We start from the raw sequence: 907,168 nt of genomic DNA, 5'->3' as shown, positions 1-907,168 counted from the left end.
CCCAGACCGATTCGCGGGCGGCGTCCGGCTCCTTCATCAGGCTCCTCCGATCCTGCGTTCCGTCGCTGCGGTCTCTGTGGGCTGCGGTGATTCGCCGCCACGGCTGGATTCCAAGCCCAGGGCCGACCTGAGTCGGAGCAGGCCGTCGCGGACGCGGGTCTTCACCGTGCCCAGAGGCGTGTGGGTGAGAGCGGCTATCTCGCGCTGTGAATAGCCGCCGTAGTAGGCCAGGACCACCGCTTCCCGCTGGACTTGGCTCAGGCCCGCCAGCGCGGACCTGACCCGGGCCTGCTCGATGGAGCGCACCACGCGGTCCTCCAGCGCCTCACTGTCGGCGGGATCCTGACGGGCGATGCGGTCGTCCCTTTCGGTCGAGGCCCTCACCGAGCGAACCCGGTCCACCGCCCGACGGTGCGCGATGGTGAGCGCCCAGGTCGTGACGGACCCGCGGTCGCTGCGGTAGGTGGCTGCGGTGCGCCAGATTTCGAGCAGCACTTCCTGCGCGACCTCTTCGGCGTGGGCTCTGTCGCGAAGGGTGCGCAGGGCCATTCCGTACACCGGCCCGGCTATCCGGTGGTAGAGCTCCTCGAAGGCCTGCTTGTCTCCTCGCGCGACACGTTCGAGCACGGCTGCCGAGAGTTCGGCCGTCGGCTGCTGCCTGCCATGAGCGTGGCCGGCTCGCATGGTGCGCATCGGATTGTTCACGGTGAAACCGTGCATCGTTTCGACACCATGGGCCCACTTGAACCGTTTGTGCAGCGAATTGATGGACTCCCCAGGGCGGGGCCTGTGGCGCGGGGCGGCGGCCACCGACCAGGCGCTCCGTTGTCAGGTGGCCTGCGATGCCTGGCCCTGGCGGGTCAGCTGCACCAACGATGCGAGTGCCCCTGCGAAGGGTGCTGGCTGCACGCTGGCGGCCTCAGAGCAGCAGGAGAGATGATGATCACCGAGCCCCTGTCGGCGCATCCCACCAGGCCCGTACGCGTCCCTGTGCTGTCGCAGTACTGGCGTCACCCCCTCTTCATCCACTGGCCCGTCAACCCTGCCGCGGTCGCGCCCCTCCTGCCGCCCGATGTGATGCCCGACCTGTGGAACGGGACCAGCTGGGTTGGGCTCGTGCCGTTCCAGATGGAGCGCCTGGGCCCGGGCCGCGGCCCGGGCCTTCCGTACTTCGGTACCTTCCCGGAGGTGAACGTCAGGCTCTACTCGGTGGACCGGCAGGGACGCCGCGGCGTCGTCTTCCGTTCGCTGGAATCCCCTAGGCTGGCGGCGGTTCTCGCAGCCCGCGCATCCCTGGCACTGCCCTACCGGTGGTCCTCGACACGCCTGGCGATCGAAGGCGATTCCTACTTCCTCGCCACCCGCGCACACTGGCCGTCACCCGCCGACAGGACGTGTGTGCTGACCGCGCACATCGGCCGGCGGCTGCCTGCCCCCGGCCCGCTCGCCGACTTCCTGACCGCCCGATGGGGCCTGCACACCCGGGTGCGCGGACGAACCGTCTACCTGCCGACCGACCATCCGAGGTGGCCGCTGCACGAAGCACGCATCGGCGGCCTGTCGGACCACTTGGTCCGCGCCGCCGGCATCGATGTCCACGGCCCGCCGGCCAGCGTCCTGTACTCCCCCGGTGTGCCCGTGCGCTTCGGCGCCTGGCAGCACGTGTAGGCACGCGCGTGAACCCTGCGCGGGATCAGCCGACGAGCGGCGCCGCAGGCGACAGCCACCTCACTCCTCTCCCCCGGACCGGCGACCTCTGTGGGAGCCGACCACAGTGGCGCCTACCCATCACGGCCGGCTCAAGTTGCTCAGCGCGGCGGGCCCTGCAGGCTGTTCTGGCCTCGGACGCGGTCAGCCTGACTGCGCCGACGATGCCGTGGTCAGCAACCGGTAGGCCTCGGCCAGTTCGCCGGCCATCGCCTGGGCCGAGTAGCGGCCGGTCACGGTGCTCGCTCCGGCTGCCGCGATCGAAGCCAGCTCGTCACTCGGCACGGCCGCCAAGGCGGCCAGCATTGCGGAGAGGGCGGGGGTCGAGTGCGTGGGCAGAAGAAAACCGTTGACACCGTCGTCGATGTAGTGGGGGACGCCACCGCGCTGAGGTCCCGCTGCCGGCAGGCCCGCATCCATGGCCTCAAGGACTGCGAGACCGAACTCCTCTTTGGCACTCGGGCAGACGTAGACCGGCGGGTACGGCGCTTGCTCCGCGGCCAGCACCCGTTCGAGAAGCCGGACGTGGTGGTTGGGCAGCGCCGGCCAGCAGGCCAGGTTGCGCCGCGCCATCGGCTCCGCGGAGACGAACTTGGCGATGCGCCCGCGCATCTCACGCTCGGCCGCCGTTCCGGAACCAGCCGAGCCGCCGACCAGAAGCAGCGTCGTGCGGTGGTGCAGACCTGCTTCGATCCACGCCTCGACCAGCCGGTCCTGCTGCTTCACGGGATGCAGCCGGCCCACGCTGAGGAACATCCGCGAGCTGCGGGTGCCCGGATCCAGGCCGTCCTCCCGGTCGCCACCTGCGAAGAGCCGACGCATGAGCTCCACGGCCAGAGCCGTGTCGCCGCCCGCCCGACTGAATGGAGGGATCCCCTCGGCGGGCGATACGACCCTTCGCCTGCGGCCGCTGTGTGTGAGCTGCGGGAAGTGGGTCGCGAGTTCGCGGATTCCGGTCGGCCCCGGGATGGTGACCAGCAGGTCGCAGCGGTCCGCGAGGACATCGGCGGCGAACACACGGTGAAGGTCCGCACGCAGGGCCGCGGCCGGCTCGGTGCACAGGGCCCTGCCGATGTCGCGGTGCCGCTCCCCCATGGTCCGGTGGGGATCGGGCGTGACGGTGAAGGCGAACCGCGCGCCGCTGCGGCGAGCCGCATCCGCCACGGCGAGCGAACTGTCGTCGGCAAAACGCGCGTGCACCACTGCGGGCATGGCACCCGGGAGGGCAAACAGACGCGCCATCCACCACGCCAAGCCGGCCCGTAGCTCCGGTGCGTTCACCGGAGCCGCCGCCGGCCCCGGTACGGGAACCCGCAGGAGCCAGTGCCCGGTGCCGAGCCGTGTCACCAAGCCACCGCCCAGGTCGTCGCCGCACGCGGGCGCCAGGGTCAGCACCCGGGCGATTTGGCCAGTGGCGGCGAGGGCATCGCCGAGAGCGCCCAACAGGACACTCATTCCCCCGCTGGCGCCGACACCGGGCTCCTCCAGTCTTCCGAGCATCATCGTCTGCGCCACCACGATCCCTCCGGCCGGAGCGGCCGGAAGCCCCGCCACCGCACGCCGGAACCCAGCGCCGGCACGGTGCCCGGGAGCGGCTCGCTGCCAGGCGGCCGAGAGCAGCAGCGCCTCGTACCAGCCCGACGACCGCCCGCGGCCGACGGGAAGGACGCGCGCTCCGCCCCGAAGCCCCGACAGGTAACGCCAGGCCGCCTGCCGGACCGACGGCTCGTCGCTGTGCGCCACGGCAGCGCATTCCGCGGCGACCAGAGGTGACAGTGCGTGCTGCTCGGCGAGGTCGAGGAGACAGGCCCGCTCGCTCGGCGGAACGGGCAGCAACAGGCGGCTTCGCAACGCCGCCGTGGCGTCGGCCCGGAGTCCCGCCCTCACCGTAACCCCCCAGGCCTCGGCCAAAGCGCTGCGCTGCAGCACTCCCCCGCCGGCCAGTCCCACCAGCCACCAGGGATCGGCCGGTGTGCCGGAACGGGCAGCGCGCCGCAGTCGCGCGGTGACGACGTCCTCGGGCAGCAGTGCGCGCTCGGCCCAGGCGCTGGTCAGGCGGCCGTACTCCGCCCGGGCCAACAGGGCCAGCAGATCGTCGCCGCCCGGCTCGTCCAACGCGGGATCGAGGTGGTGGCGTCGCCACCGCACCAGTGCGTCGGAGTCGGCCGGCGGGAAGCTCTCTGTCCGGCCGCACGGTCGGTGCGCCATCGGAACGTCCTTTCCTCGCGGGTGTCACCTCCCTTTCGGTGCCGCGCCGCCGAAGGGATGGCGCGGCACCCGGCACCGTTCCGCCGCAGGTGTTGGCATGGCACGATCTGGGGCATCAGCACCACCCCAGGTGTCCCCCGAGCGCCCCCGGCCTCGCCGACAGCGGAGAGTGACGTGCCCCGAGTCGTGTTGATCAGTCCCCCGTTCCAGTCCCACGCCGCGCCGATGAGCACGCTCGGCGCGGCGTTGCGAGAGGAGGGGGCCGAGGTGACGCTGGCGTGCGCGCCGGCCTTCGCGGACCTGGCCGCCCGGCGCGGCCTGGACTTCACCGAACTCACCGTCACCCGCAACGCGAACACCGGCGTCGCCGAACGAACGTCCCAAGCCGTTTCGGAGGCCGCACGCCTGCGGGAGTTCCTGGAGGCCACCCGCGAAGGAGCGATTCCCACCCTGCTCACTCAGGCACGCCACAGGGCGGCCGACATGCTCCCCGACCCTGAGGGGGTCTTGGAGAGCGTGCGAGCCCTGGACAGCCGGTTGAAGGCCGACTGGTACCTCGTCGACCAGCTCAGCTACCCCGTGACGCTGAGCATGCACTGCCTGGAGCTGCCTTACGCGACCTTCTGCCCCGGCCACCCCAGCTACATCCCGACCCTGCCCGATGCCTACTTCGGGCTCCCCCGGGCCTGGCCGAAAGCACTCCGCCCCTCACCCGAGGACCTCGACGAGCTCCTCGCGGCCGTGAGCGCGAACGACCAGGCGTTCACACGCTCCTTTCGCGACATCGCCCGTCGGCACGCACCCCACCTGCCCGAGGTGGAAAGGGCATTCGCACTCTGCTCACCACAGGCCGTGGTCTTCAACTACCCCCGGCTGCCGAACCTCCCCCCTCCTCCCGGCCGGCCCACCGCGATCTACTCCGGCCACTGCACACCACCGCCCGTGGAAGCCGGACTGGACGAGAAATGGCAGGCCGTCGTCACCCGGCTGTGCTCCGGCGGCCGCCCTCTGGTGCTCATCGCCTTCGGCACCTTCCTGTCCGCCCGCCACGACGTCCTGCGCACCGTCACCGAAGCGGTGCTGACGCACACCGAGGCGTCCGTGATCGCCGCCGCCGGGGACCGCGTACCCGAACTCTCCCGCAGTCCAGTCCTGGCAGCCGCCTCCCCCGACCGTCTCCACATCGCGGACACCGTGCCTCAGCAGCAGCTGCTGACCCACTGCGCCGTCATGGTCCACCACGGCGGCAACAACTCGTTCACCGAGTGCACCGCTTACGGCGTCCCCTCCCTCGTCCTTCCCTTCTCCAGCGACCAGTTCGTCATCGCGCACGACGTGGAACAGGCGGGACTCGGACTGGCGCTCGATCCCAACAACGCGAGTCCGTCCGCAGTCGGCACGACAGTGAACCGGCTGCTGGCCTCACCGGGCGAACGGATCAAGTCGTTGGCCGAGGCGGTCCTCTCGACAGGGCCGTGCCACGCCGCGCGGCAACTCCTCAACGTGATGCCCGGCAGACCCCTGATCTCGTAGGTCGCGTGTCCTGCTGTGCTTCCCCTCGGCCGTGCCGGCCCGAGCGGCGCTCCCTCAGCGGGCCGTCGATGAGCGCCCCCTGTCGCAGATCGTGACTCCGTCGCTCATTCGCCTGTGGGGCGGAATCGTCAGAGAGTGCGACGCTTCGGCGATCACTCTCGGTGGACATCGCAGTGCAGCAGGCTCATCCGCATGTCCTTCGTCGAGTTCAGGCGCGTCCTTGGTCGCAGACGCGGGCATGACGCCCCGAGCTGGTGCCGGGCGCGGACGATCAGGTCCCGGAAGTCGCGCCACCCGAAGCCCTTCGGCTCCTCCCTGCGGCCCCGGTACTCGCGGATGCGGTAGAGCAGGCGGGACCGTTCACCGGGCTTGTAGCAAGCCATTCCGGCCATCGACACCCGGCCCGAGTCCCGGCCTCGCACCCTGGCGACGGGGGTTCGGCCGATCCGGCCCCAGGTCCTGGCGCGCGGCGGCGTCATCAACTGCCCGGCTTCGTCCTCGAAGACGATCCAGGCCCCGAGGGCCGCCGCAGCGCTCCTACCCGCGGCCAGGTTGCCTTCTTCCACACCTCGACCGCCGTGTCGCCGCGCTCGATCGCCCGCCGGGCGGGCCGCTGCCAAGACCAGCCGTGCCGCTTGAGCAGGGCCCACGTGCCCTCGACCGTGTACGAGACGTGGAACAGCCTGCCGATCAGCGTCTTGATCCGCACGAGCGTCCACCGCTGGTCCGCCCAGCCGTGGACGAGCGGACCGCGCTCCAACTCCCGCTCCAGCCTGGCGATCTGGTCCGGGCCGAGCCTCGGCCGACCCGGTGAGTCGTGGAACCCCACCCCGGCCAGCTGCGGATACTCTCCGATGGCCCGCTTCGTGGTGCCGATCGGCGCGGTGGTCCTCGTGGTCGCCACCGGCGCCAAGCTCGCGGGCGGCGAGTACCCGCTGCTCGCGATCGTGCCGGTCACCTTGTCCACCGCGGTCGGCACGATCTGGTACCTACGGCGCGGGTCGGCGAACTGACCCGCGCCCGGTCTGTCGCGATCGAACCTCCCGTTCCTTGCCTCCGTCGGGGCGGTCGGCGGGGGGACCGGGCCGACCGCCCCGGTGGGGCGGTCGCTCACGCATGGGCCGGCGGGGGTGCGCCGGGGGCTGCCGGGGGTGGTGTGCGGTCGCCGCCGGGGCCGGTGTCGAGGAATTCGCGGATGGCGAAGGCGAGGGCCACGAAGAAGGTGATCCACAGGACGACGGCCCAGGTCGGGTAGGACCAGGTGGCCAGGATCACCGCGGCGACCAGCAGGATCGCCGCGCCGATCCAGCCCTTGAAGCGGTGCACGAAGGGACCGACCGGTCCGAGCTTCATGCCGAGCGAGTACAGCGCGTCGCGCAGGGAGCCGATGATGCGCCGGCAGGCGGTGCGCACCGCGACGGCGGGCCGGGACGGTCCGATCAGGAAGGCGCCGACGGCGGTGACCACGGCGACCGCGCCGACCGCGCGGATGGTGGCCCGCATGAAGCGGATGAGGGTGTCGTAAAGGGTGCCGGCGGCGGCCTGGTTGGCGCCCGGTGGCAGGTGGTCAAGGTAGAACGAGCGGAAGACGGTAAGCACGATGCCGAGCAGCAGCATGGCCAGCGCCACCCCGACGGTGGCGCCGATCAGCGCCCGGCGGCGGTTGTGGGCCAGGAACACGGCGCAGGCACCGATGAGGATGGTGACGATCGGCAGCCAGGCGCCCATGATCTCCAGCAGGCGGAAGTACGTTTTGACCTTGCCTACGTCCTTCGAGGAGAAGACCACGAAGTTGGTGTGGACTTCGGGGATCTTGGCGGCCGGCCCCACACCGGCGTTGACCAGTTCGTCCTTCACCTTGGCGACGATCGGTGCGATGTCGATGGAGACCTGGTTGTTCTCGATGACGACCGCGCCGCCGCCTTTACCGGTGAGGGCCTTGTCCAGGGCGGTGTGGACGGCCCGGTTGGCGTCGACCCAGAGGGTGGCGAACTGCTCGCTGGTGACGACCTTGTTCACGGTCGAGCTGACCAACTGGGTCAGACCGCTCTTGATCGGCCCGCTCAGGTTGTTGATCAGGTTGGCGGCGTTCGGCGGCACGCCCTTCTCGGCGGCGGCGTCGGAGAGCTCCTTGACCACGGCGTTCACGTCGATCTGGTCGAGGACGACCGTGGTGACGCGGCCGGTGACGGCCTGCTGGATGTCGGCGTCGGTGGCGAGCGGAGCCATGGTCTGGACGTAGCGGTCGGTGTTGCCGACGAAGTCGGACGTCCACACCGCCAGCACGGACAGCAGGGACAGAAGGGAGGTGATCACGATGAGCACGACGGCGCCCGAGGTTCGCCAGCGGTGGTGTTCTTTCTTGCGCGGGGCGGCCTCCAGCACGGCGATCCGCTCGTGCAGCCGGGTGATCTCGTCGGCGTCCCCCGCCGCCGCGACGCGGGGCCGGCCGGGTCCCGGCGGTGGTGCGGGACGGTCGGGGGGAGGCGGCGGTGCCGGGGTCTGCTCGGGGGGACCTGCCGTGCCGGGCCCCTCGCCGCCGGCGGATTCGCTTGAGCCGGGCTCAGGTGGGGTCGCCGCCATTGCTCCTCCTCGGGTGGGCGGCCGACCGTCGGCTGCCGCATGCCGTTCCAGGAGAAACGTCGGGCGGCGCGCGCACCACCGGGAGTCGGCGGTATGGGTGGGTGCACCCGGCTGACGGGGTGACAGCACATCTGTCGGTGCATGATGGCGCCGCCCGCCGCTATGGCCCAGGCGTGCTCCGTGTGCCTCGATGCGGTTCACCCGTGTGGCGCTTCCGCCGTGAGGGATGCCGCCGGTCGGCCCGATGATCGGAGCACCGCCTGCCGGCCGCTGAGGGGCAGGCAGTGCCGGCGCCCGGTTCCCGGGCGGGCCGAATGCCAAGGAGGCGATGCGCATGTCCGCCGACCCTCCCGCGCCTGCCGAGCCGGCCGCGCCCGCGGCGGCGCCGCAGGATCCGTTCGAGATCGTCCGCAGCCGCAGCTACGTCGCGCTGCTGGTGATGGCGGCGCTGCTGGGCGCTCCGATCTCGGCCGCCGCGTACGGCTTCCTCGCCCTCGTCTCCCAGCTCCAGTCGCTGGTCTACAACGACCTGCCCAAGGGCCTCGGCTTCCACGGCACCCCGGATTGGTGGGCCGTGCCCGTGCTCGCCGTCTCCGGCGTCCTGGTCGCCCTCACCATCCGGTACCTCCCCGGTCGGGGCGGGCACGAGCCGGCCGACGGGCTCAAGACCGGCGGCATCCCGTCGGCGGCCACGGTCCCCGGCGTGGCCCTCGCCGCGATCGCCTCGCTCAGCCTCGGCGTCGTCCTCGGCCCGGAGGCCCCACTGATCGCTCTCGGTGGCGGCTTGGCCGTCGGCGCGATCCGACTGCTCAAACGCGACGCCCCGCCCAACGCCCTCGCCGTTCTCGGCGCGGCCGGCAGCTTCGCGGCGATCAGCGAGCTCCTCGGATCGCCCATCCTCGGCGCTTTCCTGCTGATGGAAGCCTCCGGCCTGGCCGGCCCGATGCTCGGCGTCGTCCTGGTACCCGGCCTGCTCGCCGCCGGCATCGGCTCCCTCATCTTCACCGGCCTCGACTCCTGGACCGGCCTCGGCACCTACTCCCTGTCCCTGACACAAGTACCGACCGCCGACCGGCCCACCCTCGCCGCCTTCGGCTGGGCGATCCTCGCAGGCCTGGTCGCCCCGGTCCTCGGCGAAGTGATCCGCCGCCCGGCCCTGCGCATGAGAATGCAGATCCAGCGGCGCAGGCTGCCACTCTCCGTGCTGGCGGGTGCGCTCATCGGAGCGCTCGCCCTGCTCTACGCCACCATCACCGACAAGCCAATCTCCGGAGTGCTCTACTCGGGCGAGAGCACCCTCGGCCCCCTGCTGGCCGACCACGCCACCTACTCCGTCGGCACCCTGCTCCTGCTGGTCGCGTTCAAGTCGCTCGCCTACAGCGTCTCGCTCAGCTCCTTCCGCGGCGGCCCCGTCTTCCCGGCCCTGTTCGTCGGCGGCGCGGGCGGCCTGGCCATGTCCCACCTGCCCGGCCTGGACGTCACCACAGGCTTCGCCATCGGGCTGGGCGCGCTGAGCGTCGCCATGCTCAGACTCCCGATGACCTGCGTCCTGCTGGCCACCCTGCTGCTCGGCTCCCAGGGGCTGACCGTCATGCCACTGGTGATCGTCGCGGTGGTGGTCGCCTACGTGGGGACCCTGCGCCTCACACGGCGGAGTGCCCCGGTCACCGGCGAACCCGAGCCCATCGGGGCGCCCGCCTCGTGACGCGACGGGTCCACGGCCCGCTTCCCGGCCGTCAGCCCGAGGAATCCGGTCCGGCGATACCGTCGTCGGTGCCCGCAACGCCGGGAGGCGGGACGACGCCGGAGAAGACAGGCCGGCTGCGCCGGTCGAGTCCTACGTTGACGGCACCCAGAATCACGCGTGCGGCGATGCCGACGAACACCAGGTCCCCGAGCATCTGCAGAACGACCAGCACCCGGGCCACCTCCTCCGTGGGAACAATGTCGCCGAAGCCCACGGTGGAGAACACCGTCACCGTGAAGTACACGGCATCCACCCGCGTCAGCGGCTGAGTGAACGATCCGGACTCGCTCCGCGCCATGAGGTAATAGGCGGCCGCGAACAGAAGAATGAACAGCGGAACGCTCGTGGCCAACGCCTCGATCCCTTTGAGCCGCGGGTACGGAGATCGAACGATCGACCGCGTCTGCCACACGACGAGAGCGCACACCACAACCAGTCCGCCAAGGAGACCGACCGCCGTCGCGACCCCGAAAGACTGGTCCAGCGGCAGCAGGAAGTACGCCACCACCAGAACGGCCGCAGTCAGCAACGACCGCGTCAGAGCCCACAGCAGAACAACGCGGCGCCCGCGTCCGGTCCCCTCCGACCGCGACGGTCCCCTCACCCCCGTCCCCATCAGCCACCGGTCCACAGCAACAGCCCGTCGATCCTCATGAAAGCCAGCATGCGGACTCCGGCCCGCTTTACCCCAACCACGGGCCGGTGTGTCCCCGCCCATTCCACCAACCAGTCGGCATCCTTGCTCGACCTCCGGCACACGACCGGCACGGGGTTGCCGTAGAACACGTGGTGCGACGTGGCTCTGGGGCCCCGCCTGGCCCTTCTCACACGCGGCTCTGCCGACACCGTGCGGCGAGCCGGAGGAGGAGGGCAGCTGGTGGTACGGCAAGGGGCCGTATGGCCCCCCAGTGCGCCCCGTCCGGCCCCTTCCGGGCACTGGACCCAGGCCTACGGTGGCTGTACGGCCTTGATTCCGGGTCTTTCCGCCAACCGAGTCTTCAAGTGTTCGTGATGCACACCGACGACCTACTGCGTACGCAGACCCTGCTCTATCAGGACACCGCCGTGATCTCCCTGGACGGCGAACTCGACCTCGCGACCGGCCCCCTTGTCACCCGTGCCGTCACCCAGGCACTCGCTGCCGGTCCCCGTCAGCTGGACCTGGACGTCGCCGCCCTCACCTTCTGCGACGCCGCCGGCCTGCGGACGATCCTCTCGGCCCGCAGGGCCTCCCGCGTCCAGCACGCCGAATTCCAGCTCGTCGGCGTCCAACCCCGCCTCCACCGCATTCTCGCCCTCCTCCGGGTCACCAGCCTCCTCCCGCCCCACCCGCTCCCGCCTGACCGTGCAGTAGCACCAGGTGCGGGGCCCAGCCGAGGTCCGGGCGGCCGAAGCCTTCCGGCAGGTCACCCCGGAGGCGAGGGTGTCGACGGCTTCGTCGGCGGAGTCCTTGAGGAGGTGGCCGTAAAGGTTGACGGTGACGGCGAGCGTGGAGTGGCGCATGGTCTTGGAGATCACGGCGGCAGGGAGGTTCTCGGCGATCATGATGCCGGCGGCGGTGTGGCGCAGGTCGTACAAGCCGATCTTCGGTAGGCGAGTACGGCGGTACGTTTGCGGAGCTGGTCGAGGACCCACTGCGGGCGAAGCAGCGAGCCGTCCGGTGCGGCGAAGGCGAGTCTCTCCAGGCGTCCCTCGGGGCGAGCGTTCATCTGGATCGCGGCTTGGCGGTGGGGCGGCCATGGCCCTCGGGGAGAGGCTGATCCAGGCGCGACTGGCCTCGGTCTTGGGTTCACGGAAGCGGGTCGGGAACTCCGTGTCGGCGCTTCGACATGTCCGCCTGTCACCTGGGCGCATCCATGCCCGACATCAGGCGGTGGCCAAATGCCTACGCCCTCGGCGCTCGTGCCGTGCGACTGCTGACAGCGATCGCACAGAAACTCGTGTGACGGATGGCTGCTCAGCCCGGCACCGGCGGGCCGACCGTCCGGCGACACCGGTCGTGCCGGCCGGTGTCGCTCGGACCGGCTGCTGCGGCTCTACAGCCCGGTTTCCTGTCGGTGGGTTCCAGCCGTCAGCGCCCAGATGATGAAGATGTCGATGGCGATCATGACGATGGCCCAGAACGGGTAGTAGGGCAACCACAGGAAATTGGTGATCATGTTCAGCCCTGCGGCGATCACACCGAGGATCCGTGCCCACATCGCACCGGTGAAGAGCAGGAAACCCGCCACCACGATCACGATGCCGAGAATGAGGTGCAGCCAGCCCCAGCCGGTGACGTCGAACTTGTAGACGTAGTTCCCGGTGATGACGTAACGCTCGTCGTTGACGATGGCGCCGATGCCCTCGAAGATGGCCATCGTTCCGCCGAAGATCATCATGCAGGCCGCGAAGACGGTCCAGCCGGTGGCGAAGTGCTTCCGGCTGACGGGAGCACCCGCGGGCGCTCCGCTGACGTTGCTGGCCATGTTCGGCTCCTCGGGAGTTGAACTGTTACCCGTACCCGCGGGATGCGGGGAACGACCCCCTTCACCAACGTCCCACGACCTCCGCAAGGCTGCTACTCACACCTGTCAGCGGCTCCGCACGCCCCGGCCCAGGAGGCAATGGGCAGCCGCAACCGGTCACTCTCTGTCAGAGAGGGCCCGGCGGGTCCACTCGGGCGGGTCACTGTTCATGCGGTCAGCCCGGCAGGTGCCTACGGTCGGACCGGAGCGGCCTTCCGGCCGCCCCGGTCTGCGCACGCAGCGCAGACCGAGCACCCACCAAGGGAGACGGCAGATGTCCACCACCTCCGAGACGCCCGTTCTCGACACCCTCATGGCCATGACCGCCGATTCGCTCGAGCGGTGCGGCCTGGCTCCGGACATGCTGATCCTCACGCGGATCGCGGCGCTGGCGGCGATGGACGCACCAGCGGTCTCCTACCTCGCGCATCTCGAGCCGGCGATGCAGGAGCACATGACCGCTGCTCAACTGCAGGACGTCCTGGTGGCGATCGCGCCGATCGTCGGCACCGCCCGGGTGATGTCGGCCGCGACCCACATCACCGAGGCACTGGGGATCGCCATCGCGGTCGCCGACGCGGGGAACGCGAACCCGAACACCATGTAGTCGCCCATCCGGTCGCCGCTTCCGTGCCCGGATCGCCGAGGCCGCTGACCCTCGTCGGACGTGGGGTCATCGGCCGCCCCGGGACGGAAGCGGCCGCTAACGCGAAATCAGGAATGAGGATCGGCGTGAAGGGCTTCAAAGGAAGATCGCTCTGGACATCCGGGAGTCGGAACCGGACTGGGAGCCGTACCTGGCGCCGAAGGCTCCCAAGGGCACCCCGAACGTCCTGGTGATCGCGATGTCGGCTACGGCACGATGGACCGATTCGGCGGCCCGGTGCAGACGCCGAAGATGACGCGGATCGCGAACATGGGCCTGAAGTACTCGAACTTCCATACCACTGAGCCGTGTTCGCCCACCCGGGCGTCGCTGCTGACCGGCCGCAACGCCACCTCGAACGGGATGGCGACGATCGCCGAGTTCAGTTCCGGCTTCCCCGACATCTCCACCCGCATCCCGTTCGAGAACGGCTTCATCTCCGAGGTCCTGGGCGAGCACGGCTACAACACGTACTGCGTGGTGCTGCAGGCGGCGCGCGGACACTCCAACGCGCGCTTCGCCAGGGCGCCGGGTCTGGACCTGGACACCGTGCGCCGCTGGCGGGCCGGTTCGCCGAGGTGGGCCTGCCCGACCTCAACGACCGTCAACGCCGCAGCCGCCCACCGACGTTCGCAGCACAGGCAGCCAGGTCAAGGCGCTGGGCTGCCAGCTGCCCGCCGCGAACGGCGTCTCGGAACTCATCCGTCCCGTCCGACAACCGGCGACATCCCGGCGGCAGCGGCCCGCGAGCGAAACGGGGCATACTGGGCGGAGTCCGACGGTCCTCCGTGAAAGGCATCGCCAACAGTCGGGGTGCGCAGGCGACGGCCATGACCGACTGGCAGGCCGAGCGGTCCGGCGTGGAGTCGGGACGACCGGCCTGTTCTCGCTCCCCCTGCCGCTACCTGTGTGCGGGCTCGGGAGTGCCGGGGTGCCGGTCGTAGGCGAGGAACGCCGCACCGCCCTTGAGGACGGTGTGGTCGGTGAGCTCCCAGGCAGTGGGCACGAAGGCTGCCGTCCGCCCGAAGAGGGGTATGCCGGAGCCGATGGTGAGCGGGCTGAGCTTGACGATCACGCGGTCAATCTCTCCGTACAGTGCGCCGGCCAGTTCCCCGCCGCCGACGAGCCAGATGTCCTTGCCGTCATCGCGCTTCAACTCCCGCACCTTCGACACCGGGTCGTCGGCGACGAGTTCGATGCCGGGGGCCGGGCTCTCGGTCAGTGTCCGGGAGAAGACCAGATGCCTGAGGTGGGGGAAAGCGTCGCTCACGCCGGCCGCGAGGCCGATCTCATAGCTCATGCGGCCTTCCAGGACGGTGTCGAAGCGGGTGCCTTCGGTGCTGACACCGAGCGCGGCCCGCGCCGGCCCCGGCAGGGTCTCGGGGTACTCCTCGATGATGTGCCGAATGTAGTCGGCGGACGGGGACCAGAAGCCGCCGGGGCCGGTGGGGTCGGAGCCGTCGGGACCGGCGATGAAGCCGTCGAGCGTGGAGGCGATGAAGTAGACGAGCTTGCGCAAAACGAGTCCTTTGCCGATCGGTCGAAGTGACTGGTGCCGGGGTGCGGTACCCGGGGGTGGGCGCTAGCGGGATGTCATTTCGTGGCGGTGGGGAACGGGCCGACGATGCGCTGCACCGCGTGCGCGACCAGCTGGTCGCGCTCGGCGTCCGTGAAGACCTCTGGCAACGTGAGCTGCTCAACGATCAGCCAGTTCATGGCCGCGTACATCAGCAGGACGGCGGTTGCACCTCCGGGCAGGCCGGCGGCCTCGTGCCGGGTGACGTTCTCGTCGATGTCGGCGCGGACCCGCTCCGTGAGCAGCGTCCGCAGCTCCGGCCTTCTGGTGGCCTCCAGCCGGAGCTCCAGCAGCGCCAGGTGCCCGGACGGGAAGGCTGCGACCCTGGCGACGCTCTCCCGCAGCATGACGCCGTACGACGCTGCGTCCCGTGCCTGGTCGAACATCTCGGTGAGCGTGCCCTCTTCAGGTCTGAGTCGCTCGTAGACGCGGACGCCGGCCTGGACGAGCAGATCGTCGCGGTTGCGGAAGTAGTTGGACGTCGTGCCGATCGGCACGCCCGCCTCCTTGTCGACGGCGCGCTGGGTCAGGCCGCGCGCGCCCTCGCGGGCGAGAACCTCGATGGCGCCGTCGAGCAGCAGAGCCCGACGGGCCGGGTTCTGACGCATCTCGTACCTCTCCCTCGTTCGGAATGACCTCAGTAGATCACTGCGACTGAAGTACGTCAACTGACGTGGTCTCGTGGATCGGCGAGTGCAGCCGCCCACCGAGTGCAAGGGGGCCGGCGCCTTTTCAACGTCTCGGTCTCAACGTCTCGGACCGACAGGAGCCACCGATGAATCGACGGCAGGCAGCGGCACGGCGGCCGGGTTGTGGCCCGGTCTGGTTCGTCTCGAGGCCGCCCGCTGCGCGCGACGCGGGGCCGGCCCGGAATTAGGCTCGGGCCCTGTGAGTATCAAGACGACCATCGGGGACCTGATCGAGGACGCCGAGCGCCAGATCCGAGACGGGGCGTGGGTGGTCCGGGAAGGTGAACAACTCCTGGCCCGCCGGGCCGCAGAGGGCCTCACCGAAGCCATCGACGTCCCCGCCGACCGCCAGAGCCTCCCCGACACCCTCCGCCTGGAAGACCTACGCGAGGCCCTCGCCGTCCTCGCCATCACCCTCGCCCGCACCCACGGCCACCTCGCCTGGTTCCTCGGCGGCGCCAGCACCGCACTCTCCGCCATCCTGCAATGGCGCTCCCTACCCGCCGCCCCCGGCTACGACTTCCACACCACCATCCCCACCCCCGACCAGTACACCGACGCCGAAGAAGCCGTCACCCTCCTCCACGACGCCCTCCTCCGCATCGCCACCTGACCCGCGTTCGCGATGTCGGTGTCCTCCGACAGGCGATCTTGGCCAGCGGCCGACGGGAGCAGGCCTGGCATCCTGTGGGGGTGCCGAAGAAGCAGAAGCGCGCAGTGGCCCTGGCCGAGATGGTCGCGGCCCTGCCGTCACCAGCGACGGGGGGCCCATGCGGCTCGTACGTCGACCCGCCCGTGGCAGCCCGCGGCTTCACCGACGCCGATGGCACCTGCTGGCGGCTCGCCCGCGGGCCGCTGGACCCCCGCCGGGCCAAACGGCTCGCAGTCGATGCCGACGTGATGTCGATGGGGACCTCCTACGACGACGAGGCCGGACGGTGGCTTCCCCGCTTCCTGGCGGAGGCCGAGCGGCCGGCTGCCTGGCTCGAAGCGCGGGCCGGGTTCGATACCGCCCACCTGCCGGTCCATGAGGCGTACGAGTTCACGGCGGACGATGGCCGCGTTCTCCTCTTCATCGAGACGTACTGCTGAGCTCGATCCCGCGGCAGCGACCAGACGCCCTCGACCGGATTGAGGGGGCATTCGCAGGTGGCTGGTAGACGGTCAGCCGGCCCCGGGTGGCGATGAACTCTTTCGTCGCAGCCGCCCACTCCCCTCGGCAGACGAAGCAGGTGATCAACGCGGTCCACACCTCGGTCATTCCGGCATAAGGTCGTCGGTGGCGCGCACGGCCTACTGGAGGCGCTCGAGGGCATCGGGCACCTGTTCCCGACCGATCACAGCGATGTCAACGACGTACTGGCCGTAGCGGAGTTCGCCGCACCAGATCTGGCACCCCTCTTCCATGAAGGCTTTGTCCTGTATGAGGCAGGTGTAGGACTGGTCATCCGCCTTGAAGCTGCCGGTCAACCGGACCGACTGGTAGGTCCATGGCTTGTCGCTTTCCGATCGGTGACGCCGGTGAATGTAGAGCCAAGCCCAGGTCGGGGAATCGAACCGCCTGATCCGCTGCGAGAAGCAATGGCGCAGGAAGTCGCTGCCGTGGAGCACGAAGTTCCGGGAATTACGACGGGTGGCGGCGGCAGTACGGAGCAACATTGGTCGCGCCTCGCCGTAACTCGAACGGGCGTTCGCAATCAACGTCGGGCAGGGTGCCCGGGTCCGTCTACTGCCCCGCTCCGAACCCCGCAGCACCGCCAATTGCCTTCCCCTACGCCGTGGTGCCTGCGGCCTCCGGAGCCCGCCCGGTTCATGAGGGCGTCGGTGCCGTCGAGGACGAGGCCGCGGCGCCGGCAAGCTGGAAGCTGGCCGGGCACGCGGCGTGGCCGCCTCTCGGCGTGAGGGCAGCCCGGTCGGTGGGCCAGTAGCCCGGCGGGGCGAGGACGACCACGGCGTACTGCCGTGTGCTGGTGGCGGTGCCCGCCATGGCCTTCGGCGCCGGCGTTACGCCTGACGGGCCACAGGATCGGCCTGGCGGACGCGGGTGGTGGTGCGCTTGTAGAGGCGGGTGCCGAGGGTGCGCCACAGGAGGCGGGCGGGGGCGGGCATCTGCGAGAGGAACAGTTGCTGCTCCTCAGCGGTCGCGTCCTCGAGGATGGCGCCGAGGAAGATCAGGAGCTTGGGCTTGGGAACGCTGCGGCGCCCTCGTTCACCCACCTCGGTCCACTCGCGACGCGTGATGTGGTCGGCCATCAAGGGCAGCAGCTGTGCTTCTTCGTCGTCCATGTGGGCGGTGGCGTCTCGGTCGAGTGTCCGCAGGGCGTCGGCCAGCAGCAGGGCGCTGTCGTGGTCGGCGTGGATGCGCCACCGGTGCGACAGCTCGACGGCCGTGGCGAGCGCGGTGGCGATGGACTCGTGCTGGTCGGCCATCCGCGCGACGACATCGGCGCCGGGGACGGCGCGCTCGCGCAGCTTGGGCCACAACAGGTCGTCCTCACCTTCGTGGTGTTCACCCAGAGCGCCGAGCACCAGGTCCAGGTGATCGGCGAGCACAGCGGTACGCCGCAGGTCGCCCGGGGTGGCGGCTTCGATCAGGCCGGCCAGCAGCGGTATCTCGCGACGGAAGACGCGGTGCAGGACAACCATCTCCTGCGGGTCCAGAGGCTCGTGGGCGGGGGCCGGGCCGGCGGTGGTAGGCATCGGGGTCCAGTTCTGCGCGGGAGAATGATCATTTCGGCAAGCCCGCATCCTAGTGGTCCTCGTCCTACCAGCAGAGCCCCGGACGCGCAGAGGGTGGGAGAAGCGGTAATTTTCGTCGGCGCGCGGTGCTCCACCGCCCGCGGAAGCTCAGCCGCTTCCAGGGTCTGTCCGGCCGGGCACAGGCACAGGTGGCGCCTTCTGGGCAGCACAGCGTGGTGCGGCACGTCAGGCATTGGATGCCGGCGTGCACCCGTACGGCTCGTTGCCGGGTGCCGTGTACCTGGACACGGTGTCGGGCCTGCCCGTAGGCGAGTTCCCGTTCGGACCTGCGCCGCACCCGGGCGGGCCGCCCCGCCGCGCGCTCACGTCGGCGACCGCGGCCACGCGGCAGTCGTAAGAACCCGTCAGCCACTGAACCTTGCCGGGTTCTTGACGGCTCGACAGACTGGCGCGATGTCCTTCATACCCGAGCCCAGAAGCAGCGCACCCGCCGGTCCGGCCGGTGGCCACATGGTGGTGTGCGGTGACGATGCTCTGGCGTACCGGCTGACGGTGGAACTGGCGTCGCTGTACGGCCGACGGGTGACCGTGGTGCTGCCTTCGGTGCAGCGCGGCCATGGCCCTCAGTTCGCCGCGCTGGCCGCTGACGGCCGCTGGGCGGTCACCGTCCGGGAGGCTTCGGTGCTCGACGACGCGGTACTGGAGGCCGCTGGAGTAACGGAAGCGGTCGCGCTGGCTCTGACCTCGGGTGAGGACCAGGTCAACATCCATGCCGCGCTCCGGGCCCGGCGGCTCAATCCCACCGTGCGCCTTGCGGTACGCGTCTTCAACCGGAGGTTGGGGGTGCGGGTCGAGCAACTGCTGGACCGAGCGGCGCTGGCCCGCGATCCCGCTCTGTCGGCGGTCGCGCTGGAGGCGTCCACCACGGTGCTGTCGGCCTCGGCGACGGCCGCACCGGCGATGGTGGCGGCCGCCGTGTCCGGCCGCAGTCACGTGGTGCAGGTCGACGGACGGCTGCTGCGGGTGGCCGAGACAGCGGCGGGCCAGGACCCGGTGCCCGGCCAGGTCGCAGTCCTGGCAGTGTCCGGCGGCCAGCGCCCGGCCGATCCGCCTGACCTGCTGCTGCCCGACCCGGCCGCCGACGCGGGCGCCGGGGGCAGCAGGCTGGTGCTGGAACTGCTCGGCTCCGACCAGCCACCGCGACGACCGCGCCGGCTGCCCGGCCTCGCGGGCCTGCCGCTCGGCGCGCTGTTCTCCCCCCGCCTGCGCTGGGCTCTCAGCGCCCTGGCCGCCCTGGTGGTCTCGTTCGCGGCGCTGACCTGGTGCATCACCGGCCAGAGCCCGCAGCACGCTGCATGGCTGGCACTGCTGGACGTGCTCGGCATCGCCGATCCGGCCGAGGAGGCGGTGTGGGGCCGCAAGGTACTGCAGATCCTCTCCGCGATCAGCGGGATGCTGCTCATGCCTCTGCTGATCGCCGTCGCCCTGGAAGCCCTGGGCACGTTCCGCACCCACTCCGTCCTGCGCCGCCCACCCCGCCGCCTGGAGAACCACACGGTCCTGGTGGGCCTCGGCCGGGTCGGGAGCCGGGTCCTGGAACGCCTGTGGGAACTTGAGGTCCCACTCGTGTGCGTCGAGAGCAACCCCACTGCGCTCGGCGTCGCGCAGGCCCGCGCCTACGGCATCCCGGTGGTCATCGGCGACGCCACCCAGGACGGCGTCCTGGAAGCCGCGCGGATCACCCGGGCCCAGGCCCTGATCTGCCTCACCAGCGACGACAGCACCAACATCGAGACCGCGCTCTACGCCCGCGAGTGCCACCCGGACATCCGCGCCGTACTGCGCCTGCTCGACGACGACTTCGCCACCGACGTCTACCGGGCCCTGAAGGAGTCCTACCCGTCGGCCGTCACCCGCAGCCGCAGCGTCTCCTTCCTCGCCGCGCCCTCCTTCGCCTCCGCCATGATGGGCCGCCAGGTGATCGGCGCCGTCGCCGTCGGCCGTCAGGTCATCCTGATCGCCGCCGTCGACGTGGCCGCCAACCCTTACCTGGAGGGCCGCACCGTCGAACAGGCCCACCGACCCGGCGCCTGGCGCATCCTCGCCATCGACCTCGCCGAAGCCGCCGACCGCACCCCCGACCTGGCCCACTCCGACCCCGGCAGCTCCGAGCTCATGTGGAACCCGCCACCCAACCGTCCGCTCGGACGGGGAGATCTGGTCGTCCTCGCCGCCACCCGCGAGGGACTCGGCCAACTGCTGAACCCCCAGCCGCTCGGGCACCCCGGCACACCCCAACCCGTCCCGGGCGCCTGAGACGCAGCCACGCCCACCAGCACCTTGTGGCCGGACAGTCCCCACCCGATCGGTTGACTGCCCGTCAGCCAGTTCCCCGAGTGCCGTCGATGATCGTCGTGTGGTGAGTTTGAAGCAGGTGGAGCTGCGAGGCGCGGAGTTGGCCGTCGGCTGAGCAGGCGGGTACCGCGACGCCTCTGGTCTGCGCAGCACCTACTGAAGGCCGGCGAGGGAGCGGTGGGCGAGGGGTACCCGGAGCGGGTCGAATGCCGGGTTCAGGGTGAGAGCGCGGGTGAGGTCCGTGCGAGCCTGGTTCGTGTGGCCGAGCGCCTTGTGGATCTCGCCGCGGTGGTAGAGGAAGAGGGGGTTGTTCCAACCGTGGGCGAGTGCCTTGTCAGCGTAGGTGAGGGCTTCGCTGTTGGCGCCGGTGCGGTGGAGGGCCCAGGCGAGGGCGTCGGCGACGAGGACGTTCTGGCGCCGGTCCCATTCCGCTCGCAGCAGCCGGACGGCCTCGGGGGCGGCGCCGTGGTCGGCCTGGTACTGGCCGAGGGAGAGGTCGTCGACGACGCCGTTGGCGGCCGCGAGGTGCTGTTCGGCGGCGAGTAGGCGGTACTGCTCGGTGGCTTTCTCGGGGTGGCCCACGGCTTCCTGGAGCTCGCCGAGTTCGAGGAGGTACTGGGGCAGGGGCAGCTTGGCGGTGGCCTGCGTGTAGTGGGTGATGGCGTCGTCGGTGCGGCCGATGGCCGCTTCGGCGCGGGCGGTGCCGGCGAGCGCGGGGGTGTAGGAGGGGTCGATGTCGAGAGTTTGCCGGTAGCCGGCGAGGGCGTCGTCGGCGCGGCCCCGGGCGAGGTCGAGTTCGGCGAGCTGGTAGCAGCAGAACGCGCGGTCACTGGGCGCGAACGCGTCCTGGAGGGCGCGGGTCAGGGCGGTGCGGGCGTCGTCGGTGCGGCCGTGCTGCTCGAGGTCGTAGGCGGCCCGGGTGAAGGACGCCGTGCCCGGTCGGAGGTCGAGGAGCTGCTGTACGGCGTCGGTTGCGCCGGCGTCGTCTCCGAGCTGGGTGCGGGCGTCCACGAGGACCGCGTAGGCCGGCCAGTGCGCGGGTGCAGCGGCGATCGCCTGCTCCGCGTACCGGCGGGCCAGGGCGAATTCGTGGCGGGCGTTGGTGAGCGCACCGAGGCCGGTGAGCGCCTCCACGTTGCCGTCCGGCTGGAGGCTCGTGGAGCGTCGGAGCGCCTGCTCGGCCTTCGGGTAGTACGAGGAGTCCGCGGTGAGCCGGGCCTGTTCGACGTACTCGGCACCCAGGCGCGCCCAGACGGCGGCGTCGCCGGGCAGTGTTTGAAGGTGCTGCTGGTCCTTGGCGATCGCGGTGTCGAGCGACCCCCGCCGCTCCACACCGGCCGTCCTCGGGCCATCGGCCGCGGCCGGTGACGGTGCAGGCGTGCGGCCGGCGGTGCCTGCGTAAGTGAGGGCAGCAGTCAGGGCTGCGGCGGTCAGGACCAGGGGAAGGCGTCGCACGGCGGGTGTCCTGTCGGTGATGCGAGGGCGAGCGGGAGGGTCGGCGGCCACCCTGGGGCAGCCACCGACCGGTACCGTGCTACTGGGCCTGGTTGACAGCCTTGTTGTAGGGCAGGGCGAGGTACGGGAAGCTCGCGGAGAACGGCTTGTCGGTGGTGTTGACCTTGTCGCCCGCGGCGAGGGCGGGGATCAGGTGGCCGGGGGTGGCACCCTCCATCACCTGCAGGGCGATGTCGACGACGTCGTCGGTCAGACGGCGGCCGTTGGGGAAGCCCTGGAAGTCGCCGTTGAGGACGCCGAGACGGTCGGGGACGGCGGTCATCGGGGTCGACATGTTCAGGCGCAGCTCCTCGGCGGGCACGAACCGGTTGGGGTCGATGTCCTGGTTCATGAGCTGCGAGTTGAGGTCGACCGCGTACGGGCCGTTGGCTGCCTTGGCGATGCCGGTGAGGAAGATCTCCTGCAGGTCGGTGCGCGGGGCCGCCGGGGCCGGGAGGCCGTAGATGGCCTGGACGAGCTTGGGGACCTCGGGGTCGAGGACCTTGGCGACCACGGCGGGCTGGTTGTGGTCCTCGGACGGCGGCAGGGAGTTGAAGGCGTCCTTCAGGCCGGCGGGCAGCACGACCTCGTTGACGAGCGGGTTGCCCAGGCGGGAGACCTGGACGAACTTGCCGGTCGGGTCGGCCTTGCCGGGGCTGAGCTTGAGGGTCTGCTTCTCGGTGCTCGACCAGATGCCGATGACGGGGTTGCGGGTGGCGTCGCCCTTGTAGGCGAGGCGGCTCTTGGGGATCTGCAGGGCGACGGAGTTGACGTTGTACCCGGCGAGGGTGTTCTGCCCGACCTCGGACAGGTTGCCGCCGTAGAGCAGGTCGAAGACCCGTAGGTCGAGGAAGAACGGGTCCGCTGCCTGGGTGGCCACGGTCTGGCCTCCGCCCGGGAGTTGGACGGTGGCCTGCCGGCGCAGCGTGCCGTAGTCGGGCATGGAGGCCTTCCCGGTGTTCGACGGGGCGACCTGGCCGTGCTCGACCAGGGTGACCGGGTCGCAGTTCGGACGCAGCTCCTCCAGGGTGTAGTACTGCCGGAACAGCAGCGTCGGGTCGTTGAGGTTGTTCACCGGCCCGTTGTTGTACAGGAAGGTGTTGGTGCCGCGCTGGTCGTCGGTGTGGAAGGTCCAGCGGTAGGTGATGTCGGGCTTGCCGGTGCCCTGGGAGTCGATGTTGATGTCGTAGTGCGCGCCGTCGGCCCACGGGTAGAAGTTCGGGCCGCCGTTGGGCTCCTGGAAGGGCAGCCAGTTGGCGATGAGGGTGACCGTGTCGGCGTTGTCCGGGCTGGTGAACGCGTAAACGTCGGTGTTGTCGACCTTGGGGTCGGCGGCGATCAGCGGTGCCTCGCGGTGGCTGGAGGCCGTGGAGGTGCCGGCGCCGGCGCCGAGCAGGGCGGTTCCGGCCATGCCGAGGGCGAGCGCGGTGAGGATCGCGACGCTGCGGACGGGCACGCCGGTACGCGGGGTGAGGCGGCCAAGAGGCATCAAGGGTGGGTCTCCGCTTCCGTGACAGAACAGGGCTGCTCGCCCCCGTGTCGGGGCGAGCAGTGGTCCGGCGGGTCAGTCGAGAGCACTGTCCGCTGCCGTTGTCGAGCCGTTCGTAAGGAAACGGGTCCCGGCCTGGTCCTTTCACCCGGTCGGGCCACGGACGTCACCCACACGGTCTTGCCCGCACGGTCGAGCGGGCCCTGTCCTACGAGGGATCGGCGGCGTTCGCCGACTCCTGGTCCTGGGATGCGGCGGCAGTGGCGTCGGCGGAACCTCCCCGGACAGAAGCGGATTGCGGGCGGGCGAGGCCGACGCGGTGCCGCGGGCGCGCTGCCAGGCGAGCGCCGGGAGCCAGCCGGTGACGAACAGGGCGACCACGGCGAAGCCCGCCGTGTTCAGGTCGAGCCGCTGACGGGGTCCCAGAACCGGCCGCCGAGGAAGAGCCGGTCGGCGTGAAGCGCGAGCAGTTCGACGGTGCCGATGACGAGCGCGACGGCCACGGACAGGCCGGTGACAGCGAGGTTGTAGCGGACCTTGCGCAGCGGGTCGGCGCAGGCCCACCCGTACGCGAAGTTAGTGAACGTCCCGTCGATGGTGTCGAACAGACACATGCGGGCGGCGAACAGGACCGGCAGCAGCCGGCGGCCGGTAAGGCCCGCCGATGCCCAGTGATCCGGACGCTGACGGTGCGGGCTTCCCCGGGAGAGTGACATCCGCTCCTGCCCCGGAGTGTCGTCGGGCGCAACCGGGCCGGGACCGTGAGCGTGTCCCGCGCGAGTGCCAGGCGCCCGCATCCCGCACCTGCTCCTCGGAGGCATCGCGTGGCCGTCCCTCGGTCCCTCGCACGAAGCGGCGCCGTTCTCGGCGGCGCCCTGACCCTGCTCGCCCTTGCGGCCCCGCCCGCGCCGGCCCACCCGCTCGGCAACTTCTCGGTCAACCATTACGTCGGTCTCACCGTCCATGGCGACGGTATCGACGCGCTCGCCGTCACGGACCTGGCCGAGATTCCCACACTGCAGGAGCAGCCCCAGGTCGACCTCGACCACGATGGGAGCGCTCAGGATTCCGAGCTCGCCGCCTGGGCCGGTCGCCGGTGCGCCGAGACTGCTCACCGGCTGAAGCTCACCGACTCGTCGGGTTCGGTGGCCTCGTGGACGGTCACCGACGCGTCGTTCCGCTACCAGGACGGCACGGCGGGGCTGACGACCAGCCGCCTCGAGTGCCGCCTGCACGCGGCTGTTCGCGTCGCCCGGGTCGGGTCCGCCTTCCGGGTGGAAACCGGGGCCGATCCGACACGGGTCGGTTGGAACGAGATCACCGCCCGCGGCGACGGCGCCACGATCGAGAGCTCCGATGTGCCGCAGAACTCCGTGTCCCAGGAGCTGCGCGACTACCCGCGCGACCTCCTCGACAGCCCCAGGGGCGTCACCGAGGCCGCGTTCCGCGCCCGGCCCGGCGGCGGGTCCGCCACCGTCACCAGCTCCCAGGCCGACCCGTCCGCGGGCGGACCGTCCGCCTGGCTGGCCGCCCTGGACGCCCGCCTCGCCCGCATGGGCGCCGCGCACCACCTCACCTGGCCGATCGGCCTGCTCGCTGTCTTGCTGTCGATCGTCCTCGGCGCGGGACACGCCCTGCTTCCCGGCCACGGAAAGACCGTCATGGCCACCTACCTCGCCGGCCGCCGCGGCAGCCGGCGCGACGCGCTCACCGTCGGCGCCACCGTCACCCTGACCCACACCGCAGGCGTCCTCATCACGGGCCTGCTGCTGACCGTGTTCTCCTCGCTCGCCGGTGACACCCTGCTCGGCTGGCTCGGCGTCATCAGCGGAGCCCTGGTCGCCCTCGTCGGCGCGTCGCTCCTGCGCGACGCCGCCCGCGCGACCCGGACCTCCCGTTGCGAACAGACGGTGATCGAGCCTCTCCACGCGCAGCCCGCACCGCTCGTGGCGGCGGGTGTCGGCAGCCACTCCGCAGCCGACACCCACCACCCGCACCCGCACGACCACGACCACCCGCACAGCCACAGCCACAGCCACAGCCACAGCCACGATGCGCACGAGCACCGGCACAGCAGCGGGCATCCTGATCTGCCGCACCAGCACCACGACCACGCGGGGCATCACCACCGCCATGGTCTCTTCGGCCACAGCCACCGTCATCACGGTTCCGGTGCCGACCGGCCCAGCCGCCGGACCCTGATCGGCCTCGGTGTCGCGGGCGGCCTGGTGCCGAGCCCGTCCGCACTTGTCGTGCTCCTCGGAGCCGTCGCACTGGGCCGCACCCTCTTCGGGGCCGGGCTCGTCCTCGCCTACGGCGTCGGCATGGCCGCCACCCTCACCGCTGCGGGACTCCTGCTGGTCGGCGTCGGAGACCGCATCGCGGAGGCGGCCGACAGCCCGATTCTCGGCCGCCTCCGCCGCATCGCCCCTTACGGCGGCTGGCTCACCGCGCTCCTGATCCTGACCGTCGGCCTCGGAATGGCCCTGCGCAGCCTGCCCGCCGTCCTCTGACCCGAGCTCGAACAAGGAGACGACGCCCCGTGACTCTCACCTCGACCTTCCGAGCCGCCCGGCGGCTGACCACAGCCATCGGCGCTGCCGCGATTCTCGCCGCGTGCGCCGGCACCGCCGACGGATCCTTCGACGCCCAAGCCGCCACACCGTCGCCGAGCTGCCTCCAGCACCAGAAGGAGACGCCGGGCACCCGCTACACCGGAGGTGAGAAGTCGGACCCGACTGCGGTCCTGGAGATGATGCGGTACTACACCAGCAACAGCCACCAGCCCTACTGCGACGCAAAGCCGGACACCGACACCGACCGGGCCTGGCACCAGCTCTACACGCGGCTCGGCGGCGACCCGTCCCGATTTCCCGGCGCCTGAGCGATCGGCGGTCACCACCGGCTCAGATACCACCGCGCGGCAGGCGGTCACCACCGGCTCAGGTACCACCGCGCGGCACACCGTCTCCTGGGCCGCAGGGTCGGCAACTTCGGCCTGACTTCCGCGTTCTCGCTCCATCCCGGGATCGGGACCACCGGGGCTGGTGAGCCTCACCGTTCCGGAGCGCGGCGGGCCACCGTCTGCGGGACAGTGGAGGGGGTATCGGCAGGCCTGTGGACTTGGCCGACGACGGTGGTATCGGGAGGTTCACGATGACTTTTGTCCAGATCGTCGAGTGCCGCACAGAGCAGCCCGACGAACTCAACCAACTGATGGACTCCTGGATCGAACAGACCCAAGGCAAGCGGACCGCCACCCACACCATGGTCGGGTCCGACCGGGAGGACGCCCGGCACATCGTGGAGATCGTCGAGTTCCCCTCGTACGAGGCGGCGATGCGCAACTCCGCCCTGCCGGAGACCGACCGGATCTTCCGGGAGATGGTGGCCCTGTGCCAGGAGCCGCCCATCTTCACCAACCTGGACCTGGTGCGGGACGAGCAGCTCCTCAAGGATGCGGCCCGCCGGCTGCTGATCGAGCCGACGAACGGGGACATGTCGGCGGTCGACGAGCTGGTCGCGCCGGACTATGTGGACCACGACCCGTCGATGGACGCCGACACGGTCGGCCCGGCGGCCGTCAAGGAGATGATCGAGGGGTACCGCCGCGCCTTCGACTTCACCTTCGACATTCAGAGCCAGATCGCCGAGGGCGACCAGGTGTGCACGCGCTGGATCTGGCGCGGCACGCACGTCGCCGAGTTCATGGGCGTGCCGGCCACGAACAAGGTGATCGAGTCCTCCGGAATGACCATCTGGCGCTTCGAGGACGGCAAGGCCAAGGAGGGCTGGTGGAGCTGGGACGCCGTGGCCATGATGAAGCAGATGGGGATGATGCCCGGCTGACCGTCCGCGGCGGGTGCGTGGCCGAGGCAACGCTGCAGGTACGTCCACGACGCAGCGACGGCTGCCGACATGCGGCGAGGAGACGCGCGCCTCGGAATGGTTCGCGCGAGGGATATATGGATTTTGTCGGCTTAACGTCGGGTGCGTCCTAGGGCGGTCTGCTGGTGGATGAACGAGGTGAAGCTTCCCCCGCTGGCGGGTCGCCCCGGCAGATCGTGGACAGCGCGGGTACAGCAGAGTGCATCATCGACGCCCGAGGGCGTGTGACGCACTGGAACGGCCCAGCTCTGCGACGTTCTCAGCAGTGCCGACGGGTCGCTGGACGACCTCTGCGACGCCGTCCTGGGCGAGCTGATCAACGGACGGCCACAGGACGACATCGCCCTCCTGCTCGCACACACCCGGGCGCTGGACCCGGGACGGGTCGCCACGTGGACCATCCCCTCCGATCCGAGCGCGGTCACCCAGGCCCGTAAGGACGCAGCCGAACGCCCGTCCGCCTGGGGGGCGGATTTGACCTACGCCACCGAGCTGATCGTCAGCGAACTCGTCACCAACGCGATCCGCTACGGGGGCTCCCCGATCACCCTGCGCCTGATCCAGGACCGCACCCTGATCTGCGAGGTCTCCGACAGCAGCAGCACCGCTCCACACCTGCGCCGCGCTCCCACCTTCGACGAGGGTGGCCGAGGCCTGATGCTCGTCGCCCAGATGGCCCAGCGCTGGGGCACCCGTCACATACCGACCGGAAAGACCATCTGGGCCGAGCAGAGCCTCGTTCCCCGGAAGTGTACGACTGCGCTGGTGTCGGTCTCAGGTGGCCGAAGGGCGGCCGAGCCAGAACAACGCGAGGTCGATGTCCCGCGGGGTCCACTCTTCCTGGCGCTCCCGTCCAGCAACGACCAGGTTCTCCACAAGCTGCATGTACCTGCCGTATCGGCCCTTGGTCGAGGTCAGGGAGAGGCCCAGTAGCTCAAGGCCCGACTGCGCCCTCTCGTCGTACACGGCCATGCGGTGAGGGGCGGCTGCGGTCAGCAACGCGGACGCGAGGGCATCACCCTTGTTGAAACCCGGCAGCGAGGTCAGTGCCGCCCTTCCCTGCCGAGCGGCCTCGGCGAGTGCCAGTCGCTCGTCACGCACCAACTCGACAGCCGGCGCCGTCGCCCTTCGGACGGCCACGTCCGGCGTAGCCAGCAACTCCGCTGCCCAGGGCGTGTTCGCTCGAAGGCGCTTCCAGAACAGCAGCGCACCGATGTCCGACTTTCCGATGCTGCCGGAAAGGACGATGCGCTGCGAAACCTCCAGCAGCACCTCGTCGTAGGCGGCTGACACCGTGGACAGATAGCCGCTGCGCGCGGCGTGAAGCCGGGACCAGCCGTCTTCAGAGATCACTCGTCGTCCTTGCGTGGCAGCTTCAGTACACCCTCGTGTCCCGAACGGTCAGCGACACGGATGAGGTGCTTCACCTTCTTGTCGACGGAGCCGCAACGCCGCCACAGTCCCCAAGGCCCAGAGGGGCCCCGTGGCCGTGGAGTTGACGACCAGTCAGGACTGTAGCCCATGCCCGTCGCTGTCCCGGAACGGCCGCACTCTCAGGAGTTGTCGGTGCGGGGGAAGACGTACGCGTCGAGGACCAGGCCGAGTGCGACTGCGGCCGGCACCGCGACCAACGCTCCCACCAGGCCGAGGAGCGCGCCTCCCAGGAGGACCGCGACCACCGTGACGATCGGGTGAACGTCGATGACGAACTTCATGGCCCGGGGCATGATCAGGTAGTCCTCGAGGAGCCGGAAGGCGATGTAGAAGCCGGCGGTGGTGAGGGCGATCGGCAGGGACACCGACAGGGCGACCAGGCTGACGACGACACCACCGATGGTGGAGCCGACCATCGGGACCAGGTCCATCAGTGCGACGAAGACTCCGAGCGCCCCGGCGTAGGGGACGCCGGTGGCCGCGCACCAGGCGAAGGTCGCCAGGCCCGCGACAGCGGAGGTCAGCACGTTGCCCAGCATGTAGCGGCCCGTTTGGCGAAGGATCTCCTCGGTGATGTCCTGCACCCCCTGGCGCCGACTCTGCGGCACGAAGCGGTAGCAGAAGGCCTTGATCACGGGCAACGCTGCCATGACGTACAGGGTGACACTGGCGACGATCACCGTGGCGGTGACGGTGCTGAGTAGCAGCTGGCCCGCGCCGAGCACGCCGCCGAACACCCCTGAGGCCGAACTGCTGGAGCTCAGCTGCTCCTTGGCTCGTTCGATCAGGTGGTAGTGGTCCTCGATCCGGCCCAGCGTCGACTGGTGGTCGTGCAGTTGTTGGAGCCAGCCCGGGACGGCATGGACCAAGGAGCTCACCTCGTCGCTGACCGGTGGGATGACCACCGCGAGGATGGCGGTCATCAGCCCGGCCAGTCCCAGCACCACGAGCGCAACCGCCCAGGCCCGGCGTAGGCCGAAGTGCTCCACCCAGGCGACCACGGGTTCCAGGCTGACGGCGATGAACACGGCGAGCAGCAGTAGCGTCAGCAGCGAGGTGAGTTGGAGCACCGCGTCCGTCAGGTGCCAGGCCACCAGCGCCCCCATGCCGAGCGCGAAGCCCACGCGGAACCACGACGTGATCTTCGGCGCCGTACGCCGGGTGGTCGCCATCCGGCTGCGCGGTCCGCTGCCGCGGCGGGCCAGTGTCAGGTCGCGGGCGGGGTTCCCCGCGCTTGGGTCTGGGTCCATCGTCTCTCCTCGGGCCCTCGTAGGTGGGCAGTTGCCCCCTCGGCGGTCACCGTCTTCCCCCGATAGGCACTGCAGTCCCTTCGAGGAGGTGCCCGATATCGGGAGGGGCACGAAAGCCGTACCGGCGGCGGGGCGGGGTGACGAGCTGCCTCGTCACCCCGCCCTGCCGCCGGTCACCGTCAGACCGTCTACCAGCGGTACCAGCGGCCTCGGCTGCCGGAGGCGCCGGTGCCACGGGCCACGAATCCCAGCAGCCAGACCACCAGGACCACGATCGCCACCCACCACAGGGCCTTCAGCGCGAAACCGGCACCGAAGAGAATCAGAGCGAGCAGCAGAACGAGAAGAAGCGGAACCATGTCGACCTCCGTAGTCAGTGTCGGCAGTCCGCCTGCCCTGACCCACGGCACATATGCGGGGGAATCTTCCGGCTGATCGGGGGCAGGGTTCCGGTGGGATCCCCGGAGATCGCGCGTACCGCTCGATCGTCCAGGACGGCAGAGACCACGGATGCCGAACGTACGGGTTCGTGCAGGGTCCTGGAAGCAGCCGTGGCGGGCGGCGCGAACCGACTGGCTCACACCACCCGCCACGGTCCAGCCGCTTGGGTCACTCCCGGGCGCTGGGGACCTTCAGCGGATCGCGGGGGGCCGTCGGCTTGGCGGCCGCGAGTTCCTCGCCGAGATCCACCAGTCGGTTACGGCCCATGGCCTTGCGGACCTCGGGGAACCAGTCCTTCTCCTCCTCCTCGACGTGGTGGCGCACGTTCTCCATCAGCACCGTCATCTTGGCGTCGAACCGCTCGTCGGCCGGGTCCATGCCCGTGAGCTCGGAGAGCATCCACAGCACGACGTGGTGCTCCTCGACGCTCTCCAGCACGTGGTCGCCCGTGTCAGGGGCGGCCTCGCGGGCGGCGGGGTAGAAGATCTTCTCCTCGATCCAGGTGTGGACCGTCAGCTCCTCGATCACCTGGTCGGCGATCTCCCGCTTGTGCTTGTGCGCGTTCTCGCCGGCCTTCTCGAACTCCTTGAACAGCTTCTCCACCGTCTGGTGGTCTTCCTTGAGCAGCACGATCGCGTCCACGGACAGTCTCCTCAACAGCGTTTTCAGTACAGATGGTTGAAGCCCCGTCAGGCCTCCGATGGCCGGGCCGACGCTCGCGACGGGGAGAGGTCAGGCAGCGGTGGGGGGTGCGGGGAACCGCTCCCAGACCCGGTGGTCGCCGAGCAGGTCGGTGACCTGGCCGACGACCCGTTCGGCGGCCCCGCCGCACACGACGCCGGGTGCGTCGGTCGGGATGCCCACCGCCTGGAGGGCCTGCTCGGCGTCGCCCCAGGCGCCGATCGCCTTGGCGTGCCGCCACGTCTCGGTGAGCAGCAGGGCGAGGCGGGGGTCGAGGGCGGTGGTGAGGGCGGGCAGGTTGCCTGCCTTGGCGTCGAGGCCGGGGTCGGCGTCCGGTGCGGGAGCGGGGGCACCGGCGAGCAGGACGGCGTCGAACTCCACGGACCGGGCGGTGGCGAAGGTCCGCTGAACGGGCACGTCATCGGCCACAGGCGCGCCGGTGGGCCCGATGACCAGCGCGATCATCCCGGCGGCCGCGACCGCGTCCCGGGCCTCCCGCACGCCGGTGAGATCGCCGGCGGGATCGGCGATGATGCCGATCACCCGGCCCTCGATCGGCCACCTCGCGCCGAGCTGGGACAGGGCCGGACTCGGCTCGACCTCGGCGAGTCGCTCGGAAGGCTGCGGGACGGGCAGGCCGAGTCCCCGGGCGACCTCGGCGCACAGGCGGGGGTCGATGTTGGCGAGCACCCGCAGCATGCGTTCCTTGATCGCCTGCTCGTAGACCTTGGACAGTTCGAAGGTGTAGGCGGCGATGACGTGCTGCTGCTCCACCGGCGTGAGGCTCAGCCAGAACAGCCGGGGCTGGCTGAAATGGTCCGCGAACGTGGCCGGCGCCTCGCGGACCCTCTCGGCGGCCGCCACAGGTGTCGGGTACTCGACGTACCCGCCGTCGGCCGCGCCCGCGAAGAACGGGCAGCCGCCGTCGAGGGAGTTCGGCTTGTACGGGGCGACGCCGGTGTGGACGGCGTCCTGGTGGAAGCCGTCGCGGAGCATGTCGTTGACCGGCGTGTGGGTGCGGTTGATCGGGATCTGCGCGAAGCTCGGGCCACCGAGCCGGGTGATCTGGGTGTCGAGGTAGGAGAACAGGCGCCCGGCGAGCAGCGGGTCGTCGGTGACGTCGATCCCAGGCACCAGGTGCCCGGGGTGGAAGGCGACCTGCTCGGTCTCGGCGAAGTAGTTGCTCGGGTTCGCGGTCAGGGTCATCAGGCCGATCGCCTGGATGGGGGCGAGCTCCTCGGGGACGAGCTTGGTGGGATCCAGCAGGTCGATGCCCTCGAACATCTGGTCCGCGGTGTCGGGGAACACCTGGATGCCGAGCTCCCACTGCGGGAAGGCACCGGCCTCGATGGCATCGGCGAGGTCCCGGCGGTGGAAGTCGGGGTCCATCCCGTTGATCAGCTGCGCCTCCTCCCAGACCAGGGAGTGCACCCCGGCCTTGGGCTTCCAGTGGAACTTCACCAGGCTGGAGGCGCCCTCGGCGTTGACCAGGCGGAAGGTGTGGACGCCGAAGCCCTCCATCGTCCGGTAGGAGCGCGGGATGCCCCGGTCCGACATGTTCCAGAGGGTGTGGTGAGTGGCTTCGGTGTGTAGGGAGACGAAGTCCCAGAAGGTGTCGTGTGCGGACTGCGCCTGCGGGATCTCCCGGTCCGGGTGCGGCTTCGCGGCGTGCACGATGTCGGGGAACTTGATCGCATCCTGGATGAAGAACACCGGGATGTTGTTGCCGACCAGGTCGAAGACGCCCTCGTCGGTGTAGAACTTCGTCGCGAAGCCCCGGGTGTCGCGCACGGTGTCGGCCGAGCCGCGCGAGCCCAGCACGGTGGAGAACCGTACGAACACCGGCGTCTCGACCCCCTCGCCGAGGAACACCGCCTTGCAGACCGCGCCGGCCGTCCCGTAGCCCCGGAAGACTCCGTGAGCGGCCGCGCCCCGCGCGTGCACCACCCTTTCGGGGATCCGCTCGTGGTCGAAGTGCGTGATCTTCTCCCGCAGGTGGTGGTCCTGCAGCAGCACCGGCCCCCGCGGTCCCGCTTTCAGCGAGTGGTCGCTGTCCGCCACCCGCCGCCCCTGAGCGGTCGTCAGGAACGCACCGTCCTGCGCTCGGGCGTCGTCGCCCGCCCCCGCCCGGCCGGTGGCGGACAGGGCCGCCGGCGCGGCCTGGTCCGGCTTCGGCGGTAGCGGCTCCCGAGGCTCGGTGGGCTCGGCCACCGTCGGCGGCTCGGCGCCCGGCGTTCCGGGTACGTCGGGGCGGTCGCGCTCCTTCAGCTCGGCAATGGCCTCGGCCACGGCGTCGACGACCTTCTGGACGGGGTTGGACTTGTCCATCGATTCCTCCGGGTCAGCGGATTGTCGGCCCTGCGGCGCCCGCTCGGTCCACACCCTGTGCGGACTCTCGCGCGCTCGTTGGTCTGGCGGCTGACCGCCTGCCCCGTCGCGTGGGACGTACACGTCGGGTTCGACCACGAGGGTGGCGCCTGGGGCCCACCCTCCGAGCGCCGGGCGGCAAGCGCCAGGCGGGTGCACCTGTCCGGGGCACCGCAGCGACCAGGCCCGTACGCGCGGCGGCGGGGCCCCGCACCTCGCCGGTACAGGGCCCCGCCGCTGTCGCGCTCCGGTGTCAGAGGGCGGTGCCGCCGGTGTAGTAGCCGTCGACCCGGTCGCGGTGGTCACGGCTGTCGGTGTGCTGGTCCCTGTCGAACTCGGGCGAGTTCTTGATCTCGTCCTTCGTGCGGTTCACCCACACGGTCTTCTCCACCGCGTCCACCCGGCTGATGGTGCCGGCCGGCAGCAGGACCTCACGCCCGAAGATCCACGGGCCGGTGTCGACCACGATGTGCGCCGTGTCCACGTCCTCGGTGTGCTTGTCCACCTTGCCGATGTGACCGTCCGTGGCCTCCACCCGGAACCCGGTCAGGTCCGTGCCCGCCGTGTAGCCCTCGGCGCTCTCGTAACCCCACAGTCCGCTGCTCACAACTGCCTCCTCGTCGGACGAACTCGATCTGACGGTGGGTCGGCTACCCCCACTTCAGGCAGACACACCTCCCGATTCCCGCACCTTGAACCGCGCCCGCGACCCTGGCAACAGCCGCAAGGCCCAGCGGCCGTGGGGGCGACACGGATCGGGAACGGGGGTCAAATGCGCTTGGTGGTTCACCCTCCGCGACCCACTCGGCGTCGCCTGACCCACCGGCCGACCACCGTCAGCGTACGACGCAACCGAACTTGTCTGACCAAGTTCGGTCCGCGTTCTTCCCCCGGACAGTACGGCCCGATATTCATGTCCCGTTCATGGCGACAGCCGTGGCATCCACCCTCACCGAACGGGACGAGGTTTTCCCCTTATGCGACTGCGTCGGAGCGCCCTCAGCGGCCTGCTTGCCGCCCTCCCCCTCCTCGGCGCGCTGCTGGTAGCCGCCCCCTCTCACGCGGCGACGAGCAGCGGCAACCTGATCGTCAACGGCGACGCCGAGACCGGCGGTTACTGCACCAACGACTGGAGCGCGGCCAGCACCGTCCCCGGCTGGACGGTCCAGGCCGGCGGCATCAACAGCATGTGCTACACGGCCGGTTCCTTCGGCCTGCCGAGTGACGGCAACGCGCCCGGCAAGTCCTTCTTCGGGCCGGGCAACTTCGGTGACGGTGCGATGTCGCAGACCGTCAACGTCGCCTCGGCGGCGGCCGCGATCGACGGTGGCGCGGTCACCTACAACCTCTCGGGCTGGCTTGGCGGTTGGACCACCTACGGCGGGTACGCCGCCGTCAGCCTGCACTTCAAGGACGTCGGCGGCCGTTCGGTCGGCGCCACCGCGAAGCTGCCCACGGTCTCCGCCACCGACCGGGGCCTGGCCACCAAGTTCCTCGCCCGCGCCACCACCGGCGCCGTCCCGGCCGGGACCAGGTCGATCCAGGTCGAGGTGCAGTTCCTGTCCACCTCGAACGAGACCGGCTACCTGGACGACCTCTCGCTGACCCTCTCCACCCCGGTCACGGCACCGGCGCCGGTGGCTCCGCCGGTCTCCCAAGTACCGGGCTACGACCACGTGTTCACGGTTATGATGGAGAACACCGACTACGCGCAGATCATGAACGACCCGGCGGACACGCCGTACATCCACAGCCTGATGTCCCAGGGCGCCACTCTCACCGACGCCCGCGGCGTCTACCACCCGAGCGACGAGAACTACCTCGCGATCGCCGGCGGCGACACCTACGCCAAGGGCGCCACCTACTGGCCCAACATCAACTCCCCGCAGCGCAATCTGGGCGACACCATCGAGGCGGCCGGCAAGTCCTGGAAGGCCTACGAGCAGGGCATGGGCACGCCCTGCAACACCAACAAGAACTACGACAGCGAATACATGCCCGACGATGCGCCCTTCATCAACTACACGGACATCAGCGGCAATCCGGCGCGCTGCGCGGCGCACCTGTTCGACACCACGCAGCTGACCACCGACCTCCGGTCGGCGGCCACCACGCCGAACTTCTCCTGGATCGCCGCCGACGACTACTACGACGGCGAGGGCTCCGGCAACGGCAACGCGACCAGCCTCAAGGTGCAGGACGGCTGGCTGCAGCAGACCCTCGCCCCGGTGCTGGCCTCCCCCGCGTGGACCCAGCAGCGCTCGCTGCTCCTGCTGACCTGGGACGAGAGCGCGAGCGAGGGCTACAACCACGTCGCCACCATCGTCCTCGGCTCGCAGGGCACCGTCCCGGCCGGCACCAGCAGCCCGCTGCACTACGACCACTACGGCATCGGCCGCACCATCGAGTCGGCCCTCGCCCTCCCGGGCCTGACCGCAAACGACACCTACGCGACCACCCTCAACGCCGCATTCGCGCCCGCCACGCCGGCCATTCCGACGCTGACCGGCGACCTGAACGCGGTGACCAACGGCGGTAACCTCACCCTGCGCTACGCCCTGCCGAACACCTCGCAGATCAACGCCAAGAACTGGGTCGGCATCTACCCGGCCGGCGTCACCCCGGGCTCCCAGTCCGCCCTCGCCTGGTCCTACACCCCGTACCGGAGCGGCGCAGTCACCCTCCCCACCAGCAAGCTGAACGGCCCGGGCACCTACAGCGCCTACTACCTCGCCAACGACGGCTACTCGGTCCTGGCCGGCCCGTTCTCCCTCACCATCGGCTGACGGTCGCGGGCAGGCAGTCGGCGATCAGGAGGCAGTCCCGCTCGACTGCACCGCCTCCCGGCTGCCGACCTGCCCCTGGCCCTGGTCCAGCGCCACCCGCAGGCCCTCACCGACGGCGGGCGCGGCGCGCGGGGCGGAGAGCGTGAGCAGCAGTCCGCTGCCGACCACAGCGGCGGCGAGCACGGCCAGCAGCGGGCTGACGGTCACGCGGCGCGATAGGTCCACTGTCGCCCTATGTCGATGGTCGGACGATGGCGCTTACGCCGGGCAGGGGTGGGGCACGAGCAGACTGGACACCACCCGCTCTGCGGGTGGTGTCCAGTTCACCGGAGACGTCTCCGATCAGGCGTACTCGACCATCAGGCGCTGGTCTCGTGGCTCACGCGAGGAGCCTGCCCTTGGCCTTCTGGAACTCCTCGTCGCTCAGGGCACCCCGGGCGTTGAGATCGGCCAGCTTCGCCAGCTCGTCCGTCCGGTTCGGTGTGCCGCCGTCGGCTGCCGAGCGGATGTACTCCTTGAACGCGGCGTCGGCCCGCTGCGCCTCTTCGAGGTCCCTGCGCCCCATCGAGTCGCCCCGTGCGATCAGGTAGACGAGTACGCCGAGGAACGGCAGCACGATGACGAAGAGCGTCCACCCTGCCTTGCCCCAGCCGCCCATGTCGTGGCTGCGGAAGATGTCCGTGATGATCCGGAACAGCAGGAAGAACCACAGGACCCACAGGAACAGCCACATCATGGTCCAGAACAGGTTGAGCAGCGGGTAGTCGTCCATCACGGCTCCAGTCGGTCAAAGGACAGGTCCACGCAGAAGCGCGTGCTACCAGCGTCGGCGACGACCTGGCAGCTCACCCGGCCGCAGGGCGTTCGTTGCGCCGTCCGGGGTCCGGGTCGACGGCGGGATGCTCGGGGTGGCGGTGCCATGCCGCCGACGGAGCCGGCGAGCCGTGGACGCGGCGGACGGCGGTGCGTCACGGAGTGACGATGGCGAAGCCCGGGTCCGGAGCGGTGAGATGGCTCAGCAGTTCACCGATGACGCCCAGCTCGCCGTCGACGGCGGCCCCGGCCCGGGCGAGCAGTGCGGCGGGGTCCGGTGCGCCGAGCAGAACGGCGCGCAGGTCCGCTTCGCCGAGGGTGATCGTGACGTCGGGTTCGCCGACGGCCGGGCCGTCGCCCCTGACGTGGGTGAGGACTCCGTTGTGCAGGCGCTGGGTGACCGCTTCGCCGTCGCGCAGGTTCCAGCGGATGGTGAGGTCGGCATCCCAGCTGCCCGGGCCGTCGACCCGGATGGCGAGGGAGTCGAACAGCTGGTCGAGGGACAACGCGGCGAGGAAGTCGGGCGAGGTGGCGCTGACCGGGGTGCCGACCGCGCCGTCGCGCAGCTCGAGTGCGCCCGTCAGGTAGAAGTTGCGCCAGGTGCCGTTCTCGCTGCCGTAGCCGAGCTGCTCCAGCGCGGCGGCCTGGAGCGCGCGGGCCTCGGCGTTGCCGGGGTCGGCGAACACGACGTGGTTGACCACCTGGGCGACCCAACGGTAGTCACCCTCGGCGAAGGACTGCCGGGCCCGCCGCAGCACCTGCTCCGCGCCGCCCATGAACTCGACGTAGCGGGTCGCGGCCTCGGTCGGCGGGTGCTCCCACAGATGGGCGGGGTTGCCGTCGAACCAGCCGAGATACCGCTGGTAGACCGCCTTGGTGTTGTGGTTGACGGAGCCGTAGTAACCATGGGTGTGCCAGGCCCGCTCCAGGGCCGGCGGCACCTGCATCTGCTCGGCGGCCTCCAGTGCGGTCAGGCCCTGGTTGAGCATCCGCAGGGTCTGGTCGTGGAGGTAGCCGTACAGGTCGCGCTGCTCGGACAGGTACGTGATGACGCGCTCGCGGCCCCAGACCGGCCAGTGGTGGGAGGCGAACGCCACGTCCGTGTCCGCCCCGAACAGGGTGATCGCCTCGGTGAGGTAGCGCGACCACACGTGCGGGTCGCGGACCTGGGCGCCGCGCAGGGTCAGCAGGTTGTGCAGGTTGTGGGTCGCGTTCTCGGCCATGCACAGCGCCGCGTGGCCGGGGAAGAAGATGTTCAGCTCGGCCGGCGCCTCGGTGCCGGGGGTGAGCTGGAAGACCATCCGGATGCCGTCGACGGTCTCGCTCTGCCCGGTGGTGGTGATGTGGAGCGTCGGCGGCACGAGGCCGACGCTGCCGGTCGAGGTCGTCTGACCTAGGCCCGCACCGACCTGCCCGCGCTCACCCCTGGGCAGGCCCGACCCGTACATGTAGGCCGCCCGGCGGGCCATCGCGGTACCGGCGTAGACGTTCTCACTGACGGCGTGCTCCAGGAAGCCCTCAGGAGCGATCACCGGTACGCCGGCCGCGATGTCCTGCTCCCTCAGTAGGCCGCGTACACCACCGAAGTGGTCGATGTGGCTGTGGGTGTAGAGCACGGCGGTGACCGGGCGCTCACCTCGGTGGGCGCGGTAGAGCGCGAGTGCGGCGGCGGCGGTCTCGGAGGAGATCAGCGGGTCGATGACGAGGACGCCGCGCTCACCCTCGACGATCGTCATGTTCGACAGGTCGAAGCCGCGCACCTGGTAGATCCCTGCGGTGACCTCGAACAGGCCGTGGTCGGCGGCGAGCCGGCTCTGCCGCCAGAGGCTGGGGTTGACGGTGTCGGGGCACTCGGCGGCCAGGAAGCCGTACGCCTCCAGGTCCCACACCACGCGCTGGCCCTCCTTGATCAGCGGCTCGGGCGCCGTCGCCACGAAACCCCTGCGGGCGTCCTCCATGTCCTGGGTGTCCTCGAACGGGAACCGGCCGAGCACCGCCGCGTTGGCTGCGGCGATGCCCGGCTGCGCGGGCAGGGGCTCGGTGCGCTGGGTCATCTCGGACTCCCTCGGACAGCAGCGACGGGTAGGGCTTCCCTGTCACCCTCGCGGCCCACGACAGTGCCCACGAGCAGGCATGAGCCGAGCGGGTGAAGGGATGCGAGTGGCGTCCGCCCGGAGCGGCCGGGCGCTCGAATGCTGGCCGGATGTTCACTGGAGTGCGCGCATGGGTCCTGCCGGAACGCCAGCGGCGGTCGCTGACGGAACTGGCCGATGACCTCGACCTGGCCCGCGGCGACGTACGCGCCAAGCAGTCCGCGTTCTGGATCATGCTGCTGCTCTCGGCGGTCATCGCCGCCGGCGGCGTACTGACCGACTCCACCGCCACCGTGATCGGCGCGATGATCATCGCACCGCTGTCCACGCCCATCATGGGCATCGCCCTCGGCGCCGTGCAGCGCCTACCTGACCTTGGGGTTGCTGTTCGCCGCAGTAGGTGCACTGCTCGCGGCGAGCACGGCCGGCACCGTGCTGGTGCACCTCTGGACCGCCCGTACCACCGACGCCGCAGCCTCCTGGCTCTCCACCACGCCCGACGCTCAGGTCGTCAACGGTTAGGCCCGACCTCGGTCCCTGTACGTCACCGTCCACACCCCCGGCGACCTGCCCCCCGTGGACCGCCTGCTCGCCGACCTCGCGGGGGAGGTGCCCGACGGTATCCCGGTGGTCGTCACCACCACCCAGGGCAGGCGGATCGCGGCCGGACGCGTCGGCGGCTGACCGGACGCCACAAACGGGCAAAACGCCCATACTTGATCACATGGCAGAGAAAGTAGCTGATCCGAAGCGCCCGCCGACCGTCACCGTCCGCGGCAAGGACGTCCGGATGCGGACCATCGGAATCGTCATCCTTGCGGTCCTGGCGATCTGGTTCATCGCCGCCAACACGGCCTCGGTCAGCATCCACCTGTGGATCCCGACCGTCACCCTGCCCCTGTGGGTGGTGCTGGCCGTCACCCTCCTGGTCGGCGCCGCCATCGGCTGGCTCGTCGCCCGTCGGCGAGCGAAGGGGTAGGACCCCGGCAGCCACGGGGAGCACACCGGCGCGGGACGGACCGTCCCGGACGGCGTACCTCCCGCCTTGGTACCGCGCCCGCGTGCCGACCGCACCTCCAACTGCTACCAGCCCGGGAACCGCGACGCTCGAGTGCTGCCTCCTGCGGTGCGGGTCAGCGGGTCTCGATGACGACCTTCTCGATGACCACTTCCTGGAGCGGCCGATCGTTGCCGCCGGTCTCGGCGGCGGCGATGGCGTCGACGACCTTCTGGCCGGCGCTGTCGGTGACCTCGCCGAAGATGGTGTGCTTGCCGGTGAGCCAGGTGGCCGGGCCGACGGTGATGAAGAACTGGGAGCCGTTGGTGCCCGGCCCGGAGTTGGCCATGGCCAGCAGGTAGGGCTTGGTGAACGCCAGGTCCGGGTGGAACTCGTCCGCGAACTTGTACCCGGGCCCGCCGGTGCCGTTGCCCAGGGGGTCACCGCCCTGGATCATGAAGCCTTCGATCACCCGGTGGAAGACCGTGCCGTCGTACAGCGGTTCGCTGCTGGGCTGACCGGTCTTCGGGTCGGTCCACTGCCGCTCGCCGCCGGCGAGGTCGATGAAGTTCTTGACGGTCTTGGGCGCGTGATTGGGCAGCAGCCGGATCACGATGTCGCCGCGGTTGGTCTTCAGCGTCGCGTAGAGCTCTTCAGCCATGGCAGATCCTTCGGGGGTAGGTCCTGTACGTGCGGCCCAGTCTGCGAGCCACCCGGCTGCACCTCGGGCCAACGCCGCGGCAGATCACCCGTACGAGTGGACTCCTCGGCCCGGCGAGGCAGCCGGAGGCCGAAGGCCGTAGTTCACCCGAAGGGCTCGTTGCCGGGCCGGACGTCTGGGCAAGTCTCGGCGACCAGAATCTTCCTTGTACGAAGGGATCAACATGCGGGTTTCACGACGGCTCCGGGCCACGGCGTCGGGCGCCCTGTCTCTGCTGCCGGCGGGCGCGCTGTGCTGCGCGGCGCAGGCCGCCGGCACCACCGGTTCGGCACGCACCACACAGGCATCCGCCTGGGCCGCCGAGGACAGCTCGGACGACAGTTACATCCTGGACGCATCCAGCAGCACGATTACGCCCAAGCCGTGTCGCAAGGGCACCCCCCTGACCATCACCGTGCACGGCAGGCTCAAGGAGGCGGCTCGACCGTCACCTGGACCGCGCCCGCCGACGGCGGCAGCGCCATCCAGGGGTACGTGGTGACCGTCGTGAACGATCCCGGTGACCCGGTCGGCGCCGAAGCGGTCCTGGGGACGGTGCCCGGCACCGCGACGTCCCTGGCCGTCCCGGCCGACCGCGTCGCGCAGCTGGAAGCCGACCACACCGGGGGACAGGTCACCGCGGTGAACGAGCGCGGGCAGGGCCCCGCCCCGGCCCTGTCGCACCGCGCCCCGTGACGGCCCCAACGGCAAGCCTGGCCCGACGCGGTGTCGCGTCGGGCCAGGTGGCGGGGTGGTGCGGTCAGGCCGGGCAGTTGCCCAGGACGACCTTTCCGCCCGACTGCGAGGCGGTGGCCGGATCCACCATCAGGCACAGGTTCGTCCACTTGTTGATGAACCGGTAGGCCGCCTGGTCGCCGAGATTGGTGGGCATGATGTTCCACATCTGGTTGTCGGAGATCCAGCGGGTCTCGCAGGGCCACCAGAACAGCTGGGTCCCGGCCGGCGGAGGAGTGCCGTTGTTGTAGGGGGTGGTCAGGCACTGGCCGTTGTTGGCCTTGATGAAGTAGTAGCCCATGCTGTCGAAGGTGGAAGGCATGGCGGCCTGCCACTGGTGGCTGCTGGGCGGGGTGCTCTGGCAGGTCCGCTGCTGCACGACACCGCCCTGCCCGGAGCTGTCGAACTGCGGCCCGCGGGTCATGCACCGGCCGTACTTGCTGTCCACGTATGTCTTGTCGGACTTGACCACCCAGATCGCCGGGCTGCTGTTCCTGGCCTCGTAGTACCTGTTGCGGGCGATGATGTCGTGCACCAGCGCCCAGCCGGGGTAGTCCATCATGACGATGCCCAGCCGGCGGTGGGCGGTGTCGTTGTTGAGGTAGTTCATCAGTCGCACGTTGATGCCGTCGACCCAGACCAGGTCCTTGCCGCGCAGGACGCTGTAGCCGCCCGCGTACTCGGAGGGGACAAGTTCGAACGGTGCCCGGGAGGCGGAGGTGTAGGTCACGAAGGTCTGGTCGGCGGAGGTGTTGCCGGCCTTGGCGAGGTTGTTGCTGACCAGGCTCCACTTGGCCGGAGCGTCGGCGGCGTTCCAGATGTCCTCGGTGTTGTCCGAGAAGCCCTTGAGGCCGTAGGAGTCTCCGTTGCCGGCGTTGAAGACGGACAGCACGATCTTGCCGCGAGCCTGGCCCAGCGTCGGGGGGTCACTGCGCTTGCCGTTGTTGTAGAACAGCCCCGCGTACTGCTTCGCGTAAGCGTCGAAGAGGGCGGTGTGGCTCGCCGCCGGGTGGTCGTCCGTGCAACTGGCGATTGAGCCGTCGCACTCGGCCCGCAGGCGCATCAGGATGGTCTCGCCCTTGTGGGCCGCGAGGAAGGACTTCGCCTTGGTCAGGACGTCGTCGAAGTTGGCGTTCTGGTAGGAGGCGCCGTGGTGGATCACGAACTTGTCGTTGATGATGCGGACCCGGATGTCGACCGAGCGGATCCCACGGTCCAACTGCGCGGTCAGGGTCGCCGCGCTGTCGCCGAAGTCCTGCTGGGTCTGGACGCTGGAGCCCCCGTGGATGGCCAGCGTCTCGTGGGTGCCGGGGATGGACATCGCCGTCAGCGGCGTGGTCGCCCCCACCTTGCCCATCCAGTCCTGCTGGTCGGCCGAGCCGAGGTTCTGGAACGCGTCGCGGTTGTCCCTCCCCTCGGCCACGGCGGTGTGCGGGGCGGCCAGCGGGGCCACGACCAGGGCGAGGGTCGCGACGGCGGTCACCGTCGCGGTCCGGGCCAGGCAACGCAGACGCCGCAGGGCAGCACCCGGCGGGCGGACGGACGTGGCGGGGGTGTTGAGCATGGTCACCTTTCGCAGTCGGGACGGCCGCACTCGTACGGCCCCCCGATGCTGGCCCGGGCGACGGTTCCGGGGGTAGAGCCGCCGGGGCACGATGGTGGCGCCTCGAGGGCAGGATTCGGCGACCCAGAGATCACGCGCCCCGCCGACCCCGAAGTCTGGCCCCTCGACCTCCTCCTGACCGCGCTCCGCGGCCACCCCTCCGCGCGGCTCGTCTGACCGTCGCCTCCGGCGGACGCCTGCCGAGGCTCAGTCGAGGCTTAGGTCAGGTCGGGTGTAGAAGGACTCGACGCCCCGCCAGGGCGAGAGGCCGCCCAGTGATCGGGCCAGGCGCCGTTGGGACGGGGCGAGGGAGCAGCGGGCCGCATTGACGAACATGAGACAGTCGAGCCAGGTCCCCCACGCTGAATGAGCGGGGCTCCCCCGGGCCACCCCGCGCCGAAAAAACCGAACCACCGGAACGAACGTCAATTCTCGCGCAGGGCCGCCGACATGGAGGCCCGAAGTCCTCTACCGGCCGTCACGGCCCGGTCGAGGGGCGCCGCCCCGGTACGGCCCAAGCCGGTACCGGGGGCAGGCGGAGGCTCTTACGAGCCGGCGACGTAGTACACCGACCCGAAGAGCCGCAGACGCGGGGCGGGGGGCCTTTGCGGAGGCTGGGCCTGTCCCCTGCCTCTCAGGGGCGGGTGATGCCGTCGACGACGGGCACCGGTCAGCGGCGGCCGCCGACCCGGCGGTCGTCGGCCAGTGCGGTCAGCGGGCCGTACTCGCAGGCAAGCTCGTTCCACGTCAGAGCCTCACCGCAGCGAGCCGGGAACTCCTTCGGGTCGAACTCGGGCATGGTCCAGGTGCCAGTGCCCCGGTCGCGCAGCCACAGGTCCCCGTCGCCGTCGACCACGGTCGGCGGGACCGGTACGGGCTCGGCCTGGTCGACGGGCTCCCAGGTGACCCGGCCCGGGTGGGAAACGCGGCGCAGCTCAGTGGTGGCCAGCCGCGCAGCCAAGTCACGGGTGGACTCCTCCGCGTCCTTGACCGACGCGAGCCGGAATGCGTCGTTCAGCACGGGCAGGGCTGGATTCTTGCTGCGCTTTGAGCTCATACGCTGACTACCTCCGTAGGGGGCACCGCATCCGTTATGGCGCCCCGTAGAGGACAACGGTATCCGAGGCAGGATCCGGGCCGGCTGCGACCACTGTCAACGATCACGGCGATGCCCAGGGAAACCGTGGGCCGTCACCCCGCGGGGTGGGGCCTCTTCGCCGGCCTGCCCGTCATGCACCGCTCGCCCACCTGACGCGCCCCGGCTGCCCCACCCGCCCCGGTCAGGGCGGCGTCGGGACCCACGTCAGCCGGGGCGGTGCCGGCGGCGAGCAGGAACACAACGGAGATTCAGTCGAGGCAGAACTCGTTGCCCTCGATGTCCTGCATCGTGATGCACGACTCGTTGACGCCATCGGCGCGCTGCGTCAGCACGTGTTTCCCACCGAGCGCCACCAGCCGTGCGCATTCGGCCTCGAGTGTGGCCAGTCGCTCGTCACCCACGAGCCCGGCGCCGACCCGCACGTCAAGATGCACCCGGTTCTTGACCACCTTGCCTTCGGGAACTCGCTGGAAGAGCAGGCGCGGCCCCACACCCGAGGGATCCGTGCACGCGAAGTAGATCTCGTCCTCGGGCGGCAGCGTCCGGTGGTACTCCTCCCACGTGGCAAAGCCCTCCGGGGCTGTCGGTACGACGTACCCCAGCACCTCACACCAGAAGGCGGCGAGGCGCGCGGGTTCCGCGCAGTCGAAGGTCACTTGGATCTGCTTGATCATTGACATCGGCGCATGATAACAGGAGGTACTGCTCATATCCCCGGGCGGGTGGATCCACACGTTGCCCTCCGACCGTCCGGGCCCGGTAGCCCCCGTACCATCGCGCGCGGTGCGCCTCAGGACCGCGTACGCAACTACGCGTCAGCGGCCGGGCGCTCACCACAACCGACGGCCCCGCAGGCCGTCCGGGTGAGCGTCGTGTGCAGCCGGCGCACCGCGCGTTCGGCGTCGGCGAGTTCCTCCGGGGTCGGCACGACAGTGCCGAACGACCGCCGCGGGTCCGCAGGCAGGGCCCGCCAGTGCAGGACGGGCGTGAAGACCGTGCTGGCCCGGGAGAGGAACCAGGCCAGCTGGCCGTGGGTGCGGGCGGTGCCGATGGCCAGGACGGCGAGCACCTCGCGAAGGCGCTCCAGGCGGTCGATGACCGGCAGCTGCTCCTGCTCGGCAGCCGGACCCACCTGCTCCGCGAGACCGTCTGCGGTCTTCATGGCCAGCGCAGCCTCCGGGGGCGCGAACTGCCACAGACCACCCCGGACCTGCTCTTCGGCCTCGGCCGCGAGGGCCACCACCTGGGCGCCCATGGGGAGGCCCGGCGGCGGGCTGTCGGTCGGCGGAACTGAGGACGGGGTCATGGCGGCCCTCCCGGAGGCACACGGCACCCCGGGACGGGTGCTCCCTTCACCCTCGTCCACCGCGGCACCCGCCCACAGCTGCGGCAGCGAAGCATCCGCCCTGCGCAGCTGCCAGAACGAAACCGGAGTTGCCTGTCCGGCGGTGGCGCCACGTACCGTCGACAGACCAGGACGGAGACGCCGTGCCGACAGGCCGACAGAAGGGTGGGTGTGATGGTCGAGTCGTTGTCGTTCGACAGTACGAGCATGGAGGCCACGGAGGAGTTCCTGTCCGCCGCCTACACCCCGATGCGCATCGGGAAGTCGGTGCCGGACGCAAGGGCGCGGATCAGCCGCCAGGCGGCGGGACCGCTCAGCGCGGACCGGCTGTCCTTCGGGTTCGACATGGCGTACGACGCCGAGAGCCTCGGCCGGGTGTGCCTGATCAGCATGCACGCGGGCACGCTCGTGGACCGGACGGGCGGCGAGGAGACGGTGTTCGGGCCCGGCGAGACCTTCCTGATCGCCCCGCCGGACACGCCGTACCAGGGGGAGGTCCACAGCGCTCAGTACACCATCGCCATGTTCGACAGCAGCCTGCTCGACGCGGTGAGTGGCCGTGGGGTCGGCGCCCAGGAAGGGGCGCCGGTGCGCCTGACCGGGCTCCGTACCGTCGACGAGGCGGCCGACCGGCAGCTCGGCGCGGCGGTCGCGTACGTGCGCGACCACGTCCTCGACAACGCGGCAGCCTGCGAGAGCGACCTGCTCCTCGCCACCGCGGCCCAGCACCTCGCGGCCGTGACCCTGGCCGCCCTGCCGCACACCGCCCGCACGGACCCGGTTCCGGCCGACCGGACCGACGCCACGCCGGTCACACTGCGCAAGGCGATCGCGTTCATCGAGACCAACGCCGAGCGTGAGATCTCGCTCGCGGACATCGCCGCCGCCGCCTTCGTCACGCCGAGGGCGCTGCAGTACGCCTTCCGCCGTCACCTCGACACCACGCCGCTGGCCTACCTGCGCCGGGTGCGCCTGGACGCGGCCCACCGGGCGTTGCTGGCCGCCGACCCCGGCACCACCACGGTGACCGAGATCGCCATGCGCTGGGGCTTCGCCCACGCGGGGCACTTCGCGGGCCTCTACCGCGACGCCTACGCGCGGACACCGGGCGATGCGCTGCGCCTGCAGGCCTGAGCCGGGCACCGGGGGCCGATCCGGCATCCGACGGTCACGATGCGCCCGCCCGCCAGGTGTCCGCTCACGCAACTCCTGGGGCAGCGACGGGACCCGGCACACCGCTGGCCCCGATCAGGCGGAAGATTCCCCGCATATGTGCCGTGGGTCAGGGCAGGCGGACTGCCGACACTGACTACGGAGGTCGACATGGTTCCGCTTCTTCTCGTTCTGCTGCTCGCTCTGATTCTCTTCGGTGCCGGTTTCGCGCTGAAGGCCCTGTGGTGGGTGGCGATCGTGGTCCTGGTGGTCTGGCTGCTGGGATTCGTGGCCCGTGGCACCGGCGCCTCCGGCAGCCGAGGCCGCTGGTACCGCTGGTAGACGGTCTGACGGTGACCGGCGGCAGGGCGGGGTGACGAGGCAGATCGTCACCCCGCCCTGCCGCCGGTCACCGTCAGACCGTCCCGGGGCCACGGCGCGGGTTCGTCGGCAACGACCCGGCGCCGTGGCCGCAGGGTCAGGGCGTCATGTGCAGGCGCAGGGTCAGGCCCTGGCCGGTCGCGCGGATTTCGACGAGGTCGCAGAGCTGATGGACCATCCACATGCCGCGGCCCCCGTCGGTGGAGGCGAGACGGGGGCGGCTGCGGCCCACGAGCGGGTCGCTCAGCTGCCCGCCGTCGCAGACCTCGGCCACCGCCGCTCCGTTCGCACCGGTCCACAGGCGCAGAGTCCCGCTGCCGCCTCCGTGGGCCACGGAGTTGGCGGTGGCCTCACCGATGGCGAGCAGGAGGTCGCCCCGGCGCGCGGACGGCAGGGCGGTGCTCCGGAGCCAGGCATCGGCCTGGCGGCGGACCTGCGCCAACTGCCCGGCGCTGTAGGCCAGTACCGTGGCATCCCCGGGTTCGGGCAGCGGCTGGTCGCAGTCGGCGGAGACCACGGCGGGGTCGACGTAGGCCGTACTGGCGAAATCCTCGCCGTCGTCCCAGATGGTGGGATGGGTGCGGCGGGCGTCCGCGACGACGCTCTCTGGCAGCGCGGTGACGTCGTAGGGGCACAGGATTGTGGCGCCGCGTCGGGCGAAGGCGGTGTTGATGAGCGCTTCGTGACGGGTGGCTTCCAGGATCTCGGCGTGAGTGCGTCCGGCCCAGATCGGCTCGCCGACGATGCGCGCGGGCCGGTCGGGGTGCCGGTCGGCGAAGCCCTGCAGCGCGGCCAGGATCCGCCCGGGATTGCGCCCCAGCACCGTCATGTCGACGAACTCGACGTCGCCGTCGGCATCGTCCAGCGCGGAGCGCAGGACCTCCAACGGGTCGGTGGGGACGGCGATCAGGCAGGGCTCGTCGGCCGCCAAGGCGGCGCGGGCGAAGGCGCCGACCGTTTCCACGTACTCCCGGGTGGTGCGGTAGAACAGCGCGGGGTGCACGAAGGGTCCCGTGGAGACGAGGGGGCGTGCGGTCTCGGTCATGCCGTCATCTCCAGGTCCCTGCACTCATCGGGAAACATCTCCGCCACCTTGCGCAGTGAGGGGGCGCGTGGTGCAGGACCAGGTGGCGGTTCTCGCGGCCCATGGCCACGGTGGCGTGGGCCAGCGCGGCGGCGCCGTCGGCGGTGACGAAGTCGACGCCGCTGAGGTCCACGTTCACCACGGACCGTGGCAGGCGGGAGATGGGGGCGAGTACCGCGGCGAGCTCCGTTCTGCTGTCCAGGTCGGCGCTCCCCGTCAGTCGAATCGCACCGCTCGGCAGCGGCCGCGCCCTGAGTCCGGTGCCGTTCTCGGGCAGGTCGGCGCTCGGGAAGTCGTGGTGGGTGCTGGCGGCGAGGGTCGCTGGGGAGCCGGCGGCAGCCCGGGCGGTGTAGAGGCAGATCCCGGTGACTGGCAGATCCGCGAAGACCTCGGTGTTCAGGCGCAGTTCGTATTCGAGCAGGCGGTCAGCGCCGGGCAGCTGACCGGAGGCCCAGTCCATGTCGCCGATGGCGCGCGGGCCGGTCCACCCCCGGGACAGGGCCTGCCGGCAGCTGTCCCGGGGGTCGGCGATCATCAGGTCCGGGTCGAAGGGCAGGCGGCGCGGATCGGAGTCGGCGGCGGCGCGCATGCTCCACTGTCCGCGCTCCAGAGCTGCGCTCAGGCCGGGCACCTTGGCGCGCACCCGGTCGGTCACCTCTTGGGGGGTGTGGGAGTAGGCGCAGTGAGGTGCTCGCCGCGACGTGGAGGCGGCTCGCCGTCTGTCGTGGGGGCCACGGCTTCTCCTCGACTCGGCTCCGCCCGGCCGCCCTGTCTGCGACCGCGACCGAGCCTACAAGAGCACATGCCACTCCACAGGGCCGGGCATCGGACGTGATCCTGGCACGGCTGGGCGCAGCGGCGCCGGTGGACTGCTGCGGGGATGAGGGCCGGGTCCCTGCCATCGCCAGAAGCGGCTTCCGCGACTCGTCCGGGGTGAACCTGCTGCTGCAGAGCCGGCTGAGGGTTCAGGAAGCCGGCCACGCGTTGCGGCTTGCCACCGTCTCCGGCCCAGGTGAGACGACTCTGGAGCTCACCGGGGCATCACAAGTCTTCTGCCAGTACGCCGGTGTCGCCGACGCGTTCGAGGTGTCCTGATATTTCCGGGCTCGCAGGGCGAAGCCGATGGTGTTCACCGGCGTTCTTGGGGCACGCGCCCAGAGAGCTTCTGCTCCGCTCTCTGTTCAGTCCGACCGATCTGCGAGGAATGGTAGATGGCAAGCGACGAGGGCCCGCCCGGGGCGGAACCGGCGGCCCCGACACCCGGCGGGCAAGTCAGGCGCCTGAGGCTGCTGGGCGTCCCGAGCCCGGTTGCCCGCGGTCGGGAGTTCGCCCGCCGAGCCCTCGACGACTGGCACGCTCAGGATCACGACGACATCCTGCTGCTCGTCAGCGAGCTGCTGAGCAACGCGGTCCTGCACGCGGGCGGAGCCCGCGACCTGGTGCTCTACGCCGTCCCGGAGCGGCTGCGGATCGAGGTCACGGACGCCAGCCCGAACCTTCCGCGCCCCAGGGAACCGCGCGGGGCCGGCGTTCCGGGAGGCCATGGCCTGCACATCGTCGAGAAGCTCGCCGACCGCTGGGGAACCGTGTCCCGCGAGGACGGCAAGTCGGTGTGGCTGGAAATCGTCACTCCGCTTGCAACTCCCTGAGTCGGGCCGGCACGCCGCCTTGAGCGGCCTACTGCCGCGCCACACCGGCTGGGAGACAGAAGGGAGATACCGATCAGCGCGGGGTTTGAGACGTATCACCGATAGTGATAGGGGTAGAGACGTCGAACGGCGACCCCCACGGAAGGAACGTCATGACGATGCCCCGCGTTCTGCTCACCGGCCCGCGGCCGGTACGCGACGCCCGGACGTCGGGGGCCCCTGCCTCTTCCTGCGGGGAACCGGTGGAGCTGCCGCACATCGAGGATCCCGGCGCCGTTGCACCGGCGGACGCCCGTGAGCTGTCCCGCGCCCTGCTGTCACGGTTGAGCAGGCTTGAGGAGGGCAGCGCCGACTACTCGTACGTCCGCGCGACACTGATCGAGCTGAACGTCTCGCTCGTCAGGTACGCGGCGCGTCGTTTCGTCTCCCACTACGCCCTCAGGCCCCTGCTCGCCGCCCTGCCGGAGCGCGACCGCACGATCATCTCGTTGCGATTCGGAGAGGAACTGACCCAGGCGCAGATCGGGGAGCGGCTCGGTGTCTCACAAATGCACGTCTCGCGCCTGCTGACCCGCGCGCTGGCAGTCCTGCGCACCGGCCTGCTGCACGACGACCACTGAGTCCGCAGACCCGCCCTGTTCCCTCAGTTCGCACGAGCCGCGACGTGCGCTCAGGCGGGACCGAGCCGGGGCGCCCGGGTCGCGCCATGAAATCTCTCCTCCGCCAAACGTTTGGCGCTGTGTCAGCGGGCAAGCGGGACCTACAGTCCGTCAGCACCTGGAGGTCGTCATGACGTTGTTGCTCGCTCCGCCGCCGCCACCCGGCCGGGCAGGGCCCGCCCGGGCGAGCTGGGCGTCACAGGGCACGGACAGCGCGACCACGACCGTCGGGACGCCGCGCGCGGGGTGAACCTGCTGCTGCTCTCGCGCGATTGACGGACGACTCCAGCTCGAGGAGATGTAGATGCCAGTTCTGGTCCTGCTGTCAGCACCGTTTCTTCTTGCGGTGATCTTTGTGGTCGCGGGTCTGCGTCGCCCCACCCGCGGATTCATCCCCTCCCGGCGGCACCAAGTGGCCTGCGCCCGTAAGCGTCTTGCCGAACGCCATGCCCTGCGCGTACACCCGTACGGGCACACGGCCGTCGTCGCACCCGCATACCCTCACGGCGCGTCAGCGCGCGGATGAGCACCTGTTCAACCAGCCCCTTCCCAGCTCATTCCCCTCGGCGTCACTGCCGCCGGCCGTGTTCCCGGACGGCAGTTGACCAGACTCCCGTGGGAGGTTCGCGCGCTGACGAGCTGCTGGGGTAGCCTCTCGGCGGCGCGTTTCCCGTACCCCCCGACTACCCGCGAGGCAGCCGCTCCACGGGATCAGGCAGGGGACGGGAGCGGGCCGATGGGGCCAAGTGTTCTGTTCTACGGAGGCGATCTTCAATGGGCGGCACGACGAAGACCGGCACCGTTCCGCCGGGGCGCAAGCCGCAGGGATCCGGGCCGGCCCAGGTCGGTGAACCCGAGCTGCGCCAGCTGCTCGCGGGCCTGACGGCGGTCCGCGACGGTGACTTCGGCACCCGGCTGCCAGGCGATGCCGACGGCCTGCTCGGCGAGATCGCCACCGTCTTCAACGGCATGGTCGACCAGCTCTCGCTGTTCACCTCCGAGGTGACCCGCGTGGCCCGCGAGGTCGGCACCGAGGGCCAGCTGGGCGGCCAGGCCGAAGTCCCCGGGGTCTCGGGCACCTGGAAGGACTTGACGGACTCCGTCAACGCGATGGCCGGCAACCTCACCTCCCAGGTCCGGGACATCGCCCAGGTCGCCACCGCCGTCGCCCAGGGCGACCTCTCCCAAAAGATCGACGTCGCCGCGCGGGGCGAGATCCTCGAGCTGAAGAACACCGTCAACACGATGGTCGACCAGCTCGGCGCCTTCGCCGACGAAGTGACCCGCGTGGCCCGCGAGGTGGGCAGCGAGGGCCGCCTCGGCGGCCAGGCACAGGTCCCGGGCGTGGCCGGCACCTGGCGTGACCTGACCGACTCGGTCAACTTCATGGCCGGCAACCTCACCGACCAGGTCCGCAACATCGCCCAGGTCACCACGGCGGTCGCCAAGGGCGACCTGTCGCAGAAGATCACGGTTGACGCTCGGGGCGAGATCCTCGAGCTCAAGAGCACCGTCAACACGATGGTCGACCAACTCTCGGCCTTCGCCGACGAAGTGACGCGCATGGCGCGCGAGGTCGGCACCGAGGGCATCCTGGGCGGTCAGGCCGACGTCAAGGGCGTCTCCGGCACCTGGCGGGACCTGACCGACTCGGTCAACTTCATGGCCGGCAACCTCACCGCGCAGGTCCGCTCGATCGCCCAGGTCGCCACCGCCGTCGCCAAGGGCGACCTCTCCCAGAAGATCCGCGTCGACGCCCGCGGCGAGATCCTGGAACTCAAGGACACCATCAACACGATGGTCGACCAGCTGTCCTCCTTCGCCGGCGAGGTGACCCGGGTGGCCCGCGAGGTCGGCACCGAGGGGCGGCTCGGCGGCCAGGCGGACGTCCGCGATGTCTCCGGCACCTGGCGCGACCTGACCGAGTCCGTCAACTTCATGGCCGACAACCTCACCGCGCAGGTCCGCTCGATCGCCCAGGTCACCACCGCCGTCGCCAAGGGCGACCTCTCCCAGAAGATCCGCGTCGACGCCCGCGGCGAGATCCTGGAGTTGAAGGAGACCATCAACACGATGGTCGACCAGCTGGGCGCCTTCGCCGACGAAGTCACCCGGGTGGCCCGCGAGGTAGGCACCGAAGGCAACCTCGGCGGCCAGGCCACCGTCCGCGACGTCTCCGGCACCTGGCGCGACCTCACCGACAACGTCAACGTGATGGCCTCCAACCTCACCGGCCAGGTCCGTTCGATCGCCCAGGTGGCCACCGCCGTCGCCAAGGGCGACCTGTCGCAGAAGATCAACGTCGAGGCCAAGGGCGAGGTCGCGGCGCTCGCCGGGGTGATCAACACCATGGTCGACACCCTCTCCGCATTCGCCGACGAGGTGACCCGGGTGGCCCGCGAGGTCGGCACCGAGGGGACGCTCGGCGGCCAGGCCCGGGTGCCCAACGTCGCCGGCACCTGGAAGGACCTCACCGACAACGTCAACTTCATGGCCCACAACCTGACCAGCCAGGTCCGCAACATCGCCCAGGTCACCACCGCCGTCGCGCGCGGCGACCTGACCCGCAAGATCGACGTGGACGCCCGGGGCGAGATCCTCGAACTCAAGACCACCATCAACACCATGGTCGACCAGCTGTCCTCCTTCGCCGCCGAGGTCACCCGCGTGGCCCGCGAGGTGGGCAGCGAGGGACGGCTCGGCGGCCAGGCCGAGGTCGAGGGCGTCTCCGGCACCTGGAAGCGCCTGACCGAGAACGTCAACGAGCTCGCCGGCAACCTCACCCGCCAGGTCCGCGCCATCGCCGAAGTCACCAGCGCCGTGGCCGCCGGGGACCTGACCCGCTCCATCACCGTGGACGCCTCCGGTGAGGTCGCCGACCTCAAGGACAACATCAACTTCATGGTCGAGTCCCTCCGGGAGACCACCCAGGCCAACGAGGAGCAGGACTGGCTCAAGACCAACCTGGCCCGGATCTCCAGCCTGATGCAGGGCCGCCGCGACCTCGCCGTCGTCGCCGAACTGATCATGGACGAGCTCACCCCGCTGGTCTCCGCCCAGTACGGCGCCTTCTACCTCGCCGAGGAGACCCCGGACGGCACCCAGCTCTCCCTGGTCGGCTCCTACGCCTTCCCGCCCGGCGCCACGCCCACCCGCTTCGCCCTCGGCGAGTCCTTCGTCGGCCAGGCGGCCCGCAGCAAGCGCACGATCGCCGTCGACAGCCTGCCGCCCGGCTACGTCAGCGTCTCCTCGGGCCTGGGCCGTGCCGAGCCCCTCTCGCTGGTCGTCCTGCCGATCGTCGTCGAGGAACAGGTCCTCGGGGTCATGGAGCTGGCCACCGTGCACAGCTTCACCCAGGTGCACCGCGACTTTCTCGACCAGCTCATGGAGACCATCGGCGTCAACGTCAACACCATCGTCGCCAACGCCCGCACCGACGAACTGCTCGGCGAGTCCCAGCGCCTGACCGCCGAACTCCAGACCCGCTCCCAGGAACTGCAGTCACGCCAGGAGGAACTCCAGGCGTCCAACGCCGAACTCGAGGACAAGGCCGCACTGCTGGCGGCCCAGAACCGCGACATCGAGACCAAGAACCTGGAGATCGAACAGGCCCGCCAGGAGCTGGAGGACCGCGCCCACCAGCTCTCGCTGGCCTCCAAGTACAAGTCCGAGTTCCTGGCCAACATGAGCCACGAACTGCGCACCCCGCTCAACAGCCTGCTGATCCTGGCCCAGCTGCTCGCGCAGAACCCCAGCCGTAATCTGACGGCCAAGCAGGTCGAGTACGCCGGCATCATCCACTCGGCCGGCTCCGACCTGCTCCAGCTGATCAACGACATCCTCGACCTCTCCAAGGTCGAGGCCGGGAAGATGGACGTCACGCCGGAACGGATCCCGCTGCGCAAGCTGCTGGACTACGTCGAAGCCACCTTCCGACCGATGACCAGTCAGAAGAGCCTCGCCTTCGCCGTCAAGACAGCGCCCACCGTCCCGGCGGAGCTGCTCACCGACGACTACCGGCTGCGCCAGGTGCTGCGCAACCTGCTCTCCAACGCCGTCAAGTTCACCGAGAAGGGCGGCGTCGAGCTGCGGATCGAGATGGTCGAGGAGTCGTCGGCGCCGGAAGTGGCCCGCTGCGGCGGCCCCGTGATCGTCTTTCACGTGGTGGACACCGGCATCGGCATCGCGCCGCAGCACCTGGAGAGCGTCTTCGGCGCGTTCCAGCAGGCCGACGGGACGACCAGCCGCAAGTACGGCGGCACCGGCCTGGGCCTCTCCATCAGCCGGGAGATCGCGTTCCTGCTCGGCGGCGCGATCACGGCCGAGAGCACCCCGGCGCACGGCAGCACCTTCTCGCTCTACCTGCCCGTCGCCCGGCCCGACTACGCCGAGCTGAGCGCGCAGAGTGCCCGCGCTGCTTTGGAGGCCGCCGACCCCTCGCAGGAGGTCGCCGACAGCGAGCCGCGCCCCGCGCCCGCGCCGGCCCCGGACACCGTCCAGGCCAAGCGGCTGCTGGTGGTGGAGGCACGCTCGCGCGGTCTGCTGTCGCTCGTCGCGGAGAGCGCGGTCGCCGAACTCGCCGACCTCGCCAGCCACCCGGGCCACGGCGACCCGCGCGGGCCGGTGGAGATCATCACCGTCATGGGAGCTCAGGAGGCCGCTGCCGCGCTGGCCACTATGCCCTGCCACTGCGTGGTCCTCGACCTCGATCTCCCCGCCGGCGCCGCTCTGGGATTCCTGGAGCAAATGGCCCACGACGCCGCGCTGCACGGCGTTCCGGTCCTCGCACACAACAACCGCCGGCTGATGACGGCGCAGGAACAGGTCCTGCAGGAGCGCGCAGCCTCCCAGCCCCTGGAACTCATCTCCAGCCTCGACGAACTGCGCGAGCGCATCGCCCTGTACCTGAGCGCGGACCAGCCGGGCGACGTGCTCCCGCTGGTGCGGGCGGACGAGCCCGCCGCAGCCGCACAGCTGGAGATCGACGACCTGCTGGCCGGGCGCACGGTGCTGGTCGTCGACGACGACGACCGCAACCTCTACGCCATCACCGGGATCCTGGAACTGCACGGCATGCGGGTCCTCCAGGCCGAGAACGGCCGTGCAGCGATCGAAACGCTCACCGAGCACGGCGAGATCGACGTCATCCTGATGGACGTGATGATGCCCGAGATGGACGGGTACACCGCCACCGCCGCCATCCGTTCGATGCCCCAGCACGCGGATCTTCCGATCATCGCCGTCACCGCCAAGGCGATGGTTGGCGACCGGGAGAAGAGCATCGCCTCCGGGGCCAGCGACTACGTCACCAAGCCGGTGGACGCCTGGGACCTGATCACCCGCATCAAGCAGCAGCTGACCGTCTAGACGGCACTTCGCCCCCACCGAACCCGAATTGCGAGGAGCGAGCGCCGTGCACAACCTCAACCAGCCAGCGATTCCCGTCCCCCGCGCAGATGCCGCCGGCCGGTCCTCCCACGCGGCCCTCGGCACCGCCGTCGACGGCGCCGGGCCGTCGACGGACAACCCGGACCACGGAGCGGTCGGCCGGCTGGCCCACACCGTGGAGCGGCTGCGGCGCGAACTCCAGCAGGCCAACGAGGAGGCCCACGGGCGCGCCCTCATCGACCTGGCCAAGGGCATCCTGGTCGAGCGGCTGCGATGCAGCCCACTGGAGGCGGCAGGACAGCTCGAGAAGCTGGCGGCCCAGGTCGGGTCGTCGATCATCGAACTGGCCGCCGACCTGCTCAACCAGGCATCCCGCGACCGGATCACCGACCTCGCCCGCGAATTCGTCTCCGAGGTGGCCACGCCGCCCGGGCCGTCGCTTGGCCTCCGGCTACGCAGCGCCGAGGCCGGCGCGACGGGCGACGCCCAGGCGGTGGCGCACTCGATCCTCCAGCACGCGGTGCAACCGCTGGGGGCCAGGGCCGTGGCGATCTGGGCGGCCAACGCCGACCAGTCCCTGTCGCTGGTGGCGAGCGCGGGCTTCACGGAGCAAGAACCACTGCGCTGGCGCCACGTGCCACCCGGCGTCCCCACACCCGCCCGCCAGGCCCTCGACCACCGGGCCGCCACCGCCTACGACACCCTGGCCGCCGCAGCACTGCCGTCGATCGGGCAGCACGAGTTCAGCGGAGGCCGCATCGCGGTGCCCGCCGGCACCGGCGGCCGGATCACCGGCGTCCTGGAAATCTGCTGGCCGAATCCCCTTCCGGAGCAACCGAACTCCCTCAAACGACAGTTCGAGGTGCTCGCCGAACTCTGCGCCACCGCGCTCGAGACCGCGCCTGCGACCGAGCCGGCCGGCCCGGCGGGGCGAGGTGGTGACCCCCGGCTCACCGAGCTGCTCGAGCTGACCGACGGCCTGGAGGACCCGTGCCTGGTCCTGCAGCCGATCACCGACGCCGCCGACCACCCCACCGACTTCCTGATCCGCCACGTCAACCCGGACTTCATCGACTTCGCCGGCCGCCCCCGCAACCTCATCGTCGGTGCCCGGCTCCTGGACGCGTACCCGCTGGCCGCCGAGCCCGGCGGCCTCTTCGAAAAGATCGAACACGTCCTCGCGACCGGCGAACCCTTCAGGGCCGACCGGATGACACTCGCGGCCACGGTCGACAGTGTCTCCCTCACCACCGCCGCCCGTGTCAGCATCAGCCGCCAGGGCGCCCACGTCCTGCTGGTGTGGAAACTGGCCGACGGCATCCCCAAGGTCGCCAGCCTGCTCCAGCACGCCCAACGCCTCGGCCGGATCGGCGGCTTCGAGGAGAACCTGCTCACCGGCGAGATCGCCTGGAACGACACCCTCTTCGACCTCCACGGCCTGCCACCCACCGCACCGGCCATCCCCCTCGACCAACTCGCCGCCCACGCCCACCCCGACGACGCCCAATCCATCGGCCGGTTCCTGCGCGCCCTGCTCCACCACCACCGGCCCACCTCCACCGCCTTCCGGCTCCAGCGCGCCGACACGTCCGTCCGCCACATCAGGGTCGTCGCCGAACCCGTCCTCGACGACAACTCCCGTCTCATCGCCGTGCGCGGCGCCTACCAGGATGTCTCGGCCCAGCACTGGACCGAGGTGGCGCTCGCCGCCACCCGCGACCAACTCGCCCACACCGAACAGGAAGCCGCCGAACGCAGCCGCCTCGTCCTGCAACTGCAGCACGCCATCATGCCGCCCAGCCGAGGCCCCGTGGACCTCCTCAACCTGCGCGTCGCCGTCCGCTACCGGCCGGCGGAGAAGGACCACCTGATCGGCGGCGACTGGTACGACGCGGTGACCCTGCCCAGCGGACAGGTCCTGCTGTGCGTCGGCGACATCGCCGGGCACGGCATCGAGGCCGCCACCGGCATGGTCGCTCTTCGCAACGCCCTGCGCGGACTGGCTGCAACCGGTGCCGGACCAGCGCAGCTCCTCGCCTGGCTCAACTCCGTCACCCACCACCTGACCGACAACGTCACCGCCACCGCCGTCTGCGCGCTCTACAACCCCGTCAACCGCCGCCTCCGCTGGGGCCGCGCGGGCCACCTGCCCCCGATCCTCCTACGCGACGGGACGGCGAACACCCTGCCGACGGTCGGCGGCATCCTCCTGGGCGCCATCGACGGAGCCGACTACGAAGAGGGCGAGGTCCAGCTCGAGTCCGGCGACACTCTCCTGCTGTACACCGACGGCCTGATCGAGCGACGGGACTGCTCCGTGGAGGACTCGCTCACCAACCTCCTCGCCCTCACCCAGAGCAACCAGTCCTCCGAGGCACCGAACGACTTGGACCACAGGCTCGACCAGCTGCTGCGATACACCGACGCGGACACCGACGACGACACCTGCCTCATCGGCGTGAGGGTGGGCTGACCTTCACCACCAGATGGGTTGTGGTCCCTAACTCCGAAGTGGCCCCAGCACTTTGGAGAAGCACTTGAGCGAGCTTCCCTTAGCCCAGCAGCTCACGCTTGAAGAGCACGGTGCACCAGCCGTCCGTGCCGTCGCGCTCGATGTCCTGGGCAATGCCCACGACCTCCCAGCCGTTCTGTCCCGCCTCGTTCAGCGTTCTCACGCTGGCCGCCTTCTCCAGCTTTTGCAGTCGAACTGTCCAGTATTGCCAACGCCTCATCATGTCCCGTCCCTGGAAAGCTCGTTCGCACTCCTGGTCATCGCTACCCACCGGCCCCACGAACAACCGTCAGGAGGGTGCCCCTGCGCCACGACACCGAGCGTGCCACCGTGCGACGCGCATCCACCAGCGGCCGACCTGGCGCATCGCGCGCTTACACCAACACACTGCAGCCCTCCCCCAGCGCGGCAAGCTCTGCAGAGAACTTGTCCGCGGCTGCTCTCCACCTGGCCAGGTCTGCCGGGGAGTTGTTGGGGAGCGCCGCCGCCTGCGCTCTGGATGCGGCTGCCAGGCCCTTGATCGCCGCTCGAACCTTCGGGGTCTGCGCTGCACTGACGTCTGCTTCAAGATCAGCAGCTTGACGGTTCAGGGTCACCGCGACGGCTTTCTGCGCCGCCTCACCCTGCACGTTGGCGTTGATCAACCCGGTGTACGACTCCATCGTCGAGATCGCTGCTTCGCAGCCGCGGTCCGGGGTTTTCACCGGCTCCGGGGAAGGCCAGGGGTTGAAACTGATCGGCGGCGGGGGGCTGTGGCTGGTCAGCGAGGGGCTTGGCGAAGCGCTTGGGGAGGCGCTCGAATCTCCCACGCCGAGCTTCTCCCCAACTTGGTCGATGTTGGTGATCCCAAGGAACGCCAACAGCCCGACAATCGACGTCGCTACACCGAGCCAGGCCGAGACCTTTGCACTGTCTTCCACGCCCATCCCCGATCCCCCCAGACGAAGCGTCCCTCAACTTCCCGCCAACTCGCCAGACCCCAAAGGCATTTGGCCGGAGCACACCGACCATGCTAGGCGCGAGGCAGGAGGTAGACCCTGGCTTGCCGCATTGAAGTACGAGACCGTGACATGCGTCGTGTCGGCGAGATCGAGACCTGGATCAACCTGGACTTCACCGTCCGCTACGGATCGACACAGAAGCCGAGTCCGGCGCGCCCGCTGCGGCCCCAACTGGCTCACGTCAGCCGTGGCAGCAGTCCCCATCCTCACAGTCCGCATGTGAAAGGCGTCAGTGGCGGCAGCCGGCATCGGGAACCCGTGAACGTGAGAACCCGCGACGAGTGTCCCCAATCCGGCTACGTGCCTCGGCCGTTCGCCGTACCGTGGTGGGCTGCTGCACCGAGCAGTGAACCGATGACAACTGAGCGACCGGGCGGGGACTGGTGTCCCGTTCGGTCGCGTGCCGGTAAGGCCTGCGGACGGGGTCCGCGACGGGGGAACGACGACGTGCCGGGGGGCGGTTGCCGTACGCGCGTGTGGCGAGGCGGGGGAACTGTCCCTTCTGCCGGCCGGACTGCGCACGGCTGCCGTCAGCGCCACGCCTCGGTGGCCACCGGGAGTTGCTCGGTGCGAGCCGCAGGGATCACCACCGCCGCGTTCGCCTGGAAGGAACATGATGAGTACTCACGTCCCGCCCGCCCCCTACCCGTACCTGCTCGGCTGGTTCACCGCGGGGGCGCCCGACGCCGCCCAACTCGCCGACGAACTGAACGTCATGGCGCAGGGTCCGCACTTCGCGCGGCTGCTGACCGCCCTCAGGCTTCACGGCGAACTCGACCACTTCCGTACGGCCCTGCTAATGACGTTCCCGCAACTCGACCTGGCTGCACCGGAGTTCGTTCCAATTCAGCAGCCACTGACCGCCCTGGCGAGTGCTGGACTGAAAGCCGTCGGCGTGTCCTGCCTGACAGCGATCGCGCTCGGCGGGCCGGAGCCGGCCTTCAACCCCGCGCTCTTCACCTCGACCGCCACGGGCCTGTGCTACGACAACGTGCCCGTCTTCGGCACGGTCGGCGGCGTGCGCCACCGCGTGTTCGTCTCCGGCAAGGGGAAGCTCTACATCGTCAGCGCGGACCACGACCTCAAGGGCTGGCTGCAGCGGGCGAACTCCGACCTGGCCGTGACGGGCATCCACAGCGTGGCGCCCGACGACTACGAGAGCGGGTACAACGCCCTGGAGGCGGTCGGCAACCTCACCTGGGACTGCTCGTACGGAGAGTTCGACACGCCCGAGCACCTGCTCCAGGCGATCTCGAAGAGCGAGGCGTTCGGGAAGGTGGCCTGGGGTGCCTCGTCCTGCCACGCCGGATGGCTGTCCTCGCTGATGCCGACGCTCGCCACCTGGGGCGACATCCGCATCCCGGGCGGGGTGACGGTGACGATCGGTCAGAACGTCCACACCGCCGCGGCGATCGGCAGCGCCTGGATCAAGGACATGGTGGGGATCGACTGCCCGCAGTCGCTGTTCCCCCCGGAGTGGGAAGCCGGGGTCAGAACCACGCTGCTCCCGCGAGCTGCCGCGAGCACCGACCTCGTGGCCGTCACGACGTTCTGCAACTTCCTCAAGCAGAACGGCTTCAAACGCGTGGACAAAGCGCCACTGGCGGAACGGAACAAGCGGATCACGTTCCTCATCGCCAAGCGCCCTGCGGACAAGGCTACTCTGCGAGCGCTGCCCAACATCAACCTCTACTACTCCAAGCTGTTCTGATCCAGCACCGCCTTCGGAGCGGACGCCTGCAGTCGCTTACCTGTTGACGAGTCAGGCAATCCCGCAGACCACCGGAGAGCGGAGTCGCTAGCCGCAGAACCACAGGGGAGGCCGAGCGCGCGGGCGGGTGGAAAACGACTGGCCTCTACCTGACGACGCGTCAAGATCAGCGCCCAGCATGGCGGATGGACCGAGCCACCCCGCCCCGAGCGATCGTCGTACGGCGGAGCGGTCGGCGACCCGGGCCGCTCGGGCACCCGTCCGAGATGGCTGGAACAAGCACTCCGATCCCACGATATGCGAACGCCGGTTCGACCGGCGGACTGTCGTCCAGGCCCGACGGGAGGGCCGGTCGCCCATCGGGCGGGCCGGTCCGGGGCCGGCGTCGTCGTGGCTGATCAGCGGGCGGCGGACACGGGGCCGGGCGGACCGGCAGCCGGGCGACTGCGGCGTGAGGCGCGGGGCGGGAGGGTGCTACTAGGGGGCGGAGCCGGGTCGGACGGCGGGCCGGAGAACCGGCCAATGTGCCGAGGGCACCCTCACAGCGGGGCGGGCCGCGATCTAGACTCGGCGCCACGGTGGGTGTTCGAACGGTGGCGATTCCGTGCCGATTCGTGGACCCACGGGGGACCAGGCATGTCCGCACCACCCGCGTTCGCGCGCCCGCATGTCGTACCTCTGCCCGGCACGTTCATCACCTGATGGGAGTCTGTCATGTCAGAGAACTCGGTCTCCAACGGCCTCAACGACCTCGACCTCCAGGACCTCGACCTCAGCGAGCTGACCGTCACCACGCTGCGCGACACCGTCGCGCTGCCGGAGAACGGTGGCTCCTGGGGCTCGTGTTCCTGCCAGGGGTCCTCGTCCTGCGCCCAGCCCGCCCAGTACGACACCAACCTGGTCTGACGATCCGTCAGACCGGTTGGCCGGAAGGCCCCGGGAGCGCTGCGCGGCCGACTGCCCGCGGGATGTTCCCGGGTTTCGCCGGCACCCGCCGAGGACCGCGCCACTGAGCGGTCCCCGGAGCTGCTGAGCGGCCCTCAGCGGCACTGAGCACACCACGGGCCCCGGCGCGTTCCGCTGTGAACGCGCCGGGTTCCGCTCTGCCCGCACCCTTCGTCGGAGGTCGCCCGCCGTGCCCGACCGCGCCTCGTTCCGGGCCACTTCGACGCCCGCGCCGTCGGCCGAGGTGTCCGCCGCGGCCGGAACTGCGGCCCACGCCCCGGCGTACGCGCTGGTGCGCGCCACCGTGCTCGCACGGGCCCCGCAGTCCGTCGCCACCGCCCGCGTTCGGGAGTTGCTGGCGCGGCTGACCGCCGGGGAGGCCGCCGAGGCCGCCCTCCGGCCGGTGCTCTGCGATGCGCTGTACGCCAGCCGGGCCGGACACGACCAGGAGTTCCACCGCCGGATCGTCCTGCCGCTGCGCCGGGACCTGCACAACGGCCGCCCGCCGCAGGCCGCGCAGCTCGACCGGCTGGGTGACCTGCCCACCCGGGTCGCCCTCCTCGCGCAGTGGCTGGACCTGCGGGCGCGGCAGGCAGAGCTGCGGACCGCGCTCGCGGCGGCCCTGCCGACGGCTCTCGCGGCGGAGCGCGCCGCGCTGGCCGAGCTGTGCCGACAACCGGCTTTCCGCCGGGCCGTCGCGCTGGGCAGCGCCGAGCTGCTGCGCGCCGTGCTCGGCGCCTCGGAGCCGGGCGGTACCGGCGGTGCGCGCGGCGGCCGGGCCGCGAAGGAGGAGGCCACGGTGCTGCGTCACGCGCTGCGGGCCACCGACAAGACCAGCCCGCTCTCGTGGTTCACCACGGTCGGCTGGGTGAGCGACGCACCGGGCCCGCCGGCGGCGGAGTCGGCCCCGCACCCGGTCGTCCAGGTCAACCGGACCTTGGTGACCGCACTCGTCCAGGCCCTGCTCGACCAGCCCCGGCGGGCCCGCAGCCTGCCGCACCGGATGACCAGCGCCGCCCGCACGGAGGACGGCCGGACCCACTACCAGCGCACGCGGGTGGCGTTCGTCGGGGGCCGCTACCTGGCCGCGCACGAGGACGAGGTCGCCCTCGCCGCCCGGCCGGAGCTGGCGTTGCTCGCCTCCCTCGCCGAGACCCCCGAACCGCCGGAGCAGCTCGCCGAGCGCCTCGCCAGGGCGCTCGGGCGCTCCCCCGGCGACCCGGCGGTGGAGCGCTTCCTCGGTCAACTCCTCGACGCCCGACTGCTGGTGCCCACCGAACCGGTCGACCCGCAGAGCGCGGACCCGTTGGCCGAGCTCGCCACCTGGCTCCGGCAGTGGCCGGAGGACGCCGGTCTGGCGCGCAGCATCCGGGAGCTCGCCGAGCGCACGGCAACGTACGCGGACCTGCCCGCCGAACACCGGCCAGCGCTGCTCACCGCCCTCACGGCCGACTGGCGCCGGCTCCTGGCCGAGGCCGGCCGCCCCCTGCCGGACGAAACCGGGCCGCTCACCGTGCTGAGCGAGGACGTCCACGCGCCCGCCCCGCCGGACTTGCTACCGGACGCCGCCGACCGGACCGCGCTCGCCGAACTCACGCCCCTGGCAGAGCTGTTCGACCACGGGCACCTGACCGGACGGGCCGCCAGGGACGCCTTCGTCGCCCGGTACGGCGCCGACGGGGTCTGCCGAACGCCCTGGGAGTTCGGCGCCGACCTCGGGGGTGCCTGGGCCGAGGTGCCGGTCCCGGCGGACATCGCCGCGCTACGGGCGGAGTTCACCGGTCTCCCGGAGACGGACGGGGAGGTCGTGCTGTCCACCGAACGGATCCGGGCGCTGGCCGACCGGCTGCCCGCCTGGACGGCGGCCCGGCCGCTCAGCTACTCCTGGTTCGTCCAACCGGAGCCTGCGGAGGGCCTGTTGTGCGTCAACCACGTCTACGGCGGCTGGGGGCGCTTCAGCAGCCGGTTCCTCGACGCCCTCCCGCCGCAGGCAACGACCGAGCTCGCCCGGCAGCTCCGGGTCGGGCTCGGTGCCGGCGCACGGGCGGCGCAGCTGCGTCCGGTGGGCGGCTTCAACGCCAACCTGCATCCGCTGCTGCTGGACGAGGAGATCGGCCCCGACCGGCGGTGGTCCGCGCTGGCCGAGGCGGATCTCGACCTGGTCCACGACCTCCGCAGCGACCACCTGCGCTTCAGGCTGCGTGCCACCGGCGAGTACCTGGACCTGCTCTACCTGGGCTTCCTCTCCCCCACGATGCTGCCGCAGCGGCTGGCACCGCTGCTCGCCGACCACCCGAACGGCGTGGTGGTGTTCCAGTCGCTGCTGGCCCGCACCACCATGGCCGCTCCCGGCGGCGCGGTCGTGCGCAGCTCACGACTGCGCTACCGGCACCTCGTACTGGCACGCCGCCGCTGGCAGCTGCCGCCCCCCGTGCTCGACGCGCTGCGGGCCGAACTGGCCGCCGATCCGGGCCCGGACGGCGTCCCGGTCACCACCGTCACCCGTTGGCGCGCCCACCTGGGCCTGCCCGAGCAGCTCTTCCTGCACCCCGTGACCCGGCCGGCCGGGAACCTCCCGGCCGCCGACGCCTTCCTCGACCGCCTCCGCGCGCCCAAACCCCAACCCCTGGACCTCGGCAACCCGCTCCACCTGAGACACCTGCACCGCTGGCTGGCCCGCCACCCGCACGGCGTCCTGCTGGAGGAGGCCCTGCCCCTGATCGGCGGGCATGCGGAACCGACCCGGGCGGTCGAACTCGTCGCGGAGACGTACCGCCCGGCCCGGCGGGTGCCCGTCTCCCCCGAACCACCCGTGTCCGCCGGGACCGCCGGGACCGCCGGGACCGCCGCGTCGGTACAGAGCCGAGGAGTCGCCCGATGAGTGAGCCGACCGAGCCTGCTGCCGCCGGGTCCGCCCGCGACGTGGTGCTCTCCTACTACCGACCGACCAAGGCCGGCGCACTGCGCGAGGCCGTCCTCCCGCTCGCCCGGCAGGCGGCGGCAGCAGGGTTGCGGGTGCACGTCGAACGGCACTGGCGGTTCGGGCCGCACCTGCGACTGCGGCTGGACGGCCCGGCCGAGCAGGTGGCCGCCCGGGCGGAACGGTCCGCCGACGCGCTGCGGGCCTGGGTGGCCGACCACCCGTCCGTCGCCGACCGGACGGATGCCCAACTGCTCGCCGAGGCCACCGTGGCCGGCCGGGCCGAACTGATCCCGCCGCCGTACGGACCGCTGGTGCCGGACAACACCGTCCGGGTGCTGCCGGTCGACCCGGCCGCCACCGCCGACCTGACCGCCCTGCTCGGGACCGAACCGGCCGCGCTGCGCACCGAGTTGATGCGCAGCGGACTGCCCGCGCTCGGCTCCGCCTGCGCGTTCCTCGGGGAGCACGGCGATACGGCGGGCGCCCGGGTGCAGCTGGCGGTCACGGCGCTGGCGGCGCACGCGCACAGCCATCCGGGCGGCCTGGTCGGGGGCCACTACTCCTTCCTCTCCCATCTGGAGGACTTCCTCCTCCACGAGGACCCGGACGGCCGGCTGCGGGCGGCCTTCGAGCAGCGGTGGGAGCGCAACGGCGCGGCCGTCACGGAGCTGGCCCACCGGGTGCTGACCGGGGAGGCCGACGGCTGGGAGCAGGACTGGGCGCACTGGTCGGCGTCGGCCTGGCGGTCGGCCGAGCAGCGGCATGCCGCCGGGGCTGACCTCTCCGGCCGGGGCGAGGAGTACCGGACCCGGGCCGCCGCCCTCGGCGACCCGACCACCGCCGAACGGTGGGACTTCGAACTGCGCACCCGCTACAGCGAGTTCCACCGGTTGCTGGCGCGCACCGACCCGGATGGGACGATGTTCGGCCGCGCCGAGTACCTGATCTACCGGACCACCACCAACGCCCTGTACCGGCTGCTTGCGATCTGCGACGTCCGACCGGTCGAGCGCTACCTGGCCGCTCATCTTCTGGTGCGCAGCGTTCCCGCGCTCACCGGGCACGACTGGCAGGACTACGTCACCCGGGTGATCGCCGACACCGAGGGGGCGGCATGACCGACCGACCGGACGCTGGGCAGCTGCGGCTGCGTCCCGGGGTGGCGGTGACCCCGCTGCGGGAGGGGCTGCACCTGCGGGGCCGTACCGGCAGTCTCACCCTGGAGGGCAACCGCTCGCTGCCCGCGCTGTGGCAGGCGCTGTCCGCGCGGCTGGGCAGCGATCCGGGGACCACGGCCGTGGTCCCCCCGAAGGTGGCGGCGGCACTGACCGCGCTCACCGACCACCTGCGCGCGCACGACCTGGTGGTCGACCCTCTCGGCGACGCCGAACTGCCGCCCTGGCCGGGCGCGGTGGCGGCCCGACCGCAGGAGGCGGTGGCAGCTCTGGCAGCAGCACACCCGACGGTCGCCTCGGCGGACCCGGGCGGTCCGGTGGCCCGCGCGGTGGCCCGCGCCCTCACCCGGGGCGGCGGCGTTCCGACGCTCGTCACCGACCCCGCCCTGGCCACCGGCCAGGTGCTGGTGGTCGCGGGCGAACCCCCGGTCGCGGTCGGCCTCCAGTGCGATCCGGACGGCGGATTCGTCACCGAGCCCGCTGCTCCCGAGCGCGCCCGTGCCGATCTCGCCGCGCTCGCGGAGCGCCTGCGGGAGGATACCGGTGCCGCGCCGGCCGGCACCGGTACCGTCCCGCGAGCACTGCCCCTGCTGCTCGCCGGCGCGACCGCCCAGCGCCTGCTGTGCGCGGTGGCCGGGTTGCCGGACCCGGCGCGGGCGGCGGACCCCCGGCTGCTCCCCGGCCGCCCCGCCGTCCTGGTTACCGAGGCCCGGCCGCTCCGCGCCGAACACCGCCCCTGGGCGGCCGGGCCCGGAACCACCGCCGCCCCGCCCGCGAACCTCGAAACGGCCCTACGCCGCATCGCGGCACTCGGCGACCGGCGGCTCGGTGTGTTCGACGCACCCGCGCCCGGCGCTCTCCCCCAGCTGCCCGCCGCCCTGGTGTCCTGCCGTACGCCGGACGGGACCCTGGTGGCCGGGGCACCCAGGACCGACCTGGCGCGGCTGGCGGGGGCCGTCCGGGCGGCCGAACTCCGTTGGCCGGCGGCCCACTCGGGGGGCGCGGTCGCCGTCGTCGTGGGTGCCGATCCCCGGCATGCCGAGGGTCGGGCCCTGCGGCGGGCAGCTCTGAGCATGCCGGGGGTCGGTGACGCGGGCACCGCGCCCGCCGACGCCCTCCTGGAGCATCCGCAGACCCGGCACTGGACGACGACCCTGAACCGACAGCTGCGCCGCGAGGTAGAGTTGACGGTCCGTCAGATCACTGACGGCGCCTTCCTGGCCACCGTGGAGGGGAGCCGGGCCGTCGAGGCCACCGCCGCCGACGCCGTCACCGTCGCCGCGATCGGCGCGCTCACCCGGCTGACGGCCCGTACGCTCGACCTGGCCGCCGTCCACCACAGCGCGTTCAGCGGCGCTGCCGCCCCGCTGGCCGCCGCCGGGCAGCAGCTCGCCGACTGGACGGACGAGGGCTGGACCAGCCGTTGGATCTCCCAACTGGCCGATAATGAAACGGACTTGCAGATCGCACTGAGCGAGCTGACCGGACTGCGCACCACCCCCTGGCAGCCCGGCACCGGAGCTGCTCACCCGCTGGGGGACGCGCTGGCGGGCTGTGGCTTCACCGTCCTCATACCGACGGGAGGCCGTCGGTGACGGACCTCTCCGACCTTGCTCCTTCAGACCCCGACCTTCCCGTCCTCGACCTCGCGCAAGCGCTGGCGACCCGCAGCGGCACCGCCGTGGTCCACCTCACCGCCTGGACGCTCGGCCAGGCCGAGCAGTTGAGCCGCCACGCGCTGGCGCACCCTGTCCGGCTGGTGCCCGTACGGGAGGACGGGGCGCTGACGCTGATCGGACCGGCACTCCACCCGGGCGCGCCCGCCTGTCTGCACTGCACCGAACTCCAGCGGCTGGCCACCGTCGGCGGCCGGGTGCCCTGGCAGAGCCCGACCCTGGCCCTCGCAGGCACCGGCACCCCGGCCTTCACCGAGGCGGTGCTCGCCCTGGCCGCCGACCTTGCCGACGCCGACCCCGACGCCACGTCCGACCCGGGCCCGGATCCGGACCCGGCCGCATCGGCCGGGACCGCCGCCCCAAAAGCCGGGCGGAGCGCCCCGACCCACGCCACCGTCCACTCGCTGCACGGCGACCGCGCCACCTGGTCCACCCATCGGGTGCGCCCGGTGGGCGGCTGCGCCGTCTGCCACCCGCTCCCCGAGGACGTCCCCGACGCCTCCCGACTGCCCGGCGGACCACACCCGTTGCCCGATCCGGCGGTGCTGCGCGGCGCCAACGAGCAGAGCACCGATGGCGGCAACGCCAACGGCCGGCTGCGCGCCGAACTGCACGACAGACGGTTCGGCCCGATCCGCAGCCTGTACCGCACCGAGGACTCGGCCTTCGCCCTCACCTCCGCCCTGGTCACCGATGGCCGGACGGCGGAGGGCGGCGGCTACGGACGCTCGGTGGACTTCCGCTCCAGTGAGCGGGTGGCCCTGTTCGAGGGCGTGGAACGGCTGGCGGGCATGCAACCGCTCGGCCGCCGCAGCGTCCTGCGCGGGAGCTACCTGGACCTGGCCGCCGCGCACGGGCCCGACGCCGTCCTGGACCCGGTCCGGCTCGGCCTGCCCGACCCCGGCGAGCACCCCGCCCGCAGCACCGTCCCGTTCACGCCGGAGCTGGTGCTCGACTGGGTGTACGGCTGGTCGCTCACCCACGGACGCCCGGTCCGCATCCCCGAGCACCTGGCGTACTGGGACCCGCCGGGCCGCGACCGTCCCCGGGTGGCGTACGAGTCCTCCAACGGCTGCAGCCTGGGCAACAGCCCTGAAGAGGCCGCGCTGTACGGCCTGTTCGAGGTGGCCGAGCGCGACGCGTTCCTGATGGCCTGGTACGCCCGGACCCCGCTGCCGGCCGTCGCCGTCCCGGTCGAGGACCCCGAGGTGGCCGGTCTGGCCGGCCGCGCCGGGCTGCTCGGCTACCGGCTCACGCTGCTGGACGCCACCAACGACCTGGGCGTCCCGGCCGTCCTCGCGCTCTGCCGCTACCGGGGCACCCACCCCGGCGCCCCGCGCACCTTCCTGGCCGCCGGGGCCCACCACGACCCCCGGGTGGCGATCCGTTCGGCCGTCGCCGAGGTGGTCACCAACGTGCAGGACGCGCCCCGCCGCCCGACCGACCCCGGCGGGGCCCGCGACCCGGAGCGGCTGCGCGCGATGCTGGAACGGCCCGAGCTGGTGGTGGTGCTGGACGACCACGTCGGGCTCAACACCCTGCCCGAGGCGCAGCCCCGGCTGGACTTCCTGTTCGCCGGGCCGCCCCCGGTGCCCTGGCAGCAGCGCTGGCCCGGCGCCCCCGAACCGGTCGACGACCTGGCGCAGTTGCTGGCGCGCACGGTCGAACGGCTCGCCGGGGAGGGGCTCGAAGTCCTGGTGGTCCGTCAGGACGAGCCAGGTGTCCGCGACCGTCTCGGACTGTACTGCGCCAAGGTGATCGTCCCCGGCACGCTCCCGATGACCTTCGGCGAAGCCAACCGGCGCACCCGCGGCCTGCCCCGCCTGCTGACCGTCCCGCACCGACTCGGCCGCACCGCCCGTCCGCTGCGGCACGACGAACTGCCGCTCCACCCGCACCCGTTCCCGTGACCCCCACCCCACTCCTGCTGCCGTCCGGGAAGGACGCGATGACGACCCGACCGCTGTCGACCGCCCGTTGGCACAGCCTGCACCTGGCGCTGCCACTGTCCCCCGACCGGACCGACGCCTTCGTCACCGAGGACCTCGCGCCGCTGATGGACGGGGTGGCGGGCCCCGGCTGGTTCTTCATCCGCTACGGCGAGGGCGGGCCACACCTGCGGGTCCGCTTCCGCGAGACGGCGGGCGACCCGGACGAACTGGCGGGCGAACTCGGCCGGCTGGCCTCGCTGCGCCCACCGCCGGACGGGCCCTGGGCCGCCCGGCACGGCGAGACCAGCAGCGTCCCGTACGAGCCGGAGACCGAGCGCTACGGCGGGGCCGCGCTGCTGCCGATCGCGGAGGAGGTGTTCGCCCACTCGACCCGGGCCGCCGTCCAAGCCCTGCACACCCTCGCCACCGCCCCCGGCGCCCGACTGCCGCTCGCGCTCGACCTGGCGCACACCACCACCCACGCCCTGGGCCTGGACCCACTGGCCGCCGCCCGCTGGCTGCGCCGGCACGCCGCCGGCTGGCGTTGGGTGACCGAGTACCCCGTGCTGCCCGGAGCGGCCGTGCACAGCCGGGTGAACACGGTGTTCGCCCAGCAGCGCCAGAACCTGGTCGCCCGAGCCGGTGCCCTGTACGAGGCGCTCGACGCCGGGACGGCCGCGCCCCGGCTCGCCGAGTGGTCGGCCCGGGTCGCGGAGGCCGCCGCCCGGATGCGGGCCGAGGCACCGGAGCAGTCAGAGGAACAGCTCCTCTGGGTGTGGGGCTCGCAGTTGCACATGCTCTTCAACCGGCTGGGCGTCGCACCGGACGAGGAACGCGCGGTGTGCCGGCTCGCGGGGCGGACGCTGGTGGAGACGGCGCAGCCGTTCACCTTCTTCCCCGAGGGCATGGACGCCCCGGACCGCCAGTACCTGGAGCGCAGCAAGTTCCAGATCGGGCGGCCCACGGACACCGAGCTGCCCCAGGTGCCCCCGGCCGAGCCCGCCCGACCGGCCTCCGGTGACCTGCCGCTGCCCGCCGACCCGCTGCCCGCCGTCTCACTCGCCGACGCGCTGCACACCCGCCGCTCCACCCGGGGCCGGCTCACCGGTCCGCTGACGGCCGGTCAACTGGGCGGCCTGCTCTGGTCGGCGTACGCACCCAACCGCCCCACCGGCGACCGGCCCTACCCGAGCGCGGGCGCCATGCACGCCGTCCGGGTCCGGCTGATCGCCCTCGCCGTCGACGGTCTGCCCGCCGGCACCTACCACTGCCTCCCGACGCTCCGTTCGCTGCGCCCGATCGGCCCCGCGCCCAGCACCGACCAGCTCAGCGCCCTCTCCTACTATTTCTCCCGACCCGAGTCCGACCCGCACGCCCTCCTGGTGGAGGACGCACCCGCCCTGCTCGCCGTCCACCTCGACCTCGCCCACCTGCGCCGCCGCTACGGCCTGCGCGCGCTGCGCCTGGGCCTGCTCGAAGCCGGGCACCTGACGCAGAACCTGCTGCTCACCGCCGCCGCCTTCGACCTCGGCAGCACACCCCTCGGCGGCCTGTTCGACGACCTCGCCCACGAACTCCTCTCCCTGGACGACCTGGACGAGCCGATCCAGTACCTCCTGCCGATCGGGCGACCGGCGGCCTCCGCCTGAACACAGCTGTGGGGTGACTGTCACTCAGTCCGCCCGGGAACCTCCGGGCCTCGCAGTTCCGAGGGCAGGAACGGGCACGTACGACGACAGCCGTGGCGCGCTACCAGGACGAGGGGATCAAGGGTGGCGCGTACATCGGCTGCGGTCACCGGCTCGCGGTGACGGTCGACCGTCGTCGACCAGCGTGATGAAGACCGCCGGCCGCGCCGGCAGGGGCGGGGTCACGTCACCTTCTCGACGGGACGGTGACAACAGGGCACGCGGCTCGGTGCAGCAGTCCGTGCGGGACCGGGCCCAGCCGCAGGCCGGTGAACCCGCCCTGGCCGCGGCGGCCGACCACGACGGCGAGTGCGTGCTCGGACGCCTTGGCGAGTTCCTCGACCGGGTGGCCGACCAGCACCTCGTGGGTGGCCCGGACATCGGGGTAGGTCACGGAGAAACCCGCCGTGCTCTCGTGCAGCAGCCGACGCCCCTCCCGCAGCGAGAATTCCTCGGCGGCCAGGGCGAGGAACGGTGGCTGCCACACCCAGATCGCCCGCAGCTCCGCGTTCCGCAGCGCCGCGGCCCGGTAGGCGTGCTCCACGGCCGCCGCCGACCAGGGACTGCCGTCCACGCCCACCACCAGGTACGGCGGGTCCTGGGTGATGTGTTCGGGTGCGCCCACCACCACGACCGGGCAGTGCGCCTGGGCGCTCACCGGCACGGTGACCGAGCCGACGCTGAGGACCTCCTCGACCCGGGACAGACGGCGGGAGCCGAGCACGACCAGCTCGGCGTGGGCGGACTCACGGCAGAGCAGGTGGGACGCGGTCCCCTCCCCGAGGGCGGTCGAGGTCTCCAGCCCTGGGTGTCTGGTGCGGGCGGTGACCTCTGCCTTCTCCAGTGCCTCGGCCCCTCGTTCGCGCAACGCCTGCTGGTACCTGCCCTGCTCGAACGGGCGGTGCTCGTGGAGGACGGACGGTACCGCGTGCACCAGTCGCAGTGGCACGTGTCGCCGCTCTGCCTCGTCGGCGGCCCAGGCGACGGCCATCGCTGACGGATCCGGGGTTTCCACTCCCAGGACGATCGGGCGGCGTTCGTTGGCGGATGTCATGGCTCCTCCACCGGTTCGATGGGCGCGTGCGTGGCGGCCCTGTCCCCACGGTAGGCAGGCCCGGGCCGGTTCAGCAGGGCCGAGTGGCCCTCGCCCACAGGGCCGCTCGCTGCGCCCGCTCGGTGACGGCGACCCGGAGGCGGGCCGCTGCGAAGCCGATGAGCCCACCGCTGCCGACGCCGCGAGTTCCGCCGGGCCGAGCGGCACGGTGCCCAACTGCGCCGCCAGCAGGGCCAGGAACAACACGCTCTGCCAGGGCAGCCCGGCCTCTCGGGCCCACAGGCCGGCAGCGGGGCGAGCACGATGTCCCACGATGGCGGGGGAAGGCACGGTGATTCGTCTCCGATCCCCACGCGCGAGCAGCGGGCCCGCGTGTGGAGGTTGCTCAGTCCGCTAGGAGGAGCGGGTCGGGCAGGGCCACGGTCAACGGCTCGCCGCCCTTGCCGCTCGGACAGTGGTGGCTCCGGGCGTCCGGTCCGGGGAAGTGGACGGCCACCCGCCGAGTATCGGCCCAGCGCACGTCGTACGGCGGGGTGCCGTCCGGGTGATGGAGGGCGACGACCTCCCGGTCCCGGGGGGCTGTGCCCGGGAGGGAGCCCCGAACGATGATGCGGTCCCCGATGGCGACGTCACTTCGGGCTTTCTGGTCGTGCGGCGAGGCCCCCGAGCTCCAGCACAGCCGGTCGACCCTGCTCCGGTCCAGTGCCGAGTGGCCCTGTCCGGCGGGTCGGCCAGCTCTCGCTCCGGCAGCCGACCCGAAGCAGAGTGGGCGGTACCCGCGCGGGTATCCCGTCAGCGGGGCGCTTTCCGCCGTGCCCGGAGCGGCGATCGACGTGGAGGTGACGGATGGCAGGCTCGGCTTCGGCGATCGAACTCAGGGGGCTGACCAAGCACTACGGGCCGACCGTGGGTATCGACCGGCTCGACGTCACGGTCGCCACCGGTGAGGTGTTCGGTCTGCTCGGCCCGAACGGGGCGGGCAAGACCACCGTGCTGCGCTGCCTGGCAGGGCTGCTGCGACCCACCGGCGGACAGGTCAGGGTGCTCGGCCTGGACCCGCTCGCCGACCACCGCAGACTGGCCCCCGCGCTCGGCTACCTGCCCGGGGAGCTGCGGCTCTACCCCGAGCTGACCGGCCACCAGACCCTGGACCTACTGGCCGACCTGCAAAGCGCCCCGACACCCCGGCGGGCTGAACTGTGCGACCGCCTCGGACTCTCCGGGTCGGTGCTCTCCCGCACCGTGCGAGAGTACTCCCGGGGCATGAAGCAGAAGCTCGGCCTGGTACAGGCCTTCCAGCACGACCCTGATCTGGCGGTGTTGGACGAACCGACCGAAGGCCTGGACCCACTGGTCCAGGAGACCTTCTTCGAACTGCTCGCCGAGGCCCGGGCAGCCGGCCGGACCGTCCTGCTCTCCAGCCACGTCCTCCCGGAGGTCCAGCGGGCCTGCGGCAGGGTCGCGATCGTCCGGGCGGGGCGGCTCGTGACGGTGCGCAGCGTCGCCGCCCTACGCGAGGCACGGGCCCGCCGGGTCCGGCTGGTCTTCGCCGACGGGCTCGGCCGGCGGCCGCTCGGCGCGGCAGACCGCTGGCAGCCGCAGTGGCAGGACGACCGCGTCGAGCTGCTGGTGCCGCCGCACGAAGTACTGGGCGCGCTCCGCGGCCTGCTGAACCTCCCGGTGAGCGATCTGACGGTCGAGGAGGCGGGCCTGGACGAGGCGTTCCTCGACCTCTACCGCGAATCCGCCGCGACGGCTGAGGAGGAGTCATGAGAGCACGTCTGCCGCTGCTGTGGCTGGCGCTGCGCCGGCGTCGGCGGATGCTGACGGCCCTGCTGCTGGGCATGGTGCTGTTCGAGACGCTGATCGTGGTGATCACCGGCACCCTCTCCCCTGTGCAGCTCTTCGCCGGGGGCGGTAAGACCCCGCCGGGGGCGTTCAAGGCTTTCAGCGGCTCGACCGGGGCGGTGTCGATCGCCAGCTACCCCGGGTTGCTCGGCGCCGGGCTGGTCCATCCGTTCTGGATCGCCATGCAACTCACCGCGGTCGGTTCGTTGGCCGCTGCCGCCGTGGCCGCCGACGTCGAGGCGGGCACCCTCGAACTGCTGATGGTCCGTCCGGTCTCCCGGGCCCGACTGCTGGGCGAGCGGACGGCGGCGCTACTGGTCACCGCGCTGCTGCTGAACCTGGCGGCCACCCTCACCATCGCGGCCGGGGTGGCACTCTCCCCTGACCTGCACCGGGAGGTGCCGGTCAGCGGCGTGTTCGCGGCCGGGCTACTGGGCTACGGCTTCTCGCTCTGCATGATCGGACCGGCCCTGGCCGTGTCCGCCGCCGCCCGGAGCAGGGCCCAGGTGCTCGGCACGGTGATCGCCTTCGGCGCGGTGGGCTTCGCCCTCAACTTCGTCGCCCTCGCCTGGTCGCCGGCCGCACCACTGCGCTACGCCAGCCCGTTCCACTACTACACACCCGGCGACGCGCTCGCCGACGGCAGCGTCCCGTGGGGCTCGCTCGGCCTGCTGTCCCTGGTCGGCGTGGCCGGAATCGGCGCGGCCTTCGCCCTGTTCGCCCGCCGGGACCTGGCCCGCTGACCGCTGCCCCCGGAGGCAGGGCCGACCGGCCCGCGCGGGCCACCCTCCCGACCCTGTCCGGCGAACGGTACTGCGGTCAGACTGGAGAAAACCGCATCCGCGGCCCGTACCGAGGAGGGTGTGCCATGCCCGCCGTCTCCCTCTCCCACCGCCAGGCGGTCGACCGGACCCCGCCGGTCCGGCATTTGCGCCGTGCCTTCGGGCACGAACGCAGTACGGTGTGCCGCGCCGTCGACCGTGCCCGCAGCCGGGCCCTGCTCGGTCTGACCCTCTGTCTCCTGGCCGCCTCGGTGGTGGCCGCCATGAGCGCCCTGACGATGCTGGACGGGCTGCGGGCCGACGCCCACCGGCTCGCCGCGCACCGCCATCAGGTGACGGCGACGCTGGTCACCCCGGCTCCGGAGGGGCCGGCGCCGACCTCCCGGGCGACCGGCGTCTGGACAGTTCCGGCGGCCCCGCCGCGCACCGGCGTGATCGACGCGCCCAGCGGCACTCCCGCCGGTACGGAGGTGCCGCTCTGGGTGGACGACGCCTTCCTGCCGGCCCGCCCGGCGCGTTCCGACGGGGAGATGGCCACGACGGTGAGCGCCCAGGGCATCGGCGTGTTCGCCGCGCTCGGCGGCGTGGCCTGGGTCGGCTACCAGGTCCGCCGCCGCGCCCTGGACCGCCGGGCGCTCCGGTCCTGGGAGTCCGACTGGGCCGCAGTGGAACCGCAGTGGTCGGGCCGCCGCCTCTGAACGGAGCCGGCCCCTCAGAGCGTGAAGGTCCGCCGCTCGCCCGGCCGTACGGTGCTGGCGGTACCTCTGACACGTACCTGGACCGGCTGGCGGTCGCTCTCCGGTAGGCCGACCGTCACGGCGCTGCGATCCACCGTGATCGTCACTCCCCAGTGGCCCCGGTAGCGCAGGTCGAGCTCGAGACGCCCGAGCGCGTGCGGCAGCCGAGGGTCCAACCAAAGTGCGTCCTCGCGGATCTCCAGGCCGGTGTAGCACCGTTGCAGCAGGTCGACGGTGCCGGCCATGGCGCCCAGGTGGATGCCCTCGGCGGTGGTCCCGCCCTGGAGGTCCTGGCGGTCCGCGGCCAGGGCGTCGCGGAAGAACCGCCAGGACGCCCGCCGGTCCGAGCGGGCCAGCACCCAGGCGTGCACCACCGCGCTGAGCGTGGAGCCGTGCACCGTGCGGCGCAGGTAGTAGTCGACGGTGCGGCGCAGCAGCTCGTGCCCGGCCCGGTAGCCGAGCCGGCGCAGCAGGTCGCGCACCTCTTGGGCGGAGAACAGGTAGAACAGCATCAGGGCGTCGGCCTGCTTGGACGCCTTGTAGCGGTTGACTGTGTCGCCTTCCGCCTCCAGGATCCGGTCGAGCCTGCGCAGGTCGGGGTAGTGGCGCCGGTAGCGGTCCCAGTCCAGCTCGGCCAGGCGGTCGTAGCCCTCGAACTGACTGAGCACTCCGTCGTGGAACGGTACGTGCAGGTGCCGCCCGATCTCCTGCCACCGCTCCGGTTCGCCGGGGTCGAGTTCCAGACGGTCCGTCAGCTCCCCGCGTCGCCGGGCGGGGAGTACGTCGAACGCGTCCTGGGCGCGCGCGAGCACCCAGGACGCGAGCACGTTGGTGTAGGCGTTGTCGTCAAGGCCGGGCCGGTCCGTCCAGGGGTAGCCGTCGTGGTACTCGTCCGGGCCGACCACGCCGCGGATCGACCAGCGCTCGCGGACCGGGTCGTGCACCGCGAGGTCAGCCCAGAAGCGGGCGATCTCCAGCAGCATCTCGGCACCGGTGGTGGCGAGGAAGTCCGTGTTGCCGGTGGCCTGGTAGTACTGCCAGATGTTGTAGGCGACGGCCGAGCCGACGTGCCGCTGGAGGTGACTGTGGTCGGGCAGCCAGCGCCCGGAAAGCGGATTGAGGTGCAGCTGTTGGGACTCCTCCCGGCCGTCGCCTGCGCTCTGCCACGGGTACATGGCCCCGCGCAGTCCTGCCTCGCGGGCGGCCCGGCGGGCCGCGTCCAGGCGGCGGTGGCGGTATTCGATTACCGCCCGGGCGAGTTCGGGGAAACGCAGGTCGAGCAGTTTGAGGACGAACAGCTCGTCCCAGAAGACGTGCCCGCGATAGGCCTCGCCATGCAGGCCCCGGGCCGGGATGCCGACGTCGAGGTCGACCGAGTGCTCCGAATAGGTCTGCAACAGGTGGAACAGGTGCAGGTGAAGCGTCCCGGCCCCGTCGAAGTCCGCCTCGATCCGGCACCTGTGCCACAACTCCTTCCAGCGGAGCGCGTGTTCGCGAAGCAGCTGGTCGAAGTCGGAGGCCCTGGCCACGAGCAGTCGGGCGGACCGCAGCGGTGCCCCGCCCACGGGGTCGCGGGAGGTGTACACCGCCACCGTCTTCTCCACCGTCACGGGCACCCCCTCGCTCACCTCGATGGCCAGGGTCTGGGCGGCCCAGCCGTCCCGGAACTCCTCGGTCCGGACCACCGGCACGGGGATGCCCGACCGGTGGACCAGCGTGCGGGCGGCCAGCGCCAGGCGGAGCCCTGATCCGGTGGTGCCGACCTCCAGGTGCAGGAGGCCTTCCCCGTCCACCCCTTGCCCCATGGGGAACCAGTGACGGCTGGTCAGCCCCCGGTAGCGGGCGACACCGGTGTTGGCGACTGACCCGTCCAGCGCGGAGCGCGCTTCCAGGCGCCCCGACCAGTTCTCCGGCAGCAGCTCGGTCTCCAGCGCGAGCAGGTGCGGCTGTACCTGGCTGGCGATCCGGCGCTGCACCAGCCTGGTCCGGCGGCCCAGCGCGTCCACCACCAGCGCCTGCCTGGTCAGCACGCCCGTGTGCAGGTCGAGTTCCAGGTGCTGGCTCTCAGGGGCCCCGGTGAACCACTCGCCACCGGCCGGGCGGAACGTGAACGGCAGCCAGTTCGGACAGTTCAGCAGGTCCTCGTTCTCGACCTCGCGGCCCGCGACCACCGAGACCGTCCGGTCGTAGCAGCCCGCCAGATAGGTACCGGGGTAGTGGACACCGTCCGCCTGCGACTCGGGAGCCGCCGCCCGGCTGACCAGGTAGCCGTTCCCGACCGCACAGAGCACCTCGCGCACGCCTTCCGACCTCGGGTCGAACCCCTCGTACACCAGCCGCCAGGCGTCGACCACCCTGCCCCGGCCCGCGACCACGGCTACTCCTCCGCGACGATCATGCTGCCGGTCGTCGCCCCTCCGTCGACCACGAACTCCGAGCCGGTGGAGTAGGTGGCCTCCGTGACCAGGAAGAGCACCATCCGCGCCACCTCCTCGGGCGTGCCGAACCGGGCCATCGGCTGGCCGGCGGCGATGGAATCGTCCATCGCCGCCGTCATCGGCGTGGTGATCGGACCGGGGTGGACCGAGCAGACCCGGACACCGCCCGCAGCGAGCTCCAGTGCGGCGGACTTGGTCAGCCCGCGCAGGCCCCACTTGCTCGCCACGTAGGCGCCGATGTTCGCGTAGCCCATCAGACCGGCGGTGGAGGAGATGTTGACCACCACCCCGTCGCCCGAGCGCCGCAGGGCGGGCGCCAGGGTGTGCAGGCCCAGCCAGGCGCCGTAGAGATTGACGTCCAGGACTCGCCGGAAGTCCTCGGGGGCCTGTTCCTCGATGGTGCCGAAGGCCAGCACGCCGGCGTTGTTGACCAGGACGGACACCGGCCCGCCCGCCTCCTCCGCGTCGGCGAGCAGCGCGGCCCAGTCGTCCGGTTCGGTGACGTCCAGGTGCCGGAACCGGGCGGGTGCGCCAAGCTCGGCGGCCACCTCCTGGCCCTCGGCGTCGAGCACGTCCGCGACGGTCACCCGGGCACCCTCCGCAGCGAAGACCCGCGCGACCGCCGCGCCGATGCCCCGGGCGCCGCCCGTCACCACTGCGGCTCTTCCGTCCATGCGTCCCATCACACTCTCCTGCCGTCAGGGGCCACCGGTGGCCCCGGCCAACCCGGTGTTGCGGCCGCGCGCCGTGGTGGGCGGGCCGGCGCTCCGTCAGACCAGCTGCCTGCCCCACTCCCTGGCCCGGGCGAGCTCGCCCTCGCGCAACGGACCCTCGGCACCCTGCACCACGAACCCCTCGGGATCGGCGACCAGGTCGAAGTGGTGGTGTGCCAGGCGGCGGGCGATCCCGCCCGCTGCTCCGCCGCTGCCCCTGGCTTCACCTCTGGTGTCGAAGGCAGCGGCGTGGGCAACGGAGCCCGCGTCGGGCAGCGCGTGGAACCAGCTGCGCAGTCCAGGGGTCGCGGCCACCGGCTCGGGACGGCTGCCGGACGGCGACTCCGGGCCCTCGTCCTTTCGCGCCTTGGGGCTCGCAGCCAGTCGGCGGCTGAGGCCCGACGACATTCCGTGCATGTGGGTGGGCCCTCCGACGACCAGGAGGTCTGCGGAACGGGTCACCTCCGGACCGGCCGCCGAGACCTCCAGGCACCGGACGTCCGCATCCGGCGCCGCCTCGTGGACCCCCTCGGCCACCGCCTCGGCGATCCGGCGGGTGTTGCCGTACATGCTCTCGTAGACGATCACTGCGTGCATGGTCCCTCACCTCTCTCGTGCACGGCCCGGTCCTCGCCGTGCCGGCTTGTCGATCCGTGGCTGGTCCGGCACGACCGCGACCGGGCAGGGCGCGTGGTGGGTCGCGGCCCGGCCTCCTCGCCTCCCGGCTGGTGACCGCCCGACCACGACCGAACCTGGACCAGCTCCACCGGCCATTCCCGGTGCAGCCCTTCCGCGACGTGCAGCCCTTCCGCGACGGCCCAGTCGGCGGCGGCCACACTGTCCGGCGATCCGGCGAACCCGACCTCGGTCGATGCGTCCACGGGAACCTCCTCGGCGCGGTGTGCCGCGCCACGCTCAGTCGTTCGGAAGGTCCGGGGTACGGATCCGGCGGCCGGTGATCGTGTCCGGTTTGATCCGGAGCCAGGTGTCCCGGTGCCCGCCCGCCCAGGGGCGGGGGTCGGCGTGCCGGGCGAGCCACTCCAGGACCTCCGGTTCGGTGACCTGCTCCGCCGTCCCGGTGACCAGCACGCTCCAGCCCTGGCCGAGCGCGTCGTCGAGCTGGTCCACCTCGAACGCGACCCGGCTGCCCGCTGCCCGGGCGAGCACGCCGTCTGCCGTGGTGCGGTAGAGCAGGGTCGCGTCCTGGACGCGGTAGTTGACTGGCAGCGCCAGCGGTCCGTCCGGCGTGGTCAGGGCGACCCGGCCGACCCCGCGCGGTGCCATCTTGGCCCAGCACTCCCAGGCCGCCAGCTCCTCCGGTACGGGCTCGGTGCCCCGGCGCCCTGGGCCGGACGGCGTGCCCCGGGCGCTGCCGAGCAGGCGGCCGACCGCGGTGTCGAGTGCGCCCGCGAGCCTGGTGAGGGCGTCGATATCGATCGCGGCCGGGCTCGTCTCCAGGTAGTCGAGGTAGTTGACCGCCATACCGGCCCGCTCCGCCACCTGCTCCCGGGTCAGCCCGAGCTGCTCACGTCGGTGCACGACCCTACGACCCAGGTCACCGGGGTGCGCCGACCGCGCCGTGGCCCGCTCTCGATCCCTCGCACTCATGAACATCTCCGCCTCCTCGCCCGCCCTCGTCGGCGTCGCCGCGGCCTTCCCACGCCTCTGGTCACCTTCATCGTCCCTTCCGAAGCACCCCACCGGCAGGGCCGGTCGGCCCCCGCCGCACAGCCGGTGGGCCCTGTCGCGTGCACCGAGTCGGGCACACGGTGGAGCTGAGGCCCCGACCGGGCCGCCGAGAGGAGACGGCGATGTCCACCGCCCAGTACCCGCCGCCCACCGAGGCACTGCTGACCGACGGTAGGACCGCACTCATCCGCCCGCTCGGCCCACCGGATCACGACGCCGTGCTGGACCTGCACGCCACGCGCATGTCCGAGGCCAGCCGCCGGATGCGGTTCTTCGGTGCCAGCCGACGCGCCCCGGGGCTCGCCGCCGACCGGCTGTGCGGGCCGCCCCGTCCCGGTTTCCTGGCCCTGGGCGCCTGGGTGGACGAGGAGCTGGCCGGCGAGGCCGACTACGAGAGCGCCGGCGACGGCACCGACCGAGCCGAGCTCGCGGTGGCCGTCGCCGACACCTGGCAGCACCGAGGGGTGGGCACCCTGCTGATCGAGCACCTGCTGCACGCGGCCAGACAACGCGGCATCCGCACGATCGAGGCCGACACGATGGCGAGCAACCTGGCCGTCCACCGGGTCTTCTCCGACCTCGGACTGCCCGTCCACCGGCACCTCGAACAAGGCGAGATCAAGCTCAGCGTTCCGCTGGACGAGAGCGACGAGCGCTACCGCACTGCCGTCGAGGCGCGCGGCCGCGGTGCCGCCGTGGCGAGTCTGGCCGCACTGCTGCGTCCCCGCTCGGTCGCTGTCGTCGGCGCCTCACGCCGACCCGGCTCGGTCGGCCGCAGCGTCCTGGTGAAGATCCGCGAGGGTGGCTTCACCGGCCCCCTGTGGGCGGTCAACCCGCACGCCGAGGAGGTGGCGGGTGAGCCGGCGTACCCCACCCTCACCGACGTGCCGGGCACACCGGACCTCGCTGTGCTGGCTGTACCGCCGCAGGTGGTGCCGGGGGTTGCTGCGGAGTGCGGGCTCGCCGGGGTGCGGGCCCTGGTGGTGCTCACCTCCGGGCTGGACGCAGGGCAGGCCCGGCAACTGCTGCACGCCTGCCGCCGCTACTCGATGCGGCTGGTCGGCCCGAACAGCCTGGGCATCGCGCAGACCGACCCGCAGGTGCGGCTGGACGCCGAGTTCGGGGGCGCCTTCCCACTGCCCGGCAGCGCCGGGGTCGCCGTGCAGTCCGGCGGCGTGGGCATCGCCCTGCTGGAGCGGCTGGCCTGGCTCGGCATCGGGGTGTCCAGCTTCGTCTCACTCGGCGACAAGTACGACGTCAGCGGCAACGATCTGCTCCAGTGGTGGGAGAGCGATCACCGGACCGACCTGGCACTGCTGCACCTGGAGTCCTTCGGCAACCCGCGTGCCTTCGGCCGCACCGCCCGCCGCGTCACTCGCACCATCCCCGTCCTGACCGTGGACGCGGGCCGCTCCCCGGCCGGGCGGCGCGGCGCCGCCTCGCACACGGCCGCCGCCGTCACCCCGACCGTCACCCGCGAGGCACTCTTCCGGCAGGCCGGAATCACCGCCACCCGCAGCATCGCCGAACTGATCGACACCGCGGCCCTGTTGCACTCCCAACCGCTGCCGGGCACCGGGGGCGCGGTCGCCGTCGTCTCCAACGCGGGCGGCATCGGCATCCTCGCCGCCGACGCCTGCATAGAGGCGGGGCTGGACGTGCCCGCACTCCCGGAGGACGTCACCGCCGAGCTGGCCGCCCTCCTGCCACCAGCTGCGGGCACCGCCAATCCGGTGGACACCACCGCCGCCATCGGCCCCGCCGAACTACGGTCTTGCATCGACGTGTTGACGCACAGTCAGGCGGTGGACGCCCTGCTGGTGTGCCTGGTGCCGACCGCACTGACGCCCGGGGCGGACCAGGACCTGCTGCGGGCCCTGCTGGACGGCCCGGCCCTGGGGCGTGTCCCGGTGGCAGCAGTCATGCTCAGCCAGGAGATACCGACCCGCTACCGTCCCTGCGCGGGCGGCGGTCAACTTCCTTCCTACGCCGACCCGATGGCCGCCGCCCGGGCTCTCGCCCATGCCCGCGACCGGGCCCGGTGGCTGGCGAAGCCGCCAGGAGTCGAGGCACAGGCCGCCGGTTGCGACCCGGATGCGGCCCGGGCGCTGGTGGCCGGCTTCCTGTCGGCCGAACCGGACGGCGGCTGGCTCGACCCGGCCCGTACCGCCCAACTCCTGCTCTGCTACGGCCTGCCGCTCACCCCCTCGGCCCTGGCCACCGACGAAGCCGGCACCCTCGACGCCGCCCGGGCACTGCGTGGTACGGGCCACGAGGGCAAGCTCGTGCTCAAGGCGTACTGGCCCGGCCAGGTCCACAAGAGCGCGAGCGGTGCCGTCCGCACCGGTCTTGCCGACGACGGCCAAGTGCGCACCGCCTACCACGAGTTCGCCGAGCGCTTCGGCGACCGGCTCGCCGGGGTGCTGGTGCAGCCGATGGCCGCGCCCGGCCTCGAACTCCTCGCCGGCGTGGTGCAGGACCAGGTGTTCGGCCCGCTGGTGGTCCTGGGACTGGGCGGCACCGCCACCGAGGTCCTGGACGACCGGGCGGCCCGGCTCGCCCCGCTGACCGAGGCCGACCTCACCACGATGGTCACCGAACTGCGCGCCGCGCCGCTGCTGCTGGGCCGCCCCGGCTTCCCAGGAGTCGATCTGACAGCAGTCGGCCGGGTGCTCGCCGGACTCTCCCGGATGGCCACCGACCTCCCGCAGCTCGCCGAGACCGACCTCAACCCGCTGATCGCCTCGCCCGACGGCCTGGTCTGCGTGGACGCGCGCGTCCGGCTCAGGCCCGCCGGCACGTTCGACCCCTACCTACGGCAACTGCGGCGTCCGTCCACCGGTCCGACGGAGGAGGAGCGATGAACCACAGCATCCTCGACGGAACCCCGACCGGACACCATCCGGAGCACGCCTTCGGGCAGGCACCGGTGGCCGACTGGATGAGCCGCTCGGCCGTCGCGGTCACCCCCGACACCGACTTCACCACCGTGCTCGCCGCGATCACCGCCTCACGCCGTGGCGTGCTGCCGGTGGTCACCGTCGACAACCTACCGATCGGTGTGATCGCCGCCTCGGACCTGCTCGCCGCCTACGCTCGCAGCGGTGGCCCGGCGGAGCTCACCGCCCGCGCCTTGATGACCTCGCCGGCCGTCACCGTGTCCGAGCAGCTGACGGTGGCGGCCGCTGTCCGCACCGCCCTCACGGAGTCGGTCCACCATCTGCCGGTGGTCGACGCGGACGGTCGCCTGTCCGGCCTGCTCTCTCCGCATGATTTGTTGGACGCACTACGCAGCAACGACGAGGCGCTGCGCACGGAGGTCCTCGCCGAGGTCCTCGTTCCGGGCTCCGGTGTGGCACCGGACAGCCTGCACGTCCGGTGCGAACGCGGTCACGTGGTGCTGAGCGGGCGCACCCGAACCCGGGCCGACGCCGCCGCGATCTGCCTCCGGGTGGCCCGGATCGACGGCGTGGCCGGGGTGACCGACCGGCTCCGCCGGGACGGCGACGCGCCGGCAGGAGAGGGGGCCCGGTGACCCACTTGCCTCGGCGGCCACTCCGGAGCGGGGAGTCGGTGATCATCGACCCGCGGTTGGTCGGGGCCGCTGTTCTCGACGCGGACGGGGTCCTGACGGACTCCCGGGCCCTGCGTGCAGCTGCCTGGCAGGACACCCTGGACGCCTACGCCGTCCAGTACGCCCGGGTCACCGGCCGTCCGCTGCACGGCTCCGTCCTGCCGGTCGGTCACCTCATCGGGCTGACCGCGCTGCTGGACCGCGACACCGCCGCCGAGCTGCTCCGGGCCTACGGCTACCGGACCGACCTGGCCGAATGGCATCTCGGCCCGTCCGGCGCGGACCTGCTGAACCTGCTGGTCGGTCATTCGGACCGACGTTTCGCGGAGCTCCTGCGCGCCCAGGGCGCCCGTGCCCGGCCCGGCGCGGCCCGGTTGCTGCTCGACCTGCGCTCCGCGGGCATCCGCACGGCGGCGGTCTCCACCGGCAGGCACTGCGAGGAACTGCTGCGCAGCGCCGGGCTGATGCACCTGCTGGAGCGCACGGTCGACGCCACCGACGCCGACCGCCACCGCCTCGGAGGCCCACCGGATCCCGCCCTTCACCAGCTCGCGTTGAAGCTGCTGCACAGCACGGCCGGGCGGGCAGTCCTGCTGACGGACACCCAGGAGGCGGTGACCGCCGGGCGGCGCGCCGGGTTCGGCTGCATCATCCCCCTCCCCCGGAGCGGGTCGGCCCTTTCCGGCGGCGGCCCGGAAGTGGACCTGGAGTCCGTCACCGTGCCGCCCGGCACCTGGTGACCCGCCCTCAGCGGATCAGTACCCGCTCTCCGGAGCGGGGAACGACAGCGGTCCAGCCCAGTTCCCGGTCGATCCGGTCGCGCAAGGCGTGGGAGCCGTCGGGCTCGCCGTGGACCAGGTAGGTGGCGCTGGGCGGTGGGGCGTGGCGCAGCCAGTCGATGATCTCGTCGGCGTCGGCATGGGCGGAGAAGGCGGGGACGTTGACGACCTCGGCGCGGACCGGGACGTAGCCGCCGTACATCTTCAGCACCCGGGCGCCGTCCACCAAGTCTCGGGCCCGGGTGCCGGCGGCGGCGTAGCCGACCACGACCACCGTGTTCCGCGGATCGGGCAGCAGCCGGCTGAGGTGGTGGACGACGCGGCCGCCGGTGGCCATGCCAGAGGCGGAGACCAGGACCGACGGTGTGTCCGATTCGGCCAGGGCGAGCGACTCCTGGAGCGAGCGGATCAGGGTGAACGGCTCGGGGCTCAGTGCGCTCTCGCCGGCCGCCAGCGCCTCGGGGCGCAGTTGGGGAGAGCGGATCTTGAAGGCCTCACGGTAGATCTCCAGCGCGGCCAGGGCCATCGGGCTGTCGACGTACACCGGAGTGTGGGCGGGCAGGCGACCGGTGGTGCGCAGTTCGGCTAGCTGGTGCAGCACCACTTCGGTGCGGTCGACGGCGAAGGAGGGGATGACGACGGTGCCGCGGCGGGCGAGGGTGCGTTCGATCGCGGTGGCGAACCACTCGCGGGCGGAGGTCTCCTCGTGCCGGCGGTTGCCGTAGGTGGACTCCATCAGCAGCACGTCGGCCCCGGTGAACGGCTCGGGTGGGCGCAGCAGCGGATGGACCGGCCGCCCGAGGTCGCCACTGGCGGCGAGGGTGTGCCCGTCCGCGAGGGTCAGGTGGGCCCAGGTGGAGCCGAGGATGTGCCCGCCGTGGTGCAGCCGGAGCACCAGGTCGCCGGTGATCTCGATGTCGGTGTCCAGCGGTACGGGGTCGAGCATGGCCAGGGCGCGTTCGGCGTCCTGTTCGTCGTAGAGCGGGACGGCGGGCCGGTGTTTGGACCAACCGTTGCGATTGGCGTGGTCGGCGTCCTCCTGTTGCAGGTGGGCACTGTCGCGCAGGATCAGTTCGGCGAGGCGGGCGGTGTCCCGGGTGGTGAGCACCGGCCCGCGGAAGCCGTCCTTGACCAGGCGTGGCAGGTAGCCGCAGTGGTCGAGGTGGGCGTGGGTGAGCACGACGGCGTCGATGTCGGCCGGGTCGAGCGGCAGCGGGCGGCGGTTGCGGCGGCGCAGTTCGGCCAGGCCCTGGTAGAGCCCGCAGTCGATCATCACCCGGTTACGGTCGGTCTCGATCAGGAACTTGCTGCCGGTCACCGTGCCGACCCCGCCGAGGAATGTGAGCAGTCCTGGGCGGGGCGTGGGTTGAGGAGAGTTCGAGTCCATTTCCGGCCTCCTGCCGTGAGTTGCGGCCCTTCCATCGTGCGGCTGCCGCAGGGCGCTGTCCTGGGCCGTTGTGGCACTGCTCCAGGGTCCGAACGGCCCTTTCCCGGCCGGCGCCGCCGGACCAGAGTTGGAAGTACGAACGTCGTCCCGAAGGAGTGAGGACCATGCAGCACCGCACCGTCGACGACGTGATGACCCGCGAGGTCGTCACCGCCGGGCCGGACACCCCGTTCAAGCAGTTTGCGGCTCTGTTCCTCCGCAACGACATCACCGCGGTCCCGGTCCTCGACGACGAGGGCCGACCGCTCGGGATGGTCTCCGAGGCCGACCTGATCCGCAAGGAGGCCGTCCTGCCGGATCCGGACGGCCATTTCCCCGGCCGCTGGTCGAATCCCGGCGAGCGCGCCCGGGCCGAGGCCGAGACGGCGGGTGGACTGATGTCCAGCCCCGCCGTAACCGCCCGCCCCGGCTGGTCCGTCCCCGAGGCCGCCCGCGCCATGGACAAGCACAGGGTCAAGCGCCTGCCGGTGGTGGACGAGGCCGGTCGGCTGGTCGGCATCGTCAGCCGCCGCGACCTGCTCCAGCTGTTCCTGCGTCATGACACGGCCATCCGCGAGGAGATCACCCACGACGTGCTCGGCACCACCCTGCGGCTGGACCCCGACACGGTTCGGGTCGTGGTGGCCGATGGCGTGGTCACCCTGACCGGGCGCCTCCTCCGCAGAAGCCTGATCCCGGTCACCGAACAGCTCTGCCGCGGGGTGGACGGTGTCGTCGCGGTCCACCAGAGCCTCGACTGGACCGAGGACGACACCGGCAGGCCGATCGAACATCCCCAGCCTTACCACCCAGCCACCTGACACCGTGACGGCACGCCTCCGGCCGCCGCATCGGCACCAACCGGGCCGACTGGGCATGCACGGCTTCGGGGCCTCGGCACACCTCCTCACCGACATCCCCGTCCTGAACTGCCAGCGGCACTCTTCCAGGAACGGACCCTGCGCAGCGTCACGGCGAACACTTGCGCCGACGGCCTCGCCTACCTCACGGAGACCGTCCGGAGCCGTCCCGCCGTCCGCATCCGCCGCTACCCATGGGGCAGGCACCCGCCGCCCTCGGCGACCTGGCGGCCGACCGGGTGACCGGCGTCGCGGTCCTGGTGACCGGCTGAAGCCCGCCCACGGACGCAGGCGGGCTCCCGTCAGCCGTGCAGGGGTGGGTCGTTCGCGGCGGCATCGGTCGTCGCCGCGCGCAGGAGTTGGTGTCCGAGCTCGATCAGGGCACGTCCCACGGCGAACTCTTCGCCGATCTCCGGTACGGGCGCGTCGTGCGGACTCCGCTGGGCGGTGGTGTGGCTCTCCAGGGTGTTCTCTCCGGTGTCGAGGACGGCGTGGACCTCCGTGAGGTCGCCTTCCTCGGAGAGGTCGAGGCGAAGGGCCCACTGCTTGGTGCGGGCCGGATCGGCGTGCGTGGTCATGTCGGAACCTGTCCCTTCGTTTCAGGCCGGCAGCGCCGGATCGCTTCGGACGGTGGCGCAGTGCTCCCGGCCGAGAGAGCACTCAGGGGACACTCAGCCGCTCGGGACCACCGCGACGGAGCAGGACGCGTGGTGGAGCGCGGCGTGGGCGACCGGCCCCAGCCGCGGACCGACCGGCCCGTGCCGCTTCCGGCGGCCGACGACCAGCAGTCCGGCCTGCGAGGTCGCCTCCACCAACGTGTACGCGGCGCTGCCCATGATCGTCTGTGGGATGACCTCGACCTGCGGGTACTTGTCCTGCCACGGCTGCAGCACCTCCGTCACCGCCTGCGTCTCGGCTGTCCCCGGCAGGTCTCCCATCCCCGCGATCACGCCGTACGCCATGGACCCGCCAGTCGGCGGACCCCAGACGTGCACCACGCGCAGCGGCGCCGACCGGAGCAGGGCGGCCTCGAATCCGAAGGCGAGCACCGCGTCGTAGGGGTGGCGCAGGTCGAGGCCGAGAGCAACGTCCCGGAACGGGGTGCCGGTGGACGGTTGGCCCTCGGCGTCGGGCTGGTGCTCGTCCTCGGGCACGGCACCGGCCCGGACCAGCACGACCGGGCAGGTGGCCCGGCCGAGGACCTCCTGGCTCACCGAACCCACCAGGAAGCCCTGGATCGAACTGAGGCCACGTGAGCCGAGCACCAGCAGCGTGGCCCGATTCGCGGCGGCCTCCAGCACGGCCGCCGGTTCGTCCGGAATGTGAACACCGGACACCTCCAGGCCAGTGAGCCGCCCCCGGAGTTCGACCTGCTCACGGCTCAGCTGCCGCTTGGCCCACTGCACGGCGTTGTCACCGCCCAGTTCATGGTTCTTCGACCACGGCCAGGCCTGGACGAGTTCCAGGGGCAGCGAACGGCGCAGTGCCTCTCTCGCCGCCCAGTCGGTGGCGGCCAGGCTTTCGGGAGATCCGTCGTAACCGACGACTACCGGTCCTTGCATGATGTCCTCCTGCTGCCGAGTGCTCCGTCGAGCTGGATGGTCCTTTCACCGTGCACCGTCCGGATGGGAACTGGCCAGGGCCGACCGGCCTTTGCCGGGGTCGTCCTGCCACAGACCCCTCACGGCGCGCGGCGGCCGTGTTCCTCGGCGGCCCGGCGGGCCTGGTCGACGATCTCGGCGGCCGCGTGCTCGCTGACGCCCAGCGCGTGGATGAGCCGGTGGGTGCCCCAGCCGTGGCGGGCGAGCAGGACGGCCAGCGGGTGGTGCCCTGTCTCCTCGACGGCGGGCCGAGGCGGCGCGGGCGGAACGGGAGCGGGCGGGGCCGACGCGGTCTCGCGGCGACGCATCAGCGCCCGCCGCAGCTCGTCTGCGCCCCAGACGAGGAACGGGAACGGTGCCACGAGCGCCAGTTGAGCGGGGCTGAGCGCCGCGGTCCCGAACACGCCGTGCAGCGGCGGCAGGTAGACGATCGCGGCGGCGAACGCCAGCGAGAAGCCGATGCCGCCGAGTAGCCGGGGATTGCTGAACACGCCGATCGCGCGCAGCGGGGCCCGCTCGGTGCGGACCGCGAAGGCCGTGCCGATCTGGCAGGTGACGATGCCGAGCCAGGTCACCGTGGTGGCCTGCTGGTACGTCAGGTGCAGAGCGGTGCCGGGCCCGGTCGGGTCGCCCGGGCGCCATCCACCAGCCAGCAGGGTGACGAAGTAGCCGGCCATCACCAGGCAGGCCGAGATCACACCGAAGAAGCCCCAGGCCCGGGCCAGCATCGCCGGCTGGATCACGCGCTCGCCGCGCGGGCGCGGGGGCCGGTCCATCAGTCCGGGCTCGGCCTTCTCCCGGCCCAATGCCAGCGCCGGGAGGGTGTCGGTGCCGAGGTCGACGGCCAGGATCTGCATCACGGTGAGCGGCAGCGGGACCGCGCCGCCCGCGAGTGCGAACACCAGGAAGGGCACCACCTCGGGGACTGCGTGGGCGAAGATGTAGACGATGAACTTGCGGATGTTGTCGTAGGTGCGTCGGCCGGCCTCGACCGCCGCGATGATCGTGGCGAAGTTGTCGTCGGTGAGAACCATCGTCGCCGATTCGCGGGCGACGTCGGTGCCCGAGCGGCCCATGGCGACGCCGATGTCGGCGCGCCGCAGGGCGGGAGCGTCGTTGACGCCGTCGCCGGTCATCGCGACGGTGTGGCCCTCGGCGCGTAGCGCGTCCGTGATCCTCAGTTTGGCCTCGGGAGAGGTGCGGGCGAAGATCACCTCCTCGCCGCGGGCAAGCAGGGTGTCCAGTTGCCGCTCGCCCATGGCAGCCAGTTCGGTGCCGGTGACGACGCGGGAGCCACGGTGGCCGATGCCGACCTGTCCGGCGATGGCGGCGGCGGTCAGCCCGTTGTCGCCGGTGACGACGTGCACGGTGATCCCGGCACGGTGGGCCAGCGCGATCGCGTCGGCGACCTCGGGCCGGGCCGGGTCTGCCAGGGCGATCAGGCCGATCAGGCACAGGTTCCGCTCGGCCTCCTCGCGTCGGTCGGGCGGCGCCTGGCCGACAGGCAGTGCGCGCCGCGCCACGGCGAGGACCCGAAGTCCCCTGGCGGCCAGGGTGCCGACCGCTCGGACGGCCCCGATCCGGTCGGCGGCCGTGAGCAGCCGTTCCGTACCGTGATCGAGGAGCCGGTCGGCGCGCGCGAGGACCTCCTCGGGCGCGCCCTTGGTGTGCAGGACGACCGTGCCGTCCCCGGGGTCGGCGGTGGTCATCAGCTTGACGCGGGGATCGAAGCGGTACAGGGCCCGGCGCTCCAGGTCGCGTTGCTCCGGCGGCCGTGCCAGGCCGATCCGGTCGGCGAGGTCGAGCAGGGCGGTCTCGGTCGGGTCGCCGTGGCCGGCGTCCGGGTGGGCGGTCGTGCAGGTCGCCGCCGCCTCCACCAGCACGCGGACCTCCGGCGGGGCGTCTGCCGGAGCATCGACGGCGCACTCGCCCCTCGGCGTCCACACGGCTGTCGCCTGCATCCGGTTCTCGGTCAGTGTCCCGGTCTTGTCCGTGCACACGACCGTGGTCGAGCCGAGGGTCTCGACGGCGGACAGGCGCTTGACCACGGCGCCGCGCCGGGCCAGATCACGGACACCGGAGGCCAGCGCCAGGGTGATGGTCGGGAGCAGGCCCTCGGGCACGTTGGCCACGAGCAGGCCGAGCGCGAAGCTCACTGCGGCGGCGAGTGACAGGCCGGCTGCGAGGCCGATCGGCAGGAAGGCCAGTCCCACACCGATCGCGACCAGCGCGATCAGCCGGGCAGCCCTCTTGACCTGGTGCTCCAGCGGGCTCTCCTCGCGTCGGGTGCGCTGGCTGAGCGCCGCGATGCGGCCCAACTCGGTGTGCATCCCGGTGGCGGTGACCACCGCCTGCGCCTGCCCGCCGGTGCACGTGGTGCCGGAGAACAGCAGGTCGCGGGCGTCCAGCAGCGCCCCCTCGATGTCCACCAATTCCGCGGAACGGAACGCCGGTTCCGACTCGCCCGTCAGGGCCGACAGATCGACCTCGACGCCGCCGGACAGCAGCCGGGCGTCTGCGGATATCCGCTCGCCCTCCTCGACCACCAGCACGTCCCCGGGGACCAGCGAGGCTGCCGTGACCTCCTGTCGGATCCCGTCCCTGACCACGGTCGCCTGCTCCGGAAGGAAGGCCGCCAGCGCCTCCACCGCCTTCTCGGCCTGCTGCTCCTGGGCGAAGGCCAGCATGGCGTTCAGTGCGATCACTGCCACGATCGCCACCGCCAGCGCCCGGGCCCCGCTGACGGCTGCGAGCACGGCCGCGAGCGCGAGGAGCAGGGCCAGCGGGTGCGTGAACTGCTCGACGAGCTCACGGGGCCAGCGCCGCCCGCCTCTCCGGGAAAGGGTGTTCGGGCCGTACACGGCCTGGCGGCGGACCGCCTCGCGTTGCGGCAGGCCCTGGCTCGACGTGCGCAGGTCCCGGAACAGCAGCGCGACCGGCTCACGGGGATCCGGGGCATCCGGACTGTCGGCTCTCCGGACTGTCCCCTGCCCGAGACTGAGGGGCTCGTCGGGGTTCATGCGCTCGACGGTGGGCCGGTCGGGACCACGGTGACGGCAGGGCAGTGGGCGCGGTGGAGGAGGCAGTGCGGGACGGGGCCGAGCACGATCTGCCGGCGTGTGCTGGCGGATGTCATGGCTCCTCCACCGGGATCGTCGGGCTCGACGGCGGTTCCTCGCCCTTGCTCGTAGCGTACGAAGCGGGCCGCAGCGGCTGGAAGGGCCGAGCGGCCCCATCAGGCCGGACCATGGGAGAGAACGGCACATCCGGGCCGGTCGGCCCTGCGAATCGGGCCGGGGGCCCCTCGGCCGCCGCCGGCGCGCGGCGCACCGTGAGAGCAGATCGACCGTGACACCGCCCAGAGCGCAAGGAGATGTCCGCCATGACCGAGCCGTCGCTGACCCTCGCCGAGTTCCGGCTGCTGGCGGCCGCAGGGGGAGCCGCGCCCTCGCTGCACAACAGCCAGCCCTGGCGCTTCCGCCCGACGGCCGACGCGCGCGGCCTCGAGGTGTACGTCGACCCTTCGCGCGCCGTGCCCGTCACGGACCCGGACGGCCGGGCCCGGTACATCTCGGTGGGCGCCGCACTGTTCAACCTGCGCCTCGCCGCAGGCCACCTCGGCAGGGAAGCGTCGGTGCGGCTGATGCCGGATCCGGCGGCACCGGAGCTGGCGGCCGTGCTCGACCTCTCGCGACCGGCGGACGCACCCGCGGCCGATCTCTATGCAGCCATCGGGCAGCGCCACTCCAGCCGCCGGCCGTTCGCCAATCGCGACGTACCGGAGGCCGTGATCGGGGAACTGATGGCCGCCGCCGACGCCGAGGGCGTCACGCTGTCACCGCTGGAGGAGGCGGGCGTGCGCCGGGTGCTGGCACTCACCGCCGACGCCGAGGAGCGGATCGCCGCCGACGTGGCCCGCCACGCCGAGACCCGTAGCTGGCTGCGCCTGGACGAGCCCGCCGCCGACGGTATCCCCGCCGCCGCTCTGGGTCCGCTGGACCACGAGGCCCGAGTGCCCATGAGGAGCTTCACCGGATACCCCCAGGCGATGCCGTCCGAGCGCTTCGAGGCGCTGCCCCAGGTCTGCACTCTCACGACCCACGGGGACCTGCCGGTGGACTGGCTGCGCGCGGGGCAGGCGCTGGAGCGGGTCTGGCTGGTGGCGACGACCCGTGGTGTGCGGGCCAACGTCCTGCACCAGGCGGTCGAGTGGCCGGACACCCGCGCGTTGCTGCGCGATCCGTCCGAGGGCCCGGGTCATGTGCAACTGGTGGTCCGGGTCGGCTACGGCCAACCCGGGACGCCTTCGCCCCGTCGGCCGGTGGCGGAGATCCTGGATCTGACGGACCGGCAGGTGGATCAGCGATGAGGCACCGCACCGTCGGCGAGATGATGTCCCGTGATGTCGTCCGCGTCGCACCGCAGACCGGCTTCCGCGAGATCGTGGCCCTGCTGCGCGAGTTCGACATCACCGCCGTGCCGGTCGTGGACGACGACGGGCGGCCCGTCGGAGTCGTCTCGGAGGCCGACCTGATGCGCACCCAGGCCGCCCAGGAGGACCCGAGCGGCCTCTTTCCCGCGCCTGAACTCCCCAACGCCGGCGCGGCCACCGCCCGGGAGCTGATGACCAGTCCCGCCGTGTGCACCACCGCCGACGCCAGCGTGGTGGCGGCCGCCCGGCTGATGGGGCGTCATCAGGTGAAGCGACTGCCCGTGGTGGACGCGAGCGGCCGCCTCGTGGGCATGGTCAGCCGCAGTGACGTGCTGCGCGTGTTCCTGAGGGACGACCAGGCGATCCGTCGGGAGATCGTGGAAGAGGTCCTCGCCGGGACCGAGGGCGTCAGCCCCGCGGCGGTCGGGGTCGAGGTCGAACAGGGCCGGGTCGTGCTCAGCGGCAGCATCACCCCGCCGTACCTGCTGTCGATCGTCCTCCGCCTGTGCCGTGCGGTGGACGGAGTGGTCTCCGTGACCGACCGGACGCAGGAGCGGAAGGGGCCGGGTGCGGCAGGCGTTCAGCTGTGACGCCGAAAGGATCCGGCCCTGGACCCTGCTGGGGGCGCCGAGCGCGAGCCGCCCGGTCCTGTTCTCGGTGGCCGGGCGACGAGTTCGGGTTCGGTCGAGCGCGGACTCAGGCTGCGTCGGATTCCGCGGCGGCCACGTGCTGCTTGACGGCGGCGAAGCTGTCCGGGGTGACGGAGACGGAGTCGATTCCGGCCTCGACCAGGAAGCGGGTGAACTCGGGGTCGTTGCTCGGGCGTTGGCCGCAGAGGCCGACGGTTCGGCCGGCCGCGTGGGCAGCGGCGATCAGGGTCTCGATGCTGCGGGTGACGGCGGGATCGCGTTCGTCGAAGAGGTGGGCGAGCAGCTCGGAGTCGCGGTCGACGCCGAGGGTGAGCTGCGTGAGGTCGTTGCTGCCGACGGAGAAGCCGTCGAAGCGCTCGGCGAACTGCTCGGCGAGCAGGATGTTGGAGGGGATCTCGGCCATCACGTACACCTGCAGACCGTTCTGGCCACGGGTCAGCCCGTGGTCGGCCATCACCGCGAGGACCCGGTCCGCCTCCTGCGGCGTGCGGCAGAACGGGATCATCACCACGACGTTGGTGAGCCCCATCTCGTCGCGGACCCTGCGCAGCGCCCGGCACTCCAGCGCGAAGCCCTCCCGGTAGCGCTCGTCGTAGTACCGGCTGGCGCCCCGCCAGCCGATCATCGGATTGGCTTCGACCGGCTCGAACGGCTTCCCGCCGACCAGCCGGGCGTACTCGTTGGTCTTGAAGTCACTGGTGCGCACCACCACCGGGTCGGGCCGGCGGGACGCGGCGATCCTCGCGACGCCCTGGGCCAGGCGGTCCACGAAGTACTCCGTGCGGTCGCCGTAGCCGCCGCTGAGCTCGTCCACCCGGCGGCGGTCCTCGGACGAGAGCCGCTCCGGGTGGACCAGCGCCATCGGGTGCACCCGCACCTGGTGAGCCACCATGAACTCCATCCGGGCCAGCCCCACCCCGTCCGCCGGCAACCGCCACCAACGGAGTGCGGCAGCCGGGTCGGCCAGGTTGAGCATCACCTTCGTGCGGGTGTCCGGCAGCGAGCCGAGATCGGTCTCCGACTCCTCGAAGTCGACGCGCCCGGCGTACACATGGCCCTCCGCGCCTTCCGCGCAGGAGACCGTCACCTCCTGGCCGTCCGCCAGTACCGAGGTGGCCCGGCCGGTGCCCACCAACGCCGGCACCCCGAGCTCACGACTGACGATCGCCGCGTGCGAGGTACGCCCGCCGTGGTCGGTCACGATCGCGGCGGCCCGTTTCATCAACGGCTCCCAGTCCGGGTCGGTGATCGCCGTGACCAGCACCGCGCCCGCCGGGAAGCGCTCCAACTCCACCGGACTGTCGAGCGTGCACACCGGTCCGGCTCCCACCGCCTCACCGACCGCGATGCCGTCCACCAGGCGCTCGCCCGTGCCGGTCAGCCGGTAGCGACGCAGTACCGTGCCGCGCCGCCGGGACTGCACGGTCTCGGGCCGGGCCTGTACGACGAACAGCTCGCCGCTGCGGCCGTCCTTGGCCCACTCCAGGTCCATCGGGCACCCGTAGTGCCGCTCCACCGCCACCGCCCACTGGGCGAGCCTCCGGACCTCTCCGTCCTCCAGCACCCGCGTGGCCTGTTCCTCCGGCGAGGTGTCCACGGTGCGGGTCAGGCCGCCGTCCGCATAGACGGCCTTGCGGCGCTTGGAGCCGATCGAGGCCTGTAGCACCGGATTCAGCCCGGGGTCGGCCAACGACGGCTTGAACACCACGTACTCGTCCGGATCCACCTGGCCACTGACCACCGTCTCGCCCAGCCCCCACGCGGCGCTCACCACGACCACGTCACGGAAGCCGCTCTCGGGGTCCAGGGTGAACATCACCCCGGCCCCGGCCAGATCGGAGCGGACCATCAACTGCACCCCGACCGACAGCGCCACCGCGAGGTGGTCGAACCCGAGGCGCTCCCGGTAGTCGATCGCCCGGTCGGTGAACAGCGAGGCGTAGCAGCGTCGGCACGAGTCCAACAGGGCCGCGCGGCCTCGGACGTTGAGGAACGTCTCCTGCTGGCCGGCGAAGCTCGCCTCCGGCAGGTCCTCGGCCGTCGCGCTCGAGCGCACGGCCACATCCGGGTCGGCCTGCCCGGTCTCCCGGGACAGCTGCTCGTACGCACCGGCCAACTCCTGCTCCAGGTCCGATGGCAGCGCGGTGGCCAGGACGGCGGCGCGCACGGCCGCACCCACCTCGGCGAGCGGAGCACCGCCGTGCAGGCGGGCCAACTGCTCGGCGACCTGTTCACGCAGGCGGCCGGTGGACAGGAACTCGCGGTAGGCGTCGGCCGTGGTGGCAAAGCCGTTGGGCACCCGGACACCGGCCGGGCCGAGGTGGCCGACCAGTTCACCGAGGGAAGCGTTCTTACCACCGACCACACCGACGCCGTTGCGACCGAGGTCGGCGAACCAGATCACGCGGCGCATGGCTGCTCCCGGTGTGTTCAGTACGGCAGTGGGCGGCCCGATCGGGTCCGCAGGGTTCAGCGGCGGACGTGGGCGGAAGGGAGCGGAGAGCCGGGCGGTGATCCTGACCAGAGTCATCGCTCGCACCCTCTCAGCGGTTCGGCGCACGGGTCCGTCGTTCTCACGATCGCCCTCGCCCACCGCCGGCCGCAGGGGTCCACCGACCCGGTTGGTGGTCCGAGCAGGGCACTGCGGTGGGGGCCGACCGGCCCACCTCGGGGTACCCCTCGGCCCTGTCCCCGGCGCCGAGGGCGAGGAGTGCCGGTCGCGCAGTGCACTCGCCGAACAGAGCATGGCCATGTGCAGTGAAGTGGTCCCGCGCCAACGGTAGATCCGTACGAGACCCGATCGTCGGCGATGTTCCCCAGCCGCATGGGTACCGGGTGACGGATCAGCTCACCGAGGAGCCCGTGGCCGGACGGCAACGGGCCCCAGGGCCGGTCGGCCCAAGGTCGGGGCCGCCCGGCGCTGGGCATTCGTCCCGTTTACGGGCGACCCTGGAAGAGACAGGGGCACAGTCCGACCGGAACTCCACGAGGGGTGAACGCAACCATGAAGGCACTGACCTACCACGGACCGGGCCGACGGACCTGGGGCGAGGTCCCCGACCCCACGGTCCGGGATCCCGAGGACGCCGTCGTCCGGGTGGACGCCGTGACCATCTGCGGCACCGACCTGCACATCCTCAAAGGCGACGTCCCCGAGGTCACCGAGGGCCGGGTGCTCGGGCACGAGGCCGTCGGCACGGTAGTCGGGACCGGGCCGGGCGTGCGCACCGTCGCGCCCGGTGACCGGGTGCTGATCTCCTGCATCTCCGCCTGCGGCCGCTGCCGGTACTGCCGGGCGGCCGTGTACGGCCAGTGCACCGGCGGCGGGGGCTGGATCCTCGGCCACCTGATCGACGGCACCCAGGCCGAGATGGTCCGCACCCCGTTCGCGGACAACTCCCTGCACAAGCTGCCCGAGAACGTCACCGACGAGGCCGCCCTCCTGCTCGCCGACATCTTCCCCACCGCCTACGAGGTCGGCGTCCGCAACGGCCGGGTCGGACCTGGTGACACCGTCGTGGTCGTCGGAGCAGGGCCGATCGGCCTCGCCGCCATCACCACCGCACGGCTCTACAGCCCCGGCCGGATCATCGCCGTCGATCTCGCCCAGCACCGCCTGGACGCCGCGAAGGTGGCCGGCGCCGACACGACCGTCAACGCCGCAGACGCCAACGGCGACACCATCCGGGCTCTCAGCCCCGACGGGCTCGGCGCCGACGTTGCCATCGAGGCCGTCGGCATCCCGGAGACCTTCGAGCTCTGCACCCGCGCGGTCCGCCCCGGCGGCCGCGTCGCCAACGTCGGCGTCCACGGCAAATCTGCCACCCTCCACCTCGAAGACCTCTGGATCAGGAACCTCACCATCACCACCGGCCTCGTCGACACCCACAGCACACCGCTGCTGCTCGACATGCTCGCAGCCGGCCGCCTGGACACTGGTGGCCTGATCACCCACCGCTTCGGACTCGACGAGATGCAGGACGCGTACGACGTCTTCGCCGACGCCGGGACCAGTGGCGCCCTCAAAGTCGCCCTCTTCCGGACCTGACCCGGGCCGGTCATCACGAGGAGGACACCGTGACACTCCCGCCCCGCCCCAGCACCTCCCCGCGCCATCGGCCGACCCGGCCGCGATCGCACGCCGCATCACCGAGCAGCACCACCGACTCGGCATCGGACGCATCGCCCTGCCCGGCGAGGCAGGTCCGACCGTACTCCCGGTCAACCACACCGTTCATGCCGAATCCGTCTTTTGCCTCACCGACCTAAGCTGACCCGGCAACCACACCGGCCGGCCGGATATCTGCGTGTCCGGCCAGCCCGGCTGCACTGCCCTCCGCCGTCCCGCCAAGTCCTCTGCGCAGCAGTGGTTCAACTTGATCTTTAAGCTCGCTGGTCACCCGACTTGCTGATCTGCGGTTCCTGGAGCGACGTGACTGTCTCCGTTGAGGCGGTGCGCGTCGTTCCGGCATGCGGCTCGGCAGGACATGTTCGTGCCCGTGTTCTGACGCCGGTCCTGATCGGCTCCACTGCGTGCGGGTCCAGGTGCAGCATGCCGAGGAAAGCAACGTCATCGACCTGAAGCAGGCCGACAACGACATCTACAACACCCGGAAGTACACCCCCATACCCGACCCGGAGACGCAGGCCGCCTGGTCGGCCGCCAGCGAGCACATCGGTGCCGGGCTGAAGACCGTCCTGAGCGTCTACAGCCTCGTTCCCAAGTCGAGCATCCCGCCGGACCAGGCCAGGGCGACGGCCGACCGCGGCCGGGCGGAGTTCGACGCGGGGCTGACCGAGCTGAAGACCGTCGGCACCCGACTCCAGGCATTCGGCCAGGTTTGACCCGCACCGCCCCGGAGCCCGGTTGCGACAGCTGCGGAAGCCCAGGCAGAGAACGGTCCTCCGGCGCTGGCTCTTCCACTGGTGGCCGTCACCAGGCCAGGTGCTTGAGGGAGTTGATGAGGGCGCCGGTTCGGCGCAGGTGCAACGCTCGGCGCAGGCGTGGCAGGTCTTGTCGGCGGGGTTTCGCTCAACGGCTCTGAGCGACGACCGCTCTGACGGGGCCGGGAAGCGGTCCGTGGGCGCGTGCCGCTCCCGGGGGCTGTCCTCCGGTACCGGCGGGGCCCTTCCCTGTTCGCCAACTGCATTCACTGATTTGGTTTTTAACCATTCGTTACGAGCCGATCCCTTCTCTCGGAGTGGGATGAGCCGCGAGGCTTCGGACTGTTCCACCGCGACGCCCGATCGGCGCGTCCGGAATCCCGGGAGGAGCACCGCACGTGCCCACAAGGCAACGACGTCAGCTGTTCATGTGTGCCGTCACGCTGACCGCACTCGGTCTGACCACCAGTCAGGCCATTGCCGCCCCCGCCCCCGCGACCCAGCTGCGCCCTTGGCAGGCCCGTCATCTGGCCGAGATCGGCCACCAGCACGCCCAGAAGGCCGGGACGGGTCAGGTCGGTCCGGTGTTCTCCGCCACGGCCGAGGGCGGCGGCGAGGACGAGGGTGACGAGGCGGAGAACTCCGCCGAGGCCACTGAGCAGTTCACCGAGGCCCGCACTGCCCCCGGCGTGGTCGCCCCCGGCGCGTACGGCGCTGCCTGGGCCCAGCTGCAGTCGATGCCGCACACCGGCGGCTCCTGGGACCACGTGACGGACAAGCCGTACAACTCGGACGACCCGCGCTACCGGGACATCAACTCCAATTCCAGCGGCGGTTCGGGCTTCGTCACCGGCCGGATCACCGGTGTGGCAGCCGACGACGACGGTTACGTGTACGCGGGCGGCGCCAACGGCGGTGTGTTCCGTTCCCGCACCGGCGGCGGCCACTGGCAGGCCATCTCCGACAAACTGCCCTCGCTGTCCACCGGCGCACTGAACCTCGACGGCCGCGGCCGGCTCTGGTACGCCACCGGCGAGTCCAACACCGGCGCCACCTCCTACGTCGGCACCGGCGTGTACCTGCTGGCGGACCCGAAGGGCGGCGAGTTCCAGCCCGGCAACCGGATCGGCGGCGCCGAGCTGGAGTCCACCACCATCCACGCCCTGCGCTTCGGTGGCGACCGCGTCTGGGCGGCCACCAGCCGCGGCGTGTGGAGCCACTCGACCACCGACCTGTCCGGCCCGTGGACGCTGGAGTTCGCCCCCAACCCGAGCTACCTGCCCGGCGGCGCCGACGCCAAGGCGCCCAACGCCCCGTACAAGAACATCGCCAACGACATCGCGATCGACCCCAAGGACCCGTCCAAGGTGGTCCTCGCGGTCGGCTGGCGCAGCGGTGACACCTACAACGGCTTCTACTCCAAGGCGGCCGACGGCAGTTGGCAGCGGATCAGCGACCTCGGGGAGCTTCCCACCGGGGCCGGCGACGTCGGCAACGTCACCTTCGCCGCGTCGAAGGACGGCTCGCGCTACTACGCGGTCGAGCAGTCCCCCACGAAGACCGCCACCGACCCCGACAGCGGGCTCCAGGGTGTGTACGTCTCCAAGTCCGGCTCGCCGATGGGCCCGTGGACGCTGATCGCGGACAAGGACAGGCTCAAGGGCTCCGGCTCGGCCCTCCAGGACGACGGTTACCAGCCCGGCATCCAGTCTTGGTACAACCAGTTCCTCCAGGTCGACCCCAACGACGCCGGCCACGTGTACCTCGGCCTCGAGGAGGTCTTCGAGACCACCGACGGCGGCGCCAACTGGACGACCCCTGGCCCGTACTGGAACTTCGGCTTCGGCTGCTGGTCGATCGACCCGGCCAAGCAGACCGGCGACTGCTCGCCCACCACCCACTCCGACCAGCACGCCGTCGCGATCGGCAGCAACCACGGCCGGACCAGCGTCTACGTCGGCAACGACGGCGGCATCTACAGCCGTCCGCTGCACGGCGCGCTCGACGCCGGCGGCCACGCCAAGGACTGGAAGTCCCTCAACGACGGCACCATCGACACCCTGCAGTACTACTCGGTCGGCGTCGGCAAGGACCCGAAGGACCCGTCCGGGCGCGGTGTGATCGTCAGCGGCGGCCTGCAGGACAACGGCGAGTCGATCCTGCGCGCCCGCGACAAGGTGATGGGTTCCAACTTCGGCGGCGACGGCGCGGACACCATCGTCGACCCGAACAACGGCTGCAACACAGCCGAGGAGTACGTCTACCTCTCCATCGCGGTCACCAACAACTGCGCTGTCAACGACGGCTCCTGGACCACCGACGCGAGCAAGGCCACCACCTACTCCGTCGCCCCGCCCGACAGCGCGCTCGGCGGTGGTGGCGCCCGCTTCATCGCGCCGATCGCCACCGACGACAAGAACACCAACAGCTGGGTCGCCGGCGGCCGGCACGTCTGGGTCCAGGACAACGGCTTCGCGATCCGTAGCGGCGACGAGTGGAAGTCCGCCTTCGACCTGGGCGCGGGCCACGTCGCCAGCGCCGCCGCCTCGTCAGGCGGCACCGTGTACGCCGGCTGGTGCGGGCCGTGCAACAACCAGGGCTTCACCCGGGGCATCGCGGTCGGCAACGCCGACGGCACCGGCTGGCACCAGCTGACCCTCCCGGTCGACGGCGCACTGCCGAACCGGTACGTCTCCTCCTTCACCGTCGACCCCGCCGACGCGCACCACGTCTTCGTCTCCTTCAGCGGCTTCTCCCGGTCCTGGACCGAGGGCCCCGGCGCGGGCGTCGGCCACGTCTTCGAGAGCCACGACGGCGGCGCCACCTGGACGGACGTCTCGGCCAACCTGCCCGACGTCCCGGCCGACTCGCTGCGCCTGCTGTCGGACGGCGGTGTCGCCCTCGGCACCGACCTCGCCGCCTTCTACCGCGCCCCCGGCGCCAAGGACTGGAAGGTGATCGGCGGGAACCTGCCCACCACCACGGTGATGCAGCTGAAGACCGGCCCGGACGGACAGCTCTACGCCGCCACCCACGGCCGCGGCATCTGGTCCTTCGACCTGCACCGCCTCGGCCGCGGCCACCGCGACGACGAGGACTGATCCCCTCGACCGCACCATCCCGGTGCCCGGCCCGATGACCGATCGGGCCGGGCACCGGGGCGTCGAGTACACGGCGCGGGAACCCGCCGGTGGGCACCGGCGTCGAAGTGGCATGCGACCGGACCCCACCTGAGGAGGCCACATGACCCGCTACGTCCTCGGCGCGACAGCGCTGCTCCTGACGGTCACGCTGGCGGCGTGCGACTCGGCGAACCCGCCGGGGCCGCACCCCGCGACCAGCACGGCCGGGCCGGCCCCCAGCGGATCGCCGGACCGCTCCTCCTCAACGACGGCGAGCCGCAGCCCCGCCGGCCCGCCGCCGGTCGCGAGCAGCCCCACCCGGGTCCCTGCCGGAACGCCGGTAAAACCATCCCCGAGTACGACGCCCCCGCCGCAGCAGGTACGGCCCCCCAGCGGGACGCCTACGGGCGCACCCAGCCCGGCCGACCCCGAGAACCCCGTCGATCTCCAGCACCGAAGCACCCCACCGGCCAGAGGGTAGCCGGGCTTCGAGCGGAGCCCTGATCTGGACATGACGCGGCATCAACGCCACACCGCGCGGAAATCGATGGTCCGTCCGAAACCGGCCAGGCGATACTGAGCCACCATGACACGCGATGAGTACTCGGTCGGTCCGGCGTTGCGCCGGGTGCTGGCTCAGACAGGCGGACCGGAACTGCTGGACCTGCTGGCCGAGGAGTTGACCGGGACCGATCTGACCACGCTGCTCCTGGAAGTCTTCCGACGCCGCGCCGATCGGCTCACCCCGCCCGAGGTGATGCGGCGCTATCGCTCCGACCGGTTCGTGGCCCCGGCCCCGACAGGCTTCGCGCAGTTGCGACGGGCCGAAGACTTCCTGCTCTCCGCACTGCCGGACGACTTCCAGATGCTCACCTTGGCCCCGCTCGTACCCCTGGCGACGCATACGGCGGTTGCGACCGTTGACCCGCGCAAGGTCGTCGCCACTGTCCGTGGCAGCGAGGTCGCGGCCGACCCGACCAACGCCCTGGCCCTGGAGGCGGCCCAGCGGAGATCCCAGGCCCTGGCCGCCGATCCCCGCTCGGCCGTGCCGGTCCGGCTGGCCGCCAGCCAACGAGTCGTGCGTGCCCAGCACTTCGACGCGCCCGGCATGCTCGCCCACTTCCAACTGTTCGCCCTGGTGACCGCCGGCCGGGACACGGGCAGCCGGACCTTCGAGCAGCAGCACCTGGTGGAGCACCTGCATTTCGCCGTCCGGGCGATGGCACGGGCCGGAGTACGCCGGACCGAGATCCGCATCACCTGCCTGGACGAGTACGCCGCTCCGATCCTGGCCCACGCACGGACAGAGCTGGCCGGAACACCAGATGTGGACGTCATCGACGATCCCGACCGGCCGACCGGACGCGGCTACTACTCGGACCTGTGCTTCAAGATCTACGCCACCATCCACGGCCGGCAAGTTGAGGTCGCGGACGGCGGGTTCGTCGACTGGAGCCGACGCCTCATCGGAAGCCGCAAGGAACGCCTCCTGATCAGCGGATTCGGCGTCGACCGACTTGCCACAACGCAGACGCCACCCACTGACACCCAACCGTCGCCTCCACACCGGAGCAGCTAGGCCCTGTCCGGGTGCGTCATCTCGACGCCGGTGACCATCCCTGCCGGGACGTCGTCCACGCAGGCAATCAGAAGGTGATGGCGCTCGTCCGCGAGGAACCGCTCGGTTGCCTCCTGCAGCGGGGGATCATCGAACAGGTGCCCGGCATCCTTGACGGCCTCGACCTGAGTGACGCGGCGAATCTCCATGCGGAGATCCTGACAGGTCTCGGGCCGGCGGCCACCGCCTTTCTCGTCGGATTCACCACGGCGAACGCCGCCTGATGCTGCACCGGTCATGCTCGGCTTCACCCGGCGTGACCCGATCCTGGGTCCACCACGCTGACGGGGTCGCCGACCTGTACCTGGTCGAAGAACCAGCGGGCGTCCTCGGTGCTCAGCCCGACCGCCCCGGCAGTGCGGTTCTGGTGGCCGAAGGTGTCAGATCCGTACCACTGCATGCCGCAGACGAAGGCCCAGCGACCGTCCTCCGCGACCAACCGCACGCACCAGAGCAGCGTCAGGTCGTACTCACCCTCGCCGGACGGCTCCAGCCTCGGCCCGCTGCTGCTCACGTGCAGCGAGGCGTGCTTCTCCGCCACCTTCATGACGCCCGTCGGAGTGGGGAAGTCGGGCCGGCCCGCAGTCGCCGGCAGGGTCCGCAGTGTGGTGGTGCCGGACTCGACCCGGACCGTGTGCGCGGTGAGGTCCACGTAGCCGGCCACCGCCCTCGACGGCGTGGCACTCGCACTCGGCGGCGGGGGAAGCGCAGGCGCGGGCACAGGCGCAGGCCAGGTGGTCGCCGGTACGACGGCACCCTGCTGACGCCCCGGCAGAGCAACGCCCAAGCCCACCGCGCACACCACCGCGGCTACCCCCAGAACTGCCGCCCGCCGCCTGCGCCGCCTGCCCGCGCCCCGGCGGCGCACGGTCTCGTACGGCAGCGGCAGCGCCACCGGCGCCTGCGCGTACAGCCCGCTCAGCGCCGAGGAGATCCTGTCGTCATGCTCGGAACGCGCGTGATCATCCAGCTCAGGCACAGTGGTTCATCCCTTCCGAACCTCGGAGGGTGCTCCCCGCCTCCGGTTCGTCGCGAAGCTGCTCCGCGAGCGCGGCGCGCCCCCGGAAGAGGCGGGCCTTGATCGTGCCGACCGCCGCCCCGGTCTCCTCGGCAATCTGCGGGATGCTCAGGTCACATAGGTGGTAGAGCACGATGGCCTGCCGCTGCGCCGCCGGAAGCGTGCGCAGCGCCGCCACCAGGGCGGTGTGCTCCGGCCCCGGCCCGGCGGCCTCCTGCGGCTGCGCGTGCATGCGCTCTCGCTCCAGCACCCGGCCGCGACGGGCCCGCCGCCACCGGCTGACCGCCAACCGCCAGGCGACCGTACGGATCCACGCCTCGGGCGGCCCGATATCGGACGAGAACCGGGCCCGCCTGCCCCAGCCCCGTACGAAGGCCTCCTGGACGGCGTCCTGTGCCTCGCTGAAATCCCCAGTCATGGCGTACAACTGCCTTACCAGTATGGAGAACGAGGACAGATAGAACGCGCTGTACTCCTCGTCGGTCATCCCGTGTGCCGCTCCGTCTTCTCGATCGGACGCCCCTGCATCCACCGACTCCACGCACGGGACGCGGACGGGGTTGCACCGAATCCGTGGCGGAGTCAGCGGGAACGCGCCGGGCGGAACAGAATCGAAGCAGCGGTTCCCGGCCGGCCCCAGGAGTGCAGTGATGGACGACAGCAAACCCCGTGAGTCCGACCAGCTCGTACGGGTCTTCCTCCTCGACGACCACGAGGTGGTGCGCCGTGGGGTCCGGGACCTGTTGGAGGCCGAGCCGGACATCGACGTGGTCGGGGAGGCGGAGACCTGCGCCCAGGCGCTGGCCCGGGTGCCCGCGCTGCGGCCGGACGTGGCAGTGCTGGACGTACGGCTGCCGGACGGTGACGGGGTGACGGTCTGCCGTGAGTTGCGGGACCGGATGCCGGGGCTGGTGTGCCTGATGCTCACCTCCTTCGACGACGATGACGCGCTGCTGGACGCGATCATGGCGGGGGCCGCCGGGTACGTGCTGAAGCAGGTCAAGGGCGCCGACCTGGTGCACGCGGTGCGGACGGTCGCCTCCGGCCAGTCGATGCTCGACCCCGCAACGACGCGCAAACTCATGGAGAGCCTGCGCCACCACGAGGAGAGCGGACCGGACGCCGCGCTGGCCCAGCTGACGCCTCGTGAACGCGAGATCCTCGTCCTGGTCGGGGACGGGAAGACGAACCGGGAGATCGGTGAGGAGCTCTACCTCGCCGAGAAGACCGTCAAGAACCACGTCTCCCGCCTGCTCGCCAAACTCGGGGTCGAGCGCCGCCTCCAGGCCGCTGTTCTGGCCGCCCACGCCGAACCCGAACAGCACCCGGGCCGCCCGCACTGACCACCTCGGCCCCGGGATCGGTGCCAACCGGCCCAAGCTGCCCCGGGCGGAGCGGGCGCACACTGACAGTGAGAGCACCAGCCCGACCCCGGAGGCCCCGATGAGGTACTGGAACCACCACGGCATGAACGGCTGGGGCTTCGGCCTGATGACCGTCGGCCTGCTGCTCGTCCTGGCTCTCCTCATCGTGTGCGGCCTCGCCCTGTTCCGGCACCTGGACCGCCTGCCCCAGCAGCGCCCCGGCTCCTGGCCCCCACCGACGGCTGCGCCGGACCCGGAGCAGGTGCTCGCCGAGCGGTACGCCAGGGGCGAGATCGACACCGACGAGTACCGTCACCGCCTGGAGACCCAGCGCCAGGGACGCCGGCCGGACTCCGGCTGACCTCACCCCTGAGAGGCCGTCATGTCCGCCATCGCGCTCGACGCCGCCGCGCCGGAGAAGCTGGAATCCGCCGCCGTGGCCGTGCCGTCCCTCCAAAGCAGCCAGCCCTGGCGCTTCCGACTGCGGCCCGAGTCCTGGACCCTCGAGGTCGTTCGTCCGCCGCGGAACTGATCCGGCTCGGATACGGGCCGGAAGACTCCCCCACGCCCCGGCTCCCGGTCACCGACGTGCTGGAGTCCGGCGACTGACACGTCTCACCCGGGCAGTAGTACCCGCCAGACCAGCTCGGTGCCCCCCACGTCGAGCGCCCGGGCCTCGAAGCTCCCACCGAGCGCAGTGGCCCGGTCGGCCAGGTTGGCCAGACCACTGCGCCGCCCGTCCGCGGGCAGACCACATCCGTTGTCCGTCACGGTGAGGATGAGTTCCTTCCCCGTGGCGGCCACCGTCACCTCCACCGCAGTCGCCGCAGCGTGCCGGGCGGCGTTGGACAGCGCTTCCTCCAGCACCGCGAGCACCTCACCGGTGACCTGCGCGGGGACCGTCACATCGAGCAGGCCGGTCATCCGCAGTCCCGGAGCGAACCCCAGGACGTGCGCCGCCTGCTCGACCGCCACGACCACCCTCGCCCGTAGCCCTCGCGCGGCCGGCCCCGCCTCCCTGGCCCGCAGGCCGAAGATGGTGGCCCGGATCGTCTTCGACGTCTCGTCCAGGTCGTCGATCGCCCGCAGCACCCGGTCGACGGCCTCCGGGTGCTCGATGAACCTGGTCGCTCCCTGCAGGGTCATCCCGGTGGCGAACAGCCGCTGGATGGCCAGGTCGTGCAGGTCCCTGGCGATCCGGTCGCGCTCCTCCAGCATCGCCAACTGCTCGACGTCCCGTCGCCGTTCCGCCAGCTCCATCGCCACCGCCGCCTGCCCGGCGAAGCCCACCAGCGGGCCTGACTCGTCCGCCTCGAACAGCGGCGCACCCGCCGCCCGCGCGAGCATCAGCACACCCCGGAGACCGTGCTCCGGCGTGCCGATCGGCACCGCCACCGCCGGCCCGAGACCCTGCCAGCGGGGCGGCCCGGCGGTGATCCGCGGATCCTTGGTGACGTCAGAGCTGACCACCAGCTCACCGGAGCGGGCCGCGGCCCCGGCGAACGAACCCTCCGAGGGCACCACCAGGCCCCGATGCCGGTGTTCACCCAGTCCGACCGCGATCCGCACCTCCAGCTCGTCGGCACCCGCCACCGGCGCTGCGACCATCGCCAGGTCCGCGCCCGCCGCCTCGGCCGCACGGGCCACCAACAGGTCCAGGACCTCCTGCTCGGAACTGCCCGACAGCAGACTCCGCGTCACCTCGGCGCCCGCCGCCAGCCACCGTTCCCGCAGCCGGGCCTGGGCGTAGAGCCGGGCGTTGTCGATCGCCACCCCGGCCGCCACGGCGAGGGTGGCCAGCACCGACTCGTCCTCCGGGTCGAACTCGCCGCCGCCCCGCTTCTCGGTCAGGTACAGGTTCCCGAACACCTTGTCCCGTACCCGGATCGGCACCCCGAGAAAGCTGCGCATGGGCGGATGACCGGCCGGGAACCCGTACGAGGCCGGATGGTCGGCGATGTTCCCCAGCCGCAGCGGTACCGGGTGACGGATCAACTCACCCAGCAGGCCGTGGCCCGCCGGCAACGGACCGATCCGCTCGATCTGCTGCTCCGTCAGCCCGACCGGGATGAACTGCGAGAGCCGCTGGTCGTCCCCGATCACCCCCAGCGCGCCGTACTCGGCGTCCACCAGAGTCACCGCCGCCTCTACGATGTGCCGTAGCGCCTGCGCCAGCTCCAGGTCCCGGCCCACCGCGAGCACCGCCTCCAGCAGGCTGTGCACCCGGTCCCTGGTCCCCCTCGCCGCGTCCAGGCGGGCCTGCAGCTCGTCCAGCAGCTCGTCCAGGCGCAGCTGCGGCAGCGGCGCCCGGTCTGTTCCTGGGACGTCGCCCACCGGTTCCTCCAGGGCACTCGCGGCGGTCCGCGAGCCTCCCTCCCAGCCTATGCGGCACAGCACTGTGCCGCCCGGCTCATGGTGGCCGACAGGGCCGACCGGCCCAAGGCCAGATCCACCGGCCCCCGCCAGCCGTGCGAGTGGCCAAACCTGGCCTACTACCGGTGGCGCTGCGGCAGGCAGACGGTGAAGACGGTCCCGTCCGCGCCACTGGCGACCTCGACCTCGCCGCCGTGCGCGGCGACCACGGCCCGCACGATCGCCAGCCCGAGGCCGGTGGAGCCGGTGGAGCGCGAGCGGGCACGGTCCCCGCGGACGAAGCGCTCGAACACCCGCCCCAGCAGCTCGGGCGGAATGCCGGGCCCGGTGTCCATGACCTCCAGCCGTACCGAGTGCTCGGCCGCCTCGAGCCGCAATGTCACCTCAGTGCCGGATGGGGTGTGCGACCGGGCGTTCGTGAGCAGGTTGGCGATCACCTGGCGCAGCCTGTCGGCGTCCCCGCGGACGACCACAGGCTCTGTGGGCAGGTCGAGGCGCCAACTGTGCTCGGGCCCGGTGGCATGGGCATCCGCAACGGCGTCCAGGGCGATCCTGGTCAGGTCAACCGCCTCTTCGGCAAGCGGGCGACCGGCGTCGAGACGGGCGAGCAACAGCAGGTCCTCGACGATCGCGCCCATCCGCCGGGCCTCCGCCTCGATCCGCTCCAACGAGTGGTGCACGGGCTCGGGAACCGGGCCCGGGTGGCGCAGCGCCAGCTCGGCATGGCCTCGCACCGTCGCCACCGGCGTGCGCAGCTCATGGCTGGCGTCTGCGGCGAACGCGCGCAGCCGTTCCTCGATCTCGTGACGGCGGTTCAGCGCGGCGTCGACGTGGCCGAGCATCCGGTTCAGTGAGGCGCCGACTCGGCCTACCTCGGTGCGCGGGTCGTCATCGGGGACGCGTTGCGACAGGGCGACCGCGCCACTGTCCAACGGCAGCTCGCTGACCAGTTCGGCCGTGGTCGCCACCCGCTCCAACGGTCGGAGCGACCAGCGCACCCAGAACGTGCCCGCAACGCCGACAGCGACCAGGGCTACGGCGAATACCGTCAGCTCCAGGCTGATCAGGCGCTCGGTGGTCTCATTGACCGGGTGGAGGGGAAGCCCGGTCACCAGGACATCGCCGTCGCGGCCGGAGACGGCGCGCAGCCGGTAGTCGCCGAGAGCGCTGATCCTGGCGCTGTTGGCTGCGCCGTCCACCGGCAGCTGTGTCATCGTTCGCTGTTCGGCCGCAGTGAGCGTCACCGTGTCGTCGTCGCCGGGCTGGTGGGCGTCGTCGGCGTCGCCGTCGACCACGCCTGCAGCGGTGACCTGCCCGGACAGCAAACGGGCCCCGAAGGTGCCGGGTGCCTGGGCTCTGGTGTCGGCGTCGCCGGCCGGAGCTCCGTGCTCCAAGCTCGCCGCGTACCGTCCGCCGGCGTCGGCCAGCTGCTGGTCGAGCCGGTCCACCAGGAAGTGCCGCAGTGCCCCGGTCGTTGCCAGCCCCACTCCGCCGAAGGCCAGCACGAGCAGCGCGAGCAGCCCCGCGACCAGACGGGCCCGCAAGGTCCGCGGAACGAGTCGGGAAGCGGGCACGGACGGGCGGATCACGGTACGGCCTTGATCAGGTAGCCGGCCCCACGGACGGTGTGAATCATCGGTGGCCGTCCGGCGTCCAGTTTCTTGCGCAGATAGCTGATGTAGAGCTCGACGACGTGTGCCTGCCCGCCGAAGTCGTACGACCAGACGGCATCCAGTAGTTGCGCCTTGCTCAGCACTTGGCGCGGGTGACGCATCAGATGGCAGAGCAACGCGTACTCGGTGGGGCTGAGCTCCACGGGGTCGCCGCCGCGGGTCACCTCGCGGGCCTGCTCGTCGAGGACCAGGTCGCCGAGGACCAGGGCGTGCTCGGGCGGACCGGTCAAGGCCCGCCGTTCGGTTCGGCGCAGCAGGCTGCGCAATCGGACGACCACTTCGGCCAGGCTGAACGGCTTGGTGACGTAGTCGTCGCCGCCTGCGGCGATGCCCGCGATCCGGTCCTCCACGGCGTCCCGGGCGGTCAGGAAGAGTACGCGCACCTCGGGCCGCTCCTGGTGGAGGAGGGCGAGAACTTCCATGCCGTCGAGGTCCGGCAGCATCAAGTCGAGCACCACGGCATGCGGTTTCCAGGCAGCCGCGATCTCGACGGCTTCCCGACCGCGGGTGGCGCCCCGGGTCTGCCAGCCTTCGTAGGCCAGGGCGCCGCAGACGACATCGACGAGGTCGGGTTCGTCGTCGACCACGAGGATCCGCCAGGTCGGCTGCGCGCTGGGCTCCACTGTGCTCCCGGGTACTGGTTCAGGACGGCAGGTCTCATTGTGACCGTCGGCGATGAGAAAGTGGTGAGATCCGTCGCCCCGATGCCCTGGGCGGACACCACGTTGACCTGCGGCGGAGGGGATTCTTGCGGCTCGTCGAGGGACCTGGACTCAGAGGGAACTGAGAGGTTCCGGTGGCATGGTTGGCCTCCTTGGCGGCACCGTGCCGGCCGAGGTCGGAAGGAGGTCCGTGATGGCCGCCGCAGTACCGCAGCGCGCTCCCGCCGGCAGTCGGCACGCGCACCGCGTACCACGCCGCTTCCCGGTTGCCACCGTGCCGGCCGTCGTGCTGGGCGCGGTCGCACTCGGTGGGCTGGGGGTCCTGGCCATCTGGTGGCGCGGTACCGGCTCGGTGACAGGCGCGGCCGGCTGGCTGACCGGCGCGGGCCGGATCACCGGCCTGCTGGCCGGGTACGCAGCGCCGGTCCTGCTACTGCTGATGGCCCGGATACCGGTCCTCGAGCGAGAGGTCGGCGCGGACCGCATGGCCCGCTGGCACGCCTTCGGCGGCCGCTACCTGGTCTCGCTGACCGCCGTGCACGTGCTGACGGTCGTCTGGGGCTACGCGCTGACCGGCGGTCACGGGCTGCTCAAGGAAGGGGTGGACATTGTTTTCCACTACCCCGAGATGATCAAAGCGTCGCTCGGCACCCTGCTGATGCTCGGCACCGGTGCGGTCTCCGCCCGTGCCGCCCGCCGCCGGATGTCTTACGAGGTGTGGTACTACCTGCACCTGGCGACCTACCTGGCGGTGGCCCTGGCCTTCGGCCACCAGCTGGCCACGGGGGCGGATCTCGGCGACGGGCCGGCCCGTTTCGCCTGGTGCGGGCTGTACGTCGGCACTGCGGCGGTGCTCGGCTGGTACCGGCTGGCCGTTCCCTGGCTGCACGACCGGAGGCACCGGTTGCGGGTGGCTGAGGTCCGGCCGGAGGGTCCGGGCGTGGTCTCGGTGTTCCTGACCGGAAACCGCCTGAGCGAGCTGCGAGCCGAGCCGGGTCAGTTCTTCCGGCTGCAGTTCCAGGCCCCCGGACTCCGCTGGGCGGCCAATCCGTACTCGCTGTCGGCACCGCCGCACCGGGACTTCCTACGCTTCACGGTGAAGGACCTCGGAGCGCACAGCAGCGCGGTGGCCGGACTGCCGTCGGGCACCAGGGTGCGTGCCGAAGGGCCCTACGGCGCGTTCACCGCACGGTTGCACCGTAAGCACAAGGTGCTGCTGCTGGGCGCAGGTGTCGGAGTCACCCCGCTGCGGGCCCTGTTCGAGACGCTGCCGGGTGAGGTGACCCTGGTGCAGCGTGCCCGTGGACCCGAGGACCTGCTCTTCACGGCCGAGCTGGCGGCGGTGGCAGCGCGGCGTGGCGGACGTGTGCACGCGTTGACCGGCTCCCGCGCCGAGGTCGGGGATCTCGGCGGGGCCCTGCGCCGGTTGGTTCCGGACCTGGTCGACCACGAGGTCTACCTGTGCGGCCCGGAGCAGATGGCCGAAGAGGCAGTCCGAGCACTGCGGGCCGCCGGTGTGCGGCCCGACCGTATTCATCGCGAGTCGTTCGCCTTCTGAGGAGCCCCGTCATGCGCCGAGCCGTCGTCACCAGCACCGCCACTGCCGCCGGGGTCATCCTGTTGCTGTCGCTGAAGCCGCACGACAGTTCCCCCGCCGCAGTGATCAGTTCGCATGGCGACACCGATATGTCTGCGGGCCCTACCGCAGAGACACCGTCCCCCCGCCCGTCGGCCACCGCACCAGGGTCGCCGGGCAGTGCGGCCCCGGCCCGCTCGGTCACCGGCAGCGCCGTCGACACCCGGTACGGACCGGTGCAGGTGAAGGTCACCTTCGACGGGGCGAAGATCACCGCCGTGGACGTGATCCAGTACCCCACGGAGGACCGCCGCGACAGAGAGATCAACAGCTACGCGCTGCCGGTCCTCAACCGGGAGGCGATCGCCGCGCAGAGCGCCGGCGTCGACGTCGTCTCGGGGGCGACCTACACCAGCAACGGGTACATCCGCTCGCTGCAGAGCGCTCTCGACAGGGCGGGCCGGTGAGCCCCGTGCCGGAGGGACCTCTCCGCCATGCCGAGCACGTGATGGGGACCGTCTTCTCCCTCACCGTGCGCGACCCCGGCCCGCGTACCGGGGCAGCGGTGGAGCAGGTCCAGGCCCGGCTGCACGAGCTTGACGCGGTCTTCTCGACCTACCGGGAGGACAGTGACATCAGCCGCCTCGAACGCGGCGTAACCACCGTCGAAGGTTGCCACCCGGACGTGGCCGAAGTGCTGGCCCGGTGCCGGGAGGTCGCTCAACAGACCGACGGCTGGTTCACGGAACGCCCCTCCGGACGGCTCGACCCGAGCGGGTGGGTCAAAGGCTGGGCGGTCGAGGAAACATGCCGCATCCTGTGCGCGGCAGGCTCCCGTGTGCACTGTGTGAGCGGGGGAGGTGACGTTCAGACAGCGGGCGGGCCCTGGCGGATCGGTGTGGCCCACCCACTACTGCCAGGCACGCTCGCGGCCGTACTCTCGGGCACCGACCTCGCCGTGGCGACCTCGGGCACGGCCGAGCGGGGTGCTCACGTCATTGACCCGTTCACCGGCCGCCCGGCCGTCACATTCGCCTCGCTGACCCTGGTCGGCGAGGCCGGCACCGGTCTGGCGCGCACCGACGCATGGGCCACCGCCGTGTACGCGATGGGCCCTGAACGGGGGCTGGCCTGGGCCGAGCGACAACCCGGAGTGGAGGCGCTCGCCATCCTGCCGGACGGCTTCCACCGGTGGACAGGTGGTCTTGCCCGGCACCACCCGCCCACCGGACCGGCCAACTGGACGCTGCACGCCGCGCCCGGGCTTGCCCGGGCCCTTGGGCCGGCGCGCTGACCATCACCTCTACCCACGTTCTCGCCGGCCCGGTCGGCCCTCGTACGGGTGCGTCGGGGTACGCCGATCACCTGGGGACGACCTGCCGCCCGGAACCCGCATCCGCGACAGTCCACGATGTCCTGTCGCACTCGGGAGGTCCGGGGTTCCTACCCTGAGCCGCAGGCTTACCAGGTCGGTTGAGAACTGTGCACTCGCGCGTTCTCAGCGGATCTGATCGCGGTCGGCCGGACCCTGTTTCCGACCCGCTGAGGTGTCGTCGATCCGGTAGTCGATGGTGCTGGTCACCGCGATCACGCCGTCCACCGCTCGGCAGAGCCGTTCGACGACCGCCAGCAGGCTGCGGTGTTCGACGGTGCCGGCCAGGGTGACCTTGCCTTCGGTGACCTCGACGGAGACGGCCGTGGGCGCGAGGCCCAGGGTCCGGTCCAGGACCTCTCCGCGGAGCTCCTCCCTGATCGCCTGGTCCCGGCGGAGGAAGAGGCGCAGCAGGTCGCTGCGGCTGACGACCCCGACCAGCCGGCCGGCCTCGTCGACCACGGGCAGCCGCTTGAGGTGCTTGCGGTCCATCAGCCGGGCCGCCTCCACCGCCGTCCACTCCGGGCGGGCGCAGACGGCCGGGCGGGTCATCAGACCCTCGGCGGTGGTGGCCCTGCTCTTGGCCTGGGCTGCGGCGTTGAGGCGCGGGGTGAGAAGCAGGCCGGCCGGGTCCTCCTGTGCGGCCTCGGAGAGGAGCAGGTCGGCCTCGGAGACCAGACCCAGCGGGCGGTCCTCGGCGTCCAGGACCGGGACGGAAGTGATGTCGTGTTCGGCCAGCAGGCGGGCGATGTCCTTGAATCCCGTGTCGGGCCGCACCGACACGACGGCCCGGGTCATCAGCTCTCCCACGATCCGGTGATGCATCATCAGACTCTCTTCTCTCAAGTGGTAGCGGTCAGTTGGTCTGGCAGTGGCGGACGACGACCACCGGGCAGGGTGCGTGCGAGGACGTGAACCGTCTACACCGACCACGATCCTGCTCTGCCGGTCAAGTTCCCGGTCGTTGACCGCAGTTGTCTCCGTGCTCATGCCTGCCTCCCCGGTCCGTCGGGTGCTCCCAGCCTGGCCCGCGTCGTCGGAACGGCGAAGGGCCGTGGGGTCCCCGTGCCCCGGGACCTATGGCCGCCCGCCCAGCACCTCGCCAACGGCGCGGCCAGCGGTTCCAACAACCCGGCCGCCGACTACCACCTCGTCTACGCCCTGCACCTGATCGCGCTGGCCGCCACCGGAGCCGGCAACACCTGGGGGCTGGGCCGCCGTTGGGCCGCCCTGCCGGTCGTCCGCGACCACTCCTGGCTTCGCTGACCGCCGCTCCCCCACCAGCTCCGCCCCGGTCGGCCGCGCACCCCAGCACGGCCGACCGCCGCATGCCCGGCCACCGGACGGCCTGACGGAAGGCGAAGCCCGGACCGGGCCAGGCGGCCTCCGGGACACGTACCGCCGGCCGCCTCCGGAGCCGCTGCTCAGAACACAGGCAGGCCCTGCGCGGCAAAGGCCGCACGGGCAGCAGCGGCCTGCTCGGCCGTCGTTCCGGGCGTGGCGGCGAGGGTGAACTCCAGTCCCATCGCCCGCCACTTGGCGGCGCCCAGGGTGTGGAAGGGCAGCACATCGACCCGGGTGACGTTGCCGAGCGAGGCAGCGAAGGCGGCGACGCCCTCGACGTTCTCGGCCGGGTCGGTCAGTCCTGGTACCAGGACGAACCGTACCCAGACCTCCTTGCCGAGGCCGGCGAGGCGGCGCGCGAAGTCGAGGGTGGGGGCCAGGTCCCGGCCGGTCACCTGCCGGTGGAGCCGCGGGTCCCAGGACTTGATGTCGAGCAGGACCAGGTCGACGTCGGCGAGCAGCGCGTCACTCGCCCGGGTTCCGAGGTAGCCGGAGGTGTCCAGGGCGGTGTGCAGGCCCAGTTCGTGCTTGAAGCGGTGGAACAGCTCTCCGCTGAAGGCGGGTTGGAGCAAGGGCTCGCCCCCGCTGATGGTGGCGCCGCCGCCACTGGTGTGGATGAACCGCACGTACTTGGCGGCTTCCTGGACGATCTCGTCGGCGTCGGCGCGGCGGCCGTCGCGCAGGCGCCAGGTGTCCGGGTTGTGGCAGTAGAGGCAGCGCAGCGGGCAGCCGGACAGAAAGGTGACGAAGCGGGTTCCGGGGCCGTCGACACCGGTGGACAGATCCCAGGAGTGCAGCATCCCGGCGACCGGCCGACCGGTGACGGCTGCCGCCGGGGTGACCGCGAGCGGGCCGGGCGGGGGGACCTCGGACCAGGCGGGTGTGCTCATGTCGGGCTCCAAAAGAGTGCGGTGCCGGCGCCTCTGGTCGAGGACGGCGCCGGCACCTGGTCGGGGTGGTGGGAGAGCTACAGTGCGTCGTGGAAGGTCCGGTTGACCACGTCGAGCTGCTGCTCGCGGGTGAGGCGGACGAAGTTGACGGCGTAGCCGCTGACCCGGATGGTCAGCTGCGGGTACTTCTCGGGGTGCTCCATGGCGTCGAGCAGGGTGGCGCGGTCGAGCACGTTGACGTTCATGTGGAAGCCGCCGAGTGCCGTGTAGCCGTCCAGCACGCCGGCCAGGTTCCTCACCCGCTCCTCGGGGCTGCGACCGAGTGCGTCCGGTGTGACGGTGTTGGTCAGCGAGATCCCGTCCTCGGCCTCCCGGTAGGGCAGTTTGGCGACCGACAAGGCGCTGGTGACGTAGCCGTGGCGGTCGCGGCCGTTCATCGGGTTGGCGCCCGGGGAGAACGGCTCACCCGCCCGGCGGCCGTCCGGCGTGTTGCCGGTCTTCCTGCCGTAGACCACGTTGGAGGTGATGGTCAGCACCGACTGGGTGTGCTCGGCGTTCCGGTAGGTCGGGTACTTGCGCACCTTCGCCATGAACTGCTCGACCAGCCGTACGGCGATCGCATCCGCCCGGTCGTCGTTGTTGCCGTAGGCCGGGTACTCGCCCTCGATCTCGTAGTCCGTCACCAGGCCGGTCTCGTCCCGGATCGGCCTGACCGTGGCGTACTTGACGGCCGACAGCGAGTCGGCGGCCACCGCGAGCCCAGCGATGCCACAGGCCATGGTGCGCCGGACGTCGCGGTCGTGCAGGGCCATCTCGATGCGCTCGTAGGCGTACTTGTCGTGCATGTAGTGGATGACGTCGAGGGCGTGCACGTAGGTCTCGGCCAGCCAGTCCATCTGCTGGTCGAGCTTGGCGAGCAGCTCGTCGTAGTCGAGGACGGCGCCGGCGATCGGGCCGGTTTCGGGGCCGACCTGCACTCCGGACTTCTCGTCGCGGCCACCGTTGACGGCGTAGAGCAGGGTCTTGGCGAGGTTGACCCGGGCGCCGAAGAACTGCATCTGTTTGCCGACCGGCATCGCCGAGACGCAGCAGGCGATCGCGGTGTCGTCACCGAACCGCGGGCGCATCAGCTCGTCCGACTCGTACTGCACGCTGGAGGTGTCGATCGACACCTTGGCGCAGAACTCCTTGAATCCCTGCGGCAGTTGCGGAGACCAGAAGACGGTCAGGTTCGGCTCCGGCGCGGGCCCCAGGTTGTAGAGCGTCTGCAGGAAGCGGAAGGAGGTACGGGTGACCAGCGGCCGCCCGTCCTGCCCGATGCCGCCGATCGACTCGGTCACCCAGGTCGGGTCGCCGGAGAACAGCTCGTCGTACTCGGGCGTGCGGAGGAACCGCACGATCCGGAGCTTGATCACGAAGTCGTCGATCAGCTCCTGTGCCTGTTGCTCGGTCAGTTCTCCTGCCAGCAGGTCACGTTGGAGGTAGACATCGAGGAAGGTGGAGGTCCGGCCCAGCGACATCGCCGCACCGTTCTGCTCCTTCACGGCCGCCAGGTAGGCGAAGTAGAGCCACTGGACCGCCTCCCGCGCACTCCCGGCCGGATCGGAGATGTCGTGGCCGTACCCGGCGGCCATCTCCTTGAGCTCGCTCAACGCGCGGATCTGTTCGGCGAGTTCCTCGCGCCCGCGGATCACCTCCTCCAGCCGGGCGGGGTCGTGCGGCAGTGCGTCCAGCTCCGCCTTCTCCGCCCGCTTGACCGCGATCAGCCGGTCCACGCCGTAGAGGGCGACCCGCCGGTAGTCGCCGATGATGCGGCCGCGACCGTAGGCGTCGGGCAGTCCGGTGACGATTCCGGCCTTTCGGGCGGCCAGGATCTCGGGCGTGTAGGCGTCGAAGACGGCGGCGTTGTGGGTCTTGCGGTACTCGGTGAAGACCTTCGCCAGCTTGGGGTCGACCGGGTAGCCGTAGGTCTTCAACGCGCCCTCGACCATCCGCCAGCCGCCGTTGGGCATGATCGCGCGCTTCAGCGGGGCGTCGGTCTGCAGACCGACGATCAGCTCGCGGTCCCGGTCGATGTAGCCGGGCGCGTGCGCGGTGATGGAGGAGGGGACATCGTGGGCGACGTCGTACACGCCCTTGCGGCGCTCCTCGGGGAAGAGGTCGGTGATCTGCCGCCACACCGCGGTGGTGCGCCCGGTCGGGCCGACCAGGAAGGAACCTTCGCCCTCGTAGGGGGTGTAGTTGCGCTGGATGAAGTCCCGTACGTCGACGGTGTGGCGCCACCGGCCGGCGTGGAATCCGTCCCAGGCGTCCAGGATCCGTTCGTGCTGCTGCGTGGTCATGTCGTGTGCTCCCGTCGTGCGGTAGGTGGGGTCAGGCCTGGTCGCCGTAGTAGGCCTGACGCATCAGCCACTGCATGTCGGCGAGCATCGGCATGCGCGGGTTGGCCGGGGCGCACTGGTCCTCGTAGGCGTTCATCGCCTGCTCCGGCAGGGCCGCCAGGAAGGCGGCCTCGTCGACTCCTGCGTCCTTGAACGACCGCGGGATGCCTGCCCGGTCGCGCAGCTGCTCGACCGCACGGGCCAGCGACTCGACGCCCTGCTCCGGGGTGTCTGCAGGCAGGCCGAGCGTCCTCGCGATCTGCTGGTAGCGCTCCGGCGCCACGTAACTGCCGTACCTGGGCCAGCCGGTGACCTTGGCCGGGGACGAGCCGTTGTAGCGGATCGCGTGCGGCAGCAGGATCGCGTTGGTGCGGCCGTGGGCGACGTGGAAGGTAGCGCCGAGGGTGTGCGCCATCGCGTGCACCACGCCGAGGAAGGCGGAGCCGAAGGCCATGCCGGCGATGGTCCCGGCGTTGTGCAGCTTCTCCCGGGCCACCGGGTCGGTCGGGCCGTCGGTGACGGCCCGCTCCAGGTACTCGAAGACGAGCCTGACGCCCTGGAGTGCGAGTCCGTCGGTGAAGTCGTTGGCGTAGACCGAGACGTAGGTCTCGATGCAGTGCGTCAGCGCGTCGAAGCCGGTGTCGGCGGTGACGCCCTTCGGCAGGTGGGTGGTGAGTGCCGGGTCGCAGATGGCGACGCTCGGGGTGAGCGCGTAGTCCGCCAGGGGGTACTTCTGGCCGCTCTCCGAATCGGTGATCACCGCGAACGGGGTGACCTCCGAGCCGGTGCCCGAAGTGGTCGGGATGCAGACCAACGTGGCCTTCTCCCCCAGGTCGGGGAAGGTGAAGGCGCGCTTGCGGATGTCGAAGAACTTCTCCTTGAGGTCGGCGAAGTCGACCTCCGGGTGCTCGTACATCAGCCACATCACCTTGGCCGCGTCCATCGGCGAACCCCCGCCGAGCGCGATGATGGTGTCCGGCTGGAAGCCGCGCATCAGCTCGGCGCCCTTGCGGACGGTGTCGATGCTCGGGTTCGGCTCGACGAAGTCGACCACCCGCACCTCCACCGGCTCACGGCGGCGGTCCAGGATGCCCCGGATCCGCTCCAGGTGACCGATCTCCACCATGGTCCGGTCCGTGACGACGACAATCCTGTGCGCGTTCGGCATGCTGGCCAGGTACTTGACCGAGTTCCGCTCGAAGTAGATCTTCGGCGGGACCTTGAACCACTGCATGTTGGTGTTGCGCCGCCCGATCCGCTTGATGTTGAGGAGGTTGAGCGCCGAGACGTTGCCGGACACCGAGTTGTGGCCGTAGCTGCCGCAGCCGAGCGTGAGCGACGGGGTGAAGGCGTTGTAGACGTCGCCGATGCCGCCCTGCGAGCTGGGCGCGTTCCAGATGATCCGGCAGGCCTTGACCGCGTGGCCGAACTCCTCGACGAACGCCGCGTCCTCGGTGTGCACCGCGGCCGAGTGGCCGAGCCCGTTGAACTCGACCATCTGCTGGGCCAGTCGGACACCCTCGGCCCGGTCGGCGGCGCGCAGCACCGTCAGCACGGGGCAGAGTTTCTCCCGGGTCAGCGGCTCGGCGGGACCGACCAGCTCGGCCTCGACCAGGATGATCGAGGTGTCGGCGGGCACGGTGAACCCGGCCGCCTGCGCGATCAGCGCCGCGGACCGGCCGACCACGGCCGCGTTCAGCCGGTCGAGGGCGCACGAGGCGCCGTCACCCGTGCCGAACAGGTGACGCTCCAGCAGCGCCTTCTCCTCCGCCGTGGCGAGGTGCGCCTTGAGCCGGCGGAACTCCGCGATCGCCGCGTCGTGGATCTCGGCGTCGAGGATGACGGCCTGCTCGGAGGCGCAGATCATGCCGTTGTCGAAGGACTTGGACAGCACGATGTCGTTGACGGCGCGGCGCAGGTCCGCGCTCCGCTCGACGTAGGCAGGCACGTTGCCTGCGCCGACCCCGAGCGCGGGCTTGCCGCAGGAGTACGCGGCCCTGACCATCGCGTTGCCGCCGGTGGCCAGGATGGTGGCCACGTCCGGGTGGTTCATCAGCGCGCCGGTGGCGGCCATGGACGGCCGGTCGATCCACTGGATGCACTGGGCCGGGGCACCGGCCGCGACCGCCGCGTCCCGTACGATCCGGGCCGCCTCGGCCGAGCAGCGCTGCGCGGCGGGGTGGAAGGCGAGGACGATCGGGTTGCGGGTCTTCAGGGCCAGCAGGCACTTGAAGATAGTGGTGGAGGTGGGGTTGGTCACCGGCGTGATGCCGGCGACGACGCCGACCGGCTCGGCGATCTCCACGATCCCGTCGATCTCGTCCCGGTGCACCACCCCGACCGTCTTCGTCCGGCCCATCACGTGGGTGACGTTCTCGCAGGCGAACACGTTCTTCACGGCCTTGTCCTCGAAGACCCCGCGCCCGGTCTCCTCGACCGCCAGCGCCGCGAGCCCGGTGTGCTGGGCGAGCGCGGCCAGCGAGGCCTTCCTGACGATGTGGTCGACCTGCTCCTGGGTGAAGGAGGCGTACTCCGCGAGGGCCGTCAGGGCCCCGGCCACCAGGGCGTCGACCGCACCCGGGGCGCTGTCCGGCTGCTCGGTCGGCGCTGCCTGTGGCGCTGGGGCCTGTTCGTGGGAGTTCTGGCGGCGGGGCATCTGGGATCACCTTCCGGGTCGTCGTCATGGGTCGGCCGCCTGCGGCTGTCGCGCGGTCCGGCACGTCTCCGAGCCTTCCCTGTCAACTGGTCTCAGGGGAGCGGCGGTTGGGGCACTGTCGCGGGACCAAGGTCCCGGGTGCGGTCGAGCGGGTGGTCCCACCGCAGGCCCGGGGCCGTCGGTCCGGTGACGGACCGGTGCCGTCGTCAGGTTTCGGGCACCAGGACCAGCGGGCAGCCGGTGTGGTGCAGCAGGGCGTGCGCGACGGGCCCGAGCCCGCCGCCGGAGTCCCAGGGCCGCCGCCCGAGGACGAGCAGCCGGGCCTTCTGCGAGGCTTCCACGAGCAGGCTCCCTGCCGCCGCCGGTTCGGCCTCGACGGTCACCCGCACCTCGGGGTAGGACGCCGTCCAGCGGGCCAACAGCGTTCTGGCAAACTCGCTCTCACTGCGGCGCAGTTCCGCACGCCGGTCAGCCGGTGCCGTCAGCTCGGGCGGGAAGGCGTGCAGGACGCGCAGGGGCAGGCGGTAGCGCCGCGCGGCATCGAACGCGAAGTCGAGAGCAGCCGCGCCGGGTCGGCGGCTGTGCAGGCCGACCACGACCTCCTCGCGCGGCGCGGGGCCCGCCGCCACACTCGGCACCACCACGGTCGGGCAGCTCGCCCGGGGGGCGACCCGCAGCGTGGTGGAGCCGACCCGCAGGCCGTGGAAGCCGCCGTCGCCGCGCGCCGCCAGGACCAGCAGTTCGGCGTCCTCGGCTGCCGCCACCAGAGCGACGGTGGCCAGGTCGTGGATCTCCTCGGTGTGCGCACACACCTGCGGATGCCGCACGGCCACGGCATGCTCGGCCTCGTGGAGCACGCTCGTACCATCCAGGACGGCGGCACGCCCCTGCCTGAGTCGGCTCGGCAGCAGGTGCGGCATGAGAGGCACCGCGTGCAGGATGCGCAGCGGGCGATCGCGCAGTGCCGCCTCCGAGGCGGCCCAGTCGGCTGCGGCCAGGCTCGCCGGGGAGCCGTCGACTCCGACGGTGACGGGAAGGCACATGATCGTCAACTCCCTCCTCGGGGGCGCGGGACCGCGCCTGCCACCCAGCGTCACAGCGCGGTCGTGCCCCACACAGGGCCGACCGGGCCAGACCCTCCGCTCCTGTCCGGGACCTTCGGGCACCCCCGCCCGACTTCCGGCGGGGTGCCAGAGGCTGCCTGCCGACCAGCGCAGGCGCGCCATCTGACGGCGGGGAACGAGCGGAGCCGGGAGCGGCCCCACGCCACTCCCGGCTCCATGTCGATCCGGCCCGCCCCCACGACGGACCGGGAGCGCGACCCGCGTACCTCGGACGGTTCGTCAGACGCCCTCTCCCGTCCGCTTCAGACTGTCGTGCGGGCGGCCTGCGCGCCGAGGGCCGAAGGTCCCGGCTGCGGCGCCAGGGGGCCCGGACGGCCGGCCCTCGGGGTGGTGACGACGGTGGTGCCGGTGGTGCCGCTCAAAGTCCCCAGGGCGTCGTCGAGCGGGCCGATCGCGGCCAGGCCGCCCGTGCGTTCGGCGCAGGCGGCTGCGGCCCGCGCCTTGGGCCGCATCGAGCCCTCCGACAGGTCGAGCGCGCGCAGCTGCCCGGGGGCGGCCCACACCAGCGGGGCCGGGTGGGCGGCACCGAAGTCCGTGAAGAAATGGGTGACGTCGGTGAGGATCAACAGGGCGTCGGCGCCGAGCTGTTCGGCGAGCAGGACGGCGGCGAGGTCCTTGTCGACGACGGCCTCCACTCCGCGCACCCGGCCGGTGTCGGCGTGGCGGACCACGGGCACACCACCGCCGCCGGCGCAGATCACCACGGCTCCCCCGCGCAGTGGTTCGCCGATCGCGCGCGTCTCGAGGAAGGCCAGCGGTGGCGGGGAGGGGACCACGCGTCGGTGGGCAGGGCCGTCGGGCAGCAACTGGGCGATCCGCTCGTGCCAGGTCTCGGCGGGCTCGCCCATCGAGACCCAGACGTCGGTATAGAGCTAGTCGGCGCCGGCCCACCGCACCGCCCCGTGACAGGGACCTCCGTCCCTCCTGCGGACGCCGCCCGTCCCGACCGGAGGCCCGAGGGTCCCGCCACCTGCCGAATCGCCTGACGCGGCCTCAGAGTGCCTGGGGCGGACGGGGGCAGGGACCTCCGGCCCACCCCGGCGGTCCTGTCGGTCCCTGGGCGCACCAGGGCGGCCGCCCGGAGAGTGGTCGGGCAGCCCGCCAGCCCACTCGGCAGCACCGAAGGAGTACGACCATGTCCACCGCACCCGTTCCGGCCCGGGCCGCAACCCCGATCCGACCGTGGCACCGGCACCTGAGGCGAGCCGTCGGGGTCGAGCGGAACCCGCTGAGCCGTCCGCTGGACCGTGCCCGCAGCCGCGCGCTGCTCGCCGCCGTCCTCGGTGTTGCGCTGTCGGTGCTGCTCGGCACCGGCACCGCTCTGGCCGACCTCAGGCTCGCCCAGCACCACTCCACGGCAACGCTCAGCCGCCTGCACCACGTCGAGGCCGTACTGCTCGGCCCGGTCCGTGGGGTCTCCGCGCCACACTCGTTCGCACCGCCTTCGTACCAGGCACAGGCGGCCTGGACGTACCCGTCCGGACAGCCCCACACGGCGACCGTCTCCCTGCCCGGCCGGGCCACGGCCGGCTCCACCACCCCCGTCTGGGTGGACGACGCCGGCACCCTCGCCGTCCCGCCGCCCACCGGGGCGGACACGACCGCCGACGCGATCTGCATCGGTCTGTTCACACTCGGCTGCCTCTCCGTTCTGGTGGCCACCGGCCTCGGCCTGCGCCTGCGCACCCTCGATCGCCGGGCGGACCGCTCCTGGCAGCGGTCCTGGGAGCGGCTGGAACCGCTCTGGACCGGCCGAGCCGCCCGCAAGCCGGGCACCACCGACCCCCGGAACCGCTGAAAGGCCGTATCGGTCTGCGAGAATCGACCAGCTGGGGGTCGGAACGAGGAGGACGCGCATGGGTGGGGACGAGACACGGTCGCGGATTCCGCACCTCAGACTGGACGAGCTGCTCGAGGAACTGCAGGCCCGGATCGACGCCGCCCGTGGGACCCGGGACCGGGTCCACAGTCTTCTGGAGGCGGTGCTCTCGGTCGGCCGGGAACTCGACCTGACCCAGGCGCTGCGTCGGATCGTCGAGGCGGCCGCCGTGCTGGTGGACGCCCGCTACGCCGCTCTGGGAGTGATCGGCCAGGACGGGAAGACCCTCTCGCAGTTCCTCACCGTGGGCATGTCCGAGCAGGAGATCACCGCGATCGGGCCCCACCCGACCGGCAAGGGCCTGCTGGGTCAGCTGATCCACCACCCGGAGGCGCTGCGGCTCGGCGACCTCTCCTCGCACACCGCCTCGTACGGATTCCCCGCCAACCACCCGCCGATGCGGACCTTCCTCGGCGTGCCCGTGCGGGTCCGCGAGGAGGTGTTCGGCAACCTCTACCTGACCGACAAGCGCGGCGGCGAGGACTTCGACGCCGACGACGAGTCGGTGATCGCGACGCTCGCGGTCGCCGCCGGCGTGGCCATCGACAACGCCCGCCTGTACGAGGAGGCGCAGCATCAGCAGCGCTGGCTGGCTGCGAGCGCGGAGATCACCCGCAGCCTCCTCTCGGGCAGCTCGCGTGAGCAGGTGGTGGAGCTGATCGCGCAGCGGGCCCGGGAGATCACCGGCGCGGAGCTGGCCGATGTCGTGGTCCCGGAGGAGGGCGGCGAGAGGCTCCGCCTGGAACTGGCGCTCGGCGGCAACGCGCACGCCCGGCAGAACATGGTCGTGCCGGCGCAGGGCACCCTGTCGGGAACCGCCTGTGCGCAGGGCTCCCCGGCGACCACCTCCGACCTGGCCCACGATGCGCGGCTGCCGGCCGATCCACGGCGCTCGGAGGGCCTGGGCCCCGCCGTGGCGGTCCCGCTCGGACGGACGGCGGGGCACATCGACGCGGTGCTGCTGCTGGCCAGGTCGGCGGGAGAGGCGGAGTTCACCGAGCGGGAGATCAGTCCGCTGCTCGGGTTCGCCGACCAGGCGGCCCTGGGGCTGGAACTGGCGGCACGGCGTCGTGACGCGGAGCAGCTGGCGATGCTGGAGGACCGGGACCGGATCGCGCGCGATCTGCACGACCTGGCGATCCAGCGGCTCTTCGCCACCGGGATGACGCTGCAGAGCGCGGCCCGGTTCATCGACCACTCCGGCGCCTCGGACCGGGTGCTTCGGGCCGTGGGCGACCTGGACGAGACCATCAAGATCATCCGCTCGACGATCTTCGGGCTGCGGGCCCGGGACGAGGGCGCTTCACAGGGACTGCGGGCGCGCGTGGTGCGGGTGGTGGAGGAGGCTCAGGCGGCCCTCGGCTTCGCACCGAGGCTGAGCATGGAGGGGCTGCTCGACACCGACGTACCGGGCGAGGTCGCCGACCACGTGCTCGCGGTCCTGGGTGAGGCGCTCAGCAACGCGGCCCGGCACGCGCAGGCCGCGCGGGTCGAGGTGGTGCTGCAGGCGACCGGCAAGGAGGTCGTGCTGACGGTGCGGGACGACGGCGTCGGCGTGCCCGAGCAGGGGCGGCGCAGCGGGTTGCGCAACCTCGCCGAGCGGGCCGAAGGTCTGGGCGGCGCGATGGAGTTGACGGGCCCGGCGGACGGCGGCACCAGCTTGGTGTGGTCCGTACCGCTCGGTCGTTGACCCAGGAGCGGTGTCACTCCACCCGGACGTCGGCGGCGGGCAGGGTACGGCCGGCCACCAGTTCGTTCCGGATGCGGACGGACACCAGGCCCGTGGGCTCGGCGGAGCCGGGGTGGGCGAGATCTTCGACCACGTCGGCCCGGCCGAGGACGGTCACGGTCCAGCCGCTGCCGTCCGCCTCGTCGACCTCGCTCACCTCGAAGGCGACCAGCGCTCCGGAGATCGCGCGAACCAGCTCGGAACCGGCCGCAGCGCGGAGCAGCACGCTGCCGTCGCCGGCCAGGCGGTAGCGGACCGGCAGGACGGCCGGCAGAGCGCCGACGGTGTAGACGACGCGACCCAGCGACCGCGCGGCCAACAGCCGCTGGCACTGCCGCTCGTCCAGCGTGGTGTGGTCGGGTGTCATGACATCGATCCTCGTCCCCGGCCCGTCCCGACGGGAGGGGCCCATGGTCCTCACGCCCGGGCCGGGTGGCCCTCTCGGCGGTACTTCCGGTCCCGTCGCCGGACGGGCGGCCCAGGTGTCCGGGAGCGCGGGGCTATCGGCCGCGACGGCTCGCGGCGAGCTCGTGGGCGGCCAGCGTCTGGGTCGCGATGACCGCGGCCTGGACACGGCGCTCGACGCCGAGCTTGGCGAGCAGCCGGGAGATGTGGTTCTTGACGGTCTTCTCGGCGAGGTAGAGCCGCTGCCCGATCTGCCGGTTCGTCAGCCCTTCGCCGATCAGCGTCAGGATCTCCTGCTCCCGCTCGGTGAGCTGGGGGAAGGCCGGGGCCTGCGGAGCGGCGTCGCCGCGCAGCCGGGCCATCAGCCTGGTGGTCGCGCCGGCGTCGAGCATGGACTGCCCGGAGGCCACCGTGCGCACGGCGGAGACCAGGTCGGTGCCGCTGATCTGCTTCAGGACGTACCCGGCGGCACCGGCCATGATGGAGTCCAGCAGCGCCTCCTCGTCGTCGAAGGAGGTGAGCATTAGGCAGGCCAGCTCGGGCATCTTCGACCGGAGCTCCCGACAGACCGTCACTCCGTCTCCGTCGGGCAGCCGCATGTCCAGCACGGCGACGTCGGGGCGGAGCGCCGGGACACGGGCGAGTGCCTGCTCGACCGTGCCCGCCTCGCCGACCACCGTGAGGTCGGGCTCGGCGTCCAACAGGTCGTGCACCCCTCGCCGGACGACTTCGTGGTCATCGAGGAGGAACACCTTGATCGGGGCGCTCCGCTGCCGTGCTGCGCTGTCCGCCATGAACATCTCCGAACTCTGGGGCCGCTGCCACAGCGGGAGGAATGAAGCCTCAGGTAGTTTCCCGGATGTGCCGACTCTCCCCTAGGGCCGGATGGCCCTTTCTTTCGTCCGGTGCCGCCGGGACCTGCGTCTCCTGATCCATCCGGCGGGGCGGGCGCTCGGAACGGCCCTGACGACGGTGCCCTCACGATAGGCGTCGGTCGGCTGCCGCCGCCGTGCCGGTACACCATCGCGATCACCCCCCGGCTCTGCCTCCCGGTCCGTCCCGCCGCGCCGCAGCGGGGCCGGTAGGGGTTCGTCGGTCCCTGGTCACCGCCCATCGGGCCCCTCCTCCCAGGAGTGCGCCGGGAGACAGTGGAGGGAAGGGGGCGGGCGGGCTGGAAAGTCCGGTGGACGGCGAGGTGCTGTCGGCATCTTCGGCAGTCGATGAGTCCATGGTCACCGGCGAGCCGATGCCGGGCACCCAGCACACCGGGGCACCGTGATCTGAGCGACCGTCAACGGCACCGGGTCCCTGCGGCGAAGGCCGACTCTGAGCGACCGTCAACGGCACCGCGTCCCTGCGGGTGCCGGCGGCGAAGGCCGACGTGGACGCGATGCTCGCGCATCGGCGCGGCCAGGCCCACTGTGGTGGTCGAATCGACCGCTTACCGTCTGCCGGACTGGCCCGCGACCACAGTGGCGTCCATGACCGTCGACTTGCTCGAGTCACCGGACGCGGTGTTCAGGTAGGTCTTTCACCGGGAGCTCAGATTGTCACCCAGCCTGACAGCTCACCGCCATGCCGGGTGCGGGCGGCTCGTGGGTCGGTGCGGTAGACGAGGGTCCGTGCATGGGTGAGGTGGTTGACCGGGAGCACGGTGGGGCTGGGCTCGGTCGGCAAGGCGATGCGGCCGATGCCACGGGCCCCGATCCGGTCCCAGCACTCGTCCTCGGTGAGCCGACGGAGACCCCGAACACGCGCTGTCGCCCGTCGTCGGGCTACGGGGCAGGGGCAGGTCCACCGGCATGCGCCTCGGCTCCGTACCCCACGGTCTGCTCCACCGGGCCCACTGCCCCGTCGTCACCGTCCCCCGCACGCACCGACCGGACGCTGCCACGGACCGTCGGTGTCTCGCCGGGAGTTGGGCAGACCGCGGCAGTGCTGTCCAGGACGGACCGGCCGCAGGGGCACCGAGCATGCCGTCGAGGGCCGCCCGGCCCTGGCAACGGGCAACGTGTCACCGTGGTCAGTGGCGGTTGCCGAGGGCGAAGAGCAGGATCACGAACCCGGCGAACAGGTGGGTACCAGCGACGTAGATCGAAGCGCGGACAAGCATCGCCTTGCGTTTGGCCTTCTCGTTACGGACCGCGTCACTCATGGTCGGTGCTCCTCGTCCGGGTCGGCGTGACCCTGAGCCCGGAAGGGAAACGCAAGAGCTTTCCTTCCAGGCGCGAGGTCCAGCACGCCGGCCGACTGGAGTTGCTTGCGGGCGTAGGCGATGGCCTCCGGCGTGTTGGCGAACACCCTGCCCTGGTCGCGCAGTTCATTGAGTACGCCGAGGGCGTCCAGGGTCTGGAGGTGCTCATCACGCACACCGGAGACCAGGACCTGGACGTGGCGGCGGCGCAGTTTGTCGATCGCGTCGCGCAGGATCAGGGCACCGGTGGCGTCGATGGCGGTGACGCGCGACAGACGCAGGATGACGACCTTGACGATGGTGGTCTCGGCGAGCTGGAGCAGGAAGCGGTGGGCGGCGGCGAAGAACAGCGGGCCGTCGATCCGGTACGCGGCGATGTGCTCGGCGAGCAGCGCCTGTTCCTCCTCGTGGTGGTCGGCGGATGCCAAACCCTCGTACAGCGGGACCTGCTGGAGGCCGGAGGCGCGTGCGATCTGACGCAGTGCCAGTACGCCTGCCACGACCAGTCCGACGATGACGGCGGTGACCAGGTCGAAGGCGAGTGTGGCGCCTGCGGTCAGCGCGAGTACGGCTGCCTCGCCGCGTCCGCTGCGGGCCAGCGCGCGCAGGGACGCTACCTCGACCATCCGGACGGCAGTGGCGATCAGTACCCCGGCCAGCGCGGCGAGCGGGATCCCCGACACGAGCGGGGCGGCAGCGAAGACCACCACCGCCAGCACCGCGGCGTGCACCAGCGCGGCCAGCCGGGAGGCCGCCCCGGAGCGGACGTTGACGGCGGTACGGGCGATCGCACCGGTGGCCGCCACGCCACCGAACAGCGGGGCGACCAGGTTGGCCAGGCCCTGGCCGAACAGTTCGCGGTCGCTGTCGTGCCGCTCCGCCACGCTCATCGCGTCGGCGGCGGTCGCCGACATCAGCGACTCCAGCGCGGCAAGCGCCGCCACGGCCAGCGCCGCCGTGACCAACTGCGGAACAGCTCCCAGGTCCAGGAACCCCAGTGACGGCGCGGGGAGCCCGGCGGGCAGGTGCCCGATCGTCGCCACGTCCAGGTCGGCGAAGGTAGCGACCAGTGTCGCGCCGACCACCGCGAGCAGAGAGAACGGAGCCCCCGGCCGCAGCCGGGCACCCGCCAGCATCACCACCGCCACCCCGGCCGCGAGCGCGAGCGCGGCTACGTTCGGATGGCTGACGAAATCGGCCACCGCCTCGAACGCGGTGACCACCACGCTCTCCGCCCTGCCGGGCGTTACCCCGAGGGCAGCAGGGACCTGCTGCAGGCCGATCACTCCCGCGATGCCGAGTGTGAAGCCTTCCACCACTGGAGCAGGCACATACGCCATGAAGCGCCCCGCCCTCGCGATCGCCAGCGCGATCAGCAGGACCCCTGCCAGCAGACCCACCGTCAGCACCCCGGCAGCGCCGTGCCGGTGAACGATCGGCACCAGCACCACCGTCATCGCTCCGGTCGGCCCGCTCACCTGGAAGTTGGAGCCGCCGAATATCGCGGCCAGCGCACCTGCCACCACCGCCGTGGCCAGCCCCGCTTCGGCCCCCGCACCGGAAGCCACTCCGAAGCCGAGCGCCAACGGCAGCGCCACGATCGCCACGGTCAGCCCGGCCAGCAGGTCCCTGCGGGGAGAACGGCCCATCGAGGCCAGCACCTGACGGTCCGGCAGCACGGCCCGCACTCGCCCCCACCCCCGAACCACCAGGGCGGCCCGTCCCGGAGTGCTCATGCGCTCTTCGCCCCGGCGCCCGCGCTGCGCAGCTCGGCCAGCAGCTCGCCCTGATCGGTGATCATCTCGGTGAGGATCCGGCGCGCGGCCCGCAACAGCTCCGCCACATCGGGCGTACTCAGGGCATAGACGACCGTATTGCCCTCGCGGGTGGCCGTCACCAACTGGGTACGCCGCAGGACCGCGAGCTGCTGGGACAGACTGGAGGGCTCGATCTCGATTTCCGCCAGCAGGTCGCGCACCGGGCGCGGACCGTCCTGCAGGATTTCCAGTACCCGGATTCGGGCCGGATGACCGAGCGTGCGGAAGAACTCCGCCTTCGCCTGGTACAGCGGGACCGCCATCAGCTCTCGCCTTCCTCTTCCTCCGCGACGTGCGGCATCCGCACGCCATGACGGGCCGCCATCCGCGACAGCCCGGCCACCCGGCCCGCATACGCCTGCTCTACCGCCCCGCCGTCGACTCTACTTTCTGGAACAAGCATCTATGAATGTGAAGACTTCTTCAAGTAGTGGCCGACTCCGGCACCGGGAGCGAAATGCGCGGTGGCAGTGCGCCGGATGGCACCCCGGGCCCAGAACCAGCACAGTACGGCACCGGCCCACCCCGAGGGGCCATCCAGGCACCCGCACAGGGATACCCCACGGGGTAAACTTGCCCGGAACGACCACACTCTGGGGGCATCGAAATGCAGGTAGACGACGACTCGGTCGGCGCGGTTCTCAACCGCCTTCGCCGCGCCCAGGGCCAGCTCGCCGGTGTCATCGCGATGATCGAGGCCGGGCGGGACTGCAAGGACATCGTGACCCAGCTCGCGGCGGTCTCGCGCGCACTCGACCGGGCTGGGTTCAAGATCGTGGCCAGCGGCATGCGCCAGTGCCTGGCCACCGCCGACGGTGACGCCCCGCCGATGAGCGAGGCCGAGCTCGAAAAGCTCTTCCTGGCCCTCGCCTGACACCTCCGCAACGAGCCGCGACCTGAGACCCGGCGGCCACCTCGCGGCGCACCCGCACATCGAACAGGCGCAACACCTCGCGCAATGCCTCCCTCCGGCGAATGCTGACGTATTCTGGATATACCCCCAGGGGTATCTTGAGGGCGAGCGGTAGACATCGAGGCGTCTGCCGACAACCCAGAGGAAGGCGCACCGGTACTCGACGTACACGAGACGTCGCCATCCCCACCCTCCACGAACGGAGCTCAGCATGGACTACGGGATTCCCGTCACCCTCGACCTGCCCTTCCCCGACGCCGTTGGACGGGTGCGCGCCGCACTCGCCGAACAGGGCTTCGGGGTCCTCACCGAGATCGACGTCCGCGCCACGATGCAGGCCAAGCTCGGTGAGGAGATGGAGGACTACCTCATCCTGGGCGCCTGCAACCCGGCGCTCGCCCACCGCGCGCTTCAGACCGACCGGCGTATCGGTCTCCTGCTGCCGTGCAATGTCGTGGTCCGCGCGGCGGACGGGCGCATCGTGGTCGAGGTGATGGACCCGCAGCTGATGGTGAGCATCACCGAGCAGCCCGCCCTCGAAAGCGTCGCCGACGAGGCAGCCGCCCGACTGCGCGCGGCACTGGACACGCTCACCGGCTGACCGGCCGGCACCCCTCGGGCCTGCCCACGGCGGGCCCTTCTCTTCGGCCTCAGATATACCCCCACCCGTATTATGCGGCTCTGCCGGGCCGCCCCAGGAACGGAGCACCACGTGAAGCACCCGGGCACCGCCCCCGCCCCACCGTCGGCCCAGGCCTCCGCCGCCCCCCACCCGGAACCGACCGGCCCTTCGGGCCTGCTCGGGCGACTGGGCGCCTGGTCGGTGCGGCACTTCAAGGCCGTCCTGGCCGGTTGGCTGCTGGTCGTGATCGGGCTCGGCGCGTTCGCTCCCCAGGTCACCGGCGCACTGTCCGGCGCCGGCTGGCAGGCCAACGGCTCGGAGTCCGTCAAGGTCAGGCAGGTCGCCGAGCAGCACTTCGCGGGCAACGCCTCCACCGCCCTGCAGATCGTGGTCACGGCCGACCGGCCGATCGGTGACCCCGCCGTCCAGCAGGTGATCACCAGGGCGAGCGGGATCGCTGCTGCCGACCCCCGGATCTCCACCGTCGTCCCGCCGCAGCCCGGCGCCACCATCAGCCAGGACGGCCGCACCGCCATCCTGCTGGCCGGCGCCAACGCGTCCCCCGACGACATGGTCCGCGCCGCCGACGACCTCAAGGGACCGCTCAACGCCGTCTCCACCGACGGGATCACCGTCCACGCCACCGGTGCCTCCGTGCTGTGGAGCGACTTCAACACGGCCAACCACGACGCCATGATGAAGTCCGAGATCGTGTCCTGGCCGGTCACCCTCGCGATCCTGGTGCTCGCCTTCGGCTCGCTGGTGGCGGCAGGACTGCCGCTCCTGCTCACCATGGCCGGGCTCGCCGCTTCCGCCGGCTCGCTCGTCCTGATCAGCCATCTGTTCCCGGTCTCCATCTGGGCGATGAACTTCGCCATGATGTTCGCCCTCGCGCTCGGCATCGACTACGCGCTCTTCCTGGTGGTCCGCTTCCGAAGTGCGCGGATGGGCCGATCGCTGTCCGGTACCGAGGCGGTTGCGGAAACCATGGATACCGCCGGCAAGGCGGTCCTGCTCTCCGGGGCGACCGTGTTGGTCAGCCTGTCCGCCGTGATGCTGGTCCCGTCCCCGGCGTTCCGCTCAATGGCCGGCGGCATCATGCTCGCCGTGCTGTTCGTCCTGGCGGCCACCCTCACGCTGCTGCCCGCGGTCCTCGGCAAGCTCGGCCCCCGCGTCGACGCCCTCGCCCTGCCCTGGGTGAAGACCGGCGAACACCGCTCCCCCCGCTTCGCCGCCTGGGGCGAACGCCTGTGGAAGCACCCCTTCCGGTACGGCGCCCTGGCGCTGGCCGCCCTGATCGCGCTCGCCGCGCCGGTCATCGGCCTGCGCACCGCGATGCCGTCCATCACCGTCATCCCCGCCCACGACAGCGCCCGCGCCGGATACGCCGCCGTCCAGGAAGCGTTCGGCCCCGGCGCACCCGGCACCCTGCAGATCATCACCCCCAGCGGGCAGGCCGCCTCGCTCGGCGCGCAGATCGCCCGGACGCCCGGCATCGCCGGCGTGATCCCCGCCCAGCCGGCCGCCGACGGCTCCGGCTGGTCGATGATCCAGGCCATACCCTCGGTCGACCCGTCCAGCCCGCAGCTCGGCTCCACCGTGGACACCCTGCGGGCCGAACTTCCGCACGACGTCCTGGTGGGCGGCGCGGCGGTCGAGAACCTCGACCTGCAACACCTGCTCACCGAGAAGACCCCGCTGGTCATCGGCGTCGTCATGGGCCTCGGCTTCCTGCTGCTGCTGGTCGCACTACGGGCTCCGCTGATCTCCGCGCTCGGCACGCTCGCCAGCCTGTTGTCGACCGGCGCCGCGTTCGGCGTCGCCCGGCTGGTCTTCCAGGACGGCCACGGCGCGGGACTTCTCGGCTTCAAGCCGCAGGGCTTCCTGGACGGCTGGGCGCCGGTGTTCTTCTTCGCGATGATCTTCGCGATCGCGATGGACTACACCGTCTTCCTGCTCGCGTCCGCCAAGGAGCACTACGAGCGCAGCGGTGACCCGAAGGAGGCGATGGTCGGCGCGCTGGCCCACTCCGGGCGGGTGGTCTTCGCGGCGGCCGGCGTCATGGTCGCGGTGTTCTTCACGTTCGCGCTGTCCGGGCCGCTGCCGCCCAAGGAGATGGGCATCGTCCTCGGGGTGGCCGTCCTGCTGGACGCCGCACTGGTCCGCCTCGTCCTGCTCCCGGTCATCCTCCGGCTGACCGGACGCGCCGCCTGGCACACCCCGGCCTGGCTCGACCGGGTCCTCCCGAAGATCTCCTTCTCCCACGGCTGAGCCGCCCGAACCGCCGGTGGCGGGAGCGCTCTTCAGGGCCCCGCCACCGGCGGTTCCGCAGCGCTGTCGGGCAGGACCGTCCGTCGACAACCGGCACGCAGGCAGACCAGCGGCAGGTGGACACGGACCGGGCCGTGCCGGGAATCCCGGCACGGCCCGGTCGAGCGGCATCCGCCGCTCGCTCAGCGGCGGCCCAGCAGCCTCGCCAGGAAGCCTCCGCCCCTGCCCGCGCCGTCACAGCTACAACGGTCGCCCTTGCGAACTCCGGCGAGGACCTGCTCGACGTGCATACCGCACCCCGCGTAGGTGACCTTGCCGCAGGCACGGCACGTAGTACGTCGGCACATCACAGAACTCCTAGTGCTCCGGTCGGATCCCGATCCTTCAGAGACCCAATATACCCGTGGGGGTATTGGATGCCGCAGGTGTGCAACGGTCTCGGCCCTCGCGCCCGCTGCCTCGCCCTTCCGCATCCGTGCGTCGGTCCACCCCACTCCGAGCGGCGCGGGTCGGCCCGGTCGAGGTCGCTTCGCCCGGCCGGGGAACCGTATGCCGTCGGCCTCCCGTGCCCTGCACGTGGTCCGTCCGCGGGCAGGGCACGGGAGGCGGCCCGGTCGGCGGCCTTCGCCTACTCTTCCGAGTCCGGGTGCGGATAGTGGTGAACCCGGGCATCCGGCCCGGGGAAGACCTCGGTCACCCGGCCGGTGTCCGACCAACGCACGTCGTACGGCGGACTGCCGTCCGGATGGTGCAGCGCCACGATCTCGCCATCACGGCGCGCTGTTCCTGGGCGGGTGCCCTCGACGATGATCCGGTCCCCTACAGCGGCTTTCATCTCGTACTCCCAACCTGTGCGGGGCGTCGGGGTCCCCACCCGAAGCCTGCCGCCGGGCCCTCGTTCGGCCCTCGCACTCCCATCACACCGCGCACGCGCGCAGCTCGCCAGGTCCAGCCGGTGCAGCAGTGCGCACCACCCGCGGCCGACCGCGTCGATGTCGGCCGCACCGAGCGGCAGCGGGCGGCGGTCGCGGCGGCATGGCTCGGCCAAGCCCTGGTGTCTGTGCTCATGTCTGCCTCCGGACGGGTGCCTCCAGCTTTCGTGGTGAGGCCGGTTCAGCGCCCTTGTTGTGGGCTGGACCGGCCCTGACGGTGGGTCCGAACGGCCCTGTGCGGACATCCGCCCGGGGCGGACAGTGTGAGTACGGGACCACCACCGAGGAGTGAGGACCATGCAGCACCGCACCGTTCACGACGTCATGACCCACGAGGTCGTCACCGCCCGGCCCGACACGCCGTTCAAGGAGGTCGCGGCGCTGTTCCACCGCAACGACATCACCGCGATCCCGGTCGTCGACGACGAGGGTCGCCCGCTCGGCATGGTCTCCGAGGCGGACCTGGTCCGGAAGGAAGCCGTCCTGGCCGACCCCGAGGGTCGCACCCCGGGGCGGTGGCTGGACGCTCACGACAGAGCCCGCGCCGAGGCCGAGACCGCCGGTGGGCTCATGACCAGCCCGGCTGTCACCGCCCACGCCGACTGGTCCATCCCCGAGGCCGCCCGCGCCATGGACAAGCACAAGGTCAAGCGACTCCCGGTGGTCGATGAGATCGGGCGGCTGGTCGGTATCGTCAGCAGGCGCGACCTGCTCCAGGTCTTCCTGCGCCACGACGCCGCGATCCGCGACGAGATCAACCACGACGTGCTCGGCCAGACACTGTGGCTCGCGCCGGGCGCCGTGCAGGTCACCGTGCATGACGGCGTGGTGACGCTCACCGGCCGCCTCCCGCGCAAGAGCCTGGTCCCGATCACCGAGCAGCTGTGCCGCGCCGTGGACGGCGTGGTCGCGGTCCACCAGACCCTCGACTTCACCGAGGACGACACCCACCTCCGGCTCGAACACCCCCAGGCCTACGGCACCGGCCCGCGGCGATGAATGGGGCGGCTCCGCCCGGCCTGGCCAGGAAATGACGTTCTCTGCCGCGGCGACGTGCTGCTCGACGGCGGCGAAGCTGTTGGGGTGACGGAGACGGAGTCGATGCCGGCCTGGACCAGGAGGTCGGTGAACCCGGGGTCGTCGGGAGCCAGGCCATCGCGTGGATCAGCAGGTCCTTCGTCACCGCGCGTCAGACCTTCCTCCTTCATCACCGCGAGCACCTGGTCCGCCTCCTGCGGGATCCGGCAGAACGGGACCATCACCACGCCGTTGGTCAGACCCGTCTCGTCCCGGGCCCTGCGCGGCGCCCTGACGTCGCTTGCCCCCACCACCACCGGTCCGGACAGCGGGACGCCGGGATGGTTCCCACCCCCCGAGCCGTGCGGTCGACGAAGCAGGAGGACTGATCCGGGTACCCGGCGGTAGCAGGTCGACCTGTCCGTGGTCGTCGTCGGAGAGCCGCTCCGGGTGCACCAGCGCCATGAGGCGAACCCGCACCTGATGGGCCACCATGGACTCGATCCGGGCCAACCACGATCCGGGGCGTTCGGCCGCAGGGGCGCCTGGTCCCGTCCCCCGGATCCGCGAGGTGTCGAGGGAGTTGGGCCGTCCGGCTGCGTACGAGCGAACGTTTCGGCGACCCCCGCGAGTCCTTGCTGTCGGCCGGGGGCGCGGCGCGCACGGGCGCGCGGTCGAGACTCCGGCCGCGACCTCCCCGTGATCAGGGCGTCGGCGGGAGATACTTCGTCGGGTCGGTACGACGGACCGAGGCGCAGGTTTCCGTGGGACTCCTGTGCCGGGCGGGAGCGACCTTGATCCGCGTTCTTCTCGTCGAGGACACCGGCCTCATGCGCGGCGCCCTCACCGCCCTGTTGGCCAGGGAGGCGGACATCGAGGTCGTCGCGGAGGTCGCGGGCAACGGTTCGCTCGTCGCCCGGGCGCTCTCGATGCGGCCGGACGTCGCGGTGATCGACATCGACTGCCGACGGGGCGAGGAGCTGTTCCGGGGCGGCCAACTGTCGGCGCAGCTCCCGGAGTGCCGGCTCTTCCTGGTCACCGGTTCGCAGCCGCCGGACGGCCTTCGGAGGGTGCTCGCCGAGGGTGTCCCGGGCCTCATCGGCAAGAACGCGCCTGCGGAGCAACTGGTCGAGGGCATCCGCAAGGTGGTCGACGGCCACCGGTACATCGACCCGGAACTCGCCCTGCTCGCGATGAAGGCGTTGGAGAGCCCGCTGACCGCGCGGGAGCTGGAAGTCCTGCGGCTCGCCGCCGAAGGCGCCCCCACGGGCGAGATCGCCTCGCGGCTCTCACTGTCGGTGGGCACGGTCCGCAACCACCTGTCCGCGGTGGTCGGCAAAGTGGGAGCGCGCAACCGGGTCGACGCGATAAGGATCCTCCGGGAGTCCGGCTGGCTGTGAGCGGGCGCCGGGGCCGGCGGATTCCCAGTGGCCGACCAGGTCGCGGTAGAGGGAGGAGTCGGCCAGCAGCTCCTCGTGGGTGCCCAGCCGGGCCCGGTTGCCGTCCAGCACGAGGATCCGGTCCGCCCGTAGGGCCGAGCTGATCCGGTGGGCGAACACGATCAGGGCGCCGGGTCGGCGGGCGAAGGCCCGCTCGGCGACCGCTTCGGCGGCGGGGTCGAGGTGGCAGGTCGCCTCGTCCAGCAGCACCAGCCGGGTGGGTGGCAGGTACGCGCGGGCAAGGGCGATCAACTGTCTTTCGCCGGATGAGAGTTCCGCAACATCGAGCGGCGCGTCCCAGCCGCCGAGCCGCTCGGCCAGCGGTCCCGCGCCCACCGCGCGGACTGCGGCATCCACCTCTGCAGGGGTGGCCTCGGGAGCGAGGTAGGTGACGTTCTCCCGGACCGTCCCGGCGAACACGTACGCCTCCTGGGGGATCAACACCCGGTAGCGGAGCAGTAGTTCGGGTTCGCTCGTGTTCAGCGTCCGGATCGGCACCCCGCCGATCCGGACCTCTCCGGCCTGCGGTCCGAGCAGCCCCGCGGTCACGGCGGCGAGGGTGGACTTCCCGGCGCCGCTCGGCCCCACCACGGCCAGGTGCTCACCCGGGCGGAGCAGCAGGTCGAGGCCCCGGATCACCGGCTCGGCGGCCCCGGCGTAGCCGAAGGTCACCCCGCGCAGCTCGACGCCGGGAGCCGGGGTGGACGAGGAGGCCGGCGGCACCGGGACGGGCCCAGCTGCCGGAGGACCAGGGTCCTCCGGCAGCTGGGCCGCCTCGGCGATCCGGCCGAGCGCGACCACCAGCCACAGCCCACTGCCGCCGAGCCCCCGGACGAACTCCTGGAGGGCCGGTTGCAGGCCCTGGGACAGGTAGACCATCGCGCCCAGGATCGCGCCGGTCGTCACACCGCTGCGCACCAGCCAGGGCGTACCGACCAGGATCAGCAGCAGCGGGACCCAGCCGCTGACTCCCAGCGCCGTGGTCCGCAGCGCGGTCAGCCGGGCCAGCGACCGGGCGGCCGAGGCGGCGGCGTCGACCCGGGCGCCGGCCCGTGCCGCGACGCGTTCCTCGGCGCCGCAGGCGGTCACGTCCCGCAGCCCGGCGATGAGCGTGACCGCGCCCTCGGCAAGGCGCTCGTCCGCCAGCACGACCGCCCGTTGCCGCCTGGCCATCGCCCGGAGCGCCGCGAGGAACAGACCGAGCCCGACCAGCATCGGCGGCAGGACCAGGAGCAGCAGGACCGGGTCCAGGCCGGCCAGGCCCAGCAGCACGCTGGTCGCCGTGACGACGAAGGTCTGCACGAACATGATCACCGCGCCGTACGACTCCCGGACGATCTCCACCTGTTCGGTGAGGCGGGCCACGCCGGCGGTGTCGGCGGGGCCACCCAGCCGGGCGGAGCGGTTCAGCGTGCCGTGTGCGACGAGGGCGACCAGTTCGTCCCGCAGCGGCTCGACCACGGTGGCCAGGCTGAGCGCGACCTGCCGGGTGCCGAGGGCACCGACCAGGGTGGCGGCCGCCAGCAGCCCCAGCCAGGCGAAGCCCTCCCCGGGCCGCCCGGCCAGGAATCCGTGATCGACGGCGCGGGCGACGACCCAGCCGGAGAGCAGGACCGGTACGGTCCGCACCAGGGTCCAACCCGCGAGCCGCAGGAACTCCCGGCGCCGCCGGTGCAGCGCCGAGCGCAGCAGCTGCCCGGCCGCCGCGTTCACGGGGTGCCTCCCGACCCGGTCGGCACCGGCTCGAAGACCGCCCGGTACGCCGGGTCCGCCCACAGCTCGCCGTGCGTCCCCTGCGCGCGGACCCGGCCCCCGGCGAGCCAGACGACCAGGTCGGCCCCGGCGGCCGTGGACGCGCGATGCGTCACCACCAGCCGGGTGCGGTCGGCCAGGGCGCCGGTGAGCACACGACTGATCTGATGCTCCGTCACGGTGTCCAGGCTGGCAGCGACGTCGTCCAGCACGAGCACCCGCCCGGCCTGGAGGAACGCTCGTGCCAGCCCGACCCGCTGCATCTCCCCACCGGACATCGGGGCGTCGCCGAGCGGGGTGCGGTAGCCGTCGGGCAGGTGCCGGATGAACGCGTCGGCCCTGGCCGCCACCGCCTGGGCGGTCACCTCCTCCACGGTCGGTGCCGGTGCTCCCAGCCCGATCGCGTCGCCGACCGTCTCACCGAGCAGCGCCGGGCGTTCGAATCCGTACGCCACGGCACTCCGCAGCTCCGCCCGGGTCAGGTCTGGCAGCGGGACGCCGTCGAGGAGCACCTCCCCCTCGTCCGGGTCCACCAGCCGTCCGGCCAGCGCGGCCAGCAGTGACTTGCCGGCGCCGGAGCGCCCCACCACCGCGACCAGGGCACCGCCCGGGACGGCCAGGTCGAGTCGCTCCAGGACGGCGGTGCCGTCCGCCGCGCGCTTGGTCACCCGCCGGAACTCCACTCGCCCGTCGCCGACCGGGAGTTGGCCGGTGCCGTACCGGGCGGGCGGCTCGGCGAGTACGGCGGCGACCCGGGCGGCGGTGGCCCGGGCGAAGGCCAACTGGCCTGCGGCGGAGACGATCGAGCCCACGCCCATGGCCAGCAGCACGTACTCGCTCGCGGCGAGCACCTGGCCCGGGGTGATCCGGCCGCGGCTGAGCTCGAAACCGGCCACCGCCAGTACGGCGACCTGCAGCAGCGGGACCACCAGGGCGTCCCGGGAGTTGACCCGGGCGACCGCCCGCCACATCCCCTGGCCGTACCGGTGCAGCTCGGGCAGCGGTACCAGCGCCCGTTCGGCCTCGCGCTCCACCGTTCCCGCCGCCGCGACGGACCGGATGCCGGCGAGGGCGGCGGTCAGCCGGGCGGCGATCCGGCCCTGGGCGTCGAAGTAGTGCTCGTTGAGATCCGAGACGTCGCGGACGAAGGTGCGCACCAGGAGCACGATCAGTGGCATCCCGGCGAGGAAGGCGAGGCAGAGCCAGGGATCGATCAGCGCCAGTGCGACCACGCCGCCGACCGGGGGGATCAGCTCGGTGACGGCCCAGACCAGGCTCGCGGTCGAACCCCCGGCCCGGCCGGTGTTGCCGACCAGCCGACTGAGCAGGTCACCCGCGTCGAAGCGCCGGGTGGCCCGGGGGCCGAGGTCCAGGACGTGCCGCAGCAACCGGTGGCGGAGCCAGGCGGTGGCACGGCTGTTGGCCACTCCGGCGGCGAGGTCGTCCGCCGCGTCGCACAGCACCAGGAGCGCGATCAGGATCGCGGAGAACGCCAGCCAGAGCGCCGGATCGCGGTTACCGAGCACCGCGTCCACGGTGCGGCCCATGACGGCGGGAAGCACGACGTAGACCCCGGCGAGCAGCGTCGAAGCGGCGGCCAGGACGCCGACCCACACCCCGCCGCGCCGGACTGCCGCGAGCAGCAGGCGGTCTCGACTGCGGTCCACCACGGGCCGGCTCCGTTCGGGAGGGGAGCGGGGTCACCAGGGGCGGCCCCGCTGTCTTGTCGGTGTCACAGGATCCACAGCCCGCACAGCAGGCTCAGTGCGCTGTACCTGTTGTTACAGCCCTTGCTGGCCCGGCTGCCCGCCGGTGCGGCGCTGGGTTCGGGCGTGAGGCCCTGCAGGTCGAGGAGCGTCATGACGATTCACCTCCCTCCGAGATCCTGGTCCGACAGGTCGGTCCGTGCGCCGCGTTCGACCCGCCCGGAGGGGGCGAGGAACGGCAGATGCACGGGGTCCTGGTGCAGAGCGGCGCCGAGGGCGAGCAGCACACCGGCGCTCCCGGTGGCCAGGTCCATCGAGAACCGCATCAACTGCTCGCCGGGGAAGACGAGTCGGCCGTCGCGCGTGCAGGCGTACCGACTCAGCCGGCGGACCTGGGCCGCGACCACCGGGTCCCGCTCGGCGGCCGTGCCCGGCGGATGCGCCCGGCTGAGGTGCAGGATCATTCCGGCGATCCCGTCGAACAGCCCCGGCTCCAGGTAGAACGGCGCGGTGGCCGCCCGGCGGATGGCGGCGGCCGCCCGGGCGAACTGCTCGTCCTCACGGTGCGTCAGGTAGTCGTCGAGGACGAGGCCGATCCCCACACTGCCGTCGGCCAGGTAGGGCATCGTCCGGAAGCCCTCGTTGACCTCCATCGCACCGTCCTCGCGCAGCAGGCAGCGCCGGAGGTCCTGGCGCAGTGCGGTCCCGGCCAGTTCGAGGAACTCCGGCTCGCCGGTCGCCTCGTACAGCCGGACGAACAGCAGCGCGGGCCCGGCCGATCCGCGCAGCAGTCCCGCGTACGGGTGCTCACCGCCGCTCAGCTCGGGTACGCCGTCGGCCGGGCCCAGTCGGTCGGCGACGGCGCTGGTCACCTGGAGCGCGGTGTCCAGCAGTCCGCGCTCTCCGGTGGCGGTGGCGAAGTGCAGCAGGTTCAGGCCGATGCCGGCCAGACCGCCGTGCAGGTCGAGCCCCAGCTGCTCCCAACGCTCGCCCAGGCACATGTCGAGCGCCTTCAGCGCCTCAGCCCGGTGGCCGAGGTGGTCGAGCACGTACGCGACGCCGTGCAGGCCGTCGTAGAAGCCCATCCGGGTGCCGGACTCGGGGTGCAGTGCCCGCCGGATCAGCCAGTCCTCGTACTGCGGGTGGCGCCCGGCGCCGGTCACGTCCAGCGCGTACAGCACCCCGGCGGCACCGTACGCGAGGCCGAGACCGCCGCCGGTGGTGAGGAACTGCTCGATGTCACCGGGAAACAGTCGGTCCTCCCGCTCCGGCGTGGCGGCGGCCAGGACGGCGCCGGCGATGGAGTCCCGGGCCCGCAGCCAGCCCTGACGGTCCGGTACCAGCTCCGGTTCACCGTCGTGCCGACGGTCGTTTCCGGCGATCAGCCGGACCGCCTGGTCGAGGAACCCCGGAGGGACCGGGAACGCCCGGGCCGCCTCGCGCGCGAACTGACCGGCCTTGGTGGGGTCCAACGACACCAGGCCGGTCAGCGGCATGAAGAGGAACAACCTCAGACAGGCCAGCGCGTAGTCGTCGACCTCCTGCCCTGAAGTGCCCTCGGGGGCGACGAAACCGGGGGCCGCGAGGGCCTGGTGCCCCGCCTCCGTCACGTCCGACGCGCCCTCGAAGTCGATCAGCGCCACCCGGCCGTCCGGGCGGACCAGGATGTTGTCCGGGTGCACGTCACCCACGACCACACCGCGCGCGTGCACGGCAGCCACCGCCTCCTCGACCTGCCGGACGACGTCGACAGCCCAGGAGGTGTAGTCGGCGAAGGCCGCGTCGTCCGGTTCCAGCGACACCAGGGGGTAGCGGTCGAGGAACTGCTCGTTCAGGGTCTTGCCCTCGATGAACTCCTCGACCAGGAAGTGATGGTCCCCGAGCACGAACTTGTCGTACAGCACGGGCACGCAGTCGAGCCCGCCGAGCCGTTTCAGGGCCTCCCGCTCGCGCCCCAGCCGGGCGACCGCGTCGGCACCGTCGAGCGTGAGTCCCGCGTGCGGCCGGGCCTCCTTCAGCACGACGCGCCGGTCGCTGCGCAGGTCCACCCCGGCGTACAGGCCACCGCCGTTGGAGAAGTGCAGCGCCCGGTCGAAGCGGTACGGGAGGTCGGTCACCGTCGTCCGCCGGCTCTCCTCGAGGTGGGGCCGCAGGAAACCCGGCAGCTCGATCCACCCGGGCACCTGGAACGTCGGCCCGCGTTCGTCCGGGACCAGCCGGCCGTCCCCGTCCTCGATGGCCGGCCGCACCTTGCCGTCGGCCGAGGTGCAGTACCGGTCGGCGAAGGCCCCGTACCGCACGTACAGCGGCCCGCGCCCCCACCGCAGATCGCTGAGGACGTACGGTCCCGCCCGGCCGTCCAGCTCTTCGCCCAGCTCGCTGAGCACCCGTTCGAGCTGGGCCTCGTCCCGGGGGTAGATGGTCACGAACTTGCCGCTCGCACCCCGGTGGGCGTACTTGGCGTTGGCGATCAGCAGGAACTCGCGGTTGGGCAGGAACTTGAACGGGATGCCTCGCGGGACGCAGTAGTCCCATGCGGCCGCCAGGATCTCCTCGGCGTTGTCGAGCGAGGCCGAGGCATGGATCTTCCACCCCTGCCGGGGCAACGCCGCGTCGCGCGGGTGACAGGCGACCCAGTCGCCCCACTCCTCCCGTACCCACCCCGCCGGCAGCGGCGCACGGACGGCCGCGAAGTCGCCGTTCCCACCCCGCCCACGGGTCGGCGCGTCGTAGAACGACGGATCCACGAGGCAGTACACCTCATACCGTTTGTCCACGTGAGCCTCCGCACCGGGGTCGTGCGCTCCGTGACGCACTCCCACCGCCACGGCTGGCGACTCCCCCGCCCTCGGGGCACCGGAACTGCGGCTCGGACAGCCGAACGCCCTTCCGGTGCCTGCCAATTCCGACGATCCCAGGGCCGTCCCCCGTCCACCACCACCGCTCGTCACGCGCTGGGCGTGAGATCCGCACCCTCGTCCCATGCGTTCCTCACGGGGTGAGCGCGAGGCCTCGGCGGCCATCTAGGAGCTCCGCCGCTTCCAGAGGCCGGTATACCGACGAGCCCAGGCCGAGAACCATCCTCGGCCTGGGCCGCGGTGGGCCGCGTCAGTGGTGGGTGGTCGCCGAGATCTGAGTGAGGACGGCTGTCGCCTGCGCCGGGTCGGCGCGGAGCCAGTTGGTCAGGTGGTCTCGGACGGCCTCGGCGACGCAGGTGCGGACGGGCCCGTCGCCCGGGCGGTCGCGGAGGGCTCCCTCGAACTCGGGGCGATCGAGCTTCACCGACACGATCGCTGTCAGGCCCGCCCCGAGCTGGGTGGGGGTGAAGTCGAGGTCGGACGGGGTGAGCAACCCCTGCTCCCGGGCGTACGCGTTGATCGCGACCGCCAAGCCGTCACGGAAGCCGAGCTCGTGCGTGCCGCCACCGAGGGTCGGCCGGCTGTTGGCGTAGCTTGCGACCCGCTCCTCGCGGGAGTCGCACCAGCGGAGAGCCACCTCGACGGTTCCCTCCATCTCCGGGCACTCGCGTTCGAAGCCGAACACCTCCAGGTGGAGCGGGGCGCTCTGCTCCGCGATGTGGTCCCGCGGTCCGCCCGGGAAACGGAAGCGGACCGCCCGATGCGACGCGGGGTCGCGGTCATCGGTCAGGGTGATGTCCAACTCCCGGTTCAGGAAGGCCAGTTCCCGGAGGCGCGCGGCCAGCACGTCGAACAAGAACTCCAGCGTCTCGAAGATCTCGGCATCGGGCCGGAAGGTGATCGTGGTCCCACTGCCGCCGGCCGGTCAAGTGTGGGCGGGCGGCGCGACGGCCACACCACGCTCGTACTCCAGCACCCAACGGGCCCCGTCGCGTCGTACATCGGCCGTCAGGCGGCTCGACAGTGCGCTGACGGCGGCCAGTCCCATGCCGAAGCAGCCGCCGGACAGCGAGCGCCAGGCGACAGGCCGTGCCCCGCCGCCGAGCACGGTCAACTCGGTCTTCAAGGGCGGGTCGTCGCTCTGGCACCCGTGCTCGGTTGGCAGGCCCGTGCCGTCGTCGGCCACGCGGACGTCGCCGTCGGCAGTGAGGGTGATCTCCACACGGCTCGCGGCGCCGTCGACGATCTCGTCCAGCGCCCGGTGGCGGCAGAGAGCCTGGTCATGTCACGCTCATATCACCTCAACCGACTTGAACCCCAAGGGAGTTCACATGAGAAGCCGGCAGCACCTGCTGATTCGCCTGCTGACGGTCGTCGCCCTCGTACTGGGCGGCACGACCCTGGTCGCCGCTCCGGCGGCGTCGGCCGCAGTACGGAGTGGCGCGACGACGACGATCTGTGGCTACACACCCGTTCCCACCGGCTGGGTGATCGTCAGTCAGACCTCGTCGGGCTGCAGCGGCTACGGGCAGCGCACCATCATGCAGCTCACGACCGAGACCACCGTCCAGGCCTGCGCCAACTCGCCCATCCCGGACGCGTGGGTGATCACCGCCATGCAGAACGGCGCGGGGTGCGCCGGCTTCCCGCTCTACACCCTCCTGAAGATCACCACCCAGACCACCGTCACCGACTGCGCCCAGTCGGCCATTCCGAACGGCTGGGTCATCATCGCGGTCCAGACCGCCGGCACGCCCTGCGGCACGTACGGGACGTACACCGTCACCCGGCTCACCACCCAGACCTCGATCGACGTCTGTGCCCAGTCCGCGATCCCTGACGGCTGGGTCATCACCGCGATCCGGACCGCCGACACGCCGTGCGGGGTGTACGGGCTCTACACCCTCGCGAAGATCACCAGCCAGACCAGCATGCAGGTATGCGGCAACTCCGCGATCCCGGCCGGCTGGACGGTCACCGGCCGGGGGCCGGGCCCGCAGTGCGGCAACTACACCGTCTACACCATCCAGCGCACCGCCTGACCCACCCGGCTGCCGCCCGCCTCCGGTCGCGCGGTGGGCGGCAGTTCGGGTCGGGCGAGCGGGTGCCCAGCATCGCCGCCCATCCGAGCGGCCCCCCTCTCAAGAGACCATCAGGAAACTCCCAGGAACGGCTCATCAGTGCATGACAGGCTGCTCGGGCGCCCACGATCCACTGACCTTCCGCGCGGATCCGTGCCCCGAGGAGACGCGCCTGTGACCGATCTGCACTCGTCCGTTTCACCAGCCGGTCTCACCTCACGACCGACCTCCGCCGGTCGCCTGCGGTTCGTCCGCCGGGCGGCCTGGCCGCTCTACCTCGTCCTGCTCGCCCGGTGGACGTACGTCAACGGCCTGCCCTACACCGAGGACCTGGTGTTCCTCTGGTTGATCGGCGCCCTGGTCACGGCCGCCGTGCACGGAGGCGAGGGCTGGCGCCGCACCCTGCTGGTCCTACGGGACTGGGTGCCGGTGATGGCGGTGGTGTGGACGTACTCTCTGCTGCGCGGCTACGGCGCGCACACCCCCTGGATGCCCCACCTGCGCCCCCAGTTGGCGTTCGACACGGCGCTCGGCTTCGGCGAGGCGTGGACGGTACGTCTGCAGCACGCGCTCTACACCCCCGGTACGGCGCACTGGTACGACTACGCCGCCGTCACGGTGTACATGTCGCACTTCTTCGTGGTCTTCGTGCTGCTCGCGGTGCTCTGGCGGCGGAACCACGCCAGGTTCCGGCACCTGCTCGCCTGCTACCTCACCGTCACCTACGCGGGCTTCCTCACCTACGTGCTCTACCCGGCGGTCCCGCCGTGGATGGCGGCCGCCCAGGGGCACACTCCCCCGGTGACCCGGATCGTCGCCGACGTGCTCTCCCAGGCCGAACTCCCGCGTGCCGCCTCGGTCTTCGAGGACGGCAGCCGGTTCGCCAACGACGTCGCCGCGATGCCCTCGCTCCACGCCGCGTACCCGATGATGCTCGCCCTCTTCTTCTGGCCGATCGCCACCCGCCGCACCCGCGTCCTGCTGGCCGCGTACCCGCTCGCGATGGCGTTCACCCTGGTGTACGGCGGGGAGCACTTCATCATCGACATCCTGGTCGGCTGGCTCTACGCCCTGGTGATCGTCCGCGGCGTCACCCACCTCATCGAGCGCCGAGCGAACCGTCGCCCCCTCCGGGCGGCCCCGGCGACCCGAGGCGGCTGAACGGCGGGAACAGGCTGGAGCCGCTCGCAGCAGCACGCTCAGGACAGGAACCCTCCAGGACGAGGGTCGATGGGGCAGAGGCTGATCTCGGTGCCTTCCCAGGGTTCGGTGAGCGCGCAGCGGGCGGCGGTGGCGCGGACATGCGGTAGGACGGCGCTGCCCAGGCTGTCGGCGACCCAGCCGGTGAGCACGATGATCTGGGGGTTGAACAGGTTGATCAGGTCGGCGATGGCGATGCCGAGGTACTGACCGGTCGTAGCGATCACCCGTCGGGCGACGGGGTCGCCGGCCGCGTGGGCGGCGGCCAGGGCGTTGATGGTCGCCGCCTGGTCGTCGGGGTGCAGGAGCGGGCTGTCCGGGTCGGTCTCCGCGAGGTGCTGCATGATGCAGGGTGCGCCCACGTAGGTCTCCACGCAACCGACGCAGCCGCGACGGCACTTGCGGCCGTCGATGACCAGGTTGGTGTGGCCCCATTCGCCGGCCGTGTTCCTGGCCCCAGGGTAGAGCGCGCCTTGGAGGGCCAGGCCCGCGCCGACACCCGTTCCCAGCGTGAGGACGGCGACGTTGTCGCGGCCGCGGGCGGCACCGAACCACAGTTCGGCGACGGTGCTGGCGCGCAGCGGGTTGTGGAGGATGACTGACAGGTCGGGGATCCGCTCAGCAAGCAGGGCCTGCAGCGGAACCTCGTTCCACTCCCAGTTCGAGGCGAAGACGGAGGCCGTGCCGTCCGGCCGTACCTGGCCGGGGATGCTGACGCCCACCCCGAGGATCCTGGCGCGCTCCACCCGGGCCTGCGCGATGGCCTCGTCGACTCCGCGGGCGATCCGGTCCACCACGTGGCCCGGCGAGTTGGCGTGCGGGTGCAGCTCGTACTCGGCTCGGGGCAGGACCCGCAACGCGGGATCGAAGACCTCGACGTGCACCACCCGGCCGACCTTGACCGCCACGCGGCCAACACGCTCCGGCATCCGGACCGGGGTGACGTTCACGACGGGTGCCGACCGGACCGACCAGAACGGCAACGCGCTCCAGCTGCACGGCCTGGGCATCGTCAAGGAGGGCAGCACCTGGTACGGCTTCGGCGAGAACAAGACCGGCCGGACCTCGGCGGGCACCTCGTTCCAGGAGATCCCCTGTTACACCTCGACCGACCTGGCGAACTGGACCTACCAGGGCCAGGCCCTGAGCAGGCGGACCAGCGGTGACCTGGGACCCAGCCGCATCGTGGAGCGGCCGAGGGTCGTCCACAACGCGTCGACCGGCACCAACGTGATGTACGTGCACATCGGCAGCAGCAACTGCTCCGAGGCCAAGGTGGGGGTCGCCACCAGCAGTACCCCGTGCGGCCCGTACAGCTACCGGGGAAGATTCCGGCCGCAGGGCAACCTCAGTCGGGACCTCGGCCTGTTCAGGACAACGACGGCACTTGCTACCTGCTGAGCGAGGACCGCAACAACGGCCTGCGCATCTACCGGCTGTCCGCCGACTACCTCTCGGTGGACAGCGCGGTGGCGGTGCTGGGCAGCAGCGGCAGCGTCGAGTCGCCCGCCATGATCAAGAAGGACGGTACCTACTACGTCCTCGGCTCCCACCTGACGGGGTGGAGGTGGAGCCTGAGCGACAACATCTACGCCACCGCCACCTCGCTGACCGGCCCCTGGTCGGCGTTCCGCGACTTCGCCGCCCCGGCACCCGTACCTACGGCAGCCAGACGGCGAACGTCATCACGGTCCAGGGCAGCCCCGGAAACACCTACGTCTACACCGTCGACCGCTGCGACGCCTCCGACCTGGGCGCCTCGAAGCTGATCTGGCTGCCCCTCACCATCCGGGGCACGGCGGTGAACCTCGGCGACGTTCCGAGCCAGTCGGCCACCGCAGGCGTCCTGTTGCAGCAGTGGACCTGCAACGGTCAGCCGAACCAGCAGTGGGCCCTCGACCTGACCGGCAGCTACACCGGCCGCAACTACGTGCTGGTCGGCGTCGGCAGCGGTCTGACCATGGGCGTCGCGGGCTCGACCGCCCAGGGAGCGGCGGAGGCCCAGGAGCTCGGTGGTGGCGCGAGCGCCAACTCCGAGACCTGGACCGTGTCCTGACCGGAGCCGGCCTTCCCGGGGCCTGACGCCCGACCCACCCGGACCGCGCCGCCGACGGCGGTGTCCGGGTGGGTCAGAGTCCGCGCCCGCGCCGGAACCGCGCCGGGGTGGTTCCGCACGCGTCGGTGAAGACCCGGTAGAAGCGGCTGACCGAGCCGAAGCCTGCGGCCACGGCCACCTGGCTCGCCGGCAGGTCGGTGGTCACCAGCAGCCGGCGAGCCTCGGCGAGCCGGTACAGCTTCACGTACTCGCCGATCGTGGTGCGTACGACCTTGCGGAACTGGGTCATGGCGTACGTCGGGTGGACGTTCGCCGCCGCGGCGACGTCCGAAACCGTGACCGGCTCGCGGAAGTGCCGGGCGATGTACCGCGCCATGGACACCGCCTGGCGCAGCGCGGGATCGTCCCCGGCGTACCGGTGCGCCGGGTCGCCGACCGCGGCGAGCGCCAGGCGGCGGACCCGCGCCTGTACCTCCAGCATCGCTATCCGGTGCAGCTCCTCGTCTCCTGCGGCCAGATCCACGGCCCACTGGGTGAACTTCGCCGGGTCACTCGCGTCGGCGCGGGCCGCGGGAGTGATCATCGGCACGCCCGAGAGCACGCGGGCCAGGAGCGGTTGCGGCAGCCCCCAGGCCAGGAAGTGGTCGAGGGGCACGTGCAGCCAGTGGACCCGGGCCGCCCGGCTCGCCACCAGCTGGTGCGGGATCGCGGCCCAGAACACCGCGAGGCCGCCCGCCTCGACTTCGAGCAGTTCGCCGCCGTAGAGGTAGAGCATCGACCCGCCGCCGGCCACGAAGTTGATCTCGAGATCGTCGTGCCGGTGCGCAGCCGTCATCAGGATCGGTTCGCCGGACCAGCTCCGCAGGTAGGACGGTTCGTCGACCAGGGCATCCTGAGAATCCAAGAAGTTCTCGCTTCGAAACGGTGCAGACATCGCCTGGAGGCGGATCCTATCGTCATGGAGCAATGCCGGTACCCGCGCCGTCGTGCGACCGGCAGCCGCTCACATCCGCTCTCGCGTTCCTCTGGAGCCCCGCGTGTTCTCACTCGGTATCGTCGGCGCCGGCCAGTTCGCCGGTTCGTTCGCCAAACTCTGGCACCTGCACCCGGACGTCGGTGACATCAGGGTCACCGACCTGATCCCGGAGCGCGCCGAGCGACTCGTCGCCGATCACCAACTCACGGGCACGATGGCCTCGTTCGAGGACATGCTCGACTCGGATCTCGACGCCGTCGCCCTCTTCACCCAGCGCTGGACGCACGGCCCGCTCGCCGTGCGGGCACTGCGCGCGGGCAAGGACGTCTACAGCGCGGTCCCGATGGCCGTGACCGAGGCCGAGATCGCGGACATCATCACCGCGGTCGAGGAGACCGGCCGGATCTACATGATGGGCGAGACCAGCTACTACCACCCGGCGACCGTCTACGCGCGCGAGCAGATCGCCTGCGGAGCGTTCGGCCGGATGTTCTACGCGGAGGGCGACTACGTCCACGACATGGACTGGGGCTTCTACGACGCGTACAGGTACAGCGGTGGTGAGAACTGGAAATCCACCGCCAGCTACCCTCCCCTGCTCTACGCCACGCACTCGATCGGCGGAGTGCTCGGCGCCTGGCAGACCCACGCGGTGAGCGTCTCGGCGATCGGCGTCCCGGACCAGCGCGGTGACGGTGTGTTCGACCGCGAGATCAGCCGGTTCGACAACGACTTCTCCAACGCGACCGCTCTGTTCGAGGTGGCGGGCGGCGGGAGCTTCCGCACGAACGAGTTCCGCCGGGTCGGGTACATCGGCAAGGAGTCGCGCTTCCGCTTCTTCGGCACCGAGGCGGTCTTCGAACAGCTCGGCTCGGTGAGTCTGTGGCAGGACAAGAAGGGCGAGCACGACCTCACCGAGCACCTGCACCCCACGCCCACCCTGTCCCCGGACGACCCGGCCCTCGCCCACGTCGCCCCGGAACTGCGCGGCGCCTTCGCCTCCGGCACGGCTCCCGTCCACGACCGCTCCCGCCTCCCGCGCGAGTTCGAGCACGCCCCCAACGGCCACGAAGGCAGCCACCACTTCCTCGCCGACGACTTCGCGGTGGCGGTCACCACGCGCACGCCCCCGGCGTTGCACGCCTGGACCGCCGCCCGCTACACGCTGCCCGGCATCATCGCCCACCAGTCCGCCCGCCAGGGCGGGGCACGGCTGCCCGTCCCCGACCACGGAGACGGCCCCGGAACCGCGTGACTTCACCCGATCGGTCCCATAACCAGAGGAACTGACCTTGTCCTACAGCATGCGCGCGGGCGGTCTGGAGCGGCACACCGCCTCGGAGATCCTCCGCATCGAGCCCTGGGGACCGGACGCCGTCCGGGTGCGGGCGTCGCCCGGGATCATCGACCCCGCCGCCCCCGGTGCACTGGAGAGCCCCCCGCCCTGCCCGGATCCCAAGGTGTCCGTGGCGGACGACGGCAGTGCCCGGCTGGTCAACGGCAGCCTGGCCGTCGAAGCCTCGGCGGACGGCCGGTTGAGGTTCTGCCACGCCGTCTCGGGCCGCGAACTCCTCACCGAGCGGGACCCGCACACGCACCACACCGGCGCGCGCGTCCACGCGGCGGGCGGCCGGACGGAACAGTCCTTCGAGGCGTACGACGGCGAACGGCTGCACGGTCTGGGGCAGCACCTGCACGGGCGCCTGGACCAGAAGGGCTGTGTGATCGACCTCGTCCAGAGCAACACCGTGGCGGCCGTCCCCTTCCTGCACTCCTCGCGCGGCTACGGACTGCTGTGGAACAACCCCGCCACCGGCCGGGTCGAACTGGGCGCCGACGCCACCCGGTGGACCGCCGATGCCGGCGGACGCGTCGACTACTGGATCACCGCCGGCGACACCCCGGCCCGGATCCTGAACTCCTACACCCGGGCCACCGGCCGGCCGCCCCTCCTGCCCGAGTGGGCGTCCGGCTTCTGGCAGTCGAAACTGCGTTACCGCACCCAGGACGAACTCCTGTCGGTGGCACGGCAGTACGAGGAGTGCGGACTACCGCTGTCCGTCCTCGTCTGCGACTTCTTCCACTGGCCGAGGATGGGCGACTGGCGTTTCGAAGAGAGTGAGTGGCCCGACCCCGCCGCCATGATCGAGGAGTTGGCGGACCTCGGGGTGCGACTCGCCGTCTCGGTGTGGCCCACCGTCGAGCCCGGCAGCGACTCGTACGAGGAGCTGCGCTCGGCCGGACACCTGGTACGGGACGCCGACGGGGGCCTGCTCACCTCCCCGTGGCCGTCCCGGTACGGCGGGGACGCGCTGATCCGACCGATGGCGTACTACGACGCCACCCACCCCGGCGCACGCGCCGCCCTGTGGCAGCGGCTCGACGACAACTACCGGGCGCTGGGCGTGGAGTGCTTCTGGCTGGACGCCTGCGAGCCCGACCTGCCCCCCGACCTCGCCGGGCGCGCCGTCTACGCGGCCGGGCCGGCCGCCGCGGTCGCGAACCTCTACCCGCTGGAGCACGTCCGCGCGGTGGCCGACGGCCTGCGCGCGGAGGGCGAGGACCGGCCGCTGTCGCTCGTCCGCTCCGCGTGGGCGGGCAGCCAGGCCCACGGGGCCCTGCTCTGGTCCGGCGACATCCCCACCACCTTCGACTCCCTCGGGCGCCAGATCCGGGCAGGGCTCAACGTCGCGATGAGCGGCATCCCCTGGTGGAACACCGACATCGGCGGCTTCTTCGGCGGCGACCCGGACGACCCCGCGTACCGCGAACTGCTCATCCGTTGGTTCCAGTACGGCACGTTCAGCCCCGTCATGCGGCTGCACGGGGACCGTGCGCCCAACTACCCCGCCTTCTCCACCGACATGACCGGCGGACCGAACGAAGTCTGGTCGTACGGAGCGGACGCGTACGCCATCCTCCGCCACCACCTGGAGCTGCGCGAGCGCCTGCGCCCGTACCTGCGGAGACTGTCCGAGGACGCCCACCGCACCGGCGCCCCGGTGATGCGCCCGCTGTTCTTCGGCTTCCCCGAGGACGAGCACGCCTGGGAGGTGGACGACCAGTTCCTGCTCGGACCCGACGTACTGGTAGCACCGGTGTACGAGGCGGGGGCCCGGACCCGCCGGGTGTACCTGCCGTCCGGTGCCCGCTGGCTCGACCCGGCCACCGGTCGCGTACTGGAGGGCGGAACGACGCACGACGCCGAGGCCCCGCTGGAGCACATCCCGGTCTTCGTCCGGGAAGGGGCCGAGGTCGAAATCAGCCTGGGCTGACCACCCCTGGAGCCGTTCCGCACAGGGCCGCTACGTCACGCGCCCGGACGGACCGGCGATAGCGGCCCCGGGCCGGGGACTTTCGGAACGCCCCGGCCGAGGACCGGCAGGAGGGGCGGGCGTGGCGGCCGCTCGCGCCGGTCACGCACCGACCGTGGCGGCGCTGGAGCGCGCGGGCCGTGCCCTCGGCCTGGCCCTCACGTCCGCCGTCGACCTCATCGAACCGGACGGTCTGGTCCTCGGCGGCGCCTGCGCCGAACTCGCCGACTGGCTGCTGCCATCCGCCCGGGAGGAACTCGCCGCCCGGGTGACCGTCCGGCCCTGGACGCCGGAAGCGCTGCGCCGCTCCGCCCTGGGCCGTCGCGGACCCCTGCTGGGCGCGGCGCTGGTGACGGTCCGTCGGATCATGGCGGACCCGACCCTGCTGCCCACCGGGTGCCCCGTTCCGGTCAGGATCCGGTGGCCTCTCGCTGACCTAAAGACTCTGTGGGTACGGTGAGTTGACCCAGCGGCGGCGATCTCCCGGTGCCCCGGGGGACGTCCCCACCTCATGCCGAGGGAGCACCGATGAACACCGTGGCCCTGACCTTCGACGACGGTCCGCATCCCGACAGCACGCCCGCCCTGCTCGACGCGCTGACCCGGGCCGGCGTCCGGGCCACCTTCTTCGTGTGCGGCGAACAGGTCCTCCGGCACCCGGAGTTGCTGCTCGCCCTGCACGAGGCCGGGATGTGGCTGGGCAACCACAGCCACACCCACCCGCACCTGCCGGGCCTCGACGACCAGGCACTGCGGCACGAGATCCAGTTGCCGCAGCAGCTGTTGCACGAGATGACCGGCAACTACCCGACCCTCTTCCGCCCGCCCTACTGCGACACCGACACCCGGGTGCGCGACGCCGCGGCGGCACTCGGACTCACCGAGGTGCTGTGCACCACCGACACCCGCGACTGGGCGGGCGCCGACGCCGAGTCCATCGTGCGCGCCGCCCAGGACGAACGGCCGGGCGGCATAGTGCTGATGCACGACCACGGCCGTCGGACCACCGTCGAGGCCGTACCCCACCTGCTGGCGGCCTGGGCCGAGCGGGGTCTGCGGCCGGGCCCGGTTCCGCCTCGGTGACGACGCCACCGCCCGGAAGGTGCGGAGGTGTCAGGAGACGGTGCCGGTCACCGTGGTACCGGACTTGATCGCGTGATAGGTGGCGGTCGCGCCGATCCAGAACCGGAAGGTGAGCGTCACGGGAGCGTCGTCCTTGAGCGACTTGAGGAAGTCGGCCTTGACGGTGGTGGTGTCGGCACCGTAGCCGGCGCGGTAGTTGTCGAACGACTGGAACGTGGTCCAGGAGGCCGGGCCCGCTGCGGTGCCGTCCGCGTAGGTGGACTCCACATGGGCCATCAGTTCACCGTTGAACCGGTTGGGGATGGTCAGCCCCGCGGCGGTTCCGGTGGCGTCGGACAGCACCGGCTTGTCGTAGGCGTCGCAGATCGCGGTGGTCATGCCGTTGCGCCGGGCCTCGTAGTTGACGTGCTCGAAGTACTTGAGCATCTCGCCGCGCTCGACGCGGCCGGAGTAGGGCGAGGTGAGCAGGCCGCACTCGCCGAGGTAGACGGGGATGCCCTTGGCGACGAGGGTGTCGTGCACCCGGCGGAAGCCCTCGGTCAGGTCCTTCTGGCTCGTGGCGCCGTAGGTCGTGCCGTTGGCGATGTTCAGGCTGAACGGGTACCAGCTGTAGTACTGCACGGTCGCCACCAGGTTGCGGTCGCGCACCCGACGAGCTTCACGACAGCAAGGAACCCCAGTCGACGCGCGACCGGGGTTCCTCAAGGTGGTGACTATCGGTCAGCGGGTGGACTCACCCAGGCCCGGTGGGCCGGGTCAGCGCTGCAGGGTGAGCAGGCCCGGCCGGTACGGCAGCAGCTCGTACTTGGTGCTGTCCCCGGGCGGCGGAGGGGTCCGGCCCTGGTAGAGCAGCTGCAGGTTGCAGGCATCGACGGTCATGGTCTGGTCGGGGTTGTTGCGGACCAGGTCACCGTGGCTGATGTCATTGGTCCAGGTGGCGCCGCTGTTGGCCTTGCCCGCGAAGGGGTTGGACTCGGTGGCGGCCTGCGGGGTCCACGTACCGGTGAGGCTGGTGGCGGTGAAGGAGCGGAAGTAGCGCTGCTCGCCCGTGCCCCGCGCCTCGACGATCATGAGGTACTGGTTCTGGCCCTGGACCTTGTAGACCTGCGGCGCCTCGAACAGGTTGACCGTCGTGTCGCTCATGACGGTCGTGAAGGAGCCGAAGGCCCCCGGGAAGTTCCCGATCGGCATGTCCGCCCGGTAGATCTTGCCGTTGTCACCGGCGAAGAACAGGTACATGTTCTGGCCGTCGGCGATCAGGGTCGGGTCGATCGGGCCGCCGCCGTCACCGGCCGGGACGCTGCCGGTGAACAGATTCTGCGGCGCGGACCAGCCGTTGGGGTTGGTGGGGTCGCTGGACGTGCGGTAGGTGAAGGTCCAGTTGGTGCCCCATCCCAGCGAGGCCAGCACCCATACGTTCTTGGGCGCGAAGTAGAACAGCTGGGGTGCCACCGCGCCCTGGTTCATCTTGGTCTGGGTGGCAGTCGCCATGTCCGACCAGTTGGTGAACGGAGCGAAGCCCATCGAACCCCAGTTGCCGTCGGAGTACGTCGCGTAGACCAGGTGCTTGCCGTTGTACGTGGTGGTGGTGAAGTCCTTCAGCGCGGCCCATCCGTTCGCCGGCTGTGCCAGCGCACCGGTGGAGCTCCACCGGTAGGTCGACGGAAGCGCACAGGAGGTCGCGGCCAGGCCGGTCCACTTCTGGTTGCCGGCGCCGGTGCAGTTCCAGAGCTGCACCGCCGTGCTGTTGGCGGTCCCGCCGCCCGAGACGTCCAGGCACAGCCCGGACTCCACGGCGACGATCGTGCCGTCGGCGTTCGCCCGCCACTGCTGGTTCGTACCGCCGTTACAGGTGTAGATCGCCACCCGGGTCCCGGCCGTGTTGGCGTGCCCCGGAACGTCCAGGCACTTGGTGCCGTACACGGTCAGCTGGTTGCTGTCCGTCAGCGTCCACTGCTGGTTGGTGCCGCCCGTGCAGTCCCAGATCTGCAGGAGCGTGCCGTCGGACTGGCTGAAGCCCGGCACATCGAGACACCGGTTGGAACTCACGCCGCGCACGGCGCTGGTGGTCGCCGCGTTGGCCGGACCGGCAACGAGCATCGAGGCCAAGGCGACCAGGACCGCGACGGCGGCGGCGAACACGGGGAGCGGACCTGTGCGGCTGACATTGGATCTGAACATGAGGAACTCGTCATCCTTGAGCCAGTGGCTCTGGTGGGGGAGGGAGACGACCGCAAATTGTTAGCGCTAACAAATGCTGGTGGCAGAGTAGCGGCGTGGGTGGAGGAGTTGGTTCCACGTTTATAGACCCGCCGCCTCGACCCTGTCCAGGCATGTGCACGCGCCGACCGCGATCCACCTCCGCACCCGCCCCGGAGGTTGTGACGGCTCCTGACGTCGCATCAGCCGGCGACAACGGCAGCGCTCGACCCCTTCGCGCCAGGCGCTTCCAGCCACCCGTTCACGGACGGCACCGAACGCGCCGTCACCATCCCGGGCGGCGAGGGCGCCAGTGGCAGCGCCGCGCAGCGTGGGTGAGAAACTGGTGGACTCACCACTGAGGGCGCGAACGAACCCCCACCCCACCGGCACTTCGGCGCCCCTGTCCGCCGGCGCGAGCCCAGTGCCCGAAGTGGCCACGCGGCCCCGCTCACGGGGCCCCGGCCGACCTGCCTCCCCGGCAGAGCTCTCCCTCACTGGCGCCGCGGCAGACACCCGGCACCCGGACTCGACGAATGTGCGCGTTAACAATCAGTCCTTGCGCGATGTCTTGACCGCGCCCCGCCCTCTGGTCATAGTGATGGCCGTTGCGACGCGACCGAGGCGGCGACTCCCCCCTCCCTCGCACGGCGCCTTCTCGGGCCGCATTGTTAGCGCTAACACCAGACTGCCTCCTCCTTCCACCCCCGCAGGAGTCTGTTCATGACCGTACGAACGTGGCTACTCCGTGTCCGGCGGCCGCTGGCAGCGGGAGCGACCGCTGTGCTGGCCGCAGGCTTACTCACCGGCACGGGTACCGCCCAGGCCGCCGCCCAGGGCCCGTGCGACATCTACGCCGCAGGCGGCACCCCGTGCGCCGCCGCGCACAGCACCACCCGCGCGCTGTTCGCCTCCTACAACGGTCCGCTGTACCAGGTACACCGGGCCTTGGACGGGACGCTGCAGGACATCGGAGTGCTGTCCGCCGGAGGCATCGCCAACGCCGCGGCGCAGGACTCCTTCTGCGCGGGCACCGACTGCACCATCACCCGTGTCTACGACCAGACCGGCAGCGGCAACACCCTGGTCTACCAGGGCCCCGGCGGGACCGGCGGCGCCGACACGGCGGCCACCGCGACCACCGAGGCACTGAGCGTGGCCGGCAAGAAGGCCTACGCGCTCTACATCAACCCCGGCAACAGCTACTTCGCCTACAACGCCAACGGGGGTGTGCCGACCGGTAGTTCGCCCGAGGGCGAGTACATGGTCACCAGCGGCAGCCACGTCAACAACGGCTGCTGCTTCGACTACGGCAACTCCGAGATCGACCACAAGGCCGACGGCAACGGCGCGATGGACGCGATCAACTTCGGTACGGAGTGCTGGTTCGGCGGTTGCAGCGGCACCGGGCCGTGGGTACAGGCGGACCTGGAGAACGGTCTGTTCTCCGGCGGCAGCAAGACGTGGAACCCGAACCAGGTCTCCCAGACCAGCCGCTTCGTCACCGCGATGCTCAAGAACAACGGCACCACCCAGATGGCGCTCAAGGGCGCAGGCACCCAGGCCGGGAGCCTCACCCAGCTCTACAGCGGCGCACTGCCCAGCGGCTGGAACCCGATGCACAAGCAGGGCGCCATCATCCTCGGCAGTGGTGGCGACTGCTGCCAGACCAACCGCAACGCGAGCGCGGGCACCTTCTACGAGGGCGCCATGGTCAAGGGCTACCCCTCCGACGCCACCGACGCCGCGGTCCAGGCCAACATCGCCGCGGCCGGCTACAGCACCGGCACCACCCCCTTCACCCCGGGCGCGAAGGTGTCGCTGCAAGCCACCAGCTCCTGCTGCACCGGCGACTACCTGCAGCACGACACGGGCGACGACAAGGTCGTGATCGCGCCGGTGACCTCCGGCAGTTCCGCCACGGACAAGGGCAACGCCACCTGGATCGTCCGCGCAGGTCTGGCCGACAGCAGCTGCGTGTCCTTCGAGTCGGCCAACGCGTCCGGCAGTTACCTCAGGCACTACGCGTTCCAGCTCCACCTCCAGCCCAGTGCCGGCACCACCCAGTTCGCCGCCGACGCCACCTTCTGCCCCAAGCCCGGAAACAGCGGTACGGGCTGGTCCATGCAGTCCTTCAACTACCCGGCCAAGTACCTCCGCCACTACGGCCTCACCGGCTACCTCGCGAGCAACGGCGGTACCAACGCCTGGGACAGCCCGACGCTGTGGGCCCCGGACACCAGCTGGCTCGCCGCCGCTCCCTGGAGCTGACCAGCGGCCCCGCCCGGGGTCCGGTGCCGAAGACCGCTGAATCCGCACCGGCCCTCGGGGCGTCAACCTGACCCGCATCGCCCGCAACCGGGCACCGGGGGTTCCTCGATGCTCACCTCACACCCCGCCCTGTGAAGGAGTTCTTCATGATCACACCACCCTGGATCCGCCGCGCCGGACGCGCGCTGCTCGGAGCCGGTACGACCGTGGTGCTCGCCGCCGGCCTGCTCACCGCCGCGGCCACCACCTCGCAGGCCGCCACCCAGGGGCCGTGTGACATCTACGCCGCCGGCAACACGCCCTGCGTCGCCGCGCACAGCACCACCCGCGCCCTGTACGGGGCGTACAACGGCCCGCTCTACCAGGTCAAACGCGCCTCCGACAACGCGACCAGGAACATCGGCCTGCTGAGCGCGGGCGGTTACGCCGACGCCGCGCAGCAGGACTCCTTCTGCGTGAACACCAGCTGCGTCATCACCGTCATCTACGACCAGTCCCCCAAGGGCAACAATCTCACCCAGGCGCTCGGGGGCCACTGGCCCGGGCCGGGCGCGGGCGGGATCGACAACCTGGCCAACGCCTTCGAGGCGCCGGTCACCGTCGGCGGCCACAAGGCGTATGGCGTCTACGTGGCCCCCGGGACCGGCTACCGGAACAACAAGACCAACGGCATCGCGACCGGCGACCAGCCCGAGGGCATGTACGCGATCTTCGACGGCACGCACGTCAACGGCGGCTGCTGTTTCGACTACGGCAACGCCGAGACGACCGGCAACGACGACGGCAACGGCACCATGGAGGCCCTCTACTTCGGCACCAGCACTGGCTGGGGCTCCGGCAGCGGCACCGGCCCCTGGATCATGGCCGACCTGGAGAACGGCCTGTTCTCCGGGGTCAACCGCGGCCAGAACGCGGGCGACCCGACCATCAACCACCGGTTCACGACCGCCATGCTGAAGGGCGGTCCGAACCAGTGGGCCATCCGCGGCGGCAACGCCCAGGCGGGCAGCCTGTCCACCTTCTACGACGGTATCCGCCCCACCGCCGGCGGCTACAACCCGATGAAGAAGCAGGGTGCGATCCTCCTCGGCATCGGCGGCGACAACAGCAACACCGGCCAAGGCACCTTCTACGAAGGCGTCATGACCCAGGGCTACCCCTCGGACGCCACCGAGAACGCAGTCCAGGCCAACATCACCGCCGCCGGCTACACCAGCGGCTCGACCGGGACCGGCACGCTGACCCCCGGCTCCCGGATCTCCCTGCAGGCCACCACCGCACCCTGCTGCACCTCCCACTACCTGCGCCACAACAGCGCCGACACCAAGGTCGTCATCTCCAGCACCAGCTCCGCCAGCTCCGCCACCGACAAGGCCGACGCCACCTGGATCGTCCGAGCCGGCCTGGCCAACACCTCCTGCGTGTCCTTCGAGTCCGCCAACAAGCCCGGCCAGTTCCTGCGCCACTCCAACTACCAGCTCTACCTGAACACCGACAGCGGCGGCAGCTCGTTCGCGGCGGACGCCACCTTCTGCCCCACATCGGGCAACAGCGGGACAGGCACCTCCTTCAAGTCCGCCAACTTCCCGACCAAGTACCTCCGCCACTACAACTACACGGCCTACATAGCCGGCAACGGCGGCACCAACAGCTGGGACAGCAGCACCAGTTGGGCCGCCGACACCAGCTGGCTGGTCGCCCAGCCCTGGGGCTGAGCCGCCAGGGTCCCACCGTCGCACACCGGCCCGCCACCGCTTCCCCAGCCGTGGCGGGCCGGCTGCTGCGTCGGAGCGGGAGCGCCGGGCACGTCGGAGTCCGCGTCTCGGGATCGGTTCGCATCGAGGGCCGACACCGGTGATCCGCTGCGGCACCGGCACCGTTCGTGGGCGGAGCCGCCGGGCTGGGCGGCCCGGACGTGGAACCTGACATGGCATCACTTGTTAGGTAAGCCTTGGCTGGCCTAGGCTCTCGCCGGGTTTCGATTCACCGGTCTGCGCGGGGGTGCGGCCGGCGGTCGGCGTACCGACTCCGCTCACCCTCGTCCGCGTCTGGAGAACTCCCTTGCGCACGCTCCCCGTCCTCGGCGCAGCCCTGCTCGCGCTACCGCTGCTGACCGCCTGCGGCAGCGACAAGCCCACCTCCTCCCCCGCCCCCGGCGCGGCCGGCGACAGGACCGCCATCACCGCCACCGAGACCTCCTGCGAGGTCGCCACGGCCGGGTTCAAGACGGGCGAGACGGTGTTCGCGATCAGCAACAAGGGCAGCCGGGTCACCGAGGTCTACGTCTACGGCGAGCACAACGGCACGTTCAGCCACGTGGTGAGCGAGGTCGAGAACATCGGCCCCGGCACCTCCCGCGAGATGACCGTCAAGCTCGCCGCCGGTGCGTACGAGCTCGCCTGCAAGCCGGGGCAGACCGGTGACGGCATCCGCACGAAGATCACCGTCGCGGACGACACGGCGAAGGCGTCAGCATCTCCGTCCGCTCCCGCCTCGCCCGCGGCCTCCGCGCCGGCCCCGGTCACCGCCTCCGCCACGCCGTCGAGCGACGGCGGGTACGACCGCGAGGTCGAGGTCGAGGCCACGGAGTACGAGCTCGAGTTCGAAGGCATGGACAAGTTCACCGCCAAGGCCGGTGAGCGGATCGGGTTCCAGCTGGAGAACAAGGGCACCGTCGAGCACGAGCTGGAGGTCTTCGGGCCCGACGGCAAGGAGATCGGTGAGGTCAGCCCGGTCAAGCCCGGCCGGAAGGGCGAGGCCGTCATCGCCCTCACCCAGCCCGGCACCTACACCCTCAAGTGCGGCATCGGCAGTCACGCCGGACACGGCATGACCACCACCTTCACCGTCAGCTGACCCAGGAGTCCCCTCATGCTCGGCAACTACCTGATCGGCCTGCGCGAAGGACTGGAAGCCAGCCTGGTCGTCTGCATCCTGATCGCCTACCTGGTCAAGTCCGGCCGCAGGGACCGGCTCGCGCCGGTGTGGGCCGGCATCGCCGCCGCCGTCGTCCTCAGCATGGCGTTCGGCGCGGTGCTCCAGTTCGGCTCCTCGCAGATGGGCTTCGAGGCGCAGGAGGCGCTCGGCGGCTCGCTGTCGATCGTCGCGGTCGGCCTGGTGACCTGGATGGTCTTCTGGATGCGCCGCACCGCACGGCACCTCAAGGCCGAGCTGCACGGCAGGCTCGACGCCGCCGTCGCGATGGGCACCGTCGCCCTGGTCGTCACCGCGTTCCTGGCGGTCGGCCGCGAGGGCCTGGAGACGGCGCTCTTCATCTGGACCGCCGTCCAGGCCACCGGCGACGGCTGGAACCCGCTCGTCGGCGCGATACTCGGCCTGCTCACCTCGGTGGTGCTGGGCTGGCTGTTCTACCGCGGCGCGCTGCGGATCAACCTGGCGAGGTTCTTCACCTGGACCGGCGCGATGCTGGTCGTGGTCGCCGCCGGGGTGCTCGCGTACGGCTTGCACGACCTGCAAGAGGCCGGCTGGATCCCGGGCCTGTACGACCAGGCCTTCGACATCTCCTCCACGATTCCGAAGGACAGCTGGTACGGCACCCTGCTCAAGGGCGTGTTCAACTTCCAGCCCGACCCGACGGTCCTCCAGCTGGTGGTGTGGGCCGGCTACCTCGTCCCCACCCTGCTCTTCTTCCACCGCCCTTCGGTCCCGGCCGCACCGAGGCCCGTCCCCGCCGCCGAGGTCCCGGCTGCCTGAGCCGCCCCGTGAGGTCGCTGCGCCCGATGATCTTGGTCAGACTCGGCCGCTAGGGTGGGGCCGTGTCTGTGACCAAGGATCGTGATGACATCGTCGGGCAGCTCGAACCGTTCCGGAAGGAGCTGACCGCGTACTGCTATCGGGTGCTCGGTTCCGCGTTCGAGGCCGAGGACGCGGTGCAGGAGACGCTGGTCCGTGCCTGGACCAAGTACGCCGGGTTCGAGGGGCGTTCGGCGCTGCGGACCTGGCTGTACCGGATCGCGACCAACGTGTGCCTGGACATGGCGCCGGCCGCACAGCGGCGGGCCCGCCCGATGGACCTGACCTCGCCGGTGGCGGCCTCCGCACCGGATCTGACGCAGCTGGAGGAGAACATCTGGGTGGGGCCTGTCCCCGACCGGCGGGTGCTGAACGGCGATCCGGCCGAGCTGGCCGTGGGCCGGGAGACGATCCGACTGGCGTTCGTCACGGCACTGCAGACGCTCCCCGCCCGGCAGCGGGCGATCCTGGTGCTGCGCGAGGTGCTGGCGTGGTCGGCGGCGGAGACCGCCGACCTGCTGGAGACCTCGGTGGCCTCGGTGAACAGCGCCCTCCAACGCGCCCGCGCCACGCTCGCGGAGGGCGGCGGGATCCCGGCGAGCGACACGTACAAGCCGCTGGACGAGTCCCAGCAGGCCCTGTTGGCGCGGTACGTGCGGGCGTTCGAGGCGTTCGACATCGAGGGCCTGCAGAAGCTCCTGCACGAGGACGCCGTGCTCAACATGCCGCCCTACCAGATGTGGGTACGCGGCGCGGTGGACCTGGGCGAGTGGTGGCTCGGTGCGGGCTGCGGCTGCCGTGGGTCGCGACTGCTGGCGGTGGAGGCGAACGGTTCCCCCGCCTTCGCACAGTACCGGCCGGCCGAGGACAAGAACGGCTGGACGCCGTGGGGGATCACCGTGCTGGAGATCACCGACGGGCGGATCAACACCATGACCAACCACATGGACACCGAGCGGCTCTTCCCGCTCTGGGGTCTGCCGATGCGACTCCCCGCCACCGGCTCCACCGGAGTCTGACGGTCCCTCGGAGCGCACCGCTTCCGTCGTAGCGGGAAGCAGCCGAAAAGAATCTCGGAATTGTTCGCCGAGGACCGATGAGTCCGCGCACCGTGTCCCGTCTGACCGGGTGAGAGCAACCCACACCCGAGAGACACAGGGAGCACCACCATGCGGAAGATCACCGCCGGACTGTTCATCGCCGCCGACGGCGTCGTCGAGAGCCCGGAGCAGTGGCACTTCCCGTACTTCAACGAGGAGATGGGCGCGGCCGTCGGCGCACAGCTCGGTGCGGCCGACACCGTGCTGCTCGGCCGCGTCACCTACGACGCCTTCGCCGGCGCCTGGCCCGCTCGGGAGGAGGCCGGCGGTGAGGACGCCCCGATGGCCAAGGCGCTCGGCGACACCCGCAAGATCGTGGTCTCCCGCTCGGAGCTGGAGTTCACCTGGCGCAACTCCGAGCAGCTCAAGGGCGACCTGACCGAGGCCGTCACCGCCCTCAAGGCGGAGCCCGGCGGCCCGATCGGGATGTCCGGTTCGACCTCCGTGGTGCGCGCGCTGCTGGCCGCCGGGCTGATCGACGAGCTGCACCTGTTCGTCCACCCGATCGCGGTCGGTCGCGGCCTCCGGCTGTTCGACGAGACCGCTGACCCGATCCGGCTGGAGCTCCTCAGCAACACGGCCTTCACCACCGGCGTGCTGCACACCGTCTACGGCCCGGCCGACAAGTAACCGACCGACCAGGAGTCTCAATGAAGAAATCAAGCCGCCTGCGCGACCGGCGCGGGGGTGAAGGTTCGGTTGTCGCGCAGGAGTGCCCACAGGACGCTGACCCGGCGGCGGGCGAGAGCGATGATGGCTTGGACGTGCTTGCAGCCTTCGGCGCGCTTCTTACGGTAGAAGTCCCGGTTGGGGCCGTCCTTGATGATGCTGGTCTGGGCGGACATGTAGAACACCCGTCGGAGGCGGCGGATGTAGCGTTTCGGCCGGTGCAGGTTGCCGGTGCGCCGTCCGGAGTCGCGGGGGACGGGCACGAGCCCGGCCGCCGAGGCGAGATGGCCGGCGTCCGCGTAGGAGCTCAGGTCACCAGCTGCGACGACCCCGCCAGCTACTTCCCCTCGATCGAGAAGAAGCACGGCCGACCGATCACCGAATGGCAGGACCTGATCCGCTCCTCCCCGCTGACCAGGCACATGGAGCTGGTCACCTGGCTGAAGACCGAACACGGCCTGGGCCACGGCCACGCCAACGCCCTGGTCGCCGCCACCCTCACCGAGAACACCTCCCGCTGACCCGCCCGAAAGGACCTGCCGTGACCGGCATCGTCTCCGCCGACGGCACCACCATCGCCTGCACCGCGACCGGTAGCGGTCCGGCCGTCGTCCTCGTGGACGGCGCGCTGTGCCACCGTGCGTTCGGGCCCGCCCAAGCGGTGGCCGAGCAGTTGGCCGCGCACCACAAGGTGTACACCTACGACCGGCGCGGCCGCGGCGACACCGCGCCGTACACCGTGGACCGGGAGGTCGAGGACCTGGCCGCCGTGATCGCCGCTGCGGGCGGGACGGCGGCGGTGGTCGGAGTCTCCTCCGGCGCGGCGCTCGCCCTGCGCGCCGCCGCGAGCGGCATCGGTATCAGTCGACTCGCCGCGTTCGAGCCGCCGTTCAGCACCGACGACGGGCAGCGCGCACGCTTCACCGGCTACGCGGCCGGCCTGTCGGCGGATCTCGCCGAGGGACGGCGCGGGGACGCGGTCGCCCGGTTCATGACGTTCGTCGGCGCGCCCGAGCCGATGGTCGAGCAGCTGCGCAGCTCACCCGTGTGGCCGGCGTTCGAGGCGGTGGCGCTCACCCTGGCGTACGACGCCGAAGTCCTGGGCGGGGCGTCCGGCGCGGACGTTCCGGCCGACGTACTCGCCTGGATCACCGTGCCCGTCCTCGTTCTCGACGGCGGCGCCAGCCCGGAACTGCTGCGTGCCGCAGCCCGTGCGGTGGCCGCCGCAGTTCCCGACGCCGAGTCCCGGACAGTGCCGGACCAGACCCACGACATCGCGGCGGACGTCCTCGCCCCGGCCCTGCTCAAGTTCTTCGCCGGCTGATCCCGTGGATCCACGGACGGCAGTGCGCGATCGAGGGCTGCCCGGGACCAGCGGCCGGTGCCGGTCGCCGTGCGCCGCGGCCGTTGACACCGCCCGGGCGGGCTCCTAGCGTGGCGCCGTCTATTACCCGCGAGTAGGGACTGCTGATGGCCGCGCCGCGCCCGTACGACATCGTCCTCTTCGGTGCCACCGGTTTCACCGGCGGGCTCACCGCCGAGTACCTGGCCCGGACCGTACCCGACGGGTGCCGCTGGGCGCTCGCCGGGCGGGACGAGGGCAGGCTCGCCGCCGTCCGGGCGAAGCTCGCGGAGGCCGATCCGCGCTGCGCCGAGCTCCCGCTGCTGGTCGCGGACGCCGCGGACCGCGAGGCATTGCGTGAGGTGGCCGCCTCGGCCCGGGTGGTGGTGTCCACGGTCGGCCCGTACCTGCGCCACGGTGAGCCGCTGGTGGCGGCCTGCGCGGAGAGCGGCACCGACTACGTGGATCTCACCGGCGAGCCGGAGTTCGTCGACCGGATGTACCTGCGGCACCACGAGCGGGCAGTCGCGACCGGCGCGCGACTGGTGCACGCCTGCGGCTTCGACTCGGTGCCGCACGACCTGGGCGTCCTGTTCACGGTGGAGGAGCTACTGCACCGTGGCGGCGCCGCGCCCCGCCTCTCCGTGGAGGGCTTCGTCCGCGCCGAAGGCACCGTCTCCGGCGGCACTTTCGCCTCGGCGATGACGGCCTTCTCCCGGCTGCGCGCGATGGCGCAGGCCGCCAAGGCCCGCCGCGCGGTCGAGCCCTGGCCGAAGGACCGCCGGGTCCACACGCCGGTCGGCCGCCCGCACCGGTCCCGGGCGGCCCGCGCCTGGGCCGTGCCGATGCCCACGATCGACCCGCAGGTGGTGTCCCGCTCGGCCGCCGCACTGGACGACTACGGCCCGGACTTCGCCTACACGCACTACGCGGCGGTCCGGCGACTGCCGATCGCCGTCGGCGGTGCCGCCACCGTGGCGGCACTCGCCCTGGCCGCCCAACTACCGTTCCTCCGGCGGGCCTTGGGGAAGCTGCGCAAGCCCGGCGACGGACCGAGCGCGGAGCAGCGGGCACGGTCCTGGTTCACCGTCCGGTTCGTGGCGCGGGCCGATGACGGGCGGACGGTCTTCACCAAGGTGTCCGGCGGTGATCCGGGCTACCAGGAGACCGCGAAGATGCTGGCCGAGTCGGCGCTCTGCCTGGCGTACGACGACCTGCCGCCTCTGGCAGGGCAGTTGACCACGGCCGTGGCGATGGGCCGGCCGCTGATCGACCGGCTGGTCGCGGCGGGTATCTCCTTCCAGGTGCTGGACACCCCGCCCGGGTTCGGTTCGGCCCCGACACACAATGCACGCACGAGCGCCGAGAGATGACGCGGACCGGAGGCGCCTGAGCCGAGAACTGCCGGTCCGAAGAAGCGAGTTCGCCGCCGACCAGGGACTCCGTGACCGGCAGCTCCGCAGGTCATCGCCCCGGCCGGGCGCGTTAGGGCCTGTCTGACAATTCGCGTCGGATCAGGCCGGGTCGTTCAGGGCCCCTCCTGCCCGATGCCGGGCAGGGAGGGCGCGTGCGATCGGAGTGCGGCCGGAGCCCACACGTAGCGGAGCTACTTGGGTGTTTCGGCCGTGCGGCGAGCGTGCGCGCAGAGGGGGTCCCCTCGGCCGGGGGCTGGGGGAGAGCCGGCCCCGGCGGGAATTGTCGGACAAGCCCTAGGCTCGGGGCGGGCGCCTCGCGGTGGTTCCGCCACGGGCGCTCCCATGCCCTGTCCCGTACGGAGGAAGAACCGCATGATCCTGATCACCGTCAAGTTCACCACCCGCCCCGAGTACAGCGACAGCTGGATGTCGCAGGTCGAGGAGTTCACCCGGGCGACGCGTGAGGAGCCGGGCAACGTCTTCTTCGAGTGGTCACGCAGCGTGGAGAACTCCGACCAGTACATCCTGCTGGAGGCGTTCGAGTCCGCCGAGGCGGGCGCGGCGCATGTGAACTCCGACCACTTCAAGACCGCTATGGCCGTCCTCCCGAAGGCCATCGCCACCAAGCCGCAGATCATCTACGTCGACGCACCCTCCGACGGCTGGTCCGAGATGGCCGAACTCTCGCCCACCGAGGACTGATCCGCCCCCATCGACTCCGGGCCGGGGGTGACCCCCGAGGCCGCCACCTGCGCAGACGCGCCGCCGCCGTGAGCTGACGCACCGCCGCCGCACAGGCCGTCCGCCCCGGTGACGACCGGTCACCCCCGGCCCCGGGCACACCACCGACCGCCGCGCCACGGGATCAGGCCGGTCCGACCGCCCGCAGGACGCGTACGCGCTTCCGCCGCGCAGCAGCAGCCCCTGGCCCGGGGCGCCCGGACGTCGCCGACCCCCTTGAAGCGTCCCGCCGGCCACCTCGGCGACCCCCGCCGACCTGACGGAGCGTCACGCTCGCACGGCTTCGCCCGCCTCGCACCCAGTCGGCATTCGTCCACCCCCAGGGTGCCCAGCGCAGCGCCCAGAGCCTAGCAAAGATGCAACATTTTGCGCGATCGTGTTGACATCTGCTCGTTAGCGGCCCGGATACTGCACCTAACTGCAGAGCTCGCGGTGTCTCAGCCTTCATCCCCCGCTCGCTCCGGTGCCGTGCGGTCCCTTGCATCTGCCGCCCGGCTCGGAGCACTGATCAGGAGGGCCACCCCTTGCCACTCCCACGCTCATGGGCCGACCTCGTCACCCGGCGAAACGGGCACCCGTCATCCGGTCACACCCCCGCGCCCCTCCCCCACGACCGGCGCGGCGCGCGCCTCAAGGCGGCCCCCCTGCCGCCCCGCCGTCGCCGCGTCGCCGCCGTCCTCCTCGCCGCCACCGTGTCGGTGGCCGGCGGCGCGCTCGCCCAGAACCCCGCCCAGGCGACGCCCCCCACCTCCGGATACACCGTCACCGTCGGTGCCAAGGGCGCCTGGACCCACCCGACCGACACCCCCGCCTTCCCCTACGTCGACAAGGACGGCACCTTCTACTTTCAGCAGTCCGCCGCCCTCTACGGCGCGACCCAGGGCCGCTTCTGGGACTTCTACTCGGGCGGCGACCTCGACACCGCGACCCGCAACACCACCCTCAGCAACGCGGTGAACCCCACCAATTCGAACGACAAGAACAACGACACCACCTGGCGGTGCAACAACAGCCCCACCGGCCTCGAGGCCACCGCCCCGCCCGCCGGATCCGGCTACTCCCAGAAGAACTTCTGTGACCTCGCGGGCCTCTGGGTCGATCCCGACACGGGCGACTGGTACGGCCTGGTGCACAACGAGTTCACCCCGCAGCCCTTCGGCGACGGTCTGCACTACGACGCGATCGACTACACCGTCTCCACCGACCAGGGCAGGACGTGGACCATCAAGGACCACGTCATCACCTCCCCGTACGGCACCAAGCGGGGTGACACCACCGCCTTCCCGAACCAGACGTACTACTACGGCGATGGCGACCAGCGGCTGTTCGTCGACACCGCCTCCGGGTACTTCTACGTCTTCTACGGGTCCCGGGTGGTCGACAAGAGCGGCAGTTGGAAGGCCTTCCACGAGCACGTCGCCCGGTCGCCGATCTCCGCGAAGATGGCCCCGGACTCGTGGCAGAAGTGGTACGACGGCGCCTGGTCCCAGCCCGGCAAGGGCGGCAGGGAGAGCAACATGGTGCCGGTCGGGGCCACCGGCGGCACCGGCTACACCCCCGCCTCCGCCGAGTACAACCCGGCGAACACCGGCACCGCCGACCAGCAGGTCGCCGCCGGCACGATGCCCGCCACCTCGCCGCTGTTCGTCATGGACATCAGCTACAACGCCCACCTCGGCCTGTACATCGGCGAGCCGCAGGCAGTCGACCAGTCCGGCAACGCGCCGCAGGAGCTGTACGCCACGGACGATCTCACCACCCAGAAGTGGTACCGGATCGGCGACACCGGCGGCTACCACACCGCCTCCTGGTACCGCTGGTTCCTGGACGGCGTCAGCAGGACCGGCAGCGGCATCGTCGGCAAGAACTTCCGTTCCTACCGCTCCTTCGGCTGCTCGGGCGGTGCCGGCGGCGAGTACGTCAACCTCACCATCGACAACACCGCCCCCGCCGCCCCGCCGGTGGACGTGACCAAGTCCTACCGGATCGCCAACGGCGCCGGCCGGGTGCTCGCCCAGGTCTCCGGCAGCTCCGCGACCACCTCGGCGGCGGCCGCCACCGGCTCCGGTCTCGAGACCTGGAGCTTCGCCGGCAACGGCGACGGCTCGTACCGCATCACCAACGGCGCCACCGGCCAGCTGCTCGGCGTCGACTCCGGCGTCACCGCAGGCCGCGCCTGGGGCGCCAAGCCCACCGTCACCGCCGCCCCGGCAGGCGGACCGACCGCCGGCCAGCAGTGGTGGGTGATCCCCGGCAGGTCCACCACCAACGCCTCCAACGGCACCTACCGGCTGGTCAACCGCTACAGCGGCCTGGTGATCGGCCTGTCCTCCGACACCTCACGCCCGGCCGAGACCACACCCACCCGGTTCTGGAGCAACACCACCGGCAGCCCGGTCGGCGGGAGCCGCACCGCAGCCGAACAGGCGCTGACCCTGACGGTGACCGGTGCCGTCCCCGAGACGGTGTCCGTGATCGGCCCCGGCAACCAGTCCACCAAGGTCAACACGGCGGTCTCGCTCCAACTCGCCGCCACCGACTCCGCCGGCAAGCCGCTGGCCTTCTCGGCGACCGGCCTGCCCGCAGGCCTGTCGGTCAGCACCGGCGGCCTGATCACCGGCACGCCCGGCAGCACCGGCAGCTCGGCCGTCACCGTGACCGCCACCTCCGGAACCGCCACCGGCACCAGCACCTTCACCTGGTCGGTGGGGGCCGTGGCGGACGGTACCCACACCGTCGTCAGCTCAGGCAAGGCCCTGGACGATCCGGACCACGCCACCGCCTCCGGCATCCAGCTCATCACCTGGACGCCCAACGGCGGCACCAACCAGAACTGGGTCTTCAGCCAGCAGGGCGACGGCTCCTACCAGCTCGTCAACGGCCTCTCCCAGCTGTGCGTGGACGTCAGCGGCGGATCCACCGCCGCAGGCGCCCAGGTGATCCAGGCGGCCTGCTCCGGGGCGAGCAGCCAACGCTGGCTGATCACCGCCGCGAGCGGCGGATTCAAGCTCACGTCCCAGAAGAGCGGGCTGCTCCTCACCACGGCCTCGACGTCCAACGGCGCCAAGGTCACCCAGCAGTCCGACACCGGCAGCGCCCTCCAGCGCTGGACCGTCAGCTGACCCCACCCGACGGCCGGGGCCCCGGGCACCACCCAGGGCCCCGGCCAACCACCTCGGGCACCACCGCAGCACCCGTCGACCGCCCGATCCGGGCCCGGTCAGCCGGACTTGACCACCTTGAGCACCTTGCCGGTGGCACCCGCGGTGAGGTAGCCACCGCCGTTGTAGTCATCCGACAGGTAGTACCGGATGGTGATCTCGTCGGCGAACCAGCCGTACGTCACGATGAGGTAGCGCGACTTGGGGTTGGCGACGCCGAGTTCGGTCCGGGCTTTGGCCAGCACGGTCGGGATCTGGTTCCAGTCGATCTTGGCGAGGTCGACCGTGTTCTTGCTGTTGACGGTGCCACCGGGATTTCTGGTGATCTTGCCGGCGCGGTAGTCGACGGTGTCGTAGTGCTTGGGGTTGTCCTTGGTCACCACCTGGGCACTGGCGTACTCGGGGTAGATCACCAACTGGAGAACTGCGGCGTTGCCCGTGGCCGAGCGGATCGAATCGATCATGCTGCGGGCGCCGTCGGGAGTGAGCAGGTCCTTCGCGGCGGCGACCGGAGGTTCGGGCGCCGGGGTGCTGCCGCCGACGACGGTGCTCCCTGTAGCGACGCCGGAGACCTGCGGGCCCGCGCTCACGCCGACGTGCTGCGAGGAGGAACCGGCGGCCTTGTGGTTCCCGGATCTCAGCGGCCCGAGGCTGAACGACCAGCCCAGCAGGCCCACCAGCGCCACCCCGGCCGCCGCCGCCACCACCGGGCCGGTGCGCCGACGAGCGGGCGACTGCCCGGTCGGTCCCGCCCGGTAACCGCCGGTGCCCTGGCCGGGCACCCGGTCGTACGGGCCGGCGGCGTGCGGCGCCACGCCGGTGTGGACGGGAGGCGTGTACGGAACGGCGGCATCCGTCCGGCCGCCGAGCGTGCCGTCGACGCCCTGCTCGGCCGCGGCGAGCAACCGGTCGAGCTGGACGGCGTCCGGCCGGGCGGCCGGATCGCGGGCCAGCAGCGCCATCAGCGTGGGGCCGAGCGGACCGGACCGCACCGGCGGCGGGAGCGGCTCGTCCAGGACGGCGGCCAGGGTCGCGAAGGTGGTGGCACGGCGCAGCGGGTGGTGACCCTCCACCGCGACGTACAGCATCATGCCGAGCGACCAGAGGTCCGAGGAGGGGTTGCCCTCCTGGCCACGGATCCGCTCAGGGGCGATGAACTCCGGTGAACCGATCAGCGCCCCGGTCGCGGTCAGGCTGCTCGACTCGCTCAGCGCGGCGATGCCGAAGTCGGTCAGCACCGGGGTGCCGTCGAGGCGCAGCAGGACGTTGGCCGGTTTGACGTCGCGGTGCTGGATGCCGGCGGCGTGGGCGGCGCGCAGCGCGGAGAGCACGCCCCGGCCGATCCGGGCGGCCTCCCGGGGCGGGAGCGCCCCCTGACCGATCCGGTCGTGCAGCGAGCCGCCGGCCACCAGCTCCATCACCAGCCAGGGATGGGCCAGTTCGGCGGTGTCCACGATGTGGTAGATGATCACCACATTGGGGTGCTGGAGCCGGGCCAGCGCCTGGGCCTCCCGGAGCACCCGCTCCCGCAGCTCGAAGGCCGCAGCCGGATCTGCGGCGAGCATCGCCAGGTCCGGCGAACGGACCTCCTTGAGCGCCACCTCGCGCTGCAGCACGATGTCCCGGGCCCGCCAGACCAGGCCCATACCGCCGCCGCCGAGCCGCTCGAGCAACTCGAACCGGCCGTCGACAAGCTGGGCGCCCGGCCCCCCTGTAGTCATGGCCGTCATCGTAGGGGCTCGGGCGGACAGCTTTCGAACGCCCGGAGCCGGTGACGTGTACTCAGCCCGCCACCCGGTCGTCCACCAGCCGCAGGCGGTAGCTGCCTCGCGGCGGGGCCACCGGCAGCCGGCCGGCGCCCAGTTCGGTCAGCAGGACGGTCGGGTCGGTGCCGACGGTCACCGTACGGGGCTCGCCGTCCAGCCGGACCAGCATCAGGCCGAGGTCCAGTTCGAGCACGTCCGGCAGCAGCGGCAGGGCGGGGCGACTCCGCACAAGGTGCTCGGCGAAGGCGAACGCCTCGTCGGTGGCGAAGAGTTCGGGCGTCCGCTGCCGCGCGTAGCCGGCCACCAGCTCGCGTACCCCGGCCTCGCCCAGGGTCAGCAGGAGCAGCCGGACGGTGTGCACGAGTGTTCCCGCCAGGGCGCCCGCGCGGAACTCCAGGATCAGTTCGCGCAGCAGGTCGATCGCCGGATCGGCGGCCAACTCCCGCTCCAGCGCCGTCCGGGGCTCCCGGCCCACGGCCAGCCCGCCGAGGGCGGCCTCCCACTCCTCCGGCGAGGGGCCGCCCACGGCCGGCTCCGGCAGGCGCACAGGGCCGCGCACGGGCACGGGCACGGACGCAGCGGCCGGCCACAGCTCCCGCACCCGGTCCGTCAACTCCCGTACGGCACCGGCCTCCAGCCCCGGGGCGGCCGAGGCGGTGACCTCGAAGAGCACCGCCCTGAGCGCGGGCAGCCGGGGCAGGACCCGCTCGGCGAGCCGGATCAGCTCCTCGTCGGGCAGACCGCTGTGAGCGTCCAGCCAGTAGCCCCGGTGCTCGAAGCCGCCGGCCAGGTGGACCTCCCAGACCCGGTCCAGTGGGAGTTCGGCGAGCAGCTCGTCGACCGTGCAGCGGCCGTTGCGCTCGTTGGCCAGGACGTTGTGCAGGTCCAACAGCAGCCCGCAGTCGGCCTGTTCGGCCACCCGGGCGGCGAAGGAGCCGTCGCCGAGCTCGTCGGGCCGGGGCCTGAGGTAGTTGGTGCCCAGCTCCACGGCGAACGGGACAGGCAAGGCCTCGGCCATCGCCCGGACCGACCGTACGCTGCGCCGCACGCCGGCCGGGGTCTGCCGGGGCGGCAGCATGAAGCCGGTCCGGAAGCCGCCGGCTCCGCCGGTCCGGTTGAACGCCAGGTGCTCGCTCACCCAGGGAACGGCCAGCCGTTCCGCCAACACGCCCAGCAGCAAAGTCTGTTCGGCGTCCGGCAGCTCCGATCCGCCGACCGGGTTGCCGATGCTGTGCAGCAGCCGGGCGCCCGGCAGGTCGGCCAGGCGGCGCAGGGCCTCGTCGTCGGTCGCGACGGTGCCGTCCGGGCGGGACCGCCAGAAGGTCTGCGGTTCGAGCTCGATCACGTCGAGCTGGTCGCCGCACTCCTCCAACAGCCCCTCCAGGCCCCGGACATAGGTGAGCCCGACCCCGAGGCGGGCCATCTCCCCGGCCTCCCCGCGCCGCCCGGCCGCCGCCTCAGCGGGCCCGGCCGGAGCTGCCCAGGGTGAAGTCGGCCGAGCGGCCGAAGGACCAGTCGAAGCCGGAGTGGCAGCTCGGGCAGGTGTCCTGGTTGACGGCGGCCTTGACCGGCGCGGCCATCCGGTCGAGGCGGTCCGCGGCGGAGAGCGAGAGGGTGATCTCGGCCGGGGCCTCGGCGACGGGTGTGGTGGACGGCACGGATACCTCCTGTCGGGCGCCCGGACTCCCGGGCACCGGTAGCGGGTGACGTGGGGGAAGCATGCCGTGGATCCGGTGGTGATCCGGTGCCCGAGCCGTGAAACTGCCGCAGAACTGCCGGTCGCACCCCACGTTGCCGCGCCAACTCCCCCACCAGGAAGGACACAAGCTCTCCCGGCACAGGAGATTCGCGCCTCGTCCGCCCGATGCGGCACAGTGGGCGCATGAAGTCGGACATCGGCCCTGCCGCCCCCACTCGGCGCCGCCCGGTGCAGCAGCGCAGCCAGGAGCGGTACGAGCGGCTGCTCGACGCCTGCGCCGGCCTGCTGGACGAGGTCGGGGCCAGCGCGCTGACCACCAAGGAGACCGCGCACCGCGCCGAGGTCCCGATCGGCACCCTGTACCAGTTCTTCGGCGGCAAGGAGGACCTGCTCGCCGCCCTGGCCGAGCGGAACCTGGACCGCTACCTGGACCGGCTGGCCCGCCGCCTCGACGCCGAGACCCCGCCCGACGTACCGGGCTTCGTCGACCTGGCGGTCGAGGAGTTCGTCGCGATGAAGCGGACCGTCCCGGGCTTCGGCCGGCTCGACTTCGGCCTGGTCGAGCAGCTCCCGGCCGGGATCACCGACGACCGGCACCTGCTCGACCGGGAGCTGGACAACAACGCCGCCGTCGCCCTCCGGCTGCGCACCCTCGGCGGCGGCCTGTTCGACGGCCCCGGCCACCCGCTGGCGCTCCGGGTCGCGATGGAGAGCGCCGACGCTGTCCTGAAGCTGGCCTTCCGTACCGACCCCGACGGCGACCCCGCCCTGATCGCCGAGTGCAAGCGCCTGCTCCGCCGCTACCTCACCGACCCCGGTGCCTGAGCGCCCAACGCTCCCCGCCCGCCGACCGGGCGCTGCGCCCTCACCGCTCCCCGCCCCCGGGTCGGGCGTTGCGACCGCCCCGTTCCCGCCGCACAGTGGAGAGCGGGACGGCAACCGCAGCCGACAAGGAGCAGACCATGCAAGCGACGGTAGGCGACCACTTCCACACCCACAGCAGGTCGGTCGGGATGGCGGACCAGCGGGGAGAGATCATCGAGGTCCGGGGCGCCGAAGGTGAGCCCCCGTACCTGGTGCGCTTCGAGGACGGCCACGAGGGTCTGGTCTACCCGGGCCCCGACACCGTGATCGAACGTCAGCAGTCCGCCCACTGAACCCAACTCCCCGGAGCCCCGTGGACACCCCCGCCCCACTCCCCGGCCCGTTCGAGCACCTCGCCCCCCTGCTGGACAGCTACGGCTACCTGGCAGTGGGGGTTCTCGTGTTCCTGGACAACTGCGCGATCCCGGTCCCCGGCCAGACCGTGCTGGTGCTGGCCGCCGTCTACGCGGGAACCGGCCGGCTCAGCATCGCCGCGGTGATCGTGATCGCCCTGGTCGCCGCGGTGGCCGGGAACAGCCTCGGCTACCTGCTCGGCCGTACCGGCGGCCACCGGCTGGTCGAGCGCTGGGGCCGGTACGTCCTGCTCACCCCGGCCAGGATGGCGCGCGGCGAGGAGTTCTTCGCCCGGCAGGGGGCCAAGGTGGTCACGGTGGCCAGGTTCGTGGACGTGCTGCGCCAGACCAACGGCATCGTGGCCGGGACCACCGGGATGAGCTGGCGGCGCTTCATGCCCGCCAACGTGCTCGGCGCGGTGCTCTGGGTCGGCGTCTGGGCGGGCGCCGGCTACCTGGCGGGCGGCAACATCGGCCCGCTGTACGAGCAGCTGATGCGCTACCAGGTGCTGGCGTTGGCGGTGCTCGGCGTCATGCTGGCCGCGCTGGTCGGTCACCGCCTCTGGCGGCGGCAGCACCGGAAGTGAGCCGCCGCCGGGGCCGTCACTCCGCGCGGCGGATCGAGTAGTTGAAGTCGGCGTGCCCGACCTGGGCCATCACCTTGAGCCAGAACGGCATCAGCATCTCCAGTGCCCGGGCCGCCGTGATGTCCCCGAGGTCCAGCACCGAGCCCTCCGGCCAGCCGAACTCGGTCAGCAGGGCCACCACCTGGGCCTTCGCCTCCGGATCGTTCCCCGCGATGAACAGGTTGTGCTCGCCGGGCACCCGGCCCGGGTCCACCATCACCTCGGAGTTGACGGTGTTCAGCGCCTTCACCACCCGCGCCTCGGGGAACTCGCGCTGGATCTGCTCGCCGACACTGTCGGTGTTCACCGGCTCCAGGCTCACCTCGCCCAGCGGCGAGAAGACCAGCGGGTTGGACACGTCGATCAGGACCTTGCCCGCCAGCGGCTCCGCCCCGGCCAGCCGGAGCGCCTGCACCGCCACCACGCCCGAGGTCGCGTTGACCACCAGCTCGCCGAAGGCGGCGGCCTCCGCGAAGGTCCCGGTGTGCCCGTACGGGCCGGCCTGCTCGGCCCAGGCCAGCGCGGCGGCGTTCTCCTTGCTGCGCGAGCCGAGCGTCACCTCGTGCCCCAGTGACACCAGCTTGCCGGCCAACGTCCGGCCGACCGTACCCGTCCCGATGATCCCGACCCGCATGCGCTGTCTCCTACTCGACCGACCGTGCGGCCACCCTAACTGACAGGGCATCAGCAGGACCGGAAGCCCGGGAACCGGTCAGAAAGGCCTCCGGTCGGACGGGCTTCCGGTCAGGCGGTCTTCCGTGAGGACAGCACGCAGAACTCGTTGCCCTCCGGGTCGGCCAGCACCCGCCAGGTCTGGTCCCCCTGGCCCACGTCGGCGAGCCGGGCGCCGAGCCCGAGCAGCCGGTCCACCTCGGCGTCCCGGTCGGCCGGGCGGAAGTCCAGGTGCAGCCGGTTCTTCACGGTCTTCGCCTCGGGCACCCGGATGAAGAGCAGGCCCGGCAGCCGGTCGGCCGCCGGGCGGATCTCGAACTCCTCGGGGTCCTCGTCGATCACCACCCAGCCGAGCGCCTCGGCCCACCAGCGGCCGAGCGCGGCCGGGTCGGCACAGTCCACCACTACCTGCTCCCATGCAAGGTCCATGGTCGGGACCCTACCGACCCGGTGCGGATTACTCCACGGTGACGCTCTTGGCCAGGTTGCGCGGCTTGTCGACGTCCCGCTTGAGGGCCACCGCCGCGTAGTAGGCGAGCAGTTGGAGCGGGATGTTGAGCAGCAGCGGGTCGAGCTCGGGCTCGCTGCGCGGGACCAGGACGGCGTGGTCGGCCAGCTTGGCGTCGGGGGTCCGGTGGGCGATCGCCAGCACCCGGCCGGCCCGGGCCTTGATCTCGCCGAGGGTGGTGAGGTTCTTGTCGAGCAGCTCGTCGTCCGGGACCAGCGCCACCGTGGGCAGATCCGGGTTGATCAGGGCGAGCGGGCCGTGCTTGAGCTCGCTGGCGGGGTACGCCTCGGCGTGCACGTAGCTGATCTCCTTGAGCTTCTGCGCACCCTCGCGGGCGACCGGGAAGCCCCGCACCCGGCCGATGAACATCATGCCGTCGTGCTTGGCGTACTCGGCGGCCAGCTCGGCGATCTTCTCCTCGTCCGCCAGGATCTCCCGGATCTGGCCCGGCAGTGCCTTCAGGCCGGCGACGATCCGGCGGCCGTCGGCCGGGGAGAGGTCGTGGATCCGGCCGAAGTGCAGCGCCAGCAGGGCGAAGGCGATCACGGTCGAGGTGAAGGCCTTGGTCGAGGCGACCGAGATCTCGGGACCGGCGTGCAGGTAGATGCCGCCGTCGCACTCGCGGGCGATCGCGCTGCCGACGGTGTTCACCACGCCGAGCACCCGGCCGCCCTTGCGCTTGATCTCCTGGACGGCGGCCAGCGTGTCGTACGTCTCGCCGGACTGGCTGACCGCCACGTACAGCGTGTCGGCCTCGATCACCGGGTTGCGGTAGCGGAACTCCGAGGCGGGCTCGCTGTGCGCGGGGATCCGGGCCAGCTCCTCGATCAGCTGGGCGCCCATCTCACCGGCGTAGTAGGCGGATCCGCAGCCGAGGATCTTCACCCGGCGGATCTCGCGCAGCTCCCGGGCGTCCAGGTTGAGGCCGCCCAGGTGCGCGGTGGCGAACCGCTCGTCCAGCCGGCCGCTCAGGGTCCGCTCGACCGAGGCCGGCTGCTCGTGGATCTCCTTGAGCAGGAAGTGCTCGTAGCCGGCTGTGTCGTAGGAGTCGATCTCCCAGTCCACGGTGGACGGCGCGCGGGTCACCGTCCGGGCGTCCTCGGTCAGGGTACGGAAGCCGTCGGCGCGCACCGTGGCCAGCTCGCCGTCCTCCAGGTGCACCACCTGACGGGTGTAGCGGACCAGGGCGGCGACGTCCGAGGCGACGAACATCTCCTTCTCGCCCAGGCCGAGCACGATCGGGCTGCCGTTGCGGGCCACCACGATCCGGTCCGGCTGGTCGGCGTCGACCACGGCGATGCCGTAGGTGCCGACCACGTGGCCGAGCGCGGCGCGCACCGCGTCCTCCAGCTCGACGCCCTCGGCGACGTGCGCGGAGACCAGGTGGGCCAGCACCTCGGTGTCGGTCTCGGAGCGGAACACCGCGCCGTCGGCCGTGAGCTTGGCACGCAGCTCGTCGGCGTTCTCGATGATGCCGTTGTGGACGACCGCGATCCGCTCGGCGTTGTCCAGGTGCGGGTGGGCGTTGGCGTCACTGGGCACACCATGGGTGGCCCAGCGGGTGTGGCCGATGCCGGTGGTGCCCTTGAACCGGGCCGGGACGGCGGCGGCGAGGTCGGCGACCCGGCCCTTGGTCTTGCAGACCTTGAGGGTGCCGGGCTTCCCGGTCACCGCCACGCCGGCCGAGTCGTAGCCCCGGTACTCCAGCCGCTGGAGCCCTTCGAGCAGGAACGCGGTGGCGTCCTTGGGACCGATGTAGGCCACGATGCCGCACATGGTGGTACTCCTCTGTCACGTCGTCGGGTGGGACGGGGCGGGCTCAGCCGTAGACGATCCGGCGCAGCTGCCGGGTGGACAGCTCGGGCGCCGCGACCCTGCGGGCGGTGAGCTCACCGGCCAGCCGGTCGAAGATCCTCTCGTTGGTCAGGCCCCGCGCCTGCAGCTCACCGTGGCGGCGGCGGACGTACTCCTCGGTGCTCTCGGAGAAGTACGCCAGCACCTCCGCGACCACCCGCGCGGCCTCCCCGGGCCCAAGCGGGGTGGTCCGGGTCAGGTGCGCGAGCAGGTCTTCGTGAGGGTGTGGTGAGACAGGCACGAGAGGGGAGCCTAGGCGTCGAACGGCCGTAGTCCAAGAATCCTGCCCGAAATCGGGCAGGGATCACGGTTTCGACTCCGCCCGGCCCCGGTCGCCTCTGCTGTGAGCGTCCTGTGAGAGTGTGTGGGATCGGTGACCGGGGGGTCCCACTCCTCGTTGACCAGTCGGCTGCCTTGGGGAACCGCCGACCCGACACATCCCGAATGGCCGTCAGAAACGTTCGTCTTCGCGCGGCTGACGCCAGGATGGGAGACGCAACCGTCCGAAGCGATCCGCCGGGGGACCACAGCTCATGCAACCGCGACTCTTCGCGATCATCACCGCCTTCCTGCTCGGCGCGCTCGGACTGGGCGCGGTGGCGGTCACCCAGTGGACCCCGCAGACCACCACCGCGCAGGTCGGTGCTCCGGCCGGACAGCCCGCCCCGGCGGCCCAGGGCGGCGGCCCGGCCGCCTCCCCCAGCCCGACCGGCGACCCGGCGGTGTGGACCCGCTCCACCCTGCGCAACAAGCTGATGGCCACGATGGAGGCCACCGATCCCGGCGTCGCGCTGGCCGAGCTGGACGCGATCAGCAAGAAGCTCCCGTACACCGTGCGGTTCTGCCACCCGATCGCCCACGAGCTCGGGCACACCGCGGTCAAGCGCTACCACGCGGACTTCCAGAAGGTGATCTCCTTCCCGCACGAGACCTGCGCTGCGGGTTACCTGCACGGCGCGGTCGAGGAGATGCTCAACGCCTCCACCAACCCGGAGGAGGACCTGCTCAAGCTCTGCGCCCCGGCCAACAACGGCAAGTGCATCCACGGCGTCGGTCACGGCACGATGTTCGTCGCCAAGCAGGACGTGGCCAAGGCCCGCGCGCTGTGCAACAAGTTCCCCAGCGACAGCCGGAAGATCACCTGCTCCGAGGGCCTCTTCATGCAGCTCTTCGGCCCCGACGAGGAGGACGAGAAGGCCAAGGCCAACCTCGACCCGGCCGCCCTCGCCAAGGACCCGCTGTACCCCTGCAAGGACCAGCCCGCGCTGTTCCAGTCCGCCTGCTTCTTCTACGCGCCGACCTTCTACCTGAGCTCGCACGACTACGCCAACCACGAGAACGTCTACGCCGACGCCCTCAAGTGGTGCCTCAACGGCCAGGCCAGCGGCGGCGCCAACGACTGCAGCCGGGGCGTCGGCTCCCGGACCATGAAGTACAACCTGGACCGCGAGAACTGGGCGGCCGACCAGTGCGCCACCGCCGCCGACTCCTGGCAGCGCAAGGCGTGCACCCAGGGCCTGATGAGCTACTACACCGTCAACTACACCGAGGCCGGCGCGGGCGCCCGGCTCTGCTCCAAGATCACCAACAAGGAGATCGCGGGCTACTGCCGCAGCGCGGGCGGCCTCTCCGGCACCCTGGACTAGGCAGGGACTAAGCTCCTGACCACCGGGTACGCCGAGGAAGCCGTGCCTCCATGACCCCTGATGGAGCAGCAGCATGAGCGACACCTCCGACGACTTCCGCACCGCCGCCCGGGCCGCCGCCGAGCTGGTCTCCGACTACCTCGACGCGGTGCCCGGCCGGCCGGTCTGGCAGCCGATGGACCCGGCCGACCGGCAGGCCCTCCTGGACCTCCCGCTGCCCGCCGACGGCGTGCCGCTGGACGGGCTGCTGGAGGTGATCGGCAGTCAGCTGATGACCGCTCCGATGGGCAACGGCCACCCGCGCTTCTTCGGCTGGGTCAACTCCGCCCCCGCCCCCGCCGGGGTGCTGGCCACCCTGGCCGCCGCCGCGATGAACCCCAGCTCGGCCGGCGGCGACCACGCCGACGTCCACCTGGAGCGGGCCGTGGTCCGCTGGATCGCCGAACTGGTCGGCTTCCCGCACCCGGCCGGCGGCGGCATCCTGACCTCCGGCACCTCGATGGCCACCATCCTGTGCCTGGCCGCCGCCCGGAACCGGGCCGGCCGCCGGGCGGGGCACGACCTGCGCCAGGACGGCCTGGCCGGGCTGCCCCCGCTGGTCGCGTACGCCACCGCCGAGACCCACTCCTGCGTCCGCAAGGCCGTCGAACTGCTCGGCCTCGGCAGTCGGCACCTGCGCACCGTCGCCACCGACGCCGAGGGGCGGCTCGACCCGGCCGCCCTGGCCGAGGCCGTGGCCGCCGACCGGGCCGCCGGACTGCTCCCCTTCCTCGCGGTCGCCTCCGCGGGTACGGTCGGCACCGGCGTGGTGGACGCCTTCGACCCGATCGCCGACGTCTGCGCCGCCGAGGGCCTCTGGCTGCACGTGGACGGCGCGTACGGCGCCTTCGGCGTCCTGGACCCGGCCATCGCCGACCAGTACGCCGGGATGGACCGCGCCGACTCGCTCGCCCTCGACCCGCACAAGTGGCTCGGCGTCCCGGTGGACTGCGGCTGCGCCCTGGTCCGCGACACCGACGAGCTGCGCTCCACCTTCAGCCTGGTCCCCTCCTACCTGCGCGACGAGGCGGCGGGGGCGCTCGGCTGGTTCTCCGAGTACGGGATCGAGCAGACCCGCCCGTTCCGCTCCCTCAAGGTCTGGGCCACCATCGCCCACCGGGGACGGGCCGGACTGGCCGCCGACATCGCCCGCTGCACCGAACTGGCCCGGCACCTGGGCGCGTTGGTCGAGGCCGACCCGGAGCTGGAGCTGCTCGCGCCGGTCCGCACCTCGATCGTCGCCTTCCGCTACCTGCCCGCCGATCCGGCCCGCACGGACGCCGTCAACCGGGACCTGCCGGTCGCCGTCCAACTGCGCGGCCAGGCCTTTGTTACGGGCGCGCTCCTCGACGGGCGCGAAATGCTCCGGGCGTGTCTGCTCAATGCCGCCACCACCGAAGCGGACCTGGACCTACTGCTGTCCGAAGTCCGTGCCGCAGGACGGGAACTGACGGAGCGTCCGACGGGTTCTTGATCTGAGGGACGGCAGTTCGGGTGCCATCCGCAGACATTTACCAACAGGTCACGGGGGATTCGTGATCACGAAACACCGGAAGAGCACGATGCTTCCATGGACACCACTTCACAGCCTTCCCGCGCCCAGCGCCGCAGCGCCAGAAACCACCGCCTGCGCCGCGACACCACCGAGCTCGCCGCCGTCTTCGTCGCGGTGGCGAGCGCCGACCTGGTCGCCAACACGGTCGTCCACGGCCACGACGGGCCGGTCCTGCTGGTCGCCTCGGCGCTCGCCCTGGTCGCCACGGCGGTCTTCCACGCCTGGTGGGCCCACCGGCATCCGCACGGACCTCCGACGCCCGACCCCGCCGCGCCGCCGGGACCGGACACCGGGGCGGGCGAGGTGACGGGACCGCTGCGTGACTTCGAGCAGACCACGCTCTGGCGGCTGCGCGCCACCGTCTCCGACTCCCCCGGCAGCCTGGCCCGGATCTGCACCGCCCTGGCCGGGCTCCAGGTCAGCATCGTCTCGATGCAGACCCACCCGCTGCCGGTCGGCGCCGTGGACGAGTTCCTGGTCCGCGCCCCGCAGCCGCTCGGCCGGGCCGACCTGACCCGGGCCGTCGCGTCCGGCGGCGGCCGCGACATCTGGACCGAACAGGCCGACACCCACGACCTGGTGGACGAGCCGACCCACGTCCTCGCGCTGGCCACCCGGACGGCCCTGGACGCCGCCGAGCTCCCGGTCGCCCTGCGCCGCCTCTTCGGCCGCTGCACGATCCGGCAGTTCCCGAACGGCGGCGCCACGGCCACGGCGGGCATCGACGGTCACCTGATGCGGCTGCCGGTCCCGTCCGGCGACCTGATCGAGCTCAACCGCCCGCACCTGCCCTTCACCCCGACCGAGTTCGCCCGGGCCCAGGCTCTGGTCGAGCTGGACTCGCTGCTCGGCCCCCGCGTCCCCAAGGTCGAGGCCCGACTCACCCTCCCCGCCGGAGCCGACCTGACGGTCCGCCGGGCCGACCCCGAGGACAAGGCCGCCGCCCTCGCCATGCACGGCCGCTGCTCCTCCGACGCCCTGCGCAAGCGCTACCACGGCCCGCTCAGGGACGCCGACCGCTACCTCGACCACCTGCTCGACCCCCGCCACGGCCAGACCCTCGCGGCGGAGACCCCCGACGGCCGGATCGTCGCCCTCGCCCACCTGATGTGGGACGACGACAGTGCGGAGATCGCCCTCCTGGTCGAGGACGCCTGGCAGCGCCGCGGCCTCGGCGTCGACCTGCTCCGCCGGATGGCCGCCCTGGCCCTGGAAGCCGGCACCCCCACCGTCTACGCGGTCACCCACGCCTCCAACACCGGCCTGATCTCCACCATGCGCCGCCTCTCCGCCCCCCTGGACTACCAGGTCGAGGACGGCACCCTGGTCATCACCGCCCACCTCTCCGAAGCCACCGAGCAGCTCCCGACCCCCTGGCCGTCCCGCTGAACCGAGTCCCTGGGCAGGGGCCCCCGGCTACCCCCCTGCCCAGGGACTCGGGGCGGGCGTCGCCGTTCCCGCCGTACGGCCCCTCGTCGCGTCCCGCCTCGCCGTCGGACCTCAAACTCTGCTCAAGAAGGGCACGTTGCCCTGTCCCGGGCCCTAGCCTGGGCCGGTAGGCATGCCGGTTCACCGGTGGCCCGAGCTGGAGGGGGAAGTCCGTGAAGCGCTTGGTCGGGACGTTGCTGTCGGGCCTGAGGTCCGTCGTGAGGCTGTTCCGCAAGCCGCCCCAGGGCCCGTTCTCGCCCGAGGCGGACAATTACCGGCAGTCCGGTGGGGGCGGGTGGCCGTTCATCATCTAGCGGGAGCAGGGCCCGAAGCCCTCTGAACGCTCCAGCGGCGGGGCGTCGCCGTTCCCCAGGGCACTGCCCTTCCGATCCTGTACCTGAGAGGGCGTCAGAAGTGCCCCTGCGCGGTGTCCAGGGACGGAGTAGGTAGGCTGGCCCCGTTCTGCCGCGCAAGCGGCGCCGCAGCAAGGAGGACCACAGAGCATGCCAGGCCCCGATTCGGACGCCGCAGCCGTACGCGACGCCTCGCTGCCCGCCCGTGCCAAGATCGCCGTGACGGCGGGCCGTGTGGCCGCCGCACTGTCGCAGAAGGCCGGCCGGGGCAGTGGCTCGGTGATCGGTGGCAAGATCGCCCTCAAGCTGGACCCCGACCTGCTGGCGACGCTCTCCGACCACCTCGACGTGGTGCTGGTGAGCGCGACCAACGGCAAGACCACCACTACCCGCCTGATCGCCGAGGCGCTGCGCGCCGCGGGCCCGGTGGTCTCGAACGCCCTGGGCGCGAACATGCCTGCCGGGATCACCGCCGCCCTCGCCGGTGGCGGGGAGGCCCGCTTCGGCGTGATCGAGGTGGACGAGAAGTACCTGGCGGGCGTCGCCCGCGACACCCGGCCGAAGGCCATAGCGCTGCTGAACCTCTCCCGTGACCAGCTGGACCGCGCCGCCGAGACCCGGATGATGGCCGAGAAGTGGCGCGAGGGCCTCCAGGACACCGAGGCGGTGATCATCGCCAACGCGGACGACCCGCTGGTGACCTGGGCCGCCTCGTCCTGCCGCAAGGTGGTCTGGGTGGCCGCCGGTCAGGCGTGGAAGGAGGACGCCTGGTCCTGCCCGTCCTGCGGTGGCGTGATGCAGCGTCCGGGCGACGACTGGTTCTGCCAGGACTGCGGCTTCCGCCGTCCGCAGCCGCACTGGGCGCTCCAGGGCACCCACGTGATCGACCCGCAGCGCGGCGCCTGGCCGATCCAGCTCCAGCTGCCCGGCCGGGCCAACCTGGCCAACGCGACCAGCTCGGCCGCGGTGGCCGCCGTCTTCGGCGTCGCCCCGCAGGTCGCGCTCCAGCGGATGCAGGCCGTCACGGCGGTCGCCGGCCGCTACGACGTGGTGCAGTACCTGGGCCGCGACGTCCGCCTGCTGCTCGCCAAGAACCCGGCCGGCTGGCTGGAGACCTTCTCGCTGATCGACCAGCCGCCGGCCCCGGTGGTGCTCTCGGTCAACGCGCTGGACGCGGACGGCACCGACACCTCCTGGCTGTGGGACGTGGACTACGAGCGGCTGTCCGGCCACCCGATCTTCGTGATGGGCCAGCGCAAGCTGGACCTGGCGGTCCGGCTGGAGGTGGCGGGTCTCCAGTTCCAGGTGGTGGACACCCTGGAGCAGGCGGTCCGGGCGGCCCCGCCCGGACGGATCGAAGCGATCGCCAACTACACGGCGTTCCAGCAGCTGCGCAAGGCGGTGGCGAACTGATGGCTACTCCCCCGTTCCAGGAGAACCCTTACCAGCAGCCCGCGTACCCCAGCGAGCCGCAGCAGCGGCCTCAGTCCGGAAGGTCCCAGAGGATGAGCGAGAGCAGCCTGCGCCTGGTCTGGGTCTACCCGGACCTGCTGAGCACGTACGGCGACCGGGGCAACGCGCTGGTCGTCGAGCGCCGGGCCCGCCAGCGCGGCCTGAACGTCCAGCGGATCGACGTCCGCTCGGACCAGGCGGTGCCGACCAGCGGTGACATCTACCTGATCGGCGGCGGTGAGGACCGTCCGCAGCGGCTGGCGGCCGAGCGGCTGGCGGCGGACCAGGGCCTGGTCCGGGCGGCCGAGAACGGTGCGATCATCTTCTCGGTCTGCGCCGGGTACCAGATCCTCGGCCACGAGTTCCTGAACGACCGGGGCGAGCGCCAGCCCGGCCTGGGCCTGCTGGACGTCTGGACCGGCCGGGGCGAGGGCGCCCGCTGCGTCGGCGACGTGCTGGCGGAGACCGACCCGCAGCTGAACCTCCCTCAGCTCACCGGCTTCGAGAACCACCAGGGCATCACCCACCTCGGCCAGGGCGTCAAGCCGCTCGCCCAGGTCCAGGTCGGCCGGGGCAACGGCACCGGCGACGGCACCGAGGGCGCCTGGCGCGACACCATTTTCGGCACCTACCTGCACGGCCCGGTGATGGCCCGTAACCCCGCCGTCGCCGACATGCTGATCAAGCTGGCGCTGGATGTGAACGCGCTGCCGCCGGCCGACACCACCTGGTACGACGCGCTGCGCGCGGAGCGGATCACGGCGACCCGTCAGCCGGCCTGAGCTGTCCACGGGTTGAGCGGGGGTCAACAGACCCCCGGATTCGTACGACAATAGAAGAGCTGAACGCACACCCTCCTGAGGCGTTCGGCGCAGTACCGCGCGGGCCGGGTCAAAGGTGACCCGGCTCACATCGGCGCCTGCCCGGTCGGACCCGGGCGCCGTATGGTGGAAGTCCGGCTGTCCGTTCTGTTCGGGAGTTGCAAAGCAATGCGTATTGGTGTGCTGACCAGCGGCGGTGACTGCCCCGGCCTGAACGCCGTGATCCGTTCCGTGGTCCACCGGGGGGTGGTCGACCACGGCGACGAGATCATCGGCTTCCAGGACGGCTGGCGCGGTCTCCTTGAGGGTGTCCACCGCCCGCTCACCCTCGACTCGGTGAGCGGCATCCTCGCCCAGGGCGGCACCATCCTCGGCTCCTCCCGGGTGCAGCCGAGCCACCTGCGGGACGGCGTCGAGCGCGCCAAGAAGTACTGCGCGGACCTCGGCATCGACGCGGTGATCCCGATCGGCGGCGAGGGCACCCTCAAGGCCGCCAAGCTGATGAGCGACGGCGGACTGCCGGTCATCGGCGTCCCGAAGACCATCGACAACGACATCGCCTGCACCGACGTGACCTTCGGCTTCGACACCGCCGTCTCGGTCGCCACCGACGCGCTGGACCGCCTCAAGACCACCGCCGAGTCGCACCAGCGGGTCATGGTCGTCGAGGTGATGGGCCGTCACACCGGCTGGATCGCCCTCAACGCCGGCATGGCGGCCGGTGCGCACGCGATCGTGGTCCCCGAGCGCCCGTTCCACATCGACAAGCTGACCGAGGTGGTCCGCGAGCGCTTCGACCGGAACAAGAAGTTCGCCATCGTGGTCTGCGCCGAGGGTGCCAAGCCCGAGCCCGGCTCCATGCACTGGGAGGAGGGCGTGAAGGACATCTACGGCCACGAGCGGTTCACCGGCATCGCCAACCAGCTCTCCCGCGAGCTGGAGCACCGCCTCGGCAAGGAGGCCAAGCCGGTCATCCTCGGCCACACCCAGCGCGGCGGCACCCCCACCGCGTACGACCGGGTCCTCGCCACCCGCTTCGGCTGGCACGCCATCGAGGCCGCCCACAAGGGCGCCTTCGGCCACATCACCGCCCTCCAGGGCACCGAGATCAAGCTCGTCCCGCTGGCCGACGCGGTGGCCGACCTCAAGACCGTCCCCGCCGAGCGCTACGTCGAGGCCGAGACCGTCATCTGACACTCCGGCAGGGCGGGCCCGCGCAGGTCACGGGCCCGCCCTGCCGCATGTACGGCGAGCCGCCCCCGGCCGACCCGGCACTCCTGGTTAGCGTGGCCGGATGGAGATCCTCGCCTACGGCGTCCAAGCAGACGAAAAGCCGCTCCTGGAGCGGGCCTTCGCGGGTCGGCACTCCCTCCGCACCCTCCCGGTGTTCCTCAACCGCGACACCGCCCCGCTCGCCGCCGACTACCCGGCCGTGAGCAGCAGCGTCAATGCCGTCCTGGACGCCGAGACCCTCACGCTGCTCGCCACCGGCGGCACGGAACTGATCACCCAACGCTCCACGGGCTTCAACAACATCGACCTCGACGCCGCCGCCGACCTCGGCCTCACGATCGCCCGGGTCTCCCACTACAGCCCGTACGCGGTCGCCGAACACGCCTGGGCCCTCGCACTGGCCGTCAATCGCCGGCTCACCCGCGCCGCCAACCGCTCCCGCGAGTTCGACTTCCGCCTGGACGGACTGCTCGGCCGGGACGTGCACGGGATGACCGTCGGCGTCATCGGCACCGGCAAGATCGGCGAGTGCTTCACCCGGATCGCGGCCGGTTTCGGCACCGAGCTCCTCGGCTGGGACATCGCCGAGAACCCGGTCTGCCGCGGGCTCGGCATGCAGTACACCGAGCTGCCCGAACTCCTCTCCCGCGCCGACCTGATCAGCCTCCACGTCCCCCTGGTCCCGGCCACCCACCACCTCATCGACTCCGCCGCCCTCGCCCGGATGAAGAGCGACGCCATCCTCGTCAACTCCAGTCGCGGCGGCCTCGTCGACAGCACCGCCCTGGTCGAGACCCTCCGCCACGGCAGGCTCTCCGGCGTGGGCCTGGACGTCTACGAGGAGGAGACCGGCGTCTTCTTCACCGACCGGTCCATCCAGGGCATCACCGATGACATCCTCGCCCGCCTGCTCACTTTCCCCCAGGTCCTGGTCACCGGTCACCAGGCCTACTTCACCCGCACGGCCGTCGGCCAGATCATCGACGCCACCGTCCGCAACGTCGACGACTTCGCCGCCGGCCGCACCAGCGAGAACACCCTGCTCCCGAGGGACTGACCCCCGCAGAAGCCGGGGGCGGTGCTCTACTGCGGTTCGGGGGCGGTGAGGCCCGGTGCGGTGCTCTTCGCAGGGCAGGCGTCCGCACCGGGTTGTTCGAGTTGGCGGATCAGTGCCTTGAGGGCGGTGACCTCGTCGTGCAGGGCCTGCTTGCCCGCCTTCGTGAGGTCGATCCAGGTGCGGGCGCGTCGGCCTTCGTACCCCTTCTCGACGGTGATCAGTCCTGCCTTCTCCAGGACGGCCAGGTGCTGGGAGAGGTTGCCGGCGGTCAGGCCGAGCGTGGTACGCAGGAACGTGAACTCCACCCGCCGGGCTTCTCTGGCCACGGCGAGGATGCCCAGGCGTACCCGTTGGTGCACGACGTCGTCGAGGCTGCTGGTCGGATGCTCGCTCACGTGGACGGCCGCCCTTGGAACCGTTGCTGCAGAACCAGGGCAGCGCTGCCGAGCAGCAGCACACCGCTTCCGGAGAAGAGGCTCCGGACGAGGGCCCACCCGCTCCAGGGCGCGAGGGCGGGAACACCGTCCAGGTCGATCATGAGGACCAGGTAGGCGCAGGTGACGGCCAGCAGCAGCCAGCTGCGCTCGATCCGGGCGAGCAGCAGCAGCGCGAGTCCGATCACGCCGGCCGGACTCACCACCGTGGTGAAGAGCTGGGACAGAAGCGTCGGTTCGCGGAAGTCGGGATAGGGCAGCACCTCCAGCGCCAGGCACATCTGGTAGCCGTGGACGAGCACGATCAGGAGGACGCCGAGGGTGAGGTACGGACCGACCCGGGTCCCCACACCGAGCCGCTCGGAACGGCGCAGGTAGAACCAAGCGGTCACACCGAAGGCGAGCAACGTCGCCACCGGGTAGTACCAGGCCGCCCACCAGAAGTTGTCGCCGAAGCTGTGGGGGGACACCAACACCCCTCCCAAGCGCACGGCGGCGAGCACCAGCAGCGGGAACCAGGCACCGCGCTGCTCACGGTGGACCCGGCGGACCAGGTCCCGCCGCATCGCCAACAGGCCAGCAGGATCCCCCGAGGACGGGGCAGGTGAAGTTGTCATGCAGAGAGGTTTGCATAACAAACTGATTCTGCATAGAGATGTCTCTGTACTTGTGCGCCAAGGACAGGGCTGCTCGACCGCGACATCACTGAGGCCCCCGCCTGCCTCGCTCTGGGCATGGGCAGTGTCGACGACTTCGAGGCCGAGTGCGCCCGGCTGATCCCGCTCGGTGCGGTACACGTGCGGACGCTGTACGACGGCACCGATTCGTGCATCCCGATGCTGGACATCGAGGGCAACGAGTTCCGCATCGATTGACGGCCCCGCCCCGCCCCGAGGTGAGTACGGGTACTCAAGCCTCCGGCGGCCCCGGTCCACGAGGATGGTGCGTGCCACCATCTCGAAGGGAACCGCCATGCTCAGCCGGATCGCCAGCGCGCTGATCCCCGTTCTCGGTCGACTGTCCGTCACCAGCGAGGTGGCGGGCCCGGTCGCGCCGGGCAGCATCGTGGTGGCCAACCACAGTTCGCTCGCCGACCCGGGTGTGGTGCTGGCCGCGCTGCGCACGCTCGGCACCGAGCCGGTGGTGATGGCGGCCGCCGGTCTGTGGCGGATCCCCGGGCTCGGCCGAGTGCTGCGGGCCGGCGGACACATCCCGGTGCAACGCGGTACGGCCCGGGCCGCCACCGCCCTCGACGTGGCCGCCGCTGCGCTCGCGGCGGGCCGCGTCGTGCTGATCTACGGCGAGGGCGGCCTGCCCCGGCGCCGGGACCCGCAGGATGCCGAGCCGGGTGCGTTCCGGACCGGTCTGGCCCGGCTCGCCACGGCCAGCGGTGCCCCCGTGGTGCCGCTCGGCCAATGCGGCGCCCGCCGACTCAGCTCGGGCGGCACGGCCAAGCAGCTGGCCGGTTTCGCCACCGCCCCACTGCGCCGCCCCGCGCTGCACGTGCACCTCGGTGCCCCGATCCGCCTGGCGGGCGACGTCTCCGACGCGACGGCCGCCGCCCACCGTGCCGTCACCCTGGCCTGGCGTGCTGCGGAGCGGCACCTGCCCGCCGACACCCGGCGGCCTGCGGCCCTCTGAACACCCGTTACCACTTCTGCGCTCCTCGGCGTGCGCCTCCATTTCGGAGGACGGACCATGAAGCCGACGAGCGGAGTAACTGTGAGCGAGGAAGTTTCCACCCCGGCCTCGGCCCCGCCCCCGGCCCCGGGCGACCTGGTCGTGCTGAGCAACGTCAACAAGCACTTCGGCGAGCTGCACGTCCTCCGGGACATCGACCTGACCATCGCCCGGGGCGAGGTGGTGGTCGTGATCGGGCCCTCCGGAGGCGGCAAGTCCACCCTCTGCCGGGCCATCAACCGCCTGGAGACCATCGATTCCGGCGAGATCGTCATCGACGGCAGACCGCTGCCTGCCGAGGGGCGCGAGCTGGCCGCGCTGCGGGCCGACGTGGGCATGGTCTTCCAGTCCTTCAACCTCTTCGCACACAAGACCGTGCTGCAGAACGTGACGCTCGGTCAGGTCAAGGTGCGCAAGAAGGACAGGAAGGAGGCCGACGAGCGGGCCCGCCACCTGCTCGACCGGGTGGGCGTCGCCTCCCAGGCGGACAAGTACCCGGCGGAGCTGTCCGGTGGACAGCAGCAACGCGTCGCGATCGCCCGGGCGTTGGCCATGGACCCGAAGATCATGCTCTTCGACGAGCCGACCTCGGCGCTCGACCCCGAGATGATCAACGAGGTGCTGGAGGTGATGCAGCAGCTCGCCAGGGACGGGATGACCATGGTCGTCGTCACCCACGAGATGGGCTTCGCCCGTTCGGCGGCCAACAGCGTGGTGTTCATGGCGGACGGCCGGATCGTGGAGAAGACGACGCCCGATCAGTTCTTCAGCAATCCGCGTAGCGAGCGGGCCAAGGACTTCCTCTCGAAGATCCTTCACCACTGACCGGACCCCACCAGCACCAGGAAAGATCATCATGAAGCTTCGTAAGGTCACCGCCGCGACCGCCGCCACGCTCGTGCTGTCCCTGACCGCCGCAGGCTGCGGTTCGGACGGTGGCGGCAGTACGGGCGGCAACAAGATCACCGTCGGGATCAAGTTCGACCAGCCCGGCATCGGCCTGAAGACCCCAGACGGCAAGTACACGGGCTTCGACGTGGACGTCGCCACGTACGTCGCCAAGCAGCTCGGCCACGATCCGGGCGACATCGAGTGGAAGGAGGCGAAGAGCGCCGACCGCGAGACGCTGCTCCAGCGCGGTGACGTCCAGTTCATCGCCGCCTCGTACTCGATCACCCCCGCGCGCTCGGAGAAGGTGGACTTCGCCGGGCCGTACCTGCTCGCGCACCAGGACGTCCTGATGCGGGCCGACGACACCTCCATCAAGACGCCGACGGACCTGAACAACAAGAAGCTCTGCTCGGTCACCGGCTCCACCTCGGCGCAGAACGTCAAGACGAAGATCGCGCCGAACGCCCAGCTCCAGCAGTACGGCGGCTACTCCGAGTGCCTGACCGGCCTGGAGAACAAGGTCATCGACGCCCTGACCACCGATGACGTGATCCTGGCCGGCTACGCCTCGCAGCCCGAGTTCAGGGGCAAGTTCCGGCTCGGTGGTTTCAAGCTGAGCAATGAGAACTACGGCATCGGCGTCCAGAAGGGCAGCGATCTCAAGGCGAAGATCGACACCGCCCTGGAGAAGATGGTCAGCGACGGCTCCTGGGACGCGGCGGTGAAGAAGAACTTCGGCCCCGCCAACTACCAGCCCGAGTCCGCCCCGAAGATCGGCGTCATCGTCAGCTGAACCGGACGGCCCACGGCACGCCGTGGGCCGTCACCGCCGTGGAAGGGCCGGGTGACCGTGTTCGACTTTCTTGAGGGTTACGACCTGCTCGGGGCTTTCTGGGTGACGGTGCAGCTCACCTTCTACTCCGCCATCGGCTCGCTGATCTGGGGGACCGCCCTGGCGGCCATGCGGGTCAGCCCGGTGCCGCTGATGCGCGGCTTCGGCACTTCCTACGTCAACGTGGTCCGGAACATCCCGCTCACGGTGATCATCGTCTTCACCTCGCTCGGCCTGTTCCAGACGCTCGGGGTCACCCTCGGCGCCGACAACTTCACCACCATCAACTTCCGGCTGGCCGTGCTCGGCCTGACCCTCTACACCTCGGCGTTCGTCTGCGAGGCGCTGCGGTCGGGCATCAACACGGTGCCGGTCGGCCAGACCGAGGCCGCGCGGGCCGTCGGTCTGAACTTCCCCCAGGTGCTGAGGCTGGTGGTGCTTCCCCAGGCCTTCCGTTCCGTGGTGGGTCCGCTGGCGAACGTGCTGATCGCACTGACGAAGAACACCACCGTGGCCGCCGCGATCGGCGTCGCCGAAGCCGCGTCCCTGATGCGGGAGATGATCGAGAACGAGGCCCAACTCATCCTCATCTCGGCCATCTTCGCGTTCGGATTCATCTGCCTCACCCTCCCGACCGGGCTCTTCCTCGGCTGGGTGAGCAAGAAGGTGTCGGTGAAGAGATGACGGCTCCGTCCACCCTGTACGACGTCCCGGGGCCGCGGGCGAGAAGACGCAACGTGCTGCTCACGGTGCTGTTCCTGGTCGCCCTCGCCGCGGTGATCTGGTGGGTGGTGCAGAGCCTCTCGGACAAGAACCAGCTCGAATGGGTCAAGTGGCGGCCCTTCTTCACCGACTCCCGCGCCTGGTCGACCTACCTGCTGCCGGGGCTCAAGAACACGCTGATCGCCGCCGCGCTCGCCATGGTCATCGCGCTGCCGCTCGGCGTGCTGTTCGGCATCGCCCGGCTCTCCGAGCACCGCTGGGTGCGGGCGGTGGGCGGCACGGTGGTGGAGTTCTTCCGCGCCATCCCGGTGCTGATCCTGATGCTCTTCGCGAACGCGGCCTACTCCGAGTTCACCGACGTCAGCCCCGACAGCCGGCCGCTCTACGCCGTGGTCACCGGCCTGGTCCTCTACAACGCCTCGGTGCTCGCGGAGATCGTCCGGGCCGGCATCCTGTCGCTGCCGCGCGGTCAGACCGACGCGGCCAAGGCGATCGGCATGCGGAAGAACCAGGTCATGCGCCACGTCCTGCTGCCGCAGTCGGTCACCGCGATGCTGCCGGCGATCGTCAGCCAGCTGGTGGTGATCGTGAAGGACACCGCGCTGGGTGGCGCGCTGCTCGGCTTCGCCGAACTGCTGGCGTCGGTCCGCCCGATGAGCGCGAACTACGGGGCGAACACCATCGCCAGCTTCACCGTCGTCGCGGTGGTCTTCGTCCTGGTGAACTTCTCGCTCACGTCATTCGCGAGCTGGCTGGAGGGCCGGCTGCGGCGCGGCAAGAGGTCCACCGGCGCGGTGGTCCGGGCGGACGCGGTCGCGGAGCTGGCCACGCCCGGCGAGCACGTGGGCCGCGACGACCTCGACGGCCCGAGCGGCCCGAGCGGCGCAGGCGGCACCTCGGCCAGGTGAGACGCCAGGAGCCCCGGACCTCTGCTCGGTCCGGGGCTCCTGGCGTGCGCGGGCGACTACTCGACGACGAGCTCGACCTCGATGTTGCCGCGGGTGGCCTTGGAGTACGGGCAGACCTGGTGGGCCTGCTTGACCAGCAGCTCGCCCGTCTCGCCCGCCAGGGCGTCCGGGAGCTCGACCCGCAGGACCACGGAGAGGCCGAAGCCGTCGTCGTCCTTGCCGATGGAGACCTCGGCGGTGACCGAGATCTCGCCGGTGTCCACCCGGGCCTGGCGGCCGACCAGGCCGAGGGCACTGGCGAAGCAGGCCGCGTACCCGGCGGCGAAGAGCTGCTCGGGGTTGGTGCCCTGACCGTTGCCGCCGAGCGCGGGGGGCATCGCCAGCGCGAGGTCCAGCTGACCGTCGGAGCTGACGGTGCGGCCCTCGCGGCCGTTGGCGGTGGCGGCAGCGGTGTACAGCGCGTCCATGGTGACCTGTCCCTTCGTGGCTCGGCGGCCGGTGTCCGGCTCGCCCTCTGCCGAGAATCATTGCACGCAATTCAGTTGTGCACAACTGAGCAGCGCACAGCTATTCTGGAACCATGACCGAGCCGACCGACGTACCCGAGACCGAGCTGCTGCGCCTGGACAACCAGATCTGCTTCAGCGTGCAGGCCGCCTCCCGGGCCTTCAACGGTGTGTACCGGACGCTGCTCAAGGACCTGGGACTGACCTACCCCCAGTACCTGGTGATGCTGGTGCTCTGGGAGCACGGCGATCTGCCCGTGAAGCAGATCGGCGAGTACCTGCGCCTGGACTCCGGCACCCTCTCCCCGCTGCTCAAGCGCCTGGAGGCGACCGGCTACGTACGGCGCACCCGCAGCACCGAGGACGAACGGTCCGTCACCATCCGCCTCACCGACACCGGGGCGGCCATGCGCGGCCAGGCGCTCTGCGTACCGCGCGGCATCCTGGAGGCCAGTGACCTCTCCGCCGAGGAGGCCACCACCCTGCACTCCCTGCTGCTCCGGGTCACCGGCTCGCTGGACGCCGCGGCGAACGCACCGGGGGCGGGTGCGGCCGCGGGATAAGGGGCACCTAGGCTGACCCTCGAAGCAAAACGGACGAACCGGACCCGCAGCGCGGCCCGGTCCGACCCGAACTGACGAGGGAAAGCAGGACCCGCCGATGGGCGACGGCATGACCGGGATGCACCACCACGGCGGGATGGCGCCTCTCGGCCCGTTCACCGTCGACTCCGCCCTGACCTGGTCGCCCGACTGGCCGTTCCTGATCGGCTGCCTGGTCGCCCTCGGGCTGTACGGCGCGGGCGTGGGCCGGCTGGTCCGGCGCGGCGACCGCTGGCCGGTCGGCCGCAGCATCGCCTGGGTCGCGGGCCTCGGCACCGTCCTGCTGGTGACCTGCACCGGGCTGAACGACTACGGCATGGTGCTGTTCAGCGCCCACATGATCCAGCACATGGTGCTCTCCATGCTCGCCCCCATCCTGCTGCTGCTCGGCGCCCCGATCACGCTCGCACTGCGAGCGCTGCGCCCGGCCCGCAAGGGCAGCGGCAAGGGCGCCCGCGAGCTGCTGGTGGCACTGCTGCACAGCCGGTACGTCCGGGTGGTCTCGCACCCGGCCTTCACCATCCCGCTGTTCATCGCGAGCCTGTACGCGCTCTACTTCACCCCGCTGTTCGACTTCCTGATGGGCTACCGGGTCGGGCACATCGGGATGATGGTGCACTTCCTGGCGGTCGGCCTGCTGTTCTTCTGGCCGATCATGGGCGTCGACCCCGGCCCGCACCGGCCGGGCTTCGTGATGCGGATCATCGAGCTGTTCATGGGGATGCCGTTCCACGCCTTCTTCGGCGTCGCGGTGATGATGGCGACCAGTCCGCTGGTGACCACCTTCACCTCCGCGACGGCGCCGCCCGGCACCGACCTGATCAACGATCAGAAGCTCGCCGGCGGCATCACCTGGGCGTTCGGCGAGATCCCGACCGCGATCGTGCTGATCGCGCTCACGCTGCAGTGGGCCAAGTCCGAGGAGCGCCAGGCCCGCCGCCGGGACCGGGCCGCCGACCGGGACGGCGACGCGGAGCTGGTCGCCTACAACGCGTACCTGGCCTCGCTCGACAGGCGCGGCACCCGGCCGGCCGACGCCGGCTGACCCGCCCCGAAGCCCCCGTCGCACCACGCGACGGGGGCTTCGTGCTGTCCGCCGACGCCCCGTCAGGCCCGGCGGGCCAGGCCCGCCACCAGGATGTCGAGGCCGAACTCGAACCGCTCGTCGCCGACGTCCCGGGTCAGCTCGCCCGCCAGCGCGACCACCAGCGGATAGCGGTCGGCGGGGATCGACCGGAAGAACGTCCGGATCCGTTCGCCGTAGGCCGAGGCATCCTCGGTGGACACCCGCCACCGGCTGCTCTCCTCGAAGGCGGTAGCGGTGACCAGCAGGGAGAGCACGTCCACGCCGTAGGAGGCGGTCCGGTCGTCCAGGCCGCCGGCCTTCAGCAGGCCGAGCAACGCCTCGGCGTTGTCCAGCGCGTACGGGGTGACCGGCACGTTGGCGGCCATCACGGCCCGGGCCAGGTCGCCGTGACTGGTCAGCGCCTTGCGGGCGCGCCGCATGTGGTCCCTCACCTGCTCCTGCCAGCGGGCCGGGTCCGGCGTCTCGACGGCGATCTCCGAGTAGACCAGGTCGAGGACCTGCTCCAGGAGCTCCTCCTTGTTGCCGATGTGCGCGTACAGGCTGGCCGCGCCCGTGCCGAGCTCCTGGGCGACCCGGCGCATCGAGAGCGCGTCCAGACCCTCGGTCTCGATGATCGTCAGCGCGGTCGCCACGATCCGCTCGCGACTGAGCGGCTGCCGCTTGGGCGCGGGCTTCTCCCGGCCGGGCCAGGTCTCGGGCCAGCTGGTCATGCGGAACCTCCGGAGTAGGCGACCCCTGAATCCTACCTTGACACGAACGGCGTTCCAGTCGTAGAACGGTGTTCGTCAAAGCAAACGCTGTTCGTCGATACGAACGCCGTTCCATCGAGGAGTCGCCATGACCGCCGTACTCGAAACACCCACCGAGGAACCCCTCCACCGCTACCGCTGGGCCGCCCTCGGCGTGGTCCTGCTGGTCGAGGCGATGGATCTGCTGGACGCCACCATCACCGGCGTCGCCTCCCCTGCGATCCTGCGTGACCTGGGCGGCAGCGAGTCCCAGATCCAGTGGATCGCCGCCGCCTACACGCTGGCCTTCGCCATGCTGATGGTCACCGGGGCCAGGCTCGGCGACATCTTCGGCCGCAAGCGGCTCTTCCTGCTCGGCGCCGCCGGGTTCACCCTCGCCTCGGCGGCCTGCGCCGCCGCGACCGACCCCGGTCTGCTGATCGGCGCCCGCGCCGTCCAGGGTGGGTTCGCGGCGCTGCTCATCCCGCAGGGCCTCGGCCTGATCCGGCTGATGTTCCCGCCCCAGGAGGTCGGTGCCGCCTTCGGGCTGTTCGGCCCGGTGCTCGGGCTTTCCTCGGTGCTCGGCCCGACCCTCGGCGGCTTCCTGGTGGACGCGGACTGGCTCGGCACCGGCTGGCGGATGGTCTTCCTGGTCAACCTGCCGCTCGGCCTGCTGGCCGTGCTCGGCGCCACCCGGCTGCTGCCCGCCAACCGCCTCACCCGCGCCGACGGCGCCGTCCGCCTCGACCTGCCCGGCATGCTGCTGGTCGCCCTGGCCGCGCTGCTGCTCGTCTACCCGCTGGTCCAGGGCCGCGAGCTGGGCTGGCCGCTCTGGACGTACCTGAGCATGGCCGCCGCGCTGCCAGTCCTGCTGGTCTTCGCCCGCTACCAGCGGCGCCTGAAGCGGGCCGGCGGCTCCCCACTGGTCGAGCCCTCGCTCTTCGGCCGCCGGGCCTTCACCGGGGCGCTGGCCAGCGGCGTGGTCTTCTTCGGTGCGGTCGCGGGGCTGATGCTGGTCTTCACCCTCTACCTCCAGCTCGGGCTCGGCTGGACCCCCTTGCACGCCGGTCTGACGATGATTCCGCTCTCACTCGGCCTGGTGGTCGGCGCGGTCCTGTCCGGCGCGGTGCTCGGCCCCAGGTACGGCCGCCGGGTGCTGCACCTGGGCCTGGCGGTCGCCGTCCTCGGCTCGCTCGCCGTGTGGGCCACCCTCGAGTACGGCGCCGACGGCCTCACCACCTGGCAGCTGATCCCGGCGCTGGTCCTCACCGGCCTCGGTCTCGGCCTGATCATGGCCCCGTTCTTCGACATCGCGCTCGCCGGCGTCGAGGAGCACGAAGTCGGCTCCGCCTCCGGCGTGCTGAACGCGGTCCAGCAGCTGGGCGGCTCGATCGGTGTCGCCGTCCTCGGCACCGCCTTCTTCGGCTGGGCCGCCTCCGACGGCTTCCGCCCCGCAGCGGGACGGACCCTCGGCCTGACCGCCGTCGGCCTGCTGATCGCCGCCGCGCTCGCCTTCCTCCTCCCCGAGCGGGCCCGCCCGCACGAGGACGGCGGCGGTCGCTGACCCGGCGTCAGCCGATGCCCTGGCGGTCCGGGGCCAAGGCGAAGGCCCGGTTGCCGGGGGCGGGGACGTGTTCGGCCACCGCCCGTTCCAGCAGGTCCCGTTGGGCCAGCAGGGGCGGGCGGCGGGCTTCGGGGGTGATCCTCAGGAGGTCGTCCAGCGCTGCCGCCAGGCGCCGGGAGACCTGGGGCTGGCCGCCGCCGCAGATCCGGATCTCGGTGAAGGCCAGGTCGACGGTGCACTGCCAGTCCGGGATCGGCACCAGCAGCACCGCCACCACGGTGGAGACCACCGGGACGGAGGTGACCTTGGTCGGGTCGGTGGTGTCGTCGTAGCCGAGCCGCACCAGCAGGGTGAACAGGAAGGGTGGCCAGGCAGGCCGAGAAGGTGGTCTTGGTGATCCGGCTCCGCACGTACAGCCGCAGCACCCGGGGACATCTGACTGGCCGCCATCTGCAGGGCCACCAGCGAGATCGAGAAGACCACGCCGATGAACGTCAGGATCGCCGAGCTCACCGTGGGGACCACGGCCTTCGCGCCACTGGTGAACGCCAGCAGGTCGGCCGCGCTGCCGGTCGCGGCGATCTTCTCGTGCACCAGCCGGGCGTCCAGCCAGGTGGTGGTCCCGGACACCAGCACCGCCGTCAGACAGGCCAGCAGCGGGGCGAACCAGAACGAGTCCCGCAGGTGCTCTCGCGCAGCGGCGACAGCGGTCGGTGGCGTGGGGGCCTCGGCTTCGGCGGCTGACGCCCCGCCGGCTGACGGTCGTTCACCTCGTCACCGTAGGACATCCGCTGTCGAACGGCCATCCGCACGTCACCTCCTCGGCCCAACCCCCGTTAAGCCTCAGCGGGCGGAACCGCAGGGCGAAGGGAAGACGGACATGAGGCAGGTTCCTCTGGAGATGCACCGGCTGGCACCGGGACGGGTCGTGGAATGGCGGTTGCGCTCCACGGCGCCACTGCTGCCGCCGCCCAGGTCGCCGGGCCTGGCCGCCGCCAGGAGAGCGTCGTTCAACCAGGAGAAACATTTCACCGCCGCCGAGGAGACCCGGGCCGGCGAGGAGCCCACCGCCTCCTGGATCGCGGTCACCTTCGAGGTGGCGGGTCCGCTGGACGAGTCGGTGATGGCCCGGGTGCTCCTAAACTTCGTCGGCCGCCACGAGGTGCTCCGCAGCGTCTTCCAGCGGCTGGCCGGCGAACTGTCCTGCAAGCCGGGGTCGGTCGAGGACATGTCCCTCGAACTGCACGAGGTCGGCGACTTCGACTCCGGTGAGCTCCTGGCCGGCCACCTCGCCGACCGGTTCAGGCACTGCATCGACACCCTCTCCTGGCCGCTGTTCACCGCCGGCGCGGTGCTGCGAGAGGACTCCGCGACGGTCTACCTGGCCTTCGACCACATCGTCTGCGACGGCATGTCGATGCCGATCGTCGTCCACGAGCTGCAGACCGCGTACGAGGCGGCGCTGCTCGGCGAGCAAGCGGTGCTGCCGTCCGCGCCCAGCTACCTCGACTTCGCCGACGAGCAGCGCCGCCGGTACCTGGCGATCGGGGCCGACGACCCACGGCTCGACTACTGGAAGTCCTTCATCGCCCGCAACGGCGAGTTCTTCCCGCGCTTCCCGCTCGACCTCGGGGTGCAGCCCGGGCGGATGTACCCGATCGTCAACGAGGCGTCCACCCTGCTGGACGCCGAGGAGGCCGATCTCTTCGAGAAGCAGTGCTTCGCGGTGGACGGCAAACCCTTCATGGGCGTGCTCGCGGCCTCCGCCGTCAGCCTGCGCGAGGTCGGCGGGCCCGGCGTCTACCGGGGCTTCATGCCGGTCAGCGAGCGCGGCGGCGGCCCCTGGGCGCACTCCATGGGCTGGTTCGTCAACACCCTGCCGATCGAGTTCGACGTCTCGGTGGGCCAGGACTTCGCCCAGGTCATGGCGGGCGTCCGGGCCGCGTTCACCGAGATGATCGGCCATCTGGACGTGCCGTTCGTCCGGGCCTGGGAGCTGCTGGCGCCCGAGGAGTTCGCCGCCCGGGACTGGCCCTACCCGGTCAACTTCTTCTCCTACATCGACATGCGCAAGTGCGCGGGCGCCGAGCGGTACGGCAACTGGCGGCCCACCTCGCACGTCTGGTCGGCCCACTCCAACGGCACCTGTACCTGGTTCCAGCGCGACGCCGAGGGCCTGCACATCAACTCGATCTACGTGGACACACCACGGGCCCGCCGCACCATGGGAGACCTGCTGGACGCGCTGCGCCGGACGGTCCAGGACATCACCCGGGCGGACACGGCACGGGTCTTCGTCCCCTCCGCGAGGTAGGACCCGAGGGGCTCACCCGGTCGGGCCGGGTGAGCCCCTCGGTCGGAAGGTGTCAGAAGGTGATCGTCCGGCCCTCGGCGGCGGCCTGGCGGGCGGTGTACGAGACCCCGTGCACCTTGAGCCCGGCCGGGTCGAGCAGGGTGATCACACCACCGTGGTTGCCGAGCTCGAAGCAGCCGGCGCCGTTGACGGTGAGCAGGGCGCCCGGGGCGAGCCGGGCGGCCGGGATCGGCAGCCGGTGCTTGGCCTGGTCCGCGAGCTGCCAGCCCGTCAGGTCGACCGGCGCTGCAGACGCGTTGAGCAGCGTGACGGTCTCCCGCTCGGGCGCCGGACCGGCCGGGTTGACCAGGGCCGCGACGATCCGGACCGCCTCCCCGTGCGGATCGGTCGGACGGCCCGGCGTGCTCGGCATGGTGTGCCCGGTGGCGTCGTCGGTGTGCCAGCTCTGTGATTGGAAGGCCAGGAACACCGCCACCCAGCGGTCCTCGGCGGGCAGGTGGATCAGCAGCCCGCCGTCCTGGTACACCCCGTCGTCGTTGCGGAACCGTCCGCTGTTGCCCTGGTTCAGGTGGATGTCGTGGACGCCGTTGCCGGGCCGGAAGCCGAACACCTTGTCCGGGATGTTCACCTCGGGGCCGAAACGCTGGCCGAACAGATAGACCGCCGCCGCCGGGTCGGCGATCGCCCGCTGGACGTAGTGGTCCAGCAGGTCGGCCAGGTCGTTGTCGACCCCCGGCAGGTCCGGCGGCAGGGTCCGCATCTCGGCGGGATCGAACAGGTTGCCCCGGACGAAGTCGAGACTGGCCGTGCCGGGCTTGGAGGACAGCCCGGTCCACCCGCTGCCGGCCGCCGGAAGCAGGCCGGTCAGCGGATGCCGGAAGTCGTCGACCACCACGTACAGCAGTTCCGAAGGCGCTTGCTGCGACAGCACATTGACCGCGGCACGGTAGTCGGTGCCGTGCGCGTCACGCAGGTGGATCTGGTAGTGCGGGGTGTCGGCGGCGCCTTCGCGGCGCCGGTCCACGGCGGTAGCGGCGAGCACGCCGTAGTTCTTCAGGGGCATCGGTGAGGTCCTTCGGCCGAGGCCACGTGGGCCGACTGTGATGGTCCTCACCGTTATCCCGTACCGAGCGGGGCGGGCGCGGCGAAGTCACCGGATGTTCACCAGGGAGTGCGCCACTGCTGGGACTTGTTGCCGGGCGTGCAGGTGACCATGGTGGCCTTGCTGCCCGACCCGTGGTCGGTCAGGCAGTTGGTGCTGCTGTAGTCCTTCAGGTAGAAGCTGCCGGAGCCGGTGTTCACCACCGTCCACTTGGTCATGAAGCTGAAGCCGGGGTTGAGTTCGGCCACGTTGCTGTCCGGGTTCTGCACCAGCGCGGGCTTGCCGAGGTTGCAGGGGTAGATGGTGTACCAGCCGCCCGGGTCGGCGGACGACCGGACCCAGCCGTACTCGGTCCGCCCGTTCACCACGGCGGCCGTGCCTGCGGCCAGGCCACCGGCCAGGCCGAGCTTCATGCCGCTCCCCACGCTGGTGATGTCGCCCGCGCCGTTGCACTCCGCTGGTCTGGCGGGCCCGGCCGGCGGCGGGGTGACGGGGGCCGCGGTGGTCCGCGTCGGCGCCGGGACGCTGCCGCCGCCCCCGCCGCCCGGTGTGCCGCCGCCGTTCGCGGCCGCACCGCCGGCCACCGCTCCACCGTTGTTGCTCGTACCGCTGCCGGAGCCGGCGCCCGTGCCGCCCGCGTTACCGGTGCCGGTGTTCGGCGCGGTGGCTCCGCCCGGCTGGTTCACGGTGCCCTGACCGGCGTTCGGGTCGGCCGGCGGCGCACTGGCCGGGGCGGGCGGAGTGGTGACCGCCGACGTCGGCGGGGATGCCGAACTCGCCTGTGCGGAACCGGAGTCCGTGCCGCCGATCACCGGGGCGGACGGGCTCGATCCGGCACCCTTGGCCTGGCTGCGCAGCGCGCCCTGGTCGATCAGGACGGCGGTACCCGCACCGGCCGTGATGACGATCGGAATGATCAGCGGAATCAGGATCCGGGAGCGCTTGCGCCCGGTCTCGACCTGGGTACGGGGTTCGTCCTTCACCGTGGCCACCACCGTCACGGGCGTGGCCAGCAGTGCCGGTGGCAGACCGGCGGCCGTGGCGGGTAGGGTCGCCGGTCCGCGCGTCCCGGCGATCGCGGCCCGGGCCGCGGCAGCCATTGTCGCGGCGTCGGGGTAGCGGTGCTCCGGCTGCTTGGCGAGCGCCGTGGCGACGAACTGACGGACCGCCGGGGAGAACGAGGGCGGCAGCCCCGGCGCGGGTTCCCGGACGTGCTTGATCACGATTTCGAAGACCGACTCGCCACCGAACGGCACCTGACCGGTGAGCAGCTCGTAGCAGACCACGCCGATCGAGTACAGGTCGGAGAGCGGGGTGGTGGCCGCGCCCTCGGCCTGCTCGGGCGCCATGTAGAGCGCGGTGCCGAGGACCGCGTGCGAGGCGGTGATCTTCGTGCTGGCGGCGGCCCTGGCGATGCCGAAGTCGGTCACCGCCACCCGGTCGTCCGCGCGGATCATCAGGTTGGACGGCTTGATGTCCCGGTGCACGATGTCCTGCTGGTGGGCGGCGTGCAGAGCGTCCAGCGCCTGCGCGAGCAGACCGAGCGCGCGCTCGGCCGGCAACGGACCGTCCTCCTCCAGCACCACGTGCAGCGGACGCCCGTCGATCAACTCCATGACGATGTAGGCGCCTTGGTCATCGGGACCGTCCGTACGCTCGCCGTAGTCGTGCACGTCCACGATGCCGGGGTGGCTGAGCGCGGCCAGCAACCGGGCCTCGCGCCGGAACCGCTCAGCGAACTGCTCGTCCTCCATCAGCGCGGTGTGCAGTACCTTGACCGCGACCTGACGCTCCAACACCTGGTCGTCGGCGCGCCAGACGTCGCCCATCCCGCCGCCACCGATCCGCTCGGTCAGCGCGTATCGACCACCGAGAACGGTCCCCCGACCCCACATACCGCGACTCCCCTTGTCATGCCCGGCCCCAACTGGCCACCGGCCGGGCACAGTCTGCCAGAGCCCTCCGTGAGGTCCAGCCCTCGGGCCCGGCCGTTACATCCCTGGTGCAAGCTCCGTACGTACCAGGCCAGCTCAGGGGACGTACCACTCCTGCGACTTGTTGCCGGGTTTGCACTCCTCCAGAGTGATCCGGCGGCCCGCACCGTTGTCGGTGAGACAGCCCATTCCGATGGAGTTCCCGAGGTGGACGGCTCCGGCCGTGCCGGCCGGCTCCACGTACAGACCCGGCACCGTCCCCATCTCACTGGACAGTTGGACCGTGTAGGTGCCGAGCGCCAGCCCCATCGCCGGCTTCGACTGGCTGCAGGGATGGAACTCGCTCAGGTTTCCCGACCGCACCCGCACCCACCCGTAGCCGGAGTACCCCCCTGTCACCACGGCAGTGCCCTCCTCGATGGCACTGCTCGGCAGTCCTAGCCTGCGGCCACTGCCGACCGAGGTGATGTGGCCCCAGCCGGCGCCGCCGCAGCCCGCCGGGACGGTGTCGACCGACGACGGTGGGGTGGTGGCGGGCGCGGGCGGAGTGGTGACGGGCGCTGGCGCTGGCGCGGGTGGCACCGAAGCATGTGTCGCCGCAGGCGGCTTGGGCACCGGTACGGGCACGGTGGTGGTGCCGCCGGGGACGCTGACCTGACCACCCGTCTTCGGCACGGTGCCACCGGGCGCGCTGCCGGTGTTCGGATCGGGTGCGGTCGGCGTACCGACCTCGGGCGCCGGCGTCTGCACCGCCGACGGCGTGGGCGAACTCGGTGACGGTTCAACGGACTTCGGCATCTCGGACCGCGACAGCGACGGACCCGCTCCGGCGGCCTCGGACCGCCCCGGACTGCGGTCGATCAGCAGCGCCGTACCGGCCCCCGTGGTGATGATGACCGGGATGATGAGCGGCACCAGGGCCCGGCGCCAACTGCGCTGCGGTCGGCGCTCGATCACGATGGTCTTGGGCTCCTCGGTGCCGGGCGGCACGACCGGTTCGGTCACCGGCTGGACGACCGGCGCCGCGGCGGTGGCGGGCAGCGTGGCCGGGCCGCCCCGGAGCGCGGCCCGCGCGGCTGCGGCCATCGCGGCGGCGTCCGGGTACCGGTCCTCGGGCCGTTTGGCCATTGCGGTCGCGATGAAGTCCCGTACCACCTGCGGAAAGAGCCCGGGCAACTGCGGCGCCGGCTCGCGGATGTGCTTGAGCACGACCTCCAGGACCGTCTCCCCTGTGAACGGGACCTGCCCGGTGAGCAGCTCGTAGCAGAGCACTCCCGCCGAGTAGAGGTCGGAGAGCGGCGTGGTTGCACCGCCCTCGGCCTGCTCCGGCGCCATGTACAGCGCCGTCCCCAGCACCGCGTGCGAGGCGGTGATCGTCGTACTCGCGGCCGAGCGCGCGATGCCGAAGTCGGTCACCGTCACCTGGTCGCCACTACGCAGCATCAGGTTGGACGGCTTGAGGTCCCGGTGCACGATGTCCCGCTGGTGGGCGGCGTGCAGCGCGTCCAACGTCTGGGCCACCAGCGCCAGGGCTCGCGAGGGCGGCATCGCGCCCTCCGCCGCCAGGACCTCGCTCAGCGGCTGACCGTCGATGAACTCCATCACGATGTAGGCGCGTTGGTCCGCCGAGCCGGGCTCCCCCTCGCCGTAGTCGTACACGTCGACGATGCCGGGGTGGCTGAGCGCGGCCATCAGCCGGGCCTCGCGCCGGAACCGCTCGGCGAACAACTCGTCGTCCAGCAGTGCCGGATGCAGCACCTTCACGGCCACCTGCCGCGCCAGCACGCCGTCGTCGGCCCGCCAGACGTCGCCCATCCCGCCGCCACCGATCCGCTCGGTCAGCGTGTAGCGCCCACCCAGCACGGTCCCCCGACCCCACATGCCCAAGGCCCCCTTGTCATGCCCGACCCCAACGGCTCACGGCGGGACCCAGTCTGCCAGAGCCGTTCGCGAGGTCCAGACCCCTGACCAGGCCGTTACCGGCCTGATGCAAGCCTCGTGCGCATCCGAACAGCTTGGGGGGGCGCACCAGTACGGCAACTTGTTGCCATCTTCGCCCCCTCCCTCCACGGTGACCCGAACGCCCCGGTCGACCCGGATCCGGTGGTGTGCGGCCCCCTCGCCACCGGCAACCCCCGTCCACCAACGCGCGCCATTGGATAGTCGGACCGCGTCACCCCGCCAACAGCCTTCGCAGCACGAGCGCGTCGGGCGCCAGGGCGGTCAGCAGGTTGACCTCCTCCCCCGGCAGGCGCATCAGCACGGCGTCCCGCCCTTCCTCCGGCGCCGCCGGAGCGGACAGTCCGATCGTCAGCAGCTGGCCGACCGCCCGGTGGCCGCCCAGGCAGGCGGGGCCGTCCCAGCCGGGGGCGCCGGGGCCGAGGTCAGTCTGCTGGTCGAGGATCACGCGGCCCGCCTGACGTACGGTCAGCCGGGAGGTCAGCCGCCCCGGACCGGCACCCCTGGTCCAGTCGTGCAGTCGGCCGAGCACCTGTTCCTCGCGGTAGCGCAGCCGGGCACCGGCGGCCAGCTCGATCCGGGTGGTGAGCACCAGGTGGCTGCCGGCCGCGGCGATCACCGGCTCCGGCGACCAGTCCAGCAGAGCACCCTCGCCGACCGTCAACCGCTGCTCCAGCCAGGCGGCTTCGGGCCCCGGCAGACTGATCGTGGCCGCCGCGCTGGTGATCCGCAGCTCCGCGCCGGGGCGCACCTCGGCGTGCACGGCCAGCCGGTCGCCGCCCAGCGGGGCGGCCAGCGACCCGATCAGCACCACGTGCGCGCCGGGCGCCGCGCCCAGGGTGCGGCGCAGTGCGAACGGTCCGCCGCCCGCCAGTTCGGGCAGGGCGGTGCTGCCCCGCCCGTCCGGCTCGGCGGTGACCCGGGCGGCAGCGGCGACGGCAGTGGTCACCGAACCTGCCAGGCGGCCAGCCGCTCCCGGACCCAGGCGACCACGGGCGCGACGCCGTCGGGGGCGGAGAGGGCGGTGAACACGGTCGGCAGGTCGCCGCGCTGGGCCTTGGCGTCCCGGGCCATCACGTCCAGGTCGGCGCCGACCAGCGGGGCCAGGTCGGTCTTGTTGATCACCAGCAGGTCGGAGGTGGACACCCCGGGGCCGCCCTTGCGCGGGATCTTGTCGCCGCCCGAGACGTCGATGACGAAGATCTGGTGGTCCACCAGACCCCGGCTGAAGGTGGCGGTCAGGTTGTCACCGCCGGACTCGACCAGGATCAGGTCGAGCGGGCCCACGGCGGCCTCCAGCTCCTCCACCGCCTCCAGGTTGGCGGAGATGTCGTCCCGGATCGCGGTGTGCGGGCAGCAGCCGGTCTCCACAGCGGTGATCCGCTCGGGCGGCAGGACGGCGTTCCGGAGCAGGAACTCGGCGTCCTCGGTGGTGTAGATGTCGTTGGTGACCACCGCGAGCGAGAGCTCCTCGCGGAGCACCCGGCAGAGTGCGGCGACGGTGGCGGTCTTGCCGGAGCCGACCGGCCCGCCGAGGCCGATCCGCAGTGCGCGCGGGTGGTCGTGCGTGGCGGTGTAGGAGTGCTGAACGGTGTCGTCGTAGGGGTCGACGTGGTCACGATGCAAAGAGTCGTACCTTCCAGGAGCTGTGCTGCTCGGCGTAGACGTCGAGCAGCGGGGCGGAGGCGGCGGGCAGCTCACCGGCGCGGGCGGCCTCCACCGCGCGCGCCGTGACGTCGTCCAACGCCGGTCCGAGCCGTGCCAGTTGGGCGGTGACCTGGTACGGATCCAGGCCGAGCAGCCGTACGCAGGCGGTGGCCGGGCCATTGACGCTCTCGTACGCGGCGACGGCCGCCGCGTCGGTCGGAGTGAGCCCGGCGGCGTGGGCGGTGGCGCCGAGCACCACCGGCTGGTGGGCGCCGCCCGGGTGATGGGCCTTCAGCTCGTCCAGCAGTGGGTGCGGCCAGGTGGCCCGGGCTGCCCGGAGCAGCTGGCGGCCGAGCCGGCGGCTGGCGGCGCGCTGGGCCGGGGACGGGGTACGGGCGTCGGCCGCCTCGTCCACGGCGGCCAGCCCGCCGGGGTCGAGCGCGGCCGCCGCCGCCAGGGCGGCGGTGGTCAGGCCGGTGGTGTGCAGGCGGCCGGTGAGGAAGGCGCCCATCGACAGGTGGTCGTGCACCCGTCCCGACCTGACCGCGGCCTCGGCCCCGCCGGAGTGCGCGTGCCCCCCGGCGGGGAACCGGCCGTCGGCCAGCAGGAGCAGAGCGGCGACCATCAGAACAGGAAGTACCGCTGGGCCAGCGGCAGTTCGGCGGCCGGGGCGGGGGTGACGGTCTCGCCGTCGATGGTGACAGTGAAGGTGTCGGGGTCGACCCGGACGTCCGGCCTGGCGGTGTTGTTCACCAAGTGGTCCTTGGTGACGCCCCGGGTGTTGCCGATCGCGGTGAACGGCTTGGCCAGGCCGAGCCGTTCGGGCAGCCCGTTCTCGATCGCCGCCGGGGCGGTGAAGTTGAGCGAGTTGGCGGCCGGGGCCCGTCCCTGGGCGCCGAACATCGGCCTGGGCAGCACGGGTTGCGGGGTCGGGATGGAGGCATTGGCATCGCCCATCTGGGCCCAGGCGATCTGGCCGCCCTTGATCACCAGGTCGGGCTTGACCCCGAAGAAGGCCGGGGTCCAGAGCACCAGGTCGGCCAGCTTGCCGGGTTCCACCGAGCCGATCTCGTGGTCCATGCCCTGGGCGATCGCGGGGTTGACGGTGTACTTGGCCACGTACCGCCGGGCCCGCTGGTTGTCGGCCCGGCCGTCACCGGGCAGCGCGCCCCGGCGGGCCTTCATCACGTGCGCGGTCTGCCAGGTGCGCATCACCACCTCGCCGATCCGGCCCATCGCCTGCGAGTCGGAGCTGATGATGGAGATCGCGCCGAGGTCGTGCAGGATGTCCTCCGCCGCGATGGTGGCGGGCCGGATCCGGGACTCGGCGAACGCCAGGTCCTCGGGGACGTGCGGGCTCAGGTGGTGGCAGACCATCAGCATGTCGAGGTGCTCGTCCACCGTGTTCACGGTGTGCGGGCGGGTCGGATTGGTGGAGCTGGGAAGCACGTTGAGCGCGGAGACCACCGTGATGATGTCGGGCGCGTGCCCGCCGCCCGCACCCTCGGTGTGGTACGCGTGGATGCCCCGCCCGGCGATCGCGGCCAGTGTGTCGGCGACGAACCCGGCCTCGTTCAAGGTGTCCGTGTGGATGGCGAGTTGGGCGCCGGACTCCTCGCAGACCCGCAGGCAGGCGTCGATCGCGGCGGGGGTGGCACCCCAGTCCTCGTGGATCTTGAAGCCGAGCGCCCCGGCCCTCAACTGGTCGTGCATCGAAGTGGTGTTGACGGTGTTGCCTTTGCCGAGCAGCCCTAGGTTGAGCGGCACGCCGTCCATCGCCTCGAACATCCGGGCCAGGTGCCAGGCACCCGGGGTGATGGTGGTCGCCTTGCTACCCTCGGCAGGTCCGGTGCCACCGCCGACCACCGTAGTGACGCCCGAGGAGAGCGCCTCGTCGGCGAGTTGGGGGCAGATCAGGTGGACGTGGGCGTCGATCGCACCCGCCGTCAGGATCTTCCCGTTGCCCGCGATCACCTCGGTCTCCGGGCCGATCACCAGCTGCGGGTGCACGCCGTCCATGGTCTCCGGGTTGCCCGCCTTGCCGAGCGCGCTGATCCGGCCGTCCCGGATGCCGACGTCGGCCTTGACGATGCCCCAGTGGTCCAGCACCACCACACCGGTGATCACCGTGTCCGGAGCACCCTCGGCCCGGCTGGTCCTGGCCTGGCCCATCGACTCGCGGATCACCTTGCCGCCGCCGAAGACGGCCTCGTCACCGCCCGCGCTGCGGTCCTCCTCGACCTCGATCAGCAGGTTGGTGTCGGCCAGCCTGATCCGGTCCCCGACCGTCGGGCCGTACAGCGCGGCGTACCGCTGCCTGCTCAGCCGCAGTGCGTACTCAGGCATCCAGCCCACCCCCGGTCTCCCCGCGCAGTCCGTACACCTCGCGGCGGCCACCGATCGGTACCAACTCCACCTCGACCGGGATGCCGGGCTCGAAGCGCACGGCCGTCCCGGCCGGGATGTTCAGGCGCAGCCCGTGCGCCGCCGAACGGTCGAACTCCAGGCCGGGGTTGGCCTCGGCGAAGTGGTAGTGCGAGCCGACCTGGACCGGCCGGTCGGCGCCGTTCACGGCGGTCAGCGTGATGACCGGCAGTCCGGCGTTCAGGCCGATCTCGCCGTCCCCGTAGAGGATTTCGCCCGGCGTGAGCTGATCGGCGGTCACCGGATCGGCCCGTGCACGGTGACCAGCTTGGTACCGTCCGGGAAGGTGGCCTCCACCTGGACGTCGGGGATCATCTCGGCGATGCCCTCCATCACGTCCTTGCGGCCGAGCACCTCCCGCCCCGAGACCATCAGCTCGGCGACGGTCCGGCCGTCCCGGGCGCCCTCCAGCACGTGCGAGGTGATCAGTGCGATCGCCTCGGGGTGGTTGAGCAACAGGCCGCGGGCCTGCCGGGAGCGGGCCACGTCGGCGGCGACGTGGATGAGCAGGCGTTCCTGCTCGTGGGGGGTGAGCCTCATGACGCGCACCTCGGGGGGAGTTCGGGTGGTGCGGGCACAACGCTGTGCCACGGGTGGGGTTTTCGGCGCGCGGTAACGCTCCGTCCGGGCCACCGTAGCGGACCGAGCGGGCACGAAGCGGGTGCCGGTCCGCAGCCTTCCGGGCATACTTTGACGGCTGTTTTCCGCGTGGTTTCCGCCAGGTTTCGGATCGTCCTGAAACGGCGAATACCGACCGGCCGCCCCGGGCCGAGGGGAAATGGCCTGTTTCAGCACTGTCCGCCGGAGCTTTCCGCAAGGTTCGGCGGACGGCCACCGCAGGGCGTCCCCCGGCTCCTACCGTACGGACGGCAGATACGCCGTTGACCCGGGAGACGACATGACGGACCTTCACCGCCCCGCGAGCACCGACGCCTCACGCCGCTGGTTCCTGCGCACCAGCGGTGCGCTGGGCCTCGGCGCGGCCACCCTGAGCACCGTCGGCGTCGGCGAGGCGTCGGCGGCCGACCAGGAGTCGGCCGAGCGCCGTCCCGCCGGCACCCGGCCGCCCGTACGCACCGGCACCGGCCTGGACCGGCTGCCGCACCCCCTGGTGATCGGCCACCGGGGCGCCAGCGGCTACCGCCCCGAGCACACCCTCGGCTCGTACCAGCACGCGCTGGACCTCGGCGCCGACGTGGTCGAGCAGGACCTGGTGCCGACCAAGGACGGCCACCTGGTGGTCCGGCACGAGAACGAGATCGGCGGGACCACGGACGTCGCCGACCACGCCGAGTTCGCCGCCCGCAAGACCACCAAGACGATCGACGGCAAGGCGATCACGGGCTGGTTCACCGAGGACTTCACGCTCGCCGAGCTGCGCACCCTGCGCGCCAAGGAGCGGCTGCCGCTCCAGCGCCAGCACAACACGCTGTACGACGGCCGTTGGGCGGTGCCGACCTTCCGCGACGTCGTCGAGTTCGCCCAGCAGCGGGCCCGCGCCGCCGGCCGCGAGGTCTGGCTCTACGTCGAGACCAAGCACCCCAGCTACTTCCGCTCCATCGGCCTCCCGCTGGAGGAGCGCCTCGCCACCGAACTGCGCCGCGCCGGACTGGCCGGGCGCAACGGCCGCGCCATCCTGCAGTCCTTCGAGCCGAGCAGCCTCCAGCGCCTCGCCAGGCTGGTCGACAACCCCAGGATCCAGCTCCTCAGCGACCGCAACACCCAGCCGTACGACTTCGTCCTCGCCGGCGACAAGCGCACCGTCGCCGACCTGGTCACGCCGGACGGCCTGCGCTGGATGGCCGGCTTCGCGCACGGCCTCGGCCCCACCACCAACCTGATCGCCCCGGTCGACCCGGCCACCGGCAAGCTCCTCCCCGCCACCACCCTGGTCGCGGACGCCCACGCGCACGGCCTGGTCCTGCACCCCTACACCCTGCGCAACGAGAACGCCTTCCTCCCCGCCGACTTCCGCCACGGCACCGACCCCAACGCCTACGGCGACTCCCTCGCCTGGGCCCGCTACCTGATGGACCAGGGCGTGGACGGCTTCTTCACCGACCAGGCCGACACCAGCCTCCTGGCCCGCGCCGACTTCTGGTCCGCCCACCACGCCGACTGACACTCGACCCGACCAGGGCCGCCCGCCCGTGGAACGCTTCGAACGCGGCGGGCGGCCCTGGGCCGGGCTCAGAACTGCTGGACGTAGTACGGCTCGACGGTCATCCAGCCGTTGCCACGGGCTCCGTTGAGACGGCCCGAGTTGGTGCGGGCGAGGGTGTACCAGGAGTCCACGTAGTCCGGGTCGTCGGTCCACCACGACTCGGGCAGTGCCGCCAGGACGGCGTTCACCAGCGGGATGTAGGCACCCTGGTCGGCGACGGTGAGCAGGACGGCGGCGACGGCCTGGGCGAGCGCCAGGTAGTTGGTGTCACCGTCGTCCTCCATCAGCACGACGTCCGCCAGGTCGTACTTGTAGTTCGACCAGTTCACCAGGATCTGGTTCGGGTAGTAGACGGTGCCGTCGTACTGCAGGTACGGCATGGCGACGGAGTCGACCCGCACCTTGCCGTCCGTTCCGAATCCGGTCACCAGAGCGAACATCTCGGCGGCGCCCTTGAACCAGGGCTCCTCGTCGTCGTTCACCCGGATCGAAGTGATCTTGGTGCTCCACCAGCCGCCTGCCGCCTGCGCGGTGGCGGACCCGTCCACGGCCGAGGTCGCGGAGCCCAACCCCCGGGCGCGCAACTCCTGCTGGAGCAGGTCGATTCCGGCCGTGAGCGTCTTGGTCGTGTCGAGGTCGAGGAGGTAGACCGGCCGGGTCGGCAGGGTGCCGGTCTCAACAGCGTGGGCCCGACCGGCGGTGTCGTAGGCGCGTACGGTCCGCGCGTGCTCGTCGGCGGCGGCGGTCGCCACCAGGGGCGCGGCACCGGCGTCCAGAGCCGTCCGCATCGAGGGGTCCGCCAGCTGGACCCGCAGCAAGGGGCCGAGGTCCGGGCCGAGGCCCTTGGCGGTGGCGATGCCGACGTCGGCCCGCGCGGTGGCCTCGGCCAGCCCGTGGGCGGCCGGGCCGGAGACGGCGGCGGCCAGCGGGGCGAGCGCGGTCGGGCCTGCGCCGGCGGCGGTCGCGGCGCGCAGGCGCTCGCGTACGGCGGGGTCGGCGAGGGCGGTCGCCAGGGTACGGGCGACGTCGTCCTCGATCACCGACACCCGGGTGGCGGCCGGGGCGCGCCCGGCCGGGGCGGGGAGCGGAGCCGGTTCGGCGAGGGCCTGGCCCGTGCCGAGCGCGAGCAGGGGCAGGGCCGCGAGCGCGACGACGGCGCGCCTCAGGCGGAAGGGGAGCATGCGGGATCTCCAGACTCGTCGGGTGAGGTGTCGGAGCATCGGTGCACGGTGCGGTGGAGCGTGCGGATCGGCGCCGCGCACAGGGCAACGGCGACGCCATGACAAGTGAACGGCCTCCCTGCCGCCGGATCAACCCCTGTCCCGCGAACTGCCGGTACACGACCACCCGACCGTGTGCCGCACCGCCGCACCGCCGCACCGCCGCACCGAGCTGACGGTTGGTCAGACCCGGACCACCATCGATCACGTACCTGACAGTAGGTCTAGTTCAAGCCGAGTTCATCGAATGCTCTCCCGACGTCTTGAAGCCCGTGAACCGGCCAGAGTTGACTACACAACACCTCGTTGCTTGACGAGCCCCCGTCACCCTCAACACGGAGCCTCGATGCCCCACACGTCCGTCCGCCGCGCGGTCGCACTCACCGCGGCCGCCCTGCTCGGCACGCTCGCCGCCGCCCCCGCCGCGCAGGCCGAGCAGGCGCCCGCGACCGTCGCGCCGCTCAAGGTGCTGACCTACAACACCTTCCTGATGAGCACCAGCCTCTACCCCAACTGGGGCCAGGACTACCGGGCCAGGGAGATCGCGTCCTCCGCGTTCTTCCAGGGCAACGACGTGGTGGTGCTCCAGGAGGCGTTCGACAACGCCGCCTCGGACAAGCTGCTCTCGCTGGCGAAGACCGCGTACCCGTACCAGACCCCCGTGGTCGGCCGCTCCACCAGCGGCTGGGACGCGACCGGCGGCAACTACAGCTCCACCACCCCCGAGGACGGCGGAGTGACGCTGCTCAGCAAGTGGCCGATCCTGCACAAGGAGCAGTACGTCTACAAGGACGCGTGCGGCGCCGACTGGTGGTCGAACAAGGGCTTCGTCTACGCCGTCCTGAACGTCAACGGCCAGCGCACCCACGTGCTCGGCACCCACCTGCAGTCCACCGACTCCGGCTGCTCCAGCGGCCAGCCCGCCACCGTCCGGGCCGCGCAGCTCACCGCCATGAAGGACTTCGTCGACAGCAAGGCCATCCCGGCGAGCGAGCCGGTGCTGCTGGCCGGCGACCTCAACATCAACTCGCACGACTCCGAGTACCCGGCCCTGCTCACCAACGGCAACCTGGCCCCTGCCACCTCGCGCACCGGCTGGGTCAACTCGTTTGACACCGTAGACAATTCGATCGCCGCCTACCGCTACCCGGGCGAGCCGAAGGAGGACCTCGACTACGTGCTCTACCGAGCCGACCACGCCCGACCGCAGAGCTACGGCAACGAGGTGCTGCGCTTCCACAGCAAGCCGTGGACGGTGGGCAGTTGGGGCAAGAGCTACACCTACAGCGACCTCTCCGACCACTACCCGGTGATCGCGGGCTGACCTCCCGCCCCGTGATCGGGCCGCCTCCGCCCTCGTCCTCCCGAGGGCAAGGGAGGCGGCCCGATCGTGTCGGCGGTGCCACCCCGGTTGCCTTCGGCATCCAACTCAGCCCTGTCGCCAGGGTGTTACCGGAATCCCTGCTTGGCCGGACCAGCGCCGGGTACACGCAGGGCACCGATCACGCCGACCGCACCGGGCCCGAGAAGGGAAGACCATGGCACCGTTCGGACGCCTCCGCAGACGAACCCGCCCCGACAAGGCCGCCGCACCTGATCCCGACACCCGCCGCGCCCCACGACGCCGCGTCATCCCCTGGTACCTGAGCCTGCCCGTGACACTGGCAGTTCTCCTCGCCCTCTTTCTGACCGGTGCGAAACTCGACCTCTTCCCCGCGGTGCCCAACCCGTTCGAGAAGCGGGACGTCGACCGCAGCCAACCCGTGCTGGTGCAGTCGATCCAGCAGATGAAACGCTTCACAGGCGCCCAGGGCAACTTCCAGGTGATCGTCGACCTCGACCACGAGGCCGCCTTCCTACCGTCCCAACTGCTCGGCAACCGCACGCTGTACGTGGCCGCCGGCACGGTGGACGCCTACGTCGACCTGGCCGGCCTCGGCCCGCAGGCCATCAGCGTCTCCGAGGACCGGCGGTCCGTGACGGTCACCGTCCCGCACGCTCAACTCGCTCCGGCGTCCATCGACTTGAAGCGCTCCTACATCTACCTGCAACAGCGCGGCTTCTTCGACCGGATCGGGGACTTCTTCAGCAGCAGCCCGGGCAACCAGCAACAGGTCGAACAGCTCGCCACCCGGAAGATCGAGCAGGCGGCCGGCGATACCGCGCTGATCGGCCAGGCCGACGACAGCACCCGCACCATGCTGACCGGCCTGCTGCACTCCACCGGTTTCACCACCGTGACGGTCACCATCGCCTGACACCCTCACCCGCCTCTCACCCGCGCCCCCACCAGGATGCCTGATCCGGCATGCAGCGCACAGGGCACCCGCCTACGGTGCGTCAGGAGGGGGCTACCCGACCGAGAGGTGTTTTCCGAAGGCAGGAAAGTTCGAGCTCGGCGGCTGATTTGATCAACAGTCACTACCGAACTCGATCTTTCCATGTTCTTGCAGGTCAAAGGCCATCGCACTGGGCGAGCAAACATCGCCCTTCACTGCCTTTCGCTCGCCTTCTTCACCGCAATGTCCCCACCGTGTCCCCAGCTCAGGCTCAACTGACCGCTTTCGTCGGGCCGTCGGCGGCCCACCTGCTCCTTGTCTCGCTGAGAAGGAGCCACCAGGAAAGTCCCCTCCCGACGCAAAACGGCTTCGTCCCTCATCATGAGGGGCGAAGCCGTCCGCACATTTGTGGGCAAGTCATTGACCAGCATACGGGCTGGACATCCGCAGTAGCGCACGAGGCCGCGCAGCAGATCAACGCTTTGGATACAGCAAGCGCAGAAGGTCCTCAAGGAGTCGGGCGTACAGCGCATCTGGATGGCTCGCGTGCTTGTGAGCGATTCGGATCGTTTGGACTCCGCACCGCACCCAGTGACGGTCTCGGTCCTCGTCGTCTGCGTTTCGGGTTCGACCATAGTGATGCGGGCCATCGACTTCGATGATGACGGCCCGTCCGTTGCCGACGACTGTGAAGTCAGGGCCCCGGAGGCCGACGTCTCGGATCTTCACTGCCGCCAGTGCTGTGCAGCGTAACCATGAACAACGGCTCCGCCCCCACTGCTCGGGGGCGGAGCCGTTGTTCCCGGTGCGGCGGGCGGAAGTCCTCGCTGAGTCGACGCGTGGTGGGCTATCTCTCGGGCAGTTCCGACGATCCGCTCTGGAACTCTGCCCGGAGCTTCCTCAGGAACTCCTGGAGCGGCTCGATGTGGCCAGGCGCCATGAAGGCAGACCGGAGCAGGCCGGCCAGCGTGTATTCGGGGTCGATGTTCAGTACCTCTGCCAGTGCAGCACGAGCCACAACCGTGTCGCCGAGCAGCCAGGTGTTCCATGCCAGCAGGGTCAGGGGCGCGGCGGCAAGCTCCTGGTACGGGGTGACGCAGTTGACCGCGAGATGCCGCCAGAGACCGGCGGCCGCAGGTCGTTCGGATTCCTCGGAGTACGCGCTGGCGAGGTCTCGGAACTCCCTATCCCGGAGCGCGATGAGGAGTTGGGCTGTCTGCTCGGTGTTGGGCATTTCGTCGAAGCTCAGCCGGTCGAGCAGCAGGCGATGACTTTCCGATGCCGCGATGGGTTCGGCTTCGGCCGTTGCCAGGGACCTACGCATTGCGTCGCTGTTGAGTGTGTCGTCGGGCCGTAGCATTGCCTGAATAGCGTCGAAGCTGGCGAAGGGTGCCTTTCCGGCGAGCGTGTACGCGGTGGAGATTGGGCCCGGGTTGTGGGAGCTGCGGACTGGTGTGGCGTCCGGCGGGCAGCAGTCGGCGTTCGTGCAGACGTAGGAGCTCCAGAGCCCTCCGGAGACGAGCAGGACTTCCTTCTGATGGAGTCCCGCTTCCCTGGCTGCCTGCATGAACTGCTTGGCGAGGCTGGTCGTCTCGACCACGACCTGGGCACGGTGTTGGCCGACTTCGGGGTCGCGGTAGAGGACTATGAAGATCCCGTCAGCGGGTTCGTTGTGGGCGTCATGGAGCCGGGTCAGTAGTTTGGTGCACTGGGTGGCTGCGGCCTCGGCTTCCTCGGGCTTCGGCATATCGAGTCGGAGCTTGAGGCCGATGTCCCTATGACCGGAACTGGTGCCGATCAGGACGACGGAGTTCTCCGGGTGGTAGCGGGGTACCGGCAGGTCTACGGCTGACCCCCACTCGCGCGGGGAGGACTCATGTCGTCAGCCAACCGCGTAGCGCGTGTCCGGCTGCCCCCCGCTCGCGCGGGGAGGTGTTGGTGGCCATCGGAAAGGCCAGGCAGGCGGCCACCAGGAGATTCCTAGAATTGCATTACGCAGCGTGACTAGATCTGGCGCTCGAGCGGGGTGCCGGCGGGTTGGGCGGTCCGGAGGTGGTCGGCGGCGTCCTGGACCTCCATGAGGAGAGTGTCGACGTCGTCGGTGGTGGTGAGGTAGTTGCAGACGCAGGCGCGCAGGACCGTTTCTCCGTCGTGGCTGACGGTGGCGAGGTAGGCGTGGCCGCGGGCCTGGACGCGTGCGGCCACCGCCGTGTGCAGGTCCGCTCGCCGATTGGGACGGTCTGTGTCGGGGTCGGCGACCAGGCGGAAGCAGACCACCGGCAGTGGGCCGTCGGTGCACAGTTCCAGTCCGGGGTGCTCCTGGACGCGTTGGCGCATGTACCGGGCGAGGTCCTGGTAGTGCTGGAGGAGGGTGATCACGCCGGATCGGCCGAGCTGGCGCAGGGTGGCCCAGAGGGTGAGTGCGCGGGTGCCGGGCCGGGTGAGCTCGATCGTGTAGTCGGACATCCAGGGCCAGTCCTGGTCAGCGTCGAGGTAGGAGGCGCGGAAGGTGAACGCGTCGCGCAGTCGGGCGGGGTCGGTGACGAGGGCGGCGCCGCAGCCGACGGGGACGGACAGGGTCTTGTGTGGGTCGACGGTGAGGGAGTCGAGGTCTGCGACGCCTCGGTAGAGGGGGGCCAGTTCGGGGACGAGGGTGCCGAGTCCGCCCCAGGCGCCGTCGGCGTGGTGCCACATGCCCGCGTGGTGGCACACCCGGGTGATCTCCTCGATCGGGTCGACGGCACCGCTGGCGGTGCTGCCGAGGTTGGAGACGACGCAGAACGGCAGCAGGCCGGCCGCGCGGTCCGCGTCGGCCATCGCCCGCAGGGCTTCGACGTCCATGCGCCGGTCCGCAGTGGTGGGCACCGCGCGCAGCCGCCACGGAGGAAGGCCGATCACGGCGGCGGCCTTGTTGACCGACATGTGGGCCTGGTCGCTGTGGTAAGCGGTCAGGCGCGCGTGGGCCTGGTCGTAGGCGGGGCCGTCGGCGGCGCCGTGGCGGCGCAGGAACCAGGTGCGGGCGGCGCCCAGGCAGAGCAGGTTGGCCATGGAGCCGCCGCTGGTCAGTACTCCGCCAGTGGTCGGTGCCATGCCTGCCAGGGAGGCCAGGTCACGCACCACTCCGCGTTCGAGGTCCATCAGGGCGTGCTCGCCCATGCCACAGGTCGCGTTGACCGCGGTGGCCAGCAGTTCGGCGATCACCCCGGCCGGGGACGGCGGTGAGTTGATCCAGGCGAAGAAGGCGGGATGGCCGTTGCCGGTCGGGTACGGGGCGATCATCTGGTCGACGAACTCCAGCAGGGCGCCGAGGTCCTGGCCCTCCTGCGGCAGCACCCCGGCTGCCAGGGCCTGCCGGTTCGCCGACGGGATGGGCCTGGCCACCGGATGCTGGGCGATCTGCCCGAGGTAGTCGGCGACCCAGTCCGCGGCGGCTGCCAGTTCGTCGCGGAACACCTTCGGGTGCACGGCCAGCGGCCCGGTGCCGCCACCGGACTCAAGCTGGGCCGAGGGCAGGCGGGGCAGGCAGCCGGTCTTCGGCGGTGTCGGCATCGGACGGTCGCACTTTCGCTCAGGAAGTCGGCCGGACGGCCATGATCCAGAACGACTGGCGCCTGCGTTGGTCACGGTCCTGGCTCAGCCGGAATACACCGCCCCGATTCCGGAGCCCGATGCCCGGAGGTCGACGACAAGGCTCGAACGTTCCCCGGCCCGGTGCCCCGGAGGCGACCGACGCCGATCACACACTGTTACCTGATGGCCATCCACCTGGAGCTGTCGTGCCCGTCATCCCGCACCATGCTGGCCACCAGCCGGGAAGATCCGGGCTCTGGCGCGAGTTCTGTGAAAGCCGCCCGGAGGTCTTGCCGGTTGGCGATCACGACGGGTGTCTGTCTCTGGGTTCCTGGCTGTCCTGTTTCCCCAGTTCGCGCTGCTGCAGGTGGACTTGATTCGATCGGTGGGCCGGTCCGTAAGGGTCCATGCTCGGAGTCGGACGCCGAAGGCGGAGTGCCCAGGCTGCGGAGCCTGGTCCGGGCGCGTGCACAGCGGCTACCAACGACGGGTCGGCAACACGGCGGTCTGTGGGCAGGAGCTGGTGCTGCACCTGCGGGTCCGCCGGTTCTTCTGCGATGCCGCCGAGTGCGGGAAGCGGACCTTCGCCGAGCAGATACCGGGCCTGACGTTCCGTCATGGCCGCTGCACGGTGCCGCTGCGGAAGGTCCGCGAGGCGATCGCGCTCACTCTGGGCGGCCGGGCCGGCTCCAGGCTCGCCGGGCACCTGGCAGTCGGGATCGGCCGCGATGCTCTGATCCGCCTGATCCGAGCCCTGCCGGACCCGCAGGCCGGGCCGGTGAGGGTGCTCGGCGTCGACGACTTCGCCCTGCGCGAGGGCCACCACTACGGCACGGTCCTGATCGACATCGAAGGCCGCTGCCCGGTCGATGTCCTGCCCGAACGATCCGCCGACGGCCTCGCAGCCTGGCTCACCGCGCATCCCCGGTGTCGAGGTGATCTGCCGCGACCGGGCCCGCTACTACGCCGAGGGCGCGGACCGCGGTGCCGGCACTGCCACGCAGGTCGCGGACAGGTTCCACTTGTGGAAGAACCTCGGCGAAGCGGCCGAGCGGTGGGACGCCGTCACGGCCGACCTCACACTCCGCTGGAACTCCGGCCCGGTCGAGGGCCACGTCAACCGCATCAAGATGCTCAAACGCCAGATGTTCGGCCGAGCCAAGCTCGACCTCCTCCGCACGCGCGTACTCCTCGCATCATGAAGATCACAGTGGTCGGCTTCTGTCCCGTCTCAGGCGAGTCGGAGCACCACGAACTGTTGGCCAGCAGTCGGTGAGGCTGAGTGAGATGGGCATTGCCGTCGTGGTCTTCACCTCAGCTGGCTGTCCTTGATCCGCTGCCGTGCCAGTGACGACGGGCGAGCGCACAGCCGCAGTTCGTCTCCCGGGTGGATGTCCAGGGTCACGGCGTCGAGCAGGCTCCCGATCGGCGGGTACTCGTCTGGGGTGAGGTGCCTGTTTTCGTCGGTCAGCAGCACGAGGTCGATGAACGCGGCGACATCAGATTGGGGCTCGACGATGGAGACCTCCACGCCGAAGCGCCCGCGGTGTCCGGTGACCTCACATTGGACGATCTGGTCCTTGTGAAGCCCGATGCTCACCCAAGGCCGACTGCTATCTGTCATGGGACCGCATCCTCCCACGCTGCTGAACTCGGCGTCACTTCATCACCCACCGCCTGGACGGCCTGCAGGACGAACCCCGCTCGGGCCGGCCACCCTCGATCCTTCTCGACCGGGTCGAGGAGGTCGTCATCGCCACCCTGGAGTCACCCGCGGGCAGGGACACGCACAGGTCAGGGGCCTCGATGGCCCAACGCACCGGCCTGTCGAAGTCGACCATCGGCCGGATCTGGAAGAAGTTCGACCTCAAGCCCCATCCGCAGGACTCCTTCAAACTGTCCACCGACCCGCAGTTCGTCGCCAAGGTCGTCGATGTCGTCGGCCTCTACCACCACCCGCCGGAGAAGGCAGTCGTGCTCTGCGTGGACGAGAAGTCCCAGATCCAGGCGCTGGACCGATCCCAGCCGGTCCTGCCGATGATGCCGGGCATGCCCGAACGCCGGACCCACGACTACTACCGGCACGGCATCACCAGCCTGTTCGCCGCCTTCAACATCGCCGACGGAACCGTCATATCCCAGCTCCACCGCCGCCACCGCGCGATCGAGTTCAGGAGGTTCCTGGTCCGGATCGACAAGGCGGTGCCCGCCGGGCTCGACGTTCACCTCGTCTGTGACAACTACGCCACCCACAACACGGCCGAGATCAAGACGTGGCTGGGCAAGCACCCGGGCTTCCGCATCCACTTCACCCCGACCGGCGCCTCCTGGATGAACCAGGTCGAGCGGTGGTTCGGCCTGCTGACCGACAAGCTCACCCGCCGCGGCGTCCACAAGTCCGTCAAGGCACTGGAGGACGACATCACCGCGTGGATCGACACCTGGAACAACAACCCACGGCCCTTCATCTGGACCAAGACCGCCGACGAGATCCTCAACTCCCTCGCCGACTACCTCACCAAAGTCGGCGCCGACAACCAGAGAACAGAGTGAAACTAACCATCAGACCTTCTGGCGCATCACACTGGACGCCGATCAGACCTTCCGGACCGGCCTCGACTTCCTCCTCGACGCATCGAAGCCCGCATCTCAAGCTGACACGCGACCGAGGGACCGGACGAGCGCCACCTGTGGCACCAGGTTGGCGCTGATGCATTAAAAGTCCGGTGAATCCCCTGTGAACCAAGTAAGTTGACGGTCAGTCACTTCAGGTCGACCGAGGGGGACGCGGCAACCGTCCAGCGGCCGACCACTGCGAGCTGTGGTGTCACACGTGGGGGGTACGTTGCGGCGGTCGGAGGACGAGCAGGTCGTGGCGGCGCTGGGCCGCGCCGGGGTGCAGGGTCTCGCCCCGGGAGAGATGCCGCTGTTCACTCAGCTGAGCGAGGCGTACTTCGCCCGCGGGGTCAGGCTCGACCGCTCCGATCGGGATGCGCTGTTGGGGTTCGGCCTCGACGCCGCAGTGGTGCTGCTGACACCGGTGGTGCTGGAGGCGTGCCGTCAGCTGTGGGGCGCGCTGAGCGCGAAGGCGGCGGAGCGGGCGGTGGACGGAGCCGGAGGTCTGCTGAGCCGGATCCGGCTGCGCCTCGGCAGGGGCGGCGCGCCACAGGACGGGGCCGCCCGGGTGGAGTTCACCGCCGAGGAGCTCGCCCTGCTGCGCACCGAGGTCACCAGGTGCGCAGCCGACCTGGCGCTGACGGATGCTCAGCAGCGCCTGCTGGCCGACGCGATCGTCGGAGCACTGGCCGTGCCCTCCCCAGCCCTGCCCGCCGGGGAGTGACGTGGGACCGGCCGGCGCCCGGGCGAGCGGACGGGCCGTCACCTCGGTCCTGTTCACGCTGCTCTCGCTCGAGGTGGCGCTGTCGACCCTGATCGTCGCCCGGGGAGCCTTCGCGATCTCCCCCGGTGGCCGGAGCTGGATCAGCCTGTGGAACCGGTGCCTGACCGCCCACCCGCTCGGCGGGGTGCCGACCGGCATCACCGACCTGCCGTCCTTCGCCGACTGGGGGTCGTACTCGAGCGGGCAGCTCGCCGCGGTCGAAGCGTGCGCGGCCCCCGCTCAGCACGACCAACTGCGCTGGCTCGTCGGCGGTCTGGTCCTCGTCCTGGCCGTCGCGGCGCTCCTGTACGCGGCGCATCCGCCGGTCCTCGCCCGCCGCTACCGCCTACGCGGTTTCGACCCCTCGGACGCCGCGCTGCTGCTGACCGAGCTGGAGCGGCTGCGACGGACGGCCGGTGCCGGACGCGTGCGGTTCCTCAGCCGCCCCTTCGATCCGGTGCCGTCGGCCTTCGTGGCCGGTCTGCCGGGTCGGCGCACGGTCGTCCTCAGCGCCGGACTCGTGGTGCGTCACCACACCGACCCGGCCGCGTTCCGGGCCACCGTCCTGCACGAGCTCGCGCACCTGCGCAACCGGGATGTCGACCAGACGTACGCGGCTCTGGCGCTCACGGGGGCGTTCACCCTGGTCGTGGGCGGGGCCGCGCTCTGGTTCGCGACGGCGGGCAGTGCCCCACCCGGGCTGGTGGCGGGGTTCGTCCTGCGGGTGGTCGGTCTGCTGATGGTGAGCGTGGTGCTGCTGGCGGCGCTGGTCCGCTCCCGGGAGTTCCAGGCCGACGCCCGGGTCGGTTCCGGGACTGCGGAAGGGGACGCGCTGGCGAGAATCCTCGCGAGTATGCCGACCCCGTCGCGCCGAGCACGGCTACGGCTGCACCCGGCTCCCGGCGCACGGCTGGCGGCCCTGCACGGCTCCGCGCCGTTGTTCGGGCAGAACTTCCGAGGGGGTCTCGGTATCGGCCTGGTCGCCATGGTCGGGCTGACCGGGCTGAGCCGGGCGGCATGGCTGCTGGTGTCGGACCCGGCCCAGGCCGCCTGGACCGCTGCGGCCATCGCCGTACCGGTGGCGGCGGCCGTGGTGGGTGGGCAGTGGCGTCCGGGCCCGCAGGCCCGGGCCGGGAGGGAACGGGCCGGGAGGGAACGGGTCTGGCCGTTCGCCCTGGGGCTGTCGGCCGGTCTGGCGCTCGGTCCGCTGCTCTCCCTGGAGACGGCGTTCGGACGGATCGACGCGCTGGGCCTGCTGGTCTGGGCCGTCGCCTGGGTGCCGCTCGTCGTCGCGCTCGCCACTCCGGTGACCTGCTGGGTGGTCCGAGGTGCGGCCACCGCGGCCCGGGCCGTCGGTGCGAGCCCGGCCGGGTCCGGAAGGACCGCGCGGGCCGCCCTGCTGACGGTGGTGGTCGTGCTCGCAACGGTCGCCTACACGATCGCGCTGCGCCTGGTCGACCAGGCGTTCCTGACGCTCGCTCCGCTGTCCGGGCAGGGCCCGGGCGCCGCGTTGTCCGCACTGGCGCAGCCGTTCGCGCTGCCCGGGCTGGCATACGCCTCCGCCGCCGTGCCCGCGGTGCTCGGCTGTGCCGTGCTGTCGGCCGCCGTGGTCGCGGGCATCGCGATCAGGCAGCGACTGCGGAACCGGCCGCCCTGGGCGGGCGAGTCGATGGCGGCGATCAGTGCGGGTTCGCGAGCGGGGCTGATCGCGGGTACGGCCGTGGCGGTGCTGATCCTGCTCTCCGCCTGGCAGGCGCACCAACTGCCGCTGCTGGAGCGGTGGAGCCACGAGTTCGTCATCCGCTTCCAGCTCTGGCTGATCCTGGCAGCTGATGTGATCGCACTGCTGGCCGGCCTGGTCGCGGCCGGCCGGGAGCCGCGTACGGGGCTGCTGCGCGGGGGGACGACAGCCCTCGTGTGCGCCGCCGTAGGGGCGTTCGCGATGGTCGTGCAGCCACTCCTCGGCCACTGTGCGGACGCCTTCGCACTGCGCCCGTCCAGCCGGGGGTGCCTGTCCGCGCCCGCCGGGGACGGCGTCGTTGTGATGGTCCAGCTGCTCCCCGGGGTGACCGGCGTGCTGTGCGTACTGCTGTTGCCGCCCTGGCTCGGCCTGCGGAGTTGGGTGGCGGGGCGGCTTTCGCCACGTCTGCGGGTGCGGCGGTGGGCGGTCGGCGGGCGCGGGCTCGCCCTGGCGGCGGTGCTGCCGCTGCTCGCCGGCCTGTACCTGGCCGGTCACCTGGTGACCCGGCAGAGCCGCGCCGCGCCGACTCTGGCCGGGGCGTCGGTCGGGGACCGTGGCTGGGTCGGGGCGGCCGACTACCGGTTCCGCCTGGCCCCCGGCTGGTTCGACGTCAGCTCCCAACCGGACGGCACCGGAGCGCACCTGCGGATCCGCCCGGAGGATTTCGTGCTGCGCGCCCAGGTCACGATCACCCGGACCACGGAGTTCCCGATCGACTCCGCCAAGGCGACCCTCCTCGCACAGGGTGGCCACGAGACCCTCGTCGGCGGACACCGGGCCCTCGTCCTCGAAGGCCGGCCACCGGGTGAGGACCGCTCACGCTTCGTCCTGGTGGAGGACGGCGGCGAACAGCTGCTCATCCACCTGTCGGCCCAGCCGCAGACCTGGCCGGACCGGGTGCGGGAGCTGGACACCATGCTGGCCGGCTGGCAGTGGACGGGGTGAGTGCAGGACTGCGGTGAGAACGTCGCACCAGAGGGTGCGAGGCCAGGGCTTCGGCAAAGTCTCGGGATGTCCGATTCGTGATCACGTGAGCCCGAGGGGGGCGAGTGGTCGCTGCGGGTCGCGGGCGTTGCGCCGCAGGGCAGTGGCGATGCTGCGGACGCCTGCGAGGCGGAGTGTGCCCTTGCCCCCGCGCAGCCAACACTCTCCACTACCCCCATCTCAGACGCGCGAGCCGGAACAGGAAGGCTCACGGCACTGCGACGGGCGCGAGAGAAGAGGGCCACACAAACCCCGATGCAACCAGCTCCTGCGTAGCCGCATCTCAGGGAACAGGAGCGCGGTGGCCGACCAGTTGGTCGGCCACCGCGCTCCTGCGTTCCCGCAGGTGATGATCTGTCCCCACCGCCGTCATGTCCCCACAGCGGCGTCTGCTCCAAACAGGGCAGGGTGCCGCCGACCTGTCCGGCATCCACCCGGATGCCTCAGTTGGCATGCAGCACATGGGCTGTGAGCCTACGGTGCGTCAGGAGGGGGCCTTCAATCCGAGAGGTGAAACACCCATGGCAGGAAAGTTCGAGCTCTACACCGACCCGTCCGGTGTGCACCGGTTCCGGCTCAAGACGTCCAACGGCACGGTGGTGATCACCAGTGACCCGCACGAGAGCAAGGAACAGTGCATGAAGAGCATCGAATCGATCAGGAAGCTCGCGCCCTACGCGCAGGTGCAGGAGTCCGCATCGGCCCCGGCCTGAGCCCCCTGACCGTCGGAGGGCCGACCCCGCGCGAGGCGGGATCGGCCCTCCGAACCGTGGCGACGGTCTGCCGACGACCGGTCAGTAGACGCTGACGCCGTACGCGCTGAGCGCCTCCACCACCGGCTGGAAGAACGTCGTGCCGCCGCTGGAGCAGTTGCCGCTGCCGCCCGAGGTCAGGCCGTGCGCGGTGTTGCCGGAGAAGAGCGCACCGCCGCTGTCGCCGGGCTCGGCGCAGACCGTGGTCTTGATCAGGCCGCGCACGGTGCCCTCGGCGTAGTTGACCGTGGCGTTCAGCGCCGTGACCTGGCCGCTGTGCACCTTGGTGGTGCTGCCGCTGCGGTAGACGGTCGCGCCGACGGCGGGGGTGCTCGCGGCGGTGATCCGGCGGGTGGTGCCGTTGTAGAGGTCCACCGCGGACGGCGGGGTCGAGCCGTCCGTGTACCGGACAATGGCGAAGTCGTCGCCGGGGAAGCGGGAGTTGGTCGTGGTGCCGAGCTTGGTGCTCTGGCTCTGGTTGGCGTACCAGGTGGCCGCGACGTTCCCGCAGTGACCGGCCGTCAGGAACGAGTACGTGGTGCCGCTGCGCACGTTGAAGCCCAGCGAGCAGCGGTATCCGCCGCCGTAGATCGCGTCACCGCCGGCCAGCTTGGTGCTGAACCGTCCGGCCACCTGCTCCACCCGGACGGCCGCTCCCAACCGCTGCGCGGCCTGCCTGACCTGGGCGAACGAGGAACCGTTGACGCTTTCGTCCACCGACAGCAGCACCTGGTTGGTCACCGGGTCGACCGCCCAGGCGGTGCCGGGGACGGTGGCGGAGCGGTCCAGTTCGGCGGTCGCGGCGGCCAGCTGCGCGCCGCTGCGGGTCACCAGCTGGGGTACCGCACCCGTGGCCCTGACCTGCTGTGCGGCGGACTGGTCCGTGACGGTGACGACCAGTCGGCCACTGCCGTCCAGGTACGAACCGGCGGTGCGCTCCTCGCCCAGCGACTGCTGGAGGGCGGTGGCCACGGCGGCGGCCTGCTCCCCGGTCGGGGTGGCACGGGCGACGGCGGTGGACGGCAGGGCGAGTGCGGAGCCGGTGACGAGCATCGCGGCGGCGGCGAGCAGGACGGCGGAGCGGCGGTTCCTCATGGTTGTGGTCTCCCTCGTGGGGGCTCGGGGACCAGTGCGCCCGACCCGGGCGAAGCCTGCGGGACGAGGCACCGGCTGCTGAGCACCACCATCCGACCGCCCCATGTGCACGTCAACCCGAGCGTCCTGCCAAACCTTTCGTCAACTCCCCCTGTCGGCCGGAACGCCTGTCCACGGACACCGGATCTCTCCGAAAGCCTCACGCCTGACACCTGTCGGCCGTTCGAGTGCCGTGCCTAGGGTCCAGCAATGGACTACTGCGCCCCCTGCCGCCGCCACCTCAACGGCGCCCTGTCCTGTCCTGGCTGCGGAGCCCCCGCCTCGGCCACCGCACCCGTCGCCGAGCCGCGTACGGATACCGCGCCGGCCCCGGCACCGCGCACCGCCTCGCGCCGCCGCCGGTCTCGTCGACGCGGCCCCGCCGTCGCGGCCACCGTCCTGGCGCTGGCCGTCGGTGGGGCCGGGGTGCTCGCCCTGCTGCCCGGCCCGCCCTCGGCCGTACCCACCTCCGGTCAGGACCAGCCGACCGCCACACCCTCCGGCGCCGCCACGCCGACCCGCGCGCCCTCGTCAGCGGCGCCCAGCGCCAAGCCCTCCCCCACGGCCACCATCCGCCCGAGCACCACCCGCCCCACCGCAGGCCCGTCCACCGGCCCCGCCTCCGCCGCCCCGCCCGGCCCTGCCACCACCCCTCCGGCACCGGCTCCGGCACCGCCGTCGCCCGCACCGACCACCGCCCCGCCGAAGACGCCCCACCCCTCGGCCTCCCCCACCTGCAACCGCTTCATCTTCTGGTGCACCTGAGCACCGGCTGAGGTACGGCCGCTGATACCTTCCCTCCAAGGTCAGCACGCCGTGCGCTGAACCGTCGCCGGGGGCTTGCATGGAAACCGACATCGTCTCGACTCCGGTCCAGGTCGGGCCTCCTGACCGCGCGTCCGGCAAGGGCGCCAGGAGCGCCGTCGTCCAGACCGCCGCCGCCGTGGCGCTGGCCGCCGCCGTCCTCGGAGGCATGTGGGCGGCTGGCCTGTTCCGTCCGACGGCCAAGCCCGGACCCGCCGCGTGCAACCCGCCCAAGGCCACCGACTCCCCCGAGTACCCGGCCCTCTGCGCCGCGCTGAACCGCCGCGATCTGCCGACGCTGCTCGGCACGCCGGACCCCGTGTCGGTCGCGCAGTCCGGCGGCGGGCCGATGATCTTCGCGGACGGGACGGTGGAGTACGACGCCTCGGCGGAGGTGCAGCTCGGCAACACCCGGGTGCGGATCTCCGACAACCACCAGCTCTCGGTCAGGACCGCCACCACCTTCGCGAGCCTGCTGCCGCAGCCGACCTCGCTGCTCGGCCATCCGGCGGCCACCTACTCCGACCACACGCTGGCGCTCAACTTCAACGGCGCGACCACCACCACGGGGACCGGCGGCATCGCGAGGCACCTGGTGGTCGCCAAGAGCGCCGACACCAACGGCGGGTCCTTCGAGATCACCATATGGCGCCAGGACCGTGGCACCCCGGAGGACGCCGCGCTGTTCCGGATCGCCGACCAGGTGTTCCCCTCCCTCCAGGGCTGGACCCCCGGACCGTAACCGCTGACAGAGTGCAGCGCCGGAACCGGGTCGCCTGGCACTCTGTCCGTGGCCCATGCCTTCCGCCGGACGGTAGCCTCCCGGGCACGTCACCGAGCGAAGGCAGGTCCCCGTGGGCTCCACCGGTAGCAGTCCCGTCGTCAACGGCGGGGTGTCGTTCTGGTACTCGTCGATCGGACTGCCCGTCCCACGCCCCGGCCTCACCGGCGGGACGGACGTGGACGTCTGCATCGTCGGCGGCGGCTACACCGGCCTGTGGACGGCGTACTACCTGAAGAAGGCCGATCCTGGCCTGCGGGTCACGGTCCTGGAGCAGCGGGTCTGCGGCTACGGGGCCTCCGGCCGCAACGGCGGCTGGCTGTACAACGGCTTCGCCGGACGCGGCGCCTTCGCCCGCCGGTACGGCGCCGACCGGGCCCGGGCGATGCAGCGGGCGATGGACGACTCGGTACGCGAGGTGGTGGACACCGCCGCCGCCGAGGGCATCGACGCCGACATCGCCCGGGGCGGCGTCCTGGAGGTGGCCAGGACGCCCGCCCAGCTGACCCGGCTGCTGGCCTTCGCGGCAGAGGAACGCACTTACGGCGAGGACGAGTTGATCGTACTCTCCGCTGCCGAGACCACCGCCAGGATCCGGGTGGACGGCGTGCTCGGCGGCACCTGGACGCCCCACGGCGCCCGGATCCAGCCCGCGAAGCTGGCCCAGGGCCTGGCCCGGGTGGTGCAGGACCTCGGTGTGGTGATCCACGAGGGTACCGAGGTGACGGCCGTCCACCCCGCCACGGCAGGCCGCCGGGCCCGGGCCGAGACCGCCGCGGGGACGGTCACGGCCGACTACGTCCTGCGCGCCACCGAGGGCTTCACCGCCCGGCTGCGCGGCGAACGGCGGACCTGGCTGCCGATGAACTCGGCGATGATCGTCACCGAACGGCTGCCGGACTCCTTCTGGGCCGGGACCGGCTGGCAGGGCCACGAGGTGCTGGGCGACTTCGCGCACGCCTACATGTACGCGCAGCGCACCGCCGACGACCGGATCGCGCTCGGCGGACGCGGCGTCCCGTACCGCTTCGGCTCCCGGACCGACACCGACGGCACCACCCAGCAGCGCACGGTCGACCAGCTCCGGGACGTCCTGCACCGGTTCTTCCCCGGCATTGCGGACGCCCGGATCGACCAGGCCTGGGCCGGGGTCCTCGGCGTTCCCCGGGACTGGTGCGCCACCGTCGAACTGGACCGCGCCACCGGACTCGGCTGGGCGGGCGGCTACGTCGGCAGCGGCGTGACCACCACCAACCTGGCCGGCCGCACCCTCCGTGACCTGGTGCTCGGTGACCGCACCGAACTCACCGGACTCCCCTGGGTGGGGCACACCGTCCGCCGCTGGGAGGTGGAGCCGCTGCGCTGGCTCGGCGTGCACGGCCTGTACGCCGCGTACCACGCCGCCGACCGCCAGGAGGCGGCCGGCCGCGCCACCACCTCGCCGATCGCCCGCCTCGCCGACCGGATCTCGGGCCGCTGACCCTCCGGCCGGGCGTCGTGGGCCGTCGGCCAGCCCATCGAGGGAAAGCACGGTCCGCCGGCCGGGCCCGGCGTACGTGACGCGGGCGTGTCAGCGGGTCAGAATGGAGGGGCGCACCCAGCTCCAGGAGGCACACCGGATGTCCGAGTCGATCGCCGAGGTACTGGCGGGCCGTCAGGTCCAGCGGATCCGGGTCGGCACCGGCCTGCGGCTGGAACTGGCCGGGGCGGTCACCGTCCTGATCGACAGCGACTTCCGGCTGCTCGCCGCCGGGGGTGTGGAGCACTTCTACCCGCAGCTCGGGACCGGCGTCACCGGCGGCCTGACCGTGCTGACCGGCAGCCGCCTGACCGGGGCGGTGGTCAGCCCGGCGGGCGGCCTGGAGCTGGCCTTCGACTGCGGACGCCGCCTCGTCGTCCCGCCGGACACCGCCGAGCACCCCTGGCAGGTCCTCGGCCCGCACGGCCCGCTCTTCACCGCCGAGCCCGGCGGCTACCTGACCGGCTGACCGCCCCCGTACGCGGACCCGTATCCCCTCGCCCGTACCATGCTCCCGGACCACGACCACCAGGGGGACGGGAAATGTTCGGGATCATCAGACCGTGCCGGCACAGCCTGCCGGAGCCGCTGCGGGCCGCCTGGCTCGCCCATCTCTGCGGGCTCTGCCTGGCTCTGCGGGACGGTCACGGCCAGTTGGCCAGGACGGCCACCAACTACGACGGCCTGGTCATCTCGGTGCTGGTCGAGGCGCAGTCCGCAGCCAGCCGACGCCAGGCCGGGCCCTGCCCGCTGCGCGGGATGCGCGGCGCCCAGGTGGCCGACGGTGAGGGCGCCCGGCTGGCGGCGACCGTCTCGCTCGCGCTGGCCTCGGCCAAGGTGCGCGACCATGTCCTGGACGGGGACGGGGTGTTCGCCCGTCGGCCGGTGGCCGGCACCGCCCGTGCGGTCGCCGGGCGCTGGGACCGGCAGAGCGCCCGGGCCGGCGGCAGCATCGGCTTCGACACCGCCGTCCTGCTCGAAGCTGCGGACCGGCAGGGCGAGTTGGAGCGGACGGCGACGGCGGCCAGTCCGCTGCTGGCCCTCACCGAACCGACCGAGACCGCCACCGCCGCGGCCACCGCCCACACCGCCGTACTCGCCGGACGCCCCGGCAACGCGGCCGCCCTGCACGAGGTGGGCCGACTGTTCGGCCGACTGGCCCACCTGCTGGACGCAGCCGAGGACCAGGCCGAGGACGACACCAACAGCGCCTGGAACCCGCTGACCGCCACAGGCACCACCCGCGCCGAAGCAGAACGGCTCTGCCGGGACGCCGTCCACGGAATCCAACTCGCGCTGGCGGAAGTGAAGTTCACCGACCAGGCACTGCCGCACCGGCTGCTCGTGCACGAGACCAGGCGCGCGGTCGACCGGGTCTTCACCCAGGTCGGCCACGACACGCCACCCCACGGCCCCGCGCCCCACGGCGCCCCGACCCACCAGCAGCCGCGCACTCCCCGCAACCCGCTGGCCGGCTGCGCGATGTGGGCACTGCTCGCCTGCAGCTGCCAACTGCTCTGCTGCGAACACGATCACCCCTGGTCCGGCGAGCGCCGCGAAGGATTCTGCAAGCGCAACGACTGCTGCGACGCCTGCGACTGCGACTGTTCCGGCTGCGGCGACTGCTGCGGCGGTTGCGATGGGTGTGACGGCTGCGACTGCTGCTGCCCCTGCGACGGCTGACGGAGCGCCGTCGCGGAACGCCACTGCCCGGCAGTGATCCGTCGGGATCAACTGCCGGGCAGGAAGAGCGCGTTGGCGGAACTCAGAACTGGGTGCTGACGGTCACACCGCTGAAGTCGGTGCTGGCGTACAGGCTGAGGTAGCGGTAGCCCGCCGTCGGGTTGGTCACGGTGATGCTCTGGGTGCTGCCGGGGTTGGTGGAGGAGGCCGTGAAGGCGGTCGGCGAGGCCCAGGTGTTGGCGTTGTAGTACAGGAACGCGGTGCCGGTGCCGCCGGAGGTGCTGACCTTCAGCGTGGTGGTACCGGCCGGCAGGTAGACGTACAGGTAGTCGCTGTTGCCCGCCGTGGCCGCCCGGTTGGGCCGCGAGCAGTTCTGGCCCATGGCGTCGGTGCGGGCTTCGGTGCAGGTCGGCACCGTGACGGGGCCGCCACCGGTGAGCACGGTGACCGAGGTCGGGGTGGTGGCGATCCGGCCGGTGTTGTCGGTGACGGTCAGGGCGACGGTGTAGGTGCCGGCGACCGCGTAGGTGTGGCTCGGGTTCCGCAGGTTCGAGGAGGTCCCGTCGCCGAAGGTCCAGTTCCAGGCGGTGATCTGGCCGGCGCCGGTCTGCACGGACTTGTCGGTCCCGCTGACCGTGCCGCCGTTCACCGAGGTGGTGAACAGCGCGGTCGGGCCGGGCGCGTAGCAGGCCCCGGCGTTGCAGCTGGTCAGCCAGGCGTCGAAGTCGGCGTCGTAGCCGGTGCCGACGTTGTTGTAGACCGCGTAGCCGCCCTGGTAGTCACCGACCCGGAAGCGGGCCAGCATGGCCTGCACGTCCGCCGGGTGCTTCTCGAACATGTAGCGGACCGCGAGGTAGCCCCACGGGTAGACCCTGGTCGAGTCCGAGTTGCCGTACGTGTTCTGGAAGATGGTGCTCAGCTTGTACGTGTGCTTGCCCGCCTCCGTCATCGCGTCGGTGTCGGTCGCGCCGCGGTAGGTGTAGGACTCGTACTCGGCGACGCCTTCGACCCACCAGATGTTCGGGACGGAGGTCTGGGCGCCGAAGTTGCCCTTCATGTCGTAAATGCCGTCGAGGTAGTGCGTGTACTCGTGGTTGAGGTTCCACACCCGGGCCGTGTCGTTGAGGTTCCACGACTTCTGGTACATCACCGTCACGGCCTGGTTGTTCGGGTCGGTCGGGTCCATCACGGTCTGGCCGCCGTTGTCGGTGGAGTTGCCGTAGATGGCCCAGGAGTACGTGGTGTAGTCGGTCTTGTTGGCGAAGATCCCGAAGGTGACGGTCTTGTCGTACTGGTTCGGGACCGGCCCGTTGTCCTTGACCAGGTTGTGGAAGAAGGTGTCCTCACCACGCAGGCTCGTACAGACGGCGGCCAGTTCGGCGGCCGAGAGCGCCTGGGTCTGGAGGGTGCGGTTGTCGCAGACCAGCTGGTTCGGCAGCACGGCGGCGATCAGCTTCGCGGGCAGGTTGCAGACGTTGTAGTACGAGCAGTTGGCCGCGTCGTACTGGTTCGCCTGGTAGGCGGTGCCGACGTACAGCGGCCCGGTCCGGCCGACGATCGGGCTGGCGTCGATCACCCGCTTCACCAGCGGCTTGACCGCGGCCTCGACGGTCGCGCTGGTGCCCGCCATCCGGGACAGGTCGTTGCCCGCGTTGACGTCGAGAGCGGCGTTCGGGCCGCCGAGCAGGTCCTGGTGGTTGATCGCGAAGTCGGCCAGCACGGTGGCGATGCTCGGGTCCGCGCCGACGGCCTTGACGAAGTCGGGGTTCCAGCTGCCGCGCCAGAGTGCGTACCGCAGCGGAGCGTTGACCGCGCTGACCATCGAGGGGACGGCGTTGTACGAGTTGTCGTACGCGGTCAGGACCTGCTTGTACACGCCCAGGTAGCTCCCCTGAAGGTTGGCGCTGTCGGTGAAGATCAGCACCTGCTTGAGGATGTTGCCGTTGACGTCGGTGACGTCCTTCCACCGTGTTCCGGCGAAGAAGGCGTCCATGCCCGCCTTGGAGGCCGCGGTGAGCGAGGCGTCGTAACTGCCTACCGCACCAGCGTTGTTGGACTGGACGTAGTAGCCGGCTCGCAGGAACAGCACCAGCTGCAGGATGCTGTTCGCGTTGTCGCCGGTGTACGCGGCGGCGCGGCTCTTGAAGGCGGCCTCGACGGGCAGCATCTGCGACTGCTTGAAGACACCGCCCGCCGGGGTCCCGGTGAGGTCGAACAGCGTGCTGACGCAGTCCGTGGTCGAGCTCTCGACGAACGCGACCAGGTCGGCGCCGGTCCGGGTGGTGAAGTCAGCGGCGGTACAGCTCTGCGCGGCAGCCGCCGCCGCGGCCAACCCCGCCTTCTTCTGGGGCGGCGCCTGGACGGCAGCAGCCCCGACCGGCTCACCCATCGCGGCCTGGCTGAGCTGGGCCGACGACAGCGGAGCGGCGGGCGGGGCGAACCGGTCGGAGTCGGCCCCGAACGTGGCCAGCCCGGCCGGCTTCGGGGCGGCAGCGGAGGCCGCAGCCGCCGACGGCTTGGCGGCGGTGGAGGGGCCCGACGAAGCGATCGCCGTGGCGGGCAGCAGGGAGACGACCGTAGCGACGCCGGCTATGACGCCGGCGGTGAGGGTGGATAGCGGTGTACGCAGGCGCACTGCCAAGTCCTTTTCCTGTGGGGGGCACTCACGGAGCATCAGGCGGGACAAGCGGGGGACGTGGCGTGAATCCTGCCACCGAATGGCCATCAGAACAATGTCACAGGTCATATCTCATAACGGCAGACGGCGATCCCGACCGTCGTACCGCTCCTACCTGGCCGCCCCCTGGCCCGGCGCCCCGGGTCACCACATGCGCTGACCAGCGCCGAAGCGGCCGATCCGGCCGACACCTCGGCTCCCCCGTACCGGTGTCGTCGGAGCACTCATCAACGACAGCCACGCCCCGCAGGCACTACCGGTCGAAGTGCCGTGAGATCGCCGGGGCGACAGTCCCGCCCCTCCCTGCCCGGACCAGCGCCGCCACCTCCTGGCCTTCCGGCCCGCCGGGAAGCGGTGCCGAGCGCACGGATCGCCCCGCAGCCCGTTCCGTACGGCTCAGAGTGCGATGAGCCGTTCCTCGGCGAACGGATGATCCCCGGATTCCCTCGGCGGCCTCGAACACAGCACGCTCGGATGACGCTCCCCGCCAGCTGGCCGCCTACAGCGCAGCTGGGGGCGCGAGACGCCGGACCTGAGCAGGGGTGTGGCTGTAGTGGGCGGCGCCGCGCTCCACCGCGACATGGCGCAGCCGGGGGTTGTCGACGAGCGGATGGAGGTTGCCGTCCTGGACCACGGTGTTTCCGACCACGGCCACCTCGACGAGGGACGGGTGGTCTGCCAGCGCGGCGAGGGAGTCAAGGGGACCGCAGTTCTCCAGGACCAGCCGCTGCAGCCCTGGCAGTCGAGCGGCGAATTCCACGGACGGAGCTTTCGCGCCCACCAGCCGAATCTCTTCCAGCCGTTCGGCGGCAAGCAGTTCAGCGGTCTCGGTCAGGCGGCCGTCGTAGATCCACAGGGTTCGCAGCTCGGGTAGTCCGGCCGCACCTGCCAGGGAGAGTTCACCGGTGCGCGCGGCGCACTCGATCCGCAGGAACCGCAGATGCCGGTGCGCACCGAGCAGTTCCAGTGCACCACGCCGCCAGCTGAGCGCGGTCAGGGACTCGAGTGCAGGCAGGCCGGCGACGGTCTCCAGTCCGATCGCCACGGGTGCTTCCAGTTCCCGCAGGGCTCGCAACCCGGAAAGGTCGAGACGCCCCTTCTGCCGCCCGCTCACGTGCAGGAGGGTGAGGTCCCGGCATTCGGCGGTCGGCGTGGGGTTGCCGATGCCGAGCCCGAGTCGCAGTGAGCGCAGGTTCGGCAGAGCAGCAACGAAGGAGATGTCCACCGAGGCACCCGGGCGGTGGCAGCCGATCAGCAGCCCCTCGCACTCCCCGGACACGAACCGCTCGGCGTACTCGGACTGCCATGCCTCGCAGATGAGTTGCATCTCGGTGATGCTCGATCCGAGCTTCCTGATCTTCAACGGTCCTCCTCGGCTGCCTTGTGCACCCCCTCAGACAACCAGAGGAGTCGGACCGCACGGTGCCTCGACCCGCGCGACGGCGCAGCCCTCAGAGCTGCTCGACCTGCGGCGCCTGGGTGCTGACCACGCCCACCGCCGCGCCTCGCCGCTCGTCCTCCCAGTCCAGCAGATGCAGGTCGCCGTACCGCCCGCGCAGTGGCGAACCGTCCAACTCCAGCTCCGACAGGTCGACTTCGGTCAGCGTGTCGAGCGTGGTCCGCCCCAGCTTGACCATGGCCTCCTTGCGCACCCAGAGCCGCAGGAACGCCCGGTCCGGCTCGGCGTGCTCCCGGACCCGCCGCAACTCGCCTGCGCTGAGGACCCGTTCCATCACCTCGATCGCCGTCCCCCGGGTCGGCTGTTCGACGTCCACCCCGACCGGGTGGAGACCGGCCGCTGCCGCGACCACGCCCCGGCCGTGCGAGAGGCTGACCCGGACGTCCGGGAGCTCGGCGACGTAGGGCTTGCCGTGATCGTCGCGCGCACAGTCCGGGCAGCGCTGAAGCAGCGTCAGACCCGCCACCGGCCGACCCAGCAGCCGGGCCGCACACTCCCGTACGAGCAGGTGCGCCGCGACGAAATCGGTCCGCGAGGACTCCAGCCGGAAGCGGGCGGCCCGCGCGAGCTCGAGCGGCGTCAGCAGGTGCTCCCCGAGGTCAGGCCGCGCCAGTACCTCCGCGCTGTCCGCCATCATCGCCAACGGCGTCATCCGGTCCTCCACCCTCGCTGCGGTCCGCCCGAGCCTACCGTCACGCCTCCGGCCCCGGTCCCCTCTGCCTCCCGGAGCCTCGTTGACCATCGACGTCCTGGACCGGCCCCGAAAGCCGTAGCTCAGGGGATCGCGCGCCGGAAGCACCGACCGGTGTCATCCCCGCTGGGCCGGGTATGGGCACACCGAGCGAGGAGGTCAGCACCATGCCCACGAAGCGCACCCCAGGGCCCGTAGGAATGACCGTCCCGGTGCCCCCCGACCCCGACACCAGGCCCCCCGTCCCGGACCCCCTGCCGGATCCGGCCCCGCCGCCGTTCCCCGACCCGCACCCGAACCCGCCCCCGCAGCCGTTCCCGGCACCCGTCCCGGAGCCACCGGTGGGGCACTTCCGTCCCACGCCGTGACAGCCGGACGTGATCAGCAGGCCCCCGATGTCACCCCGCCCCTCCCGGAAGGACCCAGCTCCCGTTAGCCTCCGTCCGTGCACAAAACAGCGAAGCAGAAGCAGATCCTGGCGGTCTGCCTGGCCGGCGGCTTCACCACCATGCTGGACAACTCCGTCCTCAACATCGCCGTCCCGGCCCTCCGCAGCACACTCGACGCCGACCCGACCCAGATCCAGTGGATCGTGGCCGGCTACTCCCTGGCCTTCGGCCTCGCGCTGATCCCGGGCGGCCGGCTGGGTGACCTGCGGGGCCGCAAGCCCTTCTTCGTCACCGGGATCGCACTCTTCGTGGCCGCCGGACTCCTCGCCGCCACGGCCACCACGCCCTGGGTCCTGGTCGCGGTCCGCCTGCTCCAGGGAGCCGGCGCCGGCCTGGTGAACTCCCAGATGATCGGCACGCTCCAGGACGTCTTCACCGGCCCTGCCCGGACTCGCGCCCTCGGCATGTACCAGGTGACCTGTGCCGTCGCGATCGCCCTCGGCCCACCCCTCGGCGGCGCCCTGATCGCGCTGGCCGGGCCCGAGTGGGGCTGGCGGCTCGCCTTCCTGATCAGCGCACCGTCCGGCCTGGCCACCCTCGTCCTGGCGATCCGTCACCTCCCCACGCCGGTACCCCGCACCACCACCGCCCGCACCACGCTGGATCCGCTCGGCCTCCTCCTCACCGCCGCCATCACCGTCACCGTGATGCTGCCCTTCGTCCAGCCGGCCACCCTGGGCAGCAAGCTCGCCCTCGGCGTCGCCGCCGTCGCCCTCACCGGCGTGCTGGTGCTCTGGCAGCGGCACTACGCCGCGACCGGCCGCCAGCCGCTGATCCACCCGGCACTGCCCCGCTCGGCGCCGTACACCCTGGGCACGCTCACCGCGATGTGCCAGTTCGGTGCCGCGCTCGCCTCCAGCCTGGTCCTGGTGATGTTCCTCCAGGACGGCCTCGGCCTCTCCCCTCTCGCGGCCTCCGCCGTGACCCTGCCGTCCGCCGTGGCGATGGCGGTGGTGTCCTCGTTCGCCTGGCGGGCGGTGCAGCGGTTCGGCCGGCACGTGGTGCCGCTCGGCCTCTGCCTGGCGCTCGGAGCCCTGCTGCTCAGCGGACTGGCCGCGCTCTACGCACCGTCCGGCTGGCTCCCGGCACTGCTCGCCCTCGGCCAGCTCTGCACCGGCGCCGCCTCGGGCCTGACCGTCTCCCCCAACCAGGCCCAGGTGCTCCGGTACGCCCCGGCCGAGGCGGCCGGGGTCGCGGGCGGCATCCTGCAGATGTCCCAGCGAATAGCCGCCGCCGTCGGCATCTCCGCCATCTCGGGCATCTACCTGAACTCCTCCCCCACCACCCCGAACACCGCCTTCTTCCACGCCACCCTGGCCTGCCTGGCGGTGGTTTCGGCCTCTCTCGTCCTGGCCCTGCTGGCCAACCGGAGCACCCCGCGCTCCGAGGACGACCCGTCGGCCATGACCGGCCGTCAGGTCAGTGGGACTCACAGAGGCTCTTGAGCGTCTCGATGTCGCCGTTCATCTCCTCCGACACCGCGTTGTAGTCGCCGCCGACCATGCCCGTCAGGATGAAGCCCAGCTCCTGGAATCCCTGGGTCAGCCGCGTGATGATCGAGTAGACCCCGCCCGTAGCGTCCAGGCTCGCGCTCATCATGCCGTCGCGGGCCTCCTGGGCGGCGGCGATCCGGCTGCCCTTCGTCGTCCCCGCCACCTTGCCGTACCGGTTCAGCACCGCGTACGCGGGGTCGCAACCGCCCGGACGAACCGGCGGCAGCGTCAGCACGGGCACCGGCAGCGAGTGGACGGGCGACGGCGACGGCTTGGCAGTCGGGGACGGCGAGGGGGTCGGGCTCGGCTCGGGCTCCGGAGTGGGCGTCGACGCCGGGGTCGGCACAGGCGAGGGCGAAGGTGGCGGCTCCGGACTCCACGAGGCCGAGACGACGGGCACCGCCACCGGCGCCGGAGCCGCCTGCGGACTCGGCGGCACCACGTACGCGAGCACCGCCACTGCCGTCGCCACCGCCCCCGCGACAGCGGCCACCGCCGTCCAGTTCGTGCCGCCCGAGGGCGCCCCGTCGCCGTCCGGCGGGGCAGATCCGCTGTCCGTCATGCTTCATCGTGACGCAGCACCCGGTCGCGGGTCCATGCTGCCGATCCTGAACTCCAACGCCCGTGCTTGCACAGAGCAGTTCAGCCCTGAAGCAGCGTCAGGCCACCGCCAGCGCCACCCGTACCGCCTCGGCCACCGGCTCCGCGCCGGCGGTCACCTCCAGCGTGCGGCCGACCGCCGCAGGGGTGTCCAGCAGTTCGCGCAGCACCAGCGCGACGTCGTCGCGCGGCACCGGCGCGAACGGCAGGGACGGCACCGCCAGCCGGACGAACCCACTACCCGGCTCGTCCAGCAGCGCCCCCGGTCGCAGGATCGTCCAACCGATCTTCCGGGCCCGCAGGTCCTCCTCGGCGGCGTGCTTGGCCCGCAGGTAGTCGGTGAACTCCTGGTCCATCCCCGCCGCGCCCGCGCGTTCGATGCCCATCGTGCTGATCATCAGGTACCTGGGCACCCCGGCCAGTTCGGCCGCGTCGGCGAACAGTACGGCCGCTCCCCGGTCGACCGTGTCCTTCCGGGCACTGCCGCTCCCGGGGCCCGCCCCGGCGGCGAAGACCACCGCGTCCGCACCGCTGAGCCCGCCGGCCAGGTCCTCCAACGAGACCTGCTCCAGGTCGCACACCACCCCCTGGGCACCCACCCGGGCCAGGTCCTCGAGCTGCCCGGCCGACCGGACCAGCCCCTCCACCGAGTCACCACGCTCGGCGAGCAACTGCTCCAGCCGAAGCGCGATCTTGCCGTGCCCACCAGCGATCACCACATGCATGCCCCCGACGCTAACGCCGCGGCCCGGCCACCGCATCACGGACACTCGGGCCCCGGGCGCGCCGTACCGCCTGATCGACCGTCGGACCGGACCGAGGCAGCCCGTCAGAGCACCGAGCTCCCCGCCACCGCCCCCAGCCCGTACGTGACCCCCGAAGCGACCGCGACGATCAGCAGCTGACGCCCCGCCGTCCGCAGCACGCCCCGCCCGGAGCCGTACCCGAGCGCCCCGCCGACCGCCAGCGAGGCGATCGCCGTCAGCACCACCGAGGCGATCACCGCCGCGTCCCCGTCGGCGAAGAACCACGGCAGCAGCGGCAGCAGCGCCCCGACCGCGAACAGCAACAGCGAGGAGACGGCGGCCACCACCGGCGAACCGACGTCCCGCGCGCTCACCCCGAACAGGATCCGGGTGCTGGTGGCCGCCGCGTCCCGTCCCGAGGTCACCACACCCCGGCTGGCCCGGACGGCGGTCTCCCGGTCCAGGCCGCGTTCGCTCAGGCTCCGGGTCAGCTGCGCCAGCACCACCGGCGGCGACAGTTCCCAGGCCTGACGCAGCGATCGCTCCATGCCCTGTGCCACCTCCGCCTGGCTGCGCACCGAGACCCACTCCCCGGCCGCCATCGAGAGCGCCCCCGCGACCAGGCTGGCCAGCCCGGAGAGGCGTACGGTACCGGCGTTCACCGAGGCGCCCGCCACGCCGAGGATCAGGCAGAGGTTGGTCACGAGGCCGTCGTTCACGCCGAGTACGGCTGCGCGGATGCCGCCGCCCGCGACCCGTTCGGCGGTGGTCCGCAGGGACGCGAGTTCCTCGTCGGCCGCCGCGTCGTGCTCGGCGGACCGTTGTTCCGGCTGCCAGTGCGGCGCCAGCACCGCCCAGTCCGGGCCTGGTACGCCCATCCCTGCACACCTTCCTCTCGGGTCCCTGGCAGCGTACGGCGCAGCGGCTCTGACGGTCCGTCGGCGCCGCCGTGTCGGTTTGACGTTCTCGCCATCCCGGGGATACCTGTCCATGACAAATCCTTGCGAGGCTCCGACCAGTCCGTCCACCCCGCTGGACACCCCCTCCCCCGGTGTGGACATCCCCCAGCGGAGGTCCCGTGTCCCTCGATCAGTCCCCGTCCGTCTCGGCCCGGCCGTCCCTCCATCCCTCCCCGGCCGTCTCGGCCCGGTCCGACTTCGGCGCCCGGTTACGCCACTGGCGGCTGCTCCGCGGGCTCAGCCAGGCCGAGCTGGGCCGGCGGCTCGGCTACGACGACTCGCACATCAGCCGAGTGGAGAACACCCGTCGCTGGCCACCCGCAGGAATGGCCGAACGGCTCGACGAACTCCTCGACACTGCTGGCGAGTTGACGGGCCTCTGGCCGCAGGTGGAGCGGGAGCGCCGCCGACTGGCCCGGTACGGCCGACCGGGCGCCGCCGCTCCGGGAGCGGACGCGCTGGAGCAGCTGCTGACCGCCTACCGCACCGCCGCGCACGCGGTCGGCGGCCAGGCCCTGGTGGACGTCCTGGAGCAGCACGCCCGGCTGGCGGCCCGTCAGCAGCGCACCGCCCCGTCCGCCGAACGGGCCCGGCTGGGCTCGCTCGCCGCCCGCTACGCCGAACTCGCGGGCTGGGCCAGGTTCGACCAGCTGGAGTACGGCCGCGCGCTCGCCTGGTACGACTTCGGGCGGGAGTGGGCGGCCCTGGCGGGCGACCCGGCGGCCGCGGCACTGCTGCTGGCCCGGCAGAGCGCGGTGCACTGGGCCTGCGGGCACTCGGCCGCCGCGATCGGCACGGCCGGCGCCTCGTTCGAGCAGGCGGTTCGCGCGGGGCGGCCCGCCGCCCAGGCCCGCGCGCAGCTGGCCCGCGCCCGGGGGCACGCGCTGGCCGCCGACCGCCGCGAGACCGAGCGGGCCTTGGAGGAAGCCGCCCGGCTGACCGAGGCCGAACCGACCGCCGATGCCAGGATCCGCCTGCTGCTGGTGCACGGCACCTGCCACCGCGACCTGGCCGTCAGGACCGGCCGCCGCATCCACGCCCGGCTGGCCACCTTCGGCCTGGACGAGGCGCTGGCCCGGCTGCCGCTCGAACAGCAGCACTACCGCGCCCTGGTGACGGCCCGGCTGGCCGGCGCCCACGTCTGGGCCGGACGACCCGAGGCGGCCGGCACCGTGCTCGCCCGGGTCCCGGAGGCCGAGGGCCGGGTCGCACTGGAGCGCCGCCAGTCCGAGCGCTGGCTGTCCCGGCACACCCGGTGAGAGCATCCCCCTACGCATCCGTACGGCCCCTCCGCCCACTGCGGAGGGACCGTACCGGGATCACCGTCAGAGCGTCGCGGCCGCCGCCTTGATCGCCGACGCGTACGTGCTCACCTGGGTGTACACGCCGGGCAGGCCGGGCCGGGCGCAGCCCTCGCCCCAGCTGGTGATCCCGACCTGGATCCAGTTGTTCGCGGAGTCGCGGCGGAACATCGGGCCGCCCGAGTCGCCCTGGCAGGTGTCCACCCCGCCGTTGGCCAGGTCGCCCGCGCAGAGCGAGGCGCCGGTGACCAGGCCGGAGTAGGCCGAGGCGCAGTCGGCGTCGCTGACGAACGGCACCGCCGCCTTGCGCAGGTACCTCTGCTGTCCGCCGCCCTCGGTGGCGGCGCCCCAGCCGGCCACCGTGAAAGTGCCGCTGTCGTAGGCGGTGCTGCCCGCGATCGGCAGGGTGGTGACCGCCGTGCTGGTGACCGGGGAGGCGAGCTTGATCAACGCCCAGTCGTTGCCGTTCTCGGCGCCGGTGAAGCCGGGGGCCTGGTAGACCTTGCTGGACCTGATCTTCGTCGCGCTGCCGCTGTTCAGGTCCACCACGCCCATGGTCGCAGTGATGCTGCTGGTGTTCCCGCTGCCGTCGACGCAGTGTGCGGCGGTCAGCACGATCTGCTTGGTGAGCAGCGCGCCGCCACAGCCCATCGAGAGCCGGACCATGAACGGGAACTCGCCCTGCGCGGCCCGGGTCCCGCCCACCACGCCGGGGGTGGCCTCTCCGGCCTGGGCGGGCAGCACCATGGTGCCGGTCGCGAGCAGGGCGCTCGCCGCGAGCGTGGTCCAGCGTGCCAGTTGACGCTTCATCAGGTTCCTCCGAAGTGGGGGTCGGCAGGGCCCCAGCTTCGTTGTCGGGACACGGTCAGCGGCAGGGGAAACGAGTTGCCACCGGGAACTGGCAGAAGCACGGCCGACGGCGGAGGATCAGGGGCGTGAACACCGAAACCCCGGTCGAGCTGAGGCTCGGCACCGCCCGTGGCCGCTGGGTGCTGGCGGCGACCGCACTCGGCTCGGGCATGGCGATGCTCGACGGCACGGTGGTCAACGTCGCGCTCCCGACCATCGGCGCCGACCTGAACGCCTCGATGGCGGCACTGCAGTGGACAGTCAACGCCTACCTGCTGACCCTGGCCGGGCTGATCCTGCTGGGCGGCTCGCTCGGCGACCGCTACGGCCGCCGCCGGATCTTCCTGATCGGCGTCGGCTGGTTCGCGCTGGCCTCCGCACTCTGTGCCTTCGCCCCGAACGTCCAGCTGCTGGTCGCCGCACGCGCTCTCCAGGGCGTCGGCGGCGCGCTGCTGACGCCCGGTTCGCTCGCCATGCTGCAGGCCTCGTTCCACCCGGACGACCGCTCCGGCGCGGTCGGCGTCTGGTCAGGGCTCGGCGGCGTCGGCGCGGCCGCCGGTCCTTTCCTCGGCGGCTGGCTGGTCGAGGGGCCCGGCTGGCGCTGGGTCTTCCTGCTCAATCTGCCGCTGGCCGTCCTGGTCACCGCCGTGACGGTCCGTCATGTGCCGGAGACCCGCGACGAGGCCGCCGCCGGCCGGTTCGACGTGGCCGGCGCCGTGCTCGCCGCCCTCTCGCTGGCCGGGATCACCTACGCGCTGACGGCCGGCCTGCACGGCCCGTCCCTGCTCTGCGGCGCGGCCGGTCTGCTGCTGGGTGCGGCCTTCGTCCTGGTGGAGCGGCGCAGCGCCGAGCCGATGATGCCGCTCTCGCTCTTCTCGTCCCGGCTGTTCTCCGCCGTCAACCTGGTCACGCTCTGCGTGTACGGGGCGTTCAGCGGCATCTTCCTGATGCTGATGGTCCAGCTCCAGACCGTCTCGGGTTTCGCCCCGCTGACCGCCGGGGTGGCGCTGCTGCCGATCACGCTGCTGATGCTCGCCTTCTCCGGCTGGGCGGGCCGGTTGGGCCACCGGGTCGGCCCCCGGCTGCCGCTCTGCCTCGGCCCGCTGATCTGCGCGGCCGGTGTCCTGCTGCTGCTCCGGATCGGCCCGGGAGCCTCGTACTGGACGGACGTGCTGCCCGCCGTCACCGTGCTCGGCTGCGGCATGACCCTGCTGGTCGCCCCGCTCACCGCCACCGTGCTGGCCGCCGTCGACGTCCGGCACGCCGGGATCGCCAGCGGCGTCAACAACGCCGCCGCCCGCGCCGCCGGCCTGCTCGCCGTGGCCGCGCTCCCCGCACTGGCCGGCCTCACCGGCGACGCCTACCTCGACCCCGCCCGGGTCGACGACGCCTTCCACACCGCCATGCTCGCCTGCACCGGCCTGCTCGCCCTGGGGGCGCTGCTCTCCCTGCTCACCATCCCCCGCACCGCCCTCACCCCCGCCCACCCCGTCGCGGAACCCCCCTGCGACTGGTACTGCGACGGCACCGCCCCACCCATCGCCTCGGGTCCGGACAGCGCCGACACCCCGTAGCTACGGCCCCGCCCGGGTCATCCCCGTTCACCCGGGCGGGGCCTGAAGGTGGATCAGCAGCTGGACGCGTCGTTGATGTCCAACCCGGTGACGATCTCCCGGTACGAGAAGATCGCGGTGCCGTTGGGCGCGAGGCACCTGGCGATGGCCTCGCCCGTCGAGGTGTGACCCGTGAGCCGGACGGTGTCGTCGTTACGGGTGTTGACCACGTAGTCGGCGCCGGTCCCGCCCACCCCTGTCGCGCGGGCGTCCCAGCCGCTGTACATCCAGGTCGGGTGGTTGTTGTTGTAGTCGGTGGCCGTCACGTAGAAGCACACGTACGGGTACGGGCAGCCCTTCTTCACCGTCGCCGAGGCCGGCGACACCGCCAGCGCGACCATGCTGAGCGCGGCCCCCGCGACCGCGACCACCCTGGCCATCCTCGTTGCCTTCATTCGCTTCCAACCTTTCGTTTCGACTGGAAGCGATCCTGCCGCCCGCCACCGGCCCGGGGCGTCCACCGGAGAGTTGATCCTCAAGGCCCCCGTCAACTCAGGCTGTACCCGGCGGAGCTCGGCGTTGCGCTTGGCGGTCCGGCGCCGGCTCCGGCTGATCAGGGCGGCCAGCGGCGGCGCCAGCAGCGCCTGAATCAGCACCACGCCGGTCGGCAGTCCGGCCGTCACGCCGTCGTTGACCACCACCGCCATGGCCAGCGCCAGCGCCGGGACGGCGAGCCGGAGCGGCCGCAGCCCGCACACGCCCATCAGCGCGAGCAGCGGTGCCCACCAGTTCACCGACGGCTGGTAGCCCGCGTCGAGGTAGTACGAGAACGCCAGGCTGGACAGCAGCAGCACGGGCACCGGGAACCGGGGACCGGTACCGGAACGCCAGCGGCGCCGCCGTCGCCACGGTCAGCAGACCGGCCCACAGGTCGAACTGCCGCCACCCGTACGGCTGGTACTCGTGCCCGACCACACAGCCGGCCACCGCGAACGCCACCGCGGCCGAGCCGTCCAGCGCCTGACGCCAGGTGATCGTCCATCGCCCCATCACAGGGAGGGCAGCCCCGGCCCGAGCGGCCGTCGTCAACCCCACGGTTGATCTCCCGGCCGGACCCGGAGACAGAACGGCCGTGCCGTGACCAGCCCTCGCGGCGGATCACGGCACGGCAGGCTCGGTCCGCTACTACAGGATGTCGCCCGGGGTGTACTTCGCGGCGGCCGGGTACGCGGCGGCCACGGCCTCGATCCGGCGGACGACCTCGGCGACCTGGGCGCCGGCCGCGCCGGTGAACGAGAGCCGGTCGGCGAGCAGCGCGTCCAGGCCGTCCCGGTCGAGCGGGATCCGCTCGTCGGCGGCGAGGCGGGCCAGCAGCTCGTTCTCGCGGACGCCCTCACGCATGGCCAGCGCCGAGCCGACCGCGTGCTCCTTGATCACCTCGTGCGCGGTCTCCCGCCCGACACCCGCCCGCACCGCGCCCATCAGGACCTTGGTGGTGGCCAGGAACGGCAGGTAGCGGTCCAGCTCGGCCTCGATCACGGCCGGGAAGGCGCCGAACTCGTCGAGCACGGTCAGGAAGGTCTCCAGCAGACCGTCGAAGGCGAAGAACGCGTCCGGCAGCGCGACCCGGCGCACCACCGAGCACGAGACGTCGCCCTCGTTCCACTGGTCGCCGCCCAGCTCGGCGGTCATCGAGGCGTAGCCGCGCAGGATCACGGCCAGCCCGTTGACGCGCTCGCAGGAGCGGGTGTTCATCTTGTGCGGCATCGCCGAGGAGCCGACCTGACCGGCCTTGAAGCCCTCGGTCACCAGCTCGTGACCGGCCATAAGACGGATGGTCTTGGCCAGGCTGGACGGCGCGGCGGAGAGCTGCACCAGGGCGGTGGTGACCTCGAAGTCCAGCGAGCGCGGGTAGACCTGGCCGACGCTGGTGAAGACGTTCTCGAAGCCGAGGTGACCGGCCACCCGCTGCTCGAGCTCGGCCAGCTTGTCGGCGTCGCCGCCGAGCAGGTCCAGCATGTCCTGGGCGGTGCCGACCGGACCCTTGATCCCGCGCAGCGGGTACCGGGCGATCAGCTCCTCCAGCCGGGTGAAGGCGACCAGCAGCTCGTCCGCCACGGTCGCGAACCGCTTGCCGAGCGTGGTGGCCTGGGCAGCGACGTTGTGCGAACGCCCGGCCATCACCAGCTCGGCGTACTGGGCGGAGAGCTTGCCGAGCCGGACCAGTACGGCCACCGTACGGTCCCGGACGTGCTCCAGGGACTGCCGGATCTGCAGCTGTTCAACGTTCTCGGTGAGGTCCCGGGAGGTCATGCCCTTGTGGATCTGCTCGTGACCGGCGAGCTCGCTGAACTCCTCGATCCGGGCCTTGACGTCGTGCCGGGTGACCCGCTCGCGGGCGGCGATCGAGCCGAGGTCGACCTGGTCGATCACCCGCTCGTAGTCGGCCACGGCATTGGCCGGCACCTCGATGCCGAGGTCCTGCTGTGCCTTCAGGACGGCGAGCCACAGGTGGCGCTCGAGGACCACCTTGTGCTCGGGGGACCACAGCTGGGCCAGGGTCGCCGAGGCGTACCGGGAGGCCAGGACATTGGGGATCTGGGGCTTCGCGCTCACGCTTCGCAAGCCTAACAGTCCAGGTCAGCCCTGACCGCAGCGGGCTCGGCCCCGACAGCGCCTACTCGGTGAGCAGCGGCAGGACCTGCCGGCAGAGGCCCTCCAGTGCGACCCGTTGCTCGGGGCTCAGCGAGCCGAACGCGCGGTGCGCCCTGGCCATGTCGTCCCGCACCTGGGCCAGCACCTGGCGGCCCGGATCGGTGATGGTGACGATCTTCACCCGCCGGTCGCCCGGCGCGGCCTCGCGGTGCGCCAGGCCGAGTCCTTCGAGGCGGTCGACGATGCCGGTGACGTTCGAGGCGTCGCAGCCGAGCCGACCGGCCAGCGCCCGCATCGGGACCGGCTCCAGTACGGCCTTCAGTGCCTTGGCCTGCGACGAGCTCAGCCCGTGCCGGGCGGCGGCGGCCGCGAAGTCCTGGAAGTAGGCGGCGCCGACTGCGGCGACGGCCTCCATCAGGTCGGCCGTGGAGGGAGCGGTGGGGGTGCCCATGGGGATCAGGGTACGCACAGTTGCTTCAGTTCCTCCAGTTTTCATCACGTCAAGGGTTCCGCTCAGAGCACCAGCTGCTCGAACAGCCGACGCAGCTCGGCCTCCGGGTCGGCGGTCAGCCCGGTGTGCACCGGCCCCGGCTGGACCACCGCGCTGCGGGGCGCGGTCAGCCAGCGGAACCGCTGCCCGGGGCTGTCCCCCGCCGCCGGACCGGCCTGGCCGCCGCCGGTGCAGACCGCCTCGATGCCGTACAGCGCGCGCCGTACCCCGGCCACGTCCGCCACCGGGTCCAGCGCCAGCAGCCTGGCCTGGTCCAGGTGCGTCCTGGCCGCCAGGTGGGCGCTCTGCCGGCAGTACAGCAGGACCCCGATGTTGACGCACTCCCCGCGCTCGACCCTGGGCACCGCCCGGATCACCGCGTACTCGTAGTCGTGCAGCCCGGCGCTCACGCCGCCACCTCCGGGAGCCAGTCGCGCCGTCCGGCCAGCCGGGCCGTCAGCTTCTCCAGGTACGCCGCCCGGACAGCCTCCGGGCCGTCGAAGCCCGGCTCGTCGGTCAACCACACCTCGGGGATCGCGGCCACTGCCTTCGCCAGCGCCGCACCCGCCAGCGGGGCCAGCTCCCGGTCGGCCGCCGCCAGGTCCGGTTCGGCGCGCAGCAGCGCGTGGTCGGCGGCGTCGTACGGCCTGCTCACCCAGTTCGCCGCGCCCGCCCAGTGGTGGTGGAAGATCAGGCTGGCGCCGTGGTCGATCAGCCGCAGGCCGCCGGTGGCGACCAGCAGGTTGGGGTTGCGCCAGGACCGGTCGACGTTGCCGATCAGCGCGTCGAACCAGAGCACCCGCCCGGCGAGTCCCGGGTCCACCTCGAAGCAGAGCGGGTCGAAGTTGAGCGCCCCGCTGACGAACGCCATCCCGAGGTTCACCCCGCCACTGGCCCGGATCTGCTCCTGGATCTGCACCTCGGGTTCGCTCCGCGCCAGCACCGGGTCCAGGTCGAGCAGGACCAGCTCGGGCACCGGCAGCCCGAGCCCCCGCCCCAGCTCCCCGGCCAGCACCTCCGCCACCAGCGCCTTCCGCCCCTGGGCCGCACCCGACCACTTGAGCACGTACAGCCGACGGTCGTCGGCCTCGACCAGGCCCGGCATCGAGCCGCCTTCTCTGAGTGGCGTCACGTACCGGACCGCCGTCACCTCTTGGAGCACCCGGCCACCCTAGCCCGCGCCGTCAGGTGGCAGACCGTCACACCCCGTGCAAGGGTTGCGGATAGTTGTCACCCGTGTTCGAAGGACGGCTCGACCCCAGCACAGGTAAGGGATGGACGATGGCACGACCTCGAATCCTGATCGTCGGCGGCGGTTTCGCCGGCCTGGAGTGCGCGCGCCGACTGGAGCGCAAGCTCGCCCCCTCCGAGGCGGAGATCACCCTGGTCACGCCGTTCAACTACCAGCTCTACCTACCGCTGCTGCCACACGTCGCCGCCGGCGTGCTCACCCCGCAGTCAGTGGCGATCTCGCTGCGCCGCACGCTCCGCCGCACCCACATCCTGCCGGGCGGCGCGATCGGCGTGGATCCCCGCTCCAAGGTCTGCGTGGTGCGCAAGATCACCGACGAGGTGGTCGCCGAGCGGTACGACCAACTGGTGCTCGCTCCCGGCAGCGTGACCCGGACCTTCGACATCCCGGGGCTCCCCGACTACGCGCGCGGCATGAAGACGCTGGCCGAGGCGACCTACGTACGCGACCACGTGATCGCCCAACTCGACCTGGCCTCCGCCACGTTGGACCAGCACGAGCGCGAGTCCCGGCTGCAGTTCGTGGTGGTCGGCGGCGGCTACGCGGGCACCGAGACGGCGGCCTGCCTGCAGCGGCTGACCACCGCCGCCAGCAAGCGCTACCCCCGGCTGGACCCGCGCCTGATCAAGTGGCACCTGATCGACATCGCGCCGAAGCTGATGCCCGAGCTGGGCGACAAGCTCGGCGTCACCGCGCTGCAGGTGCTCCGGGCCCGCGGGGTGGAGGTCTCGCTCGGGGTCTCGGTGGCCGAAGTGGGCGCCGAGACGGTCAAGTTCACCGACGGCCGGGTGCTGCCCAGCCGGACCCTCATCTGGACCGCCGGGGTGGCGGCCAGCCCGCTGATCGGCACCCTGGACGCGGAGACGGTGCGCGGCCGGGTGGCGGTGACGGCCGAGATGCGGATCCCGCAGTTCGAGAGCATCTACGCGCTCGGCGACGCGGCGGCCGTACCGGACCTGGCCAAGGGCGACGGCGCGGTCTGCCCGCCGACCGCCCAGCACTCCGCCCGGCAGGGCCGGGCGGTGGCCGACAACGTGGTGGCCGCGCTGCGGAACCAGCCGCTGGAGCCGTATTACCACAAGGACCTCGGCCTGGTGGTGGACCTCGGTGGCAAGGACGCCGTCTCCAAGCCGCTCGGCATCGAACTCAAGGGCATGCCCGCCCAGTTGGTGGCCCGCGGCTACCACCTGATGGCGATGCGCTCGAACGCCGCGAAGTTCCGGGTCGGCGCCAACTGGATGCTGAACGCCACCGCTGGTGACGACTTCGTCCGGACCGGCTTCCTGGCTCGGCAGCCCGCGCGGCTGCGCGACTTCGAGTACACCGACGCGTACCTCACCAGGGACCAGGTCCGCGAACACGCGCAGGCCCTGCTGGCCAAGGGGTGAGACCCACAGGCACGAAGAAGCGGCGCTCCCGACCGATCCCGGTCGGGAGCGCCGCTTCTTCGTGAACCGCCGTCACAACTCGTCGTAGTAACGGCGCTCCTCGACCACCGGGCTCTCCACGGCCCGGCCTCCCAGCAGCCTGCGCCGCCGGTAGATCCGGGCGTACACGACCAGGCCGAGCAGCCCGGCGATCATGAGGATCACACCGACCATGTCGATGTTGACGCCGGACACTTTCCAGTCCACGCCGAAGGTCAGGATCGCACCCAACGCGAACAGACCGATGCAGCCACCGATACCCATCGGCACACTCCCTCCGAGGCAGGGCTCCGCGCCTTGCCGGCACGGCACCACGGAGCCGTCTACCCCGTTCCGGCCCGCTCACCGGGCCGAGTGGTGGAAGCCTTTCTGGCGGTGCGTCACCTGGCGGTCAGGTACATCCCGGTGGCGTCCTGGCCGGCCGTGTTGCGGCAGGACTGGCCGCCGGTGGGCTTGGCCCAGAGCAGGGTCAGGCAGCGGCCGAGGGCGAGCTGGCCGTAGTAGTTGGGGTGCATGGACTCGCGGGTGTCGCCCTGGGAGGCGCTCAGACCGGCGTCCACGAAGCGGGCCCACTCGCTGGTGGTGGCGCCTGGGGCCGTGGTGGAGGTGGCCTGCCTGGTGGCCTTGGAGCAGACCTCGCGGCCCGCGAGCATGTCGCGCAGGTCGAGGAACTGCACGCCCTTGGCGGTGGCGACCTTGGCCAGCTCGTCGGAGATCTGCGGGACCAGCGAGCCCTTCGCCCAGTCGGCGTCACCGTCCCAGAACGGGCAGCCGCCGGTGTCGGCCCGGCTCCAGCCGCTCTCGGGGTAGCGCATGTCGGCGCCGCGCGGGATCGGCGAGGGGTAGGACTGCAGCACGATCCGGTACGAGGAGGACGCGTAGCCGGCCGCCGTCATCACCGCGCGGATCTCGTCGATCGACTTGCCCACCCCGGCCATCGCGGCCGGCATCCGGGCGTCCACCGCCTCCTGCTGGTCGTCGTGGCAGTACGAGTACCAGATCAGGTAGTCCTTGACGCAGGTCTGGATCACGTCGGCGAAGCCGAGGTCGTTGCCGCCGATCGACAGCGTGATCAGCTTGACGTCGTTGGCGGCCGCGACGGCGGCGAGCTGGTCGGCCTGCGGCAGTTCACCCTTGTAGGACTGGCCGCCGTTGCTCGCCCGGAAGACGTTGGCGGTGACGGCGCCCGAGCAGGCCAGGTTGATCTGGGTCTGGGTGATGCCGGTGGCCGTACGCGCCTCGGCGGAGTCCGAACGGTCGCACCCGTTCGCGTAGCTGGTGCCGTACACGCGGGCGGGGTCGTAGCCACTGCCCGTCCAGGCCCGGTCGGTGCCGGCCCGGCTCCCGGAGGTGACGAGACTGTTGCCCTTCCAGCGCCCGGCCTCGCCGGAGATGTAGCTGTCCCCCAGCGTGACACTGGCGGTGGGGCCGGTGGCGGCCTGGGCGGGGGTGGCGAGGGCCAGCAGCGGTGCGGTCAGGACGGCAGCGGCCAGCATGGTGGCGGCTCTTCTGGTGACACGGATGGCGCGGGTGACGCTTCGACAGCTTTCGAGCACGGCGAAACTCCTGCGAACGGCCTCCCGGGATGTGGGGTCGGGAGGCGCGGGTGAGGGTGGGCCGCCGGCCGGTGGCGCGATGAATGTGACATGCGCACCGTTGTTACCGCTAGGTATCCGACCAGAGTTTCTTCCACGGCTCGTCCCAGGTGACAGACCGACTACGCCCCGTACGTCAGTTCGCCCGCGCCGACCCCGCCGTCAGCTCAACCGCGAGCCTGCCCGGGCCGGGAGCAGCACCGCCGCCAGGTCCGCCGCCAGCGCCGGGGCCAGCTCGACCGGCAGGGTGGCCACCGTGAGCCGGACGGCGGGCGGCGACTGCACCCGGAACCGCGCCCCCGGTGCGGCCACCCACCCGCACTGGGCCAGCCCGGCGATCACGCCGCTCTCCTCGGGGACGGGCACCCAGACGTTCAGCCCGCTGGCGCCGTGCCCGGTGATGCCGTGAGCCGCCAGCGCGGCGAGCACGGCCTCCCGCCGGGCGCGGTAGGCGGCGGCCACCCGGGCGGTCGGCGCCGCATCGGTACGCCAGAGCTCGGCCACGGTGCGCTGGAGCAGCAGGCTGACCCAGCCACTGTCCAGCCGCTGGCGGCCCAGCACCCGGCCGATGGTGGTCTCGTCCCCGGTCACCACGGCGACCCGCAGATCGGGGCCGTACGCCTTCGCGGCCGAGCGGACCACCGCCCAGTGCGGGGTGTCGGCGGTGGCCAGTGCCTGGTAGGGCTGGTCCACGATGCCGTGGCCGTGGTCGTCCTCGATCACCAGCGTGCCGGGGTGCTGAGCCAGCACCCGGCGCAGCTCGGCCGCGCGGGCCGGGGTGAGCGCGGCGCCGGTCGGGTTCTGCGCCCGGACGGTGACCACCACGGCCCGGGCGCCTGCGGCCAGCGCGGCGGCCAGCGCCTCGGGCAGCGGGCCCTCGTCGTCCAGCCGGACGGGGACCGGGCGCAGCCCCAGCGCGGGCAGCTGGTCCAGCAGGCTGCCCCAGCCCGGGTCCTCCACCGCCACCGGATCGCCGGGCCGCAGGCCGGAGCCGAGCAGCCGTCCGATGGTGTCGAGCGCGCCGGAGCAGACCGCGAGCGCGCCGTGGGGGATGCCGTCGGCCAGGAAGCCGGCCCGTGCCAGGGCGAGCAGCCCGGGGTCGGCCACCGGGTGCCCGTACAGCACCGGGTGCGCGTCGCCCGCTGCGGCGGCGAGTGCCACGGCGGGGCCGAGCGCGGGCAGCAGGGCCGGGTCGGGGTTGCCGTCGGAGAGGTTCCTGGCGCCGGCCGGGACCGGCATCGGGAGCTGGTCGCGCGGGCTGGTGACCGGCCTGGGCAGCACCCGGCTGCCCTTGCGTCCGGCGGTCTCGATCACGCCCCGGTCGCGCAGCACCCGGTAGGCGGCGGCCACCGTGTTGGGGTTCACGCCGAGTTCGACGGCCAGGTCGCGCAGCGGGGGCAGCGCGGCTCCGGGCTCGAGCAGGCCGGAGCTGACGGCCTGTTCGATGTCGGCGGCGATCTCACTGGCACGCCGACCCTTGATCAGATACTCTCCTAGCACAAACACCAGTATGCACTAGTACATAGAGGTTGTCATGTCGGACACGGCTTCTTACACCCGGAACGAGCGCACCACCCCGACCCGCTACCGCGACCGGGCCACCTGGGAGCGGGATGCGATCCACGCCATCCTGGACGCGGCCTACGTCTGCCACCTCGGCTTCGTCGCGAACGGGACGCCGGTGGTGCTGCCCACCATCTTCGCCCGGGTCGGTGACCGCCTCTATGTGCACGGCTCCACCGGCAGCCGCCCGATGCGCGGCGCGGCGGACCAGGGCATGCCGGTCTGTGTCACCGTCACTCTGGTCGACGGCCTGGTGCTGACCAAATCCGCCTTCAACCACTCCGTCAACTTCCGTTCGGTGGTCGCCCAGGGCATTGCCCGGCAGGTCACCGACCCCGAGGAGCTGGCGGTGGCGCTGGACGCCCTGGTCGACCACTGCGTCCCCGGCCGCTCGGGCGAGGTGCGCCGGCCGAACGCCAAGGAGCTGGCCAAGACCGCCGTGGTCCGCCTGGTCCTGGACGAGGTCTCGGCCAAGACCCGGGCGGACGGCGCCGAGGACGACGAGGAGGACCTCGGTCTGCCGTACTGGGCCGGCGTGATCCCGGTCCGCACCGTTCACGGCACCCCGGAGCCGGACGCCTCCACCACCGTGCCCCTGCCCGCGCACCTGCACGACTACCGGAGCTGAGGAGCCGTCACGTGCCGATCCGATCCTGGGACCGCGGCAGCGAGGACGAGTGGCGCGCCTGGCTCGCCGACGGACGCGACTTCGGCCTGCTGGCCGCCAACGGCCCGGAAGGCCGGGGCCCGGTCCTCGTGCCGACCCACTTCCTGCTGGCCGGCGACGAGATCGTGCTCCACCTCGCCGCCCCCAACCCCTTCTGGGCGGCGATCCGCGCCGACCCCCGGGTCACCCTGGCGGTGACCGACGACTACGCCTTCGCCGCCGGGGCCTGGCGCGCGGAGCCGTACGTACCGACCAGCTACTACGCCTCGGTGCACTTCTCCTGCACCGCCGATGCGGTCGAGGACCCCGCCGGCAAGGCCGCCATCCTGAACCGCCAACTCGCCCACTTCGAGCCCGACTGGCCGGGCCGCACACCGGTGACGGCGGGCCAGGAGCCGTACGGCGGCCTGCTGTCCGGCATCACCGGGCTGCGGCTGGCCATCGACCGGGTGGACGCCAAGTTCAAGTACGACGACAAGAAGCCGGTCGGGCAGCAGGCGGGTTTCGCGGACCGGCTGGCCGAGCGCGGCACCGGGCGGGACGCGGAGGCCAGGGCGCAGCTGCTGCGGCGCAACGCCCGGCGGGCGGGCTGCCCGCTGGGCTGACCCGTGCCGCCGCGCGGGTGGCGGCCGGATACGACATTTCGTCAGATCAGCGATAGAACACGCTTTTCAAGCGGCCACCTGGTGGAATACGGGGACATACCCTGTCCAATCGGCCGCGCTGGTGGCCGTCGAACCTCAGGAGCTCGTCGTGTTCACCGGCTCTCCGGTCCAGCCCGCCGACCAGACCCATCTGGGTCACGTGGTCTTCATCTCGGCGGCCGCCGCAATGGGCGGCTTCCTGTTCGGCTACGACAGCGCCGTGATCAACGGCGCGGTGACGGGTATTCAGAACCACTTCGCGGTCGGCAACGGCGAGACCGCCTTCGTGGTGGCGGTCGCGCTGCTCGGCTCGGCGGTCGGCGCGGTGCTGGCCGGGCGGCTTGCCGACCACCTCGGCCGGGTCAGGACGATGCTGCTGGCCGCCACGCTGTTCGCGATCAGCGGCGTCGGCTCGATGTTCCCGCCCAGCATCGAGGTGCTGGGCTTCTGGCGGGTGGTCGGCGGCGTGGCGATCGGCATCGCCTCGGTGATCGCCCCGACGTACATCGCCGAGGTCGCCCCGACCGCCTACCGCGGCCGGCTGGCCTCCTTCCAGCAGCTGGCCATCGTGCTCGGCATCACCGTCTCCCAGCTCGCCAACTGGGCGCTGAACGAGGCGGCCGGCGGCACCTCCAACGGCCACCTCGGCGGTGTCCAGGCCTGGCAGTGGATGCTCGGCGTGGAGGCCGTCCCGGCCCTCGTGTACGGCATCATGGCGCTGGCCATCCCCGAGTCGCCGCGCTTCCTGATCGCCAACCGGCGGGACGAGGAGGCACGCAAGGTGCTGCTGGAGGTCGAGGGCGACGGGATCGACCTGGACGCCCGGGTGGCCGAGATTCGCGCCGTGCTGGACACCTCGCACAAGCCGCGCCTCAAGGACCTGCTGGGCGGCCGCTTCGGCCTGCTGCCGATCGTCTGGATCGGCATCGGCGCCTCGGCCTTCCAGCAGTTCGTCGGCATCAACGTGATCTTCTACTACTCCTCCTTCCTCTGGCAGTCGGTCGGCATCGACGAGTCCAACTCGCTGCTGATCAGCCTCTCCACCTCGATCGTCAACGTGGTCGGCACCGTGATCGCGATCGCGCTGGTCGACCGGATCGGCCGCAAGCCGCTGGCGCTGGCCGGCTCGGTCGGCATGGCCGCCGCGCTCTCCACCGCCGCCTGGGCGTTCTCGTTCCGGCACGGCACCGGTGACACCGCCACCCTGGACGACACCCACGCCACCGTCGCGCTGGTCGCGGCGCACGTCTTCGTCCTCTGCTTCGCCTTCTCCTGGGGCGTGGTGGTCTGGGTGCTGCTCGGCGAGATGTTCCCGAACAAGATCCGCGCGCTCGCCCTGTCGGTGGCCGCCTCGGCCCAGTGGATCGCCAACTGGGCGATCACCGTCAGCTTCCCGACCCTCTCCGACTGGAACCTCTCGGCCACCTACGTCGTCTACGCCGCCTTCGCGCTGCTCTCCATCCCCTTCGTGGCGTACTGCATCAAGGAGACCAAGGGCCGGGCGCTGGAGGAGATGGGCTGACCGGTCGTCACCGGACCGGCGGGATCGGGACAGCGCGCCCGGTTCTGTCCTGATAATCGGATGACACCGTCCGCCGGTCCGGCGATAGTCGCCGGATGAAGAGCACCCGTTTCCCCTGGGCCGGCCGCAACTACCGGGTCCAGACCGCTGCCACGGTGATCAGCGGCATCGGCACCTCGGGTGCGCCGATCGCCACAGCGTTCGCCGTGCTCGCGCTCGGCGGCACGGTCACCGAGGTCGGGTACGTGACGGCCGCCAGGATCGTCCCGATGGTGTTGCTGCTCCTGCTCGGCGGCGCGCTGGCCGACCGGCTCCCCCGGCACCACGTGATGGTCGCCGCCAACCTGTTCAGCGCGCTCTCCCAGGCGGTGCTGGCCGCCCTGGTGCTGACCGGCCAGGCCGGCCTCTGGCACCTGCTGCTGCTCTCGGCGGCCGGCGGTGTCGGCTTCGCGTTCTACGCCCCGGCCGCCGAGGGCATGATCATGGAGTCGGTGGCCAAGGAGCACTCCGCCCGGGCCTTCGCGATCTTCCGGATGGCGCTGAACGGCGCCCAGATCGGCGGCGCGGCACTCGGCGGCGCGCTGGTCGCGGCGGTCGGCCCGGGCTGGGTGCTGGCGATCGACGCCGGCACCTTCTTCTGCGCCGCCGCCCTGCGGCTGCTGCTCGACCTGGACGCCCCGGTCCGCCAAGCGGACGGCGGGGGCCTGCTGGCCGATCTCCGCGAGGGCTGGCGGGAGTTCGCCGGCCGCCGCTGGCTCTGGGCGGTGGTGCTCCAGTTCAGCGTGGTGATGGCGGCGCTCGGCGCGGTGGAGTCGGTGTACGGCCCGGTGGTCGCCAACCAGCGGCTCGGTGGCGCGGACGCCTGGGGCCTGGCGCTGGCCGCCTTCGGCCTGGGGCTGCTGGCGACCGGACCGCTGATGGTCCGTTGGCAGCCGGACCGGATCCTCCTGGTCGGCAACGTCGGGGTCTTCCTCTTCGCCCTGCCGGCCGCCGCGCTCGCCGCCGGGGCCGCACTGCCGGTGCTCGCGCTCGCGATGTTCCTCAGCGGCGCGGGCATCACCGTCTTCGGCGTGAACTGGATGGTCGCGCTCCAGCAGGAGATCCCGCCCGAGCTGTTCTCCCGGGTCGCCGCCTACGACCACTTCGGCTCGATCGGGCTGATGCCGCTCGGCACCGCTGCGGCGGGCCCGGTCGCCCTGGCCCTCGGCATGGAGGGCGCACTCTGGACCTGTGCGGCGCTCGTCGTCCTGCTCGCGCTGGTGGTGCTGGCCGAACCCCAGGTCCGCCGCCTCCGCCGGGCCGCTCCCGACGTTGTACCGGAACGGGTGACCGTCATTTCCGGGTGACAGCAGGCAACCGTCCCCCGGATTCGCTCGTCCGACCATGTGACAACGGTGCCATCTTGGGGGGAGCCAAGTGCCAAAGCCGCTGCTGTTCCTGGACGTCGACGGAGTCCTCAACCCGGTCTGTCCGCACCCCGACGCGGGCTTCGACTCGCACACCCTGCTCGGCTACGCCGTGCTGCTCTCGGCCCGGCACGCCGCCTGGCTGCGCGAGCTGGCCGGCACGTACGAGCTCTGCTGGGCCACCACCTGGGAGGACCACGCCAACATCCACATCGCCCCGGCCCTCGGCCTGCCCCGGCTGCCGGTGGTCCGGTTCTCCGGGTACGTGCCGAGGCCGGACGACCCCAAGGTGCCGGTGCTCGACCTGATCGCCGCGCACAAGTGGGCCCCGCTGCTCCGGTACGCCGACGGCCGCCCGTTCGCCTGGGTGGACGACGTGATCCCGGGCAGCCTGCTGCGCCGCTCACTGCTGCGCCGGGACCGGCTGCTGCTGCCGGTGGACCCCGGGCAGGGCCTGCAGCGCCACCACGTCGACCTGCTGCTGCGACGGCCGCCCGGCACCGGACGGCTCGGGCAGGACTGCGCCTGACGTGGTCTCAGCCGGTCGGCAGCCAGCTCACGTGCCCCGCCAGCAGCGCGTACCCGACGAAGGCCACCGTGTCGATCAGCGCGTGCGCCACCACCAGCGGCATCACCCGGCCCCACCGGCGGTACAGCAGGCAGAACACCACGCCCATCGCCATGTTGCCGACCAGCCCGCCGATGCCCTGGTACAGGTGGTACGAACCGCGCAGCACCGAGCTGGCGACCACGGTCGCGGGCCAGCCCCAGCCCAGCTGCCCGAGCCGCCGGAGCAGGAACCCGAGCACGATCACCTCCTCGGCGATCGAGTTCTCCCAGGCCGAGCAGACCAGCACCGGCACCCGCCACCAGACGTCCGGCAGTCCGGACGGGGCGACGGTCAGATTGACCCCGGCCGCCTGCGCGGACAGGTAGAGCAGCAGGCCGGTGCCGCCGATCGCGGCCGCCACCGCCGTGCCCCGGCCCAGGTCCCGCCACCGCTGCCGGAGGTCGAAGCCGAGCACCCGCAGCGAGGCGCCCTCGCGCACCAGCAGGTAGCCGACCAGGGCGACCGGCATCAGGCCGCGCGCGATGTAGTACAGCTGCCAGGCCAGGTCCAGCCACGGGCGCCCGGGCGCGCGCGACGCGTTCAGGGTGGCGACCTGCTTGGCCAGCTGCGCGGGCTCGGTGAGCGAGCCCAGGAAGCTGATCAGCGCGCCTAGGCCGCTCATCCCGAACGAGAGCCCGAGCACCACCAGCAGCTCGATCCCGAGCAGTCGGCGCGAGGTTCCGGCGGTCCCGGGCGGGGTCGAAACGGTGGTCACCTGGACTCCCACGAGGATGATCGGCCCGGCGGGCCGCCGGGCCGATCATCCTCGCACACCCGCCTGAGAGCCGGTCGGCGAAGACCGGCAGGACGACCTGCCGGCCCGTTCAGCCCACCGGCCAGGTGTGCACGGGCTCGCCGCCGCGCATGTGCTCCAGGTAGCGCCGGGTCATCGCGGCGATCGCCGATGTGCGGTCCATCCCGTACCGCTCGCGCAGCAGGTGCACCGTGGCGGCCTGCCAGGCGGCGCCGTTGGTGCGGCGCAGGCAGCGCTGCTCGATGATGCCGAGGTACCGGTCCCGGTCGGCCGGCTCGATGCCCCACTCGTCCAGACCCTGCCTGGCCATCGGCAGCAGTTCGGTCAGCACCAGCTCGGTGGCGGCCACCGGCGCGGTGCCCCGGGCGCCCCGGCCGGCCTTCGGCCACTGCAGCACCGCGTCGATGCCGTGCCGGGCGGCGGTGTGGAAGTTCTCGTCCGCCTGGGCGAACGGCAGCCTGGTCCAGATCGGCCTGGGCTGCTCGGCCAGCACCCGGACCAGGCCGTAGTAGAAGGCGGCGTTGGCCAGCGTGTCCACCACCGTCGGACCGGCCGGCAGACAACGGTTCTCCACCCTCAGGTGCGGGACGCCGTCCGCGACGTCGTACACCGGGCGGTTCCAGCGGTAGATGGTGCCGTTGTGCAGGCGCATCTCGGCCAGTTTCGGGATGCCGCCGGAGGCCAGCACCTTGGCCGGGTCCTCGTCGTCGCAGATCGGCAGCAGCGGCGGGAAGTACCGCTGGTTCTCGGTGAACAGGTCGAGCGCGGAGTCCACCCAGCGCTCGCCGAACCAGGTTATCGGACGCACGCCCTGCGCCTTGAGCTCCGCCGAACGGGTGTCGCATGCCTGCTGGAACAGCACCGGCCTGGTCTCCCGCCAGAGCTCGCGGCCGAACAGGAACGGCGAGTTCGCCCCCAGCGCGAGCTGCACCGAGGCGATCGCCTGGGCCGCGTTCCAGACCGGGGCGAAGCGCTCGGGGGTGACCTGGAGGTGCAGCTGCAGCGAGGTGGCGGCGGCCTCGGCGACCATCGTGACCGACTCGACGGTGAGCCGCTCCACCCCCTCGATGTCCAGGGCGATGTCCTCGCCGCGGGCGGCCTGTATCTGGTCGCTGAGCAGGGTGTACCGGTCGTTGTGGGACATCGCGTCCAGGCCGGTGTGGTCCAGGTCCAGCGTCGGCAGGATGCCGACCATCGCGATCCGGGCGCCGACCTCCTCGGCCTTCCGGTCCGCGTAGCGCAGTCCGGTGTCGATCTCCTCGCGCAGCTCGTCGAGCACGTGGCCGGTGAGCCGGCGGGCGGCGATGTTCAGTTCGATGTTGAACCGGCCCAGCTCGGTCTGGAAGTCTCCCGAGGCGATCGCCGCCAGCACCTGCTCGTTGCGCATCACCGGGCGGCCCAGGTCGTCGGCCAGGTTGAGCTCGATCTCCAGACCGACCATGGCCCTCGGCCGGTCGAAACGCCCCTCGCGCAGCATCCGCTCCAGCGCGTCCAGACAGCCCTGCAGCTTCCGGCGGTACAGCTGCCGATCGGACAGTTCCGCGCGTGTCGCCACGACCTTCTCGCCCATGGGTGCCCCTTCACCTAGGTCGACCGTCCCTGCATCATGCCCCGCCGGAAGATTTCTAGTACGAGCTCGAACACAGCGGCCGAACAAGACTACTGACGGTGCGTCAGACAATACCCCGCTTGCTATCGCACACTGAACGTGATATGAAGGTCACCCTGTGCACCTGTTCGAGTAAAATTCGCACAGCTCCTGCCCGGTGCCCGCCGCTCCCGAAGCTCTCGCGACGGCAGGCCCGCGCCCACGCCGCGATCATGCCCAACCGGACACGGCCTGGTTCCCTCAGCGCCACGCCGGTATGCCGCACTCGCACGCCGATCTAGCACGGAGAGGCGACCAGCCATGACCCTGCAGACGCCCCAGCCCCCGTTGAGCGCCCTGCGCGCCGTCCTCGCCGCCCTGGACTCCGAGGCCGCGCTCAGCCCGCCGTCGGCAGCCGCCCTGCGCGGCGCCGAACGGCTGCTCCCCGCGCATCCGCTCGCGGTGCACGTGCTCGACGAGCCCGATGCCACCCTGGCCACCGCCCGCCGGACGGGCTGGCGCTTCCTGATCCGCTCGGGGAACGAGACCGCCGCCGCGGCCGAGGTGCTGGAGACAGGGGACGGCCACACCTTCTCGCACTTCACCGCCGGCCCCTACCTGGACTCCACGCTGCGCGCGCTGCGCCAGGCGGGGCAGCTCGCCCTCGCCTCCCGGGCCAGGCACCAGCCCAGGCTGCTCTCAATGCCGGGCCACTACGCCACCGCCCTCTGGCTGCACCATCCCGAGCCCGGCCCCTCGGTCGACCTGCTGATCCCGCTCGCCCCGGCCCCGCTCGGCATCACCTCCCACCGGGTCTACCCGGCCGGCGAGCTGCTAGCCCTGCTCTCCCGGCCCCTGGCCCTCGACCGCGCCTGAACCCGGCCTCACCCGAACGGGCCATCGGCGCCGCCCCGGGCGGGTCAGTCGCCGGTGGCCCGTTCCGTGCCATCCGGCGGCGGGCGCCATCTGAACGGGTGATCCCTGGCATCCGGTTGTGGCGCATGTCACGAAATCGCTGCGCGACGCTCCCGGGATGACGACACTGGGAACCGACGCGGGGGGCGAGCTGTCCTACCCGTCGGAGCGCCGGTTCACACCTGGGCCGGCGCAGGGGACCGGATCGTCGGGGGCGGAGCACCCAGGGGCTGCGCCGGCTCGGTCGGCCGGGTGCAAGCAGCGAAGCGAGGGTACGAAGATGTGCCAGCACCGTCCTGAGTGTCCGTCAGCGGAGTCCACCGATCACGAGGCGGCCGTCACCGTCGCCTGCCACCCCGACCAGGGATGGAGCCTGCTCTGCAACGGCGTCCTGCTCTTCGACGACACCGGCGAGCTGCTGCCCGACGGCCGGGTGATCGGCCCCCGCCGCCCGCTGGCGATCGCCTCCTGACCGAACGCCGGGTGCCCCCGGCGGAGTGACTCCACCGGGGGCACCTGTTCAGCGGCTCAGGAGCCGTACTCGTCCAGCGGCGGGCAGGAGCAGACCAGGTTGCGGTCGCCGTACGCGCCGTCGATCCGGCTCACCGGCGGCCAGTACTTGTCCGCCGGGTTCACGCCGGCCGGGAAGACGGCCTCCTGGCGCGAGTAGCCGTGCGTCCACTCGCCGGCCATCGTGGCGGCGGTGTGCGGGGCGTTGCGCAGCGGGTTGTCGTCCGCCGCCCACTCGCCGCTGCCGACCTTCTCGATCTCCGCGCGGATCTCGATCATGGTGTCGCAGAACCGGTCGATCTCGCCCAGGTCCTCGGACTCGGTCGGCTCGATCATCAGCGTGCCGGCCACCGGGAAGGACATGGTCGGGGCGTGGAAGCCGTAGTCGATCAGACGCTTGGCGATGTCGTCCACGGTCACCCCCGTCTCCTTCGTGAGCGGGCGCAGGTCGATGATGCACTCGTGCGCGACCAGCCCGCCCGGACCGGTGTAGAGCACCGGGAAGTGCGGGGCGAGCCGCTTGGCGATGTAGTTGGCGTTCAGCACCGCGACCTGGGTGGCGCGCTTGAGGCCCTCGCCGCCCATCAGCCTGACGTACGCCCAGGAGATCGGCAGGATGGCCGCCGAGCCCCACGGCGCGGCCGAGATCGGGCCGACGCCGGTGGCCGGGCCCGCCTCGGACTGCAGCGGGTGGTTCGGCAGGTACGGCGCCAGGTGCGAGCGCACCGCGACCGGGCCGACGCCCGGACCGCCGCCGCCGTGCGGGATGCAGAAGGTCTTGTGCAGGTTCAGGTGTGAGACGTCGGCGCCGAACTTGCCCGGCTTGGCCAGGCCGACCAGCGCGTTCAGGTTGGCGCCGTCCACGTACACCTGGCCGCCTGCCTCGTGCACGGCCGCGCAGATGTCGGTGATCTGGGTCTCGAACACGCCGTGGGTGGACGGGTAGGTGACCATCAGCACGGCGAGCTGGTCGCGGTGCTGCTCGATCTTGGCCTGGAGGTCCTCGACGTCCACGTCACCGTCGGTCAGGGTCTTCACCACGACCACCCGCATGCCGGCCATCACGGCGGAGGCCGCGTTGGTGCCGTGCGCGGAGGCCGGGATCAGGCAGACGTCGCGCTGGGTGTCGCCGTTGGCGCGGTGGTACGCGCGGACCGCGAGCAGACCGGCCAGCTCGCCCTGCGAACCGGCGTTCGGCTGGATGGAGACCGCGTCGTAGCCGGTCACCTCGACCAGCTGCTGCTCCAGCTGCCGGATCAGGGTCAGGAAGCCCTCGGCCTGCTCCACCGGGGCGAACGGGTGCAGCTGGCCGAACTCGGGCCAGGTCACCGGCTCCATCTCGGTGGTCGCGTTGAGCTTCATGGTGCAGGAGCCCAGCGGGATCATGCCCCGGTCCAGCGCGTAGTCCCGGTCCGCGAGGCGGCGCAGGTAGCGCAGCATCTGGGTCTCCGAGCGGTGGCTGTGGAAGACCGGGTGGGTCAGGTACTCGTCCTGGCGGAGCAGCGCGGCGGGCAGCGCGGCGGCGGTCTCCACGACCTCGGCGGTGACGCCGAAGGCGGCCCAGACGGCGGCCAGGTGCTCGCGGGTGGTGGTCTCGTCGCAGGAGATCGAGACCAGGTCCTCGCTGACCCGGAAGAGGTTCACGCCGTTGTCGCGGGCAGCGGCGACGACCGCCGCGGCTCGGCCCGGCACCTTGGCGGTGACGGTGTCGAAGAACTCACCGGTGGTCAGCTCGACGCCACCCGCGCGCAGGCCCTCGGCCAGCGCGGCGGCGTAGCGGTGGGTCCGGCGGGCGATGTCGGCCAGGCCGTCCGGGCCGTGGTAGACCGCGTACATCGAGGCCATCACGGCGAGCAGCACCTGGGCGGTGCAGATGTTGGAGGTGGCCTTCTCGCGGCGGATGTGCTGCTCGCGGGTCTGCAGCGCCAGCCGGTAGGCGCGGTTGCCGTCGGCGTCCACCGAGACCCCGACCAGACGGCCGGGCAGGCTGCGCGCGTACGCGGCGCGGACCGCCAGGTAGCCGGCGTGCGGGCCGCCGAAGCCCATCGGGACGCCGAAGCGCTGCGAGGTGCCGCAGGCGATGTCGGCGCCGAGCGAGCCCGGCGACTTGAGCAGGGTGAGCGCCAGCAGGTCGGCGGCGACCGCGACGATCGCGCCCAGGCCGTGCGCCTGCTCGATCACCGGGGCCAGGTCGCGGACCGCGCCGGAGGCACCGGGGTACTGGAGCAGCACGCCGAACACACCGCGCTCGGCGACCTCGGCCGGGATGCCGGCCGACAGGTCGGCGACGACCACCTCGACGCCGGTCGGCTCGGCCCGGGTCTCGATCACCGCGATCGTCTGCGGCAGGGTGTCCGCGTCGACCAGGAAGACCCCGCCCTTGACCTTGCCGACCCGGCGGGCCAGCGCCATCGCCTCGGCGGCGGCGGTGCCCTCGTCGAGCAGCGACGAACCGGAGGTGTCCAGCCCGGTCAGGTCGGCGACCACGGTCTGGAAGTTGATCAGGGCCTCCAGCCGGCCCTGCGAGATCTCCGGCTGGTACGGCGTGTAGGCCGTGTACCAGGCCGGGTTCTCCAGCACGTTGCGCAGGATCACCGGCGGGGTGAAGGTGCCGTAGTAGCCGAGGCCGATCATCGGCTGGAGTACCTGGTTGCGGCCCGCCAGCTCGCGCAGCTCGGCCAGCACCTGCGCCTCGCTGCGGCCGGCCGGGAGGCCGAGCGCGGTCAGGCTCCGGATCGCGTCCGGGACGGCGGCGTCGGACAACTCGTCCAGCGAGCCGTACCCGACCTGCGCCAGCATCTTGTCCTGGGCGGCGGCGTCGGGGCCGATGTGACGGTTCTCGAAGGGGCTTGACTGCTCAAGCTCGGTGAGGGTCGGCTGGGCGTTCATGGGGTCGAGGCCTCCTGGTCACGGACCGGCGGGGGCACGCACGCCGGACGGCAACACCACTGTGGGGCAGCGGAGCCGGGGACGAACGAGCCCGTCAGGCCTCCCCCTCTGTCATCGGTACCTGAGAGCTTCGCACGCACGCGGCGGCCGGAGCCGCCCCGTCGGCTTGCACCGTCGGTGAGGGTGGGGCCCGTCGGCTCCCTCGCCGTCGGTCCTGCCCTGCTTTCCAGAGTGACCTACCCCGCACGGTACGGATGCCTGAGAGATTCCGGGGAGGGTTTGCTCCTTCGGCGTCCCCGTGACACCACGCGAGCGGTGCGGGGACTCTCCCGAGCGGGCTCGGCAGTCGCGGCCCAGGGTACCAGCGGACCGCCGGTTGATCACGGGTGCCCCGGAGGGTACTCGCTGCCCCGGACGGGTGCGTCCGGCTCGCGGGGGTCAACCGGATGGCTTTGGGTGTGAAGTACGGCCGACCAGCTCCTTCGGCCGTCTCCTGACGGTGTGCCAACGGGGCTTTCGTACTTGCTGGAGGACAGCGTGCAGACCGACATCGACCCGCGAGACCTGATCGGCCACAAGGCGGTCGACCGGAACGGCGACAAGATCGGCACGGTCGACGAGGTGTACCTGGACGACGCGACCGGCGAACCGGAGTGGGCCGCCGTCCGGACCGGGATCTTCGGCCGGGACGCCTTCGTCCCGTTGACCACCAGCGAGTTCTCCGGGGAGGAGCTCAGGGTGCCGTACGACAAGTCGCTCATCAAGGACTCCCCCGACTTCGGGGTCGGCCAGCACCTCTCCCCCGCCCAGGAGCTCCAGCTCTACCGGTACTACGGCCTGGACGGGGGCAGCGCCGCTGCCCCGGCCGCGGCAGGCAATGGCTCGGGGCCCGGCAAGGACCTCGACTTCGGCACCCTCAGCAAGGACACCAGCATGAACGCTTCACCCGCCGCTCCGACGGTGGCGGCCGCCCCGATGGCTTTCACCACCGCCGCCGAGGCCCCGGCCGGCCGGCACCAGGCCGAGCCGCCGATGGCCGCGCCGCCCACCACCACCGCCCACGTCCCGACCGTGCCCGGCAACGCACCCGCCGACCCGGTGGAGATCACCTGCCGCGAGGAGCGGCTGGACGTCACCACCGAGTGGCACGTGTTGGGGACGGCGAAGCTCCGCAAGTACGTCACCTCGGAGCCGGTCGAGCGCAAGGTGCCGGTGGTGAAGGAGCGGGTCCGGGTGGAGCGGGTGCCCGTCACCGAGGCGGAGCGGGCAGCGCTCAGCGAGCACGAGATCGCCGAGGCGGTCGAGGAGGTGACGCTCCGGGAGGAACGGCCGGTGGTGCGCAAGTACCTGGCGCCGGTGGAGCGGGTCCGCCTGGTGGTCGAGCGCTTCACCGAGGAGACGGTGATCCGCGAGGAGCTGCGCCGCGAGCAGGTGGAGATCCACGACAGCACCACGGTCCCGGGTCCCGACGCCGCGCCCGCCCCGACGTCCCCGAACGGCGCCCAGCTGCGCCCGGAGCCGCTCCGCCCGGCCTGACGCCGCGCCACTTTGCCAAAGCTTCACCAAGCAATATTTGACAGAGTGAAGTATCTGGCGCCATGGTTACTTCAGTTCATTTACTTTCGTCCACCTGAAGCTCTCCGCACGGGTGGCCCGAACTGGAGGAAAATCCGTGAGGCCGAGCAGCGCGCGCGTGCTCCCCGCCCTGGTGTTGGCGATGCTGGCGTTCAGCGTGGTGCAGACCGCGGTCGTCCCGATCCTGCCTTCCCTGGCCAAGGAACTGGACGTCTCCGGTTCGAACATCACCTGGCTGATGACGGCGAACCTGCTGTCCGCCGCCGTACTGACCCCGCTGCTCGGCCGCTTCGGCGACCTGCGCGGCCGCAAGCCGATGCTGCTGGTCTCGCTCGGCGGCCTGGTCGCCGGATCTGCCCTGGCGGTCGGCACCCACTCGTTCACCTGGCTGGTGGTCGCCCGCGTCCTGCAGGGCGCAGGCGGCGGGGTGCTCCCGCTGGCGATCAGCATCGTCCGGGACGAGCTCCCCAGGGAGAAGGTCACCGGCGGCGTGGCGCTGATCAGCGCCTCGATGGGCGTCGGCAGCGGCCTCGGCCTGGTCGCCACCGGCCTGCTGCTGGAGCACTGGAACTACAAGTCGATCTTCTGGATGGGCCTGGCCTTCGGCCTGCTGGCCGTCGTCCTGGTGATCTTCCGGGTCCCGACCGACCCGGTCACCGACAAGAACGGCGGCGCCGACCCGCTCGGCGCGATCACCCTGGCCGGCTGGCTCTCCGCCCTGCTGGTCGCGGTCAGCCAGGGCAACACCTGGGGCTGGACCTCCAACCGCACCCTTGGCCTGTTCGCCCTCGCCGCGGTGATCGCACTGGTCTGGGGCCTGATCGAGGTCAGGGTCGCCCACCCGCTGGTGGACATGAAGATGATGGCCCGTCCGGCCGTCGCCTTCACCAACCTCTCCGGGATGCTGATCGGCTTCGGCATGTACGGCTCGTTCCTGGTCATCAGCAACTTCGCCCAGACCCCGGAGAAGCTCGCCCACTACGGCTTCACCGCCAGCGTGCTGCACGCCGGCGTGATGCTGCTTCCCTCCGCCGTCGGCTCGATGGTCGCCGCCCCGGTCGGTGCGCTGCTGATCGCCCGCCGCGGGCCCCGCCTGCCGCTGGTCCTCGGCGGCCTGCTCGGCGGTATCGGCCTGATCTACCTGGCGCTCCGCCACGGGGCCGAGGCCGACATCTACCTCTCCTCCGCCGTGTTCGGCCTCGGCGTCGGCCTCGCCTACGCCGCGATGCCCGCGTACATCAACGGCGCCGTCCCGGTCGAGCAGTCCGGCATCGCCAACGGCATGAACGCGGTCCTGCGCACCGTCGGTGGCGCCATCGGCACCGCCGTGATGGGCGCCATCCTCACCGGTGACCTGATCCCGCACCTGCCGGTCGCGCTGCCCACCCTGGCGGCCTACCAGCACGCGTTCTGGGTGGCCGGCACGATGTGCCTGGTCGCCGCCGTGGTGCCGTTCGCGATCCGCAGGATCAAGACCACCCCCGCCCCGGTCGAGGCTGCCGCCTCCGCCCCGGAGCTGGTGAAGACCGACGCCTGACGAGGCGTCCGACCGCGCGCTCAGGGACGGGTCGCGCGGTCGCCGGGCCCACGGCGGTACGTGAGGGCAATCACGACCGCACGGAACGGCCCTGCAACGGGAGCGGCCCCCGACACCACTGGACACGGTGTCGGGGGCCGCTCCCGTCCGTCAGTCCTCCTCGTCCGGGAGCACCATGCCAGGCCGCAGCGGCTGCGGCCTGGACGGCGTCAGCTCCGGGTCGTCCACCGCGAAGGTACGGACCCGGCCGATCTCGCTCTGCGGTGTCTCGAACCGCACCGTGACCCGGCCGACGCCGCTGCCCTGCACCCAGCCGGGGCCGAGCTGAGCGTGCGTCACGTCCTGGCCGGGGCGCCAGTGCCGGATCTCCTCCACCACCGGCTCCGGGTCGGCCCTGGTCTCCTCGCGCCCCTCCTCCAGCGCCGCCCGCTCGGCCCGCTCGGCCTGCTCCGCCTGCGCGAACAGGTCCTCCTGGGTGAAGTCGGCCAGCTGCGACACCCCGACCCCGAGCAGCCGGACGCCACCGGTGATGTCCACCTGCAGCGCCAGCCGCCGAGCCGTCTCGGCGATCACCGTCTCGTCGTCGGTGGGCGCCCGAAGCGTCTCGGAGCGGGTCAGGGTGGAGAAGTCGAAGCGGCGCACCTTGAGCACCACCGTCCGCCCCGAGCGGCCGCTCGCGTGCAGACGGCGGACGCAGCGCACCGCCAGCACGTCGATCTCCTCCAGCACCCGCCCGCGGTCCAGCAGGTCCACCTCGAAGGTGTCCTCGACCGAGACCGACTTCGCGTCCCGGTCCGGCACCACCGGGCGGTCGTCCTCACCGGTCGACATGTGGAACACGCCGAGCCCGTGCGAGCGCCCCAGCAGCTGGACCAGCTCCGCCTCCCCCGCCGCCGTCAGGTCCGCCACCTTCTCCAGGCCGACCCGGCGCAGCGCCTGCTCGGTGGCCGGACCGATGCCGGGCAGCGCCCGGACCGGCATGGTGGCCAGCAGCGCCCGCTCCTGCCCGGCCTCGACCAGCACGAGACCGTCCGGCTTGGCCTGCTCCGAGGCGATCTTCGCCATCAGCTTGGACGTGGCCAGACCGACCGAGGCCGTCAGGCCCGTCCGCTCGGCGATGTCCGCCCGCAGGTCGGCCGCGATCGCCATGATCAGCTCCGGCGCCGCCACCGGTCCGGCCGCCGCCAGCAGCGGACCGTACGGGCCCGCCTCCAGATCGACGAAGGCCTCGTCCACGCTGAGCTGCTCGACCAGCGGGGAGAGCTCCCGGAGCAGGCCCATCACCAACTCGCTGACCTGCCGGTAGGCCTCGAACCTGCCGGTCAGGAAGGCCGCGTTCGGGCAGAGCCGCCGGGCCTGGGCCATCGGCATCGCCGAGTGCACGCCGAACCTCCGCGCCTCGTACGAGGCGGTGGAGACCACGCCCCGGCCGCCGAGACCACCCACGATCACCGGCTTCCCGCGCAGGCTCGGCTTGGCCGCCTGCTCCACCGCCGCGAAGAAGGCGTCCATGTCGAGGTGGAGGATGCTCGGCACTGACCGCACGTCTCGATCATCCCGCAGGGGTACGACAGTTTCCGGGCGATCCGGTCCCGCTGTGTCAGGTGCCGGATCAGCGCGCCGCGTCCGCCAGTGCCCGGCTCAGGCCGTGCTCCTGCTCACCGAGGAACTTCGGGTCCGGCTCGAAGAGCGCGTTCAGCGCCGCCTTGCCCGCCCCGGGGATCTCCCGCAGCCCGCCGTAGTACCAGGTGCGGTCGTTCGGCTCGTCCACCCCGACCGCGTACGAGTCGATGCCCGCCGCCTGACAGAGCGCCAGCGCCCGGCGGACGTGGAAGGTCTGACTGATCAGCACCGCCCGCTCCACGCCGAAGATCCGCTGCGCCCGGGTGCACGAGTCCCACGTGTCGAAGCCGGCGTAGTCCTCGACCACCCGCGTCCCCGGCACACCGTGCTCCACCAGGTAGTCGCGCATCGCGTCGGTCTCGTCGTACTCGGTCCTGCTGTTGTCGCCGGTCACCAGGACGGCCTGGATCCGCCGGTCCTGATAGAGCGTCACGGCCGCGTCCAGCCGGTGGGCCAGGTAGGGCGAGGGCTTGCCGTCGAACAGGCCCGCCCCGAACACCACCGCCACCGGGGCGCTGGGCGCCTGCGCCACCGTGCCGACCCTGTCCCCCGCGCCGAGCCAGAGCCAGGTCATCGGCGCCAGGGCCACCGCGCTCGCCGCCACCACGGCCTGGAACAGCCGCCGCTGCACCGCTCGACGCATCGTCTCTCCCCTTGATCGTTCCTCCGGGGAGAGCGACGCGCGGTCAGCCCGCGCGGTTGCGGCGCTGGGCCAGTTCGTCGGCCGGGTCCTGGCCGACCATGGTCTCGCCGGTGTCGGTGCGCTCGGCGTGCAACCGGCTCAGGGCCGTCTCCAGCTCCCGCCAGACCGCGCCCACCGCGATCCCGAACACGCCCTGACCACCCTTCAGCAGATCGACGACCTGCTGCGGCGTGGTGCACTCGTACACGGTGGCGCCGTCGGACATCAGGGTCAGCCCGGTCAGGTCCTCGGCGTCGGTGCCGCGCAGGTGACTGACCGCGACCCGGATGTTCTGCAGGGACACCCCGGCGTCCAGCAGCCTTCTGACGATCTTGAGCAGCAGGACGTCGCGGAAGCTGTACAGCCGCTGCGAGCTGGCCGGGTAGGCCGTCCGCACGCTCGGCTCCAGCAGGCCCGTCCGGGCCCAGTAGTCCAGCTGGCGGTAGGTGATACCGGCCGCCGCACAGGCCGTCGGGCCCCGGTAGCCGACCAGCGCCGAGGTCGGCTCCAGCCGCTCGATCGCGGGCTGGCCCGCCTGGATCGCGGGGAACCGGCTGACCCTAGGCAGCTCCAGCTCGGCCCCTGCACCCTCGCGGGCCCGCTCCAGCACACTGCGCGCGGAGCGCGGGACGTGCACGGAGCACTGGCCTCCGACGGCTGCTTCGTCGCCCATGCCGCTCATGCCTACCTCCGTCCGCTCGTCCTGATGCCCCGTCGGCCCCCGGAAGGCGTAACCGACCGGAGCCACTCCTGACGGTAAGCAGTCGCCCCGGACCCGTCAACGATCGCCACGCCGGGCTCCGGTGACAATGTCACTCGGCGGAGTGGTTTTTCGTGCCCTTGGTGTGGGTATGCGAACGCCCTTTGGCAAAACCGGATTTGCGGACGGCCGGCGCGGCGGACTACTGCGACCGGGCTACTGCTGACCGCCGAAGTCCTCCGGCGAGATCTGGTCGAGGAACTCGCGGAACTTCTCCACCTCGTCCTCCTGCTCGTCCGGGATCGCGATGCCCGCCTCGGCGAGGACCTCCTCGGCCCCGAAGATCGGCGTACCGGTGCGCAGCGCCAGCGCTATCGCGTCGGACGGCCTGGCACTGACCTCCACGCCGCCGGAGAAGATCAGCTCGGCGTAGAAGACGCCGTCCCTGAGGTCGCTGATCCGGACCTCGGTGAGCTGCTGGCCGAGCGCCTCCAGCACGTCCTTGAACAGGTCGTGGGTCAGCGGCCGCACCGGAGTCATGCCCTGCTGGGCGAAGGCGATCGCCGTCGCCTCACCAGGACCGATCCAGATCGGCAGGTACCGATCGCCTCCTACCTCCCGAAGCAGCACGATCGGCTGATTGGAAGGCATCTCCACCCTGACACCCACGACGTCGAGCTCGTTCACATCGCAACCCTATGACCCCTGCCCCGGATATGAAAGCGCAGCCGGTCAGCGCTACGTCCGCGAACGCAGCCCCGCCTGCACCATGGCCGCGTGCAGCCGGACCGAGAGGGTGGCCAGCTCCCGCGCGGTTGCCTCGGCGTGGGCCCGGGTCTGGGGGTTGCGGTGGCGCCGGAGCGGGGCCACCACCTGGTCGATCAGGGCCACTTCACGCTCGGCCCCGGCCTTCACCGCCCGCAGGTGCCGCGGCTCCAGACCGAACCGGCCCAGCTCCGCCACCAGCCGGGCCACCTGGAGCGCCTCGCCGTCGTACCCGCCGTCGGGACCGGCCGAGATCAGCCCGTACGACTCCCACTCGACCAGCTCGGCCTCGCCGGCCTCGGCGGCCGCCAGCAGCTCGGATCGGCCCAGCCGCACCCCGCCGCCCGGGGCCACCAACTCGCGGTCCGCCTCCTCCAGCGGCCCAGGCCGGTTGTCGGGCGCGGGCAGCGCCGGGGGCGCCTCGCCGCGCTCGATCGCGTCCAGGTGCTCGCGGATCACCCGCAGTGGCAAGTAGTGGTCCCGCTGCATCCGCAGCACGTACGCCAGCCGGTCCAGGTCCGCGGAGCTGAACTTGCGGTAGCCCGAGGGCGTCCGCTGCGGCTCCACCAGGCCCTCCGCCTCCAGGAAGCGGATCTTCGAGATGGTGACCTCGGGGAAGTCGTCCCGGAGGAACGTCAGCACCGCACCGATGCTGAGCAGTTCGTCACCGCGCCGCCGCACCTCGCCCGCCCGGCGCGAGCCGGGGAGGGGCGAGAGCTCGACGGTGCTGGGGGTGTGCGCGGTCACTCGGGCTCCTGCCGACGTTGGGTTCAGTACCCCCGCTGGTGACTGGCGAAGAAGACCAGCCGGTACTTGCCGATCTGCACCTCGTCGCCGTTGTTGAGCTGCACCTCGTCGATCCGCTCGCGGTTGACGTAGGTGCCGTTCAGGCTGCCCACGTCGGCCACCGTGAAGCCGCCCGGGTGGCGCCGGAACTCCACGTGCCGACGGGAGACCGTGACGTCGTCCAGGAAGATGTCACCCTCGGGGTGACGCCCGGCCGTGGTCACGTCCGCGTCCAGCAGGAAGCGGCTGCCCGAGTTCGGGCCGCGCTGGACGATCAGCAGGGCCGAGCCCGGCGGCAGCGCGTCGATCGCCGACAGCACCTCGGCCGACAGCGCCGGAGTGGCGCCCGTGCCGGTGGTGGTGTTGGGGTCGTACGACTCCAGGCCGGAGATCGAGATCGTCGAGGTGGTCTCGGCCGCGCCCTCGGGCAGCTGCCCGCCGCGCAGCGCCGTACCGCAGTTGGAGCAGAAGCGTGCCGTGGCCGGGTTCAGGTTCCCGCACCGGAGGCACGGAGTCGGACCACCGGCCATCTGCGCTGCCTCCTGGTGCGGCACACCCGGCAGGGTGTGATCGGCATAGGGGTTCTCCTGGGCGAACCCTCCACCGGAGGTTGAGGGTCCCGTCTGGAAACCTATGCGCGGAGCGCCCGAACCGTCGGCCGACGCGCCGTAGCCCGCCGGATTCTGCCCGCCCTCGCGGTACAGCGGACGCTCGGAGTACTGCGCCTGGTCGGACGCGGGCCGCATCGCGGGCACGGACGACTCGTCCGCACGGCGGTGCCGCGCGGTCGGCTCCTCGACGGCCGCGGGGCGGCGGTTGGTACGGCCGAACAGCTTCGAGAACAGACTCACGGGCGAATCCCCTTGCGTGTGACAGACCCGCCCGCGGGGCAGGGTGTGAGGCTCGGACAGGCGGTCGGCCGGACTGGCGGCCGCGATCGGGCGAGCGGTACGTCCCAGTGTCTCCGACGCCGGAGCGGCCGCCCGCACCGGGGGCGGTCCGGAACTGACGGACCGTACGGAACTCGGGCCGTCACTTCGCCGCCGGCTTGGCGTACTGAGGAACCGTCGGAGCGGCCAGGGCGTCCACGACGACCTTCTGCTCCTGGGTGATGGTGGCACGTGCCTGCTGCTTCTCCAGGCTGCGCACCACGCCGCCCGGGATGTTCAGCGCGGGCGTCAGGTCCTGCGGGTTCCCCACCACGGTGAACCGGAACGGCGCCGAGACGGTCCTGCCGTCGACCTGCACGCCGTTGTCCGTGTCGGTGAAGTAGGTGCCTGCCACCACTCGCACGTCGTTGATCTGAATCGCCTCCGCCCCTGCGGCTCGGAGTTCCTGCAGGGTGTCCAGCAGCATATCCGCCTTCACCTGCCGTTGGGGATCATCGATCGTCAGCACGATCCCCGGGCCGGTGGCCCGGACCGTACCGGCCAGCACCCCGAGCTCCGTCGCCTTCTTCCTGGTCTGCTCCTGGGCCTCCTTGGCCTGGTTGGAGCTGTTCTCCAACTGCGCCAGGGACTGTTCCAGTTGCGTCTTCTCCTGGAGGAGACGCTGCTGACGGCTGTCCAGTTCGTCCAGGATCCGGACCAGGTCCTCCTGCCGCGCACCGCGCAGCTGGTTGTGGTCATTGGTCGACCGCACCTGTACCGCCAGCGCGAAGCCGAGCACCATCAGCAGCGTCGCCACCACGACCTGGCCCCGGGACAGCCGGGGCGGCCAGAGCGCGACACTCAGCCGACGGCGCGGGTCGTTCGCCGGCTCAGGCGTTGGCGCAGGCTGAGGCGTCCGTTCAGGGGCGGGCTCAGGCTCGGGGGGCGACTCGGGCTCCGGGGTCGGCTCGGGCCGCTGCTCCTCGGGATGTTCTTCCGCTGCCATCGATCCCCCTCCTCAGGCCCGGAACACGTGCCGGCGGATGGCCGCCGCGTTGGAGAAGATCCGGATGCCGAGCACCACCACCACGCCGGTGGACAGCTGCGACCCGACGCCCAGCTGGTCGCCCAGGTAGACGATGAGGGCCGCGACCACCACGTTGGAGAGGAACGAGACCACGAACACCTTGTCGTCGAAGATGCCGTCCAGCATCGCCCGGACACCACCGAAGACCGCGTCGAGCGCCGCCACCACCGCGATCGGCAGGTAGGGCACCACGGCGTCCGGCACCTCGGGCTGGACGATCAGACCGACGACCACGCCGATCACGAGACCCAGAACGGCAATCACGGTGTAGCTGCTCCTGAGGTGTCGGGCTGCGCGTAGCGCAGCGTGATGCCGAGCGCACCCGGCACGGTCAGGTTCTTCTGGACGGTCAGGGTGGACTTGATGCCGTACCCGTCCTGGATGAGCTTGAGGTAACGCCCCGCCTCGCCGTCCTGGAACGTCTGGGCGAACTTCGCACCGTCGCCGATCGCGAGCACCGTGTACGGCGGCACCAGCGGCCGGTTGTCCACCAGCACGGCGTCACCGGCCGCCCGGATCGCGGAGAGCTCGGTCAGCCGCTGCCCGTTCACCGAGACGGCTTCGGCCCCGGCCCGCCACAGGCCGTTGACGACCAGTTGGATGTCACGGTCCTTCAGCCGACCGGTGTTCTGGAAGCCCTCCGCCTCGCGCGGGTTGGAGACCGAGCCGCCTGCGCCGGTACCGGACGCGTCCTCCAGCAGCAGCTTCACCCCGGGGCCGCTCACGGCGGCGGTGCCGGCCCGGCCGGCCAGCTGCGCCAGCGCCTCGTTGCCGTCGGCCTGGAGGGCCTGGCTCTGCGCCCGGTCGACCTTGCCGCGCAGGTCCTGGATCTGCTGCTGGAGGTGGTCGGTGTTGCCGTTCGCGTCCTTGACCCGCTGCACCAAGGCGTCCCGCTCCTTGGCCAGGGTCGGTGCAGCCTGGCGTGAGGTGACCGCGCCGACCGTCACCACGACGGTGGCGAGCGCCAAGCCGAGCGCGAGCACCGCCTTGCCCTTGAGCGCGGTCGGCATCCGGCGCGGGCCCTCGCCCTCGTGGGCCCTGGCCGCCTCGGCGTAGCCCTCGTCCAGGCCGTGGTCCATCACGCTGGTCAGCAGGGACATCGAGGCGTCGGGGCGGGAGTAGCGTCCGTCCCGGTCACTCGGCGTCGGCGATGCTGGCATGCGGAACATCGTCCCATGTCGCGGGCGGCCGCCGTGCACACCCCCTGCCGTACACGCGGCGAATGACCACCCGATCGTGATCGTCCGCTGCCCGGGAACGCCGCGGGGCGGGCGGCCGTCGCCGCCCGCCCCGGGGTTTTCCGCTACCGACCTGCGCCGTCCACCACAGCGGCCCACTCGTCCAGCAGCAGCTGGGTGGCCTCGTCGTCCGGCCCCTCGGCCCACAGGTGGGTGACCGCCTCGGCCGGGTCGGGCAGGACCAGCGTCCACCGCCCGTCCGCTTCCACCACCCGCACGCCGTCGGTGGTGTCCAATCGGCGGTTGCCCGCCGCCTCGACCACCGAACGCATCACCATGCCCTTGGCCGCCCACGGCGTCGCGATGTCCCGGCGCTGGATGTGCGCCTGCGGGATCCGGGCGTCGATCTGGCTGAGCGTCAGCTGCGTCCTGGCCACCAGGCCCACCAGCCGGACGAAGGCCGCCGCGCCGTCCAGCACTCCGCTGAACTCCGGCACGATGAAGCCGCCGCGCCCGTCACCGCCGAACACCGTGCCCTCCGCCGAGGCCGCCTTGGCCAGGTCGTCCGGCGAGGTGCTGGTCCAGGTGACCTGGGTGCCGTGGTATGCCGCCACCTGCTCCGCGATCCGGGTGGTGGTCACCGGGAGCGCCACCTGCCCGCTGCGGCGCTCGGCCGCGACCAGGTCCAGCAGCACCAGCAGCGCCCGGTCGTCGCCGATCACCCGGCCGAGCTCGTCCACGAAGGCCACCCGCTCGCCCACCGGGTCGAACCGCACCCCGAACGCCGCCCGCGAGGAGGCCACCAGCTCACCCAGCCGGGCCAGGCCGGCCCGCCGGGACTCTGCGTCCTCGGTCGGCCGCGCCTCGTCCAGACCGCCGCTGACGGTCAGGGCCTCGACCCCGAGCCGGCCCAGGATGCTCGGCAGCACCAGCCCGGCACTGCCGTGCGCGGCGTCCACCACCACCTTCAGCCCGGCCTCCCGGACACCGCTGATGTCCACCGCGCGCAACAGGTTGCCCGCGTAGGAGTCGAAGACGCTGCCCGGGTGCGACAGGTCGCCGATCTCACCGGGGAACGCGCGCCGGTACTCCTGCCGCGCATAGACCCGGTCCAGCTTGCGCTGCCCGGCCTGCGACAGGTCGGCGCCGCGCTCGTCGAAGAACAGGATGTCCAGCGAGTCGGGTACCCCCGGCGAGGTACGGAGGAAGATCCCACCCGCACCGCCCCTGGCGGTGTGCTGGCGTGCCACCGGCAGCGGCACGTTCTCCAGGTCGCGGACGTCGATCGCGCTGGTCTGAAGCGCCGAGATCATCGCCCGCTTGAGCGCTCGCGCACCACGCGAGTGGTCACGCGCGATGGTGACGGTGGCGCCCTTCTTGAGCGTGGTCGCGTACGCGCCCGCCAGCCGGACCGCGAGCTCCGGGGTGATCTCGACGTTCAGGATGCCCGAGACACCGCGCACCCCGAACAGGTGCTCCTGACCGCGTGACTCCCAGATCACCGAGGTGTTGACGAAGGCGCCGGCCTCGATCGTCTTGAACGGGTAGACCCGGACGTTGCCCGAGATGATCGACTCCTCGCCGATCAGGCACTCGTCACCGATCACCGCCCCGTCCTCGATCCGGGCGGCCCGCATGACGTCGGTGTTCTTGCCGACCACGCAGCCGCGCAGATTGCTCTGCGGCCCGATGTACACGTTGTCGTGGATCACCGCCTTGTGCAGGAACGCACCGCGCTTCACGACCACGTTGCTGCCCAGCACGGTGTGCTCGCGGAGCTCCACCCCGGCCTCGACCTTGGCATAGTCCCCGATGTACAGCGGTCCGCGCAGGATCGCCTCCGGGTCCACCTCCGCGCCCTCGGCGATCCAGACCCCCGGGGAGATCTCGAAGCCGTCCAGCTCGACGTCGACCTTGCCCTCCAGGACGTCGGCCTGCGCCTTGCCGTAACTCTCGTGGGTGCCCACGTCCTCCCAGTAGCCCTCGGCGACGTAGCCGAAGACCGGCTTGCCCTCCTTGAGCAACTGCGGGAACACATCGCTTGACCAGTCCACCGACTCGCCCGCCGCGACGTAGTCGAAGACCTCCGGCTCCATCACGTAGATGCCGGTGTTCACGGTGTCCGAGAAGACCTGACCCCAGGTCGGCTTCTCCAGGAACCGCTCCACCCGGCCCTCGTCGTCGGTGATGGTGATCCCGAACTCCAGCGGATTCGGTACCCGGGTCAGACAGACCGTCACCAGCGCTCCCTTGCGCCGGTGGAACGCGATCAGATCGGTGAGGTCGAAGTCGGTCAGAGCGTCACCGGAGATCACCAGAAAGGAGTCGTCCCGGAGCGCGTCCTCAGCGTTCTTGACGCTGCCGGCCGTACCGAGCGGCGTCTCCTCGTTGGCGTAGGTGAGGTGCATACCCAGTTCTTCACCGTCACCGAAGTAGTTCTTCACCAGTGAGGCGAGGAACTGGACGGTGACCACGGTGTCCGTGAGGCCGTGACGTTTGAGCAGCCTCAGGACATGTTCCATGATCGGACGGTTCGCCACCGGCAGCAGCGGTTTGGGCATGCTCGAGGTCATCGGGCGAAGGCGAGTTCCCTCGCCCCCTGCCATCACAACGGCTTTCATATCTGGGTGCGTCCTCCTTCGCGGCTCTGGAATACCCCCTGCGCGGGGGTTCCATCAAACCGTTCCGAAGGCATCTCTACCCGGTAACCCTCTCTCGACGCACCGATGGGACGTGGGACTCGTCTCGTCCCACGTCCCATCAGGGGTTGTGTGCCACAGGTGAGGGGCGCGCAAAGGGGCGCCGCACGGGTGGTGCGGGGTCAGCCGGCGGCTGCCGCGGCGTCCGCCCTCACCAGCTGCCTGACCTGGATGGCGTACAGGATCCCGGCCCACCAGTAGAGCACCGTGCCCCACCAGATGAAGGCCCAGCTCACCACGCCGGCCGTGTCGGCCAGCCAGCCGTGGCCGTCACCCAGCAGCAGCAACGGAAATGCGTACATCAGATTGAACGTGGCCGCCTTGCCGAGGAAGCTGACCTGCAACGGTCCGTAACCGTGCTTGCTCAGAATCGGTAGCAGGGCACCGAGGAACAGCTCCCGCAGCAGCAGAATGGCGGTCAGCCACCACGGCAGAATTTCCCGCCAGGTCAGACCGACCAGGGTGGACAGCACGTACAGCCGGTCCGCCGCCGGGTCCAGGATCTGACCGAGCCGACTGATCTGCCCCCACCGGCGGGCCAACTTCCCGTCCAGATAGTCGCTGATCCCGCTCAGCATCAGGATGGCGATCGCCCAACCGTCGTTGTTGGGCCCGTCGAACACCGGCCAGAGAATCAGCCACAGGAAGATCGGAACGCCCACCAGCCGGCCCATGCTCAGCAGGTTGGGGATGGTGAGGACGCGGTCGGTCTGGACGCGCGTCTCCTGGACCTCCACTCGGGGGCCTCCCTGTACGGTACGTAATACGTTGCGGCACTGACCCTACAACAGAGAAGCCCCCCATCCGGTGAGGATGAGGGGCTTTCTGCGAATGATTGTTCGGCGGCGTCCTACTCTCCCACAGGGTCCCCCCTGCAGTACCATCGGCGCTATGAGGCTTAGCTTCCGGGTTCGGAATGTAACCGGGCGTTTCCCTCACGCTATGACCACCGAAACACTATGAAACTGTCAACCGCACCCCACCGTGACCATGGCAGGGGGTCGTTGTTTCAGAACAACACAGTGGACGCGAGCAACTGAGGACAAGCCCTCGGCCTATTAGTACCGGTCAGCTCCACCCCTTACAGGGCTTCCACATCCGGCCTATCAACCCAGTCGTCTACTGGGAGCCTTACCCTCTCAAGGAGGTGGGAATATTCATCTCGAAGCAGGCTTCCCGCTTAGATGCTTTCAGCGGTTATCCCTCCCGAACGTAGCCAACCAGCCATGCCCTTGGCAGAACAACTGGCACACCAGAGGTTCGTCCGTCCCGGTCCTCTCGTACTAGGGACAGCCCTTCTCAATATTCCTACGCGCACAGCGGATAGGGACCGAACTGTCTCACGACGTTCTAAACCCAGCTCGCGTACCGCTTTAATGGGCGAACAGCCCAACCCTTGGGACCTACTCCAGCCCCAGGATGCGACGAGCCGACATCGAGGTGCCAAACCATCCCGTCGATATGGACTCTTGGGGAAGATCAGCCTGTTATCCCCGGGGTACCTTTTATCCGTTGAGCGACGGCGCTTCCACAAGCCACCGCCGGATCACTAGTCCCGACTTTCGTCCCTGCTCGACCCGTCGGTCTCACAGTCAAGCTCCCTTGTGCACTTACACTCAACACCTGATTGCCAACCAGGCTGAGGGAACCTTTGGGCGCCTCCGTTACTCTTTAGGAGGCAACCGCCCCAGTTAAACTACCCACCAGACACTGTCCCTGATCCGGATCACGGACCCAGGTTAGACATCCAGCACGACCAGAGTGGTATTTCAACGACGACTCCACGACAACTGGCGTTGCCGCTTCAAAGTCTCCCACCTATCCTACACAAGCCGAACCGAACACCAATATCAAGCTATAGTAAAGGTCCCGGGGTCTTTCCGTCCTGCTGCGCGAAACGAGCATCTTTACTCGTAATGCAATTTCACCGGGCCTATGGTTGAGACAGTCGAGAAGTCGTTACGCCATTCGTGCAGGTCGGAACTTACCCGACAAGGAATTTCGCTACCTTAGGATGGTTATAGTTACCACCGCCGTTTACTGGCGCTTAAGTTCTCAGCTTCGCCAACCCGAAGATTGACTAACCGGTCCCCTTAACGTTCCAGCACCGGGCAGGCGTCAGTCCGTATACATCGCCTTACGGCTTCGCACGGACCTGTGTTTTTAGTAAACAGTCGCTTCTCGCTGGTCTCTGCGGCCGGCCCCAGCTCAGAGTGCAAGACTCATCACCAGTTCCGGCCCCCCTTCTCCCGAAGTTACGGGGGCATTTTGCCGAGTTCCTTAACCATAGTTCACCCGAACGCCTCGGTATTCTCTACCTGACCACCTGAGTCGGTTTGGGGTACGGGCCGCCATGAAACTCGCTAGAGGCTTTTCTCGACAGCATAGGATCATCCACTTCACCACAATCGGCTCGGCATCAGGTCTCAGCCTTAATGAGTGACGGATTTGCCTATCACTCGGCCTACACCCTTACCCCGGGACAACCACCGCCCGGGCTGGACTACCTTCCTGCGTCACCCCATCGCTCACCTACTACCCTGTTGGGTCACCGGCTCCACCACGTCCCTTTGTCCGAAGACTCCGGGCCGGCTTCACGGGCTTAGCATTCAGAGGTTCGACGTTGGCGCTTCAAAGCGGGTACGGGAATATCAACCCGTTGTCCATCGACTACGCCTGTCGGCCTCGCCTTAGGTCCCGACTTACCCTGGGCAGATCAGCTTGACCCAGGAACCCTTGGTCAATCGGCGCAAGAGTTTCCCACTCTTGTATCGCTACTCATGCCTGCATTCTCACTCGTGAACCGTCCACAACTGGATTCCTCCGCTGCTTCACCCGGCACACGACGCTCCCCTACCCATCACAGCCCCCGTTGGGGGTATTGCTGCAATGACACGACTTCGGTGGTGTACTTGAGCCCCGCTACATTGTCGGCGCGGAATCACTTGACCAGTGAGCTATTACGCACTCTTTCAAGGGTGGCTGCTTCTAAGCCAACCTCCTGGTTGTCTCTGCGACTCCACATCCTTTCCCACTTAGCACACGCTTAGGGACCTTAGTCGGTGTTCTGGGCTGTTTCCCTCTCGACCATGGAGCTTATCCCCCACAGTCTCACTGCCACGCTCTCACTTACCGGCATTCGGAGTTTGGCTAAGGTCAGTAACCCGGTGAGGCCCATCGCCTATCCAGTGCTCTACCTCCGGCAAGAAACACGTGACGCTGCACCTAAATGCATTTCGGGGAGAACCAGCTATCACGGAGTTTGATTGGCCTTTCACCCCTAACCACAGGTCATCCCCCAGGTTTTCAACCCTGGTGGGTTCGGTCCTCCACGAAGTCTTACCTCCGCTTCAACCTGCCCATGGCTAGATCACTCCGCTTCGGGTCTTGGGCATGCAACTGTACCGCCCTATTCGGACTCGCTTTCGCTACGGCTACCCCACACGGGTTAACCTCGCTACACACCGCAAACTCGCAGGCTCATTCTTCAAAAGGCACGCAGTCACGAGACACACAGCAAGCTGCATGTCCGACGCTCCCACGGCTTGTAGGCACACGGTTTCAGGTACTATTTCACTCCGCTCCCGCGGTACTTTTCACCATTCCCTCACGGTACTATCCGCTATCGGTCACTAGGGAATATTTAGGCTTAGCGGGTGGTCCCGCCAGATTCACACGGAATTTCTCGGGCTCCGTGCTACTTGGGAGAAGCTCAAGTGAGCCGCACAGATTTCGTCTACGGGGGTCTTACCCTCTACGCCGGACCTTTCGCATGTCCTTCGACTATCCATACGGTTTCTGACTCACCGACCGGCCGGCAGACCAATCAAGAACTTTCCCACGACCCCGCTCTGGCAACCCCTGCCGGGTCTCACACCAAAACGGTTTAGCCTCATCCGGTTTCGCTCGCCACTACTCCCGGAATCACGGTTGTTTTCTCTTCCTGAGGGTACTGAGATGTTTCACTTCCCCTCGTTCCCTCCACACACCCTATGTGTTCAGGTGCGGGTGACAGCCCATGACGACTGCCGGGTTTCCCCATTCGGAAACCCCCGGATCAAAGCCTGGTTGACGGCTCCCCGGGGACTATCGTGGCCTCCCACGTCCTTCATCGGTTCCTAGTGCCAAGGCATCCACCGTGCGCCCTTAAAAACTTGGCCACAGATGCTCGCGTCCACTGTGCAGTTCTCAAACAACGACCAGACACCCACCCTCGGCACCCCTGACAGGATGTCCTCAAGTAGGACCGGCACTGAAGCAACAGCCTCACGGCCGTTCCCTCAGGACCCAACAACGTGCCCGACACACCCGCCCTCACCGACCCACTTTCCACGCCGAAGCAGTACTTGTGAGGCCAACAGACCGTGTGTGCCGAATAGTCAACGTTCCACCCATGAGCAACCAACCGAGAGCATTCGTCCCGGTCTGGCTATGTGCTCCTTAGAAAGGAGGTGATCCAGCCGCACCTTCCGGTACGGCTACCTTGTTACGACTTCGTCCCAATCGCTGGTCCCACCTTCGACGGCTCCTCCCCTTACGGGTTAGGCCACCGGCTTCGGGTGTTACCGACTTTCGTGACGTGACGGGCGGTGTGTACAAGGCCCGGGAACGTATTCACCGCAGCATGCTGATCTGCGATTACTAGCAACTCCAACTTCATGGGGTCGAGTTGCAGACCCCAATCCGAACTGAGGCCGGCTTTTTGGGATTCGCTCCGCCTCGCGGCATCGCAGCCCTTTGTACCGACCATTGTAGCACGTGTGCAGCCCAAGACATAAGGGGCATGATGATTTGACGTCGTCCCCACCTTCCTCCGAGTTGACCCCGGCAGTCTCCTGTGAGTCCCCATCACCCCGAAAGGCATGCTGGCAACACAGAACAAGGGTTGCGCTCGTTGCGGGACTTAACCCAACATCTCACGACACGAGCTGACGACAACCATGCACCACCTGTATACCGACCACAAGGGGGCGACTATCTCTAGCCGTTTCCGGTATATGTCAAGCCTTGGTAAGGTTCTTCGCGTTGCGTCGAATTAAGCCACATGCTCCGCTGCTTGTGCGGGCCCCCGTCAATTCCTTTGAGTTTTAGCCTTGCGGCCGTACTCCCCAGGCGGGGAACTTAATGCGTTAGCTGCGGCACCGACGACGTGGAATGTCGCCAACACCTAGTTCCCAACGTTTACGGCGTGGACTACCAGGGTATCTAATCCTGTTCGCTCCCCACGCTTTCGCTCCTCAGCGTCAGTAATGGCCCAGAGATCCGCCTTCGCCACCGGTGTTCCTCCTGATATCTGCGCATTTCACCGCTACACCAGGAATTCCGATCTCCCCTACCACACTCAAGCCTGCCCGTATCGAATGCAGACCCGGGGTTAAGCCCCGGGCTTTCACAACCGACGCGACAAGCCGCCTACGAGCTCTTTACGCCCAATAATTCCGGACAACGCTCGCACCCTACGTATTACCGCGGCTGCTGGCACGTAGTTAGCCGGTGCTTCTTCTGCAGGTACCGTCACTTGCGCTTCTTCCCTGCTGAAAGAGGTTTACAACCCGAAGGCCGTCATCCCTCACGCGGCGTCGCTGCATCAGGCTTTCGCCCATTGTGCAATATTCCCCACTGCTGCCTCCCGTAGGAGTCTGGGCCGTGTCTCAGTCCCAGTGTGGCCGGTCGCCCTCTCAGGCCGGCTACCCGTCGTCGCCTTGGTAGGCCATTACCCCACCAACAAGCTGATAGGCCGCGGGATCATCCTGCACCGCCGGAGCTTTCCACCAACCCCCATGCAGAGGAAGGTCATATCCGGTATTAGACCTCGTTTCCAAGGCTTGTCCCAGAGTGCAGGGCAGATTTCCCACGTGTTACTCACCCGTTCGCCACTAATCCACTCCGAAGAGCTTCATCGTTCGACTTGCATGTGTTAAGCACGCCGCCAGCGTTCGTCCTGAGCCAGGATCAAACTCTCCGTGAATGTCTGCAGGTAATCCTGCAACCACTCGCGTTGAGCGGCACGGCAACCACCGGAATAGGCGGCCCCGCGCACTGCGTCCTCGCTAGTGTTTTACTTCATAAAGGAATCTCCAACCCCACAAAGTGAGGCCGGGGATGTCAACATATCTGGCGTTGACTTTTGGCACGCTGTTGAGTTCTCAAGGAACGGACACTTCCTTCGAGCCGCTTATCAGGCGGACCCTCCGGGTGCTTTGTTCGTGTTCACCAGCTTAGCAGATCCGTTTACCTCGTTTTAACCGAAGTTTTTCGAACCCGTCATCCGGTGTTCATCACCGTCTCGCGGCGACTCGACAAACCATAGCCCTTCTGCGGCGGAGTGCCTAATCGAGGCTCGCGCCCGGCGCCCAGAGCTCACCTGCTCGGCCCAGCGCACGCGCCCGACACCTCTCTGTGCCGCGCCGATCCGTGCGATCAGCGCCACGGACCCGCATGGCGTAGAGTGCGGCGCGTCAACCAAGAGGACTAGACCACTCGTGCCCCAACGAACCCCTGCCAGCAGGGGCGACGGTGGGACGGGAGAGCAAACGTGCACGCCGGAGGCAGACCCGCCACTCGGGTCAACAGTCGGCGTCGGCTTGCAAAATGTCCATAGTTGACATGATTTAGGCTTCAGCACGATCCCACCGCCGCTGCCTGCGGCGGCACGCTGTGCTCCGTACCTGGGAGGCTCCACCATGACCACTGTGACCTCGCCGCTGGCTGGTCGCGCCGTCGGGCTCGCCGCGGTGCCCGATCCCGTCTTCGCCGGTGCGATGGTGGGGCCTGGCACCGCTATCGACCCCGTGCGTGAGCCCACCGAGGCGGTCGCTCCGGTGGACGGCATCGTCGTCTCCATGCATCCGCACGCCTTCGTCGTGGTGGATGCCGACGGGCACGGGGTCCTGACCCACCTGGGCATCGACACCGTCCAGCTCAACGGCGAAGGCTTCGAGCTGCTGGTGTCCAAGGGCGACACGGTCACCCGTGGCCAGGCCGTCATCCGCTGGAACCCGGCCGAGGTCGAGAAGGCCGGCAAGTCGCCGATCTCCCCGATCGTCGCGCTGGAGGCCTCGCCGGACGCACTTTCCGGGGTGGTCGAGGCCGGTGACATCGCCGTCGACGGCAATCTGTTCGTCTGGAACTGACGGACCGAGAAGACCTGACGCGCCGTCCCGTCCCGCAGTCCGGGGTGGGGCGGCTCGGCCAGTACCCGGGTGAAAGGAACCCCCAATGGAACAGGCGCTGCGAGGCGTAGGTGTCAGCCACGGTGTCGCGATCGGCCAGGTCCGGCACATGGGCACGGCCGTGCTGGAACCGCCGGCCACCCAGATCCCCACCGCGGACGCGCCGCGCGAGCAGGCTCGGGCCCAGGCAGCCGTGGACGCGGTCGCGGCGGATCTGATCGCCCGCGGCAACCTGGCGGGCGGTGAGGCGCAGGCAGTGCTTGAGGCCCAGGCCCTGATGGCGCAGGACCCGGAGCTGATCGCCGACGTGAACCGCCGGATCGCCGTCGGCAGCAGCGCCGAGCGCGGCGTCTACGACGCATTCGCCGCGTACCGGGCGCTGCTCGCGGCCGCCGGGGACTACTTGGCCGGCCGGGTGGCCGACCTGGACGACGTACGGAACCGGATCGTGGCCCGGCTGCTCGGCGTGCCGATGCCGGGTGTGCCTGACAGCGACGAGCCGTACGTGCTGTTCGCCCGGGACCTGGCGCCCGCCGACACCGCGCTGCTGGATCCGACGCTGGTGCTCGGCTTCGTCACCGAGGAGGGCGGGCCGACCAGCCACAGCGCCATTCTGGCCCGGGCGATGGGGGTGCCCGCCGTGGTCGCCATGCCCGGGGCGACCGACCTGCCGGAGGGCGTCTTGGTCGCGGTGGACGGTTCCACAGGTGAGGTGCTGATCGACCCGTCCGAGGAGAAGCAGGCCGAGCTGCGCCGGGTCGCCGCCGAGCGGCGGGCCGCGCTCTCCGCCTCCTCGGGCCCGGGGCAGACGTCGGACGGGCACAAGGTGCCGCTGCTCGCCAACATCGGTGGCCCGGCGGATCTGTCGGCGGCGCTGGAGAACGGCGCCGAGGGCGTCGGCCTGTTCCGTACCGAGTTCCTCTTCCTGGACGACTCGGCGAAGGCGCCCAGCGAAGAGAAGCAGATCAAGGCGTACCGCAAGGTGCTGGAGGCCTTCCCCGAGGGCCGGGTGGTGGTGCGGGCGCTGGACGCCGGCGCCGACAAGCCGTTGGACTTCCTCACACCGGCGGAAGAGCCCAACCCGGCGCTCGGTGTGCGGGGGCTGCGCACCCTGCTGGAGCACCCCGAGGTGATGCGGACCCAGCTGCGCGCACTGGCCCGCGCCGCCGAGGGTCTGCCGGTCCACCTCGAGGTGATGGCCCCGATGGTGGCCGACCGGGTCGACGCCAGGGCGTTCGCCGACGCCTGCCGCGAGGCCGGGCTGAGGGCGAAGTTCGGCGCGATGGTGGAGATCCCGTCCGCCGCGCTGCGGGCCCGTTCGATCCTCAACGAGGTCGAGTTCCTCTCGCTCGGCACCAACGATCTTGCTCAGTACACCTTCGCGGCGGACCGCCAGGTCGGCGCGCTGGCCCGTCTCCAGGATCCGTGGCAGCCCGCGCTGCTCGATCTGGTGGCGCTCGCGGCCGAGGCCGCGAGGTCGGTGGGCAAGAGCTGCGGTGTCTGTGGCGAGGCGGCCTCCGACCCGCTGCTGGCCTGTGTGCTGACCGGCCTCGGTGTCACCAGCCTGTCGATGGGCGCGGCGTCGATCCCGTACGTGCGCTCGACGCTGGCGAAGTACACCCTGGCGCAGTGCCGGCGGGCGGCGGAGGCCGCCCGTGCGATGGACACCGCCGAGGAGGCGCGCGCCGCCGCGCAGCAAGTGCTCTCCGGCGAGTAGTCGACAAGCGAGAGGGGGCGTCCACCGGTCGGTGGACGCCCCCTCTCGGCGTTCAGCCGCGGCGGTCGCGGCCGAGCTGTTCGAAGAACCGCAGGTGGTCGAGGTTGTCGACCGAGCCGGGGTTGACCGCCTGTTCCAGCGGGGTGCCGGCGAGCAGGCGCTTGACCGGTACCTCGATCCGCTTGCCGGTGAGGGTGTGCGGCAGGCCGTTCACCGCGATCACCTCGTCGGGGACGTGCCGGGGCGAGAGTTCGGTGCGCAGCGAGCTACGGATCCGGCCCGTCAGGTCCTCGTCCAGGGTGGCGCCGGGGGCGAGCACGACGAAGAGCGGCATCCAGTAGCCGCCCTCGGCCTCCTCCAGGCCGATCACCAGGGACTCGGTGATCTCGGGCAGGCGCTCGACCACCTCGTAGATGTCGGCGGAGCCCATCCGGACGCCCTGCCGGTTGAGGGTGGAGTCGGAGCGGCCGTGGATCACGACCGTGCCGCGTGAGGTGACGGTGATCCAGTCGCCGTGCCGCCAGACGCCGGGGTAGGTGTCGAAGTAGCTGTCGTGGTAGCGGCTGCCGTCCTTGTCGCCCCAGAAGCCGATCGGCATCGAGGGCAGCGGTTCGGTGACGACCAGCTCGCCGACCTGGTCGGTGAGCGGTTGGCCGTTGACGTCCCAGGCCGCGACGGCGGCGCCGAGGCAAGGGGCCTGGATCTCGCCGAGGAACACCGGCAGGGTCGGGACGCCGCCGACGAAGCAGGAGCAGACGTCGGTACCGCCGCTGACCGAGGCGAGCCAGACGTCCTGCTTCACCTCGTCGTAGATCCACTGGAAGCCGTCGGGCGGCAGCGGCGAGCCGGTGGTGCCGAGGCAGCGGACGGCGGAGAGGTCGAGGTCGCGGCCCGGGTGCAGCTCGGCCTTGCGGCTGGCGATCACGTACGCGGCAGAGGTACCGAGCACGGTGGCGCGGGTGCGGGCGGCGACCGACCAGAGGGCGCCGGTGTCGGGGTGGCCGGGGCTGCCGTCGTAGGTGACGATCGTGGATCCGACCAGCAGGCCGGCGATGAGGAAGTTCCACATCATCCAGCCGGTCGAGGTGTACCAGAAGAACCGGTCCTCGGGGCCGAGGTCGAGGTGCAGGCCGGCCTGCTTGAGGTGCTCGACCAGGATGCCGCCCTGGCTCTGGACGATGGCCTTGGGCAGGCCGGTGGTGCCGGAGGAGTACAGCACCCAGAGCGGGTGGTCGAACGGGACGGGTTCGAAGACCGGTTCGCCCGCTCCCGACGTTGCTGTGGCGGCGGTCAGCGTGCTCCAGGGCAGGGCGCCTTCGGGGGCCTCGGTCCCGAGCAGCGGGACGTGCACCACGGTCTGCAGGGAGGGGAGTTCGCGGCGCAGTTCCGCGACCACCTCGCGGCGGTCGTGGCTCTTGCCGCCGTAGTGGTAACCGTCCACGGCGATCAGGGCGACGGGTTCGAGCTGCTGGAAGCGGTCGAGCACGCTGCGGGCGCCGAAGTCGGGGGCGCAGCTGGTCCAGACGGCACCGACGGCGGCGGTGGCCAGCAGGGCGACCACGGCTTCGGGGATGTTCGGCAGGTAGCCGGCCACCCGGTCGCCGGGGCGGATGCCGTGCTCGCGCAGTGCGGCGCTCAACGAGCCGACCTGGCGGCGGAGTTCGGCCCAGCTGAGTGCGGTAGGCGGCTCTCCGCTCTCGTCCAGGTGGAGGATCGCGGGCCTGTCCCGGTCGCCGGCCTGCTCGCCCCGGCGGAGGGCTTCGGCGGCGTAGTTGAGGCGGGCGCCCGGGAACCAGCGGGCGCCGGGCATGGACCGGTCGGTGAGCACCGCCTCCGGTTCGGTGCTGAACCGGACGTCGAACCACTCGGTGACGGCGCCCCAGAACCGGGGCAGGTCCTCGGTGGACCAGGCGTGCAGGGCGGCGTACCGGGCGGCGGCCTGGTCGTCGTCGGCGGCGGGCGCGAGCGGCGCTGCGGGCGCGCCGTGGTGTTCGGCGGCCCAGGCCTGGAAGGCGACGATCTGGGTGGCGACGGCGCGAGCGGGGTCGGGCCGCCAGAGCGGCTGATCCTGGGGTGGGGTGCTCACGGTGGTGGTCTCCCGGCCGGTCAGTGGGACGGGACCGGCTCGTGACCGCCCGCCCCGGAGGAGCGTTGACGGTGCTGGACTCTGCCACGTGATCGTCGCGCGCGCCAGGGTGGGCAGGCCCGCCGCACGCCTGCGGCGCCCTCGATGGGCACCGCCAGGTGGCGGTGCCCATCGAGGGCCGGACTCGGCGTCAGATCTGCCGTTCCCCGATGCGGGGTTTCGCGGTCCGGGAGCACTGTGGGTTGTGGCACGGTCCCGCTGTCCAACGGCTGGCTCCTGTGCCCGTACCGTCCCGTTCCCCTCCTGCGTACACCGCCTCCACCGAGGCATTGCAGCGACCGCAGGTCATGTCTTTCGGCTTGGCCGTCAAAGGCCCGGTGTTGTGCATGGTTGCATGCTATTCATCCGCCTTCCGGCACTGAGCAGATTCCCGCTATCGAAACGGAGGGTGGTCATTGATCCGGCGATTCGCCTTCCGGAACTGAGGTGTCGACACGGCGCTGATCAGCACCTTCTCCGGAAAGAGGGGCAGCAGTGACGGCTGACCGGTCAGTTCTTAACGTACTTGGCGTTCTGAACGCCAAGCCCCCCCGCACTGCTGGTCACGCGGTGCTTCACCACGCTCAGCGGTCCGAGCCCCGACAGTGCGCCGATCAGCTCCTCGGGGGTGGGGGCGGACGACTCCGTCGCGCTCACTGCGATGGTGTAGGTCCGGAGCAGGTGCTGCGGCCGAAGGTCGCCGAGGGAGCTCAGGTAGCGGACGGGGACCATGGCCCGGGGCGCGGGCGGCGGACCGTCCGGCCGGCCGAGGACGAGCAGCAGATCGGCCGCCTCCGTGGCGAGCCGCAGGCTGCTGCGCCGGTCCGACATCACGTAGCACCACTCGGCGGGGTGCTGGCCCCGGAGCAGCGGGAACCGGTCGCGCAGGGCCCGGAGCAGCGGGGTCACGTCCTCGATCGGCGCGCAGGGGCGGATCACGAACGACAACCGACTGCCGTCCAGGTCCCCGAGCCGCGCCAGGTCCGCCGGCTCCACCACCGTCACACAGCCCTCCGGGTCGGCGGTTGCCGGGCGGTCCTGCCGGTGGCCGTTCGCCTGGCCGAGCAGCAGGACCGTGTCCCCCCGTTCCCGGAACCTCCGCACCGACGCCCAGGCCCTGCGGGCTTTGGCACACTCCCCCAACCGGGCTCCCGGTACGCGGATCTCCCGTCGGCCTCTCCCCTGCTCCGGCCAGACCGGCAGGATCACCCGCCGGGTCCTCAGCACCGCCGACCACTCGTCGACGCATTCGCGCGCGAGGTCGGCGTACCGTTTCCGGGCAGCGACGGCCAGGCCCACCGCCCGCCCGTCCGGGTCCAGGTAGCTGACCAAGGGAACCGAGGCGGTACCCGGTCCGCCGGACGTGAGCGGCTGCTCCAGTGGGGCCAGTCCGGCGGGAACGCCCCGGTCCGTCAGCCAGGCACGCAGGAACGGTGCCGAGGGACAGTCCATCCGACCACGGCCGGGATGCACAACGCTCGTCGCCACCACCACGTCGTCGGGCAACTCCTCACTGGTTGTCAGCTGCTCAGACCTGCGGGTGCGGTTCATCGGTGCCTTCCCCCTGAAAATCGGCCTCGTCATATGACACAAGCATGATCTTCGATGGTTCGGCACTGCTTTCGCTCCGGATGGGATAGTTCACTCCGACGGCCGCCGAACACGAATTTACGATATTCGGATTGCATGTACCGCTCTCCCGCAATCCTTCCGACCGCCCGTGTCTCGTGGCGCCGCTATCGGGTGAAGGCGAGCACCGTGTTGTGGCCCCCGAATCCGAGGGAATGGCTCAGTGCCAGATCGATCCGCTGGGGACGGGCAGGGCCGGCGACCACGTCCACCCGGTCGGTATGGTCGTCGGGTGCCGTGAAGTTCGCGGTCGGGGGAACCGTCTGACGGACGATGCTGGCAACGGTGAGGACCGCCTCGATGGCTCCCGCGGCGCCCATGGTGTGCCCCAGGCACCCTTTGGCAGAGGTCACCGTGGGTGCGTGACGGGTGAACAGCTCGCGGATCGTGGTGGCTTCGGCCCGGTCGTTGAGCGGCGTACTGGTGCCGTGGGCGTTGATGTGGTCGACATCGGCGAGAGTGGCGTCCGCAGCGCCCAGGGCGGTGGTGACGGCACGGCGCAGGCCGGTTCCCCGTGGGTCGGGCGCGGTGGCGTGGTGGGCGTCGCTGGTGGAGGCGTAGCCGGCCAGGGTGGCGTGCGTCCGAATCCGGCGCGCTGCGGCGTGCTCGGCGCGTTCGAGGATGAGGACGCCCGCTCCTTCGGCCAGCACGAAGCCGTCGCGGTCCCGGTCGAAAGGGCGGGAAGCCCGGGCCGGATCGCCGGTGCGACGGGAGAGTGCGCCCATCTTGGCGAAGGCGGCGGCGCACAGTGGGGTGACCATGGCGTCGGTGCCGCAGGCCATGGCGAGGTCGCACTGGCCCGCCGTCAGCAGCAGGGCGGCGGTGATGACCGCCGTGGCGCCCGAGGCGCAGGCGGTGGAGGTCTGCAGGGACGGGCCCCGGATGCCCAGTTCGAGCGCCAGGTGGCCGGCGGCCATGTTTGGGAGGTACCCCGTGAGGGTGAGCGGCGACACGGTGGTGGGGCCGCCGGACAGCAGCCTGCGGTGCTGGGTCTCCAGGGTGCCGACGCCACCGGCGGCCGAGCCGACCACCAGGGCCACCCGCGCGCCGTCCCAGCTGCCGCTGGAGAGGCCCGCGTCGGCCATCGCCTCGTGCGCGGCGGCGAGGAGGAACAGGGTGCTGCGGTCGTAGCGCCAGGGCTGGCGGATCGGCACCGAGTCCGCTGCGAACCCGGGTACTCGGCCCGAGATGGCCACCGGCAGTCCGGCGAGCTCGGGGTCGGGACGGGCGGCGGAGAGGCCACCGCACACCGTCGACCAGGTCGCTTCGGTCCCGATGCCGCCCGGGGTCACCAGCCCGGTGCCGGTCACCACGATCGCCCCGCCCACTAGGTGCGCTCGGATTCGGTCGCAGCGGCCGCGAGCAGCTCGGTGATCCGGCGGGCGATCCCGTCGACGGTCTGGTCCGCATCCGCCTCGTTCTCGTCCAGCGGGACGTTCCAGTGTTCCTGGAGCGTCAAGTGGAGCTCGACGACGGCCAGGGAGTCCAGCTCCAGGTCCGCCAGGGTGGCCTGCGGGTCGATGTGCTCGGCGGGCACCTCGAACTTCTCGGTCAGGAGGGTGGCGAGGTGCTGGCTGACGGCGTCCATGCGTGGCTCCTCAGGAGGTCGGTACTGCTCAGTGGGGTGAGGTCGAGCTCCGGGCTCGGCGAGCGGGTCCGGGGGACGGCGGCGGGCCAGTTCAATGCCACGGAGGCCCAGGTCAGGCCACCGCCGAAGGCGGTCAGCAGGGTCCGTCGGCCGGAGGTGAGGGCGCCGTGGGTGACGGGATCGGCCATCACCAGCGGGATGGAGGCCGCCGCTGTGTTCCCGACGTCGCGGATGTTTCCGAACCGGTGCTCCGGGTCGATTCCCAGGCGTCCGGCGACGGCGTCGAGGATGCGCTGGTTGGCTTGGTGGCCGATGAACGCCTCGACGGTCTCCGCAGGCCAGCCCGCACGGTCGAGCGCCTCGCGCGCGGACGCCACCATGCGTCGGACGGCATGCGCGTAGACCTCGCGGCCCTGCATCTGGAAGGTGGTCCCCTTCGGGTCGAGCTGGGGTAGGTGCATCGGTTGCCGGGAGCCCCCGCCGGGGACGGCGATGAGCTGGTGGCCGCTCCCGTCGGCGCCGAGAGCGGCGGCCACGACCGCACCCGGCGCGTCGATCCGGCCCGGGCGCAGCAGGACGGCACCGGCGCCGTCGCCGAAGAGGGCGGCGGTGTCACGGTCGGTCGGGTCCACGATCGTGGAGTACGTGTCGGCTCCCACCACCAGCGGCGCACGGCACAGGCCGCTGTGCAGCAGGGCGGTGGCGGTGGTGAGGGCGTAGAGGAAGCCGGAGCAGACGGCACCGACGTCGAAGGCCGGCACGGTGCCCAGGCCGAGCCGGTGGGCAACGTACGGTGCGGTGGCCGGACAGGGCTGGTCAGGGGTGCTGGTGGCCAGGACCAGCAGGTCCGGGGCTGACCCGCCGTCGGAGGAGATGGCCCCCCGGCCGGCCGCGACGGCCAGGTCTCCGGTACTGATGCCCGGGGCGACCCGCCGCCGGTGGGCGATGCCGGTGCGTGTACGAATCCACTCGTCGGTCGTCCGGAGCCGGCCGGCCTCGATGACGGCGGCGTTGTCGAGGACCTGTTCGGGCAGGCCGGCGCCTATCCCGGTGATGACGGCGGTCGTCTCCTCGAAGCGCATGCCGGTCACGCCCCCGCAAATGGGGATGCAGGCTTGGGAATGCCCGCCAGGCCGCCGTCGGGGACGGTCAGCCCGCCGTCCACGACGATGGCCTGGCCGGTGATGAACGAGGCCGCGGGGGACGCCAGGAAGAGCGCGACGCGGGCCACCTCGTCGGCTTCGGCCCAGCGCCCCAGCGGAACGTGGCTGATCAGCCAGTCGGACAGCGGTGCGGCAGCGGCGGCGAACTCCGTCATGTCGGTCCTGGTCCACCCGGGGCAGAGGGCGTTGACGCGGATGCCCTGCCGGGCCCAGCCGACGCCGAGACTCCGGGCGAGGGACACCTGGGCCGCCTTGGTCACCGCGTACGCCTCCATCATGGGCGTACCGATCAGACCTGCCACAGATGACATCAGCAGCAGGCTGGCCCGGGAGGAGTCGGCCAGGTAGGGGTGTACGGCCCGGCACAGCGCGGCGGTGGCGTCGAGGTTGACGGAGATGACACCGTCCCACTGGTGCTGACCGGAGCTCTGGAACGGTGTCAGCACCGGTGTCAGATCCTCCGTCAGCGGCAGGGTGCCAGCGTTGTGGACGACGACGTCGAGGCCGCCGAGGGCGGCCGCCGCCTCGTGGACGATCGCTGCGGCCGCACCCGGATCGGCGAAGTCGCCGACCAGGGTGTGGGCCTTGCGTCCCCGGTCGTGCACGGCCTGCACCACGCCGTCCAGCGCTGCGGCGGTGCGCGCCGCCACCGCGACGTCGCAGCCCGCGTCGGCGAGAGCCTGCGCGGTGGCCCTGCCGATCCCCCGGGACGCGCCGGTGACCAGTGCGCGCGCGCCGTCGAGGCGGAAGGCGTCCAGGGCGTTGGGGGAGGTGCTCATGGTGGTGGAGGTGCTCATGAGGTCGGCCTTTCTTCGGGGCGGCTCCAGGTCAGCAGGGCGCTGCCCCACGTCATGCCGGCGCCGAACACGGTGAGGAGGACGGTGTCGCCGGGGCGGAGCGAGCCACTGGCGGCGGCGAGGGCGTACGCGGAACTGGCGGCGCCGATGTTGCCCACCTCGTCACCCACGACGACCATCTGCTCGTCGCGGATGCCGATCTCCTGAGCGAGGGCGCGCAGCAGGACCGGATTCGGCTGGTGGGTGACGATGCGGTCGATGTCCCGCAGTTTGAGCCCGTTGCGTTCGAGGCTCTCGTGGACGAGGCGGGGGAAGACGTCCTTGATGAACCGGCTGACGGCTCGTCCGTCCATCCGGATCGTGTGCGCCTGGTCGTGGAGGGTGGCCCGGCTGGCCGGTCGGCGGCTGCCGCCGGCCGGTATGAGCACGAGGTCGGCGAGGGAGCCGTCCGAGCCGAACGCGAAGTCGGTGAAGCCGTACGGCCTGGGGACCGGGCCCAGGATCGCGGCGGCCGCGCCGTCCGCGAAGAGCACCGCCGTGCCCCGGTCGGCCGGGTTGAGGAACTTCGAGTACGCCTCGACGCCCACGACGGCGGCGTAGCCCTTCGTGGGGTCCTCGCGGAGCCAGTCGTGCGCGACCTTGGCGGCGAACAGCCAGCCGGAGCAGGCCGCGCTGACGTCGAGGGCCACCGCCCGGTCCGCCTTCAGCAGCCCCTGGACGCGGCAGGCGGTGGACGGGCCGAGCTCGTCGGGGGTGGAGGTGGCGCACACGATCAGGCCGAGCTCGTTCAGGTCGACACCGGCGGCGTGCGCGGCGGACCGGACGGCGGCCGCGGCCAGGTCCGAGGCGGCCTCCTCGGCGGCCGCCACGTGGCGGGAGCGGACACCGGTGCGCTCGTGGATCCACTCGGGCGTGACGCCGATCGCCTCGGCCACCTGCTCGTTGGTGCGGATCCGTTTCGGCAGGTAGCTGCCGGTGCCCCAGATTCCGATCCTGGGCGGTACGGCGTCCGTGATCATGAGGGCCCTCCCTGGTGCCAGCCGAGCGAGTCGGCCAGCGCGCTGTTGAAGTCGGGGTCGCCGAGCGGGGCACCGACGACCGCCTGCGGATACCCGAACGCCCGTTCCAGCAGGTCCAGGTGCGGCAACAGCCGGTCGCAGAGCCGGTCCACGATCGCGGGCAGCTCTCGGACCTCCTCCGGCCGGAGGGTCCCGGCTGTCAGCAGGGGGCCGGCCAGCCGTCGCGCGGTCACCGCGCCGTAGAGACCCGCCAGCGCGTCCACGGCGGCTGACGACTCCGGCTCCTGGAGCCCCAGGTCGGTCACGACGCGCGCCACGTCCTCGGCGACCAGCCGCGCGGCGTACGTCTCACCCAGCTCACCGGCGTCGGAGAGCAGCGGATTCCAGACCGCGAACTCGTCCGCGCCCGCCGCGTTCCGGTCGCGCAGGCGACGCAGTCGGTCGGTGAGCCGTTGTTCGTGGGCGCGGAGGACGTAGGGCCACCAGCCCGGGCTGCCCGGGACCGGATGCTGGGCCTCCGGCTCGCCGGGCCGGCGAGCGTCGTCCGCACGAGCGCGACCGAGGTCGAAGAAGATCAGTTGACTGTCGCCGCCCGCCGCGTCGAAGGCACGGGAGAACCCGTGGTACGCGGCCAACCGGTTGACGTCCAGGTGCCCGGAGAACCCGCAGAACCGCTGGCAGTCGCCCGTGATCCGGGCCGCCGCGCGGACCGTGTGAGCCTTGTACGCGGAGAGCGGCCTGCTGATGGCCGACCAGGGTGCGAAGGTCATCGGCCCGTCGGTCTCCGGGTCCGGGCCGCCGCCGGCTGCGAGCCGCGACTCGGCCAGCACGGTCAGGGACCGGGATGCGGCGCAGGTCAGGGCGAACGCCTCGGCCAGGGCGCCCAGGACGCCGTGCTGCTGGGTGCGATAGTCGAGCAGCGCGGTGCCGGGCGCCAACCTCCCCTGGGTGCGGCGCCGACGCGCGTAGCGCAGTGCCAGAACGGCAGACTGCCGGGACATCGCCGCCAGCGCGGACGGCAGCACCGCCCACAGCACCTGTCCGACGCAGAGCGTGCGTTGCAGGCGCAGATCAGGTGAGCCGAGCCGGTCGTGGAAGGCACCGTCCGCGTCGATCTCGGCGCTGTCGCGCAGCCAGTGTCCGTAGGGGAGGCGGAGGTCGTGGAACCGGAACTGCGCGTAGTCCAGTGGAAGAGCGCTGAGTTCGATGGTGTCCGACATCTCCACTCCCGGCCGCAGGCCGTCCTTGTCCACGAGATCCACGACGAAGGAGAAGACCCCGCAGTCGGCGCCGGCGACCACCAGCCGGGCGAGCGCTGCGCCGATCAGCGGCCCGCCGTTCCGAGTGCCCGCGGTGAACTTCGCCGCCGTCGGATCAGGGCTGTTGAGAGTGAACCCCCGGCTCACCGGGTCGAATTCGGCGGTGGTGCGCGTCGCCAGATGGCTGTTGGCGCGGCCGACCTCGGTGATCATGAACACGCCCTTCGCGCGACCCCGCTCCAGTGCTTCGAAGTGGCTCTTGAGCAGGTCGTGGTCGGGGGCGAGCTGGTCCATCGAGTTCAGGGCCAGCAGGTAGTGGTTGATGAGCACCATGGTCAACGGCGGGTCGGCGGCGGCGACCCAGCCGAACAGCGCGCCCAACTGCTCCGGCCGGTCCAGCAACTCCCGCCCCGGTGGCAGGGAGTCGGCAAGTCGGCGCAGTCGGCGCCGGAGCCGGGGCTCGCGGTCGGTCAGGTCGGGGCCGGCCGGCCCCGGCCCGTCGGAGAGGGAAGCCCGGAGAGTGCGGAGGAACGATGCGGACACCGGCCCGTGGACGAGTTCGTCGAGGTGGGTGCGCGGCTCTCCCTGCGGCGGGGGGCCAGAGGACATGGCGGATCTCCAGAGGGGTTGGGGCGCCGTCACGGCGCGGGATCACCAGCGGAAGCCCGCGTCGCCCAGGGGCGCGTGGACGGTCGTGTCCGGTCCGGCGAGCACCCGCCGGGCGCTGCCCGCCAGCGCGCTGCCGGGCCCGGCCTCGAAGAGCGCTGCGGGCCGGGACCGGACCGCGAGGCGCAGGACCTGGGGCAGCTTGGACGGACGGACCAGACAGTCGGCCAGTCGACGGGGCAGGTCCTCGGTGGAGGTGTAGGCCCGCCCGGCGACCGCGGAGTAGACCACCGGACCGAGCGGGGCGACCGGATAGGCCCGTACGGCCTGCTCGAAGACCTTCGCCTGGTCGTGCAGACCGGGATGATGGGAGGAGAACGGCAGTCGTAGCCGCACGGCTGCCAAGTCCTCGCCTCGAGCAGCCAGTTCGACGGCCTCCAGGGCAGCCGTCGGACCGCTCACGATCGTCTCCCGGTCATCGTTGACGCAGGCGACCACAGCCTCCCCGGTCAGCTCCAGCAGGTCGATGAGGGTCTGGGCCGTCTCCTCCGGGCACCGCAGCAGCGTCAGCCCGCCGGGGCAGGTCGCGAGCACCTGGGCGAGGTCGTACGCGATCCTGGCACCGTCGTCGACGGCGAAGGCGCCGGCCGCCGTGAGCGCCGCGATCTCCCCGAAACTCACACCCAGCAGGCTGGCCGGTTCGCCCCGGGATGCGCAGAGCGCCCGATGGATCGTCATAGATGCTCCGAACAGGGCGAGTTGGGAGGTCCCGACCGGAGCCTCGGCCAGCTCCCGGCCGCCGGGGGGATGCGGGCCGAGCAGCCACGGGGCGAGTGCCGGCAGCCGGTGTTCGGCGGTGACGTCGTCGACCTGCTCGTAGACCTGCCGCGCCACCCCTCGCAGTCTCCCGCCCGGGCGGGTCTCCCGCACCAGGGAGGCGATCGTGAAGTCCCCCTGGCCGGGGAAGAGATGAACGATCGGCATACCAATTCCTTGTCGTAGGCTCCTCACCGTTCGGGCCGGCCGACGGAACGGGCAATCCGAGAATGCACGTCCCGGGCGGCCTACTTCCATGGCCTGCGGGCCCGACCTTGTTGAATTTCTCCGCGTGCTGAAACCAAGCAACTCCGTTCGCCGGAACAGGGTTGCCGGGCACACTTGCCACGGCGGCCGGTCAGCGTCCACAGTGGCCGTTACGCTCTCCGTACCTACGGCCCGGAACCCACGGACGTCTTGCGTATCGCAGAACCGTGAGTGGTCGAGGATCTGATACTTCGTGGGCCATTTCCTGCGTCCTGGGGGTTGCCATGGGTTCCCGACGAAATCCCAATCTGAGACTCCGTTCCCTGCTCGACGAAACCGGCTGGACCGGTCAGAGACTGGCCCAGGCCGTGAACCACGAAGGCGCCCGACGAGCGATGGCCGTCAACTACGACCGCACCGCGGTCGCGCACTGGCTGGCCGGCACCCGGCCGCGCGAGCACGTCTGCGCCCTCGTCTGCCAGGTGCTGTCCCAGGCCCTGGGCCGGACCGTCGGGCCCGAGCAGGCGGGCTTCGCCACCGAGCCCAGCAGCACCGCCTCCCCCTCCGCGTCTCCGCACGAGCGGCTGCGCGAGCTCGCGGAGAACACCCCGAGCGCCCGCCGCATGCTGCGCCTGCTGCCGTACTCGCTCGACCTGGATCTGCCCGAGCCCGCACCACCCCCCGGTCGAGACGGCGCCCCCAGGCGGATCGGCGCCGCCCACGTCCGTGCCGCCGAGCTGCTGGTGACGGTCTTCGCCGATGCCGACAAGGCGTTCGGAGGGGCACGCATCCGCCCAGCGCTGACCGCGTACCTGTCCGTCGAGATCGCCGCCCAACTGAACTGCGCGGCCGCGCCGTCGATCAGCCGGCGCTTCCACCAGGCTGCCGCGGATCTCGCCTATCTGGCCGGCTTCGTGTCCTTCGACGAGAATCTCCAGGGCGCGGCGCAGTCCTACTTCCGGATCGCCGCACAGCTCTCCGCCGCGGCGAACGACCGGCTCCGCCATGCGATGGCTCTCCGCCAGATGAGCGTCCAGGCCGTCTTCCTTGGGAATTCCGGACTGGCGTTGCAGCTCGCGCAGGGCGCGGCCAGGGACCGCAGCACCCTGCCGACCGAATCTGCGGCCTTCGTCACCGGGCAGGAGGCGCTGGCCTTGGCGTGTACCGGCGAACGGCGGCGGGCCCTGGCGTGCCTCGACCGGTCGCAACGCCTGCTGGACCGGACTCCCCCTGACAGCCACGTGCTGCTCGGCGGCTATCACGAGGCTGCCTTCGCGCACCAGCAGGCCGAGGTGCTCGCCGCCACCGGCGACATTCCGGGAGCCTGCGCGGCACTCGCCCACTCCCTGCGCCACCGACCTCCGGAGGAGGGCAGAGCGCGGATGCTCACCACGGCCCGCCTCGCGGGCCTCCAACTGTGCCAGGGCCACCTGGAACTCGCCTGCTCCACCTGGGACAGGTTTCTCGACGACTATCCGAGCGTCACCTCGGCCCGCGGGGACGCCGCGCTGCGCGAGCTGCGCACCACCCTGCGCGCGCACCAGCGGGTGCCGGCCGCACGCCGGGTCCTGGCCCGGGCCGGCCGGCTCCCGCTGCCGCGCACGGAGCGCCCCCCTGTGCCCCGGTCCGGCGCCGCACCGAGGCGCCGGGAATCCGTTCGGATCCCACTGCCGCCGACCGCCCCCGAGACGGGGGCAGGTCGGGCGGCACCGCCCGGCTCGGGGGCGGTGTGACCGCCTGGAGCCCACACCGCCCCCGGCTGCCGGGGCGTCAGGGAGCCCGCCTGATCCGCAGCTCCCCGGGCGTGGACTCTGACTCCCCGGGAGGACGGGCGCGCCACCGCCCGCGCGAGCGGTCACCGGGACCAGCCTTGCGGCGGCGACCCGGCCGCGCCTCGCCGGAGGGCGATGAGAAGGTCACGGGCGTCGGTGTGGCGCTGGTGCGGGACGAGAGCCGCCCGCATGGTCGCGCCGGCGTGCGCCAGCCGGGCCGAGCTGACCGTCGCGCCGCTGCGCAGGAACTGCTGCCAGGTGGCGCAGGCGGCCTCCAACTCACCCTCGGCGTAGTGGAGTTCGGCCAGTCGTGCCAGCGTCAGAGCATGTGAGCGCCGTTCGTGGGCCGGCCGGAGCCGCACGGCCGACGCCATCGCGGTCACCGCGCCCCGGGCGTCTCCGAGGTGCCGGCACACTGCGGCGCGCTGGTATGCCAGGGAAGCCTCGTTGTAGACGCCCGTCGCCGTGGTCGAACCATCCTCGGCTCGCGACAGGTACAGCTCGGTCCGGGTCAGCGACGCCAGGCACGCCGTGCGGTCACCACGGGCCGCCAGGGCGACGGCCCGTTGCCCCTCCAGGAACGCGGACTCGACCGCTCCGAGTCCGGTCCCCAAGGCGACCGCGCTCTCGGCGAGCCGCAGGGCCGCGCCGTAGTGGCCGAGGGAGCGCGCCTGGACGCTCAGCGCCCGCAACGCGACGGCCAACGTCCGCTGGTCCGCCGCCTCGTCGGCGAGGGCGGCACTCAGGCGGTACCAGTGTTGGGCACTGCCCTGGAGACGGTCGTCGAAGTGGACGAAACCGCCCAGGTAGGCGAGGCCGGCTGCGGACCGGAACAGGGCGCGCCGACTGGCCGGCGCCCCGGGCAGGCTCAACCACGGGACCACTGTCTGTTGGAAGTACGAACACAGCGTCCTGCGAACGGCCCCGGCTCCCAACTGCTGGTCGGCCGAGGACAGCAGTGCCGTCATGTCGTCGACCGCCTGGTGGTGGGCCACGGTGAGACGGGCCGCGCCGGGTCCGACGGTGCCCACGGTCGTCAGCCGTCCGGTCAGGACCGTCGGCACCGTGCGCAGGCCGCTGAGCAGGTAGGGAGGACGGCTCGTCGCTTCCGCGAGCAGCACCGCCAACCGGTTGCCGTCGTCGGCCGGGCCGGATGACGAAGGCCCCAGCCCGGCCTGGGCAACGGTCACCACCCGGCCGAGCCGGCGGCTGAACGCCTCCGCGACCAGCCCCGGCACCGGCGGCCTCGGCACGGATCCCGCCAGCCACTGGGCCACCGAAGGGCGCCGGTAACTCAGCGCCAGCCCGCTCTCCCGTCCCAGCGCGTTGACGGCGGACGCGAGGGACTCGCCGCTCCACCCGGCCTCGTCCAGCAGGGATCGCAGCAGGGTGTTCTGCTTTCGCGTCGCCGTCATCCGCGCTCCGATCGCCGGCCGGTGCGTCCGTTCGGATCCGCTCTGCTCTGGCCTTACCACGGACGCTCAGCGACTGGTTCCCATCCGGCCTCCCCGGCATACCCCGGCCGAGGGGGCTTGCGGTCTCACGGGCACGGCGCGCCCGATCGGCGCGGGCCCCTCGGACGGTGTCGAACCGACCGGGCGGCGCTCGGCCCGACCGCACTCCGACCGGGCGGCGCTCAGTCGAAGGTGCCCTTGAACCAGGTGTCGGCGACCTGGGTGTGCAGCGGGAAGGCGAGCGGGGTGGGTGTGTTGATCAGGTACCAGCCGTCGGTCTCGTCGGTCGGGACGGAGGGCGGCAGCTCGGCCAGCGCATGGGGCGGGAAGAGCGCGAAGAGCATCAGGAACGCACCACGCGGGTCGCTCCCGGTCTCGACCAGGCGGGCGCTCGCAGGGTCGGCGTCGATGCCGGCCTCCTCGCGGAGTTCGCGGCTGGCGCCCTGCTGCCACGTCTCGCCGAAGTCGACGTAGCCGCCGGGGAGGGCGAGTTCGCCGTGGCCGGGTTCGATGGTGCGGCGGATGACCAGCAGGCTGCGGGTGCCGTCCGGCGGTTCGACGGGGAGCAGCGCCACCGCGACGGGCAGGGGGTTGCGGTAGCTGATTTCGCCGCAGCCGGGGCAGGTGCGCGGCCAGAGGGTGCCGGCAGCCGCGTACGGCGTACCGCAGAAGTGGCAGTGCGAGTGAGGGCCGGTCATGGCGGGATCGTAGTGCCCCCGGTTCGACGCCGGGTCGGAGTCTCGCACATCGGACCCGGCACAGGGCGCTGAGCTGGGGCGTTCTAGAGTGCGGGAGAGTCGAGGAGGACATCATGGTCGGTTCGTTCGCCGAGGCGCTCGCGGCGGGGCCGCTGGTGCTGGACGGTGGGTTGTCGAACCAGCTGGTGGACGCGGGGCAGGATCTCTCGGACGAGCTCTGGTCGGCCCGGCTGTTGGCGGACGATCCGTCGGCGATCACGGCGGCGCACCGGGCGTACTTCGCAGCGGGTGCGCAGGTGGCCATCACCTCCAGCTACCAGGCGAGCTTCGAGGGTTTCGCCCGCCGGGGTGTCGGCCGGGAGCAGGCGGCCGCCCTGCTGGCGCGCAGTGTGGAACTGGCGCGGGCAGCGGGGCCGGGCTGGGTGGCGGCCTCGGTGGGGCCGTACGGGGCGGTACTGGCGGACGGTTCGGAGTACCGGGGCCGGTACGGGCTGACGCAGGGTCAGCTGGTGGACTTCCACCGGCTGCGGATCGAGGCGCTGGTGGCGGCCGGTCCTGACGTGCTGGCGGTGGAGACGATCCCGGACACGGACGAGGCGGCGGCGGTGCTGCGCGCCCTGGAGGGGGTCGAGGTGCCCGTCTGGCTGTCGTTCAGCATCGCGGGTGACCGGACAAGGGCGGGGCAGCCGGTCGCCGAGGCGTTCGCGCTGGCGGCCGACGCGCCCGGGGTGCTGGCAGTCGGCGTGAACTGCTGCTCTCCGGAGGACGCGGACGCCGCGGTACGGGTCGCGGCGCGGGCGAGCGGGAAACCGGTGGTGGTGTACCCGAACAGCGGGGAGAGCTGGCAGGACCGGGCCTGGCGGGGCGAGCCGACCTTCCGGCCGGAGCGCGTCGCGGCCTGGCTGGCCGACGGCGCCGGGCTGGTGGGCGGCTGCTGCCGGGTCGGTCCGGGGCAGATCGCGGCGCTCGCGGCGGCCGTGCGGAACTGACGGCTGCTGCCGGAAAGGTGCACGTCCGCCCGTCGGCCTGGCAGACTCTGTGCGATACCACTGCGGTCGACAATGTCGACCGCCTGTCAGCGGAGGTACGCAATGCCCGGCCCGATCCAGTCGCTGTCCCGGGCTGCCGCGATCCTGCGGCTGCTGGCCGGCGGCGAGCGGCGACTCGGTCTGTCGGAGGTGGCCACCTCGCTGGACCTGGCCAAGGGGACGGCGCACGGCATCCTGCGCACCCTCCAGCAGGAGGGTTTCGTCGAGCAGGACCCGGAGACCGGCAAGTACCAGCTCGGTGCCGAACTGCTCCGGCTCGGCCAGAGCTACCTGGACGTGCACGAGCTCCGGGCCAGGGCGCTGGTCTGGGCGGACGACCTGGCCAGGGCCAGCGGCGAGACGGTCTACCTCGGCGTGCTGCACCACCGGGGCGTGCTGATCGTCCATCACGTGTTCCGCCCGGACGACACCCGCCAGGTGCTGGAGGTCGGCTCGATGCAGCCGCTGCACTCCACCGCGCTGGGCAAGGTGCTGCTGGCGTACGACCCGGTGGCCCGCGGGGAGCTGGGTGAGGAACCGTTGGAGTCGTACACCTCGCGGACGCTGACCGACCTCGCCTCGGTGGACGAGGAGTGCGGGCTGATCCGGGAGCGCGGCTGGGCCGACGCGGTCGAGGAGACCTGGGAGGGCGTGGCCTCGATCGGCGCGCTGATCCAGGACCGGCGGCGTAACCCGGTGGGTGCGGTCTGCATCAGCGGTGCGGTGGAACGGGTCTGCGAGGACGGGTTCGTCCGGCCCTCGCTGGTGGCCTCGGTGCGCAGTGCGGCCCGGGCGATCTCCAGGGACCTGGGCGCCGGCCGATTCTGACGCTTGGTGAGATCCCGCAGGCGCGGGTGGACTTCGGTCCACCCGCGCCTGCGGTGTTTTGTCCGGATTTTCCGCCATACGGGCGCTGATTTTGCCGCGACGGAACCATCACCGTGAGTGATGGATCACAGGTGTGTCACTCGGCCTTGACGCGGGGGTGGCGACAGAGGGAAGCTTCCGCATGACGGTCGACATTGTCGAACGGTGTCCGGAGCAAACGGAACGCCACCGTCACGGCGCGACCCCGGGACGGGAAGCGCCGCACTCCCCCACCTGCTCCGGTCACGGACGAAGGAGTCCTAAGTGTCCGCGTTCTCCAATGGCGACATCTTTGTCGGCGAAACCCTCGGCACCGCCGCGCTGATACTCCTCGGTGGCGGCGTCTGTGCCGCCGTCACGTTGAAGAAGTCCAAGGCCGTCAATGCCGGCTGGCTGGCCATCACCTTCGGCTGGGGCTTCGCGGTCATGATCGCCGCCTACATGTCGGCACCGAAGTCGGGCGCCCACCTCAACCCGGCCGTCACGCTGGCGATCGCCGCCAACAGCGGCGAGTGGGGCAAGGTCCCGCTCTACCTCGGCTCCCAGCTGCTCGGCGCGCTGATCGGCGCGGCCCTGGTCTGGGTCACCTACCTGGGCCAGTTCCAGGCGAACGAGGAGCCCACCCTCGGCATCTTCGCCACCGGCCCCGAGGTCCGGAACCCGGTGCAGAACCTGCTCACCGAGATCATCGGCACCTTCGTGCTCTGCCTGGCCATCCTCACCCAGGGCCTCACCGCGGGCCTCGGCCTCTCCGGCACGGGCATCCTGATGGTCGCCTTCACGGTGGTCGGCATCGGCCTCTCGCTCGGCGGCCCGACCGGCTACGCGATCAACCCGGCCCGTGACCTCGGCCCCCGGATCATGCACGCGCTGCTGCCGATCCCGAACAAGGGCGGCTCCGACTGGTCGTACGCCTGGATCCCGGTGGCCGGCCCGCTCGTCGGCGGTCTGCTGGCCGGGGGCTTCTACCACCTGGCGTTCTGACGCCTCGTTGGTTTGCCCGACGCCCGCGCACGGGGACTGACTCTGGGTCAGGCCCAACCCTCTCTGAACTCCCATTCGAGCCGAGGATCCTCATGACCTCCACTGGCAACTACATCGCTGCGATCGACCAGGGCACCACCTCCTCCCGCTGCATCATCTTCGGTGCCGACGGCCGGATCGTCGCCGTCGACCAGCAGGAGCACCGCCAGATCTTCCCGCAGCCCGGCTACGTCGAGCACGACGCCGCCGAGATCTGGACCCGGGTGCAGTCCGTGGTCGCGGGCGCGCTGGAGAAGGCGGGCCTGACCAGGGACGACATCCGCGCGATCGGCATCACCAACCAGCGCGAGACAACCGTCCTGTGGGACCGGCACACCGGTGAGCCGGTGTACAACGCACTGGTCTGGCAGGACACCAGGACCGAGGCGCTCTGCCGGGAGCTGGGCCGCAACGTCGGCCAGGACCGCTTCCGCCGCGAGACCGGCCTCCCGCTGGCCAGCTACTTCGCCGGCCCGAAGATCCGCTGGCTGCTGGACAACGTCGAGGGCCTGCGCGAGCGCGCCGAGGCCGGCGACATCCTGTTCGGCACCATGGACACCTGGGTGATCTGGAACCTCACCGGCGGGGTGAACGGCGGCAAGCACGTCACCGACGTGACCAACGCCAGCCGCACCATGTTGATGAACCTCTCGACCCTCGCCTGGGACGAGAAGATCGCCGACTCCATGGGCGTGCCGCTGACCGTCCTGCCGGAGATCCGCTCCTCCGCCGAGGTCTACGGCCACGCGGTCGGCGTCCTGGAGGGCGTGCCGGTCGCCGCCGCGCTCGGTGACCAGCAGGCCGCGCTGTTCGGCCAGACCTGCTTCTCCCCCGGCGAGGCCAAGTCGACCTACGGCACCGGCACCTTCCTGCTGCTGAACACCGGCGAGCAGATCGTCAACTCCTACCACGGCCTGCTGACCACCGTCGGCTACCGGATCGGCGACCAGAAGCCGGTCTACGCCCTGGAGGGCTCGATCGCGGTCACCGGTTCGCTGGTGCAGTGGCTGCGCGACCAGCTCGGCATCATCTCCACCGCCGCCGAGATCGAGACCCTGGCCTCCACCGTCGAGGACAACGGCGGCGCCTACTTCGTCCCGGCCTTCTCCGGCCTGTTCGCCCCGTACTGGCGCTCCGACGCCCGCGGTGTGATCGCCGGTCTGACCCGGTACGTCACCAAGGGCCACCTGGCCCGCGCCGTGCTGGAGGCCACCGCCTGGCAGACCCGCGAGGTCGTGGACGCCATGCAGAAGGACTCCGGCGTCGAACTGACGGCCCTCAAGGTCGACGGCGGTATGACCTCCAACAACCTGCTCATGCAGAACATCGCGGACGTGCTGAACGCCCCGGTCGAGCGCCCGTACGTGGCCGAGACCACCGCGCTCGGTGCCGCGTACGCAGCAGGCCTGGCGGTGGGTTTCTGGCCCGACCTGGACACCCTGCGGGCCAACTGGCACCGCGCCGCCGAGTGGACGCCGCGGATGGACGACGCCACCCGGGAGCGCGAGTACAAGAAGTGGCTGAAGGCCGTCGAGCGCACCATGGGTTGGGTGGAGGAGGACGAGGAGAGCTGACCGTCACGCCGGTCGGGGCCAGCAGCGGCCCCGACCGGCCAACGCCGTTTGACGGCCGTTCGGAGACCACCGGTCTCCCGGAGGCCGCACCCGCACCATCGCACCATCGAGAGGAGATGCGGCGCCGCCCGCACCGAGCGCCGCACACACACCATGGCTACCATCCCGACTCTGGGCGCCGGCTACACCAACGGCCACACCGCCTCCCGTGCCGAGACCCGCGAGCTGCTCGGCAAGGCCACCTACGACCTGTTGGTGATCGGCGGCGGCATCCTCGGTACCGCGACCGCCTGGACCGCCGCCCAGTCGGGTCTCAAGGTCGCCATGGTGGACGCGGGCGACTTCGCCGGTGCCACCTCCAGCGCCTCCTCCAAGCTGGTCCACGGCGGCCTCCGCTACCTGCAGACCGGCGCGGTCAAGCTGGTCGCGGAGAACCACAAGGAGCGCCGGGTGCTCTCCAGCGACGTGGCCCCGCACCTGGTCAACCCGCTGACCTTCTTCGTGCCGGTCTACAAGGGCGGCCCGCACGGTGCGGCCAAGCTCGGCGCGGGCGTCTTCCTCTACTCCGCGCTCTCCGCCTTCCGGGACGGCATGGGCCGGGTCTCCACCGCAGCGCACGCCGCCCAGCAGGTGCCCGCACTCCGCACCGAGGGCCTGCGTTCGGTCGCGGTCTACGGCGACCACCAGATGAACGACTCCCGGGTCGCCGTGATGACCGTCCGCGCGGCCGTGGAGGCGGGCGCCGTGGTGCTCAACCACGCCGAGGTGACGGGCCTCCGCTTCACCGGCACCCGGGTGACCGGCGCCGAGCTGAAGGACCGTCTGGACGGCACCGAGTTCGGGATCAGCGCCCGCCTGGTGCTGAACGCCACCGGCCCCTGGGTCGACCACCTGCGCAAGATGGAGGACGCGGGCGCCGCGCCGTCCATCCGCCTCTCCAAGGGCGCGCACGTGGTGGTCAAGCGCCGTACGCCGTGGCGCGCCGCGCTCACCATCCCGATCGACAAGTACCGCGTGTCCTTCGCCATCCCGTGGGAGGACCACGTCCTGCTCGGCACCACGGACGAGGAGTACACCGGCGACCCGCAGGACGTCCGCGCCACCGAGGCCGACATCGACCAGATCATGGGCGAGGCCGGCCACGCGATCCGCGACGAGCACCTCGACCGCGACCTGATCACGTACGCCTTCGCCGGCCTGCGGGTGCTGCCCGGCGGCCCCGGCGACACCGCCTCCGCCAAGCGCGAGACCGTCGTCACCGAGGGCCGGGGCGGCATGCTCTCGGTCGCCGGCGGCAAGTGGACGACGTACCGTCACATCGGCCGTACGGTGCTGGAGAAGCTCGCCCACGTGCCCGGCACCGGCCTGCGCGAGGACATGTCGCCGATCCCGGCCACCGTCCCGCTGCCGGGCGTCGGCGCGCCGAACGCGGTGGCCCACCGCCTGCTGGTGGACCGCGAGCCGGGCTCGCGGATGGAGCCGTTGGTCGCCAAGCACCTGGCCTCGCACTACGGCACGCTCTCCTTCGAGATCGCCCACCTGATCGCGGAGCACCCCGAGCTCGGCGAGCCCATCCACGCCGACGGCCCGGACGTCTGGGCCCAGGTCGCCTACGCCGCCGACAACGAGTGGGCCTACACCGCCGACGACGTGCTGCGCCGCCGCACCACCATGACGGTGCGTGGGCTGGACACCCCGGAGATCCGCGCCGAGGTCGAGGCCTTCCTCGCGAAGCGAGGCACCAAGTAGGCAAGGCCTGAACGGCCCGGGTCCCCACCGCTGCGGTTGGGGGCCCGGGCCGTTCAGCTGTCCGGGTCGACGATGGTGACGTGGCCGGACCAGCGGCCCCGCCGCGAAGACCGGGCCGAGCGCACTCCACCTGCCGGTTGCTCCCGGGATCGTCGACGGCGGAACGTCCTGGGACGCCCGGTCGCGCCTGGACGATTCCCGGCGACTGACCGCCCGTCAGCTCCGGCCGCGCCGCCACCTGGGCGCCCGGGACGGCTTGGCGGCCGGCGCGGCGGTGCCGACCACTGGCTCGTCCCACTCGACCAGCGCCGCCGGGAACCAGGTCACCGGCGCGGTGTCGTCCCGGGTGTTGGCCCAGTCGGCGACCCGCTCGGCGTCGGCGCGTTCGGCCAGCAGACCGAACGGGCCGATCCGAACGTCCAGTTCGGCGACCGCCTGGTGGTGGAGGTCGCTGCAGAGCCAGGTGTGCAGGCCGCCGAGTTCGTAGCCGAGCACCTCCCAGCCGAGCCGGGTGCCGCCCTCGACCGGCACGGGCGGGGTGTGCAGGTTCTTGAGCAGGTCCGGGTCGGCGAACGCGCTCGCCCGGATCTCGGCCGCCAGCTCGGTCGCGCAGTCGTCCGGCAGCAGCATCGCGAGCAGCCGGGCGTCGGGGGCGACCCGGATTGACGCGCAGGCGGCAAGCGCGGCCTCCCGGGAGGGGAACCAGCAGCCGTCGGCCGGGAGGTGGTCGACCAGGCAGTCCGCCGCCGACACCAGCCGCTCGACGCCGGGCAGCCGGGCGTCCTCGGGCAGCTCGGCCCGGTCTTCGGGCGATTGGGGGACCGCAGGCAGGCCGGGCTCGACGACCAGGTAGCCGGCCACCCGCAGCTCGTCCTTCCTCGGCCCGCTCCGCCGGGCGCCCGACGGCCGCCCCAGCACGGGCAGCGGCTCGCAGACCTCCGGTACGCGGTGTTCGGTCAGCCAAAACAGGTACCCCCGGAGGTACGCCTCCAGGCCGCCGTCGATGTGGTCGACGTAGGCGCGCAGCCCGTGGGCCGCGTCGAGGTACCGATCGCGGTCCTCGGGCCGGGTGACGCCGCTCCACTCCTCGGCGGTCTCCAGCGCCCACTCCCGGACCCGGCCGCGCTCGCTCCACCAGCTCCGGACCGCGTCCGGTGTCCAGTGCCGGTCGCCGTCCATCGCGAAGCCGCGGTAGCCGAGCCGGAGATCGGCGACCAGGGCCTGGACCTGCCAGACGTCGTCGGGCTGCCGACTGACGAAGTCGCCGCCCGGGGTCCCGTCGTAGTAGGTGACCTCCGCGACATCGCGCGGCCCGATCGATCCGGCCTCGGTCTCGGTGCCGTAGAACGGGCCGGGCACGTTGCGCCAGTTCCGTTCGGCCCAGCGGCCGTCGAACGGGTCGGGCCCCTTGGCGATCAGGAACCGCGCCGCCGGTAGCGGGTCCCAATAGGTTCCGAACATCTCAGCTCCCCTGGCTCGGCCGTCCGGCCATGATGGCACCGACGGCCGCGCAGGAACCGATCACCCCGTCCACCCCTCATCTCCACGGGAGTTGACTCGGCGTCAACCCTCCTTCGCTCATCACCACCGAGCTCTGAGGAGTCTCCATGGTCGACACCGTCAACTCACTGGCCACCCGTCTTCACGAACTGCTGGTGGCGATCATGACTGAGGGCCCCGCCGCGGTGGGCACCGCTGGTCTGCACGACGTCATCGTGCGCGCCACGGCGCTCGGCCCCCAAGGCGCGTGGCTCGTCGCCGCAGGCCACGCAAGCCTCGGCGAAGTGGCCTGCCTGCACGGACAGGCGGACCAGGCCATCCGCCACTACGACGCTGCGGTGGCGGCCGGGTTCAACGACTGCGTGGCGCTCCACACGGCCCCCATGCGTCCGCTGCACCACGATCCCCGGTTCCGCTCCCTGTACCAACGGATGCGCGTCACCCAGGCCGACCTCGACGAGTTCTTCTGGCTGCAGCAGGAAATACAGATCGCGGTAAGGGAGGCCCGGCAAGCGACCGTCGACAACATCGGCCGCCTCGACACCGGGGTGTCGCTGCTCCCGCAGGCCCCCATGCCGACCCGGGAGCCGAACACCCTCGGTGTCCTGATCACTCGCATCGATCTCGCCGCGACCCAGAGCGCACTCCAACAGGCCGCCGTGAAGGCGGAGTTCCAGCGCAGCTCCGGCAACACCAGCCTCAGTCTCATGGACGACTCGTGGGACCACGACCGTGCCAGGCGCGATGCCTGGCACGCCGACGACGTGGATACCCGGCGCCAGCAGGCCGCCGACGCCCGGGCTTTCGTCGAACGCCCTGGCGCTGAGACCACGCTCATGCCCTGTCCGCCGCTGGGCTCGATCACCTACCCGGGCTGAGCAGTTGTCACCTCGCCCCCGCCGATCAGGATCGGCGGGGGCGAGGTGACAACTGCTCAGCCTTCGGTCAGCCAGTCCCCTTCGAGACCGTTGAGAACGAACCCGTTCTCGAAGCGCACCCGGTATCTGACCCGAGCGCCGACTCCGGGTCGGATACTCCCATCCGGATGACCCGCTGGTGGAGGTCATCGATCAGGCCGGCCGTGAAGCTGTCGAACTGGCCGCCCCGCGCGGCCTGTTCAAAGCTCGCGAGATTGTCCTGCGGCACGCCGCCGGCTTCCTTGGTCGAGCCCGTGACGACGCCCGCCAGGCCCTCGGCCAGGAACAGCGGACCAGGACGGCCCGTCCTGGCCGCTGTGTCGTCTCCGGTGACCTGTACATCCCGGGTCAGTCTCACCCTTGCGCCGCTCGCGTACGCCATCGTTGTACCCCGCTCGTTCGGTCCTGGCCGTGACCACGGAGAGCCTAGTCCTAGACGATCAGGCTCAGCGGGAGGATCAGGGCGATCGCGGTGACCGAGATGACGGTCTCCATCACCGACCAGGACTTGAGGGTCTGGCCGACCGTCATGCCGAAGTACTCCTTGACCAGCCAGAAGCCCGCGTCGTTGACGTGCGAGAAGAACAGCGAACCGGCGCCGATGGCGAGCACCAGCAGGGCCGCGTGCGAGGTGGAGAGACCGGAGGCCAGCGGGGCGACGATGCCCGCCGCCGTGATGGTGGCGACCGTGGCCGAGCCGGTGGCGAGGCGGATCAGGACGGCGATCAGCCAGCCGAGGAGCAGCGCCGAGATGTGCCACTTGGCGGACCACTCGCTGACCGCGTTGCCGACGCCGACGTCGATCAGGGTCTGCTTGAAGCCTCCGCCCGCGCCGACGATGAAGACGATGCCGGCGATCGGGGCGAGGGACTTCTCCATGGTGGTGGAGATCCGGTCCTTGGTGAAGCCGGCCGCGCGGCCGAGGGTGAACATCGCCAGCAGGGTCGCTGCGAGCAGGGCGATCAGCGGGGAGCCGATGAAGTCCATCACCCGCTGCGGACCGGCCTTGGGGTCGTCGACGACCACGTCGGCGAGTGCCTTGCCGAGCATCAGGACCACCGGCAGCAGGATGGTGGTCAGGACGGCGGCGAAGGAGGGGGTGCGCTCCGGCTTCTCGGTGGCGACGGGAGCGGGCGGCAAGGCCAGCGGGCCGACCCAGCGTTCGGCGAAGCGGGCGAAGAGCGGGCCCGCCACGACCAGGGTGGGGACGGCGATCAGCAGACCGAGCGCGAGCGTGACGCCGAGGTCGGCCTTGAGCGCGTCGACGGCGACCAGCGGGCCCGGGTGCGGGGGCACCAGGCCGTGCAGCACGGAGAGTCCGGCCAGGGCCGGTATGCCCAGGCGTATCACCGGGACGTTCCCGCGCCGGGCCACCAGCAGGACGATCGGGATCAGCAGCACCACCCCGACCTCGAAGAACAACGGCAGCCCGAGCACGGCGGCGATCAGCGCCATCGACCAGGGCAGCATCCGCCTGCCGGAGCGGCGCAGCACGGTGTCGGCGACGATGTCGGCTCCGCCGGAGTCGGCGAGCAGCTTGCCGAGCATCGCGCCCAGGCCGATCAGCAGGCCGACACTGCTGACGGTCGATCCGAACCCGGTGGCGAAGCTGCCGAGCAGCTTGTCGAAGGGCGCGCCCGCGACGGCGGCCAGCACTCCGGAGCCGAGGGTCAGGGCGAGGAAGGGGTGGAGCTTGAGGCGGGTGATCAGCAGGACGATGACGCCGATGCTGAGCAGTACCGCGAGCAGCAGGACACCGTCGCTGTCGGTGTGGGGCAGGGCAGCGGTCAGGGTGGTCACGCGGAGTCTCCGTTGACGGGGCGCGGGTGGTGGGGGATGAGCAGCCGGGCGGCGTGGTCGGCGAGGTCGGACGGACCCTGGGCGACGTCCAGTTCGAGGCCGGGCTCGTCGGCTTGGAGCGGTTCCAGGGCGGCGTACTGGGAGTCGAGCAGCGATGCGGGCATGAAGTGTCCGCTGCGCTCGGCCAGCCGGGACCGGATCAGGGCCTGATCGCCGGTCAGGTGCAGGAAGCGGGTCGCGGGAGCCTGGCTGCGGAGGGTGTCCCGGTAGCGGCGTTTGAGCGCCGAGCAGGCCACCACTCCCCCCGTCCCGGCGGCGACCCGGCCGCCGAGCCAGTCGGCCAGGGCGAGCAGCCAGGGCTGCCGGTCCTCGTCGTCGAGCGGGATGCCGGCCGCCATCTTGGCGATGTTGGCGGGCGGGTGGAAGTCGTCGGCCTCCGCGTACGGCAGGCCGAGGCGCTCGGCCAGTAGCCGGGCGACGGTGGTCTTGCCGACGCCCGAGACGCCCATCACCACGAGGGTGGGCGGCTGGTTCTCGACGCTGAGACCCATGGCTGGTGCTCCTGTTCTGGCTGGTCACGACCGACAGTGCCGCAAAGGTATGACTTATTCAAGAGGATGAAACCTAATCGTCATACATGTGCCCCCGGATATCATGATCCGATGGAGATCCAGGGCCTGCCAGGACGACTGCTTGCGGACCTCGGTCCGGCCATCGCCTCCGGCGAGATCCCGACGGGCGCGGTGCTCCGCGGCGAGGAACTGGAGGCCAGGTACGGGGTCTCCCGCACGGTGGTCCGGGAGGCGATCCGGATCCTGGAGTCGATGCGGATGGTCACCTCCCGCCGCCGGGTCGGCATCACCGTCCAGCCGAAGTCCGACTGGGACGTCTTCGACCCGTTGGTGATCCGTTGGCGGCTGGCCGGCGCCGACCGCCCGGCCCAGCTGCGCTCGCTCGGCTCGCTCCGGGTCGCGGTCGAACCGGCCGCCGCCGCACTCGCCGCCGTGCACGCCACCGACGACCAGCGCCGCGAACTCGGCGCCCTGGCCGTCGAACTGACGGTCACTGCCCGCGCCGCCGACCTGATCGCCTTCCTGCGGCACGACATCGCCTTCCACGCGACCGTCCTGCGCGCCTCCGGGAACGAGATGTTCGCCCACCTCGGCGACACGGTCGGCGCGGTGCTCACCGGCCGCACGGAGCACCAGCTGATGCCCCATCAACCGGAGCCTTACGCGGTGAAGTTGCACCGCGAGGTGGCCGACGCGATCTGCACCGGACAGGCGGAGGCGGCTGAGCGGGCGATGCGGACCATCGTGCAGGGCGCGCTGGCGGAGCTGGACGCGACGCTGGACGACTGAGCTCGCCGTCCGCGCACCCGCCCCTGGGCCCGGCCGGGTAGGGCCGATCGCCTGAATGGGTGAGCGCCGAGCGGGCAGGCTGGGTACGGACGCTCCGCTCACGCACGCCCTGGGGGTAGCCGATGCCCGCTGCACGCCGTCGCCGCCGTCTGCCGGACGAGGTGCGGGCCGCCGCCGTGCGCGCGTGGATGTTCCTCTCCTGCACACTGATCAGCCTGATCGTGGCCACGCTGGCCTCGTACGCGAGCAGTTGGCTGCTCGCGCCGGCGCTGATGGCCACTGCCCTCGGGGTGTTCGGCACCGCCTGGGGCCTGCTGGAGATCCTGATTTCCCGTCAGATCGCTGCCCAGCAGCAGCGCGGACCCGACTCGGCCGAACCGATGGCGGGCAGCCGTGAGCGGCGCCGGACCCGTGGGTCCGGCGCCGCCGCGACGGTGGATCAGGCTCGCTTGCGCAGGGTGTAGCCGTACTGGACCGGCCAGCGCGGCTCGGCGCCGAGCTCGTCCGCCGCGCGGTGCGGCCAGTACGCGTCGCGCAGCAGCTCGCGGCCGAGCGAGACCACGTCGGCCTGACCGCTCGCCACGATCCGCTCCGCCTGGGCCGGCTCGGTGATCAGCCCGACCGCCCCGGTGGGCAGCCCGGCCTCGGAGCGGATCCGGGCCGCGAACGGCACCTGGTAGCCGGGCCCGACCGCGATCTTCGCGTTCGGGTCGATGCCCGCGGAGGAGGCGTCCAGCAGGTCCACTCCGGCCGCGTGCAGCTCCTTGGCGAGCAGGACGGTGTCGTCCACCGTCCAGCTCGGCACACCGTCCAGCCAGTCGGTGGCCGAGGTCCGGTACAGCACCGGCAGCTCGGCGGGCCACACCTCACGGACGGCCGCGACCACCTCCAGCGCGAGCCGGCTGCGCCCGGCGAAGTCGCCGCCGTACGCGTCGGTGCGGTGGTTGGAGTGCGGGGACAGGAAGGAGTGGATCAGGTAGCCGTGCGCCCCGTGGACCTCCACCGCCTCGAAGCCGGCCGCCAGCGCCCGGCGGGCCGCCTCGGCGAACGCCCGGACCACCTCCTGGATCTCCTCGACCGTCAGCTCGTCCGGTACCTGGCTCTCCGCGCTGAACGGCACCGGGGAGGCACCGACCGGCTGCCAGCCGCCCGCCTCGATCGACAGCGGCTTCCCGCCCAGCCACGGCCGGTCGGTGGCGGCCTTCCGTCCGGCGTGAGCGAGCTGGATCGCCGGGACGGCGCCGTGCGACTTCACCAGCGCGGCGATCCGGGCCAGCTCCTCCTGCTGACGGTCGTTCCACAGCCCGAGGTCCCACGGCGAGATCCGGCCCTCGGGGCTGACCGCGGTGGCCTCGGTCATCACCAGACCGGCCCCGCCGGCCGCCCTGGCGCCCAGGTGGGCGAGGTGGAAGTCGGTCGCGACCCCGGTCTCCGGCCCCTCGGGCGCAGCGGAGTACATGCACATCGGCGCCAGCCAGATCCGGTTGGGCACGGTCAGCGAGCGAAGGGTGACGGGCTCGAACAGGGCACTCACGGTCGGCTCCTCGGTGGGGCTGCAGGGATGTTTGTACGATAGCTCTCGTAGTACGTCATCTGTCAAACTACGACGTTTCTCGTACTATTGACCCGTGGCCGACACCCAGCTCCCCGAACCCGCCCTGGCCGAGATCAGGCTCGCCGCGGTGCTGCACGCCCTCGCCGACCCGGTGCGACTCCGAATCGCCGCCGAACTCGCCCGCGACCAGGGCGAGTTGGCATGCCAGGCGTTCGACCTTCCGGTGACCAAGTCGACCACCACGCACCACTTCAAGGTGCTCCGCGAGGCCGGCGTGATCCGTCAGTGCCGCCGGGGCACCTCCCGGATGAGCCATCTGCGGACCGCGGACCTCGACACGCTCTTCCCCGGCCTGCTCGACGGCATCCTGAACGCCCACCTCGCGGAGGACGGGCGGAAGGTCTGAGCGGGGGCGTCAGTCGCCCTCCTCCTCCGGGGCGTGCGGGAGGGCGATGCCGTGGTGCGCGGCGATCCTGATCAGCGCGGTGACCCGGCCCCGGTACGCCTCGACCCCGTCGTCGTCGCCCGCCTCGCGGGCCTCGGCCAGCGCGAGCCGGGCCTGATCCAGCTGCTCACGGAGCTCTTCCTCGAACACACGTCAAGCATCGCACCAAACGGCCCGGCGGCCCTGGGGAGGCGGCGGCGCGGCGCCCGGTGGGCGACTGCCGTCGCACGCGACGCCGCCCACCAGGTGCCGAAGGTCCTCAGTCGGCGGGGCGCTTGAACATCCGCGTCGCGGTGATCTCGCCGTGGATGGCCGGCCCGTCCGGGTCCTGCGGCGCGGGGAGGCCGGGGCGCAGGTGTTCCTCCACCGAGATGTACTTCAGGCCCGCCCGCAGGTCGGCGTCGTTGCGCAGCCGGATCACCAGCGGGAACTCGGCCAGCGCCGTGGTGTCGAAGAGGCCGGTGGTGTAGATCAGCTGGACGCCGAGCGCGTCGGCCACCGCCCGCTGGAGCTCCAGCAGGTACGTCGCGTTGGCCCGCCCGATCGGGTTGTCCAGGAAGAGCGTGCCGGCGTGCCGCAGCTGGGACTGCCCCCGGTCGTTGGCCCGCAGCGCCGCCATCGTGCAGTACAGCGCGATCGCGGCGGTGAGCAGCTGGCCGCCGGAGAAGACGTCCGACATCTGACCGACGCTCACCCGCTCGGCCCGCAGCACCGCGTCCGGCTTGAGGATCTCCACCGCGACGCCCTTCGGGCCGATCGCGGCGGCCACCCCGCGCAGCAGCAGTGACATGCCGTCACGACGCAGGTCGGAGTTCTTCTTCACGGCCGACCGGGTGGCCTCGTCGATCACCTCGCCGAGCCGCTCGACCAGCAGCGCGTGGTCCGGGTCCTCGAAGCGGATCCGGAGGAACTCCTGCCCGGACCACTCCCCCAGGCCCTCCGGCAGCCGGGACAGCCGCTGGGCCGCGCGCAGGGTGGCGAGCGAGCTCTCCACCAGACCGCGCAGCCGGTCCACGATCGAGCCGCGGTTGCGCTCCAGCTGCGCCAGCTCGTCGGTGAGCACCCGCAGCCGGGGCGCGAAGGCGGTGGCCCAGGCGGCCGCGTGGTCGGGCAGTGCGGCGGCGGGCAGCTCGCGGATCTGCTGCCGGGCCGGTGTTCGGACCGCCTCGTACCTGGCCGCGTTGGCGTGCCGGACCAGGGCGTCCGAGGCGTCCCGGACGGCGAGCTCGGCGGCGGTCAACTCGGTGGAGGCGGTACGCAGCGCCCGGCGCGACTCGGCGGCGGCGCTCCGGGCCTCGGCGAGCGAGCCGAGGTAGGGCTCGGCGGGCTGCTCGTACTCCTCCGGGTGGTGGTCGCGGAGGCCGTCGCGGAGCTGCGCCGCGCTCTCGTCGAAGTCGGCGGCGGCGCTCTGCGCGGCGTCCAGGGTCCGCTGCAGGTCGGCCAGGGCGGTCCTGGCGGTCTCCACCAGTTCGCGCCGCTCGGCGAGGCGGGAGGTGGCGGTGCGCAGCAGCAGCTGGGCGTGCTCGGGGTCGGCCGGGACCAGGTCCTCCGGCAGCGCGGTGTGCTCCTCACCGCTGGCGGGGGCGGAGCGCTCGGCCTCGCCGCGCAGCCGGCCGAGCTGCTCGGAGGCGGTCGCCGAGCGGGCCTCGATGGTGGCGACCAGCTCCTCCGCCCGGGCGGCGGCGGCCTGCCGGGCCGGGCCGTCGGCGCCGTCCGGGCTGGCGAGCAGCTCCTCGGCCCGCAGTCGCACCTTGTTGGTGAGCCGGTCCAGCTCGGTGGCCGAGGCGGCCTCGTCGCCCTCGGCCCTGGCCTGCTCGGCCCGCAGGTCGGCGCCGACGCCGACCTTCTCGTAGAGCTGGGCAGCGGCCCGGTACGCCTCGCGCAGTGCGGGCAGCGAGGCAGGGGCCCCGGTGGGCTCCTCGGTCTCGGCGACGGCGGAGAGCTCGGAGCGTTCGGCGCGCAGCGTACGGGCGGTGCGGCGGGCGTCGTCGGCCGCGCGCTGGGCGGCCCGGCGGTCCTCGTCACAGGTGCGGGCCCGCTCGGCGCAGACCGTCTGGCGGCGGTCGCACTCGGCGGCGTCCTCGGTCAGCTCGCGCTGCCGGCGGGTCCAGTTGCCGCGCTCGCGGAGCCGGAAGGCCAGACCGGCCAGCGCGTCGGCCCGGCGGCGGGTGCGCTGGGCGGCCTCCCGGCGCTCCTCGTGCGCGGCGGCGGCGGTGAGCTGGTCGGCCTCGGCCTCGGCGTGCTCGGCGCGCAGGGTGGCCAGCTCGGCGGCGGCGGTCTCGGCCTGGGCGGCGGCGGCCAGGGTGGCTTCGGTCAACTCGGCCAGCGTGCCGGGCGGGCACTGCTGGTGCCAGGAGGCGAGCCGGGCGTTCAGCGCGCGGTCGGCGCCGAGCCGGGCGGCCAGCTCGCGGATGTGCTCCTCCCGGGCAGTGGCGCGGGTACGGAGCTGGCGGCGCTCCTCGTCGGCGGCGCCCTCGTTGTGCATCGCGGGGTTCGGCGGCACCAGGAAGAACGACGGCTCACCGCCGATCGGCGCGATCAGCGCGGCGGCGGTGCCGACCGCCACGGTGGAGCGCGGCAGCAGGGCGGCGGCCTGGAGGGCCTCCCTGGCCCGGTCGAGGGCCTCCGGGTCGGTGACCACCACGCCGTCGACCAGCTCGGGCCGGGCGGCCAGGATCGCCTCGTGGTCCGCCGGGTCGACCGACTGGGCCAGGTAGCGCCAGCCGGGCAGCGCAGGGATGCCGTGCTCGCCCAGGAACTCGACGGTGGCCAGCACGTCAGGCCCTGGCGGCAGCAGGCCGCCGTCGCCGAGCGCGGCCAGGATCCGGGAGTCGTCGGCGGCGGCGGTCCGCAGGTCGAAGAGCGTTCGCTCGGCGGTCGCGATGGCCGCTTCGAGCTGCTCGCGCAGCGCCTCGGCGTTGGCGTCCAGCAGGGCGGGGGTGAGCTGGCCCTCGTCCGGGCCGTCCTGATAGGGCGTCAGGGCGAGCAGCTCGGCGAGCCGGGGCTCGGCGGCCAGCGCGGCGGCGGCGCGCTGCTCGGCGGAGAGCGCGCGGTGGGCGTTCTGGTACGCGTCGCTGGCGCGGGCGGCGGCCAGCTCGGCGCGGGCCTCGGCGGCGGCGGTCTCCCTGGCCCGGGCGGCGGCCTGCTCGGCGGCGGCCCTGGACTGCTCCAGCGCGGCGGTAGCGGCCTGCTCCGCGTCGGCGGCGTGCAGGGCCGCGCGGGCCGGGTCCGGCTCGTCGGTGTCGGCGTCGATCCAGCCCGCCTCGACGGCCGCCTTGGTCTCCTGCTCCACCTCGGCCAGCCGCTGGCCCAGGTGGCCCGCCTCGGAGCGGGCCTTCTGGGCGGCGGTCGCGGCGGCGGTGGCCTCGGCCTGCGCGGCGGCGCCGTCGGACTGGAGCTCCCCGGCCCGCAGCTCCTCCTGGTCGGCCCTGCTCTCGGCGGCCCCGGCGGCGCTCTCCAGCGCGCGGGCCAGCGCCCCGGCCGCGCGGGCCCGGGCGGCGAGCGCGGGGGCGGCGTCCAGCTCGGCCTCCCGGATCGCCTCCGCGACCCGGGCCACCCGGTCGGCGGCGGCGCGGTGGCGCAGCACCGCCTCGGCGGCCTGCCAGGCGGAGTGCAACGTACGGGCCTCGGTCAGCTCGCGGCGCAACGCGGCGGCCTCGGTGGTGGCGGCGGCCAGGCCGAGGGTGGCGTGACGGTAGGTCAGCTCGGCGGTGATCAGCGAGTGCCTGGTGCGGTCCGCCTCGGCGGCGGTGACGGCGCTCGCGGCGGCCGCCACCTCGATCGCCAGGTCGTGGGCGCGCTCACGCTCCCCGCTCCCCCGGGCCGCGAGCGCGTGCGCCAGCTTGCGGGTACGGCGCTCGGCGGTCCGGTGCAACTCGCGGACCGACTCGCGCGCCGTGGTGGCGTCGACGATCCGCTGGAGCAGGTCGACCGAGCCCGCAGTGAAGTCCCGCTCGGCGGTGAGTTCGGCCCGGCGGCCGAGCTTGGCGGCGAAGCCGTGCACCAGGTCGGCCAGGCCGTCGGTGTCCCGGGTGTCGGTGACGGCGCGCAGCAGCAGGTCGGTGAAGTCAGCGTCGTGCTTGACCGCGAAGAGACCGGCCGCCTCGCCCTCGTCGGCGTTCATCTCGCGCTGGTAGCGGAAGAGTTCGGGGTCGAGGCCGAGGTCGGCGAGGTGCTCGTTCCACCGGTCGTGGCCGTCCTCGAAGACCAGCTCCAGGGCGGGGTACGCCTTGCCCGCCTCGGTCAGCGCGTCGCGGAAGCCCTTCATGGTGCGGCGACGGCCGCGCACCCGCTGGTCACCGGCCAGGCTGATCCGCTCGGCCACCGGCAGCGCGTCCAGGGTCAGGCCGTCGCCGGGGCGGAACGAGTACCAGGTCTCGGCGAACTTGCGCGGGTCGGACGAGACCTGACGGCCCCTCCACTCGCTGACCTTGCCGACCACGATCAGCTCGCCGGTGACGGTGTGCTGCCACTCCAGCGCCACGTGACCGCAGTCGTCGGCGAGCAGGAACTTGCGCAGCACGCCGGAGCTGGCGCCGCCCAGGGTGTTGCGGTGGCCGGGCAGCATCACCGAGAAGATCAGCTTGAGCAGGACGGACTTGCCGCCGCCGTTCTCCAGGAACAGCACCCCGGCCGGGGCCGGGCGCCGCTGCGGGCCCTCCGGCTCCTCGCCGAACAGGCCGATCTGCTGCGGCCGGGGCTCGGCCACCGGCTCACCGACTCCGCGCAGGTCGAGCACCGTGTCGGCGTAACGTGCACCGGCCGGTCCGATCGAGTACAGGCGGACCCGGTTGAGCTCGTACATGTGCGGCGGTTCTCCAGCTTGACGGTGGGTCGGAGGGTGGTCAGAGGGAGTGGAACGGCAGGCCCGCGTCGGCGACCAGGTCCTCGCTGTGGTCGGCGGGCAGCAGGGTGGCGGTGCCGTCGCTGACCGGGACGACGCCCAGGTCGAGCAGCTCGGCCATCGCGGCGCTGCCCGCCAGGTCGCGGACCTGGAGCTGGTAGCGGGCGGTGGTGCGGTAGGTGCCGCCGGCGTCGTCCGAGGTCTTCTGCAGGAAGCCGGAGTCGACCAGGAAGAGCACCGCCTTGGAGACGATGCCGATGGTCGAACCGGACAGCCGCCTGGCGTCCTTGGTGGCGCCGGTGGCGGAGCGGCGGGCCCAGACCCGCCAGGCCGCCTCCAGGCCGGGGGCGTCGGTGGTCGGGTCGGTGTTGGTGCCCTCCGCCTCGGCCCGCTCCTCCAGCCGGCGGCAGGCCTGCCGGACGAAGGCGTCGATGCCGTTCACCGTGATCCGGCCCAGGTAGCCGTCGTCGGCCAGGTCCTCCGGGCGGGGGAAGGCCATCGCGGCCACCGCGAGGTGGGCGAGCCCGTGCAGGAACCGGTCGGTGGTCTCCCCGGCGGCCCGGCGCGAGTAGTCGCCCATCCGGACCGCGAACACCGAGTCCTCGTCGGCGGCCACCGCCATGCCCGCCCGGGGGGAGACCTCCAGCACCACCAGGCCCATGCCGGTCGCCACTGCATCGGCCAGTCGGGCGAACGCCGGGTCCTCACGGTGCCGACGGATCAGCTCGGCGTACTCCGCGTCCCTGGCCGGGAGCAGCTTGGCCTGCAGGCCGAACGAGACCAGCCGGGCGGCGTCCGCCACGTCGGCGGGGGTGAGGGCGGCTGCCGCCGGGGCGACGTGCGGTTCGGCCTCGGGCTCCCAGGTGTCGGTGCTCACGAGTGGTACTCCTCACGGATTGGTGCACCCAGGGGCGCGGAGCTCTGGTGGTACGGCCCGACACGCATGTCAGCTTGCGTCCTTGCGGTCCGCCGCCATGCCGACCGCGTCGAGCAGGGCGCTGCCCACGATGAGGTCCGCGCCGCCGAACTCCTGGTCGTCGAGCCGGGTGCCGTCGTCCACGGCGAAGAGCAACCGCTCCTCGCCCTGACGGTACGCCGTCCCCACCGGGGGGCTGGCCGCGTGGATCGCGAGCAGCGCGACCAGGTACGGCAGGTCCGGGTCCCTCCGGCGGGCTTCGGCGAGCAGGCCGGAGAGGCGTCGGGGGGCGTCCGGCGGGAGGTCGAGGAGCTCCAGCGCGGCTTCCAGCTGGGCTTCGGTGAAGCGGCTGTCGTCGGGGGTGGCGACCAGGTCGGGGTCGGGCAGCTCGGCGCCGAGGTTCTCGCGCTCGACCGGCGGGGTGAGCAGCAGGTCGACCAGGTCGGTGAGCCGGACCGAGACCGGGGTGCGCAGCCCGATGCCTCGGGCGAAGAACGCGTCGGTGGGGCGGATGGCGTGCTCGACCGGCAGCTCCAGCAGCGGCGCGAGCAGTTGCCCGTACAGGTCGATGCCGCTGCGGGCGGTGGGGGCGGCGAACGCCTGCCGGTCCTGCTCGGCACGGAACAGCGGGCCGGCCTCCAGCAGGCGGGTCTGCAGCTGGGTGTGGCGGCGGATGCAGTCCTTGACGATGTCGACCAGCTCGGCGGCCCGGCGCTTCTGCTCGGCGTCCTCGGACTCGTCGCGGGCCTTGCGGATGTTGGTGAGGATCGCGTTCTCGTGCCGGTAGCGGTCGGCGATGTGGTCGAGCGCCTCGTCGATCAGGTCGGGGACGGCCTGCATCCAGTCCACCGCGCGGACGTTGCGCCGGGTCGCGTCCAGCGCGCGGCGCAGCGTCTCGGCGTACTGGACCGTGCGGTACCTGGCCTGCTCGGCGGCGAGCTGGGCGTCAGCCAGCCGGCCCCGGCTGATCAGCACCTCGAGCTTGACCTCGGCCGCGATCTGAGCGGACGTCACGTCCGTGTCGAGGGCGCCGACCAGGACGTTGACCGCCTCGTCGGTGGTGCGCAGGTAGACGCCGCCGTCCGGGCCCGGCACCTCCTCGATCAGCTTGAAGTCGTAGTCGCGCCGGACGTACGAGCCGTCGGCGCCGAAGGTGCCGTAGACGGCGCGGAAGCCGCGGTCCACGCTGCCGACGTTGATCAGCGACTCGAGCACCCAGCGGGCCACCCGCTCGTGCTCGGCGGCGGGACGGCCGGGGTTCTGCGCGGCGACCCGGGGGTGCAGGCGGCCGAGCACTATGTCGCGGTCGGCTCCGGTGTCGAAGTCCATGTTGAGCGTGACCACGTCGATCGCGGCGAGCCCGATCTCAGCCATCGCGTACGAGCTGTACTCGCCCGCCAGGTTGACCTTGCGGCTCTCCAGGTCGTGCAGCGGGGCGGTGCAGGCCAGCGCCTTGAGCCGACGGGCCAGCCCCTCGTCGGCGGCCGGGCCCGGTGCGGGCCGGGCGGCGCCGGGGGCGGCCGGCCGGAGCGTCTGCCCGGTGGGTCGGTCTGCGATGGCGGTCACGGTGGACAAGGTTAGAGGCTCACCCCGACAGAGTCCGAAACGACCCCGTTGTCCCCGTTTCCGAGGCGAGTTGAACATGTTCAGTTATCGCCCTAGAGTCAGCCCTGCGCAGGTCGGGGCAGTGAACCCGGTCCGCACTACCCGTAGGGGGTTCCACGACATGACCGAGGATCAGAGCGTCACCGAGGCCGCCACCCTGCGCCGGATCCGGCGGTGGATCGTGATCTTCATCGTCTGCCTGGTGCTCAGCGGCCTGACGGCCTTTCCGCTGGAGGCCGAGACCCGCTGGCTGGCCGGCCTGGTCGACGGCTCGCCGATCGCCGAGCACTTCCCGGCAGCCGCCACCTGGGTCGAGCGGGTCCGGGAGGGCGTGGCCGACACCAATGTCCGCTACCCCTTCCTCGCGTACGGCACCGATTGGCTGGCCTTCGCGCACTTGGTGATCGCGATCGCCTTCTGGGGGCCGTACCGGGACCCGGTGCGCAACGTCTGGGTGATCCGGTGGGCGATGACCGCCTGCGCGGCGATCATCCCGCTGGCGCTGATCTGCGGGCCGCTGCGCGGGATTCCGCTGGCATGGCGATTCGTCGACATGTCGTTCGGGGTCATCGGGGTGATCCCCCTGCTGATCGTGCTCCGGGGCATCCAGCGGGTGGAGCGGGCCGAGGCCGCGCGCAGGTCGGCGCAGGCGCTGGCCGCCTGAGCTGCCCTCAGGTCGGCTGACCCGCCGGGCTGTCGGCGGGGTACGGCCGCGAGGGGGGAGGAAACGTTCCGCCATCGGAGGGAGCGCGCACCACCCGGTGCGCGCTCCGGGCTCGGGTCACGTGCACACGCGCCCGCGCGCAGGCCCTACGATCACCCCAGGGCCTGAGGCCCAGCAGACGGCGACGGATGCCGGGAGCGGGAGGCGGGCGTTGGCGTGGCCGAATCGGTGATCGACCTCAATGCGGACCTCGGCGAGGGGTTCGGGCGCTGGACCCTGACCGACGACGAGGCCCTGCTCTCCGTGGTCACCAGTGCCAACGTGGCCTGCGGCTTCCACGCCGGCGACCCGTCCACCATGCGGCGGGTCTGTGCGCTGGCCGCCGAACGCGGCGTCCGGATCGGCGCCCAGGTCTCCTACCGCGACCTGGCCGGCTTCGGCCGCCGCCCGATGGACGTCCCGCCCGAGGAGCTGGCCGACGAGATCGCGTACCAGATCGGCGCCCTCCAGGTCTTCGCCCGGGCGGCCGGCTCCCGGGTCTCGTACGTCAAACCGCACGGCGCCCTCTACAACAAAGTGGTCATCGACTCCGAACAGGCCGAGGCCGTGGTCGCCGGGGTGCTCAGGGCCGGAGCGGTCTGCGACGGACCGCTGCCGGTGCTCGGCCTGCCGGGCTCCCGGCTGCTCGCGGTGGCCGAGGGGGTCGGACTCCCGGTGGTCACCGAGGCGTTCGCCGACCGGGCCTACACCTGGGCGGGCACCCTGGTGCCCCGTCGCGATCCCGAGGCCGTGGTGCACGACCCCGAATCAGTGATCGCCCGCGCGGTCGGCATCGCCAGGGACGGTCTGGTCACCGCCGTCGGCGGCGAGCCGGTCGCGGTCGAGGCCCGCTCCCTCTGCGTGCACGGCGACACCCCCGGAGCGGCGCAGTTGGCGTGGCGGGTGCGCGGCGCACTGGCCTCCGCCGGGGTACGGGTCGAGGCCTTCGTCTGATGCAGCTGACGTTCCGCCAGGTCGGCGCCGACGCACTGCTCGTGCGGGTCGCCGACGGCGAGGCCGTCGCCGCGCTCTACGCCGCGCTGCTGGCCTGGCGGGACGAACTCCCGGCGATCACCGAGATCGTGCCCGCCGCCCGTACCGTCCTGCTCGACGGCCTCGCCGATCCCGCCCTGACCCGGCAGTTGCTGGCCGGCTGGCAGCTGCCACCGCACCCGCCAGCCGACGGCCCGCTGATCGAGGTGCCCACGGTCTACGACGGCGCCGACCTGGCCGAGGTCGCCGGACTCTGGGGCTGCTCGGCGGCGGAGGCCGTCCGACTGCACAGCTCCTTCGAGTACCGGGTCACGTTCTGCGGCTTTGCCCCCGGCTTCGGCTACCTGACCGGCCTGCCCACCGCGTACGAGGTGCCCCGGCGGTCCACGCCGCGCAGCTCCGTCCCGGCCGGGTCGGTCGCCCTGGCCGGGCCGCACACCGGGGTGTACCCGCGGTCCTCGCCCGGCGGCTGGCAGCTGGTCGGCCGGACCTCGGCGGTGCTCTGGGACACCGGGCGGGAGCCCGCCGCGCTCCTCGCGCCGGGCGTACGGGTCCGGTTCACGCCGGTGGCGGACGCGTGACCGGGCTGCTGGTGGTGCGGCCGGGGCCGCTGACGACGGTTCAGGACCTGGGACGGCGCGGGGTGGCCCACCTCGGTGTGCCCCGGGCCGGGGCGCTGGACGAACCCGCGCTGCGGGCCGCCAACCGGCTGGTCGGCAACCCGGCCGGGACGGCCGCGCTGGAGACCACGCTCGGCGGGGTGGCGCTGCGCGCGGTCGGCCCGCAGCTGGTCGCCGTCACGGGCGCACCGGCGGCGGTCCGGCTGGACGGGCGGCCGGTCGCCTGGGGCGCGGCGGTCACCGTGCCGGACGGTTCGGTCCTGGATGTCGGGTCGGCCACCCACGGGGTCCGGTGCTACCTCGCGGTGGCGGGCGGTGTGGCCGTTCCGCCCGTGCTGGGCAGCCGCTCCGCCGACCTGCTCTCCGGTCTCGGCCCTGCTCCGCTGACGGCGGGTCAGCTGCTGCCGGTCGGCCCGCCCTTCCCGGACGGCCGGGCCGAGCTGATCCCGCTGCCCGCGCCCCCGGCCGAGTTGGTGCTCCGGCTGAGCCCCGGCCCGCACCCGGACTGGTTCGCCCCGGCGGCCCGCCCGCTGCTGGCCCGCTCCCGCTACCTGGTCGCCGCCGCGAGCAACCGGATCGCCCTCCGTACCGAGGGCCCTGCCCTGCCCCGTGCCGGGGCGGGCGAACTCCCCAGCGAGGGCATGGTGCTGGGCGCCGTCCAGGTGCCGCCCGACGGCCGTCCGGTGATCTTCCTGGCCGACCACCCGACCACCGGCGGCTACCCGGTGATCGGCGTCGTCCCGGCCGCCGACCTGCCCGCCGCCGCCCAGGCCCGCCCCGGCACCCCGGTCCGGTTCGTACCGCTCGCGCGCTGAAGCGACGGTCGGCCGGCCAAGCCCGACTCGTAGGCGGTGATGACCAGCTGGACCCGGTCGCGGGCGCCGAGCTTGCTGAACAGCCGGGCCACGTGGGACTTGGCGGTGGCCACCGAGATGAAGAGCTCCTCGGCGATCTCGGCGTTCGAACGGCCCCGGCCGACCAGGGTCAGCACCTCGCGTTCGCGCTCGGTGATGCCCTCGATCACCTTGGGGGCTGTTCCGCTGGCCGGGCCACCGAGGAAGTCGGCGATCAGTCGCCGGGTGACGCCCGGGGCGATCAGCGCGTCCCCGGCGGCGACCACCCGGATCGCGCCGAGGATGTCGTCCACCGCCATGTCCTTCACCACGAATCCGCTCGCCCCGGCCCGCAGCGCGCCGTAGACGTGTTCGTCCTCGTCGAAGGTGGTCAGCATCAGGACCCGGGTGGGACCGGTTGCGGCGGTGATCAGACGGGTGGCCTCGATGCCGTCCATACCCGGCATCCGAATGTCCATCAGCACCACGTCGGGACCCAGCTCCTGGGCCAGCCGGACCGCCTCGGCGCCCGTCCCGGCCTCGCCCACCACCTCAAGGTCAGGGTGGTCGGTCATGATCACCCGCAAGCCGGAGCGGACCAACGGCTGGTCGTCGGCGAGCACCACCCGGATGCTCATCGGGCCTCCGCCCCGGCCATCGGCGCGGGCGCCGCCGCCCCGGCCATCGCCGGTTCGGGCAGCGGCAGGTGGGCCGCCACCCGGAACCCGCCCTCGGGGCGAGGCCCGGCGCTGAACCGGCCGTGCAGCAGGCTGACCCGCTCCCGCATCCCGGTGATCCCGAACCCGGACCCCGCTGGGCCAGGCCTCCCCCGACCGTCGTCAAGGATCTCCACCGACAACTCCTCCACCCCATGGTCGACGGTCACCCGGCAGTGGCCGGTGCCCGCGTGGCGGACCACATTGGTCACCGCCTCCTGGACGATACGGTAGGCCGACAAGTCGACATCGGGTGGAAGTTGCCGCTGCTCCCCCGACCGGTGCAGCTCGACCGTGACCCCCGCGTCCGCCGTCGCCGCCACCAGCCGTTCGAGGTCGGCCAGACCGGGGGCAGGCGCCAGCAAGGTTTCTGACTGCGGGTCGGCCTGACGCAGCGCCACCAGCGTGCGCCGCAGCCCCGACAGGGTCTCCCTGCTGGTGCTCTCGATCGCCCGCAGCGCCTCCCTGGCCGCGGTGGGCTGGGTCTCGATCACCCGGCTGCCCACGCCGGCCTGGATCGCGATGATCCCGATGCTGTGGGCCACCATGTCGTGCAACTCCCTTGCTATCCGCAGCCGTTCGGCTGTCACCGCCTCGGCCACCGCCTGCGAGCGCAGCGCCACCGCATGCTCGCCGCGTTCCCGGAGCAGCAGGCCGCCCAGGCAGCAGGTGGCCAGCACCAGCAGCGCGATCAGACCGACGCCGAGCTGCTCGTCCGGCCCGTGCAGGAAGGCGAAGGAGCAGACGAACTGCAGCACGGACGAGAACGCGGCGGCGGTGATCCACACCCACCGCGGCCGGGTGGCGACCACGAAGCCCAGAACGAGGTCGGCCGCCAGGAACGGCAGGAACCGGTTCGGGCTCTGCCCCAGTCCGCCCAGCACCACCGAGAGGGTGCCGAGCAGCGTCAGCACCAGCGCCCAGAGCGGCGCCCGGCGCACCACACCGATCAGGAGGGCTCCCGCCAGCAGGGCCCCGAGCCCGTGCAGCCCCGAGGACCGGGGCGTACCGCCCACCAGTAACGCCAGGACGACGGCGTACGCCGCGCCTCCACCCCAGGCCATCGGCCGTGTGTTCGTCATGCCGCGACCCTAGCCGCCCCCGCCCGGCCGCACATTGGCCCACGGGCGTACGCCCCCGGGCCGGCCCGCCCCGGATGATTGCCGCCCGGGGCCCGATGCCCCGGCCGGGGCATCGGCGGCAGGGTTGCTCCCGTGATCGAAGTCAACGCACTCACCAAGACCTACGGCAGCAAGACGGCCGTCCGACAGCTCTCCTTCACCGTCAGGCCCGGCCGGGTCACCGGTTTCCTCGGCCCCAACGGAGCCGGCAAGACCACCACGCTGCGAATGATCCTCGGACTGGACGCCCCCACCGGCGGCACCGCGACCGTCAACGGCGTCCCGTTCCGGGAGCACCGGCGCGGGCTGCACCACGTCGGTGCACTGCTCGACGCGGGCCAGGTCCACGGCGGGCGCAGCGCCGCCGCCCACCTGTCCGCACTGGCCCGCAGCAACCGTATCCCGCTCCGGCGGGTGGACGAGGTGCTGGAGGAGGTCGGCCTGGCGCAGGTGGCCCGGCGGCGGATCGGCGGGTTCTCCCTCGGCATGAAGCAGCGGCTCGGCATCGCCACCGCGCTGCTCGGAGACCCGCCGGTGCTGATGTTCGACGAACCGGTCAACGGCATGGACCCGGAGGGCGTGCGCTGGGTCCGCGGACTGTTCCGGCGGTTGGCCGCCGAGGGCCGTACGGTCTTCCTCTCCAGTCACCTGATGACCGAGATGGAGCAGACCGCCGACGACCTGGTGGTGATCGGTCAGGGCCGGCTGATCGCCGCCGAACCGCTCCGGGCCTTCGCTGCCCGCAGCGCCCGGCCCGCCGTGGTGGTGGGAACGCCGCAGACCGCCGAACTGACCGTCCTGCTGGCCGCGGCAGGTGCCTCGGTCGAGCCCGTGAGCAGCGGAGGCGGGCAGCTCGCCGTCTCCGGCCTGCCGACCGCGCGGATCGCGGCACTCGCCCTCGAACACCGGATCGCCCTGCACGAACTGACCACCAGGACCGCCTCCTTGGAGCAGGCGTTCATGGAACTGACCGCCGACAGCGTCGACCACCTGGCAGGAGACCCCCGATGACAACCCTTGCGACCGCCGCACCGCCGGTCCGCTTCGGCGACCTGGTCGCTGCCGAGTGGATCAAGATGCGGTCACTGCGCTCCACCGCGTGGACGCTGAGCCTCAGTACGCTGTTCGTCCTCGGCTCAGCCGCCGCAGCCTCCCTGGCGGACCGTCAGCACCTCGCGGGCACCGCTCTGGAGTCCCCGGACTTCTTGTGTTTCGACGCCTTCCCGCCGGCCGGTTACGTCACGCTGATGCTGGTGGCCGGGAGCATCGGAGCGATCACCATGGTCAGCGAGTACGGCAGCGGCCTGATCCGCACCACCACCGTGGCCGTCCCCGCCCGCCGCGAGGTGGTCCTGGCCAAGGCCGCAACGGTCGCCACGGTCTGGGCCGTGGTCGGGGTGGTCGTCTCGCTCGCCTCGCTCCTGCTCTCGCAGGCGATCCTGAGCGGGTCGGACGCCGGGGTCCCGATCACCCATCCCGGTGTCGGCCGGGCGCTGCTCGCGGCCGTGCTGGTGGCACCGGTCTGCGCGCTGATCGGGTTGGGCCTCGGGGTGCTGGTCCGGCACAGTGCGGCGGCGGTGCTCGCCACCTGTTTCAGCCTGCTGATCCTGCCGATGCTCTTCGCGCCGACCAACCAGTGGTCCGCCGACGTCAACCAGCTGATGGTGGTCAGCGCCTGGCGGCGGCTGGTGCAGACCTGGGGTCAGCTCCCCGGCGATCCCATCCAGGGCGCCACCGTCACGGAGTCCTGGGCCGTTCTCCTGGTCTGGCCGCTGGTCACCCTGGCCCTCGCCCTGCTGGTGATCCGGCGCCGCGACGTGTAGCGCGCTCGGCCTGTCGCCTCGCTGGATATCCCCCTTTCCCTTTGCGCGGCAAAACACCGCAGGTGTCCGAGATTGGGCCCACCCATAATGCAGACGGGCATCAGGAGGGCAATGAGCGAGATACGGAACGGCGGAATGCGCGCCACGCGGAACTCAGTCACAGGGACATGGCCTCGCCAAGTAAGTCAAGACTTATCTTCGGGAAATTTTGATCGTATGGTGTGGCTCGAACCAAAGGAGCCCTCTGTTGTCGAAAACGAATGATCCCGCTGTGCGGGCGGTTGAATCGGAGCGGGATTATGTGTCCTCGTTGTATGAGGTGCTCACCGAGCGGATTTCCGAGGCGCGCGGAAACCGGGCACGTGCGCTGAAGGCCCCGGCCGACAGTGCCGGTGAGGCGTACGAGAGGGAACTCGCCGCCGAGCGTCTGGCCAAGGAAATCGGTCGGCTGGAGGGCGCCGAAAAGGGCCTGGTCTTCGGGCGCATCGACTGGACGGACGGCACGGCCCTGCGCATCGGGCGGATCGGACTGCACAGGGAGGAGGATGACCTGCCGCTGCTCGTGGACTGGCGCGCCAATGCGGCGCGGCCCTTCTACGAGGCGACACCGGTCCACCCGATGGGTCTGCGGCGGCGCCGTCACCTGCGCCTCGAGGAGCGCACGGTCATCTCGGTGAGCGACGAACTGCTGGACGGGACCGCCCCGACCGACCAGGACGTCGTCGGGGACGGCCCGTTGACCGAGGCTCTGTCGGCACGACGCACGGGCAGGATGCACGCGGCCGTCGCGACGTTGCAGGCCGAGCAGGACGAGATCGTCCGCTCGGGCCACCGCGGGGTGACCGTGGTACAGGGCGGCCCCGGCACCGGCAAGACGGTGGTCGCCCTGCACCGGGCGGCCTATGTCCTGTACGCGTTCCCGCGCGCCGCGGAGGAGGGTGTCCTGGTGGTGGGTCCGAACGCCCGGTTCCTCGACTACATCTCCCAGGTCCTTCCCTCGCTCGGAGAGAACGACGTCGTTCTGGCGACCTGCCGGGAACTGGCCGGAGTGTCCACGGACACGGTGGACCCGTTCGATACGGCCCGTCTCAAGGGCAGCTCCGACCTCGCCGACGCCTTGGCCGGCCTGCTGCGCGCCCACCAAGCCCCCGCGGGTGACTTCACCGTACGGGTCGGACAGGAACTGGTTCACCTCTCCGGCGGGGAAGTCGCCACGGCACGCGACGCCGCCGCGGCAGCCGCACCGGGGCACAACCCCGCGCGCCAGGTGTTCAAAGAGCTCTTGGTCGACGCCGTCACCGACGCGATGCAACGAGACATGGGCGACCTCCTGGAGCAAATCGACGCCGATGCCGAAAGGATGACGGGCATCGACCTCGACCGGTTCACGGGAGCCGCCCAGCGCCGTGCCGAAGGTGCGGCCGACCCAGGCCCGGTTCACGAACTGGACCGGGACGCCATCCGGGCCGATCTCCTCGGCGACGCCGGCGTCGACCGGGCGGTCGAGGCGTTGTGGCCACGGCTGGTACCCGGTGACCTCGTGAAGGCGCTCCTGACGAACGCCGACGCTCTCGCCGAGCGCCTGCCCCGCCTGACCACCCAGGAGCGGTCCCTTCTGCTGCGCGCTCCGGACCACCCGTGGACCGATGCTGACGTGCCGTTGCTCGACGAGGCTGCGAGCCTGGTCGGCGGGCCTCCCGAGCGGACGTACGGGCACGTCGTCGTCGACGAGGCGCAGGAACTGACCGCCATGCAGTGGCGGATGATCGTCCGCCACTGCCCGGCGAGGTCGATGACGCTGGTGGGTGATTTCGCCCAGGCAGGCCCGGTCGCGACAGCACGCGACTGGAAGGAAGCACTGAGCCCGCACGTCGGACCGCGGTTCAAGCTGCACAACCTGACCGTCAGCTACCGCACGACGCAGGAGATCCTGGAGAGCGTCCGGGACCTGCTCACGCGGATCGCTCCGGACCAGAAGCCCACACGGTCACTGCGAAGCGGTGAGAGCCCGCGCACCGTGACCACACCTCCGGACGGTTTGGTCACTACCGTCCTTCAGGAACTCCGCACCCAGAGCACCGCATATCCGGGCGAGCTTCTGGGAGTGATCTGCGCGGACAGCATGGTGAGCGAGCTGACGGCCCAGGGCATCGCTCACCACGCACGCGTCGTGCCGGCGTCCGAAGCTCGCGGCCTGGAATTCGACGGGGTCGTCGTCGTGAACCCCGAGGAAATCATCACGGGCCGCCCCGGTGGGGAAAGGGACTTGTACGTCGCCCTGACCCGGGCCACCAAGCGCCTCTGCACCCTCATTGTCCAGCCCGCCTGACGAGTCGGTCGACCTCGCGGGACGCGGTGTGGACGGCGTCCATTCCGTGGCCCTTCAGGGGCTTACCTCTGCGATCTCCCCGGTAGCGTGCGCCCTGGCCAGCAGCAGGTATCCCTGGCCGTTGGCCTTGATGCCGGAGCGCTCCTCCTCGGTGAGTTCGCGCTTCACCTTGGCGGGCACCCCGGCGACCAGCGAGCCAGGCGGGACCTGCATGCCCTGCGGGACCACCGCCCCCGCCGCCACCAGCGAACCGGCGCCGATCCGGGCGCCGTTGAGCACGGTGGCGCTCATCCCGACGAGTACGTCGTCCGCCACCGTGCAGCCGTGCAGCACCGCGTTGTGGCCGACCGAGATCCGCTCACCGAGTACCGCGGGGTAGCCCAGGTCGGCGTGCAGGGTGCAGTTGTCCTGGATGTTGGTGTTCGCGCCGACCGTGATCGACTCGGCGTCGCCCCGCAGCACCGCGCCGTACCAGATGCTCACGCCGGGGCCGAGGGTGACGGATCCGACCACCACCGCGTTGGCGGCCACGAACGCGGTCGGGTCGACCTTCGGCGCCCGGCCGGCGACCGCAGCGATCAGGGGCTCAGCCATGGGTTCTCCGTCGGACTCGTCCGGGTGGGTGACCCGGTCACCGTACCAACGCAGCCGATCAGCGCTCGGCCGCGGGGGCGGCGAACTCGGGCTGGTCCAACAGCCGGAGCCAGCTGCCGTCGGCCCGGCGGCGGACCACCTGGGCGCGGGCGCCGGTCCCGTCGGCGGGCGGGGTCGAGGTCAGCGCGATGCCGTGGTCTGGCGGGACACCCGGAACCCGGCGCTGCGGGAGCTGCCGGCACACAGCCGCCGGGCGTTCGGCGGCCAGGCCTCGGACTCAGCCCCCTGAGGCGCGGTGCAGCAGCCGGAAGCGTTGCGCGAGCACCAGGGTGTCGTCGTCCACCGTGAAGTCGGGCCCGAGTTCCGCGCGGACCTCCGGGCTGTACCAGAACTCCTCGTGCCCGGCCCGCCACTGGGCCACCGACTCGTCGCCCTCGCCCTCGTCCACGGCGTGCCGCAGGTCGATGTCGGCGAGCCGGACCACCCGGACGTCGGTGAGCTCGATCGCCGCCACCCGGCGTCCGGCCGAGTCGATCACCGCCGACCGCAGTCCGGCCTCGGGCAGCGGTTCACCGTGGTGCTCGTAGTCCGCCACCAGGGCTGAGGTGGTCGTCTTGGCACCGGAAAGGATCGCCGCCACCAATTGGTCGCGCAGCGGCCCGGGGAAGGCGAACTCCGTCACGGGCAGATCGTCGAGGTCCATGCCGCGCACGCTACCAACCGCGCGTCCGGCCGCCATCACCTTTTTCGCCCGGCTTGGGCGGTGATGTGACGGAGTGCCGGGGTCGGCTCCGGTGGCGGCCATCGGGGGTCCAGGTACCGGACTCCGCCGCAGTGACCGTCCCGGGACGGTGCCGCAGGCTGCCGAGGCCCGGGGCGACAGCCGTACATCTTGAAGCCTTATCATCTGCCTGCGCCGGACGGTGCCCTGAGCCCGGCACAGCCGGTGTGGCGGCGAGGGCGGCGCATCCCGGACTCCGTGAACAGAAGAGGACCAGAGCTGATGCGCACCCTCCCCCAGATACCCGCGGCGGGTGCCCGGTGATCGACTGGTTCCACGCCGCCGTGCTCGGCCTCGTCCAGGGGCTGACCGAGTTCCTGCCGGTCTCCTCCTCCGCCCATCTGCGGGTGTTCTCCGCCCTGATGGGCTGGCAGGACCCCGGGGCGGCGTTCACCGCGGTGACCCAACTGGGCACCGAGACGGCCGTGTTGATCTACTTCCGGAAGGACATCGCGGCGATCGTCTCGGCCTGGGTGGTCGCGCTCTTCAAGCGCGAGCGGCGCAGCGACCCGAACGCCCGGCTGGGCTGGTTCGTCATCCTCGGCACGCTGCCGATCGGCATCTTCGGGGCGCTCTTCCAGGACACCATCGAGACCACCCTCCGCGACCTGCGGGTGATCGGCACCACGCTGATCGTGTTCGGCGTGATCCTCGCGGTCGCCGACCGCACCCGGGCGGTCCGGCACGCCAAGCCGATCAGCGAGCTGACCCTGCCGCACGCCGTCGGGTACGGGCTGGCGCAGTCCCTCGCACTGATACCCGGCGTCTCCCGCTCGGGCGGCACGATCAGCGCCGGTCTGCTGCTCGGCTACAGCCGGGAGGCGGCGGCGCGGTACTCGTTCCTGCTCGCCATCCCGGCCGTGCTGGCCTCCGGCGTGCTGGAGCTGTTCAAGATCGGCGAGGGCCCGGCCCCGGCCTGGGGGCCGACCATCATGGCGACCGTGATCGCCTTCGCGGTCGGTTACGCCGCCATCGCCTGGTTCCTGAAGTACATCTCCAGCCACAGCTTCATGCCGTTCGTGGTCTACCGGGTGCTGCTCGGCATCCTCATCATCGGCCTGGTGACGGCGGGCGTGCTGGCCCCGGACGCGGGCGTGCCGGTCAAGTGAACTCGGCGCCGTCGCTCAGCTGCCTCCGGCCGAGCGACGGCGCCACCAGATCGCACCGCCGACCGCGACCAGCAGGACGGCCACCGCACCGACGATGATCCCGCCGTTGCCCGAGCCCCGGTCGGCGTGCTCCTCCTGGACGAGGGTCGCACCGGAACTCACGGTGGGGACGGCCGCCGAGGGCACAGACGTCGGAGCGGGCGACGGTGTCGGCGTCGGGCTCTGAGTCGGGCTCGGAGTCGGCGTCGGTGCGGCCAGCGCCACGGCGCCGGGAGCGGCCTTGGCCAGCTTGAGCACCGGGGCCGGGTTCTTCGGCTCGGTCCCGCCCTGCGGGACCTCGATCCAGCGGTCCACCTGGGTGTCGGTGTACATCACCAGGGTCTTGAAGACCACCTGCTGGGCGTCCGGCAGCTGACGCACCTTCACCTGGTACTCGGCGCTCTTCCCCGGTGCCAGACCGGGCCCGGCCAGCGAGAAGCCCTCGGCCCCCGGCCTGAACGTCCAGCCCTCCGGGGCCGTCACCAGGCTCACGTCGGCCGGCGCGATCCCGGCCGGCAGCACCACCTGCACCTCGTCGATCCCGGCGGTGTCCGACTCCCCCGCGGCCTTGAACGACAGCACCGCGTCCACCGCGAGGGCCTGGGCCTGCGGGGAGGTGACGCCGGTGTGCGCGAAGGCGGGGCCGCCGAGCAGCATCACCCCGGCCAGTACGGCGGTCGGTACGGCGACCCGGGCGGGCGTGCGGTAACGGTCCATCAGCGGCGGGGCTCCCTGGTACGGGCGGGCGGAGGGCCCGTCCATCATGCCAGTCGCCCCGCGCTCGGCGGCGCGGAACCGGGGCGTGTGGCCGGTTCAGGGCCTCCCGTCCAGTGCGCCGGTTTCAGTGCCGCCGGTTCAGTGCTCGGTCAGGCGCCCGCGGATGACCGCGTGCACCTCGGCCTCCTCGGCCGGATCGGCGGCCAGTCGGCGCAGCCGCTCCAGCACCCGGACGTCGCCGGTGGTGGTGACGTGGCGGGCGGCCAGCTCGCGGGTGGCCTCCTCGCAGTCCCAGAGGCACTCGACCGCTATGCCCCGGCCGAAGTGCGGGTCGGTGGCGGCCAGCGCACGGGCGGCCCGGCCGCGCAGTTCGGAGGAGGCCGCCTCGCCGTAGACGTGGCGCAGGGCGGGTACGGCTCCGGCGGCGGCCAGCCGCCCCACACCGTCGACCAGGGTGCCGAGACCGGCTCCGGTGACGCCGCGGACCGAGATCCACTGGCGCAGCCCGTCGACCACCAACGGACCGTCGGCCGGGTCCCCCGCGTCGGCCAGCAGCTGGACGGCGACCTCGCCGAGCGCACTGTCGGCACCACCGGTGGCGGGGTCGGCCCAACGGCGGGCGCGGGCCAGGGCGGCCGGGCCGCGCATCCGGCCGAGCACCGACAGGGCCGCGTCGACCACCCGCTCGTCGATGTCGGCGGCGGCGGCCTCGATCAGGTCGGCGACCTCCGGATCCTGCTGGTCCACCAGGTAGCGGAGAGCGGCTGTCCGGGCGCCGGGCGCACCCGTGCGGGCGGCCTCCAGCACGGTCTGCCGGTCCTCGGGCCGCACCACGGCGGCCAGGCAGCGGGCGGCGGCGGCCGAGCGGCGCTCGGCGGAGCCGCCGGGCTCGGCCTGGTCGGCCCAGGCCAGCACGTCGATGGTGCTCCAGCCGGGGGTGACTCCGCCACGGTTCAGCTGGCGCTGCCACAGGTCGAACGGGGACTGCTCGCTCGCGGCGGCGATCCGTGGATGGTGTGCGGCCCACAGCCGCCACGGCCGGGGCTCGTACGCGGCTCTGATCGCGGCCCTGAGCTCGGCGTCGCCCTGCGGGTCGGACGGGAAGCGGCCAAGCACCGAGGGGGCCAGCGAGAGCAGCGCGCGGTCGTCGTCACGGAGCGCCAGCTCGTCCAGGGCCCAGGCCCAGTTGGCGCCGACTGCGGCGTAGCCGCGCAGCAGGTCCAGGGCGTCCCGGCGGCCGTAGGCGGCGAGGTGGCCGAGCACCGCCAGGGCGAGGCCGGTCCGGGACTCGTCCGGTTCGAGGACGTCCTCCGGGCCGTGCAGGTGCTGTTCGAGCCCGCTGAGCGGTGCCTCCAGCTCCATGAAGAGGCGGGCGTAGTAAAGGGAGCGGTTCTCGACCTGCCAGTCGGCCCTGGGGTCGCTGGTGACGCACTCCTCCAGGGCGGCGATCGCTTCGTGACGGTCGGCCGCGAGCGCATGCAGCTGTCCGTCACCACGGCCTCGCTGGAGGAGGCCGAGGAGGCTGGCACTGGGCGCTATCACTGGCTCGAACATGACGTCAGCATCCGTTGCGGCGGTCGTGGTGGCAACGGGATTTCCGTCGCCGGGGGTTCTGATGGCTCCTGCAAGGGCGCCCGGGCGCCGGAATCACCGAAGGTTACCGCCTGGGCGCCCCTTACGCACACAGGGCCGATCAGGTCGGCTTCCGGACCCCGGCCGCGCATATGCCAGAGGAAGTTCCGTTAAGGATTTGCCGGAACCCCTCGCAGCTGCCCCGCCCCCGCGGCAGAGTCGGTCCACCGCTTGAGGGCCTACCCGTACTTCGTGAGGGGGCAGCGATGAGCACCGCCGTGTGGGACCTGCGCACCGACCAGGTCAGCTGGCAGCCCGAGGTCCACCGGCTGCTCGGGCGCGACCCGGGCCTGGGCCCGCTCAGCCTCGACCAGCTGCTCCGGGCGGACCGGCCCGCGCTCCGCCGGGTGGTCACCTCCGCACTGTTGCGCGGGCAGGCCGAATCCGGCCTGGTGCCGATCGAACGGCCGGGCGGCGAACCGTGCCGCCTCCAGGTCACCGGTGAGCCGATGCTCGACCAGGACGGCCAGGTGACCGCCCTGCGGATGTCACTCCGTCAGCTGGCCTGACAGCTCGGACCTCGCGGGCTCCGCCTGAAGACTCAGACCTCGCGGCGGGGCTCCGGTAGCACCGCGTGGATCTCCTCCCGGAGCTCGGCCACCGCCGGCACGCCCTGGTAGCGGCTGGACAGCCGGTACATCTCGCGCAGCCGGTCCCACGTCCGGGTCGAGGAGGTCTGGCCGATCGAGTTGAGCGCCAACTTGGCGTGGGTCAGCGCCCCCTCCGGCTCGCCGGAGAGCCAGTAGACCGAGGCCAGGGTGATCTCGTCGAGCAGGCTGGAGCGCTCCCGGCCGGTGGTCGCCCGTAGGTCCATCGCACGCTGGGCGTGCCGCTCGGCCAGCCGGGCCGCGCCCGGGTCGTGCTCCGCCAGCGTCCGGTAGACCAGCGCCTGCATCCCATGCAGCTCGGCCTCGTTGAAGGTGGCCATCCAGGTCGGCACCGCCAGGTCGCTGTGCTGGACGAACAGCTCCTCCGCCTCGCCGAGCACCCTGCGGGTGGCCTCCGCCCGGCCGAGCGCCGCCTGCGCCCAGGCCTCCACGGTGTGCAGCATCGCCCTGGTTTGCGGCAGCATCCGGTCGCCGCTGCTGGCCCTGGCCAGCTGCATCAGCTCCAACGCGTCGTCGGCCCGGCCGAGATGGAGCATCTGCCGGGCGGCCCGGGAGATCGCCTCACCCGCCCGGGGCCGGTCGTCCGCCTCCTTGGCCGCCTGCGCGGCGATCACGAAGTACCGCTGCGCGGTGGGCTCCAGACCCACGTCGTGCGACATCCAGCCGGCCAGCACCGCCAGGTTGGCGGCCACCGTCCAGAGCCGCTGCTTCACTTCCGGCCGCAGGTCGTGGGTGAGCAGGCCGCCGACCTCGTTCAGCTGGCCGACCACCGCCTTGCGCTGGAGGCCGCCGCCCCGGGAGGCGTCCCAGGCCCGGAAGACCTCCACCGACCGCTCCAGCGCGGTCACTTCCTCCGCGCCCACCGGGCCCGGCTCGTACACGTCGACGACCGGTCGGTGGCCGCCCTGGGTGATGATTCTTCGGGGCCCCGGCCGCCCGGCTGCGGAGGCCACGTCGGCGCCCCGCATCCAGTCGTAGAGGTTGTCACCGATGACTGCGCCGGCGGCGAGTGCGGTGCCCGCGCCCACCAGTCCGCGTCGGTTCAGCATGAGGTCCATTCCCGTGAACTCGGTGAGGACTTCAGCCGTCCGATCCGGCTCCCAGGGCTCTGCTGACGGCGTGCTGCCGGACCTGGTGGGCCGGTGTCGTTCCAGACCGAGGTCCTCAGTGGTGACGACACGGCCGAGCCGCTCGGTGAACACGGCGGCCAGCAGTCTCGGCACCGGATCGCGGGGGATCTCCCCCTGCTCCATCCAGCGCCGTACCCGCGAGGTGTCGGTGGACAGCTGCTGCTGGCCCATCGCCGCGCCCCGCCGGTTCACCAGCCTCGCCAACTCGCCCTTGGACCAACCGGTCAGGGCGAAGAGGTCGGCGAATCTGGCGTTCGGCCCCTTGCTCACGTGAAGCCCCCAGGTTCCTCGGCTGCTCTCGACCCTAGTGCGCTGGCATGTGCCGCGCGACCATTCGCCACGCTTCGCCAGGGTCCGCCACATGGTGCACCAGTGCCGGCCGGGTGTCAGGTAGAGATGCGCCACCCCGACTCCGGATCGGAAGGCCCGAAAACGGCTCAGGCACTGCCCTGACCCACCGTCAACGGACTTTCCGGGGCCTCATCCGAGGGGGTGGCGCGGCAGGGTGGCGCACTGGCGCCGGGCATGGCCAGGGCAGGCGCACGGCACGCATTCCCCAGGGTGCGCACCGTGATGACCCGTCAAGTTCCGTGCCCGGCGCCTGCGCTCCACCCCTCAGACCCCGGTGGTGCACCGAGACGGTGCGCACTCCGTCACACCGGGGCAGTCCGCAGCAGACACCGGCAGAGGCCAGCCGCCGGCCAGGAAGGGACCCTCACCAGCCCATGTACTCCTCAGCGACCACCGGCACCCCCACCCAGCCCCGCACCGCGCTGCGCCCCCCCACCGCAGCCGGCGGTCGCCCCGGTCAGGGCCCGGCCCCGTACCGCGACCCGAGGGCGCTGGCCACGGCACGCGGCCTGCTCCCCCGCCAGCCCGACCAGTCGGGGGCCCGCAACGGCACCGACCGGCTGCACCGCGGCCGCACCATCGAGGCCGCCACCGCCGACCGGCTCGATCCGGCCGCCCTGCAGACCCCCACCGTACGGGCCGCGCTCGCCAACATCGCGCGGATATGTCCTGGCTTCCTTCCCCGCCAGGTCCTGCGGGAAGGCAGCCGACACATCCTGATCGCCGGCACCATCGGCCGGGCACCCGTGGTCGCCAAGTGCCTCGCCCCGCAGGCACTCCGCAGCGAGAACGCCGAGCAGTTGATCGAACGCTTCCACCACGAGGTCTCGGTCTACCGGGCGTTCGTCCGGCACCGTCCGCCGGTCCGGCTGCCGCGGCTGGTGGCCGCCGACCACGACCGCTGCGTGCTGGTCATGGAGCGGGTGCCGGGCCGTCAGGCCGCCCGCGAGCGCCACCCCGTGAGCGCCCCGACGCCGGGCGAGCTGCGGGCGGTGCTCGGCTCGATCCGTTCGCTGAACCTCTGGCGGCCGCCGACCGACGTGTTCGGCAAGCCGCTCGACTACCAGCTGGAGATCTCCCGCTTCCACTCGGTCGGCCAACTCACCGACCGGGACGCGGGCGACCTGCGGGCCCTGCTGCACGGCCTGTCCGGCAGCCCGCTCCAGCTCTGCCACGGCGACGCGCTGCTCGGCAACATCCTGCTGGCCCCCTCGGGCCCGGTGCTGGTCGACTGGGAGCAGGCCGGCTGGTACCTGCCCGGGTACGACCTGGCGGTGCTCTGGAGCGTGCTCTCCGGGGACTCGGCCGCCCGCCGCCAGATCAGCCAGCTCGCGCAGTCCGGCGGGACGGTGGCGCGGGACGCGTTCCTGGTCAACCTGGTGCTGGTGCTGATGCGGGAGATCCGCCTGCACGACGTGCCGGGCGCGGGCGAGGAGCAGCGGATCATGATCCGCCGGCTCTACGACGACGCCGCACTCGCCCGCCGGGCGGTCCGCACGGCGGTCGGGACGCGCTGAGCCGGACGTCGTGCGGGGCGCTCGGCCGCACTACTGGGGCCGGCGCCGCGGTTCCCCCAGCCCCAGGGTCGCCGCCAGCTGCTCCAGGACGACGTCCTCCGGGGCCAGGTGGGTGCGACCGCTGAGGACGTCCCGGAGGTAGCGTTCGAGCGGGTGGCGGCGGCTGAGGCCGGGGTTGCCGGTGAGGGTGACGGCCTGTTGGACGGCCGCAACGGCGGTGCGGTTGATCAGCAGCTGGGCCGCGCCAGAGCGCGCGGCGGCCGCCTGCTCGCCCCGGCCCACCCGGGCGGCCAGCCCGTACAACAGCTCCTCGGCGCCGATCAGCGAGGACTCGATCTCGGCCACCGCCGTCCGGTACCGGGGCACGGTCGCCAGCGGCTCGGTCAGATTGGCCGGAGTCCGCTGGCCGAGGAAGCGGATCAGCCAGTCCTGGGCGGCTCGGGCGACGCCCAGGTGCACGGCGGAGAGGGCGAGTTCACGCCAGGCCCGGTCCAGCCGGTCGGCGGGCGGCTCCTCGGTCGGCGGACCGGCCAGGCCGACCACCGCGTCGGCGGCCACCGCGACCTCGGTCAGCAGCACGTCGTGCCCGGCGCTCGCCCGGAGCCCCAACTGGTCCCAGAGCGGATCCAGTTCGATGCCCGGGCTGTCGCCGCGGACCAGGAACAGGCCGGTCCGCGGAACCGTTTCGTCGGTCCTGGCCCGGACCGCCAGCCAGGCCAGCGCCTCGGCGCCCGCGCAGAACGTCTTCCGTCCGGTCAGCCGCCAGCCGCTGCCGTCCCAGCGGGCCACCGTGGCCGGCCGGCCGCCCGGCTCCGCGCGCAGCGTGTTCACCAGGGCCGGGCCACGGCGGGATTCGGTCAGCAGCCGGCGGTAGACCCTGGCCGGCCAGCTGCCGTTCCTGGCCTGCTCGGCGTGCTGGAGCAGGGTGAATGCGGTCAGCACCGCCACCGAGGCGTCCCCGCGCCCCAGTTGGGCGAGCACCTGGACGGTGTCGGCGAGCGTGCCGCCGGGGCCGCCGTAGCGCTGACCGATGGTCAGGGTGAGCAGACCCGCCTCGTGCACGGCCTCGATGCCCTGGTACGGGAAGGTGGCGTCCCGGTCGTGCTCCTCGGCCCGGGCCGCCAGCAGGTCGACCACCCGGGGCAGCCGGGCGAGGGCGTCCGCGACGGGTGAGGTGCCATCAGTGACGGTCATGGGCGGGTGCCTCCGGGCGGCAGCGTGGTGCGCGGCGAACTGCGGGCGGGCGCACCGGAGCCGGCGCGCGGAACCGTAGGGCGGCCTGGCAGCAAACGGCCGGAATCAGCCGGAGGCGGGCCACCGGAGGAGTCGACTCCCCCTCAGCGACCCGGACACGCCGCGCTCGCGGTGCGCCGCAGGTCCAGATAGCAGCGCCGCGTGAGCAGCAGGGGGCGACACGACATGCTGGTGACTGTACGAAGCGTTGATCACTACCGTCAAGCAAGGACTGGCCGGAATCAGCCCTGCTGGAACATGTCGGCCGGGAGCGGCTTGAGCAGCTGGTAGAGATCGTCGGCGATCGGACGGTCCCAGGAGGCGATGGTGACCTGGACACCGTCACTGCGGCCGAATTGGGCGCAGAACACCCGCTCCTCGCTGACCTTGACCTTGCGGACGATCAGCAGGTCGTCGCCGAGCATGACCGGGAAGTCCTCGGCCGAGACGAACTCGACCGGCTCCTCGTTCTCCAGCGCGGTGAGCAGCTGGCGGATCTCGAACGGCACGCCGTCCTCGGCGTCCCGGGCCGGCGATCCCTCGGGCAGGTTGCCGATGAACATCGCGGGGCCACGGCCGCCGAACAGGTCGTACCGCAGGAAGATGCCCTGACAGGAGCCGTCCGGGCCGCTCATCATCATGGCGCCGAAGTCGCCGGGCCAGTCGCCCGGATCCATCGCGAGCACGTCGAAGTCCGGTCCCGCGGGAGAGCCGGAGCGGCGGCGGAGAAATGACATGACACCATCGTACGGTGCGGTCACGCCCTGCTCACGGGGCGGGTGGGCGCTCCGGGCGAGTTCGACGCTCAGAGACCAATGTTGACTCTGAGCAACCGTCCGGGCTACGTTCGGTTCAGCACGACAGCCGCTGTGGGCTCGATCCACCGGGGGGCGGTGTTGTCGCAGCGCGCCCGCGTGCGCGTTCCTTCATGCACACCGTCGTGCGACACCCGAGTCACCCGCACAGGCACTTTCCGCTGTCCGTCGACCGTCGAGTAGCGTCTGAACCGAGCAGTACACACACAACACCCATAGACCAGGTTCGCGGGGCCCCGGCCCGTCGCAGCTCGCGGACCTGCCCGGGACACCGCCGCGTGGGGGCGTGCGGATCCCGGGTAACCCGGCACCGGCGTCCGAGTCGCTCTCGGCACCGGGGCCACGCCTCCCGGCGACGGCGCACCGTGGTGCGTCCGGGGTTCCACCTCGGGAGGAGGTCCGGCACTTGTGCCCGGACCGCACAGCAGGCGCCGTGCCTGGACGCGTGGGGGCGTTGGGCACGGCGTCTGTCTGCTTCATACTTTGGGCCGTGGCTTGTCGAACAGTCAACAAGTATCGGGCGACCAGATTTCTTTTCGGTGCCGGGCCTCGGCCCCGGACCACCGCCCGGCGCTCCCCGGCGAACTGACGGAGTACAGGTCAGACGGGGTCGAACTCGCCGTCCCGGGCGCCCAGTACGAAGGCCCGCCACTCGGCCGGGGTGAAGACCAGCACCGGCCCGCCCGGCTCCCGCCCGTCCCGCATCGCGATGTACTCGCCGACGAAGGCGATCTGCACCGCACCGTCGCCCTGGTCGCTGGAGAGCCACTCCGCCCCGGTGAGGTCCAGTTCCGGCTTGGGACCGGACCCTTGGGCCACCGCCCCGCCCTCGCCCGCTGCGCTGGTACCGCTGTCGACCGCCACTGGATGCTCCTCACCTGTCGAACGTGGCCCCAGCGTATCCAGCCCCGCCCGGCCCGCACGGGCTTGCCGCTTTCGCTCCTCCGCCCGGGGCCGGATCCGTCGTTCCGCTCCGCGTGGGGCAGGTGCTGTGCTAAGGACGGACACACCCGGGCGGATCCGGTCGCGGCCGGGGTGCGGCTGCGAGAGTGTTGTTCCACGTCCCGTCAGGCGACGTCCGGTCAGATTCCGTACCGCAGAAGCCCGAGGAGCAGTCATGGAACGCCGGGAGGACTCCCGGGCCGATGTGATTCCCATCTCACAGGCCCCGTCCGCGCCGCACCCCGGCGAGCCGGAACCCGGGGTGCCGCAGTTCCCCCGGTCGGCCGGGCTCGGGCGGGTCGGGGTGGTGCTGGTCTCGCACAGCCAGCGGCTGGCCGAGGCGGTCGCCGCGCTCGCGGTCGGGCTGACCAAGGCGGACGACGCGGCGCCGGTGGCCGCCACCGGGGGCAGTCTCGCGGACGGCCTCGGCACCAGCGCGGTCCTGGTGGCCGCGGCGGCCCGCCGGGTGGACCAGGGGCACGGGGTCGCGGTGCTGGCCGACCTGGGCAGTGCGGTCGACACCGTCCGGGCGCTGCTGACCGATGCGGACGAGCACGGGCTGCCGTTCCCCGTCCGGCTGGCCGACGCCCCGTTCGTGGAGGGGGCGGTGGCCGCGGTGGCGACCGCCAGCGCGGGCGGCGATCTGGCGGCGGTGCTGGACGCGGCCGAGGAGATGTACCGCCACCGCAAGCTCTGAGGGGCCGATCCACCCCCCGGCAGCGGAGTTCACCGGATCCGCCCTTCGGCGGCGGTCGCGCCGATAGCATGCGGCGCAGTGCGTCCGGGGCGGGGAGGCCGCGGGCCGACGGTGGGGGGAGCTTGAACATGCGGGTGGTCGTGACCGGTGGAGCCGGTTTCATCGGGGCCAATCTCGCCCGGGCCCTGCTGGCCCGTCCGGAGGTCGAGCAGGTGGCCGTGGTCGACAACCTCAGCACTGGCAGCAAGGCCAATCTGGCCGGCCTGGACGTGACCCTGCACGAGGGCACCATCCTGGACCGGGAGCTGCTGGACGGCGCCTTCGCGGGCGCCGACGCGGTGGTGCACCTGGCCGCGCTGCCCTCGGTGCCGCGCTCGCTGGCCGACCCGCTGGCCAGCCACCACGCCAACGCCACCGGCACCCTGGAGGTGCTGGAGGCGGCCCGCCGGGCGGGCGTCGGCTACCTGGTGGCGGCGTCCTCGTCCTCGGTCTACGGCGCCAACCGGGAGCTGCCCAAGCGGGAGACCATGCGGACGGCGCCGATGAGCCCGTACGCGGTCAGCAAACTGGCCACCGAGGCGTACCTGACGGCCTACCACCACTGCTACGGGCTGGGGGTGCTGCCGCTGCGGTTCTTCAACGTCTTCGGCCCGCTGCAGCCCGCCGGGCACGCGTACGCGGCCGTGCTGCCCGCCTTCCTGGACGCGGCGCTGGCCGGGCGGCCGCTGACCGTGCACGGGGACGGCGGCCAGAGCCGGGACTTCACCTACGTCGGCACGGTCACCCAGGTGATCAGCGAGGCGGTGGTGCGCCGGGTGGTGCACGCCGACCCGGTGAACCTGGCCTTCGGCACCCGGACCACACTGCTGGAGCTGATCGACGAGCTGGGCTCGGTGCTCGGCCTGCCCGTGACCACCGAGCACGTCGAGTCCCGACCCGGTGACGTCCGGGACTCGCAGGCCGACAACAGCCGGCTGAGGGAGCTGTTCCCCGACGTGGTGCCGGTGCCGCTGCGCGAGGGCCTCGAACGTACCGCCGAGTGGTTCCGGACCCTCTGACGTCGGCTCAGGCCGGGTCGCCCGTGAGCGGTGTGAAGGAGAACACCGCCTCGGCCTTCCCGGCCAGCGCCACCTCCAGCCGGTAGCGGTTGGAGTCGTCCAGGTCCGGCAGCTCGCCCGGGGCGAACCAGGCCACCTCCAGCGACTCCTCGTCGTTCACCCGCGCCTCGCCGGAGACCCGGCGGCAGCGGAAGGTCAGCTCCAGGTACTGGGCCTGGTCACCGTTCGGGTAGCTGAGCATCGGGGAGACCGTCACCGAGGTCAGCGCCTCCGGCTCGACCACCAGGCCGGTCTCCTCGAACACCTCCCGGACCAGGCCGTCGGCGGGCTGCTCCCCCGGGTCGAGGATGCCGCCGACGATCGACCACCGGCCGGTGTCGGAACGGCGGTTGAGCAGCACCCTGCCCTGCTCGTCCCGGATCACCGCCCCCACACCGGAGAGCCAGAGCGGGCGGGTGCCGACGAAGGAGCGCAGCTCCGTCAGGAAGGAAGGAATGGCCATGGGCCGACCCTATATGCGCTCGGCAGCCCGTCGGTGACCGCCCGGGAGCCGGTCCGGGGCCGGGCGCGCGCTCGGCGGGCTCCGGGTCAGCCGCCGCGGTGCGCCAGCGGGCGGGCCGGGGAGCCGGCCACCGTGGTGGCCGCCGGCACGTCCCGGGTGACCACGGCGGCAGCGCCCACGAACGCGTACCGGCCCAGCCTGCGGCCCTGGAGCACCACGGCGTTGCTGCCGACCGTGGCGCCCTGCTCCGCGTGCACCGAGCCGGACACGTTGCCACCCGGATAGACAGTCACCAGGTCGGCGAGCACCGTGTCGTGGCCGACCGTCGCGTTGTAGTGCACCTGGCAGTGCGAACCGAGCCGGACGCTGCTCGAGACGTACGCGCCTCCCATCACCAGGGAGCCGTGGCCGAGTTCCGTCTCCGGCGCCACGATCGCCTTCGGGTGCACCAGCGTCACCGGCCGCCCGCCGAGCCCGTCCAGCAGCGCGGCCAACCGGGCCCGCACCGCCGGATCGGCGATCCCGATCAGGTACCCGTCCCCGGCCGGCAGCTCCTTGGGCGCCCGCACCGGCAGGCCGCGGACAGTGCCGCCCTGCCCCCGGTCGTCCAGGAACCCGGCCACCGGGACGCCGGCCGCCAGCGCGGTGTCCAACGCCTCGCGGCCGACGCCGCCGGATCCGACGATCCACATGCTCGGTTCCTCCTCAGGTGACGGCCCGGGGCCGGTTTGGCCGGGCGCCAGGTGGGCGTACGGCCGGACCGGGCCTAGGCCGGGGTGGCCTTCTCCGGGGTCGGCGCCGCAGTCCCCCGAGCCGCCGGCCGTAGGGGGCTGGTCGCCGTCGCCTGCCGGGGCAGGACGATGCGGGTCGGGACCGGGAAGCCGGGGTTGACGCCACCGGCCGCGGTGATCCCGGCAGGCCGGAGCAGCTGACGAGCCGTCATCACCAGGATACGGAGGTCGAGTCGGGCTGTCCTGTTGGCGATGTACCAGAGGTCGAGTTCGATCCGCTCGGGCCAACTGATCGAGTTGCGGCCCTTGACCTGGGCCCAGCCGGTCAGCCCCGGACGGATCGCCAACCGGCCGCGCTGGCGCGGCGAGTAGTGCACCACCTGCTCGGGCAGCGTGGGCCGGGGTCCGATCACGCCCATCTCGCCGCGCAACACGTTCCACAGCTGCGGCAGCTCGTCCAGGCTGGTCTTGCGGAGCAGCGCGCCGAGCCTGGTGATCCGGGGCGCGTCGGGTTCGTCGGGGAACCGCATGTCCCGCATGGTGCGGAACTTGAGGATCTCGAACTCGGCACCGGCACGGCCGGTCCGGGTCTGACGGAAGAGCACAGGGCCGCCCATGGTGCAGCGGATCAGGATCGCGATCACCAGCCCGACCGGAAGCGCGATGCTTCCGGCCAGGACGGTGACCACGAGGTCCCCCCCTCGTTTCATTTCTCCCCCAGCGGGTGTGGTGTGAGGTGGGCTCAGCCGACCGACCAGGCCAACCGCTTGGCTCTGGCCACGGCCGCGTAGGTCTCCACTGAGACCGCCGCGACACCGCGCTGGTCGAACTCGGCCAGGGCGCGGCGACGGGCCGCCGCGCCCAACTGCTCACGCAGGGCAGGCTCGGTGAGGAGCCGGCCGAGCGCGGTGGTGAGGGCCCCGGCGTCGCCGGGCGGGGCGAGCAGCAGGTGCTCGCCGTGGGTGCCGATCTCGCGGCAGCCCCGGATGTCGCTCAGCACCATCGGCAGGCCGCTGGCGGCGGCCTCCATGGCGGAGCGGGAGAACCCCTCCCGGTAGGAGGGGAGGACGAAGACGTCGAGTGCGGCGTAGAGCTGGGGCATGTCGGAGCGGCTGCCGAGGAACTCGACCCCGGCCTCCTCCCCCGCCAGTGCGTCGGGCTTGTCGGCGTCCTGCGGGCCGACCCAGACGAACCGGGCCTTCCCGGCCAGCGCGCGGGCCGCCGCCGCGTACTCGACGATGCCCTTCTCGGCCACCCGGCGGCCGACTCCGGCCACCAGCAACTCGTCTTCTGGGACGCCGAGTTCGGCCCTGATCCGGACCCGGGCCGTGGGGTCGGCGCCGAACCGGGAGAGGTCCACGCCGTTGCCCACCACCCGGGAGCGGCGGGCCGGCACGAACCGGGACAGGGTCTGCCGGTCGGCAGCGTTCTGGTACAGCTCGGCGTGCGAGAAGCGGGCCGCGACGGCCTCGGCCCCGAGCACCAACAGCCGCTTGGCGAAAGGGTCGTGGGCCTGCGCCCAGAGTCCGTGGCAGGTGTTGACCACCACCGGGACTCCGGCCAGCCGGCCGAGGATGCGGCCGAGCACGCCGGTCTTGGGGTTGTGGGTGTGCAGGACGTCGGGCTGGATCCGGCGCAGCACGGCGAGCAGTTCGCGCGCCGCCGCCAGGTCGGCACCCGGCTGCCAGGCCCGGGTCAGCGAGGGCAGCGGCTCGTGCCGGACGCCGATCGCGTCGAGCTCGGCCAGGTAAGGTCCCGGCGCGCTGATGCCGTAGGTCTCGAAGCCGGACTCCACGTCCACCTTGAGTTCGGTGGCGAGCAGCAGGTGCAGGCTCATGTCCACCGTGGTCAGGTGGGCGACCCGGAGCGGCCGGCCCTCGGGGCCGCGCAGCACAGGACCCTCCGACCGTTGGGGGGTGGGTGAAGGAGCGGCGGCGGGGTGCGTGGCTCGGCGGTGCCGAGGAGGGAGTCCATGCGGAGCATCGGCGACCGACGAGAAGCCGGCGAGGTGCGCACCCCGCCGCCGCTCCTTCACCCACCAACGGTCGGAGGGTCCACGGGACGGCGTCTCAGGCACGGGCGCCGACCGCCTTCGCGGTGGCCACGATCCGGGCGTAGGCCCGCTCGGGGAGCAGTCGGCCGTACAGCTTGGCCCGGTAGAAGTCGATCGGGTCGGTGCGGCGGACCGGCACCCGGCAGAACCGGACCGGGTCGAAGCCGGGGCCGTTCCGGCCCACCTGGCCGGTCGCGGCAGTACGGAACCGGGCCCGCAGCGCGGCGTCCATGTGCGGGACGGGGACGCCCCAGGTGTAGGCGAAGTGCTTCGGGCGGATGCCGAGGTGCTCCTCGACGTCGTCGTTGCAGCCGTCCAGCTCGGCGGTGCTGAGCAGCGCGGGGCGGGCGTGGCTGCGGGTGTGGTTGGCCACCGTGCAGAGGCCGGAGGCCGCCATCTCCCGGAGCTGGTCCCAGCTCAGGCCGGGCGCACCGGACTCCTTCGCGGTCGAGCCCTCCCAGCGCATCTCACCGCCGACCCGGCCGCTGGCCAGGTAGACGGTGAACGGCAGGCCGCGCTCCTCGAGCAGCGGCCAGGCGTTCTCGTACACGTCGGCGAAGCCGTCGTCGAAGGTGAGCACGGTGCTCGGGGTCCGGCGGCCGGCCTCCAGCCGGTCGGTGGCCTCGTCCAGACCGACCACCCGGCCGGGCGGCAGCTCGGCCAGCAGGTCCAGCTGGGCGGTGAAGTCGGCTGTGGTGACGTCGAGTTCGTCGGCAGAGCCGCCGCCGACCCGGTGGTAGATCAGCACGGTGGCGCCTTCGCCGGGGACATCCCCGGTCACCCGCGCCAACTGCTGCTTGACCCTGCCCCGGACGCCTCCGGACACAGCACTGCCCGCCATCGTTCCCCCCTCTGCGCTGCCCTCCCCGGCGGCGCAAGTGGCCGTGCGCACGGCGGCAGTCGCCGACCGAGCGGGACCCACCCTAGGGGGATGTGTGGGACTGCTGCCGGGAAGTTGTGAAAGAAGCGCGCAGATAGGCCGAAAATCAGCCGGTCCGATCAGCCTGTCACCACGACGGACAAGATCTGACCGGGTCGGGGGATCCGCACGGCCGGGGCCGGTCCTGCCGGGCGCCCGGCGTCAGAGCGCGGTGCGGTCGTCCGAGCGGAGGAGCGCGAAGACGATCCGGCCCAGCAGCAGCACCCCTGCGGCCAGGCAGCCGGCCACCGCCATGGCCCAGGCCGGGCCGTCGGTCTCCGGGACCAGGACGGCGGTCACGATACCCATCGCGATACAGGCCGCCCCGACCACGGCCAGCAGCAGCTGGTGCCGACGTAGGGCCCCACCGCTCCAGATCCGGGCGGCGCGGCGCACGCCTGGGTCACGTTCCGTCTCTCCCATGGCACCCACCGTATACCGGGCCCTTGCCGAGGGGCAGCCCGAGCGACGTCCGGCGCACCCTACCGCCGCTCGTCCGGGCGATCCGCAGGCACCCGCGAAATCTCGCCGAAAGGCCGTACAACCATCGGTGCGGCTGGGTGGTCTCCACTACATTGAGCGATCCAGATCGAGCCTGCCTGCCGGGCGGGGCGGTGCCCACACACACCGTCCGCCGTCAGTCCGGTCCAGGAGAGTCAGCACCAGTTGAGAGCAGCGATCCAGGCCGTCCGCGGAGCAGGTTGGGAGTCCCCTCCGTGATCGGCCGAACCGAGGGCGGCGCCGCCGCGCCCCGGCGCCGGGGGCCGGTCAAGGCCCTCCGGTGGTACCACCACGCCGCACCGGCGACCGAGGGGGGCCCAGTGCCGCATACCGAAGCCACCACACTGAGCAGTACCGTCAGCAGCCTGCCGCCCACCGCCCGCACCACCAGCACGGCCACCGCCCACACCGGTCCGGAGCCCGACCGGGGCGGCTGGCTGCGGTTCTCGCCCGTCCAGCCGCTGTTCCGGGCCCGGGCCGCCCAGCGACTCGCGGTGCTCGCGTACCACGGGGTGACCGACCCCCGGTCGTTCGGGGCCCAGCTCGACCGGCTGCGGCGGCTGGCCACCCCGGTCTCGGTGCACGACGTCGACCAGGCGATCGCCGAGGGCCAGCCGCTGCCGCCGCGCTCGGTGCTGATCACCTTCGACGACGCCGACCGCTCGGTGCTCACCCACGCGCTGCCCGAACTGACGGCTCGCGGGATTCCGGCCGCCGCCTTCGTGATCTCCGAACTCATCGGCACCGACCGGCCGTTCTGGTGGCACGAGGCGGCCTTCCTGGCCAGGCACGGCGGTCAGGCCCGTTCACTGCGCAGCCACGTCCGCCCGGAGCAGCTGCTCTCCCGACTGAAGGCGCTGCCGGATCCGGACCGCCGCCGCAGCCTGCACGAGCTGCGGGTCAGCGCCCGCCGCCGGCCGCCCGGTCAGGACCAGCTCTCCCCCGAGGACCTGCGGGCCCTGCGGGACGGCAACGTCGCGGTCGGCAACCACACGCTCGGCCACCCGTGCCTGGCCCAGTGCGACGACTCGACCGTGCAGGCCGAGATCACCGGGGCGCACCAAGCGCTCACCCAGTGGCTCGGCGAGCCGCCGACCGCGTTCGCCTATCCGAACGGCGGGTACGACCCGCGCGCCGACACCCTGCTCCGGCAGCTCGGCTACCGGCTGGGCTTCCTGTCCGACCACCGGCTCGGCCCCCGGCTGCCCGTCCACCCGCTCCGGATCAGCCGGCTCCAGGTGGACTGCACCACCAGCACCCGGCGGTTCGACACGATCCTGTCCGGCCTGGAGCCCGCCGTGCAGCGCTGGCGCAAAGGGCCGGCCGTGACGGAGTGACCCCCGGTCGGCTCCCGGTGCAGGCCACCGGGAGCCGGTCGGTCTCAGGCCGCCGCGCGCCGGGAGCGGAAGTTCCTGACCTGACGGTGCAGCCGCTGGACGGCGACGAACCGCTCCATCCGGTTGGCCAGCGTCAGGCGGTACTTGAGCCGCAGCTGGGCGGGCAGGCCGTCGATCCGCTCGACGCCGATCGCCCGCAGCAGGCGGCTGACGTGCTCCTGGTAGGCCGCCCGGTAGGCCCGGTCGCCGTCCGGCACGGACCAGAAGAACATCGGGAGTTCCTCGACCAGCGTGTTGTGGTCGTAGGACCGCAGGTACTCGGCGTACTCGGGCTCGGTCCGCGCCGTCAGCCACTCCCTGACCAGCTCGATCGAGCGGATCCGGTCGATCACGCCCCGGGGGTCCGTCTTCACCTGGGTGATCGACAGGTCGCCGCTCTCCCGGACCCGCCAGTGGTAGATCGGCTCGGAGAGCACGTCCACGCTCTTCGCCAGGTAGTGCAGCGGCACGCTGACCGGGGCGTCCTCGTACAGGATGCCCTCGGGGTACAGCACCCCGGCGCCGTCGAAGAACGAGCGCCGGTAGACCTTGTTCCACGCCGTCCGGTCGGTGACCAGGCTGGGCACCTCGCGCACGTGGGTCCGCAGCCTGGTCTCGGCGAACGGACGGCGGTGCCCGTGCGAGGGGAAGAGGCCGGCCACCCGTAGCCGCAGCGCGTTGCCTGCGGCGAAGTCCGAGCCGGTCCCGTCCAGGGTGGAGACCAGCAGCTCGTACGCGCCGGTCGGCAGGGTGTCGTCACTGTCCACGAAGGTCAGGTACTCGGTGCCCGGGGTGAGGTGCCGCCAGCCGGTGTTCCGGGCCGCCCCGAGACCCTTGTTCTCCTGCCGGACCAGGCGAAACCGCGAGTCCTTGGCGACGTACGCCTCGGCTATGGCCGGGCTGCCGTCGGTCGAGCCGTCGTCGACCAGCACGCATTCGAAGTCCTCGAAGCTCTGGGCTGCTATCGAGTCGAGGCACTCCTCGAGGTAGCGCTCGACGTTGTAGATCGGGACGACGACGGAGAGTCGGGGAGACATCGGCTCCGTGGGCCTTTCGGTCAGTGGCTGCGACCGTGCGACCGGTCATCGACCTCTTGGTATACACGTAACCCGTCCCCGCTGGCCAGCAGCCGGTGGACCGCGGCCGACCGGCCCGGGGTGCGGGGCCGGAGCAGCGGGACGATCGGGGAGAATGGGGGCCGTCCAGGGCGCCGGATCAGCACGGTGCCCGTCCTGTACGGGGAGTTCCTGCGTGGTGTCCGAGAACCTTGAGCTGGTGGCCGACTGCGCGAACTGCTTCGGGCTGTGCTGTGTGGCCCTGCCCTTCGCGCGCTCGGCCGACTTCGCGGTCACCAAGGCGGCGGGCACGCCGTGCCGGAACCTGCGGACCGACTTTCGTTGCGGCATCCACACCGAGCTGCGCGCCACCGGCTTCACCGGCTGCACCGTCTTCGACTGCTTCGGCGCCGGGCAGAAGGTGTCCCAGGTCACCTTCGAGGGGCGCAGCTGGCGCGAGGCGCCGGAGACCGCGGGGGAGATGTACGAGGTGTTCCCGGTGATGCGGCGGCTGCACGAGCTGCTGTACTACCTGACCGAGGCGCTCACCCTGCGGGCCGCGAAGTCGGTGCACGGGCAGCTGCGCACGGCGCTGGAGCGGATCGAGGCGCTGACCAGGGGAACGGCGGCCGAGCTGGTCGCGGCGGACGTGCCTACGGTCCGTCAGGAGGTCGGCGAACTGCTGCTGCGGGTCAGCGAGCTGGTCAGGGCCGGGGTGCCGGGCAAGAAGCGCAACCACCGCGGCGCCGACCTGATGGGCGCCCGGCTGGCGGGGTCGAACCTGCGCGGCGCCAACCTGCGCGGGGCGTACCTGATCGCGGCCGACCTCAAGGGGGCCGACCTGCGCGAGGCGGACCTGATCGGGGTGGACTTCCGTGACGCCGACCTGACGGGAGCCGACCTCACCGGCGCGCTCTTCCTCACCCAGGCCCAGCTCAACGCGGCCCGGGGCGACGCGAGCACCCGGCTGCCGTCCGGGCTGCGCAAGCCCGGCCACTGGTAGCGGTCAGCGGGCTCAGCCGCTGGTGGCGGTCAGCGGACCCCGGGCGGGCTCGGCCAGCAGCCGGCCCTCGGGGTAGTGCAGCACGGCGGGCGGCAGGCTGCCGACCCGGCCGCTCTGGAGCACGGTGAGGGTACCGCCGCCCTCGGGGCGGCCGGGGCCGATCCGGCGGAGCGCCTGGGCGGCGACCGCGTCGGCGGAGCCGTACCAGGACGGCAGCGACTCCCCCGGGGTGGCGACGGCGGCGAGGATCTCGTCCGCCAGCAGTTCGTAGTGGGTGCAGCCGAGCACGATCGCGTCCGTGTGCGCGGGCGTCCGGGCGGCGGCGTCGGCCACGGCGGCCGCGATCGCCGCCTGGTCGGCCCGCTCCACGGCGTCGGCCAGCCCGGGGCAGGCCACCTCGGTGACGGTCGCCTCGCCGCCGAACTCCCGGATCAGCTGGTGCTGGTACGGACTGCCGGTGGTCGCCGGGGTGGCCCAGATCGCCACCCGGCCGCCGGCCGCCGAAGCGGGCTTGATCGCCGGAACGGTACCGATCACCGGCAGACCCGGCTCCAGCTCGGCCCGGATCACGTCCAGCGCGTGCACCGAGGCGGTGTTGCACGCGATCACCAGCGCGTCCGGTCCGAACTCGGCCGCCGCCCTGGCACAGGCCAGCGCGTGCGCGGCGATGCCCTCGGGCGTACGCGGGCCCCAGGGCATCCCGTCGGGGTCCGAGGAGAGCACCAGGTCCAGGTCGGGACGGCGGCGGCGCAGGGCCGCGGCGGCCGCGAGGAGTCCGAGTCCTGAGTCCACCAGTGCGATCTTCACGGTTCACGACTCTACTGGACCCGATCCGGAGCGGGCGGCCCGGCGTCCGGGCGCCTCGGGCAGGCGCTCAGCCGTCCACCACCCACCTGGACAGCCAGCCTGCCGGGTGCGCCACCGTCGCGGTGGCAGACTGCGAGCGTGACCGTACTGGCGTGGGTGTCGTTGGCGGCCTGGGTGTGGCTGACGTTGGCTCAGGGGTTCTTCTGGCGGACCGATCAGCGGCTGCCCGTTCCGGTGCCGACCGCCCGGTGGCCGGAGGTGGTGGTGCTGGTGCCGGCCAGGGACGAGGCCGAGGTGCTGCCGGTGAGTCTGCCCAGCCTGCTCGCGCAGCGGTACCCGGGCCGGGCCCGGATCATCCTGGTGGACGACCACAGCTCCGACGGCACGGGCGAGTTGGCCCACCGCCTCGGAGCCGACGGCGGCCTGCCGCTGACGGTGACCACTCCCCCGCCCCTCCCGCCGGGCTGGACCGGCAAGCTGTGGGCCCTGCGGCACGGCGTCGAGCAGGCGGGCGCAGCGGAGTACCTGCTGCTGACCGACGCCGACATCGCGCACCGGCCCGACTCACTGGCCGCCCTGGTGGCGGCGGCCGAGGGCCACCGGCTCGACCTGGTCTCGCAGATGGCCAGGCTGCGGGTGCAGACCGGCTGGGAGCGACTGATCGTGCCGGCCTTCGTGTACTTCTTCGCCCAGCTGTACCCGTTCCGGTGGAGCAACCGCCCCGGCTGCCGGACCGCCGCCGCGGCGGGCGGCTGTTCGCTGGTGCGCCGGACTGCGCTGGAGCGGGCGGGCGGGATCGCCGCGATCCGGGGTGCGGTGATCGACGACGTGAACCTTGCCAGGGCGGTCAAGCGCACCGACGGCCGAACCTGGCTGGGCCTGGCCGAGCAGGTGGACAGCGTCCGGCCCTACCCGGAGCTGGGGCAGCTCTGGCGGATGGTCTCGCGCAGCGCATACGCCCAGCTGCGGCACTCCCCGCTGCTGCTGCTCGGCACCGTGCTCGGGCTGACGCTCGTGTACCTGGTGCCGCCGGTGGCGACCGTGGCGGGGGCGGTCACCGGCGTGTGGTGGGTGGCGGCGCCGGGTGCGGCGGCCTGGGCGCTGATGGCCGGAACCTTCACGCCGATGCTCCGGTACCACAGGCAGCCGACGGCGGCCGCGCTGCTGCTGCCGTTCACCGCGCTGCTGTACCTGCTGATGACCGTGGACTCGGCCGTCCAGCACTGGCGCGGGCGGGGTGCGGCCTGGAAGGGACGGACGTACGGAAAAGTCATGGGTCAGAGTGACGGTCCTGCGCCAGACTGATCAGATGGACCGTCAACTCAGGGGCAGAATAGCCCACTCCGACCACCCGATCGCCGCACCGCTCTCCGACGCGAACGTGCAGCGGCTGCTCGACCGCGCCCTGCGCGGCCGGGACGGGCGGGTGCTCGACCTCGGCTGCGGCGAGGCCGCCTGGCTGCTCCGCGCCCTGGCCGCGCACCCGGAACTGCAGGCGGTCGGCGTCGACCTGGACGAGAGCGCGCTGACGCTCGGCCGGGAACGCGCCGAGGCGCTCGGGGTGGCCCGGCGGCTCGGGCTGCACCACCAGGACGCCACGGAGTTCCGCGCCCACCAGCCGTTCGACGTGGTGCTCTCGGTCGGGGCGTCGCACGCCTTCGGCGGGCTGCTGCCGACCCTGGCGGCGGCGGGCGAGCACCTGGCACCGGGCGGGCTGCTGTTGATCGGCGACTGCTTCTGGGAGCGGGAGCCGGACGCGGCCGCGCTGGCCGGGCTCGGCGTGCCCAACGCGGACGACCACGCCGATCTGACCGGCACCGTCCGCCTGGTCACCGAGGCCGGCTGGGTGCCGGTGCTCGGCCACATCAGCACCCTGGAGGAGTGGGACGACTACGAGTGGGCCTGGGCGGGCTCGCTCGCCGAATGGGCCCTGGACAACCCCGAGCACCCGGACAGCGCCGAGGCAGCCACGATCGCCGCCGAACACCGCATGGGCTGGCTCGGCGGCTACCGGGGCACCCTCGGCTTCATCACCCTGCTCCTCCGCCGCGCCGCCTGACGGTCCGTCGGGCGGGTCCTCGGAGGATCTGACCCCGCAGTGTCCGGTGCGGAGACAGCACGTACCGGGCACTGCGGCCGGCCGTTCCACGAGACAGGCCCTAGCGGCCGAGCAGCCTCGCGGCGGTCGGCTTGCTGTACTCGAAGCGGCTCATCTGCTCCAGGTCGCGGAGCCAACTCGCCGGGCCCGGTGGGGTGGTGACCACCTCGCGATAGAGGTCCTCGAAGGCGGTGGCCACGCTCTCCAGCGAGAACCTGCCGACCACCCAGTCCCGTCCCCAGGTGCCGAGCTCGGCCCGCCGGGCCGGGTCGGCGAGCAGCGGGCGGAGCTGCCCAACCAGCCGCGCGGGCGTTGCCGAGCCGTCGCCGAAGCCGTACATGCAGCGGGACGCGTGCGGCTCGACCAGCGGGCCGGGCTCGTGCAGTGCGGTGTACCCGGCGGCGCCGTGCACCACCACCGGCTTGCCGAAGGCCAGACCGCGCAGGGCCGAGCCGCCCATCCCGAGCACCACGTCGGCGGCCTGGTAGGCGGGCCGGGGATCGGCCAACTGGCCAGGTACCAGGACGGCTTGGCGCCCCAGTGCCGCGTTGGCGGCGGCCGCTGCGGACCGCAGCCGCTCCAGACTGGGACCGGCGCCGACCACGGCCAGCCGGACCCTGGGGTCGGCCATTTCGCGGACCGCCTCGATGGTCAGCAGCGCGCCCGCGTCCTTCTCCAGGTCGGGCACCAGCCGGGTCACGATGGCGAGCAGCAACTCGCCCTCCCCGATTCCGTGTTCGCGGCGGAAGGCGTCTCCGTCCACCACGCCGGGAGCGTCCGTCACGGTGTTCACCGGCGGTTCGATCAGCCGGACGTCGCGGTGGCCGAAGGCCCGGCCCTCCCCCATCAGGGCGCCGAGCCCGAGCACCAGCGGCTGGTGCCGGGGCAGGCCGCGCAGCATCCTGATGCCGTAGAAGGTGGTGATCACCGGCAGCCGGCCGAGCCGGCCGGGGCCGAAGAAGGAGTTCCGGGCGGCCCGGACCTCCCAGGCGTGCAGCAGCTGGCTGCCGTGCTGTTCGGTCACCTGGCTCAGCCGCTGCCGGACCACCCGGGCCGGGGTGTCAGGGTCGCCCTCGACCACGAGTTCCAGGCCGTGCCCGGCGGCGAGTTGAACCAGCGGGGCCGGTCCCTCCACCCCCTGGGCGAACAGCACCGGGTGGTGTCCCCGGTCGCGCAGGGTGCGCGCGATGTCCACCGCGTTCAGCTGCGCACCGCCCAGCGCGAGGTTGTTGAGGTGGACCAGCACTCTGAGGCCGTTCACCCGTTCACTCCTCCCAGCGGTGCGGGACGAAGACCGGTGCGGCCAGCACCACGGCCCGTGGCGGGGTGTCCAGCATCGGGCCGAAGACATCGAACTGTCCGACCGAGTGCCAGCTCATCAGCGTGCCGCCATCGGTCCTGCCGATGCTGTAGACACCCGCCCAGAGAGTATAACGGCCGCGCGGCAGCGGCAGGTTGGGGATCATGCAGGCGACCTGGTGGTCCTCGCCGGTCAGCCGGATCTCGTGGCTGATCTGGAAGATCGGGCTGGAGGTGCCCTCGCTGACGCCCAGGTGCAGCGTGGCGTCGCCCCGGTAGTCGCCGCCGAGGGTGAGCTCGACGGTCATCGGCTCGTCGGTGGTGAGGTTCTCCCGGCCCTCGCCGACGATCTCGTGCTTGAGCAGCTGGATCGGCTCGCCGACCCGGCCGCCCGCCTCTGACTGCGCCTCGATCGAGTCCCGGTAGCCGGACATCGCCTCCTTGATGCCCGCGTCCACCCGGATCGAGCCCTGCTCCAGCCAGACGCCCCGGCGGCAGATCGACTCGACGGCGGGCAGGTCGTGCGAGACGAAGACGATCGTGGTGCCCTGCTCGGCGACCTCGCGCATCCGGTCCAGGCAGCGCTGCTGGAAGACCGCGTCGCCGACCGCCAGCACCTCGTCCACCAGCAGCACGTGCGGCTCCAGGTAGGCGGCCACCGCGAAGCCGAGCCGCATCTGCATCCCGGAGGAGTAGTACTTGACCTGCCGGTCGATCGCCCCGCCGAGCCGGGCGAACTCCACGATCGCGTCGAACCGGGAGGCCACCTCCCGGCGCTTGAGGCCCAGCAGTGCCCCGAACAGGTAGATGTTCTCCCGGCCGGTCAGATCCGGGTGGATTCCGGCCCGGATCTCGATCAGCGCGCCGATCCGGCCACGCACGTCGATCACCCCGCCGTACGGGTACATCACCCGGGTCAGCATCTTGAGCAGGGTGGACTTGCCGGAGCCGTTCGAGCCGATCAGGCCGACCGACTCGCCGGGCTCGATGTGCAGGTTGATGTCCCGCAGCGCCCAGCGCCAGTCCTCGCCCCGGCCGCCGCGCAGCCTGCGGGTCAGCTGCTCGACCTTGTCGCGCAGGAGCATCCGCTGCTGGTCGGCCTTGAAGCGCTTCCAGACCTGCTCGGTCCTGATCGTGCCCAGGGGATAGCTCTGCTTGCTCGAAAGGTCAGGCGACATCGGCGATCCCCGTTTCCAGCTTCTTGAAGACCAGGTAGCCGCCGACCAGGAAGACCACCGAACTGGCGGCGGCGATGCCGGTCAGGGCGAGGTCGGGCGCCTGGCCGTACAGCAGCGCGCGGCGGTAGCCCTCGATCACGGCGCCCAGCGGGTTGACCCCGACGTAGACCTCCTGCAGCCTCTGCGGGATCTGCGACAGCGGGTAGGCGACGGGGGTCGCGAACACGCCCATCTGGGTGATGATGGGCAGCAGGTGGCGGACGTCGCGCAGGTAGACCACGGCGACCGAGAGCACCAGCGCCACACCGTAGGTGAAGGCGAGTTGGATCAGCAGCAGCGGGACCACCCAGAAGAAGGTGATCGCGGGCGGCGTCCAGAAGGCCAGGAAGAGCAGCCCGAGCACACCGATGCCGATCAGCATGTCCACGCTGGCGACCAGCATGGTGGCCAGCGGGAAGACCTCGCGCGGGCAGTACACCTTGTTCAGCAGGCTGAGGTTGTTGGCCAGGCTGAGCGCGCCCTGGTTCATCGTGTTGCTGAAGAACTGCCAGACGATCAGGCCGACATAGGCGAACAGCGGGTACGCCACCCCGCCGGTGTCGATCTTCACGGCGCGCTGGAACACCAGTGTGAAGATGGCGCACAGCGCCAGCGGCGTGAGCACCGCCCAGGCGAAGCCGAGCACCGCTTGCTTGTACCGGGCCCGCAGATCGCGCTCGGCGAGCGCGCGGACCAACTCCCGCGCCCCGAGCAGCTCCCGGGCCACCTGGGCGGGCCGTAGCCTCCGTTTGAAGATCAGTTCAGCGGGCGGACCGTCGGCCCCCGCCCGCCGCGCCTCGGTCTGGTTGTCGCGCTGGTCCAGGACCTGCGCGCGCTGTCCCCCCACGGAACCCCGCCTTCTCCGGTGCCGAGTGATTCACGTCCGAGGTACGAGCCTCGAATCCGGGCCGCTGCTGAGGCAGTTCGGCCGCGGCGACCACTCTGGCACAGAGTGTGCGGGCAGGGGGCTGGTTCGGTGAAGAATTCGGGCTGCTCAGAGCCTCTGTCGGCGGGGGGCGGGTGGAGGGGCGCTGGTAGGGTCAGTCGACCAGCCGGTCGAGCGCGGCGGGCATCCCGGCGACCCCGCCGTCCCGGCTCGGCTGCACCCGCTGGCCGCCCTGCACCAGTACGGTCGGCAGCTCGTCCACCTGGTACCGGGTCAGCAGGCCGCCGGCCTCCTCGGTGGCCTGCTCGACCGCCGAGGAGCGGTACGCCGCGCGGAACCTGTCCTGGTCGAGCCCGACCGTCATCGCCCAGGCGGTGGCGGTCCCCTCGGTGGTCACGTCGGTCTCCCGCTCACGCACCGCGCGGAACACGGCGAGCTGCAGCCGGTCCACCTCGCCGAGCTGCTCCAACGTGTAGTAGAGCCGGGCGTGGCCGCGCTGGGTCTGCTCCTCGCGGCTGCCCACCCAGACGGCGGGCACCCGACGGAGCGTCACGTCACTCCGGTGCTTCTCCGCCCACCGCTCCAGCGGGATCTCCAGCTCCTGGGAGTGCCCGCAGTCGTACCAGAAGAACTCGACGGCCTCCTGTTTCACCGCCCGAATCGGGCCCGGGTGGTCGATCCGGCCCACCAGGCCACCCTCGTGCGGTACTTCGGGGGCGGCGGCGGCCGGAGTGACGAGCAGTCCGCTGGCGACAACGGCCAGCACGGCGGTACGCAGAAGCGGGTTCACAGGCCGCATGCTGCCAGCGCCGGGGACGGCCGAGCCAGCTGACGGGCCGTCCGGAGCGCACTTTCGCCCGGACGGCCCAACCGCTCAGTCCTCGGTCTTGTCGAGCGGGACGGCCTGCTCGGGGACCGTGGGCTCGGGCACGCTCCGGTTCACGCTGTCGAAGAACCGCAGCAGCTCGACCGGGAACGGCAGCACCAGGGTGGAGTTCTGCTCGGCGGCCACCTCGACCACGGTCTGCAACAGGCGCAGCTGCATCGCGGACGGCGTGCCGTCCATCAGCCGGGCCGCGTCGGCGAGCTTGCTCGCGGCCTGGAACTCGCCGTCGGCGGTGATGATCCGGGCCCGGCGCTCCCGGTCGGCCTCGGCCTGCCTGGCCATCGACCGCTTCATCGAGTCGGGCAGCGCGACGTCCTTGATCTCCACCCGGTCGATGTGTACGCCCCAGCCCACCGCCGGGCTCTCCAGCATCAGTTCGAGGCCGCGGTGCAGGCCCTCCCGGCCGGAGAGCAGGTCGTCCAGGTCGCTCTTGCCGATCACCGAACGCAGCGAGGTCTGGGCCACCTGGGACATCGCGAAGGTGTAGTTCTGCACGTCGACGGTGGCCCGGACCGGGTCGACCACCCGGAAGTAGACCACCGCATCGACCCGGACCGAGACGTTGTCCCGGGTGATGCCCTCCTGGGCGGGCACCGGCATCGTGATCACCTGGATGTTGACCTTGCGCATCCGGTCCACGAGCGGGATCAGCAGCATCGGCCCGGGGTCACGGACACTCCCCCGGACCCGGCCCAGCCGGAACACCACGCCACGCTCGTACTGCTGTACCACCCGGACCCCGAAGACCACCCAGAGCACGGCCACCGCGCCCGCCAGTGCCAGAAATCCCATGTCCGACCTCCCCCGTGCCGGCCACCGGGGTGGTGGCCGCGCGGCACAGTATGCGCCCGTCCCGGCGGGTGGGACAGGGTGGGGGCCCTTGCCGGCGGATCGTTACCGTCCCGGCGCCACGTGCTCCAGCAGGTGCTGCCAGGAGTCGGTCACCACGGCCAGGTCGAACCGGGCCAGCGCATGTGCCCGGGCGGCGGCGCCGAGCGCGGCCCGGTCCCCGGCCAGCACCCGGCCGAGGGCCTCGGCCAGCGCGACCGGGTCGCCGGGCCGGACCAGGGCGCCGGTCAGGCCGTCCAGCACGACATCGCCGACCCAGCCCACATTGGTTGCCACGACCGGGAGTTCGGAGAGCGCGGCCTCGATCAGCACGCCGGGCACCCCTTCGCTGTCGCTGGTCAGCAGCAGCGCGTCGGCGGCCCGGTAGAGCACGCCGGGGTCGGGCAGCCGGCCGAGGAAGTGCGCCCGCTCGGTGCGCGCGAAGCTGCCGGCGAGCGGGCCGTCGCCCGCGAGCGCGAGGTGGACGTCCGGCAGCCGGTCGAGCGCGGCGAGCGCCAGATCGGGCCGCTTCTCCGGCGCCAGCGCACCGATCCAGGCGACCACCGGGCCTTGCGGTGGGAGGCCCAACTGAGCACGGGCGTCCCGCCGTTCGGCCGCATTCGCCGCCGGTCGGTACGCTTCGGCGGCCCGGCCGTTCGGGATCGTCCGGACGCGCTTCGCGGGCAGCCAGAAGCGTTCGAGGAGCACCGCCCTGGCGCCGTCCGAGATCGCCGAGACGGCGGCCGCCCGGTGCAGGAACGCACCCACCCTGAGCCGCCGGGACAGGCTCGCGGTCCAGTGCCTGGGGTCGCCGATGTTGACGTACACGAAGGGCACTCCGGTGCCCAACAGCCCGACGGCGCAGGCCTGGAGGGTACTGGAGCCGTGCGCCACCACGACATCCGCCTGCCGGGCGGCGGCCCGCAGCGCCCGCAAGGTGGCGGGGTGGTGGCGGGACGGGCCGAGGACGGGGGCGTCGTGGTCGGGGGGTGCGTCGGCGTGCGGCTGGAGCGCGCGGAGCGCGGACGGCGCGCCCCGGCGCAGCAGCTCGGCGTGCAGGTCGCGGGCGAGGTTCTGCGCGCCCCGGTGGCGGGGGTCGGTGATCAGGTGCAGCACACGGGGTCCGTCAGCCATGCGGCCAACCTTCGGGGAGTTCACGGGGCGGGTCAAGCGAACGGGGGTGCGGGTGCGACGCTCTTGCGGAGCCGGATCGAGGCCCGGGGCACTGTCCGCGAGCGGCCGACGGTCGTGGCCTGCCGCCCTCGCGCAGTTCCCCGCTCCCCTGGGATGCTCGCCCGGGAACGGCGCACCGCTCCCGTGCCCCTGGTGGGTATGCCCATTCGCTGGCGCCGAGCCTGTCCGGCCTGGGATGCTGACCGTCTGTCAGAGCGCGTTGGCCGGGGGGGTCTGCGCCGGGGGTCTCGCTGGGGGTTGCCGCTGTGCACGTGCTCTATGTGATCGACAGCGTGAGCCGGATCGGCGGTGCCGAGCAGGGTCTGGTGTCGATGGCACCGCAGCTGGTCCGCTCGGGCGTCCAGCTGGACGTGGCGTACCTGCGGCAGTCGCCGGGCGGCTTCCAGGCGGAGCTGACCCAGGCCGGTGCCACGGTCTTCGGTGTGCACGCGGCGGGCCGGGTCGGCGAACTCGCCGCGCTCCGCCGGCTGGTCCGCCGCCGACGCCCGGACCTGGTGCACACCACGCTGTACGAGTCCGACGTGCTCGGCCGCTCCGCAGCGCTGGCCAGCGGGATCCCCGTCGTCTCCAGCCTGGTCAACTCCGCCTACGGGCCGGAACACCTGCACGCCCGCGGTCTGAACCCGTGGAAGGTGCGGGCCGCCCAGGCGGTGGACGCGGCGACCGCGCAGGGCACCCGCCGGTTCCACGCGCTCACCAGGCACGTGGCCGAGGTGATGGCCCGTCGGCTGCGGGTCTCGCCGGACCGGATCGACGTGGTGCCGCGCGGCCGCGACCCCGAGGTGCTCGGCGCGGTGACGCCCGAGCGGCGGGCCGCCGTCCGGGACGGCCTGGAGCTGGCCATGGACACGCCCGTCGTACTGGCGGCGGCCAGGCAGCAGTACCAGAAGGGTCTTGACGTCCTGTTGGAGGCGTGGCCGAAGGTGCGGGCCGAGCTGCCCGAGGCGGTGCTGCTGCTGGCGGGCAGCCCGGGCGCGGAGACGCCGCGACTGCGGAAGCTGGCCGACCTCACGGGCAACGTCCGCTTCCTGGGGCCGCGTTCGGACGTGTTCGACCTGATGGCGGCGTCCGACGCCTTCGCGGTGCCGTCCCGCTGGGAGGGCCTGGGCAGTGCGGCGATGGAGGCGATGGGGGTCGGTGTCCCGCTGGTCTGCGCCGACGTGGCAGCGCTCCGCGAGACGGTCGGCTCGGAGGACTACGCGCGGCTGGTGCCGCCGGAGCGGCCGGTCGAGCTGGCGGCCGCGCTGCTGGAGACGCTCGGGGACCCGTCGGCGGCGGCGCTGCGCGTGAAGGCGGCCCGGGCGAGGTTCCTGACGCGTTTCACCCTGCACCACGTCTCCGGTCAGATGGTCGAGTTCTACGAAAGATCACTGCGCCGGGGATGAGATTGGCCAAAGTGCTTGCGCCGCACGTCACGTGCCGCAAGCATCAGCCCCGGGGGTATCGGGGCGAGTCGGCGACGTCGGGGGGTGTCGCGCGGCTGCGAGCCGCCACCGACCGTACGGAGCCGATCCCGCGTCCGGCCCGGCCCGCTCCGTACGGCGTACGCACCACGAACGCGAGGGGAACCAACCGGTGGAACCGGCTAGCCATTTCATGGTCCTGCGCCGCTACTGGCGCCTGCTGGCGGGCTGCACCGCAGCGGCCCTGATCATCGGTCTGCTGCTCACACCGGCGGTCGACACCGTCGACAACGGCAAGTGGCAGTGCAAGGTGGCGATCACTCCGGTGGCGGGCTCGGGCGAGGCGGTCCGGGCCGATCAGGTGCTCTCCTACGCCGCCGGCTCGGACGTCACCACCGCGGCCGCCAAGAAGCTCGGTGTCACGGACGTGGCCGCGCTGGCGGCCCGTCGTTCGGTCTCCGCGGCCAGCACCCAGATGCTGACCGTCACCGTCACCGGGCCGACTCAGCACGGCTGCGCGGACACCGCCGCCGCCTTCGCCGAGGCGATCATCAACGGCTACAGCCAGGAGTCGGCGAAGAGCGCGGGCGAGTCGATCAAGCGACTGGAGGCCCAGGCGGCCACCCAGCAGGAGCAGGTCAACAAGTTCCAGCAGCAGTTCTCCGCCGCCAAGCCGATCGACCAGCCCAAGCTGCAGCCGCAGTTGACGGCGGCGCTGGCCTCGCTGACCAAGACCCTGACCGCGATCAGCGACCTGCAGAACGTCAGCCAGACCGACGCCATCCAGCAGTGGGGCTCGATCGACGCCAAGGAGGCCGGCGGCAACCTGCTCAGCTCGCCGAACCGGGGCGTCCGGCTGGCCCTGGCGGTGGTGCTCGGTCTGGCCCTGGGGGTGGTGGCCGCGCTGATGCTCAGCCGGATGGACACCCGGCTGCGCTCCCGCAACGCGGTGGAGGAGGCGTTCAACCTCCCGGTGATCGGTGAGATCCCGCAACTCTCGCGGCGGCTGCGGCGGCTGCGCGACCCGCTGGTGGTGGCCCGGCCCTCCGACCCGGGCACCGAGGCGTTCCGTTCGCTGCGCTCCACCCTGCTGCTGACCGGCCCGCCCGCGCTCGCCGCGCAGCTGGCCGACGGCAATCTCAACCCGGCCGAGCTGGTCTCCCGGCGGCTGGCCCAGCCGGCGCCGGTGATCCTGGTGATGTCAGGACGCAGCGGCGACGGACGGACCACCACGGTGGCCAACCTGGCCGCCGCCCTGGCCGAGACCGGCCGCGAAGTCCTGGTGCTGGACTGCGACTTCCGTCATCCGCAGGCGCACGTGCAGTTCGGCGTGGGCGAGGGCCCGGGGATGGCCGAGCTGCTCAGCGGTGAGCAGCTGCCCGAGCTGGACGACCTGATCCGGCGGACCAACGTGGACGGCGTCCATCTGATCACCGGCGGCAACACCACCGCCTACCCCGCCGCCCTGGTGCTGCGCGCGGGCGAGGTGCTCCGCCGGGCCCGGCGGCACGCGGACGTGGTGCTGATCGACAGCTCCCCGCTGCTGCACGCCAACGACGCGTACGACCTGGTCCGGCACGCTGACGCGGTGCTGGTCACCATGATGGCGGGCAACGTCACACCGGAACAGGCCGACCGAGTCAGCGAGTTGCTCTCCCGGACGGGCGTTCCGGTGGCCGGGGTGGCGCTGCTCGGTACCTTCGGCCCGTCCGGCCGCCGCAACCGTGACGGCGGGCACGGCGGCGGCCAGCCCGGGGTGCCCGGCCCGGCCGGAACCCTCCAGCAGCAGCGCGAGGAACCCCGGCACCGCGCCTCCCCCACCTGGGCCCGACGCGCTCCGTCGCCGTCCGTGCCCCCGACCGTCGAGTCGGCCACCGGCGGCCACGAGGGCGAGCTCCGGTGACCGCAGGACGGATTCGGGTGCTCTGGCTGACCAAGGGCCTGGGCCGGGGCGGCGCCGAACAGTTGCTGGTCAACTGCGCCCGCCACGCGGACCGGGAGCGGTACGAGATCGAGGTCGCGTACGTACTGCCCTGGAAGGACGCGCTGGTGCCCGCGCTGGAGGCGGCGGGCGTCACGGTGCACTGCCTGGGCACGGCACCCGGGCGGCTCTGGCCGTGGCGGCTGGCCCGACTGCTGGCCCGGCGGCGCTACCACCTGGTGCACTCGCACATGCCCGTACCGGCGGCGGCGGCCCGGCTGCTCACCCTGGGCCGGCGGCGGCCGGCGCTGGTGCACACCGAACACAACGTCTGGGAGCGCTACCGGACCGCTACCCGCTGGGCCAACTCGCTTACGTACCGGCGCAATCGGGCCGTGATCGCGGTCTCGCACGCGGTGGCCGCGGCGATTCCGGCGGCCCGGCGGCGGGCCGGTGAGTTCGTCCATGTGGTGCACCACGGTCCCGATCTGGGCGGCGCGGCCGTCGGGCCGGCGGCCCGGGCCCACGCGCGGGCCGAACTTGCTCTGCCCCCTGACGCGTTGGTGATCGGCACGGTCGCCAACTTCACCCCGAAGAAGGACCAGGCCACCCTGCTGACCGCCTTCGGCCTGCTCCGCGAGCAGCACCCGGGGGCCAGGCTGGTGCTGATCGGCTCCGGTCCGCTGGAAGCGGAGCTGCGGGCAGCCGCCGGTGAGGGCGTGGTGTTCGCCGGCTCCCGGGCGGATGTGCCCGAACTGCTGCCCGGGTTCGACGTGTTCACCCTGAGCTCCCGCCAGGAGGGTCTGCCGGTCGCCCTGATGGAGGCGATGACCAGCGGCCTGCCCTCGGTGGTGACCCGGGTCGGCGGGATGCCCGAGGTGCTGGAAGACGGCGGCGAGGGCTTCCTGGTCGAGCCCGGCGATCCGGCCGGCCTGGCCGACGCCTTCGGGCGGCTGGCCGGGGACGCCAGGCTGCGCGAGCGCCTGGGCGCGGCCGCCCGGCTGCGCGCGGAGCGCTTCGACGTGGCGGGGGCCCAGCGGGCCGTCGAGCAGGTGTACGAGCAGGTGCTGGGGTCCTGACCTCGCCCGCCCCGCCCCTCCGAGAGGAAGACCACCACCGTGAGCGCCAGTCCCGAGCAAGCCCGGTTCGAAACCGACGAGCTGACCTGCCGTCCGCTCACCCGGGCCGACGACGCCGCCGTGCTGGCCCTGCTGACCACCTCACTGGCGGGCGGCCCGACCGGTACCAGGACAGCCGAGTTCTTCGACTGGAAGCACCGCCGCAACCCGTTCGGTGCCAGCCCCGGCCTGGTGGCCGTCACCCCGGTGGGCCGGATCGTCGGCGTCCGACTGTTCCTGCGCTGGGAGTGGCAGCGCGCCGGGCAGGTGCTCCGGGCCGTCCGCCCGGTGGACACCGCCACCCATCCGGACTTCCAGGGCCGGGGCGTCTTCCGCCGCCTGACCACCGAGCTGCTCGAACAGGTCACTCCCGAGGCGGAGTTGGTCTTCAACACACCGAACGGCAACAGCCTGCCCGGCTACCTCAGGATGGGCTGGCAGGACCTGGGCCAGGTTCCGGTCACCCTGCGGGTGGCCCGGCCGCTCTCCTTCGCCCGGGGCGCCCGCGCCGCACTCACCCGGCGCCGCGCCGCCGTCGGCCCGGTGGACTGCGAACTTCCCACGGCGGCTGACTGGTTCGGTACCGAGCCGCTCGCCGGGCTGCTCCGTGAGCGCGCGGCGGCCGACGTACCGGACACCCGGATCGCCGTGCCGCGCACCGAGGAGTTCCTGCGCTGGCGGTACGGCGATGCGCCGGGCCTGGACTACCGGGTGATCACCTGTCACCGGGGCGGTGAGCTGGCCGGAGTGGCGTTCGGACGGCCCCGACGGCGCGGCCCGCTGGTCGAGTTCACCCTCTCCGACCTGATCGTCAGGCCCGGTGACGGCGAGACCGCCGCCCGGCTGCTCCGCGCGGCGGCCCGGGCCGGCGGGGACCACGTGGCCACCCACCTGGCACCGGGCACCGAGGCTGCCCGGGCCGCCGTCCGGCTCGGCTACCTGCGCGCACCGCGCACCGGCCTCCGGCTGGCCGCCAGGACTACGGCGGGCCAACCACCCCCTGGCACGGCGGAGTTCCGCTTCACCCTCGGTGACCTGGAGGTCTTCTGATGGGCCGGCACCCGCTGCTCCGGCAGGTCCCCTGGCCTTCCGTGGTGGCCGGGACCCTGGTGCTCGGGTACGTCACCGTCTTCGTGCTGGCCATGGTGCACACCAGCTACGACACCTGGGGCGCGCTGCTGGTGCTGCCGGCCCTGATGGCGATCGGCACCCCGATCCTGGCGCGGGTGGCCGCCGCCAACCCGGAGCGGGACATCTTCCGCCTGCTGATGCTGGCGATGGCGCTCAAACTACTCTGCGCCTTCCCCCGCTATCTGATGGCCTTCGTGCTGTACGGCGGCGCGGCGGACGCCAAGATGTACCACCAGAAGGGCAGCGAGCTGGCGCTCTTCCTGGACCAGGCGGACTTCTCCGCGGGCTTCCACTACGACCTCGGTATGAAGGTCGCCGGCACCGGCTTCGTCATCATCGTCACCGGGGTGGTCTACGCGATCACCGGACCGTCCCTGGTGGGCGGCTTCCTGGTGTTCTCCTGGCTCGGCTTCTGGGGGCTGCTGCTGTTCTGGCGGGCCCTCCAGATCGCCTTTCCCGAGGCGGACACCCGGCGCTACGCCAAGCTGGTCTTCTTCCTGCCCTCGCTGCTGTTCTGGCCGTCCAGCATCGGCAAGGACGCCTGGATGATGTTCTGTCTCGGCCTGACCACCTACGGCGTGGCCCGCCTCCTGGACCGCAGGTTCGGGGCCTTCCTCTTCATCGCGCTCGGCTCGCTGGGCACCGCGATGGTCCGCCCGCACGTCACCGTGCTGGCGGGCGCCGGACTCACCGTGGCGTACGTGCTGCGCAAGCGGCCCAAGCAGGTCAGTGCGCTGGGGCCGCTGCGGATGGTGGTGACGGTGGTGGTGCTGGGCGCGATGGTGATGCTGATGCTGCAACAGGTCAACACCTTCTTCGGCACCACCGGCGGCAGTGGCGACTCGGTCAACCAGGTGCTCTCGGAGACCTCCCGCCGCACCTCGCAGGGCAATTCGGTGATCAACCAGGCACCCACCGAGGACGCCGCCCCTGCCTTCAGCCTCAATCCGGCCGGGCTGCCGATGGCCGTGGTCAGTGTGCTGTTCCGGCCGTTCCCGTTCGAGGCGTCCAACATCCAGAGCCTGTTCCAGTCGGTGGAGTGCTTCGCCCTGCTGGTGATGTTCATTCGGGGCTGGCCGAGGATGCGGCAGCTGCCCCGGCTCTTCCTGCGCCGCTCGTACATAGCCTTCGCGCTGGTGTACACGCTGCTGTTCTGCTGGGCGTTCTCGACCATCAACAACCTCGGCATCCTGTCCCGCGAGCGGGTCCAGGTGCTGCCGCTGGTGCTCGTCCTGCTGGCCGTGCCCAGGCCCGAGGGCGACCGCCAGGTGACCCGCAGGCGCAGCCGCCCGCCGGTCTGGCGGGTGCAGCCCGGGCAGTGGGGTCCCCGCCCGCCGACCACCGTGCTCCGCCCGGCCCGCGTCGGCGGTCCGGGCGGCCCGTCCCAGCCACCACCTCGACCCAGGGGGGATCGACCCGACCATGACTTCCACTGACGCTCCGTTCACCGACACCGACTCACCCGCCTTCCTCGGCGGCACGCCCGCCTTCCCCGAAGGACTGCCGCTGACCCGGGTCCAGGTGCCGGACCGGGCCGGACTGCTGGAGCGGCTCGGCGCCGTGCTCGACAGCGGCATGCTGACCAACGGCCGGACGGTGGCCGAGCTGGAGCAGCGCGCCGCCGAACTGCTGGGCGTGCCGCACGTGGTGGCGGTCTCCAACTGCACCGCCGGGCTGATGCTGGTGCTCCAGGCCGCCGGGGTGGGCGGCGGCCGGCCGGTACTGATGCCGGGCTTCACCTTCTCCGCGACCGCGCACGCCGCGCACTGGGCGGGCGGCACACCGCTGTTCGCCGAGGCCAGGGAGGCGGACATCACGCTCGACCCGGCGGACGCCGAGGCCCGGCTGAAGGCCGCCGACCGGTCGGCCGCCGTGATGGCCACCCACGTCTACGGAACGCCGTGCCAGACCGAGGAGTTGCAGCGGATCGCCGACGCGGCCGGACTGCCGCTGGTCTACGACGCGGCGCACGGCTTCGGCTCCAGCCGCAAGGGCGTGCCGGTGGGCAACTTCGGCCTGGCCGAGGTGTTCAGCATGAGCCCGACCAAGGTCGCGGTGGCGGGCGAGGGCGGTCTGGTCGCCACCCGGGACGCGGCGCTCGCGCAGACCCTGCGGCACGGCCGGGACTACGGCAACCCGGGCGACTACAACACCCTCTTCCCCGGTCTGAACGCCCGGATGAGCGAGCTGCACGCGGCGGTCGGGCTGACCTGGCTCGCCGGGCTGCCCGAGCGGGTGGCCCACCGGGGTGCGCTGGTCGCCGAGTTCGCCCGGGCCACCGCGGGGCTGCCCGGGCTGCGGCTGGCGCTGCCCGAGGAGGGTGACGTCTCCACCTTCAAGGACCTGACCCTGATCCTGGACGCCGAGACCTTCGGCCTCACCGCGGACGAGCTGGCCAGGGCGCTCAAGGCGGAGGGGATCGACACCCGGCGCTACTTCCACCCGCCGGTGCAGCGCCAGCAGGCGTACGCGCACCTCGGCCAGGCCGAGGCGCTGCCGGTCACCGACCGGCTGGCCGCCGCCGTGCTGACCGTGCCGCTGTGGACCCAGATGGACGCCGCGACGGTGCGCAGGACCGCCGAGGCGGTGGTCCGGATCCAGCCGTATGCGGAGCGCCTGCGCGCTGCCGGGCTCTGAGGCCACCGGCCTGCCGCCCGGTGTACGACGCGCCGGGCGGCAAGCCCTTTCGGGCCTCGCACGGGGGTGCGGCGATTAGGCGGATAGGGTGAACTCACTTGGACCACAAGGGGTTTGGGTGTGCAGAATGACCCGCTGGGCCTGCTGGCCCCACCCTCTCCCGGCCGGTCTCCCGGCCTACTCATCGTTTGGAGTTCCCGGTGTTCAAGGGATTCCGCAGCTTCCTGCTGCGCGGAAACGTCGTGGACCTCGCGGTCGGTATCGTGATCGGCGCGGCCTTCACCGCCGTCGTCACCGGCTTCGTCACGGCGTTCCTCACCCCGCTGCTCGGTGTCGCGACCGGCGCCGTCGGCGACTACAGCAAGCGCTCCTTCGAGATCGGCGGCACCAGCTTCCCGTACGGTGCGTTCCTGAACGCCCTGATCAGCTTCGTGCTGATCAGCGCGGTGATCTACTTCGCGGTGGTGCTCCCGGTCGGCCGGCTGCAGGCGCGGTTCGAGCCGGTCAAGGACGTCCCGGTGGCCAAGACCGACTGCCCGGACTGCCTGAGCTCGATCCCGGCCGCCGCCGTGCGCTGCTCGCACTGCACCTCGGAGCTGGCGGGCCGCCCCGGCTTCCCGGCCCAGGCGCTCGCCTCGCGCTAGACCCGCACGGCGCCCCGTCCGGCCCGGCAGCCGCACACTGCCGGGCCGCGGCCTGTCCGGATCAGGTCCCGCCCGGAACAGGGTCCGGATCGTGCCCCAGGGGCTCACGGAATGCCGGCACGCGCCCTCGGCGGGTCGCCGGATTCACGACCACACCCGGACACGACCCGTTGGCCGACTGTTCGACCCCCCGTCAGCCCGCTACCGCAACCCCTGATTGGCCGGAAAGCGACGGCGAAATGTCCGATCGTCATACTTTCGAGTGAGTTGTTCTGGCGAAGAGTACGTAAACACTGGAACTCCTACACCTCCCACTCTCCTCAGCAGGCGCATTGTGGGCTTACGGTATGCCCCATGACCTCGCCCCGCTCCTACGACGGAGTCGGCTACCCCTCTCCGTCCTTCAGCTCCGGCACGCCCATCTACGACAGCCTGGTCGCAGAGCGCGGTGTCCCGCAGATCGCCCCCATCAACGTGCCGGCCGCACTCCCCCCGGCCTCCTCCGGTTACGGCTACGGCAGCAACTATGGTTCCGGGTACGGCAATCCGGGCTTCGACAGCCCGGTGAGCAACCTGCCCGCGCTGCCGCCGGCCCGGCTCGCGCTGGGCCCGGGCCCGAGCAGTGGTGGCCCGGCCACCCAGTACATCCCGGCCCAGCCGGGCCCCGGCACGTACGCCGCCGCCCCGCAGCCGCCGCTCCCCGGCTACGGCGGGCAGCAGCAGCGCCCGGCGGCACCCGGTCCCGGCTTCCAGCAGTACCAGCAGGCCGGCCAGGCCTTCGGTGCGCAGGGCTACGCCACCGCCCCGAACTTCGCCCCGCAGGGCGGCCAGCAGGGCTTCAACGGCCAGGGCGCGCAGGGCTACCAGGACCAGAGCTTCGGCGGCAACCAGCTCCGCCCGGCCGCGCCGGTGGCCCCGGTCCGCCCGGTCCAGCAGCAACGCCCGCAGTACGCCGAGCAGGGCCAGTACCCGCAGCCCGGCTACCAGGGGAACGCCTACTGACCCAGCCGCCGCACCACCGGCCCGGCCCCAGGGGGGAGCCGGACGGAGCAGGGCACCACGGTCGTCCCGAGGGCCGCCCGGACCACGTCGCACCACGGTCCGGGCGGCCCTCGCGCGTGCTCCGGCGGCGGGGCGGCCCCGAGGCGGCGGCCCTCGTACGGAGCCGCCCTGACAACTGGCAGGATGGGCCCATGCCACAGCTCACGGGACTGCACCTCTACCCGCTCAAGTCCGCCTACCGGCTGAGCCCGGAGAGCGCCCAGGTCGAACCCTGGGGCCTGCTCGGCGACCGGCGCTGGATGCTGGTGGACGAGAGCGGCCGGGCGGTCACCCAGCGGGACGAGCCGACCCTCGGCCAGTTCCGGGTGCTGCCCTCGCCGGACGGCTCGCTGACCGTCACGGCCCCGGACGGCGCCCGGGTGGAGGTGGCCGCACCGGCCACGGAGGCCGGCGACCCCCAGGTGAAGGCCGAGGTGTTCGGCACCCTCTTCGCGACCGCACTGGCCTCCCCCGCCGTCAACGACTGGTTCGCCGGCTACTTCCCCGGTGTCCGGCTGGTGCACCTGGACGACCCGCTGAGCCGGCCGGTCGACCCCTCGTACGCGGGCCCGGGCGACACCGTGTCGATGGCCGACGGCTACCCGCTGCTGCTCGCCACCACCGGCTCGCTCGACGAGCTGAACGCCCGGATCGCCGAGGACCACCCCGACGACGAGAGCAGCGCGGCGGCCCTGCCGATGGAGCGGTTCCGCCCCAACCTGGTGGTCGACGGCACCGCGGCCTGGGCCGAGGACGGCTGGCACCGGGTCGCCATCGGCGGGCTCACCTTCCGGGTGGTCAAGCCGTGCGGCCGCTGCCTGGTCACCACCACCGACCAGGAGACCGGTGTCCGCCGCGGCCCCGAGCCACTGCGTGCGCTCGGCCGGCACCACCGGATCGGCCAGAAGCTGGTCTTCGGCCAGAACCTGATCCCGGAACGGCCCGAAGGCTCCACCGGCCTGCTCGGCACCCTGTACCTCGGCGACGAGCTGACCGTCCTGGAGTGATCCGCCGGGCACTGACGCGTCGGAACCGAAAACCTGCTCGCTCGTTGTACCGGGGTGTGGCAACCGCGCAGGCTGTTGACTGAGAGGTCGTCATGGGTGAGTACAGGGTCCGGGTCACGCAGGACAGCGCCTCGCGCTGGCGGCGCCGCGCGGGCGAGTACGAGACCCTGGCCGAGGCGGTCGCCGCCGCCGAGCCGGGCGACACGCTGACCCTGCGCGCGGGCACCTTCCGGGAGAACGTGCTGCTCGACAAGGCCGTCGAGCTGCGCCCCGCCGACGGCCCCGGCAGCGTCCGGATCAGCCCGCCCGGTGGCGTGCCGCTGACCGTCACCGCCGCCGCCCGGGTGCACGGCCTGGTGATCGAGGGCGGCGAGACCACCGCTCCCGCGGTGCTGATCACCGGCCCGGACGCCACCGCCGAGCTCACCGGCTGCCGGGTGGAGACCGCGGCCGCCGTCGGCATCGAACTCACCGACCGCGCCGAGGCGGTGCTGCGCGGCTGCACCGTCCACAACCCGAGCGGCCTCGGCGTACGGCTGCGCTCCGGCGCCGTCCTGCTGGCCGAGGACACCGAACTGGCCTCCTCCGCGCAGGCCGGGCTGGCCGTGCTGGACGGTGCGAGCGCCCGGCTGACCAACTGCCGGGTGCACCACGCGGGCGGCGCCGGGGTGCTGCTCGCCGAGCAGGGCAGCTCGGCCGAACTGACCGGCTGCGAGATCTACGAGATCCGCGGCAGCGGCGTCCAGGCCGAGTCCCAGGCGACCGGACGGCTGACCGACTGCGAGATCCATCGGGTCACCGGCAACGGCCTCACCCTGGACACCGGCGCCGAGCTGACCCTGACCGGCTGCCGGGTGCACGACCTGCCGGAGAACGCCGCCGACCTGCGCCGGGGCTCCCGGCTGCACCTGGAGAAGAGCATCCTGCAGGACTTCGGCCGGGGCGCTCTCTCGGTCTGGGAGCCAGGCACCCGGGCCGAGGCGGTGGCCAGCGAGATCCACTCCAGCAGCAGCGACTTCCCCGCCGTCTGGGTCTGCGCCGGAGCCGAACTCACCCTCACCGACTGCTCACTGCACGATCTGCGGGACGCCCTCTCGGTACTCGACCAGGGCTCCCGGGTGACCGCGCGGGACTGCTCGTTCAGCCGGATCGGCAGCTCGGCGGTCTCGGTCAGCGGCGGTGCCACGGTGGCGCTGGCCGACTGCCGGATCCAGGAGGCCGGCACCGGGCTCTGGTTCCGCGACCACGGCAGCGGCGGGCAGCTGACCGGCTGTGAGATCTCCGAGGTGAGCACCGGGGTGATCGTCACCAAGGGCGCCGACCCCGAGCTCTCCGACTGCACGGTACGCGGCGCGGTCGAGGCCGCCGTCTACGTCTTCGCCCAGGGCCGGGGCAGCTTCACCGACTGCCGGGTCTCGCACGGCAAGGGCTTCGGCTTCTACGTGCTGGACGGCTGCCGCACCGCGCTGACCCGCTGCCGGGCCGAGCAGAACGAGCAGGCGGGCTTCGAGTTCTCCGAGCCGGGCCCGGTCACCGAGGGCTGCGTCTCCGACGACGTGGCCCCGGCCGCGCCGGAGCTACCGGCCCCCAGGACCGCCCAACTCACCACCGCCGCCGCCCCGGTGGCCGCCGCGATCGCCCCGATCCCCGACTGCCGACCGGCCGACGAGGCGCTGGCCGAGCTGGAGTCGCTGATCGGCCTGGCCACCGTGAAGCAGGAGGTGCGCACCCTGATCGACCTGATCTCGGTCGGCCGCCGCCGCCGGCAGGCCGGGCTGAAGGCACCCTCGCTCCGCCGCCACCTGGTCTTCACCGGCTCCCCCGGCACCGGCAAGACCACGGTGGCCCGGCTCTACGGCGAGATCCTCGCCTCCCTCGGCGTGCTCCAGCAGGGCCACCTGGTCGAGGTCGCCCGGGTGGACCTGGTCGGCGAGCACATCGGCTCCACCGCGATCCGTACCCAGGCCGCCTTCGACCGGGCCAGGGGCGGGGTGCTCTTCATCGACGAGGCGTACGCGCTGGCGCCCGAGGACGGCGCCAGGGACTTCGGCCGGGAGGCGATCGACACCCTGGTCAAACTGATGGAGGACCACCGGGACGAGGTGGTCGTGATCGTCGCCGGGTACACCGCCGAGATGGAGCGCTTCCTGAGCGCCAACCCCGGTGTGTCCTCCCGGTTCTCCCGGACCGTCACCTTCCCGGACTACACCGCCGCCGAGCTGCTGGAGATCGCCCGTTCGCAGTGCGCCGAGCACGAGTACGCCCTGGCCGGGGCGACCGAGGGTGCCCTGCTGGAGCACTTCGCCGGGCTGGAGCGCGGCCCCGGCTTCGGCAACGGCCGGACCGCCAGGCAGGTCTTCGAGACCATGGTGGAGCGGCACGCGATGCGGGTGGCCCAGCTGGCCGACCCGTCCACCGAGGAGCTCCAGCTGCTGGTGCCGGCCGATCTGCCGGTGCCCCCGCCCCGGGTCGGCCTGACGATGTGAGCCACTCCGACGAGCCGACCCCGGTCTGACGCACCCGCACCGGTCTGACGATCTGACAGGATGGTGCGGGTGATCCAGCGAAAGGCCGTGCAGATGTCCGACACCAGCAACCTGCTGGCCGAGCAGCGCCGCGCGCTGATCCTCGACGAGGTCCGGCGCCGCGGCGGGGTCAGGGTCAACGAGCTGACGCAGCGACTGAACGTGTCCGACATGACGATCCGTCGGGACCTGGACGCGCTGGCCAGGACCGGAGCGGTCGAGAAGGTGCACGGCGGTGCGGTCGCGCCCGGCGCCCCGCTGGCCCACGAGCCCGGCTTCGAGGCCAAGTCCTCGCTGGAGCCCTCCGCCAAGGAGCAGATCGCCCGGGCCGCCGCCGCCCTGGTCACCCCCGGCAGCGCGATCGCCCTCTCCGGCGGCACCACCACCTACGCCCTGGCCCGGCACCTGCTGGAGATCGAGCGGCTGACCGTGGTGACCAACTCGGTGCCGGTCTCCGAGGTCTTCGAACGGGCCCGCCGTCAGGGCACCGGCGCCGACACCACCGTGATCCTCACCGGCGGCGTCCGCACCCCCTCCGACGCCCTGGTCGGCCCGGTGGCCGACCGTGCGATCCGTTCGCTCCGCTTCGACCTGCTCTTCCTCGGCGCCCACGGCCTCTCCGCCGAAGCCGGCCTGAGCACCCCCAATCTGGCCGAGGCCGAGACCAACCGCGCCCTGATCGACTCGGCCCGCCGCACCGTGGTGGTCGCCGACCACACCAAGTGGGGCGTGGTCGCGCTCTCCACCATCGCCCCGCTCAGCGCCGTGGACAGCTGGGTCACCGACCCGGGCCTCCCGTCCCCGGCCGCCGCCGAGGCCCGGACGCAGCTGCGCGAACTCCTGGTCGCGGACTGAGCCGCCCGCTACCGCGCAGCGTCCACCAGCGGCAGTTCGAAGTGCAGCGCGTCGCCGTCCGTGCGGACCAACGTCAGGCCGGCCTTGCGCAGCACGCCCTGCGAAGCCGGGTTGTCCACCGTGGTCTCCGCCCGGAACACCAGCGCACCGGCCGACCTGGCGTGCGCCAGCACCCCGAGCACCGCCTCGGTGGCATACCCCTGGCCACGGGCGGACTCGGTCAGTCCGTACCCGACCTCGACCGCACCCCGCTCGTCCGGGCCGCCATGGAAGCCGATGCCGCCGATCGCGGCGCCGTCCTCACGGCGGCGGATCTCGAAGTTCCCGAACGGGTGCGGGTCATTGCCGTCCTGACAGCCGTTCAGGAAGATCCGGGCGCCGGTCCTCTCCCCCTCGGCGGGGTAGCCGGGCGCCCAGACGTCGGTGGGTCCGGGTTCGCCGGCGGCCACCCGCGCGGCCTCCTCGGGGGTGAAGGGGTGCAGGGTCAGACGGGTGGTGTGAAGATCATCCATGGCGCACTGACTATCATCCGACCGGCACCGGGCGCCAACGGTTAATCAGCTCAGACTGCCCTCACCCTTGAGGAAGCGCTCCAACTCCACCTCGTACGGGGCGATGTCGATGCCCTGGCCGGCCAGCCAGTCGTCCGAGTAGTACTTGTCCAGGTACCGGTCGCCCGGATCGCAGATCAGCGTAACCACGCTGCCGCGCTCCCCGGCGGCCCGCATCTCGGCGACGATCCGCAGCGCGCTCCACAGCCCCGTCCCGGTCGACGCCCCGGCCGTCTTGCCGAGCACCTGCTCCAGCACCCGCATCGCGGCGATCGACGCGGCGTCCGGCACCTTCATCATCCGGTCGATCGCCCCGGGCACGAAGCTCGGCTCCATCCGGGGCCGGCCGATCCCCTCGATCCTGGAGCCCCGGTCGCAGGTGGCGTCCGGGTTGTGGTCGACCCAGCCCTCGAAGAAACACGAGTTCTCCGGGTCGGCGACGCAGATCCGGGTGTCGTGCTGCAGGTAGTGCACGTACCGGGCGATGGTGGCCGAGGTGCCGCCCGTCCCCGCCGTGGCGACGATCCAGGCCGGCTCCGGGTGCGGTTCCAGCCGCAGCTGGGCGAAGATCGACTCGGCGATGTTGTTGTTGCCCCGCCAGTCGGTGGCCCGCTCGGCGTACGTGAACTGGTCCATGTAGTGCCCACCGGTCTGCTCGGCCAGCTCCGCCGAGACCTCGTAGACCTCACAGGCATTGTCGACAAGGTGACACTCGCCGCCGTGGAACTCGATCAGATCGATCTTGGCCTGGCTGGTGGTCTTCGCCATCACCGCGACGAACGGCACCCCGATCAGCTTCGCGAAGTACGCCTCCGAGACCGCCGTCGAACCGCTCGACGCCTCGATCACCGGCTTCCCCGGCCTGATCCAGCCGTTGCACAGCGCGTACAGGAACAGCGACCGGGCCAGCCGGTGCTTCAGGCTCCCGGTCGGATGGGTCGACTCGTCCTTGAGGTAGAGGTCGATCCCCCACTCCTCCGGCAGCGGGAAGCGCAGCAGGTGCGTGTCGGCCGACCGGTTCGCGTCGGCCTGGACCTTGCGCACCGCCTCCTTGAGCCACGCCCGGTACGCCGGGTCGGTACGGTCCACGTCCGTGCTCTGGCTGGCCATCGCGCTGCTCTCCTCGGTATCGCGGTCAACTCCCGCGGGCGATACCGAGTGTAACCGATTACTACAATAAGTAACTTTACTGCCGCCCCCAGCTTCCCCTTATCGCCCCTCGGGCGGACGGGCGGGCGCAGCAAGGGGAGGCGGCCGCGAGGCCCTCACCTTCTCACCGCACCCGAGCCCGTCGGCTGACCCGCTCGCGTCCGGGCGACGCATCGAGGCGGACCGGACGAAGCGCGTTCAGGCTCCCGGAACCGGGCGCCGCACAGCGGTGAGGCTGCACACCCCGTCCACGCACTCGCGCTGCAGACGGCCACGGGAGACCGTCAGCTGCCGAAGGCATTCGTTGCGGACGATCCGGAACACCCAGGACGCGAGTGCGCCCGTCGCCCGGAGGCTGCCGATCTTCCGGTACAGGATGATCAGCGCCTCCTGCGCCGCGTCCTCGGCGTCCTGCGGCGAGGCGCACAGGGACCGGGCGAACTTGCGTACGTGGGGCTGTGACTCCGTGACGACGGCGGTGAGTGACGCGACGTCGCCTGCCTGGGCGGCCTCGATCAGCCGCTCGTCCGGCCAGGGGTGTCTTCGGTTCATGTCTCCTCCTCGCATCCGGCGGGCGCTCGTCAGGTCCGCTTCCTCCTGAGCCTCGTCAGGTGCCAGGTGCACGCACCCACCAGCAGCGTGCCGATCACCGCGATGCCGACGACCATGGTGCTTCTCCTCCTCTACGGACCCGGCCCGTGCGGCCGGTCACAGGGATGGGAGGCGGGGAGGCCCGGAAAGGATTCACGACGTGAGCCCGGACCGCAGTGCGATCCGGGCTCGTACCGGAAACGGCGTTGCGCTCCCTCACCCGCCGCTACTCCGCAGCGGGGATGCGGACCGCCGTACCGCTGACCCGGACGCGGGGGTCGCCCGCACGAAGTTCGACCCGGAGACGGCCGGGGCGGCCGAGGTCCTGGCCCTGGTGGAGGGTGAGGACTGCTGCGGGGGTGGTCTCGCCGAGCTCGCGGAGGTAGGCGCCGAACGCGGCGGCCGCCGCGCCGGTGACCGGGTCCTCGACCACGCCGCCGACCGGGAAGGGATCGCGGACGTGGAAGACCGTGTCCGACTCGCGCCAGACCAGTTGGAGGGTGGTCAGCTCACGGTCCGTCATGTAGCGCGCCAGGCCGTCGAAGTCGTACGCGAGGTCGGCGAGCCGGGCGCGGGTGGCGGCGGCGAGGACCAGGTGGCGGGCACCGGCGTACGCGATCCGGGGCGGCAGGCTGGGGTCAAGGTCGGCGGCCGACCAGTGGAGCAGCGCCAACGCCTCGGCCACGTCGGCCTCCGGGACGGTCAGGACGTGCGGCTCGACGCTGGTCAGGGTCGCCTCCAGAGCGTCGGGGCCGGCCACGACCGTGACCGGGACGGGGCCGACGCCGGTCTCGAACAGCAGCTCACCGGGGCCGATCCGTTCGGCCAGCGCGACGGCGGTGGCCACGGTGGCGTGCCCGCAGAACGGGACCTCCGCCAGCGGGCTGAAGTAGCGCACCGCGAAGCTGCGTTCGGACGACCCCGGAGTGAGGAAGGCGGTCTCCGAATAGCCGAGCTCGGCGGCGATCGCGAGTTGGGCGATGTCGTCGAGGCCCGTCGCATCGAGCACCACACCGGCGGGGTTGCCGCCAGCCGGGTCGGCGGTGAAGGCGGCGTATCGGAGCACCTCAGGCACGTTGTCGGTCATGACCGTCGGCAACGCGGCCCGGGGGCGGTCGATTCCCCGGTAACACCGGGGCCGTCGCGGACACCGAGGTTTAACCCGGCCGCCACCGCCCGGCACACGGTGGAGACCCCTTGGCAAACCCCCCGTCATGACGACCGGTCAGGCTGGACACACCACACGACGAAGGGACAGAAACCATGAGCGGCTTCGCAGTTCTCGCCACCACCATCGCCGGTCTCTACGCCGAGACGGACGACGGCTCCGGCTCCCCGCAGCGCGTCTCCGGCCACGAAGCCGACCGCCTGGCCACCCTCCCGCGGCACGAGCCGCGGCGGTCCCGGTCCGTCCGCCGCCCGCGCTTCACGGTGCGCCGGACCGCCTGAACGACACCAGCCGGCACCAACCGGACCCCTGCCGACGAATGTTCGACGTCGGCCGACATTCCCGTTCCCTCCGCCCTGACGCCGCGTTAGGCTCCCGCTGACCGATGATCATCAAGCGGGGAGAGTGCGTCATGCGCGTCAAGGATTTCGACCACCTGGTACTGAACGTCCAGGACGTCGAGCGGGCCCTGGAGTTCTACTGCGGGCCGCTCGGCCTGGCCCCGGTGCGGGTCGAGGAGTGGCGGGCCGGCAAGGTGTCGTTCCCGTCGGTGCGGGTCAGCCCGACCACCATCATCGACCTGGTCGCCCGGGAGCGCGGCGGGTCCAACGTCGACCACTTCTGCCTGGTCGTCGAGCCACTGGACTGGCAGGAAGTCATCGACTCCGGTGCCCTCACCGTGATCGAAGGCCCGGTCGGGCGCTACGGCGCCCGGGGCAGCGCCGAGTCGGTCTACGTCCAGGACCCGGACGGCAACGTGGTCGAGCTGCGCTGGTACCCGGAGGACGTCAAGGGCTGATCAACCGACCGCCAGCACCGACTGGGGGTCATTCAGGTACGGCGCCCAGGCGAGCTCGCCGGCGCCGACCAGCCCCGCGTGGGTGACCTCGGCGGACACGATCGGCACCCGGCCACTGCGGCCCCAGAGGCAGCGCTCGGCGACCACCGAGGCCAACCGGTCGGGGGCGGCGGCGAGCAGGTCGAGGTGCAGCCCGCTGAGCACGATGCGGTCGGGGTTGAGGATGTTGACCAACCCGGCCAGGCCGAGGCCGAGGCGGTCCACCACGTGGTCGACGGCGGTCCGGGCGGCCGGGTCGCCGTCGACCGACCGGGCCAGTTCACGGGCCTGGGCGAGCAGCGGCCGGTCCGGGTCGGGGGTACGTCCGGCAGCGGCGAACAGGGCCTCGGGGTCGGTCTCCGAGTTGAGGCAGCCACGGTTGCCGCACAGACAGGGCCGCCCCTGCGGATCCACCGTCAGATGACCGACCTCCAGGGCGAGTCCGGCGCTGCCGGTGTGCAGCCGGCCGTCGATCACCAGCGCCCCGCCGACGCCCCGGTGGCCGGAGGTCACCAGCAGCAGGTGCCTGGCACCGCGCCCGGCGCCGTGCCGGTGTTCGGCCAGTGCGGCCAGGTTGGCGTCGTTGGCCACCGCGCTCGGGAACGGGTCGAGGGCGCGTGGGCCCTGGTCCGCCTTGCGCACCTCCTCGGCGAACAGGTCGGCCACCGGCGTACCGCTCGGCCAGGCGAAGTGCAGGGCCACCAGCGCGGTGCCGTCCGGTTCGGTGACCGGGTTGGGCAGGGCGAGGGCGGTGCCGAGGCACCGTCGGCTGCTGGCCCGGGCCAGTTCGGCCCCGGCCTCGGCGACGGCGCGCAGCATCCGGGCCGGACCGGTGGCCGCGGGCAGCGGCAGGTGGACGGGCGGTTCGAGCCGGCCGCCGAGGCCGACCAGCGCGAGGCTCAGTCCGTCCGCGTGGATCTGGGCCGCGATCACCACCGGCCCTGCGGGGTCGACGGCCAGCCGGTGCGAGGGACGCCCACGTCCGCCGCCCGCCGGGCTGGAGTCGACGGTGATCAGGCCGAGGGCCTCCAGTTCGGCGCTCACCGCCCCGGCCGTGGCTCTGGTCACCTCCAGCGCGCTGGTCAGCGCGGACCGGGTCGGCGCCTGCCCGGTGTGCACCAGCGCGAGCGCCGGGCCGAGCAGCGTACGCCCCCGGTCGGGCGCGGCCCGCCGGGCGTGGGCCCCGGAGTTCTCGGCGGCGGCCAGGCGCGGAAGTGCGGCCGAGAGCGCGGAACCGCCCGCCCGCGCCCCGGTGCGCTCCTCGCCGTCCGGGGAACGCCGGGGTGACGGCCCGGCGGGAACGGAGCTGCGGGGGTCCTCGCCGGAGCGGTGCGGACTTGTAGGTGTGTGCGGCACACCCCTATTCTGCTTTTGTGCCGCTCCTAAACAAAACTCGCGCCCGTTCAACCGCCGACAACCACCCGGTCGGCCTCGCGCCGGCACCCGTCTGGACCACCGCCCGGATCGCCCTGACCGCCTTCTTCGCCGTCGACGGCTTCCTGTTCGCCGCTTGGGTGGTCCGGATCCCCGACGTCCGCGCCCAGGTGCACGCCACGCACAGCGCACTCGGCCTGGCGCTGCTCTGCCTCTCGGCTGGTGCCGTCGTGACCATGCCGCTGATCGGCCGGCTCTGCGTCAGGTACGGCAGCCGCCCGGTCACCGTCGCCTCGCTGGCCGCCCTCAGCCTCGCCGTGCCGCTGCCCGCGCACACCGGTTCGGTGCTCGGCCTGGGCGCCGTACTGCTGCTCTTCGGTGCGGCCTACGGCGCCGCCAACGTCAGCATGAACAGCACCGCCGTCGACCTGGTGGTCCAACTCCGACGCCCCGTCATGCCCAGCTTCCACGCCGGCTACAGCCTCGGCGGACTGCTCGGCGCAGCCGTCGGCGGACTGCTCGCCGACACCCTCGACACCACCTGGGCCCTGACCCTCAGCGGCGCGCTCGGCCTGCTGGTCACCGTGATCACCGGCGTCGCCCTGCTCCGGACCTCCACCCCCGCGACCACGACCTCCACCGCCACCACCCCGACCGCCACCACCGCCAGGCCCGTCGTAGCCACCCGGAGCCGCCAACCCGCCCGGAACGCCCGCCTGTTGGTGCTCCTGCTCGGCCTGGTGGCCCTCTGCGACGCCTACGGCGAGGGCGCACTCGCCGACTGGGCCACCCTCCACCTCACCGACGACGTGCACGCGAGCGCCGGACTGGCCGCCACCGGCTACGCCGCGTACGCCTTCGCGATGACCGCCGGGCGGCTGGGCGGCACCTGGCTCTCCGTACGGGCCGGGCAGACCCGGGTGATGCTCTTCGGCGGACTGACCGCTGCCGCCGGCATGCTGGTCGCCGCGCTCTCCCCCGCCGTCCCGCTGGTGCTGGCCGGTTTCGTCCTGATCGGCCTGGGCCTGGCCAACATCTTCCCGCTCGCCCTCGCCGCGGCCGGCGCGGCGGGCGGACCGCAGGGCGTCGCCACCGCCTCCACCCTCGGCTACGCGGGCATGCTGATCGGACCGCCGGTGATCGGCTTCCTCGCGGACGCCACCAGCCTCCCGCTCGCCCTCACCAGCGTCGCCGCAGCGGCCGCGCTGGCCGCCACCCTGTCACTGCTGGTCCGCCCGAGGCCCACCGCCCGCTGACGCGTCGATCCGTGGTCCGGTGCCCTGCTCCCGTGCCGGAGAGCAGCACCTACCCTGGGACCACCGATCCCCGGCTGCCCCGGCCGGACGGGCCCGACCAGCGAGGCAGGCAGATGACGATGGTTCAGGTACTCCGCGCCGACCAGCGCCCGGCCACCCCATGGCTGAACGGCGGTGGCATCACCCGCGAGGTGGCGGGGTACCCGACCGGAGCCGGGCTGGCCGACTTCCACTGGCGGGTGAGTCTGGCGGACGTGGCGCAGGGCGGTCCGTTCTCCCGGTTCGAGGGCGTCGACCGGGTGATCACCGTGGTCGAAGGCGCGGGGATGGCTCTCACGGTGGCGGGCACCGAGCACCGGCTCGCCGAACCGTTCAGGCCGTTCGCCTTCCCCGGTGACGCCGAGACCGGCTGCGAGCTGCTCGGCGGCCCGGTGGTGGACTTCAACGTGATGTCGCGTCGGGGGCGGGCCGCCGCCGAGGTCGAGATCGCGGACGGGCGGCGTGCTTTCACCGTCCCGGCGGACGCGGTGGTCCTGCTGGTCTGCCTCTCCGGTGGAGCTGAACTCGACTCGGCGGGCCTCCCGCTGGGTCGCTTCGACGCCGTCCTGCTCTCCGACCCCGGCGAGCACCTGCTCCACGTGGAGGGCCACACGGCGGTGGTGACGATCCGTCGGAGCGCCTGAGGTCCCGCCCTGTGGTCTGGACCTCTTGAGGGTTGCGGCCGCAGACTGCTGCGATGAGCATCGACTTCCCCGTGCACGGGCTGATGGTGCCCGAGCCGCAGGTACTACCGTTCGCCATCGGGTCGTTCGACACCATCGGGGAGCTGTCCCGGGCCGGTTTTCCGCACCGGCACTCGTTCTACGAGATCGTGCACGTCACGGGCGGGCGCGGCACCCACGTCGTCGACCTGGCGCACTGGCCGCTCGACCCGCCGCACCTGTGCGTGATCGCGCCGGGGCAGGTGCACTACTGGGACGAGGTGGACGGCCTCACCGGGCAGGTACTGCTCTTCAACGAGGACTTCCTGCTCTCCCATCCGGAGGACGTCACCGCACTGCGCACCCTGGCCGGCCGGCCGTGGCTGCGACTGACCGGCGCCGACCAAGAACTTCCTGCCCTGATACACGAACTGGACCGGGAGTACCGGATGCTGGCCGACGGATACTCGGGCGTGCTGCGCTCGTATCTGCACATCCTGATCATCCGCGCACTGCGCGCCTCGTCGTCGGGCGCGGGACCGGTGACACCAGGTCGTACGGACGAACTGGTGGCTTCGTTCCGGCAGTTGATTGCCGAGCCAGGCCGTTCGGTGACGGACTGCGCCCGGCAGCTCGGCGTATCCGCCGGCCACCTGCACTCGCTGGTCAAACAGGCCACCGGCCGTACGCCCGGCCGGCTGATCCGCCAGCAGCAGACCTTGACGGCCAAACTCCTGCTCGCTCGAACGGATCTGACGGTCCGCCAGGTGTCGAAAGAGTGCGGCTTCGGCGATCCGGCGTACTTCTGCCGGTTCTTCCGGCGGGAGACCGGGATGACGCCCGGGGAGTTCCGGGGCAACGCCGGAGGAAATCACCACGATCCCCGCCTGGAGTCCATCGCGGCTGCCCCGGACGGCCCGTAGGTTCACTGCTGGCCGCCGCGCCGCTCCCGGCACCGTCGGCTGTCATGAGCCCGGCATGGCCGCGCCCCCACAGCGGCCATGCCCTCGCCCGTCCCCCAGGAGACCCCCATGTCCCGAAACGACGAACCCAAGATGCACGAAACCGCCGTACCTGAGCGCCCGTTGAGTCGCAAGACGCTGCTGAAGGCTGTGACCGTCGCCGGTGCGGCGCCACTGCTGTTCGGCGCCGGGACCGCACTCGCCCGCGACCGGCGCGGCACGGGTTCTGCTCCCGAGCTCACCCCCGACTGCGACGACGGTGACGAGCCGACCGTCCCGCAGACCGAGGGCCCGTACTTCAAGCCGAACTCCCCGCTGCGCACCTCACTGGTGACGGCAGGCACCCCGGGCATCCGGCTCACCGTCAGCGGGTACGTCTTCGGCTCCGCCTGCCTGCCGATCGCCAACGTGCTGCTGGACTTCTGGCAGGCCGACGACAACGGCGCCTACGACAACACCGGCTTCACCTTCCGGGGCCACCAGTTCACCAACACCCAGGGCGCGTTCACTCTGAGCACGATCGTGCCGGGCCTCTATCCGGGACGCACCCGGCACATCCACGTCAAGGCCCAGGCCCCCGGGCGGCCGGTGCTCACCACCCAGCTGTACTTCCCGGGCGAGCCTCGCAACAACACCGACACCATCTTCGACGCCCGGCTCCTGATGAACGTCCGGCAGATCGAATCCGGCCGGGAGGGCACCTTCGACTTCGTCCTGAACGTCCCGCAGACCCCGACGCCCACCCCAACCTCCTCCAGCAGCCCCACCGCCACACCGACCGGCGGCAGTTGGGCTCCCGGCACCGCCTACCGGCCGGGCGACCGGGTGAGCTACGGCGGCGCGTCGTACCAGTGCCTCCAGGGCCACACCTCCATGGTCGGCTGGGAACCCCCGAACGTGCCCGCCCTCTGGCGCCGCCTCTAGCCCGGGGCACGCCCGGCCGACCGGCAAATGGGTTGCCCATCAACCGGGAACGCCGGGATGATACCGATATGTCGCGCACCTTCGAGGACCTCGTCGCCGAGGCCGAATCCGTCTCCGTCGACGGCTGGGACTTCTCCTGGCTGGACGGCCGGGCCACCGAGCAGCGCCCCTCCTGGGGCTACCAGCGCACCATCGGCGCCCGGCTGGCCGGAGTCTCCGCCGCGCTGGACATCCAGACCGGTGGCGGCGAGGTCCTGGCCGGGGCGGGGAGGTTCCCGCCCGTGATGGCCGCCACCGAGTCCTGGCCGCCGAACGTGGCGAAGGCGACCGCGCTGCTGCACCCGCTCGGTGCGGTGGTGGTGGCCGCCCCGGACGAGCCGCCGCTCCCGTTCGCGGACGGCGCCTTCGACCTGGTGACCAGCCGCCACCCGGTGGAACCGTACTGGTCGGAGATCCACCGGGTGCTCCGGCCCGGTGGCACGTACCTGGCCCAACACGTCGGGCCGTCCAGCGTGTTCGAGCTGGTGGAGTACTTCCTCGGGCCGCTGCCCGCCGAGACGTACCGGAGTCGGCACCCTGACGACGAGCGCGGCCAGGCGGAGGCGGCCGGGCTGGAGATCGTGGACCTCAGGTCCGAACGGCTGCGGATCGAGTTTCTCGACGTCGGCGCGGTGATCTACTTCCTGCGCAAGGTGATCTGGATGGTGCCCGGCTTCACCGTCGCGCAGTACCACGACCGGCTGCGCGAACTGCACGAGCGGATCAGGGCCGAGGGGCCGTTCGTGGCGCACTCCGCCCGTTTCCTGATCGAGGCCCGGCGACCCCACTGACCCGGACGTACCCGTCAGGCGCCTTCGCCCGGCAGCCGCAGGTCCCAGCCGATCAGCTCGCGGAGCTGGTCGGCGGTCAGGTCGCCCGACAGGGCGGTGGGCGGCTCGTGCCGGAACGGCGGCTGCCAGCCCTCGGCCTCGGACCAGCTGCGGACCACCTTCGCCGGCGCGCCCGCGACCACCGCGTGGTCGGGCACCTCGCCGCGCACCACCGAACCGGCCGCCACCACCACGTTCCGCCCCAGCTTGGCGCCCGGCAGGATCACCGCGCCGGTGCCGATCCAGCTGCCGGAGCCGATCTCCACCGGCTCGTTGCGCGGCCACTGCTTGCCGATCGGCAGCCCGGTGTCGTGGTACGAGTGCGCGGTGTCGGTGATGTAGACGTACGGGCCGGTCCAGACGTCGTCCCCGAGGGTGATCGACTGGTGGCCGACCAGGTGGCTGCCCCGGCCGATCACGCAGCCGCCGCCGATCCGGACGATCGGCTCGTCGCCCAGATCGAGCCCGGGGACGAAGCCGGCCGAGATGGTGACGCGTTCGCCGATGATCGAGAACGGGCCGATGGTGATCCACTGCTCGTTGAACACCGTCCCGAGCGGGAAGGACAGCTTGGTGCCGTCCCCCAGCTCGCGGAACCGGTACGGCCCCGGGTTCTGGTTGGAGACCGCGCCGATTCCCTGCACCCAGGTCCAGCCCCGGTGCACCAGCCGCCCGGCGAGTCGGCGGCCGCGGGCGCGGGCTGCGGTGGCGAGGGCACTGGCTTTCGGCATGGCCCCCACGCTAGCGGTACTGACCCGTCGGTAACACGGGGAGGGAGCAAGCTCACACCAGGTCAGAGCCACCCTGGCGGCACCGGGGTCAGGGCCGCGCCGCCTTCACCCCGTGCACGGCGGCGTACTCGGCCGCCAGCCACGGTCCGAGGTCCTCGGTGAACGTCCGCAGCACCTCCCGGTCCGCCGTCGGTGCGAGCGCGACCGACGCGGCCGTGCGCAACTGCCCGGCCCGCTCCGGGTAGTAGCCGCCGGCGATCTCGGCGGAGCGGGTCAGATCGCTGGTCCACCCGCCCCAGCGGGGCATCACCAGGGTGAACGCGGTCCTGACCAGCCGTCGGGCCACCGCCCGGTTCAGGGCGCGCGGCTCGACGGTGCTGGCGCGCCAGCGGGGCAGCGCGAGCGCCAGGTCCCCGTTGGTCTCCCGGGCCAGCAGCGAGGTCGGCCGGTAGCTCGGCAGCTCTGCGGCCAGGTCGGGCCCGAGCAGCGGGGTGCACAGACAGGCCAGGAACCAGCCGAGGTCGTACCGTTCCAGCTCGCCGAGCACGGTGGCGGTGTCGAAGAGCAGGATGCCGACGCCGTCGATCACCCCGTGCCCGGCGTCCAGCGCGGCCTCCAGGGCGTCCGCGTCGGTGCGGTCCGCCCCGGTCGGCGGGCGGTGCAGGACGAGCAGCAGGTCCAGGTCGGAGCGCCCCGGGCGGGCGGTGCCGCGCGGGATGCTGCCGTACAGGTAGCCGCTGTGCAGCCGGTCCGGGCCGAAGGTGTCGGCGATCCCCCGCCGGGTGGCCTCGACCAGGGGGCCGAACTCCGGCTGCACGCGGTCGAGCGAGCCCTCCCGCGCGATGAAACCCCGGTCGTCCAGCCCCTTGTCGATCATGCTCCGTACGGTACTACTCCACTACTCCGCCCACGGGGCAGGTCGGCGCTCCAGGAAGGCCCGCATGCCCTGCTGTGCCTCGGCCGAACCGAACAGCCGGGCGGACTGCGCCACCCGCTCGTCCGCGTCCCGCTCGAACGAGGCCACCACCCCGGCGTTGGCCAGTCGCTTGCTCTCGGCCAGGCCCTGCGGCGAGCCCAGCCGGATCGCGTCCAGCAGCACCTTCGCGGCGGCTGACGGGTCGTCGGCCGCCTCGGTGACCAGACCGATCCGGGCCGCCTCGGCGGCGTCGAAGGTCTCACCGGTCAGGTAGTAGCGGGAGGCGGCGCGCGGCTCCAGCTTGGGGCGCAGCGGCAGCGAGATCACGGCGGGCGCCAGGCCGAGCCTGACCTCGGTGAACGCGAAGGTGGCCAGCGGTCCCGCCACCACCAGGTCGGCGGCGCCCAGCAGTCCCAGCCCGCCCGCCCGGACGTGCCCGTTCACCAGCGCCACCACCGGCTTCGGGCAGTCCACGATCGCCCGCTGGAGGTCCACCAGTCCGCGCGGCCCGACCGTCGGGTCCGCCCCGGTGGCCTCCGACAGGTCGGCCCCGGCGCAGAAAACCTTCCCGGTATGCCCGAGCACCACCGCCCGGACGGCGGGATCGGCCGCCGCCTCGGCCAGACCGCGCGTCAGCTCGGCCATCAGCCTGCTCGACAGGGCGTTGCGGTTGTGCGGGGAGTCCAGCTCCAGGGTGGTCACGGCATCGACGGTGCTGACGCGGACGAAAGGTACCTCGCGGGTCATCGCGCTGTTCCTGCTTTCCGGCTGAGGGTGGCTGGGCTCGGGCCGGTGGGCCCGCCCGACAGGACTCTGACATGCCCACCCACCTCCCCACCAGAGGCCCGCCCGGCGAAACCCGCTGGTCATCTCCGGGCCGCTGCGGCAGCATCACCCCTCATGTCCACCGACCGACGCCTGCTGCTCGCGCCCCGGATCAACGAGACCGGCCTGCAGCTGCTCACCGCCGCCCACGCCCGACGGCCTGCCCGCCAGGACCGCGACCGGCTGGCGGCCGCCGCAGGACGCCACGCCGCTGGTGCACCTCTACGGCGGCCCGCTGTACGCCGACGCGGTGCGGTGGTGGTCGACGTCGGGCTGCTCGCGGACGGTGGCTGGGCCGTGGTGGAGGCCAACCCGGCGTGGGCCAGCGGCGGGTACGCCTGCGACCCGGACGCGGTGCTCGACGTGGTGCTCCGGGCGGCCGGTCCGCTGAGCGAGCTCCGCGCGGCGGACCGGCCGTACTGCCGGGAGCTGCCGGTCGTCACGGGGTAGCTGCGACCTCGGAGGCGACCGGCCTGCTCCGCTGCGCCCAGCGGACGGCGGCCGGCATCGCGGCGGCGCCGACCAGCATCAGGGCGCCGAGCAGGATCCAGCCGAGCAGCCCGTTGGTGATCACCACGGTGGTGATCAGCACCGGGCCGAGCATCAGGGCGGCGGCCAGCCCGGAGTTGAAGACCCCCTGGTACGCACCGTGGTTGCCGTCGCCCGCAAGGTCGTAGCTGAGCGCCCAGCCGGCCGCCTGGCAGAAGATCTCGCTCAGCGTCTGGCAGGCCACCCCGGCGATCAGCAGCACGGCGGCCAGCCAGCCCGGCAGGCCGTGGGCCAGGCCGATCAGCAGGCAGGCGGCGATCAGCAGGCCACCCCGGCGGAAGATCCGGGCGGCGGCGGTCGGTTCCTCGGTGCCCCGGGTGGCACGGACCTGGAGAAGCACCACCAGCACGGTGTTGACGATCAGTGAGACCGCGACCAGCACCCGGGGCGCGTCGGTGTGCTCCACCACCCAGAGCGGGACCCCCACCTCCAGCATCGAGAACTGCAGCCCGAGCAGCCCGTTCAGCACGCTCACGGCCGGGGAGGACGAATGCACCGCCTCCAGCTCGAACTGGACGACCTGGCCTCGGCCGCGTTCGCCTGCTCCCCGCTCCAGGAGGCCGTGCTCAGCCTGCGGATCTGGACCCACCCTGGGGCCTACCACCCGGCGCAGACCGCCTGGTTCGAGCTGATCAGGCCGGAGTTCGAACGGCTCCCGCAGGCGGCGTTGCTCCGCTCGCTGGTCGCCTCCAACCGCTACGTACCGGACTTCCTGACGCCCCGTCCGGCCACCCCGTTCCCGGACTTCCGCAGCGAGCTCGCACTGGTCCGGGCCTTTCCGCCGGAGCGGCTCGCGACCGAGCTGACCCGCACCCACCTGCCGCACGACCGGTGCCTGCCCGCACCGCTCGCCGACGGTCTGGCGGCCGACCCGGCCGGGCTGCTCGCCGAGATCGCCGACGCCCTCGCCGCGTACTGGGACCGCTGCCTGGCCCCCGCCTGGTGGCCCCGGGCCCGCTCCGCCCTCCAGGCCGACATCGTGCACCGCTCCCGGATGCTCGCCGAACGCGGCGCGGCCGCGCTCTTCGCCGACCTGGACGGCCGCCTCGCCTGGGCCGACGGCGTGCTGTCCATCCGCAGGAACTGGGCCTCCGGCGACGCCGAGGTGATGGTGGCCCGCCGGGGTCTGGTCTTCTCCCCCAGCTGCTTCGTCCGCGGCGCCGTCACCTCGATCGGCGACGAGTACCCGCCGTCGATCGTCTACCCCGCCCGAGGCCAGGCCACCATGGCCCCCTCACCCCGGGCCACCCCCGTCCCCGAGGCCCTCGAACTCCTCCTCGGCGCCCCCAAGGCCCGCCTGCTCGCCCTCCTCGAAGAGCCCACCTCCACCACCGAACTCGCCGCCCGCCTCGGCGTCACCCCCGGCGCCGTCAGCCAGCACCTCTCCGTCCTCCACGCCACCCGCCTGGTCACCCGCACCCGCAGCGGCCGCCTGGTCCTCTACACCCGCAGCGCCCTCGGCGACCAACTCCGCACCTGACCTGTGGCCCGGTACCGTAGACGCCGACGGCAGCCACAGACCCCGACGGCACCGAGAGGGTGAGCCCGTGTGAGCGCACAACCCATCGCGTACGGCGACGTCGACCACGAGGCCGCCCTGAAGTACGCCGTACAGCTCATCGACCACCGGTGGGCGCAGGTCATCGAGGGGCGGATCGTCCTGGTGTCACCCATGTGGGACCACGAGAAGGTGGCCGCGAAGATCCGCCGTCAGCTCGACCAGCGCGTGGACGAACTCGGCTGTATCACCGGCTCCGGCAATCTCGACCTGCCCGGCTCGCCGAACTGGTACATGCCCGACCTCGCCGTCATCCCCGAGGACCTGGCCGCCGGGGCCGGCGCCCTGGTCCCGGAGCAGACTCTGCTGGTGGTCGAGGTGACCTCGGAGTCCAACGGCGACACCGACCGGATCACCAAGCGCAAGCGCTACGCCCAGTACGGCGCACCGCTCTACCTGCTGGCAGACCGTCAGAACCGCGAGTGCACCCTGTTCTCCGAACCGCACGACCTCGGCTACGCCGTCGTGGACGGACCGCACCCCTTCGGCACCCCGATCGAGCTGCCCGAGCCCTTCGGCCTCACCCTCGACACCGCTGGCTTCTGAGATCGGCTGAAAGGCGCTTGACGCCCCGGGGGGCCGCCGGTTTCCTGCTGCGATGGACGATCTTCGCTTCACGCCGGTCCGTGGGGATGTCGGGCTCCGGGACTGGCAGTACGTGCACAACGCGATCATCCCGACCGACCCGCTGTCGCTCGACGAGATCCGCGAGCGGGCCGGGCGGAACAGGCTGGAGGTCGCGTACCTCGGGGGCACGCTGGTCGGGTGCTCCACCGTGCGGCTGCCGGCCGAGGGGACCGCGACCGTGATCGCCCGGGTGCTGCGGGAGCACCGGCGGCGAGGGATCGGCGCGCGGCTGTACGGGCACGCCCTGGCGTACGCGCGGTCGCTCGGTGCGGCGGTGATCGAGACGGTGGTGCTGGAGTCCAACCGGGACGGGTTGCGGTTCGCCGAGGCGCAGGGGTTCGTCGAGATCGAGCGGTACCTGCTCCCGGGGGACACGGTGCCGTTCATCGATCTCCGGCTGGCCTGACCCCGGCGGGCGCGGCACACCTCCCGGCACGAGAGAATGACCTCATGACCGACGAGCACAACGAAGCACCGAAGTCCGCGAACGAACGCAGGGAGCAGCTGTTCCAGGCCATGCGCAAGGGTGGCGGCGCCTGGGACTGGGTCCGGGCGCGGGAGACGTACTACGAGCACCCGGACCCGCGCACGGTCCGTCGCGACCTCGAACAGCTGCGCAAGGCGGGCCGGGTGTTCCGCGACCGCGAGACCGGCCTGTACGAGGCGGTCGGTTACTGAGCCGCGGCACCACGGTGGCCTCCTCCCGGACGGGAGGAGGCCATCGGCGTCAGCGGGCCGCGATCGAGGCCAGCCGACGGGCCGCCCGGTAGTCGCGCATGATCTGGGCGAAGGTGGTGTGCCCCTGGGTGGTGCGGGCGAACGCCCGCCAGGCCGGGCCGACCAGGCAGACCGCGGCGTGGAACAGGTGCGGCCGGCGCTCGAAGGCCCCCAGCATGACCTTGCCCGCGCGCATCTCGACCCCGAGGCCCGCCTTGATCGCGAAGGCGTAGTTCAGCGCCTGCCGCCGGACGTCCGCCGACCCGTCCGCCTCGGCGATCTTCACGGCCCACTCGCCCGCCAGCCGGCCGGAGCGCAGCGCGTACGAGATGCCCTCCCTGGTCCACGGCTCCAGCAGCCCGGCCGCGTCGCCCGCGACCAGCACCCGGCCCCGGGACAGCGGCGAGTCCTCGGCCCGGCACCGGGTCAGGTGACCCGACTCGATGCTCGGGGTGAAGCCGGACAGGCCCAACTGCCTGATGTAGTCGGCGAGGTAGCCCTTGGTCGCCTCGCCGTCCCCGCGCGCGGAGATCACCCCGACGGTGAGCGACCCGGACTCGGTCTTCGGGAAGACCCAGCCGTACGAGCCGGGCAGCGGGCCCCAGTCCAGGTGGATCCGGCCCTGCCAGTAGCGGAGCACCGACTCGGGGACCGGGATCTCGGCCTCCAGGCCGAGGTCGATCTGGTCGAAGGTCACCCCGACGTGCCGCCCGATCCGGCTGGCGCTGCCGTCCGCGCCGACCACCGCGCGGGCCTCGATCCGGCGGCCGTCCGAGGTGGTGACGGTGACGGTCCGTCCGGCACCGGCCGGCTGCTCGACCCCGGCCACCGTGACGCCGGTGACCAGCACCGCCCCGGCCTGCTCGGCCGACTGCACCAGGCGCAGGTCGAACTCGTCCCGGTTCACCAGCCCGAACAGCATCCGCTTGGAGCGCCGGGTGCGGGTGAAGCGGCCGCCGAGCGCGAAGGTGACGGCGTACACCCGGTCCTGTAGCGGGAGCTTGAAGTCCTCGGGCAAGCTGTCCCGGGACGGGCCGATGATGCCTCCGCCGCAGGTCTTGTAGCGGGGGTGCTCGGCCTTGTCGAGCAGCAGCACCCGACGCCCCTGCCGGGCTGCGCCGTACGCGGCGGAGGCCCCGGCCGGACCGGCGCCGACCACCACGACGTCCCAGACACCCGCCAAGGGGTCGGGTCCGTCCGACACTTCGTCAGCGTCCGGCCCGGGCGCGGCGGGCGGGTCGATGCGGTCCTGGCCGAGGGAGCTACCGGAGTCAGTCACGGACAGCAATCCTAGTGCCGATGAGCAGGTGCGGAGCCAGCCGCCGGGCAAAGACCCTCCGGCAGTCTGCGGCCTATCATCGATCCATCCCTGACAGCGCCATTTCATCCGCACCCTACCGGAGTGAACCGATGACTCAGCAGTCCCTGGCCGCGGCCGTCCGATCCCTGATGCCGCGGGCCAAGGCCGAGCTGGCGGACCTGGTGTCCTTCCAGTCCGTCGCCGACCCCCGGCAGTTCCCGGTCGAGGAGTGCGAGAAGGCCGCCCGCTGGGTGGCCGCGGCCCTCGCCGCCGAGGGTCTGACGGGCGTTCGGCTGCTGGACACCCCGGACGGCACCCAGTCGGTCTACGCCGAACTGCCCGGCCCCTCGGGCGCGCCGACCGTGCTGCTGTACTCGCACTACGACGTGCAGCCGCCGCTGGACGACGCCGGGTGGCTCTCCCCCGCCTTCGAACTGACCGAGCGGGACGGCCGCTGGTACGGGCGCGGCGCGGCCGACTGCAAGGGCAACATCCTGATGCACCTGACGGCCCTGCGGGCGCTGCGCCAGGTGGACGGCGCCTACCCGGTCGGGCTCAAGGTGATCGTGGAGGGTTCGGAGGAGCAGGGCACCGGCGGCCTCGAACAGTACGCCCAGGCGCACCCCGAACTGCTCACCGCCGACGTCGTGGTGATCGGCGACACCGGCAACTTCGCCCCCGGCCTTCCGACCGTCACCGCCACCCTGCGCGGCATCACCGAGGCCGCGATCACCGTCACCACCCTGGCGGGCAACCTGCACTCCGGAGCCTTCGGCGGCGCCGCCCCCGACGCCCTGCAGTCACTGATCAAGGTGCTCGCCTCCCTGCACGACGAGCACGGCGACGTCGCCGTGGACGGCCTGCGAGCCGACCAGACCTGGCTCGGAGTCGCGTACCCGGAGGAGCAGTTCAGGGCGGACGCCAAGGTGCTGGACGGCACCGCCCTCACCGGCACCGGTACGGTCGCGGACCGGCTCTGGGCCCGCCCGGCCGTCACCGTCCTCGGCATCGACGCACCGCCGGTGATCGGCGCCACCTCCTCCGTCCACTCCACCGCCCGGGCCCGGGTCAGCCTGCGCATCCCGCCGGGCATGGAGCTCAAGACCGCCCAGGAGGCCCTGGAGGCCCACCTGCTGGCCGCCGTCCCGCTCGGCGCCCACGCCGAGGTCGAACGCCTCGGCGGCGGCAGCCCGTTCAGCGCCGACACCACGGGCCCGGCCTACGAGGCGATGGGCGCCGCCATGCACGAAGCCTTCGGCACCCCGATGGTCACCTCCGGCGAGGGCGGCTCGATCCCGCTCTGCAACACCCTGCACACCCTCTACCCCACCGCCGAGATCATCCTCATCGGCGTCGAGGACCCCACCACCCAGATCCACGCCGTCAACGAGAGCGTCGACCCGTCCGAGCTGGAGCGGATGGCCCTGACCGAGGCGCTCTTCCTGCGCAACTACGCGGCGTTGAAGGGTGGTGCCGGGTCCTGAACCCAGCCAGGCGGCCTCCGAGTGCATGGACGGTGAGGCCGGCGGCCAGGCCGGCGCCCGCACCGAAGCAGAGCTCGGCGATCAGCCCGCGTTCCCGGCGGGCGAGCCGGTGCACGGCGCCGGCTGCCGTGGCCAGCGCCAGGCCGGTCAGCGCCGTCCTGGTCAGGCCGGGAGCCCGCATCCGGTGGCGGGCGAGCAGGGCCAGACCGGCGGCCGAACTCCCATACTGCAGCAGGGTGTAGAGCGGGATCCCGGCCACCTCGGTGTTCAGGACGGGGAGGGCGCGGACCCCGGCCCGGCCCTGGTGGGTGAAGGAGTCCCAGCAGACGTGGGTGGCGGCGCCGATCGCGGCCGAGGCGGCGAACCAGCCGCACCGCTCGGCTTGCACCGGGCGCGCCGCCGGGCGGACCAGTCCGTACCACCACCAGGTCAGCCCGCCCGCGATCAGCACGTCCACCGTCGGCACGGCCCACCAGCGGTGCGTGACGCCGCCGAAGCCGTAGCACCCGCGGAGCAGCGAGTCCGCGAAGAACGGCACGTCCGGCGCCATCGACCCCGCCATCAGCCCGGCCGCGACCAGCGGCCCCCGCGCCCGAGCCCCGTCCAGCAGCGGAAGCACGGCGGCCGGGTGACTGAACGTGAAGGGCATCGAACCATCCTGTCAGAGCCGGTCCAACTCCTCACCGATCGCGCGCCGGAGCCGGTCGTGGCCTTCACCGAGGCGGTGTTCGGCCGCCGGGTTGGTCCAGTGCGTTCGCGGATACAGCCAGACCGGCCCGCCGACCAGTTCCGCTGGTTCCCATGCGTAGCGGGGCCAGACATGCGCGTGCAGGAAGCCGTCGGTGTTGCCGAGGATCTCCAGGTTGACCCGGCGGAAGGCCGGGTCGAGCCGACGGCAGGCGCGCTCGACCGCCTCGCCGAGGCGGTCCATGTCAGCCAGGAAGGCCGTGCGCTGAGGGCGGGTCAGCTCGGAGAGCCGCTGTACCCCGGGCCGGTCGGTGAGCAGCACGGCATAACCCGGCAGGAACTGGACGTCGCCGATCACCGCGAACCCGGCCGTGAGCCGCCGCAGCACGGTGGGGTTCTCGCCGCGCAGCGCGGAACCGATCCGGTCGTGGCGCCAGTCCGCCCGTGGGTCCCGCGAGTCGTCCGTCATTCCGTCGACGCTACCCGGGGGTCGGAGCGCCGACCGCCGCCGGGAGGCCCGCCTCCAGGTAGCGCAGCTCGCCGCCGGCCCGGGCGTCCAGGGCGGCGGCCAGGCGGCGGAGGCGGTTCGGCGGGAGGAGGGTGGCGGCCTCGTCGAGGGTGACGAAGCGCCAGCCGCGCAACTCCTCGGCCGGGAGCCGGAGGGCGCTCCGGGCGTGGGCGTCGAGCCGGCCGCCGTCGTACATCAGGCGCAGGCCGCCTCTTCGCGGGCCGGTGCGGGGTTCCCAGTCCACCGCGAGCAGGCGCAGTGCGGCCGGTTCCAGCCGGAGGCCGAGTTCCTCGGCGGTCTCCCGCAGGGCGGCGTCGGTGGGTGCCTCGCCGCGTTCGACCACGCCGCCGGGGAACTCCCAGGCGGGTTTGTAGACCGGATCGACCAGCAGCACCCGGTCCTGGTCGTCGAAGAGCAGGACCGCGGCGGCCACGGTGTCGCCGGTGGTGTCGGCGCTCTGCACGATCGGGCAGACCGCGACGCCGTCGTTGACCAGGGCGGCCAGGTGCTCGGCGGTCTGACGCGGGGTCAGCCCTGCGGTGTCGATCAGTTGGGCGTCCCGGCTGAGCCAGCGGCGGGCCAGCCGGTACTGGGGCAGGTGCTCCCGGCACCAGCTGCGGACCCGGGCGCTGGCCGCCGGGTCCCCCGGGCACTCGTCCCGGCTCTCGATCCGCTCCTGCAGGATCGTTTCCGCAGGGTCCAGGACGAAGTGGTGCACCGCCAGCCCCCGGGCGGCCAGCCCGCCGAAGATCTCGTCCCGGTAGTCCTCCCTGAGCAGGGTCATCGGCACCACCAGCGGCCCGGGCACCTCGGCCAGCAAGGCCGCGGCCACCTCGGGCACCAGCCGCCGCCAGGCGGCCAGGTCCTGGTAGTCGGAGACGGTGGCCATCCGGTCCGCCGGCAGGATGTGCCGCAACCCGTGGCCGACGAGTTCCGGGTCGTAGAGCACGCTGCCGGGCAGCAGCTCCACCAACTCCCGGCAGGCACTCGTCTTGCCCGCTCCGAACGTGCCGTTGACCCAGACGATCACAGTCTGCCCCTGCCTTCCGCCACCCGGATGGCCCAGCCCACTCCGGCGCCATCGAGGTGGTCCCCCGTCACCGCCCCACCCATGCCTACCGGCCGGTACCGGTGTCGGTTCCCGGCCGTACGGCATGTGTCAGCCGCACACTCGGATCTCCTGACCTGCACAGGTCACTCCGTCCACGGTGCGTCAGTCCCGCTCCAGCAGCTGCTTCTTGAGCACCTTGCCCATCGCGTTCCTGGGCAGCTCGTCCACCAGTACCACCCGGCGGGGCCGCTTGTGCACGGAGAGCCGCTCGGCCACGAAGGCGGTCAGCTGATCCCCCGTCACCACCCCGTCGGCGATCACGAACGCCACCACGGCCTGCCCGAGATCCTGGTCCGGCGCACCGATCACCGCCGCGTCGGCGACCGCCGGGTGGTCCCGCAGCGCGGCCTCCACCTCGCCCGCGCCGATCCGGTAGCCGCCGCTCTTGATCAGGTCCACCGAGGCCCGGCCGACGATCCGGTGGAAACCGTCCGGACCGATGGTGGCGACGTCGCCGGTGCGGAACCAGCCGTCGGCGGTCCACGTCTCCGCGTCCGCGTCCGGCCGGTTGAGGTAGCCGCTGAACAGCGTCGGCCCGGCGACCTGGAGTTCGCCGACCGTCTCGCCGTCGCCCGGCACCGGGCTGCCGTCCTCGGCCACCAGCCGGGTCCTGACACCGTCCAGCGGCAGCCCCACGCTGCCGGGGCGGCGTTCGCCGTCGGCGCGGGTGGAGACGGTGATCAGCGACTCGGTCATGCCGTACCGCTCGATCGGCGCCTGCCCGGTCAGCGCGGCGAGCCGGTCGAAGACCGGGGTCGGCAGCGGGGCGCTGCCGGAGACCAGCAGGCGGGCGGTGACCAGCGCCCGCGCCGAGGGTTCGTCGGCCGCGATCCTGGACCAGACGGTCGGCACCCCGAAGTACAGGCTGCCGCCCGCCTTGGCGTACGCCTCCGGCGTGGGTCGGCCGGTGTGCACCAGCCGGCTGCCGGTGCGCAGCGCGCCCAGCACACCGAGCACCAAGCCGTGCACGTGGAACAGCGGCAGCCCGTGCACCAGGGTGTCCTCGGCGGTCCACTGCCAGGCGGCGGCCAGCGCGTCCAGGTCGGCGGCCACCGCGCCACGCCGGATCACCGCGCCCTTCGGCGCCCCGGTGGTGCCGGAGGTGTAGAGCACGAAAGCCGTACCCTCCACCCCCGGCTCGGCGTACGTGCGGCTCGAACGGGCCGTCAGCTCGACCGGCAGCGGCTCGATCCCGTCCGGTGCCGCCGTGCCGACCGGCAGGGCCAGCAGCGTCGCCCCCGAGTCGCGCAGGATGTGCGCACGCTCCTTCGGTCCGGAGTCCGGCGGCAGCGGCACCACGGGGACGCCCGCCAGCAACCCGCCGACGGTGGCCACCACGGTCTCGGCGGTCGGCCCGGCCAGCACCGCGAGCGCCGGTGCACCCGCCACCCGGTCGGCCACCGCCGTTGCCGCGCCGAGCAGTTCCTCCCTGGAGAGTGGCCGTCCGTCGATCCGCAGCGCGTCGGCGGCGTCGCCGTGGCCGCCCTCAAGTGCCGTCAGCAGTCCCATACCGGGGACTCTAGTGCCGCGCCCGGCAAGGTTTGCCCTGTCGCGTCGTTCAGGGCCCCTTCCTGCCCGGCGCGGCACTGGCGGAGGGGGTCAGGCGCCGGCCGGGGACGGGCGCCGCCGGACCGCGCCCAGGGTCGCAGCCGCACCGGCCGCCGCGCAGCACACCAGCATTCCGGCCGTCCCGCCGAACGCCGTGACCGGACCTGCCCGGTCCACCAGCACGCCCCCGGCCGCCGCGCCGAAGGCGGCGCCCAGGTTGTAGGCGGTGTTCACCCACGCGCCCGCCTCGGTCCGGGCGCCCTCGGGCACCAGCTCCTCCACCAGCTGGTACGCGGTGATCAGCAGTACGTCCGTGCAGGCGCCCGCGCACAGCAGCGCCATGGCCGTGGCGGCCAGCGCGTCGACCGCGGGTACGGCGTAGCAGCAGGCCGCCGCCGCGACCAGCAGCACCGGCCGCCGCCGGAGCGGGCCACGCCACCGGTGGCCGCCGTACAGCAGGCCGCCCAGCACGCCACCGACCGCGAACAGCGTGGTCAGGACCCCGGCCGCCACGGTGCCCCGGGCGACCACGATCGCGAGCTCGCACACACTGAACGCCGCGGCCGCCCCCAGCACGGGCAGCAACATCGGCCGGAATCCCTTCACCCGCAACGGGTTTCCGGAGCGCACTCCCCCGGAGCACACGCTGCCCGGCACACCCCGCAGGGCCGCCGCCAGCAGACCGAAGCCGGTCAGCACCAGCAGCGTGCAGACCCCGAGGGCGGCCGGAGCGCCGAGGGCCGCGACCAGGAGACCGCCGAGCAGCGGGCCGAGCGCGAAGACGGTGGACTCCGCCGCCGTGTCCAGGCTCAGCGCGGACTGCCGCTGCGCCTCGTCGGCGACCAGCCTGCCCCAGAGCGTGCGCATCAACGGGCCGACGGGCGGCGGGAAGACGCCGGTGATCAGCCCGAGGGCGGCGATCAGCGCGGTGGGGGCGTGCGCGGCACAGGCGGTGGCCGCTGCCGCAAGCAGGGCAGTGTAACTGACGGACAGCCAGGTCAGCGCGGCGGGCCGGCGCTCCACCAGCCGGGCCCTGGCGGGCCCGAGCAGCGCGGTGACCAGTCCGAACAGGCCGGCGACGGTGCCCGCCACGGCGTACGAGCCGGTGCCCTCGTACAGCGTCAGCAGCAGCGGCAGGCCGATCACGCCGTAGCTGAGCCGGGCGAACATCGCGGCGGTGAAGAGCCGGGGGGCGTGCGGAAGGGTGAGGACAGCGCGATAGGACGCGCTGCCCCGGGAGGGGCGTGACATGGGGTGATCTCCGATGAACGGGCGCGCCGAGGCTCAGCAGGGCGCGTACGGGCGCGACGGGGCGTGGCCTACGGCACCGGCCGCCCCTGTTCGCCAGGGTGCGCGGTGCGGTCGGGCTGACGGCCCGTCAGTGCGGATCGGAGGGAATCACGGACGGAAGCATAGCCGGACACGGCGGAGCCCCGCCGGAGGAGTTCCGACGGGGCTCCGCTGACACCTGACCGGCTCAGCCCTTGCGGGTTTTGACTTCGGTGGTGAGTTGGGGGAGGACGGTGAAGAGGTCTCCGACGACGCCGTAGTCGACGAGTTCGAAGATGGGGGCTTCGGGGTCCTTGTTGACGGCGACGATGGTCTTGGAGGTCTGCATGCCGGCGCGGTGCTGGATGGCTCCGGAGATGCCGGCGGCGATGTAGAGCTGGGGGGAGACCTGCTTGCCGGTCTGGCCGACCTGGTTGGTGTGGGGGTACCAGCCGGCGTCGACGGCGGCGCGGGAGGCGCCGACGGCCGCGCCGAGGGCGTCGGCGAGGTCCTCGACCACGCCGAAGCCGTCGGCGGCGCCGACGCCGCGGCCGCCGGAGACGACGATGGCGGCCTCGGTCAGCTCGGGGCGGCCGGAGGAGACGCGGGGGGTGCGGGCGGTGACGGTGGCGGCGTTGCCGGTGAAGGCCACCTCGACGCTCTCGACCGTGCCGGCGGCGGGGGCCGGCTCGGGGGTGGTGGAGTTCGGCTTGACGGTGATGACCGGGGTGCCGTGCGTGATGGCGGACTTGACCTGGAAGGACGCGGCGAACACCGACTGGGTGGCGACCGGGCCGCTCTGGCCGGCTTCGAGGTCGACGGCGTCGGTGATGACGCCGGAGTCCAGGCGCAGGGCGACGCGGGCGGCGATCTCCTTGCCCTCGCCGGAGGAGGTGACCAGGACGGCGGCCGCGTTGGTGGTGCGGGCGATCTGGGTGAGGGCATCGACCTTGGGGACGACGAGTTGGTCGGTGAACTCGGCGGCGTCGGCGGTGTAGACCTTGGCGGCGCCGTATTCGGCGGTCCTGGCGGCGATGGTGGCGGTGGCGGGGCCGGCGCCGAGGATGACGGCGGCGGGCTCGCCGAGGCGGCGGGCCAGGGTGAGCAGTTCGAGGGCCGGCTTGCGGACCACACCGTCGGCGTGGTCCACGAGAACCAGGATCTCAGCCATGATTTTTGTGCTCCTGATGGTCGGGAGGTGCGCTGACGGGGTCAGATGAACTTCTGCTCGGTGAGGTAGGCGGCGAGGGCCTTGCCGCCTTCGCCTTCGTCCTTGACGATGGTGCCGGCGGTGCGGGCGGGGCGGGCGGTGATGTCCTGGACGGCGGTCCAGGCGCCGGTGAGGCCGACGGTGTCGGCGTCGATGCCCAGGTCGTCGAGGTCGTAGGACTGCACCGGCTTCTTCTTGGCGGCCATGATGCCCTTGAAGGAGGGGTAGCGGGCTTCGCCGGACTGGTCGGTGACGGAGATGACGGCGGGCAGGGTGGCCTGGACCTGCTCGGTGGCGGCGTCGCCGTCGCGGCGGCCGGTGAGGGTGGTGCCGTCGAGGGTGACCTCGGACAGGAGGGTGGCCTGGGGGACGGCGAGGCGTTCGGCGAGGAGGGCGGGCAGGACGCCCATGGTGCCGTCGGTGGAGGCCATGCCGCAGACGACGAGGTCGTAGCCGGTGGTTTCCAGGGCCTTGGCGATGATGGCGGAGGTGCCGATCACGTCGGTGCCGTGGATGTCGTCGTCGTTGACGTGGACGGCCTTGTCGGCGCCCATGGACAGGGCCTTGCGCAGGGCGTCCTTGGCGTCGTCGGGGCCCACGGTCAGGACGGTGACCTCGGCGTCGCCGTGGGTCTCGGCGATGCGCAGGGCCTGCTCGACGCCGTACTCGTCCAGCTCCGACAGGAGGCCGTCGACGGCGTCCCGGTCGGTGGTGGTGTCGTCCGCGAAGCGACGGTCACCGGTCGCGTCGGGCACGTACTTCACACAGACAACGATCCTCAAGCTCACGGCCTGTCTCCTGTACTGGTCTCGTCCGGCGGCTGCGGCTGTGCAAGCGGGCGCGAAATCGTCACGCACCCGCTCCGGGCAGCGGATTCCTGTGCCCGTCCGGAACTTGCTGGCAGCATACTCGCGAGTAGCTTAGCCGTCACTACTGGCCAGTAGCTTAGCTCTGCCCAAGCCCGGACGGGTGCTCCGCACCCCGCGTCGCCCCCGACCGCGGACGGCCCGGAACGGCCGCACTGCCGTCTGCGCCCCATCCTGCCCCAGGCCGGGCCGCCCACCCGCTGACCGGGCGGCAGATCGACTGTGAGATTGAACGGTCTTGACAGATTCACCTGGCCGGACGGGGCCGGACGGACCCTCAGATGCCGTGCCCGCCCTGCTCACTTCACCGTGCCTGCCCTGCTCACTTCAGCGCGTCGCGCGCATCTCGCTTCACCGCGTACGGCGCATCAGATCGCCTCGCCCAGCGCGGCGATCACGTCGGCCCGGCGCGGCTGACCGGCGGCCCGCCGCACCTCCCGGCCGTCCGAGTCCAGCACCAGCACGGTCGGCGTCCGCAGGATGTCCAGCCTGCGGACCAGGTCGAGCTGCTGCTCGGCGTCCACCTCGACGTGCGCCACCCCCGGCACCAGCTCCACCACCTCGGCCAGCACCCGCCGGGTCGCCCGGCACGGCTGGCAGAACGCGGTGGAGAACTGCACCAGCGTGGCCCGCTCCCCCAGCCCGGCCCCGAGGTCCCCGGCGGTGAGCACCACCGCCCCGCTCTTCGCCCGCATCCGTAGTCTCCCGTCCCGCCGGGCCCGCAACAGGCCGAAAACGCTCGCCACCACGATCACCACAGCGCACACCAGCAGCCCGGTCATCGCTCCAGTGTGCGGCATCTCACCACCGGCCCGGCCGGGGGGCGTACCATCACCGCCATGGACTCCAAGCACCTGACCCGCCGTCGCGTGGTCGACCTGTGCCGGGTGACCGCGAGCGGCTGTCGCTGACCTGCCGTCAGCCCGCTCGTCCCCCCTCGTCCTGGAGTCCCGATGCAGATCGACCCGCGCGGGCCGCGCTTCGCCGCCGCGCTCACCTCCCTGGTGCTCGCCACCGTCCTGATCACCGGCAGCGGCCGGCTGCTCGCCGTCCAGGCCGCCGTCTTCGCGGCCGGCACGCTGATCGGCCTGCAGTACTCGCCGTACGGCTGGCTCTTCCGCGTGCTGGTCCGGCCCCGGCTCGCGCCGCCCACCGAGCTGGAGGACGCCCGGCCGCCCCGGTTCGCCCAGGCCGTCGGCCTCGGCTTCGCCCTGGTCGGCACCGTCGGCTACCTCACCGGCCTGACCGGGCTGGGCCTGCTGGCCACCGCCTGCGCGCTCGGCGCGGCCTTCCTGAACGCGGCGTTCGGCTACTGCCTCGGCTGCGAGATGTACCTGCTGCTGCACCGTGGGCGGGCCCGGCTGGGCGCGGCGCGCCGGTAGCGCCGCCGGTCCCGCTGTCGTCACCGGTCGGACAGGCGTGACATCCGACCATCGTTCGGGGGATCATTCGGGTGTATCACCCGGGGCCACCGTGGCCTGCCGTGCCTCCGGTCCGGCTCGCCCGCACCCCGGGACCACCTGACCGGGCCCCGAGCCCGTGGGAAGTAGGGCTTACCGTGGCAGAGTTCGTCTACCCGCCGGTGATCGGCACCGCGCTCGCCGTGTTCCGGGCGCTGGACGTCAAGATCCAGATCATCGGCGCGGAGAACATTCCCGCCACCGGCGGCGCGGTGCTCGTGAGCAATCACATCAGCTACCTGGACTTCCTCTTCGCCGGGCTCGGCGCCTTCAAGGGCGGCAAGCGCAAGACCCGCTTCATGGCCAAGGACGACGTCTTCAAGCACGCCGTCTCCGGCCCGCTGATGCGCGGCATGAAGCACATCCCGGTGGACCGGGCCGACGGGCAGCCCGCGTACGACGCCGCCGTGAAGGCGCTGCGGGCCGGCGAGGTGGTCGGCGTCTTCCCCGAGGCCACCATCAGCCGCTCCTTCACCCTGAAGAAGTTCAAGACCGGCGCCGCCCGGATGGCCGCCGACTCCGGCGCGCCGCTGCTCCCGGTCATCCTCTGGGGCACCCAGCAGCTCTGGACCAAGGGCCGCCCGAAGACCCTGACCAAGCGCCACGTCCCGGTCACCATCATGATCGGCAAGCCGATAGAGCTGGCGCCCGGCGACAAGCCCGTCATGGTCACCCGCCGCCTGCGCACCGCCATGACCGAGATGCTCGAGCAGGCCCAGCGCGACTACCCGGGCAAGCCCACCGGCCCCGACGACACCTGGTGGCTCCCCGCCCACCTCGGCGGCACCGCCCCCACCCTCGAGGTCGCCGAAGCCGAGGACGAGGCCGAGGCCGCCGCGCGTGCGGAGCAGCGCAGCCAGGGCTAGCGGGTCCCCGGCTCAGCGCCCGTAGGTGTCGATGTTCTCGATCCGCCAGCTGCCGTCGGTGCGGACGGCGTCGACGGCGAACATCGCGGCGGAGTAGCCGGCGGCGTCCGTGGCCCCGTCGGCGGTGCTGGTGTTGCGCTGGTCGGCGAAGACCAGCACGCGGGCGCGGTCGCCGTCGAGGGCGGTCACGGCGGCGTCGGTGACGGTGGTGGTGAGGACCAGCTTCTTCGCCGCCGCCTGGGCCCGGACCTGGGCCAGCAGGGTGGCGTGCTGCTCCACCGCTCGGCCGGTCAGCAGGCGGTGGGCGGCCTGGTCGGTGCGGGCGGGGTCGGCGTGGGTGAAGGAGAACAGGGCGTTCACCGCCTCGGTGATCCGGCCCTTGACCTCGCTGGTGGCGGCCGGGTCGGAGAGGGCGGTGTTGTGCAGTCCGGCGTCGGCCCGCAGGTCGGCGGCGGCCACGGCCGACCAGGCGCCGAAGCCGCCGGACAGGACGGCCAGCGCGAGCAGGACGGCGGGGAGCCGACGTCGGCGCGGCGGCCGCACCGCCGGGGCCGGGGCGACGGGCGGGCGGGTCGCGGCCAGTCGGCGTTGACGGTTGATCAGGTGGCGGGTGGTGGTCGACATGGCGGCGATGCTCCTCAGTGCCCGGCGGGGGACGCGGACGGTGTGGCCTGCGCGGCCGAAGCGGTGGTGCCCATCGGGGCCTGGCCGAGGGCGCTGAGCTTCCAGCCCTCGCCTGTCCTGGTGAGCCGGCCGAGCATCCGGCTGTCCTTGGTGACCGGCTGCTCCTGCCCGGTCCGTACGGTGATCCGGACCGCGACCATCACCGCGGCCTGACCGGACCCTTCGTCGAGTTCGGTGACCGCGCCGTCCAGTACCCGGGCGGTGGTGACACTCTGCGCCTGCTTGACCTGCTTCTCGAACTCTTCCCGCCCCTGCACCAGTTGGCTGTGCAGATCGCCGGTGGTGGACTGTTCCCAGAGATCCAGTCCCGGCGTCAGGGCGGCGTGGTCGAGGGTGTTCAGGTTCTGTACGGCCTGCTCCCCCGCCGCGAGCGCCCGGTCCCTGGCCCGGGCCAGGTCGGCGGAGCCGTCGTGTGCGGCCGCGTACCAGGACCAGCCGCCCCAGGACGCCGCCACCACCCCCGCCAGCAGCAGGCAGGCCGCGAGCACCGGCAGCCGGTCGCGAATCCTACGCACCGTCATCCACTCCTCCGTGGTCACAGGGACTTCAGTTGGGTGATCAGCCAGCGGCCGCCGTCGAGCCGGGCGCCGACCAGGAGTTGGGCGGCGGTGCGGGTGGGCGGCCCTGCCGCTCGCCGGGCGCTCTGGTCGAGCAGCACCAGCAACTCGGCCCGGTCCCCGGTCAGGTGGACCACTCCGGTGCTCACGACCCGACTGGTGAGGGTGAGTTGCTGCTCACCGACCCAGCCGGTCAGCTGTTCGGCGAGCGCCCGGTACTGCTCCTCCGCCGCTCCCCCGAAGACGGCCCTGGCCGCTGTCCTGGTGCTCTCGCTGTCGGCGGCCGAGTAGGAGAAGGCCCGTCCGAGTGCCGCCCCGACCTCCTCGGCGACCCGGCCGGTGGCCGCCCGGTCGGTGAGCGCCCGGTCGGCCGGGTCGGCACCGCTGCGTATCACCTGCCCGCTGATCACGAGGGCGAGCCCGGCGAGCAGGACCAGGGCCGGGGCGGCCCACCGCAGGTACCTCACACCGCCTCCACCGGCACGGTCGCCAGGTCGGCGGCCTTCCAGCCGTCCCCGGTCCGGGTCAGCGACACCGTGACCCGCCGCCGGTCGGTGCTCGACGTGCCGTTGGCGGCCACCAGTTCGAGCCGTACCACGGCGATCATCCGGGCCGTCCCGCCCGCCGCGTCGAGCTCGGTGAGGGCGGCTCCGGCGACGGTCGCGCGCACCGTCAGGTCCGGCGCCGGGGCGGCGCCGAGCCGGTCACGCAGCGGCGCGCGGGTGACGGACAGCCAGCGGGCCCGGGTGGCCGCCGGATCGGCGGCGTCCGCGCTGGTCAGTACGGTCACGGCCGTCCGGCCCGCTGCCAGCGCACCGGCCCTGGCCCGCTCACCGGCCGTGTCGCTGCGCGCCTGCCAGTGGCTCAGCCCACCGAGCACCAGCACGGTGAGGGCCACCGCCCAGACCCGGGTGGCCCTCACCGCCCGGCACCCGGCGTCGCGGGCGCGACCGGGGTCGGGACGCCGCCTCTGGGCGCGTTGCCCGACCCGCGCACCGAAGTCCCGCTCCCCGCCGGTGCGTTGCAGCGGGCCTCGGCGTTGAAGGAGCCGGGTGAGGTGTCCAGGCCGTTGCGGAGGAGAGTGCCCTGGTAGCCGTCCGTGCAGGGCAGTGGCGAGAAGAAGGTGACGGCCATGCCCAGCCGGGCGCCGTCGGCGGTGACCGCGGTCGCCCCGGCGGCGGCCGCCGCCGGGAGCCGGACCAGGAGTTCCTCGATGCCGTGCTGCCGGGTGACGCCCAGCTCGGCGGTGGTCAGCAGGTTGGCCAGCAGCACGCTCAGGCCGGGATCGAGGTCCTTCACCAGCGCGCTCACCTGACCGGCGGCGGCCGGCCCGGTGGCGATCAGCTTCCGCAGGTCGCCGTCGGAGCGAGCCAGTTGGGCCGACAGCTCGGCCGCGCCGGTGGCGAAGGAGCGGATCGCCGAGGACTCCTCGGTCTGGGTCCGCAGCACCGCCTCACCGTCCACGATCAGCCGGGTGGTGGCGGGCAGCGCGCCGCTCGCCGCCGTCAGGAAGCCCCGGCTGCCGTCCAGCAGCGCCTGGAGGTTGTCCGCCTGCCCGTTGAAGGCGGTGCCGAACTCGTCCACCACGGTCCGCAGCGAGCTCAGCGGGACGGAGCCCACCAGCGCGTCCACCCGGCCGAGCATGTCGGTGACCGGCGCCGGGACGCCGGTGTCGGCGCGGGCGATCTCGGAGCCGTCCCGCAGGTAGGGCGGCTGGTCGGTGCTGGGACGCAGGTCGAGGTACTGCTCACCGACGGCGGACAGGTTGGCGACCACGGCCTTCAGCCGGTCCGGGATCGGCGGCGCGTCCCGGGAGATCCGCAGCTCGGCCCGGACGCCGTCCGGGGTGAGCCGGATCGGGCCGACCCGGCCGACCGAGACACCCCGGTAGGTGACGTCGGCGTGCTCGAACAGACCGCCGGTACGCTCCAGTTGGACGTCGACCTGGTAGTAGCCGCGCAGCCCGACGTACCGACCCAGATCGGCGTGCCGGACCGCGATGTAGCCGAGCACCAGGACGGCGATCAGCAGGAAGCCGAGGTTCTTCAGCCGGACGGCGAGGGTGAGCATCAGCGCGCCTTTCCGGACGGTCCGGTGACGGAGGGCAGCGGCAGCGGCAGCCGCCGGGCGAGGGGTTCCGGATCGGGCCCGGGTGGCGGGTCCGCGGTGTCGTCCGGGTCCAGCTCCGGGATGATTCGGGTGCCCGGCGCGGCGGCCAGGTCCAGGTACACGTTCAGGTAGTCGCCCTTTACGCCGCGCAGCACCTCGTCGGTGAACGGGTAGGTGAGCAGCACCTGCAGCGAGTCCGGGAGCGCCCTGCCCGCGTCGGCCAGCCGTTGCAGGGTGGGCGCGATCGCCTTGAGGTCGGCCACCAGGTCGTCCCGGCTGCGGTTGACGGTGTCGACGGCGACGCCGGAGAGGGTGTCCAGCGAGCGCAGCAGGGCGACCAGGTCGCCGCGCTGCTCCTCCAGCACCGCCAGCCCCGGGCTCAGCCCGGTGAGCACGGTACCGATCTGCTGGTCCCGGGTGGCCAGGGTGCTGGCGAGCCGGTCCATACCGTCCAGCGCGGCGGTCAACTCGGCGCGGTGGGCTTCCAGTTCGCCGGTGAAGGTGCTGAGCCGGTCCAGCACCGAGCGGATCTGGGCCTCGTTGCCGGTGAGCGCCTTGCCGAGCTCGGTGTTGATGCTGCGCAGCTGGTCGATCCCGCCACCGTTGAGCAGCATGGAGAGCGCGCCGAACACCTCCTCGACCTCCGTGGACCGGCCGGTCCGGTCGGCCGGGATCACCGCGCCGTCGGCCAGCCTCCCTTGGGCGGCCTCGGTGGCGGGGGGCGCACTGAGCCGGACGTACTTCTCGCCGAGCAGGCCGGACTGCGCCAGCTGGGCGTAACTGTTGGCGGGCAGGCGGACGTTGCCGTTCAGCCTGAGGGTGACGACGGCGGTCCAGTCGTCCGGGGAGAGCTTGATCCCGGTGACCCGGCCGACCGCGACGCCGTTGACCTTGACCGCCGACTGCGGGACCAGGCTGAGTACGTCGGCGAAGCTCGCGGACACCTGGTACGGATGGTCGCCCAGGTCCGCGCCGCCCGGCAGCGGCAGGTCCTGCACTCCCCCGAAGCTCGCGCAGCCGGTCAGCAACACCAGCGGCAGCAGAACGAGTTGACGTCTCATCGGCCGACTCCGGGCAGTGGTAGCGGCAGGGCGGCGATCTCGGTCAGATCGGCCCGGCCGGCCAGCGTTCCGGCGGCCGGGTCGTAGGCGCGCAGCAGGTTGCCGGCGGCCAGCGGGGCGGTGTCGAGCAGTTCGGCCAGGGAGGCCCGCTGGTCCACCAGGCTCTGCGTGATCGGGACCAACTGGTCGACGCTGTGGGCCAGCCGGGTCCGGTTCTGCTCGACGAAGGTCCTCACCTCGCCGAGGGCCACCGCGAGGTTCTGCAGGGCGAGCCCGAGCTCTTCCCTGTCCTCGGCCAGGAAGCCGCTGACCTCGGCCAGCCGCTCCGTGGCCGAGCGGACCTGGGTGTCGTTCTCCCGCAGCATGGTGGTGAACGACTGCAGTTGGGTGAGCGTGCCGAACAGGTCGTCGCTGCGGCCGGAGAGGGTCTTGGCCGCCCGGCCGAGCTGTTCGATGCTGTCGCCGATCGCCCGGCCGTTGCCGTCCAGGTTGCGGGCCCCGGTGTCGAGCAGCCGGGACAGCGCTCCGCCGGCGTTGGCGCCGTCCGGCCCGAGCGCGGTGCTCAGGTCGGTCAGGCTCTGGTAGAGCTGGTCGATCTCCACCGGTTCGGCGGTGCGGTCGACCGGGATCACCGCCCGGTCCGCCAGCAGCGGCCCGCCGGTCCAGGCCGGGGTGAGCTGGATGTAGCGGTCGGCGACCACGCTCGGGGCGACCACCACGGCGGAAGCCGCGGCCGGGACCTTCACCCCGTGGTCGAGGGTGAGCTGCACCCGGACCCGCTCCCCCTCGGGACGGACGGTCTCCACGGTGCCGACCTTTACGCCGAGCACCCGCAGGTCCGAGCCCGCGTACACGCCCACGGCGTGGTCGAAGTACACCGTCACCCGGCTTCCCTCCGGGCCGGGGACGGCGATCAGGGCGGCCACCAGCGCGGCGACGGCCGCACCGGTGCCGATCAGGACGGAGGTCCTGGTGCCGGGCCGCTTCATCCCTGGCCTCCTTCCGGCCGGTTCGGCATGCAGCCGGTGGCGGGTGACGTCCCGTCGGGCAGGTAGGACCGGGGCACCACCCCGCACAGGTAGGTGTCGAACCAGCGGCCGTTGCCGAGCGTGTTGCCCATCAGCCGGTAGTAGGGACCGACCAGGGCGAGGGTCTGGTCCAGGCTCTGCTGGTTGGCCCGCAGGACCCCGGTGACCCGGTCGAGCGCGGCCAGCGTAGGGGCGAGCTGCCGCTCCTGGTCGTGGACCAGGCCGGTCAGTTGGTTGCCCAACTCCGCAGTCCCGGTCAGGAGTTCGTGGACGGCGGTGCGGCGGCGCCGGATCTCGCCGAGCAGCTGGTCCCCGTCGCTGAGCAGGGCGGCGAACCGGCTGTTCTGGTCGCTCACCGTCTTGCTCAACCGCGCGCTGCCGCCGAGCAGCCGGGCCAGCTGGGCGTCCCGGTCGGCGACGGTGCGGGAGAGCGCCGAGAGGCCGTCGGCGGCGCTGCGCACCGATGCGGGGGTGTCCTTGAAGGTGTCGGTGATGGTCCGGAAGCTCTCGGCCAGCTTGGCGGTGTCGATCGCGCCGAGCGTCTTGCCGAGCCCGTCCAGCGCCTGGGTGACGTCGTACGGCGAGGTCGTCCGGGTGGCCGGGATGGTCAGGTCCGGGTCCTGTTCGGCCGCGCCGAGCGGGTCCAGGGCGAGGTACTTCTCGCCCAGCAGGGTCCGGATGCCGATCGCCGCCGTGGAGGCGTCGCCGAGCCAGGTGTCCTTGATCCGGAACGCCACCCTGACCTTGGCCCCGGTCAGCCCGACCCCGGTCACCCTGCCGACCTTGGCCCCCGCCACCCGGACTTCGTTGCCCGCCCGCAGTCCGCCCGCCTCGGTGAACTCGGCGGTGTACTCGGTGCCCTGGCCGAACAGCGGGAGCCCGTCGGCCTGGTACGCGACGGCGGACAGCAGCAGGACGAGCAGCAGCCCGACGGCTCCGACCACGGTCTGGTTGCGTTCGCGCAGCGGCTTCAGCGGGAGGCGGCCCGTGCGCAGCGGTCTCAGCGGGAGGCGGCTCATCCCTGGCACCTCGGTTCGGTGACGGTGATTCCGGTGGGCGGGACACTGCCGTCGCTGGTGCCGACTCCGGAGACCGCGGCCTGGCAGAGGTAGAGGTTGAACCAGGACCCGTAGGACGCAAGCCGGCCCAGCGTGCGCAGCTTCTCCGGGCTGCGCTGCAGGAAGCTCTCCAGCTGGGTGCTGTGCTCGGCCAGGCCGGTGGAGAGCCGTCCGAGTTGGCCGATGCTGTCCTTGAGCGGTGGGCGGCTGTCCTTGAGCAGCCCTGCCGTGCTGGTGGTGAGGGCGCCCAAAGCCTGCACGGCCTCGCCGATCGGCTGCCGGTCCCGGGCGAAGCCGGCCACCAACTGCTGGAGCGTGGCCACCAGTTCGGTGAAGCCCTGCTCGTGGGTGTTGACCGTGGCGACCACCGTGTTCAGGTTGTCGATCACCCGGCCGATCACCTCGTCCTTGGCGGCCAGCGTGCCGGTCAGCGAACCCACGCTGCGCAGCAGACTGTCCACGGTGCCGCCCTGGCCCTGGAGCACCTGGACGATCTCCTCGGCGAGGCGGTTCACCTCGGTCGGGGAGAGCCCCTGGAAGAGCGGCTGGAAGCCGCTGAACAGCTGGGTCAGGTCGAGCGCGGGCCGGGTGCGCTCCAGCGGGATGGTCGCGCCTGGAGCCAGTCGCTCGGCCAACGGACCTACGCCACGTTCCAGTTCGAGGTAGCGCTGCCCGACCAGGTTGAGGTACTTCACCGACGCGGTGACCGAGGCGGGCAGCTGGGTGCCCCGGCGGACCGAGAAGCCCACCTGGGCGTACCTGCGGTCCACCACCGTGACGCTGTCCACCTCCCCGACTCGCACCCCGGCGATCCGCACGCTGTCGCCGACGGTCAGGCCGGTCACGTCGGTGAACCGGGCCCGGTAGCCGGCCGTGTCGTCGCCGAGACCGGTGTCGGCGATGCCCAGCGCCAGTGCGGTGGTCGCGAGGGCGGTGACCAGGATGAAGACCAGCGACTTGGCGATCGGCGCGAGCAGACCAGGGCGTCTCATCCGAGCTCCACCTCCGCCCCGCGCAGCAGCGGGCCGGCCAGCACGCTGCTCCAGTCCGGCAGTTCGCGCCCTGGGGCCAGGAGCTCGTTCACCAGCGCGTTCTCCTGTGGTGAGTTGGGCAGGCCGAGGCCGAGCGCGGCGGGCATCGGGAAGCCCTCCCCCGCCGTGGCGGCGCCCGGGGTGCTGCCGTGGCCGGTGTACGGGGTGTCGTAGCAGGTGGGGCCGCCGGTGGCGGTGTACGCGGGAGCGTCCTTGCCGGGCAGGTACCTGCCCCGCGACGGCATCGTGGAGACGGTGACGTGCAGCCCTGGCCGGTCGGTGCCCTTACCGAGCGCCTTGTCCATCACCGGGACGAAGTCGGCCAGCGTGCGCAACGTGCAGGGGAAGGCGGGGGCGTACCGGGCGAGCAGTTCGAGGGTGGCCCGGCTGTCGGTGGAGAGCCGGATCAGGGTGGACTCGTTGCGGCGCAGGAAGTCGGTCAGGTCCTGGGCACTGGTCGTCCCCGCCGCGTACAGCGCCCGCAGACCGCTCTGCTGCTGGGCCAGCGTGCCGCTGGTGGTGGTCAGGTCGGTGAGCGCCTGGACGACCTCGGGGGCGGCGTCCCCGTACGTCCGGCTGACCGTCACCAGCTGGCCGATGTCCTTGGTGAGGGCAGGCAGTTCGGGGTTGAGTCCAGCCAGGTACGAGTCGAGTTCGACCAGCGTGGAGCCGAGTTGGGCACCCCGTCCACGGAGCGCCGTGGAGACGGCGTTCAGGGTGGCGGAGAGCTTCTCGGGCTGGACGGCGGAGAGCAGCGGCAGCAGGTGGTCCAGGACCTGCTCGAGCTCGACGGCCTCGGCGGACCGGTCCTGGGCGATCACCGCGCCCGCCCGGAGCGGGCCGCCGGAGGCGGCGGCCGGTGGCACCAGGGCGACGAAGCGCTCGCCGAACAGCGTGGTGGGCAGCAGCTGGGCCGTGACCCCGGCCGGGATGCCGGTCAGCCGGTCCGGATCGAGCGCCAGCGTCAGCCGGGCCCGGTCCCCGTCCGCACCGACCTCGCGGACCCGGCCGACCACCACACCGCGCAGCTTCACGTCGGCGTTCACGTGCAGCTCGTTACCGACGGCGGTGGTCTCCAGGGTGACGGTGGCCTCGTCGGCGAAGGTCCGGTCGTAGACGGCCACGCAGACCCCGGCGAGCAGCGCGGGCACCAGCAGGAAGACCGCCCCGGCGGCCAGCCGGCCGGATCGACGCGGGCTCATCCGGCCACCCGCACCGTGGTGGTGGCCCCCCAGATGGCCAGCGAGAGGAAGAAGTCGGTGATGCTGATGATCACGATGGCGTTCCGCACCGACCGCCCGACCGCGATGCCGACCCCAGCCGGACCGCCCTTCGCGTGGAAGCCGTAGTAGCAGTGCGCCAGGATCACGATCACGCTGAAGACCAGCACCTTGAAGCCGGACAGCAGCACGTCCGCGGGCGCCAGGAAGAGGTCGAAGTAGTGGTCGTACGTACCGGGTGACTGCCCGTTGACCAGCACCGTCACGGCGCGCGAGGCCGCGTACGAGGAGAGCAGGCCGATGCCGTACAGCGGCAGCACCGCGACCACCCCGGCGATGATCCGGGTGGTCACCAGGTACGGCAGGCTGCGCACGCCCATCCCCTCCAGGGCGTCCACCTCCTCGTTGATCCGCATCGCGCCGAGCTGGGCGGTGAAACCCGCGCCGACCGTGGCGGAGAGCGCGAGCCCGGCCACCAGCGGGGCGATCTCGCGGGTGTTGAAGTACGCCGAGACGAAGCCGGTGAAGGCGGCGGTACCGAGCTGGTTCATCGCGGCGTGGCCCTGCAGCCCGACCACGGTGCCGGTCGCGGCGGTCATCCCGATCATCACCCCGACCGTGCCGCCGATCACCCCCAACCCACCGCTGCCGAAGGCGACTTCGGCCAGCAACCGCTGCACCTCGCGGAAGTAGCGATACAGCGCACGGGGTGTCCAGAGCAGCGCGGCCAGGTGGAACAGCAGGTGGTCGCCGGTCCGTTCCAGCCAGGCCAGCCGGGAGCGGCGGGGCGGCTCGGGCGGGCCACCCGGCGGGGTGGCGCGGTCCAGCAGGGCCATGGCTCAGGCTCCCTTCTGCGGGACGACCCGCAGGTAGACCGCGGTGAGCACGACGTTGACCACGAACAGCAGCAGGAAGGTGATCACCACGGCCTGGTTGACCGCGTCGCCGACCCCCTTGGGGCCGCCGCGCGGGTTGAGGCCGCGGTAGGCGGCGACGATGCCCGCGATGAAGCCGAAAATCAGCGCCTTCAACTCGCTGATGTACAGGTCGGGCAGCTGGGCCAGCGCGGAGAAGCTGGCCAGGTACGCACCCGGAGTGCCGTGCTGGAGCACCACGTTGAAGAAGTAGCCGCCCAGCGTCCCGACCACGGAGACCAGACCGTTCAGCAGCACGGCCACCGCCATCGCGGCCAACACCCGTGGCACCACCAGCCGCTGGACGGGCGAGACGCCCATCACCTCCATCGCGTCCAGCTCCTCGCGGATCTTCCGCGAGCCGAGGTCGGCGCAGATCGCCGCGCCGCCGGCCCCGGCGATCAACAGGGCCACGATCAGCGGACTGGCCTGCTGGATCACCGCCAGCACGCTCGCCCCGCCGGTGAAGGATTGCGCGCCCAACTGCTGGGCGAGCGAACCCACCTGGAGCGCGATCACCGCGCCGAACGGGATCGACACCAGGGCAGCCGGCAGGATCGTCACGCTGGCCAGGAACCAGAACTGCTCGATCAGCTCCCGAAGTTGGAACGGCCGCCGGAAGGTGTCCCGGACGGTACCGGCGGACAGCGAGAGCAGCTGACCGGTGTGCCGCAGCGCGCCGGTCACCGTGCCACCTCGAGCCTGCGCAGCAGCGCCCGGCGCGGCGGAAGCCCGGGCGAGGGCTGCAACTGCTCCGGCAGCGGCCGGGGTTCCTCGACCGGTACGGTCTCCTGGGCCTGCAGCTCCTGGTCCTTCTCCTCCGACATGCCGATCGGCCCGGCCCGCCGTCCACTGAGGAACTGCCGCACCACCGGCTGCTCGCTGCGCAGCAGTTCCTCGCGTGAGCCGAACGCGACCAGCTCCCGGCGGAACAGCATGCCGATGTTGTCCGGCACGGTGGCGGCGATGTCCAGGTTGTGGGTGACGATCAGCATGGTGGCGTCGATCTGCGCGTTCAGGTCGATCAGCAGCTGGGAGAGGTAGGAGGTACGGACCGGGTCGAGGCCGGAGTCCGGCTCGTCGCACAGCACGATCTGCGGGTCCAGCACCAACGCCCGCGCCAGTCCGGCCCGTTTGCGCATCCCACCGGATATCTCGCCGGGCAGCTTGGCCTCCGAGCCGACCAGACCGACCATCTCCATCCGCTCCATCACGATCCGGCGGATCTCGTCCTCCTTCTTCCGGGTGTGCTCCCGGAGCGGGAAGGCGATGTTGTCGAAGAGGTTCAACGAGCCGAACAGCGCGCCGTCCTGGAACATCAGACCGAACAGCCGACGGGCTCGGTAGATCTCCCGCTCGGGGCTGTTCACCATGTCGACACCGTCCACCAGCACCCGGCCGCGCTCCGGCTTGAGCAGCCCGATCACGGACTTCAGGAAGACCGTCTTGCCGGTGCCGGACGGCCCGAGCAGTACCGTCACCTCGCCGGGCGGCAGCGTCAGGCTGACGTCCTCCCAGACGGTCTGCCGCCCGAAGGACTTGGTCAGCCCCTCCACGGTCACCTCGATTCCCATGGCACCTCCCGGTTCTCTCGCTCAGCTGTGCGGTGCGGTGCGCTGTGCTGCGGTCAGCGGCGGTGCGGCAGCGGTGGCAATTCGATCTCCGGCTCGCACCCGTTGGGCTGGTCGCTGGTCGGGGTGCAGATCGCGCCCTGGATCAGGTTCAGGGTGTTCCCCGGCCCGGAGACGGCCGCCGTGAACAGCCGGTCCAGGTTCTCCCCGCCCGTCCCGCAGCCGGTGAACGGCGGGATGGTCAGGTCTCGTTGGGCCAGTGGGCCGCCACCCTGCAGGGTGTAGTCGGGCTTGCCGTCGCCGCCGCCGGGCAGGTAGTCGTCCTGACGGCCCTTCAGCTCCAGGTTGACCGGTCGGACGGTCCGGCAGTTCGGGCCCACGTCCAGCGGGGTCCCGTTGATCTTCACGTCGTAGATCCGGAGCGACTGGTAGCCGCCGATGGTGAACTCGGCGGGCTGGTCCCAGTCCGAGTTGCCGGTGGCCACGATGGTCAGCAGCCCCTCCGGGATCAGCTCCATCTTGGCGGTGGTCGGCATGAAGCCGTAGGTCAGGAAGGTGGTGTCCGAGGGCGGCAGCTTGAGGTAGCCCAGCGAGTCCGCCTCGAAGTACGGCTGCTGGCCCGGCTCCGGATCCCAGAGCGTGACGAAGCGTCGGGTCAGGTTCAACCCGGCCAGGGCCGGCCGCCGCTCGGGGTCGTTGACCACCGATGCCTGCCCGAGCTTGTGCACGTTGGCGAAACCCACGGCGAAGGCACAGGCCGGAGTCGGCGGGAACGGGTCCATGTCGGGGAACGGCAGCACCATGGCACCGGGCGGCACCGGCGGCAGCCGGGCCTGGTCCAGGTCTCCGATCGGCGGGTCGGGGCAGGTGTTCACTCCCGAGTGCAGCACTTGGGCGGCCCGCACTCCGGCAGTCGCCCTGCCGGGTGCCGCGTCCGACGGGGCCCCCGCCACCGCGCCGGCCAGCAGCGCGGCGACGAGTACGGCGGCGGGCCGCGCGGCCCGGCTGCGGCGCACTGCGTACCTCATGGCTGAACTCCTCGGAGCAGGGGTGGGGTTACCGACCGCCGCCGCTGCGAGGCGGCTCGGGACGCAGGACACTACGGCTCGGTAACAAGACGTCACAAGTGATCGCACGCGGACAGTTGACGGGGGTGGCACCAGCCGGGATTTCCTGTCACCTGATGACAATTCCGTCGGCCCCGATTGGTCGCGCGGCACACGTTCCGCACACGGAACCCCGACCCGGGATCGACCGGGTCGGGGCCCGCGACGGCGCCGGATCAGCTCACGGCGAGGTGATGACCTGAGGAGCGCTCAGGACGTACGCGGCGTTGTAGACCGCCGGGTCGTTGTTGTTCAGCAGGCCGAGGCAGCTGCCCGACACGGCGTACGCGTGCAGGTCACCGCCGCTGATGGTGAGGGTGTTGGTGGAGTTGTTGTAGCTGCCCGTGAGGGTGGCGGCCGTGGTGCTGGTCGGGCCCGCGAAGTCGGCCGTGCAGCCGGCGCCGCTGATGTGGGCCTTGACGCCACTGAGGTTGCCGGTGGTGACGCCGGTGGCCGCGTTGTAGCTCAGCGCGTTGAGCGACCAGGGCAGGTTCAGCGGCGTGACCGCGAAGGTGATGCCGAGCGGTCCGGAACAGCTGGACCAGCTCACCGAGGTGATGCTGGAGATCGGCAGACCGTTGCTGGTGGGTGCCAGGGTGCCGGCCGCAGCCGACGAGGTGCAGGTGAGCTTGGTGCCGGTCTTCGTGTCGGTGAGCTTCGGCGACACGGCCTTCGCCGTCCAGGCCCCACCGGGGCTGGCGGTCCAGGTGGCGGTCGTACTGCCGGTGGCGGCGCTCGGGGCAAAGGTGAGGCCGACGGCCGCGGTGAGCCCGGCAGCGGCGACCAGGGCGCCCTTGACATGCTTGCGCACGGGTGGTCCCTTCTGTGGGGATGACGGTTCCGGGCAGGCCGACTCCGCTGCGCACAGCGTGGATCGGACCGCACGGCACCATCGGAAAGCGGGGCGGTGGGTGGGGCTGCCCTCGCTGGCCGGGACATTACGCGCGGGTAATCAAGCCACGCAACGGCATGCGCCTGCTTCCGGAAAACCCGGCTACCAGCGGGTATTTTCTTGTTCCCGGCACATCAGAAGCACTTCCGGACTTTGTCCGGAAGTGAGCGCCGCGTACGACCGGCACTACTCAACTCCCGTGCCGGTCAGCAGTGTTCTCCGCCCTGAGTACTGTGCTCCGGACCGCTCGTGCTCTATCTTCGGCGAACCACCACATGTCGTATGCGTGCGGCCCAACGGCCGGACGTCAGGGGGACCCATGGCCACACCGCGCAAGGCGCCTGGCTTCACCGCGTCGATCGACCGGATACCACGCGAACTGGCCACCCTGATGCGCCCCGAACTCCCTGGCCTGCTCAAGGAGATGGCCGCCGAGATCGTCGGCATCATCCCGGAGTACCGGGAACTCCTGGCGGGTCCCAACGCCAAGGTGATCCGGGTCGGCATCGAGCAGAACATCGCCACCTTCGTGGACCAGGTCGCCGCCCCGACCGCCACCACCTCACTGCGCGACGAGATCTGCCGGCGCTTCGGCCGACACGAGGCCTTCGAGGGCCGCAGCCTCGACATGCTCCAGGACGCCTACCGGATCGGCTGCCAGGTCGCCCTGCGCCGGGTCCGCACCGTGGGCCGCCGGCACAACCTGTCGGCCGCCGTCCTGATGGCCTTCGCCGACGCGCTCTTCGCCTACATGGGCGAGATCGCCGAACTCTCCCGCGAGGGCTACCTCCAGGCGATGGCGGAGCTCGGCGAGGAACCCGACAACCGGCGCCGCCGACTGCTCCGCCGCATCCTCGGCGGCACCACCGTCGCTCGCGGCGCCCTCGCCGAACTGGCCGAGCACGCCGCCTGGCCGCTCCCCGAACAGGTCACCCTGGTCGCCCTGGCTCCCGGCTCCCGCCCGCACCGGGCCGCCCTGGACCGCGACATCCTGATCGACCTCGCCGACCGCGAACCCCATCTGCTGCTGCCAGGACCGGTCGACGACGACCGCCGCCCTGCCCTGGCCGCCGCACTCACCGGCTGCCGGGCCGCCGTCGGCCTCACCACCCCGCTCGCCGAGGCCGCCGAATCGCTGCGCTGGGCAAGGCAGTTACTGGTCTTCGCCGACACCCCACTGACCTACTGCCAGGACCACATGGTCCAGCTCTTCCTGCTCGGCGACCCCGCCCTGGTGCAGCAGATCACCCGCCGCTACCTCGCCCCGCTCGCCGACCTCACCCCCACCCGCAGGACCCGCCTGCTGGAGACCCTGAGCGCCTGGCTCACCACCCGGGCCACCGCCGCCGAACTCGCCGAACACCTCGGCGTCCACCCGCAGACCGTCCGCTACCGGCTCCGGGTCCTCGAACGGGCCTTCGGCGACCGGCTCGCGGACCCCGAGGTACGGTTCGCCACCGAGGTCGCGTTACGCGCCGCTGCGGTGGGCCGCCCGAACCGCTGAACCCGCCGCCCCACGGACCGTCAGCCGTTCTTCCCAACCCCCGGCGGCAGCAGGCAGGATGGCCGTGTCACCTCCGGCAGCGCCATCCAGCGAAGGGCCGTACCATGACCACGATCACGCATCGTCGGATCGAATCGACCAGCGGACTGTCGATGCACATCGCCGAAGCGGGCAGCGGTCCCCTGGTCCTGCTGCTGCACGGCTTCCCCGAGAGCTGGTACTCCTGGCGCCATCAGCTGGTCGCCCTGGCCGAGGCCGGCTACCACGCGGTCGCGCCCGACCAGCGCGGCTACGGCGGGTCCGGAGGCCCCGACGAGGTCGACCAGTACTCCCTGCTGCACCTGTCCGGTGACGTCCTCGGCCTGCTCCCCGCGCTCGGCGCGGACCGGGCCGTGGTGGTCGGCCACGACTGGGGCGCTCCCGTCGCCTGGACCAGCGCCCTGCTCCGTCCCGACCTGGTCCGCGGTGTGGTGGGACTCTCCGTCCCGCCGTTCCCGCGCGGGCCGATGCCGCTGCTCCAGCTGTTCCGCCAACTGATGGGCGACAGCTACTACATGGTCCACTTCCAGCAGCCCGGAGTCGCCGACGCCGAGCTGGCGCGGGACCCGTACATGACCTTCCGCACCGTCCTGGCCGGCCGCCCGCTGCTCAGCCCGGAGGGCCTCCCACTGGTCACCGAGGGCAAGGGCTTCCTGGACATGTTCACCGTGCCCGCAGACCTGCCGGACTGGCTCACCGAGGACGACCTCGCCCACTTCGCCGCCGAGTTCACCGCCAACGGCTTCAGCCGCCCGCTCAACTGGTACCGCAACCTCGACCGCAACTGGTACCTCACGGCCCCTTGGCATGACGCCCGGATCCTGCCGCCCGCCCTCCTCATCCTCGGCGAACACGACCTGGTGGTCGCCAACGACGGCGCCCGCGCCGGCCTCGCCACCCTCAAGGACCTGGCCCCCAACCTCGCCGAACCCCTCTGGCTCCCCGACTGCGGCCACTGGACCCAGCAGGAGAAGCCCAAGGAGGTCAACCAGGCCCTGCTCGGCTTCCTGGACGGTCTCGCCGCGTAACTCTCCAGGATCTGAAATGCAGAAAGCCCCCCGGCTGATAGCCGGGGGGCTTTCTGTGAATGATTGTTCGGCGGCGTCCTACTCTCCCACAGGGTCCCCCCTGCAGTACCATCGGCGCTATGAGGCTTAGCTTCCGGGTTCGGAATGTAACCGGGCGTTTCCCTCACGCTATGACCACCGAAACACTATGAAACTGTCAACCGCACCCCACCGTGACCATGGCAGGGGGTCGTTGTTTCAGAACAACACAGTGGACGCGAGCAACTGAGGACAAGCCCTCGGCCTATTAGTACCGGTCAGCTCCACCCCTTACAGGGCTTCCACATCCGGCCTATCAACCCAGTCGTCTACTGGGAGCCTTACCCTCTCAAGGAGGTGGGAATATTCATCTCGAAGCAGGCTTCCCGCTTAGATGCTTTCAGCGGTTATCCCTCCCGAACGTAGCCAACCAGCCATGCCCTTGGCAGAACAACTGGCACACCAGAGGTTCGTCCGTCCCGGTCCTCTCGTACTAGGGACAGCCCTTCTCAATATTCCTACGCGCACAGCGGATAGGGACCGAACTGTCTCACGACGTTCTAAACCCAGCTCGCGTACCGCTTTAATGGGCGAACAGCCCAACCCTTGGGACCTACTCCAGCCCCAGGATGCGACGAGCCGACATCGAGGTGCCAAACCATCCCGTCGATATGGACTCTTGGGGAAGATCAGCCTGTTATCCCCGGGGTACCTTTTATCCGTTGAGCGACGGCGCTTCCACAAGCCACCGCCGGATCACTAGTCCCGACTTTCGTCCCTGCTCGACCCGTCGGTCTCACAGTCAAGCTCCCTTGTGCACTTACACTCAACACCTGATTGCCAACCAGGCTGAGGGAACCTTTGGGCGCCTCCGTTACTCTTTAGGAGGCAACCGCCCCAGTTAAACTACCCACCAGACACTGTCCCTGATCCGGATCACGGACCCAGGTTAGACATCCAGCACGACCAGAGTGGTATTTCAACGACGACTCCACGACAACTGGCGTTGCCGCTTCAAAGTCTCCCACCTATCCTACACAAGCCGAACCGAACACCAATATCAAGCTATAGTAAAGGTCCCGGGGTCTTTCCGTCCTGCTGCGCGAAACGAGCATCTTTACTCGTAATGCAATTTCACCGGGCCTATGGTTGAGACAGTCGAGAAGTCGTTACGCCATTCGTGCAGGTCGGAACTTACCCGACAAGGAATTTCGCTACCTTAGGATGGTTATAGTTACCACCGCCGTTTACTGGCGCTTAAGTTCTCAGCTTCGCCAACCCGAAGATTGACTAACCGGTCCCCTTAACGTTCCAGCACCGGGCAGGCGTCAGTCCGTATACATCGCCTTACGGCTTCGCACGGACCTGTGTTTTTAGTAAACAGTCGCTTCTCGCTGGTCTCTGCGGCCGGCCCCAGCTCAGAGTGCAAGACTCATCACCAGTTCCGGCCCCCCTTCTCCCGAAGTTACGGGGGCATTTTGCCGAGTTCCTTAACCATAGTTCACCCGAACGCCTCGGTATTCTCTACCTGACCACCTGAGTCGGTTTGGGGTACGGGCCGCCATGAAACTCGCTAGAGGCTTTTCTCGACAGCATAGGATCATCCACTTCACCACAATCGGCTCGGCATCAGGTCTCAGCCTTAATGAGTGACGGATTTGCCTATCACTCGGCCTACACCCTTACCCCGGGACAACCACCGCCCGGGCTGGACTACCTTCCTGCGTCACCCCATCGCTCACCTACTACCCTGTTGGGTCACCGGCTCCACCACGTCCCTTTGTCCGAAGACTCCGGGCCGGCTTCACGGGCTTAGCATTCAGAGGTTCGACGTTGGCGCTTCAAAGCGGGTACGGGAATATCAACCCGTTGTCCATCGACTACGCCTGTCGGCCTCGCCTTAGGTCCCGACTTACCCTGGGCAGATCAGCTTGACCCAGGAACCCTTGGTCAATCGGCGCAAGAGTTTCCCACTCTTGTATCGCTACTCATGCCTGCATTCTCACTCGTGAACCGTCCACAACTGGATTCCTCCGCTGCTTCACCCGGCACACGACGCTCCCCTACCCATCACAGCCCCCGTTGGGGGTATTGCTGCAATGACACGACTTCGGTGGTGTACTTGAGCCCCGCTACATTGTCGGCGCGGAATCACTTGACCAGTGAGCTATTACGCACTCTTTCAAGGGTGGCTGCTTCTAAGCCAACCTCCTGGTTGTCTCTGCGACTCCACATCCTTTCCCACTTAGCACACGCTTAGGGACCTTAGTCGGTGTTCTGGGCTGTTTCCCTCTCGACCATGGAGCTTATCCCCCACAGTCTCACTGCCACGCTCTCACTTACCGGCATTCGGAGTTTGGCTAAGGTCAGTAACCCGGTGAGGCCCATCGCCTATCCAGTGCTCTACCTCCGGCAAGAAACACGTGACGCTGCACCTAAATGCATTTCGGGGAGAACCAGCTATCACGGAGTTTGATTGGCCTTTCACCCCTAACCACAGGTCATCCCCCAGGTTTTCAACCCTGGTGGGTTCGGTCCTCCACGAAGTCTTACCTCCGCTTCAACCTGCCCATGGCTAGATCACTCCGCTTCGGGTCTTGGGCATGCAACTGTACCGCCCTATTCGGACTCGCTTTCGCTACGGCTACCCCACACGGGTTAACCTCGCTACACACCGCAAACTCGCAGGCTCATTCTTCAAAAGGCACGCAGTCACGAGACACACAGCAAGCTGCATGTCCGACGCTCCCACGGCTTGTAGGCACACGGTTTCAGGTACTATTTCACTCCGCTCCCGCGGTACTTTTCACCATTCCCTCACGGTACTATCCGCTATCGGTCACTAGGGAATATTTAGGCTTAGCGGGTGGTCCCGCCAGATTCACACGGAATTTCTCGGGCTCCGTGCTACTTGGGAGAAGCTCAAGTGAGCCGCACAGATTTCGTCTACGGGGGTCTTACCCTCTACGCCGGACCTTTCGCATGTCCTTCGACTATCCATACGGTTTCTGACTCACCGACCGGCCGGCAGACCAATCAAGAACTTTCCCACGACCCCGCTCTGGCAACCCCTGCCGGGTCTCACACCAAAACGGTTTAGCCTCATCCGGTTTCGCTCGCCACTACTCCCGGAATCACGGTTGTTTTCTCTTCCTGAGGGTACTGAGATGTTTCACTTCCCCTCGTTCCCTCCACACACCCTATGTGTTCAGGTGCGGGTGACAGCCCATGACGACTGCCGGGTTTCCCCATTCGGAAACCCCCGGATCAAAGCCTGGTTGACGGCTCCCCGGGGACTATCGTGGCCTCCCACGTCCTTCATCGGTTCCTAGTGCCAAGGCATCCACCGTGCGCCCTTAAAAACTTGGCCACAGATGCTCGCGTCCACTGTGCAGTTCTCAAACAACGACCAGACACCCACCCTCGGCACCCCTGACAGGATGTCCTCAAGTAGGACCGGCACTGAAGCAACAGCCTCACGGCCGTTCCCTCAGGACCCAACAACGTGCCCGACACACCCGCCATCCACCGCGTTCCACGCCCCGAAGGACAGTACTGACGGCTTCAACCGTGTGTGCCGAATAGTCAACGTTCCACCCATGAGCAACCAACCGAGAGCATTCGTCTCGGTCTGGCTATGTGCTCCTTAGAAAGGAGGTGATCCAGCCGCACCTTCCGGTACGGCTACCTTGTTACGACTTCGTCCCAATCGCTGGTCCCACCTTCGACGGCTCCTCCCCTTACGGGTTAGGCCACCGGCTTCGGGTGTTACCGACTTTCGTGACGTGACGGGCGGTGTGTACAAGGCCCGGGAACGTATTCACCGCAGCATGCTGATCTGCGATTACTAGCAACTCCAACTTCATGGGGTCGAGTTGCAGACCCCAATCCGAACTGAGGCCGGCTTTTTGGGATTCGCTCCGCCTCGCGGCATCGCAGCCCTTTGTACCGACCATTGTAGCACGTGTGCAGCCCAAGACATAAGGGGCATGATGATTTGACGTCGTCCCCACCTTCCTCCGAGTTGACCCCGGCAGTCTCCTGTGAGTCCCCATCACCCCGAAAGGCATGCTGGCAACACAGAACAAGGGTTGCGCTCGTTGCGGGACTTAACCCAACATCTCACGACACGAGCTGACGACAACCATGCACCACCTGTATACCGACCACAAGGGGGCGACTATCTCTAGCCGTTTCCGGTATATGTCAAGCCTTGGTAAGGTTCTTCGCGTTGCGTCGAATTAAGCCACATGCTCCGCTGCTTGTGCGGGCCCCCGTCAATTCCTTTGAGTTTTAGCCTTGCGGCCGTACTCCCCAGGCGGGGAACTTAATGCGTTAGCTGCGGCACCGACGACGTGGAATGTCGCCAACACCTAGTTCCCAACGTTTACGGCGTGGACTACCAGGGTATCTAATCCTGTTCGCTCCCCACGCTTTCGCTCCTCAGCGTCAGTAATGGCCCAGAGATCCGCCTTCGCCACCGGTGTTCCTCCTGATATCTGCGCATTTCACCGCTACACCAGGAATTCCGATCTCCCCTACCACACTCAAGCCTGCCCGTATCGAATGCAGACCCGGGGTTAAGCCCCGGGCTTTCACAACCGACGCGACAAGCCGCCTACGAGCTCTTTACGCCCAATAATTCCGGACAACGCTCGCACCCTACGTATTACCGCGGCTGCTGGCACGTAGTTAGCCGGTGCTTCTTCTGCAGGTACCGTCACTTGCGCTTCTTCCCTGCTGAAAGAGGTTTACAACCCGAAGGCCGTCATCCCTCACGCGGCGTCGCTGCATCAGGCTTTCGCCCATTGTGCAATATTCCCCACTGCTGCCTCCCGTAGGAGTCTGGGCCGTGTCTCAGTCCCAGTGTGGCCGGTCGCCCTCTCAGGCCGGCTACCCGTCGTCGCCTTGGTAGGCCATTACCCCACCAACAAGCTGATAGGCCGCGGGATCATCCTGCACCGCCGGAGCTTTCCACCAACCCCCATGCAGAGGAAGGTCATATCCGGTATTAGACCTCGTTTCCAAGGCTTGTCCCAGAGTGCAGGGCAGATTTCCCACGTGTTACTCACCCGTTCGCCACTAATCCACTCCGAAGAGCTTCATCGTTCGACTTGCATGTGTTAAGCACGCCGCCAGCGTTCGTCCTGAGCCAGGATCAAACTCTCCGTGAATGTCTGCAGGTAATCCTGCAACCACTCGCGTTGAGCGGCACGGCAACCACCGGAATAGGCGGCCCCGCGCACTGCGTCCTCGCTAGTGTTTTACTTCATAAAGGAATCTCCAACCCCACAAAGTGAGGCCGGGGATGTCAACATATCTGGCGTTGACTTTTGGCACGCTGTTGAGTTCTCAAGGAACGGACACTTCCTTCGAGCCGCTTATCAGGCGGACCCTCCGGGCGCTTCGTTCGTTCTTTCGTGTTCCGAGCTTATCAGACGTTTTCCGCTCCGTTTTCCGGAGTTTCATTCACCCGACTCGCTTTTCTTCGCCCCTCGCGGTGCGACTCCGGAACTGTACGGGCATCGCCGCCCCACAAGCAAATCGCCTCCGCCCAACACCTCCGGCCCGGCCGAAGCCACGCTCACCACGCCTCTGAACAGCACTTTTCTCCTGTACGACCATCTGCCCGGAGCCCGGCCGCCACCGAAATCGAGTGGCCCGCCCCTCCGGCCCGACCTCATCCTCGTGCCATGGATGAACCCAAGCAGCGCATCCGCGCGCACTGCTCGGTGACCACGGTCACCGTCTATCAGGCCTACCGTCCCGAGATCGGCCTGCCTGCCGCCCGCGACGGCCGGTTCCCCGCCGCATGGCAGCGCGACCGGATGACCTGGATCAAGCCCTCGTTCCTCTGGATGATGTACCGCTCCGGGTGGGGCCTGAAGGAGGGACAGGAGACCGTGCTGGCGGTCGAGATATCCAGGGCCGGCTTCGAGTGGGGGTTGCGGCACGCCTGCCTCTCCCACTACGAGCGCGGCCTGCACCCGGACCGGGCCGCCTGGCAGCGCGAGCTCAGGCGGGCGCCCGCCACGGTCCAGTGGGATCCCGAACGCGATCTGCACCTGCAGCCGCTCCCCTACCGTTCGCTGCAGCTCGGACTCAGCGGTGAGGCGGCAGCCCGGTACGCGGACGAATGGACGGTGTCCGTCACGGACGTGACGCCGCTCGCACACCAGGTGCACGCCTTGGTCCGCACGGGAGACCTGGCCGCAGCCTCCGAGCTGCTTCCCGAGGAGCAGCCGTACCCGGTGGAAGAAGGTGCTCTCGCACACCTCTTCGCCTGACCTGCCGCCACGCGAAACCCCGACCCGCACCGGCAGTCGCGCTCAGGCGCCTCGTCGTCCCCGGTCTACCCTGGCCGCATGGGTACCCCTGTAACCGCCGAGGACCGGGAATCAGCGCTGGAACCGCTCGCCGAGCTGGTGGCCCGGCGGGGAGTCGTGGTGCTGAGCGGCGCGGGGCTGTCGACTGAGTCGGGCATCCCCGACTACCGGGGGGAGACGGGGAGCCGGCGGCGCGGCTCACCGATGACGTACCAGGAGTTCACCGGGAGCCCGGAGGCCCGCCGCCGCTACTGGGCGCGTAGCCACGCCGGGTGGCGGACCATCGCGCGGGCCGAGCCGAACGCCGGGCACCGGGCGGTGGAGCGGTTGCGCCGCTCGAGCCATGTGTCGGCGGTGATCACGCAGAACGTGGACGGCCTGCACCGGGCGGCCGGCACCCGGCAGGCGGTGGAGCTGCACGGCGGGCTGGACCGGGTGGTCTGCCTGACCTGCCGTCACCTCACCCCGCGCGCCGAGCTCGACCGGCGGCTGACCGAACTGAACGGGGACTTCCGGCAGGCAACCGCCCAGGCGGACGGCGACGCGCTCCTCCCCGACGAGCTGGTCGCGTCGTTCCGGGTGGCGCCGTGCGAGGAGTGCGGCGGGGTCCTCAAGCCGGACGTGGTGTTCTTCGGCGAGAGCGTGCCCAAGCCCCGGGTGGAGCGTTGCTTCGAGCTGGTGGCGGCCGGGCAGGTGCTGCTGGTCCTCGGCTCGTCCCTGACCGTGATGTCGGGGCTGCGCTTCGTCCGCCGGGCCGCCCGGGACGGTACGCCGGTGGCGATCGTGAACCAGGGCCCGACCCGGGGCGACGAGCTGGCCGTCGCCCGGATCGCGTTGCCGCTCGGTGCCGCCCTCACCGACCTGGCCGACCGGGTCAGCGGCACGGCTCCCCTACCGCTCCGCTGACCCGGCCCTGAGCCGAAGGCCGTCGACCCTGGGCCGAAGGCCGTCAGCCCCGCCCCAGCTCCTCCGCGATGGCCGCCGCGAAGGCGTCGATGTCCGCCTCGGTGGTGTCGAAGGCGGTCATCCAGCGCACCTCGCCGGTCTGCTCGTTCCAGAAGTAGAACCGGTAACGCTTCTGCAGCCGCTCGCTGACCTCGCGCGGGAGCAGCGCGAACACCGCGTTGGCCTGCACCGGCCGGACCAGCTGGACGCCGTCGATGCCCTCGACCGCCGTCGCCAGCCGCTGCGCCATCGCGTTGGAGTGCGAGGCGTTCCGCAGCCAGAGGTCACCGCTCAGCAGGGCCTCGAACTGCACGGACACGAAGCGCATCTTCGAGGCGAGCTGCATCGACATCTTGCGGAGGAACTTGAGGTTCCTGACCTTCTCCGGGTTGAGCACCACCACGGCCTCGCCGAGCAGCAGCCCGTTCTTCGTACCGCCGAACGACAGCACGTCGACCCCGGCGTCCGTGGTGAAGGCGCGCAGCGGCAGCCCGAGCGCGGCGGCGGCGTTGGCGATCCGGGAGCCGTCGAGGTGGACCAGCATGCCGTGCTCGTGGGCGTGGTCGCAGATCGCCTTGATCTCCTCGGCCGTGTAGACCGTGCCCAGTTCGGTGTTCTGGGTGATCGAGACGGCGAGCGGCTGGGCGCGGTGCTCGTCGCCCCAGCCCCAGGCCTGCAGGTCGATCAGCTCGGGGGTGAGCTTGCCGTCGGGGGTGGGGACGGTGAGCAGCTTGAGCCCCGCGATCTTCTCGGGGGCGCCGCACTCGTCCACGTTGATGTGGGCGGACTCGGCGGCGATCACCGCGCCCCAGCGCGGCAGCAGCGCCTGGAGCGCGACCACGTTGGCCCCGGTGCCGTTGAAGACGGGGTACGCGTCGGCGCGCTCGCCGAAGTGCTTGCGGAACACCTCCTGGAGGTGCTCGGTGTACTGGTCCTCGCCGTACGCGACCTGGTGGCCGCCGTTGGCAACCGCGAGCGCGGCCAGGATCTCCGGGTGGACGCCGGCGTAGTTGTCGCTGGCGAAGCCGCGGACGGCGGGGTCGTGCCGCCGGACCGCATCGGTGGTGGCGGGGGCGGTCATCGGGCTGTCAACCACAGGTGCTGTCCGTTCAGTTCTGCTGCGGGGCGGTCCCAGAGGCCCGCCAGGGTGTCGGCCAGGTCGGCGGTGTCGGTGAAGCCGGGGAACTTGGCCTCGGGCTTCTCCGTACGCATCTCGGGGGTGACCAGTGCCTTGATCACCAGGATGGTGGCCGCGGCGGTCGGCACGCCATCCGCCGCGGTGGTCTCCTTCTTGAAGGAGTCGGCCATCGAGAGCGTCCACGCCTCGCTCGCGGCCTTGGCGGCGGCGTACGCGGCGCCGCCCGCGGTGGGCTTGTGGGCGGCCGTGGCGGAGATCATCGCGTACCGTCCGGCGGCGCTGCGGACCAGGGCGGGCTGGAAGGCCAGCGAGGTGTGCTGGAGCGTGCGCACCACCCGGTCGTGCAGCCAGTCCCAGTCGTCGATCCGGCTGTCGAAGAAGGTCTTGCTGCCGCGCCAGCCGCCGACCAGGTGGAAGACGCCGTCGACGTGTCCGTGCTCGGCCTCCAGGTGGTCGGCCCAGTCGTGCACCTCCTGCGGGTCGAGCAGGTCGATGACCTGGCCGCTGACCCGGGAGCCGGGGACCTGGGCGCGGGTGGCGTCCATGACCCCGTCCAGTCGCCGGGCGTCGCTGCCCGCCGCGATCACGGTGGCGCCGTCGGCGGCGAGTCGGCGGAGGACGGCGCGGCCGGCCGCGCCGGTGGCGCCGGCCACCGCGATGACCTTGCCGTCGAGCTGACGGGCGCTCACGCGGCGGCTCCCCGGGAGTCGGCGGAGGCACCGGTGATGCCGGTGGTGGCGGCGATCACGCCGCTGAGCTTCTTGGCCAGGGCCTCGTAGAACATGCTGAGCGGGAACTCGTCCGGCAGCACGGCGTCGCACAGCGCCTTGTTGAGGGCCTTGCCCTCTGCGGTGCCGAGCGGCAGCGCCTCGGGGCCCTTGGCCCAGGTGGAGGCCGGGTGCGGGGTGAGGTAGCGCGAAACCAGCTGGTAGGCGGCGATCCAGTGCGCGGTCTTGGGCCGGTCGATGCCGTCCCGGTACAGGGTCTCGATCTCGCCGCAGAGCGCGTTGGTGACCTCGGCGACCCGGTCCCAGTCGATCGAGAGCCGGTTGTCGCGCCAGCGCAGCGCGTCGTGCTTGTGCAGGTACGCGAAGAGCAGCTGGCCGCCCATGCCGTCATAGTTGCGGACCCGGTCGCCGCTGACCGGGAAGCGGAACATCCGGTCGAACAGGATCGCGTACTGGACGTCGCGGCCCTGGTCGTACCCCTCGGCCTCCAGGCGGACGGCCTCCTTGAAGGCAGTCAGGTCACAGCGGAGCTCCTCCAGGCCGTACATCCAGAACGGGCTGCGCTGCTTAATCATGAACGGGTCGAACGGCAGGTCGCCGTGGCTGTGGGTGCGGTCGTGGATCAGGTCCCAGAGCACGAAGGTCTGCTGCGAGCGCTGCTGGTCGGTGAGCAGCTCGGCCGCGTCGGCCGGGATCTCCAGGCTCAGCTGCTTGACCGCGCTGGTGGTGACGGCGCGGAAGCGGGCGGCCTCGCGGTCGCAGAAGATGCCGCCCCAGGTGAAGCGCTCGGGGGCCTGGCGCACGGCGACGGTCTCAGGGAAGAGCACGGCGGAGTTGGTGTCGTACCCGGCGGTGAAGTCGGTGAAGGTGATCGGCACGAACATCGGGTTGTCGAAGCGGGTGCGCTCCAGCTCGGCCAGCCAGTCCGGCCAGACCACCTTGAGCAGGACGGCTTCGAGGTTGCGGTCCGGGTTCCCGTTCTGGGTGTACATCGGGAAGACCACCAGGTGCTCCAGGCCGTCCTCGCGCTGGTCGGCGGGCTGGAAGGCCAGCAGCGAGTCGAGGAAGTCCGGCTCGCGGTAACCGGTGTCGGCCCACTTGCGCAGATCGGCGAGGACGGCCGTCAGGTAGGCGGTGGAGTGCGGAAAGAGTGGGGTGAGCTCCTCGACCGCGCCGAGCACGGTCTCCACCAGCGGGTCCACGGCGGACCGCTGGACGGTGGAGAGGTCGATGGAACCGTCCTTGGACTGCAGCGGACGCAGGGCCTCGACGGCTTCCTTGAGCCGCAACCAGGCGGGGTGGGCCGCGTGGTCGGCCGGGGTGACTCCGGAGAGTTCGGCCGCCACAGTCAGCCCGGGCGAAAGATTCTGCATCAGAGACCCACTTAGACAGGAGTTATTTCGACAGGACCACCATAGATTCGAAAGGTTCTCCTGTTCAAGGGGGGTCGCAGGGACACTGGCGTGAACGGCGCCGCGTCCGCCATTCGGACACTTGGATGGACGATCTGGACAGTTCCGCCGATGGGGTGCGAACCTCCCGCCATGCTCCCGGCGGTGATCCCCGTGGCGGTCCGCCACCTCGACCTGCTCCGGGTGCCCTCCTGTTGTCGCGCGGACCGTTGTCGCCACCGCCGCTGACACCTCGTCGGGGGCACCGCGGAGTCGGTGCCGTACGCCGACCATGCCCGCTGCCCGGGCACCCCGCCACTGGAGTGCCCCCGTGCGCACCGGGCAGTTCCCTCCAGGCAAAACTCACCTCCTCTGCCCCATGGAGCCCCTCGTGACCACCTTTCCTGGTACGTCCCGTCTCGCCCCGCTCGCCGCCCTGCTGACGGTGGCGGCGCTGCTCACCGCCTGCGCGCCGCAGGAGGAGGGCGGGACCTCCGGTGCGGCGGCGGGCGGCTGCCGACAGGGCGCGCTGGCGACCAAGAAGTCCGGCACGCTGACCGTGGGCACCGACAAGCCCGCGTACGACCCCTGGTTCTCCGAGGACAATCCTTCGAGCGGCAAGGGCTTCGAGTCGGCCGTGGCCTTCGCGGTGGCCGAGCGGCTGGGCTACGACCGGTCGAAGGTGAGCTGGGTGGTCAGCCCGTTCAACAAGGCCTTCGCCCCGGGTGCCAAGGACTTCGACTTCGACATCAACCAGGTGTCGGTCAGCGAGGAGCGCAAGCAGTCGGTCGACTTCTCCTCCGGCTACTACGACGTCCGGCAGGCCGTGGTGGCGCTCAAGGGCTCCAAGGCGGCGGATGCCAAGGGGCTGGCCGACCTCAAGGGCGTCAAGCTCGGCGCGCAGGTCGGCACCACCAGCCTGGCCGCGGTCACCGACCAGATCGGCCCGAGCACCCAGCCCGCCGTCTTCGACGACAACGACCTGGCCAAGGCCGCGCTGAAGAACGGTCAGATCGACGCCCTGGTGCTGGATCTGCCCACGGCCTTCTACATCACCGGCGCCGAGGTGACCGATGCCAAGGTGGTCGGCCAGCTCGCCACCTCCGGCGCAGGCGCCGAGCAGTTCGGCCTGGTGCTGGACAAGGGCAGCGCGCTCACCGCCTGCGTCACCCAGGCCGTGGACGCGCTGCGTGCCGACGGCACGCTGGCCAAGCTGGAGCAGCAGTGGCTCTCCGACGCCGTCTCCGCGCCGGTACTCAAGTGACCACCGGTACCCGCCCGTTGACGAAGGCGTACCAGCCGTCCGAGCGGCGGTTGGCCCGGGAGGCGTTCCGCCGCCGCCGGGCCCGCCGCTCGGTGCTGGTGGCCACCGCGAGCACCGGGCTCACCGCCCTGGTGCTCTACCTGGTGGTGGTCAACTCCCCCGGCTGGGAGCGCACCAGGGAGACCTTCTTCAACGCCCACTACGCCCGGCGGGCGCTGCCCGAGGTGCTCAAGGGCCTGTGGGTCAACCTCACCCTGATGGTGGTCTGCGGGGCATTGATCCTGGTCTTCGGTCTGCTGCTGGCGGTGCTGCGGACGCTGCGCGGCCCGGTGTTCCTGCCGGTCCGGCTGCTGGCGACGGCGTACGTGGACTTCTTCCTCGGCCTGCCGATGATCATCTGCCTGCTCATCATGATCACCGGCGTACCCGCACTGCGGCTGACCGGGGTGACCACCGACCCGCTGGTGCTCGGTGGTGCCGCCCTGGTGCTGACCTACTCGGCGTACGTCTCCGAGGTGTTCCGGGCCGGCATCCAGTCGGTGCACCCCAGCCAGCGGGCGGCGGCCCGTTCGCTCGGGCTGACCCATGCCCAGTCGATGCGGTACGTGGTGCTGCCGCAGGCGGTGCGGCGGGTGGTGCCGCCGCTGCTCAACAACCTGGTCAGCCTGCAGAAGGACACCGGGCTGGTCTCGATCGGCGGCGTGATCGACGCGGTGTTCGCCGCCAAGATCATCACCTCTCGGACCTTCAACTACACGCCCTACCTGGTCGCCGCACTGGTCTTCATCGTGCTCACCATCCCGATGACCCGGTTCACCGACTGGGTCACCCACCGGATGAACCGCCGTCAGCTCCAGGGGGGCGCCGTATGACCGGTGAACTGCCGGGCCCCGAGCCCGTACTCCGCCTGGAGGCGGTCCGGAAGTCGTTCGGCGGCCACCTGGTGCTGCGCGACGTCGACCTGACGGTGCCCGCCCACTCGGTCACCGCTCTGATCGGGGCCTCGGGGTCGGGCAAGTCGACCCTGCTGCGCTGCGCCAACCTGCTGGAGGAGATCGACGACGGCGCGATCTTCCTGGACGGCGAGGAGATCACCGAACCCCGGGCCGACCAGGACGCCGTCCGGCGCCGGATTGGCGTGGTCTTCCAGGCGTACAACCTGTTCCCACACCTGACCGTGCTGCAGAACGTCACGCTCGCGCCCCGCCGGGTGCACCGCAGGGCCAGGGCCGAGGCCGAGGCGCACGCGCTGGAGCTGCTGGACCGCCTCGGGCTGGCGGCCAAGGCCGGCGAGTACCCGGACCGGCTCTCCGGCGGGCAGCAGCAGCGGGTGGCCATCGTCCGGGCGCTGGCCACCGGGCCGCGACTGCTGCTGCTGGACGAGATCACCGCCGCGCTCGACCCCGAGCTGGTCGGCGAAGTTCTTTCGGTGGTAAGGGACTTGAAGGACCAGGGGATGACCATGGTGCTCTCCACCCATGAGATGGGCTTCGCCCGCGAGGTGGCCGACCAGGTCTGCTTCCTGGACGGCGGAGTGGTGCTCGAACAGGGGCCGCCGGAGCAGGTGCTCGGTGATCCGGCCGAGGAGCGGACCAGGCAGTTCCTGAAGCGGATCATCGCCTCCGGACGGCTCGCACCCGGGAGTTGACCGCCCGTCACACCTCCGTGCGCCCCCGTTCGCGCCCTACTGGCACCGGGCCGGATCGGTGATCGTGGACCTTGAGTCCCGGCACACCGGTCTGGAGGGGGCGCCGTGCACGGTCCGGTCCTGGTCAGCTGGCTGCTCGCGGCCCTCGCCGCCGCCTCGGCCGGGTACGGTCTGCACCGGCTGCGGGCGGGCCGGGGCAGCTGCGGGCCCGAGAGCTGGGACTCGGACGCGGCCGAGGCGCTGATGGGCCTCGGAATGGCCGGGATGGTACTCAGGCCCGGCATCGTCTGGGGGTGGCTGTTCGCGTTGCTCGCGCTGGCCCTGCTGATCGGCGCCCTGGCGCCGGGCATCCCCCGGGCCCACCGGCTGCACCACGGCGTCGGAACGCTGGCGATGGCGTACATGGGCCTCTCCCCGGCCGGCCACCACGGCTCGACGGGGCTGCCGGCCGTGACCGGCGCCCTGCTGCTCTACTTCGGCGGGTACACCCTCTGGACGGGCAGCCGGCTGCTCTCCGCCCCCGGCGGCCGGACCGCCGGCGGCCGGGTCACCGTCGCCGGGCCGGCCGACGTCTCCCGCGCCTGCCGGACGGCGATGGGCGTCGGGATGTTCGCGATGCTGCTGACCATGTGAAGCGGCTTCGCGGGCGGTGCGAGCTTGGTCACTGGCGCGGCACAATGCGTTCCTAAGAGACCCGCCGAGCGCGTAGGTTGGACCTACGGCGCACGGTCGCGCCGGTGCCCGCCTGGGGGAGCGCCTGCCATGACGGCTCTGTTCGGTCTGCTGCTGCTCGGCGTTCTGCTGTCCACCGTCGCGCCCCGCCTGCTGGCCCGGGCGTCCTGGGCCGAACGCGAACCCGTCCTGGCGCTCTGCGCCTGGCAGTGCCTGGTGATCGCGGTCCTGCTCTGTTGCCTGCTCAGCCTGCTGCTGGCCTCCTCCGCCGCCCTCCCCGCGCTGCGCGACCTGCTCTTCACCGGCGCCCCGCACGGCGTCGAGGCGGCGTACGGCCTGGCGGGCTCCGAGGGCTGGGGCCGGCTGGCCGCCGCGCTGCTCGCGGCCGGCGGGGTCTGGACCGCCTGGTCGCTCGGCCGGGAGGTGCTGGCGGCCCGTGCGCTGCGCGACCGCCGCTTCGCCGAACTCTCCGATCGGGCCCCGGAGTTGCCGGGCGGCCTGGCGCTCCCCCGGCGGACCGGCGAGCAGCTGGTGGTGCTGGAGAACGTCCGCCCCGAAGCCTGGTCGCTGCCCGGCCCTGGCGCCCGTCTGGTGGTCACCACGGGCGCGCTGCAACAGTTGAGCGACCGTGAGCTGGCGGCGGTGCTCAGCCACGAGCGGGGGCACGTCCGGGCCAGGCACCACTGGCTGGCGCAGTCCGCGCAGGCGCTGGCCAGCGGCTTCCCCGGCGTGGGTGTGTTCAGCGCGTTCCGGGACCAGGTGGGCGAGTTGGTGGAGCTGGCGGCCGACGACCGGGCCGCCCGGCGGCACGGGCGGGTGACCACGGCGCTGGCCCTGGTCGAGATCAACAACGGCCGCGGGGTCTTCGGCTCCTGCCCGCCGCAGCAGCTGGCACAGTCCCCGCACCGGGTGGACCGGCTGCTGCTCGGGGCACCCCGGCTGCCCGTCCATCACCGGCTGCGGCTCACCCTGGCGGCACTCGCCACACCGACCGCGGCCGTACTGCTCGCCGTGGCACCCGGCCTGCACGCGCTGCTCTGACGAGGGCCGGCTACTCGGCGGCGCAGCCGGGACCGGACAGCGTCCGCGCGAGCACCTCGCGGTGCACCGGACGCGCCTCGAGGTACCGCTGCCGCCCGGACTCCGTGAGCGTCACGAAGATGCCGCGGCGGTCCGCCGCGCACATCGCCCGCTCGACCAGCCCGGCCTTCTCCAGCCGCCCGATCAGCCGGGACAACGCGCTCTGGCTCAGGTGCACCTGGTGCGCGAGGTCCTGGACGCGGAGCTTGCCGTGCTCGAGCGCCTGCTCGTCCTCGAAGAGCCGCTCCAGCACCTCGAACTCACTCATGCCCAGACCGTTCAGCTCACCGAGCTCACGGTCCATGGCGCACGCGGTGGCCGCGTGACGGGCCAACAACTCCCGCCAGCCTGCGACCAGGGCCGCCTCGTCGGCGGCGACATCGAGTTCTGACACGTGCCCGAGGTTAGCATGCCTCGGCACTTAGTGCGAGTGCATTTTATTTACTTGCATTGGTTGCACATGCATGTACTGTCTTCCCCGTGACCACAACCCGAGAGCCTTCGGCAACCAGCTTTCCCGCCAGCCCTTCTGACGCCTCGTCCGTCCACGGTGACCACACGTGGAGCCCCCGCCTCTGGGGCACCCTGATCGTCCTCTGCGCCGCCCTGTTCCTCGATGCCCTCGACGTCTCGATGGTCGGCGTCGCCCTGCCCTCGATCGGTGACGACCTGCACCTCTCCACCTCCACCCTCCAGTGGGTGGTCAGTGGCTACGTCCTCGGCTACGGCGGCCTGCTGCTGCTCGGAGGCCGGGCGGCCGACCTGCTCGGAGGCCGGGCGGCCGACCTGCTCGGACGCCGCGAGGTCTTCCTGATCGCCCTCGCCGTCTTCGCCGCCGCCTCGCTGCTGGGCGGCCTGGTCGACGACGGCGGCCTGCTGATCGCGGCCCGCTTCGTCAAGGGGGTGGCGGCCGCCTTCACCGCTCCGGCCGGTCTCTCCATCATCACCACCACCTTCGCCGAGGGCCCGGCCCGCAACCGCGCCCTGAGCATCTACACCGTCACCGGCGCGAGCGGCTTCTCCCTCGGCCTGGTGCTGAGCGGCCTGCTCACCTCGGCCGGCTGGCGCTTCACCTTCCTGATGCCCGTCCCGGTCGCGCTGATCGCGCTGGTCTTCGCGTTCCGCCTGCTGCCCCGTCAGCCCCGCCCCGAGCGCGGCACCGGCGGGTACGACATCGCGGGCGCGATCACCGGCACCGGCTCGCTCCTGCTGCTGGTCTTCACCGTCACCGAGGCGCAGAGCGCCGGCTGGGCGAGCGCCCGGACCATCCTGTCGCTGGTCGTGGTGGCCGCCCTGGCCGCCGCCTTCCTGGTGATCGAGCAGCGCACCGCGCACCCGCTGGTCCGGCTCGGCATCTTCCGCAACGGCGGGGTGGCCCGGGCCAACCTGACCGCACTCGCGCTGTTCGGCAGCTACGCCGGCTTCCAGTTCGTCGCCACCCTCTACCTGCAGCGCCTGCTCGGCTGGTCCGCACTGGAGATGGCGCTGGCCTTCCTGCCCGCCGGTGCGCTGGTCGCCCTGTCGGCCACCAAGATGGGCGCCATCGTGGACCGGTTCGGCACCGGGCGGCTGATGCTGGGCGGCGTGCTCTCGCTGACCCTCGGCTACGCGCTCTTCCTCCGGCTGGACGAGCACAGCAGCTTCGTCGGCCTGGTGCTGCCGAGCATGATCCTGCTCGGCATCGGCTTCGCGCTGGGCTTCCCCTCCGTCAACATCGCCGCCACGAACGGCGTCTCGGACGACGAGCAGGGCTTGGCCTCCGGGCTGGTGAACACCGCCTTCCAGGTCGGCAGCGCCCTGGTGCTGGCCGCCGCGACCGCGGTCATCACCGCGGGCAGCAACGGCGGGCAGAGCCCTGCCGCACAACTGGACGGCTACCGCCCGGCGCTGCTGGTGATCACCGGGATCTCCCTCGTCGCCTTCCTGGTCACCGCGGTGGGCGTGGCCGTGGAGCGCACCGGGAAGCAGCCGGCGGCGGTCCCCGACTACGACTACTCCGCGACCGCCGTCGGCGCCAACGCCGAGGCCCTGTCGCAGCACTGACGCCACGTCAGCGCGGAGGCCGGCTCCACCAAACCCCCGTGTTGGTGGAGCCGGCCTCCGTCTCCGTACTCGGGTACCCCAGAGGGAACCCGTACCGGCCCTGCCAGTATATTGGCCAGGAGCCAGTCAACGTACGGAGCAGACACGATGGCACCTCGCGGGGAATCGGTCAACGAGGAAATGCGCCAACGCTCCCGACTCCGCATCATGCGGGCCACGGTCGAACTGGTCGACCAGCACGGATACGCCGGGACCACACTGGGCGACATAGCCGAGTGCGCGGGGCTCGCCCGGGGCCTGCTGTCGTACTACTTCGAGAGCAAACGACTGCTGATGCAGGCGGCCACGCACCGGATGATGCACCTGGCACTCAGCGGGGCGCTGGCCGAACTGCCGGACGGGAGCGACCCGGACGCCCGGCTGGCCAGGGCGATCGACGCGGTGCTCGGGCTGGCGCTCGACCACCCCCGGGTGATGCGCTCGCACCTGGCGCTGATCCTCGACCCTGACGTCGGTGCCTTCGTCAAGGACCCGGAGCAGCGGCAGTTGGGCGCGATCCTGCAGGACCTGCTGCAGGCGTGGGGTGCGGCCGATCCGGCCGCCGAGCACGCGGTGCTGCGCAGTGCGCTGATGGGCGGTTGCATCGGACTGCTGCTGCCCGGCGCCTCGGTCTCACTGCCGCCGATCAGGGCCGACCTGTTCTTCCGCTACGGCCTGGCCTGGGAGCTGGGTGTGCCGCCGCAGCCGGTCGCACCGCCGCGCTGGCAGCCGCCGGTCAGGACCGCGGGGGTCAGGTGACGCCGGGTCAGTTCCCGGCCAGGATCCTGGTGAGCAGGTCCTTGGTCTGCTCCGGGGTGAGGCTGTCGACGCAGAGCCGCTCCATCACCTGGACGTAGGCGTCGACGTCATCGCGCTTGTCGAGGTAGAGCGCACTGGTGAGCTGCTCCAGGTAGACCACGTCGGCCAGGTCCTGTTCGGGGAAGCGCAGGATCGAGAACGCGCCGCTCTCCCCGGCGTGCGCCCCGAACCGGAACGGCATCACCTGGATCACCACGTTGGCCTGCTCCGAGACGTCGAGCAGGTACTGCACCTGGGCCCGCATCACCTTCGGGCCGCCGACCGGGCGGCGCAGCGCCGCCTCGTCGATGACCGCCCACAGCCTCGGGCTCGGCCCTTCGGCGAGCAGCTTCTGCCGCCGCAGCCGCAGGCTGAGCCGCCGCTCCAGCTCCGCGTCGGAGATGACCGGGCGGGTCTGCCCGAAGACCGCGCGGGCGTACTCCTCGCACTGCAGCAGGCCGGGGATGAACTGCACCTCGTAGGTGCGGATCTGGGCGGCGGCCTCCTCCAGACCCACGTAGGTCTGGAACCAGCCGGGCAGCACGTCGTTGAAGCTGTGCCACCAGCCGGACTTGTTGGCCTCCCGGACCAGCCCGAGCAGCGCCTCGCGCTCGCCGCCGTCGTCCACGCCGTACAGGCTGAGGAGGTCGGCGACGTCACGCTCCTTGAAGGAGACCCGGCCGAGTTCCATCCGGCTGATCTTCGACTCCGAGGCGCGGATCTGGTACCCGGCGTCCTCCCGGGTGATGCCGCGGGACTCGCGGAGGCGACGGAGCTGAGAACCGAGCAGAATACGGCGCACCATCGAACCGCCGCCGGGCTGAGCTGTGGTGGTCATGCCGTAAACCTCCGCCGTGGGCAAACAGCGCACAGTCTGCCATCAGTTGGGCGCTCTGGGTGCCGGTACCGACGGAACGATCTTCCGGTTCTCCGCCTCAGACCCCATCATGCACGTGCATCCGACGCTTGCATATGCCAAAAGTACGACTGCACGTGAATCGACTCTTGCATCCGCAGTGTGCGCAGAGGACCATGGTGCACGTGCACCTGCACGCCCCTGGCACCCTTGCGGGTACCGCGTCGAACCCATACGCGTTCCCGCACACGTATCCGGCCGCGCCCCCGCGCGGCCGGTTCTCCGTGTGCGCGTCTGGTCGGTCGAGGCGGTGGCCGTACGGCCTAGCGAGTCGGAGGTGACCGGCATGACCCCGGCGGGTCCAGCCGTGTCCGCCCCCTTATGGGAGGAGCTCTTCATGAGCACCGGTACGGCCATCGCGGTCGACCCCCACGTGGTCACCTGCACGCTCGCTCCCCGCTTCGAAGCCGTCAGAACCGCCCGGGAGTTCGCCCGGTCGACGCTGCACGGCTGGGGCCTGGGCGCACTCTTCGACGATGTCGCGCTGGTCGCCTCCGAGTTGGTGACCAACGCCCTCCGGCACGCGCTGGAGAACCGCTGCGACGCCGCGGCGGCCGAGCCGGCCCGAATACTCGCCGAGGCGGTCAGGCCGGGCGAGACGGTCCGACTGCCGGCCCAGCCCGGACCGGACCGGACCGTCGAGCCCCACCTGCCGATCCGGATCAGCCTGGTCCACCGCTCCCCGCAGCTGGTCTGCGCGGTGAGCGACCCGAGCACCCGGGGTCCGGTGGCCAGGGAGCCCGACTTCGTCGCTGAGTCCGGGCGGGGGCTGCACCTGGTGGACTCGTTCAGCCGGGCCTGGGGCTGGCACCCGCTGGCCGGCGCGGGGAAGGTCGTCTGGGCGGTCTTCGAGGCGGAGAACGCCGAGGCCGCGGGGCGCCACCGACGCTCCGCCTGAGGCCCTCCCCGGGGGAAGACATGACGAAGGCCGTCGCGGTGATTTCCACGACGGCCTTTGATGCACCCCCCGGGTGACGCCGGATCAACCGGCCAGGTGGTCGAACTCCCCGTCCTTGGCACCGAGCAGCAGGGCGGTGATCTCCGCCCGGGTGTAGATGAGCGCCGGCCCCTCCGGGAACCGGGAGTTGCGCATCGCGACGTCGCCGCCGGGAAGCGCCGCGAACTCCACGCAGTTTCCCTGGGAATTGCTGTGCCGGCTCTTCTGCCAGACCACGTCTTCGAGGTCCGCAGCCGCCATGCCGTTGTACGTGTTCTGCATTCGAATTCTCCCCGACGTGCCTGGCGTTCGCCTCACTTGACGTGATGATAGCTCCAGTGCACGTGCATCAGCACGGGTGTCTGCGCGTGCACCGAATGGGCATCATCCCTCCACCCGCCATGCTGAACGGCCGAGTTGACTTCACGTATGCGGACAAAGCCGAGCGATTCGTGGACATACCGATGACTGCCCGTACTCGAACTCCACCGGGTTGTCGATCTTGGCCGGCTCGCCCGCCCGTCTCACGGATCGTCACTCCGTTCGGACTGTGACGCCGATCACCGTCCGGAGAGCGGGCCGACTGTGGGACGGTGCGTCCGATGTCCTACGATCTCCGCCATGAGCACAGCAGCCATCCCGGGCGCGCCACTGCCCGTCCGCACCCCAGGCTCCCGTGCGCGGGGGCGCCACCGCCGTCCCGAGCGGCCGGAGATCCCGGCGGGTTCGCCGTCGTTGGTGCTGGCCGTCCCGGCCGCCGCCGGACCGGAGTCCCGCCCCGTGGTCGAGGAACTCCTCTCGATCGTCCGGGGTGAGCAGCCGGGCATCGAGGCGGCCGCCGCGTACCTGGGAAGCACCGACCCGGAGTACCCGACCATCGCCGGGCTGCTGGCGCAGGCCGCCGAGGCCGGGCTCCCCGCGCCCGTCGTGGTGCCCCTGCTGCCCGGCCCGCACGGCTCCCTGACGGAGCTGCACCGCCTGGCCGCCGAGACCGGCGCCATCGTCACCGACGTGCTGGGCCCGCACCCGCTGCTGGCCGAGGCCGTCCACGTCCGGCTCTCCGAGGCCGGGCTCGCCCGGGCCGACCGGGCCCGCCTGTTCGCGATCGCCACGGCTGCGGACGGCGTCGTCCTCACCACCGCCGGCGGCGAGGAGGCGGCTGCCGCCGCCGGGATCACCGGAGTGCTGCTGGCTGCGCGGCTCGCGGTGCCGGTCGTGCCCGCCGCCCTGGACGTGCCCGGTTCGGTGCTGGCCGCCGTCGAGCACCTCCGCGCCACCGGGTCGGTCCGGCCCGCGCTGGCCCCGCTGGTGATTGGCCCCGAGGCCGACCCCGAGCTGCTGGCCACGGCGGCGGAGGAGACCGGCTGCCCGGGGGCGGCCCCGCTCGGCGCCTACGCGGCGCTCGGGCAGCTGATCGCTTCGGCGTACCTCTCCGCTCTGGAGATCGCGCTCGCCGACGAGGCGTAGCCGTCTTCGCGGGGTCCTGAGCTTGCACTGCCAGGGGCCCGGGGAACGACGACGACATCGAGGTCGCCGTTCCCCGAGCCCTTCCGCTCAGGTGAGGCGCGCCGTGCGGGCCGCCGCGTCGTGCAAGGTCACCTGTGGGGTCGTGACCGGGCGCGGGCCCGGGGTGGCGGTGGTGGGGGTGCGGCTGTTGTCGCGGTGGACCTCGACGGCCTGGGACTGGCCGGCCCGTCGGAGGACGATCCGCTTGGGTTCGGGCAGGGCGGGGTCGAACCAGAGGTCGGCGCCGCCGAACTCGCAGTCGAGCACCGCGACGTCCTCAGGCGCCCCGCCGTCCACCGCGCGGAACGCGACGCCCGCCTTCCGATAGCCCATCAGCCGACTGCGGGTCACCAGGACGGTCTCGCCCGGCAGTTGGTGGTGCATGGTGGAGACCGCGAAATCCGACTGGCCGGCCCCGTCGATCAGCAGGCCGTCCAGCACCGTGCCCTTGTCCCGGCCGAGGGCGTGCAGCGCCACTCCCCCGCCCGCGTTGCCGTACAGGACGCTGCCGGTGTAGTCGAAGTCGTTCAGGTAGGCGCCGTGCTCGATGCCCCATCCTCCGTTGTGGTAGGCCACGAACTGGCCGACCGCATGGTGGTGTTGGGCGTTGAGCCAGACGAAGATGCCGTTCTCCAGGTTGTTGTGCGCCAGGCAGCGTTCGAAGGTCCAGACGCCCTCACTGGTCTCCGGCCAGTGGTAGCCGGAGGCACCGTTCGCACCCTGCACGCCCACCGCCACGCAGTCCCTGGCCACACCGCCGGTACCCGCGCCGAGACTGAACCCGGTGAGCCGGTAGCCGCGCGGGTTGGGGTCGTAGAGCGTCCGGGAGGCAACGCAGGAGTCGTACGTGATGTCGTCGGACGGGCCCTGCGGCGTCCTGGTGTCCAGCGGCCCGTCCCACCAGTAGGCGTCCTCCCGGGTCTGGTGGCTGATGCAGCTGCGGAAGGTGATGCCGTGGCTGGCGTGCGGGACGAACGCGTGGCTGCCGGTGTCGCGGACCACGACTCCCTCGACCACGGTGCCCCGGCTGGTGTCGCCGAGCATGTGGAAGTGCAGCCCGTACCGGCCGAGCACCGGCTCGGTGAGCGGCTTGCCGTTCCACTGGTCCTTGCCGGGCGCTCGAGGGCCCAGCCAGCGCAGGGCGGCATGCCGGACGTCGGACGGGCGTGAGCTGGTCAGGTGGACGTGGGCGCGGCCGTTCTCGGTGCCCTCGATTCGGACATTACGGGTCAAATTCAGCACCTCGGCCCCGACGGTGACACCCCCTCCGGTCGCCACCCGGGGGTGCGGGTGCCTGAGCGGGCCGTCCAGGGTCACCGCGCTGCCGCTGATAGCGGCGATGGTCCGCAGGTCGTACCGCTCGGAGAAGCCGTCGGCGTCCGGCGCGCCGGTCGGGGTGATGGCGAGCTCGTCGCCCGGGCGCCAGCCGGTCGGTGCGGTGGTGAGGGTGACCGTGGTGGCGCCGGCCTCGAGTGCGCCGGCCGCGCGCACCCAGGCCGTCCTGGCGGCGCCGTCCAGCCGCAGGTAGCCCGCTCCGGTGACCCAGAGGCCGGTGTCGGACGGCACCAACGTCATCCCGCCGCCCTGAAAGCGGCGTTCGTCCACATTCGGGAAGCGCAGGGTGTGCAGGGCGGCGTCGGCCGGGGCCAGCGTCAGGCTGCCCTTCACCTCGACGTTGCCCGCCGAACTGAGCACCACCGATCGGTCGGCCGCGAAGGTCAGCGAACCGGAAGCTTCGATCACCAACGAACCAACGGTCACATCACCGTCCAGCACCACGTGGTCGGCGATCCGAACGGCTGCGGTGGGATTCGGCAGCGCGCCGCCCCATCCGGCCGGATCGGACCACGGCCGGGGCGGCGCGCTCGGCTCCGGGGAGGGCGACGGCGAGGCGGACGCCGGGGAGGACGGCGACTGCCCGTCGTGCGCATGGGACGCCTCCGGAGGAGGTGGCGGCAGAGCCGAGGCGCCGTCAGGGGCGTCGGCGGTGCGCCGGACCAGCTCCTCCACCCCGATCGCGGCGACCACCGTGCCGGCCGCGATCCAGCCGAGTACCTTCCTGCGCCCGGCCGTTGCCGAGTCGTTATCTTCCGGCACCGGTCCGGGTCCCTTCGCGTGCCGCATGGTGCCGCGTACCCCTCCCCCGGGCCGCATCCGCGGCCGCCTCGCCTGAAGCATAGGCAAGTCCCTTGAGTGGCAAGGGCTTTGATCAGATTCGATCGAAATCCGTCAGCGGAACGACAGCTTCCGGTTCATGGAGGTTCCGTAAAGAAACCTTGATCAGCCTCACACAGGTTTGCGGTTTCAACTTGAGTCTGCCTACCGTGCTCCCCTGTTCGTGGCCACACGGACCCAGTTCACCCGGAACGCCGAGTCCTGCCACCGGGTGAACAGGCAGCGCAGCAAAGCACCATGGCAGGGGCGGGGGAACCACAGGTAAGTCGCCTGCGATTGGTCCGATTCGACCGATTTCAGGCTTGGGGTGAAGTCGTGCTCACACACGACCGGGCAACTCCAGCCCGAATCCGACAGCTCACCTCGCAGGCGTGGGAGAGGAACGCATCTTCATGCTGTCCAGCAGCGCGTCCAAGCGCACCCGCCGTCTGATCGCCGCGACCGGCGTGGTCGGCATCGGCCTCTCGGTCCCGTGCTTCACGGCCGGCTCCGCCTCCGCCGCCTCCGTCTCCACCTGGGACAAGGTCGCCCAGTGCGAGTCCACCGGCGACTGGAGCATCAACACCGGCAACGGCTTCTACGGCGGCCTCCAGTTCACCTCCAGCACCTGGGCCGCGTTCGGTGGCAAGCAGTACGCCGCGCAGGCCAACCAGGCCTCCAAGGGCCAGCAGATCGCGATAGCCGAGAAGGTGCTCGCCTCCCAGGGCCCCGGCGCCTGGCCGGTCTGCTCCGTCAAGGCCGGTCTGACCAAGGGCGGCGGCGCTCCTCAGATCGACACCTCGGCGACCACCCCCAAGGCCGCCACCCCGAAGGCGGCCGCCCCCCAGGCCGCCCCGGCCCCCCAGGCCGCCCCGGCCCCGAAGGCCGCCACCCCGGCGCCGAAGGCGGCCGAGCAGCAGACCACCACCACGACCACCGCGGCCAAGTCCTACACCGTGGTCGCCGGTGACTGGCTCTCCACCATCGCGCAGAGCCAGCACGTCGAGGGCGGCTGGGAGAAGCTCTACGAGCTCAACAAGGCGATCCTGCCCGAGGGCCCGGACACGATCTACCCGGGCCAGAAGCTGGCGCTCGGTGGCACCACCACGGTGCTCACCAGCGCGCCGAAGCCGACCGCCCCGGTGCCGGCTCCGTCCTCGACCGGCACCGGCACCGGCACCCGGACCGCCAAGAGCACCAAGGCCGCGTCCGGCGCCGCCGTCACCACCACGGTGGCGGCGACCGGCAGCAAGGCCGCCGCGGTCAACTTCGCGCTGTCCAAGGTCGGCCAGGCGTACGTCTACGGCGGCAGCAGCAACGGCGGTTGGGACTGCTCGGGTCTGACCCAGGCGGCCTTCCGTCAGGCCGGGATCTCCCTGCCCCGGATCGCCAACGACCAGGCGGACGCCAGCACCCGGGTCTCGCTGGACCGCCTCCAGGCCGGCGACCTGCTGTTCTGGTCGAGCAACGGCAGCAACTCGGGCGTCTACCACGTCGCCATGTACATCGGTGACGGCAAGTACGTCGAGGCCGCCAACCCGCGCTCGGGCGTGCGGACCGAGTCCATCGCCAACTGGGCGCCGGACTTCGCCGGTCGCGTCTGACCCGCTCGCCGCTGCCCCCGGAGACCTGGTCGGCTCCGGGGACAGCGGCGTGCGCGCGGCGATTATCCTTACCGGTGATGTGCGCCTTCGCTCCGTTGGTCATGTCGCGGAGGTACCCAACGACGAGCGAGGACCGGCCATGACCGAGCAGCCCACCGCGACCCAGCGGATCGCCGAGACCATCCGGCCCGCGATGCTCCAGGGCCTGCAGAACGCCGACCTCGGTGGGCCCTCCGGCACCCAGCACATCAACGCGTGGGCGGACTGGATCGCCGAAGCGGTCTTCCACACCGTGGTCCAGCCGCTCGCCGCCGAACGCGACGCCTTCGCCGACCGGGTCGACACCCTCAGCGAGATCGCCAAGCGGCACAAGACCGACTACCTGGACGCCGTCCAGGACGTCCAGCGCCTGACCGCCCGGGTCACCGAGCTGGAGGCCGAACTCGCGGCGCTGCGCGAGCCGTCGGCCGAACCGCCGACTGAGCTGCCGACCGTGCCGACGGCCGACTGAAACCTCGCCGCCCCTGCCCCGGCGGCTCTATGCTGCGGCGGTATCCCGCGAGCAAGGAGCCCCGCATGGCCAAGGTCACCGTCTCGCTCGACGCCGACTTCGCGATCGAGCTGATGCTGCTCTCCGGTACCAGGAACCCGCAGGACGCGGCCGAGTTGATCCTCCGTGACTACCTCGCCCGGGGCCGCCGCACCGAGGCCCGCACCTCGGACGCCGCCGACGAGGCCCGACTGGTCGACCGGCCCGGCCCGATCGTCCAGGAGGGCTGACGCCCGGACTGCGGACAGCAGTGTGGGGCACGAGGGAGAACCCTCGTGCCCCACAAGGCCGTTCGCTCAGCTGCGCGGGTTGGCACCCGTCGAGCCGCGCATCACCAGCTCGGGCTGGAACATGAACTCGGCGCGCTGGCCCGGGCTTCCGCCGACCTCCTCCAGCAGTGCGTCGACGGCAGCGGTGGCCATCGCCTCGACCGGCTGGCGGATGGTGGTGAGCGGCGGCTCGGTGAAGGCGATCAGCGGGGAGTCGTCGAAGCCGACCACCGAGACGTCCTGCGGGACCGCGAGCCCCCGCTGCCGGACGGCCCGGATCGCGCCGAGCGCCATCATGTCGCTGCCGCAGACGATCGCGGTGCAGCCCTTGTCGAGCAGCGCGTTGGCCGCCGCGTGGCCGCCCTCGACGCTGAACAGGGTGTGGTGCACCAGCCCTTCGGCCTCCGCCTCACTCAGGCCGAGCAGCTCACGGACGGCTGCCGTGAAGCCCTCGATCTTGCGCAGCACCGGCACGTACCGGCGCTGGCCGACCGCAAGACCGATCCGCTCGTGGCCGAGCTCGACCAGGTGCTGGACCGCCATCCACATCGCGGCCCGGTCGTCCGGCGAGATGAACGGCGCGGCGATCTTCTCGCTGTAGCCGTTGATCAGCACGAACGGGACCTGACGCCCCGTCAGTTTGGCGTACCGGTCGTGGTCGGCCGTCGAGTCGGCGTGCAGGCCGGAGACGAAGACGATGCCGGCCACCCCCCGCTCGACCAGCATCTCCACCAGTTCGTCCTCGGTGGATCCGCCCGGCGTCTGGGTGCAGAGCACCGGCGTGTAGCCGTGGCGGCTCAGCACCTGTTCGATCACCTGGGCCAGTGCCGGGAAGATCGGGTTGCTCAGCTCCGGGGTGATCAGCCCGATCAGCCCGGCGCTGCGCTGCCGCAGCCGGGTCGGGCGCTCGTAACCGAGCACGTCGAGGGCGGCCAGCACGGTCTGCCTGGTCGTGGCCGAGACCCCTGCTTTGCCGTTGAGGACGCGGCTGACGGTCGCTTCGCTGACCCCCGCCTGCGCCGCGATGTCCGAAAGTCGCGCCGTAGTCACGATCCCAGAGCCTATTGCAACCATGTCAGACCGCCCACCAGATGGTGCTGTCCGCCGGCAGAACCGTCTCACCGTCCACCGCGACGGCTTCGGTGGAGGAGAGCAGGATACGGCCGGGAGCGGCTATCCGGACCGGCTCGGCACCGGCGTTCACGGTGCAGACGAAGGAGCCGCGGCGGAAGGCCAGCACGTCGGCCGGCGTCTCCAGCCACTCCACCGAGGTGCCCGCGCCGAGGTCCTGGTGCTCCCGACGGATGGTCAGCGCGCTGCGGTAGAGCTCCAGCGTCGAGGTCGGGTCACCGGTCTGCACCTCCACGCTCAGCCCGGCCCACTCGGCCGGCTGCGGCAGCCAGCTCGGGCCGCCGACGGTCGGGCCGAAGCCGTACGGCGCCTCGGTGCCCGACCACGGGATCGGCACCCGGCAGCCGTCCCGGAAGCCGTCCTGGCCGGCCTGGCGGGAGAACGAGGGGTCCTGACGGACCTCGTCGGGCAGGTCGGTGACGTCCGGCAGGCCGAGCTCCTCGCCCTGGTAGACGTACGCGGAGCCGGGCAGCGCGAACATCAGCAGGGTGGCGGCGCGGGCCCGGCGCAGGCCGAGCTCACGGTCGCCTGCGGTACGGATCTGGGTGCCCAGGCCCGGCGGGTTGGCGAAGCGGGTGGCGTGCCGGGTCACGTCGTGGTTGGACAGCACCCAGGTCGCCGGGGCGTCCACCGGGCGCATCGCGTCCAGCGAGGTGTCGATCACCTCGCGCAGCTCGGCCGCGTCCCAGGAGGTGCCCAGGTACTGGAAGTTGAAGGCCTGGTGCAGCTCGTCCGGGCGGACGTAGTTGGCGGTCCGCTGCACGGTCGGGGTCCACGCCTCGGCGACGCCGATCCGCTCGCCCGGGTACTCGTCCAGGATCTTGCGCCAGGCGCGGTAGATGTCGTGCACACCGTCCTGGTCGAAGAACGGCATCACGTCGTTGCCCAGGAGCTTGAGCTGGTCCGAGCCACCGAGGTCGGGCAGGCCGGGCGCCTTCACCATGCCGTGCGCGACGTCGATCCGGAAGCCGTCCACGCCCATGTCGAGCCAGAACCGCAGGATCGAGCGGAACTCGTCGGCGACCGCCTGGTTGTCCCAGTTGAAGTCGGGCTGCTCGGGCGCGAACAGGTGCAGGTACCAGTCACCGTCGGTGCCGTCCGGGTTGACCGTACGGGTCCAGGCCGGGCCTCCGAAGATGGACTCCCAGTCGTTGGGCGGCAGTTCGCCCGTCGCGCCCTTGCCGGGACGGAAGTGGTAGCGCTCCCGCAGCGGCGAGGACGGACCCTCGCGCAGCGCGCGCTGGAACCACTCGTGCTGGTCCGAGGAGTGGTTGGGCACCAGGTCCACGATGATCCGCAGGCCCAGCTCGTGCGCGTCCCTGATCATGCCGTCGGCGTCCAGCAGGGTGCCGAACATCGGGTCCACCGCGCGGTAGTCCGCCACGTCGTAGCCGGCGTCGGCCTGCGGCGAGGCGTAGAAGGGGGAGAGCCAGACCGCGTCCACGCCCAGCGCCTTCAGGTACGGCAGCCGGCTGCGGACGCCCGGCAGGTCACCCATGCCGTCCCCGTTCGAGTCGGCGAAGCTGCGCGGGTACACCTGGTAGATGACCGCGTCCCGCCACCAGCCTCTGGAGGCAGCACCGTTCGCAGCGATGGGCTCGGCGGCGGGCCGGGAGGTGTCGGCCAGGTTCTGGGTCATGGACAGTCATCCCTTGGGGACTAGGTGTCGTCCCGGCGGCCCGGGGTACGGGCCGCCGGTACGCGGCAGAAGGCAGAATCAGGAGCTGGATTGACGGTACGTCAGGACTTGGCCGCACCGGCGGTCAGTCCGGTTACCAGGTGACGCTGGACCAGGTAGAAGACGAGGGCGGCCGGCAGGGCGATCAGCACGGAGGTGGCCGCCATCAGGTTCCACTGGCTCTCGTACTGGCTGACGAAGGTCTGCAGACCGACCGCCAGGGTGTACTTGCCGGAGCTGAGCAGGAAGGTGGAGGCGAAGGCCACCTCCGCCCAGGCGGTCAGGAAGGAGTAGAACGCCGCCACGGCCAGGCCCGGCCGGGCCAGCGGGATGACCAGGCGCCAGAAGGTGCCGAACGGGCTGAGCCCGTCCACCCGGCCGGCCTCGTCGATCTCCACCGGGATGGTGTCGAAGTAGCCCTTCAGCAGCCAGGCGCAGTACGGCACGGTGGTGGCCGAGTAGACGATGATCAGGCCGGTGTAGCCGTCCAGCAGCTTGAGCGAGGCGAGGATCGTGTACATCGGCACGATCAGCACCGCGATCGGGAACATCTGGGTGACCAGCAGGGTCCACATCAGCTGGCGGTGACCGGGGAAGCGCATCCGGGAGACCGCGTAGCCGGTGGTGGCGGCGACCAGCACACCGAAGACGGTGGTGCCGCCGGCCACGATCACCGAGTTGAGGAACCAACTGGCGAAGTCGGTCTCGAAGAGCACCTTGGAGTAGTTCGAGAAGGTGATCTTGTCGAAGATCTGCCCGGGGTGCAGGTAGTCCATCTTGTCCGGGCCGAGCGAGATGAAGCCGATGTACAGCACCGGGAAGAGGGCCACCAGGCTGGCGAACACCAGGGCGACGTGCGAGAGCACGCGGACCAGCGGGCTGCTCTCGCCGCGTCGGCGGACCTTCACCGGGCGGGCCGGGCGCGGGGCGGGGACGGGGTTCTTGACGGTCTCTTCGATGGTGGCGGTCATCGGGAAGCCTCTTCGTTCCGGGCCAGCCAGCGACGGTAGAAGCTGGTGAAGACGATCAGGATGGAGAGCAGCAGCACGCCGTAGGTGGCCGACTGGGCGTAGTCGCGCGGCTGTTGGCCGAAGCCCAGGCGGTAGGCCCAGGTGACCAGGATCTGCGCGTCCGGGGCGCCGTTGCCGAACAGCAGGAAGATGACGGCGAACTGGTTGAAGGTCCAGATCACGCCGAGCAGCACCACCGTGGAGGAGACTGTGCGCAGGCCGGGCAGGGTGATGTGGCGGAACTGCTGCCAGGGGGTGGCGCCGTCCATCTCGGCGGCCTCGTACAGCTCGCCGGGGATCGACTGCAGGCCACCGAGCAGCGAGACCATCATGAACGGCACGCCGACCCAGGTGTTGACCAGGATGGCCGCCGCCTTCTGCGCCAACGGGTCGGAGAGCCAGGCGGGTTCGGGCAGTCCGAGCGAGCCGAGCAGCCCGTTGACCACGCCGCCGTCGGCCAGCATCAGCCGCCAGGAGAAGATCGTGACGAAGGTCGGCACCGCCCACGGCAGGATCAGCATCAGCCGGTAGAAGCTGCGGCCGCGCAGGCGCTGGTTCATCAGCATGGCCAGCGCCAGACCGGTGGAGTAGGTGAGGGTCACGCAGATGACCGTCCACGCGACGGTCCAGACGAAGTGCGACCAGAAGCGGTCGTAGGAGCCGGGGCCCCACAGGACGTCGGCGTAGTTGTGCAGGCCGATGAAGTCGTAGGTGGCCGGGATCTCCTTGACCCCGATGGTGCGGGCCGAGTTGAGGCTGTTGGCGTCCGTCAGGGTCAGGTAGAAACCGTTGATCAGCGGGTAGCCGACCAGCACACCGAGCACGATGACGACCGGGGCGACCATCGCGTAGGCGTACCAGTGCTTGCTGTACGAGAGCTTGACGCGCGCCACCAGGCCGGGACGCGGGTCCTGGCTGCCCTTGGTGGGAGCGCCTTGCACGGCGACTGCCATGAGTTGACACCTTTTCGGGAGGTCCGCCGCGGCTCGCAACGGTGACTGCTGCTGGTACGGGAAGGTCCGCCCGGGCCACCTCCGTCAGGTGGGCGGCCCGGGCGGTCCGGGCTAGGGGCTCCCGGCGATTGGGGGGTGGAAGGAGGAGCGGGTCGGGGGCCGAGTCTGGGCGGTGCCGACGAAGGAGTAGCAGCGGAGCTGCGGCGACTGAGGAGAAGCCGTCCAGGCGAGAGCCATCGGCACGCGACGCCGCCCCCCAATCGCCGGGAGCTCCCTACTTCGAGAAGCCGGGGAGCAGCTTCAGGTAGTCGACAGCGGTGGCGTCCAGACCGGCCTGGGTGCTGCTCTGGTCCTGGACGATCTTGCCGAGGTTGGTGCCGATCGAGCCGAACAGCGAGCTGTACTCCGGCAGCTCGGGGCGCGGCTGGGCGGCGGACAGGATCGCCTGGAAGCCGGCGATGCCCGGGTCGGCCTTGACGTCGGCGGTGTACGCGTCGGCGCGGGTCGGCAGGGTGGAGTTCTTCGTGGCCAGGAAGGTCTGGCTCTCGGCGGAGGTGAGGAACCCGGCCAGCTTCTCGGCGGCGGCCTTGTGGGCCTTGTCCGCGCCGGCGTAGACCGAGACGTTGTGGCCACCGGTGGGGGCGCCGGCCTTGCCGGTGGAACCGGCCGGGACGGCCGCGATGCCGAGGTTCTTCTTGTCGGCGAAGGCGGAGCCCTTGTAGATGTTGGTGATCTCCCACGGGCCGTTGATGACGGCCGCGACCTTGCCGCTGGTGAAGGCGTCCATCATGTGCGCGTAGGCGTCGGTGGTCACGTCGGCCTTGACGGTGCCGGGCGCGGTGAACATCGACTTGTAGGTCTCGATCGCCTTGACCGCCTCGGGCGAGTTCACGGTGATCTTCTTGCCCTTGGCGTCCACCATGTTGGTGCCCTCGCCGTACAGGAACGGCATGGCGAAGTAGCCGTCACCGGCGCGCATGAAGAAGCCGTCCACGCCGGCCTTCTCCTTGAGCTGGGCGGCGGCGGTCTTCAGCTCGTCCCAGGTCGCGGGGGCCTTGGTGATGCCCGCCTTGGCGAACAGCTCCTTGTTGTAGAGCAGGCCCAGGGTGTCGGTGACGATCGGGGCGCCGTAGACCTTGCCCTCGTACGTCGCCTGCTGGATCAGGCTCGGCTGGAAGGCGGCCTTGTCGGTCATCGCCGGGGTGCCGTCCAGCGGCTCCAGGTAGCCGGCCTTGGCGAAGGCGGAGGTCCAGCCGACCTCGGAGCGGAAGGCGTCCGGGGCGCCGGTGGCGCCCATCGCGGTCTGGAGCTTGTTCTGCGCCTGGTCGAACGGGACGTTCTCGAACTTGACCTTGATGTTCGGGTTGGCGGCCTCGAACTTCCTGACCAGGGCCTCGTAGTTCGGCGCCTCGTTGGTGGCGTTGGAGGTGTCCCAGTAGGTGATGGTGACCGGGCCGTCAGCAGCCTTGTCGTCGGATCCGGAGCCGCTGCTGCCACAGGCTGCCATGGTGACCGCGAGGGCCGCAACGAGGGCAGAGGCCGCGATGCCACGCCGCATGAGAACTCCTAGGGAAAAGGTGGGGGTGCCCGGGATGGAGGTGGACCGCGCATAATGGCTGTCCTGCCCCGACTGCGCCGTACCGGCCGTCGGGCTTGGGGAGGAACGTAACAGCGATGCAACCGCTGTCGAAAGTCCTTGCAGCAAGTTTCTGCAAGAACCGGCGATCGTTACGTCCACGTGTCCTGGGCGTTGCCGCAAGGTAGTCGGCGGGCGGACCCGAAGCAGGGACCTTCGGCCCCATTTTTAATGATGATCGTTATTTATATTAAGAGCGCAGTCACCAGCGTCCCAGGAGGAACCTGTGCTCTCCCCGCAGTCGACCGAGACCGTCCGTGCCACCCTGCCCGCCGTCGGCGGGGCCCTCGGGGAGATCACCCCGCTGTTCTACGCCAAGCTGTTCGCCGCCCACCCCGAGCTGGAGCGCGACCTCTTCAACCGGGGCAACCAGGCCGTCGGCGAACAGCCCCGGGCACTGGCGGGCTCGATCGCCGCCTACGCCACCATGCTGGTCGAACACCCCGAGGTGCGGCCCGGCGCGATGCTGGCCAGGATCGCCCACAAGCACGCCTCGCTCGGAATCACCGAGGCCCAGTACCAGGTGGTGCACACCCACCTGTTCGCCGCGATCGCGGAGGTGCTCGGCGCCGCCGTGACGCCCGAGGTGGCGGCCGCCTGGGACGAGGTCTACTGGCTGATGGCCAATGAACTCATCGCCCTGGAGGCCAAGTTGTACCAGGAGGCCGGGCTGGAGCCGGGCGACGTGTGGCAGTCCATGACCGTCACCGGCCGCGTGCGGGAGACCACCGACACGGTCTCCTTCACCCTGCGCCGCACCGACGGCCAGCCGGTCGCCGCCTTCCGCCCGGGCCAGTACGTCAGCGTCGCGGTCCACCTACCCGACGGCGCCCGGCAGATCCGTCAGTACAGCCTCTCCACCGCGCCGGGCCGGGACGAGTGGCGGATCAGCGTGAAGCGCGACGGCGAGGTGTCCACCTTCCTCCACACCACGGCGCACGAAGGCACCCGGCTCCAGGTCTCGCACCCGTTCGGCGACCTCGTCCTGGACGAGAGCGAGGCACCCCTGCTGCTCGCCTCCGCCGGGATCGGCTGCACCCCCATGATCGGCATGCTCGACCACCTGGTGCGCACCGACTCCAAGCGCCGGGTGGTCGCGGTGCACGGCGACCGCTCGGCGGCCGACCACGCCCTCGCCGCGGAGCTGACCACCCTGACCGGCGAACTGCCGGACGCCGTACTGCACCGCTGGTACGAGGACATCGACGGCCTGGTGGACCTCACGGCGGTCGAGCTCCCCGAGGACGTCCGGGCCTACCTCTGCGGCCCGCTCCCCTTCATGCGGGCCGCCCGGGCCCAACTGCTCGACCGGGGCGTGCCCGCCACCGCCATCCACTACGAGGTGTTCGGCCCTGACCTCTGGCTCGCGAGCCGCTGAGCGCTACGACCGCTCGGACGCGATCGCGATCGCGCACACGCCGGGCGCGCTGAACGGGTGCAGCCGGACGACGTCCGGACCGCCCGCCAGTGCGTCCAGCAGACCCTGGTGGACGGCGCAGATCACCTCGGGGTGCCGCTCGGCGGTCCGCAGGAACGGGCAGTCCCGAAGCAGCAGCCTGCCGTCCGCACCGGACTCGGGCCGGAAGCCCCAGCGTTCGGCGGCGGCCCGGACCCGCTCGCCGAGCGGGGCGTCGTCCGGGGGTAGCTCGGCACCCCAGTCCCGGCCCGCTTGGACGGCACCGACCCGGCCGTAGCCGAGGGCCAGGACCTCGACCAACTCCCGGTAGGCGTCCAGCTGTTCGTGGGCCGGCGCAGCGGTGTAGCTCAGCTTCGGCCGCCCCCGGCCGGCGGCGGGCTGCCGGGAGACCGCGACGAGTCCGGCCTGTACCAGGGCGGTCAGATGGTGCCGGATGGTGGTCGGATGCAGGCCCAGCGCCCGGGCCAGCTGCTGGGCCTCCAGCGGCTCGGCGGCCGAGGTCAGCTCGGCCAGCAGCGCCCGGCGGGTCGGCACGGCCAGCGCGCGGTGCACTCCGGCGTTCTCCGCTGCTGCCCCTGCGCCGTCCATGCGGTCAATATACGGCGGCCCGCGGTCAGCCGATCCCGAGCCGCAGCACCGTGGTGGACCGGAACTCCTCGCCGGGCCGCAGCTCGGTGCTCGGGTACTCGGGACGGTGCGGCGAGTCCGGGTGGTGCTGGGTCTCCAGCGCGATCCCGGCGTACTTCCCGTACGCGACGCCGCTCACCCCCTGCACCGCGCCCTGGAAGCCGTTGGCCGTGTAGACCTGCAGCCCCGGCTCGGTGGTGAGCACCTCCAGGGTGCGGCCGCTGTCCGGGTCCTCCAGGAAGGCCGCCCGGGTCGGCGTGCCGTCCGTGCGGCGCTCGCGGAGCACCCAGTTGTGGTCGTACCCGCCGGCCGCGGCCAGCTGCGGGTGGCCGTCCCCGATCGCCTTGCCGACCGGCCGGGCGGTGGAGAAGTCGAACGGGGTGCCCGCCACGGGCTCGTACGGGCCGAGCGGGATCTGCCGGGCGTCCACCGGCGTGTACGCGTCCGCGTCCAGCGTGAGCAGGTGCCCGAGCACGTCGCCGCTGCCCTCGCCCGCGAGGTTGAAGTAGGCGTGGTTGGTCAGATTGACCACGGTCGGGCGGCTGGTGACCGCCCGGTACGCGATGGTCAGCTCGGCGCCGTCCAGGACGTAGTCGACCGTGACGTCGAGCGCGCCGGGGAAGCCCTGGTCGCCGTCCGGACTGTGCAGCTCCAGCCGGACGCCGCCGGGGATCCCGGCGGCGCGCCAGATCCGGTGGGCGAAGCCGTCCGGACCGCCGTGCAGGGTGACGCCGTTGCCGGTCGGGGACAGCTGGTGGTCCTCGCCGTCGATGGTGATCCGGCTGTCGGCGATCCGGTTGGCGTACCGGCCGACGGTGGCGCCGTAGTGCCTGGCCGGCCCCAGAATGCCCGTCAGCTCCTCGGTGCAGAGCAGCAGCTGCGCCGACCGGCCCTCGCGGTCCGGCGCGGTCAGGCCGTGCAGGGTGGCCCCCAGGTTCAGCACGGTGGCCTCGACCCGGTCGCTGCGCAGCGTCCAGCGTTCGATCGCCGCACCCGCGCCTGACGCCGCGAAGGGCTCCCGCCGTACCTCGGTCTGCTGGGCCGCCATCAACCGTTCCTCCTGGTCCTGGTGCGAGCTCCTGTCGCGTGGCCCCAGCCTAGGGCCTGGCCCCTGTCGGGGGCCGGACCGGCGCAGTACTCGGCCGACTTCGGTCAGTCGGTCTCCTCCGGCTCGGGCCCCGGCAGGCCGAGCGCCTCGGCCAGGCCCTCGGGACCGGTGCCGATCTTTCGGTGGACGGCGGCCAGCCGGCGGTGCACCAGGCTCAGCGGAACGTTGAGCTGATCGGCGATCCGGTGCGGCGGGACTCCTTGGGCGGCCAACTCGGCCACCTTGCGCTCGTGCTGACTGAGCGACTCCTTGCTGAGGGTGCGCAGCCGGTTCGGCCGCAGCCCCGTCCTGGCCAGCTCGCGCCTGGCCTGGGCCACCAGGGTCTCCGCGCCGCAGTTCTGGGCCAGCTCGATGCCCTGGTAGAAGTACTCGGCCGCCTCGGTCAGCCGCCCGGTACGGGCCAGCGCACCGCCCAGGTCGACCAGCGAACAGGCGAGCTCGTAGCTGACCGGGGACTGGGTCAGCAGGTTGACCGACTCCTCCAGCAGCGCCACGGCGTTCTGGCCGTCCGAGACGGCCGCCTGGATGCGCAGCGCCGTACCGCGCGCCGAGAAGGTGCCGAACTTCTCCGCCCACTCCAGGGCCTGGGCCGCCGTCTCGCGGGCCTCCTCCGGCCGGTCGGGCGCCAGTGCGAGGGCCAGCTGACCGGCCCACGGCGCCCAGACCGGGTTGTACCAGCCGCGCTTGCTCAGCTGGGCACCGACCGAACGGAACACCTCGATCGCACCGGCCCGGTCGCCCTTGGCCAGCAGCAGCTTGCCGTAGAGCGTGGGCGCGTCCGGCAGCACCATCGCGGTCGGGTGGTACGGCGGAGCGAAGCGGTACTTCCGCGCCAGCTCCCACGCCTCGTCGACCCGACCCCGGGCCAGCAGGGTGTCGGCCAGCACGCCGACCACGTCCCACTGCAGCGGCAGGTCGGGGGCGATCCGCTCGGAGAGCCGCAGCCCCCGGCGGAGGAAGTCCTCGGCCTCGGCGAGCAGCCCGCGCCGGAACCGGACCAGGCCCATCAGGAAGTACGAGAAGCCCCGGTGCGCACCGCTCCAGCCGGCCACCTCGAACTCGGTGATCGCCTCGGCGAACAGCTTCTCCGCGCTGTTCAGCTGGTCGGTGTAGGTGTACGTCAGACCGATGATGGCGGGGAGCTCGAAGCCCCAGGTGGTGTTCCGCCAGCCCAGGCCCTCCGGCAGCCGGCCTGCGTCGGTGGCCTGGTCCACGAAGCCGAGCGCCCGGTGGGCGGGCTCACCACGGAGCGTCAGGTCCCAGGCCCGCAGGGTGTAGACGGCCCGCTCCGGCGCCTGCTGGCCGCTGATCCGGTTGCCCAGGTCGGCCAGCCGGCGGGACCGCTCGGGCCCGTCCACCTCGTCGCGCTGCCAGGCGATCCACATGAAGTGCAGCGCCTCCAGCCGCAGCCGGTCGGTGGCGGACGCCGTCCGCTCCGCCTCGATCCTGCAGACCTCCGCCGCCTCGACCAGCTCGCCGGAGTGCGCCAGCACCTCGGAGAGCCGGAAGGTGGCGTCCACCCGCTTCTCCGGGCTGAGGCCGGGCTCCAGCGCGAGGGCCTGCTTGAGCTGGTGCACGGTGGCCAGCGGGTCGGTGAGCAGCGCGGCGCTGCCCGCCTCGTACAGCACCTCGGCCCTGAGGTCCTCGTCCGGCGGCTCGTACAGTGCGCGCTGCAGACAGCGCAGCGCCGCCTCCGGGGCGCCGATCGCCAGGTGCTCGGTGGCGGCCTGGCGGAGCTTGGCCACCATCAGGTCGTCGCCCTCGGGGTGGGTCTCCAGCAGGTGGCGGGAGGCGTCCAGCAGCGAGCCGCCGGTGTTCTCGATCGCGCTGGCCGCGATGCCGTGCATGCCGGTACGGGTGTTGGGCGGCATGGTCTGGTAGATCGAGGTGCCGATCACCGGGTGGACGAAGTCGAGCCGACCGTTCGGCCCGGTGGTGAGCACGTGGTGGCGGCGCAGCTGACGGACCGACTCCTCCGCCTCGGCCGGGCTCTGCGCGCAGATCGCACCCGCCAGGTTCTGCTTGATGTCGGTGCCGAGCAACGCGCAGGCCCAGGCGAACCGGATCACCCGGGGGCCGAGCTTCTCCAGCCAGTACTCCATCGTCATGCCCTTGGCGGCGGCCGCCAGGTCGTGCAGCTGCTGGACGTTCTCCTCGAACGGCTCCAGCTGCTGTTCCTTGACCTCGCGCAGCAGTACGGCCACGTCGTAGGGGTTGCCCCGGGTGACCGCCCACACCTGACGGCAGAACAGGTCCTCGGCCTCCGCGCCCAGTTCGTCCCGGACCAGCTCGGTGACCGAGGCGGGGTTCAGCGGCCGGAGCACGTGGCGGCGGGTGGCCTGGCTCTCGATCTGCTGCTGGAGGCTGCGGCCCTCCTCCTCGAACTCGTTGCGGTGCGCGAAGACCAGCAGCACCGGCAGGTGCCTGGCCCGCACCGCGAACGAGGCCAGCCAGGTCAGCGACTCCTGGTCGGCCCAGTGCAGGTCGTCCACCATCATCACCAGGGGTGCGCGGCGCGGCGCCAGTTGGGTGAGCACGTAGTCCAGGCCGTCCCGGACGCCCTGCGGGTCGAGCTGCTCGACCTCGCCGGACGGCGGGACCAGGCCGATCGCCGGGCCGACGATGCCGTACCAGCCGCCGAAGACCTCGCTGCGCTCCGCCTCGGTGAGACCGCCGAGCACCGGCAGCAGCAGCTGCTTGAGGACGTGGAACGGCTCCTTGACCTGCCGCTCGCCACCCCGGCCGGAGAGCACCGTGCAGGTCTTCCTGAGCTTGGCCAGGCGTCGGACGTGGTCCATCACCGCCGTCTTGCCGAGACCGGCCGGCGAGGCGTAGACGAGGAGTTCGCCGATCTCGGTGCCACCGGCCTCGAAGTCCCGGCAGAGCCGGTCCAGCGACTGCTCCGCGGTACGGAGCTCCTCGTCCCGCTCGCGCAGGTGACCGTCCCTGGCCCCGCCCTGATGATCGACCACTGCCCAGCCTCCGCTTCGCACCCGTCCCATGGACCTGTTGCGAGACTAGTACCGTGGCCGCCCCCGTGGCGCGCGTTCACGCAGGCTGGAGTGCCGGTTCAGGGTTCGCTACCCGCGCCGGGGGCAAATCCCTTGGTACCCCTGACGTCTGATGATCAGATCAGATACTCTTCGCCCCGAACGGGGCGCCGCAAGATCTTCAGCACGTATACGGCGCGAAGGCTTCCTACAGAGCCGTGGAGAGCGCCAAGAGCACGCACAGAACCGAGCGCCGGGAGTCCCATGTCCGACGACAGCTCACTTGAGCTTCCGTTCCCCCACCGTCGTAACCCCCATCAGTCCCACGCCGCCCAGCACCACCAGGAATGGCTGCACCGCCACCGCGAACTCGCCGCTTCGACCGGTGATTTGGCATATGCCCGCTGGGAGGTGCCCGAACTGGCCGCGCTCACCTATCCGGAGAGCTCCCCCGACGACCTGGATCTGGCGGCCGACCTGATGGGCTTCTACTTCCTGTTCGACGACCAGTTCGACGATGCCCTCGGCCGCGAACCGGAACGGGTGGCGGTGATCTGCGAACGTCTCACCGCCATCATCCACAGCACCCGGCCGCTCGGCAGCACCCCCACCGAGCGGGCCTTCGCCGACCTCTGGCGACGGAGCCTCCAGGGCATGTCCGCCCGCTGGCGGGCCCGGGCGGCGTACAACTGGGAGTGGTACTTCGCCTGCCATCCCGCCGAGGCGGCCGGACGGATCTCCAGCCGGCTCCCGGACCGGGAGGGCTACCTGATGCTCCGTCGGGGAACAGCCGCCATGGAGACCATCTTCGACATGGTCGAACGGCTCGGCCGCTTCGAGGTCCCGCAAGCGGTGCTGCACCATCCGGTGCTACGTCAACTACGCCAGTTGGCAGCCGACATACCCTCGCTCTCCAACGATGTCCGCTCCTACGCCCAGGAGTTGGCCCGGGGTGACGTCGCCAACCTGGTGATGATCGTCCAGCGTGAACGCGGCTGCCCGGCCGAGGAAGCCGCCTCGGTGGTGATGGCCGAGGCCCAGTTCATGGTGGACCGTTTCGCCGAGCTGATGGACCAACTCCCCGAGGTCTACAGCCTACTGGGTCTTACGGCGGCCGAACGCCACTCCGCGCACAGATATGCCGACGGCTTGGCCGCCTGGACCGCCGGCTACCTCCGCTGGGAGGCCAGGACCGGTCGCTACGTGTCCGGCTGACCGGCGATCCGGACCGTACGGACCGGCACCGTGGCCACCGGGTCACGGTGCCGCACCGGCCGGCCGCCGACGGTCATGAGGCCGCCCCCACTACTCGGGCAGCGCCAGCCACTCCTCCCAGCTGAGCTCCCGCCCCGGGTACCGCGGCTGGGCGAACCGCCAGCGCTCGGCGATCCACTTCGGTACGAAGGCGTCCAGCGCGGCCTCCACCGTAGTGCCGGCCAGCGCGTCGACCACCCACCAGGAGATGTCGGCGTCGGCGCCCGGCCGCTCCGGCGGATCGATGTAGACGCAGCCGTGCAGCGCCTGCTCGGCGGTGTCCAGCAGGGCGTAGTTGAACGACTGGTGGGCCTCGATCTCCCGCTCGTGCCTGGCCAGGTCCTCGCGGTCCTGCTCGACCGTCATGGTCGCCGGGGGCCAGCTCCAGGGCAGGCCGTACATCGACCACAGGCGCTCGCGCGAGCCCATCACGGCGGGGTAGTCGATCTCGGTGTCGGCGGCCCGGATCGGCCGCAGGTGGTAGCCGTCCAGGACCGGTTCGTGGACGGGGTGTTCGAAGTCTTCGGGAAGCCAACTCATGCCGGGCAGGCTAGCCAGTCGGCCCCGGTCAGCCCACCGGTTTTCGGTCCGGCGGCAGCAGCGCCCGGCAGCAGCCGTCGTCGCGCCCGCCGCCGACGGCACGCCACGGACGGCCCAAGGTCACCCGCAGTACCGGTGACGGAGTGTTCGCTGAAGGGCCACAGACTCCCTCCCCTGGAGAAGGACCGATGACCATCCCGCTCGACAAGCTGTCCGACCCGGCCGTGCGCACCTTCCTGGCCGCCCTCAACGCCAATGACCGGGACGCATTCCAGGCCGCGCTCACCCCGGATGCGACCATGTCCGACGACGGCGCGGACCGGAACCTCGCCGAGTGGACCGACCGGGAAATCTTCTCCTCGCGCGGCCACATCGAGGTGCAGAGCGAGAAGGACCACGGCCGCACGGTGATCGCCAACTACCGTAACGACACCTGGGGCGAGATGCGCACCACCTGGCGGTTCGACGTCAAGGACGGACGGGTCAACCGCTTCGAGACCGGCCAGGCCTGACGGGCCGACAGGTCTGGTGAAGCGCTTCGACAGTAAGTCTGGACACCTGCCAAGTGCCTCTCTAAGCTCTCCGGACAGGACAGTATCGAGACGGACAGACGACGGTGTCGAAGCGCTTCACCACCCCGGGCCTCGGCAGCGTCGCGAGATGGAGCACCGCATGGTCACGCTCGCCCAGGTCGCCCGGCACGCCGGGGTGTCGCCGAGCACGGTCAGTTACGTGATCAGCGGCAAGCGGTCGATCTCGCAGGACACCCGGCTGCGGGTCGAGCGCAGCATCGCCGAGCTCGGCTACCACCCGCACGCCGGGGCCCGGGCGCTGGCCAGCAACCGTTCGCACGTGATCGCGCTGGTGGTCCCGCTCCGCACCGACATGTTCGTCCCGGTGATGATGGAGATCGCCATCGCGGTCACCACCACCGCCCGCCGGTACGCGCACGATGTCCTGCTGCTCACCAGCGAGGAGGGCCCCTCGGCGATCAAGCGGATCACCAGCAGCGGGCTGGCCGACGCGATGATCCTGATGGACGTCGAGCTGGAGGACGAGCGCATCCCGCTGCTCCGGCAGACCGGTACCGCCGCCGCGCTGATCGGCCTGCCCGCCGACCCGGCCGGACTCACCTGCGTGGACCTGGACTTCGAGGCCACCGGTCGGCTGGCCGCCGACCACCTGGCCGACCTCGGGCACCGCGAGGTGGCGCTGATCGGCCCGGCCGAGTCGGTCTACCGGCGGCACACCGGCTTCGCCGAACGGACCCTGGCGGGCTTCCGGCAGCAGGCCGGCGAGCGCGGGCTGCGCTTCCTGCACCGTCCCTGCGGCGACGGCCACGAGGCCGCCAGCGGCACGCTGTCCCGGATCTTCGAGGAGCGCCCCGGGATCAGCGGCCTGGTGGTGCAGAACGAGTCCGCCCTCCCCCATCTGCTCGGCCAGCTCCGGCAGTCCGGCCGGGCGGTGCCCGAGGACGTCTCGGTGGTGGCGATCTGCCCCGACGACGTCGCCCTGCACTCCGCTCCTCGGCTGACCTCCGTCTCGGTCCCCGCCAAGGAGATGGGCCAGCGCGCGGTCGAGCTGGTGATGGCCCTCGCGGCCGGCCGACCCGCCGAGGAACTCACCCTGCTCACCCCGGTACTGACCATCCGGGAGAGCAGCGGTCCCGGCCCCCGCTGATCCGTACTGTTCGCGCGCATCGCCGAGCACCCCGCCCCCGCTTCGCCATGCCCGCGACCCCGGCCGGAGCCGCCGGGTCAGGACCCGCCCTCTCACCTCTGGAGGCCCCCACCATGAACCCTGCCCTGACCGCCGCCCGCGTCCCCGCCCAGGCCGTCCCCCACCGCCACCCCGCAGGCCTGCTCGCCCCCTCCGAACACCAACTGCTGCTCCTGCTCGCCGAGGGTCTCCCGCTGGACTCGATAGCCCGCCGCCTGGGCACCTCCAGCCGCACCCTGCGCCGCCGGATCCGGGTCCTCTGCGACCGCATCGGCGTCCGCACCCCGCTCCAGGCGGCGGTCTGGGCGGCCCGCCGTGGCCTGATCTGACGAGCGGCTCCGGCCGAACGCCTCCGGGAGCCCCACCTCTCCCGGACGCGGCTCAGAGGCACTGCCGCACGGCCGCGATCAACGTCCGCGTGCGAATGTCCCCCGTCACCCCCGGCTGCATGCCGTTGGTGACGTAGCCGAAGCCGATCCCCAGCTCGGGGTCGGCGAAGCCGAGAGAGCCGCCCCGGCCCGGGTGGCCGAAGGAGGCCGGGGAGGCCATCGGGGAGGTGGGGCCGTGGCGGAAGAAGCCGAGGCCGAAGGAGGTGCTGACGATCAGCACCCGGTCGGGCCCGCTGACCGCCGGGCCCATCGCCTCGGCCAGCAGACCGGGCCCGAACACGGCGGGGAGCAGCTCGCCCGGGGCCCCGCCGTGCCGGTCGGCCGCACCGATCAGCGCCGCGTAGAACCGGGCCACCGACCTGGCGGTGCCGATCCCGCCCGAGCCGGGGATCTCGGCGGCCTGCACCGCGGGGTCGTTCAGGTCGACCTTCGGCCGGACCGCGGCGAACGCACGGGCCGTCAGCGAGGTGGGGTCCTGGTACGCCTCCACCACCGCCCGGCGGGGCCGCAGCCGGACGCCGTTCGGGCCGGTCAGGGCCGCTTCGGGGGCGGGCAGGTCCACCAGCCGGCCGACCCTGGGCCCGGCGCCGGCGGGCAGGCCGATCCACAGGTCGAGCCCGAGCGGCTGGGCGATCTCCTCGGCGAAGTAGTGCCCGATGCTGCGTCCGGAGGCCCGCCGGACCACCTCGCCGACCAGCCAGCCGAAGGTGTACGGGTGGTACCCGTGCGCCCGGCCGGGCTCCCAGAACGGCGCCTGGGCGGCCACCGCCGCGACGGCGGGCTCCCAGGCGATCACGTCCTCGAGCCGCAGCGGCACGTCGAGCGCGGGCACCCCCGCCTGGTGCGAGAGCAGCCAGCGGACCGGGATCCGGTCCTTGCCCGCGGCCTTGAACTCGGGCCAGTACGAGGCCACCGGCGCGTCCAGGTCGAGCCGTCCCTGCCCGGCCAGGTGCAGTGCGGTGGCGGCGGTCAGGCCCTTGGTGACCGAGCGCAGCACCTGCGCGGTGTCCGCCGTCCAGGAGACCGCCGGGTCGGGGCGGCCGCCCACCTCGGGCCGGGCGTCACCACCCCAGAGGTCGACCACCTTCCGGCCGTCCAGGTAGAGCGCGAACGCCCCGCCGAGCTCGCCGTGGTCACGGAAGTTGCGCGCGAACGCCTCCCGTACCGGCTCGAACCCCTCGGCCGTCTCGCCCCAGATCTCCACCACCGCGTGCCGCCCTCTGTTCGCCTGCTCCTCGCTTCTGAAAGATAGTCCGATCATGGGGCGCCCGCCGACTCGGTAGCGTGGGTCCATGACGAATCCTGCTGACGAGGTGCTCGACGTGGTGGACGCGCAGGACCGGGTGATCGGCACCGCCCCGCGCGGTGAGGTCTACCGGCGGCGGCTGACCCACCGGTGCGTGTTCATCCTGGTCCGCGATGCCGAGGGCCGGATCTTCACCCACCGCAGGGCGGCCGGCAAGCTCTACGCCCCGGGCACCTACGACTGCTTCGTCGGCGGCGTGGTCGGCGCCGGGGAGACCTACGCCGAGGCGGCGGTCCGGGAGGCCGAGGAGGAGATGGGTGTCAGCGGGATCGTGCCGGTCCGGCTGTTCAAGTTCCTCTTCGAGGAGGACGGCCTCTCCTGGTGGTGCGACACCTACGAGGCCCGCTGGGACGGCCCGGTCAGCCCCCAGGTCGAGGAGGTCGACTGGCACGGCTGGCTCACCGAGGAGGAGCTGACGCAGCGGCTGACGGAGTGGCAGTTTGTGCCGGACGGCCTCCAAGCCTACCGCCACTACCTGACCCACCGGGCGGGCGGCCGGGTCGGCTGACCCGCTCGTCCCCACGACCGCGCAGGACCAATTCAAGACCGGCAGGCGATTGGGGGGTGGCGGCGGCGCGACGTCGGGGCACGCACCTCACCGGCTTCTCGTCAGTCGCCGATGCTCCGCATGGACTCCCTCCTCGGCACCGCCGAGCCACGTGCCCTCCGTGCCCGCCAACGGCAGGGGGGCCCTCCAACGCCGCTCCCTCACCCACCCCCACCGCCGGTCGGTCTAGAGTGGCGCTCATGGTTTCCCGTACGCCGCCGGTGGCGGACCGGCCCGAGCGAGCGCCGCGGCGCAGGCTCAGCGTGGACGAGCGCCGGGAGCAGCTGATCGCGGTGGCGCTCGACCTGTTCAGCCGGGCTGCGCCGGAGGACGTCTCGATCGACGACATCGCGGCCGCCGCCGGGGCCTCCCGGCCGCTGGTCTACCACTACTTCCCCGGCAAGCAGGCCATCTACGAGGAGGCGCTGCGGCGGGCCGGGCAGGAGCTGGCCGGCCGCTTCGAAGAGCCGCACGAGGGTCCGCTCTCGGAGCGCCTGCTGCGGGTGATGGGGCGTTACCTGGACTTCGTCCGCAGTCACGGCCCCGGCTTCGCGGCGCTGCTGCGGGGCGGTTCCGTGACGGCCGGGCCTGCGGGCAACGCGGTGATCGACGAGGTGCGGCGGGCCGCCGCCGCGCAGATCCTCCGGCACCTGGCGGTGGCGGAGCCCAGCCCGGGGCTTCGCCGGACGGTCCGGGCCTGGATCGCCAACGCCGAGATCACCTCACTGGACTGGCTGGCCACGCCGGAGGTCCCGTTGGAGGAGCTCCAGCTCCAGCTGGTCCAGGAGTTCGTCGCGGCGCTGGCCGTGTGCGCGGCCCGCGAGCCCGCGCTGGCGGCCGAGCTGGCCGGCTTCCTGGCAGCCGAGAGCGCCGGCGGACCGACCGGTCGGCTGATCCGCCAACTGGCGGGCCTGCTGGGCGTTCCGGGCCTGGCCGAAGCGGTGACGGTGCTGGCCGAGGGCTGACCCGTCCCGGCCCCGGGCCCCGCTCCTGACCCCGGGTTCTGATAGAAAGTGGACGGAATTATCCACCTGAGGACAAGGGGGGCTCAGCGGCATGACTCAGGACGGTTTCGCGGGCGCGGAACGGATCGGCGCCACGATCGACGTACTGGCTGACGCCCTGTTGGGGGCCGACGACACGCACTACCCCGCCAGCTCGCTGACGGCCTTCGACCGCTCCGCGCACCCCTCCGCCGACGCGCTGTTCGGGCTCAGGCTGAGCCCCGCCGGGCCCGGTCTGCTGACGGTCCGTGGGCTCGGCACGGTGGTCGAGGCCGGCACCGCCAGGACCGCCGACGACCCCGGGGCGCCGACGGCGGAGCTGTTCGCCCGCTATGGCGGCACGGACGTCTTCGGGCTCCCGGCCGAGGCCGTCTCCCCGGAGCGGGTCGCCGTGCCGGTCCGGCCGGAGTCGGCCGAGGGCTGGATGCGTCCCGAGTTCCCGGCCGCCGTGGCCCGGTTCGCCGCCGAGCGGCCGGTCGCCGTGCCGGAGGAGCTGGCCACCGGGGCGGGCGTGGAGGTCCGCCTGGTGGTGCCGTCGGTCTTCCACCCGCTGACCGTACGGGGCGACCGCCAGCGCCGGGCGGCTCATCTCGCCGAGGTGGCCGAGGAGTTGCACGCCGGTTCGCGCGCGCCGCGCCGCCAGGACTGGTCGGTGCTGACCGGTCTGCTGGCGCAGCCGGCGGCCGCCGCCGGAGTGGTCTTCGCCGGGGTCGCCGCGCTCAGGGTGGACGGCCGGCCGAGCCGGGCCTCCCTGGTGGTGTCGCTGACCTCGCACCCGCGACAGATCTCCGAGCTGTCCGCCGAGTTGGCCGACACCCGCCCGCAGGCCGAAGTCTGGACGGTGCTGATCCCGGCCGGCCCGACCGCCGTGCTGGTGGAGAGCCGGATCGCCCCGGTGCCGCCGCTGCTGCTGCCGGCCGGCAGCTCCGTCATCGAGACCGACGCCGCGGACAACACCGTCGTCTCGGTGCTCCAGGCCTTCCTGCCGCTGCCGGACGGCGTCTCGGTGCTGACCGTCCAGCTCGGCACCGCCCAGACGGAGGACTGGGAGCTGTACGCGGCGACCTTCGCCGAGATCCTGGCGAGCATCCAGGTCGGCTGGGACGGCACCCGGGCCGCCCTGCCGCAGCTCCCGGTCCAGCAGCCGGTCGCCCACGAGCCGATCGCCCATGAGCCGGTGGCCCAACAGGCCGTCGCCCAGCAGCCGGTCGCGCAGGCGCCGGTCATCCCCCCGGTCCCGTCCATGCCGCCGACCGTGCCCGCCCAGGCCCCGGCCGTCGCCGCGCCGGTGGCGGAGCAGCGTCCCAAGGGCGTGAAGGTCAACATCCCGCCGCCGGACTTCAACCCCTTCGCCCCGCCCCGGCCCGCCGAGGTCCCGGCCCAGGCAGAGGCACCGGCCGCCGAGGGCACCCCCCGCAAGGGCGTGAAGGTCAACATCCCCCCGGCCGACTTCAACCCCTTCGCCGCACCCGCCCCGCCGCCCGCCACCCCGGCCGCCGCCGCACCGGCCCCCCAGCCGGCCGCTCCGGCCGCACCGGCCGCCGCCGACCCGTTCGGCACCGTGACCGTCCAGCAGGCGACCGACCCGTTCGGCACCGTCACCTCGGCTCAGCCCGCCGCCCCGGTCCGGGTCCCGGCGCCGACGCCACCGCCGGCCGCGCCGCCCACGGCGGCCGCACCGGCCCCCGGCAAGGGCGTCAAGGTCAACGTGCCGCCGCCGGACTTCAACCCCTTCGCTCCCCCGGCCCCGGCCACGGCGGCCGACGACGCCGCCGAGGGTGAGGACGCCCCCGCTCCGCGCAAGGGCGTGAAGGTCAACATCCCGCCGGCCGACTTCAACCCCTTCGCCGCACCGGCCCCGCCGCCCGCCATCCCGGCCGCCGCGGCACCGGCCGCCGAGCCGGAGCCGCCCGCGTACAGCCCGTTCGGCTGACGGCGGCTCAGCTCGACCCACCGGCACACGACGGGCCGTGGACCTGACCCAGCACGGTCAGGTCCACGGCCCGTGCTGGTCCAGACCTATTGCCAGCACCCACCGACGTCCCTACGCTCCTGTCACAGGATCTCCGCGGCAACCCGACGGCCCGGCGGCCCCGCTCCGCGCTGCCCCCAGCACGTCAACAGCCGGAGCGCGCAGCACCTTTGCACCTGGCACCGCACCTCCCCACAGGTAGGGAGCACCTCGGCCGCACCGGCCGCCCGCTCCCTGGACAGGAGCTCATCCATGCGCAGACGTCGGTTCAGCCTGCCCCTGCTCGCGGCGGGAGCACTGATCGCCCCGCTGATCGCGGTCGCCCTCCCGGGCGGCGTCGCCCAGGCCGCCACCTCCACCGCCACCTTCGCCAAGGCCAGCGACTGGGGCACCGGTTACGAGGGCAGCTACACCATCAAGAACAACGAGACCACCGCGATGAACGGCTGGACGCTCGAGTTCGACCTGCCCGCGAACAACACGGTGGCCTCGCTCTGGAACGCCACCTACACCACCGCCGCCTCACACGTGACGGTGAAGAACCCGAGCTGGTCCAGCTCACTGACGCCGGGCGCCTCGTACAGCCTCGGCTTCAACATCGCCTACTCGGGCGCCTACGCCCCGCTGCTCAACTGCAAGTTGAACGGCAGCCCGTGCACCGGCGGCGGCGACGTGACCGCGCCGAGCACCCCGGGCAACCTGCAAGCGGTGCCAGGCGACGGCTCGATCACCGCCTCCTGGAGCGCCAGCAGCGACAACGTCGGGGTCACCGGCTACGACGTGTTCAACGGCAGCACCAAGCTGGCCACCGTGTCCGGCACCGGCAGCACGGTCTCCGGACTGGCGGCGGGCACGTACAACATCACCGTGGTCGCCTTCGACGCCGCGGGCAACCGCTCGGCGCCGGCCGGGCCGGTCCAGGTCGTGGTGCCCCCGCCGCAGCCGGACACCCAGGCGCCGACGAAGCCCGGCACGCCGGTGGCCACCCCCGACTCCCGTTCGGTGGCGCTCAGTTGGGGTGCCAGCACCGACAACGTCAAGGTGATCGCGTACGACGTCTACAACGGCGCCACGCTGGCCACCTCGGTGACCACCGGCACCAGCGCGGCGGTCAGCGGCCTGACCCCGGAGACCGACTACACCTTCACCGTGAAGGCGCGCGACGCGGCGGGCAACAGCTCGGCCGCCTCCAGCCCGGTGAGCACCCGGACCACGAAGGAGGTGGTCAACCCGAACGCGCTGAAGATCGGCTACTTCACCCAGTGGAGCATCTACGCGCGCGGCTACAGCGTGAAGCAGCTGGACACCTCGGGCACGGCGGCGAAGCTGACCCACCTCAACTACGCCTTCGCCAACATCAATCCGAGCAGCAAGCAGTGCTTCATCACCAACAAGGCGGCCGGGAACGACTCCGACCCGAACGCCGGTGACGGCGCCGGTGACGCATGGGCGGACTTCGGCAAGGGCTGGGACGCGGGCAGCTCGGTGGCCGGCACCACCGACACCTGGGACCAGAAGCTGGCAGGCAACTTCAACCAGCTCAAGCAGCTCAAGGCCAAGTACCCGAACCTCAAGATGCAGATCTCGCTAGGTGGTTGGTCCTACAGCAAGTGGTTCTCGGACGCCTCGCTCACCGACGCCTCGCGCAAGGCGCTGGTCAGCTCCTGCATCGACATGTACATCAAGGGCAACCTGCCGGTGATCGACGGCCGCGGTGGCGCGGGCTCGGCGGCGGGCATCTTCGAAGGCATTGACCTGGACTGGGAGTGGCCGAACTCCGAGGGTCACCTCGGCAACATCCTCCGGCCCGAGGACAAGGCCAACTACACCCTGCTGGCGCAGGAGTTCCGCCGCCAGCTGGACGCGCTGACCGCCACCACCGGCAAGAAGTACACCCTGAGCGCCTTCCTGCCGGCCGACCCCGCCAAGATCGACCTCGGCATCGACGTGCCCGGCCTGTTCGGCGCCTTCGACTTCGCCACCATCCAGGGCTACGACTACCACGGTGCCTGGGAGACCCAGACCAACCAGCAGTCCTCGATCAAGCTGGCGGCGGCCGACCCGAGCGCCCCGAACCGGCAGTTCAGCTCCGAGATCGCCATCAACGCCTACCTGGCCAAGGGTGCGCCGAAGAGCAAGCTGACCCTCGGCATCCCGTTCTACGGCCGAGGCTGGACCGGGGTGCCGCGCGGCACCACCAACGGCCTCTACCAGACCTCGACCGGCCCGGCCCCCGGCACCTACGAGAACGGGTACGAGGACTACCACAAGCTCAAGACCATGGCCACGAGCGGTGGTTACACCATCTACCGGGACCCGGTGGCGGGCAACGCCTACATCTACAACGGCACGGTCCTCTACACCTACGACGACCCGACCGAGATCCTCCGCAAGACGGCCTGGATCAAGGCCCAGGGCCTGGCGGGCGCGATGCTCTGGTCGTTCGACGGTGACACCGCCAACGGCGAACTGATGAGCGCCGTGGACAGCGGCCTGAGATAGCGTCAGGCGCGGCGGGCCAGGTGCACCACGTCCGGCACGCCGCGCCGCACCGGGATCTCCACGGTGCGCACCGCAACGAACCCGGCCGTCCGCAGCGCTTCCTCGAAGCCTGCGGACGGCTGCGCGCTCCACACCGCCAGCACGCCACCCGGGTTGAGCCGACGCTGCGCGGCGGCCAGCCCGGCCGGTCCGTACAGGCCGGAGTTCTCCTCGGTGACCGTCCAGTCCGGGCCGTTGTCGATGTCGAGGCAGAGCGCGTCGAAGCGCTCGCCCTCGGCGGCCAGGTAGGCCACCAGATCGCCGTGCAGCACCGTCACCCTGGGGTCGTCCAGGGCGTGTCCGGAGAACGCCGACAGCGGCCCGGTACGGTGCCAGCCGATGATCGCGTCCTCCCGCTCCGCCACCGCGATCCGCCCCCACCGCGGCTCCGCCGCCGCGTACGCGAGCGAGAAGCCGACCCCGAGACCGCCGATCAGCACGGCGGGCCGCTCGACCGTCAGCTCGTCCAACGCCGCCTGGATCAGCAACCGTTCGGACCGGCCGTCGGCGGTGTCCATCAGGAAGCAGCCGTTCGCGATGATCTCGTAGTGCTCGCCGCGCCGCCGCAGCGCCACCTCGCCGTACGGGCCCTCGCGCCGGTCGAGTGTGACGGGAGCATCGAATCCGTCCCGATCGGGGAGCACGGTCATCGCGGGGGTCCTTCGAGTCGTTCGTCGGTCGTAAGCGATCCGACTCTAGTACGCCGACCTCCGGCCGAAGCACTGGTTTATGCCACCGTCCGCCCGGGGGCGTCAGCCGGTCAGCAGCACTCCGCCGTACGCCGCCCCGGCCACCAGGACCCAGGAGGCCAGGCCGAGCAGCGCCACCTGTCCGCCCGTCCGGGCCAACGCGCCGAGCCGCACCGCGCTGCCGAGCGCGAACAGCGCCGCCGCCAGCAGCAGTTCCTGCGCGTGCCCGGCCCACGCCAGGGCTGCGGCGGGAACCGCCCCGGTGCTGTTCAGCGCCACCATTGCCAGGAAGCCGAGCACGAACAGCGGCAGCAGCGGCGGCCTGGCCGTCCCTGCGGCGCGAGCGGGCCGGCGGGCCACCGCCACCGTGACCCCGGCCACCAGCGGGGCCAGCATGGCGACCCGGATCAGCTTGACCAGCACGGCCTCCCGCAGCGCCACCGGCCCTGCGGTCTGGGCGGTGGCCACCACCTGCCCGACGTCGTGCACCCCGGCACCGACCCAGCGGCCGAACTCTGCCGCGTCCAGGCCCAACGGGCTCTGCAGCAGCGGGAGTACGGCGATCGCGAGGGTGCCGCAGAGTGTCACCAGGGCGCAGGAGGTGGCGATGTCCTCCTCCTCGCTGCCGGTGGCCTGGCCGACCGCGCCGATCGCCGAGGCGCCGCAGATCGAGTACCCGGTGGCGATCAGCAGCGGCTGGTCGCCGGGCAGGCCGAGCCTGCGGCCCAGCCAGCAGGTGCCGAAGAAGGTGGCGGCGACCACCGCCAGCACCATAAGGACGGTCGCCCAGCCGAGCCCGAGCACGTCCCGCAGGCCGAGCCTGAGCCCGAGCAGCACGATCCCGGCCCGCATCAACCGCCGGGCGGCCAAGGCCAGTCCGGCCTTCGCCGGGCCCGTCACCACCGCTCGCAGGCCGGGCAGCTGACCGGCCGCCAGCCCCAGCAGCACGGCGAGGGTCAGCAGCGGTACGGCGGGCAGCACCCGGTGCAGGGCCCAGGCGGCGGCCACCCCGGCCGCCGCCAGACCGAGCCCGGGGCCGTTCCGGCGCAGCCCGGCCGGCGCGACCGGACGCGGCACGGCGCGCAGCGGGATCGCCACCGCTCAGCCCTCGACGGGCAGGTGGTACACCCGGCGGATGCTGCTGCCGAGCCGGGCCAGATCGGCGCCGTAGACGTGCAGCGAGACGGCGGTGCCGGTGCCGCTGTTCCGCACCCGGTGGATGTCGCCTGGCGGGGCGAAGCCGCAGGCCGTACCGCTCGGGTTGACCACGTCGCCGGTGACCACCAGCCGGGCGCCGGGGCCGTCGGGGAGCAGCCGGTAGCGGCGTTCGGTCTCCTCGCCCAGGTGGACGCCGGTGGCGCACCAGGAGAGGTGGTCGTGCACATTGGTGTGCTGGCCGGACAGCCAGACCAGGGCGACCAGCGAGAAGCTGCCGTCCGGCTCGGCGTGCAGCAGGTGCTGTCGGTAGCGCGCGGGGTCGCCGGTCTGCTGCGGACCGGTGAGCAGATCGGGCGCCCCGAGGTGCGGCAGCAGGCACTCGGCGGCCAGGTGGGCGGTGAGGTCGGGCGGCAGGCCCCGGCCGACGGCCCGGCGCAGCTCGGCGACCAACTCGTCCGCCCGCTCGGTGCGGTCAACCCTGGGTAGGGCGGCGGAGGTTGTCATGCCTGGATCGTCGGGCCACCGCCCGCGCACCGTCCAACGACAGTTCCTTCGCCCTCCGTGGGCTGACGCTTATGGGTGCCGCTCCGCGGTCAGCAGCCCACCCGGGCGGCCGCCGCCACCTTGAGCTCGTTCAGCACCAGCGTGGTGGCGGGTATCCGCAGGTGCTCGCGCAGCACGTACGCGGAGACCTTGCGGCGTACGTGCGGTTCGGCCAGCCGCCCGGTGACCTTGCGGTGGCACATGAACGAGAGCACCAGCGCGGGCATCAGCGCGATCCCGACCCCGGCGGCGACCAGACTCTGCACGGCCAGGTTGTCGTCGGTGGTGAACACCACGTCGGGGGCGAAGCCCTGGGCGGCGCAGACCTGGAGCAGGTTGGCCCGGCAGCGCGGACAGCCGGCGATCCAGCGCTCCTCGGTGAGGTCGGTCAGCCGGACGGCGTGCCGCCGGGCCAGCGGGTGGCCGACCGGCAGCAGCACGGTCAGCTGATCCTCCATCAGCGGCGTCTCGACCAGCTCGGGAGGCACCTCGGTCGGTGCACCGGGGTAGTCGAAGGCCAGCGCGATGTCGCACTCGCCGCGCAGCAGCCGCTGGACCGACTCGGGCGGTTCGGCCTCCAGCAGCTCCACCCGGACACCGGGGTGCTCGGTCAGCAGCCGGGCCATCGCCGCCGGGATCAGCGTCGCGTTGGCACTCGGGAAGGCGCACACCCGGACCCGGCCGGCCCGCAGCCGGGCCAACGCGCCCAGCTGCTGCTGGGCGGCCCGCAGGTCCCCGAGGATCACCTCCGCGTGCCGCGCCAGCGCCTCGCCGGCCTCGGTCAGCCGCAGCCCCCGGCCGGCCCGGGTGAACAGCGGTACGCCGACGGCGCGTTCGAGCGCCTTCATCTGCTGGGTGATCGCGGGCTGGGTGTAGCCCAGCGCCCGGGCCGCCGCCGAGTACGAGCCGGTGCTGACCACCTCGTGGAAGGTCCTGATGTGCCGGGAGTCGAACACCCCCGAATGATAAGCAGAACTTGGGGTGCCGGTCAGGGAGTTCGCCGAACCGAATGGATCACGGCAGCCCGGCCCCGGCCCCGTCAGGTCACCTGTTCTGGCGGCCCTTCATCAGCCACCCGAGCGCGGCGCCCGCCAACAGCGTCGCCAGCAACGCGATCCAGAGCGGCGCACTGACGGTGAACACCCAGAACTGGATCTTCACCTTGTCCAGATTCGCCAGCAGGAACCAGACCGCGAGCACCACGATCACCACGATCGCGATCACCCGGGTGGGAATCCCCGCGATCTCGCTCCGCCCGCCGCCCTTGGAACTCGACGCACCACCTGAAGTCTTGGTCACCCCCGCAGTCTGCGCCGCCCCGCCGCCCCCACGGCGCACCCCAGCCGCCCGGCCCCCGATCCCACCCGAATGGCAGACACCCGCGTCGGCCACCAGGGCCTCGGGGACTGCGACGTCGACCTCGTCCCACCGGTCGCGAACCGTCGCAGTCCCCCGCTCCTAGTGCTCGTCCCGCCAGCTGCGCCAGAGCGCCGCGTAGGGCCCGCCCGCCGCGACCAGTTCGTCGTGCGCCCCGTACTCGCTGATCCGCCCGCGCTCGACCACCGCGATCACGTCCGCGTCGTGCGCGGTGTGCAACCGGTGCGCGATCGCGATCACCGTACGGCCGCTCAGGACCCGCGACAGCGACCGCTCCAGGTGCCGTGCGGCGCGCGGATCGAGCAGCGAGGTGGCCTCGTCCAGCACCAGCGTGTGCGGATCCGCCAGCACCAGCCGGGCGAGCGCCAGCTGCTGCGCCTGGGGCGGCGTCAGCGCCACCCCGCCCGAGCCCACCTCGGTGTCGAGGCCGTCGGCCAGCGTCTCGGCCCACTCCCCCGCGTCCACCGCGTCCAGCGCGGCCCGCAGCTCGGTGTCGTCCGCCTCCGGCCTGGCCAGCCGCAGGTTGTCCCGCAGGGTGCCGACAAAGACGTGGTGCTCCTGGTTGACCAGCGCCACCTGGGCCCTGACCCGTTCGGCGGGCATCCGGGCCAGTGCGGTTCCGCCCAGCGTGACGGTGCCGCGGCCGGGCGTGTAGATGCCGGCCAGCAGCCGCCCGAGGGTGGACTTCCCCGCGCCCGAGGGCCCGACCAGCGCGACCCGGCTGCCGGGGGCGACGTCCAGGCTGATGCCGTGCAGCACGTCGGCGCCCTCGCGGTAGCCGAACCGGACGTCGGTGGCCTCCACCCGGCGGCCGTCCGGTACGGCCAGCTCGTCCGTCTCCGGGTCCTCGACCTCGCGGACGCCGACCAGCCGGGCCAGCGAGGCCTGGCCGACCTGGAGCTCGTCGTACCAGCGCAGGATCAGGTCGACCGGGTGGGTGAGCGCCTGCGCGTACAGCACGCCGGCGGTCAGCTCACCCACCGTCAGCCAGCCCCGCACCGTGAACAGGCCGCCCAGCACCAGCGTGCCGATGATGACGATGGCGTACGTCGCCTCCACCGTCGGGAACCAGACCGAGCGCAGCCAGAGCGTGTACCGCTCCCAGGCCTGCCACTCGCCGATCTTGCGGTCCGTCAGTTCCACCCGGTCGGCGCCGAGCCGGAGCGACTCGACCGTCCGGCCGGCGTCCACCGTCTCGGCCAGCACGGTGTTCACCGCCGCGTACCCTGCCGACTCGGCCCGGTAGGACTGCGGAGCCCGGCGGAAGTACCAGCGCGAGGTGGTCAGGATCAGCGGCAGCGCGACCACCACGGTGATCGCCAGCAGTGGCGAGGTCACCACCAGCGCGCCGAGCACCAGCACCAGCGAGACCAGCGCGACGGCGAGCTCGGGCACCGCCTCCCGGATCGACTTGGAGAGCCGGTCGATGTCGGTGGTGCCGCGCGAGACCAGGTCACCGGTGCCGGCCCGCTCCAGCACGCCGGGCGGCAGCGCCACCGAGCGGACCAGGAAGTCCTCCCGCAGGTCCGCCAGCACCTCCTCGCCGAGCACCCCGCCGCACAGCCGGGACCACCCGATGAACGCCGACTGCACCAGCAGCGCGCCCAGGTACCAGCCCACCGCCGACAGCACCTTGCCCTGCGCGGTGCCCGCGCTCAGGTCCTCGACCAGCGAGCCGAGCACCCACGGGCCGACCAGCCCGGCCAGCGTGGCCACCGTGTGCAGCGCCACCACCGCGCCGAAGCCGCGGAAGTGACGCCGCGCCAGCAGCCGTACGTACGCCCGCACGGTGGCCGGCGAGCCGACCGGCAGCATGGTGGCGGGGCCACGCTCCTGGATCACAGGGGGTTTCATACCTTCTCCTCGACGGCCGCCTGGTCGTCCTCACGGGTGACCACGGCCCGGTAGTGCGGGGCGGTGTGCAGGAGTTCGCGGTGGGTGCCGGTGGCGGTGACCCGGCCGCCGTCGATCAGCACCACGGTGTCGGCCTGGTCGAGCAGCAGCGGGCTGGTGGCGAGAACGACCGTGGTGCGCTCCGCCCTGATGCCACGCAGACCGGCCGCGATCCTGGACTCGGTGTGGGCGTCCACCGCGCTGGTCGGCTCGTCCAGCACCAGCACCGGCGGGTCGGCCACGAGCACCCGGGCCAGCGCCAGACGCTGCCGCTGGCCGCCGGAGAGGGAGCGTCCGCGCTCGGTGATCCGGGCCCGCATCGGGTCGCCCCCGGCCTCGGGCGAGCCGTCGACCAGGGCGTCGAGCACGTCCTCGGCCTGGGCGGCGGCCACCGCCTCGGCCGGGCCGACCCGGCCGGAGGACGGGATCTCGAACAGTTCGGCCAGCGTGCCGGAGAGCAGCACCGGCTCCTTGTCGTGCACCAGCACCGCCGCCCTGGCCTCGGCCAGCGCTACGGCGTCCAGCTCGACGCCGCCCAACCGGGCGGACGGCTCGGGGAGCTCGCCCTCGGCCAGCGGCACATGGCCGCCGAGCCGCTCCGCCAGCCGGTCGGCCACCTCGGGGTCGGCGCAGACCACGGCGGTCAGCCGCCCGGCCCGGACGGTCAGCCCGGTGACCGGGTCGTGCAGGTCGGACCGCCCGGCGGCGGACAGCCGGGCGGTCGGCCCGGTCGCGTCGGCGGTGCGCCGCAGCGAGAGCACCCGGGTGGCCCTCCCGGCGGAGACCCGGGCGACGCTCCAGGCGTGCGCGGCCTCGCCGAGGATGCGCAGCGGGGCGGCCAGGAAGGCGGTCGCGCCGTACACGGCGACCAGTTCCCCGACGCCGATCCGGCCGTCGGCGGCCAGCTCGACGCCGTACCAGGTCACGCCGACCACGAACAGGCCGGGCAGCAGGACCTGCTGGGCCTGCATCAGCGACCAGACCCTGGCCGTCCTGACGGCGGCGCCGCGCACCTGCTGCGAGGCCTGCCGATAGCGCTCCAGGAAGAGCTCCTCGCCGCCGATGCCGCGCAGCACCCGCAGCCCGGCCACGGTGTCGGCGGCCAGCTCGGTGGCCTTACCGCCCAGTGCGCGCTGCGCGCTGTAGCGGCGCTCGAACGGGCCGAGCAGCGGCAGCACGGAGAGCGCCAGCACCGGGACGCCGAGCAGGACGGCGGTGCCAAGCAGCGGCTGCTGGGCCAGCACGACCATGCTGACGGTCAGCCAGATCAGCACGGCGGCCCTGACCCGGGCGACCAGTTCGACGTACCAGCCGATCTTCTCCACGTCGCCGCTGCTGACCGCGACGATCTCGCCGGTGGCGATCCGGCGGGAGAGGCCGGCCCCGAGGGCGCTGGCCTGTCTGGCCACCAGCTGGCGGGTCTGGGCGGCGGCGGTGATCCAGTTCCACACCGCCTGGCGGTGCAGCAGGACGCTGCCGGTGGCCTGGACGGCGGTGAGCAGCAGGGCCAGCGCGCCGGCCTGCCAGACGCCGCCGGTGTCGTGGTCGACGGCGGCCTGGATACCGAGGCCGAGGGCGACCGGGAGGGCGGCCATCGCGCCCATCTCCGCCGTCCCCCAGAGGGTGGCCAGCCACTGGCCTCTGCGCTGACTGCGCTGGAGCCAGCGCAGGAATCCGAGCGGGGAGTCGAGATCGGGACAGCCGGGGTCGGCCATCGGCAGGGTGGTGAGCGGCATGACGCTCCGATGCGGGGTGGTTCGGGCAGGGGTGCGCGGCCCGGGCCCGACCGGATCACGAGCAGGGCGGGCGGGGCGGCGAAGGGGAGTTGGGGGGCGACTGTCCGTCACGACGTCATGGGCATCGAGCGTGCCGGGGGTCTCACCACGATCGCAACCGGTTTTCCGCATCCGGTCACCCGTCCGGCCACGTCAGAGGCCGGGGCAGCGGCAGAACGGCGACCGAATCATCAATTGAGGTGAATTCCGCCTGTCCAGGAACAAATGCTCCCTGCCACCAGTTGGTCCACTGTCGGCAGCATTGGACAACCGGAGGGCACCCCTTCCCCGTGAGCACCATCCCGAGCATCACCCTGAACAACGGCCGCGCCATCCCGCAGCTCGGCTTCGGCGTCTGGCAGGTCGCGGACGACGAGGCGGCGACCGCGGTCGAGACGGCGATCAAGGCCGGTTACCGCAGCATCGACACCGCCGCGATCTACGAGAACGAGGCCGGCACCGGCAAGGCGATCGCGGCGGCCGGGGTGCCCCGCGAGGAGCTGTACGTCACCACCAAGCTGTGGAACTCGGGCCTCGCCGACTGGTCCGGGCAGCAGGGCCGGGACGCGGTCCTGCGCGCCTTCGACGACTCGCTCGGCAAGCTCGGCCTGGAGTACGTCGACCTCTACCTGATCCACTGGCCGCGCCCGATGCACGGCAGCTTCGGCAACGTCTGGAAGGCCTTCGAGGAGCTGGCCGCCGACGGCCGCGCCAGGTCGGTCGGCGTCTCCAACTTCGGCCCGGCCCAGCTGGACGCGCTGCGCCGGGAGAGCGACCTCGTCCCGGTGCTGAACCAGGTCGAGCTGCACCCGCACTTCCCGCAGCGCGAGCTGCGCGCCTACCACGCGGAGCACGGCATCGCGACGGAGGCCTGGAGCCCGCTGGGCCAGGGCAAGTCGCTGCTCACCGAGCCCGCGCTGGTCAAGATCGCCGAGAAGCACGGCCGTACGGTGGCCCAGGTTGTGCTGCGCTGGCACCTGCAGAGCGGCATCATCGCGATCCCGAAGTCGGTGACCCCGTCCCGGATCGTGGAGAACCTCGACGTGACCGGCTTCGAGCTGGATGCCGACGACCTGACCGCGATCGCGGCCCTGGAGACCGGCGAGCGCCTCGGGCCCGACCCGCAGTCCTTCGACTGGAACTGACCTCCGGGATGCCGACGGCCGCCACCCCCGGTGATCGGGGTGGCGGCCGTCGGGCTGCGCGGGTGTTTCCGGTGCGGCAGGGCTCAGGCAAATCGTTCCTGCCAGGTCCATGGCACTTGATGAATCGTTACAGCCGGGCCGCCTTGGCGAGCAGCGCCATCGCGGCGGCGTGCTCGTGCTGCTCCAGCGGAGCCAGCAGCAGTTCCTGCACGGCGCGCACCCCGGCGGAGGACCGGTGCAGCAGCTCCTGCCCGGCGGGCGAGAGCGAGAGCAGGTTGCGCCGTCCGTCCAGCGGGTCCCGGCGACGGAGGACCAGGCCGCGCCGGACCAGCCGGCTGACCATCTCCGCCATGGTGGCCTTGTCCAGCGAGGCCAGCTCACCGACCGTGCGCTGGTCGGCGCCCGGCTCGGCCTCAAGGGCGTCGAGCACCGCGTACTGAGGCGCCGTCAGATCGGAGCCGACTTGGTCGGACCAGAGCTTGGTGTGCACCTGCTGGCTGACCCGGATCAGGTAGCCGACCGCGCGCTGGGCGTCCAGCAGCGGCCGGGCATCGGTCAGCGCGGCGACCGCCGCGGGCTCCAGCCGGGCGATCTTGGCCATCACCCGGACCAGTTCGAGCTGCTCGTCCGGGCTGAGCGGCTCGAAGAGCGTCCGCTGCACCCTGACCACTCCGCCGGTCGCCTCGCGGACCGCCTGCGCGCCGTTCTGCGAGAGGGCGAGCAGCTTGCGGCGACCGTCGGCGGGGTCGCGGCGGCGCAGCACCAGGCCGCGCCTGACCAGCCGGGCCACCATTTCGGCCATCGTGGCCTTGTCGAGCGAGGCCCGTTCGCCGACGGTGCGCTGGTCCGCTCCTGGTTCGAGCGCCAGCGCGAGCAGAACGGCGAACTGAGGCGCCGTCAACTCGTTGCCGACATGCTCGGACCAGAGGCGGGTGTGCACCTGCTGGGCCACGCGGATGAGGTGTCCGGGCGACTGCTGCAGCCGACCGGTCACGCGGGTCGTCGGGATCTCCCCCAGCACCATGAAATCCGTCCCGATGTCACACCCGGCGTGTGTGGGACACCCGGGCGGGGCAGTAACGGCGAGTAAGCGTCCCGCCGTGAGGGTAGGCGCGCCAGCCGTGCAGCCGGTGGCTGCTGGCGCACACTATACAAACGGTCGGCCGCTACGGGCAGGCGGGGGCCAATAGTAGATGTTTGTTCGGCGAAGTTGGCATATTTCCGCCGTATGTCGCGCTCACGTCCACTTGATCGGCACAACTGCCGATTCCGGCCGCCCTCACCCTCCGTCACCTGCGGCTCTGTCCTCTGGTCAGCATTCCTACCGGTCGGTAATCTGGCCGCCGCAGCACCTCCCCCGGCCCTCGGCGGCCCGGGTAACGGTTTCCTGTCACCCTCCTGAGAGAGACGAGTACGAACATGACCGAGCAGAGCAGCTCCCCCCGCGTAGCGGTGGTCACCGGCGGCGCTCGCGGGATCGGCGCGGCCACCGCAGTGCGGCTGGCCGCCGACGGCTACGCGGTCGCGGTGGTGGACCTGACCGAGGAGGCCGGCAAGGAGACCGTCGAGCGGATCGCCGCCGGCGGCGGCCGGGCCCTGGCGGTCGGCGCGGACGTCTCCGACGCCGGGCAGGTGCAGGCCGCGGTGGACCGGATCGCCGCCGAGCTGGGCGCCCCGGTGGTGCTGGTCAACAACGCCGGCGTGCTGCGGGACAACCTGCTGTTCAAGATGTCCGAGTCGGACTGGGACACCGTGATGAACGTGCACCTCAAGGGCGCCTTCCTGATGTCCAAGGCGTGCCAGAAGCACATGGTGGACGCCGGGTTCGGCCGGATCGTCAACCTCTCCTCCTCCTCCGCCCAGGGCAACCGCGGCCAGGCCAACTACTCGGCCGCCAAGGCCGGCCTCCAGGGCTTCACCAAGACCCTGGCGATCGAGCTCGGCAAGTTCGGCGTCACCGCCAACGCGGTCGCGCCCGGCTTCATCGCCACCGAGATGACCGCCGCCACCGCGGCCCGGATCGGGATGGAGTTCGAGGCCTTCAAGGCCGCCGCCGCCACCCAGATCCCGGTCAACCGGGTGGGCACCCCGGAGGACATCGCCAACACCATCTCCTTCCTCGCGGGCGAGGGCGCCGGTTTCGTCTCCGGCCAGGTCATCTACGTCGCGGGCGGCCCGCTCGACTGAGACCGGCCGTACCGTCCGCTCGCGTGCTCCGGCGGGCAGGAGCAGACTCGGGGTGCGGGTGCCCGCTGCGCACCCGAGGACACGGGAGGCATGAGATGACCCAAGCGGACGACGTGGATTCGCATCCGACGCCGGACAAGCTGTTGCACACCGGCGGCGAGCACCCGGTGGACCCCGAGGACCTGGTGATGGCCTCGGGGCGGACCCCCACCCCGAAGCTGCTCGACAAGGCGCGCAGGCAGCTCGAACTGGAGGGCGCGGCAGCGGTGGAGCGACTGCTCCCCTGAGCCGCCGGAGAAGTACCCGAGGAGTCAGGCCCCGTACGCCGTACGGGGCCTGACTGCTGTCCCGGTCACGACAGGGGGTGTGGCCAAGTGGGCCAAGGTGCGCTATACCTGCTCAGCAATGCTTGTTCTTGCACGCGGAGGGGTTCATATGCGCAGAACTTTGCAACGCTGGCGAGGCCGGTCGGCCTCGCTCTCACTGGCCGCAGTGCTCTCGGTGGGCGGGGTGACGATCGCTCCCGGGCTGGCCCAGCCGGCCGCCGCCGCAAGCGGCTCGGCCGGGGCGATCACCGCCTTCACCCCCGGCGCGGCCGGCAGTTACGCCATCTCGGCGGGCGCCGCCAAGGCCAGGGTCAGCTTCGTCAGCGATCAGGTGTTCCGGATCGAACTGACGCCCACCGGCACCTTTGCGAACCCGACCGGCAGCGACATCGTGCTGCCGCAGGGCACTCCGCCGGCCACCAGCTGGCGGGACGCGGGTGACCGGTACGAGGTGTCGACCGCCACCGTCACCCTGCGGGCGTACAAGTCGGCGCTGCGCTTCGGCCTCTACCGGGCCGACGGCAGCAAGGTCTGGGAGGAGACCAAACCGCTCTCCTGGAGCGACAAGGCCACCACCCAGACCCTCGGCCGGGGCGCCACCGAGCAGTTCTTCGGCGCGGGCGAGCAGAACGGCTCGTTCTCGCACCGCGGGAAGACCGTCGAGGTCGGCGTCGACTACAACTGGAACGAGGGCGGCCACCCGAACTCGGTCCCCTTCTACCTCTCCTCGGCCGGGTACGGCGTGTTCCGCAACACCTACGCCCCCGGCACGTACGCCTTCAACGACCCGGTGACCACCACCGAGCAGGAGACCCGGTTCGACGCCTACTACTTCGCCGGGCCGTCGAGCAAGGACGTGATCGGCCAATACACCGCGCTGACCGGCAAGCCCTTCCTGCCGCCGGTCTACGGGCTGGAGATGGGCGATTCGGACTGCTACCTGCACAACGCCAACCGGGGCGAGCGGCACACCCTGGACGCGTTGAAGATCGCCGACGACTACGTCGCCAACGACATCCCGAACGGCTGGATGCTGGTCAACGACGGCTACGGCTGCGGCTACGAGAACCTCGCGCAGACCGCCCAGGGCCTCCAGCAGCACAAGATGCAGCTCGGCCTCTGGACCGAGGACGGCCTGAGCAAGCTGGCCGACCAGGTCAAGGCCGGCCAGCGGGTGGCCAAGCTGGACGTGGCCTGGGTCGGCTCCGGCTACAAGTTCGCCCTCGACGGCTGCAAGGCCGCCTACCAGGGCATCGAGGACAACAGCACCGCCCGCGGCTTCACCTGGGCACCGGAGAGCTGGTCCGGCGCGCAGCGCTGCGGGGTGCAGTGGAGCGGCGACCAGTCCGGCAGCTGGGACTACATCAGGTGGCAGATCCCGACCTACGCCGGCGCCACCATGTCCGGTCTCGCCTACACCTCGGGTGACGTGGACGGGATCTTCGGCGGCAGCGCCCAGACCTACGTCCGGGACCTGCAGTGGAAGTCCTTCCTGCCCTCCATCATGTCGATGGACGGCTGGGCGCCGAGCGACAAGCAGCCCTACCGGTACGGGGAGCCGTACACCTCGATCAACCGCAAGTACCTCAAGCTCAAGGAGTCGCTGCTCCCCTACATGTACAGCTACGCGGCCGAGGCGACCCGGACCGGGGTCGGCGCGGTGCGCCCGCTGGCCCTGGAGTACCCGCAGGACCCCGTGACCGCGACCGACGCGGCGAAGTACGAGTTCCTCAGCGGCCGGGACTTCCTGGTCGCGCCGGTCTACTCGGACACCTCGGTGCGGGACGGCATCTACCTGCCGCAGGGCACCTGGGTGGACTACTGGACCGGGAAGACCTACCAGGGCCCGACCACGGTGAACGGCTACAGCGCGCCGCTGGACACCCTGCCGCTGTTCGTCAGGGCCGGGGCCGTGGTCCCGATGTGGCCCGGCATCAGCTCCTACCAGGACCGCACCGCCACCTCCCCGCTGGCCTGGGACGTGTACCCGCAGGGTGTCAACTCCTTCTCGCTGTACGAGGACGATGGGGTGACCAAGGAGCACCGCCAGGGCCGGTCCGCCACCCAGACCGCCACCGTCACCGCACCTGCGAGCGGGGTCGGCCGGGCCACCGTGGACGTGTCGGCGAGCGTCGGTGACTTCACCGGCAAGCAGACCACCCGGCCGTACCGGTTCAGCGTGCACAGCGCGAGCGCCCCCACGGTGGTCGCACTCGGCGGACGGGCACTGCCCCGCTTCACCGACCGGGCCGCGTTCGACGCGGCGGCCGAGGGCTGGTTCTTCGACTCCGCCGACCGGGGCGGGGTGGCCCAGGTGAAGACCGCCTCGCTGAGCACCGCCACCGCCTTCCAGCTCACCCTGGACGGGATCACCGCGCTCGGCGCCACCACCACCGGTCCGGCCTGGGCCTGGGCGAGCGACCTGCCGTTCGCCTCCGAGACCAACGGCTGGGGCCCTGCCGAGCGGGACCGCAGCAACGGCGAGCAGGGCGCGGCGGACGGCCGCACCCTGACCCTGAACGGGACCACCTTCGCCAAGGGCATCGGCGCGCACGCAGACTCGGACCTGGAGTTCGTGGCCGGGGGCAAGTGCTCCTCGTTCAGCGCCACGGTCGGGATCGACGACGAGATCAGCGGCTACGGGGACGTCACCTTCTCGGTGGTCGCCGACGGCGCGACGCTCTGGACCTCACCCACACTCACCAGCAGCTCGGCACCGCTGCCGGTGACCGTGCCGCTCGGCACCGCCTCCCGGGTCCACCTGAAGGTGAACACGGTCGGCACCAAAACGGGTGACCACGGGGACTGGGCGGCTGCTAAGTTCCTCTGCAGCTGATGTCGGGACAGGTTCTCTGACACCTGGTCAGACGCAGTCGCCGGCCGTTTCCGCAGGACCCCCACCCTGCGGAAGCGGCCGTCCTGCCGTTCCCGGTGTCCTGGTCGGCCCGGTTCGGGCGGGTAGGGTCTGCGCCGTGTGTGCACAGGTCCCACTCCGCTCGGCCAGCCGTGGGCATGCGCTGCTGACCGGCGTGGTCGGGTTGGCGTACCTGCTGGTGACCCTGGCGGTTCTGCTCGACAGCCCGCTGGTGGAGCTGGACTGGGCGCTCGAGCAGCTCCGCCCGTACCAGCGCTGGCCGGGCGTCCAGCCGCTCCTGGAGCTCTGGATCCTGGTGGGGCAGCGCGGACCCTCGGCGGTCGCGGCCTGCGCCTGGCTGGGCTGGCGCTGCCACCGGCTGCGAACGGTGCGGCCGCTGCTGGTGATGGGCGCCGCGCTGCTGCTGCTCAACGTCACGGTGGGCGGTGTGAAGATCGTCACCGGCCGGCTCGGGCCGCACTATGCCGAACACCGGGGCTTGCCGCAGCTTTTCCTCGGCGGCACTGCCTTCCCGTCCGGGCACACCGCGAACGCCGTGGTGACCTGGGGCGTGCTGGCCTACCTTGCGGTCCGCTGGCGGCGGACCGGTGTGCTGCTGACCGCGCTCACGGCGGTCTCGATCGGACTGACCACGGTCTACCTGGGCACGCACTGGATCTCGGACGTCTTCGCCGGCTGGGCGGCCGGTGCGCTGGTGCTGCTCGCACTCCCGCTCACGGAACCGTTGGTGACCAGCGCCGAACAGCGGATCACCGCCCTCCGGCAGCGAGCGGTCAGCCCCGCCAGCAGCGCTCCACCCGTCCGTCCCGGACGGTCAGGTTCAGCCGGTCCTCGCGGTACTCCATGGTGATCACCGCATCGGGCGCCAGCACCCGGACCACCCGCCAGCCCCGCTCGGCGGCCAACCGCTCGGCCTCGTCCCGTCCCAGGCCGACGTACTCCTGCTCGTCCATCCCTGTTACTCCCTCCGTCGTACGGGCATATGGTTGAGGGTAGGGCTTGGAGGTGAACCGGCGATGCGCCCGACGAAGACACCTCGTACCTGGCAGAGCGGCACGGAGCCGAGGACCGCCCGCAGTGACCTCAAGCTGCGCTTCCTGCTCTCCGTGCTCTTCACCCCGCTGTTCGCCCTCACCACGGCCGGCTTCGCCCTCTGGGCGGCGATGGCCGACCCCGGCGGCTCGCCGAGCCCGGCCACCCTGACCGCCTTCGCCGTCGCCTGCGGCGTGCTGACGCTGTTCGCGCTGGTGGATCTGCTGGTGGTGCTGCGCCGGCGCCGGACCGAACTCTAGGCGCGCCAGGCCCTGTCCGGGCGATCTTGCCGGGCGTGCGACGTCGGACCCGCCGCGTCGGCGGCTGATGTCACAGCCCGGCTGGACGCCGATCCGACAGGATCGCCCGGACAGGGCCTAGGAGTTGACCCGCTGGGGTACGCCCAGCGGGTTGCCGTCGTGAAGCTCCGGCGGCAGTAGCTCCTGCGGGGTGTTCTGGTAGGCGACCGGGCGGAGCCAGCGTTCGACGGCGGTGGCGCCGACCGAGGTCGCGGTGGAGGTGGAGGCGGGGTACGGGCCCCCGTGGTGCATGGCGGGGGCGACGGCGACGCCGGTCGGCCAGCCGTCCACCACCAGGCGGCCGGCCAGCGGGCGCAGCCGGTCCAGCAGTGCGGCCGCCTCGGATCCGCGTTCCTCCGCCGCGAGCTGTACGGTCGCGGTCAGGTTGCCGCTCAACCGGCTCAGTACCGCGTCGAGTTCGTCCGCGTCGGTGTAGCGCACCAGCACGGTGACCGGTCCGAAGCACTCCTCGAGCAGCTCCTCGGTCAGGTCCGCCGCCGCGACCGCGAGTACGCCGGGAGTAACCGCGAGCGGGGCCGTGTCGGCCGGGCCCGCGGCGAGCAGGGTCTGCACGCCCGGCTGGGCGGCGCGGTGCTGGACGCCCGCCAAGAAGGCCTCCCGCATCCGGGGGTCGAGCAGCGGGCCACCGTCCGACTTCCCCGCAGCGGCCACCAACTCCCTTTCCAGTTCAACCGATCCGGCCGGAACCAGCACCAGGCCGGGCTTCACGCAGAACTGCCCGGTGCCGAGCGTGAACGAGCCCGCCAGGCCGGCGCCGATCTCGGCGCCCCGGGTGGCCGCGGCCCGTTCGGTCACCACCACCGGGTTGAGCGAGCCGAGTTCACCGTGGAACGGGATCGGCCGGGGCCGGGCGGCCGCCACGTCGTACAGCGCCCGTCCGCCGCGCACCGAGCCGGTGAAGCCGACCGCGGCGACCAGCGGGTGCGCGACCAACTCGGGGCCGGCCTCGAACCCGTGCAGCAGGCCGAGCAGTTCGGCGGGCAGGCCGAGCGCCACCGCCGCCTCGCGGATCAGCCGGGCGCAGAGCTCGCTGGTGGCCGGGTGGTCCGGGTGGGCCTTGACCACGACCGGGCACCCCGCCGCGAGCGCACTCGCGGTGTCCCCGCCCGGGACGCTGAAGGCGAGGGGGAAGTTGCTGGCGGCGAACACCGCGACCACGCCCAGCGGCACCTTCATCCGCCGCAGGTCGGGACGGCCGAGCGCCGGATCGGCGTGGTCGATCGCCACGTCCAGGAAGCCGCCCTGCTCCACCTGCTCCGCGAAGGCGCGCAACTGGTAGGTGGTGCGAGCGAGTTCACCGGTAAGCCGGGGCGCCCCGAGCGCGGTCTCGGCGTCGGCGGCCGCGATCACCTCGTCGGCCGCAGCCGCCAGCCGGTCGGCCGCCGCGCGGAGCAGTGCGGCCCGGACGGCGCGGTCGGCCAGCGAGGGCGCGGCGGCCGCGGCGGCGCGTACGATCTGGTCGACCTGCTCCGGTCCGGACTCGACGGCCACCGCGCGGCCGGGCTCGCCGGTCCTGGGGTCGGAGGTGCGGACGGGGCGGCGGGGATCTGACAGCACTGCGCGGGCCTCCTCGGCCGGGCCACCGGTCGGGCTCCGTCCGCCGGAGGTGCGGCGCCCGGCTCCCACAGCCCGGATCTGTTCAGTATGCTGAACGCCGTACGAATGGTTGAACCTCGCGGGAACGCTACGCCGCGTCACAGAAGGGGTCAAGCACGCATGGACTCGACGGCCAACTCCGGCCCCGGCGGCGGCGCGCAGGTCAAGTCGGCGGTTCGCACGGTCGAACTGCTGGAGTACTTCGCCGGCCGCCCCGGCATGCACAGCCTGGCCGAGGTGCAGGAGCAGACCGGCTATCCGAAGAGCAGCCTCTACATGCTGCTGCGGACCCTGGTCGAGCTCGGCTGGGTGGAGACAGACGGCACCGGCACCCGGTACGGGATCGGGGTGCGGGCGCTGCTGGTCGGCAGCTCGTACATCGACGGCGACGAGGTGGTGGCGCTGGCCAGGCCGACCCTGGACCGGCTGGCCGAGGACACCGGGGAGACCATCCACCTGGCCCGGCTGGACGGCACCAGCGTGGTCTACCTGGCGACCCGTCAGTCCCAGCACAGTCTGCGCCCGTTCACCCGGATCGGGCGGCGGCTGCCCGCCTACTGCACCTCGCACGGCAAGGCGCTGCTGGCCACCCACGCGGACGAGCGGATCAGGCAGTTGCTGCCCGCCGTGCTGGAGCCGATCACCGAGCACACCCACACCGACCGGGAGCAGCTGATCGCCGAGCTCGGGGAGGTCCGCGAGCGCGGCTACGCGGTGGACCGCGAGGAGAACACCATCGGGCTGCGCTGCTTCGGCGTCGCGGTGCCGTACCGGACGCCGGCCCGCGACGCGGTGAGCGTGTCGGTGCCGGTGGCGAGGCTGACGCCGGGCCGGGAGGAGCAGATCAGGGAGGCGCTGTTCGACGCCAGGGACCGGCTGACGCTGGCCACTCGACATCTCTGACGCTTCGTCAACTGCGCTACCGGCTTCGCACTTCGGTGCGGGGCCGGTGCCGTCTCCGGGCCGGTCGGCCCTCTTGACCGCAGGCGGTCGGGCTGCCTATCGTCCCGGCCATGGATGCGACCGTGGTTCATGTCCTTGAACCCAGTCGGAGCGTATCGCCCTCGCATTCTCCTCCCCCCACCTGACCCACCGTCCGAGGAGCTTCGCCATGCGCGTACCCCGCCGCACCGCCCTGCTCGCCTGCACCGCCGCCCTGCTGGGCGCCACCTGCGTGACCGTCACCTGTGCCACCGTCACCCCGGCCGCCGCGGCCGATGTCGCGCACACCGTCCTGGCCGCGAAGGACGGTTGGGGCTCGGCCACCACCGGCACCACCGGTGGCAGCAAGGCCGACGCCGCGCACACCGTCACGGTCACCACCCGGGCCCAGCTGGTCGCCGCCCTCGGGGGCAACAACAGCTCCAACGCCTCGAACGCCACCGCGAAGATCATCCAGGTCTCCGGCACCATCGACCTGAACGTCAACGACTCCAACGCCCATCTGTCCTGCGCGAACTACCAGACCGGCGGCTACACCCTGGCCAAGTACCTCGCCGCGTACGACCCGGCGGTCTGGGGCCGGAGCAAGGTCCCGTCCGGCGCCCTGGAGGACGCCCGGGCCGCCTCCCAGAAGGCGCAGGCCGCCCGGGTGCAGATCAACGTGGGCGCCAACACCACCATCGTCGGAATCAACGGCGGAAAGCTGCTCGGCGGCGGCCTGGTGGTGAAGAACGTGGACAACGTGATCGTCCGCAACCTCACCTTCGAGGACGCGGCCGACTGCTTCCCGCAGTGGGACCCGACCGACGGCTCCACCGGCAACTGGAACTCGATGTACGACAATCTGGTGGCCTACAATGCCACCCACGTGTGGGTCGACCACAACACCTTCACCGACGGCGCCAACGTGGACTCCAAGCAACCGAGTTACTTCGGCCGCCCGTACCAGGTGCACGACGGCGAGTTGGACGTGGTCAAGGGCGCCGACTACGTCACCGCCTCCTGGAACGTCTTCAAGGACCACGACAAGACCATCCTGGTCGGCAACAGCGACAGCTCCACGGTGGACACCGGCAAGCTCCGGGTCACCTTCCACCACAATCTCTGGCAGAACACCGTGGAGCGCGCGCCCCGGGTGCGCTTCGGCCAGGTGGACGTCTACAACAACTACTTCGTGCCGACCGCCGGACAGTACGAGTACAGCATCGGCGTCGGTAAGAACTCGAAGATCGTGGCCCAGTACAACTACTTCAAGCTGCCGTCCGGGACCACCGCCGGCCAGGTGCTGAGCAAGCTCAACGGCACCGCGCTGACGGCGGACAACAACTCGGTGAACGGCACCACCACCGACCTGATCTCCGCCTACAACGCCGCCCACTCCAGCAGCACGCTGGGCGCTTCGGCCGGCTGGACGCCCTCGCTCCGGCTCACCGTGCAGGCCACCTCCGCCGTCCCGGCCGCCGTCACCGCCTCGGCCGGCGCGGGCCGGATCTGACCCTTCCCCTCCCCCACGGCCCCGGCGCGCGCCCCCACCGCGCCGGGGCCCTCCCCCCAGGAGAGCCGCATGCCCACCCGTCGTACCTTCCTGCTCAGCTCGGCCGCCCTGCTGGTCGTCGGCGCCCCGGGCGTGGCCCGCGCCGCCGGCCGCTGGGGCAGCTACGGCAGCCCCACAGCGCGCCTCAACTCCCGGACGCTGTATGTCGATCCGGCCGGGGCGGGCGACCACCGCACTGTCCAGGCCGCCGTCTCGGCAACCCCGGCCAACGCCGCCGCCGCCACCGGCTGGACCATCGTGCTGGCCGCCGGGACGTACCGGGAGACCGTGCTGCTCAGTGCCGACCGTCGGTACCTCACCCTGCTCGGCGGCACCGCCAGGGCCACCGACGTGGTGATCGTCCACAACAACGCCGCAGGCACCCCCAAGCCCGGAGGCGGCACCTACGGCACCTCCGGCAGCGCCACCGTCACCCTGCTCGCGGACGGGTTCACCGCCCGGGACGTCACCTTCGCCAACGACTGGCTGCGCCCCGACCACCCTGAGTACACCGGCACCCAGGCGGTCGCGGTCAAGGCCGTCGGGGACCGGTCGGCCTTCCACCGCTGCCGCTTCCTCGGCCATCAGGACACGCTGTACGCGGACTCCGCCGCTCTCGGCGTCTTCGCCCGGCAGTACTACCGCCAGTGCTACGTCGAGGGTGACGTCGACTTCGTCTTCGGCCGGGCCACCGCCGTCCTCGACGGCTGCGAACTGCGCACCCTGGCCAGGCCGGTGGCCTTCACCCCGCAGGGCTTCGTGTTCGCCCCCAGCACCGGCGGCGCCAACCCGCGCGGCTTCCTGGCCACCGGCTGCACCTTCACCAGCACCGCCCCGGACGGCGCGTACTGCCTGGCCCGCCCCTGGGTGCCGAGCAGCGACACCACCAGCCGACCGATGCTGACGGTCCGCCAGAGCGTCATCGGCGCGGGTATCAACGCCCGGGCTCCCTACGCCAACATGTCCGCCTCCTACCCGTGGCAGAGCCAGCGCTTCGCCGAGTACGCCAACACCGGCCCCGGCGCGGTCGCCACCGTCCCTGCCAACCGCCCGCAGCTGACCGCCACCCAGGCCGCCGCCCACACCCGCGAGACGTACCTGACCGGCTCCGACAACTGGCAACCGTGGAAGTGACATCGCTCGAATCCACGGTTCGAGGCTCCCCCCGCCGATCCGGGAGGAGCCTCGAACCGTTCTCAGCGCCTGAGCAGTCGCCGTACCGCGTCCAGGTCGGCGTCCGAAGCGATCCCGGCGTGGTGGAACCGTAGTTCGTCCGCCTCCGGCACCGGGCCGAAGCCGCCGAGGATCCCGATGTTGGCCGCCACCACGGCACCCGGACGGCGTGGCGGATCGCCCGGGCGGCGCGACAGGTCGGCGGCCCGCGCTGCCGGGAGCAGCGCCGCAGGAATGACCAGGCCGTCGACCTGCCCGAGCAGCCGGTCCACCTCCACGCCAGGGTTGGGCCCGACGTGGTGCGGGATGGGGTCGGCGTGCAGCAGGATCCGGAATCCGGGCGGCGCCGCCTCGCGGACCGCCGCGACCGCCGCCTGCTGGAACTCCCGTGCCGCCGCCAGCCGGTGGGCGAGCGCATCACTCGCGAGCGAGGGCCCCACCGCTTCGGCGAGGTCCGCCGGGTCGGGGGCGCCGCGCCAGAGCGGGGCCAGCGCGGCCAGCGCCGCCGCCCGGAGCGCAGCGGCGTCGGCGTACCCGGCCGAGCAGGTCGGGCAGAAGCAGAGCGACATCAGCAACTGCCCGACCGGCCCCAGCGGCACCCCGCCGATCTTGTCGTGCGCGTGCAGGTGCGCCAGCCCGTACCAGCCGCAGGACTCCAGCTCGACCCCGCCGGCCCCGGGCCGGACGGCTGCCTCGGCGGCCAGCAGCGCGCCGTACTCGACCACCTCCGGCTGCGCGACGCACAGCGCCCAGGGGTAGCGATCGCCGTAGGCGTTCAGCACGGTGCAGTCCGGATGCTCCTCGCCCAGGCGGGAGTTGTGGGCGAGCACCACCCAGGAGTGCACGTCGAGACCGGCGGCGCGCAGCGCGGTGCAGGCCGCGTCGAACGGGTCGGCGGCGTCCACCCATCCCTGCCGGTACGGCCGCAGGCGCTGCCCGTGCCACGGCCCCGGCGGGTAGTAGACGGCGGAGTGCCTGGCGGTGACGATCCGCCGATCGGGGTGACGGGAGGTCAGTGCCCTGGTGGAGTGGTAGGCCGAGGCCAGCGTGATCTGGTCCAGGCCCAGCTCGGCGAGGCGGGGCGCGGCGTCCGGGTCGCCGACGACGTCCCAGGGGTAGAGGAAGGCGGAGGTCCGCACAGCAGTGCTCCAGGGTGAGGGGCGCTCGGGGGCCCGGCGCCGGGGCGGAACGGTCAGAGCAGGGTGCGGCCGTGCTTGATCAGGTCGGCCAGCTGGGAGACGTGCTCGGCGGCGGGCTCGGTGAGCGGGGAGCGGACCCGGCCGACATCCAGCCCGTCCAGCCGGACCCCGGCCTTGACCAGCGAGACCGCGTAGCCGGAGCCCAGGTTGCGCAGCTCGACCAGCGGACGGAAGAAGCCGTCCAGCAGACGGTTGACGGTCTCGTCGTCGCCGCTGTTCAGCGCGGTGTGGAAGGCGAGCGCCAGGTCGGGGGCGAAGCAGAACACGGCGGAGGAGTACAGCGTGACCCCGATGCCCCGGTAGGCGAGACCGGTGAGCTCGGCGGTGGGCAGGCCGTTGAAGTAACGGAACGGCAGGTCCGGCTGGGCGGTGCGGACGGCGCTGACGATCCGCTGCATCCGGTCCACGTCGCCCAGGCCGTCCTTGTAGCCGACCACGTTGGGGAGTTCGGCCAGCCGGACCACGGTCTCCGGGTCGAGCACGGCGTTGTCGCGGGCGTAGACGATGATCTCCAGCGGAGTGGCGGCGGCCAGTTCGGTGTAGTGCCGCAGCAGCCCGGCCTGCGAGGGCTTGACCAGGTAGGGCGGCAGCGCGAGCAGGCCGTCGGCGCCGGCCCGCTCGGCCCGTCGGACGAACTCCACGGCCAGCGCGGTGCCGTGGCCGATACCGGCCACCACGGGCACGGCTCCGGCGGTCTCCGCGACGGCGGCGGCGATGACGGCCTCGTACTCGTCGAGGCCGAGCGCGTGGTACTCGCCGGTGCCGCAGGCGGCGAAGACGGCCGCGGCACCATCGTCGATCCGGGCCCTGACGTGCGCCCGGAAGGTGGTCAGGTCCAGAGCGCCATCGGGGGTGAAGGCGGTGACCGGGAAGAACAGCAGACCGTCGAGGCGGTCGACGAGAGCAGGCACGGGGGAACGCTCCTAGCGAGGCGCGGGGCTGGATGTTCAGCGTTATACATCATTCTGACCGTAGATCACATCTGTGAACGTACTTGGCTGCGCGGAGGGTTGACGGCCACTCACCCCCTCCCTAGGGTGTCCACGAATGTGAACAGCGTCCATGTGCGTGTCGCCGTGCGTCGCCATCGCTCCCCCACGTTTCCGAGAGGAGGCGAGCTCACCGATGGCTCTCGCCGCCCCGCCACCCCCTGCCCGCAGCCACCGGCTGCGCCGGGCGCTGGCACCGTACGCGCTGATCTCCCCGACCCTGCTCCTGCTCGCGACCTTCCTGCTCTTCCCGGTCGGCAGCGTCCTCTACTACGCGCTCCAGCACCACGTGGTGAACGAGCCGTACGACAACGCCTTCGTCGGCCTGGCCAACTTCCGGCAGATGTTCGGCGACGAGCAGTTCTGGGGCAGCCTGGCCTTCTCGGCCAAGTGGGTTTCCGTCGAGGTGCTGCTCCAGCTCCTGCTGGGGCTGGCCCTCGCACTGATCGTGAACGAGACCTTCGTCGGGCGGGCGGTGGCCCGCGCCCTGGTCTTCTCGCCCTGGGCCGTCTCGGGCGTGCTCACCACGAGCATCTGGATGCTGCTCTACAACCCGGCCACCGGCGTCTTCCACCATCTCGCCGAACTCGGCGTCGGCGACCCGGGCACCTCGGTGCTCGGCAACCCCGACACCGTCTTCGGCGCCGCCGTGGTGGCCGAACTCTGGCGCGGCGTACCGTTCTTCGCCATCCTCATCCTGGCCGACCTGCAGTCCGTGCCCAAGGAGCTGTACGAGGCGGCCTCGATGGACGGTGCGGGGCGGGTCCGCACCTTCGTCCACGTCACCCTGCCGCACCTGCGGGACGCGATCGTGCTGGCCACGCTGCTGCGCTCGGTCTGGGAGTTCAACAACGTCGACCTGCTGTACACCCTGACCAACGGCGGCCCGGCCGGCGCGACCACCAGCCTCCCGCTCTACGTGGCCCAACTGGCCCGCAAGTCGTACGACTTCGGCTACGGATCGGCGCTCACCACGGCCGCCTTCGTGATCCTGCTGTTCTGCTCGATCCTCTACCTGCGGCTCAGCAAGTTCGGGCGTGACACGTGAACCGGGTGCTCCGACTCTTCCTGCCACTCGCCCTGTACCTGGTCTTCACCGTGGTCCCGTTCTACTGGATGCTGCTCTTCGCGCTCCGCCCGGCCGGCTCCACCTCGCTGCTGCCCTGGCCGTTGACCTCCGAGCACTTCGAGACGGTCTGGAACGGGATGGGCTTCCGGGTGTACTTCCAGAACAGCGTCTGGATCGCCCTGCTCACCCTGGTGTTCGTCACCTTCTTCGCCCTGATGGGCGGCTACGCACTGGCCCGGTTCAGGTTCCGTGGCCGGCGGGCCTTCCTGCTCGCGCTGCTCTGCACCCAGTTCGTCCCGGGCGCGATGATGCTGATCCCGCTCTTCAACATCTTCCAGACCTTCGACCTGATCAACTCCCGCTGGAGCCTGATCATCGCCGAGACCACCTTCCAACTCCCGCTCGCGATGATCCTGATGAGCGGTTTCGTGAAGAACGTCCCGGTGGAGCTGGAGGAGTCCGCGATGGTGGACGGCTGCGGCCGGGTCCGCGCCTTCCTGGCCGTCGTCCTGCCGCTGCTGCGGCCCGGCATCGTGGCAGTCGGCTCGTTCGCCTTCATCGGCAGCTGGAACAACTTCCTCTTCGCCCTGATGTTCCTCAACGACCCCGAGTTGCAGACTGTGCCGGTCGGCCTGCAGACCACCATCGGCGAGAACACCGTCGACTTCGGCGCCCTGGCCGCCGGTGGTGTGGTCGCTGCGGTACCCGTGGTGCTGGCGTTCGCCTTCGTCCAGAAGTACCTGGTCCAGGGCATGAGCGCCGGCGCGGTCAAGGGCTGACTTCACGTCAGGAAAACAGGCCCACCCCCACCCAGCAGAACAGGACCCCCTCCATGTCCAGAACCCTGCGCACCACCGCCGCCGCGCTCGCCGCCCTCGGCCTGCTCACCGCCTGCGGCTCCTCCGGCGCCTCCTCCGATGCGGGCGGCCGGACCAGCATCACCTTCTGGGACAACAACGCCGGGCCGGCCAGGACCCCGCTCTACCAGAAGCTGATCGCCGACTTCGAGAAGGCCAACCCGACCATCACGGTCAAGTACGTCGGCGTCACCAGCGCGGAGGTCGCGGAGAAGTACAACACCGCGATCGCCTCCGGCTCCACCCCCGACGTCGGAGGGGTGACCACCGCGCTGCTCGCCTCGCTCACCGCGCAGAAGGCGCTCGCCCCGCTGGACGAGCTGTACGCCAAGAGCGCCCTGAACGGGAAGGTCTCGGCGAACTTCCTGGAGATCTCCAGGAGCGCGAGCGGCGGCAAGGGCCTGTACCAGCTGCCCTCCTCCGGCAACCAGGACGTGATCTGGTACCGCACGGACAAGTTCAAGGAGGCGGGCCTCGCCACCCCGCGAACCTGGGACGAACTCTTCGCGGCCGCAGCCAAGTTGACCGACAAGGGCAAGAACCAGTACGGCTTCACCCTCCGCGGCGGCTCGGGCTCCGGCTTCCAGGTACTCTCCGAGGCGTACGCCTACTCCGGGCTGACCGCCATGTTCGACGCGAGCGGAAAGTCCACCGTCGACGACCCGAAGAACATCGCGCTCATCGAGAAGATCGCCGCCCAGTACCGGACCACCACCCCCGAGGCGGACGTCTCCAACGCCTATCCACAGATGCTCGCCCAGTTCCAGGCCAACCAGGTGATGATGGTGCACCACAACCTCGGCTCCACCCGGGACGTGAAGACCGCCCTGGGCGACAAGGTGGCCGGCTTCCTGCTCCCGGCCGGGCCGGACGGCACCTCGGTGCTGGCCAACCCGGTGGACGGCTTCTCCCTGTTCGGGAAGAGCAAGAACAAGGACGCCGCCTGGAAGTTCATCGAGTTCCTGGACTCACACGAGTCCAACAGCTACTGGAACCAGAACGTCGGCCAGATCCCCGCCAACACCGAGGCGTACGCCGACGAGTGGTACACCGCCTCCGGCATCACCAAGCAGGCCGGCGACTCGCTCAACTCCACCGCCACCAAGCTGGTCCAGCCGCCGGTCTACCTGCCGCAGTACTCGAAGATCACCAAGACCGACGCCGAGCCCGCCTTTCAGAAGGTCCTGCTGGGCAAGACCTCCGCCGCCGAGTTCGCCAAGTCCGTCGCCGACGCCTTCACCAAGGCGCAGGCCGACTACCGGGCGAAGAACAGGTGACCGCCGTCATCGAGCGGATCGAGGTCTCGGTCTTCACCACCATGGCCAGGACCGCCGTCGACTCGCACGGCCACCGTCACCCCGCCGCCGCGCACGAGGTCCGGGAGGCGCTGCTCACCGTCACCGACACCGACGGGGCGTCAGGCCGCGTACTCGTGCAGCCGGACCACCTGCGGCCACACGTGCTCGAGAAGTACGTCCGCCCCGCGCTGCTCGGCCAGGACGCGCTGGAGCGCGAGCGGCTCTGGACGTCACTCGCCCGGAAGCAGCGCGGCGCCCACGGCGGGCTGACCGACCGAGCGCTCGGCTTCGTCGACCTGGCGCTCTGGGACCTGGCCGGGCAGCGGCTCGGCCTGCCGGTCTGGAAGCTGCTCGGCGGGGCCCGCCGGGAGGTCCCCGCGTACGCCTCCACCATGTGCGGCGACCAGATCCCCGGTGGCCTCGCCACCCCGGCCGACTTCGCGGCCTTCGCGGTGCAGCTGGTCGAACAGGGCTACCGGGCTGTCAAGTTGCACACCTGGATGCCGCCGATCGCGGGCGCGCCCTCGGTCGAGCTGGACATCGCCGCCTGCACCGCCGTCCGGGAGGCGGTCGGCCCGGACGTCGAACTGATGCTGGACGCCAACCACTGGTACTCCCGTACCGAGGCGCTCCGACTCGGCCGGGCCCTCCAGGAGTTGGGCTACTACTGGTTCGAGGAGCCGATGGAGGAGGCGTCCGTCTCCTCCTACCGCTGGCTCGCCGACCAGCTCGACATCCCGGTGATCGGCCCCGAGACCTCCTGGGGCAAGAACTTCACCCGGGCCGAGTGGATCACCTCAGGCGCCTGCGACATCCTGCGCACCGGCACCACCGACGTCGGCGGCATCACCCCCGCCGTCCGCACCCTGCACCTGGCCGAGGCGTTCAACCTGGACTGCGAGGTGCACGGCAACGGCTCCGGCAACCTCGCCCTGCTCGGCGCCACCACCAACGGCCGCTGGTACGAACGCGGCCTGCTGCACCCGCACTTCGACTTCGACGAGGTGCCGCCACACCTGCACTCGATCGTGGACGCGATCGACCGGCAGGGCGTGGTCCGGTTCCCCGACCGGCCGGGGCTCGGCGACGACTTCGACCTGGACTACATCAAGGCCCGTACCGTACAAAGGAGTTGAACATGCACGTCCTGCTCACCGGTGCGGCGGGTGGCGTCGGCACACTGCTGCACGAACTGCTACCGCCGTACGGCCACACCCTTCGCCTGGCCGACCTCCGCCCGGTCGAGGGCGGCCTGACCTTCGACCTGCGGGACACCGACGCCGTCCGCGCGGCCGTCCGGGGCGTAGATGCCGTGGTCCACCTCGGCGGCCTCTCGGTCGAGGACAGCTTCGCCAACATCCTCGGCGCCAACGTCCAGGGCACGTACGAACTCTACGAAGCCGTCCGCCTGGAGGGCGTCAAACGGGTGGTCTTCGCCAGCAGCAACCACGCGGTCGGCTACACCCCGCTCACCGGCGAACTCATCGGCAGCGACATCCCGCCCCGCCCCGACACCTACTACGGCCTCTCCAAGGTCTTCGGCGAGTCCCTCGCCTCCCTCTACGCCGACAAGCACGGCGTGGAGACCGTCTCGATCCGGATCGGCTCCTGCTTCCCCGTACCCCGCTCCGCACGGATGCTCTCCACCTGGCTCAGCCCCGCCGACTGCGCCCGCCTGGTCCACGCCGCCCTCACCGCCCCCGATGTCGGCCACACCGTCGTCAACGGCATCAGCGCCAACACCCGTGCCTGGTGGGACCTTTCGAGCGCCCGCGCCCTCGGTTACCAGCCCCAGGACGACGCCGAGGCGTATGCGGCCGAGGTCGGCGACCTCGACCCGGACAGCCCCGACGCCAAGCTCCTCGGCGGCCATTTCACTACGCTTTGACGACCGCCTGCTTCACCAGGGTCCGGCCGAAGTCCCACATCAGGCCGCTGCCCCGGTGGGCGTCTTCCATCACCTCGGTGAAAGCGTCGACGAAGCGGTCCACCTCCCGTTCGGTGATGATCAGGGGCGGGATCAGCTTGATCACCTCCAGGTGGTCTCCGGAGACCTGCGTCAGGATGCGGTGGCGCTGGAGCAGCGGCACGACCACCATCTGCGCGAACAGGCCCTTCCTCGCCGCCTGGAGGGCCGTCCAACCGGTTCGCAGCTTCAGCGATTTGGGTCGGCCGAACTCGATGCCGATCATCAGGCCCCGGCCACGCACCTCCGCCAGCAATTCGTACTTCTCCACCAGGTCGGCGAGCCGGGCACGGAAGAGCTCGCCCACCTGGTGGGCGTTCTCGACCACGCTCTCCTCCCGCATCACGTGCAGCGTCGCCAGGCCCGCCGCCATCGCCTGGGCGTTGGAACCGAAGCTCGCGGAGTGCACCAGCACCCGGTCCATCGAGGAGTACACCTTCTCGAAGATCCAGCCCTTCCCCAGCGTGGCTCCCACCGGGACGTATCCGCCCGACAGCGCCTTGGCCGCGCAGACCAGGTCGGGCAGCACGCCCTCCTCCTGCTGGTAGGCGAAGAACGAACCGGTCCGCCCGATGCCGGTCTGCACCTCGTCGCAGATCAGCAACGCCTTGTGCTCGTGCAGCAGTTGCTGTGCGGCGAACAGCCAGCCGGGCGGCGGGGCGAGCACACCCTTGCCCTGGATCGGCTCCACGATCAGCGCCGCCACGTCGCCCTTGCGCAGCTCCTTGGCCAGCGCGCCGAGGTCACCGAGCGGGACGGCGGTGTCCGGCAGCAGCGGGGCGAAGCCCTTCCGGAAGCCGTTCTCGCCGTTGACCGAGAGCGAGCCCGTGGTCAGGCCGTGGAAGGCGTGATCGCAGTACAGGACCCGCTTCCGACCGGTCGCGTACCGGGCGAACTTGAGTGCCGTCTCGACCGCCTCGGTGCCGCTGTTGCCGAAGAAAACCCGATCCAACCCCGGTGTGTACGACAGCAGTTGCTCGGCCAGCAGGCCCTGGAGCGGGGAGCAGTCGAAGCGGGTGAGGTCCGGCAGGTCGAGGTCCATCACGTCCCGCACGGCGGAGCGCACCACCGGGTGGTGCCGCCCGAGCGCGAAGATCCCGAAGCCCGCGAGCATGTCGAGGTAGTCGTTGCCCTCGGCGTCGTAGAAGTACGCGCCCTCCGCCCGCTCGTAGAACTTGTCGAAGCCGATCGTGTGCAGCATCCGGGCCAGCTGCGGGTTGAGGTACTTGGCCTGCAACTCGTAGCGCTCGGCGCCGCGTTCGGCGAGGAGTGCGGAGAGGTCGAGACGGTCAGCCGGCATGGTGCTGGTTCGCTCCTCGGTTCGGTAGCAGGCGCTTGGCGAAGACGGCGGTCTGGGCGGCCACGCCGGTGCCGGTGAGGCCGATCTCCTCCATCAGCTCTCCCCGCCCGGCGTGGGGCAGGAACTCCTGCGGGATGCCGAGATCGCGCAGCGGGACATCCACCTCGGCGTCCCGCATCGCCTGGGCGATCGCCGCACCGACGCCGCCGGCCCGGCCGTTGTCCTCCACGGTGACCACCAGGCGGTGGGCGGCGGCCAGCTCGGTCAGGGCCGGGTCGACCGGCTTGACCCAGCGCGGGTCGACCACGGTGCAGGTGAAGCCCTCGGCGAGCAGCAGCGCGGCGGCGTCCAGACAGACCGGGGCCATCGTGCCGACCGCGACCAGCAGGATCTCGGGGGCGGGGCCGGTGCGCTGCAGGACGTCCACGCCGCCGATCCGCTCCAGCGCGGGCACGGCCGGTCCGACGGTGCCCTTGGGGAAGCGGACCACGGTCGGTGCGTCGGAGACGGCCACCGCCTCCCGGAGCTGGTCGCGGAGCTGGTCGGCGTCGCGCGGCGCGGCCAGCCGCAGACCAGGGACCACCTGGAGCAGCGACATATCCCACATGCCGTTGTGCGAGGCGCCGTCGTTGCCGGTGACCCCGGCCCGGTCGAGCACGAAGGTGACGCCGAGGCGGTGCAGCGCGACGTCCATCAGGACCTGGTCGAAGGCCCGGTTCAGAAAGGTCGCGTAGACCGCGACCACCGGGTGCATCCCGCCCGTGGCCAGGCCCGCGGCACTGGCCACCGCGTGCTGCTCGGCGATGCCGACGTCGTAGGTGCGCTCCGGGTACGCGGCGGCGAACTCGGCCAGCCCGACCGGCTGGAGCATCGCCGCGGTGATCGCCACCAGATCGGGACGCTCGGCCCCCAGCGCGAGCAGCTCACTGCCGAACACCGAGGTCCAGGACGCCCCGGCCGACGGCGAGACCGGCAGACAGGTGTACGGGTCCATCGCCCCGACCGCGTGGAACCGGTCCGCCTCGTCCTGCTCGGCCGGCCGGTAGCCCCGGCCCTTGACGGTCAGGCAGTGCACGATCACCGGCCCGCCGAAGCCCCTGGCCTGCCGGAGCGCCTGCTCCACCGCGCCGAGGTCGTGGCCGTCGATCGGGCCGAGGTACTTGAGCCCGAGGTCCTCGAACATGCCCTGCGGGGTGAACGCGTCCTTGAAGCCCTTCTTCGCCCCGTGCAGCGCCCCGAACAGCGGCTGGCCGACCAGCGGCGTGCGCTGCAGCGCCTCCTTGCCGAGCGCCAGGAAGCGTTCGTAGCCCTGGGTGGTGCGCAGCGTGGCGAGGTGGTGGGCCAGGCCGCCGATGGTCCGCGCGTACGAGCGCTCGTTGTCGTTGACCACGATCACCAGCGGCCGGTCGCCCGCCTCGGCGATGTTGTTGAGCGCCTCCCAGGCCATCCCGCCGGTCAGTGCGCCGTCGCCGATCACCGCGACGGTGTGCCGGTCGGGCGTGCCGAGCAGCTGGTGCGCCTTGGCCAGGCCGTCGGCGTAGCCGAGGGCGGTGGAGGCGTGCGAGTTCTCGATCACGTCGTGCTCGGACTCGGCCCGGGACGGGTAGCCGGAGAGGCCGCCCTGCATCCGCAGCCGGGAGAAGTCCTGACGGCCCGTGAGCAGCTTGTGCACGTAAGCCTGGTGCCCGGTGTCCCAGAGGATGCGGTCGTACGGGGAGTCGAACACCCGGTGCAGCGCGATGGTCAGCTCGACCACGCCCAGGTTGGGGCCCAGGTGACCGCCGGTGCGGGTCACCGCGTCGACCAGGAATTCGCGGACCTCGTCGGCCAGCTGACCCAGCTCGGCCGGGGAGAGGCGGCGGAGATCGGCTGGCCCCTGGACGGTGGACAGAAGTGACATGGCTTCACCTCGCGGCTCGGGTCTGGATGATGACGGTCTGTACTCAGCCTGCGGTCATCACCGTCGGTGCGCCTGTTGTGGGGCCCGCCGGACGGGCCCCACCGGGTTCAGACCTTGCTGCCCAGGGTCTCCTTGACGGCCCGGATGGACTCCTTGAGCGAGCCCATGGTGGCCAGTACGGCGGTCGGTTCGTACCCGCAGTGCGCCATGCAGTTCTCGCAGCGCGGGTCCTTGCCCCGGCCGTACTTGGCCCAGTCGGTCTTCTCGATCAGCTCCTGGTAGGTCGGCACGTAGCCGTCCGACATCAGGTAGCAGGGGCGCTGCCAGCCGAACAGCGAGTAGTTCGGGATGCCCCAGGCGGTGCACTCGAAGTCCACCTTGCCCTCCAGGAAGTCCAGGAAGAGCGGACTGTGGTTCAGGCGCCAGCGGCGCCGGTTGCCGCCCGCGAAGGTCTTCCGGAACAGCTCCCTGGTCTGCTCGACGCCGAGGAAGTGCTCCTGGTCGGGGGCCTTCTCGTAGGCGAACGCCGGGGAGATCATCATCTCGTCGACGTGCAGCTCGTCGTTCAGGTAGTCGAGCACCTCGATGATGGTCTGCGGGGTGTCGGTGTTGAAGAAGGTCGAGTTGGTGGTGACCCGGAAGCCCTGCCGCTTGGCCTCCTTGATCGCCTCCACCGCCTCGTCGAAGGTGCCCTCCTTGGCCACCGAGGCGTCGTGCCGCTCGCGCAGCCCGTCGATGTGGACGGTGAAGGTCAGGTACGGCGACGGGGTGAACTTCTCCAGCTTCTTGCGCAGCAGCAGGGCGTTGGTGCAGAGGAAGACGTACTTGCGGCGTGCCACCAGTTGGCGGACGATCTCGTCGATCTGCGGGTGCATCAGCGGTTCGCCGCCCGCGATCGACACCATCGGGGCGCCGGACTCCAGGACCGCGCCGACCGCCTGGGCGACCGGCATCCGCTGCTTGAGCACCCCGGCCGGGTGCTGGATCTTCCCGCAGCCCTCGCAGGCGAGGTTGCAGGCGAAGAGCGGCTCCAGCTCCACGATCAGCGGGAACTTGTCCCGCCGTTTGATCAACTTCTGCTGCATGAGGTAGGTGCTGACCCGCATGGTCTGGCGCAGCGGCATTGCCATGACTAGCTCGCCTCCTGAGGGAGCGTCGAGGACGGTGAAGCATGGATCGGTTCGGTGACGGCCTGGAGGTACCAGGCGGTGAGCGCCGGGACGGCGGCCCGCAGGGTGCGCCAGGCGCGCAGCCCGGCCGGCAGGGTGCCGGGGCGGAGCAGTTCGCGGCTGGGGGTGTCGACCACCACCCGCAGGACGGCGGTGGGCAGGGCGGGCCGCAGCTCGGCCCGGGCCGCCAGCACGGCGGCCGCCTCCATGTCCACGGCCCTGGCGCCGGTGGCGTAGAGGGCGCGGCGCTCCGCACCCCGCACCACGTGGTCGGCGGTGTGGTGCGGGCCGAGGTGCACCCTCAGGCCCCGGCCGGTGAGCTCGGCGGCCATCGCCGCCGCGGACTCCAGCGGCCACACCTCCCCCTCCTCGCTCCGGACGGCGTCGGCCACGATGATGTCGCCCGGCTCGACGCCCGGTCCCACCGCCGCACCGAACCCGGCGACCACCAGCGCTCCGTAGCCGTCCGTCGCGAGCAGGTTCCCGACACGGCGCCGCGCCCTGGCCCGCCCGACCCCCGTACGGACCAGCACCGGCGGCGTCCCCCAGTCACCGCCCCGCAGGGCCCACACCTCGGGCCCCAGGGCACAGACCACCAACAGCGGAGCGGCGCTCACCTGCGGCCTCCCGTCAGTGGGCTGCCGTGCAGGTAGCGGCCGAGGGCGGTGACCGGGAAGACCAGGCGGTACAGGTGGTAGTTGATCGAGAAGTCCCACGGGAAGCCCGTCCCGGTGAACTGCGGCTCGTCCCAGCTGCCGCTGGGCAGCTGGGTGTGGCAGAGCCACTGCACGCCGCGCTCGACGGCCTCGCTGCGCGCTCCGTCCGGCCCTTCGCCGGCCGCCAGCAGGGCCATCAGGGCCCAGGCGGTCTGCGAGGCGGTGGAGTCGCCGCGCCCCGACCACTTCTCCGGGTCCGCGTACGAGCGCATGTCCTCGCCCCAGCCGCCGTCCGGGTTCTGCCGGTCCTCCAGCCAGCTGACGGCGCGTCGGATCGCCGGGTGCCCGGTCGGCAGGCCGGCCGCGACCAGGGCGGGGAGCACCGAGCCCGTGCCGTAGATGTAGTTGGTGCCCCAGCGGCCGAACCAGGAGCCGTCCGGCTCCTGGTTCTTGAGCAGCCAGTCGATGCCGCGCCTGGTCCGCCGGTCCTCGGCGCGGCCGGTCTCGGCGAGCATCTCCACCACGTGCGCGGTGACGTCGGCGGAGGGCGGGTCGACCACCTCGCCGAAGTCGCAGAACGGCAGCTTGTTGGGCAGGGTGCTGGTGTTGTCGACGTCGAAGGCGCCCCAGGCGCCGTTCTTGGACTGCATGCCGAGGTTCCACTCGACGCCGCGCTCGACCGCGGCCGCGACCCGCTCCCGGTCGGGGTGGTCGACCCGCTGGAGCGCGAGCACCACCTCGGCGGTGTCGTCGATGTCGGGGTAGTTGTCGTTCTCGAACTCGAACGCCCAGCCGCCCGGCTCCAGCCGGGGCCGCTGGACGGCCCAGTCGCCGGGGCGTCGGATCTCCTCGGCGAGCATCCAGCCCGCCGCCGAGACCAGCGCGGGGTGGTCGGCGGGCAGGCCCGCGTCGCGCAGCGCGATGGTGGCCAGGCAGGTGTCCCAGACCGGGGACTGGCAGGCCTCCAGCCAGCGGGCGCCGTCCTCGGTGTGCACGGTGAAGCGTTCGAAGGAGGCCAGCCCGGCCCGCATCACCGGGTGGTCGAGCTCGTAGCCGAGCAGGTGCAGGGCGATCAGCGAGTAGACCGCGGGGGGCTGGATGCCGCCCCAGCAGCCGTCCGCCTCCTGGCGTTCGACGATCCACCGGCCGGCCTGGGCGAGCGCCACCCGCCGCACCGGCTTGACCGCGTGCCGGTGGTAGGCGTGCAGGGCCAGGTCGAGCCGCTCGAAGATGCCGTCCCAGCAGTTGAGCGGGGGGAGCGGCCGGAGCGGGTACGGGTTCGCCGGGTCGGTGTGCAGCTCGTCCAGGTCGAACGGCGCGGGGCGGACCGGGCGGTGCGCCGAGACCACGGTGAGCGGGACGATGGTCTGCCGGGCCCAGCAGCCGAAGGCGTAGATGTTCAGCGGCACCCAGCGCGGCAGGAAGATGATCTCCGGCGGGATCTCCGGCAGCCGTTCCCAGGGCCACCAGCCGAACAGCGCCAGCCAGATCCGGGTGAACACCCGGCTGGCCGCGATGCCGCCGGCCGCCCGGACGTGCCTGGCGGCCGCCAGCATGTGCGGGGCGTTCGGGTCGTCCCCCGCGAGTTTGAGGGCGACGTACGCCTCGACGGTGGTGGAGAGTTCGGCGGGGCCGCCGTAGAAGGTGGACCAGGTGCCGTCCTCGCCCTGCTGGGAGCGGATCCAGGCGGCGGTGGCCTCGGTCTGTTCGGCCGTCCTGATCCCGAGGAACTCACGCAGTAACAGGTCCTCGGCGTCCATGGTGACGTTGGTCTCCAGGTCGCCCTTCCACCAGCCGTCCGGGCTCTGGCGTGACAACAGTTCGGCGGTGGCGCGGGCCAGCGCCTCGGCCGGAGTGGGATCGTCCGACGGTACTACCGCCGTTGGTCCGTCGGGCTCCCACCGTCTCGACCCGAGCGGCACCGCTGCCACCTGGGCCACCGTCACCTGACGGCCGTTCAACCGTTCCGGGACCGGGGGGCGTTCGCCCACCGCGGCCGGCTCGGGATCGTACTCAGGGTCGAGCCGGCCGTCCGCGGTTGCTGTCACGTCAACGTCACCTCTCTCGTACCACCACGAATTCGGCGAGTGCGACGAAGCGCTGGCGCACCTCGTCGGCCATCGGCACCTCGTCCAGGGCGGCGAGGGCGGTCAGGTGCTGGCGGCGGGCCTCGTCCTGGGTCCAGGATCGGCCGCCGGCCTGCTCGATCAGCGCGGCGCGGGCGGCGAGCTGCTGCTCGCTCTCCTCGCCCCGGCCGGCCGGGTCGGCCAGCTCGGCGGCCAGCCGACGGGAGGCCGCGCCGCCCTCGGCCAGCGCGGCGGCCACCGGGAGCGACTTCTTGCGCTGACGCAGGTCGCCCCAGTGCGGCTTGCCGGTCACCTCGGTGGCGCCCCAGATGCCGAGCAGGTCGTCCACCGCCTGGAAGGCCAGGCCGAGGTGGTGGCCGTAGCGCTGGAGCGCGTCGGAGGTACGGTCGTCCGCTCCGGCCAGCACCGCGCCGATCGCGGAGGCGGCGGCCAGCAGCGCGCCGGTCTTGCCGCCCTCCATCTCCAGGCACTCCTCGACCGTCACCAGGTCGCGGTGCTCGAAGGAGAGGTCCTGGGCCTGGCCGTCGATCAGCTTGCGGGTCGCGGTGGTGATCAGCCGGACGGCGCGGGCCGCGTCGGTGGCGGAGGCGCCCCCGGTGACGGCGGCGTCGAGCAGCACCTCGGTGCCCAGGGCGGCCAGGCCGTCGCCGACCAGGATCGCCTGGGCCGGACCGAAGACCGTCCAGGCCGTGGCCCGGTGCCGCCGTGTCTCGTCACCGTCCATCAGATCATCATGAAGCAGGGAGAAGTTGTGCACCAGCTCGACGGAGACCCCGCCGGGCACCCCGGCCGAGGCCGGTGCGCCGACCGCCTCGGCCGAGAGCAGCGCCAGTGCCGGACGGACGGCCTTGCCGCCGTCCCCCGCCGTCGGCGTGCCGTCCCGGTCGATCCAGCCGAAGTGGTACGCGGCCACCGTGTCCATCGGCGCGGCCAGCCGGGCCACCGCCGCACGCAACGGCGGGGTGCAGAGCGTCCGGCCACGGGCCAGCAGCTCCGGCACCGAGAGCGCGTCCGGCACAGGTGCCTCCTGGACGGATGCGGCGGTTCCGGTGCGAGGCTCCACGGACGTTCCCTCTCCAAGCTGGGGTGATGAGGCCGCGGCGAGCGGCCCGTCTGATGCGCTGTCGGTTCGAGCGGGTGCGGTCGGTCGGGCCGGGGCCGAGGTCACCGGGGCCACCTCCCGTCGCCCTGGTCCACCGGGTGGCGGCCGGCGGCGAGGGCGGCGTCGGCCGCCGCGTGACCGCTGCGCACGGCGCTCTCCATGGTCGCGGGCCAGCCGGTGGCGGTCCACGAACCGGCCAGCAGCAGGCCCGGCACCTTGGTGCGGGCCGCCGGGCGGAGCGGTGCGGTGCCCGGGGCGGGCGCGAAGGTCGCGGTCCGCTCCCTAGTGACGAAGAAGTCCAGCACCTCGGCGCCCCTGGCGGCGGGCAGCAGCCGCTCCAGCTCGGGCAGGTAACGCGCCCTCAGCTCGGCTACCGGCAGTTCGATCTCGTCCTGCACCGCGGACTGCGACAGCGCCAGGTACTGCGCGCCGGCCAGCGTCGGATCGGACTGCGCGAGGCCGGAGTGCGCCGTTCGGTCGAAGACCCACTGCACCGGCGAGCCGAGCGCGGCGAAGAACGGACGGCGCAGCAGCTTGCGGTCGTAGACCACGTGCACGTTCAGGATCGGCGCGTGGCCCAGCTCGGCCAGCCGCTCCTGCCGGTCGATCGCCCCGGCCGGGAGCAGCGCGGCGGCGGATTCCTGGGCCCCGGCCAGCACCACGGTGTCGGCGGTCAGCAGCTCCCCGCCGTCCAGCCGGACGGCGTGCTGCTCGGCGCTCTTCAGCTCCACCGCGCGGGCCCGCAGCAGCACCCGCACCCCGGCCCGCTCCAGCTCCGCGCGGGCCGCGTCGTGGTGGATCGCGCCGAGCGGGACGTTGGCCATGCCGATGTCGGAGGCGCCGGGGTCGGAGAGCAGGCCGGTCTTGAAGACCATCGCGGCCAGCGCCAGCGAGGTCTGGTCGGCGGTGGCGTTCAGGGTGGCCACCCCGACCAGGTCCCACATCGCGGCCAGGGTGGCCGCGTTCTGGCCCTGGCGGCGCAGCCAGTCGCCGAACGAGATCTCGTCCAGCGCCGGGTCGTCCAGATCGAGCCGCTTGAGCGCGAGCGCGGCCCGCACCACCCGCAGCCGGTCGGCGGCGGACAGGTGCGGGTAGGTCGCCAGGCTGGCGGCCAGGTGCAGCGGCACGGGCAGCCCGGCCCGGCGCAGCCGGCCGAGGGTGCGCCGCCCGTCGGGCGAGACGCCCAGCACCGGGACGTCCAGCCGGGGTTGAAGATCCACCAGTCGGCCCGCGCCCAACCGGTCGACCAGACCCCGGTAGGCGGTGCAGCAGCGCAGGAAGACGTGCTGGCCGTTGTCGACCGTCAGCTCCCCGCGCCGGAACGAGAAGGCCAGGCCGCCGAGCCGGGGCCGGGACTCCACCAGGGTGACCCGGTGGTCCGCCTCGGCCAGCCGCAGGGCGGCCGTGATCCCGGCGAGGCCCCCGCCGACCACCACGGCGGTGGGGCGCTTCGAGTCGTGCCGTACCGTCATCTGCCCCTCCCCCTGATCTGCTGCTCCGTGTGGTCACCGGCGGCCGGTGTCGGACCGGGTGATTCCGCGCTGACACAGCGTGACATAAACGCCGAGAGAATCAAGAACGCCCTCCGGCGAGCCCGGAGAGAGCCACGTACGCCTTCTCCCAGCCGGGCAGCGAGACCCGGCCGCGCAGCACCGACTCCGGATCGGCCGCGATCCGGCCGAGCAGTCGGTGGTAGATCCCGGCCATCGCGGCCGTGCAGGCGCGGCTGCGGCGGTCCAGCAGCGGCAGCAGCCGCAGGCCGTCCGCGAACGCCTCCCGGGCGCGCTCGGCCTGGAAGGCGATCAGCCCGGTGAAGTCCGCGCCGACCGGCGGCCGGTCCAGGGCGAACCCCTGTTCGCAGCCGAATCGAGCCAGGTCCTCGGTGGGGAGGTAGACCCGGCCGTTCAGCGCGTCCTCGCGCACGTCGCGCAGGATGTTGGTGAGCTGCAGGGCCAGGCCGAGGGTGTCCGCGTACTCGGCGCCGAGCTTCGGGTCCTCGCAGCCGTACACGCCGAGCGAGAGCCGGCCGATCGATCCGGCCACGCAGCGGCAGTAGACCTTGAGGTCCTCGAAGGTCCGGTACTCGACGCCCTTGAGGTCCATCTCGACGCCGTCGATCAGCTCGTCGAAACCGCCCAGGTCGATCGGGAAACGCCGGGCGGTGTCGCCCAGTGCGACCTTGATCGGGTCGGTGTCCTCCTCACTGACCGTGCCGAGCCGGACCTCGTCCAGCAGCTCACGGGTCTGCCGGAGCAGCTCGCCCTTCCGCTCGGCCGACAGCTCGCCGTCGCCGATGTCGTCCACCCGACGGGCCAGGGCGTAGAGCGCGGACATGCCGAGCCGCTTGGGCTCGGGCAGCAGCCGGATGCCGTAGCTGAAGTTCCGGGCCTGCAGGGCGGTGACCGCCTCGCAGTACCGGTAGGCCGCCATGACCGGGGCCGAGGCCAGTGGTGATGCCGCCACTCGGGCGTTCACCTTCCCTTCGCGAAGATTGCCGCCGCCTTCACCGCGAGGCGGCGCTTGTCCGGCTTCGCCTGTACGGCGAGCACGTCGTACCCGGCGGCCTCGATGGCCGACAGGGCCGCGTACCCGCCCGCGGTGAATCCCGCGAGCAGCAGACGGAGCCTTCCCCGAACCGTACCCACCAGCGGGGCGCCGTGGTCGAGCAGGGTGCGCGCCCGGTCGGCCTCGAAGGCGATCAGCTCGCGGACCCGGGCGTCGGCGCTGGGCGCGGCCAGGTCGGCCTCGGTCACGCCGAACCGGTCCAGGTCCTCGGTGGGGAGGTAGATCCGGCCCCTGGCCAGGTCCTCGGCCACGTCCTGGAGGTGCTCGACCAGCTGGAGCGCGGTGCAGATCGCGTCCGAGTAGGCGATCCGGTCGGGGGTGCCGTGACCGGCCACGGCCAGCACCAGTCGGCCGACCGGGTCGGCAGAGAGGGTGCAGTAGCCGACCAGGTCCTGGTAGCTGGGGTAGCGGGTGGTGGTCTGGTCCACCCGGTTGGCCTCGATGAGGCGCCGGAACGGCTCGGGGGTGACCGGGTGGCGGTCGATCAGCGGCACCAGGGCCCGCATCAGCGGGTGCTTGGGGCTGTCGGCGCTCGGGTCGAGCGCGGCACCGAAGGCCCGGTCGAGGTCCTGCTCCAGACCGTCCAGCAGGGCCAGCCGGAAGCCCTGGTCCGCCGGGGTGCCCGCGACGTCCAGGAGCGCGGCCACCCGCTCGGGTTCGGCCAGGTCACCGTCCCCGGCGTCGTCCACCAGCCGGGCGAACCCGTAGATCGCCATCAGGTCCGTCCGCCAGGCCGCAGGTAGGAACCCGGGGGCGACCGGGAAGTTCTCCAGGTCCGCCTTGCCGAGCGTGCCACCGTCCGTCGGACCGTCGGACCACCTCGAAGTCACCACTGCCGTCACTCCCCCGTTCTACACCGCGCTCGCGCGCCCGGCCCACCCGGACACGACCAGGGGGCCGGTTCCGGGTTCACCCCGGGCACCGGCCCCCGCCGTTCGGCCCACACCACTCAGTGGTTGAAGTTCTCGTACTCCTTCATGACGTCGTCGGTCGAGCCGTCCATCACCAGCTCGCCCTTCTCGATCCAGATGGTGCGCTCGCAGGTGTCCCGGATCGAGTTGTTGTTGTGGCTGACCAGGAAGACCGTGCCGGCCTCCTTGCGCAGCTCACGGATCCGGTCCTCGGAGCGGCGCTGGAACTTCTGGTCGCCGGTGGCCAGCGCCTCGTCGATCAGCAGCACGTCGTGGGTCTTGGCCGCCGCGATCGAGAACCGCAGGCGGGCCGCCATGCCCGAGGAGTACGCGCGCATCGGGAGCGAGATGAAGTCGCCCTTCTCGTTGATGCCCGAGAAGTCCACGATCTCCTGGTAGCGGGCCTTCACCTCGGCCGGGGACATGCCCATCGCCAGGCAACCCAGGATGACGTTGCGGTCACCGGTCAGGTCGTTCATCAGCGCGGCGTTCACGCCCAGCAGCGAGGGCTGGCCGTTGGTGTAGATGGCACCGCGCTCGGTCGGCAGCAGACCGGCGATGGCCGCCAGCATGGTCGACTTGCCGGAGCCGTTCGAGCCGATCAGGCCGACCGCCTCGCCCCGGTACGAGGTGAAGCTGATCCCCCGGACGGCGTGCACCTCGCGGATCGCGGGCGAGCGCTTCTTGGAGATGATCCGGCTGAGCGCCGAGGTGGCGCTGCCCTTCCCGGAGCCGGCCCCGTGCACCTTGTAGACGATGTGCACGTCGTCCACGACCACGGTGGGGACGCGGGCGTCCTGGACGTTCGTCATGGCGGCCTCTCGGGTCTCGGTGGTAGCGGTGTCAGCCACGGCCGTACTCCTCCTCTGCCTTCCAGAAGAAGATGAAGCCGGCCACACCGGCGACGAGCGCCCAGCCCAGCGCGATCACCCAGACGTGGTCGGGCAGCGCGTGCTTGTTGTACGCGTTCGGCATGAAGGCGTAGCGGATCAGGTCCATGTAGACCGAGGCCGGGTTCATCCGGAACAGCACCTGGAAGACCGTCGGCCACTTGTCCACCGCGCTCTGCACGCTGTACATGACGCCCGAGGTGTACATCCAGGTCCGCAGCAGGAACGGCATCAGCTGGGCCATGTCGCTGGTCTTGGCCCCGATCCGGGCCATCGCCAGCGCCAGGCCGGTGTTGAACACGCTCTGCAGCACCAGGGCCGGGATGATCAGCATCCAGGTCATCGTGGGCATCTGGAAGAACAGCACGATGACGACCAGGACGACCATCGAGATCAGCAGCTGCTGGAGCTGGATGATCGTGAAGGCGATCGGCAGCGCGGCCCGCGGGAAGTGCAGCGCCCGGATCAGCCCGAGGTTGTCGGAGATCGCCCGGGTGCCGGAGAGCACCGCGCTCTGGCTGAACTGGAAGACGAAGACACCGATGCACAGCCAGGCGATGTAGTCCGTGATGCCCTGGTTGCCCTTCATCATCACGCCGAACACCAGGTAGAACACCGCACAGTTGAGCAGCGGCGTCAGTACCTGCCACACCTGGCCGAGCTTGGCCGTGGTGTACTGCGCGACCAGTCGCGCGGTGGCGAACGCGACGATGAAATGTCGTCGGGCCCACAGGTCACGCACGTACTGGGAGAAGCTGGGCCGCTTGCCGCTCACCGAGAGGCCGTACTTGGCCGCGAGCTGCTTCGGGGTCAGACCCGCGTCAGCTCCGCCTGGGGCGGAGAAACTGACCGAGTCACTCACTGTCGACACATTCGTCCTTCACGGGATCGGATGACCAGGCTTCCGCCGAGGGGGAACGGCGGAGGTCCGGGCTGATCCACCGGGATCACGGGTGGATGTTCCGGTCCGGCGGCGGGGGCCACCGGAAGATTCTGCGATCAGATGATTGGTGGTCGGCCCATCCTGGTCAACCGCCATACCGTACGCCATCGCATCGGCCTGCGCGGACCGCACTGTTCGCGCCAACCGGCCCGGAATCCGCCCAGCCAGGCCTTGAACGCCGCACCGGACGGGCGACGGGCCAGGGTGAGCAGGAACCAGACTCCCAGGTAGAGAGGCACCAAGGGGGCCGGAAGGTTCCGTCGCGCCAGCCACACCCGGTTCCGGGCCACGTTGTGGAAGTACGTGGCGTGCCGGGCCGGGGAGGTGGTCGGGTGGAACAGCACCACGTCCGCGCGGTAGTCGATCGTCCAGCCGGCGTCCAGCGCGCGCCAGGCGAGGTCGGTCTCCTCGTGCGCGTAGAAGAACTCGCCGGGCAGCTGGCCGGCCTGGGCGAAGACCTCGCTCCGGACGGCGCTGGCGCCGCCCAGGAAGGTGGTCACCCGGGACGAGCGCAGCGGGTCGCTGGCCCGCAGCCGGGGGACGTGCCGACGCGCGGTCACCCCGGTCTCCGGGTCGGCGATCCGGAACGACACGATGCCGAGCGAGGGATCCGCCTCGAACGCCTGCCGGAGCAGCTCGGCCGAGTCGGTGTTCGGCAGCAGGCCGTCGTCGTCCAGGAAGAGCACCGCGTCCACGTCGCAGCCGTCCTTGCCGAACAGCTCGATGCCGACGTTGCGCCCGCCCGGGATGCCGAGGTTCTCCGGCAGCTCGACGGACCTGACGTCCGCCGGCAGCTCCGGCAGCGGCGCGCCGTTGCCGACCACGGCCAGCTCGACGGCCGGGCCCTGCTGGTTGCGGACCGACTCGATCAGGGCATTCAGCTCGTCGGGCCGGTTGCCCATCGTGATGATGACGGCGCCGAGCCGGAAGCCGTCGCTCATCGCAGCCTGCTGGAGAGCACGATGCTGAGCAGGTGCAGCACGGTCTGGAGCATCGCGATCGCGGCCAGCACGACCACCGCGAGCCGGGTGAAGAACAGCTCGCCCGCGACCGCGTCGGCGATCCCGGCGGCCAGGATCAGCAGCGAGGCCTCGACCGCGCCGACCAGCCGGTGGAACTTCAGGAAGGCGGCGGCCTTGCGGGCCTTGGCCACACCGGCGGAGCGCGGCACGGCGGCGGCGTCCTCCACGGCGGTCAGACCGCTGCGGGCCCGGGCCACGTCCACCAGGTCGGTCTCCGACTTGATCAGGATGGCGCCGAGCGCGGCCAGCGTGCCGAGGAAGGCCCACTCCCAGTGCGAGGCGCCGCCCTGCCGGTGGAACAGGTCGGTGGCCCGCAGGCCGAGGCCGGTGAGCAGCGCCGCCTCGGACATGTAGTGGCCGACCCGGTCCAGGTAGACCCCGGTCAGCGAGGTCTGCCGACGCCAGCGCGCCACCTCGCCGTCGACGCAGTCGAGCAGCAGGTACACCTGGATCAGGACGGCGCCGAGCACCGCACCGGCGAGGCCGGGGATCACCAGCGCGGCACCGGCCAGGATGCCGGTGAACATCATCAGGTAGGTCAGGCCGTTCGGCGTGATCGCCGTGACGGTGGAGAGCACCCGGGTGATCCGCAGCGAGATCTTCCGCATGTAGAGGCGCCCGGCCCAGTGCTCCGCGCTACGGCGCTGGAGCATGCCCTCGGGGTGGATCACGGCGCGCAGCTCCTCGATGGAGGGGCGGCGGGTCAGATCGACCGCGGGGCGGTCAGCTGTTGACGGCTTGGACATAGTCGGCGTACGAGTCCCTGATGTCAGAGGGCGAGAGGTCCAGGTGTTCCAGGATGGTGAACCGTCCCGGACGGGTGTTCGGAGCGTAGTGCACCGCCTTGGTGAACTCCTCCTCGGTGAAGCCGATCTGATCCGCGGTCACCGGTAGTCCGTGGAACCGGAGTCGGTCCACGATCAGGCCGGTCAGCCCGCGTTCGCCCCGCAGGAAGCTGGCGAAGGCCGCACCGAGGCCGACCTGTTCGCCGTGCTGGGCCGATCGCTTGGGGAAGAGCACGTCCAGGGCGTGCGAGATCTCGTGGCAGGCGCCCGAGGAAGGCCGGGTGCTGCCAGCGATGTTCATCGCGATGCCGGACAGTACCAGGGCCTCGGCGAGCGTGGTGAGGAGGTCCCGATCTTGCAGCGAACCGGGGTGCCGGAGCACGTTCTCCCCCGCCGACCTGGCCATCGCCACGGCCAGTCCGTCCACCGGTTCGCCGGTGACGGCGTGCGAGAGCTCCCAGTCCGCGCAGGCCGAGAGGTTGGAGACCACGTCCCCGATCCCGGCCGCGACGAAGCGCGGCGGGGCCTGCCCGATCACGTCCAGGTCGACCACGATGCCGATCGGGCTGGGCACCCCGTAGGAGCCCCGCCCGGCGTCGTTGTCGAGGATCGAGACCGGCGAGCAGATCCCGTCGTGCGCCAGATTGGTGGCGACCGCGACCAGCGGCAGCCCGACCCGGGCGGCGGCGTACTTGCCGACATCGATGATCTTGCCACCCCCGAGCGCGACCATGGCGTCGTAGTGGCCCGCCCGCATCTGCTCGGCCAGCAGTACCGCGCTGTCCAGGCTGCCGTCGGTCACCTCATACCAGTCGGCACTGGGCAGCGCGGGCTCCAGCCGCTCGCGCAGCCGGGCCCCGGAGCCGTTGCTGATCGCCACCGCGATCCGCCCGGCGGCCGACAGCCGCTGGTCGGCGAGGATGCCGGCCAGCGCGTCCAGCGCGCCGGGGCGGATCTCGACGAAGACCGGCGAGGGGACCAGTCGGGTCAGTACTGGCACGCGATCTCCCGCGCCCTGGCCAGATCGGCGTGGTTGTCGACCTCGACCCAGGTGACCTCGCCGATCGGCTGCACGTCGATCCGCAGCCCCCGGTTCACCATCTCCTGGTAGCCGTCCTCGTAGTACAGCTGCGGGTCGCGCTCGAAGGTGGCCTGCAGCGCGCTGCTCAGGTCGGCGGCGGCCGAGGGGTTGATCACGGTGACCCCGATGTACTCGCCGGTGGCCTCCTCGGGCTCCATCAGCTTGGTGATCCGGCGCATCCCGGTGACCGGGTCGACGATCACCTTCATCTCCTCGTCGGCGAGCTTCTTCACCGTGTCGAGGGCGAGCAGAATGCCGGGGGCGTTGCCCTCGCCGATCATCCGGTCGTTGCCGTCCAGCATGGTGCGCTGCACCGAGGCCGGGTGCACGGTGTCGCCGTTGGCGAGCAGCAGGCCCTCGCCGAACAGGTCCCGGGCGCACCAGAGCGAGTAGGCGTTGTTCCACTCCTCGGCCTTGTCGTTCTCGACCAGGGTGAGCTTGACGCCGTACTTCCGCTCCAGGGCGTCCTTGCGGTCGTACACCGCATCCTTGCGGTAACCCACCACGATGGCGGCCTCCCGCAGGCCGACCTCGGCGAAGTTGCCGAGGGTCAGGTCCAGGACGGTCCGCTCCCCGTCCACCGGCACCAGAGCCTTCGGCAGGGTGTCGGTGTACGGGCGCAGCCGGCGGCCGGCGCCGGCTGCCAGAACGAGGCCGATCATGCGGTGTCTCCTGACTCGTGTTCTGCTGTGACGCCGCCTGCGATGGCGTCCTCTGCGGTGGCGCCTCTTGCCGTGGCGCCTTCTGCCGTGCCGTCGCCGAGGACCCCGGAGCGGACGCTCGCGAGAACCACCCACGAGCGCGAACACGACCCGGCAGGCCGGTGCTCCGGTGCCGTCACGCAGGCGGGACACCGTGTCGTAGTGATGGTAGGCGACCGCGGCGACCACTCCGAAAGCAGTGGGCGGCGCCCCGGTGTCCGGCCGGCGGACGGGACCGTCACTCCGCGGCCGGCCGGGCCGCGCCGATGTGGAGATTCTCAGAAGACGACGTGCGCGGATCGCGATCGATCATGAATCGAACGGGCTCTCTGGTCATCCGGCCCTTCCAGGTCCTCGTGTGCGTCGCACCCATTCGGGTACCGAGCCATACGGCAGACTGGCTCTCGGGCGCCCGCACGGCACCCCGGTTGGGCCGGCCCAGCCCATGCCTTCCCCTGGTCCCCGTTTCCGAAAGAGGCCCCATGCCCGAGACCCGACCGACCGGTCAGACCCTGCTCGCCGAGGACGGCGTCGCCTCGACCCCCGGGGAGATCCTGCTCGAGCTAGTCGACGACGAGGGCGTGACCATCGGCACCGCCGAGAAGCACTCGGCCCACCAGCAGCCGGGCCGGCTGCACCGGGCGTTCTCGGTCTTCCTGTTCGACCGCCAGGGCCGGATGCTGCTCCAGCGCCGCGCCCTGACCAAGTACCACTCCCCGGGCGTCTGGTCGAACACCTGCTGCGGCCACCCGTACCCCGACGAGCAGCCCTTCGTCGCGGCCGCCCGGCGCACCGCCGAGGAACTGGGAGTCGCGCCCGCGCTGCTCTGCGAGGCGGGTACGGTCCGCTACGACCTGCCCGACGAGGCCACCGGCCTGATCGAGCGCGAGTGGAACCACCTCTTCGTCGGCCTGGTCACCGCCGACGTGGCGCCCGACCCGGACGAGGTCGACGACACCCGCTTCGTCACTGCGGAGGAGCTCAAGGCCCTGGAGGCTGAGCTGCCCACCTCGGTCTGGTTCCGGACGGTCTTCGAGGCCGCCCTCCCCGGCATCCGCGAGATCGCCGGCCGGGACTGGTAGTTCCAGCCCTCCAGCGGCTCCGCCTCTTGGCCCGCTCCGGCCCTCGACCGGGCGCTGTCCCGCAAGAACCTGCTCCGGCGGGACTGCCCGGCGCTGTCCCGCAACAGCCGGATCCGGCCCTCAGCGCCGGGGGTGCCAGTCGCCCCCGGCGCCGTCCTCCCGGCGGGGCCGGGGCGAGGGCAGCGGGAGCGAGGCCCAGACCACCTTGCCGCCCTCGCCGGTCCGCTCCACGTCGCACACCCCACCGGCCTGCAGCGTCACGCTCTTCACCAGCAGCAGCCCCCGGCCGCCGAGCTGTCCGAGATCACTCTCCAGCGCCTTCGGCCGGTACGGGTGCCCGTCCTCCACCGAGACCCGGACCCAGCCGTCGTCGATCACCAGCTCGGTGGTCAGCTGCGGGGACAGCACCGCGGCGTGCGTGACCGCGTTGCTGACCAGCTCCGAGACGATCAGCAGCAGGTCGTCGATCAGCTCCTGGTAGTCCTGGCCCGCCATCCCCTGCGCCAGCAGCCGGTCCCGCACCGCATGCCGGGTCTGCGGGACGGAGGCCTCGTGCGCCACCGCCGAGAACCGCCAGACCCCCTTCACGGGCCCACCGCCCGTCCCCTTGATCGGCTCACTGCTCGGCACCGCCGTCAGCCGTCTCGTCACTGCCTCGGCCGGTTCTCTGGTCTGCTCCACGTCAAGCCGCCCTTCGCACTGGACCACCGAGGCTAGGAGAACGAAAGTCAGCAGCGGCTCAGCGACTGCAACTTGACGGGCCGTGGCGTGTCCCGACCGTTCCATGACCACTCCTGACCGTTCCCATGCATCTTCAGGCCCACCGTCGACGGAACATTCACGCCCCCGACGGCTTCCCCACACTCCTGGTCCATCCCTCCCCTCTCTGCCCGTTCTGCACCGATCCGTCCCCCTCCCCTCGCCGGAGGCCGTCACCGGCCCCCGGACCCGGAAGAAACGCAGGTGAGAAGCACTCCCACGGCCTGGTAGTGTTCTCTCTGTCGCCAAGGGGAACAGCACAAAACACCCCAAGGCACACACCCTGTCCGGGTGGCGGAATGGCAGACGCGCTAGCTTGAGGTGCTAGTGCCCTTTATCGGGCGTGGGGGTTCAAGTCCCCCCTCGGACACCAGGCAAGACCCCACTTCACGTGGGGTCTTTCTGCTTTGCGGGCTCGGTGCGGTGGTTGCGTGACCCACCGCGTGACCCACCGGAATGGTCTCGCCTTGAAACCCGGACCGTGCTTGCGTGGTCGCCTCCGGTGGCCGCTACGGACCGGGGCAAGGGCACTGGACCCGGCAGCCCTACTTCGCCTGGGTCGGTCGGGCTCGTTCCGGTCGTCGCCCCGTGCCGTCGCACGCCTCGCACGCATGCTTGAGTTCGTCGTTGCTGTTGGCGATCTTCACCGACACGAACCCGGTCCCCTGGCAGACGTTGCAGTACATGGCGGCTCCTACGAAACCGTGATGCGGCCAGAGCCCCCGCAGGTCGAGCACTGGTACCGCAAGCCGTTCTGAGTGATGTACCCCTTGCCCCCGCAGGTGCACGGGATGGTGCCCAGTTCCACGGGAAGCGCGGCGGGGGCCGGACGGTCGAGCACGTGCAATGGTGCCATGGTGCGTACCTCCTGACGTGGTTCGGCTCAATCGGCGGATGACGGTTGAGTAGGCGCCTGCCCCAGAGGCGGCAGCGAAGGCGTTGACCAACCCTGGACACTCATCCGTCGCTCTCCCACACTGCCCGGCCGCCCATGTCGAGCATCGCCCGGAGCACGGCGCGGTGATGCTGCCGGTGCGCCCGGTCGGTGCGGCGCAGGCAGATCGCCAGACTCAGCGGACCCTCGTCCCCGCCCTGATGGAGCGACAGCCCGGCTCGCACGGTGACGCCCCGACGTCCACAGCAGAAGCACTCACCAAGGGTGCAACCCGGTACCCGCTCCCCCGTCAGCACGTCGCCGGGCGTGGAATTGAGACGGTCCGCCCGTGGGAGTGGGAATACCATCAGCTACAGGTGGAAGCCCTGTCGAAGAGTACTTCCGTACGGATGATCAGCAGGGTTCGGAAGGAAGCACCATGGGCGGGCATGACCACGACCTGAGCGGGGCGGAGTTCCGCAGCTCCAGCTACAGCAACAACGGCGGGCAGTGCATCCAACCGACGATGAACCTGCACGCCCCCCGAGGCATCGTGCCCGTGCGCGACAGCAAGGACCCTGACGGCCCCCGGCTGGTCTTCTCGGCCACTGCGTGGGCTGCCTTCGCCAGCTTCGCGGCCACCTTCCAGGTCTGACTGTCCTGCCTCACGTTCAAGGCCCCGGCTGTTTAGCTGGCCGAGGCCTCGTGCCGTCTCGGCCACCCTGCGCTCATGGGTCAGAGGCTCAGAACTCCTTGCCCACCAGCCGGTCGAACACCATGCTCCACAAGTTGTCGTCCTCGGTGAACGCCTGAGGGTCCTTGGATTCGAGGTAGGTACGCAGCTGTTCCGTGCACTGGTCGGCCTGCTGGCCGGTGGTACCCGCGATGTGCTTCATGCAAGCCCGTAGCGGTTCTGGCGCACGTGATCTTGCCTGGGCACCAAGGCACCACCATCGAGGTAAACCGAGGCCACGACCCGGGCGCGGGCTGTGGGCCCGGATGACCGCGGGCCCGCCGTCGCTCCACCATCGGTGCGACGGCGGGCCCACCAGGCTGCTCGCTCAGTCCTTGAGGTACTTCGACGCGTCGACGACCTGGTCCGCCGGCGGCGGGGTGACCGTCACAGCCTTCTCGAAGTCGGCGAACGTCATCGTCGCGGGCTCCTTGCCCGTCGTGCTCATCTGCACCAGGTACGGCTCGCCCTCGGCGGCGATCGCGACCTCGGCGGTCTTGTCGGTGATCACCACCGCCTTCACCGAACCGATCTGCTTGGTACCGCCCTTGACCGCACCGGCCGTGTCGTCGCTACCGTCTTCCTTCTTGCCCACGTCTTCAGGGCCTCCAGGCCCATATCGCAGAACGACGACATGCCCTTCACGGCCGCGTCGTCCCCGTTGCCCTTCAGGTACTTGCCGGCCATCGTCTTCGACAGGCCCGCGCCGATCATCTTGACCCAGAACACCGCGTCCGGCTTGAGCCACACCGTGCCGTTGGCGCGCAGCACGTCGAACCCGCCCTTGTCGCCTTCGGTCACCTGACCCGCGCAGTTGCCCGACTGCGCGTCGCTCACCGGCCATTGCGCGACGCTCGAAGCCTCGCCGGCTGCGCCGGGCGGTTGCAGACCACAAATCGACTGATACACAGCTCCTCTGACTGTCATTCAGACGCCGTAAACACACTGTGCGCCTCCCAACTGCCTGGAAGGCGCACAGAGTTGCCGTGATGTCAGTGCGATCTAGAGGTCGACGAATTCGGTGTCAGTGGTGGCGACGATGACTTCGGTGACGGTGTTGCGGTAGACACGTCTCGCTGATTGGTGGACCCACAGGCCAAGCGATGACACAGGGACAGCCGTTCAGCTCAGCTGAGGCTCCACTGCTGGTTCGACTGCCCGTTGCAGGACCAGAGTTCGGCCAACGCACCGTCGGCGGTGGAGCCCCCGGTGACGTCCAGGCAGAGGCCGGACTGGTTGCCGGTGACGGTGCCGTTGGAGTTCAGGGTCCACTGCTGGTTGGCGCCGCCGTTGCACGGCCAGGTGACCACCTTGGTGCCCGCCGTGGTCTGCTTCTGGTAAGCGTCCAGGCACAGCTGGCTGCTGCCGGAGTAGACCGTCAACTGCCCTGCGGAGGTGCGGGTCCAGATCTGGTTGGCCTGCCCGCTGCAACTCCATATCTGCAGCTGCGCACCGGCCGTCGTGGACGAGTTCGGCACGTCCAGGCACTTGCCCGCACCGCCCGCGTGCAGCGCCCCGGTGGTCGCGCTGCCGCCGGCACCGTAGGCGACGGAGTTGAGGTTGGCCTGGACGGCGTTCTCGGTGGCGTCCGAGGGGTAGCCGGAGGTCATCACGCCTTCGTAGAAGGTGCCTTGGGCACCCTTGCTGTTGTCGCCGCCGATGCCCAGGATGATCGCGCCCTGCTTCCGCATCGGGTTGTAGCCCGCGACGTTGGGCCGCACGCCGTCGTAGAACGTCGACAGGCCGCCGGACTGGGCGTTGCCGCCGCGGATGGCCCAGTGGTTCGGTCCGCCCTTGACGATCGCCGTGGTGTAACGGTGGCTGATCGTCGGGTCGTTCGCGTTGTAGTGCTGGTTCACGCCGGAGAACAGGCCGTTCTCCAGGTCGGCCATGATCCACGGACCGTTGCCGGTGCCGTAGCCCCACACCTTGATGTTGCCGAAGTAGATGGCCTCCATCGTTCCGTTGCCGTCGTCGTTGCTGTCGGTCTCGGCGTTGCCGTAGTCGAAGCAGCAGCCGCCGTTGTAGTGCGTACCGTCCAGGACGGCGTACATCCCCTCCGGGCTGTCGCCGGTGGCGATGCCCGAGGTCTGGTTGTTGCGGTAGCCGGTGCCGGGGGCCACGAAGACGCCGTACGCCTTGTGGCCGCCGACGGTGGTCGGCGCGGCGGTGGCGTCCGCGAGGTTGTCGGGGCCGCCCGCCGCGCCTCCCCCGGGGGCCTGGGTGAGCTTGTTGTTCCGGCCGGACTGGTCGTAGATCACGGTGATCACGCACGAGGTGCCCGCGCAGAACGAGTCCTGCGAGGCGGCATCGGCGTACCCCCCGGCGCCCAGCACCCCGATGTCCCGCGTGGCGTTGTCCGAGGCGCGCCGCACCTGGTAGAGCGCGCCGCTGTACGAGGAGTACAGCGCGCGGGTGGTGGCGTGCGCCGCCACGCACGGCGTGCCGCCCGCGGCGTAGAGGTCACACGGCAGCGAACCGGCCGCCTGCGCCGGCGTCCCCGCTGCTCCCGCTGCTCCCGCCAACACTCCTGCCACCAGGGCGGCAGCGACTCCCGCCCCCGCGAAGCGGTGCCGTAATGCCGTCAGCAGCGAGCGGACACTGCCGCCCGTGGTCCCGGTACGTGTGGTTCGCATCTGGTCTCCCTGTCGGGTGGGCACGGCACACTCCCACAGTGTTAGCGCTCACATCTGCGCGCGAAAGGGCCCGCGAAGGAACGCCCGGCGGGGCGTGTCGAGAGGGGGTTTCGGAGCAAGACGGTGCTCCCCCTCCGCGGACCTGTCAAGAGATCCGACACGCAGTCACCGATTTCGAGCACCGGTGCACGGCGGCGAGCCCGTGGTCTACGCGCGATACGCTCGGGCACTGCGCGATGTTGAGGAGTGGTATGGGCACGCATGAGCGGTGGACGCGGCTGCTGGAGGTCCTGGGCGACCGAGGGCGGATCGAGGTCGTCGAGGCCGCGGAACTGTTGGGGGTCTCCACGGCCACGGTCCGCCGTGACATGGAGGAGTTGGCCCAGCAGCAGCTGCTGACCCGCACGCGCGGGGGCGCGGTGGTGAGCGGAGTCGCGTACGACCTGCCGCTGCGCTACAAGACCGCGCGCCAGGCGGACGAGAAGCGCCGGATCGCGCGGGCGGCGGCGGGCCTCGTGCCGCCCGGTGCGGTGGTCGGCCTGAACGGGGGGACCACCACCTCGGAGGTCGCGCGCGAATTGGCGTCCCGGGCCGACCTCGCCGAGCACGAGCACGGGACCGCGCTCACCATCGTCACCAACGCCATCAACATCGCGCACGAGCTCGCGGTCCGACCGTACGTGAAGACGGTGGTCACCGGTGGAGTGGCCCGGCCCAACTCCTACGAGCTGACCGGGCCGTTGGCCACCATGGTGCTCCAGGGGCTCTCGCTGGACTTCGCGATCCTCGGGGTGAACGCCCTGGATCCGAGGTTCGGTGCCACCACCCACGACGAGGGCGAGGCCAGCGCCAACCGGGCGATGGCCGAGCGGGCGGAGAAGGTGATCGTGGTCGCTGACTCGACCAAGCTCGGCAAGCGCGCGTTCGCCCGGGTCTGCGCGGTGGAGGAGATCTCGGTGCTGGTCACCGACAAGGACGCTCCGGACGAGCTGGTGGAACAGTACGCCGGACTCGGCGTGAACGTGCTCTGCGTGTGACACGTCCGCACGGTGCACCGCCGGGTGACACCACTGCGCGGTGGACCGACGGGCCCACCGCGCAGTGGCGCCGGGTCAGGCCCCGGGCGGGGTGAGGTACGGAGCCGCCCAGGTCTGGTTGGTCTGCAGCGCGCTGGGGGACGCACCGCAGCTGTAGAGGTCGACCGGGGTGCCGGCGGTGCTCGTGGTGCCGGAGTTGACGTCCAGGCACTTGCTGGTGCCCGCGAGCTTCAGGTTGCCGTCACGGTTGTACGTCCAGGTCTGGTAGCCGGGTGCCGTGCCGCACGGGGCGACCCCGACCCACTGCCCGCTCTGGCCGTTGACGGCGCCGGTGGTGACGGTGGACTGGGCGGTCAGGCAGAGGTTGGACGTGCCGCTCTGCAACAGCTGGACCGAGCCGTCGGCGTTGCGCTGCCACTGCTGGTTGGAGCCGCCGGTGCAGAAGTACACGTCGACCGGGTTGTTGGTGCCGGTCCCGGAGCGGTAGTTGTCCAGGCAGAGCGAGGCCTTGGCCCAGTTGGCGCGGCTGGCCGTGATCTGACCCCGTGCGGTGGTGCCGCCGCAGCCGTTCTTCGCCGTGATCCTGAGCATCGCGCTGTCATGGCTGCCGATGGCCAGCGGCACCGTGCCGGTGGAGCTGCTGGTGGTGTGGGCCCACAGGTCACGCACGTCGTAGCCGCAGCCTGCCGTGTCGAAGCCGGCGGCCGACAGCGGGAGGGTGTAACTGGCGGACGCCGGGCCCTTGTTGAGGACCACCACGGCGCGACCGCCGTCGGCCAGCGGCTTGACCACGACATCGAGGCCGGCGGCCGCCGCCGGGGTGCCGTCGCCGTTGGCCGCACCGCCGGACACCCGGTAGCCACCGGCACCCAGCGCGTCCTGGTCGACCGCGATGACCTCGGAGTTGCCGAGGATCGCGATCGAGGCGTTCAGATGCGCGGCCTCGGCCGGGTGGGCGGCGAGGTATGAGGGCGAGAACTTGCGGGCGTCGGTGGAGATCACCAGCGGCGCCGCCAGCGCGGAGAACAGCGACATCTGGCTGCGCTCCTCGGCGGTGCTCATGCCGTTGTCGCCGATCAGCAGCATGTCGGCGTCGTTCCAGTTGCCAGGACCCTGGTAGCGGCTCAGCTCGAGGGAGTTGTCGAAGCTCTGGTACGCACCGAAGTTGTACGAGGACTGGACCCCGAGCGGCTGGTTCCACGGGTCGGTGGCGCCGTTGTCGTAGTCGTTGAAGATGTCGGGACCGACCCGCCACAACTGGCCGAGCGAGCGCACCCACTCCATCGACGCGAACTTGGCCGGGCCGTTGCCGAGGCCGGCCGGGGCCGAGATGTTGAACATGACGTTCGGCCGCGGGGTGCCGCCGTTGTTGGCGTTGGTGACAGCGGTGTTCAGGGCGGTCGACATCCGGGAATCGAGGGTCCGGACCGCCTCCTGGGTGCCGCAGTTGTCGTACTTCAGCGCGTCAACTCCCCAGCTCACAAGGGAGTTCGCGTCGTTCTGCTCGTAGTACTCACTGCCGTTGGGCAGGTTGGGCGCGGTCGGCGTGGCGGTGCTGCAGGTATGGGTGCCGGACGTCTCGTAGATGCCGAACCTGGCTCCGAGGCTGTGCAGGTAGTTGCCGTAGGCCGTCAACTCGTATTCGAATCCCGGCTGTTGGGCGGTGTTGCGGACGTCGGTGGCGCCGCCCCAGTTCAGCGCACCGTGCAGGTAGCCGGAGCTGTTGCGGTACATCCAGCAGTCGTCGACGGTGACGGTCCGGTAGCCGGCCGAGATCAGCCCGGCGTCGTGCAGGCCCTTGGCGTTGTCCTGCATGTACTGCTGGAACGAGTAGTTCAGCCGGCTGGAACCGTCGAGCGGTGCCTGCGGCGTACAGGTGGCGCGGGCCCAGTTGTTGAAGCCCATCGGCGGGGCGGCGGCGATCGGCCCCTGCGGGTTCGCCACGGAGGAGTAGTTGGCGGCCGACTGGCTCACGCCGTCGTTCGCGGTGGCCGGGGTAGCGGTGAGGGCGGAGCCCGCGACGAGCACGGCGGCGGTCAGCAGGGCGGGGGCGGCCCGGTACAGGATGCGCTTGGTCACTAGGGGATCCTTCCATGCCTGATCATTTCTGAGCTAATAGCCCATTGATCAAGCAGCTTCAATCAAGTGCCGGACAGCTTGGTTCGCCGTGATGGTAGGCGTCAAGGGGTCTGTCATGACCGGTTCTCCGGGACTCGGTGCGATCGCAACGCTTCGATAACGCCGATTGGCCTACGGATGGCCGACGGGCACACTGCCTCCATCAATGCTCATAGATGAGCGGAACATCGCGCGTTGCTCAGATCCGTGCATGAAGTCCTCCCTCACGAACGGCACTCCCGTGAAGAATCCTCGCTTCCTCGCCGTCACCGCAGCCGGACTGGCCGCCGCACTCGCGCTGTCCGCCTGCGGCGACGGCTCCTCGGCCGGTGACGGCGCGACCATCACCTTCGTCGCGGCCGACTACGGCTCCAGCGGCCAGAATCCGACGCAGGCGTACTGGCAGGACGTGATCTCGGCCTTCGAGCGCCAGAACCCGAAGATCAAGGTCCGGCTCCAGGTGATCGACTGGAACGACCTCGACAGCCAGGTCGCGGCCATGGTGCAGAACGGCAGGCAGCCGGACCTCCTGCAGGCCGGTGGCTACGCCGACTTCGCGCGGAGCCGCCTGCTCTACCCGGCCTCCGACGTGCTCTCCGCCACCACGGCGCTCGACTTCCTCCCCGCGATCACCCGGGCGGGCGAGCAGGACGGCGTCCAGTACGGCATCCCGTTCGTCTCCAGTGCCCGGATGTTCCTGATCAACAACACCCTCTTCAGGAAGGCCGGCCTCGACCCGGCCAGGCCGCCGAGGACCTGGGACGAGGTCACCGCCGCCGCCACCGCGCTGAAGAAGGCGGGCGTGGAGGTCCCGCTCGGCCTCCCGCTCGGCAGGGAGGAGGCGCAGGCCGAGTCGCTCATCTGGATGTTGGAGAACCACGGCGACTACCAGAGCCTCCAGGGCCACTACACCATCGACTCCCAGGCCAACCTCGACACCTTCACCCAGCTGAAGGGCTGGGTCGATGCCGGCCTGACCGAGCGGAACCCGGCCGCCGTCGACCGGACCGACCTCGCCAAGGAGTTCGCGGCCGGCCGGGTCGGCATGCTCAACGGCTTTCCCGGCCAGCTCGCCGAGCTCGGCAGCATGGACGTCAGCTGGACCGCCATGCCCAGCAAGGGCGGCACCGCCAACGCCACGCTCGGTGTCGCGGACTGGGTGATGGCCTTCAAGAAGGGCGGCCACAGACGCCAGGTCAAGGCCTTCCTCAACTTCGCCTACGGCACGGAGAACACGGTGCGGTTCGCCAAGGAGTACAAGCTGCTCCCGGTCACCCAGCCCGCACTGGCCGCACTCCAGGCCGACCCGGAGGAGAAGGCCCTGCAGCCCTTCCTCAGGATCCTGCCGACCGCAACTTTCTACCCGCTCAGCGACCCGACCTGGCCCGCCGTCTCCCTGCAGATCAGGACCCGGATCGGCAGCGCCGTTGCCGAGCCGAAGAAGACCCTCGACGCGTTGCAGCAGACCGCCGAGCAGGCCACCGAGCAAGCTGCCGCGCAGGCGGTCCGGTAGCCGTCAGGGGAGCTCGTCGGCGAGCGCGGCCACGAAGGCGGTGAGCTCAGCCCGGGCGACCGGGTCTGCCACCGCCTCCGGCAGCGCCTGCCGCGCCAGTTCGATGTGCTCCACGATCCGCTGCTCCAGCCAGCTCCGGCCGCCGCACTCCTCGATCAGCGCGGCGACCCGGGCGAGCTGTTCGGGCGTGGGTTCGTCGGTCCCGGCGTAGAACGCGGCCAGCTCGTCCCGGGCGGGCCCGGTGGCTTGCAGGGCGACCGCGACGAAACACCTGGCCTTACGCCGCCGCAGGTCGGCGAGCGAGTCCTCCAGCGACTCCCGTGAGGTGCCCCAGACACCCTCCCAGTCGTCGAAGAAGGCCATCGCCATCCCGGCGTGGTAGCCGAACCGCTCCGCCGACGCCACCTCGCTCTCGCTCGCGCCGCGCACGAGTGCACCGACCATGGCGACACCGGCGGTGGGGAACGCGATGGTGTTCTCCAGCAGGTCGAGCGACTCCTGCAGCGCGGGCCGGGAACTGCCCTCCGCGTGCAGGTCGCGGATCTGACCGGAGCAGCACTCCCGGATGGCGAAGGCGGCCCGCCGGCTCAGCTCGACCGCGGCCCGGGGAGTCTCCTCCCTGGCCAGCAGCTCGAAGGCCAGGCAGTGCAGCGCGACCCCGACCTGGATCGCGGCGGCCACACCGAAGGCGTTCCACAGCGTCGGGCGCCCCTTGCGGAGCATCTCCCGGTCCTGGATGTCGTCATGCACCGTACCGGCGGCGGACATCAGCGTGGCGGCCACGGCGGCGTTGCGTACGCCGTCCCAGGCCTCCCGGGTGCTGCCCGCGCAGAGCAGCGCCATCAGGCCGGGCCGCCGCCGGAAGCCCACCGGAGTGGAAGGCCGGCCGTCGGCGTCGATCCAGCCGAAGTGGTACTCCGCCATCCGCCGGACGGGCTGGCTGAGCATGGCGGTCGCCGCGAGCAGCGCGGGCTCCAGGTAGGCGATCACCTCCTCGGTGATCTGCTGTGACGTACGTTCGGTCTCCATCGCGGCCTCCGTCTGCACTCCGGTCCTGTGGTCGCTGAGCAGCAGCCGACTTCCGTGCCTCCTCAGCCTGACCACACTCCGTCCCCGTCCGGGACGCCGCCCACTCCCCCGTTCACCCGTACGGCACGGGTGGCGATCACCCGCTGACCAGGGCTCCGTCCGAACGGTTGGACCGGGCCTGTGCTGGGCAGCCGCCGGGTACGTCCTGGTCAGGTCCCGACCGCCGGGACGGCCAGCTGAGGCCGGGACGACGGACGGTGCGCCATGGGACACCCTGATGCGACGGACCGCGGCAGCCGGAGTACCGGCATGGAGCGGATCGACGACCTGGCTCTGCTCACCGCACTCGCCACCGGCGACGTCGATGTCTACCTGCGCTACTCGGCGGGCCCGGGCACCGACGGCGGGAGCAGCCTCGACTCCATGATCAGGACTCAGGCGCCGCGGACCCTCACCAGTCTCGGGTGAGGGTCCGCGGCGCCTGAGTGTGGCAGGCGAAGGTCGGCTCAGGGCAGGAGGACTCGCTCCTGGGCACGATCACCAGCTCGGGCACCGCACTTCGAAGCGGACCTCGTCCCGTCGCACGGTCACGTGCGAGCGCAGCACGGTGGTCAGGCCGAAGGAGCCGTTGTCGCGGGCGTAGCTGTCGGAGCCGATCCGGAACAGCCCGAGGTCCAGCAGGCGCACGGCGCAGGCCAGCACCCGTTCGCGGGGGGCACCGCGTCCGGCGAGGTCGCGTTCGACGGCGGCCCGCAGGGCTGGGAGACAGGCGGAGACCTCCAGCACGTGGTCGTGCTTGGCCTGCTCGCGCTCGGCCCGGAAGGCCGGGTGGTAGAGGTACTGGCGGCGGCCGGCCATGTCCGTCCCCTGGAGGTGGCCGTTCGGGTACGGGCACAGCCAGACCTCCGTCCAGGCCGGTGGGACGGCCAGGGCGCGCAGGCGGGCCAGTTCCCCGGGGTCGGTGATCGGTGAGCCGTCCGGGCCGAAGTACCGGAACCCCTGGCCGTACTTCCTGCGCCGGAGGCCCGGGCGGTGGGGGTCACTGGTTCTGAGGCGCATCGTGGCTCCCGTGGGTATTCGCTCCTCGGACTGATTGGCCGCGCGCGAGCGGGGCAGGCGTCGGGGCGGGAGTGGAGGTCCTGCTTCCGGAACGTCCCGAGGAGGACAGATGAGCATGGTCAAGGAGTCGATCGACGTCGACGTCCCGCTGCACACCGCCTACAACCAGTGGACGCAGTTCGAGGAGTTCCCGAAGTTCATGGAGGGTGTCGAGGAGGTCCGGCAGCTCACCGACCGGCGCACCCACTGGCGGACCAGCATTGCCGGTGCCGAGCGTGAGTTCGACGCCGAGATCGTGGACCAGCTGCCCGACGAGCGCGTCTCCTGGCGCACTGTCGACGGCGAGGTCCGGCAGATGGGGACGGTCACCTTCCAGTCCATCGACGCCGACCACACCAGGATCAGCCTGGCGATGGACTTCCAGCCGGAGGGCATGGCGGAGAAGGCGGGCGACATGCTGGGCGTGCTCGACCGAAGGGTGAAGGGTGACCTCAAGCGGTTCAAGGGGTTCATCGAGGAGCGGGGCCGTGAGACGGGCGGCTGGCGTGGCCGCATCTCCCCGGCCTGACCGCCACCCGCGGGCGCGGTGCGTGTACGTCACGCACCGCGCCCGCCCGTGTGCCGCGTACGTCACGCACCGCGCTCACCGAGACCCGGCGGGGAACAGCACCCGCCGGGTCTCGGTGAGCCGCATCAGGCGGTCCACCTGACGGCTGACCGTCCGCACCGTAAAGGTCCGGCCCAGGCGCAGCGACTCCGCCCGGATCCTGAGCAGCACGTGCAGGGCCGCGCTGTCACAGAACGCGACCCGCCCGAGGTCGAGCCGGAGGCCGCCGGGGCAGCCCGAGAGGGTACGCCGCAGGGCGGCGTCGAGCGCCTGCGCACAGTCCTGGTCGAGCTCGCCGTCGATCGCGACGGTGCCGATGCCGAGCGCCGGGTCCGGCGGGGCCAGCAGGCGCAGCGTGGTCGCCGGAGCGATCCGTTGAACGGCTGTCATCGGCCGCCGCAGCCCCGGGCCGGACCGGTGGGAGAGCTGCTCGAATGGGGACATGGTCGTCGCTCCCTCGCGCGAGCTGGTCGCAGTGGAACTCTGCATCGATCGTGTACCACGCCACCATACACGTCAAGGAATTAGCGAATTATTTTTCCGGCATCCGGGATGGCGAATCCCCGCCCGTAGGTGGGTCCTCGTCCGGCTCGTCCGTCAGCCGCTCGCGCAGGCCGCTCAGAGTGCCCGCCAGCAGGCGGGACACGTGCATCTGCGAGACCCCGATCTGTTCGGCGATCTCGGCCTGGGTGCAGTCACCCCAGAACCGCAGCGCGAGCACCCTCCGTTCCCGCGCCGGGAGCTCCTGGAGCAGCGGCCGGACCGCCTCCCTGAACTCCGTCAGGTCGTACTCCCCGTCACAGACGCCCAGCCGGTCGAACAGCGCGCTGCCGTTGGGGTCGTCCCGGTCCTGCCGCAGCGCGTCCAGGGAGTTGGCCCGGTACGCCCGGCCCACCCCGAGCCCGGCCACCACCTGCTCGGGGTCGAGCCCGAGCTCCTCGGCGATCTCCTCAGAGGTGGGCAGCCGGCCGAGCGTCTGCTCCATCCGGTCGGAGCACCGGGCCACCCGCAGGTACAGCTCCTGCAGACTCCGCGGCACCCGCAGCGGCCAGCTGGTGTCCCGGAAGAACCGTTTGATCTCGCCGGTGATGGTCGGGATCGCGTAGGTGGCGAACTCCACGCCGCGTCGGTGGTCGTACCCGTCCACGGCCTTGATCAGGCCGACCGTGCCGACCTGGAGGATGTCGTCCAGCTCCGCGGGGCCGCGCCGGAAACCGGCCGCGGCGAACCGCACCAGCGGCATGTTGAGTTCGATGATGGTGCCGCGCACGTAGCTGTAGGCGGCCGACTCGCGCTCCAGACCCGCCAGCCGCTCGAAGAGCGCGTCGCTGAGGGCGCGGGCCTCGGTCTTGCCCATCGCCCGCATCTCCCGCCGGCTGGGCCGGTGGAACTCCTCGGGCAGGAGCGTGGTGCTGTCGGAAGTAGCCACTGTGGTCATCTCCCTGGACGTCCCGCGCAGCTGCGCCCGGCCAAAGAACCCACCGACCGATGGGCGATGCGGGATCAAGTGGTTGGAGACCGTCGTGCCCGGCTTCTTCAGGCTGCGGTACCCGGGCACTTAAGGCGTGCCCTTAGGGTCGGCGACTCGACGGCCGCCGGATCGGAGCAGGGCGAATACCCGGAATGCTCCACTCCGGTTAACTCCCCGGAACGTCCTCCCGTTAAACCGCGCACTTGGGGCAGACGCGGGTCAGAGCCCTGGAGGTAGCCCATGTCCACCGACGCCATCGTCCTCCTCAGGGAGGACCACAAGGGGATCCGCCGCCTGTTCCGCGCGTTCGAGGCCGCCGGCCCCGACGCCAAGGCGACCAGGCACAATCTCGTCGACAAGATCGTGGAGGCGCTGACCGTTCACACCTACCTCGAGAACGAGGTCATGTACCCCCGGGTCCGGCAGCTGCTCCCCGAGCTGGAGAGCGAGATCCTGGAGTCCTACGAGGAGCACCACGTCGCGGACGTGCTCTGCACCGAGCTGGACGGGATGGGCCCGGACGACGAACGCTTCGACGCCAAGGCCACCGTGCTGATCGAGTCGGTCGGCCACCACATCGAGGAGGAGGAGAGCGACTGGTTTCCCCGGGTCCGGGCCGGCCTGGGCCGTAAGGAGCTGCAGGAGATCGGCGCCAGGATGATCGAGGTCCGGGCCACCGCACCCCGCCGCCCCCACCAGCCCGGAGCCATCCGGAAGGCCGCGGACGCCATCTTCAGTTGACCTCGGACAGGGCGACGCCCGGCCGCCGACCGGCGCGGCCGGGCGTTTCCTTCCCCCCGCACCCGGGCAGCCGCCCCACATGGACCACTCACGCGCACCCGTGCTGGAAGCGCTCGCCGCCTACCACCAGGAGGGCCGCCTCCCGTTCACCCCGCCCGGCCACAAGCAGGGCCGGGGCGCCGATCCACGCGTCCGGGAGGCGCTCGGCGACCCGCTGTTCCGGGCCGACATGCTCGCCACCGCCGGGCTGGACGACCGCCGCTCCTCGCAGCACATCCTGCTGGACGCCGAGGCGCTGATGGCCGACGCGGTCCACGCCGACCACACCTTCTTCTCCACCTGCGGCAGCTCCCTCTCGGTGAAGGCCGCGATGCTCGCGGTGGCCGGTCCCGGTGAGCAGCTGCTGATCGGCCGGGACATCCACAAGTCGGTGGTGTCGGGCCTGATCCTGGCGGGCATCCACCCGGTCTGGGCCGGAGTGGGATCCGGAACTCCACTTCAGCAACCCGCCGTCCCCGCACGCGTACGCCAAGGCGTTCGCCGAGCACCCGGAGGCCCGTGGAGCCCTGATCACCAGCCCCACCCCGTACGGCGGCTGCGCCGGTCTGGCCGGGGTGGCCGAGGTCTGCCACCAGCACGACCGGCCGCTGATCGTGGACGAGGCGTGGGGAGCGCACCTGCCGTTCCACCCCGACCTGCCCGCCTGGGCGATGGACGCGGGCGCCGACATCTGTGTGACCTCGGTGCACAAGATGGGCTCGGGCCTGGAGCAGAGCTCCGTGTTCCACCTCCAGGGCGACCGGATCACCGTGCCGGCCCTCAAGGCCACGGCGGACCTGCTCGGCACCACGAGCCCCTCCGTCCTGGTGTACGCCGCCCTCGACGGCTGGCGTCGGCAGATGGTCCAGCAAGGCCGCGAGATCTACGACCACACCCTCCGCCTGGCCATGACGACCCGTCAGCGGATCGACCTGATCCCGGGCCTGCGACTGTACGGCCGCCGCGAGTTCTGCGCGATGCGCCGGGCCGCCGACTTCGACCCGCTACAGCTGGTGATCGACCTCTCGGAGCTGCAGACCGACGGCTACCAGGCGGCCGACTGGCTGCGCACCCACCAGCGGATGGACATGCACATGCCGGACCACCGCAGGATCAGCGCCCAGCTCACCCACGCCGACGACCGCTCCACGGTGAACGCACTGGTCGACGCCCTGCACAACCTGGTGGACCACGTCGGCGAACTCCGCCCCGCCGCCGAGGTGGACGTCCCCGATCCGGCCGAGCTCCGGCTCGAACAGGCCGGCTCGCCCCGGGACGCGTTCTTCGGCCCCTCCGAGGCGGTGCCCGCCGACCGGGCCGCCGGTCGGGTGGCGGCCGAGATGCTCACCCCCTACCCGCCGGGCATCCCGGCGGTGATGCCCGGCGAACGGCTCGACCGGCCGGTGATCGACTACCTCCGTACCGGCCTCGCGGCCGGCATGGTGATCCCGGATGCCACCGACCCGAGCCTCGACACCTTCCTGGTGACCGCCGACTGACCGTCCGGCGCGGTCCCTGCCCGAGGTTTGCCCCGGCCCGCCGGGGAAACACAAGAGACGTCGCCGAAGGGAGGACCCCGTGAACCACGTCGGCTTCCGCCGGCCCCCGGGGAACCGGCGGCCGGCCAGGACGCCACCGACCCCGGCCAGGACGTCCTGGAGGCCACCAAACAGGTCGCCCACCTGCTGAAGGCCCAGGACCGCAGCTTCGCCCTGGCGGGCGGGGTGGCGGCGTACGCGCACGGGGTGCCCCGGCGTTCCCCGCACGACACCGACTTCTGTGTGCTGCGGGAGGACGTCGACGCCATCACCGAGACCCTGACCTCGGCGGGTCTGCGGGTCTGGCGCCCGCCCGAGGACTGGCTGGTCAAGGCCGAGTACCACGGCTGCACGATCGACCTGATCTTCTCCCTCTCGGACCGACCCGTCGGTAAGGAGATGCTCGAGCGGGCGGAGATGATGCCCATCGACTCGGTGTGGATGCCCGTGCTGTCGGCCACCGACCTGATCGGCAGTCAGCTCCGCGCGCTCTCCGAACACCACTGCGACTACGGTGCCCTGCTGCCCATCGCCCGCACCCTGCGCGAGCGGGTGGACTGGGCCGAGGTGCGGCGCCAGGCGGACGGCCGGCCGATGGCCGTGGCGTTCCTGTACCTGCTGGAACTGCTCGACGTGATCCGCCCGACCGGAGAGGACGCCCCCCGATGACCGCCTCCTTGGAACCCGAGTACCGGCTCGCCCGGCTGCAACAACGGCTGGCCGCAGGCGAGATCGCCGAACTCGGCATCCGGGCCGAGTTCCGCGCCGGCACCGTCCTGATCAAGGCGAGCGTCCCGACTGCGGACTGCCGGGAGCGGCTGCTCACCGCCGTCGCCGAAGAGCTGGGCGGCGTCCCGGTGCACCTCGACATCGCCGTGACCGACCACAGCGCCCCGGTGGGCGCGGAGGACATCCGATGACCACCACCGCACCCGACCGGGCCGCGCGGATCGCGGCCGTCGGCGACATCCACCTCGGCCCCGACAGTGCCGGACTGCTGCGGCCTGTGTTCGAGTCGCTCGGCGACCGGGCCGACGTCCTGCTGCTGGCCGGGGACCTGACCCGGCACGGCACGGTGGAGGAGGCCCGGGTGGTGGCCGAGGAGTTGGCGGGCCTACCGGTCCCGGTGGTCGCGGTGCTCGGCAACCACGACCACCACGCGGGCCACCCGGAGGAGGTGTCGGCCGTCCTGCGCGAGGGCGGCGTCGCCGTCCTGGAGGGCGACTCGACCCGGGTCCAGGCCGGCCCGCACCTGCTCGGGGTCGCGGGCACCAAGGGATTCGGCGGCGGCTTCGCGGGCCGCTGCGGCAGCGAGTTCGGCGAGCAGGAGATGAAGGACTTCATCCGCTACTCGCGCTCGCTGGCCGACGGCCTCCGCGGCGCCCTCGAAGAACTCGCCGACTGCGACCTGCGGGTGGCCCTGACCCACTTCTCCCCCGTGCCCGACACCCTGGCGGGCGAGCCGCCCGAGATCCACCCGTTCCTCGGCAGCTACCTCCTCGCCGAGGCGATCGACACCGCCGGCGCCGACCTGGCCGTGCACGGGCACGCCCATGCGGGCACCGAACGGGGCCTGACCAGCGGCGGCGTGCACGTCCGCAACGTGGCCCAGCCGGTCATCCGGCACGCCTACGCGCTGTACGAACTGCACCCGGCTCCCTGAGCCCCGGTCCGCGCATGGGCCCGCGCTCGCGGGGCAGACGCACGATCCGACCAGAACGAGGGGAGGTACGGAAAGATGGCCCAGCTCAGCGTGCCCCTGATCCAGGGCTTCGACGACCAGCTGCTGATACCCGCGGTCCAGGTCACCGCCCTGCTGCGGGGCCTCGGAGAGCAGATGATCGGCTGGACGGCGGAGAACCCCGCCCTCGACCCGCCCACCGTGGGCGTGCTCGCCACCGTCCTACAGGAGGTCGCCGACCAGATCGACGTGGAGTGCATCGACATCGGCACCCCCTGACCTGGACCGGATAGGGTCCGGACGGGCTGGGTAGACGCGCCGCATGAAGGCACTGACATGGCACGGAAGAAGAGACGTACGGATCGACACGGTGCCGGATCCGCTGATCAAGGAGCCGGACGACGTGATCGTCCGGATCACCTCGACCGGGCTCTGCGGATCGGATCTGCACCTGTACGAGATCCTGGGAGCGTTCCTGGACCGGGGTGACATCCTCGGGCACGAGCCGATGGGAACAGTGCTGGAGACCGGCCCCGCAGTGTCGGCGCTCCAGCCGGGCGACCGGGTGGTGGTGCCGTTCAACGTCTCGTGCGGGACCTGTCACACCTGTTCGCTCGGGCTGCACTCGCAGTGCGAGACCACCCAGGTGAAGGAGTACGGCAGCGGAGCCGCACTCTTCGGCTACACCAAGCTCTACGGCCAAGTACCCGGCGGGCAGGCCGAGTTGCTCAGGGTCCCGTTCGGCGACACACTGCCCGTCAAGGTACCGCACGGGCCGCCCGACGACCGCTTCATCTACCTCTCCGACGTGCTGCCGACCGCCTGGCAGGCTGTCGACTACGCGGCCGTCCCCGAGGGCGGCAGCCTGGTGGTGCTCGGTCTCGGTCCGATCGGCGACATGTGCACCCGGATCGCGGCCCACCTGGGCGTCGGCACCGTCATCGGGGTGGACCTGGTGCCGGAGCGACTGGTGCGCGCGGCCGCCCACGGCGTCCAGGTCCTCGACCTCGACCGGCACGGCGGCGATCTCGTCCAAGCGGTCCGCGAACTGACCGACGGACGCGGGCCGCACTCCGTCATCGACGCCGTGGGCATGGAGGCGCACGGCTCCCCGGCCGCCGCCGTCGCGCAGCGGGCCACCGCGCTGATCCCGGACGCGCTCGCCGCGCGGTTCATGCAGCGGGTCGGACTCGACCGCCTGCACGCCCTCCACCTCGCCATCGACCTGGTCCGCCGGGGCGGAACGGTCTCACTCGCAGGCGTCTACGGCGGGATGACCGACCCGCTCCCGCTGCTCACCATGTTCGACAAGCAGATCACCCTACGGATGGGCCAGGCCAACGTGCACCGCTGGGTGGACACCATCCTGCCGCTGCTGACCGACGAGGACCCGCTCGGCGTCGACACCTTCGCCACCCACCACCTGCCGCTGGACGAGGCGCCGGAGGCGTACGCGATGTTCCAGGAGAAGCGGGACGGCGCGGTCAAGGTGCTCTTCCAGCCCTGACGCCTGTCCTGACGTCGTCCGGCCCTGACGTCGGATCAGCCGCCCGTCAGCTCCGCCATGTCACCCACTCTCGTCGCCCTCGTCACTCCGCCGGGAACCGACCACGATGGTACGAGAGAACCCGCCCCCGGGCCGATGGACCTGCGGCTCGTGCGTGGGCCGGTCCGCAGCGGGCACACGCTGCGGGGAGGCCGGCCGTACCCCCGTCCGCTGGAGGCCCGCATGGCAGTCCAACCGAACCGCTCGCACGGCGGCCGTGACGAGACCGAGGAGGAGCGGGCCGATCGCCGATGGGCCGAGCTGCTCCAGGAGGTTCGGATCGCCCAGACCGGCGCGCAGATCATGTTCGGCTTCCTGCTGACGATGGCCTTCACCCCTCGGTTCACCACCCTCGACCACCTCGAACACACCCTGTACGTCACGGTGGTGACGCTCGGCGCGTTCGCCGTCGGCACCCTGATCGCCCCGGTCTCCTACCACCGGCTGCTGGCCGGGGCGCACGTCAAGCCGCGGATGGTCAACGCCGTCGCCCGCCTGGTCGCGCTCGGCCTGGTCCTGCTCGCCGTGACGATCTCGGCGGCGCTGCTCCTGCTGCTGCGGGTGGCCGGCCTGGTCTGGGGTTCGTGGGTGATCGCCGGGTGCGTCCTGCTCTGGTTCGGGTTCTGCTGGGTCCTCCTGCCCATCGCCGTCCTGCGCCGCTCCAAGAAGTGACTCCGTTCCGATCCCCGACTGTGCTGCGAGGTACGCCATGACGTCGTTCGGTTACTTCCTCTCCTGCGAGGAGTTCACTCCGGCGGAACTGCTCGAGCAGGCCCGGCTGGCCCGCCAGGCTGGCTTCACGCATCTCGCGATCTCCGACCACTACCACCCGTGGAACGACGCCCAGGGCAACAGCCCGTTCGTCTGGTCGATGATCGGCGCGCTCTCCCAGGTGAGCGACCTCCCGGTGACCACCCTGGTGACCTGCCCGACCGTCCGGCTGCACCCGGCGGTGACCGCGCAGGCGGCGGCCACCTCCAGCGTGCTGACCTCCGGCCGGTTCCGGCTCGGGGTCGGCACCGGCGAGGCGCTGAACGAGCACATCCTGGGCGACGCCTGGCCGCGCTTCGGCGTCCGGGCGGAGATGCTCGCCGAGGCGGTGGAGGTGATGCGGAAGCTGTTCGGCGGCGGCACGACCAGTCACCACGGCCAGCACTACACCGTCGAGAACGCTCGGCTGTACAACCCGCCGACCGGTGAACTGCCGATCTACGTGTCCGGGTTCGGCCCGAAGTCGGCCCAGCTCGCGGCCCGCATCGGCGACGGCTTCGTGACCATGGGCCCGCAGCCCGAGCTGGTGCGCCAGTTCCGGGTGGCAGGCGGCGAGGGCAAGCCCGTCCTCGGCGGCATCAAGGTGTGCTGGGACCACGACCGGGACCAGGCGGTCAAGACCGTCCACCGACTGTGGCCCAACGAGTTGCTGCCGGGCGAGCTGGCCCAGGTGCTCCCCACCCCACGGCACTTCGAGCAGGCGAGCGGGCTGGTCACCGAGCAGATGGTGGCCGACACGGTGGCGTGTGGCGACGACGTCGACGAGCACCTGGCCGCCCTCCGGCCCTTCGTCGAGGCGCGCTTCGACGAGGTCTACGTCGGCCAGATCGGGCCGAACCAGCGCGGGTTCTTCGAGTTCTACGGCCGCGAGGTGCTGCCCCGCCTGACGGGCTGACCCGGGGTTGCCGGGGCGGCGCCCGGGGCACACGCGGCCCCGGGGCCAGGAGGCCGTCATGACCACGATCCGGCGTTACGCCGTCACCCTCCCCGGGACTCCGGGCACCCACGCCCCGCCCCCGGGTGGTCCGGGTCCACGCGACCGGCAGGCGGGGCCCGGGCGGCCGCGTGGTGTACGCCGACGAGTCCGGCAGCTTCCTCCTCTACATCAGCGCCGACGGCATCGCCGAGCCGCTCTCCGACAGCCCGGGCCCCCACGGCACCGGACCCCTGCACGCCGTACCGCTCCCGTGGGAGGGGGCCGCAGGCACTCACCGGGCGGGGCCGGGCCCGTTAGCGCCGGGTGGCAGCGGGCAGACGAACCGACGGGATCGACGACGAAGGGAATGAGGATCATGATTCTGCTGGGAATCCTGCTGATGGCCGCGATCGGCGCGTTCACCGGGCTGCTCATCGCCGACAACACCTCCGGCGGCCCCGACTACGACGTCACGGTGCTCGGCCACCACATCGCCACCATGAACAGCCTGGCGATCTTCCTGTCGGGGATCGCGCTGACCCTGCTGTTCTGCCTGGGCCTGGCCCTGGCGGTGGGCGTCTCGGCCCGCAGGCGCCGCCGGTCCGCCGAGCTGAGCGAGGCGCGCGCCGAGGCCAGGCAGGCCGCTGCGGAGCGGGACGCGCTCCAGGACCGCGTGCAGGACGTCCCGCCCACCGCCGGGGAGGCGGTGCCGACGTCAACCCGACGGCACCGCCGCACCGGGCACCTGTTCGGGCACTGAGTCCGGAGCCGGCGCCCCGGGCATCACCAACGCGGTGACCCGGGGCGCCAGGCCGTCCGGCCAGGGGGCGGCGGACACCGGCCGCAGGACGGTGAGCGCGGCGTAGTCGTGGGCGAGCAGCCCGGCGTCGGTCCGCAGGTCCGGGTCGGCCACGGTCTCGCTGACTGCCAGTTGGATGTAGCCCCGGCCGCGCTGGGTGAGGGTGGTCTGCACGGCGCCGAACGCGGCCAGCCCGGCCCGGCGGACGCCGCGGACACCGTCCGGCCAGAGGTTCGGCACGTTGAGGTTGAACACCGTGCCCGGCCCGGTCTCCAGCAGCAGGGGCAGCACCAGCGCGGCCAGCCGGGCGGCGGTGCCCCAGCGCGGTGGTCCCCCGGTGTCGAGCGAGACGGCCAGTGCGCGGCAGCCGTTGACCCCCGCCGTGACGGCCGCCCCGACCGTGCCCGAGTGGGTGATCGCGTGCCCGGTGTTGGCCCCGTTGTTGATACCGGAGAGCACCAGGTCGGGCCGGCTGCCGAAGGCGCCCTGGCAGCCGACCATCGCGATGAAGCCCGGCAGCGCCTCGACGCCCTGGGCGGAGACGTCGGAGAGCCCGGCCAGGCGGCGCTCCGTCACCACGATCCGGCCGTGCTCCTCCACGGCGGTCAGCGCGGCACTGCTGCCGCTGGCCTCCTCGGCGGGCGCGGCCACGGTCACCTGCGGGGAGAGCCGCCGGGCGACCAGGGCGAGTTGACGCAGGCCCTCGGAGTCGATGCCGTCGTCGTTGGTGACCAGGATCCGCGGTGGACGGGTCAGTCTCTGGTGAGCCATGCGGCCAGCTCCTCCCGGTCGAGCCGGACCCGGTGCCCCAGGTCGGCGTCAATGGCCCGTACGTCGACCAGGGCGGCCAGCCGTTCGACCGCCTCCCGGCCGCCCGTTCCGAGCCCGTGCCTGGTGGCGTTGATCGCGCCGGCGGCGGCGCCGAGCCGCAGCGCCGCCTTCAGGTCGCCGTCGCGCAGCAGACCGGCCACGATTCCCGCGGTCATCGAGTCGCCGCTGCCGTGCGGGTCGGCGGGGGTCATCCGGCCGGTGACGATCTCGTACAGCTCGCCGCCGGCCAGGGCCAGCGCGGGCTGCTCGGCCCGGCTGACCACCACCACCTGGCGGCTCGTCGTCCGCAGCCGCCGCATGACGGCCGCCAGCTCCCGGACGCTGCCGGTGGGGGCGAGGTGCTCCGCGCCGAGTTCCTCGTGGCTCACCTTCAGCAGGTACGCGCCGCCTTCGGCCACCGCCGCCAGCCGGCTTCCGGTGAGGTCGGCCACCACCCGGGCCCCGTTGGCCGTCAGGTCGGCGGCGAGCCTGCGGTAGACGTCGGGCGGGGCGAGTTCGGGATCCCCGGGCGAGGGGCCGCTGAGCACGGAGACCTGCGCGTCGATGCCCTGGACCAGGGCGAGATTGTGGAGTTCGTCCAGATCGTGCCGGGACGGCGGCTCGGCCTGCGCCTCCACCAGGGTCACCCGCCGGCCGCCCCGCCGGTCCTGGATGTGCACGCCGTTGCGGACCGTCCCGCGTACCGGGCACACCTGGATGCCCTCCTTGCGCAGCAGCCGGCGCAGGACTGCCCCGCTCTCCCCGCCGAAGCCGCCCACCAACACGGCACGGCCGCCGAGCGCGGTGAGCATCCGGGCCTGCCAGACGCCCTGCCCGCCGGCGTGCAGGTGGATGTCGGGCCGGCCGGCCCGCTGCTCCACGGTGACGGTCAGCAGGGGTGCCGGAGCGAAGATCATCGCGTGTTCGGACATCGCTTCCCCCGCTCTCAGTGCCGCAGTGCGACCCGGACCAGGGCCGCGGCCAGCCGTGGCAGGTCGTCCGCCCTCACCAGCTCCGCCAGGCCGTCGGCCGTGGTGGGCAGGTGCAGCGATCCGGCGGTCTCGAGCGCCCGCTCGTCGAAATAGGGCCGCAGTTCGGGCCACAGGCCCTGGACCTCGCGGCAGAAGATGTCGGCACCGACCGGGCCGATCCGGGGCACCTCCTGGAGCAGCTCCCACAGCCTCCCCCGGTCGCCGTCGGCCTCCTCGCGCAGTCGGCGGAGGTCGCCGCGCCAGCGCTGGAGGAGCAGCTCGGACCCTTTGATCAGGGCCGTGGCGGTGCTCTCGTCGTAGCGGCGGTAGTGGGCCCGACCGAGGGCGTCGACGATGGTCTGCCAGTCGGCCCCGGCCATGGTGCGGGCGGTCCGGAGGTGGCCACGGAACAGTTCGCGGGCGGCGTCGGTGGCGATGTCGGCCTTGATCCGGGTCGAGCACAGCACCGCCAGCACCAGCAGCTGGTACAGCGGCGACGGCTTGTCCCGCAGCCTGATGCCCGCCTCGTCGGCGTAGGTGCGGCCGTACTCGCTCAACAGCTCGGTGATCCGTTCCGCTCGGGTGGGCTCGGTCACGGCCGCCTCCGCCGGGTGTGGAAGGAGTGTCACCGTCGCGGCTACCCGGACGGCCGACCGGCATACCCCGGATCGGGCCTGTTCCGAGCCGGTTCCGCAGGCTGCCGCAGGCCGTTTGGGTGACCGTGCCACGGGCAGACGCGCACCGGGGAGCTCGGTGCTCCCCGGCCCCGACCCGCCCGTTCTCGGGAGAAGCCATGACGGACTGCACGAACTTCCGCACGGCCCGGCCGACGGCGGATCCGGGTCCGCTCCAGCTCGGGGTGGAGGAGGAGTACCTGCTCGTCGATCCGGTCACCCGGGCCACCGTCCCCCTGGGCGGCCCGGTGCTGGCCGAAACCAGGCAGGTGCTCGGGGAGCGGGCGGAGTGCGAGTTCTTCGCCACCCAGCTCGAGGTGTGCACTCCCCCGGTGGCCACCGCGACCGAGCTGCGCCGTGAGCTGGTCGCGATGCGGCGCGCCGCCGTCGACGCCGCCGCCCGGGCCGGCTGTCTGCTGGTGGCCTCGGGGACGGCCGTCCTACCGAGCCGCCACCCGCTGCCGCTCACCCCCACCTCCCGGTACCGCCGCATCGCCGAGCACGTCGGCCCACTCGTGACCGACCGGGTCGGCGGCGAGGCCAGCGGCTGCCACGTGCACCTCGGCGAGCTGACCCGGGGTCAGGCCCTGCTGCTCAGCGGCCTGCTGCGGCCGTGGCTGCCCGTGTTCCAGGCCGTCTCCGCCAACTCCCCCTTCGTGGAGGGCATGGACCGCAACTGGGCCAGCGGCCGGTCGGTGCACTACCGGGCCTGGCCCACGGTCGGCCCGTCGCCGCTGCTGGACGAGACGGGGTACGAACGGCTGGTGCGGCGGCTGATCTCCTCGGGCGTGCTGCTCGACCGCCGGATGATCTACTGGTACGCCCGGCCGTCCGAGCACGTGCCGACGCTGGAGGTGCGGATCGCCGACGTGAACGCGGATCCGGACGTGACGGTGCTGCTCGCCGTCCTGCTGCGCGGGCTCGCCCGGACGCTGCTGGACGAGTCGTCGCGGCGCCCGGCGCCGACCCCGGCGCTGTCGGCCGCCCACCGCTGGGCCGCCCGGTCCGGTCTGCGCGACACGGGTCTCGACCCGTTCACCGGCGACCCGCGCCCGATGGTCCGGATGTTCGAGGAACTGCTCGACCGCGCCGCGCCCGGCCTGGCGGCGCACGGCGACCTGGCGACGGCGCACACCCTGGCGGCCCGGCTGATCAGCACGGGCACCGGCGCCGACCGCCAGCGGGCCGCGTACGCCCGTCGGCACGTGCTGGCCGACGTGGTGGACGACCTCGCCGCCGTCACCGCCCTGGCCCCCGGCCCGGTACCGGCCTGACCAGCGGTCGGGCCGCCACGGCCGCGCGACACGCGAAACCGGGTGCGCACGTTGTATCACGTGAACCCGCGATCGTACGATGGGGGCATGGAGACGAGCGAGACTCGCACCACGTGGACGTTCCTGACCAACCACGCGCGTGTCCTGTCGCTGATCGCCCGTGATCCCGGCATTCGGTTGCGGGACGTGGCCTCGGCTTGCGGGTTGACGGAGCGTGCGGTGCAGGCGATCGTCGCCGACCTGGAAGCGGGGGGCTATCTGACCCGCTCGCGCGAGGGCCGGCGCAACCGCTACCGGATCACGCCCGACACCCAGCTGCGGCACCCGGTGGAGAGCGGCCGCTCGGTGGCGGCGCTGCTGGACCTGCTGGACGGGGAACCCGCGCCGGGCACCTCGGCGGACGCGCGTACGCCGCACCGGGACGACACCACCGCCCGCTGACCTGGTGTCGCACCGGAGGGACGGGGTAGGCGCCCCGGTGGTCGGCCGTCCGGCCCGACCCGGAGAGGAGTTCAGTCATGCCTCGTGGATCAAGCCCCAAGCGGGAACGCCAGTACGAGCACATCAAGGACAGCGCGCTGGAGCGTGGTGAGAGCGAGGACCGGGCCAAGGAGATCGCCGCCCGGACGGTGAACAAGGAGCGCGCCCGGCACGGCGAGTCGAAGACCGCCAGCCGCTCGTCGATCCAGGACGTCTCCTCCGGTCACCGGGGCGGTAAGCGTTCGCACACCGGCGCACAGGGGCCGACCTACGACCAGCTGTACAACGAGGCCAAGCACCGTAACGTCAAGGGCCGTTCGAAGATGAACAAGAAGCAGCTCGAACACGCTCTCGGGCGGTGACGAGCGGCTCCCGTCCTCACTCCAGCCGGAGCGCGAGCAGGCAGGCGTCGTCCTTCGGGTTCGGCAGAGCCAGCCGCCGCAGGACGTGATCCAGGCAGCCTTCCAACCCGGGCGCCCGGTACTCCCGGACGGCCTCGGCCAGTCGGCCGAGGCCGTCCGTCAGGTCCTCGCCGCGGCGCTCGACCAGGCCGTCCGTGAACAGCAGCACCCGGTCACCCGGTTCGAGGTGGAGCACCGCGTCCCGGTACACCCCGTCCGGGATCGCGCCGAGCAGCGGGCCGGCCGGCGACCGCAGGTAGCGCGGCACTCCGTCGCGCACCAGCAGCGGCGGGAGGTGGCCGGACCTGGCCCAGGTGAGGGTGCGCCGCCGGGAGTCAAGCCGCCCGCAGACCACGGTGGCGACGAAGTCGCTGCCCAGGTGGCAGAGCAACTGGTTCAACCGGGCCAAGGTGGTCGCCGGATCGGCCTCGACGAAGGCCATCCCCCTTAGGGTGTCGCGGAGTTGGGCCATCCCGGCGGCGGCCCGCAGCCCGTGCCCGGAGACGTCTCCGACCACCACCAGCACCATGCCGTCGGGCAGCGTCAGCATGTCGTACCGGTCACCGCCGACCTGGCTGTCCGTCTCGGCGGGCAGGTAGCGCGCGGCCGACTCGAGACGGGGCGCCGACGGCCCGCTCGCCACGTTCATCAGCGCGCGCTGCAGGGTCCCCACCATCTGGTGCTCCGCCGCCGTCTGCCGGACCTGGTCGGCGAGCCGCGCGCGGGTGTCCGCGAGCCGCTTCTCGGCCTGCCGCCAGGCGGTCACGTCCTGCACCACCCCCCGGATGGCGAGCGCCTCCCCCGGCGCCGACCCCCCGATGCGCTCCGCCACGGCCCGCACCGACCGGGCCCTGCCGTCCGCCGGTCGGATCCTGAACTCCATGGCCGCCTCGTGCAGTTGTCTGCTCCGCAGTTGCTCCACCCGGCGCCGGACGGCCCTCCGGTCGGCCGGCGCCACGGTGGCCGCCGCCAAGGCGACGGAGAGGGTGCCGGCCGCATCCGGCCGCTCGATCCCCAGCAGCCGGTACACCTCCGGCGAGCAGTCGAAGGTGGCGCTGCCGACGTCCCACTGCCACGTCCCCAGCCCCGCCAGGCGCTGGGCCTGCGTCAACTGACCCTCGCGGCGCTCCTGTTCGTCGTGGGTGCGCCCGCTGACCAGCACTCCGTCCAGGAACGGCGTGGCGTGCAGGGTCATCGTGGAGGCAGGGCGGCCACCTCGTCGGGGGTGTCCGCCGAGCCCAGGGCGGCGGCAGCCAGGTGGTAGCGGGCCGCGAAGCCCGGGCCCAGCTCCTCGGGCCGTGGTGCCTGCGCGGACGCCGGGCCGGTCGGCGGCTGCTCGGAGTGCTCGGACGGCGCCGAGACGCTCCCGGGCGCCATCACGACCGGAATGTGGTCGGCGGCGTCCGGCGGCACCGCCACGCCGAGCAGCTCCGCCGCGATGTCCACCAGTTTGCGGTTGCCGCCCTGGGAGAGCTGCACCAGCCGGCCGAACGCGTCCTCCGGGGAGCAGCCCAGCCGTTCGGCCAGCACTCCCTTGGCCTGCTCGATCACGGCCCGGGTGCGCATGGCACGGCGCTGGCCCTCCACCTCGCTCCGCAGCCGGTCGATGGTGGCCTGCAACTGTGCCAGCTCGACGTCCCCGGGCACCGTCCGCCTCTCTTCCGCCGGTCGGAGGCGCCTCCCGCCACCGTTCCGACCGGACGCCTCAAGCGTAGGCCGGAACGGAGCGTGAGCGCAGGACCCTCAGCGGTCGGGCAGCGTGGTGGCGACGACTTTCCCGGTGCTGGTCCGCAGGACGTGCACGCCGCGGCCCAGCGCGGCCACCACGGCCAGCCCCAGGCCCGGCGGCCCGGAGGGGGGCTGCGCCTGGAGCAGCTGGGGGCTGGTGTCCTCGACCGCCACGTCGACGGTCGCCCCGGGCGTCACCACCACGCTGAGCCGGCACGGGCCGGGAGCGTGCAGACAGGCGTTGCCGACCAGTTCGCTGACCACCAGCTCGACGTCCTCGCGGGTGCCCGAACTCAGCCTTCCTTCGCCACGGTCCGCGAGTTCGCGCAGGAAACCGTAGGTGGCCGCGCGCGCCGCCCGCACCGAGCCGGGCCGGCCGTCCAGCTCGATCTGCAGCGAAGGAACCTGGCGCACACTCCCACCTCCCGGTTCGGACTCGTCCCGACGCCTGTCCGGACCGGGCCTGAGCAGCGCGTCGGGGCCGCCCGCCCTGGATTCACCTGCCATGTCGGCGCGCCACCAGTCGACTCAGGGGCCGGGCGAGGAGGACGGACAGCGTGGCCGCCACCACCACGGCCATCGCGCCGAGGGCCGCCGGCGTCCCGAGGTGCGCTCCGACCATGACCAGCGCCACCGAGAGCGCCACCAGCGCGGTCAGCACCGGGGCCGGAACCCGCGCGACGGCCCACAGCAGTGCGTCCGGCCACCGCAGCCGGCCCCGGCGCATCGAGCTCAGTTCACGGGCGAGCCGGGCATCCGCCGCCAGGTCCGCCTCGATCTCCTGCAGGATCTTCCGCTCACGCCACGAAAGTGCAGGCCCATCCATCGCAACCACCTCGCACCCACAGGACCTCTCAGCCTGCTCCTCGCGCCACCATCCGCGTCAGCGCCGGTTGCGACGGCGGTGAAGACCGGTCGGTGGCGGTTCCCGGTCCTTCTTGCGCTGGCCGAGCACGAAGCCCAGCACGATCAACACGACCAGCACCACTCCGGCCACGACGAGCCAGAGCGACCCGAGACCGGAGGCGGCGAGCTGCGTCTGCACTGCGAGTTCCGTCAGCATCATGCTCCGCGCTTGTCCGGCCGCCCCGTTTTGAAACGCCCTGCGGGGCGGCGGCACCCGGAGGGCCGTGGACCGGCCTTTCCGCGCTGGGCACCGCCGCCCCGCAGGTACTGCGCCTGACCGGTCAGGTGACGTTGACGGCGGTCCAGGTGGCGGCGACCGCGTTGTACTCGGCCGAGCCGCTGCCGTAGAGGTCGGAGGCGGCGTTCAGGGTCGCCGTCCGGGCGGCCTTGTAGTCGGTGGTGGAGGTCATGTAGACGGTCAGCGCGCGGTACCAGACCTGCTGGGCCTTGTCCCGGCCGATGCCGGCCAGGGTGGCGCCGTTGGAGGTCGGGCTGTTGTAGCTGACGCCGTTGACGGTCTTGGCGCCGCTGCCCTCGGCGAGCAGGTAGAAGAAGTGGTTTGCCACCCCGGAGGAGTAGTGGACGTCGAGGCTGCCGACGCCGGAGGACCAGTAGTCGGCGGACCGGCCGTCCTTGGAGGGCTTGTCCATGTAGCGCAGCGGCGTGCCGTTGCCGTTGATGTCGATCAGCTCGCCGATGAGGTAGTCCGGGTTGTCCTTGGCGAGGTTGGCGCTGAACTCGACCATGGAGCCGAGGATGTCGCTGGTGGCCTCGTTGAGGCCGCCGGACTCCCCGGAGTAGTTCAGGCCAGCGGTGTTGGCCGTGACGCCGTGCGTCATCTCGTGGCCCGCCACGTCGAGTTCGGTCAGCGGGTGGGTGTTGGAGGCACCGTCGCCGTACGTCATGCAGAAGCAGGAGTCGGACCAGAACGCGTTGACGTAGTTCCGCCCGTAGTGCACTCGGCTGTACGCGCCGACGCCGTCGTTGCGGATGCCGCTGCGCCCGAAGGTGTTCTTGTAGAAGTCCCAGGTGGCGGCCGCGCCGAACTGGGCGTCCACGGCGGCCGACTGGCCGCTCGCGACGGTGCCCGTACCCCAGGCGTTGTCGGCGTCGGTGTACAGCGTGCCGCTGCCACCCTGCTTGTTGTTCAGCGTGACCGTGTACTGGCCGCCCCGGGTGTTGTCCTTCAACTCGTAGGTGGAACCGGTGAAGTTGGTGGTCAGTCCGACAGTGCCGACGAAGACACCGTTGCCGGTGCCGGCCGCGTTGGCGGTCTGCACTCCCTCGTGGCTGGAGAGCAGCTCGCCCGTGGCGGCGTCGGTGACCAGCACCTGGCTGCTGGGCGTGCCGTCGGCCCGCATGCCCTCGACCGTGGTGCGGTAGGCGAGCCGGGGGCTGCCGGAGGTGGCCCAGACGACGAGTTCGGCGGTGCCGGTCCGGTCCACCGAGACGAGCGCGGGCTCGTCGGCGTCCTTCACCGCGCCCAGGGTGGCGCGCACCGAGGCGCCCGCCTGCTCGGCGGCCTGCGCGGCGGAGAGCCGGGGGCTGAGGCCGCTGAGGGCCAGGGTGCCGGATATTGCGCGGTCGACCGACTTCACGGCGCCGCGGGCGTCCTGATGGACGATCAGGTCGCCGCCGAGCACGGGCAGCCCGCCGTACGTCCGCTCGTACCGCAGGTGCCGGCTGCCGTCGGCGTCGGCCACCACGTCCTTGACGACGAGCCGCTCCTGGCTGCCGAGCCCCAGGGCCCGGGCCGCGGCCGGAGCCGCGCCGGCGGCCTGGGCCAGCAGCGCGGCGCGCTGCTGGCCGACCACCGGGGCAGGGGCGGCCTGCGCCGTTCCGGCGCTGACCTGAATTGCGCCGGCCAGCAGGGCCGAGGCGGAGAGGGCGGCTCCGAGTGCGAGCTTTCGCTTCACGTAGGTAATTCCTTCCGGATCCAACCGCGTGTGCGCGGTCGCGGCACGTTCCGGGGCACCGGGGTGAGTGCCCGAGGGGCGGAACGGACGCTGACGTGCTGCTCCGTGCGGTCGTGCGGCACCCGCCGTAACGGGGTGGGCGGCGGGTGCTCTACGGGGCTGGGCAGAAGCATGGCGACCCGCCGGACGGAATGAACAGCCCCGTGCCCGGAATTGGCAGGACCTCGCCACGGAAGCCGAATACGCCCGGAAAAACATCACTCAATGGCGGGGTCCCGCCAATTCTTCCGCATACTCCGGAATTGCCCTTTCGGCGCAGCGGAATGCGGCACCGCCGCCTTTCCGGCGGTGCCGCACCCGAATCCGAACTGGGGTCGCCGTCAGTGGGCGGCTCCTTCTCCGGCGCTCCCGTGGTGGGCGGCCGGCGGGACGGTGAGGCTGCCGTAGCGTTCCATCCGCTGCCAGCGCAGCCGGGAGCCGGCGACGGCCGTGAAGACCGACTGGATGACGACCAGGTACATCAACTGCCGGTAGACGAACTGCTGGAGTGGCAGGCTCCACAGCGCCCCCGGCCGCTCCCGGTCCAGCCGGAAGGCGTACAGGCCCATGAACACCTGGAGCGCCAGGAAGACACTCCACAGGCCGAGAATGCGCACCGGGTCCAGGAAGATCAGGCCGTAGACGGCGAACACGTCGACGACCGGGGCCAGCAGCGGCAGCAGCACCTGGAACATCAGCAGGTAGAGCAGCCCCCGGCGCCCCAACTTGCCGGCCTGGCCGCGCTGGACCAGCGCCCCGCGGTGCTTCCACATCGCCTGGAGGGTGCCGTAGCACCAGCGGTAGCGCTGCTTCCACAGCGCGCCGAGCGAGGCGGGCGCCTCGGTCCAGGCCTTGGCGCGCTCCTCGTAGACCACCCGCCAACCGTCCCGGCACAGCGCCATGGTGAGGTCGGTGTCCTCCGCCAGGGTGGTGTCGCTGACCCCGCCGATCCGCAGCAGCGCCTCGCGGCGGAACGCGCCGACCGCGCCGGGGACGGTCGGCATGCACTCGGCCAGGTCGAACAGGCGGCGGTCCAGGTTGAAGCCGACCACGTACTCGATGTGCTGCCAACGCCCCAGCAGACCACCCCGGTTGACCACCTTCGCGTTGCCGGAGACAGCCCCGACCCGGCGGTTGGCGAACGGCTGGACGATCATGCGGACGGCGTCCGGTTCGAAGACGGTGTCGCCGTCCACCATCACCAGCAACTGGCAGGAGGCGGCGGCGATACCGGCGTTGAGGGCGGCGGGCTTGCCGGCGTTCCGCTGGCGGATCACCCGTACGCCGGGCAGCCGCAGGGACTCCACCAGATCGGCGGTGCCGTCGGTGGACCCGTCGTCCACGACGATGATCTCCACCGGGTGGTCGGAGGCGAGCAGCGAGCGGACGGCCGCTTCGATGCCGGCGCTCTCGTTGTAGGCGGGGACGATGACGCTGACCGGTTCGGTGATCGGCCTCCCCCACGCCTTGCCGCGCATCCGCTTGTGCCGACGGGCCGCGACGAGCACCGCGACGGCCCGCAGCAGGGCGATGCCACCGGCCGCCCAGAGCAGCCAGGACAGCACGTCCAGCGCCCGGTCGCTGGCGCGCAGGGCGGTGATCAGGGCCAGGCCCTGCCAGTGGTCGGTGGCACTGGCCTGCCGGACCGGCTCCGCCAGTCCGGTGGCCTCGCTGACCGTGCCGAAACGGAACCCGGCCGCTCTCAGCTCGGGGATGAGCTGCGCCAGCGCGGCGACGGTCTGCGAACGGTCGCCACCGGCGTCGTGCATCAGCACGATCTGCCCGGCCTGGTCCTTGGGGGTGGAGTTGGCCACGATCCGGGCGGTTCCCGGGCGGCGCCAGTCCTCGCTGTCCTGCGTGGTGAGGACGGTGAGGTAGCCGTCCCGGCCCGCCTGGCCGATGGCGCTCCAGTCGGTGTCGGTGATGGCGTCGCTGGTGGAGGAGTACGGCGGGCGCAGCAGCGGGGTGGTCACGCCGGTCGCGCCCGCCACGGCGAGCTGGCTCTCCCGCAGCTCCAGCGAGCGTCGCCAGGGGGACGCCGTCCCGAGATTGGTGTGGGTGAAGGTGTGCAGGCCGATCTGGTGGCCGTCCGCGACGATCCGCCGGGCCAGGTCCGGATGGGCGGCGACCTGGGTCCCCACGGCGAAGAAGGTGGCCCGGACGTCATTGCGCCGCAGGACGTCCAGGATCTGCGGCGTCCAGACCGGGTCGGGGCCGTCGTCGAAGGTCAGCGCGATGGTACGGGCGGCCGGTGCCGCCGTCCGTCCGGCGTCGCCCTCGATCACCGGGCCGCCCGCGACGACCTGCGGCGGAACGGCCCCGGCCGGGCCCGGCACGCGCGGAGCGCCGTCGGCGGTGCTGTCGAACATGTGCTGGGTGTAGCCCTGTAGCAGCAGCGCGGCGGACAGGGTGAGGACGAGGGTGGTGAGCAGCAGCCAGTGCGTACGCAGCGGGACGTTGCGCACGCTGGCTCGTCGGCCTCGTGCTCTGCGGCGGTTCTTGGACAAGGGGTGCGGTTCCTGCCTGCTGCTTCGGGGACTAGGGGTGGTTGGTGGGCTTGCCGCTCTGGCCGGGGGCGGACGAGGCCTTGCCGTGGCCGCTGCCGGAGGCGGTCGGCGCGGGGCTCGGCGCGGCGGTGGTCGGAGCGGTCGTGGCCGGGGCGGGCGGCGGCGCGACGGCGGTGGGACTGCCCGGGGAGGGCCTGCCGGCCGTGCCGGACGCGGTGCCGGGCTCGGCCGCGCGGGTCTTGGCCGCCGGGCTGTCGACCGTCGCGGACGGTGACGCCGGCTCGGGCTGCGCGACCGGGGCGGCGGGCTGAGCGGCGGGCGAGGGCGGGGCGGGCAGCAGCGGGGACCGTACGGTCGGGCCGCCGAGCAGGGTGCTGAGCAGCAGCAGCACGTACGCGGCGGCGGGCACCACCAGCAGCCGGCCGAGGCGGCGCACCCGGCGCTGCCTGCGGCCGGAGGCGTCCACGAAGACCGGGCTCTCGGCGACGGGCTGCGGGCCCTCGTACGCACGAAGCGACAGCGTGTCCTGGTGGACGGCACCGGGCGGTCGGGTCATCAGGACAGCCTCTGGGTTCGGGACCGGCGGCGGGTCGGGGCGAAGAACAGCCCGGGTGGGCGGCAGGGTCCGGGGAAGGTCCTGCCACCCACCCGGGAACAGGTGGGATGTCGAACGGTCAGGGTCGACGCGCGGCCGGGCGGGCGGTGGACACGGGGGAGCCCACCGTCCGCCCGGTCCACGGGCTCACCCCTGCCGAAGCAGCGGCGAGCAGCCCGGTGAGTGCGTCATGACCGTTCGGTGCACATCTCATGTCCTTCAGCGTCGGAGCCGCCGGCGGTGTCACACCGAATCCAAGACTTTTTTCTGAGCTTCTCCGGCCTCGTGCTCAAGGAGGCGTCGGCCGGTCGGTCGCCGTGGGGACCGGGTCGGCCGGCAGCGCCCGAGTCAGCCGAGCGCGTCGAGGAGGAGGCGTCCGCCCTCGGCGACGGCACTGACGAGGACCGTGCCGCCGTCCGGGAAGCGCAGGGTGAAGACCGGATCGACCAGCAGCAGGAAGTCGAGCCCCTCCCGGGTCCGCTCCGACCCCGCGCTGTCCGGAACCGCGACGCCCCGCCATCCGCCCTCCCCCACCGCGACGGTGAGACTGACCCGGAAGCTGCCGAGGCAGGTGAGCGGGTTGGTCCAGTACTCGAGCGTCGCGGTGCCCTGGTAGCCGTCCGTACCGCCGGGCCGCGCTCTCAAGGCCGTTGGCCGCTGCCGCGCGGTTCGACCCGGAAGTCGAAGGCGACCGTGCCCGGGTCGAGGGCGGTCACACCGCCGTCCACCGTCAGCACGGCGCCGTTGACCAGGCTCGCGGCGGGCGACAGCAGCCAGCTGACGGCCTCGGCCACCTCGCGCGGCTCGCCGGCCCGCCCGGCCGGGCTGAGGCGGGTGGCCTCCTGGTAGGCCGCATCGACGCCGTCCAGTCCGGCCCGCTCGGCCAGCCGGGTCATCGGGCGGTCGGCCATCTCGGTCCGGACCCAGCTCGGGCAGACGACGTTGGCGCGCATCCCCCGGCCGCCGTAGTCGACGGCGAGCGAGCGGCAGAGCTGGAGCAGCGCGGCCTTCGAGGTGGCGTACGCGGCGTTGCCGGAGCCGTTGCGCAGGGCGGACACCGAGGCCACCGCGACGACCGATCCTGCGGTGCTCTCCAGCAGGTGGGGCAGGGCGGCCCGGAGCAGCAGGAAGGGGCCCGTGACATTGGTCCGCATGACGTCCTCCCAGTCGACCACCGAGAGGTCGCCGACGGCGCCCGGACGTCCGATCCCGGCGTTGACCACCAGGCCGTCGAGGCGGCCGAACCGGGACACCGCCGCGTCCACGAGGCCCTCCACCTCGGCGGGGTCGGTGGTGTCCGAGGGGTGCGCCACCGCGCCGGTCAACTCGGCGACCCTGCGCAGCGGTTCGGCCCGGCGCCCGGAGACGACCACCTGGTGTCCGGATTCGCGCAGCAGCTGGGCGGTGGCCGCGCCGATTCCACTCCCGCCACCGGTGACGATGACAACTCGCTGCTCGGCCATGGGTGTTCCCTCTCCGGTACGGGCTGGGTGGGCCGAACGATCATATGTGCAGGGGCGATCGGCCCACCGCTCACTCCGTGTCGGCGGCGATCTCCAGGGCGAGCACCTGGAGGATCTGCTCCGTCGAGACCTCCGGGTCGGTCTCCTCGTAGGTGTCCGCCACCGCTTCGAAGGCCAGCACGAATCCGGTGATCAGGGCGCTCAGCGGCTTCGACAGCTGCCCCAGCACGGCGCGGCCGATCTCGTTGGCGTCCGCGTCGGCGGGGACCATGAAGTAGTCCGGGACCACCTCGCCGAGCAGATCCGAGGCGTAGTCGGTTCCGACTCCGCCGCGCAGGGCGGTGAGTGCGGCGATGGCCTTGAGCTTGATCTCGTTCTCGGTCATGCAGCGAGGGTAGGAGAACTACCCGCCCGGGACCCCGCCACCACGGCCCGACCCGCCGACGGTCCGTCAGTGCACTTTCCAGGCGCACCGGTTGCTCGAAATCCATAGCCCGTCCGGGTCTTCCCCCAATGATCCCAACCTGTCAGTCTGGGCGCGTTTTGCAGCTACAGAGGAGGATCCCTTGGTACGCATACGCATATCGACCATCGCGGTGGCGTTCACCAGTGCGCTCGTGATGCTGGCCGGCACCACCGCCACGGCCTCGGCGGCGCCCGCCGAGAGCTCGGCCGACAAGGTCGCTCCGGTCACCTGGACACCGTGCAACCCGGACCCTTCCAAGCCGGACCCGCTGATCTACGACTGTGCCGTCTACCCCGTCCCGCTGGACTACGCGAAGCCGAACGGTGAGAAGGTCGGCATCGCGATGATGCGGCGCCGGGCCGGCAACCCCGCCAAGCGGATCGGCTCGCTCTTCCTCAACCCCGGCGGCCCGGGCGGCAGCGGATACATGTGGGCGACCACCACCCGGTTCGAGTCCCGGGTGACGGACAGCTTCGACATGGTCGGCTTCGACCCGCGCGGTGTCGGCAGGAGCAACCCGCTCAAGTGCTTCACCACCAACGAGGACGCCTCCGCGGTCTTCGACCGGATGACCGGCGTACCGGTCACCCCGGCCGAGATCACCGGCACGCTGGCCGCCACCAAGGACTACACCGACGCCTGCGGCCGCAACGCGGGCGAGCTGATCAAGCACATGTCCACCATGAACGTGGTGCGTGACCTGGACCGGATGCGCCAGGCCGTCGGCGACGCCAAGCTCACCTACACCGGGTTCTCCTACGGCACGCTGATCGGCGCCACCTACGCCAACATGTACCCGAGCAAGGTGCGCGCGGTGATCATCGACGGCAACGTCGACCCCCAACTGCGCCTGGGCAACGGCCTGGAGTACGACCGGGAGCGCGCCGACGGCTTCGAGCTCGCGCTGGACGCCTTCCTCTCGCGCTGCCAGGCGGCGGGCGCGCCCCGGTGCGCCTTCGCCGTGGGTGACACCCGGAGCAGGTTCGACGCGATCCGCGACCACCTGCGCACCGCCCCGGTCACCCTCCCGGACGGCTCCACGGTCACCCTGAGCACCTTCACCAGCCAGGTCGCCAACGCCCTGTACTCGCAGAGCCGGCAGGCCCCGCTGGCGAGGTCGCTGCAGGCCCTCGACCAGGCGATCAACGCCCAGCCCTCGATCGCCGCCCGGTCCGCCCAGCCCGTCGACCCGAACGAGGCGAGCGCCCTGGCCGTGCTCGCGCCCAACGCGCTCCGGGAGGCCCTGCCGGAGACTCCGTACAGCAGCGACGACTCGTACTACGGCGTGAACTGCCAGGACAAGCCGTACCCCTCGAACCCGAAGCTGTTCCCACTGATCGCACGGGCCTGGGAGCTGGGCGCGCCGACCTTCGGCCGCTACCAGGCCTTCGACGGCCCCGCCTGCTCGACCTGGCCCGCCCCCGCCCGCCAGGTGGAGCGCTACACCGGTCCGTGGAACAAGCGGACCGCCAACCCGGTCATGGTGGTCGGCAACCTCTACGACCCGGCGACCCAGTACAAGTTCGCCCAGAACATGCAGCGCGAGCTCGACAACGCCGTCCTGGTCAGCGTCGACGTGGTGGAGCACTGCGCGATCGGCCGCAGCAAGGCCCTCGGCGCCCTGGTCACCTCGTACCTGGTCGACCAGATCGCCCCCACGCCGGGCCAGCTCCTCAAGCCCGACGCCGACGCGTTCCCGGCGACGGCCTGACGAACCGCCGGCCCTGACCGGCGGTACCACCAACAGCGGGCGTGCGGCCGGGAGTTCACCGGCCGCACGCCCGCTCTGCTGCGGGTGGTTCGCTCAGAGCAGCCCGTCCCAGAGCTGCTCGACGATGACCGCCCACCAGTTCTCCGGGTCCTCGAAGACCGTGCCGTCGAGGGCGGCGAGGTCGCGTTGCAGGGCCTCGACCACCATGGCCGCCGCCTGCGGGGACAGGCCGCGCAGGGTCGGGCGCCGCTCCGCGAACAGGGCGAGGCAGCGCAGGTACGCGGAGAGGTCGGCGTTCAGGTAGCGGCCGCTGCCGTTGTCCGGGTCGACGGCCCAGAGCCGGCCCGCCCCGAGGCCGGTACCGGTGCCGCCGTCGCCGCACTGCACGGCGACCAGGGCGTGGCCGTCGGTGCCCAGCAGAACATACTCGCCGAGCACCTCGCGGGTCCGCTCGGGGATCCGAGCACCCCGACCGGTGGCAGCGAGGTGGGCGGCGACGTCGGGCAGGCCGGGAAGCAGTTCGAAGAAGCCCTCCACCCGGGTGGGCAGCCCGGCCCAGACCAGCGTGGAGCGGGTCGGCTCGGGCAGCGGGCGGGCGGCGGTGTCGTCGGCATCGAAGCGGTGCACGCCGTCCGCCCCGAACTGCTCGGCCAGCCGGCGGCCCAGCGCCGCGTCCCGCTCGGGCTCGGCGGCCGGGACCGCGCGCGGGAACGGCACCCGGTTGGGCCGCGGCGGCACCGGGCGGCCTGCGGTCCGGAACGTGTTCTCGGTCGCCTCAGTCAGCGCCCGCACCGCGGCGGCCCGGCGGTCGAAGCGCGGACCGTAGTCGTGCCCGTACGAGAAGGCCGCCACCGGCAGCTCGGCCAGCAGCACGGCCGCGCAGTAGCCGCCGGGCAGTTCGCACGGCCGCAGGTCGGTATAGACCCCCAGCACGTCCTCGGGGCGCACGCCCTGCTGCTGGAGGTGCCGCCAGGCCAGGACCTCGGGGTGGCCCTGGCCCGGTGCCGACATCTGGAACAGGCTCTGCTCCTCGCCCTGCTGGTCCCGGTAGGTCAGTACGGCCGTCGCGCCGGGGCCGACCACCGGCGGGCGGGCCGGGTCGTAGGAACCGGCGCCGAGCTTGTCGCGGTAGAGCTGTACGACCTCCTCGACCGGCACCGACGGCCAGTGGGTCAGCTCGCCGGTCTCCCGGTCGACCACCGCGCACGCGCTGCCGATCTCGGCCGGGGCCCGCCGCTCACCCGCCTCCGGCCGCGCCTCGACGGCGGGCTGCTCGGGCCACAGCACCCAGCCCAGGTCGAACTCGTGCACGCCGATCCGGTGCCACTGCTCCTCGGGCCGGTCACCGTTGATCCACTGGTGGGCCGCCTCGATCGCCTGCTCACGGGTCGTCACGCGGTCGTTCTCCTTCTGCACCGTTCGGAATGGTCAAAGCTAGTGGACGGCCCGGTCAGGCGGGGGCGGCGGGCAGCCGCAGCACGCTCACCCCGATCGAGTCCGCCAGCAGCACCAGGCCCTCCGGCGTGAAGTCGGCCCCACCGAGCGGCCCGGTGGACAGGAACACGGCCACCGGATCACCGGTCACACCGCCCTCCGCCAGCCTCCACACCCGCAGGTAGTCGCCGCCGGTGCTGAGCGCCAGACCTGCCGCCGCCCGCTGCTCGTCGGACGGCCGGACCAGCGCCTCCGGGTCGGCGTCCACCTGCTCGCCGGTGAGCGCGTCGAACGCGGTCATCTCCGGTCCGCCGTCGGCCCCGGCTTCCGGCCGGTAGGCGACCAGCACCGACGTCCCGTCCGGCGCCACCGAAGCCGTCACCGCTCGCACCCCCGGCAGCGGCCGCGCCCAGAGCGTGCGCCATGGCAGCCCTGCACCCAACTCGGGCTCCGGCAGGCCGTCCTGGCGCGCCCCGTGCTCCAACAGGGCCGCCCGCAATTCCGACCGCAGGCCCTGGCGGGTGAACAGCGGCGCCAGCCGCAGCCACGTCCGCGCCAGCGGAGGCGACTCGCCACCAGCCGCCACGAGATGTTCGACCGCCGCGCGCAGCCGCCCTTGCTCGGCATGCAGCAGGAAACCGGGGTCGGCCAGCAGATCGGCCAAGAGCCCACCCTCCAGCGCATGCCCCGCCAGTTGTTCACGCACGTACGGCGCGGCGTGCCGCCAGCGCTCGGGGCCCTCACTCCGCAGGGTGGCCAGCAACGCGGTGGCGATCCGCCGTTGGGCCTCACGGACGGCGCCGCCGAAACGTTCCCGCAGCTCGTCCGCGACCGCCGGGTGGACGATGCGCACCTCGGGGTGCTCGTCGTCCCCGGTCAGTTCGAAGAACGGCAGCAGCAGCTGCTGCCCGGCGGCCAGCACAGGGCCGAGGTCCTTGCCCGCCACCGAGGAGGCCAGGGGCGCCCACAGCTCCAGTGGCAGGGCCGCACCCGGCCCGGCCAGTGCCAGCGGCGCCAGCAGCCGACGGAGCGTCAGCTCGTCCGTGCCACAGCGCTCCGCGTGCAGATCGAGGACGTCACCCACAGTAGCCGCCGGCGCGAGCGGGGCGTCGGGCACGGCCCGGGCCGACCAGGCAGTCAGGCGCACCACCAGCGCGCTCTCCGCCACCTGTGCCAACTGCTGGGCGAACTGCGGCTGTTCAAGGCTGTGCTCGGCCTGGAGCAGCAGTGCGTCCTGGTCTCGCCAAGGGTCCTGGTCGAGATCGATGACCAGCAGCGCGTCGCCCGGCACCTCCTTCGCCAGCCGGTCGGCCTCGGCGCGCGGCACCTCGGCCAGCAGCCGCACCCCTGGGGCGAGCGCCAGCGGCAGCAGCACCTCGGCGGCCACCCGCGCGGCCTCGCCCGGTCCCGGCAGCACGCCCGCCCGGTCGCTGTCCGCGATCACCACCGGCACCGACTCGATCTCGGCCAGCCGCCGGTTCACCTCCTCGACCCGCTCGGCCCCCGGCACCAGCTCGTCCGCGACCAGCCAGAGCAGCTGGGCCGCCGTCAGCCCGGCAGCGGCGAACACCTGCGGGGCCGGCAGCCCCTCGGGCGGCACGGACGCCGGATCCAGCGCGGCCACCTCGATCCGTTCCCGGAAGCCCGGCTCACAGAGCATCAGGAACCCGGTCAGCAGCCTGGACCGCCCGCTACCCGAAGCCCCCGTGACCAGCACCGCACGCGGTCCTGTCCCGGCCCGCCAAGCGGCCAGCGCGCGCAGCGCGCTCGCGCGGCCACCGATGAACGGATGCGGCTGATGGGCGGTCAGGGTCGGGTCGGTCGGAACGGTCATGTCGACTCTCCGCTGGGGACGGGTGAGGGCTGGTAGGGGCAGGTGGCGCGCGGACGGGTCACTTCTCGTCACCCCAGAGGCTGCCGTCGAGCTCGTGCTGCTCGTGCAGCATGACGTACCAGCAGCCCTCGGCGGCCTCGGCATCGACGGTGTGCAACCAGCGGTCCAGCTGCTGTACGGCATAGCGGCGGTTGACCTGCCGGATCACCCGGCCCGGGTCGCAGAACAGCCGGAGCATGGTGAAGAACGCGGACAAGGAGTCGGCGGCGTGCTCGGTCTCCCCGTCGAAGTCCTCCAACAGCACCTCGCCCCGAGCACCGTCGAGTAGCAGGTCACCGCCCTGCCACTGGCCGATCCGGTACACGTGGCGGGAGCCGCCGTCCCCGTCGGGTTCCTGGTCCCACTCCTGCAGTCCCTCCTCGGGGAGGTGCCCGGTCCACAGGGTGCCCCGGCCGGCCGCCAGCGGCACGCCGATCCCGGTCAGGAACTCCCGTGCTCCCGCGTCGACCAGCCCCTCCGGCAGCCCGTCGTCACTGGGCTGCCAGCGGCCGGTGAACGGCTCGGCCAGCCAGTCCGCCGTGGGCGCCGACACTTCCCAGGGCAGTTCGCGCGGCGCTTCGAAGGCGAGCGGTTCGACGAACGGTTCGCCCGCCCAGCCCGGAGCGTCCGGGTCGACCGGGGCCAGCAGCTCGATCCTGAACAGGCCGTTGGTACCGGCCAGCAGCAGCTCCTCGCCGCCCCGCACTCCGCCGGTCACCTCGAACGGAAAGCGCGGCGCCAGCGCAACGCCGTCCGCCCGCAGCCGGCCCCGGCTCTGGCTCAGCCGCTCCCAACCGTCCTCCCACTGGACGTCCGGTACGTCGGGCTGCTGGGCGGTGCGACGGTGCGGTCCGGAGAACAGCTCACCCGTCGCACGGTCCCAGACGTACGAGGTCCGAGCCGGCACGATGCCCGCCTCCACGTCCTCGTCCGGGACGTCGAGATCCACGCTCACCGCCACCGGCCGCCCGTCGAGCAGACCGGGCCGAACCGCCTCGACCGGCCCCGGCACGGGCCGCGTCGAACCCGAACGGCCGGACGGGAACCAGCGGCTCCAGACGGTACGCCAGGGAAGGTCGGCCACAGCCGCCAACTCACCGGCCAGACCATCGGCCCGGGAGCCGGCGCCCTGGGACAGCAGCCGGTGGTGCAGTGCCGCCAGCCACTCGCCACGCTGCTCCGGGCCCGGCCGCACGCCGAGCAGGTCCAGGTAGTACACGTCTGCGGCAACGGAGTTGTGCGGAACCCCGCCCGGCCAGGCCAACGGCAGCGCGTCCACCAACTCGGCCCGGTCGACTTCGGCCAGGAACTCGGCCCGTCCGATCAGCTCCGGCAGGTCCTGCGGATCGAAGGTGCGCTGGGCACGCGGATCGTCGGCGACCGACGGCAGCTCGGGCGCCGGCGGCAGCGCCACAGCTGTGGTGACCGCATCCCAGTCGACCCGCGCGCCCTGCTCCGTCTCCACGGCCACCCACCCCGCCGGCCCGCTCGGCCCGACCAGGTGCCGCACCACGCCTGCGAGCAGGGCCTGCGGGGCCGCCGAATCACGGTACCCCCCGGCCAGTTGCCCGTTCAGCAGCACCACACCGGTGACCGGGACAGCCTTGGCCACCAGTTCACGGAACGTCCCGCGCCCGTGCTCCGGACCTCCGACACCGAGCGCGCGCAGCAGTGACGCCGCGACCGCCTCCACCTCCTGTGTCGCACAGTCGACCTGGACCACCCCGGGCAACGAGCCGAGCGTCTCCCGTAGCACGGTGGTCCGGCCGGAGCCGCGCGCGCCGCCGAGCAGCAACATCCGACGGCCGGTGCCGGTGGCCGCCCAGTCCCGTACGGTCCTGGCCGCCGTCTCGCGGTCTGCGGCCTGCGTCCAATCGCCTGTCGTCACAGCCGTCTTCCTTGCTGGTCGTCGCCTCGGGGGTGCCTGCTACAACTGCCCGGCCTGAGCCAAGCGGGCCCAGATCGTCCCCAGACGGTTCAGGTCCGCCTGAGCGTCCCGAGTCATGTTGGAGAGGCTGTCGGCGTGGTTCCCGTCGCCGGTCTGCGCCCCCTTCCGGTATCCCACACCGTAGTCGATGGCCACCCCGGGCATCCGCTCCGCTATGTACCCCGAGCAGCCGGCGTGCCCCGGCTTGTTGCCGCACGGTTCGCGCTCGGTGTAGAGGCTGACGACTTGGTAGTTCCCCGCCTGCTGGTTCTCGTTGAGCCGGTCGATCCAGCGTCCCAGGTGCGGCTCCGAGTGCTCGGGGCGTCGGCCGACCGAGTTGCGCGGGATCGAACTGTCCACTACGTAGCGGCTGTTGCCTTCCGAGTCGACCACCTCGATCACCGCGAAGTTCTTGCCGGAGAAGTCCGGCCGGTGATCCCCGCGTCCCGGACCCGTGGCGAGGTCGTACACTCCCTCCCGGCCACCGAACCGGGGGTCGGCCACCAGGTGCTCCCGGACCAGGTGGGCAGGTGCCGGCGCGGCGTCGCCGGACGGTGGACCGGCCGTCCGGAAGTCCTGGCTCGCGTGATAGGTGACGCCGCGCGAGGTGTCATCGGTCGACGCCGCAGCGTCGTTCACGTGCTTCTTGCGCTCCTTCGCCGACATCTCGCTCCGGTCGACCGAGGGATCGTTGTCGTAGGGCCTGTCGGCATGCTCCGGGCTGGCGCCCACGGCGTGGGCCTCGTGGAAGCCCAGACTGAGGCGACCCATGGCCGCCACGACAGCGCCCTGCTCGCCGCGCGAGAGGTCGTTGAAGCCGGGCAGTCGATCTCCCAACTCCTTCTTGTCGAATCCCAGTTGGGGCGGAGTCCCGTGGGCTCGCTGAGCCGCCTCGTGCAGCACGTCGGCGAGCTGGCCGTTGTCGATGTGGCCTTCGAGGAACTGGTGCGCGGACTCGGTGTTGGTCTGCGCGACCTCGTTCGTCCCGCGGGTGTGCTGCTGAGTGGTATCCGGCTCCATCCCGTAGTGCGTCTGGTTCTTGTCCTGCCGCTCGTCGTACTCGGCCGAACCCTTCGACTCACGCTCGGGGTCGCCCGCCGGGTCCTCGGGGCGGCGGTCGGTGCCGTCCTCCCGGTGGTCCGAGGACTCGTCGGCGGCGGTCAGCGGGCGGCGGTCCGGGTCGAGGGGCACGGCGAAGACGCCGTGGTCGCCGTTGTGGAGCGGCTTGTCGCTGCGCTGACCGGTCTGGTTGTCGAGGTACGTGATCTTGCCGTCGTGGTTGACGACGTTCCATGCGTGCGCCCGGCCGTTGGCGTCCTGGGTGACGATCACGGCCTGCGAACCGTGGCCGGCATCGCGGAGCTGGTCCTCGATCCGCCGGAACGCCTGCTCCCCGTCGCCCATGTCCCGGAACGGCGCGCCGAGTTGACGCTCCGCCCGGTCCCGGCCACCCTGCTCCCCGGCCGGGCCGGTGTCGTTGCGCGGCGCGGCGGCGGTCGGGTTCCCGCTGTACGTGTCGGCGGTGGAGAGCGCCACGTCCAGGCAGTTGTTGTCCCGGCCGGGCGCGCGGTGCCCGTCACCGTTGACCGCGCCGGGCCAGTCGCCGTTCGGGTCCGGGTGGCGCTGTGGCGTCCCGTCGGGGTTCCGCGGGACGCGGCTCTCCAGGTCCTGCTGATGCTGCGGATCGGTCCGGTCCAAGCCGCCGGGCGTGTCGTACGGGCGGCTCTCGGACAACGGCGCGGGGTGGTCGGCAGCGGGGTGGTCGGCGGTGGGGCCGGCGCCGTCGTGGCCGGTCGGGTCCAGGCGCGAGCCGATGTCCGGGGTGGTGCTGTCCGGCTGGGGCGCGTCCGGGCGGCCGGTGTGCGAGTCGGTGGGGTCGAGACGTGAACCGAGGTCGGGGGTGGTGGTCTCCGGGCGGGCGGTGTCGGGGTGCGGGGTGTTGGAGCCCGTCGGGTCGAGACGTGAACCGAGGTCCGGGCGCGAGGTGTCCGGGTGGGCCGGGCGCGGGGAGTTCGTGCCGGTGGGGTCCAGACGCGAGCCAAGGTCCGGGCGCGAGGTGTCCAGGCGGGCCGCGCGCGGGGAGTTCGAACCGGTGAGGTCCAGACGCGAGCCAAGGTCCGGGCGCGAGGTGTCCAGGCGGGCCGCGCGCGGGGAGTTCGAACCGGTGAGGTCCAGACGCGAGCCAAGGTCCGGGCGCGAGGTGTCCAGGCGGGCCGCGCGCGGGGAGTTCGAACCGGTCGGGTCCAGGCGGGACGGGATGTCGGGGCGCGTTGTTGTGGGGCCTCGGTCGGCGGCGGGGCGGGGTGTGAGGGTGGGGCCGTCGTGGTCGGGGCGGCGTTGGGGCTGGACGGTGGGTGCGGGTGGTGGGGTGGAGGGGGCGGTCGGTCGGGTGGCGGTCGGGGTGGGGGTGGTGGCGGTCGGGTTGCCCGTGTGGGGGACACCGCCGGGTACGCCGCCGGGTGTTGGGGCGGGGTTCGTGGTCGGGTTGGTGGTGTCGGGTGTGGGTTGTGGGGTGGGGCGGTGGTCCGAGCCCGTGGGTGCCGGGGCGGTGGCGGTGGCGCCCAGTCCGGCGGTGTTCAGGTGCGGTGGGGTCCCGGCGGGGTTGTCCGGCCTGGGGGTGGTGCCGGCCGGGTCCGCGAAGGCGGTGCGCGGGTCGACCCGGTGCGGGGTGGGCTCCGGCGAGCCGTGGCCAGGCGCGGGGGCCGTCGGCTGCGGCGCAGCGTCGGGGCGGCCGGGGGTGGGGGTGCTCTCGGGCCGGGGCGCGGGGATGTCGGCGTGCGCCGGGGCCGGTGTGTGGCTGGGCGCGGGGATGTCGGCGTGCGCCGGGGCCGGTGTGTGGCTGGGCGCGGGGATGTCGGCGTGCGCCGGGGCCGGTGTGTGGCTGGGCGCGGGGATGTCGGCGTGCGCCGGGGCCGGTGTGTGGCTGGGCGCGGGGATGTCGGCGTGCGCCGGGGCCGGTGTGTGGCTGGGCGCGGGGATGTCGGCGTGCGCCGGGGTCGGCGCGGGGTCGTTGGTGCGGACGGGGCCGTAGGTGGGCCGGCTGTCGTCACCACGTGGGGCCGGGGCGTGCTCGGCTGCTGTCTGCCGCGTGCCCGGGTCGTGGTCGGGAGTATGGGACGGGGCGGCCGTCTCCGACGGGCCGGAGTGCGGGCGCGTGTCACCGGAGTCCGGCGTGTGCGACGGACCGTCAGAACCAGCCGGGCGGCTACCGGAGTCGTGGTCCGGCGTCCGCGAAGGCCCGTCCGGGGAAGCCGAGTTGGGGCGCGTGCCCGTGTCGCCGTCCGGTGCGTGGGCCGGGCCGGTGTGGTCGGGGGCGGTGTGGCTCGGGCGCGTGCCCGTGTCGCCGTCCGGTGCGTGGGCCGGGCCGGTGTGGTCGGGGGCGGTGTGGCTCGGGCGCGTGCCCGTGTCGCCGTCCGGTGCGTGGGCCGGGCCGGTGTGGTCGGGGGCGATGTGGCTCGGGCGCGTGCCCGTGTCGCCGCCGGGTGTGCGGGAGGACTGCTGCGAATCCGGACCCGAACGGCCTTCCGGGGACAGGGCGTTGGTGTGGCCGGTGTTGTCGGGGCGGCTCGGCGCGCTGCTGCTGTCGCCTGCGGGGGTGTGCGTGGAACCCGTGTCCCCCGACGGAGCACCGCTGTCGGTACCCACCCGGGTCCCGAACGGGTCCAGCGGCGCGGAACCGCGCGGCTCACCGGACGCCGGCGTGTGCTGCGGCGCCGACCGCGCAGCCTCGTGCGAGGCGGACGTGTCACGACCCGGCGCACCATCCGGCGACGCACCCGACGACGGCGCGTTGGAGGAGGGACTGTGCCCCCAAGGACCGCCGCCGGACGGGCTGTTGCCCGAAGGCGTGTGCGACGACGGGCTGCTGCCGCTCGACGGTGAACTGCCGTGACCGTCACCGCTGCTACCGCTGCCCGAAGCATCACTGCCGTTGCCGCCGAGGCCCGAGGAGTCCGCGTCGCCCCCGTGCCCCGCCGCGCTGTCCAACCCACCCCGCACGTGATGACCCGCCCGCGACCCCACCCCGTCCCGCAACGCCTCCGTGAACGTCTGACCCGAGTTCTTCACCGCGTCCTTGCCCGCGTCGAACCCCGCCTTCCCCGTCCGCCCCAGATCGAAGCCGTCCTGCGCACCGAAACCCTGGTTCACCGTCTGCGCGATCAAATCACTGATCATCGCCTGAACCGCCGAAACCACCGGCTCCTTCAACGTCTCCAGAATCGCCTCGACCAGCGCCTCCCGAAGCTCCTTCAACAACCGCCGCACGATCATCTTCGTCGCCTGCACCACACCCGCGGCACCCAGCTCCGACAACCCCAACGTGAACGGCGCAGCCGCCTGCGCGGCGATGATCTCCACCGCCAGCACCACCAACTGCGCGATCACCGCGATCTTGCACGCGATCACGATCATCGCCGCCGCGTCGAACGCCGCAGCGATCAACCGCGACGCCGTCGCCGCATCCGCCAGATAACCCCCGCTGCCGCCGGCGGAGAACTTCTCCCACGCCTTCCCGAACGCCTCGATCGAATCACCCGAGTTCGCCGACCGCACATTGTTCGCCGCACCCGCAGCCCGGTAATGCAACTCATCGACCGTGTCCGCGAAGTCCCGCCACACCTGCGCCGACTCCATGAGCTTGTCCTCGTCAGCCTTCGGCCAATCGAAGCCGAGCATCTCCAGGACCCACTCAACACTGTCCGGCAACATCAGCGACACTTCGCCAAACCCCCGATAACGACCAGCACTTCACGACAACACGACACAACCCACCGAACACACCACAACCACCGGCCCAACCCCCCGGGCCCAGACCACACCGGTCAGACCACCTGCGGCCGCTGCAACGCCCCGATCCGGCCCCCCACCGCCCCCTGCGAACCCTCCAGCGTCCGGAACGACCCATCCGTCGCCGACTCGTTCGCCTCATGGCCCGCCGCCATACCCTGCAACTTCTGCCCGATCTCCCCGATCCGCGTCCCCAAAGAAGCCATCGACTCCTTCATCCCGTCCCGCAGACCCTCATACACCACACCGAACTTCTCACCCAGATCGTCATCACCCCACGGCGGAGTACCACCCTGCTCCAACGCCCCCAACCGCGCCGACAAATCCCTCACCGCAGCAGAGAAATCCTCACCCACCGCACCCAAAACCCGACCCTCAGCCCGAAGACTGACCGGATCCACCACAATCTGCCGCGACATCAACGCCCCCTACCGCATCCAGGACTGTCACTGCTCGGCCTCCCCGACGCCCGGCCGAATGGGCAGCAACAGCATCTCTCATCAGATCATAGGACCCGAAAGCTGGACGGCCTCGTACCGTATCGACCCTGCAACAGATCGACACAACAGCTCGACCCGCCCCCAGACGAAAGTACCCGCCACCATCCGGCGAGTCGTCAACTCTCCGGCACGGTGGCGGGCATGGTCCTTCGCTGACGAGCCGACAGCCTCGGACCCGGCGAGGCGGGAGGAGGAGTTCGGCCCGGAGCGCGGGCGCCGACAGGTACGGCGCCAGATACGGTCCCGCTCAGGTCACGGGCGCCGGGGCGGGCCCAGGTCCAGGCAGGGGGCCGGGCGTCGGGTGCGGGTCCGGGCGGGGCCAGGGCGGCTCGGGGTCGGGGCCGGGGCGGGGTGGCTCCGGGGGTACGGGGTCCGGGCCGGGAGCGGGCACGGGGCCCGGCAAGGGTCCGGGCTGCGGTTCGGGACCTGGCCCCGGGGACGGGGTGGGGCTCGGTGGCACGGGATCGTTCGGGGGGATCGTCATGGCGGGCTCCCGGTCGGTGGTTTAGGCGCACGCCTACCCCGCCCGGGTCGGCTCACACGGCTCTACGGGATACCCAGCTCGAACAGCACGTAGCCCGCGTACCACCCGCTCGCCACCGCCGCGCCTCCGAGAACCACGCCCAGCGAGGGGAGGGAGAGCCGTCGGAGGGCGACCGCGATCGGCAGGAAGAGCGGGAAGCAGGGCAGCAGGTAGCGGGAGGTGTTGCCGAAGATCTGGGCGCTGCCGAGCACCAGCACGATCGTGATCAGGGTGAAGACCAGCAGGAAGACCGGAACCCGCAGCCGGATCAGCAGGAACAGCAGGATCGGCAGCAGCGCCACCAGCACCAGCGCGATCATGTCCTCGGTCGGGTACGTGAAGGCGTACCCGCCCTGGCCGAGCAGGATGGTGCGCAGCACGTTGAAGGTGTGCTCGCCGTAGTCGAAGAAGTGCAGCCAGCCGCCCTTCTGGAGCTTGAAGTAGGCGCTCCAGTCGCCCATCCGCCAGTTCGCCCAGGCCAGGTAGCCGACGATGCCGAGCGGGGCGATCAGCACGGCGGCGACCGGGCCGGGCCAGCCGTCCCTGCGGCGGTACAGGGCGATCAGGGCGGCCACGCCGAGGGCGGCCACCAGGGCGGCGGCGGTCGGGCGGTTGAGTCCGGCCAGGAAGACGGTGAGGCCGGCCGCCAGCCAGCGGCGCTCCAGCACGAACCAGCAGGCCCAGACGGCCAGGGCGACGAAGAGCGAGTCCGAGTAGACCGCCCACTCCACCCCCGAGCCGGGGAAGACCGCCCAGAGCGCGGCGGCGATCAGGCCCGTCCGCCGGTCGAACAGTCTGGCGGTCAGCGCGAAGATCCCGGCCGCCGCGACGAACGAGGCGACTACCGAGACCACCATGCCCGCGCCGTACGAGCCGAGGCCGGTGACGGCCGAGACCAGCCTGATCATGCCCGGGTAGAGCGGGAAGAAGGCGACCGAGTTCTGCTCGTACTCGAAGGGCGGCGGCCCGATCCTCACCAGCTGGGGGGCGTAGCCGTTCTCGGCGACCTGCCGGTACCACCAGCCGTCCCAGCCGGCCAGCACGTCCCAGGGCCGCGCGCCGCCGCCGAACCGGACGTTCTTGGTCAGGTACTCTCCCGACCAGGTGAGCAACCACATGAAAGCGGTGAACCCGGTCAGCTTCAGCAGACCGAACACGGCCAGCGCCGGACCGTACTCCTGGCTGGTGCGGCGGAACCACGCCCGGAGCGACTCCCCAGCGCGTTCCACCGGGCCCTCCGGGCTCCGCGCGGAGTTCGGGCGCTCGGCCGGCTCGGCGGTTTCGGTGCCGGGGATCGCGGTCAAGGGTCCTGGTCTCCTGACTGGCTGTGCGGCCGGGCGGGTGGCCTCATGGGGCGTCATGTCGGGTGCGTCGAACTTTCGGAAGCGTACGCCATGACCCATAGGTCCAGACCAGCCGATCGCGGGCCTGTGTAGGATCCCACCACCTGTCGACCAACCCCGAGGGGGCACCCGATGAGTCCAGCGGCCGGCCCGGCCGTCACCCTCTCGGTGGTGGTGCCGATGTACAACGAGGAGGACGCCCTCCCCGCCCTGGCCGCCCGGCTCAGGCCCGCGCTGGACGGGATCGGCGAGCCGTACGAGGTGGTCGCGGTGGACGACGGCAGTGCGGACGGGACCGCCAGGCTGCTGGCCGACCTGCGGACCGACTGGCCGCAGCTGCGGGTGGTCGGCCTGCGCCGCAACTACGGCCACCAGGCCGCGCTCACCGCCGGGCTGCACCGCGCGGTCGGGGCGTACGTGGCGAGCATCGACGCCGATCTCCAGGATCCGCCGGAGAAAATCGCCGAGATGCTGGCGCTGGCCCGTCGGGACCGCCTGGACGTGGTGTACGGCATCCGCGAGGACCGCAGCTCCGACAGCGGTTTCAAACGCCGCACCGCCGGTGGCTACTACTGGCTGATGCGTCGGTTGACCGGGCCTCAACTTCCTGCCCAGGCCGGGGACTTCCGGCTGCTCAGCCGGGCGGCGGTGGAGGCCGTGAAGGACCTGCCCGACCAGCAGCAGGTGTACCGGCTGCTGGTGCCGTGGCTCGGCTTCCCCAGCGGCCGGGTGCGCTACACCCGCGAGGAGCGGGTGGCCGGGCGGACCAAGTACCCGGTGACCAAGATGGTGCGGCTCGCGCTGGACAGCATCACCGGCTTCTCGGCCGCCCCACTGCGGCTCGCCACCTGGCTCGGCCTGGTCAGCTTCCTGATCTGCCTGGGCCTGCTGGCCTTCTCGGTCACCGCCTACGTGTCCGGCCACACCGTGCCGGGCTGGACCTCGCTCTTCGTCGGGATGCTGTTCCTCGGCGCCGTCCAGCTGCTCTGCGTCGGGCTGCTCGGCGAGTACATCGGCCGGATCTACACCGCCGTCCAGCACCGTCCGACCTACTACGTCGGCACCGATTCGAACTCCGGACGGACCGTCAGCCACGGAACTCCCGGTCTACGATCGGAGCATGTCGATTCTCGCTGACGCGCCGCTGTCGCTCTGGTCCAAGGACTCCGTGCTGTCGATCGGCTCGGTCGGGTCGGTGCTCTCCGTCGGCTCGGTCGGGTCCGTGCTGTCCGTCGGCTCGGTCGGCAGCGTGCTCTCGCTCGGCTCGATCGGCTCGGCGCTGTCGCTGATCTCGACCGCGTCCTGGCTGAGCACCGGCTCGCTGTTGTCCGCCCAGTCCCGCTGGTCCGTACTCTCCTGGCGGTCGACCGGCGGCTTCCTGGCCGCAGGTGTGGTGGCGGCGGGCGCCGGCGCGGCGCTGGTGAGCACCTACCGGCGTACGGCGGCCGCGAACTAACCCCGGGACTCGGCGGATCGGGAACCGACCGCCGCCCGGGCGCCGGCGGCGTCCGGTGCCGCCAGGGCCAGTCGGGCCAGCTCCTCGCACTGCTCCCGGGTGTGCGCCGCCAGGGCGGCCCGCACGGCGGGCAGGCAGGACGGCGCCATCGAGAGGGTGCTGACGCCGAGTCCGACCAGCACCAGCGCCAGCAGCGGATCGGACGCGGCCTCGCCGCAGACCCCGACCGGCCGGCCCCGCTCGGCACCGGCCCCGGCGGTCGCGGCGACCAGGTCGAGCAGTGCGGGCTGCCAGGGGTCGAGCAGTTCGGCCAGCGAGCCGAGCGTCCGGTCCGCCGCGAAGGCGTACTGGGCCAGGTCGTTGGTGCCGATGCTGAGGAAGTCGCAGACCTCGGCCAGCCGCCCGGCCCGCAGCGCCGCCGCCGGGACCTCGACCATCGCCCCGGCCACCGGCAGCCCGTGGGAACGGACCAGGGCCGCGAACTGCTCGGCCTCCCGGGGCAGCGAGACCATCGGTGCCATCACCCAGACCTCGGCGCCGCTGTCCCGGGCGGCGGCCGCGACGGCGGCGAGCTGGGTGTCCAGCAGTCCGGGGTCGCGGGTGGCAGTGCGCAGACCGCGTACGCCGAGGGCGGGGTTCTCCTCGTCGGCGGCAGCGGCGAACGGCAGTGGCTTGTCGGCCCCGGCGTCCAGGGTCCTGACCACCACCTTGCGACCGGCGAAGGCCGCGAAGACCCGCCGGTACGCGGCGGTCTGCTCCTCCGCACCCGGGGCCTCGGTGCGGTCCAGGTAGAGGAACTCGGTCCGGAACAGGCCCACCCCCTCGGCGTCGGCGGCCGCCGCCCCGTCGAGCTCGGACAGCGCGCCGAGGTTGACCAGCAGGCCGACCGGGTGTCCGTCGGCCGTCCGTCCGGGGCCCCGGACGCTCTGCTCGCGGGCCCGCCGGGCCTGCTCGCGCTCGGCCGCCTGCCGTACCGCGTCCGGTTCGGGGTCGGTCCGGACCGTGCCCTCGGCGCCGTCCAGCAGCACCAGCTGACCGTCCGTCAGCCCTGCCGCCCCGGCGCAGCCGACCACGGCGGGCAGGCCGAGGGCCTTGGCGAGGATCGCGGTGTGGCTGGTCGGGCCGCCCCGGACGGTGATCAGGCCGAGCACCCGGGCCGGGTCCAGCAGGGCGGTGTCGGCGGGGGCGAGGTCCTCGGCGACCAGCACGTACGGATGGCCCGGGTCCGGCAGGCCGGGGGCGGGCAGGCCGAGCAGCCGGGCGACCGTCCGGTCCCGCAGGTCGTCCAGGTCGGCGACCCGTTCGGCCAGGTAGCCACCGGCCGAAGCGAGCAGGGCGCGGAACTCGGCGTACGCGGCGACGACCGCGTTCGGTCCGTCGGTGCCCTCGGCGACCAGCTCGGCCACCCGCGCCAGCAGGCTCGGGTCGACGGCCATCAACGCCTGGGCGGCGAGCACCTCGCCGGCGACCCCGCCGGCCCGATCGGCCCTGGCCTCCAGGTCGGTGGCCACCTCGGTGGCCGCCCATCCGACGGCGGCGGTCTCGGCGGCCGGGTCGGTCACCGGGCGCGGCGCGGGCGGTTGCGGCGGCGGGGACATCCTGGCCACCGGGCCTGCGGCGCTGCCGGTGCCGACCCCGATGCCGTCGAGCCGCCGGCTCACCGGGCGTCCGGCGCGTCGAGGTCGCTGCCGATCAGGGCGGCCAGTTCGGCGAGCGCGCCGTCGGCCTGCTCACCCTCGGCGGTCAGCTCCAGGGTCTCGCCCTGCCCTGCGGCCAGCGCGAGCACGGAGAGCAGGCTGCGGGCGTCCACCGGGCGCTGGCCGGGCCGGCCCAGCGTGACCTTGGCGCTCTGGCGGGCGGCGGCCTGGACGAGCAGCGAGGCCGGGCGGGCGTGCAGTCCACTCGCCGAGCCGACGGTGACCAGGAGCTGGGGCATGAGGGTTCCTTCGGGTGGAATGTGGTTTCAGGCCCGTTACGGGCGCGTTCTGGTTGGTTCTACGCCCGGTTCGGTAGAAGTGTCAACAGAACCGGGCCCATTTCCCGATCTGTGACCGTGCCCGATTCGACGCCCGAGCGTCTTTGCTTTTCGTCGACGGCGGCGTATGGTCCTGCATCAACCAGGCAGAAACAGACATGAACGGATCCGATCCCACATGTACGCTCCGGAGCGCCAGCAGCAGATCCTGGTCCTCGCCCAGGAACACGGGCGGGTCGACGTCCCCTCGCTCGCCGAGGAGTTCGGCGTCACCCAGGAGACCATCCGGCGCGACCTCAGCAGCCTCGACCGGGCCGGACTGCTCCGCCGGGTGCACGGCGGCGCGCTCCCCGCGGGCGGCCTACACCTGGAACCCGGCCTGGCCGAGCGCGACAGCACGGCCGCCGCCGAGAAGGAGCGGATCGTCCGGGCCGCCCTTGAGCTGCTCCCCACCGAGGGCAGCCTGCTGCTCGACGCGGGCACCACCATCTCCCGGCTGGCCGCCCTGCTCCCGCTCGACAGCCGCCTCACTGTGGTCACCAACGCCCTCCCGGTGGCCGCCCGGCTCGCTGACCACCCCGAGCTGACCCTCCATCTGGTCGGCGGCCGGCTGCGGCACCGCACCCAGGCCGCCGTGGACGCGTGGGCGCTGCGCGACCTGGCCGACGTGCACGCCGACGTGGCGGTGGTCGCCACCAACGGCTTCTCCCCCGACGGCGGCCTGACCACCCCCGACCTCGCCGAGGCGGCGGTCAAGCGGGCGATGGTCGCCGGGGCCCGCCGGGTGGTGCTGCTGGCCGACTCCACCAAGTACGACACCCGGCACTTCGCCCGCTTCGGCTCACTGGCCGACGTCGACGTGCTGGTCACCGACACCGGCCTGACGGACCAGCAGACCGCAGAGATCGAGAACCTCGGACCGGAAGTGATCCGCGCATGATTGTCACCATCACCCCCAACCCCAGCCTGGACCGCACGTACGAGCTGCCCGGTCTGACCAGGGGCGCCGTCAACCGCGCCACCACCGACCGGGTCGACCCGGGCGGCAAGGGCGTCAACGTGGCCCGCGCGCTCACCGCGGCCGGGCTGCGGGCGGCGGCGGTGCTGCCGCTCGGCGGCTTCTCCGGGCTGCTGCTCTCGGATCTGCTGCTCCGTCAGGGCATCGAGGTGGCCACGGTCCCGGTGCGCGGCGAGACCAGGATCAACGTCAGCGTGGTCGAGGCGGACCACACCCTCACCAAGATCAACGCCCCTGGCCCCGAGCTCAGCGCGGAGGAGTCGGCGGCCCTGCTCGCCACCGTCCGCCGCGACTTCACCGGCCCGGAGGTGGACTGGCTGGCCTGCTGCGGCAGCCTGCCGCGCGGTCTCGAACCCGGTTGGTACGCCGAGCTGGTGGGCCAGGTGCACTCCGGCGGCGCCCGGATCGCCCTGGACACCTCGGGCCCCGCCCTGCTCGCCGCACTGGGCGCCCGCCCGGACGTGGTGAAGCCCAACCGCGAGGAGCTGGCCGAGGCGGTCGGCTGCCCGCTCGGCACCCTCGGCGACGCCGTCGCGGCGGCCCAGGAGCTCCGCGAGCGCGGCGCCGACCAGGTGCTGGCCAGCCTCGGCGCGGACGGGATGCTGCTGGTCGGCCCCGACGGCAGCTGGTACGGCACCGCCCCGGTCGCCGTGGTCCGGAGCGATGTCGGCGCGGGCGACGCCTCGCTGGCCGGCTTCCTCGGTGCGGGCGGCAGCGGCCCCAAGGCGTTGGCCGCCGCACTGGCGCACGGCGCCGCCGCCGTCCAGCTACCGGGCAGCGTGATGCCCACCCCCGCCGACCTCGACCCGGCGGCGGTCACCGTGACCGCCGACCTGCCGCTCGACCACCGCCTGCGTGACCGGTGACCGAGCCCCACCCCGAAGGACCCTTCCAAGTACCACAGTTGTAAGGACTGAGCCCCCATGAGCGACCCCGGCAGACTGATCACCCCCGCCCTCGTCGACCTGTACCTCGCCCCCACCGACAAGACCGAGGCACTGCGCTCGCTCGCCCAGCGGCTGGTCGCCGAGGGCCGGGTCACCGACCTCGACGGTTTCCTCGCCGACATCGCGGCCCGGGAGGCGCAGGCGCCGACCGGCCTGGGCGACGGCATCGGCATCCCGCACTGCCGGTCCGCCCACGTCACCGAGCCCAGCCTGGCCTTCGGCCGCAGCTCGCGCGGCCTGGACTTCGACGCCCCGGACGGCGCCCCCGCCGACCTGGTCTTCATGATCGCGGCGCCGGCCGGTGCGGACGACACCCACCTGCAGATCCTCGCTGCGCTGGCCGGCCGCCTGATGGACCCGGCCTTCACCGGCGCGCTGCGCGCCGCCACCGACCCGACCGAGGTCGCCGCGCTGGTCAACGACGAGCAGGCACCGGCGGCCGAGCAGGCACCGGCCGGGGAGGGCCCGCTGCTGGTCGCCGTCACCTCCTGCCCGACCGGCATCGCGCACACCTACCTGGCCGCCAAGGCCCTGGAGCTGGCCGCCGCCCGGGCCGGTGCCCGGATCCACGTGGAGACCCAGGGCTCGGCCGGGGCCACCCCGCTCGACCCGGCCGTCATCGCCGCCGCCAACGCGGTGATCTTCGCGCACGACGTGGAGGTCCGGGGCCGGGACCGGTTCGCGGGCAAGCCCACCGTCGACGTCAGCGTCAAGTCCGGGGTCAACCGGGCCGACCAACTCGTCGCCGAGGCCCTGCAGTTGGCCACCGGCGACATCGTGAACCCGACCGCCGCGCCGAAGCCGCAGCGCGAGGAGCACTGGGGCAACCGGCTGCGCCAGTACCTGATGACCGGCGTCAGCTACATGATCCCGTTCGTGGCGGCCGGCGGTCTGCTGATAGCGCTCGGCTTCGCCGTCGGCGGGTACGAGATCTCCTCGGCCCACTCGGTGGTCGGCCACTTCGACTGGACCTCGCAGCAGAGCTGGGCGGCGATGCTGTTCCAGGCCGGCGCGGCGGCCTTCGGCTTCCTGGTGCCGGTGCTCTCCGGCTACATCGCGTACGCGATCGCCGACCGCGCCGCGCTGGCCGCGGGCATCGTCGGCGGCGCGATCTCGGTCACCGTCGGGGCCGGGTTCCTGGGCGGTATCGCCTCCGGCCTGATCGCCGGACTGCTGGTGCGCTGGATGATCCGCTGGAAGGTGCCCGGGTCGATCGCCGGGATCATGCCGGTGGTGGTGATCCCACTGCTCTCGGTGCTGGTCGTCGGCTTCCTGATGTTCGTGGTCATCGGCTCCCCGATCGCCACCGTGATGTCCGCGCTCACCGACTGGCTGAACGGCCTCTCCGGCACCAACGCGGTCCTGCTCGGCCTGCTGCTCGGCGCGATGATGGCCTTCGACCTGGGCGGCCCGCTGAACAAGGTGGCGTACACCTTCGCGGCCGGGGCGCTGACCACCGCCGGATCCGTCCCGGACGCCGGCAGCCTCAAGGTGATGGCCGCCGTGATGGCCGCGGGCATGACCCCGCCGCTCGGCCTGGCGCTGGCCACCACCGTGCGGGGCAGGCTCTTCACCCACGAGGAGCGGGAGAACGGCAAGGCCGCCTGGGTGCTCGGGGCCTCCTTCATCACCGAGGGCGCCATCCCGTTCGCCGCCGCCGACCCGCTCCGGGTGATCCCCTCGGCGATCGCCGGTTCGATGGCCACCGGCGGTCTGGTGATGGCCTTCGGCTCCACGCTGCGCGCCCCGCACGGCGGGATCTGGGTGCTGCCGCTGATCGGCAACCCGGTGCTCTACGTGGCCGCCATCGCGATCGGCACCGCGATCACCGCCGCCCTGGTGATCCTGCTCAAGGGGCTGCGCACGCAGCCCGCCGAAGCGACGCAGGTGCTCGTCCCGGCCTGACGGACCGCGGGACGGCGAGGGGATGCCCCCTCGCCGTCCCGCGCGTGTGCCCGGCTGACGGTCCGTCGGATCTGACGAGGTCCGGCCCGAGGATCGTCAGGCACGGCGCCGAGCCGAATGCCCCGTCCGATTCCCGCCGGTCGGGGCCCCGGGCGACAGGCAGACTGGGGCGGTACGAACGCCCCGATGCCAGGGAGAGAGACCGTGATCACCGTCTACACCACCCTCGACAGCCCGCTGGGTGACCTGCTGCTGGTCGGCGAGGAGTCCGCGACCGCGAAGGGCGGCACCGCGCTCGCCTCGGTGTCGATGACGACGGGGCAGCGGAACGCGGCCGTGGTGCAGCCCGGCTGGGCGCCCAGGCCCAGGGCCTTCGACGCCGTGGCCGAGCAGCTGCGGGCGTACTTCGCGGGCGAGTCGACCTCCTTCGAGCTGGAGTTCACCGCGCACGGCACCGAGTTCCAGCGCCGGGTGTGGGCCGCGCTGGAGCAGGTCCCTCACGGCGTCACCGTCACCTACGGCGAGCTGGCCGAGCAGGCCGGGCTGCCCCGCAGGTCGGCCCGGGCGGTGGGTACGGCCAACGGGTCGAACCCACTGCTGGTGGTCCGGCCCTGCCACCGGGTGATCGGGGCGGACGGTTCGCTCACCGGCTACGCGGGCGGGCTGGAGCGGAAGCGGCAGCTGCTGGAGCTGGAGGGCCGCGGCTGACCCGGTCCCGTTCGGTCCAGCCCGGGGGGCGGGCTCCGTCCGGCCCTGCGATCTTCGGAGCAGGGTACTGCTGACGAAGCCTCAGGGAGAGACCATGTGGGACGCATCCGCCACGCTGCCGGTGACCGGCCGCGAGTGGCTTCCGGCGCTCGACGTGCCGGAGCCGAAGCAGCAGAGCCGGCTCACCGTGTTCTTCCGGATGCTGCTGCTGATCCCGCAGTTCATCGTGGTCTGGCTGCTCTCGATCGTGGCGTTCTTCGTCGTGGTGATCGGCTGGTTCGGAGCGCTGGTCACCGGCCGCCTGCCCGAGTTCGCAGCCCGCTTCCTGACCGGGTACGTCGCGTACGGCACCCGGGTGGAGGCGTACCTGATGCTGCTGGTCGACGCGTACCCGCCGTTCCGGTTCGAGGCCCCGGAGTACCCCGTCCGGATCGAGGTCCGGCCCGGGGAGCTGAACCGGCTGGCGGTCTTCTTCCGCATCGTCCTGGTCATCCCCGCCGCGATCATCCAGGCCGTGCTGGGGCTCGGCTGGTGGACGGTGTCGTTCATCAGCTGGCTGGTGGTGCTGTTCCTCGGCCGGATGCCGCGGCCGCTGTTCGAGGCGACCGCCGCCATCGTCCGCTACCGGTACCGCTACCAGGCGTACTACCTGATGCTCACCTCCGCCTACCCGAAGGGCGTGTTCGGCGAGTCCGCCGCCGACGAGGGCGGACCGGTCTCGGCCACCCGCCCGCTGGTGCTGAGCCGCGCGGGGCGCGGCCTGCTGGTGGCGTTCATCGTGATCGGCGTGCTGTCGTACCTCGCCAGCTCCATCACCACCTCCTTCACGTCGGACGACGACACCACCCAGGTCTCGCGGCCGATCACCTCGACGTACTGACGCCACCGACCGTCTTGACCTCGAGTGCACTCCAAGCAGCAGACTCCTCGTCACCAGCCCGGGAGCCCCCGGGCCGCACGAGGGAGCAGCGCCATGAAGTACCGCACGATCGGCACCGACCCGAGGACCAGCCGCACCGTCAGCGTGCTGAGCCTGGGCGCGATGCGGTTCGGCACGGACACCGACGAGGCCACCTCGTTCGCGATCCTGGACCGGTACGTCGAGGCGGGCGGCAGCTTCGTCGACACCTCCAACAACTACTCGTTCTGGGTGCACGGCACCCAGGGCGGCGAGAGCGAGGCGCTGCTCGGCCGCTGGCGGCGCAGCCGGGGCATCACCGACCAGGTGACCATCGCCACCAAGCTCGGTGCCCGGCCGCTGGAGCCCACCAGCACCTTCTCGCTGAACGTGGAGGGGCTGTCCGCCAAGGTGATCCGCGAGCAGTCCGAGCGCAGCCGTGAACGCCTCGGCGTCGAGAAGCTGGACCTGCTGTACGCGCACATCGAGGACAACGCCGTGCCGCTGGAGGAGACCGTCGAGGGCTTCGCCACCCTGGTCGGCGAGGGCACCGTCGACCTGCTCGGGGTCAGCAACCACTGGAGCTGGCGGGTCGAACGGGCCCGCGGCCTGGCGGCCCGGGCCGGACTGCCCGGCTACGAGGTGCTCCAGTACCACCACAGCTACCTGCGCCACCGCACCGACCGGCCGAGCCTGCGCTCCGCCGACGGCACCCAGGGCGTGGTGACCGGCGAACTGCTCAGCTACCTGCGCACCGAACCGCAGCTGGCCCTGGTCGCGTACTCGCCGCTGCTGTCCGGTGCCTACGCCCGCGCCGACCGACCGCTCCCCCCGGGCTTCGACCACGGGGGCACCCCGGGTCGGCTGGCCGCGCTGCGCGAGATCGCGATCGAGACCGGCGCGACCCCGAACCAGGTGGTCCTCTCCTGGCTGATCGGCGGCGACCTGCCGGTGATCCCCCTGGTCGGCGCCAGCTCGGTGGCCCAGCTCGACGAGAGCCTCGCGGCCGTCGACCTCGACCTGACGACCGACCAACGCGCCCGCCTGGAAGCGGCCGGCTGACCGTCAGAAGGTCACCGACTCCCCGAGCCCGACCCGGGCGTACTCGGTGCCGCTCCTGAAGTCCATCCAGCCGTCGACGTTACCCCGGCCGAGATCGCTGAGGAAGGCGTCGTGGATCGGGAACGCCCGGACCGGCTTCACCGCCCGGACGAAGTCCAGCGCCTCCCCCAGCTTGAGCCAGGGCGCTGCGGCGGGCACCAGGAGGGTGGTCACCGGCTGCTCGGGGACGAACAGCGAGTCGCCGGGGTGGTATACGTCCCCGTCCACCACGAAGCCGACGTTCGCACAGCCGGGCAGGCCGTCGTAGATCTCGGCGTGGGCCCCGCCCACCACGTCGACGGTGAACCCGGCAGCGGTGAACTGCTGCCCGGTCTCGACGACCACCACCGCGTCACCCAGCTCCGGGACCTGCTCGGCGGCCTTCGCCGGCAGGTACACCCGGAGCGCCGGGTTGAGCTCCCGGGCCGCCACCAGCTTGGCGAGGTCGAGGTGGTCGGCGTGCTCGTGGGTCACCAGCACGTCCGACACCGAGTCGAGGGCTTCGGCCTCGGAGAACGTCCCCGGGTCGATCACGAGGACCCGGCCGTCGGTCTCAAGGCGCACACAGGCGTGTCCGTACTTGATCATTCGCATCCGGCCACTATGTCAGCCACACCGTTGGGCCGCCGGGCAATTCTCGGACAGACGTACGCGACCTGACGGACCGGCAGCTCGCGGTGTCGGGGGACGCGGTGGACAGCCGGTCAGGCGGAGACGACCGCCCAGGCGTCCAGTTCGGCCAGGTAGCGGGCCCGGGTCGGCTCGTCCAGGAAGCTCGCCTCGAAGGAGTTCCGGGCCAGGGTGTACTGCTGGCGCTCCGTCAGGCCGAGGGCGGCGGCGGTCTCGGTCAGGTTCTGGCCGACGTAGCCGCCGAAGTAGGCGGGGTCGTCGGAGTTGACCGTGGCGACAAGACCGGCGTCCAGCATCCGCCGCAGCGGGTGGTCGGCCAGGGTGTCGACGCAGCGCAGCCGGACGTTGGAGAACGGGCAGACCGTCAGCGGGATCCGGTCGCGGACCAGCCGCGCCACCAGTTCCTCGTCCTCCAGGCACCGCAGCCCGTGGTCGATCCGCTCCACCTGGAGCAGGTCGAGCGCCTCCCAGACGTACGAGGGAGGCCCCTCCTCCCCGGCGTGGGCGACGGCCCGCAGGCCCAGCTCACGGGCCCGCTCGTACACGGCGGTGAACTTCGACGGCGGGTGGCCGACCTCGGCAGAGTCCAGGCCGACGGCGGTGATCCGGTCCAGGTACGGCTTGGCGGACTCCAGCGTGTCGAGCGCCGACTCCGCGCTCTGGTCGCGCAGGAAGCAGAGGATCAGGCCGGTGCTGACGCCGTGCTCGGCCTCGCTCCGGTCCAGGGCGGCACCCAGGCCGTTGATCACGGTCTCTATCGGGATGCCCCGGGCGGTGTGCGCCTGCGGGTCGAAGAAAATCTCCGCGTGCCGGACGCCCTGCGCCGCGGCGCGGGTCAGGTACTCCTCCACGAGGTCGGTGAAGTCCTGCTCGGTGCGGAGCACGTCCATCAGCCGGTAGTAGAGGTCGAGGAAGGACTGCAGATCATCGAACCGGTACGCCGCCCGAAGGTCGTCCACACTCCCGAACGGCAGCGCGATCCCGTTCCGCTCCGCCAGCCGGAAGGCCAGCTCGGGTTCGAGGGTGCCCTCGATGTGCAGGTGCAGTTCGGCCTTGGGTATGGACATCCGATCATCATATGTGGACGCAGCACTACCCCCTCCCACCGCCGGTGAGGCCGCTCACATACTCACCTGGACCGTACGTCCGCTGTGGCAGACTCGTCGGTATGGACGGTAGTCAGGTGACCAGGGCGGTGCGCGCGGCGGTGTTCGCCGCGCTCGTCGTGCTGTTCGCCGCCCTCGGCCAGGTCGTGCTGACCGGTCGGCCGCTGCCGGTGTCGGTGGTGGGGCTCGCGGGTCTGGCCGCCTTCCTGGTCGGGTTCGCCTTCGTCGGCTCGGGGTGGGGCTTCGGCCGGATCATCGCGGTCCTGCTGCCCACCCAACTGGCCGTCGGGGTGCTGTTCGACCTCGGCCAGCTCACCTGCACCGTGCCGGGCGGCACCCGGCCGCTGGCCGGATTCGAGCCGCTGGTCTGCTCCGGCGGATCGATCGGCGAGTACCTGCTCAGCCCGGGCAGCACGCCCGCACCGCTGGCGGGGCTGCCGGTGCTGGTCGGCCACCTGTTGGTCGCGCTGCTCGCCTCCTGGGCCCTGTGCCGCAGCGAGGCCGCGCTGACCCGACAGGCCACCACCTCGAGGCTGCTCGGCGAGCTGCTCGCCGGTGTCTGGCGGGTCCTCCGCCTGCCGGTCCCGCGCCCGGCCCGTCCGGTGCTGCGGCAGCCGATCCCCGAGTCGAGTCGGGCCCGGATCCCCGCCGACGACATCCTGCTCAGGCCCGCCCTGCGGCGTGGCCCGCCGGTGTTCGCACCGGCCTGCTGAAGTACTCCTCGCGTAGGCCGTCCGACCGCCCCGGGCCATCCGTGCCCCGGCGTCCAGCCTCCCCCAGGTACCCGCGCGGCTTCCGCGCGCGCAGCGACAGGATTCGACACACCGCATGAGCACCAACCAGCAGAAGCAGTCCGCCACGTCCCGCCTCCGCGAGGAGCGCGCCCGCCAGGTGCAGGCCGAGAAGCGCCGCCGCCGGGTGGTGATCGGCGTCTCCTCGGTGGCCGTCCTGGCCCTGGTCGGCGGCGTGGCCTTCGCCGTGGGCGGCAGCGGCAGCAGCAGCTCAGGTACGCCCGCCGGCGCGGCCGCCGGTCCGCTCGTGGTCCCGGCGAACGCCTCCGGCCCCGACGGCACCCTGGTCACGTACGGCAAGGCCGACGCCCCGCACACCCTCAAGGTCTACGAGGACTTCCGCTGCCCGGTCTGCGAGAAGCTGGAGACCGGCGCGGGCGGCACGATGCAGCAGCTCGCCGACGACGGCACCTACAAGATCGAGTACCAGCTCGCCACCTTCCTGGACAACAACCTCGGCGGCAAGGGCTCGAAGACCGCCCTCAACGCGGCCGGTGCCGCGCTGAACGAAGGCGTGGACAAGTTCAAGGCGTTCCACGACGTGCTCTACGCCAACCAGCCCGACGAGCGCAAGGACGGCTTCGGCGACGTCAACACCCTCCTCGACCTGGCCGGTCAGGTGCCCGGGCTGAAGACGGACGCTTTCGTCAAGGCGGTCAAGGAGGGCACCTACCTGCCCTGGGCCGCCAAGGTCTCGGCCGCCTTCGACAACAGCGGCGTCACCGGCACCCCGACCGTGCAGCTGGACGGGAAGCAGCTGAACGTCTTCCCCGGCGGCCAGCCGATCACCGGTGACGCCTTCAAGGCGCTGGTCCAGCAGACCACGGGGGCGAAGTGACCACCCCGGTCCGGGCCGGCAGACGGCTCGGCTGGCTGTTCGTCGTCACGGGGCTGCTCGGTCTCTTCGGCTCGGCGGTCCTGACGCTCGACAAGATCAAGCTGCTGGAGGACCCGTCCTACGTCCCCAGCTGTAGCATCAACCCGATCATCAGCTGCGGCTCGGTGATGCTGAGCGACCAGGCCTCGGTCTTCGGCTTCCCGAACTCGCTGATCGGCCTGGCCGCCTTCGCCGTGGTGACCGCCGTCGGCGCGGGCATCCTGGCCGGTGCGGTGTACGCGCGCTGGTTCTGGCTGGGGCTCCAGCTCGGCACGCTGTTCGGGATCGGCTTCGTGACCTGGCTGATGACCCAGACGCTGTACTCGATCGGCGCGCTCTGCCCGTACTGCATGGTGGTCTGGGCGGCGATGATCCCGCTTTTCTGGTACACCACGCTGCACAACCTCAGGTCCGGCGTGATCCGCGTACCGGGTGCGCTGCGCCCGGTGGTCCGGGAGGCGGCCCGCTACCACTGGGCCGTGCCCGTGCTCTGGTACGCGGTGATCGCGATCCTGATCCTGCAGCGGTTCTGGTACTACTGGCAGACGCTGGTCTGACGCCCCGTACGGCCGGCGGGTCCGACCAACCCCGACTCGCCGGCCGGTCAGCGCGCGAGCACGCGTGGCAGCTGCTCGGCCACCCCGTCCGCGAGCCGCTCAAAGGCCGGGCGCAGGAACGGGCCGGCCAGCTGGGCCAGGCCCTTGAACCGCAGGTTCGCGCGGTAGACGACCACGGCCCGGCCGTCCCACGGCCGGACCGCGATGTCATCGGTCGCGGTCACCGTGCGGTTCTCGCCGACGAACACCAGCCGGTCGCTCTCGTACCGGTCGAGCCGGTACGTCAGCCGGGTGCGGCGGCCCCGGAACCGGGAGACGTTGATCCACCGGGCGCCCCGGGCCACCGGACCTTCGTCGATCCGGGTGCAGCTCTCCGTACCCGGATCCCACTCCGGGGTGTTGCCGAAGTCCGCCAAGTACCGCAGGACTTCGGCGGCGGGCCGGTCGACGGTGATGCTGCGCTCCACACTGACCATCGGACTCTCCTTCCGGTCGCCGCGGCGCACTGCCGACGGTCACCACCCGGCATTCGCAGCCGACCAGCGATCGGATGGGTGCGGTCATCCGGTGAGCAGCTGCTCGATCCGGTCCAGGGCCCCCGCCAGGTCGCGGGGACGCAGGATGCCCGGGGCCGGCCGGGTCCCGGCCCAGCCCGGCCCGGCCGTCAGCACCACCGGGCGGGAGCGGGCACCACGTCCGCCCCAGGTGGTCCCGGCGGCCCGGCGGGCCAGCGCCAGGTCGGCGGTGGGCCGGGCCTGCGACCAGACCATGACGGCGGTCGGGCCGGTCCGGCGGACCGCCTCCAGCAGCGCGTCGGGCGGGACGGCGGGGCCGAACATCCGGTACGGGAGCTCCCGTACCGCCAGCCCGGCGGCGACCGCCTCCAGCGGGAGGGTGTGCAGCTCGCCGGGCATCCCCGCCAGCAGGACGGACGGCCCCTGCGGCGCCTTCCCGGGCCGGTCGGCGACCCGGCGCAGCGCGGTGGAGACGTGCCAGGAGAGCAGGTGCTCGACCTCGACGTACCGCTCACCCTCAGCCGCCCACTTCCGCCCGGCCGCCCGCAGTGCGGGCACCATCACCTCGGTCCAGGCCGTCACGGGGCCGAGCTCGTCCACCACCTGACGCAGGACCAGGGACACCTCGGCAGTATCGAGCCGTACCGCCGCGCGGGCCAGGCCACGGCACTCCGGCCGGAGCGGCCCGACCGGCAGCGCGTTGCTGCCCCCCGGTGCCGGCCGGTCCGCCGGGGCCTCCTGGTCCGTCCCCTGACGTCCGGCCCCGAGGGCGATCCTGGCGGCCTCGCCCGGCGGCACCCCACGGGCCGTCAGCCGGCACATGGCCTCCAGCACGGCGACGTCGGCCGGGCTCCAGCGCCGGTGGTGGCCGCTCTCCCGCTCGGCCGGCCCGATGCCGTACCGGCGCTCCCAGGAGCGGACGGTGGTCGGCGAGACACCGAGGCGGCGGGCCACCCCGCCGGTGGTGAGGCTGGCCTCGGACAGCGGCGGGGCCGGAGTGAGTTCGGGCACGGGTGGGAGCGTACGGCCGCGCCCGGCCCGCGCGCGGCCCGGCACGCCCGCGCCGATCACCATCGGGCGATCCGTCCCCTGGCAGGACCGGGCCAGCCGGTCATACCGTTCACCTCCTCGGGCGACCCTCCTCCGTCGGCGCCGCGACGAATCACTGCCCGGGCGAGCGCTCGGAGCGCCGGGAGGCGGCCAGGCCCGCCACCGACAGAGCGCCCCAGCCGACCGAGACGGTGAACGCCATCGCGCGGTGCCTGCGGCCGGGCAGCGTGCCGGTCAGCAGCGCCGCGTCGCCGAAGTCCGAGGCGATCCGCAGCAGTGCGGCGGTGCGCAGACTGCGGTCGTCGGGCGCCGTCAGCATGGCCAGTCCGCAGGCCGCGTCGCGCAGCGCCAGCGGCCGCAGGCAGATGGCCGTGGCCTTGGGCACCGAACCGTCCGGCTCGGCCAGTCCGGACGGCCGGGCCAGCAGGCCCGGCCGGACCGCGACGGCCAGGCCGTACAGCGCCGTGGCGGCGCCGACCGCCCTGAGCAGAGGTCGGTGCATCGATGGCTCCTGAGGTGGATGGTGGGTCGCCACGGCCTGTCCGCCGGAGGCGTCAGAACGCGGAGTCGCCGATGGCGGCCCGGCCGCCGGTCTCCGGCTGAGCCGCAGCGTTCGGGTGCCGGGCCCGCCAGTACGGATTGTCGCGCGGCAGTCTGGAACTGACCCGCCCGTACATGCCGAACGTGGCGATGACCAGGCCGGTCACGAAGCTGAAGATCACGTTGGACATCCCGAACGCCAGGTAGTTGGCGCCGGAGTCCAGCAGGGTCAGGTTGACGAAGCCGCTGAGTACGAAGAGGGTGCCGACCACGATGTTGACAGTCGAGGCCGTGTTGCCGCCGATCACCGCCCCGGTGATCAGCACGGCCGCAGTGGCGATCGAGACCAGGCTCAGCAGGCCGTTGCTGGACAGCCCGGCGACGCGCTCGCCGCTGGTGCTGAAGAAGGCCAGCCCGTCGGCCAGGCCGAGGCAGCCGAACACCAGCAGCGCCGCGCCGCACAGTCCGGCGCCGTACCGGTAGACCTGGGCCAGCCGGTGGTCGAGGGGGAGGTCGTCGCGAAGGTCCATGAGCTCACTCCGTTCGGTGCGGGAGTCACTGTTCCTCCACCCTCCGGGCCGAGGGCCGGGGCGACCACTCGCAGCGTTCTCGCATCGGTCCGACGAGAGGTCGAGCTCGGACCGTTGGGATTCGGCGGGGCTGCCCTGGGGCTCCCCCGCCGTCGGTGGTCAGGCCGGCCCGCATCCGGATCAGCCCGTCCCTGGTCCGGGTCTTGACCGTGCCGAGCGGGACGTCGAGCAGCTCGGCGATCTGCGCCTGGGAGTACCCGCCGTAGTACGCCAGGGTGATCGACCGGCGCTGGAGCTCGGTGAGCCCGCGCAGGCAGCGCCTGACCCGCTCCTGCTCCGCCCTGAGCTCGACCTGTTCCACCACCTCGTCGTAGGGCGGCAGGTACGAGGCGGCGGCGACCCGCCGGTCCCGGTCACCGGCCGCCCGGACGGCGCGGACCCGGTCGACGGAACGGCGGTGCGCGATGGTCAGCACCCAGGACATCACCGCCCCGCGCTCCGGCCGGTAGCGGCCGGCACCGCGCCAGAGCTCCAGCATCACGTCCTGGGTCACCTCCTCGGCCTGCGCGCGGTCCCGCAACACCCGGCAGACCAGGCCGAACACCGGCTTCGCGACCAGGTCGTACAGACGCCCGAACGCCTCCGCGTCACCGAGCGCCACGCGCTGCATCAGCACACCCGGGTCCTCGTCCAGCGCCTCCGCAGCCGGACCGCCCTGGTCGGCGGGGGCGTCGGAGCAGTGCTGTTGCCGTGGTGCTGTCACGTGGCCACCGTGCTCGTCCGGGCTCGGTCCGGCCACTCGCAGCGTTACTGCAGCGTTCTCCCCTCGGTCACCCGGGCAGCTGTCCCCAGTGCCGGGGATCGGCCAGGTCGGCCATCGGGTCGCGGCGGCGGCCCAGCACCTGTTCGGGGGTGAACTCCAGCTCCTCCGGGCGACGACAGTCCCGAACGGCCGTCCAGCTCACCGGGGTGGAGACCATGGGGCGGTCCCCGGCCCGGATCGAGTACGGGGCTACGGTGGTCTTGGCGCTGGTGTTCTGCGACCAGTCGACGAAGACCTTGTTGCGGCGCAGCGACTTGTCCATCCGGTCGACCACCAGCTCCGGGTCCGCCTTCCGCAGCCGCATCGCCAGGTGCCGAGCGTAGCCGGTGGCGAGGTCCTCGGGCGTGGGCCGCAGCGGCACCAGCAGGTGCAGGCCCTTGGAGCCCGAGGTCTTCGCCCAGGCGGTGAGCCCGTCGGCGGCCAGCGCCCGCCGGGCGGCGAGTGCGACCGTGCAGCATTCGACGATCGAGGCACCGGGGCCCGGGTCCAGGTCGATGATCAGGCGGTCGTGCTCGGCCGGGTCCGACTGCCACTGCGGGACGTGCAGTTCGAGGGCACCGAGGTTGGCCGCCCAGACCAGGGTGGGCAGGTCCGCGACCACCACGTGCCGCAGGGTCTCCTCGCGGTGCCGGACGTCCAGCGTGCTGAGCCAGTCCGGCGCTCCGGCCGGCACCCGCTTGGCCCAGAACCGCTGGCCCTGGACGCCTTCGGGGAAGCGCAGGAAGGAGGCGGGCCGCCCGGCCAGGTGCGGCAGCAACCGGGGGGCGATGTTCGCGTAGTAGTGCACGGCGGCGGCCTTGGTCCAGCCGGTCTCGGGGTAGAGCACCTTCTCCAGGTGGGTCAGCCGCAGCCGCCGCCCCTCCACCTCCGTCAACGTCACCTCGGGCATCAGGACCGCCGGGGCGTACGCCGGGTGTCGGCCCAGGTGATCAGCTGCTTCGCGGTCCACGTGGTGACGATCCGTTCGGCGCCGATGCCCGCGGCGGCGGCCCGGGCGCAGCCGTACGGCTGCCAGGCCAGCTGCCCGGGGGCGTGGGCGTCGGTGTCGATCGAGAACAGGCAGCCCGCCTCGGCCGCCAGGGCGATCAAACGGGACGGCGGGTCGCGGCGCTCGGGGCGGCAGTTGATCTCGACGGCGGTGCCGGCCTCGGCGCAGGCGGCGAAGACCCGTTCGGCGTCGAAGCGGGACTCCGGGCGGGGTTTCGCGCCGATCAGCCGCCCGGTGCAGTGGCCCAGGATGTCCATCCGGGGGTTGCGCACCGCGTTCAGCAGCCGCCGGGTCATCAGCAGCGGGTCCATCCGGAGTTTGGAGTGCACCGAGCCGACCACCACGTCCACCCGGTCGAGCAGTTCGTCCTCCTGGTCGAGCGCGCCGTCGTCGAGGATGTCGCACTCGATCCCGGTGAGCAGCTTGAACGGCGCCAGCCGGGTGTTGAGCTCGGCCACCACGTCGAGCTGGCGGCGCAGCCGCTCGGGGCTCAGGCCGTGCGCGACGGTGAGCCGGGGCGAGTGGTCGGTGAGCACCGCCCACCGGTGGCCGAGCTCGATCGCGGTGCGGGCCATGGTCTCGATCGGCACCTGGCCGTCGGACCAGTCGGAGTGCAGGTGGCAGTCGCCGCGGATCGCGGCGAGCAGCTCCTCGCCGCCGGTGGCCAGCGGTTCGTCGGCCCGGCCCTCCAGCTCGGCCAGGTAGGCCGGGGTCCGGCCGCCCACCGCCTCGGCGATCACCTTCGCGGTGACCGGGCCGATCCCCGGCAGCCGGGCGGCCCCGGCGGCCAGCGCGGCCGGATCGGGGTGCTCGGCCAGGTGCGCGCGGGCCGCTGCGGCGGCCTGCCGGAAGGCGCGCACCCGGTACTCGGTCGCGTGCTCGCGCTCCAGCAGGTAGGCGATCCGCTCCAGTGCACGGACGGGGTCCATACGGCTGCTGGTCCCCGGTCCGGCCCGATCGGAAACCGGTTTGAGAACTCATGAACCGGTTTGCCCGGTTTCCGCTGCCCGCACGGGGGCACTCGGTAGGACGGGGGCCGACACCGAGGAGGAGGAACCATGCTGCACTCGGACAGCCATCCCGACGGCATTCCGGCCGCAGACCTGGAGACCGACGTCCTGCTTCACGAGCTGGAGCACCTGCACCGCACCCGCCACGAGACCTTCCTGTACGGCTCCGAGGAGGCCCTCTACCGGCACACCCTGCGCTCCGGGCAGCTGGAGGCCGAGTACCTGCGCCGCTTCCCGTACCGCCATGTCGCGCCGGGCCGGACCAGGACCGGCGCCCGGGCCCGAGAGGCCGCCGCCCGGATCGCCGAGCACCCGGCGTAACCGTCCCCGGAAGGAACGCCATGCCGATCGCGACCGTCAACCCGGCCACCGGGGAGACCCTGGAGACCTTCGACCCGCTCGACCAGGACGCCGTCGAACTGGCCCTGGCCAAGGCCGCCGACGCCTTCCGGACGTACCGCACCACCGGCTTCGAGGAGCGCGCGGAGCTGCTCCGCCGGGCGGCCGTGCTGCTGGACGCCGAGCGGGACCGCATCGCCCGGACGGTGACCACCGAGATGGGCAAGCCGCTGGCCCAGGCCGAGGCGGAGGCGGCCAAGTCCGCCAAGGCCCTCCGCTGGTACGCCGACCACGGTGCCGCCCTGATCGCCGACGAGTACCCGCCGGACGCTGACGTGGCGGACTCCGGGGCCGAGCTGGCCTACGTCAGGTACCGCCCGCTCGGCGTCGTGCTGGCGGTGATGCCGTGGAACTTCCCGCTCTGGCAGGTGGTCCGGTTCCTGGCGCCCGCCCTGATGGCGGGGAACGTGGCGCTGCTCAAACACGCCTCCAACGTGCCGCGCACCTCGCTCGCGCTGGCCGACCTGTTCCACCGGGCCGGGGCGGCCGAGGGCTGCTTCCAGTCGCTGCTGGTCGGCTCGGACGTCGTGCCGCAGCTGATCCAGGACCCCAGGGTGGCGGCCGTGACGCTGACCGGCAGCGAGGGCGCGGGCCGGTCGGTCGGCGCGGCGGCCGGGGAGGCGCTCAAGAAGAGCGTGCTGGAACTCGGCGGCAGCGACCCGTTCCTGGTCATGCCGAGCGCCGATCTACCGGCGGCGGTGAGCACCGCCGTCCGGGCCCGGATCCAGAACAACGGCCAGTCCTGCATCGCCGCCAAGCGCTTCATCGTGCACCAGGACGTCTACCCGCGGTTCGCTTCGGCCTTCGCGGAGGCGATGCGGGCGCTGCGGCTCGGTGACCCGATGGAGCCGACCACCGAACTCGGCCCGCTGGCGACCCGTCAGGGCCGGGACGACCTGGCCGAGCTGGTCTCCGACGCCCTCGCGCACGGCGCCACGGCCGAGACCGGCGGCACCCACGCGGCCCTGCCGTCCACCGGCTGGTACTACCCGCCGACGGTGCTCACCGACGTCACGCCGGAGATGCGGGTGCACCGCGAGGAGACCTTCGGCCCGGTCGCGGTGCTGTATCGGGTGCGCGACCTGGACGAGGCGATCGGGCTCGCCAACGCGACGCCGTACGGCCTGAGTTCGAACGTCTGGACCAATGAACCGACCGAACGTGACCGGTGCCTGCGGGAGTTGGAGGCGGGCGGTGTCTTCTTCAACGGGATGACCGCCTCACACCCCGCCCTGCCGTTCGGCGGCGTGAAGCACTCGGGGTACGGCCGCGAGCTGGCCGGCCACGGCATCCGGGAGTTCTGCAACGTCACCACCGTCTGGCAGGGCAAGTCCTGATCAGGAGACCGCCTTCAGCCTGCGCTTGCCGCTCGCTGGGGCGATCGCCTGCTCCACGGCCTGCTGCAGCTCGTCCCGGGTCATCGTGGACCGGTGCGGGATCTTCAACTCGGTGGCCTTCTCGTAGAGTCGGGCCTTGGTGAGGCCGTCGAGATCCTGCTCCTTCTTCTCCTTGGCCTTGCCGCCCTTGCCCTTCGCCCCGCCGCTCGCCGCCTCCATGCTCCGGTTCAGCGCGTCCATCAGGTCGACCACGTTGGTGGCGGTCACCGTGGTCTCCGGGCGGACGATCTCCTTGCCCTCCACCTTGGCCTCCACCAGCTCACGCACCCGGTCCTCGTACTCGTCCCGGTACGCCTTCGGGTCCCAGTCCATCGCGAGCATCTCGACCAGCTGCTTGGCCGCCTTCAACTCCCGCTCCTGGACGGTGACTTCGGCCTCGGGCAGGTTGTCCACCTCCTGGTGCGGATCGCGGACCTCGTCGGCGAAGTGCATGGTGTGCAGGGTCAGGGTGTCGCCCTCGGTGTGCACGGCGGTCAGGTACTCCCGGCCGCGCATCGAGAACTTGGCGATCCCGGCCTTGCCGGTGCGGGCCAGCGCCTCCCGGAGCAGCGCGTAGACCTTGGTGTACTCCTTGCCCTTGGGGCCCAGGTAGTAGGTCTTGTCGAACAGGATCGGCTCCACCTCGCCCAGGTCGACGAAGCCGATGATCTCGATCGTGCGGGACCGCCCCGGCGCGAGCTCGTCCAACTCGTGCGGCTCGATCACCACGTACTCGCCCTCGGACAGCTCGTAGCCCTTCACCACGTCGGAGTACTCCACCTCCTCCCCGGTGCGCTCGTTCACCCGCTGGTTGCGCACCCGGTCGGAGGTGCCGCGCTGGAGTTGGCGGAACCGCACCGAGTGGTCCTCGGTGGCCGAGTACAGCGCCACCGGCACCGTGACCAGCCCGAAGCTCAACGTCCCCGACCACATCGCCCTGGCCATCACGGGCCTCCTCAGCACGTACCGGCCCCCTCACCTCCAGCTTCGCCGCCGAAGGGCCCGACGCCCACCCGGGTGTGCCGACCGAGTGCGGCGAGGAAGGCGGAGGTCAGCGGATCGGGGTCCGGGCGGCAGTACGCGGCCAGGGTGCGGCGCACCGGGGGCTCGGGGCGGAGCACTCGGCCGTCGAAACCCGGCGGCAGCACGTCGGCCGGCACCAGCGCGGGGCCGAGCCCGGCGGCGGCGAGCAGCGGGGCGGCCGCGGTCTGCTCGGTCCTGACGGCCGCCCGGGGCCGGAAGCCGGCCGCGCCGCAGGCCCGGTCGAGCAGCTCGGCGAGCCCGTTGCCCGGCGCGTAGTGCACCCAGTCCCGGTCGGCGAAGTCGGCGAGTGCCGCACTGTCCCGACCGGCGGCCACCGGATCGTCCTCGGCCACCACGAGGACGAACTCCTCGACCCCGAGCTCCCGGACCGGGCCGTCCCAGGTCTCCGGCACCGGACCGATCGCCAGATCGGCCCGGCCGTCGGCCATCGCGGCCGTCAGCGCCTCGGTGTGCGCGAACTCCAGCAGCCGGACCCTGGCCTCGGGATGCCGCTCGCGCCAGGCGCGCAGCACCGGCGGCAGCACGCCGAGCGTGACGGAGTACACCACCGCCAACTGGACCTCGCCGCCGTCGAGCCCGGCGGCCCGACGGGCGGCCGACCTGGCCCGGTCCGCCTCGGCCAGCGCGGCCCTGGCGTGCGGCAGCATCGCCCGGCCCATCGGCGTGAGCCGTACGGCGCGCGGCAGCCGCTCCAGCAGTCGACCGCCGGCGTCCCGCTCCAGGGCCTGCACCTGGTGCGACAGGGCGGGCTGCGAGACGTGCAGCAGCTCGGCCGCGCGGGTGAAGGAGCCGGTCTCGACGACGGTGACCAGGTACTCGAGCTGCCGCAGGGTTGCCATGCACCCAGTCTATGGCTGGGAGAGAAACCATGTCTTGGACGAATGACAGCAGGTGGAGGCAGGCTCATTGGCATCACCCCGCACGGACAAGGACACAGCTCATGAGCAAGGACACTCTCGACGGACGCCGCCTGGTCGTGGTCGGCGCCGGCTCGAACATCGGGCGCGAGCTCGCCATCACCGCCTCGGCCGCCGGTGCCGACCTGGTCCTGGCCGGCCCGGACGCCGCCAAGCTGGAGGCCACCGCCGCCGAACTGGCAGGCCCGGCCCTGGTCCAGCCGATCGACCTGACCGACGAGGGCTCGATCGCCGCGCTGGCGAAGCGGGTCGGCCCGTTCGACCACCTGGTGTCCACCGCCGCCATGCCCGCCAACGGCCCGGTCGCCACCCTCGAACTGGCCGCCGTGGAGCGGGCGTTCGCGGCCAAGGTGATCGGCCCGCTGCTGCTCGCCAAGCACCTGGCCGGCCAGGTGAACGCCGGTGGCTCGTTCACCTTCTTCTCCGGCGTGGCCGCCTGGCGCCCTGCCCCGGAGCGGGTCGTGATGGCCACCACCAACGGTGCGCTGGCCTTCCTGGTCGAGGCGCTCGCGGTCGAGCTGGCACCCGTCCGGGTGAACGCGGTCTCGCCCGGAATCGTCGACTCGGGCGCCTGGGACGGCCTCGCCGAGCGCAAGGACGCCTTCCTGCGCGGCGTCGCCGAACGCAACCCCGCCCGCCGGGTCGGCGCACCGGACGACCTGGTCCAGGCCGTGCTGTACGCGCTCGGCAACCCCTTCGTCACCGGCACCGTGCTGCACGTGGACGGCGGTCACCGGCTCGTCTGAGCTACCGTCCGCCGCTCTCCCGGAGCACCCTGGAGGGGTGACTCTGCAACAGTTCAGTCCCATGCTGGCCACCCCGAGCGAGCGCCGGACGTTCGGTCCCGGCTGGCTGCTGGAGCGCAAGCTCGACGGCATCCGGGCGCTCGCCTACCGCGACGGCGACGACATCAGGCTGCTCTCCCGGAACGGCAAGTCGCTGGAGGCGGGCTACCCGGAGCTGGTCGAGGCCCTGGCCGCCCAGCCGGTCCGCCGGTTCGTGCTGGACGGCGAGATCGTCGCCCTGGACCACGGGCGGACCAGCTTCGAGCTGCTCCAGCGCCGGATGCAGCTGCACGACCCGGTCCGGGCCCGGGCCAGCGGGGTGACGGTCACCTACTACCTGTTCGACCTGCTCCAGCTGGAGAACTACGACACCACCGGGCTGCCGCTGCGCGAGCGCAAGGCGGTGCTGCGCCGGGCGGTGCACTACGGCGGGCCCCTGCGCTACACCCTGCACCGGGAGGTCGAGGGGCCGGTGCCGCTCGCGGACGCCTGCGCCCGTGGCTGGGAGGGACTGATCGCCAAGCGCGCGGACGGACGGTACCTCCAGCGCCGTTCCCCCGACTGGCTCAAGCTCAAGTGCTCGGCCGCCCAGGAGCTGGTGGTCGGCGGATTCACCGACCCTGCGGGCGCCAGGTCCGGCTTCGGCGCGCTGCTGCTCGGTCACTACGAGGGCCCGCTGCTGCGCTACGCGGGCAAGGTCGGCACCGGTTTCGACACCGCCACCCTGGTGCGTCTGCGGGCCCGGCTGGACGAACTGGCCCGGCCGGTCTCCCCGTTCGCCGACAGTGTCCCCGAACGACACCCGCACTGGGTCGCCCCGGAGCTGGTCGCCCAGCTCGCCTTCACGGGCTGGACCAGGGACGGCCGGCTCCGCCACCCCCGCTTCCTGGGCCTGCGCGAGGACAAGCCGGCCCGCGAGGTGATCCGCGAACACGCCGGTGGCTGATCCACCGGTCGGCCCTGGTCGCCCTGCTGGTCCGGGCGCGACCGAGCAACACTTGAGGCATGAACGACATCTTCCACCCGCCCGTCGTGGTCCGGGCCCCCAGCAGGGGCGCCCGGCCGTACCGGCGGGTGGAGATCTACGGACGACTGGTCGGCAAAGCCGTCAACGAGCAGGACGTGGCCGAGTTCGTCCGCCGGGCCGGCGTGGACGACCCCGACCTGGACGACCCCGACCTGGTGGCCTGGATCGGCGGCGACCGGACGGTGTGGGCGGCCGAGTAGCGAGCGGGCGCGGTCGGTGTTCGAGTAGGAGACGGCCGTCGCGGGCCGACCGCCGGCCGGCCGGTACGCGAGTACCCCAAGGAGGCCCTTCCCCATGTCCGAAGCAAGCGTCCCCCACACCACGAACAACGCCGGCGTCCCGGTCGAGAGCGACTCGGATTCGCTGACCGCGGGGCCGGTCGGCCCGATCCTGCTGCACGACCACTACCTGATCGAGAAGATGGCCCAGTTCAACCGCGAACGGGTGCCCGAGCGGGTGGTGCACGCCAAGGGCGGCGGTGCCTACGGCTTCTTCCAGGTCACCCAGGACGTCAGCCGGTTCACCAAGGCGGACCTGTTCCAGCCCGGAAAGAAGACCGAGATGCTGGCCCGGTTCTCCACCGTGGCAGGCGAGTTGGGCACCCCCGACAGCTGGCGCGACCCGCGCGGGTTCGCGCTGAAGTTCTACACCGAGCAGGGCAACTACGACCTGGTCGGCAACAACACCCCGATCTTCTTCGTCCGGGACCCGATCAAGTTCCAGGACTTCATCCGCTCCCAGAAGCGCCGCCCGGACACCCATCTGCGCGACAACGACATGCAGTGGGACTTCTGGACCCTGTCGCCGGAGTCCGCCCACCAGGTCACCTGGCTGATGGGCGACCGGGGCATCCCGAAGACCTGGCGGCACATGAACGGCTACGGCTCACACACCTACCAGTGGGTGAACGCGGGCGGCGAGCGGTTCTGGGTGAAGTACCACTTCAAGACCGACCAGGGCATCGACTTCCTCACCCAGGCCGAGGCCGACCAATTGGCCGGCGAGGACCCGGACGCCCACCTGCGGGACCTGTACGACTCGATCAAGAAGGGTGAGCACCCGTCCTGGACCCTGTTCGTCCAGGTGATGCCCTTCGACGAGGCGTGGGACTACCGGTTCAACCCCTTCGACCTCACCAAGGTGTGGCCGCACGGCGACTACCCGCTGCACGAGGTCGGGCGGATGACGCTCAACCGGAACCCCGACAACTACCACGTGCACATCGAGCAGGCGGCCTTCGAGCCGTCCAACCTGGTGCCGGGGATCGGCGTCTCGCCGGACAAGATGCTGCTCGGCCGGATCTTCTCCTACCCGGACACCCACCGGTACCGGATCGGCCCCAACTACGCGCAGTTGCCGCCCAACCGGTCCCACGTGCCGGTGCACTCGTACGCCAAGGACGGCCCGATGCGCTTCGACGCCTCGCGCGCCGAGACGCCGTACGCGCCCAACTCGTACGGCGGCCCGGCCGCGCAGCCCGAGCTGTGGGGCGAGCCACTGGGGTGGGACGTGGCGGGGCGGATGGTGCGGGAGGCGTACCCGCTGCACTCGGAGGACGACGACTGGGGGCAGGCCGGGACGATGGTGCGGGAGGTGCTGGACGACGCCGCGCGCGAGCGGCTGGCCTCCAACATCAGCGGGCACCTGAAGAACGGCGTCTCGGCGCCGGTGCTGGCCAGGGCGCTGGAGTACTGGCGCAAGGTCGACAAGGACCTCGGTGACCGGATCGCCGTCCAGGTGATCGGGCAGTAGCGCAGGCGGGCACCGACGGCCGTCCCGGCAGTGGCCGGGGCGGCCGTCGTGCCGCGCGGCACGCGCTGATGAGGGAGACGGCCGTTGACAGGGGCGGGGCGGCGGGCAATGCTAAGCAAGCGCTTAGTCAGCTGCCCGGCTCTCCCGTGAGGACCTCCCTTGAGCGATGACCCCGCCGACCCGCCCGGCCTCGACCTGGCCCGGCTCCGGTACCACCTGGACGCGGCGCTGCCCGGCCTGGTGCGCGGGCCGCTGCGCGCCGAACTCTTCGAGGGCGGCCGGTCGAACCTGACCTACCGGGTCACCGACGGCACCGGCAGCTGGGTGCTCCGGCGGCCGCCGCTCGGGCACGTGCTGGCCACCGCGCACGACATGGCCCGCGAGTACCGGGTACTCGCCGCGCTCGGCCCGACCGCCGTACCGGTCCCCGAGGTGCTGCTGCTGGTCGAGGACCCGGAGGTGCTCGGCGCGCCCTGGTACCTGATGGAGCACGTCGCGGGCGTACCGCACCGGGACCCCGCGGTGCTGGCCGCGCTCGGCGAGCAGCGGGTGCACGGGCTCGGCCTGCGCCTGGTGGACACCCTGGTGGCGCTGCACGCGGTGGACCCGGCGGCCGTCGGGCTGGCGGACTTCGGCCGCCCCGAGGGCTTCCTCGGACGCCAGCTCCGGCGCTGGGAGCGGCAGTTGGAGGCGTCCAGGAGCCGCGAGGTGCCCGGCATCGCCGAGCTGCGGCAGACCCTCGGCGAGACCCTGCCGGTCTCCCCCGCCCCGGCCCTCGTGCACGGCGACTACCGCCTGGACAACGTGCTGGTCGGCCCGGACGACGGGATCACCGCCGTACTGGACTGGGAGATGTCCACCCTCGGCGACCCGCTCACCGACCTCGGGCTGCTGGTGATGTACACCGAACTGGCCCGCCGGTACGACGGGATACTCCCCGGCGCCGCCCTCGCCCCCGGCTTCCCCGGCACCGCCGAGCTGGTCGGCCGCTACGCCGAGCGCTCGGGGCGGGACGTCTCGACGCTGGGCTGGTACGTCGGCTTCGCCTCGTTCAAGCTCGCGGTGGTGCTGGAGGGCATCCACTACCGGTACGCCCAGGGCCGGACGGTCGGCCAGGGATTCGACCGGGTGGGTGAACTCGTGCCGCTCTTCGTACAGTTCGGCCTGACCTCGCTGAAGGAGCACTGACCGTGGACTTCTCCTACGACGCACGGACCGAGGAGCTGCGCGGGCAGCTGCTGGCCTTCCTGGACGAGGCGGTGTACCCGGCCGAACCGGTACTGGCCGCCCAACTCGCCGACCCGGCCCGGCCGGAGTGGTCGATCCCGCCGGTGGTAAAGGAGTTGCAGGCGCAGGCACGCGCGCGGGGACTGTGGAACCTCTTCTTTCAAGACAAGCACAGCCTCCCCGGCGAGCTCGGCGCGGGTCTGACCAACCTGCAGTACGCGCCGCTGGCCGAACTCACCGGCCGTTCGGTCCTGTTGGCCCCGGCCGCGCTCAACTGCGCCGCGCCGGACACCGGGAACATGGAGCTGCTGGCCCAGTTCGGCGACGAGGCCCAGCGCAAGCAGTGGCTGGAGCCGCTGCTGAACGCCGAGATCCGGTCCGCCTTCGCGATGACCGAGCCGGAGGTGGCCTCCTCGGACGCCACCAACATCACCACCAGGATCGAGCGGGACGGCGACGACTACCTGGTCACCGGCCGCAAGTGGTACATCTCCGGGGCGATGAACCCGGACTGCAAGCTCCTGATCGTGATGGGCAAGACCGACCCGGGCGCCGAACCGCGCCGCCAGCAGAGCATGATCCTGGTGCCGCGCGACACACCGGGGGTGACCGTCCGCCGCGGTATGACCGTGTTCGGGTACGGCGACGCGGACCACGGCGGGCACGCCGAGATCCTGTTCGAGAACGTCCGGGTGCCGGCCACCAACCTGATCGGCCCGGAGGGCTCCGGCTTCGCGATCGCCCAGGCCCGGCTGGGCCCGGGGCGGATCCACCACTGCATGCGGGCGATCGGCGTCGCCGAGCGGGCCCTGGAGCTGATGTGCCGCCGGGTCACCGAACGGGTTGCCTTCGGACGGCCGTTGGCCGACCAGGGGGTGGTCCAGGAGTGGATCGCCGAGTCCCGGGTGCGGATCGAGCAGGCCCGGCTGCTGGTGCTCAAGACCGCCTGGCTGATGGACACCGTCGGCAACCGGGGCGCCCACACCGAGATCCAGGCGATCAAGATCGCGGTGCCCGCGATGACTGAGTGGGTGCTCGACAAGGCTGTCCAGGCGCACGGCGCGGCCGGGGTCAGCCAGGACACCCCGCTGGCCCAACTCTGGGCAGGGAACCGGACCTTGCGACTGGCGGACGGCCCGGACGAGGTGCACAGGCGGTCGCTGGCCCGCCGCGAGCTCAAGCGCTACCGGGAGGCGTGAGATGGACGTCCGGGAACTCACCCGCGCACTGCTCGCCGAGCACGACCCGGCCGGCACCGACCGACTCGACTTCCTGCGGGCCCGGTTCGACGCCGGGCTGGCCTGGGTGCACTTTCCGCCCGGCCTCGGCGGCCTCGGGCTGCCGCGCTCCGAACAGGCGGTGGTCGAAGCCGAGTTGGCGGCCGCCGGAGCGCCCGACAACGAACCGCGCCGGATCGGCATCGGCCTCGGGATGGCCGCGCCGACCATCCTGCGGTACGGCACCGATCAGCAGAAGCAGCGCTTCCTCCGCCCGCTGTGGACCGGCGAGGAGGTCTGGTGCCAGCTGTTCAGCGAGCCCGGCGCCGGCTCCGACCTGGCCGCGCTCGGCACCCGGGCGGTCCGGGACGGCGACGACTGGGTGGTGGACGGCCAGAAGGTGTGGACCTCCATCGCGCACACCGCCCGCTGGGCCATCCTGATCGCCCGGACCGACCCGGACGTACCCAAGCACCGGGGCATCAGCTACTTCGTCTGCGACATGACCGATCCGGGGGTCGAGGTCCGGCCGCTGCGCCAACTCACCGGTGAGGCCGAGTTCAACGAGGTGTTCCTGACCGGCGTGCGGATTCCCGACGCACACCGGATCGGCGCCGTCGGCGAGGGCTGGCAGGTCGCCCAGACCACCCTGAACAACGAACGGGTGGCGATCGGCGGACAGGCGACCCCGCGCGAGGGCGGCATGATCGGCGTGGTCGCCGACACCTGGCGGGCCAGGCCCGAACTGCGGAGCCACGAGCTGCACCAACGACTGCTCAGGAGCTGGCTGGACGCCGAGGTGATCCGGCTGACCGGCGAGCGGCTCCGGCAGCAGCTGACCTCCGGTCAGCCCGGCCCCGAGGGCGCGGCGATGAAGCTCGCCTTCGCCCGGCTGGCCCAGGAACTCAGCGGCCTGGAGGTCGAGTTGCTGGGCGAGCAGGGCCTCGCCTATGACGACTGGACGATGACCAGGCCCGAGGTGGTGGACTTCACCGGCCGCGAGGCCGGCTACCGCTACCTACGCGCCAAGGGGAACTCGATCGAGGGCGGCAGCTCCGAGATCCTGCGCAACGTGATCGCCGAACGGGTGCTCGGCCTGCCCCCCGAGCCCCGCACCGACAAGGACCTGCCGTGGAAGGAGCTGCCCCGATGAGCGACCTGCTCTACTCGGAGATCGAGGAGGAACTCCGGTCCAGCGTCCGGGGCCTGCTCACCGACCGCTGCCCGCCCTCGGCGATCCTGGCCCGCTGCGAGGGCCCGGAACCGTACGACCTGCCGCTCTGGCACAGCCTCGCCGTCGGTCTCGGCGTCGCCGGGCTCCAGGTGCCGGAGGCGCTGGGCGGTGCCGGCGCCTCGGTGCGGGAGGTGGCGGTGGTGCTGGAGGAGTTGGGGCGTTCGGTGGCGCCGGTGCCGTACTTCGGCAGCTCGGTGCTCGGGCTGACCGCGCTGCTCGCCTGCGAGGACCGCGAGCTGCTGACCGCCGTCGCCTCCGGTGAACGGACCGCCACGTTGGCGGTGCCGTTCTCCACCGCCCCCGGCGGACCGCTGCCGGAGGTCTCGGTCGGTCCCGGCGGCACGCTCACCGGGCGGATCACCTCGGTGGCGGACGCGCTCCCGGCCGACGTCCTGCTGGTCCCGGCCGACGGCGGCCTGTACGCCGTCGAGAGCACCACCGTCACCCGCAGGACCTCACTCGACCTCACCCGTCAGCTCGCCGACGTGACCCTCGAGTGCACGCCCTCCCGGCGGGTGGCAGACCACGACCAGCCGGTCCGCCAGGCGCTGCTGACCGGTGCCGGGCTGCTCGCCTCGGAACAGCTCGGCCTCGCCGAGTGGTGTCTGACCACCACGGTCGGCTATCTGAAGGAGCGTCGGCAGTTCGGCCGCCAGGTCGGCTCCTTCCAGGCACTCAAACACCGCCTGGCCGACCTCTGGCTGGAGACCGTCGGCGGCAGGGCGGTGGCCCGCTACGCCGCCGACTCGCTCGCCACCGACAGCCCGGACACCGCCATCGCGGTGGCCGTCGCCCAGGCCCACTGCGGCGCACTCGCCGTCCGGGCCGCTGAGGAGTGCGTCCAGCTGCACGGCGGCATCGGCATGACCTGGGAACACCCGGCCCACCTCTACCTCAAGCGCGCCAAGGCCGACCAACTCGCCCTCGGCACCCCCGGCCACCACCGCAACTCCCTGACCACCCTGGCGGATCTGCCGGTCCCGTCACCCTGAGCACCGGCCGCCGACAGGCGTGAGCGGGAGAACTCGCAGGTGAACGATAGGGTCACCCGCGAGCGGTCCCGGCGCGCAGGCCAACCAGCCGGCGGCAGGGGAGGCCGGATGAGCAGCTGGCGGTGGTTCGAACGGCAAGAGGGCGCGCTCGACTACTGGGAGATCCGTCGGGAGGGGATCCGCTGCTTCCTGCGCTGGGGCTCCGACCGAACCCCGGGCAAGGCGAGCACGACGACGCTCGCCGACACCGAGGTGGAGCCGCCCCGCGACGCGGCGGACGGTCTCCCTGTCCCGCCGTCGACCTGCGTTCGACATCCAGCCGTCGTTCCTCCGACCGTCCTCGAATTTCGAGTTCCCCCGGCCGGCCGACGTCCGGCAGCTCATGGAGACCCTGCCGACGGCATCGCCACAGAGCTGGCTGGAGGTCCGGTCCTTCCGGGGCGAGACGATGCGCCTCGGACCCGACACGGCGATGTCCTTCGCTGACGTGTTCCCCTTCCTGACCACCTGAAGAACCGGCCTGGCTGCCCTTTGCCGCAGGCCAACAGACCGCAGCAGGTGCACCCTCCGGGTCACGGCACCAGGGGCCGTGCGACCGGTCAACCGGTACGTGGCTGATACACGACTGCGCGCCGGCGGAAGCCGCGCTACGACCAGGCCGAAGCGCCGGTCTCGGAGCCTGTAGGCACACCCGGTGACCACCGCCACCGGGGGTCCTTGTCCCTTTAGCTCCGGGAGGCAGCCGCCGTGTCGGTTCCCACGCAACCTGAAGACCGAGACCCGAACGCCGCGCCCGGCCGGCCCCCGTTGTCCCGCCGCAGGGCGTTGTGGGCCTTGGCCGTCGTCCTGCTCGCGGGCGCCGGCGGTGGCACGCTGGCCGCCCAGCAGGACGGGACGGGCGACGACGTCCGGGCGGCCGGGGCGGTGGTGCTGCCGGGGCCCGCAGCCGTCGCCGCTCTCGGTCTCCCGTGGCCGCTGGAGGGACAGTCGGCCGTCGCTGTGGCGAAGGTCGGCGTACTGGGTGTCACAGGACCGCAGCAGCCGGTACCGATCGCAAGCGTCACCAAGGTGATGACGGCGTACGTCGTGCTCAGGGACCACCCCCTCAAGGACGGCGAGGACGGGCCGACGATCACGGTCGACGGGAAGGCCGCAGCCGAGGCGGGTTCGGCGGAGGAGTCCACCGCTCCCGTCACCGCCGGGCAGCGACTCAGCCAGCGCAAGTTGCTGGAGGTGATGCTGCTCCCGTCCGCCAACAACGTGGCCCGGCTGCTGGCCCGGTGGGACGCGGGCAGCGAGGAGGCGTTCGTGTCCCGGATGAACGCGGAGGCCGCCCGACTGGGAATGACCGTCACCACCTACACCGGGGCCAGCGGCCTCGAGGCCACGACCGTGTCCACCGCCGCCGACCAGCTCAAACTCGCCCGCGAGGCGATGAAGGACCCGGCGCTGCGGGCCACCGTGGCCCTGCGTGACACCACGCTCCCGGGCCGCGCCGCACCGCTGCGCAACACCAACACGCTGCTCGACCGGCCCGGGGTGGTGGGTCTGAAGACCGGTTCGACCACATCGGCGGGCGGGAACCTGATGTGGGCACTGGAGGTCACCGACGGCAGGAGCGGCTCGGGGCGCCGGCTCGTCTACGGTGTGGTGCTCGGCCAGCGCGCCGGAACCACTCCCGCCGACGGCCTGCGGGCGGCGCTGGAGAGCAGTGGCCGGCTCGTCGACGCCCTGCGGCAGAAGCTGCCCGGCATCCTGCCGGCACTCGACGGCGGCCAGCGGGAGTGGGCGTGAGCGCGGGCGCCGGTACATCTCCGGCGACACCCCCGGCCGTTGGCGCCGCCGCGGCGGCCACCGGGCCGGGGACCGACGGCGGCCACAGACTCCGTCGCCGAACGGTTCGCCACCAGGTCGTTCGCCGTCGCTCCCGTCGGGCCGCAGGGCGGCGCGGGCAGCTGGTCGCGGGGGCCGCCGCTCTGTACACCGCTCTGATCGCGCTGAGCCCCTGGCTGCCGAACGGCCCGGTCAACCTGGCCAGCCTCTGGCAGACCGTACTGCCCTGGTCCGGCCTGGGCGTCGCGGCCCTGCTCCTCCTGGCGGCACTGCGGCGCTCCGCCCCGGCAGCGGTAACCGTCCTGCTCCCCGCCCTCGTCTGGACGGTGCTGTTCGCTCCCACCCTCCTCGACAAGCGCACTGCCGGCGGGGACCTCACCGTCGTCAGCCACAACGTGAACGAGGACAACCCCGACCCGCGCCGGACGGCACGTGCCCTGGCCAACTCCGGAGCCGACGTCCTGGCGGTGGAGGAACTGGCAAGCCGGACGCAGGAGACGTACCAGCACGAACTGGCCGCCGGCTACTCCTACTCCCAGGTGCGCGGCGGCATCGGGCTGTGGAGCAAGTACCCGCTCCAGGCAGTGGAGCCGGTGGACATCATGCCCTGGACCCGAGCCCTGCGCGCCACCGTGCAGACCCCCGATGGGCCCGTCGCCCTCTACGTCGCACACCTCGCCTCGGTCCGGGTACGTCTGGACGCAGGATTCACCACGGCCCGGCGCAACGAAGCAGCCGCCAAACTCGCCTCAGCCGTACAGAGCGAGCCGCTTCCAAGGATCGTCGTCCTGGGTGACTTCAACGGTTCCTTCGACGACTCCGCGCTGCACACGCTCACCGGCCCCCTGCGGTCGGCCCAGCAGGAAGCCGGCGACGGCTTCGGCTTCACCTGGCCCGCGCGGCTCCCGGTGGTGCGCATCGACCAGATCCTCGTGAAAGGCATCACCCCGCGCTCCGCGTGGACCCTGCCCGACACCGGTAGCGACCACCTCCCGGTCGCCGCCTCCCTGCGCCTGTGACCACCCCAGCCGCCCGCGCTGCCCCCGGGTGCGACCACCGCGGCGCTGCCCCGGCAGCTACGATCGGGCCCCTACGTGCTCGAATGAGCACCACACCCCGAGGCGACGACATCGGAGAGCTCTTGTCCGCAACCCGAGTGCCCGAAGCGGTCAATGTGCTGCTCGTCGAGGACGACGCGGTCATCCGCCGCTCGGTCCAGCTGGCCCTGGAACGCTACGGGTACGAGGTCGACGTCACCGGGGACGGGCTCGACGGCCTGGACGCCGTCCGGGCCGGGGCACACGACATCCTGATCCTGGACGTGATGCTGCCCGGCCTCGACGGCATCAGCCTGTGCCGACGCGTCCGCGAGGAGACCCTCACCCCGATCCTGATGATGTCCGCCCGAGGCGACGCCCTCGACGTCGTGGCCGGCCTGGAGGCCGGCGCCGACGACTACGTGGTCAAGCCCGTCGACATCCCCGTCCTCGTCGCCCGCATCCGCTCCCTGCTGCGCCGCGCCACCTTCCGCCAGGCGGCGGCCGCCGAGCCCGTGCTGGAGGGACGGATCGCGCGGGGCGAGCCGCACGGCCCGCCCCAGCACTCCGCCGCCAAGGAAGAGCCGGACCTCCTCACCTTCGGTGGCCTGACCATCGACCTGCGCGGCCTCGACGTGTGCCTGGACGGCCGTGCCGTCCCCCTCACGCCCACCGAACTGCGCCTGCTGCTGGCCTTCGCGGAGAACCCCGGCATGGTGCTGGACCGCCGCCGGCTGCTGCGCGAGGTGTGGGACTACGGCTGGGAGGGCGATACCCGGGTCGTCGACCTGTGCGTGGTTCGGCTGCGCAAGAAGATCGGGGCCGACCGCATCGAAACCGTCCGGGGCTTCGGCTACAAGCTGCTCCGGAGCTGACTCGATGACCACACCACGCACTGGTCGGCGTCTGCTCGACCCGCGCTCACTGAGCTGGAAGATCACCGCCCTGGTCGCGCTCGCCTGCTGCGCGGTGGCCGTAGTGATCGGCCTGCTCGTCCACCAAGCGACCGCGCAGCGCGGCGACCGGACCGGGCGCGACCTGGCGACCGCCCAACTGGTCGCTGCTGAAAGGGAGTTCTCCCAGACCGGCCGTCGTCCGGACCACGCCTCCCTCGAGCCCCGGACCGGCCTGCCCGGGCCGCTGGCCCAAGCCGTCGAGGGCCTGGAGGTCCCGGGCGAGTACGCCCTGTGGTACGACGTCAAAGCACCGAACTGGTACTGGATGTGGGCGGCCGTCCCGGTCGGCGACGATCAGGTGCTCACCGTCCGGACCGACCTGAGCACCACGGTGCGCAGCCTCCAACTGCTGGACCGCAGCATCATCAAGGCCGCCCTCGCCGCCCTCGCCGTCGTCGTGCCCGTCACCGCGCTGGCGGCCGAGCGGATGAACCGGCGCCTGCGCCACGGGTCCCGGACCGCCCGCCGAATCGCACACGGTGATCTCGACGCCCGGATCGGCCACCGGGGCCGCGCCCGTGACGAGATCACCGAGATGTCCACCGCCGTGGACGAGATGGCCGCGACGCTGCAAGGGCGGCTCGCCGCGGAGAAACGCTTCACCGCCGATGTCGCTCACGAACTGCGCACCCCGCTGATGGGCCTGGTCACGGCCGCCGGTCTGCTGCCCGAGGACGACGAGGCTACTGACCTGGTCCGCACGCAGGTCCGCGCCTTGCGCGGCCTGGTGGAGGATCTGCTCGAGGTCTCCCGTCTCGACGCCGGCGCCGAGAGCGCCCGGCTCGACGTGGTCCCCCTGGGGGATCTCATCGCCCAGGTGAGCATGCAGGGCGACGGCGACACCCGGCTTCGGCTGCTGGCACCCGCCGCCGTCCGCACCGACCCGCGCCGGGTGGAACGGATCGTCACCAACCTGGTGGCCAACGCCCACCGGCACGGCGCCTCGCCCGTCGAGGTCACCGTCACGGGCAGCCGGATCACCGTGCGCGACCACGGGCCCGGCTTCCCCGACGCCCTCCTCGCCGAGGGGCCGCAGCGCTTCCGCACGGGCGCTGCCGAACGCGGCCAAGGCCACGGCCTCGGCCTCACCATCGCCACCGGCCAGGCCGCAGTGCTCAACGCCCGGCTGACCTTCGCGAACGCACCCGACGGCGGAGCCGTCGCCACCCTCGACCTGCCCGTGTCCGAACCCCTGGGCGGACCCGGCGACCGCTGAGCGAGGGCATCGGCTACGACCCGACCCACAGCCGCCGCGCCGACAGGCAGCGCCCGGAACAGCTGACCTCCGTTCCGGCCCCGGACCAGCGGCGGACCAGGCTTCCGGTGCCTCGGTACCGAGCCGCTACTGGCCGGTGACGCGGTGGAAGGTCCACTGCTGGTTAGAGCTGCCGACGTCGCGGTACTGGATCAGCGCGGCACCGTCGGCGGTGCTGCCGCTGCCGACGTCGAGCACCTTGCCACTGTTGCGGTTGACCACGACGAACGCGCCGCTGGTCAGCGGTCGCAGCTGCCACTGCTGGCTCGTCCGGCCACTGGCGGTCGCCTGTACGACCCGTGCGCCGTCCGCCGTCGAGGAGGCGGCCACGTCGAGTACCTTGCCGCTGCCGACGCACGCGATGGTGTGGTAGCCGTCCCCGGTGGACTGGAAGGCCCACTGCTGGTTCGCCTTGCCGTTGTCGGTCCACTGGACCACGCCGGCGCCGTCCGCGGTCGACCCCCCGGAGACGTCGGCGACCTTGCCGCTGCGTACGCTGACGCACTGGTACGCCCTGGTGGGTGCGACGGCGTACTGCACCGAGTCCACGTCGACGTAGCCGGTGCCGTCCGGGTTGTAGGTGTAGAGGCCGATCCGGTCGCCCCGGTAACCGCCCCAGGTGAGTTGGTAGGCATTGCCGAACACGGTGAATGAGCTCCCGTCGAGGCTGTAGGAGAACCGGCTGACGCCGTTGACGTCCCAAGTGGTGCGGAGCCACACGGCGTCCTGGGTGATCACCGGACCGTTGGTCACGCTGCCGCCGGCGTTGTACGCGATCGTGGTGGTGGTCCCGGAGCGCCGGACGCCCAACCCGGCGTAGGTCGCCGCGAAGTGGCAGAGCCCGGCGTGCTGTCCGTCGGCGAGGCCGGCCAGTTCGAGGCGGACGGTCACGGTCGCGCCGCCCGCCGTACGCAACACCCGCTGGGTGAGCGTGTTCCCGGCCTTGGTCAGGTTGTCGGCCGCCAGCGGTGCGAACGCCTTCAAGCGCAGGTAGCCGGGGCGTTCGGTCAACGACCAACGGTCGGCGCGGGGTTGGTAGTGCCACTCCCACTGCGGCTTGAGCCGGGTGTCGGTGAACAGGTCGCTGGTCACCACGGGAGGCAACGCGTCGACCGGCAGACCGGGCGTGCCGCCGACGGGCACCTGGCCCGTCCAGACCATGGTGCCGATACCGTCAGCACCCACCGCGCCCAGGATCGGCCAACCGTCCACCCAGGTCACCGGGAGCAGGGACAGCACGCGCCCCTCCCAGTCACCGTGGCCGTGGTGGGTCACGAAGTACCAGGTGCCGTTCGGGGCCTGTACCAGCCCGCCCTGGTTGGGCTCGCGGTCCGCCGAGGTGTTGACGTGCTGCAACTGGCGGGTCTCGTACGGGCCGTAGAGGCTGGTGCCCCGGTTCATCATGAGCACCCGGCCCTCCGGCTTCACCTCACTGAAGAGGTGGTAGTAGAGACCGTTGATCTTGTAGAGCTTGTTGGCCTCGCTGCCCGGCGACTGGTGGATCACCGTCGGCGGACCGACCAGCGACTTGCCGTCCTCGGAGAGCTTGAACAGGTTGATCTTGTAGCCGTCCGCGTAGTGCGTGGTGACCAGGTAGCCCTGGCCGTCGTCGTCCCAGAACGGGCACGGGTCGTCCCAGCCGGAGGTCCGCCACACCGCCGTCAACGGATCCCAGGGGCCGGTCGGGGACGGGGCCGACGTCATGAAGAAGCCTTCGTCGGGTGTGTTGAAGTACACCCGGTACCGGCCCGCGTGGAAGCGGATGGCCCCGGCCCACACGCCACGGCCGAAGCGGTTCATCCGGTCCCAGTTCAGCTCCGGCCCGATGCTGGTGAGGTTGTCGACCGCGCCGCCGATCATCCGCCAGTTGACCAGGTCCTTCGAGTGCAGGACGGCCATACCGGGCGAGTACCCGAACGTGCTGGTGATGCCGTAGTAGTCGTCGCCGACCCGGATGCAGTCCCAGTCGCTGAAGTCGCCCGGAAGGACGGTGCGATAGGTCCCGTCGCCCTGATCACCCCACGTCCCGGCCGGAAAGGGCGCGGCCGCAGCCGGGCTCGATGGCAGCAGCCCCGGCAGCAGGAGGGCCCCGGTGCCGGCCGCGGCGAGCCGGCCGAGCTGTCGTCTGGTGATGTCCACGATTCCGCCCTTGGGTGAGGAGGGGAGGTACTCCCGGCCCGGCGGCGAGCGCGCCGGACGAGAGGTGCGACTGGGTGTCACCGAGGTGACGGCGGGGCGAGGACCGGTCCCGCGCAGGTCGGGGCAGCACCGCGCCAGGTCGTTCGGGTAACCGGGAGGTGAAGTCGCCGTTCCGGCCCTGTGAAATTGTTAGCGCTCACAATTCGGCACGACAAGAGACGGGACCGCCGTTACCCAATCTTGATCTGCGGCGCGCGGGGCCATCGGTTCCGTCAGCCGACCGGACTGCCACCCGCCCGCTGCCGCAGACCTGGCACACCCCGCGCGTCCGTAACCCCCCGCTCGCGGCGTGCCGTTGACGCCGCACGGGGCGTTGATCACGCGTCCGTACGCGGCATAGGTTGCAGGACATGACGAGTCTTCGGATCGGTGTGATGTACGACCGCGACTGGGCCCCGGAGGGACTTCCCGGGTTCGCGCGCGAGGTCGAGGCGCTCGGGGTGGACGACCTCTGGGTGGTCGAGGACCTCGGGTGGAACGGCGGGATCTCGGCTGCCGCCGTGGCGCTGGCGTCGACGGAGCGGCTGCGGGTGGGCATCGGGATCGCACCCGCCCCCTTGCGCAGTCCGGCGTTGCTGGCGATGGAGCTGGCGACCATGGCGCGGATGTTCCCCGGGCGGCTGGTGTCCGGGATCGGACACGGGGTACCGGAGTGGATGGCCTCGGTCGGCCTCGCGGCGAAGTCGCCGCTCGCCCTGCTGGAGGAGACGATCAGCTCCGTGCGCGCGCTGCTCCATGGAGAGCGTGTCGAGCTGGACGGACGTGAAGTACGCCTGGCGGGTGTGCAGTTGGTGCATCCACCGGTCGAGCCACCGCCGGTGGTGGCCGGGGTGGTGCGGCCCCGCTCGCTGGAGCTGTCCGGGCGGGTCGCGGACGGCACGCTGATCGCCGAGGGCCACGGCCCGTACGACGTGACGAGCGCCCGGGCGTCGGTCGACAAGGGCGGAGCCTCCGCGGACCACACGATGACGGTGCTCGCCTTCTGCTGCGTCGGCGACGACGCCGACCAGGTGGCGCGGACACTGCGACCGTACGTCGAGGGCCACGGCGCCTGGCTCGGTCGCCCGCCCGAGCAGGTGTTCACGGTCTCGGGCACGGCCGAGGAAGTCTCCGGACGGATCCGCGAGCTGGAGGCGGCCGGAGCGGCCACGGTCGTGCTGCGGATGGTCGGTTCGGAGCCGGTGCGGCAGCTCGGGGCACTGTTGAAGGTGTGGGGGCGTCAGGTACGGGACTGACACACGGCCTGGTTCGCGCCGGTACCGCTGCCCGGACCGGGACCGGCTGGCTACGCTCGCCGACACGGGCGTACTCCGCGAGCGACATCGTCCGGACGGCCTCGCGCGAGGCACCGATGCCCGAGACGTCCAAGGATGAGCATGAGCAACCCACTTCAGGACCCGGACTTCTTCCGCAACCCGTACCCCACCCTCGCGGCACTGCGAAGCGCGTCGCCGGTCCAGAGGATGCCGAGCGGCGGAGGCCGGTCGAGCTATGTCGTGACCGGCTACGCCGAAGCGCGAGCTGCCTTCACCGACCCGCGGCTGTCCAAGGACACGGCGGCCTTCTTCGCGGGCAAGGACACGGGACGCAACCTGCACCCCGCCGTGTCCCACAGCATGCTGGCCACCGATCCGCCGCGGCACACCCGGCTGCGGAGCCTGGTGACGAAGGCGTTCACGCCCGGCGCCGTCGCCCGGCTCCGCCCCTACATCACCCGCGTGACGGACGAGTTGCTGGACGCCTGGGTGCCCGGCGAGCAGACCGACGCCATCGCGAGCCTCGCCGTCCCGCTGCCGGTTGCCGTCATCTGCCAGCTGCTCGGAGTGCCCGACGCCGACCGCGCGGCGGTGCGCGCCTGGTCCAACGACCTCTTCGCCGCCGGACAGCCCGAACGGATCGACTCCGCCTCCCATGCCGTCGCCGGCTACCTGGCCGATCTCCTCGCCGCCAAGCGCCGTACCCCCGACGAAAGCCTGCTCGACGACCTGATCCGGGCCCGTGACGGCGAGGACCGGCTCAGCGAGGACGAACTCGTCTCCCTCGCGGTGCTCCTCCTCGTCGCCGGGCACGAGACCACCACCAACCTGATCGGTAACGGTCTGCTGGCGCTGCTCCAGGCGCCGGAGTCGCTGCGCCGTCTACGGGACGAGCCCGACCTGATCGACACGGCCGTGGACGAGGTTCTCCGGTACGACTCCCCGGTGAGCATGGCCACCTTCCGGTTCGCCACCGAGACCGTCAGCCTCGGCGGCACGGAGATTCCTGCGGGCTGCCCGGTGCTCATCGCGCCCGGCGCCGCCAACCGCGACCCCGCACGCTTCCCCGCCCCGGACCGGGTCGACCTCGAACGGGACACCAGGGGCCACCTCGCCTTCGGACACGGCATCCACCGGTGCCTCGGGGCGCCCCTCGCCCGCGCCGAGGGCGGGATCGCCTTCCGGCGCATCACTGCCCGGTTCCCCGGACTTCGCCTGGCTGTGCCCGGTGCCGAGCTGCACTGGCGGCACACCCGGCTCATGCGGGGTCTGGAGGCGCTGCCCGTGCTGCCATAGGGGCCGGCCGGTCGTGACACCGCCGACCACACGGCGCCGCACCCACGACGTCGGCGGCCCGGCCAAGGCAGGGATCGTCACCCGCCCGGTGCTCTCACCGCTGCGCGGGAGCTGACTCCTCCGGCCCTTCGGGACCCGCGTTCGCCAGCTCCGGCTCCAGGCCGTCCGCCGCCGGCGGCACGCCGCGGCCGGTCTCCCGCCGCCACGCGTCGAAGGCCCATGCCGTCGCCACCACCAGCCCCACCCCGAGCAGCCAGCCACCGAGTACGTCGCTGGCCCAGTGCACACCCAGCGCGACCCGGGTGAAGCCCACGCCGAGCACCGACACCGCCGCCAGGGCCCACGCGGCAGGCCGCAGCGACCGCGGCATCACCGGCACCCAGACCAGCAGCAGCACCGCGCAGGAGGCGGCGGCGGTCATCGCGTGCCCGGAGGGGAAGGAGTAGCCGGGCGCCAGGGCCACCGGGTCGGGCAGGCTCGGGCGGACCCGGCCGACGGCCTCCTTGACCAGGAATCCGGTGAGTCCGGCGGCGATCTCGGTGGCGGCCGCCCAGGCGGCGAGCCGCCACGCGCGCCGGTGGATCAGCCAGCCCACGGTCGCCGTGACGAGCAGGCGCATCGTGACCGGGTCCCACACCCAGTTGGTCAGCGCGCGGAGCACGGAGAGCAGCTCGGGGTGCCGGAGGACGGCGGTGTGCAGGTGGACGGCGGCGCCGCGGTCGAGCTCGGCCAGGGGCGTCCAGCGGGCCTCGATCAGCACCAGCAGGACGCCGGCCGGTACCGAGGCGAGCGTGAAGGCGCCGACGGCCACCAGCAGCCGCCGACCGAAGCGGCGGTCGGCGGCACGCCGCGGTCGGTGCGGGAGCCGGCGCAGGAGTCGGCGGTAATCGGTCTTCACGGTGGGCGCCTACCCGCGTTCGGGCTGGCCAGGCCCCGGGTCCGGTTCAATCGGCGTGCGTTGGCCGGTCCGGTCCGCCTCCAGCTGGGCCGCGAACGAGATGCCGAGGAGCAGCGCGATCGCCGTGAGGTACGCCCAGACCAGGAGCGAGACGCCCGCGCTGAGCGGGCCGTACACGGCGTCGAAGGAGCCGCTGATCCGCAGGTACAGGCGGAGCAGCCAGGTTGCCGTCGTCCAGAGCACCAGGTGGACGGCCGCGCCGAAGGCGAGCCAGCTGTAACCCGGCTGCCTGCGGCGCGGCGCGCGCCGGAAGATCACGACGGTGGAGAGCAGGGCCAGCCCGAACCCCAGCGGCCAGCGGAGCACCGACCAGACGGTCAGGGCACCGCCGCTGCCCGACCCGTAGACCTCGGCGACGGACGCGGCGATCTCCGGACCTGCGACCAGAACGACGAAGCCCGCTCCCATCGGCAGCCCGGCCAGAACGGTCATCACCACGCCCCGGCCGTACTTGCGGAGGGCCGGGCGGTCGCGCTCGATGCCGTAGATGCGGTTGGCGCCGCGCTCGATCTGACTCATCGCCGTGACCAGGTTGACCATCGAGAACACCAGACCGAACCAGAGCGCGACCGTGCCGCCCGAGCCGGCCCGCGTACGGCTGCGGTCGAGCACATCGCGGATCATGTCCGCGCTCGGTCCGGCGGTCAGGCGCTCGATGGTGAGTTCGGCGACCTCGGCGATCCGCTCCGTGTGCATGACCTCGGAGAGGCCGATCACGGCGATGGCGAACGGCACGACGGCCAGGACGGTCTGGAAGGCCAGCGCGCGGGCGTGGCTGAACCCGTCGGCGTACCGGAAACGGACCATGACGTCGCGGAGGAGCGGCCAGCGGCCGTGCTCCCGCAGGGCGGCGACCGCTTCGTCGGCCGACAGGTCGTCGCCTCGGCCGCGCACCCTTCTCGCGGTACCCATCAGCCCCCCGCCCCGACCGTGTGGGTCCGGGCCTCGGCCGCCGGGTTCGTCGCCGCGAGTGGGACGGGTGCAGTGTCCGCCGTCCGGTCAGGGCGGCCGTCGGCCGGGGCGTGCACCAGCAGCGCGCCCGGCCGTACGGTCAGGCACAGCCGCCGGCCGTCTCCCACCGGCTCGCCGTCCAGTTCGCGCGGGCTCGCGTTCTCCGTGACGAGGGTGATCCGGCGGCCCTGGAAGTGCTCCAGGCTCCTTCGTACGGGCTGCGCTCGTCGGCCGTCCTGATGGGGTTCGCCGGGCCGGGTGTCCGGCTCCGGCCGACCTTGCCGACCGGTCACCAGCCGCAGCGTCGCCGCGCTCCAGCCCAGGAAACCCCTGGGCTGGAGCAGCACCAGGTCGAGCACTCCGTCGTCCGGCTCGGCCTCCGGCAACAGGCGCACGCCGCCCTGGAGCGAGCCGACGTTGCCCACCACTGCCATGGCCGCCCGACGGTGGAAGGTGGCGCCGTCGTCGAGGGTGACCGCGAGACGCATCTTCCGGTCCCGTAGGTGCCGGACGATCCCCACCACGTAGGCGGCCCAGCCCAGGCGTTGCTTGAGGTCGCGGCCGGTGTCCGCCATGACGGCGGCGTCCAGGCCGATCCCGGCCATCGCGCCGACGAGGGTCGGCTCGATGCCGTCGCCTTCCGCCAGCGCCAGGTCGATGCGGCGCGGCGCACCGTCGAGCGCGACGGCCAGCGCCCGGGCGGGCGAGGTCGGCAGGCCGAGGTTGCGGGCGAGCAGGTTGCCGGTGCCGCACGGGACGACGGCCAGCGCGGTCCGGGTCCCGGCGAGGGCCTGGGCGCAGGCGGTCACGCTGCCGTCGCCGCCGCAGACGACCAGCAGCGGAAAGCCGTCCGCCACAGCCCGGGCGGCGGCCGACCGCCCGAGGTCGTCCGGGTCGGTCTCGGCGAGGCGGGTTTCCCGGTAGCCGTGCGCTGCCAGCACCGCGAGGACCTCGTTGAGAACGGCCGGCCCGGTGACTGCGGGATTGGACACCACCATGGCGCGGCGGTTCGCGCGCTCCTCGGTGCCCCGGCTCCCGTCAGCCGTGCCGTCGGCACCGGCTTCGGGTGCGGAGGTAGCGGCCGGTGGCCGTTCGGGCTCCAGGAGCGTGCTCATGATCCAGAGAACCGCAGCGCCGTTCAGCAGGCCGGCCACCACGTCCGTCGGGTGGTGCATCCCCCGGTAGAGCCGGCTCGCCGCGACCAGCAGCGGCACCAGGCAGGCCAGCAGAACACCGACCGGGACGAGCCGGCGGCGGCCCTTGGCCGACCGCAGGGCGATGATCGCGAGCGCCCCGTACAGGGCGGTCGCGGCACCCACGTGCCCGGACGGGAAGCTGGAGGTGGCCAGGGCCCCGTCCAACCGGACCACCTCGGGCCGGTGCCGGTCCACCAGGGCCGCCGCCGTCACGAAGACGAGGGCCTCGGCGGCGACCGCGCCGCCGACGAACAGCGCCTCCCGCCACCGGCGCGGTCGCCCTGCCAGCACGAGCGCCAGCATCGCCGCAGCGGTCACGGTGACGATCGCGGGGGTGAACCCGACAGCCGAGACCCAGCCGGAAGCCCGGTCCAGCCAGGGGCTCCGGTGCTCCGCCAGCCAGCTCACGACCGTCGGCTCCCTCCGGTCCCAGAGGCCGAACGGCGGGTGCGTGACGAGAAGTCCGGCCAGCACGAGCACGACGATCTGAGCCAGCAGCGCCGGGACGATCCGCCGGGCGACGAATGTGCCCCCAGGTGTCATCATGCGACCCCGTGTGCCCCGGCCCGGCCGTTTCACCCGTTCCACCTGCTGGCGGCTCGTCAGATCGCGGTACCCCCGGCACGGCAGAACCGGGCGTGGGAGTGCGAACCGTGGGTAACAGACGAGTTCTCCTCGCCGTCGAGCCGTCACACCGTCCGAGGCCGACGCCAGCGGAACATGCGGTGCCCGATGGGGCAGAAGGGGCAGGTGGGGTCCGTCATGCTGGGGCAGTCACACGCGGTCAGCGGGGCACTGATGTACGCCGCTACGGCACCGTTCCTGCCGCAGGCCCTGCTCGGCAGGGAACCGCGGCCCAGCGAGATACTGGTCGGCACACTGCTCTGCGCCGGGGCCGCGCTGCTCCCCGACCTCGACCACCACGACGCGACACCCGCGCACCTACTGGGTCCGCTCTCCAGGGGGCTGTGCCGCCTGGTCGGCAAGCTCAGCGGTGGCCACCGCCATGCCACCCACTCGCTGCTGTTCGTGGCCCTCGTCACCGGTGGCACCTGGTTGGGCGTCACCCGCCTCGGCGAGCGCTTCGCCGTCGGTCTGACCTTCGTCCTCCTCGCCCTTGCCGCGCGCGCCCTGCACCTGCACCCGCCCGGGCACGGGCCGACCGCCTGGACCACCTCCGTCGGACTGGCCGGGGTCGGCACCGCGACGGTCGCCGCCTGGTTCGACGGCATCGCGGGCTGGCTCCCCTACGCGGTCGGCCTGGGCGCTCTGACACACCTGCTCGGCGACTGCCTGACCCGCAAGGGCGTCCCCTTGCTGTGGCCGTACCGGCGACGCTTCGAGCTGGTCCTGATCCGCCGAACCGGCAGCCGCCTGGAGACCCGGTTCTTCGTACCCCTGATGACCGTCGCCACCTTCGCGGCCCTCTGGTTCGCCGCCTTCGCCCCACTGTTCGCCACGAGTTGACGATCGGTCGGACCGTCACGATCGGGAAGACCAACCGGCGGATCAGCGCACCCGCCCGCGAGGCTTCAGCGGGACCGGCGGCAGTACGGGCGCGGCCAGCCGCGCCCCGTCGTACCCGTGCACCTCGCCGAAGCGTGAGCCGTCCATCCAGTCCGCCCGCGCCTCGGCGATCTCCTCACTGGACCGGCCGACGAAGTTCCACCACATCACGAGCTTCTCCTCGAACGGCTCGCCTCCGAGCAGCAGCACCGACCCGTCGGCCAGCGCGTGCAGCGGCAACTCCCGGCGCCCGCTGCCGAGGTAGAGCATCGATCCGGCCTCCAGCCGGACACCGTCCACCTCCGTCAGACCGGTCATCGCCAGCGCGGCGTACTCGAAGTCGGGTTGCAGCGGCAGCCGTTGCCGGGTGCCCTCACGCAGCGTCAGATCCGCGCCGACCAGCGGCGAGTACGTGGTGCCCGGCGAGGTGGCGCCGTCGAGGGAGCCGAGGATGACGGTGGCGTGCAGGCCGGCCGCGGCCACGGTCGGCAGGTCGGTGTGGTGCTCGAAGGCGGGGGCGGTGTGCCGGTGCGCGTCGGGCAGGGCGACCCACAGCTGCGCGCCGAGCAGCAGCGGGGCGTGGTCGCGCGGCGACTCCTCGGAGTGCGAGATGGCCCGACCTGACGTCATCAGACCGAGCTCGCGCGGCCGGACGGTCTGCAGGCTGCCCAGGCTGTCGCGGTGCAGGACCGAACCCTCGTGCAGCCAACTCACCGTCTGGAGACCCATGTGCGGGTGCGGCGGCACCTGCATGCCCGGCTCGTCGGCGATGTCGTCGGGACCGTAGTGGTCGACGAAGCACCAGGCACCGACCATCCGCCGCCCGAGGTTGGGCAGCAGCCGGCGGACCACGGTGCTGCCGCCGAGGGCCGTCTCACGGGGCGTCAGCAACTCTCGGACGGGACCCCCCGGGACGTCCTCGCGCCCGCCGCGCACGGTCGGGGCGGTCACAGGCCGAAGCGGACGCGCTGGGCCTCGGGCACCAGGTCGACGTAGTCGGGGTGCTTGGTCAGCCAGGCCCGGATGAAGGGGCAGTACGGCAGCACCTCCGCGCCCTGCTCGCGCGCGGCGTCGAGGGCGGCCCGGGCCAGCACCCCGGCCAGGCCGCGGCCCGCGAAGGCGGGGGCGATCTCGGTGTGGATGAAGGCGATCTCGTTCTCGTGCCGGAAGTACTCGGCGAAGCCGGCGAGTTCACCATCCTCCGTGATCTCGAACCGTGAGCTCTCGGGGCGGTCCGTCACGGTGGTCGTCATCGTTCCTCCTGGGTGCGGCGGCGGGCCGGGAGGCCCGCCGCCATATAATTTAGCATTCAACTAGATCGTGATCAAGGAGCGCTCCGAGGGCCGCATCGCACCGTCGCTCACTTCGCCTCCGCCACGGTCCCGCCGACCGCGGCGACCCGGGCGGCGTGGGTGGGGCCGTCCGGCACGGTGGCGGGGCGGCCGGCCGCGAACTCCTTGCGCAGGACCGGGATGACCTCCTCGCCGAGCAGGTCGAGCTGCTCCAGGACGGTCTTCAGCGGCAGCCCGGCGTGGTCGATCAGGAACAGCTGGCGCTGGTAGTCACCGAAGGTCTCCCGGAAGGTCAGGGTCTTCTCGATGACCTCCTGCGGGCTGCCGACGGTCAGCGGCGTCTGCGAGGTGAACTCCTCCAGCGAGGGACCGTGCCCGTACACCGGCGCGTTGTCGAAGTAGGGCCTGAACTCCCGCACCGCGTCCTGCGAGTTCCGGCGCAGGAACACCTGGCCGCCGAGGCCGACCATGGCCTGCTCGGGCGTGCCGTGGCCGTAGTGCGCGTAGCGCTCGCGGTAGAGGCCGACCAGCTGCTGGAAGTGCTCCTTGGGCCAGAAGATGTGGTTGGCGAAGAAGCCGTCGCCGTAGTACGCGGCCTGCTCGGCGATCTCGGGCGAGCGGATCGAGCCGTGCCAGACGAACGGCGGGACACCGTCCAGCGGGCGGGGGGTGGCGGTGAAGGACTGCAGCGGGGTGCGGAAGCGGCCCTGCCAGTCCACCGTGTCCTCACGCCAGAGCTTGTGCAGCAGCGCGTAGTTCTCGATCGCGAGCGGGATGCCCTGCCGGATGTCCTGACCGAACCAGGGGTACACCGGGCCCGTGTTGCCACGGCCCATCATCAGGTCCACCCGGCCGTCCGCGAGGTGCTGGAGCATCGCATAGTCCTCGGCGATCTTCACCGGGTCGTTGGTGGTGATCAGCGTGGTGGCGGTGGAGAGGATGATCCGCTCGGTACGGGCGGCGATCCAGCCGAGCATGGTGGTCGGCGAGGACGGCACGAAGGGCGGGTTGTGGTGCTCACCGGTCGCGAAGACGTCGAGGCCGACCTCCTCCGCCTTGAGCGCGATGGCGATCATGGCCTTGATCCGCTCGTGCTCGCTCGGCGTCCGCCCGGTGGTGGGGTCGGTGGTCACGTCCCCGACGCTGAAAATTCCGAACTGCACTCTCATCACCCTCTGTGCCGTGTCTGCGTGCCCCGTCCCTGCCGACTCTAGAGCCGGCCCGGGTCAGGCCATGCCCGGCCGTGCACCTGTCCCGGTCCGTCAACGCCCTGCTCAGCCGCGCCCGCGACAGCCGGCCCCGGCCGTGGCGACCAGCGGAGTACTGCCGACACTGCCCGCGCGGGGTGGCCGTGGACCACCGACCGGGCGCCGGGCGCCGCGCCCGCGGACATCGCCGGTACGACGTCAGGTCGCCGCCGACGCCCGGGCCGCCCTGGTCCGGCCGGCGTCGGCGGCGGCGGCGAGGCTCACGGGAGGACGACCACCCGACCCGTGGTACTGCCGTTGGCCACCCGCTGGACGCCGTCCGCCGCGCCGTCGAGCGACAGCCGCTCGCTCACCAGCGGCCGGACCACACCCTTCGCGGCCAGCGCGGTCAGCTCGGCGTGCGCCGCCGTCACGACGGCCGGCTCGTGCACGGCGTAGAGACCCCAGTGGAGCCCGAGCACCGAGTAGTTCTTCACCAGGGCGTGGTTCAGCCCCGGCGTCGGGATGGTCCCGCTGGCGAAGCCGACCACCACGATCCGGCCCTCGAAGGCGACGCAGCGGGCCGAGCCGGTGTACGCGTCGCCACCGACCGGGTCGAAGACCACGTCGGCACCGCGCCCTCCGGTGACCTCCTTCACCACCGCCACGAAGTCCTCGGACCGCCGGTCGATCACCACGTCGGCGCCCAAATCCCGGGCTGCCACGGCCTTTTCGGGCCCGCCGACGACACCGATCACCGTCACCCCGGCCGCCTTGCCCAGCTGGACCGCCGCGCTGCCGACCCCGCCGGCCGCCGCGTGCACCAGCAGCGTCTCCCCGGCCCGCAGCGCCGCCCGCCGGTGCAGCCCGAACCAGGCCGTCTGGTAGGCGATGTGCATCGCCGCCGCCTCCGCGTCGTCCAAGGCGGCCGGCGCCGCGAACGCCGCCCGGGCGTCCATCAGCGCGTACTCGGCGAACGCCCCGGCCGGCAGCAGCGGCGTACCGATCACCCGCTCCCCGGCCCGATCGCCGCCGACCACCTCGCCGCACAGCTCCACGCCGGGCGTGAACGGCAGCGGCGGCCGCACCTGGTAGTGCCCCCGGCACATCAGGGCGTCCGGGAAGTTCACTGCGGCGGCCCGCACCTTGACCAGCAACTGCCCTTCACCGGGTGAGGGTTGGCCGACCTCCGCCAGTCGCATCACCGCACCGGGCTCGCCCAGTTCGCCCACCTGCCATGCCCGCATCGCGTCTACTCCTTCTCAAGTGCCTGCTGGAGACGGTTCATTCCGTCCAGCCAGCGGTCGGGATCAGTCGCCCTGGTCGCGTAGTAGCCGGCCACCTCGGGGTGCGGCAGGATCAGGAACCGCTCCTCGGCGATCCCCCGCAGCACCGCGTCCGCCACCGTCGATGGCTCCAACGCGCCTTCAGCCAGAAGCAGTTGCCCGGCCGCCCCGGACTCATCGAGCATCCTGGTCCGGACGCCCTGCGGGCAGACCGCGTGCACCCGCACGCCCCGGTGCCGGTAGGTGGCGGCCAGCCACTCGGCGAAGGCCAGCGCGCCGTGCTTGCTGACCGCGTACGGCGCGGAGCCGAGCATGGTGAGCAGCCCGGCGGCCGAGACCGTCCCGACGAACCGGCCCTCACCCCGCTCCAGCCAGTCGGGCAGCAGCAGTTCGCACGCCCGGACGTGGGCCATCACGTTCACGTCCCAGGCCGCCGCCCAGGCCGCCGGGCCCGCGTCCGCGCCACCGACCGGGGCGACGCCCGCGTTGGCGCAGTAGACGTCGATCGCGCCGAGCTCCGCGCGGGCGGCGGCGATCAGCCCGGTCGGGTCGGCCGCGTCGCCCGGCACGGCGTACGCCCCGATCGCGTCGGCGACGGCCCGGGCGGCTCCGGCGTCGAGGTCGTTGACCACCACCCGGGCCCCGGCGGCGGCAAAGGCGGCGGCCAGCGCGGCGCCGATCCCGTGCCCGGCGCCGGTCACCACGACACCGCGCCCGGCCAGGGCCACGGCGGCGGGGCTCACAGCCCGCCGGCCAGCGAGACGCCGCCGTCCACCGTCAGTGTCTGGCCGGTGATCCAGGCCGACTCGTCGGAGAGCAGGAAGGCAACCGCACCGGCCACGTCCCCCGGCACGCCGAGCCGGCCGAGCGGGTACGCGGCGGCGACCCGCTCCTCCCGGCCCTCGTACAGGGCCTCGGCGAACTTGGTCTTCACCACGGCGGGGGCCACCGCGTTGACCCGGACGGCGGGGGCGAGTTCGACCCCGAGCTGGGTGGTCAGGTGGATCAGCGCGGCCTTGGAGACCGCGTACATCCCGATCCCGGGTGCGGCCCGCAGACCCGCCAGCGAGGCGACGTTGACGACCGCGCCACCGTTCTCGCCCATCCACGCGTCGTGCGCCAGCTTCGTCCAGGCCATCGGGGCGAGCAGGTTGACGCCCAGGATCTTCGCGGCCTGCTCGGCGGTGACGTCCAGGAGCGGGCCGTACACCGGGTTGATGCCGGTGTTGTTGACCAGGAAGTCGAGCCGCCCGAAGGTCTCCAGCGTCCTGGCCACCACCTCCGCCTGGTGCGCGGGGTCGTCGGCCCGGCCGGCCAGCGCGATGGCGTGGTCGGGGCCGCCGAGTTCGGTGACCGCCTCGGCCAGCGGCTCGGGGGTCCGCGCGGTGATGCAGACCTTGGCGCCCCGCTCCACCAGCTCCCGGGCGATACCGAGGCCGATGCCCCGGCTGGCTCCGGTGACCACGGCCACCCGGCCCTTCAACGACGGTGCCATCACGTGTCCCTCTCGACGGAGTTCCCGGGAATCCGGGTCGACCAGGCTGACTAAGCGCTTGCTTAGCATCCAAGCGGCCGCGCACACTGTCAACCACCCGCCGGGACCAGCGGCGCCGTCTGGGAGGATTGCCCGCATGACCGACCGAACCTCCGCCGACCTCTGGCCCGCAGGCGTCGCGGGCGAGCGCACCGAGGCGGCCCGGCGCCTACTGCTGGCGGCGGTCGAGTCCTTCGCCCGGCGCGGCTACCACGCGACCACCACCCGGGACATCGCCACCGCCGCCGGGATGAGCCCGGCCGCGCTCTACATCCACTACTCCTCGAAGTCGGCACTGCTCTCCGAGATCAGCCGCACCGGCCACCAGGCGACCCTGGACCTGGTCGAGCGCGCGGCGGCCGCCGACCTGCCGCCGGTGGAGCAGATGCGTCGGCTGGTCGAGGAGTTCACCTGCTGGCACGCCCGGGGCCACACGGTCGGACGGATCGTCAACCACGAACTGCACGCCCTGCCGGAGGACGACTTCGCGGTGGTCGCCGAGCTGCGGCGGCGGATCGAGGAGACCGTCCGCCGGATCATCGAGGCCGGGGTGACCACCGGCGCGTTCGAGGTGCAGGACGTCCGGACCGCCGCCCGGGCGGTCACCTCGCTCGGCATCGACGTCTCGCGCTGGTACACCGAGCGCAGCAGCGAAACCCCGGAGGAGCTCGGCCGGCGCTACGGCGTCCTGGTGCTGCGCATGCTGGGCGCGGCGGGCTGACTCCGAAGGAAAGGCTTCCGCCCTCCGAAAGCTTAGGTTAGGCTCACCTTGCCTACAGAGGAGGACGGATGCCCGCCATCCCTGCCATGCCCAGCCCGGTCGCACCGGTGCCCACCGCCGCCGAACGCGCCCGCACCCTGCTGGAGTTCGGCTCCTCGGTGATCCTCGACGTGCCCGGGGCCGACCTGGCCAACCGCCCCGGCCTGCCACCCCTGGTGCGCTGCGCCGTCCTGCCTGACGGTGCGCTGGCCGTCCTGGCCGAGCAGGACTCCCCGCTCCGGCGGATCGCCTCGGTCTCCCACCAGGACGAGGTGGCCGCACTGCTGGAGGCGGTGGACGTCGCCCCGGTCGCGATGCCGCACCGGATCCGCGGCCGGGCCACCGTGCACGGCCGCCTCACCGTGCTGCGGCCCGCCGCGCCAGAGGTGCTGGACGGACTCTTCCCGCACCGCCCCGCCGGACGGTACGCGCTGCTCCGCCTCGACCCGGACCACCTCGCGGTCGAGGACCTCTGGGGCGCCGACTGCTGCGTGGACGTGGCCGCGTTCGGCCGCGCCGCGACCGACCCGCTGGCCGCCGAGGAAGCCACGGTCCTCCAGCACCTCGCCTCGGCCCACGCCGACCGGCTCGCACTGCTCGGAGCCCAGGCCCTCGACCACCCTTCAGGTCCCCGGTCCTGGCCGGCGGACGGCGGCTACCAGGTCAGGCCGGTCGCGCTCGACCGGTTCGGACTGCGCGTCAGGCTGCTGGCCGGGGACCGGGTGCTGGACGCCCGCTTCGAGTTCCACCGCCCCGTCGCCCGCCCCGAGGAGCTGGCCGAGGCGATGCACCGACTGTTCTCCCAGGTCGGCACCCACTGAGTCGCCGTCAGACCGGGGTGATCACCGAGAACAGCCCGCCCTCTCTGTCCCGCAGCCGGGCCACCCTGCCGTACGGGGTGTCGACGGCCGCAGCCGCCGCCGCGCCGCCGAGCTCCACCGCCCGGCGGACCGCCCGGTCGGTGTCGGTCACCGAGAAGAAGACCTCCCAGTGCGCCCCGACATCCTCGGCCCGGCGCAGAGCCGCCACGCTGCGGTGCTCCGCCCGCAGCACCACCCGCTCGTTCTCGTACCGCACCTCGAAGTCGTCGGGATCGCGCTCGTCCCAGCGGAATACCTCGCCGTAGAACAGCGCCGCCTGGAACGGGTCACCGGTGCGCAGCTCGATCCAGACCGGAGCACCCGGCGACCGGACCCACGCGTTGCTGCCGAGGTCGCCCTCCCAGATGCCGAAGGCCGCGCCGGTCAGGTCGGAGGCCAGCACCATCCGCCCCGCGTCGAACGGCAGCGGGCCGATCGCGACGGTGCCGCCGCGCTCCCTGATCCGGGAGGCCGTGTCGTCCGCGCTCTCGGTGCCGAAGTAGGTGGTCCAGGCGACCGGCGGCTGCCACTCCCCCTCGGTGGCCCCGATCCCGGCCACCTCGACCCCGTCCAGCACCGCCCGGGAGTACGGCCCGAACCCGTGCAGCCCGGGCTGGAAGGACCATCCGAGCAACGCTCCGTAGAACGCCTGCGCCGCCGTCAGGTCACGGGCCATCAGGCTCACCCAACACGGGGCGGCCGGCACACAGCGCACGGTCACGGTCTGCTCGCTCATCGGAGCCCTTCCTTCCGGTCGTGGCAGTCCTCAGCGTAGGGCCTCTCTTTCGGATCACGTCGGATGAGCGGGCGGGCGAGGAAGTGCGTGGCTCGGCGGTGCCGAGGAGGGAGCAGCTGCGACCGGCGAGGAATGTGACCCGACTCCGCCCACCGACGTGAGTCGAAGAGCAGCCCTGAGCCGACCTGCCCGGGAGGGGTGGTTCGGCTCGCGGCGGGCAGATCTCCGGGGTGTGATGGGGCCGACGAGAGGAGCCGCGATGAAGACCGGATACGTCGTCGTGGGAGCGAGCCTGGCGGGGGCGAAGGCGGCGGAGACGCTGCGGGCGGAGGGGTTCGAGGGGGCGATCACGCTGATCGGCGCCGAGCCCGAGCGGCCGTACGAGCGGCCACCGCTGTCCAAGGGCTACCTGATGGGCAAGACCGCACGGGAGAAGATCTACGTCCATCCGGCCGAGTGGTACGCCGAGCAGCGCGTGGACCTCTGGCTCGGCGCCCGGGCTACCGCGATCGACCCGGTCGGACACACCGTCAGCCTGGCCGACGGCAGCCGGCTCGGGTACGCCAAGCTGCTGCTCACCACCGGCTCCTCGCCACGCCGCCTGACCGTCCCCGGCGCGGACGGCGGCCAGGTGCTGTACCTGCGCACCGTCCAGGACTGCGAGCGGATCAAGGCCGCGATCCACCCCGGCGCCCGGATCGTGGTGATCGGCGCCGGCTGGATCGGTCTGGAGACTGCGGCGGCGGCCCGCGAGGCGGGGGCCGAGGTGACGGTGCTGGAGGCCGCCGAGCTGCCGCTGCTGCGGGTGCTCGGGCGGGAGGCGGCGGAGGTGTTCGCCGACCTTCACCGGTCGCACGGCGTCGACCTGCGGTTCGGCGTGCAGGTGACCGAGGTGACCGGGGACGGCGTCCGGTTGGCCGACGGCGCGCTGGTGCCGGCCGACGCGGTGGTGGTCGGCATCGGCATCACCCCGAACACCGAACTGGCCGAGGCGGCCGGCCTGACCGTCGACAACGGCATCCACACCGACCAGTACCTGGCCACCTCGGCCCCCGACGTCTACGCGGCCGGCGACGTGGCCAACGCCCTGCACCCGCTGTACGGCCACCCGATCCGGGTCGAGCACTGGGCCAACGCCCTGCACCAGCCCAGGACGGCCGCCCGGTCGATGCTCGGCCAGGACGCGGTGCACGATCGGGTGCCGTACTTCTTCACCGACCAGTACGACCTCGGCATGGAGTACACCGGCTACGTGCGGCCCGGCGGCTTCGACCGGGTGGTGTTCCGGGGCAACCGGGCGAGCCGCGAGTTCATCGCGTTCTGGCTGGACGGCGGGCGGGTGCTGGCCGGGATGAACGTCAACGTGTGGGACGTGACCGATCCGATCCGCGAGCTGGTCCGCTCGGGACGCCAAGTGGACCCGGACGCGCTGGCCGATCCGGGCGTACCGCTGGACCGGATCGGCCTGGACTGACGGGCAGAGGTCGGCCTGGGCTGACGGCCGGGTGTCGGCCTGGGCTGACGGCCGGGCGTCGGCTGACCGGTCGGGTCAGCTGACCGGGTAGTCGGTGGGCCGGGAGCCCTCGCGCAGTTCGTCATGGGCCTTGGTGAGCAGCTGCATCGCCAGCTCGTTCAGCGCGCGGGCCCCGGCCACCTCCTCGCCGACCCGCAGCTGCGGGCGGTCGTCGTGGTGCCGGGTGCTGTAGCCGTGCGCCCTGAGTTCGGTGCCGTCGGCCAGCCGGACCAGCGCTGCCGCCTTGGTCCGGTCGCCCTCCTCGGCGAACTCCAGCTCGACGTGCCAGCCAACGAGTGTCCGGGTCATCTTCACCACCACCTCCGGGAGATCCTCTCCCTCCAGCCTGCTCCCGGTGGCCGGGTCTCGGCCAGGTCAGTCCTTCGGCGGTTCGCACTCCTCTCGGCCGGTCGCGCTGTGCACCACCTTGACCGGGCGGTCGGGGCCGCCGGGGACGACCTGTTGGGGCTGTCCGCAACGGGGGCAGATGAGCGGGATCTTGGGCATGTCGTCCTCCTCGTTCCAGTGTGCTCCGCGCCACGTCCGGCGGAGTATTGAACGCGTTCAGAGATGGCGTAGAGTCTCCGACAGAAGGGTTTGAACGCGTTCAACAGAGGGGCGGCCGCCGTGACCACGCTGGTCAACCTGATCGTGATGCTCGGCATGCTGGCCGTGGTGCCGGTCGGCCTCGGACTGCTCGGCGGCCCTGGCAGCGCCGCGCTGGCCCGGCTCTGGCCGCTGGCCGCACTGCCCGGCGCCGTGGCGCTCTGGCTACCGCGCGGGGCCACCGCCACCGCACTGGCCTCGGTCTACGCGGCCGGCACGCTCGCGCTGGCCACGCTCGCACCGGTCCGGCTGGCCCGGTACCGCTCGGTCGCTCCCAGCGAGATCGCGGCGCTCACCGCCCTGGTCTCGCCCTCGGTGGCCGGGCTCGCCCTGGTCGCGGAGCGCTCGGGCACCCGGCTGTTCGACTTCGACCTCGACATCCTGGCGCTCACCGTCCCGCACTTCCACTTCGCCGGCTTCACCGCCGCGCTGGTGGCCGGACTGGTCTGCCGCACTGTCCGGAGCCGTCCGCAGCTGGCCGGGGCGGCGGCGCTCAGCGTCCCGCTCGGCACCCTGCTGGTGCTGGCCGGGTACTTCGTCGACGACTGGGCCGAGCTGGCCGGGGCCGTCGTGCTGACCACCGGGATGTGGCTGGTCGGACTGCTCAGCTGGCAGGACGTCGGCCACGGCGCACCCGACCGGCTGACCGGGCGGCTGCTGCGCTGCTCGGCCGCCGTCCTGGTGGTCACCATGCTGCTCGCCCTCTGGTGGGCCCTCGGTGAGGCCACCGGCCTGACCCACCCCACCCTCACCTGGATGGCCGCCACCCACGGCCTCGGCAACGCGCTCGGCTTCGCGCTCTGCGCGCTGCTCGCCTGGCGCCGACTCAAGGAGCTGGACCGATGACCACCACCACGCCGAGGGGCGACACCGCACCGAGGACCACCTTCAACTACCCCGAGGTCGGCGCCACCCGCGAGCCCGACCAGTTGCCCGAGGGATACCTGTACCTCCGCCACCGCGTGCTGATCGGCCACGGCCGCGAAGCCCTGGAAGCCGCAGGCGCGGCGCTGACCGGCTGGCGGATGCACCGGGGCACCGGGGCCACCGTCCGGGCCGACGCCGAGGCGGCCGCGCCGGGAGTCCGGCTGGTGGTCGGCCTGGGGCTGGGGCGGCTCCGGTTCGAGGCTCCTGCCGAGGTGGTCTGGACCGTCGCGGAACCGGGCCGGATCGGCTTCGCCTACGGCACCCTGGCGGGCCACCCCGAGCAGGGCGAGGAGTCGTTCATCGTGACGATGGGCGCCGACCGGGCGGTCTGGTTCACCGTCACCGCGTTCAGCCGCCCGGCCTGCTGGTACACCCGGCTGGCCGGTCCCGTGGTGCCGCTGCTGCAGAAGCTGTACGCCCGGCAGCTCGGCCAGGTGCTCCGCCGGGCGCGGTACTAGGCCCTGTCCAGGCGATCTTGTCGGATCAGCGTGCGGCGTCGGGCGCCCGGCTGGGCGTGCGGCCGGAACGGCCTCGTACCGGGTCGTACTTGGGCGCTCCGGCCGTGCGTCCAGCCGGGCTGTGACATCAGCCGCCGGCGCGGCGGGTCCGACGTCGCACGCCCGGCAAGATCGCCCGGACAGGGCCTAGCCCAGCAACTCCCGGGCGTGGGCGGCCTTCCGGGCCGAGAAGTACGGGTTGCGCCGCAGCGCAGTGCGGAGCAGCTCGGCGGCGCCGGGCAGGGCTAGGGCGTGCTCGATAACTCCGCTGCGGTACGCCGCCAGGGCGCTGGTGCCTCCCGCCCCGGCGGCGAACCGGGCATGTGGCAGCGCCTCCTGGTCCCGTCCCGCCTGGTGCAGGGCCCAGGCCAGCTCCTCCGCGACCAGCGGGCTGTGCCGCCGCTGCCACTCCTCGGTCAGCAGCCGGACGGCCTCCGCCGGGTCACCGTGGTCGGCCAGGTAGCGGGCCAGTTGGAGGTCCAGCGGCCCGGTGGCCAGCCGGACTTCGCCGGCCAGCGTGGCCAACTGGGCTTCCGCCTCGGCCGGGTGCCCGCTGCTCAGCTGCAACTCGGCGTACTCCAGCAGGAACTGCGGCTGCGGCACCCGGGCCACCAGCTCCGCGTACCGGCGCAGCGCCTCGTCGGTCCGGCCGAGCGCGGCGGCGGTGCGGGCCAGCCCGAAGGCGGCGCAGTGGTCGTCGGGTTGGACGGCCAGCGCGTGCCGGTAGTGCTGCTCGGCCTGCTCGGGCCGGCCCTGTTCCCACTCCAGATCGCCCAACCGGTGGGCACTGAAAGCCTGTTCGCCCGGGGTCACGGCGATTTCCAGGGCCCGTTCCAGCGCGAGCACCGCCTCCGCCGTCCGCCCGTGCGTCTCCAGGTCATAGGAGGCGCGGGTGTACGCCGCCGTGGTGGGGGACAGGTCCAGCAGGCGCTGGGTGGCGGCGGTGGCGGCGGAGAGGTTGCCGAGCTGGAGCTCGGCGTCCGCGAGCACCGCGTACCCGGCGGCCCGGTCGGGCGCCATACCGGTCGAGCGCAGGCCGAACTCCCGTGCGGTGGCGAACTCGTGGCGGGCATTGGCGAGCATTCCCGAGCCGATCTGGGCCTCGTAGTTGCGCTCGGGGCGGAAGGCGAGCGAGCGGGCCAGCGCCCGGTCGGCCTCCGCCAGCTGCCCGCCGTCGAGGGTGGTCCTGGCCCGGTCCACCGCCGCCAGGCCCAGTTCGGCCCAGGCGATGGCGTCCCCCGGCCGCTGCCCGGCCGCCTGCCGGGCAGCGGCCAAGCTGTCGGCCGGTGGCGGTGCCTGGACCCGGACGGGCTGCGCGGCCGGGCCACCCGGGCCGCCCGGACCGAGGGCCAGCAGCCCGACGGCACAGGCCAGTACCACCAGTCCGCCGCCGGCCGCGCGGGTCAGGTAGCGACGACGGGTCACGGGCCCGCGTGCGGCAGGTTGACGTACGGGAAGATGTCGGAGGCGGGCTTCGGCTGCCAGTTGAAGGAGGCCGGCGGCAGCAGGTGCGCGGCCGAACGGCCCGAGGGCTCACCCTCCAGCATCCGGAGCAGCGGTACGTCGATCTCGTCGTTCAGGCGGCGGCCGTTGGGGTAGCCCTGGAGGTCGCCGTCGAGCACGCCGTACGGGTGCGGGTGCGCGCTGACCGGGGTGGTGAGGTTGAGCCGCAGTTGATCGGCCCAACGGAGGGCGGCCGGGTCGGCGTCGGCGTTCATCGCCTGGGTGTTGAGGTCGGTGCCGAACCGGGAGCCGTTGTCCCTGCCGAGGCCGCCGAGGAAGAGCGCCCGGATGTCGGTGCGCGGCCCGGCCGGGGCGGCGAAGCCCTGGGCCGCCCCGATCCGGCGGGGCGGCACCGGGTCGAGCGCGGCGGCGAGGAACTCCTCGTCCTGCGCGTCGAGTTCGGCCGGCCTGGCGTTGAACCGGTCCTCCGGACCGCCTGGCTGGGAGAGTCCGGCGAAGGTGCCCCAGAGCGCGAACATGATGTGCGGGTTGCCGAGCCGTCCGACCTGCCGGTACGTCGCGTCCTGGGTCCGCAGGTCACGGGAGAGGTCGGCACTCTCGCGGGAGACAGTGGCCCAGATGCCGACCACCGGGTTGCGCTCCGGGTCGCCGTTCAGGGCGAGTTCACGCTTGGGGAGCTGGAGCACCAGCGTGCCGACGTTCAGCGCGGAGAGCGGTCCGGCGGCGGGTAGCGCTCCTGGGACCGGCCCGACGGTGCCGACCGTGAAGAGTCCGAACACCCGGGTGTCGGCGACGAACGGCTCGGCGATCTGGCCCGCCAGCGTCCGGCCGCCGCCGGGCAGACTGCGGGTGGCCTCGGCACGCAGCGCGCCGTAGTCGGGCATCAGGGCCAGACCCGTGTGGGTCGGCGCGGCGGTGCCGTCGGAGACCAACGTCTCGGTCCGCCCGTTCCTGATCCGCTCCAGGGTGTAACGCTGCTTGAACAGCAGCGAGTTGTCCCTGAGCGAGCGCACCGGGCCGACCGCGATCGGCCCGGCGCCGAACAGCCGCCGGTCCTCGTTCCTGAAGGTCCACCGGTACGTGGTGTCCGGCTGCCCGGTGCCCCTGCCGTCGAGGTGCACCTCGTACCTGGCGCGGGTGGCGAACGGGTAGTTCAGCAGCCCGGCGCCCGGGAGTTGGCCGGGCTGGACGTCGACCACGATGGTCACCTGGTCGTGGTCGTCCGGGCTGGTGAAGGCGTACACGTCGGTGAGGTTGGCCTGCCCGTCCGCCAGCACGGCGGGCGAGTCGAAGTGCCCACCGGCCTGGCCCAGGCCGAGCAGCGGACCGCCGAGCGCGGCGGCGGCCAGGGTGGCGACGGCGCCGCCGAGGAACAGGCGGCGACTCGGACGACGGATACCGGCGGATGCGGACATGGCGGCTCCAGGGTTCGCGGAGGCTGACCCAAATTCCCTGCACGGCAGCGGCGTTGGGGCAGCGCAAGGCAGCCCGTTACCCGGACGGCCAGGGACAAACGTAGGGCGGAGTGGATCTTCGCGCACTCCGCACCCGCCGACTCCCACGGACGTGTCATGCCATTCCCCCGGGTGGCCCAACTTCGGCCGCAGGCCTTACCCCTCAGGCGTCATGCGTACACGGATCGAGCCCGGTGGCCGCTAGCCTTCGAGCGCATCCCCGATCAGGGCCGACCGGCCCCCGGTTCGGCGCGCCCGCATGCCCATCCCCCCGCTGCGGTCGGCGAGTTGACCCGCTAGTCAAGGAATCACATGAAACTACGTCGGCTCTTCTCGATGCTCTTCGCAGCGCTGCTGATGACCATGGTCACCCCGGCCACCGCCTCGGCCTCCGGCATGCCCTCCGGCCCGTACGTCTCGCCGTGGGGCACCGCCCAGGTCACCTGGGCCGACAGCTTCAAGGCCCGACTGGCCGACCGGGCCGTGGTGATCACCCCGATCGCGCCCGTCACCGCGCCGCCGGACGACAGCGGCATCATCAGCGACATCGGCTGGACGTCCGGCGACTACATCGACCTGGAGAACTTCGGCCGGGTCTACTACCCCGGCGGCGTCCGTCTCAGCACCCCGGACACAGGCGGCAGCTGGACCATGGACGAGTTCTGGCTGCGCTTCTCGCCCAACCGCGGCCTCTCCTCCTATCTGGAGGTCAACGGCACCAAGTCCCCGACCGAGCAGCTGTTCTGCTCGTACACCCTGCGCGACGCCTTCGGTGCGGGCTGGGGTCTGACCTTCGGTGGCGTGCGGACCGCGAAGGTGCCGCTCACCCTCACCGACATCGGCGCCGACACCCTCAACGAGGCGCTCGGCACCTCGTTCCACGCCGGGGAGCCGTTCGGCGTGCTGTCCGGCGAGTTCCGCTACATCCCCTGACGCCCCTCACCCAGGAGCAAGCCATGCGCATCCTCCGCAAGTTCGCCTTCGCCGCCGCCGCCGCTCTGGTGCTGGCCGCACCGGTCGGCCTGGCCCCGTCCGCCCGGGCGGTGGTGCCGGCCGGCCAGGGCGCCGGTCACCGCGCGTCCGGGATCTACGTCTCCCCTGGGGCAGTGCCCTCCTCCGGCTCAGCGACACGACCAAGGCGTGGCTCCGTGCCAACGGCCTCACGCTGGGTGCGATCGCACCGTTCACGCTGGACCCCGACGGCGACGGCTTCGACATGCCGATCGGGACGACCGCCGGTGACCACCTGGACGAGAAGGGCCGGATCTTCTACCCCGGCGGCATCACCTTCACCCAGGAGAGCAGCCGGACCACCGTCGAGCTGATCCCGACCCGGATCCGGGTCATGCCCGAGCCCGGTTACTCGGCCGGACTCCACGTGAACGGGCAGCCGGTACTGGAGGAGACCATGGTCGCCTACACCACCCCCGCCGAGGTCCTGGCCAACGCCCAGCCCACCTTCACCGGCTTCCGGCTGAAGGAGGTGCCGTTCCACATCACCAAGGACGTGGCCGGGCTGACCCGTACGTACTTCGGCGAGGGCCTGCAGGCCCACTCGCTGCTCGGCACGCTGACGCCGCGCTTCGACTACGTGCCCACCAAGTAGGCCGGTGGAATAGCCCGGCGGACCGGACCGTTGACGCCGACGCAGAACGCACGCAGAACGCACGCAGACCCCAGCCGGACGAGAAGGGCAGGCAGGCCGATATGAGCACCGTCGAACTGACCACCGAGAACTTCGACGAGGTGATCGGGGGCGCTGACGACCGGAACTTCGTCTTCATCGACTTCTGGGCCGGCTGGTGCGGCCCCTGCGTACGGTTCGCGCCGGTCTACGAGAAGGCCGCCGAGCGCCACTCCGACATCGTCTTCGCCAAGGTGGACACCGAGGCGCAGCGGGAGCTGGCGGCGGCCTTCGACATCCAGTCGATCCCGACCCTGGCGATCATCCGGGACGGCACGCTGGTCTTCTCCCAGGCGGGTGCCCTGCCCGAGCCGGTGCTGGAGGACCTGATCGGCAAGGCCCGCGCGCTGGACATGGACGAGGTCAGGGCCAAGGTGGCGGCGGAGAAGTCCGAGCAGAAGTAGGCGGCTGAGCACGTGGGCGGGCCCGGGGACGAGACCGGGCCCGCCCGCCGCGCGTTCAAGGCTCACCGCACGCTCAGACCCGGGCGGCCAGCCCGTCCAGCAGCAGTCGGAGGGCCAGTTCGAAACCGCGTTCGTCCAGCCCGCCGCCCCGGGCGGCCGACTCGGTCAGGGCCTCGGCCAGTGACGGGTAGCCCGGCCGGTACTCCTCGGCCGGGCGCGCAAAGCCCGCGGTGAAGGTCTCCAGCGCGGAGCCGAGCACCAGGTAGTCCAGTGCCGCCGCCGCCTCCGCCGCGTCGGCCGGCCCGAGACCGGCCCGGCCGAGTGCGGCCAGCAGCGCTTCGTAGCCCAGCAGTTGGCGTTCGGCCTCGACCCGGCGGCGGGCCAGCAGGGCGATCGTGTTGGGGTGCCGGCGGAAGACCGCACGGTAGCCCCGGGCGTACCCGGCGATGCCCGCCCGCCACTCCGGATCGGCCAGCGGGGCGAGGTCGATCTCGGCGTTGACCAGCTCGGCGAGCGAGTCGAGCAGCTCGTCCTTGCCCGCCACGTGGTTGTAGAGGGAGGCGGCCTTGACCCCGAGCCGGTCGGCCAGCGCCCGCATGGTGAGGCCGTCCGGGCCGCTCTCGTCCACCACCGCGAGCGCCGCCCTGGCGATGATCTCCCTGCTCAGCAGCGCCCTGCTGGGTCGTCCCACGTCCCTGCCTCCCCCTTCGCCCTCCCGGCACCCGTCCGCCGGTCCGGCCACGTTACAGCCTGTTGCGGTGCGACTCCCGTTCCCGGAGCGGTCGGCCGAGCAAGGGCGGAGACGCCCCGCACGCGGCCTCCACCAGCACAGGTGCCGTCACACGACGATGAGGCGTTCGCGTTTCGTAAGACGATCGGCCCGCAGCCCCCTGGTGGCGGCTCATAGGGTGCTCGGGTGCCGCCGGGCCCGAGTCCGGGCGGTTTCGTGGTGACGCCGCCCGGCCGAGGCCGGGCCGGATCGGAAGGCTGCCCGTGATGCCCGAGGTGCTCCCAACTCCCGCCGTCCGCGCCGAACTCGGTGTGATCGGCGGGTCCGGCCTGTACGCGCTGCTCGACGACGTGACCGAGGTGGTGGTCGACACGCCGTACGGTCGGCCGAGCGACTCGCTGTTCCTGGGCGAGGTCGGCGGCCGCCGGGTGGCGTTCCTCCCCCGACACGGACGCCGGCACAGACTGCCCCCGCACCGGATCAACTACCGGGCGAATCTCTGGGCGCTGCACTCGCTGGGGGTGCGTCAGGTGCTGGCGCCGTGTGCGGTGGGCGGGCTGCGGGCGGAGTACGGTCCCGGCACGCTGGTGGTGCCGGACCAGTTCGTCGACCGGACCTCGGGACGGGCGCAGACCTTCTACGACGGGCTGCCGCTGCCGGACGGCACGGTGCCGGAGGTCGTCCATGTCGCGCTGGCCGATCCGTACTGCGCTACGGGGCGGAACGCCCTGCTGGAAGCGGCCCGGGGCTGCGCCTGGGAGCCGGTGGACGGCGGGACGCTGGTGGTCGTGGAGGGGCCGCGCTTCTCGACCCGTGCGGAGTCCCGCTGGTTCGGCGCCAACGGCTGGTCGGTGGTGGGGATGACGGGTCATCCGGAGGCGGTCCTCGCGCGGGAGTTGGCCCTCTGCTACAGCTCCGTCGCGCTGGTGACCGACCTCGACGCGGGTGTGGAGGCGGGCGAGGGTGTCACCCACGCCGAGGTGCTGGAGTTCTTCGGACGCAACGTCGAACGGCTGCGCTCGGTGCTGTTCGGGGCGCTGGAGGAACTGCCGGCCGTCCGGGAGTGCGCCTGCACGCAGGCCCTGGACGGGCTGCGGACCGGGCTCAGGGGCGTTCCGGCCCCTTGAGCCTGGCCCGGCGGGCCGCGTTCCACCCGGCCGCCGCTGTGGTCACGACCGCGACGGCGGCCAGCAGGAGAAGCCAGTTGCGCAGGTAGGGCAGCGGGAGGACGGACGGGTTTCCGTGGTCCGCTCCGGACCGTAGGACGGCCGGCACGGCGATGACGCTGATCGCGGCGGCCACCGCGAGACCGGCGCGCAGCACCGGACTGCGGAGCACGAGGACACCCACCAGCAGGACCAGCGGCACCCACACGCCGTCATGGATCACCACGGCGCCGGCCGACCAGAGGAGCACGTCCAGCGGGTCGGCGATCTGGGGGTCGTTCAGCAGTCCGAACACGCCGTAGCCCAGCAGGGCCACCCCGGCCGATCCGGTGATCCAGCGCAGCGGGCTCATCCGAGCACCTCGATCCGGGAGACCCACTTGGTCTGCAGGACGCCCGGGCGGTTCGGGGCGATGATCCGGGCCGGGTAGCCGTGATCTGCGTCCAGCACCTGACCGTTGACCCGGAGGGCCAGCAGGGTGAGCGGGTCGCGGGCGTAGGTCGGGGCCATCTCGGTGACGGCGTACGGGCCGGAGCTCTCCAGGGAGACGATCCGCAGCCGGGCGTCCGCCGGGGCACCCGCCCGGTCGAGCAGGTCACGCAGCCGCACGCCGGTCCAGTCGGCGGAGGCGCTCCAGCCTTCGACGCAGGCGATCGGCAGGGGCGCGGTGTGCTGAGGCATGGTCAGCAGTTCGGCCATCGAGAGGTGGAGCGGGACGGGGCCGTCGACCGTGAGCCGCCAGTCCGCGGGGACAGCGGTGGTGCCGGCCTGGGCGGCGGTGCGGTTGACGGGCAGGCCCTGGCTTCCGAGGTCGGGCCGGCGCGGAGCGAGCAGGTCGACCGCCCGCAGCCCGGGGATACTCTGCCCCGCAGTGGTCACCGTGACGGCCGCGACCGAGGCGGTCACCGTGCCGAGGAACGCCCGGCGTCCCGGCAGGGCTGCGCGCCCACGCCACCAGTGCTCGCCGATGGCCGTGGCCTTGGCGGTGACGTGCAGCAGCAGGGCGCCGGTGATGATCCAGCCCAGCCAGAAGTGGGTCTGGCGGAACGGGAACGGCCACGGGTACCACTGCAGGGTGTTGAGCAGGCCGGTGAAGAGTTCAAGCAGGGTCGCGGCGACCAGGACGGCGATGGCCAGACGCTCCGCCAGGTGCCGGACGCTGCGCGCGGGCGGCCACTCGAACAACTTCGGGTACACGGTCCAGAGTTTCGCGCCCAGCAGTGGCACGGCGGCGATCCCGGCGATCACGTGCAGCCCCTGGGTGACCCGGTAGCCGTTCACCGGCCGGCTCGGCAGGTGGTCCCGCAGCCAGCCGGGGGGCTCCTGGAGAACGTGGCTGAGCAGGCCGCTCAGGAAGCAGAGGAGGATGGCCGCGCCGAGCCGGCGGCCGACGACCACGGCGGTCCGGGCCTCGTGCAGCGGCGAGCGGAAGGTGCCCTCGCGCAGCGGGCCGATCCGCAGGGCGTCCGGCGGCTGCGGCAAGGGGATGTCGAACCGGCGCGGTCCGTCTCCGGTGGAGGTCTCGTTCATGTCCTCATGAGAGCGCCGATCCGTGCGCAGCGGTGCCTTCGACATGCTTACGAAACTCGTACGGTGGCCCGTGGCACCGGTCGGCGGACCTCGCCCGGTGGGACGCTGACGGGGTGTCCGAGAACCTGAACCCCGCCCGCGTCAACCCCCTCTGGCCTGCCGCGCTGTCCCTCGCCGCACTGGTCGGCGCCCTGACGGCCACGGTTCTGCGCGGCGGGACGCTCGGTGACCGCAGCGGCCTGTACGGCTGGTACCTCCTCGACGGAGCGCTGTTCGCGCTCGCCGTCGTCCTGCTGCGACGGGTGCGGTCGACGGCGGTGCCGTGGGTCGTGCTGGTGGGGAGCGTCGCCGTGGCGGCGACCGGGCTGCTGGCACCGCCGCGCACCAGTGACGACGCCTACCGCTACCTGTGGGACGGCCGGGTGCAGGCCGCCGGGATCTCACCGTACGACCACGCCCCGGACGCGCCTGAGCTGGCCGGGATCCGGCGGCAGGCGCCCGAGCTGTTCCCGCCGGGTGGCGACTGCACGGGCTGGGACGAGCGGCGTACCGCTGCGGGTGAGTGCAGCAGGATCAACCGGCCCGCCGTGCACACCATTTACCCGCCGGTCGCCGAGAGCTGGTTCGCAGGGCTGTACGCGCTCGGCGGCCGGTTCGGGGTCCAGGCCGCGCAGCTGGGCGGTGCGCTGCTGGCGGTGGCCACGTCCGGCGCCCTGCTCCTGGTGCTGCGGCGGCTCGGTACGGGCCCGTCGTGGCGGGCCGCGCTCTGGGGCTGGTGTCCCGGGGTGGCGGTGTGGGCGGTCAACGACGCGCATGTGGACACGCTCGGGGCACTCCTGCTGGTGGTCTCCCTGGCGGCGACCCGGCGCGGCCGGCGGGCGCTCGGCGGCGGACTGCTGGGGCTGTCGGTCGCCACCAAGCTGGTGCCCGTTCTCGCGCTGCCCGGAGCGCTGTCGGGAGTACTCGCCCGCCGTCCCCTGGCACGCGACCTGGTGCTGCCGCTGGCGACTCTCGCGACCCTGGCGCTGTCGTACCTGCCGTACCTCCTCGCCTCCGGCCCCGCGGTGCTCGGGTACCTGCCGGGCTACCTGCGGGAGGAGGGGTACGAGCAGGGGCGAGTCGAGCGGTTCGGGCTGCTGCGCCTGGTCCTTCCGGACCAACTGGCTGTGGTGGCCGGAGCGGTGGTGATCCTGGCGGCCGTGGGGTGGGTGCTGTTCCGGGGTGATCCGGCCCGGCCGTGGCGCGGGTCCCTGCTGGTGACCGGGACGGCGCTGCTGGTGGTCGCGCCGGCCTACCCCTGGTACGGGCTGCTGGTGGTGGCCCTGGCCGCGCTCGACGGACGGTGGGAGTGGCTGGCAGTTCCGGCGGCCGGCCAGGTGCTCTACCTGGCCGGCGGGCACGCCCAGCAACTCGCTTACGGCGCAGCCCTGGTGGCCGTCGTTGCCGGAGCGGTGATCCGGCGGCAAGCCACGTCGCGGAGTGACGCACCGGCCGGAGTCCACGTCGCGGAGTGACGCCCCGGGCGGAGTCCGCGTCAGATCCGGCGCAGAGCGGTGAAGCGGCGGCCGTGGCTGGTCCAGCGCTCCGCCTCGGCCAGCCCGGCCGGGCCGGCGTGCCGGGCGACGGCGGCCGCGCCGAGGCGGGCCCAGCGGAACCGTGGGCCGAGCCGCCCTCCGCCGTCCTCGATCCGGACGAGCAGCTGTTCGTCCACCTCCACCGGTTCGACCTCGGCGATCAACATCCCTCCAGGGCAGAGCAGTTGGGCGACCCGGCGGAGCAGCGCGGCCGGATCGCCACCGATGCCCAGGTTGCCGTCCGCCAGCAGCACCGCCCCCCAGCGGCCCTCGCCGGGGAGACGGTCGAAGACCGACCGGCACAGCGCCCCCGCGCCCAGGCCGCGGGTGCGGGTGACGGCCGCTTCGGTGAGGTCCACGCCGAGAGCCGGAACGCCGAGAGCCAGCAGCTCGGCCACCAGGCGCCCCGGTCCGCAGCCGACGTCCAGCACCGGCCGGCCCAGGCCCACGCAGCGGCTGAGCATGGTGTGGTCGGCCGGGTCGGGTGCCGCGCACCAGCGTTCCACGTCCAGCTGATGGCGGGAGCCGTCCTCGGCCCGCAGCCACAGCGGTCCCCGGCCGGTGCGGATCGCCCGGGTGAACGGATCGTCGATCCAGGGCCGGGCCGGTGCCACGGGGGCGGTCACCCGGGCAGCCCGGCGGGGGCCGTGATACCGGCCAGACAGCGGGCGAACCCCCCGTCGGGGGCGGTGCCCGCGACCTCGGCGGCGGTCTCGGCGGTGTCCACGTCGGTGAGTTGTGGCAGCCGGTGCACGCGCAGCCCGGCGCGGACCAGCCTGGTCAGCAGCTCTTCGCCGGTGCGGTCGGTGGACATCGGGACGCCGACCAGCAGTCGGCGGGCCAGTCGTTCGGAGGGTCGGCCCAGCCCCAGGGCCCAGAAGCCGCCGTCAGCGGCCGGGCCGTACCAGGCGTCGACGCCCCCGCGCCCTCCGGCGGCCAGCGGGCCGGCCAGCGTGGCCGCCGCCACCTGGGGGGTGTCCATGCCGACCAGCAGCGCGGGCGCGCCCGGCGGGGCGTGGCCGAAGGCGGCCGCGAGCCGCTGGTCCAGCCCGCCCCCGGCCTGTGGCACCACGCGCCAGCCGGGCGGCAGCCAGCTGCCCGGTTCGCCCTCCAGGACCAGCAGCCGTTCTCCTGCGGGCACGATGGAGAGCGTCTCCAGGGTGTCGGCGAGCGCCGCCTCGGCCAGGTCGGCCGCCTGCCGAGGACTGTACGGCGGCGTGAGGCGGGTCTTCACCCGGCCGGGCACCGGGGCCTTGGCGATCACCAGCAGGGTCGGCGGCGGCGTGGCGAGCACCGCCCGCATGTCGCGGACGGCCTGCCGGGTGCCGCGCACCGTCCCCGTGACCTTGGAGCGCCCGGCCCGGGGCAGGTAGTCCACCTCGGTCTCGGTGATCCGCATCCCCGCTGCCGAGGCGGCGAGCACCATCTCCAGCGGGTAGCCGGAACGCCGGTCCGCCAGCCCCAGGGCGAGCAGCCGACTCCGCCGGGCGGCGCGCATCGGGCCGAGGTCGTGCAAGGGCGCGCCGGTACGCGCCCGCAGTCGGCGGGCCAGCTCGGCGTTGGCCAGGCGGGCGTGCAGCGGCCAGGCCCCGGATTCGGTCGGCCTGCGTCGGCCGAGCACCAGGTCGGCCGTGCCCGCCAGGACCGGCCCGACCACCTGCGGCAGTTGGCGCGGGTCCAGCGAGCCGTCGCAGTCCATGAAGCAGACCAACTCGGCCGTCGCGGCCAGCAGCCCCGCGTGGCAGGCAGCGCCGAAGCCGCGCCGGGCCTCGTGCACCACGGTGGCGCCGAGGGCGGCGGCGATGGCGGCGGAACCGTCGGTGGAGCCGTTGTCCACCACGATCGGCCGCCAGCCGTCGGGCATCCGGCCGAGCACCCAGGGCAGCGCTGCGGCCTCGTCCAGGCAGGGCAGCACCACGTCGACCGGGGCGGGAAGGGGGGAAATGGTCACCCTCGTCACGCTAACGGCGCCGACGGGCTCCAGCCCCGCACGACGTCCTTACGGAAGTGCTACGCGGCTCGCGCCCGTCACCGCCCCCGTCGGCAGGGCTCTACGCTCCACCTGTGACAGTCCCTGCCCGTACCGCCAGAATCCTCGTGGTCGACGACGACCCGACCGTCGCCGAGGTCGTCACCGGCTACCTGCTGAGAGCCGGGTTCCAGGTCGACCGGGCCGCTGACGGGCCGGGCGCGGTCGAGGCCGCGGCCGCCGGCCGGCCCGACCTGGTCGTCCTGGACCTGATGCTGCCCGGCTTCGACGGCCTGGAGGTCTGCCGCCGCCTGCGCGCGGCACCGGACGGCACCGCGCCGGCGATCATCATGCTCACCGCCAAGGGGGACGAGGCCGATCGCGTGCTCGGCCTGGAGGTCGGCGCGGACGACTACGTCGCCAAGCCGTTCAGCCCCCGGGAGCTGACCCTCCGGGTGCAGTCGGTGCTCCGCCGCGCCGTCCCTCGCACGACGCCGCCCGCCCTGCTGGAGGCCGGGGGCCTGGTGCTCGACCCGCAGGGCCGCCGCTGCTTCCGCGCGGGCACCGAACTCCAGCTCACCCTCCGCGAGTTCGACCTGCTGGAGTTCCTGCTGCGCCACCCCGGCACGGCCTTCTCCCGGGAGGAGCTGATGCGACAGGTCTGGGGCTGGGAGTTCGGCGACCGCTCCACCGTCACCGTCCACATCCGGCGCCTACGCGAGAAGATCGAGGACGACCCGGGCGCCCCCGCACTCATCACCACCGTCTGGAGCGTCGGCTACCGCTTCGACCCCACAGAGAGCTGACCCGACGTCATGAACGACCTCCTGCTGATCGCCGTCTACGCAGCCTTCGGGGCCGGCGCCGCCGGTCTCCTCGGCTGGCCCGCCGTCCGCGCCCTGCGGAGGCGCTCGGTGGCACTGTCGCTGTTCGCGGTCGCCGTGGTCACCGTGCTGGCGATGGCCTCCGGCACCACGGCCGTCGCCCAGGCGATGTTCCTCTCCGAGCACGACCTCGGCGTGGTGATGACGGTCCTGGCCATCGGGGCCGTCGTCTCCCTGCTGGCTGCCGCCGTGCTCGGCCGTCATGCCGTCAGCGGCAGCCGGGCGCTCACCCTGGCCGCCCGGACCGTGGGCAGCGACGGCGGTTTCACCGCTCCCGCCCAGCCGCTCAGCGCCGAACTCGCTCAGCTCAGCGCCGAGTTGTCGGCCACCAGCGCCCGGCTGGCCGAGTCCCGCAAGCGCGAGCAGACCCTGGAGGCCTCCCGGCGGGAGCTGATCGCCTGGATCTCGCATGACCTGCGCACCCCGCTGGCCGGACTGCGGGCCATGGCCGAGGCCCTGGAGGACGGGATCGTCGAGGAGCCGAACCGCTACTACGGCCAGATCGGGGCCGAGGTGGAGCGGCTCACCGGCATGGTCGACGACCTGTTCGAGCTCTCCCGGCTCCAGGCCGGCGCCCTGCACCTCACCCCGGCCCGGGTCTCCTGCTACGACCTGGTCGGGGACGCCCTGGCCGGCGCCGACCCGCTCGCCCGCGAACGCGGCGTCCGGCTGCTCGGCGGTCAGGTCGATCTGGTCCCGATCGAGGTCGACAGCCGGGAGGTCTCCCGGGCGCTGGGCAACCTGCTGGTCAACGCGATCCGCTCGACCCCGGCCGACGGCGTGGTCGCGGTCACCGCCAGCCGGCAGGCCGATGAGGTGGTCCTCGCCGTCACCGACAGCTGCGGCGGCATCCCCGAGGCGGATCTGCCCCGGGTGTTCGAGACCGGCTGGCGCGGTGGCAGCGCACGCACCCCACGGACCGTGGGCGACGCGGACGGCGGTGAGCACTCCGGCGGCGGCGCGGGTCTGGGGCTCGCCATCGTCCGGGGCATCGCCGAGGCCCACGCGGGCAGCGCGGCCGTACGCAACGTGGACGGCGGCTGCTGCTTCGAGATCAGGCTGCCGGCCGCCGGCCTCGCCGTCTGATCCCCCGGCCCGCTCAGGCCCTTACTGCGGCGCGCTGGGGCGCGGTGGCGAACTCCGCCATCCCGTCGGCGAAGCCCACCAGTGGCCGCCAGCCCAGCTCCTGCCGCAGCCGGGCGGAGTCGGCGGTGACGTGCCGGACATCGCCGAGCCGGAACTCACCCGTCACCACCGGCAGCGGGCCACCCGTCGCCTCGGCGAGGGCCACGGCCATCTCACCCACCGTGTGCGGCTCGGCGCTGCCCACGTTGTAGACCCGGGCCGCGCCCTCCGGCCGGCCTGGCACGGCGAGCAGGGCCGCCAGGTTCGCCCGGGCCACGTCGTCCACGTGCACGAAGTCCCGCCGCTGACCGCCGTCCTCGAACACCCGCGGCGCCTCCCCCCGGGCCAGCGCCGACCGGAACAGCGAGGCGACGCCCGCGTACGGGGTGTCCCGCGGCATCCCCGGCCCGTAGACGTTGTGGTAACGCAACGTCACCACCCGTCCACCGCAGGCCCGGGCCCACGCGGCCGCCAGGTGCTCCTGGGCGAGCTTGGTGACGGCGTACACGTTCCGTGGGTCGGCCGGTGCGTCCTCTCCCACCAGTCCGGGCCGCAGCGGCGCACCGCAGACGGGGCACGGCGGCTCGAACCGGCCGGCCTCCAGATCCGCGACCCGGCGCGGCCCCGGCGCGACCTCACCGTGCTCGGCGCAGGTGTACCGACCCTCGCCGTACACCACCATCGACCCGGCCAGCACCAGGTCGCGGACCTTGCGTCGGGCCATCGCGGCGAGCAGTACGGCGGTGCCGAGGTCGTTGCAGCTCGCGTACTCGGGAGCATCGTCCAGATCGACGCCCAGACCCACCATCGCCGCCTGGTGACAGACGGTGGTCACCCCGTCGAGGGCCCGCTCCACCGCTGCCGGATCCCTGACGTCGCCCCGGCAGAACTCCACCCCGGCCGGAAGCGCCGGCGGACGGCCCGAGCCACCGTGCACGGCGGGCAGCAGGGCGTCCAGCACCCGCACCCGGTGCCCCGCCTCCACCAGCCGGGCGGCCACAGCGGACCCGACGAACCCGGCACCGCCGGTCAACAGAATGTCCATGTCCCGACGCTACGCCCGGGCCCGCCCGGCACCGGGCAGCCGTGAGGGGCCGTCAGAGATCCGTAAGAGTCGGCGCGCCCCCCTGACAATGGGCACGGTCGCGGTCGACCACGGAAAGTAGTCACCCGCCCGGCCCTTCCGTACTCGTCGGTCACCGACTACCGTCCCCGACTAACAAAGTTAGTTTTACGACGGCAAGGTGGCCCCCCGATGACCGAGAGAACCGTCCCCTCCTCCGACGCCGAGCGGCTGGCCGCCCTCGGCTACCGCCAGGAACTGCGCCGCAGCCTCGGCGTGCTCGGCAACATCTCGATGGGCTTCGCCGTGGTCTCCCCCGTGGTCGGCCTGTATGCGGTGGCGCAGGTCGGCATGAACATCCGGGGTGGCGCCTGGGTCTGGGCCCTGCCGGTCTGCCTGCTCGGGCAGCTGCTGGTGGTGGCGGTCTACTCCGAGCTGGCGTCGCAGTGGCCGCTGGCGGGCGGGGCGTACCAGTGGGCCCGGCGGCTGGTCGGGCCCGGCTTCGCCTGGATGAGCGGGTGGCTCTGGCAGTTCGCGGTGATGTTCGCCAACACCACGGTCGCCTACCTGGCCGCGCCCTGGCTCTTCGCGCTGGTCGGAGCCACCCCGAGCCCGGCCGGGCTGGTGCTGGTGGCCGCGGTCTTCATGCTCTGCTGCACGCTGGTCAACGCCTACGGCATCAACCTGCTGCGCTGGTTCGTCTCGGCCGGGATCGCCGCCGAACTGATCGCCTCGGTGTTGGTCGGCCTGGCCCTGCTGCTGTTCTTCCGGCAACACGGCTTCGCGCTGCTCACCGACAGCCTGGACACCTCCGCCGTCACCGGCACCGGCGGCCTCGGCTCGCTGCTCGCCGTGATCGCGGTCGGCGGCTGGGCCTTCATCGGCTTCGACGCCTGCGTCTCCACCGCCGAGGAGACCAAGGACGCCGCCCGCCAGGTGCCGCGCGCGATGCGCTGGGCGCTGCTGAGCGTCGGCCTGGTGGTGATCCTGAACGCCGTCTCGGTGGTGCTCGCCCATCCCGACCCGGCCGCCGTGGTCTCCGGTGCGGACCTCGACCCCATCACCACCGCCGTGGTGACCGGCTTCGGCGACTGGTCGGCCAAACCCTTCGTGCTGGTGGTCGTGGTCAGCTTCACCGCCTGCCTGATGGCCTCACAGGGCGGGGCCGCCCGGGGTCTGTACTCGCTCGCCCGGGACGGCGTCTTCCCGCTCTCCCGCCAGGTCCGCAGGGTGAACCGCCGTCAGGCCCCGATCGGCGGTCTGGTCGCCGCCACCCTGGTCAGCGCCGCCGCGCTGCCGCTCGGACTGGAGTCGACCGCGATCGGCAGCCTCATCACCTTCGGCAGCGCGGCCACCTTCCTGCCGTTCTTCCTGCTCAGCGTGGCCGCACTGACCGCCCGTCTGCGCGGCACCTGGCACCCGGCCGGTGTGCTCTCGCTCGGCCGCTGGGGCACCCCGGTCAACCTGCTCGCCGTGCTGTGGACCGGTTCCGAGACGGTCAACATCTGCTGGCCGCGCGCCGTCCTGGTGCCACCGGGCGCCCCCTGGTACCAGGTGTGGGCCGCGCTGCTCGGCGTCGGACTGGTCACCCTGACCGGCTTCGGCTACCTGCTGCTGCGCCGGCCCCAGCGCCTGATGACCTCTCAGCCCGAGCCCGCACTCGCGACGACCTGACGGTCACTGCTGCCAGGAGCGCCAGAGCGCCGCGTACGGACCGCCCGCCGCGACCAGTTCGTGGTGGCTGCCCAGCTCGGTGAGCCGTCCGTCCTCCATCACGGCGACCCGGTCGGCGTCGTGGGCGGTGTGCAGCCGGTGGGCCACCGCGATCACCGTCCGCCCCTCCAGTACGGCGGCCAGCGCGCGTTCGGTGGCCCGGGCGGCGGTCGGGTCCAGCAGGGCGGTGGCCTCGTCCAGGATCAGCGTGTGCGGATCGGCCAACACCACCCGTGCCAGGGCGAGTTGCTGGGCCTGGGCACCGTCGAGCCGGTGGCCGGACAGGCCGAGCTCGGTGTCCAGGCCGTCCGGCAGCGAGTGGGTCCAGCCCACCGCGTCCAGTGCAGCCAGCAGGTCACCGTCCCCGGCCCCGGGGGCGGCGATCCGCAGGTTGTCCCGCAGGGTGCCGAGGAAGACGTGGTGCTCCTGGGTGACCAGGACGACCTGGCGGCGCAGCGCCTCCGGATCGAGGTCGGCGATCGGCACCTCGCCGACCGTCACCGTGCCGGTGCGCGGCCGGTCCATCCCGGCCAGCAGCCGGCTCAGGGTGCTCTTCCCCGAGCCGGACGGGCCGACCACCGCGAGCCGTTCGCCCGGACGGACCGTCAGCTCGACCCCGTGCAGCACGTCGGGGCCGCCGTCGTACCCGTAGCGGACCCCGCTGACCTCGATCCGGTCGTCCACCGGCGTTCCCGTACCGCCGGTCGCCGCGCGGGGTGCGGCGGCGATGCCCTCCACCCGGGCGAACGAGGCGCCACTGCTCTGGAGTTGCTCGACCTGGAGCAGCACCACGTCCAAGGGGTCGGCCAGCCGGCGCAGGTACATCGCGGTGGCCACCACGGCGCCCAGGCTCAGCACGCCGTGGGCGTGCAGCGGGCCGCCGACCAGCAGCACGATCGTCACCGGGACCAGGTAGGAGGCGTCGATCACCGGGAAGAACACGCTGCGCAGGTACAGCGTCCGCAGCCGGGCCTGCCGGGCGGTGGCGATCACCGCCTCGGTGGCGGCGCTGCGGCGCTGCTGGAGGCCGAGCGCCTCCACCGTCCTGGCCCCGGCGGCGGTGGCGGACAGCACCTCGGCGACGGCGGAGTTGGCCGCGCCCTCGGCCAGGTAGGCGACCCGGGCCCGGCGCAGGTACCAGCGGGTGCCGAACCAGATGCCGGAGAGCCCGAGCGCGCCGCAGGCACCGAGCAGCGGGTTGATCAGGACGACCGCGCCGAGGATGAACAGCACCTCGAGCACCGCGATGAAGATCTTCGGCGCGGAGTCCCGCAGGGTGGTGCCGACCTCCGCCACGTCGGTGGTGCCACGGGCCGTCAGATCGCCGGTGCCCGCCCGTTCGACCACGGTCGGCGGCAGGTCGAGTGCCCGGTCGACGAACCGTTCCCTGACCCGGGCCGAGGTCCGCTCGCCGATCCGGTGGCCGAGGTAGCGGGCCTGCCGGGTGAGCAGCAGTTGCAGCAGGGCGCAGAGCAGCACCGCCAGGGCGAGCCGGTCCACGGCGGCCACCCCGGCCCCGGCGCCGACCTGGTCGACGATCCGGCCGAGCAGCGCGGGCCCGGCCAGGGCGGCCGCGGCGGCCAGCACGTTCAGCGCCAGCACCACGGTCAGCGCCCGGCGGTCCTGCCGGATCAGACCGAGGGCGGCGCGGCGCACCTCGGGTACGCCCGCGACCGGGAGTTGGTGGGCGGGGCCGGTGGGTGCGGTGGTCATCGGACGGACTCCTCGGCGGGACGCGGGGCGGGCACCCCGGTGCCGGCCGGTTCCTCCCGGCTGACCAGGGCTCGGTAGCCGGGGTGGTCCCGGAGCAGTTCGCGGTGCGGACCGGCGGCCGCCACCCGGCCGTCCACCAGGTGCACGACGGTGTCCGCCCGGTCGAGCAGCAGCGGGGAGGTCGTGGTGACCAGGGTGGTGCGGCCCGCGCGGAAGGTCCGGATCCCGGCGGCCATCGCCGCCTCGGTGTGCGAGTCGACGGCCGAGGTCGGCTCGACCGCGAGCAGGATCTCCGGGTCGGCCGCCAGGGCCCTGGCCAGTCGCAGCCGCTGCCGCTGGCCGCCGGACAGGTTGCGGCCCTCGGCGTCCACGGGCGATTCGAGACCAGCGGGCAGTCCGCGCAGCACGTCCAGCGCGGCGGCCGCTTCGAGGGCTTCCAGCAGCGCCTTGTCCTCCCGCTCCTGACGGCCGGCGAGCAGGTCCCTGAGCGGTCCGGCGAACAGCGCCGCCTCGTTGTCGGCGAGCAGGATCCGCTCGCGCACGGTCGCCAATCCGACCTCCTCCAGGCGGACAGCGCCCCAGGCGGGACCGTCCGCCGACGCCCCGGCCTCCGCGAACCGGGCCAGCCGGTCGAGTACCGCGGCGGAGTCGCCGGGGCGGGCGCAGGCCAGCACGGTGAACCTGCCGGGGAGCACCTCGACCCCGGTGACGGAGTCGCGCAGTGCCGCGGGCCCGTCGGGGGCCGGCAGGTCCGAGCCGTCCGGACGGGGCGTCAGGCTGAGGAAGCGCACCGTACGCCGGGCGGCCACCAGGGCGCGGCTGAGGTCCTGGCCGCCCTCGATCATGAACCAGACCGGGATGTTCAGCGCCGCCGTGTACCCGTACACCGCGATCAGCTGGCCGACGGTGATACTGCCCTGCGCGGCCAACCGGGCTCCCACCCAGGTCACGGCGGCCAGGAACAGGATCGGCAGCCCGGCGCCGAGCGACTGGATCCAGCTGGTCACCGCGCCGACGCGGTAGCCGTCCGCCAGCTGCTGCTGCGAGTCCTGCCGGTACCGAGCCGCGTACACGTCCTTGCCGCCGAGCCCGTGCAGCACCCGCAGACCGCCGACCATGTCCTCGAACCGGCCCGCCAGCCTGCCCTGCTGCTCGCGGTACCTGGCCTCCGCGCGCTGCAGCCGGCCGAGCATCGGCCCGATCAGCAGGGCGAGCAGCGGGACGCCGAGCAGCACCATGACCGCCAGCAGCGGGGAGATGGCCAGCAGCAGCGCCGCGACCACCAGGTACGTGATCACCGCACCGACGCCCGGGCCCGTCATGGTCAGGGTCGCGCTCATCCGCTGCACGTCGGCGACGCCGATGGTCACCACCTCACCGGCGGCCGTCTTCCCGGACAGGACCGCCCCGAGCCGGACGGCCTGCCGGACCACCACCCGGACGGTGCGAAAGGTGGCGTCCATCCGGACCTTGGTCATCGTGCGGTGGCGGGCGACGCCGATCAGCGCGGTCACCGTCCCGACCAGCAGCAGCGCCAGCGACCAGCCGACCAGCGCGCCGGACCGGCCGGCCTTCAGCCCGTCGTCCACCGCCCGCGACAGCAGGTAGGACGGGAGGACCAGGCCGAGCATCCAGACCGTGCCGAACACCGCCCCGGCCGCCACCCGGCCGCGCTGACTGGCCGCCAGCCACCAGAGGTACCGCCCGGCACTGCGCACGTCCGGCTCGCCCGGGTCCTGACTCAGCTCGCTCACCACGGCACCCTATCCGCGCGGCTACCGACCGGGCCGCCGATTTCTTCGGGCGGTGGAGCGGCGGCGACAGAGGTCAGCCCAGCAGCAGTTCGCGTTCCATCCACTCCCGGTGCGGGGCCAACTCCGCCTCCACGCCGTCCTGCTCGGCCGGGCCGAAGGGCACGGGGTGCGAGTCGACCGACCGGCCGCCGAGCAGCTTGATCCGCAGGTGGGTCGGCGGGTGGGTGGAGTCCACCGCTCCGGCCTCCCGGGCGGACAGCCGGAGCCGGCGCTCCCGCTCGAGCGGGGTCAGACTGCCGACCAGGCCGCCGAGCTCGGCCCACAGGTCCGCGTCCGGGCGTCCCGCGCCCGGGCCGCTCCGCTGCCGCGGCAGACTGCGGTAGCGCAGCAGCACCGTCTCGGCACTCGGGCCGAGCAGCAGTGCCTCCAGCATCTGGCGGGCCGTCACCGTCGAACTCACCTGGGCCGCCAGCTCGTCGGCTCGGTACTCGGCGGCCTGGCCGGACCGCACGGTGAGCCGGTCCATCAGCTCCAGCAGCCGCCCGGTCAGCCATTTCGGCACCGCCAGCAGCAGGTGGGAGAGAAAGTGGTTCGGCTGGATGACCAGGTGCCACTCCAGCAGCGCGGACCGCGCCCAGTTCAGCCAGATGCCGCGCCGGTGATCCCCGTTCACGTCGTGCCCGAACTCGTGCCCGAGCAGCGCGACCTGCTGCGGCGGGGTGAGGGTGCTCCAGAGCGGCAGGCCGACCGACAGCACGCTCCGGCGGCGCAGCCCCACCCGGCCGAACGAGGCGTTGTACCTCTCGTCGAACCGGATGTGGTCGACCGGTCGGGCGCCCACCGCCGCCGCCACCCGGTCCGCCAGGGCGTACAGCGCGGGCGCCTCGGACCTGGCCAGGAAGGTCCGGTCCGGGCGGATCCGGCCGAACCGGGGCCGCAGCAGGACGCCGAACCCGAGGAGGCATGCCGCGACCACCCGCAGCGGCCAGGTCCCGAACAGCAACAGCGCCAGAGAGCCGCCCAGCACGGCCAACGTGATCAGGTGCACCAGACCGGCGAGGGCGGCGGCGAGCAGCCAGCTCCGGTCGGCCACCGTACCGTCGCCGCTGTGCAGGGCGTCGAACAGCTCCTCCACCCTGGCCTGCGTACGGCGCCTCCCGGCCTCCGCCCGGCGTGCCTCGCGCTCGGCCCGGCTGCGCTTCCTCGCCATCAACTCCACCACGGGCTGGGCCGCTTGCAGGTTCCACTCGCAGGCGGGGCACCAGACCGGGAACCGGTCGTCGGTCTCCAGTACGGCGGCACAGTTCGGGCACGCGCTCGGACTCGGGCGGTCGAGCGCGGCGGCAGGGGTGGACATGAGCCGGAATCCTGCCAGATCGCGAGGACTCCCGTGAGGGGTACGCACGTTCGGCGACACGCCGGGGTGGCACTGGCGGGGCGGACCGCCCCGGGCGCAGGATGGGCCCGGTACCGCCCGGTCGAGTGAGAGCGTGATGCGATGAGCCCCGAGCCCGAACAGTACGACGTCGTGGTCCTCGGCGGTGGTCCGACCGGCGAGAACCTGGCCGACCGGGCCAAGGCCGCCGGGCTGAGCACCGTTCTGGTGGAGAGTCAGCTGATCGGTGGTGAGTGCTCTTACTGGGCCTGCATGCCGAGCAAGGCGCTGCTCCGCCCCTGGCTGGCGCTGGCGCACGCCCGGGCACTGCCCGGCACCCGGGAGGCCGTCACCGGGAAGCTGGACGCCGCCGCCGTGCTGGCCCGGCGGGACGAGTTCACCTGGCACTGGCACGACGACAGCCAGGTCGAGTGGCTCCGCTCCACCGGCATCGACCTGGTCCGCGGCCACGGCCGACTGGCCGGTGAGCGGTCCGTCCTGGTGGACGGCGAACGACTGCTGACGGCCCGTCACGCGGTGGTTGTCTGCACCGGCACCAGGCCGGCGCTGCCCGACGTACCGGGACTGGCCGCCGCGCACCCCTGGACCAGCCGGGACGCCACCAGCGCCGCCAAGGTGCCGGGGCGGCTCGCGGTGGTCGGCGGCGGTGTGGTGGCGGTCGAAATGGCCACCGCCTGGCAGGGCTTGGGCTCCCAGGTCACCCTGCTGGTGCGGGGCGACGGCGTGCTGGACCGGATGGAGCCCTTCGCCGGCGAGCTGGTCGCGGACGGGCTGAGGGCCGCCGGGGTCGACGTCCAGCTCAACACCACGGTTACCCGACTGGCCCGGCAGGGCGGCGAGGTGACGCTCACCCTCGGTGACGGCGGCACGGTCCTCGCCGACGAGGTGCTGTACGCGACCGGCCGGGTCCCGCGCACCGAGGACATCGGCCTGGAGACCGTCGGTCTCCAGCCCGGGAGCTGGCTGGACGTCGACGACTCCTGTCTGGTGCGGGCCGTCGAGGGCGACTGGCTGTACGCCGCCGGCGACGTCAACCACCGGGCGCTGCTGACCCACCAGGGCAAGTACCAGGCCAGGATCGCCGGCGCGGCGATCGGTGCCCGGGCGGCCGGCGCCACCGTCGACACCTCGCGCTGGGGTCCGCACGCGGCCTCCGCCGACACCGCCGGCGCGCCCCAGGTGGTGTTCACCGAACCGGAAGCGGCGTCCGTCGGCCTGAGCCTCGCCGAGGCCGAACGGGCCGGGCTGCGGGTCCGCGCCGTGGACCAGGAGATCGGCAACGTGGCGGGTGCCTCGCTCTACGGCGACGACTACCGGGGGCAGGCCCGCCTGGTGGTGGACCTCGACCGGGACGTGATCGTCGGCGCCACCTTCGTCGGCCCCGCCGTCGCCGAACTGCTGCACTCCGCCACCATCGCCGTGGTCGGCGAGGTCCCGATCGCCCGGCTGTGGCACGCGGTGCCCGCCTACCCGACCATCAGCGAGGTCTGGCTCCGGCTGCTGGAGAGCCTGCGCGGCTGAGCAGGGGCGCGGCGGCGGTCCCGCCGGTCACCCTGGGCCGTCCGACCCACGGTGACCGGTGGGACCGGCATACCCGTCACCCGAGCTCGACGGCGGCGTTCATCTCCCAGAGCAGCACCTCGGCGCCCTCCGGCCCCGCCGTGATCCGCTGGCCCTCGGCCGCGCCGATCCGGGCGGCGTCGCCCTCGTGGAGCAGTCCGCTGCCCTCCAGGGCGAGTTCACCGCGCGCCACGTACAGGTGAGCGAACGGGGCGGTGACGGTGTCGAGGGTCTCGGACGGGCGGAGCCGGGCAACGTGCAGGGCGGCGTGCCGCTGCCGGATGCCGATGGCGCGCTGGCTGTCGTGCTTGGCCATGCCGGACGCGAGCGTGGTCCAACCGCCCTGCCCGAGCTGCTCGTTGATGTCCAGCTGCTCGTACCCGGGGGCGATGCCGGCCGCGTCGGGGACCACCCACATCTGGATCAGGCGGACCGGGTCGCGGTGCTCGGGCGCACCGGTGAGCGTCCAGGAGTCGTTCTTCTCGCTGTGCAGGATGCCCGCGCCCGCGCTCATCCGCTGGGCCAGGCCCGGGTAGATGACGCCGTTGTTGCCCTCCGAGTCCTGGTGGACCAGGCCGCCGTCGAGCACCCAGGTGATGATCTCCATGTCGCGGTGCGGGTGCGTTTCGAAGCCGGTCCCGGGGGCGATCACGTCGTCGTTCGAGACCAGCAGCAGGCCGAAGTGAGTGTTGGCCGGGTCCCAGTGCCGGGAGAAGGAGAAGGAGTGGTGCGACTCCAGCCACCCCGCCCTGGTGTGGAACCGCTCGCCCGCTCGGCGGATGTCGATCGTGGAGGCCATCGGATCAACCTTTCCTCGATGTTGTTGAAACATGAACTACTGAGGCGCCGCCCGCATTCCCGGCGTGCTGCCGTGCACCGCCGGTCGCCCCGGAGCAGACTGGCGGGCGGATCTGCCCCGACACTCACAGGTGGTACGCGATGACCGAGACACTGCTGGCCGTCGGCACGCAGAAGGGCCTGTTCCTGGGCCGCAGCGCCGACCGGGCGGACTGGGAGTTCACCGGACCGCACTTCGCCATGAACGCGATCTACTCGGTCGCCGTCGACCGCCGAGGTGACCGCCCCCGCATCCTGGTCGGCGCCGACAGCAGCCACTGGGGCCCGTCCGTCTGGTGGTCCGACGACCTCGGCACCACCTGGCAGGAGCCGAGCAGCCCGGCGGTCCGGTTCCCCGAGCACACCGGCACCTCGCTGGAGCGGGTCTGGCAGCTCCAGCCGGCCGGACCGGAGGCCCCCGGCGTGGTGTACGCGGGCACCCAGCCCGCCGCACTGTTCCGCTCCACCGACGGCGGCGAGAGCTACACCCTGGACGAATCGCTCTGGTCGCACCCGCAACGGACCGAGTGGGCGGCCGGGTTCGGCGGCCAGGGCCTGCACAGCATCGTGACCGACCCGCGCGACCCGGCCGCGCTCACCGTCGCGGTCTCCACCGGCGGCGTCTACCGCACCGAGGACGGCGGCAAGAACTGGCGCCCCGCCAACGCCGGCATCCGGGTCTCCTTCCTGCCGGACGAGTACCCCGAGTTCGGCCAGTGCGTGCACAAGATCGCCGCCGACCCGGCCGACCCCGACCGGCTCTACCTGCAGAACCACGGCGGCGTCTACCGCACCGACGACGGCGGCGAGCGCTGGACGGACATCGGCGCCGACCTCCCCGCCACCTTCGGTTTCGGCCTGGCCACCCACCCCCGGCAGTCCGGCACCGCCTACCTGTTCCCGCTCGACGCGGACTACGCCCGGCTTCCGGTCGACCGCCGCTGCCGGGTCTTCCGCACCACCGACGCGGGCAGGAGCTGGCAGCCGCTCAGCACCGGACTGCCCACCGAGGACCACTACGGCGTGGTCCTCCGCGACGCGCTCTGCACGGACGACGGCGAACCGGCCGGCGTCTACTTCGGCAACCGCAACGGCGAGGTCTACGGCTCCGCCGACGCGGGCGACAGCTGGCGCCTGATCAGCTCGCACCTGCCGGACGTGCTCTGCGTCCGGGCCGTCACGCTGCCCTGAACCGCTGCGGCGGTCAGCCGCGTAGGTGCAGCCCGAAACCCGTCCGGCCGGCGGGCTCCAGCCCCTCCTTCAGGTGCAGCGAAGGGATCTCGTAGTCACCGAAGTTCTGCCGCCGGAACGGGATCGGCTCGGTCGACTCCAGGGTGAGCAGGCGCTGCCGCCACGCCTCGGCGACGGCCGGGTAGTCCTCGTCGGCCACCCGGTCGGCGCCGTACAGCACGAACGGCGGCAGCACCTCGATGCCCGGGTGGTAGAGGATGCCGTGCTGGATGGGGAACAGCAGGTCGTCGATCGGACCGTTGATCCCGCGAGCGGCGTAGTGGGACTCGGGGCCGCCGGTGGTCACCGACAGCAGGGCCCGCCTGCCCGCGAGGGTGCCTTCGCCGAAGCGCTCGCCGTACTTGACGTCGCTGTGCTCGCCGACGCCGTACGCGAAGCGGTGGGTGAACACCCGGTCCACCCAGCCCTTGAGGATCGCGGGCATCGAGTACCACCACAGCGGGAACTGGAAGATGACCGTGTCGGCCCACAGCAGCTTCTCCTGCTCGGCGCGGACGTCCGGGGTCAGCGTCCCCGCGTCGAACGCCCGACCCGAGTCGCGGGCGACCCGCAACGGGCTGGAGGCGTCGGGGCCGTAGTCCTCGGCGTCCACCACCGCCTTCCAGCCCATCGCGTACAGGTCGCTCACCCGCACCTGGTGCCCGGCGGTCTCCAGCGTCGAGATCGCGAGGTCCTTCAGCGAGCCGTTGAGCGACTTGGGCTCCGGGTGGGCGTGGACGATGAGGGTCTTCACGGGAGTACTCCTTCGGATCGGATGCTCTCGATCCTGGGCGCTGCGGCACCCGCTGTTCAGGGGCGCCGCTACCGTCGGACGGGACTTCCTGGTAACGGCAGGGCCACCCTCGCAGCCGCCTTCCGACGCCATACTGAGGCGCATGGACGATCTTGCGGGCTTCCTGCGGACCCGGCGCTCCCGGGTCGACCCGGCGGCCGTCGGCATTCCCACCGACAGCCGCCGACGGGTCGAAGGGCTGCGCCGGGAGGAGGTCGCGCACCTGTCCGGAGTCAGCGTCGACTACTACGTACGCCTGGAGCAGGGCCGCGCGACCCAGCCCTCCGGGCAGGTCCTCGACGCGCTCGCCCGGGTCCTGGGCCTCGACGAGACCGAGCAGGGGCACCTCCACCGGCTCGCCCGGCAGCGCCACCGCCGGGCGAAGGTGCCGGGCGGCCGCCTCAGGCCGGAGCTGCTCCGCGTCCTCGACCTGGTCGCCGACGCACCCGCGCTGATCATGAACCACCGACTGGACGTGCTCGCCGGGAACCGGCTCGCCGGGCTCCTCTACGGCCGGCCACTGCCCGGTCTGAACATCGCCCGGCACCTCTTCCTCGAGGAGCCCGAACGCGGCCTCTACGCGGACCGGGAGACCTGCGCCCTCGACGTGGTCGGACACCTGCGCCTGGCCGCCGGCCAGTACCCCGAGGACCCGCGGCTGGCCTCGCTGATCGGCGAGCTGGCGATGGGCAGCGAGCGCTTCCGTCGACTCTGGGCCCGCGCGGACGTGCGCGCCCGCACCCACGGCAGCAAGGCGTACCGGCACCCGCTGGTCGGACCGCTGGAGCTGCACCAGGAGAACTTCGCGCTTCCTGACCCCTCGGGCCTGGAACTGATCGTGCTGTCCGCCGCCCCCGGCAGCCCCGCCGAGGACGGGCTGCGCCTGCTTGCGGCCCTGGACACCCCCGCCGCTGCCGCCGCGGCTACTTCTCCGCCGCCCGGAGTCGCTCGCTGACCGTGCCGAGGCTCTCGGCGAGCACCACCAACTGCTCGGGGGTGAGGACGTCGATCAGGACCTCACGGACGGTGGCGACGTGGCCGGGGGCGGCCTCCCTGAGCACTCGCCAGCCGTGCTCGGTGAGCTCGGCGAAGACACCCCGGACGTCGCTCGGACAGGAGCGGCGACCGACCAGGCCGGACTTCTCGAGTTGGGTGACCTGGTAGGTGAGGCCACTCTTGGAGGTGACCAAGCGGTCGGCCAGATCGGTCATCCGGAGCGAGCCGTCGGGCGCGGCGGAGAGCTGCACCAGGATCTCGTACTGGGTGTGGGACAGCCCGGCGCTCTCCTTGAGCTGCTGCTCGAGGCGGCGCTCGATCAGATTGCTGGCGGCCACGAAGCCCCGCCATGCCGCCATCTCGCGTTCGTCCAACCACCGGGGCTCGTCCATGTGCCCATCCTACCCGGTTGTTCAAATTCGAACCAAGGTGTACCGTGGCCAACAGAAGGTTCGAATTTGAACTAGCAGGGAATCCAGGAGTAGCCATGTCCGTCCGCCGCCTGAACCACGCCGTGCTGTACGTCCGTGACGTGGCCCGTTCCGTGGCCTTCTACACCGACACCTTCGGCTTCAAGGTCGACGTCGAGATCCCCGGCCGGGCCGCCTTCCTGAGCGCCGCCGAGACGCTCAACGACCATGACCTCGGCCTGTTCTCGGTCGGTGCCGACGCGCCCGCCCCGCCGCGCGGCGCCGTCGGCCTCTACCACCTCGCCTGGGAGGTGGGCACGCTTGGCGAGCTGGCCGCGGTCGCCGAGAAGCTCACCCGGCGGAACGCGCTGGTCGGCGCCACCGACCACGGCGTCTCCAAGTCGCTGTACGCCAAGGACCCGGACGGCATCGAGTTCGAGGTGATGTGGCGGGTGCCCCGCGAGGAGTGGGCCTCGCTCGACAAGGCAAACATGCGCCGGCTCGACCTCCAGGCCGAGATCGACCGCTGGGGCACCGAGCTGAAGACCGGCGCCGCAGCCGGCTCGGCCACCTGAGCCCCCGCGGCGAGCGGGGCCGGCCGTCGGACGACGGCCGGCCCCGCTGACGTTCGTTCAGCAGCGGACCGGTCAGTAACCGACCGCGTCGCCGCCCACCGCGAGCGCGTCCTCGCACAGCGACTCGGCGTCGCCGCCCACGGCCGCCGCCGGGCCGCCCGCCATGGCGTCGCCACCGACCGCACCCGCGAAGGTGCCGCCCATCGCGTCGCCGCCGACCGCAGCGGCCGCGCCCGCGGCGTCGACGTCACCGCCGACCGCCAGGGCGTCGCCGTCCCCGCGCGTGACGGCGTTGCCGCCGACCGCCAGCGAGCCGTGCTTGTGGTGGCAGGAGTGGGCCGAGGCCGTGCCGGCGCCGATGAGCAGCGCACAGCCACAGAGGGCGGCGGCAGCGGTGATCTTGGCAAGGGTCGTACGCATGAATCCTCCAAGTTGGTACGAGACGCCTGAAGGATCGGCACCGCGCGGCCCGACCATGAGGGAGGTTGCGGCCGGTCACCCGTCCGGCCGACGGATTCCCCCCGACCGGAGCACCGGGTGACGCCCTCTGTCGCCGGGCCGGGCCGGGCGGGCAGAGTGATCGCATGCAGACTCCACTCACCGTGCTGGACTTCCTCCGCCGGGCCGAAACGGTCTACGGCGACCGGATCGGCCTGGTCGACGAACCGGACCAACCCGCCCGCTCCTGGGGCGATCTGAGCTACCGCCGGATGGCCGAACTGGCCCGGGCCCAGGCCGCCGGGCTGGACCGGCTGGGCATCGGCCCCGGCGAGCGGGTCGCGATCGTCTCGCACAACTCGGCCCGGCTGATGACCGCGCTGTACGGGGTGAGCGGCCACGGCCGGGTGCTGGTCCCGGTCAACTTCCGGCTGAAGGCGGAGGAGGTGGCGTACATCGTCGAACAGAGCGGTGCCACCGCCCTGTTGGTCGATCCCGAGCTGGACGGAGCGCTGGCGGGCGTGCCGGTCCGGCACCGGTTCGTGCTCGGCGCGGAGAGCGACGCCGTGCTGTACGACTTCGACCACGCCCCGGTCGAGTACCCGGTCGACGAGTCGGACACCGCGACCCTCAACTACACCAGCGGAACCACCGCTCGCCCCAAGGGAGTTCAGCTCACCCACCGCAACCTCTGGCTGAACGCGGTGCTGATGGGCCTGCACTTCGGCGCCAGTGACCGGGACGTCTACCTGCACACCCTGCCGATGTTCCACGCCAACGGCTGGGGGCTGCCGTTCGCGCTCACCGGTCTCGGCGCCCGGCACATCGTGCTGCGCAAGGTGGACGGCGCGGAGATCCTCCGCCGGATCGACCGGTACGGCGTCACCTTCCTGTGCGGGGCACCGGCCGTGGTGGCCGCGGTCCTGGAGGCCGCCGCTGACTGGGACGGGCCGGTGCCGGGACGGGACCGGGTCCGGATGATCGTGGCCGGGGCCCCGCCGCCGACCTCGGTGGTGGAGCGCGTCGAGGCGGAACTCGGCTGGGAGTTCATGCAGTTGTACGGTCTGACCGAGACCGCCCCGATCGTCACCGTCAACCGCGGCCGGGCCGAGTGGGACGCGCTGCCGCCCGCCGAGCGGGCCGAACGGCTGGTGCGGCAGGGCGCGCCGGCGCTCGGCACCGAACTGCGGGTGGACGACGAGGGCGAGGTGCTGGTGCGGTCCAACACCGTGCTGGCGGGCTACTGGGAGCAGCCCGAGGAGAGTGCGGCCGCGCTCCGCGACGGCTGGTTCCACACCGGCGACGGCGGGGTACTGGAGGACGGCTACCTGAGCATCTCCGACCGGAAGAAGGACATCATCATCAGCGGCGGCGAGAACGTCTCCTCGATCGAGGTGGAGGACTGCCTGTACTCCCACCCGGCGGTGGCCGAGGTCGCGGTGATCGGGGTGCCGGACGCCAAGTGGGGCGAGACGGTCAAGGCCCTGGTGGTGCCGCGGGACGGATCGGCGGGCGAGCAGGCCGAGTTGGCCGCCGGGCTGATCGCGCACTGCAAGGAGCGGCTGGCCGGCTACAAGGCGCCGACCTCGGTGGAGTTCCGCACCGAACTGCCCAGGACCACCACCGGGAAGCTGCAGAAGTTCCGGCTGCGCGAGCCGTACTGGGCCGGCCGGGCCAAGTCCGTCAACTGACCCCCTCCCCCGAAGGCTCCGAAGGAGCACCCCACCGTGGTCGATGCCACCGTCGTACTGACCGACCTCCGGACCGAGAGCGCCGAACTGGACGCGCTGGTAGCGGAGTTGGACCCGAGCGGGTTCGCCGTGCCGACACCGGCCGAGGGCTGGACCATCGCTCACCAGATCGCCCACCTGGCCTGGACGGACCGGTGGTCCCTGCTGGCCTGCCGGGACGGGGACCGGTTCACCACCGAGGCGCTGGCGATCTACGCGAGCGGCATCGACCCGGTGGACGCCGGGGCAGCCGAAGGCGTGGGCGAGAACCCGGCCGCGCTGCTGGACCGCTGGCGGCAGGGCCGGGAGGAGCTGGCCACCGAGCTGGCCTCGGTGGCCGCCTCCGGACGGCGGCTGCCCTGGTTCGGCCCCCCGATGAAGGCGGCCTCGATGGCCACCGCCCGCCTGATGGAGACCTGGGCCCACGGCCAGGACGTCGCCGACGCGCTCGGGGTGACCCGGGTGCCGACCGACCGGCTCCGGCACGTGGCCCATCTCGGGATCCGTACCGTGGGCTTCGCCTTCACGCTGCACGGAGCGCCGGTGCCCGAGGCCCCGATCCGGGTGGAACTGGCCTCGCCTTCGGGCGAGTTGTGGACCTGGGGGCCGCCGGACGCGGCCGACTCGGTCCGTGGCCCCGCCCTCGACTTCTGCCTGCTGGTCACCCAGCGGCGGCGTCCCGAGGACCTGGCGCTGACCGTCACCGGACCCGTGGTGGACGCCTGGCTGCCGATCGCCCAGGCTTTCGCGGGATTTTCCGGAAAGGGGCGATAAACCTTCCTGCCCACATTAATTGACGCCCAATCAATTCACTCGTGCGAGCGATTGGCAGATTCGTCGACGAATGATGGACTCTGCGACATGAAGCGACGCCTCGGCATTTCCGTGCTCACCGTCCTGCTCAGCCTCGCCGCACCGCTGCCCGCCGCCCAGGCAGCGCCCCTGGCCGCACCCCGGACAGCCGGCGGCGAGGTCAACGCGTTCTTCGAGGAATACCGCCTCGCGGTCCTCGGCGAAATCGACGAATACCCGAAGGAGATCCGCGCCAAGACCCTCCCGCCTCCGCTCGACAAGGGGCTCGACCGCTGGTCCGCCGCCCACCACGGGGCCGATCCGGTCTTCCGCGCGAAGAACATCCCCCGCACCTGGTCCGTGCGCGCCATCACCGGCACCACCGTCTCCGTGACCGAGACCTGGTACGAGGGCGGCACCCAGGAGGTCCGCTTCACCGTCCGGCCGCACACGCTGACCATCACCGCCATCAACGACCCTCCGCCGACGGTCGGCTGACGCAGCGCTGGTTACCGCGCCGAAACGGCGCGGGCACCCTGCGCTTCACACGCACTCCCTAACGTCACCGCTCACAGAACCCGACCGACAGGGAGCGGTGCATGACCGACACCTCCACCCGGGCTTCCGAGCTCGCGGGCACCCCACGCCGCTCGTACGCCAAGTCCGCCGCCGACGAGAGCCTGGAGGACTACTCGCTCCGCTACGCGCCGCACTCGTTCCGGCGCTGGTCACCGCTGTCCGTGGCGTCCACCGCGCTCGGGGGCATCGCCTATCTCGCGGACTACGCGATCGGCGCCGGGATCGTGATGTCGTACGGCTTCACCAACGCACTCGCCGCCATCCTCACCGCCGCCACCCTGATCTTCCTCACCGGTATCCCGATCTCCCGCGCCTGCGCGGCCAACGGTGTGGACATGGATCTGCTCACCCGGGGTGCCGGGTTCGGCTACTTCGGCTCCACCCTGACCTCGCTCGTCTACGCCAGCTTCACCTTCATCTTCTTCGCGCTCGAAGGCTCGATCATGGCCCAGGCGCTGCACGAGGTGCTGCACCTGCCACTGGCGGCCGGATACCTGGTGACCACGCTGGTGGTCATTCCGATCGTGTTCAAGGGTATGTCCTGGATCTCCAAGCTCCAGGCCTGGACGCAGCCGCTCTGGATCCTCGGCCTGGTCGGCCCGTTCGTCATCCTGGCCGTCCACTCCCCCGGCACCTTCACCGAGTTCACCCACTTCGGCGGCACCCAGGGCGCCGGCTCCGGCTTCACCCTGCTCGGCTTCGGGCTGGGCACCGGCATCGCGCTCTCGCTCATCGCCCAGATCGGCGAGCAGGCCGACTACCTGCGGTTCATGCCCCGGCGCACCGCCGCCAACGCCCGTCGGTGGGACTTCGCGGTGCTCGCGGCCGGCCCCGGCTGGGTGGTGATCGGCGCGGCCAAGCAGCTCGGCGGCGCGCTGCTCGCCTTCGCCGCGCTCGACGTGGTGGGCAACGCCAAGGCGCTGGAGCCGATCGCGCCGTACGTCGAGTCGCTGCGGCCCTGGTTCGGCGCGGCGGCGCTCCCGCTGGCCGGGCTCTTCGTGGTGGTCTCCCAGATGAAGATCAACTCGACCAACGCCTACTCGGGCTCACTCTCCTGGTCCAACTTCTTCTCAAGGCTGACCCACCGTCACCCGGGCCGGGTCTGGTACATCTTCCTCAACTGCGGTGTCGCGCTGCTGCTGATGGAGCTCGACATGTTCAGCGCGCTCGGCTCGCTGCTGGGCTTCTACTCCAACGTCGCGATCGCCTGGATCGGCGCGGTCACGGCCGACCTGGTGATCAACAAGCCACTCGGCCTCAGCCCGAAGTACATCGAGTTCAAGCGCGCCTACCTGCACGCGGTCAATCCGGCCGGCTTCGGCGCGATGTGCTTCGCCGCCGCCGTCTCGATCTGCGCCTTCTTCGGCTGGTTCGGCGAGTACGCCCAGGCGTTCAGCCCGTTCATCGCCCTCGCGCTCGCGATGGTCTGCAGCCCGCTGATCGCCTGGGCCACCAAGGGCCGCTACTACCTGGCCCGCCCCAACCCGCACGCCGACTCGACCTCCACCGACACCCTCGCCTGCACCGTCTGCGAGGGCGCGTACGAGATCCCCGACACCGCCGACTGCCCGTTCCACCAGGGCACGATCTGCTCGCTCTGTTGCAGCCTGGACGCCGACTGCCACGACGCCTGCACCAAGTCCTCCGCCGACGGCCCGGTCCTGCTCGGCATGCCGACCGTGCGGGGCTGAACGTTCGGGGGTTGACCGTACGAGGCCGACCGTTCAGTGCTGACAGGAGGCCGTGCCGGACGGAGCGTCAGAACGCGCTCCGTCCGCCGGCCACCAGTACTGCCACCAGGCGGCCGAACCCCGCCGCCGCGATCAGCCAGGGCAGCAGAGCCCGGTCACCACCCCGGAACTGGAGCAGCACCGCCAGCAGCGTGGGCACGATCAGCGGCCCGACGGGCAGCCGGGGAAAACTCGGGCGACAGCGCACGGCGGTGCTCCCTACCATCGGGCTGCCTCTGCCTGCCGTCCGCGCCTGCCGATTGGTCCCGCCGTGAAACAGCTGCTCCCCGCCGTGCTCCGGGAGGAGCCGCAGTTCGCCCGGCTGTTCGCCGGGCAGTCGCTCTCGATGCTGGGCGACCGGGTGTCGATGGTGGCGCTGCCGTTCGCGGTGCTGTCGGTGGGCGGTTCGGTCGCCGACGTCGGCCTGGTGGGCGCGGCGGCGCTGCTGCCGACGCTGCTGTTCACCCTGGTCGGCGGCGTGTGGGCGGACCGGTTCGCCCGGCACCGGATCATGCTGCTCTCCGATCTGGTGCGGTTCGCCGCCCAGGGAACGATCGCCGTGCTGCTGATCGCCGGGGTGGCCGAAGTGCCGCACCTGGTGGTGCTGATGGCGGTCTTCGGCACGGCCGACGCCTTCTTCATGCCCGCCGCCGGTGGCCTGCTGCCCCTGGTGGTGCCGGCCGAGCGGCTGCGCGAGGCGAACGCGCTGCGCGGTCTCGTGATGTCCTCCGGCCTGGTGGTCGGTCCGGCGGTCGCGGGTGTGCTGGTCGCACTGGCCGGTCCCGGCGGGGCGCTGGCCCTGGACGCGGTCAGCTTCGCGGTGAGCGCCGCGTTCCTGCTCGGGCTACGGCCCCGCCCCGCCCTTGACGAACCGTCGGGCGGTGGCTTCCTCGACGAGCTGCGCGAGGGCTGGCGGCACGTCAGGTCACGTACCTGGGTCTGGTCCGGCATGGCGGCGATGAGCGTCTACCACGTGGTGGTGCTGCCCTCGATCTTCGTGCTCGGGCCGGTGCTCTCCGAACGGGAGTGGGGCGGCGCGGCGGGCTGGTCGGTGGTGACGGCCGCGTTCGGGGTCGGCTCGGTGTTGGGTGATCTCTTGGCCTACCGGCTGCGCCCGGCCCGCCCGCTGGCGCTGGCTGCCGCCGCCCTCGCGGTGGCCTCCTGCCAGGCGCTGATCATCGGTGCCGGCCCCTCGCTCACCGTGGTCGCCGTCCTGGAAGCGGTCACCGGCGTGGCGGTCTCGCTGTTCTTCGTCCTCTGGGAGACCAGCCTGCAGACCCATATCCCCGAGCAGGCCCTGTCCCGGGTCAGCTCGTACGACAACCTGCTCTCCGCCGGTCTGATGCCGCTCGGCCTGCTGGTGGCCGGGCCGGTGGCGACGGCGGTCGGACTGCGCCCGACCCTGTACGCGATGACCGCGATCGGGGTCCCGGCCGCGCTGCTGCTGCTCTGCGTCCCGGCCGTCCGTCGGCTGTCCGACCGCGCCGAACGGATTGACCCGGCCGAGCCGTCCGTGGTCTGAGCCCGCGTCAGCGCGGCCCGCGCAGCACCGGTCCGAGCACCGACGGGTGGAACAGCGTGAGCGGCGGCGCGACCAGCGACATCACCTGCTGGAACCGGTCGCAGACGTGCGCGTCCGTAGTGGCCCGGGCCAGCACCCGGTCCAGGTAGCGGTGCTGGAACCGGATCAGGGCGCCGGACGGACCACCGGCGGTGGCGGCGAACCTGACGTCCTCGGTGGAGGACATCACCCAGGGGTCCTTGGTGACCCCGGCGATCGCCCGGCGGGCGGCCACGGCCGCGGCCGGGCCGATGCCACCGTGCCGGGCGACGGCGGCACCCAGCGCCCGGGCGCTCATCGCGGCGACCGTGATCCCCTGGCCGTACACCGGGTTGAAGGTGCAGGCGGCGTCGCCGAGCGCGACCAGCCCCTCCGGCGCGCGGCGTTCGTAGCGGCGGCGGACCCCGGGGCCGGGACGGAAGCCGCGGACCTCGCCGACCGGTTCGGCGTCGGCCAGCAGCTCGCGCAACGTCGGGTCGCGCAGCAGGTCGAGCTGCTTGCGGAACCCGGCCTCGCCGGGCTCCGGCTCGGCGCCGCGCATCCCACCGACGCTGACGATCCAGCGGTCGTGCTCGACCGGGAGCAGCACAGCCAGGTACGGGTCGTCGGGCGCCTTGGTCTGGACGTAGAGCGCCTGGTGGCGGAACTCCACCCCGGTCGGCCGCCGGAAGATCCTGCTGGAGTACGCGACCCCGGCGTCCACCCGCTCCTCCGGGACGGCCGGGGCCCCCAGCGCGGCCAGCCACCCCGCGACCGAGGTGGACCGGCCGGAGGCGTCCACCACCAGCTCGGCGGGCAGCTCGCGGACCTCGCCCTCGGTGCCGCGCGCCCGGATCCTGACACCCGTCACCCGCCCGGCGCCGCCGAGCAGTCCGACCACCTCGGTCCCCTCCAGGAACTCCACCGAGGAGTCCCGGCGGACCCGGTCGAGCACCACGTGGTCCAGCACCGGCCTGGTGCAGGAGAGGAAGACCAGCTCGCTGCGGTGCTCGGCCATCCAGCCCGCCGAGCTGAGCCAGCGCAGGTCGCTGGCCAGTCGGACGCCGACCGCACCGGCCGCCAGCAGCTCCGCCCGGGAGCCCGGCATCAGCTCCTCCAGCACCTGGTGCCCGGCCGCCAGCAGCAGGTGGGCGTGCCGCCCCTGCGGCAGCCCGGCCCGGAAGTCGGGCTGCTCGGGGTAGCGGTCCCGTTCGACCACCACCACCCGCTCGGCCGCGTCCCGCAGGGCCCAGGCCGCCAGTGTCCCGGCCAGCCCGCCCCCGATCACCACTGCCGTGCCCCGACCCGAGGCCGTTACGCCACCCATCCGGCCATCCAACCGCAGTCGGCCACCCCGCCGCCAGTGGCGCCCGAGGGGCGCACGTGTGCACGGCCGTAAGCTCCTTGACGACGGCTCACATCTGGCGCTCCGTCAGACCCTCAGCCCGAGCAGGCCGACGAAGATCGGCCCGGTCAGCGGGAGCAGGAAGTTCGAGATGGTGTACGTGATCGTGTAGCCGAGCATCGGCACGCTGCTCTGGGCGACGTTGCCGACGGCGGTGATGGCGGGAGTCGAGCACTGCTGGCCCGCGATCGCGCCGACCAGGATCGGCGGCTCGATCTTCAGCAGCTTGCGTCCGATGAACAGCCCGAGGAAGGCCGGCACCACCACCATCGCGATCCCCGACAGCGGCAGCAGCACCGGGTACTGCTTGAGCAGCGGCCCGGCGTCCGGGCCCGCCGCCATGCCGGTGACGGCGATGAAGATGGACAGGCCGAGGTCCTTCATGGTCTGCGCGGCCACCGGCGGGTACGCGCCGAAGGTCGGGCGCTGGGCGCGCAGCCAGCCGAACACCAGGCCCGAGATCAGGCAGCCGCCGCCGGTGCCGAGCGAGAGGTTGACGTCCCCGGCGTGGACGGTGATCTTGCCGAGCAGCACGCCGAGGCAGATGCCCAGGCCGATGTAGATCCAGTCGGCGCTGTCGGTGCGCACCTTGGCGCCGACCGCCTTGGTGAACCGCTCGACCTTGGATCGGGTGCCGACCACGGTCAGGGTGTCGCCCTGGTGCAGCTCGGTCTCGCCGACCGCCGGGATGTCCTGGTCGACCCGCTGGACGCCGGTCAGGTAGATGCCCTCGGTGGCCGCGAGCTGCTGCCCGCGCAGCTGGCTGACGGTCTGTCCGGCCACCTTCCGATCGGTGATCACCACCTGGCGCACCATCAGCGGACTGTCCAGCCCCGGCACCCCGGAGGTCTCCGGGCCGAGCTCGTACCCGGTCTCGCGGACCGCGTCCCGCCGGCCGACCACCAGGACCCGGTCACCCCGCCGGAGCGTCAGCCCGGGGTCGACCTTGAGCACCTGCTGCCCGCGCGTGACCCCCTCGATCGAGGCGTCCTGCCCGACCGCATCCTCCAGGGCCCGCAGGCTGGAGCCCTCGCCCTGCGACACCAGGTAGGTCCGGCCCACCAGGCCCGGCAGCGCGGCCGTCTCGTCGGCCTCCAGACCGGCCGAGGTACCGCGCATCCGGTCCCACAGTTCGCGGGAGGCGTCGGCCAGGTTGATCCGCATCAGCATCGGGAAGAACTGGCTGGTCAGCAGGACGATGCTGATCAGGCCGAACAGGTAGCAGACCGAGTACGCGGTGGCGACGTGCGCCTGCAGCTCCGTGGACTGGTCGGCGGTGATGCCCGGCAGTTTGGTGATCGCCTCCTGCGCGGTGCCGACCACCGCCGACTCGGTGGCCGAACCCGCCAGGATGCCCGCCGCCGTACCGACGTCCAGCCCGCCCGCCTCGGCGATGCCGTAGGCCATCAGGATGACGACCACGGCCTCCATCACCGAGAGCACGCCGAAGCGCAGCCCCTTGGCGTTCATGTTGGCGAAGAACTGCGGTCCGGCCAGGTAGCCGAGCGAGAAGATGAACAGCGCGAACGCCACGTTCTTGACGTCCGCATTCACGCTGACGTGCTGCGCGCCGATCAGCATCGAGACGATCAGCGTCCCGCAGATACCGCCGAGCTGGATCGGTCCGACCCTGAGCTTTCCCACCAGGTAACCGAGCGTCAGACAGGCGAACAGGGCCAGTACCGCGTTCTCGCGCAGCAGACTCATTCCACGGACCTCCGGACGCCGGGCGATGATGATCGTCTCCTGCATCAGACCGCACCGGCGCTCCCCCGGCCCGGCCGCGCTATCGAACGGGTGACGGTGGGTCAGATCGCGGCCCGCACCGGGCGGGGCATGTCGGGAGCCACCGTCGTCGCGGGCCTCGAACACGGCACCCTCCAGCCGGCCCGCCTCCCCGGAGCCCGTCTCACCACCGTGACCTGCAGTGATGCACTTGGTTCGAACGGGTGATCGACTTGCTTCTCGCTTCCCATTCTCGTACTTATGTTCGAACATGGACAGCATGAAGGCACTCTCGGCGCTGGCACCCCAGCTCCAGCCGGCCCCCTCGGGACCGCTGGTGCCGGTGCTGCCTGCCCTGGAAGGTCTGCTGCCCGAGCGCGGGCTGCGGCCGGGCGCGGTGGTGTCGGTAACCGGCGGAGGTACCGCTCTGCTCCTCGCCCTCGCGGTCGCGGCCTCGTCGTCCGGCGTGTGGTGTGCGGCGCTCGGGTTCGAGGGGCTCGGGCTGCTGGGAGCGGCCGAGCTCGGGGTGGACCTGTCCCGTCTGGTCGTGGTCGAGGCGCCGGGGAAATGGTGGCCGGAGGTGACGTCGGCCCTGGCCGACGGCGTCGGGGTGGTGCTGCTGCGCCCGGGCGGGCCGGTGTCGGGCCAGGTTGCGGAGCGGCTGACCACCGTGGCGCGGCGCAGCGGCTGCGTGCTGGTGGTGGCCGGTCCGTGGCCGGGCGCACGGGTGCGGTTGGCGGTGCAGGCCCGTACCTGGGCGGGCCTCGGGCAGGGCAGGGGGCGGCTACGGGCCCGGCACCTGGTGGTGGCGGCGGGCGGTCGGGGCAGTGCCGCCCGCGAGCGCCGGGTCGAACTGTGGCTTCCCGACGCGCACGGCGCGGTCCGCGCGGCCGAGCCGCTCGCCCCCGTGCCGGAGCTGCACCGGCCGGAGCTGCACCGGCCGGGCGCCGTGGCGGCCGCTCAGCAACCGGTGGGCACGGCACGTCCTCCCCTGGCGGTGGTGTGATGGCCGCGGACCGGGAGAGCGTCGGGGCCGCGCCCCGGGCGCTGGTCGCATGGGTGCCGGACTGGCCCGTGATCACCGTCCTGGGCGAAGGTGCGGAGCCCGGGCAGTTGGTGGCGGTGGTCGAGCGCGGCCGGGTCGTCGCCGGGTCGGGCGCGGCCCGGGCGGCCGGCGTGCGGCACGGTCAGAAGGTCCGCTCGGCGCGGGCGACGGTGCCGGGCCTCGCCGTGCACGAGCGCCGGGTCGACGACGAGGCGAGCCTGTTCGAACCGGTGGCCGATGCGGTCAGCGCACTGGCCGCCCATCTGGAGGTGCTGCGCCCCGGCGTGCTCGCGGTGCCGACGGCCGGGGCGGCGCGCTTCCACGGCGGCGAGCACCCCTTGGCGGAGAAGGTCGTCGACGCGGTGGAAGCGGTCGGCCACGAGTGCCAGGTCGGTATCGCGGACGGTCTGGCCGCCGCTCAACTGGCCGCCCGGACCGGTCGGATCGTGCCGGCCGGGGAGAGCGCCCGGTTCCTGGCCCCGTTCCCGGTGAGCGAGCTGGCGGACGCCAGGCTGGCCGGCCTGCTGGGCCGCCTGGGTCTGCTGACGCTGGGTCAGTTCGCCGCGCTTCCGGCCGGCGCGGTGGCCGACCGCTTCGGCACGGCCGGGGTGGCTGCCCATCGACTGGTCCGCGGCCTGGAGGCCCGGCCGGTCGTCGCCCGGCCGCCCGGGGTCGACCTCGGTGTGGAGGAGCGGTTCGAGCAGCCGTACACGATCGCCGAGCCGATCGCGTTCGCCGCCCGTGGCCTCGCCGAACGGTTGCATGCGGGGCTCGCCGGGGCGGGGCTGGCGTGTGAGCGGGTCGAGGTGGAGGTGGAGTGCGCGGACGGCAGCAGCGCGGCCCGGGCGTGGCGGCACGAGGGTGTGCTGTCGGTGGGCGCGGTGGCCGAGCGGGTGCGCTGGCAGCTGCAGGCCTGGCAGCAGGGCCGTGTGTTCGACGAGGCGGCGGGCGGGGTGGTGGCTCTCCGTCTGGTACCGGACGGGCTGGTCCGTGATCCCGGTCGCCAGCTGTCCCTGGCCGACGGGGACCAGGAGGCCACCGCCCGGGTGGAGCGGGCGGTGGCGCGGGTGCAGGCGATCCTCGGACACACCGCACCGGTCACCGTGGAGCTGGCCGGCGGCCGCGCTCCGGCGGACCGGGCGGTGCGGACTCCCTGGGGTGACGCGCACCAGGAGCGACGCGAGGACGGTCCGTGGCCGGGGCGGCTGCCCGCGCCGTCCCCGACCCATGTCCCGGAGGAGCCCGTACCGGTGCGACTGCTGGACGCGGACGGCCGGGAGGTGGAGGTCACCGCCCGCGCGGAGGCCCGGGGCCGTCCGGCTCGCCTGGTGCTGCCCGAGGGCGTCATGGCGGTGACCGCCTGGGCGGGCCCGTGGCCCGAGCAGGAGCGCTGGTGGGACCCGGAGTCGGCCCGGCGTACCGCCCGGATGCAGGTGACCGTCGCGGACGGGCGCGCCTTACTGCTGTCGGTCACCGGCGGCCGCTGGCGCCTCGAAGGCGACTACGACACCTGAGCCACCCCTTCCGACCGCAGCTCCAGGACGACGACCATGGGTTTCACCAGCCACCCCACCACTTCGTGGCGCGACCTGCACCGGGCCATGACCGGCACCCCGCCGGCAGGCGACCACACGGTGCTCCCGTTCTCCGGCCCGGCGCCCGGTACGTCCCCGACGCCGTCCGGTGCCGCGCGCCCGGACGGGACCGGCTGGGCCGAGCTCCACGTCCACAGCTCCTTCAGCTTCCTGGACGGCGCGAGCGACCCCGCCGACCTGGTCGCCGAGGCCGCCCGCCTCGGCACCGAAGCGCTCGCGATCACCGACCACGACGGTCTCTACGCCGCGGCGATGCTGGCCGCCGAGGCCCGCCGCGCCGGCATCGCCACGGTGTTCGGTGCCGAGCTGACCCTGGACGCCACCACGGCGCCGACCGGCACCCCGGACCAGAACGGCGAGCACCTGCTGGTCCTGGCCAGGAGCCCGGAGGGCTACCGCCGCCTGGCCAGGACCATCGGCGACGCCCACCTCGCGGGCGAGGGCAAACGCCGTCCCCGGTACGACCGCGAACGTCTCGCCGACGCCCACGACGGCCACTGGGCGGTCCTGACCGGCTGCCGCAAGGGAGCGGTACGCCGCGCCCTGGAGACCGAGGGTCAGCTCGGCGCCGAACGCGAACTGCTCGTCCTCGCCGACCGGTTCGGCGCGGACAACGTGTTCGTCGAACTGACCGACCATCGGATCCCGGGCGACGACGACCGCAACGACGCCCTCGCCGCCCTGGCCGCCCGCACCGGTCTCCCCCTCGTCGCGACCACCGCCGCGCACCACGCCTCCCCGTCCCAGCTGCGCCTGGCACAGACCCTGGCCGCGCTCCGGCAGCGGCGCACTCTCGCCGACGCCGAGCCCTATCTCGCCGCGGCCGGCACCGCGCACCTGCGGTCCGCCGCCGAGATGGCCGCCTGCCTCGCCCCTTGGCCCGGCGTCCAGCAGGCCACCGTCGAGCTGGCCCGGGACTGCGCGTTCGACTTCCGCGCCCTGGCACCCGAGATGCCCGGCTTCCCGGTCCCCGAGGAGCACACCGAGACCAGCTGGCTGCGCGAAGTCACCCACCGGGCAGCCGCCACCCGCTTCTCCCCGGGCAATGAAAAGGCCCGTCGGCAGATCGCCTACGAGCTCGACGTCATCGAGCAGCTCGACATGGCCGGGTACTTCCTGATCGTCCACGACATCGTGGACTTCGCCCGGCGCCAGGACATCTGGTGCCAGGGCCGGGGCTCGGCCGCCAACTCGGCCGTCTGCTACGCCCTCGGGATCACCTCGGTGGACCCGGTCCACTACGGCCTGCTCTTCGAGCGCTTCCTCAGCCCAGAGCGCGACGGACCGCCGGACATCGACCTGGACATCGAACACCGCCGCCGCGAGGAGGTCATCCAGTACTGCTACGACACCTACGGCCGCGACCACGCCGCCCAGGTCGCCAACGTCATCAGCTACCAGCCGCGCCTGGCCGTGCGGGACGCGGCCCGCGCCCTCGGCTACGCCACCGGGGACCTGGACCGCTTCAGCAGGGAGACCGGCTGGCACGAGATGCCGCCGCCCGACGCCGAGGTGCCGGCCGACGTGCGGGAGCTCGCCGGTCAACTGCGCGGTCTGCCCCGACATCTCGGCATCCACTCCGGCGGCATGGTCCTCACCCGCCGGCCCGTCGCCGAGACCTGCCCGACCGAGTGGGCCACCATGCCCGGCCGGAGCGTGCTCCAGTGGGACAAGGACAGCTGCGCCGAAGCGGGCCTGGTCAAGATCGACCTGCTCGGTCTCGGCATGCTCTCCGCGCTGCACGACGCCTGCGACCTGATCGAGCGTCACCACGGCGTCCGCTACGACCTCGCCACGATCCCGTCCGGCGACTCGGACGTCTACGACATGCTCTGCCGGGCGGACAGCATCGGGACCTTCCAGGTCGAGTCGAGATCGCAGGCCTCGACACTGCCCCGGCTGCGCCCGAGGAATTTCTACGACCTGGTGGTACAGGTCGCCCTGATCCGCCCGGGCCCGATCCAGGGCGGCTCCGTCCATCCCTACATCCGCCGCCGCAACGGCCGGGAGCCGGCCACCATCGCCCACCCGCTGATGAAACGCGCCCTGGAGAAGACCCTCGGCGTGCCCCTGTTCCAGGAACAGATGATGCAACTGGCCATCGACTGCGCCGGTTTCACGCCCACCGAGGCGGACAAGCTGCGCCAGGCCATGGGCTCCAAACGATCGCACGACCGGGTCGCCGAGCTACGCGAACGCCTGCTCTCGGGGATGACCCGGCGCGGCATCCCAGCCGCCGTGGCCGCCGACGTCTACACCAAGATCGAGGCCTTCTCCAGCTACGGCTTCCCCGAGTCCCACGCCACCAGCTTCGCCCTGCTCGTCTACGCGAGCGCATGGCTGAAGTACCACTACCCGGAGGCCTTCACCTGCGCGCTGCTCGCCAACCAGCCGATGGGCTTCTACTCGCCTCTCACCCTCATCCACGACGCACGTCGGCACGGCGTCACCGTCCTGCCCGCCGACATCAACAGGAGCTCCGCCGCACCCACCCTCGAACCGGTGGACAGCACCGACGAGGCACAGCCCGCCCGTCCGGCGATCCGCCTCGGCCTGGCCGACGTACGCGGACTCAGCGCCGACCAGGCCGCGACGATCGCCGCGGGGCAGCCGTACACCGGGCTGGAGGACTTCGCCCGTCGCACCGCCCTGCCCGAACCCGTCCTCGAAGCCCTCGCCGCCGCCGGCGCCTTCGCCGGCCTCGGCCTGACCCGCCGCCAGGCGCTGTGGTCCGCCGGACTGCTCGCCCGCACCACCGACGGCATGCTCCCCGGCACGGCCACCGCCCTCACCGCGCCGCCCCTCCCGGAGATGACCCCCATCGAGGAGACCATCGCCGACCTGTGGGCCACCGGCACCTCCGCCACCCACCCCGTCCAGCACGCCCGGCCCCACCTCGAACGCTGCGGCGCCCTGACCGCCGCCGACTTCAAGGAGAGGGCCGTCCCCGGCGCACTGATCTCCATCGGCGGCCTGGTCACCCACCGCCAGCGCCCGCCCACCGCGGGCGGCGTCCTGTTCATCTCCCTGGAGGACGAGACCGGCCTCGTCAACGTCGTGGTCCAGCCCCACGTCTGGGAACGCCAACGCCGGGTCGCCCTCGGCAACGCCGGCCTCCTCGTCCACGGCACGGCCGAACGCCGCGACGGCGCCGTCAACCTCGTCGCCACCCGCCTCGTCCCGCTCACCCTCGCCCCCGGCGGCAGGAGCCGGGACTTCCGGTGAGCGGCAGGGCACCTCGCCAACCGGCGAGGAAGGGATGCGTCCGGCCGATGGCTCCTAGTTCTCTTGCGAGAGCGCGGACTTGGCGTCGATCTCGGCGATCAGGCCGTCGATCAGGCCCCTGATCTCGTCGCGGATCGGCCGGACGGCCTCGACGCCCTGGCCCGCCGGGTCGTCGAGGGTCCAGTCGAGGTAGTGCTTGCCGGGGAAGTACGGGCAGGCGTCGCCGCAGCCCATGGTGATCACGTAGTCGGACGCCTGCACGGCCTCGGTGGTGAGCACCTTCGGCGTCTGGGCCGAGATGTCGATGCCGAGCTCCGCCATCGCGGCGACGGCGGACGGGTTGACGCGGTCGCCGGGGACCGAGCCGGCCGAGCGGACCTCGATGCGGTCGCCCGCGAGGTGGCGCAGGAAGCCGGCGGCCATCTGCGAACGTCCGGCGTTGTGGATGCAGACGAACAGCACGGAGGCGGCAGGAGCGGTGGTCATGGCGGTTCCTTCGGCGTGCGGGGCGGCGGGTGCCCGGTGGCGGCCGGAGAGGAGTGGTTCGCTCGGCGGGCCCGGCACCGGTAACGTATCAGCCCATGGTGATCTCAGTCGACAGTGATGTGTTGAAGGCCCTGGCCGACCCGCTCCGGATGCAGATCATCGCGCTCCTCTCCAGAGAGGCGCTGTGCACGACGCATCTGGTGGAGGAGACCGGCGCGAAGCAGACCAACCTGTCGAACCACCTGAAGATCCTGCGCGACGCGGGCCTGGTGGACACCGAGCCCTGCGGGCGCTTCACGTACTACTCGCTCCGCCCGGAGGCCCTGGAAGGCCTGACGGCGGAGTTCGCCGCGCTGGCCTCCGCCGCGCGGCTGACCGCCGAGGCCAACTTCAAACGGTCCTGCTGAACCACCCCAGCCCGTCCCCGCCCGAGGAGCACACCCGTTGAGCGCGACAGACGAAGCCAGACCCGAGGCCGAGCCGCTGGCCGTCGAGCCACCCGCCGTACCGCTGCTGAACCGGCTCGCGGCCGAACTGGTCGGCACCGCCGCCCTGGCGGCCGTCGTGGTCGGCTCCGGCATCCAGGCCACCGAGCTGAGCAAGGACGTCGGCCTTCAGCTGCTGGCCAACTCACTGGCCACCGTCTTCGGCCTCGGCGTCCTGATCCTCCTGCTCGGTCCGGTCTCCGGCGCGCACTTCAACCCGGTCGTCACCCTCGCCGAATGGTGGACCGGCCGCGAGGACCCCCGGGGTCTGACGCTGCGCCAGGTCGCCGCGTACGTCCCGGCGCAGACCATCGGAGCGATCGGCGGCGCGATCCTCGCGGACGCGATGTTCGGGCGGACCCTGGTGGAGTGGTCCACGCACGACCGCTCGGCCGGGCAGCTGCTGCTCGGCGAGGTCGTCGCCACCGCCGGCCTGGTGCTGCTGATCTTCGGCCTCGCCAGGACCGGCCACCTGCGCTTCGCCCCCGTCGCGGTCGCCTCCTACATCGGCGCCGCGTACTGGTTCACCTCCTCCACCTCCTTTGCCAACCCCGCCGTCACCGTCGGCCGCGCCTTCACCGACACCTTCGCCGGCATCGCGCCCGCCTCGGTGCCCGGCTTCATCGGCGCGCAGCTGGTCGGCGGCGCCCTCGGCCTGGCGCTGGTCGGGCTGATCTTCACCCACCGCACCACCGCCCCGCGCGCCGAGACCGCGCCCGACCGAGTGTGATCCGCCGCCTCAGGTGACGACGGGGCTGCGGCGTTCGATCAGCAGGACGTCGCGCCACACCCCGTGATGACGGGCGACGCGTTCCCGGGTGCCGATCACCCGGAACCCGACCCCGGCGTGCAGGGCGAGGCTGGCGGCGTTCTCGGGGAAGACCCCGGACTGGATGGTCCAGATCCCGGCCGCTTCGGTCGAGGCGATCAGGGCGTTCAGCAGGGAGCGCGCGATGCCACGGCCACGCGCGTCGGGGCGGACGTAGACGGAGTGCTCGACCACCCCCGCGTACGCCGGGCGGGCGGAGACCGCGCCGACCGCCGTCCAGCCCAGCACCTCACCACCCGCACCGAGGGCGACGTGGCGGTGGCCGGGCAGACGGGCGGCATCGAAGGCCTCCCAGGTCGGCGCGGCGGTCTCGAAGGTGGCGTTGCCCTCGTCGATGCCCGTCTGGTAGACCGCCAGGACCTGCCGGGCGTGCGCGGGCTCCATCAGGGCCAGGTGCAGCGGCATACGGTTCTCCCGGACGGCGGTCAGCGGTTCAGGTCGAGCAGGGCGGACATGCCCGCCACGACGGACGGCTCCACCCTGTAGTACACCCAGGTACCCCGACGCTCACTGGTCAGCAGCCCCGCCTCGCGGAGCTTCTTCAGGTGGTGCGAGACGGTCGGCTGGGATACCCCGACGTCCTGGATGTCGCACACGCACGCCTCGCCGCCCTCGTGCGAGGCGACCTTCGAGAACAGGCGCAGCCGCACCGGATCGGCCAGCGCCTTGAACATCGCCGCCATCCGCACCGAGTCCTCCACCGACAGCTCAGCCGAGGTGATCGGCGGGCAGCACGGCACCTCGGCGGACTCCAGCACGACCAGCTCCAGATTCGACATATGTCTATGTTGACAGTCATCTATTCCAGTGGCAAGGTCGGAGCCAGCAACACATCGACAACCGTCGAATCAGCGGTCGCTCACCCCGAGGGGACACCCCATGTCCGAAGGTCACGCCCTGCCCATCCTCGTCATCGGCGCCGGCCCGATCGGCCTGGCCGCCGCCGCCCACCTCACCGGGCGCGGCCTGGACGTGATCGTCGCCGAGTCCGGCCCCGCAGCCGCCGGCGCGGTACGGGGGTGGGGTCACGTCCGCCTGTTCTCCACCTGGAGCGAGCTGATCGACCCCGCCGCCGAGAAGCTCCTCGCCCCGACCGGCTGGACCCGGCCCGACCAGGCCGTCTACCCGACCGGCGCCGACTGGGCCGAGCAGTACCTCCAGCCCCTCGCCGACGCCCTCGGCGCGAAGGTCCGTTACCACACCACGGTCACCGGCGTGGCCCGCGCCGGACGGGACCGCATCGTCGACGCGGGCCGGACCGGGCAGCCCTTCACCGTCCACCTCGCCACCGCCGACGGCACCGGGCAGCGGCTCACCGCCGCCGCCGTCATCGACGCCTCCGGCACTTGGTCCACCCCGGGCCCGCTCGGTGCCGACGGCCTGCCCGCCATCGGCGAGAAGACCCACACCGCCCGCATCTCCTACCGCGTCCCGGACCTCAAGGACCCGGCCGTCCGCGCCCGGTACGCCGGGAAGCGCACCGCCGTCGTCGGCTCCGGCGCCTCCGCCTTCACCGCCCTGGCCGCCCTCGCCGACCTGGCGCAGCAGGAGCGCGGCACCCACGCCGTCTGGGTGCTCCGCCGTGGAATCACCGGCTCCACCTTCGGCGGCGGCGGCTCCGACCAGCTCCCCGCCCGCGGCGCCCTCGGCCAGGCGGCGAAGACCGCCGTCGACAACGGCCACGCCACCGCCCTCACCGGCTTCCGCACCACCGCCGTCGAGGAGACCGACGGCCGGCTCGCCCTGGTCTCCGACGGAGGCGCCCGGGCCGAGGACCTGGACGAGGTCATCGTCCTCACCGGTCTGCGCCCCGACCACTCCTTCCTGTCCGAGCTCCGGCTCGGCCTGGACGAACGCCTCCAGGCACCCGTCGCGCTGGCCCCGCTGATCGACCCCAACCAGCACTCCTGCGGCACCGTCTACCCGCACGGCGCCGCCGAGCTGACCCACCCCGAGAGCGACGTCTACCTGGTCGGCATGAAGTCCTACGGGCGCGCCCCGACCTTCCTCGCCATGACCGGCTACGAGCAGGTCCGCTCCATCGCCGCCCACCTCGCCGGCGACCACGACGCAGCCGCCCGCGTCGAACTCACCCTCCCCGAAACCGGCGTCTGCGGCGGAGCCGGCCTCTTCGACCAGCCCCGGGCCACGTCCGACGAGCCCCAGGCCGCCCACGACGGGGGCTGCTGCTCGGCACCCGCCGCACCACAGCTGATCACCCTCGGCACCGGCGCGCCGAAGGCGGCCTGCTCCACCTCTGGCGGCTGCTGACCTGCTCGGGGCCCCCGCCCTCCGGCTTTCGACAGAGCAGCCCTCCGGCCCTCGCTGCCGCAGTACGCGCTCGTGCTGCCCTGGGCACGTCTCGGTCTCTACCTGCTGCTCGCCCTGGCGATCGGAGTCCTGGCGGCGGTCTGGCCGGCCCGGCGGGCGGCCCGGCTGGACGTGCTGCGCGTGATCAACGCGCAGTAGCGGGGCGGAACGCGCACGGGCTGACGGCCGCCGGACAGAGCGCAGTCCCCGGTACCGCCGCTTCGAGTGCCGGGGCCCGGTCGTCGCCGGGAGCCGACTCCCGAACGGGGTGCCGGGGGCCTGACCGGGGGCTTGGACATGTGCTCTCGCGGGCTGACAGACGTCTCTGTCTGCGAGGCGGGCTCCGTCCGGTGTCCGGGGTGTACCTACCAGTCTGCTCCGGTTCGCCCCAGGGTCAACCCCCTTCCGACGGTAACCTGGTGCTGTGTCCGATCCCGGGGGGACTCACCCTCGGATGGCAGCCATGACAGCACGACTCACCGGTCTTCCGGTCATCGACCTCTCGCTCGCCGACGGCTCCGCCGACGACCGGGCCCGGCTGCACGACGCCCTGCGCGCCGCGGCCACCGAGGTCGGCTTCTTCCAGCTCACCGGCCACGGCGTGACCGCCGGGGAGACCGCCGAGCTGACCGACGCCATGCACGCGTTCTTCGCCCTCCCGGAGTCCGACCGGCTGGCCGTGAGCAACCTCAACTCCCCGCACTACCGCGGCTACACCCGGACCGGCACCGAACGCACCTCCGGCCGCCAGGACTGGCGCGATCAGCTCGACATCGGCGCCGAACTCCCACCCCACGTGCCCCGCCCCGGCGAGCAGCCGTACTGGTGGCTGGAGGGGCCGAACCAGTGGCCCGCCGCCGTCCCCGGGCTCCGCGCCGCCACCCTGAACTGGATCGACCACCTCGGCTCGGTCGCCGCCCGCCTGCTGCACGAACTGCTGGCCTCGATCGGTGCCCACCCCGACTTCTACGACTACGCCTTCGCCGGCCACCCGCACCTGCGGCTCAAGCTGGTCCGCTACCCGGGCACCGCCCCCGACGGCACCGCCCAGGGGGTCGGCGCGCACAAGGACTACGGCTTCATCACGCTGCTGCTCCAGGACGAGGTGGGCGGCCTCGAAGTGCTGCGCAGCGACGGGACGTTCCTCTCCGTCCCACCGCTCCCCGGCGCCTTCGTGGTGAACCTCGGCGAGCTGCTCGAAGTCGCCACCGACGGCTACCTCAAGGCCACCAGCCACCGGGTGGTCAGCCCGCCCGGCTCCCGCGAGCGCTTCTCCGTCCCGTTCTTCTACAACCCGCGACTGGACGCCCACATCACCCCGCTCGACTTCCCGCAGGCCCACCACGCCCCCGGCGCCACCCAGGACCCGCACAACCCGCTGTTCGCCGAATTCGGTCGCAACGAACTCAAGGGATACGCGCGCGCCCATCCCGAGGTGACGAAGCGCCACCACCCGGAACTCCTCGCCGCGTAGCCGGACCCGCCGCCGCTGGTGGGACACTACTGCTGTCACAGCGGTACTGCCGCATCCGATCCCGAGCAGGAGGTCCCACCATGGCCGGAGCTGCGCCGACGCAGATGACCGTCGACGAGCTGGCGGCCCGGGCCGGGGTGACGGTCCGGACGCTGCGGTTCTACAGCACCAAGGGGCTGCTGCCGCCGCCGGAACTGGGCCCGCGCCGGGTGGGCAGGTACGGGGCCGAGCACCTGGGGCGACTGGAGCTGATCGAGGAGCTGCAGCGGCAGGGCCTGACCCTGGCGGCGATCGAACGCTACCTGTCCCAACTCCCGGAGGACGTCGGCTCCTTGGACCTGGCGATCCACCGCGCCCTGGTGGCCTCCTGGACACCGGAGGCGGCTGAGGAGGCCACCCGCGATCAGCTGGCCCGCCGGGCCGGACGGCCACTGTCGGAGGCGGACGTGGACCGCCTGGCGGCGATGGGCGCGGTGCACCGCACCGAAGACCCGGAACTGTTCAAGATCGACCCGGGCCTGCTGCCGCTGGGCGTACGAGTGCTGGACGTACCGATCCCGCTGGAGACGCTGGTGGCGGCCCGCGCGGTGGTCCGGCTGCACAGCCAGGCCACCGCGCACGACCTGCACCGGCTGTTCCGCGACACGGTCTGGCGCCCGTACCGGGAGAGCGAGCCGAGCGACGCGGAGCTGGAGCGGATGAAGACCCTGACCGACCAGATCCAACCCATGGTGATCCAGGCCCTGGTGACGGCCTTTCAGCGTTCCCTCGCCGAGGAGCTGGCCGCGCGGCCCGAGTGAGCACGCGCGGCCGGCTCAGCCTAACCCTCAGAAGGTCCGGCCGTTCGCCACCATCTCCTCCAGCAGCGCGGGCGGCTCGAAGCGCGGCCCGTACGCGGCCGCCAACTCCCGGGCCCGGGCGGTGAATCCGGGCAGACCACCGTCGTAGCCGTTGATGTACTGGAGCACGCCGCCGGTCCAGGCCGGGAAGCCGATGCCCAGGATGGACCCGACGTTGGCGTCGGGCACCGAGGTGAGGACGCCTTCGGAGAGGCAGCGGACCGAGTCCAGCGCCTCGGCGAAGAGCATCCGCTCCTTCATGTCCTCGAACGGGATCTCCGCGCCCGGGCGGGCGAAGTGCTCCCGCAGGCCGGGCCACAGCCGGGTGCGGCGGCCGTCGGTGTAGTCGTAGAAGCCCGCGCCGCCGCTGCGCCCCGGGCGGTCGAACTCGTCCAGCATCCGGTCCATCACCACGTCGGCGGGGTGCGTGGGCCAGTCACCGCCCGCCTCCTCGACCGCCCGGCGGGTCTCGTCGCGGATCTTGCGCGGCAGCGTGAGGGTCAGCTCGTCCAGCAGCGACAGGACCTTGGCGGGGTAGCCGGCCTGGGCGGCGGCCTGCTCGATCGAGGACGGGTCGAGGCCCTCGCCGACCATCGCCACCCCCTCGTTGATGAACTGGCCGATCACCCGGGAGGTGAAGAAGCCGCGCGAGTCGTTCACCACGATCGGGGTCTTGGCGATCTGGCGGACCAGGTCGAAGGCCCGTGCCAGCGCCTCGTCCCCGGTCTCCGGACCCCGGATGATCTCGACCAGCGGCATCCTGTCGACCGGCGAGAAGAAGTGCAGGCCGATGAAGTCGGCGCGCCGGGTGACCCCTTCGGCCAGCACGCCGATCGGCAGGGTGGAGGTGTTGGAGCAGAGCAGCGCGTCGGGGGCGACGACGTCCTGCACCTCCTGGAACACCTTGTGCTTGAGCTCGGTGTTCTCGAAGACCGCCTCGATCACGGTGTCGCAGCCGGCCAGGTCGGCGGCGTCGGCGGTCGGGGTGATCCGGGCCAGGAAGGCGTCCCGCTCCTCGGGCGTGGTCCGGCCCCGCGCGACCGCCTTGTCCAGCAGGGCCGCCGAGTACGCCTTGCCGCGCTCGGCCGCCTCCGGTGTGACGTCCTTGAGCAGCACCTCGATGCCGACCTTGGCGCAGGCGTACGCGATGCCCGCGCCCATCATCCCTGCGCCCAGCACCGCCACCTTGGCGGCCTTCCGGGCCGGGACCGAATCCGGGCGGCTGGCACCGGAGTTGACGGCCTGCATGTCGAAGAACAGTGCCTTGATCATGTTCTTGGAGGTCTGCCCGCAGGCCAGCTCGGCGAAGTAGCGGGCCTCGATCACCATCGCGGTGTCCACGTCCACCTGGGCGCTCTCGACGGCCGCCGCCAGGATGTTGCGCGGGGCTGGGTAGGGCGCACCGGCCAGCTGCTTGCGCAGGTTGGCCGGGAAGGCGGGCAGGTTGGCGGCGAAGGCGGGGGTGCTCGGGGTGCCACCGGGGATCTTGTGGCCCTTGACGTCCCAGGGCTGGACGGCCTCCTCGTGCGCGTCCACCCAGGACCGCGCCTTCGTCAGCAACTCATCCGGCGTGGCGGCGAGTTCGTCGACGAGGCCGTGCTCCAGCGCCTGCGCGGGCCGGTACTGGCGCCCCTGCAGCAGCACCTTGAGCAGCGCGTCGGTGATGCCGAACATCCGCACCGTACGGACCACTCCGCCGCCGCCGGGCAGCAGGCCGAGCGTCACCTCGGGCAGGCCGATCTTGCTGCCGGGGGCGTCCAGCGCGACCCGGTGGTGGCAGGCCAGCGCGAGTTCGAGGCCGCCGCCGAGCGCGGCGCCGTTGATCGCGGCGACCACCGGACGGCCCAGCGTCTCCAGGGTGCGCAGCGCGCGCTTGATCCGCATCGAGTTGTCGAACACCCGCTGGGCGTCCTCGGGTCGGGCGGCGGAGATCAGCCGGAGGTCTCCGCCGGCGAAGAAGGTCTTCTTCGCCGAGGTGATGATCACGCCGCGCAGGCCGGCAAGTGCTTTGAGCCGGGCGACGGTTGCCTCCAGCGCGTCGGTGAAGGCGGCGTTCATGGTGTTGGCGGACTGGTCCGGGTCGTCGAGCACCAGGGTGACCACGCCGGTCGAGTCCTGCTCCCAGCGGATGGGGGTTGCGGAAGTCATGAAGGTCTCTCCAGGGATGACGGGTGGTCAGATGCGCTCGACGATGGTGGCGACGCCCATGCCGCCGCCCACGCACAGGGTGATCAGGCCGTACCGCAGGTCGCGCCGCTCCAGCTCGTCGACGATGGTGCCGAGCAGCATCGCGCCGGTGGCGCCGAGCGGGTGGCCGAGCGCGATCGCGCCGCCGTTGACGTTCACCTGGTCGTGCCGGAAGCCGAGTTCGCGGATGAACCGGAGCGCGACGGCGGCGAACGCCTCGTTGATCTCGACCAGGTCGATGTCGGCGGCGGTCAGCCCGGCCTTGGCGAGCGCCTTGCGGGTGGCGGGGGCCGGTCCGGTCAGCATGATGGTGGGTTCGGAGCCGGAGACGGCGGCCGAGACGATCCGGGCGCGCGGGCGCAGCCCGTACCGCTCGCCGATCTCGCGGGAACCGATCGCGACCAGGGCGGCGCCGTCCACGATGCCGGAGGAGTTGCCCGCGTGGTGCACGTGGTCGATCGACTCGACCCAGTGGTACTTCTGCAGCGCGACGGCGTCGAAGCCGCCCGCCTCGCCGATGGCGGCGAACGAGGGCTTGAGGCTCGCCAGCGTCTCGACCGTGGTGCCGGGGCGGATGAACTCGTCCCGGTCCAGCACCACGAGTCCGTTGCGGTCCCTGACCGGCACCACCGAGCGGTCGAAGAGGCCGTCGGCCTGGGCCTTGGCGGCACGGACCTGGGACTCGACGGCGAAAGCGTCCACGTCGGTGCGGGACAGGCCCTCGATGGTGGCGATCAGGTCGGCGCCGATGCCCTGCGGGACGAAGTGGGTGTCGTAGGCGGTCATCGGGTCGGCGAACCAGGCGCCGCCGTCGGAGCCCATCTTCACCCGGCTCATCGACTCAACGCCGCCGGCCAGGATCAGATCCTCCCAGCCCGAACGGATTTTGGCGGCGGCCAGGTTGACAGCCTCCAGGCCGGAGGCACAGAAGCGGTTCTCCTGCACTCCGGCCACGGTGTCCGGCAGCCCGGCCGCGATCGCGGCGATCCGGGCGATGTCAGAACCCTGGTCGCCGATCGGGCTGACCACACCGAGCACGATGTCGTCGATCGCGGCCGGGTCCAACCCGGGGTTGCGGGCCTGGAGTTCGTGGATCAGGCCGACCACCAGGTCGATCGGCTTGGTGCCGTACAGCGAGCCGTTGCTCTTGCCCCGGCCGCGTGGGGTGCGGATAGCGTCGTAGACGTACGCTTCGGTGGTCACGTGAGTGCCTCTCAGGTCAGCAGGGAGCGGCCGATGATCTCTTTCATGATCTCGGTGGTGCCGCCGTAGATGGTCTGGATCCGGCCGTCGGTGAACGCCTTGGCGACCGGGTACTCCGTCATGTAGCCGTAGCCGCCGTGCAGTTGGAGGCAGCGGTCGGCGGTGCGCTTCTGCAGTTCGGTGGCCCACCACTTGGCCATCGAGGCGTCGACGGGGGTGAGCGCGTAGCGGTTGTGCTCGGTGATGCAGCGGTCCACGAAGGTCCGGGTGACCGCGCACTCGGTGGCCAGCTCGGCGATTTCGAACCGGATGTGCTGGAGCCTGGCCAGCGGTCGCCCGAACGCGGTGCGCTGCTTGACGTACTCGGTGGTCAGTTCGACCAGGTGCTCGGCCCCGGCGATCGCCGAGACCGCGATGCCCAGCCGCTCCTGGGCCAGGTTGCGCATCAGGTAGAGGAAGCCCTGGTTCTCCTCACCGAGCAGGTTGGCCTTCGGCACCCGGACGTCCTGGAAGAACAACTCGGCGGTGTCCTGAGCCTTCTGGCCGATCTTGTCCAGGTTGCGGCCGCGCTCGAAGCCTTCCGTGCCGCGCTCGACCACCAGCAGGCTGAGGCCGTGCGAGCCGCCCTCGGCGGTGGTCTTCGCCACCACGATCACCAGGTCGGCCAGGATGCCGTTGGAGATGAAGGTCTTGGCACCGTTCAGCAGGTAGTGGTCGCCCCGGTCCTCGGCCCGGGTGGCGATGCCCTGGAGGTCGGAGCCGGTGCCGGGCTCGGTCATCGCGATCGCGGTGACCAGCTCGCCGGAGCAGAAGCCGGGCAGCCAGCGCCGCTTCTGCTCCTCGGTGGCGAGCTGGGTCAGGTAGGGGCCGATGATGTCGTTGTGCAGGCCGAGCGCCAGACCGCTGGCTCCGGCCCGGGTGAACTCCTCGGCCAGCACCGCCGGGTAGCGGAAGTCGGCGCTGCCCCCGCCGCCGTACTCCTCCGGGACGGCCAGGCCGAGCAGGCCCTGCCGGCCGGCGGCCAGCCAGGCCGAGCGGTCCACGATCCCGGCCTGCTCCCAGCGCTCGTGGTGGGGGAGCACCTCCTTGGCGAGGAAGGCGCGGACGGTCTCGCGGAACGCCTCGTGCTCCTCGGTGTAGATATCACGCTGCACTGTTTCCTGCCTTCAGCCGGAGAGGCTCTTGATGCCCCAGTCCCGGGCCACCTCGGCGGTGTGACCGCCGGGCGGGGCCGGGGGGCGGCGCAGCGCGCCGGGGGTGACGGAGAAGCGCGGGGCGGGCGCGGGCTGGGTGATCCCGCCTTCGGTGACGTACGTGCCTCGCGCCACCAGGTGTTCGTGTGCGGCGGCCTGACGGAGTGTCAGAACCGGTGCGGTGCAGGCGTCGGTGCCCTCGAAGACGGCCGCCCACTCGGCCTGGGTGCGGGTGGCGAACCGGGTCGCGATCAGCGCCCGGAGTTCGGGCCAGCGGGCCTGGTCGTACTGGCCGGGGGCGTCCGGGCCGAGCTCCAGCAGCCGGGCGAACTCGGCGTAGAACTGCGGCTCCAGGGCGCCGACGGCCAGGTGGCCACCGTCCGCCGCCTGGTAGACGGAGTAGCAGGGGGCGCCGCCGTCCAGGAGGTTGACGCCGCGCCCGTCCTGCCAGAGCCCTGCGGCCAGCAGGCCCCAGAGCATGGTGGTCAGGTGGGCCGCGCCGTCCACGATGGCGGCGTCCACCACCTGGCCGGTGCCGGTCTGCTCGGCGTGCCGGAGGGCGGCCAGCAGGCCGACCACCAGGTAGAGCGAGCCGCCCGCGTAGTCGCCGAGCAGGTTGGCGGGGAAGGCGGGCGGCCCGTCGGCCGCCCCGGCCAGGCCGAGCACGCCGGCGGTGGCCGCGTAGCCGAGGTCGTGCCCGGCGCGCTGGGCGAGCGGGCCGTGCTGGCCCCAGCCGGTCATCCGGCCGTAGACCAGAGCGGGGTTGCGGGCCAGGCAGGCTTCGGGGCCGACACCGAGGCGTTCGGCCACGCCGGGGCGGTATCCCTCGATCAGCAGGTGGGCCCGTTCGACCAGGTCGAGCACCTGGCCCGGCCCCTCGGGCGTCTTGAGGTCGACCACCACCGAGCGCTTGTTCCGGTTGGTCACGTCGTACGCCGGGTCGACGCCGAGCACGGCCGGGTCGGGCCGGTCCACCCGGACCACGTCGGCACCGAGGTCGGCGAGCAGCATCGCGGCGAACGGCCCGGGGCCGATCCCGGCGAGTTCCACCACCCTGACCCCGGCCAGCGGCCCGGAGCCGGTCATCTCTGCCACCGACCGTCCTCCCATGTTTGACAGTGGGGCTGTCACAGTCGCGATGATAGACAAGTGACCAGCCGGTAACAAGGGTCGCGGCGGCGGGTCGGGCACAGCCTTGCGATCAGCCCGGCACAGGCGGATTCTGGGGCTGGAACGATCCACCCGAGAGAGGTGATCGGACATGCAGAACCACTGGATCGTCGACCTCGTCTTCGAGGAGGACGACACCCGAACCACCTGCACCGCATCGCTCAGCGGCTTCAGTGCCCCCGGCGTCCGGGGCCTCGGCATCGCCCGTCGCAGCCCGGACGACGCCCCCGACTCCACCGTTGGTGAGGAACTGGCCGCCGCCCGCGCCTGCTCCAACCTGGCCCACGAACTGATCCACAAGGCCGCCGCCGGAATCGAGGACCGCACGCACAGCTCCGCCCGCCTGATCTTCTGACCCCTCACCACCGGGAGCCGTGCGCCCGGTGGTGACGGCTGTTTCGGGCTGGCATAGAGCACCCCTATGAGGCCATAGGTGCGGGAAGGGTAGCCTAACCGGGAGCCGCCGGTCAGCCTGGCGGATAACCGCTGCCCAGCCGAAGGACGGACCGCATGCCCCGCCCCATCCGAGTGGCCATAGTCGGAGCCGGTCCCGCCGGCATCTACGCCGCCGACGCGCTGCTGAAGTCCGAGATCGCCACCGAACCAGGGGTCTCGATCGACCTGTTCGAGCGGATGCCCGCCCCCTTCGGCCTGATCCGGTACGGCGTCGCCCCCGACCACCCCCGGATCAAGGGCATCGTGACCGCGCTGAACCAGGTGCTGGACAAGCCGCAGATCCGCCTGTTCGGCAACGTCGACTACGGCACCGACCTCCACCTGGACGACCTGCACCGGTTCTACGACGCGGTGGTCTTCTCCACCGGCGCCGACGCCGACCGCGCGCTGGACATCCCCGGCATCGAGCTGGACGGCTCGTACGGCGCGGCCGACTTCGTCTCCTGGTACGACGGCCACCCGGACGTCCCGCGGAGCTGGCCGCTGGAGGCGGAGAAGGTCGCCGTGCTCGGCGTCGGCAACGTCGCCCTGGACGTGGCCCGGATCCTGGCCAAGACCGCCGACGAGCTGCTGCCGACCGAGATCCCGCCGAACGTCCACGCCGGTCTGGCCGCCAACAAGGCGGTGGAGATCCACGTCTTCGGCCGCCGCGGCCCGGCGCAGGCGAAGTTCAGCCCGATGGAGCTGCGCGAGCTCGACCACTCGCCCACCATCGAGGTGATCGTCAACCCCGAGGACATCGACTACGACGACGGCAGCATCGCCACCCGCCGGGGCAACAAGCAGGCCGACATGGTCGCCTCCACCCTGGAGAACTGGGCGATCCGCGACATCGGTGACCGCCCGCACAAGCTGTACCTGCACTTCTTCGAGTCCCCGGTCGAGGTGCTGGGCGCGGACGGCCGGGTGGTCGGCCTGCGCACCGAGCGCACCGAGCTGGACGGCACCGGGAACGTCAGGGGCACCGGCAGCTACCAGGACTGGGACGTCCAGTCGGTCTACCGCGCGGTCGGCTACCTCTCGCAGGAGCTGCCCAAGCTGCCGTTCGACACCCTCTCCGGCACCGTCCCGCACCAGGCCGGCCGGGTGATCGAGGGCGGCGCGCACCTGCCCTCCACCTACGTCACCGGCTGGATCAAGCGCGGCCCGGTCGGCCTGATCGGCCACACCAAGGGCGATGCCAACGAGACGGTGGCCTGCCTGATCGAGGACTTCCGGAGTGGCGCGCTGCGCACCCCGGAGGCCCCGGAGCAGGACGCGATCGTCGCGCACCTGACCGAGACCGGCGTCAACTACACCACCTGGGACGGCTGGAAGCTCCTGGACGCGCACGAGCGGGCGCTCGGCGAGCCCCAGGACCGGGAGCGGGTCAAGGTGGTCGAGCGCGCCGAGATGCTCCGGGCCAGCGGGGTGACGCTCCCGCAGGAGTAGGACCGCATCCCCCGCCCGGGGGAGCCGGTTCGTGATCACGGTGGACGTGGGGCAGGGGCGCCGGGCGAGAGGGTCGAGGCATGGACCTCACCTCATCCGGCGCCCTCCGCCGTGGCCTGTGCGCCGTCGCCGTCGCGGCGACGATCCCCTACCTGACGCTCAAACTGCTCTGGCTGTGCGGCAGTACGGTCGGCTTCACCGGCCGGGCCGACCTCTCCACCGACGCCGACGCGCTCTGGGTGGCCAACCTGGTCACCTTCGGGATGGACGCCGTCGCCCCGCTGCTCGCGCTCGCCTTCGTCCGCCCGTGGGGCCGCCGGGTGCCGGTCGGCCTGCTGGTCTTCCCGATGTGGGTGGCCACCGGCTTGCTCGGCACCCTGATGCTCGAACTGCCGATGATCTTCGGTGCGGAACTGCTGCTCGGCGGCGAACCCCCGGCCGCCCAGGGCTGGCTGCAGCCCTGGGTGTTCGCCCTGGTCTACGGCGGCTTCGTGCTCCAGGGCCTGGCCCTGATCGCCGGCTTCGTACTGCACGCCCGGGAGCGCTGGGCCGCCCTGCTCGGCAGCCGGATCGGCGACCTGCCGCGCACCGCCACCCTCCCGCTCCAGCAGGTGCTGAGCTGCCTGGCTGCCGGACTCGCCCTGCCGGTCGCGGCCGCCAAGCTGTACTGGGCGCTGGGGGGCGACGCCGGCCTGCCGCTCTCCTTCCTGGACGGGCCGCAGCGGTCGGCCCGGATCATCGCGGGCGGCACCGCCGTCATGCTGCTCGCGGCCGGAACGGCCTTCCTGCGGCTCGCTTTCCGGCTGGGCCCCGACCGGCCGCTCCGGCCGACGCTGGTGACCGCCTGGCTGACGGCCGGCTCGGTGTTTGCCTGGGGTTCCTTCACGCTGTTCTTCGACGGTCTGCGGACCGAGGTGCCGAGCGCGGCGGACGCCGTCCCGCCGGCCGCCTCGCTGGTGGGCATCGGGCAGGCCGGAGTGGGCCTGCTGCTGGTGGTGGTCGGCGCGGTCGCCCTGCTCGAACACGCAGCTGTCCGGGCTGACGTACAGTCAGCCGGATGAGTGCACTGATCGGGCGCAGAGCGGCCCTGCGCTGGGTGCACCTGGTGCTCGGCGGGGCGCTGCTGATGCCGTACTGGCTGCTCTCGCTGGTCCTGCTGTCCTCGCGGTACGGGGAGCAGAACCCGCAGCAGAACGTGCTGTTGCAGTTCGGCGCGCTGGCCCTGGCGCTGCCGATGGCCGCCGTGACCGCGCTGGTGCCGGTGGTCCGGGTCCTGGAGAGCACCGCCGCCCGGGCGCTCGGGCTGGGCACGGCGGCCGGGTTGGCGACCGTCCCGTCCCGGTCCTGGGCCGCCCGGCGGCGGACGGCCGCCTGGTACGTGCAGCACCTGCTGCTCGGCGGGATCGTCTCCGGGATGTCGCTGGCGGTGCCGCCCGCCGTGGTGTCGGTGCTCTTCTTCCCGTCCCGAGCGCTGCTCGACTTCTGGTTCGGCGGTCTCCGGGTGCCGCTGCCGCTGCTCGCGCTCGGTCTGGCCGCGCTCCCGGTGCTCGGCAACGCCGCCGCCGGGGCCTGGCTGGCCAGGACCGCCCCGGCGCTGCTCGGCCCGACTCCGGCCGAGAAGCTCGCCGCCGCCGAACTCCGCACCCTCGAACTGGCCCAACGCAACCGGCTGGCTCGGGAGTTGCACGACTCCGTCGGCCACGCGCTGAGCGCGGTCGGCATCCAGGCGGCGGCCGCGGGGCGGTTGCTGGCGAGCAATCCGGAGTTCGTCGCGGAGGCGCTGGCGGCGATCGAGGAGACCGCCAGAGCCGCCGTCGCCGAACTGGACACCGTCCTGGGCCTGCTCCGCGAGGACCGGCCCACCACTCCCGGCACCGGCCCGACCCTGGCCGAACTCCCGCTGCTACTACGCCAGTTGGAGCTGGTCGGGGTACCGGTGGCGGCCCGGGTCGACCCCGGCCCGGCCGGGCTGCCGGGCGAGGTCTCCCGGGCTGCCTACCGGATCGTCCAGGAGGGTCTGACCAACGTGCTCCGGCACGCCGGGCAGGTGCCCGCCGTGCTGCGGATCGACGTCAGGGACGGCGTCATGGAGTTGGAGTTGAGCAACCCGGTCGGCGCGGACCGGCCGAGCCGCCCCGGCGGCGGCCGGGGGCTGCGCGGGACGGCCGAACGGGCCGCTGTACTGGGCGGCGAGTGCACCGGCGGTCCGACTCGGGACGGCCGGTGGCGACTGGCCGCCCGGCTGCCGATCGAGGGGGATAAGTCATGATCCGCGTGGTGATCGCCGACGACGAGCGGCTGGTCAGGCTGGGCCTGCGAGCCATCCTGGACGCCGAGCCCGACATGACCGTGGTCGGTGAGGCGGCCACCGGCGCGGAGGTGGTCCCGCTGGTGCGCGAGCTGCGCCCGGACGTGGTGCTGATGGACGTCCGGATGCCGCAGATCGACGGCATCCGGGCCACCGAACAGCTGATGGCCGACCTCGATCCGGCGCCCCGGGTTCTGGTGGTGACCACCTTCGAGAACGACGACCACGTGTACGAGGCGCTGCGCGCCGGAGCGGCCGGCTTCCTGCTCAAGCGGGCCCGCGCGGAGGAGATGCTGCAGGCCGTCCGGCTGGTCGCGCACGGCGACTCGCTGCTCTTCCCGTCCGCCATCAGGCAGTTGGCCGCCGGACGGCGGACGCCCACCGGCGTCGCGCGGACCGACCGGCTCACCGAACGGGAAGGCCAGGTGCTCCGGCTGATGGCCGCCGGCCTCACCAACGGCGAGATCGCCGAGCGGTTCGTGGTCAGCCCGGAGACCGTGAAGACGCACGTCGGCAGCGTGCTGGCCAAGCTCGGCGCCCGGGACCGCACCCAGGCGGTGATCATCGCGTACGAGTCGGGCTTCGTCCGGCTGGGCTGACGGATCTCCCTCCCGGAAGCGCCTTCCACACCTCGGCTACCCACGGGTAGAGTGCGGCGACCGGGCCCCTGGAGGCCAACCGCACGACAAGAACTGGTGAACGCATGTCGGTCTGGACCCGTCCGGCGCTCTGGTGGCGCCTGGCCGTGGTGATCTCGGCCGGGCTCGGACTGATCCTCGGTACCGGCTCGCTGGTGTACTTCACGGTCGACAGCAACGTCATCGTGCTCGGCTACTACATCGGCGCCGTGTACTGGATGGTCCGGCGCGGGACCGTGGACGCCCCCGCACCCCGGCTGCGCGGCGCCGCGACGCTGTACATCACGATCACCGGCCTGGTCGCGCACATCCTGCTGAACAAGGGCGTCAACCCCCTGCCCGGCCTGGTGGACGGCGCGGACCTGCGGCAGGAGTGGTCGAGCTTCTTCCTGCACTACGTCACGCCGCTGCTGGTGCTGACCGACTGGCTCTGCCTCAAGCCGCGCAACGCCTCGCGCTGGAAGGACCTGCCGCTCTGGCTCGCCTTCCCGCTCGGCTACGCGGCCGTGACGCTGACCCGGGCCGCGGTCTTCCCCGACTTCCCGAACAAGTACCCGTACTTCTTCCTGGACCCGTCCGAGAAGGGCTACGGCTGGGTGTCGCTCCAGGTGGTCCAGCTGACCGTCGAGTTCGTCGCGCTGGCAGCGCTGGTGGTCGGCCTCGACCGGCTCGGCACGCTGGTCGCGCGCAGGCTCCGGCCGGTCGAGGCCTGACGTCCCCTCAGATTCCCCACTCGGCACGCAACTTCGCGAACTCCTGGTGGAACCCCGGGAAGGTCTTCCGCACGCAGCCCGGGTCGTCGAAGGTGGTGCCCGGGGTGCGCAGGCCCGCGACCGCGAACGACATCACCATCCGGTGGTCCCCGTGGGTGGCGATCTCCGCCGCCTGCGGGGTCCCCGGGTGGATCTCGATCCAGTCCCGGCCGGTCTCGACCGTGATCCCCTGGCGGCGCAGGTTCTCCGCGCAGGCCTCGAGCCGGTCGCACTCCTTGACCCGGGTGTTGTAGACGTCCTCGATCCGCACCGGGCCGTCGGCGAACGGCGCGATCGCGGCGAGGGTGGGCATGGTGTCGGAGATGTCCCGCATGTTCACCGCCAGCCCGCGCAGCCGGCCGCCCTCGGCGCCGGTGACCCTGACCGCGTCCGCGCCGATCCGTACCGTCGCGCCCATCCGCTCCAGCACGTCGACGAACCGCAGGTCGCCCTGGAGCGCACCGGTGCCCAGGCCCGGGACGGTCACCTCGCGGCCCGTCAGCGCAGCCGCCGCGAACACGTAACTGGCGGTCGAGGCGTCCGGCTCGACCGGGTACTCCACCGCCGTGTAGCCGCCCGGCGGCACCACGAAGACCTTGCCCTCGCGCCGGACCTCCACCCCGAAGCTGCGCATCATCGCGATCGTGATCTCGACGTACGGCACCGAGACCAGGTCGGTGACGGTGATCCGCAGCCCCTGCTCGGTCAGCGGGCCGAGCAGCAGCAGCGCCGTCAGGTACTGCGAGGACAGCCCCGCGTCGAGCGTCAGCTCACCGCCCGTGACGCCCTTCGCGCTGATCCGCAGCGGGTGGTGGCCCTCCTGCTCCTCGTGCACCAGCTCGACGCCGAGCTCCCGCAGCGCCTCGGTCAGCGGGCCGACCGGCCGCCGTCGCATCTGCGCCGAGGCGTCGAACCGGAACTCACCGTGCCCCGCCGCCGCCAACGCGGGCAGGAACCGCGCGGTGGTCGCGCCGTCCCGGCAGTAGACCTCGGCGTCGTTGGCCGGCCCCTGCGGCCGCCCCTGGATCACCCAGTCCTGCCCCTCGGCCGCCACCGCGTACCCGAGCCTGCCCAGCCCCTCGGCGAACCCCTCGGTGTCGTCCGAGTGCAGCGGCCTGAGGAGTCGGGTGGTCCCCTCCGCCGCAGCCGCCAGGAACAGCGCACGCGCCGTCACCGACTTCGATCCGGGAATCTCGACAACCGTCACAACGTCCTCCACGCCGGGCTGATCCAGGGCAGCCCCATCCTCTCCCGCCGGCCCCCACCCCGGGCCGGCCGTTCCACGACTCGGACCACAGTCCGTCAGCTCGGGGCCGGAGACCTGCGCGGCCGGGCGACGCCCGGGAGGCACCGGTCTTGCCGGGCCAGGGTGGCGCCGGCGAGGCGCAGCCAGTGCAGCGGGCGGGCCAGGGCCTCGGCGGCGGAGCCCGCGAGGGCCGTGAGGGTCAGCGCCGGGAGGGTGGCGGCTCCGGCCACGACGGTGGTGCGGGTGTGGGCCGCGCGCTGGAGGACCTCGCCGACGGCCTTGCCCCGGTGGGAGGTTGCGTCGAAGCGCCCCTCTCCGGTGATGACCAGGTCGGCGTCGGCCACGGCGGCGGACAGCCCGAGCAGGTCCGCGACGGCGGCCGCTCCCGGGGTCACCCGTGCGCCCCAGGCGGCGTGCAGACCGTAGCCGGTGCCGCCCGCCGCGCCCGCGCCCGGCTGGTCGGGGTCGCCGCCGAGCAGCGCCGCCAGCCGCCGGAGCGCCATGTCGAGCCGGGTGACGTCGGCCGGGGTGGCACCTTTCTGCGGGCCGTAGACGGCGGCGGCGCCGTCAGGGCCGAGCAGCGGGTTGGTGACGTCGGTGAGCAGCAGCACCCCACCGGGCGGCGGCGGCCGGAGCGCCGAACGGTCGACCCGGGCCGCGTCGGCGAGCGCGGCTCCGCCGTCCGGGAGTCGACGGCCCGAAGCATCCAGCAGCCGCAGCCCGAGCGCGGCAAGCAGACCGGCCCCGCCGTCCGTGGAGGCCGAGCCGCCCAGGCCGATCACCAGCCGCCGGGCACCCCGGTCGAGCGCGGCCGCGACCACCTCACCCGTACCCCGGGAGGTGGCGGTGAGCGGAGCGAGACGGTCGAGCAGTGGGAGCCCACTGACGGTGGCGAGCTCCACCACGGCCGTGCCGTCCGGGAGCAGCGCGTACCGCCCGGTGACCGAACGTCCGTCCGGGCCGACGCAGTTCGCGACCTCGATCAGCTCACCACCCGCGCCGACGGCGGCCAGGGTGCCCTCGCCGCCGTCGGCCATCGGCCGCAGCACCAGGTGGTCGGACGGCCTGACGGAGCGCCAGCCCGCCGCCAGTGCCTCGGCCGCCTCGACTGCGGTGGCCGTTCCCTTGAAGGAGTCCGGCGCGATGACGACCTTCACCGGGGTTCCACGTACGTACGGTGCCGCTCGACCATGGTGGCCAGCGTCTCGGCTCCCGGGGTGTCCCAGACCTGCTGGTTGAAGATCTCCACCTCGATCCAGCCGTCGTACCCGGCGCCCGCGACCATCGCGCCCAGCGCTCCGAAGTCGATGCAGCCGTCCCCGACCTGGCCGCGTCCGAGCAGCGCGTCGGCGGGCAGCGGCAGGGTCCAGTCGCAGACCTGGTACGCGGCGATGCGCTCGCCCGCGCGGGCGATCTGCGCGGGCAGGTCGGGATCCCACCAGACGTGGTAGCTGTCGACCACCACGCCGACCTGGGTGGCGGGGAAGAGCTCGGCGAGATCGAGCGCTTGGCCGAGGGTGGAGACCACCGCCCGGTCGGCACAGAACATCGGGTGCAGCGGCTCGATCGCCAGCCGGACGCCGAAGTCTCCCGCGTGCGGTGCGAGTTCGGCCAGCATGGTGCGTACCCGTGCCCGGGCTCCGACCAGGTCGCGGGAGCCCTCGGGCAGGCCGCCGACCACCAGCACGAGGGTGTCGGTGCCGAGTTCGGCGGCCTCCTCGATCGCCTGGAGGTTGTCGGCCAGCGCGGCCCGCTGCCCCTGCGCCGAGTCGGCGGTCAGGAAGCCGCCCCGGCAGAGGCTGCTGACCGCGAGGCCCGCCTCCCGGCACAGCTTCGCGGCCCGCTCGACGCCGACCTCGGCCACCTTGTCCCGCCACAGGCCGATCGCCGGGATGCCGGCGTCCACGCAGCCCTGGACCGCCTCCGGGAGCGACCAGCCCTTGGTGGTGATCTGGTTGAGCGACAGCCTGGTCATGCCGTCACCCCCGCCGCCACCGCGAGGTACTGCCGCATCCGTCGCGCCGCCAGCTCCGGATCCGGCAACACCCCGGCGTCGTCAGCCAGTCGGAACAGCTCGACCAGGTGCGGCACCGACCGGGCGCTCTGCGCCCCGGCGACCATGGTGAAGTGCTCCTGATGTCCCGCCAGCCAGGCCAGGAAGACGATCCCGGTCTTGTAGTGGTAGGTCGGCGCCCCGAACAGGTGCCGGGCCAGCGGCAGCGTGGGCGCGAGCAGCGCGTCGTACCCCGCCGGGTCCCCGGCGTCGAGGGCCCGCAGCGCGGCGGCAGCCACCTCGGCGATCGGGTCGAAGACGCCCAGCAGGGCGTCGCTGTGGCCGAGTTCGTCGCCCCGGATCAGCTCCGGGTAGTTGAAGTCGTCACCGGTGTAGAGCCGGACGCCGGACGGCAGGGCCCGCCGCAGGGCGACCTCGCGGTCCGCGTCCAGCAGCGAGACCTTGATGCCGTCGATCCGGTCGGCGTGCTCACCGATCAGGGTCAGCACCGTGCCGGTGGCGGTGTCCAGGTCGGCCGAACCCCAGTACCCGGCCAGCGCCGGGTCGAACATCTCGCCCAGCCAGTGCAGGACCACCGGCTGCGCGGACTGCCCGATCAGCTTCCCGTACACCGCGAGGTAGTCCTCCGGGCCACGGGCGGTGGCGGCCAGCGCGCGGCTGGCCATCAGGATCGGCTGCGCACCGGCCTGCTCGACCACCGCCAACTGCTCCTCGTACGCGGCGACCACGCCACTGAGGGAGTGCACCGCGAGCTGGTCGGTGCCGACGCCGCAGGCCAGCCGGCCGCCCACCGCGCGGGCCTCGGCGCCGGAGCGGGTGATCAGCTCCCGGGTGGCGGCCCAGTCCAGGCCCATGCCGCGCTGCGCGGTGTCCATCGCGTCGGCGACGCCGAGCCCGAGCGACCAGAGGTGGTGCCGGAAGGCGAGGGTGGCGTCCCAGTCCAGCGCGGCCGGTGCGCCGGGGGCGTTCTCGGCGCCGGGGTCGGCCACCACGTGGGCGGCGGCGTACACGACCCGGGAGACCGGCGCCGGACCGGCCCGTAGCACCAGCGGCTCGCGCATCCGGTACGGGCCGACGCCCGGGAGGTGCAGGGCGGTCACAGGGTCAGCTCCGGCACGTCGAACCGGCGGCCCTCGCGGGCGGATCGCAGCCCCAGCTCGGCCAGTTGGACGCCCTTGGCGCCCTCCAGCAGGTCCCAGCGGTACTCGGAACCGGTGACCACGTGCCGCAGGAAGAGCTCCCACTGCACCTTGAAGCCGTTGTCGAACTCGCCGTTGTCCGGCACCTGCTGCCACTGGGTGCGGAACGACTCACCGGCCGGCAGGTCGGGGTTCCAGACCGGCTTGGGCGTCGAGGCCCGGTGCTGGATCCGGCAGTTGCGCAGTCCGGCGACCGCGCTGCCCTCGGTGCCGTCGACCTGGAACTCGACCAGCTCGTCCCGGTCGACCCGGACCGCCCAGGAGGAGTTGATCTGCGCGGTCACGCCGCCCTCGAGTTCGAAGACGCCGTACGCCGCGTCGTCGGCGGTGGCCGGGTAGGCCGCGCCCTGCTCGTCCACCCGGGTCGGGATGTGGGTGGCGGTGTGCGCGTACACCGAGCGGACCGGCGCGATGATGTTGTCCAGCACGTAGCGCCAGTGCGGGAACATGTCCAGGATCATCCCGCCGCCGTCCTCGGCGCGGTAGTTCCAGGACGGGCGCTGGGCGCTCTGCCAGTCGCCCTCGAAAACCCAGTAGCCGAACTCACCGCGCACGGACAGGATCCGGCCGAAGAAGCCGCCGTCCACCAGCCGCTTGAGCTTGATCAGGCCGGGCAGGAAGAGCTTGTCCTGCACCGCGCCGTTGCACACCCCGGCGGCGGTCGCCAGGCGGGCCAGCTCCAGGGCACCGGAGAGGGATTCGGCGGTCGGCTTCTCGGTGTAGATGTGCTTGCCCGCCGCGATCGCGGTACGCAGCGCGGCCTCCCGGGCCGGGGTGACCTGGGCGTCGAAGTAGATCTCGGCCAGCGGGTGGGCGAGTGCCTCGTCCAGCGAGGTGGTCCAGTGGGTGAGGCCGTGCCGGTCGGCCAGCTCCTTGAGCTTGAGCTCGCTGCGGCCGACCAGGATCGGTTCGGGCCAGAGCACGGTACCGTCGCCGAGCGGGAGGCCGCCCTGCTCGCGGATGGCGAGGATCGAACGGACCAGGTGCTGGCGGTAACCCATCCGCCCGGTGACGCCGTTCATCACGACGCCGATGACCCTGCGGGACATCACAACACTCCTAGGGATTCGGGAAGTTCACGCGCTGGTGGAGATCGACTGCGGCAGCACGGGGTGGGCGAACGGCCGGCCGGCCGCGTAGCGGGCCAGCTCGTCGGCGGCCGCCACGGCCATCCGGTGCAACTCGCCGCCGAGCGATCCGGCGACGTGCGGGGTGAGCAGCACGTTCGGCAGCTCGTACAGCGGGGAGTCGGCGGGCAGCACCTCGGGGACGGTGACGTCCAGCACCGCGTTCAGCCGGCCGGACAGCAGCTCGGCGAGCAGGGCGTCCTGGTCGATCAGTGAGCCGCGCGAGGTGTTGATCAGCGTGGCGCCGTCCCGCATCAGGGCAAGCCGTCGGGCGTCGATCATGTGGTGGGTGACGGCGAGCTCCGGCGCGTGCACGCTCACCACGTCGGCGGCGGCGCAGAGTTCGTCCAGCTCCACCGCCCGGGTACCGAGCGCTTCGGCCTCCTCCGCCGTCACGTACGGATCGTGCAGCAGCAGCTCCAGATCGTGCGGCCGGAGCAGCTCGATCACCCGGCGGCCGATCCGGGAGGCGCCGATGACGCCGACCGTGCGGCGGTAGTTGCCGGTCCCGGCGTACGCGCGCTGCCAGTCGTGCGGGGCGCGCCGGGCGCGGTAGTCCTCGCGGATCCGGAACAGCTGCTTGTTGGCGAACAGCACGGCGGCGACGGTGTACTCGGCGACCGGCAGGGCGTTGGCCCAGGCGGCCGAGGTGACCTGGAGGCCGCGCTGCCAGCAGGCGTCGGTGATGTGGTGCTTGACCGAACCGGCGGCGTGGATCACGGCGCGCAGCTGCGGGGCGGCGGCCAGCACGGTCTCGTCCAGCGGTGGGCAGCCCCAGCTGCTGACGATCACCTCGGCCTCCCGTAGGGCGGCGGCGGCGACCGGGTCGGTGAAGTCGTCCACCACCAACAGCGGGTCGAGGTCGGCGAGTTCGGCGAGCCGGGCGAGCGTGGCGGGGTCGATCAGCTGCTCGGCCAGGTCGCGCTGCATGGCCAGCAGGGCACGCGGGCGGCGGGGCGGGCGGCCCGGTTGGGCGGGCGCCGGTGCGAGGTCGGGCACGCGGGTCTCCTATACGGGCTGAGTGAAAGTGGTCATTTGACGCTCCCGGCGGTCAGCCCGGCCTTCCAGTGCCGCTGCAGGGCCACGAAGGCGACCACCAGCGGGACGACGGCGAGCAGCGAGCCGATCACCACCAGCGGGTAGTACTCGGGGAAGGCGCGGGTCTGGGCGTTCCAGCTGTACAGGCCGAGGCTGACCGGGAAGAGCCGGTTGTCGGAGAGCATCACCAGCGGCAGGAAGAAGTTGTTCCAGATCGCGGTGAACTGGAACAGGAACACCGTGACGAAGCCGGGCATCACCATCTTGAGCCCGATCGACCAGAAGGTGCGCAGCTCTCCCGCACCGTCCATCCGGGCCGCCTCCAGCACCTCGCCGGGCACGTACCCGGCGCAGAACACCCGGGCCAGGTAGACGCCGAAGGGGTTCACCAGCGAGGGCAGGAAGACCGCCCAGAAGGTGTTCACCAGGTGCAGTTCGGAGGCCAGCAGGTACATCGGTAGCGCGAGCGCGGTGGTCGGTACCAGCACGCCGAGCAGGACGAGCCCGAAGACCTTCTCCTTGCCGGGGAAGGCGTAGACGTGGAAGGCGTACCCGGCGCAGACGCAGACGAACGCGCAGAGCAGGGCCCCGATCCCGGCGTACAGCAGGGAGTTGAGGTACCAGCGGAAGTAGATGCCGTCACCGGCGGAGGCCAGGTCGGCCAGGTTCTGCCCGAGGTTGAAGTTGCCGGCGGTGAGTGTCCGGCCGCCGATCAGGTCGCCGGTGTTCTTGGCGGAGGCGGTGACCAGCCAGCCGAGCGGGAGCAGGGTGTAGGCGGTGGCCAGCAGCAGCGCGCCGTTGACCGCGGTCTTCGACAACGACCAGGGGCTGCGCTGCCGTTGCGGCCGGGCCCGGGTGGCGGGCGGGCGGGGCGGTGAGAGCAGGGTGGTCATCCGGTGACCTCCGTCCGTCGGCCCGCGCGGCCCCGGCCGAGGCGGGTGACCACGAAGGAGAGCGCGGCGGCGGTGAGTGCGAGCAGCACCGAGGAGGCCGCGGCCAGTCCGTAGTCGCCGCGCTCGAAGGCGGCGGTGTAGGCGTACATGTTGGGGGTCCAGGTGGAGATGACGCCGGGTGAGACGCCGTGCAGGATCATCGGCTCGGTGAACAGCTGCAGCGAGCCGATCACGGTGAACAGGCCGACCATCGTGAGCGAGGCCCGGATCAGCGGGATCTTGATGTTCAGCGCGGTGCGCAGCGGCCCGGCGCCGTCCACCACGGCCGCCTCCAGCACCTCGCGCGGGATGGCCTGCAGCGCGGCGTAGAAGATCACCATGTTGTAGCCGGTCCACTCCCAGAGCGCGATGTTCACGACGGCGGGGAGCGGGCTGCCGAGCAGGTCGGGCTGTGAGCCGACCGCGTCCAGCGCGCTGATCACCGGGCTGATGCCGGGGGTGTAGAGGTACATCCAGATCAGCGCGGCGATGATGCCCGGCACCGCGTGCGGCAGGAACAGCGCCAGCTGGAAGAACCGGCGGGCCCGGGCCAGCGCGGAGTCCAGCAGCAGGGCCAGCAGCAGCGACAGGCCGACCATCAGCGGGATGTACAGCAGGCAGTACTGGGCCGTGGTCCAGAACCCGGCCCGGAACGCCTCGTCACCGAGGGCCCGGATGTAGTTCGACAGACCGGTGAACACGGTCTCGGCTCCGCCGAAGCCGAGGCCCGAGCTGCGCTCGGTGTACAGGCTGAGGTGGAGCGCGTAGCCGATCGGGACGAGCGTGCAGGCGGTGAAGAGGACCAGGAACGGGGCGAGCAGCACACCCGCCGCCCCGTACCTGCTCCGCCGCCCGGAGCGCCGGACGCTCTTGGCGGTGCTGGTCACTCGCCGACCTTGAGCCCGCGGTTCTTCAGCTCGGCGACGGTGGCCTTCTGGGCGCCGTCCACGGCCTGGCCGAGGGTGCCGCCGGCGCCGAGCTTGCCGAAGGAGTCCTTCAGCGAGGTGTTGGTGGCGCCCATCGCCGGGCCCCAGCTCCAGGACGGCTTGATGGACTTCGCCGCGTCCTGGTAGATCGTGTAGATGTCCTGGCCGCCGTAGAAGGCGGTGTCGAAGGCGGCCTTGGCGACCGGGATCAGCTCGGGTGCGGCCGGGTAGACGGAGGAGGTGCCGGAGGCGATCCGGGCCTTGATGCCCTCGGGGGTGGTGGTGGCCCAGGTGGCGAACTCGACGGCGGCCTTGGCCTTCTTACTGTCCTTGGAGACGGCGAAGGTGGTGCCGCCGAGCATGCCGCTGGCCGGGCTGCCGTCCCAGGTCGGGATCGGCGCGACGGCCCACTTGCCGGTGCCGTCCGGGACCGAGGACTTCAGCACGCCACCGCCCCAGGAGGCGCCGAGGTAGCCGGCCGTCTCGCCCTTCTGCAGCGAGGCGGTCCACTGCTGGCTGAACGAGGGCATCGAGCGGACCAGGTCGTCGGCGACCATCTTCTGCCAGTAGTCGGCGACCTTGGTGGTCTCGGCGCCGGCCAGCGCGACCTTCCAGCTGTCGCCCTGGGTGCCGAACCACTTGGCGCCGGCCTGCCAGGAGAGCGCCTCGAAGGTGCTCGGGTCGTCCGGGAAGAAGGTGGCGATCCGGGTGTTCGGGTCGGCCTGCTTGAGCTTCTCGGCGGCGGTGCGGAACTCGTCCCAGGTCTTCGGCGCGATGACGCCGGCCTTCTCGAACAGGTCCTTACGGTAGTAGAAGGCCTGCGGGGCGGCGTCCAGCGGCAGCGCCCAGTTCTTGCCGCCGAGGGTGGTCAGCTCGACCGACTGGGGCAGGTACTTGGCCTTCAGGTCGGCGCTGACCAGCTTGGAGATGTCCTGCACCGCGCCCTGGCTGACGAAGTCGGGCAGCTGCGGGTACTCGACGTTGAAGACGTCGGGGGCGTTGCCCGCCTTCACCGCGTTGGCGATCTTCGCGTAGCCGCCCGCGTTGCCGGAGGGGATCTCCTCGAAGGTGATCTGGATCTTCGGGTGCGAGGCGTTGAAGGCTGCGACCACGTCCTTGGTGCCCTTGGCCCAGCCCCAGAAGGTGAGCGAGACCGGCTGACCGTCGGCCGCCTCGGTGCTCGGCCCGCCGGTGCTGCCGCTGCTGCCACAGGCGGCGACCAGCGAGAGCGACAGTGCGGAGGCGGCCGCGAGGAGGAGGGCTCTACGGGGGCGGGTGGGGGAAGAGGGCATGGCACGGCTCCTGGGGCGAAGGGGATCGGTACGGCCGATGTGACCCTGGACCGCCTTCTTGCGGCGATCTGACGAGGTGTGACCGCCATCTTGGGGTGGTCGGCGATCGGAGTCAAGGGATTGAGATCAAATGATCCAATCTGATCTCTCGATGGATCATTCGATCCGCAGTCCTTGACGCATGATCAGCCCGCTCCTAGATTCGGAACCCCCGGACAGAGGACCCCGCCATGCCCGTCTCCCCCTTCCCGCTGCCGCCCGAGGACCGCGAGCTCAGCCCGCACACCGGCTGGACCAGGGCACACTGGGAGGCCGTCGCCGACGGCCTGCTGACCGCCGTCGGGCCGTACGCGACGCCGGGGCGGGCACTGGTCAACCTGCCGGGCCCGCGCGCCAGCCTGTCAGGGCCCCGCTCGGACGGTCTGGAGGGGTACGCCAGGACCTTCCTGCTCGCCGCCTTCCGGGTGGCCGGGGCCGACGGCGCCGACCCGGGCGGCCTGCTGGAGCGGTACGCGGCGGGGCTGGCGGCCGGGACCCGCTCCCCCACCACCTCGCGCGAGCTGGACTCCTCCGAAGCCTGGCCGGTGATCACCGACCGGGGGCAGGCCATGGTCGAGGCCGCCTCGATCGCACTCGCCCTCCGGCTGACCCGCCGCTGGCTCTGGGACCGGCTGGACCCCACCGTTCGCGACCGGGCCGCCGCCTGGCTCGGCGAGGCGCTCCGCCGGACGCCCAACGACAACAACTGGTGGCTCTTCCCGCTCACCGTCGGCGGCTTCCTCGCCGAGGCCGGGTACGCGGACGAGGGCGCCGTCGAACGGGGCCTGGAGCGGATCGACCGCTGGTATCTCGGCGAGGGCTGGTACACCGACGGCCGCCCGCGCGCCTTCGACCACTACAACGGCTGGGCGCTGCACCTCTACCCCGTACTGCACGCCCACCTGTCGGCCGACCAGCCGCTGCTGGCCCGCTACGGCGACCGGCTGGCCGCCCACCTCGACGGCTACGCCCGCACCTTCGGCGGCGACGGCGCCCCGGTCCACCAGGGACGCTCGCTCAGCTACCGGTTCGCGGCCACGGCCCCGCTCTGGGCCGGCGCCCTGACCGGCCGCACCCCGCTCACCCCCGGCACCACCCGGCGGCTCGCCTCCGGCGCCCTGCGGCACTTCCTCGACAGGGGCGCGGCCGGGGCCGACGGCCTGCTCTCGCTCGGCTGGCACGGCCCCTACCCGCCGCTGGTCCAGCCGTACTCCGGGCCCGCCTCGCCGTACTGGGCGAGCAAGGGTTTCGTCGGTCTGCTGCTGCCGCCCACCCACCCGGTCTGGACGGCGGTGGAGGAGCCGGCCCCCGCCGAACGGGCCGACGCCGTCCACCCGCTGCCGGTGCCCGGCTGGCTGATCCAGTCGACCGCCGCCGACGGCGTGGTGCGGCTGCACAACCACGGCAGCGACGACCAACCGGTGGGCGAGGCGCATCCCGACGACCCGCTGTACGCCCGGCTCGCGTACTCCACCGTGACCGGACCGTCCGCCCTTCCCGACAACCACTTCGGGCTGTTCGTCGACGGTGCCGTCAGCGCACGCGGCCGGATCACCCCGCTCGGCGCGGGCGACGGCTGGGCCGCCTCCTCCCACTGCCCCCGGGACGGCGTCACCGTCACCTCGCTCACCCTGGCCCACGGCGCGGACGAGATCCGGGCCCACCTGGTCACCGGGGCCCCGGACGGAACGCCGGTGCACCAGGGAGGTTGGGCCGTCGCCGGAGCCTCCGTCACCTCGGCGGTCACGCCGGACGGCACCGCCTGGGCCCGTGCCGCAGAGCTCGCGTCGGCACTGCGGCCGCTGCACGGCTTCGGCCCCACCTCGGTGCACGACCTGTCGGACGGCACCGCATTCGGCGCCGTCGGTGCACTGCCCGCCCTCACCGGGGCGACCGGCGGCGGACTGTTCGTCTGCGCGGCCCGGCTCGGCCGCTCCACGCCGGACGACTTCCCCGGCCTGCGGGTCACCGTGGACGGGCCGCGCTTGCGGGTGCGGTGGCCTGACGGCACCTGCCAGCAGGCGGAGTTGACCGTCGACGGGGTTTCGGTGGTGCGGTCGTGAAGTGGGGCTTCTCCACCCTCGGCCTGCCGGACGTACCGCTGCCGGAAGTGCTCCGCCTCGCCACCACCCACGGCTGGTCCGGCGTGGAACTGCGCTGCGCCCCGGGCCAGCCCGTCCACCTCGGCCTCTCCCCCACCGAACGGGCTGACACCGCCCGGCAGTTCACTCGCACCGGAGTCGCTCCGCTGGCGGTCTGCTCGTACGTCCGGATCGCCGAACCGGGCGAGGACGCCGCCGTGCTCGCCGAACTCCTCGACCACGTACGGCTGGCGGCCGACCTGGGCGCGCCGTACGTCCGGGTCTTCCCGTACGGCGACGACGCCACCGCCGTCCGCCGCCTGACCACCGCCGCCCCGGCGGCCGAGGCCCTGGGCGTCCGGATCCTGATCGAGACCCACGACACCCACCGCACCGCCGCCGACGTCTCGCGGATCCTCCAGCAGGTCAGCTCGCCCGCCGTGGGCGGACTCTGGGACCTGATGCACACCTGGCTGGCGGGCGAGCCGCCCGCCGCCTCCCACGCCGCCCTGGCACCCCACCTTGGCTACGTCCAGATCAAGGACATCGCCTCCCCCGATGACCTCACCCCCCTCCCCCTCGGCACCGGAGTCCTACCGATCGACGACTGCCTCCGCCTGCTCGCAGCCGACACCTGGGTCTCCTGGGAGTACGAGGCTCCCTGGCACCCCAGCGCGGCCCCGTTCGCCCCGCTGCTCGCCCGGCGGCCACGCCGGACCGGCGGGAGCCGCCCTCGATGATCCAGGTGTCGGATTCCGGCGCTCCAGGCCCTCATCCCCGGAGACCCGGCAGGCCCGAGCGGTGAAGTCCCTGACACCAGGGCCGAACTGACCGACCGTGGGTGGAGGGTCAGGGCCGGAGCTGGATCGCGGCCGTGAGCGTGTAGCCGACCAGCGCGCCGAAGAAGGCGACGGCGGTGACGTGGCGGGCGGTGAACGGCAGCCCGGCCAGGGCGGGGTAGAGCAGGACCGCGATCGCGGCGCAGACGTCCGCCGCGTAGAGGCCGAGGGGCGGCAGCATGTTGGTGGTGCGGGCGGCCCAGCCGGTGGCCACCAGGAAACCGGTGAGCAGCACGAAGCCGGAGAGCAGGCCGGAGCCGATGGTCAGCAGGACCGAGTGCGGCTCGGGCGCCGGCTCCCCCGCGGCGAGGGCAGGGCGCAGCCGGTGGGCGACGGCGAGGCCGGTCACGGCGATGAGCAGGGCGGCAATTGCGCCGAGCAGGGCGAGCAGGTTCACGTGCGGCTCCCGGAGCGCTGGACGGGGTGGAGCAGGGCCGCCAGGGCGGCCGGGACGAGGACGACCAGCAGCAGCACGACCGACCAGACCACCGGGTCGATCCCCTGCCCCGCGTCACCCGGCGGTGGCGGGAGGGGCGGTGGGGCGGCCAGCGCGCTGGAGGTGGCCGGGGGCGCGGTCAGCGACGGTGCGGGCGGTGGGGCGGGAGCCGACTCGGACACCATCACCTGCTCCACCACCTTCGGCTTCGGCCGGACCGGCTTCGCGGTGTGCGGGCGCGGTGCTGCGGGCGCCACGACGACACCGCTCGCTGAACTGGCCGGACCGGGCAGGGGCGAGGGCGAGGGCGAGGACGAGGGCGAGGGGGACGGAGAGGGCGACGGCGCAGGCGTGGTCACCACCGGCGTCGGCGTGGCCGACTCCGGCGGGCACGGCGACGGAGGTGGCGGCGGAGGCGGAGGGGACGGCGGCGGGCAGAGGGGTACGTCATCCATCCGGCCGATTCTGCGGCTCAGCCGCACCCCGGCGGGCCGGACGGCGGCGGCACTACCCGGACGGGTGACACCACGTCAGCCCTCGTACGCCCCCGGCGCACCCCGGAGCCCTCGGCTCAGCCCTCGCCGCCGCAGGAGGTGCGGATCTTGAGGCTCGGCAGCAGTTCGATGTGGTGCGCGGGCAGCCCGGTCTCGTGGGCCAGCCGGCGCAGCAGCAACTCCAGTGCGGCGGCGCCGACCGCCCGCTTCGGCGGGGCGACCGCGGTCAGCGGCGGCGCTGCCAGCGCGGCGAACACGTCGTCGTACGAGATCAGCGCGACGTCGCCGGGCACGTCCACGCCCCGGGCCCGGAGCAGCGGCGGGAGCTGGATGGCGTCCTGGTCGTTGTGCACCAGGACGGCCCGGATACCGCGACCGGCGGCCTCGGCGATCAGGTCGGCGACCGCGCCGGGGTCCGCCGGGCCACCGCCGGGGCGGTGCAGGTCGATGACGGGCTGGGGGGTGAGGCCGAGCAGCCGGGTCCCCTCGGCGTAGCCGCTGCGGACCTGGTGGGCGGTCCAGGTGTCCTCGCGGGCGGCGAGCAGGACGGATTCGTGGCCCAGACCGGCCAGGTGCCGGAGTGCCAGCAGGACGCCGTGCCGGTGGTCGGAGGCGACCGAGTCGAGTTCGGCGCCGGGGCTCTCGGGCGCGGCCCGGCGTTCCACCAGTACGGCGGGGACCGGCAGGTCACCGAGCCAGGCGGACTGTTCGGCCCGGCTGCCCGGCTGCCAGTTCGGGGTGAGCAGCAGGCCGTCCACGCCGGACTCCAGCAGCCGTTCGACCTGCTCGCGGTCGTTGCCCGCCTCGTACGGGGCGATGCCGAGCACCAGTCGGGCACCGGCCTCGCCGGCCGCGGCCCGGGCTCCGGCGATCACCTCGTCGAAGTACGAGCCGACGGTGGGGACCAACATGCCGATCACCCGCTCGCTGTCGCCGACCGCACTCGGGGCGCCCGAGTCGGCGGGGGCGAGCGAGACCGAGCCGTGCGAACGGTGCAGCCGGCCACTCTCCGCGAGCGCCGCGATGTCGCGCCGGACCGTCACGGCGGGGATGCCGAGCCGGGCCGCCAGGTCCACCACCCGGACCGTGCCGAGGTCGCGGACCACCTCGGTGATGCGCGCCCGCCGTTCCTCCGCAGAGATGGTCATGAGTTCCCTTTCCCCGTGCACGGGTCTATTCCGACCGCCTGATCACTTTGTATCATTCGATCGCTGATTGATCTAACGGTCTCGCTCGATCCCGTCCCCACCCGGATCGCCACTTCAGGGAGTCACCCCACCCATGCTCCTGCCCCGCACCGCCCTCATCCTCCTCGCGCTCACCGCCGCGGCCCTCCCGGCCCCGGCGGTGGCCGCCACCCCGGTCACCAGCTATCTGGACTGCTCCGCGGCGACCAACGGTACCGGCAGCCTCACCAGCCCCTGGAACAGTCTGGCCGCCGCCAACGCCCATGTCTTCGGCCCCGGCGACCAGTTGCTGCTCAAGCGCGGCGCCACCTGCCTCGGCACCCTCCGACCGCAGGGCTCCGGCGCGCCCGGCGCACCGGTCACCCTGGCCGGCTACGGCACCGGCGCCGCCCGCCCGGTGGTCTCCGGTGACCCGGCCTCGGCCGAGCAGGCCGCCGTGCACCTCCACAACGTCGAACAGTGGGAGCTGCGGGAGCTGGAGATCACCTTCCCCGACCCCGCCGCCACCAAGCGCGAGCGCAACGGCCTGCTGGTCGAGATCGCCGACCTGCCCGACGGCGTCGGTTCGCACTACCTGGTCGACGACGTCTACGTACACGACGTCAACGGCGACGCCACCAAGTGGAGCAACGGCATACAGTTCCGGGTCTCCGGCACCGTCACCCCCACCAACTTCGACGACGTGCTGGTGCAGAACTCCCGGATCACCCGGGTCGACCGCGAGGGGCTGACCAACCGCTCCACCTGGATGTGCCGGCCGAGCTACGGCACCGGGGACGGCTGCGGCTCCACGGTGAACTGGCGGCCCAGCACCCGGCTGATCTTCCGGGGTAACACGATCAGCGACACCGGCGGCGACGGCATCGTGGTCCGGGCCGCCGACCACGCACTCGTGGAGCACAACCTGGCGTACGACCTCGCGATGCGCCCGATGGGCTCCAACGCCGGTGTCTGGACCATCAACTCCGACTACACCACGGTCCAGTACAACGAGGTGCACCACGTCCGCAGGCTGTCCGACAACAACGACGGCATGGCCTTCGACTCCGACTACGGCAACACCGGCGTGGTCTTCCAGTACAACCACAGCCACAACAACGAGGGTGGCTTCATGCTGTTCTGCGGGGCCTGCGGCGCGGGTTCCAGCAGCACCGGCACAGTGGTCCGGTACAACCTGAGCCGGGCCGACAAGAGCCGCTGGCTGTTCGCGGTCGGCGAGAAGAACGCCCAGATGTACCACAACACGGTGTACCTGCCCGCCGGTTCGACCACCGCGATCATCCAGGACGGCTCCGGCACCAGCGCCACCCGGCTGACCGGCAACCTGTTCCACAACCTCGGCACCGGCGGGTACACGGGCTTCGGCTCCAGCGTCTACCAGCCCGCCGACTTCGGCTGGACCGCCAACACCTTCTTCGGCAACCACCCCGCCAGCGAGCCGGCCGACCCGGAGAAGCTCACCACCGACCCCGGCTTCACCAACCCCGGCGGCAGCACCCCCGAGGATTACCGGCTCAGCGCCAACTCCCCCTCCCGGGCGTCTGGTTCGGTCATATCGGGCAATGGCGGTCGGGACTGGTTCGGCGCCCCCGTACCCGCCGTCTGCCGCCCCGACCGGGGCTTCCAGCAGGCCTCCACCTTCGACGACACCGCCTGCGCCCCGGCCAACGCCGTCCGCAACCCCGGCTTCGAGACCGGTGCACTCTCCCCCTGGACCTCCTACGGCGGCGTGACCGTAGACAGCGCCGACGCCCACTCCGGCACCCGCGCCGTCCGGGTCGGCCCGGCGCAGGCGGCCGCCGAACAGGTGGTCACCCTCGCCCCCAACACCACGTACCGGCTCTCCGGCTGGGGTCGGGTCTCCGCCACCGGCACCGAACTCTCGCTGGGCGTCAAGCAGTACGACACCCTCGGCTCCACCACCCGGGCCGCCTTCACGGCCACCGGCTGGTCCGAGGGCGCCACCACCTTCACCACCGGCCCTGGCGCCACCAGCGCCAGGGTCTACTGCTACGCCCGCAGCGGCACCGGCTACGGCTGGTGCGACGACGTGACGGTCGTCCCGGCCTGAGCCCGTCGACCGGATCCGGTCCTCGCGGAGTCAGATCCGCCAGGACCGGATCCGGTCGGCGGCCACGAACACGTCGGCGTTGAACTCGGCGACGTCCCGGGCCAGTTCGACCAGGGCGCCGTACGGCGGGTCGATGCCCTCCTCCGCCGCGTGCATGTACGCGGCAGTGGCCATGCAGGCGTAGAGGTTGTTGCGGACCGGCAGCGGGCGCAGCTGCACGATGGTGTGCATCAGGGCGGCCGCGCACCAGGACGGGTCGGCGTCGTGCCCGAGCTGGGCGGTGTTCACCCGGTGCCGGGCGACGGCGGCCTGGAGGGCGGAGTAGTCACGGACCGTCAGGTCCTCCGGGTACGCCTGCTCCTGGACGTCGAGCAGCCAGCGGATGTCGACGTGCAGCACGGTCCTCACGCGGCGGTGCCCTTGCCGGCCGGGGCGTCCTCGGGGAAGGCCGCGTCGAACTCGTCGAGGTGCTCGTTCCAGAACGCCACCGCGTGCTCGACGAACGTCCGGCGCTGCTGCTCACGGACGCTCAGATCGTGTACGTACGCCTTCACGCTCTTGCCGTCCGCAGCGGCGGCCGCGCGGATCGCCGCGAGTTCGACCTCGGTGTACTCGATGTTGAGCGCTGGCATGAAAACACGGTACCGAAGGGGTACCTGGCGGCGGTACCCCTTCGGTCCATCCCGTGGCGGGCGGCTCGCCCGCCGGTTCACATCGGCTCGACCTGCCGCAGCCCGCCGTCGAGTTCCAGCCAGCGGGTGATGCCGATCCCGCGCAGGAACGGCAGGTCGTGGCTGGCCACCACCAGCGCCCCCTGGTACCCGGCGAGCGCCTGGGTGAGCTGGCGCACGCTGGCCAGGTCCAGGTTGTTGGTCGGCTCGTCCAGCAGCAGCAGCTGCGGTGGCGGGTCTGCCAGCAGCAGCGCGGCCAGGCTGGCCCGGAACCGCTCGCCGCCGGAGAGGGTGCCGGCCTGCTGGTCGGCCCGTCCGCCGCGGAACTGGAACCGGGCCAGCCTGGCCCGGATCGCGTTGTCCCCCGCCGACGGCGCGTACGCCTTGACGTTGCCCACCACTGAGAGCCCGTCGTCCAGCAGGTCGAGCCGCTGCGGCAGGTGCCGGACCGGCACGGGCACGGTCACCTCCCCTTCCACCGGCCGGAGTTCACCGGCGATGGTGCGCAGCAGGGTGGACTTGCCCGAGCCGTTCCGCCCGACCAGCGCGATCCGCTCCGCCCCGCGCAGCTCCAGGCTGACCCGGTTGCCGTACGCGAGCCGAACCTGGTCCAGACTGAGCACCGTCCGCCCGGCCGGCACGGCCGTCCGGGGCAGGTCGATCCGGATCTCGGCGTCGTCCCTGACCGCCTCCTCGGCGGCGGTCAGCCGTTCCCTTGCCTCGTTGAGGCGCTCGGTGTGCATGCCCTTCAGGCGGCCCGCGGTCTCCTCGGCCCGGCGCTTGAAGGCACCGGCGAGGATCTTCGGGTCGTTCCGCTCGAAGGACTTCCGCCTGCCGTAGTTGGCACTGCGCTCCGAGCGGGTCCGGGCCTCGATCAGGTCCCGCTGCTGGCGCTGGACCTCGGACTCGGCCACCTTGACCAGCCGTTCCGCGGTCTCCTGCTGGGCGGCGACGGTCCGCTCGTAGTCGGCGAAGTTGCCGCCGTACCAGGTGACCGTGCCGTCCCGGAGATCGGCGATCTGGTCGACCAGACCGAGCAGCTCCCGGTCGTGGCTGACGATCACCATCACCCCGGGCCAGGAGGCCACCGCCTCGTACAGCAGCCCCCGGGCCCGCCGGTCCAGGTTGTTGGTCGGCTCGTCCAGCAGCAGCACGTCAGGCCGGCGCAGCAGCAGCGCGGCCAGGTGCAGCAGCACCGCCTCGCCGCCGGAGAGGCCGCCGACCGTACGGTCCAGGTCGAGGCCGCCGAGACCCAGCCTGGCCAGGGTGGCGGTGGCTCGCTCCTCGACGTCCCAGTCCTCGCCGATCGCGGTGAAGTGCCGCTCGTCGGTGTCACCGGACTCGATCGCGTGCAGCGCCTCGCGGGCCGCCGCGATGCCGAGCGCCTGGTCCACCCGCTGGGCGGTGTCCAGTGTCAAGTCCTGCGGCAGATAACCGAGTTCGCCGCCGATCCGGATGCTTCCCGCGGTCGGGGTGAGCTCTCCGGCGAGCAGCCTGAGCAGGGTGGACTTGCCGGCCCCGTTCAGGCCGATCAGGCCCGTGCGGCCGGGGCCGACCACGAGCTGGAAGTCGTGCAGCACGCTGCGGCCGTCCGGCCACTCGAAGCCGAGGTCGGTGCAGCGGATGGAAGAGGTGGGTTGTGCCATGGATGGCCTCCCGGAAGTGGTCGCCGTGTAGGGGTACGAGCACGGGGAGACACCGCTGCGCTGCGGAGCATGGGGAGGGCGCCACGAAAGAAGGGGCTCGCCACCGAGGTCAACGCACGCACGCCCGCGAAGGATGTCAGCGGGGGGCGGTGTCTCAGGACCTCAGTAGAGCAACGGCCTTCTCCAGTCTTCGGATCGCCAGGGCCTGTCTGACTGTTCGCGTCGGATCAGGCCTGGTCGTTCGGTGCGTGCGCTCGGCGTGCGGCCGGGGCGCCCTCGTAGCGGAGCTACTTGGGCGTTTCGGCCGTGCGGCGAGGGTGCGTGCCGGGCGGGCAGGACCCGGCGGGAATGGTCAGACAGGCCCTGGGGCCGGGATCAAAGGTAGGCGGGCACGGGACCGCCCGCAAAGGGTTTTCCGACCGGCCCGATAGGATCGGAGACATCATGAGCGCCACTCTCGTAGTCAAGGACCTCAGCGCCGGCCACGGCGACCGCATCCTCTTCTCCGGCCTGGACCTGGTCGTCGCCCCTGGCGACGTGGTCGGCCTGGTCGGGGCCAACGGGGCGGGCAAGTCGACCCTGCTCCGGTTGATGGCCGGTCTGAGCACCCCGGAGAGCGGTTCGCTCAAGCTGAGCCCGCCGACCGCCAACGTCGGCCACCTGCCGCAGGAGCCCGAGCGCCGTCCCGGCGAGTCGGTCCGCGACTTCCTGGCCCGCCGTACCGGTGTGGCCGCCGCCCAGGCCGCGCTGGACGAGGCCACCGAGGGCCTGGTCGAGGGGCGCCCGGGGGCCGACGACGCGTACGCGACCGGCCTCGACCGCTGGCTCGACCTCGGCGGCGCGGACCTGGAGGAGCGCGCCGAGGAGGTGGCGGGCTCGCTCGGGCTGAAGGTGAGCCTGGACCTGCCGATGACCGCGCTCTCCGGCGGCCAGGCGGCCCGCGCCGGGCTGGCCTCGCTGCTGCTCTCCCGGTACGACGTCTTCCTGCTCGACGAGCCGACCAACGACCTGGACCTGGACGGCCTGGAGCGGCTGGAGTCCTTCGTCAAGGGCCTGCGCGCGGGCACCGTGCTGATCAGCCACGACCGCGAGTTCCTGACCCGCACCGTGACCCGGGTGCTCGAGCTGGACCTCGCCCAGCAGCAGGTGAACCACTTCGGCGGCGGCTACGACGCGTACCTGGAGGAGCGCGCGGTGGCCCGGCGGCACGCGCGCGAGGAGTACGAGGAGTTCGCCGACACCAAGGCGGGGCTGGAGGCGCGGGCCCGGATGCAGCGGGGCTGGATGGAGACCGGCGTCCGCAACGCCCGGCGCAAGTCCAGCGACAACGACAAGATCGGCCGCGCGACGCGGGCCGAGTCGACCGAGAAGCAGGCCGCCAAGGCCCGTCAGACCCAGCGCATGATCGAGCGGCTGGACGTGGTCGAGGAGCCCCGCAAGGAGTGGGACCTGCGGATGGAGATCGCCGCCGCCCCGCGTTCGGGTTCGGTGGTCGCCACCCTGCGCGGGGCGAAGGCCGAACGCGGCGAGTTCGCCCTCGGCCCGGTGGACCTGCAGATCGACTGGGCGGACCGGGTGGCCATCACCGGCGCCAACGGCGCGGGCAAGTCCACCCTGCTGGCCGCCCTGCTCGGCCGGCTCGAACTGACCGACGGCAGCGCCACCCTGGGCTCCGGCGTGCTGGTCGGCGAGGTCGACCAGGCCCGCGGGCTGTTCTTCGGCGAGGAACCGCTGCTGGACGCCTTCCAGGCTGCCGTGCCGGACCTCTCCCCGGAGGAGGGCCGCACCCTGCTGGCCAAGTTCGGCCTCAAGGCGGCCCACGTGCTGCGCCCCGCCCACACCCTCTCCCCCGGCGAGCGGACCAGGGCCGCACTGGCCCTGCTCCAGGGCCGGGGCGTGAACCTGCTGGTGCTGGACGAGCCGACCAACCACCTGGACCTGCCCGCCATCGAGCAGCTGGAGTCCGCCCTCGCCTCCTACACCGGCACCCTGCTGCTGGTCACCCACGACCGCCGGATGCTGGAGGCCGTGACGGTCAACCGCCGCCTGGAGGTCTCCGACGGCCGGGTCCAGGAGCTCTAGACCGATTCCCTGTGGTCCAGACCTTCCGCTGATGTGCCGTCATATGCTGTGCTGTGGACCATGGTTGACAGCACAGCACCGGCGGCTACCCACCCGACCGTGCCGCTCCGCCCGATGACGGTCCCTGCCCACGAGGCGGAGACCCGCAGCAGGTCCTTCCACGACGTGATGGCGCTACGCCGTACCGTCCGCGACTACTCGACCCGCCCGATCCCCGACGGGGTGATCGACTGGGCCGTCCGGACCGCCTCGACCGCCCCCAGCGGGGCGCACGTTCAGCCCTGGCGGTTCGTGGTGATCACCGATCCGGAGCGCAAGCGACGGCTACGCGAGGCGGCCGAGGCCGAGGAGCGGGAGTTCTACGCGCACCGGGCCTCGGAGGAGTGGCTCGCGGCGCTGGCGCCGATCGGGACGGACTGGCAGAAGCCGTTCCTGGAGGACGCCCCGGCCGTGATCGTGGTGTTCGAGGTGCACAAGGGACCGGCGTCACCCCGGCCGTACTACACCAAGGAGTCGGTGGGCATCGCGGTCGGCTTCCTGCTCGCCGGCCTGCACCAGGCCGGTCTGGTGACGCTGACCCACACCCCCAGCCCGATGCGCTTCCTGAACGAGGTCTGCGACCGGCCGGCCGAGGAGCGGGCCGCGTACGTCATCCCGGTCGGCTACCCGGCGGACGGGGCGCGGGTGCCCGACCTGCACCGCAAGCCGCTGGACGACGTGCTGATCCGACTCTGACCGACCGTCCGGTTATCCGGAACCAGTCACCGCTCAGCGCGAAAAGCCCTGGTCGGGGGCGCCGCCCGGAGGGATAATCCGCTCATGAGCGAGACCACCCACGAGCCCGCCCCCGACCCCTCGGTCGGCCCCGTCACCACCGGCCGCCCGCCCGAGCTGATCGCGCTGCCCGGCGGGGTGTCCCTACGCCGCCGGGGCCTGGCCGACGCCGATCCGCTGAACGCGGCGGTCGTGGCCAACCTGGCACACCTGCAGCCCTGGATGCCGTGGGCCGCCGAGGCCCCGACCCTCGAACTCTCCAGAGAGCTCGCCCAGGCCGGCGTGACCGCCTGGGACGAGGGCACCGACTTCATGTACCTGGTCGGCCGGGACGACCAACCCGGCAGCGTGGTGGGCGCGTTCGGCCTGCACGGCCGGATCGGTCCGGGCGCGCTGGAGATCGGGTACTGGGTCTCCGCCGACCACACCCGCCGGGGCATCGCCACCGCCGCGGCCGCCCGGCTCACCGAGGTCGCCCTCGCGCTGCCCGGCATCACCCGGGTGGAGATCCGCTGCGACGAGGGCAACCAGCCGAGCGCCGCCGTCCCCCGGCGGATCGGCTACCGGCTCGACCGGGTGGTCGACTTCACCCCGACCGCCCCCGCCGAGAGCGGCCGCAAGCAGATCTGGGTCCGCACCGCCTGACCGCCCGACCCACGGCCCTGGGTTCCGGACTCTCGGTGCCCAGGTCAGCGGCGGTCGGTGGCATAGGGTGCGGTACGGGTGGCCCGCCGCGGCCGCCCGTACCGCGCCTTCGAAGGGACCTCCCACCGTGCCGACCGCGCCCGCCGCCGGACCGTCCGTCAGCCCGTCACCCACGCGCTTCGGTCTGGGTACGGCCGCGCTCGGGCGGCCCGGCTACATCACGCTCGGCCGCGAGCTCGATCTCCCGGCCGAGCGGACGGTGGCCGCCCTGCGGGAGCGGACGCACAGCCTGCTGGACGCCGCCTACGCGGCCGGGGTGCGGTACTTCGACGCCGCGCGGTCGTACGGCCGCGCCGAGGAGTTCGTCGGCGAGTGGCTGGCCGCGCACCCCGGGGCCACCGACCTGACGGTGGGCAGCAAGTGGGGTTACACCTACACCGCCGACTGGCGGACCTCCGGGGTGCCGGTGCACGAGGTCAAGGAGCACTCGGTGGCGGTGTTCGACCGCCAGGTCAAGGAGTCCCGTGCCCTGTTGGGCCCGCGGCTGGACATCTACCTGGTGCACTCCGTCACCCCGGACAGCCCCGCCCTCACCGATCCCGCCCTGCACGACCGGCTGGCGGCCCTGGCCGAGGAGGGCGTCCGGATCGGCCTCTCCACCAGCGGACCCGCGCAGGCGGACACCGTCCGGGCCGCGCTGGCCGTGACGGTGGCGGGCCGCCCGCTGTTCGCCGCCGTGCAGTCCACCTGGAACGTGCTGGAGCCGTCCGCCGGGCCCGCGCTGGCCGAGGCCCACGCGGCGGGCTGGTTCGTGGTGGTGAAGGAGGGCATGGCCAACGGCCGCCTGGCCGACCGGGGGGCCACTCCCGCACTGCGCGCCGTGGCGGCCGGGGCCGGTGTCTCCTGCGACGCCCTCGCCCTGGCGGCTGCCGCCGCCCAGCCCTGGGCGGACATCGTCCTCTCGGGCGCGGTCACCGCCGCACAGCTGGCCTCCAACCTCGCCGCCCCGGTCCTCTCACCCGAGCGACTCGCCGCCCTGGCCCCTCTCGCCGAGCCCGCCGAGGCGTACTGGCGCACCCGGGCCGCGCTGCCCTGGGCCTGACCGCAGCGGTCCGGGGCCTGCGCTCAGTACCGGCTGCCGACCGGGGCGGGCAGCGCGTCCAGTTCCGCCAGGTCGGCCGCCGACAGGACCAGGTCGGCCGCACCGGCGTTGTCCGCCAGGTACTTGGGCGTCTTGGTGCCCGGGATCGGCACCACGTACCGCCCCTGCGCGACCGTCCAGGCCAACGCGACCTGCGCCGGGGTGGCGCCGTACTGCCCGGCGATCCGGCGTACGGTGTCCACCAGAGCCTGGTTCGCCGCCAGCGCGTCCGTCTGGAAGCGCGGCTGGGTGGAGCGCCAGTCGTCCGCCGGGAGATCGGCGGCCGAGCCGAACCGTCCGGCCAGGAAGCCCCGGCCGAGCGGCGAGTACGGCAGGAACGCGATCCCGTTCGCCTCGGTGTACGGGACCACCTCGGCCAGCGCGTCCCGGGTCCAGAGCGAGAGCTCGGACTGCACCGAGGCCACCGGGTACACCACCCTGGCCCGCTCGATCTGCTCCACCGTCACCTCGGAGAGACCGAGTTGGCGGACCTTGCCGGCCGCGACGGCCTCCGCCATCGCGCCCCAGGTCTCCTCGACCGGCACCTCGGGGTCGACCCGGTGCAGCTGGTACAGGTCCACGTGGTCGGTGCCCAGCCGGCGCAGGCTCTCGTCGATGGACCGCCGCACGTGCTCAGGCCGCCCGTTGTTGTTGACCCTGACTCGGCCCTCGCCCGCCACCAGCCCGACCTTGGTGGCCAGCACCGCCCGCTCGCGGTACTCGCCGACCAGGCCCTTGCCGACCAATTCCTCGTTGTCGTACGGACCGTAGACGTCCGCCGTGTCGATCAACGTCACGCCGAGGTCGAGCGCCGAACGCAGCACCTCGACCGAAGCCGTGTCGTTCCGGCCGTTCGGATCGTAGGCCCAGGTCATCCCCATGCAGCCGAGGCCGATGACGCCGACCTCGGGACCGTCGACCCCGAGCTTGGTGGTCCGCATAGCTGTCACTCCTTCAGTCTCCGTACCGTTCGCGGAAACCACCCTGCCCCTTGGAGTGCACTCAAGGTCAAGCCCGACCTGCCGGGCGCTGCACCTGGTGCTCCGCGAGGAGGCCGGGCAGGGCGCGCATGTCGTGGAAGACCACGGTGCCGGGGCCTTCGAGCAGTTCGGCCCTGGTCAGGCCGCCCGCGTAGCCGAACGCTCGCATCCCGGCAGCGCGGGCGGCCTGGACACCGGGGCGGCTGTCCTCCACCACGGCGCAGGCGGCCGGGTCGACGCCCATCCGCTCGGCGGCGAGCAGGAACAGGTCAGGGGCGGGCTTGCCGCGGGCGACCTCGTACGCGCTGTTGATGCGGCCCGCGAAGCGCTCGTAGAGGCCGGTCCGGCCGAGCGTGTGGCGCATCTTCTCGTGCGAGCCGCTGGAGGCGACGCACGTCGGCAGGGTGATCGCGTCGAGCGCCTCGGGCAGGCCGTCCACGGCGGTGACCCCGGCGTCGACCTCCACCTGGTGACGCTCCATCAGCTGGTCCCACCACAGGTCGGCGGTCGCGGTGCCGAGCCGCTCGGCGATCTGCTCCTTGATCGAGACGCTGGACCGGCCGATGAACCGGTCGATCACCTCCTCCTCGGTGAGCGGCCACCCGAGTTCGGCGCCCAGCGCGACCTGCAGCCGGAGGGCGATCCGCTCGGTGTCCACCAGCACGCCGTCGCAGTCGAAGATGACGAGTTCTATCGGCTTGATCATCCGGGCAGCATAGGACCCGTCTACGCCCGGCCCCACTGCCAGGGCGTAGCGCTGAGGCGGGCGCCTGGTCTCCACGGCCGACTGACGCCGGTTCGAACCCGGCCCCCGGGCAGCCCTTCCGACCCCTGCCCGGGTAGGATCGCCGCCAGTCGCCGGGGCGTAGCGCAGAGGCAGGCGCGCCACCATGGCATGGTGGTCACGCCGGTTCGAATCCGGCCCCTTGGCGATGAGTCCCGTAGCGCAGCGGCAGGCGCCCCGTCTCACCAGGACGGACACGCCGGTTCGAATCCGGCCGGGACCACCGGGAAACGGGAGAAGGCCGTGCCACAAGGCGAGTTGACGGAGCAGGAGCTGGCCGCGTTCGAGCAGACGCTCGGCCGCCTGCGTCGGCTGCGCTTCGACATCGTGGACGGCGCGGCCCGGGTCTACGACCCGATCGTCCGGGGCGAAGCCGGTTCACCGGTCTCCGGAGTGTTCCTGAAGGACTACCGCGAGGCCGCGTGGTGAGCGGCCGTCAGCGCGGCAGCTCGGCGAACAGCGCGATCCAGAAGCGCTGTTGCTCCACCGAGGCCCCGACCAGGTAGGTCGCCCGAAGCTCGGGCGGCAGCAGGGAGACCATCCGTCGCACCACCCTTCGGTACCGCCGCAGCTGCGGCAGCTCGGCGGCGGAGATGGTCCAGTGGACCACGAAGGCGTCCCGGCTGCCGGGGAGCTGAACCGCGCGGCGCACCCGGCCCTCCCAGCCCTTCGGGTCGGCGGCGATCAGCCGGAGCTTGGTCATCGGCCGGTGCGCAGCAGGTGGCCTGACGGTCGTCCGAGGAGCGGCCACCGGTGTTTCGGCGCTCCACCGGAACAGGCTGGCCAGCCCCTGCCAGAAGCTCGGCTCGGCCGGAGCGGGCGCCACAGGTTGCGGCGGTACCACGACCGGCTCGGCCTCCCGCTCGGTCACCGGCCAGTGCTTCGGCGCGAGTTCGGGTGCCGGGCGCACGATCGCGGCGGTGGTGCGGATCAGCTCCGGCAGCGTCCCGGCGAAGGTGGGGAGCAGGTGGGCCAGCATCGCCCAGGCGTCCTCGTCCGCGCCCACCTCACGCTCCAGCAGCGGGCGCAGCACGTCCTCCACCTCGGCCGACAGCGCCGGAAACGCCACCCGACCGAGGCCGAGCACGCCTAGCGCCTCCCCTGCCGGAGCCAGGTCCAGGCAGTCGGCCGGGCCACCGGTCAGCCCGGCCTGCCGCAGCCGGTGCTCGAACTTGCGGTGCGTACCGAACGCGGTCCGCAACTCGGCCGGGCAGTCGACCTGTTCGGCCAGAGCCCAGCAGGCGTAGCCGGGGAAGGGCCGTTCCTGGTGGGCGGCCGCCACCAGCGGCCAGTCGGCGCGCCGCAGCGAACCCGCGGCGGCCCGGGCCCCGGCGAGGGACCCGCTGCCGGTGGCCTGCCGCAGCCGGTCGATCAGTTCGCCCGCCCTGGGTGATCCTGATGGTTGGGTCGGGCCCGGCTCGGACCGCCCGGGGCCGAACAGCAGCCCCTCGTGCAGGTCCTCGGTCGCGCCTGCGGAGAGCAGACCATGACGGCAGAGCAGCCGGTTCATCTCGGGGTGGTCCTGACGCAGCACCCACAGCCGGATCCAGGGCATCGTCCGGACGGTGTGGGCGACCAGGTGCGGGTTGTCCAGCGTCGGCCCCACCGGGCCCTCCGGGTCGATCCTCAGCCGCCGACAGATGCGCTGGGCGGCCTCCGGCGCGAGTTCCAGCAGGTAGCGCATCCCGCGGACGGTCGGCTCCTCCATGATCCCCTCCAACGTCCGGCCGCCATCATGTCAGCCGGTCACGGCGCGGCCAGCACCGCCTTCGAGCGGTCGACGGCGAGCCGCAGGGCGAAGCCGGCCAGCAGCGTGCCCATCGCGTAGCGGTGCATGCGCTGCCAGGTCGGACGGCGGGCCAGGAAGGCAGCGACGGAACCGGCCATCAGCACGAAGGCGCCGTCGGAGAGCAGGCAGACGGTGATCTGGGTGAGCCCCAGCAGCAGGCTCTGCAGGGCGACTTGGCCACGCTCGGGCGAGACGAACTGCGGCAGCAGCGAGATGTACAGAATGGCGATCTTGGGGTTGAGCAGGCAGGTCACCAGGCCCATCAGGAACAGCTTTCGCGGCCGGTCGGGCGCCAACGCCCTGGGAGCGAAGACGGATTCGCCACCCGGCCGGACCATCTGCCAGGCCAGCCACAGCAGGTAGCAGGCCCCGGCCAGTTTGAGGGCCCGGTAGACCTCGGGCACCAGCGCGAAGACGGTGGCGATCCCGGCCGTGGCGGCGAGCAGGTAGACCGCGAAGCCGACGCCAACCCCGGCCAGCGAGACCAGCCCGGCCCGGCGGCCCTGGATCACCGACCGGGAGACCAGGTAGATCAGGTTCGGCCCTGGCGCGAGCGCCATCCCGAACGACACCAACGCGATCCCCGCCACCGCTCCACCGCTGACCATGTCCGTCTCCTCACCCGCCGCACCACTCCGCTGCCGAAGCGGTCATGATGGCAGCCGGACCCGCTCCGGTTCGCCCCAATTTCTCGGCCGCCCCGGCCCCGTACGGCGACGTCCCCGCCGTGGTGCGCGACACCTCGCCAAGCCGCCGCACCGTACGCCGAGCCCGACCGGACCGTTCGCACCGGGGGCGCATCGCGGCCCCGCCTCCACGCCCCCGGACACCTCCGACCGCCCCCGCCCACGGTGCGGCGGACGGTCCCGGTTTCTGGGACCGTGGGCCGATCGAAACGGACTGCGGGGGAACCACATGACACGTCGTTGGCTGATCACCGGCTGCTCCTCGGGCCTCGGGCTTGCCCTGGCGGAGGCCGTGGCCGCGGCGGGCGACACCGTCCTGGCCACCGCCCGCAAGCCCGCCGCGCTGGCGGAGCTGGCCCGCCGCCACCCCGGCCAGGTGTTGACCGCCGCGCTCGACATCCGCGACCAGGCCCAGGTGGACGAGGCCGTGGCGCTGGCCGCCGACCGGTTCGGCGGCCTCGACGTCCTGGTCAACAACGCCGGCAGCGGTCTGTTCGGCGCGGTCGAGGAGGTCGCCGACGGAGAGCTGCGCGACCAGCTGGAGACCCTGGTGGTCGGCCCCTGGCGGCTGGTCCGGGCCGTGCTGCCACTGTTCCGGGCCCAGGGGTCGGGGCACGTCGTGAACGTCTCCTCGCTGGCCGGCCGGATGGCGTTCCCCGGCTTGGGCGCGTACGTCACCGGCAAGTACGCCCTGGAGGGCATGAGCCAGGCGCTGGCCGCCGAGGTGGGCCCGCTCGGCGTCCGGGTCTCGGTGGTCGAGCCCGGTGGCTTCGCGACCCGCTACGGCGCCTCGCTGGCGGAGACCGGCCGGCGGATCCCGGCCTACGCCGAGCAGCTCGCACCGATGCGCGAGGCGATGCGGCAGATGGAGGACGCCCCGGCGCTCAACCGGCCCGAGTACTTCGCCGACGTGGTCCGGCGGCTGGTGGCGGCCGAACAGGACACCCCGCTGCGGGTGCCGGTCGGCCCGGACGCCTACGGCTACCTGGACCAGGTGGAGCAGGCCGCCAGGGACGAGCTGGCCGCCGCCAGGGCCTTCACCGGACTCCTCGACTGACCCGCAGGCGGGGGCCCTGCGGTTGACACTCCCGGTGGCGCAGCGTACAGAGAGGAACATGCGCCGGAAAGAGCCCGTCGAGGCCCTGCTCGCCGAGGCGCTGCTGCGTGCGGTCCGCACCACCTCGGCCTACGGAGGCGTGCTCTACCTGCGCTCGGCCGACGGCCGCTCGCTGGTGCTGAGCACCGTGGCGGGCGTGCCGCCGCACCTGCTGAGCGCCTTCCGGAACATTCCGGTGGCGGCTCCGCTGCCGGTCTCGGAGGCCTTCCGGACCGGCCGGACGGTGCAGGTGGCCGACGCCGACGACACCATGCGGCGCTTCCCCCGGCTGGCCGTCGGGCTGCCGTACGTCCACGCCTTCGCCTGCACGCCGGTCACCACCGACACCGAACCGCTCGGCGTCCTCACCGTGCTCTGGCCCGGCTCCGCCGTACCGCCGCCGGCCGCCAAGCGGCAGCTGCGCACCACCGCCAACCGGCTCGCCGCCGCCCTGGGCAACCGGGTGCCGGTCGCGCCGCGCAGCCCGCTGGTGCTGCCGCTGCCCGCCATCGGCGGCGCCGCGCCCCGGGCGGGGGGCCTGGACTGGCGGCTCGCCGACGGCTGGATCACCGCTGATCCCGCGCTGCTCGCCGTGCTGGGCCTGACCCCGGAGGAGTTCGGCGGACGGGCCGAACAGCTGACCGAGCACCTGGACGCGGCGGACGTCGAGCCGCTGCACGCCGCGCTGAGCGCCGATGCGCCGTTCACCCTCCGGGTCCGGCTGCGGGACGGCCGACGCGAGCTCGAACTGTACGGCCGCCCCGGTCGCCCCGGCACGGTCAGCCTGGTCGCCCTCGACGCCGACGCGGCGACCGCCGCCGTGGCCGCCGTCGAGCGGCTGCGTGACGGTGTGGTGGCGCTGGACCCGGACGGGCGGATCAGCTATCTCAACCACGCCGCCGAGCTGCTCCTCGAGTTCAGCCGGGAGCAGCTGACAGGGCATCACCCCTGGTCCGTACTACCATGGTTGGCCGAACCCGCGTACGAGGACAGATACCGTTCCGCGATGCTGGCCCAGCAGCCGACCGCGTTCCTGGCCTGCCGCCCGCCCGAGCACTGGCTGGCCTTCTCGCTCTACCCCGACGCGCACGGCCTGACCGTACGGATCGTCCCGGCCGGGCCGCCGGGCGCGCACCGGACGGCGCTGCCGGAGGCGCCGCCCGCCGCACCCGCCACCCTCGGGGCCACCTACCACCTGCTCCAGCTGGCCAGCGCGCTGACCGAGGCGGTGACCGTCAAGGAGGTCTGCGACTGCGTGATCGACCAGATCCTGCCAGGCTTCGACGGCCAGGAGATGGCGCTCTACCTGGCCCGCGCGGGCCGGATGCACCTGGTCGCGCAGACGGGCTACCCGGACGGCTTCCTCGCTCCCTTCGAGGGCACCCCGGTCCGCGCCAGAGTGCCCGGCGCGGAGGTGTTCAGCACCGGGGCGCCAGCGTTCTTCGAGTCGCCGGACGAACTGCTCGCCGCCTACCCCGGCATCGCCCAGGACGAGATGCGGGCCTGGGCCTTCCTGCCCCTGGTCGCCTCCGGACTGCCGGTCGGCAGCTGCATCCTGGGCTTCGACCGGCCCCGGCGCTTCACCAGCGAGGAGCGCTCCGTGCTCACCGCGCTCGGCGGCCTGATCGCCCAGGCGCTGGAACGGGCCCGGCTGTACGACGCCGAGTTCACGCTCGCCCGGGGTCTCCAGCAGGCCCTGCTGCCGCACCGGCTGCCGGAGGTTACCGGACTCGAGGTGACCGCCCGCTACCTGCCGGGCACCCGGGGCATGGAGATCGGCGGCGACTGGTACGACGCGATCAGCACCCCGACCGGGGTCTGCCTGGTGATCGGGGACGTCGAGGGGCACAACGTCGGCGCCGCCGCCACCATGGGCCAACTCCGCAGTGCAGTAAGGGCTTTCGTCATAAGCGGCAGCCAGCCGGACGTGGTGCTGACCCGGACAGGACAGCTGCTGATCGACCTGGACCCCGGGCTGCTGGCCAGCTGCTGCCTGCTCCGGCTCGACCCGGCCACCGGCCGGGCGCTCGCCGTCCGGGCCGGACACGTGCCGCCGCTGCTGCGCCAGGCCGACGGCCACACCGAGCCACTGGACCTGGAGGGCGGCCCGCTGCTCGGCATCGACCCGGACGTCAGGTACCCCACCACCGAAGTGCGGATGCCCGTCGGTGCCATCCTGGCCCTGTTCACCGACGGGCTGATCGAACGGCCGGGCATCCCGCTCGATGAGGGCCTCGACCAGCTGCGCACCGACCTGGCACACAGCCCCGGCCACGAACTCGGCGCGCTGGCAGACCACTTGCTGCGGGACGCCCGGCGCTCCTCCCACCGCGCCGACGACGTCGCCCTGCTGCTCGCCCGCCGGACGACCGGCTGACACCACGCGCGACAGCGGCCCGCCCCCCGACGGTACGGGGTCGGGCCGCTGTCGGTGCGTCAGGTCAGTGGGCGGCCACGGCCGCGGCCAGGCCGTTCGCCCAGAGGTTGTTGACCCGGTTCCGCTCCGTGCTGTTCGGGTAGGGGTTGGTGCAGGAGGTGCCGGGTCCGCCGCCCGACATCAGCTCGCTGCACGGGCCCGAGTAGTGGTCCGGCAGACCGAGCACGTGGCCGGTCTCGTGGGCGGTCACCCGGGTCGAGTTGTACTGCTGGTTCTGCCGGTAGTCGAGGAATATGTAGCCGCTGCCGTGGCCGTCGGTGCTGGCGTAGGAGCCGCGCGAGTCGTTACCCTCGTAGTAGCGGAAGTCCGCGTTGGTGCCCGACCTGAGCTGCACGTTGCGCACCGAACTGTTCCAGATCTGGGCGGCGTTGGCGATCTGGGTGCGGAACGTCGGTGCGCTGCTGGCGTCGTAGGTGACGGCCACCGCGAGCAGGTACGGGTTGGCCGCCTGCTTGGCCAGCGCGGACTTCATCACGGCCTCGTGGAACGCCTTGACGTCGGCCTGCTCGGCGGCCGATCCGGCGTACTGGGCGACCGCCTGCGGCTGGGGGGCGGCACTCGCGACGGGCGCGGCCAGCAGACCAGCGGACAGGCCCAGGGTGACGGCCACCGCGGCGGAGAGCATCGAGCGCTTCATCTGGGGACTCCAGTTCATTGCTTCCAAAGCCCCTGTGGGGCAGGTGCTTTGGGAGTGGGGGACGACTGTCGTGCCACTGAGCTTCGGCTACCGCGACCGGCCTGCGGATGATGCCAGCCGGAGATAGCGCCGTCCTATACCCCGGCAAATCTGACATGTCCCTGGCGTGAATGCCCGGGTCGGCCGTATGCTCCCGATGTGGAGCTCGAAGTGCGACACCTTCGTGTGCTGTGTGCGGTCGCCGACACCGGCAGTGTCCGGAAGGCCGCCCGGGAGCTCGGCACGAGCCAACCCTCCGTCAGCACCCAACTGCACCGCATCGAACGGGCCCTGGGCGGACGACTCTTCACCCGCGAACGGACCGGTAGTCAGCTCACGCCGCTCGGCCACACCGTACTCTCCCGGGCCAGGACCATCATCGCCGACATGGCCGAGCTGGTCAGCACCGCCCGCCTGGAGGCCGGGGACACCGAGCAGACGACGCTGCGGATCGGCAGCGTCGGCAGCCGCGCGGTGGCCAGTTGGCTGCGCCGGGTGCACGCCCGGTTGCCGGACACCAGGACCACCATCCGGATCGACATCTCCGCCAACGCCCTGCTGCACCTGGTCGCCGCCGACCAACTGGACATCGCCCTGGTGCACGAGAGCGAGGGCTTCCCGCTCCGGCTGCCCGCCGACGCCGAGCACCGGGTGCTGATCGCCCGCGAGCCGCAGTTCGTCGCCCTCGCCCTGAGCCATCCGGCGGCCGGCTCGCCGGTGGTCCGGCTGGAGGACCTGGCCGCCGACGCGTGGATGGTCGACCCGACCGCCGACCACGAGTACGCGGCGCTGCGCCGAGTGCTCTCCGAGGCCGGACTCACCCCGCGCGTGGTCCAGGTCAGGGACAACGCCACCGCCGCCGAACTGGTCGCCTCCGGCGAGGCGGTCCGCCCCTGCCAGCCGACCTCGCGACCCGGCCCCGGCACGGTCATCCGCCCGCTGCACGGCAACCCGTTCAGCGTCCGGCTGCTGCTGGTCTGGCGACCGCGCGCGCTCAGCGCTCCCGCCTTCGACGGCCTGTACGCCGACCTGAGGGCCGCCTACCTGGACCTGGCCGGGACCAATCCGCCCTACCTGGCCTGGCTGCTCAGCAACAACAGCTCCCTCCCCCGCCTGCTGGCGCACTGACGGGACGCCCCCTGGGCGAACAGCCGGGGCGCCCTCTGGACGTATAGTCTTCGCGCAGATAGTCTTTGCGTAGACAATCAAGCCGCGGAGGCCACCATGTGGACATACCAGCACACCATCGAGACCGTCGCCGCACCCGAGGCGATCTGGCGGCTCTGGGCCGACGTGGACGGCTGGGGCGAGTGGAACGCCGAGATCGAGAAGATCGACTTCCGGGGCCCGTTCGCGGTGGGTGCCTCGATCGCCATGACCCCGCCCGGGGAGGACCCGATCGAGCTGACCGTCGTCGAGCTCGGCGAGGGGGAGCACTTCACCGACGAGGCCAGGTTCGGCGGACTGGTGCTGCGCACCACGCACCGGCTCGTGCCGCTCGGCGACGGGCGCACCGAGGTGGTCTACCGGATGGAGATCACCGGTGAGGGCGCCGACCAGGTCGGCCCGGAGATCGGCCCCGGCATCACGGCCGACTGGCCCGAGACGATGGCCGCACTGGTCGCGCACGCGGCCCGGGGCTGACCGCCGTGCAGCCGGGCGAGAGCCCCGGGTTCCTGCTCTGGCACGCCACCCTGCGCTGGCAGCGCGGCATCGCCACGGCGCTGGCGCCGCTCGATCTGACGCACGTCCAGTTCGTACTGCTCGCCTGCACCTGGTGGCTGAACGGCCAGGGTGAGCACCCGAGTCAGCAGGCGCTGGCCAGGCAGGCGGGCACCGACGTGAAGATGACCTCGCAGGTGCTCCGGACCCTGGAGGCCAAGGGGCTGGTCGAGCGCGAGGTGGACCCGGCCGACAGCCGGGCCCGGCGGCTGCGGGTGACCGCGGCGGGGGCCGAACTGGCTCCCCGGGCGATCGGCGCCGTCGAGCAGGTGGACACCGAGTTCTTCAGCCCGGTGCCCCGTGCCACGGTGGTCGAGCTGCTCGGCCGGCTCGCCCACCCCGAGGACTGAGCCGGCCTCAGCCCAGCAGGTCGGCCATCGAGGCGGCCATCGCGGCCACGAAGGCGGCCCGAGTGGGCCCGTCCACCAGGTCGAGCGAGAGGTACGGGTTGAGGTCCTCCAACTCGACCAGCAGCAGGCCGCCTTCGGCCGTCCGACAGGCGTCCACCCGCTGCACGCCGTGGTCCAGCGAGTTCCAGTCCACGAAGGTCTGGGCGAACGCCAGGTCGGCGGCGCTCGGCCGGTACGGCTCCAACTGCCAGCGGACCGCAGGGTCCGGGGCGTACAGCGCGTACTGGAACGCCCGGCCGACGAAGTAGAAGGACACCTCGTACCGGAAGTCGATCCGGGGCTGGAGCAGCGTGGAGCCGTCGAGCTCCAGCTCCGCCAGGCCGGCGGCCGGGAGCACGGCGAGGCCGATCGAGTCGGCGCCGAGCTTCGGCTTGGTGACGTACTCGGCGACCTCGGGCAGCCGGCCCAGATCGGCCCGGTCCGCCACGGTCGGGATCACCGGCTGGCCGGCGGCGGTCAGGTCGAGCAGGTACTGCTTGCCCGCCATGTCGCCCCGGCCGTGCAGCGGGTTGAACACCCGGGCGCCGGCGGCCAGCGCGTGGACCCGGAACGCGTCGTACTGCTCCTGGTAGTGCAGCACCGGGCCGCTGTTGCGGACCACCGTCAGGTCGAAGCCCTCCATCAGGGCCGCCGCGTCCAACGGGTGGCAGAGCGCGAGCTCGAAGGTGCCGCGCAGTGCGGCCGACAGGGCGATGTCCTCGTCGCAGTAGCGGCGGCCCCTGGCCTGGTAGGCCAGATCGGTGACGTACAGGATCCGGGACATCGGCGGTGCTCCGTTCGGCGGGTGCCGCCCACCCTACGTGGGGCGGGCCGACGGGCGGGGCGCCGGGTCGTCCGGCTGGAAGATATCCTCGACCGGGCGCCGGAAGAACCTGGCGATGCCGATCGCCAGTGGGAGCGCCGGGTTGTAGCGGCCGGTCTCGATCGCGTTCACCGTCTGCCGGGAGACCCCCAGGAGGGTCGCCAACTCCGCCTGGGAAAGGCCACGTTGGGAGCGCAGTTCGCGCAGGCTGTTGCGCACCCCAGAAAGGTAGGGTGGCCATGACGGCGCGTCAAGGGTCCTTTACACGCCCCACCCCACCGGGACTACCATCTCTGAATGACGGACACCTCGGACAGAGCAAGGGAACTCGCGGACCTGGCGGCCCGGTTCCCGCAGTTGCACGCGCCCCAGCGCTGGGCCTGGGGCGGTATCGACGCACAGTTCTCGGCGGTGCTGCCGCCCGACGAACTCATCACCAACATCCACCTGGTGGGCTTCTCCGGCGATCAGGTCGTGCTCTGCCGGGACGCCCGGGGGCACTGGTTCCTGCCCGGCGGCACCCGGGAGGCGGCCGAGAGCATCGAGAGCTGCCTGGCCCGCGAACTCCGCGAGGAGGCCGGCGCCCGGCTGCTCGGCGAGCCGGTCTGGCTCGGCGCCCACCGCTGCGTGACGGACCATCCGGTGCCTTACCGCCCCTGGCAGCCGCACCCCGAGAAGGCCTGGCTCTGGGGCTGGGCCGAGGTCACCGTGGACTCCGAGCCGGGCAACCCGGAGGACGGCGAACAGGTGGTCGAGGTCCGCGCGATGGACCCGGCCGAGGCGCAGCGCCTGCTCACCCGCCACCGTGAGACCTGGTGGCGCGAGCTGGTCGCGCTGGCCGTCGAGTCCCGCAGGGGGCGCTAGAAGACTGATGAAGATCTTGGTGTGATCCGGGCTGCCTCCGTCAGGCGGTGGCCTGGATTTGCCAGGTCGTGCCGTTGTGGGTGAGCCCGAGGTTGATGAGGGTTCGCAGGTTGAGTGCGGCGGCACGGGTGTGGAGCCAGGACTGGTTCTTGATCGTGCCGGTGTGTCGGAGTCGTCGGTTGCCGTGGGCGACGAGCCAGGCGACGGCGCGTTCGACGGGTGGCCGCCAGCGGCGGTAGGCGGCCTGCCAGTCGGGGTCGGTGGCAGCGCGGTGGCGGGCGGCTGCGAGCAGGTCGTGGTGCGGGCGGATGGTGACGATCCGCCCGGCCTTGGCGGTGCTGCACCGTTCACGCAGTGGGCAGCCGATGCACTGATCGGTGAACTGTGCCTTCCGCTGCGACTTCTGCCCGGACGGCTCGGCCAGGGGGACGGTGTGGGCGGCCGGGCAGGTCACCGTGCCGCCGGTGGTGTCGATGGCGAAGTCGTCGAGGCTGAACCCGCCCGGGACGGCGGTCCTCAGCGGGGCGGGCTTGAGGAACAGCCGGTGCCCGGCCTGCTGCAACGCCTGGCGGGTGGGGCCGGTGGAGTAGGCGGTGTCACCGAAAGCGTCCACGGGCTCGTTCTCGTCGGCGAGCAGATCGACGGCGACGGTGGCCTCGTGGTGCTCACTGCCGCTCCCGGGGGTGAGGGCGACCGCGGTGAACAGGCCGGTTTCGGGCTCGACGGCGAGGTGGGCCTTGTATCCGTCCTGGTAGTGGCTGCGGGTCTTGTGGACGTGCCGGGTGTCGGGGTCGACGGTGGAGACGATCCGGTCCGGGGCGGTCCCTTGGGAGATGCGCCAGCGGCCGTCGCGGCCGTCGGAGTCGTCGGCGGGTTCGACGTCCTGTCCGGCGACCAGGGCCAGCAGACCGACCGCGTTCGCGGCCTTCTCGCCGAGCTGCTGGTCGGGCATGTGGCCCAGCAACCTGAGTGCGTCGCCGACCAGCGCATCGACCAGGTCCGCCCGGGCCTGCTGATCGTTCCAGGCGACGCGGGGCTTGCCCGGATCGCGGTAGTCGTGCGCGGTGCAGTGAACCGCGGCGACCGCATCGGCGCCGGGGACCTCGCGGATCACCGCGCGGACGGCGGAGATGATCTGGGTGACGGTGTCCTGGGTGGCGACCGCGTCGTCCAGCACGGTGGAATCCAGCGCCCTTCGGTGGCGGCCCTTCAGCACACCGGTCGCCTTCACGACCTCCCGCACCGCCTCGAAGACCCGGTCCGGCCGAGCCGAGCGGGCCAGCCGCCGGCGGAAGTAGGCCAGCAGCGACGAGTCGAACGCGGTGTCGTGCAGGCCCAGCCCGCAGGCGGCCTTCCACCGCAGGTCGCACCGCAGTTCCTGCACGGTCTCGAAGTCCGACAGGCCGTGCAGGGCCTGCAGCGTGATCGCCGCGGCCAGGATCTGCGGCGGCATGCTCGGGCGGCCGTTCGCCGACGGGTACATGTCCGCGAACATCCCGGCCGGGAACAGCCGGGCCCGGTGCTCGGCCAGGAACGCGAACACACTCCCTACGGGGATCAACTCCCGGCAGGTCTCCCACACGTCCGGCCCGACCGTCTCCCCGGCCCATTCCCCCATCGCCACAAAACGAGTCTGGCCCCACCACTCACACGACGGGGCCAGAACCCAACATCTTCATCAGTCTTCTAGGCCCTGTCCGGGCGATCTTGCCGGGCGTGCGACGCCGGACCCGCCGCGCCGGCGGCTGATGTCACAGCCCGGCTGGACGCACGGCCGAAACGCCCATGTACGAACCAGTACGAGGCCGTTCCGGCCGCACACCCAGCCGGGCGCCCGACGCCACACACTGATCCGACAAGATCGCCCGGACCGGGCCTAGCCGACCGGCCGTACCGGTACGGCACATGGATCGGCCCCGGCCCACCGCCCGGTCAGCGCGGGCGGTGGGCCGGGGCCGGTCGGCGCCGCTACTTGCCGGTCAGGCCCGCGCGGCGGAGGGCATCGGCCATCGCGCTGTTGGCCGCCGGGGCCGGAGCGGCGGGGCTCCTGCGGTCCTGCCGAGGCGGTCGCGGTCCCCGGTCACGGTCACGCCCCTGGGACGGGGACGGAGACTTGCCGACCTCGTCGTCCAGCCGCAGCGTCAGCCCGATCCGCTTGCGCGGCACGTCCACCGTGACCACCCGGACCTTGACGATGTCGCCGGGCTTGACCACCTCGCGCGGGTCCTTGACGAAGTTCTTCGACAGCGCCGAGACGTGCACCAGGCCGTCCTGGTGGACGCCCACGTCCACGAACGCGCCGAAGGCCGCGACGTTGGTGACCACGCCCTCCAGCACCATGCCCACCTCCAGGTCGCCGATCTTGTCGACGCCCTCCTTGAAGGTCGCGGTCCGGAACGCGGGCCTGGGGTCGCGCCCGGGCTTGTCCAGCTCGCCGAGGATGTCGGTGACGGTCGGCACGCCGAAGGTCTCGTCGGCGAAGTCGGACGGCCGGAGCGCCCGCAGCGCGGCCCCGTTGCCGATCAGGGACCGCAGGTCACCGCCGGTCGCGGCCAGGATGCGGCGGACCACGGGGTACGCCTCCGGGTGTACGCCGGAGGCGTCCAACGGGTCGTCACCGCCGGGCACCCGCAGGAAGCCCGCGCACTGTTCGAACGCCTTCGGGCCGAGCCGCGCCACGTCCTTGAGCGCCCGCCTGGTCCGGAACGGGCCGTTCGCGTCGCGGTGCGCCACGATGTTCTCGGCCAGCGTGCCGGTGACCCCGGACACCCGGGTGAGCAGCGGCGCCGAGGCGGTGTTGACGTCCACGCCGACCGCGTTGACGCAGTCCTCGACCACCGCGTCCAGCGACCGCGAGAGCTTCAACTCGCTGAGGTCGTGCTGGTACTGGCCGACGCCGATCGACTTGGGGTCGATCTTCACCAGCTCGGCCAGCGGGTCCTGGAGCCGTCGGGCGATGGAGACCGCGCCCCGGATCGAGACGTTCAGGTCGGGCAGTTCCTGCGAGGCGAAGGCCGAGGCGGAGTACACCGAGGCGCCCGCCTCGGAGACCATCGCCTTGGTGAGCTTCAGCTCGGGGTGACGCTTGATCAGGTCCTCGGCCAGCTTGTCGGTCTCCCGGGAGGCCGTGCCGTTGCCGATCGCGATCAGCTCGACGTCGTGCTGCTTCGCCAGCGCGGCCAGCGTGGCGATCGAGGCGTCCCACTTGTTGGCGGGCTGGTGCGGGTAGATGGTGTCGTACCCGAGCACCTTGCCGGTGGCGTCCACCACCGCGACCTTGACGCCGGTCCGGAAGCCCGGGTCCAGGCCCATGGTGGCGCGGGTGCCGGCCGGGGCGGCCAGCAGCAGGTCGCGCAGGTTGGCGGCGAAGACCCGTACCGCCTCGTCCTCGGCCTCCTGCCGCAGCCGGGTGCGCAGGTCGATGCCGAGCCGGACCAGGATCCGGGTCCGCCAGGCCCACCGGACGGTGTCGCCGAGCCACTTGTCGGCCGGACGGCCCCGGTCGGCGATGCCGAACCTGGCGGCGATCCGCTGCTCGTAGTCGTTCGCACCGGGCAGATCGCCCTCGGCGCCCTCGTACGGGGAGAGTTCGAGGTCGAGCACCTCCTCCTTCTCGCCGCGCAGCATCGCCAGGATGCGGTGCGAGGGGAGCTTGCCGTACGGCTCGGCGAAGTCGAAGTAGTCGGCGAACTTGGCGCCGTCCTGCTCCTTCCCCTCCCGGACGGTGGCGACCAGCCGGCCCCTGGTCCACATCCGCTCGCGCAGCGTCCCGACCAGGTCGGCGTCCTCACCGAACCGCTCGACCAGGATCGACCTGGCCCCGTCCAGCGCCGCGGCGGCGTCAGCCACCGACTCGTTCAGGTAGCCCGCCGCGAGCGCGGCCGGGTCCTGGGACGGGTCGACGAGCAGGGTGTCGGCGAGCGGCTCGAGACCGGCCTCGCGGGCGATCTGCGCCTTGGTGCGCCGCTTGGGCTTGTACGGGAGGTAGATGTCCTCCAGCCGGGCCTTGGAGTCGGCGGCCAGGATCTGCGCGCGCAGGGCGTCGTCCAGCTTGCCCTGGCTCTCGATCGACTCCAGTACGGCGGCCCGCCGCTCCTCCAACTCCCTCAGGTAGCGCAGCCGCTCCTCGAGCGTGCGCAGCTGGGTGTCGTCGAGTTCGCCGGTGACCTCCTTGCGGTAGCGGGCGATGAAGGGCACGGTGGCGCCACCGTCGAGCAGTTCGACGGCGGACCTCACCTGCCCCTCCCGTACGCCCAGCTCTTCGGCGATTTTCCGTTCGACTGACATGGTCACGAAGCCGGCCACCTTCTCCTGGATTCAGCCTGAGTTCCGCCCAGCATTCTGGCAGGTAACCGCCGCCGGACGGCCGCGACCTGCCCCGGGGCGGCGCCGACTCGCGGCCGGGGTGCTGCGGAAGGTGGTCGCAGCACCCCGGCCGTCGGGCCGGATCAGGTCTCGTCGAGGGAGATCGCCGCGACGGGGCAGCGTTCGACGGCCGAGCGGACGGACCGGGCGTTCGCCAGGTCGGGACCGTCCGTCAGCAGGACGACGAGACCTTCGTCCTCGTCCTGGGCGAAGACGTCGGGTGCGGTGTAGACGCAGGTTCCGGATCCAATGCAGCGCTCACGATGGACCGAAAGGGGCATCACGGCTCACCAGGTGACCGGTAGTGCGTCCAGGCCCTGGATGAGGGTGGCGCGCTTGAAGGGAAGCTCCTCCACCGGCACCGCGAGCCGCAGCCCGGGGATGCGGGCGAAGAGCGTGTCGAAGACGATCTTCAGCTCGACCCGGACCAGGCTGGCGCCGGGGCACTGGTGGACGCCGTGCCCGAACGCGGAGTGCAGGCCGATCTCGCGGAAAATGTCCAACTGGTCCGCGTTCTCGAAGACGCTCTCGTCCCGGTTGGCCGAGGCGGTCAGGTTGATGATGCCCTCGCCCGCCTTGATCAGGACCCCGCCGACCTCCAGGTCCTGGGTGGCGACCCGGGAGGGGGCCGAGTCGGCGATGCTGAGGAACCGCAGCAGCTCCTCGATGGCGTTCCGGGTGAGCTCCGGGTCCTGCTTGATCTGTGCCAGCTGCTCCGGGTGTTCGAGCAGCGCCGCGACGCCGAGCACGATCATGTTGGTGAGGGTGTCGAAGCCGCCGGAGATGAGCATCCGGGCGAGCGCGACGATCTCCCGGTGGTTGAGGTTGCCCTCGGCGGCGTTCTTGAGCACGATCCGCCCGAGCAGGTCGTCCTCGGTCGGGGACTGCTCCTTGGCGGTGACCAGCTTGTCGAGGTAGACGTCCATCTGGTGGATCGCCATCCCGACCTCCTGCGGGGTGACGTCGCTCCTGACCGTGGTCTCCGCGAAGTCGCGGAACTCCGGGATGTCCTCGGGCGGTACGCCGAGCAGCTCGCACAGCACCAACGACGGTACCGGGATGGCAAGTTCGGTCAGCAGGTCGACCGGGCCACCCTTGGCGAGGATCGCGTCGACGTGCTGGTCCACGATCTCCTGGATGCGCGGGGTGAGGGCCTGCATCCGCTTGAGGGTGAACTCGGGGATGATCTCGCGGCGGTGCCGCCCGTGCACCGGCGGGTCCATCGCGACCAGCGGCAGCTCCATGGCCTGGAGGATGTCGTCCGGCACCGGCACCTGGAGCGGGTACCCGGGGTGCTTGAAGTTGGAGCTCATGGTCGGGTCGGTGAGGACCTGGCGCACGTGCTCCTGCCGGCTCACCGCCCACATCTCCTTGCCGGAGACCGCGAGCGTGACCTTGGAGACCGGCTCCTCGGCACGGAGCACGGCGTACTCGGCCGGCGGCTGGAACGGGCACTTCCGCTCCATCGGGAACTGCGGCGGGGCTTGTCTGAGGGATGAGGGGGTGTCAATTTCGGTCATTTCCGCTCCCGTTGTTCGGTCACCTGGGACCAGTCGAGCAGGTTTGCGAAACGGAAGATATCGACTCCGCACTCCCTGTCGACCCCCTAGCGGACCCCTACAACGGCGACCCTCCCACCCCTGTCACCTGGACGGTCCCTGGACGAACCAACGGACTCTTGGTACTGGCCATGTCAGATCGTCTGCGGCTGAAAAGCGCCAGGTCGGCGCACCGGGCCCCCTTGACGGGACGTCAGAGTGCTGCGCGCGGCCCGACTGCCCGCATCGACGGCACGCTGCGCCTCTGCGGCCGCACCGGCTGGAACCCATCCCCCGAGGGACTGCGCCTCACCGCACCGCCCTGCCGGCTCGGCATGACGGCGCGTCCGCTTCCGCACCGCAGCGGATCTCCGTGCGGCACCCGGTCGTGCTGCCCGGGGTCAGCGCTTCATCTTCAGGTCCCAGACCGTGAGGTCGGCGTCCAGTTCGCCGTAACTCCCTTGTGAGGGGTGTGTCTTGGTGACGGCGAGCAGGGCGATCGGCGAGCTCTCGTTGACCACGCAGACCCGGTCGCCCGCCACCACGTCCACCCGGTCGTGCCGCTGCGTCTGGAGCAGGTCGAGGCAGCCCTGAGCCGTCGGCTCAGCGCTGTCGGTCCACAGGGCGACGGTGCCCTTGACCTCCATACCGCTGTTGGTGCGCCCTGCGGACGGCCGGAGAAAGGACAGGTCGTCGGCGCCGAGGACCGGCGGCACCTGGTTCAGGTCGACGCCCCACAGGCCGAGCACGATCTTCCCCGTCCAGCGCACCTTGGCGGCCGCCGGTGCCGGCACCGGCTTCGGGCTGGTACTGGCCGGCCCGGCCGCCGATTCGGGCGCGGGAGCCGACGCGACCACCGAGGTCGAAACGGGCGGCGTGGCGGACGGCTGCGAACCACCGCCCATGAACGCCGCCGCGGCGCTGGCCACCCCGGCGGCCGCACTCACCACCGCCGCCACCACACCCCAGACCATCACCGGCGACCGGTGGTGCGGCTCCGGCGGCGCGAAGCCCGTCGGGGAACCGACCGGATCGCCGTAGGGAGGTGGCGGCTGCTGCATGGAATCCCCCGAGTGCTCTGGTGGCGGCGACCGGGCTCGCACGCCGTTGAATCACCGGCACGATAGCAAGTTCTGAGGCCCCGTCGACCGCCGCCGGCCGGGCTCCAGACCGGTCGGGTCAGAGCTCGTACGCGAGCGGGTGGGTGGGCTGGTAGAGCAGCAGCTCGAAGCCGCTCGGGAGCGGGATCGCCGTAACGATGCCCCAGCTCTGCCGGGTCGGCGGCGTGACGGGGTGCACGCCCTGTTCGGCCAGCCGGGCGAGCACGGCGTCGAGGTCCTCGCACATCAGGTAGCACTCGCTGTGCGGCGGGGCCTCGGTCGGATGGAAGGCCAGCTCGGCCGGCGGCAGCTTGAAGATCAGCCAACCGCGGCCGGCGTCGACATGGGGGAAGCCGAGCACGTCACGGACGAACGCCCGGTCGGCCTCGGCGTCCGAGCTGTGCAGGATCACGTGTGCGCCACTGAACATGACCCGATGGTAGGAGTCACGCCGCCGCCCGTCCGCGCGAACCGCCGGAGCGTCACCCGGCTTCGGTCAGCTCACCGACGGCCCGTCACCACGCCGGTCGCAACGGGCCGGAGGGGGCGAGGCGGGCCAGGTCGTCGTGGAGCTGCCGGAGCCGCTCGGGCCCCAGCACGGAGGCCCAGGGGACCACCGCCTCGGCGGCGGCGTCGTCGGCGGCGCGGGTGCACTCCCAGCCGCGGGGGGTCAGCTCGATAAGCCGGGCGCGGGCGTCGGTGGGGTGCGGATGCCGTTCGACGTAGCCCTTGCGGACCAGTTCTTCCACCATCTGGCTGGCGGCCTGTTTGCTGACGCCGAGGTGTTCGGCCAGCTCGTTGACCGTGGCGCCGCCCGGGGCGAGCCGGGCGAAGGCGTAGCCGTGGGCCGGGCGCACGTCGTCGAAGCCGCGCCGGCACACGCCCGCGTCGATCTCGTGCACGAGATCGGCGGCCAGGGCGATCAGCAGCGGAGGGATGCTCAGGGCGATGGGGTCGGGCTCGCTCATGCGCGAGATTGTGCCACTCATCGGGACCACACCCTTGACGAAACCAGTCAAGTTACTTGACCATATAGACAAGCAGCTTGACTATTGAGAGAGCAGAGGCCCTTGCCCGTCATCCGCAGCAACTCGACCACCGTGCACGAGATCCACGGCGCCCGGTTCACCGTTCACGCCAACCCCGCCACCGGCAGCGCCGAACTCTGCGCCTGGCGGTTGGAGATCCCGGCCGGGACCGCCGGGACCCCGCACACCGTCAGCCGCGAGGAGATCCTGCACCTGCTCGGGGGCTCCCCCGAGGTCGTACTGGACGGCGAGCGCACCACCCTGGCCCCCGGCGACACGGTCATCGTCCCCGCCGGGTCCAGCTTCTGCGTCGACAACCCCGGCGTCAGCGCCGCCACCGCCTGGGTCACCACCGGCGTCGGCCTCCAGGCCACCCTGGCCGACGGCACGGTGGTCGCCCCACCGTGGGCCAACTGACCGGCGTCGTACGGGAGTCGGCCGTCAGCCCTTGTACGGGAGTCGGCGTCAGCCCTCGTACGGCAGCAGCTCGGCCCGCTTCGGCGCCCGGCCGTCGCCGGAGGACCTGCCGGTGAGGCGGCGCCCGATCCACGGGCCGAGGTGGATCCGCAGCCAGCGCAGGTCGGAGCGCAGCTTCGCGCTCCGGCCGTGCGGCTCGGCGGCCGGCAGCGGCGCCCGCCAGTCGTACGGGGCGGGACGGCCGAGCGCCTCCAATACGGCGGTGGCCACTCGGCGGTGCCCCTCGGGCGAGAGGTGCAGCCGGTCCTCGTCCCAGAGCCGGCGGTCGTCGAAGCAGGGGGCGGAGTAGAGGTCCACCACCACCAGGTTCGGGTGCGCCTTGGCCAGCCCCTCCACGAACGCCTTCATCCGCAGGATCGGGGCGAGCAGCCGGGCGCTGCCGCCGAGCCGCCTGGTCGGGTCGGTGCTGGTGAACATCACCACCGTGCCGCCGCCCGCGAGCAGGCGCTCGGCCGACCGGCCGAGCAGCTCCTCGACCCGGTCGACGTCGCAGTTCGGCCGCAGCACGTCGTTCAGCCCGCCCGCCAGCGTGACCAGCTCGGCGCCCATCGCGACGGCGGCGTCCAGCTGCTCGTCGTGGATCTGTCCGATCAGCTTGCCGCGCACCGCCAGGTTGGCGTAGCGGAAGCCGGGCCCCTGCTCGGCGGCCAGCGCCCGGGCGACCCGGTCCGCCCAGCCGAGGAACTGTCCGTCGGGCTGCAGCTCGTCGCACATGCCCTCGGTGAACGAGTCCCCGACGGCGACGTAGCTGCGGTACGTAATGGCGGTGGTGATGTTGTCCATAGCTCAACAATCGTACGCGCCCGGATACCGGCCGGTAAGCAGCCGTCGTGACAAGGGGTGGCGGTCGGTCCGCCCAGCTGGTTGCATGCGCGCGTGACCGATCTTCTCGACCGCATCGAGCGGTACTACGACGCCGTACCCCGCAACGCCGCCCGCGCCGAGGACTTCGGGCCGCTGTCGCTCTTCGTCCGGGACGGCGAGGGCTGGCCCTACTACGGCCGGCCCACTCTCGGCTGGTCCGGGGCGTCGGCCACGGTGGCGGACGTGCAGCGGGTCCGGGCCCGGCAGCGCGAGCTCGGCGTGCCGGAGAGCTTCGAGTGGGTCGCGGAGACCACCCCCGGGCTGCGGGCCGCCGTCGAGGGCTCCGGGCTCGCCGTGCACGAGCACCCGCTGATGGCACTGGACCCGGCCCCCTCCCCGACCCCGACCGGCGCGGCCCGGGTGGTCGGCGCCGACGATCCGGCGCTGGCCGAGGCCCTCGCGGTGGCCTACCTCTCCTTCGGCGAACCCGGCACCGCGATCGGCACCGCCGGCCCTGACGAACTCGCCGCCATGACGACCCGGTTGACCATTGACGGCACGGCCGAGCGGACCGCCGACCGGATCCGGGACGGCCTGACCGTGGTGGCCGCCGCGTTCGGCCCCGACGGCACCGCGCTCTGCGGCGGCCAGCACCAGCCGGTCGGTTCGGTCAGCGAACTGGTCGGCATCGGCACCCTGCCGTCCGCCCGCCGCCAGGGCCTCGGGTACGTGGTCACCGCCGCCCTGGTCGCGGACGCCCGGGCGCGCGGGGTGGAGACGGTCTTCCTCTCGGCGGGCGACCAGGACGTGGCCCGGATCTACGCCCGGGTCGGCTTCCGGCCGGTCGGCACCACACTGATCGCCGAACCCGCCGAGTAGCACATCCGGTTCAGCCCGTGGGCGCGACCGACGGGCCGCCGGTCACCCAGTGCTCCCGGACGGCGTCGGTCGGCCTGGGTTCGCCCAGATCGTCCAGGCCCCACGCACCCAGCGCGTCGACCACCCGGCGCAGCCTCAGACCGCGCTCGGTGAGCTGGTAGACCACCGCGTTGGCCGGGCGTTCCAGCTTGCGGCGCTCCACCACGCCCTCACCCTCCAGCTGCTTGAGCCGGGTGGCCAGGATGTCCGTCGACACGCCCGGCAGATCGGCGTGCAGGTCGGTGTAGCGACGTGGGCCGTCCAGGAGTTCACGGACGATCAGGAGGCTCCAGCGCTCCCCCACCGCGTCCAGGGCGCGGGCGACGGCGCAGTACTGGTCGTAGCTTCGGCGTGGCATGTGGCTCAGCATAGCCAAAAGGTTGGACTTTCCAAGTGGATACTTGGTAGAACAAAGCAACCGAAGGATGGCGCGGTGCGACGGTCGGGAGGCCGCAGTGGAGTTTCGGCAGTCCAGCAAGCTGGCGGGCGTGTGTTACGAGATCCGCGGCCCGGTGGTCGAACAGGCCAACGCGCTCGAGGAGGCCGGGCACAGCGTGCTCCGGCTGAACACCGGCAACCCGGCCCCGTTCGGCTTCGAGGCGCCGGAGGAGATCCTCCAGGACATCATCCGCAACCTCCCCAACGCGCACGGCTACAGCGACTCGCGCGGCATCCTGCCCGCCCGGCGCGCGGTGGTGCAGTACTACCAGCAGCGCGGTGTCCAGGGGGTGACGGTCAATGACGTCTACCTCGGCAACGGTGCCTCCGAGCTGATCCAGATGGCGGTCCAGGCACTGGTGGACGACGGCGACGAAGTCCTCGTCCCCGCACCGGACTTCCCGCTCTGGACCGCGGTGGTCCGGCTGGCCGGCGGCAAGGCGGTGCACTACCTCTGCGACGAGGAGGCGGAGTGGTACCCCGACCTGGACGACATCGCCTCGAAGATCAACCACCGCACCAAGGCCATCGTGGTGATCAACCCCAACAACCCGACCGGGGCGGTCTACCCGAAGGAACTGCTGCTCGGGATCCTCGAACTCGCCCGTCGGCACGGCCTGATGGTGCTCGCCGACGAGATCTACGACAAGATCCTGTACGACGACGTCGAGCACCACTGCCTCGCCGCGCTCGCCGACGACGTCATCACCCTCACCTTCAACGGCCTCTCCAAGGCGTACCGGGTGGCGGGTTTCCGCAGCGGCTGGCTGGTGGTCTCCGGGCCCAAGCAGCACGCCAAGGACTACCTGGAGGGGCTCACCATGCTCGCGGGCATGCGCCTGTGCCCCAACGTCCCGGCCCAGTACGCCGTGCAGGCCGCCCTCGGCGGCCACCAGTCCATCCAGGACCTCACGCTGCCGAACGGCCGCCTGACCGAACAGCGCGATGTCACCTGGCGGGCCCTCAACGAGATCCCCGGCGTCAGCTGCGTCAAGCCCAAGGGTGCGCTGTACGCCTTCGCCAAGCTCGACCCGGCCGTGCACCGGATCGTCGACGACGAGCGTTTCGTGCTCGACCTGCTGCTCCGCGAGAAGATCCACATCGTCCAGGGCACCGGCTTCAACTGGCCCCGCCCGGACCACTTCCGCTTCGTCACCCTGCCCCGGGCCGACGACCTGGAGACCGCGATCAGCCGGATCGGCCGCTTTCTGACCACGTACCGGCAGTAGCACCGGGCGGTGAGCGGTGGCGTCGCGGCGGGCGTTCTGACACGATGCCGCGATGACCTCCGTGTGGCCCCTTCTCCCCGTCGTCCCCGCAGGCCGGATGGCCGACGCGGAACAGCCCGTGCTCGACCTGCCGGGCGGCCTCGAACTGCGGCCCTGGCAGCCGGAGGACGCGGAGAGCCTGCTGGCCGCGAGCCTCGATCCGGACATCCGGCAGTGGAACCTCTTCTCGGTGGGGACGGTCGAGGAGGCCCGCGCGCGGATCGGTCGGATGCACGAGCGCTGGCGCGCCGAGCAGGGCGCGATCTGGGCGATCTCCCGTCCCGGCGAGGCGGCCATCGGCCTGATCGGCTGGAACGAGATCGACCTCCAGGGCGGCAGCGCCGAGATCCTCTACTGGGTGCTGCCGGCCGCCCGGGGCGGCGGGGTGGTCGTGGCCGCGACCGAACGGCTCAGCCGGTGGGCCCTCGACGAACTCGGCCTGCACCGGCTCCGGCTGCGCCACTCGGTGGCCAACCCGGCCTCCTGCCGGGTCGCGGAGAAGGCCGGGTACACGCTGGAAGGCACCCTGCGCAGCTCGCTGCTGCACGCCGACGGCTGGCACGACATGCACCTGCACGCCCTGCTCCAGGGCGAGCTCTGACCAGCCGTCAGCCCGCTCCGCCCGGCACCCGGGCGCCGAGGAAGGTCACCGGACGGCGCAGCCGGAAACCGAGCGTCCCGTACAGCCGGATCGCGTTGGTGTTGTCCCCCGCCGCGTGCAGGAACGGGATCTCGCCGCGCTCCCGGATCCCCGCCGCCACCGCCAGGACCAGCCGGGAGGCCAGCCCCTCGCCACGGTGGTCGGGGTCCGTGCAGACGGCGCTGATCTCGGTGTGTCCCGGCGGGTGCATCCGCTCGCCCGCCATCGCGATCAGCACGCCGTCCCGGCGGATGCCCAGGTAGCTGCCCATCTCGACGGTCCGGGCCAGGAACGGTCCCGGCCGGGTCCGTTCGACCAGCGCGAGCATCTCCGGGACGTCATCGGGGCCGAGCCGGACCGTCTCGGGGTCCGCCTTGCCGACCACGTCCGCACCGACCAGCTGCACACCCTCGATCCGGAAGGCCACCTCCCAGTCCCCGGGTGGCGAGACCGCCGCGTCGACCGCGAGTAGCACCACCGCCCCGGGCCCGGCCAACACGGCGAGGTCGGCCCAGTCCGCCGCCCGCGGCTCGTCCGGCAGCCCGTGAAAAGGCGTCACGTCCCTGGCGTACCGCACCGCCCTGCCCTGCTGCTCGGCGAACTCCGCATGCGGTCCGGCCAGCGCCGCCACGACCGGGTTGTCCAGCGGATGCGGCATCAGATCCCCGTCCCGTCCCGCGCGCCCACCCGGCGCAGCCTTTGATCATCGTAGCCAGCCCGCACAGCGCCTAGGCTCGCCTGCATGACCGTACTGCGCTCCGTCGCCCTGTTCGCCGTCGCGGCCGTGGCCGAGATCGGCGGCTGCTGGCTGATCTGGCAGAGCGTCCGTGAATCCCGCCCGTGGTGGCTGGCCGGCCTCGGCATCCTCGTCCTCGGCGGGTACGGGTTCTTCGCCGCCCTCCAGCCCGACTCCCACTTCGGCCGGGTCCTTGCAGCGTACGGCGGGATCTTCGTGGCCGGCTCCCTGCTCTGGGGCATGGCCGTCGACGGCTTCCGGCCCACTCGCTCCGACCTCCTCGGCGCGGTGATCTGCCTGGTGGGCGTCGGGGTGATCATGTACGGGCCCCGCCGCTGACACCCGGTGCCAGGCGGACCAAGTACAGTGCCAGAGGCATTGCTCCAGTACCGGAGGGAAGTTCCATGGCCAAGCCGCCCGAGGTCGGAGCGTCGGCTCCGTCGTTCACGCTGCCCGGTCTGCTGCTGGCGGAGGACGTCGCCGAGCGGCGCGAGTACCGCTTGGAGGAGGCCAAGGGCCGCCCCCTGGTGCTGGTCTTCTACCCAGGGGACGACACGCCGGTCTGCACCAAGCAGCTCTGCGAGTACACCTCCGACCTGGACCGGTTCAAGGACCTCGGCGCCACCGTCTGGGGCATCAGCCCGCAGGACCTCGACAGCCACGAACGCTTCGCCCGCAGGCACCGGCTGGCCTTCCCGCTCCTCGCCGACCCGGAGCGCGCCGTCGCCCGGGCCTACGGCATCACGGTGCCCGGCCTCGGCCTGCGCCGCTCCGTCTTCATCCTGGACGGCGGCGGCACCGTGACCTGGCGCCACATCGCGCTGGCCGGTCTGACCTTCCAGCACACCGACACCCTGACCGCCCAGCTGGCCGCCCTCGCGACGGAGTGACGGCCGGCCGGCACGCGGTCACCGGTCGAAGCGGACCGTCCGCTCCTCCCCCGCCGTCAGCAGGAGCCGCACGGGGGCGTGCTTGCCCACCGCTCCCGACCGCACCGTCAGCTCCTGGTCGACGGGGCTGCACAGCACGACGGTGACGGCCGCCGGCGTCCAGCTCAACGACCGCACCACCGCGCCGAACCGGGTCCGCAGGCCGTACAGGCTGCCGTGCGGCAGTGCGTCGGGCAGCGCCGGGAGCAGCACCAGCCGGGCCGGCGCGGTGGCCGTGGCGGGGTGTGAGCGGAGCAGCAGTTCGATCAGCACGGCGGGCAGGGCGTGCGCGACGTCCGCGTTGTAGACGTTCCGGTCCGGGTAGTGGCTGCTCATCAGGGAGCGGAAGTAGAAGTCCCTGATGAGCAGTTGCGAGAGCTGGCGGCCCGTCAGGACCGGGTCGTCCAGCCGGGCGGCGGCCAGTGCGCGGTGCAGGTGCCCGTGGCCCGAGTGGTTCTCGTCACCACGCAGCAGCAGCGCCGTACGGGCCGCCTCGGCCAGCGCGGGAGTGGTGTCAGGGCTGATCTCGTCCAGCGGCCAGACGGGGTAGAGGTGGCTGACGTGCCGGTGATCGTAGGTGTCGCCCGAGGACGGCCAGGCCCACTCGGCGAGCGCGCCGTCGGCGTTCACCCGGTAGTCGGGGAGCCGGTCGGCGACCGTCCGCCAGTGCGCGCCGGAGGCGTCGGTGTGCAGTTCGGTGAGGTCGGCGGCGGTGAGCAGGGCGTGCCGGGCGGCGGCCAGGTCCATCGTGGCGTTGATCGAGGCGGCGGCCGGGAGCTGGGTGCCGTCCGGGCCGGTCGGGTGGTTCTCCGGGGAGTACGACGGGACCAGCACCAGCGTGCCGTCCGGGTCGGTGCGGGTGAGGAAGTCGGCGTAGAAGTCCGCCACTTCGGCCAGCAGCGGGAGCAGTTCGGTGCGCAGGAAGTCCAGGTCGCCCGAGGTCTCGACGTACTCGACCAGCGGTTGCAGCAGCCAGTCCGCACCGGCCGTCCAGAGGTGGTGCGCCCAGCTGTGGTTGAAGTGGTACTGCAGGCCGTTGGTGCCGTCGGTGTGGGCGGGGGCGACCACACCACGGGTGCCGTAGAGCAGGCGCGCATTGGTGCGCCAGTCCGTCAGTTGACCCCGGACCAGCGCGGCCAGGGCGTGGGTCGCCTCGGGCAGGTCGCCGGTGGCGGCGGAGGCGATCTGCAGGTTGAGGTTGGCGTTGGTGGTGAACGCGCCGCCCCAGGCGGTGTGCCAGTCGCCGGTCCAGAGGCCGCAGAGCCTCGGCGGCAACGCGCCGGAGGCGGACAGCAGGTGGTACCGGCCGGCCGCGAACAGAGCCTCCAGCAGGGCCGGTTGGAGCACCGAGGGATCGGCCGACTGGCGCTCCAGCAGCTCGGCGACCGGCCGCTGCCGGTCCTCCTCCGGTGCGCCGAGATCGAGGCCGACCCGGTCGTAGGCGGGTCCGTGCAGGGCCACGTGCCGCGCCAGCAGCTCCCGGTGGTCGGCGGGCAGCCGGTACATCCCGGTGTCGAGCCGGCTCAACTCGGACGCCGGGGGGCCGATCTCGCCCCGGGCGGTACGGGTCAGCACCAGCAGCTCCGCCGCGCCGGAGACGTACACCCGAGGGCCGTCACAGCGCACCGTACCGCCGGTCGCGACGATCCGGGCCGCGCCCCGGTAGCCGTAGCTACTGTCCGGATAGCGCGCACGGAGCCGCAACAGCGCAGTGTCGCGAGGCAGTTCGGCCCCGGCCGCTATCTCGGCCGGACGGTACACCGAGCGGACCGCCGCCCGCAGGCCGTCCGGGGCGCCCGGCAGCCGGCCGTCCAGGCCGATCTCGGCCTCGACCGCGGCCCCCTCGGGGGCGACCAGGCGCTGCACCACCACGTCGTCGGCCCGGGAGACGAAGCACTCCGCCAGCCACTCGCCGCCGCCCTCCCGCCACCGGGTGGTCACCACACCGGTCCTGAAGTCCAGCTCTCGGCGGTACTCGGTGACCTCCTCCCGGCGCGAGCGCACCCAGCTGACGGCGAAGCCCGGGTGAAACGGCTGGACGTACCGGGGCTCCCAGTCGCCACCGAACCTGCGGACCGCCTCGGCCTGCTCTCCCGCCAGCAACAGGTCCTGGACGGCCGGGAGTTCACCTGCCAGCGCGGGGGGCTCGACGCCGGAGGCGGCGTCCGGCAGCACCAGGTCGTGGTGGGTGACCACCACCGTCTCGGCATCGGTCCGGCCGTGCACCAGCGCACCGTGCCGGCCGTTGCCGCTCAGGTACGCGTCCTCCCAGCGGGTGGCGGGTGCGGTGTCGTGGATGCCATGACGGGGCATGTGGGGGAAGCCCTTCCTGATTGCGATCAGACCGACGGACCTTGTACGGCGCCGATCAGGCCCGGTGCAGGAATTTGGTGAGGTACAGTCAAAGCACACCGTCGAAGCGCTTCAACTTGGCGCCGAGGCTAGGACAGCGGGCGGTCGGCGCACAAGGGTTTGCACGCGCTTAACACTTCAAGTCTTGACATCGACACGGAGCGGTCGACCACACCGGGGCATCGGAGAACGCTCCCCGAACAGTGGCCTGGACCAGCCAGAACGACACAAACCCGGCCGATGGGCCGAGTTTCACCGTCTTCACCCTCCGGACCGTCGCGCCGACCCGCGAAGCGCTTCGACCGACAGGCCCCGAACGAACCATCCGGCCATGGGCTCACCGCGGGGCCCGCTGCGGGCTCGCCCAACAGCGGGGAATGTCCGCCTTGTCCGTTTCATGTGGCATGCTGGCCAGCGGAGTCGAGCCAAGTCCAGGAGGCATCCCGATGTACGGAATCAAGAGCCCGCTGCCGGACGCCGACCGCAAGGTGGTCGGCGAGGCGTTGCAGGGGGCGCTGGTCGATCTGGTCGACCTCTCACTGGTGGCAAAGCAGTTGCACTGGAACGTGGTCGGCGCGCGGTTCCGCTCCGTCCACCTCCAGCTGGACGAGGTGGTGACGCTGGCCCGGCTGCACGCCGACACCGTCGCCGAGCGGGCGGCCGCGATCGGCGTCTCGCCGGACGGCCGTGCCAAGACGGTCGCCGACACCAGCGGGATCTCCACCTCTCCCGAGGGCCAGGTGGTCGACAGCACCGCCGTCAACACCCTGGTAGAGGCGCTCGCCGCCGTGATCACCAGGATGCGCGGCCGGATCGAAGCCACCGGCGAGCCGGACCCGGTAAGCCAGGACATCCTGATCGGCCTCACCGCTGACCTGGAGAAGTACTCCTGGATGGCCCAGGCGGAGAACAGCGTCTGACCTGTCAGGACCGCCCAGGACCCGGCCGCCCACCGTGCACTTCGGTGGGCGGCCGCGTCATGGCAGGATGATTGACCGAACGTCAACACACGGGGTGCGGGCGAAGGTTCGTGGGCGGACCGGGAGCAGGGGGCAGAGCCGTATGAGCGGTGACAAGTTCGGGGTCTCGTTGACCGAGCTGGCCGAGATCCAGCGGGACTGGCAGCAGATGAGCGAGCGGATGGCCGAGATGACCGCCAAGCTCGGTCAGATCAAGAGCACGGTGGCGAAGGCGGCCGCCACCGACCTGATGGCCGCACCGTTCGCCGGGATCATCGGTTTCGCCGCAGTGGCCGGGCAGGTGGCCGGCGAGGTGGCGGACATCAACGCCCGGGCCGAGAAGCTCCAGCAGACCAAGGAGAAGCTCACCCAGGCGATCGCCGAGGACGTCCAGAAGCTCCAGGGAGTGATCAAGGCGTACCAGGAGGCGGACCGCCAGATCGAGGAGGACCAGCGCAAGCAGGAGAAGGACCGCCGGCAGCCGGAGAAGCCCAAGCCCACCGGCAACGGTGACGGCCACGGCACCGGGAAGGGAACCGGTCACGGCAACGGCCACGGCACCGGCGGTGACCAGGGCGGCCACGACGGCGGCGGTGACGGCGACCAGGGCAACGACCCGGACTCGAAGCCCTCGCACGAGGGCAAGATCTCGGTCAAGGAGGTCGAGTACAGCGGCCGCGGCTCCTGGAAGAGCGGCGAGGCCGCCGTCCGGGACTACATCAGCCAGACCCTGGACCTGATGGGCATCACCGACCCGAAGGCCCGCGAGCAGTGGACCAAGGGCCTGCTGACCATGGCCGGCCGCGAGTCCTCCTTCAACTCGCTCCCGCTGGCCAACGGCTGGGACAGCAACGCCACCGGCCCGAAGCAGTCCGACGGCTTCCCGGCGAACTCCTCGCGCGGCCCCTGGCAGTGCATCCCGAGCACCTTCGCCGCCTACCACCAGTCGGGCACGTCGACCAACATCTACGACCCGGTCGCCAGCTGCGCCGCCTCGATGAACTACATGATGGACCGTTACAACGTCTCCCGGGACGGCCACGACCTGGCCGCCAAGGTCCAGCAGGCCAACCCGGGCAAGAGCGCCCGCGGCTACTGACCCGCCTCAGCCGGCGGCCGGGGGCGTGCTCCCCCGGCCGGCGACGGACCAATGGTCTGACAGCCCCTAACCGAGCAGGGCCCGGGCGTCGTCCGTGAGCACGAGATCCGGATCCGCCTCCACGGCGGCCCTGAGATCGGCCAGCGCCTCCGGACCGCGGCCCAGGGCCTGCAGCGAACCGGCGCGCTGGAACCTGGCCGACGGGTCGTCGGTCTCCGCCACCACGCTGTCGAGCAGGCCGAGGGCGTCGCCGTGGCGTCCGGCGTCCTGGTAGGCGACGGCCAGGTTGAAGCGCAGCCCCGGGTCCTCGCTCAGCCGGACGGCCTCTTCCAGGTCGGCAGCGGCCGCCGTCAGGTCGCCTTCCTCGTAGGCCAGTTCGCCGCGCAGCGCCCACGCCTGGGCGAGGCCCGGGTCTGCCGCCAGGGCTGCCGAGTACGCCGTGCGCGCCTGCTCGTTCTCACCCTCCGCCGCGTGCAGTTGGCCCTGGACGGTGCGCAGTTGGGCGTTGTCCGGGTCGAGCGCCAGCCCGGCTTCGACGTCCCGGCGGGCGCCCGGCAGGTCGCCGAGGTCGGTGAGCAGCCCGGCCCGGTTGAGGTAGGCGTCGACGAAGGCCGGGTCGAGCTCGATGACGTAGCCGAAGTCCTGCACCGCGCCCTTCACGTCGCCGAGTTCGGCCCGTACGTCGGCGCGGTTGTAGTACGCCTCGGGAAAGGGCGGCGAGAGCCGGATCGCCTCGTCGAAGTCTGCCAGCGCCTCGGCGGAGCGACCGGTGCGCCGGAGCACGATGCCCCGGTCGAAGTAGTACTCGGCGTAGTTGGGGTCGACGGTGATCACCGAGGTGTAGTCCGCCACCGCGTCCTCGTGCCGGCCGAGCCCGCCGTGCACCTGGGCGCGGTTGTAGACGAGCACCGAGCGGTGCAGGGCGTGCTCGCCCGGGTCGAGGATCTCGTCCAGGCGGGCGACGCACTCGTCCAGCAGCGCGAGCGCCGCCTCGGGACGCCCCTCGCGGACCTCGATCAGGGCCAGCCCGTTGCGGTTGAAGGCAGTCCGGAAGGCCCGCTCCTTGGGGTCGGGGGTCCGGGTGGCGAAGGCGATCGCGGTGTTGATCCAGCCGCGTGCCACCCGGTGGTCGCGCTGGTCGTCGTCCAGGAAGCGGGTGTAGAGCATCGCCGTGCCGTACGCGCACTGCAGGTGGATCTCCGGATCGGTGCTGACCGCGCGGGCCTGCTCCCAGAGCGGCAGGATCCGGTCCGTCAGGCCGAGGCCGGCCAGCGCGTTGGCCGGTTTGGCGAGGAAGGTCCACCAGTGGCGGGGGTGGCTGTCATGGGTGACCAGGGCGGCGCCGCGCTCGCCGTAGTCCAGGACCGCGTGGTAGAAGCCCATGTCGGTGCAGTAGTTGCTCGCCTCGCGGAGCAGGTCGGCGCCCGCACCGGACGGATCCGAGCCGTGCTCGGCGTGCCAGAGCAGGGCGCCCAGGCTCAGCGACTGCTCGTCCAGCGCCTCGAGTTGGAGCCGCCGGGCGTCGTGCAGCGCCGCCCGGTCGGCGGCCGGGAGGAGCTGGTACGCCTCGGCCGCCCGTGGGTCCTCGGACGTGCCGTCCTCGTCCACGTACCGCGCCGCGAGCCCGGACTCCGGGAGGTGCTGGTGCTCGGCCGGGGCCGTGCCGTCGACGGCCACGCAGTGTGCGGCGAGGGCGGGCGCCAGCGGGGCGGCCGTCTCGCCCTCGGGTTCCTCGACCGGCTCCGTCCCCGTGTGCGCGACCACCGTGAGGAGCGCCGGGTCCATCCGGCGGACCAGGACGGCGATGAACTCCTGGTCCGTCGGATCGGCCCGGTGCAGGTCCTCGACCACCAGGGTGTGCGGCCCGCCGCCCAGCGCGAGCGCGTACTCGGTGAGGAACTCGACCAGGCCGTGCGCGATTCGCAGGGTGCGCAGCCGGGAGTAGTAGCGGGTGCGCTCCTTCGGCACCGCCAGCGAGGTGAGGGTCTCCCGGGAGGCGGGGACCGTGCCGCGCAGTTCGGGCGCCGTGCTGAGGATCTCGACGTCGTGCCGCCGGACCACCTCGGGGCAGCGCGTCAGCGCGTCCGGGACCAGGGCCCGCAGCAGGGAGCCGACGGCGGTGTACGGGCCGCGCAGTCGGCGGTGCGCACTGACCGTCACCAGGACCGGCGGCAGCGCCAGTTGCTCGTGGGCGGCGGCCCTGGCGGCGCGGTGCGGCGCCCGGATCCAGTGGTGGCGGGGCTCGGCCATGGCGGTGGTGCCTTTCGTCAGAGAGCGGGTGCTGTTGCTTCGGGAGCGGACTTCCGGCGGCGCCGGTCCCGGCGGGCGATCACGACGGCGGCACCGAGCTGGAGGACGGCCAGGGCGAAGAACACCGTGGAGTCGAGGAACGGGCCCAGCGGGGCGTGCCCGCCGAAGCGGGCCAGCGCACCCGTGACGAACCGGGCCCCGGCGGGGATCACGCCGAGGGCGAAGACCGTCAGCGAGAAGGCGTAACCGGCCACGATCAACCAGGCGTACCAGCGGGCCGCCCGGCGGTCGACGGGATGCCAGGCCGACTCGTCCAGCAGCGGGCGCCCGCGCCGCCGGCGGACGGCGTTGCGCAGCACGCCGGTCGCGGTGGCGTGCAGGTCGCGGCAGCCGAGCAGGGTGCTGAGCAGCACGTAGATGTCGGTCCGCAGGTAGAGGAACGCCTGCCAGGCGAGCCGCAGCAGGGTGGCATAAGCCAGGGCGAGGCAGAGCCGGCCGACCCCGCTGAGTCCGCCACCGGGGAGGCGGGTGGCGTCGGCGGTCAGCGTTAGGGTGGCGGTCAGCACGGTGTCGGCGAGCATCCCGGCCAGGATCGGCAGGTAGCGCTTCCGCCTGGGCACGGTGACCAGTCCGTCGAGCGAGGTCTCCAGCACGATGTAGATCAGGCGGTGGCCGAACGAGAGCCTGCTCGGCAGGCCGAGCCTGCGTCCGGCGAGGGCGTGGAAGCCCTCGTGCACCAGGATCAGCGGGAACTGGCCGACGAACAGGACCAGTGAGACCACGGTGAAGTAGGGGCTGAAGAACACGTTCGCCGGGTGCGGAGCCAGCTCGGGCCTGCGGACCGTCTCGACGATCCCCAGGGCGATGACCAGCAGGTAGCAGACCCAGGCGGGCGGGCTGAACAGGGCCCGGCCGAGGCGCTGCCAGCGCACCGGTGGCGGTGGCGGCTCGTCGCCGGTGCGGACGAAGCCGAGTTCGTCCAGCCCGGCGAGCAGGTCCGCGATGTCGACGCTCTCGCCGTGGGTCCGCTCGTAGGCACGCGCCGCCTCACGGGGCGTCAGACCGTCGGCCAGCAGGCGGACCAGTTCCGCCCCGTCGGCGGGGAGCACCGCGTAGGAGTCGGTGTCGACCCGGCCGACGGTGACCTCCTCGCCCTCCTCCAGGTAGACCAGCGGGTGCAGCGGGACCGGGCGGTCGAGATCCGGGCCGGCGGACGCGTGGTCGGTCGAGGGGCTCATCGGTCCTCCGGGGACGATCCCTGCGGGGCGGTAGCGGTTGACGGGGCCGGCCGCCGGAGCGGCCGACCCCGTCAGCTGGAGCTGAGGGCTCAGGCGTCGCAGCCGCAGCCGTACATGGTCTGGGCCGAGCTGGTCAGGCGGACGGGGCCGGCCTTGCGAATCACGATCTTCTTCATGGTGTGTCCTCTCCTCGGGCTGACAGAACGGAACCAGCGGTAGTGAATCGCCCGGCTTCGAATATTCATCTCAGCTGTCGCGACGTCCCTCAGCATGGAACGGGGGCTCGCTCATGTCAACAGTCCGGCACCGGAGTTGACGGTCCGTCAGGCGCGGCGTGGAAACCGCCGTCGACGAAGAGCAGCGGGGCGCCCGAGGCGGCCCGGTGCTCCAGCACGCGGCCGATCAGGACCAGGTGGTCGCCGGCCGGGAGGACGCGCTCGCGACGGCAGACCAGCGTCGCCACGGTTCCGTCCAGCAGCGGCAGCCCGTACCGGCCCTGTTCGCCGGGCAGCTCGGCGAAGCGGTCGCCCGAGCCCGCGAAGCGGACGGCGAGGTCGCGCTGGTCGGCGGCGAGCAGGTTGACCGCGAAGTGGTCGGCACCGGTGAAAGCGGCCCGGCTCGCGGAGGAGCGCTGCAGGCACCAGAGCACGAGCGGCGGCTCCAGCGAGACCGAGGTGAAGGAGTTCACGGTCAGACCTGCGGGCCGTCCTCGGTGGCGGGTGGTGACCACCGCGACGCCGGTTGCGTAGCGCCCGAGTACCGCGCGCAGTGGGCGGTCCGCCTCGACCGCCTTGTCGAGGGCCATCCGGCACGCCCCTCCCTGGTGGAGTCCTGGTGGAACCTCTACCAGTCCCAGATGGACGGGACTTGGCCTGTTCATTCATCTCAGACGGAGCCATCGCAGACTGGCAGCTCACCGTCGGGGCGTCAACAGGTCCGACCTGGCCGGGTGGTGGCCGTCGGCCGGACCGGACGGGGTGTAGTCGACCGGGGTGGTTCCGGCACCTGGCCAACTAGGATGGGACGACGGGGCCGCCGGGCTCCGGCCGCGCTCGCGGCGCAGCGATGGAACGAGCAAGGGAGGTGCGCGGTGCCCCGATCCGGAGCCGCCACGCTCGCCGACCGGATCGACCGGCTCTTCGAGGTGGTCCGAGGCCCGGACCGCGAGCCGTACAGCAACGAGGAGGTCGCCAGGGCCTGCCGTGAGGCCACCGGCGAGACCTTCTCGGCCACGTACCTCTGGCAGCTCAGAACGGGGCGGCGGGACAACCCGACCAAACGCCACCTGGAGGCGCTGGCGCAGTTCTTCCAGGTGCCCCCGGCCTACTTCTTCGACGACGAGCAGAGCAGCCGAATCACCGAGGAGCTCCAACTCCTTGGCGCGCTAAGGGATGCGGGCGTCCGCGACGTGGCCCTGCGGGCGGTCTCGCTCTCGCCCGAGGGGCTCGGCACGATCAGCGACATGATCGAGATCATCGCCCGGAGAGAGGCCGGATCGCACCGCTCGGAATGACTGTCCATCAGACCTTCACACGCCTAGGATCGCTCTCAGCGTGTCGGGCATCGCTGACCGTGATGGGACCGGGCCTGGGGGTGGGACTGTGCGGTGGTTCACGGACCGGCGGCGACGGATGCTCTGGCGCCGATGTCGACGGATGGTGGAAGCCCTCCCCCTGTCGGCACCCTTCGACCCGGCGGAGCTGGTGGCCGCGCTCGCCGAGCGGCGCGGACGGCCGATCGAACTGATCCAGCTGCCGGTCCGGGCCCACACCCCCTGCGGTCTGCTGGTCACCACCGACCGGGCCGACTACATCGGCTACCCGAGCGCCACCACGGCGCTGCACCAACAGCACATCCTGCTGCACGAGTTGGGCCATCTGCTGTCCGGCCACGCGGGGACCGAGGGGCTCAGTTCCGGAGCCGTACAGGCACTCCTGCCGAGCCTCTCCGACGAGCTGGTGCAGCGGGTCCTGGGGCGCACGGTCTACACCGAACTCCAGGAGCAAGAGGCCGAGTTGTTCGCCTCGCTGGCCCTGCACCGGCCCAGACGCGGCAGCCGGTTATGACCGCAGCACCGGTCCGCTGGCTGCGGGCCTGGACGGCGTACCGGCGGATCGGCCCACTCTGGGCCGCCCTGCACCGCGCGGTGCCCGAGATCGCGCTCTCCACACCGGCCGCCCCGCTCCGCCCGGCGTTCCCGCTCGGAGCTGAGTTCGCGCTCTACCGCCGCATCATCGAGATCCACGACGGCCGGCTCGCGCTGCGCCCCTACGTCCATCCGGGGGTGCACAGCTGGGCGGTGGCGACCGCCGGCCGGCCCGGCGAGGGCGGCAACGCGGCGGCGCGGGCCGAGGCCGCGTGCATCGCGGCCGCGCTGGCCGCCGCCGAGGCCGGGCTGCCGTACCGGGCAGGGCCACCCGTCCCGTACACCGCGCACGAGGTGCAGGCCAGCATCGAGGCCGAGACCGCCTGGCTGATCGACGTGACCGAGGCCTTCACCCGCTCGACCCGCGCGGCCGGCCTCGGCGCCCGCCGCCCCGGCGTACAGCACGCCGCACCCTGGCCGCCGGTGATCCGGCACTGCTAGGGCCGGGCCGGCCGGACCGGCCTTACACGGGGTCGCCCGGCAATGCGCGGTAGGCAGCGGCGAGCTCGGTGATCAGCGGGTACGCGGCAGCCAGTTCCACCCCGTCCACGGCGGCGATCGGGCGGACACCGATCGCCGCATTGGTGGCGAACGCGGCCTCGAAGCCGCCAAGACCGGCCAGCGGGACCCGTTCGCCGCGGCCGGGCCGCAGCCCGCGCAGCAGCTCCAGCGTGGTGCCCGGCAGGTACGCGGCCTCCGGCCAGACCGGCTCGCCGTCGCGGATCAGCCCGAGGTTCCAGGTGCCGCCCTCGCTGACCGCCCCGCCGTCGTCCACGAACAGCGCGTCGTCGTACCCGGCCAGCTGCGCCGCCCGCCGGTGCCGCAGCGCGCCGAACAGGCCGACGCTCTTCACCTCGGGCTGGTCCCGGACGTACCGCGCCGAGCGCACCCGGAGCGGCGGCGGCACCGCACCGTCGCCCGCCGGACGGGTGGTCACCAGAATGGCGGGGTCGGCCGGCCCACCCAGGGTGCCGAGGTCGAGCGCGGGGTCGAAGACGGTCACCCGTAGCAGCGTGCTGCCGCTCCCCGGCACCGCCCGGCGGGCGTACGTGCGGACCAGGTCGAGGTCCAGCTCGGTGCCGAACAGTGCCCGGCAGTCCCGGCGCAGCCGGTCCAGGTGGAGCGTCAGCCCGCGCACCCGGCCGTTGGTCACCCGCATGGTGGTGAAGTGTCCGTAGTTGGTGAGCGCCAGGGCCTGGAGCTCCGCCGGGCGTACCGGCCTACCGTTCAGTTCCGCCATGCCCCGAAGCATGCCAGGCCCCGGCCGACCTCAGCCGACGCACCTCAGCCTGGCAGGCCCTCGCGCACCCGCCGCGAGACCGCGAACTCCTGGAGGTCGAGCGTGCCGGGCGAGTCCGCGACGCCGGGGCCGCCGGCCTTCACCCAGTCGGTGATCTCGTCCAGCATGTCGTCCGCCAGCACCCAGCCGAGCCAGACCGGGCGGCCACCCGCCGCGCGCCCCTCGGCGGACGGGCTCACCACGACCACGTTCGAGTGGTCGCAGGCGTCCAGGCACGGCACCGCCCGCACCCGTCCCGCCGTACCGACGCCCTCCTTCAACCGGACCAGCTGCGCCGCGTGGTCCACCTCCGGATGCCGCCGTTCCGTACCGCAGCAGCACCCGCGACACACCGTCACCGTCACCGGCGCGGCGGCAGGCTTCTTGACCGCCTTACGAGCCATCAGTTCCCCTCCCACACCTTCCGACCCAGCACCCCGAGCCCCTGACGTGCACCTTACCGCCCGGGCCACCGCCACTCCCGGCCCCGCCCCACCGACCGTGCACCCCGGCCCGCCGCTCGCCGTGCGGGCCTCCCGGCACCTGCATAGGGTGACCGGAGTCACACCCCGGACCGGCCGGGGTGGGCGAGGAGGTTACGAACTCATGATCACGGCAAGCGACATCATGCACCCCGGCGCGCAGTGCATCGGCGCCGACCAGAACCTGGCCGAAGCGGCCGTCATGATGCGGGACATGGGCGTCGGCGCCCTGCCGATCTGTGGTGCGGATCGCAAGCTCAAGGGGATCATCACCGACCGGGACATCGTCATCCGATGTCTGGCGGAGGGCCGGAATCCGGCCGACATGAAGGCCATGGAGCTGGCCGGCCACCTGCACTGCGTCCGGGCGGACGACAGCATCGACGACGTGCTCAGGAAGATGGAGCAGCACCAGATCCGCCGGATCCCGGTGATCGACGGCGAACAGCTGATCGGCATGATCAGCGAGGCCGACCTGGCCATGGGCCACCGCGAGGGCGGCCGCCTGACCGACCAGCAGATCGTCGACTTCATGGACAGCGTCTACGTCGAACGCTGACCCTCATCCCCACCCGTACGGGCCCCCGGTTGCCCCACCGGCGGCCCGTACCGCTGCGCGCCCCCTGCCCCAGCGCCGGTCACCGAAAAACCGCCGGCCACGCCGCCCGAGCCACCCCGGAGCCCGGCCCCGCCCAGCCAGGCGTCCAGCGTGGCGAAGTCCCCGAACGTCAGACCCCGCCCCGTATCGACCAGGTGCAGCCGAAGCACTGGGACCACGGTCACCCGGTCGCCTTCGCCGCCGCGCGGCCCGCCGCTCGGCCGGAGAAGAGGCAGCCGCCGAGGAAGGTGCCCTCCAGGGAGCGGTAGCCGTGGACTCCGCCGCCTCCGAAGCCGGCTGCCTCGCCCGCCGCGTAGACGCCGTCGAGGACCGAGCCGTCCGCTCGGAGGACGCGCGAGTCGAGGTCGGTCTCCAGGCCGCCGAGTGACTTGCGGGTGAGGATGTTCAGCCGTACCGCGATCAGCGGGCCGGCCTTCGGGTCGAGCAGGCGGTGCGGGGAGGCGGTGCGGATCAGCTTGTCGCCGAGGTAGCGGCGGGCACCGTGGATGGCCGTCACCTGGAGGTCCTTGCTGAACGGGTTGGCCATCTCGCGGTCGCGGGCCTCGATCTCGCGGCGCAGCTCGGCCTCGTCGATCAGGGCGTCGGGCGTCTTCTCGTTCATGCCGCGCACGAGCTCGGTGAGCGAGTCCGCGACCACGAAGTCCGCGCCGTGCTTCTTGAACGCCTCGACCGGCGCGGTGGCGCCGGGCAGCGCGCGGCGCAGCACCTCCCGGACCGACTTCCCGGTCAGGTCGGGGTTCTGCTCGGAGCCGGAGAGGGCGAACTCCTTCTCGATGATCTTCTGGGTGAGCACGAACCAGGTGTGGTCGTGACCGGTCGTCATGATGTGCTCCAGCGTGCCCAGGGTGTCGAACCCCGGGAACAGCGGCACCGGCAGCCGCCTGCCGCGCGCGTCCAGCCAGAGCGAGGACGGACCCGGCAGGATGCGGATGCCGTGCTGCGGCCAGATCGGGTCCCAGTTCTCGATGCCCTCGGTGTAGTGCCACATCCGGTCACCGTTGATCAGGTGACCGCCCGCCGCACCCGTGATGCCGAGCATCAGGCCGTCCACGTGCGCGGGCACGCCGGAGAGCAGCTTCTCGGGCGGGGTGCCGAGCCGGGCGGGCCACGCCTTCCGGACCAGTTCGTGGTTGCCGCCGATGCCGCCCGAGGTGACGATCACCGCCTGCGCCCGCAGCTCGAAGGCCCCGGCGACCTCCCGTGAACTCGCCTCGCCCCGGGCCACCGTGCTGGGCGCCAGCACCTCGCCCGTGACGGTGTCGACCGATCCGGCACTCGCCGACAGGCCGGTCACCCGGTGCCGGAACCGCAGGTCGACCAGCCCGCGCGCGGCGGCGGCCCGCACCCGGCGGGCGAACGGCTCGACCAGCCCGGGCCCGGTCCCCCAGGTGATGTGGAAGCGCGGCACCGAGTTGCCCGGCCCACTGGCCAGCAGCCCGCCGCGCTCGGCCCAGCCGACCACGGGGAAGAACCTGACGCCCTGTCCGTGCAGCCAGGACCGCTTCTCACCCGCCGCGAAGTCGACGTACGCCTCGGCCCAGCGACGCGGCCAGGCGTCCTCGGGGCGGTCGAAGCCCGCCGTGCCGAGCCAGTCCTGCCAGGCCAGTTCGTGCGAGTCGCGGATCCGCATCCGGCGCTGCTCGGGCGAGTCGACCAGGAAGAGACCGCCGAAGGACCAGTGCGCCTGACCGCCGAGCGAGGCGGCCGGCTCCTGGTCGAGCAGGATCACCTTCCGTCCGGCGTCGGCGAGTTCGGCGGTGGCGACCAGGCCTGCCAGCCCGGCTCCGATCACGATGACGTCGGCGTCCAGTGTCACGGATGATCCTCCAGGGTGAGCAGGCGTGTCCGGATTCTGCGGCCTCCGGCCCAGCAGGTCAACCGACGGGTAACCAGGTGGCCGGTACCGGCATTTGCTGACGAATCGTTTTTCGCTCCGCCCAGTAGCGAAATGATGTATTCAAACGATCCGCCCTGGAGCGTAATTCGCGGCCGTTTGACGGATATCCCGGAATTCCCGCGAACGCTCTGGACAGCCCGATTAACCTGCCAGTAACTTACTTGCCAGTAGCAGCCGGCTGAACTGCCCCCACCCACCCGCGCGTCTCTCCACCCCTCAGGAGGCACCGTGTTCAGCCCTGCCCGAAAGCGTCTTCCCGCCGTGCTCGGCGGCCTGCTGGCCACCGCCGCACTCGCCGCGCTGACCGCTCCGGCCGCCCACGCCGGGACGGGCGCGGGCCCGTACGTCGCACTCGGCGACTCGTTCGCGGCCGGCGCCCTGGTGCCGAACCAGTCCGGCGGGCTCTGCCTGCGCTCGGACCAGAACTACGGCCACCTGGTGGCCGCCGCCCTGCAGAGCACCACGTACACCGACGTCACCTGCTCCGCCGCCAAGGTGAAGCACCTGACTGAAGCTCAGTACGGCGTCTACTCAGCGCAGTTGAACGCTCTGAGGCCGGACACCGCGCTGGTCACCCTGGGGATCGGCGGCAACGACCTCGGGGTCAGCGACCTCGGCGTGGCCGAGCTGATCGCCACCTGCGTCGGCGGAGCCGTGGTCAACCCGCTCGGCACCCCGTGCAAGGACGTGTACGCCGACGGGCACTGGGCTTGGCGGGACTGGCAGTTCCAGTGGGTCTACGGCGAGGACAAGCTACGCACCCGGATCGCCGCCGCCGAACCCCAGCTCGCGGACGGCCTGCGCCGGATCCACGCCAAATCGCCCAAGGCCAAGGTACTGCTGGTGGGTTACCCGTCCGTCGTGCCCTCGAACGGGGCGAACTGCGTCGGCCGCCAGCCCGTCACGCCCGGCGACGTGGAGTACCTGCACGGCGTACTGGGCGACCTGAACGCCATGCTGGCCAGGACCGCCGCCGCCAACGGCGCCACCTACGTGGACACGGCGACCCCGACCAAGGGCCACGACGCCTGCTCGGCCACGCCGTGGATCGAGGGCCTGCTGCCGCAGTCCCCCGCCGCCCCGTTCCACCCGAACGCGGCCGGCGAGCGCGTGATGGCCGACACGGTGCTCAAGGTGCTCGCGAAGTAGACCTGCTCCGGCCGGACCGGAACGGCGACGGGGCGCGGACCGGAACTTCGGTCCGCGCCCCGTCAGTTCGGCGTCACGGCTTGATGCGCACGATCTGCGGGTCGTGGTCACTGGCCTGCGAGGCGAACTCGCTGTTGATGTGCACCACGTCGTACTCGACGTGCTTCAGCGCCGGGCTGACCAGGCTGTGGTCGAGCACCTGCGAGTTGCCCTGGTAGACGTACGAGTAACGCTCGCTCGCCGGCAGCTCGTTGACCAGGTCCCGCAGCACGCACTCCTTGGTGAGCGCCTTGAGCGCCGGGGAGAACTGGTAGTCGTTGAAGTCGCCCACCGAGACCACCCGGGCGTTCGGGTCAGCGGCCAGCAGCTTGGCGACGAAGCCCTGCTCGACGACCGCCTGCTTGGTCCGCTGCACCTCGGAGCTGCGGGCCGGCGCCTGGAAGCGGCTGTCCAGACCCTGGTCGCCGCCCTTGCTGTTGAAGTGGTTGGCGATGACGAAGATCTTCTTGTTGTGGAACTTGAACTCGCCCACCATCGGCTTGCGGCTGGAGTCCCACGCCTCGTTGCCGGGGTCGATCCGGCCCGGGGAGGCGGTCAGCGAGGCCCACTTGCCGGTGCCGGTGACGTCCACCGCGCTGGTCGCGCTGCCGCCGGGGGTGTCGGTGAAGGAGACCCGGGCCGGGTTGAAGAGGAAGACCGTGCGGATGTTGCCACCGGGCTCCCCGCCGTCCTTGTTGTTCTCCGGGTTGATCGAGCGCCAGTCGTAGGCCGGGCCACCCGCCGCCGCGATCGCGGCGGTGAACTTGGCGATCGTCGAACTCGCGTCCACCGTACCGTCGTTGACCGCGCCGTTGTTGTCCTGGATCTCCTCCAGCACCACGACGTCGGGCGAACGCAGGTTGGTCACCACGCCCTTGGCGAGCTGGGCGAACTTCTCGTCCGGGTCGCTCGGGTCCAGGTTCTCCACGTTGTAGGTGGCGATCGCGACCTCGCTGGGCAGCGCCCGGTCGGTCACCTCGCGCTGCAGCCCGTTGTCCCGGACCGCACCCAGCGTGGTCGCGGCCAGCGTGTAACCGCCGAAGCGGTTGTAGTCCAGCGGCCCTTCGGTGATCCCGGTCAGCTCGTCACCGACGTTGGCAACCGGGAACGGGCTGTCGGCCAGCGGAAGCAGCGACTGGACCATCACCCGGCCGGAGTTCGGCCGGTCGTAGCCGAGGTAGACCGCCCCGCCCCGGCTGCTGGCCGGGTCCTGCTGACGCGCCTCCACCCAGAGCTCGTTGTACTTGTCGGTGGCCTGGACGACCCGGGTGTTCTCGACCCGGACGTTCATGCCCTCCAGCGACTCGAACCGGTCGAGCGCGTAACTCCCGGGCGCCAGCGTGAGGTTCTCGATGCTGCCACCGGCCGCGTCCGGCGCGTACGCCGCCGGAATGCTCGCGTCGTCCAGCACCACCGGGGCGGGCACCGGGTTACCGGCCGACAGCACCGTGACGGCGGGCGCGGTCAGCTGGGTCATGGACTGGCCGCCCGCGGCGGCCGCCGGGTAGTACTCGGCGACCTTGCCGGTCACCAGCACCGAGTCGCCGACCGCCACGGTCGGGGCGCTGCCGGTGTAGACGAAGAGGCCCTCGCTGGTGGCCGGGTCGGCGTCCGGGTTCGGGTCCTGGATCCAGAAGCCCTTGGAGCCGTAGGTGCGCACGCCGGTGACGATGCCGGGGACGCCGGCGATGTTCTTGCCGACCTTCGGCGACAGGCGGGTGTTGCCCTGGATGTCGTGGATCCGGACACTGCCGGGCTCGGCGGGCCCGGTCGGGGTGTCGCCGCCCTCGGGGGCCTCACCGGCGGAGTTGACCGGGGTCGGCGCACCGGCCTTGAGGTCGGCGGCGTTGTCGTCGGTGTCCGGGAGGCCGGCCGTCCGTGCGACCGAGGCGGTGTTGCTCGCCCCGGCGGCCGGGCCGGAGCCCTCCCGGACCACCGCGGTGCCGAAGCCGACCAGGTCCTTGATCCGCGGCTCGGCCGCGCAGTCGGCGGCGGTCTTGCAGCTCAGCGGGTCGGTGCCCTGGACCAGCGCGATCGTGCCGCTGGCGCCGGAGAGCGCCAGCGTGCCGGTGGCGTCCGGGGTGGGCAGCACCACGGTGCCACCAGTACCCGCGGCCTCGGCGATCAGGTAGCGGCCGCCGGGGGCGATCGAACCGGTCAGCGGAGTGACGCCCCACTTCGATCCGGCGCTCGGGGTGCCCGGCAGGTACTGCACGCTGTACCCGGCCAGGCCGAAGGCGGCGCCACCCCTGTTGGCCAGCTCGATGAAGTCGTTCTTCAGCATGGCACCGGAGTTGCCACCGCCGCCGTACACCTCGGAGATCACCGCGTCGGCCGACACCGCGGCGAAGGCGCCGGGCAGCGGGACGAGCACCAGCGAGGCCGCCACACCGGCGGGCAACAGGGTCGCGCGCAGCAGGCTGCGGCGGGAACGGCGGGGAGCGGTGGACTTGGTCACCGGGCAGGACTCCTCGGTCGATGCTCCGACGGTCGTGGGGTCGTCGGTAGCTGAGGGTGGGTCAGATAGGGCGCAGCGGCGCACTACCCGCGTAGATCATCGGCCGGTCGGATCCGGCGGCCCCCAAGATACGCGCGTAGAAATTGGCCCGACAAGGGGTTGCCCGTTAACAGTTGGATACCACCGGAAGACGGTCGGCCGACCGGTACGGCAACGGCCCGGGCCGGGAGCCTGCGGTTGGCAGCGCTCCCGGCCCGGGCCGTGCGGCGGGTGAGTGGCCGTCAGTCCCGGACGGCGGCGGCCTTCTCCAGTCCCGCCGACCAGCGCTCCTCGACCCGGCCGAGCTTCCAGTACCCGACCGCCCCGGCCCAGGTGAGCACGAACAGGCCGACGATCGCGTACCCGACCATGTCGAGCTCGATCGAGCCGATCCAGGCCACCGGGCCGGACGTGATGTCGAGCTTCTCGCGGAGCAGGCCGACCAGTTCAATGGTGCCGACCACCAGCGCGACCAGCACCGAGAGGCCGGTGACGGTGAGGTTGTAGTAGATCTTGCGGACCGGCTTGGAGAAGGCCCACTCGTAGGCGAAATTCATGAACGAGCCGTCGATGGTGTCCAGCAGGCTCATCCCCGCCGCGAACAGCACCGGCAGCACCAGCAGGGCGTACCAGGGCAGCTGGAAGGCGGCGGCGCCGCCGGCCAGCACCAGCAGCGAGACCTCGGTGGCGGTGTCGAAGCCGAGGCCGAAGAGCAGGCCGACCGGGTACATGTGCCAGGGCTTGGTGACGGCCCTGGTGACCCGGCCGAGGATCCGGTTCAGGAAGCCGCGCCGGTCGAGCTGGCGCTCCAGCTCGTCCTCGTCGAACTCGCCCTGGCGCATCTTCCGGAACACCTTGAGGATCCCGTTGAAGGCACCCAGGTTGATCAGACCGATCAGCACCAGGAACACGCCCGAGACGCTGACCCCGATCAGGCCGGTCAGGTCGTGCAGGGTGGAGTCGTCCGACTCCACCTGTCCGGCCAGCGACTGGATGCCGAAGGCGAGCAGCGCGCAGAGGCCGAAGACCACCGAGGAGTGGCCGAGCGAGAACCAGAAGCCGACCGAGAGCGGGCGCTGTCCCTGCCCCATCAACTTGCGGGTGGTGTTGTCGATCGCCGCGATGTGGTCCGCGTCGAAGGCGTGCCGCATGCCGAGCGTGTAGGCGGTCAGGCCCATCCCGACGCCGAAGACCTGGCCGCCGACGTCGTACTGCTCCGGGGCGACCAGCGCGATCAGGGTGAACCACCCGATCACGTGCAGGGCCAGGACGAAACCTCCCATCCCGGCGAGTCGCACCCACTCCTGTCGGGTGAGCCGGTCGCGCAGTCGGCCGGTCGCAGCCATGCGGTAGTCCTCCATGCAGTCGTACGAGATGCCCAGTACGCCGAGCTGGGCCATCCTTCCCCGGAGAGGGTCGCAGTTGCAAGCTATGCGCAACTGCGCCACCCCGGCGCACGGGAGCATTCGGGCCGCTCGGACGGCGCCTCAGCTCACGGTCCGTCAGGAAATAGAGGCAAAAGTCCTCTATTGTCTGATTCGGTGATCACCGGAACGACCGGAGGCAGCTCCCTTGCTGAACAGCACAGACGTCGGCAGCCAGAACCCCGCCCGGCTCGACCACTCCTTCTTCGGTCACCCCCGCGGACTGCTCACCCTCTCCGGCCTCGAGGTCTGGGAACGGTTCTCCTTCCTCGGCATGCAGGCCATCCTGGTGCTCTACTTCGCCGACCCGGTCACCAACGGCGGCCTCGGCATGCTCCAGGGAACCGCCGCCTCGGTGGTCTCCGCGTACGGCACCCTGGTCTACCTGACCTCGGTGGTCGGCGGCTGGATGGCCGACCGGATGACCGGTTCCCACCGGGCCGTGCTCTACGGCGGCGTGCTGATCGCCTGCGGGCACTACGCGATGGCGGTGCCCACCGCCACGATGACCTGGGCCGGCCTCGGCCTGATCGTGGTCGGCACCGGCTTCCTGAAGCCCAACGCCGCCACCCTGGTCGGCGGCCTCTACGCCACCGACGACGACCGCCGCGACGCGGGCTTCGCCCTCTACTACATGGCCATCAACATCGGTGCCTTCGCGGGCCCGCTGGTCAGCGGCTGGCTCGGCCAGAACGTGGGCTGGCACTGGGGATTCTCGGCCGCCGCGATCGGCATGACCTTCGGCGTGGTCCAGTACGTCCTGGGCCGCTCCACCCTGCACCGGGACCGCGGCCCGGTGCACCCGCTCACCGACGCCGAACGCTCCCGCTGGGCCGGCCGGGCGGTGGCCGCGGCGGTCCTGGTCGCCGCCGTCGGGGTGCTGCTGCACCTGCTCGGGCTGCTCACCATGGACCGCGCGGTCGACGCGATCACGCTGGTCTCCGTACTCGCCCCGATCGCCTACTTCGCGGTGATGTTCCGCAGCCCCGAGGTGAGCCGGGAGGAGCGCGGCCGGCTGCGGCCGTACGTGGTCCTCTTCCTCGCGTCGGTGGTCTTCAACCTGGTGCTGTTCTCCTCCTACACCACGCTCGCCCTGCTCGCGGTGCACCACGTGGACAACAGCATCTTCGGTTGGCACTTCCCGTCCAGCTGGTGGACCTCCGTGCTGGGCGCGATCGAGGTCCTGCTCGCCCCCGTGGTCGCCGCGCTCTGGGTGCGGCTGGGCGACCGTCAGCCGCACGCCTCCCGGAAGATCGCCCACTCGCTGTTCGCGGCCGGCGCCTCCTTCCTGGTCCTTGTCCCGGCCACCGCCGGGCGGACCGGGAGCTACCGGATCGCCGGGCTCTGGCTGCTCGGCTGCTACCTCTTCATGGGCGTCGGCGACATCCTGCTGGAGACCACCGGGATGTCCGCCACCAGCAAGCTGGCGCCCCGGCACTTCGCGAGCCAGACCATGGCGGTCTGGTTCCTCTCGCTCGCCCTCTCCCAGGGCATCGCCGCCCAGCTGACCAAGCTCTACGGCGAGATCGCCGACTCGGCCTACTACGGCTCGCTCGGCCTGCTCGCCGTGGCCGCCGGGATCGCGCTGTACCTCGCGCTCCCCTGGATGCGCCGGACCATGCACCCCGTTCATTAGCCGGAGGTCCCCCGATGCAGCACCCCGACAGCTACCCGTACGGGACCACCCGCGAGGACCTCCGCATCCGGATGGCCGACGGCACCGAGCTCTACGCCCGGATCTGGCGCCCCGTCACCGACCGGCCGGTGCCCGCCCTGCTGGAGTACCTGCCCTACCGGCTCACCGACTGGACGGCGCCGCGCGACGCCCAGCGCCACCCCTGGTACGCGGGCCACGGCTACGCCTCGGTCCGGGTCGACGTCCGCGGGCACGGGAACTCCGGCGGGCTGCCCGGCGACGAGTACTCCGCGCAGGAGCTCGCCGACGGCGTCGCGGTGGTGGAGTGGCTGGCGGCCCAGCCCTGGTGCAGCGGACGGGTCGGGATGTTCGGCATCTCCTGGGGCGGCTTCAACTCGCTCCAGATCGCGGCCCTCGCCCCTCCCGCCCTGCGGGCCGTGGTCACGGTCTGCTCGACCGACGACCGCTACGACAACGACGTGCACTACCTGGGCGGTTCGCTGCTCGCCGTCGACATGCACGCCTGGTCCGCCACCATGCTCGCCTTCGTCGGCCGCCCGCCGGACCCGAAGTACGTCGGCGAGGACTGGCGGCGGATCTGGCTCTCCCGCCTGGAGGCCGTCGACCCCTTCATCCACCCCTGGCTCTCGCACCAGACCAGGGACGACTACTGGCGGCACGGCAGCGTCTGCGAGGACTACGGCGCGATCAAGGCCGCCGTACTCGCCGTCGGGGGCTGGGCCGACCCCTACCGCGACACCGTGCTGCGGCTGGTCGAGCACCTCGACTCACCGGTCCGCGGCATCATCGGCCCCTGGTCGCACCAGTACCCCGACCGGGGCCTGCCGCCGGGGCCTGCGATCGGCTTCCTCCAGGAGACCCTGCGCTGGTGGGACCACTGGCTCAAGGACCTCGACACGGGCGTCATGGAAGAACCCGCCCTGCGCACCTGGATGAACGAGTCGGTGCCGCCCGCGACCGTGTACGCGAACCGTCCCGGCCGGTGGGTCGGCGACGAGAGCTGGCCCTCCCCCGACGTCCGCGAGATCCACTACGGCCTGGACGACGCGCTGCGCACCGCCGGGACACCCTCGCCGGACCGTTTCGTCCAGGTCAGGTCCCCGCAGCACACCGGCATCGACGCCGGGCGGTTCTTCCCCTTCGGCAACGCCTCCGACCTGCCGCCGGACCAGCGCGAGGAGGACGGCCGCTCGGTCTGCTTCGACTCCACCCCGCTGCCCGAACCGGTCGAGATCCTCGGCAACGCCTCCGTCCGCCTGCGGATCCGCTGCGACGGCCGACGCGGGCAGGTGATCGCCCGGCTCTGCGACGTCGCCCCCGACGGCTCCTCCACCCTGGTCACCCGGGGCGTGCTGAACCTGACCGCCCGTCAGGGCCGGGACCGGGTGGTCGAATGGATCCCGGGCACCGTGGAGAACGTCGAGTTCTCCCTGGTCTCCATCGCCCACGCCTTCCCGGCCGGCCACCGCCTCCGACTCGCCCTCTCCTCCGCCTACTGGCCCTGGGTCTGGCCGCAGGCCGACGCCACCGGTTTCGAGATCGACCCCGGCCACAGCGCACTGGCCCTGCCGGTCCGCCACCTGGCCGCCGACGCGGGCTCCCCGCCGATCACCTTCGAACCACCCGAGCAGGCCGCCGCCCTGGACGTCCGGTACACCGAACCGCTCACCGCCCGCCCCGAACGCCTGGTCCTCCACGACCTCGCCACCGGCGAATGGCGCCTGGAGGTCGACCCCAACTACGGCGGCTCACGCCGCTACCCCGACGGCCTGGTCTTCGACGAACAGGCCCTCGAGTCCTACCGCATCCTCACCGACGCCCCGCTCTCCGCCACCACCCGCTCCGACTGGACGATCCGCCTCCAACGCCCCGACCTCGGCTGGGACGTCACCCTCCGCACCCGCTCCGAAATCACCTGCGACGCCACCCACTTCACCACCCACAGCCACCTCACCGCCCTGGAGGCCGGCGACGTGATCTTCGAGCGGGACTGGCAGCGCCGGATCCCCCGCACGGCGTCCTGACCACCGTCGCCCCACCTCCGCTCCTGGTCTGCCGCTCACCGCAGACCCCCTCCGGCCCGGTGAACCTCGCCCACCAGGTAAGGTTCACCGGCCGGGGAGCGGTGAAGGATCCGAGGAGCGAAGTGAACGTCCGTCTCGCAGTACACCTGGTCGTGTCGATCGCGCTCGCGCTGGGGCTGGTGTTCACCGGCTTCGCGCTGGGCGGACCGCTGGTGGCGCTGCTGGCGTTCGGGCTGTGGTTCCTGATCGAGGCGCTGTTCAAGGCGCTGCTTCCGGCCTCCTTCCTGCCCGGCGTCGAGGGTGCGGAGCTGACCTCCGCGGCGTACCGCGGCTGGGCGCCGAAGCTGGTCGGCGGCCTGGGTCTGGCCAAGGCCCGCACGCCCGAGGCGGACGCCGCCCGGCTGGCGGCGGGCGTCCGCCTGTGCACCGTGACGTTCGGGCTGCGCAACGGCAGTCAGCTCCTGGGCCACCTCCTGCTGCAGCGGGCGCCGGAGGGCGAGGCGCTGATCGCCTGGCGCGGCCGCGGCAAGGGCCAGGCGGTCCAGCCGATCGCCGCGGCCGAGATGGTCGTCCGGTCGGGACAGCAGCAGCAGAACGCGGTACAGGCCCGGATGGGCTACACGGTCTCGGTGCAGTTCGGCCCGGACTCCTACTGGCTCCGTCCGCACGATGCCGAGCTGTTGAAGCTGGTGCGTGGGCACGAGACCGCCCCCGCCGCGTAGCCCGAGCCGGCCGGCCTACCGCGCGCGGTGGTTGCGGATCAGTTCCGCGTAGCGGTGGCCGCTGCTCTTGACGGTGCGTCGCTGGGTCCCGTAGTCGACGTGGACCAGTCCGAAGCGCTTGTCGTAGCCGTACGCCCACTCGAAGTTGTCGAGCAGTGACCACGCGAAGTAGCCCGCCAGCGGCGCACCTTGGGCCACTGCGCGGGCGCAGGCGGCGAGGTGCTGTTCGAGGTAGGCGGTGCGTTCGGGGTCGTGGACGGTGCCGTCGGCGGTGACGGTGTCCTGGTAGGCGGAGCCGTTCTCGGTGACGTAGATCCTACGGGCACCGTACTCCTCGGTGAGACGGAGGATCAGCTGCTCCAGGCCGGGGCCGTGCACCTCCCAGTCCATCGCGGTGCACTCGGCGTTCGGACCGCGGACCTGGCGGAAGCCGGGGGCCGGGGCGGTCGGGTCGTCGGCGACGAACTGGCGGAAGTAGTAGTTGATCCCGGTCCAGTCCAGCGGTGCACCGATGAGATCCAGATCGCCGTCCTGCTGCGGCAGTTCGACCCCGTAGAGCTTCACCATGTCCTCGGGGTAGCCCCGGCCGAGCACCGGGTCCAGCCACCAGCGGTTGATGTGGCCGTCGGCGCGGGCGGCGGCCGCCAGGTCCGCGTCGCCGGAGGAGGCGGCCTCAATCGGACTGAGGTTGTTGACGATCCCGATCTGCGCACCGGGCACGGTGGAACGCAGCACCTGGGTGGCCAGCCCGTGCCCGAGGTGCAAGTGGTACGAGGCGCGGACGGCCGTGGTGAGGTCGGTGAGGCCGGGGGCCATCCTGCCCTCCAGGTGCCCGATCCAGGCGGAGCAGAGCGGCTCGTTCAGGGTGGTCCAGTGCGTGATCCGGTCGCCCAGCCGCTCGGCCACCACGGCGGTGTAGTCGGCCAGCCGCTCCGCCGTCTCCCGGACGGCCCACCCGCCCCGGTCCTGCTGCGCCTGCGGGAGGTCCCAGTGGTAGAGGGTCGCGAAGGGCGTGATGCCCGCCTCCAGCAGCGCGTCGGTGAGGCGGTCGTAGAAGGCGAGCCCGGCCGGGTTGACCACGCCGTCCGCGAGCGGCACCACCCGGGGCCAGGCGATCGAGAACCGGTAAGCGTCCAGGCCGAGTTGACGTGCCAGACCGAGGTCCTCCGGCCAGCGGCGGTAGTGGTCGCACGCCACGTCACCGGTGTCACCGTTGTCCACCTTGCCGGGGGTGCGGGAGAAGGTGTCCCAGATCGAGGGCGCCCGGCCGTCCTCGTCCACCGCGCCCTCGATCTGGTAGGCGGAGGTCGCCGCGCCCCAGAGGAAGTCGTCGGGGAGTGCACTGAGATCCATCATCTGCCTTTCGGAGAGGGTCATTTGACGGCCCCGGCGGTGAGACCGGCGACCAGGTGGCGCTGCAACAGGAGGAATCCGGCGACCACGGGCACACTGACCACCAGGGAAGCCGCCATGACCTGGTTCCAGTAGACGTCGTTCTGGGTGGCGTAGCCCTGGAGGCCGACCGAGAGGGTGCGGGTGGTGTCGTTGGTCATCACCGAGGCGAACAGCACCTCGCCCCAGGCGGTCATGAAGGCGTACACGCTGACCGCAACGATCCCGGGGGTGGCGGCCGGGACCACGATCCGCAGGAGTGTCCGCAGTGGGCCGCAGCCATCAACCGCCGCCGCCTCGTCCAAGTCCCGTGGAATCGAATCGAAGTAGCCGACCAGCATCCAGATCGAGAACGGCAGCGAGAAGGTCAGGTAGGTCAGGATCAGCCCGCCCCGGCTGCCGTACAGCGCCACGCCGGTGGTGTTCCCGATGTTGACGAAGATCAGGAAGAGCGGCAGCAGGAACAGGATGCCGGGGAACATCTGGGTGGAGAGCACCGTGACGGTGAACAGCTTCCGCCCACGGAACCGGTACCGGCTGACCGCGTACGCGGAGAGGATCGCGATCAGCACCGACAGCACGGTCGCACTGACTGACACGATCAGCGAGTTGACGAAGTAGTCGGCCAGCGGGACGGTGCTCCAGATGTCCAGGTACGGACGGAACGTCAGCTCGGTCGGTATCCACCGGAACGGGCCCTGGACGTCCCGCAGCGGCTTGAGCGAGGAACTGACCATCACCAGCACGGGCGTGAGGGTGAAGGCGGTCAGCAGCGTGAGGAAGACCCGGCGGGCCCAGCGGAACGAAGCGGGGGGTCTGAGACCGGTCGACCTAAGCATCGGCGTCCCTCCGGCGCGAGGTGAGGAAGAGGTAGACCGCCGTCACCAGCAGCAGGAAGAGCAGCAGCAGGACGGACATCGCCGACCCCGCACCGAAGTTCCAGGTGACGAACGAGGACTGGTAGATGTGGATGGAGATCAGGTCGGCCTGCTCCGGTGCGGACTTCCCGAACAGCACGTAGGGCGTGTTGAAGTCGTTGAAGGTCCACAGGAACAGCACCAGGACCAGCACCTGGTTGACCGGCCGGAGCGAGGGCAGGGTGATCTTCCGCAGCTGCTGCCAGACCCCGGCGCCGTCCATCGCCGCCGCCTCGTACAGCTCGCGCGGGATGTTCTGCAGTCCGGCCATCAGAGTCAGGAAGGCGAACGGCCAGGTCTTCCAGACGGCCACCACCACCAGTGCGGTGAAGCTGTTGTCGCCGATCAGCCAGAACGGCTTCTCGTCGAGCAGGTGCAACTGGTCCACCAGCACGTGGTTCACCAGTCCGGTGTCGTGCTGGAACATGAACGACCAGGTGATCACGGCCGCGTACACCGGCAGGGCGTACGGGACCAGGAAGAGCGTCCGGAGCAGCCCGCGGCCCCGGAACGACTCCTGTAGGAAGACGGCCGCCGCCGTCCCCAGCAGCCAGGAGAACCCGACCGCCAGCGCGGTGAACAGGCAGGTGACCCAGAAGGAGTTCAGCAGCGACCGGCCGATCGGGGCGGAGAAGTCCACCGACACGCGGTAGTTGTCGAGGCCGGACCAGGGAGCGGTCGACCAGTCCCGGATGTGGAACTGGGTGAGCTGCTTGAGGCTCATCACCATGCCGACCACCATCGGGACCAGGTGGATCAGCAACTCCAGGGCGAGCGCCGGGAGCAGGAGCAGGTAGGGCAGGCCGAGTCGCCGTCGTGTCATGTCAGTGGGCCGGCATCTGCTGCTGGGCCTTGGTCAGTTCGGCCTTCACGCTGTCGTCGGTGACCGGCTTCCCCGCCGCTGCCGCGGCCAGCAGGTTCTTCACCGCCGTGCCGACCAGGGTCTCGAACTGGCTCTCGTCGGCGACCTGCGGCAGCGGGGCCGCACTGGTGGCGAGCACCTCCGACAGCGTCTTCAACTCCGGGGTGGCGAACGCCGGGTCGGCCTGGGCCTCCTTGACCGGGGGGATCGAGCCGTAGGTCTTGTTGAGCTGGATCTGCTCCTCCTTTCCGGTCATGAACTTCACGAACTGCAGCGCACCGTCGGTGTTCCTGCTGTTCTTGAAGACCGCCAGGTTGATGCCCGCGACCATCGAACTGGTCGCCCTGCCCCCACTGGCACCGGCGGGCAGCGGGATCGGCGCGACCGCGTAGTCGTCCGGGTTCATCCCGTGCGATCTGAGCGAGGCCCCGGCGGCCTGCCACATCAGCATCGCGGCCTTGCCGCCGGCGAAGTCGGTGACCGACTGGTTGGCGGCGTACTCGGCGTTGCCGGGGGCCGCGATCCTGTCCTTGGCCAGGAAGTCGACGTACTGCTTGACCGCCGCGACCGCCTCGGGGGTGTCGAAGGTCGGCTTGCCCGCCGCGTCGAACCAGTCGGCGCCGTGCTGCTTGCCGAAGGCGAAGGCGTGGTGGACGTTCTCCGAGACGTTGCCGCCCTCGATCGCCAGACCGTACTTGCCGTCATTCGTGAGCTTCTGACCGTCCGTCACCAGCTCGTCCCAGGTGGCGGGGGGCTTGCTGATCCCGGCCGCCTCGAACAGCTTCTTGTTGTAGTAGAGGCCGTACGCCATCGAGTACAGCGGGACGGCGGCGGGGGGCTTGCCCGCCGCACCGGCCGAGGCGATGGTCGAGGGGACGAACCGGTCCTTGCCGCCGATCCGGCCGAAGGTGGCGTCGTCGAACGGGAGCAGCGCACCGGTGGCCTGGAGCGAGGCGGACCAGGTGTTGCCGATGTTCAGCACGTCGGGTCCCTGGCCGGAGGCGGTGGCGGCGAGGATGCGGTTCAGCAGGTCGGACCAGGGGACCACCTCCAGCTTCACCTTGATTCCGGTCTGAGTCTCGAACTTTCTCAGTTCGGGCTCCAGGACCTGCCTGTCCTGTTCCAGGCTGGTGCCCTGGTTGCTCGCCCAGTAGGTGAGAGTCTTGGGGCTGCTTTTGTCACCGCCCCCGGAGGCGGAGCCGCCGCCGCAGGCGGTGGCGGTCAGGGCGAGGACGGAAAGCAGGGCGGTGGCCGCGGCAGGACGGTTGAGGCGCATGACCGTGTCCCTCTCGGACGAGTGGGTGGGGGATGGGGTGAAGTCGCCAGCTCTGATGCTTACTTCGGACCGTGATTTAACGTGTGAGAAAAGCTGGCGTCAAGAGTCCGGGCAGCGATAGATTCGGATCAGGAGGGAGACCAGATGGCAGAGCGAGGCAAGCAGACCGTCCGTGACCTGCGACGGGGCAGTCGGTCCACCCTGTTGCACCGGCTGTACTTCCAAGGTCCGCTGAGCAGGCAGGAGTTGGGCCAGATCACCGGCCTGAGCGGCGGATCGGTCAGCAACGTGGTGGGCGAACTGATCGCGGACGGGCTGGTCGAGGAGTGCGGATCGGTCGATTCGGACGGCGGCCGCCCCCGCATCCTGCTCCAGGTCACCCCGGACCGGGCCCACCTGATCGGGGTGGACGTCGGCGAGACCCAGGTCCGGGTCGCGCTGTTCGACCTCGCCCTGACCGAGCTCGCCGCGAGCGACCACCCACTCTCCGACCACGGCCACGACGTCGACCACGTGGTCGAGTCGATGCTCACCGGGATCGGCGAGGTGCTGAAGCGGACCGGCATCGAGGAGTCCCAGGTGCTCGGCGTCGGCATCGGCGTGCCCGGCATCGTCGAGCAGGGCGATCCCGACCGGAACGGTCTGGACATCGTGGTGCACAGCCAGACCGTGGACTGGGACGCCGTCCCGCTCGGCCGCCTGCTGCGGGCCGGCACCGACCTGCCGCTCCACGTCGACAACGGCGCCAAGACGCTCGGCCAGGCCGAGATGTGGTTCGGCGCCGGCCAGGGGGCGCGGCACGCGGTGGTCGCCCTGTTCGGCTCGGGGGTCGGCGCCTGCGTGATCGCCGACGGCGCCCGGTTCCGCGGCGCCACCAGCAGCGCGGGCGAGTGGGGCCACACCAAGGTGCACGTCGGCGGCCGGCTCTGCCGCTGCGGCTCGCGGGGCTGCCTGGAGGCGTACGTCGGCGCCGAGGCGCTGGTCGAGCGCTGGGGCGAGGCCCCGCCCGGCAGCTCGGAGAAGGAGGGCCTGGCCGCCCTGCTGGCCGCCGCCGAACGTGACGTGCCGTCAGCCGTCACCCTGCTCGCCGAGTCCGCCGAGTACTTCGGCGCGGCGATCGCCGACCTGATCAACCTGTTCAACCCCGAACGGATCATCATCGGCGGCTGGGCCGGCCTACTGCTCGGTCCCCGCCTGCTTCCCGCCGTCCAGGACGCGGCCGACTCGTACGCACTGCGCTTCCCCCGCGCGCAGACCTCCATCGAACTCGGCCAGCTCGGCCCCGACGCCGTCACCGTCGGGGCGGCGACGCTCCCGCTCTCCCGCTTCCTCGACTCCGGCGGAGAGATCTCGACCCGGCCCTGAACCTCCGCAACCCGCACGGGCTCGGAGTACTGCGACAGAGGCACCGGACGGACGGCGGCTCCGATCCGAGCGCCGGACGCCCTAGCCCCTGCCCGAACCGCCCGACAGTCCAACTCGGGCTTGACAGCGCGAGTTTGAGCCCCTCACACTCCCCTCGGGGAGCGCTCTCCGAGATTCTCCGACGGCGCCTCAGTCCGCCGCTGCGCCTCCCCCACCCCCACCCCACCCAGCGCAGGAGAAGCCCGTGAGGCTCACTTCGGCACGCGGTATCGCCGCGACCACCACCACGCTGGCACTGCTCTCCGGAGCAGTGCTCGCCCTACCGGGCAGCGCCGCCCACGCCGCCGACTCGCTGCTCTCGCAGGGGAAGACGGTCACCGCCTCCTCCACCGAGAACGCCGGCACCACCGCCGCCCTCGCCAACGACGGCAACACCGCCACCCGCTGGTCCTCCGCCGCGAGCGATCAGCAGTGGCTCCAGGTCGACCTGGGCGCGACCGCCACCCTGAGCAGGATCGTACTCAACTGGGAGGCCGCGTACGGGAAGTCGTACCAGCTCCAGACCTCCGACGACGGCACCACCTGGACCACCGTCCACACCACCACCAACGGCACCGGCGGCGTGGAGACGGTCGACGTCACCGGTTCCGGCCGGTACGTCAGGATGAACGGCATCACCCGGGGCACGGGCTACGGCTACTCGCTCTGGGAGTTCCAGGTCTTCGGCAGCACCGGCGCCACCTCCCCCACCTGTGGCACCGCCAACGCCGCCCAGGGCCGACCGACCACCGCCTCCTCCACCGAGAACGCCGGCACCGGCGCGGCGCTCGCCACCGACGGCACCACCGGCACCCGCTGGTCCTCCGCCGCGAGCGACCCGCAGTGGCTCCAGGTCGACCTGGGATCGGTCCAGCAGATCTGCCGGGTGGTGCTCAACTGGGAGGCCGCGTACGGGAAGTCGTACCAACTCCAGACCTCCGACGACGGCGCGACCTGGACCACCGTCCGCACCACCACCAACGGCACGGGTGGCACCGAGAGCCTGGACGTCAGCGGATCGGGCCGGTACGTCCGGATGAACGGACAGACCCGGGGCACCGGCTACGGCTACTCGCTCTGGGAGTTCCAGGTGAACACCGGCGGCGGGAGTGTCCCGCCGGTCCAGGGCGGCGGCGACCTCGGACCGAACGTGATCGTCTTCGACCCCTCGACGCCGAACATCCAGGCCAGGCTGGACCAGGTCTTCGCCCAGCAGGAGTCGGCCCAGTTCGGCTCCGGCCGCTACCAGTTCCTGTTCAAGCCTGGCACCTACAACAACCTGAACGCGCAGATCGGCTTCTACACCTCGATCTCCGGCCTCGGGCTCTCCCCCGACGACACCACCATCAACGGTGACGTCACGGTCGACGCGGGCTGGTTCAACGGCAACGCCACCCAGAACTTCTGGCGCTCGGCCGAGAATCTCGCGCTAAGCCCGGTCAGCGGCACCGACCGCTGGGCGGTCTCGCAGGCCGCGCCGTTCCGCCGGATGCACGTCAAGGGCGGTCTCAACCTGGCGCCGAACGGCTACGGTTGGGCCAGCGGCGGCTACATCGCCGACAGCAGGATCGACGGCCAGGTGGGCAACTACTCGCAGCAGCAGTGGTACACCCGGGACAGCTCGATCGGCGGTTTCAGCAACGGCGTCTGGAACCAGGTCTTCTCCGGTGTCCAGGGCGCCCCGGCCGGCGGAGCCTTCCCGAACCCGCCGTACACCACGCTGGCCAGCACCCCGGTCTCCCGGGAGAAGCCGTTCCTCTACCTGGACGGGGCCGACTACAGGGTCTTCGTCCCGGCCAAGCGCACCAACGCGAGCGGAGTCTCCTGGGGCAACGGCACCCCGCAGGGCAGTTCCGTCCCGCTGAGCCAGTTCTACGTGGTGAAGCCCGGGGCGACCGCCGCGACCATCAACGCCGCGCTGGCCCAGGGGCTCAACCTGCTCTTCACGCCGGGCGTCTACCACGTCGACCGGACGATCAACGTGACCCGCGCGGACACCGTGGTGCTCGGCCTCGGTCTGGCCACCCTCGTCCCGGACAACGGGGTGACGGCGATGAAGGTCGCCGACGTGGACGGGGTCAGGCTCGCGGGCTTCCTGATCGACGCGGGCCCGGTCAACTCGGCCACCCTGCTGGAGGTCGGCCCGGCCGACTCCTCGGCCGACCACGGCGCCGACCCCACCACCGTCCAGGACGTCTTCGTCCGGATCGGCGGCGCGGGTGCGGGCAAGGCGACCACGGCCGTCGTGGTGAACAGCGACGACGCGATCATCGACCACACCTGGCTGTGGCGCGCCGACCACGGCGAGGGCTGGGGGTGGGAGACCAACCGCTCGGACTACGGCCTGGTCGTGAACGGTGACGACGTGCTGGCCACCGGCCTGTTCGTCGAGCACTTCAACAAGTACGACGTGCAGTGGTACGGCAACAACGGCAGGACCGTCTTCTTCCAGAACGAGAAGGCCTACGACGCGCCCAACCAGGCCGCCGTGCAGAACGGTTCGGTCCAGGGCTACGTTGCGTACAAGGTCGGCGACAACGTCACCACCCATGAGGGCTGGGGTCTGGGCAGCTACTGCTACTACAACGTGGACCCGACAATCCGTCAGGACCACGGCTTCGAGGCGCCGGTCCGGCCGGGCGTGCGGTTCCACGACCTGCTGGTGGTCTCGCTGGGCGGCAACGGCCAGTACAACCACGTGATCAACGATGTCGGCGCGCCCACCTCGGGCACCTCCACCGTCCCCTCGGTGGTCGTCTCCTACCCCTGAGCGTCGACCTTCAGGCCAGCTTCCTGACCTGAAGGGCCAGCTCCGGCAGCCGCTCGGCGGGATCGCGGTACCGGTGCAGGGCGGCCCGCCCCTCCTCCCCGCGCAGGCGGGCGGCGAGGCGGGCCGGCAGCACCACGGTGAGCAGCTGGCCGGCACCGGAGAATCCCTCCACCAGCCAAGCCACCCAAGCGAGTTGGACGCTGGCGCCCGGACTGAACGCAAGCGGACGGTGGCCCTCGAAGGCCACCTCGTACACCCCCGCCTTGCTCCAACTGGAGAGCGTGAAGGTCTTGTTGCCCGGATCGAAGCCCAGCGGCACGCAGTCCCGCAGTCGCTCCCGCCCGACCGACGCCAGGAAGTCCCGGTTGGTCCGCAGGCTGAGGTGGGCGGTGGCGAACTCCTCCACCGCCGACCTGATCTCCCCGGCCAGCCGTTCCGGCTCCCCAGCCGGCCGGCAGGTCAGCACCACTTCACCCAGCAGGTTGCCGAGCTGGCCCGCCGGGATACCCAGATGGCGCCGGATGTTCACCGGTAGCAGCAGGGTGCGTGCTTCCTCGTCGCCGTCCAACTGCCGTATGGTGGTGACCAGATGGGCCGCCAGCACGTCGTTGGCCGACAGCCGCCGACCGGTGGCTGCACCAAACCGGGCCTTCATCTCGGCCACCTCGGCGTCGGTGAAGTACACCTGGACGGTCCGGTTGGCGCGCGGCGCGGTGCGGAACTCGTGTGCCAGCAGCTCGGCCTCCGCCGCCGTCGGGATCCGGAACCCGAGCCGCCCCGAGTCCTCGGCCGGGAGCACCGCGTCGAGGTGACCCTCGCGGTCCGCGGCGATGCCGACCTCGGGCGGCTCGGTGCCCTCGACCGCCGCCGACCAGGCCCGCATCAGCGTCATGAAGCTCTGCACGTCCCCGATCACATGGTGCCAGGAGCAGCCCAACGCCGTTCCGCCGTCAGCCAGTCGGCTGACCCTGACGGTGAACAGCGGCCCCTCGCCGGAGTGGGCCCGGCCGGCCTCGACGTGGTCGACGTACCCGGAGGAGCCGAGCGTCATCCGGCTCATCGCCTCGGGCAGCGTCTCGGCCGCCTCGGCCGTCACAAGTGGCACACCCGCGTCGGAGCAGACGATCTCCAGCCCGTCCCGGCCCGCCCGCAGCCGCCCGCCGAACAGCGGCGCCCGGCCGAGCGCCTCGGCCAGTCCAGCTGCCAGCCGGTCCGGGTCCAGCTCCGTGCCGTAGAAGAACACGACGGAGACCGGGAGTTCGGCCAGCATCACGTCGGACACCCCGCAGCGGACCACCGTCCCCGACGCGCGTCCGGCATGGATGGTGCGGCTCTGCGCAGAGCGGATCATCGGCCCTCCCGGTGGCTACCGGAACGATAGTGGACTAGACCGGTTTCGCTCATCCTTCACGAGAACATCCGCCCCGTCCGACAGCTCCGCCACCCGCGGGTCATGCGGACTGCCGGATCACCAGCTCCGGATCGAACAGCACCGAGCCGGGCTCCGTGAGCGGATCGGCGATCCGCTCCAGCAGGAGCCGGGTCATCTCGGCCGCCATCTCCTCCACCGGCTGCCGGACCGTGGTGAGCGCCGGCAGCCCGACCGTGGCGGCGCTGCTGTCGTCGAAGCCGATCACCGCGACGTCCTCCGGCACCCGACGGCCCCGCTCGGTCAGCACCGCGACCGCTCCCCGCGCCATCAGGTCGTTTGCGGCGAACACGCCGTCCAGGTCCGGGTGTTCGGCGAGCAACCGCTCCATCGCCTTCGCCCCGCTCGCCTGGCCGAAATCACCCTCCACCGCCGGAACGTCCGCGCCGAGCACCGCCCGGACGCCGGTTAGGCGGTCCGCCCCCGCGGAGATCGCGGCCGGGCCGGCGATGGTGACGATCCGTCGGCAGCCCCGGGCCCGCAGGTGCTCGGCCGCCAGCCTGCCACCCTCGACGTTGCGCAGGTCCACCCAGCTCAGCCGCCCGGGCAGCGGCTCGGCCGGACGGCCGAACAGCACGGTGGGCAGGCCGGCTTCGAACAGCCGCCCGGACAGCGGGTCGTCGGCCCGAGTGGACACCACCATCGCGCCGTCCGCATTGCCCTGCCGCAGGTACGAGAGCACCTGCTCACGGGCGGCCGGGTCGTCGGCCAGCATCAACACCGGGTGCACGCCGAGCGGGCGCAGCGCCCCGATCATCCCGCCCACCACCCGGCCGAAGAACGGGTCGGTGAAGATCTCCTCCTGCCCGGCGGAGCTGGACATCACCAGCGCCACCGCACCCGCCCGCCGGGTCACCAGGGCGCGCGCGGCGGCGTTCGGGACGTAGCCGGTGGCGGCCACCGCGTCGCGGACGGTCTGCTGCAACTCCGGGTCGACGTTGCGGATGTTGTTGATGACCCGGGACACCGTGGACCGGGACACGCCCGCGGCTCGGGCCACATCCTCGAGAGTGGCGGGCCGCCGGGCCAGGGCTTCGCTCATGGGGCCGTTTATAGCACGGGCGCGAAGCCCCGCCCCGGCCGATTCCGGCCGCCGGGACCGGGTCGGCACACGGACGATCCGCCCCGGCTCCCCACCGACCGCGCCGGGCGGGGGTCCTGGCGGACTCTCAGGAACCTCTCATCTACCATCAGCAAGTGCCCAGCCTGACCGGAAACCTGATCCAGATCATCGCCATCCTGCTCGCGGTGGCCGCCTTCGTCGCCACCCTGTCGCTCTGGCCGAAACTGGCCGGTCGCGGTTGGAAGTCCTGGACCGGTCGGCTCGGTGCCTTCCTGGTCACCCAGGTCACCGTGCTGGTGGCGATGGGCCTGGTGGCCAACTCCTACTTCGGCTTCTACACCACCTGGAGCGACCTGCTCGGCACGGACGGCGCCCCCGGCACGGTGGTCGAGCAGCAGCCGGGCAAGCCGGTCTCAATCCGCGGCGAGCAGAAGGTGTACTCCTCGCAGGGCTCGGCCCGGGACCGCGCGGGCGTGATCCAGCAGGTCGAGATCAAGGGCGCGTCCTCCGGGATCAGCAGCGCCGGGTACGTCTACCTCCCGCCACAGTACTTCCAACCGGGCTACGCCGAACGGAAGTTCCCGATGGCCCTGGTACTCGCCGGGTACCCGGGGTCGGCGGAGAAGCTGATCTCGCTGATGGCCTACCCCGCCTCCACGCTGACCGCGATCGAGGCCGGAAAGCTGCCGCCGACCGTCCTGGTGATGATGCGTCCGACCGTGGTCGGCAACCGGGACACCGAGTGCGTCGACGTCCCGAACGGGCCGCAGGTGGAGACCTACTTCGCCGAGGACCTGCCGAAGGCGGTGGCGGCCTCCTACCGGGTCTCCGACCAGCCGGGCCAGCGAGCCGTGATCGGCAACTCCACCGGAGGCTACTGCGCGCTCAAGTTCGCGCTGCGCAGGCCGGATTCGTACCGCACCGCGATCTCGCTCTCGGGCTACTACAGCGCGCCGACCGATGTCACCACCGGTGACCTGTTCGGCGGCCGGGAGCAGCTCGAACGGGAGAACGACCTGCTCTGGCGGCTGAAGAACACGCCCCCACCAACCGCCGCGCTGCTGCTCACCACCAGCTACAACGAGCAGAACTACCCGGCCACCCAGCAGATGGTGGCCGCCTTCAAGGCGCCGACCAGGCTGGCCACCATCACCCTCGACAGCGGCGGCCACAACTTCCACACCTGGACCAGGGAGATCCCGCCCGCGCTGGAGTGGCTCGGCAAGCAGCTGGCACCCGTTCAGCCGGCCTGACGAGCACGCCGCCCTGGCGTCTCCCTCGGCCGCCGGTCGATTCCTGACCGGGATCACAGCTGTGCTTCACGAAAATCTCAGCGTGGTGGCAGAGCGTAGCCCCCATGACCACGACCAGTTCCCCTCCTTCCACCAGCGAACCGTGGCCCGAGGCTGCGAACTACCCGCCGCCGGAGACCCCCGAGCCCCCGGCACGGGCCACGGTCGACCCCCTGTTCCCGCCGGTCGGGCTGCCGTCGACAGGCCCGAAGAGCCCGTCCTCCTGGGCCGGGCGGCTGCGTACGCTGCCCACCCGCGCCTGGCGCGGCCGTCCTGACGACCCGGCCTGGGCCCGGCCCGCGCTGCTCGGCCTGCTGGCCGCCACCGCGCTGCTGTACTTCTGGAACCTGAGCGCCTCCGGCTGGGCCAACTCCTTCTACTCGGCCGCCGTACAGGCCGGTTCGCAGAGCTGGAAGGCGTTCTTCTACGGCTCCTCGGACGCGGCCAACTTCATCACCGTCGACAAGGCACCGATGTCGCTCTGGCCGATGGCCCTGTCGGTCCGGGCCTTCGGACTGAACTCCTTCGCCCTGCTTGCCCCGCAGGTCCTGATGGGTGTGGCGACCGTCGGCACGGTGTACGCCACGGTGCGCCGCCGGTTCTCCCCGCTCGGCGGCCTGGTGGCCGGTGCGGTGCTGGCCCTGACACCGGTCGCCGCGCTGATGTTCCGGTTCAACAACCCGGACGCGCTGCTGGTGCTGCTGCTCACGCTGGCCGCGTACGCCCTGGTCCGGGCCACCGAGACGGCGAGCACGCGGTGGATGATCCTCGTCGGCGTGCTGCTCGGCTTCGGCTTCCTCACCAAGACCCTGCAGGCCTTCCTGGTGCTGCCCGCCTTCGCGCTGGTGTACCTGCTGGTCGCACCGACCGGCCTCGGCCGCCGATTGCTCCAACTCCTTTACGGCGCCGGGGCGATGATCGCCTCGGCGGGCTGGTGGGTGGCGATCGTCGAACTCACGCCCGCCTCCGCCAGGCCGTACATCGGCGGCTCGCAGGACAACAGCTTCCTCTCCGTCACCTTCGGCTACAACGGCTTCGGCCGACTGACCGGCGAGGAGACCGGCAGCGTCGGCGGCGGTGGCGGCCAGGGCGGCGGCTGGGGCGAGACCGGCATCACCCGGCTGTTCGACGGTGACATCGGCGGCCAGATCGCCTGGCTGCTGCCGGCCGCGCTGCTCCTGCTGCTGGTCGGCCTCTGGGCCACCCGCCGGGCCCCGCGCACCGACGGTGCCAGGACCGCCTTCCTGGTCTGGGGCAGCTGGCTGCTCAGCACCGCGCTGACCTTCAGTTACATGTCCGGCATCTTCCACCAGTACTACACCGTGGCGCTGGCCCCGGCGGTGGCCGCGCTGGTCGGCATGGGCGTGGACGGCCTCTGGCGGGCCCGTAGGCGGCTGCCGTACGCGGCGCTGCTGGGCCTGGTCGTCGGCGGCACCTCGGTCTGGGGCTACGTCCTGCTCGGGCGCAGCACCGACTTCCTGCCCTGGCTGCGCTGGGCGGTCCTGGTCGGCGGCCTGCTGGCCACCGTCGCCCTGGTCGGCTCGGCCCAGGTGACCGGTCGGCTGGCCGGGCGGATCGGCGCCGCCGCCGGACTGGTCGCGCTGGCCGCCGCGCTCGGCGGACCGGCCGCGTACGCGGCGGACACCGTCTCGACCGCCCACACCGGCTCGATCCCGACCGCCGGGCCCCGGGTCCAGGGCGCGATGGGTATGGGTGGGCCCGGCGGCATGCGGTTGCGCGACGGCGGGCAACTCCCACCCGGTGGCGGCGCCTTCCCGCAGGGCGGCGGGGCGTTCCCGCAGGGCGGCGGGGCGTTCCCGCAGGGCGGCGGGGCGTTCCCGCAGGGCGGCGGGGCGTTCCCGCAGGGCGGCGGGGCGTTCCCGCAGGGCGGCGGCCAGACCCGTGGCCGGGCCGGTGGGATGCCCACCGGCCAGCTACCGCAGGGCGGCTTCGGCGACACGACCGGTCGCGGCGCGATGGGCGGCGGCGGTATGGGCGGCCTGCTCAACGGCGCCCAGGTCAGCGACGAAGTGGCGCAACTCCTCAAGCAGGACGCCGACCGGTACACCTGGATCGCCGCAGCGGTCGGCTCGCAGAACCAGGCGAGCTACCAACTCGCCACCGGCGCGCCGGTGATGGCGCTCGGCGGCTTCAACGGCTCCGACCCCTCGCTCACCCTGGACGCGTTCAAGCAGTACGTCCAGCAGGGCAAGGTGCACTACTTCATCGGCGGAGGCGGCATGGGCGGCTCGGACCGCGTCATGGGCGGCCTGCGCGGCGGCGGCACGGGCGGCTCCAGCCAGTCCGCCGAGATCGCCGCCTGGGTCGAGGCCACCTTCACGGCTCGGACGGTCGGCGGCACCACGGTCTACGACCTGACCACGGGCAACTGACCGACCCGGATGCCCCCGGCGGAGCCACGCTCCGTCGGGGGCATCCGGCTGTCTGAGCCCCCACACCCCGGCCGGGCGCGCCGCCGCGCGACTTGACCCCCCGTGAGGCGGCTGGTCTGCTGGTGCCCCGTCAGCAGCCCTGCTCGCCACCACCCGGGGGAGAACTCCGTGCGCGCCCGCCGTACCGCCCTGTCCGCGACCGCTCTCCTGCTCCTGATCGCACCGGCGCTGTCCGCCTGCACCAGCGGCGACAGCTCCCAGGACCGGGCCACCCAGGTCAACCCCGGCACCAACCCGCTGCAGAACCCGGACGGCACCAAGCCCGGCCTCGGCCCGATCACCTCCCCCGACGACCGCAAGGCCGCCCGCGACCTGATCGCCAAGGTTGCCACCGCCGAGAGCGGCGGCAAGGCGGGGTACGACCGCGACCAGTTCGGCCCGCCGTGGACCGACAACGTGGACGGCGTCCCGCTCGGCCACAACGACTGCGGCACCCGGGACGATTTGCTGGCCCGGGACGGCAAGTCCCTTGAACACAAGGATGGTTCGGCCTGCGTGGTGACCGGGATGACGATCTTCGACCCGTACACCGGCAAGACCGTCCGGTGGACCAAGCAGCAGGCCAACAAGATCCAGATCGACCACGTGATGGCACTGTCCTACGACTGGCAGATGGGGGCCGCCAGGTGGGACAAGGCCAAGCGGGTGCAGATCGCCAATGACCCGCTCAACCTGATCCCCGCCGACGGCCCCCAGAACGCTGCCAAGGGCGACTCCGGCCCGGCCGAGTGGCTGCCCGCGAACGAAGCGGTGCGCTGCTCCTACGCCGTCCGCTTCGCTCAGGTCTCACTCAAGTACCAACTCCCGGTCACCCCGGCCGACAAGAAGGCGATGCTCGCCCAGTGCACGGGCTGACCCAAGCCCCGCCCCGGCCGGCGGCTGCGGGGCTCAGCCCCCGATCGCGGACATCGGCCGGTCCGGCTGGACGAAGTCGGCCGAGTTGATGTCGTGGCCCGGCCCCTTGCGAGCGATCGTGTTGCGCCAGGCCAGTTCGATCGCGGCGTCATCGGCGTCGCCGCGCAGCAGGGCGCGGAGGTCGGACTCCTGGGTGGCGAAGAGGCAGTTCCGGAGCTGGCCGTCGGCCGTCAGCCTGACGCGGTCGCAGCCGCCGCAGAACGGGCGGGTCACCGAGGCGATCACGCCGATCACGGTGTCCGTCCCGGCGATCCGCCACTCCTCGGCGGGGGCGTTGCCGTGCCGCCCGACCGGGACCAGCTCCCAACGCTCCGTCAGGACCGCCAGCAGCTCGTCCGCGGTGATCATCTTGTCCCGCTCCCAGGCTCCCTGCGCGTCCAGCGGCATGGATTCGATGAATCGCATCCGGTACCCGTGCCCGGCGGCGAACTCCACCAGGTCGAGGATCTCGTCCTCGTTCACCCCGCGCACCGGCACCGCGTTGATCTTCACCGGTGCCAGTCCGGCAGCCTGGGCGGCGGCCAGACCCGCGAACACGTCGGCGATCCGGTCCCGGCGGGTGATCTCGGCGTAGCGCTCGGGCCGCAGGGTGTCCAGGCTGACGTTCACCCGGTGCAGCCCGGCGCTCTTCAGCTCGGCTGCGGTTCTGGCCAGCCCGATGCCGTTGGTGGTCAGGGAGACCTCGGGGCCGAGCGCGGTCAGCCGGGAGACCAGCCCTGGCAGGCCGCGCCGGAGCAGCGGTTCGCCGCCGGTCAGCCGGATCGACCTGATGCCCAGGCGGGTGACCGCGATCCGCACCAGTCGAACGATCTCGTCGTCGGTCAGCACCTCCGCCTTCGGCAGCCAGTTCAGCCCCTCGGCCGGCATGCAGTACGTGCAGCGCAGGTTGCAGCGGTCGGTCAGCGAGACCCGCAGGTCGGTGTGGACCCGGCCGTACCGGTCCACCAGCGGGGCAGGTGCGGTGTACATCTGCCCAGTACAGGCCCCCGGCGGGGGAAGGTCCAGGGGTGGAAGACCCGGTCGGCGGCCCGGCGGCACCGGCCACCGTTGTGGGATCCCACAACTCCCCGGGCCCGCGGCCGCGCGGCAGACTGGTCCCATGGCCGCTCCCCCGTACGTCCCAGCCCTGGTGCTCGCCGCAGGCGGTGGCCGCCGGCTCGGCGGGTGGCCGAAGGCGCTGATCCGCTACCGGGGCCGCCCCCTCCTGGAACACGCGCTGGCCGTGGTCAGGGCCGGTGGCTGCACGGACTCCGTCGCGGTCCTGGGCGCGGCGGCCGACCAGGTACGCGCCGCCGCCGACACCGAAGACTGTCTCCTTGTCGACAATCCTGACTGGATGAGCGGCATGGGCTCCTCACTCCGAGCCGGACTGGCCGCCCTGCCACCCTCGGCCGACGCCGTCCTGGTGATGCTGGTGGACACCCCCGGCGTCACCCCTGCCGCCGTCGCCCGGCTGCTGGCCGCCCACCGCGCCGGTGCCGACCTGGTCGCCGCGGCCTACGACGGCCGGCGCGGGCACCCCGTCCTGATCGCCGCCCGGCACTTCGCGGAGGCGGCGGCCGGTGCGGAGGGGGACGCCGGAGCCCGCGCGCTGCTCGCCGCGCACGCCCCTGACGTGCGTCTGGTGGAGTGCGGCGACGTCGCCGTCCCGGACGACCTGGACACTCCGGCGGACCTGGCCCGCTGGACGGACCGTCAGGACGACGGCCCGTGCGCCCCTGACGTGCCCCTGGTCCATCCCTGAGGTTTGCCCCAATCCCCGGCGACGACCCCGGCGATCAGCGACGATGGGTAGCGACCCGGCCAGGCGACCAGAACGGACGGTGCGAGCAATGCCCGGAGTGCCGCTGCCCGACGACTTCAACGAGCAAGGGGCCGAGCGGCCTTACGGTACGACCGAGATCCGCTGTCCGGCCTGCCGCCGCGAGCACCTGTACGAGCCGCCCAGCCTGCCCTGCCCGTGCGGCGCCCAGCTGCGCGTCCCGCTGCTGCGCGGCGGCGTGCCGGTCCAGGTGAGGTTCCGCTCCTGGGAGGACTCCTGGCTGAGCATGCGCTGCCCGCACTGCGGGCGCAACGACCAGTGGCCGCAGCCGGAGTTCACCTGCAACTGCGGGGCCACCGTCCGACTCCCGGTGGACCGCGCGCCCCGGCTGCAGAGCACCGGCACCGGCCCGCTCGGGCCCGGTCAGTCCCGCCGCCCGCAGGAGCAACGGCCGCACACGGCCCTCCCGTCCACCGGCACCAGCTCCGGCGGCGGCCGGACCGCGCCGCCGCAGAGCACCCACTGGCAGCCCGCCGCCTGGCAGCAGCGCCCGCCGTTCCGGCCGCATCCCGTGCGCACCCAGGAGGACGCGGTGCTCACGGCGGCCCGATACCTCCAGTGGCTCGGCTTCGACGACCTGGAGCTGACGGAGGATCAGGACAGTGCGGCTGTAACGCTCTTGGGAACCCGGATGGTGGCCCAGGTGGACGCCGCCGGCCCGCCGGCCGACGTCAAGACGGTGGAGTGCCTCTGGCTCCAGACCCTGCACACCGAGGAGATCGCCGCCGCGCTGTTCACCCTCTCCGGCTTCACCCAGCAGGCCGTCGTCCGGGGAGAACAACTGCTGGTCGCGCTCTTCCGGTTGGACCCGGCGGGTATACCGCAGCCCGCCAACGGCGCCGCCGAAGCGCTGATGGAGACCGGTTGGACGTTCTGACCGGAGCCGCCTCACAGGTCTGGACCACCTGATCAGGAGCAGGTGGTTCCGGATCATCTCCCGCTCGTGATCTGGTGCACAAGCTCACCCCCGTGTTGAATTGCGGCCACAGCAGCCCGCTCGCTGGACACCGCACACAAGGAGGTGGCGTTGTCGGAGCACGGTACGGCCCTGGGGGGCAGCAACAAGACGGACGCGGTGTGGCGACTGCGTTCCCGTGGATGTTGGCAGGAGGCAGCCGAACTGCTCCGTCCGACCGCCGAGACCGACCCGTCGGCCGCGCTCGACAGAGCCGAACTCCTCATCGAGCAGTGCATGTTCACCGCCGCGCACTGGGAGCAGGCCGAGCAGGCCCTGCGCCTCGCCGAGGCCGGTGCGGCCACGGCGGACCAGCGGGCGGGCGCGGCCTGCTCCCGCGGCTTCCTGGCGTACGTCGCCAGCGTGCTCGGCCCGCGTGACCGGCTGGACGAGGCGCAGGCCGCGCTCGGCCGGACCTCGGCCCTGCTGCCGCCGGACGCGCCGGGCCGCCCGCTGCTCGACTTCCGCCGCGGCCTGGTCGCCGAGAACCTGCTGCACGACCGCACGGCGGCCTGGATCGCGTACCGCAGGGCGCACGAGGGCGCCGGCCGGATCGGGGACGAGCTGTTGCGCTCGTACACCTGGCGGCACCTGGCCTCGCTCTCCCTCGCGGCGGGCGAGACCGAACGGGCCAGGGAGGGCTTCCGGGCCTCCCTGACGATCCGTGAGGAGCTCGGCTTCACGGTCGGGGTGGCCCCGGCGCTGGCCGCGCTGGCGGAGGTTTCGGAGGCCGCCGAGGCAGTCCGCCTGCGGGCGGAGGCCGCCCGGCTGGTGCAGGCGCTCGGCGGCGTACCGGTCTGGCTGGCCCGCCGCCTCAACCCGGTGCCCGCCCCCGCCGCTCCCCCGGACGGCCGCGCCTGATCCTGAGCGGCACCTCACCGGCCCGAACGCCCCGCTTTCGAGTCTGCTCGGAATGGACGGGAAAAGGTTCGAATCAGTTCGGTCATTTCATCGGACCATACGGAGAGAACCAGGTCGGAATTCCCTCTCCTCGGTGCATTGACGGCGAATCAGCCAAATGGACGGCACACATCCGCCATAGTGGTGGCTCGCCATCACAAGGCAGGAAAGCGAGGCTGGTTCCGGCCATGAAACTGTCCGATATTCCACTGGGCTGGGCCCTCACGGGCGTGACCGGTCTGGTGGTGGTCGCCGTCGTGGTGACCTTCCTGCGGACCCGGACCGCTGCTGCGGCAGCCACCGGTTCGGGTGACTCCTGGGAGCGCGGCGAGGAGCGCCGCCGCCGCAAGGAGTCGATGTACGGGGGCGCCTCGTACGTGCTGCTGTTCTGCTGCGCCGGGGTCGCGGCCGCGCTCTCCTTCCACGGCCTGGTCGGCTTCGGGGTGCAGAACCTCGGGCTGTCCGGCGGCTGGGAGTACCTGGTCCCGTTCGGCCTGGACGGCGCCGCGATGTTCTGCTCGGTGCTGGCCGTCCGGGAAGCCAGTCACGGTGATGCCGCGCTCGGATCCCGGCTGCTGGTCTGGTTCTTCGCCGGTGCCTCCGCCTGGTTCAACTGGGTGCACGCGCCGCGCGGCGGCGGCCACGACGGTGCCCCGCAGTTCTTCTCCGGTATGTCGCTCTCGGCGGCGATCCTGTTCGACCGGGCGCTCAAGCAGACCCGTAGGGCCGCGCTCCGTGAACAGGGCCTGGTGCCCCGTCCGCTCCCACAGATCCGGATCGTCCGCTGGCTGAGGGCGCCTCTGGAGACTTACGCGGCCTGGTCGTTGATGCTGCTGGAAGGTGTCCGCAGCCTCGACGAGGCGGTCGAGGAGGTCCGGGACGACAAGCGGCAGGCCGCGCTGGACCGCGAGCGGCAGCGGCTGGCCAGCCGCCGTGAGCGGGCCGAGATCCGGGCGATCGGGCGGCACCCCGGCGGCCATTGGCGGCCGCGCTCGGCCGAACGGCAGCTCGCCGCCGCACAGTTGGAGGCGGGCAGCTCGGAGCCCGCGATAGTGGTCGAGGCACCGGCCGAGGAGAGGGCGGTGGAGGGCAAGGCCACCCAGGCTGGGCTGCCGGCCCGCCGCAGCGTCGACCTGACGCCGGAGGAGGACACCATGACGCTGCCCCGGCTGGACTCACTGGAGCAGAAGCTCAAGGACCTTGAGCAGCAGTTCGGCTGACCCTCGTCGGGGCGCCGGCAAGCTACTCGGCCTGGTCGGGCGAGAGTTCGAACCACATCCGCTTGCCGGAGCCGCGCGGTTCCACGCCCCAGCCGTCGGCCAGGGCCTCGACCAGCATCAGCCCGCGCCCGGAGGAGGCCTGCTCGCCCGGCGTCCGCCGGGTCGGCCAGAGGTCGGACTCGTCCTCCACCTCGACCCGCAGCCTGGCCCTGGTCTCGCCGTCGGCCGCGTCACCGACCGACTCCCGGTAGAGCCGTGCGGTGAACATCGCGTCCCGATCGGTGTGCCGGATCGCATTGGTGACCAGCTCGGAGGCGAGCAGCTCGGCGGTGTCGACCAGCTCGCCGACGCCCCAACGGCGCAGCGCGTCCCGCAGCTCACCGCGCAGCTCGGAGATCCGGGCCAGGTCCGCCTGGCCGATCCGGCGGCGCAGCTGCTGGGCGGCCAGGCCGCCGGCAGGACCGTCCCAGCGGAGCAGCAGCAGCGCTATGTCGTCCTCCCGCTCGGCGGAGTCGGCGGCCTGCGAGGCGATCCGGTCGGCCAGCTCCTCCAGCTGGTCGCGGGGCCCCTCGTCCCGTCCCGGCAGCTCCTGGGAGACGGCGGCGCAGAGCCGGGCGAAGCCGGTGTCCAGGTCCATGTCGCGGGCCTCGACCAGGCCGTCCGTGCAGAGCACCACCGTCTCGCCCGGGTCCAGGCTGAACCGGGTGACCCGGTACTCCTCGTCCGGCGAGACCCCGAGCGGCAGACCGCCGGCCACCGGCACGATGGTGGCGCTGCCGTCGCCGCGCCGCACCACCGGGTCGAGGTGCCCGGCCCGGACGGCGTAGACCACGCCGTAGTCGACGTTCACCTCGGCGTAGGTGCAGGTGGCGAAGTGGTCGGTGTCCAGGTCGGCGAGGAAGCGGGAGGCCCGGGCCATCACTGCGGCGGGCGGGTGACCCTCCGCGGCGTACGCGCGCAAGGCGATCCGGAGCTGGCCCATGATGCCCGCCGCGTGCACGTCGTGGCCCTGTACGTCGCCGATCACCAGGCCGACGTGCCCGCCGGGCAGCGGCACCACGTCGTACCAGTCGCCGCCGATCTGCAGCCCGGAGCCCGCCGCCAGGTACCGCACGGCGGTGGTCACGCCCGGCACCGAGGGCACCGTACGGGGCAGCATCACCCGCTGCAGACCGGCCGCCAGCTCGTGCTCGGCATCGTGCAGCCGGGCCCTGGCCAGGGACTGGGCGACCAGCCCGCCGAGGGTGGAGAGCAGGGTGCGCTCGTCCGCGTCCAGCTCCCGGTCGTCGTCGAAGCTGACCAGGCAGACGCCGATCGGGCGGCCGCTGGCGACCAGCGGGAGGAAGGCCCAGGCGCTGCGCTCCCCTGCCTCGGCCAGCTGCGGGTACGCGTCGGGATAGCGCTCCCGGTACTCGTCGCGGCTGGAGATGAAGATCGGCACGCGGTTGCGGATCGCCTCGGAGGCGGGGTGGGCGGGCGAGATCGGCGTGCGGTCGTACTGCTGGAGGTCGCCCGAGCGGTAGCCGCTGGCGCCGAGGATCTGCAGCCTGCCCGCCTCCAGCGAGGAGAGCACCAGGCCGTCCGGCGGCAGGCCCGGCAGCGGCAGCTCGGTGAAGACCCGGGCCACGTCCCGGACCGTGACGGCCTCGGAGAGCGCCCGCGCGGCCTCCTTGATGAACCGCGACCGCTCCTCGCGCAGCTGGGCCATCGCCCCGGCCCGCTCGCGCTTGTGCAGCTCGACGGTGGCGTCCCAGACGAAGCCGACCATCCGCGACGCCCGCCCGAAGGCGTCCGCCAGCACCCGGCCGCGGAACCGCACGGCGTGCAGCTCGCCGCCGGGGAAGACCGTCCGGTAGTAGGCACCGCACTGGCCGAGCTCGGCGACCGCCCGCTCGACCCGGCGGCGGACCACCGGCGCGTCCTCAGGGTGCAGCATCGCCAGGAAGGCCCCCGAGCTGCGGTCGAACCTGCCCGGCTCCAGGCCGAGGATGGCACAGGCCCGCTGGTCGCCCTCCAGCCGGTCATGGCGGATGTCCCAGTCGAAGGAGCCGATGCCGTTGGCGGCCATCGCCGGTTCGAGCCAGTCGGGGGTGGAGTCGCCCGTCCGGGTGGGCAGGCCACGCGAGACGGCGGAGGCGATCCGTCCGCCCGCCAGGCCTGCCGCGGACCGGAGCGATCCGGCGGCCGCCGCACTGCGGGAGGACTGGGCCGGTGGGGTACGGCGTGCGGGCCCCCGCGGCTCGGGCTCTGTCGCCATGCTTCTCCTGCCGCTGCCGTGCCACGCCGTCCGGACGGACCGCGATAGCCGTGTGCTGAGTGGTGGGCGGTGCTCGGGCGGTGGCGGCCGGTCGAGGCTTGGTTCTCCCCGCCGGCTTCCCGGGCACACATTCTCACTATCCTGCCGAAAGATTACTAGTATCGCCTCACCAGCACGGATGGGGCGAGGATTCGGCATCGGCCGCACCGGACACTGCCAGGTCAGCACATCGGCGCTTCGTGGGCAATGGTCCCGGCCGCTTTCGTGACAGGAACCCGGGCGCAGTCAGGCGGCGCCGAGCTCGAACCAGGTGACCTTGCCGTCGCCGCGCAGCTGCACGCCCCAGTCGTCGGCCAGCGCCTCCACCAGCAGCAGCCCCCGGCCCGAGGTGGCGGTCTCGCTCGGCGCCCGGCGGCCGGGCAGTCTCGTGGTGGTGTCCTGCACCTCGATCCGCAGCCGCTGCTCCGGGGTGAGCACCGCCTCCAGCACCGCGCCGCGCTCGGTGTGCAGCAGCGCGTTGGTGACCAGCTCGGAGGTCAGCAGCTCGGCGGTGTCCGCGAGTTCGGGCACGCCCCAGTGGTTGAGTGCGGCGCGCAGCCGACGACGGACGGCGCCCACCGCGATCAGGTCGGCAGGGGCCAGCGCCGCATGCAGCCTGCGGTGCAGGGCGCAGCCGGGCTCGTGCACCGGCGGCGTCTCCTCCCGGTGTCCCCTGGGCCGAACCTGGTCACTGCCCGAAGCAGTCCGCTGCCGCGGAAATCTCGCCTGACCGTCCATCACGTACGCCCCCACCCCTCGCTCGGACAGCCGGCCGCGCCATGTCCCCCGTCGGCGGGCCCGTCCCGATACTGACGACCATCCTCATGCCCAGCGGTCGTGCTACGCAACAGTAGGTGGCCGATCACCTGGGGTGAACCGGAGCTCAACCGACCAGAAGTGATCCTTTTCGGTGCCCTTCGGAGGTTTGGTTCGGCCACGGGGCTTACATCGTCGCGGCCTTCGACGCGCCGAACGGCCCGGGACCGACAAGGCTGGACATGGCGGCCCGGTCCGGGTTCAATGGCCGGAGATATTTGAACAACGTTCTAACTTCTGAGCCCCACCCCCTGCACTGACCCACCGGCACGAGCGAGCGAGGCACCGTGCGACTGACCCCCACCGAGCGGGATCGGCTGCTGATCTTCACAGCGGCCGAACTGGCCCGAGCCCGGCGTGCGCGGGGCGTACGCCTCAACATCCCGGAAGCGACCGCGCTGATCGCGGACACCGTGTGCGAAGCGGCCCGGGACGGCCGACGCCTGGCCGAGGCGATCGAGGCCGGCCGCAGCGTGCTCACCGCCGCCGACGTCCTGCCCGGCGTACCGGACGTGGTCACGGTGATCCAGGTGGAGGCCGTCTTCGACGACGGCACCCGACTCGCAGTGGTCAACGACCCGTTCCGGGGCGCCGGTTCACTCGGTGACGACGCCCCCGGTGGCGCGCTGCTCGGCACCGGCGCGGGCTACGACCCGGTAGAGGAGACGCTGCTGCTGCCGGTGCACAACACCTCGGCGGTGCCGATCTCGGTGACCTCGCACTTCCACTTCTTCGAGGCCAACCCGCGCCTGGCCTTCGACCGGTCCGCCGCGTACGGCACGCACCTCGCCGTCCCGGCCGGCTCCTCGGTCCGCTTCGACCCGGGCGCCACGGTCGAGGTCGGCCTGGTGTCGATCGGCGGCGACCGGGTCGCGATCGGCTTCGCCGGCCTGGTGGACGGCCCGCTCGACGCGCCCGGCGCGCGCGAGGCCGCCCTCGCGAAGGCCCGCGCGACCGGCTACCTGACGAGCTTCGACGACGCGGAGCTCGAATCGTGAACACCACCCCTCGCGTCGCCCACCCCACCTCCTTCTCCTGCGAGGCCGGAGCATGAGCGCCATCACGCCCCACGACTACGTCTCCGTCCACGGCCCCCGGGCCGGCGACCGCATCCGCCTCGGCGACAGTGGCCTGATCATCCGGGTCGAGTCCGACTCCCAGGAGCCCGGCGAGGAGTTCCTGGCCGGGTTCGGCAAGACCGCCCGGGACGGCCTGCACCTCAAGGCCGCCGCCGTCCGAGACACCTGCGACGTGGTGATCAGCAACGTGCTGGTGATCGACGCCGTGCTGGGCATCAGGAAGACCTCGATCGGCCTGATCGACGGCCGGATCGCGTCCATCGGACGGGCCGGCAACCCCGACACTCTGCACGGGGTGGACGTGGTCGTCGGCACCGGCACCACCATCGTCTCCGGCGAGGGCCTGATCGCCACCGCGGGTGCCATCGACACCCACGTCCACCTGCTCTCCCCCCGGATCATGGAGGCGTCGCTCGCCTCCGGCGTCACCACGATCATCGGCCAGGAGTTCGGCCCGGTCTGGGGCGTCGGCGTCAACTCGCCCTGGGCGCTCCGGCACGCGTTCAACTCCTTCGACGCCTGGCCGGTCAACATCGGTTTCCTGGGCCGGGGTTCGTCCTCCGACCCGGCACCGCTGATCGAGGCCCTCGCCGAGGGCGGCGCCTCCGGCTTCAAGGTGCACGAGGACATGGGCGCGCACACCCGCGCCCTCGACACCGCACTGCGCGTCGCCGAGGAGTACGACGTCCAGGTCGCCCTGCACACCGACGGCCTGAACGAGTGCCTCTCCGTCGAGGACACCCTGAAGGTGCTGGAAGGCCGGACGATCCACGCCTTCCACATCGAGGGCTGCGGCGGCGGACACGTCCCCAACGTCCTGAAGATGGCGGGCGTCGAGAACGTCATCGGCTCCTCCACCAACCCCACCCTGCCGTTCGGCCGCGACGCCCTGGGCGAGCACTTCGGCATGATCGTCTCCGCCCACGACCTCAAGGTCGACCTCCCCGGCGACGCCGCGATGGCCCGCGACCGGATCCGGGCCGGCACCATGGGTGCCGAGGACGTCCTGCACGACCTCGGCGTCATCGGCATCACCTCCTCCGACGCCCAGGGCATGGGCCGGGCCGGCGAGACGGTGCGCCGTACCTTCGCCATGGCGGGCAAGATGAAGGCCGAACTGGGTCCCCTGGACGGGGGGTTCGGTACCGCCGAGAGTGGCGACGACAACGAACGCGTCCTGCGCTACATCGCCAAACTCACCATCAACCCCGCCATCGCCCACGGCCTCGCCCACGAGGTCGGGTCCATCGAGGTCGGCAAGCTCGCCGACATCGTGCTCTGGCGGCCTGACCACTTCGGCGCCAAACCGCAGCTCATTCTCAAGGCCGGTTTCCCCGCGTACGGTGTGGTCGGCGACCCGAACGCCTCCACCGACACCTGTGAACCCCTGGTCCTGGGACCGCAGTTCGGTGCCCACGGTGCCACCGCCGCCGACATCTCCGTCGCCTTCGTCGCCCAGGCCGCCGCCGACGGCGCGTACCTGGACCGGATGGCCGACCAACTCCCGACCCGCAGGCGCCGGGTGGGCGTGCGCAACACCCGCGGCATCGGCCCCCGCGACATGGTCCGCAACGCCCGGATCGGCAACGTCCAGGTCGAGTCCGACACCGGACTGGTCTCGCTGGACGGCGCGCCGCTCCGCTCCGAACCGGCCGACTCGGTCTCCCTCAGCCGCCTGTACTTCCTCTGACCGCCCAGGTCCCCACTCGCTTAGGACTACACCCTCATGACCAACACCCCCGCCGCGCTCGGCTTCCGGATGCCCGCCGAATGGCACCCGCACGAGCGCACCTGGATGGCGTTCCCCACCGACAACCCGACCTTCGACACCCCGGACCACCTGCACGCCGCCCGTGAGGCCTGGGCCCGGGTGGCCAACACCATCGTCCGGTACGAGCCGGTCACCATGATCGTCAACACCGGCGAGCTGGACGACGCCCGGCGCTACGTCGCCGCCGAGGTCGAGCTGGTCGAGCGTCCGCTGGACGACGCCTGGATGCGGGACATCGGCCCCACCTTCCTGATCAACGGTTCCGGTGAACTCGCCGCCACCGACTGGGTGTTCAACGGCTGGGGCGCCCAGTCCTGGGCCCGCTGGGAGCACGACCAGCACATCGCCGAGGAGATCACGGGCCTGACCGGCGTCCGGCGCTTCGCCTCCGAGCTGATCAACGAGGGCGGCGGTATCCACGTCGACGGCGAGGGCACCGTCCTGGTCACCGAGACCGTCCAGCTCGGCGAGGGCCGGAACTTCGACTGGACCAAGGAGGCCGTCGAGGCCGAACTGCACGCCCAGCTCGGCACCTCCAAGGCCATCTGGCTGCCGCGCGGACTCACCCGCGACTACGACGAGTTCGGCACTCGGGGCCACATCGACATCGTCGCCTCCTTCGTCCGCCCCGGCGTCGTGGTCGCCCACGTCCAGCCCGACCCCGCCCATCCCGACCACGAGGTCTGCCAGGAACTGGTAGCCATCCTGCGCGCCGCCACCGACGCCCAGGGCCGCACCCTCGAGGTCATCGAACTCCCCGCCCCCACCGTCCTCTCCGACGAGGACGACGAACCGGTCGACTACTCCTACATCAACCACTACGTCGCCAACGGCGCCGTCATCCTCTGCGCCTTCGACGACCCCCGCGACCAGACCGCCGCCGACCTCCTGGCCGAGGCCTACCCCGGCCGCAAGGTCGAACTGGTCGACGCCCGCGAGATCTTCGCCAACGGCGGCGGGATCCACTGCATCACGCAGCAGCAGCCGCAGGCCTGATCCCCCGGATCGACTGAGTCGGCAGGGTGTCGCAGCGTCCGGTGCGGCACCCTGCTACGTCAGTGCCCTCCGCACCACTCGTGCGGCTCGCACCGAGTCTTCATGCGCGCCGCGACACTGTCCGGGCAGAGGCACGTCAACTCCCGGCAGCGACAGGTGATCCGACAGCACCGATCACCGGTCGGTCCCGCGACCGATCCAGGCCGAGAGGACGACGGGCATGTCGAGAGTGCTGTATCTGCTGGGCACCGCCGCCCCACCTGTGTTGGATCTCCCTGCCACCGTCACCTCCGCCCAGGTGCGGGGTTGGGACGTATGTGTCGGGCTCACGCCCACCGCCGCTGGTTGGTTGGAGAGCGAGTTCGACGCGCTGACCGAGCTGACAGCCCATCGGGTGAAGAGCCGGTACCGCCGTCCCGGCGAGCGCGACGACCGGCCGCCCGCCGATGTGGCGCTGCTGGCGCCGACCACGCTGAACTCCGTCAACTCGATCGCGCTCGGCCTCACTCCCTCGTGGCCGATCGCCTATGCGGTCGAGGCGCTGGGGCGGCGCGCACCGCTGGCGGTGATGCCGTGCGTGAAGGACACCCTCGCCAGTCACCCACAGTTCGGCCGGAGCGTGCAGACCCTTCGCGACGCGGGCGCTCAAGTGCTGCTCGGGCCTGACGGCTTCACTCCGCACACGTCTGGTCAGGCTGGCCCATACCCCTGGGCCGACGCGCTCGACGCAGTCTCGGAGATGTGACGGGGCAGCACTGCGCGGCTCATGTCGGGCCGGGGCAGCGGACCCGCCGCTTCGGGTCATAATGCGCCCATGCCATCCAGCCTGGCCTCCGCATGACGTGGCCCGCCCCCACCGGTCGCAAGCAGCCTCCGCGCCGTCCGCACTGGCACCGTGTCCGCAGTGCGGGCCCGAATGGTCGAGCCGGCAGGCGAACCGAGCCCCTACCGGACCGTCCGGGCCGCACTTACTTGCCAGGGTCGAGCGAGCGCGTGGCGATGCAAGGGCGACGAATCCGTCGGTTCGCAGCGGCACAGCTGGTCGACGCCGTCACCTGTGCGGGCCGCCACCCGGTCTCCTCCTCGATCTCCCGGGCGACAGCCGCCGCCGGGTCCTCGCCCGGCTCGGCCCAACCGGCCGGCACCTCCCGAGAGCGCGTCGTACTCGACCAACGGCATCAGCACGACGCGGTTCCGGTGCTTCCACGCGACCGGCTGTCAGGAGGTCGGGGCGCCGGTGGATGCGAGTAAGGCGACCGGGTTGAGTGGCTCCCGGAGGTCGAGGTGGTGAAGCTGCTGACCTCGGGCGATGTGGTGGATGGGCCCTTGCCGGCTGCGCTCTCGTACTGTTTGGGCCCTCACCGGCTGGCGGCATGCTGAGCCGGCCCCTGCACCCGACGGCCGGCCTCGCACCGGCCCCGGTCAGCGGGGCGGTCTCGGGGAGACCGCGCCAGCGGGGTCCGTGCGGCGGGGCCCTGGGGCCGGCGGCCTCCCTACTCCTCGCCGTTCATCGGCCCGGGGACCGTGGACCTCTGCCGAGTTGGCAGGGGTCCACGGGCCCGGTCTCGACCAGCGCGGCCTCGCCTACTGTCCGGCGGCGGCCCGACGGCCCGGCATCACTTCAGGTGTCGACCGAAGAACCGGTCCCCGTCCTCCACCTCGAACCACGGGGTGCCGGCGTGGCCGCCCACGTTGGCGTGCAGGGTCTTCTCCTTGCTGCCGAAGGCGTCGAAGAGGTCCAGGGCCCGTTGCCGGGGGTTGCCTTGGTCGTCCCACTGCAACAGGAAAAGCAGCGGAATGCGGACCTGCCGGGCCTCCTCGCGTTGGGCGCGGGGCACGTAGCCCCCGGCGAACAAGCCCGCGGCCGCGATGCGCGGCTCGACCACCGCCAGCCGGATGCCGATGGCGGTCATTCCCGAGTACCCGACGGGACCGCCGATCTCGGGCAGCGCGAGGAGGGCGTCCAGGGTGGCCTGCCATTCCGGGACCGCCTGGTCGACCAGCGGGACGACGAAGGATTCGAAGATCTCGTCTACCGGCTCGCCTGCCTGCATCGCCCGGCGGAGGTCGGCGCGGGCCTGCTCGTCCACGGCGGAACTGGGCCGGTCGCCGTGCCCGGGGGCGTCGATGGCGGCCACCGCGTAGCCCTGCTCCGCGCAGTACCGGGCTCGGGCCACCAGCCTCGGTTCCCGCTTGTGCAGGCCCCCGTTGTGGCCGATCAGGATCAGCGGAGCCGGGGTGGTGACGGGCGTCCACAGGACGCCGGGGATCTCGCAGAGGGTGAATTCGCGTTCGAGGATGCCGCTGTCGAGGCGCTGCTCGGAGGTGAACTGCATGGTCGTGCCTTTCGGGAGTGCTCACGTACGGCGCTCCCGGACGACCTATCGCCCGACCATGACTCCGGAGGGGAGCACCCATGTCGATACTGCGTTCACGGGTACCACCTCCTCGTTCTCTCGCACGGCCACCCGAAACGTAGCAGCCGTCGCCGGGGGCGGCCAAGCGGATTCCCGGCGATGGCCCCGCCCGACCCGTTGGCTGCTCGGATCTCGTCCAGGCGGGCGCTCACCACGGCGGGCGTCTCGATGTGCGCTGACTGGGTGACCGGCCTCTGGCTCGGCGCCGCCGTGATCCTCGGCGGCGCGCTCACCACCTGGCTGCTGCACCTCGCGGGCTGGGGCAAGCCGAGCGGCCCGCGACCGGCCGACCAGTGGGACTGGCGAACCAGGGACGCTTCCCACCACCCCGGCTGCCTGGGTGCCACCTGGCGGCGCGCCCCCAGACCCTTGGCCGACCGGGCGGCGTAAGCGAACTGACGACCGCTCAGCCTGCGGACTGAGCCGGCGCCCGTTCGGCCAGCCGCAGGTGCCGCTGCCGGGCCGCCTGGGCGGAACCGAGGCCGAGGTTGGCGGCGATCTGCTGCCAGGTCAGCCCCCGGCCACGCGCCATCTCCAACAGGCCGAGCTCCCACTCGTCGACCTCCGCCCGGGCCCACTGCACCAGGGCCAACGCGGCCGCAAGGTCGTCCGCGTCGACCGGCGCCTCACCCTCCTCCGGCACCTCGCTGCCACCGGCCAGCATCACGACCCGTCGCCAGGCGTCCACCGGGCCGAGCGGCATCCGCCGCTCCTCCCAGCGGGTACGGGCTTCACCGTGGGCGTGCCGCTCGGTGATCCGGAGCAGGGCCGGGTACTGCCGCTTCTCGTGCGCTTCGGCCACGTCCGGCACGTCGAACGGGGCGGAGAGCTGCACTTTGCTGTCCTCGCTCATGGACCCACCGTAGGCAATCACGGCATCCGTTGACAACACTTGATTGCAAACAATCCGTTCAACAGTGCAACCACCTCAGCCCCTCCGACCGTGAGAAGCTGGGCCGGACCCATCCCTGAGCAGGAGGAACGGCAGATGGCGGAGCCACGGACGCGGCGCCCCGCGCGTCCCCGCGAGGAGGTCTTCGCCACCGCCCGGACGGCGATCGCCGAACACGGGCTGGCCAAGCTGACCATGGCCGCACTCGGCAAGCAGCTCCAGATGAGCGCAGGACACCTGCTCTACTACTTCGGCAGCAAGGACCAGCTGCTACTGGAGACCCTCCGCTGGAGCGAGGAGCAGCTCGGCGAACGGCGGCGCCTCGCCCTGACCGACGAGAACCTGACGGCTCGTCAACGACTTACCGAGTACGTGGAGTTGTACCTTCCCGAGGGTCCCGGCGATCCGCGCTGGATCCTCTGGCTGGAGGTCTGGGGCCGCTCCCCCGCCAGCGCGGAGATCCGGCAGGGGCAGCTGGAGATCGAGGCTCCCTGGCAGGCCGACCTGGTGGCGCTGATCGAGGAGGGCGTGGGGGGCGGCGAGTTCACGGCGGACGGTGCAGCCGACCGGGCCGTCCAACTCCGTGCATTGCTGGACGGCCTCGCGGTCCCGGTCGCGATCGGCCTACCCGGCGCCAGCCGGACGGACGCGGCCGCCCAGGTCGCGTCGGTGGCCCGGGCGCTGCTGGGCGGCTGACCGTCCCGCACCACCACGCGACCCGGTGACCGGAACGGGCGGTTCTCCGCTCACTCGGTCCAGAGTGCGGCGGCGGTGCGGTCGGCGGAGTAGCCCTTGGCTCGGACCTGGATCTGGCGGAGGAAGTCGACCGTGCCCGGCGGGTGCGGGTGGGCCCAGTGGTTGGCCAGGAAGTGGGCGACGGCCGGTTCGTCGGCGAGCGGGTCGGCCAGGCCAGGGGTGCAGAGGAGCAGGATGTCGCCGGGCGTGGCCGGGACCAGCCGGAACCGGAACGGGCGGGGCGAGGGGGCTTCGGGCGGCAGGTGACCGTCCGGGTGGTGCAGGAGCCGGGCGGCGTAGGCGTCGATCCAGTGCCCGGAGCGGAGCAGGTACAGCCCGCTCGGGCCCAGGCCGAAGGCTGCCCGGTGGGTGGCCGCCGGGTCGAGCGAGAGCAGCAGACAGTGCAGCGCTGCGGCGGACTGCTCTTCGGAACCGCCGTCGGACGCTCCGTCAGGGTCCCGGGCGGTGATGTCCGCGATCCCCGCAACGTCCGGGGTCGCGCCCGGGGCGCGCAGCGGTGCGAACGCGCTGATGGTGAGGCGCTGGAGCCCATAGCGGAGCCGGTCACGTGCCCCGGCGCGCAGGTCTGCGGCGAGCTCCGTACGACTGCGGCCGATCGCGGCGGCGAGCTGGCGGCAGGCCTCGGCGGCGAGAGGCGAGGGTTGGGCCGTGGCGGAGGTGGTGGCGACCACCGCGAGCAGAAGCCCCTCCTCACATTCGCCGAACCGGGTGATGAGCAGCGCGTCCCGGCGCAGCTCACCCCGGTGGCGCGCAGAGTCGCCCCGGACCGAGACAGCGCGCAGCGTGGCGCTGCCGTACTGGGCGCCCTCCAGGACGGTGTCCGGCGTCAGGAGGGCGAGCCCGTCCGGCTCCGCCTTCGCGACGGCCGTGGGCTCGGGGCCGTAGGTCGGCGGGCGGTCGCCGACGTGCGGGACGGGCTGCTGGTCGTACGCGCGGCGGGCGGCGGGCGGCAGCGGCGCGACCGAGCTCAGGGCGTCGGCCGCCGGGACCACCGTCTCCTCGACGGGCTGCTCGGCAGCGACCGGCGCCGGCTCGTCCGGGAGCGGGGCCGCCTCGGGAATGGCGGCCGAGGTCGCGGAAGGCGCGACGTCAGCGACCGAGGTGTCGGTGGCAAAGGCATCGGCGGACGGACCGTCAACTGCCGGGTCGTCACCCGACTCGCTCTCGTCCGGCCCGGCGGCCACCACGGCGTCGGTGCTGCGCTGGGACCCGATCATCCCGAGCGCCGAGTCGAACCACTCGTCCACCGACAACCCGCCGGCAACATCCGACACCGACTCCGCCTCCGCCGCAGCCCCCGCGTCCGGCACGGCCTCGCCCGTACGCTGCGCGCCGATCATCCCGGCCGCCGAGTCGAACCAGTCGTCCACCGTCACGTCGTCGTCCCGGGTGTCCGGTGCGTCCCGCAGGGTGGCGGCCGGGCCCGTGTAGACCTCGTGCCACCAGCCGTCGCCGCGTTGCGGTGGTGCGCCCTGGTTGCTCATCCGGCTGCTCCTCGTCCGTGTCTGCCGACTGCCGAGCGGGCCTGGGCCCCGGGCTCGACGTCATTGTCCCCAAGGAGAACGACGGTGTCCGGGAATCGGCGACAACCGGTCACCCCGTGGGCGCAAGGCCGCGAAGGGTGGTCGGGACCGGCCGAAACCGTGCCGAACTGCACGTTCTCAGCGTGAACTGCGGAGAACGAGACCCCACGAGGGGCTCTACCCTCACCCGTTCGGCTGATTAATATGTGCGCATGACCGCGCCAGGGGCTTACGCACCGCAGCAGCCGGGGAGGGCCACGATCACCGGCCGCCCCGCCGCCGCGCTGTGGGTGCTGCTACTGGCAGGTCTGCTCGCGGTACTGCCGTGCGCGGGCCGCGCGCACGCCGTCGCCAGGACGGCCGCCCCGGCTCCGCTGACCACCGTGACGGCTCAGCCGACTGCGGTCGCTGCGGCCCACGGGGCCGTGCACCACCATGCGCAGCGGGGCCAGGGCGCCGAACGGCTGCCGCCGACCTGGTGCACGGTGGACGGCGAACGGCCCAACCCCGGCAGCGGCTGCGCCAGCCACCCGTACTGCGGCCAGGAGTCGCAGCTGCCGAACGCGCCGCCGCAGCCCGTACCCGCGGTGCCCGCCCGGCTGGTCCCGCCCCAGGCACTGCCCGCGCCGCCGGTGCTCACCGCCCTGGGCGGCCCGGACCTGGCGCCCGACCTGCACGCGCTCCAGGTCCAGTTGAGCTGAGCGGAACCCACCGTCCGAACCCGACCGGCCGACGACCGCCGGTCACGGCCGACCGTGCCTCGGACGGCTCCGCTTCCCCTGCCAATCCGTACACCGCCGAGCGGGCAGAGCCCGCCGGGGACAAGGACAACTTCCATGGGTTCCGCCGCCAAGCAGCAACCGACCAAGCCCGGCAAGGGCAAGTCGAACGTCCGCCCGACCACTGCGGACCGCCGCGCCCGGATCGCCGAGCTGCGTGCCGAGGAGCAGCGCCGCGACCGCCGCAACAAGTTCATCGCGATCGGCGCGGCCGCCGTGCTGCTCGCCGGCATGGTGGGCGGCGGTGCGTGGATCGCGCTCGACGCCAAGCAGAAGAAGGACAAGGAGGCGGCCGCCGCCAAGGCGCCGATCGACGGCGTCAAGACCTTCGACAACCTGACCCGCAACCACGTCACGACGAAGGTGACGTACCCGCAGGTCCCGCCGGTCGGTGGCGACCACAGCCCGGTCTGGCTGAACTGCATGGGCACCGTCTACGACAAGCCGGTCGAGAACGAGAACGCCGTGCACGCGCTCGAGCACGGCGCGGTCTGGGTGTCCTACAACGCCAAGGCCTCGGCCGACGACATCACCACGCTCTCCACCAAAGTGAAGACCACCCCGTACTCCTTCATGAGCCCGTACCCGGACGAGGCGGGCACCATCACGCTGACCGCGTGGGGCACCCAGCTGACGGTGGACAGCGCGAGCGACCCCCGGGTGGCGAGCTTCTTCACCAAGTACGTCCAGGGCCCGCAGACCCAGGAGCCGGGGGCGTCGTGCAGCACCGCCCAGTAGTCGCAGAGGAGTCGGCCGGGACCGGGGCCGATCGGCGTCGGCTCTGGTGGCCCGCCGCGCTGGCGGCCGCCGTGGCGCTCGGCCTCGGCGTGCCCGCGCTGGTGGCCGGTGGCCCGGACGCGAGTGGCTCGGTGTCCTCCGCACCCGCGCAGGAGTCGGCGGAGGCCGGCTTCGCCCGGGACATGGCGACCCATCACCAGCAGGCCATCGACCTGTCGTTCATCGTCCGGGACCGGACCCAGGCCACCGACGTGCGCGGCCTGGCCTTCGACATCATCAACACCCAGGCCAACCAGCGGGGCATGATGATGGGCTGGCTCGACCAGTGGGACCTGACCCAGCACTCGGGCACCAAGCCGATGGCCTGGATGAAGATGGACCACCAGTACGAGCCGCACGACGGTTCGCTGATGCCCGGGATGGCGACCAACACCGAGCTGGCGAAGCTGCGTTCGCTCAGTGGCCAGGAGGCGGAGGTCTACTACCTCCAGCTGATGATCGAGCACCACAAGGGCGGGGTCGAGATGGCCCAGGGCTACCTGGACACCGGTACCAACGCGGTCGAGAAGCGGCTCGCCCAGACCATGGTGAACGGCCAGCGTTCGGAGATCGACCTGATCACCGGCATGCTGGCCGAGCGCGGCGCCAAGCCGCTCTCCTAGGAGCAGGCGCGGCACCGTTGAGGGTGCGGTCGGACGGGAGCGTCCGACCGCACCCTTCGGCGTTCCTCAGGAGCGCGGTGCGCTGGTCCGGACCCGGACCGCCAGGATGGCGGCCGCGACCGCGACCAGGGTGAGCAGGGCGAGGACCGAGCGTCCGCCGGACTGATGGCCCGCCAGGTGGACGGCCAGCACCGGCAGGGCGGTGCCCAGGGCGGTACCGAGTCCGCGCACCATGTTGACCAACCCGCCGCCGACCGCCGAACTGGCGGGCGGGATCGCGCGCATCACCAGCGCGTTGTTGGCGGGGAGCAGCAGCCCGAGGCCGTAGCCCGCCACCACCAGCGGGAGGAGGGTCACCGCCGGAGTGGCGGGGACCACCGCCAGCAGCCCGAGGCCGAGCGCCGCCACCAGGGCACCGCGGCGACAGCGGACGGCGTCCGACCAGGAGTCGGGCAGCAGACCGGCCCCGACGGTGGCCGCGACCGCGAAGGCGGCGGGCAGCGCGGTGATCACCAGCCCGGCGGTGGCCACCGGCACACCCGCGCCGACCAGCATCACCGGGCCCAGCACCAGCGGGCAGAACAGCAGCAGGTAACCGACCAGGGCGATCAGCAGTCCGGTCCGGATGCCGGGGGTGTTGATCAGCCCTGGCGGGATCAGCGGGCGGTCGGCGCGCTGCTCCTGCCGGGCCAGCGCCAGGGCGAGCGCGACGGCCGCGAGCAGCAGTGCGGCCACCGCCCAGCCGGGGAGCGGCAGTCCGGAGGCGGTGGAGAGGGCCAGCAGGAAGGCGGTCGAGCAGCCGGCCAGCAGCAGGAGCCCCGCCAGGTCGAACCGGCCGTCGCGGCGGGGCTGCCGGGGCCGCCCGTCCGGGTAGGTGCGCGGCAGCAGGAACCAGCCCGCGACGATGCCGAGCAGGCCGATCGGAACGTTGATCCAGAACACCCAGCGCCAGGAGACGTGCTGCACCAGCAGGCCGCCGAGGGTCGGTCCGAGAGCCAGGCCCAGGGCCTGGGCGGCGGCCTGGATGCCGAGCGCGGTACGCATCGCCCGCTCGGGGACGCCCCGGGCCACCAGGGCGACGCTGTTCGCCTGCATCATCGCGCCGCCGACCGCCTGGACCGCCCGGCAGGCCACCAGCGCGCCGAGGCCGTCGGCCAGCCCGGCGCCGAGCGAGGCCAGCGCGAAGACGCCGAAGCCGCCCAGGTAGACGGTCTTCCGGCCGACCAGGTCGGAGAGCCGTCCGATCGGGGCCAGCAGCGCCACCAGGACCAGCAGGTACGCGAGTGCTACCCACTCGACGCCCGCGAAGCTGGCGTCGAAGGCCCGCTCCAGTTCCGGGAAGACCAGCGCGGTGATGCTCGCGGTGAGCTGACCGAGGAATGCTCCTAGACAGACCGTACCGACGGCCAGCCAGTGCGCGTGTCGCCAGCCGGCCACCGCGCGCGGGCGGGGGCGCTCGGCCAGCAGGCGCTGGGCGAGGGTCGGGCGCGGGTGGGTGCTCACCCCGAAAATATATCTGTGCCAGAGATATTCTTCAATCGAGCTGCTCGACCGACGACCTGATCCGCACCGGATGTGCTCGCGGGCAGAACAGGTCACCTACCGACAGGTGTACGGCGCCCGCGCGCTACGCTGTCGCCCATGTCTCCGCAGCCCGACACCGATCCGTCCGCCGAGCACTACTCCCCGGCGGCAGGCCGTCCGGCGGACGACCGGTCCGTCCTGGAGGATGCCGCGGCCGTCGCGCTGGCCCAGCGGCTGACCGACGTGATCACCCGTCTCCGCCGCGCCCTGCGCAGCAGCATCCGGACCGACTACCCCTGGGAGTCGCTGCCGATGGCCCAGGTCGAACTGCTCCAGACCCTGGCCGCCGCGCCGCTCCGGGTCGGCGAGCTGGCGGCCCGTCAGCGCCTCGCGCCCAACACCGTCAGCGGCCTGATCGGCAAGCTCCTCGAGGCGGGCTTCGTCGACCGCCAGCCCGATCCCGGCGACCGCCGCACCGCCCGCATCGCGCTCACCGAGGCGGGCCACCAGCAGCTCCGCGACTGGCAGCACGCCCACGAGCGCCGCCTCGCCACCGCCCTCGAAAGCCTTCCAGGCGCCGACCGGGACGCCGTGATGCAGGCCCTTCCCGGCCTGGAACTGCTCGCCAGAGCCCTGTCCGGCACCGGCTCACCGTCCGAGGACCGCTGACGCCGCGTCGGTCAGCCAACCGCGCCGGAACCCGGGTCAGCCGACCACGCTAGAACAGCGAACCGCGCTCCAACGCCAGCAGGTGCCGCTTGCGGTCGATGCCCGCCGCGAAGCCGGTCAGCGCACCGTTCGCCCCGAGCACCCGGTGACACGGCAGGACCACCAGCAGCGGGTTGGCACCGACGGCGCCACCGACCGCCCGTACGGCCGTGGGAGCTTGGCCCGCGAGCGCGCCCAACTCCCCATAGGTGACGGTCTCTCCGTACGGGATCTCGGCGAGGGCCGCCCAGATCCGTCGCCGGAACTCGGTGCCCACCGGCGCCAACGGAAGGTCGAAGGTGGTCAGCTCCCCCGCGAAGTACGCGTCGAGCTGGCGGATCACGGCCTCGAACGCCTCCGGATCGTGCAGCCAGCCGTCAGCCGGTTCGTCCAGGGCCCCCTTCTGGCCGGGGGCGGTGACCGTCTGCAGGGCGAGCGAACCGTCCGGGCCCAGGGTGCCGCTGAGCAGCAGGCGGCCCAGCGGGCTCTCCATCGTGGTGAACACCGTGGTCATGCCCGAACTCCTTCTGATACCCGGTCAGTTCGTAGTGCTGGAGGTGCTGGAGCCAGTGAGGCCCACAGGCGGTGTACCGCGTACGAGCGCCAGGGCGCCCAGGATGCTCCCGCCAGGACCGCCGCCCTGGGGTCGCCGGGGTGGCCGAGCCGTTGCAGGCCGTGCCTGACGCCGACGTCGCTCGGCAGGAAGACGTCCGGGTCTCCGAGCGCGCGCATCCGCAGGTAGCCGACCGTCCACGGCCCGATGCCCGGCAGGGCGAGCAGCTCGACGGCGGCGGCCTCGCGGTCGGCTCCGCCGTCCAGCCGGAGGGTGCCGTCGGCCAGGGCCGCGCAGAGCCCGCGCAGGGCACGGCGCCGGGAGTCCGGCATCGCCAGGTCGGCGGAGTCGGCCTCGGCGAGTGCTCCTGCCGTGGGGAACAGCAGTCGCAGGCCGCCGCTGGCCTCGGGCAGCGCGACGCCGTACCGCTCACTCAGCCGCGCGGCCAGCGTCCGGGCGGCTGCCACGGTGATCTGCTGACCGAGGACGGCGCGCACCGCGAGCTCGTGCGGGTCCACGTGCCCCGGGGAGCGCACGCCGGGGCGGCCCCGGACCAGCTCGCCGAGCACCGGGTCGGCGCCGAGCTGGCCGTCCACCGCGTCGGGGTCGGCGTCCAGGTCGAAGAGCGCGCGGAGCCGGTGCACAGCGGTGGTGAGGTCGCGCAGGTCGGTGAGCTGTAGCCGGCAGTCCAGCCAGCCACGGTTCGCCGGGCCCCCGGCGCCCAGGCCGTCCACCTCGGCGATGGCGTGGCCGTACGGCAGCGCCAGGGTGCGCCGGTAGGTGCGCACGCCGGGCGCCGCGCCGGGCACCACCTCCTCCACGCCGGGTACGGCGCGCAGCGCCAGGAAGTCCAGCAGGTGGTCGCTGTCCAGCGTGCCCCGGTACGCCAGCCGGAGGCCGATCGACCCGGGAGTCACGGTGCCGCTGCGGTGGCCGTTCCGTTCGGCCCGCAGGCCGCTCGGGGTGCGGTCGTAGACCTCGCGGACGGTGTCGTTGAACTGCCGCACCGAGGAGAATCCGGCCGCGAACGCGATCTCGGTGACCGGGAGTCCGGTGGTCTGCAGCAGCAGCCGGGCGGTCTGCGCGCGCTGCGCCCTGGCCAGGGCGATCGGTCCGGCGCCGAGCTCCGCGGTCAGCTGCCGCTGCACCTGGCGAGAGCTGTACCCGAGCCGCTCGGCCAGGCCGGCCACGCCCTCGCGGTCCACCACGCCGTCGCCGATCAGACGCATCGCCCGGCCCACCAGGTCGGCCCGGTGGTTCCACTCCGGCGAGCCGGGCACCGAGTCGGGGCGGCACCGGCGGCAGGCCCGGTAGCCCGCGCCCTGAGCGGCGGCGGCCGTCGGGTAGAAGGTGCAGTTGACCCGCTTGGGGGTCACGGCGGGGCAACTCGGGCGGCAGTAGATGCCGGTGCTGCTGACGGCCGTGAAGAACACGCCGTCGAAGCGGGCATCGCGGCTGTCCACCGCCCGGTACCTGGTGTCGTCGTCGGTCGGAGTCTGGGTCACGCCCTCCAGTCTGCGGCACTCGCCAGGCGTCGACTGGCGGAAATCCGACACACAGGTCGGACCTGACGATCTTGTCCGCCGACTCCACCACTGGATGGCCACGGTGATTCTTGGGAGCGCTCTCACGAATGATCCGCACCCGATAAGCTCTGCACAGACAGACGCCCCAACTCACCCCCGCAGTCCCGAGGAGTCCGCAGTGGCCCAGCCGCAGCCCGAGGCCCAGCAGTCCGGTCCCCTCGCCCGCCCGACGCTGGAGTCCGTCGCCGAACGGGCCGGGGTCTCCCGAGCCACCGCGTCCCGGGTGGTGAACGGCGGCATCGGGGTCCGCGCGGCCCTGCGGGAGAAGGTGCAGCAGGCGGTCGACGAGCTCGGCTACTCCCCCAACCTCGCGGCCCGCACCCTGGTCACCCGGCGGAACCACGCCGTTGCCGTGGTGGTGGCCGAACCCGAGAGCCGGCTCTTCTCCGACCCGTTCTTCGCCCAGCACCTGCGCGGCATCAGCCGCGAACTCTCAGCCGCCGACAACCAGATGGTGCTCCTGCTGATCGAGGCCCAGCAGGACTACGAGCGGGTCGGCCGCTACCTGGCCGGCGGCCACGTGGACGGCGCGCTGCTGTTCTCCCTGCACCGGAGCGACCCGCTGCCCGAGATGGCCCGCAGGGTCGGCCTGCCCACCGTGATCGGCGGCCGCCCCGGCTGGCCGGGCGCCGAGTCCGACCGCGAACTGGTGTACGTGGACAGCGACAATCGTGGCGGCGCCCGGATGGCCGTCCAGCACCTCCGCTCGCTCGGCCGCACCCGGATCGCCACCATCACGGGCCCGCTCGACCAGACCTCCTCGACCGACCGGCTCGACGGCTACCGCGACCTGATCCCCGACGGCGACCCCGCCCTGATCGCCGAGGGCGACTTCACCCCCGACGGCGGCGGCCGCGCGATGGCCGAACTCCTGGCCCGGCGGCCCGACTTGGACGCCGTCTTCGCCGCCTCGGACGCGATGGCCTCCGGCGCCCTGCGGGTCCTCCGCATGCACGGCCGGCGGGTCCCCGAGGACGTCGCCCTGGTCGGCTTCGACGACGTCGAGTCCATCGCCGCCTGGACCGACCCCCCGCTCACCACCATCCGCCAGGACATCGAGGAGATGGGCCGCCTGATGGCCCGCCTGCTCCTCCGCCGCCTCACCAACCCTTCCGAGCCGCCCGCTCCCACCTCGGTGATCACCCCGACCCAGCTGGTCCGCCGCGAGTCCGCCTGACGGCGGGTCGCTTCCGGAACGCCGGCTACACCTCGATCGCGCCGCCGGTCTCCCGCAGGTGGCGGCGGAAGGTGTACGTCGGGTCGGCGGTGCGGCGGGCCAGGTAGTCGTCGAAGGCGGTCTGCCTGCGCAGCGTCTCGCCCACCCTGATCCGGTCGGCCTGGACCCGTTCGACGGCGTGGATGCCGACGGCGGTTTCGAGCACCTCGGTGGCACGGTCGACGGGGACGAACAGCACCCCGTCCTGGTCGCCGAAGGCCACGTCCTCGGCGCTCACCGTGTGGGCGCCGAAGCGGGCGCTGAGCAGCGCCTCGGGCTCCTGGGGGTCCAGCCGCACCGGACCGACCGGGTTGGCGCCGTAGCTGAACACCGGCAGGCCGATCTCGACCAGTTCGGGGGTGTCCCGGTGCTGCCCCCAGATCACCATGCCGGAGAGCCCGGCCACGCCGGCCTCCAGTACCGCCAGGTCACCGACGCACGCCTCGTCCGTCCGGCCGCCGTTGTCGATCACCAGTACGTCGCCGGGACCGGCCGCGCCGAACGCCTCCAGGAAGACGTCCACGCTGCCGTAGTGCCGGACCGGCAGCACCCGCCCCGCCACTCGCTGGCCGGGCACCACCGCCCCGATGCCGGGCGGCGCCACCCGCAGCGGGACCCCCAGCCGGACACAGGCGTCGGCGACCAGGGGCGTGGACAGCGGGGCGAACAGCTCACGATGCGTCATACCCGAACTCTGCCATGCGCCAGTGCCGTTGGGGCGGCACCAGAGACCGGAGCCGTCCAGCTCCGGTTCGGCGGCGGGTACTGCCGGGGCGGGGGACGCAGCGTCAGCCCTCGGCCCCCTGGTCGCCCGGAAGTTCCTCGAACTCGACCACCACAGAGCCCCAGCGGTGGATCCGGGTGCCGGGAGCCGGGTCCCTAAGCGGTGACCACCCAGACCCCGGGCCAGGTCAGCGCCCCGAGCGGCGGTCCGTCCGGATCAGGGGCGACCGCCGCCACGCCGGCCTCCGAGACGGCCTTCCGCGCCTGTGGCAAGGTCAGTCCGACGATGTCGGGCACCGTCACCTCGCGGGCGGTACCGGGTCCGTTCCACGTCATCGCAGCCTCCGGCACCCAGCATCCCGCCGATCCGCCACCGACGGAAGACCGCCCGCGCCCGCCTCAACGCGGCGGCAGCACCGTCAGCACCCGCTCCACGAACTCCTTGTAGTCCACCATGAAGTCGCTGAGGAACTGCTGCGTGGTCGGATCGGTCACCTCGCCGTCCTCACCGAACAGGCCGGGCGTGAACTGGATGTACGCCTCCGGGGCCGACATCTGCGGGGAGTTGCAGAAGCTCAGCGTGGACCGCAGGCTCTGCTGCGCCACGGCGGTGCCGATCTTGCCGGGCGAGGTGCCGATCATCGCCGAGGGCTTGTGCTTGAAGGAGTTGCTCCCCCACGGGCGGCTGGCCCAGTCGATCGCGTTCTTCAGGGCACCGGGGATGCCCCGGTTGTACTCGGGCGTGATGAACAGCAGCGCCTGCGAGGCGGCGATCGCCTCCTTGAGCGCCCGGCCCTCCGGCGGGTAGTCGGCGTCGAAGTCATGGTTGTAGAGCGGCAGGTCCTTGATCGGGATCTCGCGGAACTCCAACTCCGCAGGTGCCAGCCGGATCAGCGCCCGGGACAGCACCCGGTTGATCGACTTCTCGGACAGGCTGCCGACGAAATAGCCGACCTGATACGTGGTCACACGCGTCCCTCTCTGCCGGGCCCCCGAAGCATCGTGCCCCAGCACCCGCCTCCACGGCGACCCGGCTCACCCACCCGGAGCAGCGGCGGTCAGCCGCGTGCGGCGTGGGTGGGTGAGCCGGGTCGCCGCGGAGGCTACCGGCGGGACCTCGGCTCGGCCGGAACGGGGCATGGCCGGTGTCGGCTGCCGACCGGCCGTCCGCCATCGCGGTACATCCCACGCAGCGGGTCCGGCCCCCGGCAGGAGCTGCCGGGGGCCGGACGTCGACAAGGGATGGTCAGCTGAACGGGATCCGCAGCACCGAGGCACTGCCCTGGGCCTGGGTGGCGCCGGTACGGAGCTGGGCCGGGGCGTTGCCGATCGCGGACCACACCTCCACCCTGACCGTCCCGTTGGCCAGGTTGCCGAGGCTGCCGGTGGCCGAGGCCAGACCGGCCGTGGCCGAGTACCGTTCCCAGCCGACCACCGGGTCGGTGGCGAAGTAGCGGTAGGTCTCGACCCGGTCGAAGCTGCCGTCACCGGTCAGGTCGTACGAGATCCGGACCTGCTGGCCGAGGCCGACGGCGGTGCCCGCGTCCAGGTAGAGGTCGAACTCCGTTGCGGCGCCCGCCCGCAGGGTCCCGTTGACGTTGCGGAGCTCGTAGACGGTGGGCAGGTACGGCGTGCCGTCGTGGTTGGTTCCACCCGCCGACACGATGGTGCTGCCGGCGGCGCCGGTGCCGTACGCGGTGGTCAGCCCGCCCCCGGGCTGCAGATAGAAGGTGCTGCCGCTGGTGGGCGGCACCGAAGGCGAGGACGTGGGCGACGGCGAAGGTGACGGCGTAGGCGAGGGCGAGGGCGACGGGGACGGGGACGGGACCCCGCCCGACCCGCCGTCCTGGAAGCTGCCGCGCTCGCTCGCGGTGGACCGGGCCGGCACGTTGAGCGTGTAGCCGTCCGAGAAGTGCACCGCCCGCGCCGCCGTCGAGTAGTTGTGCGCGACGTGCGTACGGGTGCCGCCGTTGACGAAGACCGCCGAGGTCGGCTGGTCGGAGGTGGTGGCCGGGTCGAGGGTGCCCAGCGTGGCGAGGTTGTAGATCCAGTGGTAGGTGTGCGCCTTGGACTCGCCCTCCTCGGGCGTGTAACCGTCCTTGCCCGCATCCCAGTTGGCCTTGGCGGCGACCGGGTCGGCCAGTGCCTGGAACTCCCAGGCCAGGTCCCGCCAGTCGGTGAACACCCCGCCGTTGTTGGCCTTGAGCTCGGTCAGGTTGGCCTTGATGTCGTCCTGACGACGCGCCAGGTAGAGCGAACCACCGGTGATCGGGAGGTAGTTGATGCCATGGATCATGCCGGGGCTGGCCGTCCACCAGGTCGAGTACGCGGCGCCGCTGCCCCAGACCATGCCTGCGGTCTGGTGTCCGAAGCCGGCCGGGAAGGCGGACTGGTCGGCGTTGAACCAGTACTGCTCCACCGCCCGCGACTCGGTGGTATAGAGGTAGATGCCGAGGTCGCGCAGCGCGGTGTCACCGGTCGCCGAGCCGTAGAGGATGAGCCCCGCACTGAAGTTGAGCGACTCGGACGAGGACTCCTCGTTGTTCCCGGCGGCGAACGCCGCGTGGCCGGCGGCCCAGCCGTGCCCGGCGTACGGGTCGAAGCTGCGCAGCCAGGGGAACCGGGTGTCGGCGCGGTCGGCGTTGGCAGCGTCCTTGGCGAGCAGCTTGACCATCCCGCCCCAGGCGGAGTCGGCGGCCCAGGCAGCGTCATAGCGGGCCACGGTGGCGGCGGCCTGGATGTAGTAGCCGTAGTGGAAGTGGTGGTCGTTCAGCTCGCCGTCGCTGCCGTACGAGGCGGGGTAGCCGATCAACGTCTTCCAGACGGTGTCGTACGCGAAGACGGTCGAGCCGGTGCCGGCGAACCAGGTCTGCAGCCGGCCCTTCATCAGGCCGAGCAGCTTGTCCCTGGTCGCGGTGTCGCCCAACTGGTCGGCTATCGGCACCAGTTGCCCGAGCCGGGCGAGCGCCTTTCCGGTCCAGTAGGTGTCACTGGCGCCCACGAACGGGTCGCTCGCGTTGGCCACCTCGCGGACCATCGCACCGAGCGCGGCGCGATCCTGAGCACCGACGTCAGGCAGCGAGGGCAGGATCGCGTCGGCCTTCATCACCGTACTGAAGCCACTGCCCTGCCGGACCTTCATCTGGCCGCGCGGCGAGGTGTAGGTCAGCGCCGTCAACGGGTCACTGCTGGCCTTCCACTGGTGCGGGTAGAGCGCCAGCAGGGTGCCGGTCTGGCTGCCCTCCTGGGCGGTCGTGGTGGCGGTGTAACTGGTCGTCACCGAGCCCGCGTCGTAGTTCCAGGCCACCTTGGTGTCGGTGACGAAGCTGTACGCGTAGGTGCGGAACAGCGCCAGGTCACTTGGCGAGGGGAGAACGGCGACCGAGTAGTAGTCCTTGGCGCCGAGCGCGGCGCTCAGCACGGTGCCGTTCACGTTCCAGCTGGTGCCGGTCGGCGCGAACAGGCCGTAGTGGTGGCCGCCGACGGTGATGCCGAGCACGTTGCCCTCGTTGGCGAAGACGGTCGGGGTGCCGGACGCGGTGACCTGCGCGGCGCCGCCGGTGGCGTGTGCGTAGACGTAGGGCAGGCCGTGGCCGATGGTCGCCGAGAAGGTGTGCGAGGCATCGGCCCACTTCGGGGTGACGGTCCAGTCGGTCCAGCCGTCGGCCTTGGTGTCGGGGGCGTTCAGCCCGGCCACCCCGACGGTGAGGTCCTTGGTGTGGGTGAAGTCGTACTGGCGCCCGTCGGGGGTGATGGTCGGGTTGGTGGGGTAGCCGACCTCCAGGCCGGCCGCCGCCGCCTTGAACGTGAAGGGGTGCGCGTACAGGTTCTCCGAATACGGGTTGCCCGCGTACCGCTGGAAGACCAGCGAGGACCACCAGTCGTTGGTGGGGACGGCCTGGCCGGCCATCCTCGCGGTCACCTTGGGCGTGAGCGGGGCGCCGTCGGAGTTGCTGGGGCCGATGGTGCCGGCCGGGCGGGTGTCGGTGTACCCGCCGAGGCCGACCTTGATCGTGGCGGCGGAGGCGGTGGAGGCGCCGACCGTGGCGGTGAGCGCGGCTGCGGTGAGCGCGATCGCGGAGAGGGCGGCGGCCGGACGGACCAGACGTCTCGGCGACCTGGGCCCTGTCCGCCTGGCGCGTGGCGGCTTCATGTCTGACACCTCGGGTGGGAGTGGAGGAGGTGAGAGCGCTCTCAGTCTGCCCTCGGAATCCGGACGGTAGAGGCGTCCGCCGAGGGGTGTCAACGACTCCGGCGCGATTCGGCGAAACCTCGTCGTCTTCAGGTCCTGAATTCAGAACCCTGCCAACTCCGCAGATTACGTTCAGGTTTCGAGCACTTGACGCGAGGATCGCTCGCCCGGCAGTCTCCTCGCAGCAGCTGAGAGCGCTCTCAGAACGCCTACTCCACCTACCCAGGAGGCACCCCCATGCGCCCGTTCAGAGCCGCCGCCACCGTCAGTGCCGCTCTCACCGCCACCCTGCTGCTCGCCGCCTGCGGCTCCGGAAGCACCCCCGGTGCACAGGACGCGAACGAGAAGGTGACGCTGACCGTCGACCTGTTCGGCACCTTCGGGTTCAAGGAGGCCGGCCTCTACGACGAGTACATGAAGCTGCACCCGAACATCACGGTCAAGCAGAGCGACACCCAGGACGAGGGCCAGTACTGGCAGGCGCTGCAGACCAAGCTGGCCGGTGGTGGCGGCCTGGCCGACGTCCAGGGTCTGGAGGTCGGCCGGATCGCCAGCGTGATGCAGAAGCAGGCGGACAAGTTCACCGACCTGAAGACGCTCGGCGCAGGTGACGTCAACGACGGCCTGTTGCCGTGGAAGGCCGCCGCGGTGAAGACCTCCGACGGCAAGGTGCTGGCGGCGGGCACCGACATCGGCCCGGAGGCGGTCTGCTTCCGCACCGACCTCCTCAAGGAGGCCGGACTGCCGACCGACCGCACCGAGCTGTCCGCGAAGTGGGCGACCTGGCAGGGCTACCTGGCGCTCGGCAAGGAGTACGTGGCCAAGGCCACGCCAGGCAACGCCTGGACCGACAGCGCGGCCGGCATGTTCGCCGCCGAGGTGGGCCAGCAGAAGGTGCGCTACGCCGACGAGAGCGGCAAGGCCGTGCACGAGAGCAGCCCGGCGGTGAAGACGGCCTGGGCAGATGCCACCGGGCTGGTCGCCGACGGCCTCTCGGCCAAGCTGCCGCAGTGGACCCCGGAGTGGAACAAGGCGTTCAGCACGGGCAAGTTCGCCACCCTGAGCTGCCCGGCCTGGATGATCGGCTACATCAAGGGCCAGGCGGGCGACGCCTTCGCGGGCAAGTGGGACATCGCGGCGGGCCCCGGCAAGACCGGCAACTGGGGCGGCGCCTACCTGGCCGTTCCGAGGACCGCCAAGCACCCGAAGCAGGCCGCCGAACTGATCAAGTGGCTGAACGCCAAGGAGCAGCAGGTCAAGCTCTTCGGCAAGCAGGGCTCCTTCCCGTCCAGCACGGCCGCGCAGGCGGAGATCAAGACGGTCAAGGACCCCTACTTCAACAACGCCCCGATCGGCGAGATCTTCAGCGAGGCGGCCGGCAACATGCCCGCCCAGGTGCTCGGCACCGAGGACGGTGTGGTCACCAAGGCGTTCACCGACGCGCTCGGCGAAGTGGAGCGGACCAACACCGCGCCGGCCACCGCCTGGCAGCACGCCCTGGACAACGTCAAGAAGGCCAGCGGTAACTGACGCCCGATCAACTCCGGCCGGGGGCACCGCCCCGCCCCGGCCGGGGTGACCACCGAAGGACCACCATGGCCACTCTCACCGCCCCGCCGGGGACGGCTCGTCCGCACCGCGGTGCCCGGCTCGCCCCGTACGGCTTCCTCGCCCCGTTCTTCGTCCTGTTCGCGGCCTTCGGCCTGTTCCCGCTGCTGTACACCGCGTACGTCTCGCTGCACCGGGTGGAGTTGCAGACCTCGGAGCGGATGGACTGGCTGGGCTTCCAGAACTACACCCGGCTGTTCGAGGACCCGTTCTTCTGGAACGCGCTGCGCAACACCTTCACCATCGGGCTGCTCTCCACCGTCCCGCAGCTGCTGCTCGCACTCGGTCTGGCCCACCTGCTCAACTACCGCCTGCGCGGCCGGACCTTCTTCCGGGTCGCGATGCTGATGCCGTACGCCACCTCGGTCGCGGCGGCCACCCTGGTCTTCGCCCAGCTCTTCGGCCGCGACTACGGCCTGATCAACTGGGCGCTCTCCACCATGGGGTTGAGCCCGGTGGACTGGCAGGCGGACACCTGGGCCTCGCAGTTCGGCGTCTCGGTGATCGTCACCTGGCGGTGGACCGGCTACAACGCGCTCATCTACCTGGCCGGCATGCAGTCCATCCCGCAGGAGCTGTACGAGTCGGCGGCGGTCGACGGCGCCTCCCGCTGGCAGCAGTTCCGGCACGTCACGGTGCCCGGACTGCGGCCGACCATCGTCTTCACCGTGGTGGTCTCCACCATCGGCGCCACCCAGCTGTTCGGTGAACCGCTGCTGTACGAGGGCAACTCGGGCGGCGGCATCTCGCACCAGTACCAGACCCTCGGGCTCTACCTCTACGAGCAGGGCTGGAGCTTCTTTCACCTGGGCCGGGCGGCCGCCGTGGCCTGGGTAATGTTCCTGCTGATCGTCGTACTGGCCCTGGTCAACGCGGCCATCGCGGCCCGGCGCAACCGTACGGACCGGTGACCCCCGTGAAGAGACGCTCCCCCCTCCAGGGCGGCCCGCTCGCCTACGGCGTGCTGATCGCCGCCACCCTGGTCTTCGTCTTCCCGTTCTACTGGACGCTGGTGGCCGCCAGCCGCTCCAACTCCGAGCTCAGCTCGGCCACTCCGGCGCTCACCCCGGGCCCGAACCTGTTCCACAACATCGGCGAGGCGCTGCAACAGGCCGCCATCGGCACGGCGTTGGTGAACTCGCTGATCGTCTCGGCGGCGGTCACCGCCGGGGTGGTGCTCTCCTCCACGCTGGCCGGCTTCGCCTTCGCCAAACTCCGCTTCCGTGGACGGGGGTTGCTGCTGGCGATCACGGTCGGCACGATGATGATCCCGCCGCAGCTCGGGGTGATCCCGCTGTTCATGGTGATCGTGCGGCTGGACCTGCAGAACAAGCTGCCCTCGGTGATCCTGCCCGCGCTGGTCTCCGCCTTCGGGGTCTTCTTCATGCGGCAGTTCCTGGTCCAGGCCCTGCCGGACGAGCTGGTCGAGGCGGGCCGGATGGACGGCGCGTCCAACCTGCGGATCTTCTGGTCGATCGTGTTGCCGGTGGCCCGTCCCGGCATGGCGGTGCTCGGCATGCTCACCTTCATGGCCACCTGGAACGACTTCTTCTGGCCGGTCGTGGCGCTGAGTTCGCAGAACCCGACCGTGCAGGTCGCCCTCAAGTCGCTCGGCCAGGGCTACGTCCCCGACCAGTCGATCGTCATGGCGGGCACGCTGGTCGGCACCCTCCCCGTGCTGGTGGTCTTCGCGCTGCTGGGCCGCCAGATCGTCGGCGGCATCATGCAGGGCGCCGTCAAGGGCTGACCCACCTACTCTGAGTACCCATGGAAGGCGACATGTCCGTAGAAGCCCTACCGGCCCCCGTCCGCACCGACTTCCCCGCCGGATTCGTCTGGGGCGCGGCCACCGCCGCGTACCAGATCGAGGGTGCCGTCGCCGAGGGCGGCCGCACCCCGTCCATCTGGGACACCTTCAGCCACACCCCCGGCAAGGTCCGCAACGGCGACACCGGTGACATCGCCGTGGACCACTACCACCGTTACCGCGAGGACGTCGCACTGATGGCCGAACTCGGCCTGGGCGCCTACCGGTTCTCGCTGGCCTGGCCGCGGATCCAGCCCGCCGGGAGCGGCCCGGCCAACGAGACCGGGCTGGACTTCTACGACCGGCTGGTGGACGAGCTACTGGCCCACGGCATCACCCCGGTCGCCACCCTCTACCACTGGGACCTGCCGCAGGTCCTGGAGGACCGAGGCGGGTGGCTCAACCGCGACACCGCGTACCGGTTCGCCGAGTACGCGAGCCTGGCCGCCCGCCGGCTGGGCGACCGGATCGGCTCCTGGACCACCCTCAACGAGCCCTGGTGCAGCGCCTTCCTGGGTTACGGCTCCGGCGTCCACGCCCCCGGCCGGACCGATCCTGCCGAAGCGCTGACGGCCCATCACCACCTGCTGCTCGCCCATGGTCTGGGTGTCGGCGCCCTGCGGGCCGAGCTGCCCGCCGACGCCCAGGTCTCGCTCACCCTCAACCTGGCCGCCGTCCGCCCGCTCACCCAGGACCCGGCCGACCTCGACGCTGCCCGCCGGGTCGACGGACTCGCCAACCGGATCTTCCTCGACCCGGTCTTCCACGGCAGCTACCCCGCCGACGTGCTGACCGACACGGCCGGGGTGAGCGACTGGTCCTTCGTCCACGACGGCGACCTGGCCGAGATCTCCCGGCCGATCGACTCGCTCGGCCTCAACTACTACACGCCCACCGTGGTCGCCGCCGACGACCCCGAGCACCCGGCGCCGCGCCAGGACGGCCACGGCGGCGAGCTCTCCCCCTGGCCGGCCGACACCGGCATCCGCTTCCTGCCCGCCGAGGGCAGCCGGACGGCGATGGGCTGGCCGGTGGACGCGGACGGCCTGTACGAGCTGCTCACCCGCCTGCGCGACGAGCTGCCTGGCCTGCCGCTGCTGATCACCGAGAACGGCGCCGCGTACGACGACTACAGCGACCCGTCCGGCGCGGTGCACGACCCGGAGCGGGTGGCATACCTGCACGGACACCTGGACGCGGTGCGCCGAGCGGCGGCGGACGGCGTGCCGGTGCGCGGCTACTTCCTCTGGTCGCTGCTGGACAACTTCGAGTGGTCCTTCGGCTACGGGAAGCGCTTCGGCGTGGTGCACGTCGACTTCGCCAGCCAGCGCCGGACGCCGAAGGACAGCGCCCGCTGGTACGCCGAGGTGATCCGCACCGGCCGGCTGCCGCGCTGACCGCACGCGAACGTGGGCCGCCGCTCCGGACCCGACTCCGGAGCGGCGGCCCACCGCCGTGCTCACTTCTTCGGCGACCCGCCCATGGCGCGGTGCGTCCGGGTGATGGTCTTCCACTTCTTCAGCCGCTCGGCGGCCAGCCGGGCGTCGGTGCGCGAGGCGATCCACTCGTTCTCACGCTGGAGCTTCTCGTAGCTCTCCCAGCGCCGCTCGGAGAGCACCCCGTCGGCGAGCGCGGCCCGCACGGCGCAGCCGGGCTCGCTCCGGTGGCCGCAGTCGTGGAACCGGCAGTCCTGCGCCAGCTCCTCGATCTCCGCGAAGGCCTGCGCGAGACCTTCACCGCCGAACAGGCCGACGCCACGCAGCCCGGGCGTGTCGATCACCACGCCGCCGCCGGGCAGCGGGATCAGCTCACGGGTGGTGGTGGTGTGCCGGCCCTTCTCGTCCACCGAGCGGGTCTGCTGGACGGCCATCACCTCGGTGCCGATCAGCGCGTTGGTCAGGGTGGACTTGCCCGCGCCGGACTGGCCGAGCAGCGCCGTGGAGCTGCCCATGCAGGCCCGCAGCACGTCGATGCCCTCGCCGGTCTCGGCACTGACCACCACGACGGCCACGCCGGGGGCGACCTGCTCGACGTCGGCCTTGACGAACTCGGCGTCGTTCACCAGGTCGGCCTTGGTGAGCGCGACCAGCGGTACGGCGCCGGACTCCCAGGCCAGGGCCAGGAAACGTTCGATCCGGCCGAGGTCGGGTTCGGCGGCGAGCGAGGAGGCGATCAGGACGGTGTCGACGTTGGCCGCCAGCACCTGCCCTTCGGACCGGCTGCCCGCCGTCTTGCGGATCACCGCCGTGGAGCGCGGCAGCAGGGCCGAGACGGTCGGCATCGGACGGGCCGTCAGGTCGATGCCCGCCCAGTCGCCGGTGCACGCCCACTTGGCCGGGTCCGGGTCGCGGACCGGCCGGATGTCGGCGCGGACGGTGCGCAGCTCGGCCGACTCGGGGTCGGTGAAGAGCACGTCGCACATCCCCCGGTCGACCCGGGTGATCCGCGCAGGGGTGAGCCCGCCCTCGGCGAGGGGGGCGAAGAGCTCGTCGAGCTCGGGAGTCCAGCCGTAGTCGGCGAGGACGGGGGTGTTACCGGTGGTGCTGGATGCGTGAAGCAACGCGGTGGGGCCCTTCGGGAGGAATGCTGTCCCGGTGGGCGGCGGCTGCTGCGTGGAGTGCTGTTACGGCGTCAGCCGACGGCCGGGACGGGGAGGAGTGTGCGCGAGCTGCCCTGGGCAGCCGTGACCTGGGTGACAGCCACGAGGCTCACCTCCTGTTTCCGTACTCGGCCCGCTTCTTCCACGGGCGCCAACAGATGATCACGCTAGCGGATCGGCCCGGCGGCCCGCATCCGGTTTTTGACCTGCGGTTCTGCGGCCCGGCGGCAGGTGGGACCGCCGCTCACGCACCGGCGACGCACCACCGCCCACCAATTGCCGGTCGGCTTAAGACCGCCGTCTCGGATGCCGAGACGGTCAGACCCCGTCCCACGGTCCGCGCGGCGTCGGCCGGTCGGTATCCGGCGGCGGCGGGTTCCTGCGGTGGTGCGGGCCGCCGGAGGAGAGCCGGCCGCGCAGGTTGCCGGGCGGCAGGAAGTCGGCCCAGCGCTCGGGGTACTCGGACGGCGGGTGGTCGTCGTCGTCCTCCTCGGACTCCTCCTCGACGCCCTCGGCCAGGCCCAGCTCGCGGGCCAGCCTGGCCCGCTCCACCGCGCGCCGGGCGGTGACCTCGCGGACCACTGCGGCGGCCGCCTCCTCGCTGGCCCGCTCGTTCTCGGCCCGCGCGTCGGCGGTCTGCACGGTCGGCCAGCGGCGGTCTATGGCGGCGTTCATCGCGGCGCCGATCAGCACCGCGAGCGCGACCACGCCGATCCACAGCAGCACCGCGACCGGCGCCGCCAGGGAGCCGTAGACCGACGGCCCCTCCACCGAGCTGACCAGGTAGAGCCGCAGCAGCACGGAGCAGAACACCAGCACCACCAGGGCCACCAGGGCGCCGGGGATGTCCTCCCGCCAGGGCGTGGAGACCGGAACGGCGACATGGTAGAGCGTGGTGAGGAAGACGATCAGCAGGCCGATCGCCACCGGCCAGTACAGCGCGTCGATCAGTCCGGACCACTCCGGCAGCGCGTTCAGCACCAGCCCGGGGCCGGTCAGCAGCAGCGGGAGCACCAGGGAGCCGATCACCAGGGCGCCGAGGTAGAGGCCGAGCGACATCAGCCGGGTCTTGACCAGCCCGCGCTTGCCGTCCAGGCCGTACATCACGGTGATGGTGTCGATGAAGATGTAGAGCGCCCGGGAGCCCGACCAGAGCGAGAGTACGAAGCCGATCGAGATCAGGTCCGGTCGGCCACCGTTGAAGACACCGTTCAGCAGCGGCTGGACGGTCTCGTTCACCGAGCTGGGCGAGAGCACCGCACCGGCGGCGGTGACGATGTCCTGCTCCAGCCGCTCGATGGTGCCGGCGCCGAGGATGTCGTCGAGGTAGCCCAGGGTGCCCGCCAGGCAGAGCAGCAGCGGGGGGATGGAGAGCAGGGTGAAGAACGCCGCCTCGGCCGCGAGGCCGGTGACCCGGTACTCGACACAGGTGTTGGTGGTGTCCTTGAGCAGGCTCCAGACCGTCTGACGCCACGTCGACCGACGGGCTCGGCGGCCGCCCTTGCCCCGTCGTCGCGAGGGCCGGTCGGCTGTCGTCCTGTTGGTTTCCCCTGCTGGCTGCACGCCCCTACGGTATCGGTCGGGAGCCGGTGCGCCGACGAGGCACCTGATAGTCGCTCACCAGGGGCTCCGGCGTGCCGCGCAGCACCACGGTCTCACCTTGTGAAACCATTACGTCCACTATACGGACGACAGTGGACCGGGGACAGTGCGCCGTGCGAATCTCTTGTCCATGCCGAGCGCCGGAACCACCCTAGTAGGTCGACTTCACGTCGATCTCCTTCGCGTGTCCAGCGCCATCTGTCCGGTGACCTGAGCCCCACCCCGCCGCCACCACCGCACCCCCGGCGCGTACCACCTCGCCGTCCCCGCCGCAGCGGATGTGCGAGCCCCCGGCAAGGTCACTGCTTCCCCGGTCCTCGCGGAACACCGCAGGTCACAGCAGGGCTGCGCCTGGATGCTCACAGCCGCCACCAGAGCCACTGCCGTAAGGACTTCAACCATGGCCCCCTCTCCCGAACCGGTCGAGCCCCCGGTCGACGCCGCTCCGGCGCGCCGTCCCGCCGCCGCCCGCAAGGTGACCCGCCACCGCGGCGAGGGCCAGTGGGGGATGGGGCACCGCACCCCGCTCAACCCCAACGAGCAGTTCAAGAAGGACGACGATGGTCTCAACGTGCGGACGCGCATTGAGACGATCTACGCCCAGCGCGGCTTCGCCTCGATCGACCCGGCCGACCTGCGGGGCCGGATGCGCTGGTGGGGTCTGTACACCCAGCGCAAGGAAGGGATCGACGGCGGCAAGACCGCGATCCTGGAGCCGCACGAGCTGGACGCCGAGTTCTTCATGCTCCGGGTCCGGATCGACGGCGGCCGCCTGACGGTGGCTCAGCTGAAGGCGATCGCCGAGGTCTCCGAGCAGTACGGCCGGGGCACCGCAGACCTGACCGACCGCCAGAACGTCCAGTACCACTGGATCCGGATCGAGGACATGCCCGCGATCTGGCAGAAGCTGGAAGCGGTCGGCCTCTCCACCACCGAGGCCTGCGGCGACACCCCGCGCGTGATCCTTGGCTCCCCGGTCGCCGGGATCGCCGAGGACGAGATCATCGACGGCACGCCCGCCATCGACGAGATCATGCGCCGGTTCATCGGCAACCCGGAGTTCTCCAACCTGCCGCGCAAGTTCAAGTCGGCGATCTCCGGCTCGCCGCTGCTGGACGTGGCGCACGAGATCAACGACATCGCCTTCGTCGGCGTCGAGCACCCCGAGCACGGCCCCGGCTTCGACCTCTGGGTCGGCGGCGGACTCTCCACCAACCCCAAGCTGGGCGTCCGGCTCGGCGCCTGGGTGCCGCTGGACGAGGTCGCCGACGTGTACGGCGGCGTGATCGGGATCTTCCGCGACTTCGGCTACCGCCGGCTGCGCAACCGGGCCCGGTTGAAGTTCCTGGTCGCCGACTGGGGCGTGGCGAAGTTCCGCCAGGTGCTGGAGGACGACTACCTCAAGTACAAGCTGGTCGACGGCCCCGCGCCGAAGGAGCCCAGCGGCACCTGGCGCGACCACGTCGGCGTGCACCGGCAGAAGGACGGCCGCTTCTACGTCGGCTTCGCCCCCCGGGTCGGCCGCGTCAACGGCAAGCTGCTCGGCGAGGTCGCCGACCTGGCCGCCGAGCACGGCTCGGACCGGCTGCGCACCACCGCCGAGCAGAAGATGATCGTGCTGGACGTGCCCGAGGACCGGGTCGAGTCGCTGGTGGCCGGCCTGGAGGCGCTGGACCTGCGGGTCAACCCCTCGCCGTTCCGGCGCGGCACGATGGCCTGCACCGGCATCGAGTACTGCAAGCTCGCCATCGTCGAGACCAAGGAGCGCGGCCGCACGCTCATCGACGAGCTGGAGACCCGTCTGCCGGACTTCGCCGAGCCGCTCACCATCAACATCAACGGCTGCCCGAACGCCTGCGCCCGGATCCAGGTCGCCGACATCGGGCTCAAGGGCCAGCTGGTGACCGACGAGAACGGCGAGCAGGTCGAGGGCTACCAGGTGCACCTGGGCGGCGCGCTGGGCCTGGAGGCCGGCTTCGGCCGCAAGGTCCGCGGTCTCAAGGTCACCAAGGACGGCCTGCCGGAGTACGTGGAGCGGGTGCTCACCCGCTACCAGGCGGAGAAGAACGAAGGCGAGCGGTTCGCCCAGTGGACCGCCCGGGCCAGTGAGGAGCAGCTGTCGTGACCGAACGCGCCGCCCCCTTCCACTGCCCGTACTGCGGGGACGAGGACCTGCGTCCGTCCGAGGCCGGACACGGTTCCTGGGAGTGCCACAGCTGCCGCCGGGCGTTCCAGCTGAAGTTCCTCGGCCTGCTGTCAACCACCAACGGGGGTACGGCACATGAGTCTCAGCACTGACTACGAGGCGCTGGCCGCCAAGGCCGCCGTCGAGCTGGAGGAGGCACCCGCGCAGGAGATCCTGCGCTGGGCCGCCGACCACTTCGGCAAGCGGTTCTGCGTCACCTCCTCGATGGAGGACGCGGTGGTGGCCCACCTGGCCTCCTCCGTCTTCCCTGGCGTGGACGTGGTGTTCCTGGACACCGGCTACCACTTCGCCGAGACCATCGGCACCCGGGACGCGGTGGCCGCGGTGATGCCGGTCAACGTCATCACCCTCAAGCCGCTGCAGACCGTGGCCGAGCAGGACGCCGAGTACGGCGCCAACCTGCACGACCGCGACCCGGACCTGTGCTGCTCGCTGCGCAAGGTCGAGCCGCTCAACCGGGGCCTCGGCGGGTACGACGCCTGGGCCACCGGGCTGCGCCGGGACGAGTCCCCGTCGCGGGCCAACACCCCGGTGGTGGCCTGGGACGCCAAGCGCCGCAAGGTCAAGCTGGCCCCGATCGCCCGCTGGACGCAGGCGGACGTGGACGCGTACGTGGCTGCCAACGGGGTGCTGCTCAACCCACTGCTGTGGGAGGGCTACACCTCGATCGGCTGCTCGCCGCTGTCCTGCACCGCCAAGCCCGGCGAGGGCGAGCAGGGCCGGGCCGGCCGCTGGGCCGGGTCCGGCAAGACCGAGTGCGGCATCCACCTCTGATCCGACCGTCCGTCACCACCCGTCAGGAGATACGACCTTGAGCACAGCCACAGGGCTCACCAGCGGCTCCGCCGCGGGCCTGGCCGCCGTCGGAGCCGCAGAGGCGGCCCCGCGGGCCGCGGCCTGCGAGCTCGGCGCCACCGTGTGGCTGACCGGGCTGCCCAGCGCGGGCAAGACCACGCTGGCCTTCGCGCTGGCGGAGCGGCTGCGCGCCGAGGGCCACCGGGTCGAGGTCCTGGACGGTGACGAGATCCGCGAGTTCCTCTCCAAGGGGCTCGGGTTCAGCAAGGAGGACCGGCACACCAACGTGGCCAGGATCGGCTTCGTCGCCGAGAAGCTGGCCGCCAACGGCGTGAAGGTGCTCGCCCCGGTGATCGCGCCGTACGCCGACTCCCGCGCCGCGGTGCGCGAGCGGCACGCGACGCTGGGCACCGCGTTCCTGGAGGTGCACGTCGCCACCCCGGTGGAGCTCTGCTCCGAGCGGGACGTCAAGGGCCTGTACGCCAAGCAGGCCGCCGGTGAGATCTCGGGTCTGACCGGCGTCGACGACCCGTACGAGGCGCCGCAGAACCCGGAGTTGCGCCTGCAGACCCAGGGCCGCGAGGTCGCCGAGTCCGCCGCCGAACTGTACGCCTTCCTGACCGAGAGGGGCCTCGCATGACCACCGCCACGCACAGCCCGCTGGACACCGACACCCCCTTCACCCTGTCCCACCTGGACGCCCTCGAAGCGGAGTCGGTGCACATCTTCCGTGAGGTGGCGGGTGAGTTCGAGCGACCGGTGATCCTGTTCTCCGGCGGCAAGGACTCGATCGTCATGCTGCACCTGGCGCTCAAGGCGTTCTGGCCCGCGCCGGTGCCGTTCACCCTGCTGCACGTGGACACCGGCCACAACTTCCCCGAGGTCATCGACTACCGGGACCGCACGGTGGCGCGGCACAACCTGCGCCTGCACGTCGCGCACGTCCAGGACTTCATCGACGACGGCCGGCTGCGCGAGCGCCCGGACGGCACCCGCAACCCGCTGCAGACCGTCCCGCTGCTGGACGCGATCGAGTCGAACAAGTTCGACGCGGTCTTCGGCGGCGGCCGCCGGGACGAGGAGAAGGCCCGGGCCAAGGAGCGGGTGTTCTCGCTCCGCGACGAGTTCGGCGCCTGGGACCCGCGCCGTCAGCGCCCCGAGCTGTGGAGCCTGTACAACGGCAAGCACGCGGTCGGCGAGCACGTCCGGGTCTTCCCGCTCTCCAACTGGACCGAGCTGGACGTCTGGCAGTACATCGAGCGGGAAGGCATCGAGCTCCCGGAGATCTACTACGCCCACCACCGCGACGTGTTCAAGCGGGACGGCATGTGGCTGACCGCCGGCGAGTGGGGCGGCCCGAAGGACACCGAGACGGTCGAGAACCGGCTGATCCGCTACCGCACCGTGGGCGACATGTCCTGCACCGGTGCGGTCGACTCGGACGCGGCGACCATCGCCGACGTGATCACCGAGATCGCCGCCAGCCGTCTCACCGAACGTGGCGCCACCCGGGCGGACGACAAGATGTCCGAGGCCGCCATGGAAGACCGCAAGCGCGAGGGGTACTTCTAAGCATGAGCACCGCAACTGCCACTTCCCTGCTGCGCTTCGCCACCGCCGGTTCGGTGGACGACGGCAAGTCGACCCTGGTCGGCCGGCTGCTGCACGACTCCAAGTCGGTCCTCTCCGACCAGCTGGAGGCCGTCGAGCACGCCTCCCGCAAGCGCGGTCAGGAGACCCCCGACCTGGCGCTGCTCACCGACGGCCTGCGGGCCGAGCGCGAGCAGGGCATCACCATCGACGTGGCCTACCGCTACTTCGCCACCGCCCGGCGGCGGTTCATCCTGGCCGACACCCCCGGGCACGTGCAGTACACCCGGAACATGGTGACCGGCGCCTCCACCGCCGAGCTCGCGGTGGTGCTGGTCGACGCCCGTAACGGCGTGGTCGAGCAGACCCGCCGGCACGCGGCCGTCGCCGCGCTGCTGCGGGTGCCGCACGTGGTGCTGGCGGTCAACAAGATGGACCTGGTCGAGTACGCCGAGCCCGTCTTCGCCGCCATCGCCGAGGAGTTCACCGCCTACGCTGCCTCCCTGGGCGTCACCGACGTGGTGGCGGTGCCGATCTCGGCGCTGGCTGGGGACAACGTGGTCGAGCCGTCCGCGCACATGGACTGGTACGGCGGCCCGACCCTGCTGGAGCACCTGGAGACGGTGTCGGTCACCACCGACCCGAGCGAGCAGCCCGCCCGCTTCCCGGTCCAGTACGTGATCCGCCCGCAGTCCGAGGACCACCCTGACTACCGCGGCTACGCGGGGCAGTTGGCCTCCGGCGTGCTGCGAGTCGGCGACCCGGTGACGGTGCTGCCGAGCGGTCACACCACCACCGTCGCGGGCATCGACGCCCTCGGGGTCGAGACCGACATCGCCTGGGCCCCCCAGTCGGTGACGGTGCGGCTGGCCGAGGACATCGACATCTCGCGCGGCGACCTGATCGCGGCCGGCGCGACTCCCGTCCCCACCAAGGACGTCGAGGCTACCGTCTGCCACCTGAGCGACCGTCCGCTGCACGTCGGGGCGAAGGTGCTGCTGAAGCACACCACCCGGACGGTGCGCGCCCTGGTCAAGGAGATCTCCTACCGGATCGACATCACGGCGCCAACCAGTGGAAGGGGCCTCGAACAGCGCTCCGCCCCCGAGGGGTTGGCGGTCAACGAGATCGGCCACGTGGTGCTGCGCACAGCCGAGCCGCTCGCCCTGGACAGCTACAGCGACAACCGCCGGACCGGCTCGTTCCTGCTGATCGACCCGGCCGACGGCACCACCCTCACCGCCGGGATGGCGGGCGAGGCGTTCGACACCGTGCGTACCGACGCTGACGGGGAGGACTGGGTCTGATGCCCAGCGAAGCGTTCTCGGGGATGGACAAGGAAGGCGGCCGCATCGGCAGCGGCGTCCTCGGCAGTGGCCAGGGCGGACTGACGCGATGTGCAGGCGGACAGGGGCACTGATCCCCTGTCACCGGGGGCGGCCGCTTCCCGCAGCAGAAGCCGCCCCCGGCTCGTCCGGCACCGTTCCGTGCCGTTATCCGACTTTCTTTCTTTCCTGCATGAAGAGGACGACTTCGATGACTTCGCCCCAGTTTCTGCCGGGTCGCGCCAGACGGACCGCCGTCGCCGCGGTGGCCACCCTCACCGCCCTCGGCCTGCTGACCGCCTGCGGCTACGGCTCCAAGAGCGAGGACAAGGCCGCTCCGGCCGCCGCCTCGCCCGGCGGGGCCAAGCTCTCCGCCGACACGGTGAAGATCGGTTACTTCGCCAACCTGACCCACGGCACCGCGCTGGTCGGCCTCAAGGAGGGCCTGATCCAGAAGGAGCTGGGCGGCACCCGGATCAAGCCGCAGATCTTCAACGCCGGACCGGCCGAGATCGAGGCGCTGAACGCCGGTTCGATCGACATCGGCTGGATCGGCCCCTCCCCCGCGATCAACGGCTTCACCAAGTCCAACGGCGAGGCGCTGAAGATCGTCGGCGGCTCGGCCTCCGGCGGTGTCCGACTCGTCGTCAATCCCGACAAGATCAAGTCGGTGGACGACCTCAAGGGCAAGAAGATCGCCACCCCGCAGATCGGCAACACCCAGGACGTGGCGCTGCTCAGCTTCCTGGCCGGCAAGGGCCTGAAGGTGGACGCCAGCTCCGGCGCCGGCGACGTCTCGGTGGTCCGCTCGGACAACAAGGTCACCCCGGACGCCTACAAGTCGGGCTCCATCGACGGCGCCTGGGTGCCGGAGCCGACCGCCTCCAAGCTGGTCACGCTGGGCGCGAAGGAGCTGCTGAACGAGAAGTCGCTCTGGCCCGACAAGAAGTTCGTGATCACCAACATCATCGTCTCGCAGAAGTTCCTCAAGGAGCACCCGGACGTGGTGGAGGCCGTGCTGCGCGGCTCGGTGAACACCAACGCCTACATCAAGGCCAACCCGGAGAAGGCGAAGGAAGCCGCCAACGCCGCGATCAAGGAGGCCGCGGGCAACGCGCTCGAGCCGGCCATCCTCGACCCGGCCTGGGCCGACATCGACTTCATCGACGACCCGCTGGCGACCACCCTCCAGAAGGAGGCGGACAACGCGGTGACCGCCGGTCTGCTCAAGCTGCCCAAATCCAGTTCCGCTGGCGCGGGGGCGACGCTGAACGGGATCTACGACCTCACCCTGCTCAACAAGGTGCTCAAGGAGAAGAGCCAGGCCGCCGTCGCGGATGCCGGGCTCGGCACCAAGCAGTAGGCCGCGCAAGCTCCGTGGTCCGTGCCCCCGCCCGCCCAGTCGATGCCCTTCGCCGGGCCGGGCGGGGCCGGACCCCGGCTCCCGAACTTCCCGAACCTTCCGCCAGACCAGTCACCCAGGAGGTGCCCGGATGACCACGGTACTGACCACCGCTACGATCGCCCCGAGCGTCGCGGTCCTCGACGGCGCCCCCGCCGTCCGGATCTCGCACGTCCACAAGTCCTTCGGCCGTCCCGGCGCCGCCACCCACGTACTGGACGACATCACCCTCGATGTCGCACCGGGCGAGTTCGTCACCCTGCTGGGTGCCTCCGGCTGCGGCAAGTCGACCCTGCTCAACCTGGTGGCCGGCCTCGACAAGCCCTCCGCCGGCAGCATCGAACTCCCGGGCCATCGGCCCGCGTTGATGTTCCAGGAGCACGCGCTCTTCCCTTGGCTGACGGCTGGCAAGAACATCGAGCTCGCCCTGCGGCTCGGCGGCACCCCGAAGGCCGAACGGCGCGCCGAGGCGGAACGCCTGCTGGAGCTGGTCCGCCTCACCGGTGCGCACACCAAGCGCGTCCACGAGCTCTCCGGCGGCATGCGCCAGCGGGTCGCGCTGGCCCGCGCGCTCGCCCAGGGCAGCGACGTGCTGCTGATGGACGAGCCGTTCGCCGCCCTGGACGCCATCACCCGGGACGTGCTGCACGATGAGCTCACCCGGATCTGGGCCGAGCAGAAGCTCACGGTCCTGTTCGTCACCCACAACGTCCGCGAGGCCGTCCGCCTCGCCCAGCGGGTCGTCCTGCTCTCCTCGCGCCCCGGCCGGGTCGCTCGGGAGTGGCGGATCGATCTGCCGCAGCCGCGCCGGATCGAGTCCGCCGGCGTGGCCGACCTGTCCATCGAGATCACTGACGAACTGCGTGGGGAGATCCGCCGCCATGGCCAGCACTGACACCGCGCCCGTTCTCGACAAGGACGCCACCGCCGACGTCGGCGCCGGGCTGGACGCGCTGGACGCCGTGGTCACCCAGCGCACGCCGCTGCTCGCCACGCTCCGACAGAAGGCCCTGCCGCCGGTGGTCGCGGTCGTGCTGGTCCTGGTCGTCTGGCAGCTCGCCTTCAGCCTCAAGCTGACCGCCGAGTACAAGCTGCCCAGCCCCGGCATGGTCTGGGCCGCACTGGCCGACCTGTGGACCAAGGGCACCCTGTTCAGCATCATCTGGACCAGCCTCTGGCGCGGCCTGTCCGGCTTCGTCGCCGCCGTGATCATCGGCACCCCGATCGGCCTGCTGGTCGCCCAGGTCAGGCCGGTCCGCGCCGCCATCGGCCCGATCCTCTCCGGCCTCCAGTCGCTGCCCTCGGTCGCCTGGGTCCCCGCCGCGGTGATCTGGCTCGGCGTCAACAACTCCACCATGTACGCGGTCATCCTGCTCGGCGCCGTCCCCTCGGTCGCCAACGGCCTGGTGGCCGGCATCGACCAGGTCCCGCCCCTGCTCCTGCGGGCCGGCCGCACCATGGGCGCCACCGGGCTCACCCGCGCCCGGCACGTACTGCTCCCCGGCGCGCTGCCCGGCTACCTGGCCGGACTCAAGCAAGGCTGGGCCTTCTCCTGGCGCTCGCTGATGGCCGCCGAGCTGATCGCCGCCTCCCCCGACCTCGGCGTCGGCCTCGGCCGGTTCCTGGAGAACCAGCGCGAGTTCAACGACATGTCGGGTGTGCTGCTCGGCATCATCCTGATCCTGATCGTCGGCGTCGCCATCGACCTGCTGTTCTTCAGCCCGCTGGAGCGCCGCGTGCTGCGCAACCGCGGGCTGCTGCACGGTAGCCGGTAGGGAGCACCACCATGCTCCTCGGCCGGCTGCCCGCACCCGACCGCACCGGGACCTCGCTGCTGCTGATCGCCCACGGCAGCCGCGACCCCCGGCACGCCGCCACCGTCGACGAGTTGGTCCGGCAGGTCCGTTCGCTACGCTCCGGGCTGCGGGTCAGCGCCGCCTACCTGGACCACTGCGCGCCGCGACTGGCCCAGGCGGTCGACCGGTACAGCACCGCCGTCGCCGTCCCGCTGCTGCTCAACCGGGCCTTCCACGCCCGCAGCGACATCCCCGCCGCACTACGGGAGGCCGGGGCCGACCTGCCGCTGGCCGAGGTGCTCGGCCCGTCCCCGCTGCTGCTGGCGGCCCTGGACCGGCGGCTGGCCGAGGCCGGGTTCGACCCGGCCGAGGCGCACCGCACCGGCCTGGTGCTGGCCGCCGCCGGGTCCTCCGACCGGGCCGCCAACGCCGCCACCCGCGCGGTGGCGGCCGAGTACTGCCGCACCCGGGGCTTCGCCGCCGTCGAGGTCGCGCACGCCTCCGCCGCCCCACCTCAGCTGGCCGACGCGGTCGCTGCCCTGCGGGCCCGGAGGCTGCGTCAACTCGCCGTTGCCCCCTACCTGTTGGCGCCCGGCCTGCTGCCGGACCGGATCGCCACCGCCGCCGAGGCCGCCGGCGTCGACACCGTCGCCCCGGTCCTCGGCGCCGCCCCGGAGATCGCCCGGCTGCTGCTCCGCCGCTACGACGAGGCCCGGACCGCCACCGCTGTCGCGGCCGCCTGAAACCGCACCCAACGCAGCGCGTCCGCCGAGGCACCCGCCGCCAGCAGGTCCGCCTCCGCCCTCCGCCGCCCCACGGCCGAGACCAGTACCGACACCAGCCAGCGCGGCGAGTCGGTGCCCCGGTCCGCGACCACCGCGCGGACGACCGCGTCATAGCTCCCGAGCACCAGCCGCCGTTCGCCGTCCAGCGTCCGGTACGCCAACTGCCGCTTGTGGCCGATCCGGTGGTACTGCGGGTAGAGCGGCTGCCGCGCCGCCAGTGCCTCGACGCGCGGGTCCGCCGGCTCGTCCCAAGCCAGGCCGAGCGCACCGAGCAGCTCGTCCAGACACCGCTCCTGCTCCGCGAGACTCCGCGCGTCGAGTTCCATGCCTCACACCCTACGCAGGGTGAACCGGTCGTCCGTCACGCCCTTGAACAGCAGGTCCATCCGCCCGGAGAGCTCGTACACCGTGCCGCCGGGCCCGGCCACCAGCGCGGTCGGCGCCGGATCGGCCGCCGCCCGCACCGTCAGCGTCGCGCTCCGCCAGCCGTCAGCCGAGTGCAGGTCCACCAGGGTGTCCGCACCGGTGCCGCCGAGCGTGTTGGTGACCCCGCGCAGGGTGCCGTCGCCCGCGTACAGCAGCCCGTCCAGGCCGACCGCGCGGGGGCCCGACAGCGCAACCTGGCGCAGCTCCGCCGTACGGTCCAGCGCCAGCCGCCACAGCGTGCCGTCGTCGTACTTGCCGATCAGCAGGGTGTGCCCGAGCCGGACGATCCCGTTCAGCCCGAACGCGCCCGCCGGGGTGGCCAGTCGGTCGTCCCGTACCAACACCGAGGCCCGGCCGTCGGGCCGCACCCGGTAGACCAGCGGGGAGAACGAGTCGGTCACGTACGTCTCGCCGTCCGGGCCCAGCACCAGGTCGTTGGCGAAGTGACGGCCGCCGTCGGCCGCCACCGCGGCCAGGTCGGTGTAGAACAGCCGCCGCCCGGTCTCCAGGTCGTACGCGCCGATGCCCGCGACCACCTTTGCCGGGTCGTGCCGCAGGCCCACCCCCGGGTCGGCGTTGGCCACCAGCACCCGGCCCCGGGCCCGGTCGATCTGGATGCCGATCACCGAGACCAGGTGCTCCGGGTCGTCGACCAGGGTCCGCACCGAGCCGTCCGGGCGGACGGCCGAGACTGTGCCGTGCCGCAGCGAACCGACCAGGAAGCGGTGGTGCGCCGCGTCCCAGACCGCGTCCTCGGGGTGCAGGCTGTCGGCGTGCCCGGCGACCACCGCCGCCGGCCGGTAGGGGTGGGCGGCGGCCGGCAGCGCACCGGCTCCCAGCAGGGCGGCGGCCACGGTGGCCACGGCGGCGGCGCGGATCGGACGGATCGTCATGGTGGTGTCTCCTTCGGGGTGGAACGTGCCTCCAGCCTCCCGCCCGGTGCCGGCGCCCGGCAGTGCGTGGCGATACTGGTAGCGGGGCTACCAGGACCAGGGGGAGACGATGAGCACCACCGAACTCGAGCGCAAGGCGCTGTCCAGCTTTCTGCGCACCCGGCGGGCCCGGCTGACGCCCGAACAGGTCGGCCTGGCGCCCGGTGCCCGCCGCCGCACCCCGGGGCTGCGCCGGGAGGAGCTGGCGCTGCTCGCCGGAGTCGGCGTCACCTGGTACACCTGGCTGGAGCAGGGGCGCCGGATCAACCCCTCCCCCGAGGTCCTGGGCAGTCTGGCCCGCACCCTGCAGCTGGACCGGGCCGAGACCGCCTACCTGTTCCGCCTGGTGGGCGGCACCGACCCGGCCGCACCGCCCAGCGAGCCGCCTTCCGAGGTCCCGGCCCCGCTGCTGCGTCTGATGGAGGCTCAGAGCCCGTCCCCGGCCTTCCTGTTGGACGCCGACTGGGACCTCCGCGCCTGGAACGCCCCGGCCGACGCGCTGCTGGGCTTCTCCGCCTGCGCCCCCGCCGACCGCAATCTGGCCTGGCAGGTGTTCGCCAACGAGAAGAACCGCCGCCGCACCCTCGACTGGGAGCTGCACGCGCGCCGCATCCTGGCCCAGCTCCGCACCGCCTACGGCGAACGTCGTACCACCCGGCTGGCCGACCTGATCACCCGCCTGCGGGCCGAACACCCGGACGCCGACCGCTGGTTGGACGAACACGAGGTGCAGGAACGCGCGGGCACCGCCAAGGACATCGCGCACGAGACGGTCGGCCTGCTGCGGATCGACCAACTGGTGCTCCGCACCGAGGGGGACGTCCAACTGGTGGTGCTGCTGCCCCGCGACCCGGAGACGGCCGAACGGCTGCGCCTGCTGCCCGTCGGACCCTGAAGGCGGTGCGGGAGGTCGGCGGTGGGTACCGGCCCCGGAAACGCCACAGGGGCAACGGACTTGTGCGCCCGTTACCCCTGTGCGAAGGCCCCGAAGGGTCAGTCGGACTTGCGTCGCTGCCGGCCGGTGCCGTAGTTGGAGCCGCTCTTCGTACCCGAACCCGGCTTGGTCCCGGCCGACTTGCCGATGAACCCGGCAGCCGTCCGGCCGTTGCCCGCACCGGTCCGGCCGGTGCCGCCACCGGTGGCGGCACCCGCGCCCATCCGCTGCTTGGCCCGGGGGCGACGGGCGTTGCCGTTCATGTCCACGTCCGTGGGCAGCCCGGAACGCTTGGGGGCGCGCCGACGCGGCTGGGCCGGGGCGGCCGGGGCCGCACCGGGGGTGACCACGGGGGCCAGCGTGACCGGGACGTTGCTCGGCGTCCGGGCACCGGTGATCCGGGACAGCTCGGCGTCGCCCGGGCGGACCTTCGTGGTGGTCGGCCGGATGCCCGCGGTGGTCATCAGGCGGCTGACCTCACGGCGCTGCTCGGGCAGCACCAGGGTCACCACGGTGCCGGACTCGCCGGCCCGGGCGGTCCGGCCGCCGCGGTGCAGGTAGTCCTTGTGGTCGATCGGCGGGTCCACGTTCACGACCAGGTCGAGACCGTCGATGTGGATGCCGCGGGCCGCCACGTTGGTGGCGATCAGCGCGCTGATCTGCCCGTCGCGGAACTGGTCCAGCACCCGGTTGCGCTGCGGCTGCGACTTGCCGCCGTGCAGTGCGGCCGCCTTCACACCTGCCGCCAGCAGCTGCTTCGCCAGCCGGTCGGCGCCGTGCTTGGTGTGCACGAACATGATCATCCGGCCGTCACGGGAGGCGATGTGCGCCGTCACCGAGACCTTGTCGGTGGCGTCCAGCTGGAGCACGTGGTGGTCCATGGTGGTGACCGCGCCGGCCGACGGGTCGACCGAGTGGGTCACCGGGTCGGTCAGGAAGCGGCGCACCAGGCGGTCCACGTTCCGGTCCAGGGTGGCCGAGAAGAGCATCGTCTGGCCGCCCTCGGCGACCTGCTCCAGCAGCTTGGTGACCTGGGGCAGGAAGCCCATGTCGGCCATCTGGTCGGCCTCGTCCAGCACGGTGATCTGCACGTCGTCCAGCCGGACGTCCTGACGGTTGATCAGGTCGTCCAGTCGGCCCGGGGTCGCGACCAGGACCTCGGCGCCACGGCGGACGGCGTTCGCCTGCCGGGTGATCGACATGCCGCCGACCACGGTGGCGATCCGCAGATTGACCGCAGTGGCGTACGGGGTGAGCGCGTCGGTGACCTGCTGGGCCAGCTCACGGGTCGGCACCAGCACCAGGGCCAGCGGTGCGCGGGCGTCGGCCCGCTTCCCGGCGGTACGGGCCAGCAGCGAGAGGCCGAAGGCGAGGGTCTTGCCCGAGCCGGTACGGCCGCGGCCGAGCACGTCACGGCCGGCCAGGGCGTCCGGCAGGGTGGCGGACTGGATCGGGAAGGGCTCGGTGACGCCCTCCCGGCCGAGCGCGGAGAGCAGGCCCTTGGGCATCTCCAGCTCGGCGAAGGTGGCGGCCGGCGGGCGGGCCGGGGTGCCCTCGACGACGGCGAAGTCGGCGGGCGCCTCCTGCGGCGCGCTGCGCTGGGGGCGGCGGTTGCCGCCACCGCGGCTGGCGAGACCGCCACTGCTGGTGCCGGTGCGCTGTTGCTGCGGGCGGCCGGTGGACTGCTGCGGGCTACGACGGTTGCGCGGCGGGCGGGCAGGCGTGGTCAATGTGTTCTCCGTCCTGGGCGGCCGATGGCCACGGTTGTACGCGTGGCGAAGGACCAGAAAGTGGCACCCCCGGCATGCTGCTGGGGGAGGTCGGCCGTCAGGAGTCGTGCGCCGCCCCGGCCGTTCGGCGGCATGAACGAGGGCCCGCACCGTGCGGTGCGGGCCCTCGCTACGCGTCGCTCAGGTTCAGCCGGCGATGCGGATGTTCTCGGCCTGCGGGCCCTTCTGGCCCTGCGTGACGTCGAACTCGACGTGCTGGCCCTCAACGAGCTCACGGAAGCCATTGGCCTGGATGTTGGAGTAGTGGGCGAACACGTCCGGGCCGCCACCCTCCTGCTCGATGAAGCCGAAGCCCTTTTCGCTGTTGAACCACTTCACGGTGCCGGTAGCCATAACCGTCTCCTTCTGCTGGGGCAAGGGACCCACACCTCGTAGGCCCCAAGTAGCCGCGATCCCCATCCGGAGGTTGAAACACCGGACAAAACAAATGCGCCTGTTGGTTGGTACCAGCAGGCGCACACGTACGTTCATGGGAACCAAAACTGCAACTGCTTCGACTGTAGCACGGCGGTACCCGAGATGATCGGAGAATTTCCCCCGAACGGTCCCCCGTCACACGCCGTTCACCTGCACCCCTCACCTGCGCCGGAGCGGCGGGCGGCATGATCGCCGCCCGCCGCTCCGGACACCGGGTCAGTGCCGTCCGGCCGGCTCCGGCTGCCTGTCGGACGAGGGCTCGGCCTCGTGCCCGGGCAGCGCCGCGTGACCCGGCCACCAGGCGGCCTTGCCGAGCAGCGCGGTGAGCGCCGGGGTGAAGAACATCGACATCACGAAGGCCGACACGATGATGCCGAAGGCCACCGAGAAGCCGATCTCGCTGAAGAAGATGTTGCCCGCCAGCAGCATCGTGCCGAAGGTGCCGGCCAGGATGAAGCCGGCCGCCGCGACGGTCGGGCCGCCGTGCTTGACCGCCAGTGCGGCGGCCTCGCGCGGGCTGTTGCCCTCGGCCGCCTCCTCGCGGAGCCGGGCGATCATCAGGATGTTGTAGTCGGTGCCGATCGCCACCACGAACAGGTAGATCAGCATCGGCAGCATGAACATCAGGCCGCTCTCGCCCTGGACGTGCTGGAACATCAGGCTCGTGGCACCGATGGTGGCGGTGAAGCCGAGGCCGACGGCCACCATCAGGTACCAGGGGGCGACCACGCTGCGCAGCAGCAGGCCGAGGATCAGCATGATCAGCACGGCCGCGATCGGGAAGACCAGCGAGTAGTCGCGGGCCATCGCGGAGTTGATGTCCTTGTAGACGGAGGTCAGACCGCCGACGTAGGCCTCGGTCCCGGCCGGGGCGGAGGCGTGTGCCACCTCGCGCAGGTCGGTGACCGTCTCGATCGCCTTGTTGGTGGCCGGGCCGTCCTTGAGCATGACGGTGAAGTCGGCGGTGCCGCCGTCCGTGCTCAGGTTGGGCTTCGGGAAGGCCTGGGCCACCCCGTCGACCTTGCCGAGCGCGGCGGCGTAGCCGTCGAACGAGGCCGGGTCGAGCTTGGCGCCGTCCTTGCCGGTCAGGTAGACGTGGCTCGGGTCGGCCGCGCCGGCCGAGAACGCCGTCATCAGGGTGTCCTGGACGACCATCGACTCCTTGGTCTTCGGCATCGAGCCGGCCGCCAGGTCGAAGGTGCCCTTGTAGCCGAACGCGGCGGCCGAGAAGGCCAGCAGCAGACCGCCGGAGACCAGCGCGACCATCAGCGGACGGCGCTTGACCGTCTCACCGAGGGCGGCGAAGCGGGCGTTCTTCGGGTCCCGCTGCCACGCCTTCGAGGGCCAGAACAGCACCTTCTCCGGGATCAGCGACAGGATCGCGGGCACCAGGGTGACCGAGGCGATGGCGGTGACGCCGACCGCGATGGCCAGCGAGGGGCCCATCGCCTTGAACATGCCGAGGCTGGAGAGCAGCAGCACGCTGAACGCCACGATCACGGCGCCGGCGGCGGAGGTGATCGCCTCGCCGACCCGGCCGACCGCGTTGGCCACCGCGTCCTTCCGGCTGTCCCCGGCCCGCAACCGCTCGCGGTAGCGGAACATCAGGAACAGGAAGTAGTCGGTGCCGACCCCGAACAGTACGATGATCAGGATCGCCGAGACCGAGTTGTCCGCCTTGAGGCCGAAGGCCTTCACCGCGTACCCGATCAGGCCGTTGGCCACCATCGAGTAGACGAAGACCGAGATGACCGGCAGCAGCGCGATGATCGGGCTGCGGAAGATGATGCCGAGCGTGAGCATGATGATCACGATCGTGCCGATGCCGATCAGCGCGTTGGCCAGCTCGGACGAGTCCTTCTGGTCCAGGTTCTGCGCGGCCTGGCCGCCGAGCTGGACCTTGAGGGTGCTGCCCTCGGCGGCCTTCTTGGCGTCCTCGCGCAGCTCCTTGGCGGAGTCGGCGGCCTCGGGCTTGTAGGCCGCGTCCTTCTCCATGCCGACCATCGAGAGGGCGTACTTGCCGTCCTTCGAGGTGCTCTGCGTGGTGACCGGGGTGACCTGCTCGACGAACTTGATCTTCTTGTCGGTCAGGGTTTGGACGACCTTGGCCATGGTGGCCTTGTCCGCCTCGTCCAGCGGGGCGCCGTCGGTGCGCTCGAAGAGGACCATCGCCGACGGGGTGAAGTTCGCGGGGAACGCCTGCTGCTGCACCACCGAGGCCCGGATGGACTCGTAGTGGCGCGGCAGGAAGTCGCTCGCGTCGCTCTGGGCGGTCAGCTTGGGTGCCGTCGCGACGATGGCGACCGCGGCGACGATCCAGGCGAGGATCACCCACCAGGCGCGCTTGACGACGAATTGTCCGATCCGGTGGAACATGCTCGTTGTGCCTCCTGGGCATGGTTCACCGCAGCCCTTGGGGGACGGGACACTGGGGCGACGGCTGTGAGCGGCCGGGCCCTGAGGTCCCTAGCCGGTCGGCAGGTAAGTAAGTGTGAGCATCCTACGGGAGCCGCCCCTCGACCGGGCGGGCGGGCTCCGGTCGGCGCATCCCCCGGGGCCGTGAACGGCCCCCGCCCCATCTTCACCCGGGCCCGAACCGGTTCACCTCCTGCTCCAGACGGAGACGCCTCCCCCTCAGGGTGGAGTGGCACCGCCCTGGAGGAGGAGACGGGCGGCCTGCGCGATGATGCCCGAATGAGCACTTTCGACGCCGCCACCGCCCGTACCCTGCTGACCCGCGCCTGCGCGGCCGCCGGGCTCCCGGAGCCGACGGTGGCGGAACCGCTGGCGTTCGGCGAGAACGCCGCCTTCGACCTCGGCGACCCGGCCGTGGTGGCCAAGGTCGGCCGCGGGCCCGCGGTGGCCGAGCGGGCCGGCCGCGAACTGGCCGTCGCGGAGTGGCTCGCCGGGCAGGGCATCCCAGTGGTCCGCCCGTACCTGCCGGCACCCGTCCTGGTGGACGGACACCCCGTCACCTTCTGGCACCGGCTGGCCCCCGCCGTCCGCCCGGCCCGGCCGGCCGACCTGGCGCCGCTGCTGCGTGCGCTGCACGCGCTGCCCGCCCCGCCGTTCCCGCTCGCCCCGCGCGAGCTGCTCGCCCCGGTGGACCGCTGGCTGGCGAGTGCGGACGGACACCTGGACCCGGCGGACGTGGCCTTCCTGCGCGCCCGGAAGGCCGAGTACCAGGCCGCGATCGCCGAACTGGTACCGGAGTTGACCGCCGGGGTGATCCACGGCGACGCCCTGCCGCGCAACGTCCGGGTCGGCCCGGACGGCCCCGTCCTGCTCGACCTGGAGACCGTCTCCGGCGACCTGCGCGAGCACGACCTGGTGGTGCTCGCGCTCAGCCACGACCGGTACGGCGTTCCGGCCGAGGAGTACCTCGAGTTCACCGGCGCGTACGGCTGGGACGTCCGCGACTGGCCCGGCTTCGCGGTGCTGCGCGGCGCCAGGGAGACCGCCAGCGCCTCCTGGGTCGCCCAGCAGGCACCCGGGAACCCGGCAGCACTGGCCGAGTTCACCCGCCGGGTCGGGTCGCTGCGGGACGGGGCCACGGCGGAGCGCTGGTACCCGTTCTGATCCGGCTCGTGCGTACGCACCTGTCGTTCGCACGCACCCTCGGAACCGGCGCGTACGCTCCTGACGTCCCACCGGGCAGACGCCCCGCACGGGCGGCCGGTACGACGTCAGGAGCCGTCGCCATGCGGACTCGCTTCGCCCAGCAGAGCCGGTACGGGCTCACCGCCCTGCTCGCCACCGCACTGCTGACCTCCTGCACCAACTCGTCTGGAGTGGCCGCGAGTTCACCGCGAGCGAGCAGCGGCTCCGCCACCCCGAGCGAGACCGCGAGCCCCAGCCCTTCGCCGTCCCTGCCGCCCCTGCCCGCCACCAACCCCTCGGCGGGCAGCGAGCCGCCGACCGCGCCGCCGACCGGCAGGCCCAGCCCCTCCAAGCCCGCCCCGCCGACCCCGCCCGCTTCGGCCACGCCGAAACCACCGGCACCGCCCGGGACTTCGAGCTCCGTGGTGTACCGCACCGCCTCCGGCGGCCGGACCGTGGCGCTCACCTTCGACGACGGCCCCGGCCCCGCCACCGGCCAGGTGCTAGACCTGCTCGCCCGGTACGGCGCCCGCGCCACCTTCTGCCTGACCGGCCGGAACGCCACGGCCTACCCGGCTACCGTCCAGCGGATCAGGGCCGAGGGCCACCGGCTCTGCGACCACACCGTGAGTCACCCGCAGCCGTTCGCCGCCCTCTCCCACCACCAGCTGGAGTACGAGATCGTCACCGCGAAGGACATGATCGTGAAGGCGGGCGGCGCGGGCACCGCCATCCCGTGGTTCCGGGCCCCGGGCGGCGGGTTCACCAAGGACAACCAGCAGACCGCCGCCGCCAACGGCCTGCGTCCGCTCGGCTGGTCGGTCGACCCCCGGGACTGGAGCCGCCCCGGCGTCGCCGCCATCGTCGCGACCGTCCAGCGGGAGCTGCGCCCCGGCGGGGTGGTCCTGCTGCACGACGCGGGCGGCGACCGCACCCAGACGGTCGGCGCGCTGCGGCAGCTGCTGCCCTGGCTCGCCGCGCAGGGGTACAACTACGACTTCCCGGCCGCCTGAGGCCGGGCCGCTACCGCAGCGGCCAGGTGGTGTCGACCTCGGCGGCCGGGTCCTTCTCCCGGCGCAGCCAGGACTGCAGGTCCTCGGCCCAGCTCCGGTACCAGGCCACCTGACGGAGGTGCAGCTGCTCCGGTGTCAGCCCGCCGACCTCGGTGGGGTAGCGCTCACCGAGGGCCACCGCCACCCGGACGGCGGCCAGGGCGTCGCTGCCCGCCTCGTGGGCGTCGAGCAGCTCGACCCCGTAGACGGCGCAGACGTGCTGGAGGGTGCGCGAACCGCGCCGGTACCGGTCCACCGCGCGGTCGATCACCAGGGCGTCGACCACCGGGGTGACGCTGCCGCCGAGCCGGTCGGCGAGCGGGCGCAGGCCGTACCTGACCAGCTCGGCGTCCAGCAGCGAGAGGTCGAACGGCGCGTTGAAGGCCACCACCGGACGGCCCGTCAGCAGGCGCTCGCAGAGCGCGCCGGCTATCTCCTCCACCGCCATCGCGGCGGGGCGGCCGTCCCGGCGGGCCTGCTCGTCGCTGATGCCGTGGATCGCCGTCGCCTCGGCGGGCACCGGCACGCCAGGGTCGAGCAGCCAGTTCAGCACCCGCTCGGGCCGGGGCCCGAAGGTGTCCACCAACGCCGCGGTGACGATCCTGGAGGTCGCCGGGTCGGTGCCCGTGGTCTCCAGGTCGAAGCCGACCAGAGGCTCCTTCCACCAGCTCATCCGAGATGTCCTTCCGTCGGTTCCCGTCGTGAGTGCCCATCATCGCGTGCACCAGTGACAGCAGGAACCGCCGGTACCGGAAAACCGCCGTCAGGCCGACGCCAGCATCGCCCGGCCGAGCCAGTCGTTCTCGTCCGCGACCCCGGGCAGCGCGAAGAAGTAGCCGCCGCCGGTGCAGACCAGGAAGTCGCCCAGCGGCTCGCCCTCCAGCCGCCGCTGGACCGCCTCGAACTGCCGTCTCAGGTCCTGCTGGTAGCTGCAGAAGGCCAGCCCGGTGTCCATCCGGCCGCTCCCGTCCAGGCCCCGGTCGTACGTGTAGCCCCGGCGCAGCAGCCGGGAGGCGTCGGTCTCGGGGGTGCGCGGGTTGGCCAGCCGGATGTGCGCGTCGAGCGGGGTGACGGCGCCATCCGGGTCCTTGGTGTAGTCCGGCAGGTCGGTCTCGGTGGTCCCGTCCAGCGGCGCGCCGGAGTCCCGGCGGCGGCCGATCACCCGTTCCTGACGGTCCAGCGGAACGTCCTCCCACGCCTCGCAGAGCACCCGGATGGTGCGCAGCACCTGGTAGCTTCCGCCCTCGGCCCAGGCCGGTTCGCCGCCGCCCGGCTGCACCCAGACCAGCCGGTCCAGCTCGCGGGCCGAGGTGGGGTCGGGGTTGACGATGCCGTCCTTGAAGCCCATCACGTTGCGCTGGGCGCCGTCCGGCCGGGCCGGGTGGAGGTGGCCGTCGGTACGCCAGAGCGGCTGCAGCCTGCCCCGGGTGCGGCGGGTGAGGTCGCGCAGTGCGTGGCTGACCACGTCCTCGCTGTCGGCGCAGAGCTGGAGCGAGAGGTCGCCGTGCAGCTCGCCGGTGCGCAGCCGGTCGCCGCGGAAGGCGGGCATCTGGACGAGCCGGGTCGGCTGCACCCCGGCCAGACCGTAACGGCTGTCGAACAGCGTGGCGCCGACCCCGACCGTGACGGTGAGGTTGTCGGCGGGGATCACCGGGCCGAGCGTGCCGCTGTCGCCGGGTGCACTGCCGGGTGCGTCGGCCGGCGGCGTGCCGCCCGCGGTGAGGAAGCGGATCCGGGCGGTCAGCTCGCGCAGTAGGTCGGCCAGTTGGGCACGGTCGGGAACGGTCACCGCGAAGGCGGCGAAACAGGCGTGGCCCTGGGCGGGGGTGGTGATCCCGGCCTGGTGCCGGCCGTGGAACGGGATCACCGCCCGGGGGCGCCCGGTGGTGGCCCCGGCGGGCGTGGCACCCGCCGCCGTGATCCCGGCGGGCAGGGCCAGGGCGCCGGAGGCGAGGGCGGTGGCTTTGACGAAGCTGCGGCGGCCGAATCCGGCCGGGCAGGTCTGATCGGTCATCAGGCGGACTTCCTGGGCTCGGGACGATACGGACCGGCGATTCGTACTCGCACGAATGGGAGCTCCCCGCCGCCACCGGTGATCGACATCCTGACACCGGGGCCGCCCGGGGGCTCGCCGGGCCAGGCCCGCTGACACTCGGTCAGCCGCCCCCCGTTCCGGTACGACCGTCCGTCCGCACGCTCAGGAGACTGCCCGGGAGTCCACCCAGACCCCCTCGAACTCCTCGCGGTAGACCTCCAGCAGCCCCGGCTCCTGACCGCCCGGCTCCTGACCGGCACCGCCGCGCAGCACCAGCGCGGGGGACTCGATCCCGCGCGCCCGCCGCAGGTACGGCTGCACCACGCCCAGATCGCCGGACCGCCGTCGACCTGGCGGCCTGGCGCCCTCCACCAGGTACGCGGTGAAGCGCGGCATCTCGTCGAACACCCGAATCTCGAAGCCGCCCTGGTCCCGCAGCCTGGCCCGGACCCGGCGGACATGCATGATGTTCATCTCGATCGACCGGGCCAGCTCGCCCCGCCCGAGTCCGAGCTCCCGCTCCCGGCGGCGGACCGCACTGCTGGCCGGGTTGAGGAACAGCAGCCGGACCCGGCAGCCCTCCGAGGCCAGCCGCACCAGCCGCTTGCCGGTGTAGTTCTGGCAGAGCATGCCGAGGCCGATGCCGAGCGCGTCCAGTCGCCGGGCGCCCTCCAGCAGGTCCTCCACCGGCAGTTCGCGCTGCAGTCTGACCCGGTCGGCGTGGACCGAGACCACGTCCGCGAAGCGGCCGCCGACCAGCTCCTCGACCACGTCGGCGGGCACGCCGCCGGAGCCGCCGTCCAGCAGGGTGAGCAGCCGGGCGGCGGCCCGCTCGGTCTGCGCCAGCACCGTCCCGGAGAGGCTGCGGTTGCGGGAGACCACGTGCCGGGCGACCTCCAGCTCGTCCAGGGCGAGCTCGATCTCCCGGCGGTCGATCAGGTACGGCTCGAAGCACGGCCAGTGCTGGACCATCAGCTCGCGCAGCTGCGGCAGGGTGAGGAAGACCAGTGGGTCGTCATCGGCCGGGTCGAGCAGGTAGCCCTTGCGGCGGCTGACCTCGCGGACCGCACCGGCCCGGTGCACCCACTCCTCGCCGGCCGGGCCCGCGGCGGCGGTCACCCAGTCCTCGCCGTGCGCGGGCGCGTAGACCGGCCGGAGCACCTCGTCCACCAAGGCGCGCAGCCGCTGCTCAACCAGGTTGAGCCAGACGTACGCGCGGCCGGCCAGTCGGACCCGGTGGTCGGCCAGACCCCACTGGTCGGCGGACCAGGCCAGCGGCGCGGCCTCGGCCGGACCGCCCTGGGCCGGGACGGTGACGCGTTTCGGCGGCCGCCCGCGCATCACCACCGTCGGCGCCTCACTCCGCCCGGGGTTCTCCGGACCGTCCCGGCCGTCGGCGGGGACCACCATGCGCTACCTCACCTCTCGGCCCACCCCCGGCGGACCGGCGAGATGACGGGCCGTCCGCTGACCCTGCCTCAACCATCGCGGCCGGGGTCAGGTCCGCACGGTGCCCGGAGCGCGTGCCGGACGATCAAGGGTACTGCCGGGTCGGCGGGGGCGCAGCCCCTTGCCCGCACAACCATCCGTTCGGAGAAGGCGGATTAGCCGGTGGGCGGACACTCGTTCGGGCGAAGTCGCAGCCAATTGCTCGCCCTGACGGCACCCGGTTGGGAGTATTCCGGTATGCCGTGCATCACGGTACGCGCGATCCGTACATGGTCCGGCAGCCAGCCGGGCAGTTGCTGTGCAGAGCCAATTGCGGTTGGCACCAGGGAAGTTGAGGCGATATGCAGGTCTGGCCAGGGCAACCGTACCCCCTCGGCGCCACGTACGACGGGGCCGGCACCAACTTTGCGGTGTTCTCCGAGAGCGCCGATCGGATCGAGCTCTGTCTGCTGGGCGAGGACGACTCCGAGACCTCGGTCGAGCTCCGGGAGACCGACGCCTTCGTCCGGCACGCCTACCTGCCCGGGATCCAGCCCGGGCAGCGGTACGGCTTCCGGGTGCACGGCCCGCACAACCCCGGGCTGGGCCAGCGGCACAACAGCGCCAAGCTGCTGCTCGACCCGTACGCCAAGGCGATGAGCGGCCACATCGACTGGGACGAGTCGGTGTACGGCTACCACTTCGGCGCGCCCGAGCGGCGCAACGACCTGGACTCGGCGCCGCACACCATGCACTCGGTGGTGATCAACCCCTACTTCGACTGGGGCAACGACCGCCCGCCGCGCACCGACTACCATCGCACCGTGCTGTACGAGGCCCACGTCAAGGGCCTGACCCAGCTGCACCCCGGCATCCCCGAGGAGATCCGGGGCACCTATGCGGGGATCGGCCACCCGGCGGTGATCGAGCACCTCGCCAAGCTCGGCGTGACCGCGATCGAGCTGATGCCGGTGCACCAGTTCGTCCGGGACCACCGGCTGCGGGACCTCGGGCTGTCCAACTACTGGGGCTACAACACCATCGGCTTCTTCGCCCCGCACTCCTCCTACTCCTCCGGCGGGGACCGCGGGCAGCAGGTGCAGGAGTTCAAGTCGATGGTCAAGGCGCTGCACGCGGCCGGCATCGAGGTGATCCTCGACGTGGTCTACAACCACACCGCGGAGGGCAACCACCTCGGCCCGACGCTCTCCTTCCGCGGCCTGGACAACGCTTCCTACTACCGCCTCGCCAAGGACCAGCGGTTCTACGAGGACACCACGGGCACCGGCAACAGCCTGCTGATGCGCAGCCCGCACGTGCTCCAGATGATCATGGATTCGCTGCGCTACTGGGTCACCGAGATGCACGTGGACGGCTTCCGCTTCGACCTGGCCGCCACGCTGGCCCGGCAGTTCCACGAGGTGGACCGGCTCTCCTCGTTCTTCGACCTCTGCCAGCAGGACCCGGTGGTCTCCCAGGCCAAGCTGATCGCCGAGCCCTGGGACTTGGGCGAGGGCGGCTACCAGGTCGGCAACTTCCCCCCGCTCTGGACGGAGTGGAACGGCATGTACCGGGACACCGTCCGCGACCTCTGGCGCGGCGAGGCCGCCACGCTGGCCGAGTTCGGCTCCCGGCTGACCGGCTCCTCCGACCTCTACCAGGACGACGGCCGCCGCCCGATCGCCTCGATCAACTTCGTCACCTGCCACGACGGCTTCACCCTGCGGGACCTGGTCTCGTACAACGAGAAGCACAACGAGGCCAACGCCGAGGACAACCGGGACGGCGAATCGTTCAACCGCTCGTGGAACTGCGGGGCCGAGGGTCCCAGCGACGACCTCGGCGTGCGGGAGCTGAGAGCCCGTCAGCAGCGCAACTTCATCGCCACCCTGCTGCTCTCGCAGGGCGTCCCGATGCTCTCCCACGGCGACGAGCTCGGCCGCACCCAGCACGGCAACAACAACGCCTACTGCCAGGACAACGAGCTCTCCTGGGTGCACTGGCCCAAGAACGGCACCCCCGAGGCCGAGCTGCTGGAGTTCACCCAGGGGATGATCTGGCTCCGGCGGGACCACCCGGTCTTCCGCCGCCGCCGGTTCTTCCACGGCCGCCCGGTCTCCGGCACCCACGACGACCTGACCGACATCGGCTGGTTCACCCCGGCCGGTGAGGAGATGACCAAGCGGGACTGGTCCACCAGCTACGCCAAGTCGCTCACCGTCTTCCTGAACGGCAACGCGATCTCCGAGCCGGACCGGCGCGGCGGCAAGATCGTCGACGACTCCTTCCTGCTGCTCTTCAACGCCCACTCCGAGGCGCTGGAGTTCACCGTCCCGGCCGACCACGGCCAGGAGTGGCAGACGGTGGTGGACACCACGCTCGCCGTGCTGCCCGCGCCGGGCACCGGCACCAGGGTGAAGGCGGGTGACACGCTCTGGCTGACCGACCGTTCGCTGATGGTCCTTCAGCGCCCGGCCTGACCGAGCCGGTCCGCCAGGTCGGCCCGGCCGACCGATCCGACCTGATTAGGCCGTTCGCACCAACCCGGCGTTGGCACACCGTCCGCCCGGGTAGTCATCAGCCATGACCTCCGAGCAGCCACGCCCGGCGGCGGGCGCCGTCGGTCCGCCCACGTCCAGTTACCGGCTCCAGCTCCAGCCCGCCTTCACCCTGCACGACGCCCGGCGCGCCGTCCCCTACCTGGCGGCGCTGGGTGTCTCGCACCTGCACCTCTCCCCGCTCCTGGAGGCCGCCCCCGGCTCCACCCACGGCTACGACACCGTCGACCACGGCCGGATCAGCGAGCAGCTCGGCGGCGAGCCCGCACTGCGCGAGCTCGCCGCCGAGGCGCACCGCCACCAGCTGCGGCTGATCGCCGACGTGGTCCCCAACCACATGGCCGTCCCGGTGCCGGAGCAGCTCAACCAGCCGCTCTGGGAGGTGCTCAGGGACGGCCCCGACTCCCGGTTCGCGCACTGGTTCGACATCGACTGGACGGCCCAGCCCGGCCCGGTCGACGCGCCGGAGCGCGGCCGGCTGCTGCTGCCGCTGCTAGGCGACCGGCTGGGCGCCGAGCTCGGCCAGTTCACCGTCGAGGGCGAGACCCTGCGGTACTTCGAGCACGCCTTCCCGCTCCGCCCGGGCACCGCCGGGCTTCCGATCGCCGAGCTGCTGAGCCGTCAGTGGTACCGGCCGGCCTGGTGGCGGGTGGCCGACGGCGAGCTGAACTACCGCCGGTTCTTCACCGTGAACCAGCTGATCGCCGTCCGGGTCGAGGTGCCCGAGGTCTTCGAGGCGACCCACCGCACCCTGCTGCGCCTGCACGCCGACGGCGTCCTGGACGGCTTCCGGATCGACCACCCCGACGGCCTGGCCGATCCGCGCGGCTACCTGCGCAGGCTGGCCGAGGCCACCGGCGGCGCGTACACCGTGGTCGAGAAGATCCTCACCGGACCGGAGCTGCTCCCCGCCGACTGGCCCTGCGCCGGCACCACCGGGTACGACTCGCTGCGCCGGATCGACGGCGTGCTCACCGACCACGCCGGGGCCGAGCGGCTGATGCACGCGTACCGGCTGGACTGCGGCACCCCCGCCGACCCCGCCGAGGAGGGCCGGCGCGGCCGGGCCGAGCTGACCGCTCCGGACGGCGAGCTGGCCGCCGAAGTGGCGCGGCTGGTCCGCCTGGTGGAGGGGATCTGCTCCGCCGAGCCCGCGCTCTCCGACCACCCGGCCCCGGCCGTCCGGGCCGTGCTGGCCGAGCTGCTGACGGCGTATCCGGTCTACCGCCCGTACGTGGTGCCCGGCGAGCCCGCCCCCGCCGAGGCGGTCGCCGACGTCGCGGCCGCGCTGGCCCGGGTACCGGCGGAGCTGGGCGCCACCGCCGAGCTGGTCCGCGGTCTTGCGCTCGGTCAGCTCGGCCGGAGCCCCGCGAAGGACGAGTTCTGCGCCCGGCTCGGCCAGACCGCCTCCGCGGTGGCGGCCAAGGGGGTCGAGGACACCGCGTTCTACCGGTTCAACGCCCTGCTCAGCCTGAACGAGGTGGGCGGCTTCCCGTCCCGGCCCGGTCTGCGCCCGGCCGAGTTCCACGACTGGTGCGGCTACCTCGCCGAGCACTGGCCGCACACCATGACAGCGCTCTCCACCCATGACACCAAGCGCAGCGCGGACGCCAGGGCCCGGCTGACCGTGCTGGCCGAGCTCCCCGAGCGCTGGGCCGCCGAGTGCGCGGCCTGGACCACCGCCGCCGGGCCCTGCCCGGACCGCCCGACCGCCTGGCTGCTCTGGCAGACCCTGATCGCCGCCTGGCCGGTCGAGCCGGACCGGCTGGTCGGGATACTCCTCAAGTCGGTCCGCGAGGCGAAACGCGCCACCTCCTGGACCACTCCGGACGAGCACTACGAACGCCGCCTGGTCGAGTACGCCCGCGCGGCCCTCGCCAACCCGGGCCTGTGCCCCCGGATCGACGGCTTCGTCCAATCGATCGCCCCCTACGCCCGGAGCAACTCGCTCGCGGCCGCCCTGCTGCACCTGACCATGCCGGGCGTGCCGGACGTGTTCCAGGGCGGCGAGGAGCCGCTGTACACCCTGGTGGACCCGGACAACCGGGCGCCGGTCGACCTCGGCTCGCTCGCCGTCCGGCTGACCGACTCCCCCGCCGACCGCCCCGGCGACCTGGCCAGGGAGAAGCTGCACCTGACCGCGACGGCCCTGCGGCTGCGCCGGTCGGGCGAGGCGGGCCCCTACCGGCCGCTGACCGCGACCGGCCCGGCCGCCACCCACCTGCTCGCCTTCGCCCGTGGCGAGCGGACGGTCAGCGTGGTCACCCGGCTGCCGTACGGCCTGGACCACGCCGGCGGCTGGCGCGACACCGCCCTCGGACTCCCCGTCGGGTCCTGGACGGATCAGCTGACGGGGCATCGGATCGAAGGTGGCGAAGTGTCGGTGGGCGAGCTGCTGGAGGACCATCCGGTCGCCCTGCTGGTGCGAGAGTCCCAGTCCTGACCAGCGTGGAGGAAGTGTGACGGAGTACCAGGTCTGGGCGCCGGAGGCATCCCGGGTCGAGGTGGAGGTGGACGGTTCGGCGCACCCGATGGAGCGGCTGCCCGACCGTGACGGCTGGTGGACGGCGGTCGCCCCGAGCGGCGACTACGGCTTCCGGCTGGACGGCGGCCCGCCGCTGCCCGACCCGCGCTCGCCCCGCCAGCCGTACGGCCCGGACGGGCTGAGCCGCCCGGTCGACCACACCGCCTTCCGCTGGTCCGACACCCCGTGGCAGGGCCGGCCGCTGCCCGGCGCGGTGGTGTACGAGCTGCACATCGGCACCTTCGCCCCGGGCGGCACCTTCGAAGCGGCCGCCGCCCGGCTCGACCATCTGGTCGAACTCGGGGTGGACTTCGTGGAGTTGCTGCCCGTCTGCCCGTTCCCCGGCCGGCACGGCTGGGGCTACGACGGCGTCTCACTCTGGGCCGTGCACGAGCCCTACGGCGGCCCCGACGGGCTCAAGCGGTTCGTCGACGCCGCGCACCGCAGGGGCCTCGGCGTGATCCTGGACGTGGTGCACAACCACCTCGGCCCGTCCGGCAACTACCTTCCCGCGTACGGCCCGTACTTCACCGACCGGCACCAGACCCCCTGGGGTTCGGCGGTCAACCTGGACGCCCCCGGTTCCGACGAGGTCAGGGCGTACCTGATCGGCAGCGCGCTGAGCTGGCTGCGCGACTACCGGATCGACGGGCTCCGGCTGGACGCGGTGCACGCGCTGGCGGACGACCGGGCCCTGCACTTCCTGGAGGAACTCTCCACCGCAGTCGACCACTTGGCAGCCGCGACCGGGCGGCCGCTGTTCCTGATCGGCGAGTCCGACCTGAACGACCCGCGCACCACCAACCCGCGTCAGGCGGGCGGCCTCGGGCTGACCGCGCAGTGGAGCGACGACTTCCACCACGCCCTGCACGTCACACTGACCGGCGAGTCCCAGGGCTACTACGCCGACTTCGCCCGGGCGCCGCTGGCCGCGCTGGCCAGGACGCTCACCCGGGGCTTCTTCCACGACGGCGGCTGGTCCTCGTTTCGGGAGCGCAGTCACGGCCGACCGTTTCCCCCCGGCTTCGGCCACCGACTGCTCGGCTACGCCCAGACCCACGACCAGATCGGCAACCGCGCCACCGGCGACCGGCTCTCCGCCACCCTCTCCCCCGGCCGGCTCGCCGCCGGGGCCGCCCTGGTGCTCACCTCGCCGTTCACCCCGATGCTCTTCATGGGCGAGGAGTGGGGCGCCGGGACACCCTGGCAGTACTTCACCAGCCACCCGGACCCGGAGCTCGCCGAGGCCGTCCGGCAGGGCCGCCGCCGGGAGTTCACCGCCCACGGCTGGTCCGCCGACGCCATCCCCGACCCGCAGGCCCCGGCCACCGTGCTCACCTCGACCCTGGACTGGACCGAGCCCGCCACCACCCCGCACGCCGAACTGCTCGCCTGGTACCGCCGGTTGATCCGGCTGCGGCGCGACCACCCGCCGCTCACAGACCCCGATCTGGCCCGGGTCGTGGTCGAGCACGACGACGCCGCCCGCCGACTGGTGGTCCACCGCGGCCCCTACCGCCTCGCGGTCAACCTCGGCCCGGAGGAGCAACTGCTCCCGCTCACCTGCACCGAGCCGCTCGCCGCCTTCGGCCGGGTCGACCACACCGAGAAGGGACTGCTGCTCGGGCCCGACTCGACGGCGCTGTTCCGGACCTGACCGGCCGACCGGTCCTTGGTCGACATCGGTCAAGGATCGGCAATGTCCCCCTGCCCCACGGCAGTCAGCGGCTACATTCGCCGACGCATGCTGCTACGGGGGAGATACCGCACGGCGATCGAGCTGCCCGGCGAGGTGGTCTCACTGCTCTCGTTCATCGGGATCAACTGGCCCACGGTGAACGAGGACAAGGTCCGGGAATTCGCTTCCCATGTGAGGGAGTTCGCGGACAACGTGGAGGAGTCCCATCGGGGCTCGACCGCGACGATCCACGGTCTCGGCGAGGCGTACGAGGGCGCCTCGTACGAGGCGTTGCTGGCGAAGTGGTCGGCTCTGTCCGACAGTCACCTGAACGATCTGGTGCAGGCCTGTCACGTGGTGGCGACGGCGCTGGACGTGGCGGCGGACGTGATCGTGGCGATGAAGGTCGAGACGATCGCCGAACTGGTGCTGCTGGCAGCCGCGTTCGTCGCGGACCAGGCGGCGGCGGTGGCCACGCTGGGGGCGGCCGAGGCTGCGGTGATCGCAATCGAGGAGGCCGCGAAGCGCCTGATCAACTACCTCGAACAGCAGTTGGAGCAGTACATCATCGCGCAGGTCGTCGAGGCCGCCATCGAGCCGCTGGTCGAGACGGTCGCGGCGGCGGTGAGCGGTCTGGTCTTCGAAGGCGCCGCGAAGGCACTCGGGGTGGACAGCGGGACGGCCGGCGGCAGCGGGTTCCGGATCGACCCGGACGCGCTGGACGCTCACGCCCACACCATGCACGACCACGCCGAAACCGTGATCGGCCACGCCCAGAACTTCCAGTCCAAGATCGCGGGGGTGAGCTTCGAATGAGCAACCAGATCGTCAAAGCCCTGGAACACGGCGCCGAGAAGCTCGGCAAGACGCTCGCCGAGGACGCCGGCAAGGCGCTCAAGAACTTCTACCGCAAGGCCGGCGACAACCTGAAGGAGGTCGCCCACAACACCCGCGAGGCCGACACAGAACACGCCAAGGACCTGCAGAAGCTCCTGGGCGGCGACCACAAGTCCGTCCCGCACCCCCACAGTCCCGGTGGACGCGGCCGTCCGGGAAGCTCCCACCCCAAGGGCCGGGGCCGCGACCAGGTCAAGAGCCCGCGCACCGAGGGTCGCCCGCTGGACACCCGCTGCGGCGGCGGCGAGCCCGTCGACATGGCGACGGGGCGGATGTACATCGACCAGGTCGACGTCGAACTGCCCGGCTCGCTCCCGCTGCTGTTCACCCGCAGCTTCGACTCCGGCTACACCGCAGGCCGCTGGATGGGCGAACGCTGGGTCTGCACCTTCGACGAGCGCCTGGAGATCGACGCCGAAGGCGTGGTCCACCTGCGCGCCGACCGCATCTCCCAGGCATACCCGCATCCCGAACCGGGTGACCCCGTCCTCGCCGGGGCCGGCAGCCGCCGGGAACTCGACCTGGACCCCGCTACCGGCACGTACACACTCACCGAGGTATCCACCGGCCTGACAAGGGAGTTCGCCCTCCAACCGGATGGCGGGGTGGCCCTGTTGACCCGGGTCCGCGACCGCCACGGCCGGCACTACGACCTCGCCTACGACGAGCACGGCGTCCCGCTCTCCATCACCCACTCCGGCGGCTACCGCCTGCTGGTCACCGTCGACGCCGACCGGATCACCGCCCTGCGCCTGGCCGGAGCGGGCGACGGCGGCCACGACGCCCTGCTGATGCGCTACGGCTACACCGACGGCCACCTCACCTCGGTCTACAACTCCTCCGGCAAGGCCATGCGCTTCAGCAACGACGCCACCGGCCGGATGCTCTCCTGGACCGACCGCAACGACTCGCAGTACCTGTACACCTACGACGCCCACGACCGCGTCATCGACGAAGGCGGCGCCGACGGCACCCTGCGTTTCCACTTCGACTACGGCGACGCCGACCCGTCCACCGGGATCCGGATCCACACCGAGACCAACGCCCTCGGCCACACCACCACCTACCACGTCAACGAACACGCCCAGATCACCACCATCACCGACCCCCTCGGCCACACCACCCACTTCGAACGCGACGACCACGACCGCCTCCTCACCGAGACCGATCCGCTCGGCCGCACCAACACCTACGAGTACGACGGCGCCGGCGACCTGGTCTGCGTCACCCGCCCCGACGGCGAACGGGACACCGCCATTTACCTCGGCGAGCTGAGCCTCCCGGTGGAGATCACCGAACCGGGAGGGGCGGTGTGGCGTCGCACCTACGACGAAACCGGCCGTCTCGTCTCGGAAGCCGACCCGCTCGGTGCCGTCACCCGCTACACCTACGACGACCTCGGTCACCTCGACACCGTCATCGACGCCCTTGGCCACACCACCCTCGTCCGCTGCAGCGCCGCCGGGCTCCCGGTCGAGATCACCGACCCGGTCGGCGCCGCCACCCGCTTCGAGCACGACGCGTTCGGCCGCACGGTCGCCGTCACCGACCCGCTGGGTGGCGTCACCCGGACGACCTGGACCACTGAGGGTTACCCCGCCTCGCGCACGCATCCGGACGGCGCCACCGAGTCGTGGACCTACGACGGCGAGGGCAACATGCTCGCCCACACGGATCAGCTCGGTCGGGTCACCGGTTTCGAGTACACCCATTTCGAGACGGTCGCTGCGCGCACCACTCCGGACGGCGCCCGGATCACCTTCTCGCACGACGCGAACATGCAGCTCGTGGCCGTCACCAACCCGCTCGGTCTGACCTGGAACTACACCTACGACCCCGCCGGCCGCCTCGTATCCGAGAGTGACTTCCACCAACGCGTCATCAACTACGAACTGGACGCCGCCGGACAGGTCGTCACCCGCACCAACGGGCTCGGCCAGACCGCGCGCTACACCTACGACATCCTCGGGAACACCGTCGCCAGGGTCTCCGACGGACGGACCACCACCTACTCGTACGACGTCGCAGGATGTCTGGTCCGCGCCGCCAACCCGGACACGGACATCGTCCGGACCGTCGACGCCTTGGGCTACCTGCTGTCCGAGACGGTCAACGGGCGCACTCTCGCCCACACAAGAGCGTGAAACAGTTGGCGGACCGAGCGCGCAACAAGGGCGGAGGGCAGGGCCGCTGGATCGACAACGACAAGGCTGCGGAGTTCCTTCAGGACAGTTGGTACCCCGGACACGGCGTTCGCGAGGTGGAGATACCGGAGGGCCTGGGAGAGGTGGTGTTCGAAGACGGCACCACCAAGCCCGCCAGGTGGGCTCGACTGATACCCAGCAGGAACGGCAACTATAAAACCGCGTTTCCCATTCTAAGGTGACCCCGGAGAAGCCATGGCTTTCAAGTTTTCCCTGATTCCCCCTGCCCAGCCCGTTGCACCGGAGCCTGCTGAACCCCTGGAAGACGAAGACGATTTCGAATATCTGGCGATGTACGCCAGCAAGGCTCTCGAACTGTCCGGCCACCGCTTCGAGATCGGCGGATTCGGTGACCCGGACTGGAAGTTCGACGTCTCCTACGACATGTCCACCCTGGTCGAGCAGCTGCCTGATCTGATCGAGGCTCTCGGGTCCGGTACTCCGGGAGTGATCGACTTCTACTCCCAGGGAGTCGAGCGGTCCCTCACCTTCAGCCCGGCGGGCGATCAGGTCCGGATCGGGTGCGAGTCACGGACCTCCTGGAAGCCGTCCCCCGCGGTCGAGGTGATGGAGCGATCCAGCCTTGAGGCGATGACCAGGGACTTCTGCGCCACCTTCGCATCCGGCCTGGTGGTGGCAGCCCCGTAGGTGGCCGGGCTGTCACCGTTCGCCCAGTGGAGGCAGGGCAGGATCTGAGCCCTGAACCCGACGCCCCCCCCGGGGCGAGCTGCCTCCCGTGGGGTCGACGGTATGCGTCTGACAACGTTCCGCACTCACGGAAGTGCCCGCGCCGCCGAACCCTGGGAGATCACGCCGTGCCCCTGGACCCCCTGGGCTTCCTCACCGCCTGGTACACCGCCCAGTGCGACGGTGACTGGGAGCACGAGTACGGCATCCGGATCGAGACGCTCGACAATCCGGGGTGGTCCGTCGAGGTCGACCTTGAGGGGACCGGGCTCGACGGTGTCCTGCCCGACCGGATCGAGACCGATGAGGGGGCTCCTGGCTCCATGCCCGGTCGGACGGCTCCGTCTTCCACCTCCGCTGCGGTCCGGCCGACCTCGGGCGGGGGCTGGGGGTCTTCAGCGACTTCGCCGGTCCGCACGGGCCGGGAGGGGGACGGTAGGGCTCCGGGCACGGGGGTGGCGTACCGGCCTCACCACAGGTACGAGGCGATCCGCTCGCGCAGGCCGCCCGCGTCCAGGCCGTAGGCGGCCAGGTGCTCCGGGATGGAGCCGTACTGACGGTGTTCCTCCTTCGGAACGCCGAGGCCGAGCACCCGGTGCGGGAGGTCGTTCAGTGCCTCGTTCGCCTCGCCGACCGAGGTGCCCGCGAGGTAGGGCTCGACCAGGACCACGCTCGCGGGCCCGTCCCCGACCGCGTCCCGCAGACCGGCCCGGTCGAACGGGCGGACCGTGGCCGCGTACTGCACGGTCACGTCCAGCCCCTCGGTCGCCGCCAGCACCGCGTCGAGCATCGGGCCGACCGCGAGCACCACACCGCAACTGCCCTGACGCACCGTCAGGAATCGTCCGGGCGCGACCGGCTGGGCGTTCGCGTTCTGGTGTGCCGACAGTCGGAGGTACACCTTCTCGTCGCCGTTCGCGACCGCGTGCCGCAGCAGCAGGTCGGCCTCGTCTGGGTGTCCGGGCACGTGCACCGTCCAGCCGGGCAGGGTGTCGAGCAGCGCCACGTCCCCCGGCGCCATGTGGGTCCGGCCACCGGCCGGCCAGTCGTACGAACCGGCGGCGCTGACCAGGACCGCGCCGACGCCCTGGTGGCCGAGGTCCAACTTCACCTGCTCGAAGGGGCGTTCCACCAGGAAGCTGGCGAAGGTGTGGGCGATCGGGCGCAGCCCGGCCAGCGCCAGGCCACCGGCCACCCCGATCAGCAGCTGCTCGCGGATCCCGACATTGATCACCCGGTCCGGGTGGTCCTTCCGGGCCGCCCGGAACGCGTCGGCGCCGATGTCGGCCAGCACCACGGCCAACCTGGCGTCCTGGTCCAGCAGTTCGGTGCTGACGGCGGCGAAACGCTCGCGCATGGTGTCCATGATGTGTGCTCCCGCTCTCAGTACTTGGACTCGACCCGGGCGACCACGACGTGTGGCCGGCCCTCGTGCGGCGCGGTGAACGCCTGGTACAGCGCCTCGTGGTCCCGGCCGTCCACCGTGACGGCCGACCAGCCCGCGCCCTCGAAGCGGGCGGCGATCCCGCCGGGCCAGCCCAGGCTGGCCGAGGAGTTGTCGATCACCACGGTGTGCAGCCGGTCGAGGCCGTAGGCCCCGGCGAAGGCGACCGCCTCGTGGTTGCTGCCCTCGTCGAACTCGGCGTCCCCGATCAGCACCCAGACCGCCGGGTCCGTCAGGCCCTGCGCCCGCAGCCCGAGCGCGGTGCCGACGGCCAGCGGCAGGCCGTGGCCGAGCGAACCCGAGCCGATCTCGGCCCCCGGCACCAGCAGCCGGTCCGGGTGGTGGCCGAGCGGCGAGTCGTACGCGCCGAAGCTCGGCAGCACCGCCGGGTCGAGGAAGCCCTTGGCCGCCAGCACGGCGTAGTAGGCCATCGGGCCGTGGCCCTTGGAGAGCAGGAAGCGGTCCCGGTCGGCGGCCGCGACGGTGTCGGGGCCGACCCGGAGCACCCGGTCGTAGAGCACCCAGAGCGCGTCCAGGGTGGAGGTGGCGGCGGGGCCGTGCTTCTCGTCGCCGGTCATCAGGCCCATCAACCGGGCCAGGTCGTCGAAGCCGTACTGCTGCGGAGTGGTCGCTGCGGTGGTCATGCGGAGATCCTGCAACTTGAAGTCGACTTCAAGTCAAGGCCGGTATCGTTCCGGACCGTGACACTCTCCCGACACGACCTGCTCACCATCGGCCAGCTCGCCGAGCGCAGCGGGATGGCCACCTCCGCGCTGCGCTACTACGAGAAGTTCGGGCTGCTGCACGCCGAGCGGACGGCGGGCGGCCAACGCCGGTACACCCGCGCCACGCTGCGCCGGGTCGCGTTCATCCGGGCCGCGCAGCGGGTCGGCCTCTCCCTGGACGAGGCCAGGACCGCACTCGACCGGCTGCCCGGCGACCGCGCGCCGAGCAGCCAGGAGTGGAGCACGGTGGCCGAATCCTGGCAGTCCAGGATCGACCAGCAGATCGCCGAGCTGGAGCAGCTGAAACGCAAGCTCACCGGCTGCATCGGCTGCGGCTGCCTCTCCCTCGCGCGCTGCGCGCTCTACAACGCCGACGACCGGGCCGGGGCCACCGGGCCCGGCGCCCGCTATCTGCTCACCCGCGATCCGGCCGGAGGGCCCGAGCCGCACACCGCCGATCTCTGATCCCTCTATGCTGCCTTCGAACACACCTCGGCACCCGGCCGACTCGAACAGCCACGGGGGAGATCAGACATGACCGCGCATCAGGACGTCTCGCTGGACTGGATGTCCGGTGATCAGGACGAACTCCGCCCGCCCACCGACCTGCGTCCCGAGGTGCCGCACCCGGCCCGGATGTACGACTACTTCCTGGGCGGCAAGGACAACTTCCCGGCCGACCGGGACGCCGCCGAGAAGGTGCTCTCGCTCAGCCCACTCGTCCGGATCAGCGCACTCGCCAACCGCGCCTTCCTGCAGCGCGCGGTCCGCACGCTGGCCGCCGAGCACGGCATCCGGCAGTTCCTCGACATCGGCACCGGCATCCCGACCGCGGGCAACACCCACGAGATCGCGCAGCAGGTGATCCCGGACGCCAAGGTCGCGTACCTGGACAACGACCCGATCGTGCTGGTGCACAGCCGTGCGCTGCTGGCCGGGGCCGGCGTCGGCAACGCCTCGGTGGTCCAGGCCGACCTGCGCGACCCCAAGGCGATCCTCGACAACCCCGAGGTCCGCAAGGTGATCGACCTCGGCGAACCGGTCGCGCTGCTGCTCTTCGCCGTGCTGCACTTCATCGACGACGCCGACGACCCCTGGGGCATCGTCCGCACCCTGGTCGACGCCCTGCCCTCCGGCAGCTTCCTCGCGATCTCGCACGGTACCGGCGACTTCGCCAGCCCCGAGGCGGCGGTCAAGGGGCCCGCCATCTACCGGAGTGCCACCGCCCAGCTCAGCATGCGGCCCAAGGCCGAGGTGCTGCGCTTCTTCGACGGTCTCGAACTGCTCGAACCGGGCGTGGTCACGGCCCCGAGCTGGCACCCGGACCAGCCCCCGGCGGACACCGACGCCACCACCGGCATCTGGGCCGGGGTGGCCCGCAAGCCCTGAACCTCCGTCATATTCCAGACAGACACCCCCCGGCGGCGTAAGGTGCTCGGCACTGGACGCACTGGGGGGTGCGATGGAACTGGGGCTCGCGGTAACGAAGTTGGCCCGCCGCCGGGTGCGGGCACTCTGCCTGGCGCTGGTCGTGCTGGGCAGCCCGTGGATCCAGCGGGAGTTCGATCTGGACCGGCTGCTCGAGAGCGAGACACAGGAGTGGCTGTGGACTCTGCTCCGCTCCCCCGGCTGGTGGATCACGGGCAACGGTCCGGCCCTGGTCTGGGCGTGGAGCCAGGTGGTGGGCGCCGTCGTCGTCCTGGTGACCGTGCTGGCGCTGGTGCCCCGGTCGGTGCCACTGCACCGGGGACGGCCCGCCCTGCTGGTCGCCTGCCTCGGCGTCGGAGGATTGGCCGGTGTCCTGTCCGGGCTGTCGATCTGGGCCGTCCTCCTGCTGGGCGACGAACGCTCCGACCGGATCTTCGTGCAGCAGATCACCGTCGGCCTCTCCTACGGCCTGGTCATCGGCCTGCTGCTCACCCTCGCCCTCCTCTCCCTGGCGACCGGGCCGGAGGACGCCACGGCGCCGGCCACCGCCCGCAAGCGTGAACGGAGCACCGTCATGGCCGAGTACCAGCGACCGAACTCCACCCCGCTGGGCAGCGCGCCGGGCGACGTGACCCGGTACGTCAGCGCGGCCGTGTACACCGACGACATGCTCGCCGACTCGGTCGTCGAGCACCTGGTGCACGACGAGTTCGGCGCCGTCGCCGCCTCTCCCGCCTTCGACCTGGTCCCGGTGGCCAGGCACAGCATCGCCGCCCAGGGGCTGCGCCGTCGGCGGGACTCGGCCCTCGCCCTGGTATTCGGGGTGATCCTGCTGTTCGCGCCGCTATGGCTGCTGTTCGCCTGGCTGGCCCTGCGGGCACTCAGCCGCTCGTCCCCCGACACCCGCACCGCCTGGACGGCCCGGGGACGCAGCCTGTTCACCACCCCGTACGCCGTGGTGCGACTGGCCGCGTTCGCCGTCCCGGTCTTCGGGATCGGGCTGACGCTGGCCCTGCTGCTCGGTTCGATCGACCCCGGCGGGCTGCTGAGCTGGCTGCTCGGCAGCTGGCTGATGGGCATCCCGGCCTTCGTCGTCACCGTCGGCGGTCTGCTGGCCGCCTATCTTCTGACGCTCCGTCACATCCTCGACGTGGACGCCCGGCTGCGTGGCCAGTTTCGGCGCGAGGTGTTCCGCCCCGACCTGCCGGTCTCGCCGTCCGGGACACGGGAGACCCAGCTGCGGCTGGCCGCGTTCGCCAAGGCCCAGCGCGGCAATCTCACCATCTACAGCGGCTACAACCCGTTCGTCGGCTTCTCCCGCTCTCGTGGCAGTTGGAACACCGCCGTGGCGCTGCTGCCCGCTCCCGCCAGGCCGGGACAACCAGCTCGCGAACTCCAGGAGTTCGACGTCTGGGAGCTGGTCAGCGCGGTACGGCGGCGACTGCAGGAGACCTCCGCCCGGCACGCGGCCGACCAGCCGGGCACGGACGAGACCGACCTGTCGGTGCTCCAGCTCCAGGACCGGGTCTTCGCCAACGGCGCCGCCCTTGCCGGGAACGACGAGCTGCTGCCGCCCGACCAGCTCTCCCCGGCCTTCTCCCTTCCGGAGGAGCGGGTCCGCGAGATCGCCCTCAATCCCACCGGCGTGGTGCGGCACTACCTCGCGGCGCACCTACCGCTGTGGGGCGGCGACGTGGTGCCGAGCCTGTTCCTGCACATGTCCACCGACGGCCGGACCATGCACATCCAGGCCGAGCAGCGCATCCTGGCCCCGGTGCACGCCTGGTACCACGAGATCGACCTGCTGCCCGCCGCCGCGACCCCCACCCGGCTGCGCATCCTGCGGCTGGCCGGCGTCGGCGGCACCGCCCGCGCCCTGTTCGGCGCGCCCCGGGCCGCCTACCGGCACGCCACGGCGGCCCGACGGCGGCGGCGCCGCAGGCTGCACGAACTGGTGACGATCGAACAGAGCCCGGGCTTCGACTACGGCGCCGCGCCGAGCGTGCGGGAGGCGGCCGACAGCGGGCACTACCAGAACTACTTCCAGCAGATCGACGCCAACCGGGCCTTCGACACCCTCGACCGCCACGCCTTCGCGGCGATGGTGGAGTTCCTGGACGAGCACGGCGTCGACACCAGCGAGCTGCGGCAGCAGCAACAGACCATCCTGAACCACGGGGTGATCCAGCAGGGCGGCATCAGCGTGGTCGGCAACCAGGCGGTCGGACAGGGCGCGACCGCGCAGCAGTACACCCCCAACCTCGACAAGACCCCGTGACGGAGGAACGGCCGATGGCGAACGAACCGGTGACCAACAACGGCGTGCAGCAGTTCGGCGGCCACAGCCAGGTCGGCAACCAGGCGATCGGACAGCACGCCCGCGCGCTCAGCGGCCCGGTCGGCTTCCAGAACCTGGCCGTCGATCACCGGGCGCTGGCGGTCGAACTCCTGGCCACCGTCGAGCGGTTGCTCGCCGAGCACCGGGCCGAGCTTCCTGACGGCGGCGCCCCGGAGCTCGAAGTACGCCGCCTACGAGAGGAGTTGGCCGAGCCGAGCCCCGAACCCGGCGTGCTGCGCCGCGCGCTGGACCGGCTGACCGCGATCGCCGCCCCGATCGCCCCACTGGCCGTGGCGGTCGCCGAACTGACCGGCGCCGTCCAGAGCATCCTCGGCGGTTAGGGGCTGTCGGGTCGGTCGCTCGACACCGGACCGGCCGGACGGCCCCTAGCGGGACTGGACGCGCTTCTGCAGCGTCTCCCACAACTCCTGCACCCGGGGCACCAGTTCGTCCAGCGACCCGCTGTTGTCGATGACCAGGTCCGCGACCGCCAGCCGGGTCTCCCGGTCGGCCTGGGCGGCCATCCGGGCGCGGGCCTCGGCCTCGGTCATGCCGCGCAGCCGGACCAGCCGGTCGATCCTGGTCTCGTCGTCGGCGTCCACCACGACCACCTGCTCGTAGAGCGGCGCGAGCCCGTTCTCGACCAGCAGCGGGACGTCGTGCACCACCACGTCCCGGTCGCCCGCCGCGGCCTCCAGCTCGGCGGACCTGGACCGGACCAGCGGGTGCACGATCGCGTTCAGCGCCGCCAGCCGCTCGGGATCGGCGAATACCAGCGCACCGAGCGCGGGACGATCCAGCGAGCCGTCGGCACGCAGCACCGAGGGGCCGAACTCGGCCACCACGGCGCGCAGTCCGTCCGTGCCCGGTGCGACCACCTCACGGGCGATCAGGTCCGAGTCCACGATCACCGCGCCCAGTGCCGCGAGTTGCCGGGACACCTCGCTCTTGCCCGCGCCGATCCCGCCCGTCAGTCCGATCCTCAGCATGGCGTCAGGCTACCGCCCCGTCGAGATCGAGCTGCTCGCCGGGCTTCGGCTGCTCGAACGCCACCCCACCGGTCCCGCCGATCAGCCGTCCGTGCACGGCCTGCCCGGCCTCGCTGAGCACCGCCTCGTGCACCGCGAGCGCCCGCCGGGGCGCGACCTCGCGGACGTAGTCGATCAGGTCGGCGACCCGCGCCCAGGGCCCGGCCAGCGGCAGCAGCAGCGTCTCCACCGGCTGCGGCGGCAGAGTCAGTGCGTCGCCGGGGTGGAACAGCCGACCGTCCAGCAGGAAGCCGATGTTGCCCACCCGGGGGATGTCCGGGTGGATGACGGCGTGCCACTCGCCGTGCACGCTGACGTCGAGGCCGTTGACCTCGAAGGCGTCGCCCTCGCCCACCACCCTGACCCGGTCGCCGAGACCGGTCAGCTGCCGGGCGACCGCGCCGTTGGTCCAGATCCGCAGGCCGGGGTCGGCCTCGGCGGCCGCCCGCAGGCGGTCCTCCACGAAGTGGTCGAAGTGCTCATGGGTGATCAGCACCGCGTCGGCGCCCCGCAGGGCGTCCTCCTCGGTGAACGCTCCGGGGTCGATGACCACGGTGGCCCGGTCGGTCTCGACGCGTACGCAGGCATGTCCGAACTTGGTGAGTCGCATGCTCGAAACAGTACAGCAGAACTGTACAGTTGGGCTGTACATATCCCGACTAGACTGCTCCCATGGACAACCTCGACCCCCTGGAGCTCGCCGCCGAGCTGCGCACCACCATCGGCACCCTGGTCCGCCATCTGCGGGTCGGCGACGAGTTGCCGCAGAACCAGGCCGCCGTCCTCGGCTGGCTGGTCCGCGAGGGCCCGCACACCACCGCCGAGCTGGCGGAGCGTCAGCGCGTCCGGCACCAGTCGATGGCCCGCACCGTCGCCCTGCTCACCGAGGCCGGGCTGGTCGAGCAGCAGCGACACACCACCGACGGCCGCAAGGTGCTGCACGCAGCCACCACCGAGGGCACCGCCGCCCTGCACGCCCAGCGCAGCCGCCGGGAGGGGGATCTGGCGGCCGCCATCGCGGACCGGCTCACCCCGGCCGAGCAGCACAGGCTGCGGGACGGCATCGCGCTGCTCGCCAGGCTCGGCTGATCCGCCGTTCGGATGACCCGGCCATGCCTTTCGGCCCGCGGCGGCGTTGAGCAGACCGCCCAGTACCGCCCCGAGAGGATGCCCGTCATGAAGCTCACCAAGGCCAGGCTCGCCGTCCTGCTGATCACCGCAGCCGGCGGCCTGCTGCTGGCCGGCGCCGGACCGGCGGCCGCCTGCGACGCGCTCGGCGGACTGTCCGCGCTCAGCGGCGACTTCGGCAACAGCTGCCTCAGCCGCTGACCACCACCGGACCACGCTCCCTGGGCTGACGCGGCAGCGACTCCACCACCGGCACCGGCTCGCGCTGCACCGGCAGCACCGCTGCCGGGATCGGCGGCAGCGCGACGTGCTCGGTCAGTCCGATCCGGCGGTGCAGCCGCCGCAGCGGTGCGGGCGCCCACCAGTTGAACTCGCCGAACAGGGTCATGGTGGCCGGCACCAGTAGACAGCGCACCAACGTCGCGTCCACCGCGACCGCCACCGCCAGCGCGACGCCCATCTCCTTCACCATCAGCATCTGCCCGGCCGCGAACCCGGCGAAGACGATCACCATCAGCAGCCCGGCCGAAGTGATGATCCGTCCGCTCCGCTGCAGCCCGAGCTCCACCGAGCGGGCACAGCTGTAGCCCTCGTCCCTGAGCTCCTTGATCCGGGCCAGCAGGAAGACCTCGTAGTCCATCGAGAGGCCGAAGGCGAAGGCGAAGACCAGCACGGGTATGAAGGTCTCCAATCCGCCGGTCGGGGTGAAGCCCAGCAGCCCGCTGAAGTAGCCGTGCTGGAACACCAGGGTGAGCGCGCCGAGCGAGGCGCCCAGCGAGAGCACGTTCATCAGCAGCGCCTTGAGCGGCATCACCACCGAGCCGGTCATCAGGAAGAGCAGCACCAGCGTGCCGAACGCGACCAGCCCCATCGCCCACGGCCCCCGGGTGGCGATCTCGTGCTGGAAGTCGACCACCGAGGCGGCGTCCCCCGTGACGTACGTGGTCAGCCCGCCGCGCTGGTCCCGCAGTTCGCCGACCACGCGCTTGGCCCCGCCGCCCTGCGGATCACCGGCGACCAGCACGTCCACCGTGCTCAGCTCCGGGGAGACCGGCGTGACGGCCCGTACGCCGGTGACACCCGGCAGCTTCGAAACCACCTGATCGGCGTACTGCTGCGCGGCCGCCTGGCCGCCCTCCACCACCACCGTCACCGGTGCGGGGGCCAGCTGCGGGAAGCGCTGGTCGATGCTCTCGGCCACCTGGCGGCCCGCCGAGGAGGTGGGCAGCACGTTGGCACCGGAGCTGCGCCAGTCCGAGCCGAGGAAGGGGGCGCCCGCCGCCATCAGCAGCGCGACGCAGATCAGCACCACCGGAATCGCACGGCGCTGGACCCGGCGTACCGTCCGGGCGAAGAAACCCTCGTCCGAGACCGGCTCACTGGGTGTTCTGACCCGGTGCCCGACGAAGCCGAGGAGCGCGGGAATCAACGTGAGCGCCGCCGCGACGGCGATCACCACCACGCTCACGCCGGCCACCGCGACCGCCCGGAAGACCGGACTGGTGAAGACGAAGAGTCCGGAGAGCGCGACGGCGACGGTCAGTCCTGAGAAGGCCACCGTCCGGCCCGCCGTGGCGGCGGTCCGTTCGACGGCGGCCGCGGTCGCGGCCCCGTGGCCGCGCTCCTCGCGGAACCGGTTGACCATCAGCAGTGCGTAGTCGATGGAGAGTCCGAGGCCCAGCACGGTGGCGATCGGCAGCACGCTGGTGTCGATGTCCATCAGTCGGCTGAAACCGAACATCGCCAGCAGCGCCCCGCCCACCGAGGCCACCGCGCCGATCACCGGCAGGCTCGCGGCCGCGAAGCCGCCGAAGACCAGCACCATCACCAGCAGGGTCAGCGGCAGGGTGACGATCTCGCCGAAGCGGGTGTCCCGCTGGGTCTGGTCCTTGACCTCCTGCTCGGTCACCAGGTCCCCGCCGACGGTCACGTGGGCACCGGGGGCGTCGATCGCGGCCAGCTCCGCCGTCACGGCCTTCAACTGCGCGTCGGTGCTGCCGTCCGCCATCCGGACCGAGACCAGCCCGGCCCTGCCGTCGGCCGAGGTGAGCGCGCCGTCGGTGCCGTACGGGTCGGCGACCGAGGTCACCCCGGGCAGCGCGCCGATCTCGGCGGTGGCGGCCGTCACGGCGGCCCTGACCGCCGGATCGCTCACCGCGCCGCCGTCCACCACCGCGGTCACGGTGCCCCTGGCCGGGTCGGCGGCGGCCACGGCGGCCGTTCCTGCGGCGGACTCGGAGCCGCCCGCCGAGGTGGTCGAGACAGTGCTCTCGAAGACCCGGCCGCCGATCAGCACGCCGAGCAGGAGCACCACGGCCCAGAGGCCGAGGACCCAACGTCGGTGGCGGTGGCAGAACCGGCCGAGGGCCGCGAGCCGCCCGCCGACCTGAGGGCCGGAGGGCCGGGAGAGGAGAGGTGCCGCAGTGAGCGAAGTGCGCATATGTGCGTGGCCTTTCGGGCAGTTCCCCTCAAAGCTAGGCGTAAACCCACCAATGCCCTATACCTCGGCCCGGAGTTACATCTCACACGAACGAACCCCCCGTCCCGGGAACCGGGACGGGGGGTTCGTCAGTGACTAACCCTCAGTGACGAGGATGAGATCAGCTCTGGCCACCGGCCAGCTTCTCGCGCAGCGCGGCGAGCGCCTCGTCCGAAGCGAGAGCGCCGGAGCCCTCGTCGCTGCTGGAGGAGTACGAGCCACCGGCGGCGGCGACGACGGCCTCGCCACTCTCGGCAGCGGCCTCGGCGTCGGCCTCACGGCTCTTGATGACCTGGGCCTGGTGCGCCTCGAAGCGCGACTGCGCCTCGGCGTACTGGGCCTCCCAGGCCTCACGCTGCTTCTCGAAGCCCTCGAGCCAGTCGTTGGCCTCGGGGTCGAAGCCCTCCGGGTAGATGTAGTTGCCCGCGTCGTCGTACGAGGCAGCCATACCGTAGAGGGTCGGGTCGAACTCGGCCGCGGCGGCGTCGCCACCGAGGGCCTCGTTCGCCTGCTTCAGCGAGAGGCTGATGCGGCGACGCTCGAGGTCGATGTCGATGACCTTGACGAAGATCTCGTCACCGACCTGGACGACCTGCTCCGGGATCTCCACGTGGCGCTCGGCCAGCTCGGAGATGTGGACCAGGCCCTCGATGCCCTCGTCGACGCGCACGAACGCACCGAACGGAACGAGCTTGGTGACCTTACCGGGGACGACCTGACCGATCTGGTGCGTCCGGGCGAACTGCTGCCACGGGTCCTCCTGGGTCGCCTTCAGCGACAGGGAGACGCGCTCGCGGTCCATGTCAACGTCGAGAACCTCGACGGTGACCTCCTGGCCGACCTCGACAACCTCGGACGGGTGGTCGATGTGCTTCCAGGACAGCTCGGAGACGTGAACGAGACCGTCGACGCCACCCAGGTCCACGAAGGCACCGAAGTTGACGATCGAGGAGACGACGCCGGAGCGCACCTGGCCCTTCTGCAGGGTGGTGAGGAAGGTCTGACGGACCTCGCTCTGGGTCTGCTCCAGCCAGGCACGGCGGGACAGGACCACGTTGTTGCGGTTCTTGTCCAGCTCGATGATCTTGGCCTCGAGCTCCTTGCCCACGTAGGGCTGGAGGTCGCGGACGCGGCGCATCTCGACCAGCGAAGCCGGCAGGAAGCCACGGAGGCCGATGTCGAGGATGAGACCACCCTTGACGACCTCGATGACGGTACCGGTGACGATGCCGTCCTCTTCCTTGATCTTCTCGATCGTGCCCCAGGCGCGCTCGTACTGTGCGCGCTTCTTGGACAGGATCAGACGACCCTCCTTGTCCTCCTTCTGGAGAACCAGGGCCTCGATCTCGTCGCCGACCTTGACGACCTCGTGCGGGTCGACGTCGTGCTTGATCGAGAGCTCACGGGAGGGGATGACACCCTCGGTCTTGTAACCGATGTCGAGGAGAACCTCGTCACGGTCGACCTTCACGATGATGCCCTCGACGATGTCGCCATCGTTGAAGTACTTGATGGTCTCGTCGATCGCCGCGAGGAACGCTTCCGCGTCGCCGATGTCGTTGATCGCGACCTGCGGGGTGGTGCTGACAGAGGTGTCGGTGGGGCTCGTCATTAGGAAAAGGGCTCCGGTACGGACAAGAAGTCGTAGGTAATGCCACGCGGAGGGCCCGTATCGCTCCCACCGAAAGCCGGACAGCCAAGAACACGGCTCACCATTCTGATGATCAGAAGGTGTCCGTCTTGCGACCGTGGGGTCTTCGACAGATGCGAGCGCGACCTGCTCCGTCCGAGGCGCGCAGGCCCGCAGCGCAACTTGTAGCATACGGGGCCAGCCCGGCACGGTCAACGCCGAACTGGGCGAGACGGTGGAGGTCGGGATGGATCAGGCCATATCCTCCGACTGCGCATCTCGCGATGGCAGCCGCAGGGGCCTCGCCCCGGATGCCACGGTCACGACCCGGTACCTTGCGGCTCCGGTTTCGCGACAGCAGCGCTTCCGCACCCCATACCCTACGCGACGGGCTCTATCACCTTGGCCACCACCCCCACCTCCGACCCGGACGATCTTGTTCCCGCCGACCTGCCCGCCGAGGAGGAGGACGACGCCCTCCGCCGGGACGCCGAGGCCGGTGAGTCCAGCCGGGCCAGCCGGCTCTGGTGGGACCGGAACGCCGACGAGTACCAGGACGAGCACGGCGAGTTCCTCGGCGACGACCGCTTCACCTGGTGCCCCGAGGGCGTGGACGAGGCCGAGGCCCGGCTGCTCGGCCCGGCGGAGTCGCTGCCCGGCGCCCGGGTGCTGGAGATCGGCTCCGGCGCCGCCCAGTGCTCGCGCTGGCTGGCCGCCCAGGGCGCCGTCCCGGTCGCGCTCGACATCTCCTACCGCCAGCTCCAGCACTCCCGCCGGATCGACCTCGGCCGGGGCGCCGAGCCGATCGCGGTGGTGCAGGCCGACGGCGCGGTACTGCCGTTCGCGGACGGCTCCTTCGACCTGGCCTGCTCGGCGTACGGGGCGGTGCCGTTCAGCGCGGACACCGCGGCACTGATGCGCGAGGTGCACCGGGTGCTGCGCCCGGGGGCGCGCTGGGTCTTCTCGGTCACCCACCCGATCCGCTGGGCCTTCCCGGACGAGCCCGGCGAGGAGGGGCTGACCGCCTCCTCCTCGTACTTCGACCGCACGCCGTACGTCGAACAGGACGCCGAGGGGCGGGCCACCTACGTCGAGCACCACCGCACGCTCGGGGACCGGGTGCGCGAGCTGGTCGGGGCCGGGTTCCGGCTGCTGGACCTGGTCGAGCCGGAGTGGCCGGAGGAGCTGGAGCAGACCTGGGGTGGCTGGAGCCCGCTGCGCGGCGAGCTGTTCCCCGGGACGGCGATCTTCGTGGCGGAGCGGGGCTGACCGATGCGCTCCGTCGGGCTCGAACTGCCGGTCCGTACCGCTGTGCCCGCCCTCCAGCGGGCCTTGGCCGACCACGGTGTCGCCGTGCTCGCGGCGCCGCCCGGGACGGGCAAGACCACCCTGGTGCCGCTGGCCCTGGCCGGGCTGGTCGACGCCCTGCCGGGGCCGGCCCGGCGGGTGCTGGTGGCCGAGCCCCGGCGGCTCGCGGTGCGGGCCGCCGCCCGGCGGATGGCCTGGCTGCTGGGCGGCCAGGTCGGCGAGCGGGTCGGCCTGACGGTCCGCGGAGAGCGACGGGCCGGGCCTGACACGGTGGTCGAGGTGGTCACCACCGGCGTGCTGCTGCAACGCCTGCAGCGCGACCAGGAGTTGACCGGGGTCGACGTGGTGGTGCTGGACGAGTGCCACGAACGTCACCTGGACGCCGACACCGCGCTCGCCTTCCTGCTGGACGTCCGGGCCACCCTGCGGCCCGAGCTGGGCATCGTCTGCGCCTCGGCCACCTCGGACACCGCCGCCTGGGCCGAACTGCTCGGCGGCGCAACGGTGGTGGAGGCGCACGGCGTCGCCCATCCGGTCGAGGTGGTCTGGGCCCCACCGCCACGCGGCGTGAAGCCGCCGCAGGGCACCAGGACCGACCCGCTGCTGCTGGAGCACGTGGCCGGGACGGTCCGGCGGGCGCTGGCCGAGCGGGACGGGGACGTGCTCTGCTTCCTGCCCGGCGTCGGCGAGATCGCCCGGGTGGCCGGACAGCTGGGCGGGTCGGTGGAGGTGCTGCAACTGCACGGGCAGGCGCCGCAGGCCGTGCAGGACGCCGCGCTCTCGGTCGGCACCGGACGACGGGTGATCCTGGCCACCTCGGTCGCGGAGTCCTCGCTGACCGTGCCCGGCGTCCGGGTCGTGGTGGACTCCGGGTTGGCCCGGGAGCCGCGGACCGACCACGCGCGCGGCCTGGCCGGGTTGGTCACCGTACGGGCCTCGCTGGCCGCCGGGCGGCAGCGGGCGGGGCGGGCCGGGCGGGAGGCGCCCGGGGTGGTCTACCGGTGCTGGGCCGAGGCCGAGGACGCCCTCGCCGCGCCCTTCCCGACCCCGGAGATCGCGCAGGCCGAGCTGACCTCCTTCGCGCTCCAGGCCGCCTGCTGGGGCGATCCGGACGCCGCCGGCCTCGCGCTGCCCGACCGGCCGCCGGGCGGCGCGATGACCGCCGCCCGGCGGGTGCTGACCGGCCTCGGCGCGGTGGACCACGAGGGCCGGGCCACCGCACGCGGCCGGCGGATCGTCCGGAGCGGGCTGCACCCCCGACTGGCGCGCGCCCTGCTGGACGGCGCCGAACTGGTCGGCGCGCGCCGGGCCGCCGAGGTGGTCGCACTGCTCTCGGAGGAGCCGCCCCGGACCTTCGGCGACGACCTGTCCGAGGTCTGGCGCCGGGTCAGGTCCTCCTCCGAGGACCCGTACGCGCGGCGCTGGAAGGACGAGACCCGGCGGCTGCGGCGGCTGGTGGACGCTCCCGACACCGGCCCGGGGGACGCCAGGGCCGCCGGTCTAGTGGTGGCCCTCGCCTACCCCGAGCGGGTGGCCCGGGCCCGCGGCGTGAACGGCCCCCACCTGATGGCCGCCGGGACCGCCGCCGAACTGGGCACCGGCTCACGGCTGGCCGGCACGGAGTGGATCGCGGTCGCCGTCGCGGACCGCCCGGCCGGTTCCCCGTCGGCGCGGGTCAGGCTGGCCGTGGCGCTGGACGAGGCGACCGCCCGGCAGGCCGGGGCCGCCCTGCTGACGGAGCGTGAGGAGGTCGAATGGTCGGTAAGGCTAGGTGAGTTGACGGCCCGTCGGGTCTCGGCGCTGGGCGCGATCGAGCTCGCCGCGACACCGCTCACCGAGCCCGACCGCTCGCTGGTGCGGGCCGCCCTGCTGGACGGGCTGGCCCGGGAGGGCGTGGGCACGCTGCTGCGGTGGACACCGGACGCGGTCTCGCTGCGGGACCGACTGGCCTTCCTGCACCGGGAGTTGGGCGGCTCCTGGCCCGACGTGAGCGATGCCGCACTGGCCTCCGGCGACTGGCTGGAGCCCGAACTCTCCCGGGCCCGGCGCCGGACCGATCTCGAACGGATCGACGTGGCCGGGGCGTTGCAGCGCCTGCTGCCCTGGGCGACCGGCGAGGCCGGACGGCTGGAGGAGCTGGCGCCGGAGCGGATCACCGTGCCGACCGGCTCGAAGATCCGGGTGGACTACTCCGGGGACCGGCCGGTGCTGGCCGTCAAACTCCAGGAACTCTTCGGCTGGCAGGCCGCCCCGGCCCTGGCGGGCGGCCGCGTGCCGCTGACCGTCCACCTGCTCTCCCCCGCCGGCCGCCCGGCCGCCGTCACCGGCGACCTGGCCACCTTCTGGCGCGAGGGCTACAAGGCCGTCCGGGCCGACCTCCGCGGCCGCTACCCACGCCACCCCTGGCCCGAGGACCCCACCACCGCGGAGCCGACCCGCCGGGCCAACCCGCGGCGCTAGGAGCTGGGCAGGGGCTCACGTTGCACTACCCAGGGGCTCGGGGAACTGCGAGGAGATCTGGCGCCGGGGTCACAGACGGAAGTTCCTGACCGCACACGCACGTTGAACGCTCCTGAGGTCGGCTCCGCCCACGCGGCGGAGCCGCACATCAGCAGAGCCCCGGCCCCTGGTGGTCAGTGCGCGGCCTCTTCCCAGTTGGGGCCGACGCCGACCGAGACGTCGAGCGGGGCGCGGAGCGGGTAGGCGCCGGCCATCTGCTCCCGGACCAGTGCCTCCACCCGCTCCCGCTCCCCCGGTGCGAGTTCGAGCACGATCTCGTCGTGGACCTGGAGCAGCATCCGGGTCTTGAGCCCGGCCCCGACCAGCGCCTTGTCGACGTTCAGCATGGCGATCTTCACGATGTCCGCGGCGGAGCCCTGGATCGGCGCGTTGAGCGCCATCCGCTCCGCCATCTCCCGCCGCTGCCGGTTGTCGCTGGTGAGGTCGGGCAGGTAGCGCCGCCGCCCGAGCAGGGTCTCGGTGTACCCGATCGCGCGGGCCTCCTCGACCACCCGGTGCAGGTAGTCGCGGACGCCGCCGAAGCGCTCGAAGTAGGTGTCCATCAGGCCCTGCGCCTCGCCGGGCTTGATGCCGAGCTGCTGCGAGAGCCCGTACGCCGACAGGCCGTACGCCAGCCCGTACGACATCGCCTTGATCTTCCGCCGCATCTCGGCGTCGACCGCCTCGGGCTGGACGTCGAAGACCTGGGAGGCGACCGTGGTGTGCAGGTCCTCGCCGGACTCGAAGGCCTCGATCAGGGCGGTGTCCTCGGAGAGGTGGGCCATGATCCGGAGCTCGATCTGCGAGTAGTCGGCGGTGAGCAGCGCTTCGTAGCCCTCGCCGACCACGAAGGCGCGGCGGATCTGCCGGCCCTCCTCCGTCCGGACCGGGATGTTCTGGAGGTTCGGGTCCTGGGAGGACAGCCGGCCGGTGGCGGCGACCATCTGGTTGAAGGTGGTGTGGATCCGACCCTTCGGCGAGACGGTCTTGAGCAGACCCTCGACCGTGGTGCGCAGCTTGGCCTGGTCCCGGTGGCGGAGCAGGATGACCGGCAGCTCGTTGGTGGTCTGGCCGGCCAGCCACATCAGGGCGTCGGCGTCCGTGGTGTACCCGGTCTTGATCTTCTTGGTCTTGGGCAGGGCCAGCTCGCCGAACAGGATCTCCTGGAGCTGCTTGGGCGAGCCGAGGTTGAACTCGTGCCCGGCGGCGGCATGCGCCTCTCCGACCACCCGCTGGATCTCGGCGGCGAACTGCGACTCGATGGTGGTGAGCCACTCGCGGTCGGCGGCGATGCCGGTGCGCTCCATCCGGGCCAGCAGCTCGGCGATCGGCAGCTCCATCTCCTGGAGCAGCCCCGTCGCGCCGACCTGGGCGAGCCGGGTCTCGAAGAAGGCCGCCAGATCCAGCACCGCCCGCGCCTGGGCCATCAGCGCCTGGGCGCCGGCCGTCGGGTCGTGCTCGGGGGCGTCGAAGGAGAGCTGGCCGCTCTCGGCCACCTCGGCGGGGGCCAGCGAGCGGGCCAGGTACTCCTCGGCCAGCACGTCCAGGGTGAAGGTGCGGCGGCCCGGCTTGTCCAGGTAGGCGGCCAGCGCGGTGTCGGCGACGATGCCGCGGATGGTCCAACTGCGCTCGGCGAAGGCCCGGATGACCTGCTTGGCGATGTGCAGCGCCTTGGGCCGGTCGGCGTCGGCGAGCCAGTCGGCGAAGGCGCGTTCGTCCTGCTCGGTGAGCTGGGTGGGGTCGAACCAGGCGGCCGTCTCACCGGCGGCCAGCGCGATCTCGCCGACCTCGCCGGTGCCGAGCGACCACTGGTGGATGGCGGCGACCGCGATCAGCTCGGCGGGCCGCTCGGCCAGCCAGCCGGCCAGCGCGCCGGGCTCGGTGAGGAGCGTGCCCTCGACCGCGACGCCGGGGGCGGCGGCGACCTCCTGGGCCAGCTCGGCACCGGCCGGGTCGACGCCGTAGACCCGCTCGCGGAAGTTGGGGTTGCGGAACTCCAGCGACTCCAGCAGCTGGCCGACCGCCTCGCGGTCGAACGGGATGCGGACCAGCTCGGGCACGCCGAGCGGGAGTTCGACGGTGCGGACCAGCTCGGTGAGTACCCGGTTGCGCTTGACCGAGTCGAGGTGCTCGCGGAGCTTCTCGCCGATCTTGCCCTTGACCTCGTCGGCCCGGGAGACCAGCTCGTCGAAGGAGCCGAACTGGTTGACCCACTTGGCGGCGGTCTTCTCGCCGACCCCGGGGATGCCGGGGAGGTTGTCCGACGGGTCGCCGCGCAGCGCCGCCAGGTCCGGGTACTGGGCGGGCGTCACGCCGTACTTCTCGGTGACCTTCTCCGGCGTGTACCGGGTGAGCTCGGAGACGCCCTTGGTCGGGTAGAGCACGGTGACGTGCTCGTTGACCAGCTGGAGCGCGTCCCGGTCGCCGGTGACGATCAGCACCTCGAAGCCCTCGGCCGCGGCGGCGGTGGCCAGGGTGGCGATGATGTCGTCGGCCTCGAAGCCCTCGACGGACATCCGGGCGATGTGCATCGCGTCGAGCAGCTCGTGGATCAGGCCGATCTGGCTCTTGAACTCGTCCGGCGTCTTCGCCCGGTTCGCCTTGTAGTCGGGGAACTCCTCGGAGCGGAAGGTCTTCCGGGAGAGGTCGAAGGCGACCGCGAGGTGGGTGGGCCGCTCGTCCCGCACCGTGTTGGCGAGCATCGAGGCGAAGCCGTAGATCGCGTTGGTGGTCTGGCCGGTGACGGTGGAGAAGTTCTCCGCGGGCAGCGCGAACCAGGCCCGGTAGGCCATCGAATGCCCGTCGAGCAGCATCAGCCGGGGCCGGTCGCCCGCACCGGCGCCGCCCGGCGCGCCCTTGTCTGCACTCTGCGTAGCCACGTCAACGTCCGTTCCTGCCGATTGCTCTGCCGATGACCGATCCTATGGCCCGCCGCCGACAACCTGCCGCCGCCGCGAGCGGCGGTCGTACCATCACGGGAGCACGCGACCCCACCCTCGAACGGCAGGAGCACCATGACCGACGCGGCCCCGATCCTGAACGTCCCGCAGGACGTCCTCGATCACTTCGCCAAGCTGGGCGTCGACCCCGCCACCTTCTCCGGCGGCCACCTCGGTGACCGGCTCGGCATCAAGGTGGTGGAGGCCAGCGGGGACCGGGTGGTCGGCACCATGCCGGTGGAGGGCAACCAGCAGCCGTACGGGCTGCTGCACGGCGGGGCCTCGGCCGCGCTGGCCGAGACGCTGGGTTCGATCGGCGCGATGCTGCACGCGGGCCCCGGCCGTTACGCGGTCGGCGTGGACCTGAACGCGACCCACCACCGGTCCGCCACCTCGGGGTTGGTGACCGGGGTGGCCACCGCGGTGTTCAAGGGCCGGACGGCCGCGACGTACGAGATCGCCATCACCGACGACACCGGCAAGCGGATCACCAGCTGCCGGCTGACCTGCATGCTGCGGGACCTCTAGGCCCTGTCCGCCGCCTGTCCGCCGCCCCCTTGTTTGACCGCTGCCGCCGCTGGGCAGGCCCTGGTCCAGACGAGGGGGCGGCGGCATGTCCGGGGGTGGACGGCGGAGCGAGGGTCCTGGCGGCAGCCTGGGCCCGGTCGAGGCCGGGCCGGGGACGGTGCCACCGGCCGTGGCCGAGGCGCCCCGCCGCAGGCTGACGCGTCGTCAGCTGTACGCGCTGGCAGGGCTCCTGCTCGCGGTGGCCACCCTCACCACGCTCCGCGGCGGACCCTCCCGGCCACCGGCCGGCGACCCACCGCCGTACCCTTCACGGGTGACCGCCTTCAGCTACGCGGGGCCCGACCGGGACGCGGTCCCGGGAAGGCGCGACTTCGCACTCCGGGTGATCTTCGCGGTCAGCGGAGCGCAGCCGGTCGACCTGCTCGCGGTGCGCCAGGGGTACCCGGGGCTGACCGTCGCGGTGCGTCGCGGTCTGCCGTACAGCGTGATGCCTGGTCAGAGCGCTCCGCTGGAGGTGGAGTACGCCGTCGAGGACTGCGCGGCCGCGCCCCGCGACGCGGGGCTGCCATACCTCGATGTAACGCTGCGTAATCCGCGCGCAATCCAGACTCTCAGCCAGATACTGGGCGACCGCTACGCCGCCGACCTGTCCAGGAACCTGCATATCGCCTGCCCGGATTCCGATATCCGGACATCAGCGCCCGAGGATACCTCCCCGGACGGCGGCGTCCGATAATCGGAGAGATCCGTCATCACCTGCCGATTCCGTTGGTTTCACTGCTCCGTGGCCCCTGATGCCCTCTAGCGCATGGTGTCCGGTGAGGAGAGACTGATCAGTATGTGAGATTACGTCGGCATGCCTCATAACAAGAGAATCACAGCATGCCCGCACCCCTGCCAGAGGCGCCGATCACGTTCTAGAGTCACGGCCAGTCACCGCGCCAACGGATCGGGCCTGGCCCCAGCGCGCGACCCGGCACCCCGCCTCCTCCGGCCTGGTGCTTTCCTCAGAAAGGGACCCCTCGTGCGTAATCGTTCACTGCTTGTCGTGAGCATCGCAGTCGCCGGCGCGCTCTCCCTCTCCGCCTGCGGTTCGCGCGGCGAGAAGAAGGCCGAAGACGGTGCGGCCGGTTCCACCACCGTGACCATCGGCGTCGACGCGCCGCTCACCGGCGACCTCTCCGCCCTCGGCCTCGGCATCAAGAACTCGGTGGACCTGGCCGTAAAGCAGGCCAACGCCAAGAACGAGGTCCCGGGCGTCAAGTTCGAGATCAAGGCCCTGGACGACACCGCCAAGCCGGCCCCCGGCCAGCAGAACGCCACCAACCTGGTCGCCGACAAGACCGTCATCGGCGTGGTCGGCCCGCTGAACTCCAGCGTCGCCCAGTCGATGCAGCAGATCTTCAACGACGCCAACCTGGTGCAGATCTCCCCCGCCAACACCGGTGTCGCGCTCAGCCAGGGCGAGGCCTGGGCCTCCGGCAAGAAGGCCCGCCCGTTCAAGTCCTACTTCCGCACCTCCACCACCGACGCCGTGCAGGGCCCGTTCGCGGCCCAGTACCTGGTGAACGAGGCAGCGAAGAAGAAGGTCTTCCTGATCGACGACCAGAAGACCTACGGCGCCGGCCTCGCCGGTACCTTCAAGGGCGAGTTCACCAAGCTCGGCGGCACCATCGTCGGCGAGGAGCACGTGAACCCCGACGACCGCGACTTCAACGCGATCGTCACCAAGGTCAAGTCCTCCGGCGCCGAGGCGATCTACTACGGCGGCGAGTACCCGGCCGCCGGCCCGCTCTCGCTCCAGCTCAAGGAGGGTGGCGTCAACATCCCGCTGATGGGCGGCGACGGCATCCAGAGCGCCGACTTCATCAAGCTCAACCCGAAGAGCCAGGGCGACCTCGCCACCTCGGTCGGCCTCCCGGTCGAGCAGCTGCCCTCCGCCGCGAAGTTCATCGCGGACTACAAGGCCGCCGCCTACAAGGACGCCTACGAGACCTACGGCGGTTACTCCTACGACAGCGCCTGGGCCATCATCCAGGGTGTCAAGGCCGTCGTCGCCGCCAACAACGGCAAGCTGCCGGCGGATGCCCGCGCCAAGGTCGTGGCGGCCGTCCAGGCCGTCTCCTTCGAGGGCGTGACCGGCAAGGTCTCCTTCGACGAGTACGGCGACACCACCAACAAGCAGCTCACCGTCTACGCCGTCAAGGACGGCACATGGGCCGTGGCCAAGTCCGGCACCTTCGCCGGCTGAACCTGATCGGCCGGGCGACCGGCTGACGGTTCGTCAACTCCTGAACAACCCGCGCGGGGGCGCCACGAGCGCCCCCGCGCACCCACATCCACCCCCACACGCGTACCACGCGCGCACTACGGAGGCCGAGCGGTGCACGAACTACCGCAGCAGCTGGCCAACGGCCTGATCCTGGGAGCCCTCTACGGGCTCGTCGCGATCGGCTACACGATGGTCTACGGCATCGTCCAGCTCATCAACTTCGCCCATGGCGAGATCTTCATGGTCGGCGGCTTCGGAGCCCTCACCGCCTTCCTCGCCCTGCCCGGTGGCACCAGCCTGTGGATAGCCATCCCCCTGATGCTGCTGGCCGGCATCCTGGTCTCGACCCTGGTCGCCGTCGGCGCCGAGCGGTTCGCCTACCGGCCCCTGCGCGGCGCCCCCCGGCTCGCCCCGCTGATCACCGCCATCGGCCTCTCGATCGTGCTGCAGCAGCTGGTCTTCTCCTTCTACCCCGACGCCAAGAAGGCCCGGGTCTTCCCGAAGATCCCCGGTGACCCCTTCGAGCTGGTCGGCGTCACCATCCAGCGCAGCGACATCTTCCTGATCATCGCGGCCCCGCTCTGCATGGTCATCCTCGGCTGGTTCGTCGCCAAGACCCGCTCCGGCCGGGCCATGCAGGCCACCAGCCAGGACCCGGACACCGCCAAGCTGATGGGCATCGACACCGACCGCATCATCGTGATGGCCTTCGCCATCGGTGCCGCGTTCGCCGCCGTCGCCGCCGTCGCCTACGGCCTCCGCACCGGCCAGGTCGACTCCCGGATGGGCATCCTGCTCGGCCTCAAGGCGTTCACCGCCGCCGTCCTCGGCGGCATCGGCAACATCTACGGCGCCATGCTCGGCGGCCTCGCCCTCGGCCTCACCGAAGGACTCGCCACCGCCTACATCCAGCACGTCCCCGGCATGGAGCTCTTCGGCGGCGCCGCCTGGAAGGACGTCTGGGCCTTCGTACTCCTCATCGTCGTACTGCTCGTCCGGCCACAGGGCCTGCTCGGCGAGCGCGTCGCGGACAGGGCGTGACCACCATGAGCACTGAGACCACTCCGGTCATCCCCCTGCCGCTCGGCGCCGCCCGCGCCGTCACCGCCGTCGGTGCCCTCGCCACCGCCGCCTCCGCCTTCCTGGCCTGGACCTGGACCGCCGACTTCCCCGGCGACCTCACGGTCACCGGCTACCCGGGCGGCCTGCAGTGGCTCACCCTCACCGCCGGCCTGCTCACCCTGCTGCTCGCCCTCGCGTCCTACGGCGTCCCGGGCCTGCGCTGGACCAGCCCGAGCGGCAGCGACAACGGCCTCCTGTACGCCGCGTTCGGCGGGGCGGCCGTCACCTGGTTCACCCTCATCGCCATCGCCACCGACCTCGGCGGCCTGGCCAACCTCGAGCCCGGCGGGTGGATCGCCGGCCTCGCCTCGCTGCTCGCCCTGATCGGCGCGCTCGGCCTGCCCGTCGACCGCCACCCCAAGGGCACCAGCTGGGGCCTGCGCCTCGCCAAGAGCGACCGCCCGCTGCCGAAGGCCCGTCAGCTCCCCTCCTCCGTCGAGGTGCTGCTCATCGTCGCGGCCTTCGCCGTCGGCCTGTTCGCGATCACCTTCGGCATCGACACCGAGTACGGCGAGCTGTTCGCCGGATACCTGATCCTGGCCGGGTTCGTCGTCGCGTCCCTCACCAAGTCCGGGCTGCTGCCCCGACTGCGAGCCCTGACGATCAAGCACCGCCCGGTCGCCACCGGCGCCGCCTTCGCCGCCGCCGCAGGCTTCCCGTTCACCCAGACCAGCGACCAGTACACCTCGGTCGCGGCGAACATCCTGATCTTCGCCACGGTCGCCCTGGGCCTGAACATCGTGGTCGGCCTGGCCGGTCTGCTCGACCTCGGGTACGTCGCCTTCCTCGGCGTCGGCGCGTACGCCGCCGCCCTGGTCTCCGGCTCCCCCGCCTCCCCGATCCACGTCCAGTTCCCGTTCTGGGCAGCCATGCTGACCGGCGCGGCGGCCTCCATGGTCTTCGGCGTACTGATCGGCGCCCCCACCCTGCGGCTGCGCGGCGACTACCTCGCCATCGTCACCCTGGGCTTCGGCGAGATCTTCCGCATCACCATGAACAACCTCAACGGGACCACCGGACCGAAGATCACCAACGGCTCCAACGGCATCCCGCGCATCCCGGACCTGGAGATCCTCGGCTTCAACCTCGGCCAGAAGCACACCATCGCCGGTGTCGAACTCGGCCGCTTCTCCAACTACTACCTGCTGATGCTGCTCGTCACCGCGTTCGTCGTCCTGGTGTTCGCCCGGGTCGGCAGCTCCCGGATCGGCCGCGCCTGGGTCGCCATCCGCGAGGACGAGACCGCAGCCGAGGCCATGGGCATCAACGGCTTCCGCCTCAAGCTGCTCGCCTTCGCCCTCGGCGCCTGCCTGGCCGGCCTGGCCGGCACCGTCCAGGCCCACGTCAGCTACACCGTCACCCCCGACCAGTACACCTTCGCCGAGGCGCTCCCGCCGAACTCGGCCTTCCTGCTGGCCGCCGTCATCCTCGGCGGCATGGGCACCATCAGCGGGCCGCTGGTCGGCGCGACGCTGCTCTTCCTGGTCCCGAAGAAGCTCGAGTTCCTCTCCAACTACCAGCTGCTGGCCTTCGGCATCACCCTCATCATCCTCATGCGGGTCCGCCCCGAAGGCATGATCGCCAACCGGCGCGCCAAGTTGGAGTTCCACGAGGCGGACATCCCCGCCCAGACCTCGCCGCCCAGCGAGACCGCACTCACCAAGGCAGGGGCGTGAACAGCCAGATGAGCACCACCACGAGCGCCCCCGTGCTCGACGCCCGTGGCGTCACGATGAAGTTCGGCGGCCTGACCGCCGTCAACAACGTCGACCTCACGGTCAACGCCGGCGAGATCGTCGGTCTGATCGGCCCCAACGGCGCCGGCAAGACCACCTTCTTCAACTGCCTCACGGGCCTCTACGTCCCCACCGAGGGCACCGTCAGCTACCAGGGCACCGTGCTGCCGCCCAAGCCGCACCTGGTCACCCAGGCCGGCATCGCCCGGACCTTCCAGAACATCCGGCTGTTCGGCAACATGACCGTCCTGGAGAACGTCCTGGTCGGCCGGCACACCCGCACCAAGGAGGGCCTGTTCTCGGCCATCCTGCGCGGCCCCGGCTACCACCGGGCCGAGAACGCCAGCCGCGAACGGGCCATGGAACTCCTCGAGTTCACCGGCCTGGCGGCCAAGGCCGACCACCTGGCCCGCAACCTCCCGTACGGCGAGCAGCGCAAGCTGGAGATCGCCAGGGCACTCGCCAGCGACCCCGGCCTGCTGCTCCTGGACGAGCCGACCGCCGGCATGAACCCCCAGGAGACCAACGCCGCCGAGCAGTTGGTGTTCGCGATCCGCGACCTGGGCATCGCGATCCTGGTGATCGAGCACGACATGAAGTTCATCTTCAACCTCTGCGACCGGACGGCCGTCCTGGTCCAGGGCCAGAAGATCGTCGAGGGCGACAAGGAGACCGTCCAGAACGACGAGCGGGTCATCACGGCGTACCTCGGTGCGCCCCTCGAGACCGCGACCAGCACCGACGAGCAGGCGGAGGACGCCACATGACCGCGCTGCTTGAGGTCCAGGACCTCCGCGTCGCCTACGGCAAGATCGAGGCCGTCAAGGGCATCAGTTTCACCGTGAACCAGGGTGAGGTGACCACCCTGATCGGCACCAACGGCGCCGGCAAGACCACCACCCTGCGCACCCTCTCCGGTCTGCTCAAGCCGACCGGCGGCACGGTGACCTTCGACGGGCAGCCGCTCGGCACGGTACCCGCCCACAAGATCGTCTCGCTCGGCCTCGCGCACTCCCCCGAGGGCCGGCACATCTTCCCCCGGATGACGATCGAGGAGAACCTGCTGCTCGGCGCCTTCCTCCGGAAGGACGCCGCCGGCATCACCGAGGACGTCGAGCGCGCCTACACGCTCTTCCCGATCCTCGGCGAACGGCGCAAGCAGGCCGCCGGCACCCTCTCCGGCGGCGAGCAGCAGATGCTCGCCATGGGCCGGGCGCTGATGTCCCGTCCGAAGCTGCTGATGCTGGACGAGCCCTCGATGGGTCTCTCCCCGCTGATGATGCAGAAGATCATGGCGACCATCGTCGAGCTCAAGGCCTCGGGCACCACCATCCTGCTGGTCGAGCAGAACGCGCAGGCGGCGCTCTCGCTCTCCGACCAGGGGTACGTGATGGAGACCGGCCGGATCGTGCTCACCGGCACCGGTCGCGACCTGCTCGGCAACGACTCGGTGCGCAAGGCGTACCTGGGTGAGGACTGACCGTTTCGGCAACGCGAAGGGCCCGGCCGCTCGGCCGGGCCCTTCGTCGTACCTGCCTCAGGCTTCGGGCGCCGCCGGCTCGGCCTTCTTCTTGTCCTGGGCGACGCCCTCCTCGATCACGGCCTCCGCGACGGCGGCCATGGTCATCCGGCGGTCCATCGAGGTCTTCTGGATCCAGCGGAAGGCGGCGGGCTCGGTCAGCCCGAACTTGGTCTGCAGCACGCTCTTCGCGCGGTCGACCAGCTTGCGGGTCTCCAGGCGCTGGGTGAGGTCGGCGATCTCCTCCTCCAGCGTCCGCATCTCGGTGTAGCGCGAGACGGCCATCTCGATCGCGGGCACCAGGTCGCTCTTGCTGAACGGCTTCACGATGTACGCCATCGCACCCGCGTCCCGGGCCCGGTCCACCAGCTCGCGCTGCGAGAACGCGGTCAGCATCAGGACGGGGGCGAGGTGCGCCTCGTGGATCCGCTCGGCGGCCGAGAGGCCGTCCAGGATCGGCATCTTCACGTCCAGGATGGCCAGGTCGGGCCTGAGCTCCTCGACCAGCTTCACCGCCGTCTCCCCGTCACCGGCCTCGCCGACGACCGTGTACCCCTCCTCCTCAAGCATCTCCTTGAGGTCGAGGCGGATCAGGGTCTCGTCCTCGGCGATGACAATTCGGGTGATCTGGGGCAAGTCGGTGTCAAGCGGCTGGGCCTGCTCGTCGGCGGTGCTCACGGGGCTCCTCGTTCCGGCGGGGTGCTGCATGCACGAGCCTACCCAGCTGCACGGGAAGGCGCGCACAGGGTATCCTTCTGATCGCTCGACCCTGCCGGGTTGGTGGAATGGCATACACGGATGTCTCAAACACATCTGCCCGAAAGGGCTTGCGGGTTCGAGTCCCGCACCCGGTACTCGTCTGACCCAGCAGGTTCATCATCACGAGTGGTTTACAGTCTGTCCGCCCCGTGTCGGGACTGCGTAGGGCCAGACGCTGGCATACATGACCGCCAGCCCTCTCCGCCAGCAGGCTCTTGACCTCATGCTCGGTGGAATGTCCAACGCCGACGTAGCGCGTCTGCTCGGTGCGCCCTACGGGACCGTGAGCTACTGGAGACACTGGGATCGATCCCGACGAGGTGACCTCCCTGGGCAGAGGCGTTCGACCTGCCCACGCTGTCATGGTGATCCACTCGATCCGCCGTCGTACGTCTATCTGCTCGGCCTCTATCTGGGTGACGGTCACATCGTGACCAAGCAGCGTGCCCCCAGTCTCAGCATCGCCTGCGGGGACGCCTGGCCCGGCCTCATCGACTCAGCCGAGCGGGCCGTCAGATGTGTCCTGCCCAACAACTCCGTCTGCCGTGTGCGCAACACCGGCTGTCACTACGTCAAGGTCTACTCCAGGCACCTGCCGTGCCTCTTCCCCCAGCACGGCCCGGGCAAGAAGCACGAACGCCCCATAGCCCTGGTGCCGTGGCAGCGGGAGCTGGTCGACGCCCACCCCTGGGCGCTGCTCCGCGGGCTGATCCACTCGGACGGCTGCCGGATCGTCAACTGGGCGAGCAGGACGACCGACGGGGTCGTCACGCGGTACGAGTACCCGCGCTACTTCTTCACCAACACCTCGACCGACATAGTCCGGCTCTTCACCGACACCCTCGACGCGGTCGGCGTCGCGTGGAAGTCCTATGCGCGACCGACCGGTGCGGTCAACATCTCGGTGGCGCGGAGGGCGTCCGTCGCGCTGATGGACCAGTACATCGGGCCGAAGTACTGAACGGTGGGGGCGCAGCCGTGGCCGTGCCCCCACGTGGACTCAGTTGTCGAGTTCCCCGACGTGGTGGACGCGGACCAGGTTGGTGGAGCCGGCCAGGCCGGGGGGTGAGCCGGCGGTGATGACGACGATGTCGCCCTTCTGGCAGCGGCCGAGGGAGAGCAGCTGGGCGTCCACCTGGGCGACCATCTCGTCGGTGGTGGCGGCGAAGGGGCCGAGGAAGGTTTCGGCGCCCCAGGTGACGGCGAGTTGGCTGCGGACGGCGGGCTCGTAGGTGAAGGCGAGCACGGGGATGGGTGAGCGGTAGCGGGAGAGCCGGCGGGCGGTGTCGCCGGACTGGGTGAAGGCGATCAGGTACTTGGCGTTGAGGAAGTCGCCGATCTCGGCGGCCGCGCGGGCCACCGCGCCGCCCTGGGTGCGGGGCTTGTTCCGCTCGGTGAGCGGCGGGAGGCCGGCCGCGAGGGTGTCCTCCTCGACCGCGGTGATGATCCGGGACATCGTCCGGACGGTCTCGACGGGGAACTTGCCGACGGAGGTCTCGCCGGAGAGCATCACCGCGTCGGTGCCGTCCAGTACGGCGTTGGCGACGTCGGAGGCCTCGGCCCGGGTGGGGCGGGAGGCGTTGATCATCGAGTCCAGCATCTGGGTGGCGACGATCACCGGCTTGGCGTTCCGCTTGGCCAGCTTGATGGCGCGCTTCTGCACCAACGGGACCTGCTCCAGCGGCATTTCGACGCCCAGGTCGCCACGGGCGACCATGATGCCGTCGAAGGCGTCGACGATGGACTCCAGGTTGTCGACCGCCTGCGGCTTCTCGATCTTGGCGATGACCGGGACGGACCTGCCCTCCTCGGCCATGATCCGGCGGACGTCCTCGACGTCCTTGCCGGTGCGGACGAAGGAGAGCGCGATCAGGTCGGCGCCGGTCCGCAGGGCCCAGCGCAGGTCGGCGACGTCCTTGTCGCTGAGCGCGGGCACCGAGACGGCTACGCCGGGGAGGTTGAGGCCCTTGTGGTCGGAGATCAGGCCGCCCTCGATGACGATGCAGTGCACCCGGGGCCCGTCGACGTGGGTGACCTCCAGGCAGACCCGGCCGTCGTCGACCAGGATGCGTTCGCCACGGGCCACGTCGTTGGCCAGGCCGCGGTAGGTGGTGCCGCAGATGTCGCGGTCACCGATCACCCCGTCCTCCACCGAGATGGTGAACTCGTCACCGCGTTCAAGGAGTACGGGCCCCTCGGCGAAGGTGTCGAGCCGGATCTTCGGACCTTGGAGGTCCACCAGGACACCGACGCTGCGGCCGGTCTCGTCGGAGGCCTTGCGGACCCGGCGGTAGCGCTCCTCGTGTTCGAGCTGGGAGCCGTGGCTGAGATTGAAGCGGGCGATGTCCATACCGGCTTCGACCAGTGCTTTGATCTGGTCGTACGAGTCGGCGGCGGGCCCGAGAGTACAGACGATTTTTGCTCGGCGCATGGCACGAGCCTAGGCATTACCGGTACGTAACATCGACGTTCCGGCCGACTTCACCATGGCGATTGTTGAACGATTGGGTGAACGATGTGACTTGTCGTGACTTCCCTTGCTGCAGAAGCCGGTTGGCCGTTCGTTGCGGTTCCGTGAAGGCCTGTTCACCCCCGGTTCAACCTCGCGTCGCATCCCGCTCCCACCCGGGCGGGACCCTTGAGGTCATGAACTGCCGCTCATGGGGGAAGGGTTGGCGATGAGAAGAGTCATCGGCGTACTGGTGGCCGTGGCGCTGCTGTGCGGGGTCGGACTCGCGGTCTACCTGCACGCCGGCCAGGCGGAGGATCTGAAACCGGTCCGGGTGCTGATCGGTTCGGAGAAGGCCGAGTTCTTCAACGACCCTGAGGTGGCAGCCGAGTTCAGGGCGAACGGGCTCGACGTCCGGCAGCAGACCATCGGCTCCTGGTCGATGGCCGGCTCGGACCTGAACGGCGTCGACCTGGCCTTTCCAGCCAGCCGGGGACCGGCCGAGGAGATCGCGAAGAGCAAGGGCATCACCACCGAGCCGGTACGTCCGTTCTATTCGCCGCTGGTGGTGATCGCACACCGGTCGACGGCCGAGGTCCTCAAGGCCAACGACCTGGCCGAGCAGTCAGGCCAGAACCCGTGGAAGCTGCGGATGGGGCCGTACATGGAGGCGGTCCGGAACGACACCAAGTGGTCGCAGCTCAAAGGAGCCGCCGGCAAGGCGGAGCTGTCCGGCGACATCTACCTGACCACCACCGATCCACGCACGTCCTCCTCGGGAGCGCTGCATCTGGCCGCCGTCTCGTACCTGGCGAACGGTGAGCGGGTGGTGGCGGACGACGCGGGGTTCGACCGGGTCGGGACGCTGCTGAAGAAGCTGACGGACAAGCAGGGTGACCAGAAGACGAGCTCCGACGGCCCGTTCAGCGACTTCCGGTCCGGTGTCGGCAACCCGCTGGTGCTGGTCTACGAGTCCCAGGTGGCCTCGCTGAAGGCGCACGGGATTTCGACGGGCGACCTGGTGGTGCTGTACCCGGACACCACCGTATGGAGTGACCACACGGCCGTCGGCTTGACGCCGGAGGGCCGGAAGGTGGCCGAACTGCTCCGGGACAGCCCGAAACTGCGTGCGCTGGAGGCCCGGCACGGCTTCCGCCCGACGGCCGATCCGGGAGCGCTCGGCAAGGCCCTGGAGGGGCACCAGGGCCCGGACTTCGCGGCGGACCTGGCCACCGCAGACATCAGGCAGGCCCAGGTGGCCGCCGTCCCGGTGCTGGCCAAGCTGGTCGAAGCGGCGAAGGGCAAGTGAGATGAGGACCGCGATATTCCGACGGACCGGACCGGCCGTCCTGGCCCTGGTCGTGACCCTGGCCCTGACGGCGACGTCCTGCACCAGCGAACCCGAGCCACCCTCCCCGAGCCCGTCCAAGGACGGCGTGCTGCGGGTGCTGGCGGGCAGCGAACTCCAGGACATGGCACCGGTGTTGGCCGAGGCGAAGAGGGCCACCGGCGTCAGCGTGCAGTTCACCTGGACCGGCTCGCTGGACGGTGCTGACACCGTCGCAGCCGGGCAGGCGGACGGCAAGTACGACGCGGTCTGGTTCCCGTCCAACCGCTATCTGCGGCTGGACGACGCCGCCAAGGGCAAGCTGCTCTCCGAGACGCCGGTCATGACCACCCCGGTCGCCGTCGGGGTCCGCTCCGGCATGCTCAGCGAGCTGGGCTGGGGCGACGGTTCGCAGGTCACCTGGGGTCAGCTCGGGGACGCTGCGGTGGCCGGGAAGCTGTCCTACGGGATGGCGGACCCGTCCCGCTCCAACTCAGGCTTCTCCGCCCTGGTCGCGCTGGCCGCGGCGTTCTCCGGCGCGGGCGCGGCCCTCACGCACGCGGACGTCACCAAGGCGGCACCCTCGCTCCAGCGGTTCTTCGCGGGTCAGCGGCTCACCTCCGGCTCCTCCGGCTGGCTGGCCGAGGCGTACCAGCGGGCCGGCCAGAACAGGGTCGCCGCGCTGGTGAACTACGAGTCGGTGCTGCTCTCGATGAACCGGACGCTGCCGGAGGCCGACCGGCTGACCGTGATCCGCCCGTTGGACGGCGTGGTCTCGGCCGACTACCCGCTCTCACTGCTGGCCTCGGCCGGGCAGCCCGCGCAGGACTCCTTCCAGCGGCTGGCCAAGTACCTGACCACGGCCGAGACCCAGCAGCGGATCTCGGCGGCGACGCTACGCCGCCCGGTGACGCCGAACGTCGCCCCGGCGGCCGGGGTGCCGACCGACCTGCGCCGCGAACTGCCGTTCCCGGGCACCCGGGCGGTGGCCGACGGCCTGCTGTCGTCGTACCAGAACGAACTGCGTCGGCCGTCCAGGACGGTGTACGTGCTGGACACCTCGGGGTCGATGAAGGGGCCCAGGCTGGAGGCGTTGCAGGCGGCGATGGCGCGGCTGACCGGGCTGCAGGACCCGCGCGGGGTGCGGCGGTTCCGGGAACGGGAGGAGGTGACCCTGATCGAGTTCGCCTCGAAGGTGAAGTCGGAGCGGACGTACACGGTGCCGGAGAGCGCCCCGGCGGTGGAGCTGGCCCGGATCGAGACGGATGTCCGGGCCATGCAGGCGAACGATGGGACGGCGGTGTACGACTCGCTGCGGGAGGCGTACGAGCTGCTCGCCCGCCAGCAGGCGGCGGCCGGTGACGACCGGTTCACCTCGATCGTGCTGATGACCGACGGGGAGAGCAACGAGGGGATGAAGGAGGCGGAGTTCCGCAGCTGGTTCGGCTCGCTGACGGAGCGTCAGCGGGTGGTGCCGGTCTTCCCGATCCAGTTCGGGGAGGCGGCCAAGGCGCAGCTCCAGGGCATCGCGGAGCTGACCGGCGGGAAGCTGTTCGACGGTACGGGCAACCTGGACGGGGCGTTCGAGGAGATCCGTGGCTATCAGTAGGGCGCTGGACTATCTGGAGTCGCCGCGCAACCTGGTGGGTTGCGCGGCGGGCGCCGGGGGGCTCGGGTTGTACCTGGCCGGGCTGACCGGCGGCTGGGGGCCGGCCGTGGTGGCGGCGATGTACGCGGCGGGGGCGCTGCTGGTGCCGTGGGGGCCGAAGCGGGGGACGTCGGAGCCGGCCGCGTTGGCGGAGCGGGTGGCGGCGATCGGGCTGCCCTCCTCGGTCGGTGCGGAGGCGTTGCTGGCCGCGCTCGGGGCGGCCGACCGGGAGCGGGTGCGGCGGATCGTGGAGTGGGAGCTGCCGGTGGCGCTGGACGGCTACGTCAGGGCCCGGTGTTGGGAGGCGTTGGCGCCGGGCGGGGTGGATCCGGTGGCGGCGCTGAAGGCGGAGGTCGACCGGATGGCGGCGCAGCTCTGAGCCGACCTGCGCACGGAGGTCGGGCGTCGTCGGCGAGCCGTCCGTGCACCGGGGTCAGGCGTCGTGGGCCAGCTGGGCGGCGATCTCGGCGCGGCGGCGGATGCCCAGCTTGCGGAAGCTGTTGGTGAGATGGGTCTCCACGGTGCGCAGCGCCAGGTGCAGCAGCTCGGCGATCTCGGGGTTGGAGTGGCCTTCTGCGGCCAGGCGGCAGACCCGCTTTTCGCTGTCGGTGAGGGCCTGGGCGCCGGTGTGGCGCTGTTTGACCGGGCGGGCTCCGGAGGCCAGCAGCAGTTCGGTGCCGACCGCCACCAGCCTTAGGGCGCCGGTCCGTTCGGCCAGGGTGACCGCTTCGCGCAGGGTGTCCCTGGCGGCGGCGCGGCGGCCGCTGCCGAGCAGCAGTCGGCCGAGGCCGAGCAGGGCGGGGATCAGTTCGGTTTCGAGGCCGTCGGCGCGCAGCAGGTCGACCGCTTCGCCCGCCGTGGTGAGTCCCTGTCGGCCGCCGGTGGCGGCGCCGAGGGCGCGCAGGGCCCGGCCGATGGTGCGCGGGGTGCCCCAGATCCGGGCCAGTCCGAGTTCTTCGGTGGCGAGTTCGGCGGCCGCGCCGGGTTGGCCGAGCAGCAGGTGGCAGTCGGCGGCGGCGGAGCGCCAGGGGGTGACGATCGGGCTGACCGCGTGGCGTTCGCCCTGTCGTCGGCCGCACTCCTGGAGGGCGGTGAGGGCTTCGGTGGGGCGTCCGGCGGCGAGTTCCACCAGGCCGCGGGCGTAGAGCAGTTCGTTCCACTCCCAGGAGCCTTCGCTGCCGGGGGCGTCCGCCCCGGCGGCGGTGGCGAGGTGGCGGGCCTCGGTGAGGCAGCCGGTCTCCAGCAGGGCGAGTACCGCCTGGGAGGTCAGGTGCGAGTTGTTGAGGGCGAGGACGCCGAGGTGGTTCTCGGCGCTGTGCAACTCGGTCAGCAGCAGGGCGTACTGGCTGCGCATCATCCGGCTCTCCGCGCGGACGCTGAGCAGGCACTGGTAGGCGGGGTGCAGGGGGGTGCCGCGGTGTGCGGACAGCCCGTCGGCCACCAGGCGGTCGGCGAGCGGCAGCAGGTCGGCCCACTGGGCCAGGGTGGCGGCGGTGGCGTTGACGTAGCTGCGGGAGAAGGTGTCCGGCGTCCTGGTGGTCAACTGCTCGATCCGTCCGGCCGCTTCGGCCGCGGAGAGCGCGCCGCTGGCGGCCTCGTACTCGGTCAGCATGCCGAGGGCGGCCGGGGCCAGGCCGTCGGGGGTGCGGGCCTCGATCCGACGCAGTCCTTCGACCACCTGGAGCCAGCTGGCGCCGTCGTGCGAGGCGATCAGGGCGGCGGCGGCGTGGACGGCGCGGGCCAGTTCGGGGTGGTCGGCGAAGCGTTCGGCGAGGTCCTCCATCACTTCCAGCGCGGCGGCGGTCTCGCCCCGGCCGGCGAGCGCGGAGCCGAGGGCGTTGGCCGCCTCGAAGACGGCCTCGTCGGACTGGTGCAGGCGGACCGCCTGGGCCAGGTGCCGGGTGCCGGTGACGGATTCGGGTGGGCCCAGGGTGACTTCCTGGCAGCCGAGTTCGAGCAGGACGGTGCCGCGCCGGTGGCCGGTGAGCGGTTCGCGCAGGGCGCGCCGGAACAGCCGGACGGCGCGGGCGGTCCGTCCGTCCCGCCGGGCGGTGCGGGCCGCGCCGATCAGGACGTCGGCGGCCCACTCGGCGCCGCAGACCTCGGTCTGCAGCAGGTGACCGGCGATCAGGTCCTCGGACTCGCCGCGGTCGTAGAGCAGGGCGGCGAGTCCGTGGTGCACCTCGGCCCGGCGTTCCTGGCCCCAGTCGGCGAGGACGGCGGTGCGCAGCCAGGGGTGGGCGAACTCGTCGAGGCGTCCCGCGCCGCCGTCCTGGAGCATGCCGTGGGCGCGCAGCCCGTGCAGCCAGTCGGCGACCCGGCCGGTGCCGTCCCCGGCCAGGGTGGGCAGGTCGGCGCCGCCGGTGGGGTGGCCGGACAGCTGGGCGAGGATCCGGGCGGCGGTGGCGACGGGTTCGCCGGCGGCCCGCAGCCAGTGGCCGACCGCGTCCTGGAAGGCTCCGCCGGGGGTGTCGCCGAGCGGGTGTCCGGGGGTGCCGAGCTCGGCGAGCAGGGCGTTCAGCAGGGCGTGCAGCAGCAGCGGGGTGCCGCCGGTGGCGCGCAGGCAGTCGTCGACCAGGTCCTCGGGGGCGGGGCGGCCGAGCCGGGCGGCCAGGAGTTCGGCGACGCCCCCGCGGGTGAGCGGGCCGAGCCGGTGCGGGTGGACGGCGCCGGCCGGGAGGTCCTGGCCGAACCGCGGGGTGCCGCCGGTCCGGCCGGGCCGGCGGCGTTCGGTCACGACGGCCAGCACGGGCAGGCGTTCGAGTCGCCGGCCGAGCTGGCTCAGCCAGCAGAGGGACGGGGGGTCCGCGTGCTGGACATCGTCGACGAGCAGCAGCATCGGGCGGCGGGCGGCGTGTTCGCGGAGCAGCTCCCAGGGCGCGGCGCCGTCCGGACCCGGGCCGAACTCGACTCCCGCTCCAGCCAGTTGGCGGGCGGCGGCGTAGGGGTGGGTGGCCTCGTCGGCCGCGCAGTTGGCGCGTAGGACGGTCATCGGCCGGGCGGCTTCGGAGCGGGCCAGGGCGTCCAGCAGGGCGCTGCGGCCGACGCCGGTCGGGCCGGTGAGCAGCAGCAGGCTGCCGTGGCCGTGCCGGGCGAGCTCCGCCAGCCGGGCCGCCTCGTCGAGCACGGCGCGGCGTTCGACCAGTCCCGGCCCGGACCGGTCCCGGCCGACGCCCGCCAGGGCGGCACTGCTGATCATCTCTGTCACGCCCTCCCGGTCGTCCCCGTCCAGAACCACGGGCCGACCGGGCGGATCGGTCGCCCGGACCGTCGGCGGATCGCTGTGAGCTTGCTCTCACGGGCCCGATCTCGTGGTCAACCACGATGGTAGGCCCGGCCGGGTCACGGTGAGCATGGGGCCGGGGTGGGGCCGGACGCGTGCGTTCTCCCACCTGTCCGAGTGCAGACACAGCAGGGGGAGAGCCGTGACCATCGAGTACGTCGCCGAGACGCTCCGAGCGCCGGCCCTGGTCCGGGTGCTGATCCAGGCGACCGATCCCATCTCGCACGCCGGGGCGGTCAGCCAGCTCCGGCGGTGCCCGGGTCTGGAGCTCGCGGAGAACGGCGAGACCGGCCCGGGGTCGGTGGCGGTACTGGTGGCCGAGACGGTGGACCGGGCCGTGACGGGGACGCTGCGCAGGCTGGTACACCTGGAGGAGCACCGGGTGGTGCTGGTGGTGGATCAGATCCGGGAGGCCGACCTGCTGGAGGCCGTCGAGTGTGGGGTGTCGGCGATCCTGCGGCGGCGGGAGGCGACGGCGGAGCGGCTGGAGCAGGCGGTACTGGCCGCCGCGCGCGGTGAGGGCGACCTGCCGGGCGACCTGCTGGGGCGGCTGATCACCCAGATGGGGCGGCTGCAGCGGAGCGTCCAGGGTCTGCCCGGCTTCACGCCGCCGGGCATCTCGGAGCGCGAGTCGGACATCCTGCGGCTGGTCGCGGAGGGGTGGGACACCGGCGAGATCGCCAGCAAGCTCTCGTACTCGGAGCGCACCGTCAAGAACGTGCTGCACGGTCTGACGAGCCGTCTGAACCTCCGCAACCGCGCCCACGCGGTGGCACACGCGCTGCGTGAGGGTTACATCTAGGGGCTTCCCGCCGGGCGGCCGTCACGCGCGGGTCTTCTACTTCTCACCTGCTGGAAACGTACTGGGGGCTGTTCGCCAGGGCCTTTTGCAGGCAGACTTCTACGCGCGTCACCACCCCTGCTGACGGACCGTTTCACCCCACGTTGGAGTCGTCCATGTCCCTGAACCGTCGTGACTTCGTCGCCCGCTCGGCGGTGACCGCCGCCGGTGCCGCCCTGGCCGGCGGACTGCCGCTGGCGACGGCAGCCCCGGCCGCCGCCGCGCCCGCCGAGCAGCGGGGCAACGCCCCGAAGAAGCAGACGTTCACCGTGATGGGCACCACCGACCTGCACGGCCGGGCGCTCAACTGGGACTACTTCACCGACGCCGAGTACGACGACAAGGCGCACAACGACGTCGGCCTCGCCAAGATCTCCACCCTGGTGAAGCAGGTCCGCGAGGAGCAGGGCTGCCACCGCACCCTGCTCATCGACGCCGGCGACATCATCCAGGGCACCCAGCTGACGTACTACTACGCCCGGGTCGAGCCGATCACCGGCAAGCGTCCGCCCAAGCACCCGATGGCCGAGGCGATGAACGCCATCGGCTACGACGCCGCGGCGCTCGGCAACCACGAGTTCAACTACGGCATCCCGACCGTCCGCGCCTTCGAGGAGCAGCTGGACTTCCCGCTGCTGGGCGCCAACGCGCTGTTCGCCAAGGACGAGAAGCCGGCCTTCCCGCCGTACGTCATCAAGGAGCTGCACCTCGGCCACGGCCGTCCGCTCCGGGTGGGCATCCTGGGTCTGACCAACCCGGGCATCGCGATCTGGGACAAGGCCAACGTGGCGGGCCAGATGGTCTTCCCCGGCATCGTCGAGATGGCCAAGAAGTACGTGCCCCGGATGAAGGCGGCCGGCGCGGACGTCATCGTGGTGTCGGCGCACTCCGGCATCGACGAGCCGACCACCTACGGCGACCAGCTGCCCTGGCCCGAGGACGCCTCGGGCGAGATGGCGGAGACGGTGCCCGGCATCGACGCGGTGCTGGTGGGCCACACCCACAAGGAGGTGCCGCAGCGTCTGATCGTCAACAAGGTGACCGGAAAGACGGTCGTGCTCTCCGAGCCGCTCTGCTGGGCGCAGCGGCTGTCCCGCTTCGACTTCGAGGTGGAGTTCTCGCGCGGCGAGTGGCACGTGACCTCGCTGACCTCGCGGGTGCTGAACTCCAACACGGTGGCGGAGGACCCGGAGATCGTCCGCCTGCTCAGCACCCAGCACAAGAAGGTCGTCGAGTACGTCAACCAGGTGATCGGCACTTGCAAGGCCGAGCTGTCGATCAGTGAGGCCCGCTTCAAGGACGTGCCGATCATCGACCTGATCGGCCGGGTGCAGGCGGACACCGTCAAGGCGGCCCTGGTGGGCACCCAGTACGCCGCACTGCCGGTGCTGGCGCAGGCCGCGCCGTTCAACCGCACCGCCGTGATCCCGGCCGGCACCGTCAAGCTGCGCGACGCCGCCGGGCTGTACATCTACGAGAACACCCTGGAGGCCCGTGTCCTGACGGGTGCCCAGATCAAGGCGTACCTGGAGTACTCGGCGAAGTACTTCGCCCAGCTCGCCCCCGGCGACGCGGTCAACCTGGACACGCTGACCAACCAGGCGAACACGCCGGACTACAACTACGACGCGGTGTACGGGGTTTCGTACGACATCGACATCTCGCAGCCGGTCGGCTCGCGGATCGTCAACCTCACCTACGAGGGCAAGGCGGTCGACCCGGCGGCGAAGTTCGTGCTGGCGGTGAACAACTACCGGGCCAACGGCGGCGGTAACTTCCCCGGGGTCGCGACGGCGCCGCTGGCGTGGGCGAACTCGGACGAGATCCGCAACACGATGATCGCCTGGGTGAAGGCCAAGGGCGTCATCGACCCGACCGACTTCGGCGGAGTCACGTGGCGCCTGGTCCGGGCCGGCGTCCCGCTGTTCTAGACCCTGCGAAAAAGCGGATCGGCGGCACTGGGCTTCCCAGTGCCGCCGATTCGGCTTCGAGCCGCGACCGTGGGTCAGACCGCGACCGGTGCGGGCGCGTCGACCGCCACGACGGCGGGCTCGGCGGCCGGGCGCGGGTTGCGCGGGATGGCGAGCGCGCACAGACCGCCGAGCACCACCACCGCCACGCCGACCCAGACCGCCGGGTGCAGGCCGTCCGCGAAGGCGTCCGGCGAGGCCATGCTGCCGTGGGCGGTGAAGACACTGCTGAGCACCGCGATGCCGAGCGCCCCGCCGATCTCCCGGACGGTGGTGTTGGCACCGGAGGCCTTGCCCCGGTGTTCCGGGCCGACCGCCCCGAGAACCACGGCGGCGGTCGGCGCGATCGCGAAGCCCATCCCGGCGCCGGCCACCAGCATCCCGCCCACCAGGTGGGAGTACGGGGTGTCGGCGGAGGCCACCAGGTCGATCCAGGACAGGCCGGCCGCCTGGAGGAAGAGGCCGAGCGCCATCAGCCGCCCGCCGCCCACCCGGTCGGTGATCGCGCCGGCGATCGGGGCGATCACCATCGGCATCAGGGTCCAGGAGAGCGTCAGCACACCGGCGTGCAGCGGGGTGCGGGGCGGGGCGATCTGGAGGTACTGGGCCAGGAAGAAGATCGAGCCGAAGACCCCGAAGTACATCGAGGCGGAGACGATGTTGGTGAGCGTGAAGGCCCTGATCCGGTAGAACCGCAGCGGCAGCAGCGGGTGCTCGACCCGGCGCTCCCAGGCCACGAAGGCGCCCAGCAGGACGACGGCGGCGGCGAACGCGGCCATGATCCTGCCGTCGGTCCAGCCGTCCTCACTGCCGTTGACGATGCCCCAGACCAGCGCCAGCAGACCGGCCGTGGCCAGCACCATGCCCAGCAGGTCGAGCCGGGCGCGCTCGCCGTGGCTCTCCTTCACCACCGCGAGCACCAGCGGGACCGCCACGATGCCGACCGGGATGTTGATCCAGAAGATCCACTCCCAGTCCAACCCCTCGACCACCGCACCGCCGACCACCGGGCCCAGCGCGATCGCCAGGCCGCTGACGGCGGACCAGAGGCCGAGCGCCAGGCTGCGCATCTTCTCGGGCACCGCGTTGGAGAGCAGGGTCAGCGAGAGCGGCATGACGGCCGCCGCGCCGAAGCCCTGGACCGCCCGGGCGGCGATCAACTGGCCGCTGCTGTCAGCGAGACCGCAGCCGATCGAGGACACCGTGAACAGCACGATGCCGAGCGTGAAGACCTTCCGGTGACCGAACCGGTCACCCAGCGCGGCACCGGTCAGCAGCAGGCAGGCGAAGCTCAGCACGTAGGCGTTGACGAACCACTGCAGGTCCTGGGTGTCGGCCTTGAGGTCGACCGCCAGGGTGTGCAGCGCGGTGGAGACCACCAGGTTGTCCAGCGCCACCATGAACATCGGCAGGCTGCACGCGACGATCACCAACCAGAGCGGGAACTTGCGGCCGACGGCTGTGCCCGCCGGGGCCGGACGGCTTTCGGGGACGGACATGGCAGGGTTCTCCCTTTCGAGCATGCGGGCGTTCGAGCTTTCGAACCTTCGAGGCGGAGCGGTGGGACGGGTACTACTCGGCGGCGGCGTCGAGGCGCTGCTGCTCGGCGATCCGGTGCTTGGCGTCGGCCCAGGTGATCGGCAGCTGCACGGCCTCGGCCTCCCAGAAGACGAAGGTGGACGCCTCGGTCACGGTGCGGAGCGAGGTCATGATCGAGTGGTGCGGTTCGGTCTTGGCGTAGGTGTAGAGGGCCTTGCGGTCCTCCCAGGCGGAGAGCGTCCAGAACACGCCCTTGAGCGGCTGGGCGATCAGCGAGGCCCCGACCGCGCCGGGCGCGCTGCGCACCTGCTTCCAGGCGGCCAGCGACTTGAGGAAGAACCGCGGGGAGTGCATGAGCGAGCTGACCTCCAGGCGTGAGGCCATCACCAGCACCTGCGCGTCGGGCCGGGGGGCGTTCGGGGTGGTCCAGGGGAGCGTGGGCATGGTCACGGCCTTTCGGTGGTACCGGTACGGGCGTCCGCGCAGGGATGATGCACACTGTTGGAGTGTGGCACTATCTATATTAGACAGTGGAGCTACCCAATTTCCAGTGGAGAGCGGAGAAGATGCGGATCTCGGAGTTGAGTCGGCGCAGTGGCGTCCCCGTGGCGACGATCAAGTACTACCTGCGGGAGGAGCTGCTGCCCGCGGGCGTGGCCACCTCGGCCACCCAGGCCGAGTACGACGAGCACCACCTGCGCCGGCTACGGCTGGCCCGGGCCCTGATCACGGTGCGCGGACTGTCGGTGTCCACCACCCGCGAAGTGCTCCGGGCACTGGACGAGCACTCCACCGACCTCCACCTGCTGTTCGGCCTGGCCCTCGGGGCCGTCTCCGCGGACGAGCAGGAGACCCGGTCGGACCAACCCCAGGAGCCCACCCCCGCAGACGAGTTGATCTCCGCGCTCGGTTGGGAGATCAGCGAGAAGGCTCCTACCCGCGCCACCGTCACCGACACCCTGCACACCTTGGGGGAGCTGGGCCTCCCGGCCGACTGGCGCACCCTGCTCCCGTACGCCCGGCTGGCCGAACGGACGGCCGAGCTCGACCTGGCCCAACTGGAGGACTGCGAGGACCCGTTGGAGCGGGTCGAACGCGCCGTCCTGCTCACCATCCTGCTGGAGCCGGTGCTGCTGGCGCTGCGCCGGATGGCCCAGGAGAACGAGTCCGCCAAGCGGCACCCTCGGCCCTGACACCCGGTCAGCTCTGGTCGCCGTCCAACTCCCTGAGGAGCTGGGCGGCCGCCTCGGCGCCCGAGGAGAAGGCGGCCTCGTGCGAGCCGATCTGGTCGTGGTAGAGCTGCTTGGAGTGGAAGTAGGAGCCCGCCAGCTTCACCCGGGCACCCTCGTTCACCTGGTAGATGGCCTGCTGCAGCCGCCGCAGGTCGAGGTCGATCACCGGGTGCGAGTAGCTCAGTTCCCGGATCACCAACTCCTCGCGCAGCGCCCGGGGGTAGTCCAGGGTGACGAAGTAGTCCCGCTCGGCCTCGAAGCCGTGCAGCCGGTTCATGTAGTACGCCACGTACGGGCGGATCGCTCCGTCCACCGTGACCTTGCCGTAGTTCCAGTTGTCCCAGCGCTCCCGGTCGCCCGGCATCGCGGTCGCGTCGGTGTGCAGGACGGCGGTCGAGGAGTTGTAGCGGATCTTGGACAGGGTGTGCCGCTGCACGTCGTCCGGGTTGACCAGCAGGTCCCGGGCCTGGTCGCCGTGGGTGGCCACGATCGCGTAGTCGAAGCGCTCGGCGCCGTTCACGGTCGCCACGGTGACCCCGTCCGGCTCCTGGCGCACGCCGGTGACCGGCTCGGCCAGCCGGAGCTTGGGGTCGATCGCGGCGATCGCCTTGCGGACGTAGTTGATCGAACCGCCGCTGACGGTCCGCCAGTCCACCCGGCGGCCGCCGAGGCCGCCCTCGTCGTGCGCCATGAAGAAGGCGATCACGGTGGTGGCGGGCATCTCCCAGATCAGCTCGGCGGGCACCGACCAGACGGCGGTGCAGAGCAGGATGACGTAGCCGTACCGGAACTCCTGGCTGTAGCCGCCGCGGTCCAGGTACTCGCCCAGCGGCAGGTCGGTGCGCTTGCGGAAGAAGTCCTTGCGGCCCTCCTCGTGGAACCGGCGGGCCTCGCGCCAGATGGTCCTGAACTCCTCGCCGTACCGGTTGTTCACCTCCTCCTCGGGCAGCGCCATCTCGGCCGTGCCGTACTGCAGGCCGCTGTCCAGGTCGAAGAAGTTGAAGCCGCCGAGGTGCTGCTTGGTCTCCACCCCGAGCTCGGTGAAGAACCTGGTCAGGTTCGGGTAGCTGGGCTGGTTGAAGACCACGAAGGCGGTGTCGATGCCGAGGGTGCGGCCGTTCTCCTCCACCTCGATGGTGTTGGCGTGACCGCCGGCCCGGTCGTCCTGCTCGAACAGGGTGATCTCGGCGTGCTCCCGGAGTCGGTAGGCGGCGGAGAGGCCGGCCACACCCGCGCCGACCACGGCGACCCGGGGCTTGCGGCCGAGCGGACGGGCGGGGGGAGTGCTGCTGGACATGGAGGCTTCCTCACTGTGAGCGGGTGTCGGAGCGGGCGGGTCAGCTGACCCAGGTGCGGTGCAGGCGCCCGGCGGCGCCGTTCTCGACCACGGTGGCGAGTACGAACCCCGGGGCCGGGTTGACCAGTTCGAAGCGCCAGCGGGACGCCTCGCCGGGCGGCAGGGTCGGATCGGTGAGCCGGATCGGCGCCCGCCAGGGGGCGGAGAGCGCGAAGCCGTCCAGCTCCCGGCGCAGGCCGGTGCCGATCGCCTTCAGGTACGCCTCCTTGAGCACCCAGTAGGCGGCCACTCCGGTCGCCAACCCGGCCTTGAGCGAAGCGAGTTCGCCGCGTTCGGCGGGGGCGAACCAGCGTGGCAGGTGGGTCACCGCGTCCGGCCGGGCCGGGGTGCGCTCGACGTCCACCCCGCAGGAGCCGCCCTCGGTGACCACGCAGGCCACCAGGCCGTCGGTGTGCGAGAGGTTGAACCGCAGTGCATGGCTGTCCGGTTCGGGTTCGGGCCGCCCGGCCGGGGAGGTCCGGAACCGCCACTCCCCCACCGGCCGGCCGTCCCGGTCGCTCAGCGCGTGCCGGGAGAGCAGTCGCGCCCCGAGGAACCGACGGCGGGCCGCCTCGGTGCGCTGCCGGGCCATCCGCAGCCGCTCCTCCCGGGTCAACAGCGCTTCGCCGCCGTACCGTTCGGCGAACCGGTCCACCGCCGACTCGGCCAGCAGGTACAGGTGGCCGTCGATCCCCCGGGACGCCTGGCCGTTCACGGGCGCGCCCGGTAGGGAGCGGCCGGACGCTGCTCCGGCGGGTTCGCCAGGACACCCAGGCCGAGCAGGTGCTTGAGCCACTCGTCCATCGACTGCCGGAAGCCGCTCCGGCAGGCCGGGCAGACCTTCAGGGTGTGGTCCAACTGCTGCTTGTCGAAGCGCTGTTGGCAGCCGTGGCAGATCGCGGTGCGGGCGTGGGCGTGACGGGTCCGACTGGTCTCAGCTCTGGGCATGGCGGGCTCCGGTCCGTTCGGCGAGCGGGAACTGCCAGTAGGAGAACAGCCGGTTCTCCCGGTGCAGGTGCCGCAGCACCCGCATCACCTCGTCCACCACCGCCGGGTCGGTGACCGTCTCATGCGGACTGAACAGCCGCTGCAGCCGCTCCAGTTGGAGCAGCAGAAGGGCGCCGCTGGGCAGCGGGTCGTCCAGTGCGGCGTGCGAGTGCACGAAGGTGTGCAGACAGGCGGCGGTGGCGTGTAGGGTGCCGTACTGCTTGGCCAGGTCGAAGAGTTCAGCCGACTGGCCGTACTCCCGGCCGAGCCCGGCCCGCAGCTCACCGGCCTGCCGGTGGATCGCCCCGGCCCGGTGGAGCAGCCCGGCCGCGGCCTCGGCGGACCGGAGCAGCCAGTCCCGCTCGTCTCCCTTGGCCCCGGCGGCCAGTTCACGCAGCCGGTCCAGCGTGGCGGGCGCGGCCAGCAGCGCGTCGTCCCGGCCCCGGCTGAACAGCTCCTGGTCCCAGGGGCGGTAGGACGGCAGCTCCTGGTCGATGCCGTACAGCTGCGGCACCCGCTGCTCGGCGTCGGCCCGGGCGGTGCCGTCCTGGGCGGCGGTGCCGAGCAGGCCGTCCAGCTGGAGGGCGATGTTCTTCAGGTTCACCACGGTGTTGCCGTCGGCGAAGATCGCCACCAGCAGGTCACGCAGCATCTTCTGGTAGATGCCGTAGTGCGGGTGGGCCCGCAGGTAGAGCCGGGCTCCCAGCACGATGTTCAGCTGGGCCATCGAGCGCTCCAGCAGGGTCGGCACGAAGTACTTGGCCACCGAGGACCAGACGCTGGTCTGCTCAGGGACCACCTGGAGGCTGCGCACGGCACCCAGGCTGACCGCGTCGGCGATCATCAGATCGGCGAACACCTCGGTCAACTGCCGCCGGGAGTACGGGATGTCACTGACCTTCTTGCCGAAGATCTCGCGCTGCTCGGTGAAGTCCAGGGTCACCCGCAGCGCGGTGTCCACCGCCGCGAGGGCCATCGAACCGATCGTGGTGCGGGCCACCTGGGCGCTCTTCAGCGCGATCTCCAGGCCCTGGCCCTGGTGGCCGAGCCTGGCCTCGTCCGGGACGAAGACGCCGTCCAGCCGGATGCCGCTCATGTCGAGGGCGCGCAGCCCGTGCAGCCGCTCGTTGGGCAGCTCCTCGACCGCGCCGGCCGGGGTGTTGCGCTTCTCCACCAGGAAGATGGAGTAACCGGCCGGGCCGCCCTTGGGGTCGGTCCTGGCGAAGACACTCACGCCGTCGGCGACCGTGGCGTTGCCGATCAGCCACTTCTCGCCGGTCAGCAGGTAGCCGCCGTCCACCTTCTCGGCGCGCATCTCGTTACCGAGGACGTCGCTGCCGTGGTGGCGCTCCGACAGGCCCCAGGCGAGCTTGCTGCCCTGCTTCATCAGGTCCACCACGTACTGCTTCTGCTCGTCCGTCCCGGCGATCCAGGCGGGCATGAAGCTGAGGCTGGTGAGCATCAGGGCGGTGGCCGAGGTCGGGTCACGGCGGGCGATCAGGCGTAGCAGGTTGAAGCCGACCTCGACGTCACCCGCCTTGCCGCCCTGGGCCTCCGGGATCACGTACTCGTGCACGCCCCAGCGCTGGAGCAGGTTGACGAAGGCGTACGGGAACTCCTCCCTCTCGTCGTGGTCGAGGATCTGGTCGAAGGGCATCAGGCTGGTGGGGTCGTGCGGGTCGCCGAGATGCGCTTCGAGCCGCGCGGCGAGCTCGGTCAGGTCTGCCTTCGGCACGGGGGTTCTCTCTCCTGTGAGGCTTGGATTCAGGCCAGCTGGACCGGGACGGCGGAGAACAGGCGGTTGGCCGCGTGCAGTTCGCGGGTGAGCGCCAGTGCGGGCAGCAGCGGCCCGGCGGCCCGGCGCGGCTGGGTGCCGTCCGCCCGGGCCAGCAGGTAGCCGAGCACCGCCGCCAACCAGTCGGCGCGGCCGAGCAGTTCGTGGTCCCGGTTGGCCGCGTGCAGGTGCAGGCAGGCGGCCGCGGCGTGCAGCCAGGCGAACCGTTCGGCCAGGTCGACCAGGCCGTTGTCCTTCGGGTCGGCGGCCGCCAGCTCGGCCGGCAGCGCGGTCAGCGCCGCCCGGAGCAGGTCGGGACCGGAGCCCTCGGCGGTCGGCAGCGGGCCCCCGGTGACCAGGTCGCGGCCCCGGGCGTTCAGGTCCAGCCGGGCCGGGTCGTACGGCGGCAGCTCGGCGGTCAGGTCGAAGACCGTCCGGACCGCCGCCGGGTCGGGCTCCGCCGACGGGCTGAGCAGGGCGGGGAGTTGACCGGCGAAGGACCGCAGGTTGGCCACCGTGCTGGTGTCCACCACCCGGACCAGGGCGGCGTCCCGCTGGAGCTTCTGGAACAGACCGCCACCCGGACCCTCGGTCCGCAGCACCGAGCGGGTGGCCAGGACGGTGCCGCAGCGCAGCATCAGGTCCTCCGCCGCCTCCGCCACCACGTGCTTGGCGGCGCAGCCCCAGACGCTGAAACTCTCGGGCGCGACGTGGATTCCCCGGGCCGCCGCCAGCGCGACCGCGTCGGCGGCCAGCAGCGCCGCCGAGGCGATCGCCAACTCCCGTCGAGGGTAAGGGGACTCCAGCAGTGCGGTACGGCCGATCCGGCGTCCCTCGGCGAAGTCGAGGGTCAGTCTGAGCGCGGTGTCGGCGCAGCCCAGGCTGCCCGCGGTGCTCATCAGGCGGACCACCTGCTGGGCCTTGACCGCCGTCTCCAGCGCCTCCCCGTCCCGGCCGACCAAGGCGTCGGCCGGGACAGGGAGGCGGTCGAAGGTGAGGTGCGCGAAGTCGATACCGCGCATCCCGCCGGTGGGCACCTGGGGGCCCCGCTCGACCCGGTCGTCCAGGTCGAGCAGGACCGCGGAGAAGGCGGCGGGGCCGCGCTCCCCCGTCCGGGCCACCAGGTAGGCGGCCTCGCTGCGGTGGCCGAGGCCGACCATCCACTTGGTGCCGCTGAGCTCCCGTCCCGCACCGGCCGGGGTGAGCCGGGCAGTGTTGGCCAGCAGGTCGCTGCCATGCTCGGCCTCCGACATCGCGAAGGCCACCGAGCCGCCGCGCCGCAGGATCGCGGCCAACCGCTCCTGCTGCGCGGTCGAGCCGTGCAGCAGGACACAGGTCGCGGCGGTGATGCTGAACATCGTGCCGGGCATCACGTTCAGGTCCCGGCGGGCGGCGGTGCGCACCAGGGTCAGGCTGTGGTCGAAGGACCGGAAGCTGCCGCCGAGTCCGGTCGGCAGGTAGTTGAGGTGGAAGTCCCGTTTGCGCAGGACGGCGCACAACTCCTCGGGGAACTCGTCGCGTTCGTCCCGCTCGACGGCCGCCGCGTACCCGAACGGGTTGTCGGGGTCCGTCGGGTCGCCCAGTTCGCGGTCGAGCTCCTCTGCGGCGGTGTTCACAGCGGCACCGGCCGGTAGTCGGCCGCCGAGGCGGGGATCCGGACGCCCGAGGTGCGCAGCTGGGCCACCCGGGTGTGGAAGGCGGCGCCCCGCATCAGGTGCTGGGCGACGTCGGCCACCCGGCGGTTGCCGGGAGTCTTGAGGTAGCTGGCCGTCACCCAGTCGTTGAAGCTGCCCATCGCCGGGCCGCACCAGATCTGGTAGTCCAGCGTGCGGTCCGGGTCGCCGACCGTGGACCAGCGCGAGGACATCCCGAGGTACCAGCGGAAGACCAGCGCCATCCGCCGCTTGGGACTGCCCTCGGCCCGGGCCAGCTGCTCGGGGTCGCGGCGGGAGAAGTAGCCGACACAGTCCCGCCAGACCTCGTCCAGCGGCCGGCGGAAGATCTGCGTCTCCAGCCGGACCCGCTCCTCGGTCGGCAGCGCCTCCAGACCGTCGTACGCCTGGTAGAGCTCGTACAGCCGCTTGGCCCGCATCGGGAACAGCGTGCCCTTCTTGAGCACCTGGAGCTCGACGCCCATCTCGAACATGTCGGCGGCCGGGGCCATCTCGCAGTCGGCGATGCCCGCCTCGGCGAGCAGGGTCTTGGCCGCCTTGGAGGCGCCCGACTCGACGCAGGACTGGTTCACCGAGCCGGTCACCACGTAGGCCGCGCCCATCGCGAAGGCCGCCGCCACCGCGATCGGGGTGCCGAGGCCGCCCGCCGCGCCGACCCGGATCTGGGCCGGGTAGCGGTGCTCGCGCTGCACGATGTCGCGGAGCCGCAGGATGCTGGGGAGCAGGGCGGGCAGCGGCCGGCGGTCGGTGTGGCCGCCGGAGTCCGCCTCTACGGTGATGTCGTCGGCCATCGGTACGTACTTGGCCAGTTCGGCCTGCTCGTGGGTGATCAGGCCCTGCTTCAACAGCGTGCTGACCATCGCGGCGGGGGCCGGGCGCATGAAGCGCTCGGCGGTCTCGGTCCGGGAGATCTTGGCGATCAGCCGGTGCTCGGCGAGCACCCGGCCGTCCGGTCCGCTCCGCAGCCCGGCGAGGCGCCAGCGCACCACGTGCGGGGTGAGCGCCATGAAGGCGGACGCCTCCACGCAGCGCACCCCGTGGCGCAGGAACAGCTCGACCGCCTCGCGCTCGAGCCGCTCCTCGCTCGGGCTGTGGATCAGGTTGACGGCGTACGGCAGTCCCGGGATCTCGGTGGCGAACCTGGTGAGCGCCGCCTCGATGGTCTCGGGCAGCAGCCCGGCCGCGCCGAAGGAGGCCAGGAAGCCCTCCCTGGCGAGCGCGATCACCAGGTCGGCGGAGGCGATGCCTCCGGCCATCGCGCCTGCCAGGTACGGGTGTCGGACCCCGTGCGCGGTCCGGAACTCGGGGGCGCCGAGCCGGTGCGCGGGCAGCGCGGCGACTGCGGCCAGCAGCGGCAGTCCGGCCGCCCCGCCGCGCCGGGTGCCGCTCGCGGCGGCCGAGCCCTCGGCGACGGCGCCGATGCCCTCGGGGGTGCGGACGATGAAGCAGGGGCGGTCGAGTTCGGCGAGCGCCTGGTAGATGCCCGGAGCGTCGGTGGCGGGGTAGCTCTCCCCGTACCAGCGCAGTGGGGTGGATTCCAAGGTGTCCATGGGTGGGGTGCCTCTCCTAGCGCGTGGAGGTGGTGGGCCGGACGGCTTCGGAGCGGACCTCGATGGCCACGTCGGTCAGTTCGTAGATGCGCAGCCCCGGCTTCCACAGGTCCGCGTCGGCGATCACCACCACCCGTCCCGGCTCGCGGCGGATCTCCTTCACATGCACGTCGAAGCTCAACTCGCGGTCGTGGCGCAGGATCTGGCCCCGGTACTTCCAGCTGGTCTCGATCTCGGTGGCCACCCCGAACCTGGGCTGCTCGACGCCGTCGGCGAGGCCCTGCTCCAGCACGAACAGCCGCAGCGCCTGGAGCACCGCCTCCACCCCGAGCGATCCGGGCATCACCGGATCGCGGTGGAAGTGGCAGTCGAAGTACCACTCGTCCGGCCGCACCTCGCGGTAGCCGTGCAGGTAGCCCGCGCCGTGCCGGCCGCCGTCGGCGACCAGGTCGACCCGGTCCACCAGCGCGTAGTGCTCGCCCGGCAGGTGCAGACTGCCTCCGCTCGGGTCGGTGAACGCCGGTGCCCCGAGCGGGAGTTCGATCCGCCGGACCCGCTCGGCGGCGGGCCTCTCCTGCTCGATCCAGGGGGCGACGAAGGTGCCGGCGTCCAGCCCGGCCTGGTTGGCCAGCGCGGCGTCGCTGAAGTAGCCGAACAGCGACTCGCCCGTGTAGAACACCTCGCCGTCGGCGGAGAGTTCGTAGCTGAAGTTCTGCAGCACCGCGCCGGACATCGCGCTGGTCATCAGCAGCTTCGAGTGGTGCCGGATGGTCTTCCCGCGCAGGTCCAGGTCCTTCACCAGGGTGGCCCGGCCGTCCAGGTTGCGGATCGCGTACTGCTCCTCGGGCCGCTTGAGGGTGGCGCCGAGGTAGTAGCCGAGCAGGATGGCGGCCTGGAGCGAGCTCTCCATGTACACCGCGTTCGGCATGTGCGGGTGCGAGTTCTGGGTGTAGTACCAGGCGTCGGCCGGGGAGTCGTACTCGGTGACCATCTCGGAGCCCGGGGTGAGGTCGCCCCGGGTGCCCTTGAGCGACATGATCCGGTCGACGAACTGAAAGTCGCCGTTCGGGATGTACGGCGCCCGGCTGTTCGCGTAGACGTCGAACTCGGGGCCCATCGCGGTGCCCAGATCGCCCTTGGCGGCGTGCGCGAGATGCAGTTCGTTGATCATCGCGGGCTCGCCGTCGCGGTTCCGCCGGCCCAGGAAGACCGGCACGCCGCCCTCGCCAGGACGGTACGGGGTGCCCTCCTTCTCCCGGATCTGGATGCCGAAGTTGTGCATCCGGATCACCGGCTTGTCACCGAGGTAGACCAGCACGTCGGCGATCACCGAGGGGCGCGGGAGCAGGGTCAATTCCATCACCTCGATCTCGTACCGGATCTCGCTGTGCTGCGGGGTGATCTGGCCGCGCACCTGCACCTCGGTCTGCAGGCCGATGATGGTCTGGAAGCGCGCGTCCGGCAGCACCAGGTGCATGCCCTGGTGCAGCAGGTACGACTGCAGGGCCTGCACCGCGCCCTCGGCCACCATCGAGCCGGCCAGCACCGGGTCGTCGGGGAAGTGGCACTCGAAATACCAGGCGTCGGGCTCCAGTTGCTTGCGGGCGGTGAGCAGGCCGAGGCCGCGCGGACCGCCGGTGCGGTCGATGGTCAGCTCGTCGATCATGCGGAGCTTGGCCACCGGCAGCCGCAGCGCCGGGTTCAGCCCGGCGTCCTGGGCGTGGTGCGGCCCGAACACCTCGCCGGGGCGGCCCTGGGCGAGCAACTCCAGGTCCGCAGCGGTCAGGTGGTGGTGCTCGGTGTCGGCGAGCGGCTTGAACCAGCCCTTGGTCAGCGCGGCCCGGGCGGCCTTCTGCTTCTCGGTGGTCACCACGCCGAGCGGGGTGTCCAGCTCGGCCTGGCTGAAGAACCCGGCCGAGGCGTCCTTGAGTTCGAGGATCAACTCCCCGTCGGCGTAGCAGAGGTAGGAGAAGAAGAAGAGCGTGGTCTCGCCCTGGGTGACGAAGCGGTTGATCGAGATGTCGTAGCGCAGCGTCTGCCCGGCCTTCGGCAGGTCGCCGTGGAATACCAGGGTGGAGTCCAGCAGGCGGTAGACCCGCCGGCCCTTGTTGCGGAAGTCGATGCCCAGGTAGCTGATCAGCAGCAGGTCGCACTGGCCCGCCTCGATCGCCACGGCCGGCGGCACACCGCCGTCGACGGTGTACCAGGCGTCCTCGGGCACGTCGTACTCGGTGCGTATGAAGGACGGCTGGTAGACGCCGGGCTCCGCCTTCAGGTCGGTGACCCGGGTGACGAAGTGGTACGGCGGGGCGGGCAGCCGGACCCGCTTGCCGTAGCCGTCGATCTCGGCGAACTCGGCGCCGAAGACCTTGGCCAGGCTGCCGGTGGCGAACTCCAGCAGGTCGGCCTGGTCCCAGATGACGCCCTCCGGCCGGGTCGCCGCGGGCGGTTCGGGCAGCGCGGTCCGGACCGAGAAGCTGATCGGCTCGGGCGCCGGGAGAGCGGGCAGCGCCGGGTCGGCGGGGGCCTCGGTGAGCAGCGCCTCGGCCCGGGCGAGGGTGGACTCCTGGAGGACGCGCTGGGTCTCCATCACCACCGAGTGGGTGGCGAGCAGTTGCTCGCGCAGCTCACGGACCAGCTCGGTGGCGGCGGATCCGCCGGTCGGCACCGGGCGCTCGGCGGCGGCCGCCTGCGGACGGGGCCCGGTGACCGACGGACGGGGGGCTGCCACCGGTTCGGGCTCGGCCCAGGGCAGGAAGGAGATCGGCTCGCCGTCGAAGGCGATGACCTCGGGATCGGCGACTGACGGGTCGACAGGCATCGGGTTGTGGCCCTCCAGCGGGACGGGACCGACTGGTCCGGACGGAGATGACGGGGGCACCCGCACGGCAGCGGTGGGGGCGGCGGCAGCGGCGGACCCCACGGCACCGGCCATCGCGGGCACCCGGGCCCGGCTGAGCACCGGGACGGCGGCCGCCGCGACCGCGGCCGGGATGGCCGGGCCGCCGCCGACCGGAAAGCGCAGCCGCTTGCGGACCGGGGCGGGCTCCAGGCCGAGCAGGGCGGACAGGTCGAGCGGCACGCCGTGCGCGAGCAGCCGGGCGGCCAGCTGGGCCACCGACTTCGCGGCCGGCACCCCGCGCCGGTCCACCGAGACCGCCACGTGGGCGTCCTGGCCGAGCGACTCCCGCACCCAGCGGGTGCAGGTCGAGCTCGGGCCGACCTCGATGAAGTAGCGGAAGCCCTGCTCGTACGCGGCGCGGGTGAGCCGAGGGAAGTCGATGGTGCTGCGCAGCGTGTGCGCGATCCGCTCGGCCACGGTCTCCCGGGACAGTCCGGCGACCGTGTCGTAGTCGTACGCGCTGAACAGTTGGAGGTCACCGGGCGAGCCGACCGGGTGATCGTTCAGCTCGGCCAGGCCGGCCAGTTCGCCGTCCACCACCGGGCAGTGCATCACCGAGTTGACCGGGGAACGGGCCGAGGGGCAGCCCAACTCGGCAATCAGGGCCCGGCACTGGTCGGGGGCTCCGGCGATCACCACCTCGGTCGGGGTGTTCACATGGGTCAGGAAGAGCCGGTCGTACCGGGTCAGTGCCTCGCGTACCCGGTCCGCGCCGGTGAGCAGCACGAAGCTCGCCCAGACCGCCGAATCCGGTGTGTCGTACGGCAGTTGCCAGAGGTCCCGGACGGTCCGGCGGGCGCCGGTGAGCCGGTCCTTGAAGAGTGGCGTGGCGCTGATCCGGTCGTCCCTGCGGGCCTCGCGCTGCCAGCCGCCGGTGGCGAACAGCATGCTGCTCTCCCCCAGGCTGTAGCCGAAGGCGCCGTGCGCCCGGACCCCGAGCAGCTCGCGCACCAGGTCGGTGTAGAGGATCGCGAAGCTGGTGCCGGTGGCCAGCATGAACGGCAGGTCGCCGCCGAGCCGCTCCTCCAGCGCCATCAACTCCCGCTTGCCGAGGACCTGCTGACTGCGCGGGTGGAGCATCGCGGAACGGAACGCCCGGTCCGGCTGCTCGGCTTCGGCCTCGAAGCGGGTGAGCAGTCCGGGGAAGGCCCGGAACAGGTCTCGGCCCAGGCCGGGGTAGGAGTTGAAGGCGCCCGGATAGACCAGCGCGACCTTGCCGTCCGGACCGATCGGCCGTGCGGTGGCGTAGCTGCCGGCCGGGGTGGCCCACTCCTCGCCGCGCTCCAGCACCCCCGGCAGGTCGCGGGCGGCGGCCTCCAGCTGGCCGCGCAGTCCGGCCGCGTCGGCGGCCACCAGGACCACCCGGGCGGTCTGGCGCTCCGTCAGCCGCTCGGCGGCGGCCACCGCGAGGGCGTACGGATCGGCGCCGTCCGCCAACAGTCCCAGCTGCCGGTCGAGCTCCCCGAGCAGCCCCGGGTGGTCCTCCGCGCCGAGGGCGAGCAGCACCGGGCCGCCGGCCCGCCGCCAGTCCCGCTCCGCGACCGCGCCCCTGGTCCGCCCGGCAGAGAGCACCAGGTGACCGTGCGCGCCGCCGGCGCCGAGGAAGCTGACCCCGGCGTACCGGCGGTCCACGCGCCCGGTCCGCAGCCAGGGCCGCGAGTTCTCCGGTACGTAGAAGCCGCCGGCCGCGAACCGCTCGGTGTGCTCCTCGGCCGGCCGCTGCCAGCCGGGGACGCCGGGCAGGTAGCCGTGGTGCAGGGCGAGCACCGCGCGGAGCAGGCCCGCCATGGTGGCCGCGCCCTGGGTGTCGCCGAGCTGGGCCTTGGCGCTGCCGAGCGCGAGCTCGGTCCGCCCGGCCGGGTAGACCGCGGCCAGCGCGGTCAGTTCGGCCGCGTCCAGGGCGGGGGTACCGCCCGCGTGCGCCTCCAGGTAGCCGACCTGGTCGGCACCGATGCCGGCCAGCTCCAGCGCCTGCCGGGCCGCGTCGGCCAGCAGCTCCGCGTCAGCCTCCGGCAGGACGCCGTCGACCGGTACGGCGTGCCGGACCACCGAGGCGTCCAGCCGGGCGTAGACCGGCCGGTCGCCTCCGGGGCGGGTGACCACCACGGCGCCCGCACCCTCGCCGATCCGCCAGCCCTGGCTGCCCGCGCCGAAGCTCAGCCCGGCTCCCGCCACCGGCGGGGCGGAGCGCAGCAGCAGACCGTCCGGCGAACCGGCCAGGTCCACCGCGCCGACCAGCACGGCCTCGATCTCCGGGTCGAGCAGCAGCAGCCGGGCGATGTCGAGCGCCTCGGCGGTGCCCACGCCGTCGGAGGAGATGGTGAAGGACGGGCCGGTCAGGTTCCACAGCGAGGAGATCCGGCTGGCCATGATGTTGCCGATGTAGCTCAGCACCTCGTTGGCCACGATCGGCTGGTGCACGCCCTCCCGGGCGGCCGCGGCCAGCTCCTCGACCTGACTGTCCGTCAGCTCAAGACCTGCCGCCCGGTACGCCTCGCGCAGCCGGCCCGCCAGGCCGTACCTGGCCAGGTGCAGGTGGGCGCTGGGCTCGATCTCCATCGCTACCAGCACGGCGACCCGCCGGGCGTCGGGCCCCGACTGCCCGGCCGGGGCGGTCCGGTCGAACCCGGCGTCGGTCAGCGCCTCGTCGGCGACCTTCGCCATCAGGGCGTGCTGGAGGTTGTAGTTGCGCAGATCGGCGGGCGGGATGCGGTAGTCGGCCGGGTCGATCGCGACCTGGTCGACGAAGCCGCCCTCCGGCAGCGTGCCGGCGGCCAGACCGGCCTGCTCCAGCGCTCCGCCGGAGGTGGACTCCAGCCCCCGCCAGCGGAGTTCGGGCAGCGGGCGGAACGCGTCGCCGCCGTCGTGCAGGGCCCGTTCGAACGCCTCCAGCGACTCCAGCGAGCCGAAGTGCGCGCCCAGGCCGACGATAGCCAGGGCCGGTGCGGCCACCGGGAGTTCGGGCTCGGCCCGGTCGGCCGCACCGGAGAGCACCACGTGCGCGTTGGTGCCGCCGAAGCCGAAGGCGGAGACCGCCGCACGGCGCGGGCCCTCGTGCACGGGCCAGCCGGTCCGCTCGCGGACCAGCGAACCGCCGATCGCCTCGTTGACCGGCTCGGACACGCCGATGGTGGGCGGGAGTTCGCCGTGCTGCATGGCCAGTACGACCTTCAGCAGGCTGCTCAGCCCGGCCACCGTCAGCAGGTGGCCGATGTTGCCCTTGACCGAGCCGAGCAGCGGCACCGAACCGTGCTCGGCGAACCAGCGGACCACCGAGTCCGCCTCGGTGGTGTCACCGATCGGGGTGCCGGTGGCGTGGCACTCCAGGTAGTCGATCTCGCCCGGAGCCACTCCGGCCTCGGCGTAGGCGAGTTGGTAACTGCGGTGCTGACCGGCCGCGTTGGGGACCAGCAGGTGGCGCCCCGCGCCGTCGTTGGAGAGGCCGATGCCGTCGATCACGGCGTGGATCCGGTCGCCGTCGCGCTGGGCGTCGGCGAGCCGCTTGACCGCCACCATGCCGGCTCCCTGGCCGGTCAGGATACCGGCCGAGGCGGCGTCGAAGGGCTGGCTGAAGCCGTTCTCGGGGTAGGCGTGCAGGTCGGAGAAGGAGAGGTGGATGAGGGTCGGGTCGGGTGCGCAGACCCCGCCCGCCAGCACCAGATCGGCCTGGCCTGCCGCGAGTTGGTCACAGGCCAGCTTGAGGGCGTAGAGCGCGGAGGAGCAGGCGGCGTCCAGTGCGAAGCGCGGACCGCCGAGGCCGAGCGCGGCCCCGGCCACCCGGGCCGGGGCGCCGCTGACCCGGGCGTCCTCCGGTTCGGCGGCCGGGGCGGCGGGTGCCGCCAGGCCGTCCAGGCCCGCGAGGCGCAGGCCCGCCACGACCGCCTGGTCCACCAGCGGCAGGCTCAGCCGGGCCGAACCCGGGGTGGGGAAGGAGTAGTTGCCGAGGATCAGGCCGGTCCTGGCCAGCACCTCGGCGCGGTCGGCGTAGCCGCTGTCGCGCAGCGCCTCCCTGGCCACGTGCAGCGACCAGTGGAAGACCCGGTCCAGCCGGGCCAGCCGGTCGGCGTCCAGCAGGTACCCGCTGGGGTCGAACTCGAAGCCGGTGACGAAACCGCCCTTGCTGCAGTAGATCCGGTGTGCCGGGTCCTCGTCGCGCGGGTCGGCGGCCGGTCCGAAGACCTCGGCCCCGCCCTCCCGGCGGCTGTCGACGCCGCCGCTCAGGTTCTGCCAGAACTCCTCGGGCGTCCCGGCCCCGGGGAAGAGGCAGGACAGACCGACGATGGCGTACTTGCTCACGTTGTGGTCCTTCCGGAGCTTGTCGGCCGGGCCCGGCCGGTCACCGCAGCGGTGACCGGCCGGGGACCGGGCAGGGTCTCGGTCAGCCGGCGACGAACTTGGCGGCCAGCTGCGGCGTGGAGACCAGGCTCACCCCGCCCAGGCGGGCCAGCACCCGGCCGCCGGGGGCGCAGGCGGTGACGGTGAGGCTGGCCGTGGTGCCGTTGCTGGAGACCGGCTCGACCACGATCAGGAAGGGCTCGCCGTCGGGCAGCTCCTGGTGGAACTCGGCGCGGGCCACCGAGAGCGGCAGGCTCGCCGTGGAGCGGTACAGCTTCATCCAGACCAGACCCGCCTGGAGCAGCAGGTCCGCCGTACCAGGGCCGTACAGCTGGCCGCCGAACGCCCCGTTGCCGGGCCGGTGTTCGGGCAGCGCGGCCTCCAACACCAGCCGCGACTCCTGCTCCGCGAGCACCCGCCGCAGACCGCGCAGCGACTCGCCGTGGAACAGCGTCCCGTCGGTGTAGAACCCGCTCGCGTCCCGGCCCTGGCCGGGCGCCGGGAGTCCGGCCACGCTCGGCCGGGTGGTCTCGGTCGCCGGGTCGGCGCCGAGCACCACCCCGGCCGCGTAGTGCGGTCGGACGGTGCCGTCGGCGGCGACCGAACGGATCGTCACCTCGGTGGTGGCACCGTCCCCGGCCGGGGCGGCGCTGAGCTGGAAGCTGCCCTGCTCACCACCGTCGAACAGCACACCCTTGTGGACCGCGAAGTCGCGGACCTGACGGACCGTCCCTCCGCTGAGCCGTTCGACCGCACCGATCGCCCAGCCCAGGGCAAGCGCGGCGGGGAGCACCGGCACCCCGCCGATCACGTGGTCGGCGACGATCGGCTCGGCCGCCAGGACATCGAGCCTGCGCTCCAGCACGGTCGCGGCCGGAACCGCGCTCTCCCGCACCGAGAGCGGGGTGGTCGGGCCGAGCACCGTCACCACGTCGCCGCCGCGCTCCGGGGCGAACTGCCCGGTGAACAGGGCGGTTCCGACGGACTCCGGGATCAGCGTGATGCCGCGCTCCTGGAACACCGCCTTGATCTGCGGCGAGACCATCCCACTGTCCCAGGCGCCCCAGTTCAGCGCGGTGACCCGGGCCTGCGGGTGCTTGCGCTTCCAGCCGGCCGCCCAGGCGTTGAGCACCTCGTTGGCCATCGCGTAGTCGGACTGGCCCCGGTTGCCGAAGAACCCGGCCACCGAGGTGAACAGCAGCACGTGCCGCAGCCCGTCGGCGGGCAGCGCGTCCAGCACCGAGCGGAGCCCGCTCAGCTTCGGCGCGAAGACCCGCTCGATCTCGGAGGCCTTCTTGGCGCTGATCAGCTGATCGGCCAGCACGCCGGCACCGTGCACGAAGCCGGTCACCCGTCCCGCGTACGGCGCCAGCACGGCGGCCGTCGCGGCGGCGTCGGTGATGTCCACGGCCAGGTACTCGACCCGGCTGCCCGCCGCCGCGACCTCGGCCAGCGTCCGGCGGATCTCCCGCTCGCCGACCACCGAGCGGAAGAGCTGCTCGACCCGCTTCGGGGTCGGCTTCTCCCCCGCCGCCTTCAGGTGCTCGACGGCGGCGGCCTTCAACTCGGCGGTCCCGCTGACTCCGTGGGCCCAGGCGGGCTCGTCACCGAGCGCGGTACGGCCCAGCAGCAGGAAACCGGGGCGGTGGGCGGTGGCCAGGTCGACCACGCAGCGGGCGGTGATGCCCCGGGCGCCGCCGGTGACCACGATCAGGTCCTCGGAGGTCAGCGGGGCGACCTCGCCGGAGACCGTGGCGGGGGCCTGCTCGGTCAGACCGAGCGCCACCCGGCGGGTGCCGTCGTGACCGACCTGGACCGGTTCGGTGGCGGCGTCCCAGAGCTCGTCCAGCAGCAGCGCGACGGCGGTGGCGGCGGAGAGCCCGGGCGCCAGGTCGACCGCGCGGCAGAACAGTTCGGGCGCCTCGACCGCGAGGGTCTTCACCAGGCCGCCGAAGCCGCCGGAGGGCGCGAGCCCCTCCTCGACACCGTGCAGGCCGAAGCCGCCGTCCAGCCGGGTCACCGTCACGAAGCCCGCGCGGCCGGTGGCTGCGGCCCGGGTCAGCGGCTCGACCAGGTGCTTGGCGGTGAGCAGCGCGTGGGAGAGCCGGCGGACGCCGTCGGCCCAGTCGCTGTCCGGCCGGGCGGAGAAGGTGACCGCCAGGCTGACAGGCTCCAACTGCTCGATCTTCTCGGCCAGTTCAGTGACGCCCCAGCCGGAGAGCGCGAAGTCACGCACCCCCGGCAGCTGCCGGGTCACCCCGGGCAGGCGGAGCAGCTGGACCTGCCAGCCGGTGGCTGTCAGCCGCGCGGCCAGCTCGGGGGTGAGCTCACCGCCGTCGTCCACCAGCAGCGCGGCGGCACCCGACGGGTACGAGGCCACCAGGCGGTCCGGCAGCGGGAGTTCGACCAGTGTCGCCTGGGTCCGGCCGAGCCGACCGGCGACCACCGGGGCGGCGGCAGGGGCGGAAGCGGCGGCAGGGACGGCGGCGGGGGCGGGGGCCGCCACCGGCTCGGGCCGCGGTGCGGGAGTGGCCGGGGTACCGGACATGAAGTCCACGATCTGGCCCAGCGTCCGCAGCTCACCGAGCTGCTCCGGGCCCACGTGCACATCACTCGGGAACTGTTCCGACAGCACACCCAGGATCTCGACCCGCTTGATCGAGTCGATGCCCAGATCCGCCTCGACGTCCATGCCGAGGTCCAGCATCTCAGCCGGGTAGCCGGTCTTGGCGGCGACCACGGCGAGCAGAGCCGACGCGACGTCACCCGCCGTCGGACCGGCCTGGACCGGAGTGGCGGTAACCGGGGTGGCCGTAGCCGCTGCACCGGACATGAAGTCCACGATCTGGCCCAGCGTCCGCAGCTCACCGAGCTGCTCCGGGCCCACGTGCACATCACTCGGGAACTGTTCCGACAGCACACCCAGGATCTCGACCCGCTTGATCGAGTCGATCCCCAGATCCGCCTCCACATCCATGCCGAGCTCCAGCATCTCCGCCGGATAACCCGTCTTCGCCGACACCACCGCCAACAGCGCGGCAGCCACCTCGCCCGACGACGGACCAGCGGCAACCACCACCGGAACAGGAGCCGAAGCCGCACTGGCCGACATGAAGTCCACGATCTGGCCCAGCGTCCGCAGCTCACCGAGCTGCTCCGGGCCCACGTGCACATCACTCGGGAACTGTTCCGACAGCACACCCAGGATCTCGACCCGCTTGATCGAGTCGATCCCCAGATCCGCCTCCACATCCATGCCGAGCTCCAGCATCTCCGCCGGATAACCCGTCTTCGCCGACACCACCGCCAACAGCGCGGCAGCCACCTC

The 907,168-nt window shown here is 71.9% G+C and carries 811 protein-coding genes, 5 tRNA genes, 6 rRNA genes, 21 pseudogenes and 2 riboswitches (2 of these 845 cut by a window edge); of the genes and pseudogenes, 408 read left to right on the top strand and 435 right to left on the bottom strand.

All coding sequences use genetic code 11. From position 1 onward, the window contains the following. A protein-coding gene (locus tag ACKUU6_RS29170; RefSeq protein WP_407991553.1) for a DUF427 domain-containing protein crosses the window boundary here: on the bottom strand, positions 1-37 show its start. It extends 449 nt beyond the left edge of the window; only the first 37 of its 486 coding nucleotides appear in the window; its start codon is at positions 35-37; its stop codon lies beyond the left edge, outside the window. Then, the gene (locus tag ACKUU6_RS29165) at positions 37-684 is read right to left on the bottom strand and encodes a sigma-70 family RNA polymerase sigma factor (RefSeq protein WP_407992272.1); all 648 of its coding nucleotides are present in this window, start codon (positions 682-684) and stop codon (positions 37-39) included. Before ACKUU6_RS29165 ends, ACKUU6_RS29170 begins: the two co-directional genes overlap by 1 nt. 252 nt (positions 685-936) lie before the next feature. On the opposite strand from ACKUU6_RS29165, the gene ACKUU6_RS29160 reads away from it, so the two are divergent. After that, complete coding sequence (locus ACKUU6_RS29160; protein WP_407991552.1) at positions 937-1,668, top strand: YqjF family protein; 732 nt, start codon at positions 937-939, stop codon at positions 1,666-1,668. A gap of 183 nt (positions 1,669-1,851) precedes the next feature. On the opposite strand, the gene ACKUU6_RS29155 is transcribed toward ACKUU6_RS29160, so the two are convergent. Then, a complete protein-coding gene (locus tag ACKUU6_RS29155; protein WP_407991551.1) occupies positions 1,852-3,915 on the bottom strand; it encodes a glycosyltransferase in 2,064 nt (687 codons plus the stop codon). Between the two features lie 174 nt (positions 3,916-4,089). On the opposite strand from ACKUU6_RS29155, the gene ACKUU6_RS29150 reads away from it, so the two are divergent. Continuing rightward, complete coding sequence (locus tag ACKUU6_RS29150; RefSeq protein ID WP_407991550.1) at positions 4,090-5,448, top strand: glycosyltransferase; 1,359 nt, start codon at positions 4,090-4,092, stop codon at positions 5,446-5,448. 152 nt (positions 5,449-5,600) lie between these two features. On the opposite strand, the gene ACKUU6_RS29145 is transcribed toward ACKUU6_RS29150, so the two are convergent. Continuing rightward, positions 5,601-6,014, bottom strand: coding sequence for a hypothetical protein (locus ACKUU6_RS29145; protein ID WP_407992307.1), 414 nt, complete (start codon positions 6,012-6,014; stop codon positions 5,601-5,603). Then, positions 5,927-6,259, bottom strand: a pseudogene (locus ACKUU6_RS29140) (helix-turn-helix domain-containing protein); the annotation flags it as partial. The gene ACKUU6_RS29145 and the pseudogene ACKUU6_RS29140, both read right to left, overlap by 88 nt. A 43-nt stretch (positions 6,260-6,302) precedes the next feature. Here ACKUU6_RS29140 and ACKUU6_RS29135 point away from each other — a divergent pair. Next, positions 6,303-6,461 carry a hypothetical protein gene (locus tag ACKUU6_RS29135; RefSeq protein WP_407991549.1) on the top strand — a complete coding sequence of 53 codons (159 nt, stop codon included), beginning with the start codon at positions 6,303-6,305 and terminating at the stop codon, positions 6,459-6,461. Positions 6,462-6,558: 97 nt separating this feature from the next. Here the strand turns inward: ACKUU6_RS29135 and ACKUU6_RS29130 are convergent, their stop codons facing one another. After that, positions 6,559-8,031, bottom strand: coding sequence for a hypothetical protein (locus ACKUU6_RS29130; protein ID WP_407991548.1), 1,473 nt, complete (start codon positions 8,029-8,031; stop codon positions 6,559-6,561). A gap of 334 nt (positions 8,032-8,365) precedes the next feature. On the opposite strand from ACKUU6_RS29130, the gene ACKUU6_RS29125 reads away from it, so the two are divergent. Next, complete coding sequence (locus tag ACKUU6_RS29125) at positions 8,366-9,736, top strand: chloride channel protein (protein WP_407991547.1); 1,371 nt, start codon at positions 8,366-8,368, stop codon at positions 9,734-9,736. A gap of 31 nt (positions 9,737-9,767) precedes the next feature. Here ACKUU6_RS29125 and ACKUU6_RS29120 read toward each other — a convergent pair whose 3' ends face one another. Further along, complete coding sequence (locus ACKUU6_RS29120) at positions 9,768-10,283, bottom strand: potassium channel family protein (protein WP_407991546.1); 516 nt, start codon at positions 10,281-10,283, stop codon at positions 9,768-9,770. 392 nt (positions 10,284-10,675) lie between these two features. Here ACKUU6_RS29120 and ACKUU6_RS29115 point away from each other — a divergent pair, with 392 nt between their 5' ends. Continuing rightward, the gene (locus ACKUU6_RS29115) at positions 10,676-11,371 is read left to right on the top strand and encodes an STAS domain-containing protein (RefSeq protein WP_407991545.1); all 696 of its coding nucleotides are present in this window, start codon (positions 10,676-10,678) and stop codon (positions 11,369-11,371) included. A 443-nt stretch (positions 11,372-11,814) separates the two neighbouring features. Here ACKUU6_RS29115 and ACKUU6_RS29110 read toward each other — a convergent pair whose 3' ends face one another. After that, positions 11,815-12,246, bottom strand: a complete 432-nt coding sequence (locus ACKUU6_RS29110; RefSeq protein ID WP_407991544.1) for a hypothetical protein — start codon at positions 12,244-12,246, stop codon at positions 11,815-11,817. A gap of 313 nt (positions 12,247-12,559) precedes the next feature. On the opposite strand from ACKUU6_RS29110, the gene ACKUU6_RS29105 reads away from it, so the two are divergent. Both ACKUU6_RS29105 and ACKUU6_RS29100 read left to right on the top strand, forming a co-directional pair. Further along, positions 12,560-12,892 carry a carboxymuconolactone decarboxylase gene (locus ACKUU6_RS29105; protein ID WP_407991543.1) on the top strand — a complete coding sequence of 111 codons (333 nt, stop codon included), beginning with the start codon at positions 12,560-12,562 and terminating at the stop codon, positions 12,890-12,892. 177 nt (positions 12,893-13,069) lie between these two features. Then, entirely contained in the window at positions 13,070-13,723 is a 654-nt protein-coding gene (locus tag ACKUU6_RS29100; RefSeq protein ID WP_407992271.1) for a sulfatase-like hydrolase/transferase, read from the top strand. 109 nt (positions 13,724-13,832) lie between these two features. On the opposite strand, the gene ACKUU6_RS29095 is transcribed toward ACKUU6_RS29100, so the two are convergent. Continuing rightward, complete coding sequence (locus ACKUU6_RS29095; RefSeq protein ID WP_407991542.1) at positions 13,833-14,450, bottom strand: dihydrofolate reductase family protein; 618 nt, start codon at positions 14,448-14,450, stop codon at positions 13,833-13,835. 74 nt (positions 14,451-14,524) lie between these two features. Beyond that, entirely contained in the window at positions 14,525-15,115 is a 591-nt protein-coding gene (locus ACKUU6_RS29090) for a TetR/AcrR family transcriptional regulator (protein WP_407991541.1), read from the bottom strand. A 280-nt stretch (positions 15,116-15,395) separates the two neighbouring features. Between ACKUU6_RS29090 and ACKUU6_RS29085 the strand changes: the two genes are divergently transcribed. Both ACKUU6_RS29085 and ACKUU6_RS29080 read left to right on the top strand, forming a co-directional pair. Further along, positions 15,396-15,809, top strand: coding sequence for a hypothetical protein (locus ACKUU6_RS29085; protein ID WP_407991540.1), 414 nt, complete (start codon positions 15,396-15,398; stop codon positions 15,807-15,809). An 80-nt stretch (positions 15,810-15,889) separates the two neighbouring features. Further along, positions 15,890-16,288 carry a hypothetical protein gene (locus ACKUU6_RS29080; protein WP_407991539.1) on the top strand — a complete coding sequence of 133 codons (399 nt, stop codon included), beginning with the start codon at positions 15,890-15,892 and terminating at the stop codon, positions 16,286-16,288. A 201-nt stretch (positions 16,289-16,489) separates the two neighbouring features. Here the strand turns inward: ACKUU6_RS29080 and ACKUU6_RS29075 are convergent, their stop codons facing one another. Beyond that, positions 16,490-16,855, bottom strand: a complete 366-nt coding sequence (locus ACKUU6_RS29075) for a hypothetical protein (protein WP_407991538.1) — start codon at positions 16,853-16,855, stop codon at positions 16,490-16,492. A gap of 345 nt (positions 16,856-17,200) precedes the next feature. After that, positions 17,201-17,896: a hemerythrin domain-containing protein gene (locus tag ACKUU6_RS29070; RefSeq protein WP_407991537.1), complete on the bottom strand. Its 696-nt coding sequence runs from the start codon at positions 17,894-17,896 to the stop codon at positions 17,201-17,203. A 453-nt stretch (positions 17,897-18,349) separates the two neighbouring features. Between ACKUU6_RS29070 and ACKUU6_RS29065 the strand changes: the two genes are divergently transcribed. Next, a complete protein-coding gene (locus ACKUU6_RS29065) occupies positions 18,350-20,212 on the top strand; it encodes an NAD-binding protein (protein WP_407991536.1) in 1,863 nt (620 codons plus the stop codon). Positions 20,213-20,404: 192 nt separating this feature from the next. Here ACKUU6_RS29065 and ACKUU6_RS29060 read toward each other — a convergent pair whose 3' ends face one another. From ACKUU6_RS29060 to ACKUU6_RS29050, 3 genes and pseudogenes are all read right to left on the bottom strand, one after another. Further along, entirely contained in the window at positions 20,405-21,583 is a 1,179-nt protein-coding gene (locus ACKUU6_RS29060) for a tetratricopeptide repeat protein (RefSeq protein WP_408649644.1), read from the bottom strand. A 202-nt stretch (positions 21,584-21,785) separates the two neighbouring features. Beyond that, on the bottom strand, positions 21,786-23,234 hold the full coding sequence (locus tag ACKUU6_RS29055; RefSeq protein ID WP_407991534.1) for a DUF4331 domain-containing protein: 1,449 nt from the start codon (positions 23,232-23,234) through the stop codon (positions 21,786-21,788). Between the two features lie 291 nt (positions 23,235-23,525). Beyond that, positions 23,526-23,872, bottom strand: a pseudogene (locus tag ACKUU6_RS29050) (HoxN/HupN/NixA family nickel/cobalt transporter); the annotation flags it as partial. A gap of 186 nt (positions 23,873-24,058) precedes the next feature. Between ACKUU6_RS29050 and ACKUU6_RS29045 the strand changes: the two are divergent. From ACKUU6_RS29045 to ACKUU6_RS29030, 4 genes and pseudogenes are all read left to right on the top strand, one after another. After that, positions 24,059-25,747, top strand: coding sequence for a nickel/cobalt transporter (locus tag ACKUU6_RS29045; protein ID WP_407991533.1), 1,689 nt, complete (start codon positions 24,059-24,061; stop codon positions 25,745-25,747). A gap of 29 nt (positions 25,748-25,776) precedes the next feature. Beyond that, positions 25,777-26,118, top strand: a complete 342-nt coding sequence (locus ACKUU6_RS29040; protein ID WP_407991532.1) for a hypothetical protein — start codon at positions 25,777-25,779, stop codon at positions 26,116-26,118. A gap of 272 nt (positions 26,119-26,390) precedes the next feature. Next, positions 26,391-27,083: an ester cyclase gene (locus ACKUU6_RS29035; RefSeq protein ID WP_407991531.1), complete on the top strand. Its 693-nt coding sequence runs from the start codon at positions 26,391-26,393 to the stop codon at positions 27,081-27,083. 273 nt (positions 27,084-27,356) lie between these two features. Next, positions 27,357-27,860 (top strand): annotated as a pseudogene (locus ACKUU6_RS29030) (ATP-binding protein); the annotation flags it as partial. Between the two features lie 36 nt (positions 27,861-27,896). Here the strand turns inward: ACKUU6_RS29030 and ACKUU6_RS29025 are convergent. From ACKUU6_RS29025 to ACKUU6_RS29000, 6 genes are all read right to left on the bottom strand, one after another. Beyond that, positions 27,897-28,475: a hypothetical protein gene (locus ACKUU6_RS29025; protein ID WP_407991530.1), complete on the bottom strand. Its 579-nt coding sequence runs from the start codon at positions 28,473-28,475 to the stop codon at positions 27,897-27,899. 200 nt (positions 28,476-28,675) lie between these two features. Further along, positions 28,676-29,806 carry an AI-2E family transporter gene (locus ACKUU6_RS29020; RefSeq protein WP_407991529.1) on the bottom strand — a complete coding sequence of 377 codons (1,131 nt, stop codon included), beginning with the start codon at positions 29,804-29,806 and terminating at the stop codon, positions 28,676-28,678. Between the two features lie 188 nt (positions 29,807-29,994). Next, positions 29,995-30,165: a hydrophobic protein gene (locus ACKUU6_RS29015; protein WP_110669262.1), complete on the bottom strand. Its 171-nt coding sequence runs from the start codon at positions 30,163-30,165 to the stop codon at positions 29,995-29,997. A 250-nt stretch (positions 30,166-30,415) separates the two neighbouring features. Then, positions 30,416-30,889 (bottom strand): hemerythrin domain-containing protein, encoded by a 474-nt coding sequence (locus ACKUU6_RS29010; RefSeq protein ID WP_407991528.1) that lies wholly within the window; start codon positions 30,887-30,889, stop codon positions 30,416-30,418. Positions 30,890-30,979: 90 nt separating this feature from the next. Then, positions 30,980-33,256 carry a catalase gene (locus tag ACKUU6_RS29005; RefSeq protein ID WP_407991527.1) on the bottom strand — a complete coding sequence of 759 codons (2,277 nt, stop codon included), beginning with the start codon at positions 33,254-33,256 and terminating at the stop codon, positions 30,980-30,982. A gap of 292 nt (positions 33,257-33,548) precedes the next feature. Beyond that, the gene (locus tag ACKUU6_RS29000; protein ID WP_407991526.1) at positions 33,549-33,902 is read right to left on the bottom strand and encodes a PRC-barrel domain-containing protein; all 354 of its coding nucleotides are present in this window, start codon (positions 33,900-33,902) and stop codon (positions 33,549-33,551) included. Positions 33,903-34,272: 370 nt separating this feature from the next. On the opposite strand from ACKUU6_RS29000, the gene ACKUU6_RS28995 reads away from it, so the two are divergent. Further along, positions 34,273-36,081: an alkaline phosphatase family protein gene (locus ACKUU6_RS28995; protein ID WP_407991525.1), complete on the top strand. Its 1,809-nt coding sequence runs from the start codon at positions 34,273-34,275 to the stop codon at positions 36,079-36,081. A 24-nt stretch (positions 36,082-36,105) separates the two neighbouring features. Here the strand turns inward: ACKUU6_RS28995 and ACKUU6_RS28990 are convergent, their stop codons facing one another. The 3 genes from ACKUU6_RS28990 to ACKUU6_RS28980 all read right to left on the bottom strand — a co-directional run bounded on the left by ACKUU6_RS28990 (position 36,106) and on the right by ACKUU6_RS28980 (position 38,948). Then, positions 36,106-36,288, bottom strand: coding sequence for a hypothetical protein (locus ACKUU6_RS28990; RefSeq protein WP_407991524.1), 183 nt, complete (start codon positions 36,286-36,288; stop codon positions 36,106-36,108). 172 nt (positions 36,289-36,460) lie between these two features. After that, positions 36,461-36,853, bottom strand: a complete 393-nt coding sequence (locus ACKUU6_RS28985; protein ID WP_407991523.1) for an SHOCT domain-containing protein — start codon at positions 36,851-36,853, stop codon at positions 36,461-36,463. 196 nt (positions 36,854-37,049) lie between these two features. After that, positions 37,050-38,948, bottom strand: coding sequence for an alkyl/aryl-sulfatase (locus ACKUU6_RS28980; RefSeq protein WP_407991522.1), 1,899 nt, complete (start codon positions 38,946-38,948; stop codon positions 37,050-37,052). A gap of 414 nt (positions 38,949-39,362) precedes the next feature. Here ACKUU6_RS28980 and ACKUU6_RS28975 point away from each other — a divergent pair, with 414 nt between their 5' ends. Continuing rightward, the gene (locus ACKUU6_RS28975) at positions 39,363-39,509 is read left to right on the top strand and encodes a hypothetical protein (protein WP_407991521.1); all 147 of its coding nucleotides are present in this window, start codon (positions 39,363-39,365) and stop codon (positions 39,507-39,509) included. A 202-nt stretch (positions 39,510-39,711) separates the two neighbouring features. Next, complete coding sequence (locus ACKUU6_RS28970) at positions 39,712-39,966, top strand: LapA family protein (protein ID WP_407991520.1); 255 nt, start codon at positions 39,712-39,714, stop codon at positions 39,964-39,966. A 154-nt stretch (positions 39,967-40,120) separates the two neighbouring features. Here the strand turns inward: ACKUU6_RS28970 and ACKUU6_RS28965 are convergent, their stop codons facing one another. Continuing rightward, the gene (locus tag ACKUU6_RS28965) at positions 40,121-40,645 is read right to left on the bottom strand and encodes a peptidylprolyl isomerase (protein ID WP_407991519.1); all 525 of its coding nucleotides are present in this window, start codon (positions 40,643-40,645) and stop codon (positions 40,121-40,123) included. Positions 40,646-41,068: 423 nt separating this feature from the next. On the opposite strand from ACKUU6_RS28965, the gene ACKUU6_RS28960 reads away from it, so the two are divergent. After that, the gene (locus ACKUU6_RS28960; protein WP_407991518.1) at positions 41,069-41,380 is read left to right on the top strand and encodes a fibronectin type III domain-containing protein; all 312 of its coding nucleotides are present in this window, start codon (positions 41,069-41,071) and stop codon (positions 41,378-41,380) included. Positions 41,381-41,444: 64 nt separating this feature from the next. Here ACKUU6_RS28960 and ACKUU6_RS28955 read toward each other — a convergent pair whose 3' ends face one another. From ACKUU6_RS28955 to ACKUU6_RS28940, 4 genes are all read right to left on the bottom strand, one after another. Beyond that, complete coding sequence (locus ACKUU6_RS28955; protein ID WP_407991517.1) at positions 41,445-42,983, bottom strand: phosphatidylinositol-specific phospholipase C domain-containing protein; 1,539 nt, start codon at positions 42,981-42,983, stop codon at positions 41,445-41,447. A 709-nt stretch (positions 42,984-43,692) separates the two neighbouring features. Then, complete coding sequence (locus tag ACKUU6_RS28950; RefSeq protein ID WP_407991516.1) at positions 43,693-44,043, bottom strand: hypothetical protein; 351 nt, start codon at positions 44,041-44,043, stop codon at positions 43,693-43,695. 326 nt (positions 44,044-44,369) lie between these two features. After that, on the bottom strand, positions 44,370-44,801 hold the full coding sequence (locus ACKUU6_RS28945) for a VOC family protein (RefSeq protein WP_407991515.1): 432 nt from the start codon (positions 44,799-44,801) through the stop codon (positions 44,370-44,372). Positions 44,802-44,929: 128 nt separating this feature from the next. Continuing rightward, entirely contained in the window at positions 44,930-45,427 is a 498-nt protein-coding gene (locus ACKUU6_RS28940) for a hypothetical protein (RefSeq protein ID WP_407991514.1), read from the bottom strand. Between the two features lie 246 nt (positions 45,428-45,673). On the opposite strand from ACKUU6_RS28940, the gene ACKUU6_RS28935 reads away from it, so the two are divergent. Together ACKUU6_RS28935 and ACKUU6_RS28930 are read left to right on the top strand one after the other, a co-directional pair. Then, positions 45,674-46,600: a helix-turn-helix transcriptional regulator gene (locus tag ACKUU6_RS28935; protein ID WP_407991513.1), complete on the top strand. Its 927-nt coding sequence runs from the start codon at positions 45,674-45,676 to the stop codon at positions 46,598-46,600. A 189-nt stretch (positions 46,601-46,789) separates the two neighbouring features. Continuing rightward, complete coding sequence (locus ACKUU6_RS28930) at positions 46,790-46,960, top strand: hydrophobic protein (RefSeq protein ID WP_110669262.1); 171 nt, start codon at positions 46,790-46,792, stop codon at positions 46,958-46,960. Positions 46,961-47,096: 136 nt separating this feature from the next. Here the strand turns inward: ACKUU6_RS28930 and ACKUU6_RS28925 are convergent, their stop codons facing one another. The 3 genes and pseudogenes from ACKUU6_RS28925 to ACKUU6_RS28915 all read right to left on the bottom strand — a co-directional run. Further along, entirely contained in the window at positions 47,097-48,044 is a 948-nt protein-coding gene (locus ACKUU6_RS28925; RefSeq protein ID WP_407991512.1) for an anti-sigma factor RsbA family regulatory protein, read from the bottom strand. Positions 48,045-48,048: 4 nt separating this feature from the next. After that, a complete protein-coding gene (locus ACKUU6_RS28920; RefSeq protein ID WP_407992270.1) occupies positions 48,049-48,303 on the bottom strand; it encodes an STAS domain-containing protein in 255 nt (84 codons plus the stop codon). Positions 48,304-48,393: 90 nt separating this feature from the next. Continuing rightward, positions 48,394-48,747 (bottom strand): annotated as a pseudogene (locus ACKUU6_RS28915) (MEDS domain-containing protein); the annotation flags it as partial. A gap of 167 nt (positions 48,748-48,914) precedes the next feature. Here ACKUU6_RS28915 and ACKUU6_RS28910 point away from each other — a divergent pair. The 5 genes from ACKUU6_RS28910 to ACKUU6_RS28890 all read left to right on the top strand — a co-directional run bounded on the left by ACKUU6_RS28910 (position 48,915) and on the right by ACKUU6_RS28890 (position 58,252). Further along, positions 48,915-49,178 (top strand): hypothetical protein, encoded by a 264-nt coding sequence (locus tag ACKUU6_RS28910; RefSeq protein WP_407991511.1) that lies wholly within the window; start codon positions 48,915-48,917, stop codon positions 49,176-49,178. 116 nt (positions 49,179-49,294) lie between these two features. Next, entirely contained in the window at positions 49,295-49,732 is a 438-nt protein-coding gene (locus ACKUU6_RS28905) for an ATP-binding protein (protein WP_407991510.1), read from the top strand. Positions 49,733-49,884: 152 nt separating this feature from the next. After that, a complete protein-coding gene (locus ACKUU6_RS28900) occupies positions 49,885-50,352 on the top strand; it encodes a sigma-70 family RNA polymerase sigma factor (RefSeq protein ID WP_407991509.1) in 468 nt (155 codons plus the stop codon). A gap of 813 nt (positions 50,353-51,165) precedes the next feature. Beyond that, complete coding sequence (locus ACKUU6_RS28895) at positions 51,166-55,758, top strand: HAMP domain-containing protein (protein WP_407991508.1); 4,593 nt, start codon at positions 51,166-51,168, stop codon at positions 55,756-55,758. 46 nt (positions 55,759-55,804) lie between these two features. Then, positions 55,805-58,252 (top strand): SpoIIE family protein phosphatase, encoded by a 2,448-nt coding sequence (locus tag ACKUU6_RS28890; protein WP_407991507.1) that lies wholly within the window; start codon positions 55,805-55,807, stop codon positions 58,250-58,252. A 79-nt stretch (positions 58,253-58,331) separates the two neighbouring features. Here ACKUU6_RS28890 and ACKUU6_RS28885 read toward each other — a convergent pair whose 3' ends face one another. Both ACKUU6_RS28885 and ACKUU6_RS28880 read right to left on the bottom strand, forming a co-directional pair. Continuing rightward, complete coding sequence (locus tag ACKUU6_RS28885) at positions 58,332-58,454, bottom strand: hypothetical protein (protein WP_407991506.1); 123 nt, start codon at positions 58,452-58,454, stop codon at positions 58,332-58,334. Between the two features lie 211 nt (positions 58,455-58,665). Then, a complete protein-coding gene (locus tag ACKUU6_RS28880; RefSeq protein WP_407991505.1) occupies positions 58,666-59,217 on the bottom strand; it encodes a hypothetical protein in 552 nt (183 codons plus the stop codon). Between the two features lie 691 nt (positions 59,218-59,908). Here ACKUU6_RS28880 and ACKUU6_RS28875 point away from each other — a divergent pair. The 7 genes from ACKUU6_RS28875 to ACKUU6_RS28845 all read left to right on the top strand — a co-directional run bounded on the left by ACKUU6_RS28875 (position 59,909) and on the right by ACKUU6_RS28845 (position 71,302). Further along, positions 59,909-61,003 (top strand): hypothetical protein, encoded by a 1,095-nt coding sequence (locus tag ACKUU6_RS28875; protein ID WP_407991504.1) that lies wholly within the window; start codon positions 59,909-59,911, stop codon positions 61,001-61,003. 714 nt (positions 61,004-61,717) lie between these two features. Beyond that, a complete protein-coding gene (locus ACKUU6_RS28870) occupies positions 61,718-61,909 on the top strand; it encodes a thiazolylpeptide-type bacteriocin (RefSeq protein ID WP_407991503.1) in 192 nt (63 codons plus the stop codon). Positions 61,910-62,138: 229 nt separating this feature from the next. Then, entirely contained in the window at positions 62,139-64,829 is a 2,691-nt protein-coding gene (locus tag ACKUU6_RS28865; protein ID WP_407991502.1) for a lantibiotic dehydratase, read from the top strand. Further along, entirely contained in the window at positions 64,826-65,989 is a 1,164-nt protein-coding gene (locus tag ACKUU6_RS28860) for a hypothetical protein (protein WP_407991501.1), read from the top strand. Before ACKUU6_RS28865 ends, ACKUU6_RS28860 begins: the two co-directional genes overlap by 4 nt. After that, the gene (locus tag ACKUU6_RS28855) at positions 65,986-67,641 is read left to right on the top strand and encodes a hypothetical protein (protein ID WP_407991500.1); all 1,656 of its coding nucleotides are present in this window, start codon (positions 65,986-65,988) and stop codon (positions 67,639-67,641) included. The genes ACKUU6_RS28860 and ACKUU6_RS28855 overlap by 4 nt, the downstream gene beginning before the upstream one ends. After that, the gene (locus ACKUU6_RS28850; protein ID WP_407991499.1) at positions 67,638-69,632 is read left to right on the top strand and encodes a TOMM precursor leader peptide-binding protein; all 1,995 of its coding nucleotides are present in this window, start codon (positions 67,638-67,640) and stop codon (positions 69,630-69,632) included. Before ACKUU6_RS28855 ends, ACKUU6_RS28850 begins: the two co-directional genes overlap by 4 nt. A 38-nt stretch (positions 69,633-69,670) precedes the next feature. After that, on the top strand, positions 69,671-71,302 hold the full coding sequence (locus ACKUU6_RS28845) for a thiopeptide-type bacteriocin biosynthesis protein (protein ID WP_407991498.1): 1,632 nt from the start codon (positions 69,671-69,673) through the stop codon (positions 71,300-71,302). Positions 71,303-71,528: 226 nt separating this feature from the next. Here the strand turns inward: ACKUU6_RS28845 and ACKUU6_RS28840 are convergent, their stop codons facing one another. Both ACKUU6_RS28840 and ACKUU6_RS28835 read right to left on the bottom strand, forming a co-directional pair. Further along, positions 71,529-72,395 carry a universal stress protein gene (locus ACKUU6_RS28840; protein WP_407991497.1) on the bottom strand — a complete coding sequence of 289 codons (867 nt, stop codon included), beginning with the start codon at positions 72,393-72,395 and terminating at the stop codon, positions 71,529-71,531. A 385-nt stretch (positions 72,396-72,780) separates the two neighbouring features. Next, the gene (locus ACKUU6_RS28835; protein WP_407992269.1) at positions 72,781-73,005 is read right to left on the bottom strand and encodes a DUF1918 domain-containing protein; all 225 of its coding nucleotides are present in this window, start codon (positions 73,003-73,005) and stop codon (positions 72,781-72,783) included. A 236-nt stretch (positions 73,006-73,241) separates the two neighbouring features. On the opposite strand from ACKUU6_RS28835, the gene ACKUU6_RS28830 reads away from it, so the two are divergent. The 3 genes from ACKUU6_RS28830 to ACKUU6_RS28820 all read left to right on the top strand — a co-directional run bounded on the left by ACKUU6_RS28830 (position 73,242) and on the right by ACKUU6_RS28820 (position 75,723). After that, entirely contained in the window at positions 73,242-74,168 is a 927-nt protein-coding gene (locus tag ACKUU6_RS28830) for an ABC transporter ATP-binding protein (protein ID WP_407991496.1), read from the top strand. Further along, complete coding sequence (locus tag ACKUU6_RS28825; protein ID WP_407991495.1) at positions 74,165-74,986, top strand: ABC transporter permease subunit; 822 nt, start codon at positions 74,165-74,167, stop codon at positions 74,984-74,986. The genes ACKUU6_RS28830 and ACKUU6_RS28825 overlap by 4 nt, the downstream gene beginning before the upstream one ends. Positions 74,987-75,111: 125 nt before the next feature. Beyond that, positions 75,112-75,723, top strand: a complete 612-nt coding sequence (locus tag ACKUU6_RS28820) for a hypothetical protein (RefSeq protein ID WP_407991494.1) — start codon at positions 75,112-75,114, stop codon at positions 75,721-75,723. A gap of 14 nt (positions 75,724-75,737) precedes the next feature. Here ACKUU6_RS28820 and ACKUU6_RS28815 read toward each other — a convergent pair whose 3' ends face one another. From ACKUU6_RS28815 to ACKUU6_RS28800, 4 genes are all read right to left on the bottom strand, one after another. Further along, positions 75,738-78,137 (bottom strand): glycoside hydrolase family 65 protein, encoded by a 2,400-nt coding sequence (locus ACKUU6_RS28815; protein WP_407991493.1) that lies wholly within the window; start codon positions 78,135-78,137, stop codon positions 75,738-75,740. A gap of 2 nt (positions 78,138-78,139) precedes the next feature. After that, the gene (locus ACKUU6_RS28810; protein WP_407991492.1) at positions 78,140-78,883 is read right to left on the bottom strand and encodes an SDR family oxidoreductase; all 744 of its coding nucleotides are present in this window, start codon (positions 78,881-78,883) and stop codon (positions 78,140-78,142) included. Between the two features lie 87 nt (positions 78,884-78,970). Further along, positions 78,971-79,510, bottom strand: coding sequence for a flavodoxin domain-containing protein (locus ACKUU6_RS28805; RefSeq protein ID WP_407991491.1), 540 nt, complete (start codon positions 79,508-79,510; stop codon positions 78,971-78,973). Positions 79,511-79,828: 318 nt separating this feature from the next. Next, entirely contained in the window at positions 79,829-80,521 is a 693-nt protein-coding gene (locus ACKUU6_RS28800) for a pyridoxamine 5'-phosphate oxidase family protein (protein WP_407991490.1), read from the bottom strand. Positions 80,522-80,724: 203 nt separating this feature from the next. On the opposite strand from ACKUU6_RS28800, the gene ACKUU6_RS28795 reads away from it, so the two are divergent. From ACKUU6_RS28795 to ACKUU6_RS28785, 3 genes are read left to right on the top strand one after another with little or no spacing between them, the layout of a single operon-like run. After that, positions 80,725-83,466: a GNAT family N-acetyltransferase gene (locus tag ACKUU6_RS28795; RefSeq protein WP_407991489.1), complete on the top strand. Its 2,742-nt coding sequence runs from the start codon at positions 80,725-80,727 to the stop codon at positions 83,464-83,466. Beyond that, positions 83,463-84,137 carry a CBS domain-containing protein gene (locus ACKUU6_RS28790; RefSeq protein ID WP_407991488.1) on the top strand — a complete coding sequence of 225 codons (675 nt, stop codon included), beginning with the start codon at positions 83,463-83,465 and terminating at the stop codon, positions 84,135-84,137. Before ACKUU6_RS28795 ends, ACKUU6_RS28790 begins: the two co-directional genes overlap by 4 nt. Next, positions 84,134-84,916, top strand: coding sequence for an HAD family hydrolase (locus tag ACKUU6_RS28785; RefSeq protein ID WP_407991487.1), 783 nt, complete (start codon positions 84,134-84,136; stop codon positions 84,914-84,916). Before ACKUU6_RS28790 ends, ACKUU6_RS28785 begins: the two co-directional genes overlap by 4 nt. Positions 84,917-84,923: 7 nt before the next feature. On the opposite strand, the gene ACKUU6_RS28780 is transcribed toward ACKUU6_RS28785, so the two are convergent. Further along, positions 84,924-86,342 (bottom strand): MBL fold metallo-hydrolase RNA specificity domain-containing protein, encoded by a 1,419-nt coding sequence (locus ACKUU6_RS28780; protein WP_407991486.1) that lies wholly within the window; start codon positions 86,340-86,342, stop codon positions 84,924-84,926. Positions 86,343-86,506: 164 nt separating this feature from the next. Here ACKUU6_RS28780 and ACKUU6_RS28775 point away from each other — a divergent pair, with 164 nt between their 5' ends. After that, positions 86,507-87,202, top strand: a complete 696-nt coding sequence (locus tag ACKUU6_RS28775) for a CBS domain-containing protein (protein ID WP_407991485.1) — start codon at positions 86,507-86,509, stop codon at positions 87,200-87,202. A gap of 341 nt (positions 87,203-87,543) precedes the next feature. Here the strand turns inward: ACKUU6_RS28775 and ACKUU6_RS28770 are convergent, their stop codons facing one another. From ACKUU6_RS28770 to ACKUU6_RS28760, 3 genes are all read right to left on the bottom strand, one after another. Continuing rightward, a complete protein-coding gene (locus ACKUU6_RS28770; RefSeq protein WP_407991484.1) occupies positions 87,544-87,819 on the bottom strand; it encodes a dsRBD fold-containing protein in 276 nt (91 codons plus the stop codon). 93 nt (positions 87,820-87,912) lie between these two features. Continuing rightward, the gene (locus ACKUU6_RS28765; RefSeq protein ID WP_407991483.1) at positions 87,913-88,803 is read right to left on the bottom strand and encodes a universal stress protein; all 891 of its coding nucleotides are present in this window, start codon (positions 88,801-88,803) and stop codon (positions 87,913-87,915) included. Between the two features lie 119 nt (positions 88,804-88,922). Further along, positions 88,923-91,862: a cation-translocating P-type ATPase gene (locus tag ACKUU6_RS28760; protein ID WP_407991482.1), complete on the bottom strand. Its 2,940-nt coding sequence runs from the start codon at positions 91,860-91,862 to the stop codon at positions 88,923-88,925. A gap of 362 nt (positions 91,863-92,224) precedes the next feature. Between ACKUU6_RS28760 and ACKUU6_RS28755 the strand changes: the two genes are divergently transcribed. Both ACKUU6_RS28755 and ACKUU6_RS28750 read left to right on the top strand, forming a co-directional pair. Further along, positions 92,225-93,211, top strand: a complete 987-nt coding sequence (locus tag ACKUU6_RS28755; protein ID WP_407991481.1) for an Acg family FMN-binding oxidoreductase — start codon at positions 92,225-92,227, stop codon at positions 93,209-93,211. Then, entirely contained in the window at positions 93,208-93,864 is a 657-nt protein-coding gene (locus ACKUU6_RS28750) for a CBS domain-containing protein (RefSeq protein ID WP_407991480.1), read from the top strand. The genes ACKUU6_RS28755 and ACKUU6_RS28750 overlap by 4 nt, the downstream gene beginning before the upstream one ends. Positions 93,865-93,970: 106 nt before the next feature. Here ACKUU6_RS28750 and ppsA read toward each other — a convergent pair whose 3' ends face one another. Then, entirely contained in the window at positions 93,971-96,337 is a 2,367-nt protein-coding gene (gene ppsA / locus ACKUU6_RS28745; protein WP_407991479.1) for a phosphoenolpyruvate synthase, read from the bottom strand. A gap of 591 nt (positions 96,338-96,928) precedes the next feature. Between ppsA and ACKUU6_RS28740 the strand changes: the two genes are divergently transcribed. The 3 genes from ACKUU6_RS28740 to ACKUU6_RS28730 all read left to right on the top strand — a co-directional run bounded on the left by ACKUU6_RS28740 (position 96,929) and on the right by ACKUU6_RS28730 (position 101,909). Next, entirely contained in the window at positions 96,929-97,972 is a 1,044-nt protein-coding gene (locus ACKUU6_RS28740; protein ID WP_407991478.1) for a zinc-dependent alcohol dehydrogenase family protein, read from the top strand. Positions 97,973-98,457: 485 nt separating this feature from the next. Beyond that, the gene (locus ACKUU6_RS28735; RefSeq protein ID WP_407991477.1) at positions 98,458-98,769 is read left to right on the top strand and encodes a hypothetical protein; all 312 of its coding nucleotides are present in this window, start codon (positions 98,458-98,460) and stop codon (positions 98,767-98,769) included. A 467-nt stretch (positions 98,770-99,236) separates the two neighbouring features. After that, positions 99,237-101,909, top strand: coding sequence for a glycosyl hydrolase (locus ACKUU6_RS28730; protein ID WP_407992268.1), 2,673 nt, complete (start codon positions 99,237-99,239; stop codon positions 101,907-101,909). Between the two features lie 150 nt (positions 101,910-102,059). On the opposite strand, the gene ACKUU6_RS28725 is transcribed toward ACKUU6_RS28730, so the two are convergent. Then, positions 102,060-102,248: a hypothetical protein gene (locus ACKUU6_RS28725; protein WP_407991476.1), complete on the bottom strand. Its 189-nt coding sequence runs from the start codon at positions 102,246-102,248 to the stop codon at positions 102,060-102,062. A gap of 268 nt (positions 102,249-102,516) precedes the next feature. Between ACKUU6_RS28725 and ACKUU6_RS28720 the strand changes: the two genes are divergently transcribed. Beyond that, complete coding sequence (locus ACKUU6_RS28720) at positions 102,517-103,509, top strand: hypothetical protein (protein ID WP_407991475.1); 993 nt, start codon at positions 102,517-102,519, stop codon at positions 103,507-103,509. On the opposite strand, the gene ACKUU6_RS28715 is transcribed toward ACKUU6_RS28720, so the two are convergent. From ACKUU6_RS28715 to ACKUU6_RS28705, 3 genes are read right to left on the bottom strand one after another with little or no spacing between them, the layout of a single operon-like run. Beyond that, positions 103,506-103,787, bottom strand: a complete 282-nt coding sequence (locus ACKUU6_RS28715) for a hypothetical protein (RefSeq protein WP_407991474.1) — start codon at positions 103,785-103,787, stop codon at positions 103,506-103,508. The genes ACKUU6_RS28720 and ACKUU6_RS28715 overlap by 4 nt on opposite strands. Positions 103,788-103,795: 8 nt before the next feature. Next, on the bottom strand, positions 103,796-104,527 hold the full coding sequence (locus ACKUU6_RS28710) for a L,D-transpeptidase (RefSeq protein ID WP_407991473.1): 732 nt from the start codon (positions 104,525-104,527) through the stop codon (positions 103,796-103,798). Further along, the gene (locus ACKUU6_RS28705; RefSeq protein WP_407991472.1) at positions 104,520-105,053 is read right to left on the bottom strand and encodes a SigE family RNA polymerase sigma factor; all 534 of its coding nucleotides are present in this window, start codon (positions 105,051-105,053) and stop codon (positions 104,520-104,522) included. The genes ACKUU6_RS28710 and ACKUU6_RS28705 overlap by 8 nt, the downstream gene beginning before the upstream one ends. A 163-nt stretch (positions 105,054-105,216) precedes the next feature. Here ACKUU6_RS28705 and ACKUU6_RS28700 point away from each other — a divergent pair, with 163 nt between their 5' ends. The 3 genes from ACKUU6_RS28700 (at position 105,217) to ACKUU6_RS28690 (ending at position 106,462) form a co-directional block, all read left to right on the top strand. Next, a complete protein-coding gene (locus ACKUU6_RS28700) occupies positions 105,217-105,909 on the top strand; it encodes a response regulator (RefSeq protein ID WP_407991471.1) in 693 nt (230 codons plus the stop codon). A gap of 100 nt (positions 105,910-106,009) precedes the next feature. Further along, entirely contained in the window at positions 106,010-106,291 is a 282-nt protein-coding gene (locus ACKUU6_RS28695) for an SHOCT domain-containing protein (protein ID WP_407991470.1), read from the top strand. A 21-nt stretch (positions 106,292-106,312) separates the two neighbouring features. Beyond that, the gene (locus tag ACKUU6_RS28690; protein WP_407991469.1) at positions 106,313-106,462 is read left to right on the top strand and encodes a hypothetical protein; all 150 of its coding nucleotides are present in this window, start codon (positions 106,313-106,315) and stop codon (positions 106,460-106,462) included. Positions 106,463-106,545: 83 nt separating this feature from the next. Here ACKUU6_RS28690 and ACKUU6_RS28685 read toward each other — a convergent pair whose 3' ends face one another. The 3 genes from ACKUU6_RS28685 to ACKUU6_RS28675 form a co-directional block, all read right to left on the bottom strand. Continuing rightward, positions 106,546-108,264: a GAF domain-containing protein gene (locus ACKUU6_RS28685; RefSeq protein ID WP_407991468.1), complete on the bottom strand. Its 1,719-nt coding sequence runs from the start codon at positions 108,262-108,264 to the stop codon at positions 106,546-106,548. A gap of 158 nt (positions 108,265-108,422) precedes the next feature. Continuing rightward, positions 108,423-109,877 carry a sensor histidine kinase gene (locus tag ACKUU6_RS28680; protein WP_407991467.1) on the bottom strand — a complete coding sequence of 485 codons (1,455 nt, stop codon included), beginning with the start codon at positions 109,875-109,877 and terminating at the stop codon, positions 108,423-108,425. A gap of 11 nt (positions 109,878-109,888) precedes the next feature. Then, a complete protein-coding gene (locus ACKUU6_RS28675; RefSeq protein WP_407991466.1) occupies positions 109,889-110,563 on the bottom strand; it encodes a response regulator transcription factor in 675 nt (224 codons plus the stop codon). A gap of 268 nt (positions 110,564-110,831) precedes the next feature. On the opposite strand from ACKUU6_RS28675, the gene ACKUU6_RS28670 reads away from it, so the two are divergent. The 3 genes from ACKUU6_RS28670 to ACKUU6_RS28660 are packed head-to-tail and all read left to right on the top strand — an operon-like array spanning position 110,832 to position 113,508. Continuing rightward, on the top strand, positions 110,832-112,196 hold the full coding sequence (locus ACKUU6_RS28670) for a ferric reductase-like transmembrane domain-containing protein (protein ID WP_407991465.1): 1,365 nt from the start codon (positions 110,832-110,834) through the stop codon (positions 112,194-112,196). 11 nt (positions 112,197-112,207) lie between these two features. After that, entirely contained in the window at positions 112,208-112,681 is a 474-nt protein-coding gene (locus ACKUU6_RS28665) for an FMN-binding protein (protein ID WP_407991464.1), read from the top strand. A gap of 41 nt (positions 112,682-112,722) precedes the next feature. Next, positions 112,723-113,508 (top strand): FAD:protein FMN transferase, encoded by a 786-nt coding sequence (locus ACKUU6_RS28660; RefSeq protein WP_407992267.1) that lies wholly within the window; start codon positions 112,723-112,725, stop codon positions 113,506-113,508. A gap of 204 nt (positions 113,509-113,712) precedes the next feature. Here ACKUU6_RS28660 and ACKUU6_RS28655 read toward each other — a convergent pair whose 3' ends face one another. Continuing rightward, a complete protein-coding gene (locus ACKUU6_RS28655) occupies positions 113,713-114,411 on the bottom strand; it encodes a CBS domain-containing protein (protein ID WP_407991463.1) in 699 nt (232 codons plus the stop codon). Positions 114,412-114,666: 255 nt separating this feature from the next. On the opposite strand from ACKUU6_RS28655, the pseudogene ACKUU6_RS28650 reads away from it, so the two are divergent. Next, positions 114,667-114,852: pseudogene (locus tag ACKUU6_RS28650) on the top strand (hypothetical protein); the annotation flags it as partial. Positions 114,853-115,010: 158 nt separating this feature from the next. Here ACKUU6_RS28650 and pflA read toward each other — a convergent pair. From pflA to ACKUU6_RS28625, 5 genes are all read right to left on the bottom strand, one after another. Further along, positions 115,011-115,820 carry a pyruvate formate-lyase-activating protein gene (pflA, locus tag ACKUU6_RS28645; RefSeq protein ID WP_407991462.1) on the bottom strand — a complete coding sequence of 270 codons (810 nt, stop codon included), beginning with the start codon at positions 115,818-115,820 and terminating at the stop codon, positions 115,011-115,013. 77 nt (positions 115,821-115,897) lie between these two features. Next, positions 115,898-118,162 (bottom strand): formate C-acetyltransferase, encoded by a 2,265-nt coding sequence (pflB, locus tag ACKUU6_RS28640; protein ID WP_407991461.1) that lies wholly within the window; start codon positions 118,160-118,162, stop codon positions 115,898-115,900. Positions 118,163-118,193: 31 nt separating this feature from the next. Continuing rightward, positions 118,194-120,857, bottom strand: coding sequence for a bifunctional acetaldehyde-CoA/alcohol dehydrogenase (adhE, locus tag ACKUU6_RS28635; RefSeq protein ID WP_407991460.1), 2,664 nt, complete (start codon positions 120,855-120,857; stop codon positions 118,194-118,196). A gap of 206 nt (positions 120,858-121,063) precedes the next feature. Beyond that, a complete protein-coding gene (locus tag ACKUU6_RS28630; RefSeq protein ID WP_407991459.1) occupies positions 121,064-121,900 on the bottom strand; it encodes a universal stress protein in 837 nt (278 codons plus the stop codon). A gap of 323 nt (positions 121,901-122,223) precedes the next feature. Continuing rightward, a complete protein-coding gene (locus ACKUU6_RS28625) occupies positions 122,224-122,829 on the bottom strand; it encodes a hypothetical protein (protein ID WP_407991458.1) in 606 nt (201 codons plus the stop codon). A 287-nt stretch (positions 122,830-123,116) separates the two neighbouring features. Between ACKUU6_RS28625 and ACKUU6_RS28620 the strand changes: the two genes are divergently transcribed. Together ACKUU6_RS28620 and ACKUU6_RS28615 are read left to right on the top strand one after the other, a co-directional pair. Further along, on the top strand, positions 123,117-123,779 hold the full coding sequence (locus ACKUU6_RS28620) for a hypothetical protein (protein ID WP_407991457.1): 663 nt from the start codon (positions 123,117-123,119) through the stop codon (positions 123,777-123,779). 58 nt (positions 123,780-123,837) lie between these two features. Then, the gene (locus ACKUU6_RS28615; protein WP_407991456.1) at positions 123,838-125,550 is read left to right on the top strand and encodes a GAF domain-containing protein; all 1,713 of its coding nucleotides are present in this window, start codon (positions 123,838-123,840) and stop codon (positions 125,548-125,550) included. A gap of 13 nt (positions 125,551-125,563) precedes the next feature. Here the strand turns inward: ACKUU6_RS28615 and ACKUU6_RS28610 are convergent, their stop codons facing one another. From ACKUU6_RS28610 to ACKUU6_RS28600, 3 genes and pseudogenes are all read right to left on the bottom strand, one after another. Further along, positions 125,564-125,956: a pyridoxamine 5'-phosphate oxidase family protein gene (locus ACKUU6_RS28610; RefSeq protein ID WP_407991455.1), complete on the bottom strand. Its 393-nt coding sequence runs from the start codon at positions 125,954-125,956 to the stop codon at positions 125,564-125,566. Between the two features lie 133 nt (positions 125,957-126,089). Then, positions 126,090-126,788 (bottom strand): response regulator, encoded by a 699-nt coding sequence (locus ACKUU6_RS28605; protein ID WP_407991454.1) that lies wholly within the window; start codon positions 126,786-126,788, stop codon positions 126,090-126,092. Positions 126,789-127,536: 748 nt separating this feature from the next. Next, a pseudogene (locus ACKUU6_RS28600) lies at positions 127,537-127,710 on the bottom strand (pyridoxamine 5'-phosphate oxidase family protein); the annotation flags it as partial. A 32-nt stretch (positions 127,711-127,742) separates the two neighbouring features. Between ACKUU6_RS28600 and ACKUU6_RS28595 the strand changes: the two are divergent. Then, positions 127,743-127,862 (top strand): annotated as a pseudogene (locus ACKUU6_RS28595) (universal stress protein); the annotation flags it as partial. Between the two features lie 155 nt (positions 127,863-128,017). On the opposite strand, the gene ACKUU6_RS28590 reads toward ACKUU6_RS28595, so the two are convergent. From ACKUU6_RS28590 to ACKUU6_RS28580, 3 genes are read right to left on the bottom strand one after another with little or no spacing between them, the layout of a single operon-like run. Beyond that, entirely contained in the window at positions 128,018-128,149 is a 132-nt protein-coding gene (locus ACKUU6_RS28590; protein ID WP_407991453.1) for a DUF6126 family protein, read from the bottom strand. Next, a complete protein-coding gene (locus ACKUU6_RS28585) occupies positions 128,146-129,924 on the bottom strand; it encodes a SulP family inorganic anion transporter (protein WP_407991452.1) in 1,779 nt (592 codons plus the stop codon). The genes ACKUU6_RS28590 and ACKUU6_RS28585 overlap by 4 nt, the downstream gene beginning before the upstream one ends. Further along, positions 129,921-130,268, bottom strand: a complete 348-nt coding sequence (locus ACKUU6_RS28580) for an ArsR/SmtB family transcription factor (RefSeq protein ID WP_407991451.1) — start codon at positions 130,266-130,268, stop codon at positions 129,921-129,923. The genes ACKUU6_RS28585 and ACKUU6_RS28580 overlap by 4 nt, the downstream gene beginning before the upstream one ends. A 344-nt stretch (positions 130,269-130,612) precedes the next feature. Here ACKUU6_RS28580 and ACKUU6_RS28575 point away from each other — a divergent pair, with 344 nt between their 5' ends. The 3 genes from ACKUU6_RS28575 to ACKUU6_RS28565 all read left to right on the top strand — a co-directional run bounded on the left by ACKUU6_RS28575 (position 130,613) and on the right by ACKUU6_RS28565 (position 133,811). After that, positions 130,613-130,879, top strand: coding sequence for a metal-sensitive transcriptional regulator (locus ACKUU6_RS28575; RefSeq protein WP_407991450.1), 267 nt, complete (start codon positions 130,613-130,615; stop codon positions 130,877-130,879). Positions 130,880-131,129: 250 nt separating this feature from the next. After that, positions 131,130-131,519, top strand: a complete 390-nt coding sequence (locus ACKUU6_RS28570; RefSeq protein WP_407991449.1) for a DUF302 domain-containing protein — start codon at positions 131,130-131,132, stop codon at positions 131,517-131,519. A gap of 111 nt (positions 131,520-131,630) precedes the next feature. Further along, a complete protein-coding gene (locus ACKUU6_RS28565; RefSeq protein ID WP_407991448.1) occupies positions 131,631-133,811 on the top strand; it encodes an MMPL family transporter in 2,181 nt (726 codons plus the stop codon). Positions 133,812-134,439: 628 nt separating this feature from the next. Here the strand turns inward: ACKUU6_RS28565 and ACKUU6_RS28560 are convergent. Further along, positions 134,440-134,646 (bottom strand): DUF1918 domain-containing protein, encoded by a 207-nt coding sequence (locus tag ACKUU6_RS28560; RefSeq protein WP_407991447.1) that lies wholly within the window; start codon positions 134,644-134,646, stop codon positions 134,440-134,442. Between the two features lie 394 nt (positions 134,647-135,040). On the opposite strand from ACKUU6_RS28560, the gene ACKUU6_RS28555 reads away from it, so the two are divergent. Together ACKUU6_RS28555 and ACKUU6_RS28550 are read left to right on the top strand one after the other, a co-directional pair. Next, positions 135,041-135,742: a CBS domain-containing protein gene (locus ACKUU6_RS28555; protein ID WP_407991446.1), complete on the top strand. Its 702-nt coding sequence runs from the start codon at positions 135,041-135,043 to the stop codon at positions 135,740-135,742. Between the two features lie 812 nt (positions 135,743-136,554). Further along, entirely contained in the window at positions 136,555-137,160 is a 606-nt protein-coding gene (locus tag ACKUU6_RS28550; RefSeq protein ID WP_407991445.1) for a response regulator transcription factor, read from the top strand. Here the strand turns inward: ACKUU6_RS28550 and ACKUU6_RS28545 are convergent. The 6 genes from ACKUU6_RS28545 to ACKUU6_RS28520 all read right to left on the bottom strand — a co-directional run bounded on the left by ACKUU6_RS28545 (position 137,050) and on the right by ACKUU6_RS28520 (position 144,737). Beyond that, positions 137,050-138,912 carry an ATP-binding cassette domain-containing protein gene (locus ACKUU6_RS28545; protein ID WP_407991444.1) on the bottom strand — a complete coding sequence of 621 codons (1,863 nt, stop codon included), beginning with the start codon at positions 138,910-138,912 and terminating at the stop codon, positions 137,050-137,052. The two genes, ACKUU6_RS28550 and ACKUU6_RS28545, sit on opposite strands and share 111 nt — an antisense overlap. After that, complete coding sequence (locus ACKUU6_RS28540; protein WP_407991443.1) at positions 138,909-140,618, bottom strand: ABC transporter ATP-binding protein; 1,710 nt, start codon at positions 140,616-140,618, stop codon at positions 138,909-138,911. Before ACKUU6_RS28540 ends, ACKUU6_RS28545 begins: the two co-directional genes overlap by 4 nt. 65 nt (positions 140,619-140,683) lie before the next feature. Continuing rightward, positions 140,684-140,812, bottom strand: a complete 129-nt coding sequence (locus ACKUU6_RS28535; RefSeq protein WP_407991442.1) for a SapB/AmfS family lanthipeptide — start codon at positions 140,810-140,812, stop codon at positions 140,684-140,686. A gap of 6 nt (positions 140,813-140,818) precedes the next feature. Then, entirely contained in the window at positions 140,819-143,434 is a 2,616-nt protein-coding gene (lanKC, locus tag ACKUU6_RS28530) for a class III lanthionine synthetase LanKC (RefSeq protein ID WP_407991441.1), read from the bottom strand. 331 nt (positions 143,435-143,765) lie between these two features. Continuing rightward, complete coding sequence (locus ACKUU6_RS28525) at positions 143,766-144,362, bottom strand: hypothetical protein (RefSeq protein WP_407992266.1); 597 nt, start codon at positions 144,360-144,362, stop codon at positions 143,766-143,768. 78 nt (positions 144,363-144,440) lie between these two features. Then, a complete protein-coding gene (locus ACKUU6_RS28520) occupies positions 144,441-144,737 on the bottom strand; it encodes a hypothetical protein (protein WP_407991440.1) in 297 nt (98 codons plus the stop codon). Positions 144,738-144,846: 109 nt separating this feature from the next. On the opposite strand from ACKUU6_RS28520, the gene ACKUU6_RS28515 reads away from it, so the two are divergent. After that, positions 144,847-145,557 carry a hypothetical protein gene (locus ACKUU6_RS28515; RefSeq protein ID WP_407991439.1) on the top strand — a complete coding sequence of 237 codons (711 nt, stop codon included), beginning with the start codon at positions 144,847-144,849 and terminating at the stop codon, positions 145,555-145,557. A gap of 213 nt (positions 145,558-145,770) precedes the next feature. Further along, positions 145,771-146,757, top strand: coding sequence for a phosphatase PAP2 family protein (locus tag ACKUU6_RS28510; RefSeq protein WP_407991438.1), 987 nt, complete (start codon positions 145,771-145,773; stop codon positions 146,755-146,757). A 38-nt stretch (positions 146,758-146,795) separates the two neighbouring features. Here the strand turns inward: ACKUU6_RS28510 and ACKUU6_RS28505 are convergent, their stop codons facing one another. Next, positions 146,796-147,725 carry an ROK family protein gene (locus tag ACKUU6_RS28505; RefSeq protein WP_407991437.1) on the bottom strand — a complete coding sequence of 310 codons (930 nt, stop codon included), beginning with the start codon at positions 147,723-147,725 and terminating at the stop codon, positions 146,796-146,798. Positions 147,726-147,735: 10 nt separating this feature from the next. On the opposite strand from ACKUU6_RS28505, the gene ACKUU6_RS28500 reads away from it, so the two are divergent. From ACKUU6_RS28500 to ACKUU6_RS28490, 3 genes and pseudogenes are all read left to right on the top strand, one after another. Continuing rightward, on the top strand, positions 147,736-148,197 hold the full coding sequence (locus tag ACKUU6_RS28500; protein WP_407991436.1) for a hypothetical protein: 462 nt from the start codon (positions 147,736-147,738) through the stop codon (positions 148,195-148,197). Continuing rightward, positions 148,098-148,361: pseudogene (locus tag ACKUU6_RS28495) on the top strand (hypothetical protein); the annotation flags it as partial. The gene ACKUU6_RS28500 and the pseudogene ACKUU6_RS28495, both read left to right, overlap by 100 nt. Before the next feature lie 2 nt (positions 148,362-148,363). Next, positions 148,364-148,852, top strand: coding sequence for an RICIN domain-containing protein (locus ACKUU6_RS28490; RefSeq protein WP_407991435.1), 489 nt, complete (start codon positions 148,364-148,366; stop codon positions 148,850-148,852). A 73-nt stretch (positions 148,853-148,925) separates the two neighbouring features. On the opposite strand, the gene ACKUU6_RS28485 is transcribed toward ACKUU6_RS28490, so the two are convergent. Then, positions 148,926-149,756 carry a helix-turn-helix domain-containing protein gene (locus ACKUU6_RS28485; protein WP_407991434.1) on the bottom strand — a complete coding sequence of 277 codons (831 nt, stop codon included), beginning with the start codon at positions 149,754-149,756 and terminating at the stop codon, positions 148,926-148,928. A 133-nt stretch (positions 149,757-149,889) separates the two neighbouring features. Here ACKUU6_RS28485 and ACKUU6_RS28480 point away from each other — a divergent pair, with 133 nt between their 5' ends. The 4 genes from ACKUU6_RS28480 (at position 149,890) to ACKUU6_RS28465 (ending at position 154,225) form a co-directional block, all read left to right on the top strand. After that, entirely contained in the window at positions 149,890-151,083 is a 1,194-nt protein-coding gene (locus ACKUU6_RS28480; protein WP_407991433.1) for a Gfo/Idh/MocA family protein, read from the top strand. A gap of 37 nt (positions 151,084-151,120) precedes the next feature. Next, a complete protein-coding gene (locus tag ACKUU6_RS28475) occupies positions 151,121-153,103 on the top strand; it encodes a TIM-barrel domain-containing protein (RefSeq protein ID WP_407991432.1) in 1,983 nt (660 codons plus the stop codon). Between the two features lie 121 nt (positions 153,104-153,224). Beyond that, positions 153,225-153,602, top strand: a complete 378-nt coding sequence (locus ACKUU6_RS28470; protein WP_407991431.1) for an ROK family protein — start codon at positions 153,225-153,227, stop codon at positions 153,600-153,602. Positions 153,603-153,670: 68 nt separating this feature from the next. Then, positions 153,671-154,225 carry a polysaccharide deacetylase family protein gene (locus tag ACKUU6_RS28465; protein ID WP_407991430.1) on the top strand — a complete coding sequence of 185 codons (555 nt, stop codon included), beginning with the start codon at positions 153,671-153,673 and terminating at the stop codon, positions 154,223-154,225. 30 nt (positions 154,226-154,255) lie between these two features. On the opposite strand, the gene ACKUU6_RS28460 is transcribed toward ACKUU6_RS28465, so the two are convergent. After that, positions 154,256-154,873 (bottom strand): hypothetical protein, encoded by a 618-nt coding sequence (locus ACKUU6_RS28460; protein WP_407991429.1) that lies wholly within the window; start codon positions 154,871-154,873, stop codon positions 154,256-154,258. Between the two features lie 108 nt (positions 154,874-154,981). Next, a complete protein-coding gene (locus tag ACKUU6_RS28455; RefSeq protein ID WP_407991428.1) occupies positions 154,982-156,406 on the bottom strand; it encodes a non-reducing end alpha-L-arabinofuranosidase family hydrolase in 1,425 nt (474 codons plus the stop codon). Between the two features lie 741 nt (positions 156,407-157,147). On the opposite strand from ACKUU6_RS28455, the gene ACKUU6_RS28450 reads away from it, so the two are divergent. From ACKUU6_RS28450 to ACKUU6_RS28425, 6 genes are all read left to right on the top strand, one after another. After that, complete coding sequence (locus ACKUU6_RS28450) at positions 157,148-158,695, top strand: alpha-L-arabinofuranosidase B (protein WP_407991427.1); 1,548 nt, start codon at positions 157,148-157,150, stop codon at positions 158,693-158,695. Between the two features lie 146 nt (positions 158,696-158,841). Further along, on the top strand, positions 158,842-160,410 hold the full coding sequence (locus ACKUU6_RS28445) for an alpha-L-arabinofuranosidase B (protein WP_407991426.1): 1,569 nt from the start codon (positions 158,842-158,844) through the stop codon (positions 160,408-160,410). A gap of 346 nt (positions 160,411-160,756) precedes the next feature. Beyond that, the gene (locus ACKUU6_RS28440) at positions 160,757-161,551 is read left to right on the top strand and encodes a cupredoxin domain-containing protein (protein ID WP_407991425.1); all 795 of its coding nucleotides are present in this window, start codon (positions 160,757-160,759) and stop codon (positions 161,549-161,551) included. Between the two features lie 15 nt (positions 161,552-161,566). Continuing rightward, entirely contained in the window at positions 161,567-162,409 is an 843-nt protein-coding gene (efeU, locus tag ACKUU6_RS28435) for an iron uptake transporter permease EfeU (protein ID WP_407991424.1), read from the top strand. Positions 162,410-162,471: 62 nt separating this feature from the next. Then, positions 162,472-163,467: a sigma-70 family RNA polymerase sigma factor gene (locus ACKUU6_RS28430; RefSeq protein WP_407991423.1), complete on the top strand. Its 996-nt coding sequence runs from the start codon at positions 162,472-162,474 to the stop codon at positions 163,465-163,467. 150 nt (positions 163,468-163,617) lie between these two features. Continuing rightward, positions 163,618-164,178 carry a dihydrofolate reductase family protein gene (locus ACKUU6_RS28425; protein ID WP_407991422.1) on the top strand — a complete coding sequence of 187 codons (561 nt, stop codon included), beginning with the start codon at positions 163,618-163,620 and terminating at the stop codon, positions 164,176-164,178. A gap of 29 nt (positions 164,179-164,207) precedes the next feature. Here the strand turns inward: ACKUU6_RS28425 and ACKUU6_RS28420 are convergent. Beyond that, positions 164,208-164,546, bottom strand: a pseudogene (locus tag ACKUU6_RS28420) (transposase); the annotation flags it as partial. Here ACKUU6_RS28420 and ACKUU6_RS28415 point away from each other — a divergent pair. The 5 genes from ACKUU6_RS28415 to ACKUU6_RS28395 all read left to right on the top strand — a co-directional run bounded on the left by ACKUU6_RS28415 (position 164,502) and on the right by ACKUU6_RS28395 (position 170,837). Next, positions 164,502-164,738: a DUF4287 domain-containing protein gene (locus tag ACKUU6_RS28415; protein WP_407991421.1), complete on the top strand. Its 237-nt coding sequence runs from the start codon at positions 164,502-164,504 to the stop codon at positions 164,736-164,738. The pseudogene ACKUU6_RS28420 and the gene ACKUU6_RS28415 sit on opposite strands and share 45 nt — an antisense overlap. Positions 164,739-164,758: 20 nt before the next feature. Beyond that, entirely contained in the window at positions 164,759-165,541 is a 783-nt protein-coding gene (locus ACKUU6_RS28410; protein ID WP_407991420.1) for an alpha/beta fold hydrolase, read from the top strand. 146 nt (positions 165,542-165,687) lie between these two features. Then, on the top strand, positions 165,688-166,932 hold the full coding sequence (locus ACKUU6_RS28405) for a saccharopine dehydrogenase family protein (protein ID WP_407991419.1): 1,245 nt from the start codon (positions 165,688-165,690) through the stop codon (positions 166,930-166,932). 414 nt (positions 166,933-167,346) lie between these two features. Next, a complete protein-coding gene (locus tag ACKUU6_RS28400; protein WP_407991418.1) occupies positions 167,347-167,676 on the top strand; it encodes a putative quinol monooxygenase in 330 nt (109 codons plus the stop codon). A 731-nt stretch (positions 167,677-168,407) separates the two neighbouring features. Further along, a complete protein-coding gene (locus ACKUU6_RS28395; RefSeq protein WP_407992265.1) occupies positions 168,408-170,837 on the top strand; it encodes an RICIN domain-containing protein in 2,430 nt (809 codons plus the stop codon). Between the two features lie 98 nt (positions 170,838-170,935). Here the strand turns inward: ACKUU6_RS28395 and ACKUU6_RS28390 are convergent, their stop codons facing one another. The 3 genes from ACKUU6_RS28390 to ACKUU6_RS28380 form a co-directional block, all read right to left on the bottom strand. Further along, a complete protein-coding gene (locus ACKUU6_RS28390; RefSeq protein ID WP_407991417.1) occupies positions 170,936-172,597 on the bottom strand; it encodes a serine/threonine-protein kinase in 1,662 nt (553 codons plus the stop codon). A 61-nt stretch (positions 172,598-172,658) separates the two neighbouring features. Beyond that, positions 172,659-174,065 (bottom strand): DUF692 family multinuclear iron-containing protein, encoded by a 1,407-nt coding sequence (locus tag ACKUU6_RS28385; protein ID WP_407991416.1) that lies wholly within the window; start codon positions 174,063-174,065, stop codon positions 172,659-172,661. 34 nt (positions 174,066-174,099) lie between these two features. Then, on the bottom strand, positions 174,100-174,300 hold the full coding sequence (locus ACKUU6_RS28380; protein WP_407991415.1) for a hypothetical protein: 201 nt from the start codon (positions 174,298-174,300) through the stop codon (positions 174,100-174,102). Positions 174,301-174,524: 224 nt separating this feature from the next. Here ACKUU6_RS28380 and ACKUU6_RS28375 point away from each other — a divergent pair, with 224 nt between their 5' ends. The 3 genes from ACKUU6_RS28375 (at position 174,525) to ACKUU6_RS28365 (ending at position 176,145) form a co-directional block, all read left to right on the top strand. Beyond that, the gene (locus ACKUU6_RS28375; RefSeq protein ID WP_407991414.1) at positions 174,525-175,166 is read left to right on the top strand and encodes a TetR/AcrR family transcriptional regulator; all 642 of its coding nucleotides are present in this window, start codon (positions 174,525-174,527) and stop codon (positions 175,164-175,166) included. Positions 175,167-175,303: 137 nt separating this feature from the next. Beyond that, positions 175,304-175,498 carry a DUF1918 domain-containing protein gene (locus ACKUU6_RS28370; RefSeq protein ID WP_407991413.1) on the top strand — a complete coding sequence of 65 codons (195 nt, stop codon included), beginning with the start codon at positions 175,304-175,306 and terminating at the stop codon, positions 175,496-175,498. 20 nt (positions 175,499-175,518) lie between these two features. Beyond that, positions 175,519-176,145, top strand: a complete 627-nt coding sequence (locus ACKUU6_RS28365; RefSeq protein WP_407991412.1) for a DedA family protein — start codon at positions 175,519-175,521, stop codon at positions 176,143-176,145. Positions 176,146-176,161: 16 nt separating this feature from the next. Here ACKUU6_RS28365 and ACKUU6_RS28360 read toward each other — a convergent pair whose 3' ends face one another. The 4 genes from ACKUU6_RS28360 to ACKUU6_RS28345 form a co-directional block, all read right to left on the bottom strand. Continuing rightward, positions 176,162-176,818: an NADPH-dependent F420 reductase gene (locus ACKUU6_RS28360; protein ID WP_407991411.1), complete on the bottom strand. Its 657-nt coding sequence runs from the start codon at positions 176,816-176,818 to the stop codon at positions 176,162-176,164. 110 nt (positions 176,819-176,928) lie between these two features. Then, positions 176,929-177,285, bottom strand: a complete 357-nt coding sequence (locus ACKUU6_RS28355; protein ID WP_407991410.1) for a VOC family protein — start codon at positions 177,283-177,285, stop codon at positions 176,929-176,931. A gap of 28 nt (positions 177,286-177,313) precedes the next feature. Further along, the gene (glmS, locus tag ACKUU6_RS28350) at positions 177,314-179,140 is read right to left on the bottom strand and encodes a glutamine--fructose-6-phosphate transaminase (isomerizing) (RefSeq protein WP_407991409.1); all 1,827 of its coding nucleotides are present in this window, start codon (positions 179,138-179,140) and stop codon (positions 177,314-177,316) included. Positions 179,141-179,183: 43 nt separating this feature from the next. Further along, on the bottom strand, positions 179,184-179,459 hold the full coding sequence (locus ACKUU6_RS28345; RefSeq protein WP_407991408.1) for a hypothetical protein: 276 nt from the start codon (positions 179,457-179,459) through the stop codon (positions 179,184-179,186). A gap of 292 nt (positions 179,460-179,751) precedes the next feature. Between ACKUU6_RS28345 and ACKUU6_RS28340 the strand changes: the two genes are divergently transcribed. The 7 genes from ACKUU6_RS28340 (at position 179,752) to ACKUU6_RS28310 (ending at position 188,802) form a co-directional block, all read left to right on the top strand. Continuing rightward, on the top strand, positions 179,752-180,864 hold the full coding sequence (locus ACKUU6_RS28340; RefSeq protein WP_407991407.1) for a hypothetical protein: 1,113 nt from the start codon (positions 179,752-179,754) through the stop codon (positions 180,862-180,864). A gap of 73 nt (positions 180,865-180,937) precedes the next feature. After that, positions 180,938-182,377, top strand: a complete 1,440-nt coding sequence (locus ACKUU6_RS28335) for a pyridoxal phosphate-dependent decarboxylase family protein (RefSeq protein WP_407991406.1) — start codon at positions 180,938-180,940, stop codon at positions 182,375-182,377. A gap of 96 nt (positions 182,378-182,473) precedes the next feature. Then, entirely contained in the window at positions 182,474-183,847 is a 1,374-nt protein-coding gene (locus tag ACKUU6_RS28330; RefSeq protein WP_407991405.1) for a GNAT family N-acetyltransferase, read from the top strand. Between the two features lie 542 nt (positions 183,848-184,389). Further along, positions 184,390-185,652, top strand: a complete 1,263-nt coding sequence (locus tag ACKUU6_RS28325; RefSeq protein ID WP_407991404.1) for a MurT ligase domain-containing protein — start codon at positions 184,390-184,392, stop codon at positions 185,650-185,652. Between the two features lie 92 nt (positions 185,653-185,744). After that, a complete protein-coding gene (locus tag ACKUU6_RS28320) occupies positions 185,745-186,473 on the top strand; it encodes a type 1 glutamine amidotransferase (RefSeq protein WP_407991403.1) in 729 nt (242 codons plus the stop codon). A gap of 207 nt (positions 186,474-186,680) precedes the next feature. Then, positions 186,681-187,706 (top strand): 6-phosphofructokinase, encoded by a 1,026-nt coding sequence (locus ACKUU6_RS28315; protein ID WP_407991402.1) that lies wholly within the window; start codon positions 186,681-186,683, stop codon positions 187,704-187,706. Positions 187,707-187,806: 100 nt separating this feature from the next. Continuing rightward, on the top strand, positions 187,807-188,802 hold the full coding sequence (locus ACKUU6_RS28310) for a 2-hydroxyacid dehydrogenase (protein ID WP_407991401.1): 996 nt from the start codon (positions 187,807-187,809) through the stop codon (positions 188,800-188,802). Positions 188,803-188,828: 26 nt separating this feature from the next. Here ACKUU6_RS28310 and ACKUU6_RS28305 read toward each other — a convergent pair whose 3' ends face one another. After that, positions 188,829-189,197 carry a winged helix-turn-helix domain-containing protein gene (locus tag ACKUU6_RS28305; RefSeq protein WP_407991400.1) on the bottom strand — a complete coding sequence of 123 codons (369 nt, stop codon included), beginning with the start codon at positions 189,195-189,197 and terminating at the stop codon, positions 188,829-188,831. Then, a complete protein-coding gene (locus ACKUU6_RS28300) occupies positions 189,194-189,853 on the bottom strand; it encodes a hypothetical protein (RefSeq protein WP_407991399.1) in 660 nt (219 codons plus the stop codon). The genes ACKUU6_RS28305 and ACKUU6_RS28300 overlap by 4 nt, the downstream gene beginning before the upstream one ends. 117 nt (positions 189,854-189,970) lie before the next feature. Here ACKUU6_RS28300 and ACKUU6_RS28295 point away from each other — a divergent pair, with 117 nt between their 5' ends. The 6 genes from ACKUU6_RS28295 to ACKUU6_RS28270 all read left to right on the top strand — a co-directional run bounded on the left by ACKUU6_RS28295 (position 189,971) and on the right by ACKUU6_RS28270 (position 194,270). After that, positions 189,971-190,111 carry a VOC family protein gene (locus ACKUU6_RS28295; RefSeq protein WP_407992306.1) on the top strand — a complete coding sequence of 47 codons (141 nt, stop codon included), beginning with the start codon at positions 189,971-189,973 and terminating at the stop codon, positions 190,109-190,111. A gap of 97 nt (positions 190,112-190,208) precedes the next feature. Next, complete coding sequence (locus ACKUU6_RS28290) at positions 190,209-190,877, top strand: lysophospholipid acyltransferase family protein (RefSeq protein WP_407991398.1); 669 nt, start codon at positions 190,209-190,211, stop codon at positions 190,875-190,877. Between the two features lie 57 nt (positions 190,878-190,934). After that, positions 190,935-191,741 carry an amino acid ABC transporter ATP-binding protein gene (locus ACKUU6_RS28285; RefSeq protein ID WP_407991397.1) on the top strand — a complete coding sequence of 269 codons (807 nt, stop codon included), beginning with the start codon at positions 190,935-190,937 and terminating at the stop codon, positions 191,739-191,741. A 31-nt stretch (positions 191,742-191,772) separates the two neighbouring features. Continuing rightward, positions 191,773-192,600, top strand: a complete 828-nt coding sequence (locus ACKUU6_RS28280; RefSeq protein WP_407991396.1) for a glutamate ABC transporter substrate-binding protein — start codon at positions 191,773-191,775, stop codon at positions 192,598-192,600. 57 nt (positions 192,601-192,657) lie between these two features. Then, the gene (locus ACKUU6_RS28275) at positions 192,658-193,323 is read left to right on the top strand and encodes an amino acid ABC transporter permease (protein WP_407992264.1); all 666 of its coding nucleotides are present in this window, start codon (positions 192,658-192,660) and stop codon (positions 193,321-193,323) included. Beyond that, complete coding sequence (locus ACKUU6_RS28270) at positions 193,320-194,270, top strand: amino acid ABC transporter permease (protein ID WP_407991395.1); 951 nt, start codon at positions 193,320-193,322, stop codon at positions 194,268-194,270. Before ACKUU6_RS28275 ends, ACKUU6_RS28270 begins: the two co-directional genes overlap by 4 nt. Positions 194,271-194,326: 56 nt before the next feature. On the opposite strand, the gene ACKUU6_RS28265 is transcribed toward ACKUU6_RS28270, so the two are convergent. Beyond that, positions 194,327-194,737, bottom strand: a complete 411-nt coding sequence (locus tag ACKUU6_RS28265; protein WP_407991394.1) for an organic hydroperoxide resistance protein — start codon at positions 194,735-194,737, stop codon at positions 194,327-194,329. A gap of 113 nt (positions 194,738-194,850) precedes the next feature. On the opposite strand from ACKUU6_RS28265, the gene ACKUU6_RS28260 reads away from it, so the two are divergent. Further along, entirely contained in the window at positions 194,851-195,339 is a 489-nt protein-coding gene (locus ACKUU6_RS28260) for a MarR family winged helix-turn-helix transcriptional regulator (protein WP_407991393.1), read from the top strand. Positions 195,340-195,436: 97 nt separating this feature from the next. Further along, a complete protein-coding gene (locus ACKUU6_RS28255) occupies positions 195,437-196,423 on the top strand; it encodes a cytochrome c oxidase assembly protein (RefSeq protein WP_407991392.1) in 987 nt (328 codons plus the stop codon). A 62-nt stretch (positions 196,424-196,485) separates the two neighbouring features. Here ACKUU6_RS28255 and ACKUU6_RS28250 read toward each other — a convergent pair whose 3' ends face one another. Then, positions 196,486-197,175: a TetR/AcrR family transcriptional regulator gene (locus ACKUU6_RS28250; RefSeq protein WP_407991391.1), complete on the bottom strand. Its 690-nt coding sequence runs from the start codon at positions 197,173-197,175 to the stop codon at positions 196,486-196,488. 127 nt (positions 197,176-197,302) lie between these two features. Here ACKUU6_RS28250 and ACKUU6_RS28245 point away from each other — a divergent pair, with 127 nt between their 5' ends. Further along, positions 197,303-198,757, top strand: coding sequence for an MFS transporter (locus ACKUU6_RS28245; protein WP_407991390.1), 1,455 nt, complete (start codon positions 197,303-197,305; stop codon positions 198,755-198,757). A gap of 7 nt (positions 198,758-198,764) precedes the next feature. On the opposite strand, the gene ACKUU6_RS28240 is transcribed toward ACKUU6_RS28245, so the two are convergent. Continuing rightward, positions 198,765-199,100, bottom strand: coding sequence for a hypothetical protein (locus ACKUU6_RS28240; protein WP_407992305.1), 336 nt, complete (start codon positions 199,098-199,100; stop codon positions 198,765-198,767). Between the two features lie 143 nt (positions 199,101-199,243). Next, positions 199,244-199,387: pseudogene (locus tag ACKUU6_RS28235) on the bottom strand (hypothetical protein); the annotation flags it as partial. A gap of 250 nt (positions 199,388-199,637) precedes the next feature. Here ACKUU6_RS28235 and ACKUU6_RS28230 point away from each other — a divergent pair. Then, entirely contained in the window at positions 199,638-201,071 is a 1,434-nt protein-coding gene (locus tag ACKUU6_RS28230) for a condensation domain-containing protein (RefSeq protein WP_407991389.1), read from the top strand. Between the two features lie 52 nt (positions 201,072-201,123). On the opposite strand, the gene ACKUU6_RS28225 is transcribed toward ACKUU6_RS28230, so the two are convergent. The 9 genes from ACKUU6_RS28225 to ACKUU6_RS28185 all read right to left on the bottom strand — a co-directional run bounded on the left by ACKUU6_RS28225 (position 201,124) and on the right by ACKUU6_RS28185 (position 210,677). Continuing rightward, the gene (locus ACKUU6_RS28225; protein WP_407991388.1) at positions 201,124-202,134 is read right to left on the bottom strand and encodes a DUF2278 family protein; all 1,011 of its coding nucleotides are present in this window, start codon (positions 202,132-202,134) and stop codon (positions 201,124-201,126) included. 98 nt (positions 202,135-202,232) lie between these two features. Then, positions 202,233-204,068 (bottom strand): serine/threonine-protein kinase, encoded by a 1,836-nt coding sequence (locus tag ACKUU6_RS28220; RefSeq protein WP_407991387.1) that lies wholly within the window; start codon positions 204,066-204,068, stop codon positions 202,233-202,235. 135 nt (positions 204,069-204,203) lie between these two features. Continuing rightward, positions 204,204-205,988 carry a serine/threonine-protein kinase gene (locus ACKUU6_RS28215; protein ID WP_407991386.1) on the bottom strand — a complete coding sequence of 595 codons (1,785 nt, stop codon included), beginning with the start codon at positions 205,986-205,988 and terminating at the stop codon, positions 204,204-204,206. Between the two features lie 292 nt (positions 205,989-206,280). Beyond that, positions 206,281-207,015, bottom strand: a complete 735-nt coding sequence (locus ACKUU6_RS28210) for an urease accessory protein UreD (protein ID WP_407991385.1) — start codon at positions 207,013-207,015, stop codon at positions 206,281-206,283. Then, positions 207,012-207,692 carry an urease accessory protein UreG gene (ureG, locus tag ACKUU6_RS28205; protein ID WP_407991384.1) on the bottom strand — a complete coding sequence of 227 codons (681 nt, stop codon included), beginning with the start codon at positions 207,690-207,692 and terminating at the stop codon, positions 207,012-207,014. The genes ACKUU6_RS28210 and ureG overlap by 4 nt, the downstream gene beginning before the upstream one ends. Then, positions 207,682-208,341 carry an urease accessory protein UreF gene (locus ACKUU6_RS28200; protein WP_407992263.1) on the bottom strand — a complete coding sequence of 220 codons (660 nt, stop codon included), beginning with the start codon at positions 208,339-208,341 and terminating at the stop codon, positions 207,682-207,684. The genes ureG and ACKUU6_RS28200 overlap by 11 nt, the downstream gene beginning before the upstream one ends. Continuing rightward, positions 208,338-210,059: an urease subunit alpha gene (locus tag ACKUU6_RS28195; RefSeq protein WP_407991383.1), complete on the bottom strand. Its 1,722-nt coding sequence runs from the start codon at positions 210,057-210,059 to the stop codon at positions 208,338-208,340. The genes ACKUU6_RS28200 and ACKUU6_RS28195 overlap by 4 nt, the downstream gene beginning before the upstream one ends. Beyond that, positions 210,052-210,378: an urease subunit beta gene (locus ACKUU6_RS28190; RefSeq protein ID WP_407991382.1), complete on the bottom strand. Its 327-nt coding sequence runs from the start codon at positions 210,376-210,378 to the stop codon at positions 210,052-210,054. The genes ACKUU6_RS28195 and ACKUU6_RS28190 overlap by 8 nt, the downstream gene beginning before the upstream one ends. Then, a complete protein-coding gene (locus ACKUU6_RS28185) occupies positions 210,375-210,677 on the bottom strand; it encodes an urease subunit gamma (protein WP_407991381.1) in 303 nt (100 codons plus the stop codon). Before ACKUU6_RS28185 ends, ACKUU6_RS28190 begins: the two co-directional genes overlap by 4 nt. A 358-nt stretch (positions 210,678-211,035) precedes the next feature. On the opposite strand from ACKUU6_RS28185, the gene ACKUU6_RS28180 reads away from it, so the two are divergent. Next, entirely contained in the window at positions 211,036-212,259 is a 1,224-nt protein-coding gene (locus tag ACKUU6_RS28180) for a glycerophosphodiester phosphodiesterase (RefSeq protein ID WP_407991380.1), read from the top strand. 68 nt (positions 212,260-212,327) lie between these two features. On the opposite strand, the gene ACKUU6_RS28175 is transcribed toward ACKUU6_RS28180, so the two are convergent. Continuing rightward, positions 212,328-213,482: a DUF3103 family protein gene (locus ACKUU6_RS28175; protein WP_407991379.1), complete on the bottom strand. Its 1,155-nt coding sequence runs from the start codon at positions 213,480-213,482 to the stop codon at positions 212,328-212,330. 385 nt (positions 213,483-213,867) lie between these two features. On the opposite strand from ACKUU6_RS28175, the gene sph reads away from it, so the two are divergent. Both sph and ACKUU6_RS28165 read left to right on the top strand, forming a co-directional pair. Continuing rightward, the gene (gene sph / locus ACKUU6_RS28170) at positions 213,868-214,845 is read left to right on the top strand and encodes a sphingomyelin phosphodiesterase (protein ID WP_407991378.1); all 978 of its coding nucleotides are present in this window, start codon (positions 213,868-213,870) and stop codon (positions 214,843-214,845) included. A gap of 214 nt (positions 214,846-215,059) precedes the next feature. Then, positions 215,060-215,779 (top strand): DUF4230 domain-containing protein, encoded by a 720-nt coding sequence (locus ACKUU6_RS28165; RefSeq protein WP_407991377.1) that lies wholly within the window; start codon positions 215,060-215,062, stop codon positions 215,777-215,779. Between the two features lie 868 nt (positions 215,780-216,647). Here ACKUU6_RS28165 and ACKUU6_RS28160 read toward each other — a convergent pair. Both ACKUU6_RS28160 and ACKUU6_RS28155 read right to left on the bottom strand, forming a co-directional pair. Further along, the gene (locus ACKUU6_RS28160) at positions 216,648-217,640 is read right to left on the bottom strand and encodes a DUF4192 domain-containing protein (protein WP_407992262.1); all 993 of its coding nucleotides are present in this window, start codon (positions 217,638-217,640) and stop codon (positions 216,648-216,650) included. A gap of 164 nt (positions 217,641-217,804) precedes the next feature. Continuing rightward, on the bottom strand, positions 217,805-219,349 hold the full coding sequence (locus tag ACKUU6_RS28155) for a pyridoxal phosphate-dependent decarboxylase family protein (protein ID WP_407991376.1): 1,545 nt from the start codon (positions 219,347-219,349) through the stop codon (positions 217,805-217,807). A gap of 334 nt (positions 219,350-219,683) precedes the next feature. Between ACKUU6_RS28155 and ACKUU6_RS28150 the strand changes: the two are divergent. Further along, positions 219,684-219,872: pseudogene (locus ACKUU6_RS28150) on the top strand (ISL3 family transposase); the annotation flags it as partial. A gap of 367 nt (positions 219,873-220,239) precedes the next feature. Next, positions 220,240-220,413: pseudogene (locus ACKUU6_RS28145) on the top strand (transposase); the annotation flags it as partial. Positions 220,414-220,679: 266 nt separating this feature from the next. Here the strand turns inward: ACKUU6_RS28145 and ACKUU6_RS28140 are convergent. Next, positions 220,680-220,970 carry a hypothetical protein gene (locus tag ACKUU6_RS28140; RefSeq protein WP_407991375.1) on the bottom strand — a complete coding sequence of 97 codons (291 nt, stop codon included), beginning with the start codon at positions 220,968-220,970 and terminating at the stop codon, positions 220,680-220,682. 53 nt (positions 220,971-221,023) lie between these two features. Between ACKUU6_RS28140 and ACKUU6_RS28135 the strand changes: the two are divergent. From ACKUU6_RS28135 to ACKUU6_RS28120, 4 genes and pseudogenes are all read left to right on the top strand, one after another. Beyond that, a pseudogene (locus ACKUU6_RS28135) lies at positions 221,024-221,923 on the top strand (IS630 family transposase); the annotation flags it as partial. Positions 221,924-222,203: 280 nt separating this feature from the next. Beyond that, positions 222,204-222,710 carry a hypothetical protein gene (locus tag ACKUU6_RS28130; protein WP_407991374.1) on the top strand — a complete coding sequence of 169 codons (507 nt, stop codon included), beginning with the start codon at positions 222,204-222,206 and terminating at the stop codon, positions 222,708-222,710. Position 222,711: 1 nt separating this feature from the next. Beyond that, positions 222,712-225,435 carry a M48 family metallopeptidase gene (locus ACKUU6_RS28125; RefSeq protein ID WP_407991373.1) on the top strand — a complete coding sequence of 908 codons (2,724 nt, stop codon included), beginning with the start codon at positions 222,712-222,714 and terminating at the stop codon, positions 225,433-225,435. A gap of 560 nt (positions 225,436-225,995) precedes the next feature. Further along, positions 225,996-226,187 carry a YegP family protein gene (locus ACKUU6_RS28120; RefSeq protein ID WP_407991372.1) on the top strand — a complete coding sequence of 64 codons (192 nt, stop codon included), beginning with the start codon at positions 225,996-225,998 and terminating at the stop codon, positions 226,185-226,187. An 81-nt stretch (positions 226,188-226,268) separates the two neighbouring features. Here the strand turns inward: ACKUU6_RS28120 and ACKUU6_RS28115 are convergent, their stop codons facing one another. Further along, entirely contained in the window at positions 226,269-227,321 is a 1,053-nt protein-coding gene (locus ACKUU6_RS28115; RefSeq protein WP_407991371.1) for a S1 family peptidase, read from the bottom strand. 249 nt (positions 227,322-227,570) lie between these two features. Here ACKUU6_RS28115 and ACKUU6_RS28110 point away from each other — a divergent pair, with 249 nt between their 5' ends. From ACKUU6_RS28110 to ACKUU6_RS28090, 5 genes are all read left to right on the top strand, one after another. Further along, positions 227,571-228,125: an SCO2400 family protein gene (locus ACKUU6_RS28110; protein ID WP_407991370.1), complete on the top strand. Its 555-nt coding sequence runs from the start codon at positions 227,571-227,573 to the stop codon at positions 228,123-228,125. A 79-nt stretch (positions 228,126-228,204) separates the two neighbouring features. Further along, positions 228,205-228,906, top strand: coding sequence for a DUF6215 domain-containing protein (locus ACKUU6_RS28105; protein WP_407991369.1), 702 nt, complete (start codon positions 228,205-228,207; stop codon positions 228,904-228,906). A gap of 112 nt (positions 228,907-229,018) precedes the next feature. Then, positions 229,019-230,425, top strand: coding sequence for an NAD(P)/FAD-dependent oxidoreductase (locus tag ACKUU6_RS28100; protein WP_407991368.1), 1,407 nt, complete (start codon positions 229,019-229,021; stop codon positions 230,423-230,425). Positions 230,426-230,564: 139 nt separating this feature from the next. After that, complete coding sequence (locus ACKUU6_RS28095; protein WP_407991367.1) at positions 230,565-230,933, top strand: DUF6188 family protein; 369 nt, start codon at positions 230,565-230,567, stop codon at positions 230,931-230,933. A gap of 74 nt (positions 230,934-231,007) precedes the next feature. Continuing rightward, positions 231,008-232,147, top strand: a complete 1,140-nt coding sequence (locus ACKUU6_RS28090) for a DUF5685 family protein (protein WP_407991366.1) — start codon at positions 231,008-231,010, stop codon at positions 232,145-232,147. A gap of 82 nt (positions 232,148-232,229) precedes the next feature. Here ACKUU6_RS28090 and ACKUU6_RS28085 read toward each other — a convergent pair whose 3' ends face one another. The 3 genes from ACKUU6_RS28085 to ACKUU6_RS28075 all read right to left on the bottom strand — a co-directional run bounded on the left by ACKUU6_RS28085 (position 232,230) and on the right by ACKUU6_RS28075 (position 236,935). Further along, entirely contained in the window at positions 232,230-234,782 is a 2,553-nt protein-coding gene (locus ACKUU6_RS28085; protein WP_407991365.1) for a collagenase, read from the bottom strand. Between the two features lie 541 nt (positions 234,783-235,323). Next, positions 235,324-236,187 (bottom strand): hypothetical protein, encoded by an 864-nt coding sequence (locus ACKUU6_RS28080; protein WP_407991364.1) that lies wholly within the window; start codon positions 236,185-236,187, stop codon positions 235,324-235,326. An 88-nt stretch (positions 236,188-236,275) separates the two neighbouring features. After that, on the bottom strand, positions 236,276-236,935 hold the full coding sequence (locus ACKUU6_RS28075; RefSeq protein ID WP_407991363.1) for a 4'-phosphopantetheinyl transferase family protein: 660 nt from the start codon (positions 236,933-236,935) through the stop codon (positions 236,276-236,278). Positions 236,936-237,419: 484 nt separating this feature from the next. Between ACKUU6_RS28075 and ACKUU6_RS28070 the strand changes: the two genes are divergently transcribed. Beyond that, a complete protein-coding gene (locus ACKUU6_RS28070; protein ID WP_407991362.1) occupies positions 237,420-238,868 on the top strand; it encodes an MFS transporter in 1,449 nt (482 codons plus the stop codon). Here ACKUU6_RS28070 and ACKUU6_RS28065 read toward each other — a convergent pair. The 3 genes from ACKUU6_RS28065 to ACKUU6_RS28055 form a co-directional block, all read right to left on the bottom strand. After that, positions 238,843-239,478, bottom strand: a complete 636-nt coding sequence (locus ACKUU6_RS28065; protein WP_407991361.1) for a hypothetical protein — start codon at positions 239,476-239,478, stop codon at positions 238,843-238,845. The two genes, ACKUU6_RS28070 and ACKUU6_RS28065, sit on opposite strands and share 26 nt — an antisense overlap. 97 nt (positions 239,479-239,575) lie before the next feature. After that, complete coding sequence (locus tag ACKUU6_RS28060) at positions 239,576-240,241, bottom strand: SDR family oxidoreductase (protein WP_407991360.1); 666 nt, start codon at positions 240,239-240,241, stop codon at positions 239,576-239,578. Between the two features lie 104 nt (positions 240,242-240,345). Continuing rightward, positions 240,346-241,140: a VIT1/CCC1 transporter family protein gene (locus tag ACKUU6_RS28055; RefSeq protein ID WP_407991359.1), complete on the bottom strand. Its 795-nt coding sequence runs from the start codon at positions 241,138-241,140 to the stop codon at positions 240,346-240,348. Between the two features lie 200 nt (positions 241,141-241,340). Between ACKUU6_RS28055 and ACKUU6_RS28050 the strand changes: the two genes are divergently transcribed. After that, a complete protein-coding gene (locus ACKUU6_RS28050; protein WP_407991358.1) occupies positions 241,341-242,480 on the top strand; it encodes a helix-turn-helix domain-containing protein in 1,140 nt (379 codons plus the stop codon). Positions 242,481-242,546: 66 nt separating this feature from the next. Here the strand turns inward: ACKUU6_RS28050 and ACKUU6_RS28045 are convergent, their stop codons facing one another. After that, the gene (locus ACKUU6_RS28045; protein WP_407991357.1) at positions 242,547-243,332 is read right to left on the bottom strand and encodes a S1 family peptidase; all 786 of its coding nucleotides are present in this window, start codon (positions 243,330-243,332) and stop codon (positions 242,547-242,549) included. A 125-nt stretch (positions 243,333-243,457) separates the two neighbouring features. Between ACKUU6_RS28045 and ACKUU6_RS28040 the strand changes: the two genes are divergently transcribed. Continuing rightward, positions 243,458-244,945 (top strand): MFS transporter, encoded by a 1,488-nt coding sequence (locus ACKUU6_RS28040; protein ID WP_407991356.1) that lies wholly within the window; start codon positions 243,458-243,460, stop codon positions 244,943-244,945. Positions 244,946-244,998: 53 nt separating this feature from the next. Here ACKUU6_RS28040 and ACKUU6_RS28035 read toward each other — a convergent pair whose 3' ends face one another. The 5 genes from ACKUU6_RS28035 to ACKUU6_RS28015 form a co-directional block, all read right to left on the bottom strand. Continuing rightward, positions 244,999-245,784, bottom strand: coding sequence for a hypothetical protein (locus ACKUU6_RS28035; protein WP_407991355.1), 786 nt, complete (start codon positions 245,782-245,784; stop codon positions 244,999-245,001). 325 nt (positions 245,785-246,109) lie between these two features. Beyond that, positions 246,110-247,540, bottom strand: coding sequence for an adenylosuccinate lyase (gene purB, locus ACKUU6_RS28030; protein WP_407991354.1), 1,431 nt, complete (start codon positions 247,538-247,540; stop codon positions 246,110-246,112). Positions 247,541-247,601: 61 nt separating this feature from the next. After that, positions 247,602-248,030 carry a MarR family winged helix-turn-helix transcriptional regulator gene (locus ACKUU6_RS28025; RefSeq protein ID WP_407991353.1) on the bottom strand — a complete coding sequence of 143 codons (429 nt, stop codon included), beginning with the start codon at positions 248,028-248,030 and terminating at the stop codon, positions 247,602-247,604. 62 nt (positions 248,031-248,092) lie between these two features. Continuing rightward, positions 248,093-248,479 (bottom strand): DUF3037 domain-containing protein, encoded by a 387-nt coding sequence (locus ACKUU6_RS28020; RefSeq protein WP_407991352.1) that lies wholly within the window; start codon positions 248,477-248,479, stop codon positions 248,093-248,095. Continuing rightward, entirely contained in the window at positions 248,476-249,231 is a 756-nt protein-coding gene (locus ACKUU6_RS28015; RefSeq protein WP_407991351.1) for a HipA family kinase, read from the bottom strand. Before ACKUU6_RS28015 ends, ACKUU6_RS28020 begins: the two co-directional genes overlap by 4 nt. Before the next feature lie 119 nt (positions 249,232-249,350). On the opposite strand from ACKUU6_RS28015, the gene ACKUU6_RS28010 reads away from it, so the two are divergent. Then, positions 249,351-250,709: an NAD(P)/FAD-dependent oxidoreductase gene (locus ACKUU6_RS28010; RefSeq protein ID WP_407991350.1), complete on the top strand. Its 1,359-nt coding sequence runs from the start codon at positions 249,351-249,353 to the stop codon at positions 250,707-250,709. 72 nt (positions 250,710-250,781) lie between these two features. Here ACKUU6_RS28010 and ACKUU6_RS28005 read toward each other — a convergent pair whose 3' ends face one another. The 3 genes from ACKUU6_RS28005 to ACKUU6_RS27995 form a co-directional block, all read right to left on the bottom strand. Beyond that, positions 250,782-251,012, bottom strand: a complete 231-nt coding sequence (locus ACKUU6_RS28005; RefSeq protein WP_407991349.1) for a DUF6458 family protein — start codon at positions 251,010-251,012, stop codon at positions 250,782-250,784. 116 nt (positions 251,013-251,128) lie between these two features. Then, positions 251,129-252,304 carry a GDSL-type esterase/lipase family protein gene (locus ACKUU6_RS28000; RefSeq protein ID WP_407991348.1) on the bottom strand — a complete coding sequence of 392 codons (1,176 nt, stop codon included), beginning with the start codon at positions 252,302-252,304 and terminating at the stop codon, positions 251,129-251,131. Positions 252,305-252,505: 201 nt separating this feature from the next. Further along, on the bottom strand, positions 252,506-253,843 hold the full coding sequence (locus tag ACKUU6_RS27995; protein WP_407991347.1) for an aminotransferase class I/II-fold pyridoxal phosphate-dependent enzyme: 1,338 nt from the start codon (positions 253,841-253,843) through the stop codon (positions 252,506-252,508). 34 nt (positions 253,844-253,877) lie between these two features. On the opposite strand from ACKUU6_RS27995, the gene ACKUU6_RS27990 reads away from it, so the two are divergent. The 5 genes from ACKUU6_RS27990 to ACKUU6_RS27970 all read left to right on the top strand — a co-directional run bounded on the left by ACKUU6_RS27990 (position 253,878) and on the right by ACKUU6_RS27970 (position 258,674). Continuing rightward, positions 253,878-254,534: a pyridoxamine 5'-phosphate oxidase family protein gene (locus ACKUU6_RS27990; RefSeq protein ID WP_407991346.1), complete on the top strand. Its 657-nt coding sequence runs from the start codon at positions 253,878-253,880 to the stop codon at positions 254,532-254,534. 11 nt (positions 254,535-254,545) lie between these two features. After that, entirely contained in the window at positions 254,546-255,178 is a 633-nt protein-coding gene (locus ACKUU6_RS27985) for an FMN-binding negative transcriptional regulator (RefSeq protein ID WP_407991345.1), read from the top strand. A 148-nt stretch (positions 255,179-255,326) separates the two neighbouring features. Next, on the top strand, positions 255,327-256,739 hold the full coding sequence (locus ACKUU6_RS27980) for a sugar porter family MFS transporter (RefSeq protein ID WP_407991344.1): 1,413 nt from the start codon (positions 255,327-255,329) through the stop codon (positions 256,737-256,739). Between the two features lie 95 nt (positions 256,740-256,834). Next, on the top strand, positions 256,835-258,085 hold the full coding sequence (locus ACKUU6_RS27975; protein ID WP_407991343.1) for an MFS transporter: 1,251 nt from the start codon (positions 256,835-256,837) through the stop codon (positions 258,083-258,085). Positions 258,086-258,155: 70 nt separating this feature from the next. Then, positions 258,156-258,674, top strand: coding sequence for an HAD domain-containing protein (locus ACKUU6_RS27970; RefSeq protein ID WP_407991342.1), 519 nt, complete (start codon positions 258,156-258,158; stop codon positions 258,672-258,674). Between the two features lie 7 nt (positions 258,675-258,681). On the opposite strand, the gene ACKUU6_RS27965 is transcribed toward ACKUU6_RS27970, so the two are convergent. Beyond that, positions 258,682-259,470 (bottom strand): CPBP family intramembrane glutamic endopeptidase, encoded by a 789-nt coding sequence (locus ACKUU6_RS27965; protein WP_407991341.1) that lies wholly within the window; start codon positions 259,468-259,470, stop codon positions 258,682-258,684. A 109-nt stretch (positions 259,471-259,579) separates the two neighbouring features. Beyond that, positions 259,580-261,079, bottom strand: a complete 1,500-nt coding sequence (locus ACKUU6_RS27960) for a glutamate-cysteine ligase family protein (protein WP_407991340.1) — start codon at positions 261,077-261,079, stop codon at positions 259,580-259,582. Positions 261,080-261,418: 339 nt separating this feature from the next. Here ACKUU6_RS27960 and ACKUU6_RS27955 point away from each other — a divergent pair, with 339 nt between their 5' ends. Next, positions 261,419-261,973 (top strand): hypothetical protein, encoded by a 555-nt coding sequence (locus ACKUU6_RS27955; RefSeq protein WP_407991339.1) that lies wholly within the window; start codon positions 261,419-261,421, stop codon positions 261,971-261,973. A gap of 319 nt (positions 261,974-262,292) precedes the next feature. Further along, complete coding sequence (locus tag ACKUU6_RS27950) at positions 262,293-262,484, top strand: DUF5999 family protein (protein ID WP_407991338.1); 192 nt, start codon at positions 262,293-262,295, stop codon at positions 262,482-262,484. Positions 262,485-262,540: 56 nt separating this feature from the next. On the opposite strand, the gene gcvP is transcribed toward ACKUU6_RS27950, so the two are convergent. After that, complete coding sequence (gcvP, locus tag ACKUU6_RS27945) at positions 262,541-265,411, bottom strand: aminomethyl-transferring glycine dehydrogenase (RefSeq protein WP_407991337.1); 2,871 nt, start codon at positions 265,409-265,411, stop codon at positions 262,541-262,543. A 236-nt stretch (positions 265,412-265,647) separates the two neighbouring features. Then, positions 265,648-265,753: riboswitch (glycine riboswitch) on the bottom strand. Positions 265,754-265,948: 195 nt separating this feature from the next. On the opposite strand from gcvP, the gene ACKUU6_RS27940 reads away from it, so the two are divergent. Together ACKUU6_RS27940 and ACKUU6_RS27935 are read left to right on the top strand one after the other, a co-directional pair. After that, positions 265,949-266,947, top strand: coding sequence for a DUF2382 domain-containing protein (locus ACKUU6_RS27940; RefSeq protein WP_407991336.1), 999 nt, complete (start codon positions 265,949-265,951; stop codon positions 266,945-266,947). A gap of 136 nt (positions 266,948-267,083) precedes the next feature. Further along, positions 267,084-268,523, top strand: a complete 1,440-nt coding sequence (locus tag ACKUU6_RS27935; protein ID WP_407991335.1) for an MFS transporter — start codon at positions 267,084-267,086, stop codon at positions 268,521-268,523. A gap of 150 nt (positions 268,524-268,673) precedes the next feature. Here ACKUU6_RS27935 and ACKUU6_RS27930 read toward each other — a convergent pair whose 3' ends face one another. The 14 genes from ACKUU6_RS27930 to ACKUU6_RS27865 all read right to left on the bottom strand — a co-directional run bounded on the left by ACKUU6_RS27930 (position 268,674) and on the right by ACKUU6_RS27865 (position 284,880). Next, entirely contained in the window at positions 268,674-270,068 is a 1,395-nt protein-coding gene (locus ACKUU6_RS27930) for a DNA polymerase IV (protein WP_407991334.1), read from the bottom strand. 67 nt (positions 270,069-270,135) lie between these two features. Continuing rightward, positions 270,136-270,789, bottom strand: coding sequence for a SanA/YdcF family protein (locus tag ACKUU6_RS27925; protein WP_407991333.1), 654 nt, complete (start codon positions 270,787-270,789; stop codon positions 270,136-270,138). 43 nt (positions 270,790-270,832) lie between these two features. Continuing rightward, complete coding sequence (locus ACKUU6_RS27920) at positions 270,833-271,510, bottom strand: MerR family transcriptional regulator (RefSeq protein WP_407991332.1); 678 nt, start codon at positions 271,508-271,510, stop codon at positions 270,833-270,835. A 234-nt stretch (positions 271,511-271,744) separates the two neighbouring features. Next, complete coding sequence (locus tag ACKUU6_RS27915; RefSeq protein ID WP_407991331.1) at positions 271,745-272,215, bottom strand: bifunctional nuclease family protein; 471 nt, start codon at positions 272,213-272,215, stop codon at positions 271,745-271,747. A 51-nt stretch (positions 272,216-272,266) separates the two neighbouring features. Further along, positions 272,267-272,974, bottom strand: coding sequence for a MerR family transcriptional regulator (locus tag ACKUU6_RS27910; protein ID WP_407992261.1), 708 nt, complete (start codon positions 272,972-272,974; stop codon positions 272,267-272,269). Positions 272,975-273,063: 89 nt separating this feature from the next. Beyond that, positions 273,064-273,930 (bottom strand): FHA domain-containing protein, encoded by an 867-nt coding sequence (locus ACKUU6_RS27905; protein WP_407991330.1) that lies wholly within the window; start codon positions 273,928-273,930, stop codon positions 273,064-273,066. 181 nt (positions 273,931-274,111) lie between these two features. Beyond that, a complete protein-coding gene (locus ACKUU6_RS27900) occupies positions 274,112-274,954 on the bottom strand; it encodes a DUF881 domain-containing protein (RefSeq protein ID WP_407991329.1) in 843 nt (280 codons plus the stop codon). 12 nt (positions 274,955-274,966) lie between these two features. Beyond that, positions 274,967-275,299, bottom strand: a complete 333-nt coding sequence (locus tag ACKUU6_RS27895; RefSeq protein WP_057236160.1) for a small basic family protein — start codon at positions 275,297-275,299, stop codon at positions 274,967-274,969. Further along, a complete protein-coding gene (locus ACKUU6_RS27890) occupies positions 275,296-276,195 on the bottom strand; it encodes a DUF881 domain-containing protein (protein WP_407991328.1) in 900 nt (299 codons plus the stop codon). The genes ACKUU6_RS27895 and ACKUU6_RS27890 overlap by 4 nt, the downstream gene beginning before the upstream one ends. 143 nt (positions 276,196-276,338) lie before the next feature. Continuing rightward, positions 276,339-278,834, bottom strand: coding sequence for a sugar phosphate nucleotidyltransferase (locus tag ACKUU6_RS27885; protein ID WP_407991327.1), 2,496 nt, complete (start codon positions 278,832-278,834; stop codon positions 276,339-276,341). 200 nt (positions 278,835-279,034) lie between these two features. Continuing rightward, positions 279,035-279,649, bottom strand: coding sequence for a CDP-alcohol phosphatidyltransferase family protein (locus ACKUU6_RS27880; protein ID WP_407991326.1), 615 nt, complete (start codon positions 279,647-279,649; stop codon positions 279,035-279,037). A gap of 100 nt (positions 279,650-279,749) precedes the next feature. Next, positions 279,750-279,866 (bottom strand): 5S ribosomal RNA (rrf, locus tag ACKUU6_RS27875). 84 nt (positions 279,867-279,950) lie between these two features. Next, positions 279,951-283,072, bottom strand: a 23S ribosomal RNA gene (locus ACKUU6_RS27870). 284 nt (positions 283,073-283,356) lie between these two features. Then, positions 283,357-284,880, bottom strand: a 16S ribosomal RNA gene (locus tag ACKUU6_RS27865). The 16S, 23S and 5S rRNA genes sit together here, the layout of an rRNA operon. Positions 284,881-285,595: 715 nt before the next feature. On the opposite strand from ACKUU6_RS27865, the gene ACKUU6_RS27860 reads away from it, so the two are divergent. Beyond that, positions 285,596-286,045 (top strand): PTS sugar transporter subunit IIA, encoded by a 450-nt coding sequence (locus ACKUU6_RS27860; protein ID WP_407991325.1) that lies wholly within the window; start codon positions 285,596-285,598, stop codon positions 286,043-286,045. Between the two features lie 85 nt (positions 286,046-286,130). Then, positions 286,131-287,801: a phosphoenolpyruvate--protein phosphotransferase gene (gene ptsP, locus ACKUU6_RS27855; protein ID WP_407991324.1), complete on the top strand. Its 1,671-nt coding sequence runs from the start codon at positions 286,131-286,133 to the stop codon at positions 287,799-287,801. Positions 287,802-287,853: 52 nt separating this feature from the next. Here ptsP (ACKUU6_RS27855) and ACKUU6_RS27850 read toward each other — a convergent pair whose 3' ends face one another. The 9 genes from ACKUU6_RS27850 to ACKUU6_RS27810 form a co-directional block, all read right to left on the bottom strand. After that, complete coding sequence (locus ACKUU6_RS27850) at positions 287,854-289,887, bottom strand: acetoacetate--CoA ligase (RefSeq protein ID WP_407991323.1); 2,034 nt, start codon at positions 289,885-289,887, stop codon at positions 287,854-287,856. Positions 289,888-290,436: 549 nt separating this feature from the next. Beyond that, positions 290,437-291,378 (bottom strand): hypothetical protein, encoded by a 942-nt coding sequence (locus ACKUU6_RS27845; protein WP_407991322.1) that lies wholly within the window; start codon positions 291,376-291,378, stop codon positions 290,437-290,439. 284 nt (positions 291,379-291,662) lie between these two features. Further along, positions 291,663-292,871 carry a beta-ketoacyl-[acyl-carrier-protein] synthase family protein gene (locus ACKUU6_RS27840; protein ID WP_407992260.1) on the bottom strand — a complete coding sequence of 403 codons (1,209 nt, stop codon included), beginning with the start codon at positions 292,869-292,871 and terminating at the stop codon, positions 291,663-291,665. A gap of 11 nt (positions 292,872-292,882) precedes the next feature. After that, positions 292,883-293,143 (bottom strand): acyl carrier protein, encoded by a 261-nt coding sequence (locus ACKUU6_RS27835; protein WP_407991321.1) that lies wholly within the window; start codon positions 293,141-293,143, stop codon positions 292,883-292,885. Then, positions 293,107-294,225 (bottom strand): beta-ketoacyl-ACP synthase III, encoded by a 1,119-nt coding sequence (locus tag ACKUU6_RS27830; protein WP_407991320.1) that lies wholly within the window; start codon positions 294,223-294,225, stop codon positions 293,107-293,109. The genes ACKUU6_RS27835 and ACKUU6_RS27830 overlap by 37 nt, the downstream gene beginning before the upstream one ends. Before the next feature lie 5 nt (positions 294,226-294,230). Beyond that, positions 294,231-295,103: an SDR family NAD(P)-dependent oxidoreductase gene (locus ACKUU6_RS27825; protein ID WP_407991319.1), complete on the bottom strand. Its 873-nt coding sequence runs from the start codon at positions 295,101-295,103 to the stop codon at positions 294,231-294,233. Beyond that, a complete protein-coding gene (locus ACKUU6_RS27820) occupies positions 295,100-296,122 on the bottom strand; it encodes a 3-oxoacyl-ACP synthase III family protein (protein WP_407991318.1) in 1,023 nt (340 codons plus the stop codon). The genes ACKUU6_RS27825 and ACKUU6_RS27820 overlap by 4 nt, the downstream gene beginning before the upstream one ends. After that, positions 296,119-297,990, bottom strand: coding sequence for an acyl-CoA dehydrogenase (locus ACKUU6_RS27815; protein WP_407991317.1), 1,872 nt, complete (start codon positions 297,988-297,990; stop codon positions 296,119-296,121). Before ACKUU6_RS27815 ends, ACKUU6_RS27820 begins: the two co-directional genes overlap by 4 nt. A 42-nt stretch (positions 297,991-298,032) precedes the next feature. Continuing rightward, on the bottom strand, positions 298,033-298,971 hold the full coding sequence (locus ACKUU6_RS27810; protein ID WP_407991316.1) for an acyltransferase domain-containing protein: 939 nt from the start codon (positions 298,969-298,971) through the stop codon (positions 298,033-298,035). 407 nt (positions 298,972-299,378) lie between these two features. On the opposite strand from ACKUU6_RS27810, the gene ACKUU6_RS27805 reads away from it, so the two are divergent. Continuing rightward, complete coding sequence (locus tag ACKUU6_RS27805) at positions 299,379-300,743, top strand: hypothetical protein (RefSeq protein WP_407991315.1); 1,365 nt, start codon at positions 299,379-299,381, stop codon at positions 300,741-300,743. A 122-nt stretch (positions 300,744-300,865) separates the two neighbouring features. Here the strand turns inward: ACKUU6_RS27805 and ACKUU6_RS27800 are convergent, their stop codons facing one another. Both ACKUU6_RS27800 and ACKUU6_RS27795 read right to left on the bottom strand, forming a co-directional pair. Beyond that, the gene (locus ACKUU6_RS27800) at positions 300,866-302,197 is read right to left on the bottom strand and encodes a tetratricopeptide repeat protein (protein ID WP_407991314.1); all 1,332 of its coding nucleotides are present in this window, start codon (positions 302,195-302,197) and stop codon (positions 300,866-300,868) included. A gap of 221 nt (positions 302,198-302,418) precedes the next feature. Next, positions 302,419-302,934 (bottom strand): NUDIX domain-containing protein, encoded by a 516-nt coding sequence (locus tag ACKUU6_RS27795; protein ID WP_407991313.1) that lies wholly within the window; start codon positions 302,932-302,934, stop codon positions 302,419-302,421. 113 nt (positions 302,935-303,047) lie between these two features. On the opposite strand from ACKUU6_RS27795, the gene mmuM reads away from it, so the two are divergent. From mmuM to ACKUU6_RS27770, 5 genes are all read left to right on the top strand, one after another. Beyond that, the gene (mmuM, locus tag ACKUU6_RS27790; protein WP_407991312.1) at positions 303,048-303,923 is read left to right on the top strand and encodes a homocysteine S-methyltransferase; all 876 of its coding nucleotides are present in this window, start codon (positions 303,048-303,050) and stop codon (positions 303,921-303,923) included. A 102-nt stretch (positions 303,924-304,025) separates the two neighbouring features. Continuing rightward, a complete protein-coding gene (locus tag ACKUU6_RS27785; protein WP_407991311.1) occupies positions 304,026-304,790 on the top strand; it encodes an IclR family transcriptional regulator in 765 nt (254 codons plus the stop codon). 303 nt (positions 304,791-305,093) lie between these two features. Next, entirely contained in the window at positions 305,094-305,813 is a 720-nt protein-coding gene (locus ACKUU6_RS27780) for an MIP/aquaporin family protein (RefSeq protein WP_407991310.1), read from the top strand. Between the two features lie 92 nt (positions 305,814-305,905). Further along, entirely contained in the window at positions 305,906-307,426 is a 1,521-nt protein-coding gene (glpK, locus tag ACKUU6_RS27775) for a glycerol kinase GlpK (protein WP_407991309.1), read from the top strand. 153 nt (positions 307,427-307,579) lie between these two features. Then, positions 307,580-309,175, top strand: a complete 1,596-nt coding sequence (locus ACKUU6_RS27770; RefSeq protein WP_407991308.1) for a glycerol-3-phosphate dehydrogenase/oxidase — start codon at positions 307,580-307,582, stop codon at positions 309,173-309,175. Positions 309,176-309,391: 216 nt separating this feature from the next. Here ACKUU6_RS27770 and ACKUU6_RS27765 read toward each other — a convergent pair whose 3' ends face one another. Next, complete coding sequence (locus tag ACKUU6_RS27765; RefSeq protein ID WP_407991307.1) at positions 309,392-310,636, bottom strand: hypothetical protein; 1,245 nt, start codon at positions 310,634-310,636, stop codon at positions 309,392-309,394. Between the two features lie 146 nt (positions 310,637-310,782). On the opposite strand from ACKUU6_RS27765, the gene ACKUU6_RS27760 reads away from it, so the two are divergent. Next, positions 310,783-311,553, top strand: a complete 771-nt coding sequence (locus ACKUU6_RS27760; protein ID WP_407991306.1) for a hypothetical protein — start codon at positions 310,783-310,785, stop codon at positions 311,551-311,553. Positions 311,554-311,620: 67 nt separating this feature from the next. On the opposite strand, the gene ACKUU6_RS27755 is transcribed toward ACKUU6_RS27760, so the two are convergent. The 3 genes from ACKUU6_RS27755 to ACKUU6_RS27745 are packed head-to-tail and all read right to left on the bottom strand — an operon-like array spanning position 311,621 to position 313,943. After that, complete coding sequence (locus ACKUU6_RS27755) at positions 311,621-311,974, bottom strand: hypothetical protein (RefSeq protein ID WP_407991305.1); 354 nt, start codon at positions 311,972-311,974, stop codon at positions 311,621-311,623. A 50-nt stretch (positions 311,975-312,024) separates the two neighbouring features. Next, positions 312,025-313,392 carry a gluconate:H+ symporter gene (locus ACKUU6_RS27750; RefSeq protein ID WP_407991304.1) on the bottom strand — a complete coding sequence of 456 codons (1,368 nt, stop codon included), beginning with the start codon at positions 313,390-313,392 and terminating at the stop codon, positions 312,025-312,027. Continuing rightward, complete coding sequence (locus ACKUU6_RS27745) at positions 313,389-313,943, bottom strand: gluconokinase (RefSeq protein ID WP_407991303.1); 555 nt, start codon at positions 313,941-313,943, stop codon at positions 313,389-313,391. The genes ACKUU6_RS27750 and ACKUU6_RS27745 overlap by 4 nt, the downstream gene beginning before the upstream one ends. Positions 313,944-314,054: 111 nt before the next feature. On the opposite strand from ACKUU6_RS27745, the gene ACKUU6_RS27740 reads away from it, so the two are divergent. Next, positions 314,055-314,753 (top strand): FadR/GntR family transcriptional regulator, encoded by a 699-nt coding sequence (locus ACKUU6_RS27740; RefSeq protein WP_407991302.1) that lies wholly within the window; start codon positions 314,055-314,057, stop codon positions 314,751-314,753. Positions 314,754-314,875: 122 nt separating this feature from the next. Continuing rightward, the gene (locus ACKUU6_RS27735; protein ID WP_407991301.1) at positions 314,876-315,217 is read left to right on the top strand and encodes a hypothetical protein; all 342 of its coding nucleotides are present in this window, start codon (positions 314,876-314,878) and stop codon (positions 315,215-315,217) included. Here ACKUU6_RS27735 and ACKUU6_RS27730 read toward each other — a convergent pair. Continuing rightward, the gene (locus ACKUU6_RS27730) at positions 315,193-316,287 is read right to left on the bottom strand and encodes an NADH:flavin oxidoreductase/NADH oxidase (RefSeq protein WP_407991300.1); all 1,095 of its coding nucleotides are present in this window, start codon (positions 316,285-316,287) and stop codon (positions 315,193-315,195) included. The genes ACKUU6_RS27735 and ACKUU6_RS27730 overlap by 25 nt on opposite strands. A gap of 94 nt (positions 316,288-316,381) precedes the next feature. On the opposite strand from ACKUU6_RS27730, the gene ACKUU6_RS27725 reads away from it, so the two are divergent. Beyond that, positions 316,382-316,714 (top strand): ArsR/SmtB family transcription factor, encoded by a 333-nt coding sequence (locus ACKUU6_RS27725; RefSeq protein WP_407991299.1) that lies wholly within the window; start codon positions 316,382-316,384, stop codon positions 316,712-316,714. 9 nt (positions 316,715-316,723) lie between these two features. On the opposite strand, the gene ACKUU6_RS27720 is transcribed toward ACKUU6_RS27725, so the two are convergent. From ACKUU6_RS27720 to ACKUU6_RS27705, 4 genes are all read right to left on the bottom strand, one after another. Continuing rightward, positions 316,724-316,903 carry a hypothetical protein gene (locus ACKUU6_RS27720; RefSeq protein WP_407991298.1) on the bottom strand — a complete coding sequence of 60 codons (180 nt, stop codon included), beginning with the start codon at positions 316,901-316,903 and terminating at the stop codon, positions 316,724-316,726. A 109-nt stretch (positions 316,904-317,012) separates the two neighbouring features. Further along, on the bottom strand, positions 317,013-321,557 hold the full coding sequence (locus ACKUU6_RS27715; protein ID WP_407991297.1) for a hypothetical protein: 4,545 nt from the start codon (positions 321,555-321,557) through the stop codon (positions 317,013-317,015). 40 nt (positions 321,558-321,597) lie between these two features. Then, complete coding sequence (locus ACKUU6_RS27710; RefSeq protein WP_407991296.1) at positions 321,598-322,473, bottom strand: hypothetical protein; 876 nt, start codon at positions 322,471-322,473, stop codon at positions 321,598-321,600. 69 nt (positions 322,474-322,542) lie between these two features. Continuing rightward, positions 322,543-324,078, bottom strand: a complete 1,536-nt coding sequence (locus tag ACKUU6_RS27705) for a hypothetical protein (RefSeq protein ID WP_407991295.1) — start codon at positions 324,076-324,078, stop codon at positions 322,543-322,545. Between the two features lie 160 nt (positions 324,079-324,238). Here ACKUU6_RS27705 and ACKUU6_RS27700 point away from each other — a divergent pair, with 160 nt between their 5' ends. The 4 genes from ACKUU6_RS27700 to ACKUU6_RS27685 all read left to right on the top strand — a co-directional run bounded on the left by ACKUU6_RS27700 (position 324,239) and on the right by ACKUU6_RS27685 (position 327,248). Further along, positions 324,239-324,781: a hypothetical protein gene (locus ACKUU6_RS27700; protein WP_407991294.1), complete on the top strand. Its 543-nt coding sequence runs from the start codon at positions 324,239-324,241 to the stop codon at positions 324,779-324,781. A gap of 216 nt (positions 324,782-324,997) precedes the next feature. Further along, complete coding sequence (locus ACKUU6_RS27695; RefSeq protein ID WP_407991293.1) at positions 324,998-325,774, top strand: LamB/YcsF family protein; 777 nt, start codon at positions 324,998-325,000, stop codon at positions 325,772-325,774. Then, the gene (locus ACKUU6_RS27690; protein WP_407991292.1) at positions 325,774-326,394 is read left to right on the top strand and encodes a 5-oxoprolinase subunit B family protein; all 621 of its coding nucleotides are present in this window, start codon (positions 325,774-325,776) and stop codon (positions 326,392-326,394) included. The genes ACKUU6_RS27695 and ACKUU6_RS27690 overlap by 1 nt, the downstream gene beginning before the upstream one ends. Beyond that, positions 326,391-327,248, top strand: a complete 858-nt coding sequence (locus tag ACKUU6_RS27685; protein ID WP_407991291.1) for a biotin-dependent carboxyltransferase family protein — start codon at positions 326,391-326,393, stop codon at positions 327,246-327,248. Before ACKUU6_RS27690 ends, ACKUU6_RS27685 begins: the two co-directional genes overlap by 4 nt. Here the strand turns inward: ACKUU6_RS27685 and ACKUU6_RS27680 are convergent. Together ACKUU6_RS27680 and ACKUU6_RS27675 are read right to left on the bottom strand one after the other, a co-directional pair. Beyond that, positions 327,152-327,904 carry a response regulator gene (locus ACKUU6_RS27680; RefSeq protein ID WP_407991290.1) on the bottom strand — a complete coding sequence of 251 codons (753 nt, stop codon included), beginning with the start codon at positions 327,902-327,904 and terminating at the stop codon, positions 327,152-327,154. The genes ACKUU6_RS27685 and ACKUU6_RS27680 overlap by 97 nt on opposite strands. Beyond that, on the bottom strand, positions 327,901-329,064 hold the full coding sequence (locus ACKUU6_RS27675) for a sensor histidine kinase (RefSeq protein WP_407991289.1): 1,164 nt from the start codon (positions 329,062-329,064) through the stop codon (positions 327,901-327,903). The genes ACKUU6_RS27680 and ACKUU6_RS27675 overlap by 4 nt, the downstream gene beginning before the upstream one ends. A gap of 132 nt (positions 329,065-329,196) precedes the next feature. Here ACKUU6_RS27675 and ACKUU6_RS27670 point away from each other — a divergent pair, with 132 nt between their 5' ends. The 3 genes from ACKUU6_RS27670 (at position 329,197) to ACKUU6_RS27660 (ending at position 333,255) form a co-directional block, all read left to right on the top strand. Then, the gene (locus tag ACKUU6_RS27670) at positions 329,197-330,114 is read left to right on the top strand and encodes an ATP-binding cassette domain-containing protein (protein ID WP_407991288.1); all 918 of its coding nucleotides are present in this window, start codon (positions 329,197-329,199) and stop codon (positions 330,112-330,114) included. Next, positions 330,111-330,926, top strand: a complete 816-nt coding sequence (locus ACKUU6_RS27665) for an ABC transporter permease subunit (protein WP_407991287.1) — start codon at positions 330,111-330,113, stop codon at positions 330,924-330,926. Before ACKUU6_RS27670 ends, ACKUU6_RS27665 begins: the two co-directional genes overlap by 4 nt. Positions 330,927-331,227: 301 nt before the next feature. After that, a complete protein-coding gene (locus ACKUU6_RS27660; RefSeq protein ID WP_407992259.1) occupies positions 331,228-333,255 on the top strand; it encodes a HelD family protein in 2,028 nt (675 codons plus the stop codon). Between the two features lie 54 nt (positions 333,256-333,309). Here the strand turns inward: ACKUU6_RS27660 and ACKUU6_RS27655 are convergent, their stop codons facing one another. The 3 genes and pseudogenes from ACKUU6_RS27655 to ACKUU6_RS27645 all read right to left on the bottom strand — a co-directional run bounded on the left by ACKUU6_RS27655 (position 333,310) and on the right by ACKUU6_RS27645 (position 334,552). Continuing rightward, the gene (locus tag ACKUU6_RS27655) at positions 333,310-333,849 is read right to left on the bottom strand and encodes a gamma carbonic anhydrase family protein (protein WP_407991286.1); all 540 of its coding nucleotides are present in this window, start codon (positions 333,847-333,849) and stop codon (positions 333,310-333,312) included. Positions 333,850-333,907: 58 nt separating this feature from the next. Then, a pseudogene (locus tag ACKUU6_RS27650) lies at positions 333,908-334,039 on the bottom strand (DUF4440 domain-containing protein); the annotation flags it as partial. Between the two features lie 87 nt (positions 334,040-334,126). Further along, positions 334,127-334,552: an ASCH domain-containing protein gene (locus ACKUU6_RS27645; protein WP_407991285.1), complete on the bottom strand. Its 426-nt coding sequence runs from the start codon at positions 334,550-334,552 to the stop codon at positions 334,127-334,129. A gap of 341 nt (positions 334,553-334,893) precedes the next feature. Between ACKUU6_RS27645 and ACKUU6_RS27640 the strand changes: the two genes are divergently transcribed. Further along, entirely contained in the window at positions 334,894-335,739 is an 846-nt protein-coding gene (locus ACKUU6_RS27640) for an undecaprenyl-diphosphate phosphatase (protein WP_407992258.1), read from the top strand. 15 nt (positions 335,740-335,754) lie between these two features. Here ACKUU6_RS27640 and ACKUU6_RS27635 read toward each other — a convergent pair whose 3' ends face one another. After that, a complete protein-coding gene (locus tag ACKUU6_RS27635) occupies positions 335,755-336,495 on the bottom strand; it encodes a DUF1775 domain-containing protein (RefSeq protein ID WP_407991284.1) in 741 nt (246 codons plus the stop codon). 138 nt (positions 336,496-336,633) lie between these two features. Further along, positions 336,634-338,049, bottom strand: coding sequence for a HEAT repeat domain-containing protein (locus tag ACKUU6_RS27630; RefSeq protein WP_407991283.1), 1,416 nt, complete (start codon positions 338,047-338,049; stop codon positions 336,634-336,636). Between the two features lie 284 nt (positions 338,050-338,333). Between ACKUU6_RS27630 and ACKUU6_RS27625 the strand changes: the two genes are divergently transcribed. After that, on the top strand, positions 338,334-338,636 hold the full coding sequence (locus tag ACKUU6_RS27625) for a hypothetical protein (RefSeq protein WP_407991282.1): 303 nt from the start codon (positions 338,334-338,336) through the stop codon (positions 338,634-338,636). 32 nt (positions 338,637-338,668) lie between these two features. On the opposite strand, the gene ACKUU6_RS27620 is transcribed toward ACKUU6_RS27625, so the two are convergent. Beyond that, positions 338,669-340,135: a hypothetical protein gene (locus ACKUU6_RS27620; RefSeq protein WP_407991281.1), complete on the bottom strand. Its 1,467-nt coding sequence runs from the start codon at positions 340,133-340,135 to the stop codon at positions 338,669-338,671. Between the two features lie 455 nt (positions 340,136-340,590). Here ACKUU6_RS27620 and ACKUU6_RS27615 point away from each other — a divergent pair, with 455 nt between their 5' ends. Next, positions 340,591-341,733: an aminoglycoside phosphotransferase family protein gene (locus ACKUU6_RS27615; RefSeq protein WP_407991280.1), complete on the top strand. Its 1,143-nt coding sequence runs from the start codon at positions 340,591-340,593 to the stop codon at positions 341,731-341,733. Positions 341,734-341,763: 30 nt separating this feature from the next. Here ACKUU6_RS27615 and ACKUU6_RS27610 read toward each other — a convergent pair whose 3' ends face one another. The 3 genes from ACKUU6_RS27610 to ACKUU6_RS27600 form a co-directional block, all read right to left on the bottom strand. After that, complete coding sequence (locus ACKUU6_RS27610; RefSeq protein ID WP_407991279.1) at positions 341,764-342,927, bottom strand: acyl-CoA dehydrogenase family protein; 1,164 nt, start codon at positions 342,925-342,927, stop codon at positions 341,764-341,766. Positions 342,928-343,208: 281 nt separating this feature from the next. After that, positions 343,209-343,703, bottom strand: a complete 495-nt coding sequence (locus tag ACKUU6_RS27605) for a hypothetical protein (protein WP_184922226.1) — start codon at positions 343,701-343,703, stop codon at positions 343,209-343,211. 678 nt (positions 343,704-344,381) lie between these two features. Next, the gene (locus tag ACKUU6_RS27600; protein WP_407992257.1) at positions 344,382-344,600 is read right to left on the bottom strand and encodes a DUF397 domain-containing protein; all 219 of its coding nucleotides are present in this window, start codon (positions 344,598-344,600) and stop codon (positions 344,382-344,384) included. 298 nt (positions 344,601-344,898) lie between these two features. Here ACKUU6_RS27600 and ACKUU6_RS27595 point away from each other — a divergent pair, with 298 nt between their 5' ends. Together ACKUU6_RS27595 and ACKUU6_RS27590 are read left to right on the top strand one after the other, a co-directional pair. Next, complete coding sequence (locus ACKUU6_RS27595) at positions 344,899-345,420, top strand: PTS fructose transporter subunit IIA (RefSeq protein WP_407991278.1); 522 nt, start codon at positions 344,899-344,901, stop codon at positions 345,418-345,420. 128 nt (positions 345,421-345,548) lie between these two features. Continuing rightward, a complete protein-coding gene (locus ACKUU6_RS27590) occupies positions 345,549-346,478 on the top strand; it encodes an NAD-dependent epimerase/dehydratase family protein (RefSeq protein ID WP_407991277.1) in 930 nt (309 codons plus the stop codon). A 7-nt stretch (positions 346,479-346,485) separates the two neighbouring features. Here the strand turns inward: ACKUU6_RS27590 and ACKUU6_RS27585 are convergent, their stop codons facing one another. The 6 genes from ACKUU6_RS27585 to ACKUU6_RS27560 all read right to left on the bottom strand — a co-directional run bounded on the left by ACKUU6_RS27585 (position 346,486) and on the right by ACKUU6_RS27560 (position 351,106). Next, positions 346,486-346,980 (bottom strand): NUDIX hydrolase, encoded by a 495-nt coding sequence (locus ACKUU6_RS27585; protein WP_407991276.1) that lies wholly within the window; start codon positions 346,978-346,980, stop codon positions 346,486-346,488. A gap of 86 nt (positions 346,981-347,066) precedes the next feature. Continuing rightward, entirely contained in the window at positions 347,067-347,672 is a 606-nt protein-coding gene (locus ACKUU6_RS27580) for an acetyltransferase (protein WP_407991275.1), read from the bottom strand. 74 nt (positions 347,673-347,746) lie between these two features. Continuing rightward, complete coding sequence (locus ACKUU6_RS27575; RefSeq protein ID WP_407991274.1) at positions 347,747-348,421, bottom strand: sugar transferase; 675 nt, start codon at positions 348,419-348,421, stop codon at positions 347,747-347,749. 32 nt (positions 348,422-348,453) lie between these two features. Next, positions 348,454-349,605, bottom strand: a complete 1,152-nt coding sequence (locus ACKUU6_RS27570; RefSeq protein ID WP_407991273.1) for a glycosyltransferase family 4 protein — start codon at positions 349,603-349,605, stop codon at positions 348,454-348,456. Positions 349,606-349,780: 175 nt separating this feature from the next. Next, entirely contained in the window at positions 349,781-350,605 is an 825-nt protein-coding gene (locus ACKUU6_RS27565) for a polysaccharide deacetylase family protein (protein WP_407991272.1), read from the bottom strand. A 240-nt stretch (positions 350,606-350,845) separates the two neighbouring features. Further along, positions 350,846-351,106 (bottom strand): hypothetical protein, encoded by a 261-nt coding sequence (locus tag ACKUU6_RS27560; protein ID WP_407991271.1) that lies wholly within the window; start codon positions 351,104-351,106, stop codon positions 350,846-350,848. Positions 351,107-351,504: 398 nt separating this feature from the next. On the opposite strand from ACKUU6_RS27560, the gene ACKUU6_RS27555 reads away from it, so the two are divergent. Further along, the gene (locus ACKUU6_RS27555; RefSeq protein WP_407991270.1) at positions 351,505-352,521 is read left to right on the top strand and encodes a polysaccharide deacetylase family protein; all 1,017 of its coding nucleotides are present in this window, start codon (positions 351,505-351,507) and stop codon (positions 352,519-352,521) included. A 44-nt stretch (positions 352,522-352,565) separates the two neighbouring features. On the opposite strand, the gene ACKUU6_RS27550 is transcribed toward ACKUU6_RS27555, so the two are convergent. After that, entirely contained in the window at positions 352,566-353,597 is a 1,032-nt protein-coding gene (locus tag ACKUU6_RS27550; RefSeq protein WP_407991269.1) for a glycosyltransferase family 2 protein, read from the bottom strand. A 217-nt stretch (positions 353,598-353,814) separates the two neighbouring features. Between ACKUU6_RS27550 and ACKUU6_RS27545 the strand changes: the two genes are divergently transcribed. Then, complete coding sequence (locus tag ACKUU6_RS27545; protein ID WP_407991268.1) at positions 353,815-354,618, top strand: pentapeptide repeat-containing protein; 804 nt, start codon at positions 353,815-353,817, stop codon at positions 354,616-354,618. A 12-nt stretch (positions 354,619-354,630) separates the two neighbouring features. Here ACKUU6_RS27545 and ACKUU6_RS27540 read toward each other — a convergent pair whose 3' ends face one another. Further along, a complete protein-coding gene (locus ACKUU6_RS27540; RefSeq protein WP_407991267.1) occupies positions 354,631-355,425 on the bottom strand; it encodes a glutamate racemase in 795 nt (264 codons plus the stop codon). A 138-nt stretch (positions 355,426-355,563) separates the two neighbouring features. Between ACKUU6_RS27540 and ACKUU6_RS27535 the strand changes: the two genes are divergently transcribed. Both ACKUU6_RS27535 and ACKUU6_RS27530 read left to right on the top strand, forming a co-directional pair. Further along, complete coding sequence (locus ACKUU6_RS27535) at positions 355,564-356,730, top strand: glycosyltransferase (RefSeq protein WP_407991266.1); 1,167 nt, start codon at positions 355,564-355,566, stop codon at positions 356,728-356,730. Between the two features lie 4 nt (positions 356,731-356,734). Then, positions 356,735-357,484 (top strand): SAM-dependent methyltransferase, encoded by a 750-nt coding sequence (locus ACKUU6_RS27530; RefSeq protein WP_407991265.1) that lies wholly within the window; start codon positions 356,735-356,737, stop codon positions 357,482-357,484. A 100-nt stretch (positions 357,485-357,584) separates the two neighbouring features. Here ACKUU6_RS27530 and ACKUU6_RS27525 read toward each other — a convergent pair whose 3' ends face one another. The 6 genes from ACKUU6_RS27525 to ACKUU6_RS27500 all read right to left on the bottom strand — a co-directional run bounded on the left by ACKUU6_RS27525 (position 357,585) and on the right by ACKUU6_RS27500 (position 363,773). Further along, positions 357,585-358,784, bottom strand: coding sequence for a glycosyltransferase family 4 protein (locus tag ACKUU6_RS27525; protein WP_407991264.1), 1,200 nt, complete (start codon positions 358,782-358,784; stop codon positions 357,585-357,587). A 4-nt stretch (positions 358,785-358,788) separates the two neighbouring features. Continuing rightward, complete coding sequence (locus tag ACKUU6_RS27520; protein WP_407991263.1) at positions 358,789-360,000, bottom strand: ABC transporter ATP-binding protein; 1,212 nt, start codon at positions 359,998-360,000, stop codon at positions 358,789-358,791. Continuing rightward, the gene (locus ACKUU6_RS27515; protein ID WP_407991262.1) at positions 359,990-360,886 is read right to left on the bottom strand and encodes an ABC transporter permease; all 897 of its coding nucleotides are present in this window, start codon (positions 360,884-360,886) and stop codon (positions 359,990-359,992) included. The genes ACKUU6_RS27520 and ACKUU6_RS27515 overlap by 11 nt, the downstream gene beginning before the upstream one ends. A gap of 193 nt (positions 360,887-361,079) precedes the next feature. Then, positions 361,080-361,715: a thiol:disulfide interchange protein DsbA/DsbL gene (locus ACKUU6_RS27510; protein ID WP_407991261.1), complete on the bottom strand. Its 636-nt coding sequence runs from the start codon at positions 361,713-361,715 to the stop codon at positions 361,080-361,082. An 84-nt stretch (positions 361,716-361,799) separates the two neighbouring features. Further along, a complete protein-coding gene (locus tag ACKUU6_RS27505) occupies positions 361,800-362,603 on the bottom strand; it encodes a slipin family protein (RefSeq protein ID WP_407991260.1) in 804 nt (267 codons plus the stop codon). A 102-nt stretch (positions 362,604-362,705) separates the two neighbouring features. Continuing rightward, positions 362,706-363,773 carry a glycosyltransferase gene (locus tag ACKUU6_RS27500; protein WP_407991259.1) on the bottom strand — a complete coding sequence of 356 codons (1,068 nt, stop codon included), beginning with the start codon at positions 363,771-363,773 and terminating at the stop codon, positions 362,706-362,708. Between the two features lie 305 nt (positions 363,774-364,078). Here ACKUU6_RS27500 and ACKUU6_RS27495 point away from each other — a divergent pair, with 305 nt between their 5' ends. From ACKUU6_RS27495 to ACKUU6_RS27445, 11 genes are all read left to right on the top strand, one after another. Next, complete coding sequence (locus tag ACKUU6_RS27495; RefSeq protein WP_407991258.1) at positions 364,079-365,218, top strand: glycosyltransferase family 4 protein; 1,140 nt, start codon at positions 364,079-364,081, stop codon at positions 365,216-365,218. Between the two features lie 190 nt (positions 365,219-365,408). After that, positions 365,409-367,139, top strand: coding sequence for a tyrosine-protein kinase family protein (locus tag ACKUU6_RS27490; RefSeq protein ID WP_407991257.1), 1,731 nt, complete (start codon positions 365,409-365,411; stop codon positions 367,137-367,139). Beyond that, positions 367,136-368,236, top strand: coding sequence for a glycosyltransferase (locus ACKUU6_RS27485; protein ID WP_407991256.1), 1,101 nt, complete (start codon positions 367,136-367,138; stop codon positions 368,234-368,236). The genes ACKUU6_RS27490 and ACKUU6_RS27485 overlap by 4 nt, the downstream gene beginning before the upstream one ends. A 39-nt stretch (positions 368,237-368,275) precedes the next feature. Beyond that, entirely contained in the window at positions 368,276-369,325 is a 1,050-nt protein-coding gene (locus tag ACKUU6_RS27480) for a GNAT family N-acetyltransferase (RefSeq protein ID WP_407991255.1), read from the top strand. Further along, positions 369,325-370,842 (top strand): hypothetical protein, encoded by a 1,518-nt coding sequence (locus tag ACKUU6_RS27475; RefSeq protein WP_407991254.1) that lies wholly within the window; start codon positions 369,325-369,327, stop codon positions 370,840-370,842. Before ACKUU6_RS27480 ends, ACKUU6_RS27475 begins: the two co-directional genes overlap by 1 nt. Continuing rightward, positions 370,829-372,043 (top strand): DegT/DnrJ/EryC1/StrS family aminotransferase, encoded by a 1,215-nt coding sequence (locus ACKUU6_RS27470; RefSeq protein ID WP_407991253.1) that lies wholly within the window; start codon positions 370,829-370,831, stop codon positions 372,041-372,043. Before ACKUU6_RS27475 ends, ACKUU6_RS27470 begins: the two co-directional genes overlap by 14 nt. A gap of 200 nt (positions 372,044-372,243) precedes the next feature. Then, a complete protein-coding gene (gene mscL / locus ACKUU6_RS27465; protein ID WP_407991252.1) occupies positions 372,244-372,687 on the top strand; it encodes a large conductance mechanosensitive channel protein MscL in 444 nt (147 codons plus the stop codon). Positions 372,688-373,041: 354 nt separating this feature from the next. Next, positions 373,042-373,689 (top strand): DUF6643 family protein, encoded by a 648-nt coding sequence (locus tag ACKUU6_RS27460; protein WP_407991251.1) that lies wholly within the window; start codon positions 373,042-373,044, stop codon positions 373,687-373,689. Between the two features lie 191 nt (positions 373,690-373,880). Continuing rightward, positions 373,881-374,735, top strand: coding sequence for an MOSC domain-containing protein (locus tag ACKUU6_RS27455; RefSeq protein ID WP_407991250.1), 855 nt, complete (start codon positions 373,881-373,883; stop codon positions 374,733-374,735). A gap of 92 nt (positions 374,736-374,827) precedes the next feature. Further along, the gene (locus ACKUU6_RS27450) at positions 374,828-377,221 is read left to right on the top strand and encodes a right-handed parallel beta-helix repeat-containing protein (protein WP_407991249.1); all 2,394 of its coding nucleotides are present in this window, start codon (positions 374,828-374,830) and stop codon (positions 377,219-377,221) included. Positions 377,222-377,314: 93 nt separating this feature from the next. Then, on the top strand, positions 377,315-378,115 hold the full coding sequence (locus tag ACKUU6_RS27445) for a DeoR/GlpR family DNA-binding transcription regulator (protein WP_407992256.1): 801 nt from the start codon (positions 377,315-377,317) through the stop codon (positions 378,113-378,115). 8 nt (positions 378,116-378,123) lie between these two features. Here the strand turns inward: ACKUU6_RS27445 and ACKUU6_RS27440 are convergent, their stop codons facing one another. The 4 genes and pseudogenes from ACKUU6_RS27440 to ACKUU6_RS27425 all read right to left on the bottom strand — a co-directional run bounded on the left by ACKUU6_RS27440 (position 378,124) and on the right by ACKUU6_RS27425 (position 381,493). Beyond that, on the bottom strand, positions 378,124-378,627 hold the full coding sequence (locus ACKUU6_RS27440; RefSeq protein WP_407991248.1) for a GNAT family N-acetyltransferase: 504 nt from the start codon (positions 378,625-378,627) through the stop codon (positions 378,124-378,126). A gap of 45 nt (positions 378,628-378,672) precedes the next feature. After that, positions 378,673-379,776, bottom strand: coding sequence for a PLP-dependent cysteine synthase family protein (locus ACKUU6_RS27435; RefSeq protein ID WP_407991247.1), 1,104 nt, complete (start codon positions 379,774-379,776; stop codon positions 378,673-378,675). A gap of 324 nt (positions 379,777-380,100) precedes the next feature. Beyond that, positions 380,101-380,367 (bottom strand): annotated as a pseudogene (locus ACKUU6_RS27430) (RNA polymerase sigma factor); the annotation flags it as partial. Positions 380,368-380,632: 265 nt separating this feature from the next. Then, entirely contained in the window at positions 380,633-381,493 is an 861-nt protein-coding gene (locus ACKUU6_RS27425; protein WP_407991246.1) for a PhzF family phenazine biosynthesis isomerase, read from the bottom strand. A 176-nt stretch (positions 381,494-381,669) separates the two neighbouring features. Between ACKUU6_RS27425 and ACKUU6_RS27420 the strand changes: the two genes are divergently transcribed. After that, the gene (locus ACKUU6_RS27420; RefSeq protein ID WP_407991245.1) at positions 381,670-381,855 is read left to right on the top strand and encodes a hypothetical protein; all 186 of its coding nucleotides are present in this window, start codon (positions 381,670-381,672) and stop codon (positions 381,853-381,855) included. A 131-nt stretch (positions 381,856-381,986) separates the two neighbouring features. Then, positions 381,987-382,373: a VOC family protein gene (locus ACKUU6_RS27415; protein WP_407991244.1), complete on the top strand. Its 387-nt coding sequence runs from the start codon at positions 381,987-381,989 to the stop codon at positions 382,371-382,373. On the opposite strand, the gene ACKUU6_RS27410 is transcribed toward ACKUU6_RS27415, so the two are convergent. Continuing rightward, the gene (locus tag ACKUU6_RS27410; protein WP_407992255.1) at positions 382,374-383,618 is read right to left on the bottom strand and encodes an ROK family protein; all 1,245 of its coding nucleotides are present in this window, start codon (positions 383,616-383,618) and stop codon (positions 382,374-382,376) included. It abuts the gene before it with no gap. Between the two features lie 167 nt (positions 383,619-383,785). Here ACKUU6_RS27410 and ACKUU6_RS27405 point away from each other — a divergent pair, with 167 nt between their 5' ends. The 5 genes from ACKUU6_RS27405 to ACKUU6_RS27385 all read left to right on the top strand — a co-directional run bounded on the left by ACKUU6_RS27405 (position 383,786) and on the right by ACKUU6_RS27385 (position 388,459). Further along, a complete protein-coding gene (locus ACKUU6_RS27405) occupies positions 383,786-385,042 on the top strand; it encodes an MFS transporter (protein ID WP_407991243.1) in 1,257 nt (418 codons plus the stop codon). A gap of 113 nt (positions 385,043-385,155) precedes the next feature. Next, the gene (locus ACKUU6_RS27400) at positions 385,156-385,725 is read left to right on the top strand and encodes a HutD family protein (RefSeq protein WP_407991242.1); all 570 of its coding nucleotides are present in this window, start codon (positions 385,156-385,158) and stop codon (positions 385,723-385,725) included. A 53-nt stretch (positions 385,726-385,778) separates the two neighbouring features. Next, positions 385,779-386,666 (top strand): helix-turn-helix transcriptional regulator, encoded by an 888-nt coding sequence (locus tag ACKUU6_RS27395; RefSeq protein ID WP_407991241.1) that lies wholly within the window; start codon positions 385,779-385,781, stop codon positions 386,664-386,666. Positions 386,667-386,774: 108 nt separating this feature from the next. Next, positions 386,775-387,629, top strand: coding sequence for a carbohydrate-binding protein (locus tag ACKUU6_RS27390; RefSeq protein ID WP_407991240.1), 855 nt, complete (start codon positions 386,775-386,777; stop codon positions 387,627-387,629). Positions 387,630-387,697: 68 nt separating this feature from the next. Beyond that, positions 387,698-388,459, top strand: a complete 762-nt coding sequence (locus tag ACKUU6_RS27385; protein ID WP_407991239.1) for a class I SAM-dependent methyltransferase — start codon at positions 387,698-387,700, stop codon at positions 388,457-388,459. A 14-nt stretch (positions 388,460-388,473) separates the two neighbouring features. On the opposite strand, the gene ACKUU6_RS27380 is transcribed toward ACKUU6_RS27385, so the two are convergent. From ACKUU6_RS27380 to ACKUU6_RS27370, 3 genes are all read right to left on the bottom strand, one after another. Then, a complete protein-coding gene (locus tag ACKUU6_RS27380; protein ID WP_407991238.1) occupies positions 388,474-389,229 on the bottom strand; it encodes an acyltransferase in 756 nt (251 codons plus the stop codon). Between the two features lie 88 nt (positions 389,230-389,317). Then, the gene (locus ACKUU6_RS27375) at positions 389,318-390,106 is read right to left on the bottom strand and encodes a nucleotidyltransferase domain-containing protein (RefSeq protein ID WP_407991237.1); all 789 of its coding nucleotides are present in this window, start codon (positions 390,104-390,106) and stop codon (positions 389,318-389,320) included. Positions 390,107-390,127: 21 nt separating this feature from the next. Then, positions 390,128-390,892 (bottom strand): enoyl-CoA hydratase family protein, encoded by a 765-nt coding sequence (locus ACKUU6_RS27370; RefSeq protein WP_407991236.1) that lies wholly within the window; start codon positions 390,890-390,892, stop codon positions 390,128-390,130. Positions 390,893-391,045: 153 nt separating this feature from the next. On the opposite strand from ACKUU6_RS27370, the gene ACKUU6_RS27365 reads away from it, so the two are divergent. Next, positions 391,046-391,420, top strand: coding sequence for an ATP-grasp domain-containing protein (locus ACKUU6_RS27365; RefSeq protein WP_407991235.1), 375 nt, complete (start codon positions 391,046-391,048; stop codon positions 391,418-391,420). Here ACKUU6_RS27365 and ACKUU6_RS27360 read toward each other — a convergent pair. Continuing rightward, positions 391,410-391,994: a hypothetical protein gene (locus ACKUU6_RS27360; RefSeq protein ID WP_407991234.1), complete on the bottom strand. Its 585-nt coding sequence runs from the start codon at positions 391,992-391,994 to the stop codon at positions 391,410-391,412. The two genes, ACKUU6_RS27365 and ACKUU6_RS27360, sit on opposite strands and share 11 nt — an antisense overlap. 15 nt (positions 391,995-392,009) lie before the next feature. Here ACKUU6_RS27360 and ACKUU6_RS27355 point away from each other — a divergent pair, with 15 nt between their 5' ends. The 4 genes from ACKUU6_RS27355 (at position 392,010) to ACKUU6_RS27340 (ending at position 394,382) form a co-directional block, all read left to right on the top strand. Further along, a complete protein-coding gene (locus ACKUU6_RS27355; RefSeq protein ID WP_407991233.1) occupies positions 392,010-392,999 on the top strand; it encodes an ArsR/SmtB family transcription factor in 990 nt (329 codons plus the stop codon). Between the two features lie 69 nt (positions 393,000-393,068). After that, positions 393,069-393,623: a Uma2 family endonuclease gene (locus tag ACKUU6_RS27350; RefSeq protein ID WP_407991232.1), complete on the top strand. Its 555-nt coding sequence runs from the start codon at positions 393,069-393,071 to the stop codon at positions 393,621-393,623. Positions 393,624-393,675: 52 nt separating this feature from the next. Further along, positions 393,676-394,110 carry a GNAT family N-acetyltransferase gene (locus tag ACKUU6_RS27345; protein ID WP_407991231.1) on the top strand — a complete coding sequence of 145 codons (435 nt, stop codon included), beginning with the start codon at positions 393,676-393,678 and terminating at the stop codon, positions 394,108-394,110. A 44-nt stretch (positions 394,111-394,154) separates the two neighbouring features. Then, complete coding sequence (locus ACKUU6_RS27340; protein ID WP_407991230.1) at positions 394,155-394,382, top strand: hypothetical protein; 228 nt, start codon at positions 394,155-394,157, stop codon at positions 394,380-394,382. A gap of 49 nt (positions 394,383-394,431) precedes the next feature. Here the strand turns inward: ACKUU6_RS27340 and ACKUU6_RS27335 are convergent, their stop codons facing one another. Continuing rightward, the gene (locus ACKUU6_RS27335) at positions 394,432-395,700 is read right to left on the bottom strand and encodes a geranylgeranyl reductase family protein (RefSeq protein WP_407991229.1); all 1,269 of its coding nucleotides are present in this window, start codon (positions 395,698-395,700) and stop codon (positions 394,432-394,434) included. A gap of 131 nt (positions 395,701-395,831) precedes the next feature. Between ACKUU6_RS27335 and ACKUU6_RS27330 the strand changes: the two genes are divergently transcribed. Continuing rightward, complete coding sequence (locus ACKUU6_RS27330) at positions 395,832-397,205, top strand: dipeptidase (RefSeq protein WP_407991228.1); 1,374 nt, start codon at positions 395,832-395,834, stop codon at positions 397,203-397,205. Here ACKUU6_RS27330 and ACKUU6_RS27325 read toward each other — a convergent pair. The 8 genes from ACKUU6_RS27325 to ACKUU6_RS27290 all read right to left on the bottom strand — a co-directional run bounded on the left by ACKUU6_RS27325 (position 397,105) and on the right by ACKUU6_RS27290 (position 405,186). After that, complete coding sequence (locus ACKUU6_RS27325) at positions 397,105-397,854, bottom strand: DUF4184 family protein (RefSeq protein WP_407991227.1); 750 nt, start codon at positions 397,852-397,854, stop codon at positions 397,105-397,107. The genes ACKUU6_RS27330 and ACKUU6_RS27325 overlap by 101 nt on opposite strands. A 12-nt stretch (positions 397,855-397,866) precedes the next feature. Further along, complete coding sequence (locus ACKUU6_RS27320; RefSeq protein ID WP_407991226.1) at positions 397,867-398,361, bottom strand: HIT family protein; 495 nt, start codon at positions 398,359-398,361, stop codon at positions 397,867-397,869. A 10-nt stretch (positions 398,362-398,371) separates the two neighbouring features. Then, on the bottom strand, positions 398,372-399,430 hold the full coding sequence (locus tag ACKUU6_RS27315; protein WP_407991225.1) for an NUDIX hydrolase: 1,059 nt from the start codon (positions 399,428-399,430) through the stop codon (positions 398,372-398,374). A gap of 183 nt (positions 399,431-399,613) precedes the next feature. Next, the gene (locus tag ACKUU6_RS27310) at positions 399,614-401,020 is read right to left on the bottom strand and encodes an acyl-CoA synthetase (RefSeq protein ID WP_407991224.1); all 1,407 of its coding nucleotides are present in this window, start codon (positions 401,018-401,020) and stop codon (positions 399,614-399,616) included. Positions 401,021-401,110: 90 nt separating this feature from the next. Then, positions 401,111-402,310 carry an MFS transporter gene (locus ACKUU6_RS27305; RefSeq protein WP_407991223.1) on the bottom strand — a complete coding sequence of 400 codons (1,200 nt, stop codon included), beginning with the start codon at positions 402,308-402,310 and terminating at the stop codon, positions 401,111-401,113. 226 nt (positions 402,311-402,536) lie between these two features. Next, positions 402,537-403,499 carry an electron transfer flavoprotein subunit alpha/FixB family protein gene (locus ACKUU6_RS27300; protein ID WP_407987765.1) on the bottom strand — a complete coding sequence of 321 codons (963 nt, stop codon included), beginning with the start codon at positions 403,497-403,499 and terminating at the stop codon, positions 402,537-402,539. 41 nt (positions 403,500-403,540) lie between these two features. Then, a complete protein-coding gene (locus ACKUU6_RS27295; RefSeq protein ID WP_407987764.1) occupies positions 403,541-404,326 on the bottom strand; it encodes an electron transfer flavoprotein subunit beta/FixA family protein in 786 nt (261 codons plus the stop codon). A 446-nt stretch (positions 404,327-404,772) separates the two neighbouring features. After that, a complete protein-coding gene (locus tag ACKUU6_RS27290) occupies positions 404,773-405,186 on the bottom strand; it encodes a thioredoxin family protein (RefSeq protein WP_407991222.1) in 414 nt (137 codons plus the stop codon). A gap of 171 nt (positions 405,187-405,357) precedes the next feature. Between ACKUU6_RS27290 and ACKUU6_RS27285 the strand changes: the two genes are divergently transcribed. Further along, positions 405,358-405,786: a DUF4395 domain-containing protein gene (locus tag ACKUU6_RS27285; protein WP_407991221.1), complete on the top strand. Its 429-nt coding sequence runs from the start codon at positions 405,358-405,360 to the stop codon at positions 405,784-405,786. A 176-nt stretch (positions 405,787-405,962) separates the two neighbouring features. Next, positions 405,963-406,730 carry a lysophospholipid acyltransferase family protein gene (locus ACKUU6_RS27280; protein ID WP_407991220.1) on the top strand — a complete coding sequence of 256 codons (768 nt, stop codon included), beginning with the start codon at positions 405,963-405,965 and terminating at the stop codon, positions 406,728-406,730. 12 nt (positions 406,731-406,742) lie between these two features. Here ACKUU6_RS27280 and ACKUU6_RS27275 read toward each other — a convergent pair whose 3' ends face one another. The 15 genes and pseudogenes from ACKUU6_RS27275 to ACKUU6_RS27205 all read right to left on the bottom strand — a co-directional run bounded on the left by ACKUU6_RS27275 (position 406,743) and on the right by ACKUU6_RS27205 (position 419,880). Continuing rightward, entirely contained in the window at positions 406,743-407,354 is a 612-nt protein-coding gene (locus tag ACKUU6_RS27275) for a hypothetical protein (RefSeq protein ID WP_407991219.1), read from the bottom strand. A gap of 14 nt (positions 407,355-407,368) precedes the next feature. Beyond that, positions 407,369-407,935 carry a hypothetical protein gene (locus tag ACKUU6_RS27270; RefSeq protein ID WP_407991218.1) on the bottom strand — a complete coding sequence of 189 codons (567 nt, stop codon included), beginning with the start codon at positions 407,933-407,935 and terminating at the stop codon, positions 407,369-407,371. Between the two features lie 14 nt (positions 407,936-407,949). Next, the gene (locus tag ACKUU6_RS27265) at positions 407,950-408,438 is read right to left on the bottom strand and encodes a hypothetical protein (RefSeq protein ID WP_407991217.1); all 489 of its coding nucleotides are present in this window, start codon (positions 408,436-408,438) and stop codon (positions 407,950-407,952) included. Further along, complete coding sequence (locus ACKUU6_RS27260; RefSeq protein WP_407991216.1) at positions 408,435-408,893, bottom strand: hypothetical protein; 459 nt, start codon at positions 408,891-408,893, stop codon at positions 408,435-408,437. The genes ACKUU6_RS27265 and ACKUU6_RS27260 overlap by 4 nt, the downstream gene beginning before the upstream one ends. Continuing rightward, positions 408,890-410,041 carry an MlaD family protein gene (locus ACKUU6_RS27255; RefSeq protein WP_407991215.1) on the bottom strand — a complete coding sequence of 384 codons (1,152 nt, stop codon included), beginning with the start codon at positions 410,039-410,041 and terminating at the stop codon, positions 408,890-408,892. The genes ACKUU6_RS27260 and ACKUU6_RS27255 overlap by 4 nt, the downstream gene beginning before the upstream one ends. Continuing rightward, positions 410,041-411,141 carry an MCE family protein gene (locus ACKUU6_RS27250; RefSeq protein WP_407991214.1) on the bottom strand — a complete coding sequence of 367 codons (1,101 nt, stop codon included), beginning with the start codon at positions 411,139-411,141 and terminating at the stop codon, positions 410,041-410,043. The genes ACKUU6_RS27255 and ACKUU6_RS27250 overlap by 1 nt, the downstream gene beginning before the upstream one ends. Continuing rightward, positions 411,138-412,130: an MCE family protein gene (locus ACKUU6_RS27245; protein WP_407991213.1), complete on the bottom strand. Its 993-nt coding sequence runs from the start codon at positions 412,128-412,130 to the stop codon at positions 411,138-411,140. Before ACKUU6_RS27245 ends, ACKUU6_RS27250 begins: the two co-directional genes overlap by 4 nt. After that, entirely contained in the window at positions 412,127-413,188 is a 1,062-nt protein-coding gene (locus ACKUU6_RS27240) for an MCE family protein (RefSeq protein ID WP_407991212.1), read from the bottom strand. The genes ACKUU6_RS27245 and ACKUU6_RS27240 overlap by 4 nt, the downstream gene beginning before the upstream one ends. Continuing rightward, positions 413,185-414,219 (bottom strand): MCE family protein, encoded by a 1,035-nt coding sequence (locus tag ACKUU6_RS27235; RefSeq protein ID WP_407991211.1) that lies wholly within the window; start codon positions 414,217-414,219, stop codon positions 413,185-413,187. Before ACKUU6_RS27235 ends, ACKUU6_RS27240 begins: the two co-directional genes overlap by 4 nt. Next, positions 414,216-415,460 (bottom strand): MCE family protein, encoded by a 1,245-nt coding sequence (locus ACKUU6_RS27230; RefSeq protein WP_407991210.1) that lies wholly within the window; start codon positions 415,458-415,460, stop codon positions 414,216-414,218. The genes ACKUU6_RS27235 and ACKUU6_RS27230 overlap by 4 nt, the downstream gene beginning before the upstream one ends. Then, entirely contained in the window at positions 415,457-416,314 is an 858-nt protein-coding gene (locus ACKUU6_RS27225; RefSeq protein ID WP_407991209.1) for an MlaE family ABC transporter permease, read from the bottom strand. The genes ACKUU6_RS27230 and ACKUU6_RS27225 overlap by 4 nt, the downstream gene beginning before the upstream one ends. Before the next feature lie 3 nt (positions 416,315-416,317). Continuing rightward, entirely contained in the window at positions 416,318-417,079 is a 762-nt protein-coding gene (locus ACKUU6_RS27220) for an MlaE family ABC transporter permease (protein ID WP_407991208.1), read from the bottom strand. 8 nt (positions 417,080-417,087) lie between these two features. Then, positions 417,088-417,966, bottom strand: a pseudogene (locus tag ACKUU6_RS27215) (ABC transporter ATP-binding protein); the annotation flags it as partial. 53 nt (positions 417,967-418,019) lie between these two features. Then, positions 418,020-418,991, bottom strand: coding sequence for a hypothetical protein (locus ACKUU6_RS27210; protein ID WP_407991207.1), 972 nt, complete (start codon positions 418,989-418,991; stop codon positions 418,020-418,022). A 259-nt stretch (positions 418,992-419,250) separates the two neighbouring features. After that, positions 419,251-419,880, bottom strand: coding sequence for a hypothetical protein (locus tag ACKUU6_RS27205; RefSeq protein WP_407991206.1), 630 nt, complete (start codon positions 419,878-419,880; stop codon positions 419,251-419,253). Between the two features lie 400 nt (positions 419,881-420,280). On the opposite strand from ACKUU6_RS27205, the gene ACKUU6_RS27200 reads away from it, so the two are divergent. Together ACKUU6_RS27200 and ACKUU6_RS27195 are read left to right on the top strand one after the other, a co-directional pair. After that, positions 420,281-421,465, top strand: coding sequence for a helix-turn-helix domain-containing protein (locus ACKUU6_RS27200; protein WP_407991205.1), 1,185 nt, complete (start codon positions 420,281-420,283; stop codon positions 421,463-421,465). A gap of 104 nt (positions 421,466-421,569) precedes the next feature. Next, positions 421,570-422,532 carry an alpha/beta fold hydrolase gene (locus ACKUU6_RS27195; protein ID WP_407991204.1) on the top strand — a complete coding sequence of 321 codons (963 nt, stop codon included), beginning with the start codon at positions 421,570-421,572 and terminating at the stop codon, positions 422,530-422,532. A gap of 65 nt (positions 422,533-422,597) precedes the next feature. On the opposite strand, the gene rrf (ACKUU6_RS27190) is transcribed toward ACKUU6_RS27195, so the two are convergent. The 3 genes from rrf (ACKUU6_RS27190) to ACKUU6_RS27180 all read right to left on the bottom strand — a co-directional run bounded on the left by rrf (ACKUU6_RS27190) (position 422,598) and on the right by ACKUU6_RS27180 (position 427,724). Then, a 5S ribosomal RNA gene (rrf, locus tag ACKUU6_RS27190) occupies positions 422,598-422,714 on the bottom strand. 84 nt (positions 422,715-422,798) lie between these two features. Continuing rightward, a 23S ribosomal RNA gene (locus tag ACKUU6_RS27185) occupies positions 422,799-425,920 on the bottom strand. A 280-nt stretch (positions 425,921-426,200) separates the two neighbouring features. Beyond that, a 16S ribosomal RNA gene (locus ACKUU6_RS27180) occupies positions 426,201-427,724 on the bottom strand. A 519-nt stretch (positions 427,725-428,243) separates the two neighbouring features. Between ACKUU6_RS27180 and ACKUU6_RS27175 the strand changes: the two genes are divergently transcribed. Then, positions 428,244-428,837, top strand: coding sequence for a DUF4291 domain-containing protein (locus tag ACKUU6_RS27175; protein ID WP_407991203.1), 594 nt, complete (start codon positions 428,244-428,246; stop codon positions 428,835-428,837). Positions 428,838-428,915: 78 nt separating this feature from the next. Next, positions 428,916-429,782 (top strand): NAD-dependent protein deacetylase, encoded by an 867-nt coding sequence (locus ACKUU6_RS27170; protein ID WP_407991202.1) that lies wholly within the window; start codon positions 428,916-428,918, stop codon positions 429,780-429,782. 43 nt (positions 429,783-429,825) lie between these two features. Here ACKUU6_RS27170 and ACKUU6_RS27165 read toward each other — a convergent pair whose 3' ends face one another. From ACKUU6_RS27165 to ACKUU6_RS27155, 3 genes are read right to left on the bottom strand one after another with little or no spacing between them, the layout of a single operon-like run. Beyond that, positions 429,826-430,902: a threonine aldolase family protein gene (locus ACKUU6_RS27165; protein WP_407991201.1), complete on the bottom strand. Its 1,077-nt coding sequence runs from the start codon at positions 430,900-430,902 to the stop codon at positions 429,826-429,828. Then, positions 430,899-431,648, bottom strand: coding sequence for an SDR family NAD(P)-dependent oxidoreductase (locus ACKUU6_RS27160; protein ID WP_407991200.1), 750 nt, complete (start codon positions 431,646-431,648; stop codon positions 430,899-430,901). Before ACKUU6_RS27160 ends, ACKUU6_RS27165 begins: the two co-directional genes overlap by 4 nt. After that, positions 431,645-433,060 carry a DUF6421 family protein gene (locus ACKUU6_RS27155; RefSeq protein ID WP_407991199.1) on the bottom strand — a complete coding sequence of 472 codons (1,416 nt, stop codon included), beginning with the start codon at positions 433,058-433,060 and terminating at the stop codon, positions 431,645-431,647. Before ACKUU6_RS27155 ends, ACKUU6_RS27160 begins: the two co-directional genes overlap by 4 nt. A gap of 397 nt (positions 433,061-433,457) precedes the next feature. Between ACKUU6_RS27155 and ACKUU6_RS27150 the strand changes: the two genes are divergently transcribed. The 5 genes from ACKUU6_RS27150 to ACKUU6_RS27130 all read left to right on the top strand — a co-directional run bounded on the left by ACKUU6_RS27150 (position 433,458) and on the right by ACKUU6_RS27130 (position 437,703). Then, on the top strand, positions 433,458-434,342 hold the full coding sequence (locus tag ACKUU6_RS27150) for an ABC transporter substrate-binding protein (protein WP_407991198.1): 885 nt from the start codon (positions 433,458-433,460) through the stop codon (positions 434,340-434,342). Next, positions 434,339-435,214 carry an amino acid ABC transporter permease gene (locus ACKUU6_RS27145; RefSeq protein ID WP_407991197.1) on the top strand — a complete coding sequence of 292 codons (876 nt, stop codon included), beginning with the start codon at positions 434,339-434,341 and terminating at the stop codon, positions 435,212-435,214. The genes ACKUU6_RS27150 and ACKUU6_RS27145 overlap by 4 nt, the downstream gene beginning before the upstream one ends. Next, a complete protein-coding gene (locus ACKUU6_RS27140; RefSeq protein WP_407991196.1) occupies positions 435,211-435,990 on the top strand; it encodes an amino acid ABC transporter ATP-binding protein in 780 nt (259 codons plus the stop codon). Before ACKUU6_RS27145 ends, ACKUU6_RS27140 begins: the two co-directional genes overlap by 4 nt. Positions 435,991-436,095: 105 nt before the next feature. Further along, positions 436,096-436,623 carry a DUF5134 domain-containing protein gene (locus ACKUU6_RS27135; RefSeq protein ID WP_407991195.1) on the top strand — a complete coding sequence of 176 codons (528 nt, stop codon included), beginning with the start codon at positions 436,096-436,098 and terminating at the stop codon, positions 436,621-436,623. A gap of 129 nt (positions 436,624-436,752) precedes the next feature. Beyond that, positions 436,753-437,703, top strand: coding sequence for a M56 family metallopeptidase (locus tag ACKUU6_RS27130; RefSeq protein ID WP_407991194.1), 951 nt, complete (start codon positions 436,753-436,755; stop codon positions 437,701-437,703). A 10-nt stretch (positions 437,704-437,713) separates the two neighbouring features. Here the strand turns inward: ACKUU6_RS27130 and ACKUU6_RS27125 are convergent, their stop codons facing one another. Continuing rightward, complete coding sequence (locus ACKUU6_RS27125; RefSeq protein ID WP_407991193.1) at positions 437,714-438,136, bottom strand: MarR family winged helix-turn-helix transcriptional regulator; 423 nt, start codon at positions 438,134-438,136, stop codon at positions 437,714-437,716. 86 nt (positions 438,137-438,222) lie between these two features. Between ACKUU6_RS27125 and ACKUU6_RS27120 the strand changes: the two genes are divergently transcribed. Together ACKUU6_RS27120 and ACKUU6_RS27115 are read left to right on the top strand one after the other, a co-directional pair. Then, complete coding sequence (locus ACKUU6_RS27120) at positions 438,223-439,785, top strand: MFS transporter (RefSeq protein WP_407991192.1); 1,563 nt, start codon at positions 438,223-438,225, stop codon at positions 439,783-439,785. A 147-nt stretch (positions 439,786-439,932) separates the two neighbouring features. Then, complete coding sequence (locus ACKUU6_RS27115; RefSeq protein WP_407991191.1) at positions 439,933-440,583, top strand: TetR/AcrR family transcriptional regulator; 651 nt, start codon at positions 439,933-439,935, stop codon at positions 440,581-440,583. Positions 440,584-440,590: 7 nt separating this feature from the next. Here the strand turns inward: ACKUU6_RS27115 and ACKUU6_RS27110 are convergent, their stop codons facing one another. Beyond that, the gene (locus ACKUU6_RS27110) at positions 440,591-441,460 is read right to left on the bottom strand and encodes a helix-turn-helix domain-containing protein (RefSeq protein WP_407991190.1); all 870 of its coding nucleotides are present in this window, start codon (positions 441,458-441,460) and stop codon (positions 440,591-440,593) included. A 415-nt stretch (positions 441,461-441,875) separates the two neighbouring features. Here ACKUU6_RS27110 and ACKUU6_RS27105 point away from each other — a divergent pair, with 415 nt between their 5' ends. Further along, positions 441,876-442,436: an ATP-binding protein gene (locus ACKUU6_RS27105; protein WP_407991189.1), complete on the top strand. Its 561-nt coding sequence runs from the start codon at positions 441,876-441,878 to the stop codon at positions 442,434-442,436. 84 nt (positions 442,437-442,520) lie between these two features. On the opposite strand, the gene ACKUU6_RS27100 is transcribed toward ACKUU6_RS27105, so the two are convergent. Next, complete coding sequence (locus tag ACKUU6_RS27100; protein WP_407991188.1) at positions 442,521-442,757, bottom strand: DUF397 domain-containing protein; 237 nt, start codon at positions 442,755-442,757, stop codon at positions 442,521-442,523. 339 nt (positions 442,758-443,096) lie between these two features. Here ACKUU6_RS27100 and ACKUU6_RS27095 point away from each other — a divergent pair, with 339 nt between their 5' ends. Next, a complete protein-coding gene (locus ACKUU6_RS27095; RefSeq protein WP_407991187.1) occupies positions 443,097-443,942 on the top strand; it encodes a sirohydrochlorin chelatase in 846 nt (281 codons plus the stop codon). 87 nt (positions 443,943-444,029) lie between these two features. Here ACKUU6_RS27095 and ACKUU6_RS27090 read toward each other — a convergent pair whose 3' ends face one another. Next, positions 444,030-446,078 carry a hypothetical protein gene (locus ACKUU6_RS27090; RefSeq protein WP_407991185.1) on the bottom strand — a complete coding sequence of 683 codons (2,049 nt, stop codon included), beginning with the start codon at positions 446,076-446,078 and terminating at the stop codon, positions 444,030-444,032. Between the two features lie 260 nt (positions 446,079-446,338). Then, a riboswitch (cyclic di-AMP (ydaO/yuaA leader) is annotated at positions 446,339-446,541 on the top strand. A gap of 7 nt (positions 446,542-446,548) precedes the next feature. Here ACKUU6_RS27090 and ACKUU6_RS27085 point away from each other — a divergent pair. From ACKUU6_RS27085 to ACKUU6_RS27075, 3 genes are all read left to right on the top strand, one after another. Next, positions 446,549-447,739: a transglycosylase family protein gene (locus ACKUU6_RS27085; RefSeq protein WP_407991184.1), complete on the top strand. Its 1,191-nt coding sequence runs from the start codon at positions 446,549-446,551 to the stop codon at positions 447,737-447,739. Positions 447,740-447,878: 139 nt separating this feature from the next. Then, complete coding sequence (locus tag ACKUU6_RS27080) at positions 447,879-448,250, top strand: hypothetical protein (RefSeq protein WP_407991183.1); 372 nt, start codon at positions 447,879-447,881, stop codon at positions 448,248-448,250. Positions 448,251-448,315: 65 nt separating this feature from the next. Next, positions 448,316-448,519, top strand: a complete 204-nt coding sequence (locus ACKUU6_RS27075; RefSeq protein ID WP_407991182.1) for a hypothetical protein — start codon at positions 448,316-448,318, stop codon at positions 448,517-448,519. A 66-nt stretch (positions 448,520-448,585) separates the two neighbouring features. Here the strand turns inward: ACKUU6_RS27075 and ACKUU6_RS27070 are convergent, their stop codons facing one another. The 5 genes from ACKUU6_RS27070 to ACKUU6_RS27050 all read right to left on the bottom strand — a co-directional run bounded on the left by ACKUU6_RS27070 (position 448,586) and on the right by ACKUU6_RS27050 (position 454,888). Further along, the gene (locus tag ACKUU6_RS27070; RefSeq protein ID WP_407991181.1) at positions 448,586-449,632 is read right to left on the bottom strand and encodes a LacI family DNA-binding transcriptional regulator; all 1,047 of its coding nucleotides are present in this window, start codon (positions 449,630-449,632) and stop codon (positions 448,586-448,588) included. A gap of 1 nt (position 449,633) precedes the next feature. After that, a complete protein-coding gene (locus ACKUU6_RS27065; RefSeq protein WP_407991180.1) occupies positions 449,634-451,328 on the bottom strand; it encodes a glycoside hydrolase family 13 protein in 1,695 nt (564 codons plus the stop codon). Between the two features lie 101 nt (positions 451,329-451,429). Then, positions 451,430-452,338, bottom strand: coding sequence for a sugar ABC transporter permease (locus ACKUU6_RS27060; protein ID WP_407991179.1), 909 nt, complete (start codon positions 452,336-452,338; stop codon positions 451,430-451,432). Beyond that, positions 452,335-453,330 carry a carbohydrate ABC transporter permease gene (locus ACKUU6_RS27055; protein WP_407991178.1) on the bottom strand — a complete coding sequence of 332 codons (996 nt, stop codon included), beginning with the start codon at positions 453,328-453,330 and terminating at the stop codon, positions 452,335-452,337. Before ACKUU6_RS27055 ends, ACKUU6_RS27060 begins: the two co-directional genes overlap by 4 nt. A gap of 274 nt (positions 453,331-453,604) precedes the next feature. Then, positions 453,605-454,888, bottom strand: a complete 1,284-nt coding sequence (locus tag ACKUU6_RS27050; RefSeq protein ID WP_407991177.1) for an extracellular solute-binding protein — start codon at positions 454,886-454,888, stop codon at positions 453,605-453,607. A gap of 304 nt (positions 454,889-455,192) precedes the next feature. Between ACKUU6_RS27050 and ACKUU6_RS27045 the strand changes: the two genes are divergently transcribed. Next, a complete protein-coding gene (locus ACKUU6_RS27045; RefSeq protein WP_407991176.1) occupies positions 455,193-456,344 on the top strand; it encodes a globin domain-containing protein in 1,152 nt (383 codons plus the stop codon). 3 nt (positions 456,345-456,347) lie between these two features. Here ACKUU6_RS27045 and ACKUU6_RS27040 read toward each other — a convergent pair whose 3' ends face one another. From ACKUU6_RS27040 to ACKUU6_RS27030, 3 genes are all read right to left on the bottom strand, one after another. Continuing rightward, positions 456,348-456,971, bottom strand: coding sequence for a helix-turn-helix transcriptional regulator (locus ACKUU6_RS27040; protein ID WP_407991175.1), 624 nt, complete (start codon positions 456,969-456,971; stop codon positions 456,348-456,350). A 25-nt stretch (positions 456,972-456,996) separates the two neighbouring features. Then, on the bottom strand, positions 456,997-458,058 hold the full coding sequence (locus tag ACKUU6_RS27035; RefSeq protein WP_407991174.1) for an aldose epimerase family protein: 1,062 nt from the start codon (positions 458,056-458,058) through the stop codon (positions 456,997-456,999). 104 nt (positions 458,059-458,162) lie between these two features. Continuing rightward, a complete protein-coding gene (locus tag ACKUU6_RS27030; RefSeq protein WP_407991173.1) occupies positions 458,163-461,090 on the bottom strand; it encodes an ATP-binding protein in 2,928 nt (975 codons plus the stop codon). 282 nt (positions 461,091-461,372) lie between these two features. Between ACKUU6_RS27030 and ACKUU6_RS27025 the strand changes: the two genes are divergently transcribed. Continuing rightward, positions 461,373-462,323, top strand: a complete 951-nt coding sequence (locus ACKUU6_RS27025; RefSeq protein WP_407991172.1) for a terpene synthase family protein — start codon at positions 461,373-461,375, stop codon at positions 462,321-462,323. Positions 462,324-462,413: 90 nt separating this feature from the next. Here ACKUU6_RS27025 and ACKUU6_RS27020 read toward each other — a convergent pair whose 3' ends face one another. Next, a complete protein-coding gene (locus ACKUU6_RS27020; RefSeq protein ID WP_407991171.1) occupies positions 462,414-462,902 on the bottom strand; it encodes a GNAT family N-acetyltransferase in 489 nt (162 codons plus the stop codon). Between the two features lie 188 nt (positions 462,903-463,090). Here ACKUU6_RS27020 and ACKUU6_RS27015 point away from each other — a divergent pair, with 188 nt between their 5' ends. From ACKUU6_RS27015 to ACKUU6_RS27005, 3 genes are all read left to right on the top strand, one after another. Beyond that, positions 463,091-463,414, top strand: a complete 324-nt coding sequence (locus ACKUU6_RS27015; RefSeq protein ID WP_407991170.1) for a nuclear transport factor 2 family protein — start codon at positions 463,091-463,093, stop codon at positions 463,412-463,414. Between the two features lie 148 nt (positions 463,415-463,562). Next, positions 463,563-464,582: a LacI family DNA-binding transcriptional regulator gene (locus tag ACKUU6_RS27010; protein ID WP_407991169.1), complete on the top strand. Its 1,020-nt coding sequence runs from the start codon at positions 463,563-463,565 to the stop codon at positions 464,580-464,582. A 113-nt stretch (positions 464,583-464,695) separates the two neighbouring features. Further along, positions 464,696-464,950, top strand: coding sequence for a helix-turn-helix transcriptional regulator (locus tag ACKUU6_RS27005; RefSeq protein WP_407991168.1), 255 nt, complete (start codon positions 464,696-464,698; stop codon positions 464,948-464,950). Between the two features lie 52 nt (positions 464,951-465,002). Here ACKUU6_RS27005 and ACKUU6_RS27000 read toward each other — a convergent pair whose 3' ends face one another. Beyond that, positions 465,003-466,271, bottom strand: coding sequence for a serine hydrolase domain-containing protein (locus ACKUU6_RS27000; RefSeq protein ID WP_407992254.1), 1,269 nt, complete (start codon positions 466,269-466,271; stop codon positions 465,003-465,005). A gap of 31 nt (positions 466,272-466,302) precedes the next feature. Between ACKUU6_RS27000 and ACKUU6_RS26995 the strand changes: the two genes are divergently transcribed. The 4 genes from ACKUU6_RS26995 (at position 466,303) to ACKUU6_RS26980 (ending at position 472,341) form a co-directional block, all read left to right on the top strand. Further along, a complete protein-coding gene (locus tag ACKUU6_RS26995; RefSeq protein WP_407991167.1) occupies positions 466,303-466,824 on the top strand; it encodes an NUDIX hydrolase in 522 nt (173 codons plus the stop codon). A gap of 239 nt (positions 466,825-467,063) precedes the next feature. Further along, positions 467,064-467,828 carry a TetR/AcrR family transcriptional regulator gene (locus ACKUU6_RS26990; RefSeq protein ID WP_407991166.1) on the top strand — a complete coding sequence of 255 codons (765 nt, stop codon included), beginning with the start codon at positions 467,064-467,066 and terminating at the stop codon, positions 467,826-467,828. Between the two features lie 91 nt (positions 467,829-467,919). Continuing rightward, on the top strand, positions 467,920-469,800 hold the full coding sequence (locus ACKUU6_RS26985; protein WP_407991165.1) for a hypothetical protein: 1,881 nt from the start codon (positions 467,920-467,922) through the stop codon (positions 469,798-469,800). Between the two features lie 291 nt (positions 469,801-470,091). Beyond that, on the top strand, positions 470,092-472,341 hold the full coding sequence (locus ACKUU6_RS26980) for a glycosyl hydrolase family 18 protein (protein WP_407991164.1): 2,250 nt from the start codon (positions 470,092-470,094) through the stop codon (positions 472,339-472,341). Positions 472,342-472,343: 2 nt separating this feature from the next. On the opposite strand, the gene ACKUU6_RS26975 is transcribed toward ACKUU6_RS26980, so the two are convergent. The 7 genes from ACKUU6_RS26975 to ACKUU6_RS26945 form a co-directional block, all read right to left on the bottom strand. Further along, positions 472,344-473,030 carry a spermidine synthase gene (locus ACKUU6_RS26975; protein WP_407991163.1) on the bottom strand — a complete coding sequence of 229 codons (687 nt, stop codon included), beginning with the start codon at positions 473,028-473,030 and terminating at the stop codon, positions 472,344-472,346. A 102-nt stretch (positions 473,031-473,132) separates the two neighbouring features. Then, positions 473,133-474,161 (bottom strand): YeiH family protein, encoded by a 1,029-nt coding sequence (locus ACKUU6_RS26970; RefSeq protein WP_407992253.1) that lies wholly within the window; start codon positions 474,159-474,161, stop codon positions 473,133-473,135. A 9-nt stretch (positions 474,162-474,170) separates the two neighbouring features. Continuing rightward, on the bottom strand, positions 474,171-474,731 hold the full coding sequence (locus ACKUU6_RS26965) for a cysteine dioxygenase (protein WP_407991162.1): 561 nt from the start codon (positions 474,729-474,731) through the stop codon (positions 474,171-474,173). A gap of 89 nt (positions 474,732-474,820) precedes the next feature. Beyond that, entirely contained in the window at positions 474,821-475,726 is a 906-nt protein-coding gene (locus ACKUU6_RS26960) for a LysR family transcriptional regulator (RefSeq protein WP_407991161.1), read from the bottom strand. Positions 475,727-475,814: 88 nt separating this feature from the next. After that, positions 475,815-476,069, bottom strand: a complete 255-nt coding sequence (locus ACKUU6_RS26955; RefSeq protein ID WP_407991160.1) for a lipopolysaccharide assembly protein LapA domain-containing protein — start codon at positions 476,067-476,069, stop codon at positions 475,815-475,817. Positions 476,070-476,228: 159 nt separating this feature from the next. Continuing rightward, positions 476,229-478,001 carry an ABC transporter ATP-binding protein gene (locus ACKUU6_RS26950; RefSeq protein ID WP_407991159.1) on the bottom strand — a complete coding sequence of 591 codons (1,773 nt, stop codon included), beginning with the start codon at positions 477,999-478,001 and terminating at the stop codon, positions 476,229-476,231. Next, entirely contained in the window at positions 477,998-479,776 is a 1,779-nt protein-coding gene (locus tag ACKUU6_RS26945; protein ID WP_407991158.1) for an ABC transporter transmembrane domain-containing protein, read from the bottom strand. The genes ACKUU6_RS26950 and ACKUU6_RS26945 overlap by 4 nt, the downstream gene beginning before the upstream one ends. A gap of 329 nt (positions 479,777-480,105) precedes the next feature. On the opposite strand from ACKUU6_RS26945, the gene ACKUU6_RS26940 reads away from it, so the two are divergent. Next, entirely contained in the window at positions 480,106-480,960 is an 855-nt protein-coding gene (locus ACKUU6_RS26940; RefSeq protein WP_407991157.1) for an aldo/keto reductase, read from the top strand. A 127-nt stretch (positions 480,961-481,087) separates the two neighbouring features. Here ACKUU6_RS26940 and ACKUU6_RS26935 read toward each other — a convergent pair whose 3' ends face one another. After that, positions 481,088-481,984 (bottom strand): MarR family winged helix-turn-helix transcriptional regulator, encoded by an 897-nt coding sequence (locus ACKUU6_RS26935; protein ID WP_407991156.1) that lies wholly within the window; start codon positions 481,982-481,984, stop codon positions 481,088-481,090. A 395-nt stretch (positions 481,985-482,379) separates the two neighbouring features. Between ACKUU6_RS26935 and fabG the strand changes: the two genes are divergently transcribed. From fabG to ACKUU6_RS26915, 4 genes are all read left to right on the top strand, one after another. After that, positions 482,380-483,147 carry a 3-oxoacyl-ACP reductase FabG gene (gene fabG / locus ACKUU6_RS26930; RefSeq protein WP_407991155.1) on the top strand — a complete coding sequence of 256 codons (768 nt, stop codon included), beginning with the start codon at positions 482,380-482,382 and terminating at the stop codon, positions 483,145-483,147. Between the two features lie 95 nt (positions 483,148-483,242). Next, complete coding sequence (locus ACKUU6_RS26925; protein ID WP_407991154.1) at positions 483,243-483,434, top strand: hypothetical protein; 192 nt, start codon at positions 483,243-483,245, stop codon at positions 483,432-483,434. A gap of 148 nt (positions 483,435-483,582) precedes the next feature. Continuing rightward, positions 483,583-486,309: an NPCBM/NEW2 domain-containing protein gene (locus ACKUU6_RS26920; protein ID WP_407991153.1), complete on the top strand. Its 2,727-nt coding sequence runs from the start codon at positions 483,583-483,585 to the stop codon at positions 486,307-486,309. 136 nt (positions 486,310-486,445) lie between these two features. Then, positions 486,446-487,198 carry a phosphatase PAP2 family protein gene (locus ACKUU6_RS26915; protein WP_407991152.1) on the top strand — a complete coding sequence of 251 codons (753 nt, stop codon included), beginning with the start codon at positions 486,446-486,448 and terminating at the stop codon, positions 487,196-487,198. Here ACKUU6_RS26915 and ACKUU6_RS26910 read toward each other — a convergent pair. Next, on the bottom strand, positions 487,122-487,301 hold the full coding sequence (locus tag ACKUU6_RS26910) for an I78 family peptidase inhibitor (RefSeq protein ID WP_407991151.1): 180 nt from the start codon (positions 487,299-487,301) through the stop codon (positions 487,122-487,124). The genes ACKUU6_RS26915 and ACKUU6_RS26910 overlap by 77 nt on opposite strands. Positions 487,302-487,364: 63 nt before the next feature. Here ACKUU6_RS26910 and ACKUU6_RS26905 point away from each other — a divergent pair, with 63 nt between their 5' ends. Beyond that, on the top strand, positions 487,365-487,640 hold the full coding sequence (locus ACKUU6_RS26905; protein ID WP_407991150.1) for a DUF6343 family protein: 276 nt from the start codon (positions 487,365-487,367) through the stop codon (positions 487,638-487,640). A 117-nt stretch (positions 487,641-487,757) separates the two neighbouring features. Here ACKUU6_RS26905 and ACKUU6_RS26900 read toward each other — a convergent pair whose 3' ends face one another. Next, positions 487,758-489,254, bottom strand: a complete 1,497-nt coding sequence (locus ACKUU6_RS26900; protein WP_407992252.1) for an aldehyde dehydrogenase (NADP(+)) — start codon at positions 489,252-489,254, stop codon at positions 487,758-487,760. A gap of 162 nt (positions 489,255-489,416) precedes the next feature. On the opposite strand from ACKUU6_RS26900, the gene ACKUU6_RS26895 reads away from it, so the two are divergent. From ACKUU6_RS26895 to ACKUU6_RS26885, 3 genes are all read left to right on the top strand, one after another. Then, positions 489,417-490,199 (top strand): IclR family transcriptional regulator, encoded by a 783-nt coding sequence (locus ACKUU6_RS26895; protein WP_407991149.1) that lies wholly within the window; start codon positions 489,417-489,419, stop codon positions 490,197-490,199. Positions 490,200-490,407: 208 nt separating this feature from the next. Next, positions 490,408-491,733, top strand: a complete 1,326-nt coding sequence (locus tag ACKUU6_RS26890; protein ID WP_407991148.1) for a pectate lyase family protein — start codon at positions 490,408-490,410, stop codon at positions 491,731-491,733. 69 nt (positions 491,734-491,802) lie between these two features. Further along, entirely contained in the window at positions 491,803-492,906 is a 1,104-nt protein-coding gene (locus ACKUU6_RS26885; RefSeq protein ID WP_407991147.1) for a pectinesterase family protein, read from the top strand. 62 nt (positions 492,907-492,968) lie between these two features. Here ACKUU6_RS26885 and ACKUU6_RS26880 read toward each other — a convergent pair whose 3' ends face one another. Then, positions 492,969-494,084 carry a hypothetical protein gene (locus tag ACKUU6_RS26880; RefSeq protein WP_407991146.1) on the bottom strand — a complete coding sequence of 372 codons (1,116 nt, stop codon included), beginning with the start codon at positions 494,082-494,084 and terminating at the stop codon, positions 492,969-492,971. 53 nt (positions 494,085-494,137) lie between these two features. Next, a complete protein-coding gene (locus ACKUU6_RS26875) occupies positions 494,138-495,055 on the bottom strand; it encodes a 5-dehydro-4-deoxyglucarate dehydratase (RefSeq protein WP_407991145.1) in 918 nt (305 codons plus the stop codon). A gap of 214 nt (positions 495,056-495,269) precedes the next feature. Here ACKUU6_RS26875 and ACKUU6_RS26870 point away from each other — a divergent pair, with 214 nt between their 5' ends. From ACKUU6_RS26870 to ACKUU6_RS26850, 5 genes are read left to right on the top strand one after another with little or no spacing between them, the layout of a single operon-like run. Next, positions 495,270-496,181: a carbohydrate ABC transporter permease gene (locus ACKUU6_RS26870; RefSeq protein ID WP_407991144.1), complete on the top strand. Its 912-nt coding sequence runs from the start codon at positions 495,270-495,272 to the stop codon at positions 496,179-496,181. Further along, the gene (locus ACKUU6_RS26865; protein WP_407991143.1) at positions 496,178-496,981 is read left to right on the top strand and encodes a carbohydrate ABC transporter permease; all 804 of its coding nucleotides are present in this window, start codon (positions 496,178-496,180) and stop codon (positions 496,979-496,981) included. Before ACKUU6_RS26870 ends, ACKUU6_RS26865 begins: the two co-directional genes overlap by 4 nt. A 53-nt stretch (positions 496,982-497,034) precedes the next feature. After that, entirely contained in the window at positions 497,035-498,336 is a 1,302-nt protein-coding gene (locus ACKUU6_RS26860; RefSeq protein WP_407991142.1) for an ABC transporter substrate-binding protein, read from the top strand. Next, a complete protein-coding gene (locus tag ACKUU6_RS26855) occupies positions 498,333-499,493 on the top strand; it encodes an enolase C-terminal domain-like protein (protein WP_407991141.1) in 1,161 nt (386 codons plus the stop codon). The genes ACKUU6_RS26860 and ACKUU6_RS26855 overlap by 4 nt, the downstream gene beginning before the upstream one ends. 2 nt (positions 499,494-499,495) lie before the next feature. Beyond that, on the top strand, positions 499,496-500,245 hold the full coding sequence (locus tag ACKUU6_RS26850) for an NAD-dependent epimerase/dehydratase family protein (RefSeq protein WP_407991140.1): 750 nt from the start codon (positions 499,496-499,498) through the stop codon (positions 500,243-500,245). On the opposite strand, the gene ACKUU6_RS26845 is transcribed toward ACKUU6_RS26850, so the two are convergent. The 16 genes and pseudogenes from ACKUU6_RS26845 to ACKUU6_RS26770 form a co-directional block, all read right to left on the bottom strand. Beyond that, positions 500,235-501,623, bottom strand: a complete 1,389-nt coding sequence (locus ACKUU6_RS26845; protein ID WP_407991139.1) for an aspartate aminotransferase family protein — start codon at positions 501,621-501,623, stop codon at positions 500,235-500,237. The two genes, ACKUU6_RS26850 and ACKUU6_RS26845, sit on opposite strands and share 11 nt — an antisense overlap. Next, positions 501,613-503,523 carry a 1-deoxy-D-xylulose-5-phosphate synthase gene (gene dxs, locus ACKUU6_RS26840; protein WP_407991138.1) on the bottom strand — a complete coding sequence of 637 codons (1,911 nt, stop codon included), beginning with the start codon at positions 503,521-503,523 and terminating at the stop codon, positions 501,613-501,615. Before dxs ends, ACKUU6_RS26845 begins: the two co-directional genes overlap by 11 nt. A 107-nt stretch (positions 503,524-503,630) precedes the next feature. Continuing rightward, positions 503,631-504,653, bottom strand: coding sequence for an adenosyl-hopene transferase HpnH (hpnH, locus tag ACKUU6_RS26835; RefSeq protein WP_407991137.1), 1,023 nt, complete (start codon positions 504,651-504,653; stop codon positions 503,631-503,633). 2 nt (positions 504,654-504,655) lie between these two features. Further along, positions 504,656-505,309 carry a 1-hydroxy-2-methyl-2-butenyl 4-diphosphate reductase gene (locus tag ACKUU6_RS26830; protein ID WP_407991136.1) on the bottom strand — a complete coding sequence of 218 codons (654 nt, stop codon included), beginning with the start codon at positions 505,307-505,309 and terminating at the stop codon, positions 504,656-504,658. Beyond that, the gene (shc, locus tag ACKUU6_RS26825; RefSeq protein WP_407992251.1) at positions 505,306-507,288 is read right to left on the bottom strand and encodes a squalene--hopene cyclase; all 1,983 of its coding nucleotides are present in this window, start codon (positions 507,286-507,288) and stop codon (positions 505,306-505,308) included. Before shc ends, ACKUU6_RS26830 begins: the two co-directional genes overlap by 4 nt. A 115-nt stretch (positions 507,289-507,403) precedes the next feature. Then, complete coding sequence (locus ACKUU6_RS26820; RefSeq protein WP_407991135.1) at positions 507,404-508,498, bottom strand: polyprenyl synthetase family protein; 1,095 nt, start codon at positions 508,496-508,498, stop codon at positions 507,404-507,406. A 101-nt stretch (positions 508,499-508,599) separates the two neighbouring features. Continuing rightward, the gene (gene hpnE, locus ACKUU6_RS26815) at positions 508,600-510,009 is read right to left on the bottom strand and encodes a hydroxysqualene dehydroxylase HpnE (protein WP_407991134.1); all 1,410 of its coding nucleotides are present in this window, start codon (positions 510,007-510,009) and stop codon (positions 508,600-508,602) included. Positions 510,010-510,109: 100 nt separating this feature from the next. Next, positions 510,110-510,967 carry a presqualene diphosphate synthase HpnD gene (hpnD, locus tag ACKUU6_RS26810; protein ID WP_407992250.1) on the bottom strand — a complete coding sequence of 286 codons (858 nt, stop codon included), beginning with the start codon at positions 510,965-510,967 and terminating at the stop codon, positions 510,110-510,112. Between the two features lie 41 nt (positions 510,968-511,008). Next, a complete protein-coding gene (gene hpnC, locus ACKUU6_RS26805; protein WP_407991133.1) occupies positions 511,009-511,935 on the bottom strand; it encodes a squalene synthase HpnC in 927 nt (308 codons plus the stop codon). Positions 511,936-512,051: 116 nt separating this feature from the next. Continuing rightward, positions 512,052-512,825 (bottom strand): ABC transporter ATP-binding protein, encoded by a 774-nt coding sequence (locus tag ACKUU6_RS26800; RefSeq protein WP_407992249.1) that lies wholly within the window; start codon positions 512,823-512,825, stop codon positions 512,052-512,054. Between the two features lie 31 nt (positions 512,826-512,856). Then, entirely contained in the window at positions 512,857-513,774 is a 918-nt protein-coding gene (locus ACKUU6_RS26795) for an ABC transporter permease (RefSeq protein WP_407991132.1), read from the bottom strand. 128 nt (positions 513,775-513,902) lie between these two features. Next, positions 513,903-514,787 carry a glycosyltransferase family 2 protein gene (locus ACKUU6_RS26790; RefSeq protein ID WP_407991131.1) on the bottom strand — a complete coding sequence of 295 codons (885 nt, stop codon included), beginning with the start codon at positions 514,785-514,787 and terminating at the stop codon, positions 513,903-513,905. Continuing rightward, the gene (locus tag ACKUU6_RS26785; protein WP_407992248.1) at positions 514,784-515,521 is read right to left on the bottom strand and encodes a CDP-alcohol phosphatidyltransferase family protein; all 738 of its coding nucleotides are present in this window, start codon (positions 515,519-515,521) and stop codon (positions 514,784-514,786) included. Before ACKUU6_RS26785 ends, ACKUU6_RS26790 begins: the two co-directional genes overlap by 4 nt. A gap of 70 nt (positions 515,522-515,591) precedes the next feature. Further along, positions 515,592-516,653: an iron-containing alcohol dehydrogenase family protein gene (locus tag ACKUU6_RS26780; protein ID WP_407991130.1), complete on the bottom strand. Its 1,062-nt coding sequence runs from the start codon at positions 516,651-516,653 to the stop codon at positions 515,592-515,594. Beyond that, positions 516,641-517,396, bottom strand: coding sequence for a sugar phosphate nucleotidyltransferase (locus ACKUU6_RS26775; RefSeq protein ID WP_407991129.1), 756 nt, complete (start codon positions 517,394-517,396; stop codon positions 516,641-516,643). Before ACKUU6_RS26775 ends, ACKUU6_RS26780 begins: the two co-directional genes overlap by 13 nt. 135 nt (positions 517,397-517,531) lie before the next feature. Next, positions 517,532-517,711, bottom strand: a pseudogene (locus tag ACKUU6_RS26770) (DUF5941 domain-containing protein); the annotation flags it as partial. Positions 517,712-517,917: 206 nt separating this feature from the next. On the opposite strand from ACKUU6_RS26770, the gene idi reads away from it, so the two are divergent. Further along, positions 517,918-518,517 carry an isopentenyl-diphosphate Delta-isomerase gene (idi, locus tag ACKUU6_RS26765; protein ID WP_407991128.1) on the top strand — a complete coding sequence of 200 codons (600 nt, stop codon included), beginning with the start codon at positions 517,918-517,920 and terminating at the stop codon, positions 518,515-518,517. A 120-nt stretch (positions 518,518-518,637) separates the two neighbouring features. On the opposite strand, the gene ACKUU6_RS26760 is transcribed toward idi, so the two are convergent. Then, positions 518,638-519,198 (bottom strand): ATP-binding protein, encoded by a 561-nt coding sequence (locus ACKUU6_RS26760; protein ID WP_407991127.1) that lies wholly within the window; start codon positions 519,196-519,198, stop codon positions 518,638-518,640. A 363-nt stretch (positions 519,199-519,561) separates the two neighbouring features. On the opposite strand from ACKUU6_RS26760, the gene ACKUU6_RS26755 reads away from it, so the two are divergent. Next, positions 519,562-519,649, top strand: a tRNA-Leu gene (locus ACKUU6_RS26755). A gap of 584 nt (positions 519,650-520,233) precedes the next feature. On the opposite strand, the gene ACKUU6_RS26750 is transcribed toward ACKUU6_RS26755, so the two are convergent. After that, the gene (locus ACKUU6_RS26750) at positions 520,234-520,395 is read right to left on the bottom strand and encodes a hypothetical protein (protein ID WP_407991126.1); all 162 of its coding nucleotides are present in this window, start codon (positions 520,393-520,395) and stop codon (positions 520,234-520,236) included. A gap of 194 nt (positions 520,396-520,589) precedes the next feature. Here ACKUU6_RS26750 and ACKUU6_RS26745 point away from each other — a divergent pair, with 194 nt between their 5' ends. After that, complete coding sequence (locus ACKUU6_RS26745) at positions 520,590-520,805, top strand: DUF397 domain-containing protein (RefSeq protein ID WP_407991125.1); 216 nt, start codon at positions 520,590-520,592, stop codon at positions 520,803-520,805. 88 nt (positions 520,806-520,893) lie between these two features. Here ACKUU6_RS26745 and ACKUU6_RS26740 read toward each other — a convergent pair whose 3' ends face one another. From ACKUU6_RS26740 to ACKUU6_RS26725, 4 genes are all read right to left on the bottom strand, one after another. Further along, positions 520,894-521,046: a hypothetical protein gene (locus tag ACKUU6_RS26740; protein WP_407991124.1), complete on the bottom strand. Its 153-nt coding sequence runs from the start codon at positions 521,044-521,046 to the stop codon at positions 520,894-520,896. A 165-nt stretch (positions 521,047-521,211) separates the two neighbouring features. Further along, complete coding sequence (locus ACKUU6_RS26735) at positions 521,212-521,394, bottom strand: hypothetical protein (protein WP_407991123.1); 183 nt, start codon at positions 521,392-521,394, stop codon at positions 521,212-521,214. An 8-nt stretch (positions 521,395-521,402) separates the two neighbouring features. Further along, complete coding sequence (locus ACKUU6_RS26730; protein WP_407991122.1) at positions 521,403-521,792, bottom strand: hypothetical protein; 390 nt, start codon at positions 521,790-521,792, stop codon at positions 521,403-521,405. Positions 521,793-522,010: 218 nt separating this feature from the next. Beyond that, the gene (locus ACKUU6_RS26725; protein ID WP_407991121.1) at positions 522,011-523,519 is read right to left on the bottom strand and encodes an arabinofuranosidase catalytic domain-containing protein; all 1,509 of its coding nucleotides are present in this window, start codon (positions 523,517-523,519) and stop codon (positions 522,011-522,013) included. Between the two features lie 251 nt (positions 523,520-523,770). Between ACKUU6_RS26725 and ACKUU6_RS26720 the strand changes: the two genes are divergently transcribed. Continuing rightward, positions 523,771-524,556 carry a DeoR/GlpR family DNA-binding transcription regulator gene (locus ACKUU6_RS26720; RefSeq protein WP_407991120.1) on the top strand — a complete coding sequence of 262 codons (786 nt, stop codon included), beginning with the start codon at positions 523,771-523,773 and terminating at the stop codon, positions 524,554-524,556. A gap of 75 nt (positions 524,557-524,631) precedes the next feature. Here the strand turns inward: ACKUU6_RS26720 and ACKUU6_RS26715 are convergent, their stop codons facing one another. Beyond that, positions 524,632-526,635, bottom strand: a complete 2,004-nt coding sequence (locus ACKUU6_RS26715) for a ricin-type beta-trefoil lectin domain protein (protein WP_407991119.1) — start codon at positions 526,633-526,635, stop codon at positions 524,632-524,634. Between the two features lie 250 nt (positions 526,636-526,885). On the opposite strand from ACKUU6_RS26715, the gene ACKUU6_RS26710 reads away from it, so the two are divergent. Beyond that, positions 526,886-528,187 carry an extracellular solute-binding protein gene (locus ACKUU6_RS26710; RefSeq protein WP_408649643.1) on the top strand — a complete coding sequence of 434 codons (1,302 nt, stop codon included), beginning with the start codon at positions 526,886-526,888 and terminating at the stop codon, positions 528,185-528,187. Positions 528,188-528,190: 3 nt separating this feature from the next. Here the strand turns inward: ACKUU6_RS26710 and ACKUU6_RS26705 are convergent, their stop codons facing one another. Beyond that, positions 528,191-529,216 carry a polyprenyl synthetase family protein gene (locus ACKUU6_RS26705; RefSeq protein WP_407991117.1) on the bottom strand — a complete coding sequence of 342 codons (1,026 nt, stop codon included), beginning with the start codon at positions 529,214-529,216 and terminating at the stop codon, positions 528,191-528,193. 309 nt (positions 529,217-529,525) lie between these two features. On the opposite strand from ACKUU6_RS26705, the gene ACKUU6_RS26700 reads away from it, so the two are divergent. Beyond that, positions 529,526-529,684 carry a hypothetical protein gene (locus ACKUU6_RS26700; protein WP_407991116.1) on the top strand — a complete coding sequence of 53 codons (159 nt, stop codon included), beginning with the start codon at positions 529,526-529,528 and terminating at the stop codon, positions 529,682-529,684. A gap of 69 nt (positions 529,685-529,753) precedes the next feature. Here ACKUU6_RS26700 and ACKUU6_RS26695 read toward each other — a convergent pair whose 3' ends face one another. Next, a complete protein-coding gene (locus tag ACKUU6_RS26695; RefSeq protein ID WP_407991115.1) occupies positions 529,754-530,275 on the bottom strand; it encodes a hypothetical protein in 522 nt (173 codons plus the stop codon). Positions 530,276-530,384: 109 nt separating this feature from the next. Here ACKUU6_RS26695 and ACKUU6_RS26690 point away from each other — a divergent pair, with 109 nt between their 5' ends. Then, the gene (locus tag ACKUU6_RS26690) at positions 530,385-530,843 is read left to right on the top strand and encodes an SRPBCC family protein (protein ID WP_407991114.1); all 459 of its coding nucleotides are present in this window, start codon (positions 530,385-530,387) and stop codon (positions 530,841-530,843) included. Positions 530,844-530,918: 75 nt separating this feature from the next. Here ACKUU6_RS26690 and ACKUU6_RS26685 read toward each other — a convergent pair whose 3' ends face one another. Continuing rightward, on the bottom strand, positions 530,919-531,326 hold the full coding sequence (locus ACKUU6_RS26685) for an STAS domain-containing protein (RefSeq protein ID WP_407991113.1): 408 nt from the start codon (positions 531,324-531,326) through the stop codon (positions 530,919-530,921). An 88-nt stretch (positions 531,327-531,414) separates the two neighbouring features. Continuing rightward, complete coding sequence (locus ACKUU6_RS26680; protein WP_407991112.1) at positions 531,415-532,320, bottom strand: SigB/SigF/SigG family RNA polymerase sigma factor; 906 nt, start codon at positions 532,318-532,320, stop codon at positions 531,415-531,417. Between the two features lie 273 nt (positions 532,321-532,593). On the opposite strand from ACKUU6_RS26680, the gene ACKUU6_RS26675 reads away from it, so the two are divergent. The 11 genes and pseudogenes from ACKUU6_RS26675 (at position 532,594) to ACKUU6_RS26625 (ending at position 540,345) form a co-directional block, all read left to right on the top strand. Beyond that, positions 532,594-533,094 (top strand): hemerythrin domain-containing protein, encoded by a 501-nt coding sequence (locus tag ACKUU6_RS26675; protein WP_407991111.1) that lies wholly within the window; start codon positions 532,594-532,596, stop codon positions 533,092-533,094. A gap of 79 nt (positions 533,095-533,173) precedes the next feature. Next, a pseudogene (locus ACKUU6_RS26670) lies at positions 533,174-534,632 on the top strand (aminotransferase class I/II-fold pyridoxal phosphate-dependent enzyme). Positions 534,633-534,659: 27 nt separating this feature from the next. After that, positions 534,660-535,340 (top strand): nucleotidyltransferase family protein, encoded by a 681-nt coding sequence (locus tag ACKUU6_RS26665; protein WP_407991110.1) that lies wholly within the window; start codon positions 534,660-534,662, stop codon positions 535,338-535,340. Then, positions 535,337-535,591 carry a hypothetical protein gene (locus ACKUU6_RS26660; RefSeq protein WP_407991109.1) on the top strand — a complete coding sequence of 85 codons (255 nt, stop codon included), beginning with the start codon at positions 535,337-535,339 and terminating at the stop codon, positions 535,589-535,591. Before ACKUU6_RS26665 ends, ACKUU6_RS26660 begins: the two co-directional genes overlap by 4 nt. Next, positions 535,588-536,334 (top strand): metallophosphoesterase family protein, encoded by a 747-nt coding sequence (locus tag ACKUU6_RS26655; protein WP_407991108.1) that lies wholly within the window; start codon positions 535,588-535,590, stop codon positions 536,332-536,334. The genes ACKUU6_RS26660 and ACKUU6_RS26655 overlap by 4 nt, the downstream gene beginning before the upstream one ends. A 75-nt stretch (positions 536,335-536,409) precedes the next feature. Then, positions 536,410-536,631, top strand: a complete 222-nt coding sequence (locus ACKUU6_RS26650) for a hypothetical protein (RefSeq protein ID WP_407991107.1) — start codon at positions 536,410-536,412, stop codon at positions 536,629-536,631. A gap of 43 nt (positions 536,632-536,674) precedes the next feature. Then, a complete protein-coding gene (locus ACKUU6_RS26645; protein WP_407991106.1) occupies positions 536,675-537,859 on the top strand; it encodes an alcohol dehydrogenase catalytic domain-containing protein in 1,185 nt (394 codons plus the stop codon). A 222-nt stretch (positions 537,860-538,081) separates the two neighbouring features. Continuing rightward, a complete protein-coding gene (locus ACKUU6_RS26640; protein ID WP_407991105.1) occupies positions 538,082-538,570 on the top strand; it encodes a DUF6328 family protein in 489 nt (162 codons plus the stop codon). A 37-nt stretch (positions 538,571-538,607) separates the two neighbouring features. Beyond that, positions 538,608-539,564: an LLM class F420-dependent oxidoreductase gene (locus ACKUU6_RS26635; protein ID WP_407991104.1), complete on the top strand. Its 957-nt coding sequence runs from the start codon at positions 538,608-538,610 to the stop codon at positions 539,562-539,564. A 125-nt stretch (positions 539,565-539,689) separates the two neighbouring features. Beyond that, entirely contained in the window at positions 539,690-539,956 is a 267-nt protein-coding gene (locus tag ACKUU6_RS26630; protein ID WP_407991103.1) for a DUF6296 family protein, read from the top strand. Positions 539,957-539,961: 5 nt separating this feature from the next. Beyond that, a complete protein-coding gene (locus tag ACKUU6_RS26625; protein WP_407991102.1) occupies positions 539,962-540,345 on the top strand; it encodes a hypothetical protein in 384 nt (127 codons plus the stop codon). Here ACKUU6_RS26625 and surE read toward each other — a convergent pair. The 3 genes from surE to ACKUU6_RS26610 are packed head-to-tail and all read right to left on the bottom strand — an operon-like array spanning position 540,301 to position 542,761. Then, positions 540,301-541,155: a 5'/3'-nucleotidase SurE gene (surE, locus tag ACKUU6_RS26620; protein ID WP_407991101.1), complete on the bottom strand. Its 855-nt coding sequence runs from the start codon at positions 541,153-541,155 to the stop codon at positions 540,301-540,303. The genes ACKUU6_RS26625 and surE overlap by 45 nt on opposite strands. Beyond that, complete coding sequence (locus ACKUU6_RS26615) at positions 541,137-542,126, bottom strand: PfkB family carbohydrate kinase (RefSeq protein ID WP_407991100.1); 990 nt, start codon at positions 542,124-542,126, stop codon at positions 541,137-541,139. The genes surE and ACKUU6_RS26615 overlap by 19 nt, the downstream gene beginning before the upstream one ends. 14 nt (positions 542,127-542,140) lie before the next feature. Beyond that, complete coding sequence (locus tag ACKUU6_RS26610) at positions 542,141-542,761, bottom strand: endonuclease (protein ID WP_407991099.1); 621 nt, start codon at positions 542,759-542,761, stop codon at positions 542,141-542,143. A gap of 197 nt (positions 542,762-542,958) precedes the next feature. Between ACKUU6_RS26610 and ACKUU6_RS26605 the strand changes: the two genes are divergently transcribed. From ACKUU6_RS26605 to ACKUU6_RS26595, 3 genes are all read left to right on the top strand, one after another. Further along, on the top strand, positions 542,959-544,113 hold the full coding sequence (locus ACKUU6_RS26605) for a carboxylate-amine ligase (RefSeq protein WP_407991098.1): 1,155 nt from the start codon (positions 542,959-542,961) through the stop codon (positions 544,111-544,113). Positions 544,114-544,200: 87 nt separating this feature from the next. After that, positions 544,201-544,554, top strand: a complete 354-nt coding sequence (locus tag ACKUU6_RS26600; protein ID WP_407991097.1) for a helix-turn-helix transcriptional regulator — start codon at positions 544,201-544,203, stop codon at positions 544,552-544,554. 77 nt (positions 544,555-544,631) lie between these two features. Continuing rightward, the gene (locus ACKUU6_RS26595) at positions 544,632-544,955 is read left to right on the top strand and encodes a plasmid stabilization protein (RefSeq protein WP_407991096.1); all 324 of its coding nucleotides are present in this window, start codon (positions 544,632-544,634) and stop codon (positions 544,953-544,955) included. Positions 544,956-544,971: 16 nt separating this feature from the next. Here ACKUU6_RS26595 and ACKUU6_RS26590 read toward each other — a convergent pair whose 3' ends face one another. From ACKUU6_RS26590 to ACKUU6_RS26540, 11 genes are all read right to left on the bottom strand, one after another. Next, complete coding sequence (locus tag ACKUU6_RS26590) at positions 544,972-546,189, bottom strand: PP2C family protein-serine/threonine phosphatase (RefSeq protein WP_407991095.1); 1,218 nt, start codon at positions 546,187-546,189, stop codon at positions 544,972-544,974. Next, the gene (locus tag ACKUU6_RS26585) at positions 546,186-546,641 is read right to left on the bottom strand and encodes an ANTAR domain-containing protein (protein ID WP_407991094.1); all 456 of its coding nucleotides are present in this window, start codon (positions 546,639-546,641) and stop codon (positions 546,186-546,188) included. Before ACKUU6_RS26585 ends, ACKUU6_RS26590 begins: the two co-directional genes overlap by 4 nt. A 96-nt stretch (positions 546,642-546,737) precedes the next feature. Further along, a complete protein-coding gene (locus ACKUU6_RS26580) occupies positions 546,738-547,136 on the bottom strand; it encodes an ATP-binding protein (protein ID WP_407991093.1) in 399 nt (132 codons plus the stop codon). Between the two features lie 82 nt (positions 547,137-547,218). Beyond that, positions 547,219-547,548: a hypothetical protein gene (locus ACKUU6_RS26575; RefSeq protein WP_407991092.1), complete on the bottom strand. Its 330-nt coding sequence runs from the start codon at positions 547,546-547,548 to the stop codon at positions 547,219-547,221. 57 nt (positions 547,549-547,605) lie between these two features. Then, positions 547,606-547,767, bottom strand: a complete 162-nt coding sequence (locus tag ACKUU6_RS26570; RefSeq protein ID WP_407991091.1) for a DUF6479 family protein — start codon at positions 547,765-547,767, stop codon at positions 547,606-547,608. 142 nt (positions 547,768-547,909) lie between these two features. After that, the gene (locus tag ACKUU6_RS26565) at positions 547,910-549,544 is read right to left on the bottom strand and encodes a M4 family metallopeptidase (protein WP_407991090.1); all 1,635 of its coding nucleotides are present in this window, start codon (positions 549,542-549,544) and stop codon (positions 547,910-547,912) included. Between the two features lie 380 nt (positions 549,545-549,924). Further along, the gene (locus ACKUU6_RS26560; RefSeq protein ID WP_407991089.1) at positions 549,925-552,048 is read right to left on the bottom strand and encodes a bifunctional polysaccharide deacetylase/glycosyltransferase family 2 protein; all 2,124 of its coding nucleotides are present in this window, start codon (positions 552,046-552,048) and stop codon (positions 549,925-549,927) included. A gap of 73 nt (positions 552,049-552,121) precedes the next feature. Continuing rightward, on the bottom strand, positions 552,122-552,646 hold the full coding sequence (locus ACKUU6_RS26555; RefSeq protein WP_407991088.1) for a hypothetical protein: 525 nt from the start codon (positions 552,644-552,646) through the stop codon (positions 552,122-552,124). 387 nt (positions 552,647-553,033) lie between these two features. After that, positions 553,034-553,330 (bottom strand): hypothetical protein, encoded by a 297-nt coding sequence (locus tag ACKUU6_RS26550; RefSeq protein WP_407991087.1) that lies wholly within the window; start codon positions 553,328-553,330, stop codon positions 553,034-553,036. Next, positions 553,327-554,148, bottom strand: coding sequence for an SDR family NAD(P)-dependent oxidoreductase (locus tag ACKUU6_RS26545; RefSeq protein ID WP_407991086.1), 822 nt, complete (start codon positions 554,146-554,148; stop codon positions 553,327-553,329). The genes ACKUU6_RS26550 and ACKUU6_RS26545 overlap by 4 nt, the downstream gene beginning before the upstream one ends. Before the next feature lie 70 nt (positions 554,149-554,218). Next, complete coding sequence (locus ACKUU6_RS26540) at positions 554,219-554,533, bottom strand: hypothetical protein (protein WP_407991085.1); 315 nt, start codon at positions 554,531-554,533, stop codon at positions 554,219-554,221. Positions 554,534-554,714: 181 nt separating this feature from the next. On the opposite strand from ACKUU6_RS26540, the gene ACKUU6_RS26535 reads away from it, so the two are divergent. Next, positions 554,715-556,325, top strand: a complete 1,611-nt coding sequence (locus ACKUU6_RS26535) for an alpha/beta fold hydrolase (protein WP_407991084.1) — start codon at positions 554,715-554,717, stop codon at positions 556,323-556,325. Positions 556,326-556,418: 93 nt separating this feature from the next. On the opposite strand, the gene ACKUU6_RS26530 is transcribed toward ACKUU6_RS26535, so the two are convergent. The 6 genes from ACKUU6_RS26530 to ACKUU6_RS26505 form a co-directional block, all read right to left on the bottom strand. Beyond that, positions 556,419-557,720, bottom strand: coding sequence for an SUKH-4 family immunity protein (locus tag ACKUU6_RS26530; RefSeq protein WP_407991083.1), 1,302 nt, complete (start codon positions 557,718-557,720; stop codon positions 556,419-556,421). Between the two features lie 55 nt (positions 557,721-557,775). Next, positions 557,776-559,593 carry an ATP-binding protein gene (locus tag ACKUU6_RS26525; RefSeq protein ID WP_407991082.1) on the bottom strand — a complete coding sequence of 606 codons (1,818 nt, stop codon included), beginning with the start codon at positions 559,591-559,593 and terminating at the stop codon, positions 557,776-557,778. Positions 559,594-559,651: 58 nt separating this feature from the next. After that, complete coding sequence (locus tag ACKUU6_RS26520) at positions 559,652-561,520, bottom strand: hypothetical protein (RefSeq protein ID WP_407991081.1); 1,869 nt, start codon at positions 561,518-561,520, stop codon at positions 559,652-559,654. A 39-nt stretch (positions 561,521-561,559) separates the two neighbouring features. Continuing rightward, positions 561,560-566,269 carry a toxin glutamine deamidase domain-containing protein gene (locus ACKUU6_RS26515; protein WP_407991080.1) on the bottom strand — a complete coding sequence of 1,570 codons (4,710 nt, stop codon included), beginning with the start codon at positions 566,267-566,269 and terminating at the stop codon, positions 561,560-561,562. A gap of 113 nt (positions 566,270-566,382) precedes the next feature. After that, positions 566,383-566,766 carry a WXG100 family type VII secretion target gene (locus tag ACKUU6_RS26510; RefSeq protein ID WP_407990741.1) on the bottom strand — a complete coding sequence of 128 codons (384 nt, stop codon included), beginning with the start codon at positions 566,764-566,766 and terminating at the stop codon, positions 566,383-566,385. Between the two features lie 627 nt (positions 566,767-567,393). Then, on the bottom strand, positions 567,394-568,674 hold the full coding sequence (locus tag ACKUU6_RS26505; RefSeq protein WP_407991079.1) for a glycosyltransferase family 39 protein: 1,281 nt from the start codon (positions 568,672-568,674) through the stop codon (positions 567,394-567,396). 171 nt (positions 568,675-568,845) lie between these two features. On the opposite strand from ACKUU6_RS26505, the gene ACKUU6_RS26500 reads away from it, so the two are divergent. Beyond that, the gene (locus ACKUU6_RS26500; protein ID WP_407991078.1) at positions 568,846-569,850 is read left to right on the top strand and encodes a glycosyltransferase family 2 protein; all 1,005 of its coding nucleotides are present in this window, start codon (positions 568,846-568,848) and stop codon (positions 569,848-569,850) included. Further along, positions 569,834-570,169 carry a hypothetical protein gene (locus tag ACKUU6_RS26495; RefSeq protein WP_407991077.1) on the top strand — a complete coding sequence of 112 codons (336 nt, stop codon included), beginning with the start codon at positions 569,834-569,836 and terminating at the stop codon, positions 570,167-570,169. The genes ACKUU6_RS26500 and ACKUU6_RS26495 overlap by 17 nt, the downstream gene beginning before the upstream one ends. Here ACKUU6_RS26495 and ptsP (ACKUU6_RS26490) read toward each other — a convergent pair. Together ptsP (ACKUU6_RS26490) and ACKUU6_RS26485 are read right to left on the bottom strand one after the other, a co-directional pair. Beyond that, positions 570,166-571,830 carry a phosphoenolpyruvate--protein phosphotransferase gene (gene ptsP, locus ACKUU6_RS26490; protein WP_407991076.1) on the bottom strand — a complete coding sequence of 555 codons (1,665 nt, stop codon included), beginning with the start codon at positions 571,828-571,830 and terminating at the stop codon, positions 570,166-570,168. The two genes, ACKUU6_RS26495 and ptsP (ACKUU6_RS26490), sit on opposite strands and share 4 nt — an antisense overlap. Continuing rightward, positions 571,827-572,105, bottom strand: a complete 279-nt coding sequence (locus ACKUU6_RS26485; protein WP_407991075.1) for an HPr family phosphocarrier protein — start codon at positions 572,103-572,105, stop codon at positions 571,827-571,829. The genes ptsP (ACKUU6_RS26490) and ACKUU6_RS26485 overlap by 4 nt, the downstream gene beginning before the upstream one ends. Before the next feature lie 217 nt (positions 572,106-572,322). On the opposite strand from ACKUU6_RS26485, the gene ACKUU6_RS26480 reads away from it, so the two are divergent. The 6 genes from ACKUU6_RS26480 to ACKUU6_RS26455 all read left to right on the top strand — a co-directional run bounded on the left by ACKUU6_RS26480 (position 572,323) and on the right by ACKUU6_RS26455 (position 578,682). Beyond that, positions 572,323-573,084 carry a DeoR/GlpR family DNA-binding transcription regulator gene (locus tag ACKUU6_RS26480; RefSeq protein WP_407991074.1) on the top strand — a complete coding sequence of 254 codons (762 nt, stop codon included), beginning with the start codon at positions 572,323-572,325 and terminating at the stop codon, positions 573,082-573,084. Next, the gene (pfkB, locus tag ACKUU6_RS26475) at positions 573,081-574,028 is read left to right on the top strand and encodes a 1-phosphofructokinase (RefSeq protein WP_407991073.1); all 948 of its coding nucleotides are present in this window, start codon (positions 573,081-573,083) and stop codon (positions 574,026-574,028) included. Before ACKUU6_RS26480 ends, pfkB begins: the two co-directional genes overlap by 4 nt. A 57-nt stretch (positions 574,029-574,085) precedes the next feature. Further along, positions 574,086-576,014: a PTS fructose transporter subunit IIABC gene (locus tag ACKUU6_RS26470; protein WP_407991072.1), complete on the top strand. Its 1,929-nt coding sequence runs from the start codon at positions 574,086-574,088 to the stop codon at positions 576,012-576,014. Positions 576,015-576,221: 207 nt separating this feature from the next. After that, on the top strand, positions 576,222-576,722 hold the full coding sequence (locus tag ACKUU6_RS26465) for a methylated-DNA--[protein]-cysteine S-methyltransferase (protein ID WP_407992247.1): 501 nt from the start codon (positions 576,222-576,224) through the stop codon (positions 576,720-576,722). 94 nt (positions 576,723-576,816) lie between these two features. After that, a complete protein-coding gene (locus ACKUU6_RS26460) occupies positions 576,817-577,602 on the top strand; it encodes a DUF4389 domain-containing protein (RefSeq protein ID WP_407991071.1) in 786 nt (261 codons plus the stop codon). A gap of 93 nt (positions 577,603-577,695) precedes the next feature. Continuing rightward, on the top strand, positions 577,696-578,682 hold the full coding sequence (locus ACKUU6_RS26455) for an aldo/keto reductase (RefSeq protein WP_407991070.1): 987 nt from the start codon (positions 577,696-577,698) through the stop codon (positions 578,680-578,682). A gap of 3 nt (positions 578,683-578,685) precedes the next feature. On the opposite strand, the gene ACKUU6_RS26450 is transcribed toward ACKUU6_RS26455, so the two are convergent. Both ACKUU6_RS26450 and ACKUU6_RS26445 read right to left on the bottom strand, forming a co-directional pair. Continuing rightward, positions 578,686-579,315 carry an MBL fold metallo-hydrolase gene (locus tag ACKUU6_RS26450; RefSeq protein ID WP_407991069.1) on the bottom strand — a complete coding sequence of 210 codons (630 nt, stop codon included), beginning with the start codon at positions 579,313-579,315 and terminating at the stop codon, positions 578,686-578,688. Positions 579,316-579,425: 110 nt separating this feature from the next. Next, positions 579,426-580,418 carry an adenosine deaminase gene (locus ACKUU6_RS26445; RefSeq protein ID WP_407991068.1) on the bottom strand — a complete coding sequence of 331 codons (993 nt, stop codon included), beginning with the start codon at positions 580,416-580,418 and terminating at the stop codon, positions 579,426-579,428. A 101-nt stretch (positions 580,419-580,519) separates the two neighbouring features. Between ACKUU6_RS26445 and ACKUU6_RS26440 the strand changes: the two genes are divergently transcribed. The 3 genes from ACKUU6_RS26440 to ACKUU6_RS26430 all read left to right on the top strand — a co-directional run bounded on the left by ACKUU6_RS26440 (position 580,520) and on the right by ACKUU6_RS26430 (position 582,682). Further along, positions 580,520-581,170, top strand: coding sequence for a hypothetical protein (locus ACKUU6_RS26440; protein WP_407991067.1), 651 nt, complete (start codon positions 580,520-580,522; stop codon positions 581,168-581,170). Positions 581,171-581,285: 115 nt separating this feature from the next. Beyond that, positions 581,286-582,086 (top strand): thioredoxin domain-containing protein, encoded by an 801-nt coding sequence (locus ACKUU6_RS26435; protein ID WP_407991066.1) that lies wholly within the window; start codon positions 581,286-581,288, stop codon positions 582,084-582,086. Beyond that, complete coding sequence (locus ACKUU6_RS26430; protein WP_407991065.1) at positions 582,083-582,682, top strand: vitamin K epoxide reductase family protein; 600 nt, start codon at positions 582,083-582,085, stop codon at positions 582,680-582,682. The genes ACKUU6_RS26435 and ACKUU6_RS26430 overlap by 4 nt, the downstream gene beginning before the upstream one ends. Before the next feature lie 47 nt (positions 582,683-582,729). Here ACKUU6_RS26430 and ACKUU6_RS26425 read toward each other — a convergent pair whose 3' ends face one another. The 7 genes and pseudogenes from ACKUU6_RS26425 to ACKUU6_RS26395 form a co-directional block, all read right to left on the bottom strand. Next, a complete protein-coding gene (locus tag ACKUU6_RS26425; RefSeq protein ID WP_407991064.1) occupies positions 582,730-583,158 on the bottom strand; it encodes an SRPBCC family protein in 429 nt (142 codons plus the stop codon). A gap of 84 nt (positions 583,159-583,242) precedes the next feature. Beyond that, the gene (locus ACKUU6_RS26420) at positions 583,243-584,208 is read right to left on the bottom strand and encodes a MerR family transcriptional regulator (RefSeq protein ID WP_407991063.1); all 966 of its coding nucleotides are present in this window, start codon (positions 584,206-584,208) and stop codon (positions 583,243-583,245) included. A 151-nt stretch (positions 584,209-584,359) separates the two neighbouring features. After that, on the bottom strand, positions 584,360-584,749 hold the full coding sequence (locus ACKUU6_RS26415) for a hypothetical protein (RefSeq protein WP_407991062.1): 390 nt from the start codon (positions 584,747-584,749) through the stop codon (positions 584,360-584,362). A 52-nt stretch (positions 584,750-584,801) separates the two neighbouring features. Beyond that, entirely contained in the window at positions 584,802-585,317 is a 516-nt protein-coding gene (locus tag ACKUU6_RS26410; RefSeq protein WP_407991061.1) for a DUF4383 domain-containing protein, read from the bottom strand. A gap of 169 nt (positions 585,318-585,486) precedes the next feature. Next, a pseudogene (gene sigK, locus ACKUU6_RS26405) lies at positions 585,487-585,987 on the bottom strand (ECF RNA polymerase sigma factor SigK); the annotation flags it as partial. A gap of 160 nt (positions 585,988-586,147) precedes the next feature. Then, positions 586,148-587,029, bottom strand: coding sequence for a non-homologous end-joining DNA ligase (gene ligD / locus ACKUU6_RS26400; RefSeq protein ID WP_407992246.1), 882 nt, complete (start codon positions 587,027-587,029; stop codon positions 586,148-586,150). Continuing rightward, on the bottom strand, positions 587,029-588,057 hold the full coding sequence (locus tag ACKUU6_RS26395; protein WP_407991060.1) for a PHP domain-containing protein: 1,029 nt from the start codon (positions 588,055-588,057) through the stop codon (positions 587,029-587,031). Before ACKUU6_RS26395 ends, ligD (ACKUU6_RS26400) begins: the two co-directional genes overlap by 1 nt. 129 nt (positions 588,058-588,186) lie before the next feature. Here ACKUU6_RS26395 and ACKUU6_RS26390 point away from each other — a divergent pair, with 129 nt between their 5' ends. Next, positions 588,187-588,459, top strand: a complete 273-nt coding sequence (locus tag ACKUU6_RS26390; protein WP_407991059.1) for a DUF6158 family protein — start codon at positions 588,187-588,189, stop codon at positions 588,457-588,459. A gap of 20 nt (positions 588,460-588,479) precedes the next feature. Then, complete coding sequence (locus tag ACKUU6_RS26385; protein ID WP_407991058.1) at positions 588,480-589,874, top strand: NADP-dependent succinic semialdehyde dehydrogenase; 1,395 nt, start codon at positions 588,480-588,482, stop codon at positions 589,872-589,874. Here the strand turns inward: ACKUU6_RS26385 and ACKUU6_RS26380 are convergent, their stop codons facing one another. Then, on the bottom strand, positions 589,875-590,858 hold the full coding sequence (locus tag ACKUU6_RS26380; protein WP_407991057.1) for a Ku protein: 984 nt from the start codon (positions 590,856-590,858) through the stop codon (positions 589,875-589,877). A gap of 11 nt (positions 590,859-590,869) precedes the next feature. After that, positions 590,870-591,796 (bottom strand): LysR substrate-binding domain-containing protein, encoded by a 927-nt coding sequence (locus ACKUU6_RS26375; RefSeq protein WP_407991056.1) that lies wholly within the window; start codon positions 591,794-591,796, stop codon positions 590,870-590,872. Positions 591,797-591,897: 101 nt separating this feature from the next. Here ACKUU6_RS26375 and ACKUU6_RS26370 point away from each other — a divergent pair, with 101 nt between their 5' ends. From ACKUU6_RS26370 to ACKUU6_RS26315, 12 genes are all read left to right on the top strand, one after another. Beyond that, the gene (locus ACKUU6_RS26370) at positions 591,898-592,620 is read left to right on the top strand and encodes an SDR family oxidoreductase (protein WP_407991055.1); all 723 of its coding nucleotides are present in this window, start codon (positions 591,898-591,900) and stop codon (positions 592,618-592,620) included. Positions 592,621-592,681: 61 nt separating this feature from the next. Next, positions 592,682-593,605 (top strand): non-homologous end-joining DNA ligase, encoded by a 924-nt coding sequence (gene ligD, locus ACKUU6_RS26365; protein ID WP_407992245.1) that lies wholly within the window; start codon positions 592,682-592,684, stop codon positions 593,603-593,605. Between the two features lie 59 nt (positions 593,606-593,664). Beyond that, positions 593,665-593,886, top strand: coding sequence for a hypothetical protein (locus ACKUU6_RS26360; protein WP_407991054.1), 222 nt, complete (start codon positions 593,665-593,667; stop codon positions 593,884-593,886). Positions 593,887-593,980: 94 nt separating this feature from the next. Beyond that, on the top strand, positions 593,981-595,438 hold the full coding sequence (locus ACKUU6_RS26355; RefSeq protein ID WP_407991053.1) for a catalase: 1,458 nt from the start codon (positions 593,981-593,983) through the stop codon (positions 595,436-595,438). 159 nt (positions 595,439-595,597) lie between these two features. Then, a complete protein-coding gene (locus ACKUU6_RS26350; protein ID WP_407991052.1) occupies positions 595,598-596,626 on the top strand; it encodes a phosphotransferase family protein in 1,029 nt (342 codons plus the stop codon). Positions 596,627-596,628: 2 nt separating this feature from the next. Then, positions 596,629-597,864, top strand: a complete 1,236-nt coding sequence (locus tag ACKUU6_RS26345) for an acyl-CoA dehydrogenase family protein (protein WP_407991051.1) — start codon at positions 596,629-596,631, stop codon at positions 597,862-597,864. A gap of 1 nt (position 597,865) precedes the next feature. Beyond that, positions 597,866-599,035 (top strand): acyl-CoA dehydrogenase family protein, encoded by a 1,170-nt coding sequence (locus ACKUU6_RS26340; RefSeq protein WP_407991050.1) that lies wholly within the window; start codon positions 597,866-597,868, stop codon positions 599,033-599,035. Further along, positions 599,032-600,108 carry an acyl-CoA dehydrogenase family protein gene (locus tag ACKUU6_RS26335; RefSeq protein ID WP_407991049.1) on the top strand — a complete coding sequence of 359 codons (1,077 nt, stop codon included), beginning with the start codon at positions 599,032-599,034 and terminating at the stop codon, positions 600,106-600,108. Before ACKUU6_RS26340 ends, ACKUU6_RS26335 begins: the two co-directional genes overlap by 4 nt. Before the next feature lie 834 nt (positions 600,109-600,942). Continuing rightward, positions 600,943-601,902 carry a D-alanyl-D-alanine carboxypeptidase family protein gene (locus ACKUU6_RS26330; protein ID WP_407991048.1) on the top strand — a complete coding sequence of 320 codons (960 nt, stop codon included), beginning with the start codon at positions 600,943-600,945 and terminating at the stop codon, positions 601,900-601,902. Beyond that, positions 601,899-602,960 carry an endonuclease/exonuclease/phosphatase family protein gene (locus ACKUU6_RS26325; protein WP_407991047.1) on the top strand — a complete coding sequence of 354 codons (1,062 nt, stop codon included), beginning with the start codon at positions 601,899-601,901 and terminating at the stop codon, positions 602,958-602,960. Before ACKUU6_RS26330 ends, ACKUU6_RS26325 begins: the two co-directional genes overlap by 4 nt. Positions 602,961-603,043: 83 nt before the next feature. Further along, a complete protein-coding gene (locus ACKUU6_RS26320; protein WP_407991046.1) occupies positions 603,044-603,853 on the top strand; it encodes a response regulator transcription factor in 810 nt (269 codons plus the stop codon). Between the two features lie 4 nt (positions 603,854-603,857). Beyond that, complete coding sequence (locus tag ACKUU6_RS26315) at positions 603,858-605,150, top strand: sensor histidine kinase (RefSeq protein WP_407991045.1); 1,293 nt, start codon at positions 603,858-603,860, stop codon at positions 605,148-605,150. Positions 605,151-605,276: 126 nt separating this feature from the next. Here ACKUU6_RS26315 and ACKUU6_RS26310 read toward each other — a convergent pair whose 3' ends face one another. After that, the gene (locus ACKUU6_RS26310; RefSeq protein WP_407991044.1) at positions 605,277-607,328 is read right to left on the bottom strand and encodes a family 43 glycosylhydrolase; all 2,052 of its coding nucleotides are present in this window, start codon (positions 607,326-607,328) and stop codon (positions 605,277-605,279) included. A 410-nt stretch (positions 607,329-607,738) separates the two neighbouring features. On the opposite strand from ACKUU6_RS26310, the gene ACKUU6_RS26305 reads away from it, so the two are divergent. After that, positions 607,739-608,623, top strand: a complete 885-nt coding sequence (locus ACKUU6_RS26305; RefSeq protein WP_407991043.1) for an LLM class flavin-dependent oxidoreductase — start codon at positions 607,739-607,741, stop codon at positions 608,621-608,623. 141 nt (positions 608,624-608,764) lie between these two features. After that, complete coding sequence (locus tag ACKUU6_RS26300) at positions 608,765-609,940, top strand: cytochrome P450 family protein (RefSeq protein ID WP_407991042.1); 1,176 nt, start codon at positions 608,765-608,767, stop codon at positions 609,938-609,940. 94 nt (positions 609,941-610,034) lie between these two features. Here the strand turns inward: ACKUU6_RS26300 and ACKUU6_RS26295 are convergent, their stop codons facing one another. The 3 genes from ACKUU6_RS26295 to ACKUU6_RS26285 are packed head-to-tail and all read right to left on the bottom strand — an operon-like array spanning position 610,035 to position 613,591. After that, positions 610,035-610,838 (bottom strand): phosphatase PAP2 family protein, encoded by an 804-nt coding sequence (locus ACKUU6_RS26295; RefSeq protein WP_407991041.1) that lies wholly within the window; start codon positions 610,836-610,838, stop codon positions 610,035-610,037. A gap of 9 nt (positions 610,839-610,847) precedes the next feature. Beyond that, on the bottom strand, positions 610,848-611,810 hold the full coding sequence (locus ACKUU6_RS26290) for a YihY/virulence factor BrkB family protein (protein ID WP_407991040.1): 963 nt from the start codon (positions 611,808-611,810) through the stop codon (positions 610,848-610,850). Beyond that, positions 611,810-613,591, bottom strand: a complete 1,782-nt coding sequence (locus ACKUU6_RS26285) for a diacylglycerol kinase family protein (protein WP_407991039.1) — start codon at positions 613,589-613,591, stop codon at positions 611,810-611,812. Before ACKUU6_RS26285 ends, ACKUU6_RS26290 begins: the two co-directional genes overlap by 1 nt. A 216-nt stretch (positions 613,592-613,807) precedes the next feature. Between ACKUU6_RS26285 and ACKUU6_RS26280 the strand changes: the two genes are divergently transcribed. Continuing rightward, positions 613,808-614,512 (top strand): metal-dependent hydrolase, encoded by a 705-nt coding sequence (locus tag ACKUU6_RS26280; RefSeq protein WP_407991038.1) that lies wholly within the window; start codon positions 613,808-613,810, stop codon positions 614,510-614,512. A gap of 42 nt (positions 614,513-614,554) precedes the next feature. Here ACKUU6_RS26280 and ACKUU6_RS26275 read toward each other — a convergent pair whose 3' ends face one another. The 6 genes from ACKUU6_RS26275 to ACKUU6_RS26250 form a co-directional block, all read right to left on the bottom strand. Further along, positions 614,555-615,502, bottom strand: coding sequence for a pirin family protein (locus tag ACKUU6_RS26275; protein ID WP_407991037.1), 948 nt, complete (start codon positions 615,500-615,502; stop codon positions 614,555-614,557). After that, positions 615,499-615,804, bottom strand: coding sequence for a GNAT family N-acetyltransferase (locus tag ACKUU6_RS26270; RefSeq protein WP_407991036.1), 306 nt, complete (start codon positions 615,802-615,804; stop codon positions 615,499-615,501). The genes ACKUU6_RS26275 and ACKUU6_RS26270 overlap by 4 nt, the downstream gene beginning before the upstream one ends. Before the next feature lie 107 nt (positions 615,805-615,911). Then, a complete protein-coding gene (locus tag ACKUU6_RS26265; RefSeq protein ID WP_407991035.1) occupies positions 615,912-617,006 on the bottom strand; it encodes an LLM class flavin-dependent oxidoreductase in 1,095 nt (364 codons plus the stop codon). 305 nt (positions 617,007-617,311) lie between these two features. Continuing rightward, complete coding sequence (locus ACKUU6_RS26260) at positions 617,312-618,277, bottom strand: NADPH:quinone oxidoreductase family protein (protein ID WP_407991034.1); 966 nt, start codon at positions 618,275-618,277, stop codon at positions 617,312-617,314. A 5-nt stretch (positions 618,278-618,282) separates the two neighbouring features. Next, positions 618,283-619,059, bottom strand: a complete 777-nt coding sequence (locus ACKUU6_RS26255) for an SDR family NAD(P)-dependent oxidoreductase (RefSeq protein WP_407991033.1) — start codon at positions 619,057-619,059, stop codon at positions 618,283-618,285. Then, positions 619,056-619,811: an SDR family oxidoreductase gene (locus ACKUU6_RS26250; RefSeq protein WP_407991032.1), complete on the bottom strand. Its 756-nt coding sequence runs from the start codon at positions 619,809-619,811 to the stop codon at positions 619,056-619,058. The genes ACKUU6_RS26255 and ACKUU6_RS26250 overlap by 4 nt, the downstream gene beginning before the upstream one ends. Before the next feature lie 136 nt (positions 619,812-619,947). Here ACKUU6_RS26250 and ACKUU6_RS26245 point away from each other — a divergent pair, with 136 nt between their 5' ends. Together ACKUU6_RS26245 and ACKUU6_RS26240 are read left to right on the top strand one after the other, a co-directional pair. Continuing rightward, on the top strand, positions 619,948-620,571 hold the full coding sequence (locus ACKUU6_RS26245; RefSeq protein WP_407991031.1) for a TetR/AcrR family transcriptional regulator: 624 nt from the start codon (positions 619,948-619,950) through the stop codon (positions 620,569-620,571). Positions 620,572-620,639: 68 nt separating this feature from the next. After that, on the top strand, positions 620,640-621,431 hold the full coding sequence (locus ACKUU6_RS26240) for a DUF2470 domain-containing protein (RefSeq protein ID WP_407991030.1): 792 nt from the start codon (positions 620,640-620,642) through the stop codon (positions 621,429-621,431). Between the two features lie 7 nt (positions 621,432-621,438). Here the strand turns inward: ACKUU6_RS26240 and ACKUU6_RS26235 are convergent, their stop codons facing one another. Then, positions 621,439-622,206 (bottom strand): VOC family protein, encoded by a 768-nt coding sequence (locus tag ACKUU6_RS26235; RefSeq protein WP_407991029.1) that lies wholly within the window; start codon positions 622,204-622,206, stop codon positions 621,439-621,441. Between the two features lie 259 nt (positions 622,207-622,465). On the opposite strand from ACKUU6_RS26235, the gene ACKUU6_RS26230 reads away from it, so the two are divergent. After that, on the top strand, positions 622,466-623,680 hold the full coding sequence (locus ACKUU6_RS26230; protein WP_407991028.1) for an NAD(P)/FAD-dependent oxidoreductase: 1,215 nt from the start codon (positions 622,466-622,468) through the stop codon (positions 623,678-623,680). 75 nt (positions 623,681-623,755) lie between these two features. Here the strand turns inward: ACKUU6_RS26230 and ACKUU6_RS26225 are convergent, their stop codons facing one another. Next, positions 623,756-624,028 carry a DUF1876 domain-containing protein gene (locus ACKUU6_RS26225; protein ID WP_407991027.1) on the bottom strand — a complete coding sequence of 91 codons (273 nt, stop codon included), beginning with the start codon at positions 624,026-624,028 and terminating at the stop codon, positions 623,756-623,758. 66 nt (positions 624,029-624,094) lie between these two features. Next, complete coding sequence (locus ACKUU6_RS26220; RefSeq protein ID WP_407991026.1) at positions 624,095-624,226, bottom strand: hypothetical protein; 132 nt, start codon at positions 624,224-624,226, stop codon at positions 624,095-624,097. A 120-nt stretch (positions 624,227-624,346) separates the two neighbouring features. Between ACKUU6_RS26220 and ACKUU6_RS26215 the strand changes: the two genes are divergently transcribed. Then, the gene (locus ACKUU6_RS26215; RefSeq protein ID WP_407991025.1) at positions 624,347-625,171 is read left to right on the top strand and encodes a YndJ family protein; all 825 of its coding nucleotides are present in this window, start codon (positions 624,347-624,349) and stop codon (positions 625,169-625,171) included. Beyond that, complete coding sequence (locus tag ACKUU6_RS26210) at positions 625,168-625,710, top strand: DUF1990 family protein (protein WP_407991024.1); 543 nt, start codon at positions 625,168-625,170, stop codon at positions 625,708-625,710. The genes ACKUU6_RS26215 and ACKUU6_RS26210 overlap by 4 nt, the downstream gene beginning before the upstream one ends. 186 nt (positions 625,711-625,896) lie before the next feature. Here the strand turns inward: ACKUU6_RS26210 and ACKUU6_RS26205 are convergent, their stop codons facing one another. Then, positions 625,897-627,174, bottom strand: a complete 1,278-nt coding sequence (locus ACKUU6_RS26205; protein ID WP_407991023.1) for a tetratricopeptide repeat protein — start codon at positions 627,172-627,174, stop codon at positions 625,897-625,899. Continuing rightward, positions 627,171-628,628: a DUF4331 domain-containing protein gene (locus tag ACKUU6_RS26200; RefSeq protein WP_407991022.1), complete on the bottom strand. Its 1,458-nt coding sequence runs from the start codon at positions 628,626-628,628 to the stop codon at positions 627,171-627,173. The genes ACKUU6_RS26205 and ACKUU6_RS26200 overlap by 4 nt, the downstream gene beginning before the upstream one ends. Positions 628,629-628,979: 351 nt before the next feature. On the opposite strand from ACKUU6_RS26200, the gene ACKUU6_RS26195 reads away from it, so the two are divergent. From ACKUU6_RS26195 to ACKUU6_RS26185, 3 genes are all read left to right on the top strand, one after another. Then, the gene (locus ACKUU6_RS26195) at positions 628,980-629,600 is read left to right on the top strand and encodes a hypothetical protein (RefSeq protein ID WP_407991021.1); all 621 of its coding nucleotides are present in this window, start codon (positions 628,980-628,982) and stop codon (positions 629,598-629,600) included. Between the two features lie 283 nt (positions 629,601-629,883). Further along, the gene (locus tag ACKUU6_RS26190; RefSeq protein WP_407991020.1) at positions 629,884-630,273 is read left to right on the top strand and encodes a hypothetical protein; all 390 of its coding nucleotides are present in this window, start codon (positions 629,884-629,886) and stop codon (positions 630,271-630,273) included. 101 nt (positions 630,274-630,374) lie between these two features. Continuing rightward, positions 630,375-630,755 carry a thioredoxin family protein gene (locus tag ACKUU6_RS26185; protein ID WP_407991019.1) on the top strand — a complete coding sequence of 127 codons (381 nt, stop codon included), beginning with the start codon at positions 630,375-630,377 and terminating at the stop codon, positions 630,753-630,755. A 73-nt stretch (positions 630,756-630,828) separates the two neighbouring features. On the opposite strand, the gene ACKUU6_RS26180 is transcribed toward ACKUU6_RS26185, so the two are convergent. Further along, entirely contained in the window at positions 630,829-631,446 is a 618-nt protein-coding gene (locus ACKUU6_RS26180) for a TetR/AcrR family transcriptional regulator C-terminal domain-containing protein (RefSeq protein WP_407991018.1), read from the bottom strand. A gap of 305 nt (positions 631,447-631,751) precedes the next feature. Here ACKUU6_RS26180 and ACKUU6_RS26175 point away from each other — a divergent pair, with 305 nt between their 5' ends. After that, complete coding sequence (locus ACKUU6_RS26175; protein ID WP_407991017.1) at positions 631,752-632,612, top strand: S-methyl-5'-thioadenosine phosphorylase; 861 nt, start codon at positions 631,752-631,754, stop codon at positions 632,610-632,612. Here the strand turns inward: ACKUU6_RS26175 and ACKUU6_RS26170 are convergent. Together ACKUU6_RS26170 and ACKUU6_RS26165 are read right to left on the bottom strand one after the other, a co-directional pair. Further along, positions 632,590-633,003 carry a hypothetical protein gene (locus ACKUU6_RS26170; protein ID WP_407991016.1) on the bottom strand — a complete coding sequence of 138 codons (414 nt, stop codon included), beginning with the start codon at positions 633,001-633,003 and terminating at the stop codon, positions 632,590-632,592. The two genes, ACKUU6_RS26175 and ACKUU6_RS26170, sit on opposite strands and share 23 nt — an antisense overlap. Further along, a complete protein-coding gene (locus tag ACKUU6_RS26165; RefSeq protein WP_407991015.1) occupies positions 633,000-634,181 on the bottom strand; it encodes a molybdopterin-dependent oxidoreductase in 1,182 nt (393 codons plus the stop codon). Before ACKUU6_RS26165 ends, ACKUU6_RS26170 begins: the two co-directional genes overlap by 4 nt. Positions 634,182-634,294: 113 nt before the next feature. On the opposite strand from ACKUU6_RS26165, the gene ACKUU6_RS26160 reads away from it, so the two are divergent. Next, complete coding sequence (locus tag ACKUU6_RS26160) at positions 634,295-635,695, top strand: hypothetical protein (protein WP_407991014.1); 1,401 nt, start codon at positions 634,295-634,297, stop codon at positions 635,693-635,695. A 20-nt stretch (positions 635,696-635,715) separates the two neighbouring features. Here the strand turns inward: ACKUU6_RS26160 and ACKUU6_RS26155 are convergent, their stop codons facing one another. From ACKUU6_RS26155 to ACKUU6_RS26145, 3 genes and pseudogenes are all read right to left on the bottom strand, one after another. Continuing rightward, on the bottom strand, positions 635,716-636,381 hold the full coding sequence (locus ACKUU6_RS26155; RefSeq protein WP_407991013.1) for a methyltransferase domain-containing protein: 666 nt from the start codon (positions 636,379-636,381) through the stop codon (positions 635,716-635,718). Beyond that, positions 636,378-636,824: a TIGR04282 family arsenosugar biosynthesis glycosyltransferase gene (locus ACKUU6_RS26150; protein ID WP_407992244.1), complete on the bottom strand. Its 447-nt coding sequence runs from the start codon at positions 636,822-636,824 to the stop codon at positions 636,378-636,380. Before ACKUU6_RS26150 ends, ACKUU6_RS26155 begins: the two co-directional genes overlap by 4 nt. A gap of 174 nt (positions 636,825-636,998) precedes the next feature. Further along, positions 636,999-637,619, bottom strand: a pseudogene (locus ACKUU6_RS26145) (glycosyltransferase family 2 protein); the annotation flags it as partial. A gap of 200 nt (positions 637,620-637,819) precedes the next feature. On the opposite strand from ACKUU6_RS26145, the gene ACKUU6_RS26140 reads away from it, so the two are divergent. Beyond that, a complete protein-coding gene (locus ACKUU6_RS26140) occupies positions 637,820-638,530 on the top strand; it encodes a response regulator transcription factor (protein ID WP_407991012.1) in 711 nt (236 codons plus the stop codon). Positions 638,531-638,539: 9 nt separating this feature from the next. Beyond that, the gene (locus tag ACKUU6_RS26135) at positions 638,540-639,694 is read left to right on the top strand and encodes a sensor histidine kinase (RefSeq protein WP_407991011.1); all 1,155 of its coding nucleotides are present in this window, start codon (positions 638,540-638,542) and stop codon (positions 639,692-639,694) included. A 13-nt stretch (positions 639,695-639,707) separates the two neighbouring features. Here the strand turns inward: ACKUU6_RS26135 and ACKUU6_RS26130 are convergent, their stop codons facing one another. Beyond that, complete coding sequence (locus ACKUU6_RS26130) at positions 639,708-640,778, bottom strand: NAD-dependent epimerase/dehydratase family protein (RefSeq protein WP_407991010.1); 1,071 nt, start codon at positions 640,776-640,778, stop codon at positions 639,708-639,710. A 210-nt stretch (positions 640,779-640,988) separates the two neighbouring features. Here ACKUU6_RS26130 and ACKUU6_RS26125 point away from each other — a divergent pair, with 210 nt between their 5' ends. Beyond that, positions 640,989-642,470 carry an APC family permease gene (locus ACKUU6_RS26125; RefSeq protein ID WP_407991009.1) on the top strand — a complete coding sequence of 494 codons (1,482 nt, stop codon included), beginning with the start codon at positions 640,989-640,991 and terminating at the stop codon, positions 642,468-642,470. 3 nt (positions 642,471-642,473) lie between these two features. Here ACKUU6_RS26125 and ACKUU6_RS26120 read toward each other — a convergent pair whose 3' ends face one another. The 3 genes from ACKUU6_RS26120 to ACKUU6_RS26110 all read right to left on the bottom strand — a co-directional run bounded on the left by ACKUU6_RS26120 (position 642,474) and on the right by ACKUU6_RS26110 (position 647,333). Beyond that, a complete protein-coding gene (locus ACKUU6_RS26120; RefSeq protein WP_407991008.1) occupies positions 642,474-644,222 on the bottom strand; it encodes an ABC transporter ATP-binding protein in 1,749 nt (582 codons plus the stop codon). Continuing rightward, complete coding sequence (locus ACKUU6_RS26115; protein ID WP_407991007.1) at positions 644,219-645,976, bottom strand: ABC transporter transmembrane domain-containing protein; 1,758 nt, start codon at positions 645,974-645,976, stop codon at positions 644,219-644,221. The genes ACKUU6_RS26120 and ACKUU6_RS26115 overlap by 4 nt, the downstream gene beginning before the upstream one ends. Positions 645,977-646,049: 73 nt before the next feature. After that, a complete protein-coding gene (locus tag ACKUU6_RS26110; protein ID WP_407991006.1) occupies positions 646,050-647,333 on the bottom strand; it encodes a M48 family metallopeptidase in 1,284 nt (427 codons plus the stop codon). Positions 647,334-647,474: 141 nt separating this feature from the next. Between ACKUU6_RS26110 and ACKUU6_RS26105 the strand changes: the two genes are divergently transcribed. Next, positions 647,475-648,893, top strand: a complete 1,419-nt coding sequence (locus ACKUU6_RS26105) for a dihydrolipoyl dehydrogenase family protein (RefSeq protein ID WP_407991005.1) — start codon at positions 647,475-647,477, stop codon at positions 648,891-648,893. A gap of 76 nt (positions 648,894-648,969) precedes the next feature. Here the strand turns inward: ACKUU6_RS26105 and ACKUU6_RS26100 are convergent, their stop codons facing one another. Then, positions 648,970-649,731, bottom strand: a complete 762-nt coding sequence (locus tag ACKUU6_RS26100) for a pirin family protein (protein ID WP_407991004.1) — start codon at positions 649,729-649,731, stop codon at positions 648,970-648,972. A gap of 140 nt (positions 649,732-649,871) precedes the next feature. On the opposite strand from ACKUU6_RS26100, the gene ACKUU6_RS26095 reads away from it, so the two are divergent. Then, complete coding sequence (locus ACKUU6_RS26095) at positions 649,872-650,960, top strand: WD40/YVTN/BNR-like repeat-containing protein (protein ID WP_407991003.1); 1,089 nt, start codon at positions 649,872-649,874, stop codon at positions 650,958-650,960. A gap of 13 nt (positions 650,961-650,973) precedes the next feature. Here the strand turns inward: ACKUU6_RS26095 and ACKUU6_RS26090 are convergent, their stop codons facing one another. Beyond that, on the bottom strand, positions 650,974-651,753 hold the full coding sequence (locus tag ACKUU6_RS26090; protein ID WP_407991002.1) for an NAD(P)H-dependent oxidoreductase: 780 nt from the start codon (positions 651,751-651,753) through the stop codon (positions 650,974-650,976). Between the two features lie 142 nt (positions 651,754-651,895). Between ACKUU6_RS26090 and ACKUU6_RS26085 the strand changes: the two genes are divergently transcribed. Continuing rightward, the gene (locus ACKUU6_RS26085; RefSeq protein WP_407991001.1) at positions 651,896-652,747 is read left to right on the top strand and encodes a helix-turn-helix domain-containing protein; all 852 of its coding nucleotides are present in this window, start codon (positions 651,896-651,898) and stop codon (positions 652,745-652,747) included. Here the strand turns inward: ACKUU6_RS26085 and ACKUU6_RS26080 are convergent. Continuing rightward, on the bottom strand, positions 652,716-653,180 hold the full coding sequence (locus tag ACKUU6_RS26080; RefSeq protein ID WP_407991000.1) for a MarR family winged helix-turn-helix transcriptional regulator: 465 nt from the start codon (positions 653,178-653,180) through the stop codon (positions 652,716-652,718). The genes ACKUU6_RS26085 and ACKUU6_RS26080 overlap by 32 nt on opposite strands. A 95-nt stretch (positions 653,181-653,275) precedes the next feature. Between ACKUU6_RS26080 and ACKUU6_RS26075 the strand changes: the two genes are divergently transcribed. Beyond that, a complete protein-coding gene (locus ACKUU6_RS26075) occupies positions 653,276-653,773 on the top strand; it encodes a VOC family protein (protein ID WP_407990999.1) in 498 nt (165 codons plus the stop codon). A 72-nt stretch (positions 653,774-653,845) separates the two neighbouring features. Here the strand turns inward: ACKUU6_RS26075 and ACKUU6_RS26070 are convergent, their stop codons facing one another. Next, positions 653,846-654,193: a hypothetical protein gene (locus ACKUU6_RS26070; protein WP_407990998.1), complete on the bottom strand. Its 348-nt coding sequence runs from the start codon at positions 654,191-654,193 to the stop codon at positions 653,846-653,848. 164 nt (positions 654,194-654,357) lie between these two features. On the opposite strand from ACKUU6_RS26070, the gene ACKUU6_RS26065 reads away from it, so the two are divergent. The 4 genes from ACKUU6_RS26065 (at position 654,358) to ACKUU6_RS26050 (ending at position 659,003) form a co-directional block, all read left to right on the top strand. Beyond that, positions 654,358-655,902: an AMP-binding protein gene (locus ACKUU6_RS26065; RefSeq protein WP_407990997.1), complete on the top strand. Its 1,545-nt coding sequence runs from the start codon at positions 654,358-654,360 to the stop codon at positions 655,900-655,902. Between the two features lie 36 nt (positions 655,903-655,938). Next, on the top strand, positions 655,939-656,715 hold the full coding sequence (locus ACKUU6_RS26060) for a TIGR03084 family metal-binding protein (protein WP_407990996.1): 777 nt from the start codon (positions 655,939-655,941) through the stop codon (positions 656,713-656,715). 87 nt (positions 656,716-656,802) lie between these two features. Then, a complete protein-coding gene (locus ACKUU6_RS26055) occupies positions 656,803-657,231 on the top strand; it encodes a hypothetical protein (protein WP_407990995.1) in 429 nt (142 codons plus the stop codon). Between the two features lie 101 nt (positions 657,232-657,332). Continuing rightward, a complete protein-coding gene (locus tag ACKUU6_RS26050) occupies positions 657,333-659,003 on the top strand; it encodes a purine-cytosine permease family protein (protein WP_407990994.1) in 1,671 nt (556 codons plus the stop codon). A 67-nt stretch (positions 659,004-659,070) separates the two neighbouring features. On the opposite strand, the gene ACKUU6_RS26045 is transcribed toward ACKUU6_RS26050, so the two are convergent. Further along, the gene (locus tag ACKUU6_RS26045) at positions 659,071-659,250 is read right to left on the bottom strand and encodes a hypothetical protein (RefSeq protein ID WP_407990993.1); all 180 of its coding nucleotides are present in this window, start codon (positions 659,248-659,250) and stop codon (positions 659,071-659,073) included. A 63-nt stretch (positions 659,251-659,313) separates the two neighbouring features. On the opposite strand from ACKUU6_RS26045, the gene ACKUU6_RS26040 reads away from it, so the two are divergent. Further along, positions 659,314-660,564 (top strand): MFS transporter, encoded by a 1,251-nt coding sequence (locus tag ACKUU6_RS26040; protein ID WP_407990992.1) that lies wholly within the window; start codon positions 659,314-659,316, stop codon positions 660,562-660,564. A 7-nt stretch (positions 660,565-660,571) separates the two neighbouring features. Here ACKUU6_RS26040 and ACKUU6_RS26035 read toward each other — a convergent pair whose 3' ends face one another. Then, complete coding sequence (locus ACKUU6_RS26035; RefSeq protein ID WP_407990991.1) at positions 660,572-661,909, bottom strand: NAD(P)/FAD-dependent oxidoreductase; 1,338 nt, start codon at positions 661,907-661,909, stop codon at positions 660,572-660,574. Between the two features lie 105 nt (positions 661,910-662,014). Further along, positions 662,015-663,694 carry an aspartate-alanine antiporter gene (aspT, locus tag ACKUU6_RS26030; RefSeq protein ID WP_407992243.1) on the bottom strand — a complete coding sequence of 560 codons (1,680 nt, stop codon included), beginning with the start codon at positions 663,692-663,694 and terminating at the stop codon, positions 662,015-662,017. A 298-nt stretch (positions 663,695-663,992) separates the two neighbouring features. Here aspT and ACKUU6_RS26025 point away from each other — a divergent pair, with 298 nt between their 5' ends. From ACKUU6_RS26025 to ACKUU6_RS26015, 3 genes are read left to right on the top strand one after another with little or no spacing between them, the layout of a single operon-like run. Next, on the top strand, positions 663,993-664,718 hold the full coding sequence (locus ACKUU6_RS26025) for a hypothetical protein (RefSeq protein WP_407990990.1): 726 nt from the start codon (positions 663,993-663,995) through the stop codon (positions 664,716-664,718). After that, positions 664,718-666,271, top strand: a complete 1,554-nt coding sequence (locus ACKUU6_RS26020; RefSeq protein WP_407990989.1) for a DNA polymerase Y family protein — start codon at positions 664,718-664,720, stop codon at positions 666,269-666,271. The genes ACKUU6_RS26025 and ACKUU6_RS26020 overlap by 1 nt, the downstream gene beginning before the upstream one ends. Before the next feature lie 36 nt (positions 666,272-666,307). Next, positions 666,308-669,577: an error-prone DNA polymerase gene (locus ACKUU6_RS26015; RefSeq protein ID WP_407990988.1), complete on the top strand. Its 3,270-nt coding sequence runs from the start codon at positions 666,308-666,310 to the stop codon at positions 669,575-669,577. Positions 669,578-669,631: 54 nt separating this feature from the next. On the opposite strand, the gene ACKUU6_RS26010 is transcribed toward ACKUU6_RS26015, so the two are convergent. Continuing rightward, positions 669,632-670,063 carry an arsenate reductase ArsC gene (locus ACKUU6_RS26010; protein WP_407990987.1) on the bottom strand — a complete coding sequence of 144 codons (432 nt, stop codon included), beginning with the start codon at positions 670,061-670,063 and terminating at the stop codon, positions 669,632-669,634. Between the two features lie 95 nt (positions 670,064-670,158). On the opposite strand from ACKUU6_RS26010, the gene ACKUU6_RS26005 reads away from it, so the two are divergent. Continuing rightward, a complete protein-coding gene (locus ACKUU6_RS26005; RefSeq protein ID WP_407990986.1) occupies positions 670,159-670,470 on the top strand; it encodes an ArsR/SmtB family transcription factor in 312 nt (103 codons plus the stop codon). 37 nt (positions 670,471-670,507) lie between these two features. Further along, positions 670,508-671,278 carry an aquaporin gene (locus ACKUU6_RS26000; RefSeq protein ID WP_407990985.1) on the top strand — a complete coding sequence of 257 codons (771 nt, stop codon included), beginning with the start codon at positions 670,508-670,510 and terminating at the stop codon, positions 671,276-671,278. Between the two features lie 9 nt (positions 671,279-671,287). Here the strand turns inward: ACKUU6_RS26000 and ACKUU6_RS25995 are convergent, their stop codons facing one another. Both ACKUU6_RS25995 and ACKUU6_RS25990 read right to left on the bottom strand, forming a co-directional pair. Next, positions 671,288-671,782, bottom strand: a complete 495-nt coding sequence (locus tag ACKUU6_RS25995; RefSeq protein ID WP_407990984.1) for a GNAT family N-acetyltransferase — start codon at positions 671,780-671,782, stop codon at positions 671,288-671,290. A gap of 20 nt (positions 671,783-671,802) precedes the next feature. After that, a complete protein-coding gene (locus tag ACKUU6_RS25990; RefSeq protein WP_407990983.1) occupies positions 671,803-672,156 on the bottom strand; it encodes a metalloregulator ArsR/SmtB family transcription factor in 354 nt (117 codons plus the stop codon). Positions 672,157-672,256: 100 nt separating this feature from the next. Here ACKUU6_RS25990 and ACKUU6_RS25985 point away from each other — a divergent pair, with 100 nt between their 5' ends. The 4 genes from ACKUU6_RS25985 to ACKUU6_RS25970 all read left to right on the top strand — a co-directional run bounded on the left by ACKUU6_RS25985 (position 672,257) and on the right by ACKUU6_RS25970 (position 675,961). Beyond that, the gene (locus tag ACKUU6_RS25985; protein WP_407990982.1) at positions 672,257-673,648 is read left to right on the top strand and encodes an NAD(P)-binding domain-containing protein; all 1,392 of its coding nucleotides are present in this window, start codon (positions 672,257-672,259) and stop codon (positions 673,646-673,648) included. A 72-nt stretch (positions 673,649-673,720) separates the two neighbouring features. Beyond that, a complete protein-coding gene (locus tag ACKUU6_RS25980; RefSeq protein WP_407990981.1) occupies positions 673,721-673,846 on the top strand; it encodes a hypothetical protein in 126 nt (41 codons plus the stop codon). Positions 673,847-674,150: 304 nt separating this feature from the next. After that, entirely contained in the window at positions 674,151-675,161 is a 1,011-nt protein-coding gene (locus ACKUU6_RS25975; RefSeq protein WP_407990980.1) for an isopenicillin N synthase family dioxygenase, read from the top strand. 80 nt (positions 675,162-675,241) lie between these two features. Continuing rightward, positions 675,242-675,961 (top strand): MerR family transcriptional regulator, encoded by a 720-nt coding sequence (locus ACKUU6_RS25970; RefSeq protein ID WP_407990979.1) that lies wholly within the window; start codon positions 675,242-675,244, stop codon positions 675,959-675,961. A gap of 27 nt (positions 675,962-675,988) precedes the next feature. Here the strand turns inward: ACKUU6_RS25970 and ACKUU6_RS25965 are convergent, their stop codons facing one another. Genes ACKUU6_RS25965 through ACKUU6_RS25950 form a run of 4 tightly spaced genes read right to left on the bottom strand, consistent with a single transcriptional unit; the run spans position 675,989 to position 681,669 of the window. Then, a complete protein-coding gene (locus ACKUU6_RS25965; protein ID WP_407990978.1) occupies positions 675,989-678,148 on the bottom strand; it encodes a 3-hydroxyacyl-CoA dehydrogenase NAD-binding domain-containing protein in 2,160 nt (719 codons plus the stop codon). A gap of 27 nt (positions 678,149-678,175) precedes the next feature. Continuing rightward, complete coding sequence (locus ACKUU6_RS25960) at positions 678,176-679,390, bottom strand: acetyl-CoA C-acetyltransferase (protein WP_407990977.1); 1,215 nt, start codon at positions 679,388-679,390, stop codon at positions 678,176-678,178. A gap of 11 nt (positions 679,391-679,401) precedes the next feature. Next, entirely contained in the window at positions 679,402-680,544 is a 1,143-nt protein-coding gene (locus tag ACKUU6_RS25955) for an acyl-CoA dehydrogenase family protein (RefSeq protein ID WP_407990976.1), read from the bottom strand. A 12-nt stretch (positions 680,545-680,556) separates the two neighbouring features. Further along, the gene (locus tag ACKUU6_RS25950) at positions 680,557-681,669 is read right to left on the bottom strand and encodes a CaiB/BaiF CoA transferase family protein (protein ID WP_407992242.1); all 1,113 of its coding nucleotides are present in this window, start codon (positions 681,667-681,669) and stop codon (positions 680,557-680,559) included. A gap of 175 nt (positions 681,670-681,844) precedes the next feature. On the opposite strand from ACKUU6_RS25950, the gene ACKUU6_RS25945 reads away from it, so the two are divergent. The 6 genes from ACKUU6_RS25945 to ACKUU6_RS25920 all read left to right on the top strand — a co-directional run bounded on the left by ACKUU6_RS25945 (position 681,845) and on the right by ACKUU6_RS25920 (position 687,299). Beyond that, on the top strand, positions 681,845-682,108 hold the full coding sequence (locus ACKUU6_RS25945; protein WP_407990975.1) for a DUF1876 domain-containing protein: 264 nt from the start codon (positions 681,845-681,847) through the stop codon (positions 682,106-682,108). Between the two features lie 155 nt (positions 682,109-682,263). Next, a complete protein-coding gene (locus ACKUU6_RS25940; protein ID WP_407990974.1) occupies positions 682,264-683,640 on the top strand; it encodes an FAD-dependent oxidoreductase in 1,377 nt (458 codons plus the stop codon). Between the two features lie 80 nt (positions 683,641-683,720). After that, positions 683,721-684,701, top strand: coding sequence for a hypothetical protein (locus tag ACKUU6_RS25935; protein WP_407990973.1), 981 nt, complete (start codon positions 683,721-683,723; stop codon positions 684,699-684,701). Next, positions 684,698-685,909: a sensor histidine kinase gene (locus ACKUU6_RS25930; protein ID WP_407990972.1), complete on the top strand. Its 1,212-nt coding sequence runs from the start codon at positions 684,698-684,700 to the stop codon at positions 685,907-685,909. The genes ACKUU6_RS25935 and ACKUU6_RS25930 overlap by 4 nt, the downstream gene beginning before the upstream one ends. After that, a complete protein-coding gene (locus ACKUU6_RS25925) occupies positions 685,906-686,547 on the top strand; it encodes a response regulator transcription factor (protein WP_407990971.1) in 642 nt (213 codons plus the stop codon). Before ACKUU6_RS25930 ends, ACKUU6_RS25925 begins: the two co-directional genes overlap by 4 nt. Before the next feature lie 104 nt (positions 686,548-686,651). Beyond that, positions 686,652-687,299, top strand: coding sequence for a Pr6Pr family membrane protein (locus tag ACKUU6_RS25920; RefSeq protein WP_407990970.1), 648 nt, complete (start codon positions 686,652-686,654; stop codon positions 687,297-687,299). Positions 687,300-687,306: 7 nt separating this feature from the next. Here ACKUU6_RS25920 and aroA read toward each other — a convergent pair whose 3' ends face one another. The 9 genes from aroA to ACKUU6_RS25875 all read right to left on the bottom strand — a co-directional run bounded on the left by aroA (position 687,307) and on the right by ACKUU6_RS25875 (position 697,112). Then, positions 687,307-688,545 (bottom strand): 3-phosphoshikimate 1-carboxyvinyltransferase, encoded by a 1,239-nt coding sequence (aroA, locus tag ACKUU6_RS25915; RefSeq protein ID WP_407990969.1) that lies wholly within the window; start codon positions 688,543-688,545, stop codon positions 687,307-687,309. A gap of 95 nt (positions 688,546-688,640) precedes the next feature. Beyond that, a complete protein-coding gene (locus ACKUU6_RS25910; RefSeq protein ID WP_407990968.1) occupies positions 688,641-689,741 on the bottom strand; it encodes a glycerate kinase in 1,101 nt (366 codons plus the stop codon). After that, on the bottom strand, positions 689,738-690,559 hold the full coding sequence (locus tag ACKUU6_RS25905; RefSeq protein ID WP_407990967.1) for a sugar phosphate isomerase/epimerase family protein: 822 nt from the start codon (positions 690,557-690,559) through the stop codon (positions 689,738-689,740). The genes ACKUU6_RS25910 and ACKUU6_RS25905 overlap by 4 nt, the downstream gene beginning before the upstream one ends. Next, positions 690,556-691,659, bottom strand: coding sequence for a dihydrodipicolinate synthase family protein (locus ACKUU6_RS25900; RefSeq protein ID WP_407992241.1), 1,104 nt, complete (start codon positions 691,657-691,659; stop codon positions 690,556-690,558). The genes ACKUU6_RS25905 and ACKUU6_RS25900 overlap by 4 nt, the downstream gene beginning before the upstream one ends. A 35-nt stretch (positions 691,660-691,694) precedes the next feature. After that, positions 691,695-692,846 carry a Gfo/Idh/MocA family protein gene (locus ACKUU6_RS25895; RefSeq protein WP_407990966.1) on the bottom strand — a complete coding sequence of 384 codons (1,152 nt, stop codon included), beginning with the start codon at positions 692,844-692,846 and terminating at the stop codon, positions 691,695-691,697. 27 nt (positions 692,847-692,873) lie between these two features. Further along, positions 692,874-693,854 carry a hydroxyacid dehydrogenase gene (locus tag ACKUU6_RS25890; protein WP_407992240.1) on the bottom strand — a complete coding sequence of 327 codons (981 nt, stop codon included), beginning with the start codon at positions 693,852-693,854 and terminating at the stop codon, positions 692,874-692,876. A gap of 101 nt (positions 693,855-693,955) precedes the next feature. Then, positions 693,956-694,855 (bottom strand): carbohydrate ABC transporter permease, encoded by a 900-nt coding sequence (locus tag ACKUU6_RS25885; protein WP_407990965.1) that lies wholly within the window; start codon positions 694,853-694,855, stop codon positions 693,956-693,958. Beyond that, positions 694,852-695,781 carry a carbohydrate ABC transporter permease gene (locus ACKUU6_RS25880; RefSeq protein ID WP_407990964.1) on the bottom strand — a complete coding sequence of 310 codons (930 nt, stop codon included), beginning with the start codon at positions 695,779-695,781 and terminating at the stop codon, positions 694,852-694,854. Before ACKUU6_RS25880 ends, ACKUU6_RS25885 begins: the two co-directional genes overlap by 4 nt. After that, positions 695,778-697,112: an ABC transporter substrate-binding protein gene (locus ACKUU6_RS25875; RefSeq protein WP_407990963.1), complete on the bottom strand. Its 1,335-nt coding sequence runs from the start codon at positions 697,110-697,112 to the stop codon at positions 695,778-695,780. Before ACKUU6_RS25875 ends, ACKUU6_RS25880 begins: the two co-directional genes overlap by 4 nt. A 230-nt stretch (positions 697,113-697,342) precedes the next feature. Here ACKUU6_RS25875 and ACKUU6_RS25870 point away from each other — a divergent pair, with 230 nt between their 5' ends. After that, on the top strand, positions 697,343-699,214 hold the full coding sequence (locus ACKUU6_RS25870; protein WP_407990962.1) for a DUF2264 domain-containing protein: 1,872 nt from the start codon (positions 697,343-697,345) through the stop codon (positions 699,212-699,214). Beyond that, positions 699,211-699,972, top strand: coding sequence for a sugar phosphate isomerase/epimerase family protein (locus tag ACKUU6_RS25865; RefSeq protein ID WP_407990961.1), 762 nt, complete (start codon positions 699,211-699,213; stop codon positions 699,970-699,972). The genes ACKUU6_RS25870 and ACKUU6_RS25865 overlap by 4 nt, the downstream gene beginning before the upstream one ends. 109 nt (positions 699,973-700,081) lie before the next feature. On the opposite strand, the gene ACKUU6_RS25860 is transcribed toward ACKUU6_RS25865, so the two are convergent. The 3 genes from ACKUU6_RS25860 to ACKUU6_RS25850 all read right to left on the bottom strand — a co-directional run bounded on the left by ACKUU6_RS25860 (position 700,082) and on the right by ACKUU6_RS25850 (position 702,149). After that, positions 700,082-700,468, bottom strand: a complete 387-nt coding sequence (locus ACKUU6_RS25860) for a hypothetical protein (protein ID WP_407990960.1) — start codon at positions 700,466-700,468, stop codon at positions 700,082-700,084. Next, the gene (locus tag ACKUU6_RS25855; RefSeq protein ID WP_407990959.1) at positions 700,465-700,764 is read right to left on the bottom strand and encodes a hypothetical protein; all 300 of its coding nucleotides are present in this window, start codon (positions 700,762-700,764) and stop codon (positions 700,465-700,467) included. Before ACKUU6_RS25855 ends, ACKUU6_RS25860 begins: the two co-directional genes overlap by 4 nt. A 314-nt stretch (positions 700,765-701,078) precedes the next feature. Further along, entirely contained in the window at positions 701,079-702,149 is a 1,071-nt protein-coding gene (locus tag ACKUU6_RS25850) for a substrate-binding domain-containing protein (RefSeq protein WP_407990958.1), read from the bottom strand. A gap of 133 nt (positions 702,150-702,282) precedes the next feature. On the opposite strand from ACKUU6_RS25850, the gene ACKUU6_RS25845 reads away from it, so the two are divergent. Then, a complete protein-coding gene (locus ACKUU6_RS25845) occupies positions 702,283-704,259 on the top strand; it encodes a carbohydrate binding domain-containing protein (protein ID WP_407990957.1) in 1,977 nt (658 codons plus the stop codon). Between the two features lie 30 nt (positions 704,260-704,289). Here ACKUU6_RS25845 and ACKUU6_RS25840 read toward each other — a convergent pair whose 3' ends face one another. The 3 genes from ACKUU6_RS25840 to ACKUU6_RS25830 form a co-directional block, all read right to left on the bottom strand. Further along, positions 704,290-704,667, bottom strand: a complete 378-nt coding sequence (locus tag ACKUU6_RS25840) for a toxin Doc (protein WP_184921364.1) — start codon at positions 704,665-704,667, stop codon at positions 704,290-704,292. After that, a complete protein-coding gene (locus tag ACKUU6_RS25835) occupies positions 704,664-704,891 on the bottom strand; it encodes a hypothetical protein (protein ID WP_407990956.1) in 228 nt (75 codons plus the stop codon). The genes ACKUU6_RS25840 and ACKUU6_RS25835 overlap by 4 nt, the downstream gene beginning before the upstream one ends. Before the next feature lie 77 nt (positions 704,892-704,968). Continuing rightward, positions 704,969-706,576, bottom strand: coding sequence for an ABC-F family ATP-binding cassette domain-containing protein (locus ACKUU6_RS25830; protein ID WP_407990955.1), 1,608 nt, complete (start codon positions 706,574-706,576; stop codon positions 704,969-704,971). A gap of 444 nt (positions 706,577-707,020) precedes the next feature. On the opposite strand from ACKUU6_RS25830, the gene ACKUU6_RS25825 reads away from it, so the two are divergent. From ACKUU6_RS25825 to ACKUU6_RS25810, 4 genes are all read left to right on the top strand, one after another. Further along, entirely contained in the window at positions 707,021-708,658 is a 1,638-nt protein-coding gene (locus ACKUU6_RS25825) for an ABC-F family ATP-binding cassette domain-containing protein (RefSeq protein ID WP_407990954.1), read from the top strand. A gap of 60 nt (positions 708,659-708,718) precedes the next feature. Beyond that, complete coding sequence (locus ACKUU6_RS25820; RefSeq protein WP_407990953.1) at positions 708,719-709,393, top strand: nitroreductase family protein; 675 nt, start codon at positions 708,719-708,721, stop codon at positions 709,391-709,393. Between the two features lie 84 nt (positions 709,394-709,477). Continuing rightward, a complete protein-coding gene (locus ACKUU6_RS25815) occupies positions 709,478-710,077 on the top strand; it encodes a GNAT family N-acetyltransferase (protein ID WP_407990952.1) in 600 nt (199 codons plus the stop codon). Between the two features lie 127 nt (positions 710,078-710,204). Then, positions 710,205-711,179 carry an aldo/keto reductase gene (locus ACKUU6_RS25810; RefSeq protein ID WP_407990951.1) on the top strand — a complete coding sequence of 325 codons (975 nt, stop codon included), beginning with the start codon at positions 710,205-710,207 and terminating at the stop codon, positions 711,177-711,179. Positions 711,180-711,202: 23 nt separating this feature from the next. On the opposite strand, the gene ACKUU6_RS25805 is transcribed toward ACKUU6_RS25810, so the two are convergent. Together ACKUU6_RS25805 and ACKUU6_RS25800 are read right to left on the bottom strand one after the other, a co-directional pair. After that, positions 711,203-712,159 carry an aldo/keto reductase gene (locus tag ACKUU6_RS25805; protein WP_407990950.1) on the bottom strand — a complete coding sequence of 319 codons (957 nt, stop codon included), beginning with the start codon at positions 712,157-712,159 and terminating at the stop codon, positions 711,203-711,205. A 67-nt stretch (positions 712,160-712,226) separates the two neighbouring features. Further along, complete coding sequence (locus ACKUU6_RS25800) at positions 712,227-712,904, bottom strand: HAD family hydrolase (protein ID WP_407990949.1); 678 nt, start codon at positions 712,902-712,904, stop codon at positions 712,227-712,229. A 37-nt stretch (positions 712,905-712,941) separates the two neighbouring features. Here ACKUU6_RS25800 and ACKUU6_RS25795 point away from each other — a divergent pair. From ACKUU6_RS25795 to ACKUU6_RS25780, 4 genes are all read left to right on the top strand, one after another. Then, positions 712,942-713,016 (top strand) — tRNA-Trp (locus ACKUU6_RS25795). Positions 713,017-713,055: 39 nt separating this feature from the next. Continuing rightward, positions 713,056-713,130: transfer RNA gene (locus tag ACKUU6_RS25790), tRNA-Ala, on the top strand. A gap of 4 nt (positions 713,131-713,134) precedes the next feature. Beyond that, positions 713,135-713,205, top strand: a tRNA-Gly gene (locus ACKUU6_RS25785). Between the two features lie 20 nt (positions 713,206-713,225). Continuing rightward, on the top strand, positions 713,226-713,411 hold the full coding sequence (locus tag ACKUU6_RS25780) for a hypothetical protein (RefSeq protein ID WP_407992304.1): 186 nt from the start codon (positions 713,226-713,228) through the stop codon (positions 713,409-713,411). Positions 713,412-713,418: 7 nt separating this feature from the next. Here ACKUU6_RS25780 and ACKUU6_RS25775 read toward each other — a convergent pair whose 3' ends face one another. After that, a complete protein-coding gene (locus ACKUU6_RS25775) occupies positions 713,419-714,690 on the bottom strand; it encodes a hypothetical protein (RefSeq protein ID WP_407990948.1) in 1,272 nt (423 codons plus the stop codon). A gap of 38 nt (positions 714,691-714,728) precedes the next feature. After that, the gene (locus ACKUU6_RS25770) at positions 714,729-715,379 is read right to left on the bottom strand and encodes a LysE family translocator (RefSeq protein ID WP_407990947.1); all 651 of its coding nucleotides are present in this window, start codon (positions 715,377-715,379) and stop codon (positions 714,729-714,731) included. Between the two features lie 307 nt (positions 715,380-715,686). On the opposite strand from ACKUU6_RS25770, the gene ACKUU6_RS25765 reads away from it, so the two are divergent. After that, positions 715,687-716,514 (top strand): SDR family oxidoreductase, encoded by an 828-nt coding sequence (locus ACKUU6_RS25765; protein ID WP_407990946.1) that lies wholly within the window; start codon positions 715,687-715,689, stop codon positions 716,512-716,514. Between the two features lie 58 nt (positions 716,515-716,572). Continuing rightward, positions 716,573-718,930: a SpoIIE family protein phosphatase gene (locus ACKUU6_RS25760; protein ID WP_407990945.1), complete on the top strand. Its 2,358-nt coding sequence runs from the start codon at positions 716,573-716,575 to the stop codon at positions 718,928-718,930. 64 nt (positions 718,931-718,994) lie between these two features. On the opposite strand, the gene snpA is transcribed toward ACKUU6_RS25760, so the two are convergent. After that, positions 718,995-719,627, bottom strand: coding sequence for a snapalysin (gene snpA / locus ACKUU6_RS25755; protein WP_407990944.1), 633 nt, complete (start codon positions 719,625-719,627; stop codon positions 718,995-718,997). 210 nt (positions 719,628-719,837) lie between these two features. Here snpA and ACKUU6_RS25750 point away from each other — a divergent pair, with 210 nt between their 5' ends. From ACKUU6_RS25750 to ACKUU6_RS25740, 3 genes are all read left to right on the top strand, one after another. Next, positions 719,838-720,794, top strand: a complete 957-nt coding sequence (locus tag ACKUU6_RS25750) for a LysR family transcriptional regulator (protein WP_407990943.1) — start codon at positions 719,838-719,840, stop codon at positions 720,792-720,794. A gap of 96 nt (positions 720,795-720,890) precedes the next feature. Further along, a complete protein-coding gene (locus ACKUU6_RS25745; RefSeq protein ID WP_407990942.1) occupies positions 720,891-721,310 on the top strand; it encodes an SRPBCC family protein in 420 nt (139 codons plus the stop codon). Between the two features lie 5 nt (positions 721,311-721,315). Further along, the gene (locus ACKUU6_RS25740; protein ID WP_407990941.1) at positions 721,316-721,738 is read left to right on the top strand and encodes a MarR family winged helix-turn-helix transcriptional regulator; all 423 of its coding nucleotides are present in this window, start codon (positions 721,316-721,318) and stop codon (positions 721,736-721,738) included. A 7-nt stretch (positions 721,739-721,745) separates the two neighbouring features. Here ACKUU6_RS25740 and ACKUU6_RS25735 read toward each other — a convergent pair whose 3' ends face one another. Then, positions 721,746-722,561, bottom strand: a complete 816-nt coding sequence (locus tag ACKUU6_RS25735) for a hypothetical protein (RefSeq protein ID WP_407990940.1) — start codon at positions 722,559-722,561, stop codon at positions 721,746-721,748. 33 nt (positions 722,562-722,594) lie between these two features. Beyond that, complete coding sequence (locus ACKUU6_RS25730) at positions 722,595-722,819, bottom strand: helix-turn-helix transcriptional regulator (RefSeq protein WP_407990939.1); 225 nt, start codon at positions 722,817-722,819, stop codon at positions 722,595-722,597. A 78-nt stretch (positions 722,820-722,897) separates the two neighbouring features. Here ACKUU6_RS25730 and ACKUU6_RS25725 point away from each other — a divergent pair, with 78 nt between their 5' ends. Then, complete coding sequence (locus ACKUU6_RS25725) at positions 722,898-723,464, top strand: NUDIX domain-containing protein (RefSeq protein ID WP_407990938.1); 567 nt, start codon at positions 722,898-722,900, stop codon at positions 723,462-723,464. A 40-nt stretch (positions 723,465-723,504) separates the two neighbouring features. Here ACKUU6_RS25725 and ACKUU6_RS25720 read toward each other — a convergent pair whose 3' ends face one another. From ACKUU6_RS25720 to ACKUU6_RS25690, 7 genes are all read right to left on the bottom strand, one after another. After that, positions 723,505-725,082 (bottom strand): IS1182 family transposase, encoded by a 1,578-nt coding sequence (locus ACKUU6_RS25720; RefSeq protein ID WP_407992022.1) that lies wholly within the window; start codon positions 725,080-725,082, stop codon positions 723,505-723,507. A 350-nt stretch (positions 725,083-725,432) separates the two neighbouring features. Next, positions 725,433-727,751 (bottom strand): Tex family protein, encoded by a 2,319-nt coding sequence (locus ACKUU6_RS25715; RefSeq protein WP_407992239.1) that lies wholly within the window; start codon positions 727,749-727,751, stop codon positions 725,433-725,435. Positions 727,752-727,912: 161 nt separating this feature from the next. Continuing rightward, positions 727,913-728,110 (bottom strand): ferredoxin, encoded by a 198-nt coding sequence (locus ACKUU6_RS25710; protein ID WP_407990937.1) that lies wholly within the window; start codon positions 728,108-728,110, stop codon positions 727,913-727,915. Positions 728,111-728,116: 6 nt separating this feature from the next. Then, entirely contained in the window at positions 728,117-729,349 is a 1,233-nt protein-coding gene (locus ACKUU6_RS25705; protein WP_407990936.1) for a cytochrome P450, read from the bottom strand. Between the two features lie 419 nt (positions 729,350-729,768). Next, positions 729,769-730,428 carry a hypothetical protein gene (locus ACKUU6_RS25700; RefSeq protein WP_407990935.1) on the bottom strand — a complete coding sequence of 220 codons (660 nt, stop codon included), beginning with the start codon at positions 730,426-730,428 and terminating at the stop codon, positions 729,769-729,771. Positions 730,429-730,546: 118 nt separating this feature from the next. After that, complete coding sequence (locus ACKUU6_RS25695; protein ID WP_407990934.1) at positions 730,547-730,897, bottom strand: VOC family protein; 351 nt, start codon at positions 730,895-730,897, stop codon at positions 730,547-730,549. A gap of 85 nt (positions 730,898-730,982) precedes the next feature. Continuing rightward, on the bottom strand, positions 730,983-731,435 hold the full coding sequence (locus ACKUU6_RS25690; RefSeq protein ID WP_407990933.1) for a MarR family winged helix-turn-helix transcriptional regulator: 453 nt from the start codon (positions 731,433-731,435) through the stop codon (positions 730,983-730,985). A 102-nt stretch (positions 731,436-731,537) separates the two neighbouring features. Here ACKUU6_RS25690 and ACKUU6_RS25685 point away from each other — a divergent pair, with 102 nt between their 5' ends. Then, positions 731,538-731,912 carry a cupin domain-containing protein gene (locus ACKUU6_RS25685; RefSeq protein ID WP_407990932.1) on the top strand — a complete coding sequence of 125 codons (375 nt, stop codon included), beginning with the start codon at positions 731,538-731,540 and terminating at the stop codon, positions 731,910-731,912. A 48-nt stretch (positions 731,913-731,960) separates the two neighbouring features. Here ACKUU6_RS25685 and ACKUU6_RS25680 read toward each other — a convergent pair whose 3' ends face one another. Further along, entirely contained in the window at positions 731,961-732,755 is a 795-nt protein-coding gene (locus tag ACKUU6_RS25680; RefSeq protein ID WP_407990931.1) for an SGNH/GDSL hydrolase family protein, read from the bottom strand. Between the two features lie 93 nt (positions 732,756-732,848). Here ACKUU6_RS25680 and ACKUU6_RS25675 point away from each other — a divergent pair, with 93 nt between their 5' ends. Beyond that, positions 732,849-733,655, top strand: coding sequence for a GNAT family N-acetyltransferase (locus ACKUU6_RS25675; protein WP_407990930.1), 807 nt, complete (start codon positions 732,849-732,851; stop codon positions 733,653-733,655). A gap of 46 nt (positions 733,656-733,701) precedes the next feature. Here the strand turns inward: ACKUU6_RS25675 and ACKUU6_RS25670 are convergent. Further along, positions 733,702-734,052 (bottom strand): annotated as a pseudogene (locus tag ACKUU6_RS25670) (winged helix-turn-helix transcriptional regulator); the annotation flags it as partial. A gap of 97 nt (positions 734,053-734,149) precedes the next feature. Here ACKUU6_RS25670 and ACKUU6_RS25665 point away from each other — a divergent pair. Both ACKUU6_RS25665 and ACKUU6_RS25660 read left to right on the top strand, forming a co-directional pair. Continuing rightward, complete coding sequence (locus ACKUU6_RS25665) at positions 734,150-735,361, top strand: pyridoxal phosphate-dependent aminotransferase (protein ID WP_407990929.1); 1,212 nt, start codon at positions 734,150-734,152, stop codon at positions 735,359-735,361. A 52-nt stretch (positions 735,362-735,413) separates the two neighbouring features. Then, the gene (locus ACKUU6_RS25660) at positions 735,414-736,001 is read left to right on the top strand and encodes a GNAT family N-acetyltransferase (RefSeq protein WP_407990928.1); all 588 of its coding nucleotides are present in this window, start codon (positions 735,414-735,416) and stop codon (positions 735,999-736,001) included. Between the two features lie 7 nt (positions 736,002-736,008). Here ACKUU6_RS25660 and ACKUU6_RS25655 read toward each other — a convergent pair whose 3' ends face one another. Then, the gene (locus tag ACKUU6_RS25655; protein WP_407990927.1) at positions 736,009-736,698 is read right to left on the bottom strand and encodes a GNAT family N-acetyltransferase; all 690 of its coding nucleotides are present in this window, start codon (positions 736,696-736,698) and stop codon (positions 736,009-736,011) included. Positions 736,699-736,782: 84 nt separating this feature from the next. On the opposite strand from ACKUU6_RS25655, the gene ACKUU6_RS25650 reads away from it, so the two are divergent. Both ACKUU6_RS25650 and ACKUU6_RS25645 read left to right on the top strand, forming a co-directional pair. After that, positions 736,783-737,115, top strand: a complete 333-nt coding sequence (locus tag ACKUU6_RS25650; RefSeq protein WP_407990926.1) for a YnfA family protein — start codon at positions 736,783-736,785, stop codon at positions 737,113-737,115. 65 nt (positions 737,116-737,180) lie between these two features. Further along, positions 737,181-737,666 carry a peroxiredoxin gene (locus ACKUU6_RS25645; protein ID WP_407990925.1) on the top strand — a complete coding sequence of 162 codons (486 nt, stop codon included), beginning with the start codon at positions 737,181-737,183 and terminating at the stop codon, positions 737,664-737,666. An 18-nt stretch (positions 737,667-737,684) separates the two neighbouring features. Here the strand turns inward: ACKUU6_RS25645 and ACKUU6_RS25640 are convergent, their stop codons facing one another. Further along, complete coding sequence (locus tag ACKUU6_RS25640; protein WP_407990924.1) at positions 737,685-740,018, bottom strand: glycosyl hydrolase family 95 catalytic domain-containing protein; 2,334 nt, start codon at positions 740,016-740,018, stop codon at positions 737,685-737,687. A 485-nt stretch (positions 740,019-740,503) separates the two neighbouring features. Between ACKUU6_RS25640 and ACKUU6_RS25635 the strand changes: the two genes are divergently transcribed. Both ACKUU6_RS25635 and ACKUU6_RS25630 read left to right on the top strand, forming a co-directional pair. After that, a complete protein-coding gene (locus ACKUU6_RS25635; RefSeq protein ID WP_407990923.1) occupies positions 740,504-740,977 on the top strand; it encodes a Dps family protein in 474 nt (157 codons plus the stop codon). Between the two features lie 142 nt (positions 740,978-741,119). Beyond that, complete coding sequence (locus tag ACKUU6_RS25630) at positions 741,120-742,115, top strand: hypothetical protein (RefSeq protein WP_407990922.1); 996 nt, start codon at positions 741,120-741,122, stop codon at positions 742,113-742,115. A gap of 66 nt (positions 742,116-742,181) precedes the next feature. On the opposite strand, the gene ACKUU6_RS25625 is transcribed toward ACKUU6_RS25630, so the two are convergent. From ACKUU6_RS25625 to ACKUU6_RS25615, 3 genes are all read right to left on the bottom strand, one after another. Then, positions 742,182-744,365 carry a tetratricopeptide repeat protein gene (locus ACKUU6_RS25625; protein ID WP_407990921.1) on the bottom strand — a complete coding sequence of 728 codons (2,184 nt, stop codon included), beginning with the start codon at positions 744,363-744,365 and terminating at the stop codon, positions 742,182-742,184. A 17-nt stretch (positions 744,366-744,382) separates the two neighbouring features. Further along, positions 744,383-745,603 (bottom strand): hypothetical protein, encoded by a 1,221-nt coding sequence (locus ACKUU6_RS25620; protein WP_407990920.1) that lies wholly within the window; start codon positions 745,601-745,603, stop codon positions 744,383-744,385. Positions 745,604-745,895: 292 nt separating this feature from the next. Beyond that, positions 745,896-746,408 carry a flavin reductase family protein gene (locus tag ACKUU6_RS25615; RefSeq protein WP_407990919.1) on the bottom strand — a complete coding sequence of 171 codons (513 nt, stop codon included), beginning with the start codon at positions 746,406-746,408 and terminating at the stop codon, positions 745,896-745,898. 285 nt (positions 746,409-746,693) lie between these two features. Here ACKUU6_RS25615 and ACKUU6_RS25610 point away from each other — a divergent pair, with 285 nt between their 5' ends. The 3 genes from ACKUU6_RS25610 (at position 746,694) to ACKUU6_RS25600 (ending at position 748,190) form a co-directional block, all read left to right on the top strand. Beyond that, positions 746,694-747,116, top strand: a complete 423-nt coding sequence (locus ACKUU6_RS25610; RefSeq protein WP_407990918.1) for an XRE family transcriptional regulator — start codon at positions 746,694-746,696, stop codon at positions 747,114-747,116. 145 nt (positions 747,117-747,261) lie between these two features. Continuing rightward, positions 747,262-747,669, top strand: coding sequence for a ParH-like protein (locus ACKUU6_RS25605; protein WP_407990917.1), 408 nt, complete (start codon positions 747,262-747,264; stop codon positions 747,667-747,669). Further along, positions 747,666-748,190, top strand: a complete 525-nt coding sequence (locus ACKUU6_RS25600; RefSeq protein WP_407990916.1) for an MAB_1171c family putative transporter — start codon at positions 747,666-747,668, stop codon at positions 748,188-748,190. The genes ACKUU6_RS25605 and ACKUU6_RS25600 overlap by 4 nt, the downstream gene beginning before the upstream one ends. Before the next feature lie 22 nt (positions 748,191-748,212). Here ACKUU6_RS25600 and ACKUU6_RS25595 read toward each other — a convergent pair whose 3' ends face one another. Then, on the bottom strand, positions 748,213-748,989 hold the full coding sequence (locus tag ACKUU6_RS25595) for an aminotransferase class IV family protein (protein WP_407990915.1): 777 nt from the start codon (positions 748,987-748,989) through the stop codon (positions 748,213-748,215). A gap of 44 nt (positions 748,990-749,033) precedes the next feature. Then, the gene (locus tag ACKUU6_RS25590; protein WP_407990914.1) at positions 749,034-749,432 is read right to left on the bottom strand and encodes a (2Fe-2S) ferredoxin domain-containing protein; all 399 of its coding nucleotides are present in this window, start codon (positions 749,430-749,432) and stop codon (positions 749,034-749,036) included. Between the two features lie 202 nt (positions 749,433-749,634). On the opposite strand from ACKUU6_RS25590, the gene ACKUU6_RS25585 reads away from it, so the two are divergent. After that, the gene (locus ACKUU6_RS25585) at positions 749,635-750,069 is read left to right on the top strand and encodes a CBS domain-containing protein (RefSeq protein ID WP_407990913.1); all 435 of its coding nucleotides are present in this window, start codon (positions 749,635-749,637) and stop codon (positions 750,067-750,069) included. A gap of 220 nt (positions 750,070-750,289) precedes the next feature. On the opposite strand, the gene ACKUU6_RS25580 is transcribed toward ACKUU6_RS25585, so the two are convergent. Further along, positions 750,290-751,945 carry an FAD-binding dehydrogenase gene (locus ACKUU6_RS25580; RefSeq protein WP_407990912.1) on the bottom strand — a complete coding sequence of 552 codons (1,656 nt, stop codon included), beginning with the start codon at positions 751,943-751,945 and terminating at the stop codon, positions 750,290-750,292. Between the two features lie 309 nt (positions 751,946-752,254). Here ACKUU6_RS25580 and ACKUU6_RS25575 point away from each other — a divergent pair, with 309 nt between their 5' ends. Then, the gene (locus ACKUU6_RS25575) at positions 752,255-753,175 is read left to right on the top strand and encodes an SGNH/GDSL hydrolase family protein (protein WP_407990911.1); all 921 of its coding nucleotides are present in this window, start codon (positions 752,255-752,257) and stop codon (positions 753,173-753,175) included. Positions 753,176-753,248: 73 nt separating this feature from the next. On the opposite strand, the gene ACKUU6_RS25570 is transcribed toward ACKUU6_RS25575, so the two are convergent. Further along, positions 753,249-755,672: a lamin tail domain-containing protein gene (locus ACKUU6_RS25570; RefSeq protein WP_407990910.1), complete on the bottom strand. Its 2,424-nt coding sequence runs from the start codon at positions 755,670-755,672 to the stop codon at positions 753,249-753,251. Positions 755,673-755,953: 281 nt separating this feature from the next. Next, the gene (locus tag ACKUU6_RS25565; RefSeq protein ID WP_407992238.1) at positions 755,954-757,057 is read right to left on the bottom strand and encodes a HoxN/HupN/NixA family nickel/cobalt transporter; all 1,104 of its coding nucleotides are present in this window, start codon (positions 757,055-757,057) and stop codon (positions 755,954-755,956) included. A gap of 226 nt (positions 757,058-757,283) precedes the next feature. On the opposite strand from ACKUU6_RS25565, the gene ACKUU6_RS25560 reads away from it, so the two are divergent. The 3 genes from ACKUU6_RS25560 to ACKUU6_RS25550 all read left to right on the top strand — a co-directional run bounded on the left by ACKUU6_RS25560 (position 757,284) and on the right by ACKUU6_RS25550 (position 761,538). Beyond that, positions 757,284-758,771: a peptide MFS transporter gene (locus tag ACKUU6_RS25560; protein ID WP_407990909.1), complete on the top strand. Its 1,488-nt coding sequence runs from the start codon at positions 757,284-757,286 to the stop codon at positions 758,769-758,771. Positions 758,772-758,785: 14 nt separating this feature from the next. Further along, positions 758,786-760,816: a CocE/NonD family hydrolase gene (locus tag ACKUU6_RS25555; RefSeq protein ID WP_407990908.1), complete on the top strand. Its 2,031-nt coding sequence runs from the start codon at positions 758,786-758,788 to the stop codon at positions 760,814-760,816. Between the two features lie 122 nt (positions 760,817-760,938). Continuing rightward, positions 760,939-761,538, top strand: coding sequence for a hypothetical protein (locus tag ACKUU6_RS25550; protein ID WP_407990907.1), 600 nt, complete (start codon positions 760,939-760,941; stop codon positions 761,536-761,538). Positions 761,539-761,553: 15 nt separating this feature from the next. Here ACKUU6_RS25550 and ACKUU6_RS25545 read toward each other — a convergent pair whose 3' ends face one another. From ACKUU6_RS25545 to ACKUU6_RS25530, 4 genes are read right to left on the bottom strand one after another with little or no spacing between them, the layout of a single operon-like run. Beyond that, positions 761,554-762,894 (bottom strand): GH1 family beta-glucosidase, encoded by a 1,341-nt coding sequence (locus tag ACKUU6_RS25545; protein ID WP_407992237.1) that lies wholly within the window; start codon positions 762,892-762,894, stop codon positions 761,554-761,556. Positions 762,895-762,911: 17 nt separating this feature from the next. After that, positions 762,912-763,769 carry a carbohydrate ABC transporter permease gene (locus tag ACKUU6_RS25540; protein ID WP_407990906.1) on the bottom strand — a complete coding sequence of 286 codons (858 nt, stop codon included), beginning with the start codon at positions 763,767-763,769 and terminating at the stop codon, positions 762,912-762,914. Beyond that, on the bottom strand, positions 763,762-764,670 hold the full coding sequence (locus ACKUU6_RS25535; RefSeq protein ID WP_407990905.1) for a carbohydrate ABC transporter permease: 909 nt from the start codon (positions 764,668-764,670) through the stop codon (positions 763,762-763,764). Before ACKUU6_RS25535 ends, ACKUU6_RS25540 begins: the two co-directional genes overlap by 8 nt. Before the next feature lies 1 nt (position 764,671). Further along, positions 764,672-765,985 carry an ABC transporter substrate-binding protein gene (locus ACKUU6_RS25530; RefSeq protein ID WP_407990904.1) on the bottom strand — a complete coding sequence of 438 codons (1,314 nt, stop codon included), beginning with the start codon at positions 765,983-765,985 and terminating at the stop codon, positions 764,672-764,674. A 144-nt stretch (positions 765,986-766,129) separates the two neighbouring features. On the opposite strand from ACKUU6_RS25530, the gene ACKUU6_RS25525 reads away from it, so the two are divergent. After that, complete coding sequence (locus ACKUU6_RS25525) at positions 766,130-767,350, top strand: ROK family transcriptional regulator (RefSeq protein ID WP_407990903.1); 1,221 nt, start codon at positions 766,130-766,132, stop codon at positions 767,348-767,350. Positions 767,351-767,594: 244 nt separating this feature from the next. Continuing rightward, positions 767,595-770,159 carry a discoidin domain-containing protein gene (locus ACKUU6_RS25520; RefSeq protein WP_407990902.1) on the top strand — a complete coding sequence of 855 codons (2,565 nt, stop codon included), beginning with the start codon at positions 767,595-767,597 and terminating at the stop codon, positions 770,157-770,159. Between the two features lie 10 nt (positions 770,160-770,169). Here ACKUU6_RS25520 and ACKUU6_RS25515 read toward each other — a convergent pair whose 3' ends face one another. After that, positions 770,170-771,510: an acyltransferase gene (locus ACKUU6_RS25515; RefSeq protein WP_407990901.1), complete on the bottom strand. Its 1,341-nt coding sequence runs from the start codon at positions 771,508-771,510 to the stop codon at positions 770,170-770,172. Positions 771,511-771,610: 100 nt separating this feature from the next. Further along, positions 771,611-772,630, bottom strand: coding sequence for a LacI family DNA-binding transcriptional regulator (locus ACKUU6_RS25510; protein ID WP_407990900.1), 1,020 nt, complete (start codon positions 772,628-772,630; stop codon positions 771,611-771,613). 155 nt (positions 772,631-772,785) lie between these two features. On the opposite strand from ACKUU6_RS25510, the gene ACKUU6_RS25505 reads away from it, so the two are divergent. The 3 genes from ACKUU6_RS25505 to ACKUU6_RS25495 all read left to right on the top strand — a co-directional run bounded on the left by ACKUU6_RS25505 (position 772,786) and on the right by ACKUU6_RS25495 (position 777,251). Further along, entirely contained in the window at positions 772,786-773,904 is a 1,119-nt protein-coding gene (locus tag ACKUU6_RS25505; protein ID WP_407990899.1) for an alpha/beta hydrolase, read from the top strand. Positions 773,905-774,008: 104 nt separating this feature from the next. Beyond that, positions 774,009-776,336, top strand: coding sequence for an ArnT family glycosyltransferase (locus ACKUU6_RS25500; protein WP_407990898.1), 2,328 nt, complete (start codon positions 774,009-774,011; stop codon positions 776,334-776,336). Between the two features lie 168 nt (positions 776,337-776,504). After that, positions 776,505-777,251, top strand: coding sequence for an HNH endonuclease family protein (locus ACKUU6_RS25495; RefSeq protein WP_407990897.1), 747 nt, complete (start codon positions 776,505-776,507; stop codon positions 777,249-777,251). A 33-nt stretch (positions 777,252-777,284) separates the two neighbouring features. On the opposite strand, the gene moaA is transcribed toward ACKUU6_RS25495, so the two are convergent. Continuing rightward, positions 777,285-778,280: a GTP 3',8-cyclase MoaA gene (gene moaA / locus ACKUU6_RS25490; protein ID WP_407990896.1), complete on the bottom strand. Its 996-nt coding sequence runs from the start codon at positions 778,278-778,280 to the stop codon at positions 777,285-777,287. 130 nt (positions 778,281-778,410) lie between these two features. Here moaA and ACKUU6_RS25485 point away from each other — a divergent pair, with 130 nt between their 5' ends. From ACKUU6_RS25485 to ACKUU6_RS25470, 4 genes are all read left to right on the top strand, one after another. Beyond that, on the top strand, positions 778,411-779,055 hold the full coding sequence (locus ACKUU6_RS25485; RefSeq protein ID WP_407990895.1) for a nucleotidyltransferase family protein: 645 nt from the start codon (positions 778,411-778,413) through the stop codon (positions 779,053-779,055). A gap of 88 nt (positions 779,056-779,143) precedes the next feature. Next, positions 779,144-780,010 carry a hypothetical protein gene (locus ACKUU6_RS25480; RefSeq protein WP_407990894.1) on the top strand — a complete coding sequence of 289 codons (867 nt, stop codon included), beginning with the start codon at positions 779,144-779,146 and terminating at the stop codon, positions 780,008-780,010. A gap of 150 nt (positions 780,011-780,160) precedes the next feature. After that, positions 780,161-780,949, top strand: a complete 789-nt coding sequence (locus ACKUU6_RS25475) for a hypothetical protein (protein WP_407990893.1) — start codon at positions 780,161-780,163, stop codon at positions 780,947-780,949. A 227-nt stretch (positions 780,950-781,176) separates the two neighbouring features. Then, a complete protein-coding gene (locus ACKUU6_RS25470; protein ID WP_407990892.1) occupies positions 781,177-782,208 on the top strand; it encodes a DUF2637 domain-containing protein in 1,032 nt (343 codons plus the stop codon). Between the two features lie 22 nt (positions 782,209-782,230). Here ACKUU6_RS25470 and ACKUU6_RS25465 read toward each other — a convergent pair whose 3' ends face one another. Both ACKUU6_RS25465 and ACKUU6_RS25460 read right to left on the bottom strand, forming a co-directional pair. Then, positions 782,231-784,465 (bottom strand): SpoIIE family protein phosphatase, encoded by a 2,235-nt coding sequence (locus tag ACKUU6_RS25465; RefSeq protein ID WP_407990891.1) that lies wholly within the window; start codon positions 784,463-784,465, stop codon positions 782,231-782,233. Positions 784,466-784,750: 285 nt separating this feature from the next. Beyond that, entirely contained in the window at positions 784,751-785,152 is a 402-nt protein-coding gene (locus tag ACKUU6_RS25460) for an ATP-binding protein (RefSeq protein ID WP_407990890.1), read from the bottom strand. Between the two features lie 455 nt (positions 785,153-785,607). On the opposite strand from ACKUU6_RS25460, the gene ACKUU6_RS25455 reads away from it, so the two are divergent. The 4 genes from ACKUU6_RS25455 (at position 785,608) to ACKUU6_RS25440 (ending at position 789,911) form a co-directional block, all read left to right on the top strand. Continuing rightward, positions 785,608-786,318, top strand: coding sequence for an urease subunit gamma (locus ACKUU6_RS25455; protein ID WP_407990889.1), 711 nt, complete (start codon positions 785,608-785,610; stop codon positions 786,316-786,318). Between the two features lie 52 nt (positions 786,319-786,370). Continuing rightward, entirely contained in the window at positions 786,371-788,089 is a 1,719-nt protein-coding gene (locus ACKUU6_RS25450) for an urease subunit alpha (protein ID WP_407990888.1), read from the top strand. A 36-nt stretch (positions 788,090-788,125) separates the two neighbouring features. Next, a complete protein-coding gene (locus ACKUU6_RS25445) occupies positions 788,126-789,166 on the top strand; it encodes an agmatine deiminase family protein (RefSeq protein WP_407990887.1) in 1,041 nt (346 codons plus the stop codon). 220 nt (positions 789,167-789,386) lie between these two features. After that, the gene (locus ACKUU6_RS25440) at positions 789,387-789,911 is read left to right on the top strand and encodes a flavoprotein (RefSeq protein ID WP_407990886.1); all 525 of its coding nucleotides are present in this window, start codon (positions 789,387-789,389) and stop codon (positions 789,909-789,911) included. A 223-nt stretch (positions 789,912-790,134) separates the two neighbouring features. Here the strand turns inward: ACKUU6_RS25440 and ACKUU6_RS25435 are convergent, their stop codons facing one another. Beyond that, positions 790,135-790,311 carry an NUDIX hydrolase gene (locus ACKUU6_RS25435; protein WP_407990885.1) on the bottom strand — a complete coding sequence of 59 codons (177 nt, stop codon included), beginning with the start codon at positions 790,309-790,311 and terminating at the stop codon, positions 790,135-790,137. A gap of 471 nt (positions 790,312-790,782) precedes the next feature. Beyond that, positions 790,783-791,502 (bottom strand): dienelactone hydrolase family protein, encoded by a 720-nt coding sequence (locus tag ACKUU6_RS25430; RefSeq protein WP_407990884.1) that lies wholly within the window; start codon positions 791,500-791,502, stop codon positions 790,783-790,785. 180 nt (positions 791,503-791,682) lie between these two features. Here ACKUU6_RS25430 and ACKUU6_RS25425 point away from each other — a divergent pair, with 180 nt between their 5' ends. After that, a complete protein-coding gene (locus ACKUU6_RS25425) occupies positions 791,683-791,973 on the top strand; it encodes a hypothetical protein (RefSeq protein WP_407990883.1) in 291 nt (96 codons plus the stop codon). A gap of 16 nt (positions 791,974-791,989) precedes the next feature. Here ACKUU6_RS25425 and ACKUU6_RS25420 read toward each other — a convergent pair whose 3' ends face one another. Continuing rightward, complete coding sequence (locus ACKUU6_RS25420) at positions 791,990-792,436, bottom strand: DNA-binding protein (protein ID WP_407990882.1); 447 nt, start codon at positions 792,434-792,436, stop codon at positions 791,990-791,992. Between the two features lie 135 nt (positions 792,437-792,571). Between ACKUU6_RS25420 and ACKUU6_RS25415 the strand changes: the two genes are divergently transcribed. Beyond that, a complete protein-coding gene (locus tag ACKUU6_RS25415) occupies positions 792,572-793,171 on the top strand; it encodes a TetR family transcriptional regulator C-terminal domain-containing protein (protein WP_407990881.1) in 600 nt (199 codons plus the stop codon). A gap of 50 nt (positions 793,172-793,221) precedes the next feature. Here the strand turns inward: ACKUU6_RS25415 and ACKUU6_RS25410 are convergent, their stop codons facing one another. Further along, positions 793,222-794,715 carry a protein phosphatase 2C domain-containing protein gene (locus tag ACKUU6_RS25410; RefSeq protein WP_407990880.1) on the bottom strand — a complete coding sequence of 498 codons (1,494 nt, stop codon included), beginning with the start codon at positions 794,713-794,715 and terminating at the stop codon, positions 793,222-793,224. A gap of 251 nt (positions 794,716-794,966) precedes the next feature. Between ACKUU6_RS25410 and ACKUU6_RS25405 the strand changes: the two genes are divergently transcribed. The 3 genes from ACKUU6_RS25405 to ACKUU6_RS25395 all read left to right on the top strand — a co-directional run bounded on the left by ACKUU6_RS25405 (position 794,967) and on the right by ACKUU6_RS25395 (position 796,933). Beyond that, positions 794,967-795,455 carry a hypothetical protein gene (locus ACKUU6_RS25405; protein WP_407990879.1) on the top strand — a complete coding sequence of 163 codons (489 nt, stop codon included), beginning with the start codon at positions 794,967-794,969 and terminating at the stop codon, positions 795,453-795,455. Positions 795,456-795,590: 135 nt separating this feature from the next. Further along, complete coding sequence (locus ACKUU6_RS25400; RefSeq protein ID WP_407990878.1) at positions 795,591-796,271, top strand: DUF3105 domain-containing protein; 681 nt, start codon at positions 795,591-795,593, stop codon at positions 796,269-796,271. Continuing rightward, positions 796,253-796,933, top strand: a complete 681-nt coding sequence (locus ACKUU6_RS25395; RefSeq protein WP_407990877.1) for a DUF305 domain-containing protein — start codon at positions 796,253-796,255, stop codon at positions 796,931-796,933. The genes ACKUU6_RS25400 and ACKUU6_RS25395 overlap by 19 nt, the downstream gene beginning before the upstream one ends. Positions 796,934-796,999: 66 nt before the next feature. On the opposite strand, the gene ACKUU6_RS25390 is transcribed toward ACKUU6_RS25395, so the two are convergent. Then, entirely contained in the window at positions 797,000-798,436 is a 1,437-nt protein-coding gene (locus tag ACKUU6_RS25390; RefSeq protein WP_407990876.1) for an MFS transporter, read from the bottom strand. Positions 798,437-798,574: 138 nt separating this feature from the next. On the opposite strand from ACKUU6_RS25390, the gene ACKUU6_RS25385 reads away from it, so the two are divergent. Next, positions 798,575-799,126 (top strand): MarR family winged helix-turn-helix transcriptional regulator, encoded by a 552-nt coding sequence (locus tag ACKUU6_RS25385; RefSeq protein WP_407990875.1) that lies wholly within the window; start codon positions 798,575-798,577, stop codon positions 799,124-799,126. A gap of 49 nt (positions 799,127-799,175) precedes the next feature. On the opposite strand, the gene ACKUU6_RS25380 is transcribed toward ACKUU6_RS25385, so the two are convergent. Both ACKUU6_RS25380 and ACKUU6_RS25375 read right to left on the bottom strand, forming a co-directional pair. Further along, on the bottom strand, positions 799,176-799,679 hold the full coding sequence (locus ACKUU6_RS25380) for a methylated-DNA--[protein]-cysteine S-methyltransferase (protein ID WP_407990874.1): 504 nt from the start codon (positions 799,677-799,679) through the stop codon (positions 799,176-799,178). Further along, positions 799,676-801,223: a DNA-3-methyladenine glycosylase 2 family protein gene (locus tag ACKUU6_RS25375; protein ID WP_407990873.1), complete on the bottom strand. Its 1,548-nt coding sequence runs from the start codon at positions 801,221-801,223 to the stop codon at positions 799,676-799,678. Before ACKUU6_RS25375 ends, ACKUU6_RS25380 begins: the two co-directional genes overlap by 4 nt. Before the next feature lie 199 nt (positions 801,224-801,422). Here ACKUU6_RS25375 and ACKUU6_RS25370 point away from each other — a divergent pair, with 199 nt between their 5' ends. Continuing rightward, entirely contained in the window at positions 801,423-802,481 is a 1,059-nt protein-coding gene (locus tag ACKUU6_RS25370) for a LacI family DNA-binding transcriptional regulator (protein WP_407990872.1), read from the top strand. 25 nt (positions 802,482-802,506) lie between these two features. Here ACKUU6_RS25370 and ACKUU6_RS25365 read toward each other — a convergent pair whose 3' ends face one another. From ACKUU6_RS25365 to ACKUU6_RS25350, 4 genes are all read right to left on the bottom strand, one after another. Beyond that, entirely contained in the window at positions 802,507-803,205 is a 699-nt protein-coding gene (locus tag ACKUU6_RS25365; protein WP_407990871.1) for an RraA family protein, read from the bottom strand. Positions 803,206-803,399: 194 nt separating this feature from the next. Then, positions 803,400-803,579 (bottom strand): hypothetical protein, encoded by a 180-nt coding sequence (locus ACKUU6_RS25360; RefSeq protein ID WP_407990870.1) that lies wholly within the window; start codon positions 803,577-803,579, stop codon positions 803,400-803,402. A gap of 63 nt (positions 803,580-803,642) precedes the next feature. Continuing rightward, positions 803,643-804,212: an NADPH-dependent FMN reductase gene (locus tag ACKUU6_RS25355; RefSeq protein WP_407990869.1), complete on the bottom strand. Its 570-nt coding sequence runs from the start codon at positions 804,210-804,212 to the stop codon at positions 803,643-803,645. Between the two features lie 277 nt (positions 804,213-804,489). Then, a complete protein-coding gene (locus ACKUU6_RS25350; protein WP_407990868.1) occupies positions 804,490-807,396 on the bottom strand; it encodes a glycosyl hydrolase in 2,907 nt (968 codons plus the stop codon). Between the two features lie 276 nt (positions 807,397-807,672). On the opposite strand from ACKUU6_RS25350, the gene ACKUU6_RS25345 reads away from it, so the two are divergent. From ACKUU6_RS25345 to ACKUU6_RS25330, 4 genes are all read left to right on the top strand, one after another. Continuing rightward, a complete protein-coding gene (locus ACKUU6_RS25345; protein ID WP_407990867.1) occupies positions 807,673-808,965 on the top strand; it encodes an extracellular solute-binding protein in 1,293 nt (430 codons plus the stop codon). Positions 808,966-809,030: 65 nt separating this feature from the next. Then, on the top strand, positions 809,031-809,954 hold the full coding sequence (locus ACKUU6_RS25340) for a carbohydrate ABC transporter permease (protein ID WP_407990866.1): 924 nt from the start codon (positions 809,031-809,033) through the stop codon (positions 809,952-809,954). After that, entirely contained in the window at positions 809,873-810,790 is a 918-nt protein-coding gene (locus ACKUU6_RS25335; protein ID WP_407992236.1) for a carbohydrate ABC transporter permease, read from the top strand. Before ACKUU6_RS25340 ends, ACKUU6_RS25335 begins: the two co-directional genes overlap by 82 nt. 32 nt (positions 810,791-810,822) lie before the next feature. Then, the gene (locus ACKUU6_RS25330) at positions 810,823-812,247 is read left to right on the top strand and encodes a GH1 family beta-glucosidase (RefSeq protein ID WP_407990865.1); all 1,425 of its coding nucleotides are present in this window, start codon (positions 810,823-810,825) and stop codon (positions 812,245-812,247) included. 62 nt (positions 812,248-812,309) lie between these two features. Here ACKUU6_RS25330 and rsgA read toward each other — a convergent pair whose 3' ends face one another. Both rsgA and ACKUU6_RS25320 read right to left on the bottom strand, forming a co-directional pair. Continuing rightward, positions 812,310-813,410: a ribosome small subunit-dependent GTPase A gene (gene rsgA, locus ACKUU6_RS25325; protein ID WP_407990864.1), complete on the bottom strand. Its 1,101-nt coding sequence runs from the start codon at positions 813,408-813,410 to the stop codon at positions 812,310-812,312. 357 nt (positions 813,411-813,767) lie between these two features. Then, positions 813,768-815,012 carry a YihY/virulence factor BrkB family protein gene (locus tag ACKUU6_RS25320; protein ID WP_407990863.1) on the bottom strand — a complete coding sequence of 415 codons (1,245 nt, stop codon included), beginning with the start codon at positions 815,010-815,012 and terminating at the stop codon, positions 813,768-813,770. Positions 815,013-815,181: 169 nt separating this feature from the next. Here ACKUU6_RS25320 and ACKUU6_RS25315 point away from each other — a divergent pair, with 169 nt between their 5' ends. The 11 genes from ACKUU6_RS25315 (at position 815,182) to ACKUU6_RS25265 (ending at position 824,908) form a co-directional block, all read left to right on the top strand. After that, complete coding sequence (locus tag ACKUU6_RS25315; protein ID WP_310593185.1) at positions 815,182-815,265, top strand: putative leader peptide; 84 nt, start codon at positions 815,182-815,184, stop codon at positions 815,263-815,265. Positions 815,266-815,451: 186 nt separating this feature from the next. Next, the gene (locus ACKUU6_RS25310; RefSeq protein ID WP_407990862.1) at positions 815,452-817,176 is read left to right on the top strand and encodes a nitrite/sulfite reductase; all 1,725 of its coding nucleotides are present in this window, start codon (positions 815,452-815,454) and stop codon (positions 817,174-817,176) included. After that, complete coding sequence (locus ACKUU6_RS25305) at positions 817,173-817,349, top strand: hypothetical protein (RefSeq protein WP_407990861.1); 177 nt, start codon at positions 817,173-817,175, stop codon at positions 817,347-817,349. The genes ACKUU6_RS25310 and ACKUU6_RS25305 overlap by 4 nt, the downstream gene beginning before the upstream one ends. Continuing rightward, positions 817,333-818,031, top strand: coding sequence for a phosphoadenylyl-sulfate reductase (locus tag ACKUU6_RS25300; RefSeq protein WP_407990860.1), 699 nt, complete (start codon positions 817,333-817,335; stop codon positions 818,029-818,031). The genes ACKUU6_RS25305 and ACKUU6_RS25300 overlap by 17 nt, the downstream gene beginning before the upstream one ends. Positions 818,032-818,110: 79 nt before the next feature. After that, on the top strand, positions 818,111-818,692 hold the full coding sequence (gene cysC, locus ACKUU6_RS25295; protein ID WP_407992235.1) for an adenylyl-sulfate kinase: 582 nt from the start codon (positions 818,111-818,113) through the stop codon (positions 818,690-818,692). Next, the gene (gene cysD, locus ACKUU6_RS25290) at positions 818,689-819,624 is read left to right on the top strand and encodes a sulfate adenylyltransferase subunit CysD (RefSeq protein WP_407990859.1); all 936 of its coding nucleotides are present in this window, start codon (positions 818,689-818,691) and stop codon (positions 819,622-819,624) included. Before cysC ends, cysD begins: the two co-directional genes overlap by 4 nt. Positions 819,625-819,626: 2 nt before the next feature. Then, positions 819,627-820,949, top strand: coding sequence for a sulfate adenylyltransferase subunit 1 (locus ACKUU6_RS25285; protein ID WP_407990858.1), 1,323 nt, complete (start codon positions 819,627-819,629; stop codon positions 820,947-820,949). Between the two features lie 229 nt (positions 820,950-821,178). Further along, positions 821,179-822,330, top strand: coding sequence for an ABC transporter substrate-binding protein (locus ACKUU6_RS25280; RefSeq protein WP_407990857.1), 1,152 nt, complete (start codon positions 821,179-821,181; stop codon positions 822,328-822,330). A 130-nt stretch (positions 822,331-822,460) separates the two neighbouring features. After that, positions 822,461-823,264 (top strand): ABC transporter ATP-binding protein, encoded by an 804-nt coding sequence (locus tag ACKUU6_RS25275; protein WP_407990856.1) that lies wholly within the window; start codon positions 822,461-822,463, stop codon positions 823,262-823,264. After that, on the top strand, positions 823,251-824,144 hold the full coding sequence (locus tag ACKUU6_RS25270; protein WP_407990855.1) for an ABC transporter permease: 894 nt from the start codon (positions 823,251-823,253) through the stop codon (positions 824,142-824,144). Before ACKUU6_RS25275 ends, ACKUU6_RS25270 begins: the two co-directional genes overlap by 14 nt. A gap of 11 nt (positions 824,145-824,155) precedes the next feature. Next, complete coding sequence (locus ACKUU6_RS25265) at positions 824,156-824,908, top strand: sirohydrochlorin chelatase (protein WP_407990854.1); 753 nt, start codon at positions 824,156-824,158, stop codon at positions 824,906-824,908. Here the strand turns inward: ACKUU6_RS25265 and ACKUU6_RS25260 are convergent. After that, on the bottom strand, positions 824,866-825,276 hold the full coding sequence (locus tag ACKUU6_RS25260) for a hypothetical protein (protein ID WP_407990853.1): 411 nt from the start codon (positions 825,274-825,276) through the stop codon (positions 824,866-824,868). The genes ACKUU6_RS25265 and ACKUU6_RS25260 overlap by 43 nt on opposite strands. Before the next feature lie 3 nt (positions 825,277-825,279). Further along, on the bottom strand, positions 825,280-826,269 hold the full coding sequence (locus ACKUU6_RS25255; RefSeq protein WP_407990852.1) for a hypothetical protein: 990 nt from the start codon (positions 826,267-826,269) through the stop codon (positions 825,280-825,282). Between the two features lie 109 nt (positions 826,270-826,378). Between ACKUU6_RS25255 and ACKUU6_RS25250 the strand changes: the two genes are divergently transcribed. After that, positions 826,379-827,203 (top strand): helix-turn-helix transcriptional regulator, encoded by an 825-nt coding sequence (locus tag ACKUU6_RS25250; protein WP_407990851.1) that lies wholly within the window; start codon positions 826,379-826,381, stop codon positions 827,201-827,203. Between the two features lie 98 nt (positions 827,204-827,301). On the opposite strand, the gene ACKUU6_RS25245 is transcribed toward ACKUU6_RS25250, so the two are convergent. The 3 genes from ACKUU6_RS25245 to ACKUU6_RS25235 all read right to left on the bottom strand — a co-directional run bounded on the left by ACKUU6_RS25245 (position 827,302) and on the right by ACKUU6_RS25235 (position 831,825). Then, entirely contained in the window at positions 827,302-828,972 is a 1,671-nt protein-coding gene (locus tag ACKUU6_RS25245; RefSeq protein WP_407990850.1) for a DEAD/DEAH box helicase, read from the bottom strand. Between the two features lie 186 nt (positions 828,973-829,158). Then, positions 829,159-829,365, bottom strand: a complete 207-nt coding sequence (locus tag ACKUU6_RS25240; protein ID WP_184921076.1) for a cold-shock protein — start codon at positions 829,363-829,365, stop codon at positions 829,159-829,161. A gap of 300 nt (positions 829,366-829,665) precedes the next feature. Next, positions 829,666-831,825, bottom strand: coding sequence for an MMPL family transporter (locus ACKUU6_RS25235; protein WP_407990849.1), 2,160 nt, complete (start codon positions 831,823-831,825; stop codon positions 829,666-829,668). 318 nt (positions 831,826-832,143) lie between these two features. On the opposite strand from ACKUU6_RS25235, the gene ACKUU6_RS25230 reads away from it, so the two are divergent. Both ACKUU6_RS25230 and ACKUU6_RS25225 read left to right on the top strand, forming a co-directional pair. Beyond that, a complete protein-coding gene (locus ACKUU6_RS25230; protein WP_407990848.1) occupies positions 832,144-833,028 on the top strand; it encodes a phosphotransferase in 885 nt (294 codons plus the stop codon). Between the two features lie 122 nt (positions 833,029-833,150). Next, positions 833,151-834,062: a polysaccharide deacetylase family protein gene (locus tag ACKUU6_RS25225; protein WP_407990847.1), complete on the top strand. Its 912-nt coding sequence runs from the start codon at positions 833,151-833,153 to the stop codon at positions 834,060-834,062. A gap of 10 nt (positions 834,063-834,072) precedes the next feature. Here the strand turns inward: ACKUU6_RS25225 and ACKUU6_RS25220 are convergent, their stop codons facing one another. The 3 genes from ACKUU6_RS25220 to ACKUU6_RS25210 all read right to left on the bottom strand — a co-directional run bounded on the left by ACKUU6_RS25220 (position 834,073) and on the right by ACKUU6_RS25210 (position 837,546). Further along, positions 834,073-834,774 carry an exonuclease domain-containing protein gene (locus ACKUU6_RS25220; RefSeq protein WP_407990846.1) on the bottom strand — a complete coding sequence of 234 codons (702 nt, stop codon included), beginning with the start codon at positions 834,772-834,774 and terminating at the stop codon, positions 834,073-834,075. A 90-nt stretch (positions 834,775-834,864) separates the two neighbouring features. Next, entirely contained in the window at positions 834,865-836,115 is a 1,251-nt protein-coding gene (locus ACKUU6_RS25215) for a Dyp-type peroxidase (RefSeq protein WP_407990845.1), read from the bottom strand. 183 nt (positions 836,116-836,298) lie between these two features. Beyond that, the gene (locus ACKUU6_RS25210) at positions 836,299-837,546 is read right to left on the bottom strand and encodes an SAV2148 family HEPN domain-containing protein (RefSeq protein WP_407990844.1); all 1,248 of its coding nucleotides are present in this window, start codon (positions 837,544-837,546) and stop codon (positions 836,299-836,301) included. A gap of 380 nt (positions 837,547-837,926) precedes the next feature. On the opposite strand from ACKUU6_RS25210, the gene glgX reads away from it, so the two are divergent. The 7 genes from glgX to ACKUU6_RS25175 all read left to right on the top strand — a co-directional run bounded on the left by glgX (position 837,927) and on the right by ACKUU6_RS25175 (position 848,636). Beyond that, on the top strand, positions 837,927-840,044 hold the full coding sequence (gene glgX / locus ACKUU6_RS25205; protein ID WP_407990843.1) for a glycogen debranching protein GlgX: 2,118 nt from the start codon (positions 837,927-837,929) through the stop codon (positions 840,042-840,044). 103 nt (positions 840,045-840,147) lie between these two features. Then, positions 840,148-842,565, top strand: a complete 2,418-nt coding sequence (gene treY / locus ACKUU6_RS25200; RefSeq protein WP_407990842.1) for a malto-oligosyltrehalose synthase — start codon at positions 840,148-840,150, stop codon at positions 842,563-842,565. Between the two features lie 16 nt (positions 842,566-842,581). After that, on the top strand, positions 842,582-844,303 hold the full coding sequence (gene treZ / locus ACKUU6_RS25195; protein ID WP_407990841.1) for a malto-oligosyltrehalose trehalohydrolase: 1,722 nt from the start codon (positions 842,582-842,584) through the stop codon (positions 844,301-844,303). Positions 844,304-844,390: 87 nt separating this feature from the next. Further along, complete coding sequence (locus ACKUU6_RS25190) at positions 844,391-845,140, top strand: hypothetical protein (RefSeq protein WP_408649642.1); 750 nt, start codon at positions 844,391-844,393, stop codon at positions 845,138-845,140. Then, a complete protein-coding gene (locus tag ACKUU6_RS25185; protein ID WP_407990838.1) occupies positions 845,137-847,365 on the top strand; it encodes a DUF6531 domain-containing protein in 2,229 nt (742 codons plus the stop codon). The genes ACKUU6_RS25190 and ACKUU6_RS25185 overlap by 4 nt, the downstream gene beginning before the upstream one ends. A gap of 351 nt (positions 847,366-847,716) precedes the next feature. Further along, positions 847,717-848,073 carry a hypothetical protein gene (locus ACKUU6_RS25180; protein ID WP_407990837.1) on the top strand — a complete coding sequence of 119 codons (357 nt, stop codon included), beginning with the start codon at positions 847,717-847,719 and terminating at the stop codon, positions 848,071-848,073. A 26-nt stretch (positions 848,074-848,099) separates the two neighbouring features. Next, entirely contained in the window at positions 848,100-848,636 is a 537-nt protein-coding gene (locus ACKUU6_RS25175) for an Imm53 family immunity protein (RefSeq protein ID WP_407990836.1), read from the top strand. On the opposite strand, the gene ACKUU6_RS25170 is transcribed toward ACKUU6_RS25175, so the two are convergent. Both ACKUU6_RS25170 and ACKUU6_RS25165 read right to left on the bottom strand, forming a co-directional pair. After that, positions 848,582-849,478: a transketolase family protein gene (locus ACKUU6_RS25170; protein ID WP_407990835.1), complete on the bottom strand. Its 897-nt coding sequence runs from the start codon at positions 849,476-849,478 to the stop codon at positions 848,582-848,584. The genes ACKUU6_RS25175 and ACKUU6_RS25170 overlap by 55 nt on opposite strands. A gap of 17 nt (positions 849,479-849,495) precedes the next feature. Then, the gene (locus ACKUU6_RS25165) at positions 849,496-850,200 is read right to left on the bottom strand and encodes a transketolase (protein ID WP_407990834.1); all 705 of its coding nucleotides are present in this window, start codon (positions 850,198-850,200) and stop codon (positions 849,496-849,498) included. Between the two features lie 57 nt (positions 850,201-850,257). Between ACKUU6_RS25165 and soxR the strand changes: the two genes are divergently transcribed. The 4 genes from soxR (at position 850,258) to ACKUU6_RS25145 (ending at position 854,388) form a co-directional block, all read left to right on the top strand. Beyond that, positions 850,258-850,746: a redox-sensitive transcriptional activator SoxR gene (gene soxR, locus ACKUU6_RS25160; protein ID WP_407990833.1), complete on the top strand. Its 489-nt coding sequence runs from the start codon at positions 850,258-850,260 to the stop codon at positions 850,744-850,746. Positions 850,747-850,815: 69 nt separating this feature from the next. Further along, positions 850,816-851,670, top strand: coding sequence for an SAM-dependent methyltransferase (locus ACKUU6_RS25155; protein ID WP_407990832.1), 855 nt, complete (start codon positions 850,816-850,818; stop codon positions 851,668-851,670). A gap of 73 nt (positions 851,671-851,743) precedes the next feature. Beyond that, on the top strand, positions 851,744-853,987 hold the full coding sequence (locus ACKUU6_RS25150) for a hypothetical protein (protein WP_407990831.1): 2,244 nt from the start codon (positions 851,744-851,746) through the stop codon (positions 853,985-853,987). 14 nt (positions 853,988-854,001) lie between these two features. After that, positions 854,002-854,388: a DUF5955 family protein gene (locus ACKUU6_RS25145; RefSeq protein WP_407990830.1), complete on the top strand. Its 387-nt coding sequence runs from the start codon at positions 854,002-854,004 to the stop codon at positions 854,386-854,388. Between the two features lie 45 nt (positions 854,389-854,433). Here ACKUU6_RS25145 and coaE read toward each other — a convergent pair whose 3' ends face one another. Continuing rightward, positions 854,434-855,036 carry a dephospho-CoA kinase gene (gene coaE / locus ACKUU6_RS25140; protein ID WP_407990829.1) on the bottom strand — a complete coding sequence of 201 codons (603 nt, stop codon included), beginning with the start codon at positions 855,034-855,036 and terminating at the stop codon, positions 854,434-854,436. Between the two features lie 4 nt (positions 855,037-855,040). Further along, a complete protein-coding gene (locus ACKUU6_RS25135; RefSeq protein WP_407990828.1) occupies positions 855,041-855,685 on the bottom strand; it encodes an MBL fold metallo-hydrolase in 645 nt (214 codons plus the stop codon). Positions 855,686-855,747: 62 nt separating this feature from the next. On the opposite strand from ACKUU6_RS25135, the gene ACKUU6_RS25130 reads away from it, so the two are divergent. Together ACKUU6_RS25130 and ACKUU6_RS25125 are read left to right on the top strand one after the other, a co-directional pair. After that, a complete protein-coding gene (locus ACKUU6_RS25130) occupies positions 855,748-856,164 on the top strand; it encodes a MarR family winged helix-turn-helix transcriptional regulator (RefSeq protein WP_407990827.1) in 417 nt (138 codons plus the stop codon). Positions 856,165-856,251: 87 nt separating this feature from the next. Continuing rightward, on the top strand, positions 856,252-856,404 hold the full coding sequence (locus ACKUU6_RS25125; RefSeq protein ID WP_407990826.1) for a hypothetical protein: 153 nt from the start codon (positions 856,252-856,254) through the stop codon (positions 856,402-856,404). Here ACKUU6_RS25125 and ACKUU6_RS25120 read toward each other — a convergent pair. Beyond that, entirely contained in the window at positions 856,394-858,643 is a 2,250-nt protein-coding gene (locus tag ACKUU6_RS25120) for an MMPL family transporter (protein WP_407990825.1), read from the bottom strand. The genes ACKUU6_RS25125 and ACKUU6_RS25120 overlap by 11 nt on opposite strands. Positions 858,644-858,803: 160 nt before the next feature. Further along, positions 858,804-860,294, bottom strand: a complete 1,491-nt coding sequence (gene rpsA, locus ACKUU6_RS25115) for a 30S ribosomal protein S1 (protein WP_407990824.1) — start codon at positions 860,292-860,294, stop codon at positions 858,804-858,806. 420 nt (positions 860,295-860,714) lie between these two features. Between rpsA and ACKUU6_RS25110 the strand changes: the two genes are divergently transcribed. Together ACKUU6_RS25110 and hrpB are read left to right on the top strand one after the other, a co-directional pair. Continuing rightward, positions 860,715-861,581, top strand: a complete 867-nt coding sequence (locus ACKUU6_RS25110; protein ID WP_407990823.1) for a class I SAM-dependent methyltransferase — start codon at positions 860,715-860,717, stop codon at positions 861,579-861,581. A gap of 3 nt (positions 861,582-861,584) precedes the next feature. Beyond that, entirely contained in the window at positions 861,585-864,080 is a 2,496-nt protein-coding gene (gene hrpB, locus ACKUU6_RS25105; RefSeq protein WP_407990822.1) for an ATP-dependent helicase HrpB, read from the top strand. Between the two features lie 173 nt (positions 864,081-864,253). On the opposite strand, the gene polA is transcribed toward hrpB, so the two are convergent. Continuing rightward, positions 864,254-866,932, bottom strand: a complete 2,679-nt coding sequence (polA, locus tag ACKUU6_RS25100; RefSeq protein ID WP_407992234.1) for a DNA polymerase I — start codon at positions 866,930-866,932, stop codon at positions 864,254-864,256. Positions 866,933-867,133: 201 nt separating this feature from the next. Between polA and ACKUU6_RS25095 the strand changes: the two genes are divergently transcribed. The 7 genes from ACKUU6_RS25095 (at position 867,134) to ACKUU6_RS25065 (ending at position 874,196) form a co-directional block, all read left to right on the top strand. Further along, positions 867,134-867,586 (top strand): PaaI family thioesterase, encoded by a 453-nt coding sequence (locus tag ACKUU6_RS25095; protein ID WP_407990821.1) that lies wholly within the window; start codon positions 867,134-867,136, stop codon positions 867,584-867,586. A gap of 313 nt (positions 867,587-867,899) precedes the next feature. Beyond that, a complete protein-coding gene (locus ACKUU6_RS25090) occupies positions 867,900-868,322 on the top strand; it encodes a hypothetical protein (protein ID WP_407990820.1) in 423 nt (140 codons plus the stop codon). Between the two features lie 288 nt (positions 868,323-868,610). Next, positions 868,611-869,837, top strand: coding sequence for a branched-chain amino acid ABC transporter substrate-binding protein (locus ACKUU6_RS25085; protein WP_407990819.1), 1,227 nt, complete (start codon positions 868,611-868,613; stop codon positions 869,835-869,837). Between the two features lie 132 nt (positions 869,838-869,969). Then, positions 869,970-870,899 carry a branched-chain amino acid ABC transporter permease gene (locus ACKUU6_RS25080; protein ID WP_407990818.1) on the top strand — a complete coding sequence of 310 codons (930 nt, stop codon included), beginning with the start codon at positions 869,970-869,972 and terminating at the stop codon, positions 870,897-870,899. Positions 870,900-870,904: 5 nt separating this feature from the next. Next, positions 870,905-872,656 carry a branched-chain amino acid ABC transporter permease gene (locus ACKUU6_RS25075; RefSeq protein WP_407990817.1) on the top strand — a complete coding sequence of 584 codons (1,752 nt, stop codon included), beginning with the start codon at positions 870,905-870,907 and terminating at the stop codon, positions 872,654-872,656. 8 nt (positions 872,657-872,664) lie between these two features. Continuing rightward, entirely contained in the window at positions 872,665-873,483 is an 819-nt protein-coding gene (locus ACKUU6_RS25070; protein WP_407990816.1) for an ABC transporter ATP-binding protein, read from the top strand. Then, the gene (locus tag ACKUU6_RS25065) at positions 873,480-874,196 is read left to right on the top strand and encodes an ABC transporter ATP-binding protein (RefSeq protein ID WP_407990815.1); all 717 of its coding nucleotides are present in this window, start codon (positions 873,480-873,482) and stop codon (positions 874,194-874,196) included. The genes ACKUU6_RS25070 and ACKUU6_RS25065 overlap by 4 nt, the downstream gene beginning before the upstream one ends. A gap of 57 nt (positions 874,197-874,253) precedes the next feature. Here ACKUU6_RS25065 and ACKUU6_RS25060 read toward each other — a convergent pair whose 3' ends face one another. Next, positions 874,254-874,913, bottom strand: a complete 660-nt coding sequence (locus ACKUU6_RS25060; protein WP_407990814.1) for an ANTAR domain-containing response regulator — start codon at positions 874,911-874,913, stop codon at positions 874,254-874,256. Between the two features lie 93 nt (positions 874,914-875,006). Here ACKUU6_RS25060 and ACKUU6_RS25055 point away from each other — a divergent pair. Together ACKUU6_RS25055 and ACKUU6_RS25050 are read left to right on the top strand one after the other, a co-directional pair. Beyond that, positions 875,007-875,089 (top strand) — tRNA-Leu (locus ACKUU6_RS25055). A gap of 335 nt (positions 875,090-875,424) precedes the next feature. Next, a complete protein-coding gene (locus ACKUU6_RS25050; protein ID WP_407990813.1) occupies positions 875,425-875,955 on the top strand; it encodes a helix-turn-helix domain-containing protein in 531 nt (176 codons plus the stop codon). 39 nt (positions 875,956-875,994) lie between these two features. On the opposite strand, the gene pyk is transcribed toward ACKUU6_RS25050, so the two are convergent. After that, a complete protein-coding gene (gene pyk / locus ACKUU6_RS25045; RefSeq protein ID WP_407990812.1) occupies positions 875,995-877,425 on the bottom strand; it encodes a pyruvate kinase in 1,431 nt (476 codons plus the stop codon). A gap of 247 nt (positions 877,426-877,672) precedes the next feature. Here pyk and ACKUU6_RS25040 point away from each other — a divergent pair, with 247 nt between their 5' ends. The 3 genes from ACKUU6_RS25040 to ACKUU6_RS25030 are packed head-to-tail and all read left to right on the top strand — an operon-like array spanning position 877,673 to position 880,797. Then, the gene (locus tag ACKUU6_RS25040) at positions 877,673-878,752 is read left to right on the top strand and encodes a substrate-binding domain-containing protein (RefSeq protein ID WP_407990811.1); all 1,080 of its coding nucleotides are present in this window, start codon (positions 877,673-877,675) and stop codon (positions 878,750-878,752) included. A gap of 1 nt (position 878,753) precedes the next feature. Next, on the top strand, positions 878,754-880,379 hold the full coding sequence (locus ACKUU6_RS25035) for an extracellular solute-binding protein (protein ID WP_407990810.1): 1,626 nt from the start codon (positions 878,754-878,756) through the stop codon (positions 880,377-880,379). Continuing rightward, a complete protein-coding gene (locus ACKUU6_RS25030) occupies positions 880,366-880,797 on the top strand; it encodes a hypothetical protein (RefSeq protein ID WP_407990809.1) in 432 nt (143 codons plus the stop codon). Before ACKUU6_RS25035 ends, ACKUU6_RS25030 begins: the two co-directional genes overlap by 14 nt. A 54-nt stretch (positions 880,798-880,851) precedes the next feature. Here ACKUU6_RS25030 and ACKUU6_RS25025 read toward each other — a convergent pair whose 3' ends face one another. Then, positions 880,852-883,617 (bottom strand): LuxR C-terminal-related transcriptional regulator, encoded by a 2,766-nt coding sequence (locus tag ACKUU6_RS25025; protein WP_407992233.1) that lies wholly within the window; start codon positions 883,615-883,617, stop codon positions 880,852-880,854. A 232-nt stretch (positions 883,618-883,849) separates the two neighbouring features. Between ACKUU6_RS25025 and ACKUU6_RS25020 the strand changes: the two genes are divergently transcribed. Next, positions 883,850-884,503 carry a response regulator transcription factor gene (locus tag ACKUU6_RS25020; RefSeq protein WP_407992232.1) on the top strand — a complete coding sequence of 218 codons (654 nt, stop codon included), beginning with the start codon at positions 883,850-883,852 and terminating at the stop codon, positions 884,501-884,503. Between the two features lie 155 nt (positions 884,504-884,658). Continuing rightward, complete coding sequence (locus ACKUU6_RS25015) at positions 884,659-886,473, top strand: bifunctional metallophosphatase/5'-nucleotidase (protein WP_407990808.1); 1,815 nt, start codon at positions 884,659-884,661, stop codon at positions 886,471-886,473. A 74-nt stretch (positions 886,474-886,547) separates the two neighbouring features. Here the strand turns inward: ACKUU6_RS25015 and ACKUU6_RS25010 are convergent, their stop codons facing one another. Both ACKUU6_RS25010 and ACKUU6_RS25005 read right to left on the bottom strand, forming a co-directional pair. Then, positions 886,548-888,011, bottom strand: coding sequence for an MFS transporter (locus ACKUU6_RS25010; RefSeq protein ID WP_407990807.1), 1,464 nt, complete (start codon positions 888,009-888,011; stop codon positions 886,548-886,550). A 73-nt stretch (positions 888,012-888,084) separates the two neighbouring features. Further along, the gene (locus ACKUU6_RS25005) at positions 888,085-888,495 is read right to left on the bottom strand and encodes a DUF3291 domain-containing protein (protein WP_407990806.1); all 411 of its coding nucleotides are present in this window, start codon (positions 888,493-888,495) and stop codon (positions 888,085-888,087) included. Between the two features lie 122 nt (positions 888,496-888,617). Between ACKUU6_RS25005 and ACKUU6_RS25000 the strand changes: the two genes are divergently transcribed. Further along, positions 888,618-889,244 (top strand): MerR family transcriptional regulator, encoded by a 627-nt coding sequence (locus ACKUU6_RS25000; RefSeq protein ID WP_407992231.1) that lies wholly within the window; start codon positions 888,618-888,620, stop codon positions 889,242-889,244. A 7-nt stretch (positions 889,245-889,251) separates the two neighbouring features. Here ACKUU6_RS25000 and ACKUU6_RS24995 read toward each other — a convergent pair whose 3' ends face one another. The 8 genes from ACKUU6_RS24995 to ACKUU6_RS24960 form a co-directional block, all read right to left on the bottom strand. Continuing rightward, on the bottom strand, positions 889,252-890,580 hold the full coding sequence (locus tag ACKUU6_RS24995; protein ID WP_407990805.1) for an NAD(P)/FAD-dependent oxidoreductase: 1,329 nt from the start codon (positions 890,578-890,580) through the stop codon (positions 889,252-889,254). A 40-nt stretch (positions 890,581-890,620) separates the two neighbouring features. Next, a complete protein-coding gene (locus tag ACKUU6_RS24990) occupies positions 890,621-891,334 on the bottom strand; it encodes a 4'-phosphopantetheinyl transferase family protein (RefSeq protein WP_407990804.1) in 714 nt (237 codons plus the stop codon). Next, positions 891,331-891,567: a hypothetical protein gene (locus tag ACKUU6_RS24985; RefSeq protein WP_407990803.1), complete on the bottom strand. Its 237-nt coding sequence runs from the start codon at positions 891,565-891,567 to the stop codon at positions 891,331-891,333. The genes ACKUU6_RS24990 and ACKUU6_RS24985 overlap by 4 nt, the downstream gene beginning before the upstream one ends. Continuing rightward, positions 891,554-893,341, bottom strand: coding sequence for an acyl-CoA dehydrogenase family protein (locus ACKUU6_RS24980; RefSeq protein ID WP_407990802.1), 1,788 nt, complete (start codon positions 893,339-893,341; stop codon positions 891,554-891,556). The genes ACKUU6_RS24985 and ACKUU6_RS24980 overlap by 14 nt, the downstream gene beginning before the upstream one ends. Positions 893,342-893,370: 29 nt before the next feature. After that, on the bottom strand, positions 893,371-894,996 hold the full coding sequence (locus ACKUU6_RS24975; protein WP_407990801.1) for an acyl-CoA dehydrogenase family protein: 1,626 nt from the start codon (positions 894,994-894,996) through the stop codon (positions 893,371-893,373). Further along, complete coding sequence (locus ACKUU6_RS24970; RefSeq protein WP_407990800.1) at positions 894,993-896,603, bottom strand: PfaD family polyunsaturated fatty acid/polyketide biosynthesis protein; 1,611 nt, start codon at positions 896,601-896,603, stop codon at positions 894,993-894,995. The genes ACKUU6_RS24975 and ACKUU6_RS24970 overlap by 4 nt, the downstream gene beginning before the upstream one ends. Positions 896,604-896,619: 16 nt before the next feature. Continuing rightward, positions 896,620-903,801 carry a beta-ketoacyl synthase N-terminal-like domain-containing protein gene (locus ACKUU6_RS24965; RefSeq protein ID WP_407990799.1) on the bottom strand — a complete coding sequence of 2,394 codons (7,182 nt, stop codon included), beginning with the start codon at positions 903,799-903,801 and terminating at the stop codon, positions 896,620-896,622. A gap of 82 nt (positions 903,802-903,883) precedes the next feature. Continuing rightward, positions 903,884-907,168, bottom strand: the 3' end of a protein-coding gene (locus ACKUU6_RS24960) for an SDR family NAD(P)-dependent oxidoreductase (protein WP_407990798.1). 3,492 nt of this gene lie beyond the right edge of the window; the window shows 3,285 of its 6,777 coding nt (coding positions 3,493-6,777); its start codon lies beyond the right edge, outside the window; it ends in the stop codon at positions 903,884-903,886.

The organism is Kitasatospora sp. CMC57 (assembly GCF_045866025.2).
GTDB lineage: Bacteria > Actinomycetota > Actinomycetes > Streptomycetales > Streptomycetaceae > Kitasatospora.
Note: the sequence above shows the minus strand (reverse complement) of the source record. Positions and strands in the feature narration are given on the sequence as shown.

Bases quoted from the DNA above. Each gene is read 5' to 3' on its own strand.
- ACKUU6_RS29165 (WP_407992272.1), bottom strand. From the start codon at position 684: ATGCGAGCCGGCCACGCTCATGGCAGGCAGCAGCCGACGGCCGAACTC.
- ACKUU6_RS29160 (WP_407991552.1), top strand. From the start codon at position 937: ATGATGATCACCGAGCCCCTGTCGGCGCATCCCACCAGGCCCGTACGC.
- ACKUU6_RS29155 (WP_407991551.1), bottom strand. From the start codon at position 3,915: ATGGCGCACCGACCGTGCGGCCGGACAGAGAGCTTCCCGCCGGCCGAC.
- ACKUU6_RS29135 (WP_407991549.1), top strand. From the start codon at position 6,303: ATGGCCCGCTTCGTGGTGCCGATCGGCGCGGTGGTCCTCGTGGTCGCC.
- ACKUU6_RS29130 (WP_407991548.1), bottom strand. From the start codon at position 8,031: ATGGCGGCGACCCCACCTGAGCCCGGCTCAAGCGAATCCGCCGGCGGC.
- ACKUU6_RS29125 (WP_407991547.1), top strand. From the start codon at position 8,366: ATGTCCGCCGACCCTCCCGCGCCTGCCGAGCCGGCCGCGCCCGCGGCG.
- ACKUU6_RS29115 (WP_407991545.1), top strand. From the start codon at position 10,676: ATGGCCCCCCAGTGCGCCCCGTCCGGCCCCTTCCGGGCACTGGACCCA.
- ACKUU6_RS29110 (WP_407991544.1), bottom strand. From the start codon at position 12,246: ATGGCCAGCAACGTCAGCGGAGCGCCCGCGGGTGCTCCCGTCAGCCGG.
- ACKUU6_RS29105 (WP_407991543.1), top strand. From the start codon at position 12,560: ATGTCCACCACCTCCGAGACGCCCGTTCTCGACACCCTCATGGCCATG.
- ACKUU6_RS29090 (WP_407991541.1), bottom strand. From the start codon at position 15,115: ATGCGTCAGAACCCGGCCCGTCGGGCTCTGCTGCTCGACGGCGCCATC.
- ACKUU6_RS29075 (WP_407991538.1), bottom strand. From the start codon at position 16,855: ATGTTGCTCCGTACTGCCGCCGCCACCCGTCGTAATTCCCGGAACTTC.
- ACKUU6_RS29070 (WP_407991537.1), bottom strand. From the start codon at position 17,896: ATGCCTACCACCGCCGGCCCGGCCCCCGCCCACGAGCCTCTGGACCCG.
- ACKUU6_RS29065 (WP_407991536.1), top strand. From the start codon at position 18,350: ATGTCCTTCATACCCGAGCCCAGAAGCAGCGCACCCGCCGGTCCGGCC.
- ACKUU6_RS29055 (WP_407991534.1), bottom strand. From the start codon at position 23,234: ATGCCTCTTGGCCGCCTCACCCCGCGTACCGGCGTGCCCGTCCGCAGC.
- ACKUU6_RS29035 (WP_407991531.1), top strand. From the start codon at position 26,391: ATGACTTTTGTCCAGATCGTCGAGTGCCGCACAGAGCAGCCCGACGAA.
- ACKUU6_RS29020 (WP_407991529.1), bottom strand. From the start codon at position 29,806: ATGGACCCAGACCCAAGCGCGGGGAACCCCGCCCGCGACCTGACACTG.
- ACKUU6_RS29015 (WP_110669262.1), bottom strand. From the start codon at position 30,165: ATGGTTCCGCTTCTTCTCGTTCTGCTGCTCGCTCTGATTCTCTTCGGT.
- ACKUU6_RS29005 (WP_407991527.1), bottom strand. From the start codon at position 33,256: ATGGACAAGTCCAACCCCGTCCAGAAGGTCGTCGACGCCGTGGCCGAG.
- ACKUU6_RS28995 (WP_407991525.1), top strand. From the start codon at position 34,273: ATGCGACTGCGTCGGAGCGCCCTCAGCGGCCTGCTTGCCGCCCTCCCC.
- ACKUU6_RS28985 (WP_407991523.1), bottom strand. From the start codon at position 36,853: ATGGACGACTACCCGCTGCTCAACCTGTTCTGGACCATGATGTGGCTG.
- ACKUU6_RS28980 (WP_407991522.1), bottom strand. From the start codon at position 38,948: ATGACCCAGCGCACCGAGCCCCTGCCCGCGCAGCCGGGCATCGCCGCA.
- ACKUU6_RS28970 (WP_407991520.1), top strand. From the start codon at position 39,712: ATGGCAGAGAAAGTAGCTGATCCGAAGCGCCCGCCGACCGTCACCGTC.
- ACKUU6_RS28965 (WP_407991519.1), bottom strand. From the start codon at position 40,645: ATGGCTGAAGAGCTCTACGCGACGCTGAAGACCAACCGCGGCGACATC.
- ACKUU6_RS28955 (WP_407991517.1), bottom strand. From the start codon at position 42,983: ATGCTCAACACCCCCGCCACGTCCGTCCGCCCGCCGGGTGCTGCCCTG.
- ACKUU6_RS28945 (WP_407991515.1), bottom strand. From the start codon at position 44,801: ATGTCAATGATCAAGCAGATCCAAGTGACCTTCGACTGCGCGGAACCC.
- ACKUU6_RS28940 (WP_407991514.1), bottom strand. From the start codon at position 45,427: ATGACCCCGTCCTCAGTTCCGCCGACCGACAGCCCGCCGCCGGGCCTC.
- ACKUU6_RS28935 (WP_407991513.1), top strand. From the start codon at position 45,674: ATGGAGGCCACGGAGGAGTTCCTGTCCGCCGCCTACACCCCGATGCGC.
- ACKUU6_RS28930 (WP_110669262.1), top strand. From the start codon at position 46,790: ATGGTTCCGCTTCTTCTCGTTCTGCTGCTCGCTCTGATTCTCTTCGGT.
- ACKUU6_RS28925 (WP_407991512.1), bottom strand. From the start codon at position 48,044: ATGACCGAGACCGCACGCCCCCTCGTCTCCACGGGACCCTTCGTGCAC.
- ACKUU6_RS28905 (WP_407991510.1), top strand. From the start codon at position 49,295: ATGGCAAGCGACGAGGGCCCGCCCGGGGCGGAACCGGCGGCCCCGACA.
- ACKUU6_RS28900 (WP_407991509.1), top strand. From the start codon at position 49,885: ATGACGATGCCCCGCGTTCTGCTCACCGGCCCGCGGCCGGTACGCGAC.
- ACKUU6_RS28895 (WP_407991508.1), top strand. From the start codon at position 51,166: ATGGGCGGCACGACGAAGACCGGCACCGTTCCGCCGGGGCGCAAGCCG.
- ACKUU6_RS28880 (WP_407991505.1), bottom strand. From the start codon at position 59,217: ATGGGCGTGGAAGACAGTGCAAAGGTCTCGGCCTGGCTCGGTGTAGCG.
- ACKUU6_RS28875 (WP_407991504.1), top strand. From the start codon at position 59,909: ATGAGTACTCACGTCCCGCCCGCCCCCTACCCGTACCTGCTCGGCTGG.
- ACKUU6_RS28870 (WP_407991503.1), top strand. From the start codon at position 61,718: ATGTCAGAGAACTCGGTCTCCAACGGCCTCAACGACCTCGACCTCCAG.
- ACKUU6_RS28860 (WP_407991501.1), top strand. From the start codon at position 64,826: ATGAGTGAGCCGACCGAGCCTGCTGCCGCCGGGTCCGCCCGCGACGTG.
- ACKUU6_RS28855 (WP_407991500.1), top strand. From the start codon at position 65,986: ATGACCGACCGACCGGACGCTGGGCAGCTGCGGCTGCGTCCCGGGGTG.
- ACKUU6_RS28845 (WP_407991498.1), top strand. From the start codon at position 69,671: ATGACGACCCGACCGCTGTCGACCGCCCGTTGGCACAGCCTGCACCTG.
- ACKUU6_RS28840 (WP_407991497.1), bottom strand. From the start codon at position 72,395: ATGACATCCGCCAACGAACGCCGCCCGATCGTCCTGGGAGTGGAAACC.
- ACKUU6_RS28830 (WP_407991496.1), top strand. From the start codon at position 73,242: ATGGCAGGCTCGGCTTCGGCGATCGAACTCAGGGGGCTGACCAAGCAC.
- ACKUU6_RS28825 (WP_407991495.1), top strand. From the start codon at position 74,165: ATGAGAGCACGTCTGCCGCTGCTGTGGCTGGCGCTGCGCCGGCGTCGG.
- ACKUU6_RS28820 (WP_407991494.1), top strand. From the start codon at position 75,112: ATGCCCGCCGTCTCCCTCTCCCACCGCCAGGCGGTCGACCGGACCCCG.
- ACKUU6_RS28810 (WP_407991492.1), bottom strand. From the start codon at position 78,883: ATGGGACGCATGGACGGAAGAGCCGCAGTGGTGACGGGCGGCGCCCGG.
- ACKUU6_RS28805 (WP_407991491.1), bottom strand. From the start codon at position 79,510: ATGCACGCAGTGATCGTCTACGAGAGCATGTACGGCAACACCCGCCGG.
- ACKUU6_RS28800 (WP_407991490.1), bottom strand. From the start codon at position 80,521: ATGAGTGCGAGGGATCGAGAGCGGGCCACGGCGCGGTCGGCGCACCCC.
- ACKUU6_RS28795 (WP_407991489.1), top strand. From the start codon at position 80,725: ATGTCCACCGCCCAGTACCCGCCGCCCACCGAGGCACTGCTGACCGAC.
- ACKUU6_RS28790 (WP_407991488.1), top strand. From the start codon at position 83,463: ATGAACCACAGCATCCTCGACGGAACCCCGACCGGACACCATCCGGAG.
- ACKUU6_RS28780 (WP_407991486.1), bottom strand. From the start codon at position 86,342: ATGGACTCGAACTCTCCTCAACCCACGCCCCGCCCAGGACTGCTCACA.
- ACKUU6_RS28775 (WP_407991485.1), top strand. From the start codon at position 86,507: ATGCAGCACCGCACCGTCGACGACGTGATGACCCGCGAGGTCGTCACC.
- ACKUU6_RS28770 (WP_407991484.1), bottom strand. From the start codon at position 87,819: ATGACCACGCACGCCGATCCGGCCCGCACCAAGCAGTGGGCCCTTCGC.
- ACKUU6_RS28765 (WP_407991483.1), bottom strand. From the start codon at position 88,803: ATGCAAGGACCGGTAGTCGTCGGTTACGACGGATCTCCCGAAAGCCTG.
- ACKUU6_RS28760 (WP_407991482.1), bottom strand. From the start codon at position 91,862: ATGAACCCCGACGAGCCCCTCAGTCTCGGGCAGGGGACAGTCCGGAGA.
- ACKUU6_RS28755 (WP_407991481.1), top strand. From the start codon at position 92,225: ATGACCGAGCCGTCGCTGACCCTCGCCGAGTTCCGGCTGCTGGCGGCC.
- ACKUU6_RS28750 (WP_407991480.1), top strand. From the start codon at position 93,208: ATGAGGCACCGCACCGTCGGCGAGATGATGTCCCGTGATGTCGTCCGC.
- ppsA (WP_407991479.1), bottom strand. From the start codon at position 96,337: ATGCGCCGCGTGATCTGGTTCGCCGACCTCGGTCGCAACGGCGTCGGT.
- ACKUU6_RS28740 (WP_407991478.1), top strand. From the start codon at position 96,929: ATGAAGGCACTGACCTACCACGGACCGGGCCGACGGACCTGGGGCGAG.
- ACKUU6_RS28730 (WP_407992268.1), top strand. From the start codon at position 99,237: ATGTGTGCCGTCACGCTGACCGCACTCGGTCTGACCACCAGTCAGGCC.
- ACKUU6_RS28720 (WP_407991475.1), top strand. From the start codon at position 102,517: ATGACACGCGATGAGTACTCGGTCGGTCCGGCGTTGCGCCGGGTGCTG.
- ACKUU6_RS28715 (WP_407991474.1), bottom strand. From the start codon at position 103,787: ATGACCGGTGCAGCATCAGGCGGCGTTCGCCGTGGTGAATCCGACGAG.
- ACKUU6_RS28705 (WP_407991472.1), bottom strand. From the start codon at position 105,053: ATGACCGACGAGGAGTACAGCGCGTTCTATCTGTCCTCGTTCTCCATA.
- ACKUU6_RS28700 (WP_407991471.1), top strand. From the start codon at position 105,217: ATGGACGACAGCAAACCCCGTGAGTCCGACCAGCTCGTACGGGTCTTC.
- ACKUU6_RS28695 (WP_407991470.1), top strand. From the start codon at position 106,010: ATGAGGTACTGGAACCACCACGGCATGAACGGCTGGGGCTTCGGCCTG.
- ACKUU6_RS28690 (WP_407991469.1), top strand. From the start codon at position 106,313: ATGTCCGCCATCGCGCTCGACGCCGCCGCGCCGGAGAAGCTGGAATCC.
- ACKUU6_RS28670 (WP_407991465.1), top strand. From the start codon at position 110,832: ATGGCCGCCGCAGTACCGCAGCGCGCTCCCGCCGGCAGTCGGCACGCG.
- ACKUU6_RS28665 (WP_407991464.1), top strand. From the start codon at position 112,208: ATGCGCCGAGCCGTCGTCACCAGCACCGCCACTGCCGCCGGGGTCATC.
- ACKUU6_RS28660 (WP_407992267.1), top strand. From the start codon at position 112,723: ATGGGGACCGTCTTCTCCCTCACCGTGCGCGACCCCGGCCCGCGTACC.
- ACKUU6_RS28655 (WP_407991463.1), bottom strand. From the start codon at position 114,411: ATGCATCACCGGATCGTGGGAGAGCTGATGACCCGGGCCGTCGTGTCG.
- pflA (WP_407991462.1), bottom strand. From the start codon at position 115,820: ATGAGCACACCCGCCTGGTCCGAGGTCCCCCCGCCCGGCCCGCTCGCG.
- pflB (WP_407991461.1), bottom strand. From the start codon at position 118,162: ATGACCACGCAGCAGCACGAACGGATCCTGGACGCCTGGGACGGATTC.
- adhE (WP_407991460.1), bottom strand. From the start codon at position 120,857: ATGCCCCGCCGCCAGAACTCCCACGAACAGGCCCCAGCGCCACAGGCA.
- ACKUU6_RS28630 (WP_407991459.1), bottom strand. From the start codon at position 121,900: ATGTGCCTTCCCGTCACCGTCGGAGTCGACGGCTCCCCGGCGAGCCTG.
- ACKUU6_RS28625 (WP_407991458.1), bottom strand. From the start codon at position 122,829: ATGGGCGAGCCCGCCGAGACCTGGCACGAGCGGATCGCCCAGTTGCTG.
- ACKUU6_RS28620 (WP_407991457.1), top strand. From the start codon at position 123,117: ATGTCCACCGCACCCGTTCCGGCCCGGGCCGCAACCCCGATCCGACCG.
- ACKUU6_RS28615 (WP_407991456.1), top strand. From the start codon at position 123,838: ATGGGTGGGGACGAGACACGGTCGCGGATTCCGCACCTCAGACTGGAC.
- ACKUU6_RS28610 (WP_407991455.1), bottom strand. From the start codon at position 125,956: ATGACACCCGACCACACCACGCTGGACGAGCGGCAGTGCCAGCGGCTG.
- ACKUU6_RS28605 (WP_407991454.1), bottom strand. From the start codon at position 126,788: ATGGCGGACAGCGCAGCACGGCAGCGGAGCGCCCCGATCAAGGTGTTC.
- ACKUU6_RS28590 (WP_407991453.1), bottom strand. From the start codon at position 128,149: ATGAGTGACGCGGTCCGTAACGAGAAGGCCAAACGCAAGGCGATGCTT.
- ACKUU6_RS28585 (WP_407991452.1), bottom strand. From the start codon at position 129,924: ATGAGCACTCCGGGACGGGCCGCCCTGGTGGTTCGGGGGTGGGGGCGA.
- ACKUU6_RS28580 (WP_407991451.1), bottom strand. From the start codon at position 130,268: ATGGCGGTCCCGCTGTACCAGGCGAAGGCGGAGTTCTTCCGCACGCTC.
- ACKUU6_RS28575 (WP_407991450.1), top strand. From the start codon at position 130,613: ATGCAGGTAGACGACGACTCGGTCGGCGCGGTTCTCAACCGCCTTCGC.
- ACKUU6_RS28570 (WP_407991449.1), top strand. From the start codon at position 131,130: ATGGACTACGGGATTCCCGTCACCCTCGACCTGCCCTTCCCCGACGCC.
- ACKUU6_RS28560 (WP_407991447.1), bottom strand. From the start codon at position 134,646: ATGAAAGCCGCTGTAGGGGACCGGATCATCGTCGAGGGCACCCGCCCA.
- ACKUU6_RS28555 (WP_407991446.1), top strand. From the start codon at position 135,041: ATGCAGCACCGCACCGTTCACGACGTCATGACCCACGAGGTCGTCACC.
- ACKUU6_RS28535 (WP_407991442.1), bottom strand. From the start codon at position 140,812: ATGACGCTCCTCGACCTGCAGGGCCTCACGCCCGAACCCAGCGCCGCA.
- ACKUU6_RS28515 (WP_407991439.1), top strand. From the start codon at position 144,847: ATGAGAAGCCGGCAGCACCTGCTGATTCGCCTGCTGACGGTCGTCGCC.
- ACKUU6_RS28505 (WP_407991437.1), bottom strand. From the start codon at position 147,725: ATGCCGGAGCGTGTTGGCCGCGTGGCGGTCAAGGTCGGCCGGGTGGTG.
- ACKUU6_RS28465 (WP_407991430.1), top strand. From the start codon at position 153,671: ATGAACACCGTGGCCCTGACCTTCGACGACGGTCCGCATCCCGACAGC.
- ACKUU6_RS28455 (WP_407991428.1), bottom strand. From the start codon at position 156,406: ATGTTCAGATCCAATGTCAGCCGCACAGGTCCGCTCCCCGTGTTCGCC.
- ACKUU6_RS28450 (WP_407991427.1), top strand. From the start codon at position 157,148: ATGACCGTACGAACGTGGCTACTCCGTGTCCGGCGGCCGCTGGCAGCG.
- ACKUU6_RS28445 (WP_407991426.1), top strand. From the start codon at position 158,842: ATGATCACACCACCCTGGATCCGCCGCGCCGGACGCGCGCTGCTCGGA.
- efeU (WP_407991424.1), top strand. From the start codon at position 161,567: ATGCTCGGCAACTACCTGATCGGCCTGCGCGAAGGACTGGAAGCCAGC.
- ACKUU6_RS28425 (WP_407991422.1), top strand. From the start codon at position 163,618: ATGCGGAAGATCACCGCCGGACTGTTCATCGCCGCCGACGGCGTCGTC.
- ACKUU6_RS28415 (WP_407991421.1), top strand. From the start codon at position 164,502: ATGGCCGGCGTCCGCGTAGGAGCTCAGGTCACCAGCTGCGACGACCCC.
- ACKUU6_RS28405 (WP_407991419.1), top strand. From the start codon at position 165,688: ATGGCCGCGCCGCGCCCGTACGACATCGTCCTCTTCGGTGCCACCGGT.
- ACKUU6_RS28400 (WP_407991418.1), top strand. From the start codon at position 167,347: ATGATCCTGATCACCGTCAAGTTCACCACCCGCCCCGAGTACAGCGAC.
- ACKUU6_RS28390 (WP_407991417.1), bottom strand. From the start codon at position 172,597: ATGACTACAGGGGGGCCGGGCGCCCAGCTTGTCGACGGCCGGTTCGAG.
- ACKUU6_RS28385 (WP_407991416.1), bottom strand. From the start codon at position 174,065: ATGGCCCGCCTCGGGGTCGGGCTCACCTATGTCCGGGGCCTGGAGGGG.
- ACKUU6_RS28375 (WP_407991414.1), top strand. From the start codon at position 174,525: ATGAAGTCGGACATCGGCCCTGCCGCCCCCACTCGGCGCCGCCCGGTG.
- ACKUU6_RS28370 (WP_407991413.1), top strand. From the start codon at position 175,304: ATGCAAGCGACGGTAGGCGACCACTTCCACACCCACAGCAGGTCGGTC.
- ACKUU6_RS28360 (WP_407991411.1), bottom strand. From the start codon at position 176,818: ATGCGGGTCGGGATCATCGGGACGGGTACGGTCGGCCGGACGTTGGCC.
- ACKUU6_RS28355 (WP_407991410.1), bottom strand. From the start codon at position 177,285: ATGGACCTTGCATGGGAGCAGGTAGTGGTGGACTGTGCCGACCCGGCC.
- glmS (WP_407991409.1), bottom strand. From the start codon at position 179,140: ATGTGCGGCATCGTGGCCTACATCGGTCCCAAGGACGCCACCGCGTTC.
- ACKUU6_RS28340 (WP_407991407.1), top strand. From the start codon at position 179,752: ATGCAACCGCGACTCTTCGCGATCATCACCGCCTTCCTGCTCGGCGCG.
- ACKUU6_RS28335 (WP_407991406.1), top strand. From the start codon at position 180,938: ATGAGCGACACCTCCGACGACTTCCGCACCGCCGCCCGGGCCGCCGCC.
- ACKUU6_RS28330 (WP_407991405.1), top strand. From the start codon at position 182,474: ATGGACACCACTTCACAGCCTTCCCGCGCCCAGCGCCGCAGCGCCAGA.
- ACKUU6_RS28325 (WP_407991404.1), top strand. From the start codon at position 184,390: ATGCCAGGCCCCGATTCGGACGCCGCAGCCGTACGCGACGCCTCGCTG.
- ACKUU6_RS28320 (WP_407991403.1), top strand. From the start codon at position 185,745: ATGAGCGAGAGCAGCCTGCGCCTGGTCTGGGTCTACCCGGACCTGCTG.
- ACKUU6_RS28315 (WP_407991402.1), top strand. From the start codon at position 186,681: ATGCGTATTGGTGTGCTGACCAGCGGCGGTGACTGCCCCGGCCTGAAC.
- ACKUU6_RS28310 (WP_407991401.1), top strand. From the start codon at position 187,807: ATGGAGATCCTCGCCTACGGCGTCCAAGCAGACGAAAAGCCGCTCCTG.
- ACKUU6_RS28300 (WP_407991399.1), bottom strand. From the start codon at position 189,853: ATGACAACTTCACCTGCCCCGTCCTCGGGGGATCCTGCTGGCCTGTTG.
- ACKUU6_RS28295 (WP_407992306.1), top strand. From the start codon at position 189,971: ATGGGCAGTGTCGACGACTTCGAGGCCGAGTGCGCCCGGCTGATCCCG.
- ACKUU6_RS28290 (WP_407991398.1), top strand. From the start codon at position 190,209: ATGCTCAGCCGGATCGCCAGCGCGCTGATCCCCGTTCTCGGTCGACTG.
- ACKUU6_RS28285 (WP_407991397.1), top strand. From the start codon at position 190,935: ATGAAGCCGACGAGCGGAGTAACTGTGAGCGAGGAAGTTTCCACCCCG.
- ACKUU6_RS28280 (WP_407991396.1), top strand. From the start codon at position 191,773: ATGAAGCTTCGTAAGGTCACCGCCGCGACCGCCGCCACGCTCGTGCTG.
- ACKUU6_RS28270 (WP_407991395.1), top strand. From the start codon at position 193,320: ATGACGGCTCCGTCCACCCTGTACGACGTCCCGGGGCCGCGGGCGAGA.
- ACKUU6_RS28265 (WP_407991394.1), bottom strand. From the start codon at position 194,737: ATGGACGCGCTGTACACCGCTGCCGCCACCGCCAACGGCCGCGAGGGC.
- ACKUU6_RS28260 (WP_407991393.1), top strand. From the start codon at position 194,851: ATGACCGAGCCGACCGACGTACCCGAGACCGAGCTGCTGCGCCTGGAC.
- ACKUU6_RS28255 (WP_407991392.1), top strand. From the start codon at position 195,437: ATGGGCGACGGCATGACCGGGATGCACCACCACGGCGGGATGGCGCCT.
- ACKUU6_RS28250 (WP_407991391.1), bottom strand. From the start codon at position 197,175: ATGACCAGCTGGCCCGAGACCTGGCCCGGCCGGGAGAAGCCCGCGCCC.
- ACKUU6_RS28245 (WP_407991390.1), top strand. From the start codon at position 197,303: ATGACCGCCGTACTCGAAACACCCACCGAGGAACCCCTCCACCGCTAC.
- ACKUU6_RS28230 (WP_407991389.1), top strand. From the start codon at position 199,638: ATGAGGCAGGTTCCTCTGGAGATGCACCGGCTGGCACCGGGACGGGTC.
- ACKUU6_RS28225 (WP_407991388.1), bottom strand. From the start codon at position 202,134: ATGCCCCTGAAGAACTACGGCGTGCTCGCCGCTACCGCCGTGGACCGG.
- ACKUU6_RS28220 (WP_407991387.1), bottom strand. From the start codon at position 204,068: ATGTGGGGTCGGGGGACCGTTCTCGGTGGTCGATACGCGCTGACCGAG.
- ACKUU6_RS28215 (WP_407991386.1), bottom strand. From the start codon at position 205,988: ATGTGGGGTCGGGGGACCGTGCTGGGTGGGCGCTACACGCTGACCGAG.
- ACKUU6_RS28195 (WP_407991383.1), bottom strand. From the start codon at position 210,059: ATGCCTGAGTACGCACTGCGGCTGAGCAGGCAGCGGTACGCCGCGCTG.
- ACKUU6_RS28185 (WP_407991381.1), bottom strand. From the start codon at position 210,677: ATGAGGCTCACCCCCCACGAGCAGGAACGCCTGCTCATCCACGTCGCC.
- ACKUU6_RS28180 (WP_407991380.1), top strand. From the start codon at position 211,036: ATGACGGACCTTCACCGCCCCGCGAGCACCGACGCCTCACGCCGCTGG.
- ACKUU6_RS28175 (WP_407991379.1), bottom strand. From the start codon at position 213,482: ATGCTCCCCTTCCGCCTGAGGCGCGCCGTCGTCGCGCTCGCGGCCCTG.
- sph (WP_407991378.1), top strand. From the start codon at position 213,868: ATGCCCCACACGTCCGTCCGCCGCGCGGTCGCACTCACCGCGGCCGCC.
- ACKUU6_RS28165 (WP_407991377.1), top strand. From the start codon at position 215,060: ATGGCACCGTTCGGACGCCTCCGCAGACGAACCCGCCCCGACAAGGCC.
- ACKUU6_RS28155 (WP_407991376.1), bottom strand. From the start codon at position 219,349: ATGCCGACACCGCCGAAGACCGGCTGCCTGCCCCGCCTGCCCTCGGCC.
- ACKUU6_RS28120 (WP_407991372.1), top strand. From the start codon at position 225,996: ATGGCAGGAAAGTTCGAGCTCTACACCGACCCGTCCGGTGTGCACCGG.
- ACKUU6_RS28115 (WP_407991371.1), bottom strand. From the start codon at position 227,321: ATGAGGAACCGCCGCTCCGCCGTCCTGCTCGCCGCCGCCGCGATGCTC.
- ACKUU6_RS28110 (WP_407991370.1), top strand. From the start codon at position 227,571: ATGGACTACTGCGCCCCCTGCCGCCGCCACCTCAACGGCGCCCTGTCC.
- ACKUU6_RS28105 (WP_407991369.1), top strand. From the start codon at position 228,205: ATGGAAACCGACATCGTCTCGACTCCGGTCCAGGTCGGGCCTCCTGAC.
- ACKUU6_RS28095 (WP_407991367.1), top strand. From the start codon at position 230,565: ATGTCCGAGTCGATCGCCGAGGTACTGGCGGGCCGTCAGGTCCAGCGG.
- ACKUU6_RS28090 (WP_407991366.1), top strand. From the start codon at position 231,008: ATGTTCGGGATCATCAGACCGTGCCGGCACAGCCTGCCGGAGCCGCTG.
- ACKUU6_RS28075 (WP_407991363.1), bottom strand. From the start codon at position 236,935: ATGACGCCGTTGGCGATGATGGCGGACAGCGCGGAGGTACTGGCGCGG.
- ACKUU6_RS28065 (WP_407991361.1), bottom strand. From the start codon at position 239,478: ATGACGGACAGCGGATCTGCCCCGCCGGACGGCGACGGGGCGCCCTCG.
- ACKUU6_RS28060 (WP_407991360.1), bottom strand. From the start codon at position 240,241: ATGCATGTGGTGATCGCTGGTGGGCACGGCAAGATCGCGCTTCGGCTG.
- ACKUU6_RS28055 (WP_407991359.1), bottom strand. From the start codon at position 241,140: ATGGGCGTACCAGGCCCGGACTGGGCGGTGCTGGCGCCGCACTGGCAG.
- ACKUU6_RS28045 (WP_407991357.1), bottom strand. From the start codon at position 243,332: ATGAAGCGTCAACTGGCACGCTGGACCACGCTCGCGGCGAGCGCCCTG.
- ACKUU6_RS28025 (WP_407991353.1), bottom strand. From the start codon at position 248,030: ATGGGCACCCCCACCGCTCCCTCCACGGCCGACCTGATGGAGGCCGTC.
- ACKUU6_RS28010 (WP_407991350.1), top strand. From the start codon at position 249,351: ATGGCACGACCTCGAATCCTGATCGTCGGCGGCGGTTTCGCCGGCCTG.
- ACKUU6_RS28005 (WP_407991349.1), bottom strand. From the start codon at position 251,012: ATGGGTATCGGTGGCTGCATCGGTCTGTTCGCGTTGGGTGCGATCCTG.
- ACKUU6_RS27990 (WP_407991346.1), top strand. From the start codon at position 253,878: ATGTCGGACACGGCTTCTTACACCCGGAACGAGCGCACCACCCCGACC.
- ACKUU6_RS27975 (WP_407991343.1), top strand. From the start codon at position 256,835: ATGAAGAGCACCCGTTTCCCCTGGGCCGGCCGCAACTACCGGGTCCAG.
- ACKUU6_RS27960 (WP_407991340.1), bottom strand. From the start codon at position 261,079: ATGGGCGAGAAGGTCGTGGCGACACGCGCGGAACTGTCCGATCGGCAG.
- ACKUU6_RS27955 (WP_407991339.1), top strand. From the start codon at position 261,419: ATGACCCTGCAGACGCCCCAGCCCCCGTTGAGCGCCCTGCGCGCCGTC.
- ACKUU6_RS27950 (WP_407991338.1), top strand. From the start codon at position 262,293: ATGTGCCAGCACCGTCCTGAGTGTCCGTCAGCGGAGTCCACCGATCAC.
- gcvP (WP_407991337.1), bottom strand. From the start codon at position 265,411: ATGAACGCCCAGCCGACCCTCACCGAGCTTGAGCAGTCAAGCCCCTTC.
- ACKUU6_RS27925 (WP_407991333.1), bottom strand. From the start codon at position 270,789: ATGCGTCGAGCGGTGCAGCGGCGGCTGTTCCAGGCCGTGGTGGCGGCG.
- ACKUU6_RS27920 (WP_407991332.1), bottom strand. From the start codon at position 271,510: ATGAGCGGCATGGGCGACGAAGCAGCCGTCGGAGGCCAGTGCTCCGTG.
- ACKUU6_RS27900 (WP_407991329.1), bottom strand. From the start codon at position 274,954: ATGGCAGCGGAAGAACATCCCGAGGAGCAGCGGCCCGAGCCGACCCCG.
- ACKUU6_RS27890 (WP_407991328.1), bottom strand. From the start codon at position 276,195: ATGCCAGCATCGCCGACGCCGAGTGACCGGGACGGACGCTACTCCCGC.
- ACKUU6_RS27885 (WP_407991327.1), bottom strand. From the start codon at position 278,834: ATGAAAGCCGTTGTGATGGCAGGGGGCGAGGGAACTCGCCTTCGCCCG.
- ACKUU6_RS27860 (WP_407991325.1), top strand. From the start codon at position 285,596: ATGACCACTGTGACCTCGCCGCTGGCTGGTCGCGCCGTCGGGCTCGCC.
- ptsP (WP_407991324.1), top strand. From the start codon at position 286,131: ATGGAACAGGCGCTGCGAGGCGTAGGTGTCAGCCACGGTGTCGCGATC.
- ACKUU6_RS27845 (WP_407991322.1), bottom strand. From the start codon at position 291,378: ATGGACTGTCCCTCGGCACCGTTCCTGCGTGCCTGGCTGACGGACCGG.
- ACKUU6_RS27835 (WP_407991321.1), bottom strand. From the start codon at position 293,143: ATGGACGCCGTCAGCCAGCACCTCGCCACCCTCCTGACCGAGAAGTTC.
- ACKUU6_RS27830 (WP_407991320.1), bottom strand. From the start codon at position 294,225: ATGCGCTTCGAGGAGACGACCGCCGTCATCACCGGGATAGGCGCCGGC.
- ACKUU6_RS27825 (WP_407991319.1), bottom strand. From the start codon at position 295,103: ATGAGCACCTCCACCACCATGAGCACCTCCCCCAACGCCCTGGACGCC.
- ACKUU6_RS27820 (WP_407991318.1), bottom strand. From the start codon at position 296,122: ATGATCACGGACGCCGTACCGCCCAGGATCGGAATCTGGGGCACCGGC.
- ACKUU6_RS27815 (WP_407991317.1), bottom strand. From the start codon at position 297,990: ATGTCCTCTGGCCCCCCGCCGCAGGGAGAGCCGCGCACCCACCTCGAC.
- ACKUU6_RS27810 (WP_407991316.1), bottom strand. From the start codon at position 298,971: ATGCCGATCGTTCATCTCTTCCCCGGCCAGGGGGACTTCACGATCGCC.
- ACKUU6_RS27800 (WP_407991314.1), bottom strand. From the start codon at position 302,197: ATGACGGCGACGCGAAAGCAGAACACCCTGCTGCGATCCCTGCTGGAC.
- ACKUU6_RS27795 (WP_407991313.1), bottom strand. From the start codon at position 302,934: ATGACCGGCCCTCACTCGCACTGCCACTTCTGCGGTACGCCGTACGCG.
- mmuM (WP_407991312.1), top strand. From the start codon at position 303,048: ATGGTCGGTTCGTTCGCCGAGGCGCTCGCGGCGGGGCCGCTGGTGCTG.
- ACKUU6_RS27785 (WP_407991311.1), top strand. From the start codon at position 304,026: ATGCCCGGCCCGATCCAGTCGCTGTCCCGGGCTGCCGCGATCCTGCGG.
- glpK (WP_407991309.1), top strand. From the start codon at position 305,906: ATGACCTCCACTGGCAACTACATCGCTGCGATCGACCAGGGCACCACC.
- ACKUU6_RS27770 (WP_407991308.1), top strand. From the start codon at position 307,580: ATGGCTACCATCCCGACTCTGGGCGCCGGCTACACCAACGGCCACACC.
- ACKUU6_RS27765 (WP_407991307.1), bottom strand. From the start codon at position 310,636: ATGTTCGGAACCTATTGGGACCCGCTACCGGCGGCGCGGTTCCTGATC.
- ACKUU6_RS27760 (WP_407991306.1), top strand. From the start codon at position 310,783: ATGGTCGACACCGTCAACTCACTGGCCACCCGTCTTCACGAACTGCTG.
- ACKUU6_RS27755 (WP_407991305.1), bottom strand. From the start codon at position 311,974: ATGGCGTACGCGAGCGGCGCAAGGGTGAGACTGACCCGGGATGTACAG.
- ACKUU6_RS27745 (WP_407991303.1), bottom strand. From the start codon at position 313,943: ATGGGTCTCAGCGTCGAGAACCAGCCGCCCACCCTCGTGGTGATGGGC.
- ACKUU6_RS27740 (WP_407991302.1), top strand. From the start codon at position 314,055: ATGGAGATCCAGGGCCTGCCAGGACGACTGCTTGCGGACCTCGGTCCG.
- ACKUU6_RS27735 (WP_407991301.1), top strand. From the start codon at position 314,876: ATGCCCGCTGCACGCCGTCGCCGCCGTCTGCCGGACGAGGTGCGGGCC.
- ACKUU6_RS27715 (WP_407991297.1), bottom strand. From the start codon at position 321,557: ATGTACGAGCTCAACCGGGTCCGCCTGTACTCGATCGGACCGGCCGGT.
- ACKUU6_RS27700 (WP_407991294.1), top strand. From the start codon at position 324,239: ATGACCGAGGATCAGAGCGTCACCGAGGCCGCCACCCTGCGCCGGATC.
- ACKUU6_RS27690 (WP_407991292.1), top strand. From the start codon at position 325,774: ATGCAGCTGACGTTCCGCCAGGTCGGCGCCGACGCACTGCTCGTGCGG.
- ACKUU6_RS27680 (WP_407991290.1), bottom strand. From the start codon at position 327,904: ATGAGCATCCGGGTGGTGCTCGCCGACGACCAGCCGTTGGTCCGCTCC.
- ACKUU6_RS27675 (WP_407991289.1), bottom strand. From the start codon at position 329,064: ATGACGAACACACGGCCGATGGCCTGGGGTGGAGGCGCGGCGTACGCC.
- ACKUU6_RS27665 (WP_407991287.1), top strand. From the start codon at position 330,111: ATGACAACCCTTGCGACCGCCGCACCGCCGGTCCGCTTCGGCGACCTG.
- ACKUU6_RS27655 (WP_407991286.1), bottom strand. From the start codon at position 333,849: ATGGCTGAGCCCCTGATCGCTGCGGTCGCCGGCCGGGCGCCGAAGGTC.
- ACKUU6_RS27645 (WP_407991285.1), bottom strand. From the start codon at position 334,552: ATGGACCTCGACGATCTGCCCGTGACGGAGTTCGCCTTCCCCGGGCCG.
- ACKUU6_RS27635 (WP_407991284.1), bottom strand. From the start codon at position 336,495: ATGGACCGTTACCGCACGCCCGCCCGGGTCGCCGTACCGACCGCCGTA.
- ACKUU6_RS27630 (WP_407991283.1), bottom strand. From the start codon at position 338,049: ATGTTCGAGCCAGTGATAGCGCCCAGTGCCAGCCTCCTCGGCCTCCTC.
- ACKUU6_RS27625 (WP_407991282.1), top strand. From the start codon at position 338,334: ATGAGCACCGCCGTGTGGGACCTGCGCACCGACCAGGTCAGCTGGCAG.
- ACKUU6_RS27615 (WP_407991280.1), top strand. From the start codon at position 340,591: ATGTACTCCTCAGCGACCACCGGCACCCCCACCCAGCCCCGCACCGCG.
- ACKUU6_RS27610 (WP_407991279.1), bottom strand. From the start codon at position 342,927: ATGACCGTCACTGATGGCACCTCACCCGTCGCGGACGCCCTCGCCCGG.
- ACKUU6_RS27605 (WP_184922226.1), bottom strand. From the start codon at position 343,703: ATGTCATTTCTCCGCCGCCGCTCCGGCTCTCCCGCGGGACCGGACTTC.
- ACKUU6_RS27595 (WP_407991278.1), top strand. From the start codon at position 344,899: ATGGAACGCCGGGAGGACTCCCGGGCCGATGTGATTCCCATCTCACAG.
- ACKUU6_RS27590 (WP_407991277.1), top strand. From the start codon at position 345,549: ATGCGGGTGGTCGTGACCGGTGGAGCCGGTTTCATCGGGGCCAATCTC.
- ACKUU6_RS27585 (WP_407991276.1), bottom strand. From the start codon at position 346,980: ATGGCCATTCCTTCCTTCCTGACGGAGCTGCGCTCCTTCGTCGGCACC.
- ACKUU6_RS27580 (WP_407991275.1), bottom strand. From the start codon at position 347,672: ATGTGGATCGTCGGATCCGGCGGCGTCGGCCGCGAGGCGTTGGACACC.
- ACKUU6_RS27575 (WP_407991274.1), bottom strand. From the start codon at position 348,421: ATGAAACGAGGGGGGGACCTCGTGGTCACCGTCCTGGCCGGAAGCATC.
- ACKUU6_RS27565 (WP_407991272.1), bottom strand. From the start codon at position 350,605: ATGGCGGGCAGTGCTGTGTCCGGAGGCGTCCGGGGCAGGGTCAAGCAG.
- ACKUU6_RS27560 (WP_407991271.1), bottom strand. From the start codon at position 351,106: ATGGGAGAGACGGAACGTGACCCAGGCGTGCGCCGCGCCGCCCGGATC.
- ACKUU6_RS27550 (WP_407991269.1), bottom strand. From the start codon at position 353,597: ATGTCTCCCCGACTCTCCGTCGTCGTCCCGATCTACAACGTCGAGCGC.
- ACKUU6_RS27530 (WP_407991265.1), top strand. From the start codon at position 356,735: ATGGACCGTCAACTCAGGGGCAGAATAGCCCACTCCGACCACCCGATC.
- ACKUU6_RS27520 (WP_407991263.1), bottom strand. From the start codon at position 360,000: ATGTCGCCTGACCTTTCGAGCAAGCAGAGCTATCCCCTGGGCACGATC.
- ACKUU6_RS27505 (WP_407991260.1), bottom strand. From the start codon at position 362,603: ATGGGATTTCTGGCACTGGCGGGCGCGGTGGCCGTGCTCTGGGTGGTC.
- ACKUU6_RS27500 (WP_407991259.1), bottom strand. From the start codon at position 363,773: ATGGCTGACGGACCCCGTGTGCTGCACCTGATCACCGACCCCCGCCAC.
- ACKUU6_RS27475 (WP_407991254.1), top strand. From the start codon at position 369,325: ATGGGCCGGCACCCGCTGCTCCGGCAGGTCCCCTGGCCTTCCGTGGTG.
- ACKUU6_RS27470 (WP_407991253.1), top strand. From the start codon at position 370,829: ATGACTTCCACTGACGCTCCGTTCACCGACACCGACTCACCCGCCTTC.
- ACKUU6_RS27460 (WP_407991251.1), top strand. From the start codon at position 373,042: ATGACCTCGCCCCGCTCCTACGACGGAGTCGGCTACCCCTCTCCGTCC.
- ACKUU6_RS27455 (WP_407991250.1), top strand. From the start codon at position 373,881: ATGCCACAGCTCACGGGACTGCACCTCTACCCGCTCAAGTCCGCCTAC.
- ACKUU6_RS27450 (WP_407991249.1), top strand. From the start codon at position 374,828: ATGGGTGAGTACAGGGTCCGGGTCACGCAGGACAGCGCCTCGCGCTGG.
- ACKUU6_RS27445 (WP_407992256.1), top strand. From the start codon at position 377,315: ATGTCCGACACCAGCAACCTGCTGGCCGAGCAGCGCCGCGCGCTGATC.
- ACKUU6_RS27440 (WP_407991248.1), bottom strand. From the start codon at position 378,627: ATGGATGATCTTCACACCACCCGTCTGACCCTGCACCCCTTCACCCCC.
- ACKUU6_RS27435 (WP_407991247.1), bottom strand. From the start codon at position 379,776: ATGGCCAGCCAGAGCACGGACGTGGACCGTACCGACCCGGCGTACCGG.
- ACKUU6_RS27425 (WP_407991246.1), bottom strand. From the start codon at position 381,493: ATGACCGACAACGTGCCTGAGGTGCTCCGATACGCCGCCTTCACCGCC.
- ACKUU6_RS27420 (WP_407991245.1), top strand. From the start codon at position 381,670: ATGAGCGGCTTCGCAGTTCTCGCCACCACCATCGCCGGTCTCTACGCC.
- ACKUU6_RS27415 (WP_407991244.1), top strand. From the start codon at position 381,987: ATGCGCGTCAAGGATTTCGACCACCTGGTACTGAACGTCCAGGACGTC.
- ACKUU6_RS27400 (WP_407991242.1), top strand. From the start codon at position 385,156: ATGACGATGGTTCAGGTACTCCGCGCCGACCAGCGCCCGGCCACCCCA.
- ACKUU6_RS27395 (WP_407991241.1), top strand. From the start codon at position 385,779: ATGAGCATCGACTTCCCCGTGCACGGGCTGATGGTGCCCGAGCCGCAG.
- ACKUU6_RS27390 (WP_407991240.1), top strand. From the start codon at position 386,775: ATGTCCCGAAACGACGAACCCAAGATGCACGAAACCGCCGTACCTGAG.
- ACKUU6_RS27385 (WP_407991239.1), top strand. From the start codon at position 387,698: ATGTCGCGCACCTTCGAGGACCTCGTCGCCGAGGCCGAATCCGTCTCC.
- ACKUU6_RS27380 (WP_407991238.1), bottom strand. From the start codon at position 389,229: ATGCCGAAAGCCAGTGCCCTCGCCACCGCAGCCCGCGCCCGCGGCCGC.
- ACKUU6_RS27375 (WP_407991237.1), bottom strand. From the start codon at position 390,106: ATGATCGACAAGGGGCTGGACGACCGGGGTTTCATCGCGCGGGAGGGC.
- ACKUU6_RS27370 (WP_407991236.1), bottom strand. From the start codon at position 390,892: ATGACCCGCGAGGTACCTTTCGTCCGCGTCAGCACCGTCGATGCCGTG.
- ACKUU6_RS27365 (WP_407991235.1), top strand. From the start codon at position 391,046: ATGTCCACCGACCGACGCCTGCTGCTCGCGCCCCGGATCAACGAGACC.
- ACKUU6_RS27355 (WP_407991233.1), top strand. From the start codon at position 392,010: ATGCACCGCCTCCAGCTCGAACTGGACGACCTGGCCTCGGCCGCGTTC.
- ACKUU6_RS27345 (WP_407991231.1), top strand. From the start codon at position 393,676: ATGGACGATCTTCGCTTCACGCCGGTCCGTGGGGATGTCGGGCTCCGG.
- ACKUU6_RS27340 (WP_407991230.1), top strand. From the start codon at position 394,155: ATGACCGACGAGCACAACGAAGCACCGAAGTCCGCGAACGAACGCAGG.
- ACKUU6_RS27330 (WP_407991228.1), top strand. From the start codon at position 395,832: ATGACTCAGCAGTCCCTGGCCGCGGCCGTCCGATCCCTGATGCCGCGG.
- ACKUU6_RS27325 (WP_407991227.1), bottom strand. From the start codon at position 397,854: ATGCCCTTCACGTTCAGTCACCCGGCCGCCGTGCTTCCGCTGCTGGAC.
- ACKUU6_RS27320 (WP_407991226.1), bottom strand. From the start codon at position 398,361: ATGACGGACGACTCGCGGGACCCACGGGCGGACTGGCGCCACGACCGG.
- ACKUU6_RS27310 (WP_407991224.1), bottom strand. From the start codon at position 401,020: ATGGGACTGCTGACGGCACTTGAGGGCGGCCACGGCGACGCCGCCGAC.
- ACKUU6_RS27305 (WP_407991223.1), bottom strand. From the start codon at position 402,310: ATGTCACGCCCCTCCCGGGGCAGCGCGTCCTATCGCGCTGTCCTCACC.
- ACKUU6_RS27300 (WP_407987765.1), bottom strand. From the start codon at position 403,499: ATGGCTGAGATCCTGGTTCTCGTGGACCACGCCGACGGTGTGGTCCGC.
- ACKUU6_RS27290 (WP_407991222.1), bottom strand. From the start codon at position 405,186: ATGACCGGGCTGCTGGTGTGCGCTGTGGTGATCGTGGTGGCGAGCGTT.
- ACKUU6_RS27285 (WP_407991221.1), top strand. From the start codon at position 405,358: ATGCAGATCGACCCGCGCGGGCCGCGCTTCGCCGCCGCGCTCACCTCC.
- ACKUU6_RS27275 (WP_407991219.1), bottom strand. From the start codon at position 407,354: ATGTCGACCACCACCCGCCACCTGATCAACCGTCAACGCCGACTGGCC.
- ACKUU6_RS27270 (WP_407991218.1), bottom strand. From the start codon at position 407,935: ATGACGGTGCGTAGGATTCGCGACCGGCTGCCGGTGCTCGCGGCCTGC.
- ACKUU6_RS27255 (WP_407991215.1), bottom strand. From the start codon at position 410,041: ATGCTCACCCTCGCCGTCCGGCTGAAGAACCTCGGCTTCCTGCTGATC.
- ACKUU6_RS27250 (WP_407991214.1), bottom strand. From the start codon at position 411,141: ATGAGACGTCAACTCGTTCTGCTGCCGCTGGTGTTGCTGACCGGCTGC.
- ACKUU6_RS27245 (WP_407991213.1), bottom strand. From the start codon at position 412,130: ATGAAGCGGCCCGGCACCAGGACCTCCGTCCTGATCGGCACCGGTGCG.
- ACKUU6_RS27240 (WP_407991212.1), bottom strand. From the start codon at position 413,188: ATGAGCCGCCTCCCGCTGAGACCGCTGCGCACGGGCCGCCTCCCGCTG.
- ACKUU6_RS27235 (WP_407991211.1), bottom strand. From the start codon at position 414,219: ATGAGACGCCCTGGTCTGCTCGCGCCGATCGCCAAGTCGCTGGTCTTC.
- ACKUU6_RS27230 (WP_407991210.1), bottom strand. From the start codon at position 415,460: ATGAGCCCGCGTCGATCCGGCCGGCTGGCCGCCGGGGCGGTCTTCCTG.
- ACKUU6_RS27225 (WP_407991209.1), bottom strand. From the start codon at position 416,314: ATGGCCCTGCTGGACCGCGCCACCCCGCCGGGTGGCCCGCCCGAGCCG.
- ACKUU6_RS27210 (WP_407991207.1), bottom strand. From the start codon at position 418,991: ATGAGGTACGCAGTGCGCCGCAGCCGGGCCGCGCGGCCCGCCGCCGTA.
- ACKUU6_RS27200 (WP_407991205.1), top strand. From the start codon at position 420,281: ATGGCCACACCGCGCAAGGCGCCTGGCTTCACCGCGTCGATCGACCGG.
- ACKUU6_RS27195 (WP_407991204.1), top strand. From the start codon at position 421,570: ATGACCACGATCACGCATCGTCGGATCGAATCGACCAGCGGACTGTCG.
- ACKUU6_RS27175 (WP_407991203.1), top strand. From the start codon at position 428,244: ATGGATGAACCCAAGCAGCGCATCCGCGCGCACTGCTCGGTGACCACG.
- ACKUU6_RS27170 (WP_407991202.1), top strand. From the start codon at position 428,916: ATGGGTACCCCTGTAACCGCCGAGGACCGGGAATCAGCGCTGGAACCG.
- ACKUU6_RS27165 (WP_407991201.1), bottom strand. From the start codon at position 430,902: ATGACCGCCCCCGCCACCACCGATGCGGTCCGGCGGCACGACCCCGCC.
- ACKUU6_RS27155 (WP_407991199.1), bottom strand. From the start codon at position 433,060: ATGCAGAATCTTTCGCCCGGGCTGACTGTGGCGGCCGAACTCTCCGGA.
- ACKUU6_RS27150 (WP_407991198.1), top strand. From the start codon at position 433,458: ATGGAGCCCCTCGTGACCACCTTTCCTGGTACGTCCCGTCTCGCCCCG.
- ACKUU6_RS27140 (WP_407991196.1), top strand. From the start codon at position 435,211: ATGACCGGTGAACTGCCGGGCCCCGAGCCCGTACTCCGCCTGGAGGCG.
- ACKUU6_RS27130 (WP_407991194.1), top strand. From the start codon at position 436,753: ATGACGGCTCTGTTCGGTCTGCTGCTGCTCGGCGTTCTGCTGTCCACC.
- ACKUU6_RS27115 (WP_407991191.1), top strand. From the start codon at position 439,933: ATGGCACCTCGCGGGGAATCGGTCAACGAGGAAATGCGCCAACGCTCC.
- ACKUU6_RS27110 (WP_407991190.1), bottom strand. From the start codon at position 441,460: ATGACCACCACAGCTCAGCCCGGCGGCGGTTCGATGGTGCGCCGTATT.
- ACKUU6_RS27105 (WP_407991189.1), top strand. From the start codon at position 441,876: ATGAGCACCGGTACGGCCATCGCGGTCGACCCCCACGTGGTCACCTGC.
- ACKUU6_RS27100 (WP_407991188.1), bottom strand. From the start codon at position 442,757: ATGCAGAACACGTACAACGGCATGGCGGCTGCGGACCTCGAAGACGTG.
- ACKUU6_RS27095 (WP_407991187.1), top strand. From the start codon at position 443,097: ATGAGCACAGCAGCCATCCCGGGCGCGCCACTGCCCGTCCGCACCCCA.
- ACKUU6_RS27085 (WP_407991184.1), top strand. From the start codon at position 446,549: ATGCTGTCCAGCAGCGCGTCCAAGCGCACCCGCCGTCTGATCGCCGCG.
- ACKUU6_RS27080 (WP_407991183.1), top strand. From the start codon at position 447,879: ATGACCGAGCAGCCCACCGCGACCCAGCGGATCGCCGAGACCATCCGG.
- ACKUU6_RS27075 (WP_407991182.1), top strand. From the start codon at position 448,316: ATGGCCAAGGTCACCGTCTCGCTCGACGCCGACTTCGCGATCGAGCTG.
- ACKUU6_RS27070 (WP_407991181.1), bottom strand. From the start codon at position 449,632: ATGGTTGCAATAGGCTCTGGGATCGTGACTACGGCGCGACTTTCGGAC.
- ACKUU6_RS27065 (WP_407991180.1), bottom strand. From the start codon at position 451,328: ATGACCCAGAACCTGGCCGACACCTCCCGGCCCGCCGCCGAGCCCATC.
- ACKUU6_RS27060 (WP_407991179.1), bottom strand. From the start codon at position 452,338: ATGACCGCCACCATCGAAGAGACCGTCAAGAACCCCGTCCCCGCCCCG.
- ACKUU6_RS27055 (WP_407991178.1), bottom strand. From the start codon at position 453,330: ATGGCAGTCGCCGTGCAAGGCGCTCCCACCAAGGGCAGCCAGGACCCG.
- ACKUU6_RS27050 (WP_407991177.1), bottom strand. From the start codon at position 454,888: ATGCGGCGTGGCATCGCGGCCTCTGCCCTCGTTGCGGCCCTCGCGGTC.
- ACKUU6_RS27040 (WP_407991175.1), bottom strand. From the start codon at position 456,971: ATGGACGGCGCAGGGGCAGCAGCGGAGAACGCCGGAGTGCACCGCGCG.
- ACKUU6_RS27035 (WP_407991174.1), bottom strand. From the start codon at position 458,058: ATGGCGGCCCAGCAGACCGAGGTACGGCGGGAGCCCTTCGCGGCGTCA.
- ACKUU6_RS27025 (WP_407991172.1), top strand. From the start codon at position 461,373: ATGTCCGACGACAGCTCACTTGAGCTTCCGTTCCCCCACCGTCGTAAC.
- ACKUU6_RS27020 (WP_407991171.1), bottom strand. From the start codon at position 462,902: ATGAGTTGGCTTCCCGAAGACTTCGAACACCCCGTCCACGAACCGGTC.
- ACKUU6_RS27015 (WP_407991170.1), top strand. From the start codon at position 463,091: ATGACCATCCCGCTCGACAAGCTGTCCGACCCGGCCGTGCGCACCTTC.
- ACKUU6_RS27010 (WP_407991169.1), top strand. From the start codon at position 463,563: ATGGAGCACCGCATGGTCACGCTCGCCCAGGTCGCCCGGCACGCCGGG.
- ACKUU6_RS27005 (WP_407991168.1), top strand. From the start codon at position 464,696: ATGAACCCTGCCCTGACCGCCGCCCGCGTCCCCGCCCAGGCCGTCCCC.
- ACKUU6_RS27000 (WP_407992254.1), bottom strand. From the start codon at position 466,271: ATGATCGGACTATCTTTCAGAAGCGAGGAGCAGGCGAACAGAGGGCGG.
- ACKUU6_RS26995 (WP_407991167.1), top strand. From the start codon at position 466,303: ATGACGAATCCTGCTGACGAGGTGCTCGACGTGGTGGACGCGCAGGAC.
- ACKUU6_RS26990 (WP_407991166.1), top strand. From the start codon at position 467,064: ATGGTTTCCCGTACGCCGCCGGTGGCGGACCGGCCCGAGCGAGCGCCG.
- ACKUU6_RS26985 (WP_407991165.1), top strand. From the start codon at position 467,920: ATGACTCAGGACGGTTTCGCGGGCGCGGAACGGATCGGCGCCACGATC.
- ACKUU6_RS26980 (WP_407991164.1), top strand. From the start codon at position 470,092: ATGCGCAGACGTCGGTTCAGCCTGCCCCTGCTCGCGGCGGGAGCACTG.
- ACKUU6_RS26975 (WP_407991163.1), bottom strand. From the start codon at position 473,030: ATGACCGTGCTCCCCGATCGGGACGGATTCGATGCTCCCGTCACACTC.
- ACKUU6_RS26965 (WP_407991162.1), bottom strand. From the start codon at position 474,731: ATGACAACCTCCGCCGCCCTACCCAGGGTTGACCGCACCGAGCGGGCG.
- ACKUU6_RS26950 (WP_407991159.1), bottom strand. From the start codon at position 478,001: ATGAAACCCCCTGTGATCCAGGAGCGTGGCCCCGCCACCATGCTGCCG.
- ACKUU6_RS26945 (WP_407991158.1), bottom strand. From the start codon at position 479,776: ATGCCGCTCACCACCCTGCCGATGGCCGACCCCGGCTGTCCCGATCTC.
- ACKUU6_RS26935 (WP_407991156.1), bottom strand. From the start codon at position 481,984: ATGGTGCTGGGGGAGATCCCGACGACCCGCGTGACCGGTCGGCTGCAG.
- fabG (WP_407991155.1), top strand. From the start codon at position 482,380: ATGACCGAGCAGAGCAGCTCCCCCCGCGTAGCGGTGGTCACCGGCGGC.
- ACKUU6_RS26925 (WP_407991154.1), top strand. From the start codon at position 483,243: ATGACCCAAGCGGACGACGTGGATTCGCATCCGACGCCGGACAAGCTG.
- ACKUU6_RS26920 (WP_407991153.1), top strand. From the start codon at position 483,583: ATGCGCAGAACTTTGCAACGCTGGCGAGGCCGGTCGGCCTCGCTCTCA.
- ACKUU6_RS26910 (WP_407991151.1), bottom strand. From the start codon at position 487,301: ATGGACGAGCAGGAGTACGTCGGCCTGGGACGGGACGAGGCCGAGCGG.
- ACKUU6_RS26905 (WP_407991150.1), top strand. From the start codon at position 487,365: ATGCGCCCGACGAAGACACCTCGTACCTGGCAGAGCGGCACGGAGCCG.
- ACKUU6_RS26895 (WP_407991149.1), top strand. From the start codon at position 489,417: ATGGACTCGACGGCCAACTCCGGCCCCGGCGGCGGCGCGCAGGTCAAG.
- ACKUU6_RS26890 (WP_407991148.1), top strand. From the start codon at position 490,408: ATGCGCGTACCCCGCCGCACCGCCCTGCTCGCCTGCACCGCCGCCCTG.
- ACKUU6_RS26885 (WP_407991147.1), top strand. From the start codon at position 491,803: ATGCCCACCCGTCGTACCTTCCTGCTCAGCTCGGCCGCCCTGCTGGTC.
- ACKUU6_RS26870 (WP_407991144.1), top strand. From the start codon at position 495,270: ATGGCTCTCGCCGCCCCGCCACCCCCTGCCCGCAGCCACCGGCTGCGC.
- ACKUU6_RS26860 (WP_407991142.1), top strand. From the start codon at position 497,035: ATGTCCAGAACCCTGCGCACCACCGCCGCCGCGCTCGCCGCCCTCGGC.
- ACKUU6_RS26850 (WP_407991140.1), top strand. From the start codon at position 499,496: ATGCACGTCCTGCTCACCGGTGCGGCGGGTGGCGTCGGCACACTGCTG.
- ACKUU6_RS26845 (WP_407991139.1), bottom strand. From the start codon at position 501,623: ATGCCGGCTGACCGTCTCGACCTCTCCGCACTCCTCGCCGAACGCGGC.
- dxs (WP_407991138.1), bottom strand. From the start codon at position 503,523: ATGTCACTTCTGTCCACCGTCCAGGGGCCAGCCGATCTCCGCCGCCTC.
- hpnH (WP_407991137.1), bottom strand. From the start codon at position 504,653: ATGGCAATGCCGCTGCGCCAGACCATGCGGGTCAGCACCTACCTCATG.
- hpnE (WP_407991134.1), bottom strand. From the start codon at position 510,009: ATGACGGTACGGCACGACTCGAAGCGCCCCACCGCCGTGGTGGTCGGC.
- hpnD (WP_407992250.1), bottom strand. From the start codon at position 510,967: ATGGCGGCCTACCGGTACTGCGAGGCGGTCACCGCCCTGCAGGCCCGG.
- ACKUU6_RS26800 (WP_407992249.1), bottom strand. From the start codon at position 512,825: ATGACGAACGTCCAGGACGCCCGCGTCCCCACCGTGGTCGTGGACGAC.
- ACKUU6_RS26790 (WP_407991131.1), bottom strand. From the start codon at position 514,787: ATGAGCGACGGCTTCCGGCTCGGCGCCGTCATCATCACGATGGGCAAC.
- ACKUU6_RS26785 (WP_407992248.1), bottom strand. From the start codon at position 515,521: ATGCTCCAGCGCCGTAGCGCGGAGCACTGGGCCGGGCGCCTCTACATG.
- ACKUU6_RS26775 (WP_407991129.1), bottom strand. From the start codon at position 517,396: ATGATCGGCCTCGTTCTGGCAGCCGGCGCCGGCCGCCGGCTGCGCCCG.
- idi (WP_407991128.1), top strand. From the start codon at position 517,918: ATGCCCGAGACCCGACCGACCGGTCAGACCCTGCTCGCCGAGGACGGC.
- ACKUU6_RS26745 (WP_407991125.1), top strand. From the start codon at position 520,590: ATGGGCGGGCATGACCACGACCTGAGCGGGGCGGAGTTCCGCAGCTCC.
- ACKUU6_RS26740 (WP_407991124.1), bottom strand. From the start codon at position 521,046: ATGAAGCACATCGCGGGTACCACCGGCCAGCAGGCCGACCAGTGCACG.
- ACKUU6_RS26725 (WP_407991121.1), bottom strand. From the start codon at position 523,519: ATGCGAACCACACGTACCGGGACCACGGGCGGCAGTGTCCGCTCGCTG.
- ACKUU6_RS26720 (WP_407991120.1), top strand. From the start codon at position 523,771: ATGGGCACGCATGAGCGGTGGACGCGGCTGCTGGAGGTCCTGGGCGAC.
- ACKUU6_RS26710 (WP_408649643.1), top strand. From the start codon at position 526,886: ATGAAGTCCTCCCTCACGAACGGCACTCCCGTGAAGAATCCTCGCTTC.
- ACKUU6_RS26705 (WP_407991117.1), bottom strand. From the start codon at position 529,216: ATGGAGACCGAACGTACGTCACAGCAGATCACCGAGGAGGTGATCGCC.
- ACKUU6_RS26700 (WP_407991116.1), top strand. From the start codon at position 529,526: ATGGAGCGGATCGACGACCTGGCTCTGCTCACCGCACTCGCCACCGGC.
- ACKUU6_RS26695 (WP_407991115.1), bottom strand. From the start codon at position 530,275: ATGCGCCTCAGAACCAGTGACCCCCACCGCCCGGGCCTCCGGCGCAGG.
- ACKUU6_RS26690 (WP_407991114.1), top strand. From the start codon at position 530,385: ATGAGCATGGTCAAGGAGTCGATCGACGTCGACGTCCCGCTGCACACC.
- ACKUU6_RS26685 (WP_407991113.1), bottom strand. From the start codon at position 531,326: ATGTCCCCATTCGAGCAGCTCTCCCACCGGTCCGGCCCGGGGCTGCGG.
- ACKUU6_RS26680 (WP_407991112.1), bottom strand. From the start codon at position 532,320: ATGACCACAGTGGCTACTTCCGACAGCACCACGCTCCTGCCCGAGGAG.
- ACKUU6_RS26675 (WP_407991111.1), top strand. From the start codon at position 532,594: ATGTCCACCGACGCCATCGTCCTCCTCAGGGAGGACCACAAGGGGATC.
- ACKUU6_RS26660 (WP_407991109.1), top strand. From the start codon at position 535,337: ATGACCGCCTCCTTGGAACCCGAGTACCGGCTCGCCCGGCTGCAACAA.
- ACKUU6_RS26655 (WP_407991108.1), top strand. From the start codon at position 535,588: ATGACCACCACCGCACCCGACCGGGCCGCGCGGATCGCGGCCGTCGGC.
- ACKUU6_RS26650 (WP_407991107.1), top strand. From the start codon at position 536,410: ATGGCCCAGCTCAGCGTGCCCCTGATCCAGGGCTTCGACGACCAGCTG.
- ACKUU6_RS26645 (WP_407991106.1), top strand. From the start codon at position 536,675: ATGAAGGCACTGACATGGCACGGAAGAAGAGACGTACGGATCGACACG.
- ACKUU6_RS26640 (WP_407991105.1), top strand. From the start codon at position 538,082: ATGGCAGTCCAACCGAACCGCTCGCACGGCGGCCGTGACGAGACCGAG.
- ACKUU6_RS26635 (WP_407991104.1), top strand. From the start codon at position 538,608: ATGACGTCGTTCGGTTACTTCCTCTCCTGCGAGGAGTTCACTCCGGCG.
- ACKUU6_RS26625 (WP_407991102.1), top strand. From the start codon at position 539,962: ATGATTCTGCTGGGAATCCTGCTGATGGCCGCGATCGGCGCGTTCACC.
- surE (WP_407991101.1), bottom strand. From the start codon at position 541,155: ATGGCTCACCAGAGACTGACCCGTCCACCGCGGATCCTGGTCACCAAC.
- ACKUU6_RS26615 (WP_407991100.1), bottom strand. From the start codon at position 542,126: ATGTCCGAACACGCGATGATCTTCGCTCCGGCACCCCTGCTGACCGTC.
- ACKUU6_RS26605 (WP_407991098.1), top strand. From the start codon at position 542,959: ATGACGGACTGCACGAACTTCCGCACGGCCCGGCCGACGGCGGATCCG.
- ACKUU6_RS26600 (WP_407991097.1), top strand. From the start codon at position 544,201: ATGGAGACGAGCGAGACTCGCACCACGTGGACGTTCCTGACCAACCAC.
- ACKUU6_RS26595 (WP_407991096.1), top strand. From the start codon at position 544,632: ATGCCTCGTGGATCAAGCCCCAAGCGGGAACGCCAGTACGAGCACATC.
- ACKUU6_RS26590 (WP_407991095.1), bottom strand. From the start codon at position 546,189: ATGACCCTGCACGCCACGCCGTTCCTGGACGGAGTGCTGGTCAGCGGG.
- ACKUU6_RS26575 (WP_407991092.1), bottom strand. From the start codon at position 547,548: ATGGATGGGCCTGCACTTTCGTGGCGTGAGCGGAAGATCCTGCAGGAG.
- ACKUU6_RS26555 (WP_407991088.1), bottom strand. From the start codon at position 552,646: ATGACCCGACCGCCCGGTGCCGTCCACCAGGACACGCTGTCGCTTCGT.
- ACKUU6_RS26545 (WP_407991086.1), bottom strand. From the start codon at position 554,148: ATGGCCGAGCAGCGAGTTGTCATCGTCACCGGTGGCGGGAGTGGAATC.
- ACKUU6_RS26540 (WP_407991085.1), bottom strand. From the start codon at position 554,533: ATGACCGAGAACGAGATCAAGCTCAAGGCCATCGCCGCACTCACCGCC.
- ACKUU6_RS26525 (WP_407991082.1), bottom strand. From the start codon at position 559,593: ATGACCGTTCCGACCGACCCGACCCTGACCGCCCATCAGCCGCATCCG.
- ACKUU6_RS26515 (WP_407991080.1), bottom strand. From the start codon at position 566,269: ATGTTGCCGGACAGTGTTGAGTGGGTCCTGGAGATGCTCGGCTTCGAT.
- ACKUU6_RS26510 (WP_407990741.1), bottom strand. From the start codon at position 566,766: ATGTCGCGGCAGATTGTGGTGGATCCGGTCAGTCTTCGGGCTGAGGGT.
- ACKUU6_RS26500 (WP_407991078.1), top strand. From the start codon at position 568,846: ATGAGTCCAGCGGCCGGCCCGGCCGTCACCCTCTCGGTGGTGGTGCCG.
- ACKUU6_RS26495 (WP_407991077.1), top strand. From the start codon at position 569,834: ATGTCGATTCTCGCTGACGCGCCGCTGTCGCTCTGGTCCAAGGACTCC.
- ACKUU6_RS26485 (WP_407991075.1), bottom strand. From the start codon at position 572,105: ATGCCCCAGCTCCTGGTCACCGTCGGCTCGGCGAGTGGACTGCACGCC.
- ACKUU6_RS26480 (WP_407991074.1), top strand. From the start codon at position 572,323: ATGTACGCTCCGGAGCGCCAGCAGCAGATCCTGGTCCTCGCCCAGGAA.
- pfkB (WP_407991073.1), top strand. From the start codon at position 573,081: ATGATTGTCACCATCACCCCCAACCCCAGCCTGGACCGCACGTACGAG.
- ACKUU6_RS26470 (WP_407991072.1), top strand. From the start codon at position 574,086: ATGAGCGACCCCGGCAGACTGATCACCCCCGCCCTCGTCGACCTGTAC.
- ACKUU6_RS26460 (WP_407991071.1), top strand. From the start codon at position 576,817: ATGTGGGACGCATCCGCCACGCTGCCGGTGACCGGCCGCGAGTGGCTT.
- ACKUU6_RS26455 (WP_407991070.1), top strand. From the start codon at position 577,696: ATGAAGTACCGCACGATCGGCACCGACCCGAGGACCAGCCGCACCGTC.
- ACKUU6_RS26450 (WP_407991069.1), bottom strand. From the start codon at position 579,315: ATGCGAATGATCAAGTACGGACACGCCTGTGTGCGCCTTGAGACCGAC.
- ACKUU6_RS26445 (WP_407991068.1), bottom strand. From the start codon at position 580,418: ATGTCCATACCCAAGGCCGAACTGCACCTGCACATCGAGGGCACCCTC.
- ACKUU6_RS26440 (WP_407991067.1), top strand. From the start codon at position 580,520: ATGGACGGTAGTCAGGTGACCAGGGCGGTGCGCGCGGCGGTGTTCGCC.
- ACKUU6_RS26435 (WP_407991066.1), top strand. From the start codon at position 581,286: ATGAGCACCAACCAGCAGAAGCAGTCCGCCACGTCCCGCCTCCGCGAG.
- ACKUU6_RS26425 (WP_407991064.1), bottom strand. From the start codon at position 583,158: ATGGTCAGTGTGGAGCGCAGCATCACCGTCGACCGGCCCGCCGCCGAA.
- ACKUU6_RS26415 (WP_407991062.1), bottom strand. From the start codon at position 584,749: ATGCACCGACCTCTGCTCAGGGCGGTCGGCGCCGCCACGGCGCTGTAC.
- ACKUU6_RS26410 (WP_407991061.1), bottom strand. From the start codon at position 585,317: ATGGACCTTCGCGACGACCTCCCCCTCGACCACCGGCTGGCCCAGGTC.
- ligD (WP_407992246.1), bottom strand. From the start codon at position 587,029: ATGCCCGAGGTGACGTTGACGGAGGTGGAGGGGCGGCGGCTGCGGCTG.
- ACKUU6_RS26395 (WP_407991060.1), bottom strand. From the start codon at position 588,057: ATGGACCCCGTCCGTGCACTGGAGCGGATCGCCTACCTGCTGGAGCGC.
- ACKUU6_RS26390 (WP_407991059.1), top strand. From the start codon at position 588,187: ATGCTGCACTCGGACAGCCATCCCGACGGCATTCCGGCCGCAGACCTG.
- ACKUU6_RS26385 (WP_407991058.1), top strand. From the start codon at position 588,480: ATGCCGATCGCGACCGTCAACCCGGCCACCGGGGAGACCCTGGAGACC.
- ACKUU6_RS26380 (WP_407991057.1), bottom strand. From the start codon at position 590,858: ATGGCCAGGGCGATGTGGTCGGGGACGTTGAGCTTCGGGCTGGTCACG.
- ACKUU6_RS26375 (WP_407991056.1), bottom strand. From the start codon at position 591,796: ATGGCAACCCTGCGGCAGCTCGAGTACCTGGTCACCGTCGTCGAGACC.
- ACKUU6_RS26370 (WP_407991055.1), top strand. From the start codon at position 591,898: ATGAGCAAGGACACTCTCGACGGACGCCGCCTGGTCGTGGTCGGCGCC.
- ligD (WP_407992245.1), top strand. From the start codon at position 592,682: ATGCTGGCCACCCCGAGCGAGCGCCGGACGTTCGGTCCCGGCTGGCTG.
- ACKUU6_RS26360 (WP_407991054.1), top strand. From the start codon at position 593,665: ATGAACGACATCTTCCACCCGCCCGTCGTGGTCCGGGCCCCCAGCAGG.
- ACKUU6_RS26355 (WP_407991053.1), top strand. From the start codon at position 593,981: ATGTCCGAAGCAAGCGTCCCCCACACCACGAACAACGCCGGCGTCCCG.
- ACKUU6_RS26340 (WP_407991050.1), top strand. From the start codon at position 597,866: ATGGACGTCCGGGAACTCACCCGCGCACTGCTCGCCGAGCACGACCCG.
- ACKUU6_RS26335 (WP_407991049.1), top strand. From the start codon at position 599,032: ATGAGCGACCTGCTCTACTCGGAGATCGAGGAGGAACTCCGGTCCAGC.
- ACKUU6_RS26320 (WP_407991046.1), top strand. From the start codon at position 603,044: ATGAGCACCACACCCCGAGGCGACGACATCGGAGAGCTCTTGTCCGCA.
- ACKUU6_RS26315 (WP_407991045.1), top strand. From the start codon at position 603,858: ATGACCACACCACGCACTGGTCGGCGTCTGCTCGACCCGCGCTCACTG.
- ACKUU6_RS26305 (WP_407991043.1), top strand. From the start codon at position 607,739: ATGACGAGTCTTCGGATCGGTGTGATGTACGACCGCGACTGGGCCCCG.
- ACKUU6_RS26300 (WP_407991042.1), top strand. From the start codon at position 608,765: ATGAGCAACCCACTTCAGGACCCGGACTTCTTCCGCAACCCGTACCCC.
- ACKUU6_RS26290 (WP_407991040.1), bottom strand. From the start codon at position 611,810: ATGGGTACCGCGAGAAGGGTGCGCGGCCGAGGCGACGACCTGTCGGCC.
- ACKUU6_RS26285 (WP_407991039.1), bottom strand. From the start codon at position 613,591: ATGATGACACCTGGGGGCACATTCGTCGCCCGGCGGATCGTCCCGGCG.
- ACKUU6_RS26280 (WP_407991038.1), top strand. From the start codon at position 613,808: ATGCTGGGGCAGTCACACGCGGTCAGCGGGGCACTGATGTACGCCGCT.
- ACKUU6_RS26270 (WP_407991036.1), bottom strand. From the start codon at position 615,804: ATGACGACCACCGTGACGGACCGCCCCGAGAGCTCACGGTTCGAGATC.
- ACKUU6_RS26260 (WP_407991034.1), bottom strand. From the start codon at position 618,277: ATGCGGGCATGGCAGGTGGGCGAACTGGGCGAGCCCGGTGCGGTGATG.
- ACKUU6_RS26250 (WP_407991032.1), bottom strand. From the start codon at position 619,811: ATGGCACCGTCGTTGAAGGGCCGGGTGGCCGTGGTCACCGGAGCCAGC.
- ACKUU6_RS26245 (WP_407991031.1), top strand. From the start codon at position 619,948: ATGACCGACCGAACCTCCGCCGACCTCTGGCCCGCAGGCGTCGCGGGC.
- ACKUU6_RS26240 (WP_407991030.1), top strand. From the start codon at position 620,640: ATGCCCGCCATCCCTGCCATGCCCAGCCCGGTCGCACCGGTGCCCACC.
- ACKUU6_RS26235 (WP_407991029.1), bottom strand. From the start codon at position 622,206: ATGAGCGAGCAGACCGTGACCGTGCGCTGTGTGCCGGCCGCCCCGTGT.
- ACKUU6_RS26230 (WP_407991028.1), top strand. From the start codon at position 622,466: ATGAAGACCGGATACGTCGTCGTGGGAGCGAGCCTGGCGGGGGCGAAG.
- ACKUU6_RS26225 (WP_407991027.1), bottom strand. From the start codon at position 624,028: ATGACCCGGACACTCGTTGGCTGGCACGTCGAGCTGGAGTTCGCCGAG.
- ACKUU6_RS26220 (WP_407991026.1), bottom strand. From the start codon at position 624,226: ATGCCCAAGATCCCGCTCATCTGCCCCCGTTGCGGACAGCCCCAACAG.
- ACKUU6_RS26210 (WP_407991024.1), top strand. From the start codon at position 625,168: ATGACCACCACCACGCCGAGGGGCGACACCGCACCGAGGACCACCTTC.
- ACKUU6_RS26200 (WP_407991022.1), bottom strand. From the start codon at position 628,628: ATGTCCGCATCCGCCGGTATCCGTCGTCCGAGTCGCCGCCTGTTCCTC.
- ACKUU6_RS26195 (WP_407991021.1), top strand. From the start codon at position 628,980: ATGAAACTACGTCGGCTCTTCTCGATGCTCTTCGCAGCGCTGCTGATG.
- ACKUU6_RS26190 (WP_407991020.1), top strand. From the start codon at position 629,884: ATGCCGATCGGGACGACCGCCGGTGACCACCTGGACGAGAAGGGCCGG.
- ACKUU6_RS26185 (WP_407991019.1), top strand. From the start codon at position 630,375: ATGAGCACCGTCGAACTGACCACCGAGAACTTCGACGAGGTGATCGGG.
- ACKUU6_RS26175 (WP_407991017.1), top strand. From the start codon at position 631,752: ATGCCCGAGGTGCTCCCAACTCCCGCCGTCCGCGCCGAACTCGGTGTG.
- ACKUU6_RS26170 (WP_407991016.1), bottom strand. From the start codon at position 633,003: ATGAGCCCGCTGCGCTGGATCACCGGATCGGCCGGGGTGGCCCTGCTG.
- ACKUU6_RS26165 (WP_407991015.1), bottom strand. From the start codon at position 634,181: ATGAACGAGACCTCCACCGGAGACGGACCGCGCCGGTTCGACATCCCC.
- ACKUU6_RS26135 (WP_407991011.1), top strand. From the start codon at position 638,540: ATGAACGACCTCCTGCTGATCGCCGTCTACGCAGCCTTCGGGGCCGGC.
- ACKUU6_RS26130 (WP_407991010.1), bottom strand. From the start codon at position 640,778: ATGGACATTCTGTTGACCGGCGGTGCCGGGTTCGTCGGGTCCGCTGTG.
- ACKUU6_RS26125 (WP_407991009.1), top strand. From the start codon at position 640,989: ATGACCGAGAGAACCGTCCCCTCCTCCGACGCCGAGCGGCTGGCCGCC.
- ACKUU6_RS26120 (WP_407991008.1), bottom strand. From the start codon at position 644,222: ATGACCACCGCACCCACCGGCCCCGCCCACCAACTCCCGGTCGCGGGC.
- ACKUU6_RS26110 (WP_407991006.1), bottom strand. From the start codon at position 647,333: ATGTCCACCCCTGCCGCCGCGCTCGACCGCCCGAGTCCGAGCGCGTGC.
- ACKUU6_RS26105 (WP_407991005.1), top strand. From the start codon at position 647,475: ATGAGCCCCGAGCCCGAACAGTACGACGTCGTGGTCCTCGGCGGTGGT.
- ACKUU6_RS26100 (WP_407991004.1), bottom strand. From the start codon at position 649,731: ATGGCCTCCACGATCGACATCCGCCGAGCGGGCGAGCGGTTCCACACC.
- ACKUU6_RS26095 (WP_407991003.1), top strand. From the start codon at position 649,872: ATGACCGAGACACTGCTGGCCGTCGGCACGCAGAAGGGCCTGTTCCTG.
- ACKUU6_RS26085 (WP_407991001.1), top strand. From the start codon at position 651,896: ATGGACGATCTTGCGGGCTTCCTGCGGACCCGGCGCTCCCGGGTCGAC.
- ACKUU6_RS26080 (WP_407991000.1), bottom strand. From the start codon at position 653,180: ATGGACGAGCCCCGGTGGTTGGACGAACGCGAGATGGCGGCATGGCGG.
- ACKUU6_RS26075 (WP_407990999.1), top strand. From the start codon at position 653,276: ATGTCCGTCCGCCGCCTGAACCACGCCGTGCTGTACGTCCGTGACGTG.
- ACKUU6_RS26070 (WP_407990998.1), bottom strand. From the start codon at position 654,193: ATGCGTACGACCCTTGCCAAGATCACCGCTGCCGCCGCCCTCTGTGGC.
- ACKUU6_RS26065 (WP_407990997.1), top strand. From the start codon at position 654,358: ATGCAGACTCCACTCACCGTGCTGGACTTCCTCCGCCGGGCCGAAACG.
- ACKUU6_RS26055 (WP_407990995.1), top strand. From the start codon at position 656,803: ATGAAGCGACGCCTCGGCATTTCCGTGCTCACCGTCCTGCTCAGCCTC.
- ACKUU6_RS26050 (WP_407990994.1), top strand. From the start codon at position 657,333: ATGACCGACACCTCCACCCGGGCTTCCGAGCTCGCGGGCACCCCACGC.
- ACKUU6_RS26035 (WP_407990991.1), bottom strand. From the start codon at position 661,909: ATGGGTGGCGTAACGGCCTCGGGTCGGGGCACGGCAGTGGTGATCGGG.
- aspT (WP_407992243.1), bottom strand. From the start codon at position 663,694: ATGAGTCTGCTGCGCGAGAACGCGGTACTGGCCCTGTTCGCCTGTCTG.
- ACKUU6_RS26025 (WP_407990990.1), top strand. From the start codon at position 663,993: ATGAAGGCACTCTCGGCGCTGGCACCCCAGCTCCAGCCGGCCCCCTCG.
- ACKUU6_RS26020 (WP_407990989.1), top strand. From the start codon at position 664,718: ATGGCCGCGGACCGGGAGAGCGTCGGGGCCGCGCCCCGGGCGCTGGTC.
- ACKUU6_RS26015 (WP_407990988.1), top strand. From the start codon at position 666,308: ATGGGTTTCACCAGCCACCCCACCACTTCGTGGCGCGACCTGCACCGG.
- ACKUU6_RS26010 (WP_407990987.1), bottom strand. From the start codon at position 670,063: ATGACCACCGCTCCTGCCGCCTCCGTGCTGTTCGTCTGCATCCACAAC.
- ACKUU6_RS26005 (WP_407990986.1), top strand. From the start codon at position 670,159: ATGGTGATCTCAGTCGACAGTGATGTGTTGAAGGCCCTGGCCGACCCG.
- ACKUU6_RS25995 (WP_407990984.1), bottom strand. From the start codon at position 671,782: ATGCCGCTGCACCTGGCCCTGATGGAGCCCGCGCACGCCCGGCAGGTC.
- ACKUU6_RS25990 (WP_407990983.1), bottom strand. From the start codon at position 672,156: ATGTCGAATCTGGAGCTGGTCGTGCTGGAGTCCGCCGAGGTGCCGTGC.
- ACKUU6_RS25985 (WP_407990982.1), top strand. From the start codon at position 672,257: ATGTCCGAAGGTCACGCCCTGCCCATCCTCGTCATCGGCGCCGGCCCG.
- ACKUU6_RS25975 (WP_407990980.1), top strand. From the start codon at position 674,151: ATGACAGCACGACTCACCGGTCTTCCGGTCATCGACCTCTCGCTCGCC.
- ACKUU6_RS25970 (WP_407990979.1), top strand. From the start codon at position 675,242: ATGGCCGGAGCTGCGCCGACGCAGATGACCGTCGACGAGCTGGCGGCC.
- ACKUU6_RS25965 (WP_407990978.1), bottom strand. From the start codon at position 678,148: ATGACTTCCGCAACCCCCATCCGCTGGGAGCAGGACTCGACCGGCGTG.
- ACKUU6_RS25950 (WP_407992242.1), bottom strand. From the start codon at position 681,669: ATGACCGGCTCCGGGCCGCTGGCCGGGGTCAGGGTGGTGGAACTCGCC.
- ACKUU6_RS25945 (WP_407990975.1), top strand. From the start codon at position 681,845: ATGCAGAACCACTGGATCGTCGACCTCGTCTTCGAGGAGGACGACACC.
- ACKUU6_RS25940 (WP_407990974.1), top strand. From the start codon at position 682,264: ATGCCCCGCCCCATCCGAGTGGCCATAGTCGGAGCCGGTCCCGCCGGC.
- ACKUU6_RS25935 (WP_407990973.1), top strand. From the start codon at position 683,721: ATGGACCTCACCTCATCCGGCGCCCTCCGCCGTGGCCTGTGCGCCGTC.
- ACKUU6_RS25930 (WP_407990972.1), top strand. From the start codon at position 684,698: ATGAGTGCACTGATCGGGCGCAGAGCGGCCCTGCGCTGGGTGCACCTG.
- ACKUU6_RS25925 (WP_407990971.1), top strand. From the start codon at position 685,906: ATGATCCGCGTGGTGATCGCCGACGACGAGCGGCTGGTCAGGCTGGGC.
- ACKUU6_RS25920 (WP_407990970.1), top strand. From the start codon at position 686,652: ATGTCGGTCTGGACCCGTCCGGCGCTCTGGTGGCGCCTGGCCGTGGTG.
- ACKUU6_RS25905 (WP_407990967.1), bottom strand. From the start codon at position 690,559: ATGACCAGGCTGTCGCTCAACCAGATCACCACCAAGGGCTGGTCGCTC.
- ACKUU6_RS25900 (WP_407992241.1), bottom strand. From the start codon at position 691,659: ATGCGCGAGCCGCTGGTGCTACGGGCCGGTCCGGCGCCGGTCTCCCGG.
- ACKUU6_RS25895 (WP_407990966.1), bottom strand. From the start codon at position 692,846: ATGTCCCGCAGGGTCATCGGCGTCGTGATGAACGGCGTCACCGGGCGG.
- ACKUU6_RS25890 (WP_407992240.1), bottom strand. From the start codon at position 693,854: ATGCAGCGCGACCTGGCCGAGCAGCTGATCGACCCCGCCACGCTCGCC.
- ACKUU6_RS25885 (WP_407990965.1), bottom strand. From the start codon at position 694,855: ATGACCACCCTGCTCTCACCGCCCCGCCCGCCCGCCACCCGGGCCCGG.
- ACKUU6_RS25875 (WP_407990963.1), bottom strand. From the start codon at position 697,112: ATGCCCTCTTCCCCCACCCGCCCCCGTAGAGCCCTCCTCCTCGCGGCC.
- ACKUU6_RS25870 (WP_407990962.1), top strand. From the start codon at position 697,343: ATGCCCGTCTCCCCCTTCCCGCTGCCGCCCGAGGACCGCGAGCTCAGC.
- ACKUU6_RS25850 (WP_407990958.1), bottom strand. From the start codon at position 702,149: ATGACCATCTCTGCGGAGGAACGGCGGGCGCGCATCACCGAGGTGGTC.
- ACKUU6_RS25845 (WP_407990957.1), top strand. From the start codon at position 702,283: ATGCTCCTGCCCCGCACCGCCCTCATCCTCCTCGCGCTCACCGCCGCG.
- ACKUU6_RS25835 (WP_407990956.1), bottom strand. From the start codon at position 704,891: ATGCCAGCGCTCAACATCGAGTACACCGAGGTCGAACTCGCGGCGATC.
- ACKUU6_RS25830 (WP_407990955.1), bottom strand. From the start codon at position 706,576: ATGGCACAACCCACCTCTTCCATCCGCTGCACCGACCTCGGCTTCGAG.
- ACKUU6_RS25825 (WP_407990954.1), top strand. From the start codon at position 707,021: ATGAGCGCCACTCTCGTAGTCAAGGACCTCAGCGCCGGCCACGGCGAC.
- ACKUU6_RS25820 (WP_407990953.1), top strand. From the start codon at position 708,719: ATGGTTGACAGCACAGCACCGGCGGCTACCCACCCGACCGTGCCGCTC.
- ACKUU6_RS25815 (WP_407990952.1), top strand. From the start codon at position 709,478: ATGAGCGAGACCACCCACGAGCCCGCCCCCGACCCCTCGGTCGGCCCC.
- ACKUU6_RS25805 (WP_407990950.1), bottom strand. From the start codon at position 712,159: ATGCGGACCACCAAGCTCGGGGTCGACGGTCCCGAGGTCGGCGTCATC.
- ACKUU6_RS25800 (WP_407990949.1), bottom strand. From the start codon at position 712,904: ATGATCAAGCCGATAGAACTCGTCATCTTCGACTGCGACGGCGTGCTG.
- ACKUU6_RS25775 (WP_407990948.1), bottom strand. From the start codon at position 714,690: ATGGAGGAGCCGACCGTCCGCGGGATGCGCTACCTGCTGGAACTCGCG.
- ACKUU6_RS25770 (WP_407990947.1), bottom strand. From the start codon at position 715,379: ATGGTCAGCGGTGGAGCGGTGGCGGGGATCGCGTTGGTGTCGTTCGGG.
- ACKUU6_RS25765 (WP_407990946.1), top strand. From the start codon at position 715,687: ATGACACGTCGTTGGCTGATCACCGGCTGCTCCTCGGGCCTCGGGCTT.
- ACKUU6_RS25760 (WP_407990945.1), top strand. From the start codon at position 716,573: ATGCGCCGGAAAGAGCCCGTCGAGGCCCTGCTCGCCGAGGCGCTGCTG.
- snpA (WP_407990944.1), bottom strand. From the start codon at position 719,627: ATGAAGCGCTCGATGCTCTCCGCCGCGGTGGCCGTCACCCTGGGCCTG.
- ACKUU6_RS25745 (WP_407990942.1), top strand. From the start codon at position 720,891: ATGTGGACATACCAGCACACCATCGAGACCGTCGCCGCACCCGAGGCG.
- ACKUU6_RS25735 (WP_407990940.1), bottom strand. From the start codon at position 722,561: ATGTCCCGGATCCTGTACGTCACCGATCTGGCCTACCAGGCCAGGGGC.
- ACKUU6_RS25725 (WP_407990938.1), top strand. From the start codon at position 722,898: ATGACGGACACCTCGGACAGAGCAAGGGAACTCGCGGACCTGGCGGCC.
- ACKUU6_RS25720 (WP_407992022.1), bottom strand. From the start codon at position 725,082: ATGGGGGAATGGGCCGGGGAGACGGTCGGGCCGGACGTGTGGGAGACC.
- ACKUU6_RS25715 (WP_407992239.1), bottom strand. From the start codon at position 727,751: ATGTCAGTCGAACGGAAAATCGCCGAAGAGCTGGGCGTACGGGAGGGG.
- ACKUU6_RS25710 (WP_407990937.1), bottom strand. From the start codon at position 728,110: ATGCCCCTTTCGGTCCATCGTGAGCGCTGCATTGGATCCGGAACCTGC.
- ACKUU6_RS25705 (WP_407990936.1), bottom strand. From the start codon at position 729,349: ATGACCGAAATTGACACCCCCTCATCCCTCAGACAAGCCCCGCCGCAG.
- ACKUU6_RS25700 (WP_407990935.1), bottom strand. From the start codon at position 730,428: ATGCAGCAGCCGCCACCTCCCTACGGCGATCCGGTCGGTTCCCCGACG.
- ACKUU6_RS25695 (WP_407990934.1), bottom strand. From the start codon at position 730,897: ATGTTCAGTGGCGCACACGTGATCCTGCACAGCTCGGACGCCGAGGCC.
- ACKUU6_RS25690 (WP_407990933.1), bottom strand. From the start codon at position 731,435: ATGAGCGAGCCCGACCCCATCGCCCTGAGCATCCCTCCGCTGCTGATC.
- ACKUU6_RS25680 (WP_407990931.1), bottom strand. From the start codon at position 732,755: ATGGACAACATCACCACCGCCATTACGTACCGCAGCTACGTCGCCGTC.
- ACKUU6_RS25660 (WP_407990928.1), top strand. From the start codon at position 735,414: ATGACCTCCGTGTGGCCCCTTCTCCCCGTCGTCCCCGCAGGCCGGATG.
- ACKUU6_RS25655 (WP_407990927.1), bottom strand. From the start codon at position 736,698: ATGCCGCATCCGCTGGACAACCCGGTCGTGGCGGCGCTGGCCGGACCG.
- ACKUU6_RS25650 (WP_407990926.1), top strand. From the start codon at position 736,783: ATGACCGTACTGCGCTCCGTCGCCCTGTTCGCCGTCGCGGCCGTGGCC.
- ACKUU6_RS25645 (WP_407990925.1), top strand. From the start codon at position 737,181: ATGGCCAAGCCGCCCGAGGTCGGAGCGTCGGCTCCGTCGTTCACGCTG.
- ACKUU6_RS25640 (WP_407990924.1), bottom strand. From the start codon at position 740,018: ATGCCCCGTCATGGCATCCACGACACCGCACCCGCCACCCGCTGGGAG.
- ACKUU6_RS25635 (WP_407990923.1), top strand. From the start codon at position 740,504: ATGTACGGAATCAAGAGCCCGCTGCCGGACGCCGACCGCAAGGTGGTC.
- ACKUU6_RS25630 (WP_407990922.1), top strand. From the start codon at position 741,120: ATGAGCGGTGACAAGTTCGGGGTCTCGTTGACCGAGCTGGCCGAGATC.
- ACKUU6_RS25625 (WP_407990921.1), bottom strand. From the start codon at position 744,365: ATGGCCGAGCCCCGCCACCACTGGATCCGGGCGCCGCACCGCGCCGCC.
- ACKUU6_RS25620 (WP_407990920.1), bottom strand. From the start codon at position 745,603: ATGAGCCCCTCGACCGACCACGCGTCCGCCGGCCCGGATCTCGACCGC.
- ACKUU6_RS25615 (WP_407990919.1), bottom strand. From the start codon at position 746,408: ATGGCCCTCGACAAGGCGGTCGAGGCGGACCGCCCACTGCGCGCGGTA.
- ACKUU6_RS25600 (WP_407990916.1), top strand. From the start codon at position 747,666: ATGACCGCAGCACCGGTCCGCTGGCTGCGGGCCTGGACGGCGTACCGG.
- ACKUU6_RS25595 (WP_407990915.1), bottom strand. From the start codon at position 748,989: ATGGCGGAACTGAACGGTAGGCCGGTACGCCCGGCGGAGCTCCAGGCC.
- ACKUU6_RS25590 (WP_407990914.1), bottom strand. From the start codon at position 749,432: ATGGCTCGTAAGGCGGTCAAGAAGCCTGCCGCCGCGCCGGTGACGGTG.
- ACKUU6_RS25585 (WP_407990913.1), top strand. From the start codon at position 749,635: ATGATCACGGCAAGCGACATCATGCACCCCGGCGCGCAGTGCATCGGC.
- ACKUU6_RS25565 (WP_407992238.1), bottom strand. From the start codon at position 757,057: ATGGCTGCGACCGGCCGACTGCGCGACCGGCTCACCCGACAGGAGTGG.
- ACKUU6_RS25555 (WP_407990908.1), top strand. From the start codon at position 758,786: ATGCAGCACCCCGACAGCTACCCGTACGGGACCACCCGCGAGGACCTC.
- ACKUU6_RS25545 (WP_407992237.1), bottom strand. From the start codon at position 762,894: ATGATGGATCTCAGTGCACTCCCCGACGACTTCCTCTGGGGCGCGGCG.
- ACKUU6_RS25540 (WP_407990906.1), bottom strand. From the start codon at position 763,769: ATGCTTAGGTCGACCGGTCTCAGACCCCCCGCTTCGTTCCGCTGGGCC.
- ACKUU6_RS25535 (WP_407990905.1), bottom strand. From the start codon at position 764,670: ATGACACGACGGCGACTCGGCCTGCCCTACCTGCTCCTGCTCCCGGCG.
- ACKUU6_RS25530 (WP_407990904.1), bottom strand. From the start codon at position 765,985: ATGCGCCTCAACCGTCCTGCCGCGGCCACCGCCCTGCTTTCCGTCCTC.
- ACKUU6_RS25525 (WP_407990903.1), top strand. From the start codon at position 766,130: ATGGCAGAGCGAGGCAAGCAGACCGTCCGTGACCTGCGACGGGGCAGT.
- ACKUU6_RS25515 (WP_407990901.1), bottom strand. From the start codon at position 771,510: ATGATCCGCTCTGCGCAGAGCCGCACCATCCATGCCGGACGCGCGTCG.
- ACKUU6_RS25510 (WP_407990900.1), bottom strand. From the start codon at position 772,630: ATGAGCGAAGCCCTGGCCCGGCGGCCCGCCACTCTCGAGGATGTGGCC.
- ACKUU6_RS25500 (WP_407990898.1), top strand. From the start codon at position 774,009: ATGACCACGACCAGTTCCCCTCCTTCCACCAGCGAACCGTGGCCCGAG.
- moaA (WP_407990896.1), bottom strand. From the start codon at position 778,280: ATGTACACCGCACCTGCCCCGCTGGTGGACCGGTACGGCCGGGTCCAC.
- ACKUU6_RS25485 (WP_407990895.1), top strand. From the start codon at position 778,411: ATGGCCGCTCCCCCGTACGTCCCAGCCCTGGTGCTCGCCGCAGGCGGT.
- ACKUU6_RS25480 (WP_407990894.1), top strand. From the start codon at position 779,144: ATGCCCGGAGTGCCGCTGCCCGACGACTTCAACGAGCAAGGGGCCGAG.
- ACKUU6_RS25470 (WP_407990892.1), top strand. From the start codon at position 781,177: ATGAAACTGTCCGATATTCCACTGGGCTGGGCCCTCACGGGCGTGACC.
- ACKUU6_RS25465 (WP_407990891.1), bottom strand. From the start codon at position 784,465: ATGGCGACAGAGCCCGAGCCGCGGGGGCCCGCACGCCGTACCCCACCG.
- ACKUU6_RS25450 (WP_407990888.1), top strand. From the start codon at position 786,371: ATGAGCGCCATCACGCCCCACGACTACGTCTCCGTCCACGGCCCCCGG.
- ACKUU6_RS25445 (WP_407990887.1), top strand. From the start codon at position 788,126: ATGACCAACACCCCCGCCGCGCTCGGCTTCCGGATGCCCGCCGAATGG.
- ACKUU6_RS25440 (WP_407990886.1), top strand. From the start codon at position 789,387: ATGTCGAGAGTGCTGTATCTGCTGGGCACCGCCGCCCCACCTGTGTTG.
- ACKUU6_RS25430 (WP_407990884.1), bottom strand. From the start codon at position 791,502: ATGCAGTTCACCTCCGAGCAGCGCCTCGACAGCGGCATCCTCGAACGC.
- ACKUU6_RS25425 (WP_407990883.1), top strand. From the start codon at position 791,683: ATGGCCCCGCCCGACCCGTTGGCTGCTCGGATCTCGTCCAGGCGGGCG.
- ACKUU6_RS25420 (WP_407990882.1), bottom strand. From the start codon at position 792,436: ATGAGCGAGGACAGCAAAGTGCAGCTCTCCGCCCCGTTCGACGTGCCG.
- ACKUU6_RS25415 (WP_407990881.1), top strand. From the start codon at position 792,572: ATGGCGGAGCCACGGACGCGGCGCCCCGCGCGTCCCCGCGAGGAGGTC.
- ACKUU6_RS25410 (WP_407990880.1), bottom strand. From the start codon at position 794,715: ATGAGCAACCAGGGCGCACCACCGCAACGCGGCGACGGCTGGTGGCAC.
- ACKUU6_RS25405 (WP_407990879.1), top strand. From the start codon at position 794,967: ATGACCGCGCCAGGGGCTTACGCACCGCAGCAGCCGGGGAGGGCCACG.
- ACKUU6_RS25400 (WP_407990878.1), top strand. From the start codon at position 795,591: ATGGGTTCCGCCGCCAAGCAGCAACCGACCAAGCCCGGCAAGGGCAAG.
- ACKUU6_RS25385 (WP_407990875.1), top strand. From the start codon at position 798,575: ATGTCTCCGCAGCCCGACACCGATCCGTCCGCCGAGCACTACTCCCCG.
- ACKUU6_RS25380 (WP_407990874.1), bottom strand. From the start codon at position 799,679: ATGACCACGGTGTTCACCACGATGGAGAGCCCGCTGGGCCGCCTGCTG.
- ACKUU6_RS25365 (WP_407990871.1), bottom strand. From the start codon at position 803,205: ATGACGCATCGTGAGCTGTTCGCCCCGCTGTCCACGCCCCTGGTCGCC.
- ACKUU6_RS25360 (WP_407990870.1), bottom strand. From the start codon at position 803,579: ATGACGTGGAACGGACCCGGTACCGCCCGCGAGGTGACGGTGCCCGAC.
- ACKUU6_RS25350 (WP_407990868.1), bottom strand. From the start codon at position 807,396: ATGAAGCCGCCACGCGCCAGGCGGACAGGGCCCAGGTCGCCGAGACGT.
- ACKUU6_RS25345 (WP_407990867.1), top strand. From the start codon at position 807,673: ATGCGCCCGTTCAGAGCCGCCGCCACCGTCAGTGCCGCTCTCACCGCC.
- ACKUU6_RS25340 (WP_407990866.1), top strand. From the start codon at position 809,031: ATGGCCACTCTCACCGCCCCGCCGGGGACGGCTCGTCCGCACCGCGGT.
- ACKUU6_RS25330 (WP_407990865.1), top strand. From the start codon at position 810,823: ATGTCCGTAGAAGCCCTACCGGCCCCCGTCCGCACCGACTTCCCCGCC.
- ACKUU6_RS25315 (WP_310593185.1), top strand. From the start codon at position 815,182: ATGCCGAGCGCCGGAACCACCCTAGTAGGTCGACTTCACGTCGATCTC.
- ACKUU6_RS25310 (WP_407990862.1), top strand. From the start codon at position 815,452: ATGGCCCCCTCTCCCGAACCGGTCGAGCCCCCGGTCGACGCCGCTCCG.
- ACKUU6_RS25300 (WP_407990860.1), top strand. From the start codon at position 817,333: ATGAGTCTCAGCACTGACTACGAGGCGCTGGCCGCCAAGGCCGCCGTC.
- cysD (WP_407990859.1), top strand. From the start codon at position 818,689: ATGACCACCGCCACGCACAGCCCGCTGGACACCGACACCCCCTTCACC.
- ACKUU6_RS25285 (WP_407990858.1), top strand. From the start codon at position 819,627: ATGAGCACCGCAACTGCCACTTCCCTGCTGCGCTTCGCCACCGCCGGT.
- ACKUU6_RS25280 (WP_407990857.1), top strand. From the start codon at position 821,179: ATGACTTCGCCCCAGTTTCTGCCGGGTCGCGCCAGACGGACCGCCGTC.
- ACKUU6_RS25275 (WP_407990856.1), top strand. From the start codon at position 822,461: ATGACCACGGTACTGACCACCGCTACGATCGCCCCGAGCGTCGCGGTC.
- ACKUU6_RS25270 (WP_407990855.1), top strand. From the start codon at position 823,251: ATGGCCAGCACTGACACCGCGCCCGTTCTCGACAAGGACGCCACCGCC.
- ACKUU6_RS25265 (WP_407990854.1), top strand. From the start codon at position 824,156: ATGCTCCTCGGCCGGCTGCCCGCACCCGACCGCACCGGGACCTCGCTG.
- ACKUU6_RS25260 (WP_407990853.1), bottom strand. From the start codon at position 825,276: ATGGAACTCGACGCGCGGAGTCTCGCGGAGCAGGAGCGGTGTCTGGAC.
- ACKUU6_RS25255 (WP_407990852.1), bottom strand. From the start codon at position 826,269: ATGACGATCCGTCCGATCCGCGCCGCCGCCGTGGCCACCGTGGCCGCC.
- ACKUU6_RS25250 (WP_407990851.1), top strand. From the start codon at position 826,379: ATGAGCACCACCGAACTCGAGCGCAAGGCGCTGTCCAGCTTTCTGCGC.
- ACKUU6_RS25240 (WP_184921076.1), bottom strand. From the start codon at position 829,365: ATGGCTACCGGCACCGTGAAGTGGTTCAACAGCGAAAAGGGCTTCGGC.
- ACKUU6_RS25235 (WP_407990849.1), bottom strand. From the start codon at position 831,825: ATGTTCCACCGGATCGGACAATTCGTCGTCAAGCGCGCCTGGTGGGTG.
- ACKUU6_RS25230 (WP_407990848.1), top strand. From the start codon at position 832,144: ATGAGCACTTTCGACGCCGCCACCGCCCGTACCCTGCTGACCCGCGCC.
- ACKUU6_RS25225 (WP_407990847.1), top strand. From the start codon at position 833,151: ATGCGGACTCGCTTCGCCCAGCAGAGCCGGTACGGGCTCACCGCCCTG.
- ACKUU6_RS25220 (WP_407990846.1), bottom strand. From the start codon at position 834,774: ATGAGCTGGTGGAAGGAGCCTCTGGTCGGCTTCGACCTGGAGACCACG.
- ACKUU6_RS25215 (WP_407990845.1), bottom strand. From the start codon at position 836,115: ATGACCGATCAGACCTGCCCGGCCGGATTCGGCCGCCGCAGCTTCGTC.
- ACKUU6_RS25210 (WP_407990844.1), bottom strand. From the start codon at position 837,546: ATGGTGGTCCCCGCCGACGGCCGGGACGGTCCGGAGAACCCCGGGCGG.
- glgX (WP_407990843.1), top strand. From the start codon at position 837,927: ATGCAGGTCTGGCCAGGGCAACCGTACCCCCTCGGCGCCACGTACGAC.
- treY (WP_407990842.1), top strand. From the start codon at position 840,148: ATGACCTCCGAGCAGCCACGCCCGGCGGCGGGCGCCGTCGGTCCGCCC.
- ACKUU6_RS25190 (WP_408649642.1), top strand. From the start codon at position 844,391: ATGCTGCTACGGGGGAGATACCGCACGGCGATCGAGCTGCCCGGCGAG.
- ACKUU6_RS25185 (WP_407990838.1), top strand. From the start codon at position 845,137: ATGAGCAACCAGATCGTCAAAGCCCTGGAACACGGCGCCGAGAAGCTC.
- ACKUU6_RS25180 (WP_407990837.1), top strand. From the start codon at position 847,717: ATGTACGCCAGCAAGGCTCTCGAACTGTCCGGCCACCGCTTCGAGATC.
- ACKUU6_RS25170 (WP_407990835.1), bottom strand. From the start codon at position 849,478: ATGGACACCATGCGCGAGCGTTTCGCCGCCGTCAGCACCGAACTGCTG.
- ACKUU6_RS25165 (WP_407990834.1), bottom strand. From the start codon at position 850,200: ATGACCACCGCAGCGACCACTCCGCAGCAGTACGGCTTCGACGACCTG.
- ACKUU6_RS25155 (WP_407990832.1), top strand. From the start codon at position 850,816: ATGACCGCGCATCAGGACGTCTCGCTGGACTGGATGTCCGGTGATCAG.
- ACKUU6_RS25150 (WP_407990831.1), top strand. From the start codon at position 851,744: ATGGAACTGGGGCTCGCGGTAACGAAGTTGGCCCGCCGCCGGGTGCGG.
- ACKUU6_RS25145 (WP_407990830.1), top strand. From the start codon at position 854,002: ATGGCGAACGAACCGGTGACCAACAACGGCGTGCAGCAGTTCGGCGGC.
- coaE (WP_407990829.1), bottom strand. From the start codon at position 855,036: ATGCTGAGGATCGGACTGACGGGCGGGATCGGCGCGGGCAAGAGCGAG.
- ACKUU6_RS25135 (WP_407990828.1), bottom strand. From the start codon at position 855,685: ATGCGACTCACCAAGTTCGGACATGCCTGCGTACGCGTCGAGACCGAC.
- ACKUU6_RS25130 (WP_407990827.1), top strand. From the start codon at position 855,748: ATGGACAACCTCGACCCCCTGGAGCTCGCCGCCGAGCTGCGCACCACC.
- ACKUU6_RS25125 (WP_407990826.1), top strand. From the start codon at position 856,252: ATGAAGCTCACCAAGGCCAGGCTCGCCGTCCTGCTGATCACCGCAGCC.
- ACKUU6_RS25120 (WP_407990825.1), bottom strand. From the start codon at position 858,643: ATGCGCACTTCGCTCACTGCGGCACCTCTCCTCTCCCGGCCCTCCGGC.
- rpsA (WP_407990824.1), bottom strand. From the start codon at position 860,294: ATGACGAGCCCCACCGACACCTCTGTCAGCACCACCCCGCAGGTCGCG.
- hrpB (WP_407990822.1), top strand. From the start codon at position 861,585: ATGCGCTCCGTCGGGCTCGAACTGCCGGTCCGTACCGCTGTGCCCGCC.
- polA (WP_407992234.1), bottom strand. From the start codon at position 866,932: ATGCTGCTCGACGGGCATTCGATGGCCTACCGGGCCTGGTTCGCGCTG.
- ACKUU6_RS25095 (WP_407990821.1), top strand. From the start codon at position 867,134: ATGACCGACGCGGCCCCGATCCTGAACGTCCCGCAGGACGTCCTCGAT.
- ACKUU6_RS25075 (WP_407990817.1), top strand. From the start codon at position 870,905: ATGAGCACTGAGACCACTCCGGTCATCCCCCTGCCGCTCGGCGCCGCC.
- ACKUU6_RS25070 (WP_407990816.1), top strand. From the start codon at position 872,665: ATGAGCACCACCACGAGCGCCCCCGTGCTCGACGCCCGTGGCGTCACG.
- ACKUU6_RS25065 (WP_407990815.1), top strand. From the start codon at position 873,480: ATGACCGCGCTGCTTGAGGTCCAGGACCTCCGCGTCGCCTACGGCAAG.
- pyk (WP_407990812.1), bottom strand. From the start codon at position 877,425: ATGCGCCGAGCAAAAATCGTCTGTACTCTCGGGCCCGCCGCCGACTCG.
- ACKUU6_RS25040 (WP_407990811.1), top strand. From the start codon at position 877,673: ATGAGAAGAGTCATCGGCGTACTGGTGGCCGTGGCGCTGCTGTGCGGG.
- ACKUU6_RS25035 (WP_407990810.1), top strand. From the start codon at position 878,754: ATGAGGACCGCGATATTCCGACGGACCGGACCGGCCGTCCTGGCCCTG.
- ACKUU6_RS25025 (WP_407992233.1), bottom strand. From the start codon at position 883,617: ATGATCAGCAGTGCCGCCCTGGCGGGCGTCGGCCGGGACCGGTCCGGG.
- ACKUU6_RS25015 (WP_407990808.1), top strand. From the start codon at position 884,659: ATGTCCCTGAACCGTCGTGACTTCGTCGCCCGCTCGGCGGTGACCGCC.
- ACKUU6_RS25010 (WP_407990807.1), bottom strand. From the start codon at position 888,011: ATGTCCGTCCCCGAAAGCCGTCCGGCCCCGGCGGGCACAGCCGTCGGC.
- ACKUU6_RS25005 (WP_407990806.1), bottom strand. From the start codon at position 888,495: ATGCCCACGCTCCCCTGGACCACCCCGAACGCCCCCCGGCCCGACGCG.
- ACKUU6_RS25000 (WP_407992231.1), top strand. From the start codon at position 888,618: ATGCGGATCTCGGAGTTGAGTCGGCGCAGTGGCGTCCCCGTGGCGACG.
- ACKUU6_RS24995 (WP_407990805.1), bottom strand. From the start codon at position 890,580: ATGTCCAGCAGCACTCCCCCCGCCCGTCCGCTCGGCCGCAAGCCCCGG.
- ACKUU6_RS24985 (WP_407990803.1), bottom strand. From the start codon at position 891,567: ATGCCCAGAGCTGAGACCAGTCGGACCCGTCACGCCCACGCCCGCACC.
- ACKUU6_RS24970 (WP_407990800.1), bottom strand. From the start codon at position 896,603: ATGGACACCTTGGAATCCACCCCACTGCGCTGGTACGGGGAGAGCTAC.